Source organism: Streptomyces sp. SLBN-8D4, assembly GCF_049739545.1.
Classification (GTDB): Bacteria; Actinomycetota; Actinomycetes; order Streptomycetales; family Streptomycetaceae; genus Streptomyces; species Streptomyces canus_C.
In genome coordinates this window covers 3,487,337-4,390,324 of sequence record NZ_JBMGQC010000001.1, presented here as the reverse complement: position 1 = coordinate 4,390,324, position 902,988 = coordinate 3,487,337, and the positions used below count along the sequence as shown (strand labels likewise).

Genomic DNA, 902,988 nt, shown 5'->3' with positions numbered 1-902,988 from the left:
CGCGGGTCCGTGGCTGGCCTCGCTCCCGGACGCGGCCTGGGACATGGTGCCGCCGGTGCGCCGGGCCGCCGCCGCGACGGACTGGCACCCCGAGCACGGCGACTGCTGCCAGCACCTCGTCTTCACCTCACCCGGCCTCGACCGCGACGGACTCGAGCGGCTCCTGGAGTCCTGCCTGCTGACCGACGCCGAGTACGCGGCGGGGCGCGCCGCCTGGAAACAGCTCCCGCCCGCCTTCGACACCCTCCTGGAGGTCTGATGCCTCGCAAGCCCGAGCGCACGTCCGTCAAGAACCGGCCCAATCCGCTGGACGCGGCCGGGATCACCTACGTCGACTACAAGGACACCGACCTGCTGCGGACGTTCGTCTCCGACCGCGGCAAGATCCGCAGTCGCCGCGTGACCCGCGTCTCGGCCCAGCAGCAGCGGCAGCTGGCCCGCGCCATCAAGAACGCCCGTGAGATGGCGCTGCTGCCCTACTCCAGCAGGTGAGGCCCTATAGGTAGGAGATTCCCTACGGTTGACGCGTAGGGAATCTCCTACCTATTCTTCAGTCATGACCATCACCCATGCCTCCTTCGTCACCCTCCCCGTCTCCGACCAGGACCGCGCCCTGCGCTTCTACACCGACGTCCTCGGTCTGACCGTCACCGCCGACCGGGACCTGCCCCAGGGGCGCTGGCTCCAGGTGGCCCCCGAGGGTGCGCAGACCGTGTTCACGCTGTCCGGTCCGGGGATGGGCGGCTTCGAGCCCGGCTCGGCCCGGGGGATCATGTTGGTCACGACCGATGTCGACGCGGACTGTGCGCGGCTCGCGGAGGCCGGGACCCCCGTACAGGGGCCCGACGAGCTCCCGTGGGGCCGCATGGCCTCCTTCACGGACCCCGACGGCAACGGTCTGATGCTGCTGACGGAGGCACACCAGTAGGAAGGCCGGCATGACCGCACCAGGAGCCGTCGGGGCCGGGACCACCGGGACCGCCGAGGCCGACGCGGACCGCGTCTTCGCCGCGCTCGCCAGCGCCGTACGCCGCGAGCTGCTGCGGCTGCTGCGCGACGGCGGGCCGCAGCCCGTCCAGGTCCTGGCCGACCACTTCGACATGCGGCGCCCGAGCCTGTCCGAGCATCTGAGGGTGCTGCGCGAGGCCGGTCTCGTCTCCGAGCAGCGCTCCGGCCGGCAGCGCATCTACCGGCTGGAGGCGGCCCCGCTCGCCGAGGTGCAGGACTGGCTCCATCCGTACGAGCGGTTCTGGCGCGGCCGGCTGAAGGACCTCGGCGCGCTGCTCGACCGCATGCCCGACGATGACGTGACATGAGCAACGCACCCGACGACGACCTCACGGTCATCCGCGTCGACCAGTTCTTCCCGCACCCGCCCGCCAAGGTCTGGCGCGCCCTCACCGAGCCCGAGCTGCTCGTGCAGTGGCAGATGCAGGGGGCCGAGGCGTTCCGGCTGGAGGTCGGACACCGGTACACCATGACCTCCGTCCCGCGGCCCCACACGAACTTCTCGGGCACCGTCGAGGTGGAGGTGCTCGCCTACGAGCCCGAGCGGATGCTGAGCCTCCGGTGGACCGATGCCGATCCGGCCAACCCGGTTGACTGGACTGTCACATGGAAGGTGGAACAGGAAGGGCGCGGTACGCGTCTCTTCCTAGTGCACGAGGGATTCGATCCCGACGACCCCGCTCAGCTGATGGCCCGGACGATCATGGACGGGGGCTGGCGGACGCATGTGATGCGGGCCCTGGGGCACACGATGGAACGTATCTAGTGCCCCACACGTCACATCTGTAACCACGGGAACACCCCTCGTGCACGTGCATCTGCTCATGCATCTGCACGTGAACAGAGCTATGATCCGGACCAGTTGATTACTGCATCACTGGCCACAAGGCCACCGCACCACCGGGGAGCGACCTGTGGACCTCGACGTGTACAACGGCATGACGGCCACGGAGCTGCGCGGGGTGGCCTGGCAGAAGAGCAGGCACAGCAACTCGCAGGGTTCCTGTGTGGAGTTCGCGCGCCTGCCGGACGGGGGAGTTGCGGTTCGCAACTCCCGCTTCCCGGACGGCCCCGCGCTCGTCTACACGCGCGCGGAGATCGAGGCGATGCTGCTCGGCATCAAGGACGGCGAGTTCGACCACCTGATAGCGGGTTGATCCACCTCACCCCTGGACAACCCGCGGTAACCGCCGTCGTGCACCGAGTAACGCGCGTAGAACCGAGGCATCGGAAAACGCCGTGGTGCCTCACTCGGTGGAAGCGGCGGCCGGGCCCGCGTGCGGCTGGAGCCGGAACAGTGCCCAGACCACCTTGCCGCCCAGCGTCCCCGCCATCGGGTGCCAGCCCCAGCTGTCGCTGAAGGAGTCGACGAGGAACAGCCCGCGCCCCGACTCCGCCGAGAAGTCTTCGGAGTCGCGTGCGACCGGACTGTCCTGACTGGGGTCGCGCACCGCGCACACCAGCCGCTCGGTCCATCGCATCAAGTGCAGCCGTACGGGCGGGTTGTGGTCCCCGTGGTCCCCGTGGTGCACGCCGTGCGCCGGCATCGCGTGCCGCAGCGCGTTGGTGACCAGCTCGGACACCACGAGGCAGATGTCGTCGAAGTGGTCGCCCAGTTCCCACTGGTCGAGCGTTCTGCGGGTGAACCTCCGCGCGTCGCCCACCGCTTCGTAGCGGGCGGGCAGGGAACAGGAGGCGGCGTCGGACACGGCCGCGGGATCCAGCGGCGGAAGGCCCTGCCTTAACGGCTCGAGCATGGTCGATCCATTCATCCCCATGCGAGGCACTCCCGGGAACTCGCGGTCGTTGCGATGCAGCGGTTGCGCGGGACCATGGTTTCGGATGAGCGATGCAGATGCAAGGTGCAGATGCACGTGCACGTGACCGAATTGGCCATACCCGTACCGCTTGTTGGCCATTTTTTCCGCCATCTTCTCCACTGTTTCTTGCCTCTTCCTCCCCACTGCCTGTCTCTGCGCTGTGCGGAATCTTTGGCTTCTTTCCATATCTGTAATCGGACGAGTACTGCTCGGAGTGTTTTAGTGGCAGACTTCGGCCCCTGAAGACGTTGGGGAGGCTGGCGAACGTGAGCGCGGGAGAGCCCGGATCGGTGGTGCGGCGGATGCTGCTCGGCTCGCAACTCAGGCGACTGCGTGAGGCACGGGGCATCACGCGCGAGGCGGCGGGCTACTCGATCCGCGCGTCCGAGTCGAAGATCAGCCGGATGGAGTTGGGCCGGGTGAGCTTCAAGACGCGTGACGTGGAAGACCTGTTGACGCTGTACGGCATCACGGACGAGCAGGAGCGGGCCTCGCTCCTCTCCCTCGCCCGCGAGGCCAACGTCGCCGGGTGGTGGCACAGTTACTCCGACGTCCTGCCGAGCTGGTTCCCCACCTATGTGGGCCTGGAGGGTGCGGCCTCCCTCATCCGCGTGTACGAGGTCCAGTTCATCCACGGCCTGTTGCAGACCGAGGCGTATGCACGTGCAGTGGTGCGGCGCGGTATGAAGGGCGCGAGCGCGGCGGACGTGGAGAAGCGCGTGGCGCTGCGTCTGGAGCGGCAGAAGTACCTGGCCGACGACGGTGGTCCCGAGTTCCATGTGGTGCTCGACGAGGCGTCCCTGCGCCGCCCGTACGGCGACCGCCAGGTGATGCGGGGACAGCTCCAGCACCTCATCGACGTCTCCGAACGCCCCAACGTAAGGCTGCAGATCATGCCCTTCGGCTTCGGCGGGCACTCCGGTGAGAGCGGCGCCTTCACGATCCTCAGCTTCACCGAGTCCGACCTGACGGACGTCGTCTACCTGGAGCAGCTCACCAGCGCGCTCTATCTGGACAAGCGCGAGGACGTCACGCAGTACGAGAAGGCCATGAAGGAGCTTCAGCAGGACAGCCCGGGTCCGGACGAGAGCCGGGATCTGCTGCGCGGTCTCCTCCAGCTCTCCTGACGTCCCGAGGGTTCTCCCCAGAAGATTGCTCAGCGTGCCCAACTGGCGTGCCGCGCAAGTACGATGACGTGTGATCAGACCGTGACGTTGATCGTGTGTCTGCTAGTGATTTGGGGATCACATGTCGTCGTACTTCACCGACCTGGCTCAGCAGTACATCGACGGTGAGTGGCGCCCGGGCACCGGCTCCTGGGACATCATCGACTTCAACCCGTACGACGACGAGAAGCTGGCGTCGATCACGATAGCCACGGTCGACGAGGTCGACGAGGCGTACCGGGCCGCCGCCCGCGCGCAGAAGAAGTGGGCCGGGACCAACCCCTATGCCCGCCGCGCGGTGTTCGAGAAGGCGCTCAGGCTGATCGAGGACCGCGAGGGGGAGATCGCCGAGGCGATCGTCGCGGAGCTCGGCGGCACCCGCCTGAAGGCCGGCTTCGAACTCCACCTGGCCAAGGAGTTCCTGCGCGAGGCGGTCAACCTGGCGCTGCGCCCCGAGGGCAGGATCATCCCCTCGCCGGTGGACGGCAAGGAGAACCGCGTCTACCGCGTCCCGGTCGGTGTGGTGGGCGTGATCAGCCCCTTCAACTTCCCCTTCCTGCTGTCGATCAAGTCGGTCGCCCCCGCGCTCGCGCTCGGCAACGCCGTCGTCCTCAAGCCGCACCAGAACACGCCGATCGTCGGTGGCTCCCTGGTCGCGAAGATCTTCGAGGACGCGGGGCTGCCCGCCGGTCTGCTCAACGTCGTCATCACCGACATCGCCGAGATCGGCGACGCCTTCCTGGAGCACCCGGTCCCGAAGGTCATCTCCTTCACCGGCTCCGACAAGGTCGGCCGCCACGTGGCCACGGTCTGCGCCCAGCACTTCAAGCGCTCCGTCCTCGAACTGGGCGGCAACAGCGCCCTCGTGGTCCTCGAGGACGCCGACATCGACTACGCGGTCGACGCCGCCGTCTTCAGCCGGTACGTCCACCAGGGCCAGGTCTGCATGGCCGCCAACCGCGTCCTGGTCGACCGTACCGTCGCCGAGGAGTTCACCGACAAGTTCGTCGCCAAGGTGCGGACCCTGAAGACCGGCGACCCGCGCGACCCCGAGACGGTCATCGGCCCGATCATCAACTCCTCGCAGGCGGAGGCGGTTTCGGGCGCCGTCGAGCAGGCGATCGCCGACGGCGCGACCGCGCTGATCCACGGCGCCAGGAGGGACAACCTGGTCGAGCCCTCCGTCCTCACGGACCTGCCTGCGAACTCGCCCCTGCTCAAGCAGGAGATCTTCGGCCCGGTCGCCCTCCTCGTCACCTTCGACGGCGAGGAGGAGGCCGTCCGCCTGGTCAACGACACCCCGTACGGCCTCAGCGGCGCAGTCCACACCGCGAACATCGAGCGCGGGGTCGCCTTCGCCAAGCAGATCGACACCGGCATGTTCCACGTCAACGACGGCACCGTCCACGACGAGCCGATCGTCCCCTTTGGCGGCGAGAAGCACTCCGGCATCGGCCGCCTGAACGGCGACACCATGCTGGACTCCTTCACCACCACCAAGTGGATCTCGGTCCAGCACGGCCGGAGCGGCTTCCCGTTCTGAAGTCGGCGTACGACCGCCGCCACGGGCCTTTGAGGACAGAACCTGTCCTGAAGGGCCCGTAGCTTCGTCGGTGTCGGGGGAAAGCCCCCGAGTCCCGGCGAAAGGCGGCGGTCATGGTCACTCACGTTCCCGCGGAGGAGTACGGCGACGAGCGCGGCGCGCTCCTGTCCTTCCTGGAGGAGCAGCGCGGCGGGATCCGGCGCGCGCTGCTCGGGCTGACGGACGAGCAGGCGGCCGCGAAGCCCAGCGCGAGCGAACTCTCCCTGGGCGGGCTGCTCAAGCACGTCGCCGAGACCGAGCAGGGCTGGATCGCCCGCGCCAGGGGCGAGGAGCCCGCCGTGCACCGGGAGCCGTCGAACTGGCACGAGTGTTTCGCCCTGGTCGGCGACGAGAGCGTCGAGTCGCAGCTGGCGTACTGGGAGAAGGTCGCCGCCGAGACGGAGGCGTTCGCCCGCTCGGTGCCGAGCCTCGACGACACCTTCGCGCTCCCGGACCAGCCCTGGTTCCCGCCCGAGGGCCGGGTCTCGGTGCGCTGGGTGCTGCTGCACCTGATCCGTGAGACGGCCCGGCACGCCGGTCACGCCGACATCATCCGCGAGTCCCTGGACGGGAAGACGGCGTTCGAGCTGGTGGCCCTCGCCGCGAAGTGAGGAAGCCATAACCTGGACCGCATGTCAACGATCCGTCTCCTCGTGCTCGGCGCGGTGCGCCAGCACGGGCGGGCCCATGGCTACCAGGTGCGCGGTGACCTGGAGTACTGGGGTGCGCACGAGTGGTCCCACGCCAAGCCCGGCTCGATCTACCACGCCCTGAAGCAGATGGCGAAGCAGGGGCTGCTGCACGCGCACGAGATCGCGCCCTCCACGGCCGGGGGCCCGCCGCGCACCGAGTACGAGATCACGGACGTGGGCACCGAGGAGTACCTGCGGCTGGTGCGGGAGGCGCTGACCTCCTACGACCAGAAGATGGACATGAAGTCGGCGGCGATCGGCTTCATGGTCGACCTGCCGCGCGCGGAGGCGGTGTCGCTGCTCAAGGAGCGCATCCGGGGCATCGAGGAGTGGCGCTCCGAGGTCACCGAGCACTACGTCCCCGAGGACGGTCCGCAGCAGCTCGGTCACATCGGCGAGATCATGAACCTCTGGATCCACACGGCCGACGCCGAGGCCGAGTGGACCCAGGGGCTCATCGCCCGGATCGAGGACGGCGCGTACACCTTCGCGGGCGAGGGCGAGCCGTTCGTCGGCGTCCTCGCCGAGGGCGAGGAGAACCCGTACGCGACGGGGGAGCGGCATCCCGGGGACGCCGACTGATCAAGTTTGACTCGGCGGCCGGTCCGGCCCTAGTGATGGAACCCGGTCGCCGCGCCCCCGTTGCTCGTGACCGGGTGGGACTGCCGGCGCAGTTCGGGCAGCAACTGCTCCAGGTCCGCCACGAACAGGTCGGCCAGGTCGGTCGAGAAGCCGTTGCGGCACACCACCCGCAATACCGACAGGTCCTCGCGGTTCGGCGGGAAGGTGTACGCCGGAACCAGCCAGCCCCGCTCGCGCAGTCGCCGGGAGACGTCGAACACGTCGTACGCCTCGATGCCCGGGGCCGTGGTGAAAGCGAACACGGGGAGTTCGTCGCCGCGGGTCAGCAGCCGGAAGTCGCCGAGCGCCTCCACGCGTTCGGCGACGCCCCGGGCCACGTCACGCGTGGACTGCTGCACGGCCCGGAAGCCCGCGCGGCCCAGCCGGAGGAAGGTGTAGTACTGCGCGACGACCTGTGCGCCGGGGCGGGAGAAGTTCAGCGCGAAGGTGGGCATGTCGCCGCCCAGGTAGTTCACGCGGAACACGAGCTCCTCGGGCAGGGCCTCCTTGTCCCGCCACAGCGCCCAGCCGACACCGGGGTAGACAAGACCGTACTTGTGCCCGGAGGTGTTGATCGAGGCGACCCTGGGCAGCCGGAAGTCCCACACCAGGTCCTCGTCGAGGAAGGGCGCGACCATGGCCCCGGACGCCCCGTCCACGTGCACGGGGATGTCCAGACCGGCGCGCTCCTGGAGGGCGTCGAGGGCCGCGCACAGCTCGGCGATCGGCTCGTAGGAGCCGTCGAAGGTGGAGCCGAGGATGCCCACGACCCCGATGGTGTTCTCGTCGCACAGCTCGGCGGCGGCCTGCGGGTCGAGGTGGAAGCGGTCGCCCTCCATGGGCACCAGCCGGGCCTCCACCTCCCAGAAGTTGCAGAACTTCTCCCAGCACACCTGGACGTTGACCCCCATGACCAGGTTGGGCCGCGCCCCCGGGTACCGGTCGGCGTTGCGCTGGGCCCACCGCCGCTTCAGCGCCATGCCCGCGAGCATGCACGCCTCGCTGGAACCGGTCGTCGAACAGCCCACCGCCGCCGAGGGATCCGGCGCGTTCCACAGGTCGGCGAGCATCGCCACACAGCGCCGCTCCAGCTCGGCGGTGCGCGGGTACTCGTCCTTGTCGATCATGTTCTTGTCCCGGCACTCACTCATCAGGACCCCGGCCTGCGGTTCCATCCAGGTCGTGACGAAGGTGGCGAGGTTCAGCCGGGAGTTGCCGTCGAGCATCAGCTCGTCGTGGACCACCTGGTAGGCGGTCGAGGGCGGCAGGGGAGTGGTGGGGAGCCGGTGCTTGGGCGGGGCCTCGGTCATTCCGCCGACCGGATCGGCCTCGCCGTAGAAGGGATTGACGGACAGCGGGCGCTCGTCGTGCTTCTCGGGACCTTTGTGCAGTGCCATGGGCGGGCCTCCTGAAGGGATCAACGTCGGTCAGCGGAGAGGGGTTCCGTCCTCGCGCAACTGCATCTGCGGTCGCCCCGTCACCAGCAGCCAGGCCGGCAGGGAGGCGATGCACAGCAGCGCGAGGATCGCGGGCGAGGCCACCAGTACGGCGGCAGTGAACAGGCTCACCCAGGCCTGCCGGGTGACGGCGAGCAACACGCCCAGCACCCCGGCCGACACGCCGACGGCCGGGTGCACGGCGTCCACGAGCGCGTGGGCGCACAGTCCGAAGGCGACGCCCACGAACACGGCGGGAAAGATCCGCCCGCCCCGGAAACCGCAGGAGGCCGCGACGAGCAGCGCCGCCAGCTTCACCACCGCCATGGTGGCGAACTGTCCGGCCGACCAGCCCGTCGGGTCGGCCGCCAGCTCGTCGATCTCGTCGAGCCCCTTGAAGAGCGTCAGACGGCCGCCGACGGCCGCGAGCAGCCCCAGCACGAGCCCGCCGACGGGCAGCATCAGCATCGGATGCCTGAGCCGCGCGAACGCGCCGTGGACGTACGGGAAGGCCAGCACGGCCGCCATGCCGAGCAGCGCGCCGGCCGACGCGATCACCAGCACCGCCAGCAGATCGCCCCAGCCGGGCCGCCCGAACGCGGGCAGACCGAGGTCGAAACTCGGATGGGCCAGCAGAGTGGTCGTCAGCGCGCCGGTCGCGGCCGCCAGCAGCGGCCCGAAGACGCTGTCCCACAGCGCGCCCCTGAGCTGCCGTCCGGCCAGCGCCTCGGAGATCACCAGCGCGGCCGCCACCGGGGTCCCGAACAGCGCGCCGATCGTCGCCGCCTCCGCCAGCGCCGGCCACAGCCCGCGCGGCATCCGCGGGATCAGCCGGCGCCCCAGCCAGAAGGCGAGCCCCACGTTCACCGCGATGATCGGGTTCTCGGGGCCCAGGCTCGGCCCGCCCGCGAGCATCAGGGCGGTGGCCAGAAGGAGGCCCGGCAGCACGGCGGGCGGCAGCACGGGAGCGTCAAGGCCGGTGGTCGCCGGATCCGGTCCTGCGTGCCCGGGGACCTTCCACACCACCAGACCCACGGCCACCCCGGTCGCGGTGAGCATGACCAGCATCCACAGCACGGAGTACCGGCCCACCCCCAGCGCGTCCGGCAGGTTGCGCCACAGCACGTGCTGGAGCTTCTCGGCCGCCGCGCTCACCCCGAGCAGCAGGAGGCTCGCGGTCACCCCGACGGCGAGAGCGGGGAGGATCAACGGCAGCAGGGCGCGCGCCGGGGTCGCCGGGGCGGCGGATGCCTGCTGCGCGGTGTCCTGGGCCACGAGTTCACGATAAGCGGGCAAAACGGTCATGACATTCCGGGAGAACCCACTTGCACCTCACGTGGCGTGAGGAGCCACCGTGGAGCGCGTACCGAGAAGGGAGCGGACGAAGTGAGCTATTCCGTGGGACAGGTCGCGGGCTTCGCCGGCGTGACGGTGCGCACGCTGCACCACTACGACGACATCGGCCTGCTCGTCCCGAGCGAGCGCAGCCACGCGGGCCACCGGCGCTACAGCGACGCCGACCTCGACCGGCTGCAGCAGATCCTGTTCTACCGCGAGCTCGGCTTCCCGCTCGACGAGGTCGCCGCCCTCCTCGACGACCCGGCCGCGGACCCGCGCGCGCACCTGCGCCGCCAGCACGAGCTGCTGACCGCTCGGATCGAGAAACTGCAGAAGATGGCGGAGGCCGTGGAGCACGCCATGGAGGCACGCACGATGGGGATCAATCTGACGCCTGAGGAGAAGTTCGAGGTGTTCGGGGACAAGGACCCCGAGCAGTACGCCGAGGAGGCGGAACAGCGCTGGGGCGGCACGGACATCTACGCCGAGTCGCAGCGCCGCGCGGCCCGCTACACCAAGGACGACTGGAAGCGCATCACCGCCGCGGTGAAGGACTGGGAGGAGCGCTACACGGCCCTGATGGCCGCCGGTGAGCCCCCGGCCGGGGAGCGCGCCATGGACCTGGCCGAGGAACACCGCCGGCACATCGGCACGTGGTACTTCGAATGCCCGTACGAGATGCACACGTGTCTCGCCGAGATGTACGTCTCCGACGAGCGATTCAAGGCGTACTACGACTCGATGCACGAGGGCCTGGCCGCGCACCTCAAGGACGCGATCCTCGGCAACGCGGCCCGGCACACCACGTGACGTCCTGGCCCGGGATCCCGTACGGGTCACTCCCGGGCCAGGACCACCGCCGTCCCGTAGGCGCACACCTCCGTGCCGACGTCCGCCGCCTCGGTCACGTCGAAGCGGAACATCAGCACGGCGTTCGCCCCCCGCGCGCGTGCTTGCTCGACCAGCCGTTCCATGGCCTGGTTGCGGGTCTGCACCAGCGTCTTGGTGAGCCCCTTGAGCTCGCCGCCGACCATCGACTTCAGCCCGGCGCCGATCTGGCTGCCGATGTGCCGGGAGCGCACGGTCAACCCGAAGACCTCGCCCAGCACCTCCTGGACCCGGTGACCGGGCACGTCGTTCGTGGTCACCACGAGCACGTCGGGCCGAGGCCCCTGACCGCCGCCGTATTCGTCAATACCCATGGCTCACAGCTTTGTCCCAGACGGAGCACAGTGCATCCTGGGGACCCCCATGGAACCTGGGCCACCGCGGCTGCGTTGATACTTGAGGGCAGCCAGTCCCAGCCCCGATCCCCACACGCAGGAGCCACAATCCCGTGACCACGCTCGCGCTCGGCCCCGAGTGGCTCAGCCCCGACTATCTGATCGAGACGTTCAGCCTCCCCGGAATCCTGCTGATCGTCTTCGCCGAGTCGGGCCTCTTCGCGTTCCTGCCGGGCGACTCCCTGCTGTTCACGGCGGGTCTCTTCGTGGCCGAGGGGCATCTCATCAGCCAGCCGCTGTGGCTGGTGTGCGCGCTCATCGTGCTCGCGGCCGTCCTCGGCGACCAGGTCGGCTACATGATCGGCAAGTTCTTCGGCCCGAGGCTCTTCAGCCGCCCCAACTCCAAGCTCTTCAAGCAGGAGAACCTGGAGAAGGCCCACGAGTTCATGGAGAAGTTCGGTCCCAAGGCGATCGTCCTGGCCCGCTTCGTGCCGATCGTGCGGACCTTCGCCCCCATCGTGGCGGGCGCCGGCCGGATGAAGTACCGCACCTTCCTGACGTACAACCTCATCGGCGGCGTGGCCTGGGGCACCGGCGTCACCCTCGCCGGCTACTGGCTCGGCCAGATCGACGTCATCAAGAAGAACGTCGAGGCGATCCTGGTCCTGATCGTCCTGGTCTCGGTGGTCCCGATCCTCATCGAGTACCTGCGCGAGCGCGCCAAGAAGAAGCGGGCCGCCGCGCAGGCCCCGCCCCAGCAGCCGTACCAGCCCATGGACGACGCGACGACCCAGCTGCGCCGCATCCCGTCCGACGACGAGCAGCAGCCTCCCCAGTCCCCGCAGCAGCACAACGGCTACGACCAGTACTACGGCCAGCAGCAACAGCAGCCGCAGCAGCCCTACGCCCAGCAGCCGCAGCAACAGCAGCCCTACGCCCAGCAGTACCCGCAGGGTTACGGCAACCAGCAGTACGGCGATCAGAACCAGCAGTACGGGCAGCAGAACCAGCAGAACCCGTACAACCAGGGGTACTGACAGCCGCGGGGCCGCGGGTCAGAATCCGCGCGTCCGCTTGGCGGCCCGCCGCTTCCCCGCGGAACCGACCCTCAGGAACAGCCGGGAGATCTCGGACCCGAGGTTGACCCCGATGGCGATGGCCATGGCCAGAGCCGCCGCCTTCGACAGGGACACCAGCCCCTCGTCGACCTGGTTCCCGGCGATGGACAACAACCCGAAGTACGTGGCGGAACCCGGCAGCAGGGGCCCGATCGCCGCGGTCGTGTACGGCAGCGCGGAGGCGAACCGGTACCGGGACAGCAGCTGCCCGAACAGGCCGACCAGCCCCGCCGCCACCGCCGTGGAGGCGACCGGGGAGAACTCGCCGGTGTAGTGCATCGCGCCGTACACGCACCACGCGACACCGCCGTTCAGGGTGACGGCCAGCACGGTGGATCGTTCCTGCTGGAGCAGCACCGCGAAGGTCAGCGACAACAGCATCGACGCCGCGATCTGCCACAGCGGCCGCGGATCCGTCGACAGCGCCTCGTCGGCATTGAGATGCGCCCCCAGCTGCACCCCGACGTAGAGCATCACCAGCACGCCCACCACGATGCCCACGAAGAAGTACATGACCTCCAGGAGCCGGGCCGACGCGGTGATGTAGAAGCCGGTCAGACCGTCCTGGACGCCGGCCACCAGCGCCCGCCCGGGCAGCAGCGCGAACAGCCCACCGGTGATGACCGCGGACGCCTTCACGTCCACATGGGCCAGCGTCAGCGCGATCCCGATCGCGGCGGGCGGCATCGCGGCGACCGTGAACTGGTAGAACTCCGGCAGCCCGCGCCCCGCGCACAGCCACGCCAGCCGGTCGCCGAGCATCGCGCCCAGCATGGCCGCGACGAAGACGAGCAGGTCACCGCCGACCAGCACGGAGGCCGCGCCCGCGAGCAGCCCGCTCGCCGAGGTGAGCACCCAGGTCGGATACGGGTGGCGGTTGCGGCGGATCTCCGCGAGCCGCCGGTAGGCGTCCTCCAGGGAGATGGCCGTCTCGGGGTCGCTGAGGTCGTCCACGAGCCGGAACACGGCCGCCAGGCGCGTGTAGTCGGTACCACGCCGCCGCACCGTCCGGGAGGCCGTCACGGGGTCGTCCACGAGCGACGGCTGGTACGAGATCGACAGCAGCGTGAAGGTGACGTTCGGCTCGCAGCGGTCCAGGCCGTAGGACCGGCAGACGGCGAACATCGCCGCCTCCACGTCCTCCGCGCCCTCACCGCCCGCCAGCAGCAACTCGCCGATGCGCAGCGTCAGGTCGAGCACGCGCGGGACGGCAGGACCGGCGTCGTCCTCGGACTTCTGCACCGGTTCCGGCGCGGGCCGCTCGGCCACCGGCATCCGCAGCATCGTGCGCATCCGGTCCTGCCAGGGCAGGTCCTTGGTGAGACTGACCACCGGTATGCCGGTCGGCGGGGTGAACGCGGGCGGCGCGTCCTTCGCACTGTAGGTACGGGGCGTACTGAACGCCGACTTCTCCGGCTCCACGGCCGACGGCTGCGCAACGTCCAGCCCCTTCGGCAGCGCGAACTCCGACGTGGTCTCCGGCTCGCCGCCGACGGTTCTCGGCACGGCGAGCCCGTCGGGAACGGCGAACTCGGACGTGATCTCGGAGTCGTAGAAACTCCTGGCCTCGTCCGACTGCGGCTTGCGGTGCTCCGCCTCCGTCACTCCGTAACGCTCCCTGAACGACACATTCCGTGGGGCCTCAGTATGCGCGGGCACACGAACGGGCCGCACGCGTGCGCGTGCGGCCCGTCCGGGGCACAGGGCTCAGTGGCCGCCCTGGTCCTTGAAGCGCTTGTAGGACCGCTCGATCTCGGCCTCGGCGTCGACACGGCCGACCCAGTCGGCGCCCTCGACGGACTTGCCGGGCTCCAGGTCCTTGTAGACCTCGAAGAAGTGCTGGATCTCCAGGCGGTCGAACTCGGAGACGTGGTGGATGTCGCGCAGGTGCTCCACGCGCGGGTCCGTCGCCGGGACGCACAGCAGCTTGTCGTCGCCGCCGGCCTCGTCCGTCATGCGGAACATCCCGATCGCACGGCACTTGATGAGGCAGCCCGGGAACGTCGGCTCGTCAAGAATGACCAGCGCGTCCAGCGGGTCGCCGTCCTCGCCGAGGGTGTTCTCGACGAATCCGTAGTCGGTCGGGTAGGCGGTCGAGGTGAAGAGTCGACGGTCCAGGCGGATCCGACCGGTCTCGTGGTCCACCTCGTACTTGTTCCGCGAACCCTTCGGGATCTCGATCGTGACGTCGAACTCCACCGGTGACTCCTCCATGATCAACACATAGTTCTGGTGGTTAAGTGTCCCTCACGCAGGTGTGTGATCGCGAAAGGGGCTGTTGGTCGTGCCTGAACTGAGGCCTTGGCGGGACGCGGGACCGCGGGTGACGCGGATCGCGAACGCCGTACGACCGCGTCTGGCACGCGCCACGGACGCCGTAAGTCCAGGACTGACCCGGGCCACGGACACCGTACGGCCGTATCTCGCACGGACCGCCGCCGCCGTGAAACCGCAGGTCACACGGTTTGCCGGGATGACCCGGCCGAAGACCGTCATGACCTGGCAGTACACCGCGGGCGCCGCCGGCGCCGGTCTGGCGCTGGCCGCCACCGTGGTGACCGCCGCCGGTCCGTGGGACTCCTCGGGTCAGCGTACGGCCGAGCGGGACCGGGCGGTCGCGCTCGAACGGACGGGTGGCACAGATCACGCGGGTGATTCCGGTACGGCGGCCACGGGGCCGCGCCCCGCCCCGAGCGCCGCGTCCGTGCTCGTCGCGCTGGGCGGCGGGGCCAACACGGTGAAGTCCGCCCCCACCGGAAAAGCCCTGGCCGCCGTCCTCGGCCCGCTCCTCGGCAACACCGCGCTCGGCACCCGCCACACGGCGGCCGTCGTGGACGTCGCCAGCGGCAGGCGCCTCTACGGCGCGGGCGCCGGCACGGCGCTGATCCCCGCCTCCACCACGAAGATCGCCACCGCCGTCGCCGCCCTGTCCGCCCTCGGCGCCGACCACCGCCTCACCACCCGCACGGCCCTGGAACGCGACACCAAGGAACTCGTCCTCGTCGGCGGCGGCGACCCCACGCTCACCGCCCGTGCGGACGCCGGAGGCTGGGCGAGCCTGCGCGAACTGGCCCACGAGACCGCCGCGGCCCTCAAGAAGCGCGACATCACGGCCGTCACGCTCTCCTACGACAAGACCCTCTACGCGGGTTCCGAGATCCACCCGATCGGGGTCAACGACAACCTCGCCCCCGTCAGCGCGCTGATGGCGGACGAGGCCCGCACCGACGACTCCGCGAGCGGCCCCGTCGCGCGCGTGGGCGACCCGGCGGCGGACGCCACCCGCACGTTCGCGCGGTTCCTCGCGGCCGACGGCGTCAGGACGACGTCCCCCGGCCCCTCCAAGGCGACCGGCCGCGCCGAGAACCTCGCCGAGGTCTCCTCACCGCCCCTGTCCGCCCTGGTCGAACGCATGCTGACCAACAGCGACAACGACATCGCCGAGGCCCTCGCCCGCCAGACCGCCGTGGCGGACCGGCAGCGCGCCGACTTCGAGGGCGGCGGCACCGCCGTCCGCGACCGGCTGAGAAAGCTCGGACTCCCGCTCGCCGGCGCCCAGTTCCACGACGGCAGCGGACTCGACCGCGCCGACCGGCTCACGGCGAATCTGCTGACCGCCCTGCTGGTGAAGGCGGGCGACCCGGCCCGGCCGGAGCTGCGCCCCGTCCTCACCGGCCTCCCGGTGGCGGGCTTCACCGGTACTCTGACCAGCCGTTACACGGACGGCGCGGCAGGCGTCGTACGGGCCAAGACGGGCACCCTGACCGGGGTGAACACCCTGGCCGGGACGGTCGTCGACCAGGAAGGCCGGCTGCTGGCCTTCGCGTTCCTGGCCGGGGACACGACGGACCCGGGGGCGGCGCAGAGCGCGCTCGACCGCACGGCCTCGGCACTGGCCGCCTGCGGCTGCGGCTGACCCGGCGTCCGCCTTGCCCTCCCGCGCGGCCTGCCCCAAGCGGGACCGCTCACGTACGGTTGACGCATGACGAGCATCGGTGGTGCTGCTTCTTCTCAGATGGTCGACTGGAATCTCGCGGTGGCGACCGCGACCCGGCTCGTACGGCCGGGCCCCGACGTGAGCCGCGACGAGGCCAGGGCCGTCGTCGCGGAACTGCGCCGGCACGCCAAGGCCTCGGAGGAACACGTCCGGGGCTTCACCCGGATGGGGACGGAAGGCGTCCACGACACTCCCGTCCTCGTCGTCGACCGACCCGGCTGGGTCCGGGCGAACGTCGCCGGGTTCAGGGAGATCCTCAAGCCCCTCCTGGAGAAGATGCAGGAGCGGCGCGGCAACACCCCCGGCGGCGCGGTCCTCGGCGCCGTCGGCGGCAAGGTGACCGGCGTCGAACTCGGGATGCTCCTGTCGTTCCTGTCCTCCCGCGTCCTCGGCCAGTACGAGACCTTCGCCCCGTCCACCCGCGACCTCCCGGCGGGAGAGAACGGCGGCGGCCGACTCCTCCTCGTCGCCCCGAACATCGTGCACGTGGAGCGCGAACTCGACGTCCAGCCCCACGACTTCCGCCTGTGGGTGTGTCTGCACGAGGAGACGCACCGCACCCAGTTCACGGCCGTGCCCTGGCTGCGCGACCACCTGGAGGGCGAAATCCAGTCGTTCCTGGGGGAGACGGAGGTCGACCCCATGACCGTCCTGGAGCGCATCAGGGAGGCCGCCCAGTCGCTGGCCGGCGGCCGGCCCGAGGGCGAGGTGGACGAAGACGGGGGGCGCTCCCTCGTGGAGATCGTGCAGACGCCCGCCCAGCGGGAGATCCTCGGCCGCCTCACCGCCGTGATGTCCCTCCTGGAGGGCCACGCCGACTTCGTCATGGACGGGGTGGGCCCGGCGGTCGTGCCGAGCGTCGCCGAGATCCGCGAGAAGTTCCAGCAGCGGCGGGCCAAGGGGGCCTCCCGTCTGGACATGGCCCTGCGCAAGCTGCTCGGCCTGGACGCCAAACTCCGGCAGTACCGAGACGGCGAGCGTTTCGTGCGGGCCGTCGTCGACCAGGTCGGCATGGACGGCTTCAACCGCGTGTGGACCTCACCCAACACCCTCCCGACCAAGACGGAGATCGCCAAACCGGCGGACTGGGTCGCGCGGGTGCACCGCAAGGCCGAGTCGTGAACCGTGTACGGACGTCGTGAGAGGAATTCGGCCGACGGCAGGCGAACGCCCCTTCAATCACCCGTCCGAGGGACCGTGAGCGATGGGTAGGCGTGCAATGCTCGGGGAACGGCCCGGTTCTGTCACCATCTACACACTCTGCGTGACCGAATCTCGGGCTCACCCCCCGAAAACTTCATGAAGGGAACCGGACATGGGTCCCCATCCTGCGGTCGCGGCGATACGCCTGGCGGTCCGCCGCGTCCTCCACGACATCCTCAACGACCTGCACGCCTCTGACGGCCGGCACGCTCCTGCCGAGCAGGGCCCGCACGAGCGCCCGCCGTCACCGCTCGTCCTCGTGGCCTGCTCCGGCGGCGCCGACTCCATGGCCCTCGCCTCCGCCCTCGCCTTCGAGGCACCCAAACTCGGCCTCCGCGCCGGCGGCGTCACCGTCGACCACGGCCTCCAGGCCGGCTCCGACCTGCGCGCCGAGGAAGTCGTCCTCAGGCTGCGCGAACTGGGCCTGGACCCCGTCGAGTCCACTGCCGTGACCGTCGGCCGCGAAGGCGGACCCGAGGCCGCCGCGCGAGACGCCCGCTACGCCGCCCTCGACGCCGCGGCCGAACGCCAGGGCGCGATCGCCGTCCTGCTCGGCCACACCCGCGACGACCAGGCCGAAACCGTCCTGCTCGGCCTCGCCCGCGGCTCCGGCATCCGCTCGCTGTCCGGGATGGCCGTTGTCTCCGGTCGCCCGGGGGCCGCCCGCCGTTACCGCCGCCCCTTCCTGGGACTCGACCGGCAGACCGCCCGCAAGGCCTGCATGGTCCAGTCCCTGCCCGTGTGGGACGACCCGCACAACACCGACCCCGCCTACACGCGCTCCCGGCTGCGCCACGAGGGTCTGCCCGCCCTGGAGAAGGCCCTCGGCAAAGGAGTCGTCGAGGCTCTCGCGCGCACCGCCCAGCTCTCCCGCGACGACGCCGACGCCCTCGACACCTGGGCCCGCCAGGCCGAGGCCTCCGTACGCGACGCGGCAGGCCTCCTGGAGTGCGCCAAGCTCTACGCGCTGCCGCCCGCCGTGCGTCGCCGCGTCCTGCGCCAGGCGGCCATCGAGGCCGGCGCCCCGGCCGGATCCCTGTTCGCCCGCCACATCGAGGAAGTCGACCGGCTGATCACCGGCTGGCGCGGCCAGGGGGCCATCAATCTCCCGGGCAAGGTCGTGGCCCAACGGCAGGGTGGCAGACTGGTGATTCGGCAAGGCTGAACCCCTGCCCCCTCCGGGGGCGGCGGGCGGCTGGTGTGACGACCGAAAGTGATGCGGGTGGACGCGAAAGACATGGGTGCCGACCTCAAAGAGGTACTCATCACCAAGGAAGAGATCGACGCGAAGCTCGTGGAGCTCGCCGCGAAGATCGACGCGGAGTACGCGGGCAAGGACCTGCTGATCGTCGGCGTCCTCAAGGGCGCGGTGATGGTCATGGCCGACCTCGCCCGGGCGCTGTCCACCCCCGTCACCATGGACTGGATGGCCGTGTCGTCCTACGGCGCGGGCACCCAGTCCTCCGGTGTGGTGCGGATCCTCAAGGACCTCGACACCGACATCAAGGGCAGGCACGTCCTGATCGTCGAGGACATCATCGACTCCGGCCTGACGCTGTCCTGGCTGCTGTCGAACCTGGGCTCGCGCGAGCCGGAGTCGCTCAAGGTGTGCACCCTGCTGCGCAAGCCGGACGCCGCCAAGGTCGCCATCGACGTGGAGTGGGTGGGCTTCGACATCCCCAACGAGTTCGTCGTGGGTTACGGTCTCGACTACGCCGAGAAGTACCGCAACCTCCCGTTCGTCGGTACGCTCGCGCCCCACGTCTACGGCGGCTGAGCCAGACGGCTCAAGCCCTGTAAGACGATCGGGAACCCCAGCGGGTTTCGCGCCGTTGGAGCATGCAGACGGGTTCGTGCAGCCCTCCCGTGCGGCTTCGGCCCACAATGCTGGGGTACCGTCAGAAGAACTGTCTTATCAAACTCACTATGGCAGGAGGGACGGGGCGGCACCGCTCCGTATGGATGGACGTGAAGCGATACTTCCGTGGGCCGGTCATGTGGATCGTGCTGGCCGTCCTTGCCGTGGTCGTGTTGATGCAGGTTGTCGGCTCGTCCGGCGGCTACAAGACGGTGGACACCGGCCAGGTCGTCCAGGCGATCAATGACAACAAGGTCGAACAGGCCAAGCTGACCACCGGCGACGAGCAGACCATCAAGGTCCAGCTCAAGGACGGCGAAAAGGTCGAGGGCAGCTCGAAGATCCAGGCGAGCTACATCGGCGACCAGGGCGTGACCATCGCCAACACGCTGCAGACCAAGTTCCAGGACAAGCAGATCCCCGACGGGTACACCGTCTCGCCGACGAAGCAGAACGCCTTCGTCGGGATCCTGCTCTCCCTGCTCCCCTTCGTCCTCATCGTGGTCGTCTTCCTGTTCCTGATGAATCAGATGCAGGGCGGCGGCTCCCGGGTCATGAACTTCGGGAAGTCCAAGGCGAAGCTCATCACCAAGGACACCCCGAAGACGACGTTCTCGGACGTCGCCGGCTCGGACGAGGCCGTCGAGGAGCTCCAGGAGATCAAGGAGTTCCTCCAGGAACCGGCGAAGTTCCAGGCAGTCGGGGCAAAGATCCCCAAGGGCGTACTGCTGTACGGCCCTCCCGGCACCGGCAAGACCCTGCTCGCGCGCGCCGTCGCGGGCGAGGCCGGTGTCCCCTTCTACTCGATCTCCGGTTCCGACTTCGTCGAGATGTTCGTCGGTGTCGGTGCCTCCCGAGTGCGTGACCTGTTCGAGCAGGCCAAGGCGAACGCCCCGGCGATCGTCTTCGTCGACGAGATCGACGCGGTCGGCCGCCATCGCGGCGCCGGCCTCGGCGGTGGTCACGACGAGCGCGAGCAGACGCTGAACCAGCTGCTCGTCGAGATGGACGGCTTCGACGTCAAGGGCGGCGTGATCCTCATCGCCGCGACGAACCGGCCCGACATCCTCGACCCGGCTCTTCTGCGCCCCGGCCGCTTCGACCGCCAGATCGCGGTCGACCGTCCGGACATGCAGGGCCGTCTGGAGATCCTCAAGGTCCACCAGAAGGGCAAGCCGGTCGCGCCCGACGTCGACCTGTCGGCCGTAGCGCGTCGCACGCCGGGCTTCACCGGCGCGGACCTGTCGAACGTGCTGAACGAAGCGGCGCTCCTCACGGCGCGCAGCAACCAGAAGCTCATCGACAACCACATGCTCGACGAGGCGATCGACCGAGTGGTGGCGGGCCCGCAGAAGCGGACCCGGATCATGTCGGACAAGGAGAAGAAGATCACCGCGTACCACGAGGGCGGACACGCCCTGGTCGCGGCGGCTTCCCCGAACTCCGACCCGGTCCACAAGATCACGATCCTCTCGAGAGGCCGTGCTCTGGGCTACACCATGGTCCTGCCGGACGAGGACAAGTACTCGACCACGCGCAACGAGATGCTGGACCAGCTGGCCTACATGCTGGGCGGCCGCGCTGCCGAGGAACTGGTCTTCCACGACCCGACCACCGGCGCTGCGAACGACATCGAGAAGGCCACCGCAACGGCCCGCGCGATGGTCACCCAGTACGGCATGACCGAGCGTCTCGGCGCCATCAAGTTCGGTGGCGACAACACCGAGCCGTTCCTGGGCCGGGAGATGTCGCACCCGCGTGACTACTCGGAAGAGGTCGCCGCGCTGGTCGACGAGGAGGTCAAGAAGCTCATCGAGACGGCGCACAACGAGGCCTGGGAGATCCTGGTCGAGAACCGCGACGTCCTCGACCAGCTGGTGCTCCAGCTGCTGGAGAAGGAGACGCTGAACAAGGAGCAGATCGCCGAGATCTTCGCTCCCATCGTCAAGCGTCCCCCGCGGCCGGCCTGGACCGGCTCCTCCCGCCGCACCCCCTCCACCCGTCCGCCGGTGCTCTCCCCCAAGGAGCTCGCACTGACGAACGGCGCCAACGGCGCGACCCCGGCGATCTCCACCGCCAAGGCCACCGCGTCGGAGCAGGCCACGGAGGCCGTTCCCGAGGAGCGACCCGAGAGCTGACGCTCACCCGTCCCGCCCCGGTGACCTCACCGGGCCCGGAATGGATGCCGCGCCCCCCAGGTTTTAGCCTGGGGGGCCGCGGCGTTTTTCGGCCGTGTGGACTCTAGGAACGAGGCACAGGAATGACCGATCCCGTGACGCTGGACGGCGCCGGCTCCATCGGCGATTTCGACGAGAAGCGCGCCGAGAACGCCGTACGCGAGCTGCTGATCGCGGTCGGGGAGGACCCGGACCGTGAGGGGCTCCGGGAGACGCCGGGGCGGGTGGCGCGGGCGTACAAGGAGATATTCGCGGGGCTGTGGCAGAAGCCCGAGGACGTGCTGACCACGACGTTCGACCTGGGCCATGACGAGATGGTGCTGGTGAAGGACATCGAGGTGTACTCGACCTGTGAGCATCATCTCGTGCCGTTCCGGGGCGTCGCCCATGTCGGCTACATTCCGGCCACCACCGGCAAGATCACGGGACTGTCCAAGCTGGCCCGGCTCGTGGACGTCTACGCCCGGCGGCCGCAGGTGCAGGAACGACTCACCACGCAGATCGCGGACTCTCTGATGGAGATCCTGGAGCCCCGCGGAGTGATCGTCGTCGTGGAGTGCGAGCACATGTGCATGTCGATGCGGGGCATCCGCAAGCCCGGCGCCAAGACGCTCACCTCGGCCGTACGCGGTCAGCTGCGGGACGCGGCGACGCGGAACGAGGCGATGAGCCTGATCATGGCGCGGTGACGCGGCGCTTCTTCCCACCGCCGTCTTCCACGCCGACGGCTCTCACCGGCGTCGGTCACGCCGTCGAGGTGGCCCCTGTGTTCCGGTCGTCGTCCTCCGGCAGTTTGCACACCCGCTCCAGGAACATCGCCGCCGCTATCACCGCGATGCCCGCGAGGACCGAGAAGCCGGCATAGATGGCCTGGTCGCGGCGGGCGGGGATGTCGAGGGACTCCAGGAGGAGGACGCCGGTGCCGGCGTACATGCCGGAGACGAGGGCGGCGACCAGGGCGCTGGCCTGGCCGAAGACGACCGCGCGGGCCGCCATCAGGGGGTCGACGCCCTTCGCCTCGGGGACGCGCTCGCGCTGGGCCTTGAGGCGGGCGCGCAGGGAGAGCGCCGTGGCCACGAGGACCACGGCGATCAGAGCGAGGACGATGGGGGCGGCCAGCGGGACGCTGGGCAGGGTCCCGATCGAGTTCCACAGACGGGCGCCCGCCCAGGACAGGATCCCGGACACGGCGAAGACGCCTGCCAGCAGCCTGATGCGCAGCTCTCTCACGGTGCCCCTTCAGCTCCCCCGAGGTCCTTGGGCGGTCCCACGGACAGTGGTCGTCTTGACCTTAACGGCTATTCGGGCAGCCGGAGTTCCAGGTCCTTGCGTGCTTCCACGCCGTTTCGCGTGACCGTGCCGAGGAGGGCGGCGACCGGGCCGCGGCCGGGCAACTGGGCCTCGGGGTCCACGTCGTGCCAGGGGACGAGCACGAACGCGCGCTCGTGGGCACGCGGGTGGGGCAGGGTGAGGACCGGATCGTCGGAGACCACGTCGGCGTACGTGACGATGTCGACGTCAAGGGTGCGCGGGCCCCAGCGCTCGTCCCGCACCCGGTTGAAGGCCTCCTCGACCGCGTGGGCCCGCTCCAGCAGGGAGGACGGGGGGAGCGTGGTCTTCAGCACGACGACCGCGTTGAAGTACGAGGGCTGGCTGTCGGCGGCCACGCCCCACGGTTCCGTCTCGTAGACCGGGGAGACGGCCTTGACGCGGACGCCGGGCGTGTCCTCCAGGGCGTCGACGGCCCCCTGGAGGGTCTCCAGGCGGTTGCCGAGGTTGGAACCGAGGGAGAGCACGGCGCGCTTCGGGTTGTGGAGGGTGGCGTCGGCGGCGTCCACCTGCTGCACGACGGAGGCGGGCACCGGCTGTACGGTCGGGTCGCTGTGACCCGCGGCGAAGGACGCGGTCATACTCGGCTCCGGGTGATGGTGACGGTCACGTCGTCGAAGGGCACGGTGATCGGCGCGTCGGGTTTGTGGACCCTGACCTCGACCTCCTCTACCCGCTCGTGCTTCAGACAGACCTGGGCGATGCGTTCGGCGAGCGTCTCGATGAGGTCGACGGGCTCGCCCTGTACGACGGCCACGACCTCCTCCGCCACGATGCCGTAGTGCACGGTCTTCGTCAGGTCGTCGTCGGCGGCGGCCGGCCGGGTGTCCAGCCCGAGGACGAGGTCCACGACGAAGGTCTGGCCCTCCTCGCGCTCTTGGGCGAACACACCGTGGTGCCCGCGGGCCTTCAGGCCGCGCAGCGCGACACGATCCACGCGAATCACTCCTGCAATCGTCGGTGACGGCCGGTCCGTACCGTGTGCGGGCGGTACCCCGGCCTCGAACGAATCTACCTGCGAGCACTGACAGGACCGGGCCACAGGGGCGCGGCCGCTGCCGGGGTCCGGAGGTTTCACCGTGTGTTTCCCCTGGGGAACCCGGCGGCTCACGGGTTGGTAGCCGCCCATACCCGGGGGTTCGTGATTCCAACCACTTCTTGGTCCCGATGGGTCCCGACGTGGTCCCGACGGGTTCAGGAAGGCGTTTCCTCGTCCCCGTTCTCGCCGTTCTCACCGTTCTCACCGTTCTCGGCCAGCACCGGGGAGGCGTGGTGGGACCACAGCTTCCAGCCCTCGGGGGTGCGGCGGAACACGTTCGTGGCGACCACCAGCTGGCCGACAAGCGGGCCGAGCTCCTCGTCGCCCTCGGGCGCCGGACCGCCGCTGAGGATGTTCTCGGTGCAGGTCACCAGGGCGGTGTCACCGGTGACGGAGACGTGCACGTCCGTGAGGAAGAACTGGATGTAGTCCGTGTTCGCCATGATCAGCGCGTACGACCTCAGGACCTCGCCGCGTCCGGTCAGCACGGGCCAGCCGGGGTGCACGCAGGAGACCACGCCGACGTCCGCCGGGTCGTGGTAGGTCTCGTCGACGCCCAGGTCGGCAGGGGTGAGCCAGAGCGCCGACAGCTCCTCGAAGTCGCCGCGCTCCAGTGCCTCGTAGAAGGCGGTGTTGGCGGCTTCCACCTGCTCCACGTCGGTGTGCGGGGCGCTCACCGGGCTCCTTCCGCGCCGTTGTCCGCGGTGCTCGCGCCGTCGGTGCGCGCTCCTTCCACGGCACGGGCGACCCGTACCGCGTCGGCCGTGGCGCGCACCTCGTGCACGCGCACCGCCCACGCGCCGGCGTGCGCCGCGAGCGCGGAGACGGCGGCCGTGGCGGCGTCGCGCTCGCGCGCGGGCGGCGGCGCGCCCTCGGGCCCGGCGAGGACACGGCCGAGGAACCGCTTGCGGGAGGCGGCGACGAGCAGGGGGCGGCCGAGGCCGAGGAGGCGGTCGAGATGGGAGAGGAGGACCAGGTCGTGCTCGGCGTCCTTGGAGAAGCCGAGGCCCGGGTCGACGACCACACGGTCGGGGGAGATGCCGCCCGCGAGGACGGCCTCCACACGCGCGTGGAGCTCGTCGAGGACCTCGGCGACGACGTCGGCGTAGACGCCCCTGACGTTGCCGCCCTCCAGGAAGCCCCGCCAGTGCATGACGACGAAGGGGGCGCCCGCGTCGGCGACGACCGGGATCATCGAGGGATCGGCGAGGCCGCCGCTGACGTCGTTGACGAGGGACGCGCCGGCGGCGAGGGCCTGCTCGGCGACGGAGGCGCGCATCGTGTCGACCGAGACGGTGACGCCCTCGGAGGCGAGGCCGCGGACGACGGGGACGACGCGCCGGAGCTCCTCGGCCTCGTCGACGCGGGTGGCGCCGGGGCGGGTGGACTCGCCGCCGACGTCGACGAGATCGGCGCCCTCCTCGACGAGGGCGAGGCCGTGCTTGACGGCGGCCGTCGTGTCGAACCAGCGGCCGCCGTCGGAGAAGGAGTCGGGCGTGACGTTCACGACCCCCATGACCGCGCAGCGGTCCCATTCCGGAAGGCCGGCGACGCGCCCGCGTCCGCTCTGCTTGCTCATGCGTTCAGCCTAGGCCCCGCGTGGAGCCGCGGGACCGCGCGGCCCGGACGGAAGCCCCGGGCTGGAGGAGGGGGGCTTCCGTCCGGGCCGGTCCCGGAGCGAGCGGTCACGCCGCTCTTACGTCCCGCTCTCCGACCGCGTGGGCACACGTGCGTGCGGTGTGCGAACGGCGGCGCAGGAAGCGCGGCAGCGGGAGGGCCAGGTCGACGAAGCCCTCCGCCTGCATCGCGGCGAAGCCGATGCGCGGGAGGTCGCCGGAGGCCCGGTACACGACGAAGCGGGGCTCCCAGCGGGGCTGGAACTTCGCGTTGAACTTGTACAGGGACTCGATCTGGAACCAGCGGGACAGGAAGACCAGCAGGCCCCGCCAGGCGCGCAGCACCGGCCCCGCGCCGATCTTCTCGCCGCGCGCGAGGGCCGAGCGGAACATCGCGAAGTTCAGCGACACGCGCGTGATGCCGAACTTGGGAGCCGCCTGGAGGGCGGCGACGATCAGCAGTTCGTTCATGCCGGGGTCGGCGGCGCGGTCCCGTCGCATGAGGTCGAGGGAGGCGCCGTCGGTGCCCCACGGCACGAAGTGCAGGATCGCCTTGAGGTCGCCGTACGGGCCGGGCTGGTCGTCGGCCTTGTGGGCGGTGGCGATGAGGCAGTCGCCGTCGGCGAGGTCGCCGATGCGGCCCAGGGCCATCGAGAAGCCGCGCTCGGTGTCCGTGCCGCGCCAGTCGTCGGCGGCCTGCCGCACGCGCTCCAGCTCCGTCTCCCCGAGGTCACGGACGCGCCGTACGCGGGTCTCGTAACCGGCCCGCTCGATGCGCTTGACCATCTGGCGGACATTGCGCATCGCGCGGCCGGCGAGCGAGAAATCCGCGACGTCCACCACCGCCTCGTCGCCCAGTTCGAGGGCGTCCAGGCCGGTCTCACGGGTCCAGACCTCGCCGCCGGTCTCCGAGCAGCCCATGACGGCGGGCGTCCACGAGTGCGCCTTGGCCTCGTCCATGAAGCGCTCGATGGCGCCCGGCCAGGCCTCCACGTCGCCGATCGGGTCGCCACTGGCGAGCATCACACCGGAGACGACCCGGTAGGTCACCGCCGCCTTGCCACTGGGGGAGAAGACGACGGCCTTGTCGCGACGCAGCGCGAAGTGGCCGAGCGAGTCGCGGCCGCCGTGCTTGGCGAGGAGCGCCCTGAGACGGGACTCGTCCTCCTCGGTGAGCTGGGCGGCGGGGTGCTCGGGACGGAAGGCGAGGTAGATCGTCGTGATCGCCGTGAGCAGGCCCAGGGCGCCCAGGGAGACGCCCACGGTCCACGAGGTGTCGCCCTGGTAGTCGACCGGGCCCTCGAAGCCGAAGAGGCCGTACAGGACGTGCGTGATGCGATCGGCCAGGCTCGGGTCGCCGAGCATGCGGTTCGGGTGGACGCTGACGATGATCAGACCGAGGATCAGGGAACCGGCGCCCATGAGGACGAAGTTGGCGAGCGCACGCCAGCGGCTGCGCGGGTCGGGCAGTGCCCTGAATTGGTCGCGGTGGCGCAGCAGCGGCGCGAGCAGGGCGAGCGAGATGGCGGCTCCGACGAGTGAGTGGCGGTACGTGAACTGCGCCAGCGCACCCGCCGGCAGCAGTGCCACGGCCGCCCGCCAGGCCCGGCGCTTGTGGCGCCTGAGGCCGTGGGCGAGCAGCAGCAACAGCACGCCGGTGCTGAGCGAGAGCGCGGCCGCGAACGGGCCGAGCGCGCCGGGCAGCACCTCGGCCATGGTGTGCATACGGCTGTGCCGGAAGCGTGGGAAGACGCCGGCGGCGATGTCCAGAAGCCCTACAAGCGCGCAGGCTCTGGCGACGAGGACGGGGACGGCCTCGGGGCGCGGGCCGTGCAGTGCACGCCGCAGCCGTGTTGATCGGATCGGAACCCCGCCCGACATTTCCTCATCTGTCCTGACAGACATCGCATCCCATGGTTCTGCGAGTGACTTTGGATCCGGAGCCCCGATTCGGGCATCCGGCGACATTGCGCCCTCTAGGACGGTGTCTCGTGAGGAGAGGTTCACTCACCTCCTCAAAGCCGTTTCAAAGGCCGAGGAAAGCGAAAGCAAGCAATGGGTCTCACGAGCAACAACACGCTGGTGCCGGCGGTCCTGGCCGCGGTGGCGCTCTTCGCCGGCACGGTGTGGCTCTGGCCACGGTTGGCGCGCCGTGGCTGGCGGTCCGTCAGCGGCCGGGTCGGGCTGCTGCTCGCGACGCAGCTCATGATCTTCGCGGCGGTGGGACTCGCCGCGAACCAGACCTTCGGCTTCTACGCCTCCTGGGCCGACCTGTTCGGCCGGGAGACCGATCAGGGCGTGGTGGTCGACCACACCCCGGGCACCCGGTCGAGCGGGCCCCTGAGGGTGACCGAGATCGGGGGCGTGCCCGGAAGGAGCGGCTTTCGGCCGTCGTCGGTCGGGCAGGTCCAGAAGGTCGACATCGTCGGCCCCACCTCGCACATCGCGAGTCCCGCGTACGTCTATCTCCCGCCGGAGTATTTCCAGGAGCGCTATCGCACGCGTACCTTCCCCGCGTCCGTCGTGCTCACCGGTTATCCGGGCACCGCGAGAGCGCTGGTGGACAAACTCCACTATCCGCGCACGGCTCTGCAACTCACCAAGGACGGCCGTATGCAGCCGATGATCCTGGTGATGCTGCGGCCGACGGTGGCGCCGCCGCGCGACACCGAGTGCGCGGACGTTCCGGACGGTCCGCAGACCGAGACGTTCTTCGCGAAGGACCTTCCGGAAGCGGTGACCGCGCACTACAGGGTGGGCAGGGAACGGGGAAGCTGGGGGATCATCGGGGACTCCACGGGCGGATACTGCGCGCTGAAAATCGCCATGCACCATCCCAAGGTATACGCCGCCGGAGCGGGCCTGTCCCCGTACTACAACGCCCCCGTCGACCCCACCACGGGCGACCTCTTCCAGGGCGACAAGAAGCTGCGCAACCGCGCGAACCTGTGGTGGTGCCTCAAGCACCTGCCCGCGCCGGACACCTCACTGCTCGTCAGCAGCAGCAAGGTGGGAGAGAAGAACTACAAGGACACCCTGAAGTTCATAGAGCGGGTGAAGGCGACGGAAACGACACGGATCTCGTCGATCATCCTCGAAAGCGGCGGGCACAACTTCAACACCTGGCGTCGGGAGATCCCGGCGACCTTGGAGTGGGTCAGCGGGCGGCTGAGCGGCAGAGGAGCGATCGGTGAGTGATCGAGGAGTGATCAATACGCCGAATTCGGCGGCCGTTCCGATTCCCGGTGTGGTGTGAAGGCCGCGGGATGGCTGTGTTTTTACGGGGCGGGGCACCATGGTTCGCCTACTCGCGGTAAGTTTCTGGCCATGCCACGTGGACGTCACCGCCATTCCCCGCCTTTGCACAGGCTGCTGCCGCCGTCGGCGATCGCAGGCGTCTCCCTCGTCTGCGCCTTCGGCCCCTGGGTGTTCTCCCAACAGGCCGTGCTGCGCGTGATAGCCGCGTTCGCCGCGGCGGTCGCGGTCGTCGGGGCGGCCGTCATGCGCCGTTGGGACGCGCAGGCGGGCAAGCAGGTCGCCGACCTCACGCGCGCGCGGGCGAGCGACGAGTGGCGGCACGAGGAGCGGGTCGCCGAACTCGAGACCGACCTCGAGGAGTCGCGGGAGCTGCGCGTCAAGCTGGAGCAGCGGCTGCGGGCGAAGCGCGCGGAGCTGGCGGGCCTGCGCAACGAACACGCGGCGCTGCTGCGGCGGTACGCCACCGCGGAGACCGAGCGGGCGAGCGCCCTGGAGGGCCGCAGGCTGCTGGAGATAGAAGCCGCCCCGGCGCATGCGCTGCCGTCGGCCGAGCAGGCCGACGCGCAGGCCGTGGCGGTGGCTGCCGAGGACGGGCCGGAGACCGGGGCCGAGGCGGGGACCGAGGCCGCGGGGTCCGCGGAGGACGCGAAGGCTTCTGAGGACACGGCGACTTCCGCGGCCACGGAGACTTCTGAGGACACGGACGAGAAGCCGGAGCGGCCCGCGATCTTCTCCCCGGAGGGATCCCGGCTGTTCCTCCGGGCGAACGCGGCCTTGAAGCGGCTCGACGAGGACGGCGGCGACGGGCCCGTCAAGACGCGGGCGAAGGCCGATCCCAAGGCCGGTCTCAAGACCGAGGCCGACTCCGGGAAGCAGCCGGCGAACACCGGTTCCGCCGCGCCGGACACCGCCGGTACCGAGGCGGAGGCCGCGCAGGAGGACGAGGCGCGGGGGAAGCCCGAGGCGGTCGACGGGCATGAGCGCGCGGCCGCCACCACCACGGCGAGAGCCGCCCAGCCGCAGCAGCAGCCCGCCGGGCACTTCATCGCGCCGACCGCGGTGGCCGTCGTGCCCACGGCTCCCGTGCGACGCCCGCGGGTCGAGGGCGGGTTCGACTTCTTCGGCACGAAGGCCGGGGCCTCGCGGGACGCGCTGGAGGCCGTGCAGAACGAGGACCTCGCCGACGTCGTCGGCCAGGAGGCCCTCGCCCTGCACAAGGCCGAGTCGGAGTCGGACTTCAAGCCGGCCGACGAGGAGTCGCGGGGCATCGGCCAGGTCATCGACCTGACGGCTCACGACGAGACGGAACAGATCGACCTGCAGGGGCTGCGCAGCGCCGTGTCCTGACGGACGCACAGGTCGCGCGAAGTCCTCGACGGGCACGGGGCACGGTCAGACCATCCAGCGGTCGGGCCGTGCCCCTTTCCGTCCCGTCCGCGACCTCTCCGCCTGCGCACCGAGCAGCTCCGCGGCCTCCTGTGCGCCCCTCAGGCGGGCCGTGACGGTCTTGTTCGCTCCCGTGTCCACATGTACGTCGGCGACCCGCCACAGCCGCTCCCAGGGCCCCTGCGTGAGCCGTACGCTCTGGACCTTCGCGTGCGGGACGAGCGCCAGGTTCCTGCGCAGCAGCCCCGTCCGCGAGGCGAACACCGCGTCGGTGACGGCGAGTCCGTGGCCGCGCCACCACAGGGGCAGGCACCGCCGGGCCCGCCGCGGGGGCCGCGACAGCGCCGAGAGGGGCGGCACGGTCACCCCGGGCAGCACGCGCGCGACGACCGCCTCGGCGACCTCGCGCGGCGCGACCGGCACCAGAACGGAGTTGGACGACCCGGCCACGTCCAGCTCGACGCGCACCCAGCCGCGCCGCCGCCACAGCAGCGGCTCCACGATCCGTACGGTCTGCACCCGCCCCGGCGGCACCGTCTCGTGGGTGCGGTCCAGGAGACCGTGGTCGATGCGCAGCCCGTCCGGGGACTCGCCCACCGTCCAGTCGTACTCGGTGACGAACCGGCCCACGCTGCTCGCCCCCGCCGCGCCGAGCAGCGGTACTGCGGTCGCGAGCACCGTCCACAGGCTGTGGGTGGCCCACCACAGCAGCGGCGGTACGACGAGGGCGGCGACCAGCGCGCCCCAGGTGGCTCCCGTCAGCACGAGGGAGAGGGCGAGATCGCGCGGGGGCGTGCGCATCAGCTCACGCGCCGGTGCCTCGCCGACCTCGTGCGCGGTCTCGGGGGCGAACCCGGCGGCGCGCGCGAGGAGTTCCGCGCGCAGGGCCCGCGCCTCGCGCTCCCCGAGGAAGGCCAGTTCGTCCTTCTTGTCGGTGCCGACGACGTCCAGCCGGAGCTTCGCGACGCCCGCCACGCGCGCGAGGAGCGGCTGGGTGACGTCGATCGCCTGGATCCGCTCCAGCCGGATGTGCGCGGTGCGCCGGAACAACAGGCCGGTCCTTATGCGCAGTTCGGAGTCGGTCACCGCGAAGTGGGTGAACCACCAGGTGAGAAAGCCGTACAGGGCGGCGGCCGGGACGATGACGGCGAGGGCGATCAGCAGGGTGGTGGTCGTCAGCCGGGTCAGCTGGCGCTGCGCCTGGTCGGGGTCGTGCACGGCCCACCCGATGACGACGGCGACCGGCGCCCACGCCCGCCTGAGCGGCGTTATGGGATGCAGTCGCCGCTCGGCGAGGGGTTCCCTCTCCCGCTTCTCCGCTACGGCGTCGTCGACGCCCGGCGTCGTCACAGGCCCGCCGATCGGGCCTCGCCGAGTTCGGTGAGCCGGTCGCGCAACCGCTCCGCCTCGGCCGGGTCGAGGCCCGGGATGGTCGCGTCGGTCGCCGCGGCGGCGGTGTGCAGCTGGACGCTGGCCAGCCCGAAGTGCCGCTCCACGGGCCCGGAGGTGACCTCCACCAGCTGCATGCGGCCGTACGGCACGACGGTCTCCTCGCGCCACAGCACACCCCGGCTGATCAGCAGGTCGTCGGCGCGCTCGGCGTAGCGCCAGGAGCGCCAGTTGCGGCCGAGCACCACCCAGCCCCAGCCGCAGAGGGCGAGCGGCAGCAGCGCGAACGCCGCCCACACGGGCCCGCACAGCAGCCCGAGCAACAGCCCCAGGCCCACCGCGAGCAGTCCCAGCCACACCACCAGCAACAGCCGCCGCATCCGCAGCAGCCCCGGCGGCAGCCCGATCCACACCGGTTCGTCGCCCGCGACCTCTGTGTCCTGCCCGCTCCCCGTCTCCATGGGGCCAGCGTACGTAGGAGAGACTGTGTCCATGACTCCTACGACGGAGACCACGGTCGGCATCGGCGGCGCCGCGGAGAGCACCGACATGGTGCTCAACATCGGACCGCAGCACCCGTCCACCCATGGCGTGCTGCGCCTGAGGCTGGTCCTGGACGGCGAGCGCATCATCAGCGCGGAGCCGGTGATCGGCTACATGCACCGCGGCGCGGAGAAGCTCTTCGAGGCGCGCGACTACCGCCAGATCATCATGCTCGCCAACCGCCACGACTGGCTGTCGGCCTTCTCCAACGAGCTGGGCGTGGTCCTCGCCGTGGAGCGGATGCTCGGCATGGAGGTCCCCACGCGCGCGGTGTGGACGCGCACGCTGCTGGCCGAGCTCAACCGGGTGCTGAACCACCTGATGTTCCTCGGCTCGTATCCGCTGGAGCTCGGTGGCATCACCCCGGTCTTCTACGCGTTCCGGGAGCGGGAGGTCCTCCAGAACGTCATGGAGGAGGTCTCCGGCGGCCGCATGCACTACATGTTCAACCGGGTCGGCGGCCTCAAGGAGGACCTGCCGGCCGGCTGGACCACGCGTGCGCGTGCCGCCGTCTCCGCCGTGCGCTCGCGCATGGACCGCTTCGACGACCTCGTGCTCGGCAACGAGATCTTCCGGGGGCGGACCAGGGACGTGGGCGTCCTCGCCCCGGAGACCGTCCACGCGTACGGCGTCAGCGGGCCCGTCGCGCGCGCCTCGGGCGTCGACTTCGACCTGCGCCGCGACGAGCCGTACCTCGCCTACGGGGAGCTCCAGGACACCCTGAAGGTGGTGACCCGGGGCGAGGGCGACTGCCTGGCCCGCTTCGAGGTGCTCCTGGAGCAGACCCACAACGCCCTCGACCTCGCCGACGCCTGCCTGGACCGGCTCGCCGAGCTGCCTCCCGGGCCGATCAACCAGCGCCTGCCCAAGGTCCTCAAGGCGCCCGAGGGGCACACGTACGCGTGGACCGAGAACCCGCTCGGCATCAACGGCTACTACCTCGTCAGCAAGGGCGAGAAGACCCCGTACCGGCTGAAGCTGCGCTCGGCCTCGTACAACAACATCCAGGCGCTGGCCGAGCTGCTGCCGGGCACGCTGGTCGCGGACATGGTGGCGATCCTGGGGTCACTGTTCTTCGTGGTCGGGGACATCGACAAGTAGGCCGTCGACCAGCAGGCCGTCGACGCCTACGGGCTGGATCAGCCAGCCGAAGTCGCCGAGGCCGCCCGCCGCGGTGAGTTCGGCGGCCTCTCCGGCGCGCGCGAGGGCGCGTACGTATGCAGCGGGTTGTGTGGAGGCCAGTGAGAGCGGGGGGCGTGCGCCCCCGATGCCCAGGGCGCGCAGGGCCTCGCGCTGCGTCAGCACGCGCCCTCCGGGGAGCGCGCACGCGTCCAGCGCCACATGGGCCGTGAGATCGCACGACCCGTCCGGCACGGGTGCGCACTCGCGCCCCTCACGGAAGCCGGTGAGCGTCCCGAACGGGGGGCGCGAGGACGCCGTGTGCGCGTAGTCGACGGCCACCGCGAGGCCCCGGCCGACCGTCGCCACCGCCGACGCCCACGCCTCGTCCCGGGGCAGGCCGATCTCGGCCCGCAGCCCTTCCCCGGCCGTCAGCGGCCACCACCGGTCCAGCCACTCGGCCTCCGCGCCGGCGACCGGTTCCCCGAGGCGTTCGCGGCCGTCGCGTCGTACGAGAACCCTTCGCGGCAGGCCCGAGGAGTCCGTCTCGGCGATCTCCACGGGTACGTTGTCCAGCCATTCGTTGGCGAACAGCAGCCCGGTGATGTCCTTCGGCGGCTCGGACAGCCACTCGATCCGGTGATCGAGAGCGGCGGGGCGGTCGGCGACTTCGACGGCGTGCACGCGGGTGCGGGCGTTCACCTCCGCGGGCAGCGCGGCGAGGACGCCGCCGGCCAACTCGCCCCGCCCCGCGGCCATGTCGACGAAGTCGAGCCGGGCCGGCCGGTCCAGCGCCTCGTCCAGGCGGCACAGCAGCCGGGCCACGGCCTCGGCGAACAACGGGGAGGCGTGCACGGACGTACGGAAGTGTCCGGCGGGCCCCTCCGGCCTGCGGTAGAAGCCGTCCGGGCCGTAGAGGGCGGCCTCCGTGGCGGCCCGCCAGCCGGTCCAGCCGCCGGTCGTGTCATTGGTCACGCCGCCAGGCTAGGCGCACAGGGGAACGGGGCCTCCACCTTGGGGAGTACGCGCGGGCGGTACGGATCGGTCCTCCGGTTGACCCCTGCACACATCACGCTTCCCTACGCTGGGTTACGTGCAGCGCCTCTATGACTTCCTCCGCAGGCACCCGACAGGGGTGGACGTCTTCTGGGCCGTCTTCCTGCTCGGGGTCTCGCTCGCCAGCGAAACCGCCCGTGGGGAGTCCCGGGGGACCCAGTCCCCACTGGCGATCGTTCCGATCGTCCTGCTGCTGTGCCTGGTGGTCGCGCTGCGCAGGCGCATGCCGGAGCGGATGCTGCTGCTGGCCGTCGGGCTCGGTGCGGCGCAGCTCGTGCTGGACGTGGAGACCACGTCCGCCGACTTCGCCTTGCTGGTGATCGTCTACACCGTGGCCGCCACGGGCACCCGCTGGGCGTCCCGGCTGGCGCTGACGGTCGGCCTGTGCGCCGCCCCCGTCGCACAGCTGCGCTGGCCCAACGAGCACTCCGGCCCGCTCGGCAACGTCGCGATCATGGTCTTCCAGGCCGTGCCGTTCGCCCTGGCCTGGGTGCTCGGCGACTCGATCCGCACCCGCCGCGCCTACTTCGCGCAGCTGGAGGAGCGCAACGCCCGACTGGAGAAGGAGCGCGAGGCACAGGCCAAGGTCGCCGTCGCCGCCGAGCGCGCCCGGATCGCCCGCGAGCTGCACGATGTCGTCGCGCACAACGTGTCCGTCATGGTCGTCCAGGCCGACGGCGCCGCCTACGTGCTCGACGCCGCGCCCGACCAGGCCAAGAAGGCCCTGGAGACCATCTCCTCCACCGGCCGCCAGGCCCTCGCCGAGATGCGCCGCCTGCTGGGCGTGCTGCGCACCGGCGAGCACCAGGAGGGCGGCGAGTACGTCCCGCAGCCCGACGTCGAGCAGATCGAGGACCTCGTCGAGCAGTGTCGCGGCTCCGGGCTCCCCGTCGACTTCAAGATCGAGGGCACCCCGCGCCCGCTGCCCAGCGGGGTCGAGCTCACCGCGTACCGCATCGTGCAGGAGGCGCTCACCAACACGCGCAAGCACGGCGGGCCCAACGCGGGCGCGAGTGTGCGCCTGGTCTACTTCGACGACGGCCTCGGCCTGCTCGTCGAGGACGACGGCAAGGGCGCCCCGCACGAGCTGTACGAGGAGGGCGGCGCCGACGGCGCGGGCCACGGCCTGATCGGCATGCGCGAGCGGGTCGGCATGGTCGGCGGCACCCTGGACGCGGGCCCCCGCCCCGGCGGAGGATTCCGCATCAGCGCGCTGCTCCCGCTCAAACCCGCGCATTGACACCGACGCGCGCCCCCTGTTGACACCTGTCACGCCCCCTGGCGACATGCCGTACGACCCCGAGGAAACGGAAGAGGACCGATGACGATCCGCGTGATGCTCGTCGACGACCAGGTGCTGCTGCGCACCGGGTTCCGGATGGTGCTCGCAGCTCAGCCGGACATGGAGGTCGTCGCGGAGGCGGGGGACGGGGTGGAGGCCCTCCAGGTGCTGCGCGCGACCGCCGTGGACGTCGTCCTCATGGACGTCCGCATGCCGAAGCTCGACGGTGTGGAGGCCACCCGCCGCATCTGCTCGGAGCCCGACCCGCCGAAGGTGCTGATCCTGACCACCTTCGATCTCGACGAGTACGCCTTCTCCGGGCTGAAGGCGGGCGCCTCCGGCTTCATGCTCAAGGACGTGCCCCCCGGCGAGCTGCTCACCGCGATCCGCTCGGTGCACAGCGGTGACGCCGTGGTCGCCCCCTCGACGACCCGGCGCCTGCTCGACCGGTTCGCGCCCATGCTGCCCACCACCGGCAAGGAGCCCCAGCACAAGGAGCTGGAGCGGCTCACCGGCCGCGAGCGCGAGGTCATGGTGCTGGTCGCGCAGGGGCTGTCCAACGGCGAGATCGCGGCCCGGCTGGTGCTGTCCGAGGCGACCGTGAAGACCCATGTCGGCCGCATCCTGACCAAACTGGGCCTCCGGGACCGGGTGCAGGTGGTGGTCCTGGCCTACGAGACAGGGCTGGTGCGCGCGGGCGGGCAGGGCTGAGGCGCGACCCGGACGGACGTGGTCCGGACGGACGCGGCCCGGGGAGACACGGCCGGGGATGACACCGTTTCCGGTCAGACAGCGTCCGGGAAGACGTCCGGGCTCGGGCTACCTCAATATCCCTTCCAGGAAGTCGCTGCCGAGCCGCGCCACCACGGTGACGTCCAGCTGGTGCAGGACGTACCGACCGCGGCGGCGGGTGGTGACCAGGCCCGCCTTCTTGAGGACGCTCAGGTGCCGGGATATCTCCGGGGCGGTCATGCCCTGCACCTGGGCGAGCTCGCTGGTCGTGTGGGCGCTGCGGGCCAGATGCCGGCACAGGCGCATCCGGACGGGATGGGACAGCGCGGTCAGCCGCAGGGTCAACTGCTCGACCGAGGGCGGGGAGGCGAGCTCGGGGGAGCCGACAGGGTAGTGCAGGGCGGGCTGCCAGCCGTACCGGTGCAGGACGCTCAGGTGCGGCCAGCCCAGGCTCGTGGGGATCAGCAGCAGACCGCCGTCCGCCGTGGCGCTGTGCCCGATGCCCAGCTTGTCGACCGTGATGTGGCCCGTGGCCTCGTCGAGCGTGACCGCCGGCGACACCGCGGTCAGCGCCTCCGCGAGGCCCTTGCGGCGCAGCAGGTCCGTCTTGTGGCGGGCGTCCGCCGCGAGCTGGTGGCGCAGCCGGGACCAGGTGTCGGCGAAGAACGCCTCGTCGCAGTCCGCCACGAACTGCCGGAACCAGGCCCGGATCCGGGGCGGGTCGGCCAGCAGCCGCTCGGCGAACCGCACCTGGCGCGGTCCGCGCGAGGCGGCCAGCTCCAGGGCACGCCGGTGCAGCGCGCCGTCGGAGAGCACGCTCGGGCCGTGCGAGGAGTACGGCAGCGCGCAGGTGAACTCCAGGGCCGCGTCCACGAACTGCTCGTCCGTCAGCTTGTCGAGCAGGTCCAGGTCCTCGGCGATGCAGGCCCCGGGGAGGGTGGCCCGGCCCGCGACCCCGGCGAACGGCATGAACAGGTCCGAGAACGTCGTCCGCCACAGGAAGTCCGCCTCGCACATCCGGTCGGCCAGATGCGGGTCGAGCCGCGCGGTCACACCCGTCACCCAGGCCTGGAGTCCCGGATGGTGCCCCGGTTCGGCCAGCGCGTGCAGCGCCATGCCGAGCTCGGCCAGGGGCGAGGGCACGACGGCGACCCTCTCCGGCCGCAGCCCCGCGATGTCGATGCGCACGCTCATGACCTCATGGTGCACCCCGCCACCGACAACGCCGTGCTCGATTGACGGTGGCCGTCAATCGACGCGACGCGGCCGCCGCTCGCGGCTCAGCCTGGAGCCATGAGCATCACCCAGCAGCACCTCCTCGACACCTACCGCGCCCGGCACCTCGGCACCCCCGCCCCGTCCGCGCCCGGCGCCCACGACGTGCGGGTCGTGCGCGAACTGGGCGAGTACCGGCGGTTCCGGGCGGTCCTGGCGGAGCGGCCCGCCCGGGCGCGGCTGCGGCACGCGTTGCGCCGTCGGCTGCTCGGGCAGGCCCGCCCGAGCTGCTGACCCCTAGCCGGCGACCTCCCGCAGCCGGGCGGCGAAGTCGGCCGCTGCCGCCTTCACGTCGGCCGCCGTCCACTCCAGGGCGGCGGCACGGACGTTGACCTCGGTCATGGACAGGCCGGGGCCCTTCTCGTCCCAGGAGGAGATGAACAGGGCCGTCCTCGTCTCCTCCGACTGCCGGATCGCCGCCTCGGAGAGCGCGTCGACGCCGTACGGCAGCCAGACCTGGAAGTCGAAGGTGTGCGGCACCTCGGGGTGGACCCGCGCCCACGGCACCCCGGCCTCCGCGAACCCCTCGCGCAGTGCGGCGGCCACCACGCGCGCGTGGGTCACGTACTCGGGCAGCCTGGGCAGTTCGTGTTCCAGCCCCGCGAGTGCCGACAGGGCGGTCGGGAACTGCTGGAACACCGCGCCTCCGTACCGGTGCCGCCAGGTCCTCGCCTCCTCGATCAGGCTCTTCGGGCCGGCGAGCGCGGCACCCCCGAAGGCTTGGAGGGACTTGTAGAACGACACGTAGACGCTGTCCGCGAGGTCCGCGATCTCGGCCAGGGGGCGGCCGAAGTGGACGGTGGTCTCCCACAGGCGTGCGCCGTCGAAGTGCACCACCGCGTCCCGCTCGCGTGCCGCCTCCACGACCTCGGTGAGCTCCTCCCAGGTGGGCAGCAGGAAACCGGCGTCCCGCAGGGGCAGTTCCAGCATCAGCGCCCCGAAGGGCTCCTCGAAGTGGCGTATCTCGTCGGCCGTGGGCTGTCGCGGTTCGCTCGTCACCTGGACCGGGCGCAGACCGGAGACCTGCTGGAAGGCGTCGCGTTCGTGCACTTCGGGGTGGGCCAGGGGATGCAGGGCGACGGTGGGGTTGCCGGTACGGCCCGCCCAGCAGCGCAGTGCCACCTGCTGGGCCATCGTGCCGGTCGGGAAGAAGGCGGCGGCCTCCTTGCCGAGGAGACCCGCGACCCTCTCCTCCAGGGCCGCGACAACGCCGTTGCCGTAGAGGTCGGACGGCTCGTCCAGGTCGTAGAAGGTGTGCGCCCCGTCAAGCAGCGCCAGGCGCTCGCGGAGGGGGTCGTACAGTCCGAGCCTCGCCAGCGTGCGCTCCGCGCTCCGGTACGCGCTGATGCGTCGTGCGCGGCGGTGCAGGAGCCGGTCCTCCTCCGTGAGGTGCTCCGACGGCGCCTCCTCCGTGACCTCCTCCGGCAATACCTGGTCCGTCGCCTGCCCGGCTCCGTGCTCCTGTTTGTCACTCATGTGCGGATCATCTCGTGCGCCCCCGAACCCGAGCGCGTCAATTTCCGCACGCGCGGCCCACGGAAACCCACAGCCTGTGGACAACCGGACGCCCTCCGAACCGATCGCGTTAACATGACGAGAAATCGTCCGGTACCCAGATGCGGACTGGAACGGGAAGGCCGCCGTCGCGTGAGTACAGCCCAACAGCCAGACAGCAAGGACCGCCCCGCGCGGCTCACCGTCGGCGTCGTCGGCGCCGGCCGGGTGGGGCCGACGCTCGCCGCGTCCCTCCAGCTCGCCGGACACCGCCCGGTGGCCGTCTCCGGAGTCTCCGACGCCTCCAGGCGACGTGCCGCGCTGATGCTCCCGGACGTCCCGCTCGTCACTCCCGCGGACGTCCTCCAGCGCGCCGACCTGGTGCTGCTGACGGTCCCCGACGACACCCTGCCCGGTCTCGTCGAGGGCCTCGCCGAGACCGGCGCGGTGCGGCCGGGGCAGCTGCTCGTGCACACCTCCGGGCGGTACGGCGCGAAGGTCCTCGACCCCGCCCTGCGCGCGGGCGCCCTGCCGCTGGCCCTGCACCCGGCGATGACCTTCACGGGCACCCCCGTGGACGTCCAGCGCCTCGCGGGCTGCTCCTTCGGCGTCACCGCCCCGGAGGAACTGCGGCTGGCCGCCGAGGCCCTCGTCATCGAGATGGGCGGCGAGCCCGAGTGGATCGACGAGGACAAGCGCCCGCTGTACCACGCGGCCCTCGCCCTCGGTGCGAACCACCTGGTCACGCTGGTCGCCCAGGCCATGGAGCTGCTGCGCTCGGCCGGCGTCGAGGCCCCCGACCGGATGCTCGGCCCGCTGCTCGGCGCCGCCCTGGACAACGCCCTGCGCTCCGGCGACGCGGCCCTCACCGGCCCCGTCGCGCGCGGTGACGCCGGCACCGTCGCCGCGCACGTCAGGGAACTGCGCGAGCACGCCCCGCAGACCGTCGCGGGCTATCTGGCGATGGCCCGCGCGACCGCCGACCGGGCGCTCGCCCACGGCCTGCTGAAGCCGGAGCTGGCCGAGGACCTCCTCGGGGTACTCGCCACCGGGACCGACGGCGCCGAAGGAGACGCCCGATGACCACGACCCTGCTGCGCACCGCCGACGAACTGCACGCACGCTCGCGCGTGGGCCGCCGGGCCGTCGTGATGACCATGGGCGCCCTGCACGAGGGCCACGCCACCCTGGTCCGCACCGCCCGCGAGCTCGCCGGACCGGACGGCGAGGTCGTCGTCACCGTCTTCGTGAACCCGCTCCAGTTCGGCGCGGGAGAGGACCTCGACCGCTATCCGCGCACCCTGGACGCCGACCTCAAGATCGCCGAGGACGCCGGCGCGGACGCCGTCTTCGCGCCCTCCGTCGACGAGGTCTACCCCGGCGGCGAGCCCCAGGTACGCATCAGCGCGGGCCCGATGGGAGAGCGCCTGGAGGGCACCTCCCGCCCCGGCCACTTCGACGGCATGCTCACCGTCGTCGCCAAGCTGCTCCACCTCACCCGCCCCGACATCGCCCTCTACGGCCAGAAGGACGCCCAGCAGCTCGCCCTGATCCGCCGGATGGTGCGCGACCTGAACTTCGGTGTCGAGATCGTCGGCGTGCCCACCGTGCGCGAGGACGACGGCCTGGCCCGCTCCAGCCGCAACCGCTACCTCTCACCGCGGGAACGGCGCACGGCACTCGCGCTCTCCCGTGCCCTGTTCGCGGGCCGCGACCGCCACGCTGCCCAGGAGGCGCTGCGCGCACGGGCCCGTGAAGTGCCCGCCACGCATGAGCGTGCCGAAGCCCTGAGCGCCCTCGGGGAGTCCCGCGCGGCCGCCGACGCGCACGCGGTCGCGAAGGCCCTGCCGGGAGCCCCGTCGGCGGTCCGCGCTGCCGCCCGGCAGATCCTGGACGACGCCTCGCGCCAGGACCCGCCGCTCGCCCTGGACTACCTCGCACTCGTCGACCCGTCCGACTTCACCGAGGTCGAGGACGGTTACACCGGCGAGGCCGTCCTCGCCGTCGCCGCCCGGGTGGGGACGACCCGGCTGATCGACAACATCCCCCTGACCTTCGGAGCCGCCTCGTGACCGCCACAGGCATACGACTGCACGCACCCGCGCCCGGGTGGTCCATCGACGCGGACGTCGTGGTCGTCGGCTCCGGCGTCGCCGGCCTCACCGCGGCCCTGCGCTGCCAGGCCGAGGGCCTGAGCACCGTCGTCGTCACCAAGGCCCGCCTCGACGACGGCTCCACCCGCTGGGCGCAGGGCGGCATCGCCGCGGCCCTGGGCGAGGGCGACACCCCCGAACAGCACCTGGACGACACGCTGGTCGCGGGCGTGGGCCTGTGCGACGAGGAGGCGGTGCGGATCCTCGTCACCGAGGGCCCCGACGCCGTACGCCGCCTGATCGCCACCGGCGCGCACTTCGACGAGTCCGAGGCGGGCGACCTGGCGCTGACCCGCGAGGGCGGTCACCACCGGCGCCGGATCGCGCACGCGGGCGGTGACGCGACCGGCGCGGAGATCTCCCGGGCGCTCGTCGAGGCCGTACGCGCGCGAGGACTGCGCACGATCGAGAACGCGCTCGTGCTCGACCTGCTGACCGACGCCGAAGGCCGCACGGCGGGCGTCACCCTGCACGTCATGGGCGAGGGACAGCACGACGGCGTGGGCGCCGTGCACGCCCCCGCGGTCGTCCTCGCGACCGGCGGCATGGGCCAGGTGTTCTCCGCGACCACCAACCCGTCCGTGTCGACGGGCGACGGTGTGGCGCTCGCCCTGCGCGCGGGCGCCGAGGTCAGCGACCTGGAGTTCGTGCAGTTCCACCCCACCGTGCTGTTCCTCGGCCCGGACGCCGAGGGCCAGCAGCCGCTCGTCTCCGAGGCCGTGCGCGGCGAGGGCGCCCACCTGGTCGACGCCGACGGGGTGCGCTTCATGACCGGGCAGCACGAGCTGGCCGAGCTCGCCCCCCGCGACATCGTCGCCAAGGGCATCATGCGCCGCATGCAGGAGCGGGACGCCGAGCACATGTTCCTCGACGCCCGGCACTTCGGCGCCGAGATGTGGGAGCACCGCTTCCCGACGATTCTCGCCGCCTGCCGTGCCCATGGCATCGACCCGGTCACCGAGCCCATCCCGGTCGCACCGGCCGCCCACTACGCCTCCGGCGGCGTGCGCACCGACTCCAAGGGCCGCACGACCGTCCCGGGCCTGTACGCGTGCGGCGAGGTCGCCTGCACCGGCGTGCACGGCGCGAACCGGCTCGCCTCCAACTCCCTCCTGGAGGGACTGGTCTACGCCGAGCGCATCGCCGCCGACATCACGGCGAGCCGCGCCGGCCTCCACGCGCGCGTGCCCGCCCCCGTCGACCAGCCCGAGAGGCCCGCGCACCCGCTGCTCGCCCCCGAGGCCCGGTTCGCGATCCAGCGGATCATGACCCAGGGCGCGGGCGTGCTGCGCTCCGCCGAGTCCCTGTCCAAGGCCGCCGCCGAGCTGCAGCAGCTGCACGCCGACGCCCGGGACGCCCTCGCCGAGAACGGCAAGACGGCCGAGCCCGGCGTCGACACCTGGGAGGCCACCAACCTCCTGTGCGTGGCCCGTGTCCTGGCCGCCGCGGCCCTGCTGCGCGAGGAGACGCGCGGCTGCCACTGGCGCGAGGACGCGCCCGACCGCGACGACGCGGCCTGGCGCCGCCACATCGTCGTACGGCTGAATCCCGACCGGACCCTCGCCGTACACACCACCGATACCGCAGACTTCCCCCCGACCCGGCAGCACCTCCAGGAGCAGTGACACCAGTGAGCACCGACGACCTTCCCCTCGCCCCGTCCGGCGGCTGCGGCGACGGCTGTGCCTGTGGCACCGCCTCCGACGGCCTCGACGAGGAGTACCTGGAGTGCGGGCTGGACCCCGCGCTCGCGCAGCTCCTGGCCGACGCCGGGCTCGACCCCGTGGAGGTCGAGGACATCGCCAATGTCGCCATCCAGGAGGACCTCGACCACGGCGTGGACGTGACGACCGTCGCGACCATCCCCGAGGACGCCGTCGCCACCGCCGACTTCGTCGCGCGCGAGGCGGGCGTCGTGGCCGGCCTCAGGGTCGCCGAGGCGGTCGTCTCGGTGGTGTGCGAGGACGAGTTCGAGGTCGAGCGGCACGTGGAGGACGGCGACCGGGTGGAGGCGGGACAGAAGCTCCTGTCGGTCACCACGCGCACGCGTGACCTGCTCACCGCCGAGCGCAGCGCGCTGAACCTGCTGTGCCGGCTCTCGGGCATCGCGACCGCCACGCGCGCGTGGGCGGACGCACTGGAGGGCACCAAGGCACGCGTGCGGGACACCCGGAAGACGACTCCCGGCCTCAGGTCGCTGGAGAAGTTCGCGGTGCGGTGCGGGGGCGGGGTCAACCACCGCATGTCGCTGTCCGACGCGGCGCTGGTCAAGGACAACCACGTGGTCGCCGCCGGTGGCGTCGCCCAGGCCTTCAAGGCCGTACGGGAGACCTTCCCGGACGTGCCGATCGAGGTCGAGGTCGACACCCTGCACCAGCTGCGGGAGGTCGTGGACGCGGGCGCCGACCTGATCCTGCTGGACAACTTCACGCCCGGTGAGTGCGAGGAGGCCGTCGCGCTCGTGCACGGACGGGCCGCGCTGGAGGCCTCCGGGCGGCTGACGCTGGCCACCGCGCGCGCGTACGCCGACACCGGGGTCGACTACCTCGCCGTGGGTGCGCTCACCCACTCCTCGCCGATTCTCGACATCGGCCTCGATCTGCGCGAGGCGGAGTAGTCGCGATGCTCCTCACGATCGACGTAGGCAACACGCACACCGTCCTCGGGCTGTTCGACGGCGAGGACATCGTCGAGCACTGGCGGATCTCCACGGACGCCCGCCGCACGGCGGACGAGCTGGCCGTACTGCTCCAGGGCCTGATGGGCATGCATCCGCTCCTCGGGGACGAACTGGGCGACGGCATCGACGGGATCGCCATCTGCGCGACCGTGCCGTCCGTGCTGCACGAACTGCGCGAGGTGACGCGGCGCTACTACGGCGACGTGCCGGCCGTGCTGGTCGAGCCCGGCGTGAAGACGGGGGTGCCGATCCTCACCGACAACCCCAAGGAGGTCGGCGCGGACCGGATCATCAACGCGGTGGCAGCCGTCGAACTGTTCGGCGGCCCCGCGATCGTCGTGGACTTCGGCACGGCGACCACGTTCGACGCGGTGTCCGCGCGCGGGGAGTACGTCGGCGGGGTCATCGCGCCCGGTATCGAGATCTCCGTGGAGGCGCTCGGGGTCAAGGGTGCGCAGCTGCGGAAGATCGAGGTGGCCCGGCCGCGGAGCGTGATCGGCAAGAACACGGTCGAGGCGATGCAGTCCGGGATCGTGTACGGCTTCGCAGGGCAGGTCGACGGCGTGGTGAGCCGGATGGCCCGGGAGCTCGCGGAGGACCCGGACGACGTCACGGTCATCGCCACGGGCGGGCTGGCACCGATGGTGCTCGGGGAGTCGTCGGTGATCGACGAGCACGAGCCCTGGCTGACACTGGTGGGGCTGCGGCTGGTCTACGAGCGGAACGTGTCACGGATGTGACCTGGGGGCCGGGACGCCCGGACCGGCATTGGGGTGGCCCGGTCGCGCCACACCCGTCCCCTATGACGAGTTTGTCTGATTAGCGCGTACTGTCGCCGCATGCCCACGCCATACGGATCCCGCGGCGGCATGGCGTTCGGCGTGGAGGAGCTGCGTGTGCTCCGCCGCGCTCTCGCCCTCGCCCTTCACCCCGCCCCTGCCTCGGCCGAGGACATCAAGGACTGCCACCGCCTCGCCGAGTCCCTCGACGAGGCGGTGCGCGAGGGGGCCCGGCTGCGCGCCTTCCTGGTGGCCGACCTCGCCCGGTACCGCGCCGCGCTGCCCGGCACCGCCGCCGGCTACCTCACCCTCCTGGAGGAGGCGCTGGGTGCCGGGTACCGGCCCGAGCCCGACGATCTCGCCGCGCTGCGGGCGCTGCGCGGCAACCCCGTCGCGGCGGCGCTGCTGATTCGCTGCCAGATGCTGGCCGAACGCGACGTACGGGCCCGCCTCGCGGGCGCCACGGGTGCTCGGCGTGCCCCGGTGACCCCTGCGGTCCCGGCCTCCCGTACGCGCCTGCTGGCGCTGCCCGGAGGTCTTTCCGGAGGGCTCCGCGAAGAGCCTTCCGGGCGCGCGCCGGGCGGCCCGGCGGAACAGGACGCCAAGGTGCCGGCGAAGCGTCCGGAAAAGGCCCCGGTCGAGCCCGCCGAGAAACCCGCTCCCGCCGCCCCGAAGCCCTCCCGGCCCATCCCCACCCCGGGCGAGGTCTTCCCTCGCCGCAAGCCGGCCCCGCCCCCGGCGAACCCGCCGCAGCAGTTGGCCGCGGGCTGAACGCGGGACAGTCCGCACCCCGCCCGAGTTGTCCCGGTGCCGCTGGCTACTCTGGACGCATGGACTATGTCTCCGCGCTCGTGCCCCCGGTCGTCATGGCCGTGTTCTTCATCGGTGTGATCCGGGTCATCGTGAAGACCCAGGGCGGGGCCAACAAGGCCAAGGAGGACGCGGCCGTCGACGCCGCCCTCGCGCGCGCGGAGGCGACCAAGCAGGCCGACTGACCGGCCGCGCCCTCGTCGGCGTACGACTCTCCGAGCCGCCGTGCTTTCGGAGTCGTACGCCCTTTTTGTTGCTGTTTGGCGTTGAAAGGGCCCGTCCGTCACGCCAATAGCCGGATCTCCCACTATTGTGCTGAGGTGTGCCTCGCCCATTGGGAGAACTCGAAGACGCGGTCATGACGCGGGTGTGGAAGTGGAACCGCCCGGTCACCGTTCGAGAAGTCCTGGAAGACCTTCGGCAGGATCGGTCCATCGCGTACACCACGGTGATGACCGTTTTGGACAATCTCCATCAGAAGGGCTGGGTGCGCCGTGAGGCGGAAGGCCGGGCCTATCGATATGAGGCGGTCTCCACACGGGCCGCCTACGCCGCCGCACTCATGAACGACGCCTGGTCCCAGAGTGACAACCCCGCCGCCGCTCTCGTCGCCTTCTTCGGGATGATGAGCGAGGAACAGCGACAGGCACTCCAGGACGCCGTACGGATCGTCGGGGGACCGACCGTGGAGAACCCCGACTCGGCATCGCGAGAGGGCGGGCGATAGCGTCCGCTCATGTCCGCGAAGAGCCCCTCCGCCGAGAACCCCGAAGTCACCGCAAAAGCCATCACCGTCCGGCGGGCACGCACCAGCGATGTCGCCGGCATCCGTCGGCTCCTTGACTCCTACGTCCGTGACCGCATCCTGCTCGACAAAGCGACGGTGACGCTTTACGAGGACATCCAGGAGTTCTGGGTCGCCGAGCGCGACGACAACGCCGAGCTGGTCGGCTTCGGCGCCCTGCACGTCATGTGGGAAGACCTCGCGGAAGTACGCACTCTCGCCGTGAAGCCCGGGCTGAAGGGTGCCGGGGTCGGGCATCAGTTGCTGGAGAAGTTGTTGCAGACGGCCCGCTGGCTCGGTGTTCGTCGCGTTTTCTGTCTCACCTTCGAAGTGGACTTCTTCGGCAAGCACGGCTTCGTCGAGATCGGTGAGACACCCGTTGACACCGATGTCTACGCCGAGCTACTGCGTTCCTATGACGAAGGCGTGGCAGAGTTCCTCGGTCTCGAACGAGTGAAACCGAACACCTTGGGCAACAGCCGGATGCTTCTGCATCTGTGATCGTCAAGGATTCCGCCGCTCGGCCCTGCCCAGGTTCCCTATGTCCGAAACGCGCATGTTTCCGGTCGGGGCGGCCCCTGTCGGTCTCTCCCGAGGGTTTGTGTTTTCCCAGCAAAAGCGGTTTGCTTTCCGACGTACTGCAGTACTGCATATAACAGGGGACGGTGAAACGGCGGACGCCGCAGACCCCCGGCCCTCAAGTATTGGATGAAAGGAAATCCGGTGGCACAGAAGGTTCAGGTCCTTCTTGTCGATGACATCGACGGCGGCGAGGCGGACGAGACCGTCACGTTCGCGTTGGACGGCAAGACGTACGAGATCGATCTCACGACTGCCAATGCGGACAAGCTCCGTGGCCTTCTCGACCCCTACGTGAAGGGCGGTCGCCGCACCGGAGGCCGTGCTTCGGGCGGCCGCGGAAAGACGCGGGCCGCTTCCGGTGGCAGCCAGGACACCGCTCAGATCCGCGCCTGGGCGAAGGAGAACGGTTACGAGGTCAATGACCGCGGCCGTGTCCCGGCGAGCATTCGCGAGGCTTACGAGAAGGCCAACGCCTGATCGAGGGTCCGCTGAGGCCGGGGCCACGACGGCCGGGGCCGCGAAGGCCTATGGCCGAGCGCGCCTCAGCCGCAGCCGGTGGCAGTGCGTGGCCACCGTGTTCACGACGCGTACGAGATCGGGGGCGCCCCCACCGCCCCCCAGTGCCGACATCGTCGGCAGCGAGGCCTCGACCTCGCACCCAGGCTCGGGGGGCCGCACCCACACGGCGGCCCCCTGCAGGGCGCCCGGGCGGCCCAGGACGAGAGGCCGCCGGCTTCCGGTGGCGGGGCTCGTCTCTCGCGGCTCTTTCGCCGCTTTCGGCTCTTTCCGTGACTGTCGGGGCAAGAGTCCGGTCGATTCCGGGAGCGACGGCGGGACGAGGGATGCTTCCTCCCCGGGCGCCGGACGCGCGGACCGTCCCGACGAGACTTCCGCGAGTTGGCCCACCCAGGGTTCCGGAGGACGCGGTGCCTGCATCACGCCGCCCGTCCCGACCGCCCGCAGGTCGAGCGCCAGCGTGCCCCACTCCAGCCAGTCCAGCAGGCCCGGCAACTCCTCCGTGCTGCCCGCCGCCACCAGGAGCAGCATCCGATCGCCCCACAGCGCCACCGGAGACGCCTCGGCGAGGTGGCGCAGGGTCGCGCGTCCCGCCTCGGCCGGGACGTCCAGGACGTCGAAACGAAGCCCCAGGCGCAGTCGTACGGGAGATTCAGGGGTGCTCGCGGGCACCGTGGGCCAGCCCAGTTCGTTCTCGTACCAGCGACGGACCGGATCGTCGCCGAAAGCGGCCCGTTCCAGCGGCCGACGGGGGAGCGGGACCACGGCGACATCAGTGGTGAGAGGGGGGTGGCTGGCGACCATGCCAAGTGCAACCGCCGGAAAGGCCCGAGGGTTACGCTGGGTGTGCCGACGTGTGCGAAGAGTGTCTGAAATGGGGGCGTGCGGAGGTGCGGGGTGGCACAAGGTTGTTCGCCCGTAGCGGAGGGACTGGGGGCGTACGGCATGGAGTGTCGGTTCGAGCGGGTAAGACATCCCTAGTGGGAGGGGGCGACACGCAGGAAAGGCCGTCTCACGTTCGCCATCGGCGTACTGGCGACTGGGGTAACTGCCTGGCCTGCGGGAACATCGTCTCGCACCATCGGGTTGGACAGGATGTCGGCGTTCGGGGTCAGGAGGCCATCGACGGTGTCGGCAGTTGGAATGAGCGGTCCCCGCTTGCGGGACTAAGCTGCGGAAGGACAGGGAGGGGAAGTTCCCCCCACTGCCTGACCGCTCTGAGGAGCGATTAACGATGTTCGAGAGGTTCACCGACCGCGCGCGGCGGGTTGTCGTCCTGGCTCAGGAAGAAGCCCGGATGCTCAACCACAACTACATCGGCACCGAGCACATCCTCCTGGGCCTGATCCACGAGGGTGAGGGTGTCGCCGCCAAGGCCCTTGAGAGCCTCGGGATTTCGCTCGAGGCGGTCCGCCAGCAGGTGGAGGAGATCATCGGGCAGGGGCAGCAGGCCCCGTCCGGGCACATCCCCTTCACCCCCCGTGCCAAGAAGGTCCTGGAGCTGTCGCTCCGCGAGGCCCTTCAGCTGGGCCACAACTACATCGGCACGGAGCACATCCTGCTCGGCCTGATCCGTGAGGGCGAGGGCGTCGCCGCCCAGGTCCTGGTCAAGCTGGGCGCAGATCTCAACCGGGTGCGGCAGCAGGTCATCCAGCTGCTCTCCGGTTACCAGGGCAAGGAGACCGCCACCGCCGGCGGGCCTGCCGAGGGCACCCCCTCGACGTCCCTGGTCCTCGACCAGTTCGGCCGGAACCTCACCCAGGCCGCTCGTGAGTCCAAGCTCGACCCGGTCATCGGGCGCGAGAAGGAGATCGAGCGGGTCATGCAGGTGCTGTCCCGCCGTACCAAGAACAACCCGGTGCTGATCGGTGAGCCCGGCGTCGGCAAGACCGCCGTCGTCGAGGGCCTCGCCCAGGCCATCGTCAAGGGCGAGGTGCCCGAGACCCTCAAGGACAAGCACCTCTACACCCTGGACCTCGGCGCGCTGGTCGCCGGCTCCCGCTACCGCGGTGACTTCGAGGAGCGCCTGAAGAAGGTCCTCAAGGAGATCCGCACCCGCGGCGACATCATCCTGTTCATCGACGAGCTGCACACGCTGGTCGGTGCGGGTGCCGCCGAGGGCGCCATCGACGCCGCTTCGATCCTGAAGCCGATGCTGGCCCGCGGTGAGCTGCAGACCATCGGTGCGACCACGCTGGACGAGTACCGCAAGCACCTGGAGAAGGACGCGGCCCTCGAGCGCCGCTTCCAGCCCATCCAGGTCGCGGAGCCGTCCCTGCCGCACACGATCGAGATCCTCAAGGGTCTGCGCGACCGGTACGAGGCCCACCACCGTGTCTCGATCACGGACGAGGCCCTCGTCCAGGCCGCCACCCTGGCCGACCGGTACATCTCGGACCGCTTCCTGCCGGACAAGGCGATCGACCTGATCGACGAGGCCGGATCCCGGATGCGCATCCGCCGGATGACCGCGCCGCCGGACCTGCGCGAGTTCGACGAGAAGATCGCGGGCGTGCGCCGCGACAAGGAGTCCGCGATCGACTCGCAGGACTTCGAGAAGGCCGCCTCCCTCCGCGACAAGGAGAAGCAGCTCCTGGCCGCCAAGGCCAAGCGGGAGAAGGAGTGGAAGGCCGGCGACATGGACGTCGTCGCCGAGGTCGACGGCGAGCTGATCGCCGAGGTCCTCGCGACCGCCACCGGCATCCCGGTCTTCAAGCTGACCGAGGAGGAGTCCTCGCGCCTGCTGCGCATGGAGGACGAGCTCCACAAGCGGGTCATCGGCCAGGTCGACGCCGTCAAGGCGCTGTCGAAGGCGATCCGTCGTACGCGTGCCGGCCTGAAGGACCCGAAGCGTCCCGGTGGTTCGTTCATCTTCGCCGGCCCGTCCGGTGTCGGTAAGACCGAACTGTCCAAGGCGCTCGCCGAGTTCCTCTTCGGTGACGAGGACGCGCTGATCTCCCTCGACATGTCGGAGTTCAGCGAGAAGCACACGGTCTCGCGGCTCTTCGGTTCGCCTCCCGGTTACGTGGGCTACGAAGAGGGCGGCCAGCTGACCGAGAAGGTCCGCCGCAAGCCGTTCTCCGTCGTCCTGTTCGACGAGGTCGAGAAGGCCCACCCGGACATCTTCAACTCGCTGCTGCAGATCCTGGAGGACGGTCGGCTGACCGACTCCCAGGGCCGGGTCGTGGACTTCAAGAACACGGTCATCATCATGACGACCAACCTCGGCACCCGGGACATCTCCAAGGGCTTCAACCTGGGCTTCGCGGCCTCGGGCGACAAGAAGACCAACTACGAGCGCATGAAGAACAAGGTCTCGGACGAGCTCAAGCAGCACTTCCGGCCCGAGTTCCTCAACCGTGTGGACGACGTGGTCGTCTTCCCGCAGCTGACGCAGGCCGACATCCTCCAGATCGTCGACCTGATGATCGGCAAGGTCGACGAGCGCCTCAAGGACCGGGACATGGGCATCGAGCTCTCCCAGTCCGCCAAGGAGCTGCTGTCGACCAAGGGCTACGACCAGGTGCTGGGCGCGCGTCCGCTGCGTCGCACGATCCAGCGCGAGATCGAGGACACGCTCTCGGAGAAGATCCTCTTCGGTGAGCTGCGTCCCGGTCACATCGTGGTCGTCGACACAGAGGGCGAGGGCGAGACCAAGACCTTCACCTTCCGCGGCGAGGAGAAGGCGGCCCTGCCGGACGTCCCGCCGATCGAGCAGGCGGCCGGCGGTGCCGGGCCGAACCTGAGCAAGGAGGCGTAAGCCTCACGGCGATGCCTTGAAGGGCCGCTTCGGAACTCCGGTTCTGGAGCGGCCCTTTTGTGTGCGTACGGCTGTGTGCGCGGCTTGTGTCCGCAGGGCGCGGTTTCCTGGTGAGTGCACGGTAGCCGGGGCGTACGGCTCATACGGCTCGTAGGTCGTTCATTTCCAGGTCGCGCGCAGGGTGGGCAGTCGGCGCGTGAGGGGGCAATGGCGGCGGGCTTCTTCTTCGGCCGGGAAGGGCGGCGGCTCGCACGGGGGCGAGGGCGGAGAGGCCGAGGGTTTGCCGACCAGACCAGACCAGACCAGACCAGATCAGACCGGGGCCGGGGCCGGGGTCGGCTGACCGTCCGGCCGGAAGAGCTTTTTTCACGCGCCGACTCCATCCGCCACTGCCCTGAGCGCGCGGCGGCGGATGGAGCCTGGCCGGAGGTCAGGACAACTGGCCGTTGTAGTCCGGGAGTTTGAAGGTCTTCTCGGCGTGGCCGCCGGAGAGGTCGGTGGCGCTGTTGCCGATGTTCGCGATGATCGTGTAGCCCTTGTTCTCGATGTCGACGCGCTGGGCGGTCTTGTAGGCGGCGACGTCCTTGAAGAGGTCGATGAAGCTGCGGACGTAGAGGCCGCCCACCTGGTAGCCGACGTGCTGGAGGTTGTAGTCGGTCACCGGGGCGATGATGCCGGGACGGGCGGTCACGAAGAACAGGGAAACGCCGTGCTGCTGGGCGTACTTCGCGACCTCCAGGACGGGCTTGTTGGCCGGCTGGGGGTAGCTGAAGCCGAAGTCCGTCTCCAGGGTGGTGTTGTCGATGTCGAGGACGATGGCCTGCTTCTCGCCGGGCCTGGGGGCGGCGATACGCGTCTTCAGGTAGGCCAGGGCCTGGTCCATCACGGTCTGGCAGTCCGTCTGCCAGGTGGCGTAGTCGACGTCTTCGGCGGCGGCCGTAGCGGTCGTGGTGGCGCTTGCGGTGGTCGTCGCGGCCTCGGCCGGGACGGCCAGGGCGACGAGGGCGGCGGCGGTGACGGTGCTTACGGCTATGTGGCGCGCCCAGGGGCGTCTGATTGTCATGGGGTGGGGGGTCCTCTCACGTCCGGAAACGCTGCAGTTGTCTCGTGCATGTTTGTTGGTGAGGGTGGCGCGAGAGGAACCGTAGGGTTACCGGTTGGTAGGAGGCCAGAGACGTGCGTCACTTGGCATGGCTTTTACATCGGGGCCGCCGGTGACTTGCCGCACAGGTGATTTGTCCATTACTAGGCGGAATAGTGAAGAAATCGCGGGAAGGGAAGCGACTTCTGGGGCGACCTATCGGGACCTATTACTACATTCCATCGTAGATGGGCTGTTTGGGCGTATTCGGTCTCTGGGGTTACCAAGGGATGCGCCATCCGGCGGCCTTCGTGCGCCGGGTGGCTTCCTGTCCCCGGCTTCATGAGGTTCCGAATGTTCCAGCGCGTCTCCCACCGTTCTTCCCGTACGTCCCTGCTTCGCACCCGTGTGACCGTCATGGCCGCGTCCGTCGGGGTGTCGGCTGTACTGGGGGCCGGAGTCGCCTCGGCCGCGTCCTCCTCGGCCTCCTGGGTCGACCCGGTGAAGAAGTACACGCTCAGCGCGAGCTTCGCGCAGGCCGGTGGCATGTGGCAGTCCACCCACAGCGGGCAGGACTTCGCGGTGCCGAGCGGTACGACCGTCGTCGCCGCGCACGGCGGGACCGTCGTCAAGGCGGGTCCGGGCGGAGCCGGTGACGGTGCCGCCTACGGCAACGCCATAGTGATCAAGCACGGCAAGGGGAGGTACTCGCAGTACGCCCACCTCTCCCGGATCAAGGTCAAGGTCGGCCAGGTCGTCAAGACCGGTCAGCGCATCGCCCTGTCCGGCAACACCGGCAACTCCAGCGGCCCGCACCTGCACTTCGAGATCCGCACGACCGCGAACTACGGCTCGGCCATCGACCCGGTCGCCTTCCTGCGCGCCAAGGGCGTCAAGGTCTGAGCGGATCCCTCCGGGGGAGGGGACATGCCGGGCCCGGGTCGTCGGGCACGGGGTGTGCGGCGGCCGGGGTGTTCCTGGGCAGAGGGGGGCGCGTCGGCGGGGGCGTCAGTCAGCCCCTCGCGCCACCGCCGACCGAACCGCGGGCGTCAGCTCTTCCTGGTGCCCCTGGCGTGGATCGGGGGCGGCGGCCGCTCTGGCCGCCCCTGGGGCGGACCGTAGGCATCAATTCCTCGCGCTGCCCCCAGTTGAACCGCGGGCGTCAGCCGCTTCGGTCGGCACCAACCCCTCGCCCCGCCCTCGGCCCTAACCCTCCCCGCCCCCCAGGGCCTAACCCTCCCCGCCCCCCAGGGCCTAACCCTCCCCGCCCCCCCGATGCGCCTGCGTGACCAAGTCCGTGGCGACCTCCAGGACCGCCTTGCGCTTGGCCTCCTGGTCTCCGGCGATGTCCTGGAGGAAGAACATGCCGGCGTGCAGGGTGAAGATCGCGCTGACGCAGCGGACCTGGTCGGTCAGGTCGGCCTCCGGGTCGACGATGATCTCGCGGAGTCCCTGCATCCGCTCCTTGAAGGTCTCGCCGACGCGCAGTTCACGGACCGCCGCCTGGTTCTCCTGCATGAAGCGGAACAACGGCGTCGCGCCGGCCAGTGTCGCGCTGTAGCGCCGTACGATCTCCTGCTTCGTCTCCAGCGTGTGCGGCTGCTTCCTGCCCCACTCGATCAGGTCGAGGATCGGCTGCGTCAGGTCGTCGAAGATGCTGACGAGGATCTCTTCCTTGGTCTTGAAGTGGTAGTAGAGCGCCGCCTTGGTGACATCCAGGTGCTCGGCGATCTCCCGCAGGGACGTCTTCTCGTACCCCTGCTCCGCGAAGAGATCGAGGGCCACGTCCTGGATGCGCTGGCGCGTGTTGCCGCGGCGCTGCTGCTTCGTGACGTCCATGGTGCCGCCCATCCTCATGCTCCTCGGCTTCCCATAAAACTTACTTGACGCCCGGCTAGTTACGCGTCTACCTTCCCAGTGTAGACAACTAGCCGGGCGGCAAGTAAGTGCCCCGGCGGGGGCAGTACCGCAGGACCTCAGGGGAGTGGGAACGATGGCGGACACACAGACGGTCGAGACGGAGCCGGACAAGAAACAGCGCAGCGTGCGGGTCGTCCTGCTCGCGCTGATGATCACCATGATGCTCGCGATGCTCGACAACATGATCGTGGGCACCGCGATGCCGACGATCGTGGGCGAGCTCGGCGGGCTCGAACACCTTTCGTGGGTCGTGACGGCCTACACGCTGGCCACCGCGGCCGCCACCCCCCTCTGGGGCAAGCTCGGCGACATGTACGGCCGCAAGGGCGTCTTCATGAGCTCGATCGTGCTCTTCCTGCTCGGCTCCGCGCTCAGCGGCATGGCCCAGGACATGGGGCAGCTCATCGGCTTCCGGGCCGTGCAGGGCCTCGGCGCCGGCGGTCTGATGGTCGGCGTCATGGCGATCATCGGCGACCTGATCCCGCCGCGGGAGCGCGGCAAGTACCAGGGCATGATGGCCGGCGTCATGGCGCTCGCGATGATCGGCGGACCGCTGGTCGGCGGCACCATCACCGACAACTGGGGCTGGCGCTGGTCCTTCTACATCAACCTGCCGCTCGGTGTCGTGTCGCTCGGCCTGATCAGCGCGGTCCTGCACCTGCCGAAGAAGCGTGCACAGGCCCGCATCGACTACCTGGGCGCCGCCCTGCTGACCGTGGGCATCACCTCCATCGTGCTGGTGACCACCTGGGGCGGCACGGAGTACGCCTGGACCTCCGCGCGGATCATGGAGCTGATCGGCATCGGTGTGGCCGCGCTCGTCGGGTTCGTGTTCTGGCAGACCAAGGCGACCGAGCCGGTGGTCCCGCTGCACATCTTCCGCAGCCGCAACTTCACGCTGATGTCGATCATCGGCTTCATCACCGGCTTCGTGATGTTCGGCGCCACCCTCTTCCTGCCGCTGTACCAGCAGTCCGTGCAGGGCGCCTCCGCCACCAACTCCGGGCTGCTGCTCCTGCCGATGCTCGGCGCGATGCTGGTGACCTCGATGGTCGCGGGCCGGATCACCACCAACAGCGGGCGGTACTACGTCTTCCCGGTCCTCGGCAGCGCCCTGATGATCGTCGGGCTGTACCTGCTGTCGACGATGGACACCGGGACCTCGCGGCTCACCTCCGGTGTCTTCATGGCCGTGGTCGGTCTCGGCATGGGCTGCCTGATGCAGATCACCATGCTGGTCGCGCAGAACAGCGTCGAGATGAAGGACATGGGCGTCGCGTCCTCCTCCACCACCCTGTTCCGTACCCTCGGCTCCTCCTTCGGTGTCGCCATCATGGGCGCACTGTTCAACCACCGGGTCCAGGACGTCATGGCCGAGCGGGGCGGAACGCTCGGCTCCAAGGTGACCGAGCAGTCCGCACAGCTGGACGCGAAGAGCTTGGAGAAGCTGCCGGCCGCGGTGCGCGAGGCGTACCAGGTCGCGGTGTCGGCGGGCACGCACTCGGCGTTCCTGCTCGGCGCGATCGTCGCCGTGGTCGCGCTGGTGGCGGCGGTGTTCGTCAAGGAGGTGCCGCTGAAGGGAGCGGGACCCCAGAAGTCGGCGGACGACGCGGCGCCGGCTCCGCTGGTCGAGGTCTGAGCCGGCCCTGCTGAACCGAAGGCCCCCGGATGGTGTCCGCCCCGGGGGCCTTCTCCGTGTGCGCTCGCGAGGGCGATGTCAGTGCCGCGTGCCACCATCGGCCTCATGGACAAAGTGCGGCAGATCCGGCTCGCCAAGGACGCCATGGACCGGGACTGGGCCGACCCGGAGCTGGACCTCGGCGCGGTCGCCGCGCATGCCGGGTACTCGCGGTACCACTTCCTGCGGGCCTTCAAGGAGGCGTACGGCGAGACGCCCGGGCAGTACCTCACGCACCGGCGGATCGAGCGGGCCGAGGAGATGCTGCGGGCCGCCGATCTGAGCGTCACCGAGATCTGCCACCTGGTCGGCTTCAGCAGCCTCGGCACCTTCTCCGCCCGCTTCAAGACACGGACGGGACTCACCCCGAGCGAGTACCGCAGCAAGAACGTGGGCCGCGGGGCCGCCCTGATCCCCGGGTGCTACGCCATGCTCTGGGCCGGCGGCTTTCCCCCAGCGAGAGCCGCGAAAAGCACCGCAACTTTGAAGAAGCGGCCCGACCCCGCCGCTGCCTACGGTGACAAGGAAGAACCCCCGGACGACAGGAGAGCGGAGCCATGATCCAGGGACTGGGCATCGCCACCGTATGGACCTTCGACCAGCAACGCACCAAGGCCTTCTTCACCGAGAAGCTGGACTTCGAGGTGCGCAGCGAGGTCTCGATGGGCGAGATGACGTGGGTCACCGTCGGCGCCAAGGAGCAGGAGGGCGTCGAGCTGGCCCTGATGAGTCTCGACGGCCCCGGGCTGGACCCCGAGTCCGCCGAGGCGCTGCGGAAGCTCGTCGGCAAGGGCGTGATGGGCGCGGGAGCGTTCCGGACCGACGACTGCCGCGGTGACTACGAGACCTTCCGGGCGCGCGGGGTGGAGTTCATCCAGGAGCCGCAGGAGCGGCCGTACGGCATCGAGGCGATCTTCCGCGACGACAGCGGCAACTGGTACTCGCTGACCCAGCGCAGCGAAGAGCTGGACTTCTCCAAGGACTGGGCGTGACGGAGGACGTGGCCGAGGCCGACCACACGGCCGTACGGGTCGCCCTCTGGCGGGCCCTGCACGTGCGCGCCGATCCGCCGCCGCACGTCCTGGAGGACGAGATCGGGCTGCGGCTCGCCGGCCCGGAGGACGGGTGGCGCGAGCGGCCCGACATGGACGTGGCCGCCACGCGCCGCACCCGGGCGTCGATCGTGGCCCGGACCCGGTATGTGGAGGACCTCGTCGTCCAGCGGGGAGTTGACCAGTACGTCGTCCTCGGCGCCGGTCTCGACACGTTCGCCCAGCGCAGAGGACCGGAGCTCGCCGCCGAGCGCGGGCTGCGGGTCTTCGAGGTCGACCGGCCGGGACCGCAGGCCTGGAAGCGACGGCGGCTGGAGAGGCTCGGCTTCGGTGTCCCCGAGTGGCTGCGGCTCGTGCCGGTCGACTTCGAGGGGGACTGGTGGGGCCGCCTGGCCGAGGCCGGGTTCGATCCCGGGCGCCCCGCGGTGGTGGCCTCCACGGGCGTCACCATGTACCTCACCCGGGAGGCGAACGCCGCCACGTTCCGCCTGGTCGCCGCGCTCGCACCGGGGTCCACGCTGGTCACGACCTTTCTGCGGCCACCGGAGGACGTCGAGCCGGATCAGAGGCCACAGCTGGAGGCCGCGGTGCGGGGAGCGAAGGCGGCCGGGACGCCGTTCCTCAGCTTCTTCAGGCCCGCCGAGATCGTGGCCCTGGCCCGCGAGTCGGGCTTCCGGGAGGCCGGGCATGTTCCGGCGGAGGAGCTGGACCAGCGGTACTTCAGGGGGAGAACGGACGGCGTACGACCGTCCAGGGGAGAGGAGCTGATGCTGGCACGCACCTGAGAAATGCCACCCGAAGGGGCCCCGCAGCCGGCAGGTCACGGCAGCATCGGATAGCTCCCGGTGGCCGTGGGCGCATGCTCCGGCAGCCACAGCACCGCCACCGCGCCCTCCGCGTGCACCCCGTCGGGAGCCCCCGCCGGCCGCACGTTGCGGAAGGTCAGCCGCGCCCCCAGCACCCGCGCCTGACCGGCCGCGATGGTCAGACCGAGCCCGTGGCCGTGGCCCGCGCGGTCCGCGCTGCCCGTGCGGAAGCGGCTCGGGCCGTCGGCGAGGAGGTCCTCGGGGAAGCCGGGGCCGTGGTCCCGGACCCGGATGACGCGGCCCTCGACGGTGACCTGGACGGGCGGTTTGCCGTGCCGGGCGGCGTTGGCGAGGAGGTTGATCAGCACGCGTTCCAGGCGGCGCGGATCGGTCGTGACCTCCGACTCGTGCACCACGCGGACCTCGATCTCCGGGTCCTTGGCCGCCACCCGGCGGGTGACGAACTCGCCGAGCAGGATGTCCTGGAGCTCCGCCCGCTCGTTGGCTCCGTCGAGCCGGGCCACCTCCAGGACGTCCTCGACGAGGGTGCGCATGGCCTTCGCGCGGTCCAGGACCAGTTCCGTGGGCCGGCCGGGAGGCAGCAGTTCCGCCGCCGTCAGCAGACCCGTCACCGGTGTCCGCAGCTCGTGCGCGATGTCCGCGGTGACCCGCCGCTCCGCCTCCAGCCGCTGCTGGAGCGCGTCCGCCATGGCGTCCACGGCACTCGCGAGGTCGTCGGTCTCGTCCCGTACGACCCCGCCGATCGCGTCCCGCACCCGGACGTCCGTCTCGCCCTTGGCCATCTGGTTCGCCGCGGTCGCCGCCTTTCGCAGCCTTCGCGACAACTGCCCCCCGATGAGCACGCCGAGCGCGCTGCCGCCGAGGACCACCGCGATGGAGCCGATCACCAGGGCCTGGTCGAGGTCCTTGAGGATGTCGGTGCTGCGGTCGGTGAACCCGGTGTGCAGCGACAGCACATGCCCGCCCTTGACCGGGACCGCGGCCCAGATGTCCGGGCCCCGGTCGGGCCGGTCGGAGACGTACGTCGCCCGGCGGCCCTCCTCGACCTTCTCGCGCAGCGGGGGCGGCAGATGAAGGTCGTCGACCGCGATGCTGGGGAAGTTCGGCTTGCCTGTCAGTTCGTAGTTGCGCTGGGCGATCCGGATCCGCTCGTCCGCGAGGTCACGGGCGTTGTCCAGCATCGAGACGCGGGCCGCGTTGTGCACGACCAGGCTCAGCGCGACGGCCACGAGCGCGCCGACCAGCGCGATGGCCGCGCTGAGCTTCCATCTCAGCCCCGTCCGCACCACCACGCGCTCCATCACCGGGCCCCGCAGGATCCCCCGCATGCTCCAGGTCCCCCTGCTCAGGCTTTCAACTTGTAGCCGAACCCACGGACCGTCTCGATCCGGTCCTGGCCGATCTTGGTGCGCAGTCGCTGCACATGGACGTCGACGACCCGGGTGTCACCGCCCCAGCCGTAGTCCCACACTCGCTCAAGGAGCTTGTCCCGGGACAGGACCGTGCCCGGCGCGGAGGAGAACTCGAGCAGCAGCCGCATCTCGGTCGGGGTGAGCGCCACCGGCTGCCCGGCCTTGCGCACCTCCATTCCCTCGGTGTCGATCTCCAGCTCGCCGAAGGTCAGCACACCCCCGGCGGCCGCGTCCGCGCTCTCCTCGCCCCGGTCGCTCCCGCCCGCGTGCCCGAAGCGGCGCAGCACGGCACGGATCCGGGCGACCAGGACGGCCCCGTCGAACGGCTTGGTCACGTAGTCGTCGGCGCCGGCCTCCAGACCGAGCACCACGTCGATCGAGTCGGCGCGCGCCGACAGCATGATCACCGGCACGGTGGACTCGTCGCGGATACGGCGGCACAGGCTGACCCCGTCCAGGCCCGGGACCATGACGTCCAGCAGGGCGATGTCGGGACGGTCCGCCCGGAACGCCTCCAGGCCCGACAGGCCGTCGGGCATGGCGGTGACCGCGAAGCCGTCCCGCTCCAGGGCGAGTTGGGTGGCCTCGCGGATGACGTCGTCGTCCTCGACGAACAGCACGTGGGTCTGGTCTGCCATCCGGGTGCTCTCACTCTTCGGGGTCGATGCGGTCACTGGGGGATCGTTCCGGGAGGCCCGATCGGTTCAGCTGCCGGGCGTCGGCGTCGGATCCGTGCCGACGACGTCGCTGTAGTCGCTGTGCGTCCGGTACACCGCGGCGAACCTCCCCGAGACCCAGCGGTACGTGATCACGTTCTCGCCGGACGGGTCCGACACCGGGTCGCCCTTCTCGTACACCTGCTTGGTCACCACCAGGTCGCCGCGGTCGATCTCGGCGTAGACCGGAGGTTCCTCGGTCTGGAAGACATTCTGGTAAGAACCGTCTTCCTCGCGGTACACGTACGAGCCGACGCCCACCAGATCCGCACAGGTCACGACGTTGACGACGACGTCGTCGGCCGAGCCGCCGGTCAGGTCGCCGTAGAACAGGTCGACCGGGTACTGGTCGGTGCCGCAGGGCTCCAGATCGCGCTTGACCGCCTCGGAGACCTTCGGGTCCGACTGGAGGAGAGCGACCGCGCCCTTGCGGTCCAGGCGCGGGGAGGCCTGGGCGGACCGCATGACGGACGGCAGGGGTGAGGGTGAGGCACCGTCCTCCGCGACCGCGTGCGCCGGACCCTCGTCACGGGTGCCGGTGCCGCCGGTGGCGCAGGCGGAGACGAAAAGGGCGAGGGCGGCCAGCACGGCCACCGCCGTGCTCGCCGCCTGGAAGATCCCCCGGACCGGAGCGTGGTCCGGCCGGGTGGGCCCGGTTTCGGTCAGGCCGCCGCGCAACGCTCCCGCTCCTCACGCTCCAGCGCGCGTGCGTCCAGGTCGCGGGCCTCCAGCTCCTCGCGGAGCCGGGCGAGCGCCCGGTGCAGCGTGCTCTTGACCGTACCGGCCGACATGCCGAGGGCGGCGGCCGTCTCCTCCGTGGACATCTGCTCCCAGTGTCGCAGCACCACGACGCTGCGCTGCTTGGGGGCGAGCACCTTCATGACGTCCATCAGCAGGGCGCGGTCCGCGTGCTGCTCGGTGGAGTCGTCGACCGAGGCGTCCGGGAGCTGCTCGGTCGGGACCTCCTCCAGCTTCCGCGCCCGCCACCACTCCGTGCGGGTGTTGATCATCACCCGGCGCAGATAGGCGTCCGCGAGCCGCTTGTCCTCGATGGTCTCCCAACGGCCGTACGTCCGTACGAGCGCCGTCTGGAGCAGGTCCTGCGCGTCGACCGGGTCCGGGACCAGCCGGCGTGCGCTGCGCAGCAGCGCGTCCTGCCGGGTGCGAACGTACTCCTCGAACTCGAGCACCTCTCCCTGCGCCATGCCGACCGCCTCCTGATCCCCGTTTCCGGCAGTCCCTGCCGGTTCTCATCACGTGTGCTGCCGCCTGGTGTGCGGCATGGCAATGAAGCTACGGAGCTGTTGTCACGGGGCTGTGCGAAGCAGCACGCGGCTGGCAATCGGCTGTCCGTCGGTTGTGTAACGGAAGCCGAAAACGGGTAAACCGGCGCGGCTATTCACGTTGATTCGAGGGTATTTGCCCGTTTGCTTCGTCACGGGCTATGTCAACGGCAGCCGATACAAACCACCCGGGAGGGGCTCGACGAGTCCGTCCGCGACCAGACCGTCCAGCGCCCGCGCCCGCTGCACCGGCTCGTGCCACACCCGGTCGAGCACCGTCTGCGGGACGGGCGCGTGAGCTTCCCGCAGCACGGCGAGCAGCTTGCCGCGCACCTGACGGTCGGTACCCGCGTACGTCTGCCCGCGCCGCGGCGGGCCGTCGTGCTCGGGCTTTCCAGCGAGCCGCCAGGCGCACTGGGCGGCGATCGGACAGCGCTGACAGGACTCGTTCTTGGCCGTGCAGACGAGCGCGCCGAGCTCCATGGAGGCGGCGGCCCAGCGCGCGGCGGTGCTCTCGTCCTGAGGCAGCAGCGCGCGGGCGAGCTTGCGCTCGGCGGCGGTGGTGGCGTTCGGCGGGTACCGCACACCGGTCACCGCCCGCGCGAACACCCGCCGCACATTGGTGTCCAGCACGGCATGCCGCTGCCCGTACGCGAAGGAGGCGACGGCGGCCGCCGTGTACTCGCCGATCCCGGGCAGCGCGAGCAACTGGGCGTGGTCCGTCGGTACATCACCGCCGTGCCGTTCCGTTATGGCGACCGCGGCGCCGTGCAGCCGCAGCGCCCGGCGCGGATAACCGAGCCGGCCCCAGGCGCGCACCGCCTCACCGGGCGCCTCCGCGGCCAGATCGGCGGGCCGGGGCCACCGTGCGAGCCACTGCTCGTAGACCGGCAGCACCCGGCTCACGGGCGTCTGCTGGAGCATGAACTCACTGACCATCACCCCCCACGGGCCGGCCTCGGGCCGCCGCCACGGCAGATCCCGGGCGTGCTCGTCGAACCAGTCGATGACAGGGGAGTGCAGGCCGGCTCCGCCGGGGGCGTCGGTGATGCCGTCGGCGGGGCTGCCGTGCGGGGACTCGGGCTGGGGCTGGGGCTTCGTGGGCACAGTCATGGCCTTCCGATCCTGCCATGGCCGGGGGCCGGTGCGGGCGGTCCGCCACCCCCGGGGGGACACCGGACCTCTGACGGTGGACGGCGGTAAGGACCGCCCCTCCGAGCCCCGCCACGGTCCGGAGCCGGACCCGCACCGGAAGCGGTGTGAGGGGAGCGGCGAGCAACTCGTGGCGTGAGCGGCGGAGTCGGAAGGCAGTCGTGGCCAGAGGTGCAAGGGACGCGTGGGTGTCGTCCGTGCGGCCGGTGATGTCCCGGTGGATCCCGGCGGACTCGAAGTCCGTGGTCACGGACCGTAGGCGACAGGCCGATACGGTCACGCCCCGTGATCGTCACGTGTCAGTTTCCGGAATGATGATCCTGAAAAGTTGTGTCGCCGGGCGGCGGGTGAGGACGGCGAACTCGCCGATCTCTCGTACAGTTTGCGCCGTGGGATCTCTGCGCAATCCGGTCGGGCCGCTTCCCTCCTCCATCTACTGGCGACGGAGGGCCGTCATGCTGTCCGTCCTCGGCGTGCTGGCGCTGCTGATCGCGTGGATCGTCAGCTCCGGCGGCGGAGGCGGAAAGAACGGCGCGGACGGGCCCAACGACAAGAATCCCTCCCCCTCGACGATCACCCCCGGGCCGTCCGGTTCCGGGCCCGCGATCAGTCAAGCCCCCGGCGGCCGCGACGAGTCGACGACCGGCGGGGGCGCGGGATCGGGCACTGGTTCCAGCGCCGGCGCCGGTGCCGGAACTGGGGGCGGCTCGGGTGTCGGTGGTGAGGCCGGCACGGCTGGTTCCGCCGGGGCTGCCGGGGCCGGCAGCGCCGGGGGCGGCGGTACGGGCACCGGGGTCGGGCAGGGCGACACCCTTCCGGCCGGTTCCCCGCTGCCCAACTGCACCGCCGGTGCGGTGAGGTTGAGCGTGCGCAGTCTGCACAACGCCTACGACCCCGGCCAGACGCCCACGCTGCTGCTGACCGCGACGAACTCCTCCGGCACTGACTGCAAGGTCGATCTCGGGCCCAAGAACGCGGTGTTGACGATCACTCAGGCCGATGCGGACGACGCGTACTGGTCGTCCGCCGACTGCCCCAAGACCGCGGGGAACCTGGTCTACCGGGCTCCGGCCGGGAGCAGCATCACGTACACCGTGAAGTGGGACCGCAAGCCGAGCGCTCCGCAGTGCGCGACGCCTCCCGCGGGGTCGGCGGGTTCCGGGACCTACCTGGTGGAGGTCAAGACGCCCGGGTATGCCACCGCGCAGACTTCGTTCGTGCTGGAGAACGACTGAACGACCGTCCGCGGCACCCGCTCGGGGCGGAGCCGCGGATGGACACAGCCCCCGCCCCGGAAGGGGCGCTAGACGTACCGTTCCAGGATTGAGCTCTCCGCCAGGCGGGACAGGCCCTCCCTGACGCTCCTCGCCCTGGCCTCGCCGACTCCGTCCACCGTCTGGAGGTCGTCGACGCTGGCCGCCAGCAGCTTCTGGAGACCGCCGAAGTGCTCCACAAGGCGGTCGATGATCGCGCCGGGCAGGCGGGGAACCTTGGCCAGAAGGCGGAAGCCTCGGGGAGAGACGCCCGAGTCGATCGCCTCTGGAGAGCCGGTGTAGCCCAGGGCGCGGGCCACGGTGGGCAGTTCGAGGAGCTCGGCGTGGGTCAGGGCGTCCAGTTCGGACAGCGCCTCCTCGACCGTGCGGGAGCGCTTCGCGGTGGGCTCGGGGACGTAGTCCCGGACCACCAGTTCGCGTTCCGGCTCCACGCCCGCGATCAACTCGTCGAGCTGGAGGGCCAGAAGGCGTCCGTCCGTGCCGAGTTCGACCACGTACTCGGCGATCTCGGTCGCGATACGGCGGACCATCTCCAGGCGCTGGGCCACGGCCGAGACGTCCCGGACCGTCACGAGGTCCTCGATCTCCAGCGCGGAGAGCGTGCCCGCGACCTCGTCCAGGCGCAGCTTGTAGCGCTCCAGGGTCGCAAGAGCCTGGTTCGCGCGGGACAGGATCGCCGCCGAGTCCTCCAGGACGCGGCGCTGCCCGTCGACGTACAGCGCGATGAGGCGCATCGACTGGGAGACCGAGACGACCGGGAAGCCGACCTGCTTGCTCACCCGGTCCGCGGTGCGGTGCCTGGTGCCCGTCTCCTCCGTCGGGATCGTCGCGTCGGGTACGAACTGCACGCCCGCCCGCAGGATCTTCGACAGGTCGGACGAGAGCACGATGCCGCCGTCCAGCTTGCACAGCTCACGCAGGCGCGTGGCCGCGAACTCGACGTCCAGGACGAAACCGCCCGTGCACATCGTCTCCACCGTCTTGTCGAAGCCGAGCACGATGAGTCCGCCGGTGTTCCCGCGCAGCACCCGCTCGAGGCCGTCGCGCAGGGGGGTGCCGGGGGCCACAGCGCTCAGGGAGGCGCGCATCAGGCCATCGGAACCGGCACTCCCACCGGACTTTCCGGGAGCTGCTGCCCGGTCGTTGGCTGCCACTGCTCTCCTCCGGTCGCGGGGTCTTGGGCGCTCCCGTGTCGCACATTCGGTTCGTACGGACGGGCGAGACCAGGGCAAAGTCTACCGGCGGTCCTCCGCGTCCTGTGGGGCCTCTCGCCGACGGGAGCGCGGAAGGACCCTCAGGGCGTCCCCTATGTCCGCGACTTCCATCACCTTCATGCCGGCCGGGATCTTGCCCGGATCGCCCGGTACGAGCGCATGGGTGAAGCCCAGACGGTGTGCCTCGGAGAGCCTGCGCTGGACGCCCGTGACCCGTCTGACCTCGCCCGCGAGGCCCACTTCGCCGATCGCGACGAGGTTCTTGGGCAGCGGGGTGTCGCTGGCCGCGGACGCCAGGGCGAGGGCGATCGCCAGGTCCGCGGCGGGTTCCGAAAGCTTTACCCCGCCGACCGTCGCGGAGTAGATGTCCCGCTTGCCGAGCGCGCTGATCCGGCCGCGCTGCTCCAGGACGGCGAGCATCATCGAGACGCGGGAGGTCTCCAGACCCGAGGTGGTGCGCCGGGGCGAGGGGATCTGCGAGTCGACGGTGAGCGCCTGGACCTCCGCCACCAGGGGACGGCGGCCCTCCAGGGTGACGGTGAGACAGGTACCGGGGACCGGTTCGTCACGACGTGTCAGGAAAAGTCCGCTCGGGTCGGCGAGGCCCGTAATGCCCTCGTCGTGCAGCTCGAAGCAGCCGACCTCGTCGGTGGCGCCGTAGCGGTTCTTGACGCCCCGTACGAGCCGGAGGCGCGCGTGCCGGTCGCCCTCGAAGCTCAGGACCACGTCCACGAGGTGCTCCAGCAGACGCGGTCCGGCGATCGCGCCGTCCTTGGTGACATGGCCCACAAGGAGGGTCGACATCCCGCGTTCCTTGGAGGCGCGGATCAGCGCCCCGGCCACCTCGCGCACCTGGGCCATGCCGCCGGGGGCGCCGTCGATCTCGGGGGAGGCGACCGTCTGCACCGAGTCGAGGATCAGCAGGGACGGCTTCACCGCGTCCAGGTGTCCGAGGACGGCGGACAGGTCGGTCTCGGCGGCGAGATAGAGGTGGTCGTCGATCGCGCGGATGCGGTCGGCGCGCATCCGGACCTGGCTGGCGGACTCCTCGCCGGTCACATAGAGCGTGCGGTGCTCGTCGCTCGCCGCCTTGGCCGCCACGTCCAGCAGCAGCGTGGACTTGCCGACGCCGGGCTCGCCCGCGAGGAGCACCACCGCGCCGGGCACGAGGCCGCCACCGAGGACCCGGTCCAGCTCGGGCACGCCGGTGGAGCGGGCGGTGGCCTGGCGGCCGTCGACCTGGCCGATGGGCACGGCGGAGGTGGTGACGCGGCCGGGGGTGGTCGTACGCACCGCGGGCGCGCCGTACTCCTCGATCGTCCCCCAGGCCTGGCACTCGGGGCAGCGGCCGAGCCACTTGGCCGTCTGCCAGCCGCACTCGGTGCAGCGGTAGGACGGACGCTCCTTGGCGGTCTTCGTACGGGTGGCCATGCACGAACCGTAACCGCCGCCACTGACAACACGGCCGCCGCCTGCCGGACGGCATGCGCTCCGGCAACGGGGCCGTCCCGTGCGCCGGCACGCGAATCGGCCACGTCCTGACGGGAACGAGCCACCGAATCGGGGGTTCCTGTCCCCTATTGAGGGATCGTTTCACCCGTACGGAGTAAATGTGCTCAAGGCGCAGGAAGAGGCCATGTTTCGCCCCCTACGGTCCACGGATGATGAGCAGCAGTCCGGAGACCTCGACCCGCACCACCGGCGCGCACCGGGCGCAACGGCAGGAGCGCGACCGCGCTGCGGCGCGCACGCTGGCGCAGCGGCCGCCCGCGCGCTACGAGCCGTACCTCGACGGCCTGTTCACCTACTGCATGTCCGTGCTGTGCGACCACGACGCGGCGACCGCCGCCCTCGGTGACGTCCTCGCGCTCGCCGAGAGGCGCGGCGGCCCGGACGCGCCCGGCGACCGCAGGGCCTGGCTGTACGCGCTGGCCCGCTGGGCCTGTCTGCGCAAGCTGGCCGAGGCCAAGCAGAAACGTCAGGCCACGCACGCGGCAGGGCGTCACGGAGCCTCCAAGGAGCACGCCGGGCCCCCGGTCGCGGAGGCCGTCCTGGAGGCGCGGCGTCGCGAACTCTCCCTGCTGGCCTGGCCGGAGGCGGCCGGTACGACCCCCGAGCAGCGCGAGGCGCTCGAACTCGCCGTGCGCCACCATCTAGCCGCCCACGAGGTCGCCGCCGTCCTCGGCATGGACCTCGCCGGCGCCCGCGAACTGCTCGCCTCCGCCGCCTGCGAGGTCGAGCGCACGCGCGCCGCCCTCGCCGTCGTCGAGATCGGTGGCTGTCCGAGCGTGGCGCGGCTCACCGGCGACAACCAGTTCGTGCTCAGCTCCGCCCTGCGCCGCGAACTCGTGCGCCATGTCGACGACTGCCCGCGCTGCCGCCGCAGCGCCGAGCGCGCGACCCCCGGCCGCTGGCCCGGTGCCATGATCACGCCCGCCGAGCTGCCCGTGCTCGAAGCGCCGCGCGCGGTCCTGTGCACGGCGCCGACGCACCCGGCACGCGCGCGTGGAGCCGCCGTGCCCCGCTTCGACCGGCGCGGCTTCCCGATGGACCCCAAGGACCGGGCCGCGCGCCGCGACCGGCTGCGCGCGCGTGCCGTCACCACGACCGTCGTCGCCACCGTCGTCGCCGCCCCCGTGCTCGCCCTGTGGGCCGCCTACCGGGGCGGCCCCGGCGAGGGGGTCGACGGCCACTCCGCCAGCGCGAGCGAGGCGCACGGCCCCGACAGCCTCGACGGCGTGGCGGCGAGCGGCGGCTACCAGAACGCGGGCAACGCGAGCACGACACCCGGCGACCGTTTCGCCAAGGACGGCCGGCCCGACGTCTCCGTGGAGGTCGTCAGCGTCGCGGGCGCCGGCAAGAAGGGCGCCGGACACCTGGGGGTGGGCGCCGGCAACGACGGCGACACCACACTGATCACCCTCACCGCGACCGGCGACGCCCCGGTCCGCTGGTCGGCCACCACGGGCGCCTCCTGGCTCTACCTGAGCCAGTCCTCGGGAGCCCTGAAGCCCGGAGAGTCGCTGACGATCAAGGTGTACGTCGACCACCTGCGCGAGCCGTCCGGGCCCTGGAGCGCGCGCGTGGCGGTCGCACCGGCAGGCGCCGTGGTCACGATCCAGGGCTACGGCACGGCGCCCGCACCGTCCGGCCCCGGCGAGCCGACGACGCCCCCGTCCAGCCCCAGCCCCACGGCCTCGGCCCCCTCGGATCCCCCTCCGAGCGACCCGCCGCCCTCGTCCCCCTCGCCGACCCCGCCGGACCCCACCCCGACGGCCTCGGCGAGCACCACGCCCCCACCGACGGACAGCGAGGCCCCGAGCCCGTCCGCTTCGTAGCGGACGCGGCCGCGGAACCGGGGTGGTGACCGGCGTGCCGTGGCCGTCGGGGCCGTCGGGGCGGGTTCCGGTGGTCGCCGATTCCCACCGCTCAGGCGGTCGGGTCCGCCGGATGCGGTGCCAGCAGGGGCAGTTGGGAGGCCAGGCGCTGCTCGCAGAGCTCGACCAGACGGTCGTAGCCCGCCTTGCCCATCAGCTCGACCAGCTCGGGGCGGTAGGAGACGTACACCGGGTCGCCGGCGCCGTGTGCCGAGGTCGCCGACGTGCACCACCAGTGCAGGTCGTGGCCGCCCGGACCCCAGCCGCGCCGGTCGTACTCGCCGATCGACACCTGGAGCACGCGCGTGTCGTCGGGCCGGTCGATCCAGTCGTACGTCCGGCGCACCGGCAGCTGCCAGCAGACGTCCGGCTTGGTCTCCAGCGGCTCGCGGCCCTCCCGCAGCGCCAGGATGTGCAGCGAGCAGCCCTGGCCGCCCGCGAAGCCGGGCCGGTTCTGGAAGATGCAGGAGCCCTGGAAGGGCCGGGTCTGCCGGTCGCCGTCCTCGTCCTCGGAGATCCAGCCGTTCTCCGTGCCCTCGGCGTGGTGCTGCCAGATGTCCGGAGTGAGTCGCGCCACATTGTCGGCGACCCGCTGTTCGTCGTCCTCGTCCGAGAAGTGCGCACCCAGCGTGCAGCACCCGTCGTCCGCCCGGCCCGCCTGGATGCCCTGGCAGCCGCTGCCGAAGATGCAGTTCCACCGAGAGGTGAGCCATGTCAGATCGCAGCGGAAGACCTGCTCGTCGTCCGCCGGATCCGGGAACTCCACCCACGCGCGCGCGAAGTCGAGCCCCTTCTCGTCGGCCTTCAGAGCCTTCATGGCCTTCCGCGCCTGCTTCGCCGGCTTCACCCGCGAAGGACCGTCGGCAGATACGGCCGTTTTGTCGTCCTTCACCTTTTTCGTCTTTGGCACGCGTCCAGGGTAAGTCGCCCGAGGCCCCTCCGGAGCCAGTGGAACGACCGGCGGGCAGTAGCGTTCCCTACATGAGACTCGGTGTCCTCGACGTGGGATCGAACACGGTGCATCTGCTGGTGGTGGACGCGCACCCCGGCGCCCGCCCCCTGCCCGCGCATTCGCACAAGGCGGAACTGCGCCTGGCCCAACTCCTCGACGACGCCGGGGCGATAGGTCCCGAAGGCGTCGAGAAACTGGTCTCGGTCGTCAAGGACGCACTCCAGGCCGCCGAGGACAAGGGCGTCGAGGACCTGCTCCCGTTCGCCACCTCCGCCGTCCGCGAGGCCAGCAACGCCGACGACGTCCTCGCGCGCGTGCACGCCGAGACCGGCGTCGAGCTCCAGGTCCTCACCGGCGCCGAGGAGGCCCGTCTCACCTTCCTCGCCGCCCGCCGCTGGTTCGGCTGGTCGGCGGGCAAGCTCCTGGTCCTCGACATCGGCGGCGGCTCCCTGGAGATCGCCTACGGCATCGACGAGGAACCGGACACCGCCGTGTCCCTGCCCCTGGGCGCGGGCCGTCTCACGGCGGGCTGGCTCCCCGGGGACCCCCCGACCCCGGACGCCATCCGGGCCCTGCGACGGCACGTGCGGGCCCAGATCGCCCGTACGGTCGGCGAGTTCGCCCGCTTCGGCGCCCCCGACCACGTGGTCGCCACCTCCAAGACCTTCAAGCAGCTGGCCCGCCTGGCCGGTGCGGCCCGCTCCGTCGAGGGCCTCTACGTCCAGCGCGAACTGAAGCGCGAGTCCCTGGAGGCCTGGGTCCCTAGGCTGGCCGGCATGACGACGGCCCAGCGGGCGGAACTCCCGGGCGTCTCCGAGGGCCGGGCGAACCAGCTCCTGGCGGGCGCCCTGGTGGCCGAGGGGGCGCTGGACCTGTTCGGTGTGGAAACGGTCGACATCTGCCCGTGGGCCCTCAGAGAGGGCGTGATCCTGCGCCGACTTGACCACATGGGATCAGTGGGGGGCATTTAGGGGCGCGGGGAACCACGCGAGCAACCACGACAGCACCGCACACGCCCCCGTGGCAAACACCACAACGGCGAACAGGCGCCCCACACCCACCCCGGCGAACCCTTTAGGCTGACCTCCGTGGCAGAACCAGTCGTACGGATCCCGGATGCGAAGGTCGCCCTCTCGACGGCCTCCGTCTACCCGGAGTCGACGGCGACGGCCTTCGAGATCGCCGCGCGCCTCGGATACGACGGCGTCGAGGTCATGGTGTGGACCGACCCGGTCAGCCAGGACATCGAGGCCCTGCGCCGCCTCTCCGACTACCACGGCATCCCCATACTCGCCGTGCACGCCCCCTGCCTGCTCATCACGCAGCGCGTGTGGTCCACGGACCCCTGGGTCAAGCTCCAGCGCGCCCGGGCGGCCGCCGAGAAGCTGGGCGCGAGCACCGTCGTCGTCCACCCGCCCTTTCGCTGGCAGCGCCAGTACGCCCGGGACTTCGTCAGCGGGATCTGGCGGATGGCGAACGAGACGGACGTACGGTTCGCCGTCGAGAACATGTACCCCTGGCGCTACCGCGACCGCGAGATGCTCGCCTACGCCCCCGACTGGGACGTCACCAAGGACGACTACCGGCACTTCACGATCGACCTCAGCCACGCGGCGACGTCCCGGACCGACGCGATGCAGATGGTCGACCGGATGGGCGACCGCCTCGGCCACGTCCACCTCGCCGACGGCAAGGGTTCCGCGAAGGACGAGCACCTCGTGCCCGGCCGCGGCAACCAGCCCTGTGCCGAGCTCCTGGAGCGCCTCGCGCTGAGCGGCTTCGACGGCCATGTCGTCATCGAGGTCAACACCCGTCGTGCGATGTCCGGCGCCGAACGTGAGGCCGACCTCGCCGAGGCCCTGGCCTTCACCCGCCTCCATCTGGCCTCGGCGGTGCGGGTGCCCCGGCGGTGAGCAGCGACCCCACCCCGGCGGTGAGCAACAGTGATCCCGCCCCGGCTGTGAGCGACGTCACCGCCCGGAAGCGCGGCCGACCCCGTCGTACGGAATCCGACGCGGCCGGCACCCGGGACCGGATCCTCGGCGCGGCCCGTGAGGAGTTCTCCGAGCGGGGCTACGAGAAGACGTCCGTGCGCGGGATCGCCAAGGCCGCCGGGGTCGACTCGGCCCTGGTCCACCACTACTTCGGCACCAAGGAACAGGTCTTCGAGGCGGCCGTGGAGGTCGCCGCCGCGCCCGCGCTGAGCGCGCCCGCCGCGCTCGCCGAGGGTCCTGTGGAGGACGTCGGAGAGCGCCTCACCCGCTTCATCTTCGGCGTCTGGGAGAACCCCGCGACGCGTCTGCCGCTCCTGGCGATCGTCCGTTCCGCGGTGAACAACGAGACCGCGGCCGCCGTCTTCCGCCGGCTCGTCGCCGCCCAGCTGCTGCGCCGCGTCGCCGACCAGCTGGACCTGCCGGACGCGGAGCTGCGGGTCGAACTGGCGGCCGCGCAGCTCGTGGGGACGGCCATGATGCGGTACGTGATCAAGGTGGAGCCGCTGGCGTCGTCGGACATCGAGCAGATCATCGCGCGGGTCGCCCCGGTGGTGCAGGGCCATCTGACCGGTCCCTGACTCCGAGACGGGCGTCCCGCATTCCGGACACCCTGTCCCGACCCCTGGATGACCGGCGTACGCTCGTCAGCAGTCAGAAGTCTGATACGACCGTCTCCGAAGTCTCTGACGACCGTCTCTGAAGGAGCGAGCGACGATGCCCGAGCTGAGGTCCCGCACAGTCACCCACGGCCGCAACATGGCGGGCGCACGCGCCCTTATGCGCGCCTCCGGTGTACCCGGTGCGGACATCGGCCGCAAGCCGATCATCGCGGTCGCCAACTCCTTCACGGAGTTCGTGCCGGGCCACACCCACCTGCAGCCGGTCGGCCGGATCGTCTCCGAGGCGATCGTCGCGGCCGGCGGCATCCCGCGCGAGTTCAACACCATCGCCGTCGACGACGGCATCGCGATGGGCCACGGCGGCATGCTGTACTCCCTGCCCTCCCGCGACCTGATCGCCGACTCGGTCGAGTACATGGTCGAGGCCCACTGCGCCGACGCCCTGATCTGCATCTCGAACTGCGACAAGATCACCCCGGGCATGCTCAACGCGGCCCTGCGCCTGAACATCCCCACGGTCTTCGTCTCCGGCGGCCCGATGGAGTCCGGCCGCGCGACCCTCGTGGACGGCACCGTGCGCACGCTCGACCTGGTCGACGCGATGTCCGAGGCCGTGAACGAGAAGATCTCGGACGCGGACATGCTCCGTATCGAGGAGAACGCCTGTCCGACCTGCGGCAGCTGTTCCGGCATGTTCACGGCCAACTCGATGAACTGCCTGACGGAGGCCATCGGCCTCTCGCTCCCCGGCAACGGCTCGGTCCTGGCCACGCACACGGCCCGCAAGCAGCTGTACGTCGACGCGGCCGACACCGTCATGGACATCACCCGCCGCTACTACGAGCAGGACGACGAGACGGTCCTGCCGCGCAACGTCGCCACCTTCGCGGCCTTCGAGAACGCCATGGCCCTCGACATCGCCATGGGCGGCTCCACCAACACGATCCTGCACCTGCTGGCCGCGGCCCAGGAGGCGGAGGTCCCCTTCGGTCTCGCCGAGATCGACGCGGTCTCCCGCCGCGTCCCCTGCCTCGCGAAGGTCGCCCCGAACGTGGCGAAGAACCGCACGTACTACATGGAGGACGTGCACCGCGCCGGCGGCATCCCCGCCCTCCTCGGCGAACTGCACCGCGCCGGCCTGCTCAACGAGGACGTCCACTCGGTCCACAGCCCCTCCCTCGCGGACTGGCTCAAGACCTGGGACGTCCGCGGCGGCTCGCCGTCCCCCAAGGCCCTGGAACTGTGGCACGCGGCCCCCGGCTGCGTCCGCTCAGCCGAGGCCTTCTCCCAGTCCGAGCGCTGGGCGTCCCTGGACGAGGACGCCGCCGAGGGCTGCATCCGCAGCGCCGAGCACGCGTACTCCAAGGACGGCGGCCTCGCGGTCCTCAAGGGCAACCTGGCGGTCGACGGCTGTGTCGTGAAGACGGCCGGCGTCGACGAGTCGATCTGGACGTTCGAGGGTCCCGCGGTCGTCTGCGAGTCGCAGGAGGAGGCCGTCCAGAAGATCCTCACCCAGCAGGTCAAGGAGGGCGACGTCGTCGTCATCCGCTACGAGGGCCCCAAGGGCGGCCCCGGCATGCAGGAGATGCTCTACCCGACCTCGTACCTGAAGGGCCGCGGCCTCGGCAAGGCCTGCGCCCTGATCACCGACGGCCGCTTCTCCGGCGGCACCTCGGGCCTGTCCATCGGCCACGCCTCCCCGGAGGCGGCGGCCGGCGGCACCATCGCCCTCGTCGAGGACGGCGACCGCATCCGCATCGACATCCCCGGCCGCTCGATCGAGCTCCTGGTCGACGACGCCGAGCTCGCCCGCCGCGAGGCCGCACTGGACGGCGTCCACGCCCCGAAGAACCGCGAGCGCAAGGTCTCGGCGGCACTGCGGGCCTACGCCGCGATGGCCACCAGCGCGGACAAGGGCGCGGTCCGGGACGTCTCCAAGCTGGGCTGACCCACCACCCGACACCGAGGGCCGCCTCTTCCGGGGCGGCCCTTCGCGTTGCCCCCGGTCACCAGGAGGCGGGCTCGCGGGCATCCACGGCGAAGACGGTGCCGTCGGGGGCGGTGGCGTAGACGTGGTGGTGGGCGAGGACGGGTTCGGGCAGCGAGCCGTCCACCGTGCCCGAGTTCGAGCCCGGACGCGCCCGGGTCTGCCCGACGAGTCGTCCCTTGAAGACATCGACGGCGAGGAGTCGCCCGTCGGCGGCCGTGAAGTACACGTGCCCGTCGTCGGCCACCGGTTCGGAACCCCGGCTCACGGTCGTCTCCAGATGCCAGACCCGCTTGCGTACCCGGGTGTCCACTGCGTCCAGGGAACCGGTCGCGGCCAGGACGTAGACGACGTCACCGCGCACGGCCGCGTGGGCGTCGGGCCGCGCGACGGGGAGTGCCACCCGGCGCGAGGACCCGGACTCCGGGCTGTAGCGGACGACGGCGTCCGTGTCGCCGTACTCATTGTTGGCGGAGAGGAAGAAGACCGAGCCGTCGTGCACGCCGACGGGTGTCAGGCTCCCGCTCAGCCGCGCCTTCCAGCGCACGGCTCCGCTGGTCGGGTCCAGGGCCGTGACCTGGGTACTGGAGGAGTCGGTGGAGATGGTCGTGGCGTAGGCCAGGGGGGAGCCCGCGAACGAGGTCAGGTACGGCAGGATCTGGCCCGGTATCCGGCCGCTCCACTTCGTGTCCCCGGTCACCGCGTCCACTCCGGTGACCGTCCCGTCGGCACGGGGGAGCAGGAGCGTTCCCCCGACGACGGCCGGCCTGCCGTTCGTGGGCATCGTCCGCTCCCAGCGCGTCCGGCCCGAGCCGGGGTCGAGTGCTTCCAGGTGCCGGTCCTCGTCCGTCAGTGTCTGCACGAGACCGCCGCCGAGTACCGGCGGCCTGGCGGCTCTGGACGCGGCGACGGAGTGCCGCCACAGCACGCTGCCGTCCGACGGGTCCAGGGCGAAGACCAGTCCGGGCCGGGCACAGAGCAACTGCCGCGTCCCGTACGAGCACTGCGCCGAGCCGGTGCCGCCGGACACCGGCTTCGTCTCCCAGGCCGCGAACCCGGAACCCGTCGCGGCGGGGGTGTGGCCCTTCTCCGGCACGGGATCGTCGTCGCCGAGCATCCGGACGGAAGCGAGAATCCCGGCAGCGACCAGAGCCGACGCGACGACGGCCAGGGCCGCCTTCCTGCCGGCAGGTCTCCTGCGTCGCGGTTCCGCTTTCCCCGGCTCGCGCCTCGGCGGATCAACGGTCCGCTGCGCCGGTATGAACGCCTGCGTGTCGTACGAGGCCGCGACCGACCGCAGTTCCCGCATCAACTCGTCCGGGGTGGGCCGGTCCTCGGGCTCCTTCGCGAGACAGCGCACGATGAGCGGCGCGAGATTCCCCGGTACGCCCGTCAGGTCCGGCTCGTCGTGCACGACCTGGTAGGCGACGACATACGGACTGTCGGAGTCGAACGGCCCACGCCCGGTTGCCGCGTGCACCATCACCGATCCGAGCGCGAAGATGTCGGCGGCGGGCCCGACCTCCCGTGGCCGCCGGAACTGCTCGGGCGCCATGAACGGCGGTGTCCCGATCAACTTGCCCGTCTCGGTCCGCAGTTCGCTGTCCTTTGGCCGAGAAATGCCGAAGTCGATGACCTTCGGCCCGTCCTCGGCGAGCAGCACGTTGCTCGGCTTCAGGTCCCGGTGCACGACCCCGACCCGGTGGATGTCGCGCAGCGCCTCGGCCAGACCCGCCATCAGCCGACGCAACTGCGCGGGCTCCATGGGCCCGTTCCGTTTCACCTCGTCGGAGAGCGTCGGGCCGGGGATGAACAGCGTGGCCATCCAGGGCCGTTCGGCATCGGGATCGGCGTCGACGACGGACGCGGTGAACGCCCCGCTCACCTTCCGGGCCGCGGCCACCTCCTGCCGGAAACGCCCCCTGAACTCAGGGTCCTTGGCGAACTCGGTGTGCACGACCTTCACCGCGAGCTTCATCCCCGAGGTGCTGCGCGCGACGTGCACCACGCCCATCCCGCCGGACCCGAGACATGACTCCAGCCGGTAGTGACCGGCGTACTCGGGAAGTTCCGCTTCCGCGCCCGCTCCGGTGTTGCCCTGTGGCGCCATGGAACCACCCCCGTGCTGATCGTCCGCGCGCGCGACGCACGGAGCCTAGTCGATGTCTCGTTCGGGACAGAGGCGGCTTGCTAGTCTCCGCGTGCGAGTTGCGTACATGTGTTTCATGGCGTGATTCAGGGGAATCAACGGGACCCCATGGCAGCCATGGGGACCGACGGGGGAGGGTTTTCATGTCTGTTGACCGCGTGGAAGAGACAGGGGCCGTCAAGGAGGCCGCGGCTGCGACAGCGGCGGCGACGGTTCGCTACTACTCCGTCGCGCCCGGCGTCCGGCTCAACGTCCGCAGCGGCCCCGGCACCAGCTACACCATCATCCGAGTGCTGGCCGAGGGCGTGAAGGTCCCGATCTACTGCCAGACCCCGGGCACGTCAGTGGCCGGCCCGTACGGCACCAGCAACATCTGGGACAACATCAGCAACGGCCAGTACGTCTCCGACGCCTACGTGCTCACCGGCAGCGACGGCTACGTCGCCGACCGCTGCTCCTGAGCCTTCCTGGGGGAATTCTCACGACATCGCTCAAACGCAGATCCGTCATGCCCGCGGGCCTGGCCGGCGCCTTCCTCACGGTGGGTGCCGCCCACGCCGAGGCGGCCGTCCACCACTACGACGTCGCCCCGGGCCTCCGACTGAACGTCCGCAGCGGTCCCGGAACGCGGTACGGCATCGTCCGTGTCCTGCCCGAGGGTGCGAAGGTGGCCATCTACTGCCAGACGCCGGGCGAGACGGTGTCGGGCTACTACGGCACGTCGAACATCTGGGACAACATGGCCAACGGCGAGTTCGTCTCGGACACCTACGTCAAGACCGGCAGTGACGGCTACGTGGCCTCGCGCTGCGGCTGATCCCCGAAGGGAGCCCGCCCCCGTCCCGGAGCCATAATCGTCCCGTGAGCGACGAATCCGGCACCCAGGACATTCCCGCGGGCTCCCCCTCGGGCGGCCCCCGCCCCGAACCGATCCGCTTCTTCGGCACCACCTGGGTGGACCACGGCAACGGCTACGCCCTCCGCCGCGTCGGCGCCGCCGTGGGCTCCCTCGCCGCCGCCGTCGCCTCCTGCCTGATCCTCCGCTTCGCCTACGAGGGCCTCCAGATCGCCGACACCGGCAGCTTCGTGACCGTCCTCGTCATCGCGATGTTCGCGATCTGCAGCGCGCTGGCCTTCCGCAACACCTGGGACAGCTTCGGCGGCCGCCCCGACCCGGACCGCCAGGCCTCGCTCCGCGGCCTCCTGGCCATCGGGTTCGTCGGATCCCTCCTCGCGTACTTCTTCCGGTCCCTCGCGGAGGCGCCCGGCGAGAAGCTGCACCGGGAGGAGTACGAGGCCGCACGCAGGGAGCACGAGCAGCGCGGTGCGCGCCGCACCGGGAACCCCTCGAAGAAGAAGCGCCGCCGCTGAGAGCCATCGGGTTTCCCCCCGGGGCGCCTCTCCGGCGCTTCCTCACCGGAAACTCACCGCCTCCTGATCCCCATCCGGTCACCATGGCCTCATGGCCGCTTCCTTCCACACCGCCCGAGCCCACTCCTTCAACTCCGCCGCCGCCCAGTACGCCGCCAACCGCCCCTCCTATCCGCCCGCCCTCTTCGACGCGATCGAGGAACTCGCCGGGCGCACCCTCACCGGCGCCCGGGTCGCCGACGTCGGGGCCGGTACCGGGATAGCGACCGCGCTGCTGCATGCCCGAGGCGCCGAGATGGTCGCGGTCGAACCCGGGAGCGGCATGGCCGAGCAGTTCCGTCGCACCCACCCCGGCATCCCGATCATCAGGGGCGACGGCAACGACCTCCCCCTCCTCACGGACTCCGCCGATCTCCTCACCTACGCCCAGTCCTGGCACTGGACCGACCCGGCCCGCGCGGTCCCGGAAGCCTGCCGCGTGCTGCGGCCGGGCGGCGCGCTGGCCCTGTGGTGGAACACCTACGCCCTCGACATCCCGTGGATCACCGGTCAGGTCGACCGGGTCGCCGAGCACTTCAAGGACTACGGCGCCCACCCGACCGTCGAGGTGAACGGCAACGGAGCCCGGTCCGCCCTGGCCGACCCCAGCGGCCGCCTCGACTTCACCCACCGGGTGGTCCGCTGGAGCCGTCACGTGCCCGTCGACACCCACCTCGCCAACATCGGCAGCCACTCGATGTTCCTCGTGGCGGGTGAGGGCCACGCGGACATCTTCCTCACCGAGGAGCGGCGGATCCTGCTGGAGCTCTTCCCCGACGGGACAGTCGAGGAGACCTACGACGTCGAACTGCTGGTCGCGGTCAACGCCTGACCCGCCGCGGCCCGCCCCTCCACGGCCGCCGCCGCGCGCGTGGTTGACGGCCCGGACTCGCGAGAGCATTATTCATCGCATGATGAATAAAGAGTCCGGGCCGCTTGCCGACAGCACGGACCAAGAGCCGGCCACCCCCGCCGTCCACGCCGACGGCCTCACCGTCGTCCGAGGCCCCCGCACCGTCCTGCGCGGCCTCGCCTTCGACGTCCCCCGCGGCCGGATCACCGGCCTCCTCGGCCCCTCGGGCTGCGGCAAGTCCACCCTGATGCGCTCGATCGTCGGCACCCAGGCCAACATCACCGGCACCCTCGACGTCCTCGGCCGACCCGCGGGCCACCCCACCCTGCGCACCCGCATCGGCTACGTCACCCAGGCCCCCTCCGTCTACAACGACCTGACCGTCCGCCAGAACCTCGACTACTTCGCCGCGATCCTCGCCCCCGGCCGCGCCGCCGCCGAACGGCGCCGCACCGACGTCACCCGGGCCATCGACGACGTCGACCTCGCCACCCACGCCGACTCCCTCGCCGGCAACCTCTCCGGCGGCCAGCGCAGCCGGGTCTCCCTCGCCGTCGCCCTCCTCGGCACCCCCGAACTCCTCGTCCTCGACGAACCCACCGTCGGTCTCGACCCCGTCCTGCGACGCGACCTGTGGAACCTCTTCCACGACATCGCCGCCCGCCGCGGCGCCACCCTCCTCATCTCCTCCCACGTCATGGACGAGGCCGAGCGCTGCCACCGCCTCCTCCTGATGCGCGAGGGCGAGATCCTCGCAGACGACACCCCTGAAGCCCTCCGCACCCGCACCGGCACGGACACCGTCGAGAGCGCCTTCCTCCACCTTGTCGACCAGGCCGTCGAGGCAAGCCGCACCAAGGAGCACACGCGATGAGCACCACCACCACGCCCCGTCTCGCGCCCGCCCCCAGCAGCGCCCTCAGCCTTTCCCGCACCACCGCCACCGCCACCCGGGTCCTGCGCCAGCTCCGCCACGACCCGCGCACCATCGCGATGATGATCCTCATCCCCTGCGTGATGCTGCTCCTGCTGCGCTACGTCTTCGACGGCAGCCCGCGCACCTTCGACAGCATCGGCGCCTCCCTCCTCGGGATCTTCCCGCTGATCACGATGTTCCTGGTCACCTCCATCGCCACCCTGCGCGAACGCACCTCCGGCACCCTCGAACGCCTCCTCGCCATGCCACTCGGCAAAGGCGACCTCATCGCCGGCTACGCCCTCGCCTTCGGCGCCCTCGCGATCATCCAGTCCGCCCTGGCCACCGGCCTCGCCGTCTGGATCCTCGGCCTCGACGTCACCGGCAGCCCCTGGCTCCTGCTGCTGGTCGCCCTGCTCGACGCCCTGCTCGGCACCGCCCTCGGCCTGTTCGTCTCGGCCTTCGCGGCCTCCGAGTTCCAAGCCGTCCAGTTCATGCCGGCCGTGATCTTCCCCCAACTCCTCCTCTGCGGTCTCTTCACCCCCCGCGACAACATGCACCCCGTCCTGGAGACCATCTCCGACGTCCTGCCCATGTCCTACGCCGTCGACGGAATGAACGAGGTCCTCCGACACACGGACATGACAGCGGCCTTCGTCCGCGACGCGCTGATCGTGGCGGGCTGCGCACTGCTCGTCCTGGGACTGGGAGCGGCGACACTGAGGCGCAGGACCGCGTAGGACTGCCCAAGTCCGGCACCGGTCCCATGTCCCGCCCACCGGACACCCACCCTGCCCGTCCCGGCCCGGTGCCAGACTGAACCGCATGAGCCAGAAAGTCGCAGTCCTCGGCACCGGCAAGATCGGCGAAGCCCTGCTCAGCGGAATGATCCGCGCCGGCTGGGCCCCGGCCGACCTCCTGGTCACCGCCCGCCGCCCCGAGCGAGCCGAGGAACTCCGCAGCCGCTACGGCGTCGCCCCGGTCACCAACCCGGAAGCCGCCAAGACCGCAGACACCCTGATCCTCACGGTCAAACCGCAGGACATGGGCACCCTCCTCGACGAACTCGCCCCGCACGTCCCGGCCGACCGCCTGGTCATCAGCGGTGCCGCCGGCATCCCCACCTCCTTCTTCGAGGAGCGCCTCGCCACCGGCACCCCGGTCGTCCGCGTCATGACCAACACGCCCGCCCTGGTCGACGAGGCCATGTCCGTCATCTCCGCCGGCACCCACGCCACCGCCGACCACCTCGCCCACACCGAGGAGATCTTCGGCGCCGTCGGCAAGACGCTCCGCGTCCCCGAGTCCCAGCAGGACGCCTGCACCGCCCTTTCCGGCTCCGGACCGGCCTACTTCTTCTACCTGGTCGAAGCCATGACCGACGCCGGCATCCTGCTCGGCCTGCCCCGCGACAAGGCCCACGACCTGATCGTCCAGTCCGCGATCGGCGCCGCCACGATGCTCCGCGACAGCGGCGAACACCCGGTGAAGCTCCGCGAGAACGTCACGTCTCCCGCGGGCACCACCATCAACGCCATCCGCGAACTCGAGAACCACGGCGTACGAGCCGCCCTGATCGCCGCCCTCGAAGCCGCCCGGGACCGCAGCCGCGCACTGGCCTCCGGCAAGAAGGACTGACGCCGGCCGGGGGCGGACACCCCGCGTGGCCACCACGCCCCAGGTGGCCACCAAGCGGAGCCGCGAGCCGCCCCCGCGCGCACCCATCACCCTCCTCACCGGCGACGCCTACCGAGCAGCGTTCAGCACCACAGCGCTGTCGACCACGTCGGTATCCCCAGCCGCCGTATCCGAGGTCGCCATACCCGTAGCGGCCGGTAGCAGCCCGATCGCGCGATAGGCGGCATCGACGGTCGGCCGGGCCATGGCCCTGGCCTTCTCCGCGCCATCCCGCAGCACCCCCTCCACATAGCCAGGATCCGCGCACAACTCCTTGTGCCTCTCCTGCACGGGCCTCAAGACCTCGACCACGGCCTCGGCGGTGTCCTTCTTCAAGGCGCCGTACGACTCATATACACCGCTCAGCTCCGATGGGTTCCCACCCGTGCAGGACGCGAGGATCTCCAACAGGTTCGCCGGCCCGGGCCGGTCCTCCCTGTCGTACACGACGTCCCGCCCGCTGTCGGTCACGGCCCGCATGACCTTCCTCCGCACGACATCCGGCTCGTCGAGCAGATAGACGATCCCCGGCCCGGAGTCGTCGGACTTCCCCATCTTCGACAGCGGCTCCTGGAGGTTCATCACCCGCGCGCCCACGTTCGGCACGGTGGCCCGGGGCACCGTGAACGTGTAGCCGTACCGCTGGTTGAATCGCACCGCCAGATCCCGGGTCAGCTCCACATGCTGAGCCTGGTCGTCCCCGACCGGCACCTCGTCGGCCCCGTACGCCAGGATGTCCGCCGCCATCAGCACGGGATAGGTGAGCAGCGACAGCCGCACACTCCCGCCCCGCGCCCGCTCCCGAGCGGCCTTCTCCTTGTACTGGATCATGCGCCGCATCTCGCCGTCCGTGGCCACGCACTCCAGCACGTACGACAGCCGCGCGTGCTCGTCCACATGACTCTGCACGAACACGGTGCACAACTCGGGATCCAGCCCCGAAGCGAGCAACAGCGTCGCCGCCTGCCGACTCAGTCGGCGCACCCGCGCCGGATCATGGTCGACGGTCAGGGCGTGCAGGTCGACGATGCAGAACAGCGACTCCGCCCGGTGCTGGTCGACCGCGGCCCACTGCCGCATGGCTCCCAGGTAGTTCCCCAGCGTCAGATGCCCCGTCGGCTTGACCCCGCTGAAAACCCGCGTCATCTCTCCACCTCCTGGTCGAGACCGCCGTCCCCGGCCGGCCGGCCCTCAGGAGTCCTGGAGGGAGATACGCGAACGGCCGCCGAGAAGGCGGCCGTTGAGTGCATACGTGCTTACGGCCGCCGTCAGGCGGCCCACCACTGCTGGGTGCACGTACGCGTTGTCATGCGGGCCAGACTACGCCTCCACGAGCCCGTCCGGACCTGAGTTGACACTCCCCAGCCCGGTACGTAGTGTTCTCCGAGTTGTCCGACGTGAGCGCCGACCCCGGTCGGTCCCCGGACAGCCATTCCGCAGGTACCAACCAACAAACGACGACAGTCGCTCTGTCTGCCGTCGCTGTATTGGCGTGTGTATTCGCGAAATGAGGAATCCACGTTCGAAAGGACGCTGGCCCCCGATTAGCTCGGGAGCCGGGAATCCGCTAAAGTCTCACTCGTCGGAACGGCCCAACGGCTGGGAAGACAAGCCCCCTGACTGGGAATCAGGCCCGAAAGGATCTGATAGAGTCGGAGTCGCCGGAAAGGGAAACGCGAGAGCGGGAACCTGGAAAGCACCGAGGAAATCGGAACCGGAAACGGTCTGATAGAGTCGGAAACGCAAGACCGAAGGGAAAAGCCCGGAGGAAAGCCCGAGAGGGTGAGTACAAAGGAAGCGTCCGTTCCTTGAGAACTCAACAGCGTGCCAAAAATCAACGCCAGATATGTTGATACCCCGTCTCCAGCATCTGCTGGGACGAGGTTCCTTTGAAATAAACACAGCGAGGACGCTGTGAACGACCGCCTTATTCCGGTGGTTGTTCCGCTCTCGTGTGTGTGCACCCGATTACGGGTAAACATTCACGGAGAGTTTGATCCTGGCTCAGGACGAACGCTGGCGGCGTGCTTAACACATGCAAGTCGAACGATGAACCACTTCGGTGGGGATTAGTGGCGAACGGGTGAGTAACACGTGGGCAATCTGCCCTTCACTCTGGGACAAGCCCTGGAAACGGGGTCTAATACCGGATATCACTGCCACTCGCATGGGTGGTGGTTGAAAGCTCCGGCGGTGAAGGATGAGCCCGCGGCCTATCAGCTTGTTGGTGAGGTAATGGCTCACCAAGGCGACGACGGGTAGCCGGCCTGAGAGGGCGACCGGCCACACTGGGACTGAGACACGGCCCAGACTCCTACGGGAGGCAGCAGTGGGGAATATTGCACAATGGGCGAAAGCCTGATGCAGCGACGCCGCGTGAGGGATGACGGCCTTCGGGTTGTAAACCTCTTTCAGCAGGGAAGAAGCGAAAGTGACGGTACCTGCAGAAGAAGCGCCGGCTAACTACGTGCCAGCAGCCGCGGTAATACGTAGGGCGCAAGCGTTGTCCGGAATTATTGGGCGTAAAGAGCTCGTAGGCGGCTTGTCACGTCGGGTGTGAAAGCCCGGGGCTTAACCCCGGGTCTGCATTCGATACGGGCTAGCTAGAGTGTGGTAGGGGAGATCGGAATTCCTGGTGTAGCGGTGAAATGCGCAGATATCAGGAGGAACACCGGTGGCGAAGGCGGATCTCTGGGCCATTACTGACGCTGAGGAGCGAAAGCGTGGGGAGCGAACAGGATTAGATACCCTGGTAGTCCACGCCGTAAACGGTGGGAACTAGGTGTTGGCGACATTCCACGTCGTCGGTGCCGCAGCTAACGCATTAAGTTCCCCGCCTGGGGAGTACGGCCGCAAGGCTAAAACTCAAAGGAATTGACGGGGGCCCGCACAAGCAGCGGAGCATGTGGCTTAATTCGACGCAACGCGAAGAACCTTACCAAGGCTTGACATACGCCGGAAAGCATCAGAGATGGTGCCCCCCTTGTGGTCGGTGTACAGGTGGTGCATGGCTGTCGTCAGCTCGTGTCGTGAGATGTTGGGTTAAGTCCCGCAACGAGCGCAACCCTTGTCCTGTGTTGCCAGCATGCCCTTCGGGGTGATGGGGACTCACAGGAGACCGCCGGGGTCAACTCGGAGGAAGGTGGGGACGACGTCAAGTCATCATGCCCCTTATGTCTTGGGCTGCACACGTGCTACAATGGCAGGTACAATGAGCTGCGATACCGCGAGGTGGAGCGAATCTCAAAAAGCCTGTCTCAGTTCGGATTGGGGTCTGCAACTCGACCCCATGAAGTCGGAGTTGCTAGTAATCGCAGATCAGCATTGCTGCGGTGAATACGTTCCCGGGCCTTGTACACACCGCCCGTCACGTCACGAAAGTCGGTAACACCCGAAGCCGGTGGCCCAACCCCCTTGTGGGGAGGGAGCTGTCGAAGGTGGGACTGGCGATTGGGACGAAGTCGTAACAAGGTAGCCGTACCGGAAGGTGCGGCTGGATCACCTCCTTTCTAAGGAGCATCTAGGCCGCCAAGCTTGCTTGGTGGTCCAGGGCCAGTACATCGGCGTACGTCCGATGCTGGTTGCTCATGGGTGGAACGTTGATTATTCGGCATTTTCAGTCATCTCGGGCTGCCAGTACTGCTCTTCGGAGCGTGGAAAGCTGATCACGAGTGGCGGAGGTGTCGGGCACGCTGTTGGGTGTCTGAGGGAATGAACGCCCTCGATGCCGGCCCCAGTGAACTCGCCTGTGAGGGCGGGGTGATGGGTGGCTGGTCGTTGTTTGAGAACTGCACAGTGGACGCGAGCATCTGTGGCCAAGTTTTTAAGGGCGCACGGTGGATGCCTTGGCACCAGGAACCGATGAAGGACGTGGGAGGCCACGATAGTCCCCGGGGAGTCGTCAACCAGGCTTTGATCCGGGGGTTTCCGAATGGGGAAACCCGGCAGTCGTCATGGGCTGTCACCCATACCTGAACACATAGGGTATGTGGAGGGAACGCGGGGAAGTGAAACATCTCAGTACCCGCAGGAAGAGAAAACAACCGTGATTCCGGGAGTAGTGGCGAGCGAAACCGGATGAGGCCAAACCGTATGCGTGTGAGACCCGGCAGGGGTTGCGCATTCGGGGTTGTGGGATCTCTCTTTCACAGTCTGCCGGCTGTGAGACGAGTCAGAAACCGTTGATGTAGGCGAAGGACATGCGAAAGGTCCGGCGTAGAGGGTAAGACCCCCGTAGTCGAAACATCAGCGGCTCGTTTGAGAGACACCCAAGTAGCACGGGGCCCGAGAAATCCCGTGTGAATCTGGCGGGACCACCCGCTAAGCCTAAATATTCCCTGGTGACCGATAGCGGATAGTACCGTGAGGGAATGGTGAAAAGTACCGCGGGAGCGGAGTGAAATAGTACCTGAAACCGTGTGCCTACAAGCCGTGGGAGCGTCGCGCATTGAGTTTACTCAATGCGTCGTGACTGCGTGCCTTTTGAAGAATGAGCCTGCGAGTTTGCGGTGTGTTGCGAGGTTAACCCGGGTGGGGTAGCCGTAGCGAAAGCGAGTCCTAATAGGGCGTTTCAGTAGCACGCTCAAGACCCGAAGCGGAGTGATCTAGCCATGGGCAGGTTGAAGCGGAGGTAAGACTTCGTGGAGGACCGAACCCACCAGGGTTGAAAACCTGGGGGATGACCTGTGGTTAGGGGTGAAAGGCCAATCAAACTCCGTGATAGCTGGTTCTCCCCGAAATGCATTTAGGTGCAGCGTCGTGTGTTTCTTGCCGGAGGTAGAGCACTGGATAGGCGATGGGCCCTACCGGGTTACTGACCTTAGCCAAACTCCGAATGCCGGTAAGTGAGAGCGCGGCAGTGAGACTGTGGGGGATAAGCTCCATGGTCGAGAGGGAAACAGCCCAGAGCATCGACTAAGGCCCCTAAGCGTACGCTAAGTGGGAAAGGATGTGGAGTCGCAGAGACAACCAGGAGGTTGGCTTAGAAGCAGCCACCCTTGAAAGAGTGCGTAATAGCTCACTGGTCTAGTGATTCCGCGCCGACAATGTAGCGGGGCTCAAGCGTACCGCCGAAGTCGTGTCATTGCAGCAATACGCCCAACGGCGGCTGTGATGGGTAGGGGAGCGTCGTGTGCCGGGTGAAGCTGCAGCGGAAGCTAGTGGTGGACGGTTCACGAGTGAGAATGCAGGCATGAGTAGCGATACACACGTGGGAAACGTGTGCGCCGATTGACTAAGGGTTCCTGGGTCAAGCTGATCTGCCCAGGGTAAGTCGGGACCTAAGGCGAGGCCGACAGGCGTAGTCGATGGATAACCGGTTGATATTCCGGTACCCGCTGTGAAGCGTCAAACATCGAACCCATTGATGCTAAGGCCGTGAAGCCGTTCCGGACCCTTCGGGGAAAGGAAAGTGGTGGAGCCGCTGATCCAAGGTGGTAGTAGGTGAGTGATGGGGTGACGCAGGAAGGTAGTCCAGCCCGGGCGGTGGTTGTCCCGGGGTAAGGGTGTAGGCCGTGTGATAGGTAAATCCGTCGCACATGAGGCTGAGACCTGATGCCGAGCCGATTGTGGTGAAGTGGATGATCCTATGCTGTCGAGAAAAGCCTCTAGCGAGTTTCATGGCGGCCCGTACCCTAAACCGACTCAGGTGGTCAGGTAGAGAATACCGAGGCGTTCGGGTGAACTATGGTTAAGGAACTCGGCAAAATGCCCCCGTAACTTCGGGAGAAGGGGGGCCATCACCGGTGATCCGTTTTACACGGTGAGCTGGGGGTGGCCGCAGAGACCAGCGAGAAGCGACTGTTTACTAAAAACACAGGTCCGTGCGAAGCCGTAAGGCGATGTATACGGACTGACGCCTGCCCGGTGCTGGAACGTTAAGGGGACCGGTTAGTCACATTTCGGTGTGGCGAAGCTGAGAACTTAAGCGCCAGTAAACGGCGGTGGTAACTATAACCATCCTAAGGTAGCGAAATTCCTTGTCGGGTAAGTTCCGACCTGCACGAATGGCGTAACGACTTCTCGACTGTCTCAACCATAGGCCCGGTGAAATTGCACTACGAGTAAAGATGCTCGTTTCGCGCAGCAGGACGGAAAGACCCCGGGACCTTTACTACAGTTTGATATTGGTGTTCGGTTCGGCTTGTGTAGGATAGCTGGGAGACTGTGAACTCTGGACGCCAGTTCAGGGGGAGTCGTCGTTGAAATACCAGTCTGGTCGTGCTGGATGTCTAACCTGGGTCCGTGATCCGGATCAGGGACAGTGTCTGATGGGTAGTTTAACTGGGGCGGTTGCCTCCTAAAGAGTAACGGAGGCGCCCAAAGGTTCCCTCAGCCTGGTTGGTAATCAGGTGTTGAGTGTAAGTGCACAAGGGAGCTTGACTGTGAGACCGACGGGTCGAGCAGGGACGAAAGTCGGGACTAGTGATCCGGCGGTGGCTTGTGGAAGCGCCGTCGCTCAACGGATAAAAGGTACCCCGGGGATAACAGGCTGATCTTCCCCAAGAGTCCATATCGACGGGATGGTTTGGCACCTCGATGTCGGCTCGTCGCATCCTGGGGCTGGAGTCGGTCCCAAGGGTTGGGCTGTTCGCCCATTAAAGCGGTACGCGAGCTGGGTTTAGAACGTCGTGAGACAGTTCGGTCCCTATCCGCTGTGCGCGTAGGAGTCTTGAGAAGGGCTGTCCCTAGTACGAGAGGACCGGGACGGACGAACCTCTGGTGTGCCAGTTGTCCTGCCAAGGGCATGGCTGGTTGGCTACGTTCGGGAGGGATAACCGCTGAAAGCATCTAAGCGGGAAGCCTGCTTCGAGATGAGGACTCCCACCCCCTTGAGGGGTTAAGGCTCCCAGTAGACGACTGGGTTGATAGGCCGGATCTGGAAGCCCAGTAATGGGTGGAGGTGACCGGTACTAATAGGCCGAGGGCTTGTCCTCAGTTGCTCGCGTCCACTGTGTTAGTTCTGAGGCAACGACTGTGTCTTTTTCCGGTCGAACTTCATAGTGTTTCGGTGGTCATAGCGTGAGGGAAACGCCCGGTTACATTCCGAACCCGGAAGCTAAGCCTTACAGCGCCGATGGTACTGCAGGGGGGACCCTGTGGGAGAGTAGGACACCGCCGAACTCCTTTTAGAGTGGAAAGGCCCACACCTTATGGTGTGGGCCTTTCTGCGTTTATGGTCAACAGCATGCGCTATGACCTCGTCATCTTCGACAACGACGGCGTGCTCGTCGACAGTGAGCCGATCTCCAACCGGCATCTCGCCGCCTATCTGACGGAGCTCGGGCACCCGACCTCCTACGAGGACTCGATCCGGGACTACATGGGCTCCGCCATGCACCGGATTCACGATCTCGTCCTGGAGCGGACCGGGCGGCGGCTGCCGGAGGACTTCGACGACGTCTTCCATGCCAGGGTCTTCGCCGCGTTCGAGCGGGAGTTGAAGGCCGTGGCCGGCGTGACCGGCGTACTGGAGAAGCTGACGGCGGACGGGGTGCCGTACTGTGTCGCGTCCTCCGGGAGTCATGAGCGGATCCGGGTGGGGCATCGGGCGACCGGGCTCGACCGGTGGTTCGAGGACGAGCGGATCTTCAGTTCGCAGGATGTGGGGCGGGGGAAGCCGGCGCCGGACCTGTTTCTCCATGCCGCCGAGCGGATGGGGGTCCAGCCCGGGCGGTGTGTGGTGGTCGAGGACAGCCCGCTCGGGGTACAGGCGGCTGTCGCGGCCGGGATGGCCGTCTGTGGGTTCACCGCCATGACGCCCGCCGCCAAACTGGCGGGGGCGACGCAACTCTTCTCCGACATGGGTGAGTTGGCGGACCTGCTCGTCTGACATTTGTCATGCCGAGGTCCGGACGATCGTTTCTACTGGCACCCCCTCGCCGGACGAGAAGCTGAGGGCATGACGACGAAGACGAACTCGAAGCGCGCGAACCTGGCTCCCCTGATCGTGGACGTGGCTGTGCCGATCGGGGCGTACTACCTGCTCAAGGACGGGCTCGGGATGAGCACGCTGATGGCGCTGGGCCTCAGCAGTGTCGTGCCGGCCGTGCGGACCGGCTGGAGTGTGGTGAAGGAGCGGACGGTCAACGGTCTCGCCGCCCTCATCCTTGTCGTCAACATCGCGGGGCTGCTCCTCAGCTTCGTGGCCGGCGACCCGCGGCTGATGCTCGCCAAGGACAGCGGGGTCAGCAGTGTGATCGGGATCGGCGTCCTCGTCTCCGTCGCGCTGGGGAGGCCGATGATGACCGCGGGCATGAAGCCCTGGCTGGTGAAGGGGATCGCGGAGCGGGAGGCCGCCTGGGGACGGCTCCTGGCCGGGTCGGCGGACTTCCGGCGGGCCGAGCGGCGGTTCTCCGTGGTGTGGGGTGTCGTCCTGCTGACGGAGTGCGTGCTGCGGGTCGTGGGGGCGTACACGCTGCCGGTGGACACGATGGTGTGGCTCGGGTCCGTGGTCATGGTCGTGTCGATGGCGGTGGCCTTCCTGGTCAGCGGGGCGATCGGGGCCGGCCCGATGGCCCGGATGCTGATCGCCGAGACGAAGACCTGCGCCCCCGCGAGGCCCGAGGTCGCCCTCGCCCGATAAAGCTGAGGGAAACTCATCTTTGGCTGGATCTACCCACGAGTACGTCGGGGCCCTACGCTCGCCGCCATGACAGATGTGCTGCGGCGCGGTAGGGCCTCGCTGGCGTTCAGTTTCTTCGCGCAAGGTGTCGCCTTCGCTCTGCTGGTGACGCGGATCCCCGCCATCCAGGACCGGTACGGGGTGTCCGACGCCCTGCTGCCGGCGTTCCTGGCTGCCGTGCCGATCCTCGCCGGGGTCGGGAGTGTCTCGACCGAGCACCTGGTGAAGCGAATACGGCCCAGTCGGCTGCTGCGGGTTGCCCAGCCCGTCGTGCTCCTGGCGCTGCTCGGGGTGGGGGCCGGGAACTCGACGGTCGAACTCGGGGTCTCGCTCGCCGCCTTCGGGCTCGCCGTCGGCATGCTCGACGCGTCCATGAACATGCTCGGGGTGAGCCTGCAGCGGTCGTACGGGCGCAGCATCATGCTGAGCTTTCACGCGGTGTTCAGTCTCGGCGGGATCGTGGGGGCCTCGCTCGCCTGGGTCGGGGCGCACTGGCATCTGGCGCTGTTCGTGTCCTACCTGCCGGTCGTGGTGGTGCTGGCGCCGCTGTGCCTGGTGGGGAGCCGGTGGTACGTCGACGGGGACGGCGCTGCCCTGGAGGAGCAGACACAGGGCGGGGACGGGGTCGTCTTCAAGCTGCTGCTGCCGCTGTGTCTGGTGATGACCTTCGCCTACATCGGGGACTCCACCGTCTCCAACTGGAGTGCGAAGTACCTCCAGGACGTGCTCGGGAGCAGTGAGCAGCTGGCGACCGTGCCGTACAACGTCTACATGGTGACGACCCTGCTGGGGCGGGCCATCGGGGACTTCGGGGTACGGCGGTTCGGGGCGGCGACGGTCGTACGGGCGGGGGCGCTGGTGGCGGCCGGGGGGTTCGCGGTGGTGGCCGTGGCGCCCGGGCCGTCGGTGGGGATGCTGGGGTTCACGCTGCTGGGGCTGGGGTTGTGTGTGCTGGTGCCGCAGACCTTTGCCGCGGCCGGGCGGTTGTTCCCGGGAGCGTCGGATGCGGCGGTCGCTCGGCTGAACGTCTTCAACTACGTCGGGTTTCTGATCGGTTCGCCGTTGGTGGGGGCCTTGGGGGACGCGTGGAGCTATCGCGGGGCCATGCTCGTGCCGATGGTGTTGGTGCTGGTGACGCTGGTGTACGCCAAGTCGTTCGCGGCTCAACAGGACCGATACGGTGGCGGGCATGAGCGGCCGCGCACAGCTGATGTGGGACGAGGCAGTAACGGGCTATGACTTCGGTCCGGACCATCCGATGGACCCGGTCCGGCTCGACCTGACCCGGCGACTGGTGGACGCCTTCGGGCTGGACCGGGACGTGGAGGTCGTGGCCGCGAAGGCGGCGGGCGAGTCGACGTTGCGGCTCGTGCACCGGGAGGACTACGTCGAGGCCGTGAAGGCGGCCTCCGTGGACCCGGGGGCGGCCGACCAGTCGTACGGGCTGGGGACGATGGACGATCCGGCCTTCGAGCGGATGCACGAGGTGTCCGCGCTGATCGCCGGGCAGTCGGTGGGAGCGGCGGAGGCCGTGTGGCGGGGGGACGCGTTGCACGCGGTGAACTTCGCGGGGGGGCTGCACCATGCGATGCCGGGGGGAGCGTCCGGGTTCTGCATCTACAACGACGCCTCGCTCGCCATCGCGCGGCTGCTGGAGCTGGGGGCCCGGCGGGTCGCCTATGTGGATGTCGACGTGCATCACGGGGACGGGGTGCAGGCGGCGTTCTGGGAGGATCCGCGGGTGCTGACGATCTCGTTGCACGAGCATCCCCGGACGCTCTTTCCGCAGACCGGGTGGCCGGAGGAGACGGGGGCGGACTCGGCCGAGGGCAGCGCCGTGAACGTGGCGCTGCCGGCCGGGACGGGGGACGCGGGGTGGTTGCGGGCGTTCCACGCCGTGGTGCCGGAGCTCATCGCCGACTTTCGGCCCGATGTGCTGGTGACGCAGCACGGGGCCGATACGCACTTCGAGGATCCGCTGGCTCATCTCGCGGTGTCGTTGGACGCGCAGCGGGCGGTGCAGGTCGCCTGTCATGAGCTGGCGCACGAGTACGCCGGGGGGAAGTGGATCGCGCTCGGGGGCGGGGGGTACGCCGTGGTGGATGTCGTGCCCCGGTCCTGGACGCATCTGGTGGGGATCGCCGCGGGGCGGGCCATCGAGCCCGAGGCGATGATTCCCGAGGGGTGGCGGCAGGAAGTGTTCGCCCGGACCCGGCAGTTGGCGCCGGCCCGGATGACGGACGGGCGGTGGCCGGTGTCCTACGCGGAGTGGGATGCGGGGTACGACCCCGCGGACCGGCTTGATCAGGCGGTGCTGGCCACTCGGCGGGCGGTGTTTCCGTTGCGGGGGTTGCTGGCGTAGGGCGCACGGCCCGGTTACTCCGACTGTGCGGTGTTTTCCTGTTCCCGTCCCCTCCCCACCCCTGCATCCGCCACCATCGCTCCCGTGTTGAGCACCGGCGCCCTCCGCGCCCATCTGCTGGCCGCTCGTCTGGCCGGGCCCGTGGCCACCTCCCGGGAGGAGAGTCTGCGGAGCTATCGGTTGTTCGCGGCCCGGGATCCGAGGGTGCTGATCGGAATTGATCCCGAATGGTCCTGGAATGAGCGGGATCTGATCGGTCTCATGGCTGACAAGTGCGGTGTTTCGGGCAATCCTCGGCATAGAACGGGCCGCGATGTGATCGATCCTGAACGGACGCTCGCCGCGCTCGACGCCTTCGCGGAGCGGCTCGCGGCAGTTGCCCAGCGCGGCGGGGCCGTGCTTCTCGGCACCGGTCATCCGCACCGACTGCTCGGGTTCTACGCCGCCCTCGCGGACGCCCTCTCGGCGGCGGGATGTGCCGTCCTCACCCCTGCGTATGGTCGCTGTGTCGACATAACGACCCGGTTCGGTCTACGTACGTACAACCTTCAGTACGTACGAGGAGTCGCGCTCGTGCGGCGACGGGAGGCGGAGAGCTCCGGTTGTGAGCCGGGCGCACACACGCATTCACCGCTCCCGGTTCGTACCGCGCTGGCGGCCGCGGCGGAGGGCGGCGGACCGACCCCCGAGCTCGTGATCGGGGATCACGGATGGGTCTGCGGAGCAGGTCAGCTGGGGTTTGAGGCCATTGGGCTCGCGGATACGGACGACCCCGCGCTCTTTGTGGGGGAGGCCGAGGGGGCCGTGTCCGTCGTCGTTCCACTTGATGACGCTGTGCGGTCTGATTACTACCGGCCGCTGACCCGCTACGTACTCAATCGAGCGTGTCTGTCACAGTAGGCCGCCGATGGGTGCACCTCTTCCCCACTTGCATCACCCGCCCCTACATTGGGGAGTGAGCACGCAGCGACGAAGAGTCACCGGAAGGGGAAGCCGGTGGCCGTCGAGTGCGGAAGGTTCAGGTGTGTCATGGCTGCTGAACAGAGGCCTCTGAGTGAGGTTCAGTTCCTTACCGTGGCGGAAGTCGCCTCGGTGATGCGAGTGTCGAAGATGACCGTGTACCGCTTGGTGCACAGCGGTCATCTGCCCGCGATCAGGGTGGGACGGTCCTTCCGTGTCCCCGAGAACGCGGTTCACGAGTACCTCCGCGAGAGCTATGTGGGGGTGGAGACGGCCTGACGACGACCGGACTCGGGGAGGTTCCCAAGGGGTCTCAGGGCACTCGTGGCCCCTGCCGGATCTCCCCGGTTCACCTCGATTACGACCTCAGCGCTCGGGCGGGTAGGCTAGCCCCTCGTAGGTCGTATGGGCCCATGGCGCCCAGCACCGAGTGATGAGAAGTGAGCGAGGGTAGTCGTGGGCTCTGTTATCAAGAAGCGGCGCAAGCGGATGGCCAAGAAGAAGCACCGCAAGCTGCTCAAGCGCACGCGCGTTCAGCGTCGCAACAAGAAGTAGGCGACGACGCGTAAGCGTGATTGTGGCCCCCCACCCAATGCCGGTGGGGGGCCACACGCGTGTCAGGACGTGGCGTTGGGCTGGATGTCGTCACCTCACGCAGTGGGCGGTCATCACAGCGCAACATCGAACCGCTAAGTTGGCGGCACACGGGGAACGCGGCACAGGACTGGGGCTGTACAGGAGCCGTACAAGGCTGGACTACGGCTGGAAGGAAGGCGCTGATCTTGGGAAAGGTCGTGCTCGTCACCGGAGTGGCCCGACAGCTGGGAGGCCGGTTCGTACGACGCATACAGCGTGACCCGCAGGTGGACCGGGTGATCGCCGTGGACGCGGTGCCGCCGGAACACCATCTGGGCGGTGCCGACTTCATCCAGGCGGACATCAGGCAGCCCGGTATCGCGCGGATTCTCGCGGAGACGGCCGCCGACACGGTCGTACACCTGGATGTCACGGCGATGGCGCTCGGCAGCGGTAGCCGGTCCACGGTCAAGGAGACCAACGTCATCGGCACCATGCAGCTGCTCGGTGCCTGCCAGAAGTCGCCGAACGTGCAGCGGCTGGTGGTGAAGTCCAGTACGAACGTGTATGGGTCCGCGCCCCGCGATCCCGCCGTGTTCACGGAGACCACCCCGCCCAAGTCCCTGCCCTCCGGCGGCTTCGCCAAGGACACGGTCGAGGTCGAGGGGTATGTGCGCGGCTTCGCGCGGCGGCGCCCCGACGTGGCCGTGTGCGTGCTCAGGTTCGCCAACATCCTGGGGCCGACGGCGGACACCCCGCTCGCCTCGTACTTCGCGCTGCCGGTGCTGCCGACCGTGTTCGGGTACGACCCGCGGTTGCAGTTCGTGCACGAGGACGACGTGATCGAGGTGCTCAGGATGGCCTCGCACGAACCGGAGCGGGGCACGCTCAACAGCGGCACCTTCAACATCGCGGGCGACGGGGTCCTGCTGCTGTCGCAGTGTTCCCGGCGGCTTGGCCGGCCCACCGTGCCCCTGCTGCTGCCGGCCGTCACCTGGGCCGGGTCGCTGGTGCGTACTCTGGGAATGACGGACTTCTCGCCCGAGCAGATCCGGCTGCTGACCCACGGCCGGGTCGTGTCGACGGTCCAGATGCGCGAGACGCTCGGATTCCGGCCGAAGTACACGACGGCGGAGACCTTCGCGGACTTCGCGCGCAGCCAGGGCCCCGGGCTGCTGCCGCCGGAGGCCCTCGCGGGGGCCGTCGACCGGATCGCCGCGCTGCCGCCCCTGGCGGGCAGCGGCCACCCCCCGACGCAGAGCGCCAACTGAGGAGCGCATCAACGATGGCGGACGCCAAGGTCATTCCGTTCGACGACGACCGGTCCCGCGCAGGCGCCGTACAGCGGCCGGCGCGGCGCCGGAGCCCGGGGAGCCGGCGCAAGGGCCCCGAGCCCGCGCTGGTCCGTGAGGTCCAGCCCCTGCCCAGCGCGGCTTCCGCGCAGGATGATGTTTCTGTGACGCGTGAGGAACAGCCGCCGCAGCAGGCGCACGACGAGGGCGGTCTGGAACGGCGGATCGCGGGAGGTCTGAACTTCCTGCGCCGCCGGCTCACCGGGGACTACGAGGTCGACGACTTCGGCTACGACGAGGAACTCACCGACCAGGTCCTGATGTCCCTGCTGCGGCCGGTGTACGAGAAGTACTTCCGGGTCGAGGTGAAGGGCGTCGAGAACATCCCTGCCGAGGGCGGGGCGCTGATCGTCGCCAACCACTCGGGCACCCTCCCGCTGGACGGCCTGATGATGCAGGTCGCCGTCCACGACCACCACCCCGCGAACCGGCATCTGCGGCTGCTGGCGGCGGACCTGGTCTTCATGCTGCCGGTGGTCAACGAACTCGCCCGCAAGGCAGGTCACACCCTCGCCTGCGCCGAGGACGCCGAGCGGCTGCTGGGGCGCGGTGAACTGGTCGGTGTGATGCCGGAGGGCTTCAAGGGCATCGGCAAGCCCTTCAGCGAGCGCTACAAGCTCCAGCGCTTCGGCCGGGGCGGCTTCGTCTCCACGGCCCTGCGCCAGCGCACCCCGATCATCCCGTGCTCGATCGTGGGCGCGGAGGAGATCTACCCGATGATCGGCAACGCGAAGACCCTGGCGCGTCTCCTGGGCTTCCCGTACTTCCCGTTGACGCCGACGTTCCCCTGGCTCGGCCCGCTGGGCGCGGTCCCGCTCCCGACCAAGTGGACGATCCAGTTCGGTGAGCCGATCCCGACGGACGGCTATCCGCCGGAGGCCGCCGAGGACCCGATGCTGATGTTCAACCTGACGGACCAGGTGAGGGAACAGATCCAGCACACGCTGTACAAGTTGCTGGTGCAGCGAAGGTCGGTGTTCTTCTGACGGGGTAGTTCCGGTGGGGCCGGCGGGTCGGAGGACGCCCGTCCGACCGGGGGCTGCGGGGCGACCGCAGCAGACAGGAGGGGCCGAGTTGCTGGTGCAGCGGCGGTCGGTGCTCCTCTGACGTACTGATCCGGTACGACGGTGGGGGCGCCCTTCCTGCGAAGGGCGCCCCCACCGTCGTACCGGAAGAGCTAGTTCGCGTCCTCGCCGTTGATGCCCAGGCCGGGCAGGAGGCCCGGGAGAAGGGGCGGGAGGGTGACGTCCGGGTCGGCCGAGGGGGCCGGGGACGTCGGGGTGGCGGTGCCCGTGTCCTTCGGGGGGTCGAGGAGGCCGCCGGTGTTGCCACCGAGCAGGCCGTCGTCCTGGCCGCCGGACGGGGTCGACTTGCTCGGGCTGCTGCCGCCGGTGTGCTCCGAGGAGTCGCCGGCACCACCCGGGGCCGTGGAGCGCCCCGAGCCGGTCGAGGTGTTCGAGGTCGGCCCGGAGCCCTGCCGCTGTCCCGGGCCGCCGCCACGGGCCGGAGGTTCGGGGAGCAGGGACTGGAGCGGCGCGACTTCTTCGTCTATGGCGTCGAAGACCTCGGACACCTGGTCGCTGACATCGCCGAGCTGGACGGGCAGCCGGTCTCGCAGCGCCCCCCAGGCCTCGCGGTGCGAGCGCGAGAAGCCGGCCAGGGCCTGAATGGGGCCCAGGGAGTTCGGGTCGCGCTCGTACGCCTCGTGCAGCAGCCGGTGGCCCTCGGAGGCGTCGTGCTGCATGCCGGACAGGGCGCGGCGGATCTCGCCCACGGACTCGTGGTCGAGGTGACCGCCCCGGCCGCGCTCCATCAGGCGGCGGGCCTCGTTCAGCCGGGTGGAGGCCTGGTCGAGGTAGGTGACACCGCGCTCGTCGTCCCCGTCGGACAGGTGGTTGAGCTTGAAGTCCTCGATGCCGCGCTTGAGGCCGTACAGCGAGTCCCCGGGCAGGGCGTCGGAGCTGGCCGCGGCCACTCCGCCGAAGGCTCCGGCGGCGACGCCGACGCTCAGACCGCCCGCGGCCAGGCCCTTGGTGAACCGGGAACGCGGACGCAGTTTCCCGAGCGGACTCGCCCGGTGGGTGCCTTTGGCCCGATGGGAGCGCTGATCGGGGACCGCGGGTTCCGCCCCGTCGCCCTCCAGCAGCATGGCCTCCATCGCGGCCACCAGCTGGGCTCGCTGGACGACCTTGACCTCGGGGTCCAGCTCAGGCCTGGGCAGCTCGCCGAGACACTCCGCGAGGGCCAACAGACGGCCCGGATCGGGGTGTTCCGCGGCGGCCGGAGCTGGTCCTTCGGACTGCTCGGCCGCCGGTTCCCGGTCGGACTGCTCCTCCAGGGCCTGGGCGAAGGCGTTCGCCCGCCGGTGCGCCGATACGTTCGCGATCACTGGCGGCACCTCCTCTCGTCATGACGGTCGACTCCCCAGGGGGTCCTGAGGGTTGCACACCCTGAGCACAAGTACCCGATCGGGTGATCGGAGTCGGCCAGGGAGTGACCACAGGGAGCCTGCATCCCGCACAACGAGCGGCGTGGCACTTGGGTTACGGACTGCGGATGATCGGATCGGGGAGTCAACGGACTTTCACCGAGAGCGAGTTGATGATTACGGGGCGTGCGCTCTCAGCGGGCGTCTTCCGGGAGGAGCCGGGCCAGGGTGCGGACGGCCCGGTACTGCAGGGTCTTGATGGCGCCCTCGTTCTTGCCCATCACCCGGGCGGTCTCGGCGACGGAGAGGCCCTGGAGGAAACGGAGGGTCACGCACTCCTGCTGCTGGGGGTTGAGCCGGCGGACGGCGTCCAGCAGCGCGGCGTTGGAGAGGGACTCCAGGACGGAGTCCTCGGGCGAGCGCTCGACCTCGTTGGCGTCGAGCATCTCGCCGGTGGTGACCTCCAGCCGGAACCGGCTCGACTTGAAGTGGTCGGCGACGAGGTTGCGCGCGATGGTGACGAGCCAGGCGCCGAAGTCGCGGCCCTGCCATGTGAAGGTGCCGATCCTTCTGAGCGCACGCAGGAACGTCTCGCTCGTCAGGTCCTCGGCGGTGGCCTTACCTCCTACCCGGTAGTAGATGTACCGGTACACCGTGTCGCTGTACTGGTCGTACAGGCGGCCGAAAGCGTCGGCCTCGCCGGCCTGGGCGCGTTCGACCAGGTCCATCATGCGGGCGCTGTCGCTGTCCGCGGCGGGACGGCGGGCCGGTGCGGCACCGGTCGAACGCCCTCGTCTGCCGACGGCCGCGGAACCGTCGGCCAGTGCGTAGCACGGGCCGATCGGTGCCGCGGCTACGGCGAGGGCGGGGACGGCGTACGCGGTGGGGACGAAGCCGCGCAACAGGTCGAGGACCGTTGCGCGCAGCGTAGCCAGGCCCGAGGCGTCAACCCCGACGTGTGGGTACACGGGACTCCCAGAGGCAGAGCTTCCATCACGTGCAGTGCGGGACCGTTCACCCGTCGTAGCGACGGAGAGGTACCGGATTGCGTCTGAGGAGAATAACGCTTAGTGCAGGCACTGCTACACCCAGTTGCTCTATTCATCGATTACGTCGCTTCCGTAACCGATTGAAGGCCCTTCAAGTACCACAGAGTGACCGGTTGTTGATCGAAAACGTCGCGTTCTGTCAGGGAACGGGGCGTGTTGTGGCCGTGTGCAGCCAATGTGCCTGCACACGGGGTTACGCGTACAAAACCCGGGGATTGGTGTGTTTGCCTGGTTACCGGCGGCGCTTGTGCAGGGCGATCGCCGCCGCCGTGCCGCCCGCCACCGCTCCCACGCCCGCGGCCGCCGGGATGCCGACCTTCGCCGCCTTGCGGCCCGTGCGGTAGTCGCGCAGGCGCCAGTCCAGTCGGCGGGCGTGCTTGCGGAGCTTGGTGTCCGGGTTGATCGCGTAGGGGTGACCCACCAGCGAGAGCATCGGGATGTCGTTGTGGCTGTCGCTGTACGCCGCGCAGCGCGACAGGTCGAGCCCCTCCGCCGCGGCCAGGGCCCGGACCGCCTCCGCCTTCGCGGGGCCGTGCAGGGGCTCACCGACGAGCTTTCCCGTGTAGACGCCGTCCACGGACTCCGCCACCGTGCCGAGCGCGCCGGTGAGACCGAGGCGGCGGGCGATCACCTGGGCGATCTCCACCGGGGCCGCCGTGACCAGCCACACCTTCTGGCCGGCGTCCAGGTGCGCCTGTGCCAGCGCGCGGGTGCCCGGCCAGATGCGCTCGGCCATGTACTCGTCGTAGATCTCCTCGCCGATCGACTGGAGTTCGGCGACGCGGTGGCCCTTCACGATGGACAGGGCCGAGTCGCGGGCTTCCTGCATGTGCTCCGGGTCCTCGGAGCCGGCGAGCCGGAACCAGGCCTGCTGCCAGGCGAAGCGGGCGAGGTCGCGGGTCTCGAAGAACTTCCGCTTGTACAGGCCGCGGCCGAAGTGGAAGAGGGACGCGCCCTGCATCACGGTGTTGTCCAGGTCGAAGAAGGCGGCGGCCTGGATGTCGCCCAGGACCGGGAACTGTGACTCCGGTTCCGTACCGGCGGTCTCCTCGACCTCCTGGGAGGACTTGCGCGCAGCCTCCGCCGAGGCCTCGCCTGCCAACACGCTTCGCGCCGTGGCGGAGCGCCTACGGGGAGTGAGCCATCCGAGAGCGGCCATGGCGTGAGCATAGCCAGTCTGTTCGGTGGTTCCGGAGTCGAGAGGTTTGAAGGGTGTGAACACTCCAAGACTGTGCCGTTAAACAGGGGGCCACGGCCGGCGGCGACGCGCGGGAGAATGGCTGACATGACTCCCCTCTTCCGCCGAAAGCAGGCCAGGGTCCCCGGGGACCGGCTCGTCACGCTGATCCGCAAGCCGGGTTGTCATCTGTGTGATGACGCACAGGTGGTGATCGAGAAGGTGTGTGGAGATCTCGGGGTTCCCTGGGAGTACAAGGACATCGACCGGGATCCTCAACTCCACGACCAGTACTGGGAGCAGATCCCCGTCGTGCTCGTCGACGGTGAACAGCACACTTTCTGGCGGGTGGACGAGGAGCGCCTCCGCAAGGCCCTGACCGACTAGTCCAACTGGTCCGGTCGGTCGCTTAGGATCGATGGCGAAGTGGCCTCGGGGGCGGGATTGATGAGGGAAGTGTGCGGTTTTGCCTCCGAGAGAGACACGCGTGACCCCGGTCACGTTGGCCGGGCAAATCGGACACCATCTTTGTGCACGCGTTCACAAAGACATAGCCTGCTTTCGACGGGGCGGTCCGGGGACGTGTGACCGCCTACAGCCCCGCTCTACCCGCAGGAGCACCGTGGCAACTGGCCGAACTCACCGACCGGCGACCCGTAGCCGAGGGATTCCCGAGGCCACCGTCGCCAGGCTTCCGCTGTACCTACGAGCCCTGACGGCACTGTCCGAGCGCTCGGTACCCACGGTGTCCTCCGAGGAACTCGCCGCCGCCGCGGGGGTCAACTCCGCGAAGCTGCGCAAGGACTTCTCCTACCTGGGTTCTTACGGAACGCGCGGTGTCGGCTACGACGTCGAGTATCTCGTCTACCAGATCTCCCGCGAGCTCGGCCTGACCCAGGACTGGCCGGTTGTGATCGTCGGTATCGGCAATCTCGGCGCGGCCCTCGCCAACTACGGCGGCTTCGCGTCCCGTGGCTTCCGGGTCGCGGCGCTGATCGACGCCGATCCGGCGATGGCGGGCAAGCCGGTCGCGGGCATTCCGGTGCAGCACTCGGACGAGCTGGAAAAGATCATCGAGGACAACGGCGTGTCCATCGGGGTCATCGCGACCCCCGCCGGTGCCGCCCAGCCGGTCTGCGACCGGCTCGTGGCCGCCGGGGTCACCTCCATCCTGAACTTCGCGCCGACCGTGCTGTCCGTGCCGGACGGCGTCGACGTGCGCAAGGTCGACCTCTCCATCGAGCTGCAGATCCTCGCCTTCCACGAGCAGCGCAAGGCCGGTGAGGAGGCCGCCGCCGCGTCCGACGGCGCCGGTCCGGTCGCCGCGAGCCGTGACGCCGCCTCCGCCGACAAAGGGCCCGACGGGGACGTACCCGCCGTGATGCCGGCATGAGTCTCCTCGTCGTCGGGCTGAGTCACCGCAGCGCGCCGGTCAGCGTGCTGGAGCGGGCGGCACTGCATGCCGATGCGCAGATGAAGTTGCTCCAGGACACCGTCGCCGCGGAACCGGCCGCTGAGGCCGCGGTGCTCGCGACCTGCAACCGCATCGAGCTGTACGCCGACGTGGACAAGTTCCACGCCGGGGTGGCCGAGCTGTCCACGCTGCTCGCCCAGCACAGCGGGGTGGGCCTGGACGAGCTCACCCCCTATCTCTACGTGCACTACGAGGACCGGGCCGTCCATCACCTGTTCTCGGTGGCCTGCGGGCTCGACTCCATGGTCGTCGGGGAGGGGCAGATCCTCGGACAGATCAAGGACTCCCTGGCCCGGGCGCAGGAGCTGCACACCGCCGGGCGGCTGCTGAACGACCTGTTCCAGCAGGCGCTGCGGGTCGGGAAGCGGGCGCACTCCGAGACCGGGATCGACCGGGCGGGACAGTCGCTGGTCACCTTCGGGCTGGAGCAGCTGGCGTCCGGTACGGCGGTGCAGGACTGGGCGCTCGCCAAGAAGGCGCTGGTCATCGGGGCCGGGTCCATGTCCTCGCTGGCCGCGGCGACGCTTGCGCGGGCGGGTGTTTCCGAGGTCGTGATCGCCAACCGGACCGCGGAGCGGGCTGAGCGGCTCGCGCAGATACTCAATGACGCCGGGGACGTGGCGGCCCGTGCGGTACCGATGGACTCGGTGTCGGACGAGCTGACACGTGCCGATGTCGTGGTGTCCTGTACGGGGGCCACGGGGCTTGTCCTGACCGCTGAGGCCGTTGCCGCCGGGCGGGGGTTGGACGCGCAGCCCGGCACCGGCGAGGCGCCGTCCCGCTTCGGATCGGGAGCGGCACGACTGCCCGCGGACCACGGGACGGAGGAGAACTGTCCTCTGGACCTGCCTCCCATGCCCGCCACCGCCGGGTTCTCCGTGCTCGGGGAAGCCGCCGTCGCCGGGATGGCCGCCTCCGAGCTGGAGCAGCACGCCGCCTGGGTGGACAACGCGCCCAGGCCGCAGGGATCCGTGGCTGTCGTCGATCCCGTGCAGGAGGCCGACGCCATCGCCGCGCTCGCCGCCACCGCCGCCGCCATCGGGCGGGTTCCCGAGCGGCGCAGGCCCGAGCCCGTCGCCGAGATCCCGCGGCCGACCCCCTCGCTCTTCCTGCTCGACCTCGCCATGCCCCGGGACATCGACCCCGCCGTGCACCGGCTGGGCGGCGTGCGGCTCGTCGACATCGAGTCGCTCGCCGAGGCCTCGGCGGACGCTCCCATGGCGGCCGACGTCGACCAGGTCCGCCGTATCGTCGCCGACGAGGTCGCGGCCTTCGGGGCGGCGCTGCGGGCCGCGCACATCACGCCGACCGTGGTCGCGCTGCGGACCATGGCCGCCGACGTCGTCGCCGGTGAGATCGCCCGGCTCGACGGGCGGCTGCCCGGCCTCGACGACAAGCAGCGCAATGAGATCACGCAGACCGTGCGGCGCGTGGTCGACAAGCTGCTGCACGCGCCGACCGTACGGGTCAAGCAGCTCGCGGCCGAGCCCGGCGGTGCCGGGTACGCGGACGCGCTGCGGACCTTGTTCGACCTCGACCCCGAGACGGTGGCCGCCGTCTCCCGCGCCGAGGACAGCACTACCGATGAGAAAGACCGAGGCTCGTCATGAGTACCAAGGCGCTACGGCTCGGGACCAGGCGGAGCAAACTCGCCATGGCCCAGTCCGGGCGGGTGGCGGAAGCCGTGAGCCAGGTGACCGGGCGGCCCGTCGAGCTCGTGGAGATCACCACGTACGGCGATGTGTCCAAGGAGGCGCTCGCGCAGATCGGCGGCACCGGTGTCTTTGTGACCGCGCTGCGCGAGGCCCTGCTCAAGGGCGAGGTCGACTTCGCGGTGCACTCGCTGAAGGACCTGCCGACCGGGCAGCCGGACGAGCTGGTGCTGGCCGCGCTCCCCGAGCGTGAGGACCCGCGGGACGTCATCGTCGCCCGGGACGCCCTGAAGTTCACCGATCTGCCCCCGGGTGCCCGCGTCGGTACCGGTTCGCCCCGGCGTACCGCGCAGCTGAACGCGTACGCCCGCGCGCACGGGCTTGATATCGAGACGGTTGCGATCCGGGGGAACATCGACACCCGGGTGGGGTTCGTGCGCGATGGTGAGATGGATGCGGTGGTGCTGGCAGCCGCTGGGCTGCAGCGCATCGGCCGGATCGACGAAGTGACCGATTTCCTCTCGGTCGACATGGTTTTGCCCGCTCCCGGCCAGGGAGCACTCGCGATCGAGTGCACCGCGGACAACGCGGACCTGATCGCAGCGCTCGGCGAGCTCGACGACCCGCTCACGCGGGTCGCCGTGACCGCCGAGCGGTCACTGCTCGCCGCCCTGGAGGCCGGCTGCTCCGCCCCTGTGGGCGCGCTGGCCGACCTGCTGGCCGACGGGCAGATTGTCAAGGAAATGCGCCTGCGGGGCGTCGTCGGCACCACCGACGGCTCGCGCATGGTGCAGTTGTCCACCACCGGTCCCGTGCCCGAGACGCACGACCAGGCAATGGCGCTCGGCCGTGAACTCGCGGCCGAGATGCTCGCCCAGGGCGCGGCCGGTCTGATGGGGGAGCGAGCACAGTGAGCCCCACCACTCTTCCCGCCGGTCCTGAACACGGGCACGTCACCTTCCTGGGTGCCGGACCCGGAGATCCGGGACTGCTGACTCTGCGCGCCGTGGAGGCGCTCACGAACGCGGACGTCCTCGTCGCCGGGCACGAAGTGCTCGACGTCGTACGCGTCCACGCTCGGTCGGGCGTCGCTGTCGTGAACACGGACACGGAGTCGCCTTCGGCTCCGGTTCCGGGCACGGGCGCGCCCCAACTGACAGTCGTTGACGGCACGTCAACAACCGCTCCTGTCCCCGCTGTACGGGATGCGGCACATCTTGTCATGGAGGCCGCGCGGGGCGGCAGGCGGGTCGTGCGTGCCGTGTCCGGGGACCCCGGGCTCGACGCGTACGCCGCCGAGGAGATGCTGGCCTGCGTCCGCGCGGGCGTGCCCTTCGAGGTCGTGCCCGGTGTGGCCGCGGCCGTCGGCGTGCCCGCGTACGCCGGTGTTCCGCTGCGGGACGCGCAGGGCGCGGACGTGCGGTTCGTGGACGCGCGCACGGCCTCCGACCGGTGCTGGACGGAGGTGGGGGTGTCGGACGGGACCGTGGTCGTGTCAACCACCCTGGACTCCGTGGGCGCCGCCGCCGGCGAGCTGGTCGCGGCCGGGCGCAAGCCCGACACCCCGATGACCGTGACGGTCGCCGGTACGACCACGCGCCAGCGGACCTGGACGGCCACCCTGGGCACCATCGCCCAGACGCTCAAGCAGGCCAAGGTGCTGCCCTCGCCCGAGGGCGGGCGGCCGGTGATAGCCGTGGTCGGTGAGCGCTCGGCCGCCGCGCAGCGCGACCAGCTGTCGTGGTTCGAGAACAAGCCGCTGTTCGGCTGGAAGGTTCTCGTGCCGCGCACGAAGGAGCAGGCCGCCTCGCTCTCCGACCAGCTCAGGTCCTACGGGGCCGTGCCGCACGAGGTGCCGACGATCGCGGTCGAGCCGCCGAGAACGCCCCAGCAGATGGAGCGGGCGGTCAAGGGCCTCGTGACCGGGCGCTACGAGTGGATCGCCTTCACCTCGGTCAACGCCGTCAAGGCCGTCCGGGAGAAGTTCGAGGAGTACGGGCTCGACGCCCGGGCCTTCGCGGGGATCAAGGTCGCCGCGGTGGGCGAGCAGACGGCCAATGCGCTGATCGCCTTCGGTGTGAAGCCCGATCTGGTGCCGAGCGGTGAGCAGTCGGCCGCGGGTCTCCTTGAGGACTGGCCGCCGTACGACCCCGTCTTCGACCCGATCGACCGGGTCTTCCTGCCGCGGGCCGACATCGCCACCGAGACGCTGGTGGCGGGGCTCATCGAGCTCGGGTGGGAGGTCGACGACGTCACCGCCTACCGGACCGTGCGTGCCTCGCCGCCGCCCGCGGAGACCCGGGAGGCGATCAAGGGTGGCGGGTTCGACGCCGTGCTCTTCACGTCGTCGTCCACCGTGCGGAACCTGGTGGGCATCGCCGGGAAGCCGCACAACGTGACGGTGATCGCCTGCATCGGTCCGGCCACGGCGAAGACCGCCGAGGAGCACGGGCTGCGGGTGGACGTGATGGCTCCCGAGCCGTCCGTGCACAAGCTGGCCGAGGCGCTGGCCGACTTCGGGCTGCGGCGGCGTGCCGCCGCGCTGGAAGCGGGGGATCCCGTGACGCGGCCCAGTGAGCGGCGGCCGGGGGCCAGGCGTCGTCGTACCACCTGATTCGGGTTCCGCCCTGGACCGTCCGGATTCCCTGCTCCATGGGGATGACGGGCGGTTCAGTGCTTTCCCGGCGGCCGGTCCCCGGGGCGACCGCCGCCCGTCCCCGGGCCCGGCCGGCGACAGAACGTCGGCAAAGGTGCGCCCGGGGCGGGCGTAGCGTAGGTGCCATGTCGACGTACGGATCCTTTCCCGGCACGCGGCCCCGGCGGCTGCGGACCAACCCCGTCATGCGGCGCATGGTCGCCGAGACCCGGCTGCACCCCGCTGACTTCATCCTTCCGGCGTTCGTGCTGGAAGGGGCGAGCGAGCCGGTGCCGATCTCGGCGATGCCCGGGGTCGTGCAGCACACCCGGGACAGTCTGAAGAAGGCGGCCGCGGAGGCCGTGGCGGCCGGGGTGTCCGGGATCATGCTCTTCGGGGTGCCGGAGGAGTCGAAGAAGGACGCTGTCGGGACGCCGGGGACCAATCCCGACGGGATTCTGCAGGTGGCCATCCGGGACGTGCGGGCCGAGGTCGGGGACGACCTGCTCGTGATGTCCGACCTGTGTCTCGACGAGACCGTCGACCACGGCCACTGCGGGGTGCTGGACGACCAGGGGCGCGTCGACAACGACGCGACCCTGGAGCGGTACGCCGAGATGGCCCAGGTGCAGGCCGACGCGGGCGCCCATGTCGTGGGGCCCAGCGGGATGATGGACGGGCAGGTCGGGGTCATCCGGGACGCGCTCGACCAGATCGGGCGGGAGGACGTGGCCATCCTGGCGTACACGGCCAAGTACGCCTCCGCGTTCTACGGGCCGTTCCGCGAGGCCGTCGCCTCCTCCTTGCAGGGTGACCGCAAGACGTACCAGCAGGACCCGGCGAACGTGCGGGAGTCGCTGCGGGAGCTCGCCCTCGATCTGGAGGAGGGCGCCGACATGGTGATGGTCAAGCCGGCCGGGCCCTACCTCGACGTCCTCGCCCGGGTCGCCGACGCCGTGGACGTGCCGGTCGCCGCCTACCAGATCTCCGGTGAGTACTCGATGATCGAGGCCGCCGCCGAGAAGGGCTGGATCGACCGGGACCGGGCGATCCTGGAGACTCTGACCGGAATCAAGCGGGCCGGGGCGCAGAACATCCTCACCTACTGGGCCACCGAGGTGGCGCAGAAGCTCCGCTGACGAAGCCGCTGGGACGGCGTGTCACGGCAACGGTTCGAGCTCGGTCCGGATACGGGCTGAGCTCGTTCCGGCCAACGTCCGGACAACGCCCCCTGCTTCACGTGGTGATCTTCTGGCGGTCTGTCCGGAATCCGCGCCCTGAGGGAGGTGGATTTGTCGGGGTCTGGCAGGTGCGCGACTTGATGAACCGCTTACATCCGTCGAATTGACGAGTTCCCGACATCCTCCATATCTTCTGCGCCTGGCCTGATCCATTCGGAACGGTTCCGAACGGCGATCTCTGGGGGGACACCACCATGAGCTGGTTCATCGAAGTTCTCAAGAAGTACGCGGTCTTCAGCGGGCGTGCGCGCCGCAAGGAATACTGGATGTTCGCGCTGTTCGCCGGGATCATCTACGTCGTGTTCGCCATCCTCGGCGCCGTCACCAAGCAGTCGTGGCTCGTGGCGATCCCCTACCTCGCCTTCCTGCTGCCCGGCCTGGCCGTCACCGCGCGCCGCCTGCACGACACGGGCCGCAGCGGCTGGTGGATCCTGTTCGGCCTCGTGCCGATCGTCGGCGGCATCACCCTGTTCGTCTTCTCGGTGCTGGACAGCGAGCCGGGCGACAACAAGTACGGCCCCAACCCGAAGCTGGCCCCCGCGCACGTGTGATGCCGTAGCTCCGCTTCGAGGCCGCCCGGTCAGTTCCGGGCGGCCTTCTGGTTTTCCGCGGGGCTCACCGCGGCCGCCTTGTCCGCGGCCGGGCCCTCGTCGCGTACGCCCTGGCCGTCCTTGCAGCCCGTGAGGGTGGTGAGGGAGAGAAGGGCGAGGGCGAGTGCGGTGAGCAGGCGGGGGGTGTGGGGTCGGCTGGGCATGGGATCAGGCTGCGGGGGAGCGGGCGCGATCGCCAGCCCTGGCGGGGGATTCGGGACGGCCTCGTCCCAGGGGCCGCGTTGACCTGCGCGGATGTGCCTTCCCGAGTCCCTCCCGCGGGATGCGGGACGGGGCGATTCGGGCACCGGGCACCATCAAGTCGCCCGGGGAGTTAGGTTCTTGACCATCGCGGTGGTTGTCCGTCGAAGGACCGACACATTCACAGGGGAGACGCCATGTCCGGTGACGCGCTGAGCCAGGACCCGGCCGAACTGGCCAAGAGGATCGACACCACCAAGGCGCATCCGGCCCGCGTCTACGACGTCTTCCTCGGCGGCAAGGACAACTACCCCGCCGACCGCGAGGCGGCCGCCGCCGCGCTCGCCGCCAACCCCCGCGGCTACCTCGACGTACGCCACAACCGCGACTTCATGCGCCGGGCCGTCGACCGGCTGACCGGGCGGGACGGCATCCGGCAGTTCCTCGACATCGGCACCGGGCTGCCCACCGCGGAGAACGTCCACCAGATCGCCCAGCGGACCCGGCCCGACGCCCGGGTCGTGTACGTGGACAACGACCCGGTGGTGCTGGCGCACGCCCGCGCGTTGCTCACGAGCGGACCCGAGGGGCGTACGGACTACATCGACGCCGACTTCAAGAACCCCGCGCAGATCCTCGAACAGGCCGCGAAGACCCTGGACTTCGACCAGCCGATCGCGCTGTGCCTGGTCGCCATCCTGCACTTCGTCGAGGACGACGAGGCCTATCCGATCGTGCGGGAGCTCGTGGCGTCCCTGCCCGCGGGGAGCCGGATCGTGCTCAGCCATCTGACCGACGAGATGCATCCCGAGCCCGCCCGCGCGGTCCAGCGCACCTACACCGAGCGCGGGTTCACCTTCGTGTTCCGGTCCAAGGCGGAGGTGGAGCGGTTCTTCACCGAGGTGCCGGGCGTCTCCCTGGACGAGCCCGGTGTGGTGCCCGCGCATCTGTGGCACCCCGGGCCCGCGCCGGCGCCGCCCGCCATCGACGCGGAGGACTTCGCGTCCCTCGACGACATCGAGAAGATCCGCTACCGCGACATCAACGACGTCACCGACGACGACATCAACGTCTACGGGGCGACCGGCACGAAGGCGTGAGCGGGTGTTCCGGGTGACCGGCGTCCGTATCGCGGAAAGGTGCTTGTAGGTGGCACTCAGTTCCTTAGGCTGCGCTGACCAGCCGTAGCAGTCCGCAGTCGAAGGAGCCGTGTCATGACGGTGCCCACGTTCGCTTCCGCGCCGCCGCTCGCCGCCCGGGCCCGGGTGGTCGGTGGGTCGCCGGTACGGGACATCCTCGCCGTCACCGCCCGCCCCGAGGTCATCAACTTCGCGGGCGGGCTGCCGGCGCCCGAACTGTTCGACGCCGAGGGGATCGCGGAGGCCTACCGGGCGGTGCTGGCGGAGGTGCCCGAGCGGGCCCTTCAGTACTCGACCACCGAGGGCGAGCCCGTGCTGCGGGCCGCCCTGGCGGAGCGGATGTCGGTACGCGGGCTCGCCACCGACGCCGACGACGTCCTCGTCACCACCGGCTCGCAGCAGGCGTTGTCGCTGCTCGCCACCGCGCTGATCGAGCCCGGGGACACGGTCCTCGTCGAGAGCCCCTGCTATCTGGCCGCTCTCCAGGCCTTCGGGTTCGCGGGCGCCCGGGTGGTTGCCGTGCCGGGGGACGACGAGGGGCCCGATCCCGTGGCGCTGGAGGAACTCGTCGTGCGGGAGCGGCCCAAGCTGCTCTACACCGTGCCCACCTTCCAGAACCCGACCGGGCGGACCATGTCCGCGGGGCGCCGGGCCGCGGTCGCGTCCGTGGCCGCGCGGCGCGGGCTGTGGATCGTCGAGGACGACCCGTACGGCGAACTCCGCTTCGAGGGTGAGCGGGTGCCGTGGATCGCCGCCCACGAGGAGGTCCGCGACCGGGTCGTGCTGCTCGGCTCCTTCTCCAAGGTCATGGCCCCCGGACTGCGGCTGGGCTGGCTGCGGGCGCCCGGTGAGCTGCGGCGGGCCTGCGCGGTCGCCAAGCAGGCCGCCGACCTGCACACCCCGACCGTCAACCAGCTCGCCGCGGCACGGTACCTGGCCGACCGGGACCTCGACGCGCATGTCCGGCGTGTCGCGGGGGTCTACGGGGGGCGACGGGACGCCATGCTCGCGGGGCTGGCCGAGGCCCTGCCCGAGGGGTCGACCTGGACGCGTCCCGAGGGCGGCATGTTCCTGTGGGCACGGCTCCCGTCGTCGTACGACACCACCGCGCTGCTGCCGCAGGTCGTGGCGCGGGATGTGGCCTACGTCCCCGGCGCGCCCTTCTACGCCGGTGAGCCCGACCGCTCGACCCTGCGGCTCTGCTTCGTGACGCAGACGCCTCAGGAGATCGGGGAGGGGCTGCGGAGGCTGGGGGAGGGGCTGTCGGGGTAGGCGCCAGTGACTCAGCCGATGGTGAAGCGCTGGTTCTGGGCGCCTCGGTCGCAGCGGGCAGTGCGGTAGTAGCCGTCGTCCTGCTGGTAGAGGCAGCGGCCCGTGCCGACGCTTTGGAGCATGATGGCGCTGCGGGCGGCGGGCTGGACGGTGCGCCACTTCTGGTATGAGCCGCCGTTACAGCGCAAGGGGTAGACGTCGCCCCGGTCATTGCTGTCGAGGCAACGGCCCCAGAAGTTGTTCTTGAGAGTGGTGCTGGTGTTGAGGCGGCCGTTCCACTGCCACAGGAGGCTGCCGCGTCCGGTGGTGCAGCGGTCGCCCTTGAGTCCGGTTTCGGAGTTCTCGCGCAGGCAGTCACCGTAGCGGTAGTTCGCGAAGCGGCTGGTGGTGGTGGCAGCCGAGGCGGGTGTGGGGGTGAGGAGGGGGAGGGCGAGGCTGGCTGCGGCGATGAGGGCGGCGAACGCTTTCCGGGTCGGGCGGCGCACTCGGGGTCTCCTTACGGTGGTTGTCAGAAGTACCTCAACAGGATCCCCGAACACCATCGCTTATGCCTGCAAAATGGGAAAAACCCGCCGAACTGGGCCCTGAACGAAACGCCCTAGCCGAAGGGCGTGCCGGACGGGGAGGTCCAGAAGGTCACGGTCGGACCGTAGGAGCCGTCCTCCTCGTCGCTCACCTCGACGGTGACCTCCAGGTCGGGGTACCGGGCGGACAGGACGCCCTGCCAGCATTCCCCCAGCGCCAGGGCGAGTTGGGGCAGTTCCTCGCCGAGCTGGTCATCGTCCGTCAGGGGTGTGTTGACGAACGTGTCCCACAACTTGACCTGGTTGGTGACTGCTTCGACACGTTCCCTGTCGTCGCCCAGCTTTGTGAACCAGTCGTCGACGTTCTCCTGACCGAACCGGCTCTTGAGGAACACACCACCGCGGTACTCGACCGTTTCCGGGTTGAACAGCCAGGCCGCGGCCAGAACGAACCGCAGGCCGCCCTCGAAGTCGAGGTAGTTGGCCGGGGTGAGTCCCTCGTCCTTCCAGTCCGTACGCCACCGGGTGAAGAACGCCGGCAGCTTCCGGTCGGACCACGACGGCTTGCTGCTGGTCACGGGATCTCCCAGGGGAACGCGGCGCGTACTTCGTTCGACGGCCGCACGAAGACCTGGCCGGTTTTCGGGTTGGTGTTGCGCTCGTACTCTACGACGTGCGGGGTGTCCACCCCGCCGTGTGGACGGCCCTCCAGGTCCACCCGCTTCACCGCACGGCCCTCGGAGTCGTACGTCGTGTAGTTGGTGACCTTTCCGGTCTGCGGGTCCGTCTTGTAGAGGGTGCCGTCCTTCGGGCCGTTCTCCACCGGCAGGTTGTTCCCCCCACGGCCGCCGGTGCCCTTGTACTGCTGGCCGTTCTTGATCAGATCGGACGCCGGTTGCTGTGAGGAGCCACCGGTGCCCGAGCCCTCGCTGTTCATACGGAGGGGTTCGACCTGGGAGTCGCTCGTGGCGTGCTGGGCGAGGTCCACGGCGCCGGCGCCCGCCAGCCCGACGCCCGCGGTGATACCGGCGGCGGACACGACGTTGAGGGGTACGCCGGCGATGGCACCGACCCCGGTGGCGTCCAGGGCGACGCCGAGACCTTCGCCGCCGGCGCTGACGCCGGCCAGGAGCATGCCGCCGAGCATCGCCGCGCTGTCGCCGGGGTGCTGGACCATGGCGTTGCCGAAGGAGGCGAGGTCGTTGACGACCGTCTTGCCGCCGTCCACCAGATCGTCTCCCACGTCGCCGAGGAAGTCGCCGACCTTGGACCAGAATCCCGGGCGCTCCGGGGCGGACTCGGTGGCCTTCCTCACCAGCGCGGCCGCGGTGTGTCCGGCGGTCTCCACGTTGCCGCGAGCGGTGTCGAGAGCCGCACGGGCGGCGGCACGGTCCGCCTCACCGGGATCGTCGAAGGGGATCTCGGTGTTGTCCCCTCTGCCGCGCGCCTCGCTGACCTGCCGGTCATGGGCGTTCTTGGCGTTCGTGGTGGCCGTCTCGCCGCGCGCGTACTGCGATATGGCCTCGGCCGCGCGCTGCTGGGCCGCGCGCAGGGTGTGCAGGTAGTCGTACAGGGCGTTCGCGGCGGTGTGGAACTCGCTGCCCGCCTCGGTCCATCGGGCGGGCTGGCCGTGGAAGCGGTTCCGGAAGGCGTCGCCGGCAGGGCCCCGCCAGCCGTCCTCGGTGTCGACCTTCGCCAGTCCTTCGCCGGCCTCGATGAGGACATCGCCGTAGGCGAGCAGGGACTGCGCGGTCGTGGTCAGGGAGTCCGGTGAGCCGGGGACGAGCTCGCGAGGATCCGACGTCTCGCCGAGCTGAGCCATCAGGACGCCCCCGGGTCTGTTCCGGACGACGACCGGAGCACGCCCTCGGCGGAGAGCTGGATGTGGTCCTCGGCCGCCTCGTAGTTCTTGACGCAGCGGTTCAGCCGGTCGGAGACCTCGGCGCCGTCGGAGGCCAGGTGCGAGACGCCGATGTTCCACCGGTCGGTGAAGTCGACGATCGCGGAGGCCAGTTCGTCGTGCCCGAAGTCGCCTCTGGGAGCGTCGATGTCGCTCACCTTCTTGGTGGCCATCGCGTCCAGCGTGGTGCTGATCCCAGAGGCGGCCTTGCGCAGTGCGCCGAGGTCCACGGAGAAGCCGTCCGGCATGCTGAGCGCCCTCCCCCTGCCAAGGACCGCGAACGAGAAGGGAGTTTAGCGGCGGATTCCGTGAGCGGAAATGAGACAGTGTGACTTGAAAGGGAATTTGCTCAGGGGAGACCTCCGGTTTGCCCTGCCCGTCTCGGGTGCTTCCCGGGACCGGTCAGTCCCACCAGAAGGACCAGACGCGTCGGCCCAGCACCGCGTGTTCGGCGTACTCGGACAGGGTCTCGTGGTGCCCCTGGGTGATGTTGTCCGGGCAGAACGCGAAGTGCTCGGCGGCGACGGCCTCCGCCTCCTCCCTCGTCGTGGGCGGGGCGGCGACGGACAGGATCAGCTGGTCGAAGGTGAGCGCGACGACGCGTATACCGAAGCGGTCCTCCCAGGAGCGGAGGATGGCGCAGAGACGGGCCACGTCGTTCTCGTAGTTCAGCGGGCCCGTCCAGCCGATCGCCGCCGGGATGTCCGCGCTGCGGCGGGCCGGGACCAGGGCGAGACGGGGCTCCTTGAACCAAGACCCCTCGTCGAGGAGCGCGTCGGCGGTCTCGGCGGCACGGGTGTCGGGGTCGGCGGGAAGTGACTCGGGGGCCGGGGCCGGGCCGGGCCAGGTCTCGTCGTAGGGGGCGATCGTCTCGTCGAGGTCGTCGGGGTCCTCGATCGCGCACGCCCAGTACTCCGCGAGCAGTTCCTCGGGGTCGTGGTCCCCGGGGTACGACATCTCCCCGGGCATCAACTCCCACTCGTCCGGTCCGCCTTGCGTATCGCCGACCTCTATCAGCACCGGCAGCAGACCGGTTCGCGCGGCCGGGGCGCCCAGTGCGGTCCAGGCGCCGGACGACGCCGCGTACTCGGCATGCCACAGCAACGGCTCGTGCCACGGACCGTCTTCGGTCGCGTCGATCAGTCTCCCGAGCGGGAGTCCGAGCCCGAGGGAACGTCCGCTCGGGTCTGCCGCCAGGGCGGGCAGCGGGTTGGGAAGAGTCGCCATGTCAGTGACTGTAGGGGGAGCCACTGACAATGGCGGTCACTGCTTGAGGGTGGTGGTGAAGGCGGTCCAGGTGGCCGGCGTTACCCGGAGGGTGGGCTCGGGGTTCTTGGAGTCGCGGATGTGGATGGTGTGGGCGCAGGAGGCCACCTCGACGCACTGGCCGCCTTCACTGCCGCTGTACGTCGACTTGAACCAGTGAAGTGCTTCGGCGCTCATTGCTCTCCTAGCAGGCGGTCGAGCAGATCCCTGGAGTCCTGTGTGGTCAGGGCCTGTGTCCGCAGCATCGCATATTTGCGTGCCAGCTTGGATACCTCATCCGCGTCGGAAACCCACTGGCTGCCGCGTTGCGACTCGGTGTACGCGAGGTGCTGGTGGTCCGGTGTTTCGAGGAGCGTGAAGGGTCCGTCCAGCCCCGCGTGACAGGGGCTGTCCAGCGGCAAGAACTGCAGGGAGACACACGGCAGTTCAGCGACCGCCCGAAGATGGTGCAGCTGTTCCCCTCCGCTGATCCTCATGTGCAGCACCGGCTCCCACACGATGAAGCTCAGCGTCGGCGGATTCCTGCGGTGCAGGATCTCCTGGCGTTCCAGGCGGGCCGCCGTGCGCGTCTCGATCTCGTCCTCGTCGTACGCGGGGACCCGGTTGCGGAGTACGGCTCGGACGTAGAGGTCGGTCTGGAGCAGGCCGGGAAGGACCGCGTTGTCGTACCAGGAGAGGGAGATGGCCTCCCGCTCATGCTCCATGTACAGCTCGGCCCACATCGGGAACTGGTCGATGTCCGGCAGGTTGGCCACGCCCGCCGCCAACATCCCCTTCGTCTCCAGTACTTCGTCCAGCACCGCGGCCAGGTCCGGTTTCAGCGTCCGTCTGCCCTGCTCGATCGACGCGATGGTCTCCTCGTCGACGCGGACGAGGTCGGCGAGGGCGGTCTGGGTGTGGCCCGCGGCGCGGCGCGCGGTGCCGAGTTGCTTGCCCAGCATCTTCATGGACGTGAGGTTCTTCGGCCGCGGCGGCTTCCTGGCGCTCATGAAGGTCTCCATCCCCCTCCGGACGAGTACGTCACCGGGTACGAGCCCGTACAAAAAATCTGTACGGGTTCACCGAGTGATCCACGGTAGTCACTCTCCGCAACTCTCGTCCCGTGAACGAGACGACCCGACCACCGCTCCTGCGCGAGCGGTTCTTCCGCCGTGACCGCAGGTCCGCGCAGGCCGCGAGGCGCTTCACGGCCGAGACCCTGACCGGTTGGGGGCTCGCGGAGACCCTCCGGGCGGACGACGTGCTGCTCTGCGTGAGCGAACTGGTGACGAACGCGCTGCTGCACGGGGTGCCGCCGGGACGCCAGTTGAGGCTGTTCCTGCGCCACGAGGTGCACGCGCTGGTCGTCGAGGTGCACGACAGCGGACCCGGGGTGCCGCATGTCGTGCATGACGGGGACGAGGGCGGGCGGGGGTTGTTGCTGGTGTCCGCGCTGAGCGACAAGTGGGGAGTGCGGGAAAGGGAGTTGGGCAAGGCGGTGTGGTGCGAGTTCGCGTTGGTATAGCCCTGTTGTCGGTGGGTCCCGATACCGTGGGGATCAGTACGACGTAGGGGGACGGGATGGCTGACCAGCCGGTGCTCGCGCAGTTGCACTTCGGGCGTGAGGACGCCGAACGGGACGTGACCGAGGGGCTGTTGCTGCGCGGCGGTTTCCTGCCGAACGCCGCGTACCGGGGTGCGCTCAGCGGCCGCAAGATGCTGATCATCGGGCGCAAGGGGTCCGGGAAGAGCGCCATCTGCATGCAGCTGATGTCCGACGGCGAGGGTGGGCACCGGGGCGGGAAGGTTCTCGTCACCCCTGACGAGGCCGCGGGGGAGGAGATCCGGCGGTTCGAGCTTCAGGGGCTGCCGGGGGACTCGGCCAAGGCGCTGATCTGGCGGTACGTGTTCGCCGTACACGCTGCTCGGTATCTCGTCGAGCATGCCAAGGGCGCGCATGACGGGGGGCACAAGACCGACTCGGTGAAGGCGCTCGGGCGGTTCCTCAAGCAGAACGGCGAGGCGCCGGGCGGGGGCGGCCGGCTGGTGGAGCGGCTGGCGCAGGGGGCCCGGGGGCTGCAGACCTCGCTGTCGCTTGAGGCCTTCGGCGTCAAGGCGAGCGTGGAGGAGGAGGTACGGCGGTTGCGGCGGTCGGCGGGTGGGTCGTACGGGAGCTCGGGGGACTCGTCGGGGTACTGAAGGCACCATACTCGTAGGGGAGTTGCGGGACGGGGCGCCGACGGGGGAATGGATCCGTGCTGAACAAGGTGGTTGCCGGGCGGTTTCGGATCACCGGGCTGTTGGGCTCCGGTGGCATGGGGCAGGTCTGGGCCGCCGAGGACGTGCGGATGCGGCGGGAGGTCGCCGTGAAGGTCGCACATCCACAGCACGGCATGGGCGAGGCCGAGACGCAGGCCGGCCGCGGCGACCCGCAGGGCCAAGCACACCGTCGAGGCGGTCAGGCGCGAGCTGGAGAGCCTCATACGGCACACCGAGTACATCGACGCGGAGATCGAGGCGATCACTGCGCCGGTGTCCGAGGAGGACTACTACAAGGTCTTCAAGATACTGATAGACGGCACGTACCCCGCCCCTGACCAGCTCGTCGAGGAGGTGGAGGAGGCGTACGGCATCAGGCTCCCGCCGGATGCCGCCCACCGCATGGTCCTCCGCTTCATCAACCGCCACACGGCGGAACTCCAGGAGGACCACATCGCCTAGCTCAGAGACGCTCGGGCGTCCTGATCCCCAGGAGGGCCATGCCCTTGTGCAGGGTCCGGGCCGTCAGGTCGACCAGGAACAGACGGTTCTCCGTCTGCTCCGGGGTGTCAGCCTTCAGGACCGGGCACTGGTCGTAGAACGTCGTCAGGTGTGACGCCAGCTGGTACAGGTACGCGGCCAGCTTGTGCGGTGCGTACTCCGCGGCCGACTCGAACACCGTGTTGCCGAACGCGTCCAGGTGAAGGCCCAACGCCCGCTCCGCCGGGGCGAGTTCGAGCTTCGGGTGCGCGGTCGGGGTGGCGCTCTCGCCCGCCTTGCGCAGGATCGACTGGATACGCGCGTACGCGTACTGGAGGTACACGGACGTGTCGCCGTTCAGCGAGACCATCTGGTCCAGGTCGAACTTGTAGTCACGGTTCGGCGACGTCGACAGGTCCGCGTACTTCACGGCGCCGATCCCGACGTACCGCCCGTTCTCGACGATCTCCTCCTCGGTCAGGCCCACCTTCTCGGCCTTCTCGCGCACGACCGCGGTGGCCCGCTCGACCGCCTCGTCCAGCAGGTCCTCCAGCTTGACCGTCTCGCCCTCACGCGTCTTGAACGGCTTGCCGTCCGCGCCGAGCACCGTGCCGTAACCCATGTTGTGCGCGGTGACGTCGTCGGACAGCCAGCCGGCCCGGCGGGCGGCCTCGAAGACCATCTTGAAGTGGAGCGACTGGCGCACGTCCACGACGTACAGCAGTGTCGTCGCGTGCAGCTCGGAGACGCGGTTGCGGATCGCCGTCAGGTCGGAGGCCGCGTAGCCGAACCCGCCGTCCGCCTTCTGCACGATCAGGGGTACCGGCTGGTCGTCCTTGCCGCGGATCTCGTCGAAGAAGACGACCAGCGCGCCCTCGGAGCGGACCGCCACCCCCATCTCCTCCAGGAGACGGGCGGTCTCGGGCATGCCCTCGTTGTACGCCGACTCGCCGACGATCTCCTCGTCGCGGATCTCCATGTCCAGCTTGTCGAAGACCGAGTAGAAGTAGACCTTCGACTCGTCCACGAACTGCTGCCAGAGTTCGAGGGTCTCCTTGTCGCCGGACTGCAGGGCCACGACCCGCTTCCGCGCCCGCTCCTTGAACTCCTCGTCGGAGTCGAAGACCACACGGGACGCCTTGTACACCCGGTTCAGGTTCGACATGGCCTGCTCGCCGTCGACCTCGTCCGGGGGGGCCAGCTCGCCCGGGTTCTCGATCAGGTACTGGATGAGCATGCCGAACTGGGTGCCCCAGTCGCCGATGTGGTGCCGGCCGATCGTCTTCTCACCGGTGAAGTCGAGCATGCCGCGCAGGGCGTCGCCGATCACCGCGGAGCGCAGGTGCCCGACGTGCATCTCCTTCGCCACGTTCGGCTGGGCGTAGTCGATCACCGTGGTGCCGGGCTGGTCCTTGAGCGGTACGCCGAGACGGTCGCCGTCCTCGTAACGCGCGGCCAGGGTCTCGGTGATCGCCCGGTCCGTGATCGTCACGTTCAGGAAGCCGGGCCCTGAGACCTCGACGTCCTTGATCACGTCACCGGTGACGATCTGCGACACCACCTGCGTGGCCAGGTCCCGCGGGTTCGCCTTGGCCTTCTTGGCGAGGGCCAGGATGCCGTTCGCCTGGAAGTCGGCCCGGTCGCTGCGTCGCAGCAGTGGGTCCGCGGAGGCCTCCGGCAGGGTGGCGGAGATCGCGGAGCCGAGCTGCTGGTTGACGGAGTCGCTGAGGGACGTGACCGGGGCCATGGGGAAGGGTGCCGTTCTCCTCGGGGGATCAGATAGACACGGTCAGTATCCCATGGGGGGTAAAGCGGTTTTCTCCGGCGCGGTGCGGTCTGGGAGAATGGGGCGTCCATCAAGCCTTCAGTACTCAAGTACTTCAGTAAAAGAGGACGTGCCGATCGTGGGTCAGAGCGCTGAGACCACCGACTGGGTCTCCCGTTTCGCGGATGAGGTCATCGAGGAGTCGGAGCGTCGGGCCCCGGGCAAACCGGTCGTCGTCGCGTCCGGGCTGTCGCCCTCGGGACCGATCCACCTCGGGAACCTGCGCGAGGTCATGACCCCGCACCTCGTCGCCGACGAGATCCGGCGGCGGGGACGTCAGGTGCGGCATCTCATCTCCTGGGACGACTACGACCGGTACCGGAAGGTGCCGGCCGGCGTCCCGGGCGTCGACGAGTCGTGGGCCGAGCACATCGGCAAGCCGCTGACCTCCGTGCCCGCGCCGAAGGGGTCCGCCCACCCGAACTGGGCCGAGCACTTCAAGGCCGCCATGGTCGACGCGCTCGCCGAGCTCGGCGTCGAGTTCGACGGGATCAGCCAGACCGCGCAGTACACCTCGGGCGTCTACCGCGAGCAGATCCTGCACGCGATGGCGCACCGCGGGGACATCGACGCGATCCTCGACCAGTACCGGACCAAGAAGGCTCCCGCCGCTGCGAGGAAGCAGCAGCAGAAGCCCCTCGACGAGGCCGAGGTCGAGGCCGCCGAAGGGTCGGGCGCGGCCGCCGAGGACGACGGGTCCTCCGGCTCCGCCGGGTACTTCCCGTACAAGCCCTACTGCGGCAACTGCGAGAAGGACCTCACCACCGTCACCTCCTACGACGACGCCACGACCGAGCTGTCGTACACCTGCAACGCCTGCGGGTTCTCCGAGACCGTCCGGCTGAACGAGTTCAACCGCGGCAAGCTGGTCTGGAAGGTCGACTGGCCGATGCGCTGGGCCTACGAGGGTGTCGTCTTCGAGCCCAGCGGTGTCGACCACTCGTCCCCGGGGTCGTCGTTCCAGGTCGGCGGGCAGATCGTCGGGATCTTCGGCGGAAAGCAGCCGATCGGGCCCATGTACGCGTTCGTCGGGATCTCCGGCATGGCGAAGATGTCGTCGTCGAAGGGCGGGGTGCCCACGCCGGGCGACGCCCTGAAGATCATGGAGCCGCAGCTCCTGCGGTGGCTCTACGCCCGCCGCCGGCCCAACCAGTCCTTCAAGATCGCCTTCGACCAGGAGATCCAGCGGCTCTACGACGAGTGGGACAAGCTGGACGCCAAGGTCGCTGGGGGCACCTCCCAGGCTATTGGCACTGGGGGAGGCTCCGCGCTGCCGGGCGACATCGCCGCCCACTCGCGTGCGGTGGGGACGGCCGCGGGTGAGCTGCCGCGTACGGCGCGCGTGCTGCCGTACCGGACACTCGCCTCCGTCGCCGACATCACCGCCGGGCACGAGGACCAGGCGCTGCGGATCCTCAGCGAGCTCGACCCCGACAACCCGCTGTCGGCGCTGGACGAGGCCCGGCCCCGGTACGACAAGGCCGAGGCCTGGATCAACACCCAGGTGCCCGCCGACCAGCGGACCATCGTGCGGGACGAACCCGACGCCGAACTGCTGAAGTCCCTCGACGAGGCCTCCCAGCAGTCGCTGCGGCTGCTCCTGGACGGGCTCGCCTCGCACTGGTCGCTCGACGGGCTCACCCACCTCGTGTACGGCGTGCCCAAGGTGCAGGCCGGGTTCTCCGCGGACGCCACGCCCAAGGAACTGCCGGCCGAGATCAAGACCGCCCAGCGGACGTTCTTCGCCCTGCTGTACCGGCTGCTGGTCTCCCGGGACACCGGGCCCCGGCTGCCCACGCTGCTGCTGGCCGTCGGCCAGCAGCGGGTCCGGGCGCTGCTCGGGGAGTAACACGCGGTACGGAAGAGGGGCCCTCCGATGTGGAGGGCCCCTTCTCATGTCCGGGTGGCTCAGGCGATGTGGTCTTCCTGGAGTTCCGCCGTGTGCCGGTTCGTGAAGCGGTTGACCATGCGCTCGGCCTCGCGCTGCGGGAGCACGACGCCGTACGTCGCCTCCACGTCCCCCCTCAGCTGGCCGGGGGAGGGATAGCTGCCGTCTATCGACTTCTTGAAGACCTGGTAGAAGTCCTCCTCCGTCGGCTCCGGAGTGCCGCCGCCCTCGCCGAGTTCCCGGGTACGGCCGTTGCTCACCGGGATGGGAAAGCTGCCGGTCTCCTCCATCGAGGGTTCCCTGGGAGGCTCCTCGTACTGGATCTGCTGGAGCTCGTACTGCTCGGCTTCCAACTGCTCCTCGTACCAGCGGTTGTACTGCTCCGCGGGGTCGTAGTCGGGGTTGTAGCCGCCCTGGTATTCGACCTGCTTGGGGGTTTCGAACCACGGGCTCTGGTCGGGTTCGGGTTCCGGCTCAGGTCGGTGGGCGGCCTGCGGCGGGACGGGAGCCGCCACAGCGGGACGACCGTCCGCAGCTACGGCACGGGCGGCCGCGGGGAGTTCGGCGGGCTCCGGAGCCGGATGGCAGCAGAGCCGGCTCTATGCCCGCCGCCGCCAGACCCGCCGGGGCCGTCTCCGCCAGCGGAACCCCGTACCGGGCCAGGCGGAGCGGCATCAGCGACTCCACCGGCGCCTTGCGGCGCCAGGCCCGGCCGAAGCGGGAGTGGAGACGGGCCTGGTAGACCAGACGGTCCTGTTCGAGCTTGATGACCTGCTCGTAGGAGCGCAGCTCCCAGAGCTTCATACGGCGCCACAGAAGGAACGTCGGAAGGGGGGAGAGGAGCCAGCGGGTGAGGCGGACCCCCTCCATGTGCTTGTCCGCCGTGATGTCCGCGATCCGGCCGATCGCGTGCCGGGCCGCCTCCACCGACACCACGAACAGGATCGGGATCACCGCGTGCATGCCCACACCCAGCGGATCCGGCCAGGCCGCCGCGCCGTTGAAGGCGATCGTGGCAGCCGTCAGGAGCCACGCCGTCTGCCGCAGCAGCGGGAACGGGATGCGGATCCACGTCAGAAGCAGGTCCAGGGCCAGCAGGACACAGATACCCGCGTCGATACCTATCGGGAGCACATAACTGAAGTTCCCGAAGCCCTTCTGGACGGCGAGTTCACGGACGGCCGCGTAGGACCCCGCGAAGCCGATGCCGGCGATGATCACGGCACCGAACACGACCACGCTGATGAGAACGCGGTGCATGCGAGTCAGCTGCATGGGCGCGGACACCCGTACTCCCCTCCCTGTACGTGTTGTTGCGCGCAACAGAGTGGCACATATGTGCTGCGCACGGATGGCCGGTATGGGCCGTCAGTATTTCTTCAGCTCTTCTTCGCGGCCGACTTGGACGGAGATGCCGACTTCGAGGCCGACCCCGTGGCCGACTTCGACGCGGACGGGGACGCGGATTTCGACGGGGCCTTCGAACCCGACGCGGAGTCCGAGGGGGCCGGGCTCGCCGCACCCTCGCCGTTCGCCGCCGACACCGCGGTCACCGTCTCCTTGGCCGCCCGCTCCGCGAGCTTCGCGAGGGTGTCCGCGCTGGGCGCCTTGTCACCGGCCAGACCCGCGCCGTTGTAGTCGACGGTGACGACGACGTTCTCCACGCGCGTGACGACCGTCTGCTGCTTGAAGGCGCCTTCCTTCTTCTTCAGGTCGTAACGCACCAGCGTCGCCGCGTCACCCGTCCCGGAAACCGCCTGCGACTTGGCGTTCTTCGCACCCGCCACCGACTGGGCGTCCTGGATCTGCTGCTCGTAGTACTTCGCGGCCTGCGCCTCGCCCGTACCGCGCGAGGTGTCCGACTCGAAGCGCAGCAGCGAGACGTTCAACCAGCGGAACTGGGAGCCCTTGACCCCGTTGTTGTCGAGGCTGCTCCAGGAGCAACTGCCGCGCGTACCCGCCTCCGACGTGCCCTTCTTGCCGGACTTCGGGGCCTTGGGGACGAGCGACTTCAGGGTCTTCGAGGACAGCACCCCGCACGATTCGGGAAGCGACTTGTACGCCGCCGCCTGCACCGTGGGCGCCGTGCTCGGGGAGGCCGACACCGTCGCACCGGCGCCTGCGGCCTTGTCGCCACCGCCACCGCTGCCGGAGCCGGAGTCGCCGGAGTCGGAGGAGCAGCCTGCGGCGATCAGCATCACCGGGACTGCGGCCGCGCAGACAAGGACGCGGTGAAGACGCTTCGCTCTCCCCCACTGCCCGAAAGACGTGGGAGGGGCCCCCAGAACACCCTGGTCACGCTCTGCTCGTCGCTGCATGGTTCCTTCACTCATGACGCTTGTGGTTCCTGCCGTCGGATCGGGTCCGAGGGGCCACGGTACGCGGTGAGGATGCTGTGCGGTCCAGCTTCGGAGGCCTTGTGCGCAGGAGTGAGGGGTGCGTGCAGAGCGCTCAGCCGGACAGCGACCCGGCCAGCTGGGAGGCCAGTTTCCGGGCGTTGTCCTGCATTTCCTTGCTGTCCGGGGTGACTCCGACCGTCGTCGGCTGCTCCTCGTACTCGATGGTCACGATCACGTTGGACGTGCGGAACGCCACAGTCACCTTGCGCTGCTGGGCCGTCGAACCCGAGTTGCCCAACGCGTCGTCCAGGAACGCCTCGTCACCCAGATCGTCCAGGACGCGGGGCTGGATATCGGACGGGGTCGCCGACGGCGAACCGCCCGGACTCGCGGAACCGCTCGCCGTGGCCGTAGGAGAGGACGAGGGACTGGCGGTGCCGCTCTCCGCCACGTCCGAGGTGACGCTCGCCGTCGCCGCCACCGGCAGATCGGCCTTCTCCTCGGCCTGCGCGAAGAGCTGCTGCGCCTGACTGTCGTCGCTGACCGCGTTGTCGTACGACACCACGCGCTCGAAGTCGATCGAGAGGTACTCGGTGGCGTCCGGGGCCTCCACCTTCCAATGGCAGCCGACCTTGCGGTCGGTGTCGTAGGTGAGCGTGGCGTCGCCCTCGTACGCCCTGGCGCGCTGGTCCGCGTCGGCGATCTGCTGGATGCCGGGCAGGAGCGTGTCGAGGGTGCTCTGCCCGACCGCACTGCAGGCCTCGGGGAGGGTGCGGTACTTGCCGGGCTGGGCGGCGACGGAGGCGGTGCCGGCGTCGTCGGGGTTGGCGTCGTCCGTCGTGCCGCCGCCGGAGCTGCCGGTGCAGCCGGCCAGCAGCGCCGCGAGGAGGGCGGCGACGCCGGGTACGTAGGCCTTCCGCTGCACGGTGGGGCTCCTCTCGGAATGTCTCCGACTCGTGGGGATCTCAGTGTCCCCGCAGGTTATTCGCTTGCCGCACGGGGGCGTCCCCAGCAGACAATGTGTATCGCACGCACTGCCGTGAACGCCGGTCCGTCATCCCATACGTCGACCTTGGCGCCGGTTTTGCGCTTTGATACTTCTGCTTGCTTTCCGGGGGAATGAGGACGAAATGTCGTACGTGGAGATGCCGGGCGCCAAGGTCCCGATCCGCATGTGGACCGACCCGGCGACGGTGGAGGACGTGGCGCTCCAGCAGCTGCGGAACGTGGCCACCCTGCCGTGGATCAAGGGCCTCGCCGTGATGCCGGACGTGCACTACGGCAAGGGTGCGACGGTCGGGTCAGTCATCGCGATGCAGGGTGCGGTGTGTCCGGCGGCGGTGGGTGTGGACATCGGCTGCGGGATGTCGGCGGTGAAGACGTCCCTGACGGCGAACGACCTTCCCGGGGACCTGTCCCGGCTGCGGTCGAAGATCGAGCAGGCCATTCCGGTGGGGCGGGGGATGCATGACAGTCCCGTCGAGCCGGGGCGGTTCCATGGGCTGGCGACTGCGGGGTGGGACGAGTTCTGGGGGCGGTTCGAGGGGGTTGCGGATGCGGTTAAATTCCGTCACGAACGTGCTGGAAAGCAGATGGGAACGCTCGGATCCGGAAACCACTTTGTCGAAGTGTGCACGGATACATCCGGTTCTGTCTGGCTGATGCTGCACTCCGGCTCCCGCAACATCGGCAAGGAACTCGCCGAGTTCCACATCGGCGTGGCCCAGAAGCTCCCGCACAACCAGGGTCTGGTCGACCGCGACCTGGCCGTCTTCATCGCGCAGACCCCGCAGATGGAGGCGTACCGCAACGACCTGTTCTGGGCGCAGGAGTACGCCAGGTACAACCGCACGATCATGATGGCCCTCCTCAAGGACGTGGTCCGCAAGGAGTTCAAGAAGGCCAGGCCGACCTTCGAGCAGGAGATCAGCGCGCACCACAACTACGTGGCCGAGGAGCGCTACGACGGGATGGACCTGCTCGTGACCCGCAAGGGCGCGATCCGGGCCGGTTCCGGCGAGTACGGCATCATCCCGGGCTCCATGGGGACGGGGTCGTACATAGTGAAGGGTCTCGGCAATGAGAGGGCCTTCAACTCGGCCTCGCACGGCGCCGGTCGGCGTATGAGCCGCAACGCGGCCAAGCGGCGGTTCTCGACTCGGGACCTGGAGGAGCAGACGCGGGGCGTGGAGTGCCGCAAGGACTCCGGTGTCGTGGATGAGATCCCGGGCGCCTACAAGTCGATCGACCAGGTCATCGGCCAGCAGCGGGACCTGGTGGAGGTCGTGGCGAAGTTGAAGCAGGTCGTCTGCGTGAAGGGCTGAGCCGCGGATGTGCGACGGAGGGCCCGGTCCGGGTGGACCGGGCCCTCCGCCGTCCCCTAGCTGGGTTGCCTGCTGCTCGGAGAGCTCAGGTGGCGGCTGAAGAAGCGGACTGCGCTGTCCGCCTCGAAGCGGGGGAGTTCCTTGTGCCTGCCCGCGTTGGCGTGCAACGTCTTCTCCTTCGAGGCGAAGGCGTCGAAGAGGGCGAGGGCGGACGCGCGGGGGATGTGTTCGTCGTGCCACTGCATGGCGAACTCGATCGGGACGGTGATCCGCCGGGCGTGTTCCGTCAGGGCGTCGGGCCAGTGCTGGCCGAAGACCGCTGCCTTGATGCGGGAGTCGGCGGCGACCAGGGGGATCCCGATCGCGGTGCCCATGTTGAGGCCGTAGTAGCCGACCGGGGCTTCGGGGCCGATCTCCGGGAGTTTCTGGAGGGTGTCCAGGGTCGCGTGCCATTCCGGTACGGCCCGGGCCGCGAGGTGGGCGTTGTAGCGGACCACGATCGGGCCCTCCGGTTCGCCGGCCGCCCTCGCCCGGTACAGCTCGGCGATTTCCTGTTCGTCGTGGGCCGTGCGGGGGCGGTCGCCGTGGCCGGGTGCGTCGATCACGGCCACGTGGAAGCCGCCCCGGTTCACCAGGAGTTCGGCGCGGCCCGTCATCGCCGGGGACTTCTTGTGGTTGCCGCCACCGTGACCCATGAGGATCAGCGGTGTGCCTTCGGGGGCGGATGCCGGGGACCAGAGGACGCCGGGTACCTCGCCCACCGTGAAGTCGCGTTCGCGGATGTCGTTCATGACGTGGTGCCTTTCGGGAGAGCCTTGTGGTGAGGCGCTCCCGGCGAAAGCTGCGTCAGTCGCCGGACCGTGAAGCACAGGAGGGGAGCACCCACAGAGATACAGCGGTCATGGGTTCCACCTCCTCGCGGTGTCGTCACGGTCTCGGGCACAAGCTACCCGTCAGGGCGTTCCGACGCCCCTTGTTTTCCGCTCACTTGGGTGCGTGCATCACCGCGTAGATCATGACGAACGCCACGATGTGGATGCCGAAGAGGAAGTAGGCGAGCCACCACCACATGTGGCGTTCGTCGTGGGGGTCTTTTCTGTCCTTCTCGGGTCCGGTCACAGGTCTCGGTGGACCTTCGTGTTGGAGGCCTGGGCGCGGGGGCGCAGGACCAGGAGGTCGACGTTGACGTGGCTGGGGCGGGTGACCGCCCAGGTGATGGTGTCCGCCACGTCGTCGGCGGTGAGGGGTTCGGCGACACCCTCGTAGACCTTGGAGGCCTTCGACTCGTCGCCGCCGAAGCGGGTCAGGGCGAACTCGTCGGTCTTGACCATGCCGGGCGCGATCTCGATCACGCGGACCGGGCGGCCGACGATCTCCAGGCGCAGGGTCTCGGCGAGGACGTGTTCACCGTGCTTGGCGGCGACATAGCCCGCGCCGCCCTCGTAGGTGCCGAGGCCCGCCGTCGAGGAGACCACGACGATCGTGCCGTCGCCGCTCGCGTCGAGCTTGGGGAGCAGGGCCTGGGTGACGTTCAGGGTGCCGATGACGTTCGTCTCGTACATCGTGCGCCAGTCGGCCGGGTCGCCGGTGGCCACCGGGTCGGCGCCCAGGGCGCCGCCGGCGTTGTTGACGAGGACGCCGACCGTCTTGAAGGCGGTGGCGAACTCGTCGACGGCCGCGCGGTCCGTCACGTCCAGCTGGTAGGCCGTCGCCTGGTGGCCCGCGGCGTTGATCTCCTCCGCGAGCGCCTCGATGCGGTCCTTGCGGCGGGCCGTCAGGACGACGCGGTAGCCGGCCGCGGCGAGCTGCCGTGCGGTCGCCGCGCCGATGCCGCTGCTCGCCCCGGTGACGATCGCGATCCGGGACGCGGGGGACGGGGCGGCGGATGCCATGGCTGCTCCTCGGGCGTACGTGGGTACTGGCTGCCGCAAGGATAGGTCGGCCGTGGTCCGGTGTTCCGGGCGGTCCGGATGGCGGTCCGGTGAGATGATGAGGTGGGTGATCCCCTGACACGCGGAGGTGGATCATGGGAGAAGCGCGTGAGGTCATGGACCGGCTCACCGATGCGCTCACCACGCACCCGGACCTGAAGGTCATCAGCGAGCTGTACGCGGAGGACGCGGTCGCCTCCACCCCGGACGAGGGGGAGATCCGCGGTCGCGACAACATCGTGGAGTACTGGCGGCAGATGACGGAGGCGGTGCCGGACGCCAGGTTCGAGTCGCTGCACGCCTACGAGGCTGGGGACACGGCCATCGACGAGGGCGTCTACCACGGGCGCAACACCGGACCGATCCAGCTGCCGACCGGGGAGACGCTTCCCGCGACGCAGAAGGAGATCAGCATCCGTGGGGTGGACATCGCGACGGTGAGGGACGGTCACATCGTGGACTACCGGCTCTACTTCGACGAGATGGAGTTCCTGGGGCAGCTGGGGCTGCTGCCCGACGAGGCTCCTTGAGTACGGCCGCTCAGTCGCCCCGCGGGGCGTACATGATCACTGCCATGCCCGCGAGGCAGATCAGTGCGCCCGTGAGGTCCCAGCGGTCGGGGCGGTAGCCGTCGGCGGCCATGCCCCACAGGATCGAGCCGGCCACGAAGATGCCGCCGTACGCGGCGAGGATGCGGCCGAAGTGGGCGTCGGGCTGGAAGGTGGCGACGAAGCCGTAGGCGCCGAGGGCGAGGACGCCGCCCGCGGTCCACATCCAGCCGCGGTGCTCCCGTACGCCCTGCCAGACCAGCCAGGCGCCACCGATCTCGAAGAGGGCGGCCACGACGAAGAGGGCGATGGAGCGGGCTACGAGCATGGGGTTCAGCTTCGCACGCCGGTTCGCCCGGGCCTGTGTCACCTGATGGAGGGCGCCTGTCGTTCGCCGTACGTGGGATACATCCCTGCGACCGCGGAGGTTCGGGCGGCTGGAGCGAGGAGTGGGTGGCATGCGGGGTCTGCGGGTGTGTGCGGTGGCGGGTGCGGTGGTCGCGGTGGTGGTGGGCGGGGGTACGGCGGTGGCCGTCGACGGGCCGGGGGCGCCCGGGCCCGAGGCGGATCTGGCGTACCACGGGGCCGCGTCCATGGCCGGGGGTCTGGTGGACGTGCGGTTCACGCCGCGCAATCACGGGCCCGCCGCGGTGCCGGACGCGACCGTACGGCTGCAGTGGTCCGAGCCGCTCGTGAACGAGCAGACGTTGCCGGCGGGGTGTGCGCGGTCGGCGGAGCGGGTGGTGCTGTGCCGGGTGGGGGCGCTGGCGGCGGACGGGGTGGGGGAGCGGGTCGCGATGCGGGTACGGCTGCGGGGGGCGCCGTCGGAGGTGCTGCTGGAGATGGACACGGTGTGGAACGGGGGGACGGTGGACCGGAACCGGGAGAACGACCGGCAGCGGGTGCTGGTGCTGGACAGCGGGGACCAGTACTACTTCTGACGGGCCGCAGGTTTCGTCAGTCGGTCGAGGCGTCGTAGCGCTCTCTCGACTCGTGGACTTCCTCGATGTGGGTCTCCGCCCAGCTCTTCACCGCGGTGAGCAGGCCGGCCAGGCTGCTGCCCAGGGGCGTGAGGGCGTAGTCGACGCGGACCGGGACGGAGGGGGTGACAGTGCGCGTCAGGATGCCGTCGCGTTCCAGGGTGCGCAGGGTCTGGGTGAGCATCTTGGGGCTGACGCCGGCGATCTTGCGGCTGAGGTCGCTGTAGCGCATGGGGCCGGTGGAGAGGGCCGAGACGACGAGGCTGACCCACTTGTCGCTGAGCCGGTCCAGGAGCTGGTTGGTGGGGCAGCCCTTGATGAACGCGTCGTACTCCACGCGGGCCTGCTCGCGCCGCTGGGCCGCCGTCGTGGTCGGCATGGCTCTCCTCCGGGATAGGTAGGCACCTTCGGGTAACTACTTCCGAATAGATAGTAGCTCTTCCTAGGGTTGCTGCAGCGGCGGAGATACCGGCGCGAACAGTGACTCATGAGGAGCATTCAGTCATGCGTGCAGCGGTGGTGAAGACCTTCGGCGGGCCCGAGGCCGTGGAGGTGGTGGAGAGCGAACTGCCCGAGCCGGGGGCCCGGCAGGTGCGGATCAAGGTCGCCGGGGCCGCGCTGAACCCGGTGGACCTGGGTGTCAGGACCGGTTTCTTCGGCGGGGCGGGCAAGCAGGTCGGGTTCGGCTGGGATGTCGCGGGGACCGTGGACGCGGTGGGCGTCGGGACGGTGTGGAGCGTGGGGGACGAGGTGGTCGCGCTGCACGGCGGTGTGGCCAAGACGCTGGGCACGCACGCCGAGTACGTCGTCGTCGACACGGACGCGGTGGCCAAGGCGCCGGTCACGGTCGACGCGGTGCACGCGGCGACGCTGCCGCTGAACGCGCTGACCGCCGCACAGGCCCTGGATCTGCTGGAGTTGACCGAGGGGCAGTCGCTGCTGGTCACCGGGGCGGCGGGTGCGGTCGGCGGGTTCGCCGTCCAACTCGCCGCGCGCCAGGGGGTGTCGGTGACCGGTCTGGCCCGGGAGGGGGACGAGGAGTTCGTACGGTCCCTGGGGGCCGCGGAGTTCACGACCACCGCCGCTGCCGGGACCTTCGACGCCGTACTGGACGCGGCGGTGCTCGGTGAGGCGGTGCTGGAGCGGGTGCGGGACGGGGGCGCTTACGTCGGCGTACTGCCCGGGGCGCATCCGGGGTCGGTGCGCGGGGTGCGGACGGCGTCCGTGGCGGTGGGCGCGGACGGGGCGCGGCTCGCCGAGCTGGCGGGGCTGGTGGACGAGGGGGCGCTGACGCTGCGGGTGGCCGAGACGTACGCCCTGGACGCGGTGTCCAAGGCGCACGCCCGGCTGGAGGAGGGCGGGGTGCGGGGGCGGCTCGTGCTGGTGCCGTAAGGGTTGGCCCGGCGGGCGGGTTCCGGGCGTTCGTCAGGTCAGGGCCAGGGCCGCGACCACCGGGGCCGCGTAGACCAGCGGGAACGGGATGTGGCTGTACCAGCGGGTGCGGGCCACGGTCACGGCGGCTCCGGTGAAGTAGAGGACCAGGCCGATGCCGGCAGCGACGCCGACGTACGGCAGGAAGAGGCCGGCCAGGAGGCCCGCCGCGCCGGCGATCTTGGCCGTGCCGAGCAGGTTCCACCAGGTGCGGGGGACGCCGTAGTCGGTGAGGGCCTTGACGATCCAGTCGGCGCGGGTGAGGACGACGGTGCCGGAGTAGCCCGCCATGGCGGCGGCGAGCAGGGTGACGACGGTGTGGGCGACGGACATGAGTGGCTCCTTCGAGCTCCGGGTCATCGGTTTCACGGGGTTGACCCGGGGCGGAGCGGGAGTGTGACAGCCCGGCCGGACTTTTTCCGGAGCCGGGGTCCGGGGCCCTGGCCTGGGGTCAGCCCGCGGCCGCTTGGGCGTACGCCGTCGGCGGGACCCCGACCGTCGCCGTGAAGTCCCGGACCAGATGGGCCTGGTCGGCATAGCCGAGGCCGACGGCCAGGGCGGCCCAGTCGACCTCGCCGCGGGTGCCGGCGCGTTCCAGGGCCTCGTGGATGCGGTAGCGGAGGATGACCCACTTCGGGCCGACCCCGACGTGCGCGGAGAAGAGGCGTTGCAGCGCGCGGACCGAGAGTCCCGCCGTGGCGGCGAGGTCGTCGACGCGGCGGGCGGTGCGGTCCTCGTGCACCCGGTCGACCAGGGCCGTGGCGAGGTCGGCCTGCGGGTCGGGGGCGACGGGGGCGAGGGGGAGGAGGAAGGCGTCGAGGGCGGCGACGCGGGCCTCGTCGCCGACCGGGCTCACGACGGAGCGGGCGGTGGCGGGGGTGGCCCGGGGGAACACGTCCCGGGCGGGCAGCACGCGGCCCGTCCAGTGGGACACCGGGTGCTCGGGGGCGTACGGCCGGAAGCCGCCGGGGCGGAACTTCACCCCGCAGACGCGGCCCCGGCCGGTGAGCCTCCTGGAGTAGAGGCCGCCGGGGACGCCGGTCAGCTCGGCGTAGGGCGCGCCCTCGTCCTGCTGGAAGGTGAGGTGGACGGACGGGTGCGGGACGACGTGGGAGACGTAGGGCTCGGGCAGGTCCCAGTCGATGAACCAGTACCGCTCGACGTACCGGCGCAGCGGCTCGGCGGGCTCGTGGCGGCGGAACCTCACCCGGGTCAGCAGCCCGGCCGGGTCGACGATCCCTCGGGTGTCGCGGCGGGGGGCGGCCATGAGGGGATCGTACGTCCGGGTCGGGCGTCGCGTTTCTTCAAGAAGGGAGGGCGGCGGGCTTCGTACGGTCGGGGCATGGACACGAACACGGCGAAGCAGACGTACGGCATCGGTGAGCTGCTGGGGATGGCCCGGGAGCGGGCGGTTCCGGTGGTCGGGCGGATCGCGGACACGGAGCTCGGGGCGGCCACGCCCTGTGCCGAGTACGACGTGAAGGAGCTGGTCAACCACCTCTTCCAGGTGATCGTGCAGTTCCAGCGGCTGGCGGCCAAGGAGCCGTCGGACTTCGGCGAGGCCGCTGCCGACCGGGTGGCCGAGGGGCCGGACTGGCGGGAGCGGTTCGCGGTGGAGGCGGACCGGCTGGTGTCGGCCTGGTCCGCGCCCGGTGCCGAGGAGGGCACGACCGGGGCGATGGACATGCCGGCTCGGCTGGTCGGCTCGATGGCGCTGCTCGACCTGACCGTGCATGTGTGGGACCTGGCGCGGGGGACCGGGCAGTCGTACGGGGTGCCTGACGAGGCGGTTGTGGCGGAGTTGACGGGTGCGGTGGCGCAGCTCGCACCGACGGCCCGGAAGATGGGGGTGTTCGGGGAGCCGGTGGTGGTGGCGGAGGGGGCGTCGGCGTTCGAGCGGTTGCTGGCGGGGACGGGCCGGGATCCTCGGTGGGCGTGAGTCGGGGTCGTGTTTCGGGGGGCGGGCGGTGGGGGCTTCGCAGTTCCCCGCGCCCCTGGGTGGGGTGGGAATAGGTGGGGGGTGGGGCTCGTTCTCCGGGTACGCGGTTATAGTTGAACCGTCAACAACCTGGAGGGTGAGCGACCATGCAGTTCGGGATCTTCAGCGTCGGTGATGTCACGCCGGACCCGACGACCGGCCGTACGCCGACCGAGCGCGAGCGGATCAAGGCCATGGTCGCCATCGCGCTGAAGGCCGAGGAGGTCGGGCTCGACGTCTTCGCGACCGGTGAGCACCACAACCCGCCGTTCGTGCCGTCGTCGCCGACCACCATGCTCGGGTACATCGCGGCGCAGACCGAGAGGCTCATCCTCTCGACCTCGACCACGCTGATCACCACGAACGACCCGGTGAAGATCGCCGAGGACTTCGCGATGCTCCAGCACCTGGCCGACGGCCGGGTGGACCTCATGATGGGCCGCGGGAACACCGGCCCGGTCTACCCCTGGTTCGGCAAGGACATCCGCGAGGGCATCAACCTCGCCATCGAGAACTACGCCCTGCTGCGCAGGCTGTGGCGCGAGGACGTCGTGAACTGGGAGGGGAAGTTCCGTACGCCGCTGCAGGGGTTCACTTCCACGCCCCGGCCGCTGGACGGGGTCGCGCCGTTCGTCTGGCACGGGTCCATCCGGTCTCCCGAGATCGCCGAGCAGGCCGCCTACTACGGTGACGGTTTCTTCCACAACAACATCTTCTGGCCGGCCGACCACACCAAGCGGATGGTCGAGCTGTACCGGGCCCGGTACGCCCACTACGGGCACGGCACGCCCGAGCAGGCGATCGTGGGTCTCGGCGGCCAGGTGTTCATGCGCCGCAACTCGCAGGACGCGGTCAAGGAGTTCCGGCCGTACTTCGACGTCGCGCCGGTGTACGGGCACGGGCCCTCCCTGGAGGAGTTCACCGAGCAGACCCCGCTGACCGTCGGCTCCCCGGAGCAGGTCATCGAGAAGACGCTGAAGTTCCGCGAGTACGCCGGGGACTACCAGCGCCAGCTGTTCCTGCTCGACCACGCCGGACTGCCCCTGAAGACGGTCCTGGAGCAGCTCGACCTGCTCGGCGAGGAGGTCGTACCGGTGCTCCGCAAGGAGTTCGCGGCGGGCCGCCCGGCCGACGTGCCTGAGGCTCCCACCCACGCGTCCCTGCTGGCCGCCCAGCAGAACGCCCAGCAGCACGCCCAGCAGAACAAGGAGGTCGTCGCATGAAGCTCGTCGTCGTGTCCGCGGGGCTGAGCGTCCCCTCGTCCACCCGCCTGCTGGGAGACCGGCTGGCCGCCGCCGTGGGGCGCGCGGCCGAGGTGGACACGCAGGTCGTGGAGTTGCGGGAACTCGCCGTGGAGATCGCGCAGAACTTCACCAACGGCTTCCCGGGCCGGGCCCTGGCCGCCGCGCAGGAGGCGGTGGCCGCGGCCGACGGGCTGATCGTCGTCACCCCGGTGTTCTCGGCGTCGTACAGCGGACTCTTCAAGTCGTTCTTCGACGTGCTCGACCCGGAGGCGCTGGCGGGCAAGCCGGTGCTGATCGCGGCGACCGGTGGCTCGGCCCGGCACTCGCTGGTGCTGGAACACGCGCTGCGGCCGCTCTTCGCCTACCTCAAGGCCGTCGTCGTCCCGACCGGGGTGTACGCCGCGTCGGAGGACTGGGGTGCCGAGGGGCTGGACGGGCGCATCGAGCGGGCGGCCGGGGAACTGACCGCGCTGATGGCCGGACTGTCGGGCGGGCGGTCGGACGAGGTGCCGGCCGGTCGTGCGCCGCGTGCGGCCCGGGCCGACGCGTTCTCGGCCGTCGTGCCGTTCGAGGAGCAGCTCGCCGCGTTGCGTCCCACGGGGTGAGAGGGCAGTAAGAAGGGCGGGCGGTGAGCAGCTCATCACACGTACGACTCGGTGGGCACGGCACACTGAGGGTGTGTCCCAAAATGTGCTGCTCGCCGAAGACGACCGCGCCATCCGCCACGCCCTGGAGCGCGCCCTGACCCTGGAGGGCTACCAGGTCACCGCGGTCGCCGACGGGGTCGAGGCGCTGGCGCAGGCCCACAAGACGCCGCCGGACGTGCTCGTCCTCGACGTGATGATGCCCGGGATCGACGGACTCCAGGTCTGCCGGGTGCTGCGCGCCGAGGGCGACCGCACGCCCATCCTCATGCTGACCGCGCTCGTGGAGACCCAGGACCGGATCGCCGGCCTGGACGCGGGCGCCGACGACTACGTGGTCAAGCCCTTCGACGTCGAGGAGGTCTTCGCCCGGCTGCGGGCCCTGCTGCGGCGCACCAGCCCGGAGGGGATGGCCCCGGCCGATGTCGCGCCGCGGACTGCCGTTCCCGAGCTGCCCCAGGGGCGGATCGAGGCGGCCGGGCTGCGCATGGACATCCAGGCGCGGCGGGCCTGGCGGGGGACGCGCGAGCTGGAGCTGACCCGTACCGAGTTCGAGCTGCTGGAGCTGCTCGTGCGCAACGCGGGCATCGTGCTCGACCACTCGACGATCTACGACCGCATCTGGGGCTACGACTTCGGGCCCGGCTCCAAGAACCTCGCCGTGTACGTCGGCTACCTGCGCCGCAAGCTCGACGACCCCGGCGCTCCGCAGCTGATCCACACGGTGCGTGGCGTGGGTTACGTGCTCCGGGAGGACTGAGTGGGGCGGCTGGCTCGACTGTGGGCCCGGCCGCGGCCCCGGCTGCTGTCCCTGCGGACCACGTTCGCGGTGTCCTTCGCCGCGGTGACGGCCGCGGTGACCGTGCTCGTCGGTGTGCTGTCCTACAGCGCGGCCGCCCGGCTGGTGCGGGTGGACCAGGAGTCCGTGTTCGACCAGGTCGTGCAGGATCTCCGGGACGAGGTGAGTCAGCACCGGATGGCGCCGGAGGACTTCTCGTCCTCGGCGCCCGGGCATGACCTGGTGCGGCCCGCCCGTACGGATGTGCAGGTGCTGGGACCCACCGGGGCGGTCGCCGATCCGGGGCGTCCCGGGTTGCCGGTGGTCGCCGAAGACCGGCGGATCGTCGCGGCCGGCGTGGCCGGGCGGATGCTCCTGCACAAGGAGGTCTCGGTCGGCAGCGATGTGTACCGGGTCGCCACCGTCTCCCTGGGTGGCGGGCGGGGCGCCGTGCAGGTCGCCCAGGAGTTCAGTGACACCGAGGATCTGCTGCGGGCCCTTCAGCAGCGGACGTTCCTGCTCATGGTGGCGGTCGTGGTGGGCGCCGGGTTGTTCGGGTGGTGGCTGGCCCGGCGGATCACCCGGCGGCTGGTCATTCTCACGTCCGCCGCGGAGGACGTGGCACGGACCCGGCGGCTGGGGATCGAGGTGCCGGTCACCGGTTACGACGAGGTGGGACGGCTGGGACGGGCCTTCGACCGGATGCTGGGGCGGCTCGCGCAGTCCGAGGAGGACCAGCGGCGGCTGGTCCAGGACGCGGGGCACGAGCTGCGGACGCCGCTCACGTCGCTCCGTACCAACATCTCGCTGCTGCGGCGGATCGACGAGTTGCCGCCCGCCACGCGCGACGAGCTGGTCGCCGATCTCTCCCAGGAGGCACGGGAGTTGACCGACCTGGTCAATGAGCTGGTCGACCTCGCGGCGGGGCAGTCGGACAACGAGCCGCCGCAGCGGGTGGATCTCGCCGATCTCGCCGAGGAGGTGGCGGGGCTGGCCCGGCGGCGGACCGGGCGGGAGATCGTGGTGCGGGCGAAGGGGTCGACGGTGACGGACGGGCGGCCGGGGATGCTGCAGAGGGCCCTGTCGAACCTGGTCGAGAACGCGGTGAAGTTCGACCGGGAGGGTACCGCTGCGATCGAGATCTCCGTGTCGGGGTTCACGGTGGCCGGGCCGGTGCGGGTGGAAGTGCTGGACCGGGGGCCGGGGATCGCCGAGGCCGATCTTGTGCGGGTGTTCGACCGGTTCTACCGGGCGGCGGACGCGCGGTCGTTGCCGGGGTCGGGGTTGGGGTTGTCGATCGTGCGGGAGGTTGCGCTGTCGCATGGGGGGGCGCCGTTTGCGTTTCCTCGGGAGGGGGGTGGGGCGGTGATTGGGTTCAGTGTCGGGGGGGATGCCTCCGGCGGTTGAGCGGTGTCTTGTGCGGGTGTGTGGGGGCGGGGGTTTTTGCGCAGTTCCCCGCGCCCCTGGATGCCTGCGGCGGCCTGCGCGGGCCCGGTGGGGGCTTGTGTAGCGCGTGCGGTGCGGTTTGGGGTCGGGGCCGGGGTGGGGGGTGTCCGTCCTCGGTCCGGCGGCTCGGCTGCTTCAGCTGCGCTCGGTAACGGACGCCGACCGCTGCGGGCGGACACCCCCCACCCCGTCCCCTTGCCGCCGTACGCGGCTACCGGTCCGTCGTGGCGCGCGGTGGTGACGCGGGAAGGTGGCGTACGGTCCCGTCCTGGCCGGGGTGACTGCACTTGCCTAGGGGCGCGGGGAACTGCGCGACCAGCCCTCCACGCACCCGCACCCGCCCGACGACCTGACCCGGCACCCCTATAGGCGCCCGGCCCTCCTAGTTCCGTAGAGGTGTCGTCTCCAGAGCCGTTCGGGCTGCCCTCAGTGCCGGGTGGGTTTGTTCGGCTACTCGGTGGAAGGTTTCCTGGGCGGTGCGGGCCGGCCAGGCCGGGGGGAGGTGGCGGGCGGGGAGTCTGGGGTCCGTGCGGATGGTGCGGAGCCAGTCGCTGACCAGGCGGAGGCGGGTGCCGATGGGGTCGTCGTCGGTGCCGTTGCCCAGGTGGGAGGTCCAGCGCTTGTCGAAGGCGACGTAGCGGGCGGCGATGGACTCCAGGTCCCAGGTGTCGCGGATCATCTGCTCGATGTCGGTCACCTCGGCGGCTTGGGCGTGGAAGATCTTGACGTGGGCGGTGAGACCGAGGTCGGTGACCACCGCGGAGACGTCCACATGGCCGGGGGCGATCCACAGGCCGCTGTACAGGGCGCCGAATCCGGACCAGGTCAGGCGTGAGCGCAGGTCGTGGCGCTGGCGTTTCCAGGAGTCGGGCAGGGAGAAGCCGAGCAGGGTCCAGGAGCCGTCCCAGTCGTCGTTGACGGCGCCCTGCTTCCAGATGCGGGTGCGGCCGTCGATCAGGACGCGGGTGGCCTGCGGGGTCAGGCCGAAGAACATCTTGCGGCCCTCGCGCTGACGCTGGAGCAGGCCCCGGTTGACCATGCGGGTGAGGGTGGAGCGTACGGCCTGTTCGCCCACGCCCACGCGGCCCAGGACGTCGATGATGCTGCCCGAGTAGACGGCCAGGTCTCCCTCCTCCAGGACGTGGTTGCCGAAGAAGGTGAGCATGAGCGACTGCGGGCGCGGCTGCGGCCCCTCCGCGGTGTCCAGGATGTCGTCGTCCTCCACGGGGGCAAGGGTACGACCGCCCGCCGGGCGTGGGGCAGGCGGTCGTACGAGGTCATCGGCGGTCGGCGGGGTGGGCAAGGTCGTAGGGGCGGAGGTAGGGGGTGGGGTGGTACCGGACGTAGCGGGTGGGGGTGGTGGGGTCGGCCGCGGTGGCGCGGGCGTTGAGGGACGCCGGGTCGGTGCCCTGCCAGTGGCCGGTGGTCACGCGGTCCTCCAGGGTGTGGAGGGCGGCCAGTTGCTCGGCGGGGCTGAAGGTGCAGTGGCCGGCGTTGTCGACGTAGGCCTGGCGGAGGAGGGGGGCGGATCCTGCGGCCGTCACCGCTCGGCGCAGGGCGCTCTCCGTCTGGACGGGAACCAGGGGGTCGCCGATGGTGTGGATGGAGAGCTGGGGCTTGGCCAGCTTGCCGGTGAAGCTGCTGGTGCTGCTCGTCCAGGCGACGGCGGCCGGGTCCGCGGTGATGCGCGGGGCCCGGTTCAGGGCGGCGAGGTCCTTGGTCAGGGAGAGGCCCGCCTTCTTGTACAGCTCGGTGACCTCCTTGCGGACGGAGGACTTCCCGAGCAGCCGTGCGTAGTCGATTCCGGTGTTCCAGGACATGTTGCCGCCCGCGCGGGTCTCGGCCTCCTGGCGCCGGTTGAAGGCGGCGATCTTCAGCAGGCCCTTGACGGCGTCGTACTGGTTGGCCTGTTGGGCGTCCCAGTCGCTCGCGGCGGGGCGGGTCTGGGTGGGGGCGTTCCAGACCGGGATGTTGTGCAGGGCCGCGGCGAGGGCGATGCGGGCCCGGCCCTCGGCCGTCGGCTGGGCGGAGTCGACTGTGGCGGTCAGGGTGTTCGCCGCGGCGGTGGCGGCCTCCTGGGTCGGGAGGTTCACCAGCGGGACGTCGGAGCCGAGGAGCGTCTTGAGGGCGAACACCGGGTCGAGGGTGTTGTTCCAGTTGGCGACGCCGCCGTGGACCAGGCCGCACATGGAGAGCGAGCCGTCGATCTCGTCCGGGTGGCGTTCGGCTATCGCCGTGGTGACCAGGCCGCCGTACGACCGTCCCCAGGCGAGGGTGCGGGAGGCCTGGCCGAAGCGGGTGGTGAAGGCCTTCAGGGTGGCCATCTGGTCGGGCACCGCGTCGGTGACCGCCCAGCCGGTGGACGCGTACGAGGAGCCGATGAGGGCGTAACCCTGCTGGAGGAGAAGGGGCTTGGTGGCCGCGTCCGGGGCGTCCTGGGCGGCGTTGGCGGGGCCCGCGTTGTAGCCGTGGCTGAACAGCAGGACGGTGCCGTTCCAGTTGGTGGGGACGTCCATCATGTATGTGGCGCCGGAGGGGAGTCGGCCGTCCACGTGGGTGGTGGTGCCGGTGCCGGCCGTCGCCGCGGGCGCGGCGGTGAGGGTGAGCAGAAGCGCCGTCGCGCAGGCGATGCGGGTGCCGTGCCTCATGCGGTGATCTCCTCCGTGTGGGGGGTGGTGGGGAGGCCGGGGGTGGGTTCCTCGCCGAGTGAGGTACGGCTCGTCTCGCGGACGAACCACACCGTCAGCGCGGTGATCAGCGAGCCGCCGCACAGCAGGAGGGCGACGGGGGTGCCGTTGCCGCTGCTCGCGACCAGGCTTGTGGCGATCATCGGGGAGAAGCCGGCGCCGACCAGGGTCGCGCCCTGGTAGCCGAGGGAGGCGCCCGTGTAGCGGACCCTGGTGCCGAACATCTCGCTGAACAGGGCGCCCAGCGGGCCGTACATCAGCGACTGGGAGATGCCGTGGCCGATGACGACGGCCAGGATCAGGGCCCCCGACGACTTGGAGTCGACCAGCGCGAGGACGGGGAAGGCGGTCGCGGCGGACAGGATCGCGCCGGTGAGGACGACCGGGCGGCGGCCGATCCGGTCGGAGAGCGCCGAGGCGCAGGGCAGCACGACCAGGGCGACGGCGGCGGAGACGGTGAGCGCGGTGAGCACCTGCGGGCGGGGATAGCCGATGCCGGTGGCGTACGCGATCAGGTAACTGGTCAGCAGGGACTGGGCGGTGAAGGCGCCGATGCCGACGCAGCAGGCCAGCAGTACGGGCTTCGGGCGGCGCAGGACGTCGAGGATGGGGAGCCTCGACTCGGCGCGGTCCTTCTTCACCTCGGCGAACAGCGGGCTCTCGACCACCTTGAGGCGGACGAACAGGCCGACGCCGAGCAGCAGGACGCTCAGCAGGAACGGCACCCGCCAGCCCCAGGCCGCGAACTGGTCCTTGGGGAGGGTGGAGACCATGGCGACGACGGCGGCGGAGATCAGGGAGCCGAGCGGGGCGCCCATCTGCGTGAAGCTGGACCAGAGGCCACGGCGCTTCTCGCCCGCGTGCTCCACGACCATCAGGGTCGCGCCGCCCCACTCACCGCCGATGGCGATGCCCTGGACCACGCGCAGGGTGATCAGCAGGACCGGGGCCCACACGCCGACGGTGTCGTAGGTGGGCAGCAGGCCGATGAGGAAGCTGGCGCCGCCCATCAGGCCCATGGTGAGCAGCAGCATGTTCTTGCGGCCGAGGCGGTCGCCGAAGTGTCCGAAGACGATGCCGCCGATGGGGCGGGCCACGTATCCGGCGGCGAAGGTGCCGAACGCGGCGATCGTGCCCACGGCGGGGTCGGCGCCGGGGAAGAACAGTTCGCCGAAGACGAGCGCGGCGACGGTGCCGTAGACGAGGAAGTCGTAGAACTCGACGGCGGTGCCGAGCAGGCCGGAGAGGGCGACTCGGCGGAGTTGGCGGGTGCGTTCTGATGCGGTGGGGGACGGGGGCATCGCGGTCTCCCTTGAGCGGGGGGAAGGACACCGTGAAATTAGGCTGTCTGGTGACCGCCGTCAATAAAGTGCACAACATTGAGAGGGGGGTGCCGGGTGAGTGTGACGCGCGTCACGGGAACTCGCCGATCCTCCCGGGCAGTTGAGTGCGTGACCACAGATATGCGAACCCGGATACGGGCCGGGGATCCGGACGCCTTCGCGGAGCTCTACGACGCGTGCGCCCGCTCGGTGTACAACCACGCCTTCCGGCTGACCGCCGACTGGTCCGTGGCCGAGGACGTCATGTCGGCGACGTTCATGGAGGCCTGGCGGCGCCGGGACTCGATCGAGGCTGACGGGGGGTCGCTGCGGCCGTGGCTGCTCGGCATCGCCACGAACGTCTCCCGGTCCCACGGTCGCGGCAGCCGGCGTTACCGGGCCGCGGCGAGCGCGGCGGCCCGGGCGGGCGTCCCGGAGGTCGCCGACCACGCGGAGGAGACCGCCGGGCGGGTGGACGACCGGCGCCGGATCGCCGCCACCCTGACCGCACTGGCGTCGCTGAGACGCCCCGAGCGCGAGGTCCTCGTGCTGTGCCTGTGGGAGGGGGTGGAGTACGCCGACGCCGCCCGCGCCCTCGGCGTCCCCGTCGGCACCGTCCGCTCCCGGCTGTCCCGGGCGCGCGGCAGGCTGCGGAAGCTCGCCGAGGTAGAACTGGCGCGAAAAAGACGGGAACTCACCCCATCGAAACGGCAGATAACGGGTGATCGCGAATCCGTGATCCGGTCCGCACAGGAAGGAAACCGATGAACGCCAGCCCCTCCCAGCCGCACCCGGCCGAGTGGGCGGAGACCCAGGGTCTTCTGCCCTCCGTGGAGCGGGATCTGCCGGCGGGCCGCCACCAGTTCCACAAGGAGCAGATGATGGTCCAGATCCGCGAAGACCTCCGTACCGCCGCTGTCACCCCCGTGCGCCGCAACCCGTTCCTGCGCCGGGCGATCCTGCTGCCCGCGATGGCCTGCGCCCTGGCCGGCGCGGTCGTGGGCGGCCTCGCGCTGACCGGCGGCGGTGACGCGCACACCTCCCTGGCCACCGGGCCCGCCCTGACGACCCGGATCGGCGCCGCCGACCCCCGGGGCGCCGACCGGCTGCTCGACCACATCTCGCTGGCCGCCGCCGACACCTCCGAACCCGCCGTGCGCGACGACCAGTTCCTCTACATCGCGTCCAAGGTCGCCAGCACCTACCCGAAGACGGTCGACGACAAGACCACGGTGGTCAGCGAGAAGCTGCACTCCCGCCAGGTCTGGGAGTCCCCCGACGGCAGGAACGGCTGGCTGATCGAGCCGGGCAACACGAGCGAGGACGGCATCACCCTGGCCGGACCGAACCCGCTCAGCTCGGCCTACGACAGGCTGGCGAAGCTGCCCACCGATCCCGAGGCCCTGCTCAGGAAGATCTACCAGGAGTCGGACGCCGTCAGGGACCCGGAAGTGCCCCGCGACCAGGCCGCCTTCGTCGCCATCGGCGACCTGCTGACCGAGAGCTACCCGCCCGCGAACCTCACCGCCGCGCTCTACAAGGCCGCCGCCCGGATCCCCGGGGTCGTCGCGGTGGACGACGCCGTCGACGCGGTGGGGCGCCACGGTGTCGCCATCGCACGGCTCGACGAGCAGAGCGGGCAGCGCACGGAGTGGATCTTCGACAGGAAGACGTACGCGTTCCTCGGTGAGCGCAGTGTGCAGGTCGAGCCGAGCGAGACCTTCAAGAAGGGCACCGTGACCTTCACCGTCGCGATCACCCAGCGGGCGGTCGTGAACGAGATGAAGGAGGTGCCGGGGCAGGCGGGCTGACGGGTCAGGCCCGCTGCAGCTTTGGGGCGGGCCGCTCGCCCGAGCCGCGCACGATCAGGCGTGTCGGCACGGTGATGGTCCGGGCCCGGGTGCGGTCGCCGTCGAGGCGGGACAGGGCCGTGGTCGCCGCCGTTCTGCCGATCTCCTCGGGGTCCTGGGCGACGACGGTCAGGGCCGGTTCGAGTGCCTCGGCGAGCGGGACGTCGTCGAAGGAGACAACGGCGACGTCCTTGCGCCTGCTGCGGGCGAGTTCGGCGACTATGCCCAGGGCGACGATGTTGTTGCCGGCGAACAGGGCGGTGGGGGGATCGGCCAGGTCGAGGAGTTGGGAGGTCGCGGCCGAAGCGCCCTGCTGGTCATGGGCGTTGGTGACGAGGGTGCGGTCGTAGGGGAGGCCGGCCTGCTCAAGGGCCTCGCGGTATCCGGTGAGGCGCTCACGGCGGGTGTAGAGCTTGACCGGCAGGTCGCCGACGAAACCGATGCGCCGGTGGCCGTGGGCGATCAGGTGGGCGACGCCGTCGTGGGAGCCGGTGCGGTTGGAGCTGACCACGCTGTCGGCGGCCAGACCCACCCCGGGACGGTCGAGGAAGACCACGGGCAGTCCCGTGGCACGGTGGGTCTTGAGGTGGGAGTGGTCGGCGCCGACCGACGGCACGACCAGCAGGATGCTGACGCGGCGGGCCAGGAACTTGTCCGTCAGGGCCCGTTCACGGTCCGGTTCGTCCGCCGACGAGCCCATGAGCAGGGTCAGCCCGCGGTCGCGGACCGTGTCCTCGATACTGCGGGCCACCGCTCCGAAGAACGGGTTGCCGAGGTCCGGGATGACCAGACCGACGGTGGTGTCGGGGCCGCCGACGCGGATGTTGCGGGCCATCAGGTTCGGCTGGAAGCCGAGCTTGGCCACGGCGGCCAGCACCTGTTCCCTGGTCTCGGCCGACGCGGGTCCGTCCTCGTTGAGAACGCGGGACACCGTCTTGGCGCTGACGCCCACTTCGCGGGCGACGTCGGCCAGGGTCGGGCGGCGGTTCGCTGCCATGGAGGAAACCGTCTCCTGTGCTCGTCGGGTCCGGCCGCGGCCTCGGCCGGATGCCGTCGAGTGTCGAGTGCTGTGGTCAGTTGGCCTGGACGCCCGCGGCCTTCGCGGCCTCGGAATCCGCTACGACAGTACCTCCGGCCTCATTGACGGTGAGCGCGCCGGTCATGATGGCGACGACCTCCGCCATGGAGTAGTCGGAGGGCTTGATCAGGGCGGCCCGCCGGCCCAGCCGGTGCACGTGGATCCGGTCCGCGATCTCGAAGACGTGCGGCATGTTGTGGCTGATCAGGACGACCGGCATGCCCTTGTCCCGGACGCGGCGGATGAGGTCGAGGACCTGTCCGGACTCCTTGACGCCGAGCGCGGCGGTGGGTTCGTCCATGACGACGACACTGCGTGCCCAGGCGACGGAACGGGCGACCGCGACGGCCTGCCGCTGCCCGCCGGACAGGGTCTCGACGGACTGGGTCAGCGACCGCAGTCCGATCTTCAGGTCGGCCATGTGCTCGGCGGCCTCCTGGCGCATGCGCTTCTTGTCGAGCATCCGGAACACGCTCCCGAGGACACCGGGGCGCCGGAGCTCCCGCCCGAGGAACACGTTCGAGGCGATGTCCATCGAGGCGGCCACGGCGAGGTCCTGATAGACCGTCTCGATGCCGTGGGCGCGGGCACTTTGCGGGCCGGAGAACTGGATGGGCTCGCCGTTGAGGCGGATCTCGCCCGCGTCGGGTGTCACCGCGCCGGTGAGCGCCTTGATGAGGCTGGTCTTTCCGGCGCCGTTGTCGCCGATGACGGCGAGCACTTCGCCGGGCAGCAGGTCGAAGTCGGCGCCGTCGATGGCGGTGACCTGGCCGTAGCGCTTGACGAGACCGCGGGCCTGGAGGACGGGGGTGGGGGAGGCGATGGCGGTCATCGGGCCTTCTTCCGGGAGATCTGGTCGACGGTCACCGCGAGGATCACCAGCACGCCGGTGATCAGGGTCTGGTAGATGGAGGCGACGCCCATCAGCTGGAGCCCGTTGCGGAAGACGCCGACGATGAGGACGCCGATGAAGGTGCCGAGCACCGAGCCGCGGCCGCCGAAGAGGCTGGTGCCGCCGAGGACGACGGCGGTGATGCTGTCGAGGTTGTCGGTCTGCCCGGCCTGCGGGTCGCCGACTCCGGTGCGGGAGATCAGGAGCAGCGCGGCGACGCCGTAGAGGAGACCGGCGACGGTGTAGACGCCGATGGTCAGCCGGGAGGTGCGGATGCCGTTGAGCCGCGCGGCCTCCTGGCTGTTGCCCAGGGCGTAGACGTGCCGGCCCCAGCCGGTGCTGCTCAGCGCGTAGGCGAGCAGCAGGAACAGGCCGATGGTGACGAGGGAGCCGTAGGTGATGTCGGTGTGGCCCATCGGGAAGGTCTGCCCGAGGGCCGTGAGCGGGCCGGGCAGGTTGGTGACCGTCTGCTCCGCGGAGTAGATGTGGGTCAGCGCGAACGCCACGTTGAGCATGCCGAGGGTGACGATGAACGGCGGCAGCGGGATCTTCTGCACCAACAGCCCGTTCAGCAGGCCGAATCCGCCGCAGACGACCAGTCCCAGCGCGATGGCGGCCAGCGGCGGCAGCGAGCCCTCGGCGGCCATCTTGGCGATCACGATGCTGCCGAACGCCATCACCGCGCCGCACGACAGGTCGATGCCCGCGGTGAGGATGATCAGGGTCTGGCCGATGGCGAGGGTGCCGACGACCATGACCTGCTGCACGATCAGCGAGAAGTTCCCGCCGGTGAGGAACTGGTCGGACGAGACGGCGAAGAAGACACAGGCGAGCAGAAGGGCGACCAGCGGGCCGGTGGTCGGCGCCGTGAGCAGCCTGCGGGCCGTGGTCGGCGCTTTGAGTTCGGCGTACGGCGAGGAGGTGCTCGGAGGCGTGGACGTGGCGGTCATGCGAAGTCCTTGTCGGAAGACAGAAGTCCTGGTGGGAGGACAGGGGAGGCGGCCGTCCCCGGGTCGGGGAGGAGCGGGGCCGGCCGCCCCGCTCGGGGAGAGGCGATGTCGTACGGTCCCTGGGGCCGGACTCAGCCCCAGCAGTTCTCCAGGCCGAAGGCGGTGTCCTTGGACGTGACGCCCGCCTGGGCCTTGTCGGTGATCAGGGTGACGCCGGTGTCGGTGTAACCGGACGCCTTCTTGCCGTCCTTGGCGTACGTGACGACGGCGTTGACGCCCTCGGCGGCCATCTTCAGCGGGTACTGCTGCGAAGTGGCCGCGATCTTGCCGTCCTTGACGGCCTGGGTGCCGGTGCAGCCGCCGTCCACGGAGACGATCAAGACGTCCTTCTCCCGGCCCTTGGCCTTCAGCGCGGTGTACGCGCCGAGCGCGGCCGGCTCGTTGATGGTGTAGACGAGGTTGATGCCCGGCTCCTTCTGGAGGCAGTTCTCCATCGCCGTCTGGCCCTTGGCCTGGTCGCCGCCGGTGTCCTGGGCGCAGGCCACGTCCTTCTCGGTGGCGCCGAAGCCCTTGAGGAACCCGTTGTGCCGCTGGACGCCGACGGAGACGCCGGGCGCGAGGTCGAGGGCGGCGATCTTCGCGGTCTTGCCCTTCATGGCGGCCTTGGCGTACTCGCCGATCAGCTCGCCGGCCTTGAGGTTGTCGGTGGCGAAGAGGGCGTCGACCGCGCTCTCCGGCTCGGTCGGCGTGTCCAGGGCGATGACCAGCACGCCCTTGGCCTTGGCCTTGGCTATCGCGGGCACGATCGCCTTGGAGTCGCTCGGGGTGATCAGGATGCCCTTCACCCCGGCCGCGACCATGTTCTCGATGGCGGTGACCTGGCCGGCGTTGTCGCCGTCGAACTTGCCCGCCGCGGTCATGAGCTGGGCGCCGTTCTGCTTGGCGGCCTTCTCCGCGCCCTCCTTCATCTTCACGAAGAACGGGTTGGTGTCGGTCTTGGTGATCAGCCCGACCTTCACCGTGCCCGATCCGGAGCTCGTGGAGCCCGATCCGGAGCCGGAACCGCAGGCCGTCAGGGCGAGGGCCGCGACCGAGGTGCACGCGGCGACTCTGAGCAGGGAGGAAGGCAGTCGAGGGGTGCGAGACATGAAACGACTCCAGCGGGATTGCGGGCGAGCGGCGGCATCGGAGCATGCCGTCCCTAGGTGTCATCGTTGACTTATGTCATCGTTGACACTGCCGAGGATGATGACCCCGTCTCCCGGCAACGTCAATGCCCCGCGTCCGTCACAAGTCCGCAACGTCTGTGGCGGCCGCCCGGTCCGTGCCCGTTTCCGGCGCACGTTCGCAGAGAAGAGCAGCTCATGAGCGCACGTCAGATCACCGTCCTCGGAGAGTGTGTCGCGGACGCGTTCGCCGAGCCCGCGGGCGCCTCGGGTGAGCTCGCCCTGCGGGTCCTGCCGGGCGGCGGACCTGCGAACACGGCGGTGTCCCTGGCCCGCCTCGGCACCCCGGCCCGTTTCCTCGCGCGCCTGTCCTCCGATGTGTTCGGCCGGCTGTTCCGGGACCGTCTGGAGGCCTCGGGCGTGGACCTGTCGGACGCCGTCGCGGCCGCGGAGCCCAGCACGCTGGCCGTGGCCGAGCTGGACGCCCAGGGGCAGGCCGCGTTCTCCTTCCACGCGCAGAACACGGCCGACTGGCAGTGGTCGGCCGGGGAGCTGGAGCGGGTCGACCTGTCCGGGACCGCCTGCGTGCACACCGGCTCCCTGGCCCTGGTCCGGGAACCCGGCGGGGCGGTCGTGGAGGAGTTCCTGGCGGCGGCCGCACCCCACGCGACCATCAGCATCGACCCCAACGTCCGCCCGCTGCTCGTGCGTCCCGAGGTCTACCGGGCGCGGCTGGCGCACTGGTGCGCGCTCGCCGACGTGCTCCGGCTGAGCGAGGACGACCTCGCACTCCTCCTGCCGGACACGGCCCCCGAGCAGGCGTGCGACCTTTGGCACGCCGCCGGCGCCCGGCTCGTCGTGATCACCCGCGGCGGCGACGGCGTACTGGCCTCCCTCGACGGCGAACGGCTCCGGCTGCCCGCGGTGGCGACCGAGGTGGTCGACACGGTCGGGGCCGGCGACTCCTTCACCGCCGGCCTTCTGCACCACCTGGACACCCGCGGCCTGCTCGGCGGGAGGCTCACGGACCTGCGCCTCGACGAGGTCGCCGAGGCCTGTGTGTTCGGTACCCGGGTCGCGGCGCTGACCTGTTCGGTGGCCGGTCCCAATCCGCCGTGGCGGGGCGATCTGGAGGAGTTCGTGGTCGTCGGTGGCGTGTGAGGGGCTCACCGGCCTGCGCCTCGACGAGGTCGCCGAGGCGTGTGTGTTCGGTACCCGGGTGGCGGCGCTGACCTGTTCGGTGGCCGGTCCCAATCCGCCGTGGCGGGGCGATCTGGAGGAGTTCGCGGTCGTCGGTGGCGTGTGAAGGACACCCCGGCCGGGCGGAAGCGGTCGCGGCAGAACCGTTGACGAGCCGTACGCCTTGCGTTCATCATCGGGCCTCGGTGTCAACGATGACATGAGTCAACGATGACACCTCTGACCGGTCTCGCGGAGGACGGTGCCGGTCCCAGGGCGTCATCAGTACAGGAGACCCATGACTTCTGGACGTGTACTCAGGCATGCCCGCACCCGGATGATCGCGGCGGCGGCGACCGTCTGCGCCCTGTCCGCGACCCCGCTCGCCCCGGGGGCCGCCGCCGCCGACACCCCGCCGTACACCGAGACCTACCGCCCCCAGTTCCACTTCACACCGCAGCAGAACTGGATGAACGACCCCAACGGCCTCGTGTACTACCGGGGCGAGTACCACCTCTTCTACCAGTACAACCCGAACGGCAACTCCTGGGGAGACATGTCCTGGGGGCACGCGGTCAGCAAGGACCTCGTGCACTGGAAGGAGCTGCCGCTCGCCCTCTCCCACGACGACAAGGAGATGGTGTTCTCCGGCAGCGCGGTCGTCGACAAGGACAACACCACCGGGTTCGGCACGAAGAAGGACCCGGCGATGGTGGCGGTCTACACCAGCCTCGACAAGCGCACCGGCACCCAGGCCCAGTCGCTCGCCTACAGCACCGACCGCGGCCGTACCTGGACCAAGTACCAGGGCAATCCGGTCATCGACATCGGCTCGAAGGACTTCCGCGACCCGAAGGTGCAGTGGTACGCGCCCACCAGGAGCTGGCTGATGACGGTGTCCCTGTCCGCCGAGCACAAGGTGCGGTTCTACTCGTCCAGGAACCTCAAGGACTGGGACCTGCTCAGCGAGTTCGGTCCGGCGGGCGCGACCGGCGGGGTGTGGGAGTGCCCCGACCTGTTCCCGCTCGCGGTCGACGGCGACCCGAAGAAGATCAAGTGGGTCCTGGTCGTCAGCATCAACCCCGGTGGGATCACCGGCGGTTCGGGCGCCCAGTACTTCGTGGGCGACTTCGACGGCAAGAAGTTCACCGCGGACGACAAGGGCGGCTACACCCCGCCCGCCGGCACGGTCGTGCAGGACTTCGAGGGCACCGGCTTCGACCCGTGGACGACCACCGGGACGGCGTTCGGCGAGGCACCGGCGACCGGCGCGCTGGAGGGGCAGTCGGCTGTCGCCGGATACGACGGCAAGGGCCTCGCCAACAGCTTCCACGGCGGGGACTCCGCCACCGGCACCCTCACCTCCCGGCCTTTCACCGTCGACAGCCCCTACCTGAACTTCAAGGTGGGCGGCGGCAACCACCCGCACCAGGACGGGACCGTGCTGGAACGCGGGGCCACGCCCGAGGGGACGGTCCTCGCCGACTTCGAGGGCGGCACCTACGGCGGCTGGACGGCGACCGGCGACGCCTTCGGCACGGCACCGGCCACCGGCACCCTGCCCGGCCAGCAGGAGGTCACCGGCCGGCTGGGCGACGGCCTGGTCAACACCTTCCTGAACGGCGACGCCACCACCGGCACCCTCACCTCACCCGAGTTCACCCTCGACAAGGACTACGTCGACTTCCTCATCGGCGGCGGCCACCACCCGGCCGGCTCGGACCACCCGACCGCGATGGAACTCCTCGTCGACGGCCAGGTCGTGCGCAGCGCCACCGGAAGCGACGCCGAGGCGCTGGACTGGGCCTCCTGGGACGTGCGCGACCTCGCCGGGAAGAAGGCGCGGATCCGGATCGTCGACGACAACACCGGCGGCTGGGGCCACCTCAACGTCGACCACGTCGTGCTGTCCGACACCCGGGCCGAGCCCGTGTCCCGGGAGACCTCCGTCAACCTGCTCGTCGACGGCCAGGTCGTGCGCAGCGCCACCGGTTCCGACAGCGAGACCCTGGACTGGGCCTCCTTCGACCTGCGCCCCTACGCGGGCAGGCAGGCGCGGATCCAGCTCGTCGACAACAACACCGGCGGCTGGGGCCACATCCTGGCCGACCAGTTCACCACCGCGGCCGCTCCCGCCAAGTCGGTCGTGCAGCGCGCCGACTGGGCCGACTACGGCAAGGACTACTACGCGGCCGTGTCCTGGGAGAACGTCCCGGGCGACGAGCGGTACATGATCGGCTGGATGAACGACTGGGAGTACGGCGGCTCCGTCCCGACCTCCCCCTGGCGCGGCGCGCAGAGTGTCCCGCGCCGGATGGCGCTGCGTACCGTGGACGGCCGGGTCCGGCTGACCAGTGAGCCGGTGGCCGGCCTGGCGTCCCTGCGCGAGGGAGACGCGGCGACGGCGTCCGGCGTCACCGTCACCAGCACCTCACAGCCGCTGGCCGGCCCGGAGGCGCAGGGCGGGGAGCTCGACATCGAGGCCACTTTCTCCCTCCAGGACGCCGACCGCTTCGGCCTCCAGGTGCGCACCGGTTCCGGGGGAGAGGAGACGGTCATCGGCTACGACACCACGACCCAGGAGCTGTACGTCGACCGCACCCGCTCCGGCGCCACGGACTTCAGCAGTGCCTTCCCCGGCGTCCAGCGGGCGCCGCTCAAGGCCGTCGACGGCAAGGTCAGGCTGCGGATCCTCGTCGACCGGTCCTCCGTCGAGGTCTTCGGCGGCAGCGGCGAGGCCGTGATCACCGACCAGATCTTCCCCCACCCCGACAGCCAGGGAGTGCGGGTCTTCGCCGAGAACGGCTCGGTGAAACTGGACCGGGCCCGGGTCTGGCACCTCGGCTCCTACCGCGACTGACAAGGACACCCCACCGTGAAGAAGACCCTGCTCGCCGAGTTCACCGCCCGTGAGGGAGCGCAGGACCAGGTCGCGCGCATGATCGTGGAGTACGCCGGCAAGGTGCGTGCGGAGGAGGGCAACCTCGCCTTCGACGTCTACACCAAGGCGTCCCACCCCCGTGCCTTCTGGATCTTCGAGGTCTACCGGGACGAGGACGCCTTCCAGGCGCACCTGAAGGCTCCGTACGGCGGCCCGTTCAACGCCGCCCTCACCCCGCTGATCGAGGAGGACGCCTCCGTACTGACGTTCCTCGACCCGGTCGCCTGACCGTTACCGGGCCGCCCCCGGGCGCGGTCAGCCCTGCGCCGCCTCGCGTTCGCGTTCGCGTCCGCGCGCACCCCGCCGCCCGCCCCCGGCGAAGAAGTCGGCGAGCGGCAGGCTCGCCGCGCCGACCGTGACCGCGTCCGGGCCGAGTTCGCCGAGCTCGATGGAGACGCGCGCGGCGGGGTGGCGCAGGGCGTAGGCGTCGGCGTACCGGCGTAGGGCGGGCAGGAGGCGGGGGCCGAGCTGGAGGCCCGCCCAGCCGCCGATGAGGATGCGTTCCGGCTGGAAGAGGTTGATCAGGTCGGACAAGCCGGCCCCCACGTACTCGGCGGTCTCCTCCAGGACGGCGAGGGCCACCGGGTCGGCCTCGGCGTCCTCGGCCGGGTGCGCGGCCGAGAGCAGCGCGGCCAGCGCGGTCTCCTCGTCGGTGCCCTCGGGCGGCCGGCCGCCCGCCTCGCGCCAGCGGTCGACGAGCGCGCCCGCGCCCGCGTAGGCCTCCAGGCAGCCGAGCGCACCGCAGCGGCAGCGGCGGCCCCGGACCCGCACGGTCACATGTCCCCACTCCAGGGCGCGGCCGTACTCCACCCCCTCGGTGACGAGACAGGCGCCGATGCCCGACCCGAAGAGGACGACGACCGCGTTGCGCGAGCCCCGGCCGGAGCCGAACCACAGCTCGGCCTGGCCGAGGGTGCGGGCGCCGTTGTCGATGAAGTACGGGACGGAGTCGGGGAGTTCACAGGTCGAACGCAGCAGGGACTCCAGCGGGACGGCGTCCCAGCCCATCGTCTGGCCGTGGACCACCGCGCCCTGCTCGGGAGTGGGGGCCACGATGCCGGGGACCCCGATGCCGACGCCCAGCAGCTGTTCGGGCGTGATGTCCGTGTCGGCGAGGACCTCGGCGATGCCGTCGCGGATGTGGCCCACGACGACCTCGACGTCGTAGCCGTGATGCTCCAGGGGCCGTTCGGTGCGGGCCAGTTCGGTGAGGGCGAGGTCGAAGAGCTCGACGCGGACGCGGGTCTCGCCGACGTCGACGCCGATCATGTGGCCGCCGGAGGGGGCGACGCGCAGCAGGGTGCGGGGGCGGCCGCCGTCGGACTCGACGGTGCCGGCCTCCTCGACCAGGCCGTCCTCGACCAGTTCCGCGACCACGTTGCTGATGGAGCCACCGCTCAGCCCGGTGGCCGGGGCCAGCTCGAAGCGGCTCATCGGCCCGTCGAAATACAACCGTTGCAGTACGGCGGTCCGGTTGCCCCGTCGCAGGTCACGCACCGTCCGCCCGCTCCGCCCCGCCATGTGGTTCCTTTCCGACGCCGCCTCGACCTGCAAGATACCGCCGCGCCGACTCTTGACGCGACTTTCCTTCGCGTCTTAAATCACGCCATAAATTAACTCCGGGGCGGTGTTCGGGAAACGAACGCGCCCAGGGGTCTCTCCCTGGAAGGGACGCCAGAGCCATGCGCAGAACCCGAGCCGCGGCCGCCGGAGCGGTCACCGTTTCCCTCATGACTCTCGTGACCGCCTGTGGCGGCGGCTCGTCGACGAGCGGCGGGTCCAACGACTCGCCGAAGACCCTGACCTACTGGGCCTCCAACCAGGGCGCCAGCATCGAGGTCGACAAGAAGGTCCTCCAGCCCGAGCTCGACAAGTTCGAGAAGCAGACCGGCATCAAGGTCAAGGTCGAGGTCGTCCCCTGGTCCGACCTGCTCAACCGGATCCTCACCGCGACCACCTCGGGCCAGGGCCCCGACGTCCTCAACATAGGCAACACCTGGAGCGCCTCCCTCCAGGCCACCGGCGCGCTGCTGCCCTGGAACGCCAAGAACCTCGCCGCGATCGGCGGCAAGGACCGCTTCGTCGACTCCGCGCTCGGCTCCACCGGCGCCCAGGGCCAGGACCCGGCCGCGGTCCCGCTCTACTCGATGTCCTACGCCCTCTACTACAACAAGGAGATCTTCGCCGACGCCGGCATCACCAAGCCCCCGGCCACCTGGGACGAACTGGTCGCCGACGGCAAGAAGATCCAGGCCAAGGGCAAGTCCGCGCTCGGCGCGGAGGGCGCGAACCTGTCGGAGAACATCCACCACGTCTTCGTCTTCGCCAAGCAGCACGGCGGCGACTTCTTCACCCCCGACGGCAAGCCCGACTTCGCGAACGACCACGTGGTGGCCGCAGTCAAGCAGTACGTCGACCTCATGGCCAAGGACAAGGTCATCCCGACCGGCGACGCCGAGTACGCCCAGAACCAGTCGGTCAGCGACTTCGCCAAGGGCAACCAGGCCATGCTGCTGTGGCAGTCCGCCTCCGCCAACCTCACGTCCCAGGGCATGAGCGAGGACAAGTACGGCGTCGCGCCCGTCCCCGTGCAGTCCGGCGCCCCGGGCACCGGCACCCAGGTCAACTCGGCCGTCATGGGCATCAACCTGGCCGTCTTCAAGAACACCGACAACATCGACGGCGCCAAGAAGTTCGTGAGGTTCATGACCGGTGACGCCGAGCAGAAGATCCTCAACACCGCCTACAGCTCCATTCCGCCGGTGAAGAGCGTGCAGGAGGACAGCACGTTCGGCTCCGGCCCGAACAAGGTCCTCAAGGACACCCTCGCCACCAGCGCGGCGGCCCTGCCGCAGGTCGCCGACGAGTCGCAGTTCGAGACGGCCGTGGGCACCGCCGTCAAGGACCTGTTCGCCGACGCGGCCGCCGGACGCGCGGTCACCACCGAGTCGGTCAAGGCGGCGCTGGAGAAGGCCCAGCAGCAGATGCCGACGAAGTGAGCGCGATGACCACCACCGCGCCCGCCGAGGCCGCCGTGGGCGAGACCCCTTCCGGGGCGGCGAAGCCCGGTCCCCGCCGCCCCGGAAGGATCCGCCGCATCGGCCTGCCGTACCTGCTCCTGCTGCCGGCCCTGCTCCTCGAACTCCTGGTCCACCTGGTGCCGATGGTGATCGGCATCGTGATGAGTTTCAAGGAGCTCACGCAGTTCTACATCCGCGACTGGGGCGCCGCGCCCTGGTCCGGACTCGACAACTACCAGGTGTCGGTGGACTTCGACGCCCCGGTCGGCGAGGCGCTGCTGCACTCGTTCCTCGTCACCGTGGCCTTCACGCTGCTGTCGGTCGGCCTGTGCTGGCTGGTCGGCACGGCGGCTGCCGTCTACCTGCAGGACAACTTCCGCGGCCGGGGCCTGCTGCGCGCCCTGTTCCTGATCCCGTACGCCCTGCCGGTCTACGCGGCCGTCATCACCTGGGTGTTCATGTTCCAGCACGACAACGGCCTGGTGAACCACGTCCTGCACGACCAGCTCCACCTCACCGACAAGCCGTCCTTCTGGCTCATCGGCGACAACAGCTTCTGGGCGCTGCTGACCGTGTCCGTGTGGAAGGGCTGGCCGTTCGCCTTCCTCATCGTCATGGCCGGCCTGCAGAACATCCCCGGCGAGCTGTACGAGGCGGCGGCCCTGGACGGTGCCGGGATGTGGCAGCAGATCCGCCGCATCACCCTGCCGTCCCTGCGGCCCGTCAACCAGGTGCTGCTCCTGGTCCTGTTCCTGTGGACCTTCAACGACTTCAACACGCCGTTCGTCCTGTTCGGCAGGTCGGCCCCGGAGGCCGCGGACCTGATCTCGGTCCACATCTACCAGGCGTCCTTCGTCACCTGGAACTTCGGCACCGGCTCCGCGATGTCCGTCCTCCTGCTGCTGTTCCTGCTCGTGGTGACGGGCGTCTACCTCCTGCTGACCTCCCGGGGAAGGAAGCCGGCCCATGGCTAGCACCAACTCGCCCATGGCTCCGCCGCGTTCGTTCTTCTGGTCCCGGCGGATCTTCCTCACCCTGCTCACCGGCTTCGTCCTGCTGCCGGTCTACGTCATGGTCTCCAGCTCGCTGAAGCCGCTCGCCGACGTCACGGGTGAGTTCCACTGGCTGCCCAGCGAGGTGACCATCCGCCCGTACATCGACATCTGGTCCACGATCCCGCTCGCGCGGTACTTCGTGAACTCGCTGGTCGTGGCGGGCGCGGCGACCGTCTGCTCGGTGGTGATCGCGGTGTTCGCCGCGTACGCCGTCAGCCGCTACGAGTTCCACGGCAAGCGGGTCTTCACGGTCACCGTGCTGTCCACGCAGATGTTCCCGGGCATCCTCTTCCTGCTGCCCCTGTTCCTGATCTACGTCAACATCGGCAACGCCACCGGCATCGCCCTGTTCGGCTCGCGCGGCGGGCTGATCCTGACGTACCTGACCTTCTCCCTGCCGTTCTCGATCTGGATGCTGATCGGGTACTTCGACTCGGTGCCGCGCGACCTGGACGAGGCCGCGCTGGTCGACGGCTGCGGGCCGCTCGGCGCGCTCTTCCGGGTCGTGGTGCCCGCCGCGATCCCCGGGATCGTCGCGGTCGCCGTCTACGCCTTCATGACCGCCTGGGGCGAGGTGCTCTTCGCGTCGGTGATGACCAACGACGCCACCCGCACCCTCGCCGTCGGCCTCCAGGGCTACTCCACGCTCAACAACGTGTACTGGAACCAGATCATGGCCGCCTCGCTGGTCGTCAGCGTCCCCGTGGTCGCCGGGTTCCTGCTCCTCCAGCGCTATCTCGTCGCCGGGCTGACGGCGGGCGCCGTCAAGTGACCGACCGTGAAAGGACTTCCGTGAGCATCGACCTCGCCGCACTCCCGCACGACTTCCTGTGGGGCACGGCCACGGCGGCCTACCAGATCGAGGGAGCCGTGTCGGAGGACGGCCGCTCGCCGTCGATCTGGGACACCTTCTCGCACACCCCGGGCAAGGTCGCGGGCGGTGACACCGGGGACGTCGCCTGCGACCACTACCACCGCTGGCGCGAGGACATCGGCCTCATGCGCCGACTCGGCACCAACGCCTACCGGTTGTCGATCGCCTGGCCGCGCGTGATGCCGGGGGGCGACGGCCCGGTCAACCCCAAGGGCCTCGACTTCTACGACGAGTTGATCGACGCCCTGCTGGCCGCGGGCATCACCCCGTCCGTCACCCTCTACCACTGGGACCTGCCCCAGGTGCTCCAGGACCGGGGCGGCTGGCCCGCGCGCGAGACCGCCGAGCACTTCGCCGCGTACGCCTCGGTCGTGGCCGGGCGGCTGGGGGACCGGGTCCACCACTGGACCACCCTCAACGAACCCCTGTGCTCGGCCTGGATCGGTCACCTGGAGGGGAAGATGGCGCCCGGTCTGACCGACCTCACGGCCGCCGTGCGCGCCTCCTACCACCTGCTCCTCGGGCACGGCCTGGCCGCGCAGGCGATCCGCGCCGCGTCCCCGTCAGCCCAGGTCGGGCTTGTCACCAACCTCTCCACGGTCCACGCGGCCACCGACCGCCCGGAGGACCTCGACGCCGCCCGCCGCATGGACGGCCACACCAACCGCTGGTGGCTCGACCCGGTCCACGGCCGCGGTTTCCCGGCGGACATGCGCGAGGTCTACGGCGTCGAACTCCCCGAGCGGGACGGCGACCTGACGACGATCGCCGCCCCCCTGGACTGGCTCGGCCTCAACTACTACATGCCGCTCACCGTGGCCGACGACCCCACCGGCCCGGCACCCCGGGCCCGCCAGATCGCCCGCCCCGGCGTGCCCCGTACCGGCATGGACTGGGAGATCGACGCGAACGGCATCGAGACCCTCCTGCTCCGCCTCACCGACGATTACGGCGCCCGCAAGCTCTACGTCACCGAGAACGGCTCCGCCTACCCGGACGTCGTACGCCCCGACGGAACCGTCGAGGACCCCGAACGCCAGCAGTACCTGCTCGACCACCTGGCCGCCTGCGCGTCCGCGGCCCGCAAGGGCGCCCCGCTGGCCGGCTACTTCGCCTGGTCCCTGCTGGACAACTTCGAGTGGGCCTACGGCTACGACAAGCGCTTCGGCCTGGTCCACGTCGACTACGCGACGCAGCGGCGGACGATCAAGGGGACGGGGTATCGGTACGCGGAGGTCATCCGGGCGCACGCGGAAAGGGGCCGCAAGGCGGCCTGAGCGCGGCTGCTCCGAGCTGTCCCGGGCGGGCGCCCCAGCGCCAGCCGGGCCACGCGCGGCCAGTCGGCCGCCCCGCCGCTGACCCGCGGTGCGTGCGGGCGATGGCGCGGCACGCGGACCCGGAGCGCGCCGGGAGCGCTGCGGCACACGACGGGTGACGGCAGAACGACGTGCTCTCCGTCGATGCCGACCGGGAGGGTGCCCGCGTCGGCTTCGACGACGACTTCCCCGGCGCTCAGCCGGACGAGCCCCCCGGAGCGCGGTCCGCCCACCAGGCGCGCCGCCTGCGCGGTGTTGCCGACCCGCACGCACACCACGCCGAGCAGCCCCGAGTCCAGCCGTTCCCTGCGCCCCGGACTGGCCGCGTCCACGGCACGTCCGTAGGGATTGTTGCTGACGAGGAGTGCCTGCAGTTTGTCGAGGCGGGTTCCGTCGGCCTGCGCCTGGAGTCCGGGCGCGTCCTCGCCGGTGAGGAGGCCGGGCAGGGTGCGCAGGGCCGTGCGGGCTTTGGCGTCCCGGTACGCGGGGTCGGTGACGATGGACGCGTACATGCCGAACGAGGCGTTGTTGACGAAGACCCGGTCCGCCGCGTACCCGAGGTCGACGCGGAGTTCGACCCCGTGGGTCAGGGCCTCCAGGGCGGCCGCCGGATCGTCACGGTCGAGGCCGAGGTCGAGGGCGAAGTGGTTGCGGGTACCGGCGGGGATCACCACGAACGGCAGGTCGTGGCGCGCCGCCACCTCGGCCACCAGCGCCTGGGTGCCGTCGCCGCCCGCCACCGCCAGGAGATCGGCGCCCTCGGCGACGGCCTGCCGGGCCAGTTCGGTGACGTCCTGGTGCCGGCCCGCGTCGAGCAGGACCACCCGGCAGCCCGCGGCCCGGGCCTTCTCCACCAGGTCGAAACGATCCACCTTGCCGCCGCCCGAGCGCGGATTCATGAGGACCCAGGGGGTACGGGGTGCCTCCACGACGTCCTGGGGGGAGGCGGCGGTGGGGCCGGGGGCCAGGGCCGTGCGTGCCGCTGTCAGGGCCAGCAGCCACAGGCCCAGGGACAGCAGGGCCGGTCCCAGCATGCCGTACGAGGCGTACAGGGCGAGGACGGCGACCGGCGCGACCACCGACAGGGCCGCCCCGAGGGCACGGAGCGCACCGGTGTGCGCCAGGGCCCACCACACCCCGACGGCGGCGAGCGGCCAGTCCGGCGAGGCCGGCCAGCGCCCACAGCACGCTCCGCAGACCGGCGGCGACGAGCGGCACGAGGACGCTGCCCAGCAGGGCGAGCACGGCGAGGCGGGCCCGTCCGGCACTGCCCACCCGGCCGGCTGGACCCACCGCGCCCGGACCCCTCGTGCTCCCGCCGCCTCGCATCAGACCGGTGGGCGCTTCTCGTAGGGGCGGCGTCCCTCGTAGGTCCGGTGCTCCTGGGACGGCGGGGTCTCCTCCGACAGGTCGTAGAGGTTGCCGCGCTGGACCACGCACAGGGCCCAGATGATGAAGCCCGACATGGTGATCATCACGACCGACCAGACCGGGTAGTACGGCAGGGAGAGGAAGTTGGCGATGATGACGAGTCCGGCGATGGCCACGCCGGCGACGCGCGCCCACATCGAGACCCGGAGGAGCCCGACGCTGACGATCACGGCGACCGCGCCCAGAGCGAGGTGGACCCAGCCCCAGCCGGTCAGGTTGAACTGGAACACGTAATTGGGCGTCGTGACGAAGATGTCGTCCTTGGCGATGGCCATGATGCCCCGGAAGATGCCGAGCAGGCCGGCGAGGAACAGCATCACGGCGCCGAAGGCGGTCAGGCCGGTTGCCCATTCCTGCTTCGCCGTGTGTTCCGGACGGGTGTGTGTCGTGGTCATCTTGCGCCTCGTTTCGTGTGGTCCGGATGCTCAGCGGTGGGCGGGGGCGGGGGCGGAGGTGGGACCCGAGTGCTCCGCAGGGCCGTGGCCGGTCAGGACCAGGTCCTTGGCCCTGCGGAACTCCTCGTCCGTGATGTCGCCGCGGGCGCGGATCTCGGACAGCTTGGCGAGCTCGTCGACGCTGCTGGACCGGCCGCCGGCCGCGGTCTCCCGGATGTAGGTGTTGAACTCCTCCTGCTGCGCACGTGCCTGCCGCGCCTCCCGGCGGCCCATGTTCTTGCCGCGGGCGATCACGTAGACGAAGACACCCAGGAAGGGCAGGACGATTGTGAACACCAGCCAGCCGGCCTTGGCCCAGCCGCTCATGGCGTCGTCCCGGAAGATGTCGACGACGACCCGGAAGAGCAGGACGAACCACATGATCCACAGGAAGAACAGGAGCATGCTCCAGAAGACGCTCAGCAGGGGATAGTCGTACGCGAGGTACGTGGACGCGCTCATGTCTTCCTCCGTCCCGGGCGCCGGCCCGGCCGCCGTTGCGTGGTGTCCTCAGCGTGGCCGCGGCCGGGGCCGGGCGGCCTCACCCGATGCGGGTGAGCGTGCGGCAGTCCGGTTGCCCCGGTGGCCGTCCGGTTCCAGGAGGCGGACCGGCCGCCCAGCAGCAGATGCCGGGACCACCAGCACGTGTCAGTCCGTTTCGGTGGGCGAGGGCGTCCCCGCGAGGTGCGTCTTCCGGAGTGCGGCCCGCCACGCGAGGGCGACCGCCGCCTCGCCCAGGCCGAGCAGGACCAGCCACAGGCCGAGCAGCCGCGTCAGGGCGCGGGCGGACTCGGCGGGCAGCGCGAGCACCACGATCCCCGCGACGATGACGAGCACCGCGACGCCCAGGACGACGCCGCGGTGCGGCAGGTCCATGGTGGCGACGGCCGTGTAGAGGGTGAGGACGCCGGAGACCAGCCAGACGACCCCGACGATCAGGGAGAGCGCGGCGATCGTCTGCAGCGGGTTGCGCAGGCACAGCACCCCGGCGAGGACGTACAGCACCGACAGCAGCAGCCCCGGGAGCCGTTCGTGCCCGTCGCGTGCGAAGACGTCCACGAACCGGAACGCCCCGGACACCAGCAGGTGCAGGCCGATGAGGACCGCCAGGACGTGCAGGGTCGCCTCCGGCCAGACCAGGACCAGGACGCCCAGCACCAGGGTCGCGACGGCCGAGGCCAGGAGCCAGGTCCACGATCCGCCGAGCCGTTCCAGTGCCCGTGCCGGGTCGCCCATGGGGCCGTGCGCCGCCCCGTCGGGGAGGTACTCCGGCCCGGCGTGCGATCCCGGACCACGCGGCATGGTCATGGCTCCTCCTCGCGTGATCGAGTGGTCGTTTCCGGCCCGCCGACGGGGCGACCGTTCCAGGGTCATGCCGGTGACCGGGTACCGGGGTCACCCACCAGGGGTGATCTGCCGCCGCCGCCCGCGCGCCCAGCCCGGTCCCGTCACTCCGGCAGCTGCCGCATCTCCACGACACGCAGCCCCAGTGACCGGCAGCGTGCCAGCAGCCCGTACAGGTGCGCCTCGTCCACGACAGGGCCGAACAGGATCGTCTGGCCGGACATCACCACGTGGCCCAGCTCCGGGAAGGCTTTGGCCAGCGTTTCCGACATGTGTCCCTCGACGCGAATCTCGTAGCGCACGAGCTGTCCTCCCCTGGGCTCCCTGGGACGGGCGGACGGCTTCCTTCCCTGCGATCCTCCGCCTCGCCGCCGGGCCGGGCCTCACCCGGTACAGGTGACCTGCCGCGCCCGATGGCCCGGCCTGTCCAGTCCCAGGAGGGGGTCGAGGGCCCCAGCGGCGGCGGGAGGGGTGCTGCCTCCGACTCGGAGGCAGCACCCCGTCCCTCGACCGCACCGGCCGGCGCCGGTCCGTGGTCAGTGGTCAGTGGTCAGTGGTCAGTGGTCAGTGGAGAATCTTCTCCTTGGCCCTTCGGAACTCGTCGTCGGAGATGTCGCCCCGGGAACGGATCTCGGAGAGCTTGGCGAGCTGATCCGCCTCGCTCGGGGGCGCCGCCGCACCGGCGGTCTCGCGGATGTGGTCGTCGAACGCCTGCTGCCGAGCCCGCGCATGCCGCATCTCGCGATCGCCCATGTTCTTGCCGCGGGCCAGGAGGTAGACGAACACGCCGAGGAACGGGAGCACCACCACGAAGACGAGCCACCCCGTCTTGCCCATACCGCTGAGCGTGTCGTCCCGGAAGATGTCGCCGATGACCCGGAAGAGCAGGACGAACCACAGGATCCACAGGAAGATCCACATGGTTGTCCAGAAGATTCCGAGGACCGGGTAGTCGTAGGCCAGATTCATGTCACCGCTCCTGTTTCCCCGCCTTCGTCGTGCCGCAGGGGCAGTCCGAAGGCTTCACCGATGTTGCGGGCGGCGGAGACCACGCGGGCACTGCCGACCACGGGGGCGATGGCCACGAGGGTGCCCTGGATCCGTTCCAGGGACACGCCTATTTCCTCGGCGGCGCCGATGTTGAGCAGGTACGAGGCGGGTGAGGCGTCCAGCGCGACCAGCGCCGCGATACGCGTCAGCAGGTAGGTCTCCGGGTCCAGCCCCGACCGCTCGAACGTGTCGAGTGTCATCTGGACGAGCGTTTCGAACACGGGGGCGTCCGCCTCGGCGAGAGCGCTGACACCACCTGTCCCGGTCGTTTCGTCGGCCATGGTCCGGCTCCTTCTTCAGTGGGGGTGGTGATGTTGTCCGGCGGCTCGACTCGCCGCCGCTCGCGAGCACCCGGGGAAGCCTGCCTCGCTTGCCCGAGTTCGTACCGGCTGCCGTTTCCACCATGGCCCCGGCCGACTGGACCGCCCTCACCCCGCAGGGGTGACAGAGCCCGGGCGTCCGACGTCATCGAGCAGTGATCCGCCTCCGCTCCGCGGGTTCGGGGACGGGGGTGGCTTCGTGCAGTTCCCGGCCCGTGGCCGTGGTCTCGTCGTGCCAGCGGCCGTACCGCTCGGCGAGGGGGACGGCCGAGACGCCGTGCAGAAGGACGCTCAGGCCGACGGTTGCCGCGACCACCCTGCCCAGCAGCTGCACCCCGTGGACGTGCTCCTCCAGGACGAGCAGACCCAGTACGACCGACGTTCCTCGGCAGTTCTCTCCGAGTCCCAGGCCACCAGTGATCCGCCTCAGGAACCTCACCCGTTACGGGTGATCACCTCACCCCGGACACCCCGCACGATCGGAGAAGCGGAGCTGGGTGCTGCAGCTCACCGACGACGTGAGGAATCCGCCATGACCACGACCACGACGCACCACCGCACGGGGACAGCCCACGCAGGCGCCGGCGGACTGGTGACGTTCGCCGGCGTCCTGCTGTTCATCGCCGGTGTCCTCGACCTCTTCCGGGGCATCATGGCCATCGCCGACGACGACGTGTTCGTCTCCACCCCCAACTACGTCTTCAAGTTCGACCTGACCAGCTGGGGCTGGATCCAGCTGGTCCTCGGAGTGATCGCCATGAGCGTGAGCGTCGGCCTCTTCTCGCGCTCCACGTGGGCCCGGGTCGTCGGGGTCGGCATCGCGGGACTCGCGATCATCGCCAACTTCCTGTCGGTCCCGTACTACCCGGTCTGGTCACTCACCCTGATCGCGCTGTACGGCTTCGTCATCTGGGCCCTGTGCGTCGTGCGGCGCGAAGACTGAGCCAGGGCGCCGAAGCAGCCGCCTGCGGTGAGAGGAAGTGAGGACATGCTCATCGCCCTGCTCGCCGTGCTGTGCGTCAACCTCCTGATGGCGGCGGCGCTCCTCGCGGCCCTGCTCGGCCGACGGCGATGGCTGTCCCGCCGGCCGGGCGCGTTCCGCGGGGCCGCACGGGTCGTGGAGGGCGACGTCGGCGGAATGCGCAGGCGGTGGACGGCCGGCTACGGCCGGTGGGTCCGGGACGTCTTCGTCTGGACCCCCGCCCCGCTGCTGCTGCGCACCGTGCTGCTCCCCGTGAACGCCGTGAGCGCGGCACGCTCCGTCGCACCCAAGGAGATCCGGCGCCCGCGCCACCTCACCGCGGTGGCCGCCCTGACCGCCGCCCCCCGCACCCTGGTCGAGGTCGCGGTCGGTGAACAGGACGATCTGGTGGCCCGGCTGCCCGTCCCGGGTACGACCGGGTCGCCGCCGTGCTACCGCCTCTGACACGCGCACCCACCGCCTTGCGGTCATGCCCCCGGCGGACTACGCCCGCCCTCAGGCGCCGGTGACCGGCCACGGCCTCCAAGAGACACGGCAGGAACACACGAAAGGTGCCACTCCGCCGGCCTGAGCGGACCACCGCGGCCCCTGCGTTCCCGGAGCCGCCCAGGCCTGCTTCGGAGGGCGTACGCGGGCCCGGCCCAGGGGGGCCGAGCGGCAGGGCCGGCCGACCGGGGGAACCGGCCCTGCCGTCACCCGCGCCGGATGACGCACCTGGCGCCCCCGGCCGCCCGGCCTGGGCCGATGAGTACCGTGGACCTGCCCGCACCGGCCGGCCGGAGCCGACCGTTCCACCGGCCGGCCAAGTCGCGTACTGACACGTGATCAGCGCGGGGGCCCCTGGCGGCAGCGCGCAGTGGTCACGTAGCGAGCCTGCGCATCTCCACCACGTGCAATCCCAACGACTGGAAGCGTGCGAGGAGGCCGTACAGATGCGCCTCGTCGATGATCTGGCCGGACAGCAAGGTCTGGCACGACGTGACGCAGCTCTCCAATTCGGGGAACGCCTTGGTCAGCGTCCTCGACATCTGCCCTTCGACGCGGATCTCGTAGCGCATGAGCACGCATCCCTCGCAGCGGTGGCCGCTCCCGGCTGTCCCCTCGCACTCATGCTGTGCCGTCACGGGTCGCACAGCATCACCCCGTCGGGGTGATCCCTCCACGGGCGAGGAGCGAGAGTGCCGCCCGGTGCCCTCGCGGGAGGAACGGTCCCCCGACGCGTCACAGGCGGATGACGACCAGCGCCGTGTCGTCGGTGTTGCCGCCGGGTGGAAGGAGGTCGGCCAGGAGGGCGTCGGCCATGGCCTCGGGGTCGGCCTGCCCATGGCGGACGAGTGAGTCGGCGAGGCGGGCCAGGCCGACGTCGATGTCCTCGTGCCGACGCTCGATCAGACCGTCGGTGTACAGGACCAGGATGGCGCCCTCGGTGAAGGCCGTACTGGCCTCCGGCCGCGGGACGTGTTCGGGGCGCGCGCCGAGCGGCGGATCGGTCGCCTGGTCGAGAAAGGTCACGGTGCCGTCGTGGTGAAGAAGAGCGGGCGGAGGATGGCCCGCACTGCTGTACGCGAGGGTATGGGTGTCCCAGTCGATGTAGATCTTCACCACGGTGCTCGACTCGGCACCGTCTACATGGCGGGCATACAGTCCGAGGGCCTCCACGGCCTGGGCCGGACCGTCGGCGACCCGGGCCGCCGCGCTCAGTGCGCTGCGCAGCTGCCCCATGACACCGGCCGCCTGCAGACCGTGGCCCACGACGTCGCCGACCGCGACCGCGATGCGGTCGCCGGGCAGGTCGACCAGGTCGTACCAGTCGCCGCACACGTTCAGGGTGCCGACAGCGGGCCGGTAGCGGACGGCTGCCCGGTGGTGTCCGACCGGTGTGGGGGCGGGCAGCATCGCCGCCTGCAGGGCCAGGGCGACCTCGCGGTCACGTGCTTGGGCCCGGCGAAGACGTTCGTTCACCTCCTGCAGCTCCCGGGCGCGGGTGTACAACTCGGCCTCCAGTACGCGGGCCCTGATGTTGCCGCTGTCTGTGCCGCCGCGGGCGCGGATGAGTTCGGTGACCTCCTCCACCCGGTGCACGATCAGCACCACGTCCCCGTCCGGGCCGAGCACGGGTGCGTTGACCGGGCTCCAGAAGTGCTCCACCCAGGAGCCGGGCCGTCCGCTGTCCTCGATGTCATAGCGCAGCAGCGCCATGGTGTCGCGCTCGCCGGTGGCCACCACGCGCAACATCGACGCCTGGGTCTCGCGCATGCCGGCCGCGGCCGGGTCGTTGGGGTTCTCGGGGAAGACGTCGAAGATGTAGCGGCCCAGCAGTTGCTCGCGGGTGCGCCCGGCCAGGCGGACGAAGTCCTCGTTGGCGTCGGCGTACACCAGGCCGGGGGTCAGCAGCGCGACCATGCCGGGGAGGGCCCGGAACACCGCCGCGTAGTCGATCTGCGGTTTCCGCATGTGCTGCCCGCCTCGGTGCTGATCGTCGCTGTGCTGCTCCACCATAGGAGCGAACCCGCCACGGAGCGCGGGCACTGCCTCGTCCGGCCCATGGCTGTCACCTGGGCGGCCCCGTTGTGACACGGCAGTGACCCGCCGGACTGTGTGATCCGTGGGGAGATGTCCGGGAGACCGACTCCCCGTCCGCTCACGCACACGGCCCCGGACACGGAGCCCGAGGCAGAGGCCGAACACAGCGTCTCCTTGCGGGACTCCTGACCGCGGGCGAGGTCGTGACCTGCGGAGTCGTGGCCCTCCGCCCGGGGTTACGGTCGTGGCGCGCGAGGCTGGGTCGTCGGGATCCGTGAGGTGAAGAACAGGGCGAGGAGAGCGGCGAGCGCGAGTGCGGCGAGTGCGGCGCGCAGGCCGTCGAGCCTTGCTCCGGTGTTCGCGTCGAGCACGTCCTGGGATGTCTTCGCGCTCACGCCGGCGTCGGCGAGAACCTTCTCCAGCTGGGCATCCGACAGGAAGGGCACACCGCTTTCGAGCTCGACGGAGGCTTGGCTCTTGACCTGGTCCGGGACCGCCGGGTTCTGCTCGACACTGGTCAGGAACGACGACGTGAGCGCGGCGATCATGATCGACCCGGCGAGTGCCGTGCCGATCGAGGCGCCCAGGTTGGTGACGGCGTTCTGGACTCCGCCGACTTCGGCGCTCTGGGCTTCCGGCACCGCGGACACGGTGACCGAACCGAGCTGGGACGCCAGCGCGCCCATGCCGAGCCCGATCAGCAGGAGGGGGATGGTGACGATCTCCCCACCGGCGTCCGCGTCGAGCGCCGCCATCAGGACCACCGCGCCCGTGAGCAGCGCGAGGACCCCGAGCCGCACCACCCGACGCGGCGAGACGTCGGGGAGGAGGCGCGGGATCAGGATCGCGGCCGCCAGCAGGGTCAGCGAGAGGGGCAGGATGCGGGCGCCGGTCTTGAGCGCGGACAGGCCCAGAGCGACCGACAGATAGAGCGGTACGACGAAGAACACGCCCATCTGCACGAGGTACTGGAAGAAGAACATCGTCAGGCCGCCGGTGAGCTGCTTGTTCTGCAGCATGGCCGGGTCGACGAGTGGCTCCCTGCGCCGCACCACGACGCGGGCCTCCCAGCGAAAGAAGAGCCAGATCAGCAGCAGACCGGCCAGCATCAGCCACACGACCAGCGAAACCCCGAGCCACGAAGGCGTGTCGGGCTTCGGCTGGAACCAGCCCCATTCGTCCGAGCGGAGCACCCCGTAGACGAAGATCCCGAGCCCGAGGGCGGAGAGCACGGCGCCGATGACATCGATCCGCGCGCGGTGGCCGATCGGCGCCTCGCTGATGCGCCGGGCGAGCAGCAGGATGCCGAGCACCATGACGACCTCGCCGGCGAACACCCAGCGCCAGGAGAAGTACGTGGTCGCGACACCCCCGATGAGCGGCCCCAGCGCGATGGCCACGGCTCCTGCGGCTGCGACGAGTCCGTAGGCGGCGGGACGGCGTTCGACGGCGAAGTTGCTCGCCACGAGCGTCACGATCGCGGGCAGGATGAGCGATGCTCCGATCCCCTCGAGGAACGCCCAGCCGATCATCAGGACCGTCAGGTTCGGTGCGAGTGCCGTGGCCAGGGAGCCGGAGCCGTAGACAGCGCAGCCGATCATGAACGCGCGTCTGCGGCCGATCAGGGCGCCGACCTTGCCGCCGGGGATCATGAACATCGCCATCACGAGGGTGTAGGCCGTGATGGCCCCTTGGATCCCGGTCACTGTCGTGTTCACATCGTCGGCAACGGTCGCGATCGACACGTTCATGACGGAGCTGTCGAGGGCCATCAGGAACTGACCCGCCCCGAGTGTCAGCAGGACGAGGCGCCCTGTCGCCGGCTTCGCGGCAGCGTCTGCGGTGGGTGCCATGGGTGAATAGTGGCAATTGCTCCGAGCTCGGCCCGGCGACCCGCCACGGCAGTCAGTCGCTTGGCGGCGAAAGGTGAGGGCGATCGACGGGAGGCAGCCGTATCGCGTGGGTGAACACGCGATCACTCCTGAACCGCGCGACGCTGTGGGTGTGCGGCGGTCCCCTGGCCTCAGCGGCGGAGTCCTGCCGGGCCGGCGGAGAGCGGCCGGGCCGGGCGATCAGCGCAGCACCGGGGCGGCGAAGCCGAGGCCAGAACCCTCGCCCTGCAGAGCGAGGAGCATGTCAACCGTCTCGATTCTCCTTCCGGCGCAGACCGACCTGCACCGCGCCGGCCACCACCCGGGCGGCCACGCCGACGAGCAGGATGTTGCCGGCCATCTGGGTCATCGTGAGGATGCGGGCCGTCTGCGTGACGGGGGTGATGTCGCCGAAGCCGACCGTGCTGAACACCGTGAGGGTGAAGTACAGCGAGTCGGTCCTCGTGAGGGGCTCGCTGAAGCTGCCGGGCGTGCTGCGCTCTAGCAGGTAGTAGGCCGCCGCGAAGAGCAGCAGAAAGAGCGGCAGAGTGGTGGACAGGGCTTCGACGGCCCGCAGACGGGGGGAGGGGGACCAGGTGATCGTACGGATCTGCCGGGCGAAGAGCGCCAGCATGGCCATCAGACCCACGACGATTCCGACCGCCGAGCCGACCGAGAACGCCGCGTCCATGGGCAACAGGTAGTACCCGAGGACGAGGCCGGTCGTCGTGATGACCGTCCGCACGATCGCGCGCACCGCCTGGTGGCGGATCGGTCCGGACGGCCGCGCCCTCCCGCTTGCCGTGGGGTGGTCGCGGGGAGGATCCGGATGGTTCATGTGCTTCTCCTCGGCTCGCAGGAAGCCGCACGTGGGGGCGCACGCCCTCGCCGGGGCGTCGGTCGGGGCCGGTGCCCCGCGTTCCGTCCCATCGTCGGTGCCGGCCGCCTCACCCGCGACCAGGGCCCCTGGCGAGCGCGGCCTTTCCGCCGCCGGAGCGCGGATTCACGGCGAGGAAGGGGTTCCGAGCGCCCCGACGCCGCATGCCCGGGCCCCGTGGTACCGGCCCAAATGCCGCAGCCGCTCTGGGGCTGCCCCTCAGCAGCATCGTGCTGGCCGTCCTGATGCTGGGCAACGTGGGGACGGTCCCCGTCGTCGTGCTCGCCGGTGTCGTGTCCTTCGTCGTCGCCGGGTCCCTGCCGCGAGGGCCGCAGGTCCCGGAGGTCGGTGCGGGACCGGGTCGAACGCCTCGATCGACATCGTCGTAAATCGTCCGCGCAGCGCCCGAGGCCGTTGATCTGCAGCCGGGATCTTCGGTGTGCGGAGGTCGTGGCGGAGTGACGTTCCACGGCGAGCCGCGTCGGTGTGGAGTGGTCCGGTGGGGGCGATTCGGGCCACGTGGCTCTCTCGACCGTCACCGCCGGCTTCGGCTCCGTCCACACGTTCCTGGCCGGACGGCGGCCCGCCTCCGCACATGACGAAGGCGGGACCCGAAAGCCCCGCCCGTACACCATGAAGCCCCAGGTCAGGGCCAGACGAGGCAATACGGCTGATGCCCCGCCTCATGCAACCGATGGCTGAAGTCCTGCCACTCGTGCAGCAGTTGGTACACGTTGAACGCGTCCCGCGGGCCGCCCCGGTCCGGGACCGTCGACCAGATGAACGCCGCCGCGCCGACCGCTTCCTCGCCTATGCCGCGCAGGGGGTCCACGACCGTCATGGGGAGCTTGACCACCGCGTAGTCGGGGTGCAGGACGACCAGTTCGAGCGGGGGGACCTTGTGGAGGGGGACGCCTTCGATGCCGGTGAGGACCATGGCCGCCATGGTCTCCGGCTTGATCTTGGTGAACATGCCGTTCATGCCGAGCTCGTCGCCGCCGAGTTCCTCGGGGCGCATCGAGATCGGGACACGGGCCGCGGTCGCGCCGTCGGGCGCGCCGAAGTACTTGTACGTCACCCCCACCCGACCACCATTCCTGCTTCCCGCCCTCAACGGATCGATCCGACGTTCGATACGTCGCTCGTCGCGTTCCGACTCATCCGGGGTGCCCGAGGCACTGCGTCCCTGACGGGTCTCGGCCGCTTCCTCCGCCTCGCGCCGGTGCCTTCCCCGCCGGGCACGTCGAGGACCCAGGTCATCAGTCCCCTCGCCCAGTCCGCCACCGCGATGCATATCTCCACCCGACTGCTTTTCTAGGACGCGCAGGCCCCGCCGCGCAACCCGATCATCGTGTCAGTGACCTCCCCCACGGCCGCCCGCCGAAACGTGCGCTGAAACACCTGTCCGCAGGATCTTCGCAGCCTCTGAACAGACGGCTCCGTGCCGTCGTCTCCGTGAGCTGTGTGTATCTGCATCCAGTTTCGCAGATCGTGGGGCGCCGGGGGCTTTCGAGGGCTGGCCTACCCTGAGGTAGTCACCGGCAACGGGATCCGAGAAAGCCGAACAAACCGGAGAAGGTCGGAGTAGTCGCAGGATATGAGTGAATTGCCCTATTCATACGAGGCGCCTGTCTCGCAGGCCCTGTTCGACCGCGCATCCGTCGTCACGCCCGGCGGCGTGAACTCCCCGGTCCGCGCCTTCCGTGCCGTGGGCGGCACCCCCCGCTTCATGGTGTCCGGCACCGGGCCCTATCTCACCGACGCCGACGGGCGGGAGTACGTCGACCTCGTCTGCTCCTGGGGCCCCATGATTCTCGGGCACGCGCACCCCGAGGTGATCGCGGCCGTCCAGGAGGCGGTGTCGAAGGGCACCTCCTTCGGCACCCCCGGTGAGGGGGAGGTCGCGCTCGCCGAGGAGATCGTCGCCCGGGTCGAGCCCGTCGACCAGGTGCGGCTCGTCTCCAGCGGGACCGAGGCCACCATGTCCGCGATCCGGCTCGCCCGCGGCTTCACCCGGCGCACCAAGGTCATCAAGTTCGCCGGGTGCTACCACGGTCACGTCGACTCGCTGCTGGCCGCGGCGGGCAGCGGAGTGGCCACCTTCGCGCTCCCCGACACCCCCGGCGTCACCGGTGCCCAGGCCGGCGACACGATCGTGCTGCCGTACAACGATCTCGAAGCCGTCCACGAGGCCTTCCACCGGCACCCCGGCGAGATCGCCTGTGTCATCACCGAGGCCTCGCCCGGCAACATGGGTGTCGTGCCGCCCCTGCCCGGGTTCAACCAGGGGCTCAAGGACGCCTGTGCGCAGAACGGCGCCCTCTACATCTCCGACGAGGTCATGACCGGCTTCAGGACCAGCCGGAGCGGTTGGTACGGCATCGACGGGGTCCGCCCCGACCTCATGACCTTCGGGAAGGTCATGGGCGGCGGATTCCCCGCCGCCGCCTTCGGGGGGCGCGCGGACGTCATGGCCCACCTCGCTCCCGCCGGGCCCGTCTACCAGGCCGGCACCCTCTCCGGGAACCCGGTCGCCACCGCCGCCGGCCTCGCCCAGCTGCGACTGCTCGACGACGCGGCCTACGTCAAGGTCGACGCCGTCTCCGAGCGGATCCAGTCGCTGGTCTCCGAGGCGCTCGGCAAGGAAGGCGTCGCGCACACCGTGCAGAACGCCTCCAACATGTTCTCGGTGTTCTTCACCGACCGGCCGGTGCGCAGCTACGAGGACGCCAAGGCGCAGGAGTCCTTCCGGTTCACCGCCTTCTTCCACTCCCTTCTGGAGAACGGCGTCTACCTGCCGCCGTCCTCCTTCGAGTCGTGGTTCGTCTCCACGGCCCACGACGAGCAGGCGGTTCAGCGGATCGCCGACGCCCTTCCGGCGGCGGCCCGAGCGGCGGCGGAGGCCACGGCAGCATGAGCACCCCGAACAACAGCGACATCACCGTCGTCCACCTCATGCGGCACGGCGAGGTCGCCAACCCCGACGGGGTCCTCTACGGCCGCCTCGCCGGCTACCACCTCTCCGAGCTCGGGCGGCAGATGGCCGACCGGGTCGCCGAGCACCTCGCCTCCCGGGACGTCACCTACGTCTGCGCCTCCCCGCTGGAGCGGGCGCAGGAGACCGCCACGCCGATCGCCAAGGCGCACGGCCTCGACCTCGCGACCGACGAGCGGCTCATCGAGGCCGAGAACGTCTTCCAGGGCAAGACCTTCGGCGTGGGCGACGGGGCGCTGAAGAACCCGGAGAACTGGAAGCACCTCGTCAACCCGTTCAAGCCGTCCTGGGGCGAGCCGTACGTCGACCAGGTCGTCCGGATGAAGGGCGCGCTGGACGCGGCCCGGGACCGGGCGCGCGGACACGAGGCCGTTCTGGTGAGCCATCAGCTGCCGATCTGGATCGTCCGGTCGTACGTCGAGAAGCGGCGGCTGTGGCACGACCCGCGCAAGCGGCAGTGCACGCTCGCGTCCCTGACGTCCTTCACGTATCAGGGCGACCGGATCGTGTCCGTGGGGTACTCCGAGCCGGCGATCGATCTTGTGCCGGTTCATCTGCGTGCCGGGGCCAAGCCGGTGAAGGGCAAGTCCAAGGCCTTCGGGGCGTAGTGGGTTCGTGGGGAGCTGCGGCGCCGTTGTGGCTGGTCGCGCAGTTCCCCGCGCCCCTGAAGGGCGCGCTTCTGTTACCCAATCCGGAAAAAGACCCGGAACCTTCCCCCTCCCCGTCACCTCTGACTGGGTGACCACCCAGGAACGTGACGAATCGGGGAAGCATGCCCACTCTCAGCCGAAGGGGAGCACTCGGACTCGGGGCGGGGGCCGCGGCCGCCGTTGGACTGTCGGGGTGCGGGTCCCTCACCGGGTCGGACGGGGTGACCCACACCCCCACCACCTCGGATCCCAAGCCCTCGCCGAAGGCCACGGCCCGCCCCATCGGCGACGGCTCCACCGCCTTCACCGGCAAGCAGCCGCACCAGCCCGGCAAGCCCGTCCCGCTGGAGCCCGGCCAGACCCCGCCGCAGTTCGTCGTCTTCTCCTGGGACGGCGCCGGCGAGGTCGGCAACGGCCTCTTCCCGCGCTTCCTCGACCTCGCCAGGCAGCACGAAGCGCACATGACCTTCTTCCTGTCCGGGCTGTATCTGCTGCCCGAGTCCAAGAAGCGGCTCTACGACCCCCCGAACAACCCCCGCGGCGCCTCCGACATCGGCTACCTCACCGACGAGCACGTCAAGGCGACCCTCACCAACGTCCGCCGGGCCTGGCTCGAGGGGCACGAGATCGGCACCCACTTCAACGGCCACTTCTGCTCGGGCTACGGCACCGTCGGCAACTGGACGCCCCAGCAGTGGAAGAGCGAGATCGAGCAGGCGAAGTCATTCGTCAAGGAGTGGCGCACCAACACCGGCTGGACCGACCTGCCCGCGCTGCCCTTCGACTACGACAAGGAACTCGTCGGCGGCCGCACCCCCTGCCTGCTGGGCCAGGACAAGCTGCTGCCCACCGCCCGCGAGCTGGGCTGGCGCTACGACGCCTCCTCGCCCGGCGGCCGCCAGGTCTGGCCCGAGAAGAAAAACGGCATCTGGGACCTGCCGCTTCAGCAGATACCTTTCCCCGGCCGCAGCTTCGAGGTCCTGTCCATGGACTACAACATGCTCGCCAACCAGTCGATCAACTCGACCAACGCGCCCGCCTACAACTACCCGGCCTGGCGCAAGCAGTCCGCCGGCGCCTACATCTCCGGCTTCCAGCGGGCCTACGAGACCAACCGCGCCCCCTTCTTCGTCGGCAACCACTTCGAGCACTGGAACGGCGGCATCTACATGGACGCCGTCGAGCAGGCCTTCAAGCACATCGCACGGGAGAAGGAGAAGGGCGCGGACGTCCGCATGGTCTCCTTCCGGCAGTTCGTCGACTGGATGGACGTACAGAAGCCGGAGGTGCTCGCGAAGCTCCGCACCCTCGATGTCGGCCAGGAGCCGGCGGGCGGCTGGAACTCGTTCCTCAAGGCGCCCGCGACACCCTCCTCGAACGCTGCCTGAAATGCGGGTTTCCGCCCGCAAGGGGGGTGCCCGAGATCCCCGGAACGGGCATGCGAAACTTTTCACATGAGTGCCGCCAGCCGTAGCCGCTCCCGAGTCCGTACCACCCTGCTGACCGCGGGGGCCGCAGCCGCAGCGCTGACCCTGTCCGCCTGCAGTTCGGGCGGCACCTCGGGCGGAGGCGGCGACACCAACTTCGTCATGGGCGCGGACGGCATCTCGACCGCCGACCGGGGCGACCGGGGCACCGCCCCCGACCTGTCCGGCAAGACCGTCGACGGGGGACAGCTCGACGTCGCCGACTACAAGGGCAAGGTCGTCGTCCTGAACGTATGGGGCTCCTGGTGCGCACCCTGCCGGGCCGAGGCGCCCAACCTGGAGGCGGTCTACAAGGACCTCAAGACCCGGGACGTGCAGTTCGTCGGCATCAACACCCGCGACACCAGCGTCCAGAACGCCCGCGCCTTCGAGAAGGACCTCGGCGTCACCTTCCCCAGCCTGTACGACCCGACGGGCAAGCTGATGCTCCGCTTCACCAAGGGCACCCTCAACCCGCAGGCCGTGCCCTCCACGCTCGTCATCGACCGGGACGGGAAGATCGCCGCCCGCTCCCTGGCCGCGCTCAGCGAGAGCAAGCTGCGCAAGATGATCGACCCGGTCCTCGCGGAGAAGTGACGTGAGCGCAGTCGTCACGCTCGCCGCCGACACGGGCTACAACGGCACCGTCCTCAACGGCGCCCTGCTCGTCGCCCTGCCCATCGCGGTCCTCGGCGGCCTCGTCTCCTTCTTCTCCCCGTGCGTCCTGCCGCTGGTCCCCGGCTACCTGTCGTACGTCACCGGTGTCACCGGCACCGATCTGGCGGAGGCCCGGCGCGGCCGGATGGTCGCGGGCGCCTCCCTGTTCGTGCTCGGCTTCACCGCGGTGTTCGTCTCCAGCGGGGCGCTGTTCGGCTACTTCGGCCAGTCGCTCCAGGAGCACCAGGGCGTGCTGTCCAAGGTGCTGGGCGTGCTCATGATCCTCATGGGCGTCTTCTTCATGGGCCTCATGCCCTGGATGACCCAGCGGGAGTTCCGCTTCCACAACAAGCCCACGATGGGCCTGCTGGGCGCCCCGCTGCTCGGCGCGCTGTTCGGCATCGGCTGGACCCCCTGCATCGGCCCGACCCTCGCCTCGGTGATCGCCCTGTCCTCCCAGCAGGGCAGCGCCGGCCGCGGTGCCATACTGACCGTCGCCTACTGCCTCGGCCTCGGGGTGCCCTTCGTGCTCGCCGCGGTCGCCTTCCGCAAGGCGCTGGGCGCCTTCGGCTGGGTCAAGCGCCACTACGTCTGGGTCATGCGCATCGGCGGCACCATGATGATCGTGACCGGGCTGCTGCTGCTGACCGGCGCGTGGGACCGCCTTGTGCAGGACGTCCAGTCCTGGTCCGCCGGCTTCACTGTGGGGATCTGATCCATGAGCAAGACCACACCCGCCACCCCCGACGCCTCCGTCGGCGACCAGGACCTCGGTGCCGCCGGCTCCCAGCTGTCCACCGCGCCCACGGAGAGCCTGAGCGTCCCCGCCCTGGGAGTCGTCGGCTGGGCCCGCTGGTTCTGGCGCCAGCTGACCTCGATGCGGGTAGCGCTGCTGCTGCTCCTGCTGGTGGCCCTCGGCGCGATCCCCGGCTCGCTGATCCCGCAGTCCGGGACCGACGCCACGAAGGTCGCCGACTTCGTCAAGAACAACCCCACCCTCGGGGACGTCTACGACAAGCTCGGCCTCTTCCACGTCTACAGCTCGGTGTGGTTCTCCGCGATCTACATCCTGCTGTTCGTCTCCCTCGTCGGCTGCATCGTGCCCCGCACCTGGCAGTTCGTCGGGCAGCTGCGCAGCCGGCCGCCGGGCGCCCCGAAGCGGCTGACCCGGCTGCCCGCCTACACCACCTGGCGCACCGCCGCCGAGCCCGAGCAGGTCCGCGAGGCCGCGCTCGCCCTGCTGAAGAAGCGGCGCTTCCGCGCCCACCTCGCCGGTGACAACGTCGCCGGGGAGAAGGGCTATGTGCGCGAGGTCGGCAACCTTGCCTTCCACATCGCGCTGATCGTGCTGCTGACCGCCTTCGCCTGGGGCCAGCTGTTCAAGTCCGAGGGCAACAAGCTGGTCGTCGAGGGCGACGGCTTCTCCAACACCCTCACCCAGTACGACGACTTCAAGTCCGGGAACCTCTTCGACACCGGCGACCTGGTGCCGCTCAGCTTCCGTCTGAACAAGTTCACCGGTACCTACGAGACCACCGGCCCCAACAAGGGCACCCCGCGCCTCTACCAGGCGGCCATCACCTACAGCGAGGGCGCCTACGGCAAGGGGCGCAAGACCCTCGTCAAGGTCAACGAGCCGCTGGAGATCGGCGACGCGAAGGTCTACCTCACGGCCCACGGATACGCCCCCCTCATCACGGTCCGGGACGGCAAGGGCAACGTCGTCTTCCGCGACGCGGTCGCGCTGCTGCCGCTGGACTCCAACGTCACCTCCACCGGTGTGATCAAGGTCCTCGACGGCTACCGGAACGCCAAGGGCGTCAGCGAGCAGCTGGGCATCTCGGCCTTCTTCCTGCCGACCTACACCAAGGGCAGCGAGACGGCCTCCACCTTCCCCGCGCTGAACGACCCGGTGCTCAACCTCACGCCGTACCACGGCGACCTCGGTGTCGACTCGGGCATCCCGCAGAGCGTGTACCAGCTCGACAAGTCGCATATGAAGGACTTCAAGGACGCCAAGGGCCAGGAGCTCAGGAAGAACCTGAAGCCCGGCCAGACCATGCAGCTCCCGAACGGCGCCGGCTCGGTCACCTACGAGGGCACCAAGCAGTGGGCGAACTTCCAGGTCGTCCAGCAGCCCGCCAGCGGCTGGGCCCTCGCCGGCGCCCTCACCGCGATCTTCGGCCTCGCGGCGTCCCTGTTCATCCAGCGCCGCCGGGTGTGGGTGCGGGCGGTGCGCGGCGCCGACGGCACGACGGTCGTCGAGATGGCCGGCCTCGGCCGCAGCGAGTCGGCGAAGCTGCCGGAGGAACTGGGCGAACTGGCGGGTGTTCTTTTCGACCAGGCTCCCAGCCCGTCCGAGGCCACGGAGGCGGAGCCGGACGGTGTGTCCGGCCCCGGCGCCGCGTCTACCGAAGGGGCTGAGAATTGAGACCTCTCCCGCTCGGAACACGGGAGATTCCTGGCTCTCGCCGCCCGACGGACCAGCAGCCCTCCGGGTCTTCCACGATCAACGCCAGCCGGGTTGAAACCAGCCCGGTAACACGACGCCAAGCTTCCCGCCGCCCTCACCGCCCGACAGCAAGTCGCCGGGACATTCACCCGAAGGAGTGTTGAGGTGACTTACGCCGCCGCAACCGAGTTGGCCACCGCCACCAACGAGCACCTCGCCAACATCAGCAACACGCTGATCTACTCCGCGATGGCCGTCTACACCCTGGCCTTCTTCGCGTACATCGCCGAATGGCTCCTCGGCAGCCGCAGCAAGGTCGGCCGCACCGCCGCCGCGCTCACCGCCGACGCGAAGGCCAAGTCCCGGGGGAAGGTGCCGCCGGCCGTCACCGTGAACCAGGGCGGCAGCACCGCCGTACTGGAGCGGCCGCAGGTCGTGGTGCGGTCGGCGGCGGGGTCGCGCGACGTGCCCGACGGGCCCGGGGCGCACGGCGGCGACGCGCAGGGCGACCTCTACGGGCGTATCGCCATCTCCCTCACGGTGCTCGCCTTCCTCATCGAGCTCGGCGGGGTCGTCGCCCGCGCCGCCTCGGTGGAGCGGGCGCCCTGGGGCAACATGTACGAGTTCAACATCACCTTCTCCACGGTGGCCGTCGCCGTGTACCTGGGGCTGCTGGCCCTGAAGAAGAACGTGCGCTGGCTCGGGCTGTTCCTGATCACCACGGTCCTCCTCGATCTCGGCCTCGCCGTCACCGTCTTGTACACCGCCAGCGACCAGTTGGTTCCCGCCCTTCACTCGTACTGGCTGTACATCCACGTCTCCACCGCGATCTTCTGCGGTGCGGTGTTCTACGTCGGCGCGGTCGCCACGATCCTGTACCTCTTCAAGGACAGCTACGAGAACAAGATCGCGTCCGGCGGCACGCCCGGCCGGTTCGCGAACTCCGTCCTCGACCGGCTGCCGGCCTCCGCGAGCCTCGACAAGTTCGCCTACCGCGTCAACGCGGCCGTCTTCCCGCTGTGGACGTTCACGATCATCGCGGGCGCGATCTGGGCGGGCGACGCGTGGGGCCGCTACTGGGGCTGGGACCCCAAGGAGACCTGGTCGTTCATCACCTGGGTCGCCTACGCCTGCTATCTGCACGCCCGTGCCACAGCCGGCTGGAAGGGCCGCAAGGCCGCCTACCTGGCGATGATCGCCTTCGGCTGCTGGCTGTTCAACTACTACGGCGTCAACATCTTCGTCTCCGGAAAGCACTCGTACGCCGGCGTCTGAGCGCCAAAGCCCTGCCTGCCGTCCTATGAGGGCGGCAGGCACTCCTTTGCCGGGGGCTTGCCCTCCGGCCAGGCGATCCGCACGAAGCGGGCGGTGCCCTGCGGGGTCAGTTCCACGATCGGTACGGCCTTGTCGTACGGGTTGCCGTGGTTGTCGAGGCAGATCCAGCCGCTCGCGCCGTTGACGCGCTGCTGGGTGCCTTTGATGAGCCGCCACTCGTTGCGGACCTCTTCGAGGGTGGGGACGTCCTTGCTGCCCTTGGCGAACCGGATGCCCTGGTACGTCAGCCGCATCGCGTCGTGGGCGATGATCAGCTGGCCGTCCTCCAGGTCGACGTCACCGATCGGGCCCACCTTTCCGCCCTGGCCCTCGCGCACCAGGTCCTGCAGGGCCCTTGCCTCGGCGGCCGAACCCCCGGTGGCGGGCGGGGACTTCAGCCAGGCGTCCGGGTGGGCGAGCGCGGTGTAGCGGACGGTGAGGTTGCGGTTCAGGGCGTCCCGGTTCAGGTCCCTGTCGCCGGTGAGGTAGGACGCCTCGTCGCCGGTGAGCAGGGTGAACCTCCGCTTCTGGCAGCCGCGTTCGCCGAGAGCGTTGATGAACTGCCGCAGCTGGGTGTGGCGGCCGGCGAACAGGATGGTGTCGGTGCCGGCGTCCGTGTCGCAGACCAGGTGGGTGATCTGCTCGAAGTCGTTGGCGGTACTGCCTTCCAGGCTGCGGTCGTCGGGCGGGTTGAACGACCAGGGGGCGTACGGCGATCCCTTGAGCAGTTTCTCGAAGGAGCGCTGCAGGGTCAGCGAGTAGGGGTCGCCGTTGTCCCTGTCGTCCGCCTTCTGGTCGTAGACCAGGACCGCCTTGTCGGCCGCGACCCGGGCGAAGGAGGTGAGCGCGCGGGCCTCGTCGGTGTTGGTGGGGGCGACCCGGGCGAGTCCGGGGAAGGGGTCCTTGCCGTGCTGTCCGTTGGCGAGGTTGTCGGCGGTGATGGAGGTGCCGATCACCGCGATGCCGCGGGCGGTGAGCCCGGTGACGGCCCGCTTGTTGTCGGCGGTGCTCAGCCCGACCCCGGCGACCGCCCGCAGCCGGTCCTTCTCCCCGGTCATGCTGGCCAGCTGTTCGACGGTGTGTTCCCAGTGGGCGCCGGTGGCCCCGGGGTTGGCGAGCACCAGCCGGATCGCGGGGACGGTCCCGTTGGACCGGTGGTTGGCCTGGTACTGGGCGAGATACGCGCCCTGGAGTTCGTGCAGCACGTCACCGAGGTTGTCGGCGTCGGTCGCGGTGAAGGGTTCGAGGAGGGCCACGGTGACGTACGGGCCCTTGATGGAACGGTTCTCGCGGTCGATCGCCTTGACGACCGGCCGCAGCGGGGCCCGGCCCCAGTCGTAGCCGGTCGCCGAGACGCCGACGCACTCGTCGCTGCCCTCGGGTCTGACGACCCCGGCCGCGCAGGAGCGGTCGTCGTGGGCGAGGGTGCGGACGACGAAGCCCAGGGCGCCCAGCACCACGAGGGTGAGCAGCAGGGCGACGTACCGGCGCAGGGGGATCTCCCAGACGCCCTCGCGCAGCCATGTTCCGAAGCCTCTGCCGGCCATCACGCCGCCCCCTCATCGTCGCCACTGCCGTCGCCGCTGTCGTCGTCGTTGCCGTCGGGGACCCTGAGCGGGCGGCCGGCGAGCGCGTCCTCGGGCCAGTCCCGGGAGGCCCGCCACAGCAGCGCGTTGCCGGCCGGACGCAGGTTGGACAGCTGCTCCAGCTCGAAGCGAAGCCGGTCGCAGACCTTCGGGTCGGGCAGCGCGAGCGGATCGGTCAGCTGCCACACGGCGTGCAGCAGCCGCCGTATCCGCAGGTGCAGTGCGACGGCCGAGGGGTCCAGGGAGTCCGGCAGCAGCTGGGCGGCGTCCGTGTGGCCGAGCGCGATCGCCGCGCGCCGGTCGTCGTGGGCGGCGAAGTCGTGGCCCTCGGCGTCGTGCGCGTGGAAGTAGGGCGCCGAGGCGACGAAGCGCAGGGTGCGCAGCCAGGTGCGGGTGTCCAGGGCGGTGAAGGTGTCGCGCAGGTGTGCGACGGCCGACTCGGTGGAGCCCAGGGCGAGTTCGTGGTGCAGGCGGTAGCGGGTGTGGGCCTCGTCGGGGCCGGGGGGCGCGTAGTGCGCGATCAGGGTCTCGTGGGCCTCGCGCCAGCGTCCGTGGTCGGCGGAGCGGTGGTGCAGCCGGAGCAGGAGCAGGGTCCGCACGAAGGGGTCGCCGACGAACCGGCCCGGCACCTCCGGCAGCCCCTCCTGGACGAGCCGGGTCTGCAGCGCCCGTACGTCGGCCGGGCCGAAGTCGTCCGGCAGGAGGGCCGCGGCCAGGGCGGTGGCGGAGTCGTGGTCGTGGGCGGCGGCCAGCACCGTCAGCTCCTCCAGCCGGTCGGCGGGCACGAGCCGGTCCAGGAGTTCCACGTAGGCGGGTCTGGCGTCGCGGTCCTCGCGCAGCCGTACGTCGGAGGTGAGCAGTTCGCCGAGGGAGGCCGTGCCGTTCTGTGCGGCGGATTCGGTGAGCAGCGTGATGCCCAGCGGGTTGCCGCCGGTCAACCGGTGGACGGCGTGCGGGAGTTGGGGCGGCACCTGGTGCTCGTCGACGATGTGCAGGGTGTCGTCGGCGGTCAGCGGCGGCAGCGAGACCAGCAGGGCGCGGGAGGAGGGGGAGGCGGGGTCGGGCGTCCAGTCGGTGCGCCGGGCGACCTCGGGCAGGGTGCGCCGTACGGCGTTGCGCAGGGCGGGGCGGCCGGTGCCGCGCAGTGCGGTGATGAAGACGACCTGGTCGGCGATGCCCGCGGAGCGGTCGCGCAGGACGGGGTCGGTGAGGCCGGGGCCGGGCGCGGACTGCGCGTTGTCGACGAGGACGAGGGGCCGGCCCAGGCGCTGCATGCGGGGCAGCACGCCGGTGTAGGCGTCGGTGAGGTCGGCGAGCAGGGCGCGGACGAGATGGCGTTCGGCGTGTTCGCGGGAGGTGCCGCCGGCCCTGAAGTGCCCGGACAGCAGCATGAGTCCGCGCCGGGCGTTGCGGCTCGCGTTGGGGTAGTCGCGCCACCAGGTGGCCGCCCGCTGCTGCCGTCGGTGGACGAAGCCGTCGGAGATGGACTCCAGGGTCGCCTCGATGGCGGACTGGAGCAGCGGGCCGGTCCCGGTCGCGGCGGCGGCGACATTGGCGGCGACCCGCCCGGCCCAGCGCCCGGCGAACCCGGCGATCCACGACCCGCTCTCGTTGAGCAGCAGGATCCGCTCGACCTCACGCCGGATGTGCTCGGAATCGGCGTCCCGCCACCCGCCCGCGGCCACCGCGACCAGACCTGACATCAGCCGCGGGAAGGTGATCCGCCCGGCGCCGGTCACCGGCTGCGCGAGCTGCTCGGCGATCACCAGCAGGGCCTGCGACACCGGTGACCAGGCCTCGGCGTCCCGGCCCGGGGGCGGCGCAGTGAACTCGGCCGCCTCGCAGTCGACCAGGGCGACCGGGGTGTGCCCGTGGTAGGCCTTCCGCAGTTCGTCGAGCAGGGCGCTCTTGCCCGTCCCGCGGGCGCCGGTGAGCACGACGAAGGGCAGTTCCTGCGGATGCTCCACCGCGGTGGCCCGGTGCTGGTGCGGCCGCAGCCCCACGAGCCGTGGTGCGAGCCCCGCCGGTTCCGTGTCGAACAGCGCTCCGCGCCCGTGCAGCTGTCTGTGCACCCGCATTCCCCCCATGCGCGCTGTTTATCAATACCAGAGTAAGGAGGGGGAGTTGGTTCGCACTAGATCGCGTGATGTCCGTCGGGTTACGAAAAGTCTCGGCACCTGACCGGTCAGGAGTCGGTTCGGATCACGAGTTCCAGCAGGCCCGGGAAGCGCGCGTCGAACTCCGCCCGGCGGAGCCGGTTGACGCGCCGCGGTCCCTCGTCCCGCTGCTCCACGAGCCCGGCCGCGCGCAGCACCGTGAAGTGGTGGCTGAGGGCCGCTTTGCCGACGGGCACGTCGAAGGTGCCGCAGGCCCGGCTCCACTCGGGCGAACCGGCCAGCTCCCGCACGAGGGTGAGGCGGACGGGGTCGGCGAGCGCGGCGAGTGCGGTGAGCACCGGGACGTCGTCGGGGTGGGTGTGCTCGGGGGCGGTCCGGTGCCGGGGCGTGCTCATGGATCGCTTCCGTTCCTTCTGTTCCGCTTGCCGAGTGTTCGATGAAAACCATACAGTGGCAAGTGTTCGGTTTTCGTTGAACAGTAGGGGTGAGGCATGCGCGCGGTGGAGTTCCAGGAGTACGGCGGCCCTGAGGTCCTCAAGGTCGTGGAGGCGGACGTTCCCGGACCCGGCCCAGGCCAGGTGAGCGTCGACGTGGCGTACGCCGGGGTGAACTTCGCCGACCTGAAGGCGCGCTCGGAGGGCTACCGGGTGCCGGGGCTGCCCTTCGTCCCCGGTCTCGAGGTGTCCGGGCGGGTCCGGGCGCTGGGCGAGGGCGTGACCGGCCTGAGCGTCGGCCAGGAGGTGACGGCCGCCCTGACGGTGGGCGGCGGGTACGCGGACGTGGCCGTCGCCGACACGGCGAACGTCTTCCCGCTCCCCTCCGGCGTCGATCTGCGCACGGCGGCCGGCCTGCCGGCGGTTCTCCCGACGGCGTACGCCCTCGTGCACACCGTCGGCCGGCTCCAGGCGGGTGAGACGGTCCTGGTGCAGGGTGCGGCGGGCGGCATCGGCACCGTGGTGGGCCAGTTGGCGAAGGCGGCCGGCGCGACGGTGTACGGCGTGGTGTCCGGCGAGGCCAAGGCGGCGTACGCCCGCGAGCACGGGTACGACGAGGTGTTCGTCGGCGACTTCGCGGAGCCGGTGCGGGCGGCGACCGGCGGCCGCGGGGTCGACCTCGCCCTGGACCCGGTCGGCGGCGACACCCTCCGCGACTGTCTGGCCTCCCTCGCGGTCTACGGCCGGCTGGTCTCCTTCGGCAACGCGAGCGGCGCACCGCCGTGGACCGTGGGCCAGCCCGAGCTGTACCCCCGCGGCCTCTCCGTCGCCGGCTTCTCCATCCTCACACTCGCCCAGACCGCCCCCGCCGAGCTGCGGACCCTGTCGGAGCGGGCGTTCGCGACGGTGGCCGACGGCACGGTCTCCCTGCCGGTCACCGCGGAGTTCGCCCTCGAGGAGGCGGCGGAGGCGCACCGGCTGATGGGCGCGCGGACGAGCACGGGGAAGCTGCTGCTGAGGGTGAACGGCTGATTTCGGGCTCCGGCCCCGCACCCACCGACGCAGGGACCGTTCTTCTCGGCACCCTTCGCTAGGCCACCGTCCGCAGCCCGCCCCGTGCGACGGCTTTCGTCGTGCGCACCACCCGTTGTGCGCAGGTCGCCGTCAGCAGCTCGCCCAGCAGGTCCGGATCGTCGATCTCCAGGCCCAGCAACGACTCGATGCGCTCCAGGCGTTGGTACAGGGACTGGCGGCCTATGTGGAGGAGGGCCGCCGTGCGGGTCGGTGAGCAGCCGTTGCGGAGATGGACCTCCAGGGTGCGCACCAGGTCGCTCGGGTGGGCCGCCTCCCAGGCCAGCAGCGGCCCCAGGGCGTGCTGGACCAGCGCCGCCAGGCGGTCGCGGTTGGCGTCCACACCGCCCCGGGTCAGCTCCCGCTCCAGCGCCAGGGCCCGGGAGGAGGTCACCAACGGGCCCTCGGGGGAGGCCGGTTCGGCCGGCGGGACGGTCAACGCCAGTTCCAGCGTCGTACGGGCCGCCCGCAGCGTGTCGCTCCAGCGCAGCCAGCCGCCGTCGGAGGCGGAGACGGCGTGGCCCACCGCCACGGTGAGCCCGGGTGCGGCCGCCGAGCGGAAGGCCTCCTGCACCCCCTTCACGGGGTCACCGGGGAGCGTCCCCGGCAGGGACAGCAGCGCCAGGACGTCCCCCGGGAACGCGGCCCGCATGACCCCGGCCCCGCCCAGCAGCCGTACCGCCCGGTCGACGGTGCTCACCTCCCGGGTGCCGTGCAGCGACACCCCGATCGTCCGGGCCCCCGGGCCCGGATGGAACCCGGCGAGCGCCGCCCGCGCCTCCACCTCCGGCTGGTTCAGCGCTGCCCGGTCGGCGAGGTCGGCGAGCAGGGCCGCCGTGTGGTCGTCGCCCCACGGCCGCACCACCGAACGGCCGGACAGCCCGCGCGCGACGATCGCCCGGTTGGCGGCCTCCGTGATCCGCACGAAGGGCACGACCCGGCGCAGGGCCAGCAGGGGCAGGCCCAGACGGCGGGCCTCGTCGGTGACCTCGGGCGGCATGGCGGGCAGGGCGCGGCCGACCTCCACCGCGAGCCCGGCGGCGCCCCGGGCGGCCAGCTCGCGGACGTACCGGCGGCGGACCTCCTCGTCGGCGTCCGTCAGCCCGAAACCGTTGGTGAGCAGCAGCTCGCCGCCGTCCAGGAAGTTCGCGCCCTCGTACACCTCGCTCGAATGGACCCAGCGCACCGGGCCGTCCAGCGCGGTGTCTCCGGCCAGCAGCTCGGGCTCGGCGGCGCGGACCGGATCGAGGGCCAGGATCTCGCGAAGGGTGAGTGCGGGCATGCGCGCCTCCCGACAGTTCGTCCGGCTGTGGGCTGCCCGGAGAGTACTTTCCGCACGTTGCCCTCGTGTTTCGGCCACAGCAGAGTGAGAGACATGGATCAGACACAGGCACACCGGTGGCTCGCCACCGCCGTCGAGGAGGCCCGCGCCGGGCTCGCCGAGGGCGGCATCCCCATCGGGGCCGCGCTCTACGGCGCCGACGGCACCCTCCTCGGGCGCGGCCACAACCGGCGCGTCCAGGACGACGACCCCTCCCTGCACGCGGAGACGGCCGCCTTCCGGGCCGCGGGACGGCAGCGGTCGTACCGCGGTACGACGATGGTGACCACCCTCTCGCCCTGCTGGTACTGCTCCGGTCTGGTCCGGCAGTTCGGGATCGGACGGGTCGTCGTCGGGGAGGCCGCCACCTTCCACGGCGGCCACGACTGGCTCGCCGAGCACGGCGTGGAGATCGTGCTCGTCGACGACCCCGAGTGCGTACGGATGATGACCGACTTCATCGAGAAGAACCCGGCACTGTGGAACGAGGACATCGGTGAGTGACAGCCCCCAGCCCCGCATCCCGACCATCGACCTGCGGTCCTGGCTCTCCGCGGACCCCGGCGCCCGCGCCGCCGTCGCCCGCACCCTGGACGAGGCCCTGCAGACCGCCGGGTTCTTCCTGGTCACCGGCCATGGTGTCGACCCGGAGCTGCGCTCCCGGATCCGGGAGGCCGCGCGGGCGTTCTTCCGGATGCCCGTGGACGTCAAACAGCCGTACTCCGCGAAGGTCGGCGGCCGTGGCTGGCTCGGGCCCGGCGCCGAGGCCAACGGCTACTCGGAGGGCACCGAGACCCCGCCGGACCTCAAGGAGTCGCTGACCTTCGCCACCCACGAGCCCTTCGAGGACCCGGTCGTCAACGCGGAGTGGTACGCGCCGAACGTCTGGCCCGCCGAGGTGCCGAGGCTGCGGACGCTGTGCGAGGAGTACCTGGAGAAGATGGGCGAGCTGGAGAAGCAGCTGCTCTCCCTGCTCGGTGAGGCCCTCGGGCTCGCACCCGACTTCTTCTCCCGGCACATGGACCATCCGACCTACGGCTTCAACATCAACTGGTATCCGGGGACGGAGGTGACCGGGGAGCCGGAGCCCGGGCAGTTCCGCATCGGCCCGCACACCGACTTCGGCACGGTCACGATCCTCGACCGGCAGGCCGGCAAGGGCGGCCTCCAGGTGTTCACCGACGAGGGCGGCTGGGAGGACGCGCCCTTCGACCCGGACGCCTTCACCATCAACATCGGTGACCTGATGGCCCGTTGGACGGGTGACCGCTGGCGGTCCGGACGGCACCGGGTGCTCCCGCCGCCGGCGGACGCGCCCGCCGAGGAGCTGATGTCCCTGGTCTACTTCGGCGAGTGCACCCCGGGCACGACCGTCGAGTCCGTCCCGGCCCCGGTCGGACGGGTGGCGTACGAACCCGTCGACTCCCACGTGTACCTGAGGGCCAAGCTGGACTCGATCACGGTCGGCTGAGCCGCCGTCACCGGGTCGGCGACCGGCGCCGCAGCGCCGCGTACAGCAGCGCGCTCAGCGCGAAGCCGACCACGGGGGTGATGTCCCCGAACGACGGCCAGTGCTCCGGTACGTAGCCGACGTAGTCCTCCTGGTTGGAGAACAGCGGCACGGAGACCGCCACGCCGATCAACAGGGCCGCGAGCCCCGGCCAGTTGGTGAAGGAGCGGTCGGTCAGGCGGGCCGCCGACTGCTCCTGCGGCACCCGGGCCCGCAGCCAACGCTCCACCAGGACCACACCCAGCCAGGGCGCCACCCAGTACGCGATCACCAGCAGGAACGCCTCGTAGGCCGCCCCCGCGTCGGAGAGCGAGGCCCACGCCGCCGCCGTACCGGCGACCCCGGACACCACGACCAGCACGCTCCGGCTCAGCCAGGCCGGGAGGTCCAGGCCGAAGGAGGCGATCGAGATCGCGCCGGAGTACACGTTGAGGGCGTTGGCCGAGACCGCGCCCAGGATGATCGCGATCAGCACCAGGTCGCCCAGCCAGCCGGGGAGATGGCCGGTGAAGGCCGCCGTCGGGGTCGCGTCCTTCGGGGCCAGGATGGTCGCCGAGGCCGCGCCGGTCACGGCCACCACGGTGACCGACAGGAACAGGCCGAGCGCCGGGTAGAGGACCGTCCTGGCCTTGTTCGCCGTACGGGGGAGATAGCGCGAGTAGTCCGAGGCGTACGGGTTCCAGCCCGCCGCGTAGCCCCAGGCCGCGCTGAACGCGAGCAGGAAGCCGCCGATGCCGCCGCCCGTGCCGCCCCCGCCGAGGTCGGCGTCCTTGAAGGTCCACACCCCGGCCAGCAGGAAGATCACCGCGAGGGCGGGGAAGGCGTACTTCTCGAAGGCGTGGACGAAGTTGTGGCCGATGAAGCCGATCAGGATCTCGGCGGCCACCACGAGGAGGAGCGACGGCAGCGGGCGCAGCCCGGTGAGGGTGTTGAGCGCGAAGGCCGCGCTGACGCTGTTCACCGCGAACCAGCCGACGCCCGCCACCAGTCCGTTGGCCGCGGCGGGCAGGATGTTGCCGCGGTGGCCGAAGGAGAGACGGCCGATCACCATCTGCGGCACCCCGAACCGGGGCCCGTCCAGGGACAGGACGCCCTGGGTGATCGCCCCGAGGGCGGTGCCGAGCACGATGGCGGCCGTGGCCTGCCAGAAGCTCAGGCCGAAGAAGAGGACCGCGATCACCCCGATGAAGACGGTCGCGAACTCGATGTTGGGGGAGGCCCAGGTCCACAGCAACTGGAGCGGGCCGCCGTGGCGTTCGGCGTCGGGGACGGGTTCCGAGCCCGTCGCCTCGACGGCGATGACCTTGTCACCGTATGCGGGAGCGAGGGTGCCGGCGGAGTCGGCGGGAGCTGTCGTCATGCGAGGTAAGTGTCCGGCCCCCGCCCGCCTCCGCCCAGGGGCGCGATGTCCGCTTCGGGGGGCTCTACGACGTACAGCTTGTCAGCCTGCCTTGGGGTCCTCGCCCTGCTCCCGGCGTTTGAGCTCCTCCTCGCGGCGGCGCAGGTCGGCCTCCCAGTCCTTGAGGAGCGCCTCGTCCTTCTTGTGCTCCGCCTTGAGGGAGTTCAGGAACTCCGGGTTGTCGTCGGGGGCGACGTACTCCATGCGGTGGTTGCGGTGCCACTCGGAGGGGGTGCGGCCGTTCGCCGGCGGGGTGCGCAGCTTGCCCGCGGCGAGCCAGGCGATCGGGCCGACTATCCAGAACAGCAGGATGATGAAGACCCAGGCGATCTTGGGAAGGTGCTTCGCCTCGTCCTCGGGGGTGTTGAGGCAGTCGATGAACGCGTAGATCGTCAGCGCCAGCGGGATCAGGTACATCAGCAGCCGGAACATGTCTTGTGGCCCCCCAGGGAACGTGGTGTGGAGCCTGTGGCGGGCCCCTGACGGGGTCAGGGTAGCGGCTCGGGGATACTTGACCCCATGGCTTACGACGATCTTCGCTCCCTGCTCAGGGCACTGGAACGCGAGGGAGACCTCAAGCGGATCAAGGCCGAGGTCGACCCATATCTGGAGGTCGGGGAGATCGTCGACCGGGTGCAGAAGGCGGGCGGCCCCGCGCTGCTCTTCGAGAACGTCCGCGGGTCGGCCATGCCGCTCGCGATGAACGTCTTCGGGACCGACCGGCGACTGCTCAAGGCCCTGGGCCTGAAGTCGTACGGCGACATCTCCGACAAGATCGGCGGGCTGCTGCGTCCCGAGCTGCCGCAGGGCTTCGTGGGGGTGCGCGAGGCCTTCGGGAAGCTCGGCTCGATGGTGCACGTCCCGCCGAAGAAGGTGAAGTCCGACAACGCCCCGGTCCAGGAGGTCGTCCTGACCGGCGACGACGTCGATCTGGACCGGCTCCCGGCCCTGTTCACCTGGCCGCAGGACGGCGGGTCCTTCTTCAACCTGGGCCTGACCCACACCAAGGACCCGGAGTCCGGGATCCGCAACCTCGGTCTGTACCGCCTCCAGCGCCACGACAAGCGCACGATCGGCATGCACTGGCAGATCCACAAGGACAGCCGCAACCACTACCAGGTCGCCGCCCGGCGCGGTGAGCGCCTCCCGGTCGCGATCGCCTTCGGCTGCCCGCCCGCCGTCACCTACGCCTCCACGGCCCCCCTCCCCGGCGACATCGACGAGTACCTCTTCGCCGGGTTCATCGCGGGCAAGCGGATCGAGATGGTGGACTGCAAGACGGTCCCGCTCCAGGTCCCGGCGCAGGCCGAGGTCGTCATCGAGGGCTGGCTGGAACCGGGCGAGATGCTGCCGGAGGGGCCGTTCGGGGACCACACCGGGTTCTACACCCCGCAGGAGCCGTTCCCGGCGCTGACGATCGACTGCGTGACGATGCGGAAGCGGCCGCTGCTCCAGTCGATCGTCGTGGGCCGTCCCCCGACGGAGGACGGACCGCTGGGCCGCGCGACGGAACGCTTCTTCCTCCCTCTGCTGAAGATCATCGTCCCGGACATCGTGGACTACCACCTGCCCGAGGCGGGCGGCTTCCACAACTGCGCGATCGTCTCGATCGACAAGAAGTACCCGAAGCACGCGCAGAAGGTGATGCACGCGGTCTGGGGGGCACACATGATGTCCCTGACCAAGCTGATCGTGGTCGTCGACGCGGACTGCGACGTGCACGATCTGCACGAGGTCGCCTGGCGGGCGCTGGGCAACACGGACTACGCCCGTGACCTCTCGGTCGTCGAGGGACCGGTCGACCACCTCGACCATGCCTCCTACCAGCAGTTCTGGGGCGGCAAGGCGGGCATCGACGCGACGAGGAAGTGGCCCGAGGAGGGCTACACGCGGGACGGCGGCTGGCCCGAGATGGTGCTGTCCGACCCGGAGACGGCGGCGAAGGTCGACCGCCGGTGGAAGGAGTACGGACTGTGAGCCCCATCGCCGCGGGCGGCCCGGCCCTGTTCATCGGCACCGACACCGACTACGTGGCGCTCGTGCGGCCCGCGCTGGACCCGTCCGACCCGGGCGTCCGGCAGGCCGCCGAACAGGCGGGCGTCACCCCGGAGGAACTCGCCGGCCCCGGTGACACCTGGGCGGTCCTCTTCGAGCACGGCGGCGAAGGCGACGGCTTCGAGCTGCCGGGGGTGCGTGACGCGGAACCCGCCGACTTCGCGGAACGGCTGCGCGCGGGACTCGCCGCGGCGGACGGTCCGTTCACGGTCGACGGCGGAGCGGCGCTGCGACTGGACGCCTCTCCGGCAGGCCCGGACGGATACGCCTTCACCGCGCACGTCACCCCGCCCGACGACGCCGCGACACCGGTGACCGTGGAGACGGGCCCGCTGCCCGCCGCCGCACTCCTGACCGACCTTGACGCCTTCCTCGGGAGCCTCGCATGATGACCACCGCCGACGGGGTCGTGGGCCCGGGCCCGGCGCCGCAGCCGACCGGGAAGGTGAAGGGCTTCCTGCGCCTCGTGATGATCGAGCACTCGGTCTTCGCGCTGCCCTTCGCGTACATCGCCGCGCTGACCGCGATGTACGAGTGGGACAAGAACATCCACTGGGGGCGGCTGCTCCTGGTGACGATCTGCATGGTCGGCCTGCGCACCTTCGCGATGGCGGTCAACCGGATCATCGACCGGGAGATCGACGCGCGCAACCCCCGGACGGCGCAGCGCGAGCTGGTCACCGGGGCGATGTCGGTCAAGCACGCCTGGACCGGGGCACTGGTCGCGGTCGTGGTCTTCCTCGGCTCGGCGGCGCTGCTGAACCCGCTGTGCCTGGCGCTGGCTCCCGTCGCGGTGATCCCGATGGTGGTTTACCCGTACGGCAAGCGGTTCACGAACTTCCCCCAGGCCATCCTCGGTCTCGCCCAGGCGATGGGCCCGGTGGGCGGCTGGCTCGCGATCACCGGGGAATGGTCCTGGGACGCGGTCGTCCTCGGCCTCGCGGTCGGCATCTGGATCGGCGGGTTCGACCTGATCTACGCCTGCCAGGACGTGGAGACGGACCGGGAGATCGGCGTCATGTCGGTGCCGGCGCGCTTCGGTATCCCGGCGGCGATCTGGGGGGCGCGGGTCTGTCACGTCCTGACGATGTCCCTGCTCGTCTGGTACGCCGTCGCCACGGAGGCGGGCGGCTTCTTCTGGGTGGGTCTGATGATCGTCGCGGGCGCGTTCGTGTACGAGCACTCGATCGTGCGACCGCATGATCTGTCCCGGCTGAACCGGGCGTTCTTCAGCGTCAACGGGTTCATCGGGATTGCCCTCTTCGTGTGTGCGCTGCTTGATCTCCTGGTTCGTGGTCTGACCGTGTGAGTACGGTCCGGCCTACCATCGAGGGCAGGACCTCAGGAGGCCACCGTGACCGTTATCTCGGACCTTGACCGCCTGCACTCGCAGCTCAGCAAGCTGGAGGACATGTTCCCCGGCTATCTGACGGAGATTGTCGAGGGCAGCATTGTGATGAACCCGGTCAGGCCTTTCCACGGGAAGACGATCCTCAGGGTGTCAGCCGGCCTTGAGGACCAGCTGTCACCGGATTGGGCCTTGGTCAGTGATGTGGCGTTCCCCTTCGACGACGCCAACGAGTTCTGCCCGGACATCGCCGTCATTCCAGCCGAGGCGGAGGCCGAGAACCGTAGCTCTTATCCTGCTGACCTGATCGAGTTCGTAGCCGAGGTGGTGTCGCCGGAGAGCGTGCGTCGGGACTACGAGATCAAGCCGCGCTGGTACGCCTCCCGAGGCATCGCCAACTACGTGATCCTCGATCCGCTGCAGGGCCACGCCGTCGCCATGTGGAACCCAGGACCCGACGGGTACCGGGGCCGCGACACTCTCCCCTACGGCCCCGACCTGGCCGTCGACTCCCCGCTCGGCAAGCTGACGATCCCCACATCCCGGCTTCCCGTCGACCCCAAGGCCCGGCCTCAGACCTGAACCACTCCGCGCCCGGTCCGGCGCTTGAACAGGAACGCCGCCGCCACTCCCGCCAGCAGGCCCAGCAGGTGCCCCTGCCAGCTGACCCCCGACTGGGTCGGTGCCAGGCCCACCACGATCGACGTGCCCCAGATCGCCGCTACCAGCAGACCCACCAGGATCCCCAGCGGGCGGCGCTGCACGAAGCCCGTGACCACCAGGTAGCCGAACAGGCCGAAGATCAGGCCCGACGCGCCCGCCGTGTTGGTGTGGGCCGGGGCCATGAGCCACACGCCCAGGCCGTCGGCCACGACGATCAGGGCGCAGACGGCGAGGAAGCGGCGGATGCCGCCCAGCGCCGCCAGGAAGCCCATGACCAGCAGCGGGACGCTGTTCGCGGCCACGTGGGCGAAGCCGAAGTGGATGAAAGCGGCCGGTACGACGTCGACCAGCTCGGACGGGGTGCGGGGCGTGATGCCGAGGCCGTCCAGGGCGTGGCCGCTCGCCACGTCCACCGCCTCCAGCAGCCACAGCAGCGCGACCCAGCCCACCATCAGCTTGGCCGCCGCCTTCGCGCGATCACCGCGCGACCACTCGAGTTCGCTGTCCGTCATGGCAACCCCCCTCCCCTTCAGAAGAACGCCCGACCCCCTTGGCCGGTTCCCACCCTGTGACGCCGGATAGGCTCGGGGGTGTGAACCCAGTCAAGCCAGGAGAGACGCGGCGTACGCCTTGGATCGTAGGGGTGTCCGGCGCCTCCGGCACCCCGTATGCCGCGTCCGTGCTGCGCGCGCTGCTCGCCGCCGGCGAGAGCGTCGACCTGGTGGTCTCCCGTGCCTCGCGGCTCACCCTGCTCGACGAGACGGGGATCTCCTTCCGGGACGCGCACTGGCGCGAGGACCTGCGGGAATGGCTGGCCCGCGGGGCCGACGGCAAGCCCGCGACCTTCGACGTCGACACCGACGCCGTGCGGTACTGGCCCGCCGGGGACCTGGCCGCTGGGCCGTCCTCGGGGTCGTATCCGAGCAAGGGGATGCTGATCGTCCCCGCCTCCACCGCCTGCGTCGCCGGAGTCGCCCTCGGTCTCTCCAAGGACCTGCTCCAGCGGGCCGCGAGCGTGACCTTGAAGGAGCGCAGGCCGCTGGTCGTGGCCGTGAGGGAGACCCCCTTGAACGGCCAGACCCTGCGGCACCTCGTCGCGCTCGACGACGCCGGCGCGAGCGTGGTCCCGGCCTCGCCGGGCTTCTACGCGGGCGCCACCCACATCCAGGACCTGGTGGACTTCGTCGCCGGGCGGGTGCTGGACGCGGCGGGTGTCGGGCACGACCTGTACCGGCGCTGGCAGGGCGAACTGGGCGGCGGCACACCGGGTCACTGAGGCACGTGGGTCAGCAGGGCAAGCAGTGGCAGTACCTCTCATCACTTCAGGCATTTTTCAGCGGAAGGCTTCGATCCCATGGACGCGGTGGACAGGCAGCTCATCCAGGCCCTGAGGGAGAACGGCCGGGCCTCCTACGCGGAGCTGGGGCGCCTCGTCGGTCTGTCGGGACCCAGCGTCACCGACCGCATCAACCGGCTGGAGGCGGCCGGTGTCATCACCGGTTACCGCGCCACCGTCGACTCCGCCTCGCTCGGCCTCGGCGTCACCGCGCTGATCGGTATCTCGCTGTCCGACGCGGTCGACCACGAGGACGTGGCACGCCGGCTCAGGGACCTCAGCGAGATCGAGGACTGCTGGTTCATCGCGGGCGACGACTCGTACATGCTGAAGGTCCGGGCGCCCGACGTGGACGGTCTGGAGAAGATCATCCGGCGGCTGTCCGGGACCGAGGGGGTCTCCCGGACCCGTACCACGATCGTGCTGTCCACGAAGTGGGAGAACCGGGTCGGAGAGCTGCCCGAAGAAGCGTAGAGGCGGGGACGTACGGTTGTCGCAGTCGTCGGAGAAAGGTGTGACCCCCATGGACGTCGGGCTCAAGCGCGAGCTGGAGGACAAGGTCAGGGCCGGTGAACGGCTGACCCGCGAGGACGGCATCGCGCTGTACGAGTCGGACGACCTGGCCTGGCTCGGCGGCCTCGCGCACGAGGTGCGGACCCGTAAGAACGGTGACGTGGTCCATTTCAACGTGAACCGCCACCTCAACATGACCAACGTGTGCACGGCGTCCTGCGCCTACTGCTCCTTCCAGCGCAAGCCGGGGGAGAAGGACGCCTACACGATGCGCATCGAGGAGGCGGTGAAGCTCGCCAAGGCGATGGAGGGCGAGAACCTCACGGAACTCCACATCGTCAACGGCCTGCACCCGAACCTGCCCTGGCGCTACTACCCGCGCTCGCTGCGGGAGCTCAAGGCGGCCCTCCCGGACGTCTCGCTGAAGGCGTTCACCGCGACGGAGATCCACCACTTCGAGACGATCTCGGGTCTGTCGGCGTCGGAGATCCTCGACGAGCTGATCGACGCGGGTCTGGAGTCCCTCACCGGCGGTGGCGCGGAGATCTTCGACTGGGAGGTCCGCCAGCACATCGTGGACCACCGGACCCACTGGGAGGACTGGTCCCGGATCCACCGCCTGGCGCACGAGAAGGGTCTGAAGACCCCGAGCACCATGCTGTACGGCCACATCGAGGAGCCGAGGCACCGCGTCGACCACGTCCTGCGGCTGCGCGAGCTCCAGGACGAGACCGGCGGTTTCCAGGTCTTCATCCCGCTGCGCTACCAGCACGACTTCGTGGACGTGAAGGACGGGAAGGTGCGCAACAGGTTGCAGGCCCGGACGCAGATGGCGACCGGCGCGGAGGCCCTGAAGACCTTCGCGGTCTCCCGCCTCCTCTTCGACAACGTCCCCCACGTCAAGGTCTTCTGGGTCATGCACGGCGTCCAGACCGCCCAGCTGGCCCTCCAGCACGGCGCGGACGACATGGACGGCTCGGTGGTCGAGTACAAGATCACCCACGACGCCGACAACTACGGCACGCCGAACAAGCTGACGCGTGAGGATCTGCTGGACCTCATTCGAGACGCGGGGTTCCGGCCGGTGGAGCGGAACACCCGGTACGAGATCATCCGGGAGTACGACGGTCCGGACGCGGGGCGCCGGGAGTCGCCGCAGCCGATGCGGGTCTGACGGCTCCGGTTGCCGACAGGGAGGCCGCGCACCGGGGGCTGGTGGCGGACCCGGAGGTCGCGGCGGGCGCATTGGTGTAAGGCTTACGATGCTGCTGTGTCCCTTACGTTTACTCTCGACCCGGCCGTCACTCCCGCTCTCCGGGACGGCATCCTCGATCTGTGGACGGACGTCAGCAACGCGGGCGGTGCCGTCGGTTTCGTCGCTCCCGTGGAGCGGGAGACCATACGCCCCGAGCTGGTGAGGCACTTCGCGGCGATGGCGGACGGCCGCACCCGGCTGCTCGTCGGACAGGACGCCGACGGCCGGGTGGCCGCCGCCGTGTTCCTCGCCTTCAACACGCACCGGCTGATGACCCACTGGCTGTGGCTGTACACCGTGATGGTGCACCCGCGTCACCAGGGCAAGGGCTACGGCCGTGACCTGCTCGGCGCAGCCGCCGACGCGGCCCGCGGGATCGACGGCATCGAGGCGATACGGCTCACCTGCCGCGGCGGCCTCGGTCTGGAGCGCTTCTACGGCTCCTGCGGCTACAAGGAGGTCGGCCGGATCCCCGGCGCGATCCGGGTCGCGCCGGGCGACGACCGTGACGACGTGATCATGCTGCTGCCGCTCGGCTGACCCCCGTCGAAGATCGGGTGCCCGGCGTGCTTCACTGGACGGTGTCCCTTTTTGGGGTTCAAAACCGTTCGAAACGGAAGAGTGGATTGACATGCTCCGCTACACGCTGATGCGCCTCGGAATCCTCCTGGGCTGCCTCGTGGTCGTCTGGGGCCTCGTCTACTCCGGCCTCGCCCCGCGCGGCCTCGGCGACTCCAACGGCATGTGGATCGTCCTGCTCTCCCTGCTGCTCTCGGCCCCCATCAGCTTCGTCGTGCTGCGCAAGGAGCGCGACCGCGCCTCCGCCCAGGTCGTCCAGCGGGTCGACCGGATGAAGGCCAACCTGGAGGCCAACCGCAGCCAGGAGGACGAGGCCGCCGACCAGGCCGCCTCCTCCCAGGGGCAGACCCCGCAGACCTCCTGAGCCCAACGCCCCCGCTGCCGTGCCCGCGTGACCGTAGGCTTTGGGCATGGGTGTCGTGAAGAGCAAGCGCATGCCGCGTGCCGTGCGGGAGCAGCAGATGCTGGACGCCGCCGTGGAGATCTTCGGGCAGCGTGGGTACATGGCCGCCTCGATGGACGAGATCGCCGAACTCGCCGGTGTGTCCAAGCCGTTGGTCTATCTGTACCTGAACTCGAAGGAAGACCTCTTCACCGCGTGCATCCGCCGGGAGGCGGCCGCGCTCACCGAGGCCGTGCGGACGGGGGTGCGGACCGAGCTGCCCGCCGACCGGCAGTTGTGGGACGGGCTGTTGGCCTTCTTCACGCACACCTCGCAGCACCCGCACGGCTGGTCGGTGCTGCATCTGCAGGCCCGTATCCACGGTGAGGCGTTCGCCGCCGAGGTCACCGCGATGCGCGAGGAGATCGTGGCGTTCGTGACCCATCTGATCGTGGTCGCGGCCCGCGAGGCCCACCGCGACCCGGACCTGCCCGAGCGCGAGGTCGCCGGCCTCGCCGAGGCGCTCGTCGGAGCCGCCGAGTCGCTCGCCGCCTGGGCCAACGCGACCGCGGGCGTGACGGCGAGGCAGTCCGCGGCGACCCTGATGAACTTCGCGTGGGCCGGGCTCGGGAACATGATGGAGGGCCGGCCGTGGACCCTCCAGGACACGCCTTCCGGCAGCGCCCCGCTCCAGGTCAGCTGACCGCGCCGTCCGCGGCCGCCCCGGTGAGCGGGTACACGCCCCCGCTCACGTGCACGCGGTCCCCGCCGCACAGCTCGAACCGCTCCCCGTCCGCCGCGTAGGTCACCGTCCCCGGCAGCAGCACCGGCGCCCTGAACTCGGCCCGCACCAGCACCGCTTGAGGTGTGCCGTGCGCCGCCAGGCAGCGGGCCGCCGTCCACATGCCGTGCGCGATCGCCCTCGGGAAGCCGAAGAGGCGGGCCGTGAGCGGGTACAGGTGGATCGGGTTGCGGTCGCCGGACGCGGCGGCGTAACGCCGTCCGATGTCCCCGGCCAGCCGCCACTCGGCCACCCCGGGCAGCGGTCCGTGCGCCTCCCGCTCCCGCTCCCCGCCGGTGTCCTTCGTGCGGTGCCGCGCCAGGTAGGTGCTCACCGACTCCCAGACGACCTCCGCACCCACCCGCAGCTCGGTGACGACCGCGACCTCCGTGCCGCGTCGGTGCGGCGCCAACCCGTCGACGTATACGGTGAGTTCGTACTCGCCCGACGCGGTCAGCTCCCGGTACCGGGTGATCTCGATCGACGTGTGCACAAGGCCGAGCAGCGGCAGCGGGAAGCCCCGCCCGCTCATCAGGCGCATGGCCGGCGGAAAGCCCAGCACGTGCGGATACGTCACCGGCAGCGCGTCCTCCCCGGTAGGGAACCCGCACACCCGCTCGTAGGCGGCGAGCCGCGCGAGGTCGATCCGCAGACCGGGCAGCACGAGACGGGTCCGGGGGAAGTCCGCGGCGGCCGAGGGCCGCTTGAAGGGGGAGCGCAGGGCGCCCAGGGCGAGGCGGGGGAGGAGGGAGGGGGACCGGTCGAGGACGGTGGACGGACCCGCGCCGGGACCGTCCGGGCCCTCGGCCCGTCCGCCCTCTCCGTGCGTTCCCTCCGCCTGCGTGTCGTCCGAGTACGTCGCCACTACGCCCCCAACAGGCTCTGGCCGCACACCCGTACGACCTGTCCGTTCACCGCGCCGGAGGCCGGATGGGCCAGCCAGGCCGTCGTCTCGGCCACGTCGACGGGCAGTCCGCCCTGTCCGAGGGAGTTCATCCGCCGCCCCGCCTCCCGGATGAACAGCGGGATCGCCGCCGTCATCCTCGTCTCGATGAACCCCGGGGCGACCGCGTTCACCGTCACCCCGTGCTCGGCCGCCGCCCGGGGCGCCAGGGAGCGCACCAGGCCGACGACACCGGCCTTGCTCGCGCCGTAGTTCGTCTGCCCGGCGTTCCCGGCGAGCCCGGCGATGGACGCGGTGGCGACGATCCGGCCGCCCCGCCGCAGGGTGCCCGTCTCCAGCAGCGCGTCCGTGGTGCGCAGCACGCTCGCCAGGTTCACGTCGAGCACCGAACTCCAGCGCTCACCGGGCATGTTGGCCAGCCGCCGGTCCCGGGTGATGCCGGCGTTGTGGACCAGCACGTCCAGCCCGTCGGGCAGCGCCTCGGCGATCCGCGCGCCCGCGTCCGGGGCCGTGATGTCCAGCGCGAGGGCACTGCCCCCGAGCCGCGCGGCCAGCCGCTCGGCATCCCCCGACGCCCCCGGCACATCGAGGACGACGACCCGCGCCCCGTCCCTCGCCAGCGTCTCGGCGACCGCCGCGCCGATGCCCCGCGCCCCGCCGGTGACCAGGGCCGTCCGTCCGGCGAGGGGGTGAGACCAGTCGACGTCGGCCTCCTGCGGCTGCCCGACCTCGATCACCTGGCCGCTGACGTACGCCGACCTGGGGGAGAGCAGGAAGCGCAGGGTCGACTCGGCCGCGGACGCGTCGGTCAGCCGGACGAGGTTGACCGTTCTGCCCCGGCCGATCTCCTTGCCGAGCGAGCGGGTGAACCCCTCCAACGCCTGCTGGGCGGCGGCCTGGTGATGATCCCCCGAGGAGAGCGGCGCCCCCAGGACGACGACCCGGCCGCTCGCGGCGACCGAACGCACGACCGGGTGCAGGGCCGCGTGCACCTCGGCGAGCCCCTCGACGTCCCGCACACCGGTGGCGTCGAGGAGGACCGCGGCGGGCGCGTCCGACGGGGACGGGAACTCCGGGAACTCCGGTCCGGACAGCTCCGACTTGCCCGCCGTGAGGTGCAGCACCCCGCCCTCGAACCCCGGGGACTCGGGCGACCACCGTCGCAGCGCCGCCGGCTGCGGAAGCCCGAGGCGGCGGGTGAGGAACCGACCCGGCGCGGTACCGGTGAAGCTCAGATAGCGGTCGGCCATGTCCATCTCCCGGGTCGGTCGCAGATTCCTTACTCTGGAGTAAGGTTACCGTAGGTAAGTCGATTTCCGTGGTGAGGAGCTGGTGGAGATGAGCCCCCTGAAACCGCCGGTCGCCCGGCGCGTGGCGATCGTCGCCGGCAGCCGTGTGCCCTTCGCCCGCTCGGACGGCCCGTACGCCACCGCCTCGAACCAGGACATGCTCACCGCCGCCCTCGACGCCCTCGTGGAGCGCACCGGGCTCCAGGAGCCGGGCGCGGTGGGGGAGTTCGTCGCCGGTGCCGTCCTCAAGCACGCGCGCGACTTCAACCTCGCCCGCGAGACGGTCCTCGGTTCGCAGCTGGACCCGCGCACCCCGGCGTACGACATCCAGCAGGCCTGCGGGACCGGTCTCCAGGCGGTCATCGCCGCCGCCAACAAGATCGCCCTCGGCCAGACGGAGTCCGCGATCGCGGGCGGCGCGGACACCGCGAGCGACGCGCCCCTCGGCGTCAACGACGACCTGCGCCGCATCCTGCTGGAGGCCCGGCGCGCGAAGTCGGCCGGCGGGCGCCTCAAGGCGCTCGCGCGCATCCGTCCGGCCCATCTCGTGCCCGACATCCCGCGCAACGCCGAACCCCGCACCGGTCTGTCGATGGGGGAGCACGCCGCCGTCACCGCCCGCGTGTGGGGCGTGACCCGGGAGGCCCAGGACGAGCTGGCGGCGACGAGTCACCAGCGGCTGGCGGCGGCCTACGAGCGGGGCTTCTTCGAGGACCTGGTGGTCCCCTTCCGGGGCCTGCCCCGCGACCAGAACCTCCGCCCCGACTCGACGGCCGGCAAACTCGCCGCGCTCAAGCCGGTGTTCGGCCTCAAGGACCCCGATCCCACCATGACGGCCGGGAACTCGACCCCGCTGACGGACGGCGCCGCGCTCGTCCTGCTGGCCTCGGAGGAGTGGGCCGAGGCGCGCGGCCTTGAAGTGCTGGCGTTCCTCACCGCGTACGAGACGGCGGCCGTGGACTTCGTGCGAGGCGATGTCGCACAGGGAGAGGACGGGCTGCTCATGGCCCCCGCCCACGCCGTCCCCCGGATGCTGGAGCGGGCCGGGCTCGGCATGGACGACTTCGACCTGGTGGAGATCCACGAGGCCTTCGCCTCCCAGGTCCTCGCGACCCTCGCCGCCTGGGAGAAGCGGGGCCTGGCCCCGGTGGACCGGGACCGGCTCAACGTCACCGGGTCCTCCCTCGCCACCGGGCACCCCTTCGCCGCGACCGGCGCACGGATCGTGGCCACGCTCGCCAAGCTGCTGGCGGAGCGGGAGGGTCCGGGCCGCGGGCTGATCTCGGTGTGCGCGGCGGGCGGCCAGGGGGTCACGGCGATTCTCGAGCGGCCGTAGAAGTCGAAGCTGACAAGGCCTCACCTTGCGGTCGAGGTTGCACAGTCCCGGCTCCGGACCATCAGCAAACCCGCACAGACTCCCCACGTGAGCCACTTAGGATCACCGTCCTAACCCCTGGTAACCCTTCCCGGCGCACTCGCGGGTGAACGCCCCGGTACGTCCCCTGCGTACCTCATGCAGCGGAGCGGTACCGAGCTGCACGTCCCAGGAGCTGACCATGTCCCTCTCGTACGTGTCCGGCCACGACTACGACGGCGCACCCGTGCTCGTGGAACCAGAGATCGTGCGGCTGGACGGTGAGGTCCGCGAGGTGTCGGTGCCGCCGCTGGTTCCGCCGGTGACCCACGGCTCGCTCGCCGACCTGCCGTTCGACAACGCGCAGGCGGCACCGGAGCAGCGGGTGATGAGCCGCCGTACGGACGACGGCCGCTGGGTCGACCTCACGGCGGCGGAGTTCGCGGGGCAGGTGCTGGCCGTGGCCAAGGGCCTGATCTCGGAGGGCCTGATGCCGGGCGACCGGGTCGCGATCATGGCGCGCACGACGTACGAGTGGACGCTCCTGGACTTCGCCGCCTGGGCCGCGGGCCTGGTGACGGTCCCCATCTATCCCACGTCCTCCGTCTTCCAGACCCGGTTCATCCTCCAGGACTCCGGTGCCGTCGCCCTGGTGACGGAGACGGCCGCCCAGTCCGCCGCCCTCGGTCCGGAACTCAGCCGCCTGCCCGACCTGCGCCACATGTGGATCATGGAGAAGGGGCATGTGGAGCGCCTCGGAGAGCTCGGCCAGGCCGTCCCCGAGCAGGAGATCGGGGTCCGGCGGGGCATGCTGGGCCCGGGCACGGTCGCCACCGTCGTCTACACCTCCGGTACCACCGGCCGCCCCAAGGGCTGTGTGCTCAGCCACGGCAACTTCCTCGCCGAGATCGACAACGCGATCGAACTCCTCTACCCCGTCTTCAAGTCGAAGTCGGACGAGGCGGATCTGGCGACCCTGCTCTTCCTGCCCATCTCGCACGTCTTCGGCCGCATGGTCGCCATCGCCTGCGTCCGCGCCCGCGTCCGGCTCGGCCACGCGCCGAGCCTCCAGGCCGAGGACCTGCTCGCCGACCTGGCCAGCTTCAGACCGACCTTCCTCCTGGTGATCCCGTACATGCTGGAGAAGGTCTTCAACAACGCCCGCGCCAAGGCGGAGAGCGGCGGCCGGGTCACCGTCTTCGACCGTGCGACCAACGTCGCCGTGCGCTACGGCGAGGCGATGGAGTCCCGCCACGCCGGTACCGGCTCCGGCCCTGGGACGGCCCTGAAGGCGGCCCGCACCTTCTACGACCCGCTCGTCTTCCGCCGTATCCGCAACGCCATGGGCGGTCGCATCCGGCACATCATCTCCGGCGGCTCCCCGCTCGGCCGCCGCCTCGCCGCGTTCTACGCGGGCGCGGGCATGGAGATCTACGAGGGCTACGGCCTGACCGAGTCGACCGGGGCCGCGACCTGCACCCCGCCCCTCAAGCCCCGCCTGGGCACGGTGGGCTGGCCCATCCCGGGCACCCGGATCCGGATCGCGGCGGACGGCGAGATCCTGCTCAACGGCGGTCAGGTGTTCCGCGGCTACTGGGACCCGTACGGCGAGGGGGTGGCTCCCGCCTCCGCCGACGGCTGGTTCCCGACCGGTGACATCGGACAGCTGGACGACCAGGGCTATCTGACGATCACGGGCCGCAAGAAGGAGATCCTGATCACGGCCGGCGGCAAGAACGTCGCCCCGGCCCCGCTGGAGAACTGGCTGCGCTCCCACCCCCTGATCTCGCAGTGCATGGTCCTCGGTGACCGCCGCCCCTACATCTCGGCCCTGATCAGCCTCGACATGGACGGCGTCAACCACTGGCGCCAGATGAACGGCAAGCACCCCGTCCCCGCGGAACTCCTTGTCGGCGACGAGGAGTTGCGGAGCGTCCTGCAACGCGCGGTGGACGAGGCGAACAAGATGGTCTCCCGCCCCGAGTCCATCCGCCGCTTCACCGTCCTGCCGACCGACTTCACCGAGGCGGCCGGGCATCTGACCCCGTCGATGAAGCTGCGCCGGGAGGCGGTCATGAAGGACTTCGCGGGGGAGATCGAACGGCTCTACGAGCGCTGAGCGACCGGGGAGACGAAGGCCGACCACGCCGTGGGAGAGAGGGTGAGGTGAGGGCCGGTGGGGTTCTTGGAGTCGCGGAGGTGGATGGTGGCGGGGGTGACGGCGACTTCCAGGCATTCGCCGCCCTCGCCGCCGCTGTAGCTGGACTTGGACCAAGTGAGCTGTTCCGTGTTCATAGCTCCTCCAGCTTCTGCTCGATCAACGTCCGGGACTCCGAGGGTGCGAGTGCCATCGCTCGCATGATCCCATAGCGGTCTGCGATCTTCCGGACCTCTTCGGAGTCGGTGATCAGCCGGGGGTACCCCTGCACTTCCGTGTAAGCCACCTGCCCGTGCCCCTTGGGCGTCAGCAGGTTGAACGCGCCGTCCATGTTGGGGTGTTCGTCCAGTGCGGACGGCATCACCTGGATCTCGATGTTCCTCCTGCCTCCGACTCGCAGCAGGTGCCGAAGCTGCTCCGCGTGCACACGTCGTCCGCCGATCGGCCTGTCCAGCACAATCTCTTCGAGGACGTAGCTCACCATCGGTGACGGCCAGCGTTCGAAAACCAGTTGGCGGGAGAGCCGGTCCGTGACTCGCTTCTCGATCGTCTCCTCGTCCAGAAGCGGACGCCGTTTGGAGAACACGGCTCGTGCGTAATCCTCGGTCTGCAACAGACCCGGCACCCCGTGGTTGGCGTAGAAATGCAGCTCGACCGCCTCCGCCTCCAACCCCGCATAACTCCGGTACCACTCCGGATGCCGGGTCCGAGCCTTCGCCATCGCCTCCTCGACCTCGGGGACGACCTCCTTCAACAGGCCCCCGGCATCGAGCAGTTCGTCCGCCTTCAGCAGGACCTCCGGCCGGAGAGTCCGAACGCCCCGCTCCATGGCCGAGACCGCGTCCGGGCCGTATCCCACCAGCTCCCCGAACTCCTTCTGCGTCAACCCCTTCCGCTCCCGCAAGAACTTCACCATCTTGCCCAGCGCCGTAAAGAGCCCCGCCGTACCGTCCGCCTCCGCAGGCGTCTCCGGCCTCCGCTCACCCACGTACCTCACCCCTCCCACCCGACAACGCGTACACCGAACCGACCGCACCCGTACAGCTACTCAGCGTCGCCGAGTCGCACCTGGTCAGCGTAGGGACAACCCAGCACGCTCAGTCACGTGAACGCCGAAATCTCCACCCCCACCGACGAACTGACCCAGCGTCTGAGCGCCACCCCGCGAGGCGCCCGTCTAGCACGCAGACTCACCGCCACGCAGCTGGAGGCGTGGGGGTGCCCCCACGACCGCGAGGTGAACGACACCGCGCAGCACCTCGTCGCCGAACTGGCCGCCAACGCGGTGACTCACGGCCGCGTACCCGGACGGGACTTCGAGCTGCGTCTCCTCCGGCTGCCGGAGAACACGCTGCGTATCGAGGTGAGCGACGCGCGAGGCGACCGTCGGCTCCGGTACGTCAACGACGAGGACGGCGAACACGGCCGCGGCCTGATCCTCGTCACGCTCCTCGCCGACACCTGGGGCGTCACGGAGCGGGACGTCGGCAAGACGGTGTGGGCCGAGATCGGGCTCGGCTTCGGACACAGCGTGAGCGGTGGGATGCGGGGAAAGGAATGATGACGGTCTTCATCCGGGGCAGGCAGCCTTCGTCGTCGACCTGGTCGGGAGGATGTACGAAAGCCGGGAGTGATGAGGAGATCCATGCCTGAGCGGCGGCTTCACGGATGTTTCGGAACGGTGATGGGGCTTGCTCTCGCGGTGCTCACCGCCATGCTCCTCGGCAGAGCTCTGAGCGCCTGCGACAGCGGCGTCAACGGCGCGGCGAACGGTATGTTCCTCATCGTTCTGTTTATCCCGTCCCTCTGGGGCCTTCTGACCCTTGGCTGGGTGATGGTGGGAGTTCTCCTGGGGAGGCAAGCCCTCCTCCATGCACTCGTCCTCACGGTGGTGCTCCCCGCTCTGTGCTGGTGTGCTGTCTCCTTCTTCTGGGGCGGCGCCACGCAGGAATGCCCCAGCGGCGTACCACCGTGGTGGCCCGGCTTCCTCCCCGCTCCCGGATTCTGAGCTGAGGGCCTGTACCCCCCCGCTCGGCGGGACGCCTTCGCCGTCCTCCACACCTCTTGACTTCTCAAGAGCCCCGCGCGACGTTTCCGGACCTCTTCGTCCATACCAACCGCAGGGGGGACCCGACCATGAGCGTGACCCGAAGACACCTGCTGGCCGCCGGTGCCGGGGCGGCCGTCGCCGCCGGGGTGCAACAGGGCGCGAGCGCCGCCGACCTGCCACCCCTGGGCACGTACGACGTCGTCGTCATCGGTTCCGGCGCCGCCGGCATGACCGCCGCCCTCACCGCCGCGAAGCAGGGGCTCAGCACCGTGGTGCTGGAGAAGGCGCCCACCTTCGGCGGGTCCGCGGCCCGGTCCGGGGCCGGGATCTGGATCCCCAACAACCCCGTCCTCCTCGCCGCCGGGGTCCCGGACACCCCCGCCAAGGCGGCCGCCTACCTCGCCGCCGTCGTGGGACCGGACGTCCCCGCGGCCCGGCAGCGGGCCTTTCTCACGCACGGCCCCGCGATGATCTCCTTCGTCCTGGCCAACAGCCCGCTGCGCTTCCGCTGGATGGAGGGGTACAGCGACTACTACCCCGAGCTCCCGGGCGGCCTGCCGAACGGCCGCTCCATCGAGCCCGACCAGTTCGACGGCAAGCTCCTCGGCGCCGAACTGGCCCATCTGAACCCGCCGTACCTCGACGTCCCCGCCGGACTGGTCGTGTTCAGCGCCGACTACAAGTGGCTCGCCCTGTCCGCCGTGAGCGTCAAGGGCGCCGCCGTCGCCACCGAGTGCCTGGCACGGGGCACGAAGGCGGCCCTGCTCGGTCAGACGCCGCTCACCATGGGACAGTCACTGGCGGCCGGGCTCAGGAAGGGGCTTCTGGACGCGGGCGTGCCGGTCCGCCTCAACACGCCCCTCACCGAGCTCTACGTCGAGAACGGCACCGTCGCCGGAGCGGTGACCCCGGGCGGCCTCTACCGTGCCCGCCGGGGTGTGATCGTCGGTTCCGGCGGCTTCGAGCACAACGCGGCGATGCGGGCCCAGTACCAGCGGCAGCCCATCGGCACGGAGTGGACCGTGGGCGCCAAGGAGAACACGGGGGACGGCATCCGGGCCGGGCAGCGCCTGGGCGCCGATGTCGCGCTCATGGACGACGCCTGGTGGGGACCGGCCATCCCGCTCCCCGGCGAGCCGTACTTCTGCCTCGCCGAACGCACCCTCCCCGGCGGCCTCGTCGTCAACGCGGCCGGGCGGCGGTTCGTCAACGAGGCCGCCCCCTACAGCGACGTCGTCCACACCATGTACGACCGCAACCCCACCGACCCCGACATCCCGGCCTGGCTGATCGTCGACCAGAACTACCGCAACCGGTACCTCTTCAGGGACATCGCGCCCACCTTCGTCCTCCCTGCCGACTGGTACGGCTCCGGCGCCGCCCACAAGGCCTGGACCTTCGATGCCCTCGCCACGTCCATCGGCGTCCCGGCCGCCGCCCTGCGGACCACCGTCGACCGCTTCAACTCCCTTGCCCTGAAGGGCGACGACACGGACTTCGGACGCGGTGACAGCGTCTACGACCACTACTACACGGACCCGTCCGTCCTCCCGAACTCCTGCCTGGCCCCGCTCTGGCTGCCCCCGTACTACGCCTTCCGGCTCGTCCCGGGAGACCTGGGCACCAAGGGCGGCCTGGTGACCGACGCCCGCGCCCGCGTCCTGCGGCCCGACGGCTCCGTCGTCCCCGGCCTGTACGCCGCCGGGAACGCCAGCGCGGCCGTCATGGGCCACAGTTACGCGGGCGCGGGCTCGACGATCGGGCCCGCGATGACCTTCGGGTATGTCGCGGGGCGGGACATCGCCGGGGTGCTCTAGGGACGGCGGGCGATCAGGAACGCCTGCTGCGACACCTCGTCGGGGCCGGGTTCGCGCACCGTCTGCGAGACGAGCGAGAATCCGGCCGCGCGGAGCAGCCCGACGAGCTGCTCCGGCCGCCGCCTCAGGAAGGTCAGCGCGACCGGCCGCCCCCACGGCCGGTCGTGATGCCGGTCCTTGTCACCGGCCTGGAAGGCCACGAGGAGGTGCCCGCCCGGGGCCAGGACACGGTAGAACTCGGCGAACAGGCGCGGGAGTTCGTCCACAGGGGTGTGGATGGAGGAGTACCAGGACACGGCGCCGGCGAGCGCCCCGTCGGGAAGATCCAGCTCCAGCATCGAGCCCCGCTCGAACCGCAGCCCCGGGTTCTCCCGGCGGGCGATGGCCAGCATCGACTCCGACAGGTCGAGGCCGAAGACGGACAGGCCGAGGGCGGCGAGGTGTCCCGTGACGCGCCCGGGCCCACACCCCAGGTCGGCCACCGTTCCCTCGGTGCCCACGAGTTCGGCGAACCCGGCGAGCGCCGCTCGGTCCAGTGGCGCGTCGGCGAGACCGTCCCGGAACTGCTCGGCGTAGTCCTCGGCGACGGTGTCGTAGAAGGTGCGGGTGGCGGTCACGAAGTCGGTGTCGGTCATGGCCGGGGACCCTAGCGGCCCCCACTGACACTCACGTGACACCGGCCGCCCGCAGTAGGGCAGTTGTGGCCGCCGCCCCCAGCACCACGACCACGAACGGCGCCCTGCGCCAGGCCAGCACCGCCCCCACCAGCACCCCGGCCGGTCGCGCCCACCCCGCGAAACCGCCGCCCTCCGTCAGCGCCCCCGTCGCCAGCAGCGCCGCCAGCAGGACGATCGCGCCCGCCGACAGCAACTCCTGGAGCCGCTCCGGCAGTTCCACCCGCCCGTGCAGCACCGGCCCGACCAGCCGGAAGGCGTACGTTCCGACCGCCATCGCCAGGATCATGGCGACCGTCGCGTTCACGCCGTCCTCCTGTTGCCGTGGAGGACCAGCCCGGCCAGCGCCACCAGCACCGGCACCCCGGCCGGGACCGCCGGTGTCACGGCCAGCGCCAGCCCGGCGCCGAGCAGCGCGGACCGCCGGATCGCGGGGGAGTCGCGCAGCGTGGGCAGCACCAGCGCGACGAGCACGGCGGGGAAGGCCGCGTCCAGGCCGTAGGTGCCGGTGTCGCCCAGTGCGCCCCCGGCGAGGGCCCCGGCCAGGACGCCGAGGTTCCACACGGCGAACAGGCCGACCCCGGAGATCCAGAAGGCCGCACGGCGCCGCGCCGGATCCGGCTGGGCGAGAGCGAAGGCCACCGTCTCGTCGGTGACCAGATGGGCGCCGAGGAGACGGGCGAGCCGGCCCCGGCCGAGGATGTCCGCGACGGCGAGGCTGAAGGCCGCCGTGCGGGTGTTGAGCAGCAGGCCGGTGGTCGCCGCGGCGACCGGGCCGCCCCCGGCCAGCAGGACGCCGATCGCGCTGAACTGGGCGGAGCCCGCGTACACGACCAGGGACATCACCACCGGCACCCACACCGGCAGGCCGCCGGTGACGGCGATCGCGCCGAAGGAGACACCCACCACTCCGCTCGCGAGCCACACGAGCGCACTGTCACGGACCAAGGCTGTTCGCTCTGCCGTACGCATGTTCACTACACTGGACGCCAGAGGATTCGTTCGTCAAGGCGAACGAACGTACCGATGGAGCGAACATCATGTCCGACAGCCCGCCGGCCCGGCTCCCCCTGGACTGGATCGCCGCCTCCCTGCGCCGCGAACGCACCCGCGCCGGGCTCTCCCTCTCCGAGCTGGCCAAGCGGGCCGGAATCGCCAAGTCCACGCTGTCCCAGCTGGAGGCGGCGGGCGGGAACCCGAGCGTGGAGACACTGTGGGCGCTGGGGGTCGCGCTCGGCGTGCCGTTCAGCGCCCTGGTGGAGCCGCCGGCACCGTCCGTGCACGTGATCAGGGCGGGGCAGGGGCCGAGCGTGGCCTCCGAGAAGGCCGAGTACGCGGCCACCCTGCTCTCCGCGAGCCCGCCCGGGGCGCGCCGGGACATCTACCACCTGCGGGCCGAACCCGGGGCCGTACGAGAGTCGGATCCGCACCTTCCGGGCTCGGTGGAGCATCTGATCGTGAGCACGGGGCGGATGAAGGCCGGTCCGGCCGAGGAGACGGTGGAGCTGGAGCCCGGGGACTACATGGCGTACCGCGGGGATGTGCCGCACTCGTACGAGGCGCTGGAGCCGGGCACGACCTTCGTGCTCGTCATGCAGCACGTCTAGGACGCGCACGGGAAAAGGCAGGAGCCCCGCTGCCGTGCGGCGCGGGGCTCCTTGGGTACTGCGTCAGGTCCGGATCAGAGGCAACATCGCCTGTGAGACGGGATCACTCAGACGGGGGTGACGTTCTCCGCCTGCGGGCCCTTCGGCCCCTGGGTCACGTCGAAGGAGACTGCCTGGTTCTCCTCCAGCGAGCGGAAGCCGCTCGCGTTGATCGCGGAGTAGTGGACGAAGACGTCGGGTCCTCCGCCCTCCTGGGCGATGAAGCCAAAGCCCTTTTCGGCGTTGAACCACTTCACGGTTCCCGTAGCCATAAGCCCTCCTTGGGCCCAAAAGGGTTGCCCTGCTCCAGAACCTGCAAGTGTGAAAACAGTGCCGCACAACTGCATTCTTCTGAAAACGACTAGAGCCCGCGGTTACATGCTCCGCAGGCTCTGTACTGCAAGGGAAACCAAACTGCAACTTGCGGCGAGCGTAGCACGCAGGCAGCCGAAAGCAATAGAGGCCAAGATCACGTCACTCGGATGTTTGAAGATCGCGGCGAGGTTGACCCTGGGCCGGAGTCCGAAGCGTACCCCAAGGGGTCTAGTGTCGCGATGTGGACAATTCTCGCACCCGGCCGCGCGTCGGCCACATCCAGTTCCTGAACTGCCTGCCCCTGTACTGGGGGCTCGCGAGGACGGGCACGCTCCTCGACTTCGAGCTCACGAAGGACACCCCTGAGAAGCTCAGCGAGAAGCTGGTGCAGGGAGATCTCGACATCGGGCCCATCACCCTCGTCGAGTTCCTGAAGAACGCGGACGACCTGGTCGCCTTCCCCGACATCGCCGTCGGCTGCGACGGTCCGGTCATGTCCTGCGTCATCGTCTCGCAGGTCCCGCTGGACGAGCTGGACGGCGCAAGGGTGGCCCTCGGGTCGACCTCGCGCACCTCCGTCCGTCTCGCCCAGCTCCTCCTCGCCGAGCGCTACGGCGTGCGGCCCGACTACTACACCTGCCCGCCCGACCTCAGCCTGATGATGCAGGAGGCGGAGGCGGCCGTACTCATCGGGGACGCGGCGCTGCGGGCGAACCTCCTCGACGGCCCGCGCTTCGGCCTTGAGGTCCATGACCTCGGCTCGCTCTGGAAGGAGTGGACCGGGCTGCCGTTCGTCTTCGCGGTGTGGGCCGCCCGCCGGGACTACCTCGCACGCGAGCCGGTCATCACCCGCAAGGTCCACGAGGCCTTCCTCGCCTCCCGGAACCTCTCCCTGGAGGAGGTCGGCAAGGTCGCCGAACAGGCGGCCCGCTGGGAGGCCTTCGACGAGAAGGTCCTGGAGAAGTACTTCACGACGCTGGACTTCCGCTTCGGGGCCCCGCAGTTGGCGGCCGTCACCGAGTTCGCGCGCCGGGTGGGACCCACGACGGGTTTCCCCGGGGACGTGAAGGTGGAACTGCTTCAGCCGTAACCTGCATCCGTACCTTTACGGGGGACTTACGGGGGAGGCAGGATGCAGCCGCTCGGCGTCGACGAGCCCACCGCCGTGGGGCCCTACCGGCTGCTCGGCCGGCTCGGCTCCGGCGGCATGGGCCGGGTCTATCTCGGCCGCAGCGCCGGGGGCCGCACGGTCGCGGTCAAGATCGTGCACCCGCACTTCGCGCTCGACGAGGAGTTCCGCGCCCGTTTCCGCCGCGAGGTGGACGCGGCGCGGAGAGTGGGCGGGGCCTGGACCGCGCCGGTCCTGGACGCCGACCCGGAGGCGGCGGTGCCCTGGGTCGCCACCGGGTACGCGGCGGGCCCTTCCCTGGCCTCGGCGGTCACGGACGGCGGCCCGCTGCCCGAGCATTCCGTACGGGTCCTGGGCGCGGGGCTGGCCGAGGCGCTCGCCGCCGTGCACGAACTGGGGCTCGTCCACCGGGACGTGAAGCCCTCCAACGTCCTGCTCACCGTCGACGGCCCCCTCCTCATCGACTTCGGCATCGCCCGCGCCACCGACGGCACCGCGTCCCTCACCTCGACCGGTGTCTCCATCGGTTCACCCGGCTACATGTCCCCCGAACAGATCCTGAGCAAGGGCATCTCGGGCGCGGCGGACGTCTTCTCCCTGGGCGCGGTCCTGGCGTACGCGGCCACGGGGGCACCGCCCTTCCCTGGTGACTCCTCGGCCTCCCTCCTCTACAAGGTCGTCCACGAGGAGCCCGAACTCGGATCGCTGAGCGGGGAGTTGCGGGACGTCGTGGAGAGATGCCTGGACAAGTCGGCGCAGGCGCGGCCGACTCCGGGAGAGGTGGCCCGGCGGCTGGCTCCGCAGGGCGCGGCGCGGCTGGTGGCGGCGGGGTGGCTGCCGGGGGCGCTGGTGGAGCAGGTGGGGCGGAGTGCCGTACAACTGCTGAATCTTGAGGCGGCGGGGGAGCGGACGGGGGAACAGGCGTCGGGGCCGGTGGGATTCAGCAGTCCTTCCGTGGGCGGGGGTTCGGCGGGGGCGACGGGTTCTCCAGGTTCTGCGGGTTCCATGGGTGCGTTCGGGCCGCCGCCGGTGATGCCGGCGGTGTCGGCGGGGGCGCCGCCGGCCGCCGCGGCCGGGCCACCAGCGTATCCGGTCACGCCACCGGCTCCCACGGGCACTTCCTCCGGGACCTCAGGGCCCTCTGTGCCCGAGCCCAGGGACGCGGTGCCGTACGAGACGGTGGTGCCCTCGGACCGGCGGTCCGGTCCCGGAAAGCTCTCCGTCTCCGTGGCGGCCACCTCCACGTCCGGCGACAACGGCCGCGGGCGTCGGCTGAGTTGCACCGTGGCGCTCGCCGTCGCGGGCGCGCTGGCGGCCGTGACCGTGGGGTCGGCGTTCCTGTTCGACCTGCTGCCGGGGCGGGGCGACGACGACTCGGCGAGTCCCCCGCCCGGCAGCGACGCGTACTCGTCGGCGCCGACGTCGGTACCGTCCGCGTCCGCGCCGTCGGCGTCCTCACCCGTCTCCCCGACCGCGTCCGCGTCGCTGTCGACCGAGCCGTCCAGCGGACCGGCCGGACCGACCGCGGTCCCCGCCCGCTATCTCGGCACCTGGGAGGGCCAGGGCACGGGTCTCGGCGGGAGCCTGCCGATGGGGACCTTCCGGATCACCGTCAAGAAGGCGAGCGTCGGCGAGGAGTTGGGCCGCCTCCAGCAGACCGACGCGATCGGCGCGGTCTGCACCGACGTCCTCACCCTGAAGAAGGTCACCGACAAGGAACTCGTCACCACGGCCGTGGGCGCCGAGGACAACCACGCCGGCTGCAACCCCACCGCCCACACCGTCCGCCTCACCACGGTGGGCGACGACCTGAAGTACACCTCGGAGAGCGAGGCCGAGGGATACCCCGAGGCACGGATGTCGAAGGTCGGGCGGTGACGCAGCTGCTCGTCCTCGTGGCCGCGTTGTGGGGCGCGGCGGCTGGTGCGCTGCTGCCGCGCGCGGCCTACCGCTTCTCCGTCCCGTCCGGGGAACCGTGGCGCGGGACCTGCCCCGACGGGCACCCGCTGGTCGGCTGGCTGGGGCGGGCGAGCTGCGGGAGCTGCGGCACGCGGCAGCCGTACGGTCCCGGCACCCTGCTCCTCTCCGCCGTCACCGCCCTTCTGTGCGCCGCCCTCGCCGCCGCCACCGGTACCCGTCCGGAGATCGCCGTCTGGCTGCTGCTCGCCCCCGTGGGCGTGCTGCTCGCCGTCGTCGACCTGCGCGTACGACGACTGCCCGACCCGCTCACCCTCCCCCTCGCGGCCGCCGCGCTCACGCTGCTCGGGGTCGTCTCCTTCGTGCCGGAGCACACCGGGAGCTGGCTGCACGCCCTGTTCGGCGCCCTCGCCCTCGGCGCCGGTTACTGGGTGCTGTGGCGGGTCAACCCGGGAGGCATGGGCTTCGGCGATGTGAAGCTGGCGCTCGGGGCGGGGGCGGTCCTGGGCTGGTACGGCTGGGACACCGTGCTGCTGGGGACCTTCGCGGGCTTCCTCCTCGGCGCGCTCTACGGCGGTGCCCTGGTCCTGGTGGGCAGGGCGGGGCGCAAGACGGCGATCCCGTTCGGGCCGTTCCTGATCGCGGGGGCGTACGCCGGGCTGCTGATCGGTGCGTACGCGGCCTGAGGGCGGGGGCGCACGGCCTGACATCCGGCTTGTCACAGGGCTGGCGTAGGCTGGCCCAGACCGCCAGAACCCTTGACGAAAGGCACGCCCCGGTGACCGAGAAGGCCGACCTTCAGTCCGTCCTCGACCGTGCCGCCGAGGGTGGGCGCATCACTCCGGAGGAGGCGCTCGACCTCTACCGCGACGCCCCGCTGCACGCGCTGGGCTCCGCCGCGGACGCGGTGCGCCGCCGTCGGTACGCGGGTACAGAACACATCGCGACGTACATCATCGAGCGGAACATCAACTACACCAACGTGTGCGTCACGGCGTGCAAGTTCTGCGCCTTCTACGCCCCGCCCACCGCCAAGGACAAGGGCTGGACCCGCGACCTGGACGACATCCTGCGCCGCTGCGCGGAAACCGTCGAGCTCGGCGGCACGCAGATCATGTTCCAGGGCGGCCACCACCCCGACTACGGCGTCGAGTACTACGAGAAGCACTTCGCCGCCATCAAGAAGGAGTTCCCCCAGCTGGTGATCCACTCGCTGGGCGCGTCCGAGGTCGAGCACATGGCCCGGATCTCCAAGGTCAGCGTGGAGGAGGCCATCCAGCGCATCCACGCGGCCGGCCTCGACTCTTTCGCGGGTGCCGGTGCCGAGATGCTCCCCGAGCGTCCCCGCAAGGCCATCGCGCCGCTCAAGGAGTCCGGCGAGCGCTGGCTGGAGATCATGGAGACGGCGCACAACCTGGGTGTGGAGTCCACCTCGACCATGCTCATGGGCACCGGCGAGACCAACGCCGAGCGCATCGAGCACCTGCGGATGATCCGTGACGTACAGGACCGCACCGGCGGCTTCCGGGCCTTCATCCCGTACCTCTACCAGCCGATGAACAACCACCTGAAGGGCCGCACCCAGGCCACGATCTTCGAGTACCTGCGGATGATCGCGATCTCCCGGCTCTTCATGGACAACATCGCCCACATCCAGGGCTCCTGGCTCACCACCGGCCAGGACGCGGGCCAGCTGACCCTGCACTACGGCGCGGACGACCTCGGCTCGGTCATGCTGGAGGAGAACGTCGTCTCGGCGGCCGGCGCCAAGCACCGCTCCAACCTCCAGGAAATGATCGACATGATCCGCACCGCGGGTCGGGTCCCGGCCCAGCGCGCCACGACGTACGAACACCTCGTCGTCCACGACGACCCGGCCAACGACCCGGTCGACGGGCGCGTGATGTCCCACATCTCCTCCACGGCGATCGAGGGCGGCACGGCACACCCCGAGCTGAAGATCCTCGCGTCCAACTAGGCGTGCGGTGCTGACGATCCACACCGCCGACCTGCTGATCCCGGGCGGCGGAAGGTCACCGCTGCCCGGTGGGGCGGTACTGGTCGAGGGGCGGCGGATCGCCGCCGTAGAGGTGTACGACGACCTGGTGGCCGCACACCCGTCCGCAAGGGTCCGCCGCTGGCCGGGAGTTCTCACCCCGGGCCTGGTGAACCCGCACGGCCCGGAGCTCCTGGAGCAGGCCTACCATCCGGACCCGCGTGAGGACTTGGGCAGCGAGCCCCTCACGGGCGAGGCGCTGGCGTCCCTCGCCATGACGGATACCCGATGGGGCGCGAGCGCGAGGCGGGGCGTACAGCGAATGCTGGCGCAGGGGACGGTGGCGGTGGTGGGTCCGCTGAGGCGCCCCGCCGTGATCGACGCCGTCCACAGGTCGGGCCTGAGGATTCAGGACGGGGCGACGGAAGCGGTACCGCCCGCCTTGGTTCCGGGTGCGGACGCGACGTTCGCGGTCTTCGACGCACCGGAATGCGTGGCAACGGTGATCAGGGGCCGCTTGCTGCACAGGCGCAGGTAAGAGCTTTTTGGGGCGCGGGGCTGTATCAATGTGCGGCTCCGCCGCGCGGGCGCGACCAGCCCCCACCGGCCCGCACTCGGAACTCAACCCGCGAACGCCTCCCCAAACGCCCCCGAACTCTGGGAAACCCCACTGCAATTGGTCAACGGGTCATCCTCGTCGGAGTCCCCCGACTCACACTGCTGATCCCGGAACGTGGACCACATGGACACCCAAGCCACCTCTTTCGCCTCAGCAAAAGCCCGCACCTGCGCCGCGTCGGACAACGTGAACGTCTCCCCGTCCACGTCATTCGTCCCGATCATCGAGGTGAGCGCCAACGCCCGCCACGCAGTGGAGTCCGACGTACCGAAGACCGACTTCAACTGCGCCTGCGCCGCCTTCGCCGAGGTGATCGCGTAGGCCCCCATGTCCCCGTCGTACGACTCCCCGTAGTTCATCGTCATGATGTTGACCGTCGAGACCTGAACCGACTTGTTGTTCGCGGACTCCAGCAACGCCACGCTGTCGTCGTCGAGCCCGGACGGCATCACGGGAAGCGTGAACGACACGGCGAGATCGCTCCGTTCCTCCTGGAGCAACGCGATCGCCTCGGACCGCAGATCCACCGAGTCCGAGTCGGTCAGCGCGTCCCCCTCGATGTCGAAGTCGGCGAGCGAGGAACCGGCCGCGTCCAGCGCCTTCCCGTAAGCCGCCGCAAGCTTCGCCGCACTGGAGCAGGTCTCGGCCAGCTCCTTCCCGGACGCCCCGCCGAAGGAGACCCGGACCTGCCCCCCGTTCTCCTTCAGCGCGCCGATCCGGGAGGTGACCGACGAGTCGCCGATGGCGGACGTGCCGTTCCAGGACGGTGTGCAGTCACTCCCGTCGGCGATCACGAACGCGAGGTTGTACACCGAGGGCGAGCCCGCGGAGTCGTTGTCCGAGGCCTCGGTGGCGCTCACGTACGGGGCGTACGAGGTACCGGCTGACGAGGTACCGGCTGACGGGGTGCCGACCGACGGGGTGCCGACCGACGAGGTGTCGGCCGACGCGGCCGGTGCGGACTCCGCGGAACACCCCGTGGTGGCCAGGGCGAACAGACAAGTGAGCCCGGCGGTTGGCCTCAAGAAACCCCGCATTGTTCATGCACCCGCTCTCGTGATGTTCGTCTCAGGCTCGAAACAAAGGGTTATTCAAAAAGAGAACGTCTCATGCGGAGCCGGTGTTCAAGGCGACAGTCGATTCATAGGAGATCCACGGGCGGCATTGCGTGAATCAGGCCAATCGGGCGAACTGAATGGGGCATTCGGTGCACTTGCCTCCATGGTGACCCGCGCAGGTGTTCACGGAGTCTCTCAGGAGAAAGACAGGTTAAGGCGTTTCTCATATGCGTCTCACAAGAACGGCCGACTCGGTCACATAAAGACTCCTTAACGTCTGGGGAATGCATTTCGAGACTGCCACCGAAAACCGTGCGGACACGCGCGGTCGCCGCCGCAAACGCGGTAGTAACGGGTCCGCCGAGGGTCCCGTGTTCGTTGACAACTCCGGACGCCGCTCCAGGATGCTGCGCCGGATCGGCCTTCTCCTCGGTGTCCTGTCCCTCGGGTACGCCGTCGTGCTGGGCCTGGCCTTCATGGGCATCGGCGTCTCCAGCACGACCCTGCTGCCCTTCGCGGGCGGCGGCCCCGGCGGTTCCTCGAACTCCGGCCCCGGCGGCCTCCAGCCGCAGGGCGGTGTCGGCACCCCGCCGTCGAGGCCCACGGGCACCCCGCCCACAGGCACCGCCACGGGCGCTCCGCCGAGCGCCGCCCCGACCGCGACCGCCTCCGCGGCCTCCAACTGACCGGAACGGCGCACCACATGACCACGACGACGCCCTCCCGCGGCCGCCGGCGTGCCCCCACCCGCATCGAGCGGGCGGCGGGCAAGGCCGCGGCGCTGCAGAAACCGCGGGTCATCCTCGCCCTGCTGCTCCTGCTCGGCCTGACCAGCGTGATGCTGCTCGACGGCTATCTGCGCGCCGAGGTCGGCGGCGACCAGCGGGTGCGCGACGGCGCCGGCTCCAGCGAGGTCCCCGACAAGATCATCAACGGCGGGCCGATCATCAGCTTCCGGGGCGGCCGGGCGACCACGACCTCCGTGCCGTCCAAGACGATCGCGCTCACCTTCGACGACGGCCCGAACCCGACGTACACGCCCCAGGTCCTGAAGATCCTGGAGAAGTACGACGTCCCGGCGACGTTCTTCCTGGTGGGCTCGATGGTCTCGCGCTACCCGGGGATCGTGAAGGACATGGTCGACCAGGGCAATGAGGTGGGCATCCACACCTTCACCCACGTCGACCTCTCCTACCAGAGCGACGCCCGTATCCGGCGCGAGATGACCCAGACGCAGCTCGCCCTCGCGGGCGCGGCCGGCATCACCACCACGCTGTTCCGGGCGCCGTACTCCTCGGAGACGGACGCCATCGACGACTACAGCTGGCCCGTCTACGAGAAGCTCGGCGAGGAGGGCTACACCAGCGTCTTCGTCGACACCGACAGCGACGACTGGAAGAAGCCGGGCGTCTCGAAGATCGTCAAGTGGGCCACCCCGTCCGGGACCTCGGGCGCCTCGGTGCTGATGCACGACGCCGGCGGCGACCGGGAGCAGACGATCAAGGCGCTGCCGGAGTACATCGAGAAGATGCGGGCGAAGGGCTACACCTTCACCACCATCAGCGGGGTCATCGAGGCGCAGAACGCGGCCGCTCAGTTCCCGGGCGGAAATCGGAACGGCACCGACCGTCTCCAGGCCGCGCACCGCGAGGCCACCGGCGCGACCCTCTACGAGGGCAAGGCGCTCGTCGCGGCCGTCGCCGTCGCCGAGTACACCGTGCCCACGCTGTCGGTCGGGCTCGTGATCGTGGGCGTGGCAGTGATCGGGCGGTTCGGGATGATGCTGATCCTCGCCCGCCGCCACCACAGACTGCGCAACAAGCGCCGCTTCAGCTGGGGGCCCACGGTCACCCGGCCGGTGACGGTGATCGTCCCGGCGTACAACGAGAAGGAGTGCATCGCCAACACACTGGAGTCGCTGGCGAGGAGCACCCATCCGATCGAGGTCATCGTCGTCGACGACGGCTCCTCGGACGGTACCTCCGAGATCGCCCGCGAGGCGGCCCGCTCCCTGGGCATGACGAACGTCCGTGTCATCCGCCAGGAGAACGCGGGCAAGCCGGCCGCCCTCAACAACGGGGTGCGCAGCGCCAGTCACGACATCGTCGTGATGATGGACGGCGACACCGTCTTCGAGCCGGACACCGTACGGCAGCTGGTGCAGCCCTTCGCGGATCCGGAGGTCGGCGCGGTCGCCGGCAACGCCAAGGTCGGCAACCGGGACACGGTCATCGGCGCCTGGCAGCACATCGAGTACGTGATGGGCTTCAACCTCGACCGCCGGATGTACGACCTGCTGCGCTGCATGCCCACCATCCCGGGCGCGATCGGCGCGTTCCGCCGGGAGGCGGTGCTCCAGGTCGGCGGCATGAGCGAGGACACCCTCGCCGAGGACACGGACATCACCATCGCGATGCACCGCGCGGGCCGGCGGGTCGTCTACCAGGAGCACGCACGGGCGTGGACCGAGGCGCCCGGCTCCCTCAAGCAGCTGTGGTCGCAGCGCTACCGGTGGTCGTACGGCACCATGCAGGCGCTGTGGAAGCACCGCGGGTCCCTCACAGACAAGGGGCCCTCGGGCCGCTTCGGCCGGGTCGGCATGCCGCTGGTGGTGATCTTCCAGATCGTCACGCCGGTCTTCGCCCCGCTGATCGACGTGTTCACCGCCTACTCGATGATCTTCGTCGGCTTCCGGGCGGCGCTGTGCGCGTGGCTCGCGGTCCTCGGCATCCAGCTCGTGTGCGCGGCGTACGCCTTCAGGCTGGACAAGGAGAAGTACCGCTATCTGCTGATGATGCCGCTCCAGCAGCTGGCCTACCGCCAGATGATGTACCTCGTCCTCATCCACTCCTGCATCACGGCGCTCACCGGCGGCCGTCTGCGCTGGCAGAAGCTGAAACGGACCGGCGAGGTCGGCACCCCGGCGGGGGTCGGCCGATGAGCTGGGAGCAGCAGGGGCACCCGCAGCAGGGGCACCCGCAACCGGAGCACCCGCAACAGGGGTACGGCCAGGAGTACGGGTACTCGGGGTATCCGCAGCAGTCGTATCAACAGCACTCCTACTCGCAGCAGCCGTATCCCCAGGAATACGTCGACCCCGGGTACTACGGACAGGGCGTGCCGGACGCCACGTCCCCGTTGCCGGTGGTGGAGCCGGAGCCGGAGCCACCGGTTCTCGATGCCCCCGCTGACGCCGAGGCGGAGGAGGAGAAGCCTCCGTCTCGGCCCCCGGGCCGTGACCGCTACTTCGACACGCTGCGGGCCGTCGCCCTGATCCGCGTCGTCACCTATCACACGTTCGGGTGGGCCTGGGCCGGTATGGTCTTCCCCTCCATGGGCATCATGTTCGGCCTGGCCGGGACGCTGATGGCGAAGTCCCTGGAGCGCCCGGCGGCCACGGTGATCAGGAGCCGACTGCGCCGCCTGCTGCCCCCGTTCTGGTTCTGGGGCGTCTTCGTGGTCCTCGCGATGCTGGTCCACGACTGGTTGCCGGGCTGGCAGATCGTCTACTGGGTCGTGCCGCTCGGCGACCCGCCCGGCAACGCATGGGGTGAGCAGGCCTGGGAGATCCTCTGGTACCTGCGGACGTACCTGTGGTTCGTCCTGCTGTCCCCGGTGCTGCTGAGGGTCTTCCGCCTGTCGCCGGTGCCGGTCCTGCTGCTGTCCCTGGCCCCGATCGTGGTCTTCCAGTTCCTGTGGGAGCCGCCGGACGACCGCCTCGGCAGCGCGCTGACCGACCTGGCCACCTTCCTGTTCTGCTGGATCCTCGGTTTCGCCCACCGGGACGGGGTCCTGGAGCGGCTGAAGCCGGCGGCCGTCGTCCTGCTCTCGCTCGCCGCGATCGGGTTCGGCGGCTGGTACGCCTTCACCCACCAGGGTGAGACGGGGTCGTACGACCTCGACGACATCCCCCTCGCACAGGCCTTCTGGTCGGCCGGGTACGTGACGCTCCTGATGTGGGCCAAGTCGCGCTTCGGGATCGACTTCGCCTGGCTCGCCCGCTTCCGGCGGACCGACCGGGTCGTCACGATCTTCAACTCCCGCGCGGTGACGATCTACCTGTGGCACGAGATCGCGCTGATCCTCGCCGTGCCGCTGATCGACCGGTTCTGGAACGTGCCCGCGTTCGAGAAGTGGCTGCCGCTGGAGAGCCAGTGGTTCATGTTCGGCGTCGGCTGGATCCTGATCGCGGTGTTCGTGCTGCTGTGCGGATGGGTGGAGGACGTGGCCGGGAAGAAGAAGCCGCAGCTTCTTCCGGGAGGGCGTCGGGCTTCGTCGTGAGGGCGGCCTGCAAGAATGGGGACGTGACCCGCGCTTCCCTGAACAAGCAGCCGCACGAAGTCGCCTCGATGTTCGACGACGTGGCGGAACGGTACGACCTGACGAACGACGTGCTCTCGCTCGGCCAGGACCGGGTGTGGCGCAAGGAGGTCGCCAGGGCCGTCGACGCCCGCCCCGCCCAGAAGATCCTGGACCTGGCGGCGGGCACGGCCACCTCGTCGCTGCCCTTCGCCCGCACCGGCGCCTACGTCGTGCCCTGCGACTTCTCGCTCGGCATGCTCCAGGTCGGCAAGCGCAGGCACACCTGGCTGCCGTTCACCGCGGGCGACGCGACGAGGCTGCCCTTCAAGGACGACACCTTCGACGCCGTCACCATCTCCTTCGGACTGCGCAACGTCCAGGACACCGACTCCGCGCTGCGCGAGATGTACCGGGTGACCAGGCCCGGCGGCCGGGTCGTGATCTGCGAGTTCTCCCACCCGACCTGGGCGCCGTTCCGCACGGTCTACACCGAGTACCTGATGCGGGCCCTGCCGCCGGTCGCCCGCGCGGTCTCCTCCAACCCCGACGCGTACGTCTACCTCGCCGAGTCCATCCGCGCCTGGCCGAACCAGCCTGCCCTGGCGGAGCGCCTCCAGAAGGCCGGCTGGTCGAAGGTGGCCTGGCGGAACCTGACGGGCGGCATCGTGGCCCTGCACCGGGGCGTCAAGGAGAGCTGAACGGCTCGGCGCCGGTCGTCGGAGCCCGGTGGCGCGGCGGGTTTCGGCGGTCGTCGGAGTTCGGTGGCGCGGCGGGTTTCGGCGGTCGTCGGAGTTCGGTGGCGCGGCGGGTTTCGGCGGTCGTCGTCCCGTGACGCAGCGGACCTCGGACGACTTCAGAGCCCTGTCACGCAGCGGACCACGTACGGATCGCCCGGCTCGTCCAGCTCGCGCTGGAGGCCGCCGCTCGGCGGTCTGGGGATGCGGGGCTCGCGGATGCCTCCGCCGCCCTCACCCGGGCCGAGGTCGAACCACACGTACACCACCGAGTCCCGCGGCACCTCGGCACCGGCCTGCGGGTACTGGCGTACGACGTAGTCGACGACGGCCAGATGGAAGTCCTTGCGATCCGGCGCGTTGACGAACAGGCCCTGCGCCTGGGCCGTCTCGCGCGCGTCGACGGCCATGAGTCCGACCAGACGCGGTACGCGCACTTCGGGCGTCTTGGGTGGTATGCGCACAGATGTCACCCCCAGCGGTACTGGCAGGGTAACTCCGGCCCGGCGGCGGCCGGAAGTGCCGGGTGTCTTTCCGCAACAGACCGCTACTCTGAGCGACTGTCCTCCAGGGAAAGCCGGAAGCACAGCGCCTCTTCCCCGAACCGGGGGTGCGGGAAGGTCTCCGCGAGTTCCATTCCGAGGCGCTTGGTGACCGCGATCGACCGTTCGTTGCCGGGTCTGACCATCGCCACCACGTCCGTGACGCCCGCCGCCCTGAGCCGCTCCAGCGTCATCTGCGCGGCCACCGTGGCGTACCCCTGGCCCCAGTAGGCCCGTCCGAGCCGCCACCCGATCTCGATCTCGCCCGTCGGCCCCCAGTCCCGCGGCCATGGCTGGGCGCCGGTGAAGCCGATGACCTGCCCGCCCTCGTCGACCATGGTCCACAGGCAGAAACCCCGCTCGGCGTCGTGCCGGCGCTGCCGCGCGGTGAGCTCCTCGTAGACGTACAGCTCGGCGGACCTGCCGCCGTGGAACTCCATGACGTCCGGGTCGTCGAAGACCCGGTGCCAGGCGACGGCGTCCTCGTCGGTGGGGACGCGCAGCCGTACTACGGGCAGAGCTCGGTTCACTGGGGGCAGCCCTTCAGCCGGGTGATCAATTCTGCTGAATAGACTGCCCATGTCCAGTGCCGGTCGGCACGCGGATTCAGAACTTGATTCCGAACTTGATTCCGAGCCTGGGGAGATCCCGCCGTGACCGAGCCCCTGTCCGAGAACACCGCCGATGTCATCGTCGTCGGCGCGGGGCCGGCCGGCTCCACGACCGCGTACCACCTCGCCAAGTCCGGACTCGACGTGCTCCTCCTGGAGAAGACCGAGTTCCCGCGCGAGAAGGTCTGCGGCGACGGCCTCACCCCGCGTGCCACCAAGCAGCTCGTGGCCATGGGCATCGACATCTCCGAAGAGGCCGGCTGGCTGCGGAACAAGGGCCTCCGCATCATCGGCGGTGGCGTACGCCTCCAGCTCGACTGGCCGGAACTGGCCTCCTTCCCCGACTACGGCCTCGTCCGCAAGCGCGACGACTTCGACGAGCAGCTCGCCCGCCAGGCCCAGAAGGCCGGAGCGCGGCTCTACGAGCGCTGCAACGTCGGTGCCCCGATCGTCGACGACCGCACCGGCCGCATCACCGGCGTCCACGCGAAACTCGGCGAGGAGAAGCGAGAAGTCACCTTCCACGCGCCTCTCGTGGTCGCCGCCGACGGCAACTCCACCCGGCTCTCCCTCGCGATGGGCCTGCACCGCCGTGAGGACCGCCCGATGGGCGTCGCCGTACGGACGTACTTCGAGAGCCCTCGCCACGAGGACGACTACCTGGAGTCCTGGCTGGAGCTGTGGGACCGCCGCGGTCCCGGCGAGGACCGGCTGCTGCCCGGCTACGGCTGGATCTTCGGCATGGGCGACGGCACCTCCAACGTCGGCCTCGGCGTCCTGAACACCTCCGACTCCTTCAAGGAGCTCGACTGGCGCGAGGTGCTGAAGGCCTGGTGCGCCTCCATGCCGGAGGACTGGGGCTACACCCCGGACAACATGACCGGCCCGATCCGCGGTGCCGCCCTGCCGATGGCCTTCAACCGCCAGCCGCACTACACCAAGGGCCTGCTCCTGGTCGGCGACGCCGGCGGCATGGTGAACCCCTTCAACGGCGAGGGCATCGCCTACGCCATGGAGTCCGGCCAGATCGCCGCCGACGTCATCGTCCAGGCCCACGCCCGCGCGACGCCCGCCCAGCGGGAGATCGCCCTGCAGCGCTACCCGCGGGTCCTCAAGGACACCTACGGCGGCTACTACACGCTGGGCCGCGCCTTCGTGAAGCTCATCGGCAACCCGAAGGTCATGAAGATCGCGGCCCAGCGCGGCCTGACCCACCCGCTGCTCATGAAGTTCACCCTCAAGATGCTCGCCAACCTCACCGACCCCACGGGCGGCGACGCGATGGACCGGATCATCAACGGGCTGAGCAAGGTGGCGCCGAAGGCGTGACGGGAGCCCCGCCGTGGGGGCATGTTGGAGGCATGGACGCAGGGGTCGCGTTACCCGTCTTCGTCATCCTCGTCGCGGTGTCGGTGTGGGCACTGGTCCACTCCCTGAGGCGCTGACGGTGCCCTGAGCGCCGTTCAGCGCCTCGACGTCGGCCGCCCGGCGGGATACGGCCATGACGGCGCCCGGCACCGGCAGGCACCCCTCGCCGTCGTCGAGCAGCCTGCGCCCGGCCGGGGCGAGCCGGTCGAGCACCGGGTTGACGAGGTGTCCGACATGCCGGACCTGCGAGGCCCGGCCCGTCCGCGGGTTGTGCACGGGAACAGAACACGTCCAACAGGTCCCGGAGCGGACCGGTCACCACATCAACGCACCGCTGAACAAGGACAATTCGGGCGCCGCGCAATGCCAGTAGGGCCGCAGCCCCCGAGCGGCTGCGGCCCTGCCAAGCTGTTACGGGGTCAGAGCACCCGCACCGCGCCGGTCGGCGGGTCGTAGGACAGCGGCTTCTCGGCCACACCGGTCGAGGGGTTCTGCGCGCCGACGAACATGCCGTCGCCCACGTACACCGCCACGTGGTACGCGCTGCCCGCGCTGCCCCAGTACAGGATGTCGCCCGGCTGAAGGTTGCTCAGCGAGACCTGGGTGCCCGCGGTCGACTGGTCCTGCGAGACGCGCGGCAGGTCGACGCCGATCTGGCTGAACGCGGCCTGCACGAGGCCCGAACAGTCCCACGAGTTGGGGCCGGTGCCGCCGGAGACGTAGGCGTCACCGACCTGTGCCTTCACGAAGGCGATGACGGCCGCGGCCGAACCGGTGGCCGTGGACGAGCTCGTGGAGACACTGGCGCTCGCCGAGGCGGACAGGGTGGTCCGCTGGGAGCTGCGCGAGGCGGCCTCCTCGGCGGCGGCCCTGCGTGCCTCCTCGGCCTTCTTCTTGGCCTCCGCCTTCTTCTTGGCTTCCGCGAGGTCCGCCTTGGCCTGCTTCGCGGCCTTTGCGGCGGCCGCGTCACGCTCGGCCTGCAGCTGGTAGTTGGCGGCGGCCTGCTGCATCGCGTCGGCGGACTCGGCGACCTGGCTGCCCAGGTCGGCCGAGAGGGTGGGCAGTTCGAGGGTCTGCGTCGTCGACTCGGCGGCGAACGCCGAAGCCGACGCGCCCGCCGCTGCCATGCTGAGCACGCCACCGGCGACTCCGGCACGCACGGCGATCGAAGTCGTCGCGCTGCGGCGGGGTTTCCGGTGGCTGCGTATGTGAGCGGTGTGGGACATGAGACCAACTGGTATCAGGGGCTCCTCCATACCTTCAAGAAACGTGTGCTGCGCCACAGTTGTTCAATCGGCGGCCCGAATACCCGGCGGCTCACTCTTTATTGACGCCGTAACGGACATTGCGGACTCTCGTGATCATGGCCGTGATCATGGCCTTTCGCTGTTACGCCCGAATTGCCCCGCAGCTACCATCCGTTGGGCCCGATGGCCAAGCCCCCTTCTTGTGGATCTCTCATGGGTGTGGCGGAGGTCACGCAACGGTTACGGCGAGGGCTGCGTCCGGAGTCGGTCGGCGCTCGTGAATGTGTGCACGTGTCCACACTCCGCCTCGCACCTCCCTCTGAGGTGTGAACGCGGTCCACTATCAAGCCGTCGCGTCCATCGCCAATTTGCATGCAGGGGAACCCTCTTGATATGGAGATGCCTCTCCCGACCTGCGTCGACAAGCGGAAATGTCACCTCTGGTGATCACTCGGACGCTTCTCGTGTGAAGATCACCGCTGATCCGACTTCATGATCCTTCGTCTGGTGGTGGAGATCACAAAGCTTGTGCAATACCCCGTGTCGCAGATCACAGACCGGCGGGCATAAGATGCGGGTCAGTTGGGCTTGTGACCTGCTTCACATGTTCGCGATCTTCGTCGGGACGGACGGAGGTCAGAGGGACGTATGAAGCGGGTGTGAGTCCGATGCCATCGCCAGCAGTCAGTGCCGACTGAGAGGAGCGAGGAGCGGTGAACGCTTATGCGCCCATCCTCGTACTGGGAGCCCTCGGGGCAGGCTTTGCGATCTTCTCCGTGGTCATGGCCACGCTGATCGGTCCGAAGCGGTACAACCGGGCCAAGCTCGAGGCCTACGAGTGCGGGATCGAGCCGACCCCCACGCCGGCCGGCGGCGGGCGCTTCCCCATCAAGTACTACCTGACGGCGATGCTCTTCATCGTCTTCGACATCGAGATCGTCTTCCTCTACCCCTGGGCCGTCACCTTCGACGCCCTGGGTGTTTTCGGGCTCGTGGAGATGCTGCTCTTCGTGCTCACCGTCTTCGTCGCGTACGCGTACGTATGGCGGCGCGGCGGCCTGGAATGGGACTGAGGGGCCTTTAACTCATGGGACTCGAAGAAAAGCTGCCGAGCGGCTTCCTGCTGACCACCGTCGAGCAGGCCGCGGGCTGGGTGCGCAAGGCGTCCGTCTTTCCGGCCACCTTCGGCCTCGCCTGCTGTGCCATCGAGATGATGACCACCGGCGCCGGACGCTACGACCTGGCCCGCTTCGGCATGGAGGTCTTCCGCGGCTCACCCCGCCAGGCGGACCTCATGATCGTCGCCGGCCGGGTCAGCCAGAAGATGGCGCCGGTGCTCAGGCAGGTCTACGACCAGATGCCGAACCCCAAGTGGGTCATCTCCATGGGGGTCTGCGCCTCCTCGGGCGGCATGTTCAACAACTACGCGATCGTGCAGGGCGTCGACCACATCGTCCCGGTCGACATCTATCTGCCCGGCTGCCCGCCACGGCCCGAGATGCTGATGGACGCGATTCTCAAGCTCCACCAGAAGATCCAGTCCTCCAAGCTCGGCGTGAACGCCGAGGAGGCGGCCCGCGAGGCGGAGGAGGCGGCGCTCAAGGCCCTGCCCACGATCGAGATGAAGGGGCTGCTGCGGTGAGCGACGCGAACGGCACCAACGGAGCCAACCCGGAGAAGGAGCTGAGCGGCTCCAACCTCCCCGGCCAGCGCGGCGAGGGAGGTGAGGAGATCCGCGTCCAGCGCGGCATGTTCGGCGCCGACAACGGCGGCGACACCTCCGGCTACGGCGGCCTGGTCCGCTCGATCCGCCTCCCGGGACCGGCGGCCCGCCCCTACGGCGGCTGGTTCGACGAGGTCGCCGACGAGCTGGAAGGCGCCCTGGAGGAGCAGGGACTGCTCCCGGGCAACGCGATCGAGAAGACGGTCGTCGACCGCGGCGAGATCACCTTCCACATCGAGCGCGAGCACCTGCTGCGCGTCGCGCAGACCCTGCGCGACGACCCGGCCCTGCGCTTCGAGCTCTGCACCGGCGTCAGTGGGGTCCACTACCTCCACGACAAGGGCCGCGAGCTGCACGCCGTCTACCACCTGCGCTCGATCACCCACAACCGGCTGATCCGCCTGGAGGTCAGCGCGCCGGACGCCGACCCGCACATCCCGTCGCTGGTCTCGGTGTACCCGACCAACGACTGGCACGAGCGCGAGACCTACGACTTCTTCGGGATCGTCTTCGACGGCCACCCGGCCCTGACGCGGATCATGATGCCGGACGACTGGCAGGGCCACCCGCAGCGCAAGGACTACCCCCTCGGCGGCATCCCCGTCGAGTACAAGGGCGCCCAGATCCCGGCTCCGGACCAGCGGAGGTCGTACTCATGAGCACGCAGCACGCAACTCCGCGCGAGACCACCGAGGGCACCGTCTACACGGTCACCGGTGGCGACTGGGACGAGGTCGTCCAGAGCGCGGCCAAGGCCGACGACGAGCGCATCGTCGTCAACATGGGGCCCCAGCACCCCTCCACCCACGGGGTGCTCCGCCTGATCCTGGAGATCGACGGCGAGACCGTCACCGAAGCCCGCTGCGGCATCGGCTACCTCCACACCGGCATCGAGAAGAACCTCGAGTTCCGCACGTGGACGCAGGGCACCACGTTCGTGACGCGCATGGACTACCTGACGTCCTTCTTCAACGAGACCGCCTACTGCCTCGCCGTCGAGAAGCTCCTCGGCATCGAGGACCAGATCCCCGACCGGGCCACCCTCATCCGGGTGCTCCTGATGGAGCTGAACCGGCTCTCCTCGCACCTGGTGTGCATCGCCACCGGCGGCATGGAACTCGGCGCCACCACGATCATGATCTACGGATTCCGTGATCGTGAAATGATTCTCGACATCTACGAGCTCATCACGGGCCTCAGGATGAACCACGCGTACATCCGCCCCGGCGGACTCGCGCAGGACCTGCCGCCCGGCGCGGTGGACCACATCCGCGAGTTCGTGAAGAAGATGAAGAAGAACCTCCCGGAGTACGACAAGCTCGCCACCGGGAACCCCATCTTCAAGGCCCGTATGCAGGACGTCGGCCATCTGGACCTGGCGGGCTGCATGGCCCTCGGCGCCACCGGCCCCATCCTGCGCTCCACCGGCCTGCCGCACGACCTGCGCAAGGCACAGCCCTACTGCGGCTACGAGACCTTCGAGTTCGACGTGCCGACCGCCGACACCTGCGACTCCTACGGCCGCTTCCTCATCCGGCTCGAGGAGATGCGCCAGTCGCTCAGGATCGTCGAGCAGTGCCTGGACCGGCTCCAGCCGGGACCGGTCATGGTGGCCGACAAGAAGATCGCCTGGCCCGCCCAGCTCGCGCTCGGCCCCGACGGGCTCGGCAACTCCCTCGACCACATCAAGAAGATCATGGGCACCTCCATGGAGGCCCTGATCCACCACTTCAAGCTGGTCACCGAGGGCTTCCGCGTGCCGCCCGGACAGGCGTACGCGGCCGTCGAGTCACCCAAGGGCGAACTCGGGGTGCACGCCGTGTCCGACGGCGGCACCCGCCCCTTCCGGGTCCACTTCCGCGACCCGTCCTTCACCAACCTTCAGGCCATGGCGGCGATGTGCGAGGGCGGCCAGGTCGCCGACGTCATCGTCGCTGTCGCGTCCATCGACCCCGTGATGGGAGGCGTCGACCGGTGACCACCAGTTCTTCCGAGCGGGGCGTCAGCCTGGGCATGCCCGAACTGCCCGCACCCGCCTACCCGGACGACGTCCGAGCCCGCCTGGAGACGGACGCGCGCGAGATCATCGCCCGCTATCCGGACTCCCGCTCGGCGCTCCTGCCGTTGCTGCATCTCGTGCAGGCGGAGGAGGGACACGTCACGCGCACCGGCATGCGGTTCTGCGCGGACGTGCTGGAGCTGACCACGGCCGAGGTCACCGCGGTGGCCACCTTCTACACCATGTACCGGCGCAAGCCGTCCGGTGACTACCAGGTGGGGGTCTGCACCAACACCCTGTGCGCGGTGATGGGCGGCGACGCGATCTTCACCGAGCTCCAGGAGCACCTGGGCGTCGGCAACGGCGAGACCACCGACGACGGCAAGGTCACCCTGGAGCACATCGAGTGCAACGCGGCCTGCGACTTCGCGCCGGTCGTGATGGTCAACTGGGAGTTCTTCGACAACCAGACCCCGGCCACCGCCAAGCGGCTCGTCGACGACCTGCGCGCGGGGCGTCCGGTCGAACCCACGCGCGGGGCGCCGCTGTGCACGTTCAAGGAGACCGCGCGGATCCTCGCCGGCTTCCCCGACGAGCGGCCAGGGGCCGTCGAGGCAAGCGGCGGGGCCGGACCCGCGTCGCTGGTGGGCCTCCGCCTGGCCAGGGGAGAGACCGCACCCGCGCGCGTGGTCCATCCGCGCGAAGGAGCGTCGCAGGACCGCGACAGCGCACCGCAGGACAGGGGCGCCCACGAGCCGTCCCCGTCGGAGCACCTGAGTTCGCACGACGCGCCACAGGACACGTCGGCCTCCGACCCGGCCCATCCGGCCGGGCCCGCCGCCGAGGAGGGGGAGTGATGACCTTGGCACCCGAACTGAAAGACACCAGCCCCGAGAAGCTGCTCGCACCCGTGCTGTCGGCCTTCTGGGACGAGGACAAGTCCTGGACGCTGGACGTCTACAAGAGGCACGAGGGCTACGAGGGACTCCGCAAGGCGCTCGCGATGTCGCCGGACGACCTGATCGCGTACGTCAAGGACTCCGGTCTGCGCGGCCGCGGCGGCGCCGGATTCCCCACCGGCATGAAATGGCAGTTCATTCCGCAGGGAGATGGAAAGCCGCACTATCTAGTTGTCAACGCCGACGAGTCGGAGCCCGGGACCTGCAAGGACATCCCGCTCCTCTTCGCGAACCCGCACAGCCTCATCGAGGGCATGATCATCGCGTGTTACGCCATCAGGTCTTCGCATGCCTTCATCTATCTGCGGGGTGAAGTCGTCCCCGTACTGCGGCGGTTGCACTCGGCCGTGAGCGAGGCCTACGCGGCCGGCTACCTCGGACAGAACATCCTGGGCAGCGACCTCGATCTCGACATCACCGTGCACGCGGGCGCCGGCGCGTACATCTGCGGTGAGGAGACCGCACTGCTCGACTCGCTCGAAGGCCGCCGTGGCCAACCGCGGCTCCGTCCCCCCTTCCCTGCGGTCGCGGGCCTCTACGCCTGCCCGACTGTTGTGAACAACGTGGAGTCGATCGCGTCGGTTCCCGCGATTCTCCAAAGGGGGAAAGACTGGTTCAGGTCGATGGGCAGCGAGAAGTCTCCCGGCTTCACGCTGTACTCGCTCAGCGGCCATGTCGCCAGCCCCGGCCAGTACGAGGCCCCGCTCGGCATCACGCTGCGCCAGCTGCTGGAGATGAGCGGCGGGATGCGGCCCGGCCACCGGCTGAAGTTCTGGACGCCGGGCGGCTCCTCGACGCCGATGTTCACCGAGGAGCACCTCGACGTCCCCCTGGACTACGAGGGCGTCAGCGCCGCCGGTTCCATGCTCGGCACCAAGGCCCTGCAGTGCTTCGACGAGACGACCTGCGTCGTCCGCGCCGTCACCCGCTGGACCGAGTTCTACGCCCACGAGTCCTGCGGCAAGTGCACCCCGTGCCGTGAAGGCACGTACTGGCTCGTGCAGTTGCTGCGCGACATCGAGGCCGGCAAGGGCGTCATGTCCGACCTCGACAAGCTGAACGACATCGCCGACAACATCAACGGCAAGTCGTTCTGCGCCCTCGGCGACGGTGCCGCCTCGCCGATCTTCTCCTCGCTCAAGTACTTCCGCGAGGAGTACGAGGAGCACATCACGGGCCGCGGCTGCCCCTTCGACCCGGCCAAGTCGACGGTCTGGGCCGACTCCCGCACGGAGGTGAACGCATGACCGTGACCACGAGCGCTCCCTCAGGCGGGGGAGAGGCGGCGGTCCCGCCGGAGGACCTCGTCTCGCTGACCATCGACGGCGCCGAGATCAGCGTGCCCAAGGGCACCCTGGTCATCCGGGCCGCCGAACAGCTCGGCATCGAGATCCCCCGGTTCTGCGACCACCCCCTCCTCGACCCGGCCGGCGCCTGCCGGCAGTGCATCGTCGAGGTCGAGGGACAGCGCAAGCCGATGGCCTCCTGCACCATCACCTGCACCGACGGGATGGTGGTGAAGACCCACCTCACCTCGCCGGTCGCCGAGAAGGCCCAGCACGGGGTGATGGAGCTCCTCCTCATCAACCACCCGCTGGACTGCCCGGTCTGCGACAAGGGCGGCGAGTGCCCCCTGCAGAACCAGGCGATGTCCCACGGCCAGGCCGAGTCCCGCTTCGAGGGCAAGAAGCGCACCTACGAGAAGCCCGTCCCGATCTCCACCCAGGTGCTGCTCGACCGCGAGCGGTGCGTGCTGTGCGCCCGCTGCACCCGCTTCTCCAACCAGATCGCGGGCGACCCGATGATCGAACTGGTCGAGCGGGGCGCGCTCCAGCAGGTCGGCACCGGCGAGGGCGACCCCTTCGAGTCGTACTTCTCCGGCAACACCATCCAGATCTGCCCGGTCGGCGCGCTCACCTCGGCGGCGTACCGATTCCGCTCCCGCCCCTTCGACCTGGTGTCCTCCCCGAGCGTGTGCGAGCACTGCTCCGGCGGCTGCGCCACCCGCACCGACCACCGGCGCGGCAAGGTCATGCGCAAGCTCGCGGCCAACGACCCCGAGGTCAACGAGGAGTGGATCTGCGACAAGGGGCGCTTCGCCTTCCGGTACGCGCAGCAGCGCGACCGGCTGGAGCACCCGCTGGTGCGCAATCCCGAGGGCGAACTGGTGCCGGCGTCCTGGCCGGAGGCGCTCCAGATCGCGGCCCAGGGGCTGCTCGCCTCCCGCGGCCGGGCCGGAGTCCTCACCGGCGGCCGCCTCACCATCGAGGACGCCTACGCGTACAGCAAGTTCGCGCGCGTGGCGCTCGACACCAACGACATCGACTTCCGCGCGCGCGTGCACAGCAGCGAGGAGGCCGACTTCCTGGCCGCACAGGTCGCCGGCCGCGGCCGTGACCTCGACGGTACGGGCGTCACGTACTCCGCTCTGGAGAAGGCGCCGGCGGTCCTGCTGGTCGGGTTCGAGGCCGAGGAGGAGGCGCCCGGCGTCTTCCTGAGGCTGCGCAAGGCGTGGCGGGGGCACGGCCAGAAGGTCTTCTCGCTCGCCACCTACGCCACGCGCGGCCTGGAGAAGGCGGGCGGCACGCTGCTGCCCGCCGCCCCCGGCACCGAGACCGAGTGGCTGGACGCGCTGGCCGGCGGGGTCGGCCTGGAGGACGACGGCAGCAGGGCCGCCGAGGCGCTGCGCACCGCGGGTGCGGTGATCGTCGTCGGCGAGCGGCTGGCCGCCGTGAAGGGCGGACTGACCGCCGCCGTGCGGGCCGCCTCCGCGACCGGCGCGCAGCTGGTGTGGATCCCGCGGCGGGCCGGAGAGCGCGGTGCCCTCGAAGCGGGCGCGCTGCCGTCGCTGCTGCCGGGCGGGCGTCCGGCCACCGACCCGCGCGCGCGGGATGAGGTCGCCTCCGTCTGGGGCATGGCCGAACTCCCGCACCGCTACGGCCGGGACACCGGTCAGATCGTCGAGGCCGCGATGTCCGGCGAGCTCCAGGCCCTGGTGGTCGCGGGCGTCGAGCTCGCGGACCTGCCCGACCCGGCACGCGCGCGTGCAGCGCTCCAGGAGGCCGGGTTCGTGGTGTCGCTGGAACTGCGTCCCGGTGAGGTCACCGAGCGCGCGGACGTCGTCCTGCCGGTGGCCGCGGTCGCCGAGAAGGCCGGCACCTTCCTCAACTGGGAGGGCAGGGTGCGGTTCTTCGAGGCCGCGCTCAAGCCCGACCAGATGACCCGCTGGCTCGCGCCCACCGACGCACGGGTGCTCCAGATGCTGGCCGACGCCATGGACGTACACCTGGGTCTGCCGGATCTGCGCACCGCGCGCGCGGAGATCGACCGGCTCGGCCCCTGGGACGGACCGCGCGGCACCGAACCCTTCGAGACCGGGGCCCAGCTGCCGCGGCCCGCCGCCGGGGAGGCCGTCCTGGCCGGACACCGGCTGCTGCTCGACCAGGGTCTGCTCCAGCAGGGCGACGAGGCGCTCGCCGGGACCCGGCACGCGGCACACGCGCGGGTGTCGGCCGCGACGGCCGCCGAGGTGGGCGTCAAGGACGGCGACCTCCTCGCCGTGACCGGCAAGACCGGGGTCGTCGAACTGCCGCTGCAGATCACCGAGATGCCCGACCGCGTGGTCTGGCTCCCGCTGAACTCCACCGGCGGGGGCGTCGCCTCCGACGCCGGGGTGCTGCCCGGCTCCCTCGTCCACATCGGCCCGGCGACGCTCGCAGCCGAAGCTCCCAAGGAGGTGGAGGCATGAGCCCGTACCTCGCCGCGGAAGACCTCTCGATGTTCGGCACCGACCCCTGGTGGCTGGTCGTCGTCAAGGCCGTCTTCTGCTTCGCGTTCCTGATGGTGACCGTGCTGTTCTCCATCGTGTGGGAGCGCAAGGTCGTCGCCTGGATGCAGCTGCGCATCGGTCCCAACCGGCACGGCCCCTGGGGCATGCTCCAGTCGCTCGCCGACGGCGTGAAGCTGATGCTGAAGGAAGACGTCATCGTCAAGCGCGCGGACAAGGTCGTCTACGTCCTCGCGCCGATCGTCGCGGCCATCCCGGCCTTCATGGCGATCGCGGTGATCCCCTTCGGCCCGTCCGGCAACGAGGTCTCGATCTTCGGCCACCGCACCACGATGCAGCTCACCGACCTGCCGATCGCGATGCTCTACATCCTCGCGGTCGCCTCGGTCGGCATCTACGGCATCGTCCTGGCGGGCTGGAGCTCCGGATCGACGTATCCGCTCCTCGGCGGCCTGCGCTCCTGCGCGCAGATGATCTCGTACGAGATCGCCATGGGCGCCGCCTTCGCCTCGGTGTTCCTCTACTCCGGGTCGATGTCGACCTCGGCGATCGTCGAGGCGCAGCAGGACCGCTGGTACATCGTCCTGCTGCCGGTCTCCTTCATCATCTACGTCATCACCATGGTCGGCGAGACCAACCGCGCCCCCTTCGACATGCCGGAGTCCGAGGGCGACCTGGTCGGCGGCTTCAACACCGAGTACTCGTCGATCAAGTTCGCGCTGTTCATGCTCGCCGAGTACGTGAACATGGTGACGGTCTCGGCCGTGACGACCACGCTCTTCCTCGGCGGCTGGCGGGCCCCCTGGCCCATCAGCACCTTCTGGGAGGGCGCGAACCACGGCTGGTGGCCGCTGCTCTGGTTCGTGATCAAGGTGCAGCTCCTGCTGTTCTTCTTCATCTGGCTGCGCGGAACGCTCCCGCGGGTCCGCTACGACCAGCTGATGAAGCTCGGCTGGAAGGTCCTCATCCCGGTCTCCGTGGTGTGGCTGATGCTCGTCGCGACCGTGCGGACCCTGCGCAACGAGAACTACGACTTCGCCGACATCGCCCTCTACGTCGGTGGCGGAGTCCTGGCCTTGCTGCTGCTCTCCTTCGTCGCCGACATGTTCCGCGAGAAGTCGAAGGCGGCCGCGGAGCCCGCCGAACAGCCGGCCGGATTCGACCCGATGGCGGGCGGATTCCCCGTCCCGCCGCTGCCCGGACAGGAGTTGCCGCCGGTGCCCAGGCGCCGCTCGCGCCAGGAGCGAGAGCTGATTGTCAGTGGCGGGCCCGATACTCAAAGTGACGGACCGCTGACTGGTTCTACGGATGGAAAGGAGGCGTCCGATGGCTGAGGAACCCAAGGAGACCAAACCCGGTTTCATGAACCCCGTCGCCGGCTTCGGCGTGACCTTCAAGGCCATGTTCAAGAAGCGGCTGACCGAGCAGTACCCGGAGCAGCAGAAGACCACCGCTCCGCGGTTCCACGGACGGCACCAGCTCAACCGCCATCCGGACGGCCTGGAGAAGTGCGTCGGCTGCGAGCTGTGCGCCTGGGCCTGCCCCGCCGACGCCATCTACGTGGAGGGCGCCGACAACACCGACGAGGAGCGCTACTCGCCGGGCGAGCGGTACGGCCGCGTCTACCAGATCAACTACGCCCGCTGCATCCTGTGCGGGCTGTGCATCGAGGCCTGCCCCACGCGCGCGCTGACGATGACCAACGAGTTCGAGCTGGCCGACAGCAGCCGCGCCAACCTCATCTTCACCAAGGAGCAGCTGCTCGCCGGCCTCGAAGAGGGCATGGTCGACTCGCCCCACGCCATCTACCCCGGCACGGACGAGCAGGACTACTACCGGGGGCTGGTCACGGAGGCCGCGCCCGGCACCGTGCCCCAGGTCGCCGTCTCCAAGGGCGAGGTGGTCCAGGAGGCCGACTCCACCTTCGGTGCGGACGAACCGGCGTCGGAGAAGGTGATCGGGCGATGAGCGCACCCCTCCAGCTCGCCGCCGCGGCCACGCTGGCCGCCGACACCTCCACCGGCGAGGCCTTCCAGTTCTGGGTCCTCGGCACCGTCGCCGTGATCGGCGCCCTGTGCACCGTCTTCATGAGGAAGGCCGTGCACAGCGCCCTCTGTCTCGCCGGGACCATGATCATCTTGGCGGTGTTCTACCTCGCCAACGGCGCCTACTTCCTCGGCGTCGTCCAGATCATCGTCTACACCGGCGCGATCATGATGCTGTTCCTGTTCGTGGTGATGCTCGTCGGCGTGACCGCGGCGGACTCCCTCAAGGAGACCATCAGGGGCCAGCGCTGGCTGGCCCTGGTGTGCGGGCTCGGCTTCGGCATCCTGCTCTTCGCCGGCATCGGCAACGCCTCGCTCAAGCAGTTCAACGGCCTCACCCAGGCCAACGCGGGCGGCAACGTGGAGGGCCTCGCGACCCTCATCTTCACCAAGTACGTCTTCGCCTTCGAGATCACCGGCGCCCTGCTGATCACGGCCGCAGTCGGCGCCATGGTGCTCACCCACCGCGAGCGCACCGAACGCGCCCTCACCCAGCGCGAGATGGCCGAGAAGCGCGTCCGCGAGGGCAAGCACGTCCCGCCGCTGCCCGCCCCCGGCGTCTACGCCCGGCACAACGCGGTGGACATCGCGGGCCTGCTGCCCGACGGCACCCCGTCCGAGCTCACGGTCAGCAAGACACTGCGCGAGCGCGGTCAGATCCGTGACGTGTCCGCCGAGGCGCTGAACGACCTCAAGGCGCTGGAGCAGCGCGCCGAGGAACGCCTGGAGCGGACCGAGATCGAACCGGCCACCTTCAAGAGGGAGGCGTCGAAGTGAACCCGGTCAACTACCTCTACCTCGCCGCCCTGTTGTTCACGATCGGCGCCACCGGCGTGCTGATCAGGCGCAACGCCATCGTGGTGTTCATGTGCATCGAGCTCATGCTCAACGCCTGCAACCTCGCGTTCGTCGCCTTCTCCCGGATGCACGGCAACCTCGACGGCCAGATCATCGCCTTCTTCACGATGGTCGTCGCCGCCGCGGAGGTCGTGGTCGGGCTCGCGATCATCGTGTCGCTGTTCCGTTCCCGCCACTCGGCCTCGGTCGACGACGCCAGCCTGATGAAGCTGTAAGGGGTCGCTGAATCGTGGAGAATCTGATCGCGCTGCTGATTGCGGCGCCTCTGCTCGGAGCGGCGGTCCTGCTGACCGGCGGCCGACGGCTGGACGCCGTCGGCCACTGGATCGGCACCATCCTGGCCGGCGCCTCCTTCGTGTTCGGCGCCATCCTCTTCGCCGACCTGCTCGGCAAGGACGCCGAGCACCGCACGCTCATCCAGCACCTGTGGACCTGGATCCCGGTCGAGGGCTTCCAGGCGGACGTCACCTTCCGCCTGGACCAGCTGTCGATGACGTTCGTGCTGCTGATCACCGGCGTCGGCTCACTGATCCACCTGTACTCGATCGGGTACATGGAGCACGACGAGCGGCGCCGCCGCTTCTTCGGCTATCTGAACCTGTTCCTCGCGGCGATGCTGCTGCTCGTCCTCGCCGACAACTACCTGCTGCTGTACGTCGGCTGGGAGGGCGTCGGTCTCGCCTCCTACCTGCTGATCGGCTTCTGGCAGCACAAGCCCAGCGCGGCCACCGCGGCGAAGAAGGCCTTCCTGGTCAACCGCGTCGGCGACATGGGCCTGTCGATCGCGATCATGCTGATGTTCACGACGTTCGGCACCTTCGCCTTCGGCCCGGTCCTCGGCAGCCATGAGAAGCCCGGCCTCGTCGACGGCGCCTCCGAGGCGACGCTCACCGGCATCGCCCTGATGCTGCTGCTCGCCGCCTGCGGCAAGTCCGCCCAGGTGCCGCTGCAGTCCTGGCTCGGGGACGCGATGGAGGGCCCGACCCCGGTCTCGGCCCTCATCCACGCGGCGACCATGGTGACCGCGGGCGTCTACCTGATCGTCCGCTCCGCCAACATCTTCAACCTCGCGCCGGACGCCCAGCTCGTCGTCACCGTCGTCGGCGGTGTCACGCTCCTGTTCGGTGCGATCGTCGGTTGCGCGAAGGACGACATCAAGAAGGCGCTGGCCGGCTCGACCATGTCGCAGATCGGCTACATGGTCCTCGCCGCGGGCCTCGGCCCCATCGGCTACGTCTTCGCGATCATGCACCTGGTGACGCACGGCTTCTTCAAGGCCGGGCTCTTCCTGGGAGCCGGTTCGGTCATGCACGGCATGAACGACGAGGTCGACATGCGGAAGTACGGCGGCCTCAGGAAGTACATGCCGATCACCTTTGTGACGTTCGGCCTCGGCTACCTGGCCATCATCGGCTTCCCGGGCCTGTCCGGCTTCTTCTCCAAGGACAAGATCATCGAGGCGGCCTTCGCCAAGGGCGGCACCGAGGGCTGGATCCTCGGCGCCTGCGCCCTGCTGGGCGCGGCCATCACCGCCTTCTACATGACGCGCGTGATGCTGATGACGTTCTTCGGCGAGGAGCGCTGGAAGAACCAGCCCACCCGCTCCCCGGAGGCACCGAGCGCCGAGCCCGCCGCCGCGCACCACGGTGAGCACGCGGAACCCCACCCGCACGAGTCCCCCAAGTCCATGACGATCCCGATGATCGTGCTGGCCTTCGGATCGGTCTTCGCGGGCGGCTTCTTCAGCATCGGCGACCGCTTCCTGCACTGGCTGGAACCGGTCACCGGGCACAGCGAGGGCGACTCCCCGCTCAGTGCGGCCACGGTCACCGGCGCGACCATGGTGTGCCTGCTGATCGGCGTCGCCATCGCCTGGGCCCAGTACGGCCGCAGGCCCGTCCCGGTCGTCGCCCCGCGCGGGTCGCTGCTCACCCGGGCCGCCCGGCGCGACCTGCTCCAGGACGACTTCAACCACGTCGTCCTGGTCCGCGGCGGAGAGCACCTCACGCGGTCCCTGGTCTACGTCGACCACACCCTGGTCGACGGCGTGGTCAACGGCACGGCGGCCTCGGTCGGCGGCCTCTCCGGACGGATGCGCAAGCTGCAGAACGGCTTCGCGCGGTCGTACGCGGTCTCGATGTTCGGCGGCGCGGCGATCCTCGTCGCCGCGACCCTGCTGATGAGGGCGGTCTGATACCGATGTCCTTTCCTCTGCTGACAGCGACGGCGGTGCTCCCGGCGATCGGGGCCATCGCCACGGCCGCCGTGCCGGCCGCCCGGCGCACCGCCGCGAAATGGCTGGCGCTGCTCGTCTCGATCGCCACCCTCGCCCTCGCGATCGCCGTCCTGGTCCGCTTCGACCCGGACGGCGACCGCTACCAGCTCACCGAATCGCACGCCTGGATCGCGGACTTCGGGGTCCGCTACGAACTGGGCGTGGACGGCATCGGGGTGGCGCTCCTCGCGCTGACCGCCCTGCTGATCCCGTTCATCATCCTGGCGGGCTGGCACGACGCCGACCCGCTGGAGACCGGAAACAAGCGGTGGCGGCCGACGCAGGGCTTCTTCGCCCTGATCCTGGCCGTCGAGGCGATGGTGATCATCTCCTTCGAGGCCACCGACGTCTTCCTCTTCTACATCTTCTTCGAAGCCATGCTGATCCCGATGTACTTCCTCATCGGCGGCTTCGGGGACCGTGCCCACGCGGGCTCGGACGAGAACGCGGCGGCCCAACGCTCGTACGCCGCCGTGAAGTTCCTCCTCTACAACCTGGTCGGCGGTCTGATCATGCTGGCCGCGGTGATCGGCCTCTATGTCGTCGCCGGGAACTTCAGCCTCCAGGAGATCGCCGAAGCGCGGGCCAACGGCTCACTCCACATGGCGACCAACACCGAACGCTGGCTGTTCCTCGGGTTCTTCTTCGCCTTCGCGGTGAAGGCGCCCCTGTGGCCGCTGCACACCTGGCTGCCCAACGCGATGGGGGAGGCCACCGCCCCGGTCGCCGTGCTCATCACGGCGGTCGTCGACAAGGTGGGCACCTTCGCGATGCTCCGCTTCTGCCTCCAGCTCTTCCCGGAGGCCAGCAAGTGGGCGACACCCGCGATCCTCGTCCTGGCGGTGATCAGCATCATCTACGGGGCGCTGCTCGCGGTCGGCCAGCGGGACATCAAGCGGCTGGTGGCCTACGCGTCGATCTCGCACTTCGGCTTCATCATCATGGGCATCTTCGCGATGACCAGCCAGGGCCAGTCCGGCGCGACCCTCTACATGGTCAACCACGGGATCTCGACGGCCGCCCTGATGCTGGTGGCCGGCTTCCTGATCTCGCGGCGCGGCTCGCGGCTCATCGCCGACTACGGCGGTGTCCAGAAGGTCGCCCCGGTGCTCGCCGGCACCTTCCTGATCGGCGGCCTCGCGACCCTGTCCCTGCCGGGACTCGCGCCCTTCGTGAGTGAGTTCCTGGTCCTGGTCGGCACGTTCGCGCGCTACCCGGTGATCGGCATCATCGCGACCTTCGGCATCGTGCTCGCCGCGCTGTACACCCTCGTCCTCTACCAGCGGACGATGACGGGCCCGGTGAAGCCGGAGGTCTCGGCGATGCCGGACCTGCGCGTGCGTGAGCTCGTGGTCGTGGCTCCGCTGGTCGTCCTGCTGATCTTCCTGGGCGTCTATCCGAAGCCCGTCACGGACATCGTGAACCCGGCGGTGAAGTCGACCATGTCCGACGTACACAAGAAGGACCCCAAGCCCGAGGTGGAGGCGGCCAAGTGAGCGCGACAGTCGTCCACAGCCTGTGGACAACCGCGGCCGACCCGATCTCCAAGATCGACGCGCCGAAGATCGAATACGGGCAGTTGTCGCCCACCCTGATCATCCTGGGCGCGGCGATCATCGGAGTGCTGGTCGAGGCCTTCGTCCCGCGCAAGTCCCGTTACTACGCCCAGCTGTTCGTGTCCGTCGTGGCCCTGTGTGCCGCCTTCGCGGCGGTCGTCGCCCTGGCCGCCGACGGATACGCCACCACCAAGGCGGGCATCGCGGCCATGGGCGCGATCGCCGTCGACGGACCGGCGCTGTTCCTCCAGGGCACGATCCTGCTGGCGTCCCTGGTCGGCCTGTTCACCTTCGCCGAGCGCAGGCTCGACCCCGAGACACACGGCAACCGCGTCGACTCGTTCGCCGCGCAGGCCGCCTCGGTGCCGGGCAGCGACAGCGAGAGGGCGGCCGTGAAGGCCGGGTTCACCACCACCGAGGTGTTCCCGCTGCTGCTCTTCGCCGTCGCCGGCATGCTGATCTTCCCGGCCGCCAACGACCTGCTGACGCTGTTCGTGGCCCTGGAGGTCTTCTCGCTCCCGTTGTACCTGCTGTGCGCGCTGGCCCGCCGCAAGCGGCTCATGTCGCAGGAGGCCGCGGTCAAGTACTTCCTGCTCGGCTCGTTCGCCTCCGCGTTCACCCTGTTCGGCATCGCGCTGCTGTACGGCTACGCGGGCTCGGTGTCGTACGGCACGATCGCGCAGGTCGTCGACGGCACGATCAGCACCGTGGACCCGGCGCTCGCCGACACCATGGGCAACGACGCGCTGCTGCTGATCGGCGCGGCGATGATCGTCATGGGCCTGCTGTTCAAGGTGGGTGCGGTGCCGTTCCACATGTGGACCCCGGACGTCTACCAGGGCGCGCCCACCCCGGTCACCGGCTTCATGGCGGCGGCGACCAAGGTGGCCGCCTTCGGCGCGCTGCTCCGGATCCTCTACGTCGTCCTGCCGGGCCTGCGCTGGGACTGGCGGCCGGTCATGTGGGCCGTCGCGATCGTCACCATGCTCGGCGGTGCGATCGTCGCGATCACGCAGACCGACATCAAGCGGCTTCTTGCGTACTCGTCGATCGCGCACGCCGGGTTCATCCTCGCCGGTGTCATCGCGACCACGCCGGACGGGGTGTCGTCGGTCCTCTTCTACCTGGCCGCGTACTCGTTCGTGACGATCGGCGCGTTCGCCGTGGTCACGCTGGTCCGCGACGCCGGTGGGGAGGCGACGCACCTGTCCAAGTGGGCGGGCCTCGGCCGTCGTTCGCCGCTGGTGGCCGCCGTGTTCGCGGTGTTCCTGCTGGCGTTCGCCGGTATCCCGCTGACCTCCGGCTTCGCCGGGAAGTTCGCCGTGTTCAAGGCGGCGGCGGAGGGTGGCGCGGCGCCGCTCGTCGTGGTCGGTGTGATCTCGTCGGCCATCGCCGCGTTCTTCTACATCCGCGTGATCGTGCTGATGTTCTTCAGCGAACCTCGCCCGGAGGGGCCGACGGTCGCCGTGCCGTCGCCGCTGACGATGACGGCGATCGGGGTCGGCGTGGCGGTCACCCTGGTGCTCGGTGTGGCGCCGCAGTACTTCCTGGACCTGGCCAACCAGGCGGGAGTGTTCGTGCGCTGACCCGGGATGCCTGAAACCGTGTTCATGCGGCGGGCCCCGGCTCCCTTCGAGGGAGCCGGGGCCCGCCGCATGCGGTCACAGGTCACAGGTCCAGATCCAGGGCCGGGATCACGTCCTGGGTCAGGTCCGGATACAGGTCAGGATCCGAGTCCTGGCCCGCCGAGCACGTCACATCGGGATGCGTGGGGTTGAAGAGACCGCTGGGGTTCGTCTTGTAGATCCAGGCACGCAGGGTGTAGCCGGAGCCCGCGTCCGCCAGGTCGACCGGCTTCTGGAAGGTCTGACCGAACATCACCGGCGCGGCGGCACCCGACTCGGCCTTCGCGACCCACTCCACCGCGACGAGCCTGCGCCCGTACGGGCCGTCCTCGTAGAGGAGAGCCGCGGGCTTCTCGGGGTCGTTCTGCCCGACGTTCTCCTCGTTGACGTAGCGATAGCCCGAGCCGGGCGCACAGGCCGTCGGGGTGAAACCGTCGGCGACGGCGTACGGCTCGTACGTATACGCGCCGGTGGCCCCGTACGTCTTGGACAGCTCCGTCCAGACGAGCGGGTCCGGGTCGGCTGCCTGTGCGGGGACTGCGGTCAGTGAGAAGGCCGTCGCCGCCGCGACGGTGAGCACTGCCTTCAGGGGCCGAGGGGCCATCGTGGTTCTCCTTGAGCCGCTTGAGCCGCTTGAGCCGCTTGAGCCGCTTGAGCCGCTTGAGGCGCTTGAGGCGGGAGAGACGCGCGGCGAGGAGTCGTCCGTGGGAAGGAGCCGTCCATGGGGAGGAGGGGAGCCTCCCCGGCCCGCCCCAGCAGCATGTCCCGACTTGAACGCGTGCGCCATGTGACATCGGCCGATCGAATGACCACGCAACGTCACCGGCCCGGCCTGTGGATAACTCCGACGCTGTCGGTCCCGGCCCCTATCGTGGAGGCAGTGGTCGAGGGACGACGTACGGGGGACGGGACTATGGGCGGGATGGGCGGTATCAGCGAGATGCCAGGGATCACCGGGACACCGGACGCGAGCGACAGCGAGGCACTGGCCACGCTGCACCGGGTCTTCGGATACGACGCCTTCCGCGGCGAGCAGGAAGAGATCATCGAGCATGTGGTGGCCGGCGGGGACGCGGTCGTCCTCATGCCCACCGGCGCCGGCAAGTCGCTGTGCTACCAGATTCCGTCCCTGGTCAGACCAGGCACGGGCATCGTCGTCTCACCACTCATCGCGCTGATGCAGGACCAGGTGGACGCGCTCAGGGCGCTCGGCGTGCGTGCAGGGTTCATGAACTCCACGCAGGACTTCGACGAGCGCCGCGTGGTGGAGGCCGAGTTCCTGGCCGGAGAGCTGGACCTGCTCTACCTCGCGCCGGAGCGGCTCCGCCTCGACGCCACGCAGGATCTTCTCTCCCGGGGCAAGATCGCCGTCTTCGCCATCGACGAGGCGCACTGCGTCTCCCAGTGGGGTCACGACTTCCGCCCCGACTACCTGACGCTGTCGGTGCTCGGCCGGCGCTGGCCCGACGTCCCGCGGATCGCGCTCACCGCGACGGCCACCCGTGCCACGCACGAGGAGATCACCCAGCGGCTCGACATGCCGACGGCCCGGCACTTCGTGGCCAGCTTCGACCGGCCCAACATCCAGTACCGGATCATCCCCAAGGCCGACCCCAAGAAGCAGCTGCTCGCGTTCCTACGCGAGGAGCACGCGGGCGACGCGGGCATCGTGTACTGCCTCTCCCGCAAGTCGGTGGACGCCACGGCCGAGTTCCTCTCCCGCAACGGCATCGAGGCGGTCCCGTACCACGCCGGCCTGGACGCGGGCACCCGTGCCGCCCACCAGTCCCGCTTCCTGCGCGAGGACGGCCTGGTCGTGGTGGCGACCATCGCCTTCGGCATGGGCATCGACAAGCCGGACGTCCGCTTCGTGGCCCACCTCGACCTGCCCAAGTCGGTCGAGGGCTACTACCAGGAGACGGGCCGCGCGGGGCGTGACGGACTCCCGTCCACGGCCTGGATGGCCTACGGCCTGGGCGACGTCATACAGCAGCGCAAGATGATCCAGTCGAGCGAGGGCGACGAGGCGTTCCGGCGCCGCGCCGCCGCCCACCTGGACTCGATGCTCGCCCTGTGCGAGACCGCGCAGTGCCGGCGCGGGCAGCTTCTGAAGTACTTCGGCCAGGAGCCGGAGCCCACGGGCTGCGGCAACTGCGACACCTGCCTCACCCCGCCCGAGACCTGGGACGGCACCGTCGCGGCCCAGAAGGTGCTCTCCACGATCGTGCGGCTCCAGCGGGAGCGCGGGCAGAAGTTCGGGGCCGTGCAGATCGTCGACATCCTGCTCGGCAAGCGCACCGGCAAGGTCATCCAGTTCGACCACGACCAGCTGTCGGTGTTCGGCATCGGCGAGGATCTCTCCGAGGGCGAATGGCGAGGTGTCGTACGGCAGCTGCTGGCCCAGGGGCTGCTCGCGGTCGAAGGGGACTACGGCACGCTGGTGCTGACCGAGGCGAGCGGTGGGGTGCTGCGGCGGGAGCGGGAGGTGCCCCTGCGCAAGGAGCCGGAGAAGCCGGCGAGCGCCAAGTCCGCGTCCTCGTCCTCGTCCGGGCGCGGCAAGGCCAAGGCCGCGGTGGCCGAGCTGCCCGAGGCGCTGGTGCCGGCCTTCGAGGCACTGCGGGCCTGGCGCGCCGAACAGGCCCGTGAGCAGGGCGTCCCGGCGTACGTCATCTTCCACGACGCCACACTCAGGGAGATCGTCACGGTGTGGCCCACGTCCGTGACGCAGCTAGGGAGCGTTGGCGGGGTCGGTGAGAAGAAGCTCGCGACATACGGGGAGGGCGTGATCGAGGTGCTCGCCGGGCTGGCCGAGGGCGGTGCGGCCCCGAAGGCATCGAGCCCGGCCGGCGACGCGGGTCCGGGAGCGGACCCTGGAGCTGACCCCGGTGCGGATCACTGGCCCGAGATGGACGCGGATCCGGAGCCCGAGGACGACTGGATATAGCCGCAGCCGGGCTCCGGCGCGGGGCGCGGGGGTTGGACCGCGTCACCTCTCCTCAGGGGCCGGGGTGGCCGCGTCCCCTCACCTCATCTCACAAGGCGCGTGCCGCATACGCCCTGACGTCCGCGTCCGAGTCCGTCGTTGCCGTGGCCAGGGCCGCGCGGGCGTCCTCGGTGCCCGTGTGGCGGGTCAGGGCGAGGACGGCTGCCTTGCGGACGTCGGCGTTCGGGTCGGCGAGGGCCTTGGCGAGGGCGGGGACGGCCACGTCCGGGGCGGCGGCGGACAGCGCCGTCGCGGCACCCGACCGGACCTGCCAGGCGGCGGCCGACAGGGCGGTGACGGCGCGGGCGGCGAGGGGCGCGGGGCAGCCGGTGGTGCCCAGTGCTCCGTAAGCCGCCCCCCGCACCAGGGCGTCGGGGTCCTCGGTGAGGCGGGCCAGGGCGTCGAGGGCGATGTCCAGCGGGCGTTCGGCCCACACCGTCGCCAGTGCCTTGGCGATCGTCACGCGGACCTCGCGGGACGGGTCGGTGGTGGCCGCGTGGGCGAGTTCCTCGGTGGCGTCCACCGAGACGAGGGCGCGGACGGCCTCGATGCGGACCGGGATGTCCGCGTCGGTGAGGGCACTGGCGAAGAGTTGCGTGTCGCCGAGGCGCAGGGCACGCAGGACGTCCAGGGCGGTGGCGCGGACGACCGGGTCGGACTCGGCCAGGGCGGCGGCGAGACCCTCGCGGAGGGCGGGTTCGGGCGGGAGCGTCTCGACGAGTTCGCGCAGGGACGCGGCCGCGGCGGCGCGGACACCGGGGTCGTGGTCGGTGAGGGATTCCGCGAGGACCGGTCCGGTCCCCGGGGGCGTGGTCTCCGTCAGGACGGTGACGGCCGTACGGCGGACGGCGGGATCGGGATCGGACAAGTAGGTCCGTAGGGCGGCGAGTTCGGGTTCCTGCTCGGCGAGCGCGAGGAGGTCGAGCAGACGGGACGAGACGGGGGCTGCCGAGAGCGGGGCGTTCGGCACCGAGCCGCTACCCGGACGGTCGGCCGTGTCGTCCGGGTCGCCCGAGGCACCGGGCTGCCCGCCCGCGACCGGGGCCAGCTCGCGCGCCCCCGCCGTCGCCACCTCCTCGGCGTGCACCTCGCCGATGTGCCGGGAGGGGCCGGCGACCGGGGTGAACTCGTCGATCGGGACCAGATAGGGAGCCACGGGCCGGGCCGTGAACTCCATCGCACCGGAGGGGGACTTGTGCAGATCGAGATGGTGGAACCAGGAGGTGTCGTCGCGATGGGGGTGGTCGAGACGGTCGTGGTAGAGACCCCAGCGGGACTCCGTGCGGGCCAGCGAGGCGCGGGCGGCCATCTCCGCGCAGTCGCGGATGAAGGAGACCTCGGCGCAGCGCATCAGCTCGTGCGGGGTCTGCGCACCCATCGCGGCGATGTCCTCCCGCATCCGTTCGAAGGACTCCAGGGCCAGCGAAAGACGGGCGCCGGACTTCGGCGGGGCCACGTAGTCGTTCACGAAGCGGCGCAGCTTGTACTCGACCTGGGGCTGCGGCGGGCCGTCCGGGTTGCGCAGCGGGCGGTAGATCAGTTCGTGCGCCTCGCGGAGCTGGTCGGGCGGCAACTCCCCTTCGTAGGGCGCGTACTGGGACGCGTCCGCGCCCGCGAGGTCGCCGAAGACGAACGCGCCGATCATGTAGTTGTGCGGGACGCAGGCCAGGTCGCCGGCGGCGTAGAGGCGGGGGACGGTCGTGCGGGCGTGGTCGTCGACGCGGACGCCGGAGGCCGAGTGGCCGCCGCACAGACCGATCTCGGAGATGTGCATCTCGATGTCGTGGGTACGGTAGTCGTGACCGCGGCCCTCGTGGAAAGTCCCGCGGGTGGGCCGTTCCGTGGAGTGCAGGATCGACTCCAGGGACGAGATCGACTCCTCGGGCAGGTGGCTCAGCTTCAGGTACACCGGGCCACGGTCGGAGGCGACCTCCGCCGCGAACTCGGCCATCATCTGGCCGGACCAGTAGTCGGAGTCGACGAAGCGCTCGCCGTGCCGGTTGACCTGGTAGCCGCCGAACGGGTTGGCGACGTACGCGCAGGCGGGGCCGTTGTAGTCCTTGATCAGCGGGTTGATCTGGAAGCACTCGATGCCGGTCAGCTCGGCGCCCGCGTGGTAGGCCATGGCGTAGCCGTCGCCCGCGTTGGTCGGGTTCTCGTAGGTGCCGTACAGGTAGCCGGAGGCGGGCAGGCCCAGGCGGCCGCAGGCGCCGGTCGCCAGGATCACCGCGCCCGCGCGGACCGTGACGAAGGCGCCCGTGCGCGTGTTGAAACCGACCGCTCCCACGGCCCGCCCTTCAGCAGTGAGCACCCGCACCGGCATCACCCGGTTCTCGATGCGGATCCGCTCCCGCATCTCGCGCCGCCGCAGCTGCCGGTACAGGACCTTCTTGACGTCCTTGCCCTCCGGCATCGGCAGCACGTAGGAGCCGGAGCGGTGGACCTGGCGGACCGCGTAGTCGCCGTGCTCGTCCTTCTCGAACTTCACGCCGTACGACTCCAGGCGCTGCACCATGCCGAAGCCGCGGGTGGCGGTCTGGCGGACGGTGGACTGGTCGACGATGCCGTCGTTGGCGCGGGTGATCTCGGCGACGTAGTCGTCGGGTTCGGCGCGGCCGGGGATGACCGCGTTGTTGACGCCGTCCATGCCCATGGCGAGGGCGCCGGAGTGCCGGACGTGGGCCTTCTCCAGCAACAGCACGTTCGCGCCGTGCTCGGCGGCGGTCAGGGCGGCCATGGTGCCGGCGGTGCCGCCGCCGACGACGAGGACGTCACAGCGGATCTCCTCGGCGTCGGTGAGGGCGGGGATCTCCAGAGGCGTGTTCAAGGCGGGGGTGGTCACCGGGGGGCCTTTCAGGTACCGAGCGAGGAGAGGACGTCGCGGCGCAGCGCCACGCGCGCGGGATCGTCGTGCGCAGACCGGTCGCGCGGGCGCGGGACATCGCGCACGGCGGTCAGGCGGCCGCCGCCGAGAAGGGCCACGCGGTCGCCGAGGAAGAGGGCCTCGTCCACGTCGTGGGTGACGAAGACGACCGTGGCGCCCGTGCCCCGGAGCACCTCGACCAGCAGGTCCTGCATGCCGGCGCGGGTCTGGGCGTCGAGGGCGCCGAAGGGTTCGTCCATGAGGACGGCACGGGGTGCGCCCGCGAGGGCACGGGCCAGTTGGGCACGCTGGCGCTGTCCGCCGGAGACGCGGTGCGGCAACTGCCGGGCGTGGTCGGCGAGTCCGACCCGGGCCAGCCAGGACTCGGCCTGCGCGCGGCGTTCGGTGCGCGACAGGCCCTTGATGGCGAGGGGGAGTTCGACGTTGGCGCGCAGGGTGCGCCAGGGCAGGAGGGCGTCCTCCTGGAAGACCAGCGCGCGGTCGGCCGAGGGGCGGGTCAGAGGGCGGGAGTCCTGGGTGACCTGGCCGGAGAGGGGAGCCAGGAGGCCGGCCAGGGTGCGCAGCAGGGTCGACTTGCCGCAGCCGGAGGGGCCGACGACGGTGAGGATCTCACCTGGGGCCACATCGAGTTCCATCGCGTCGAGTACGGGTGCGTCGGGCCGTCCCAGGGCGGTGCCGTGCAGGGCCAGTGCCGCACCGGTGCCGGGGCGGGGACGCCGGTCAGACGAGCTGGTCATGGGGGATGCCCTCCTTCGCCCTGGGGCCGACAGGCACGGCAGCCGGGGTGTCGCGTGCCCGCCTCAGGGTTCGCCCGCCGGCGTACGACGTCCTCGGCAGCCACCGCGTCAACCGCCGCCCCAGCAGCTCCACGGCCGTGGAGGTGAGCCAGCCGAGGACGCCGATGGTGACCATGCCGACGAAGACGCCCGCGTAGTTGACGACGGTGTAGTCCTGCCAGGTGCGGTAGCCGACGCCGTACTGGCCGGAGATCATCTCGGCGGAGATCACACAGATCCACGAGACGCCGATGCCGACCGAGAGGCCGCCGAAGATGCCGGGCAGGGCGCCCGGCAGGACGACCGAGGCGAGGATCCGCCACCGGCCGCCGCCCATGGTGAGCACCGCCTCCTCCCATACGGGGGTCAGCGCGCGGACCGCGTGCCGGGTGGAGACCAGGACGGGGAAGAAGGCGGCGGTGAAGGTGATGAAGACGATGCCCTGCTCGTTGGACGGGAAGAGCAGGATCGCGACGGGAACCAGGGCGATCGCCGGGATCGGGCGGACGACTTCCAGAACCGGGCCGAGGAGGTCCTCGGCGAGGCGGGAGCGCGCGATGAGCACGCCCGTCGCCACCCCGAGCACCGCGGCGAGCAGGAAGCCGGTGAGGATGCGGGTGAGGCTGTCGGTGAGGTCCGTCCAGTAGTCGGGGCCGGACAGCCGGTCGGCGAAGGCGCTCGCCACGTCCGTGACCGTGGGGAACTGCGAGAAGCGCAGCCACAGGTCGATGTCGAGGCTGGTCAGCAACTGCCACACGCCGAGGGCGATCGCCAGGGACGCCACCCTGAGCGCGTACCGGGCGGCCTTCGGCAGGGGCCGGCTCACGACACCCGCTCCAGTGCGTCGGCGTATGTGACGACCCGGGCGCCGCCGTGCGCGGAGACGTACGCCCGCGCGGTCTCCGGGGCGACGAAGGGCAGCAGTTGGTCGCCGTCGGCCACCCAGACCGCCTTGTCGGCGAACCAGAGGGTGCCGGTGGTGGCGTCGGGGACGTAGGCGGCGCGGATGCCGTCCTGGTGCGCGGAGACGTACTTCAGCAACTCCGCAGGCGTCTTGAAGCTCTGTGTCTCGGCGGCGCCCTTGGGCCAGACCTCGCTCGCGGAGGCGGCGGGAGCGGCGGCCAGGCGGGCCGCGTAGCCGGCCCCGAGGGCCTTCCTGACGTACTGGTCGTCGACGAAGGAGTCCACGTCGATGTCACCGGTCAGCTTGGCCGCCTTCAGCACCGAGACGTCCTGCTTCAGCGCGGAGACCAGTTGCGGCTTGACGGCCGGGTCGAAGGTGGCGATGCCGTGGGCGCCGTTGTAGAGGTAGACGACCTCGGCGGGCAGGCCGGTGGCCTTCGCGACCGACTCGGCGGCGGCGACCGGGTGGTCGCCGAGGTAGTCGGTGGCCTCGGCCTGGGCTTTGAGGAACGCCTCCAGGACCGCCGGGCGCTTCTCGGCGAAGTCCTCGCGGGCGGTGACACCGTGGAAGGTGGGGAGGTTCAGCTCGGCACCGTCGTAGAGGGCCTTGGCCTTGCCCTGGTAGGTGAGCAGGCCGGGCCAGGCGACGAACTGCGAGAGCGCGTCCGTACTGCCCGACGTCAGGGCCGAAGCACCCACCGCGGGCTGCTGGTTGAGCTTCTCGATGCCCTTGCCGGGATCGATGCCGGCGCGCTGGAGGGCGCGGACGAGGGTGCCGTCGGCGGCGGAGCCGACGCTGGTGGAGACCTTCTTGCCGCGCAGATCGGAGAGCGAGGCGAGCTTGGAGTCCGGGGAGGTGACGATCGTGTTCAGGCCGCCGCGGAGGTTGTAGCCGGTGACCGAGACGAGGCGGGTGGGCTTGCCGAGCTGCTTGCCGCGGGCCGCGTTGATGAGGAGCGGGAAGTCGCCCATCGAGCCGATGCCGATCTTCCCGGCGGTCATCTGGGCGGTGATGGGGGCGCCGGTGGCGTAGTCCTGCCAGTCGACCTTGTAGGTCCGGCCGTCGTGCAGCGAGTTGAGCTCCTTCTCGAAGTAGCCGAGGGAGCGCAGCAGGGTGCCGGCGGTGACCGTGTTGATGGTCCTGGACTGGTAGCCGACGGTGACGGTGACCGTGGAACCGTCGCCCGCCTGGGCGCTGCCGCAGGCCGTCAGCGGTGCCAGCAACAGCAGGGCGGCGACAACTGGTTTGTGTTTCATGGGAGTTCGGGACCTCTCACCGGAGCAGATAGGGCATGTTGACCGTGACGGCTCCGGTGGGACAGCGGGCCGCGCACGGGCCGCAGTACCAGCACTCGTCGACGTGCATGTAGGCCTTGCCGCTGCTGTTGTCGATGGCCAGGGAGTCCAGCGGGCACATGTCCACGCAGAGCGTGCAGCCGTCGATGCACTTCGACTCGTCGATGGTCACGGGCACGTCGGCCCGCTGGGGCACCAAGGGCATGGCTGTCTCCAGGAAACGGCTCGGAAAGAGGTCAGAGGGAGCGGTGCAGCAGCCCGCTCATGGTGATGCGGTCGCCGCGGAAGCGGATGAACTCCAGGTCGACCGGGCGGCCGTCGGCGAGGTGCGTGAGGCGTTCCAGCATGAGGACGGCCGCGCCGCGCGGGGCCTCCAGCACGGCGGCGGAGTGCGTGTCGGCGTTCACCGCCTCCAGGGTGATCTCGGCGTGGCCGAGGCCCTGTCCGGTGATCGTCTCCAGGAGGCGGAAGACGTCGGTGTTCTCCAGGTCGGCGCCGAGCAGGGCGGTGCCGAGGTCGAGCGGGACGTAGGTGAGGTCGAGGGAGAGGGGGAGGCCGTTCAGGCGGCGCAGGCGTTCGATGTAGAGGACGTCGGCGCCGGGGGTGACCTGGAGGCGCCGGGCCACCGGGTGGGGGGCGGGGGCGGGGCCCATGGTGCGGACCTCGTTGGTGACCGTGCCGTGTTCGCGCAGGGTTTCCGCGAGACCCATCAGACGGTCCAGGCCGTGGGGGTATTTCCGGCCGACGACCACGGTGCCGACGCCGGGGAGGCGGTCGACCAGGCCCTCGGCGCGGAGCAGGTCCAGGGCTTGGCGGACCGTGTTGCGGGAGGCGCGGTAGTCGGCGGCGAGGGTCGTCTCGTGGGGCAGGCTGCCGCTCTCGAAGCCGCCGGTGAGGATTTGGTGGCGCAGGAGATCGGCGAGCTGTCGCGCCTGGTCCGCGCGCAGCCGGCGCCGGGCCCGGGCGGCGACGGTGGTCGCGCCCTGACCGGCGTGGTCCCGGATACGGTCGGTGGCTGGCATGGCTGGAACCATACCGATCAGGTAGGAAAACCTGTGTTGCCAAATTGTTGCGCCACCTGACGGACCAACGGTTTACGGCCTGACCAGCGGTTCCTATGCCTGTGGGGCGAGATGTGCCACCTGACGAGGCAAGAGAGGGTGAGTCGACCTACCCAGGGGCGCGGGGAACTGCGCGACCAGCCCCCACCGGCCCGCAGCCAAAACACAACCCCTCAAGCCAGCGCCGACAACCCCGGCCCAAAAACGATCAACAACGGCAACAACGGCACCAGCGCAGCCGTCGCAGACGTAAGCGCCCGCTGCCTGCGCAGCAACCGCGGCGGCGGCTCCAGCAACCGATCCACCCGCTCACCCAGCAAGCGATGACTGGACGCACACGACAGCACCCCTCGATGCTGGTTCAGCTCGATCAGCGCCAGCGCCGTCGTCAGATGCCCGCACCGCCGCGACGCCGTGTCGTCCGCCGCCAGCTCCACCAGCCGGTGCGTCTGGTCGCAGAAGTGGGCGAACAGCGGTACCCGCGGAAACCCCGTGGCCAGCGCGGTCGACAGGTGGAGCAGCCAGTCGTGGCGGGCCCGCGCGTGGCCGCGCTCGTGGGTGAGGACCGCGTCCAGCTGGTGGTCGGTCAGCCGGTGCAGTGCGCCGGTCGTCACGATCAGCTGCGGCGGATTCCCCGGCATCCACCAGGCGTCCGGGTACTCGTCCTCCAGCACCAGCAGCGGGCCGCGCGTCGCCGCCCCCAGCCCGGCCGGCAGGTCCGGCGCGCGCTCCCGCAGATGCTCACGGGCCAGGCCCCGGCGCCGACGGGCCTCGACCAGTTCACGGGCCAGCATCGCCGTGGTCCACGCGGCACCGGCGGCCAGCAGGAGGGTGGAGGCGACCGCCCAGACCGGCGCGGCCGACAGGTCGTACGCCGCGGTCACGGCCGGCGGCGCCGGGGCGAACACATGGTCGCGGACCGTGTGGAAGACCGCCGCCGCGCCCAGCACCAGCGCGGTCAGGCAGCACAGCAGGACCGTGGCGACCAGGCACTGCCACACCCACAGCCCCACCACCGGTTCCCGTTCGGGCCACGCGGCCCGGGTGAGCGCGCGCGGCACCGGCACGGCGGCCGCGACGGCGACGGTGCTCAGCAGGAGCAGGCAGAGAGTCATGCCACGGGCTCCGGATCCTGATCGGAGACAGGGGAGGTGGGGCGGAGTGGTGAGGCGCTGCTGGGCGGTCGCACGTCGTCCCACGCATGCCGCCCGCCGCCAGTATGCCGTGAGTGGAGGCCCCGCGGCAGGGCTCGAACAGCTCCGGACGCCTCACACGTCCCCTGACGCCTCACACGTCCCCGGACACCACCCGTCCCACCACGTCCCCCAGCCCCACCCGGACCCCGTCCGGACCGGGAGCCCACGCCGACATCGTCACCACGTCCCCGTCCTCCAGGAACGTCCGCTTCCCGTCCGGGAGTTCCAGCGCGTCCCGTCCGTTCCAGGTGAGCTCCAGCAGCGACCCGCGCTCGGCGGCGGAGGGCCCGCTCACCGTCCCCGAGCCGAACAGGTCACCCGTTCTGAGCGAGGCCCCGTTCACCGTCATGTGCGCCAACTGCTGGGCCGCCGTCCAGTACATGGTCGAGAAGGGCGGCTCCGACACCACGTGGCCGTTGATCGCGACGGAGATCCGCAGGTCGTAGCCCCCGGGCTCCACGTCGGAGGCGGAGTCGTCCAGATACGGCAGCAGTTCGTGCGTCCGCTCCGGCGGCACCACCCGCGCCTCCTCCAGCGCGTCCAGCGGGGTGATCCACGCCGACACCGACGTGGCGAAGGACTTGCCGAGGAACGGTCCGAGAGGGACGTACTCCCAGGCCTGGATGTCCCGCGCGGACCAGTCGTTGAGCAGGCACAGTCCGAAGACGTGCTCCCGGAAGTCGCCGAGCCCGACCGGCCGGCCCAGCTCGGACGGCACCCCGACCACGAAGCCGACCTCCGCCTCGATGTCGAGCCGTACGGACGGCCCGAAGACGGGAGCCGCGTCGGCGGGAGCCTTCCGCTGCCCCGAAGGCCGTACGACGTCCGTGCCCGAGACCACCACCGTGCCCGAGCGGCCGTGGTAACCGATCGGCAGGTGCTTCCAGTTGGGGGTCAGCGAGTCCGCCGCGTCCGGGCGGAAGATCTGGCCGACGTTGCGCGCGTGGTTCTCGGAGGCGTAGAAGTCGACGTAGTCCGCGACCTCGAAGGGGAGGTGGAGGTCGACCGACGACAGCGGGTGGAAGAGGCCCGCGATCGCCTCCTGGTGCGCCGGCACCGTCACCCACGCCGTCAGCGCCCGCCGCACGTCCGACCAGGCCGTGCGGCCGGCGGCGAGAAGCGGGCCGAGGGAGGGCCGGGCGAGCAGGGAGACGTAGGGCGAGCCCAGGGCCGCGGCGGCCGCTCCCGCGTCGAGGACGTGGTCGCCGAGCCGGACGCCGACGGTCCGGTCGGCCGAGCCCGAAGGCGAGAAGACGCCGTACGGCAGGTTGTGCGGGCCGAAGGGGTCGCCCTCGGGCAGGTCGAAGGGGGGCATGGGGTGCTGCCTCACTCTCGCGCATGCCGTGCTGACCAGGAGGTCGCGGCACACGTGGCGGTCCGGGTGGTCGGGCCACACGTTACGTCCGAGTCGCCGGTCACGGGAGTGTCTGAAGGGTTGGCGATGTGGCTAAAGAGTTAGCAATGTCCTGTTAAGGGACGGTCGGAGGCTTCCATTCCGGCTTAGCGTCCTTTGCGAGCACGGACGGGGTGGGTGGGGTCGCGTCCGTGGGGGGACGCGTGGGGGGATTGTGGCCAAAAGCGCGAGCAGTGTGCCGTTCAAGGCCGACCGTGACGTACCGGCCTTGATCGTCAAGTTCGGCGACTACCCCCTGCACCACGGGGGAGTCGGCGCGATCCGCAGTCTGGGCCGCCTCGGTGTGCCCATGTACGCCATCACGGAGGACCGATACACACCCGCGGCCGCCTCCCGGTACCTCACCCGCGCCTTCGTCTGGCCGACGACCGGAACCGAGGACCCCGGCCGGCTGGTCGAGGGACTGATCCGGATCGGGCGCCGCATCGGCCGCCCCGCGGTCCTCGTCCCGACCGACGAGGAGGCGGCGGTCCTGATCGCCGAGCACCAGAGCGACCTCTTCGGCCGGTTCCTCTTCCCGCGCGTGGAGCCCGGCCTCACACGCCGGCTGGCCAGCAAGCAGGGCCTGCACGAACTGTGCGTGGAACACGGGATCGCGAGCCCGCAGGCCGCCTTCCCGCAGTCGTACGAGGAGATCGTGGCCTTCGCCGAGACGGCCCGCTTCCCGGTGGTGGCCAAGAACCGCGAGGCGTTCGTACGGCGCCGAAGGCCCGCGGTGGGCGGCACCACGCGCATCGCCACCCGTGAAGGGCTGCTCGCCCTCGCCCGTGACTGGGGCGAGCGGCCCGGGGTGATCCTCCAGGAGTACCTGCCGCGAGAGGAGGCGGAGGACTGGATCGTGCACGCCTACTTCGACGAGAACTCCACCCCGCTGGCCCTGTTCACCGGCGTCAAGGTGCGCTCCTGGCCGCCGCACGCGGGCATGACGGCCAACGCGTACGTCGTCGACAACCCGGAACTCGCGGACCTCGCCGCACGTTTCGTCAAACAGATCGGCTACACCGGCGTCATCGACCTCGACCTGCGCTTCGACCGGCGCGACGGTCAGTACAAACTGCTCGACTTCAACCCCCGCATGGGCGCCCAGTTCCGGCTCTTCGAGAGCGAGTCGGGTGTGGACGTCGTCCGCGCCATGCACCTGGACCTGACCGGGCGGGCCGTTCCGGAGGGGGAACAGCGGGCCGGTCACCGCTATGTCGTGGAGAACATCGACCTGCCCGCCCTGCTCGCCTACCGCCGCAGCGGCTATACGACCCCGCACGCGCCGGCGCGGCCCAGCGGGACCGAACTGGCCTGGTTCGCGGGTGACGACCCGCTGCCGTTCCTGACCATGCTCGGGCGCTTCGTGCGGCCCGGCGCGAAGCATCTCTACCAGCTGTGGCGCACCAACCGCCGCGGTAACACGACCAGTTGAACAGCGACACCACCACGAAGTGACGAAGTGAACGTCCTGGGGAGGGACTTCGTGATCCAACCGGTAGCAGTCATCGGCGCCGGGCCCTTCGGCCTGTCGACCGCGGCCCATCTGCGGGCGCGCGGCATCCCCGTGCGCGTCTTCGGCGACCCCATGGTCAGCTGGCGCGACCACATGCCCGCGGGCATGCTCCTCAAGTCCACCCCGGCCGCCTCCAACCTGGACGCGCCGCAGCCCGGGCACACCCTCGTCGACTACTGCGACGCGGCGGGCATCCGCCGGCTGGTGACCGACGAGGACATCATCCCCGTGGAGACCTTCATCGCCTACGGCCAGTGGTTCCAGCAGAAGCTGGTGCCCGAGCTGGAACAGGTGCGGGTGGTGTCCGTGGACCGCAGCGAGCGGGGCGGCTTCCAGCTCAAGCTCGACTCGGGGGAGTCGTTCACCGCGCGGGCGGTCGTCGTCGCCACCGGTCTCTCCGGGCTCTCCCACCTCCCTCCGGAACTGTCCGCCGCCGCACCCGACGGCCCCGCCCCCACCGGCCCGGTCTCCCACAGCTCCCAGCACCACGACCTCAGCCGGTACTCCGGCAAGGAGCTGATCGTCGTCGGCGCCGGCCAGTCCGCGCTGGAGACGGCCGCCCTCGCGGCGGAGGCGGGCGCCCAGGTCAGGGTGGTCGCACGCGGACGCGGCAGCGTGGACTTCGGCGCCCCGCCGTGGAAGCAGCCGAGGCTGCGCCCGGAGTCGCCCTTCGGCCGCGCCTGGTCGCTGTGGGCCCTGACCTACTACCCGCACCCCTACCGCCGGCTTCCGGCCGGCGCCCGCCACTACCTGGTCCGGCGGGTCCTCGGCCCGCTCGGCGCGTGGTGGCTGCGCGACCGCTTCGAGGGCAAGGTCCAGGTCACCGAGGTGGACCGGATCCTCAAGGCGGACACGGCGGACGGCCGTCCGACCCTGGAGGTCCTCACCCATGGCGGGACCATGGACCGCCTCGACGCCGACCACGTCGTCGCGGCCACCGGCTACCGCGTCGACCTCGCCGCGATGGACTTCCTCGGCCATGAACTGCGCGCCGCCCTCGCGGTCAGCCGGGGCACGCCCAGGCTCGGCGCCGGATACGTCTCCTCCGTGCCGGGCCTGTACTTCACGGGCCTGCCGGCGGCGGCGTCCTACGGCCCGGTGATGCGTTTCGTGTGCGGCACGGAGTTCGCCTCCCCGAGGCTGGCCCGACACCTGGCGGCGGCGCACGGGTAGAGCCTGACGAGGTGCGGCCGTCCGTCAGCAGGCCGGCCGCCGCGTCCGTCCTGCCGGAGCCGGGGTGGGCGTTCCGGAGGGACCTGTCGTAGCCGTGCGGGTGCGGTCCCTGCAGCCGGCCTGTGCGGGGTCGGCCTACTCCACCCGGTGCACGCGGGGTGAGCCCACCGCACCCGCGCGCCCCCCGTGTTCCTACGACCGATACCGCCCCAACGTCCGCAGCCCCGGCAGCGCCCTGTCCTCGAAGTCGAACAACGCCAGGTTCTCCCACGCGTTGCCCGCGGACGCGTCCGCCGGGTCCCAGCCGCTGCCCGCGCGGTAGGTCCACAGGCCCTCCCAGTAGCAGTAGCCGAGGCCCTGCCCGTCGGGGACGCCGGCGGCGAGGTCGGCCACCGCGCGCAGCCAGGCGGCCTGGCCGTCGGGGGTGGCGGGGAAGCCGTCGGTCAGCTGCGAGGGGCTGTTCATGATGTCGTTGACGTCGTCCTCGCTCCCCAGCGTGAACGGGTACGCCGTCTCGGCGATCACGCACGGCTTGCCGTACCGCGCGGTGACGTCGGCCATGTTGGCGGCCGCGTCCGCGATCGGGCCGTGCCAGAACGGGTAGTACGAGAGCCCGATGATGTCGAAGTCGACGCCGTACGACAGCACGTTGTCGAACCACCAGCGGTACAGCCCGTTGTCGCCGCCGTTCGCCAGATGCAGGATCGTGCGGACGCGCGGGGTGGTGTCGCGGGCCGCGCTCAGACCGGCCTTGAGGAAGGCGGTCATGTTGTCGAAGTGCTCCCAGTTGCCCTCGGGCCAGATCAGGCCGCCGTTCAACTCGTTGCCGATCTGCACCAGTTGGGCCGGGGTTCCTTGCCCCCTCAACGCGCCGAGGACGTCGGCCGTGTGGTCGTACACCGCCCTCGCCAGGCCCGCCACGTCCAGGCCCGCCCAGGCGGCCGGCTTGGTCTGGTGCGCGGGGTCGGCCCAGCTGTCGGAGTAGTGGAAGTCGATCCAGATGCCGACCCCGGCCCGCTTGAGGCGGCGGGCGAGCGGCAGGATGTGCGCCTTGTTGTTGTAGCCGTCGGCCGGGTTCACCCACACCTTGAGACGGGCGTGGGTGACACCGGCCTGAGCGATCAGGCGGACCGGTTCCGCGCGGTGGCCGTCGGCGGTGCGGTACACCGCGCCGTGGTCCTCGTTCTTCGGCAGCGAGGAGATGTCCACACCCCGGATATCCAGACAGCCCCGCCGGCCGGCGGCCGGTGCGGCGGTGGCCGGTGCCGCGGCGGCCGGTACGGCCCCCAGCACCGGAACGGCCAGCGCGGCGGCTCCGGCAGCGGTGAGAACACTGCGTCTGCGCATGTCAAAGGGTCCTTTCGCGGACGGTCACGGAGATCCCGGTGGTGCGGTGGCTTCGGCGGCCGGGGGAGGGCCGGCGATACGTCGAGGAGCGGGGTGAGGGGAGCCGGCGAACCGCCGGACGACTCAGAAAACCCTCATTTTCTGTGATCGTGCACAGCTCCCCTCACCCCTGTCCTGGGCGAGCAACAAGTAGGTAACCCCACGCACCCGCCATTGACAAGGGGCCGAAACAATTCTCTACTGTGCACGATCACAGAGCCGCGCGGCCCTCGCGCACAGCCTCTCGGTCACGTCCGCAGAACCTCCCCCCACGGCGGTTGCCGCGAACGCGCGACGTCTCGAGACCGGCTGGTTCCATGTCAGGGGAGATGTAGATGTCGATCAACCGCCGCCAGATCAGCAGGCGCACCATCCTTGCCGGGGCCGCAGCCCTCGGCCTCACCGGCACCCTCGCCGCCTGCGGCGGTTCCGACGACGACTCCGGCGACAGCGACAGCGGGCCCGTCAAGCTGACCTACTGGTCGTGGGCGCCGAACATGGAGAAGGTCGCCGCGATCTGGAACAAGAAGAACCCGGACATCACGGTCACCGTGTCCAAGCAGGCCAGCGGCGGCGAGATCGTCTCCAAGCTGATCACCGCGAAGAAGGCCGGCAACGCCCCCGACCTCATCCAGGTCGAGTACCAGTCGCTGCCGACCCTGGTCTCCAACGACGTCCTGGCCGACATCACCAAGTACGCCGGTGACACCAAGTCCCAGTTCGCCGAGGGCCTGTGGGGCATGGTCACCCTCGGCACGGACGCGCTCTACGCGATCCCGCAGGACGCCGGGCCGCTGATGTTCTACTACCGCGAGGACCTCTTCAAGAAGCACGGCCTCACCGTCCCGAAGACCTGGACGGAGTTCGCCGAGACCGCCCGCGCCGCCAAGAAGGCCGTCCCGGACGCCTACTTGACCACGTTCTCCGCCAACGACCCCGGCCTGTTCGCGGGCCTTTCCCAGCAGGCCGGCGGCAAGTGGTGGACCGTCGACCCGTCCGGCAAGTGGACCGTCGGCATCGACGACGCGGCCACCAAGCAGGTCGCCGAGTTCTGGGGCGGGCTCGTGCAGGAGGGCGTCATCGACAACCAGCCGATGTACACCCCGGCCTGGAACAACGCCCTCAACAAGGGCACCCACCTCGCGTGGGTCTCCGCCGTCTGGGCGCCCGGGGTGCTGGTCTCCTCCGCGCCCGACACCAAGGGCAAGTGGCGCATGGCCCCGCTGCCGCAGTGGAAGTCCGGCGAGAACGTCACCGGCAGCTGGGGCGGTTCCTCCACCGGCGTCTCCACCGACTCCAAGCACGCCGAGGCCGCCGCGAAGTTCGCCACCTGGCTGAACACCGACCCGGAGGCGCTGGCCGCCCTGGTCAAGGAGGTCGCGATCTACCCGGCCGCCACGAAGGGCCAGTCCGGGGACGTCCTGACCACGCCGGAGTTCTTCTCGAACCAGGCGGACTTCTACACGACGGCCGGTGAGATCGCCGCGACCACCGCCGCCGCGGCCTGGGGCCCCAACGTCAACACGGCCTACACCACCTTCCAGGACGCCTTCGGCAAGGCCAGCAAGGCGAAGAAGGAGACCCAGTTCGACTCCGCCCTCGCCACCATGCAGTCGAAGACCTTCGGCGACATGAAGAAGCAGGGCTTCGAGGTGACCGAGGCATGACCAGCGCTCCGCTCAAGGGCGCCGACCTCACCGATGTCGCGCCCTTGGCGGACGGCACCGGCACCGCCCAGTCCGTCCGCCCCAGCCGCCCCCGCCGCCGTGGCCGCAGCGCACCGTACTGGTTCCTGGTGCCCACCCTCACCCTCTTCGCCGCCTTCACCGTCGTGCCCATCGGGTACGCGATCTGGCTGAGCCTGCACAAGGTCCGGGTCAAGGGCATCGGACTCGGCAAGGGCGCCCGCGAGCAGGTGTGGAACGGCCTCGGCAACTACACCGACGTCCTCAAGGACTCCGAGTTCGGCCACAGTGTGCTGCGGGCCGTCGGATACGGCCTCATCGTCATCCCGACCATGCTCGGCCTCGCGCTGCTGTTCGCGCTGATGCTGGACACGCCCAAGGCGCGCAGCGCGCCCTTCGCCCGGTTGATGATCTTCCTGCCGTACGCGGTCCCCGGCATCATCGCCGCCCTCATGTGGGGCTTCCTGTACCTGCCGGACGTCAGCCCCTTCTACTACCTGCTGGACAGGTTCGGCCTCCCGCAGCCCGACCTGTTCGACGGCGGCAACCTCTACCTCTCCTTCGCGAACATCGCGGTCTGGGGCGGCACCGGCTTCAACATGATCGTCATCTACACCGCCCTCAGGGCGATCCCGCCGGACATCTACGAGGCGGCCCGGATCGACGGCGCGACCGACCTGGGCATCGCCCTGAAGATCAAGATCCCGATCGTGATGCCCTCCCTGGTGCTCACCTTCTTCTTCTCGGTGATCGCCACCCTCCAGGTCTTCACCGAGCCGATGGCCCTCAAGCCGCTCACCAACGGCCTGCCCAGCTCGTGGAGCCCCCTGATGGCCATCTACGACAAGGCCTTTCTCCAGTCCGACATCTACGGCGCCTCCGCCACCGCGGTCGTCCTGGCCCTGGCCACGTTCGTCCTGTCCTTCACCCTGCTGCGCATCTCCGACCGCTACACCCGGGAGGACCGGGCATGACCCCCCTCACCCTCACCGCCGACACCACCACGAAGGCGCGCCGCACCGCCTGGGTGCCCACCCTCGTGCTGATCCTCGGCGCGCTGTACTGCCTGATCCCCATCGCCTGGGTGGTCGTCGCGGCGACCAAGGACCGGTCGGAGCTCTTCTCCACCTTCACCTTCGCCCCCGGCAGCGGCTTCTTCCGGAACCTCAGCGACCTGACCGCCTACCGGGACGGCATCTTCTGGCGGTGGATGGCCAACTCGGCCTTCTACGCCGGTCTGGGCGCCCTGCTCTCCGCCGCGGTCTCCGCCGCCGGCGGCTACGCGCTCGGCCGCTACAGCTTCCGCGGCCGTGAGGCCGTCTTCAAGATGATCCTGGCCGGCGTCCTGGTGCCGTCCATCGTGCTGGCCGTACCGCAGTACCTGCTGCTGTCGAAGCTCGGCATGGCCGACTCGTACGGGGCGATGCTGCTGCCGTCGATCCTGTCGCCGTACGGCGTCTACCTGGTCCGCATCTACGCGGCCGCGTCCGTGCCCGCCGAACTCATGGAGGCCGCCCGCATGGACGGCGCGAGCGAGTGGCGGATCTTCGCGCGGATCGCCGTACCGATGATGATGCCGGGCCTGATCACGGTGTTCCTCTTCCAGTTCGTCGGCATCTGGAACAACTTCCTGCTGCCCTACGTCATGCTGGCCGACGACGAGAAGTTCCCGATCACCCTCGGCCTGTACACGCTGCTCGCCCAGGGCGCCTCGCAGCCGGCCCTGTACACCCTGGTCATCACCGGGTGTCTGCTGGCGATCGTCCCGCTGATCGGGCTCTTCCTGGTGATCCAGCGGTTCTGGTCCCTGGACCTGATGAGCGGCTCGGTCAAGGCCTGAGGCCCCGGGCTCCCCTTCACGAACGTCTCCGAACGAGGAACATGACCACCAGCGCGAACGGACGCCGCAAGCCACCGACCATCCACGACGTGGCCCGGGAGGCGGGCGTCTCGCGGGGCACCGTCTCCCGCTTCCTGAACGGCGGCCACTACGTCTCGCCCGCCGCCCGGCGGGCGGTCGAGGCCGCCGTCAGGAAGACCGGGTACGTGGTCAACCGGCATGCCCGCAGCCTCAGTACCGGCCGGTCGGACTCGGTGGCGTTCCTGCTGACCGAGCCGCAGGAGAAGTTCTTCGAGGACCCCAACTTCAACGTCCTGCTGCGGGGTTGCACCGAGCGGCTCGCCCAGCACGACATCCCGTTGCTGCTGATGCTCGCCGAGAGCGACGACGACCGGCGCCGGCTGACCCGGTACATCACCTCGGGCCACGTCGACGGGGTGCTGCTGCTCTCCAACCACAGCGGTGACCCGGTCGCGGCCGAACTGCACGACGCCGGGATCCCGTTGGTGGTCTGCGGCAAGCCGATCGGGCGGGGGACCAAGGTGAGTTACGTGGCCGCCGCCGACCGGGAGGGCGCGCAGGACATGGTCCGCCATCTCCTCGCCGGCGGCCGTCGCCGCGTCGGCATGGTCACCGGGCCGCTGGACATGCCGGGCGGTCCCGACCGGCTGGCCGGCTACCGGGACATGCTCGCCGAGGCGGGCCTGCCCTACGACCCGGGGCTCGTCGTCGAGGGCGACTTCCGGCGCAGCGGCGGCGAACGGGCGGCCCGCCGTCTGCTGGCCCAGGCCCCGGACATGGACGCGGTGTTCGTCGCCTCGGACCTCATGGCCCTGGGCGTGGTGGGCGTCCTTCAGCAGGCCGGGCGTTCGGTCCCCGATGACATCGCTGTCGGCGGCTTCGACGACTCCCCGGCGGCCACCGCCATCGCCCCCGCCCTCACCACCATGCGCCAGCCCTTCGACCGCATCAGCGCCGAGATGGTCCGCATGCTCCTCGCCCAGATCGCGGGCGAGGACACGGCCGGAGTGATCCTCCCGACGGAACTGGTGGTCCGGGACTCGGCGTAGCGCTCCGCGGGCAGCCCGATGTGCGGGTGGAGCAGCATGAGACAGCCCGGGCGCGACCTCCGGGAGCCGGAACTGCCGTCAACGCATGTGAAAGCAGCAGCCGTCCGGTTCGCGTCGAGTCGGAGGGGCCAACCATCCGTATTCTCTGATCATGGCCGCCTCTTCCGCATATTCACTGATCGCCACTGACCTGGACGGAACGCTGCTGCGGACCGACGACACCCTCTCCGACCGGTCGTTGGCCGCGCTCGCACGGGTGGCCGCGGGTGGGGCCCGGCATCTCGTCGTGACGGGCCGGCCGGCGCCCAGAGTGCGGCCGCTGCTCGACGACCTCGGCAGTACGGGGCTCGCGGTGTGCGGACAGGGCGCGCAGGTGTACGACGCCGGCGCGGACCGTCTGCTCTGGTCGGTGACCCTGGACCGGGAGCTGGCCGAGACCGCGCTGGGCAAGATCGAGGCCGAGGTCGGGCAGGTGTACGCGGCCGTGGACCAGGACGGAGTCGACGGACTCACACTCATCGAACCGGGCTATCTGATGCCCCATCCGACCCTGCCCGCCGTACGGGTCGGCCGACGCGACGACCTGTGGTGCGAGCCGATCAGCAAGGTGCTGCTGCGCCACCCCTACCTGTCCGACGACGAGTTGGCGGTCACGGCGCGGTCGGTGGTGGGCTCGCTGGCGACGGTCACCATGTCGGGCCCCGGGACCGTCGAACTCCAGCCATGCGGCATCACCAAGGCGACCGGCCTCGCGCTGGCCGCCGAACACCTGGGACTCGGGCCCGAGGTGACGATCGCCTTCGGGGACATGCCCAACGACATCCCGATGTTCGACTGGGCGGCCCGCGGTGTGGCGATGGCCAACGCCCACCCCGAACTCAAGGCCGTGGCCGACGAGGTGACCCTGTCGAACGAGGACGACGGCATCGCCGTCGTCCTCGAAAAACTGTTCAGCCAGGCGTAGTTCCTAGTACGCGCCAAACACGTTGTCGATGGACCCGTACCGCTGCGCCGCGTAGTTGCAGGCCGCGGTGATGTTCGCGACCGGGTCGTACGGGTCCCACGAGGTGTTGGCCACGTGGTACGCGTTGAAGGTCGGGTCGATCACCTGGAGCAGGCCCTTGGAGGGCGTGCCGGCGGCCGCGTTGGAGTCCCAGAGGTTGATGGCGTAGGGGTTGCCGGAGGACTCACGGATGACGTTGCGGTAGATGCCGTCGTAGGAGCCGGGGATGCCGTGCTCCGCCATGACGGCGAGGGAGGCCCGGATCCAGCCGTCGAGGGTGTTGGAGTAGCCGAGTGTGGTCGCGGTCTGCACGGTCGGGGTGGCCGCGGACGCGCTGGTCGCGCCGACGAGCGGGAGCGCGAGGACGGCGACACCGGTACCGGCGACGGCGAGCCTGCGGACGAGACGGCTGGTACGGGGACGGCGGTGCTGAGCGGCAGCGGGCATGGCGAAGTTCCTCTCCGTCGCCTGCGAGGTGAGCTGTCGGGTTCGGGCGGGAGCTGCCCGGCCACGCTTGCGAAAAGCGCGACTTCACCCCAAGCCGTACCGGTATGTCCGAAGACATCCGGCCCGGCGGCTTACCTGGTTCCCCCGCTCCTGCCGTGGTTCTCGGTGGGTGTAGCGGGCGGTGGCAGGATTCGGCGGCCGCCCGACAGGCCGGGAACGTATGCGAGAGCACATGTCCGGAACAAGTGGCGAATTCACATGCGATGCCTATTGACCTTGGTAAGAGGCATTTGGGGCACTTGATCCTTTGCGTTCGCCAAGCCTCAACTCGCGCACGGTAAAAGGCGGATCGATAGATTCCGGATGTCCGCCGATCCGTCCGCCCGAGTGGGTCAAGTCACAGCCGAGCACAAGAAGGGTAAAACGGTCAGGAATGCCCAACTCGTGTTCAACCGGCCGTGCGTGGGATCCGCTTCTCCCATGTCCGGTGGAAGACCACCTCGTCGCCGGCGGTGCACACGACCTCGTCCGAGGTGTGGAAGTCCGTCCCGTCGCAGGTGATCTCCGAGCGGGTGCGGACGGTGGTGTCCCAGGCGAGCTCGGGGCGGTGCAGCCGGATCGTCCAGTCCGAGCGGGTGCGGGCGGACAGAGGGTCCTGCTCGTCGATCGTGTACGTCTCCAGCGCGTCCTCGGTGATCTCCAGCCCGTCGGGGTACACGCGCGTGCCGCCGTACCGGGGGTCGACCTCCAGACGCCACTCACCCTTGGCCACGTCACGGACGACCAGGCGCTCGGGGCGGGGTTCGTCCAGGGTGGCGGGGCTCCATCCGTCAGCGGCTGCACCGCGGGTGACCCCGAGCGGCGCCGACTGCTCCGGTTCCTCGAAGGCGATGTCCGAGGCCGATTCCCGCGCGCGTACCGGCAGTTCGAGGAAGCTGCCCGCCGGCTCCAGGGTGAATCCGGCCTGCGAACCGGGCTGCGGCCAGATCCACGGCCAGTACGCGGAGGAGACGGCGAGCCGGATGCGGTGACCGGGCGGGAAGGCATGCCCGATGCCGTTCAGCTCGAAGGCCACCTCCTGTGTGGCCCCTGGCTCCCAGGGCACTACCCGGTCCCGTCCATGGCGGGCCGAGAGGTTCAGCACCCCTCGCGTGACGAGCGTCGACGACCCGTCCGGGGCGACATCGCAGAGCCGCGCGGCGATCTGCCCGCGCGACACCTCCGAGGTCACCCTGAGCCGCACCCGCGGCCGCCCGAGGACCCACGTCTCCTCGCCCGTCGCGAACTCGAAACAGGCCGAACGGGCGTCCTCCTCCCGCTGGTCCGGCGGCAGGTCGGCGTCGTTGCCGAGAGGGCGGAAACGGCCGGCGTCCACGCCCGTGTGCTGCGGGGAACGGACCAGGACGGGGGCGCCCTGAAGGCCGTACGCCACCGTCGTCACGTGGGGGGAGGGCCAGGCCGGCTCGCCGACCCAGCGGCCGGGCAGGGTGTCGAGGACGGTGGCCGGGGGGTGGGAGTCGCTGACGTAGGCCCTCAGGAGGGGTTCCCGCATGACGCCGGTGTCGATGCCCTTGAGGTGCTGGTCCCACCAGCGAAGGGTCTCCTGGAGGAAGCCGATCGCCGGGCCGGGCGCCCGGCCGCGGTCCGGGTACTGGTGGGACCAGGGGCCGACGATCCCCCGTACCCGGTCGGCCGGCAGGTGCTCGACGAGCCGCAGGACCGTGTCGCGGTACGGGTCGTGCCAGCCGCCGACCGCGAGGACGGCCGCGCCGATCGCGTCGTGGTCGTCGGCCTCGGCCTCGGCCTCGCGGACGCTGCCGTGGCGCCAGTAGTCGTCGCGGGTCTGGTGGTCGAGCCAGGTGTGGACGAACGGTTCGACCGCGTCGAGGCGTGCGCGCCACATCTCCCGCCAGGCGTCGCCGACATGGAGGGGATCCGGCGGCCGGGAGACGAAGGCCAGCATCGTCGCCGCCCACGCGTGCATGTCGACCGCGAGGACGGAACCTCCCCTGTAGTGCACGTCGTTGTCGTAGCGGTCGTCGGTGCAGCAGACGGTGACGACCGCCTTGAGCGGCTCGGGTGCCAGGGCCGCGATCCGGAGGGAGTCGAAGCCGCCCCAGGAGATGCCGAACATGCCGACCCGGCCGTCGCACCAGGGCTGCGCGGCCAGCCAGTCGACGACCTCGACCCCGTCGGCGAGTTCGGCCGCCGAGTACGCGTCACCCGGCAGGCCCTCGCTGTTGCCGTGCCCGCGCACCTCGACCCGGACCGAGGCGTAACCGTGGCCCGCGTACCAGGGGTGGCGCTGCCCGTCACGGGGCGCGGTCCGGTCGGTGAGGCGGTACGGCAGGTATTCGAGGATCGCGGGTACCGGTTCCTGGGTGAGGGGTCGCCACACGCGTGCGTACAGGAGCGTCCCGTCCGGGAGCGGGATGCGGACGTCGTCGTGCACCGTCTCGTACGGGAAGGACGTACGGATGCGCATCGGTACTTCCCTACAAATCGATTGATATCCATTCTTTTCAGGTGATCAAAAACATACCGGTCGTGATCCGATACCGCCTGGCATGGACGGGGCGGGCGCTATCGGTGATCCAAAGGTGACCGGATACGCTGACTTGAGTGATGGCAGCGACCTATCGACATTCCGCGTAACCGCCAGTGGACACCAGCAGACAGGAGACCCCTCGTGACCGTCGTCGGGCCGTTCGGGCTGAGCGTGCGGGACCAGGCTCTGGAAGCCGATGTCCAGGCCGGAATGACGGCTGTCGAGGAGGGACTGCTCGAAGCCACCAAGAGTGAGGTCCCCTTCATCACGGAGGCCGCCCAGCATCTGGTGCGGGCGGGTGGAAAGCGCTTCCGGCCGTTGCTCGTGATGCTCGCCGCCCAGTTCGGCGACCCCTATGCGCCGGGCGTGGTGCCGTCGGCCGTGGTGGTGGAGCTGACCCACCTCGCGACGCTGTACCACGACGACGTCATGGACGAGGCCGAGGTCCGGCGGGGCGTCGACAGCGCCAACACCCGCTGGGGCAATTCGGTGGCCGTGCTGACCGGTGACTTCCTGTTCGCCCGGGCCTCGCACATCCTGGCCGACCTCGGGCCCGAGGCGGTCCGGGTGCAGTCCGAGGCGTTCGAGCGCCTGGTCACCGGCCAGATCCTGGAGACGGCAGGTCCCCAGGACGGCCGCGACCCGGTCGAGCACTACCTCGACGTGCTCGGCGGCAAGACGGGCTCGCTTGTCGCGGTCTCGTGCCGCTTCGGGGCGATGATGTCCGGTGCCGACGAGAGGGTCGTGGACGTCCTGACCCAGTACGGCGAGCGCCTCGGCGTCGCCTTCCAGCTCGCCGACGACGTCCTGGACATCGCCTCCGACTCCCACGAGTCCGGCAAGACGCCGGGCACCGATCTGCGCGAGGGCATCCCCACGATGCCGGTCCTGCGGCTGCGGGAGCGCGCCGCCCGGCTCGGCCTGGCCGAGGACATCGCCCTGTGCGAGCTCCTCGACTCCGACCTCACGGACGACGACCGGCACGCGGAGGCACTGGCGGCCCTGCGCACCCATCCCGCGCTGGAACAGGCCCGCCGGGACACCGTGCGCTACGCGGAGGACGCGCGCGCGGCCCTGGCCCCGCTGCGGGAGTGCGGCGCGCGGGCGGCGCTGATGGAGCTGTGCGACGCGGTGGTCCACCGGGCGGGCTAGATCCGGACGGGCAGGCCCGGCCGGGCCCGAGCGGCGACGCCCCCTACGGGTTGTAGGGGGCGTCGGCATGTCGTGTCATACCCCAGGTGTACGTGGAGTTGGCCCCGAGGGCTGACGCATGCTCATGGCCGATTTGGTCAGATGGACATCACGGAAAACACCACTCCTCACCGATTCGGGTGAGAATGGCGGCTACAGGTGGACGCACGGGAGTTGACAGCCGCCGCCGACGACGGAGGTAAGGCACACATGGCACCGTACGAATCCGACGACAGCGTGACCGCCGCGGACGCCGAAGAGCTGCGTTCCGCGCGTCGGCGCAAGGCCGCGCGGTACGTCGTGCCGGCCACGGTGGTGGGGATCGCGGCGGCGACCATCGGGCTCGTCCCGGCGCTCGCCGACTCCGGCGACCCCGACCTGCCGAAGATCAGCGCACAGGAACTCATCGAGAAGATCGCCGCGTCGGACGTGCAGCAGCTGTCCGGCACCGTGAAGATCACCACGGATCTCGGTCTGCCGGACCTCGGCGGCCTGGAGAGCTCGCTCGGCTCCGCCGCCGGACCCTCCGGATCGGGCGACTCGTCCGCCGATCCGACCACCAAGCTCACCGAACTCGCCTCCGGCACGCACACACTGCGCGTCGCGGCGGACGGCGAGGACAGGCAGAAGGTCTCGCTGCTGGAGAACGCGGCCGAGTACAGCCTCATCCACAACGGCAAGGACGTCTGGGGCTACGACAGCAAGTCCAACTCCGTCTTCCACACCACGGCCTCCGAGAGCGACGGGAAGAAGAAGGAAGAGCTCCCGGCCACGCCCAAGGACCTCGCCCAGGACGCCCTCAAGGCCGCCGACAAGACCACGTCGGTGACGGTGGAGGGCACCGCGCAGGTCGCGGGCCGGGACGCCTACCGCCTGGTCATCAAGCCCAAGGACGAAGGCTCCACGGTCGGTCAGATCACCGTGGCCGTGGACTCGAAGACCGGTCTGCCGCTGAAGTTCACGCTGACACCGGCCAGCGGCGGTTCCGCCGTCGTGGACGCCGGCTTCACCCAGGTCAGCTTCGCGAAGCCGGCCGCCTCCACCTTCGACTTCACCCCGCCGAAGGGCGCGAAGGTCGAGGAGGGGGACGCGCCCGAGGCATCCGGGCACGCGGAGCACCCAGGCAAGGGTCCCTCCAAGGACCTCGGCAAGGGCGCCGCCGACGAGTTCGGCAAGAACGGCCCCGAGGGCCTGAACGTCATCGGGGACGGCTGGGACTCCATCGCCACCTTCGACACCGGCGGCCAGGGCGTCCCGTCCGGCTCCGAGGTCGGCGGTGACATGGGCGGCTTCCTGGACTCGCTCGGCGACAAGGTCTCCGGCGGCTTCGGGAAGGGCACCGTCTTCAAGACCCGCCTGATCAACGCCCTGATCACCGACGACGGCAAGGTCTACGTCGGCGCGGTCACCAAGGACGCGCTGGTGAAGGCGGCCGACGCGGCGAAGTAGTCCCGAGCGGGCACGACGAATCGAGGGAGCCGATGGACCAGCCGTCCGCCACGGAACCGGACCCGGAGGGGTCGGGCGACGGCGCAGGCGGTGACGCGGGCGGGGACGAGAGCGGGGACGAAAGCGTCATCCGCACCCGTGCCCTCACCAAGCGCTACCGCGGCGGACAGCTCGCCGTGGACGGTCTCGACCTGACCGTCCCGGCGGGCAGCGTCTTCGGCTTCCTCGGCCCGAACGGCTCCGGCAAGACCACCACCATCCGCATGCTGATGGGCCTCATCGAACCGACCTCCGGCACCGCGCGCGTCCTGGGCCGCCCCATGCCGCGCGCGGCCCGGACCGTACTCCCGCACGTCGGCGCGCTCATCGAGGGTCCGGCCCTCTACGGTTTCCTCTCCGGCCGCGACAACCTCGTCCGCTACGACGCCGCGGACCCGACCGCCGACCCCCGCACCCGGAACACGCGCGTGGCGGCCGCCCTGGACCGGGTGGGCCTGTCGGCCGCCGCCGGCAAGAAGGCGAAGGCGTACTCGCTGGGCATGAAACAGCGCCTCGGCCTGGCCGCGGCCCTCCTCCAGCCCCGCAGACTCCTGGTCCTGGACGAACCGACCAACGGCCTGGACCCGCAGGGCATGCGCGAGATCCGCTCCCTGGTGAGGGAGCTGGCCTCGGACGGCACGACCGTCTTCCTCTCCTCCCACCTCCTCGACGAGATCGAACAGGTCTGCACCCACGCGGCGGTGATGGCCCAGGGCCGATTGATCACCCAGGGGTTGGTGGCGGACCTGGCCGCGGGGACGAGGGGCAGGCTGGTGGTGACGACTCCGGACCCGGCGGATGCGGCGAGGGTGCTGAAGGAGCAAGGGGCCGGCGATGTGGTCGTGGCCGAGGACCGGGTCACCTCCGACCCACCCGACGGTGAACTGGCGGACATCAACATGGCGTTGGTGACGGCGGGGGTGAGGGTGCGTGGCTTCGGAGTGGAGAGGGCCTCTCTGGAGGACGCTTTCGTGGCCCTGACAGGGGAGGGCTTCGATGTCGCAGGCTGACGTGACGGGGCGCGGGGCTGTTTCGGATGTGCGGCCACCGCCGCGCGGGCGCGACCAGCCCCCACGACCCGCAAGCCGCCGTACGACCTTCTACGGCACCCTCTTCCGCAACGAACTCCACACCACCTTCCGCCGCTGGCGCACCCTGGCCCTGCTCGCCGTCCTCGCGGCGGTCCCGGTCCTCGTGGGCATCGCGGTCAAGATCGAAACCGATGACGGCTCCTCGACCGCCGGCGGCGGTGGCGGCCCCGCCTTCATCTCCCAGATCACCAACAACGGCCTCTTCCTGGTCTTCACCGCCCTCGCCGCGACCCTCCCCTTCTTCCTCCCGATGTCCATCGGCGTCATCGCCGGCGACGCGATCGCGGGCGAGGCCAACGCCGGCACCCTCCGCTACCTCCTGGTCGCTCCGGCGGGCCGCACCCGGCTGCTTCTGACCAAGTACGCGACGGTGATGACGTTCTGCCTGGTCGCCACCCTCGTGGTCGCCGTCTCGGCGCTGACGGTGGGGGCGGTCCTCTTCCCGCTCGGCGACCTGACGACGATCTCCGGCACGCAGATCACCTTCGCGGAAGGGCTGGGCAGAGCCCTGCTGATCGCCCTGGTGGTGGCCGCGTCACTGACCGGCGTGGCGGCCCTGGGCCTGTTCATCTCGACGCTCACCAACAGCGGCATCGCGGCGATGGCCACGACGGTGGGCCTGCTGATCACGGTCCAGATCCTCGACCAGATTCCCCAACTGCACGCGCTCCAGCCGTACTTCTTCTCCCACTACTGGCTGTCCTTCGCCGACCTCATGCGCGAACCGGTCTACTGGGACGATCTGGTGAAGAACCTCGGCCTCCAGGCGCTGTACGCGGCCGTGTTCGGCTCGGCGGCGTGGGCGAGGTTCATGGCGAAGGACATCACGGCGTGAGCTGCTCGTAGGGGAACCGCGCGAGCGGGGCCTCCTGGTCGAAGAAGGTCTTCGCCCGGGCGAGCGCGTCGGTGTCCCGCAGCACGTCACCGGGCTTGCTGCCGTTGCCGAGGAGCACCCCGCCGAAGCGCATTCCCATGTACGCGGCCGAGTTGTTCAGGGTGCCGATCAGCGGGGCGGCGACCTCGAACTCCTCGTGCGCCAGCGCGGTGACACCCCACAGCGTGCGGCCCGCCATGGTCGCCTTGAACTCGACACCCGGCGTGCGCAGCCAGCCCGACCAGTAGTCGAGGTAGCGCTTGACGTGCGCGGAGACCGAGTACCAGTACAGCGGGGAGGCGATCACGATGTCCGTCGCCGCGAGCGTCGCGTCGAAGAGCAGTGCCGTGTGACCGATCGTCGGACGCACGTGGTCCGTGTCGTGCCGCAGATCCTCGAAGTCGGGCAGCGGATGCTCCGCGAGGTCGATCCACTGCTGCTCGACGTCCGGAGGCAGTTGCTCGGCGGCCCGGCGGGCCAGCAGTTCGGTGTTGCCGTCGCTGCGGCTGCTGCCGAGCACGAACAGGAAACGGCGCGTCATGGAGAGCTCCAGGCTGATCGGCGTACGGTAAGTACTCGCACATGCATTATATGTATACGCAAGTAACTGTCCAGGGGGCCGGGGTGCCGTGCCTTGGTGCCTGGTGCCTCAGGCGGACGCCTGTGCCGCCCGTGCCACCTCCAGCAGCAGCGCCTCGCCGCCGTGCCGGGCCACGAGCTGGAGCCCGACCGGGCAGCCGTCGGGGCCTGGGCCCGCCGGGAGGCTGAGTGCCGGGTGCCCGCCGAGGTTGAAGGCCCAGGTGAGAGCGGTGGAGTAGCGCTCACCCGGGCCTTCGTGACCATGCGGCGGGCAGGGGGTCGTGGGCGTCAGCAGCAGATCGGTGTCCGCGAAGATCTCGTCGAGGAGACGGTCGTTGGCGGCCCGGATCCGCTCGGCGTCCCGCAGGTCGGCCCCCGGGGTGCGCAGCGCGAGCCAGGCGGTGGCCGGGTCGTGCAGGCGCGGCGGGGCGTGGGGCCGGACGAGCCGTACGACACCGGCGTCGGCCAGCCGCGCCACCGCCGCGCGGGCGATCCGGACGATCCCGGGGTCGGGGTCGGCGAAGCCGAGATCGGGGGACCAGAGGGCAGGGACGGGGACGGGAAGGGGGGCGGCAAGAGTGTGGGGCGGCTCGGTACCGCGTCCTCCGTCTCCGTCCCCGTCGCTGCCGCGGTTCCCGTCTCCGGAGACCGCGTGCCAGTAGGCGGCCGCGTCACAGGCGTGGCGGACGAGGATGCCGGGGGCGGTGAGGCCGGTACCGGCGCGGCCGTGGCCGGAGTTCGTGGCCTTGAGGCCGATCACCCCGCACCACGCCGCCGGGATCCGTACCGACCCCGCCCCGTCGCTCCCCGTCGCCATCGGGACGAGTCCCGCGGCCACCGCGGCCGCGGAGCCCGCCGAGGACCCACCCGGGGTGCGGTCGGCGCGCCAGGGGTTGACGGTACGGCCGTGGGCGCCGAGCCCCCACGTCTGCCAGGGAGTTCCGGGACCGGGCACGGAGGTCGCGCCGACGGGTACGCACCCGGCCGCGAGGAGCGGTGCCGCACCGCGCAGCCCGTGCCGCCCCTTCACCCCGATCGGCACTCCGGCGAGCGGCGGCCGCTCACCCGCCTCGACGCGGAGATCGATCTCGCGTGCCCGGCGCAGCGCCTCCCCCTCCCACACCTCGGCGAAGGCGCACAGTTCGGGATCCATCCGCCGGATCCGCTCCAGGGCGCGGGCGACGACGTCGACCGCCCGCAGCGAGCGCGAACGGACCGCGGAAGCCAGGTCCACGGCGGAGAGGGACGCGGTCGCCGTCATGGACCGGCGGTGGCCCGGGTGAGCCGGACGAGTGCCTCGGTTCCGCGCGGAGGCTTCCCGTCCAGTTCGCCGAGGCGCCACGCGGGGACCCAGGGCACCCGGTACACGTCGACCGTGGACTCGATCTCCTTGACCTGCCGGGCGAGCGGACGCGGGAGCCGGCCGGGAGCGTCCGCGACGAGCACGACGGCGTCGAGGTCGAGCCCGGCCGGGTGCTCCCCGCGCCGGAAGAGCTCCACGGTGCGGCGGGCGGCGAGCAGCCCGGAGGCGTGCGTACGGGCCACGAGCAGGACGGAGGCGGGGGCACCGGGCCCCGGCCAGTCACGTCCGCTGTCGTGACCGCCGTAGACGGCGGCCAGGGTGGAGACGCCGGCGCCGCCGTGCGTGCCGACCCACGCGAACCGCCTCCCGGTCGGGGCCACCGGCCCGCGGATCCAGATCTCCGGCCCCTGCTGCACGCTCTCCGCCTCTCGCCGCACGTCGGTCCGCATGCCCGCGCCCCGACCCTGTCATCCCACCCGCCCTCCCCCTCCTGGAACAGGCCTGTGACATCACGGTGACGTGAGAACCGGGGGCGAGCGGAGAGACTCGACAGTACGTGCACGACCGTGAGGGATGAGATGTCTCGACTCAGCCGCGACAAGAAGCGGGACCAGCAGCGGGGGACGACCCCGATCGACGTCCGCGTCCCCCTGACGGGTGAGTCCGCGACGGTGGCCGGAACAGCGGTCACCGCCTCACCCGGCGAGGAACTCCACCAGACCGTCCTGACCCACCTCCAGTTCCTCGCCCGCACCAGCGGCCACCCGGTCCACGCCACGATCCACGACGCTCGCATCGGCTACGTGGTCCCCCTGGAAGTCGCGACGGACGGCGCCAGTCGCTTCATCGGGGAGCCGGTGCGGATGGCTCCGCCGGAGGGCGCGGACCGGAACCGGGCCGCCGGGCCGGGAGCCTTCGGGGCGCCGGCGCCCGAGCAGGGAGACCGGCCGTCGCCGTCCGGCGCGGGAGAGCGGCCGGCGGAGCAGTCCTGGCCGCCCGCGGCCTCCGCCCCGCACGAGGGGCCCACGCAGCTCTTGCGGCAACTCGACGAGCCTCCGCGGGACCCGGCCCCCACGTTCCGGCCGAGCGACCTGCCCGAGCCGCACCCGACGGACGCCGACCCGTCCCCGACCCAGGTCCTGCGCCGCCTGCCGGACACCCGCTCCACCGGCCCGGCTCCGGCTCGGGCCCCCGGGACGGTCGTACCCCCGAGGGGCGAGTTCGGCCCGCCCCCCGTGATGGACGCGAGCCCGGCCGCCACCCCGTCCCCGCCGTCCCCGACCGACCTCGCCTACACACCCAGGCCCCTGCCACACACCGGCCCTGTTCCGCAGCCGTCCGACGCCATACCGGCCCCGGCCCCACGATCGACCGCCGACCCCGTTCCCGACCCGCAGCCCCTGCCTCGGCCCCTGCCGACGGCCGGTTTCGCCGCCGTCGAGCCCCAGCCGCTTCCGTCGGCCTCGCCCGCCCCGCGGGCCGCCGCCCCTCTCATCGACCCCGTCCCCCTCCTGGACGATCCCGGTCCCAAGCCGACGCCCGTGCGGGGGTTCGACGCCGTCGCCGAGGCCGTTCTGGGGGAAGGGCTGGTGATCGACGAGGGCGCGGTGCTCGCGGAGCCGGTCGGGCGGATCAGCGAGGCCGTGCGAGAGGGGCGGACGGACGCTGCCGCCGCGTTGGCGGAGCAGGTGGTAGGCGAGGCCTCCGAGACCCTGGGCGCCGAGCATCCCGACGTGCTGCGGGTGCGTGAACTGGCCGCCTACATCGCCTACTTGGGCGGCGAGCCGGTCCAGGCCGCGGAGATCTCCCTCGACCTGGCCGGCATCCACCACCGCGCCGGGGACGCCGAGGCGGCCTATGGCAACGTGCAGAGCGCGGCCACCGCGTGGAAGGCCGTACGGGATCCGCTGCGGGGCCTGGCCCTCGGGCGCGAGCTGCTCACCCTGTGGACGGACCTGGCCGCCGGAGAGGGTCCGGCGGCCGAGGACCCCGACAAGCTGGAGTCGGCCCGCACCCGGATGCTTCGCCTCGCGGAACGCGCCCGGAAGGCCGACCAGTAGCCCGGAGGAGGGCCGTTACCGCGACAGCTCCCACACCGCGTACGCCACCGCGTCGCTGTTGCGGTCCAGGGCCGTGTCGTCGATGTTGGCCGAGGTGTCGCACGAGGAGTGGTAGCAGCGGTCGAAGGCCAGCCCCGAGGTGCCGCCCCACTTGGCCGCCTGCGCCGCCGTCTTGACGTAGTCGGCGCCGCTGAACAGCCCGCCCACCGGCACGCCCGCGTTCTTGAACGGCGCGTGGTCGGAGCGGCCGTCGCCCTCGGTCTCGATCTCGGTCGGGACGCCGAGGCCGGCGTAGAACGCCTTGAAGGTCTTCTCGATGGCAGGGTCGTCGTCGTAGACGAAGTAGCCGGGGTTCGGCGAGCCGATCATGTCGAAGTTGAGATAGCCGCTGATCCGTGAACGGTCCGTGGTGGCCAGGCGGTTGACGTAGTAGCGGGAGCCGACCATGCCCAGCTCCTCCGCGCCCCACCACGCGAACCGCAGGTGCTTGGTGGGGTGGTAGCCGGCCCGGGACACCGCGAGCGCGGTCTCCAGGATCGCCGCGGAACCGGAGCCGTTGTCGTTGATGCCCGCGCCCGCCGTCACGCTGTCGAGATGCGAGCCGGACATGACCACCTGGTTGGTGTCGCCGCCCGGCCAGTCCGCGATCAGGTTGTAGCCGGTGCGGCCGGAGGACGTGAACTGCTGGACGGCCGTGGTGAATCCGGCGGCGTCCAGCTTGGCCTTCACATAGTCGAGGGAGGCCTTGTAGCCCGTGCGGCCGTGCGCGCGGTTGCCGCCGTTGGCGGTGGCGATGGACTGGAGCTGGGTCAGATGCGCCTTCACGTTGGCCACCGGGATGTCCGGGGCCGCGGCCACCACGGGCTGTCCCGCGGGGGCCGCGCCGGCTATGGATCCGCCGGCCAGGAGGGAGACGGTCGCGACGACGGCGGTGGCCGTGACGCGTCCGGGAACCGAGAGCTTCATGTGGGGGGCTCCGAATTCCGTGGGAACCCCTGGAGTCACAGGGATTCCACAGCGAATGGGTGCCTGGATGGTGAAGCTGAGGTTGACTCTCCGTCAAGAGCGGAATCCGGTCAGGGGAGTTCGTATACCGGAGCGCAGGGGGTCACCGGATGGCAGGGGATCAGTGGACGCAGAATTCGTTCCCCTCCGGATCCGCCATGACCACCCACGCCCCCGACGGTTCGCTCACCTCGCGCAGCACTCTCGCCCCGAGCCCCGTCAGCCTCTCCACCTCGGCCGAGCGGCTGCCCTCCCCGGGGTGCAGGTCGAGGTGGAGCCGGTTCTTGACGGTCTTCGGCTCCGGTACGCGCTGGAACAGCAGCCGCCGTCCGAGCCCGGTGCCGCTGTCCTTGTCGTACGGGTCGTCCGGATGCCGTACGGCGACCAGGTCCCGGAAGGCCAGGCGGGCGTGGTACTCGACGACGGCCTCGCGCGGCAGCGTGCCGAGCTCCAGCAGCCGCTGGATCAGGGCGTCGTTGTCCTCGGTCTCGTAGCGCAGTGCGGCGGCCCAGAAGTCGGCCTGGGCATGCGGGTCCTCGGCGTCGATCACGACTTTCCAGTGCACGGGTGTCATACCGTCACTTATAGCGGTGCCCACTGACAGCGGCCCCGCTCACACCGCCTAGGCCGCGCGTCGGTCGTACGCGGTTCGTACTCCGCCCGGGGCGCCCCAGGAACCGTGCGGCTGGTCCTCGGTGCGGACCTCGCCCGCCCTGGTGATTGCGGGCTGTGACGCGGCGGCGCTCGCCCACGGCCTCTTCCTGCCGGTCGGCCGTGGACCGGCCTGCCTGGCGATGTTCCCGACGCTGATCATCGCGGGCACGGCGTTCGCGTCGGCGTACGGCAGGGCCTGGCGGGCGGGCCGCCGCACACGGGGACCCGGTTCGGCTCGGCGACCGGGATCTCGGTCGCGACGGCGGTCTACGGCCTGGCGGCGGGCGAGTCCAGCGGCTCCGGACCCGAGGCCAGGCTCTCCGCCTTCCGTACGGCGCTGACCGTGCCCGTCGTCATGGTGGTGCCGGGCCTGCCGATCTCCCTCCTGAGCGTCCGCGCGGTGCGCAGGGCGTCCCAGGTGAGCAGCGTCAGCGCCAGCCAGACCAGCGCGAACCCGGCCCAGCGCTCGGGCGGCATGGCCTCGCCGAAGTAGAAGATGCCGAGCAGGAACTGGAAGACCGGGGCCAGGTACTGGAGCAGCCCCAGCGTGGACAGCGGCACGCGGATCGCCGCGGCGCCGAAGCAGACCAGGGGGAGCGCGGTGACGATGCCGGTCGAGGCGAGCAGCGCCGCGTGCCCGGGGCCCTCGGAGGCGAAGCTGAGGTCGCCCTGGTGGCCCAGCCACAGCAGATACCCGAGCGCGGGCAGGAACTGGACCGCGGTCTCGGCGGCCAGCGACTCGACCCCGCCCAGGTTCACCTTCTTCTTGACCAGGCCGTACGTGGCGAAGGAGAAGGCGAGGGTGAGGGAGATCCACGGCGGCCGGCCGTACCCGACGGTGAGCACGAGCACCGCGGCGGCGCCGACCCCGACGGCCACCCACTGCACGCGCCGCAGCCGCTCCTTCAGCAGCACCACACCCATGGCGATGGTGACCAGGGGATTGATGAAGTACCCGAGCGAGGCCTCGACGACATGGCCGGAGTTCACGGCCCAGATGTAGACGCCCCAGTTCACGGTGATGACGGCGGCGGCCACGGTGATCAGGGCCAGCCTGCGCGGCTGCCGCAGCAGCTCACCCGCCCAGGCCCAGCGCCGTACGAAGACCAGCGCGGCGGCGACGAAGACGAGCGACCACACCATCCGGTGGGCGAGGATCTCGGCGGCGCCGGCGGGCTTGAGCAGCGGCCAGAACAGCGGGACGAGTCCCCACATCCCATAGGCCGCGAAGCCGTTCAGCAGTCCTATGTGCCGCTCGCCCCTGGACTTCACGGACTCTCCTCCTCGCACTGTCCTCGCCTGCACGAAGGTAACGCCGAGCACCCCCGCCTGTCATGCCCGTATCGCTATACGGTCATGACAGGCGGGGGTGGAGCGCCCAAGGGCCCGCTGGGGGAGTGTCAGCCCTTGAGCGCGGCCTCGATCGACGCGGCGATCGGAGTGGCGGGGCGGCCGGTCAGCCGGGACAGGTCACCGGAGGTGACGACCAGCTCGCCCTTCTCGATGGAGGCGTCGACACCGGCGAGGATCGCGGCGAACGGCCCGGGCAGCCCGGCACCGGTCAGGATCCCGGTGTAGGCCTCGACGGACACGGCGTTGTAGGCGATCTCCTTGCCGGTCTGCTTGCTCAGCTCGGCCGCGTACTCGGCGAAGCCCCAGGGCTCGTCGCCACCGAGCTCGTACGTCGTGTTCTCGTGGCCTTCGCCGGTCAGCACGGCGACCGCGGCGGCCGCGTAGTCGGCGCGCGAGGCGGTGGAGATGCGGCCGTCACCGGCGGCCTGGACGACGGCGCCGTACTCCAGGGCGGGGGCGAGGTTCTCCGTGTAGTTCTCGTTGTACCAGCCGTTGCGCAGCAGCGAGTAGGGCAGACCGGAGGCGAGCAGGGCCTCCTCGGTGGCCCGGTGGTCGTCGGCGAGCGCGGCGGTCAGGGTGCCCGGTGCGCTGGTGTACGCGAGGAGCGCCACGCCCGCGGCCTTGGCGGCGTCGATGACGACCTGGTGCTGGGCGGGGCGGCCCTTGTCGAACTCGTTGCCGGAGATCAGCAGCACCTTGTCGCCGGCCGCGAAGACGCTGTCGAAGGTCTCGGGGCTGTTGTAGTCGGCGACGGCTATCTTCACGCCCTTCGCCGCGAAGTCGGCGGCCTTCTCGGGGGTGCGGACGACGGCGGTGACCTGCTCGGCGGGAACCTTCTCGAGCAGCTGCTCGACGACGTGACGGCCGAGGTGTCCGGTGGCTCCGGTGACGACGATGCTCATGATGTGCGATCTCCTTGTGGGGTGCGGTGGCACTAACCATAGGAGATGCGCTAACTCTTGGAAAGTACCCACTTTGAAGTAAGGTACTGGCATGGCAGTAAGTGCAGTGAACCCCTTGATCACGTCCGGCGAGACGATGTGCCCCCACCGCGCCGTCCTGGAGCATGTGACGAGCCGCTGGGGCGTCCTGGTCCTCATCCAGCTCCTCGACCGCCCTCACCGCTTCAGCGAACTCCGCCGGGCGATCGGCCGGGTGAGCGAGAAGATGCTCACCCAGACCCTCCAGACCCTCGAACGCGACGGCCTGGTCCACCGCGACGCCAAGCCGGTGATCCCCCCGAGGGTCGACTACTCCCTGACCGACCTAGGCCGCGAGGCGGCGGAGCAGGTACGGGGGCTGGCGGAGTGGACCGCGAGGAGGATGTCGGCGGTGCAGGAGGCGCGGGAAGGGTACGACGCGCGGAAGGCCGACACCGGGCAGCCGCGAACCTGATCCAGTACTCCGGGAGTACTGGGTCCATGCGCTGCTGCGATGGAGACCTGTCCGGGCCTCTTCGAGCTGAGCGACGGAAGCTTCGCGGTCATCGGCACCGACCGGACCGAGGCATTGTGGACAGTGAAGGGCCCGGACGCTGGGCTGACGCATCCGGGCCCTCTGTATGCCGCGCCGGTCAGCCCACCACGGTCCAGGTGTCGCCCCCCGCCAACAACGCCCCCAGATCCCCCTTGCCGTTCTGCTCAATGGCCGTATCCAGCTGGTCCGCCATCTGCGTGTCGTACACCGGCCGGTCCACCGAGCGCAGAACGCCGATCGGGGTGTGATGGAGCGTGTCCGGGTCGGCCAGGCGGGACAGGGCGAAGGCGGTCGTCGGGGACGACGCGTGCGCGTCGTGGACGAGGATCTCCGCCTCGTTCGACGGAGTCACCGGCACCACTTTCAGATCGCCCGTCGCCGCGTCCCGGACCACGCCCTTGGACAGGTCCGTGCCGAAGCGGATCGGCTGCCCGTGTTCGAGGCGGATCACCGCCTCATCGGCCTGCTGCTTGTCCTTGAGGGCCTCGAAGGCGCCGTCGTTGAAGATGTTGCAGTTCTGGTAGATCTCGATCAGCGCGGTGCCGGGGTGGGCGGCCGCCTCCCGCAGCACCGACGTGAGGTGCTTGCGGTCCGAGTCCACCGTCCGGGCCACGAAGGACGCCTCCGCGCCGATCGCCAGGGACACCGGGTTGAAGGGCGCATCCAGCGACCCCATCGGCGTCGACTTCGTGATCTTGCCGACCTCGGAGGTGGGGGAGTACTGCCCCTTCGTGAGGCCGTAGATCCGGTTGTTGAACAGCAGGATCTTCAGGTTGACGTTGCGCCGCAGGGCGTGGATCAGGTGGTTGCCGCCGATGGACAGGGCGTCGCCGTCACCCGTCACCACCCACACCGACAGATCCCGGCGCGAGGCCGCGAGACCTGTCGCGATCGCCGGCGCCCGCCCGTGGATGGAGTGCATGCCGTACGTGTTCATGTAGTAGGGGAACCGCGACGAGCAGCCGATGCCCGAGACGAAGACGATGTTCTCCTTGGCCAGCCCCAGCTCCGGCATGAAGCCCTGGACCGCCGCGAGGATCGCGTAGTCACCGCAGCCGGGGCACCAGCGGACTTCCTGATCGCTCTTGAAGTCCTTCATGCTCTGGCGGGCCTCGGCCTTGGGGACGAGCTGGAGCGCTTCGATCGTGCCCGTGCCTTCCGTGGACGTCTCAGCCATCGATGGCCTCCTTGAGAGCCGTGGCGAGCTGTTCGGCCTTGAACGGCATGCCGTTGACCTGGTTGTAGCTGTGCGCGTCGACCAGGTACCTCGCCCGCACCAGCATGGCGAGCTGCCCGAGGTTCATCTCCGGGATGACGACCTTGTCGTACGCCTTCAGCACCGTGCCCAGGTTGCGCGGGAAGGGGTTGAGGTGGCGCAGATGGGCCTGCGCGATCGACTCACCGGCCGTCCGCAGCCGTCGTGCCGCCGCCGTGATGGGGCCGTACGTCGAACCCCAGCCCAGCACCAGCGTGCGCGCCTCGTGCGGATCGTCGACTTCCAGATCCGGTACGTCGATCCCGTCGATCTTGGCCTGGCGGGTGCGGACCATGAAGTCGTGGTTGGCCGGAGCGTAGGAGATGTTGCCCGTCCCGTCCTCCTTCTCGATCCCGCCGATGCGGTGTTCGAGGCCGGGTGTGCCGGGCACGGCCCAGGGGCGGGCCAGGGTCTGCGGGTCGCGCTTGTAGGGCCAGAAGACCTCGGTGCCGTCGTCCAGGGTGTGGTTCGGGCCCTGCGCGAACTGCACGGTCAGATCCGGGAGTTCGTCCAGCTCCGGGATCCGCCAGGGCTCGGAGCCGTTGGCCAGGTAGCCGTCCGAGAGCAGCATCACCGGCGTGCGGTACGTCAGTGCGATCCGGGCCGCCTCCAGCGCCGCGTCGAAGCAGTCGGCCGGGGTGCGGGGCGCGACGATCGGCACCGGCGCCTCGCCGTTGCGCCCGAACATCGCCTGCAGCAGGTCCGCCTGCTCGGTCTTGGTCGGCAGACCCGTCGACGGACCGCCTCTCTGGATGTCGATGACCAGGAGCGGCAGCTCCAGGGAGACCGCGAGCCCGATGGTCTCCGACTTCAGGGCCACGCCGGGACCGGAGGTCGTCGTCACCGCCAGAGAGCCGCCGAAGGCCGCGCCCAGCGCCGCGCCGATGCCCGCGATCTCGTCCTCGGCCTGGAAGGTCCGTACACCGAAGTTCTTGTGCTTGCTCAGCTCGTGCAGGATGTCCGAGGCCGGGGTGATCGGGTACGAGCCCAGGAACAGCGGCAGGTCCGCCTGGCGGGACGCGGCGACCAGTCCGTAGGACAGCGCCAGGTTCCCGGAGATGTTCCTGTAGGTGCCGGTCGGGAACGCCTTCGTGGCCGGGGCGATCTCGTAGGAGACGGCGAAGTCCTCGGTCGTCTCGCCGAAGTTCCAGCCGGCCCGGTACGCCGCCAGGTTCGCCTCGGCGATCTCCGGCTTCTTCGCGAACTTCGTCCGCAGGAACTTCTCCGTGCCCTCGGTGGGCCGGTGGTACATCCACGACAAGAGGCCGAGCGCGAACATGTTCTTGCTGCGCTCGGCCTCTTTGCGAGTGAGGTCGAAATCCTTGAGGGCCTCGACGGTCAGCGTGGTCAGGGGGACCGGATGAAGGCTGTATCCGTCGAGGGAGCCATCCTCCAGCGGCGAGGCCGCGTACCCCACTTTCTGCATCGCCCGTTTGGTGAACTCGTCCGTGTTGACGATGATCTCCGCACCGCGCGGCAGGTCGGCGATGTTGGCCTTGAGGGCGGCCGGGTTCATGGCCACGAGCACATTGGGCGCGTCACCCGGCGTCAGGATGTCGTGGTCGGCGAAGTGGAGCTGGAAGGAGGAGACCCCCGGCAGGGTTCCGGCAGGGGCCCGGATCTCGGCGGGGAAGTTGGGAAGGGTGGACAGGTCGTTGCCGAAGGACGCCGTCTCCGAGGTGAAACGGTCACCCGTGAGCTGCATCCCGTCACCGGAGTCGCCCGCGAAACGAATGATCACCCGGTCGAGGCGGCGGACGTCCTTCACGCCGGCCTCTTTGCGCTGCTCTCCCACGACGGCTTCGTCGGCCTGCTCCGCTGAGCTGCTGACCTGACTGGTCACTGAACTGGACCTCCCTCTGGGCGGCTGTTCGGGAGCGGCCTTCCCGCAGGCCTTCCCAGGATCAACCCTACGACCGCAGGGGTCGCCTTCCCTTGACCATTCGCATGATGGACGTGGATTTGAGACGTTACAAAGCCCTGGCTTGTCATCATTTGCTCGCCCCCCGGCGCTTTCCTCGAAGACGCTCCCTCGTGGCTCTCCGGTTCTCGGTCCCGGGCGGCTTCTCCGTCCCGCCCGCCGACCGCCGTCCTCATATCTGACACGGTGTCAGACGGTCAGGAGTTCAGATAGGTCAGCACCGCCAGCACCCGCCGGTGGTCCCCGTCGCTCGGAGACAGCCCGAGCTTCAGGAAGATGTTGCTGACGTGCTTCTCCACGGCCCCGTCGCTCACGACGAGCTGCCGCGCGATCGCCGAATTGGTGCGCCCCTCGGCCATGAGTCCCAGGACCTCCCGTTCCCGGGGCGTGAGATGGGCGAGCACGTCCTGCTTGCGGCTGCGTCCCAGCAGCTGGGCGACCACCTCGGGGTCCAGGGCGGTGCCGCCCTCGGCCACCCGCACCACCGCGTCCACGAACTCACGCACCTCCGCGACCCGGTCCTTGAGCAGGTACCCCACCCCGCGGCTGGACCCGGCCAGCAGCTCGGTGGCGTACCGCTCCTCCACGTACTGCGACAGTACGAGTACCCCGAGTCCGGGATGTGCCTTGCGCAGTTGTACGGCGGCTCGCACGCCCTCGTCCGTATGCGTCGGGGGCATCCGCACATCGGCGACGACGACGTCGGGCAGCTCGCCCTGGGCGTCCAGCTCACTGATGGTCTTGATCAGTGCCTCTCCGTCGCCCACACCGGCCACGACGTCGTGCCCGCGGTCGGTCAGCAACCGGGTCAGGCCCTCCCTCAGCAGCACTGAATCCTCGGCGATGACCACCCGCACCCTGTCCTCCACGACTCTCGGCCCCCCAGCCCACTGCCTGCCCACTTGCTGGACAAGTCCAGCATTCCAGTATTCGGATGCGGGCGGGCGCGGGCCACGGGAATAGGGCCCAGGAATCCGAACAAAGAGCCGAGAACGGGGGGTGATGCTCGGGATCCGGCCATGTTTCGCGGTGGGGGAGGCGGTGGGGGAGATGGCGGTCGCTTGGGGGAGGGTGGGGGCGTTTGGCTTTGCGCGGGGCGCCGGCCCTGTGGTGGAGGGGCCGCGCGCCTGAGCACGCGCGGCGGCAGCGAAGCCCTGCGGGGGTGGCCTGGGCAAGTGGGCCGAGCCCTTGGGCGGAGTCCGCGGGGACGGCCCCCGCCGGCCCAGCCTTCCCACCGCGCCCGCGCGGCGCAGCCCTGGCCCGGCCGCAGGCCCGGTCCGACCTCTGCGCAGCGGTCCGACGGCTGCGCGGTGCAGCCACGGCCAGGCGGCTGTTCCGGTCCGGTGCGGGTCCGGCGCCGACCTGGGGGCAGCTCTGGTTCGGTTCGGGTCCGGTTCGACCCGGTGCGGTCCGGCGGCTGCGGGGTGCTGCCACGGTCAGGCGGCTGTTCCGGTCCGGTGCGGGTCCGGCGCCGACCTGGGGGCAGCTCTGGTTCGGTTCGGGTCCGGTTCGACCCGGCGCGGTCCGACGGCTGCGGGGTGCTGCCACGGCCAGGCGGCTGTTCCGGTCCGGTGCGGGTCCGGCGCCGACCTGGGGGCATTTCCGGTCCGGCCCAGGTCCAGCGCCGACTAGGCCGCAGCTTCGGTCCGGCTCAAGCCCGGTTCGACCCGGCGCGGTCCGACCTCTGCGCAGCGGTCCGACCTCTGCGAGGTGCAGCCACCGCCAGGCCGCAGGCCCGGTTCGACCCGGCGCGGTCCGACGGCTGCGGGGCGCAGCCACGGCCAGGCGGCAGCTCCGGCCCGGCCCCCGCCCGGCGCAGCCGCCCATCCAGCCTCCGGCCGCCGCAGCGCCAGCCTCCACATCCACGGCCGGCACCCCAGCCGAACCCTCCGCGCGGGGCGACATTCCTTGGGGAGGGGCGTGAGTAAGGGGCGGTGGGGGTGACAACACCCCCACCGCCCCTCACTCCTCACACACCCTCAGCCCTCACAACGCCCCCCGTCACACCCGCTCGCTCCGCCAAGGCAGCTCCGCCGTCACCCGGGTGGGTCCGCCGAGGGGCGAGTCGACGACCAGGATCCCGTCCACCGCGTCCAGGCGTTCCGCGAGCCCCGTGAGGCCGGACCCGGAGGACACGTCGGCTCCGCCCACCCCGTTGTCCACGACCTGCAGCATGAGCCGGTCCTCCACCCGCCACACATCCACCGCGGCGAACGTCGCCCGGGAGTGCTTGCTGATGTTCTGCAGCAGCTCGGACACCGTGAAGTACGCGATCCCCTCGATCGCCGGCGCCGGCCGGGCCGGCAGATCCACCTCCACCTGCACCTGCACCGTGCACCGAGAGGCCACCGCCGACAGCGCCGCGTCAAGACCCCGGTCGGTCAGCACCGCCGGGTGGATCCCCCGCGCCAGATCCCGCAGCTCCTGCAGCGCCGTCTTCACCTCGCCGTGCGCTTCGTCCACCATCCGCGCCGCCGCCGCGGGATCCTCCGTGAGCTTCTCCTTCGCCAGCCCCAGATCCATGGCCAGCGCCACCAGCCGAGCCTGCGCACCATCGTGCAGATCCCGCTCGATCCGACGAAGATCCGCGGCCGCCGTATCCACCACGACCCCCCGGTCCGACTCCAGCTCCACCACCCGCGCCGACAGCCGGGTCGGCCCCAGCAGCCCGTGCACCATCACCCGGTCCACCGTCGTCAACGCCCGTACGATCCACGGCGTGGCCAGCGTGAACAAAAGTCCCACCAGCGCGGTCACGCCGATCTCGAACGGGTTGTTCAGATAGATGTGGTGGGTCTCGTCGCCGTAGAGCTGCAGCCCGTCCTGACCGACGTACGCCGGGAAGACCCAGAACCACAGCGGATACGTCAGCAGCGCCCAGCCGTACACCCAGAAGTTCACCGCGACCGCGAACGAGAAGATCGCCCACGGCAGGTGCACCACGGAGTACAGCAGCGTGCGCCACGACGTCCCGCTCTTGAGCACCGCCCCGATCCACGCCATGAACCCGGGCTTCCGCATCGCCAGCGGCTCAGGATCGCCGACCTCGAGACCCAGCAGTCCCCGCGCCCGCGCCCGCTCCATCGCCCCGAGCCCACGGCACCCGGCGAGCCCGGCCGCGAAGACCGGAATCCCGAGGAAGGTCACGAGGAGGCCCGCGCCGAGCGAGATCATCGTGACGGCGTACGTGAACATCACGATGCTGATCGGCAGGCTCAGCAGCACATAGCCGAACTCCCGCCAGGTCCGCCCCTCGAACGGCGCCCGCAGCCCGGCCGGCACCCGGTGCCGCCGTACTGTCTCGGGGAACCCGAGCCCACTGTCGTACCCGTAGTCCGTGGCCATCGACGTCGTCCTTCTTCTCTCGTCCCGCGCCTGTGGTGTCGTACCTCCACCCTGCTGGGCCGCAGCTCAACGGACCATGGAGCCCATCGGCCTCTTGAAAGGGGGGTTTTCCCCACCCCTTCCCCTGGTGCTACGACCGCTCCGGGACCCGGTCCCGCCACGGCAGCTCCGCCGTGACGACCGTCGGGCCGCCCGGCGGGGAGTCGATGACGAACAGTCCGTCGACCGCGTCAAGGCGCTCCGCGAGCCCGCGCATCCCGGTGCCGCCGTCGAGTGCGGCGCCGCCGCGGCCGTCGTCCCACACCTGGATGAGCAGCCGGTCCTCCGCCCGCCACACGTCGACCGACGCCGACCGCGCCCCACTGTGCTTGCTGATGTTCTGGAGCAGCTCGGAGACGGTGAAGTAGGCGATCCCCTCGATCGCCTGGACCGGCCGCGCGTCGAGGTCGGCGGTCACCTTCACCGGGACCGTGCAGCGCGAGGCGACCGACGAGAGGGCGGCGTCGAGCCCGCGGTCCGTCAGTACGGCGGGATGGATGCCCCGCGCCAGATCCCGCAGTTCCTGGAGCGCCAGCTTCACCTCGCCGTGCGCCTCCGCGACCATCGCCTGTGCGTACTCAGGGTCCTCCAGGAGCTTCTCCTTCGCGAGGCCGAGGCCCATGGCCAGGTTGACCAGCCGGGCCTGCGCCCCGTCGTGCAGATCTCGCTCGATGCGCCGCAGGTCGGACGCGGCCGCGTCCACCACGACCCCGCGGTCCGACTCCAGTTCCGCGATACGCCGTTCCAGCTCGTCGGAGGGCGACAGCAGACCGCGCACCATCGCCCGGTCGACGTTGGTCAGGCCCCGCGCGATGAACGGCAGCACCGGCCACAGCACGAACAACGAGGTCAGCGTGATGGTGAAGGTGAGCACACCCCAGGGCAGCCGGATGAAGTCGTACAGCACCGTCCGCCAGCCCACCGGGTCCTTCACCCCCATCCACAGCTGGGCGAAGAACCCGGTGCCGCCGTTCTTGGTACGCCACGGCAGGGGGCTCGGTTCGTCCACCCGCACCCCGAGCAGCGTCCGGGCCCGGGCCCGTTCCAGCTTGCCCAGCTGCCGCGCGCCCAGCAGACCCGCCGCGAGCAGCGGGAACCCGATCACGGTGACGGTCAGCCAGAAGCCGGTGAAGAGCACTGTCACGACGTAGACGAAGCCGAGGATCGACACCGGGAGATTCGCCAGGAGATGCGCGATCTCCTTCCAGGTGTGCGCGTCGAAGGCGATACGGGCCGGCGGCGGCCGGCCGTCGTCGGTTCCGCCGTGTCTGCCGGTGGTCACGGCACGGCTCGGGGACGAGTGGCGTTCGGTCATATGGGCTAGCGTGCCGCGCGAGACGGCCGCGCGCCATGAGGCGGACCGCCGCGGCTTGCTGGGGAAAACCCCACCTTGGCCTTTCGGACGGCTTTCCTCGGGTGACGGGCTGCTTACCGTCTCTTTATCAGGGCCTAGACTCCCGTGCGTACAGATCGTCGAACAGTGGTGTTCAGCGTCTTCAACGTGTTCAGCGTGTTCACAGGGAGCGAGGGGCGGACGTGCCGGAACCGACCGTCGTCGATGCAACCGTCGTCGATGCAACCGTCGTCGATCCGACCGTCGTCGCGGCGGACTACTTCCAGTCGTACTCGGTCGTCGGATTGCTCGCCGTCGTCGGCGTGCTGTTCGTCGCGGTCGCCTTCGGCGCCGGCCGGCTGCTGCGACCCGTGGTCCCGACCCCCGAGAAGCTCCTGACCTACGAGTGCGGAGTCGACCCCGTCGGCGAGGGCTGGGCCCACACCCAGGTCCGCTACTACGTCTACGCCTTCCTCTACGTCATCTTCGCCGTCGACTCGATCTTCCTGTTCCCCTGGGCCACGATCTTCGCGGCCCCCGGCTACGGCGCGACCACCCTCGTCGAGATGTTCATCTTCCTCGGCTTCCTCGCCGTTGGGTTGCTCTACGCGTACAAGAAGGGTGTCCTGGCATGGACGTGAACCCCGCGGCCGACACCGTTGCCGGCTCACCGGCCGACTCCGGCGCCACGGAGCCCGTTCTGCTCCCGGAGCCGAAGCGGCTGGGCGCCCTCGCCCGCCTCGCCCCCGAGCCGATGAAGGTGATCCTCAACTGGGGCCGCCGGTACTCCCTGTGGGTGTTCAACTTCGGTCTCGCCTGCTGCGCCATCGAGTTCATCGCCGCGTCCATGGCCCGCCACGACTTCATCCGCCTCGGCGTCATCCCCTTCGCTCCGGGCCCGCGCCAGGCCGACCTGATGGTCGTCTCCGGCACGGTCACGGACAAGATGGCGCCCGCGGTGAAGCGCCTGTACGAGCAGATGCCGGAGCCGAAGTACGTCATCTCCTTCGGCGCGTGCAGCAACTGCGGGGGCCCCTACTGGGACTCCTACTCCGTCACCAAGGGCGTCGACCAGATCATCCCCGTCGACGTCTACGTCCCCGGCTGCCCGCCCCGCCCCGAGGCCCTGCTCCAGGGAATCCTGAAGCTCCAGGAGAAGATCGCGAGGGAGTCGCTGGGGGAGCGGTACGGGACGCCCACGACCCGCCCGTCGACGGCTGCGCTGCAGAGCGGGCTGGTCAGGCCGCCGGCGCCGAGTCCGGGTTCGCCGACTCCGGGTGAGGGGGACGCACAGTGACCGCCGTCGGCTGGCTCCCCGCCCCCGCCGAGGAACTCTTCGGCCCCGAGGCCACTGCCGAGGAGTCCTACGAGATCCTCACGGTGGACGTCCCGCCCACGAGCTGGCTCACCGCACTGCGCGTCGCCCGCGACGAACTGGGCTGCACCTACTTCGACTGGCTCAGCGCCGTCGACGAACCCGGCACCGGCTTCCGCGTGGCCGCCCACGTGGCGGCCCTCGCCCCGGTACGACGCCTGCTCCTGCGCACGACGATCTCCCACGACACGCCCGTGCTGCCCACCGCCGTCGACATCTACGCGGGCGCCGCCTGGCACGAGCGCGAGACCCACGAAATGTTCGGCGTCGCCTTCGAGGGCCACCCCTCCCTGGACCACCTCCTGCTTCCGGAGACCTTCGAGGGCCACCCCCTCCGCAAGGACTTCGTCCTGGCCGCCCGCGTCGCCAAGGCCTGGCCCGGCGCCAAGGAACCGGGCGAGTCCGAACACGGCGGCCCCAAGCGCCGCCAGATGCTCCCCCCAGGAGTCCCCGACCCGAACGAATGGGGCCCCCTGAAGGGCCAACTCCCCCCGGCCCCCACCCGCCCGACCCGCGGCCCAGCCCGCACCCCGGGAGAACGCCCCACCCGCACCCCCGGAGAACGCCCACCCGCAGCCGACCGCCCGGCCCGTCGGGCACGCTCGGCGGCGGAGGGGTCGGCGAGTCAGGCGGAGGCGTCGTCGGGCGCGGCGGGCGCTGCGGGTGCGGCGGGGGCTGGTCCGCGTCGGGCGCGTTCGGCTGCAGAGGGCTCGGCGAGTCAGACCCCGCCCGGGGCGACGGAGGATGCTGCCGCACCCTCACCGACGGCTGTCCCTCGGCGTACACGTACCGCTGCACAGGGCTCCGCCAGCCAGACGGCACCAGAAGCCGACGACACCGGGGCCGGAGCCGGTTCGGCGACCCCGGCCGGCGGCGCGCCCGAGACGGAGGCTCCGGCAACGGGCTTGCCTGCGTCCTCGCCGGATGCCCCGGCAAAGGGATCACCCGCACCCGAGTCGGAGACCCCGGCGCCTGACGCGCCCACCACTGCGTCCAACGCCTCGGCGTCGGATGCGCCCACAGCGCAGCCTCCGGGAGCGGCAGCGGGCGGTGCCCCCACCGGGCCCCGTCGGTCACGTGCCGCCTCGGGCGGTTCCGCGAGTCAGAGGCCCACCGCGACCGGCTCCGAGCCGTCGACCGACGACGCGAGCCCGAGCACCGCCTCGACGAAGCCTCCCGCGACTCCTCGCAGCCCGGACGCGCCATGGCACCACGCCCGCCCGGCCTTCGACGACCCGGATTCGAAGCGGCCTGCCACACCCGAGGACACCGGACCTTCTGGACCCTCTGACCGCCCCGAAGACACCGGCCCGAACCCCGACCCCACGGCCTCGGCCTCGGCCTCAGAAGATCCGGCCCCCGAGACCCCGGCGCCCGAGACCCCGGCCCCGGACAAGCCCTCCACCCCCGAACCCCCCACCCCCGACAAGCCCGCAGGAGGCCCGCAGTGAACGACGCTCTCGACGTCGCCCTGCGACTCCTGATCGTCTTCGTCGTCTTCCTCACCTTCCCCCTGATCATCGGCCAGACCGAGCACAAGGTGATGGCCCACATGCAGGGCCGCCTGGGCCCGATGTACGCCGGCGGCTTCCACGGTTGGGCCCAACTCGTCGCGGACGGCGTGAAGTTCGCCCAGAAGGAAGACGTCGTACCCGCGGGCGCGGACCGCCGTGTCTTCCAGCTCGCCCCCGCCGTCGCCCTCCTGCCCTACCTCCTCGTCCTCCTCGCCATCCCGATCGGCCCCGGTGAGGGCGCCGTCGGCCAGGTCGTCGACGCGGGCGTGTTCTTCGTGCTCGCCGTGATGGGCGTGGGCGTCCTCGGCTCCCTCATGGCCGGCTGGGCCTCCGCCAACAAGTTCTCCCTCCTCGGCGGTCTGCGCACCGCCGCACAGCTCCTCGCCTACGAGCTCCCGATGCTCCTCACCGCCGCCTCGGTGGCGATGGCGGCCGGAACCGTCTCCCTCCCCGGCATCCTCGACGCCTTCGAGTGGTGGTGGCTGCCCTGGCAGATCGTCGGCGCGATCGTCTTCTTCGTCGCCGGCCTCGCCGAACTCCAGCGCCCTCCCTTCGACATGCCGGTCGCCGACTCGGAGATCATCTTCGGCGCCTACACCGAGTACACCGGACTGCGCTTCGCCCTGTTCCTCCTCGCCGAGTACGCCGGAATCGTCGTCCTGTGCGGCCTGACCACCGTCCTGTTCCTGGGCGGCTGGCACGGGCCCTGGGGCGCCGACGGTCTCGGCTGGGTCTGGACCCTCCTCAAGACGGCCGTGCTCGCCTTCGTCGTCATCTGGCTCCGCGTGACCTACCCCCGCCTGCGCGAGGACCAGCTCCAGAAGCTCTCCTGGACCCTCCTCGTCCCCCTCTCCCTCGCCCAGATCGCCCTCACCGGCATCGTCAAGGTGGTGATCCAGTAACCATGGCCCCCATTCCTGGCTCGGGTCTGGCCAAGGGCCTGGCCGTCACCCTGCGCACGATGACGAAGAAGACCGTCACCGAGCAGTACCCCGACGCCCAGCCCGACCTCCCGCCCCGTACCCGCGGGGTGATCGGCCTCTTCGAGGAGAACTGCACGGTCTGCATGCTGTGCGCCCGTGAGTGCCCCGACTGGTGCATCTACATCGACTCCCACAAGGAGACGGTCCCGGCGGCGACCCCCGGTGGCCGCGAGCGCAGCCGTAACGTCCTCGACCGCTTCGCCATCGACTTCTCCCTCTGCATGTACTGCGGTATCTGCATCGAGGTGTGTCCTTTCGACGCCCTGTTCTGGTCCCCGGAGTTCGAGTACGCCGAGACCGACATCCGCGAGCTCACCCATGAGCGGGACAAGCTCCGGGAGTGGATGTGGACCGTCCCGGCCCCACCGGCCCTCGACCCCGGAGCCGAGGAACCGAAGGAGATCGGCACCGCCCGCAAGACCGCCGAGAAGCTGGCGGCGGCCCAGGCCGAGCCGACCGCGCCGGCCGACCCTCAGGGGGAAGAGTCGTGACCCTCGCTCAGGAGGCGCACGGCTTCCTCTCTCCGACCGGCGTCGAGATCGCCTTCCTGCTCGTCGGCCTGGTCACCTTCGGCGCCGCGATCGTCACCGTCACCACCAAGCAGCTGGTGCACGCCGCCCTGTGGCTGGTGGTGGCCCTCGGCGGCCTCGCCGTCGAATACCTCCTGCTCACCGCCGAGTTCATCGCCTGGGTGCAGGTCCTCATCTATGTGGGTTCCGTCGTCGTCCTCCTTCTGTTCGGTCTGATGCTCACCAGGGCCCCCATCGGCCGCTCCCCGGACGCCGACTCCGGCAACCGCTGGGCCGCCCTTGTCGTGGCCCTCGCCGCGGCGGCCGCTCTCGTCTGGGTGGTCGCCGACGCCTTCCGCACCACCTGGATCGACCTGGACGGCCCCGCCGCCGGATCCACCGAGGCCACCGGCGCGAGCCTCTTCCAGAACTGGGTCCTCCCCTTCGAGGCTCTTTCCGTCCTGCTCCTCGCGGCACTGGTCGGCGCGATCGTCCTGTCCCGCAAGGCGAAGGCGGAGTTGAGCTCTCCCCCTGTGAACTCCCGAGCCGCGACCGGTAGTTCCCCATCCGTCCCGGATTCCCGTAATCACCCGATCAGGCGAAATGGGCCGGTCGCGGGAACCAAATCGGCCAGGGAAACCCCGTCGACCAGAGGAACCGAAACGGCCAAGGGAACCGAGTCCGCCGAGCAGGAAGGCGCCCGCTGATGCACCTCGCCTATCCCGCCGTGCTCTCCGCCCTCCTCTTCTGCACCGGCCTCTACGGCGTCCTCGCCCGCCGCAACGCGATCCTCGTCCTGATGTCGGTCGAGCTGATGCTCAACGCCGTCAACCTGAACCTGGTCGCCTTCGACGTCTGGCTCAGCAACGCCGCCGAGGAGACCCTGCACTCCGGCCAGGCCCTCACCCTCTTCACCATCGCCATCGCCGCCGCCGAGATCGGCATCGGCCTCGCGATCGTCCTCGCCGTCCACCGCAACCGCGGTACCGCGGACATCGACAAACTCCGCGACACGGCCGAGGGCCACGAGCCCGACGACCGTGACGACACCGACAGCGAAGCCCGTCCGGCCGACCAGGCCGCAGGATCCGGGCGGACCGGGAAGGCTGAGGCCACCGCGTGACCACGACCACCCTCGCCGTCCTCGTCCCCCTCCTTCCCTTCCTGGGCGCCGCGGCCGGCCTGCTCCTGGGCCGCACCGCCCCCGGATTCGTCCGTCCGCTCGCCGTCCTGCCTCCCCTGGCCGCCCTCGCGCTCGCCGTTGTGGTCGCCGTCCGCCAGGGCGGCGACCAGACGGTGAACGCCGCCACCGAACTCACCCCGACCGGCTCGGTCCCGATCGAACTCGCCCTGAACATCGACGGCTTCGCCGCCCTCGTCGCCGTTCTCGTCGGCTTCGTCGCCACCTGCGTGCAGATCTACTCGACGGGCTACCTGCGCGACGACCCGCGCTACTCCTCGTACGCCGCTCTCGTCTCCCTCTTCACCTCCGCGATGCTGCTCGTCGTCTACTCCGGCGACCTGATCGTGCTGCTGGTCGGCTGGGAGATCATGGGTATCTGCTCGTACTTCCTGGTCGGCCACTACTGGGAGACCCGGGAGGCCCGCGCCGCCTCCCTCAAAGCCTTCCTGGTGACCAAGCTCGGTGACGTCCCCTTCCTGATCGGCCTGTTCGCGCTGGCCACCGACGCCGGCTCCTTCCAGATCACGAAGGTCCTCGACACCGTCGCGCACGGCGGCCTTGACCATCCGACCCTGATCGCCCTGCTCCTGCTCGCGGGTGTGGCCGGCAAGTCGGCGCAGTTCCCCCTGCACACCTGGCTTCCCGACGCCATGGCCGGCCCCACGCCCGTCTCCGCGCTGATCCACGCCGCGACGATGGTCGCCGCCGGTGTCTACTTCATCGCCCGTCTCCTCCCGGTCTTCGAGGCCTCACAGGCCGCGATGCTGGTCCTCGCCGTCATGGCCGCCATCACGATGCTCGGCTCCGGTCTCGCCGCGCTCGCCCAGGACGACATCAAGCGCGTCCTCGCCTACTCGACGATCGGCCAGCTCGGCTACATGACCGGCGCCCTGGCCGTCGGCGACCGCGGTGCCGCCGTCTTCCACCTCCTGTCCCACGGCGCCTTCAAGGCGCTGCTGTTCCTCGCGGCAGGCGTGATCATCCACGCCGCCGGTACCAACTCACTGGCCGCCATGTCCCGCATGAAGGACCTGCGTGCCCGCGTCCCCGACGCCTTCTGGACGATGACCGTGGCGCTCCTCGCGCTCGCCGCGATCCCGCCCTTCAGCGGCTTCTTCTCCAAGGAGTCCGTCCTCGGCGCCGCCGAGCACGTCGCCACCGGCCACTCGGAGCACGTTCCTGGTGCCGCGGGCTGGATCACTCTGGTCGCCGGCCTGCTCACCGCCCTGCTGACCGCCGCGTACGCGACCCGTCTGTGGCTGCTGACCTTCTGCGGGCGGGGTGTCGAAGCCCCCGACCACGGCCGCCAGCCGCTGACGATGAACGTGGTCCTGTGGGTCCTCGCGGCCCCGTCCCTCGCCCTTGGCGCCTTCGCCTACCGCGTGCTGCCCGACTGGTTCGACGGCCGCGACCTCACCCCGACCCTCACCACGTCCGTCGCCGGCACGGGCGTGGCCCTGATCGGCGGCATCGTCACCTACGCGGCCTGGCGCCACACCAGCTCGGTCGCGGCCCGCGTCCCGCTCGGCGCGGTCGCCGCCCACCCCGAGAGCGACGCCGGACTCGTCGAGGCCGAGGCCATCGCCGCCCATGAGCCCGTCTACGGAGATGTGGCCTACGCGCCCGACCCCGCCGACCCCGGACGGTTGCTGCTCGGGCCCCTGCACCGCCACGCGGCCGTCGGCTTCCACCTGGACGCCCTGTACACGGCCCTCTTCGTCCGCCCGGTCCAAGCCGGAGCCGACCTCGTCCGGTTCCTGGACCGCGAGGTCGTCGAGACCTACGTGCGCGGCGCGGGAGTACTGCCCCGCGGGCTCGGCGGCGCCGTGCGACGCGCCCAGACCGGCAATCTCCAGACCTATGTGAGCGCGCTGCTCGCCGGCACCGTCGTCCTCACGGTAGCCGTCGTCCTCGTCGCCACGGGAGCGTGAGCAGGCGTGATCGATATCAACGAGTCCGTGATGCAGTTCCTTCTGGCGTTCGTCGTGGCCGGCCCGCTCCTCGGTGCCGTCACGGCTCTGCTGCCTGCCCCGCCCGGACTGAAGGGGAAGTCGCCCGACCAGGCCGTACTGCGGCACGGGGTGACCGTCACCGGCGTGATCCTCATCGCCGCGATCATCCTCGCGCTCGGCTTCGACCACGACCATCCGTCGAAGATGCAGGCCACGACCGACATCAGCTGGATCCCCGCACTCGACGTGCGCATCCACCTCGGCATCGACGGCATCTCCCTCCCCCTTCTGGTCCTGACCGCGCTGCTGACCTTCCTCTGCGCGCTCTACTCCTACTTCAAGATGCCTTCGGGGCCGACCCCGAAGGCCTTCGTCGCGCTGCTGCTCGTCCTCGAGTCCGGCACCCTCGCGACCTTCGCCGTCCTCGATCTGCTGCTGTTCTTCCTCGCGTTCGAGACGGTGCTCATCCCGATGTACTTCCTCATCGCCCGCTGGGGCGGCGTGGACCGCCAGGCCGCCGCCTGGCGCTTCATCCTCTACACACTGCTCGGCTCGGTCGTCATGCTGCTCGGCCTGCTCTTGATCGGGATCAAGGCGGGCACATTCGACATGGTGGCACTCGCCACTGACAACGGCCGGTCGCTGACCGCATCCGTGCAGGTCATCGCCGTTCTGGCGATCGGGATCGGACTCGCGGTCAAGACCCCGATGTGGCCGCTGCACAGCTGGCTGCCCGACGCCCACACGGCCGCGCCGACCGTCGGCTCGGTGCTGCTGGCCGGCGTTCTGCTGAAGATGGGTACGTACGGGTTCGTCCGCATTCTGCTGCCGATCGCGCCCGACGGCTTCCGTGACTTCGCGCCCTACCTCGCCGCCTTCGCCGTGGTCGGGATCATCTACGGATCACTGGCCTGTCTCGCCCTCGCCAAGCGAGGTGCGAAGGGCGATCTCAAACGCCTCATCGCCTACTCCTCCGTCGGCCACATGGGCTTCGTCCTGCTCGGCATCGCCACCATGACCCCGACCGGCGTGAACGGCGCCCTGTTCGCCAACATCGCCCACGGCCTCATCACCGGCCTCCTGTTCTTCCTGGTCGGCGCCCTGAAGGACCGCACCGGCACCACCGACCTCGACACCCTCGCCGAGGAGACCGGGGCCGCCCTGTACGGCAAGGCCCCCCGCCTCGGCGGCCTGCTGGCCTTCGGTGCGGTCGCCTCGCTCGGCCTGCCCGGCCTCGCCGGTTTCTGGGGCGAGATGCTGGCGCTCTTCGGAGCCTTCAAGCCCGCGGACGACCTCAGCCGCCCCGCCTTCCTCACCTTCATGGCGATCGGCGCGTTCGGCACCCTCCTGACCGCCGCCTACATGCTCGTCGTGGTCCGCCGCGTCTGCATGGGCGCAGCACCGCAGGACGCCCCTCAACTCGCCGATGTCCACACGTACGAGTTCGCGGCCTGGACGCCGCTCGTGGCCCTCACCGTTGTGGCGGGCCTGTGGCCGAAGGCCCTCCTCGGCCTCACCGACCCGGCCGTCCAGCAGCTCCTCGCAGGAGGCAACCGATGAGCACCCTGGCCGCCATGGCCCAGCCACTGGCTTCGGCGGCCCAGCCGCTGACCGCGACGGCCGCGAACCTCGTCCAGTCCGTCGACTGGCTCGCGATCGCGCCGCCGACCGTCGCGGCGGTCGTCGGACTCGTCGTCCTCGTCGCCGACCTGTTCGTCGGCGAACAGAGGAAAGCCCTGCTCGGGTGGGTCTCGGTCGCGGGCCTGGCCGCCGCCGCGCTCCTGCTGCTGCCCCTCCTGGACGGCGACCGCAGCACCTTCTGCCTGACCGGCGACGGCGACGTCTGCAGCTACACGGCCGACCGCTTCACGCTCGTCATCCAGTTCCTCGTCCTCGGCGGCGCCCTCCTCGCCGCTCTCCTGTCGGTCACCACTCTCAAGGACGCCGACAAGAGACTCCCCGAAGGGGAGTACTGGTTCCTGCTGCTCTCCTCAGCCGCCGGAGCCGCCCTCCTGCCGGCCTCCCGCGACCTGGCGACCCTGATCGTCGCCCTGGAAGTCGCCTCCCTGCCCGCCTTCGCCCTGGTCGGCATCCGGCCCGGCGACAGGAGGTCGTCCGAAGCAGCACTGAAGTTCTTCCTGTCCTCGGTCACCGCCACCGCGGTCAGCCTCATGGGCATCAGCTTCGTGTACGCCTCCACGGGCACCCTCTACCTCACCCAGGTCGCCGACCGCATCCAGCACGTCGACGGACAGCTCCACACCCTCGCCCAGACCGGTGTCGTCCTCACTCTTGTCGGCTTCGCCTTCAAGACCGCCGCCGTGCCCTTCCACTTCTGGGTGCCCGACACGTACGTGGGCGCGCCTCTCCCGATCGCCGCCTACCTGTCGGTCGTCGGCAAGGCGGTCGGCTTCTCCGGGCTGATCCTGATCACCGTCGTCGCCCTGCCGTCGTACGCCGACGTCTGGGGCCCGGCGCTCGCCGCGCTCGCCGCCCTCACCATGACGGTCGGCAACGTCGGCGCCCTCCGGCAGCAGGCCACGCGCGCGTACAGCGCCGTACGGCTGCTCGCCTGGTCCTCCGTCGGCCAGGCCGGCTACCTCCTCGTCCCGATCGCCGCCGCCGCGTACTCCGACGACGCCGAGCGGTCCGTAGGCTCCACCGTCGCCTACGCCCTCATGTACGCCGCCGTGAACCTCGGCGCCTTCGCGGTCGCCGCGCTGGTGGGCCGTACGAAGGCAGCGAACCGCATCATCGACTACCGCGGCCTCTACGCGACCAACCCGTTCGCCGCCCTCCTGCTGGCCTTCTTCCTGCTCTGCCTGGCCGGGCTGCCGCCGGGCATCATCGGCCTGTTCGCCAAGGTCACCGTCTTCTCGGCGGCCGTGGACGCGGGCCTCGGCTGGCTCGCCGTGGTCATGGCCGTCAATGTCGTGATCGCGCTGTTCTACTACCTCCAGTGGACGACGTTGCTGTTCCGGGCCCCGGAGGGTGAACCCGCCGCACACCGTGTCCCCGCCCCTCTCACCGCCGCGCTCGCCCTGACCGGCGTCCTCGGTGTCGCCCTCTCGGGCGCACCCCAACTGGTGCTGCGCTTCGCCGACACCGGGCTCTTCTGAACCGGCCCTTCCCGCACCTGAACCGCCCCTCCCGGACCGTCACCCGGACGGCCCACCTGGGCCTCCGTGCGCACAAGGGAACTAGTGGCCCTCGCCTGGCGTTGAGCAAGACGGGAAGGTCCACTGGACGTGACACCACGGACCGTGGCATCGGAAGACATCGGAGACCAGCAAGCAAAGGGTTCCCCTGCTGCACCACTTGGAGGGAGTACCGTGCACCGCCGGCACAACGGGCTCAGGACCGCAGTCCTCCTCGGGGGACTGTCCGCACTCATCATCGTCATCGGCAGCTTCTTCGGCCGTATGGGGTTGGTCGTGGCCGTCCTGATCGCGCTGGGCACCAACGCGTACGCGTACTGGAACAGCGACAAGCTGGCTCTACGCGCGATGCGTGCCCGCCCGGTGAGCGAGTTCGAGGCACCGGCGCTGTACCGCATGGTCCGCGAACTCTCCACCCAGGCCCGTCAGCCCATGCCGCGGCTGTACATCTCACCGACCGAGGCGCCCAACGCCTTCGCGACCGGCCGCAACCCGCGCAACGCCGCGGTGTGCTGCACCGACGGCATCCTGCGCATGCTGGACGAGCGCGAACTGCGCGGTGTCATCGGCCACGAGCTCAGCCATGTCTACAACCGAGACATCCTGATCTCGTCGGTCGCCGGCGCCCTCGCCTCCGTGATCATGTTCCTGGTCAACTTCGCCTGGCTGATCCCGATCGGCCGCTCCGACGACGACGACGGCCCGGGCCTTCTCGGCATGCTGATGATCATGATCCTCGGACCGCTGGCGGCCAGCCTCATCCAGCTGGCCATCAGCCGCTCCAGGGAGTACGAGGCGGACGCGTCCGGCGCCCAGCTCACCGGCGACCCCCTCGCGCTCGCCAGCGCCCTGCGCAAGCTCGAAATGGGCACCAAGCAACTGCCGTTGCCGCCCGAGCCGCGCATCGAGACCGCGAGCCACATGATGATCGCGAACCCTTTCCGCCCTGGCCAGGGACTGTCCAAGATGTTCTCGACACACCCGCCGATGGCGGAACGCATCGCCCGGCTCGAGAAGATGGCAGGTCGCCCCCAGTGAAAACCATCCTGAACGTCATTTGGCTCGTCCTGAGCGGCTTCTGGCTGTTCCTCGCCTACCTGGCCGCGGGCGTGGTGCTGTGCATCACCATCATCGGCATCCCGTTCGGCATCGCGGCCTTCCGTATCGGCGTCTACGCCCTCTGGCCCTTCGGGTACACCACGGTCGAGCGCCGTGACGCGGGCTCACCCTCCTGCGTCGGCAACGTCCTGTGGCTGGTCCTCGCCGGCTGGTGGCTGGCCCTGGGCCACATCGCCACGGGCCTCGTCCTCTGCATCACGATCATCGGTATCCCGTTCGGCATCGCCAACTTCAAGCTGATCCCCGTGTCCCTGTTCCCCCTGGGCCGCGAAATCGTCCCCACGGACGAGCCGTTCGCGACCCGCTGACGGACGGCCGGGGGAATCGGGGCGCCGAAGTACGTCCTGCTGTCGTACGACCGGCAGGCCGAGTTCGACGGCGGGGCGGGCTACGAGGAGACGTGGGCGTGGTGCGAGGACGCCGAAGATCTCTTCGCCGACCCGCCTCCTCCCCTGCGGGAGGTCTACGGCCTTCCCGGCTGCGCTCCCGAGGGGCAGTTGAGCGAAGCCCTCACCCGCGCGCGCGTGCCGAAGGATCGGCGCCCCTCGGGACACTGACCCTGGAGATACTCGACAAGACCGGCGCGGCGGTCGGCGAGTGGCATCTGGAAGGGGCGCTCCTCCTCGGGGACCGCCCCTGCGCCCGCGACCTGACACTGCGGGACGTCACGATCGAGGGAACCGCACCCGGCCACAACCCCTTCGACTACCCGCGCCGACCGCCCCTGTCCCCGGGCTACCGCCTCCTGGGCCCGCACGGCGAACTGCATGGGACCTGCTGTGACCTGGCTTGTACATCCGAGGTCCTGGACGAGCCGACGGAACCGTTCCTAGAGACTGGGCAGGAGTGAGTCCTGTTGCCAGGATTCATGCTCAGCCGAACGCCCCGAACGGTGTTGGGCGTTCTGGTCGCCCGCGTTCGCTCCGCGGTCCGGCGGCACGCATCCGGTGCGTGGTCCGGGAACGGGAGGGCGGGTTTCCTCACGCCCAGGGGCACGCCGGTCGGCCTGGACGGTCCGTTGCCCCACACGATCACTCCGGTCGTGTGGGGGCGGTGTCGTCCGTCGCCGGATCGGGTGTCCCTGGGCGCGTCGTCCGATCGCCACGGCGGCAGCGTCGTGGCGGGTCGTCTTGCGCGTGGTGCCGGTGAGGGGCTTCTGCCAGTGCTGGGCGCCCCAGCGGCTGGTGTAGGCCGGGTCCACGGCGATGATCGCGATGTCGGTCTGGTCGGCCATGGAGGTCAGCCGGGCGCGGAGCTTGCGGGTGGGCATACCGGAGATCAACTGCCGGAAGCGGCGCTTGCGTCCGTGCTTCTCACGCGTTTTCTCTGTCGTGAAGTCCAGGTCTTCGACGGCGATGGCCTTCACGCCGCAGGTGCGGGCCCAGTGCAGGAGCCGGGTGAGGGCGTGACGGACCTGGGCATCACGGTGATCGGTGGGCCCAGACAGGTCGAAAGCGAATCGGCGCGGTCTCCCGGTCGGGTTGCCGTGGGCATCGAGGCGCCAGGCGGCCAGATGATCGGCGTTCATGTCGACGCCGATCACACCCTGCGCGAGCGCGGCCTGCAGCGAGACGGTCCGGGAGACCGAGATCTGCCAGGACGCGGTCACATACCAGCGGCCGCGTTTCACATCCAGGTGGAGGCGGTAGGCGACCGACCGGTTCGCCGCCACCCGGTCCGCCCACTCCTGCCCCCGGTGCGGGAAACCGACCCGGCACGCGAGGACGTACCGGCCGTGCGGGGCGTTGGCCAACTCCCGTAGCGGGGACGGGAGTTTAATGCTGACCTCGCCGTCCGGACTGACACGGATCGTCTCGTTGCCGTACCGCTTACCAGACTCGCCATCCGCCTGCAAAAACCAGCGCTCCGCCTCCCAGAGCCGCCGCCACTGGTCCTCGGTCAGCCGCGCGGCATGCAGGTGGTGGCGGCTGCGGGCCAGGTGCTTGCCGCCGCGTACGACGCGCACGATCCCGGCCTTCCAGTCGGCCCGCGCACGCTCCCACCGGCCCTCCAGCACATGCAGACGGCGGGACTTGGCATGCCACTCCCGCGTACTGCGGTAGCCGCCCGGCGTGTTCTTCGAGCCCTTCGCGCCGACCGGCAGCGACAACCGGTGCGCGATCGTCCGGATCCCCGCCTCCAGGGACTGGATGTGCGCGAGCTGTCCACGCCGGGCCAGCGCCCACTGGTCATGCGTGGCCTTGGTGAGCGAACCCGCCCACCGGGACGACGACACCGCCGTCAGATCCCGCTTACGCGCCGCCCACGTGTCCGCGGAGTGCTCCAGGCCCTGCCCGCACCGGACCTTCAAATCCCGGGAGGCGAGGGATCCGAGGTGCGCGCCGACCAGCGCGATGACCTTCTCATCGGCGGGCGTCAGCTCCTTGAGCCGGGTACGGACCGCCGCCCCCGAGGGGCCGGGCACGACGAATGACGCCACAAGCTCCCGCAACCAGCCCACCCCCCCATACGGCCCGCTCGAAAACCCGCTCATCACACCCAACGAGCCCCACCCGGAAAGGTCACCCATTCGATGCACGAACTCCCATTCCCCTTCCGGGGTAAAGCCTCCCAAACATCCGCAGGACCCTCCGCGCCCACCCACACACGCCAGAACACACTCGCACTCAGTCAAACCCCAGCAGCTGCCAACCCCCTCTGCGTCTGCTGGGCTGATCTCCACAAGGCGCCCTGCGGAGGGCGCTGGACACGGGGGAGGAGGACCTGGGTCACGCCAAGGTCCTGCGCGTCGACACCTCCGGTCGGCCCGTGCAGTCCGCGGCCGAGGGCGAGCTGCGGGCCTGGATCCCGTCGGCGCGCGGTCCCGGCCTGGTCGATCTCACCCTCGACCTGTGGTCGGAGCGACCGCCCATCGCGGCCGGCGAGGTGTGGGACCTGTGGGCCGAAGGACGCCCGACGGAGTCCAGCCTCTGGGGGCGATGCGACCACGGGGGACGGCAGTTCTGGCTTGGCAGGGCGCTCGACCACCACGTGCACGGCGGCCAGGACCGGCCGCCCGGCACGACGTACCACCTCGACGGCCGCCACATCACCGACCTGCCCGGGTTCTTCTGCGCCCTGGGCGAGGCGATGAACGGCCCCGGCGGTTACTTCGGCTGGGACCTGGATGCCCTGAACGACTGCCTGAGGGGCCACCGGGGCGCCGCCCCGCCCCTCCTCCTGGTCTGGCACGATTCCGAAGTCGCCCGCAGACAGCTTGGCCTCACCCCGCAGTCCCCCCATCGGCTGCCGGACTTCGAGGAACTCCTCGCCTTTCTCACCGAGGGCGATCGCGTCGATGTCCCACCTTGCCTGAGCCGAGGTCGGCCCGGGGTTTTCCACAACCCGGAGGTTGTCCACAGGCCTACCGAGAGCGAGCAGTTGCTGGCACGGGTGGCGGACAAGGCCCGCAACACCCGACCGTGGGGATGGACTTCCCTCCCCGAGCCGGTGGAGGCGGACACCCTGGCCCGCGCCGAGGCCGCACTGGGCTTCCCCCTGCCCCCGCTGCTCGCCGACCTCTACCTGCGGATAGGAGACGGCGGATTCGGCCCGGAGTACGGCCTGTTGCCCCTGCTCGACAGCGCTCCGGCCGGTGAACCCGCGGCCGTCGTGCAGTACCTGGCCAACCGCAAGAGCGGCCGTAAGGACCCCGACTGGCCCTGGCCCGAGGGCGTCCTGCCGATATCCCACTGGGGCTGTGCGATGTACGCGTGCGTGGACTGCCACAGCCGGGAAGCTCCGGTCCTCCTCTTCGAACCGAACGCCGGCGACCGCGACCACTCCTGGTTCGTGGACGCCCCCACCCTCACGGACTGGCTGCGGGCCTGGGTCGACGGCACGGGCTGGTACGAGGAGATGAACGAGGAACTTGAGATGCCCCCTTGGGCGGAGTTCCCGATACGCACGGCACCGCCGACCCCCGCGACCTGACGACCCCTTCAGGGGGCCGCCCGCTGATCTACCGCCCCGCCCACCACTGCCGTACCCCGTACGCCACTACCCCGACCGCCAGCACCCCCGCGCCCGCGGCCACGGAGACCCCGGGCAGCGCGAACGCCAGCACCACACACCCGAGCAATCCCACCACCGGCACCACCCGGGCCGCCGGAGCCGAACCGAGCGTCCAGGCCGACGCGTTGGCCACCGCGTAGTACACGAGCACACCGAAGGAGGAGAAACCGATCGCGCCCCGTACGTCCACCGTGGCGGCGAGGACCGCGACCACCGCGCCCACGGCCAGCTCGGCCCGGTGTGGCACCTGGAAACGGGGATGCACGGCGGACAGTGCGCCCGGCAGATGCCGGTCCCGGGCCATGGCGAGCGTCGTCCGTGAGACACCCAGAATCAGGGCGAGCAACGAGCCGAGCGCGGCCACGGCGGCACCCACCCGCACCACCGGCACGAGCCCCGGCACCCCGGCCGCCCGCACCGCCTCGGCCAGCGGCGCGTCCGCACGGCCCAGAGCGGCAGCGCCCAGTACGGAAAGGACAGCCACCGCCACACCCGCGTACACGACCAGCGTGATGCCCAGCGCCAGGGGGATCGCGCGGGGGATGGTGCGCGCGGGGTCCCGCACCTCCTCACCGAGGGTCGCGATGCGCGCGTACCCCGCGAACGCGAAGAACAGCAGACCGGCCGCCTCCAGCACCCCGCCCACCCCGCCGGAGACCCCGGCGTCCAGCCGCCCGGCCTGTGAGGCCCCGGACCCCAGACACACGACCACCACGGAAGCGAGGACAGCGAGGACCACCGCCACGATCGCCCGGGTCAGCCAGGCGGACTTCTGGATCCCCCCGTAGTTCACCGCGGTCAGAGCCATCACGGCCGCGACGGCCACGGCATGGGCCTGCCCCGGCCAGACGTACGCACCCACCGTCAGCGCCATCGCCGCACAGGAGGCCGTCTTTCCGACCACGAACGACCAGCCCGCGAGATAACCCCAGAACGGCCCGAGTCGCTCCCGCCCGTACACATAGGTGCCGCCGGAGGCCGGATAGACGGCGGCCAGCCGCGCCGAGGACGTGGCGTTGCAGTAGGCGACCACGGCGGCGACGCCGAGCCCGAGCAGCAGCCAGGATCCGGCCGTGCCGGCTGCCGGCCCGAGGGCGGCGAAGATCCCCGCGCCGATCATCGAGCCGAGCCCGATGACGACGGCGTCACCTACTCCCAGCGTGCGCCGCAGTTCGGCACCGGAATGCGTCATGAGCCGCACCCTACTGATCCCGTGCAACCGAGGGACGGGGCCCTGACGTCCTCTCCAGCAACGAAAGGCGAACACCCGCTCGACGAACACCGCACGCAGGCCGGACTCGTAAGACGTACGACCCATTCACACGAGCGCTCGCCCGGTCCGCCGGGACGCAGATCACAGTCCGCGGACAGTGCGGGCACAGCGCGGAAGGGCAGGTTCAGGGCATGAGCATCATCGGCTGGATCATCCTGGGGCTGTTGGCCGGAGCCATCGCCAAGTTCCTGCTGCCGGGCCGTGACCCGGGCGGCTTGATCGGGACGACTCTCATCGGCGTCGCCGGCGCGTTCATCGGCGGCTGGATATCGGCCCGCTGGCTGGATCACCCGGTCAGCAAGAGCTTCTACGACGGTCCCACCTGGGCCGCCGCGATCGGCGGCTCCCTTGTGCTCCTGATCGCCTACCGTCTCCTGTTCGGCAACTCGCGCGACTGACCCCGAACCGCAGCCAGCAGGCGAGAAGGGTGGGCACCGGCCAGGTGCCCGCCCTTCCTCGTGGATCGGTGCCGATCGGTGCCGATCGGTGAATCAGCGGCTCACCGGTAGTTCACGAACTGGATCGCGAAGTCGAAGTCCTTGCCCTTCAGCAGAGCGATGACGGACTGCAGGTCGTCACGGCTCTTCGAGCTGACGCGCAGCTCGTCGCCCTGGACCTGGGCCTTCACGCCCTTCGGACCCTCGTCACGGATGATCTTCGCGACCTTCTTGGCGTTGTCCTGGGAGATGCCCTCCTCGATCGACGCGAAGATCTTGTACTCCTTGCCGGAGAGCTGCGGCTCGCCCGCGTCGAGCGCCTTCAGCGAGATCCCACGCTTGATCAGCTTGGACTGGAAGACGTCGAGGACGGCGTTGACCCGGTCCTCGGAGTTCGCCTCCATCAGGATCTTGTCGCCGGACCACGAGATCGAGGCACCCACGCCCTTGAAGTCGTAGCGCTGGGAGATCTCCTTGGCGGCCTGGTTGAGGGCGTTGTCGACCTCCTGCCGCTCGACCTTCGAGACGATGTCGAAACTGGAGTCGGCCATGTCCTGTGGCTCCTTGTATCGGGGTGCGTGTCAACGTGCGTACGGATGCGTATCGGCGTACGTGGGGGCGGGCGCCGAGCCCGGTGTGAACCCGGGCCGCATCCGCCCAAGCCTAGTCACCCCATGCCCTCCGGGCGCAGATCAATCGGGTGGCGAAGCACCCCTCGGCATCGGGTATTGTTTACGTCGTTGCCACGGAGCACCGCCGCAAGACGGTTCGAAGGGCAGCAACCCCGGCGGTGTGCCCGAGCGGCCAAAGGGAGCAGACTGTAAATCTGCCGGCTCAGCCTTCCCAGGTTCGAATCCTGGCGCCGCCACGCTGAGAAAAGACCCCCTCTGATCAGGGATGCAATCTGATCAGAGGGGGTCTTTCGTTGATCATCTCTGTTCGACTTGCCGTGGACGGGGGCGCGGACGTGTCTCACCTCGTACCGCCCGTATCTCACTGTCGATCAGTGCGCGTCCCCCAGGTGTCCCCCGGAGGCGAGCATGATCACTCAGGCTCGTTCCACTCCCGAAGCGCTGCGTCGGTCCGGCTGTTCGCACGCTCGCGGGTCTGGTCAAGCGCCTTGGCATACATCTTGGGCAGTACCCGCGATGCTGTGGCCGGTAGGGCGTGCACACACCGGTGATCGGTCATTGCGGCCAGCGGTCGACTTCCCTGCGGGAGTTTGGGGCAGGCTTCCGTGAACGGGCAGACCTACACGGCTTGTGGTGGCACGTCGAACGACTGGAAGGCAGTCAGCATCAACGGCCGGGACGGCTGGGTCGCAGCTGAATGTGTGGCGCTGGGCGCCTGATTTCTCGGAGCAGACACGGTCCGCCCCTCGATCTTTGCGGCGGTCATCCGTCCCGGGTGTCGTCCAACTGTTCGCCTTCCGCCTGGGACGGTTCAGTCCTGGGGACATCCGGGTGCATGGCCGCGCGTTCGGCAGGATCATCCCGCTCGCCCTCAGCCTGGGAGGGCGTGTGAGAGTACAGCCACGGTTCGTAGTCCGAGTCCGAGGCGCCGGTTTTCATGGCAGGCCTCCTTGGTCGCTTGCCTTCCATGCTCCTCCTCAGACCGCAGCGGAGCTAGCGCGGTAGCGGGCTCTGGGACGAGACGTGGGCGAGAAGTCTGTGTTTTGAACGCCGGACACACATCCCTGCCGTCGGATGGGGGGCGAGCGAGTGATCTTGAGGGGACCGTAGATCTGCGCGATGCCCAGGCTGTAAGCCCCTGCCTTCCGCCACGAGACGTGCCAGTCCTTGGCTGTCGTCGGTCCTATTCGCTGGGCACGCTCCGTCGTGAGGCGATGCGGGCCATTGCCGCTTTGCCTCCAGCCGTATCGGGGCGAGCCCGCTGTAAATCTGCGGCTCAGCCCTCCCAGGTTCGAATCCAGGCACCGCCACGCTGAGAAAGAGACCCTCTCCGGCGCCGGGTTGCGTGGCGCAAGACGGTGATGTGCGCGTCACGGCGGTGCGGGGCGTCAGGACACGCGTTCGTGGTCCTCCCGTAGTGCTGCCTGCATGTACTGGAAGCGGTCCGAGGCCCGGCGCCGCATCCAGACGACCCAGCAGCAGAGGCCGATCACGGCGACCGCGAAAACGAGCGGGAAGGCCAGTGATCCGGTGGCCACCCCGAGGGCGAGCAGGGCCGCGGTGATCAGGCCCATGAGGCCCAGCCAGTACGGCAGCCACCGGCGGTTGCGTTCCAGCAGGCTCAGTTGGTCGTCGACCAGCCGCCGCATCGATGCGCGTTCCCCGGGCTCGCTCGGCACCTCGCGATGCCGGATCCTGCGGCTGAGCTCGGCGAGGCCGTGCGGGTCGGTGCCTGCCGCGCGGCTTGCCCGGCGACGTTGTACGGCCACGCACGTGACGCCGATGGTGGCGTAGAAGAACCCCTGGATCACCCAGAGGACCGGATGGTCGCCCCTGCGGAACAGGGCGCTGACCCCCACGCCCAAAAGGAAGATCATGACCGCCTGCGCGGCCAGACTGCGGTCGAGCCAGCGCTTGAAGGAGCGCATGGCGCGTACCTCCTCGGAATCGACAAAAGCCCCTGTCGTTTCCGAATGCCCTTTCGGCAGCCGCCTATTGGCAACAGCCGCACGCACAAGCAGTCAGCCCCAGTGCCCGGCAAGGCCCGAGGGCCGCTCGCCCGTACCCCTGTCGCCGTTCCTGGCACTCCGCCTCGGCGTCCGCCCCACCCAGTCTCCCCACCCAGTCTCCCCACGTAGTCTTCCCACCCGGTCTCCCCGCCCTGTCCCCCAACCCCGATCGACCCAACCGCACACTCCAGACGCACATACCCCGCCCGCCCGGGGCACACTGACTGCATGTCCAGTCGTCGCAGGCTCTGCCCCGAGTGCCGTCGCGAGATCGCCGTCGTCGCCGGCCGCTTCGCCAGGCACGACCCGCCCGGAGCGCGTGAGAGGGGCCGGCTCGTCTCGTGCCCGGGCTCCCGCCGGCAGGCGGAACTCGGAGCCGCACAGCCGTCGTTGGACGGGTACCCAGTCCCCGTCGTACCCGGCCAGCTGCCCCTGTTCTGACGCCCGTCGTAACCGGCCGACCGCCCCTCCACTGACGTGCCGTGCCGTGCCGTTTGCCGAGCGCCTACGCCTCCGCCCGCACGTCCATCCGCGTGACCAGTCCGTCTTCCCCGAACCCGAACCCGGCCCCGAACCCGTACACGTACACGTGCTCGACCGTCTCATCGGACCACCGCTCGGCGCCCGACGCGTCGCGCGTCCCGAGCCGTACGGTCACCACCACGGTCCCGGCGGACCCGCCCGGCCGCAGCCCCTCCAGCCGTACGAGGGGATGCCCCACCGCGAACTGCCGTGCCCAGTACGCCCGTACCGCCTCATGACCGTGCAGCCGGCCGCCGTCCAGCATGTTCGGCCAGTCCACGTCCGGAGACAGGCAGTGCGGTACGAAGGCGTCCCGCTCGTCCGTGGCGAAGACCTCGTACATCCGCCGCAGCAGGGCCTCCCGCGCGGCCGGCACTCCCTCGGCGGGCATCCTCAGTTGCCCGCCACCGACTTCACCGCCACCGACACCGGCGTGGAACCGCTCACCAGCTCCAGCGTCAGCCCGGCCGTAGCGGGCGTGTCCAGCAACTCCGCCAGTACGGCGGCCACGTCGTCGCGCGGAATCGAGCCACGGCCGGTGTGCGCCTCCAGACGGACGAGGCCCTTGCCGGGGTCGTCCCTGAGCGCGCCGGGGCGCAGAATCGTCCAGTCCAGGTCGTCCAGGCCACTCACGTAGGCGTCGGCCTCGCCCTTGGCGCGCAGGTACACGTCGAAGATCTCGTCGCCCACGTGCCGCGGGTCCGCGCCCATGGAGGACACGATCACGAAGCGCCGTACGCCCGCCCGGACCGCCGCGTCCGCGAACAGCACCGCTGCGGCCTTGTCCACGGTGTTCTTGCGGGATGCGTCGCTGCCGGGGCCCGCGCCCGCAGCGAAGACGGCCGCGTCCGCGCCCCGCAGAGCCGCCACGACCTCCTCGGCCGAGGCCGACTCCAGGTCCAGGACGACCGGTTCGGCACCGGCGTCCCGCAGATCGGCGCCCTGTTCCGGGCGGCGGATGATCCCCGCGACCTCGTCCCCGCGCGCGGCGAGCAGCCGCTCCAGCCGCAGCGCGATCTGACCATGACCACCAGCGATGACAATGCGCATGCCTTCGACCGTACGCCGGAACACCCGGGAACGCCGCGTCAGGGGAGTGGGGAGGGGTGGGGCTGGGGGCGCACACGGGACGCAAGTCCCGCCGCATCCATGCCCGGGTCCCCTAAGACACCCTTCCGCCTACGGCACGTCCCCCCGCCCCTGCCGAGGCAGCCCCAACTCCGCGGCCGCCGCCGAGTTGCGGTACTCCCGCACCGCACTCGTCCGTGCCACCACGCGCCCCCTGTGCACCACGATCCGGCTGTACGCCAGGGACAGCGCGCCGGCCAGGCGGTCGCCGCGTACCGCGAGCAACTCGGCCGGAAAGCCTGCCTCCACGCGGACTTCGGGCAACCCGAGTACGGCTCGTGCCGAGGTGCTCACCGCGTCGTAGGCGTCTTCCGGCCGCAGGCCGTACCGGGAGGCGAGCAGGTACGCGGCCTCCAGGGGGTCCCCGCGGCCCACCGGGTTGCAGGCGTCCCGCAGCGCGCCGCTGCCGGCGGCCACCCGGACTCCGGCCGCGCGCAGCAGCCGTACCGGAGCCGTGCCCCGCCCGTCCACGCCCGCGCAGCCACCCTGCGGGAGGCACACCACGGCGACTCCGGCCGCCGCGAGCTGGTCGGCGGTGCGGGAGACCACGTCCGCGGGGAGCCGGTCGAGGCCCGCGCAGGGGCCGAGGGTCACGCCGGGCCGCAGCCCCCCGGCCATGGCGCCGAGGCGGGCGAGCCGGGCCGGGTCGGTGGCGTCGGTGTGCAGGTCCACGGGGCAGCCGTGCTCCGAAGCGACCTCCAGGACCGCCTCCGCGTAACCGGTCGGATCGGGGTCGAGATCCGGACAGCCGCCCACCACCGAGGCACCCATCTTCAGCGCGTCCCGCAACATCGCGAGCCCTTCCGCCCCGGCTACCCCGGTCAGCACCCGGGGCATCGCCACGGCCGTCAACTCGGCGAGCCCGCGCAGCGACCGCCGCGCCTGGAGTACGGCGGCCAGCGCGCCCAGCCCCTGGACGTCGCCCACGCGTACGTGTGCCCGGAGCGCGGTCGCCCCGTGCCCGAGCTGCAGCAGAGCGGCCTCCGTGGCCCGGCGCTGGACGTCCTGCGGATCGGGGGAGACCGGCCCCTCGGCGTCGGCCGACAGCGCGGTGTCGCCGTGGGCGTGCGGCTCGGCCGGGGCCGGCAGGAGCAGATAGCCGCTGAGATCCACACGCGCGCCGCACGCACGCGTGCCGCCCCCGGCCAGACTCCCGGCCGTACCGACCGCCTCGATGCGCCCGCCGCCCAGCCGTACGTCCACGGTCCTGCCGTCGGTGAGCCGTGCCCCGCACAACAGGAGGCCGGCCCCCTCGGACCGGCACGACGACGCGGCACCCGACGAGGACGAGGAGGGGGGCGGCTGCGGCTGGCTGTCGGGCATCGCGCTCCAGGGGCTCGGGGGCTGCGCAAGCCCGGACCCACCGGAACCGCGCAAGAGGACGCAAGATCACGCAGAGTGAGTCGAGCCTAGGGTGGCGGTGCGCCCGCGACGGGGAGGAGCGCAATAGTCGTACCGGTGTGGTCCGCCGTACCGGAGGGGCTGTCGAGGCCTGCGGGAACCCCGTGGATCAAGGCGCTCAGGGCGGCGCGAAACGGATTTGGGCGAACGGCGGCGGAGCGTGTAATGTCTTCATCGCTCGCCCCAATAGCTCAGTCGGCAGAGCGTCTCCATGGTAAGGAGAAGGTCTACGGTTCGATTCCGTATTGGGGCTCTGGTGTGTGAGGTTCCCGTCGCGAGACGGGAACGGATCGCATCTCAGCGGTGTAGCTCAGTCGGTAGAGCAAGCGGCTCATAATCGCTGTGTCACCGGTTCAAGTCCGGTCACCGCTACAGACAGTAGCCGATTGTGGGGTCGGTCCTTCGATCGGCTACTCTTCTATGCGTTAATCGTCCCATCCGTTCGTCAAGGAGCACTCCTGTGGCTGCCACCGACGTCCGCCCGAAGATCACGCTGGCCTGCGTGGAGTGCAAGGAGCGGAACTACATCACCAAGAAGAACCGGCGTAACAACCCGGACCGACTGGAGATGAAGAAGCACTGCCCGCGTTGCAACGCGCACACCGCGCACCGCGAAACGCGATAAATCAGGCTCGTACACGAGGCCGTCCCCGAGAGATCGGGGGCGGCCTCGCGTCGTTGAGCGACCCCGTACCGGTCAGTAGAGCAACCAGGAGGTATCGAGCCCATGGCGCTCGACCAGTCCTTCGTGGGGCGGACCTACCCGCCCACCGACCCCTACGAGGTGGGCCGGGAGAAGATCCGCGAGTTCGCCGAGGCGGTGGGGGACTCCAACCTCGCGTACACGGACGCGGAGGCCGCCAAGGCGCTCGGTCACCCTGACGTGATCGCCCCGCCGACTTTCGTGTTCTCGATCACGTTCAGGGCCGCGGGGCAGGTCGTGCAGGACCCGCAGCTCGGCCTGGACTACAGCCGCGTGGTGCACGGTGACCAGAAGTTCGCCTACGTCCGACCCGTGCGCGCCGGTGACCGTCTGACCGTCACCTCCACGATCGAGGCCATCAAGTCCATGGCCGGCAACGACATCCTGGACATCCGCGGCGAGGTCCACGACGAGGCCGGCGAGCACGTCGTGACCGCCTGGACGAAGCTCGTCGCCCGCGCGGCAGAGGAGGCGTGAAGCAGCAGATGACGGCGAAGATCTCCTACTCCGACGTCGAGGTCGGCACCGAGCTGCCGGCCCGGACCTTCCCCGTGACCCGCGCCGGCCTCGTCCAGTACGCGGGCGCCTCCGGTGACTTCAATCCCATCCACTGGAACGAGAAGTTCGCCAAGGAGGTCGGGCTGCCGGACGTCATCGCGCACGGCATGTTCACCATGGCCGAGGCGATCCGTGTGGTCACCGACTGGACCGGCGACCCGGGAGCGGTCGTCGAGTACGGCGTCCGCTTCACCAGGCCCGTCGTCGTCCCGAACGACGACCAGGGCGCCACGATCGAGGTCAGCGCCAAGGTCGCCGCCAAGCTCGACGACAACACGGTCCGGGTGGACCTCACGGTGACCAGCGCCGGGCAGAAGGTGCTGGGGATGTCGCGGGCGGTCGTACGACTGGCCTGAGGTGGGCATGAAGACCGGCCTGAAGGCTGGACCGACTGTCCCAGGTAAGGGGCGCCCTCCATGGTGGGGCGCCCCATACCGGCGTCATGGAGCCCCGCCCTTGCAAAGTTAGTGATTAAGTACTAACTTAGTCGCATGGCCAGGATGAGTGCAGAAGAGAGGCGTGAGAGCGTCATTCGCGCGGCGACGATCGAGTTCGCCCGCGGGGGCTATCACGGCACGTCGACCGAGGTGATCGCCAGGCGTGTCGGGGTCTCGCAGCCGTATCTCTTCCGGCTCTTCCCGGGTAAGAAGGCGATCTTCCTGGCCGTGGCCGAGCGCTGCCTGGAGGACACCATCCGCACCTTCGAGGAGGCGTCGAAGGGCCTGGAGGGCGAAGACGCCCTGCGCGCCATGGCGGACGCGTACGCCCGGGTCATCACGGAGCGGCCCGAGTGGCTGTTGATGCAGATGCAGATGTACGTCGCGGTGGGGGCCGCCCAGCAGGAGGGCGACCACGAGTTCGGCGAGGCGGTGCGAGCGGGCTGGATGCGGCTGTGGGACACCGTCCACCTGCCGCTCGGCGCCGATGCCGGCGAGACGACGACCTTCCTGGCGTACGGCATGCTCATCAACTGCCTGGTGGCGATGGGCTTCCCGCCCGAGCACAGGGTCTGGGAGGGGTTGTATCCGTCGGCGCGCCTCAAGGGCCGGCTGGAGCACTAGGCATTCAGGAACCGGGCGTCATCGGCGGCGCCTTTCCATGATCGAGAAACTTAGTAATCAATAACTAATCACCGGTCACCAACCCGCTGGGGGAGCGATGTCACAGCAAGCGCACCAACCGCAAGCAGCACCGACCGCACGTCGTGGGGGAGCCGTCTGGGCCCTCGTCATCACCAGCGTCGCCGGATTCATGGCGGCCCTCGACAACCTCGTCGTCACCACCGCCCTGCCCTCCATCCGCGACGACCTCGGCGGAGCGCTGCACGACCTCGAATGGACCGTCAGCGCCTACACGCTCACCTTCGCGGTCCTGCTGATGACCGGCGCCGCACTCGGCGACCGCTTCGGCCGCCGACGCCTCTTCCTCACGGGCCTCACGATCTTCACCGGCGCCTCGGCGGCCGCGGCCCTGGCACCCGGCATCGACTCCCTCATCGCCGCCCGCGCGGTCCAGGGCGTGGGCGCGGCGATCATGATGCCCCTCACGCTCACCCTCCTCACGGCGGCCGTGCCCACCGCCAGGCGCGGGATGGCGTACGGCATCTGGGGCGCCGTCAACGGACTCGCGGTCGCCTCCGGACCGCTGATCGGAGGCAGCCTCACCGAACACATCTCCTGGCAGTGGATCTTCTGGCTGAACGTCCCGCTCGGCGTCGCCCTGCTGCCCCTCGCCCGCCTGCGCCTGGCCGAGTCCCACGGCACCGGCGCGCGCCTCGACATCCCCGGCACACTGCTCGCCAGCGGCGGTCTCTTCGGCATCGTGTACGGCCTGGTCCGCGGCCCGTCCGACGGCTGGACCGACTCCGTGGTCCTGCTGGCCCTGTTCGCCGGGGCCGCGCTGCTCGCCGCCTTCGTCCTCTACAGCACGCGGGCCAAGGACCCGATGCTGCCCATGCGGCTGTTCCGCTCCCGGGCCTTCTCCGGCATCAACGCGGCGAGCCTGCTGATGTTCCTCGGGATGTTCGGCTCGATCTTCCTGCTTAGCCAGTACATGCAGGGCGTCCTCGGCTACTCGCCCACCGAGGCGGGCCTGCGGATGCTGCCCTGGACCGGCATGCCGATGCTCGTCGCGCCGATCGCCGGGATCCTCTCCGACCGCATCGGGGGCCGGCCGGTGGTGGCCACGGGTCTCTTCTTCCAGGCGGCGGGTCTCGCGTACATGGCGTCCGTGGTCACCGTCGACGCGTCCTACTCCGCGCAGCTCCCCGGTCTCATCCTCAGCGGCATCGGCATGGCACTGTTCTTCGCCCCCGCGTCCAACCTGGTCATGTCCAGCGTGCTGCCGAAGGAGCAGGGCATCGCGTCCGGAGCCAACAACGCACTGCGCGAGGTGGGCGGGGCGCTGGGAATCGCCGTCATGGCGTCGATCTTCTCCTCGCAGGGCGGATACGACAGCGGTCAGTCCTTCGTGGACGGACTGCGTCCGGCCCTGGTCACCGGAGCGGCCGTGGTGGCGCTCGCCGGGGTTGCGGCTCTGCTGATTCCCTCGCGGAAGCGGGTTGTGGTGACGGACACGTCCGACGAGGCGCGAGCGCTGGAGACGGTGGGTGCCTGAACCTGTTGGAACGGTCCGTCCGAGAGGGCGGACCGTTTCTGCCGCGTGGGGTTGTGGGGCGGGTGCGGGTGTGTGGGGGCTGGTCGCGCAGTTCCCCGCGCCCCTGGGTGGGTGCAGTCGCCTGTGCCTGCACGGGCCGTTGGCCGCGTACGGCGGGCAGGGGACGGGGTGGGGGGTGTCCGCCCGCAGCGGCCGGCGTCCGTTACCGAGCACAGCTGAAGCAGCCGAGCCGCCGGACCGAGGACGGATACCCCCCACCCCGGCCCCGACCCCACACCACACCGCACGCGCTACACAAGCCCCCACCGAACCCGCAGCTGCGCCGCAGGCATCAGGGGCGCGGGGAACTGCGCAAAACGCCCGCCCCCACGCACCCGCACCCGCACCCCAACCCGCACCCGCACAGGACCCCGCCCAACCGCCGGAGGCCCCCGTAGGGTGTACCCCGTGCAGGAACGACACGACGCCCCCCTCGCCCCCCTGACCACCTTCCGCCTCGGTGGCCCCGCCACCCGCCTCGTCACCGCGACGACCGACGCCGAGGTGATCGAGGTCGTCCGCGAGGCCGACGCCACCGGCACCCCCCTCCTCGTCATCGGCGGCGGGTCCAACCTCGTCATCGGGGACAAGGGCTTCGACGGCACCGCACTCGTCATCGCCACCAAGGGCTACGAACTCACCGGCACCCACCTCACCCTCGCCGCCGGCGAAGTGTGGACCGACGCCGTCGCACGCACCGTGGACGCCGGACTCGCCGGGATCGAGTGTCTGGCCGGCATCCCCGGTTCCGCGGGCGCGACCCCCATCCAGAACGTCGGCGCCTACGGCCAGGAGGTGTCCTCCACCATCACCGAGGTCATCGCCTACGACCGCCGCAGCGGCGCGACAGTCACCCTCACCAACGACGACTGTGCCTTCTCCTACCGCCACAGCCGCTTCAAGGAAGACCCCGCCCGCTACGTCGTCCTGCGCGTCCGCTTCGACCTGGAGGACGCCGACGGCCTCTCCGCGCCGGTCAAGTACGCCGAGACCGCCCGGACCCTGGGCGTGGAACCCGGCGACCGCGTCCCCCTCACCCGGGCCCGCGAGACCGTCCTGAAGCTGCGCGCCGGCAAGGGAATGGTCCTGGACCCCGACGACCACGACACCTGGTCGGCGGGCTCCTTCTTCACCAACCCCATCCTCACGGCCGCCCAGTTCGCCGAGTTTCACGCGCGCGTGAAGCAGCACCTCGGCGAGGACGCCGTACCCCCCGCCTACCCCGCGGGCGACGGCCACACCAAGACCTCCGCGGCCTGGCTCATCGACAAGGCCGGCTTCACCAAGGGCTACGGCACCGGCCCCGCCCGCATCTCCACCAAGCACACCCTGGCCCTCACCAACCGGGGCAACGCCACCACGCAGGACCTCCTCGCCCTGGCCCGGGAGGTCGTGGCAGGCGTACGGGACACCTTCGGCATCACCCTGGTCAACGAGCCGGTGACAGTGGGCGTCAACCTGTAGCCGACCAGGTCCGAAAGCGTCAGTACGCCACCCCCACCCCCTGCTTCACCACTCCCGCGTCCCCCACCATCCCCAGCATCGCGTGCGCCACATCCGCCCGCGAGATGAACCGTCCCCGAGCCGGAAACCCCCCGGCCACCACGCGGTACACGCCGGTCACGGGCTTGTCCTGAAGGCGCGGCGGACGCACGACGGTCCAGTCCGTACCGCTCGCCGCCAGCTCCGCCTCCATCTCGCTCAGATCGGCGTAGACGTCCTTCAGCACGGCGGACACGAGCCCCCGCATCCACCGGTCCACCGCCCCCTCGTCCACCGGCGCCGACCCGACCGGCCCCGCGCTGACGGCCAGCACCCGCCGGACCTGCTCCGCCTCCATCGCGGCCAGTACGACGCGGGTCAGCCGCGTCGCGATCCCGGCGTCCTTGCGGGCGCGCGGCCCGAGCCCGGACAGCACCGCGTCCCGCCCGGCCACGGCGGGCCGCAGGACCTCCGGGTCGGTGAGGTCCGCACGGACCACCTCCAGCCGTGCGCCGGTGACGGTCAGCCGGGCAGGATCCCGTACGACCGCCGTGACCTCATGGCCCGTCGCCAGGCCCTGCCGGACGAGCTCTCGCCCTATGCCCCCGGTGGCACCGAAAACCGTGAGTTTCATGGGTACTCCCGTACTCGAAGGAGGTGGGTGAGTATTCACTCACCCCTGCCTCCCTCTAGAGTGGGTAAGTACTCACCCACCCGTCAAGCCCGCCAACCGACCCAAGGGGACCGAACAGCATGGAGCCCAAGCCCGGCCCGGCCCGCGTCCGCATCCTCGACGCCGCCCACGAGCTGATGCTCACCGTCGGGCTGGCGCGTGCCACGACCAAGGAGATCGCCAAGGCGGCCGGCTGCTCCGAGGCGGCGCTGTACAAGTACTTCGCCAGCAAGGAGGAGGTGTTCATCCGCGTCCTCGCGGAACGCCTCCCGAGACTGGCCCCCCTGCTGCACGCCCTGGCCGCCGAGCCGGGCCGCCACAGCCTGGAGGAGAACCTCACCGAGATCGCCCGCCAGGCCGCCCTCTTCTACGAGCAGAGCTTTCCGATCGCCGCCTCGCTGTACGCCGAGACCCAGCTCAAGCGGCGCCACGACGACGCGATGCGCGAGATGGAGTCCGGCCCGCACAAGCCGATCGAGTGGCTCGACGCCTACCTCCGCGCCGAGCAGTCCATCGGCCGGGTCGCCCCCGATGCCGACACCTTCGCCGCCGCCTCCCTCCTCCTGGGCGCCTGCGCGCAACGGGCGTTCGCCTACGACGCCACACAGGACGGCGTACGGCCGCCGGTGGAGGAGTTCGCGAGCCGGCTGGCCCGGACCCTGCTGGGCGGAATCTCGGTTGCCGGGGAATCGGCGTGACCGTCACGCTGGGCCCATGCGGCTGAGGCTCACCGAGTTCAGACCCCGTATCGGTCCCCACGAACACCGGGTCGTCCAGCCCCGTCACACTCTGCGCCATGCCTCCTTGACCGCTCCGGAGCCGATCGGTCTGCTCCTCGGTGACCACGACGGGCTGAACCGGCTCGCCGGCCTGTTCTCCTTCGCCGCCTACTCGCGGCACACGATCGTCCATGTGCCCCTGCGGGACGGCGTCCCGCCCGACGAGGGCTGGGGGGAGCGGGTGGATCTCGTCCTGGCCCACCACTCGTACGGACTGCGTCCCAGCAAGTGGCCCGAGCTGCGGCACGCGCTCAGAACCGGTGCCCCGCTGTCCGTGGAGACCGACCAGGCCCGTACCCGCGACGACGCGGAGGCCTGGCGGCGACGGCAGACGTACGCGGACTTCCGGGACGAGCTGCGGCACGCCACTCACGCGCGTACGTTCTTCCTGTTCGGCAGCCGGGACGCGTTCGCGCGGACGGCCGTGGATCTCGCGTGGGCTGCAGACTGGGGGCCGCGGCAGAAGGGTGCCGACACGGGGGCGTCCGTCCTGGCCACGGGGGTCTCACCGAAGCAGCCGCCCGGCGGCGGCCACCCCTACGAGGTACTCGTCTGCTTCAAGAAGCCGGCCCGCTGAGCCAGTCGTCCACCCCCGACAGCAGCTTGGTCTTCACGTCCTCCGGCGCCGCCGAAGCCCGTACCGACTGCCGGGCCAGTTCCGCGAGTTCCGCGTCCGAGAACCCGTGCCAGCGCCGGGCGATCTCGTACTGGGCGGCCAGCCGGGACCCGAACAGCAGGGGGTCGTCGGCGCCCAGTGCCATCGGCACCCCCGCCTCGAACAGCTTCCGCAGCGGCACGTCCTCGGGCTTCTCGTACACGCCGAGAGCCACGTTCGACGCCGGGCACACCTCGCACGTCACCTGCCGGTCGGCCAGCCGCTTCAGCAGCCGAGGGTCCTCCGCCGCGCGCACCCCGTGCCCGATCCGCGTGGCACTCAGGTCGTCCAGGCAGTCCCGCACCGAGGCAGGACCGCTCAGCTCGCCGCCGTGCGGCGCCGACAGCAGCCCGCCCTCGCGCGCGATGTGGAACGCCCTGTCGAAGTCCCGTGCCATGCCCCGGCGTTCGTCGTTCGACAACCCGAAGCCCACCACGCCCTTGTCCGCGTACCGCACCGCGAGCCGGGCCAGCGTGCGCGCGTCCAGCGGGTGCTTCATCCGGTTCGCGGCGACCAGCACCCGCATCCCGAGCCCGGTCTCCCGCGAGGTCGTCTCCACCGCGTCCAGGATGATCTCCAGCGCCGGGATCAGACCACCCATCCGGGGGGCGTACGACGTCGGGTCGACCTGGATCTCCAGCCACCCCGAGCCGTCGCGGACGTCCTCCTCCGCGGCCTCCCGCACCAGCCGCTGGATGTCCTCGGGCTCCCTGAGGCACGAGCGCGCCGCGTCGTACAGCCGCTGGAACCGGAACCAGCCGCGCTCGTCCGTGGCCCGCAGTCTCGGGGGCTCGCCGCTGGTCAGTGCGTCGACCAGGGCCTCGGGCAGCCGCACTCCGTACTTGTCGGCCAGTTCCAGAACCGTCGCCGGGCGCATCGAGCCCGTGAAGTGCAGGTGCAGATGGGCTTTCGGCAGCTCAGAGACATCACGTACACGCTCCATTCCAGGATCCTGCCGTACGTCACGGGCGTCCCGGTACCACTTTCCCCTTTAGTGGTCTTGCTCGCACAAAAAAGGGACCGGCTACTCACGTGAGCAGCCGGTCCCTTTCGCAGCGAACTCAGTCGCGCGCCTCCGCCAGCAGCTTCTGGATCCGCGCGACACCCTCGACGAGATCCTCGTCACCCAGCGCGTACGACAGCCGCAGATAGCCCGGCGTGCCGAAGGCCTCGCCCGGGACGACCGCGACCTCGGCCTCCTCCAGGATCAGCGCGGCCAGCTCGACCGTGTCCTGCGGGCGCTTGCCGCGGATCTCCTTGCCGAGCAGGTCCTTGACCGACGGGTAGGCGTAGAAGGCGCCCTCGGGCTCCGGGCAGAGCACGCCGTCGATCTCGTTGAGCATGCGGACGATCGTCTTGCGGCGGCGGTCGAAGGCCGTGCGCATCTCCGCCACCGCGTCGAGGTTGCCGGAGACCGCGGCGAGGGCCGCGACCTGGGCGACGTTCGACACATTGGACGTGGCGTGCGACTGGAGGTTGGTCGCGGCCTTGACGACGTCCTTCGGGCCGATGATCCAGCCCACCCGCCAGCCCGTCATGGCGTACGTCTTCGCGACCCCGTTGACCACGACGCACTTGTCGCGCAGCTCGGGCAGGAGCGCGGGCAGCGAGGTGAACTTCGCGTCGCCGTAGACGAGGTGCTCGTAGATCTCGTCCGTCAGCACCCACAGGCCGTGCTCGACGGCCCAGCGGCCGATCGCCTCGGCGTCGGCCTGGCTGTAGACGGCGCCGGTCGGGTTGGAGGGGGAGACGAAGAGGACGACCTTCGTCTTCTCGGTGCGGGCCGCCTCCAGCTGCTCGACGGAGACCCGGTAGCCGGTCGTCTCGTCGGCGACGACCTCCACCGGGACACCGCCGGCCAGCCGGATCGACTCCGGGTAGGTCGTCCAGTACGGCGCCGGGACGATGACCTCGTCGCCCGGGTCGAGGATCGCGGCGAAGGCCTCGTAGATCGCCTGCTTTCCGCCGTTGGTCACCAGGATCTGGGACGCCTCGACCTCGTAACCGGAGTCACGGAGGGTCTTCGCGGCGATCGCGGCCTTCAGCTCGGGCAGACCGCCGGCGGGCGTGTAGCGGTGGTACTTGGGGTTCGAGCAGGCCTCGATCGCGGCCTGGACGATGTAGTCCGGGGTCGGGAAGTCCGGTTCACCGGCGCCGAAGCCGATCACCGGCCGCCCGGCGGCCTTGAGGGCCTTGGCCTTGGCGTCCACGGCGAGGGTGGCGGATTCGGAGATCGCGCCGACTCGGGCGGAGACCCGGCGCTCGGTGGGAGGGGTTGCAGCGCTCATGGGGTCCATCGTTCCAGACCGGAAACCTCTCCGGCACACGGGTTTCACAGACTGAACAACAGCTGAACAACCGTCCGGATTCGCGCCGCACGCTGGACGATCTTCCGTCCCCAAGGCCCGTACGGGCGCTTTCTGTTCGACGAGGGCCCGCGGACCACGTACACTCTCACCTCGTTGGCCTTCAGCAGCCGCCCGCCCAGGTGCACACCGAGCACTCGGTCGGATGCGGTACGTTGGGGGGCACACAAAGGGTCGTAGCTCAATTGGTAGAGCACCGGTCTCCAAAACCGGCGGTTGGGGGTTCAAGTCCCTCCGGCCCTGCTACACACACCTTCGCCAGGATGTGTGCGCATGTACGTACAGCAATGCACCGCCGTGCGGCTCCAACCGGGCGCGGCACGGCCACGACCCGGGAACAGGTGAGGACGAATGGCGGATGCCGTGGGCTCCATCGACACGCCTGGCGCCCAGGACGAAGTGCCGGAGACCAAGAAGAAGACCCGCAAGGGCGGTAAGCGTGCCAAGAAGGGCCCGCTGAAGCGTCTCGCGACCTTCTACCGGCAGATCGTCGCCGAACTCCGCAAGGTCGTCTGGCCGTCGCGGAATCAGCTGACGACGTACACGACCGTGGTGATCGTCTTCGTCCTCGTCATGATCGGTCTGGTGACCGTGATTGACTATGGACTCAACCACGCCGCCAAGTACGTATTCGGCTGAGCACAGAGCGAAGGGCGCCGAGGTTACCGGCGCCCCTTTTCGCATGTTCCACCCCATGTATCCAGGAAGAAGCAGCCACCGTGTCTGACCAGAACCTGAACGACGCCATCGAGCCCGACGAGTCTGTCGACGACGAGCTCGACATCGTCGAGGGCGCGGACGAGGACCCGGACGAGGTCGAGGCTGCCGACGCCGAGGCCGGCGTGCCCGCCGAGGAAGCCGCTCTCCACGTCGAGGACGAGTCCGGCGGCGACGTCGAGGCCGTCGAGGACGAGGAAGAGGAAGAGGCGGACGCCGAGGAGGAGCCGGCCGAGCCGGTCGACCCCGTCGCCGCCCTCCGCGAGGAACTGCGGACCCTCCCCGGCGAGTGGTACGTCATCCACACCTACGCCGGTTACGAGAACCGCGTGAAGACCAACCTCGAGCAGCGTGCCGTCTCGCTGAACGTCGAGGACTTCATCTTCCAGGCCGAGGTGCCGCAGGAAGAGGTCGCGCAGATCAAGAACGGCGAGCGCAAGACGATCCGTCAGAACAAGCTCCCCGGCTACGTGCTGGTGCGCATGGACCTGACGAACGAGTCCTGGGGCGTCGTCCGCAACACCCCCGGCGTCACCGGCTTCGTGGGCAACGCCTACGACCCGTACCCGCTGACCCTGGACGAGATCGTCAAGATGCTCGCCCCGGAGGCCGAGGAGAAGGCCGCCCGCGAGGCCGCCGAGGCCGAGGGCAAGCCGGCTCCGGCCCGCAAGGTCGAGGTCCAGGTGCTGGACTTCGAGGTGGGCGACTCGGTCACCGTCACCGACGGCCCGTTCGCCACGCTGCAGGCCACGATCAACGAGATCAACGCCGACTCGAAGAAGGTCAAGGGCCTCGTCGAGATCTTCGGCCGCGAGACCCCGGTCGAGCTGAGCTTCGACCAGATCCAGAAGAACTGACGTCTTCCGGACAGAACTTCCGACCAGGTCAGGCGGGCTGTCACAGCTCGTCTGACCTGCTCGGTTTTTGGCCGCGCATCTATACCCGCTATCGTTGTGCGGTATGCCTGCGTCCGGGTGGTCCCCGTACGCGGGCAGGACCCGAATCGAAAGGACCCGGAGAGCTATGCCTCCCAAGAAGAAGAAGGTCACGGGGCTCATCAAGCTCCAGATCCAGGCCGGTGCCGCCAACCCGGCTCCGCCGGTCGGCCCCGCGCTGGGTCAGCACGGCGTGAACATCATGGAGTTCTGCAAGGCCTACAACGCCGCGACCGAGTCGCAGCGTGGCTGGGTGATCCCGGTGGAGATCACGGTCTACGAGGACCGCTCCTTCACCTTCATCACCAAGACCCCGCCGGCCGCGAAGATGATCCTCAAGGCCGCGGGCGTGGAGAAGGGCTCCGGCGAGCCGCACAAGACCAAGGTCGCCAAGATCACCCAGGCGCAGGTCCGCGAGATCGCCACCACCAAGATGCCCGACCTCAACGCCAACGACCTGGACGCCGCCGCGAAGATCATCGCCGGTACCGCGCGTTCCATGGGCGTCACGGTCGAGGGCTGAGCCCCACCCCCCTCGTACACCAAGCAGAAGTGGCAGGGCCTGCTCGGCCCGTACCACGACTCCTTTCAGAACACACAGGAGCAGTTGTGAGCAAGCGCAGCAAGGCCCTCCGCGCTGCGGACGAGAAGATCGACCGGGAGAAGCTGTACGCCCCGCTCGAGGCCGTCCGTCTCGCCAAGGAGACCTCCACCTCCAAGTTCGACGGCACCGTCGAGGTCGCCTTCCGTCTGGGTGTCGACCCGCGCAAGGCGGACCAGATGGTCCGTGGCACCGTGAACCTCCCGCACGGCACCGGTAAGACCGCCCGGGTCCTGGTCTTCGCGACCGGTGACCGTGCCGAGGCCGCTCGTGCCGCGGGCGCCGACATCGTCGGCGCCGACGAGCTCATCGACGAGGTGTCGAAGGGCCGTCTGGACTTCGACGCCGTCGTCGCCACCCCGGACCTCATGGGCAAGGTCGGCCGCCTCGGCCGCGTGCTCGGTCCCCGTGGTCTCATGCCGAACCCCAAGACCGGCACCGTCACCCCCGATGTCACCAAGGCTGTCAACGACATCAAGGGCGGCAAGATCGAGTTCCGCGTCGACAAGCACTCGAACCTGCACTTCATCATCGGCAAGACGTCGTTCGACGACACCAAGCTGGTGGAGAACTACGGCGCGGCGCTGGAGGAGATCCTCCGTCTGAAGCCGTCCGCCGCCAAGGGTCGCTACATCAAGAAGGCCGCCATCAGCACCACGATGGGCCCCGGCATTCCGCTGGACTCCAACCGCACCCGCAACCTCCTCGTCGAGGAGGACCCGGCCGCGGTCTGAGACACCGGCAGGTTCACGGGCCCCGCACCTTCCGAGGTGCGGGGCCCGTTCCCATGTGCGGGGACGGTGCTCTGAGTTAGCGTGCGAGCAGGGCACTTGCACCAGGGGGACGCATGAAGAGGACGACGGTCTGGCTCACGACGGCCGCCGCACTGGCGGCACTCGCCGCCTGTACGTCCTCCGGCTCCTCGGACCGGCCCGAGGAGCACAGGCGGACGGCCTCGGCCCCCGCCTCCCTCCCGGCCCTGCGCGCCGCGGAAGGCTCCACCGTGCGGGCCCGGAGCGCCCGGGTGAGATCCAACACCGTGATGGGCACCCAGCTGTCCCTCACCGCCGACGGCGTCCTGGCCTGGCGCGAGGGCCTGTCGGGGGCCCTCACCCTCGACTACACCGGCGGCACCGCGGCCGAGACGATGCGCGCTCTCGGCGTCACGTCCATGGAGGCCCGCTACCTCGCCGACGCCTACTACGCGCGCATGGGCGACACCTTCGCCGCGAAGACGGGCGGCAAGCACTGGCTCAGGTACGCCTACGACGACCTGAAGAACCTCGGCGGGGGCGCCGACCTCGCCGACCAGATGCGCTCCACCACCCCGAACCAGTCGGTGCGGCTGCTGCTGGACTCCGCCGACGTGCGCGAGCTCGGCCGGGAGACCGTGGACGGCCAGGCCACCACGCACTACGCGGGCACCGTCGACGTCGAGGACGTCACCGACACCGAGCTCCGGCAGCGCCTCCAGAACGCCGACGTCACCGCCGAGACCCTCGACATCTGGATCAACGACAGGAACCTGCTGGTCAAGAAGGTCGAGAAGACCAGCACGGCGAACGGCAGGGTGACCCAGACCGCCCACTACAGCGACTACGGCGTCAAGGTCGCCGTACGGAAGCCGCCGGCCGCCGACACCGCGGACTTCAAGTCCCTCCTGTCACAGTCGAGCACCAACCCCACCTGAGCCGCAGGGAATTCACGGACCCCTCGCGCGCCTCTCGGTTAAGCTCGCGGTCTTGTCTGTGAATCGACCATGTGTTCCTTGGGGGGAAGCAATGACTACTTCTGTACGACGTTCCGTGCGCGGTCGGACCATCGGCGCCGGGCTCGCCGCCGTGGCTCTCGCCGCGGGTGCGGTGAGCTGTTCCAAGGGGGGCGACGAGTCGCCCGAGATGACGCCCGCCGCCGCGGTCGCGAAGGCGGCGAAGAACACGGAGGACATCACCTCCTTCCACTACCGGATGAAGGGCGAGATGCCCGAGCAGGGGCGGGTCCAGGCCGAGGCCGCCATGCGGACCAAGCCCGACCTCGCGATGAGCATGAAGATGACCGCGGCCGGTCAGGGCTCCGCGGAGATCCGTCTCGTCGACAAGGCCATGTACATCGGCGGCAACGCCGAGCTGGCCAAGGAGATGGACGGCAAGAAGTGGATGAAGTTCGACCTGTCCTCGCTCGGCAAGGACGGTGGCCTCGGTGCCACCGCGCCCGGCGCCGGCCAGGCCGACCAGAACCCGGCCTCCATGTCGTCCTTCCTCAACGGCGCCAAGAACGTGAAGAAGGTCGGCACCGAGACCGTGGACGGGGTCAAGACGACCCATTACGCGGGCGACGTCACCCTGGCCGAGCTCAAGGCCTCCTTCAAGGACGCCGACAAGTCGGTCCGTGAGCAGCGCGAGAAGAGCACCGAGCAGCTCCAGAAGCTGGGCCTGGACAAGTTCACGATGGACATGTGGGTCGACGGCGAGAACCACGCCAAGCAGTTCCGCATGCGGGGCGACGCCGACAAGGGCAAGTTCGACATGACCTTCACCTTCCTCGACTACAACAAGCCCGTGACCGTCGAGGCGCCGCCCGCGAAGGACACCGCTGACCTGGCCGAGATGATGAAGGAACTCCAGAAGAGCTGAGCGCCGTAGGACCGGATTTGCTTGACAGGGATCCGGTCCCGTACGCTCCTACAGAAGCCAAAGACCGCTGGTCGTTGCCGTGTCCTCGCAAGAGGGGGCGGTGGCCGAAGGATCCGCTGAAAATTGCGGACGACCCGCGCAGGTGACTGTGGATGTGCTCCCGGGAACACGTGCCTTGCGTATGTGATCGCGGTCGAGCTACGCCCCGTGCGCCTGCGCCGGGGCGTTTCGTTTTGTGCAGCCCCTTCTGAGCGGTCCTCATCACCCGGAAGGAGGCCGACGCTCTATGGCAAGGCCCGACAAGGCTGCCGCGGTAGCCGAGCTGACGGAGCAGTTCCGCAGCTCGAACGCCGCCGTGCTGACCGAGTACCGGGGTCTCACCGTGGCGCAGCTCAAGACGCTGCGTCGTTCGCTCGGTGAAGACGCCCAGTACGCCGTGGTGAAGAACACGCTGACCAAGATCGCGGCCAACGAGGCCGGGATCTCGACGCTCGACGACCTGTTCAACGGTCCGACGGCGGTTGCCTTCATCACCGGTGACCCGGTGACGTCGGCGAAGGGTCTTCGTGACTTCGCCAAGGACAACCCGAACCTCGTCATCAAGGGCGGTGTCCTTGACGGCAAGGCGCTGTCCGCCGACGAGATCAAGAAGCTTGCGGACCTCGAGTCCCGCGAGGTTCTGCTCGCCAAGCTGGCGGGTGCCTTCAAGGGCAAGCAGACTCAGGCTGCTCAGGTCTTCCAGGCGCTCCCGTCGAAGCTCGTCCGCACCGTGGACGCGCTCCGTGCCAAGCAGGACGAGCAGGGCGGTGCCGAGTAACTCGGCTCGCATCATGACCGCCGCCTGAGGCAGCCGCCCCGGGAAGCGGTCGTAGCGGGCCGAACGTACGCCCGCCAGACATGTACATCGGCACCAGCCGAATTAGTGGAAGGATCGCCCCTCATGGCGAAGCTCAGCCAGGAAGACCTGCTCGCGCAGTTCGAGGAGATGACCCTCATCGAGCTCTCCGAGTTCGTGAAGGCCTTCGAGGAGAAGTTCGACGTCACCGCCGCCGCGGCCGTCGCCGTTGCCGGCCCCGCCGTCCCCGGCGCCCCGGCCGAGGCCGCTGAGGAGCAGGACGAGTTCGACGTCATCCTCACGGGTGCCGGCGACAAGAAGATCCAGGTCATCAAGGTCGTGCGTGAGCTGACCTCCCTGGGTCTGAAGGAGGCCAAGGACCTCGTGGACGGCGCCCCGAAGCCCGTTCTCGAGAAGGTCGCCAAGGAGGCCGCCGAGAAGGCCGCCGAGTCCCTCAAGGGCGCCGGCGCCTCGGTCGAGGTCAAGTAACACCTCACAGGCCTTTTCGATCGGCCTGTAACGCGCAAGCACCGAAGAGCGATCATCCATCCGGGTGGTCGCTCTTCGGCGTTCCTGGAGGCGCGGTCACGGTTGCCTTGCGGCCTCGTGGGCGAGGGGTATGGTGATCTTCGTCGTGTCTCCCGGAATCTCAGGTTCGGGCAGGGGGGCCTTGACGAACCGCACGCAGCGCGCAATTCTCAGGACGCGTCGCCAGAACGGTCCGAATCCGAGGCATGGATCGGCGACGAAGAGGGCAGTATCAACGTGCGTTGAGGGCACCATGCCGAGGACGTTGAGGGCAGCGAGAGTTTTTGAAGACCGGGCAGAAAAGCAGGGCTGGACATCAGTGCGCCAAGTGGCTACACTGACCCTTTGCGCTGCCTGTTAGCTGTCCCCTGCCCGTCACCAGGGGTCTGCCCTCCCCTCAGCATCGACGACCGGACCATCTCCGAGCTGGCCTTTTGGCCACATCGGAGAGACCTGTGTCTGTGCCGCGGAGAGGGCCCGGGGAGCGCGTAGTGAGTCCGAGCCCTCGGAAGGACCCCCTCTTGGCCGCCTCGCGCACTGCCTCGACCGCGAATACGAACAACGCCGCCAGCACCGCCCCGCTGCGCATCTCTTTTGCAAAGATCAAGGAGCCTCTCGAGGTTCCCAACCTGCTCGCGCTGCAGACCGAGAGCTTTGACTGGCTGCTCGGGAACACCGCCTGGCAGAGTCGGGTCGAGGAGGCTCTTGAGTCCGGTCAGGACGTCCCCACCAAGTCCGGTCTGGAGGAGATCTTCGAGGAGATCTCCCCGATCGAGGACTTCTCCGGGTCGATGTCGCTGACGTTCCGAGACCACCGTTTCGAGCCGCCGAAGAACAGCATCGACGAGTGCAAGGAGCGCGACTTCACGTACGCCGCCCCGCTCTTCGTTACGGCGGAGTTCACCAACAACGAGACCGGCGAGATCAAGTCCCAGACCGTCTTCATGGGCGACTTCCCGCTCATGACCGGCAAGGGCACCTTCGTCATCAACGGCACCGAGCGTGTCGTGGTGTCGCAGCTGGTCCGCTCGCCGGGTGTCTACTTCGACTCCTCCATCGACAAGACGTCCGACAAGGACATCTTCTCGGCCAAGATCATCCCGTCCCGGGGTGCCTGGCTGGAGATGGAGATCGACAAGCGCGACATGGTCGGTGTCCGCATCGACCGCAAGCGCAAGCAGTCCGTCACCGTGCTCCTGAAGGCTCTCGGCTGGACCACCGAGCAGATCCTTGAGGAGTTCGGCGAGTACGAGTCGATGCGCGCCACCCTGGAGAAGGACCACACCCAGGGCCAGGACGACGCGCTGCTCGACATCTACCGCAAGCTGCGTCCGGGCGAGCCCCCCACGCGTGAGGCCGCCCAGACGCTTCTGGAGAACCTCTACTTCAACCCGAAGCGTTACGACCTCGCCAAGGTCGGCCGCTACAAGGTCAACAAGAAGCTGGGTGCGGACGCTCCGCTGGACGCGGGCATCCTGACCGTCGAGGACATCATCTCGACGATCAAGTACCTGGTGAAGCTGCACGCGGGCGAGACCGAGACGGTCGGCGACAGCGGCGGCAGCATCGTCGTCGAGACCGACGACATCGACCACTTCGGCAACCGTCGTCTGCGCAGCGTCGGCGAGCTCATCCAGAACCAGGTCCGCACGGGTCTGGCTCGTATGGAGCGCGTCGTCCGTGAGCGCATGACGACCCAGGACGTCGAGGCGATCACGCCGCAGACCCTGATCAACATCCGGCCGGTCGTCGCCTCCATCAAGGAGTTCTTCGGCACCAGCCAGCTGTCGCAGTTCATGGACCAGAACAACCCGCTGTCGGGTCTCACCCACAAGCGCCGTCTGTCGGCGCTTGGTCCGGGTGGTCTCTCCCGTGAGCGGGCCGGCTTCGAGGTCCGTGACGTGCACCCCTCGCACTACGGCCGCATGTGCCCGATCGAGACGCCCGAAGGCCCGAACATCGGTCTGATCGGTTCGCTCGCCTCCTACGGCCGCGTCAACGCGTTCGGTTTCGTGGAGACGCCGTACCGCAAGGTCACCGGCGGCGTGGTCACCGACGAGGTCGACTACCTGACGGCCGACGAGGAGGACCGCTTCGTCATCGCGCAGGCCAACGCCACGCTCAACGACGACATGCGGTTCGAGGAGTCCCGGGTCCTGGTCCGCCGTCGTGGCGGCGAGGTCGACTACGTCCCCGGTGACGACGTCGACTACATGGACGTCTCGCCGCGCCAGATGGTGTCGGTCGCGACCGCCATGATCCCGTTCCTCGAGCACGACGACGCCAACCGTGCCCTCATGGGCGCGAACATGATGCGCCAGGCCGTGCCGCTCATCAAGAGCGAGGCCCCGCTCGTCGGCACCGGCATGGAGTACCGCTCCGCCGTCGACGCCGGCGACGTGGTCAAGGCCGAGAAGGACGGTGTGGTCCAGGAGGTCTCCGCGGACTACATCACCACCGCCAACGACGACGGCACGTACATCACGTACCGCCTCGCCAAGTTCTCGCGCTCCAACCAGGGCACCTCGGTGAACCAGAAGGTCATCGTCAACGAGGGCGACCGGATCATCACCGGTCAGGTCCTCGCCGACGGTCCGGCCACCGAGAACGGCGAGATGGCGCTGGGCAAGAACCTGCTCGTGGCGTTCATGCCGTGGGAGGGTCACAACTACGAGGACGCGATCATCCTGTCGCAGCGCCTCGTGCAGGACGACGTCCTCTCCTCGATCCACATCGAGGAGCACGAGGTCGACGCCCGTGACACCAAGCTCGGCCCCGAGGAGATCACCCGGGACATCCCGAACGTCTCCGAGGAGGTCCTCGCCGACCTCGACGAGCGCGGCATCATCCGTATCGGTGCCGAGGTCGTCGCCGGTGACATCCTCGTCGGCAAGGTCACGCCCAAGGGTGAGACCGAGCTGACGCCGGAGGAGCGCCTGCTGCGCGCGATCTTCGGTGAGAAGGCCCGTGAGGTCCGTGACACCTCGCTGAAGGTGCCGCACGGCGAGATCGGCAAGGTCATCGGCGTCCGCGTCTTCGACCGTGAAGAGGGCGACGAGCTGCCGCCGGGCGTGAACCAGCTGGTTCGTGTCTACGTGGCGCAGAAGCGCAAGATCACGGACGGTGACAAGCTCGCCGGCCGGCACGGCAACAAGGGTGTCATCTCCAAGATCCTGCCCATCGAGGACATGCCGTTCCTCGAGGACGGGACCCCGGTCGACATCATCCTCAACCCGCTGGGTGTGCCGTCCCGAATGAACCCGGGACAGGTCCTGGAGATCCACCTCGGCTGGCTCGCCAGCCGCGGCTGGGACGTCTCCGGTCTCGGCGAGGACTGGGCGAAGCGCCTGCAGGTCATCGGTGCCGACCAGGTCGACCCGGGCACCAACGTCGCCACCCCCGTCTTCGACGGTGCGCGTGAGGACGAGCTCGCGGGTCTGCTCCAGCACACCATCCCGAACCGCGACGGCGAGCGCATGGTGCAGCCCACCGGTAAGGCGAGGATGTTCGACGGCCGCTCCGGCGAGCCGTTCCCGGAGCCGATCTCGGTCGGCTACATGTACATCCTCAAGCTCCACCACCTGGTCGACGACAAGCTGCACGCCCGCTCGACCGGTCCGTACTCGATGATCACCCAGCAGCCGCTGGGTGGTAAGGCCCAGTTCGGTGGCCAGCGCTTCGGTGAGATGGAGGTGTGGGCGCTGGAGGCATACGGCGCCGCGTACGCCCTCCAGGAGCTGCTGACCATCAAGTCCGACGACGTCACCGGCCGCGTGAAGGTCTACGAGGCCATCGTCAAGGGCGAGAACATCCCCGAGCCCGGCATCCCCGAGTCCTTCAAGGTGCTCATCAAGGAGATGCAGTCCCTGTGCCTCAACGTGGAGGTGCTGTCCTCGGACGGCATGTCCATCGAGATGCGCGACACCGACGAGGACGTCTTCCGCGCGGCGGAAGAGCTCGGCATCGACCTGTCCCGGCGCGAGCCGAGCAGCGTCGAAGAGGTCTGACGGGAGTCCGGCCGGAGGACCTGGTGAGGGACCTCCGGCCGGCCCCTGGACCCCCGTTTCAGACCCCAAGACTTACAACCCTGAGAGGGATTGACGCATAGTGCTCGACGTCAACTTCTTCGATGAGCTCCGGATCGGTCTGGCCACCGCTGACGACATCCGTCAGTGGAGCCACGGCGAGGTCAAGAAGCCCGAGACCATCAACTACCGCACCCTCAAGCCCGAAAAGGACGGACTCTTCTGCGAGAAGATCTTCGGTCCGACCCGGGACTGGGAGTGCTACTGCGGCAAGTACAAGCGTGTCCGGTTCAAGGGCATCATCTGTGAGCGCTGCGGCGTCGAGGTGACTCGCGCCAAGGTGCGCCGTGAGCGGATGGGCCACATCGAACTGGCCGCCCCTGTCACGCACATCTGGTACTTCAAGGGTGTCCCGTCGCGTCTGGGCTACCTGCTCGACCTGGCTCCCAAGGACCTCGAGAAGGTCATCTACTTCGCGGCGTACATGATCACGTACGTCGACGAGGAGCGCCGTACGCGTGACCTGCCCTCCCTGGAGGCGCACGTCTCCGTGGAGCGTCAGCAGGTCGAGAACCGTCGTGACGCCGACCTTGAGGCCCGCGCCAAGAAGCTGGAAAGCGACCTGGCCGAGCTGGAGGCCGAGGGCGCCAAGGCCGACGTGCGCCGCAAGGTGCGCGAGGGTGCCGAGCGTGAGATGAAGCAGCTGCGCGACCGTGCGCAGCGCGAGATCGACCGTCTCGACGAGGTGTGGACCCGCTTCAAGAACCTCAAGGTCCAGGACCTCGAAGGTGACGAGCTGCTCTACCGCGAGCTGCGCGACCGCTTCGGCACGTACTTCGACGGTTCGATGGGTGCCGCGGCGCTGCAGAAGCGCCTGGAGTCCTTCGACCTCGACGAGGAGGCCGAGCGTCTCCGCGAGATCATCCGTACCGGCAAGGGCCAGAAGAAGACCCGTGCGCTGAAGCGGCTGAAGGTCGTGTCTGCCTTCCTGCAGACCTCCAACAGCCCCAAGGGCATGGTCCTCGACTGCGTCCCGGTCATCCCGCCGGACCTTCGCCCGATGGTGCAGCTGGACGGTGGCCGCTTCGCGACCTCCGACCTGAACGACCTGTACCGCCGTGTGATCAACCGCAACAACCGTCTGAAGAGGCTCCTCGACCTCGGCGCGCCCGAGATCATCGTCAACAATGAGAAGCGCATGCTTCAGGAGGCTGTTGACGCCCTCTTCGACAACGGTCGTCGTGGTCGCCCGGTCACCGGTCCCGGTAACCGCCCGCTGAAGTCCCTCAGCGACATGCTGAAGGGCAAGCAGGGTCGATTCCGTCAGAACCTGCTCGGCAAGCGTGTGGACTACTCCGCGCGTTCCGTGATCGTCGTCGGTCCGCAGCTGAAGCTGCACCAGTGCGGTCTGCCGAAGGCGATGGCGCTGGAGCTCTTCAAGCCGTTCGTGATGAAGCGCCTGGTCGACCTGAACCACGCGCAGAACATCAAGAGCGCCAAGCGCATGGTGGAGCGCGGCCGCACGGTCGTGTACGACGTCCTCGAAGAGGTCATCGCCGAGCACCCGGTTCTGCTGAACCGTGCTCCCACCCTGCACCGCCTCGGCATCCAGGCCTTCGAGCCGCAGCTGGTCGAGGGCAAGGCCATCCAGATCCACCCGCTCGTCTGCACCGCGTTCAACGCGGACTTCGACGGTGACCAGATGGCCGTGCACCTTCCGCTGTCCGCGGAGGCGCAGGCCGAGGCCCGCATCCTGATGCTGTCCTCGAACAACATCCTCAAGCCCGCCGACGGCCGTCCGGTGACGATGCCGACCCAGGACATGGTCCTCGGTCTGTTCTTCCTCACCACCGACGGCGAGCTGCGTGACACCAAGGGCGAGGGCCGCGCGTTCGGCTCCACGGCCGAGGCGATCATGGCGTTCGACGCCGGCGAGCTGGCGCTCCAGTCGCAGATCGACATCCGCTTCCCGGTGGGCACCATCCCGCCGCGTGGCTGGACGCCGCCTGCGCAGGAGGAGGGCGAGCCGGAGTGGCAGCAGGGGGACACCTTCCGCCTGCGCACCACCCTGGGCCGCGCGCTCTTCAACGAGCTGCTGCCCGAGGACTACCCGTTCGTCGACTACTCGGTGGGCAAGAAGCAGCTCTCCGAGATCGTCAACGACCTGGCCGAGCGCTACCCCAAGGTCATCGTGGCGGCGACGCTCGACAACCTGAAGGCGGCCGGCTTCTACTGGGCGACCCGTTCCGGTGTCACCGTGGCCATCTCCGACGTCGTCGTTCCCGAGGCGAAGAAGGAGATCGTCAAGGGTTACGAGGCGCAGGACGAGAAGGTCCAGAAGCAGTACGAGCGCGGTCTGATCACCAAGGAAGAGCGCACGCAGGAGCTCATCGCGATCTGGACCAAGGCGACCAACGAGGTCGCCGAGGCGATGAACGCGAACTTCCCCAAGACCAACCCCATCTTCATGATGGTTGACTCGGGTGCCCGAGGAAACATGATGCAGATGCGGCAGATCGCCGGTATGCGTGGTCTGGTGTCGAACGCGAAGAACGAGACCATCCCGCGTCCGATCAAGGCGTCCTTCCGCGAGGGCCTGTCCGTGCTGGAGTACTTCATCTCCACGCACGGTGCCCGTAAGGGTCTGGCGGACACCGCCCTGCGTACCGCCGACTCGGGTTACCTGACCCGTCGTCTGGTGGACGTCTCGCAGGACGTCATCATCCGCGAGGAGGACTGCGGCACCGACCGCGGCCTCAAGCTCCAGATCGCGGAGGTCGGCGCGGACGGCGTGCTGCGCAAGGCGGACGACGTCGAGACCAGCGTGTACGCCCGGGCGCTGGCCGAGGACATCACGGTCGACGGCAAGGTGCTGGCCCCGGCCAACACCGACCTCGGCGACGTCCTCATCGACGAGCTCGTCAAGCACGGTGTCTCCCAGGTCAAGACCCGCTCGGTCCTGACCTGCGAGTCCGCCGTCGGCACCTGCGCCATGTGCTACGGCCGCTCCCTGGCCACCGGCAAGCTGGTCGACATCGGTGAGGCGGTCGGCATCATCGCCGCCCAGTCCATCGGTGAGCCCGGTACCCAGCTGACGATGCGTACCTTCCACACCGGTGGTGTGGCCGGTGACGACATCACCCAGGGTCTGCCGCGTGTCGTCGAGCTCTTCGAGGCCCGTACCCCGAAGGGTGTCGCCCCGATCTCCGAGGCCCAGGGCCGCGTGCGGATCGAGGAGACCGAGAAGACCAAGAAGATCGTCATCACGCCGGACGACGGCAGCGACGAGACGGCGTTCCCGATCTCGAAGCGCGCGCGTCTTCTGGTCAGCGAGGGCGAGCACGTCGAGGTGGGCCAGAAGCTCACCGTGGGTGCCACCAACCCGCACGACGTGCTGCGCATCCTGGGTCAGCGTGCCGTCCAGGTCCACCTGGTCGGCGAGGTCCAGAAGGTCTACAACTCGCAGGGTGTGTCGATCCACGACAAGCACATCGAGATCATCATCCGGCAGATGCTGCGCCGCGTGACGATCATCGAGTCCGGCGACGCCGAGCTGCTGCCCGGCGAGCTGGTCGAGCGCTCGAAGTTCGAGACCGAGAACCGTCGTGTGGTCCAGGAGGGCGGTCACCCGGCCTCCGGTCGTCCGCAGCTGATGGGTATCACCAAGGCCTCGCTGGCGACGGAATCCTGGCTGTCGGCCGCCTCCTTCCAGGAGACGACCCGAGTCCTGACGGACGCGGCGATCAACGCCAAGTCCGACAGCCTCATCGGCCTCAAGGAGAACGTCATCATCGGTAAGCTCATCCCGGCCGGTACGGGTCTGTCCCGCTACCGCAACATCCGGGTCGAGCCGACCGAGGAGGCCAAGGCCGCGATGTACTCGGCCGTCGGCTACGACGACATCGACTACTCGCCGTTCGGCACGGGGTCCGGCCAGGCTGTTCCGCTGGAGGACTACGACTACGGGCCGTACAACCAGTAGTAGGACCTGCGTCTGAACGACTGAAGGGCGCCCACTCCGTCTTCGTACGGGGTGGGCGCCCTTCGGCGTTCGTACCGGGGCTGCCGCGCTACCGCGCTACCGGGCTCAGGAGGCCGTGGAGCGCGTCTGGAGTCCCGCGGGGCTGGGTCCCGGCCCGAGGTCTCCCACCGGCTCTCCGTCGCGACTGAGCCGCCTGGGTGTTTCGGGTGGAAGATGCGGGAACCTGTCCCGGTATCGGAGCGTTGGAGCATCATGGAGGCATTCGACCGCCCAGGGGGTGCTCCTGTGTCGCAACCGTCGTGGCAACCGTGGCAGGGCAAGGACGAGTCGCTGTCAGGGCCGGGCAGGGACGGCCCGGTGGCGGAGTCCTGGTCCGGCGCGCACGCCCCTGTCGCGCGCCCCTGGCCCGGATACGCCGCCCCGCAGCCCGTCGGCTCCGCCATGCTCGCCTCGCACGCCGACCGTGAGCGGGCCGTCGATGTGCTGCGGGCCGGGTACGGGGAGGGGCGGCTGGAGAAGGCGGAGTTCGACAAGCGGGTGGAGCGGGCGTACGGCGCGCGGACCGTGGGGGAGCTGGCGCTGCTCGTCGCCGATCTGCCGCTCGGGCCCGTGCCGCAGCCGGCGCCCGTCGCCGCCGTACCGCGGACGTTTCTGCCGGCCCCCCGGCCGCGGGCGAACGGGAAGGCGGTCGGAGCCGCCGTGTGCGGGCTGCTGTGTGTGCCGACCTTCGGGTTCACCGGGATTCCGGCGGTGATCCTCGGGCACGCGGCGCGGGCGGAGATCGAGCGGACGGGGGAGGGCGGCGACGGGCTCGCGCTGACCGGGCTCGTGTTCGGCTGGCTGTCGATCGCCGCGTGGTCGATCCTGATGACACTGGTGGTCGCGGTGGGGCTCGCCTCCGGGTGAGCGCCCGAAGGCGCCGCTCTCATGTGTGCGCCACGTGAAATCGAAGATCGTCCACGGCGTAGGGGCTTGACATCGACCCCTCCGCGAGGGTGGCGCCGTCCATCTGTTTTGACCGCAGCGAATGAGCTGGGTACGCTCAGACCTTGTGCCTGGGGTGTGCCCTGGCTCCCGTGCGTGCCTTCAACCGCATAGGGGGAGTCGTAAGCGGCCACCGCAATCTGCGCCCTTTTCGCCTCGCGGCGGAAGTCCGCGGCTTCGACACACCCGACCGCGTGGGTCGGCGATGTTCCAGGTTAGCTTCACACTCGGCACACAGAAACCGGAGAAGTAGTGCCTACGATCCAGCAGCTGGTCCGGAAGGGCCGGCAGGACAAGGTCGAGAAGAACAAGACGCCCGCGCTTGAGGGTTCGCCCCAGCGCCGTGGCGTCTGCACGCGCGTGTTCACGACCACCCCGAAGAAGCCGAACTCGGCCCTGCGTAAGGTCGCGCGTGTGCGTCTGACCAGCGGGATCGAGGTCACTGCTTACATTCCGGGTGAGGGACACAACCTGCAGGAGCACTCCATCGTGCTCGTGCGCGGCGGCCGTGTGAAGGACCTGCCCGGTGTTCGTTACAAGATCATCCGCGGTTCGCTTGACACCCAGGGTGTCAAGAACCGCAAGCAGGCCCGCAGCCGCTACGGCGCCAAGAAGGAGAAGTAAGAATGCCTCGTAAGGGCCCCGCCCCGAAGCGCCCGGTCATCATCGACCCGGTCTACGGTTCTCCTCTTGTCACCTCCCTGATCAACAAGGTGCTGCTGAACGGCAAGCGCTCCACCGCCGAGCGCATCGTGTACGGCGCCATGGAGGGCCTGCGCGAGAAGACCAGCAACGACCCGGTCATCACGCTGAAGCGCGCGCTGGAGAACATCAAGCCCACGCTTGAGGTCAAGTCCCGCCGTGTCGGTGGCGCCACCTACCAGGTGCCGGTCGAGGTCAAGCCCGGCCGCGCCAACACGCTGGCGCTGCGCTGGCTGGTCGGTTACTCCCGCGCCCGTCGCGAGAAGACCATGACCGAGCGTCTGCTCAACGAGCTTCTCGACGCTTCGAACGGCCTCGGTGCGGCCGTCAAGAAGCGCGAGGACACCCACAAGATGGCCGAGTCCAACAAGGCCTTCGCGCACTACCGCTGGTAGTCGCAGACCCCATCGAGACCGAGAGAAGACTGAAGCCTTATGGCTACCACTTCACTTGACCTGGCCAAGGTCCGCAACATCGGGATCATGGCCCACATCGACGCGGGCAAGACGACCACCACCGAGCGGATCCTCTTCTACACCGGCGTCAGCTACAAGATCGGTGAAGTCCACGACGGCGCCGCCACCATGGACTGGATGGAGCAGGAGCAGGAGCGTGGCATCACGATCACCTCTGCTGCCACCACCTGTCACTGGCCGCTCGAGGACGACGACTACACGATCAACATCATCGACACCCCCGGGCACGTCGACTTCACGGTCGAGGTGGAGCGTTCGCTCCGCGTCCTCGACGGTGCCGTCACGGTGTTCGACGGTGTCGCGGGTGTCGAGCCGCAGTCCGAGACGGTGTGGCGTCAGGCCGACCGTTACGGTGTGCCGCGCATCTGCTTCGTGAACAAGCTGGACCGTACCGGCGCCGAGTTCCACCGCTGTGTGGACATGATCTCGGACCGTCTGGGCGCCGTCCCGCTCGTCATGCAGCTGCCGATCGGCGCCGAGATGGACTTCAAGGGCGTTGTGGACCTGGTCCGCATGAAGGCGCTCGTGTGGTCCGCCGAGGCGGCGAAGGGCGAGATGTACGACGTCGTCGACATCCCGGCCACGCACACCGAGGCTGCCGAGGAGTACCGCGGCAAGCTGGTCGAGGCCGTCGCGGAGAACGACGACGAGATCATGGAGCTGTTCCTGGAGGGCCAGGAGCCCACCGAGGAGCAGCTGTACGCCGCGATCCGTCGTATCACCATCGCGTCCGGCAAGTCCGACGGTGTCACCGTCACCCCGGTGTTCTGCGGCACCGCGTTCAAGAACAAGGGCGTTCAGCCCCTGCTCGACGCGGTCGTGCGCTACCTGCCGACCCCGCTCGACGTCGAGGCCATCGAGGGCCACGACGTCAAGGACCCCGAGGTCGTCGTCAAGCGCAAGCCGTCCGACGACGAGCCGCTGTCCGCGCTGGCGTTCAAGATCATGAGCGACCCGCACCTGGGCAAGCTCACCTTCGTCCGGATCTACTCCGGTCGCCTGGAGTCCGGCTCCGCGGTGCTGAACTCCGTCAAGGGCAAGAAGGAGCGCATCGGCAAGATCTACCGCATGCACGCGAACAAGCGTGAGGAGATCGAGTCGGTGGGCGCCGGCGACATCGTCGCCGTCATGGGCCTCAAGCAGACCACCACCGGTGAGACGCTGAGCGACGACAAGAACCCGGTCATCCTGGAGTCCATGGACTTCCCGGCGCCGGTGATCCAGGTCGCCATCGAGCCCAAGTCCAAGGGTGACCAGGAGAAGCTGGGTGTCGCCATCCAGCGTCTCGCGGAGGAGGACCCCTCCTTCCAGGTCCACTCGGACGAGGAGACCGGCCAGACCATCATCGGTGGTATGGGCGAGCTGCACCTCGAGGTGCTGGTCGACCGTATGCGCCGTGAGTTCAAGGTCGAGGCCAACGTCGGCAAGCCGCAGGTCGCCTACCGTGAGACGATCCGCAAGGCCGTCGAGCGCGTCGACTACACGCACAAGAAGCAGACTGGTGGTACTGGCCAGTTCGCCAAGGTGCAGATCGCGATCGAGCCGATCGAGAGCGGCGACGCCTCGTACGAGTTCGTGAACAAGGTGACCGGTGGCCGTATCCCGAAGGAGTACATCCCTTCGGTGGACGCCGGTGCGCAGGAGGCCATGCAGTTCGGCATCCTCGCCGGGTACGAGATGACGGGCGTTCGCGTCACGCTTCTCGACGGCGCCTACCACGAGGTCGACTCCTCCGAGCTCGCGTTCAAGATCGCCGGCTCGCAGGCCTTCAAGGAGGCCGCCCGCAAGGCCAGCCCCGTGCTGCTCGAGCCGATGATGGCCGTCGAGGTCACCACGCCCGAGGACTACATGGGTGAGGTCATCGGCGACATCAACTCCCGCCGTGGTCAGATTCAGGCCATGGAGGAGCGGGCCGGTGCCCGCGTCGTGAAGGGCCTCGTGCCCCTCTCGGAGATGTTCGGCTACGTCGGAGACCTCCGCAGCAAGACGTCGGGTCGCGCAAGCTACTCGATGCAGTTCGACTCCTACGCCGAGGTTCCGCGGAACGTCGCCGAGGAGATCATCGCGAAGGCCAAGGGCGAGTAACGCACCGCGTTCGCACGCTTTAGGCTTGACTCCGGAGCCCGGAGGGGCATTCACCCGCATTTGTGGGAGAGTGCCCCCGGGCCGAGGCTTTCCAGCAAAGATCACCTGGCGCCGATGAAGCAAGGCGTTCAGAACCACTCCACAGGAGGACCCCGTGGCGAAGGCGAAGTTCGAGCGGACTAAGCCCCACGTCAACATCGGCACCATCGGTCACATCGACCACGGTAAGACGACCCTTACGGCCGCCATTACCAAGGTGCTGCACGACGCGTACCCGGACCTGAACGAGGCCTCGGCCTTCGACCAGATCGACAAGGCTCCCGAAGAGCGCCAGCGCGGTATCACCATCTCGATCGCGCACGTCGAGTACCAGACCGAGACGCGTCACTACGCCCACGTCGACTGCCCCGGTCACGCGGACTACATCAAGAACATGATCACGGGTGCGGCGCAGATGGACGGCGCCATCCTCGTGGTCGCCGCTACCGACGGCCCGATGCCGCAGACCAAGGAGCACGTGCTCCTGGCCCGCCAGGTCGGCGTTCCCTACATCGTCGTCGCCCTGAACAAGGCCGACATGGTGGACGACGAGGAGATCCTGGAGCTCGTCGAGCTCGAGGTGCGTGAGCTCCTCTCCGAGTACGAGTTCCCGGGCGACGACCTGCCGGTCGTCAAGGTCTCGGCGCTCAAGGCCCTTGAGGGCGACAAGGAGTGGGGCCAGACCGTCCTCGACCTGATGAAGGCCGTCGACGAGTCGATCCCGCAGCCCGAGCGTGACGTCGACAAGCCGTTCCTGATGCCGATCGAGGACGTCTTCACGATCACCGGTCGTGGCACCGTCGTCACCGGTCGTATCGAGCGTGGTGTCCTCAAGGTCAACGAGACCGTCGACATCATCGGCATCAAGACCGAGAAGACCACCACCACGGTCACCGGCATCGAGATGTTCCGCAAGCTGCTCGACGAGGGTCAGGCCGGTGAGAACGTCGGTCTGCTGCTTCGTGGCATCAAGCGCGAGGACGTCGAGCGCGGCCAGGTCATCATCAAGCCGGGTTCGGTCACGCCGCACACCCAGTTCGAGGCCCAGGCCTACATCCTGTCCAAGGACGAGGGTGGCCGCCACACGCCGTTCTTCAACAACTACCGTCCGCAGTTCTACTTCCGTACGACGGACGTGACCGGCGTCGTGACCCTCCCCGAGGGCACCGAGATGGTCATGCCGGGTGACAACACCGAGATGAAGGTGGAGCTCATCCAGCCCGTCGCCATGGAAGAGGGCCTGAAGTTCGCCATCCGCGAGGGTGGCCGGACGGTCGGCGCCGGCCAGGTCACCAAGATCACCGCCTGATCTTGACCTGACAGGTCTCCGAGACCCGTAGGTCTCTGAAGGGGCCCGTACGACTTCGGTCGTACGGGCCCCTTCGCCTTGGTCGGGGGTTGCCCGCCCAGCGGGTGAAGAGTGGGCGAACTCCGCGGGACGCCTTTCCGAGGCTTCGGCCAACTGTCCGCCGAGGCTGCCCCGAATGTTCCTGTCTGGCCACTGTGGGGTGGTTGTGAGGGTCGTAGCCTGAGGCGTCCGGTGGCCACTCCCGGCCCGGGATTCCCTCGTGAGGACGGACGGACCCGCAGGTGTCGATGCAGGACGCGGACAGCAGACGGTCGATACCTCGACGGGTCGTCAGCGGCCTGCAGCAGCCCCTTCCGCCCCTCACGGTGCCCGCCCCGCCGGCCCGGCCCGCCCGCACCGCCCGGCACGCCGTCGTACGCGACCGTGCCGGCCGCCGGCTGTACGCCGTCGACGGCATCCGGCTCCTCGCCGCCCTGATGGTCGCCGTGCACCACTACGCCGGTACCCACCGCGTCGACCAGCCGGGCAACCGCATCTGGGACCGCCCGGTCTCCGACATCATGCCGACGGTCTTCCGGTTCGCCTCCTACGGCTGGATCGGCGTCGAGATCTTCTTCGTGATCAGTGGCTTCGTGATCTGCATGTCCTGCTGGGGCCGTACCCCCCGGCAGTTCTTCACGTCACGGGTGATCCGGCTGTATCCGGCGTACTGGTTCGCCATCGTCTTCACCACGGCCGTCCTGATCACCCTGCCGGGCGTGTGGGACCGCCTGCGCACCCGGGACATCCTGCTCAACTTCACGATGCTGCAGTCCGGTTCGGGCGTGATGAACGTCGACGGCGTCTACTGGACCCTCTGGTCGGAGCTCCGCTTCTACCTCCTGTTCCTGGTGGTCGTGTGGAGCGGCCTGACCTACCGCAAGGTCGTCGTCTTCTGCTGTGTGTGGGGCGCCGCGGCCATGCTCGCCCCGATCTCGAAGCTTCCCCTCCTCGAACTGGTCGCGAACCCGGAGGGCGCCTGGTACTTCATCGCGGGCCTCTCCCTGTACCTGATGCACCGCTTCGGCCAGGACCTGCTGCTGTGGGGCATCCTGGCGATGGCCTGGCTGATGGGCCAGCGGGAACTGGGCCTCAGGATCGACGAGGTCGAGCATGTGTCGGGGTGGCGGGGGAGCGTGGCGATCTTCACGGCGTTCCTGCTCGTCATGGTCGCCGTCGCCCTGGGCGCGACGGACCGCATCCGCTGGAAGTGGCTGGTGACGGCGGGCGCGCTGACGTATCCGCTGTACCTGATGCACTACGCGGCGGGTGCGGTCCTCATCAACCGCCTGCGCGACACCATGGACGCCCGTCTCCTGATCGCCTCCGTCATCGCCGGCTTCATGCTGCTGAGCTGGCTGGTCCACCGGTTCGTGGAGCGCCCGGTGGCACGGCTGCTGAAGCGGGGGCTGGACACGTCGTTCGCGCGGCTGCGGAACGCGGGCGGCTGACTTCCGTACGGCGACTGCGTGTTCTGAGTACGAACGCTCATGCGGGCGACCCGCCCCGGCCGCTGGAATGAACCCATGCCGGACCTCACGCTCGACGACGACCGCGCGACCGGTGCCTGGGTCGCCCCGCTGCTCTCGACGCTCCTGACCCTGCCCGCCTGTGTGCTCGTCTACTTCGCCGGATTCGAGTCGAGCTGCGGCATCGCCTTCCCCGTGCTGCTCGGCGGGTTGGGCCTCGCCCTGTTCCTGCTCGCGGCCAGCTGGGCCCTGCCGTGGGAGCGCCGCAGCACGGGCCGCCGGGTGGGACTCGCCGTGGCGGCCCCGGCGCTGGTGCCGTGCGTGTACGCCCTGTTCGCGGTGCTGGTGGACTGGCCGTAGCCCAAGCGAACGTCATGATCAGGTCATGGGATAGTCTGCGCGCTTCCTGTCCCGCACCACGAAAGAGGTGGTAATGACCACTGGCAGACGCACGGCCACCGGGATCGCGCTCGCGGGGGCCTTGGCCCTCACCCTCCTGAACGCCCCGGCGGCCCAGGCCCAGGACACCGGCATCACCGTGTCCGACATCGTGATCAACAAGGGCAAGCCGATCGTCGTCGGCACCTCGAAGGTGGTGGAGCCGTCCCTCACCTTCACCATCACCCTGCCGTCCGGCTACAGCACGAGCGACCCGTTCCGGTACGACGCGACCCCCTTCCTGTACCGGGGACGTCTGACGCAGGACCTGGACGCCAACTTCGAGAACTACATAGGCCCCGGCGGCTACACCTGCTACGAGCAGAGCGACAGGAAGGCCGACTGCGAGGGGTCCCTCTACATCGACCCCGACCGGAGTCACGACGAGGTCGACTCCAACGCCGACGCCACCACCTGGAAGACCGGCGTCTCCCTGCTCCTGTTCAAGGCCAACGGCAACCTCGCGGCCCACGAACGCGAGACCCGGCCCCTGACCGTCCGGCTCAAGCGGGCCGCGAAGGTCACCGTGGACGCCTCGCCGGAGCCGGTCGTCAAGGGCAGGAAGATCACCGTCACCGGCAAGCTCACCCGGGCCGACTGGGCGACCAAGAAGTACGGCGGCTACGGCGGCCGTTCGGTCACCCTCCAGTTCCGTGAGACGGGCACCAACTCCTTCGTCACGGTCAAGAAGGTCACGACGAGCAGCACCGGCGCCCTGAAGACGACGGTCACCGCCTCGAAGGACGGGACCTGGCGCTGGTCGTACGGCGGCAACGACACGACGGGGGCCGCGAACAGCGGCGGGGATCACGTGGACGTGCGCTGACCAGGGGTTTCGGCTCAGTTGCGGTCTCCCCGCCGAGCGGTGGGGAGACCGGCGCCCGGACGGACCCGGCGTCCACCAGGAGGGGAAGGGAGGCCTCGAGGGCCTCCGCCACGTCGGTCAAAGCGGCAATGTGTTTGACCTGCGTCACTCCCGGGGTATTGTCTCCGGCTCGATTGGCCAGGCCCCTGCCCCGTATGGCAGACTAGCGGGGTTGCTCGGTCGAGTGTTGATGCTGCGCGCCTCCCGCCGGGAGGACCGGAAGCGAGTCCCACAGTACTCGTCGTTCCAACTGCCGTAAGGCAGCGCTGGGACGGACGTACGGGAATCTTTCGGGAAGTGTCAGTGCGGCGCCGACCAGGCACCCGGTGAACTTCTTTCTCAGGCAAAAGATGTTCGAACAAGGGACATCTGTGTCAGTGAGGGTGCGACACACCCGACCGCGTGGGTCGGCGGAAGTCAAGGGAACACCGGGTTCCAGAGCTGTAGAGAGACAGGACTAACGAGTAGCCATGGCGGGACAGAAGATCCGCATCCGGCTCAAGGCCTACGACCACGAGGTCATCGACTCCTCGGCGAAGAAGATCGTCGAGACGGTGACGCGCACTGGTGCGTCGGTCGCGGGCCCGGTGCCGCTGCCCACTGAGAAGAACGTGTACTGCGTCATCAAGTCGCCGCACAAGTACAAGGACTCGCGCGAGCACTTCGAGATGCGCACGCACAAGCGCCTGATCGACATCCTCGACCCGACCCCCAAGACCGTTGACTCTCTGATGCGACTCGACCTCCCGGCCGGTGTCGACATCGAGATCAAGCTCTGAAGGCCGGTGATCTGAGAATGGCTAAGCAGATCAAGGGCATCCTGGGCGAGAAGCTCGGCATGACGCAGGTGTGGGACGAGAACAACCGTGTTGTTCCGGTCACCGTCGTCAAGGCCGGCCCCAATGTCGTGACCCAGGTCCGCACGAACGACGCCGACGGCTACGAGTCCGTCCAGATCGCGTTCGGCGAGATCGACCCGCGCAAGGTGAACAAGCCCCTCAAGGGCCACTTCGCCAAGGCCGACGTCACTCCCCGCCGCCACCTCGTCGAGATCCGTACCGCTGACGCCAGCGAGTACACCCTCGGCCAGGAGATCACCGCTGAGGTGTTCGAGGCCGGCCTCAAGGTCGACGTGACCGGCAAGAGCAAGGGCAAGGGCTTCGCCGGTGTCATGAAGCGTCACAACTTCAAGGGCCTCGGCGCCGGTCACGGCACCCAGCGCAAGCACCGCTCTCCCGGTTCCATCGGTGGCTGTGCCACCCCGGGCCGCGTGTTCAAGGGCCTCCGCATGGCGGGTCGCATGGGCAACGAGCGGGTCACCACCCAGAACCTGACCGTTCACGCCGTTGACGCGGAGAAGGGCCTGCTCCTCATCAAGGGCGCGGTTCCTGGTCCGAACGGCGGCCTCGTCCTGGTCCGCACCGCGGCCAAGGGGGCCTGAGGACTATGAGCACCATTGACATTCTGTCGCCCTCCGGCGACACCGCCGGGACCGTAGAGCTCCCGGCCGAGATCTTCGATGTCGAGAAGATCAGCATCCCGCTGCTTCACCAGGTCGTCGTCGCGCAGCTGGCCGCCGCCCGTCAGGGCACGCACAAGGTCAAGCGTCGTGGCGAGGTCCGCGGTGGCGGTAGGAAGCCGTACCGCCAGAAGGGCACCGGCCGCGCCCGTCAGGGTTCGACCCGTGCGCCGCAGTTCGCCGGCGGTGGCGTCGTCCACGGCCCCACGCCGCGTGACTACTCGCAGCGGACCCCGAAGAAGATGAAGGCCGCGGCCCTGCGCCACGCCCTCACCGACCGGGCCCGCAACAACCGCATCCACGTCGTCTCCGGCGTCATCGAGGGCGAGTCGCCTTCGACGAAGGCCGCCAAGACGCTCTTCGGCAAGATCAGCGAGCGCAAGAACCTGCTGCTCGTCATCGACCGTGCCGACGAGGCCGCGTGGCTGTCCGCCCGCAACCTGCCCCAGGTCCACATCCTGGAGCCGGGCCAGCTGAACACGTACGACGTTCTCGTCTCGGACGACGTGGTCTTCACCCAGGCCGCTTTCGAGTCCTTCGTGTCTGGCCCCAAGGCCGCTGACACCGAAGGGAGCGAAGCCTGATGGCTACGCGTCACCCGAGCATCGCCTCGAAGGCCGCCAAGGCAGCCAAGGCCGCGCGCGTCGCCAAGGCGCGCCGCCACGAGGCCGAGGGCAAGAACACCGTCGTCACCGCGCCCAGCAAGGCGTTCACGGACCCCCGTGACGTCCTGCTGAAGCCGGTCGTGTCCGAGAAGAGCTACGCGCTTCTCGACGAGGGCAAGTACACGTTCATCGTGGCCCCCGGCGCCAACAAGACCCAGATCAAGCAGGCCGTCCAGGCGGTCTTCTCGGTCAAGGTCACCGGGGTGAACACGATCAACCGCCAGGGCAAGCGCAAGCGGACCCGCACCGGCTTCGGCAAGCGTGCCGACAGCAAGCGCGCGATCGTGACCCTTGCCGAGGGCGACCGTATCGACATCTTCGGCGGTCCGTCCGCGTAAGCGGGTCGGATCGTCCGATATCGGACGAGGACTGAGAAATGGGAATCCGCAAGTACAAGCCGACTACGCCGGGCCGTCGTGGCTCCAGCGTTGCCGACTTCGTCGAGGTCACGCGGTCCACGCCGGAGAAGTCGCTGGTCCGCCCGCTGCACAGCAAGGGCGGCCGTAACAACGCCGGTCGTGTGACCGTTCGCCACCAGGGTGGCGGACACAAGCGCGCCTACCGAGTGATCGACTTCCGTCGTCACGACAAGGACGGCGTGCCGGCGAAGGTCGCGCACATCGAGTACGACCCCAACCGCACCGCGCGCATCGCGCTGCTGCACTACGCGGACGGCGAGAAGCGCTACATCCTCGCCCCGCGCAACCTGCAGCAGGGTGACCGCGTCGAGAACGGTCCCGGGGCCGACATCAAGCCGGGCAACAACCTGGCGCTCCGCAACATCCCGGTCGGTACCACGATCCACGCGATCGAGCTCCGTCCCGGTGGCGGCGCCAAGTTCGCCCGCTCCGCCGGTGCCTCCGTGCAGCTGCTGGCGAAGGAGGGCACGATGGCCCACCTTCGTATGCCCTCCGGTGAGATCCGCCTGGTCGACCAGCGCTGCCGCGCCACGGTCGGCGAGGTCGGCAACGCCGAGCAGAGCAACATCAACTGGGGTAAGGCCGGCCGCAAGCGCTGGCTGGGCGTCCGCCCGACCGTTCGCGGTGTGGCGATGAACCCGGTTGACCACCCCCACGGTGGTGGTGAGGGCAAGACCTCCGGTGGTCGCCACCCGGTCAGCCCCTGGGGTCAGAAGGAGGGTCGTACTCGTTCGCCGAAGAAGGCTTCGAACAAGTACATCGTCCGCCGCCGCAAGACGAACAAGAAGCGCTAGGAGCGGGTTTAGATGCCGCGCAGTCTCAAGAAGGGGCCCTTCGTCGACGACCACCTGATCAAGAAGGTGGACGCCCAGAACGAAGCCGGTTCCAAGAACGTCATCAAGACCTGGTCCCGTCGCTCGATGATCGTCCCGGCCATGCTGGGCCACACGATCGCGGTGCACAACGGCAAGACCCACATCCCGGTGTTCGTCACCGAGTCGATGGTCGGCCACAAGCTCGGCGAGTTCTCGCCGACGCGCACCTTCCGGGGTCACGTCAAGGACGACCGGAAGTCGAAGCGCCGCTAAACGCGGATCGCATTCAGACACGTAAGTAACTGAGAGGGACAACCATGGAAGCCAGGGCCCAGGCGCGGTACATCCGCGTTACGCCCATGAAGGCCCGCCGCGTGGTGGACCTTATCCGTGGCATGGACGCCACGGAGGCTCAGGCTGTTCTGCGATTCGCTCCGCAGGCAGCCTCAGTGCCCGTCGGCAAGGTGCTCGACAGCGCCATCGCCAACGCCGCGCACAACTACGACCACACCGACGCCGGCAGCCTCGTCATCTCCGAGGCGTACGTCGACGAGGGCCCGACCCTGAAGCGGTTCCGGCCGCGCGCCCAGGGCCGTGCCTACCGGATCCGCAAGCGGACCAGCCACATCACCGTGGTCGTCAGCAGCAAGGAAGGAACCCGGTAATGGGCCAGAAGGTTAACCCGCATGGGTTCCGGCTCGGTGTCACCACGGACTTCAAGTCCCGGTGGTACGCCGACAAGCTGTACAAGGACTACGTCAAGGAAGACGTCGCCATCCGTCGGATGATGACGTCCGGCATGGAGCGCGCCGGCATCTCGAAGGTGGAGATCGAGCGCACCCGTGACCGTGTGCGTGTGGACATCCACACCGCTCGTCCGGGCATCGTCATCGGCCGCCGTGGCGCCGAGGCCGACCGCATCCGCGGTGACCTCGAGAAGCTCACGGGCAAGCAGGTCCAGCTGAACATCCTCGAGGTCAAGAACCCCGAGACCGACGCTCAGCTGGTTGCCCAGGCCGTCGCCGAGCAGCTCTCCTCCCGCGTCTCCTTCCGCCGCGCCATGCGTAAGAGCATGCAGTCGGCGATGAAGGCCGGCGCCAAGGGCATCAAGATCCAGTGCGGTGGCCGCCTCGGCGGCGCCGAGATGTCCCGCTCGGAGTTCTACCGCGAGGGCCGCGTGCCCCTGCACACGCTCCGCGCGAACGTGGACTACGGCTTCTTCGAGGCCAAGACGACCTTCGGCCGCATCGGCGTGAAGGTCTGGATCTACAAGGGCGATGTCAAGAACATCGCCGAGGTCCGCGCCGAGAACGCTGCTGCCCGCGCCGGCAACCGCCCGGCCCGTGGTGGCGGCGGCGCCGACCGCCCGGCCCGTGGTGGCCGTGGCGGCGAGCGTGGCGGTCGCGGTCGTAAGCCGCAGACGGCTCCCGCTGCCGAGGCCCCCAAGGCCGAGGCTCCGGCTGCCGCTCCGGCTGAGAGCACCGGAACGGAGGCCTGACCGACATGCTGATCCCCCGTAGGGTCAAGCACCGCAAGCAGCACCACCCGAAGCGCCGTGGTCAGGCCAAGGGCGGTACGACGGTCTCGTTCGGCGAGTACGGCATTCAGGCCCTCACGCCGGCGTACGTGACCAACCGCCAGATCGAGGCGGCCCGTATCGCCATGACCCGCCACATCAAGCGTGGCGGCAAGGTCTGGATCAACATCTACCCGGACCGCCCGCTCACGAAGAAGCCTGCCGAGACCCGCATGGGTTCCGGTAAGGGTTCTCCCGAGTGGTGGATCGCGAACGTGCACCCGGGCCGGGTCATGTTCGAGCTGTCCTACCCCAACGAGAAGATCGCCCGTGAGGCCCTGACTCGCGCCGCTCACAAGCTGCCGATGAAGTGCCGGATCGTCAAGCGCGAGGCAGGTGAAGCGTGATGTCGGCCGGTACCAAGGCGTCCGAGCTGCGCGAACTGGGTGACGAGGAGCTGCTGAACAAGCTCCGCGAAGCCAAGGAAGAGCTGTTCAACCTCCGCTTCCAGGCGGCGACGGGTCAGCTCGAGAACCACGGTCGGCTCAAGGCCGTCCGTAAGGACATCGCGCGGATCTACACCCTGATGCGTGAGCGCGAGCTGGGCATCGAGACGGTGGAGAGCGCCTGATGAGTGAGAGCAACGTGACTGAGCAGACTGCAGAGGCCCGCGGCTTCCGCAAGACCCGTGAGGGTCTCGTCGTCAGCGACAAGATGGACAAGACCGTCGTCGTCGCCGTCGAGGACCGCGTCAAGCACGCGCTGTACGGCAAGGTCATCCGCCGTACCAACAAGCTCAAGGCGCACGACGAGCAGAACGCTGCCGGCGTCGGCGACCGGGTCCTCCTCGCGGAGACCCGCCCGCTGTCGGCGACCAAGCGCTGGCGCGTCGTCGAGATCCTCGAGAAGGCCAAGTAATTTCCTGCGGGGCCAATCCCGCAGGTCAGTTCCGCCAGGCTCGGCAGGGGCGCTCGTACTGAGGCCCCTGCCGGGAACCGGCAGACAAACAGGAGATAGACGTGATCCAGCAGGAGTCGCGACTGCGTGTCGCCGACAACACTGGTGCGAAGGAGATCCTTTGCATCCGTGTGCTCGGTGGCTCCGGTCGCCGCTACGCGGGCATCGGTGACGTCATCGTCGCCACCGTCAAGGACGCGATCCCCGGCGGCAACGTGAAGAAGGGTGACGTCGTCAAGGCGGTCATCGTTCGCACCGTCAAGGAGCGCCGCCGTCCGGACGGCTCGTACATCCGCTTCGACGAGAACGCCGCCGTCATTCTGAAGAACGACGGCGACCCTCGCGGCACCCGTATCTTCGGCCCCGTCGGCCGTGAGCTGCGCGAGAAGAAGTTCATGAAGATCATCTCGCTCGCGCCGGAGGTGCTGTAAGCATGAAGATCAAGAAGGGCGACCTGGTCCAGGTCATCACCGGTAAGGACAAGGGCAAGCAGGGCAAGGTCATCGCGGCCTTCCCCCGTGAGGACCGTGTCCTGGTCGAGGGTGTCAACCGGGTCAAGAAGCACACCAAGGCCGGCCCGACCGCCAGCGGTTCGCAGGCCGGCGGCATCGTCACGACCGAGGCGCCCGTCCACGTCTCCAACGTCCAGCTGGTCGTTGAGAAGGACGGCAACAAGGTCGTCACGCGTGTCGGTTACCGCTTCGACGACGAGGGCAACAAGATCCGCGTTGCCAAGCGGACGGGTGAGGACATCTGATGGCTACCACCACGACTCCGCGTCTCAAGACGAAGTACCGCGAGGAGATCGCGGGCAAGCTGCGTGACGAGTTCAAGTACGAGAACGTCATGCAGATCCCCGGTCTCGTCAAGATCGTGGTCAACATGGGTGTGGGCGACGCCGCCCGCGACTCCAAGCTGATCGACGGCGCGATTCGCGACCTCACCACGATCACCGGTCAGAAGCCGGCCGTCACCAAGGCCCGTAAGTCCATCGCGCAGTTCAAGCTGCGTGAGGGCCAGCCGATCGGTGCCCACGTCACGCTTCGTGGCGACCGCATGTGGGAGTTCCTGGACCGCACCCTGTCGCTCGCGCTGCCGCGCATCCGCGACTTCCGTGGTCTGTCCCCCAAGCAGTTCGACGGCCGTGGCAACTACACCTTCGGTCTCACCGAGCAGGTCATGTTCCACGAGATCGACCAGGACAAGATCGACCGTACCCGGGGCATGGACATCACCGTGGTGACCACGGCGACCAACGACGCTGAGGGCCGCGCGCTCCTTCGTCACCTCGGCTTCCCCTTCAAGGAGGCGTGAGCGAGATGGCGAAGAAGGCTCTGATTGCCAAGGCTGCTCGCAAGCCCAAGTTCGGTGTACGCGGCTACACGCGCTGCCAGCGCTGCGGCCGTCCGCACTCCGTGTACCGCAAGTTCGGCCTGTGCCGCGTCTGCCTTCGTGAGATGGCTCACCGTGGCGAGCTGCCGGGCGTGACCAAGAGCTCCTGGTAATCCCGCTTTTCAGGGATTCCGAAGCTCTCGGTAAGTAAAGGGCTCGGTCAGGTGCCCACCCCTCCATGGCTTAGGCTAGGAGGGTTGGGCGCCTGGACGCCCATACGACTTACTACGCCGTAGGTCCACCGCACCGCACCCGCCTCGTCTCGGATCGAGGAGAGGGATGGGCACCTGGAAACCCCGGCGAGAGAGGCCGAAGGCCAATTCATGACCATGACTGATCCGATCGCAGACATGCTTACGCGTCTGCGGAACGCGAACTCGGCGTACCACGACTCCGTGACGATGCCGGCGTCCAAGATCAAGTCTCACATCGCGGAGATCCTCCAGCAGGAGGGCTTCATCACGGGCTGGAAGGTCGAGGACGCCGAGGTCGGCAAGAACCTCGTTCTCGAGCTGAAGTTCGGCCCGAACCGTGAGCGCTCCATTGCGGGCATCAAGCGGATCTCCAAGCCCGGTCTCCGGGTTTACGCGAAGTCCACCAACCTGCCGAAGGTGCTCGGCGGCCTGGGCGTGGCGATCATCTCCACGTCGCACGGTCTCCTCACCGACAAGCAGGCCGGCAAGAAGGGCGTAGGCGGAGAAGTCCTCGCCTACGTCTGGTAGCGGAAAGGAATCGGAGGAAACAGCTATGTCGCGTATTGGCAAGCTCCCCATCACGGTTCCCGCCGGCGTGGACGTCACCATCGACGGCCGTACGGTCTCGGTGAAGGGCCCCAAGGGTTCCCTGAGCCACACCGTCGCTGCGCCGATCGACATCGCCAAGGGTGAGGACGGCGTTCTCAACGTCACCCGCCCCAACGACGAGCGTCAGAACAAGGCCCTGCACGGCCTGTCCCGCACGCTGGTGGCGAACATGATCACCGGCGTGACCCAGGGTTACGTGAAGAAGCTCGAGATCAGCGGTGTCGGTTACCGCGTGCAGGCCAAGGGTTCGAACCTCGAGTTCGCTCTCGGCTACAGCCACCCGATCACCGTCGAGGCCCCCGAGGGCATCACCTTCAAGGTGGAGGCCCCCACCCGGTTCTCGGTCGAGGGCATCGACAAGCAGAAGGTCGGCGAGGTTGCGGCCAACATCCGCAAGCTGCGCAAGCCCGACCCGTACAAGGCCAAGGGCGTCAAGTACGAGGGCGAAGTCATCCGCCGCAAGGTCGGAAAGGCGGGTAAGTAAGCCATGGCATACGGACAGAAGATCCTGAAGGGCGACGCCTACAAGCGCGCCGCGATCAAGCGCCGTCACATCCGGATCCGGAAGAACATCTCCGGTACGGCGGAGCGTCCCCGTCTGGTCGTTACCCGCTCCAACCGCCACATCGTGGCCCAGGTGATCGACGACATCAAGGGTCACACCCTGGCGTCGGCGTCCACCCTGGACACCACGGTCCGCGGTGGCGAGGGCGACAAGTCCGCGCAGGCCAAGCAGGTCGGTGCCCTGGTCGCTGAGCGCGCCAAGGCCGCCGGTGTCGAGGCTGTCGTATTCGACCGTGGTGGCAACCAGTACGCCGGGCGCATCGCCGCCCTGGCGGACGCCGCCCGCGAAGCCGGCTTGAAGTTCTGAGCCGTTCGTAGCTAGCGGAAAAAGAGAGAGGTAATTCCAATGGCTGGACCCCAGCGCCGCGGTGGCGGTGCCGGTGGCGGCGAGCGGCGGGACCGGAAGGGCCGTGACGGCGGCGCTGCTGCCGCCGAGAAGACCGCGTACGTTGAGCGCGTTGTCGCGATCAACCGCGTCGCCAAGGTTGTGAAGGGTGGTCGTCGCTTCAGCTTCACTGCGCTCGTCGTAGTGGGCGACGGTGACGGCACCGTGGGTGTCGGTTACGGCAAGGCCAAGGAGGTGCCGGCCGCCATCGCCAAGGGTGTTGAGGAGGCCAAGAAGCACTTCTTCAAGGTCCCCCGCATCCAGGGCACCATCCCGCACCCGATCACGGGTGAGAAGGCGGCGGGCGTCGTCCTGCTCAAGCCGGCGTCCCCCGGTACCGGCGTTATCGCCGGTGGCCCGGTGCGTGCCGTGCTCGAGTGCGCCGGCGTTCACGACATCCTGTCGAAGTCGCTCGGCTCGTCGAACGCGATCAACATCGTGCACGCGACCGTGGAGGCCCTGAAGGGTCTGCAGCGTCCCGAGGAGATCGCGGCTCGCCGTGGTCTGCCCCTCGAGGACGTCGCTCCCGCGGCTCTGCTGCGTGCGCGTGCCGGGGCTGGTGCTGCGTAATGGCTCAGCTCAAGATCACGCAGACGAAGTCGTACATCGGCAGCAAGCAGAACCACCGTGACACCCTGCGCTCCCTTGGTCTCAAGGGCATCAACACGCAGGTCGTCAAGGAGGATCGTCCCGAGTTCCGCGGCATGGTGCACACCGTCCGCCACCTCGTGACGGTCGAGGAGGTCGACTGATCATGGCGGAGAACAACCCGCTCAAGATCCACAACCTCCGTCCCGCCCCGGGCGCCAAGACCGCCAAGACCCGTGTGGGTCGTGGTGAGGCGTCGAAGGGTAAGACGGCCGGTCGTGGTACCAAGGGTACGAAGGCCCGTTACCAGGTTCCGGAGCGCTTCGAGGGTGGCCAGATGCCCCTCCACATGCGTCTTCCGAAGCTGAAGGGCTTCAAGAACCCGTTCAAGACCGAGTTCCAGGTCGTGAACCTCGACAAGCTGGCCGCGCTCTACCCCGAGGGTGGCGAGGTCACCGTCGAGGGTCTGGTGGCCAAGGGTGCCGTTCGCAAGAACAGCCTCGTCAAGGTCCTCGGCCAGGGCGAGATCTCCGTGGCGCTGCAGGTGACGGTCGACGCCGTCTCCGGCTCCGCCAAGGAAAAGATCACCGCCGCCGGCGGCACGGTCACCGAGCTCGTCTGAGCACGATGACCTGAAGCAGTACCCACCGGGGATACCTCACAACGAGGTATCCCCGGTTGGTCGTTCCACGGCAGGCGGCGGCCCGGGTAAGGTGGCCTGCACTGCTTTCCCACATATTCGTCGAACCTCAAGACCGTCACCCTTGACGCAGTAGCGCGGGGGTCGCAGGAGGCACCGTGCTCACCGCGTTCGCCCGGGCGTTCAGGACGCCCGACCTGCGCAAGAAGCTGCTCTTCACGCTCGCCATCATCGTGGTGTACCGCGTGGGTACCCACGTCCCGATCCCTGGCGTCAACTACAAGTCCGTCCAGGAGTGTGTGGACCAGGCGTCCGGCAACCAGGGACTCTTCGGTCTGGTCAACATGTTCAGCGGTGGCGCGCTGCTGCAGATCACGATCTTCGCGCTCGGCATCATGCCGTACATCACGGCGAGCATCATTCTGCAACTGCTCACCGTCGTCATCCCGCGCCTGGAAGCCCTCAAGAAGGAGGGCCAGGCCGGCACGGCGAAGATCACGCAGTACACCCGTTACCTCACGGTGGCGCTCGCCATCCTGCAGGGCACGGGCCTGGTGGCCACCGCCCGCAGCGGCGCCCTCTTCTCGGGCTGCACGGTCGCGTCGAGCATCGTCCCCGACCGCGCGATCTTCACCACGATCGTCATGGTCATCACGATGACCGCCGGTACGGCCGTCGTCATGTGGCTCGGTGAGCTCATCACCGACCGCGGCATCGGCAACGGCATGTCGATCCTGATGTTCATCTCGATCGCCGCCACCTTCCCGTCCGCCCTGTGGGCCATCAAGAAGCAGGGCACGCTGGCCGGCGGCTGGATCGAGTTCGGCACCGTCATCGCGGTCGGCCTGGTCATGGTCGGTCTGGTGGTCTTCGTCGAGCAGGCCCAGCGCCGTATCCCGGTGCAGTACGCGAAGCGGATGATCGGCCGTCGGTCCTACGGCGGTACGTCGACGTACATCCCGCTGAAGGTCAACCAGGCCGGTGTGATTCCGGTCATCTTCGCGTCGTCGCTGCTCTACATCCCGGCGCTGGTCGCGCAGTTCTCGAGTGGCACGTCGAGCTGGAAGACCTGGATCGAGGCCAACCTCACCAAGGGCGACCACCCGATCTACATCAGCATGTACTTCTTGCTCATCGTTTTCTTCGCGTTCTTCTACGTGGCGATCTCCTTCAACCCCGAGGAAGTCGCCGACAACATGAAGAAGTATGGTGGCTTCATCCCGGGCATCCGGGCTGGCCGACCGACCGCTGAGTACCTCTCCTACGTACTCAACCGGATCACCTGGCCGGGTTCGCTGTACTTGGGTCTGATCGCTCTTGTGCCAACGATGGCGTTGGTCGGCTTCGGGGCAAGCCAGAACTTCCCCTTCGGCGGGACAAGCATCCTGATCATCGTGGGTGTGGGTCTCGAGACGGTGAAGCAGATCGAGAGCCAGCTCCAGCAGCGCAATTACGAAGGGTTCCTCCGCTGATGCGTATCGTCCTCGTCGGGCCGCCGGGCGCCGGTAAGGGAACGCAGGCCGCGTTCCTCGCCTCGAACCTGTCGATCCCGCACATCTCCACGGGCGACCTGTTCCGCGCCAACATCAGCCGGCAGACGGACCTCGGCAAACTCGCGAAGTCCTACATGGACGCGGGCAACCTGGTCCCGGACGAGGTCACCATCGGGATGGCCAAGGACCGCATGGAGCAGCCGGACGCCGAGAACGGCTTCCTGCTCGACGGCTTCCCGCGCAATGTCTCGCAGGCCGAGGCGCTCGACGAGATGCTGCAGACCGAGGGCATGAAGCTGGACGCGGTGCTGGACCTCGAGGTACCCGAGGAGGAGGTCGTCAAGCGCATCGCCGGCCGCCGCATCTGCCGCAACGACTCGGCGCACGTCTTCCACGTGTCGTACAAGGCGCCGAAGCAGGACGGCGTCTGTGACGTCTGCGGCGGCGAGCTGTACCAGCGCGACGACGACTCCGAGGAGACGGTCCGCAAGCGTCTGGAGGTCTACCACACCCAGACCGAGCCGATCATCGACTACTACAAGGCCCAGGGCCTGGTGGTCACGATCTCGGCGCTCGGCAAGGTGGAGGACGTCACCGGCCGTGCCATGGAGGCGCTGCAGCACGAGGGCGACGCCGCGTAGCGGTCTTCCGCAGCGGTTTTCCACGTACGACAGCCGCGGTTCCCTTCCGAGGGGGCCGCGGCTGCTGTGTGGGTGCACGTATCGTTGACGGCACCCGTCCCTCAGGATTTCCCCGGTTTCAGAAAGGCTTCCGCCGCATGGTGCAGATCAAGACCCCCGAGCAGATCGCCAAGATGCGCGAGGCGGGGCTGGTCGTCGCCGCCATCCACGCGGCGACCCGAGAGGCCGCGGTGCCCGGGGCCACGACCAGGGATCTCGACCAGGTCGCGCGCAAGGTCCTCGCGGAGCACGACGCCAAGCCGAACTTCCTGGGGTACGGCGGTTTCCCGGCGACGATCTGCACCTCCGTGAACGAGGTCGTCGTCCACGGCATCCCGTCCGACGAGGTCGTCCTCAAGGACGGCGACATCATCTCCATCGACTGCGGCGCGATCATCGACGGCTGGCACGGGGACGCGGCCTACACGGCCTTCGTCGGCTCGGGTCACGCTCCGGAGCTGCTGGAGCTCTCGCGGGTGACCGAGGAGTCCATGTGGGCCGGCATCGCGGCGATGAAGCAGGGCAACCGGCTCGTCGACGTCTCCCGGGCCATCGAGACGTACATCCGCCGCCAGCCGAAGCCGGGCGGCGGCCGCTACGGGATCATCGAGGACTACGGCGGTCACGGCATCGGCACCGAGATGCACATGGACCCGCACCTGCTGAACTACGTCGACCGGCGCCGGGGGAAGGGGCCGAAGCTGGTCACCGGGTTCTGCCTGGCGATCGAGCCGATGGTGTCCCTGGGCACACCGAGGACGGAGGTCCTGTCGGACGACTGGACGGTCATCACGACGGACGGTACGTGGTCGTCCCACTGGGAGCACTCGGTGGCGCTGACGGACGAGGGGCCGCTGGTTCTGACGGCTCCCGACGGCGGCAGGGCGAAGCTCGCGGAGCACGGGATCACCGCCGCGCCCGATCCGCTCGCTTAATGATCTACTTTCTGGGGCATCCTTCCTCGATTCGTCTTTCGGTGAGCCCTGACGTAGACTGACTCGTCGGCTCTCGTGCACCCGCATGTCCGCATGCGCCCCTAGGGGAAACGCAGGGGAGTCGATCAAGGTAGTCGATTCGAAGGGCGAAGCGTGGCCAAGAAGCAAGGTGCCATCGAGATCGAGGGCACTGTCGTCGAGTCTCTTCCGAACGCCATGTTCAAGGTCGAGCTCCAGAACGGCCACCAGGTCCTGGCTCACATCAGCGGCAAGATGCGTATGCACTACATCCGTATCCTCCCTGACGACCGGGTCGTGGTGGAGTTGTCTCCGTACGACCTGACACGTGGCCGGATCGTCTACCGGTACAAGTAGATCTTGCCCGCATCCCGCTGCGGCGGGGTGGTGGCACTGACCCGGAGAACCTCAATCCCATGAAGGTCAAGCCGAGCGTCAAGAAGATCTGCGACAAGTGCAGGGTGATCCGCCGTCACGGCCGGGTCATGGTCATTTGCGACAACCCGCGCCACAAGCAGCGCCAGGGCTGACGCAGGACCGAACCCTCTGCTCTCGCAGGGATTCGCGCGACGCAAGCTGAATTTGTTCATACGCGGAGCCCAGACGTCTTTCGTCTGACACCCCCGGTTCGGAGGCCGGGGACCCAGTTCGTACCTGGTACGGCGGCTGGGAACCGGCTCTGTGGAAGACCTCCGAAGATCACCAGGAGCCATTGAATGGCACGCGTTTCCGGTGTTGACATCCCGCGCGACAAGCGCGTGGAGGTCGCCCTGACCTATGTGTTCGGCATCGGCCGGACCCTTTCGCAGCTGACGCTGGCCGAGACCGGCATCAACCCGAACACCCGCGTTCGCGACCTCTCCGAGGAGGAGCTCGTCGCGATTCGTGAGTACGTCGACAACAACCTCAAGACCGAGGGTGACCTCCGTCGCGAGGTCCAGGCCGACATCCGCCGCAAGGTCGAGATCGGCTGCTACCAGGGTCTGCGTCACCGTCGTGGACTGCCCGTCCGTGGTCAGCGCACCAGCACGAACGCTCGTACCCGCAAGGGCCCGCGTCGCGCCATCGCCGGCAAGAAGAAGCCGGGCAAGAAGTAGTCCTCAGCGGACAACGCTTCATCAGCGGTCTTCGCTGTAGGACCGACCACCTCCCCGTAGGAGTTTGTAGATGCCCCCCAAGGGTCGTCAGGGCGCTGCCAAGAAGGTGCGCCGCAAGGAAAAGAAGAACGTCGCTCACGGGCACGCCCACATCAAGAGCACGTTCAACAACACGATCGTCTCGATCACGGACCCCTCGGGCAACGTGATCTCCTGGGCCTCCGCCGGCCACGTCGGCTTCAAGGGCTCGCGCAAGTCCACCCCCTTCGCCGCGCAGATGGCCGCCGAGTCGGCCGCCCGCCGCGCGCAGGAGCACGGCATGCGCAAGGTGGACGTGTTCGTCAAGGGTCCCGGCTCCGGCCGTGAGACCGCGATCCGCTCCCTCCAGGCCACCGGCCTCGAGGTGGGCTCGATCCAGGACGTCACCCCCACCCCGCACAACGGCTGCCGTCCGCCGAAGCGCCGCCGCGTCTGACGCAGGCCGCGTCTGAGGCTTGGTTGTCTTGAGGTTCGCGGGCGGTACGGCTCTTCGGGGCGGTGCCGCCCGTACCCTTGCAGTACCCCGCGCTTTCACCGGTGCGGGTCCGTCGGGCGTCAAATAGCGGGCGTCCACGAAAGAAGGATCTGATCCACACATGCTGATCGCTCAGCGTCCGTCACTGACCGAAGAGGTCGTCGACGAATTCCGCTCCCGGTTCGTGATCGAGCCGCTGGAGCCGGGCTTCGGTTACACCCTCGGCAACTCCCTCCGCCGCACCCTCCTGTCGTCGATCCCCGGTGCCGCTGTCACCAGCATCCGCATCGACGGTGTCCTGCATGAGTTCACCACCGTGCCGGGCGTCAAGGAGGACGTCACCGACCTGATCCTCAACATCAAGCAGCTGGTCGTCTCCTCGGAGCACGACGAGCCGGTCGTGATGTACCTGCGCAAGCAGGGCCCGGGTCTGGTCACCGCCGCCGACATCGCGCCCCCGGCGCGGTGTCGAGGTGCACAACCCCGACCTCGTCCTCGCCACGCTCAACGGCAAGGGCAAGCTGGAGATGGAGCTCACGGTCGAGCGTGGCCGCGGTTACGTCTCCGCCGTGCAGAACAAGCAGGTGGGCCAGGAGATCGGCCGTATCCCGGTCGACTCCATCTACAGCCCGGTGCTCAAGGTCACGTACAAGGTCGAGGCGACCCGTGTCGAGCAGCGCACCGACTTCGACAAGCTGATCGTCGACGTCGAGACCAAGCAGGCGATGCGTCCCCGTGACGCCATGGCCTCCGCCGGTAAGACCCTGGTCGAGCTGTTCGGTCTCGCCCGCGAGCTGAACATCGACGCTGAGGGCATCGACATGGGCCCGTCCCCCACGGACGCCGCCCTTGCCGCCGACCTGGCGCTGCCGATCGAGGAGCTGGAGCTCACGGTCCGCTCCTACAACTGCCTCAAGCGTGAGGGCATCCACTCCGTGGGTGAGCTCGTGGCGCGCTCCGAGGCCGACCTCCTGGACATCCGCAACTTCGGTGCGAAGTCCATCGACGAGGTCAAGGCGAAGCTGGCCGGCATGGGCCTGGCCCTCAAGGACAGCCCGCCCGGATTCGACCCCACGGCCGCTGCCGACGCCTTCGGCGCCGACGACGACGCGGACGCGGGTTTCGTGGAGACCGAGCAGTACTGATCGGTCGTTGCCGGTGAGCATCCGCTCATCGGGTTCCTGACCCCGGTACCTGATACGGCCGGGGCAGACACACAGGAGATAGAAAATGCCGAAGCCCACCAAGGGTGCCCGTATGGGCGGCAGCGCCGCGCACGAGAAGCTGCTCCTCGCGAACCTGGCGAAGAGCCTCTTCGAGCACGGCCGTATCACCACCACCGAGGCGAAGGCGCGCAAGCTGCGTCCGTACGCCGAGCGTCTGGTCACCAAGGCGAAGAAGGGCGACCTTCACAACCGCCGTCAGGTGCTCCAGGTGATCACGGACAAGAGCATCGTGCACACGCTCTTCACCGAGATCGGCCCGCGCTACGAGAACCGTCCCGGTGGCTACACCCGCATCACCAAGATCGGTAACCGCCGTGGCGACAACGCGCCCATGGCTGTCATCGAGCTGGTCGAGGCGCTGACGGTCGCTCAGCAGGCCACGGGTGAGGCCGAGGCCGCCACCAAGCGTTCCGCCAAGGACGCCGAGGCTGCTCCGGCTGCCGAGACCAAGGTCGAGGAGACCGAGGTCGTCGAGGACGCCAAGCCTGAGGCCGAGGAGTCGAAGGACGCGTAAGCGTTCTGCGGGTGCTGTTCGGTTGGTGGCCGCGGGTTCGTGGTGGCTGGCCGCGCAGTTCCCCGCGCCCCTGTCGGGGCGCGTCAGCGGGCCCGTTCCCTTCGAGGGGCGGGTCCGCTTTTGTGTTGCTGAGAGGATCTTTGGGTGAGTGACGAAGCAGCTCCGGGCCATGTCCGTGTCCGCCTCGATCTGTCCTACGACGGAACCGAGTTCTCCGGGTGGGCCAAGCAGGCCGGGGGCCGGCGGACCGTGCAGGGCGAGATCGAGGACGCGCTGCGGACGGTCACGCGGTCGAAGGACGTGACGTACGAGCTGACCGTGGCCGGACGGACCGATGCCGGGGTGCACGCGCGGGGCCAGGTGGCGCATGTGGATCTGCCCGAGGAGCTGTGGGCGGAGCATCGCGAGAAGCTGCTGAAGCGGCTGGCGGGGCGGCTGCCGAAGGATGTGCGGGTGTGGTCCCTCCAGGAGGCTCCGGCGGGGTTCAACGCGCGGTTCGCGGCTCTGTGGCGGCGGTACGTCTACCGGGTGGGGGACCAGCCGGGTGGTGTGGACCCGCTGCTCCGCAACCATGTGCTCTGGCACGACTGGGAGTTGGACGTCGCCGTCATGGACGCCGCCGCCAAGTCCCTCGTCGGGGAGCACGACTTCGCGGCGTACGCGAAGAAGCGTGAGGGAGCGACGACGATCCGCGAGATCCTCGACTTCGGGGTGCGGCGGCGGGCGGACGGGGTCGTGGAGATCGAGGTCCGAGCCGACGCCTTCTGCCACAACCAGGTGCGCTCCATGGTCGGCGCGCTGCTGTTCGTGGGCGACGGGCACCGGGGTGTGGAGTGGCCGCGGAAGGTGCTGGACGCGGGTGTCCGGGACAGTGCCGTCCATGTCGTACGGCCGCACGGCTTGACGCTGGAGGAAGTCGGGTATCCGGCGGACGAGTTGTTGGCGGCGCGGAACAAGCAAGCGCGGAACAGGCGGTCGTTGCCTGCGGCCGGGTCCTGAACCGGCCGCAGGCGGAGCTCACTGTCTGACGGTGAAGTACTGCCAGGCGCCCCAGGTGCTGAGGTTGGTGGTGTCACGGCTGCTGTGGACGTACTGGGCGGCCACCCGGTACCTGTTGTTGACGGAGTGGGTGAGAGACATCTGCTGGCGGCCGGTGCTGGTGGAACTGAGGGCCGAACAGGGGCTGGTGCTCTGTGTGTGCCAGGCGCCGCTGTAGTACCGCTGTACCCGGTAGAGCACGCACTGGCCGGCCTTGTTCGGGGTGACGGTGACGTCCAGTTGCTCCTTGGCGGTGTGGTGGTACACCCGGTACAGAGTGCTGCCGTAGTGCGTGGTCGTGTAGTGGCCGGACAACGTCTCCGAGACCCGTACCTTGGTCTGCGCGGTGCGGGCGGCGGTCTTCGGGGCGTACCGGTAGTCGCCGGCGAACACCGCGCTGAACGTGGTGTTGCGGGTGAGCTTGTAGGACCCGGCCAGGTTGCCGTGGGAGTCCACCGTGCCCGACTTCACCAGGACCGACGTGCCCCCGAACGGCTTGGCGTAGATCGCCACCGTACGGCTGTTGTACGTCGTACCGAGGTGAGCGGTGATCTTCGCGGACTGGGCGTAGTTGTACGTCGAGTGGTCGGTGGTGAGGGTGACGGACGCCGAGGCCCGGGACACCTGAACGGTGGCGGTGCTGCTGCCCGGCTTGTGTGAGACGTCGCCGCCGTAGGCCACCTTGTAGGTGTTGGCGCCGCCGATCTGCGGGGTGTCCGTGAACGTGAACGAACCGTTCGCGGCGACCTTCGCGTCGGGGAGTGCGGTTCCGGACGGGTGCGCGAGGTCGGTCTTGGTCACCTTGACGACCCCACCGGTGGCGAAGGGTGAGCCGGAGAGCGTGCCGGACACGGTCAGCTTCTGCGCGCGGGTGGACGTGGCCGGGGCCGTCATGGTGACCGTGGTGGCCAGCTTCGACGCCTGGACGAGGCTCGTGGTGCTCGCCGGGTCGTGGGTCGCGTCCCCGGCGTAGCTCGCGGCGTAGGTGTAGGTTCCCTCGGCCGGCGGGGTGTCGGTGAAGGTGAGGGAGCCGTCGGCCTTCGTCGTCACGTCGGGGAGCGCCGTCCCGTTCCGGGTGATGTGCACCGGCTGTCCCGCGGGGAGCGCCGCGGACGAGGTCAGTGTGCCGGTGACGGTGAGCGGTCGGCCGGGGACGGCCGTGCTCGGGGTGGTGAGGTGGAGGGAGGTGGTCGCCGCCGGGCCCTGGGCGATGACCGGACCGCTCAGCGTCTGCACGTCGGCACTGTCGGTGTTGGCACCGGAGAAGGCGAGGAGCGCGGTGGGAGTCAGTGTCGGTGTCGCGTCCACCACCTGGGTCCCGTCGATCCAGACGTACACATGGCCGGTGGCCACCTGGACGTCGACCTGGTGCGTGCCCTGGCGCAGGGAGGTGCTGAGCGGGACCACCGACTGGTAGGTGAGCGTCGACGAGCCGGCCGAACTGCGGCCGATCCCCACGAAGTTCTGCGCCTTCAGCGTGGTGTTATAACCGGTGCCGAGCGCGATCACCGTGCCCGGCCGTCCCGCGATGCCGAGACTGTCGCCGAACCCGCCCAGCGCCGAGGCGGAGTTCTGGGCCGGGTCGAGGAGAGTGAGTGCCATGCCCTTCCCACCGGTGCCTGGGCCGAACTTGGTGGTGAACGTCGCCCGCAGACCGTCGGTGCGCAACGGCTTGGTGTAGACCGCCGAGCCGGCCTTGTAGCTGGTGGCCGGGGTCAGCTGGACGCCGCCGCCGTCGGCCTGCACCGCCGAGCCGTTGGTCTGCCACAGTCCGTCGGCCGTCGAGGTGGTCGTGGCGGTGCCCGTGCCGGTGCCCTTGATCTGTACGTACATGGCGCCCTGGGGGTTGCCGTTGTCGTCGGTCCCGGTGCCGGTGACCTCGTAGGAGGCGCTCAGATCCGCGGCCGACCGTGGAGTGAACGTCACGCTCTGCACGGCGGTCTGCTCGGGACCGATGACCAGGCCCTCCGACAGCTGCAACGGGCTGTTGAAGTCACCCGTCGGTGCCTTGGCCTTGGTCACCGTCACCGGGATGTTGCCGGTGTTGGTGATCGTGAACGACAGGGACTTCGAGCTGCCGACCGCCACCTGACCGAAGTCCAGCGAGCCGGCGGAGAACTCCAGGTGTCCCTTCCCCGTGATGGCCGTCGCGCCGACCGGCACGCTCAGGGTGTGGGCGGCGCCGCTGCTGCCGCTGCTGCTGATCACGAGCGCGTCGCTGTCGACCTGGTCCGTGGTCGGCGTGTAGGTGACCGAGAGCACGAACGAGCCACCGGCCGGGACGACCGTCCCCGCGCTGGGTAGTCCCGAGGCGGAGAAAGCGCCGCCTGGCGCGTCGACCGAGGTGATGGTCTCCGGTTCGGTACCGGTGTTGGTGACCTGCAGGTTCAGCGTCGAGGTGCTGCCGGTGGGCACCTCGCCGAAGTCGAGGGAGCCGGGCGCCGCCCCGAAGCCCGGCCTGGTGCCGATGCCGTGGAGGGCGAAGACCAGCTTCTGGCCGTCCGACAGGTTGGCGGTCAGTGTGCCGTTGACGCCGCCGGTGGTCGTGGGGGCGAAGCTGATCGGAACGCCGAGGGTGGCGTCCGCCGCCAGCGCGGTGGGCCGGTCGGGGGTGGGTACGGCGGCCGGGTCGACCGTGAACGGACCGGAGGCCTTGAGTCCCGTGATGCTGACGTCCTGGGTGGCCGTCAGCTTCATCTGCGCGGAGCCGTTGGCGCCGACCCCGACCTGGCCGAAGTCCAGCGAGGCCGCGGTCAGGGCGGTCCTGGCCGGGCTGCCGAAGCCGTAGAGCACCCCGTCCCGGGTGCCGACGTACACCTTGCCGCGATCGGCGGTCGGCGTGCTGAACTTCGTCGCGGTGCCGATCGGTGCCGACCACAGCAGCTGGAGACGGCCGTTGCCGTCGGGCGTGGGGCTGTAGGCGCGCAGGGTGCCGTCGGCCCCGGAGGCGTTGCTCGCGGAGGTCATCCACACCAGCGCGCTGGACTCGTCGGTGCCGTTGGACGTGACCAGGGGAGATCCGCTGCTGTAGCCGAAGGTGTCCTGGCTCTGGCCGGTGAGGGTGAGCGTGGGTGTACCGCCGTTGCGCACGCCGTACTTGAGGGCGCGCAGCGGACCCTGGTTGCCGACGACGTAGACGTAGCCGCCGTCCCCGCCCCAGAAGGCGGGGTGCCCCCACATGCCCTGATAGGGGCCGGACACGCTGACCGCGGCGTCGCCGCCCTGGGGTCCCTGGCCCATGCCGCCGAGGTTGTCGCGGTCGAGCAGGAACACCCGTCCGTCCTTGCCCTGCTGGACGAGCAGGTGGGGGTGCTCGCTGGTGCCGAAGCCGTCCGGCAGCGCCATCGGGGCGCCCGAGGAGATGTCCTGGTCGTTGAGGTCCAGGGTGGCGGCGTTGCTGGGGCTGAAGAAGTCGGCCGTGCCGAGGCTGTTGTCCGCCCCCACCTGGAGGCGTACGACGGATTCGGCCAGGGTTCCCTGAGCGGTCTTGCCCGGGCCGGGCGCAGGGCTGATGCCGTTGCCGGTGCTGAAGAAGATGCGGCCGGAGCCGTCCGAGACCAGGCCGCCGCCCGCCTGCCAGATGCCGGCGCCACCGATGCCGGCCCCGGTCGCCGTGGCCCACATCGAGGTGATGCTGTGCGCCGTGGTGCTCACGCCGACCACATAGCCGCGGTACGGCCAGGCATCGCAGTGGGCGCCGAAGCCCGCGTAGACGACGCCGTTCATCAGCAGCAGGCCGGGGCGTTGCTGCTGGTAGTAGGCGTCGAAGGTGGCGCTGGGGTCGTTGACGGGGCTTCCGGCGATGGTGACCGGCCACCCGGAGCGCTCGGCTCCGGAGGCGGGGTCGACCGCGTGCATCAGCCATGTGGGGTGGCGGTGGGTGGAGGTGCCGTCGTCGATCTTGGTGGTGAAGTAGAGGGAGTTGGTGGAGGGGTCGTAGACGGGTGTCGCGGTCGCGCCGATGTCCGGCACGAGGTCCCCGCAGCCGATCGCCGACGCCGGCCACGAGGGTCCGTAGTTCTTGCTCCACTCGATCGCGCCGGTGGTGCGGTCGAGTCCGTACAGAGTGTTCCTCTCGGTGACGGCGATCACCTGGTCGCCCAGCACCAGCGGCTGGGCGTATATCTGACCGTCCAGTTTCGTGGCGAAGAGCCGGCCGAAGGCGGAGGACTGGACGACCGCCGGGGAGAGGGAGGATTCGTCCCGGTCCCAGTTGGTGCGCAGGTTGTCGACGCCCTGGGTGTTCTGGTCGGCCTGGGCCGAGGACGCCACCAGGCTGATCGACGTGCCGATCAGCGCCGCGGTGGCCACGGCCACGATGGAGAGCAGCCACGTGCGCCGCCGACCGCGGTGGCGTCCACCGCGTGCGGGCATGGAAAACCCGGGCAAATCGGGACCCCCCTCGGGTTCGCACCCGGAGCGGTCACGGGCACGGCACAAATGTGAAGACCAAGTGGTTGTTCTTATCATCAGTTGAGGTTTTTGGGCACTGTGGGGCGCGTTTCACTTCGGCATCGTCAGCGGGGATGGCGGGTTCTCAGCCCGTACCGACGAGCGCGCCGTTCCACGTAGGCCGAGTTGTCGGCCCGTACGCCGCACTGGGGACTCGCCGCTCCCGTTCCGTCGTCGTCCTTGCCCGTGAGGACGACGAGGCCGTCGGCGATGACCTTGCACTGCGAGCTCGCGACCCCCAGCCCCGCGTATCCGCCGCCACCGTGGAACACGCGACCATCTTGATCACGCAGGGCACGGACTCGATGTCGAATCCGTGCAGCTTCGACCACTCCGCCCGGCAGCTGGTGAAGGAGGAGTTGCCCGCGCCCGACATCCACCAGCCGCAGCCGCAGCCGCAGCCGCCGAGGCCCAGGACGTACACGTCATGGAAGACGGAGTCGGTGGAGTTGTTGAGCACGATGCCGTGGGAACCGGTCCACAGCACGGAGACGCGGTTGGAGTGCAGGCAGAACGGTGCCTGGGGCCCGCCCGTGGCGTTGAAGTCGTACCAGGTGTTGATACCGATGCCCGTGACGGAGCGGACATGGACGTCCCGGAGCTGTCCGGAGCGGGGCAGGTCGGAACCGTCGATGGTCAGGGAGAAGATGCGCTGCGCGTTGGCCGGGCGGGAGTGGCCGCCCAGTTGCCGGTCCAGGACCTCGACGACGGCGCCTCCTGTGAACGACGGAAGGGGACGGATGCCGGCCACCGGGTTCTCGGCCCCCGGCTGGGACTCACCGCCGGCGTGCGAACCCTGGAGGGTTACATACGAGCCGATGCGCAGCGGAGCGCTCGTGCGGTACACCCCTGCGGGGAGCGCGGTGACGTTGCCCGGCCGACAGGCGTCCAGTGCCGTCTGGATCGCCGCGGTGTCGTCGATGGTGCCGTCGCCCTTGGCGCCGTGGTCCTTGACGTTCGGGTGCCCGCCCCCTGGGTGGTCGGAGATCGTCGATCAGCACCTCCCATCAGAGGGCAGAACGGTCTGCCAGGGGCACTGGATGTGAAACCTGTTAGTTATCCCTCATTTCACAGGAGATAGCGGACATAGGGTCACTTACTTCCCGTAAGTGCCCAGTCGACTCTTACGTCCTTCATATAACTCGGATAATCTTTCGCAACTCGGCCACAAGTTCTACAGATGTGGCTGGAAACGGTGGGGGTCAACGGGCCGGTAGGGGCCCATTGGTGGTTTTCTTCATGAGTTCAGTTGGCCCGGCACGGGCCGGGGGGCGTCGTGCCGCGCGTCAGAGCAGTGGGCGAAGGAAAGCCGGGCGAGGTGTCGAAGCTCCGTTGGGGCTGCTGCCGTTGCCGCCCAAGGACAAGGAGAAGTACTCCTACGCCCGAAGGAACCTCTGGGTCCTGACGATCTGCTCGTTGATCAGCTTCTGCTGTCTGGTGGTGAGCCAGTTCAAGCTGGCGCAGTCCACGCCGGTGCTGTGGATCTACACGCCGCTGCTGGTCTTCACCGTGCTCTACTACCTGGTCTCGCTCCGGGTGAACGGTTTCACCAAGGACTTCGACATCGAGCACCACAAGCGGCTGGTGCATGACTGGCGACCCGATGTCCACCCCACGGTCGACGTGTTCCTGCCGGTGTGCGGCGAGCCCATCGAGGTGCTGCACAACACCTGGCGGCATGTCCGGCAGATGGCCGACCACTACCCCGGCGTCTGCGTCCCGTTCGTCCTGGACGACGGCGCCGACCCCCGGCTGGAGGCGATGGCCCGCGACTTCGGGTTCCGCTACGGCACCCGGGAGAACCGCGGCTGGTTCAAGAAGGCCGGCAACCTGCACTTCGGGTTCGGGCAGTCCGACGGTCAGTACATCCTGATCCTGGACGCCGACTTCACCCCGCGCGCCGACCTCCTCGAAGAACTGCTGCCGTACATGGAGGCCGACCCGAAGATCGGCATCGTGCAGTCCCCGCAGTACTTCCGGGTGCTGGACTCGCAGAACTGGATCGAGCGTGGCGCGGGCGCCGTGCAGGAACTGTTCTACCGGTCGGTCCAGGTCTCCCGGCAGGGCAGTGACGGAGCGATCTGCGTCGGCTCCTGCGCCGTGTACCGGCGGGCCGCGCTGGAGACCAACGGCGGTACCACCCTGATCGAGCACTCCGAGGACGTGCACACGGGGTTCGACCTCAGGGGCCTCGGCTGGGACCTGCGCTATGTGCCCGTCGCCGTCTCCACGGGAGTGTGCCCGGACACCGCCGGCGCCTTCTTCAACCAGCAGTACCGCTGGTGTTCCGGCTCGATGAGCCTGCTCGGCAGCAGGAAGTTCTGGGAGCGCAAGATCAGGCTTTCCAGCCGTCTGTGCTACATGTCCGGGTTCTTCTACTACATTCACACGGCGCTCTTCACCTTCGCCGCACCGGTCATCCCGGTCGTGCTGCTGGTGATGATGCCCGACAAGCTGAGGGTCGAGCATCTGCTCCTGGTGGTGCCCAGCATCGTCTACACCACGATCGTCTTCCCCATGTGGCACAAGGCGCCCTACCGCCTGGAGGCCTGGGCCGCCCGCATGATGTACGGCTGGGCGCACGTCTTCGCCATCTGGGACATCCTGCGCAAGAACCGCATGGGCTGGCAGCCCACCGGCTCCTCCGGCGCCAAGAAGAACAAGACCCGGCGCTTCTGGATCGGCATGTGGGTCTGGAGCGGCGGCACCGCGCTGATCTGGGTCGTGGCGGCGGTCTACCGGACGTTCACCATGGACGCCCCGAACTTCGCCCTCATCCTGTCCTCCGGACTCTTCTACGCCCTCGTCGTGGGCCGCGTGCTGATCCAGCCACGGGAGAAGGTGACCGCCTGACATGCGATTCCCCACAGGCACACGTACCGCGGTCGCCGCTGCCCTGATCAGCGTCCTCACCCTCGGCGGCTGCTCCGTGCTCGACGACTCGAACAGTGACTCACCCGCCGGACGGGCCCAGGGCGCGGATCCGTCGCAGGGCGCGGACAGCGATGTTCCGTACGACGTCGTCCCGCTGCTCAAGCCGGCCAAGAAGTACTACGGAGCCGCCGTCGAGGGCGCGCCCACCTCCATGAAGGGCGTCGACGCGTACACCGGGATGACCGGCAAACAGCCCAACCTCATCGAGTACTACGCGGCCTGGGGCGACGGCTTCGACGCAAGCGGTGTCCGCAACGCCTGGAAGAAGGGCGCCCTGACGCTGATGTCCTGGGAGCCCTTCGACAGCTCCCTCGCCGACATCGCGGCCGGGAAGTCCGACGCGTACCTCAAGAAGTACGCGACCGCGGTCCGCAAGCTGAACCTGCCCGTCGTGATCGACTTCGCCGACGAGTTCAACGGCAACTGGGAGAAGTGGGGTACGAAGTACGTCACCCCTAAGGAGTACGTGGCCGCCTGGCGGCACATTCACGACACGTTCATCGACGCCGGAGCCTCGAACGTGATCTGGGCCTGGACGCCCAACATCATCAACCCGGTCAAGAGCGTGCGGCTGAAGCCGTACTACCCGGGGGACGCCTACGTCGACTGGGTCGGCCTCGTCGGCTACTGGACGCTCGGTCAGGACAACGCCTTCAACAGCGTCTTCGGTCCGACCATCGACGAGATCCGTGCCTTCACCAAGAAGCCCATGCTCCTGGCCGAGACCGCGGCGATGCCGGGTGAGCGACGGCGGGCCGACATCCGCAACCTGTTCGCGGGTGTGGAGGCCGACGACAACATGCTCGGCTTCATCTGGTTCAACCACAGGAAGCGTGCCGACTGGCGGTTGGAGGCAAGCCCGCTGGCCCTCAAGGAGTTCGGGCGACTGGCTGCCGACGACCGTTTCGGCTTCGACATACGGAAGCCGAGATGACCTCCCGACACGATCACCACACCCCGCAGCCCTACGATCCCGACGCCGAGGACGACGCCGGCGGCTGGTTCAACTCCAACGGCTGGGTGCCGCCGCACCAGCAGGAGCAGTACCAGCAGCACGGGTACGGGTACGACGACGGGCGGCACCCCTACCAGGGGCAGCAGCAGACCGGGCAGCCGTTCTCCTCCGGCATCCCGGAGCAGCCGCAGACCGGTTACGACGACCAGCCGACCTACGCCCTGCGTACGGTCACGTACCAGCAGGTGCCCGAGGACGAGCCCGGGTACCACATCCCCGAGTCTCCCGACGCGGGCTGGGACGACGCTCCGAGCAAGCGGCGGGCGTGGGTCAGCCGCGGTGTCCTGGCGGTCGTCCTGCTCGTCCAGGCCGTGCTGTCGCTGCGGCTGTCCAACACGGCGTTCCAGGACGAGGCCCTGTACCTCGCGGCGGGCCACAACATCATCGACCACTGGGCGAGCGGCACCCCGTTGCACAGCGGGTATGAGTCGTACTTCTCCGGGTCGCCGATGCTGTACCCGGTCGTCGCGGCCGTCGTGGACGGGTACTTCGGGCTGTCAGGGGCCCGGCTGCTGAGCCTGGTGTGCATGCTCGGCGCGACCGCGCTGCTGTACTCCTTCAGCCGGCGCATGTTCAACGAGCGGGTCGCCCTGGTCGCCGCGGCGCTTTTCGCGGTCACCCAGCCGACCATCGTGCTCGGCTGGTTCGCCACCTACGACGCCCCGGCGATCTTCCTGCTGGCCCTCAGCACCTGGATCGTCGTCCGCACCAACAAGGCGCCTGTGATCGCCGTGCTGCTCGCGGCGCCGCTGATGGTGCTGGCGGTCGCGGTGAAGTACGCGTCCGCGCTGTACGTGCCGACGCTCATCGTGCTGGCCGCGCTCACGGCCTGGCACCACAAGGGCTGGCGGTGTGTGCTGCGGGCGCTTCTGCTCGGCCTCGGAACAGCCGCGCTGGTCGGCGTCGGCCTGATGTACACCAATGTGCTCGCCGGTGTGAAGTCGACGACCACCAACCGTGCCCACGGCGCCGACACCGCCATGTCCCTGGCGGAGAAGTCCGTGGAGTGGGGCGGCCTGATGTTCGCCGCCGCCGTCGCGGGTGCGGTGGCCTACACGCTGCGTGGCCGGATGAACGAGTCGCCGCGCTCCCACGGGCTGGCCGGACCCGGCTGGCGCTGGCGTGCCCTGACGGGCCTGGTGCTGGCCGGTACCGCCCTGCTGGCCCCCGCGTACCAGATCCACCTCAGCACGTCGGTCTCGCTCTACAAGCACCTGGACTTCGGTCTGCTCTTCGCCGCCCCGATGGCCGGTGTCGGTGTGATCCGGCTGGTCGGCAAGCACTTCCGCTATCCACAGCTGGGCATCCTGCTCTGGGTCACCGCACTGTGCCTCGGCGTCTCGCAGTCGGAGTGGCGCTTCGGCCTGTGGCCGGACTCCACTCCCCTCGTGAAGGCGATCGAGCCGTACATGAAGCCCAAGGGCAAGTACCTCGGTGCCACCTACGAGGTGCCCGTCTACTACCTGCGGGGCAAGACGGAGCAGGACCAATGGACGTCGACCTACGGCATCGGCTACTCCGACAAGAACGGCAAGATCCACCACGGACAGGAGGGGTACCGGCTCGCCATCCAGGCCGGCTACTTCGACCTCGTCGTCCTGGACGGCATCGCGACGCCGGACATCGACAAGTACATCGAGCAGCAGGTGACCAAGAACGGGAACTACCGCTTGGTCGGCAAGATCCCGTACCGGCTCAGCGGGGGCGGTACCGGCTCGTACCAGATCTGGGCGAAGACGTCCTGAGCCGGTCGGCCACCCCTGTTCTTCCTTGCTCATGTCTTCACGAAAGGCCGTACCCATGCGGCTCACAGTCATCGGCACCGGCTATCTCGGCGCCACCCACGCCGCCTGCATGGCGGAGCTCGGACACCAAGTGCTCGGGGTCGACGTGGACCCCGACAAGGTCGCCGCGCTGCGGGCGGGCCGGGTGCCCTTCCACGAGCCCGGGCTGCCGGAGCTGATCGCGAAGCACACGGCGAGCGGACGGCTCCGGTTCACCACCGACTACGCGGCGGCCGGGGCCTTCGGCGAGGTGCACTTCGTGTGTGTGGGCACCCCGCAGCGCAAGCACTCCGAGGGTGCCGACCTGACCTACGTCGACGCGGCCTTCGCGGCCGTCGCCGAGCACGCGGCCGAGGGGGCCCTGCTGGTCGGAAAGTCGACCGTGCCGGTGGGGACGGCGGAGCGGCTGGCGGCCGCGCACGAGCGGGTCGAGGTGGCCTGGAACCCGGAGTTCCTGCGCGAGGGCTTCGCCGTGGAGGACACTCTCCGGCCGGACCGGCTGGTGTTCGGGGTGCGGTCTTCGCACGCGGAAACCATCCTCCGCCAGGTGTACGCCCCCGTCCTCGACGCCGGTACCCCGCTGGTCACCGCCGACTTCCCGACCGCCGAACTGGTCAAGACGGCCGCCAACGCGTTCCTCGCCACCAAGATCTCCTTCATCAACGCGATGGCCGAGGTCTGCGAGGCCGCGGGCGGCGATGTCGGTGTCCTCGCCGAGGCGATCGGCCACGACGACCGGATCGGCCGGAAGTTCCTGCGTGCCGGCATCGGCTTCGGCGGCGGCTGTCTGCCCAAGGACATCCGGGCCTTCGCGCACCGCGCCGGGGAACTGGGGGTCTCGCTGGACTTCCTGCGGGAGGTCGACGCGATCAACATGCGCCGCCGCGACAAGGTTGTCGACGTGGCGCGCGAGCTGTGCGGGGGTTCGGTCCTGGGGGCCCGGATCGCCGTGCTCGGCGCGGCCTTCAAGCCCGACTCCGACGACATCCGTGACTCGCCCGCGCTGAACGTGGCCGCCCGGCTGCGTCTCGACGGCGCCGATGTCACGGTGTACGACCCCGAGGCGCTGGACAACGCCCGCAAGGCGTTCCCGCTCCTCGGCTGTGCGATGTCGGCGGAGGATGCGCTCAGGGGAGCCGATCTCGTGCTGCATCTGACCGAATGGCCGCAGTTCCGGGAGATCGACCCGGAGCGGGCCGCACAGCTGGTGAGCCGTCCGCGGATCGTGGACGGCCGCGGGGTACTCGACGCGGGCCGCTGGACCGCGGCGGGCTGGCACTTCCGGGCGCTGGGCAGACCCGCGCTCGTCGGGAGGGAACCCCTTCGGGGTCCTCAGGGGAGGGAAAGAAATGACGTATGACCTGGGGGGTGACCGCGTCACCGTGGTGATGCCCACCTACAACGAGGCGGCGAACCTGCCGCGCATGGCCGAGCTGGTCCTCGGCCTGCCGATCGAGGGGCTGCATCTGAAGATCGTCGACGACTCCAGCCCGGACGGGACCGGACGGATCGCCGAGGAGCTCGCCGAGAAGTACAACTGGGACGGGCGGCGCCGGATGAGCGTGCTGCACCGGACCGAGAAGGACGGGCTCGGGCGCGCCTACGTCGCCGGCATGAGCGCCGCGCTGGACGAGGGCGCCGCGTACGTCGTCCAGATGGACGCCGACGGCAGCCACCCGGTGGAAGCGGTCCCACGCATGCTCGGTACGGCCGTGGCGTCCGGGGTCGGCCTGGTCGTCGGCAGCCGGTACGTGGAGGGCGGCTCGCTGGACGAGGAGTGGGGCAGGCACCGTGTCCTGTTGTCGCGCTTCGCCAACCGGTACGCCCGGACCGTGCTCGGCACCAAGATCCGGGACATCACCGCCGGCTTCAACCTGTGGTCGGCGGCCACCCTGCGGGACGTCGACCTCGCCACCCTGGACAGCGCCGGCTACAGCTTCCAGGTAGAGCTGAAGTTCAAGGCCGTCCGGGCCGGGCACAGCGCCGTGGAGATTCCGATCCGCTTCGAGGAGCGCACCGAGGGCGTCTCCAAGATGAGCCTCTCGACGCAGATCGAGTCGGCGGTGATGCCGGTACGGCTGCGACTGCGCAACCGACGGGGTTGAGCGGGACGGTGAGCAGCGGACGTCACGCGCTTCCTTCCAGGTTCGGGAAGCTGTACCGCGAGATCGCGAAGTTCGGCATGGTCGGTGCGTCGGGCTTCGTGGTCAACCTCGCGGTCTTCAACCTCATCAGGACCGTCACGCAGTGGCAGACCGTCCGGGCGAGCGTCCTGGCCACGGTCGTCGCGATCCTGAGCAACTACCTCGGACTGCGGTACTTCGCGTACCGCAACCGGGACCAGGAGGACCGCAACAGCCGCAGGAAGGAGCTGACCCTCTTCCTGTTGTTCAGCGCGATCGGCCTGGTCATCGAGAACTCGGTTCTCTATGCCACGACCTACGGGTTCGGCTGGGACGGCACGCTCGCCACCAACGTCAGCAAGTTCCTGGGCATCGGCGTGGCGACTCTGTTCCGCTTCTGGTCCTACCGCACCTGGGTCTTCAGGGCGGCCGGGGGCCGGCGGACGGCCGACAGCCCGCCGGAACCCGTCATGCCGTATCCCGAGCCCGTTCTGAGCGGCTCCTGGGAGCGGACCTGAAGGAACCGGACCCGGCGCGCCGAGGCGCGCCGGGTCACTCGCCCGCGGCCGTCGACGCCTGGGCCTCGCCCCGCCGGTGGATCTGGCGGAAGGTGAACTCCGCCAGGTTGTTGCCGATGCTGAAGACCGCGGTGTCCTTCTCCGTGACGTTCTTGCCGCCGGCGAAGCCCGCGATGGTGAAGTAGGCGTAGCGGCCGTAGGAGTTCGAGGTGGTGCGGCAGATCGCGGAGTTGCAGAAGGGCTTGACCGCGCCGCCCGAGAGCGACTTGACGATGTCCTTCTTGGTGTTGACCTGGCCCTTCGCCTTAGCCGCCAGGGCCTCCGTGTCGAAGACGGCCACGCCGACCGTCACCGAGACGCCGTCCTTGGTGTAGCTGACGCGCATGAACTGGGTGCAGCCGTTGGCCTTGAGGATCTTGCCGAGGCTCGCCTGGACGGTGTCGGCCGCGGCGCAGTTCTTCGTGTCGGAGGTCGTGCCCTTCTTGTACACCGTCGAGCCCATGGTCAGCTGGGTGCCCGGGTAGAGGATCCTGGCGCTGAGCGGGGCCGTGTCCTTGGCCTTGCTGGCGATGAAGTCCTTCGGGTCCAGCGGCGGCGGGGCGCTGGTCGGCGCGAACGACGGGGCGGTCCCGGTCGCGCTGGGGATCGCGGCGGCCGGCAGCGAGGACGTCGGCTTGTCCGCCTCGTCGTCACCCCCGCTCGCCGACACGACGGCCATCGCCACGGCGGTGCCTATCGCGACCGTGGCGAGCGCACCGCCGACGATGAAGAACAGCCGGCGCCGTCTGTTGCGGATCTCGGAGGCCTCGGCGAGCGCGGCCCAGTCCGGGGTCTGCTCGCCCCCGCCGCTGCTCCACGGCTGCTGTGACTGCGGTTTCCAGGGATCCCACTGGGACGGGGGTCCCCCCTGCTGCCCAAAGCTCATGGGGCGCATCTTAGACGGGGTACGGGAGGTGCTGTCGGGCCCGTGGACACTGGCCTCGGGACCTTTCCGGCACCCGTGCACATCTCGGCCGCGGAGGGGCTGCGAGGGCCTCGTTTTGACCCGTCCGGGGGACCCCGGGTATCCTGCATCTTCGTTGTGTATTGGCTCCCTCGTTCTCACGCGAGAGACCTTTACCTAGGTTCCCTGGAGCAGTTACCAGTGGGCGGCATACGGGCAGTGCCCCGGCCATTGTCGTCCCCAGCTGCACGATCGCTTCAGTGATGCCATGTCTCAGCACCCATCCACTGAAGAAGAAGGCTGCGAAGTGCGTACGTACAGCCCTAAGCCCGGCGATGTGACTCGCCAGTGGCACGTCATTGACGCTCAGGACGTCGTCCTGGGCCGTCTGGCTACCACTGCCGCGAACCTCCTCCGTGGCAAGCACAAGCCGACCTATGCCCCGCACATGGACATGGGCGACTTCGTCATCATCATCAACGCCGACAAGGTGCACCTGTCGGGCAACAAGCGGACCCAGAAGATGGCGTACCGCCACTCCGGCTACCCGGGTGGTCTGCGCTCCGTCCGCTACGACGAGCTCCTCGACAAGAACCCCGAGAAGGCCGTCGAGAAGGCCATCAAGGGCATGATCCCCAAGAACAGCCTGGGCCGTCAGATGCTCTCCAAGCTGAAGGTCTACTCGGGCGACCAGCACCCGCACGCTGCGCAGCAGCCGGTGCCGTTCGAGATCACCCAGGTCGCGCAGTAAGTCCGGCCACCCCCTAAGACTGAACAGAATCTGAGGAGAATCGTGGCCGAGACCACCGTCGAGACGCCCGTCGAGGGCGAAGAGATCGTCGACATCGACAGCTACACCACCGAGTCCGAGGTCCCCGTCGAGGGCGAGTACACCTCGGAGTCGCTCGCGGGCCGCTTCGGCGACCCGCAGCCCGCGGCCGGCCTGGGCCGTCGCAAGAACGCCATCGCCCGCGTCCGGATCGTCCCGGGCACCGGCAAGTGGAAGATCAACGGTCGCACCCTTGAGGACTACTTCCCCAACAAGGTGCACCAGCAGGAAGTCAACGAGCCCTTCAAGGTGCTCGAGCTCGAGGGCCGCTACGACGTCATCGCCCGCATCGCGGGTGGCGGTGTCTCCGGCCAGGCCGGTGCGCTCCGTCTCGGTGTCGCCCGCGCGCTGAACGAGGCCGACGTGGACAACAACCGCGGCGCCCTCAAGAAGGCCGGCTTCCTCCGTCGCGACGACCGTGCGGTCGAGCGCAAGAAGGCCGGTCTCAAGAAGGCCCGCAAGGCCCCGCAGTACAGCAAGCGTTAATCTTCGCTGCCTGTTCTGCTCGTACCTGCTCGTTCCCACGAGCCAGCAGTACGTCCGTTCGCCCCGGCGGCACGCCACAGTGCCGCCGGGGCGTTCGTTTATCACAGCCTCAGGCGTATAACGGCACAAGGCGCTCAAAGGCTCATGTGATCGGATGATCTCCGTAACTGACGCTTCCTCAGGAGGACAAGTGGGACGACTCTTCGGCACGGACGGCGTGCGCGGTGTCGCGAACGCGGATCTGACGGCCGAGATGGCGCTCGGTCTGTCCGTCGCGGCGGCGCATGTGCTGGCCGAGGCGGGTACGTTCCAGGGCCACCGGCCGACGGCCGTGGTCGGACGGGACCCGCGCGCGTCCGGGGAGTTCCTGGAGGCCGCCGTGGTCGCGGGCCTCGCGAGCGCCGGTGTGGACGTGCTGAAGGTCGGCGTGCTGCCGACGCCCGCGGTGGCGTATCTCACCGGTGTGCTCGGCGCCGACCTCGGCGTCATGCTCTCCGCCAGCCACAACGCCATGCCCGACAACGGCATCAAGTTCCTCGCGCGGGGCGGGCACAAGCTCGACGACGAGCTGGAGGAGCGCATCGAGGCCGTCTACGAGGAGCACAAGGGCGGTGAACCCTGGGAGCGGCCGACCGGCGGCGGCGTCGGCCGGGTCCGCGAGTACACCGAGGGCTTCGACAAGTACGTGGCGCATCTGATCGCCGTACTGCCGAACCGCCTCGACGGGCTGAAGATCGTCCTCGACGAGGCGCACGGCGCTGCCGCCCGGGTGTCGCCGGAGGCGTTCTCCCGGGCCGGCGCCGAGGTCGTCACCATCGGTGCCCAGCCGGACGGGCTCAACATCAACGACGGTTGCGGCTCCACGCATCTCGGGCTGCTGAAGACCGCCGTGGTCGAGCACGGTGCCGATTTCGGCATCGCGCACGACGGGGACGCGGACCGGTGTCTGGCCGTCGACCACACCGGCGAGGAGGTGGACGGAGACCAGATCATGGCGGTCCTCGCGCTGGCGATGAGGGACCGGTCGGCGCTGCGGTCCGACACCGTCGTCGCGACGGTGATGTCGAACCTGGGGTTCAAGCTGGCCCTGGAGCGGGAGGGGCTCCGGCTCGTCCAGACCGCTGTGGGGGACCGGTATGTGCTGGAGGAGATGAAGCAGCACGGGTACGCCCTCGGCGGTGAGCAGTCCGGGCACGTCATCATCCTGGATCACGCGACCACGGGTGACGGCACGCTGACGGGGCTCATGCTCGCGGCTCGCGTTGCCGAGAGCGGGCGGTCGTTGCGGGAACTGGCCGCTGTGATGGAGCGGTTGCCGCAGGTCCTGATCAACGTGCCTGATGTGGACCGGTCCCGGGTGTCGACGTCCGCGGAGCTGGCTTCCGCGGTGGCCGACGCGGAGCGGGAACTCGGGGAGACCGGGCGGGTGTTGCTGCGTCCGTCGGGCACCGAGCCGCTGGTGCGGGTGATGGTCGAGGCCGCGGACATCGATCAGGCCAGGTCTGTGGCCGGGCGGCTCGCCGATGCCGTGAAGTCGGCGCTCGGCTGAGCAATCGCCCGGCAGGGGCGGGGGGTTGGCGTGTATCGCGGGCCGCGGGAGCGCCGTGGCTTGTCGCGCCGTTCCCCGCGCCCCTTCAGGGGCGCTTTCGCCAGAGCCACTTCTGGGTCAGCAGGGTGAGAGTGCCTGCCAGGACGATGCCCAGCAGGTTCAGCAGCAACTGGTTCGTCGAACCCACCGTCTGATCCATGTCGCCGTAGGCCAGGGCGACCGCCGCGTTCGCAGCCGCCGGGACCGTGGTGACCGAGATGGCCACTCCCACCAGGGCTCCTGACTTCGCCGAGGTCAGGGAGAGCGTGCCCGCGATCCCCGCCAGGACCGCCACCACGAACGAGAATGGGTCGGGGGCGTAGACGAAGGCGGTGTTGGGACGGTCGCCCTCCAGGTCGGACATGTGGAAGAGATTCAGGGCGTCCATGAGCCAGGTGAAGCCGACCGTCACCGCCATCGCCGCCGCGAACCCCACCAACAGGGCGATCAGCGAGCGCAGCGCCAGCCGCGGGTGCCGCTGGACGATCGCCGTGCAGATGCCCGCCAGCGGGCCGAACTCCGGGCCCACCGCCATCGCGCCCACGATCAGGATCGCGTTGTCGAGCACCACACCGCAGGCCGCGATCATCGTGGCCAGCGTGATGAACGCGAGGTAGGTGGCGGAGAGGGTCGACTCCTCGTGCGTCGCGTCCGTCAGGTGCTCCCACAGGACCGCGTCCACGCCCTCGCCGGGCGCCTCGTCCTCGGCCTTGTCCGCGCGCTTGGACAGCGACAGGTCGATGTTCTCCACGGCGATGGAGCCGGTCCTGTCGAGCTCCAACTTCCGCAGCTCGCCGATGAGTTCGTCACCGGCCTCGCGGGCCACGTCGCACATCACGACGTCGCCCGCCGGGTTGCGGGCGGCGCCCGGCACGACGACGAGGTGCGTGGCGCCGACCGTCCTCTCGATCAGGCGGACCACGTCGTCGGTCTTCTCGGCCGGGGTGATCAGGCGCAGATGCAGCATGGCGCCTATTTAACAGGCGGGGGTTTCTAGAGCTTACGGAGGCTGAGCTTGCGCACCTTGTGGTCCTGGCCCTTGCGGATGACGAGGGTGGCGCGGCCGCGGGTGGGGGCGATGTTCTCCACCAGGTTGGGCTTGTTGATGGTGCGCCAGAGGGTGCGGGCGTAGTCGACGGCCTCCTCCTCCGAGACCTGGGTGTACTTCCTGAAGTACGAGTCGGGGTCCTGGAAGGCGGTCCGGCGGAGCTTCTTGAACCGGCTGAGGTACCAGCGCTCGATGTCCTCGGCGCTCGCGTCGACGTACACGCTGAAGTCGAAGTAGTCGGCGAGACCGACGCGGGTACGGCCGTCCTTGCCGGGCAGGGCGGGCTGCAGGACGTTCAGGCCCTCGACGATCAGGATGTCGGGGCGGCGGACGGTGAGCCGCTGGTCCGGGACGATGTCGTAGATCAGGTGGGAGTAGACGGGGGCGGTGACCTCGCCCTTGCCCGCCTTGATGTCGGCGACGAACCGGGTCAGCGCGCGGCGGTCGTACGACTCGGGGAACCCCTTGCGCGACATGAGCCCGCGCGCCTCCAGCTCCCGGGTGGGGAGCAGGAAGCCGTCGGTCGTGACCAGCTCCACGCGCGGGTGCTCGGGCCAGCGGGACAGCAGGGCCTGAAGGAGGCGGGCGACGGTCGACTTGCCCACGGCGACCGATCCCGCGACGCCTATGACGAACGGGGTGCCGGACTGGGAGCCCTGCTCGCCGAGGAAGGTGTTCAGGGCGCCTCTGAGGCCGTCCGTGGCGCCGACGTAGAGATTCAGCAGCCGGGACAGCGGGAGGTAGATGTCCCGCACCTCGTCGAGGTCGATCACGTCACCGAGGCCGCGCAGCTTCTCGACCTCTTCGGCGTTCAGCGGGAGCGGCGTCTTCTCGCGCAGCGCACTCCACTCTGAGCGGGTGAGATCGACGTAGGGAGTCGCCTCCGGCTTGTGCCGGTGGGCGCTCCGGGGCATCGGGGAGACCGGAGAGATCACAGTCCATTGTTAACGGAGTTTGAACGGGGTGGGGGGTGGGGTGCGTCACGCGGGGCGCGGTCGCGGCTCTCGTCACGTGAAATCCGCGTAGGCGAGGTGGGTGGCGCAGGCGCGGCAGCGGAAGAGGTATGCGGTGGGCTGTCCGTCCTTGTCGAGTGAGGCGAGGACGGACTCGAAACCGTCCTGCGGTCCCTGCCGGCGCAGGTGCTCCACGGCGTCCGGGCACCCTTCGAGCTCCCTCGCCCCGGCCGGCCCAGGAACTCGGCGCCGTCGCCGCTGAGGCGAAGCGGGTCTTCATGTCCTCTACGGCGATGCGGTACTCGACAGTGCCCGGCTGAGGGGCGGTACGGGGGAAGCCGCCGGAGGCCAGGAGGAGACGGGCGTCGTCGGCACCCTTGCCGTGGAATGAGTCGAACAGCGCCTCGAACGCCCGCTGTTCGTGGTACTGCCGGTCCCGCTCCCCGGCCGGGAGGGACGGGTCGTAGGGATTCTCGCCGTAAAGGGGTGTACCGAGGTCCTTGACGGCCTTGAGGGTCTTGTCATCGGCCTTGGGGGTGGGATCGTAGAAGGTGAAATCTTCGTTCCAGTCGGGGCCGCCGGCCCACTTGCCCAGCCGGTCTGGTCGTAGAAGTCCTCGCCGTCGTCGTGGAGGCCGGGCACATCGTGGAAGGTCGAGTCACTGAACCCGCGCGGGGTCGCCAGGCCGTCGAGGGGCTTTTCCCAGGCGTTCCTTTTCGCGTGGAGACGCTCCCAGTTGGCCTTCCAGGCGCTCTCGTCCTTCTCATGGGCCTGAAGCAGGGGACCGTCGAACCCGCCGCCGTCCATGGCGGCGAGTTCGCGCAGCTTCGCTGGCGTCTGGTTCAGGGCGTCCTGGGCGAGGCCGTACATGCCCGGCCCGCCCAGACGTACGGCATCGGCCATCAAGCATTGGTCGAAGCGCAACTGCTCGTCGGACGTGGTTTCGAACCAGTCCTCCGGTCCGTCGCTGGAACGGGTCGTGGCGTCACCCGCGAGGAGTCCCGCGAGGTCGGGCCGAACGGCGAGTGTGGCCAGCATCGCGACCGTGCTCACAAGGAAACGGGCGAAAACCCTCGTCTTCCTGATGTCGATCTCAGGAAGGCAGGTGGTCTGAAACGCAAGAGCGCATCCCTTTCGTCGCAAGGAATCGACCGGGAGCCTGCTGATGGCGGCTCAGGGGCCGTGAAGAACTGGCGAGTGGGCCTCGTCTTGCCGGGCGTCAGGGGCGCTTTCGGCAGGCGGGCGTGGGACGCGCGGATTGCAGGTACTGCGGCACAGAAAGTCCCTCCCCCGTAGCGACACCGTTCCCCCGGTCGCTGACTGACGTGCAAGCCCGCCCGGATTGGTCATGATCCGGTCAAGCGGGGCCACTTTAGGCAGGTGGTCGGGAGTACGGGCAAGGGCTTTCCGCTGCCTGGCGCGAAGCCGCCCCAGGTCGGGCGCTCTCACGAGAGGGCGCGAGACCCCTGGAGGCAAGGAAATCCTGTGGTTCTTCTGTGGTGAGTCGGTGAGGGTGATGGGGGAGTGGCGGAACGGTTGGCTCGTTCTCGCCCCTGCCGCGATATCCGGATTCGGGCACGAAGTGCCGTGATCCGGCGCCCCCCGCCCCCTAGGCTGCCGCGCATGTGCGGAATCGTGGGATACGTGGGGTCGCAGTCGGCGCTGGATGTCGTGATGGCCGGGCTGAAGCGGCTGGAGTACCGGGGGTACGACTCGGCCGGTGTCGTCGTGGCGGCGGACGGGGGGCTGGCGGCGGCGAAGAAGGCCGGGAAGCTGGTCAATCTGGAGAAGGAGCTGGTGGACCGGCCGTTGCCGACCGGGCTCACCGGGATCGGGCACACGCGGTGGGCCACGCACGGCGGGCCGACGGACGCCAACGCGCATCCCCACCTGGACAACGCGGGGCGGGTCGCGGTCGTCCACAACGGGATCATCGAGAACTTCGCCGCGCTGCGGGCCGAGCTGGAGGAGCGCGGACACGAGCTGGCCTCCGAGACCGACACCGAGGTCGTCGCGCATCTGCTCGCCGAGGAGTTCTCCGCGACCGCCGACCTCGCGGAGGCGATGCGGCTGGTGTGCCGGCGGCTGGAGGGGGCGTTCACGCTGGTCGCGGTGCACGCGGACGAGCCGGACGTCGTGGTCGGCGCCCGGCGGAACTCGCCGCTCGTCGTCGGAGTCGGTGAGGGCGAGGCCTTTCTCGCCTCCGACGTGGCCGCGTTCATCGCGCACACCCGCTCCGCGATCGAGCTCGGCCAGGACCAGGTCGTGGAGCTGCGGAGGGACGGGGTGACCGTCACCGGCTTCGACGGCCGCCCCGCCGACGTCCGCTCGTTCCACATCGACTGGGACGCCTCGGCCGCCGAGAAGGGCGGTTACGACTACTTCATGCTCAAGGAGATCGCCGAGCAGCCGAAGGCGGTCGCCGACACGCTGCTCGGCCGTATCGACGCGGCCGGCTCCCTGACCCTGGACGAGGTCCGGATCTCCGCCGCCGAGCTGCGCGAGGTGGACAAGGTCGTCATCGTCGCCTGCGGTACGGCCTTCCACGCGGGGATGATCGCCAAGTACGCCATCGAGCACTGGACCCGAATCCCCTGCGAGGTGGAGCTGGCGAGCGAGTTCCGCTACCGGGACCCGATCCTCGGACCGCGCTCCCTCGTGATCGCCATCTCCCAGTCCGGGGAGACCATGGACACGCTCATGGCACTGCGGCACGCCCGCGAGCAGGGTTCGAAGGTGCTCGCGATCTGCAACACCAACGGCTCGACGATCCCCCGGGAGTCGGACGCGGTGCTGTACACGCACGCGGGGCCCGAGGTCGCCGTGGCGTCGACGAAGGCGTTCCTGACGCAGCTCGTGGCCTGTTACCTGGTGGCGCTGTACCTGGGGCAGGTGCGGGGCACCAAGTGGGGTGACGAGATCTCCGCCGTCATCCGGGACCTCTCGCACATCTCCGGTGAGGTCGAGCGGGTGCTGGAGACCATGGAGCCGGTGCGGGAGCTGGCGCGGTCGCTGGCCGACAAGAACACCGTGCTGTTCCTCGGGCGGCACGTCGGGTATCCGGTGGCGCTGGAGGGCGCGCTGAAGCTCAAGGAACTCGCCTACATGCACGCCGAGGGCTTCGCGGCGGGGGAGCTGAAGCACGGGCCGATCGCCCTGATCGAGGAAGACCTGCCCGTGGTCGTGGTGGTGCCGTCGCCTCGGGGGCGGTCGGTGATCCACGACAAGATCGTGTCCAACATCCAGGAGATCCGGGCCCGGGGAGCGCGGACGATCGTGATCGCGGAGGAGGGGGACGAGGCGGTGGTGCCGTACGCCGATCACCTGATCCGGATTCCGGCCACTCCGACCCTGCTGCAGCCGCTGGTGGCGACCGTGCCGTTGCAGGTGTTCGCCTGTGAGCTGGCCACCGCCCGGGGGAACGAGGTGGACCAGCCCCGGAACCTGGCGAAGTCGGTCACTGTGGAGTAGTCGGCTGCCCGGTGCGGTACAGGTTGCGGGCGGCGCGGATCAGCAGGAACTCCAGCGCGCATCCGGCGATCGCCGCGAGTCCCATCGGGGACGAGTCCTTGATCCCGTTGACGACGAGGGCGACGAGGAGGACGGGCCACAGCGTGGCCAGCGCGGTCACGAGGACGAAGTGGCCCGTCACGCGCCCGGCCGCCGGCTTGCGGTCCCCGGACCGCTTCCGGCCCTCGGACCGCTTCCGGCCGCCGGTCGGGGTCCGCGCGCCGGGGGCCGTCCGTTCCCGGGGCTGGGGGATCTCCTCCGCCGGGCGGGCCGGGAGGGGGACGACCGCGGCGGCGGGAACGGCCTTGTCCAGTACGGCGATCCGCTCGGCCGTGACGTCCCCGAACAGGGTCGGCTCCACGGTTATCCGGAATCCGTCGAGGCCGGTCAGGCAGCGGGCTCCGTCGGGGCGGGTGGTCATCGCGGCGCAGGCGTCGTACCGCACGGTGCCCAGCCCGCCCGGCGTGGACAGCGTCACGCCCACCGCTCCGATGATCAGCGTGACGTCGTCGTCCTCCAGGGACGGGTGCAGGGTGCCGGAGACCCCGGACGGCGAGAAGCGGGGGGCCGGGGTGAGGCCTGCCCACTCGGCGCCCCGGGCCGGTACCTGGAGCAGCCCGCCGTCCCACGCCTCGCGGGCCACCTCGCCCAGGTCCTCGATCCCGACCGCCCTGAGTTCGTCCCTGTGCTGCTCGGGAGTCAGGATCCGGTGGCCGGTCAACAAGCTCAGCGCGTACGACGGCAGCAGGGCCGCGCCGAGGTCGGGGACGTCGTAGCGCTTGAGCAACTTCCCGCGCGCGGAGTCCAGTTCGGCCTGCTCGATCCGGCCGGCGCGCAGCCGGGCGAAGGCGTCGACGAAGCCGCCGACCGCCGCGTCCTGCTTCTGCGGCAGCGCGTCGGCGTATGCGGTGAGGGTGGCGAAGTCGGCGTCGCGCGAGGAGTAGTCGGCCTCCGCCGAGTAGGAGTAGCCGCCCTTCTGGCGCAGGTCCTGGAAGAGGGCGCGGCCCAGCACCTCGGCGAACACGGCGGCCGCGGTGGAGCGGCGCACGACGGAGGTGAAGACGAGGTGGCCGTCCTCGCCGCGGAGGTAGGCGGGGGTGACGGGGAGCGCGCTGGACGGGGCAGGGGTGGGGAAGCGGTGGCCGGCGGGCAGGGCGAGGTCCAGGCCGTCCGGTACGCGGTCCGCGGTGAGGAACAGTACGGCGTTGTCGCGGGTGAAACGGGTCTCGGCCCAGTGGCGCACCTGGTCGGCCGTCAGGCTCCGGGTGCCGAGTTCGTCGAAGCTGGACAGGCCGTAGCCCTGGGCGCCGTAACGCCACAGCGGCATCTGGGACATGGGCCCCTGCCCGCGGCTGCCCGCCTCCGTGCGCAGGATCTCCTTCTCCGTCTCCAGCCGGTCCATCGGGAGGTCGTGCAGAGCCGCGCAGACGCTGTTGAGGTACGTGACGACCTCCGTCTCGTCGCCGGTGACGTGGAAGAGGGTGTACGTGCTCGCTGTGGCGCCGTTGTAGTGCAGGTCGGACAGGCCCAGGTGGAACAGGGCGAGGTGTTCGACGAGGTGCGTGATGCCGGCGGTGGGCAGCGTCTCGTCGGCATGGCCCACCCGGAAGGCGAGACCGGCGGTGATCTCGCCGGGACGCGGGGCGAAGAGGGTCGGGATGCCGTCGACGGTGGTGTGGCGGACGATGCCGTCCAGGGCGTTGAGCGCGTCGAGTTCCGGGGCGGGCGGGTGCTCGTGTGTGGTCATGTCGGGTGTCGTCTCCCTCAGAGCGTCGCCGACGCGGCGGTACGGAACTCCGTGAAGCGGGTCTTCCAGTCGGGCACGTTCCGCCAGAAGGACTCGGACACCGTGTCGCCCAGGGCGGCGAAGTGCCGGGCGGCGTCGCCGAGATGGCCGCCGAGGGAGAAGGCCAGCGCGAAGGCGCTGTGGCTCTCGGTCCACTGCCAGTCGCGACGGTGGGCGGCGTGCAGGACGGACGCGCGGGCGGCGTGGCGCAGTTCGTCGCGCACCGATACGTTCCGCAGGTACTCCCTGGCCTGGGCGCCTTCCAGCTCGGCGCAGTGCTCGATGTGGGCCTCGGCGACCAGGACGCCGGCGTGCGAACCGTCCGGCGCGGCGCTCACGCACTCCTGCGCGAAGCCGTGCGCGGCCTCCCACGAACCGCCCCACTTGGGGCACAGCTGCTGAAGCAGGCGCGACTGCGCGCGGACGTGGTGCGGGTGGTGCTCCGCCAGCCGGTCGTAGCGCCGCCGGGCCTCGGACTGCCCCAGCACCAGCCCGCGGGCGGTCGCCAGCCGGGCGGTCCACGCCGGGACGTACGCCGGATGCTCCGCACACACCTCGATCAGCAGCAACTCCGCCTTGCGCAGCCAGTCCTGGAACAACTCGGCCTGGTCCCGCGAGACGTCCTTGCCGAGACCGCGGCCCCGGGCGCGCCAGCCGAGGTGGATGTACCGCTCGGCGAGGAGGGTGCGGGGGAGAGGGTCGGCGGGCTCCGCTTTCGCCGCCTTCTCCAAATACCACTCGGTCCGGTCGACCCCGGCGAGGAGCGTTGCCGCGAAGGAGACGTCCTCGGCATCGGTGGCGGGGATCTCCTCGAAGAACGCCCGCGTGGCCGCCCAGTCCCCGTCCCACGCGGCGGCCCGCAGCGGGGCGAGCGCGGGCACCGCGTCGAACGGGTCGGTCAGCAGTGGTCTGGCCCCGCCGACAGTACTTTCGCCCATACGACGGTCCCCCTGGCCTGGTCGATACGCGGTGCTGCGCAGGCTAGCAGGAGGGGTTACGCGGGGTTACCGGGTTTTGGGTGAGCGCTTGAGGGCGTTGATGAAGGCGGTGAAGGTGGGGGTGGTGAGGGTGAGGGTGGCTCGGGTGGGGGACTTGGAGTCGCGGATGGATATGTGGGTGGGGTGGGGTGCGATCTCGACGCAGTTGTTGCCGTCGTCCGGACCTGAGTAGGACGACTTCCGCCAGTTCTCCATAGGGGGCCTCACAGCTCCTTCGCCAGTCGGTTGACGAAGTCGCGCGACGGGCCGGGGTCGAGTGCTACGGCTTCCACCTTACGGAAGCGCGTTCGAAAAGCGGTGAGTTGGGCCTCGGAGTCGATGAAGGCCGAGCCATGGGGTACGTCGCGCACCACGGTGTCCAGTTTGGGAAGGGGGCCACCGGCGTACGTCATGGTGCTGGCGGCCGAAGCGAAGCCGTCCAGGTCGAAGGGGATGATGCGAATGGTGATGTTGTCCGCGTCGGAAAGTTCGAGGAGCTTACGGAGCTGGGTCCGGGAGGCGGCGCGGTCACTGACCCTGATGCGCAGGGCCGACTCGTGGATCACCGACTCGTACGCCAGGGTGATCTGCTGGCGTTTCATGCGGTGCTGGACGCGCAACGCGAGCTCGTCGTGGGTGAGTTCGGGCACCCTGGCCGAGAAGACGGCCCGGGCGTAGTCCTCCGTCTGGAGCAGCCCCGGCACGTACAGGATCGCCACCTCGTGCAGGAACGCTGCGTGGTGTTCCAGCTCCGCGAGGTCGAGGAACGAGGTGGGCAGCTGTCCTCGGTACTCCTCCCACCAGCCGCGCGTCCGGTCGGTGGCCATAGTGGCAAGGGCGTCGATGAACTCCTGGTCCGTGCAGTCGTAGTGGGATGCGAGGCGGCGTAGCCGCTCGTCGCTCACGCCGGCGAGTCCGGACTCGATCTGGGTGATCTGGACTCGATTCGCCCCAAGGAGCGCTGCTGCCTCGATGGTGGTGAGGCCGGCCCCCTCGCGCAGCCTGCGCAGCTCGACCCCCAGGCGAATTTGACGCGCGGTTGGTTCGCGCCTCAGGACCATCGGTTTGCTCCTTGGTTCAACATGCCTGCTGACGTGGCTCGTTCGGGGGCAGATTACGCGATCCACTTGCCATGTATTACATGAAAGCCCTACCGTCGGTGACATAGCGATCACGCTGCGGAAGCGCACCGATCCGTCCTGCCATGACGGCCTCGGCACTGCCACCGCGCCCAATCACCCATCACGGACACGGAGTTGACGCATGCCCGAAAACGAGCCCGAGCCCTGGGAGTACACGTTGTACATCCCGAACGACCCCCGAGCCGTCACCGTCGCCCGCCGAACCCTCCGCCTGATCCTCACGATGCACGGCCTGATCCGCCTCACGGACACCGCGGAGCTCCTCGCGGCGGAGTTGGTGTCGAACGCCGTACGCCATACGAAGGGACCGGCCGCGCTGCGGGTGCGTCGGTCGGCGGGGGTGCTGCGGATCGGGGCGTGGGACGCGAACCCTGAACCTCCTGAGCCGCCGGGGGAGTTGGACCTGTTGCGGGAGGCGGAGGAGGGGAGGGGGCTGGCGTTGGTGAAGGCGTGCGCCGACCTGTGGGGGTGGCAGCCGTTGGCCAGGAACGGCAGCCGGGGAAAACTCGTGTGGTGTGACCTGGTCGGGGCATAGCTCGTTGATCACCTCGTATGGAAAGGAGAGGTGATGGTCAGCTCGTCGCATGAGGCGATGCACCGGATCTTCCAGAAGGATCCGGCGCTTCTGACCCGGGCGCTGCAGCAGGTCTTGGGTGTGCCGATTCCCGAGCCGCGTGTATTCGCCGCGATGAACGTCGATCTCACCGAGGTCGAGCCGGTCGAGCGTCGGGTGGACACGCTGCTCCGGGCGGAGACGGCCGAGGGGGTGTACCTCCTGGTCGTGGAGTCGCAGGGTGAACCGGACCAGCGCAAGTGGGGCAGTTGGCCGTACTGCCTCAGCTATCTGTATGAGAAATACCGCTGCGATCCCGTCCTGATCGTCGTCACGCAGAGCAGTGCGACGGCTCGCTGGGCGGCGCAGCCCATCCATCTCGGGGTGCGGGGATGCCCTTCGCTGACCGTGCGCCCCCTGGTGCTGGGCCCGGACAATGTGCCGGTCATCGCGGACGAGCGGGAGGCGGAGAGGGATGTACCCCTTGCGGTGCTCTCGGCGATGACACATGGCCGGGGCCGGAACTCCGCCGTCATACTGGAGTCCCTGGCAGCCGCCCTGCGGACCATCGACGCGGACAGTGCCGCGGTCTTCGTGCAGTTCGTCGACTCATGCCTGGCGGACCCCCAGGCCCAGCAGATGTGGAGGGACCTGATGACGGCGATCAACTACTTCTGGCGGCACCCGCTGGCGGAGCAGGTGCGCGCGGAGGGACGCGAGGAGGGCATGATCCGTGATCGCGTTCAGATGACGCTGCAGATTTTGGAGTGGCGGGGCATCCTGGTTCCGGACTCGGTGCGGAACCGGGTGGAGGCATGCTCCGACCTGGACCAGCTCGAGGTGTGGGCCCAGCGGGCGGTTCACGCGTCGAGGGCGGAGGATCTCTTCGCCGAAGGCCGGAGCTGAGGGACGGGCCAGGGCGGAATGAAGCGCCTGGCGCCCCCGGCCGCTCGCTGTACGGCTCGACTCTTGGCAGCCTGGCTGGGCATCGTGGCGGGAGCGATCGCCTCGACCGGCTCGGGCCGCCAGGCACCCGTCTCAACTTTTCGCCTGTAGTCCACCCTGGCGGATTTCTTGTCCTGCGCGATGGATCCCCCAGGGGAATACGAGTCGATATTCACGCTGTATGCGAGCACGAGTGAGAAATCGCCGAAGAACATACTGTCTCCTTCGCCCACCCACCAGAATCTCTCCGTCAGCACTGTGGGTGCTTGCAACATGAAGATCCCTTTAGCTCCGTCACCGTCGATCGCGACGGGAAACAGTTCAATGTCTTCCGGCAAGCGTGCATCGACCGGGGTTCCCGACTCTCGGATGATCTGCAGGAATTGAAGAGATACCTTCTCTGGGTTCTCCTGCAGCCAGTCCCGACACCCAAGAATCCGCATGTCCGGGAAGAAGCTGTCCATGCCGTCCGTCAAGGAGAGGAACTCCCTGTATCGCTGCTCCAGCTCCTGTCCGGCGAATGAGCTGAGCTCAGTGATCTGTTGGTCCGTTGCAGGTGGGTACAGGCGCGGCACAAGTCCGAAAACCGGGGACTCGGACAAGTATTCGCGAATCCTTTGGGTTGCCAGCTCGATGAGCAGGTTCTGCACTTCCACGTCTTCTCTGTTCCCTAAGAGCGGTTGATCTGGCTTGGAAAGCGACTGAGTGATGGAGTCCTGGACCCAGTCGATACGGCCGACGCTGTCATATCCGTAGGAGGCGATGCCTGCCATGGTCTTGCGCGCCGTCATGTTGCCGTCGGCGTCGTAGCCGTACTCGGCGGTGCCGCCTGGGTCGGCCGTCGTGGTGATCGCGGAGGAGTGACTTCCGAGGCCGCCGTCCCAGCCCCCTGGCGCCCGTGGGACGCGAACCCCGAACCGCCGCAGCCGCCGGGAGAGTTGGATCTGTTGCGGGAGGCGGAGGAGGTGAGAGGGCTGGCGTTGGTGAAGGCGTGCGCCGACCTGTGGGGGTGGCAGCAGCCGTTGGCCAGGCAGGCAATCGGGGGAAGTGCGTGTGGTGCGAGCTGGCTGCGGCTGAAGGGGTCGGTTCAGATGCGCGACTCGGGAGGGAAGCCCGTCCAGCGCAGTTCGGCGGGCAGGTGGCGCATGTCGTTGGAGACGAGGACGGAGGCCGCTCGGCCGGGCGCGTAACGGATGACCGTGAGCGCCGCGTTGGCGTGGTTGAGGCCGAGCCAGCGCCACTTGGGTGCGTGCATGGCGTCCCGGACGAGCCAGGCGACGAGGAAGTTGTGGGTGACGACCAGTTCGTGTCGGTCGTCCCCGCCGGGCACGGGTCCGGTGAAGAGGTCGAGTGCCTGGCGGGCCAGCGAGGCGCCCTGTTCGCGCTCGTCGTCGGTGGTGTCGGCGAGGAAGCGAAGGTATAAGTCGGCTGCTTCGGGCGGGAGTTCGTCCCTGGGGGGTACGTAGGGAACGTAGTCGCCCGCGACCTCTGAGACGAGTGCGGGGACGTTCTTCAGCTGGTCGCGGACCAGCCGGGCGGTCTGTACCGCCCGTGGCAGCGGACCGTGGTGGACGGCCGTGAAGGGGATGCCCCGAAGGCGCCGACCGAGCAGTGTCGCCTGCTGCCGACCCGCCTCCGTCAGTCCGCTCTCGTCAGACAACGCCTCACCGTGCCGAGCGAGATAGAGGTAACGGGTGGCCGTGCCGGTCATCTCAGGCTCCTCTACGCGTCAAACATGCGCTCGAAAGGTTGAACGTACTCCGTATTTCAGCATCGTCCTTTCGATGATCGACTTACGTTGCGCTCATGGTCACATCAGCTCACGAGGGCATGCACCGGATCTTTCAGGAGCGGCCCGAGATCCTGGGGTCCGTGTTCGAGATGCTGGGTGTCCCGTTGTCCGCGAAGGCGACCGTGGACGCCGTCACGACCGACGTGACGGAGACCCGGCCGCTGGAGCGGCGTGTGGACACCGTGTTGCGCATCGGCCCGTCCGACGGGGAGGATTTTCTGCTCGCCATCGAGTCGCAGTCGGGCAAGGTCGCAGGTAAAGAGGCGAGTTGGGCGTACTACGTTGCCTATCTCCAGGCGAAGTTTCGGCTGCCCGTGTTGTTGCTCGTGGTCTGTCAGGACGGGCCCACGGCCAAGTGGGCGGCCGGACCCTTCGACTGCGGCGCGCGCGGCTGGACGGCGCTGCGGGTGTATCCGCTGGTGGCAGGGCCCGACAACCTGCCGGTGATCACGGACGCCAGGACCGCGGCGAAGAACCTCGCCCTGGCCGTGCTCTCCGCCTTGGCGCACGCCCGTAACCCTGCCTGCGACGCCATCTGGAGGCGATCAGCAGCGCCCTTCAGGAACTCCGGGAGACCGACCCCGACACCGCCGAGTACTTCTTCGACTTCCTTGAGGTCACGCTGGGCAAGACCCCAGCCGGAGAGAAATGGAATCGGATCATGTCCTTCGTCAGCTACTTCCCTGGCCGGGGAACGGTTCGTGAGACGGCCTATCTGGAGGGGAAAACAGAAGGGAAGGCAGAGGGTGAAGCCAAGGGCATCCTTTCCGTGCTGGAGGTACGCGGTATCCCCGTGCCGGACAGCGTGCGTGAGCGCATCACCAGTTGCACCGATCTCGACCGCATGGACGCCTGGCTGGAGCGTTCCCGCACGGTCGAGCGGGCCGAGGACCTGTTCGCCGAGTACGGAGAGGCCGACAAGCCGATCTCGTGACCGGCGCCGGTCGGATCGTAGAGTGCCCGGATGAGCATCATCGGGGTCGGTATCGACGTCGCCGAGATCGAGCGGTTCGCGGCGTCGCTGGAGCGTACGCCGGGGATGGCCCGGCGGCTGTTCCTGGACAGCGAGTTGATGCTGCCCAGTGGGGAGCGGCGGGGGATCGCCTCGCTCGCCGCCCGGTTCGCCGCGAAGGAGGCCCTGGCCAAGGCGCTCGGGGCGCCGGCCGGACTGCACTGGACCGACGCCGAGGTGTTCGTCGAGGACACCGGGCAGCCCCGGCTGCGGGTCACCGGGACCGTTGCCGCGCGGGCCGCCGTTCTCGGGGTGAGGTCGTGGCATGTGTCGCTCAGCCATGACGCCGGGATCGCGTCGGCCGTGGTGATCGCGGAGGGGTGACCCCCGACACCGCCGTCCCGGCCCTCAGGCGGCCTGGTCCCACTCCGTGTGGACGTCCTTCTCGGCCTGCGGGCCACGACCACTGCCGCCGGTCGACTTCTCGCAAGCGCGCAGCGCGGCCCAGGCTACGGCTGACGCGCAGGTGAGATACCAGGGCAGTGGCCAGAGCGTGTCCCACCAGCCGGTGTGCGGGGAGGCGGTGACGTCGACCGCGGCCGCGGTCCAGGCGACCGCCAGGCTCCAGCACAGCAGGCGCCCGGCCCAGCGGACGGCCAGGGTGAGGTGCCCGACGGGTCTGTCCGGGTCGGTCATCGCGGAACGTCCTCCACAGGATGGGCGACGGCCGCGGATGCGGCTGCGCTCGCCGAAACGACCTCAGTGTGCGTTTTGCGGAGCGTTCCGCACAGGGGTGGGAGGGAGCTGCCATGACGTCTGAGACGACCTCAGGTCCGGGCATATGCCACAAGTGCGTGATGGTGCCTGGTGAGCGCTTACGTTTCGGGTGGGAAACGAGCGTGAATCTGGCTGGAAGTGAACGTCTCGGGTCCCCATTCCCTGCCGGTCCTGACTGGGAATGCGCTTTCGGGGAACCGGGCTCCCGCGTCGACGGCCGGAACCGATCGTTCCGAGCCCGTCTCCCATCTTGTTCATCTCCGCCCGCGACGGGGGACACTCGAACCCATGCGTACTGCGTACAACGTGGACACGGTCAGGACCGCCGAGCGGGAGTTGATGGAACGCCTTCCGGAAGGCGCGCTGATGCAGCGGGCGGCCGCCGGACTGGCCGCCGCCTGCGCGGACCTGTTGGGGCGGGTGTACGGCCGCAGGGTCGTGCTGCTCGTCGGGAGCGGGGACAACGGCGGGGACGCCCTCTACGCGGGGGCGCGCCTGGCGCGGCGGGGCGCCGGGGTGGCCGCGGTGCTGCTCGCGCCCGAACGCGCCCACTCCGCGGGGCTGGCCGCGCTGCGGCGGGCCGGGGGGCGGGCCGCGGGGATCGACGGTGCCGAGCGGCTGATCGAGGAGGCCGACCTGCTCCTCGACGGGATCGTCGGGATCGGCGGCAAGGGCGGTCTCCGGCCCGACGCGGCCCGGCTGGCGGAGGTGGCCGAGCGGTCCCGGGCCGCCGTCGTCGCCGTGGATCTGCCGAGCGGCGTCGACGCCGACACCGGTGAGGTGCGCGGGGCGGCCGTACAGGCCGACCTGACCGTCACGTTCGGGACGCACAAGCCGGGTCTGCTGATCGATCCCGCGCGGGAGTACGCCGGTTCGGTGCGGCTCGTCGACATCGGGCTGAGGGCCGTCCTGCCCGCCGAGGCGGAACTGGAAGCCCTCCAACACGCCGACGTACGACGGCTGCTGCCCGTGCCGACCGGCGAGAGCGACAAATACCGGCGAGGAGTCGTCGGGATCGCCGCCGGGTCCGCGCGCTATCCGGGGGCCGCCGTGCTCGCCGTGTACGGGGCGCTGCGCGGCGGCGCCGGGGCCGTGCGGTACGTCGGGCCCGCCGCGGACGCCGTGATCGCCCGCTTCCCCGAGACGCTCGTCTCCGACCGGGGGCCGAAGCAGGCCGGGCGGGTGCAGGCGTGGGTCGTCGGACCGGGCGCCGGGGACGACGCCTCGGCCGTGGGCGAGGTGCTGGCGTCGGACGTGCCCGTGCTCATCGACGCGGACGGGCTGCGGCTCGCCGGCCGGGACGCCGTACGCGCGCGGACCGCGCCGACCCTCATGACCCCGCACGCCGGAGAGGCCGCCGCGCTCCTCGGGGTGCCGCGCGCGGAGGTCGAGGGGGCCCGGCTGGCCTCGGCGCGGGAACTCGCCGGGCGCTACGGCGCGACCGTGCTGCTCAAGGGGTCGACCACGCTGGTCGCCGACGCGGGCGGCGGCGCCGTACGCGTGAACCCGACCGGGACGGCATGGCTGGCCACCGCCGGCAGCGGGGACGTCCTGTCCGGCCTCGCGGGGTCCCTGCTCGCCTCGGGGCTGAGCGCCCTGGACGCCGGCAGCACGGCCGCGTACCTGCACGGTCTCGCCGGACGGTTCGCGGCGGACGGGGCACCGGTGGGGGCGCACGACGTGGCCGAGGCCGTACCGGCGGCCTGGAGGGACGTGCGGGATGCCTGACCGCGGCCTGGCAGACGGGTGCATGAGCGCGAACTAGTACCTGATGGGACCAATACCGCTCGGCCGAATATGCGGAGCCGAAAGGGCGATGTTTCGCTGGCCGCATGGATGAGCCAAATATACGAGGCACCACCCGGCGTGAATGGCTGGGCGGAGCGGCAGTCGTTCTGGGGAGTCCCGTTCTCGGTTTCCGCGAGGACCACCCGGAACCCTTAGAGGAAGAGCCCGGCGGCAACTGCGGCGGCGACTACGACCAGGAATACGAGGAGCAGCTGGCGGCCGCCGAGGACATCGAGGTCAGCGACCGCGCCCTGGCACCGGCCAAGTGGACTCGCCCCATCCGGAAACGGGCCAGGGTGACCATGCGCTACGGGGTGCGGGGAAACTGGCTGGCCGGTTACCACACCGGAGTGGATCTTGCGGTGCCGACGGGAACCCCGGTTTACGCGGTGGGCAGCGGCGTCGTCGTCCTGGCCAGCTGGTCGGGTGCGTACGGAAAGGCCGTGACGATCAAGCTGAGCGACTCCCGGTACGTCGTCTACGCCCACCTGTCGCGCATCTCGGTCGCGCGGGGCGCCAAGGTCAAGGCCGGTACCCGGCTCGGGAGCAGCGGTGCCACCGGGCGCGCCACCGGCCCGCACCTGCACTTCGAGGTGCGCGCCCGGCGCCCGTACGGTTCCGACATCGACCCGGTGAAGTACCTGGCCCGGCACGGTCTGATCCTCTGACGCACGCGTGGGCGCGTCCTGTGACGCACGCGTGACGCGCGCGTGGGCGCGTCCTGGGTACGTCCCGGGACGTGCTCATCGGCGGTGTCGGTGGCCTCTGAGACACTGGGGGCGCCATGAACGAGACAGCAACTGCCCCGACCGCACCGCTGCGCGCCCGCGCCGAGATCGACCTGGCCGCGCTGCGGGCCAACGTGCGGGCCCTGCGCGCCCGCGCGTCCGGCGCCGCCCTCATGGCCGTGGTCAAGTCCGACGCGTACGGCCACGGCGCGGTGCCCTGTGCCCGCGCCGCGGTCGAGGCGGGCGCGCGGTGGCTCGGGACCGCCACGCCGGAGGAGGCTCTGGCGCTGCGGAAGGCGGGGCTGCCGGGGCGGATCATGTGCTGGCTGTGGACGCCCGGCGGCCCCTGGCGGGAGGCGATCGAGGCCGACCTCGACGTCTCCGTCAGCGGGATGTGGGCGCTGCGGGAGCTCGTCGCGGCGGCCCGCGAAGCCGGTGTCCCCGCGCGCGTGCAGCTCAAGGCCGACACCGGCCTCGGGCGTAACGGCTGCCAGCCCGGCGAGGACTGGGCCGAGCTGGTCGCCGAGGCCGTGCGCGCACAGTCCGAAGGACTCCTGCGCGTCACCGGTCTCTGGTCGCACTTCGCCTGCGCCGACGAGCCCGGGCATCCCTCCATCGCCGCCCAGCTCACCCTCTTCCGGGAGATGCTGGCGTACGCCGAGAGCCGGGGCGTGCGCCCCGAGGTGCGGCACATCGCCAACTCGCCCGCCACGCTCACGCTTCCGGAGAGCCACTTCGATCTCGTCCGCACCGGCATCGCGACCTACGGCATCTCGCCCAGCCCCGAGCTCGGCGTCCCCGCCGACTTCGGACTGCGCCCGGTGATGACGCTGTCGGCGTCGATCGCGCTGGTCAAGCGGGTCCCCGGCGGCCATGGCGTCAGCTACGGCCACCACTACGTCACCCCGGGCGAGACCACCCTCGGCCTCGTGCCGGTCGGCTACGCGGACGGCATCCCGCGCCACGCCTCCGGGGCCGGACCGGTCCTGGTCGACGGCAAGTGGCGCACGGTCGCCGGGCGGATCGCCATGGACCAGTTCGTCGTGGACCTCGGCGGCGACGAGCCCCCCACCGGCACCCGGGCCGTGCTCTTCGGCCCCGGGGACCGGGGCGAGCCCACCGCCGAGGACTGGGCGCAGGCCGCGGGCACCATCGCCTACGAAATCGTGACCCGCATCGGAACGCGCGTTCCCCGCGTCTATGTGAATGAGGAACAAGCGGGGTAACCGCACAGTGGGCGTCAGAACAGCCAGTCGTGCGACACCGGTATCACCCGACCCAGTGAACAGGAGCGGTACGTGAGCGAGAGCAGTGCGGAGGCCGTCGTCGACGCCGCCGCGTCGATGGCCCTCGCCTCCGCGACGGGGGCCGGCGCCGGCTGGCGCCGGGCGACCGGGGTCGCCGGCGCCGCGATAGGCGTGATCGCCGCCGGCGCGGCGGCGGGAGTGGCCCTGGAGCGGCTCACCGTCGGGCGCGGGATGCGACAGAAGGCGCGGCTCGCCCTCGACTCGACCGGGCCGTACGGCTCCCTTCGCGGCACCCCCGGCAAGGCGCACGCCGACGACGGCACCGAGCTGTACTACGAGGTCGACGACGTCGACCCGGAGGCGGGGCCCGCGCTGTCGCCGCGCCGCCGCCGGCTGTTCGGGCGCAAGGCCCCCGCGCCCGTCACCGTCGTCTTCAGCCACGGCTACTGCCTCAGCCAGGACTCCTGGCACTTCCAGCGCGCGGCGCTCCGGGGCGTCGTACGGACCGTGCACTGGGACCAGCGCAGCCACGGACGGTCCGGGCGGGGTGTGCGGCAGGTGCAGGACGGGGTGCCGGTCGACATCGACCAGCTCGGACAGGACCTGAAGGCCGTCATAGACGCGGCCGTGCCGCAGGGACCGATCGTCCTCGTCGGGCACTCCATGGGCGGCATGACCGTCATGGCACTGGCCGACCAGTACCCCGAGCTGATCCGTGACCGGGTGGTCGCGGTGGCCCTGGTCGGCACGTCGTCCGGGCGGCTCGGCGAGGTCAACTTCGGGCTGCCCGTCGCGGGCGTCAACGCGGTACGGCGGGTGCTGCCGGGCGTCCTCAAGGCGCTGGGGCAGCGGGCCGACCTGGTGGAGAAGGGACGGCGGGCCACCGCCGACCTGTTCGCCGGGGTCATCAAGCGGTACTCCTTCGCCTCCCGGGACGTCGACCCGGCCGTCGTCCGGTTCGCCGAGCGGATGATCGAGGGCACCCCGATCGACGTCGTCGCCGAGTACTACCCGGCGTTCGACAACCACGACAAGACCGCCGCCCTCGCCCACTTCGCGGACAAGCCGGTGCTCGTCCTGGCCGGGGTGGGCGACATGGTCACGCCCAGCGAGCACAGCGAGGCGATCGCTTCCCTGCTGCCGGAGGCGGAGCTGGTGCTGGTCCCGGACGCCGGGCACCTGGTCATGCTGGAGCACCCGGAAGTGGTCACCGACCGCCTCGCCGACCTGCTCACCCGCGCGGGGGCGGTGCCCGCAGGGGCTACCGTTGGCGGTTATGGAAGCAGTACCGCGCAACCCGGTTGAGACCGAGCTGACCGTCACCTCCCCCGAGCAGATGCGCGAGCTGGGCCTGAAGCTCGCCAAGCTGCTGCGCGCCGGGGACCTCGTGATGCTCAGCGGGGAGCTCGGCGCGGGCAAGACGACGCTGACCCGCGGACTCGGTGAGGGGCTCGGGGTGCGGGGGGCCGTCACCTCGCCGACCTTCGTGATCGCCCGGGTGCATCCGTCCCTGGGGGACGGGCCGCCGCTGGTCCACGTGGACGCGTACCGCCTGGGCGGCGGGCTCGACGAGATGGAGGACCTCGATCTCGACGTGTCGCTGCCGGAGTCGGTGATCGTCGTGGAGTGGGGCGAGGGCAAGGTCGAGGAACTGACCGAGGACCGGCTCCAGGTGCAGATCCACCGCGCGGTCGGTGACACCACCGACGAGGTGCGGCACGTGACGTTCACTCCGGTCGGGGAGCGGTGGGGCACGGCCGACCTCGGGGTGCTCACCGCCTGAGCACCGCGCGTTCCTGTGAACGTTCCGACAATCCGTCGGCAAGATGTTGCATTGGATGTCTCGTGCGTGGTCACATGGTATCCCGCTCGTAGTTAGGTGTACCTAACTACGCCGCCCCCGAACTTCAGGAGGCGTCCATGCCGGCCACCGAGAACCGGTCCCAGCCGCAGCCGTACGCGCTCGTCGGCGGTGTGTCCATGCGTGATCTGCTGGCGTCCTGCGCGGCGGCCGAGGCCGTCTCCACGCCACCACGGGTGCCCGATCCGGGGACGGCGCGGGCGGTTGCCGCGGAGCGCCCCAAGGCGGCCTGACGCCCGGCTGCGTCCGAAGGCGGCCTGATGCCCGGCCGCGCCCCAAAGCGGCCTGGGGCCGGCTGTGTCCGTGGGTGGCCTGATGCCCGGCCGCGCTCGATGCGGCCAGACCGCCCGGCCGTGTCCGTGGGTGGCCTGATGCCCGGCCGCGCTCGATGCGGCCAGAACGCCCGGCCGTGTCTGAAGGCGGCCCGGCGCCCCGCCGCGTCCGAAGGCGGCCCGGCGCCCCGTCGCGTCCGAAGGTGGCCCAAGCGACCGGCTCAGTGGATCACCGCGACCCGCGCCCCGATCGTCGCGAAGTCCCACATCGCGTCGCCGTCCCGGCGGGACTCCCGGATGCCGCCCGTCGGCACGGGGGGCATGTCGGCGGGGGGAGTCGCCCGCACGGCCGCGCTGAAGCCGATCGCCACGCCGTCGACGCTGGTGAAGCGGACCACGTGCTCGATGGGGGTGCCGTCGGTGCCGGTCACGGAGTTCGAGCGGGAGGTGACCTCGTAGACGCCGGGAGCGGGGTCGACGGTGCCCGGGATGACCTCGAAGGTGCGGACGACCTTGTCGCCGGAGCCGACCAGCCAGACGCGGTTGTCGTCCAGGGAGTACACGACGCGTTCACCTGCGCCGGAGCCCGGCGGCAGGGCGGCGGGGTCCTGCTGGTGGCGGGGGACCTTCGCGGCGACGGCCGCGGGGCCGCTGCCGGCCGGTGTCCCGGTGGGGACCGTCGCGGCGGCCTGGTAGCCGAGGAGACCGACCGTCGCGAGGGCCGCAGTGGTGAGGGCGGTCACGAAAGTCGCGTTGCTGGTTGCCACCGGTCACCTCTTGAGTACTTGGTCCTGATTTGTGGCGACCGTAGCAGGTTGTCGAGCGGGTCCCGTGCCGTCCCGGCCGGTCACGCGCGTGCGGCGGCGCCGCACGCCGGTACCCCCTTCGAGCCCCGGTTGCGGCCTGCGGCCGCTCAGGTCCTCCCGGAGCCGTAGGCTGTTTGCGTGCTCTTGCTCGCTCTGGATACCGCCACCCCCGCCGTGACCGTCGCCCTGCATGACGGGCGGGACGTCGTCGCCTCGTTCCTTCAGGTGGACGCGCGTCGGCACGGGGAGCTGTTGTTGCCGGCCGTCGACCGGGTGCTCGCGGACGCGGGGGTGAAGCTGGACGCGGTCACCGGGATCGTCGTGGGCATCGGACCCGGGCCCTACACCGGACTGCGCGTCGGGCTCATGACCGCCGACACCTTCGGGCTCGCGCTCGGGATCCCCGTGCACGGGATGTGCACCCTGGACGGACTCGCCTACGCGTCCGGCCTCGGTGAGGGCCCCTTCGTCGTGGCGACCGACGCGCGGCGCAAGGAGGTCTACTGGGCCACCTACGCCGACCCGCGCACCCGCACGAGCGATCCCGCGGTCGACCGGCCCGCCGACATCGCCGAGCAGGTCGAGGGGCTGCCCGCGGTGGGTGCCGGGGCGCTGCTCTACCCGGACACCTTCCCCGTGGCCCGCGAGCCCGAGCATGTGTCGGCCGCCGCGCTCGCCGCCCTCGCCGCCGAGCGGATCGAGGCCGGGGAGGAACTGCCCGCCCCGCGGCCGCTGTACCTGCGGCGGCCCGACGCGCAGGTGCCCAAGAACTACAAGGTGGTCACCCCCAAGTGACCACACCCGTGATTCCCGTGCTGCGTGAGATGCGCTGGTGGGACATCGACCCCGTGCTGGAGCTGGAGAAGGACCTCTTCCCGGAGGACGCCTGGTCCCGGGGCATGTTCTGGTCCGAGCTCGCGCACTCCCGGGGGCCCGAGGCCACCCGGCGGTACGTGGTGGCCGAGGAGGGCGGGCGGATCGTGGGATACGCCGGTCTCGCCTCCGCGGGTGAGCTGGCCGACGTCCAGACGATCGCCGTCGCCCGTGACCACTGGGGCACCGGACTCGGGGCGACCCTGCTGACCGAGCTGCTGCGGGCCGCGACCGCCTTCGAGTGCGCCGAAGTGATGCTGGAGTGCCGGATCGACAACATCCGCGCCCAGAAGCTCTACGAGCGCTTCGGCTTCGAGGCCATCGGGTTCCGGCGCGGCTACTACCAGCCGGGCAACGTGGACGCCCTGGTCATGCGACTGACCACAGCATCCGACAGCGGCTCCGCCGCGGTATCGACATCCGACCGAGGAACCGAGATCAATGGCTGACGAACCGCTTGTCCTGGGCATCGAGACCTCCTGTGACGAGACCGGCGTCGGCATCGTCCGGGGGACCACCTTGCTGGCCGACGCCATCGCGTCCAGCGTCGACGAGCACGCCCGGTTCGGTGGCGTGGTGCCGGAGGTGGCCAGCAGGGCGCACCTCGAAGCGATGGTGCCGACCATCGAGCGGGCCCTGAAGGACGCCGGGGTGAGCGCGCGCGACCTCGACGGCATCGCCGTCACCGCGGGCCCCGGACTCGCCGGCGCGCTGCTCGTCGGGGTCTCCGCGGCGAAGGCGTACGCCTACGCCCTCGGCAAGCCCCTCTACGGCGTCAACCACCTCGCCTCCCACATCTGCGTCGACCAGCTGGAGCACGGGGCGCTGCCCGAGCCGACGATGGCGCTGCTGGTCTCCGGCGGCCACTCCTCGCTGCTGCTGTCGAGCGACATCACCTCTGATGTCCGGCCGATGGGCGCGACCATCGACGACGCGGCCGGCGAGGCCTTCGACAAGATCGCCCGGGTGCTGAACCTCGGCTTCCCCGGCGGCCCGGTCATCGACCGGTACGCGCGCGAGGGCGACCCGTCGGCGATCGCGTTCCCGCGCGGACTGACCGGGCCGCGCGACCCGGCGTACGACTTCTCCTTCTCCGGCCTGAAGACGGCCGTCGCCCGCTGGATCGAGGCCAGGCGGGCCGCGGGGGAGGAGGTGCCGGTGCGGGACGTGGCGGCCTCCTTCCAGGAGGCGGTCGTGGACGTGCTGACCCGCAAGGCCGTGCGGGCCTGCAAGGACGAGGGCGTCGACCACCTGATGATCGGCGGCGGTGTGGCCGCCAACTCCCGGCTGCGGGCCCTGGCCCAGGAGCGCTGCGAGGCCGCCGGGATCCGCCTCAGGGTCCCGCGGCCCAAGCTGTGCACCGACAACGGCGCGATGGTCGCCGCCCTCGGCGCCGAGATGGTGGCACGCAACCGCCCCGCCTCCAGCTGGGACCTCTCCGCCGACTCCTCGCTGCCGGTGACGGACCCGCACGTGCCGGGCCACGACCATGTGCACGAGGTCAGCAAGGAGAACCTCTACTCGTGACGGTCGCGCTGATGTGGGAGGCCCGGGCGGTCGAGGGCCGCGGCGAGGAGCTCCTCGCCTGGGCCCGCCGACAGGAGCTTGCCGTACGGCCGTTGCGGCGCGAGACCCTCCGGGCGCCGCAGGACCGCGTCCTCGTCATCACGTGGTGGGACGCGGCCTACGACGCCGAGCTGCCCGAACTCCCGGAGCCGGGCGATGAGTTGGTCGCACGGGCCGTGCACCGGTGGCGGTTCGAGTCGGTTCAGTGACCGCGGGTTCTACGACACCTCCGTCTCGCAGCGCAGCCGCCTGTCCGTGCCCACCTCCCGCACCGGGCCCGTGACACGCAGCGGTGCCGTGTGCCGGACCTCCGCGCTCGACGCCGACAGCCGGAGCTCCAGGTCCCCCGGTTCGACGACGCGGCGGCCCTTGCGGTCGGTGAAGGCCGACAGCTCGGCGTGGAAGCGGAAGGTCACGCGGCGGGACTCACCCGGCTCCAGCTCCAGCCGCTGGTAGCCGATCAGCCGGACGTCCGGGCGGGTCACCGAGGCCACCGGATCGTGCAGATACAGCTGGACGACCTCGGCACCCGCCCGTTCCCCCGCGTTGCGCACGGTCAGTGACACGTCGTACGTGCCGTCCGTGCCGATCTCCGCCGGCCCACCCCCGGTGAACTCCTCCCACACGAACTCCGTGTAGGAGCGCCCGTGTCCGAAGGCGTACAGCGGGGTCGGGTCCAGGTTGCTGACCTCGCCCGCGAGGCCGAGCGGCGGCTGGAGGTAGGTCCACGGCTGGCCGCCGGGCACCCGCGGCACGCTCACCGGGAGGCGGCCCGAGGGGTTGACCCGGCCCGACAGCACGCCCGCGACGGCCGGACCGCCCTCCTCCCCGGGGAAGAAGGCCTGCACGACCGCGCCGAGCCGGCCGTCCCAGCGGCCGAGCGCGTAGGGGCGGCCGGTCAGCAGGACCAGCACGACCGGGACGCCGGTCGCGAGCAGCGAGTCCAGCAACTCACCCTGGACTCCGGGCAGTCGAAGGTCCGTCACATCGCAGCCCTCGCCCGACGTGCCCCGGCCGAACAGGCCCGCACGGTCGCCGAGCACCGCCACGCAGACGTCCGCCTCGGCCGTCCGGGCCACCGCCTCCTCGAAGCCCCCGGTGTCCGGGTCGTCGACCCCGCAGCCCTCGGTGAACGTCACCTTGGCGTCGGGGAGTTCGGTGCGGAGCGCCTGGAGGACCGTGGGGATCTCGATGCCCGTCGGGATGTCGGGGTGGTGGGTGAGGACATGGGAGGGGAAGGAGTAGCAGCCCAGCATGGCGAGGGCGTCGGCGGCTCGGGGGCCGACCACCGCGATCCGGGTGTCCGGGGCCAGCGGGAGCAGGCCGTCCGGGTTGTCGAGGAGGACCACCGACTCCTCGGCGAGGCGGCGGGCCAGGGCCCGGTTCGTCGTCGAGTCGAGGTCGATCCGCTCGGTGGGCTCCGGGCTCCAGTCCTCGTCCAGGAGACCCAGCTCGCACTTCTGGAGCAGCACCCGGCGGGCCGCCCGGTCGATGAGGGACTCGGGGACCTCGCCCGCGCGGACGGCCTCGATCAGGGGGGTGCCGTAGCACTTGAGGGTCGGCAGTTCGACGTCCAGGCCCGCCGCGAGGGCCGCGTGCGCCGCGCCCGCCTCGGTGCCGGCGATCCGGTGCTGGGTCTGGAGGAAGCCGACGCCGAAGTAGTCGGCGACCACCGTGCCGGTGAACCCCCACTCCTCGCGCAGCAGTTCGGTCAGCAGGCCGGGGTCGGCGGAGGCCGGGACACCGTCGGTGTCGGTGTACGCGGCCATCACCGAGCGCGCCCCGCCCTCGCGCAGGGCGAACTCGAAGGGCGGGAGGGTGATGTCGGCGAACTCGCGCACGCCCGCGCGCACGGGCGCGAGGTTGCGGGCGCCGGCCGAGGAGGCGTACCCGGCGAAGTGCTTGAGCGTGGCGACGATCCCGGCCGACTCCAGGCCGCGGACATAGGCGGCGCCGATCGTGCCCACCAGGTACGGGTCCTCGCCGATCGTCTCCTCGACCCGCCCCCAGCGCGGGTCGCGGACGACGTCCAGAACGGGGGCCAGTCCCTGGTGGACGCCGACCGCACGCAGGTCGCGGCCGATGGCGCCGGCCATCTCCTCGACCAGTCCGGCGTCCCAGCTCGCACCCCACGCGAGCGGGACCGGGTAGGCGGTGGCCTGCCAGGTGGTGAAGCCGGCCAGGCACTCCTCGTGGGCAAGTGCCGGGATGCCGAAGCGGCCGGCCTCGGTGATACGGCGCTGGGCGCGGGCCAGTGCCTGCGCGCCCAGCGCCGGGTCCACGGGGGCGGTGCCGAAGGGGCGGGTGAGCTGGCCAAGACCCCGGGTGATCAGCTCGGCCCAGTCGTAGTCGGCGGTCATCTCGCGCTGGAGGGGGGCGACTCCGTCCCCGTCCGTGTTGGCGCCCACCCACACGCCGTAGAGCTGGGCGGTCTTCTCCTCCAGGGTCATCCGGGAGAGGAGGTCGTCGACGCGGGCGGAGGCGGTCAGGGCGGGGTCACGCCAGGGCGCGGTGGTCATGTAACTCCTGTCGGGCTCGACTGGCAGGTCGACGAACCTCACGAATGTTTCGATATGTAATCCGAATGTTTTGGGAACCTAGGGCCGTCAAGAGGGTTCGTCAAGAGGTCGCGCAGGGATACGATCGCCGCCATGACACCCCCGGAGCCCGCTGAAACCCGGACGACTTCCCCTGCGGTGGGACGGTCGCAGCAGACCGCGACCCTCGCCGAGATCGCCCGGGAGGCCGGCGTCTCGGCGCCGACAGTTTCGAAGGTCCTCAACGGCCGGGCCGACGTCGCCCCCGCGACCCGCGCCCGCGTCGAGGACCTGTTGCGCGCGCACGGCTACCGCCGCCGGCGTGCCGAGGCGAGCCGTTCGCCCCTGATCGACCTGGTCTTCCACGAGCTGGAGAGCGCGTGGGCGATGGAGGTCATCCGGGGGGTGGAGAACGTGGCCCGCGACGCCGGGCTCAGTGTCGTGCTGAGCGAGAGCGCGGGACGGCTCACCCCCGGGCGCACCTGGGCCGACCAGGTCGCCGCCCGCCGCCCCTACGGGGTCGTCCTCGTGCTGTCCGGGCTCGACGAGTCCCAGCGCGCGCTGCTGGGCAGCAGGTCGATCCCGTTCGTGGTCATGGACCCGGCCGGCGATCCGGGCGCCGACGTCCCCTCCATCGGCGCGACCAACTGGCAGGGCGGACTCGCCGCCACCCGGCACCTCGTCGAGCTGGGCCACCGCAGGATCGGTGCGATCAGCGGGCCCTCCCGCATGATGTGCAGCCGCGCCCGGGTCGACGGCTACCGGGCGGCCCTGGAGACCGCGGGACTCCCCGTCGACCCCGAGCTGATCATGGCCGGCGACTTCCACCACGAGACCGGCTACCGCCAGGGCCTGGAACTGCTGCGCCGCCCGGACCGGCCCACCGCGGTCTTCGCCGGCAACGACCTCCAGGCGCTCGGCCTGTACGAGGCGGCCCGCGAGCTGGGGCTGCGCATCCCGGAGGACCTGAGCGTGGTCGGGTTCGACGACCTTCCGGTGGCGCCCTGGGTGGGACCGCCGCTGACGACCGTACGGCAGCCGCTGACCGAGATGGCCGAGGCCGCGGCCAAGCTGGTCCTCGACCTGGGCCGGGAGGGCGGCAGCCCGGCGGCGACCCGCGTGGAGCTGGCGACGAGCCTGGTGGTGCGCAGCAGCACGGCGCGCTGCGCCGGGCCGGAGTCGGGCGCCTAGGAATGTGCCGCGGGGGCGAAGCCAATCGGTTGCACCACCGAAACTTTCGGAGGTGCCCGACATCCGGTGCCGGTCGTGACGCTGGGATGAGAAGTCTGAGATTTTCCGAAGAAAGCCGCCCGGGCGCCGTTCCTCGTAATAATTCGGACCTACGTTCGTCCCTGTGACGGGAGACGACGAGGGTGGACGAGTGGGCCGGCGGCCGAGAGTGCTGAAGGTCGTCGGCCTCACCCTCGCGGGAGCGCTGGTCGCGGGATGCTCCGCGGCGGGCTGGGCGTACTGGCACCTCAACAGCAACATCAAGAGCGTCGACATCAACAGCGCGCTCGGCGACGACCGCCCCGCCAAGCCGACCCCGACCCCCACCGCCTCGCAGGAGGCGCCGTTGCCCACCGAGGCCGTGAACATCCTGGTCCTGGGCTCCGACTCGCGCAGCGGCGAGGAGAACGAGGCGCTCGGTGGCGGCAGCAGCACCGGCGCCCGGTCCGACACGGCGATGGTCGTGCACATCGACGCGGGCCGCACCGCGGCAACCGTCGTCAGCATCCCCCGCGACACCCTCGTCACCCGCCCGTCCTGCCCCCTGGAGAGCGGGGGCTCGACGGCGGTCTCGTACGGCTCGATGTTCAACAGCGCCTATGCGCTGGGCGGTCCGGTGTGCGCGGTCAAGACCGTCGAGTCGATCACGGACGTCCGCATGGACCATTACATCGAGATCGACTTCTCGGGCTTCGCGAAGCTGGTGAACGCCCTCGGCGGGGTCACGGTGACCACGGACGAGGACATCACCGACGACGACAGCCACCTGCGTCTGAAGGCGGGCACCCACCACCTGAACGGCAAGCAGGCCCTCGCGCTCGCCCGCACCCGGCACGGCATAGGCGACGGCAGCGACCTGGGCCGCATAGGCCTCCAGCAGAAGCTGGTGAAGGCCCTGCTGGAGCAGATCTCCACGACGAACCTCCTGACGAGCCCGGCCAAGCTGTACTCCGTCGCCGACGCGATCACCGGCAGCCTCACCACCGACACCGGCCTCGACTCCCTGACCGAGCTGACGAGCCTCGGCGAGAGCCTGAAGGGCCTGTCGGGCGACGAGGTGAAGACGGTGACCATGCCGGTGGTGACCGCGCCCTCGGACCCCAACCGGGTGGTGGCGAAGGAGCCCGCGGCGAGCGAGTTGTGGGAGTCGCTGCGCTGAGTTCTCGCTGACGTGTTCACCGAAAAACTGGATGACTGCCGCAACCAGCGGGCGTCCAGGGGTGTCTGTTGCGGTGACCACACTGCAGTAACCAGGGGGAACACAGATGTCCAACTCGCGTTCGTACAGAGCTTGGTCCGTACCGCTGATCGCCGGAGTGCTCGCGCTCGGCGGGATCCCCGCTCTCGCCGGCAGCGCCGCGGCGGCCGAATCGAAGGCGGTCCAGGACGACTTCAACGGCGACGGCTACAAGGACCTCGCCGTCGGCGCCCCGATCGCCACCATCGGCGGCAAGCGGGGGGCGGGCTACGTCACCGTCATGTACGGCGGCCCGCACGGCCTGACCAAGGACCACCGCACCATCATCAGCCGCTCCACCAGCGGAATCCCGGGCGATCCCGCCGCGGGCGAGAACTTCGGCTACCAGCTGTCCACGGGGGACCTGGACGGCGACGGGCGCACCGACCTGATCATCGGACAGGCGGACTCGAACCGGGACGCGGTCGTCGTCTGGGGCGCCAAGGAGGGCCTGTCCGGCGGGGTGTCCGTGCCCGCGGCGACCACCCAGGCGGGCGACTTCGACGGTGACAGCTGGCCGGACCTGGTCCTGTTCCGCGGCGGTCGTGCCCCGGGCGACGACCCGCTCGGCACCGAGGCCACCGTCTGGCGGGGCCCGATCTCCCGGGACGGGAAGCCGACCGCCACGCAGGAGTTCGGCTCGACCAAGGTGGAGCCCTTCGACGTGATGTACGCGGCCGCCGGTGACGTCAACGGCGACGGCCGCGACGACCTCGCGCTGACCGTCTACACCGGCGACGGCGGCATCGGCTCCCAGTTGTACCTGGCCAACGCCTCCGGAAGCGGCTTCACCTACGCCGACTCCCCCGAGGGCAGCGGCCAGGTGGCCTTCGGCGACGTCAACGGCGACGGCTTCGACGACGTCGTCCGGGGCGTCCCGAACGACTCCTCGGTCACCGTGGCCCTCGGCTCGGCCTCCGGCCTGAAGCCGGCGTCGACCTGGAAGTCGTACAGCCAGGACACCGAAGGAGTCCCCGGCGGCAAAGAGGAGGATGACCGTTTCGGCGACGCGGTGACCGCCGGTGACGTCAACAACGACGGCTACGCCGATGTGGCGGTGGGCTCGCCCGGCGAGAGGCTCGGCGACAAGCAAGGGGCAGGCATGGTCAACGTCCTCTACGGCGGTCGCGGCGGCCTGACCGGCACGGGCGCCCAGGGCTTCACCCAGGACACCGACGGCGTCCCCGGTGCCGCGGAGGCGAGCGACAACTTCGGCCGCTCGGTCAGCCTCCACGACATCAACGGCAACGGCTACGCGGACCTCGCGGCGGCGGCGCCCGGCGAGAACACCGGCGAGGGCGCGGTCTGGTCGCTGCGGGGACGTCCGACCGGCATCGTGACGGACGCGGCGTTCACCTTCGGTCCCCGCGCGGTCGGGGCGCCGGTCGAGCGGGCGATCTTCGGCGGCTCGCTGTCGTAGCAGGTCAGGCCCATGCTTGAGGGGCCCTGAAAAAATCTCCGAAGAAATCCGCGGGGTCTGTCGATCCCGGCCTCTCCCGATCGACGCACTGGTGAGAGGCCGGGAAGGACCGGCCCCGCAGCGACCGAGGAGTCACCATGCCGCGCTACCTGTCGATGGTCCAGATCGACGAGAAGACCGCCCCCGCCGAGGGTCCCAGCGACGCCCTGATGCAACGCATGGGCGAGCTGATCGAGGAGATGACGAAGGCCGGGGTGCTGCTCGACACCGCCGGGCTCACGCCGACCGCCCAGGGGACCCGGGTGCGGTGGGAGAAGGGGCAGCTGTCGGTGACCGACGGGCCCTTCACCGAGGCGAAGGAGGTCGTCGGGGGGTACGCGATCGTCCAGGCCAAGGACATGGCCGAGGCGATCGAGTGGACCAAGCGCTTCCTGAAGGTGCACGAGGAGCACTGGACGGTCACCTGCGAGGTGCGGGAGATCATGGAGGGCTGAGCCCGCTTCCTTGGCTCCACGGCCGCAGCGGTGTCGAATGGGGGGCTGTGACCACCTCACAGCCCTCCCACACCGACGCCCGATCCTCCGTCGAGACCGTCTTCCGCATGGAGTCGCCCCGGATCATCGCCGGCGTCACCCGGGTCGTCCGGGACGTCGGCATCGCCGAGGAGCTCGCACAGGACGCGCTGGTCGCGGCGCTGGAGCAGTGGCCGCGCGACGGTGTCCCCGACAACCCGGGCGCCTGGCTCATGGCCATCGCGCGGCGCAAGGCGGTGGACCTGGTCCGCCGCCGGGAGAACTACGCCCGCAAGCTGACCGAGATCGGCCGGGACCTGTCGGAGACCGCCCCGCCGGAGGAGCCCGCCGACCCCGAGGACATCGACGACGACCTGCTCAGGCTCGTCTTCACCACCTGCCACCCGGTGCTGTCCGCGGAGGCCCGTACCGCCCTCACCCTGCGCCTCCTCGGCGGCCTGACCACCCCCGAGATCGCCCGCGCCTTCCTCGTCCCGGAGGCCACGGTCGCCCAGCGCATCGTGCGCGCCAAACGGACCCTCGCCACGAAGAACATCGCCTTCGAGGTGCCCTACGGCCCCGACCGCGAGGCCCGGCTCGGCTCGGTCCTGGACGTCATCTACCTGATCTTCAACGAGGGTTACGCGGCCACCGCCGGCGACGACTGGCTGCGCCCCTCCCTGTGCGAGGACGCCCTGCGCCTGGCCCGGCTGCTGTCCGCCCTCATGCCCAAGGAGCCCGAAGTGCACGGCCTGGCGGCCCTGTTGGAGTTCCAGGCCTCCCGCACGGCCGCCCGCACCGGGCCGCGCGGCGAGCCGGTGCTCCTCAGGGACCAGAACCGCAGCCGCTGGAACCGCATGCTCATCGCCCGCGGCATCAAGGCCCTGGCCCGCGCCGACGCCACGGCCGCGGGCGCCCCCGGCCCCTACGTCCTGCAGGCCACCATCGCCGCCTGCCACGCGCACGCGTACTCCTACGACGAGACCGACTGGTCGGCCATCGCCACCCTCTACGCCCTGCTCGCCGCGCGCGCACCCTCCCCGGTCGTCGAACTCAACCGCGCGGTCGCCGTCTCGGTGGCCGAGGGCCCCGGCCCGGCCCTGGAGATCGTCGACGCGCTCACCGACGAACCCGCGCTGCTCGACTACCACTTGCTGCCGAGCGTGCGCGGAAACCTCCTCGCCCGCCTCGGACGGACGACCGAGGCGCGGGCCGAGTTCGAGCGGGCGGCCGCGCTGACCCGCAACGAACGGGAGCGGGAGCTGCTGCTGGACCGGGCACGGGAGTGCGGCGAGTGACCGGTTTCGAACGGTTGCGTGATAGTAAATTCGTTCCCCTCGCATCTCGTTCGCGAACCGCGCCTGGAGCCGCTCAGGACGGTCCAGTACCAGTGACGGCCTTCGCGGGGGCGCCGATCAGCATGGTCGGCGCCCCCGCGACCCGGGTCAGGAACACGGTCGCCGAGTGCGGCCCGTGCTGCTTCGGCAGCGCCTTGCGCCGCAGTTCCTCCGGCTCGACGGCCGACCCCCGCTTCTTCACGGTCAGGATCCCGACCCCCCGCTCCCGCAGCAGCGCCTTCAACTTCTTCACGTTGAAGGGGAGTTGATCGGTGATCTCGTAGGCAGTGGCGTACGGGGTCGCGTGCAGGGCGTCCGAGGTCACGTACGCGATGGTGGAGTCGACGAGTCCGCCCTCGACCTCCTGCGCCACCTCGGCGACCAGATGGGCCCGGACGACGGCACCGTCGGGCTCGTACAAGTACCGCCCCACGGGCCGGACTTCGGGATCGGGAAGACCCCGGCCCAGCAGCGTCCGCGGGCCCGGCAGCAGCGTCGCCCGTACGGCGCCCGGTGCTGTGCCGTCGCCGAACCACAGCACCGCCTCCTTCACGTCCCCGCCGTCGGAGATCCACTCCGCCTCGGCCTGCGCGGGAACCGCCTCGTGCGGGATGCCCGGCGCGACCTTCAGCGCCGCGTGCGGGGCCTTGAGGGCCGCCTGCACGGCCCACGACAGGGGCGGCGAGTAGGCCTCCGGATCGAAGATGCGGCCCCGCCCGCCCCGCCTCGCCGGATCCACGAACACGGCGTCGTACGAGTCCGTGCCGACCTCCGTGACGTCCGCCTCCCGTACGTCGATCAGACCGGCGAGTCCCAGCGCGTCCGCGTTCGCCCGCGCGGCCGCCGCCGTCAGCGGGTCCCGGTCCACCGCGAGGACCCGGATCCCGGCCCGGGCCAGCGCGATCGCGTCACCGCCGATCCCGCAGCACAGGTCCGCGACGGAGGTGACGCCCATCGCCTTCAGCCTGAGGGCCCGGTACGCCGCCACGCTCGCCCGTGTCGACTGCTCGACCCCGTTCGGCGTGAAGAACATCCGCTCCGCGTCCTCGGCCCCGAACTTCGCCACCGCCCGCTGCCGCAGCCGGGCCTGGCCGAGCGCCGCGGAGACCAGTTCGGCGGGGTGCTCGCGGCGCAGCCGGGTGGCGACGGCGAGTTCGTCGGCGGGGGCGGTGCCGCGCACGTCGTCGAGGAGGGCACGGCCCTCGGGGGTGAGGAGGGGGGCGAGGTCGTTCACCGGGTCATTGTGGGCCAGTCGGTGGACGGTCCGCTTCCGCGCGGCGGTGTCGGCCCCGGTGCGAGGCCGTGACCTGCGAGGATCCGGCGCCATGGGAACAGTAGGACAAAAATATAAAAATGGTGCGTTGGGGGTGTCGATCCGCGGCGGACTCGTCCTCCTGGCCGTGGCCGCCCTGCTCTCCGGCTGCGGCCGTCCGGCCGGGACCGACGCGCGACCGCGGCACCCCCTCAAGGCACCCCCGGCCCCGGCCCCCGCCGCCGACCTCCAGGCCGACAAGACCCTCATCCGGGCCGCCAGGCTCCGCGCCGAGCAGACCCGGATCGCCGCCGCCAGGCGCTGGGGGCTCAGGAGGGTCCCGCTGGTGGCCCCGCCGGCCCCCGTGACCAAGCCCCGCATCACCACCCGCCACGGTTTCGAGGTCGAAGGTCACGAGGAGAAGGGCCTGCCGCCGGTCTTCACCACGATTCCCACCGAGCAGAAGATCGTCTTCCTCACCCTCGACGACGGCGCCGAGAAGGACCCCGCGTTCCTGCGGATGATGAGCGAGCTGAACATCCCGTACACCGCCTTCCTCAGCGGCTACCTGATCAAGGACGACTACGGCTACTTCCGGAAGATGCGGGACCGGGGGGTCGTGCTCGACAACCACACGCTCCACCACCCCTACCTGCCCGGGCTGTCGTACGCCCGCCAGAAGCGCGAGATCTGCGGGATGCAGGACGTCATCGAGAGGCACTACGGCGAGCGGCCCGCCCTCTTCCGCCCGCCCTACGGCAACTACAACGAGGACACCCTGCGCGCGGCCAGGTCCTGCGGCATCAAGTACGCGCCGATCTGGAACGAGGAGGTCTTCGTCGACCACTGGGAGTACCGCGAGTGGGACCAGCGGATCCACCCCGGCGACATCGTGCTCAGCCACTTCCGGGGCCGGGCGGACTGGAAGGGCACGATGACCGACATGGTCCGCCGCTTCCTGGACAAGGTCACGGCCGAGGGATACGCCGTCGCACGACTCGAGGACTACCTGTGAGACCGCGCATCCTGGTCGCCGCGGGGCTGGCGGCCGTACTCCTCACCGGCTGCGCCCAGTCCGTGGACCCCATCGAACGGCTGGGGAAGAAGGCGGTCCAGCGGGTTGGGTCGTACGGACCGGCGAGGGCGGACGGACGGCCCTACCGCCACTGGGGCCTGCCGGCCCCGCTGCCGGAGCCGCCGCGGACGCCGGCCCGCACGACGGCGCGCCGGGGCGGCCTGCCGCCGGTCGTGCGGCGCGTCGAGACCTCCGACAAGGTCGTCTTCCTCACCTTCGACGACGGCATCGAGAAGGAACCGCGGTTCGTCGAGCTGGTCCGTGAACTGCGGCTGCCGGTCAGCATGTTCCTCACGGACAGCGTCGTCGGCCCCGGTTACGGACACTTCGCGCGCCTCCGGTCGGTCGGCGCGGGCATCCAGAACCACACCCTCGACCACCCCGCCCTGCGCGGTCTTCCGTACACCGGCCAGCGCGCCGAGATCTGCGGCCAGCAGGAGAAGGTGCGGTCCCGCTTCGGCATCCGGCCACGGCTGTTCCGGCCGCCCTACGGCACCTACGACCGCACGACGCTGCGCGCGGCGGCCGACTGCGGGCTCTCGGCGGTGGTGCTGTGGAGCGTGCCGCCGAAGGGGAAGACCCGGGGGCTGAGGGCGGGCGACATCGTGTCGGTGACGTCAGGGGGGACGACGGGCCCGACCCTGACGGAACGGACGACGGCCGTACTGCGGGAGGTGGAGCGGCGGGGCCTGACGGTGGGGCGCCTGGAGGACTACCTGTAGGTGGATTCAGCCCGTCCGGCGTTCGAGGACGAGGCCCTCCGGGCCGAAGCGGGGGTCTGGGGGCCGGCCCCCAGGACGGCCACCCCCACCCACCCGCACCCGAATTCCGCCCGGCCCGCGCGGCGAATTAGCAGTCCGCTTGACCGAGTGCTAATCGCGGTCATAGTCTCGGCTCTGGCACTCCCCCCTGGAGAGTGCCAACACAGCGACGGGCAGGTCCGGCACCCGCGACGACGGATCCACCTGGTCGCCACCTCAGACAGTCAACCCCGTGATCTCCGAAGGGGGAGGTCGGATCGTGACGACCACCAGCTCCAAGGTTGCCATCAAGCCGCTCGAGGACCGCATTGTGGTCCAGCCGCTCGACGCCGAGCAGACCACCGCCTCTGGCCTGGTCATCCCGGACACTGCCAAGGAGAAGCCCCAGGAGGGCGTCGTCCTGGCCGTGGGCCCGGGCCGCTTCGAGAACGGCGAGCGTCTTCCGCTCGACGTGCAGACCGGCGACATCGTGCTGTACAGCAAGTACGGCGGCACCGAGGTGAAGTACAACGGCGAGGAGTACCTCGTCCTCTCGGCCCGCGACGTGCTCGCGATCATCGAGAAGTAATTCACCCCAGCATTTCTCTGAGCTGCGCCCCTGGCCCCCGCGATCACCAACAAGCCGGGCGCCCGGGGCGCAGTCTCTTTTCACCTAGATTTCCGAGAGGGCTCACGCTCCCATGGCGAAGATCCTGAAGTTCGACGAGGACGCCCGTCGCGCCCTCGAGCGCGGCGTCAACAAGCTTGCCGACACGGTCAAGGTGACGATCGGCCCCAAGGGCCGCAACGTCGTCATCGACAAGAAGTTCGGCGCTCCCACCATCACCAACGACGGCGTCACGATCGCCCGCGAGGTCGAGATCGAGGACCCGTACGAGAACCTCGGTGCCCAGCTGGTGAAGGAGGTGGCGACCAAGACCAACGACATCGCGGGTGACGGCACCACCACCGCCACCGTGCTCGCCCAGGCGCTCGTGCGCGAGGGCCTGAAGAACGTCGCCGCGGGTGCCTCCCCGGCGCTGCTGAAGAAGGGCATCGACGCGGCCGTGGCCGCGGTCTCCGAGGAGCTCCTCGCGACCGCCCGCCCGATCGACGAGAAGTCCGACATCGCTGCCGTCGCCGGTCTGTCCGCCCAGGACAGCCAGGTCGGCGAGCTCATCGCCGAGGCGATGGACAAGGTCGGCAAGGACGGTGTCATCACCGTCGAGGAGTCCAACACCTTCGGTCTGGAGCTGGACTTCACCGAGGGCATGGCCTTCGACAAGGGCTACCTGTCGCCGTACATGGTCTCCGACCAGGAGCGTATGGAGGCCGTCCTCGACGACCCGTACATCCTGATCAACCAGGGCAAGATCTCCTCGATCCAGGACCTGCTGCCGCTGCTGGAGAAGGTCATCCAGGCGGGCGCCTCCAGGCCGCTGCTGATCATCGCCGAGGACGTCGAGGGCGAGGCCCTGTCGACCCTGGTCGTCAACAAGATCCGCGGCACGTTCAACGCGGTCGCCGTCAAGGCCCCCGGCTTCGGCGACCGGCGCAAGGCGATGCTGCAGGACATCGCGACGCTGACCGGCGCCGAGGTCATCTCCGAGGAGGTCGGCCTCAAGCTCGACCAGGTCGGCCTCGAGGTGCTGGGCTCCGCCCGCCGCGTCACCGTCACCAAGGACGACACCACGATCGTCGACGGCGCCGGCGACCCCGCCGCCGTCCAGGGCCGCGTGGCCCAGATCAAGGCCGAGATCGAGAACACCGACTCCGACTGGGACCGCGAGAAGCTCCAGGAGCGCCTCGCGAAGCTGGCCGGCGGCGTGTGCGTGATCAAGGTCGGCGCCGCCACCGAGGTGGAGCTGAAGGAGAAGAAGCACCGTCTGGAGGACGCCATCTCCGCGACCCGCGCCGCGGTCGAGGAGGGCATCGTCTCCGGTGGTGGCTCCGCTCTGGTCCACGCCGCCAAGGTGCTCGAGGGCGGCCTCGGCAAGACCGGCGACGAGGCCACCGGTGTCGCCGTCGTCCGCAAGGCCGTCGTCGAGCCGCTGCGCTGGATCGCCGAGAACGCCGGCCTGGAGGGCTACGTCATCACCTCCAAGGTCGCCGAGCTCGACAAGGGCCAGGGCTTCAACGCCGCGACCGGCGAGTACGGCGACCTGGTCAAGGCCGGCGTCATCGACCCGGTCAAGGTCACCCGCTCCGCCCTGGAGAACGCCGCCTCCATCGCCTCCCTCCTGCTCACGACCGAGACCCTGGTCGTCGAGAAGAAGGAAGAGGAGGAGCCGGCCGCCGGTGGTCACGGCCACGGCCACTCGCACTGAGCCCAGCGCTCGCAAGGAGGCCCCCGTTCCCTCAGAGGGAACGGGGGCTTTCCCCTTCGCGGGTCACAGGGTTCGGGCCGTCATTGTCCGAGTACCCCCAGCTGTTCCATCAGCCCGGCCCGGTCGTACTGCCACCAGCCCTCGCAGATCAACCCGTCCCGGAACCGGTGCCAGGTGATGCCGGTCATGGTGACGTTCTGGCCGGTGGCCGGGATCCCGAGGAAATCGCCCTTGTGCCGGCCGGCCAAGGTCCATCGGGTGCACACCCGGTCGTCCTGGGCGATCTGGTCCTCGACCCGGAAGGCGAGGTCGAAGGCCTGTCGCCACCCGGCATACACCTGGCGCGAACCCTCCAGGTCCACATCGCCGGGGTTGGCCGGGTCATGCTCCAGGTAGTCGTCGGAGAACCCTTCGAACACGGCGTCCGTCTCGGCCCGCCCGGCCCGCTCGAAGAACTGCCGTGACGTCGCCGGGTTGAGCTGCTCGTCCCGCACCACGTCCAGATCCGTGAAGGTCGGCATCCCGTCGCACAGCGCGACCATCCCCTGGAAGATCTGTTCGGTCTCCGGCAGCCCGGAATTCCGCATCGCCTCCTCGTACGACGGGAACTCCACGATCTCGACGAAGTGCGAGGTGTCGGACCGGTCCTTGCCGACCACCGCGTGCGTCGCGGTCCGCTTCCCCTTGGTCTGCTCCACCCACGTGTCCATCAGCCGGTCCATCTCGTCGAAACGGCTGGTCCTGCAGTCGATGAGCTGTACGAACGTCATACGCGATCACCTCCGGCCCCCCTGGGTCCGGTTCGAACAGCACCATTGTCCGCCTTTTCGGGCCCTACTGCGGCCCGTACTTGCGCCCCGTCCTCGACGTGACCCCGCCCAGCAACCCCCGGGGCGCCACCTTCACCAACGCCATCAGGGCCTTGTAACGCGGGTCCGGGATCGACAGGGTCTTGCCGTGGGCCAGGTCGCCGAGGGCCGCGGCGACCAGCTTGTCCGCGTCGAGCCACATCCAGCCGGGGATGTTGTCCGTGCCCATCCCGGCCCGCTGGTGGAACTCGGTCCGCACGAACCCCGGGCACAGGGCCATCAACCGGACCCCGCTGCCCGCCAGATCCTTCGCCGCGCCCTGCGTGAACTGCACGACCCACGCCTTCGAGGCGCCGTACGTCCCGCGCGGCACGAACGCGGCCACCGAGGCGACGTTCACGACACCCCCGCGCCCCCGCTCCCGCATCGCCTCCGACGCCGCCGACGTCAGTCGCAGCACCGCCTCGCAGTGCACCTTGAGCATCTTCAGCTCGTCGGCCATGGAGACGTCGAGGTAGCGGCCCTTGTTGCCGAAGCCGGCGTTGTTGACGAGGAGGTCGACGGGGGACCTGCGGTCGGACAGGCGGGCTGCGACCGCCTCGATGCCGGGGTCCGTGGCGAGGTCGGCGGTGAGGACCTCGGCCTCGATGCCATGGCGGTCGTGGAGTTCGGTCGCCTGGTCCTGGAGCCGCTTGGTGTCGCGCGCCACCAGCACCAGGTTGTGCCCGTCAGCCGCCAGCCGTCGTGCGAACGCGGCACCGATGCCCGCGGTCGATCCCGTAATCAATGCCGTTGTCATGGCGCAAGGTTAATGACCGGGACCGGCAGCGTCCGCCAGGCGAGGGCCCGTCAGGCGCCGTACTTCTCCACGTACTCCAGCGCCCATTTCCGCACCTCCGGATGGAGCGCCTCGCCCGCCGCCAACAGCCTTGGCTGGAGCGGCCGTTCGGTGGTCATCGCCCGGAACGCCAGGGCGACCGTCACGTCGTGGTCCGGCCGGTGCACGATCTCCACCGGGTCCCCGGTACGGATCTCGCCCGGCTGGATCACCCGCAGATACGCGCCCGGCGCGCCCCTCTGCGTGAACCGCTTCACCCAGCGCGGCTCGCCCATGTGGCCCTGGAAGGTGCCGCAGGGAATCCGCGCGCTGGTGACCTCCAGCACCACCTCGGGCCCGATCCGCCAGCGCTCGCCGATCCGCGCGCCGGAGACGTCGACGCCGTGGGTGGTGAGGTTCTCGCCGAACGCGCCGTTGGCGAGCGAGCGGCCCAGCTCGCCCTCCCACGCGTCCAGGTCCTCGCGCGCCATCGCGTACACCGCCTGGTCGTCGCCGCCGTGGTGCTGCCTCTTGCACACCGCGTCCCCGGCGAGCGCGCTCCCGCCGATGCCCTTGGGGCCGGGCGCGGCCACCCGCACCGGCCCGTCGACCGGCCGCTTGTCGATACCGGTGACGCCCTCCGGATTGTCCGTGTACGGAACGGCCTTCTCGCGGCCCATGTTCACCGACAGCAGCTTCATGTCCGGCACGGTAGGGGAGAGGAACCCAAAGGTGCCATGCATTATTCGCCGCTATGTCAAAGCAGGGCTTATCCTCGAATGGTGATCGAGGCCCGACATCTCCGTGTCCTGCGCGCCGTCGCCGCCACCGGCTCCTTCTCCGCCGCGGGCCGCGAACTGGGCTGCACCCAGCCCGCCGTCAGCCAGCAGATGAAGGCTCTGGAGGCGTCGGTGGGCACGCCGTTGCTCATCCGCACCGGTCGCGAGATGCGGCTGACCGAGGCGGGCCAGGCCCTGGTGCGGCACGCCGCAGGCATCCTGGCGGGCCTCACGGCGGCCGAGGAGGAGGTCGCCGCCATCGCCGGGCTGCGGGCCGGGCGGGTCCGGCTCGTCTCCTTCCCCAGCGGCAGCTCCACCCTCGTGCCCACCGCCCTCGCCGCCCTGCGTGCCGCCCACCCCGGCACCCGGGTCTTCCTGGAGGAGGCCGAACCCCCGCAGTCCGTCGGCCTGCTGAGGGAGGGTGACTGCGACATCGCGCTCGCCTTCCGCTACGAGGGGGCCGCCGGCGGCGACGAGTGGGACGACCTCGTCGTACGGCCCCTGCTGACCGACCGGCTCGTGGCCCTCGTACCGGAGCGGCACCGGCTCGCGCGCGCGGGGTCCGTGGCCATCGGGGAGCTCGCCGGGGAGTCGTGGATCGCCGGATGCCCGCGCTGCCGCGGCCAGTTGGTCGAGGTGTGCGAGAGCGCCGGCTTCACGCCCCGCATCGACTTCGCGACCGACGACTACCCGGCGGTGGTCGGCCTGGTGGGCGCCGGCCTCGGCGTCGCCGTCCTGCCCCAGCTGGCCGTCGAGTCCGTACGGCCGAGGGGTGTACGCACGGTGACGCTTGAGCCGGCGGTCCGGCGGGAGATCGTCGCGCTCACGCTGCCCGACCTGGCGCAGGTGCCCGCGGTGTCGGCGACGCTGGAGCAGCTGGCGCGCGCGGCCGACCGCTAGGCCGCCGGACGGAGAGCCGCCGGACAGAAAGAAGGGCACGCGTGCGTGCCCTTCATGGAGAAACGTTCCTTCAGTTGTTCGATGCGCCGCTCCCGACGGATGACGCCGACACCAGCCGGTGCCGGGCCCGCCCCATGAGCTCCTCGCGCTCGTCCTCGGTCAGCCCGCCCCACACGCCGTACGGCTCTCTCACCGCCAGCGCGTGCGCCGCACACTGTGCGCGCACCGGGCATCTCATGCAGACCTCCTTGGCCGAGTTCTCGCGAGCACTCCGGGCCGCACCGCGCTCGCCCTCCGGATGGAAGAAGAGCGAGCTGTCCACCCCGCGACAGGCGGCCAGGAGCTGCCAGTCCCACAGGTCCGCGTTCGGTCCGGGAAGGCGGGAGAAATCTGCCATTGCGTGACCCCTTGCAGCCGTTCTGGGCGGATACGGTGTCCACGACCGTACATCTACGATCTAAGGAGATGAAAATATGACTCATTGCGAATCTAGCCTCAGACACCAGGGAATGGGAAGAAAAGGGTCTGAATGGGGCATGGGTTGTGATGAAACGTTGCGGGTCCGTCGCGCATGTCTGCACCGTGTCCGCACCCTCACGTAGAGTGCCGAAGACAGTGCGCAGCCCCGTAACTCTTTCGGGTGACCGTCGTTGAGAGTGCGGAGGCGGTTGAAACAACAAGTGCTCGGGCAGGCGTCCGAGACGGTCGACCGCACAGGTGACGATTTCGTACCAGCCTGGAGGCTCAAGGTGACGTGCATCAGCTGCGGAGGGCGGCCATGACATCCGTCCTCGTCTGCGACGACTCCCCGCTTGCCCGAGAGGCGCTCCGCCGCGCGGTCGCGACCGTGCCCGGCGTCGAGCGCGTGACGACCGCGGCCAACGGCGAGGAAGTCCTCCGCCGCTGGGGCGCGGACCGTTCGGACCTGATTCTGATGGACGTACGCATGCCCGGTCTGGGCGGCGTCGAGACCGTACGGCGGCTGCTGTCCGCGGACCCCGGTGCGCGCATCATCATGCTCACGGTCGCGGAGGACCTCGACGGGGTCGCTCTCGCGGTCGCCGCCGGTGCGCGCGGCTACCTCCACAAGGACGCCTCGCGCGCGGAGTTGCGCGCCACGGTGACGCAGGCGCTCGCCGACCCGACCTGGCGGCTCGCCCCGCGCCGGCTGCGGTCGGCGGAGATGGGCGCGGCGCCGACGCTCACCGCGCGTGAGATCCAGGTGCTCGAAGGGATGAGTCACGGGCGGTCCAACGCGGAGATCGGGCGCGAGCTGTTCCTGTCCGAGGACACCGTGAAGACGCATGCGCGGCGGCTGTTCAAGAAGCTCGGCGCCTCGGACCGGGCGCACGCCGTGGCGCTCGGGTTCCGGTGGGGCCTGGTTCGCTAGGAACGCGGCCGGAGCGGTCGTCGTATGGGTGCGGGCCCGTTGTGGCTGGTCGCGCCCAGCGGCGGGAGCCGCAGATCGGTGCCGCCCCGCGCCCCTGACGGGGCGCGGTCGAGCGGCCCCTTGGATGCCCCGCTGCTTGTTTCGCGGCGGATGCCGCATCCTTGGAGATGTGGAGTCTCTCGGGGACGAGTCGGTCGAGCGGAAGGGGAGGGCGCAGGGTATGAGTTCCGGCGCACCTGCTCATAACGCTTCGGTGCACAACAACCAGCGCGATGCCACGGATCCAACGACGCCAGGGCACCATGGACCGATGCGTGACGACGAGGCGGCTCATCCCCATGGGGCGATCGGTGCGCTCGTCCACAGTGCCGTGGAAGGGGACGAGCAGGCCACGCACGACCTGCTCGCCCATGTCCACCCGCTGGCCCTGCGCTACTGCCGCACCCGGCTGTCCCGTCTTCCGGGCGACGCGCGGCACTTCGTGGAGGACCTCGCGCAGGAGGTCTGCGTAGCCGTCCTCCTCGCCCTGCCGCGCTACCGCGACACCGGGCGCCCGTTCGAGGCGTTCGTCTTCGCCATCGCCGCGCACAAGGTCGCCGACCTGCAGCGCGCCGCGATGCGCCACCCCGGTTCCACCGCAGTCCCCTCGGACGAGATGCCCGAGCGGCCGGACGACTCGCTCGGCCCCGAGGAGCGGGCGCTGCTCAGCAGCGACGCCGAATGGGCCAAGAAACTCCTGGCCAACCTCCCCGAGAACCAGCGCGAGCTGCTCCTGCTGCGCATCGCCGTGGGGTTGACGGCGGAGGAGACGGGTCAGATGTTGGGAATGTCACCCGGTGCGGTCCGTGTGGCTCAGCACCGGGCGCTGAGCAGGCTGCGAGCGCTGGCCGAGCAGTAGGGCGCGCTTCTGAACGGGCGGTGCGCCGCTTCCGTACGAACATACGAAGCCCGGAGCGGGTCGGAACCGTGTGATCCGCGGAATCCGTGGAATTTGCCACCCTTGCTTCCCGTTAGCATGGACATCCGCACCGATCAAGGCCATTTGGGGAAGGTGTCATGACTGCAAACGTCGACGGAGTGCCCGGTAAATTCGCGACGCTCGGGCTCACCTACGACGACGTGCTGCTGCTGCCGGGAGCGTCCGAGGTGCTCCCCAACGCGGTCGACACCTCGTCCCGCATCTCCCGCAACGTCCGGGTCAACATCCCGCTGCTCTCGGCCGCCATGGACAAGGTGACTGAGTCCCGGATGGCCATCGCCATGGCCCGCCTCGGCGGCGTCGGTGTGCTGCACCGCAACCTCTCCGTCGAGGACCAGGTCAACCAGGTCGACCTGGTGAAGCGGTCCGAGTCCGGCATGGTCACCGACCCGATCACCGTGCACCCGGAGGCGACCCTCGCCGAGGCCGACGCGCTGTGCGCCAAGTTCCGCATCAGCGGCGTCCCGGTCACCGACCCGGCCGGCAAGCTCCTCGGCATCGTCACCAACCGTGACATGGCCTTCGAGTCGGACCGCAGCCGCCAGGTGCGCGAGGTCATGACGCCGATGCCGCTGGTCACCGGCAAGGTCGGCATCTCCGGCGTCGAGGCCATGGACCTGCTGCGCAAGCACAAGATCGAGAAGCTTCCGCTGGTCGACGACGCGGGTGTCCTCAAGGGCCTCATCACGGTCAAGGACTTCGTCAAGGCGGAGAAGTACCCCAACGCCGCCAAGGACGCCGAGGGCCGGCTGCTCGTCGGTGCGGCCGTCGGAGCCAGCCCCGAGGCGCTGGAGCGCGCCCAGGCCCTCGCCGCGGCCGGTGTGGACTTCCTGGTCGTCGACACCTCGCACGGCCACAACAGCAACGCCCTGAGCTGGATGGCGAAGATCAAGTCGAGCGTCGACGTCGACGTGATCGGCGGCAACGTCGCCACCCGCGACGGCGCCCAGGCGCTCATCGACGCCGGTGTCGACGGCATCAAGGTCGGTGTCGGACCGGGCTCGATCTGCACCACCCGCGTGGTCGCCGGCATCGGCGTCCCGCAGGTCACCGCCATCTACGAGGCCTCCCTCGCCGCCCGCCCCGCGGGCATCCCGCTGATCGGCGACGGCGGCCTGCAGTACTCCGGCGACATCGGCAAGGCGCTCGCCGCCGGCGCCGACACCGTGATGCTGGGCTCGCTGCTCGCGGGCTGCGAGGAGTCGCCCGGCGAGCTGCAGTTCATCAACGGCAAGCAGTTCAAGTCGTACCGCGGCATGGGCTCGCTCGGTGCCATGCAGTCCCGCGGCCAGGGCAGGTCGTACTCCAAGGACCGCTACTTCCAGGCCGAGGTCTCCGCGGACGACAAGCTCGTGCCGGAGGGCATCGAGGGCCAGGTGCCCTACCGCGGCCCGCTGTCCAGCGTCCTGCACCAGCTTGTCGGCGGGCTGCGCCAGACCATGGGCTACGTGGGCGCGGCCACCATCGACGAGATGGAGTCCAAGGGCCGCTTCGTGCGGATCACCTCGGCGGGTCTGAAGGAGTCGCACCCGCACGACATCCAGATGACGGTCGAGGCGCCGAACTACAGCCGTAAGTAGGTATCTGCGCGGCGGGGCGGCTCCGGGAGCATCCGGGGCCGCCCTTGTCGTACCCGTCGGGGATACTGGAAGGCGCTGCAACGCATCAGGGAAAGGCCACACATCGTGACTGAGATCGAGATCGGGCGCGGCAAGCGCGGCCGCCGGGCGTACGCCTTCGACGACATCGCCGTCGTCCCCAGCCGTCGTACGCGCGACCCGAAGGAGGTCTCGATCGCCTGGCAGATCGACGCCTACCGCTTCGAGCTGCCGTTCCTGGCCGCCCCCATGGACTCGGTCGTCTCCCCGGCCACCGCGATCCGCATCGGCGAGCTCGGCGGTCTGGGCGTGCTGAACCTCGAGGGCCTGTGGACGCGGTACGAGGACCCGCAGCCGCTGCTCGACGAGATCGTCGGGCTCGACCTGGACGCCGCGACCCGCCGCCTCCAGGAGATCTACGCGGCTCCCATCAAGGAGGAGCTGATCGGGCAGCGCATCAAGGAGGTGCGCGACTCGGGCGTGGTGACGGCCGCCGCGCTCTCCCCGCAGCGCACGGCCCAGTTCTCCAAGGCCGTCGTGGACGCGGGCGTGGACATCTTCGTCATCCGCGGTACGACGGTCTCGGCGGAGCACGTGTCCGGTTCGCACGAGCCACTGAACCTGAAGCAGTTCATCTACGAGCTCGACGTCCCGGTGATCGTCGGCGGCTGCGCGACCTACACGGCGGCCCTGCACCTGATGCGCACCGGCGCGGCGGGCGTCCTGGTCGGCTTCGGCGGCGGCGCGGCGCACACCACGCGCAACGTGCTGGGCATCCAGGTCCCGATGGCCACCGCGGTGGCCGACGTGGCCGCCGCCCGCCGGGACTACATGGACGAGTCCGGCGGCCGGTACGTGCACGTGATCGCGGACGGCGGTGTCGGCTGGTCCGGCGACCTGCCCAAGGCGATCGCGTGCGGCGCCGACGCCGTGATGATGGGCTCCCCGCTGGCCCGTGCCACGGACGCGCCCGGTCGCGGCCACCACTGGGGCATGGAGGCCGTCAACGAGGAGCTGCCCCGCGGCAAGAAGGTCGACCTCGGCACCGTCGGCACGATCGAGGAGGTCCTGGCGGGCCCGTCGCACATCCCGGACGGCTCGATGAACTTCTTCGGCGCGCTGCGGCGGGCGATGGCCACGACCGGCTACAGCGAGCTCAAGGAGTTCCAGCGCGTCGAGGTCACGGTGGCGGACTCGCAGCACAAGCGGTAGGGCTTACGGCGGGAAGGGGGCCGGTCACCTGGTGGTGACCGGCCCCCTTTCGTGTGCCCTGGGCCTTGTGAGGCGGGCAGCGCGTGGCGTGGTGCGGGGGCGCGCGGTTGCGTTCGGCGTGAAAACGGGCTGGTCAGCCGGGCCAAGGGCGATAACGTCCGTGTCGGCGCCCCAGGTTCCTGGAGCGCCCCCTTCCAAGGATTTGGTTCCGGACCCCGCTCCTCGGGGCCCGGCCCGTTTTCCAACGGACCGTCCACCGGGCTACTGGGCGGTGTGGTGGAAGGGGGCGTCCGTGGGACGTCACCGCAAGCCCACTCGCTGGGACCGACTCCGTCTGCGGATGGTGAAGTGCCGGAGGAGGTGGATCTTGCGGATTTTCGGATGGTGAGCGGCCGCCCCCAAGGAAGCTAGGGGCGGACACTCCGTGAACCATCAGGAGCTTGCCGCAGTGGCCACTGCGGTGGGCTCCACCTTGTTGGTGGGCCGGTGAGCGGCCGCCCCCACGAGAACTAGGGGCGGACACTCCGTGAACCATCAGGAGCCTGCCGCAGTGACCTCTGCGGCCGACCCCACCTGTCTCCGTAAGGTACCCGCGCCGTGCCCCGCATGCCACCGGCTCCGGAGCCGGGTCCATCCGCGCGCCCCCCTTCACAACCGATGCGCCGCCCCCGTAGGCGTGGCCCCCCGTGTGTCCAGCAGCAGCTGGGCCTTCACCGACAGGCCTTGCAGGTCGTACGTCCGGTGCTGCTGGAGCAGGATTGTCAGGTCCGCGTCGGCTGCCGCCTCGTAGAGGGAGTCCGCGCGCGGGACCGGGCGGTCCAGGACGCTCCAGGACGGGATGTGGGGGTCGTGGTAGCTGACGGAGGCGCCGAGTTCCATCAGGCGTACGGCGAGCTCGTGGGCGGGGGTGCCCTGCTGGTCGGCGAGGTCGGGCTTGTAGGTGACGCCGAGCAGGAGGATGCGGGCGCCGCGCGCGGACTTGCCGTGCTCGTTGAGGAGGGCCGCGGCGCGCTGGACGACGTAACGCGGCATCTGGTCGTTGACCTGCCGGGCGAGTTCGACCATGCGCAGGGAGCGGCCGCCGCTGGTGAGGTCCCGGGCGACCGCGTGGCCGCCGACGCCGGGGCCGGGGCGGAAGGCCTGGAAGCCGAAGGGCTTGGTCTCCGCGCAGCGGATGACGTCCCAGAGGTCGACGCCGAGGTCGTGGCAGAGGACGGCCATCTCGTTGACGAGGGCGATGTTGACGTGGCGGAAGTTGGTCTCCAGGAGCTGGACCGTCTCCGCCTCGCGCGGGCCACGCGCGCGTACCACCTTGTCGGTCAGGCGCGAGTAGAAGGCGGCGGCCGACTCCGTGCACGCGGGCGTCAGGCCGCCGATCACCTTGGGGGTGGTGGCGGGCGTGAAGTCGCGGTTGCCGGGGTCGACACGGGTGGGCGAGTAGGCGAGGTGGAAGTCGCGGCCCGCGCGCAGGCCCGAGCCCTTTTCGAGGAGCGGGCACAGGAACTCCTCGGTGGTGCCCGGCGGGACGGGGGACTCCAGGATGACGGTGGTGTGCGGACGCAGGTGTGTGCTCAGCGTGCGGGCGGCCGCCTCCACCTGGCTCAGGTCAAGGCCGCCGTCCGGGCCCGCCGGGGTCGGCGCGCAGATGACCGCCGTCCGCACGCGGCCGAGTTCGGCCGGGCCCGCGGCCGTCCGGAAGCCCCCCGAGAGCATCCGGCGCAGTTCGGCGGGGCTGAGGGAGCCGGCCTCGGGGCCGGTGCGGTAGCCGAGGGTGGAGATGCCGGCGGCGACAGCGGCCTGGGCCAGGGGCAGTCCGTAGGGACCGAGTCCGATCACGGCGAGATCTGCGGGCATGGCGTGGGCCGTCCTTCCCAGTAACCGAAGCGGGACAGGTGCGCAAGCCCTGTGGACTGGACGAGCGAGCGCAATGTCAGACTAGGAGTAAATATGACCGATATACGGGATTGATTCCGTGTGTCTTCCTGTGGGGTTGTGAGCTTTGGCCTACGCGGCGGTGAAAGTTATCCACAGGCTGAGGGCGACTGGTGGCTGAAGTCGGGCAAGCCGGTCAGGATTGGGCATGGGGGATACGGAGCGGGCCACTCCTCAAGGACGATCCGGCCCGCGACGGCGACCGGTGCGACCGACAGCTGGAGGCAGCAGTGGTGAGGACAGCGACACTGGGGCCGGCGCAGCGCGCCGAGTCACTCGCAGCAATGGCCGAGCGTGAACTGGACATCCTGGTGGTGGGAGGCGGCGTGGTCGGTGCGGGTACCGCGCTCGACGCGGTCACCCGGGGCCTGTCCGTGGGGCTTGTCGAGGCGCGTGACTGGGCCTCGGGCACCTCCAGCCGCTCCAGCAAGCTGATCCACGGCGGCCTGCGCTATCTGGAGATGCTCGACTTCGCCCTCGTGCGCGAGGCGTTGAAGGAGCGCGGACTGCTCCTCGAGCGGCTCGCCCCCCATCTCGTGAAGCCCGTGGCCTTCCTGTACCCCTTGCAGCACAAGGGCTGGGAGCGGTGGTACGCCGGTTCGGGCGTCGCGCTCTACGACGCCATGTCGATGGCCCGGGGGCATGGCCGGGGTCTGCCCAGGCACCGGCACCTGAGCCACCGTCACGCCCTGCGTGTCGCGCCCGCCTTGCGGAAGGACGCCCTGGTCGGGGCGCTGCAGTACTACGACGCCCAGGTGGACGACGCCCGCTTCGTGGCCGCCCTCGTGCGCACGGCGACCGCCTACGGCGCGAAGACCGCCAACCGCGCGCGGGTGACCGGGTTCCTGCGGGAGGGCGAGCGGGTGGTCGGGGCCCGGGTGCAGGACGTCGAGGCGGGCGGGGAGTACGAGATCCGCGCCAAGCAGGTGGTCAACGCGACCGGGGTGTGGACCGACGACACCCAGGCGATGGTCGGCGAGCGGGGACAGTTCCACGTCCGCGCCTCCAAGGGCATCCACCTCGTCGTGCCCAAGGACCGCATCCACTCCTCGACCGGGCTGATCCTGCGCACCGAGAAGTCCGTACTGTTCGTCATCCCCTGGGGCCGGCACTGGATCATCGGCACCACCGACACCGACTGGGACCTCGACAAGGCCCACCCGGCCGCCTCCAGCGCGGACATCGACTACCTGCTGGAGCACGTGAACTCGGTGCTCGCGGTGCCCCTGACCCGGGACGACGTCCAGGGCGTGTACGCGGGTTTGCGGCCCCTGCTCGCCGGTGAGTCGGACGCCACCAGCAAGCTCTCGCGCGAGCACACCGTGGCGCATCCGGTACCGGGGCTCGTCGTGGTGGCGGGCGGCAAGTACACGACCTACCGGGTGATGGCCAAGGACGCCGTCGACGAGGCGGTGCACGGCCTCGACAGCCGGGTCGCCGAATGCGTCACGGAGGACGTGCCGCTGCTGGGTGCCGAGGGCTACCGGGCGCTGTGGAACGCGCGGGCGCGCATCGCGGCGCGCACCGGGCTTCATGTCGTCCGGGTCGAACATCTGCTGAATCGGTACGGCAGCCTCGCGGAGGAGGTCCTCGACCTCATCGCCTCGGACGCCACCCTGGGCGAGCCGCTGCAGGCCGCCGACGACTATCTGCGCGCCGAGGTCGTCTACGCCGCCTCGCACGAGGGCGCGCGGCATCTGGACGACGTGCTGACCCGGCGCACCCGTATCTCCATCGAGACCTTCGACCGCGGGGTGCGCTCCGCCCGCGAGGCCGCCGAGCTGATGGCGCCGGTGCTGGGCTGGGACAAGGACCAGATCGAGCGCGAGGTCGAGCACTACGAGAAGCGGGTGGAGGCGGAGCGGGAGTCGCAGCGGCAGCCGGACGACCTGACCGCGGACGCGGCGCGGTTGGGGGCGCCGGACATCGCGCCGTTGTAGCTCACTCGCAGCGGGGTCGGCCTGCACCGCAGGGGGGGTCGGCCCGCATCACTCGAACGAGTGTCGTGAGCCGGGATCTTCGTTCGGAACCCGGTCGTTCTACGAGGTGCGGGGGCAGAACTCGGCGGCGAGCAGGGCCGGTTCGAGGTCGGGGTCCGCCATCGACGTCGTGTTCACGCGGAAGGTGAGGACGCGACGGCCGCCGACCGTGGCTGCGGTGCGCACGTAGCTGCCGGTGATGCGGCCGTTGTGCCCCCACACCGTCGTGCCGCACGGCAGCTTCACCGGGAACAGCCCCATGCCGTACAGGCCGTGTGCCGTGCGGGTGTCCGTCATCTCGTGCAGCCAGTACGGGGACAGCAGCCGGCCGCCGAGCAGTGCCGCGTAGAAGCGGTCCAGGTCGGCGAGGGTGCTCACCAGCTCGCCCGCGGCTCCGGCCACCCGCGGGTCGAGCGCGGTGATGTCGGACCCGTCGGCGGCGTAGGCACGGCCGTGCGGGGAGGGGAGAGAGGTACGCGAACCGGGAAAGGAGGTGCCCGTCAGACGCAGCGGGGCGATGATCCGCCGCTCGGCCTCGGTGGCGTAGGACTCGCCGGTGACCTGCTGGATCACCAGGCCGAGCAGGACGTAGTTGGTGTTCGAGTAGGAGTAGCGGCCGCGGTCGGCCGGAGAGTGGGTGAGGGCGACACGGACGGCTTGAACGGGAGTGAGGGGGACCAGGCCCAGGGTGTCCGTGGTGAAGTCGTGCAGGCCGCTGGTGTGGGTGAGCAGGGCGCGCAGGGTCAGCGCGCGGCCGTCGTTGCCCGCTCCGCGCACCAGGCCGGGCAGGTGCTGTTCCACCGTGTCGGACAGCTTCAGCCGGTGTTCCGCGGCCAGTTGGAGGACGACCGTCGCGATGAAGGTCTTGGTGATGCTGCCGGCGCGGAAGTGGTCGGCGCGGGCGATTCCCGGGCCCGCCGCTGCGTAACGGGTGCCGCTCTGCTCCTCGGCCAGGAGTGCCGCGGCGGGAGCGCCGCCGTGGGCCACCAGCCGCGGGAGCAGTGCGTCCGGAGTTCGGGCCGAGGGGGCCGGGGAGGCGGCCGGGGCCAGGGCGAGCAGCACCAGGGCGGCCGGGACGGCCAGTAGTGCCCGAAGTGGCGGCATCGCGGATCCTCCCTTGCCGGAGGCCATCATGCAGGGTCGCGGAGCGGAATGGGCACCCGGTTCTTGAGGGGGTGCGCGGGGTGGTCCCGGAGGCGGGGCGCGGGCGGGTGCGAGGGGCTGTCGGGGGCTGTGTGCGGAAGGGGGCGGAGGGCGGCCGGTGCCCGCGGGGGGTGAGGGATCTGTAAGCGGGTGGGAACTGTGCGTGGAGAGGGGACTTGGGCCGACGGGACCTGTGTGCCGACATCGCCGGGCCGTGCCGCGGGCGAGGCGGACTCAGGGGCACCCGGGGCGTCGGGCACTTGTCGGGTGAGGGACAATGGAGGCTCTGTCAGGGCGGGTTCATGAGGGGACGCATGTCGGACGCGGAGCGGGCGGGAGCATCCCGGCAGAACGAGAACGAGCGTCTCCTCGCCGGGCGGTACCGGCTGGGAGGAGTGCTCGGCCGCGGAGGCATGGGCACGGTGTGGCGCGCCGAGGACGAGACCCTTGGCAGGACGGTGGCCGTCAAGGAACTCCGGTTCCCGTCCAGCATCGACGAGGACGAGAAGCGCCGGCTGATCACGCGCACCCTGCGTGAGGCCAAGGCGATCGCGCGGATCCGCAACACCAGCGCGGTGACCGTGTACGACGTGGTCGACGAGGACGACCGGCCGTGGATCGTGATGGAGCTCGTCGAGGGCAAGTCGCTCGCCGAGGTCATCCGGGAGGACGGGCTGCTGGAGCCCAAGCGCGCGGCGGAGGTGGGCCTCGCGATCCTCGACGTGCTCAGGTCCGCGCACCGCGAGGGCATCCTGCACCGGGACGTGAAGCCGTCCAACGTGCTGATCTCCGAGGACGGCCGGGTCGTGCTCACCGACTTCGGCATCGCCCAGGTCGAGGGCGACCCCTCGATCACCTCCACCGGCATGCTCGTCGGCGCGCCCTCCTACATCTCCCCGGAGCGGGCGCGTGGGCACAAGCCGGGCCCCGCGGCCGACATGTGGTCGCTCGGCGGGCTGCTGTACGCGGCGGTCGAGGGCGCCCCGCCGTACGACAAGGGGTCCGCGATCGCGACCCTCACGGCGGTGATGACCGAGCCGCTGGAGGAGCCGAAGAACGCGGGTCCGCTCAAGGACGTCATCTACGGACTGCTCACCAAGGACCCCGCCCAGCGCCTCGACGACAGCCGCGCGCGGGCCATGCTCACCGCGGTGATCCATGCGCCCGAGCCGAAGCCGGCCGAGCCCGAGCCGGCGGCGGACGCGACCCGGGTGGTGCCGTTGCCGGCCCAGCCGGAGGAGCGTGCGGGCGGGGAGCGGCTGCGCGGGGCGCTGCGTTCCGTGCGCAAGGTCGCCGGGGCGGCGGCGACGTCCGCGACCGCGTCCCGTGCCAAGTCCGGGAGCGGTACGGCGGGTTCGGGCACGGGGGGTTCGGGCGCCGCGGGTTCGGGCACGGTGGGGTCGGCTTCTGCGGGTACGGGGGGCGGGAAGGTGCCCGCCCAGGCTTCCGAGGCTGCTCCGGCGCCTTCGGCTTCTCCGTCCTCTCCGGCGGCTCCGTCCTCTCCGACCGCATCGGCCTCTCCGGCTGCTTCGGCCTCTTCCTCTTCCTCGGCCTCTCCCTCTTCCTCGGCGCCTTCCGCGTCTCGGGGGAAGGGCGCGGCGGGTGTGCCGGCCGCGTCGGGGGCGGCCTCCGCATCGGCTTCGACGTCGGCCACGACCTCGGTTTCGACCGGTGCGGCCGGAGTCCGGGACGGGAAGACGCGGCAGACCGACGCGGTGTCGGACGGGCGGAGTTCGGGATGGCCCGTGATGACGCCGCCGCCGGACATGGCGCCGAGGCCGGTGCCCAGGGCGCCGCTGACCGACGTGGTGCCGCGGCGGACGCTGGTGATCATCGCGGTGGTCGTGGCGCTCGCGGTCATCGGCACCGTGCTGGCCCTCACGCTCGGCGGGGACGACGGCAGCGACGGGGCGAAGGGCGGCGGCGCCAAGGTGACGGCGAGCACGAGCGCCGACACCAAGGAGGACGAGAGCGGGGGCACCCGGACCGACAAGTCCACCGCCGGGTCCGCTTCGTCGGGGGCGGCCGACGGGTCCTCGAACACGCCGAGTACGGAGGAGAGCGGCCGGAGTTCGGAAGGGTCCTCCGGTTCGGGGGGCTCCGCGGACGACGGTGCGGTGACCTCCACGTACAAGGGCGGCCAGGGGTACTCGATCGGGCTGCCGAAGGGGTGGAAGTTCCGGACCGGCAGCTCCGCGGGCGACCGGTTCAGCGGGCCCGACGGGCAGAAGCTGCTCGTCGCCTGGACCAGCACGCCCAAGGGCGACCCGGTGGCGGACTGGGAGAACCAGGAGCGGGGCATGCGCCGCTCGCAGTACACCAAGATCCGAATAGAGAAGGTGGACTACCGGAGCTGGAACACGGCCGACTGGGAGTTCACCTATGAGGATGGCGGGACGAAGTACCGGACGATCGACCGTGGATTCGTCGTCAATGACCATCTCGGATATGCCTTGATGTACACCGCGAAAGCCGCGAACTGGGGCACTGAGCTGCGCAAGGACACATGGCAGACACTCGCCCGCACCTTCGAACCGAAGTCGTGAAGCGCCGTGCGGTAAACGGTCATGTGTTTGAGCCCTGATATCTGGAATCCCCTCTTTGCGGGTTGCCTCCGGCACGTATCGTGAGTGTTCGTGGACCGTCCGCATCCAGGTTCGGATACGGAACGGGCCGCTAGGCGAACGGAATTGACCAACCGGGCGGCCGGGGGAGGCAACGTGGACGACTATGCGGGTCGGGTGCTCGCCGACCGCTACCGCCTGCCGCTGCCCCCGTCCGACGAGTACGAACTCACCGAGACACGCGCTTTCGACACCTACAGCGGTCAGGAAGTCCTGGTCAGGCAGGTCCCGTTGCCCGAGGTCGTCGAGGCCGAGGTGCTCGACGCGGAGGGGCTGCCCGACGGGTTCACCGCCCGTGACCCCCACGGTGCGCGGCGGACCTCGGGGCGGCGCGGCGCACGCCGGCCCACCGAGCCCGCCGTGCGGCGGGCCGTCGAGGCCGCGCAGGCCGCCGCCCGGATTCCCGACCATCCGCGCCTCGACCAGGTCTTCGACGTGTTCGCCGAGGGCGGTTCGCTGTGGGTCGTCAGCGAGTTGGTGGCCGCGCGGCCGCTGTCGGCGCTGCTCACCGAGAAGCCGCTGACGCCGTACCGGGCGGCCGAGGTCGCCTCCGACGTGCTCATGGCGCTGCGGGTGCTGCACGCGCACGGCTGGGTGCACCGCAACATCACCGCCCGCACGGTGCTCGTCTGCGACGACGGCCGGGTCATGCTGACCGGCCTCGCGGTCGGCGCCGCCGAGGAGGCACTGTGCGGATACGACCCGGTGCCGGCCGAGGCGGGTGAATGGGGCTCCGGAGGCGGGGAGCCCGGGGCGGACGACGGCACGGCCGGTGGGACGGACGGGCGTGGGGGGCCTGGCGGACTCCCGGTTCCCGGACAGTCGACGGGCCCGAACGGCGGGCCGGGCGGTGCTCGTACGGCTGTCGAGGACGGCGTCGCCGACGCGGCCCTCGGACTGGGCGCCCGGAGCGCCGGGCCGGGCCCGGGCGGTGCCGTCACCTTCGGCGGAGGCGATCCCGAGGCCGCCCGGCGGGCCGCGATCGAGGCCCGGGAGGCCCGCGGGCTGCCCAGCGCCGGCGTGGACACGGCGAACGGGAACGGCGCGTCGGCCGAACTGGTCCGCAGGGAGCCCGACGGCGGTACGGACATCCGCGCGGCGCGGGCCGGGGCGATCGCCGCCTATCGCGCGGGCGCACGGGCCGCGGCCCGGGTCCAGGAGGCGCAGAACGGCAGGGCCGCCCTGCCCGGAGCCCGCCCCGCACCGGAGGTCGACCCCGCCGCACGGACGCGGGGCGCCGACCCCGCCGTACAGCCGAACATCAGGTCGCAGTCGCCGTATCCCTCGGCCAATGGCTTTGTGCAGCCGTCGTATCCGGGCCTGGACGGCGTCGAGCAGGTTCCCGGCGCCGGGGCTCCGGGGCGGACAGCCGACCCCTACGGAGTGCGACCCACCCCCTGGCACGGTGCCGTGCCGCGCGGTGCGGGTGCGGTGCCCGTGGGGGAGGGGCCCGTCGCCGACGCTGTGCCCGCCGTGGAGCAGGCGCCGGCGCCCACCCGCTGGGAGGACCTCCCGCCCACCGATGCCCCCGCGCGCCGCGGCCCCGCCACCGCGCTCGCGGCCGAGCGGGCACGGCAGGCCCGGATGGCCGTGGTGGGGCCCGTCACCGAGCGCTGGGCGCCGGAGCAGGCCGGGCCGGTGCACGAGAACTGGCAGCTCGCCGCACCCATCGGGCCCGCGACGGATCTGTGGGCGCTCGGGGCGTTGTTGTTCCGGGCCGTCCAGGGGCACGCGCCCTATCCCGAGGAGTCGACGGCCGAGCTGGTGCAGCTGGTGTGCGCCGAGCCGCCCGCCTTCGCGGAGGAGTGCGGGCCGCTCAGGCCGGTCGTGGAGACGTTGCTTCGGCAGGACCCGACCGAGCGGCTGGACTTCGAGGAACTGCGCGGCTGGCTGCGGTCGCTGGTGCGGTCCGCACCCGAGCCGGAGGCCGGCGCCCACGTGGTCGCCGCGCCGCCCGTGGACACGAGCCGGCTGCCGATCGTGCGGCGCCGGGGCGAGTTGGTGCGCAGGCGGCGCGCCGGGCTGCCCGCGACGCACGGGCGGCACAAGCGGGCCCGGGAGGATGCCTCTTCACCGCGCCGGCTCGGCCGCAATCTGCTGCTGCTCATCCTGCTGGTGATGGCCGCGGCGATCGCGTACGCCATGTACTTCATGCCGAAGTCGGGCCCCGACGACAAGGGCGCCGGCAAGGAGACGGGGTCCACCCGCCAGGCCGGTACGGCGCAGTCCCCCGAGGCGGGCGGTGAGCCCCGCCCCGATCCGACCACCCCCGATCCGACCAACCCCGAGCCGTCGCAGTCCAGCGGTGCCGCCGAGACCCAGACCTCCGGGCCCGAGGTCGCCGACGGCTTCACGCTGCGCACGGACCCCGAGGGCTTCAAGGTCGCCGTGGCGGCCGGCTGGGACCGCACGCCGAGGAACGGCCGTGGACAGGTGGTCTACTCGCACGGCGACTTCGAGCTCATCGTCGTCCCCGGGCGCGACACCGCGGCCGCGAACGGCGAGGATCCGATGGCCTACCAGCGGGACAAGGAGCCCGAGCTCCAGCCGTACCGCGACTCCAGCTGGGCCACCGCCACCGGGCTGAAGTCGATCCAGGTGGGCACCAGGAGCATGGCCGAGGGGCAGTTCACCTGGACCGACGAAGGGCGCGAGCTGTACGTGCGCAATCTCGCGATCCTGATCGGCGGGAAGTACCACGTGGTGCAGGTGCGCGGGCCCGAGGCGGAGCGGGACGAGGTGACCCGGCTCTACGAGCAGGCGTCGGCCACGTACCAGGTGACCGGCTGACGGACGCCGTACGGGCGGCGCGGGTTCACTCGTACTTCGCGGAAGCGACAACCGTCACAGTGAGGTCTCCTTGACGCCCCCCTGGTTCCCCTCGGCGCGGGCCGGTCCTTAGTCTGACTGCGTCAAGAGCATTGCGGGGAAACGTGAATCAGATGCAGGGCCTGCTCCTCGCGGGGCGCTACCGGCTCGCCGACCCGATAGGCAAGGGCGGCATGGGCCGGGTCTGGCGTGCCCACGACGAGGTGCTGCACCGGGCCGTGGCGATCAAGGAGTTGACCGCCGCGCTCTATGTTTCCGAGAGCGACCAGGCGGTTCTGCTCGCCCGTACCCGCGCCGAGGCCCGCGCGGCCGCCCGGATCAACCACTCGGCCGTCGTCACCGTGCACGACGTGCTCGACCACGACGGCCGGCCCTGGATCGTGATGGAGCTGGTCGAGGGCCGCTCGCTGGCCGACGCCGTCAAGGAGGACGGCCGCATCGAGGCGCGCGAGGCGGCCCGGATCGGGATGTGGGTGCTGCGGGCCCTGCGCGCCGCGCACTCCGCCGGGGTACTGCACAGGGATGTGAAACCCGGCAACGTCCTCCTCGCGCGGGACGGCCGTGTCCTGCTCACCGACTTCGGGATCGCCCAGATCGAGGGCGACACCACCATCACCCGCACCGGAGAGGTCGTCGGCTCGGTCGACTACCTCGCCCCCGAGCGGGTCCGCGGCGCCGACCCCGGCCCGTCCGCCGACCTGTGGGCGCTCGGCGCCACGCTGTACACGGCGGTCGAGGGACGCTCGCCGTTCCGCCGTACGACCCCGCTGACCACCATGCAGGCCGTCGTGGACGAGGAACCCGCCGAGCCGCGCAACGCCGGTCCGCTCGGGCCCGTCATCGCCGCCCTGCTGCACAAGGACCCCGCCGTGCGGCCCGACGCGGCCGAGGCCGAGCAGATGCTCGCCGAGGCGGCGGAGGGACGGCGGCCGAGCGCGGCACAGGCCTATGTGCCGACGCAATATGGGGGTTCGCACCAGGAGCCGGGGGCGCACAGCGGCTCCCGCGGTGGGCTCCGCACATCCGCCACGGGCACACCGGTCACAGGCACACCGGTCGGCGGAACGTCGTACCCCTCGGCCACAGGGCCGTCGTACTCCTCGGCCACGGGACCGTCGTACTCCTCGGGCTCGGGCCCGACCTACCACTCGGGCACCCCGTATCCCCAGGCCACCGCCCCCACGACCATCGGCCCGCCGCATCACACCGGCTCCGGCCCCGTGCCGCCGGCCGCGGCCCCGCCCAGGCGCCGTCGGCTGCGTTCCGCCGCGATGGTGGTCGCGCTCGCCGCGATCGTCAGCGCCGGGACCGTGGTCGCGCTGCAGAAGTGGGACGAGGGGAGGGACCAGGGCGGCGCATCCGGCTCGTCGAGCGTCTCGCCCAGCACCACGCCGACGGCGGGCACGGGCGAGGCCCAGGACGGTTGGAAGCGGTACGACGACCCCGTCGGCTTCAGCGTCTCGCTGCCCAAGGGCTGGGACCGCTCGGTCTTCGGCACCCCGGCCGACGGTCTGACCCAGATCGACTACTCCCCGGACAAGGGCAAGCACTTCCTGCGGGTCGCCATCGACACCTCGCCGGACTTCGAGGACCCCCTCCTCCACCAGCGTGACCTGGAGAAGCAGATCGACGGGCTCAAGGACTACCACCAGGTGAGCATGGTCGAGAACACCTACCGGGACCGGCCGGGCGCCCGGTGGGAGTACACCTGGACCGCGTTGGCCAAGGACATCGACTTCCCCGGGCCGCGCCGGGCCGTCGAGGAGACGTACATGTCCCGGGACGGCGTCGAGTACGCCATCTACATGTCGGCGCCCGCGGAGAGCTGGCCGACGACGAGCAAACAGTTCACGAGGGTGCTCCAGGGCTGGAACGAGCCGAACAGCTGACGCAGTTGGCCGGTCACCGTCCCGGAGGGCATCCGTCCGCTGCGGCATGATGGGGCGCATGGGGACCGAGGGGGACACCTTCCGCGTGATCGCGGGCCGCTACCGCCTGGAGGCGAGGATCGGCCGCGGCGGCATGGGCGTGGTGTGGCGCGCGACCGACCAGCTGCTCGGCCGGCAGGTCGCCGTCAAGGAGATCCCGCTCGACGAGACGCTCTCCGCCGAGGACGCCCGGCTCCAGCGGGACCGCACCCTGCGCGAGGCCGGCGCGGTCGCCCGGCTGAGTCACCCGCACATCATGGTGGTCCACGACGTCGTCGAGCAGGACGAACGGCCGTACATCGTCATGGAGTTGATCGACGGCGGCTCCCTCGCCGACCGGATCTCCGCGCACGGCCCGGTCGACGCCGCCGAGGCCGCCCGGATCGGCGCCGACCTGCTGAGCGCGCTGCGCGCGGCGCACGCGGCCGGGGTGCTGCACCGGGACATCAAGCCCGCCAACGTCCTCGTCGAGTCCGGCACCGGCCGGGTCGTCCTCACCGACTTCGGCATCGCCCAGGTCGCGGGCGCCACCACCCTCACCGAGACCGGCTCCTTCGTCGGCTCGCCCGAGTACACCGCGCCCGAGCGGATGTCCGGGGCCAGGACCGGCCCGGAGGCCGACCTGTGGTCCCTGGGCGCGCTGCTGTGCACGGTCCTCAGCGGTGAATCGCCGTTCCGGCGGGACTCGTTGGGCGGCATCCTGCACGCCGTCGTCATCGACGAGATCCGGCCGCCCGCGCAGGCCGGGCCCCTCCTTCCGGTCGTACGGGGCCTGCTGGAGCGGGATCCCGAGCGGCGGCTGGACGCGGTGGAGGCGGAGCGGATGCTGCGGGACTTCCTGGAGACGGGCCGCACCCCTCCCCGGCGGGCTCCCGAGCGCGCGTACACGCCGACCCAGCGGGATCTTCCGCTACGGCGACCCCCGGCGCCCGAGCGGTCGAGGAGCGGCGGGCTCCTGGCGTCCGTCCGGTCGAGGCGGGGCGTGCCCGCGGCGGCGCTGCTGGTCGCCGTGCTGGCGGGAGCGGGGGTGTCGGCGGCGGTGCTGCTGATGGACCGGGACGCCCGGGACGGGCGTACGACGACCGGCAGTTCGGCGCCCGGGACGCCGGGTGGGTCGGCGTCCGGGTCGGCCGGTGCTTCGTCGCGGGAGACGCCAGGTGGTTCGTCGCAGGGGACGCCGGGTGGTTCGGCGCCGGGGTCGTCCGTAGGCAGCTCCACCGGAACTGCGGAGCCCGCACCCACCGCGACCCTGCCCTCCGCTCCCTCCGGTTACCGCGTCGCCCAGGACCCCGCCGGGTTCGCGCTGGCCGTGCCCGACGGGTTCAGGCGCGAGCCGCAGGGGGAGCGGGTCTTCTACCTGTCCTCCGGGGAGACCTTCCGCCTCGGCGTGAAGGCCACCGATCCCCAGCCCGGCGGCCCGCTGGGCGTGATGCGGCGCGCGGCCGCCAAGGGGCCGGAGGCCAACCCGGGTTACCGCGACGGCCGGGTCACCTCGGTCACGCACCGCGGACACCCCGCCGCGTTCTGGGAGTTCACCTGGGACGGCTTCAGCGCGGCCGAGGGCGCCCGGCACACCTACGACCTGTGCTGGGAGGAGAACGGGCGGCTGTACGACGTGTGGGTGTCGGCGCCGGTCGGCAAGGTGCGGGAGGCCAAGGAGCACTTCGATGTGGCCGTGGACACGTTCACCGTGCGGTAGGGATGCGGTAGGGGAACCGCACACCGCGCGGTTCGGGATACGTCACGGGTGTGTGACCGGAACGCGTCACCTCTGGCTGCCTGCCTGTCTGGCGCGATATGGATGAACCCATGAGCAGCAGCGGGGGAGTCGGCCACGAGTCCGACGAGACGACGAGTTATGTTCTGCAACCTCCCAGGCCCCCTCAGCAGGAGTCGGGCGTCGGCCGGCTCATCGCGGGCCGGTACCGGCTGCTCGCCAAGCTCGGGCACGGCGGGATGGGCACGGTGTGGCGGGCCAAGGACGAGACGGTGGACCGCGAGGTGGCCGTCAAGGAACCGCGCGTCCCGGACCATCTTCCGGAACGCGAACGAGGCAACGCCTTCGAGCGGATGCGGCGGGAGGCCCGTGCCGCGGCCCGGCTGGATCACCCCTCGGTCGTGAACGTGCACGACGTGGCGGTCGTGGACGGCCGGCCGTGGATCGTGATGGAGCTGGTGCAGGGCCGTTCGCTGGGTGACGCGTTGCAGGAGGGCACTCTCGGGGCACGGGAAGCGGCGAGAATCGGCCTCGACGTGCTCGGCGCGCTGGAGGCCGCGCACGCGGCGGGCATCCTGCACAGGGATGTGAAACCGGACAACGTCCTCCTCGGCCGCCATGACCGGGTCGTCCTCACCGACTTCGGCATCGCCCAGATCGAGGGCGAGACCAGCCTGACCGACACCGGAGGCTTCGTCGGCTCGCCCGAGTTCATCGCCCCCGAGCGGGTGCTGGGCCAGCGTCCCGGTCCCGCCTCCGACCTCTGGTCCCTCGGTGTGGTCCTGTACGCGGCGACGGAGGGCGTCTCGCCGTTCCGCCGCAGCAACACCCCCGCGACCCTCCAGTCCGTCCTCAACGCCACGCCCGCGCCGCCCGCCGCCGCGCACGGCCCGCTGGCCGACGCCATCAACGGCCTCCTCCAGAAGGACCCGGCGCGCCGCCCGAACGCCGCGCAGGTCAGGGCACTCCTGGAGGCCACCGCCCACCCGCCCGTCCCGGAGCCCACGCAGATCGTGCGGACCGTGGAGGTCCCGGTGCGCGGTGGTCTCCGGCTGGGCCGCAAGGCGTGGTTCGGGCTCGGCGCGGCGGTCGTCGCGGCCGCGCTGGCGGCGTATCTGGTGATCGCGGACCCCTTCGCGGGACCACTGCCGGACGGCTGGACGACGAGACACACCAAGGACGTGGCCGCGACGCTGGCGGTGCCGGCGGACTACCAGCCCACCACGCCCGACCGGAAGACGGACAAGACCCACTGGATCAGGTACACCGACTACAGCGGCAGCATCTGGATCGGCCTGAGCCTGCAGCGCAGGGCCGCGGACACCGCGCACGACATCGCGGGGTCCGCGGCGGCCGAGATGTACGACGACGACAGCCGGTTCAAGGAGAGCGGCGACTACGACCTCAGCATGCCGGACGCGGCGAAGACCCGGCCCGAGGACCAGACGTACCAGGGCCGGAAGGCCGCCAAGAACACCGTCACGTACAACACCATCGACAGCCAGAACTCCCGCCCGCGCGAACTCCAGATCTTCTACTACCGGACCACCACCGGCGACATGTACAAGCTCACCGTCAGCTATCCGGGCAAGGGGGACTTCACGGGGAGGGGGCGGGAGGTGGCCAGGACGGCGATCGCGAATGTGGGGGTGGACCGGCTCTGAGGCGGGGGACGGGACGTGCGCGAAGAGGAAAGCAGCGGTGCCGTCGGACCGTGGGACGAGAGCGATGCCCGTCGGCCGCGGCACGGTGAGCCGGTCCGTCTCGGGGGCCTGTTGGTGCCGACCCGGGCCGGAGCGGAGACGCGGCTCATGACATCCCGTGACGGCTCCCTCGTCGCCGTCACCGTCATCCGCGGCCGGACGGCGATCCAGCTGAACTCCAGGCGTCGTACGGATCCAGGGACCTCCCGGCAAGGACCGCGGGACCACGCGGGTGCTCGGCCACGACGGCCCGGGGTGGGCTCTGCGCGGCTCCGTGACGGGAGCCGGCGCGGAACCCGACAGCACCACCCGCACCCGGCTGGGCCGGACGGAGTCCGGTGTCCGAGCCCGCCGCTTAGACAAGGGCATGACCCGCACGGTACTCATGTGCCATGAGTGAAGACCGCGAACTCCCGCTCGGCGGACGTCTGATCGGTGGGCGTTACCGGCTCGTCGAGCGGGTCGGCTCCGGGCCGAACGGCACGGTGTGGCGGGCACGTGACGAGCAGGACGAGCGGTACGTCGCCGTCAAGGAGCCCCGGCTGACCGGGGATCCCGAGGACGAGGAGCGGCAGCGGGCCGCGCACCGGCTGCCGCACGAGGCCCGGGCCGCCGCACAGGTCGGCCATCCGGCGGCGATCGCCATTCACGACGTACTCCTCGACGACGAACTGCCCTGGATCGTCATGGAGTTGGTGGAAGGGGAGTCGCTGGAGGCGGCTCTGGCCGGGCGGGGGCCGCTGGCGGACGCCGAGGCCGCCCGGATCGGGCTCGCCGTCCTCGGCGCGCTGCACGCGGCCCACCGCGTGGGCATCGTCCACCGCGACCTGAAGCCGTCCAACGTCCTCCTGGAGGCCCGGAGCGGACGGGTCGTCGTCACCGACTTCGGGATCGGCGGCGCCGGACACTCCGGTGGCCGGGAGACCTCCACGGCGTTCGCGGCCCCGGAGTGCGCGTCGGGGCCCGGCGCGGGGCCCGCCTCCGATCTGTGGTCGTTGGGGGCGCTGCTCCGGGCGGCCGTGGCGGACGCGCAGTCCGGTCCGTTGGGGGCACTGCTGCAGCGGCTCCTCGTCACCGAGCCGGAGGAGCGGCCCCTGCCGGAGGACGTCGCCCGGGTGCTGGCCGAGGTCGCCGGGACGAGTCTGCCGAGGTGGGCCGCGGAAACGCCCGCTTCGCCTCCGGCCGCGGAGCCGACCACTTCATCTCCGGCGCAGGATGCCGAGGAAGCCCCGGCACCCGCCCCCGCTCTCTCCACCTCCACCGCCCACGAACCCCGCCGCCTCACCGCGCTCTCCGCCCTCGGCCTCCTGCTGCAGAAAAAACCCGAACGCGGCTGATCAACCCTGCCCAACCCGCTGATCAGCACATTCACCGCCAGTCATCACTGGCAAGGTGTGTGTATGTCGTGAGCGCCCGTTACCGACGGGTACCCAAAGCCCCCGCTCCCGAATACCCTGCGGCTCATGACGGACGCGCAGGCCCCGGCCAAGACCGGCACGAACCCCCTCGCCCCCGCCCCGGAGGGCGCCCGTACCGCGGCCGACGTGGTCACCCCGGAGCTGGTCGCCCAGCTCACCAAAGGGGTGACCGGGTCCGGCCGTACCGCCAACCACACGCCGTTCACCGGCGAGAAGCTGGCCGACCTGCCCGAGTCGACGCCCGAGGACGTGGAGAAGGCGTTCGAGGCGGCCCGCCGGGCGCAGGCGGTGTGGGAGCAGACCCCCGTACGGCAGCGCGCGGCCGTCCTGCTCCGCTTCCACGACCTGATCCTGGAGCGCCAGGCGGAGGTCCTCGACCTCATCCAGCTGGAGACCGGCAAGGCCCGGCTGCACGCCCACGAGGAGGTGCAGGCGGTCGCCGTGGCCGCCCGGCACTACGGCCGCAAGGCCCCCGCGTATCTGCGGCCGAAGCGGCACACCGGGGCCGTGCCCACCCTCACCAAGGTCACCGAACTGCGTCACCCGCGCGGTGTCGTCGGCCAGATCGCCCCCTGGAACTACCCGCTCGAACTGTCCGTCGGCGACGCGCTCCCCGCCTTCGTCGCGGGCAACGCCGTCGTCATGAAGCCGGACACCGAGACCTGCCTGACCGCCCTGTGGGCGCGGGATCTGCTGATCGAGGCGGGCCTTCCCGCCGAGGTGTTCCAGGTCGTCCTCGGCGACGGCCCCGTCGTCGGCCCCGAGGTCGTCCGGCACGCCGACTACGTCTCCTTCACCGGCTCCACCCGCACCGGCCGCGAGGTCGCCCAGGGCGCCGCCGCCCGGCTGGTCGGTGTCTCGCTCGAACTCGGCGGCAAGAACGCCATGCTGGTCCTCCAGGACGCCGACATCGAGAAGGCCGCCGCCGGTGCCGTCCGCGCTTGCTTCTCCTCCGCCGGCCAACTCTGCATCTCCATCGAGCGGTTGTACGTCCACGAGTCGATCGCGGACGCCTTCCTGGAGCGTTTCGCCGCCCGTACGAAGGCCATGCGGCTCGGCACGTCCCTTGCCTACGGTGCCGACATGGGCTCCCTGGTCGGGGAGCGGCAGCTGGAGACCGTCACCCGGCATGTCGAGGAGGCCGTGTCCAAGGGGGCGAAGGTCGTCGCCGGCGGTGTCGCCCGCCCGGACATCGGCCCGTACTTCTTCGAGCCGACCATCCTCGACGACGTCACCGAGCCGATGGCCGTGTGCGCCGAGGAGACCTTCGGCCCGGTCGTCTCCCTCTACCGCTTCAAGACCGAGGACGAGGCGGTCGAGCTCGCCAACTCCACGCCGTACGGCCTGAACTCGTCGGTGTGGACGAAGGACGGCAAGCGCGGCCGGGAGATCGCCTCCCGGGTGCGGGCCGGCACCGTCAACGTCAACGAGGGATACGCCTCCGCCTACGGCAGCGTCCAGTCCCCGATGGGCGGCATGAAGGACTCCGGCCTCGGCCGCCGGCACGGCTCCGAGGGCATCCTCAAGTACACCGAGGCCCAGACGGTCGCCCAGCAGCGGCTCCTCCCGATGGCGCCCTCGCTGGGAATGGACGACGAGAAGTACGCCCAGTTCATGAGCCGGAGCCTGAAGGTGATGAAGGCCTTCCGCTTCAAGTAGAAACGCCCGTTCTCAACGAGGAGAGCACGTGCCACAGGACACCTACGACTACGACGTCATCGTCGTCGGCTCCGGCTTCGGCGGCAGCGTCACCGCCCTTCGCCTCACCGAGAAGGGCTACCGCGTAGGTGTCCTGGAAGCCGGCCGCCGCTTCACCCGCGAGACGCTTCCCAAGAACTCCTGGGACCTCAAGAACTACCTCTGGGCGCCGAAGCTCGGCATGTTCGGCATCCAGCGCATCCACCTCCTGGGCAATGTCATGGTCCTCGCGGGGGCGGGCGTCGGCGGCGGCTCCCTCAACTACGCCAACACCCTCTACGTCCCCCCGAAGCCCTTCTTCGAGGACCCGCAGTGGCGTGACATCACCAACTGGCAGGAGGAGCTCAAGCCGTACTACGACCAGGCCCGCCGCATGCTCGGCGTCCGGCTCAACCCGACGATGACCCCCTCCGACGTCCACCTGAAGGCGGCCGCGGAGCGGATGGGCGTCGGCGACACCTTCCACATGGCCCCGGTCGGCGTCTTCTTCGGCGACGGCGAGGACGCGGAGGGCACGCGGAAAGCCGCCCCCGGCGAGCAGGTCGACGACCCCTACTTCGGCGGCGCGGGCCCTTCCCGCAAGGCCTGCATCGAGTGCGGCGAGTGCATGACCGGCTGCCGGCACGGCGCCAAGAACACCCTGAACGAGAACTACCTCCACCTCGCAGAGAAGGCGGGCGCGGTCGTCCACCCCCTCACCACCGTCGTGTCGGTCACGGACGACTCCCAGGGCGGCTACGCGATCGCGACCCTGCCCACCGACGACCGCCGCAAGGCGAGCGGCCGCACCTTCAAGGCCCGCAAGGTCGTCATCGCCGCCGGCACCTACGGCACCCAGACCCTGCTGCACCGCATGAAGGCGGGCGGTCAACTGCCGTACATCTCGGACCGGTTGGGCGAGCTCACCCGCACCAACTCCGAGGCCCTGGTCGGCGCCCAGACCGACAACCGCCGCTACCGCAAGGCGACCGGTGCGCCGAAGGTCGACTTCACCCAGGGCGTCGCCATCACCTCGTCCATCCACCCGGACGAGAACACCCACATCGAGCCGGTCCGCTACGGCAAGGGCTCCAACTCGATGGGCGGTCTGTCGATCCTCCAAGTCCCGTACGCCGAGGGCTCGTCGAGGGTCCTGGCCTGGCTGGCGAACGCGGCGAAGCACCCCTTGCTCGTGCTGCGCTCCCTCTCCAACCGCCGCTGGTCGGAGAAGACCATCATCGGCCTGGTCATGCAGTCGCTGGACAACTCCCTGACGACGTACCTGAAGCCGGACGGCGTCGGCAAGGGCCTGCTCACCGCGCGCCAGGGCCACGGCGCCCCCAACCCCAAGCAGATCAGGGCCGCTTCGAAGGCCGCGTCCGCGATCGCCGCCGACATCAACGGCTTCGCCGGCTCCAACGTCGGCGAGCTGATGGGAGCCCCGCTCACCGCACACTTCCTCGGCGGCTGCCCCATCGGCGCCTCCCGCGACACCGGGGTGATCGACCCGTACCACCGGCTCTACGGCCACCCCGGGATCTCGGTCGTCGACGGCGCCGCGGTCTCCGCCAACCTCGGCGTGAACCCCTCGCTGACGATCACCGCGCAGGCCGAGCGGGCGATGTCCTACTGGCCCAACAAGGGCGAGGAGGACCCGCGTCCGGCGCAGGGCGAGGCGTACGTCCGTCTCGGCGCCGTCGAGCCCAAGGCGCCGGCGGTCCCGGCGGAGGCCTTCGGCGCGCTGAAGCTGCCGTTCCTGGGGATCCCGGCGGTCCCGAAGAAGTCGTAGCCCCCGAAAAGCACAAAGAGCAAGGACAAAGAGAAGGACCCGCACCCCCCTCCGAGTGCGGGTCCTTCCCCTGTCCTGCGTCAAGCGGTGTCCACCGCGCTACGACTCAGGCGTGGGCGCCGGCCGCACCCTTGCGCCGCTTCACCGCGAAGACCACACCGGTACCGGCGACGACGGCGAAGCCGCCGACGAGGCCGAGGACCGGCAGGGCCGAGCTCGAACCGGTCTCGGCGAGCTGGCCGTCCACGTCGACGCCGTTGACGTCGGAGATGGGGCTCTTGCCACCGGTCTGCGGCTTGGCGTCGTTCGGCTTGCCGGCGTCGGAACCGGCCGGCAGGACCTCGAAGTAGTAGATGCCCATGTTCTCGTCGGCGGAGACCCAGCAGCCCTTGTCGTCCGAGTACTCGGCGAGACCGATGGCGATGCCGATCGCGCTCGGGACCTCACGGTCGACCTTCACCCGCAGCTGGTAGCTGAGGGAGTCGCCGCCGTCGAGGTCGAAGGCGTTGAACGAGCCGCCCTCGCCGAACTGCGTGGCCACGTCGGCCCAGCTGCCGCCCTGCTTCACCTGCACGGTGACCAGGTCGCTGTAGTCCTTCTCGAAGTCCCAGTCGACCGCCCCGACGCCGACGATGGGCTGGATGTCCTTGATCGTCTCGTCGCCGGAGTTGCTGACGTTGAACTTGAAGTTCGTCCAGCCGCTGCCCGCCACGATGCTCTCGGGCAGACCGGTCAGCGAGCTGTGCAGCACGTCGCTGTCGTTGATGACCGGGTCGTCGTCCTCGTCGACCTGGCACTCGTCGACGGGCTCGTCGCTCACGCTCGGGGAGGGGCTGGCGCTGGTGGTGGCCGAGCTGGACGCGCTCGCGGACGGGCTGCTGCTCGTGGTGGCCGAGCTGGACGCGCTGGTCGAGGGGGTGCTGCCGGCGGGCGTGCTTGCCGGGTCCGCCGGGGTCGACGCGGGGTCCGCCGGGGTGCTCGCGGGGTCCGTCGGGGTGTTCTCGCCGGCGGGCGTGCTCTCGGCCGCGGCCGGCGTGGGGGACTCGTCCGCGAAGGCGCTCGGCGCGGCGAACAGGGCCAGCGGCGCTATCGCGGCGGTCGCGGCCGCGGCGGCCAGTGCACGACGAAGCTTCATGAAGACCTCGGAAGTCAGGTGCGCCGCACGGTGCGCGGCACGCGTCAGGGAGAGGCCTCCGCGTGTGGGGCGCGGGTGGGGCCCGTGATTCGTGAGGTTTGATTCGTGAACCCTGTGAAAGGTTGTGCAGGCATTCACAGAAAACTTATGTGGGCTGAGTCACACACGGGTTCTCCTTGTGAACGGGCTTTCCAAGGCCCTAGAACTGACCGACGTGTCAGAAGACCCCAAGATCCCGGACGACGTCTGGGCACAGTTCGCCCGTGACACCGAACGGGACATCCGAGACTCCGCCCCCAAGGAACCCTCCGCACGGGCCCGTGAGGTGACGGAGCGACTGCGGCGACAGGAAGCGCGCGGCGAACTGCCGGAGGGCTGGCGCACCGGGCCGGCCTGGCAGCAGAAGAAGAGCCGACGGGGCCTGTGGAGCGTCCTCGCTGTCGTCGTCGCGGCCGGCGTGGCCGTCGTGGCGGTGAGGCCTTCGCTGGTGCCGGGCGACCCCTTCGGCGCCGGCACCAGCTCTTCCGGGGCCGCGTCCTCCCCGCTGCCGCAGGAGACGGCGGCACCGACCGCCGCGCCCTCCGCCGAACCCTCCCAGGTCCCCACCCTGGACGACCCGTTCGCCGGTTCGCCCGCCAAGCGCTGGGCCGACGGGGCCTCCGGGATCGCCGTACCGAAGGCGAAGCCCGTCGGCGGACGGTCCGAGGCGAAGGTCGAACAGGCACTGGAGCTGACCAAGAAGCTCCTCGTCGAGTCCAACCTCGACCCGGCGACGCTGCGCGGCGAACGGCCCCGGGCGGCGCTCGATGTGCTGGACCCGCTGCAGAAGGACGTCCGCGGACTCCTGGAGACCGGCCTGCGCAAGCCGGACGAGAAGCACGACCCGCTGTGGATGTTCAGCCGCTTCGACCCCGGGGAGGTCCGGCCGGTCGGCGAGGTCGTGAAGACCCGGGGCCGTATGACCTTCAAGGCCGGCGACCACGCCTCCGTGGCCGTGCACGCCGACTACACCTTCGTCTACCCGGTCGTGCAGACCAACGGCTCCACCGAGGTCACCCGCACCATCATCCGCCGGATCCTCGACGTGGAGATCTCGGACCCGGCCAAGTATCGGGTCACCCCGGGCAAGCTCAACGTCGTGAACTGGGACCAGGACATCAACAACTCGGCCTGCGAGGTGTACGACGGCTACCTGCACCCGTCGTTCCGCTCGGCCGAGCCCACGGGACCTGACCCCACCGGACCGACCTCGGACCCGTACGACCGCAGCAAGCCCCTCGACGTGAACCGTGACAAGAGCTGCGGAACCGTCTCCCGCGTCTGATCCCTGAAATCCGGGCATGGGAAGGGCCCCGCGGGACGGAGTCGCGGGGCCCTTCTTTCGTCAGCACCGACGTCAGGGCAGCGCCGGTGCCTGGGAGCGGCGCCGGGGGGTTGCGCCGCTTGCTCTGCGTGCCGTCGTGCTCGCCGCCCCTGTTGGTCTGGACCTCTGGCAGTGCGGCGAGACAAAACGAATACGGTTGTCTGCGGAGGGACTTGGGGGCTTTCTAGGCATCGTGCTGGATGGGCGCGGCCTCCGCAACCGTTTGACCCAGCCTTGTGCCGGTACTTGCCCCGCCGACCGGCCCCGGGCGTCCCCGGAGCCGGCCGTTCTCTTGGGTGACCGGGCTGCTGTCCCCTGCCGTCCGGTCACTTCCTGGAGCGAGGTCCCACGGCGCACGGCGTGATCCGTGCGCCTCATCGCTCCAGCGAGCCACGCGTGGTTCTGTCGGGCCCGCCCCTGGCTGGCACGGACACCACCACCAACGAAGCGGTGCGCGCCGCGGTCACGCGCCGTACGGGTGAGGTGGGGCCCGAACTCAGATGCGACCGCGGCTCAGTTCGAGCAGTGTCATGGCGAGGGAGGTGCCGGGCCTGCCGAGGGCGTCGCGGTAGCGGCCGAGGATCTCCATCTCGCGGGCGAGGTGGACCCGTCGGCCGCCGGAGGCGATACGGGTCCGCTGGACCACGGACGAGACGGCCATCCGTTCCTGGATCAGACCGATGATCCGGTCGTCGAGCGCGTCGATGCGCTCACGGGCGTCCGCGATGGTCGCTTCCGGTGTGGTGGTCACGTAGGGCTCCTGGGTGGGGTGGATGCCCCGGAGCGGCAAGGTCCGGAAAACACGGGCGCCCCGGACCTTGTCGGCCCGGGGCGCCTGGGAAGTCGCTTGTCAGTTGCTCAAGCAGCACGACCATGGCAGCCGGCGGGCCGGGTGCCATAGGTAAACAGGAAGGTCGTCTGCGGGAGCATGGCAGCAGTATGCCGGGCCCTCGGGGAGTGTCCAAGCCGGTTCGCATCCTGAGACCAGCCAGGCCCCGATCCGGCCCCGCGGCTCCCGGTAGACTCGCTACCACACACACCTCGCTCACCGCCGGAAGGCAACCCGTGTCATCAGCGAACCCCGCCGCCGCCCCCGACACCGTCCTGGTCGTCGACTTCGGTGCGCAGTACGCCCAGCTCATCGCCCGCCGTGTCCGCGAGGCCCGGGTCTACAGCGAGATCGTGCCGAGCACCATGCCGGTCGCGGAGATGCTCGCCAAGAACCCGGCGGCGATCATCCTCTCCGGCGGCCCCTCGTCGGTGTACGCGGAGGGCGCCCCGCGCCTGGACCGCGAGCTGTTCGAGGCCGGTGTCCCGGTCTTCGGCATGTGCTACGGCTTCCAGCTGATGGCCACCACCCTCGGCGGCACCGTCGACAACACCGGCGCGCGTGAGTACGGCCGTACACCCCTGCACGTCTCGAAGTCCGGCTCGACCCTCTTCGAGGGCACCCCCGACGAGCAGTCGGTGTGGATGTCCCACGGCGACGCCTGCTCCGCCGCCCCCGAGGGCTTCACCGTGACCGCGTCCACGGACGTCGTCCCGGTCGCCGCCTTCGAGAACGACGAGAAGAAGCTCTACGGCGTCCAGTACCACCCCGAGGTCATGCACTCCACGCACGGCCAGCAGGTGCTTGAGCACTTCCTGTACCGGGGCGCCGGTCTGAAGCCGGACTGGACCACCGGCAATGTGATCGAGGAGCAGGTCGCCGAGATCCGCTCGCGCGTCGGCGACAAGCGCGCGATCTGCGGTCTCTCCGGCGGTGTGGACTCCGCGGTGGCCGCGGCCCTGGTCGCACGGGCCATCGGCTCCCAGCTGACCTGCGTGTACGTCGACCACGGCCTGATGCGCAAGGGCGAGACCGAGCAGGTCGAGAAGGACTTCGTGGCCGCGACCGGCGTGAAGCTGGTCGTCGTCGACGCGGAGGAGCGCTTCCTGACCGCGCTCAAGGGTGTCTCGGACCCCGAGGAGAAACGGAAGATCATCGGCCGGGAGTTCATCCGGGTCTTCGAGCAGGCCCAGGCGGAGATCATCGCGGACGAGGGTCCGGCGGTGGAGTTCCTCGTCCAGGGCACGCTCTACCCGGACGTGGTCGAGTCCGGTGGCGGCACCGGCACCGCCAACATCAAGTCGCACCACAATGTCGGCGGGCTTCCCGAGGACCTCGAGTTCCAGCTGATCGAGCCGCTGCGCAAGCTCTTCAAGGACGAGGTGCGGATGGTCGGCCAGGAGCTCGGGCTCCCCGACGAGATCGTCCAGCGCCAGCCGTTCCCCGGCCCCGGCCTCGGCATCCGCATCGTCGGCGAGGTCACCAAGGAGCGCCTGGACCTGCTGCGCGACGCCGACGCCATCGCCCGCGAGGAGCTCACCGCGGCCGGCCTCGACCGCGACATCTGGCAGTGCCCGGTGGTCCTGCTCGCGGACGTCCGCTCCGTCGGCGTCCAGGGCGACGGCCGTACCTACGGCCACCCGATCGTCCTGCGCCCGGTGTCGAGCGAGGACGCCATGACGGCCGACTGGTCGCGACTGCCGTACGACGTCCTCGCGAAGATCTCGACGCGGATCACCAACGAGGTGGCCGACGTCAACCGCGTGGTGCTCGACGTGACGTCGAAGCCGCCGGGGACCATCGAGTGGGAGTAGGCCCTACGCGCGCTTTCGGGTGCGCAGGGGTTCGCCGGGCCGCCAGAACTGGACGACGAGGTACGTGTCGTCCTCGACATAGGTCCTCACGACCTCGGTGAGTTCGGTGCGGAAGAGGTGGAACGGCTCCGGCGGTTCCACCTCTTCGGTGTATCCGGCCTTGGCCGCGGAGTCCTCGACCTCGATCGCCCGCCCCGCGATCCGTACGTCGCCGCCGCCCATCCCGGTGCCTTCCCCCGGGTTCGCCTGGAGCGCGAAACGCGGATCCCGGCGCAGGTCTCGCGCCTTGAGCGAGTCCGGCATCATGCCAAGCCAGAGCTCGCCGTTCAGGAAGCGGACCTCCAGGCCGGTGGTGCGGGGGGAGCCGTCCTTGCGGAGGGTCGCGAGGGTGTGGTGTGTGAAGGCGCCGAAGCGGTCTTCGACCGTCCTGGCGAGGTCGGGTTCCGTGGCGGAGAAATCTGCCCAGTTCATATCAGGCAGTCTGGCGTCGATACCCGACATCTTCTGTCAGGTATCCGCTGTGTGCGTCATCTTTACAAACCACCTCTGTTCTCTTGCGCCGCCCGACGGTAACTTCCGCCCCGTGACGCAACACGGGACGCCCCTCGGGCCCACTCCGCCGATGCCGCTGCCCACCGAGAAGCTCCAGTTCGCGATGCCGCCGATGCACGACTCCGTCGAGGAGGAACGCCGGCACCGCAAGGAGCGCCTCGCCGGCGCGCTGCGGATCTTCGGCCGGCTCGGCTTCGAGGACGGGGTGTCCGGGCACATCACCGCTCGCGACCCGGAGTTCACCGACTGCTTCTGGGTCAACCCCTTCGGCATGCCCTTCAAGCACGTCACCGTGAGCGACCTCGTGCTCGCCAACTCCGACGGGCAGGTCCTGGACGGCCGCTACCACGTCAACCAGGCGGCCTTCACCGTGCACTCCCAGGTGCACGCCGCCCGCCCCGACGTCGTCGCCGTCGCCCACTGCCACTCCGTGCACGGGCGGGCGCTGTCCGCGCTCGGCGAGCTCCTCGACCCGATCACCCAGGAGAGCTGCGCCTTCTACGAGGACCACGCCCTGTACGAGGCCTACACCGGGGTCGCCGTAGACGCCGACGAGGGCCGCCGGATCGCCGCCGCGCTCGGCTCCCGCAAGGCGCTGGTGCTCCGCAACCACGGCCTGCTGACCGTCGGGGACTCGGTGGACGCGGCCGCCTGGTGGTTCCTGTCGATGGAACGCTCCAGCCAGGTGCAGCTGCTGGCCCGGGCGGCGGGACGCCCCGTGCTCATCGACCACCGGGCCGCGGTGGCGACCCGGGAACAGCTGGGCGGGGACCTGGTGGCGTGGATCAACTACCAGCCGACGTGGCAGGACATCAGCCGCAGCGAACCGGACCTGCTGAGCTAGACACCCCGTATCGGCTAAAAGCCCCGCAGCACGGCGGCCTTCGTCCTCGCGAACTCCTCGTCCGTGAGCACCCCGTCGCGGTGCAGCTCACCCAACTCCCGCAGTCTGCGGAGCAGCACGTCGTGATGGTCGGCCGACGGGGGAACGGCGGCCGCGGCGAGCCGGGGGCGGTGGGCGCGCTCGTCGCCGTGCGCGAGCTCCCCGCGGGTGGACGGGTGCGGCAGCCGGGCCGTGACCGCCGTCGCGACGAGGGCCGTGAGCAGGTCGCGGCGGGTGCTGCCCCACAGGTCGAGAGCGTACGGGTCCTTCTCCGGCGGCAGTTTCGAGAAGGACGTCTCACGGGTCACGAACCGCATGAAACCGTCCTCGTAACCGGAGTTGGGCAGCCACTCGACCTGGACGAGGTCGCCCACGTCGATGATCCGCGGGCCGGTCGCCCGCTTGACCCGGTCGGAGGTATCGGCCCAGTCGATGCGGACCTGGGTGCCGTCGAAGGAGACCGTGCCGTCGGAGGAACGCACCGAGACCGGGACCGGCGGGCCGGGCAGCAGATACGTCTTCGTCGGCTCCTTCGGGATCTGGTCGAGGAGCAGGGCGTGGCGGATCTCCTCGGCCACGTACTCGGCGACCCCGGCGCGGTCGACGTCCACGAGCAGGCGGTACGGATCGGCCGGGTCCGGCAGACGTCCGCCGGTGGCGTGCAGCAGCGGGTCCGCGCCCTCGCGCAGCCGCATCCGCAGCCGGCCGCGCCTGCGTTCCGGCTCGAACGCCACGCCCGCGACGGCCTCCAGGGGCACGGCGACCTCGCCGTACGTCTGCCGGAACAGCGGTACGGAGCGGTGGAGTCCCGGCGTGATCCTGACCGTTGTGCCGTCGAAGGCCCAGGTCCCGTCACGCTGGATGATCTCGGCCATACGGAAATTCTCGCAGCCGGGTCAACACGGCGGTCCCGGCTTCACCCGCGCTGACCACACCTGCCGGACGGGGGTGGTGTGCTGTAGGGCACAATTCGCTGACATCACGGGGGAGTTGTCCGGGGCTTCTCCGGGGCGTGGGGCGCTGGGGTTCGCGGGTGGTGCGGCCGGTCGGCCGTGAGGTCATGTGAGGCCAGAAAATCAGGAATCGTGGGAAGGCGGGCGTCGGGCGTGGCGGTGCAGGAAGCGAGACAGAGCGCGGCCGGAGGTGTGCCCAACGGTGCGCACGAGGGCGGCTGCAGCTGCGGGGACTGTCCGCACGGGGCGCGGGCCGGTCATCGGCGGGCGGTGGCCGCGTTCCTCCTCAAGCGTGACGAGTTCGCCGCCGGGCAGGGCCTGCCCGCGGCCGTCGCGCACTCCGCGTCGGCCTCCCGGCAGTGGGTCTCCGAGGAACTGACCCAGTCCGCCGAGGCCGTGGCCGAGCGGGGTCGCGCCGAGGGGGCCGCCTGGCTCGCGCGACTGTGGCGTCGTACCGCGTTCGCCGTGTGGGCCGCTGTCGTGGTGCTGCTCCTCGTCCAGGCGCTGACCGCCATCGGGGCGGGGTGGACCGCGGCGCGTACGGCCGGGCTGGTGGCGGCGCTCGTGGTCGCGGCCTCGCTGACCGCGGCGTCCTGGTTCCACCGGGCCCGGGGCGGGGTGCTCGCGCCGGTCATCGGTGAGGACAACCGGCTGTCCACCTCGCGGGCCGTCGCGGTGGCATGGGCGCTGTTCGTCGCCTACGCCGTGCTGGTGCTGGTGGCCCGGCTGGCCGCGGCCTCCGACAGCCGTGAGCGGGACGCGCTGATCTCCGGGCTCGAACTGGCCCGGGGCGCGGGGGTCGTGACCGTACTCGCCGTGGTGTGCGCGATCGCCGTGCTGGTACGGCGGGTGGTGGGGCTGCGGGTGCTCGGGCAGCGGCTGCAGAAGGTGCGGGCGGACCGGCCCCGCGCCGCCGACCTGCTCACGGACGACTCCGGGCGCGGGACCTTCGCCGACATCCAGTACGTCGTGATCGGCGGGGTCGCCCTGCTGTTCGCGGGTGTGCGGCTGGCCCGGCGGCCGGACCAACTGCCGGATCTGCCGTGGGGACTTGCGGTGGTGGTGCTGGTGTCCGCGGCGACCTATGTGGCGGGGAAGTACGCGGAGGGCGGGCGGCCGGTGATCCTCTCCGTGGTGCGGTCGCGCGAGGCGGGCGACCTGGACGGGCCCATCCGCACCGGGGACGACATCGAGATCCGGGGCGCGGGGTTCGTGCCGCCGGGGGCGCAGCGCGCGGATCGGCTGTCCCGGATGGTGGTGCGGATCGGGCCGGTCAACGTCCATGTGCCGTTGGTGCCGGTGGCCGGGGGATTCAGCAACCCCACGGACGAGGTGCTGACCGTGCCGGTGCCGGCGGATGTGGAGCCGGGGCGGGTGGAGGTGCAGGTGGTGACGGCTGCCGGGGCGGAGACGAACAGGTACGCCATCGATGTGACGGACTGAGGGGCACGGGCCCGCATCCCCACGGGCGCGGAAATCCGACGTCGTATTGAGCATTGCCGCCCCCTCGTTCGTATGGTCTGGTGAGGGGTCTCGGCTCGCTGGTGAGAGGCGGCTCGAAGCGATGACTCACGGTTTTCGTACGGACACGCACGCCCCCTACTACAACGAAGAACGAACCTGGCGTGACAGCCTCGGCCAGTACGCCCTGCTGCCGTTGCGCATCTTCCTCGGCGTCACCTTCATCTACGCCGGCCTGGACAAGCTGACCGACAGCGCCTTCATGAAGAGCTCCGGCTCGGGCTCCATCGGCGACATGATGCGCAGCGTCCGGGACTCCTCGGCCATCCCCGCACTGGTCGACCTGTCCCTGAAGAACCCCGTCGGCTTCGGCTACGCCATCGCCTTCGGTGAACTCGCCGTCGGTATCGGCACCCTGCTCGGCATCCTCGCCCGCCTGGCGGCGCTCGGCGGTGCGCTGATCTCGCTCAGCCTGTGGCTGACCGTGAGCTGGGCGTCCGATCCCTACTACTACGGCAACGACCTCGCCTACCTGATGGCCTGGCTGCCCCTCGTCCTCGCGGGCGCCTCCGCGTTCTCCGTGGACGCCGCCCTGCGCTCCCGACGACGGCAGCGGGCGGGAGGTTACCGGTAGCTCCGGTCGGCGGAGCCACCGGTGGGACGCCTTCCTCAGCCGTCCTGCCCGTGATCAGTGATCAGTGATCGCAGGCTCAGCGTGGCACGGGCGGCTGCGGCGGCACGGGCGGCTGCGGCGGCGTCCGGTCCGCTTCCGGCGGTGTGCTCGTACGGCGGCTGTCGCGGCGGTTGCGCACGGCCCGGGCCAGCAGGCCCACCACGCCCGCCAGGCAGAGGCCGCCCACGACCATGGGGATCACCGCGAACCACGGGGTGTCCCAGGCGTCGCCGGCGTCCCCCGCGTAGGTGATGCCCGCGACGGTCAGGAAGAGGCCGGCGACCAGTTTTCCCGGCCGGAACTCATGACGCAGCACGGCTCACCTCCGCCTGGCCGATGCCCACTCGTAGGCCGAGGTCGAGGGTGGCGGTGTTCTTGGCGCCCGGGGCCGGTTTCAGGGTGATCTCCTTGCGCTTGCCCGGTGCCACGTCCACGTCCTGCTGGTCGTCGCCCGGCAGTTGGATGTCGCCCACTCCCACGTCGATGACCGCCTTCACGGTCACGTCCGGCGGCACGATCACCACCAGTCGCCCCACCCCGACCTCGGCCTCGGCGGTCACCGTCCGGCCCTTGGCGAAATCGACGCGGGACAGGTCCAAGGTGCCCACTCCGGTGCCGAGTTCGTAGTGCGGGTGGATGGTCTGCGTGGCTGCCGGTGTCCAGTTCGTGCGGACCCAGCGGGTGGTGATGTCCTTCGGGAGCGCGGCCGATGTGGCGAGCAGGCCCGCTGTGATGATCGCCAGGAGGATCGAGCCCGCTCCGGTGCGGCCCAGGAAGGAACTGATCGCTATGCCCAGGCCCAGGACGATCAGCGCGCAGGACAGACCGGTCTGCAGGCTGGTGCCCAGGGCGTGGTCCTCCCAGGTCGCTCCGGTGCCGAGGCCGCCCGCCAGCAGGGCGAGCAGGAAGACCCAGCCGCCGATCCACCGGGGACCGCGGGGCTTCGGTGCCGGGAGCCGGGCCGCACGGATGTCCTCGCCCCGGCTCCAGGAGACGCCCCGGCCGATGTTGACGGCCGCCGCGATGTCACGGTCGCGGGAGTCGCTCGGGCCCCACAGATAGCCCGTGCCGCCGACGTGGGTGCCGTCCTTGACGATGGGGTCGCGCCACCAGGACGGGTAGCCGGCGGGCACCGGCGGGGCCTGGGCCTCCGGCGGGGCGTCGGCGACGGCCTGGGCGGCGAGCGGGTCGGGGTCGGGGGTGCCGCGGTTGCGGGACCAGTACCCCGCGCCCGCGAGGAGCAGGGAGAGGACCACGGCGAAGGTCAGCACGCTGGTGTTGCCCAGCATGGTGAGGAACACCCCGCAGCCGACCAGGGCGAAGAGCACGCCGGTCAGGGCCTGGCCGTCCACCCGGCCGGTGAGCAGCTTGCGCACCTCGTTCTCGTCCTCGTCCTCGTACGGGACGAAGAGCCAGGCGAAGCCGTAGAAGATGAGACCGATGCCGCCGGTCGCCGACAGCACGGCGAGCGTGATCCGGAAGATCACCGGGTCCATGTCGCACTGCCGCCCGAGTCCGGCGCACACCCCGGCGAGCAGCTTGTGCCGCCGGTCCCGCCGGAAGCGCAGGGGGGCCGCGGCCACGTCCTCGGCGGTGGCCGTGTCCTGGGGGGTGGCGATGGGCGGGGCGGTCGCCGTCCGGTGCCCGAGGGACTCGGGGTGCGGGTCGGCCGGTGTGCCTCCTTCCTGCCGTGTGCCCGCCCGCCCGTGCGCGCGCGAGGCGTCGCCGGTGCCGGCGGGCGTGCCCGCGCCGGGGCCGGTGCCCGGGTCCGGTCCTCCGCCGGATCCGGCGCCCGCGGCGTGCTGGTGATCTGTCATGGGTCCATGGTGACGGGCCGGGAGGCGTGACGGGAGTCGGAACGACCCTGGCCGGACCCTGATATCGGCCCTGAGAGGGGCGGGGGAAGCGTTCGGAGGGCGCGCCGTTCGAAGATCAGGGGAGTCTCGGGGGCCAACCCTGATGCCCGCGCACCCCGGCCGTGTGACCATCGATGCCATGCCGGAAGCCGCAGCAGCGCCCCTCGTCGAACCGCGGCCGCCGCGCAAGCTCTACCGCAGCAGTGACGGACGCTGGCTGGGTGGTGTGGCGCGGGGGCTCGCCGGGCACCTCGGGCTGCCCGTGATCTGGGTGCGGCTCGTCTTCGTCGGCCTGTTCATGGCGGACGGGCTCGGTGCGTTGCTGTATGCCGCGTTCTGGTTCTTCGTGCCGCTCGGCGTCGGCGGGGTCGGTGGGCAGCGGCCCCCGGCCCTCGTCACCACCGAGACCTCACCGGACGGCCGCCGCAGACTGGTCGCCCGCCGCCCCGACAAGGGCCAGATCGTGGCCCTGCTGCTCATGGTCGTCGTGGCCATGGTCTTCGTCGGCAATGTCAATGTGGGCAACGGGGCGAAGGCCTACCTCTGGCCCGCCGTCCTGGTCGGCGCGGGCGTCGCCCTGGTCTGGCGCCAGGCGGACAACGCCCGCCGGGCCCGCTGGATGGAGGTCGGCCGCCGCCGGCGCACCCTGAGCCTGCTGCGGGCCGCGGGCGGTGTCCTCCTCGTCACCGCCGGTGTCACCGGGGTCTTCGTCCTCCAGGGCTCCGCCGCCCACCTCGGCTCCGTCCTCCAGGCGGCCCTCGCGGTCCTCGTCGGGATAACGCTCCTCGCGGGGCCGTATCTCGTCCGCATGACCCAGGACCTCTCCGAGGAGCGCCTGATGCGCATCCGTGCCCAGGAGCGCGCGGAGGTCGCGGCCCACGTACACGACTCGGTGCTGCACACCCTGACCCTGATCCAGCGCAACGCGGAGAACGCGAGCGAGGTGCGCCGCCTCGCCCGCGCCCAGGAGCGCGACCTGCGCACCTGGCTGTACAAACCCGAGGGCACCGGCAAGGACGAGGCCGACGAACCCACCGACCTCGCCGACGCCGTGCGGCGCAACGCGGCCGAGGTCGAGGACAAGCACGGCGTCCCCATCGAGGTCGTGGTCGTCGGCGACTGCCCGCTCGACGAGAGAACCGGCGCGCAGATGCAGGCCGCGCGTGAGGCGATGGTCAACGCCGCCAAGTACGGTGGCGAGGGCGGGGCCGTACAGGTCTACGCCGAAGTCGAGGGCAGGAAGGTCTTCGTGTCCGTGCGGGACCGCGGCCCCGGCTTCGACCTCGACTCGATACCCGCCGACCGGATGGGTGTCAGACAATCGATCATCGGCCGCATGGAGCGCCATGGCGGCACGGCCCGGCTGCGTGCGGTGCCGGGCGGCGGCACGGAGGTCGAGCTGGAGATGGAGAGGGCGGAGAAGACGTCATGAGCGACCCCACCGAGGCGAACACCGAACCCGTGGAGCCGACGCCGGCCGGCGGCGCGGGAGAGCGGCACGTGCGCGTGGTCCTCGTCGACGACCACCGCATGTTCCGTACGGGCGTCCAGGCCGAGATCGGCCGGACCGAGGAGACCGGGGTCGAGGTCGTCGGGGAGGCCGCGGACGTCGACCAGGCCGTCACCGTCATCACCGCCACCCGTCCCGAGGTCGTCCTCCTCGACGTCCATCTCCCGGGCGGCGGCGGGGTCGAGGTGCTGCGCCGGTGCGCGCCCTTGATGGCCGACGCCGAGCAGCCCGTCCGCTTCCTCGCCCTGTCCGTCTCGGACGCGGCGGAGGACGTCATCGGAGTGATCCGGGGCGGTGCGCGCGGCTATGTGACGAAGACGATCACCGGCACGGACCTCGTCGACTCCGTCTTCCGCGTCCAGGAGGGCGACGCCGTCTTCTCGCCGCGCCTGGCCGGCTTCGTCCTGGACGCCTTCGCCTCCACCGACGCCCCGCCGGTCGACGAGGACCTCGATCGCCTCACCCAGCGCGAGCGCGAGGTGCTGAGGCTCATCGCGCGCGGTTACGCCTACAAGGAGATCGCCAAGCAGCTGTTCATCTCGGTGAAGACGGTCGAGTCCCATGTCTCGGCGGTCCTGCGCAAGCTCCAGCTCTCCAACCGCCACGAGCTGACCCGGTGGGCGACGGCGCGGCGGCTGGTGTGACCTGTCCGAGAATCGGACGGGTGTGACCGTCCGGTAGGCGAGTGCGCGATCACGCGGATACCCTGTGCGCGACGAAAGGAGGACAGCATGCTGCTGAGATTCCGTGTGGCGAATGTGCGATCGCTGCGCGACGAGCAGGAGCTGTCCTTCGTCGTACCCCAGGGCGAGGAGTCGGATGCGGCACGCGCCCTGACCTTGTCAGACGGAAAGTCGCTACAGGTCTATCCGCTTCTGGGAATCTTCGGCGCGAACGCTTCGGGTAAGTCCAACGTCATCGTCGCGCTCAAGAAGATGAAGGAAGCGGTCCTCGGGTCGTACGCCCAGTGGACGTCGTATCAGGGGATCCCCCGTGAAGAGTTCGCGCTCGACCCGAAGTCGGCCGCGGAGAGCACCTTTTACGAAGCCGACTTCGTACTCGACGACGGTGTTCGCTGGACCTACGGGTTCGAACTCGGGCCGAGGGTGGTGGAGTCGGAGTGGCTGCACGCGTACCCCAAGGGACGGCGCCAGGTGTGGCTGGACCGCGACGCCACACGTGACAACGTCTTCGAGTTTCCCGGCGACCGTATCCACGACCGCGCGCTTCTCGCCCGGACCACGCGTCCGAACGCCCTCCTGCTAAGCCGGGCGGCGAACGACAACCACCCGCAACTCACCCGAATCTACGACTGGTTCAACCAGAACCTGTGGGATGTGACGCCGGAGACCGAGCGTACACAGCGCGAGGCCTACACAGCCCGACAACTGCTGGACGAGGACGCTCGCGACCGTATCGAGGAACTCTTGCGTGTCGCCGATCTCGGTATCCGGGGCGCGGAGGTGCAACAGCGCCCAGGGCAGTCGCCCCTCGTGCGACTGCTGCACGGTGGTGACTCCGAAGAACCCGTGGCACTGGACTGGCAGCGCGAATCGTTCGGCACACGTTCGTGGTTCGCGTTGATCGGACCGCTCTTGCTGGCGCTGGACAAGGGCGCTGTCCTGCTGATCGACGAGCTGGACTCCAGCCTCCACCCACGCTTCGCCGCAGAGGTCGTACGCCTCTTCCAGGCGCCGTGGGTCAACACCAAGGGCGCCCAACTGGTCTTCACCTCCCATGCGCCGTCACTGCTCAAGTCGCCCAGAGGCGGGCGTCCCTTGGAGCCGGGACAGATCTGGCTCACGGAGAAGGACGCGGGCGGTGCCACGGAGCTGTACCCACTCAGTGACGCGGAGCCGGGCCCCGACGAAGACCTCATGGACTCCTACCTGGCCGGCGCGTTCGGCGCGGTTCCGAAGATGATGCAAGGACAGATCGGCCGCAGAGTTCTTACGGCACTGGCAGGGGAGGCAGAGCGTTCCTGATGGCGAGGGACAAGGGGCGGGACAACATCACAGGCCGGCACCGGAGAGTGCTGCCTCAGGATCGTCCGCGTGAGGTGTACGTCTTCACCGAGGGCGAGGTCACCGAACCGGACTTCATCGAGTTCGTCACCACACATGGCACCCGTGCGCAACAGGGTCGCGAGGTCATCTGCAGTGTCGAGAATGTGAACGCGCCGTCGAAGCGCCGCAAGCCGCTGCCCCTCGTGGACGAGGCCATCGGGAAGTGGGCCGAGGTCCAGAGGGCGGCCAAGAAGGCGAAGCTGGATCCCGAGAGCTGGAACTGGCCTCAGGTGTGGTGCATCTTCGACCGGGACCGGCACGAGGACATCCCGACCGCGTTCTCGCGAGCCCGGAAGGCGAAGCTCCACGTCGCCTACTCCCACCCTTGTTTCGAGTTGTGGCGTCTTCTCCACTATCAGAACTACACGAGCACCTTCGGTGGCGTCTGCGACAGCGCGGCGGGCAGGTTGAAGAGCCAGCAGGGCTTCGCCCAGACCTACGGGCCCACCATCAGCTCCGTCTCCCCGGAGCAGGCCAAGCGAGTCATGCCCGGTCAGCTGCGGGGGAAGTACAAAAAGGCCCGGCAGCACGCCAAGCAGATCAGTGCCGGGCACAAGGGCTCCGATCAGAATCACTGGGACCCGTACACCAACGTGTGGAGCTTCGTCGAGGACGGTCTGGACGTGATCGACTACTGACCTGCGGGGCGCGGGCGGAGTCATATTGAGGAGTGGACGGGGGGGGAGACATGACGGGCGGGATCACCACGTTCGAGTCGGTGCAGCAGGCGCTGTCGGAGACTTTGAACATGACGCGCGGCACCATGGAGACACAGCGCGGTCGGGACTTGGCCCTGGCGCTGCTCGTCTGCAAGCACCTGCACGACGAACACGGTGGACGGCCATCTCCGTGGGAACGTCTTGCCGCAGCTCCCGAACCCCTAGCCCAGGACGACTGGGGAATGCGCTTCGAGAACTCGGCGCACGACTTCCGTTCCCGGCAATGGACGGACCGGATCGATGCCTGGTGCGCGGACGCGTTCACGCAGCTCGTTCAGGCTGTCTCCCATACCGCGAAACATCTTCCCAAAGGCTTGCAAACCGATCTTGTGGGACCGTTCCGAGAACTTCGCCTGGACTTCGGGAGCCTCACTCACCGCGGGCTGTTGGGCGACATCGTGGAAGGTCTGCTGAAGCGCAGCGCCGAGTCCTCGGCGTATTCCGCCGAGCACCACACGCCCCTTGATGTGGTCCAGCTTCTGACGAATCTGGCTCAGCCACAGGCCGGTTCGAGGATCTGTGATCCGTTCTGCGGAACGGGAGGCACCCTCGTAGAGGCCGCGGAATATGTGGAGGAACGGGACGAGGTTCAGCACGGACCACTGCTCTACGGGCAGGATGTCAATCCGGCGGCCTATGTCCTGGCAGCGGTGAATCTGTACTTCCACGGGGCCTCTGTCGGCGCTCTGAAGCGGGGAGATGCGCTGACTGACGGAGAACTCGCGCGGACCGGATACGACATGGTGCTCAGCGTGCCGCCGTTCGGCCTGCGGCTGCGGCCTGATCAGGTGAGCGCGCTCTCAGACGGCTTGCCGTTCGGGCTAGTCTCCGAGCGGGGCTCGGCCGATCTCGCTCTCCTCCAGTACATGCTCGGCCTGGTACGGGAGCGGAGCGGCACCGTCTGTACGGTCGTGCCGCACGGTGTCTTGTTCCGGGACATCCCGTCGGAGCGAGCCATACGCAAGGCGTTGCTGGACGCCGATGTGATGGAGGCAGTGATCGGGCTGCCCCCTGACCTCTTCAACAGCACGAGCATCCAGACGTGTGTGCTCGTTCTGCGTTCCCCGGGCGGAAAAGCGCCAGCGCGGCGTGGCAAGGTCCTGTTCGTGGACGCCTCCCGTGAATTCCGGGCGGAACAAGGTCGGAACGTCCTGCGCGCGGAGAACACAGCGAGAATCGTCAGCGCGTTTCGTTCCTACGAGGATGCTGAGGGTTTCGCTCGGGTCATGGACCGGGGTCGGCTCGCAGCCAACGGCGACAGCCTCGCCGTTCGCCGGTACGTGGACAGCACTCCACCGCCTGAGCCGCAGGACATACGTGCTCACATGGTGGGCGGGATGCCTGTCGCTGAGATCGACGCCGAAGCGACGCTGTTGCGGGCGTACGGGATCCCAGCCTCGCAGCTCTTCCTGCCCCGGGAACCGGACTCTCCGTACATGGATTTTCCCTCCCCGGAGCGACGGCTCGACGCGCAAGGCCTCGCCGAACTAGCCCGCCCGCAGGAAGCCAGGTTCCGCGCCGCCTTTGAAGCGTGGTGGGCGTGTGCGGAGGCGGATATCGTCGGCATCCTCTCGGTCGGACGAGAGGTCGACACGTCCCGAGGCAGGCTTGGTCGGCTCAGGGACGAGTTGATGTCGTCGTTCCCGGCGAGACTGCTGGAGCCGGGACTGCTTCCGGAGCACATCCTGGTCGGCGCGCTCGCGGAATGGTGGGCCGATGCCAGACCCTCTCTGCGGGCATGGACCGAAAGCGGCCAGGACACGCCGCTCGACACGCACTTGGCGCCGTTGAGGGAAGACATGGCTGGCCGGCTCGAGGTCATGGTGGGCCGTCAGCGTCACGAACTGGTCGACACGTATCAGCGATGGGAGCAGAAATACGGCCTGGCGTTCCGCGAGATTGAGGCTCAGCTCACCGGGACTCCGGAAGCCGTGGTGCTGCACAACCCCTGGTCTGAGCAGAGCGCCTGGGATTTCGGGGCGGACGACGGGGGCACAGCCGCTCGGCGTCGCCAGACCGCTGCGCGCATTTACGAGCTCATCGACACGGAGAAGACAGTTCAGGCCGCCCTGGCGAAACTGGACGTCGATGAGCAACTGGTTCTCTTGCCACTTCTGACTGACACAACCCTTGATGCGGACCGGCAGGTGGAACGCTGTCCGCTGCGGGACGTGGTGACGACCGCCCGGCGCGGCGCCGCTCCGCGGTTCGGTGAGGAGACAGGCGGCGTTCCTGTCGTGGAGGCGCGCAACCTATCGGAGCGAGGACTAGACCTGACACAGCTCCGACACCTCCGAGCGGGTTCGTCACCGCGCCCAGCGGATCTGCTGCAACCGGGAGATGTCCTGGTGACAGGGCGTTTCATGGCGGGACGAGGCCACCGGGCCGTGGTCTGGCGGGAGCAGCTGCCCGTTGCCGCATGCGGGAGCAACGTACTGCGTCTCACTCCCGACACCGCTCGTCTGAACCCTGACTATCTGAAGGCGTGGCTTTCCCAGCCCTCCATCCGCCCTCGGATCGAAGCGCGGGCGCGTTTCACACAGCGAGACCTCTATGACCTGTCGGCGGCCAGACTGCTCGATGTCGAGATCGACCTCCCTGCCCCGCCGGTGCAGCAGCGCATCGCGGCCGAGATGGCCATGCTGGAGGAACAGCGCGGCCTGCGCTTCGCCCAGTTGTCCAAGCTGGAACTGATCAAGGAGACGCTCATGGAGGACCTGAGGTCCGCCCGCACGTCGGTGAGCTACCTGGACTGAGAACCTGGTCGGTGGGTCCTCGGCTCGGCTCTCCCGCAGTGGGGGCCGACTAGCTGGATACGGTGATGTGGCCTGCCCGGAAAGCCTTAGGCTTCCCGGTGCATCCGTAACCGGACATCCAGTCACCTCAGGGGAGTGCCGTACGTGGCCAAGCTCACGCTCGCGCAGTTGGAACGCCATCTCTTCGCGGCGGCGGACATCCTGCGCGGCACGATGGACGCCGCCGAGTACCGCGACTTCATTTTCGTCCTGCTCTTCCTCAAGCGCGTCAACGACGAGTTCGAGGCCGCGCGCGAGGCGATCATCGCGGAACGGATGAAGGCCGGTGAGAGCCGCGAGGACGCCGAGGACGACGCCGAGCAGTTCGAGTTCTACCGCCCCCGCGGGGTCATCTTCGTCCCTGAGGAGGCCCGCTGGGACCGGCTGGCCAGTGGCCAGGACAACGTGGCGATGGAGTACCTCCAGCCCGCCCTGGACGCCTTGGAGAACCAGGAGGGCAACAGCGAACTCCGCGGTCTGTTCGGGCACGTCAACTTCAACCGCATCGGCGGCGGCAGCAGCGGCAAGGGCTCCGCGGCAGAACTCGCCGACAGGCGTCTTGAGGCTCTGATCGAGCACTTCGGCAGCATCCGGCTGCGCGGGGACGACTTCGAGTTCCCCGACATGATCGGTGCCGCCTACGAGTACTTGATCAAGGACTTCGCGGACTCGGCCGGCAGCAAGGGCGGCGAGTTCTACACCCCGCGTTCCGTCGTCCGCATGATGGTCGAGCTGGCCCGGCCGCACGGCGGCATGCGCATCTACGACCCCTGTGTCGGCTCCGGCGGCATGCTCATCCACGCCATGGAGTACATCGACGAGCACGGCGAGGACTCCGACGACCTGCTGCTCGCCGGTCAGGACGCCAACAGCGGCTCCTGGGTCATGGCCACCATGAACATGCTCTTCCACGGCGCCAAGCACTTCTCCCTGCGGACCGGTGACACGCTCACCAACCCCCTCCACCCGGAGCGGGACTTCGACCTGGTCCTCAGCAACCCGCCCTTCTCCATGGACTACAAGCAGTCCGAGGTGCCGGACCTGCTGACGCGGATGCCGTACGGCCAGACGTCCGAGCGTGGCAAGGCCGACCTGATGTTCCTCCAGCACATGCTGGACATGGTCAAGAAGCGGGCCGGAGCGGTCTTCACCGTCATGCCGCACGGCGTGCTGTTCCGTGGCGGCGAGGAACGCAAGATCCGTGCGGAACTGCTCAAGCACGACCTGATCGAGGCGGTCATCGGCCTGGCCCCGAACCTCTTCTACGGCACCGGCATCCCGGCCTGCGTGATCGTGCTGCGCGCACCGGGCCGCAAGGAGCAGCAGGACCGGCGCGGCAAGGTCCTGTTCATCAACGCGGACCGAGAGTTCCACGCGGAGCGTGCGCAGAACGTCCTCCTGCCCGAGCACGTAGAGAAGATCGTCTCCACCTTCCACGCCTTCAAGGACGCGGAGGGCTTCGCGCGCGTGGTCGACCGCTCCGAGCTGGAGGAGAACGACTACAACTTCAACATCCGCCGGTACGTCGACAACACCCCGCCGCCCGAGCCCCAGGACGTACGGGCACACCTTGTGGGCGGTGTCCCGGTCGCCGAGATCGAAGCGAAGAAGCCGCTGCTGGACGCGTACGGCATCGGGATCCGGGACCTCTTCGCGGTCCGCGAGGACGACCCCGAGTACGTCGACTTCCTGCCCGAGGGTGAGCGGCCGGACGCGGCCCGCCTGGCCGAGCTCGCGAGTGGACGCGAGCAGAAACTGTGGGCCGCCTTCGAGGAGTGGTGGGAGTCGGAGACCGAGCAGATCGCCGCACTGGAGCCGGTCGAGGGCGACGACCGCACGGAGCATGAACGCAAGGCACAACTGGCTCGTCTGCGCGCCGACTTGATCGATTCGTTCCGGGAACGGCTGCTGCGGGTCGGCTTGTTGGATCGGTACGCGCTCGCCGGGGCGGTCGCCGGCTGGTGGCACGACGCCAAGAACGAACTGAAGGCGCTGTCGGTGAACGGCTTCGCCGGTGTCGTCGACGGCTGGGTCGAGACGGTCGAGACGATGCTCGCGCCCGAGCCGGACCCCCGCACGGGCGGCGCGCGCGACCGTTCGGCGGCGGAGCGGCGGCAGGCGTACGGCCACAAGGTCATCGCCGCCATCGCCCGCGACTTCCTGGAGGAACTCGCCTCGGCGGACCGTACGCACGCGGAACTCGACGCGAAGGTGAAGGCGGGCCATGAGGCGGAGGCCGCGCTGGCGGCGGCTCGGGCTGCGGCGCTCGCCGGTGACGAGGGGGAGTCCTCGGAGGACGGCGAGGACTCCGGTGGTTCCGGGGAGATCGACCCCGCGCTGGAGGAGGCGGTCCTCAGCGATGCGGAGATGCGCGACCTGAAGAAGCGGCGCACTGCGGCGAAGAAGGTCATCGAGGAACTGGAGGACGACTTCTGGCCGGTGCCGGGGGTCCGGAGGAAGAAGCGGGAGCAGGAGGAGAAGGCGACCAAGAAGAAGGCCGCGGTGGTGGCGTCTGCGGAGCAGGCTGGGCAGGGGAGTTTGCTGACGCTTCCTGGTGAGGCCGTCGGCGAGGTGACCGAGCCGACATCGACCGTGCCGGAGCCGAGATTGAAGAGGGCGCGCCGGGCGGTGGCCGAGGCTGAGGGAGATCGGAGGGTAGTCCTGGGGATCCTGCGGGACGACCTCGAGGGGAAGCTGGGCGGACATGTGGTGCGGCGCCAGCGGGAGTTGGCGGAGTCGTATCGGTTGTGGGAGGGGAAGTACGGGGTCTCGCTGCGGGACATTGAGGAGCGGCGGGAGAAGGCGGCTGAGGTGCTGGACGGGTTCCTGAAGGAGCTGGGTTATGTCGGCTGAGGACTCGATCCGCTGGCTCCCTGTGGGTGAGGTCGGCGAGGTACGCATGGGGAAGCAGCTTTCGCCGGCGAGCCGGGCGAACGGCATGCAGTTGCCGTACCTGCGGGTCGCCAACGTGCTTGACGATCGAATTAACTATATGGATGTGAAGTTGATGGGATTCACATCCAGTGAACGTGCGAATTATGCACTCCGGCCGGGAGATATTCTGCTGAATGAGGGGCAGAGTCTGGAACTTGTAGGGCGCAGCGCTATCTATAGAGAAGTCGCAGGTGCTTACTATTTTCAGAACACCCTCGTCCGATTCCGTGCTGGAGATGCGGTCGTCCCTGAATACGCTCAAGCCGTGTTCAGGACGTGGTTGCAGAACGGGGTGTTCATGGCGATCGCCAAGAAGACCACGAGCATTGCACACCTAGGGGGCGAAAGGTTCGCCAAACTCCTCTTCCCGCTCAGGCCGATTTCTGAGCAGCGACTCATTGTCGATGTTCTCTCGGCACTCGCGAACCGGGAGCAACTTGCAGCGGCCTCCATCGCGAAGCTCAGAACTGTAAGGGATGGTGCCCATCTATCGCTGGTGTCGACCATCGATAGATCACGTATTGAGAGTGCGTCATGGTCGCGCGTCCCTTTGCGAGAAGTGGTCCCATCGGTCGAGTACGGCATCTCCGAGGCTCTGGTGAGCGATGCAGTCGGGGTTCCTGTCCTACGAATGAACAACATTCAGGATGGGCATCCAGAGGTTAGCGATCTCCGGTACTGTCCGGTCCCTGTTCCGAGACGGCTGTACCTGAAGCGCGGTGATGTGTTGTTCAACCGCACGAACAGTATTGATCACATCGGTAAATCGACGCTCTGGCAAGATGAGTTGCCAGAAGCCAGTTTTGCCTCTTACTTGGTTCGCCTCAATTCGGATCGAGTTAAACTCCTGCCCGAGTACCTCGTTGAGTGGCTCATGCACCCCGTGATTCGCCAGCGCGTCAGGTCCATTTCAACGGTCGCTGTTCAGCAAGTGAACGTCAATCCGAGTCGCCTGCGGGAACTCGAAATCGACTTTCCAAATGATTTGTCCGAGCAGCGGCGGATCGTGGCGACTCTGGCTGCTTTCGATGCGCGGATCAGTCGTGAGCTGGACGAACTGACGAAACTGCGTAATCTTAAGCAGGGGCTGACCGATGACCTGTTGTCGGGGCGGGTGCGGGTGCGGGTGCGCGATGTCGCGTAGCCCTAAGTCCGAGGTGTACGGCGTAGTTCGAACCAGACCGTTTTGCCGATGCCGTACTGCCGAGGCGTTGCGCCCCAGTCGTCCGCCAGTGTGGCCACCAGCGCAAGGCCTCGGCCCGACTCGTCCTCTAGGGACGCATTTCGCAGTGCGGGAAGCGTGTCGTTCGCGTCCGTCACCCAAACCCGGACGCGGTCGTCGTCCAGGGCACAACGGGCCCAGATTTCTCGGCCCGGGGAGACCTTCGCGTGGCGGTACGCGTTTGCCATCAGCTCACTGAGCAGTAGGACCACCGTCTCCGTCACCTCGTCCGGGAGCTTCCACGACGTTGCCTGCTCCCGGAGTAAAGTTCGCGCTCTGCTCACGCTGCGGGCGTGACGCGGTAGGCGCCACTCGATGTCCTTGGGGGCGGCGGTGGCCGGAGTGGGCTGGGGGTGGTCTCCGGGCATCGGCATGCGCTTCGGTCCTTGCGTGTGGTTCTCCATCATTTGCCGTGCTCAGGCTGCTGGTTGCCGCCTAACCTCGGGAGTAGCGGCGTGGGTACACAGCGTGCTTGTACACGGTGTGTCGGCGGGAGGTGGATGGGGCGTGGTGACTTCCGGGGATGCGCAACAGTCACAGCAGGCGTGGCGGTACTGCGGCAGCCAGATCAAGATGTGGCGTGAGGAGGCCGGGGTCAGCCGTCAAGAACTGGCCACCGAGGCCAACTACGACTACGAGTACGTCAAGTCGATGGAGAACGGGCGGCGGCGGCCGACGCTCAGGCTTTTGCAGGCCGCGGATCAGATGTGTGGGGCCCGAGGCAAGTTGATCGCGGCGCATGAGCACCTGAGGCCTGAGCCCTTCCCTCAACGGACGCAGCAATACGTGCTGGTGGAAGCCGAGGCAATTACGTTGTACTCGTACGCGGTCATGCTGATCCCGGGCCTGTTGCAGACGGGGGAGTATGCGCAGGAGCTCATCAGTAATAGTTGCCCTCCGCTCGATGAGGAGACGATCGAAGAGCGCGTAGCGGCTCGGTTGGCTAGGCAGGAGAAGCTGACCAGTAAGCCCCCAGTGCACTTCAGTTACGTGATCCACGAGGCGGCGTTGCGGGCTGTGGTTGGCGACCGGGGTGTAATGCGGAGGCAGCTCAACCACCTGTTGGAGGTGGGCAAGCAACGGAACGTGTCGATCCAGATCTTGCCCTTCACGGCCGCCCCTCCTGTGGCGCTCGGCGGCCCGTTGGTCCTCGTGGAGACCGCTGATCACGAGCACTATGGCTACGTGGAAGGCCAGGAGACCGGAGCGTTGTACGCCGATGCGGACAAGCTCAACGCCCTGACGCAGCGCCATGGCATGATCCGTATGCAGGCGCTTAACGTTGCGGAGTCTGCCCGGTTGGTCAGAAAGGTGGCGGAGGAACTGTGAGCGCGGAGTTGTCGTGGTTCAAGTCCAGCTACAGCGATGACCAAGGTGGCGAATGCCTCGAAGTCGCCTACGCCTGGCGCAAGTCCAGCCACAGCGGCGAGTTCGAAGACGCCTGCGTAGAGGTCGCCGCCTGCACCCAAACCTCCCACGTCCGAGACTCGAAGCTCGGCGCTCGAAGCCCCCAGCTCTCGGTGCCAGCCCACGCGTGGGCCGCCTTCGTCGCCCACGCCCGCAGCGTCTGACCCCGGCGCTTGAGCCCCGGGCTTCGGGCCCCGACGTCCGAGCTCTGCTTATGAGGATTGGGTGATTGGTTCAACCCACCCTCCCTCCCAACCTCCGCGTGCACCAGCGCTCATGACTTTTCGTGACCGGCTTGCCACGCGCCGTTGCGAACCTCTAGCGTTCGCAGCAACAAACGACCCCGGCAGGTGCTACCAACACCAGACCGGGGTCTGACCTCAAGATCGACAGGACCGATCTCATGGCTTACCAAAACCCTAACGCGGTCATGCCCGCGCCCGCACACCCCATGGCCAACCCCGGCTACGGCAAACGATCCGTCCCGGACCAGTCTCCGGCCCGTCCCGGCGACTTCGATCACCTCCCACCTCGCGAGCGCTACGTCGCCGCCTTCATCGACCGGCTCCCGGACGGCGCCGCCATGGACGCCAAGACCCTCGCCAAAACGCTGCCCCTCTACGGTCAACAGGCCGTGCGCTCCGCCCTCAACGAGCTCTCACGGGCCGGCCATCTCCGTCGCGTACGACGCCGCGCGGAAGGCGACGTCACCGGTGATGGTGTGAACCGTTGGGTGTTCCGGACCTACTGGTCCCGTACCGCACGTGACAGCGAATGGTGGGCCCGCTTCCTCGCCGGTGACGTACCGAGCGACGTTCCGGCCGAGACCTCCGTCGCAAGCGACGGGGCCCCGTCGGCCGAGGCGACCACCACCGCCGTACAGCCCAAGGACGCACAGCAAGCGGATCAAGCCGATTCACGACAGACCCCCGAAGCACCGCACCGCCCCTCCGCCGCCTACGAGACCCTCGCAAGACTCGGCCACACGGAGCCCCGTCTCGCGCTCTCCGCCGCGGACTGCGCCGCCCTCGAAGAGACCGCCTCACAGTGGCTGGCCCGGGGCGTCACGGCAGACCACCTGACGCGGTCCCTCGTCGCCGGGCTTCCCGAACAGGTCCACTCGCCCCGCGCCTTCCTCCAGCGTCGGCTCCGCGACAAGATGCCGCCCGAACTGCTCGCTCCCGAGGAACGCGCGCCCCGCGCCATGCTGGAGTGCACCGACTGCGGTGTCCCCGGCCGTCCCGAAGCCCTGCCGAACGGCCTGTGCCTTGCCTGCCGAGGATTCTCACACCAGGCGGGCTTCCAATCGCCCCCTCCGACAGCACACCGGGCCGAAGTCAATGCCGACGGACCTCACCATCACCCCCGCCCGCTCTCCGCCGACGAAGTACGCCTGCACGCGGCTCAGATCCGCAGCGTCGTCTCGAACCGGCGAAACGTCTCGAAACACCTGCGGGCAGCGCTCGAACACACGGCCTGAACTGGGCGCTTCCCCTGCTGTATTCGTCCCGTGTGGCGCAAAATGGAACACCGGTCAGAGCACGGCAGCACGCTGACCGGTGTGAGGCAGCACATGGGGGAGAGGCGCGTACGCATGGCACGGGGCACGGTCGAGCTGGACGAGGTGGAGCGCCCATTCGTCGCGCAGTTGAAGGCGATGGGGTGGCGGCACGTCCACGGGTCGGAGCTTTCCGGTCCAGACGACCAGCGGGCGTACGGGGATGTACTGCTCGCCCGGCGGCTCGGCTCGGCGATCCGGCGGATCAACCGCGTATCGGGCACCGGCGAGCGCTGGATGGGTGACGCGGACGTCGACAGCGCCATAGGCGAGTTGCGCAGAGCCGCGTGCAACGTCGCCACGAAGAAGCTGAAGGACGTCAACAGCGATGTGACGAGTCTGCTGCTCAGCGGAACGCCCGCGACCGGTCACGAGGTCCACCACCAGGGCAAGACGGTGCACGTCCAGTACGTCGACTGGGAGCTGGAAGGACTCGACGATGCCGAGATCCTCAAGCGGAACGAGTTCCTCGTCGTCGACCAGCTCAGGGTGCGTGCCGCCGACGGCAAGGACGTGGTCCTCGATCTCGTCCTGTTCGTCAACGGGATCCCCGTTGTCGTCATCGAGTGCAAGAGCCCCGACGTCAAGGACCCGATAGGGAAGGCGATCCGCGATCTGCGGGCCTACTGCGGGGAGCCGCTCGACGACGACGTCCGGGCGCCGCACGACCGGCCGAGCGGCGTGCCGGAACTCTTCGCCTCCGTACAGCTGCTCGTCGGCGCCAGCGGGGACGAAGCGGCCCTCGGCACCATCACGTCCACCGAGGAACACTTCGCCGCCTGGCGCAGCGTCACACCGGACTACGACGATGACGCCGCGCTGGTGCGCGCGCTTCAAGCCGTCCGGCAGGACGACGGCCGGCGACTCCTTGGCGACGGGCAGAAGCTGACCGATCAGCACAGGCTCGCCGCCATCGTGCTCAAGCCGCGCAACCTGCTGAACATCATGCGGCACTACGTCTTCGAAATGCCGGTTCAGACCAAGGAGGGGGAGCCGCCCCTGACCGTGAAGGCGGTGTGCCGGCATCAGCAGTACCGGGCCGTGGAGAAGATCGTGGCCAAGCTGCGGACCGGGCGCACTCGCCTCGACCCCGCTGCGGAGGACGACGAGCGCGGGGGTGTCATCTGGCACACCCAGGGCTCCGGCAAGAGCCTGACCATGGCCTTTCTCGCACGGCGGCTCCAGAGCAGCCGGGACCCCGAGCTGAACCGCTTCACCCTCCTTGTCGTGACCGACCGCAGGCAGCTAGAACGGCAGCTGTCGGCGGCCGTGCGGGTCAGCGGTCGCCCCGTACGCATCGCGAAGTCCCAGGCGGACGTGGAGGGGATGCTGCGGCGGGCCGGGAAACCCGGCGGGCGCGCGGTGATCTTCGCGATGATCCAGAAATACCTGGGCCGGATTCCAGGGCTCGTCGGAGAGACGGCGAACGACGACCGTGACCCGAGTGTCGAGTTCGTGGAGGCACAGGAGCGGATCACCGATGGCGGGGCCGCGGAGGAGGCCGCGGACCCGGCGCCGAGCGAGGACGTCATCGAGAAGGTCAGGCGGCGGTTCAGCGAGTGCAGCACCTCGCCGTACGTGCTGGTCCTGGTCGACGAGGCGCACCGCTCCCACAGTTCCGTGCTCCACGCCTGCCTGCGTGACGCGGTGCCGAACGCCGCGCGCATCGGCTTCACGGGCACGCCGATCATGAAGGGGAAGCTGCACGACACCGGACGGATCTTCGGTCTTGAGCCGGACGACAAGTTCCTCGACGCCTACCTCATGGACGAGGCGGAGCGGGACAAGGTGGTCGTACCCGTCCGGTACGAAGGGCGCGGGCCGGGCCCGCGAACGTGAAGGACGAGCGGGGGATCAACTACAAGTTCGAGGACCTCATCGCCACCCTGAGCGACGAGGACAAGGACAAGGTCCGCAAGGGACTGAAACCCACCAGCCGCGATGTCGCCGAGTCCCTGCCCATCATCCGGCGCAAGGCCGTCGACATGCTGGAGCACTACGTCACCGGCCCGCTGACCGGAGGCTTCAAGGCCCAGGTGGCCGCCGTCAGCCGTCACGCCGCCGTGCTCTACCGGCACATGCTGAACGATGCACGCGCCGAACTCCTCACCAAGGTCAGGAACTTCGACCCGGCGACGTTGCGCGACAAGGACCTCAAGGACTACACCTGGGACGAGCTGGTGCTGCTGCGCGCCTGGCACTACCAGGAGCTTTTGCGCCGTATCGAGTTCGTGCCGGTGATCTCCGCCGGGAACGAGCAGAAAAGCGGTCGGTGGCAGGAGTGGACGGACCCGCAGCGGCAGCAGGAACACATCGAGCAGTTCCTGGAGCCCTTTCCCGAGCTGCCGAAGGACAACCCGTGGGCGGTGGAACACCCGCTGGAACCCGATCCTGTGCCCGGCGGAATGATCGCCATGAACCCGTGGAGCGACACCCGTACGGCACCGGTGGAGCCAGGGCTGAGCCCTTGGAGCGATCGTGAACACCGGCCGATCGCTTTCCTCATCGTGAAGTCGATGCTGCTCACCGGGTTCGACGCCCCCATCGAGCAGGCCCTCTACCTGGACCGGCCCATCCAGGACGCCGAGCTGTTGCAGGCCATCGCTCGCGTCAACCGGCCGCGCACCGGCAAGGAGGAGGGCCGGGTCGTCGACTACTACGGAGTGCTGAACAACCTCGCGGCGACTCTTCCCGCGTACAAGGGCAACGGCCCCGCTCTGAGCGCCGTACGCCGTCTGTCCAGTGAAGTGCCGGACCTGGAAGCGGCGGCTGCCGAGATGCAGCGGTTCCTGGACGGACTCGGGATCACGCGCCTCGACACGGCGGAGGACGTCACCGGCGGTCTGTGGGCACTGGGCGACCCGGCCACTCGGGCCGACTTCGACACCAAGCTGGGCGCTTTCCTGGGTGCGCTGGAACGTGTACTCCCGCACGAGGCAGCGCTGAAGCAGATCCCCAGCGCACGACAGTGGGCCGTACTGCAGCGGCGGGTGCGCCGGCACTACCGGGATGACACCGGCGGTCAGTTCGCCATGCGCGCGTACGGCCGGAAGGTGCGGGCGATGATCGCTGATCACCTCGAACTCCCGGAGCTGACGCAGGTGATCGCGCCCGTTTCCCTTCTCGCGCCGGACTTCGACGAAGTCGTGGGGCGCATCCCCGAGGCCCGGGAATCCGCCGCGGAGCAGGTGCAGGCACTCCGCTACCACTTGGAGGAACGTCTGGAGCAGGAGGACCGGCCGGTCTACCGGACGCTCTCGCAGGAGCTCCAGGAGATCCTCGACGAGTTCGACGGCCGCTGGGACGAGATCAAGCAGCGGATCGGGCCGCTCATCGACAGGGCGCGCAAGGCGGAGCAGGCCGATCCTGCCGTAGCGGATCTGAGTCCGGTGGAGCAGCGGCTGTACACCAAACTGTCGGAGCAACTGGCCGAGCAGTCGGCCTTCGACCAGCTGGGCCAGGAGTTCCTGCGCAACCTCACCGTCGATCTCGGCTCACTGATCTCCGTGCATGTGAACCGGGCGTCCTGGTCGGCCAACGAGTCCAGCCTGGGTGACCTCCGGATCGCCATCTGGCACAGGCTACGGAAAGCGGGGCTGAAGCCACGAGAGCGTGACCCCAAGCCGCTGCGTGATCTGTCCAACGCGATCGCTGGATACGCACAGCAGCATGCTTCCGCGTTCCGCGCACGAGGACGGGGACAATAGGAGGCGTGCCAGATCCTGTCCCGCCTTCCGACACCACCGACCGCCAGTCCCTTGTCGACGGTCAGGTGCTCGGAGTGGACGGCAGGGATTTTGTGATCGCTGTGAGTGCTCGGCGTAAGCGGCTCGGACTCACAGTCGAGAGGGACGGCACGCTGACCCTGCGCACGCCTGTGAGCTGCGATGTGGCGAGGGCGGAGGACTTCGCCCGGCAGAGCCGGGCTTGGGTCGACTCCAAACTGTCGCTGCGGGACCAACACCGGCCGGCACATCCGGTGCGCGGGTTCCGCGACGGTGAGAGCTTCCGCTATCTGGGGCGCGAGTACCGGTTGCTGCTGGTGAGCGAGAACAGGGCGCCGGTGCGGCTGTCGGCGGGGCGGTTGAGGATGGACGAGGCAGCCGCGGCGGACCCCGCTCGAGCGCGGCGAGACCTCATCGCCTGGTATCGGATGGCCGGACTGCGGTGGTCGCGAGGACGTCTTCAGCCGTGGGCTGCCCGGATGGAGGTTCCCGAGCCTGTGGTGACCGTTCGCGATGTCGGAAACAGGTGGGGGACCTACCGGCCCGCTGGAGGAGACACGGGAACTATGGCCCTGCATTGGGCTGTCTTCCAGCTTCCCGCTCATCTTGTCGACTATGTGATCGCTCACGAACTGGCACATATCAAGGTCTCCGGACACGGACCGGACTACTGGACGCTCCTCAAACGTGCCATCCCTGAGTGCGAGGCGCGCAAAGAAGAACTCGATGACTTGGGGCGACGACTGTGGATGGGGCAGATCGTCGGGCGGAACTGAACATCCAAGATCGAGATGTCCACCTCACACCACCCGGGCAGCGCCCGCGAACGGCATCTGGTCGATCGGGGCCACCCGCACCGGAGCCGACGGGTTCGGGGCGTGGATCATCTGCCCGTTGCCGATGTAGAGGCCGACGTGGCTGATGCCCGAGTAGAAGAACACCAGGTCTCCGGGGAGGAGTTCGGAGCGGGAGACCCGCCGGCCGGCGTCGATCTGGGAGTAGGTGGTACGGGGCAGGGAGATGCCCGCGGAGCGGTAGGCGGCCTGGACGAGGCCCGAGCAGTCGAAGGCGTCCGGGCCGGTGGCGCCCCAGACGTAGGGGCTGCCGAGCTTGGCGTAGGCGTAGGAGACGGCCGCCGCGGCACGGGAGTTGGGGGCCTCCGTAGTGGCCGCGCCCGGGGCCGCCAGCTCCTCGCGGGCGCCCGTCGTGGCCCGGGAGGCGCGAGCCCCGTCGCCGCCGAGCACCGCCCGTTCCTCGGCCGGCAGCTGGGACATCAGCCGGCGGGCCGCGCCCAGTTTGCCGGTGATCGTCTTCTTGTGCCGCTTCAGCTCCGCCTGGCGCGACTTCAGCGAGGCCAGCTCGATGTGCGCGGCCCCGCGCAACTGCTCGATCTCCCGCAGCTGCCGGCGCACGTTCGCCACGGAGGCGGCCTGGCGGGTACCGGCCCGTTCGACGAACTCGGCGCTGTCCAGGTACCGGTCGGGGTCGTCGGTCAGGGCGAGCTGCATCGCGGGGTCGAGGCCGCCGCCCCGGTACTGCGCCGCGGCGATCGAACCCAGCGCGTCCCGCTCCTCGTTGAGCTGTTCCGTCCTGCGGGCCGCCTCGTCCCGCAGGCCGTCCAGCCGGTTCTCGGCCGCCTCGGCCTTCTCCTTCGCGCCGTTGTACTTCTCGGTGGCCGCCTCGGCCTCCTGGTACAGCTGGTCCACCTTCGCCTTGACCTGGGCCGGGGTGAGCTGCGGCTCGGCGTGTCCGATCCCGTCGAAGCCCGTCGCGGTCGCGGCCCCCGCGAGGGCGATCGTCGCTGCGGTACGGACCGTATGGCCGCCGGCCGAGCGCCTGCGGGGCTTGCGGTGCGCTGCCACGTGGACTGCACGTCCTTTCGTACGTTCGTCCGCCCCGGACTCGGGACGTACGAACGCCAGGGGGGAGCGGCCGTACGACCGCCCGGGGCGGTGTGCGCGTCCGGCGACGGCCTGCACAGGGGGAGCGGGCCGCCGCCGGACCTTCTCGGCGGTGGTGGCCGACTGCCGCCCCTGGCCCGGGCGGCGGTGGGGAGCCGGTCACCTGGTGGAGGACGCTAAACCTGACCGTGTCCGGGAGGTGACGGGTTGTGCGGAACTGCCGTCAGGGGACCGCCGGGTGATCGAAGGTGACCGTGCTGCCGGGGTGCCGCCGTCGACTTCGCGAGGGGCGCTGACCGAACTCGGGATTCCGGGACCCGTGACGGGCGGGGAGTGCTATGGGGCGCATATATGCAAGATCTGCTCCAGGGGCCGGTGCGAGCGTCCCCAGGGCCCCGGAATAGGCTCCGGCCTCATGGACGTACTCATCCATCTCTTCGTCGGCCTGCACATCATCGGCATCGCCTCGCTGCTCGGCGGCTTCCTCACCCAGATGAAGGCGATGGGCCGGGGCACCGCCCGCTTCGTCCCCGCGATGCTGCACGGCGCCGCGACCATGCTGGTCACCGGGATGATCCTGGTCGGCCTCAACCAGGCCGACGACCAGCACGTCAACAACATCAAGATCGGCGTGAAGCTGGCCCTGCTGATCGTGATCCTCGGCCTCGTCTACGTGAAGCGGGACGACGAGACGGTGGACAAGCGCCTGTTCGGCCTGGTCGGCGCGCTGACCACGGCCAACGTCTTCATCGCGGTGCTGTGGACCTGACGGCGGCGAGGGCGGAGCCGACCGCCCCCGCGGCGACGGCCGGCCAGGCCGCCACCGAGATCCACAGCAGCACCTCACCCGGCGTCCGGAGCCACGGCACGTCCATGACGGCGGAGACCGAGAGGGTCGCGACCGCCGTCATCCCCATGGGGAACACGGTGGCCCAGCGGCGCACGTCGTAGCGCGGCCGCGGCCGTACGCACTCGGCCGCCAGCAGGACGGCGTACCAGGCCAGGGAGAGCACCAGCAGGGCCACGGTCACCGCGCGCAGGACGCCGCGGTCGTCGTCGTTCCACAGGTACAGGCGCGGGCTGTCGGCGGCGAGGAGTCCCGAGCCGGCGAGCGCCGAGATCGCGAGCGCGCCGCCCGCGATCCACTGGTCGCCCGGTCCCTCCAGCACCTGGCGCAGATCGAAGCGGTAGAGCGCGACGGCGTAGAGGACCAGGCCGAGCCAGAACAACGTGAGCGCCGTGTGCGCGAGCCATGCCGCCGAATCGGCCGCGGCGAGCGTGGCGCACAGGACCGCGAGGCCCTGGGTGGCCACACAGCACAGGAACACCCCGCCGCGCATCTTCCGCTTCCAGTGCCGCACGACGAGCACCGTCAGCACCGGCCACAGCAGCGCGGACAGCGCCAGCAGCGCCTCGGCGAGGGTCTGCCGGCCCAGCGCGGAGAATCGGATGCCGAGCACGGTGGTCGCCGCCACGGCCGTCAGGCCGCCCGGTGTCCCGGCGTCCGCGGCCCAGCGCGCGCGCTCCCTCAGCAGTCCTGCGGCGAACTCGGCGGCCAGCCCCAGCCAGGCCGCGCAGCCGATCACCAGGGCGATCCGCGACAGCGTCTCGTGGCCGGCCAGATGGAGCCCGACCGACAGGATGCCGGTCGCCATCACCGCGGCCCCGGCCGCGGGCGGGCGCCGCGTCCACCAGGCGCGCAGGGGGGAGTGGGGGGAGGGAGCGGGCATGGGTCGATGCTAGGAAGCTCCCCGCGCCGTGCGAGCGGGGCGCGCACGCGCGGGCGGGGAAATGCACGCGAGTGCGGGCCCCGAGCGACCGGCCGAAGAGCCCTGGTCCTCGGAGCCCGAGCCCTCAGGCCGGGCGGACCACGCTGTGGATCCCCGACTCGCCGTCGTAGTAGATCGACTCCTCACGGACGTACGCGCCCGGCTTGGGGGCGTGGATCATCATGCCGTTGCCGATGTAGAGACCCACGTGGCTGATGTCGTCGTAGAAGAAGACCAGGTCACCGGGCTGCGCGTCGGCCAGGGAGACCGTGGTGCCGGCGTTGACCTGGTCGTAGGTGACACGGGGGAGGTCGACGCCGGCGGCCTTCCAGGCGGCCTGGGTGAGCCCTGAGCAGTCGTAGGAGTCGGGGCCGGTGGCACCCCAGACGTACGGCTTGCCGACCTGCGCGCGGGCGAAGGCGAGGGCCTTGGCGGCCTTGGTGGCGTACGAGGAGTCGGGCGCCGTCGATGTGCTCTCCTGCGGGGCGGTGGCCTCCTGCGCGGCTCCTTGTGCGGCCTTCTCCGCTGCCGCCTGCTGCCGCGCCAGCTCCGCCGCCTTGCGGGCCGCCTCCTGCTGCTTGCGCTGCTCGATCGCCGCGAGACGCGCCTTCTCCTGGGCGGTCAGCTCCGACAGCAGCTCGCGCGCGTCGGCGAGCTTCTTCTGGACGGTCGCCTTGGCGGTCTTCAGGTCGCTCTGCGTCTCGGTGAGCGTCTGAAGGCTCTGGGAGGCCTCCTGGCGCTTCTTCATCGTCGTGGACTGCTCGGAGACGTAGTCGTCGACGGCGCCCTTCTGGCGGCTCGTCAAGCGGCCCATCAGCTGGGTCTGGTCGAAGTAGTCCTGCGGGGTGTCGGCGAGCAGGAAGGTGGCCGTGCCGGGCGCGGCGGCGCCGGTGCGGTACTGGGCGGCGGCGAAGGAACCGAGTTCCTCCCGTGCCTCGTTGAGCTTCTGGGTGCGCCGGGCGACGTCCTCCAGGAGCGTGTCCACCTGCTTGCGCTGCGTGGTGGTCTTCTCCTTGGCGGCGTTGTAGTTGTCGGTCGCCGACTCGGCCTGGCGGTAGAGGTCGTCGACCTTCTTCTCGACCTCTTCGAGACTCGGCTTGTCATCGGCCGGCGCGGCGTTCGCCGACTGGGACAGCAAGGCCACGGAGGTGAGGGCGGCCGTCGCGAGGGCCGGGGTCCGTATGCCTGCTACGCGCGTACCGACGGGACGCGACTTGCGGTGCGACGCCAAGGAGGCGACTCCTTCCCGTGCTCCGCCTACCGGGTTAGCTGTCGGGTTCGGGCGAGGTGCTTCGGAAGGTTTGCCCTACGGCCCTTCCCTGCGTGGGAGTCGGCCGATTCACCCCGGGTTCGGTGGGTCCCCGGCTCCGGGCGCGCGGCGGCGCTGCGGACTCGGCGGAGGCCGTGCGGCCCGGCGAGGTTCGCCGGAGGGGGTCGTACGGCCTGTCCGGAACGGTAGCCAACCGGTGTGGCCCGTGTGAAGGTTGATGTTCGATATGCCCGATACATTTTCGTGACCTTCGTCCCCAGGGGCCGCCTCGCATGACCAACCTGGGGTGTTCTGTGATGATTTGGGTCTGTTTCCTTCGGGGGTGACGGGTAACGGGTAAGGCGGAGCGGGGCGGCCGTGCCGTGGTGACCAAGGTCTCGCGGGGCGAGCGCACCAACCTGCGGGTGCCGTTCCCGGCGGGCGTCGCCGTCGGCCCTGCGGCGGCCGGACCCGCGTCTCGGCCCGGTCGGTCGCGGACAGCGGCCGGGGGCGCCGGAGGGCAGGTCCGGAAGATCATCGGCCGCTGATACCGGTGGATGTTCTCAGGGCGGCGGCGGTGTGTCAGTGGGGCACCCTAGACTCGGAGAGCGATGAGCAGCCTCTTTGACGACAGCTTCCTGGCGGACCTCCAGGCCCCTCGGGCCCACGGGGAAGAACCGCCGCCGCCCGAGGACGAGCACGTACCGGAGCAGGTTCCGGACGACCTGTTCGGCGGGAAGTTCGACGTGCCCCCGGACCGGGACGCCTACTACCGCGACGGCGCCCCGCGCCCGGTGGTGGACCCGGCCGCCCTCCTGGAGGGGCTGAACGAGAACCAGCGCGCGGCCGTCGTGCACTCCGGCACCCCGCTGCTCATCGTGGCCGGTGCCGGCTCCGGCAAGACCCGGGTGCTCACCCACCGCATCGCCCACCTCCTCGGCGAGCGCAATGTCCACCCGGGCCAGATCCTCGCGATCACCTTCACCAACAAGGCCGCGGGCGAGATGAAGGAGCGCGTCGAGCAGCTCGTCGGCCCGCGCGCGAACGCGATGTGGGTGATGACCTTCCACAGCGCGTGCGTGCGGATCCTGCGCAGGGAGTCGAAGAGGCTCGGGTTCACCTCCTCCTTCTCGATCTACGACGCCGCCGACTCCAAGCGCCTCATGGCGCTGGTCTGCCGCGACCTGGACCTCGACCCCAAGCGGTACCCGCCGAAGTCCTTCAGCGCCAAGATCAGCAACCTGAAGAACGAGCTGATCGACGAGGAGGACTTCGCCGCCCAGGCCACGGACGGCTTCGAGAAGACCCTCGCCCAGGCCTACGCCATGTACCAGTCGCGCCTGCGCGAGGCGAACGCCCTCGACTTCGACGACCTGATCATGACGACGGTCAACCTGCTCCGGGCGTTCCCCGATGTCTCCGAGCACTACCGCCGCCGCTTCAGGCATGTCCTCGTCGACGAGTACCAGGACACCAACCACGCGCAGTACGCCCTGGTCAGGGAGCTGGTCGGGACCTCCGAGCACCCCGTGGACGTACCGCCGAGCGAGCACGACCTGCCGCCCGCCGAGCTCTGTGTCGTCGGTGACGCCGACCAGTCGATCTACGCCTTCCGCGGCGCGACCATCCGCAACATCCTCCAGTTCGAGGAGGACTACCCGGACGCGACGACGATCCTCCTGGAGCAGAACTACCGCTCCACCCAGACGATCCTCACCGCCGCCAACGCCGTCATCGAGCGCAACGAGTCCCGGCGCCCCAAGAACCTGTGGACCAACGCGGGCGCGGGCGCGCGCATCATCGGCTATGTCGCCGACACCGAGCACGACGAGGCGCAGTTCGTCGCCGACGAGATAGACCGCCTCACGGACGCGGGCGACGCGAAGGCCGGCGATGTCGCCGTCTTCTACCGCACCAACGCACAGTCCCGTGTCTTCGAAGAGGTCTTCATCCGCGTCGGCCTGCCCTACAAGGTCGTCGGCGGCGTCCGCTTCTACGAGCGCAAGGAGGTCCGGGACGTCCTGGCCTACCTGCGCGTCCTCGCCAACCCCGAGGACTCCGTGCCCCTGCGGCGCATCCTGAACGTCCCCAAGCGGGGCATCGGCGACCGCGCCGAGGCGATGATCGACGCCCTGTCCCAGCGCGAGAAGATCAGCTTCCCGCAGGCACTCAAGCGCGTCGACGAGGCGTACGGCATGGCCGCGCGCTCCACCAACGCCGTGAAGCGGTTCAACGTCCTGATGGAGGAGCTCCGCACGATCGTCGAGTCCGGCGCGGGCCCGGCGACCGTCGTGGAAGCCGTCCTCGAACGCACCGGCTATCTCGCCGAGTTGCAGGCCTCCACCGACCCGCAGGACGAGACCCGCATCGAGAACCTCCAGGAACTCGCCGCCGTGGCCCTGGAGTTCGAGCAGGAGTCCGGCGAGGACGAGGCGTCCGGCTCGCTCTCCGACTTCCTGGAGCGGGTCGCGCTCGTGGCCGACTCCGACCAGATCCCCGACGAGGACGAGGACGGCTCCGGGGTCATCACCCTGATGACCCTGCACACCGCCAAGGGCCTGGAGTTCCCGGTCGTCTTCCTCACCGGCATGGAGGACGGCGTCTTCCCGCACATGCGCGCCCTCGGCCAGGCCAAGGAGCTGGAGGAGGAGCGGCGGCTGGCGTACGTCGGCATCACGCGCGCGCGTGAGCGGCTGTATCTGACCCGGTCCTCCCTGCGCAGCGCGTGGGGGCAGCCGTCGTACAACCCGCCCTCCCGCTTCCTGGAGGAGATCCCGGCGCAGCACGTCGACTGGAAGCGCACGGGGGCGGTCGGTGCTCCGGCGGGGCCGGTCTCGGGGGTCGCCGCGTCGCTGTCCTCGTCGCGGTCCCGCTCCTCGGCGTCGGGCGCGTCCGGCTTCGCGACGCGCAGGAGCGCGGATAAGCCGGTGGTGTCCCTGGCCGTCGGCGACCGGGTCACCCACGACCAGTTCGGTCTGGGCACGGTGGTCGGGGTGAAGGGCACCGGCGCGAACGCCGAGGCGACGATCGACTTCGGGGAAGCGAAGCCGAAGCGGCTGCTGCTGCGGTACGCGCCGGTGGAGAAGCTGTAGCTCCGAGGGGGCTGGGCCCGAGGGGTTACGTCGGGTCCAGCCCGTGGCTGCGCAGCCACGGCAGCGGGTCTATGGCCGAACCGCCCGCCGGGTGCACCTCAAGGTGCAGGTGGGGGCCGGTCGAGTTGCCGGAGTTGCCGGAGTAGGCGATCGGGGTGCCGGCCTTGACCGTGGTACCGGAGGCGACGCGGTAGCTGGAGAGGTGGCAGTACCACGTCTCCGTGCCGTCCTTCGCCGTCACGACCATCATGTTGCCGTACGCGCTGTTCCACTGCGTCCGCACGGTGCCGTCGGTCACGGCCATCACCGTCGTGCCGTACGACACCGGGAAGTCGATGCCGGTGTGGACGGACATCCAGTTGACGCCGGCCTGGCCGAAGTAGGCGCTGAGTCCCCGCTGTGCGACCGGAAGCGCGAACTTCGGGCGCAGCCGCTCCTTGCGGGCCGCCTCCTCCGCCGCCTTCCTCTTCTCGGCCACCTGCTGGGCCTTGAGGTCGATGCGTTCCTGCGTACGGCTGGCCCGGTCGGCGAAGTCGTCGGCACCGGCCGCAAGGCTCTCGAGCTGGGTGTCCAGCTTGTTGTTGGCGACGGCCGGCTGGACGGCGGTGTCCGCGAGGGTTGTCGCGGTGTCCTGGTCGTCGCCGGTCAGCGTGCCGACCGAGGCGGCGGCGATCCCGGCGACACCCATGACGCACGCCGAGGGCACGGCGATCGTCAGCAGCGCGGAGCGCTTGGCGGGCATACGGCGGCGGGAGCGGTTGGCGTTGCGCGCGGCGACACGGGAGCCCGGGGCGGGGGCCGTGGTCGGAGCGGTCTCTTCCTGGTCGTCCAGGAGCGGGGCGTCGGCGTCGTGCACCGCGGGCATCTCGCCGGTGGCGGTGGCATCCGTGGTGGCGCTCGGCTCGTCGTCGTGCGAGGTGTGTTCGGCGTAGGTGCCGCCGTAAGGATTCGCCTCGCCGTACGCGTGTGTCTCGTCGTAGGTGTGTGTCTCGTCGTACCCGGCCTGCTCGAAGGCGGCCGTCGGCTGCGGCTCGGCCGCCGTGCCGTCGGAGTTCCACTGCGTGGCGTCGTAAGCCCCGGTGTCGAAGGTCTGCGTGCCCCATTCCCAATGCTGGGTCTGGTCGGCCTGGCCCGCGGACCGGTCCGCCTGGTGCCAGGAGCTCGCGTCCCACTGGCCGCTGTGCTCGGGGCTGCCGGCCTGCGGCGGGATCGCGGCGAGCTGCTGCTCGGCGCCCCACTGGCTGGCGTCGTACGCGCCGGTGTCGTAGGCGGCGTGGTGCTGGGCCGCGTACATGTCGTAGTTCAGGGTCTGGTGACCGCCCGTGGTCCACGTCGAGGCGTCGTACGAACCCGTGGCGTCGACCGGCATGTCGCCGAAGAGCGGGTCGGCCGCGAAGGTGCCGGTGGCCTGCGCGCAGGTCGCTCCCGTGGCGTCGAAACCAGTGGCGTCGTAGCCGCCGTACGGGGTGAAGTCGCCGTACTGGGCTTCCTGGGTGCCGTACGACGCGTAGTGCGACGAGTCGGCGTCGGAGGCCGGAGCCGGGGTGGTCATGGTCCCCGACGGGTGACGGTCGTTCACCAACTTCTCTTTCGCCTCGACAACAGGGGCTGCCAGAGCAGTGCGGCGACTGTACCCGGCGGTATGCGGGCGCGACAATCTTCAACTGGTTTTAGGCGCGCAGGAAACGGGCATTCGGCTGTCTTTCGGGGGACTGCGGGCGGGACTTTGGCTCTGTGTTCGAAGATTGTTCGATGTCGATCCGGGGTCCGGTGCCTGTCGGCGGGCTGTCGCAGGCCTGTGGGGCGAGCTGGGGGCGGCCCGCGTCCGGCGGTCGATACGACCGTTACGCCACGGTCAGTCCGCTCGCGCGGTCGGCCGTCTCCTCCCCGGGCCGCGCGGTGTCGAGCACCTGCCGTATGCCGGTCGCGACCGCGGGGTGCACGGGCAGGGCGAGATGTCCGATCCCGCTCACCCGGACGTTCTGTGCCATCAGGTCCTCATGGTCGATGCAGGCGGCCTCCATCGGGTCCATCACATGGTCGAGGTCGCTCCAGAAGCTGACGAAGTGCGTACGGCAGCCCGGGGCCGGCTGAGTGAGCTCTTCGAGCACCTCCGAGCCGGGGCGCATCTGGCGCACGATCGGGTGCGCGTTCGCCAGGGGCGCCACCCGGGTGCCGGAGTGCGGGGTGCCGAGCGTCACCAGCGTGCGGACCCGGGAGTCACCGCCCAGTCGCTGCACGTAGTACCGCGCGATCAGACCCCCGAGGCTGTGCCCGACCACGTCGACCCGCTCGCTGCCCGTGCGCTCGCAGATCCCCTCTATGTGCCGGCCGAGCAGCTCCGCCGCGGCGCGGATGTCGCAGGTCAGCGGGGAGTAGTTGAGCGATTCGATCTGCTGCCTGCCGTGCTGGGCGAGGCTGCGGCGCAGGAGCACGAAGACCGAACGGTTGTCGATGAAGCCGTGCAGCAGGACGACCGGGGGCTTGGCCTCCGTCGGCAGTTGCGCGGCGCCGTTCTCCGGTGAGGGGAGCGGGGGCAGGGGGGAGCGGCGCTCCTGGGTGATGCCGGACGGGTAGAGCAGGAGATGTCCCGCGAGGATCGCGATCTCGAGCGCGGTCGCCTTCAGGAGGGCCAGGGAGACTCCCGCCAGCCTGGCGGGAAGCAGTCGCTGGCAGAGCGGAAGAAAGGGCAGCGCCGCCCTGGTGACCTTCATGGCCGACCTCCTGTCGGCACACGGGAGGACTGCTCCGTCCCCCGTGTGCGCTCATGGGCAGTCGCGGCGAAGGTCGTCGTCGACACCGGCGTGGCGCGAGAGGGGCATGGAGGGTGGGTGCGGCGGTCGGCGCTCGGTTCCGGGACCGCCGATGCGGTCGGCGGAGCTGACGGAACCGGTGGTGCGGGCGACGCCGACGGTACCGGTTGCTGTGCCGGCCGTATCGGTGGTGCCGGTGGTGCTTGTGGTGCTGGTGTTGCGCCGGTGACGTGAGGAGTCGCCCTGTCGGTGTGGCGACGAGGCTCCCCGCTGTCGTGCCTTACCCGTCCTGCGTGCCCTTCGTGCCGTCGCCGGCGCGCCGCGCCACCGTGACGCGCGGCCTGCGGCGCGGCGGTGCGGCGACCTCGTTGCGGCTCCCGAACGTGTCCCACCATGAGATTTCCCCCTCGGTCACCACTGGAAACTGCATCGTGCGAGATGGTGGCGATAGCGTTCGTTCACATTCCCGGCCTGTGCGGTACTAGTCGGTAGGAATGGACGCAGTCGCTTCATGGAGGCAGTGATGGGTGTGTCAGCCGGTCCGATCCGCGTAGTGGTGGCCAAGCCGGGGCTCGACGGCCATGATCGCGGAGCCAAGGTGATCGCGAGGGCCCTGCGCGACGCGGGGATGGAGGTCATCTACACCGGCCTCCACCAGACTCCCGAGCAGATCGTCGACACGGCGATCCAGGAGGACGCCGACGCGATCGGACTCTCCATCCTCTCCGGCGCCCACAACACCTTGTTCGCCGCGGTGATCGACCTGCTCAAGGAGCGGGAAGCCGAGGACATCCTGGTGTTCGGCGGCGGGATCATCCCGGAGGCGGACATCCCTCCGCTGAAGGAGAAGGGGGTCGCCGAGATCTTCACGCCGGGGGCGACGACTCAGTCGATCGTGGACTGGGTCCGGGAGAACGTACGGCAACCGGCTGGCGCGTAGGACCCGCTTGCCGGATCCCGGGGGCGGGCCGGTCGGGGCGGCGGGAGCGCACCGGCTCTCGTGGCGCGGCAGATTTTCCTCCCCCTGCGGCGAACGTCTACGTGCCCTCCAGCTCCTCCGCCATCGCCGCCCGCAACCGCAAGGTCGTCACCAGCCGCTGGAACGCCTCGGCCCAGTAACCCCCCGCCCCGGGACTCGCGTCCTCCCCTTCGTCCGGCACCGCCATCAGCCCCTCCAGCCGCCCCGCCTCGGCCGGATCGAGACACCGCTCCGCCAGCCCCATCACCCCACTGAAGCTCCACGGATAACTCCCCGCGTCCCGAGCGATGTTGAGCGCGTCGACCGCCGCCCGCCCGAGCGGCGCGGCCCACGGCACCCCGCACACCCCCAGCAGCTGGAACGCCTCGGACAACCCATGTGTCGCGATGAACCCGGCGACCCACTCGGCCCGTTCGGCGGAGCCCAGCGTGGCCAGCAGCTTGGCCCGCTCCGCCAGCGACACCGCCCCCGGCCCCCCGGCCTCCGGTGCCGCGGGCGTCCCGAGCAGCGCCCGCGCCCATCCGGCGTCCTGCTGCCGTACGGCGGCCCGGCACCATGCCGCGTGCAGGTCGTTCCGCCAGTCGTCCGCCACCGGCAGCGCCAGGATCTCCGCGGGCGTCCGCCCGCCGAGCCGCCCCGGCCACCCGCCCAGCGGCGCGGCCTCCACCAGTTGCCCGAACCACCAGGATCGTTCCCCCCGGCCGGAGGGCGCCTTCGGTACGACGCCGTCGCGCTCCATGCCCGAGTCGCACTCGTGCGGCGCCTCGACGACGATCGTCGGCGTGTCCCGCGTGTGGTCGACGGCCACGCACGCCCCGGCCCTGACCGCCATCCGTGCCGCCAGCGCCGAATCCGGCAGTGCGGACAGCAACTCCGCGGCCGTCGCCCGTACGTTGCGGCTCCGGTCGGCCAGTGCCTGCTCCAGGAACGGCTCGTCGTCCGGCCCCAGCCCCGTGCGCAGCGAGTCGAGGAACATCAGCCGGTCCTCGGCCCGCTCGGTCGCCCAGGTCGTCGCGAGCAGTTCACGTGCGGCGGCGGGATCCCGGGCCCGTATCGCCGCCAGGAGCGCGACTCGCTCGGCGAACAGGCCCTCCTCCCACAGCAGTCGGACTCCCGCGGTGTCCTGCGGCAGCGCGGCGCCGCCACCGGGTGTCGCCCGCAGGGCGAACCGCCAGTCCGGGTTCAGCCGGGCGAGCCAGGTGGCCCGCGAGCCCGCGAACGCGAGCGCCGCCGGCCGCAGATCCGTACGCCCCCGGGCCGCGTCCAGCAGCGCGGGCAGCAGCTGCGGGGGCGCCGCGTAACCGTGGGTGTTCGCCGCCGCGAGCCACTGCGGGAGCAGTTCCATCAGATCCGGTGCGGTACCCCTGCGGCCGCCGCCCGTGCCCGGCCGGTCGGCGAGCAGCATCGCGAGCCGGCGCGCCGCTGCCGCGGGCAGCTCGGGGCGCGGGTCCTCGGGCGCCGGCTGCGGCCGCTGCACGGCGCGCGCGGGCCGTAGCCCGGCCCGCCGCCGTACCGTCTCCACGGCCGCCGCGTCCAGCAACGCCACCGGCGCCTCGGGACCGGACTCGATGCCGGGTGGCGTGCGGCGCGCGGTGCCGAGCAGGGCCGAGGTGACGAGCTCCTCCCAGGCGTCCGGCGCGGAGGTCGTGTCCCTCGCGGAGGTCCTGTCCATGCGGTTCCTTTCCGTCCGGTCGGGTGCTGAGTCGATTCCGTTCAGCACAGTCGCACCGCCTCGCCCGCGCCCTCCGGCCACGCCGTCAGCGGGGTGAAGCCGCGGTGGCCGCACTCGCCGAAGACCTTCACCGGGGCCCCGCCCGAGAGCGCGACCAGGCGCCACAGGCCCGGACGGGAGCGGGCGGAGGCGCTGAGCGGCAGGGCCGAGTCGCCCTCCGCGTCGGCCAGTTGCCAGGAGTCCCCGTCCGGGGCCGGTATCACCCGGTCCAGGGTCACGGGGACGGAGTCCAGCCACGGGTCGTCGCGCAGTGCCTCGCCGTAGCGAGCGGCCGCCTGCTCCGTCGTCACCCCCGGCGGGCGGGCCACCGACGGCGCGGGCGGTGCGAACCGCTCGCCGAGCGCCGCCCGCAGCTGACCGTTACCGGGATAGGGGGACACCTCCGCCTCCAGCTCAAGACCCACCGGCAGCGCCAGTTCGGGGGCGCGGCCGGCCGCGCCGTAGGAAAGGAGCAGTGCCGTGCGGCCCGAGTCCGTGCCGTGCAGCCAGATCCGGCGGGTCGTCAGACGGGAGTCCACCGTGTCGTACTGGGCGAGGACCAGCCAGCGGTCCCGTATGGCGGGGCCGTCCGCCGAGGCGGGCAGGCCGATCCGGGAGCGGACCGTCGACGCGAGGCCGTCCGGCAGCCGCTCGCGGCGCAGCCAGCCCTGGTCGAGGAGATGGATGAGCGCGCACTCCTCCAGCAGCCGCACCGGCCAGCCCGGACCGGACGACGGGATCGACCCCAACTCCCGCACCCGGGACGCCAGTCCCGGCGCCTGTGCGTCGACCATGCGCGCGGCCGTCTCCTCCCACATGCCGTATCCCGCCTGCTCCGCTCCCGCCAGACCACCGCGCAGCAGATCCGCCAGCCGCTGCTCCAGCTCCGTCGCGCCCGCCGTGATCCGCACGGCCCGGCGCTCCGCCCTGCGCCGGGCCGCCTCCGGATCACCGGCCCCTGAGGCGGCACCGGCCGCGTCCGTCGCCCGCTTCTCCTGCGCCCGCTGCCGCCTCCCCTCTAGCCACTGCTCCGCCCAGTCCGGCGCCGGTCCCGGCGGCACCGCACCCTCCCCACCGGCCCAGAGCAGCAGCAGCCCGAGCGCGTGCTTGCACGGGAACTTGCGGCTCGGGCAACTGCACTTGTACGCCGGACCTGCGACGTCCGCGATGTCGATGACCGTCTGATACGGCTTGCTGCCACTGCCCTTGCACAGCCCCCACACCGTCCCCTCGTCGGAACTGCCCGCCTCGGACCACGGCCCGGCCGCGCCGAGTTTGCTTCCCGCTTTGCGTGAAGCGGCGTCAGGAGCCAGTGCCAGCACCTGATCCGCCGTCCAGCGCACCCCCTGCTGAGTCATGTCTTCGACGGTAGATCCCCCCACTGACAATCGGCCCCGGACCGACCGCCGCTGCGGCCCCGTGAGCGCGTTTGCGCAGGTCGGATCGCATTGTCAGTGGCGTGGTGCACGGTTGGTGACAGATCCGAACCGGCCGAGCTGGAGGGGGCCTCAGCCATGTCTGTGTCCGTTGAACCGACGACCGTGGAACCGAAGCGGGGAGAACCGGCCGAGGCGTTGCGGCCGCATGCCGAGGAAGCCTTCGCCGGTGAGCTCGCCGCGCTGGCCGCGCAGGACGACCGGCCGCGCCCGGCCCGCTGGAAGCTGTCGCCGTGGGCGGTGGCGACGTACCTCCTCGGCGGCACCCTGCCGGACGGCACGGTGATCACCCCGAAGTACGTGGGCCCGCGGCGCCTCGTCGAGGTCGCCGTCACCACCCTCGCCACCGACCGCGCCCTGCTTCTCCTTGGCGTGCCCGGCACCGCGAAGACCTGGGTCTCCGAGCACCTGGCCGCGGCGGTCAGCGGAGACTCGACGCTGCTCGTGCAGGGCACGGCCGGCACACCGGAGGAGGCGATCCGGTACGGCTGGAACTACGCGCAACTGCTCGCCAACGGCCCGAGCCGCGACGCCCTCGTGCCCAGCCCGGTGATGCGGGCCATGGCGGAGGGGATGACGGCGCGGGTGGAGGAGCTGACCCGTATCCCGGCCGACGTGCAGGACACGCTGATCACGATCCTGTCCGAGAAGACGCTGCCGATACCGGAGCTGGGCTCGGAGGTGCAGGCGGTCCGCGGCTTCAACCTCATCGCCACGGCCAACGACCGCGATCGCGGGGTCAACGACCTCTCCAGCGCCCTGCGCCGCCGTTTCAACACGGTCGTGCTGCCGCTGCCGGAGAGCGTCGAGGCCGAGGTCGACATCGTCTCGCGCCGCGTCGACCAGATCGGCCGCTCCCTCGACCTGCCGGCCGCGCCCGACGGCATCGCCGAGATCCGCCGTGTCGTGACGGTCTTCCGGGAGCTGCGCGACGGGGTGACGTCCGACGGCCGTACGAAGCTCAAGTCACCCAGCGGCACGCTGTCGACGGCCGAGGCCATCTCCGTCGTCACCGGCGGTCTCGCCCTCGCCGCCCACTTCGGCGACGGCGTCCTGCGGGCGGGAGACGTCGCCGCGGGCATCCTCGGCGCCGTCGTCCGCGATCCGGCGGCCGACCGGGTCGTCTGGCAGGAGTACCTGGAGGCGGTCGTTCGCGAGCGCGACGGCTGGAAGGACTTCTACCGGGCCTGCCGGGAGGTGAGTGCGTGAACGACGGCCCGGGGCACTCGCGGGTGGTTTCGAGGAGGGCCGTTCAAGGGTGCGGAGACGGCGGAGACAAGGGGACGGTCGTGACTGGTGTGGAGCGGGGCGGCGGCAACGGGACCGGGTGGGGCGGCCGGGACGACTCCAAGTGGCCACGGAGGGGAGGGGGTCGGCGTGACGGGCGTGGGTGAGGGCGAGAGCGGAGCGGCGAGCGGTTCCACAGGGGCCGGGGGCGAGGGGGCGACCGGTGTGACGGGGCCGGGGGATGGGGGAGCGGTTCGGGGTGGTGCGTCCGGGGATGGGGGAGCGGTTCGGGGTGGTGCGTCCGGGGATGGGGGAGCGGTTCGGGGCGGTGCGTCCGGGGACGGGGGAGCGGTCGTCGCGAGCGTTCACGACGGTGAGGGTGCGGTCGGCGTCGGCGTTCAGGGGAGCCGGAAGTCCGGGTCCGGGCCGTTGCTGCTCGGCGTGCGCCATCACGGGCCCGGGTCGGCGCGGGCCGTGCGCGCGGCGTTGGACGCGGCCCGGCCCCGGGTCGTGCTGATCGAGGGACCGCCGGAGGCCGACGCGTTGATCCCGCTGGCCGCCGAGGAGGACATGCGGCCGCCGGTGGCGCTCCTCGCCCATGCCGTGGACGAGCCCGGCCGCTCGGCGTTCTGGCCGCTGGCCGAGTTCTCCCCGGAGTGGGTGGCGATCCGCTGGGCGCTGGAACACGAGGTCCCGGCCCGTTTCATCGACCTGCCGGCCACCCACACCTTGGCGTGGGGCAGAGACGAGGCGGGCGAGGGGCCGGCGGACCGACCGGACGAACCCGCCGCCGAGGTGCCGGCGACGAGCGGGTCCGAGGCCCCGGGCGGTCGGGGCACGGACGGGACGGAGGAGTCCGCCGACGGGGACACCGCTCCGGGCGACGGGGCCGCCGTTCACGACGCCGTCCGTGTCGATCCCCTCGGGGTGCTTGCCGAGGCCGCCGGATACGACGATCCCGAGCGGTGGTGGGAGGACGTCGTCGAGCACCGCAGCGCGGGGCAGGGGGACGTGTTCGAGCCGTTCACCGTGCTGGAAGAGGCGATGGAGGTGCTGCGGGAGACGTACGGAACCGGCGGCCACGACCGGGACCTCGTGCGGGAGGCGTACATGCGGCTCCAGGTGCGGGCGGCGCAGCGGGAGTTCGGGGACGACGTGGCCGTGGTGTGCGGAGCGTGGCACGTGCCCGCGCTGCGGCGGAGGAGCACGGTCGCCGCCGACAAGGCGTTGCTGAAGGGGCTCCCCAAGACCAAGGCGGACATGACCTGGGTGCCGTGGACGCACCGCAGGCTCTCCCGGCGCAGCGGCTACGGCGCCGGGATCGACTCGCCCGGCTGGTACGGGCACCTGTTCGGCGCGCCGGACCGGCCCGTCGAGCGGTGGCTGACCAAGGTGGCCGGGCTGCTGCGGGACGAGGACCGGATCGTGTCCTCGGCGCACGTCATCGAGGCCGTACGGCTGGCCGAGACGCTCGCGGCGATGCGCGGCCGCCCCCTGCCGGGCCTGAGCGAGACGACCGACACGGTGCGGGCGGTGATGTGCGAGGGCTCGGACGTGCCGTTGGCGCTGGTGCACGACCGGCTGGTGGTCGGGGACGTCCTGGGGGAGCTGCCGCAGACGGCGCCGGCGGTGCCGCTGCAGCGGGACCTCGACCGAAGCCAGCGGCGGTTGCGGCTCAAACCGGAGGCGCTGGAGCGGGAGTTGGAGCTGGACCTGCGCAAGGAGAACGACGCGGAGCGCAGCAGGCTGCTGCACCGGCTGCGGCTCCTGGGCGTGGCGTGGGGTGAGCCGGCGGCCTCGCGGGGGAGCACGGGCACGTTCCGGGAGACGTGGCGACTGCGGTGGGAGCCGGAGCTGTCGGTGCGGGTCGCCGAGGCGGGGGTGTGGGGCACGACCGTGCTCGCCGCCGCCACGGCCAAGGCGGAGTCGGACGCCGTCTCCGCGTCCGGGCTCGCGGACGTCACCGCCCTCGCGGAGCGTTGTCTGCTGGCCGAACTCCCGGACGCCCTGCCCACGGTGATGCAGATCCTCGCCGACCGCGCCGCGCTGGACTCGGACGTCGGCCATCTCGCCCAGGCCCTGCCGGCCCTCGTCCGGTCCCTGCGCTACGGCGATGTGCGCGGTACCGACACCGGCGCCCTGACGGAGGTCGCGGCGGGCCTCGCCGAGCGGGTCTTCGTCGGTCTGCCGCCGGCCTGTGCCGCGCTCGACGCGGAGGCGGCGGCGGAGATGCGGAGTCATGTGGACGCGGTGCACGGGGCGGTGGGGCTGCTGGTCGAGGTGGCCGCCCCGGGCCGGGGCGCCGGGGATGACGCGCCCGCTCAGGCTCACCGTGGCCTTCGCGGCCGTTGGCAGGCCGTGCTCAAGGTGTTGTCCCTGCGCGACAGCGTGCCCGGTGTCATTCGGGGACGGGCTGTGCGACTGCTGCTGGACGACGGGGAGTTGGCGCAGGACGAGGCGGCGCGGCTCATGGGACTCGTCCTGTCGCCGGGGACGGAGCCGGCAGACGCGGCCGCGTGGATCGAGGGCTTCGTCGGGGGCGGGTCCGGCGGCGGGATGCTCCTCGTGCACGACGAGCGGCTGCTCGGGCTGGTCGACGCCTGGCTGACCGGGGTGTCGGCGGAGGCGTTCACCGATGTGCTGCCGCTGCTGCGGCGCACGTTCTCGGCGTACGAGCCGGGAGTGCGCCGGACCCTGGGCGAACTGGTCCGGCGGGGCCCGGGACAGCGGGGGAGCGCGGTGGGAGCCGTTTCCGGGATACCGGGCTTCGGGGCCGGCCTCGACAGCGACCGGGCAGACGCGGTGCTGCCGGTGGTGCGGCTGCTGCTCGGCCTGGACGACGACCACGACGACGACGTGGCGCACGCCGACGACAACGACCTTGCGGGGGTGGCGGGATGACGACCGAGGTATCGCGGACACCGAGCGGCGGGGCCGACGGGACTGCCGCCGCCGGGGACGGGCGCGGGGACGCACCCGGGAACAGGGCGGAATCCGGGACGAAGCACGGCTCGGTGACGAGCGTGGCCGTGGTTCCGCTCTGGGACCGGTTCCGGACGGGGGTACGGGCATGACGACCGAGCCGAACGACGTGACGACACCGGGGACGCCGGGGACACCCCCAGCGGAGGTCCAGGCGATCGCTTCCGGTGCTGCCCCGGCCGACGAGCGGCTGCGGCGGTGGCGGCTTGTGCTGGGTGGGGAGGCGGCCGATGGCACCGGGTGCGCGCTCAGTGGGCGGGACGCCGCGATGGACGGGGCCTTGACCGCGCTCTACGGCAGGGGAGACGGGAAGGGGCAGGCGGGGAGGGAGCGTTCGGCGGGGCTCGGGGCCTCGGCTCCGTCCGTGGCGCGGTGGCTGGGGGACATCCGGACGTACTTCCCCTCCTCCGTCGTCCAGGTCATGCAGCGGGACGCCATCGACCGGCTCGGGCTGTCCGCCCTGCTGCTCGAACCGGAGATGCTGGAGGCGGTCGAGGCCGACGTACACCTGGTCGGCACGCTGCTCTCCCTCAACAAGGCGATGCCGGAGACGACGAAGGAGACGGCACGTGCCGTCGTGCGCAAGGTCGTCGAGGACCTGGAGAAGCGGCTCGCCACCCGCACGCGTGCCACGCTCACCGGTGCCCTCGACCGCAGTGCCCGGATCAACAGGCCGCGCCACCACGACATCGACTGGAACCGCACGATCTCGGCCAACCTCAAGCACTACCTGCCGGAGTACCGGACGATCGTGCCGGAGCGGCTCGTCGGCTACGGCCGGGCCTCCCGGTCGGTCAAGAAGGAGGTCGTCCTCTGCATCGACCAGTCGGGGTCGATGGCGGCTTCCGTCGTCTACGCGTCCGTGTTCGGGGCGGTGCTGGCGTCCATGCGGTCGATCGACACGCGGCTCGTCGTCTTCGACACGGCGGTGGTCGACCTCACCGACCAGCTCGACGACCCGGTGGACGTGCTCTTCGGCACGCAGCTCGGCGGTGGCACGGACATCAACCGGGCGCTGGCGTACTGCCAGTCGCAGATCACCCGGCCCGCGGAGACGGTGATGGTGCTGATCAGCGACCTCTACGAGGGCGGTATACGCCACGAGATGCTCAAGCGGGTCGCGGCGATGAAAGCGTCCGGGGTGCAGTTCGTGACGCTGCTCGCGCTGTCGGACGAGGGCGCGCCCGCTTACGACCGGGAGCACGCGGCCGCGCTCGCCGCACTGGGCGCACCGGCCTTCGCCTGCACTCCCGACCTGTTCCCCGAGGTGATGGCGGCGGCCATCGAGAAGCGTCCGCTTCCGATACCGGACCCGGTGTGAACCAGGGCCGCCCCCTGGTGATTTGTCGACCCGGTGACCTGCGGATCAGCCCAGCAAAACGGACATGACTACGCATCGGTAACAGGGGACTTGCGCGACCTCGGGCACCCCGTGCAAGGATCGGTTTCTCCAGAGTCTTCACTCTTCCCCTCCGTTTCCCTTTCGCATCTGTTCCGTTTCACTCCGGTTTCGTTTCGCTTCGTTCCGTCGCACGGAAGGACCCGACCCCTCTTGACCTGGTCAGCAGCCTTTCCCGGTGTCATGGTGCGCAAGCTGCGCGCCGTGGTCGGGCGGCGAGCGCTGCACGTGGGTCTGCTGGTGGGCGGGTTGTTCGTGCTCGGCTTCCTCTGCGGGGAGCAGGCGTACGCGGCGGACGGCATCGGGGCGTTGCCGGGGACGACGGTCGGTCAGCCGGTGGACCCCCCGACCGAGCCGACGGCCACCCCGACGGCCACCCCCACGGGCGCGGCAAAGGGCAGTTCTCCCCGGCCGGTTGTCCCCGGGCCGACTGCCTCCGAGCCCGACACCGAGCCCCACACAGAACCCGGCACCGAACCCGGCACGGACGCTCCCACCCACCCGGTCGGCGACAAGGTGCTCCGTCCGGTGACCGAGGACGTCGTCGGGGCCGTGGTCACCGGTGTCGTGCAGCCGGTCGGAGATCTGGTCGAGACGGTGACCACCGGGTTGACCGAGACGGTCGGGATACCGGCGCAGCCCACGCAACCGGGCTGGCCGACGTTGCCGTCGCTCCCGGAGACCCCGTCGTGGCCGACCCTGCCGACGGTGCCGGGTGCGCCCACGGTGCCGGGCCTGCCCGGAACCCCGGGTCAGACCTTGCCCGAGCCCGCGCCGGTCACCTCGGCGCCGCAGCCCCAGCCGGGTGATCACGCGGCGCGGAAGCCGGCCGGTGACGAGGGCTCCGCGGACGGCGGTGCCGGGTTCGGGCCGCGGTTCGCCGGTCACGGCACCGTGACCGAGGTCGTCGCGCGTGGCTCCGCCCACCGCGGCACCTCCACCGCCCACGTGCCCTCGCACCAGGCGCCCTCCGACAGCCCGGGCGGTGCCCTGGGCGGCAAGTCGGCAGTGGACAACGGCTCGTCGCGACACAGCGACGCGCATGCCGTCACCCTCGACCACCGGGCGCCCCTGCGGCTCGTGCCCGGTGCCGCCGCGAGCGTCGACGCGGCCGGGACCCGGGACAGGCACAGGGACATCCCCGTCTTCCCCGGCTAGGGCAGACCTCCCCCCGCCGACTTGCCGCGCGGGGGCGGAACAGGTCTGCCCCGGCCGTTCGGACACCCCCAGAACTTCTCTGATCTCCGGACGGATCCCCCTGGAGCCCTGTGGCTCCGGATGTCCCCATGCCTTTCCAGGCTCCCCAAAGATCCAGGGATCTGACGCACTCATGAACAAGAACATCCGCCGTTCCCTCGTCATAGCCGCCGGTGTCACCGGCGCGTGGGCGCTCGGCTCCGCCGCAGCCAGCGCGGACGAGCTCCCGGCCACCTCCCTCGCCGCGACGGACACGGCGTCCGACGCCGGGTCCGACGCCGCTTCCGGCACGACCACCACCGTCACAGGCACCCTCGGCACGGTCACCGACACCGTCGACGGCACGGTCGAAGGTGTCGTCTCCGGCGTCACCACCACCGTCGCCGACCTCACCAACACCACCGGCACCGCGGGGAACGCGGCCGCCGGCACCACCGGTCCCACGACCCACCGTCACCCGGACACCAGGACCACCGTCACCCCGCAGGTGTCCAAGGTGAAGGGCGCCGCGGCCATCCAGGGTGCGAAGGCGGCCCGGGCCGCGCAGGCCGAGGCGAAGGCCCACGCCGCTCAGGCAGCCGCCGCCAAGGCATCCGAGGTCGCCGTACCCACCACGCCCGGCACACCCACCGCCCCCACCCCCCAGCACGGCGTCGACTACCTCTTCGGCCCCCTCTCCGCCTTCGCCCCCGAGGTGGAGCGGGCCCTGGCGGGCGCGCAGACGAAGCTCCAGGGCATCCAGACGGCGGCGCGTGCCCAGGCGCAGGGCGTCGACGGCGTCGTACGGACGAAGAAGCAGCACACCCTCGCGGGCGCGGGTCGCACCGCCACGGGCACGGCCGACGCGGCGCAGGCCACGTTCACCGCGGCGCAGGCCCGGATCGCCGACGTCCCCGGCGCCGTGACGCCCGTCGTGGACCAGACGGTCGCCGTCGTCGTGCCGCCCGTCGTGACGGCCACCGTGGACGGCGTGGTGCCGGTCGCCACGTATGCGGTGGACGGGGTCGTGCCGGTCGCAGAAGGGGTCGCGCCCGCCGTCGGGCGGACCGTGGGCGGAGTGCCCCCGGTCGCCACCGGCGCGGTGGCCGGCGTGACGCCGGTCGCCGGAGGGACCGTGAGTGCGGTCGCCCAGACGGCCGGGCACACCGTCGGCGCGGCGACCGCGCTGGCGTACGGCGTCGTCGGGGACGTGTCCCCGGTCGTGGGCGGCGTCGTCGAGGGCGTGCGGCCCGTGGTCGGCGGAGCGGTCGCCGGGGTCGGCGGCATCCAGGACGGCGTGGCCGCGTACGCCAACGGCACGGTCGCCGGTGTGCTCCCGGTGGCCGACGGTGTCGTCGCCGACGTGCCGCCCTACGCCAACGGTCTCGTCGGACAGGTCGCCCAGGACACCACCGACGCGGTGCTGCCCCCGGTCGTGAACACCGCCGTGCACGGCGTGGTGCCGGTGGCCGGGCAGGCCGTCGCGGACGCGAGCACGCTGGCGTACGGCGTCACGCGGGACCTCCGGCCCTTCGCGGCCGGAGTCATCGGGAACGTCCCGCCCCTCGCGTACGGGGTGGCGGGCCACGCGACACAGCTGGCGTACGGCGTCACGGGCGAGGTCCCGGCCTTCGCGCACGGTGTCACCGGGGCCGTCCGGCCCGTCGTGGACACCGTCAACCGGACGGTCGAGCCGGTCGCCGACAGCGCCACGACGCTCGCGTACCGCGTGACGGGCGACGTCACACCCTTCGCACACGGCGTCGTCGGCGAGGCCGCCCCGGTCGTGGGCCAGGTCGGCCCCTTCGCCGGCGACCTGACCGGGACCGTCCAGGACACCGCGGGACCGCTCACCGGGCACGCCGTCACCGGCGTGCAGGGCGTGGCGGAGTCCGTCACCCCGGGCTACGCGCAGGATCTCCCGTACCGCGCCTGACCACCTCCCACCCATCGACTTCGTGAGGTGACGGGCCCCGGACGGCCGAAAGCCGTCGGTCTGTCCTGCCGGAACCTCACGGACAGGGCGAAGAGGTCCCCATTGGGGTGGGGATCTACCGCCCAGGCCCCTTGAAGAACATGGAAGAAGGGGCTGTACAAGGGGCCTCACCGGGACGACCCCACCCCGGTGAGGCCCTCCCCATGCCCCCGTGGAAGCCTCCCCACGACCTCACACACGGCACGCCGTGCCAGTGAGCGAGGCATCATGTGACAGGTATCACCGCTCAGGTGTGACCCTCGATTTAGGGGCCCCCGGCAAGCAGCGATAACCTGCGAGACGGACATGCCGCGCGCTCGGACACCGTGTGCGCCTCCCTTGTGACAGACAGCGGTCGGACGTCACGTTGCCCTCGCGGCACGCCCACGCAGACAACGAACCGCGAGATCACTGATAGGGACGGAAGCGCGTGGACCTGTTCGAGTACCAGGCGAGGGACCTCTTCGCCAAGCACGATGTACCGGTGCTGGCCGGTGAAGTCATCGACACGCCTGAGGCGGCCCGCGCAGCCACCGAGCGCCTCGGTGGCAAGTCCGTCGTCAAGGCTCAGGTGAAGGTCGGCGGCCGTGGCAAGGCCGGTGGCGTCAAGCTCGCCGCCTCCGCCGACGAGGCGGTCGAGCACGCGACCAACATCCTCGGCATGGACATCAAGGGCCACACGGTCCACAAGGTGATGATCGCCGAGACGGCTCCGGAGATCGTGGAGGAGTACTACGTCTCCTTCCTCCTGGACCGGGCCAACCGCACCTTCCTCTCCATCGCGTCCGTCGAGGGCGGCATGGAGATCGAGGAGGTGGCGGAGACCCGCCCCGAGGCCGTCGCCAAGACGCCGATCGACGCCAACGTGGGTGTGACCCCCGAGGTCGCGCGCCAGATCGTCGAGGCCGCGAACTTCCCGGCCGAGGTCGCCGACAAGGTCGAGAACGTCCTGGTCACCCTGTGGAAGACCTTCATCGAGGAGGACGCCCTCCTCGTCGAGGTCAACCCGCTGGCCAAGGTCGCCTCCGGTGACGTCATCGCCCTGGACGGCAAGGTCTCCCTCGACGAGAACGCCGAGTTCCGTCAGCCGGGACACGAGGCCCTCCAGGACAAGGACGCGGCCAACCCGCTGGAGGCCGCCGCCAAGGAGAAGAACCTCAACTACGTCAAGCTCGACGGCGAGGTCGGCATCATCGGCAACGGCGCGGGTCTCGTCATGAGCACCCTGGACGTCGTCGCGTACGCCGGTGAGGCGCACGGTGGCGTCAAGCCCGCCAACTTCCTCGACATCGGCGGCGGCGCCTCCGCCGCCGTCATGGCGAACGGCCTGGAGATCATCCTCGGCGACCCGGACGTCAAGTCCGTCTTCGTCAACGTCTTCGGCGGCATCACCGCGTGCGACGAGGTCGCCAACGGCATCGTGCAGGCGCTGCAGCTGCTCGCGGACAGGGGCGAGGAAGTCACCAAGCCCCTCGTCGTCCGCCTCGACGGCAACAACGCCGAGCTGGGTCGCAAGATCCTCTCCGACGCCAACCACCCGCTGGTCCAGCGCGTGGACACCATGGACGGCGCGGCCGACAAGGCCGCCGAGCTCGCGGCTGCGAAGTAAGGAAGAGGGACAGACACAGCCATGGCTATCTTCCTCAACAAGGACAGCAAGGTCATCGTCCAGGGCATGACCGGTGCCACGGGCATGAAGCACACCAAGCTCATGCTGGCGGACGGCACCAACATCGTCGGTGGCGTGAACCCCCGTAAGGCGGGCACCTCCGTCGACATCGACGGCACCGAGATCCCGGTCTTCGGCACCGTCGCCGAGGCGATCGAGAAGACGGGCGCCAACGTGTCCGTCCTCTTCGTACCGCCGGCCTTCGCCAAGGCCGCCGTCGTCGAGGCCATCGACGCCGAGATCCCGCTCGCGGTCGTCATCACCGAGGGCATCGCGGTCCACGACTCGGCCGCGTTCTACGCGTACGCCGTGTCCCAGGGCAACAAGACCCGGATCATCGGCCCGAACTGCCCCGGTCTCATCACCCCGGGCCAGTCGAACGCCGGCATCATCCCGGGCGACATCACCAAGCCGGGCCGCATCGGCCTGGTCTCGAAGTCCGGCACGCTGACGTACCAGATGATGTACGAGCTCCGTGACATCGGCTTCTCGTCCGCCGTCGGCATCGGTGGCGACCCGATCATCGGCACCACGCACATCGACGCGCTCGCCGCGTTCGAGGCCGACCCCGACACCGACCTGATCGTGATGATCGGTGAGATCGGCGGCGACGCCGAGGAGCGCGCGGCCGCGTTCATCAAGGAGAACGTGACCAAGCCGGTCGTCGGCTACGTCGCGGGCTTCACCGCGCCCGAGGGCAAGACCATGGGCCACGCCGGCGCCATCGTCTCCGGCTCCTCCGGCACGGCCGCCGCGAAGAAGGAGGCCCTCGAGGCCGCCGGTGTCAAGGTCGGCAAGACGCCGACCGAGACGGCGAAGCTGGCGCGGGAGATCCTCGCCGGCTGAACAGGTGGTTGACTGAACGTCGGTGGGCTCGCTCCGTGGGTTGGGGCGGGCCCACCGACGCGTTACGGGGTGCCGGGGCGGGTTGTCGGGCGGCTGCGCGACCAGCCTCCACCGGTCTGCAGTCAACGACCAAGCGGTACCAGCCTCTCCGGTCCGTTCGTCGCCGATTCCCGCAGCTTCTCCCGCAGACCCTCCTCCGCCTCCGACAACGCACCCCGCCCCACCCGCGGCGGCACCCCCTGAACCTCCGCCCCCGGAGGCACCGGTGGCTCGTAGTGCGTCGGAGCCGTCCGCAGCGTCAGTGCCGTCGTGCCGATCAGCGCCACCGTGAACGCGATCGCCGCCCGGGTCCAGAAGCGTGCCCGGCGCTCGCTCCTGGTGCGCACCGCGGGCGGCTGCGCGGCCCGCAACCGCTGTGTGGAGGCCAGCAGGGCCAGGCGCTCGTGCAGGTCGGACGGGTCCACCAGGTCGGGCAGCCGAGCCGCGATCGCCGCGCGCGCGTTCATCAAGCGGTACGCCGTCGCCGGGGTGCTCGCCTCCGTCTCCGCCGCCGTCTCCGGAAGGTCGAGCCCCACACCGTCGTAGAGCAGGAGCGTGCGCCGCTGTGGTGGTGGGAGTTCCAGGAGTACGGCCATCAGCGCGCGGTCGGGCGGATCGGCGACGGGTGGGTCGGGGTTGCGGTGGCGGGGGCGCAGGCGGTGCCAGGGCGACAGGGCGTACTCGTACGCCACGATCCGGACCCAGCCCGGCGGATCCCGGTCCACGGCCACCTCGGGCCAGCGCTGCCAGGCGAGTTGGAAGGCCCGTTCGACCGACTCGCGGGCGAGTTCGCGGCGACCGGTGAGCAGGTAGGTCTGCCGGACGAGGGCGGCCGCGCAGAACGTGTACAACGCGTCGAAGGCCTGAGCCGGTGTCAGGGGGGCGGCCGGGAGCTCCTCGTGCTCCTGCTGAGCGGCCGTCAGCTCGCCGGTCGCGCCGGCACCTTGTGCGACCTGATCCCGCGTCACAGGGCGCCCCTTCGTGCGAAAAAGTACATAGTCATATATTGGGCGACACATCGGGGGTTCGCCTGTTGCGACGAGAAAGCGCGTGTCGTTGGGAGCATGGCGGGCGTGATCCAGATGACCGCTCGCCGCACCTCGTTGTCGCCCCTGCTCACCCGGTTGCGCGACCGGACGCCCGGCCTGGCCGCGAGCCTCCTGGGCGGTGCGGTGGCCGCCGGGCTGGGGCTCGGTTCGTTCGGCGTGCTCGTGATCGTGCTGTGGATCAGTTCGCCGTACCCCGACAGCGGTCCGGGCGGCGCGCTGCACGTGGCCGTGGTGCTCTGGCTGCTCGCGCACGGGGCCGAACTGGTCCGGACGGACACGCTCTCCGGTGTTCCGGCCCCCGTCGGCGTCACCCCGCTGCTGCTGCTCGCGCTGCCGTTGTGGCTGGTGCACCGGGCGGCGCGGGACGTGGCGTCCGGCGACGAGGAGCCGCCGCAGGCGTCCGGGCGGACGGCCTGGACGGGGGTCGTGCTCGGGTACCTCGCGGTCGGCACCGGCGTCGCGCTGTGCGCGTCCGGCGGGGCGCTGCGGCCCTCGTGGACCTGGACCTGTGCGGGCCCGCCGGTCGTCGTCATGGTCGCGGCCGGCGCGGGGGTGTGGACGGCGTACGGCCGTCCCGCCGAGGCCCTGGACGACGTTCTCGTGCTGCTGCCCGCCGGGATGCGGCGCTTCGTCCTCGGCGCGGAGGCACGCGCACGGCTGTCCGCGGCGGCACGAGCCGCGGGGGCCGGGCTCTGCGTGCTCCTCGGGGGCGGGGCGGTGCTGCTCGCGGTGTCGCTGGTGGCGCACGGCGGTGCGACGCGGGGGTCGTTCCTCCAGCTGACGGAGGGATGGTCGGGACGGTTCGCCGTCCTGCTGCTGTGTCTGACGCTGGTGCCGAACGCGGCGGTGTGGGCGGTGGGGTACGCCGCCGGACCCGGGTTCGTCCTGGGGGCGGGGCATGTCGTGGGACCGCTGTCGTCGGATCCCGCGCCGCTGCTGCCGCCGTTTCCGCTGCTGGCGGCGGTGCCCGAGGCCGGACCCGGCGGGCCGGTGCACTGGGCGGCGGGGGCGGTGCCGGTGCTGGCCGGGGCGGTGGCGGGGTGGTTCGTGGGACGGGCCGCGGACGCGGGATGGCCGCGGGGCCGGACGGCGGGCGCGGTGGTGTGGGCGGCGGTGCTGTGCGCGGGTGCGGTCGCCGTACTGGCGGCGCTCGCCGGCGGACCGCTCGGGGTGGGTGTGCTGGCCCGGTTCGGGCCGGTGTGGTGGCAGGTCGGCGCGGCGGTGGTCGGATGGATCACGGCGGTGGGCGTGCCCGTGGCGCTGGCGGTACGGGCTTGGCGGGGCCGGACCAGGGGCGGGCTGCGGGTGCGGCTGTCCTCGGCGCGCGCCTTGTTCCACCGGCGGAAGAAGGCGGTGGAGCCCGAGGCCGGGCCGGTGGAAACACCCGCCCCGCAGGACGTCGCCGCCCATGACCGGGGTGGAGCCGCCGACCAGGGCGCCGCCTGCGACCAGGACGACGCCTTCGAGCCGTACGACTGTCTGCCCCCCGCGCCCTCGGCGGAGCCGGTGCACTCGTCGACGTCCTGGTACGAGGAGGCACTTCGCGAGATCCGCTGGGCGGCGCTGAAGGAGGCGTCCACACCGCTGGAGGAGCCCGCCGAGCACCCCCCGGCCACCGCCGAGCACCCCCCGGCCACCGACTGACCCCGGCCCCCGCCCCCGGCGTCAGCCGTTCGTGCTCAGAAAGCCCCGGAGTTCCTTCGGGAGGAGGTCGGTGCAGGACTTCTCCGCCGCGTTGGTGAGGGCGTCGTTGGTGCAGGTGTAGTAGTCGCTGTAGACGAGTCTCGCGGTGAAGCTCGCGGCGACCAGGACGATGGCCAGGGACGCCGTGACCAGGCCGCGTGATGGCCGCGGTGGACTGGGGTCGGGCCGACTGCGGCGGGGCGGGGGTGTCGGGGTCCGCGGGGCGGGGCTTGGCACGCAGGGCGCTGATGCCCCAGTACAGGGCCAGCGCGCCCAGCAGCAGGCTCACGTACGGCCAGCCGAACAGGACGAAGAAGAAGGCCCACATGCCGCAGAGCAGGGCGTAGCGCGCACGGCGCTGGGAGGGGTCCGTCGGGTCCCAGCGCTGACCCGGTCCCGCGCTGCCCTGCCCCTCCGGGCCGCCACCGGGTGCCGCGCCCGGGCGCTCGCCGAAGCGGTCGTCGGAGCGGCCCGGCTGGCGGTCGCTCCACCGGCTGCCCCACGGGGTCCGGCCGCCGCTGTCACCTTGGTCCGCGCCCTCGCCCCCGTCGCCGTCCGAGCCCTCGGGGCGACGCGGCTGCCACGGGCGGTCCGGGGTGCCCTCCGGCGGCGGGGCGAAGGGGTTGTCGTCCTCGGCCGTACCGCCCTGCTCCTGGCCGCTCCTCCGGCCGGACTTCTTCTCGCCGGACTTCTTCTCGGACGACGGGGCGTCCGGCGGCGAGGCGGGCTGCTCCCGCAGCAGCATGCCGCTGCGCTCCCCTTCCTGCACCGACTGCTGGGGGAGCGTGAGGAGTCGCAGGCTGCGGTCCGACATCAAGTGAGCGTCTTCCCCTTGAAGGATGTGGCTTGCCATGGCTTACGTGGATCGAACGGTTCGGTGGGCCCTCGGCGTGAGCCTCATCCCGTGAACGCACCACGCACCACCCGCGTTCCCGGACCGGCCCCTCGCAGACGCTACCTTCCGGCCACGCCCCCGTCCCGTGGGGGCCTCCCGGTGTGCCGGTATCGTTGCTGACGTTCGGCCGCTTCGTAGACTTCCCCGTATCCCGGGGCTCGAAGCATTCGTACGACCGTACAAACGCTCCCCCGAGAAAGGGCCCCCGCCGTGGCCGCCAAGCCCGTGGCCGAGCAGGCCAGGCCGGTCCAGCGCCTGGTCGTGCTGGTCTCCGGATCCGGTACGAACCTCCAGGCGCTGCTGGACGCCGTCGCGGCGACCGGCACCGAGGCCTACGGCGCCGAGATCGTGGCCGTGGGGGCCGACCGGGAGAACATCGAGGGGCTCGCGCGGGCCGAGCGGGCCGGGCTGCCGACCTTCGTGTGCAAGGTCAAGGACTTCGGGGCCCGCGAGGAGTGGGACACCGCCCTCGCCGAGGCCGTGTCCGCGTACGAACCCGACCTTGTGGTGTCCGCCGGGTTCATGAAGATCGTGGGCAAGGAGTTCCTCGCGCGCTTCGGCGGGCGGTTCGTGAACACCCACCCCGCGCTGCTGCCCAGTTTTCCGGGGGCCCACGGAGTGCGCGACGCGCTCGCGTACGGAGCCAGGGTCACCGGCTGCACCGTCCACTTCGTCGACGACGGCGTCGACACCGGACCGATCATCGCCCAGGGCGTGGTGGAGATCCGGGACGAGGACGACGAGAGCGCTCTGCACGAGCGCATCAAGGAAGTCGAGCGAAGGCTGCTCGTCGAGGTCGTGGGGCGGCTCGCCCGCAACGGCTATCGCATTGAGGGACGAAAGGTAGTTATCCAGTGACCGCCGAGAGCATCGAGAGCGGCAAGCGGGCCATCCGTCGCGCGCTCGTCAGCGTCTACGACAAGACCGGGCTCGAGGAGCTTGCCCGCGGGCTGCACGAGGCCGGCGTCGAACTCGTCTCCACCGGGTCCACCGCGGGCCGTATCGCCGCCGCCGGCGTCCCCGTCACCAAGGTCGAGGAGCTCACCGGCTTCCCCGAGTGCCTGGACGGCCGCGTCAAGACCCTGCACCCGCGCGTGCACGCCGGCATCCTCGCCGACCTGCGCCTGGACAGCCACCGCGAGCAGCTCGCCGAGCTCGGCGTCGAGCCGTTCGACCTCGTCGTCGTGAACCTCTACCCGTTCCGCGAGACCGTCGCCTCCGGTGCCACCCCCGACGAGTGCGTCGAGCAGATCGACATCGGCGGGCCGTCCATGGTGCGCGCCGCCGCCAAGAACCACCCCTCGGTCGCCGTCGTCACCAGCCCCGAGCGGTACGCCGACGTCCTGACCGCGGTGAAGGACGGCGGGTTCGACCTCACCTCCCGCAAGCGGCTCGCCGCCGAGGCCTTCCGGCACACCGCGGAGTACGACATCGCCGTGTCGAGCTGGTTCGCCAGCGCCTACGCCCCCGCGGACGACTCCCCGTTCCCCGAGTTCATCGCCGCCGCCCTGGAGCGCAAGAGCACCCTGCGCTACGGCGAGAACCCGCACCAGCCCGCCGCGCTCTACGTCGACGGCACGGGCGTCGGACTCGCCGAGGCCGAGCAGCTGCACGGCAAGGAGATGTCGTACAACAACTACACGGACACGGACGCCGCCCGCCGTGCCGCGTACGACCACACCGAGCCGGCCGTCGCGATCATCAAGCACGCCAACCCCTGCGGCATCGCGGTCGGCGCGGACGTCGCCGAGGCGCACCGCAAGGCACACGCGTGTGACCCGCTGTCGGCGTTCGGCGGTGTGATCGCGGTGAACCGTCCGGTCTCCAAGGAGATGGCCGAGCAGGTCGCCGAGATCTTCACCGAGGTCATCGTCGCGCCCGACTACGAGGACGGCGCCCTCGAAGCCCTCGCCAAGAAGAAGAACATCCGCGTCCTGAGGGCCCCGGCCGCGCCCGCGCACCCCGCCGAGGTCAAGCCCATCGACGGCGGCGCGCTCCTCCAGGTCACCGACCGCCTCCAGGCCGAGGGCGACGACCCGGCGAACTGGACCCTGGCGACCGGCGAGGCCCTGAGCGCGGACGAGCTCGGCGAGCTGGCCTTCGCCTGGCGGGCCTGCCGGGCCGTCAAGTCCAACGCCATCCTCCTCGCCAAGGGCGGCGCCTCGGTCGGCGTCGGCATGGGTCAGGTCAACCGCGTCGACTCCGCGAAGCTCGCCGTCGAGCGGGCCGGTGCCGAGCGCGCGCAGGGCTCGTACGCCGCCTCGGACGCCTTCTTCCCGTTCCCGGACGGACTGGAGGTCCTCCTGGAGGCCGGTGTGAAGGCGGTCGTCCAGCCGGGCGGCTCGGTCCGTGACGAACTCGTCGTCGAGGCCGCCAAGAAGGCCGGCGTCACGATGTACTTCACGGGGACGCGGCACTTCTTCCACTGACACCGACCCGACCCGAGGGCGGCGCTACGTCGAACTGCGCAGCGCCGCCCACGTGTGGGGCCCCACCTGGCCGTCCACCTCCAGCCCCTTGGTGCTCTGGAACTGCTTGACCGCCGACTGCGTGTCCTTGCCGAACTCGCCGTCCACGCCCGAACCGCCCACGCTGTAGCCGCGCTTGGTGAGCATGCACTGCACCTGGACGACGCGCTGGCCCTTGTCGCCGTATTCGGTCTGTTCGGTGCCCGAGTAGTAGGTGCAGCCGGAGATCCAGGCCGGGGTGGCCGGGGGCGCGGCCGTCTTCGTGACGGTGGCGGTGGGGGTCGGGGCTTCGGTGCGGCCGCCCGCGCTGCCACTGTGCGCGGCTGTCGCGGACGGTGTGGTGTCCGGCGTGCCGCTGCTCTCCTCGGGGGTGGCCGTCTGCACCTCGCTCTTGTCCCTCTTCTGCTTCTTGTCCTTCTTCTTGTCCTTCTCCTTCTCGCTGTCGTCCTTGCCGAAGGGCGAGGCGGAGGCGCTGGGCCCCGAAGAGATCGGTGTGGCGGCCGCAGCCGGGGCGTCGTGGCCCGGACGGGTGAGCAGAAACGCACCGACGGCCACGGCCCCGACGGCGATGCCCGCGACGGCGGCCAGCAGGGGCCTTCGCCGCCCGCCGGTCCCGGTGGCCGGTCCGGGAACCGGCGCGAGCACCGGCTCCACAGGGGTGCGGAAGTGAGCGGACTGCCGGACGGGCACACCCTCCAGCGCCGCGCACCCCTGCTGCCGCTCGCGGAGCCGGACGGCCAGCGGTTCGTGCCAGTCGGCCGCCCGGCCGTGCCCGGCGGCCGTGGCCGCGTCGATCAGCTGCCGCGGGCCGGGGCGCCCGGCGGGGTCCTTGGCCAGGCAGGCGGACAGCAGCGCGGCCAGCGCCGGGTCCGACGCCGCGAGTTCGGCCATGACCTCGGCGTCGGGCGCCTCGAAGGCGACCCGGTGCATGACATCCACGCCGGTCCCGTCGCCGAAGGGGGCGTGGCCCGTGGCGGCGTAGACGATGGTGCAGCCGAGGGAGAACACGTCGGAGGCGGCGTCGCAGTGGCCCTCGCGCAGGTACTCGGGCGCCATGTACGCGGCCGTGCCGACGCGGTTGCCGGTCGTGGTGATCGCGCTGCTGTCGGCCGCGCGCGAGATGCCGAAGTCGATGACGTGCGCGCCGCGGGGGGACAGGATCACGTTGGACGGCTTGAGGTCCCGGTGCACGACCCCGGCGGCGGCCAGCGCCGACAGGGCCTCCCCGAGTTCCGCCACCAGCCGCCACACCCCGGCGGGCTCGAGCAGACCGCAGTCGCGCACGGCCTCGGCGAGGCTGAGGCCGGGCAGGTACTCGGTGGCCATCCACAGCAGCGCGTCGTCGAACCCGGTGCCGAGCAGATGCGGCGCACGCGGGGTACGGACCCGCCCGTGCACGGCGGCCTCCCGCTCGAACCGCCGCCGGAAGTCCGGGCCTTCGGCGTACTCGGGCCGGATCACCTTCACGGCGGCGAGCCCGGGGGCGTCGTCGGCGTGCCGGGCCAGATAGACCCGGCCCATGCCGCCGCTGCCGAGCAGCCCGAGCGGGACGTAGGGCCCGATACGCGCGGGGTCGGCGGGCAGCAGCGGGACCGCGCCCGCCTGCCGCAGCGCGGTGTCACCGGCCGCCGGTATGTCTGTCACGGTCCCCCCGAGCTGCCTTTTCGTTCCTCAATGTGCTCTGGTGTCACACCAGTTGACTGAGGAGAGGCTAGCGCCCCGCCGCCGGGGAGTGCCGGGATACGGGGGATCGAGGGCGGGCGCGCCCGGGAGCGCGGTCTCCGGCCCTCCCCCGAGGGGGCCGGAGACCGCGCGGTCCCGTTCCGGGTCAGGTCACCCGGGTGCCGTCGGGCCGCGCGCCGGTGACGCGGGTGCCGACCCGGTAGCCCCGGGGGACCGGCACGGCGTACGGCTCGGTCACCGGGCCGGCCCGCCGGGTCCCGTCAGCACCACCAGGTCCTCCTCGCGGACCAGGTCGAAGCGGAGCGCCAGGGAGACCAGGGACTCCTTCTTGCCGTTCAGCCGGGGACCCGGGGCGGCCTCCTCCGGGCCGGGCTTCAGGCGCAGCTTCACCGCCAGGTAGTCGATGTTCCACTGCACAGACGTGCGGGAGGCGGCCGGCCAGTGGGGGCGCAGCCGCTCGACCACCTGGTCCACGGTGGGCAGCGGGGCGTGCGGTGCGCCGCGCAGCCGGGGCTCGCACAGGGCGGCCAGGACCGCGAAGTAGCGCTTGGAGCGGTCGACGGAGAAGGCGGGCGCGGTCGTCGTCCCCTCGATGTCGCCGTCGGCGCGCAGATAGTCGTGGCGCGGCGCCCACACGTCGATGCCGATCAGGTCGCCCGCGGCCGGCAGCACGATCCGCGAGAACTCGAAGGGGACCGGCGCCTCCAGGCGCCCCGGCCCCACCTTGATGTGCTCGCCCGCGCCCTCCGGGTTCTCCACGACGTACGTCTGCCGCCCGGAGAGGTTGCTCAGCGCCCAGAACGCGCCCTGCGCGGTGATCTCGCCGGCTCGCCGGGACACCCCCTCGTGGGGGATCCGCACCGTGCAGGCGGCACCGCGTCCGAAGGTCAGCCGCTCGCCGGGCGCGAGTCGCAGCTGGGTGGGCGTAGTCCGGTCCTCCGTGGTCGGCGGAGGTACCACGATGATGCTGTACACGGTCCGTCTCCCCGTCCCCGCGTGTCTACGAGCCAGGGTGGGTGACGCCGCGGGGCCGTGTCACGGCGTGACACGGCCCCGGGGAAAGTATGGCGAGAAGGCGACGTGGAGATCCGCCCCCGACTGTGGTGAAGCGGTGCTCAGTTCGTACGGATGACGATGGACGAGCAGACCTTGTCGGCGAAGGTCTGGCGCTTGGCGTCCCAGGCGGGCCACAGCCAGCCGAGGTAGCACGCGAGGCTGTCCAGGAAGTGCGCGAGACGGCGCACGAAGGCCATGCCGACGCCGAGGGGCTGCCCGTCGCTCTCCCGCACCAGGCGGATGCCGAGCGCCTTCTTGCCGAGCGTCTGGCCGTTCTTGCCCTCGATGATCAGCTGGTAGATCGCGAGACCGAGGAGCGCGAGGCCGCCGATCACCGACAGGATCGCCGTCTTGGCGTTGGCGCCGACGATGACCAGGATGTACGGAACCGCGAACACGAGCATGTCGACCAGGGTGCCCAGGAAGCGCTGGCCCCAGTTCGCGTACGGGGGCTGGGCGCCGTAGCCCGGCTGCTGCGGGTAGCCGTAGGCGGAGGCCGGGACCTGCGGGGCCTGCGGGTAGCCGTATCCGGGCTGCTGCGGGTATCCCTGCTGCTGGGGGTAGCCCTGCTGCGGCGGCACACCCGGCGGGGCCTGCTGCGGGTAGCCGTAACCGGGCTGCTGCGGCTGCGGAGGCTGCTGGGGGTAGCCGTATCCGGGCTGCTGCGGCGGCTGCTGGGGGGTCTGCGGGTTCTGCGGCTTTTCGTAAGGGTTGTTGGGCGAGCCGAAACTCATGGTGATCCTCCGTCGGCCGAGCTGGGGACAATGCGGACTGCGCGGAGGAACGTCATGGTATGAGCGGTCTGCCCCCCGAACATCAACCGCGATACTGCGCCAGACATCGTTCTAGGCAGGTGTGTTGTTGTCCAGACCCATTCGGTAGGTGTTGTGCAAGTGCAACCCCGCCGATCTTGGACGGGCCCCGGTGGAACCCGGATTGGAACCGGGGCCGGGTCATCCGGGAGGATGGGGTCATGACCGCCCAGATTCTCGATGGCAAGGCCACCGCAGCCGCGATCAAGTCCGATCTGACCGCCCGCGTGGCGGCGCTGAAGGAGAAGGGCGTCACGCCCGGCCTCGGCACGATCCTCGTCGGGAGCGACCCCGGCAGCCAGAAGTACGTCGCCGGCAAGCACCGCGACTGCGCGCAGGTCGGCATCGCCTCCATCCAGCGCGAACTGCCCGAGACGGCCACCCAGGAGGAGATCGAGGCAGTCGTCCGCGAGCTGAACGACGACCCGGCGTGCACCGGTTACATCGTCCAGCTGCCGCTGCCCAAGGGCATCGACGAGAACCGCATCCTGGAACTCATGGACCCGGACAAGGACGCGGACGGGCTGCACCCGATGAACCTCGGCCGCCTCGTCCTCAACGAGCCGGCGCCGCTGCCCTGCACACCGAACGGTGTACTGACCCTGCTCCGTCGCTACGGCGTCGAGATCAAGGGCGCCGAGGTGGTGGTCGTCGGCCGTGGCGTGACGATCGGCCGCCCGATGCCGCTGCTGCTCACCCGGCGCAGCGAGAACGCGACGGTGACCCAGTGCCACACCGGCACCCGTGACCTGTCCTCGCACCTCAAGCGCGCGGACATCATCGTCGCCGCGGCCGGTTCCGCCCACCTGATCCGCCCCGAGGACGTGAAGCCGGGCGCCGCCGTCCTCGACGTCGGCGTCTCCCGCAACGCCGAGGGGAAGATCGTCGGTGACGTCCACCCCGGCGTCGCCGAGGTCGCCGGCTTCATCTCCCCGAACCCGGGCGGCGTCGGCCCGATGACCCGCGCCCAGCTGCTCGTCAACGTGGTCGAGGCGGCGGAGCGCAGTGTCGGCTGAGCCCCGGGGCCCCGAGAGGCGGGGAGCGACGACGGGGGCCACCCCGGGGGCCACCGCGGGGCGGGGCTCCCAGGAGACGGCCACGGAGCCGGCCGGGGCGCGGAAGCCGGGTGCGGAGCCGGACGAGACGCCTGGGTCGCGGACGACGGGCGCTGGTTCGGGTTCGGGTTCGGTCGAGGCGCGTGGGCATCGGAAGCCCGGTGCGGAGGACGCCGGGTCCCGGGAGCCGGCGGCTGTGGCGCGGGGCTCTCAGGAGGCAGGTGTGGGATCGGCTGAGTCCCGGAAAGGCACGTCGGGAGAGGTCCGTAGGGCGCGTGCTTCCTCGGGCGAGTCCGGTGGGGTCGACGTCGCGTCGGACGAGGCGCCCGACGCCGGCGCGCAGGACGAGCTCGTCGTGCGGGATCCGATCAGCGCACCCGACATCGACGGACGGCCGCGGCGGGCGACACGGCGGTTTCCGCTGTTCACCCGGGACACCGCGCGGCCCGAGGGCGGTGGCCGGGCCGCGCCGCGGGACGCTCCGGCGCCCGCCCGGCAGTGGCCGGTGCTCACCGTGCTGGCCGTGGTGGGGCTCGGCCTCCTGCTGACCGCCCTCGACCAGTTCCGCATCGGCACCCTGCTCATCGGTGTCGCCCTGCTCGCCGGTGCGGTGCTGCGCTGGCTGCTGCCGGACGTCGGCATGCTCGCCGTCCGCTCCCGTTTCACCGACATCGCCACCTACGGCGTGCTCGGCGCCGCGATCGTCCTGCTGGCGATGATGGTGCAGCCGCACCCGTGGCTGGAGATCCCCTTCCTCAAGGACACCCTGCACTTCACGGTCAGCAGCAGCTGACCCGATGCGGGCACGGACGGCGGTCCGCCCCCACCCCCGATGAGGGACGGGCCGTCGTCACGCTCCAGCCTCCCGCGCTGCGAACCGCCTGTTCAACCGCTGTCCGTTCGCTGTGGCACAGCGGTGACGGTTCCGGCACGGTGTGCGCCGCCTGCCACAGCCGGCCCCGGGCCCGGAACCGATCAGGCCTGTGACGTCGTCACTTGCCGGGAAGCAGGTAGGACGCCGCGGAGGTGGGCGATGAGTGGCTGGCAGGCGCTGCCCGACGATCTGCCGCCGGAGGTGCGGCACTTCGTGGAGCAGCTCAGGCAGCTCAAGGACCGTACGGGGCTCAGCCTCGTCGCGCTCGGCGCCCGCACCGCGTACAGCAAGTCCTCCTGGCACCGCTATCTCAACGCCACCCAGCCCCCGCCCCGCCAGGCCGTCGCCGCCCTGTGCCGGATCGCGGGCCTCGACACCGCCGACGCCGAACGCTTCGGCGTGCGCTGGGAACTGGCGGTCGAGGCCTGGCCCCGGCCGACGGCGGAACCCGCGCGGGCCGCCGGCGAGAAGGGCGAGAACGGCTTGGGGGGTGAACGGTACGAGGACGATCCGACGCTGCCGTGGTGGGACGAGCCGCCCAAGGAGCGCGCGAGCGGCATGAACCGGCTTTTGCTGGCCGCCGCGCTGCTGCTCGTCCTCGTCCTGCTGCTCGGGCTGGCCGGCGCCGTGGCCTCTGGGTGATCCGGCGACTTCCGTGGCGGCCGTTATTTCCGGTGTGTTCCACCTGTGGCGGTGTATCGACAAGTTTGCGTATTTGATATGGAGCTGTTCGATCCCACGGCTAACGTGTCGAACTTGCAGATGCTCCCGTGCGCCCCCACCCGGGGAGCTGAGAGCCTTACGGCACGGGGGAAGAGCGGGGAACAACCAGCACCGACCGGGGGAAAAGAGGGGGAGCAATGCCTCGTTGGAGGGCCTTGCCGGATGAACTGGATCCGCAGGTCAGGGAGTTCGCGAGCCAGCTGCGGCGGCTCGTGGACCGCAGCGGCCTGAGTATCGCGGCCGTCGCCGACCGCACGGGTTACAGCAAGACGTCCTGGGACCGGTATCTCAACGGTCGGCTGCTCGCGCCGAAGGGTGCGATCGTCGCCCTGGCCGAGGTCACCGGCACCAATCCCATTCACCTGACCACGATGTGGGAGCTCGCCGAACGCGCCTGGAGCCGTTCGGAGATGCGCCACGACATGACCATGGAGGCCATCCGGATCTCCCAGGCGCGAGCCGCGCTCGGCGAGTTCGGCGCACCGCCCGTGAACGCCACGGGCGGCAAGACGGCCCGCAGGAGCGGCAGCGCGACGGTGACGCCGGGTGTGGCGGGACCGGCCGGAGTCGCACCCACGGTGCCGCCCCAGCCGACTTCTTCGGAGACCGACAGCATGGAGGCGCGGGGAAGCTCCTCCGGCGGGAACTCCTGGGGCGTGGCCGGGTACCAGGCACCGGCACAGCCTGCCGCGGGGGGTACGGCCGCGGGGGCGCCCGTCTCCACCGGCGGTCCGGGGTGGACGCCGGGGACGCCCGGGGCGCACGACCAGCCGCAGGACGCCCGTCCCGGGGACGGGGTCTCGGGTGCCTCCGGTGACTCGGGAGGACCCAGCGGCTCCGGTGGTTCCGGCGGTTCCGGCAGGGGGAAGCGGCGGCTGACGATGTTCCTCGCGGGGGTCGTCGGGGTGCTCGTCGTGGTCGCCGCCGTGTTCTTCCTGACCGACCCGGGCGGGGACAAGAAGAACCAGGCCGAGAAGTCGCCCTCGCCGTCAGCGAGCACGACCGTCTCGCTGCCCGCCGGGGTGAAGTGCGGCGGCCAGGGGTGCACCGGGAAGGACGCCGAGGCCATGGGGTGCAGCGGGAACCTGGTGACGACCGCCAAGACCGCGACGGTGGGGGCGACCGTGGTCGAGGTGCGCTACAGCGAGACCTGCGGGGCGGCCTGGGGGCGGGTCACCCAGGCCGGGCAGGGGGACAAGGTCGAGGTGAGCGCCGGCAAGGCGGTCGAGCGGAGCGGGAGCATCACGGAGGCCGGGGACACGATCGCCTACACGCCGATGGTCGCCGTGAAGGACGCGGGCGAGGCGAAGGCGTGTGTGACGCTGGCTTCCGGGCAGCGGGGGTGCACCGGCTGAATGAGGGCCGCCCGCGCCCCGGGAGGGTGAATCCTCGCGGGATGTGCATGAGTCCGTGAATCCGGGGCACGCGAACCGTACCCCCACGGGAGTCCGGAAACGGTACCCCCCTACGGCGGCCGCCTTCGTCCCCCTCTCCCGGACGGGCGGCCGCCGTTTCCGTCGGGTCAGCGGTGTGTGGGCTGGGCCACACGGGGCCGGACGTCCGGGATCCCGGATGCGCGATAGCCTGACCGCTGGAGATCTCTTGACGCCGAGAGATCGATCAAACGTCCGGGGCAGGGACGCCCCACCGCCAGCTGTCATACGGAGAACGCCATGACCCGCACTCCCGTGAACGTCACCGTCACCGGCGCGGCCGGCCAGATCGGTTACGCCCTGCTCTTCCGCATCGCCTCCGGCCAGCTGCTCGGCGCGGACGTGCCGGTCAAGCTTCGCCTCCTGGAGATCACCCCGGCGCTCAAGGCCGCCGAGGGCACCGCCATGGAGCTGGACGACTGTGCCTTCCCGCTGCTCCAGGGCATCGACATCACGGACGACCCGAACGTCGCCTTCGACGGCACCAACGTCGGTCTGCTCGTCGGCGCCCGCCCCCGCACCAAGGGCATGGAGCGCGGCGACCTGCTCTCCGCCAACGGCGGCATCTTCAAGCCGCAGGGCAAGGCCATCAACGACAACGCCGCGGACGACGTCAAGATCCTGGTCGTCGGCAACCCGGCCAACACCAACGCCCTGATCGCCCAGGCCGCCGCCCCGGACGTACCGGCCGAGCGCTTCACCGCGATGACCCGCCTGGACCACAACCGCGCGCTGACCCAGCTGGCGAAGAAGACGGGCAGCACGGTCGCCGACATCAAGCGGCTGACCATCTGGGGCAACCACTCCGCCACCCAGTACCCGGACATCTTCCACGCCACGGTCGCCGGCAAGAACGCCGCCGAGACCGTGAACGACGAGAAGTGGCTGGCCGAGGAGTTCATCCCGACCGTCGCCAAGCGCGGCGCCGCGATCATCGAGGCCCGTGGCGCGTCCTCCGCCGCCTCGGCCGCCAACGCCGCCATCGACCACGTGTACACGTGGGTCAACGGCACCGCGGACGGCGACTGGACCTCCATGGGCATCCCGTCGGACGGCTCCTACGGCGTCCCGGAGGGCCTCATCTCCTCCTTCCCGGTCACCACGAAGGACGGCGTCTACGAGATCGTCCAGGGCCTGGACATCAACGAGTTCTCCCGCGCCCGTATCGACGCTTCCGTGAAGGAGCTGGAGGAGGAGCGCGAGGCGGTCCGCGCGCTCGGCCTCATCTGAGGTTTCTCCACAGCTCTGTCACGAGCCTGCACGGGCCCTGTTCCGGTTCCCTCCGGAACAGGGCCCGTGGCCGTTTTTCGCCCTACCGTCGAAGCCGTGCCCGGTGGGGCGATTCGGGGGGTTCGCGATGAACGGCTGGAACGGCTACAGCTCCGGTTCCGGAGCGGAACACGAGCCGAGCGAGGACAGGGGCAGGTCGGCCTGGAGCTCGGGAGAGACGGGGGCCGCTCCGCCGTGGGCCTCCGCGGAGACCCAGACCTCCTTCGCCCCGCCCTGGGCGCCGGCCGGGACGCAGGCCGCGCCGGCCCCGCACTGGACGCCGGCGGCGCCGACTCCCGTGGGTCCGCCGCACGCGCCCCGCCGCGTCGGGCGGGTGCTCGCCGCGCTCGCGGTGGCCGTCCTGGTCGGGGTCTCGGTCGGCGTAGGTGTCTGGTGGCTGCTCCGAGGCACCTCCCTCGGGTCCGCTATCCGCACGGGCGCCGGTCCGGTGCCGGGCGTCACGGCGCCCTCGTCCCCGTCGCCCTCCGCTTCCCCCGCCTCGCGGTACCGCAGGGTCCAGGACCCCGTCGGCTACTCCGTCGACCTCCCCCAGGGCTGGACCCGCACCGAGAAGCAGGGCCGGTTCGCTCCGGTCGTCGTCTACGACGCTCCCGCCGACGGCCGCCGGCTCCAGGTCTTCCGGATCGCGGAGGACACCCCGGCCCAGTCCCTCGACCTGGCCGAGAACGACCCCGGCTACGGCTTCGCCCGCCAGCCCGGCTACCGGGTCCTCGACCGCGCCATGGGCACCACCTGGGCCGAACTCGCCTACCGCTACGACGACTCGGACCTCGGCGCCCGCCAGGTCGTCGACCACCGCTTCCAGGCCGCCGACGGCACGCTGTACGCGATCCGCGCGGCCGGCCCCGCCTCCCTCACGCCCGCCCTGGTGCGCGAGCCGCTCACCAGGGCGCTGGCCTCCTTCTGCCCGGCGGACACGGAGTGCCACTGAGCCGCCGTCCCCTCGGGTCCGCCGACCCGCACCTGCCGGCCCACCGCGACTCCGCGCGCCGACGACGCTCCCGATCCCGTCCCCGCGCCGCCCAGGAGGCACAACTCGCCCGCACCGGGCGGCTCCTGGCCCCGCAGCGCACGGGCGGCCGAGGGGCGGGGCTCTGCTCCCCGGGTCGGACCTCGGGACCGGTGACGGCGTCGCCCTCGACGCCCGCGCGGAGCATCAGCAGGCCGAAGACCGGGTTCAGATAAGAGGGCACGGCGGCTCCTCGGGTCAACTGGGGGGCAGACTGGGATGGTTGGGCCGCCCCTTCAGCGACGGACCGAACGCGATAGTACTCGTTTCCCGTTGGACGCGATAGTGCGCGACTCTCCGGATCGGTTGCGGTGTCCGAGGATCACGACCGCCGTGCACACCAGCACCAGCACGGCGACCGTGCGCAGAGCCGGGCCCATGCCGTGCGCGAGGTCGGGGTGGGAGGCCAGCACCGTGCCGGTGACGGCGACCCCGAGAGCGGCTCCGATCTCGCGGGCCGAGGTGCCGAGACCCGAGGCGAGACCCGCCCGGTGCGGCGGGAGCGCGGTGGCGACGCCCAGGGTGAGCGCGGGCATGGACAGTCCGGTACCGGCCGAGATGACCAGCAGCCAGCAGGCGTACAGCGGGTAGGGCGTCCCGGCGTCCACGGTGGACACGCCCAGCAGGCCGAGGCCGATGAGGGCGAGACCGGTCGCGATGACGGGCAGGGGGCGCCCGGCCCAGCGGGTGGCCAGCCTCGGCAGTACCGCCATGCCCACGACGATCGGCAGGATCGCCACCCCGGTGACGGCGGGGCCGTAGCCCTTCACGCCCTGCAGGTACTGGGAGTTGACGTAGAAGAGGGAGAACAGGCCGAAGAAGCCGGTCGCCAGGCCGAGAGTGGTCGAGCGCAGCCGGGGCGAGGTGAAGACGCGCGGGTCGAACAGCGGGGTGCGGGAGCGCAGGGAGTGGGCGGTGAAGGCGGTCACGAGGGCCGCGCCGGCCGCGAAGGCGGTCAGGATGCGCGGTGAGGTCCAACCGTGCACCGGGCCCTCGATGATGCCGAAGAGGACGGCCACCAGGCCCGCCGTGAGCAGCAGGGTGCCGAGCGGGTCGAGGCGGTGCTGAGGGGCGCGTTCCGTGCGCGGGGTGGTGAGGGCGACGGTGACGGCCAGGAGCGCGGCGAGCGGGACCATGAGCGCGAACAGGGCCCGCCAGGTGAGGAACTGGCCCACGAGGCCGCCGCCCAGGTTGCCCAGCATGCCGCCGAGGCCGATCGCCAGGGTCCAGGAGGCCATCGCCCGGGCCCGGCCCTCGGGACCCGCGAGGCGCAGCAGGATCGACATGGTGGCCGGGGTGATCAGCGCGGCCCCGGCCCCGGAGACGCCCCGGCCGGCGATGAGGAGTGCCGGGCTCTGGGCGAGGGCGCTGGTGGCGGCACCCGCGGCGAAGAGGCCGAGGCCCGTGAGCAGGGCGCCCTTCTGCCCGTGGCGGTCCCCGAGGGCGCCGGCCGGGATGAGGAGGGAGGCGAAGACGATGACGTACGTGTCGACGGTCCACAGGATCTCGGTGGACGAGGGGTGCAGCGAGGACGAACTCAGTTGCGGGATCAGGAGATTGATGGCGGCGACCATGCTCTGGGCGACGAGGACGCAGGCGCACAGGGCGAGGAGGGTGGAGCGTTTCAGGGCGTGCGGGGGCATGGCTCCTCCGGGGAGCGGGGCGTCGGTGTGGGTGCCCTGTCACCGTAGGCTCGGGGTGTCCTGCACTCCAGTGCAAGTTCTGCAAGGGGTCGATGCGTGTGACGCAACTGGATCTGAATCTGCTGGTCGCCCTGGACGTGCTGCTGGAGGAGCAGAGCGTGGGCGGCGCGGCCCGGCGGCTCCATCTCTCCGAGCCCGCGATGTCCCGCACCCTGGGCCGGATCCGCAAGGCCCTCGGTGACCCGGTGCTGGTGCGCGCCGGGCGGCGGATGGTGCCGACCCCGCACGCGCTGGCCGTACGGGCCGAGGTGAGCGCGGTGGTGGAGCGGGCGCGGGCGCTGTTCACCCAGGGGCGGGACGTCGATCTGCGCACGGTGGAGCGGACGTTCACGGTTCTCGGGTCCGACACCATCGCCGCGGCCTGCGGTGCGGCGCTCTTTCGGCGGACCGCAGCCGAGGCGCCGGGGGTGCGCCTGCGGTTCCTGGCCGAGAGCCATGTGGACGCCCCGCTCCTGCGCGAGGGCACCGCCGACCTGGAGATCGGCGCCGTCGGTGCCGCGGCCCCCGAGGTGCATGTGGAGACCCTCCACGAGGACCGCATGATGGGGGTCGTACGGGCCGGACATCCTTTGCTGGAAGGAGAGTTGACGGCCGAGCGGTTCGCGACGGAGGCCGGTCACCTGATCGTGTCCCGGCGGGGCAGGCAGCGCGGGCCCGTTGACGAGGCGCTCGCCGAACTGAGCCTGGAGCGCCGGGTGGTGGGGGCGGTCGGGACCTTCCCCTCCTCCCTCTTCGTGATCCGGGACACCGACCTGGTCGGTCTGATCAGTTCCTGGGCGCTGCCGCTGGCCGCCGCGCTGGACCTGGTCACCTTCGACGTGCCGCTGCGACTGCCGCCGCTGCGGCTGGGGCTGGCCTGGCATCCGCGGCACGACGCCGACCCTGCGCACGCGTGGCTGCGGCGGACGATGCGGGAACTGCTCGCCCAGTGGCCGGGCGGTCAGCTCACCGGGCCGGACAGCCGCTTCTCGAACCAGTGGTCGCCGTAGACGTGATCGGCGTAGGGCGGGATCTCCGTGTAACCGCCCGACCGGTACATCGCCTGCGCCTCGGTGAGGGACGCGTGGGTGTCGAGGCGCAGGACCGTGCAGCCGCGTGCGGCGGCCTCCCGCTCCAGGGCGGTGAGGAGGCGTCGGGCCAGGCCCAGGCGGCGGGCGTCCGGGTGCACCCACACATGGCGGAGCTCGCCGACCCGCGGCTCCAGCCGGCGCAGTGCGCCGCAGCCCACGGGGCGGCCCTCCTCGTACGCCACGAAGAACGCGCCCGCCTCCCCGGAGACCTCCTTGGGGCGCACCAGGTCTGACCTGTCGAAGCCCTCCGGGAAGCGGGCGTCGATGTCGGCGGCGTAGGCGTCGAGGCAGGCGCGGGCGTCGGGGGCGGCGCCGTCGACCGGGGCCACCGTGATGGCGGCCAGGCGCAGCAGGCGCTGGGCGGTGCTCATCGCCTCGGTGAGCCGGTCGCGCTGGGCCGTGGTGAGTCCGTCGAGCAGTCCGGCGGCGAGGGCGTCGGCCCGGCGGTTCTGTTCCTTGAGCTCGATCCTTCCGGCGCGGGTCAGCTCGACCATGCGCAGCCGGCTGTCGTGCGGGTGCACGCTGATCCGGACCAGGCCCTGCGCCTGGAGGGTCTTCGCCATCCGGCTCAGATATCCGGCGTCCAGCCCGAGCCGGGTCCTGAGCTCGCGCAGCGAGACCCCGTCGCCGATCTCGAAAAGCAGCCGCGCCTCGCCGAGCGGGCGGTCCTGGCCGAGGTAGTGGTCGTCCAGGGCCCCGATACGGCGGGTGAAGTAGCGGTTGAACCGGCGGAACTCCGCCACGTGCTGTGTCGACACCGGGTCCATAATCTTTGACTTTAGTCAAAGGGTCGCGCCGGTGTCCATCCATCTCCCATTCCGGTTTCCTGTCCCCACCCGCACCCCTATGCTGATGGTTTGTCAACAACTGACGTGAGCAAGGCCTTTGCACGCATCGGGGGAGTCGTGTGACTACTACATCTGTGCCTCGGCAGCCGCAGTCCGCACCACCGGGCCCGGCAACGCCGCCGCACGCCAGTGAGGCCACCCGGCTGCTGTGCGCGGGCACCTATCTGGATTCCGGTTACCGTGACCGGGTCATCGAACAGCTCCACCTGAACGAACAGCGGATCGTGGCGCCCTCACTCGGCCTCGACGCGGCCCGGGTGCTCGCGCACGCGCTGCGCGCCCGGCGCCAGGAGTTGCTGTGGGCCGGGCTGATCCTGGGCCTGTGGGTGATCGGGCTGCCGCTGACCGGCGGACTGCTGTTCGCGTTCCTCGGCCCCAGCCTGCTGCTCGCGGCCGCCTCCTGGGTCCGGGGCAAGGGCGCGAACCCGCCCCTGTACCGACGGCTGCCCGCGTTCGTCATGCGCTGGTGGGGGCGTCTCGTCTTCGCGATGTTCCTGATCCTGGCCCTCGTCGTCGCGTTCGGCGGGGGCGACGACGACTCGTCGTCCTACGGCGGCTCGGGGTCCTTCGGCGACTCGTACGGCTACGGCGACTCGTACGGTTCCTACGGCGACTCGTCCAGCCCGTCCGATCTGCTGTTCCCCGACTTCAACGGGGTCAGCGGGCTGATCGGGCCGCTCCAGGCCTGGCTGGTGGTCGTGATCTTCGCGCTGATCGGGGTGTGCGTGGCCGCACGGCGCGGCCAGTTCGCCCGGGCGGTCGGCGCCGAACTGTCCCCGCAGCGCTTCCCGGACGCGGCCGGCGACCCCGCCGAGCGCGCCGAGGGCCAGCGGTTCCAGCGGCTGAAGCAGCGCATCCGGATCGAGCAGCACGCCCCGCTGGTCATGTACCACGAGAAGCGTCCCTTCTGCGGCGCCGGATTCGCCTACGAGACCTGGGTGCTCGCCGTCGAGCTGCGGCCCGACGAGACGAAGAAGGAACAGCTGCCGCTGAACAACCGCGCGATCCTGGAGAGGATCCGCCCGCTGCTCGAACAGCTGCGGCTGCCCTCCGAGTTCGCCGGGCACACGGTCCGCGACCGGCTGCGCTGGATGGAGATCGACGAGTGCGTGTTCCTGCCTGCGGAGGGGCTGCGCCGGCGTGAGGAGGCGCCGTACCACCCGCAGGCCTTCGAGGACCACCGGGCGCGCGCGGTCGAGGAGGGCGCCGAGAAGCGGCGGCACTTCCTGCGGATCCGGGTCGGCGGCTGGGAGGAGGAGCTGGTCGTCACGGTCTTCGTGCGCGTCCACACCCAGGGCCGGATGCTCATGCTGGAGATCGCCCCGCATGTGCTGCTGCCGGTGCGCGAGGACTTCAAGGACGCCGACCGCACGGCCCACACCTACCGGCACAACAACGCGCTCGGCAAGGCGGCCTGGGCGGTGGCCCGGGTGCCCGGCTCCGCGGCCCGTTCCCTCGTCACCCTCGGCAGGGGCGTGGCGTACGCGTGGAAGCTGCTGACCGGCGGCTACGCGGGCGCGCTGCCCGACGGTCCGGCGCTGTCGGTGCGGGAGCTCGGTTCGGCGGACGAGGGGTCCCTCTTCCAGGACATGGACGCCTACCGCTACCTCAGGAGCGTGCAGGACCGGGTCGCGCACGGCGTGCTGACGGCGCTGGCCGAATCCGGCTACCAGACCGGCGAGTTCGTCCAGAAGATCGTGAACATCAACAACGGCGTGCACGTCGAGGGCGGTGTCCACGGCAGCACGTTCGCGGCCGGCGCGCACGCCTCCGCGTTCTCCACCACCGGCGGCCCGGGGACCGGGTCACAGAAGGGAACCAGCGCTCATGGCAACGGATGAACCGGGCGTCAGCATCAGCGGCGGTGTCCACGGCAGCACCTTCGCGATCGGCAGCCACGCGCACGCCGAGAGCCACCACGGTGCGGCGCCCCAGCGGGACGAGACCGCCGAGGCGCTCCTGACCGCCGTACGGGAACTCCGCGAGGACCTCACGCGACTGCGGGCCACCGACGAGACGGCCGCGCTGGACACCGCGCTGGCCGAGACGGAGGAGGAGATCGTCGCCACGGGGCAGGCGGGGCCGACCCGTCGGGAACGCCTGCGGGCCCTGCTGGACGACTCGCAGGCGCTGGTCGGCCTGGTCGCGTCGGCGGGGGCGGTGGCCGGACTGCTGGGGTTGTGAGCGAGGGCGTACGGTGCCGGTCGGCGAAGGACGCGGTGAGCCGTCCCGCCCGGCACGGGGGCGAACGGGGGACGCGGTGAGTGGGAAGGGGACGCCATGAGCGGGGGAGTGCGGTACTGGAACGAGGAGACGCAGCGGTGGGAGGACGGGGACGGGAGCCGGACGGCGACCGGTCCGATCACTCCGCCGCCACCGGCCCGCCCTGACGCGGTGCCGTCCACCGACGGGACCGCCGCTCCTTCCGCGGAGCCGACCGCGCCCGTGTGGCCGCCGGCGGCCGGTTCGGAGACGGTCCCTGACACGGCCGCCGGGTCCGGCTCCGCCCAACCGCCGACGTCCTCCGCGCCCACCTCGCCGCCCCCGCCCGCCCCTCCCGCCGGCTGGCCGGGCGCCGGAGGCGGCAGCACCTGGCACGGACCCGGCGATCCCGGCGCACCCACTGGCGGCTGGTCCTCCGTCGAGCAGCTCGGCGGCGGAACCGTGCCGTCGGCCGAGTGGTCGGGGGCCTCCTGGTCGACCGCCGCTCAGCCGGCCGTCACCGAGCCCCCCGCCGGGAGAGACCGCCGGCTCCTGTGGTCCGCGCTCGCCGGGGTCGCCGCCGTCGGTGTCACCGTGACCCTGGTGCTGACACTGGTCGTCGGCGGCGGGGACGAGGACGACAAGGCCGGCGACGTGAGCCCGACGCCCACGGGGGCCGTCTCGCAGCAGAGCGGCCCCGACGGGTCGCCGCCTCCCTCGCAGACCCCCTCGCCGACCGAGGACACGGCGTCCCCGCTCGCCTCGACGCCCCAGCTCCCCGCCGGATACGAGCTGTACGAGGACGAGGAGCACTTCCGTATCGCCCGGCCCACGGGCTGGGCACGCACCACCGTGGCCTCCCAGTTCGGCATCGACGTGGTCAACTACCGCAGCGCGGACGGCGAACGCCGGCTGCAGGTGTACCAGGTCGCGGAGGAGTCCCCGGAGGCGTCCTTCCAGCTGTACCTCTCCGCCGACACCCGCAAGCCGGACGGCTTCGAGAAGCTGGACCTCCAGCCCGTCGAGGCGGACGGGTTCACCGGCGAACGGCTGGAGTACCGGGCCGACTCCCTCGGCGGTGAGCCGGACATCGGCCCCTGGCACGTCTACGACGAGCGATTCGTCGCCCAGGACGGGCAAATCTACGCGATTGCCGCGTACGGCCCGGACAGCGACGGCGGCCAGGACGAACTGGAACTCCTGACCACCGCTCTCTCCGGTTTCTGCGCGCCCTACGCCTGCGACGCGGCGTCGATCGACTGAAATCGACCGAACTGGCGCCCCTTTCCTTCCTGTTTGTCCGCATTTTCAGTGAGCCAGCCCACTTTCGGCCACCGATTGCGCATGCAATCGAGTCGCCGGGGCAGGTGACGACGGTCCCCGTGAGTGACACCTGTGTGACACAGGGGAACCGAACAGGAACGGAAGGCAACACCGATCATGGCCGGACAGCACGCGCGGCAGGAGCCGCACACCATCCACGCGGGCGGCGAATGGCGCGCAGCCGTCTCCGGAGCCACCCGCGAGATCCTCGACCCCGCCGACGCGCGACCGTTCGCCGTGGTCGCCGAGGGGGACGAGAAGGACACCGACCTGGCGGTCGACGCCGCCCGCCGGGCCTTCGACTCAGGACAGGGCCCCTGGCCGCTCACCCCCGTCGCCGAACGTGCCGCACTGCTGCGCCGCGTCGCCGATCTTCTCGTACGCGACCGCGAAGAACTCGGCCTCCTGGAGAGTCGGGACGCGGGCAAGACGGTGGAGGAGGGCCGGGTCGACATCGACTGTGTCGCCGACGCCTTCCGCTACTTCGCCGACCTGGTCGCCGGTGAGGCGCCCGGCCGGGTCGTCGACGCCGGCTCGACCGAGGTCCACAGCGTCGTCGTCCACGAGCCCGTCGGCGTGTGCGCGCTGATCACCCCCTGGAACTACCCGCTCCTCCAGGCCAGTTGGAAGATCGCCCCGGCGCTCGCGGCCGGCAACACCTTCGTGGTCAAGCCGAGCGAGATCACCCCGATGACGACGATCGCGCTCATGGAACTGCTCGTCGAGGCCGGTCTGCCGGAAGGGGTGGCCAACATCGTGACCGGCCCCGGCCACACCGTCGGCGCCCGGCTCGCCGAGCACCCCGACGTCGACCTGATCTCCTTCACCGGCGGCCTGGTCAGCGGCACCAAGGTCGCGCAGGCCGCCGCCGTCTCGGTGAAGAAGGTCGCCCTGGAACTCGGCGGCAAGAACCCCAACGTGGTCTTCGCCGACGCTTGCGCCTCCCCCGAGGGCTTCGACACCGCCGTCGATCAGGCCCTCAACGCCGCCTTCATCCACAGCGGCCAGGTCTGCTCCGCGGGCGGCCGCCTCATCGTCGAGGAGTCCGTCCGGGACCGCTTCGTCGCCGAACTCGCCCGCCGGGCCTCGAAGATCCGCCTCGGCCGCGGCACCGAGGACGGTGTCGAGTGCGGGCCGCTGGTCTCCGAGCAGCAGCGCGCCAAGGTCGAGTCCTACGTCGCCTCCGCGCTCGCCGAGGGCGCGGTGCTGCGCTCCGGCGGACAGCGCCCCGAGCCCTCGCCCGAGCGTCCCGCCGACGGCTACTTCTACGAGCCGACCGTCCTCGACCGCTGCCACCGCGAGATGCGGGTCGTGCGGGAGGAGGTCTTCGGGCCGGTCCTCACCGTCGAGACCTTCCGCACCGAGGCCGAGGCGATCGCCCTCGCCAACGACACCGAGTACGGCCTCGCGGGCGCCGTCTGGACCACCGACGCCGGACGCGCCCGCCGGGTCGCCGGCCGGTTGCGCCACGGCACCGTCTGGATCAACGACTTCCACCCCTACCTCCCACAGGCGGAGTGGGGCGGTTTCGGCAAGAGCGGAGTGGGTCGCGAGCTCGGCCCCGCCGGACTCGCCGAGTACCGCGAGAGCAAGCACGTCTACCAGAACCTGGCGCCCAAGCCGGTCCGCTGGTTCGCAGGCTGAGCCCACTCTCCCCCCTCTCCTCACGCTCAAGACTTCCCTGGAGTACCCCGATGTCCGAGATCAAACAGGAGTACGACTACGTCGTCGTCGGAGGTGGAACGGCAGGCTCCGTCATAGCCTCCCGCCTCACCGAGAACCCCGACGTCACCGTCGCCGTCATCGAGGGCGGCCCCAGCGACGTCGGCAGAGACGACGTCCTCACCCTGCGCCGCTGGATGGGCCTGCTCGGCGGCGAGCTCGACTACGACTACCCGACCACCGAGCAGCCCCGCGGCAACTCCCACATCCGGCACAGCCGCGCACGGGTCCTCGGCGGCTGCTCCTCGCACAACACCCTGATCGCCTTCAAGCCGCTGCCGTCCGACTGGGACGAGTGGGAGGAGGCCGGGGCCAAGGGCTGGGGCGCGGTCCCGATGGAGGCGTACTACGCCCGGCTGAAGAACAACATCGTCCCGGTCGACGAGAAGGACCGCAACGCCATCGCCCGCGACTTCGTCGACGCCGCCCAGAAGGCCGTCGACGTCCCCCGGATCGAGGGCTTCAACCAGAAGCCCTTCGACGACGGCGTCGGCTTCTTCGACCTGGCCTACCACCCCGAGAACAACAAGCGTTCCTCGGCGTCGGTGGCGTATCTGCACCCGGTGATGGACGAGCGGCCCAACCTCACGATCCTGCTGGAGACCTGGGCGTACAAGCTGGAGCTGGACGGCACATGGGCGGACGGCGTGCACGTGCGGTCCAAGGACGGCGAGGAGACCCTGATCAGGGCCCGCCGCGAAGTCCTCCTGTGCGCGGGCGCCGTCGACTCGCCCCGCCTGCTGCTCCACTCCGGCATCGGCCCCCGCAAGGACCTCGAAGCCCTCGGCATCCCGGTCGTCCACGACCTGCCGGGCGTCGGCGAGAACCTCCTCGACCACCCCGAGTCGGTCATCGTCTGGGAGACCAACGGCCCGATCCCCGAGAACTCCGCGATGGACTCCGACGCGGGCCTGTTCGTGCGCCGCGACCCCGACCACGCGGGCCCGGACCTGATGTTCCACTTCTACCAGGTCCCCTTCACCGACAACCCGGAGCGCCTCGGCTACGAACGCCCGGCGTACGGCGTCTCGATGACCCCGAACATCCCCAAGCCCAAGAGCCGCGGCCGCCTGTACCTGACCAGTGCGGACCCGGGGGTGAAGCCCGCCCTCGACTTCCGGTACTTCACCGACGTGGACGACTACGACGGCCGCACCCTCGTCGACGGGATCAGGATCGCCCGCGAGATCGCGCGGACCGAGCCGCTCGCCGGCTGGCTCAAGCGCGAGGTGTGCCCCGGCCCCGACGTCACCGGTGACGAGGAGCTGAGCGAGTACGCCCGCAAGGTCGCGCACACCGTGTACCACCCGGCGGGCACCTGTCGTATGGGTGCCGCCGATGACGAACTGGCCGTGGTCGATCCCGAGTTGAGGATCCGCGGCCTGGACGGCATCCGTATCGCGGACGCGTCCGTGTTCCCGACCATGACCGCCGTGAATCCCATGATCGGGGTGCTCATGGTCGGTGAGAAAGCCGTGGACCTGCTGGGAGGTGGTGCGTGATGAGTACGACCGCGACCATGGAGAAGCCGCCGACGACGGACCAGGCCGTGTTCTCCGTCGAGGGACTGTGGAAGGTCTTCGGTCCCAAGGCGGAGCGCGTCCCGGAGGACGCCGAGCTGTCCGCCCTCGACCCCGCCGACCTGCGCGCGAGGACGGGCTGTACGGCGGCCGTGCGGGACGTGAGCTTCGACGTCCGCAAGGGCGAGGTCTTCGTCGTGATGGGCCTGTCCGGCTCCGGCAAGTCCACGCTGGTGCGCTGTCTGACCCGGCTCATCGAGCCGACGGCGGGCACGATCTGCATCGACGGCGAGGACGTCCGCGCGATGGACAAGTCCCGGCTGCGTGAACTGCGCCGGCACCGCGCCGCGATGGTCTTCCAGCACTTCGGCCTCCTTCCGCACCGCACGGTCCTCGACAACGTGGCCTACGGACTGGAGATCCAGGGCGTCGGCAAGGCGGAGCGCCGGGCGCGGGCCGCCGAGGTCGTCGCCAAGGTCGGCCTGGAGGGCATGGAACACCGCAAGCCGTCCCAGCTCTCCGGCGGTCAGCAGCAGCGCGTCGGCCTGGCGCGGGCGCTCGCCGTGGACCCGCAGGTCCTCCTCTTCGACGAGCCGTTCAGCGCCCTCGACCCGCTGATCCGGCGGGACATGCAGGAGGAGGTCGTCCGCCTGCACCGCGAGGAGGGCCGCACCATGGTCTTCATCACCCACGACCTGAGCGAGGCGCTGAAGCTCGGCGACCGCATCGCCCTGATGCGCGACGGCAAGGTCGTCCAGCTCGGCACACCCGAGGAGATCGTCGGCTCCCCGGCCGACGGCTACGTCCGCGAGTTCGTCCGGGACGTACCGCGCGAACACGTCATGACCGTCCGCCGGGCCATGAAGCCGGGCGACTGCGCGGGCCCGACCCACCCGGGCGCCCTCGCCCCCGACGCCGTGGTCGCCGACGCCATCAAGGTCGTCGCGGGCAGCGGCAGGCCGGCCTGCGTCGTGGAGAACGGACGGTGCCTCGGCGTCGTCGACCACGAGCGCCTGCTCGGTGTCGTCGCCGGAACGGAACTCCGCGGAGGGGCGGCCGGAACGGAGCCTCGCAAGGAGGCGGTCTGATGGCTACCGTCACCGCGTCCACACCGCGCGCCCTGCCCACCGGTCTGCTCAGGCACCGGGCGGTCCACAAGCTCCTGCTCATCGCCCTCGCCGCAGCCGTCCTCGTCCCCCTCGCCAACGCCCAGTGGGCCAGTGGCAGTTGGCCGGCCGCCCTCACCGTCGACCTCACCAAGCCGCTCTCCAGCGCGAGCGACTGGATCATCAACAACCGCGACAGCCACCCGCTGTTCCTCTACTTCTTCGGCTATGTCAGCAACGCGGTCGTGATCTCCGTACACGCCGTGTACGTCGTCCTGCTCGGCGCGGGCTGGGCCGGGGTCACCGCGCTCGGCGCCCTCGTGGCCTGGCGGGTCGCCGGCGTCCGGCTGGCCCTGGGCACGACGGCGGCGTTCCTCGCCTGCGGTCTGCTCGGCATGTGGGTCCCCACCATGCAGACCCTCGCCCTGATGGTCGTCGCCGTGCTCGCCTCGGTCGTGGTCGGTGTCCTGCTGGGACTCGCCGCCGGACTGTCCAGCCGTATGGACAGGATCCTGCGCCCGGTCCTGGACACCATGCAGGTCATGCCCGCCTACGCCTACCTCCTCCCGGTGGTCCTCGTCTTCGGCATGGGCGTGCCCGCCGCCGTCCTCGCGACCGTCGTCTACGCCGCCCCGCCCATGGCCCGCCTGACCGCGCTCGGCCTGCAGTGTGCGGACAAGGAGGTCCTGGAGGCGGTCGAGTCGCTCGGCACCACCGCCCGCCAGCGGCTGCTGACCGCCCGAATCCCGCTGGCCCGCAAGGAACTCCTCCTCGGCCTCAACCAGACGATCATGATGGCGCTGTCGATGGCCGTCATCGCGTCCGTGATCGGCGCCGCCGGTCTCGGTGACCGCGTCTACCAGGCGCTCGCCTCGGTCGACGTGGGCGCGGCCCTCGCGGCCGGCATCCCGATCGTGCTGCTCGCCGTCGTCCTCGACCGCGTCACGGGCGCGGCGGGCGACGGCACCGAGGGGCACGGGCGCGCGGGCTGGGCGTACGCCCTCGCGGGGACCGTCGTCGTGGCGGTCGCCGGACGGCTGCTGGGCCGTCTCGACTGGCCCGACTCCTGGACCCTGAACATCGCCGAGCCCGTCAACCGTGCCGTCGACTGGATGACGAACCACCTGTACTCCGGTGTTCCCGTCATAGGCGGCACCGCCGACTGGGCCGGCCACTTCACCACCTGGGTCCTCGACCCGGTCCGCGACGGACTCCAGGGGCTGCCCTGGTGGTCGGTGCTGCTCATCGTCGCCACCCTGGCCTGGCTGATCGGCACCTGGCGCACCGCGCTCACCGCGGTCCTCGCCATGGCCGCGATCGGCGTGCTCGGCGTGTGGACACCTGCCCTGGACGCCCTGTCGCAGGTCCTCGCGGCCGTGGCCGTCACCCTCGTCCTGGGCTTCGCCACGGCCGTCGCGGCAGCCCGCAGCGACCGCGTCGAACGCATGCTCAGGCCCGTCCTGGACGTCTTCCAGACCATGCCGCAGTTCGTCTACCTGATCCCGGTGGTCGCCCTGTTCGGCGTGGGCCGCGCGCCCGCCGCCGCGGCGGCCGTCGTCTACGCGCTGCCCGCCGTCGTCCGCATCACCACGCAGGGCCTGCGCCAGGTCGATCCCGCCGCGATGGAGTCCTCGCGCTCGCTCGGCGCGACCAGCTGGCAGCAGCTGCGGCAGGTCCAACTGCCACTCGCCCGGCCCGCGTTGCTCCTCGCCGTCAACCAGGGCGTGGTCCTCGTCCTCGCCGTCGTCGTCATCGGCGGTCTGGTCGGCGGAGGCGCGCTCGGCTACGACACCGTCTTCGGCCTCGCCCAGGGCGACTTGGCGACAGGCCTGGTCGCGGGCGCCGCCATCGTCTGCCTCGGCCTGATGCTCGACCGGGTCACCCAGCCGACGGAACGCCGCACGGGGAAGGGAGCCTGACATGCGCGTACGTGCGATCGCGGGCGTCGGCGCCCTGCTGCTGCTCACCGGCTGCGGAGCCGCCGACATGACCAAGCAGGCCTCGCCCTTCGCCAACGCCCAAGGCGCCAAGTCGGTGACCCTGTCCGTGCAGTCCTGGGTCGGCGCGCAGGCCAACGTGGCCGTCGCGCAGTACCTCCTGGAGCACAAGCTCGGCTACCACGTCGACACCGTCCAGGTCGACGAGGTGCCCGCCTGGGACGCGCTCAGCCAGGGCCGGGTCGACGCCATCCTGGAGGACTGGGGCCACCCCGAGCAGGAGCAGCGGTACGTCAAGGACAAGAAGACGATCACCGCGGGCGGCGGACTCGGCGTGACCGGGCACATCGGCTGGTACGTCCCGACGTACTTCGCCAAGCAGCACCCGGACGTCACCAACTGGAAGAACCTCAACAAGTACGCCTCGCAGCTCCGTACGGCGGAGAGCGGCGGCAAGGGCCAGCTGATGGACGGCTCCCCGTCCTACGTCACCAACGACAAGGCGCTGGTGAAGAACCTGGACCTGGACTACCAGGTGGTGTTCGCCGGTTCGGAGGCCGCGCAGATCACCCAGATGAGGCAGTTCGCCAAGGAGAAGAAGCCCTTCCTGACCTACTGGTACGCCCCCCAGTGGCTGTTCGAGAAGGTCCCGATGACCGAGGTGAAGCTGCCCGCCTACAAGGAGGGCTGCGACGCGGACCCGGCGAAGGTCGCCTGCGCCTATCCGCACACCCCGCTACAGAAGTACCTCAACACGGACTTCGCCAAGTCCGGCGGCAAGGCGGCGGCCTTCCTGAAGAAGTTCAAGTGGACGACCGAGGACCAGAACCAGGTCTCCCTGATGATCGCCGACCAGAAGCTGACGCCGGAAGAAGCGGCGAAGAAGTGGGTGGACAGCCACCCGTCCACCTGGAAGGCGTGGCTGTCCTGAGCCCGACTAGGTCCGGAGGCTGTCGGCGAGCTCGCGCATCTGCCGGGCCGCCCGGCGCTGGAGCCCCGGTCCGAACGTGACGCGAGTGGCCCCGAGTTCACCGAGTTCGGTGGGCGAGGGGCCCTCGCCGTCCAGCCGCCCGAACACGTTCAGCGGCCCCTGGATCCCGGACCGCAGCAGCGGCAGTACGTGCGCCGGGGCGCCGATCGGATAGACGCAGTCGGCGCCCGCGGCGACATACAGCGCGGCCCGCTCGATGGCCCGTTCCGGATCGCCGTCGCCGTAGGCGAACGTGTCCACGCGGGCGTTGACGAACAGCAGGTCACCGGCCGCGTACCGCACCTCGGCGAGCCAGTCGGCGTGCCGGTGCGGGTCCTTCAGGGTCCCGTACTCGGAGTCCTCCAGGTTGCAGCCCACGGCGCCCGCCTCCAGCAGCCGCTCCACCAGTTCCTTCGGCGCCAGCCCGTACCCGCCCTCGACGTCCGCCGAAACGGGGACGTCCACGGCCCCGCACACGCGCGCCACCGCGGCGAACATCTCGTCGGCCGGCGTGGACCCGTCCTCGTGGCCGAGGGCGGCGGCGATGCCCGCGCTGGGCGTGGCGAGCGCCGGGAACCCGGCCTCCTCGCACACCCGGGCGCTGACCGCGTCCCACGGGCCGGGCAGGACGAGGGGATCGCCAGGGAGGCGGTTGCGGTGCAGGGCGCGAAAGACGTCCACCTTGCTCACGGCCGGTACCCCCCGGGCGGGATGCGGCGGGCGACCATCACCCGGTTCCAGTTGTTGATCGCGACGATCAGGCCGACGAGATGGGCGAGCCTGTTCTCGTCGAAGTACTTGGCGGCGGTGGCGTACACGTCGTCCGGCACGGAGCCCGCCGTCAGGACGGTCACCGCCTCCGTGAGCGCGAGCGCGGCCCGCTCCCGCTCGTCGAAGACGCCCTCGGCCTCCTCCCAGGCGGCCAGCAGATCCAACTGCCGCTCGTCGACCCCGTGTTCGCGGGCGATGCGCAGATGCATGTCCAGGCAGAACGCGCAGTGGTTGAGCTGCGAGGCCCGGATGACGACGAGTTCGGCGAGGGCCGCATCGCCGAGCCCCTTCTTCGCGGCGGCGCTGAGCGCGGACAGGGCCCGGCCGACCTCGCGGTCCAGGACGTCCGTACGGCTCACTGGTGCTGCCCCGCCTCGTAGTGGCCCGGGACCATACGGCAGGTCACACCGAACCGGTTCCACGCGTTGATCACCGTGATCGCGGCGATCAGCTGGGCCAGCTCGGCCTCCTCGAAGTGCTTGGCGGCCCGCTCGTACACCTCGTCCGGCACGAAGCCGTCGGTCAGGACGGTGACGGCGTCGGTCAGTTCGAGGGCCGCGACCTCCTTCTCCGTGTAGAAGTGCCGCGACTCCTGCCACGCGCCGAGCTGGATGATCCGCTCGACGCTCTCACCGGCCGCGAGGGCGTCCTTGGAGTGCATGTCGAGGCAGAAAGCGCAGTGGTTGAGCTGCGAGGCACGGATCTTCACCAGCTCAAGCAGTCGGGGGTCCAGTCCCTGCCGGGCGGCCGTGTCGAGGCGGAGCATCGCCTTGTAGACCTCCGGGGCGTGCTGGGCCCAGGCCAGGCGGGTCGGGTGTTCGGGGGTGTACACGACGGTTTCCTCTGTGGTCATGTCTCGACCCTAGGAGCCGGGCAGCCCAGGAGTATGGTCCATTTTCATGGCAAGATCCTGGGCCACTTCCGGCATCGACCTGCACCTGGAACCCACCGGCGGGGGAGTCCGAAGGGGCCTCACCGACGCCCTGCGCGAGGCCGTCCGCACCGGCCGCCTCGCCCCCGGCACCCGGCTGCCGTCCTCCCGCGCCCTCGCCGCCGACCTGGGCATCGCCCGCAACACCGTCGCCGACGCCTACGCCGACCTGGTCGCCGAGGGCTGGCTCACCGCCCGCCAGGGCTCCGGCACCCACGTCAGCGACCGCACGGTCGTCCCGCCCGCCGGGCCCACCTCACCCCGCCCCCGCACCCCCGGGCACCCCACCCACAACCTCGTCCCCGGCACCCCCGACCTCGCCTCCTTCCCACGCGCCCAGTGGATCAAGGCCGCCCGCCGCGCCCTCGCCACCGCCCCCTACCAGGCCCTCGACTACGGCGATCCGCGCGGCCGCGTCGAACTGCGCACCGCCCTCTCCGCGTACCTCGCCCGCGCCCGAGGGGTGCGCGCCGACCCCGAACGCATCCTGGTCTGCGCCGGGTTCTCGCACGGACTGCGCCTGCTCGGCGCGGTGCTGCGGGCCCGGGGCGCCCGCACGGTCGCCGTGGAGTCCTACGGCCTCGACGTGCACTGGAACCTCCTGGCGGCCGCCGGTCTGCGGACCGTGCCGCTGCCCTTCGACGAACGCGGCACGGACCCACGGGAGTTGACCGACCAGGACGCGGTGCTGCTCACCCCCGCCCACCAGTTCCCGATGGGCGGCACCCTGCACCGCGACCGCCGTTCGGCCGTCGTGGAGTGGGCCCGCCGCACCGGCGGACTGGTCGTCGAGGACGACTACGACGGCGAGTTCCGCTACGACCGCCAGCCCGTCGGCGCACTCCAGGGCCTCGACCCCGACCACGTGGTCCACGCGGGCACGGCCAGCAAGTCCCTCGCCCCCGGCCTGCGACTGGGCTGGCTGGTACTGCCGCCCGGCCTCATGGAGGAGGTGCTGGCGGCCAAGGGCGGCATCGACACCTGCGGGTCCCTCGACCAGCTGACCCTCGCCGAGTTCCTGACCTCCGGCGCCTACGACCGCCATGTGCGCGCCGCCCGGCTGCGGTACCGGCGCCGCCGTGACGCCCTCGTCGCCGAGCTCGCGCGACGGGCCCCGCGGGTCCACGCCACCGGGATCGCGGCCGGTCTGCACGTGGTGCTGCGCCTCCCGCCCGGCACCGAGCAATCGGCGCTGCGGGCCGCGGCCTGGCAGGGCCTCGCGGTCCACGGGCTGCACCGCTACCAGCACCCCGAGGCCGTCGTCGAGCCGCGCGACGCGCTCGTCGTGGGCTACGGGACACCGCCGGACCACGCCTGGTCGGGAGCCCTGGAGGCGCTGTGCGCGGTACTGCCCGAATGACCTGGCCTCTTCAGGGGATTCGCCGCTCTATCGGTCTTTCGGCCGGCATGGCTCGCTCTGCCGAGCAGTTCCGGCAGTAACCCGAGTAACCCTCAAGGAACTCGGGACGGGGATTGCGGAGCGGAATGTGCCGGGGCCTCCCCGAACCTGGCCAGCGCCAACGCCCCCGCCACGGCCACCGCGAAACCCAGCACCGCCACCCACGACAGCCCTTCCCGGGTTCGGTCCCCGAGCCACACCACTCCCACCAGCGCGGGTCCGATCGTCTCGCCGATCACCATCCCCGCGGTCGCCGTGGTCACCGAGCCCCTCTGCAACGCCGAGGTCAGCGACAGAAAGGCCGCGCCACCGCCGACGAGGAGCGCGTACGTCGCCGGGTTGGCCACCAGTGCCGACGGCGCGAGCGAGTCGATCAGCCGCACGGCCACCTCGACCACCCCGAACCCGAGCCCGGCTCCCAGTCCGAGCGCCAACGCCCGCCCGCGGTCCGGCAGTCGCCCACCCAGCAGCGCGAGCGCCAGCACCGCCAAAGATGTTCCGAGCATCGCGTACTTCAGAGCCGCGGGACCGCCCCGGTCGCCCTCCGTCCCGGACGCGATCCCCAGCAGCGCCATCCCCGCGCACACCACCCCGACCGCGCCCCACTCGCTCCCGCTCAGCCGGACCCGCAGCAGCCGCGCCGACACCACCGCGGTCACCGCGAGACTCGACGCGAGCGCCGCGCCGACCGCGTAGATCGGGACCGACCGCAACGCGGCGATCTGCAACAGGAACCCCAGCCCGTCCAGGGCCAGCCCCGCCAGATACCGCCACTGCCGGACCGCCCGCAGGAACAGCGTCACCGCGAACGCCGTCCCCTCGCCGTCACCGCCGCCCGCGTCCGCCGCCCGTGCCGCCATCGCCTGCAACACGGTGGCCGTCCCGAAGCAGACCGCGGCACCCAGCGCACACACCATTCCAAAGAGCACGAAGTGACCTTAGGGGAGGTGGTGGGAGGCGGGCTGAGACGGGTCGGTCGCAGGCGGGTCGGGGGATCTGCAGTGGGGGTGGCCCGTGTCCCGGCGCCGCGTCCTCCCACGCCCGTCGAAAACGCGTTGTCGCGCCTCGCCCGACCGCGTTACGGTCAGCGCACTCTGACGCACACGCTCTCTTGAACCATCGCCGCAGAACGGGAGCAGGTCCGCGCACAGCGCGCGGCACCACGGAGGGGCGGCACCGGATCCGGCCGACCGGCCGATCTCGTACGCCCTCCGGAGGACTCTCCCATGAACATCGGCCTCGGCCTCCCCATCGACGACCCCGCCCAGCTGCTCACCTGGGCCCGGCGCGCCGACGCGAGCCCCTTCCGCACACTCGGCCTGCTCGACCGCCTCGTCTACGACAACCCCGAGCCCCTCATCACCCTCGCGACCCTCGCCGGCGCCACTTCCCGCGTCCGTGTCCAGACCGAGGTGCTGATCGCGCCCCTGCACAACACCGCGCTGCTCGCCAAGCAGACCGCGACTCTCGACCGCCTCTCGGGCGGCCGGTTCACGCTCGGCATCGGTGTCGGAGGTCGTGAGGACGACTGCCTGGCCGCCGGCATCGACCTCCACCGCCGAGGCCGCCGCCTCGACGAACAACTGATCCAGCTGCGCCGCGCCTGGTCCGGCGAGCCGTACGGAGAGGGCGTCGGTCCCATCGGCCCCGCCCCCGTCACCCCGGGCGGCCCCGAGGTCCTGTTCGGCGGGTTCGCCCCCGCCGCCCTCGAACGCGTCGGCCGCTTCGGCGACGGCTTCCTCGGCGCCGCCCTGCCGCCCACCTTCATGTCCAAGCTGTTCCGCGACGCCGAAACGGCCTGGCAGAAGCACGACCGCCCCGGCCGCCCGCGCCTGGTCGCCCAGGCGAACGTCGCTCTCGGCCCGGACGTCACCCTGGACCTGGCCCGCCGCAACCTCCGTGACTACTACGCCTTCAGCGGCCACGTCGACTACATGGAGGCCGGCCTGCTCACCACACCGCAGCAGATCCGGGAGGCCGCCGACGCCTACATCGCCATCGGTGCCGACGAGGTGATGCTCTACTGCTGGGCCTCGGACGCCGACCAGATCGACCGCCTGGCCGACGCGCTGTTCTGACGACCGCCGCCGCCACGGCTTCGAGGCCCGGAACCCGCCACCCGGCCTCGAAGCCGTCGCTCGCATGGTGGACGCCGCACAGGTGCCCTTCGGCGTGCCCGGTAGGCTGACCGACAGGCCGTGACTGGCGCGCTGGGATGGGACGGACCATCAGGGAGCGGCCTGTGAGTGACCAAGTGCCGTGCGCCTGGGCCGACCCGTGACCCGTGACCGCTTCAGCCACGCAGCCCGGAGGCCGCCATGTCAGAGCAGCAGCCCCTGTCCACCGAGTCCACGGCCTTCCGCGCCGCCCTCGACGTGATCCGCGCCGTCGAGCCGCGCGTCGCCGACGCCATCGGCCAGGAGGTTCACGACCAGCGCGAGATGCTCAAGCTGATCGCCTCCGAGAACTACGCCTCCCCGGCCACCCTCCTCGCGATGGGCAACTGGTTCAGCGACAAGTACGCCGAGGGCACCGTCGGCCGCCGCTTCTACGCCGGCTGCCGCAACGTCGACACCGTCGAGTCGCTGGCCGCCGAGCACGCCAGGGAACTCTTCGGCGCCCGCCACGCCTACGTCCAGCCGCACTCCGGCATCGACGCCAACCTCGTCGCCTTCTGGTCCGTCCTCGCCCAGCGCGTCGAGGTCCCCGCCCTGGAGAAGGCCGGCGTTCGCCAGGTCAACGACCTCTCCGACGCGGACTGGGCCGAGCTGCGCCAGGCCTTCGGCAACCAGCGCATGCTCGGCATGTCCCTGGACGCCGGCGGCCACCTCACCCACGGCTTCCGCCCCAACATCTCCGGCAAGATGTTCGACCAGCGCTCCTACGGCACCGACCCCGCCACCGGCCTCGTCGACTACGACGCCCTGCGCGTCTCGGCCCGTGAGTTCAAGCCGCTGATCATCGTCGCCGGCTACTCCGCGTACCCCCGGCTGGTGAACTTCCGGATCATGCGCGAGATCGCCGACGAGGTCGGCGCCACGCTCATGGTCGACATGGCCCACTTCGCCGGTCTCGTCGCAGGCAAGGTCCTCACCGGCGACTTCGACCCGGTCCCGCACGCCCAGATCGTCACCACCACCACCCACAAGTCCCTGCGTGGCCCGCGCGGCGGCATGGTGCTGTGCGACGACTCCCTCAAGGACCAGGTCGACCGGGGCTGCCCGATGGTCCTCGGCGGCCCGCTCCCGCACGTCATGGCCGCCAAGGCCGTCGCCCTCGCCGAGGCCAGGCAGCCCTCCTTCCAGGACTACGCGCAGCGGATCGTCGACAACTCCCGCGCCCTGGCGGACGGCCTGATGCGACGTGGCGCCACCCTGGTCACCGGCGGCACCGACAACCACCTCAACCTGATCGACGTGACCTCCTCCTACGGCCTCACCGGCCGTCAGGCCGAGGCAGCCCTGCTCGAGTCGGGCATCGTCACCAACCGCAACGCCATCCCGGCCGACCCCAACGGCGCCTGGTACACCTCCGGCATCCGCATCGGCACCCCCGCCCTGACCACCCGCGGTCTCGGCACCGCCGAGATGGACGAGGTCGCCGGTCTCATCGACCGCGTCCTCACCACCACGGAGCCCGGCACCACCAGCAAGGGCGCCCCCTCCAAGGCCCAGCACATCCTGGACCCGAAGGTCGCGGACGAGATCTCCCACCGGGCCACCGACCTCGTGGCCGGCTTCCCGCTGTACCCGGAGATCGACCTCGGCTGACACACGTCCTCTCTTGAGTTGTCAAAGACCGGTGACTCCTAGAGATCGATGAGTTCCTGACGTGGCTCGTCCCGCGGCGGTCCGGCCCCTGGCCCGACCGCCGCGCGGCGTATCAGCCGCGTGCCGCCGGCTCCCGCCGCGAAGCCCACGACGAGCCCCGGCACCGCCCACCACACACCGTGCCCCGGGCCCGTCGAACCCTTGGAGCCCTCCTCCCTCCTCTCCCCGGCACCGCCCGCGAGGCCCGCCCGGTCCAGCCGCTCGAACACCGCCCGGGGTGCCCGGTGCCAGCGGATGTCGTCGTCCTCCCGCTCCGGCGCCGGATCCGAGCGCACCCACGGAGTGCCGTCCCCGGCCAGAAACAGCTGGTCCTGCCGCGCCACCGCCACATCCCCACCCGGCGCCGAATCCGTCCGAGGCCAGCCGCCCACCCCCGTCAGCCCCCACAGCACGGTGAACCGCACCGGCGGGTACCGGCCCTCCTCCCAGGCGTCCGAGACCCGCTCCGTGCCCGGGTACGTCGGCTGAAGCAGCTGCCACAGACGAGTGAAGTACGGCTCGTCGGCACGCACGGCCTGCGTCCGGCCCGAGCCGCCGGTGACGACCATCGCCAGGTCGGGCCTGTCCAGGCCCGCCTCCCGCGTCCGCGGTGTCGCCGCGTCGGCCGCGGGCGCCGCGAGCACGGTCATCACCGCCACGACCGCCACCGGTGCGAGCACCGTGAGCACCTTGCACGCCCCCGGTCGAAGTCTTGCGAGTGTGCTTCGCATGCCATCCCCCTCGATCGAATCAGCCTCGCTTCCTCAAGCTCGCGTGCACGTCCTTTCGTCACACCGTCACCTCGAGCACCGCTGCCAACCCGCCCGATCCCGCTGCCAGTTCACGACAGCGGCTCCTCCGCCCGCTCGTGCTCCGCGTCATGCCGACCCCCGCCAGACGATCTTCGTGCGGCCCGTAGGCGAGCCGCGTGTCACTTCTGGTACACCGGCCGGCCCGGTGGGGTTCCCACCCCGCGCGCACCAATCCGAGGACTTCCCGGAGCCCTCGTACCGGCGTCTAGCCCTCGTGCCCCGGCTCGGCGAGGGACTTCGCGATCGCCACAGCCCGCGCCTTCGACGCGACCCCCTCCAGCCGCAGGGTCACATCCGGCATGTCCAGGAGGCCCGACCCGCGCATCCACAGCAGCGTCGGCCCGGCGGTCCGCTGCTCGCGGGTGTAGCGGGAGCCGGCCGCGTCCACCAGCCAGAAGCTCAGCAGGTGAGGTCGTGGAAACCACAGGGCTGTGTCATTGGCCGCCCCGAGGTCCGAGGAGTCCCCGCGCAGGGAGAGCCACTCCGGCTGCTCCCGCACACTTTTGGTGAAGCCGATGTCCAGCCGGGCCGGGTACTCGTCCAGCCGGACGGCGCGCCCCCGTTCACGCCAGCACAGGTTCACCAGAGACCGCCCCCGGGGCTCGGCCGTCACCGTCACCGCGTCCGGAGCGCCGAGCGCCGCCGGCACCAGTGGCTCGAACCCCGCCCGCCGCTCGGCCTGCGCCAATGACAGTGAGCGCCCGCAACCTGGCACCTCGGCTCCCGGCGAGGGCACGGCCGACGGGTCGTACCGCACCTCGACCCCACCGAAGTCGAACCAGTCCAGGACCGCCGCCCGCACCGGAGGCGTGAGCGCGAGGACCGCCAGCAGCCCGCACAGGGTCGCGGTCAGCGAGCGCCACCGCGCCCGCGCCCACCGCCGCACCGCCCCCAGCCGCTCACCGGGACCCGGCGCCTGGGCCACCGGGACCGGCAGCCGCTCCGCGAGTATCTGCTCCAGCACCCGCTCCACCATCGACTCGGGCCCGCCCGCACCCGGAGCGTCCAGCGAGCGCCCGAGCGCCCGCAGCTCCTCCGGCAGCCGGGACGCCCGCTCCCGCGCGCTGTCGCCGGCGCCCTCACCGCCGTAGGACTCACTCACGCTCATCACCTCCTTCCCGAGGGTCGACATCAGGCAGCAGCTTGCCGAGCTTGCGCAGCGCGCGGTTCAGGCGGGACTTCACCGTCCCCCGGGGCCAGCCCAGGGCCTGGGCCGTCTCGGACTCGTCCATCTCCAGCAGATAGCGGTAGGTGACGACCAGGCGGTGCTCCTCGCTCAGCCCCTCCAGCGCGGACTCCAGGGCGGCTCGGCGCTCTATCTCCACGGCCGCGACCGCGGGGTCGGCCGATTCGGGTATCAGCGGCTCGGCCTCCGCGAAGGCGGCCTCGCGGCCGGCGAGCGTGCGCTGGCGCGCCGCCGTGCGCACTGTGTTCCTCGTCTCATTGGCCACGATCGACATGAACCACGGCTTGAACGCCGAGCCCTCCCTGAAGCGGCCCAGCGAGCAGTACGCCTTGACGAAGGCCTGCTGCACCACGTCCTCCGCGTCCGCACCCGCCCCGAGCGCCGCTGCCGCCCGCAGTGCCAGGCCCGTATGCGCCCGCACCAGCTCCGCGTACGCCTCCGGGTCTCCGGCGCGTACGCGTGCGATCACCGCGGCCTCATCGACGATGCGGCCCCCCTCCCGCGTCCTCACACGATGGGTACACCGCCCGGACCGAATCGGTTCCCACCCGTGGCACATCTGTTTCCGACTGGTTCCGGATCGGCCCCCGACACCTGAGAGAATGGTGGGCATGGCCTCTGACCGACCCCGTGTGCTCTCCGGAATCCAGCCCACCGCAGGCTCGTTCCACCTCGGCAACTACCTCGGCGCCGTCCGCCAGTGGGTGGCCCTGCAGGAGTCCCACGACGCGTTCTACATGGTCGTCGACCTGCACGCGATCACGGTTCCGCAGGACCCGAAGGAGCTCACGGCCAACACCCGCCTGGCCGCGGCCCAGCTCCTCGCCGCGGGCCTCGACCCGGAGCGCTGCACGCTCTTCGTCCAGAGCCACGTCCCCGAGCACGCCCAGCTGGCCTGGGTCATGAACTGCCTCACCGGCTTCGGCGAGGCCTCCCGCATGACCCAGTTCAAGGACAAGTCCGCCCGGCAGGGCGCCGACAGCGCGAGCGTCGGCCTGTTCACGTACCCGATCCTCCAGGTCGCGGACATCCTGCTCTACCAGGCCAACGAGGTCCCGGTGGGCGAGGACCAGCGCCAGCACGTCGAGCTGACCCGCGACCTCGCCACGCGCTTCAACGGCCGCTTCGGCGAGACCTTCACGATCCCGAAGCCGTACATCCTCAAGGAGACGGCGAAGATCTACGACCTCCAGGACCCGTCGATCAAGATGAGCAAGTCGGCGTCCACGCCGAAGGGCCTCATCAACCTCCTCGACGAGCCGAAGGCCACCGCCAAGAAGGTCAAGAGCGCGGTCACGGACACCGACACCGTCGTCCGCTACGACGTGGAGAACAAGCCGGGCGTCAGCAACCTGCTCACCATCTACTCGACCCTGACCGGCACGGGCATCCCCGAGCTGGAGCAGCAGTACGAGGGCAAGCTCTACGGCGCGCTCAAGACGGACCTCGCCGAGGTCGTCGTCGACTTCGTGACGCCGTTCCGGGAGCGCACCCAGCAGTACCTGGACGATCCGGAGACGCTGGACTCGATCCTGGCCAAGGGCGCGGAGAAGGCCCGCGCGGTCGCCGCGGAGACCCTCTCCCAGACGTACGAGAAGGTCGGCTTCCTGCCCGCCAAACACTGATCGCCGTCCCAGCCCGTCGGCACCGACCGCCGGGCACCGGGCGTACCACCGCACACCAGCACCACCGGGCAGAGCGCTGCACATCACTATGCCTGCGCCTGCCCACAGCACAGCCGTGGCCGTACAGTCGATAGCCGGACGGCTGGGAACGAATCCGACAGGACGACAGGGACGAACAGGAGACGACGTGGGGACCGTAACGATCGGTGTGTCGATCGCGGTCCCGGAGCCCCACGGCAGCCTGCTCCAGGAGCGGCGCGCGGGCTTCGGCGACGCCGCGGCTCACGGGATCCCCACCCATGTCACCCTGCTGCCGCCCACAGAGGTCGCGGACACCGCGCTGACCGCCATCGAGGCGCACCTCACCGAGGTCGCCGCGGCGGGCCGGCCGTTCCCGATGAAGCTGTCCGGCACCGGCACCTTCCGGCCGCTGTCACCCGTCGTGTTCGTCCAGGTCGTCCAGGGCGCAGACGCCTGCACCTGGCTCCAGAAGCAGGTCCGTGACGCCTCGGGGCCGGTCGCGCGGGAACTCCAGTTCCCCTACCACCCGCACGTCACGGTCGCCCACGGCATCGACGAGGCGGCCATGGACCGCGCCTTCGAGGAACTCGCGGACTTCGAGGCCGCATGGCCGTGCACCGGCTTCGCGCTCTACGAGCAGGGGCCCGACGGGGTGTGGCGCAAGCTGCGCGAGTTCACCTTCGGGGGAGCGGTCGTGCCCCCGCAGGCGGGGCACGTGGAGCGCGGCTCCCTGCCCACGAGCCAGCTGTAACTCCTGGTACAGGCGCTGTAACGGCTACAGGTGTTGTAACGGCAGCCCTCCAGCCATACCCGCAGTTACAGCGACAGCCGCCGGATCACCGCCCGCGGCAGATGCCGGACCGCCGACATCACCACCCGCAGCGCTCCCGGTACCCACACCGTCTCGGAGCGCCGCCGCAGACCCAGCTCGATCGCGGTCGCGACGGCCTCCGGTGTGGTCGCGAGGGGCGCCTCCTCCAGACCGGCCGTCATCCTCGACCGTACGAACCCCGGGCGTACGACCATCACGTGCACGCCCGTGCCGTGCAGGGCGTCACCCAGCCCCTGCGCGAAGACGTCGAGGCCGGCCTTGCTGGAGCCGTAGATGAAGTCGGCGCGGCGGGCGCGCTCACCGGCCACGGAGGAGAGCACGACCAGCGAGCCGTGCCCCTGGGACTGCAACGCGCGCGCGGACACCAGGCAGGCCGAGACGGCGCCCGTGTAGTTGGTCTGCGCCACCCGCACCGCGGCGACCGGCTCGCGCTCGTCGTGGGCCTGGTCGCCGAGGATCCCGAAGGCGAGCAGCACCATGTCGATGTCGCCCTCGGCGAACACCTTGCCGAGCACCGCCTCGTGGGACTCGGGGTCCAGGGCGTCGAAAGCGACGGTGCGGACCTCGGCCCCCAGGGCGCGCAGTTCCGTGGCGGCCGACTCAAGGCCGGGGGAGGGGCGCCCCGCCAGCCATACCGTGCGAGTGCGACGCACGACGAGACGGCGGACGGTGGCCAGCGCGATCTCGGACGTGCCGCCGAGGACGAGCAGGGACTGGGGAATGCCGAAGGCGTCCTTCACGAGCAGCTCCTTGGGAGGGCCTGACATGTTCAGCGGGCTCAGCGGGCTCAGCGGGCTCAGCGGGCTCAGTGGGCTCGGAGGATTCAAGAGGGCTCAGAGCGTGAGGCGGCGGGACAGGTCGGAGGTGAACACCCCGCGCGGATCCAGCTCCGCGCGCAGCGCACGGAAGTCGTCGAGGCGCGGGTACATCGCGGCGAGCAGGTCCGGCCGCAGACGGGAGTCCTTGGCGAGGCAGACCCGCCCGCCGGCCGCGGCGACCTCCTCGTCCAGCTCGTCGAGGAGCGGGGCGAGGCCCGGCAGACCTGCGGGGAGGTCCAGGGCCAGCGTCCAGCCGGGTACCGGGAAGGAGAGCCAACCGGGGTCGGCGTCCCCGAACCTCTTGAGGACGGCGAGGAAGGACGGGCACCGCTGTCCGCAGACCCGCCGCACGATCCGGCGCAGGGCCTCCTCCTGGCCGTGTCCGACGACGAACTGGTACTGCACGAGGCCACCGCGGCCGTAGATCCGGTTCCAGTGCGGTACGCCGTCCAGGGGGTGGAAGAAGGCGGAGATCCGCTGCAACCGGCCGGTACGCGCGCGGGGCGTCTTCCGGTACCGGAGCTCGTTGAACAGACCCACGGTCGTGCGGTTGACGAGCCCCTCGGGGAGGAACGCGGGCGGGGACGGGAAGCGCGGGGGCCGGAAGACCAGCGGGTCTCTACGCGCACGCGTGCCCCCGGCGAGCGGTCCCGGCGTCCGCAGCGCCTCCAGAGGCGCGTGGTCGCCCCGGGTCAGCACCGCCCGCCCCGTCGCGCTCCCGCGGGCCAGCAGGTCGATCCAGGCGACCGAATAGCGGTAACCGCGATCGCCGGTCGTCAGACGGACCATCAGATCGTCGAGGTCCCGCGCGCGTTCCGTGTCGACCGACATCAGTGAGGTCTCGACCGGCTGGAACTGGACCGTCGCGGTGAGGATCATCCCTGTCAGGCCCATGCCGCCGGTGGTCGCGTCGAACAGGGGGGTGCCGCGGCGCACGGTGCGGATCTCGCCGTCCGCGGTGAGGAGTTCGAACGACAGCACATGGCGGGAGAAGGAGCCGGACACATGGTGGTTGTTGCCGTGCACGTCCGCGCCGATCGCGCCGCCGACCGTGACATAGCGGGTGCCGGGCGTCACCGGCACGAACCAGCCGAGGGGCAGCAGCGCCTGCATGAGCCGGTGCAGGGAGACGCCCGCGTCGCACAGCACGGTGCCGCCCTCGGCGTCGATCGCGTGGACGCGGTTCAGAGCGGTCATGTCGAACACCGCGCCGCCGGCGTTCTGGGCCGCGTCCCCGTAGGCCCGCCCCAGGCCCCTGGGGATGCCGCCGCGGGCCCCGCAGCCCCGGACGGCGGCCACGGCCTCCTGGTAGCTCCGCAGGCGGATCGGACGGGCCGCGGTGGGGGCGGTGCGGCCCCATCCCGTGACGGGAACGGTGTCGGCAGACATGCCGGTGACCGTATCGCCGCTATAGCGGCAATTCGCTCGTAAACCTCATTGTGCTCCCCAAAATGGGTGATTAATGGGATGTCACCCAATATGCAGACCCTCATGCCGACCGCGCCCCCGACCCCACGGCACGCGTGGCGCTCCCGCGTTTTCGGGGTACTCACACATCGGTCTTCCACCCGGAGGGCAAGATCCGATCATGGACTGGCTGAAGAGACTCCCCGTCGTCGGGCCCCTGTGGGTGCGCCTGACGGCCACGCACGCGTGGCGGTCGTACGAACGGCTGGACCGGGTGAAGTGGACCCGGCTGGCCGCCGCGATGACGTTCACCAGCTTCGTCGCACTGTTCCCGCTGCTCACCGTGGCCGCCGCGATCGCCGCCGCCACGCTCAGCAACAAGCAGCAGAACGACCTCCAGAACAAGATCGCCGACCAGGTGCCCGGCATCTCCGACCAGCTGAACATCGACGACCTGGTGCAGAACGCCGGCACCGTCGGCCTCATCGCCACGGCCGCCCTGCTGTTCACCGGCATCGGCTGGGCCGGCTCGATGCGCGAGTGCCTGCGCGCGGTGTGGGAGCTGCCCGACTACGAAGAGAACGCGGTCCTGCGCAAGGGCAAGGACCTGGGCATCCTGATCGGGCTCGGCGGCGCCGTCCTGGTCACGCTCGCCATCTCCACCGTCGCCTCCGCGCTGGTCGACCGGATCGGCGGGGAACTCGGCCTCCAGGAGGGCGGCGCGGGCCGGTTCCTGTTGCGGATCACCGCGTTCGCCATCGCCGTACTCGCCGACTTCCTGCTCCTGCTGTACGTCCTGACCCTGCTGCCCGGCGTCGAGCCGAGGCGCCGCCGGCTGTTCGTCGCCGCGCTGACCGGCGCGGTCGGCTTCGAGCTGCTGAAGCTGCTGCTGAGCGGCTATATGCAGGGCGTGGCGACGAAGAGCATGTACGGCGCGTTCGGCGTCCCCGTCGCCCTGCTGCTGTGGATCAACTTCACGGCGAAACTGGTGCTGTTCTGCGCCGCGTGGACGGCGACGGGGAGCAAGGAGCAGGAGCTCACGGACGGGACGAGCGCCGACGTACCAGATCCGGCAACGGCCAGCGGCGGTTGACGAGGAACGCGGCGCCCGCGAGCAGCACGAGGAGGCCGCCGGCGATCGCGAAGGCGGTCTCCATGCCACGGGAGCCGCCGGCGGCCGTGGCGGACGTGACGGGCTTCGCCGAGGCCCCCGGACCCGCGGACTGACCCGAGCCGCCGGAGCCGCCGCCCGCCTGCCCGGAGGTCCCCGACTGCGCGGCACCCTTCGGCGGCACCAGCTCACCCACCGGCTGCACCTTGCCGGCCGCCTTGAAGCCCCAGTCGAAGAGCTTCGCGGTCTCCTTGTAGACCTCGTTGTGCTCTTCCTTCGACGGGTTCATGACGGTGACGAGCAGCACCCTGCCATTGCGTTCGGCGACACCGGTGAAGGTGGCGCCGGCGTTGGTGGTGTTGCCGTTCTTCACACCTGCGATGCCCTGGTACTGCGAGATGTCGTAGTCACCGCTCAGCAGCCGGTTGGTGTTCTGGATCTCGAAGGGCTTGCGGACGGCCTTGTCCTTCTTGTCCTTCTTCGTCTCGCCGGGGAACTTCGCGGTGACCGTCGAGCAGTACTCGCGGAAGTCCTTCTTCTGCAGCCCGGAGCGGGCGAACAGGGTCAGGTCGTAGGCGGAGGAGACCTGGCCGGGGGCGTCGTAGCCGTCGGGGCTGACCACGTGCGTGTCGAGGGCCTGGAGCTCCTCGGCGTGCTCGTTCATCTCCGTGACGGTCTTGGCGACGCCCTTGTTCATCGCGGACAGGACGTGCACCGCGTCGTTGCCGGAGCGAAGGAAGACGCCGAGCCACAGGTCGTGGACCGTGTACGTCTCGCCCTCCTTTATCCCGACCAGGCTGGAGCCGGCGCCCATGCCCGCGAGGTCGGAGGGGACGACCTTGTGCTTCTCGGCCTTGGCGAACTTCGGCAGCAAGGTGTCCGCGAAAAGCATCTTCATGGTGCTCGCGGGGGGCAGCCGCCAGTGCGCGTTGTGCGCGGCGAGCACGTCGCCGGACTCGGCGTCGGTGACGATCCACGACCGCGCGGTGATGTCCTTCGGCAGCACCGGGACCCCGCTCGCCAGATTGACCTGGGTGCCCGTCCGGCCGAGCCGTGAACCGCCCACGGTCGACATGCGGGCCGGCGGAGTGGCCGAGGGACTGGCGCTCGGTGACGGGCTGGGGGCCGCGAGGGCGACGGGCGCGGTCAGCGCGAGGGACGACAGGGCGGCGGAGGTGACCAGCAGGGATCGCCCGGCGGTCTTCTTGTGGGGTGCGGACACGCTCAGGAACGTACATGGCGCGGAGGGCGAAGTCCCGCGGCCCGCTGCACCCCGGCGCTGGAACCGGACAGCGGCCCGCGATACTGGACCCATGAAGCTCAGCCGCCCCGTCTCCTGGTTCCTGCTCGCTTTCGGGGTGTGGAGCTGGATCATCTGGATCACTTTCGTCAAGAACCTCGTCAAGGACGCCAGCGGGCTCGCGTTCGACGACGCGGGCGACCCCACGGGGTACTTCTGGGTGCACCTGCTGCTGGCCGTCGTCTCCTTCGTACTGGGGACGGTCGTCGGGCTCATCGGGTTGCGTGGAGTGCGCGCACTGCGCCGGAACTCACAGCCGACCCCGGAGAGTTAGCAGAGCGTGGTCATCGTCTTCGCACTGCTCGCCCTGGCCGTCCTGGTGACGGCGAACTGGTACCTGTGGCGCCGCCTGTTCCGGGACACCACGAGCGGCCCCGGACGGGTCCGCCGCGCCGGCGCGGTGCTCATCGGGGGCGGCTGGGCACTGGCGATCGCCGCCCTGGTCGCGGAGCGCACCGGCGCCCCCTTCTGGCTCCAGCGCGTGCTCGCGTGGCCCGGCTTCCTGTGGCTTGCGCTGTCGATCTACCTGCTGCTCGCGGTCGTGGCGGGAGAGGTCGTACGGCCTCTGCTGCGCCGGTTCCTCGAACACCGGGACCGGCGCGGGGAACCGGCCCCGGCCGCCGTACCGCGTCCGGAGCGGGTGCCTGCGGGTGCGCCGGCCGAGAACCCGCGGGGGGACGTGAGTCCGCCCGAGGAGCCAAGAACCCGGGAGCCAAGAACCCGGGAGCCAAGAACCCAGGAGCCAAGAACCCAGGAGCCAGGAGCCGAAGAGCCGCAGGAGCCCGGCCCGCCCGCCCCCGTCACCGCCCCCTCCCGCCGTCTCTTCGTCTCCCGGGTAGTCGCCGGAGCCGCCGCCGCGGCCGCCGTGGGCACCGTCGGCCACGGCACCTACGGCGTCCTGCGCGGTCCCGGAGTCAAGCGGGTCACCGTGCCGCTGGCGAAGCTCCCGCGCGCGGCGCACGGCTACCGGATCGCGGTGGTCAGCGACATCCACCTGAGCCCGGTGCTGGGCCGCGGTTTCGCCCAGAAGGTCGTCGACACCATCAACTCCACCCGGCCCGACCTGATCGCCGTCGTCGGCGACCTCGTCGACGGCAGCGTGAAGGACCTCGGCCCGGCGGCCGCCCCGCTCGCCCGGCTCGACGCACGGCACGGCTCGTTCTTCGTCACCGGCAACCACGAGTACTTCTCCGGCGCCGCGCAGTGGGTCGAGGAGGTACGACGGCTCGGCCTGCGCCCGCTGGAGAACGACCGCACGGAACTGGCCTGGTTCGACCTCGCCGGTGTCAACGACATCGCCGGCGAGAGCGAGGGCCAGGGCCCCGACTTCGCCAAGGCCCTCGGCGACCGGGACACGGCACGCGCGTGCGTGCTCCTCGCCCACCAGCCGGTCCAGATCCATGACGCGGTCGACCACGGTGTCGACCTCCAGCTCTCCGGCCACACCCACGGCGGCCAGCTCTGGCCCGGCAACCTCCTCGCGAAGGCGGCGAACCCCACGGTCGCCGGCCTGGAGCGCTACGGCGACACACAGCTCTACGTCAGCCGAGGCGCCGGCGCCTGGGGCCCGCCCACGCGCGTGGGCGCCCCCTCGGACATCACGGTGATCGAACTGGCGTCGAAGCAGGCCTGAACGGCGGCCGGGATGATCTTCGCGGAAAGAGGCTGTGGGAGCGCTGTGAAACATGGCCGAAACCGCTTGCGGTAACGTCTTGCCCAACTCGACAAATCCCTCTTCCCCCAGGTGAAACACCTGTGCTTAGGTGATTCGCGCCACTAGGGGGTGGCGCGTGGCACGTGCATGGGGCCCACAGGGGTCCGGGGAGGGCAAACCGATGCGGTCGGTTCGCACGCGGGTTCTCGCGACGCTGCTCGTTCTGGGGGTCGTGGGAGTAGGTGGCTGGCAGTTGCTCCCGTCCGGGGGGAGCGGGGGCAGGACGATCAAGGTGGGGACGACCGACGAGGTCACCTCACTCGACCCGGCCGGCGCCTATGACGCAGGTTCGTGGGCGCTGTTCAACAACGTCTTCCAGTCGCTGCTGGCCTTCGAGCCGGGCAGTGCCACACCCGTCCCCGACGCGGCCGAGAGCTGTGACTTCGAGGGCAGCGACCTGCGCACGTACCGCTGTGTGCTGCGCGAGGGCCTGAAGTTCCCGAGCGGCCGTGAGATGACCGCGAAGGACGTCAAGTACTCCTTCGACCGGGTCAAGAAGATCAACTCCGATGTCGGTCCGGCCACCCTGCTGGACACCCTGGAGTCGGTAGGCGCCAGCGGCCGTACGGTCACCTTCCGGCTGTCCTCGCCCGACGCCACCTTCCCGTTCAAGGTGGCCACCGGAGCGGGCGCCATCGTCGACAGCACCAAGTACCCCGCGGGCTCCCTGCGCACCGACAGCGGCGTGGACGGCACCGGGCCGTACGAGCTGACGTCGTACACGAAGGGGAAGAAGGCGGTCCTCACGCCCAACGGCAGTTACCAGGGCGAGATCAAGAGCACCGGCCGCTCGGTCGAACTCGACTACTACGGCGACTCGAACAAGCTGAGCGCCGCCTGGAAGGCCAAGCGGATCGACGTCGCCTACCGCCAGCTGCCACCCAATGTCCTTGCCGGACTCAACCCGAGCGACCCCGGCCAGCGTGTCTCGGAGGCCGACAGCTCCGAGGTCCGCAACCTCTACCTCAACACCCGCAAGGGCAAGCCGCTGCACGAGGTCAAGGTGCGTCAGGCCCTCGCCTGGCTGATCAACCGCGAGCAGCTGGCCGCCTCGGTGTACGAGGGGACCGTCGACCCGCTCTACTCGCTGATCCCGACCGGTATCACCGGCCACACCACGTCCTTCTTCGACACCTACCCGGAGCCGAGCGTCAAGAAGGCGCGCGCCCTGCTCACCGAGGCCGGTGTGACCACTCCGGTCAGCTTCACCTACGGCTACGGCCTGACCAGCGGTTCCGCGGCCGCGGAGGCCAAGGAGCTCAAGAAGCAGCTGGAGGCGAGCGGCCTGTTCAAGGTGACGCTCAAGGGCTACGAGTGGACCGACTTCCAAAAGCGCTGGGCCACCGGGAAGCTGGACGCCTACGCGGTCGGCTGGGTGGCCGACTACCCCGACCCGGACACCTACGGCTCCCCGCTGGTCGGCACCGACGGCACCATGAACACCGGCTACAGCAGCAACCAGGTCGACCATCTGATTCAGGACAGCCAGCGCTTCGCCGACCGCGGCGAGGCCGAGCAGGACTTCCGTGACGTCCAGGCGTCGGTCGCCCACGATGTTCCGGTCATTCCCCTGTGGCAGGCCAAGGACTACGTCGTGACCAGCGAGGACGTCGGCGGCGGCCAGTACCTCTCGGACGGCACCGGCGTCTTCCGGCTCTGGCGCCTCAACTGGATCTGACCTCGGCCGACTGAGCGGAGCGCAGGCCCGGCCGGGGGCCGTACGCCTGGCGTCACTGCCCCGCGCACGCGCGTACCGGCAGGGTGACGGTCACCGCGAGCCCCTTGCCCGGGGCAGTGGCCACCTCCACCTCGCCGCCGTGGGCCCGGACCACGCCCTGCACGATCGCCAGGCCGAGGCCGCTGCCCGCACCGCCGCCCACCCGGAAGAACCGGTCGAAGACGCGGGCCGCGTCGTCCGCGGCCAGCCCCGGACCCTCGTCCGCGACACACAGCCGTACGACCCCGTCCTCCCGCTCCACCCTCAGCCGCACCGGCACATCGGCGGGTGTGTGCGTGCGGACGTTGCCCACCAGGTTGCCCAGCACCTGTCTGAGCCCCGACTCGTCGGCCCGCACCAGCAGGGAGCCCTCGGCGGCGACCTCGACGGGCCGGTCGGGCTGCTGCACCCGCAGGTCGTCGGCCGCCTCCCGCACCAGCCGGCTCAGGTCGACGTTCCTGAAGCGCAGTTCGGGCTGCTGGTCGAGACGGGCGAGGGTGAGCAGCTCGTCCACCAGCCGCCCCATCCGGTCCGTCTCCGCGAGGACCCGGGTCCAGGCCCGCTTTCGCTCGTCCGGGTCGGAGAGCATGCCCTTGTCGTACAGCTGGAGGTAGCCGCGTATCGCGGACAGCGGGGTGCGCAGCTCGTGCGAGGCATCGGCGACGAAGCTGCGCAGCTGGGCCGCGCTGCGCTCGCGCGTGCGGTACGCCGACTCGACCTGGTGGAGCATGGAGTTGAGGGCGACCCGCAGCTGCTCGACCTCCAGGGTGGTCTCGCAGCTTGAGGGGATACGCCGGGTCAGATCGCCCTCGGCGATCGCCGACGAGGTCTCCACCATGTCCTCCAGCGGCCGCATCCGGCGCCGGACGCTGAACATCGTCAGACAGGCCAGCAGCGCGAGCAGCAGGCTGCCGATCGCGAGGTCGAGCCGGACGGCCTTGGCGACGCCCTGGTGCAGGACATCGGTGGGCGCGGCGAGCAGCGCGTACGTGCCGTCGCCGAGTCGGGCCGCCGTCGCGCGGTAGGTGGAGCCGTCCAGGGTGACGTCGTGGGGTCCGGAGTCGGCGGCGAGCGCGTGCGGGTCGCCGACCGCCTTCGCAAGGTCCCGCTGGGACTCGCTCGGATCGAAGCCGAGGATCCCGATCGGCTCGCCCCGGCTGTCGACGGCCGCGAAGACGGTCCCCGCCGAGCGCTCCTTGTCCTCGTGCGCGGGGATGAGCCGGTCGCGGACGAAGCTCAGCATGCTCAGCGAGTCGATCTCCCGCAGCGTGAGCTCCGAACCGCCCAGGGAGTCCCGGGTCTTGATGAGCTGGCTGTCGATCTGGTCGAGCAGGTAGTACCGCATGCCCATCACGCTCACGGCGGTCGCCGCGACGATGCCGATCGCGAGCAGCGCCACATTGGCCAGCGTCAGCTTGCCGCGCAGGGAGTGGATGCCGTGTCGGCGACGAGACAGGCGGAACGTCATGCGAGCCCGTATCCGACACCGCGCCGGGTGGTGATCACCGGCGGGCCCAGGGCGTCCAGCTTGCGCCGCAGATAGCTGATGTAGGTCTCGACGACGGTCGACTCGGGCGGGGTGTGCTCGTACTGCCAGACGTGGCGCAGGAGTTGCTCCTTGGGGACGATCCGGCCGCCGTTGCGCACCAGGAAGCGCAGCAGCGCGTACTCGGTGGGGGTGAGCTGGACCGTGCGGCCGTCGCGGTGCACCGAGTACGTCGTCTCGTCCAGTTCCAGGTCGCCGTAGCGCAGTGGCGGCCGCTGCGGCAGGACGTCGGCGGGGCGGGTGCGGCGCAGGACGGCGGTGATCCTGGCGACGACCTCGTCGATGTTGAACGGCTTGGTGATGTAGTCGTCGCCGAAGCCGAGGGCGCCGACGATCTCGGCGGGGGAGTCCCGCGCGGTGAGGAAGACCAGGGCCAGGTCGGGCCGCCGCTCGCGCAGTTCACGGCCGAGGGCGCGGCCGTCGCCGTCGGGCAGCATGACGTCCAGCAGGGCCGCGTCCGGGCGGGTGCGGTCGGTGAGCGCGAGCGCCTCGCGGACGGAGCCCGCGACCATCACCTCGAACCGGTGGTAGCGCAGGGCGATGGCGAGGACGTCGGCGATGCTCTCCTCGTCCTCCACCACCAGCACGGTGCCCGGACTCTTCGTCTCTCCCCCAGTCATGCCCCCAGTATCGGCCGGGCCACTGACAGTCGGGCCGGTTCGCCCTTTGGAGTTCCTTGAGAGTCATGGGCATCTCGTGTCCACGCGTGTGTGCCGCTGCCGATCCTGTTCCGCAGGACCTGGGGGACCGACCGACTACTGAGGAGAGTTGAGCGTGGCGGCATTGGCACGCTGGTGCTATCAGCACCGGCTGGTGGTCCTGTTGCTGTGGGTGGGGGCGTTGTTCGGGCTGGGCTTCTCGGCCTCGACGGCGGGCACGAACTACGCGAACGTGTTCTCCCTCCCCGACACGGACTCCAAGAGCGCGTACGACCTGATGGAGAAGGCCTTCCCGAACACCTCCGGCGACACCGACACGGTGGTCTGGAAGGTCGACGAGGGATCGGTGCGGGACCAGGCGGTGCGGGACCGGATCCGGCCCGTCCTGGACGAGATCGCGAAGATGCCGGGCGTCGGGGCGGTGACCAGTCCCTACGGCGCCCAGGGGGCCGCGCAGGTCAGCCAGGACGGCACCATCGCGTACGCCCAGGTGACCTTCGTCAAGCGCGCCAACGAGGTGCCCAAGGAACTCGTCCAGGACGTCCTCGACACCGCGCAGGGGGCCGAGCGGTCCGGTCTCCAGGTGGAACTGGGCGGCCAGGCGATCCAGCGTGTGCAGGAGCCGCCGCAGGGGCTGTCGGAGGGGGTCGGCATCGTCGCGGCCGCCGTCGTGCTGTTCCTGGCGTTCGGCTCGTTCTTCGCCATGACGCTGCCGATCGCGATCGCCGTCTTCGGTGTGGGCACGGGCCTGTTCGCCACCCAGCTGCTCAGCCACACCACCGACGTTCCCGACATCGCCCCGCTGCTGGCCTCCCTGATCGGCCTCGGCGTCGGCATCGACTACGCCCTGTTCATCGTCACCCGGCACCGCAAGGGCATCCAGCGCGGCCTGGACCCCGAGGAGGCGGCGGCCACCGCCCTCAACACCTCGGGCCGGGCGGTGCTGTTCGCGGGCGGCACGGTCTGCATCGCGCTGGCCGGCATGCTGGTGACGCGACTGCGCTTCCTGGACGGCGTGGTGATCGGCACCTCGCTGACCGTGGTGCTGAGCGTCCTGGCCGCCACGACCCTCCTGCCGGCTCTGCTCGGCTTCCTCGGCCCGCGGGTGCTCAGCCGCCGCCAGCGGCGCAGGCTGGCCGCCCAGGGGCCGGAGCCCGAGGGCGCCTCGGGTCTCGCCGCCCGCTGGTCGACGGCCGTCCAGAAGCGCCCCCGCAGGACCGCCGCGCTCGCCCTGGTCTTCATGGCCGTGCTGGCCGTTCCCGTGCTGTCGCTCCGCCTCGGCGCCACCGACCAGGGCAACGACGACGCCTCGACGACCACCAGGAAGGCGTACGACCTGCTCGCCGAGGGCTTCGGGCCGGGCTTCAACGGACCGCTCCAGGTGGTCACCGAGGGCCGCGAGACGAGCGCCCTGGTCAAGGGCCTCCAGGACGCGCCCGGGGTCGCGCGGGTGGCCGCGCTGCCGCCCGCACAGGGCGTCACCGTGATCCAGGTCGTGCCGACGACCTCACCGCAGTCCGTGGAGACGGACCGGCTCATCGACCGGCTGCGGGACGACGTCATTCCCAAGGCCGGGGTGGAGGCGCACGTCGGCGGAGTGACGGCCGTCTCGAAGGACTTCTCGACCGTCACGGGCGACCGTCTGCCGCTGTTCATCGCGACGATCATCGGACTCGGCTTCCTGCTCCTGCTGGTCGCCTTCCGCTCGCTGGTGGTGCCCCTGACGGCCGCCCTGATGAACCTGATCGCCGCTGCGGCCTCCTTCGGCGTCCTGGTCGCGGTCTTCCAGTGGGGCTGGGGCCTGGAACTGCTCGGTCTCGGCAAGGAGGGCCCGATCAACGCCTTCCTGCCGGTCATCATGCTGTCCCTGCTGTTCGGACTCTCGATGGACTACCAGGTCTTCCTGGTGAGCCGTATGCACGAGGAGTGGGTGCACACGCGCGACAACGCGCGCGCGGTACGCGTCGGCCTCGCGGAGACCAGCCGGGTCATCAACTCCGCCGCCCTGATCATGGTCTGCGTGTTCATGGCGTTCGTCCTCAGCGGTGACTCGGGCGCGGCCATGGCGGGCGTGGGCCTCGCCGCCGCCGTCGCCCTGGACGCCTTCATCCTGCGCACGGCGTTGGTGCCGGCCGCGATGCATCTGCTCGGCGACTCCAACTGGTGGCTGCCCAAGGGGCTGGAGAAGAGGCTGCCGCACCTGGCGGTGGAGCCGAAGGAGGAGGCGGCGCCCTCGCCCGGGGCCCGCGCGGCCGGCGGTCCGGCATCGGCCGTCCACGGCTTCGTCCGTACGGCGGACGGGGAGCCCGTGGAAGGCGCGGCCGTCACCCTGCTGTCGGGCGGGGGCCGTCAGCTGGACCGGGTGGAGTCACTGGCCGACGGCTCGTACATCGTCTCGGTCCCGGCGCCGGGGACGTATCTGCTGGCGGCCACGGCCCCGACGTACGGCTCACGCGCGCGGCACGTCGAGGTGGGGGAGGGACCGCTGGTGTACGACGTCGAGCTGGTCGAGGGAGAGGTCGACGCCGTCAACTGACGTGACTACGCCTTCCTGCCGGGGTCCGGCATCACCTTCGTCATCCCCGGCAGGAAGTCCGTGAACAGCTCGTGCACCTCCCGTACGAGCGGCCGCAGCACCCGGAACCGGGCCAGCGACACGCCCCTCGCGGTGAGCCGGGCACCGCGCTCGGCGAGCCGGTAACTGCGCTCACGTCCCGCCGTGCGGTCGAAGATCCAGTACAGGACGAGCCCCATCTGGGACAGCCACATCAACTCGGGGAGGATGTCCCGCAGTTCCTCGGGCACCTTGGTCCTCGTCGCGCCCCGCAGCACCTCGCGGTGCACGGCGATCGCCTCCACGCGCGCGTGCTCCGACTCGGGCGAGAAGGGGCTGAGCGGGCTGTCGGGATCGGCGGCGTTCTTGAAGAACTGCACCGCGAACTCGTGATACGGCTGCGCGATGTCCAGCCAGACCTTCAGAACCCCCGCGAGACGGGCCTCCAGGTCGCTCTCCCGGGCCAGGACCTCCCGGACCGCCACCTGGTGCTCGGCGGCGATCCGGTCGTAGAAGCCCTGGATCAGGTGTTCCTTGCCGGCGAAGTAGTAGTACGCGTTGCCGACGGAGACGCCGGCCTCCTGGGCGATGGCCCGCATGGTGGTCTTGTCGTACCCCCGCTCCTGGAACAGCCGCATGGCGGTCTCCAGGATCAGCGCGCGCGTCTGTTCGGACTTGCTCGTCTGCTCGGACTTGCTGGGGGTACCGCCCTCGTCGGGGCCGTCGTTGTTCGCAGGCACGGAACGAGAGCCTAACCAGTGGTGCAACCGCCGCCGTCGCACCCCGGTGCGGCGGGGACCCAGCCCCGGCCGGGGACGTACGTCCAGCCGTCCGCCCGGCGGTACACCTTGCCGTCCCACCGGCCCTCCTGCCGCTGCGCGCCCCGCCACTTGGCGGCGGCGAGCACCGCGCCCCTCGCGAGCCGCGCACCTGAGGGGGTGCTGAGCCGGTGCGAGAGCGGCCGGTGCTCGCGCAGCGCCCACAGGGTCACGATCCAGGCGGCGGTGTCGCGGTAGACCTGCCCGGCGTCGCCGACGACGGTGATCTCCTCCAGGGTGGCGCGGTGATCGAGCCCGGGATACCTCCGCCGGGCCTCCTCGGACCCGGCCGGCACCATCTCCAGCGGCACCAGCTGCGGCTGCCGTACGAGCCAGTCGCGCAGGAAGGCGCACAGCGAGCAGTCGGCGTCGTACAGGACGGTGAGCCGGCGGACCGGGGTGCGGTCCGCCGTGCTGCCCGGGGCGGTCGGGCCCGTCACGCCCGGACCCAGTCCTGCGGCGCGACCGGCGGCACCTGCTCCCGCTCCATGGCACCCCGCCTGCGGATCCGGTTGAGGACGTACACGTTGGCCAGGTGCATCACGCCGAGCACCAGCAGCACCACGCCCAGCTTGGTGGACAGGGCCTCGAAGACACCGCGCGTGTCCTCGATCGTGCCGTCGCCGCTGAGGTACAGCGCGACGAACCCGAGGTTCACGAGGTAGAAGCCGACCACCAGGAGGTGGTTGACGGCCTCGGCGAGCTTCTCGTTGCCGCGCAGCACGTCGGCGAGGAAGATCCGTCCGTTCCTGCTGAGCGTGCGGGCCACCCAGACGGTCAGGGCGATGCTGACGACGAGGTAGATGACGTAGGCGACGACCGTGAGGTCCATGCGCCTGCCCCCTTCTGAACGCGTTCAAAACGCTGACAGGGGAGACAGTAGACCTCCTTTTGAACGTGTTCAACTCGCTGGCGAAGAGGTCTGCGTCACGTGCGCGCGTGCCGCACCTCAGGCGCGCCGGCCGAGCTCCGGGCGCTTGGTGTAGTCGGTGAACCCGAGGACGTTGCCCCAGGGGTCGGCGATCTCGACGGTCCAGCCGGTGACCACGGAGAAGGGCTCGTCGAGCGGCTCGACGCCGGCCGCGCGCAGCTCCCGGGCGGCGGTCCTGGCGTCCGGTACCTCCAGCCACACGCGTGTGGCGGGCCACGGGGGCGGCCGGTGGCCCAGTCCCTCCTCCTGCCGGAGCAGGATCCCCGGCGTCTCGCCGCCGACCTTCAGCAGTGCGATCCCCGCCTCGTCGAGCCGGAAGCCCACCGTGAAGCCCGCACGCTCGTAGAAGGAGACGGCCTCGCCGACGTTCCCGACGGGCAGCAGCACGTTGTCGAAACCGAGCAGTTCGTACGACTCATCATCTGACATGTCGTCAGATTAAGTCGGAGGTGACGGAACGGGCTTCTGCGACGCGGTGTCCGTCGGGCATGATGACCCGGCTGATTGTCGTCTTTTTTTGCGGGTCCTCCCGCTTCGGTCCCCAGGAGCAGTCCCCCTTGAGCGAACAGCAGGGTCACGAACAGCAGGACCCCGAGCAGGGCCCCCAGCCGGGACACCAGCAGCCGGGTCCCCAGCCGGGACACCAGCAGCCGGGTCCCCAGCCCGGGTACCAGCAGCCGGGCCCCCAGCCCGGATTCCCGCCGCCGGGATCCGAGTCGGGGTACCAGCAGCCGGGTTACCCGCCTCCCGGATTCCCGCCGCCGGGCTACTACCCGCCCCCGGGGACGTACACCGGAGACCCCAACGCCCCCTACGGCTACGACCCGTACGGGCGGCCGTACTCCGACAAGTCGAAGGTGATCGCCGGAATCCTCCAGCTCACCCTCGGCGGCTTCGGCGTCGGACGCTTCTACCTGGGCAACGTCGGGATGGGCCTCGCCCAGCTCTTCACCTGCGGCGGGCTCGGCGTCTGGTCGCTGATCGACGGGATCCTCCTGCTCACCGGGAACGACCACACCGATGAGCACGGCCGGATCCTCCGGAGCTAGGGCGCAGGTGACCGAGACCTCGGTGCCCCCGCGGCGCTCCCTGCTCCGCCACCCCGCGACGGCACCCTCGGCGGTGCTCGTCGCGGGAGCCGTCGGTGCCGCGTATCTCTACCGCACCGACCCGCACGAGCCCGGCCACGTCCTGCCGCAGTGCCCGTTCCGCATGCTCACCGGCCTGCTGTGCCCGGCCTGCGGCGGCACCCGCATGGTGTACGACCTGATGCACGGCCACTTCACCGAGGCCTGGCTGGACAACCGGGCCCTGCTGCTCGCCTCGCCGTACGCCCTGGTCCTGCTGGGCCGCTGGGCGTGGGCGGGCCTGCACGGCCGCCGCTGGAGGCCCACGCTGAGTCCCCGGGCGCAGGTGGCCGTCCTCGCGGTGGCCCTGGCCTGGACGGTGGCCCGCAACATCGTCTAGCCCCTTTCCGTCCGAGGCCCGTTGCCAGTGCCGGCTCGCACTGTCTTCGGCACGGGAATCGTGATGTTCGTCGACGAGACGACAAGCGGGAGCCGTAGCGACGGCTGGGGGCTGGAGATCGCCGAGGAGCGGGTCGCCGTGCGCGAGTTGCTCCGCCGCCGGGTCTTCCAGGAGGTCGCCGAGTACTACGCGCGCACGCCTCCGTCTTCCAGGGCCTGGTCCAGCCCGACGACAGCGAACGCGTGCTGGCGCGACTGGTTGGAACGCCACGGAGTGACGCAACCCTTCAAGCAGGCCCACCGAGAGGTTTACCTGCTGACGGACGCCGAGTGCACCACCGGCACCTACTCCAACCGCTTCGCGGCCCACGTCCCGCGCCAGCACCAGTTCCACGCCCTGGCGGCGGCGCGAGGCTGGCGCAACAAACTTCGTCTGGCCGTCGACGACGAGGCCCCGCCGGCCGTCCGCGACCTCCCGCGCTGGGGCCTGCGCGCCGAGTACCGCATGTGGCTGCGCGACGGAGCGGTCCCGGTGGACCCCCTGCCGCTGACGCGGATCCCGCCCCTGGTCCTCTCCGAAGTCCTGCGCGACGTAGACCTGTTCGTCGGCCTTGCCGGCATCGGCAACGACCCCACCTGGCAGGACGGCGGCCCCGGCGGCCGCTTCCAGGAGTACTGGACCTCGTACGGCTTCGGAGAGCTCAACCAGAGCGCCGAGACCCGCCGTCTCCTCCTGGACCGCCTGATCCCGAGACTCGCGATAGCCGACCGGTGCACCCTGGAGGCCGCTTCCTCCACGTCAAGGGCGACCGCCACACGTACAAGATCCACCTCGGCTCGGGCAACATCCTCCGCACCCCGAACGACCAGTAGCTCTGCATCGTCCCGAAGCCCAACGCGTCCGCCCCGCAGGCCAGTTACCCCTCTACGAGGGCGACCGCATGCTGGCGGTCGCCCTCAGCAAGGCGATGATGCTGCCGGACGACACGCGGATCACGGACCCGACGATCCTGAGCCGGCTGTGACTCCTCGGCCTGAGGCTTCGGCCCACTGGCTTCAGTAGTCTTCTGCTGACGGGTGGGAGGGAAGCCGGTGGGCCGGTTGCGCATAGCCTTCGGGCTGCTGGTGGTGATAGGCGGCACGGTGTGGTTGCTGGGCGGAGCGTCGGCTGTGCAATCGAGTGGACGATGGGCGCTCTCAGCACTGCCGTACGTGTTGGCCGCCATGGGCGTGCTGCTGATCCTGCGTGCAGCGGTACCGAAGGGCCTGCTGGCCGGTCCCATTGTGCTTGTCGCGGGTGGCTCTCTGTGGGCAGCCTACGACGCCGGTGCCTTCGAGGGGCAAACAGCTGACCGGATATGGCCCTCCGTCGTGATCGCCGTAGGGGTGGCGCTGTCCCTGGGGGTGCGAACGGATTCCGGTGGCCACGAGGATGAGCTGCCGCTACGGCAGTACCGCAGTGTGCTTGTACCGGTGGACCGGCGGGTGGTCACGTCGTCCGTACCCCTGCAGAACCTCACAGTGGGTTCGTTTTTCGGGAACGCGGTGATCGACCTGTCGGGCGCGCAGTTCACGGGGGACACCACGACGGCCGACGCCCGACTGCGGGTGGTGCAGGTCGATGTCACAGTGCTCTTCGGCCGGGTGGAGCTGGTCGTCGGTCCATATTGTGCGGTGGTGAAGGGGAATGTGGATGGCACGCGAGCGGTCCGCTTCGCGGAGCAGGTTGCCGTGTACGCCAGTGTGGAGGACTACTTACAGATGGACCACGGTGGGTTGCGCCGTCCCCACAGGGTGGTGCTGAACGTCCTAGGACTGGGTGGAACCGTTGCCGTTCGCTCGCTGTAGTACGTCCTCGCTCTCGGACTCGTGTGACATCTTGCGCCTCAGTACCTGGTCATGCCGGGCTGTGTCCACGGCGAGGAAGTCCGAGATGCTCTTGTTCAGAATGGCCAGCTTGTCGGGTTGCGTCGGCACGGGATAGTGGAAGGCCTTGACGAGATCGAACCGATGTAGGTCGAAGACTGCGGACAACAGCGTGCTGTGGAAGGCTGCGGCCCTGATCGCTCCGCGGTAGGCCAATAGGGCGAGAGTCCCGGGAGCCAGTGGGAGCAGTGACCAGGCGTCCCAGCGGAGGGTCAGGGGGAGTAGCGCCAGAGTGGTGATCGCGAGTGAGACGGTGAGCGACGCAGTCGCTGCGATGAGGCTGAGCTGCGCGGTGACTGAGCTCTCCAGTCGTGGGGCGATGAACGGGTAGATGCGTGGATAGACCCGCATCATGTCGAGGCCGTAGCGGTCACCCGAGAGACGCTCGGCGCGCAGCAGCATGTTCCCCAGAGCGGTCGGCATCAGCTCCCCTTCACCGTCCCGGCCCTTCTCCTCGGCATCCATGCGCATCTCGGTGGCATAGCCGCCGCGTATGCGCCGAGCTCGCTCGGCATCGCGGCGCCGACGAGCCCTGAGCCGGTCGCGTTCCGCGAGTTCGCGCAAGGTGAAAGACCCGCCGGGGGGCCGGTTCCGCGCAGGATCGGGTACGGGTTCCCCGACCTCGGTATGCCGGAGAACGATCAGCGCCCGGTCCCTGCGACGGCGGTGTCGTTCAACTGCAGCGCCGCGTAGCGGCGCCAACGGAGAGGGACGCTCCCAGTACCCCTCAAGCAGTTGCACGATCGCGGCTTCGAAAGGGCGCAACAACACGCCGGCTACGAAGGCGAAGAAGATCAAGAGGATTACGGCTGCCGTGTCGTCGCGGCCCGGAGATATAGCCGAGAAGTCCGGTCGGGTGTCGAGGTTGTACAGCCCCGCTCGGGCGACGGCGGCAATGACCGTCACCATCAGCGCCCCGGGCAGAACGCTGACCAAGCTGAAGCGAGCGCCCCCGATTGCCTTTCCGCCTGCTTCGGCAAGTCCTTTGAGCATTCCTCAGTCTCCGGCGTAGAGCTTGAAAATATGGCCTTGCCGGGTGGCACCTCGTGGTCCCGTCGCAGCCCGCACGGGTGGTTCCTCGTGCTTGACGCACACCCAGATGGTTTGCCCCTCTCCCCTCAGCTCCGCGAAGTCGTCGGACACCAACTCGTTCACCAGCATCTCGAAACCGCACGGGCACTCGAGGTTCGAGGGGATTTGAGAGGTTACATGTCGCGTGTCCTTGTCACAGTCCGGTCGCGAGCATACGTAGACGTACTTCTTGACCCCGGGACCCCCACTGCTCGAACCGCCGTATGAGCCCAGGGGGTTGGAAGGTTTGCCTGCGAGCACCCACCCCAACACCAGCAGCCGAAGCTTGAGATTCGCTCTGCCGAAGCGCATCGCCGTCCGCCCCCCGTCTTCACCCGGTGCACTGAGTATGCAGTCAACTCTCTTGCGCGCACAGCATGTTCACGATGAGACGCGTGCTGGGCATGACGGTGACGAGATGGCTCTGGTAGCCCGATTGCGGCCTACCCCGTCAGAGTCAGTCGGCGCAGCCGCCCACTCGCCGGGTGCCGAGCGCGATGTCGTCCATGCGGATGTCGTACGACGGCGGCGTCGGGTCGGCCTGGTAGAGCTGCCAGCCCAGCTTCAGCTTGTCGAAGGACGGGAAGACGAAGTCGTCCGCGGTGCCCCCGTGCCCCTTGGTGGACACCGTCAGGTCGCTGCGCTCGACGCCGTCGAGATACACGCTGACACGGTTGTCGCGGGCGTCGAGATGGAACTCGACGCACTGCCACGCCCCGGCGACGGCCGGCGAGGAGGTCTTCCAGGCGGTCCAGTCCCCGGTGGGCCCCAGATCGGACCCGACGCCCCAGAAGTTGCCGTGGTCGGTCGGCGCGTACTGCCCCCCGAGCGGCCGCACCAGCGTCGGCGCGTCCGCCCCGGACGCCTCGGCGATGGTCCAGTGGGCCCAGTCGGGCGCGGTGGGGAACCCGGCGACCCGCAGCCGCACCCGCCCCCAGAAGCTGTTGCCGGGCGGAGCGAGCTCGTCGAACACGAGGAAGGCCCGCCCGTTGCCCTGGGTGCGGATCCGAAGCTCACGCCCGTGTCCCGAGGCGCTGGGGGCGACGGTCAGCGCCCCGTCGGCCGTGTCGGCGACCCAGTCGCGGCCCTTGCTGACCGGCCCGAGGGGCAGGCGGTCGAAGTTCTCCCGGGCGAGCGGTCCGGTGGGAGCGGGGGTCGCGGAGGCAGTGGGGGGTATCGCGAGCAGTAACGCCGCGGCGGCGCAGAGCGCGGCGGCGGATTTCCTCAGGAGTGCCATGGGGTCAGTCTGCAACTTGAGCCCCACAACTCACAGTGCGCTCAAGAGGAAATGAGGGAGGGCCCCGCCCCGGCGCGAACCGGGGAACGGGGCCCAACTCACCGTAGGTGAACGGAGCTCAGAAGCGCCGAGTGATCAGCGCCCTCTTCACTTCCTGGATCGCCTTCGTGACCTCGATACCGCGCGGGCACGCGTCCGTGCAGTTGAAGGTCGTGCGGCAGCGCCACACGCCGTCGCGGTCGTTGAGGATCTCCAGGCGCTGCTCGCCCGCCTCGTCACGCGAGTCGAAGATGAAGCGGTGGGCGTTGACGATGGCCGCCGGGCCGAAGTACTGGCCGTCGTTCCAGAAGACCGGGCACGAGGAGGTGCAGGCGGCGCAGAGGATGCACTTCGTGGTGTCGTCGAAGCGCTCGCGGTCCTCGGCCGTCTGGAGACGCTCACGCGTCGGCTCGTTCGTGTCCTTCGTGATCAGGAAGGGCATCACGTCGCGGTACGCCTGGAAGAACGGCTCCATGTCGACCACGAGGTCCTTCAGGACCGTCAGGCCCTTGATGGGCTCGACCGTGATCGGCTTCGACGGGTTGAGGTCCTTGATCAGCGTCTTGCACGCCAGACGGTTCTTGCCGTTGATCCGCATCGCGTCCGAGCCGCAGATGCCGTGCGCGCAGGAACGGCGGAAGGTCAGCGTGCCGTCCTGCTCCCACTTGATCTTGTGCAGGGCGTCGAGGACACGTTCCTTCGGGTCGATCTCCAGCTGGAAGTCTTCCCAGGTCGCCTCCGCCGAGACTTCGGAGTTGAAGCGGCGGATCCGGAACGTGGCCGTGATGTACGGGGAGTCGGCGAAGCCGGGCTCGGGCGTGCCGGCCGCGTCCGCCTTGTCCAGGGTCGGGGTTGCCATCAGTACTTACGCTCCATCGGCTGGTAGCGGGTCTGGACGACCGGCTTGTAGTCGAGACGGATGGACTCGGTGCCGTCGTCGCCCACCTCGCGGTACGCCATGGTGTGGCGCATGAAGTTGACGTCGTCGCGGTTCGGGTAGTCCTCGCGGTAGTGACCGCCGCGGGACTCCTTGCGGGCCAGGGCCGACACCGCCATGACCTCGGCGAGGTCGAGGAGGTTGCCGAGCTCGATGGCCTCCAGGAGGTCGGTGTTGAACCGCTTGCCCTTGTCCTGGATCGAGACGTTGAGGTAACGCTCGCGCAGTTCCGCGATCTTCTCGACCGCCGTCTTGATGGTCTGCTCGGTGCGGAACACCATGACGTTCGCGTCCATGGTCTCCTGCAGCTCGCGCCGCAGCACCGACACGCGCTCGGTGCCGGTCGCGTCCCGCAGGCGCTCGACCTGCGCCACGACGAGTTCCGCCGGGTTCTCCGGCAGCTCGACGTAGTCGGCCTTCTGGGAGTACTCGGCGGCGGCGATGCCCGCCCGCTTGCCGAACACGTTGATGTCCAGCAGCGAGTTCGTGCCCAGACGGTTGGCGCCGTGGACGGACACGCAGGCGACCTCGCCGGCCGCGTACAGGCCCGGGACGACCGTCGTGTTGTCCGCCAGGACCTCACCCTCGACGTTCGTCGGGATGCCGCCCATCGCGTAGTGCGCGGTGGGCTGGATCGGGATCGGGTCCGTGTACGGCTCGATACCGAGGTACGTCCGCGCGAACTCGGTGATGTCGGGCAGCTTGGCGTCCAGCTGCTCCGGGGGAAGGTGCGTCAGGTCCAGGTAGACGTGGTCGCCCTCGGGACCGCAGCCCCGGCCCTCGCGGATCTCGGTGTAGATCGACCGAGACACGACGTCACGGGACGCGAGGTCCTTCATGACCGGCGCGTACTTCTCCATGAAGCGCTCGCCGTCCTTGTTGCGGAGGATGCCGCCCTCACCACGGGCGCCCTCCGTCAGCAGGATGCCCATGCGCCAGATGCCGGTCGGGTGGAACTGGAAGAACTCCATGTCCTCCAGCGGCAGACCCCGGCGGTACACGGCCGCCTGGCCGTCGCCCGTCAGCGTGTGCGCGTTCGACGTCACCTTGAAGAACTTGCCGCAGCCGCCGGACGCGTAGATCACGGCCTTCGCCTGGAAGACGTGGATCTCGCCGGTCGCCAGTTCGTACGCGACCACGCCCGCCGACCGCTTCACGCCGTCGACCTCGACGATCAGCTGGTCCAGGACGTAGAACTCGTTGAAGAACTCCACGCCCTCCTTCACGCAGTTCTGGTACAGCGTCTGGAGGATCATGTGGCCGGTGCGGTCGGCCGCGTAGCAGGACCGGCGGACCGGGGCCTCGCCGTGGTTGCGGGAGTGACCGCCGAAGCGGCGCTGGTCGATCGTGCCGTTCGGGGTGCGGTTGAACGGCAGGCCCATCTTCTCCAGGTCGAGGACCGAGTCGATGGCCTCCTTCGCCAGGATCTCGGCGGCGTCCTGGTCGACCAGGTAGTCACCGCCCTTGACCGTGTCGAAGGTGTGCCACTCCCAGTTGTCCTCCTCCACGTTGGCGAGCGCGGCGGCCATGCCGCCCTGCGCGGCGCCCGTGTGGGAGCGGGTGGGGTAGAGCTTGGTCAGCACGGCGGTGCGGCTGCGCTTCGTCGACTCGATGGCCGCGCGCATGCCCGCGCCACCGGCGCCGACGATGACGGTGTCGTACTTGTGGATCTTCATGATTCTCGCAGCCCCGTGCCTAGCGGATGTTCGGGTCGAAGGTGAAGATCACCAGCGTGCCCAGCAGGATGGTGAACACCGTGGCGGTGTAGAGCAGGCCCTTGAGCCACAGCCGGGTGTTCGGGCGCTCCGCGTAGTCGTTGATGATCGTGCGCAGGCCGTTGGCGCCGTGCAGCATCGCGAGCCACAGCATCATCAGGTCCCAGACCTGCCAGAACGGGGACGCCCAGCGGCCGGCCACGAAGGCGAAGCCGACCTTGGAGACGCCGCCGTCCAGCACCAGCTGGATCAGCAGGTGCCCGATGACCAGGACGACCAGCACGACACCCGACAGGCGCATGAAGAGCCACGCGGCCATCTCGAAGTTGCCGCGGGTCGAGCGGGGGGTCTTCTTGGTGCGCTTGCGCGGGGCCTCGATCAGGGGCGCCGGGTTGTCGACGCCGTAGCCGGAGGCGCCCTCCACGGGGCCGATGCCGGAAGCGGTGGTTTCAGTGGTCGCCATCGGTATCAGCTCCCGAACAGTTCACGAGCGGCGTGGCCGAGGACGGGGTAGATCGCCCCGATCATGAGCACGACCCACAGGCCGACCACGGACCAGAGCATCTGCTTCTGGTAGCGCGGGCCCTTCGACCAGAAGTCGACGGCGATGACGCGCAGGCCGTTGAGCGCGTGGAAGAGGATGGCGGCCACGAGGCCGTACTCCAGACACGCGACGAGCGGGGTCTTGTACGTGGCTACGACCTTGTCGTAGTCCTCGGGTGAGACACGGACGAGAGCGGTGTCCAGCACGTGAACGAACAGGAAGAAGAAGATGAGGACGCCGGTGACTCGATGAGCCACCCAGGACCACATTCCTTCCCGGCCGCGGTACAGCGTTCCAGCCGGCACGGAAGTCCCTCCGGGAGCGGGGTATCGGGGCCAGCCGGCTTGTGCTGTCGGTCGGGCCCGGCCGGGTACGGTCCACCGGCCCCCAGCATCGTAGCGATGCGCCGCCGCTCGGCTTACGCCGGGCCTACCGGTGTGATCAAAGTGGCACGCGGATGGGGGAACCGGGCGGCTAATGCGGGAGAGTGTGCGGTTATGTCCCGGGTACGGGCTCGCGATGGCCTGTCGAGCCCACGCGGCGGTAGCCGCAGATCGACTACAGCCCCGCGCCCCTGAGCAGATCGACCAGACGCCCCCTGGCCGTGCGGCGGAGTTCCTCGGCCGCCACCACCCGCTCCTCCTCCGGATCGTTTGCCAATCGTGACCGGATGCCCGCCAGAACGTGGTTCAGGGCCTCGTTCGGGGGCAACCCGTCCAGGCAGATGACGAAGGCGTGCCCGAAGCGGGACTCGTAGGCCGCGTGGGCCGCGTCCATGGCCATGTGGGCTGCCGAGTAGACCCCGTCCGGCAGCGTCGGCAGGGTCTCGGCGGCCAGGGCCTCGGAGAGATCCGACACGGTCAGGTCGTACGCCGCCTCGTCCGCGGCCGCGAGGAGCGCGTCCACGGTCGGGTAGGGGCGGTGGGCAACGACCCGCTCCGCCCAGCGCAGGCTGCGCAGACACTCCAGGAGCAGGGGCCGTGCCTCGTCGGCGGGAGCGCTGTTGAAGGCGTCCAGAACGGTGGGCAGGGACGGTATGGCCAGTCGGCCGGGAGAATGTGTGGGCGTCACGTGTGTTTCGGCAGAGGAATGTGTGAGCGGTGTGACATCACGGTATCGAGAGTGGACATGACCTGTCCGACGGATGCCCGAATTTCACCCGCACGGGAGAGTTTCGGAACGTGTGGTGGACACGGCTCCCGCTCTCCAGGCCCTAGGTTGACGATGTGAGCCAGCACAGGAAGCGACCGGAGAAGCAGACACGGGGGCTGATCGCCGGGGCGGTGGCCGTCACCGTCGCGGCCGGGGTGGGCCTCGGGCTGTGGGCGGGCGGCGACAGCGGCCCGGCCGGATCGGCCCAGTCCCAGGCCCAGTCACCCGCGGGCGGCAGAGCGGAAGGCTCCCCGGCCCCGTCGAAAGCCCCGAGCGCGGCCCCCAGCCCCACCCGGTCCTACCCCCTGTCCACCACCCCCCGCACCATCCCCGCCGTCCGCGCCCACACCCCGGCGCGCGGCCCCGGCTGGCGTCCCGCCTCCGGCCGGCGCGTGGTCGTGAACGACGCCGACCTCGCCGACGAGGGGCGCCTTCTCGCCGGTGAGCTGGGGCTGACGTACGCCGGGCAGAAGGACGACGTACGCGCCGGGGACGTGCGCCTCACGCTCAACGACGACGAAGGCGCGGACCCGGAGTCGTACCGCATGACCGTGCGCGGTGGGCGGGTCGCCATCAGCGGGTCGGACGACCGGGGCGTGTTCTACGGCACCCGCACGCTCAAGCAGGAGGTGCACGGCGGCGGTACGGCGGCGGAGGGCGTCGTGCGCGACGAGCCCGCCAAGCCGGTGCGCGGGTTCTCGCTGGACATCGCGCGCAAGAGCTTCACGGCCCGCTGGATCGAGGACCGGGTCCGGGAGCTGGGCGACCTGAAGTTCAACGAACTCCAGCTCCACTTCTCCGACGACCAGGCGTTCCGGATCGAGTCCTCCTCGCACCCTGAGATCGTGTCCGCGCAGCACCTGACCAAGGCGCAGGTCAAGCGGATCGTCGCGCTCGCGGCCCAGCGGCACATCACCGTCGTACCGGAGATCGACTCGCCCGGGCATCTGGGCGCGGTCATCGCCGCGCACCCCGAGCTGCAGTTGCGCAGCGCGGCGGGGAGCACCCCGCAGGGGACCGTCGACATCTCCAATCCCGCCTCCGCCAAGATCGTCGACGATCTGCTGAACGAGTACGCCGGCCTCTTCCCCGGAGCCCCCTGGCACCTCGGCGGCGACGAGTACCGCGCGCTGATGGTCTCCGACCCGGCGGGGACCTACCCGCAGCTCGCCGCTGCCGCCAGGAAGGCCTACGGCGCCGGCGCCACCGTCGAGGACCTGACCACCGGCTGGCTCAACGACCGCGCCGCCACCGTCCGCGCCCACGGCAAGTCCCCGCGCGCGTGGAACGACGGCTTCTTCCGGGGTACGTCCGTCCAGCCCGCCAAGGACATCCAGGTCGGGTACTGGACCGGGAAGGAGATCGGCGCCCGGCAGCCGGTGGCGTACCTGAGCACGGGGCGCAAGCTGATCAACTACAACGACGAGTTCCTCTACTACGTCCTCGGGCAGCCCAACCAGTTCTACTACCCGACCGGACAGCGGATCTACGAGCAGTGGACCCCGAGAGTCGTCCGCGACACGACAGCCGTCCCCTCGAAGTACGACGGCCAGATCCTCGGCGGGTACTTCGCGGTGTGGTGCGACTTCTCGAACGCGCAGACGCAGGACCAGGTCGCCGCGGGCATCCGGATGCCGCTGCGGGCGACCGTGCAGAAGCTGTGGGACCCGGGGAAGCCCGCCCTGACCTGGACGCGGTTCAAGGCGCTGGCCGACCGGCTCGGCTGAGGGACCGGGGATTCCCTGTGGACGCGCGGGGTCGCCGAACCGTATGTTCCGCATGCCGCGCGTGAGGCTCTGGGGAGAACCGGCGCGGTCTGCTGATCATCCGCACCTCGGGGGGACCTCACCATGCTCTGCACGCGCTGCCACCACTTCGAAGCCGCACCGGACGGCGTGCTGTGCACCCAGTGCGGTTCCCCGTCCGGGTTCCAGGCCCCGCCGGCCGGCACTCCGAAGGTCTGGCTGCGTTCGCCGGTCGGGCTCGGACGGGCCACCGCGATACTGCTCGCGGTGGCCGCGGCCGTCGACCTGTTCGCCCTCGGGGCGGACCTCTACCTGTACGACGTCACGGGCGACCTCGCCGGGGGCACCTTCCGGGACTCCGTACTGGACCGGGCCGACCTGGCGGACACGCTCACCGCCGTGGCCGCCTCCGCGCAGGCCGCCGTGCTGCTGGCCTGTGCCGTGGTCTTCGTGATCTGGCTCTGGCGGGTGCGGGTCAACGCCGAGGTGTTCGCCCCGGGCGGGCACAGCAAGGCGCGCGGCTGGGTGATCGCCGGCTGGGTCGTGCCGTTCGTGAGCCTCTGGTACCCGCGCCGGGTCGTGCTCGACGTCTGGGACGCGAGCAGCCCGGAGGGACAGCCCAAGGGGCATGCGCTGGTCAACGTCTGGTGGACGCTCTGGCTCCTGACGAACGTCGCAGGGCGGTTCCTGGCCAACATGGCCGGGGAGGCCGACACCTCCCAGGAGATCCACGAGACGATGGGCCAGATGATGTTCGCGGACGGCGTCGACCTCGTCGCCGCCCTGTGCGCCGCCGCCGTCGTGCTGCGGCTGACCCGGATGCAGGACGAGAAGGCTCGCCGGGGGCCCGCGGTGCCCGTCGCCGTGTGACGGATTTGGTCCGACCTGCTGCGAACTGCCGTACGAATGTGGTGTATTCGGGCCCGAACCGTACCGAGCAGCCGGGGGGAACCGGATGGGCTACTGGGGTTACTTCGTCGTGGGCCGCGGGGAGCGGCCGCTCGCCGCGCTGGACGCGCTGGCCGGTGCCGAGGGCATGGTCCTGCGGGAGTCGGCGCCCGGCGGATGGCAGGTCTGGGAGTACGCGAACGGCGAGGGCGATGTCGGGAACATGAACGCCCTGGCCCTGGAGACCGGTTCGCCCGCGCTCTTCGGATACGTCATGGACAGCGCCTCGGTGGTCCTGGAGGCGGCGGGGCCGGAGAGCGGGGCCTGGACGACCTGTCTGGCCCGGGCCGCCATGGCCGGGTACCTCGGGGGCGGCGAGGAGGGGCTGACTCTGGAGGACTACTTCCTCGAACCCCGGGACGCGGCGGCGCGGGCCGTCGCCTGGGCCGCGGAGGCGGGGCACGAGGTGGCGGAGGAGCCGCTGCTCGACGTACTGAGCGCCGAGCCCGACCCGTTGGCCGAAAACCTCTTCTTCCGTATGCTCGACCGGCTCGGTGTGGTGCCCCTGTGACACTCCCGGGCCATCGCGCGCAGTAAGGGGAAGTGCGGGTTCCGTTAGGGGACACCGCTCGGCGAGGGAGGCGTGCATGAGTCTGGTGGAGCTGATCGGCCAGGCCGACGAACGCGGACTGGCCGCCAGCGGGTTGGCTTGTTTGGATCGCTGCATACCGCTGCTCGGCGGCGACGACGAGATCCTTCGGCCCCTGTGGGCGGGGCTCGCGGAGGACGCCGGGGTCGCGGAGTGGGGCGAACGGCTGGAGCAGGTGCGGGGAAAGCTGGGCGGGGACGGGGAGTTCGAGGCGGCCGACGGGGAGCCGGGCCAGGGCTCCGCCTCCGGTGAGGACGAGGCCGTGCTGCTGGCCCGCCGGATGCTCGCCGCCGCGCCGGTCGACCGGTCCGCCGCCGGGGTGCGGGCGTGGGCCGACGCGTGCTCGGTCGCCGCGCTGCGGATCCACCGGCTGCTCGACCCCCTGAAGGACGCCGGCGACTCGGTCGACGCCCGCCGCGAGGGCCGTACCGAGGGCATGTCCCCGCTCGTCGCCGCCGAGCTGCGCCGCCAGATCACCGTCCTGGAACTCCTCGCGGGACACGGCCCGGCGGGCCTGCGTCCGGCCCTGGAGGTCTCGACGGAGGGCCGCCGGGTGCTGCGCGCGGTGGTGTCCCGCAGGAGCCGCCGCCGGGGGTGAGGAGCGGCGGCTCAGTGGAGGAGTGGCTCGATGGAGCAGTGGCTCACTGGATGAGCCACTTGACCACCGCGTCCCCGTACTGCGCCGTCTGCCCGTAGAACGCCGTCAGATCCCGGTGCGCCGCCGCGAACACCCCCCGTGCCTCCCGTTCCGCGGCCGCCCCGCCGTGTCTCGGCAGCAGTTCCTCGCGGGCGACCCGCCACAGGGCCTCGAAGTCGGCCGAACTCAGGTACGTCGAGACGCGGTTCGCCCGGGCCGCGGTCAGGAGCAGGAACGGCTGTCTGTCGTGGTCGCCCGGGTAGACGGGCAGGCCGCCGAGGACCACCTCGGCGCCGGCGTACAGCAGTTCGTGGTCCAGGTAGGACTTGTCCAGCACCTCCTCCCGGTGTCGTCCGATGCGTTCGCGTACGGCGTCCCAGTCGTCCTCGAACAGCCGTTGCATCCAGTTCGCGCTGTTGCGCAGGGCCGAGGGCGGCACCGCGCGGAGATGGAAGTAGTCGCTCATCAGAGAGAGGAGCGCAGGGGAGGAGCGAATCGTCACACCGGCGTCAACCTCGCTGCCGAGAGGGTCCTGTGACCGTCCCGGGAGGGATACGGCGAAGGTGCGTCGGTCCTGCACCGGTCCCGCCGAGACCCCCCGATCCGGGTGACGAAACACCCCGCCCAAACGCTTTCACCCGTGTGACGACTGATGTGACCGCTCAGGCAACTGCCCCTACGACGGCCGATGTGACCACCCGCCGGACCAGCCGACCCGCCGCCGCGGCCAAACCCGTGCGCTGGGCCTCCGACGCCGTGACGGCCCTGCGCGAGGGCGCCCGCGTCCGGCTCGACTACTCGGCGCAGAGCCTGTGGCGCGTCGACCGGCTCATCGAGGAGATACGGCGGGAGGGGGCGCCGTACGCCGCCGTGGAGACCGTGCTGCGCGGGCTCGGTGCCTACGCCGGTGAGGTCGTCGTCCACCAGACCGGTGCCGAGTGGTGGACGAGCGGCGGTGAGCACTGGGTGCGTACGCCCGACGGACGGCTGTGGGACCCGGTGGAGGAGGCCCGCCGCTGCTTCGCCGGGGACGGCTCGCTGCGGCTGCTGTGCCGCGACGCGACGGGTGCCGGGCGGCGCTGAGCGCGGAGGCAAAAACACCGTAATAAGAGACGCTACCGTTCCCAAAGGGCCGGTGGCAGGCGCACGATGGGGTCATGGCCGACAACCGTCGTTGGTGGGCGCTGGTCGTCATCGCGCTTGCCCAGTTGATGGTCGTGCTGGACATGACCATCGTCAACATCGCCCTGCCGTCCGCCCAGGCCGACCTGAACATGTCGGACGGGAACCGGCAGTGGGTCATCACCGCCTACACGCTCGCCTTCGGCGGGCTCCTGCTGCTCGGCGGCCGGATCGCCGACCTCGCCGGGCGCAGGACCACGTTCATGATCGGGCTCCTCGGTTTCGCCGCCGCCTCCGCGCTCGGCGGCGCCGCGACGGGCCAGGGAATGCTGTTCGGGGCGCGCGCCCTCCAGGGCGTCTTCGCCGCGCTGCTCGCGCCGTCCGCGCTGTCCCTGCTCGCGACGACGTTCACGGAACCCAAGGAACGCGCCAAGGCCTTCGGGGTGTTCGGCGCGATCGTCGGGGCGGGCGCCGCGATCGGGCTGCTCGCGGGCGGCCTGCTCACCCAGTACCTGGACTGGCGCTGGTGCCTGTACGTCAACGTGCCCATCGCGCTGGTCGCGTTCGCGGGCGCGTGGGCGATCCTCACGCCCGGCGGACGGCATCCCGACGCCCACCTCGACGTGCCGGGCGCGCTGCTCGGCTCGGCCGGGATGCTGTCGCTGGTGTACGGCTTCTCCGAGGCGTCGTCCCGGAGTTGGGGCGACGCACTCGTGGTGACCCTGCTGGTCGCCGGAGTCGTCCTGCTCGCCGCGTTCGCGGTGTGGCAGACCCGGGCGCGGGTGCCGCTGCTGCCGATGTCGGTGATCAGGGACCGGCAGCGCGTCGGCGCCTTCCTGACCGTCCTGTTCGTCACCGTCGGGATGTTCGGCGTCTTCCTGTTCCTGACCTACTACCTCCAGGGCGTCCTCGGATGGTCGCCGCTGAAGACCGGGCTCGCGTATCTGCCCATGACCGCCGCGATGATCGTCGGCTCGACGCAGATCGCCGCACGGCTGCTGGGCAGGGTCCCGCCGCGGGTCCTGATCGTGCCCGGACTGCTGACCGCCGCGGGCGGGCTGTCGATCATCGCCCAGGTCGGCGTGGAACCGGCGTACGTGTCGCACGTCCTGCCCGGGATGCTGATGCTGGGCCTCGGCATGAGCACGGCGATGATGACCTCCATCTCGCTGGCCACCGGAAGCGTCGCGCCCCGCGACTCGGGTGCGGCCTCGGCGACCTTCAACACCGCGCAGCAGGTGGGCGGTTCGATCGGTACGGCCCTGCTGAACACGATCGCCGCGAGCGTGACCGCGACCTACCTCACCGCGCACGCGGGCCCCGGCGTCGACCGGCGGCAGCTCCAGGCGGAGGCCACCGTGCACGGCTTCAACGTGGCCACCTGGTGGGCGTTCGGCGCGCTGCTGCTCGCCGCGCTCATCGCCGGAGTCGTCGTGAACGCGGAACGGGCGCCCACTCCCCAGGGTGCGGGGGAGCGGACGCCCGAGCCGGTGGACACGCTGGGCTGAGGCCCTACTTGATGTACACCAGGCCGTCCGTCGTGACCGTCGGACGGCCGCTGGTGCCGACCACCACGATCTTCACGGTGTGCTTGGCGCTGCCGGCCCAGGACTTGGTCCAGATCGCGTCGCGGTACTTCGTGGTCGAGGACTTCAGGTCCACGGTCGCGACCTTGGTGCCGTCCACGTACACGTACGCCTGCCCGGAGGTGGACGCCCGCGAGACCACCCAGGAGGCGGACCGGCCGGTGAACGTCCAGGTCAGGCTCGCGCCCTTGGAACCGCTGGAGTACGACTTCCCGCCGAGGTAGCTCGTGGAGGAACGGCTCGTCCAGCTCCCGGACTTCGTGGCCGAGGTCTCCTGGAGGATCATCGGCGTGTAGGAGGGCGACGAGGTGCGGGTGTTGCCCGCGACGTCGTCCGCCCTCATCGACCAGGTGCTCGCGGCGCCGGACTTGGCGGTGCGGCTGGAGCTGGTGGTGGTCGGGCCGAAGGTGGCCGTCGTCGGGGACAGCAGGCTCACCGACTTCAGGGCCTGGGAGTCGGTGGCCTTCCAGCTGAGGGTGACCGGGACGGCGGTGGTGTTGACCGTGCCGGTGCGCAGGGTGATCTTCGGCGTGGTGGAGAAGGCCGGCGCGGTGGTGTCGGTGGCGACGGTCAGCGCGGTGGTCGCGGGAGTGGTCTTGCCGGACTGGTGCACCGCTCGTACGGCGACCTTGTGGGTACCCGCGGCCAACGTGGTGCTCGCCGACGTGGCCGTACCGGCGACGGAGGCGACGACCTTGCCGTCGACCAGCAGCTCGAACTTCGAGATCAGCGAACTCGGCGTGGTGGCCGACCACTTCGCCGTGATCGCGCCCTTCGTGAAGTACGTCGAGCCGGACAGGGTCGCGCCGGTCAGCGAGGTGAGCTTCAGGCCCTGCACCGGGCCCGAGGCCCAGGCGCGGATGGTGGGCAGCTGGGCGTAGAGGGAGGTGCCCGGGCACTCGGTGGCGTAGCCGTCGCGGTGGCCGGATATCCGGTTGAAGGTGTAGGCGCTGCCCGCCGTGAAGCTCGTACCGGCGAGGTTCTTCTGGGTAGCGCCCGCGTTCAGCTGGACCGTCGAGCCGGGGTCGACGCCGTACTGGCCGAGCTTCCAGGCCGCGATCCGGGCGACCGAGGTGAGGGCGGCGTTCGAGGCGCCCGCGTCGGTGTAGTTGCCGAGGACCGCGATGCCGGTGGACTCACGGTTCCAGCCGTAGGTGTGTGCGCCGAGCACCGGCAGGTCCACCCCGCCCTTGCGGCCCTCGAAGATCGTGCCGCACTTGTCGACGAGGAAGTTGTAGCCGATGTCGTTCCAGCCGTTGGTCTGCGTGTGATACGCGTAGATGCCCCGCACGATCGCGGCCGAGTCGGTGCACGAGTAGTCGTTGCTGCCGTCCGTGTGGTGCACGAAGACGGCCTTCACATCGGCGTTGTACTCCGACGGGTCGGGGCTCAGCGACTCGTCGGCGCCCCAGCCGGCACGGGAGACGATCGTGGGCTCGGGGACCGTCGACGGGGGCGCGGTGGGGATGGTGGCGGTCGGCGCCGGCGTCGGGGAGCCGGTGGCGGACTGCGAGGGCGAGGCCGACGTGGCCGGGTCCGTCGGGGTCGGAGCGGCGGACGTGCTCTCGCTCCCGGTCGGCGACGGCGTCCCGTCCACGGCGAACGCCGCCGGGTCCGTGTCGTCGCCGGCGGTCCGCTGCTCCGCGGCGGTCGCGATGCCCGGGTCGACGAGGTTGACCTCAAGTCCCTTGGGCAGTCCGGCACTCGTGCTGCCGTCCTCGTGGACGACCTGCACCTGCACGCCGTCCGAGGGGCCGACCCACAGCGGTTCGGACGCGCCGCGCGCGCCGCTGCGCTCGTCGGGGTCCTCCGGCGGGTCGATGTTCGTCTCCAGGTCCTGCCAGGCGGTCCACTCGCCCGTCTCACTGCTGCGGGTGCGGACCTGCGCCTTGCCCTCCAGCGGCTTGGTCACCCCCGTCCACGAGACACCCAGCAGCGAGAACTGCTTGGTCTCGGTGCGCGGCAGCTCCCGCTTGCCGGCCTCGGTGCTCTTCAGTGTCAGGTCGTACACCTTCACCGGCCGCTTGGGCTGCACGTCCCCCGCGGTGTCGGCCGACGGACTGGCGACGGCGTAGGTCGCGATGCCGCCGCCTCCCAGAACCACCGCACCGAGTGTCAGCCACGCCCGCCGCTTCATGCTCAGCGGTCTGTACGCACGGCTTTTACGACGACTCACTACCCCACCCCTGAATTGGTCAACAGACCCTGAATCCGGTCACAGAAACACCACCTGTCACACAGGTGGCATCTACAACAGCGTACGGAGACCCACAGGCGTCACGCGCGTCCTTTGCGAGGTGCCCGGGATGTCCGACCTGCTGTGACACTTCTGTGAGGTCCGACGCTGTTGACCGTGGGGGACATGGGCAAGGGCGACCGTGCCGGACGGTGCGGAATCGCCACGAACCGGTACGGACGGGAAAGTTTTTGGGCCAGGGAGGGGAACCCCGCCGCGTGCAGGCGTACGACGGGGAACTGGGTGCGGCCGTCGCGCGGGCCCAGGAGGGCGACGAGACCGCCTTCGCGGTCGCCTACCGGTTGGTGCAGCCCGGACTGCTCGGGTATCTGCGCGGGCTGGTCGGGGAGGACGCGGAGGACGTGGCGTCGGACGCCTGGCTGGAGATCGCCCGGGACCTGGGCCGGTTCAGGGGCGACGGGGCGGGCTTCCGGGGCTGGACCGCGACCATCGCCCGGCACCGGGCCCTGGACCATCTGCGCCGGCAGAAGGTGCGGCCCCGGTCGTCGGCGCTGGAGCAGGACATGCTGGACCTGCCCGGCCCGTACAGCACCCACGACCAGGCGCTGGAGTCGCTCTCCACCGAGTACGCCCTGGAACTGGTCCGGGGGCTGCCGCGGGACCAGGCCGAGGCGGTGCTGCTGCGGGTGGTGGTGGGACTGGACGGCCCCGCAGCGGCCCGCGTCCTCGGCAAGCGTCCCGGCGCGGTGCGCACGGCCGCGTACCGGGGTCTGAAGCGGCTGGCGCAGCAACTCGGCGTCGAGAGTGTGACGGAAGACGGCTCCCGGACGCTGGGGGAGTCGACATGACAGGTCAGGACGCCACGTCGGACAGGAACGGACACGGCATGGGTGACGAGCGGAGCGGCGATGCCTCCGGCCGCCGGCATGCGCGCCCGGCGAAGGCCGTGCGGGGGCGGGCACGAGGCGACGGCTCGGCGCCCGGCCGTGAGCAGTCGTACGACCTTGGGTCCCCGTCCGGCGACACCCGTCTGGAAGCTGTGCTCGCCGCGGCCATCCGCGGGGAGAAGTGCGAGGACGAGGGGGAGCGGCGGGCCGTGGTCGCGTTTCGGGCGGCGAGGGACGCCGGCGAGCATCGGGCGCGGACACGGCGGCGGGACGACTGGCGGCCCCGCACGCGGCGGAGCCGGGCGCGTTCGTTGAGGGCGACGCTCTCCGTGCTCCTGGCGAGCCTCACCCTCGGCGGGGTCGCGTACGCGGCGATCGGCTCGGCGGGCGGCGGTCATGACCGGGGCGCGGCGCGGGAGTCGGACGTACGCCCGAGCGTCTCGGCGAGCACCCCGGCCGAGTCGCCCGGCGGCGTGCCGTCCTCCGCCTCCGCTCCTTCCGGCCGCCCGCCCACCGCGAAGGACACTCTGGCCCACTGCCGTGCCTACGAGAAGCTCGGGGATCACGGCAAGGCGCTGGACTCCACGGCGTTCCAGCGGCTCGTGGCGGCGGCCGGCGGCGAGGCGAACGTCAGCGCTTACTGCACCGCGCTGACGGACGCGGCCGACGCGAAGGGTGCGAACGGGGCCAAGGGCGCGGGGAACGCGGGCGGCGCGAAACCGGGGAAGCAGAAGGACAAGGCGAGCGGCGGGCAGAACGCGGACGGGAACAAGTCCGGCAAGCAGTGACGCGGCACGGCCGAGGCGACGGCCGGGGCCGCCACCCCCCACAGGAGAGGCCCCGGCCGTCACGCGGCACGGGCCGCGCGGCGGCCCGTACTTTCTTCAGCGTCGTGAGTGCGGTTTCTGTCACACCCCACCGGACCGGCTCCGGATCACGAGGTCGTTGCATTTTGTACTGACATGGACGAGCAGCGGTTTCAGGTCGTAACGTGCCTTTCGCGCCGGGCGCGGAAGTTGATGATCAACGCGACTCTCGAACGATCACCACAACCCCTCGACGGCTCGAAGCGGCGACCATCGATCGCGACCACGTATTGAGGATTCACGGGTGCTGGGGGACGACGCGGAGTTGACTGCCGCGGTGCTTGCGGCACAGGACGGGGACGAGACCGCGTTCCGGACTGTGTACCGCGCGGTGCACCCGCGGCTGCTCGGATACGTCCGGACGCTGGTCGGCGATCCGGACGCCGAGGACGTGGCCTCCGAGGCCTGGCTCCAGATAGCCCGTGACCTGGACCGTTTCGACGGAGACGCGGACCGTTTCCGCGGCTGGGCCGCCCGGATAGCCCGCAACCGCGCCCTCGACCACATCCGGATGCGCGGCCGCCGCCCCGCCGTCGGCGGCGACGAGACCGAGCTGACCGGGAAGGCCGCCGAGTCGGACACCGCGGGCGAGGCCATCGAGGCGCTGGCCACCGGCACCACCCTCTCGCTCATCGCCCGGCTGCCCCAGGACCAGGCGGAGGCCGTGGTGCTGCGCGTGGTGGTCGGCCTGGACGCCAAGACCGCCGCCGAGACCCTGGGCAAGCGTCCCGGCGCGGTACGGACGGCCGCGCACCGGGGTCTGAAACGGCTCGCCGAGCTCCTCGGCGAGGATCCGGAATCGGCCGGTGTGCTCGACGCCCTGCCGCCGCAGCGAGAACCGCAGACCAGTGCGGTGACGTCCGCGAGTGTGACGCATATGCGCCCGCGGACGCAGAAGGACATGTGATGGCCGACGAGAGCTACAGGTGGCTGGACCTCGAGACAGCGGAGCGGTTGCTGCGCGGCGAGTCACTGGAAGCTGTCGACGAGGCCGCCCGCGACCAGGCCGAGCGGCTCGCGAAAACGCTGGACGCGCTGACCGCCGAACCCGCCCCGACCAGCGGCGAACTCCCCGGTGAGGAGGCCGCGCTGGCCGCGTTCCGCAAGGTGCGCGCGGATCGTGCGGACGACTGGGTGAGCCCGCCCGCCCGGGACCGGCAGCGGACCGGAACCGGCTCCGCCGACGGCGGTCTCGTGCGGATCGGCGCCCCGGACACGGGGGCCGGCCGTCCCCGCAGGCGGCGTCCCGCGCACCTCGGACTGGCCGCCGTACTGGCCGTCGGGATGGTGGGCGGAGTGGCCGTCGCGGCCGGAATTCGAGTCCTGCCGCACCTCGGGGACGGCGAACCGGAACCCGCGGCGACGGTGTCGGCCGCCGCCACCCCGGACCACCGGCGCGTCTCGCCGTCGCCCACGGCCCCGCAGGTCGTGCCCTCGCCCGGGGGCTCCCCCTCCGGTGGGGCCGGCTCCCGGGACACGGCACGCGGCGGCACCGGAGCGACGCCCGACAAGGGGTCCGAAGGGCTGGGCGTACGGCCCCGCCGCGACTGGAACGGAGCCGCCTCGGCCTGCCGGGACGTGCGCGCCGGAAAGAAGCTCGACTCGACCCGCGAGCGCTCCCTGGAGGGCGCGGCGGGCGGCACCTCACGGGTCTGGAAGTACTGCAGGGGTGTCCTGTCCGGCACCGGCACCCGCGACACCGAGTCCGCCCCCGACGACCGCAAGGGCGACGGCAAGGGCGAGGACACCGGCGACCACGAGGACAACGACAAGAGCGGCCACGGCGACGGGAAGGGTGACGGGCACGGCCGGGGCGACGAGCACGGTCACCACGGCAATCAGTTCACGTCCCCCGGCAAGAACCACCACGCCCCCGACGGCGGCACCGCCTCCGAGGTCCCGCTCGACACGACCCGGGCAACGATGTCACCGGATCCGGGTCCCGATCCGGGACCGAGCCCGTCGTACAGCGCACTCTGACCGTCCCTACGCCACTGACCCGCACTTTTCTCACCCGCCCCGGCTTCGGTCGCGGTGGGTGTGACGTTCTTGGCCGAAGCGGCGCGGTACTGAGTGAGCCAACTGGTCACCGGTTACGACACCGTCTGCCGAGGGAGCCCGTTCATGGCACCTACACGTGAGTTCTGGAGAACGATCCAGCTGGCCGTGGAGAAGGACACCTGGACCGCCCGTCTCGTTGTCGTTCTCCTCTTGCTGGGGGCCACGACACTCGGGGCCTGCGTTCTGCTCGCCGCCCACTGAACCGCCCCCCGCGCGCTCCTGACCTGCGCTTTCTCTCCTGTCGAGGTTTCCGTCGCGGTGGGTGTGACGTTTTCGGGGGCCGGAGCGCAGTAGTGAGTGAGCCGACTGGTCATCGGCCGTCGCACAGAGCCGGGGTTCCCCCCGTACCTACGGCTCGTGCACCTGGCGCGGGCGGGACACGTTCCCCCGGTCCCGTCCGCGCCCCTAATTCCTTCTCGCGCGAATCACCAGTGGACGACGACCTTGTCGCCGTTGCGCACCTGGGCGTACAGGTCCGCGATCGCCGTCTCGTCCCGGACGTTGACGCAGCCGTGCGAGCCGCCCGCGTATCCGTTGGCGGCGAAGTCGGCCGAGTAGTGCACCGCCTGGCCGCCGCTGAAGAACATGGCGTACGGCATCGGGGAGTCGTAGAGCGTCGACACATGGTGCCGTGACTTCCAGTAGACGCTGAACACGCCCTCACGGGTCGGCGTGCCCACCGAGCCGAAGCGGACCGACACGGTCATGACCGTCCGCCCGTCGATCATCCAGCGCAGGGTCCGGCTCGTCTTGCTGATGCACAGCACCCGCCCGGTCAGACAGCGCGCGTCCGGCGCGTCGGCCGGTTGGCCGCCCATCAGATACAGCTCCCACTTGCCCGGCTCGTGCGTCATGGCCTTCAGCCGCTTCCAGGTGACCGTGTCGGTCCGCCCGGTCCTCGGCAGCCCGCGCTTGCCCTGGAACCCCTTCACCGCCCGCTCGGTGAGATCGTCGTACGACCCGGTCGGCCCGTCGTAGAGCCACGCGACCTGACGCAGCCGGGCCTGCAACTCCCGTACGTCCCGCCCGGAGTCACCCCGCGACCACAGCACGGCGGCGGGCGCGGCGGCCGGAGCGGACGGTGTCGTACTCGGTTTCGGGGCGTCGTCCGCCGGTGGCGTACTGCGCTCCGGGACCTCGATCCGCACCGGCAGGCGCCGCTTGCCGTCCCCGTCGGCGGTCCGCACCGTGCAGCCGCAGGCCAGCGCCAGGACCAGCAGCGCGGCGAACGATCTCCCCATGCCCGTACTACGCATCCGGACCCCCAGTCGTCTCACCGGCATCCCCTGATGTCTCCCCCCGGACGGCCGGTCGCGAACGACCCGGCGGCGCTTCGCCCGAGACCGCAATACGGTGGTGGGCATGACGCGTGAGTCGGAGTCCGGACTGCCCATCGAACCCGTCTACGGTCCCGAGGCCCTTCGGGGCTGGACCCCCGAGGAGAAGCTCGGCGAGCCGGGCGGGTACCCCTTCACGCGCGGCGTGTACCCGTCGATGTACACGGGCCGCCCCTGGACCATGCGCCAGTACGCCGGTTTCGGCACGGCGACCGAGTCCAACGCCCGCTACCGGCAGCTGATCGCCCACGGCACGACGGGACTGTCGGTCGCCTTCGACCTGCCCACCCAGATGGGCCACGACTCCGACGCCCCGATCGCGCACGGCGAGGTCGGCAAGGTCGGGGTCGCCGTCGACTCGGTCGACGACATGCGGGTGCTGTTCGACGGGATCCCGCTGGACCAGGTCTCCACGTCGATGACGATCAACGCGCCGGCCGCCCTCCTGCTGCTCCTGTACCAACTGGTCGCCGAGGAGCAGGGCGTCGGCGCCGACCGGCTGACCGGCACGATCCAGAACGACGTGCTGAAGGAGTACATCGCGCGCGGGACGTACATCTTCCCGCCCAAGCCCTCGCTGCGGCTGACCGCCGACATCTTCAAGTACTGCAAGGCGGAGATCCCGAGGTGGAACACGATCTCGATCTCCGGCTACCACATGGCGGAGGCGGGTGCCTCGCCCGCGCAGGAGATCGCCTTCACCCTCGCCGACGGCATCGAGTACGTGCGCACGGCGGTCGCGGCCGGCATGGACGTCGACGACTTCGCCCCGCGTCTGTCGTTCTTCTTCGTCGCGCGGACGACGATCCTGGAGGAGGTCGCCAAGTTCCGCGCGGCCAGGCGGATCTGGGCGAAGGTGATGCGGGACGAGTTCGGCGCGCGGAACCCCAAGTCGCTGATGCTGCGCTTCCACACGCAGACGGCCGGGGTGCAGCTGACGGCCCAGCAGCCGGAGGTGAACCTGGTCCGGGTCGCCGTCCAGGGCCTGGCGGCGGTCCTCGGCGGCACGCAGTCGCTGCACACCAACTCCTTCGACGAGGCCATCGCCCTGCCGAGCGACAAGTCCGCGCGGCTGGCCCTGCGCACCCAGCAGGTGCTGGCCCACGAGACCGACGTGACCGCGACCGTGGACCCGTTCGCCGGCTCGTACGCCGTCGAGAGGATGACCGACGACGTCGAGACGGCCGCGCTGGACCTGATGCGCAAGGTCGAGGATCTCGGTGGCGCGGTCGCCGCCATCGAGCAGGGCTTCCAGAAGAACGAGATCGAGCGCAACGCCTACCGGATCGCCCAGGAGACCGACTCCGGCGAACGGGTGGTCGTGGGCGTCAACCGCTTCCGACTCGACGAGGAGGAGCCGTACGAACCGCTCCGCGTCGACCCCGCCATCGAGGCCCAGCAGGCCGAACGCCTCGCGAGGCTCCGCGCCGGACGCGACCGGTCCGCGGTGGACGCGGCCCTCTCCGCCCTCAAGAAGGCGGCCGAGGGCGAGGACAACGTCCTGTACCCGATGAAGGACGCGCTGAAGGCCCGGGCGACGGTGGGGGAGGTGTGCAACGCGCTGCGGGAGGTGTGGGGCACGTATGTCCCGACGGACGCGTTCTGAGTGCGACACTCGATCCCATGTTCGGTGTCATAGACCTCCCCACCTATCTGGTCGGCCTCGTCCTGATCGTCCTGCTGCCCGGGCCCAACTCGCTGTACGTCGTCTCCGTCGCCGCGCGGCGGGGAGTGCGGGCCGGGTACACCGCCGCGGCCGGAGTGTGGTGCGGGGACGCCGTGCTGATGACCCTGTCGGCGGCGGGGGTCGCCTCGTTGCTCCAGGCCAACGCCGTGCTCTTCGGGATCGTGAAGTACGCGGGGGCCGGGTATCTGACGTGGCTCGCGGTGGGGATGCTGCGGGCCGCGTGGGGGCTGTGGCGGTCGCGGCGGTCGCCCTTGGCCGAGGCGGAGGTCTCCGACGCCGGTCCTGGTGAGCGGCCGTATCGCAAGGCTCTGGTGATCAGCCTGTTCAACCCCAAGGCGATCCTGTTCTTCGTCGCCTTCTTCGTGCAGTTCGTGGATCCGGGGTACGCCTATCCGGCGCTGTCCTTCGTCGTCCTCGGGGCGTTCGCGCAGGCGGCCAGCTTCCTGTACCTCACCGCGCTGATCTTCGGTGGGACGAGGCTGGCGTCCGCGTTCCGCAGGCGGCGGCTGCTGTCCGCGGGGGCGACATCGGCGGCGGGGGCGCTGTTCCTCGGGTTCGCCGTGAAGCTGTCACTCGCTAGCGCGTGATCCCTCGGCCGACGTATACGACGGCTGCTCGTCGCCCGTGACCACCCGCACCGACTCCGGCAGCCGCGGTGCCTCGACGCCGACCGCCACCAGCGTCCAGTGCGGGCCCCGGGACGCGTCGAAGAGCCGGGTCTCACCGAGCTTGCCGTCGGGGGCGCGGAGCCCGCCCGGTGCCGTGCGGGTCTCCTCCGTCAGTGACGACTCCCGGTACCCCGGGCCCAGTCGGCGGGCCGTCCAGGAGGCCGGCCGGGGCCCCGGAGCGAAGCACCGCCCCGGCTTCGGGATCGAGCGGCAGTACCGGCCTACCGGGCCCTGACCTTGCGCACGGCGCGTGTGACGACGGGTGGCAGCAGGTCCACGGCGATCCGGCGGGCCGGGGAGCGGCGCGGCTTCGGAGGAGGGCTCGGTGCGGCCACGGGTGCCACGTAGTGCCGGGAGCGCGGGAACGGCGGTGCCTGCATCTTCTGCGCCCGCGCCCGCACCAGCCGGTGACCGGCCGCCTCCTGCACACTCAGGCCCACGTCCGTGCGCTCCCGCAGCATCGCGAGGAGCTCCTCCTGGACCGGTTCCGGATCGCCCCAGGTCGCGTACAGCTTCTGCGTGCTGAGGCAGATCGGCCGCAGATCGCGGTTGAGCACCGCCTCCCACACGGCGACCGAGACGCCCGGGGTGTGCTCGGACCGGAAGTCGTCCAGGACGACGATCCCGTCGGGGAGCAGGATCTCGCGGGCGGCGCCGATGTCGCCGTACACGTGCTCGTACAGGTGCGAGGCGTCGATGTGGACGAACCGGCAGGTGCCCGGAGCCACTTCGCCCGGGACGACCGAGGTGGGCCCCTCGATCACCCTCGGCAGGGCGTCGTGGAAGGAGAGGTAGTTCCGCTCGAAGGCCTGCCGGGTGAGGGAGGCGTACGACTTCGTGGCCTCCGCGCGGTTGGCGCCGTCCGGTGCCTCGCCCCCGAACAGGTCGCACACCGTGAACCGCTCGCCGTCCCGCAGGTGCTGCCCGAGCAGGATCGCGCTCTTGCCCATGTACGCGCCCAGTTCCAGCAGGTCACCCGGTTTCTCCTGGCGCTGCAGGAACCAGCTGAACAGCATCTGGTCGAGCGGCGGGAACCATCCGGGTACGTCACGGAGTTCACCGGGATACCTGTACGTGTGCTGTGCGTCACCCATGAGACCAGTCTGCTCGTCCAGCGGCGGCGGAGCGGTCGGCGAAGCGAACGTCAGGTGAACAGCGTCAGAGCGTCTTGTTGAGCGCGGTCCGCAGCCGCGGGGTGAGCCGGTCCTCCACGAAGCGGTTCAGCAGCCAGGCCAGGGTCAGCATCGCGGCGAGGGTCAGGGCGAAGGTCACGGCCGACGGCAGGCCCAGGTCGCGGTGGAGGACCTTGATCACCACCCAGCCCAGGTGCTCGTGCACCAGGTAGAAGGGGTACGTCAGGGCCCCGGCCACCGTCAGCCAGCGCCAGTTGGCCCAGCTCAGCCAGCCCAGCGCGATCGCGGCGACCGCGACGAAGCCGAAGGCGACCACCAGCACGATGCCCAGCGAGGTGCGGTGGGCGAAGGCGTGGGGGTCGGACACGTTCCACAGCGACCGGACCGCGTAGTGCTGCCCGATCAGGAAGCTGACCGCCACGATGCCCCACGCGTACACGTCCCGCCGGTCGCGGTGGACGAGGTAGAGGCCGACTCCGCCGATGAAGTAGGAGGCGTACTCGGGCATGAACACCACGTCGAGCAGCGGCTGGTGCGCGGCCTGCGTGATCGCCGCCGCCAGCGTCCAGCCGGCACAGAACATGATCACCCGGCGCCGGGAGGCCCCGGGCAGGACCACGCACAGCGCGAACAGCACGTAGAAGCGGACCTCCGCCCACAGCGTCCAGCAGACGCCGAGCACCCGGTCGACGCCCAGCGGCATCTGAAGCATCGTCATGTTCACCAGGACGTCGCTCGGCGACAGCGCCTTGTAGGCGACCATCGGCAATGCGAACACCGCCGTGACCAGCAGAACCGCCGCCCAATAGGCGGGCAGCAACCGGGAGGCGCGGGAGGCGAAGAACGACTTCAGGGGCCGGCCCCAGCCGCTCATGCAGATCACGAATCCGCTGATCACGAAAAAGACCTGGACGCCGAGGCAGCCATAGGAGAAATAGGTGTGCAGCGTCGGGAACTGGCGTTGCGCGGAGCTTCCCCAGGACTGGGTGATGTCACCGCCGCGGCCGCCGTAGTGGTACGCGGCCACCATCAGCGCGGCCACCAGCCGCAGTCCGTCCAGGGCCCGCAGCCGGTTCTCCCGGGGGCGCGGCGCGGGCAGTGGCCCTTCCGGCCGCCGGGGCAGGTCGGGTGCCGGCCGGACGGTCATGCTGGTCACGGAAATCCCCTTCGCAAGCTCCGAAGAGCCTATGTCACTCCTGTGGATGCGCCTCAGCACGTTAGTCCGAATCACGGCGATGTCTTACTCGCCGGATCAACGATTGGCCTTCTGGTCCCGGTGAGTTCACCTGAACGTCGTTTTGACTTCCTAAGTTCGCCCAGAATCCCCCCACGTCGCAGTAAACCCAAGAACTTGCCTTTGCTTTGGCAAGAAAACAACAGGAGTGCCATGACGACGGTCCAGAACAGGCGTGCACGCGCGCGTGGAGGGGAGCTGGACGACTGCTTGCGCGCCTGCGCGGCGCACAGCGGCAAGGTGGTCGGCAGCATCGACCGCCGCCGTGTCGAACTCGGCGAACAGTTGCGCAAGCTGCTCGTCGTCTGGGGCACCACCGCCACGGCCACCCCGGCGGCGCCCGCCCCGTCCGGCGCGACCGCCCTCCTGAAGCGAGCCGTCAAGGGTGCCGCGAGCCCCTCGTCGAACATCCCGGCCGAACTGCTCGACGCCCTGCTGGCCGTCGCCAACAAGGCCCTGGAGTGCGGCTACGACGACGAGCTGAACCTCGCCCTGATCATCAGCGACACGGTCCTCGCCCAGCGGAAGAACTCCCGCGCCGGCTGGCGGCTGCGCGCCCGGCTCCTGGAGGTACTCGGCGAGGAGGCCGAGGCCCTGGAGGCGTACGAGAAGTACCTGAGCCTCACCGACGACGACGGCTTCGGTGTCCGCGCCCGGATCGCGGGGCTGCGCATCGCGGGGCAGAAGGAGCGCGAACTCCTCGAACTCCTCAAGGGCCAGGTCCCCGGCGCCCGCGCCTTCGCCGGCCGCCCCGCCACCGACGTGTGGGCCGAGGGCCTGGCCGCGCACGCCGTCGGCGACTGGGCCGAGGCCGAGCCGCGGCTGGTGGGAGCGCTCCTCTCGCTGGCCGGCGAGAACGCCCCCGTGCAGGAGCGGCAGGAACTGCTCAGCCAGTACCTCGAAATGCGCTCCACCGAGGACACCGACGGCGCGGCGCTCACCCGGGCCGTCGCGCTCTACGCCGAGCAGCGCCGCAACCGCATGCGAGGCCCGGTCGACGACCCCACCATCGGCGGCGTGCAGTGGATCACCCTCGGCGAGTTCCGCAACCAGATCGCCGGCAAGTCGATCTGCCTGATCGCCAACTCCGGGCGCGTGGGCGCGAGTTCGATGGGCGCCGAGATCGACGCGTACGACCTCGTCGTCCGCTTCAACTCGTACCGGGTCGACCCGAGGCACACCGGCGCCAGGACGGACATCCACGTCACGATCCACAAGCACGGCTTCAACTGGGACCAGCAGGTCACCACCCGCCTCGTCTTCGGCGGTGTCTCCGGCGACTGGAAGTACTCGCTGCGCAACCGCCTGGTGCCCGGCGCCCAGACCTACCTCGGCGACGAGTCGCTGCGCTGGCCCCTACGCAACATCGGCAAGGTAGGCACCGACGTCTGGTCCGGCATCCCGACCTCCGGCTTCAACATGCTGTGGCTGCTGGACTTCCTCGACGTGAGCCCGAAGCTCGACCTGATCGGCTTCGACTTCTACGAGAGCGGTGCCTACCGGGTCCAGGAAGCGATGAAGCTCGCCATCACGTCCGTGCACGAATACACCAGCGAGAAGGCATGGGTCATGGAGCGGGCCCAGAGCGTGACCGACATGAGGATATCCCTGCGATGACCACCAACTCCCTGATCGGGACCACCGCCCCCCTGGCCCCGGTGACCGACGCGCACGCGCTCACCGGCAAGCGGAAGATCGCCTTCGCCAGCTTCGTCGACGAGAACTACCTGCCCGGCTTCCTCGTCCTGCTGAAGAGCCTCGCGCTGACCAACCCGGACGTGTGCGAGGACTTCGTCGTCCTCTACGACGACCTGCGCCCCGGCTCGATCGCGCAGATCCGCGCCCTGCACCCGCGGATCGTCCTCCAGCGCGTCGACGCCGACCGCTACGACTCGTACAAGAAGGGCGACCAGGACAACTACCTGGTCCGCAAGGCGTACTTCATCCTGGACGTCTTCAGGATCCGCGCGTACGACACCATCATCACCCTCGACACCGACATGGTCGTCCTCGGTGACCTGAGCGAACTCCTGCGGCTGCGCGAGGGGCTCGCGGCCGTCCCGCAGTTCTTCTACGGGCAGCACAAGCTCAACTCCGGTCTGCTGGTCATCCAGCGCGAGTACCTGAGCGACGACTTCTGCGCGAAGATCGACAAGTGCGGCCGCTCCGGCGACTACGAGCTGGACAAGCACGACCAGGGCATCCTCAACGCGGTCCTGGACGGCGACTTCGTGCGCCTCGACGCCCGCTACAACTTCGTCAAGCGGCGGCTGTCCGGCGACCTCGCGGTCCCCGACGACACCGCGATCCTCCACTTCACCGGGCGCCACAAGCCCTGGCAGGGCGGTGAGGCCGGGTACAGCCGGGCCGAGGAGCGCTGGCGCGAGTTCGGGCTGTCCGACGCCGAGTTCCAGGCCGCCTACATGGCGCAGCAGGGCGGTCTGCACCACGACCTGATCGTGCACTACGGCACCCCGCACGTCGCCCGCACCGGAGACGTCGAGGCGGCCCGCAAGGTGGCCGCCGCCCACATCTCCTCCGGCGACTACCAGGACGCCGTCGACATCCTCAGCGGCGTCCGCATCCCGCTCGACGAGGCCTGGCCGCACGAGGTCCTCGGGCACGCCCTGATGAGCGTCTCCCGCTACGACGAGGCGAAGACCCAGCTCCTGCTGGCCTCCGCCGCCCCCAACCGGGCCGCCACCGCCTACGCCCGCCTCGCCCAGATGGCCTGGGTGCACGGCGACAACACCGAGGCCCTGCGGCACGCGACCGCCGGCATGGCCGTCGACCCCACCCACCGCCCCAGCCGCCTGTGGGCACAGCGTGCCTCCGCCGTGCCGGCCCAGGAACTGGGCGCCCCCGAGGACCAGTTGGCGCACGTCGCCTTCTACATGGACCGGCAGGGCAACGCGGGCGACAAGCTCCTCCCGGAGAGTGTCCGCTCCGCCTTCGGCCCCGACACCACCTCCCGCCGCTGGCACTCGGTGCACGCCCACCGCCTCTTCGACGAGGGCGCCCTCCAGCGCGTCAACCGCCGTCGCGGCCTGGTCATCGGAGGCGGCGGCCTGTTCATCCCGGACACCATGCCCAACGGCAACAGCGCCTGGCAGTGGAACGTCCCGGACGCACTCCTGAAGCGCATCGACGTGCCCGTCGCGGTCTTCGCCGTCGGCTTCAACGCCTTCGACGGCCAGTCCTACCGGGCGAACCGCTTCCGCGACTCGCTACGGCTCCTCGTCGAGAAGTCGGCCTTCTTCGGACTGCGCAACCACGGCTCGATCGAGAAGGTCCGGGCCATGGTCCCGTCCCACCTCCACGACAAGATCCGCTTCCAGCCCTGCCCCACGACGGTCACCCGTCAGCTGGTGCCCGGCTGGCAGGACCCGGCCAAGCGCGACGACACGATCCTCGTCAACGCCGCCTACGACCGCGCGGGCCTGCGCTTCGGCCACGACTACGGCTACTTCCTGGCCCAGATGGCCAAGGCCGTCCGTGACCTGGGCGAGCTGGCCGAGGTCCAGTGCGTGGCGCACTCCCTGGACGACGAGAAGATCGTCTTCGACCTGCGGCGCGAGCACGGCATCTCGATGCCGGTCATCCCGATGTACGACTTCGAGAACAAGGAGATCCTCGACCTCTACGCCCGCACCAAGCTGGTCATCGGCATGCGCGGCCACGCGGGCATGATCCCCTTCGGCTGCGGCACCCCGATCATCAGCCTCATCTCGCACCCGAAGATGGCGTACTTCCTGCGGGACATCGAGCGGCCCGAGTGGGGCGTCTCGGTCCACGACCGCCACCTCGCCGACCGACTGGTGGAGCGCTCGAAGGAACTCCTCGCCGACCACGACAGGACGGTCGCCGACGTCCACGGCCGCCAGCAGGAGCTGTGGAAGGTCACCGAGGCCAACGCGGCCGACCTGCGCGTCCTCCTGGGCGGCTGAGCACACGTCATGACGACGACACTGGCCGACGACACGACCGTACGGCCCACCGCGCGCAGCGGCCGCCGCTCCCCCCTCAGGTGGGCGGCGGTCGCCGTGCCGTCCGCGGCCGCCGTGGTGTACGCCGTGCTCACCCGCGGACTCACCGGCGACCTCCACTACGTCCTCGCCGCCCTGCGCACCGGCCGCGCGGCCGACTACTCCCCCTCCGAGGTCTTCACCCACCGCCCGTTCTTCTACCGGTGGTTCGTCGCCCTCCTGGACCGGCTCGCCTTCTTCGGGGGCACGGCGGTGCGCGAGGCGGTGATGAACGCGGCCGGCGTCCTGCTCGCCGCCGCCGCGGCCTGCGCCCTGTACGCGGCCCTGCTGCGCCGGACCACGGTCCGCGAGGCCGCGGTGACGGCCGGCGCCACCGGGCTCGCCCTGGCCCTCGCCCCCCGCAACGACTTCCTCCAGCCGGAGTGGACGGCCGTCGTCCTCGCCGCCTTCGCCGTCGCCGCCGCCCTCGGCCCCCGGCGGCCCTGGCCCGCGGCCCTGCTCGCCGCGCTGCCACTCGGGCTCGCGGTGATGATGAAGTACTCCACCGCCGCGACCGCCGCGATCGGGGTGCTCCTCGTCTTCGCGGTCGACCGGGGCCGGGCCGTACGCATCTCCCTGATCGGCATCCCGGCCGCTCTGGCCCTGTTCGGGCTCAGCGTCCTCGCGGGCACCCGCGAGTGGCAGTGGACCGAGGACATGCCGCAGATCAACCAGTCCGCGATCGGCAGGGACCGGCATCCGCCCGCACTTCATCCTCGAACGCACGGTGGACTTCCTCGCCGACCGCGCGGTCACCAGCCCGGTGCTGCTGCTCCTGCCGGGCGCGCTGCTGCTCGTCCTTACCCGGGTGCGGGGCCGGCTGCGCCGCACCGAACTCCTCGTGATCGCCGCGCTCATCGGCCTCGCCGCGCAGGCGGTCGTGGTCGTGCAGGGCAACTGGTTCCTGTACCACGGCGCGCAGATGCCCGTGGTGGCCGCGGTCGTCTGGGGTGTCGCGGTGGGCGGCGCGCGCAGATCCCCACCGTGGTGCTTCGGGGTCGTGTCCCTGCTGTACGGCGTACTGCCCGTGCTGTACGCCCAGTTGCCCGGCAGGTTCCAGCGGCCGTGGGAGGTCTGGGCGGCCGGACTGCTCGCCCTGCTCGCGGCAGCGCTGGACGTCCTGCTGGAGAAGCGGCTGCGGAACCGCTCGGCCGTCCTGGTCGCCCTGTCCGGAGTCGTCCTGCTGGCCGCGAGCATCTGGCCGGGCTCCCCGCACCTGGTGCTGCACGGCAAGGTCACCGTCACCGGCTCCGGGTACCTGGAGCAGCAGCGGCGCACGGCGGACCAGGTCGACCGGATCGCCGCCGAACTGCCCGCCGGCGCCCCCGTGCTGTACCTGGCCTTCGGCGAGACGGCGTACGACCTCGACCACCCGGCCCGGTGCCGCTACCCGATCGCTACCTTCCTCCAGCGCACCCGCTATCTGCCGGACGTGGCCGACCTGAAGTCGTTCAAGGAGAACGCCGACTGCGTCGACCACGACCCGGCCCCGTACGCGGTGCTGGAGCGGCCCTGGTTCCAGCCGGGCCACGTCGACCCGGAACTGTGGCGCCGGGTCACCGCCGTGTACGACTGCCCGCCCGGGAACCCGGGGGAGCGGCTGGTGCTGTGCGTCAGGCGTTGAGCCCGAGCGCGGCGGTGACCTCGCGGGCCATCGCCACCGAGTAGCTCTGCCCCCGGTCCTGCGGGTAGATCTGCGCCATCGTGGCCAGCGTGACCCGGCTCATGGGCGTCTCATGCGCCGGGATCAGCGCCCGGTACCCGGGCGTCACCACCGGCTGCGCGAACCCGGCCTTCGAGAAGTGCCAGGTCTGGATCCAGGACCTCTCGAAGGCCGGGTTGATCCGCTGCAGATACGGCACGAACGCGTCGAGCAGCTCGCCCGGGTCCGTGGTGAACCGCCAGTCCTCGCGCTCCACGTAGTTGCCGACGTAGAGGATGTGCCGGCCGCCGTACACGGACGGGTCGATCATCTTCGTGTGCTCGACCACCGCGAGGAACGGGAAGTCCGGCTCGTTGATGTTGAGCCAGTAGTACGGGATCGCGCTGCGGTCCAGTTCCAGGACGAAGCAGGTGGCGCCCAGGTACTGGTTCTTCCACACCGCGCTGTCGTCGGGCAGCCCGGCCGCCTTCGCGAAGGCGGGCTGCGGGGTGGTCACGATCAGCCGGTCGAAGGCGTACGACGATCCGTCCGCGCAGGTCACGACGGCCTCGTCGGCCCCGTCCTGCCGGATCGACTCCACCGCCTTGCCGAACTCCACCTTCCCGCCGCGCTCCTCGATCCCGTCCTTGAGCGCCGCGTAGACCCGCTCGAACCCGCCGTCCACATAGCCGAGTTCGAAGGTCCGGCAGTGGATCCGCGCCCACAGCCACGCCATCGACACCTGTTCGGCACGGTCGCCGAACTTGCCGCGCAGCAGCGGCTCCCAGATCGCGGCGGTGGCCTTCTTCCCGGCCCATCTGCGCAGCCAGGCCAGCGCGGTGAGGTCGTTGTAGCGGTCGCCCTTGCGGACCGCCTTCAGCAGCGCCGACGAACCGGCGAAGCGCACGGCGTCGACCGGCCCGAACTCCGGGTGGCGCAGCATGTCGAAGGGCGTGGTGAAGTCGATCAGCTGTCCGCCCCGGTAGATGCCGGTGGTCGGCTTGTGGAAGCGCAGGGCGTCACCGAGCCCCAGCTCCTCGATGAGCGCGATCATCGCCCTGTCGCTGCGGAAGATGTGGTGGTAGTAGCGCTCCAGCGGAACCCCGCCGACCTCCAACGACGCTGCCAGGCCGCCGAGTTCGTCGGCCGCCTCCAGGACGGTGACCTGGTGTCCGGCGCGTACGGCGTCCCAGGCGGCGGTGAGGCCGGTGGCACCCGCGCCGATGATGCCGAGGTTCATGCGAAGCTCCACTTTCTGTTGAGCACGAACTGGAGCGCCAGGACCAGGGGCAGCGAGGCCGCCTTGATCATGTTGGCGTCGATCCCCAGGCCGTCGGTGAAGGCGAGGAAGAGCAGGTTCGTCAGGGCGATGCCGGTCAGGCCGACGGCGTAGAACCGCAGGAAGCGCACGACGAGGCGGTCGCGGCGCTCGAAGGTGAACCGCGCGTTCAGCACGAAGTTGTTGGCGATGCCGAGCGTGGTGCTGATCGCGTTGGCGAACTGCTCGTTCATCCCGGCCGCGTTGTGCAGCAGCAGGAAGACGACGAGGTCGAGGACGACCCCGCTGCCGCCGATCAGGGTGTAGCTGAGCAGCTGCCGGGACAGCCGTCGCCGGGCCGGAGCGGTGCCGGTCGCGGTCGACGTGGTGTCAGCGGTCACCGTCGCCGCCGATCACGTCGCGCACCAGATACAGCGGCCGGCCCTGCGCCTCGCTGTAGATGCGCCCGACGTACGCGCCGATGACGCCAAGGGACAGCATCTGCGTGCCGCCCAGGAACAGCACGACGCACATCATCATCGTCCAGCCGGAGACGGTGATGTCGGGGCGGAAGAACTTCATCGCGAGCGCGTAGACGATGCCGAGCAGCGACAACGCGAGCACCACGAAGCCGAGCCGGGTGATCATCTTCAGCGGGGCGGTGGAGAAGCTGGTCATGCCGTCGATCGCGAGGCGGGCCATCTTGCGCAGCGGGTACTTCGTCTCGCCCGCGAACCGTTCGTCCCGGTCGAAGGCCACCTCGGTCTGCCGGTAGCCCATCGAGGCGACGATCCCGCGGACGAAGCGGCTGCGCTCCCGGTACTTGCGCAGCTCGTCCGCGACCCGCCGGTCAAGGAGGCGGAAGTCCCCGGTGTCCAGCGGGATGTCCACGTCGGTGGAGGAGCGCAGGACCCGGTAGTAGAGGTGGGCGGTGGCCCGCTTGAACGCGGTGTCCTGGCGGGAGCGCCGACGGGCGTGCACGATCTCGGCACCCTGCCGCCAGGCGTCCACCAGCTCCAGGCTGACCCGCGGCGGATCCTGCAGATCGGTGTCCATCACGATCACCGCGTCACCCCGGGCGACGTCGAGACCTGCGGTGATGGCGATCTGGTGCCCGAAGTTGCGGGCGAAGTCGACGACGCGGACCCGCTCGTCGTTCTTGGCGAGGTCCTTCAGGATCGCCAGGGAGCCGTCGCCGGAGCCGTCGTTGACGTACACCAACTCGTAGTCGAACTCAGGGCGTTCACCGAGCGCCGTGGCCAGCTCGGTGTGGAACGCCTTGATGCCGTCTTCCTCGTTGTAGACCGGGAGGACGTACGAGACGAGGGAGCGGCGAACGGGCTCCGGTCCCGGCGGCGTCAGCTCTGCCGGGACGACATCGGGTATTCGCGGTCGAATGTCCTGCTGGGGCATTCGGAGAAGCTATGGAAGGTCTGTGAACTTCCGTCGAACTGGCCGTGGCCGGAAGCCGTCCGCCCTGTCTCGCTTCCCTTTCGCCCCCGGCCGGCCGGTGTGTCAGTCGTGCGGAGTGAACAGGAGGTTCCGCGTCCTGTGCGGCCGGGGCGCGTACCACGGGACGAGCGTGCCGTCGTCCTCGGTGACCCAGTGGCAGTCGTAGCCGAGAGGGTCGAACTCGGCGAGGAGGATCTGCATGTCCGCGTCCCGCAGCGCTTCCAGCAGCACGGTCGGCCGGTCGCGCTTGAGCACCTGGCGGGCCCCCTTGAGGACCGACAGCTCGTGACCCTCGACGTCGATCTTCACGAGGTCCAGCCTGGTCTCGGCGAACACCTCGTCGAGGCACACCAGCCGGATCCGCTTCTGCTCGGCGTCGGGGGCACCGCCCTCCAGGGTCGACCCCGTGGACAGGAGGTTGCCCGCGAAACGGACGCTGATCTCGGCCCAGCCCGCCTCGCCGGACACGCCCGCCTGGTGGAGCTTGACGTTCTGGGCGGCGTTCGACCGGACGTTCACCGAAAGGCGGGCGTGGATCTGGTCCACGGGCTCGAAGGAGTGGACCTTCGCCTTCGGGTTGCCGAGGGCGGCGATCATCGAGAAGTACCCGACGTGCGCCCCGACATCGGCGATCGTCGTGCTCTTCGCGGCGAGCCGGGACCAGGTGGCGAGGCTGCCGGGCTCATAGCCGAACCGGCCGTTCCACAGCGTGTCCAGAGCGACCGCGTCGTCATTCACGCAGAACATCACGAAGGGCGGGCAATAAGGGGAGTCGATCTCCACATAGCCGCGATACGGAAACTTTTTCCGATGGGTGCGGATGATGTCGCTGGTGGCGACCGGCCGGACGGATGGTGCGTGCGCCAGCATGCGGGCGTTGGCTTCTTCGAGCTGGGGGATACGCATCCCGCGATGGTAGGGGGGCGGTGTGGACTTGTCACAGGTTCCGCAGCTCGCGAAAAGGCCAGGTCATGAGCGTATGACCTGGCCTTTCGCGAAGGGTCGCGCACGCGTTTCCCGTGGTTCACCCAGTGTTTCGCCTAGCGTTTCACAGCCTTCTTCAGCGCTCGCGCCCGCCGCACCACACGGCGCGCGGTGGAACTGCGCGGCAGGAATGTCAGCCGCTCCGGAATTCCGCCCGGCAGCCCCAGCGACGTCAGGCGCTTCTTCCGGAAATAGCGGCGGGTACGCGGGCCGAAGTGCTGGGAGAGAAAGCGTTCCGCGGCCGGGCGCAGCGACGGGTAGATCTGCGGCTGCAGGGTGAAACCGAGCGCGGTGATCAGGGCGTTGAGGAGGTCCGCGGGAACGGCCTCCTGCCCCTCTCGGCCCTCCAGGTCCGGCAGCACCGCGTCGGCCAGCACCACCGGGACCCGGTTGCTGTTCTGGTACGGCGTCAGCCGTTCCAGAAGCAGCTCGGTGCCGACACGGGCGGCCGGCAGGTCGTAGAGGGCGGAGGCCGTGAACAGCGCGGTGGAGAAGCAGCCGACGACCAGCGCGGGCCGCGCCTTGGCGAACAGCACCTCGGCGAGCACCGGGGTGTCGAGGACGGTGAGGTCCACGCCGAGCTTCTCGGCCTCGGCCTCAAGGGCCCGGCTGTAGCGGGCCGGTGCGCTGGGGTGCGGCTTGAACACGACCGAGCGGTGCCCGCCGGCGACCGCGCCCTTCAGCATCCGTACGTGCAGGTCCTCCTCCTCCGCGGGGGAGAGGATGTCCAGCGCGGAGAGGTACTGGCCGAGCAGGAGCGCCGCGTTGTCCGGCAGGGGCGGCAACTCCTCGACGGCGGCGGTCAGTTCGCCCATCGCCTTCAGGAACGCGGACGTCGGCACCACGACCGGCGGTACGTCGAACTCGGTCAGCAGCATCGGCGTCAGGCCCGCGACCAGGTCCAGGTGGAGCAGGCGGCGCACCCGCGTGCCGACCAGCGGGTCGAGCTTGTTGCGGGTCGGGCCGTAGCTCATCAGGCCGTCGGCGTAGACGTCGACGGGGGCACCGGTGAAGATCTGGGCGACGGTGAGCGCGGGGGTGACCTGGATGGACTCCAGGACCAGCTCCACACGGTCCTCGCCGAGGCCCCACAGCAGCCGCAGATAGCGCTCGAAGAGGGGGATGTCGTCCGGGCGGGGTGTCCAGGAGCCCGGGTGGAAGGGGCGGATCGCCTCGTTCCAGGACAGCACCTCGTCGAAGTGGTCGCGCAGCGGTGCGAAGCCCGGCATCTCGTCCAGCGGCGTCGAGGTCTCCGGTGTCGCCGTGTTGTTGAACACCAGCAGCACCCGGCGCTCGGGCTCCTCGAAGAGGTCGGAGTCGATCGCGGCGGCCAGGGTGACCGCGCCGTACAGCGTGGAGGCGCAGAAGATCTGGGTCGTAGCAGGGCTGTTGCGGGAGCTGGTCGGGGACATCACGCGGCCGCCTTCGCAGTAGTGGCCCGCCGCCGCAGCCGCCGCAGCTTGGCGGAGCGGCGCAGGTCCATGGTGTCGAGCACGTCACCGAGCATGTCCTGCGGCATCCGCTTTATGGCCGCCGCGCTCATCGCCCGCAGCTGCCTGGCCACGGACGGCTCCCACTTGGACTCGTCGGAGAGATGGTGGGCGATGATCGCGCAGTAGGTGCGCACCGCCTTGGGCAGCAGCCGGTCGGCGTCCCGGTCCGCCGCCGTCTCCTCGATGACCTGGTCGAAGGCGCGGATGAAGTCGAGCTGGCGGGCGTCGCCGATCTGGGTGAGGGAGGAGGCCACCCCGCGCCGGTAGAACACGCCCAGCAGGCTCACCACGGCGAACGACTCGGCCTCGCGGTGCAGCTTCCAGATCCACGGCCGGTCCTCGGCCGTGCGCAGCCCGTCGGTGAAGTGCAGCAGGCCCCGGTCGAGCAGCCGGCGGTGGTAGGCGCCGGCCCACGCGTACGCGTAGTCCACGGACGTCGAGCGGTCGGCGGGCAGGATCGCGTCCCGCGGGTTCAGCACCTCGTTCCGCCGCCCGATCGGGACCCGGTGCACGGTCCGGGCGCGCGCCACGGTCTGCACATGGTCGGTGCGGACGAAGTCGCAGCCCAACTCCTCGATGGCGGCGACCAGCTGGGTGAGGTAGCCCGGCGCGAGCCAGTCGTCGCCGTCCAGGAAGGTCAGATACTCGCCGCGCGCCGCGTCCAGGCCGGTGTTGCGCGCGGTGGCGAGCCCTCCGTTCGTCTCGTGGTGGAGGACCTGCACCTGGGCGACCTTCGAGAGTTCCTCGGCCGCACGGTCGAGAATCGCCGGAGTTTCGTCCTTGGATTTGTCGTTCACCAGCACGAACTCGAAATCTCGCCGCGCATTCATGCGAAGACTTCGGAGGGTGTCCGGGGCGTATTGCTGCACGTTGTAGAACGGCACGATGACGGAGAGCTTAGGCACCCGCGAAACGCTAGAAGGCGGTCCGGCAGCGGAACTTTCCGGCAAGGGGACTGCGGGTGAACTCGATGTGTCGGAACGGTGCATCCCGTGTACTTCCCGGTCTTCGGCGGGCCAGTTCGGCTCTCGGTGGGCTGTTGTTAACTTTTCGTTGATTCGTGGTTGGGCAGGACCTCGAATTTGCTTCCTAGCGTCGTCGTCGTGCCGCCAAGTACAACGAAGTCCCTTCGAATCGCCGTCCTCGCGGACTCGGACACCCGCTGGAAATGGGGTGCGCTGACCGCCGACCGCATAGCCCCGGGCCCGTCCATGGAAGCCGGACCCCGAGGCGAGGCGCAAGTCGGCCTCGCGCTGGACGGATACCTGCTGCGCGGGCGGGCCACGCCCACCGCACGCCAGCTCGAAGAGGTCGGCGTGCGCGCGGACTCCCTGCGGGAGGTCACCGCCGTCGAGTTCCTGCGCGCCATGGCCGAGACGTCGTACGACATCGTCGTGCTGGCCCTCGTCGGCGGCGGCGTCCAGGCCATGCTGCACGGCCTGGCGCGCGTCTGGGACGGCCTGGACAAGGAGCCCGGTGCCAGGAAGCGTCCCGTCGTCGTCACCGGCTATGTCGGCGTCGTCTACGAGAAGCTCGCCGACGGTCTGCTCCTGCGGCACGGGGCCGACCTGGTCCTCGCCAACTCCCGCCAGGACGCCGAGCGTTTCCGCGCGGTGTACGAGGGCGTGGGCGCGGACGCCTCGTCGGTCACGGAGGTGGCGCTGCCGTTCCTCGGCGGGGCGGCCTACGAAGGCGAACACGACCCGTACACCGTGGTGTTCGCGGTCCAGCCCTCGGTGCCGGACAACCGCAGGGACCGCGTGTACCTGCTGGACCGCCTCATCCGGCACGCCCGGCTGCACCCCGAGCGCGAGGTGCTGCTCAAGCTGCGCTCCAGGCCCGGCGAACACACCACACACATCGAGGAGCTGCCGTACCAGAAGCTGATCCAGCGGCTCGAACCGCCGGCCAACTTCCGTCTGGTCTACGGCAACATGGGCGAGGTCCTCGACCGGACCGACCTGCTGGTCACCATCAGCTCCACGGCCGCACTGGAGTCACTGCACCGGCGCATCCCCACTGCGGTCCTCACCGACCTGGGCATCCGCGAGGTCCTCGGCAACCACCACTTCGTGGGCTCCGGCTGCCTCGCCTCCTGGGACCAGCTCGATGCGGGCCACCGGCCGGTGCCCGACGAGGAGTGGGTGGCCCGGCAGGGCGTCGTTGCTGGGGGCACCTCCCAGACGGAGTCTGGGGGAGGCAGCTACGCCGAGGCGTTCGACGCGGCCCGTGAGCGCATCGCCAAACTGCTCGCCTCCCCCGAACGGCCCCCGCTGACCCCGTACTACACACCCGTCACCGCCCCCGGCTACCTCCCCGGCATCCTCGCCCGCCACCACCTCGGCCCCGACGGCACGCCGCTGCCCGGCGCCCCCGCCCACGACAAGGAGCCGGGCCCGGTGCGGCAGATCGTGCGCCGCGCGGCCCGGGGCGCCTACCGGCACGGGGTGCAGCGCGTGGCTCCGGTCATCCGGCGGATGGGGGAGCTGTGACCACCTTCCGAAGCCCTTTCCAAGGAGCTGAACCCATGTCCCACCCGCAAGCGGGCCAAGGCGTCTCCATGCGCCGCGTGCTCGCGGTGATTCCCGCGCGCGGCGGCTCCAAGGGCGTGCCCGCGAAGAACCTCGCCCCGGTCGGCGGGGTGCCCCTGGTGGCGCGAGCCGTACGCGAGTGCCGGGCCTCCCGCCTGGTGACCGACGTGGTGGTCTCCACCGACGACCAGGCCATCGCCGCGGCGGCCCGCTCGGCCGGTGCCGAGGTCGTGCTGCGACCGGCCGCCATCGCCGGCGACACCGCCACCTCCGAGGCCGCCGTCCTGCACGCCATGGACGCCCACGAGGCACTGCACGGCGCCACCGTCGACGTGGTGCTCCTCGTGCAGTGCACCAGCCCCTTCATCATCCGCGAGGACGTGGACGGAGTGGTCGGCGCCATCGTCGACAACCACGCCGACTCCGCGATGACCGTGGCCCCCTTCCACGGCTTCGTGTGGCGCGACGCCGACGACGAGGCCCGCGCCGGCACCGTCGAGGAGGCCGACGCGGCCGTCGGCGGCGGCTACGGCGTCAACCACGACAAGTCCTTCCGCCCGCGCCGCCAGGACCGCCCCCAGGACTTCCTGGAGACCGGCGCCGTCTACGGCATGGACGCACCCGGCTTCCGCAAGCACCAGCACCGCTTCTTCGGCCGCACCGAACTCGTGCGCACCGACCCCGCGCGCGTGCTGGAGATCGACGACCACCACGAGCTGGCCCGCGCCCGCGCGCTGGCCCCCCTCTTCGACGCGGACCGCCCCGGTTCGCTGCCTTCCTTCGAGGACGTGGACGCGGTCGTCCTGGACTTCGACGGCACCCAGACCGACGACCGGGTGCTGATCGACGCCGATGGAAAGGAGTTCGTCTCCGTGCACCGCGGCGACGGACTCGGCATCGCGGCCCTGCGCAACAGCGGCCTGAAGATGCTGATCCTCTCCACGGAGCAGAACCCGGTCGTCGCCGCCCGCGCACGGAAGCTGAAGATCCCCGTGCTGCACGGCATCGACCGGAAGGACCTCGCACTGAAGCAGTGGTGCGAGGAGCAGGGCATCGCGCCCGAGCGCGTGCTCTACGTCGGCAACGACGTCAACGACCTCCCGTGCTTCGCCCTCGTGGGCTGGCCCGTGGCGGTCGCGAGCGCCCACGACGTGGTACGCGGCGCCGCCCGTGCGGTCACCACCGTCCCCGGTGGCGACGGCGCGATCCGAGAGATCGCCAGCTGGATCCTCGGCCCCTCTCTCGACTCCCTCGACAAGTAAGGAACCGTCCCGCCATGACTGTTAACTCCCGCCTGCGCACCTTCGGCACCGAGCGCATCGCAGGACCCGGCCAGCCCGTCTACATCTGCGGCGAGATCGGCATCAACCACAACGGCGAGCTGGAGAACGCCTTCAAGCTCATCGACGTGGCCGCCGAAGCCGGCTGTGACGCCGTGAAGTTCCAGAAGCGCACCCCGGAGATCTGCACCCCGCGCGACCAGTGGGACATCGAGCGCGACACCCCCTGGGGCCGGATGACCTACATCGACTACCGCCACCGCGTGGAGTTCGGCGAGGACGAGTACCGCCAGATCGACGCGTACTGCAAGGAGAAGGGGATCGCCTGGTTCGCCTCCCCGTGGGACACCGAGGCCGTCGCCTTCCTGGAGAAGTTCGACGTGCCGGCCCACAAGGTGGCCTCCGCCTCCCTGACCGACGACGAGCTGCTGAAGGCGCTGCGCGCCACCGGCCGCACGATCATCCTGTCCTCCGGCATGTCGACCCCGAAGCAGATCCGCCACGCGGTCGAGGTCCTCGGCTCGGACAACATCCTTCTCTGCCACGCCACTTCGACGTACCCCGCGAAGGCCGAGGAGCTCAACCTGCGCGTGATCAACACGCTCCAGGAGGAGTACCCGAACGTCCCGATCGGCTACTCCGGCCACGAGACGGGCCTGCAGACCACCCTCGCCGCGGTCGCCCTGGGCGCCACCTTCGTCGAGCGCCACATCACCCTGGACCGCGCCATGTGGGGCTCCGACCAGGCCGCGTCGGTCGAGCCGCAGGGCCTGGTCCGCCTGGTCCGCGACATCCGCACCATCGAGGCCTCCCTCGGCGACGGCGTCAAGAAGGTCTACGACTCCGAGCTCGGCCCGATGAAGAAGCTGCGCCGCGTCCCCGGCGTGGTCGCCGAGGCGGAGATCGCGGCCGCCGCGGGCGAGCCGATCTCGGTCTGAGCCACCAGGTGCCGAGTCCTCAGGTGTCGTCTGCCTGAGGACTCGGCGCGCCCCCTGCATACGAGCGCCGCATGAGCGCCTTACGACGGGACGGTCGTACGTCGATGAGCCCCCGCGCCGGGAACACCGGCACCTCCACTCTCGCGTTCGTCGAGAGTCCGGTCCAGCTGCTGAACGTGCTGGAATGGGCGCATGCCCACGCGCCCGGCGCGGAGCTCGTCCTCGTCGTGCTGTCCCCGACCGACCCCATGACCCGCGGCCAGCTGCGCCGGATGGCCGAACTCGCCCGCGAGGAGGGCCACGAGGTCCGCTGGGAAGAGGCTAGGGGCGGCCCCGCGGCCCCCTTCCAGACCATCGGGGGCCTTGCCGGGATGCTCCGCAGGGCGGACCGCATCGTCCTGGGCGACCCCTTCTCCCGCTACGTACAGCTGCTGCTGACGATCACGCGCGCCCCCGACCTGGTCGTCGTCGACGACGGCACGGCCACCATGGAGTTCGTCTCCCAACTCGCCCGGGGCGAACGCCTGGTGCGCTGGCACCGCAAGGGCGGCCGCCCCAGCCCCCGCGACCTCGCCTTCGCCCCGATCTCGGCGGCGGCCCGCAAGCGCCTGACCGCCGGGGGAGGGCCGGGGGGTCGAGATCTTCTCCTCGATGCCGATGGAGGAGGCGCCGGCGGGAGTGACGATGTCGGTGAACTCCTTCGCCTGGACCCGCTCCCGCTTCGGCCCGCCGCGCATCACCAAGGGCGCCGACATGGTGGGCACCTCGCTCGTCGAGACGGGCGTGGTGGACGCCGACCGCTACCTGGAAGCCGTGACCCGCCTGGCCAAGACCCACGGCGCGACCCGCTACTTCGCCCACCGCCGCGAGGCGACGGAGAAGCTCCACCGGCTGGCCGTGGAGACAGGGCTGGAGATCGTCCGCCCTGACCTCCCCCTGGAGCTGATCGCCCGCCGCGGCCCGATCGGCCGTACGATCCTCAGCTTCCCCTCGACGGTCGTCCACACCCTCCCGCTGGCCCTGGCCGGCACGGAGGTCCGGGTCGCCGTCTGCGACATCGACCCGGACTGGCTGACGGAGACGGCGTCGCCTCGGGCGCAGGGGTTCCTGTCGGGGGTCACGGGGACAGCACGGGACGTACATCGCCTGTCGGCGGTGACGGTGGTACCGGCTGTCTGAAACGCGGAGGGCGGCTCTCAGCTGAATCGTCTAGCATCATCGTTCACTTGTGCGACGTTCGATGAGGTCTACGACGGGGGGCGGCCGGCGTGCATGCCGAGGCGTTGCGGGAACGGCGGGCGGAGATTGGGGAGTTCCGGCGCAGTGAGGTCCTGGTGCCGGTGGTCGACGGCTCGTTGCTGTCGGCGGAGGCGGGCGGGATTCGCTGGCTGTTTGCGTTCACGGAACGCGCGGCGCTGGAGCGGTTCGCCGAGGCGCGGGGTGAGGCCGCACCCGACTGGGTGCCGGTGTACGGGGCGCGGTTGTTGGACCAGGTGATCCCGGCCGTCGACGGCCCCGTCGGCATCGCGGTGGACGCGGGAAGCCGGACGGGCTTCGTCCTTCCGCCGGTCGTGGGGATCGTGCCGGACGCGGTGGCTGTCGACACGGGGGAGTCGGTGGCGTGAGCGACGGCTACCAGGTCGATCCGGAGGCGATGGCACGCATCACCCGCGGCATCAACCAGGCGATGGACGAGCTGAAGCAGTTCGGCTTCGACATCGAGGCGAACCTGGGCCGCGGCTTCGACGACCTGTCGATGACGGGCCTGGAGGCGGGCGACGACGGCCTCCAGCAGGTCTTCGCCGACTTCTGCGACCGCTGGGGCTGGGGCGTGCGCTCCCTGATGCAGGACGCGAACGAGTTCGCGGGCCGCTTGGGGTTGTCGGCGGGGATCTACCACGAGCAGGAGCAGTACGTCTCCGACACCCTGAAGTCGGTGTGGACGGCGGGCACGGGCAACCCGTACCTCTCCCCGGACGAGGTGAAGGAACGTTCCTGGTCACAGACGCTGAAGGACAACCCGGTCAGCCAGGTGGCGAACGCGGACTACAGCGCGGAGTCCTTCACGTCCGGCCAGGACGAGGTGAAGGCGGCCTGGTCGCAGGCGGCGGAGGACGTGGAGACGTCGACGGTGACGCCGGACGCGTTGTTCGATCCGCGGACGGACTGGCAGTGGAGCGGGCCTCCTTCCGCGGATTCCTCGGAGAGTGAGGGCTGATGGGCTTCGGGGATCTGGTCGACGACTTCGGCGACGGCCTGGAGGGCGCGGCGGACGGCCTGAACAAAGGGGTTGGCGAGGCGGTCAACTGGGGCACGGACAAGGCGGCGGGACTGCTGTCGGACGTGGGCGCGGACGGCGCGGCCGAGCGGGTCCGTGACTTCGGCGAGAGCGTGAACAACCGCCTCGGCGGCACGGTGGCGGAACGCGCGCTGGGCGAGACCGAGGACCCGAAGGAACTGATCCACGGCAGCGAGCCGGCGCTCCGCGAACGCGCGGGCCATCTGCGGAAGTTCGCGGCGGCCTTCGAGAACGTCGGCCAGGGCATGCGCTCCCTTGACCCGGGCGAGTGGCGGGGCCAGGCCGCGGACGCGTTCCGCGCGAAGTTCGACGTACAGCCGAAGCAGTGGCTGACGGCTGCGGACGCGTGTACTGCGGCGGCGGGGGCGTTGGAGTCGTACGCCGACATGGTGACCTGGGCGCAGGGGCGGGCGCGGGCGGCGATCGAGAAATACCGGGCCGCGCAGGACGCCTCCCGGCGGGCGGCGGACACGTACGAAGCACAGGTGTCGGCGTACAACCAGGCGGCCGACCGCTACAACGCGACCGCCGAGGCAGGCGGCGACCCGGGCGTGAAGCCGACGAAACCGGGCGACTTCGTCGACCCCGGGACGGCGGGCCGCGAGGAAGCGCAGGAGATCCTGACCCACGCCCGCCGCCAGCGCACGGACGCGGCGCAGGACGCCCGCCGCAAGATAGCCGCAGCTCTGGAATCGGCCCCACCGAAGCCGGAGTTCACCGACCGCCTGGGCGCGGGCGCGGCGGACCTGTTCGTCGGCACCCAGCTGAACTCGGTCCACGTCCTGGGCGGTCTGCTGCGCGGCGGCACGGACGTCCTGAAACTGGCCCGCACGGTGAATCCGCTGGACCCCTACAACCTGACCCACCCCGGCGAGTGGTCGAAGAACTCCTCGATGCTGCTGGCGGGGTTGGTGGGGACGGCGGCCCATCCGGAGCGGCTGCCGATGTCGCTGCTGGGGACGGGGTGGTCGAGCGATCCGGGAGACGCGGCGGGCTATCTGCTCTCGAACCTGATCGGGGGGAAGGGCGCGGGGGGTGCGGGCCGGGCCGCGCTGAAGGACGCGTTGCGCGGGGCGGCCAAGGACGCGGCGACGGGAGCAGCGCGCAACGGCACGCGTCGCGGGCTCATGGACGTGGCACGGGAACTGAAGTGCAAGCTGTTCGGCAGCGACCCGATCGACATGGCGACCGGGCGCATGTCGTTGCCCCAGACGGACGCGTCGCTCCCCGCCCGGCTCCCGCTCGTGTTCTCACGCCAGTTCGAGTCCTCGTACCGGGCGGGCCGCTGGTTCGGCCCGTGCTGGACGTCGACGGCCGATCAGCGCCTGGAGATCGACGCCGAGGGAGTCGTCTTCGTCCGCGAGGACGGCTCGTTGCTGGCGTATCCGCACCCGGCTCCCGGTGTGCCGGTGTTGCCGCTGGCGGGCGAGGGCCACCCCCTGACGGTCGACGAGTACGGCGACTACACGGTCACCGACCCTGCCGCCGGCCGTGTGTGGGACTTCGCCGGACCGGGCGGCGACGGCAACGGCATCGCCCTGCTCTCCCAGCTCATCGACCGCTCCGGCCAGTGGCTGACCTTCGAGTACGACGACGAGGGCGCCCCGACCGGGATCGTGCACTCGGCCGGCTACGACCTGCGGATCGAGCGGTCCGAGAACCGGATCACGGCCCTGCGCCTGACCTCCGGCGAGGACATCGAACTGGTCCGCTTCGGCTACGACGCCCGAGGCCACCTGTCGACGGTCACGAAGTCCTCGGGCCTGCCGACCCGCTTCACCAACGACGAGCTGGGCCGCATCACCGCCTGGACGGACACCAACAACTCCTCGTACCACTATGCCTACGACGACGAGGACCGCTGTGTCTCGCAGGGCGGCGAGGCGGGTCACCTGAGCTACACCTACACCTACGGCGACCCGGACCCGACGACCGGCCGTCGCACCGTCACGGCGATCAACTCCCTGGGCCACAGCACGCGGTACGACATCACGAGCGACGTACAGGTGGCGTCGGTCACCACCCCGGACGGCGCCACGACCCGCACCACCCACGACCGCGCCCACCGCCCCCTCACGGTCACCGACCCCCTGGGCCGCACGGTGAGCTACGCCTACGACGAGGCGGGTCGTACGGTCCTGGCGATCCGCCCGGACGGCCACTACACCAGCATCGCGTACGACGCCCAGGGCCTGCCGGTCACGGTGACCGCACCCGACGGCACGTCTGTGGAGCAGCAGTTCGACGAGTACGGCAACCGCACGGCGGTGACCGACGCCTCGGGCACGACGACCCGCTTCACGTACGACGACCGGGGCCACCTGGCATCCGTCACGAATGCCCTCGGGGACGTGTCGCGCGTGCGCTGCGATGCGGCGGGCCTCCCCCTGGAGATCACCGACCCACTCGGCGCGGTGACCCGCTACTCCCGCGACGCCTTCGGCCGCCCGGTGCGGATCACCGACCCCACGGGTGCGGTGACGGCCCTGGAATGGACGGTGGAGGGCCGCCTGTCCCGCCGTACGGCGGCGGACGGTACGACGGAATCCTGGACGTATGACGGTGAGGGCAACTGCACGGCCCACACGGACGCGTCGGGCGCGGTCTCCCGCTTCGAGTACACCCATTTCGACCTGCTGTCGGCCCGCACGGATCCGGACGGGGTTCGCTACGAGTTCTCCCACGACACCGAACTCCGCCTGACGCAGGTGGTGAACCCGCAGGGCCTGAGGTGGAGTTACGAGTACGACCCGGCAGGCCGCCTAGTCTCGGAAACGGACTTCGACGACCGCACGCTGACGTATGAGCACGACGTGGCGGGCCAGCTGACAGGCACCACGACCGCATCCGGCGAGTCGATCCACTTCACGCGGGACGTCCTGGGCCAGGTGATCCGCAAGGAGGCGGCGGGGTCGGTCACGACGTATGCGTACGACACGTCGGGCGCCTTGGCGGAGGCCACGAGCCCGGACGCGACAGTGACTTGGGAACGGGACGCAGTCGGCCGCGTGCTCTCGGAGACGGTGAACGGCCGCGCACTCACTCTCACCTACGACGTGTTGGGCCGCCGCACCAGCCGCACCACGCCCACGGCCGCGACGACGACGTGGTCGTACGACGAGTCGGGCAACCGCACCGGCATGGTGGCATCGGGCCGCACCCTCACCTTCACGCACGACGAGGCGGGCCGTGAACTGACCCGCCACATAGGCGAGTCGGTGACCCTGACCCAGTCCTTCGACCCGCTGGGCCGCCTGACGAAACAGGACCTGGTCGGCCCCACCGGCAACCACCTCCAGCACCGCGCGTACGCCTACCGGCCCGACAGCAACCTCACGGCCATCGACGACGACCTGAACGGCACGCGCCGCTTCGACCTGGACGCGGCGGGCCGCGTGACGGCGGTCCACGGGGCGAACTGGACGGAGACGTACGCGTACGACGAGGCGGGCAACCAGACGCAGGCGACGTGGCCGTCGAGCCACCCGGGTTTTGAGGCGACCGGTGACCGCGCCTACTCGGGCACGCGCATCACCCGAGCCGGCTCCGTCCGCTACGAACACGACGAAGCGGGCCGCATCACCCTCCGCCAGAAGACCCGCCTCTCCCGCAAGCCGGACACGTGGCGCTACGAGTGGGACGCGGAGGACCGCCTGAAGGCGGTGACAACCCCGGACGGCACGCGCTGGCGCTACCACTATGACCCCTTGGGCCGCCGAATCGCCAAACAACGCCTGTCCCCGGACGGCGAATCGGTCCTGGAACAGGTGGACTTCACCTGGGACGGCACGACCCTCTGCGAACAGACGACGAAGTCCCCATCTGTCCCGAACCCGGTCACGCTGACTTGGGACCACCAGGGCCTGCACCCGATCACCCAGACCGAACGCATCACCGCGCCCGATGCCCCGCAGGAAGAAATCGACTCCCGCTTCTTCGCCATAGTCACGGACCTGGTCGGCACCCCGACCGAACTCATCGACGAGGCCGGCGACATAGCCTGGCGCACGCGCAGCACTCTATGGGGCACAACGGCGTGGGCTACCGACAGCACGGCATACACACCGCTCCGCTTCCCGGGGCAGTACTACGACCCTGAAACGGGGCTGCATTACAACTACTTCCGGCATTACGATCCTTCGACTGCCCGCTACACTTCGCCGGATCCCCTTGGTCTGGAAGCCGCTTGCAATCCCACCACTTACGTCCATAACCCTCATGCGTGGGTTGATCCTCTTGGTCTGACTCCATGTCCTCCAGCAGGCGTAGAGGTTGTCCGGGGGGATGACCTTGGATCCCTCTTTCATTACACGAACGAAAAAGGATATGAGGGGATCTTGGGGAGTGAAGAACTGCGACCTTCGTTGAAGGCCACCAACCCCAAGGATGCTCGATACGGCGACGGGCAATATCTGTCGGACACGCAGCCCGGCACGAAGACGCCAGGTCAGCTTTCCCACGCCTTCCTGCGAGTGCCCTGGGCTGGGCACAAGTTTAGCCACTTTATAGAGATAGATGTGAGAGGGCTTGACTTGTGGCGATCCGTCGATCGGCCAGACGTGTATCTTGTACCCAACCAGCAGCCTCTTGATGTGGCTGGAAGAATAGTACGCCACGGAAAGAATTGATTATGGAGTATTGGAAAGTTATCTGGCATCACGACTTTGAGGCGGAGCCGGTGGCCTTCTTCAGTGAAATTGGAGATGACGGTTACGAGACTCGAAAGGTGCAAAAATACCGCGATGGACGCATTCTGCGCACTGACGGGTCTGATGAAAACTCTGAGATTGGATTGAGTGAAATCCCTGTCGGGGAAATCGAAGATGTTGCCGCACAGTCAGAGTTCTCTGCGTTCGTCATCTCGGAGGCTGAGTTTGAAGAGGTCTGGAACCGTGCTCCGTGACATAGTTCGATCGTAGATTGCCTTGTCGGCCGAAGAAGTGGTGGAGAGGGCTCGCGCCTACCGCCCATCGAGCTGTAGGTGGCCTATCGGGACTGCCAAGCCCGTACGAGATCCTCCGGCCCCCAACACGCGGTCAGCGGCAGACCCTCGACCACCCCGCAGGGTGAGACCACGACCCGAGCGGTGTCGGGTGCGGCGCCGGGGACGGCGAGCATGTCCCGGACGAGAGCGTCGTAGTCATGGCGGCCGAAAGGCTGGTTTCCGAGCCACTTGACCGACCCGACGAACTGCACCTGCCGAGCCACCGGTTCGCGGTCCGCGCCGATGAGGTCGATCTCGGGGTTGTTCTGCCGGTTCCACCAGCCGTCGATGGCCTCGGTCTCTGGCCACTCGCCGTTGGGAAGCAGGCGAAGCAGCGACTCTCGGATCAGTGGCTCGATGGCGCGGCCACGCCAGGTGGACCAGGACCGTTCGATGCGTTCCAGCGCCACGTCGCCACGCCCGCGCTCGATCAGCGGGATCGCACGCTGCAGGAACGCCAGCCAGAAGCGCAGGTACGGGTCGGCGATCCGATAGCGCCTGTTCTTGCTGTCCGGTTTGACGGACAGCGGGAGGTCGGCCGTCAGAACCCGCTTGTCCTGCAGGGTGGTCAGCAGCGGCGAAAGGATGCCGGCCGGCAGTGCTCCGCCACCGCCGGCCTGAGCGGCGATCGCGCTGAACGTGCGCTCGCCGCTGCCGACCGTTTCCAGTACGGCCCGTGACTGCGACGCTGCGGGGAACTCGCCCAGGAGGAACGGCTCACCGGCTAGCACGTCGGCCAGGTTCAGGGGCTGGACGGTGTTCTTCGTCGCCCAGCCGAAGAACGGCCGTCCAGACGACTGCAAGGACTCCATCACGGACACGTCGCTGCCGACGAGCAGGAGCAGCACCGGCTTGGACGACAGATGTCGGTGATCACTGCGATGCTGGGGGAGTCATCGGCGATCGCGAGCGCCAGCGAGCGCAGGGCTTGGTTCCAGTCCTGTGCTTGGAGTCCGGCGACCAGCTCCGCCTCCGGCAGGGGGGACTGCGCCAGAGTCCCGACAAAATCGGCACGCTCCGTAACGGGGTTACGGCCGCGGGTGGCTTGGAACACCACATACGGCAGGCCTGAGCGGTCGCAGAACTCTTGAACCAGCCGAGACTTTCCGACCCGCCGCCGACCAGTCATGGTCACGGCCGCAAAGGTAGATCCATTCTTACGTAGATTGAATCTTACTTCAGCCCTTGCTGCCTTCCGGCGGCACCCGAAGCCGTCCTACGCCGGTTTCCTCGCCACCAGGTACGCCCGGGACAGTTTCTCCTCGCCGAGGGGCTCCCTGAGCACTCGGAGGATCACCTGGAGGCCCGACTTCGTGAGGGGTTCCGCCACCGCCTCCGGAGTGCGCAGCCAGTAGTCGAGGGAGATCTTGTGTCCGAAGCGTTCGTCGAGGTGCAGGTGGGTGCCGCCGGGTTCGTACTGGAAGCCGATCAGGGCGTGCGCTCCGGGGGCGAGGACGCGGTGGAACTCGGCGAAGGCTGTGCCGAGGTGCTCGTCCGGTACGTGGATGATCGAGTACAGCGCCGTGATGCCGCCCAGCGTCTCGGACGGCAGGTCCAGCGACGTCATCGAGCCCACGTGGAAGCGGAGGTCCGGGTGGGCCCGGCGGGCCAGTTCCGCCATGCGCGGGGAGACGTCCACACCGAACACCGGGATGCCGAGTCCGTGGAGCGCCGCGGTCACGTGGCCCGGGCCGCTGCCGATGTCGGCCACGGGGCCCGCTTTCTGCTCCTTCACCAGTTCCGCGAAGCCGGTGATCTGGGCTCTGTCCAGCGTGGGGATGCCGGCCCAGTCGGAGAACTGCACGGTGTAGGGCACGGCGATCGTGTCGTACGCGGTGCGGGTGGCCCGTATGAAGTCGGGAGTCTCGGCGTTCACGGGCTGCACCCTAGTGGGACGTCAGGAGGTGGCGGGTGGAGTTTCCCTGACGGTCATCTGGGGGCGTGGGGTGGGGACTTCAGAGATTCGAGGAAGGCGGTGAAGGCTTCGGTTGGGAAGGCGAGGGTGGCCCAAGTGGGGGCCTTGGAGTCGCGGACGGCTATGTGGGAGCGCAGGTCCGCTATCTCCACGCAGTCGTTGCCCTCGCCGCCACCGGAGAAGGACGACTTCTGCCATTGGGGCGTGCCGGTCCTTTGGGCCACCGGGGCGAAGACCTGCGGTGACTTCAGCGCTTCGAGGGAGGGCGCGAATGCTTCGGCCAGGAAGGTGAGGGGGCGCCGCCCAGGGTCGTGGAGTCGCGTATGACTATGTGGGGAGTTCGCGATCTCGACGCAGGAGTCGCCGTCGCCGGGGCCTGGGTAGGGCGACTTCCGCCAGTTGTCGGGAGTGCTCATGTGGGTGTCACAGCGATTTCGTCAGGCTGCGGATGCAGCCACGCTGACCGTCAGCGGCTGGCATGCGGGGTCTTCAGGGCTTCGAGGAAGGCGGTGAAGGATCCTGTCGGGAAGGTGAGGGTGGCGCGGGCCGGGGACTTGGAGTCGCGGATGGCTATGTGGGTGGGGCGGGTTGAGATCTCTACGCAGGCGTTGCCGTCGCCGCCGCCTGAGTAGGACGACTTCCGCCAGTAGTCGCGTGCGCTCATTGGATGCCTCGCCTCACAGCTCTTTGGCCAGATTGTGGATCAGGTCCCGTGTCTGTTCTGGATCGAGTGACGATGCTTCTACTCTACGGAAGAGCGTTCGGAATAGACCGAGTTGGGCCTCCGCGTCGATGAATGCCGTGCCGTGTGGCGCGTCGCGGACCACGGTGTCCAACTCCGGGATGTCGCCACCGGCATAGATCATGGCGCTGCCTGTGTCGTCGAAGCGCTCCAGGGTGAACGGGATGATTCTGACGGTGATGTGGTCCGCTTCGGAAAGCTCCAGGATGCGGGCGAGCTGGGTCAGTGAGGTGGCCCGGCCGCCGACCCTGATTCGTAGTGCTGCTTCATGGATCACCGCCCGGTAGGGGATCGGTGCGGGCCTTTCGAGGATTGCTCGGCGCTGCATGCGATGCCGTACGTGTAGCTCGCGGTCGGCCTCGGGGAGCGGGAGGAGGAGGGGCGGGGGCTGGCCTTGGTCGAGGCCTGTGCTGATCTGTGGGGGTGGCAGCCGTTGGCCAGGCGCGGCAACCGGGGATGTTTGTGTGGTGTGAGCTGGCCGCCGCCTAGCGAGTTCCATTGCATCGGACGGCGTGTCAAAACAGGCATTTGGTCATGCAGGTGGTGCAAGAACTGGAATGCTGTTCAGGTTTGAAGTGATCCAGGGGAGAGTGGATCCAACCTTTGTGTACGCCGCTGCGCCTCCCCGCGACTTCTGGGAAAGTACCCCCACCAGTGTTTCAACGACTTGTCCATTAATGGACTGCTCGTTGATCAATGGGCCCCCGCTGTCGCCGGGTGTGACATTTCCGCGGTAAGACTCGGCCTTCATGAGGTAGTTGTACCCGCTCAGCGCTTGCGCTGACGAGTACACCTGGTCTTTGATCTTCATGTTGGCGGCCTGAAGGGTGGGAGAGTTGCTGCCCCATCCCGATGCGAGGGTCACCGTTCCATTCTTCCAAAGACCTTTTTGGTCGCTTCGCGCGAGAGGGAGTGTGGCGATTGCAGTCGTTGACTGGAAATGGACCAGGGCGAGGTCAAAGTTGCTACCGAGCCTCAGATCGACGGCGGTGCGGACCTGCCCGCCTTCCGTGGAGCTGGTCGAGCCAAACCGCATGGCGATGGCTCCGAAAGCGGGGTTGTATCCGTGATCCTTGAAGCAGTGCTTCGCCGTTATCCCCACATCCGGACGAATGAGGATGACAGTGCATAGTTCACTCGTAGTCGATGAGTAAGGAATGAGGATCCTGCCCACATACGGAAGATCGCCATTGGCGACCGGCCACCCTCCCTCGATGGCGCCAGCCGGGCTTGTACCCGTCCCTGCAGTGATGCACGCTGCAAAAAGCATGCAGAGAGCTGCGCGTCGATGTAGGCGCGACATTCCTTTAAGTGAAACCATTGCCCCCCCTGGGCTTCGTGCGGACCCCATAGTGCGGAGTCCATTTATGTAATCATTCAAGCACAAATTGTGACGCGAGGCGGGGGTCTTCAACCGGTGCACTGCATCGTGCTTGCGGAGTTGAATGCGCCGGCGCGTTCGACTGGGCCCGCGCGCCTGGGCGGCGCTCCCACGTCCACGCCGAAGACCGGGACGCCGAGATTGTGTAGCGCCGCGGGCACGTGGCCCGGGCCGCTGCCGATGTCGACCACCGGGCCCTTCCCCTGCTCCTTCATCAACTCGGCGAAGCCGTGATCTGGGCTCTGTCCAGCGTGGGGATGCCGGCCCAGTCGGAGAACTGCTCGGTGTAGGGCTCGGCGAGGGCGGCGGGTGGAGTTTCCCCGACGGTCATCGGTTGAAGGAGTGTGGGGACTTCAGGGCTTCGAGGAAGGCCGTGAAAATGTCGGGCGGGAAGGTGAGGGTGGCCCGTGTCGGGGTCTTGGAGTCTCGGATGGCTATGTGTATGGGGGAGTTTGCGATCTCTACGCAGGAGTCTCCGTCGCCGGGGCCTGAGTAGGACGACTTCCGCCAGTTGTCAGGGGTGTCCATGAAGTCCTCACAGCTCTTTCGCCAGTCTGTGGATGAAGTCGCGCGACCGTCCGGGGTCGAGCGACGCGGCCTCCACCTTAAGGAAAAGTGTTCGAAAGGCGCCGAGTTGGGCTTCTGAATCGATGAAGGCCGCACCGTGTGGGCCGTCGCGTACGACGGTGTCGAGCCTTGGCACCGTTCCTCCCGCGTATGTCATGGCGCTCGCGGCTCCGGCGAAGTGCTCCACGCCGAAGGGGATCACCCGCACGGTGATGTGGTCCGCTTCGGAGAGCTGCAGGACTCGGGAGAGTTGTGCGCGTGAGGCAGCTCGGTCGCTGACCATGATGCGCAGCGCCGCCTCGTGGACGACGGCTACGTACGGCTTGGGGACGGCGCCCTCAAGAGTCATCTTGCGCCGCATTCGGTGCTGGACGCGCAACTCCAGCTCTTCGTGAGGAAGTTCAGGGACTCTGTATCCGTATACGGCACGGGCGTAGTCCTCCGTCTGGAGCGGGCCCGGGATGTACAGGAACTGAGCTTCCCGCAGGAATGTGGCGTGGTGCTCCAGCTCGGCGAGGTCGAGGAACGGTGTGGGCAGGTGCCCCCGATACTCCTCCCACCAGCCGCGGGTGCGGTCGGTCGCCATGGCCACCAGGGCGTCGATCAACCCACTGTCCGCGCAGGAGTAGTGAGCGGCCAGGCGGCGGAGGCGTTTCTCGCTGACGCCTGAGACGCCCGACTCGATCTGGCTGATCTGGACGGAGTTCACTCCGAGCAGCGCCGCTGCCTCGCGGGCGCTCAGGTCTGCCGCCTCTCGGAGCCTGCGCAATTCGACCGCCAAGCGCATCTGGCGTGCAGTGGGCTCGCGCTTGGTCCCCATCGACCACCCTTCGTTCAACACGCCTGTGTGCATGACTCGTTCGGGGAGCAGGTTACGCGATCGGCTTGCTGTCTCTTAAATCTAAGGTCTACCGTCAGTGACGCGACGCACACTCTGCGGAACACCGGGACCCCGGAAGCGCACCGCCCCGTCCTGCCATGACGGCTGCGGCACTGCCACCGCCCGCCAATCGCCCCCCCGACCTGGAGCTGACGCATGCCCGAAAACAAAAACGAACCCTGGGAGTACACGCTCTACATCCCCAACGACCTCCGAGCCGTCACCGTCGCCCGCCGCACCCTCCGCCTCATCCTGACGATGCACGGCCTGGTCTGCCTCGTCGACACCGCGGAGCTCCTCGCAGCCGAGTTGGTCTCCAATGCCGTACGGCATACCAACGGGCCCGCCGCGCTGCGGGTGCGCTGGTCAGCGGGGGTGCTGCGGATCGGTGCCTGGGACGCGGACCCCGGGCCTCCAGAGCCGCCCGGTGAATTGGGGCTGCTGGGGGAGGAAGGGCGGGGTTTGGCGTTGGTCAAGGCCTGCGCTGATCTGTGGGGGTGGCAGCCGCTGGCCAGGCACGGCAACCGGGGGAAGTTCGTGTGGTGCGAGCTCGCTGCGGCCTAGACGTGGCTCCGCCCCGCCCCGCGCCGGCTGGTCCGATGGCTCTCCAGCCCGGTGGCTCCTCCAGGCCGTCCCTGAGACGGCTCCCTCCGGAATAGAGGTCGGAGCGAGTGTTCCTTGCCCGTGACCGCCCCACCTGCGCGACCGTCGGCCCTGGCGGACCGCGCCGCCACCACCAGCGATCACTCCACGTGACCGCGTCCCCGACCGTCGTGAGGCCCCCGCCCTCATCCCCGCCCCGTCCCGATCCCGTTCCGACAGATGAACAGAGCCCACGGGGGTAGGCGCAGCATGGTATGTGTGGGAAAGGAGGTTCCTACCCACCTCAAAACACATCCATGCGCCGAGCGGCCAGATTTTCTTCCACCCGCGGGTTGAAGTTTTGTTGATCGCGGGTCGGTTGGTCGCCCCGGCGTCCTACCCTTTAGAGGGTGAAGCAACTGATGTCACTGGAGTCCGAGGTCGATCTGCCCGGGGAAGCGCTGCTCCCCGGCGTGCTGAGCGACGCGCTGCACGCCGAACTCGTCCACTTCCGACGCGACTTGCACATGCACCCGGAGCTCGGCAATCAGGAGTTCCGGACCACCGCGGCGATCAAGGAACGGCTGGAGCGGGCCGGGCTGAAGCCCCGGGTGCTCGCCGTCGGGACCGGGCTCGTATGTGACATCGGCGACTGGGACGGCCAAAAGCCCATGCTCGCCCTGCGCGCCGACATCGACGGCCTGCCCATCCCGGACATGAAGACCGAGTGCCCGTACCGGTCCACCGTGCCCGATCGGGCGCATGCCTGCGGGCACGATGTGCACACCGCCGTGGTGCTGGGGGCCGGGCTCGTCCTCGCCGACCTGCACCAGCGGGGGCTGCTGCCGCGGCCCGTGCGGCTGGTCTTCCAGCCCGCCGAGGAAGTGCTGCCGGGCGGCGCCGCCGACGCCATCGACTGCGGCGTGCTGGAGGGGGTCGGCAAGATCCTCGCCGTGCACTGCGACCCGCGGGTCGACGCCGGGAAGATCGGGCTCAGGACCGGGGCGATCACGTCGGCCTGTGACCGCCTGGAGATCGCCCTCGACGGGCCCGGTGGGCACACCGCCCGGCCGCACCTCACCACCGACCTCGTCACCGCCGCCGCCCGCGTGGTCACCGACGTGCCCGCGATCGTCGGCCGGCGCGTGGACACCCGGGCCGGGCTCGCCGTGACCTGGGGGCGGATCGAGTCGGGGCACGCCCCGAACGTCATCCCGCAGCACGCCGAGCTCTCCGGGACCGTGCGCTGCCTGGACCTCGACACCTGGCAGCAGGCTCCGGACATCGTGGTCGCCGCGATCGACGAGGTCGCCAATCTGCACGGGGCCAAGTCCGAGATCAACTACGTGCGGGGCGTGCCGCCGGTCGTCAACGACGGGGACGTCACTGAGCTGATCCGCGAGGCCATGACCGCCCGGCGCGGTGCCGACTCGGTCGAGAGCACCGAGCAGAGCCTCGGCGGGGAGGACTTCTCCTGGTACCTCCAGCACGTTCCCGGGGCCATGGCCCGCCTCGGGGTGCGGACGCCGGGGGAGCGGACCGTGCGCGACCTCCACCAGGGCGACTTCGACGCCGACGAGTCCGCGATCACCGTAGGTGTGGAGCTCTTCACGGCCGCGGCCCTGCTGGACGCCGCACAGTGATCCCAGCGTGACGGACGGCGCCCACGCGTGACGGACGGCCCCCACGGGGGCCGTTCCTCCGGCTGGCGCAACAGTGTCGTAAGCCAATTGTGCGCACATCGAAATCCCGGTGTGCGAAGGCGCAAGAGCCTCAGTTCAGACGCTGTTTGCCTCGAATCGATAACGGCTTCGGAAGAGGTCTGTTTCCGACATCTACGCGCGTTACGATGCCGCGAAGCCAACGCCGCAGGGGCGTTCAGGCCCGGGCACTGGCATGGTGCTCACATGAAGCGCCGACAAGGCGCTCAGGTCAGGTGAAGGAGCCTCCCGTGCGCCGGGTAGCCAAGCTTTCCGCTGCGTGTATCGCCACCGCAGCTCTCGCACTGACTGCCACTGCCTGTGGCAGCACTTCCTCCGGGAACGACAGCTCGTCGTCCGCCTCCGCCGGCAGCAGCAAGGGCGGCATCAAGATCGGCCTCGCCTACGACGTCGGCGGCCGTGGTGACCGTTCCTTCAACGACTCCGCCGCCCGCGGCGCCGACAAGGCCGCGAAGGAGTTCGGCGGCTCCCTCAAGGAGCTGACCGCCAAGAGCTCCGACACGGAGGCCGACCGCGAGCAGCGCCTGACCGACCTGGCGGACGCCGGCTACAACCCGATCGTCGCCGTCGGCTTCTCCTACGCCACCTCGGTCGACAAGGTCGCTCCCAAGTACCCGAAGGTCAACTTCGGCCTCATCGACTCGGTCGCGAAGGCCACGAACGTCGACAGCATCACCTTCACCGAGGAGCAGGGTTCCTACCTCGCCGGTGTCGCCGCGGCGCTGAAGACCAAGAAGGACCACGTCGGCTTCATCGGCGGCGTGGACACCCCGCTGATCAAGAAGTTCGAGGCGGGCTACGCCCAGGGCGTCAAGGACACCAACCCCAAGGTCAAGGTCGACGTCCAGTACCTGACCCATGGCTCGGACTTCTCCGGTTTCGCCGACCCCGCCAAGGGCAAGGAGGCCGCGTCCGGCATGCTCGACAACGGCGTCGACGTGATCTACGCCGCGGCCGGCTCCTCCGGCAACGGCTCGATCGAGGCCGTCTCCGGCGTCAAGGGCGCCTGGGCCATCGGCGTGGACTCGGACCAGTACAACATCCCGGGCCTGGCCAAGTACAAGAACTCGATCCTGACCTCGATGGTCAAGAACGTCGACGTCGGCGTCTACGACTTCATCAAGTCCGTCAACGACGGCAAGCCGCTGACCGGCAACCAGATCTACTCCCTCGCCAAGGGCGGTGTCAGCCTCTCCACCAGCGGTGGCTTCATCGACGACATCCAGCCCAAGCTGGACGAGGCGAAGAAGAAGATCGTCGACGGCACCATCAAGGTCAAGACCAGCTGACCTGACGGTTCCCGCCGGAACCCGGGCTCGACGAGGGGGCCTCGACAACCCCCTCGTCGAGCCATAACAATGTGTCAACTCTACGCGTGTAGCACGGAGTTGCCGCGCTAGCGTCGCCGACGCCTGCCCTCCCCTACGCAGCCCCTTTCCCCCAGGAGAGTGCGCCATCAACGCGTCCAGCCCTCCCGCTGCCGTCGAACTGCGCGGCATCACCAAGCGATTCCCAGGCGTCGTCGCCAACAAGGACATCGACATCACCGTCTGCACGGGCACCGTGCACGCCCTGTGCGGTGAGAACGGTGCCGGCAAGTCCACCCTGATGAAGATCCTCTACGGCATGCAGCAGCCGGACGAGGGCACCATCACGGTCAACGGCGAGACGGTCACCTTCCACACCCCCGCCGACGCCATCGCCCGCGGCATCGGCATGGTGCACCAGCACTTCATGCTCGCCGACAACCTCACCGTCCTGGAGAACGTCGTCCTGGGCGCGGAGAAGCTGTACGGCATCGGCGCCAAGGCCCGCGCGAAGATCAGGGAGATCTCCGACGCGTACAACCTGAACGTCCGCCCCGACGTCCTCCTGGAGGAGCTCGGCGTCGCCGACCGCCAGCGCGTGGAGATCCTCAAGGTCCTCTACCGCGGCGCCAAGACCCTGATCCTCGATGAGCCCACCGCCGTCCTCGTGCCCCAGGAGGTCGACGCCCTCTTCGACAACCTGCGCGAGCTCAAGGCCGAGGGCCTCACCGTCATCTTCATCTCCCACAAGCTCGGCGAGGTCCTGTCGGTGGCCGACGAGATCACCGTCATCCGGCGCGGCACCACCGTCGGCACGGTGAAGCCCGCCGACACCACCACCAAGCAGCTCGCCGAGCTGATGGTGGGCAGCGAACTGCCCACCCCGGAGACCGAGGAGTCCACGGTCACCGACGTCCCGCTGCTGAAGCTGGACGGCCTGCGCCTGGCCCAGACCGACCTCGACGGCGTCGAGCGGATCATCCTCGACGACATCTCCTTCACCATCCACAAGGGCGAGGTCCTCGGCATCGCCGGCGTGGAGGGCAACGGCCAGTCGGAACTGGTCGAGGCCATCATGGGCATCCGCACCCCCGACTCCGGCACGGTCACCCTCGACGGCACCGACATCTCCCACGTGCCCACCCGCCGCCGCCGAGAGTCCGGCGTCGGCTACATCCCCGAGGACCGGCACCGTCACGGTCTGCTCCTCGAGGCCCCGCTGTGGGAGAACCGCATCCTCGGCCATGTCAGCGAGAAGCCCAACTCCCGCGGCCAGCTCCTCGACATCAAGGCGGCCCGCACCGACACCGAGCGCATCATCCAGGCGTACGACGTCCGCACCCCCGGCATCGACGTCACCGCCGCCTCGCTGTCCGGCGGCAACCAGCAGAAGCTGATCGTCGGCCGCGAGATGAGCCACGCGCCCAAGCTGCTCATCGCCGCCCACCCCACCCGCGGTGTGGACGTCGGCGCGCAGGCCGCGATCTGGGACCACATCCGCGAGGCCCGCCGCGAGGGCCTGGCCGTGCTGCTGATCTCCGCGGACCTGGACGAGCTCATCGGCCTGTCCGACACCCTGCGGGTGATGTACCGCGGCCGACTGGTCGCCGACGCCGACCCCGCCACCATCACCCCCGAGGAGCTGGGCTCCGCCATGACCGGTGCGGCCACCGGCCACCTGGAGCACGCAGAAGGCTCCGCAGGGGACTCCGCAGCGGTCTCCGCCGAGGACTACGAGGACGACTCCCGATGAACAAGCTGACCCAACGCATCGACAAGGAGCGGCTGCTCCTCGGCATCGCGGCCCCGCTGCTGGCGGTCGTCGCCGCGCTCGTCGTCACCACCCTGGTGATCCTGGCCACCGGCAAGAACCCGGGCGCCGCCTTCAGCGACATGCTGACCTACGGCTCCGCGAGCGACAGCCAGGTCTACATCCTCAACAAGGCGACGACGTACTACCTGGCGGGCGTCTCGGTGGCCATCGGCTTCCGGATGAACCTGTTCAACATCGGCGTCGACGGCCAGTACCGCATCGCCGCGTTCTTCGCGGCGGTCCTCGGCGGCGCGCTGACCACGCCGGGCTGGATCTCCATCCCGCTGATCATCCTGTGCGCCATGGGCACCGGCGCCGTGTGGGCGGGCATCGCGGGCGTTCTGAAGGTGACCCGCGGCGTGAGCGAGGTCATCTCGACGATCATGCTCAACGCGATCGCCACCGCGATCATCGCCTACCTGCTCCAGCCCGGAAAGCTCGCCGAGCTCCAGGCCGGCGGCACGGTCGTCTCCACCAAGCCGCTGCCTGAGTCGTCGTACTTCTTCCAGATCGACACCGGCGCCGCGGGCGAGCTGTGGGGCTTCATCGTGATCGCCGTGATCGTCGGCATCGCGTACTGGTTCGTGCTCGGCCGCACCCGGTTCGGCTTCGATCTGCGCACCGTCGGCCAGTCCGAGTCCGCCGCCGCCGCGAGCGGTGTCTCGGTGAAGAAGATGATCGCCACCAGCATGCTCATCTCGGGCGCGGTGGCCGGCCTGATCGGCATGCCGACCCTGCTCAACGACAGCCACCAGTTCAGCAACGACTTCCCCGTGGGCATCGGCTTCACCGGTATCGCCATCGCCCTGCTCGGCCGCAACAACCCGGTCGGCATCGCGCTGGGCGCCCTGCTCTGGGGCTTCCTGGAGCGCACCACCAACCACCTGGAGTTCGAGGGCTACGACAAGGAGATCCTCGGCGTGATCCAGGGCGTCATCGTCCTGTGCGTCGTCATCGCCTACGAGGTCGTACGCCGTTACGGACTCAAGCGCCAGCAGCAGCGGGTCGGCGCCGAGCTCGCCGCCCAGGCCGCAGCCCCGACCCAGAAGCAGGAGGTGGCGTGATGACTGCCACGATGACCGACACGCCGCCCCCCGCGGCACCCAAGGCGGACACCGCCACCCGGTCGGGCCGCCCGCTCGGCCAGATCCTCATGATCGTCGCCGGTGCGCTGCTGCTCGTCGCCGCGGTGCGCGTCATCTCCGGCTCCGACCAGCTCACCTCCGAGGGCCAGGTCTCCGCCGCGCTCAGCCTCGCCGTGCCGATCGGCCTCGCGGGTCTCGCCGGTCTGTGGTCCGAGCGGTCCGGCGTGGTCAACATCGGCCTCGAGGGCATGATGATCCTCGGTACCTTCGGCGCCGGCTGGATCGGCTGGCAGTCCAGCCCCTGGCTCGGCCTGCTGTGCGGTGTCGGCTTCGGCGTCCTCGGCGGCCTGCTGCACGCGGTCGCGACCGTCACCTTCGGCGTCGACCACATCGTCTCCGGTGTCGCGATCAACCTGCTCGCGCTCGGCACCACCCAGTACCTCGCCAAGCTCTTCTTCGTCGACGGCAAGGCGGCCGACGCGGGCGGCAACCCCAAGCAGTCCCCGCCCGTCGACTCCCTGCCCAGCTTCGACGTCCCGGGTGTGTCCAGCGGTCTGCACTCCATCGAGAACCACCACTGGTTCCTGATCTCGGACATCGCCGGCATCCTCGGCGGCCTGTTCACCAACCTGTCCATCGTGACGGTCCTCGCGGTCGTGCTGTTCATCGGCAGCTGGTGGCTGCTGTGGCGCACCCCGTTCGGCCTGCGGCTGCGCTCCTGCGGCGAGAACCCGATCGCCGCCGAGTCCCTCGGCGTCAACGTCTACAAGTACAAGTACATGGCCGTGGCCGTCTCCGGCGGCCTCGCCGGCCTCGGCGGCGCCTTCCTCGCGCTGGTCACCTCGCACAGCTACCTGGAGGGCCAGACCGGCGGCCGCGGCTACATCGGTCTCGCCGCGATGATCTTCGGCAACTGGCGGCCCGGCGGCCTCGCCATGGGCGCGGGCCTGTTCGGCTACTCGGACGCCCTCCAGCTGCGCAACGGCGGCGAGACCGTCCACGCGCTGCTGCTCCTGCTGTTCGTGCTGCTGCTGGCGATGGCCGGCTGGAAGCTGTACAAGAAGGCGCACTGGCAGGGCGGCATCAGCCTCATGGTGGCCGCGGGCGTCCTGGTCTGGTACCTGGTCACCGACGAGGTCCCGAGCGACTTCGTGGGCGCCACCCCGTACGTCGTCACGCTGCTGGTGCTGTCGCTGTCCGCGCAGCGCCTGCGGATGCCCAAGGCGGACGGCATGCGCTACCGGAAGGGGCAGGGCAAGTGACGGGCGTCGACTGGGGGGCACTGCGGGCGGCCGCCCGGGACGCCATGTCCCGGGCCTACGCCCCCTACTCCGGCTACCCGGTCGGCGTCGCCGCCCTGGTCGACGACGGCCGTACGATCACCGGCTGCAACGTCGAGAACGCCTCCTACGGCGTCGGCCTGTGCGCCGAGTGCGGTCTGGTCTCGGAGCTGCACAACACGGGGGGCGGCCGGCTCACGCACTTCACCTGCGTGGACGGCCGGGGCGAGGTCCTCGTCCCCTGCGGCCGCTGCCGTCAGCTGCTGTACGAGTTCGGCGGCCCGGACCTGCTCATGGAGACCCCGGCGGGCATCCTGCCGCTCTCCGAGATGCTCCCGCAGGCCTTCGGGCCGGGCCATCTCACCAAGTAATTCCCGGAAGGAAAGCCCTGCATGGCCATGGACGCCATCTCCGTCATCCGCACCAAGCGGGACCGCGGTGAACTCAGCGACGAGCAGATCGACTGGGTCATCGACGCGTACACCCGCGGGGAGGTCGCCGACGAGCAGATGTCCGCGCTCGCGATGGCCATCCTGCTCAACGGCATGAACCGCGGCGAGATCGCCCGCTGGACGGCCGCGATGATCGCCTCCGGCGAGCGCATGGACTTCTCGTCCCTGTCCCGCCCGACGGCGGACAAGCACTCCACGGGCGGCGTCGGCGACAAGATCACGCTCCCGCTGGCGCCCCTCGTGGCGGCCTGCGGCGCGGCCGTGCCCCAGCTCTCGGGCCGCGGCCTCGGCCACACCGGCGGCACGCTCGACAAGCTGGAGTCGATCCCCGGCTGGCGCGCACTGCTGTCGAACGAGGAGATGCTGAACGTCCTCGACACCACCGGCGCGGTGATCTGCGCGGCGGGCGACGGTCTGGCCCCGGCGGACAAGAAGCTGTACGCCCTGCGTGACGTCACCGGCACGGTCGAGGCGATCCCGCTGATCGCCTCGTCGATCATGTCGAAGAAGATCGCGGAGGGCACGGGCTCGCTCGTGCTCGACGTCAAGGTCGGCACCGGCGCGTTCATGAAGACCATCGAGGACGCACGGGAGCTGGCGTCCACGATGGTGGGCCTCGGCACCGACCACGGCGTCAGGACGGTCGCCCTGCTGACGGACATGTCGACCCCGCTGGGCCTCACGGCCGGCAACGCCCTCGAAGTCCGCGAGTCGGTCGAGGTCCTGGCCGGCGGCGGCCCGTCGGACGTCGTGGAGCTCACCATCGCGCTGGCCCAGGAGATGCTGGCGGCGGCGGGCATCCGTGACGCCGACCCGGCGAAGGCGCTGGCCGACGGTTCGGCGATGGACGTCTGGCGCCGGATGATCGCGGCGCAGGGCGGCGACCCGGACGCGGACCTGCCGGTGGCCCGCGAGCAGCACGTGATCAAGGCACCCTCCTCGGGTGTCCTGACCCGCCTCGACGCCTACGGCATCGGCGTCGCCGCCTGGCGCCTCGGCGCGGGGCGTGCCCGCAAGGAGGACCCGGTGCAGGCGGGCGCGGGCGTGGAACTCCACGCCAAGCCCGGCGACACGGTGACGGAGGGCCAGCCTCTCCTGACTCTCCACACGGACACCCCGGAACGCTTCGAGTACGCGTTGGAGGCGGTGTCGGGCTCCTACGACATCGAGGCGGCCGGTACGGCGTTCACGGCGTCGCAGGTGGTGCTGGAGCGCATCGCCTGACCTGTAGGTTCCTCATGCGGGTGAACGGGATCGGTGGACCACCATCGGTCCCGTTCGGCATGCTGGGATCGGTGACGTAACGAATGGAGACCGCCATGAGCGCACTCGCCGCCGAGTCCGGGGCCTCCGAGGGCACGGATTGGGACGAGATCGTCCGTGTCTGGGAGGAGACGGACGCTCCGGAGGGCAGCAAGGTGGAGATCGTCGAAGGGATCGTCACCGTGTCGCCGCCGCCGTCCGAAGAACACAACGACACTGCTGAGCTGCTCCAGGAACGCATGTACGGGGCGCTGCCTCCCGACTGCAACTGGGGCATCTATCAGACGCTCGGACTGACGTGCCCGGAGACGGGCGGCCTGTTCGTTCCCGACCTGTGCGTGGTGCCCAGGAACGCCTTGCGCCGCGGAACGCGCGTGCATGCCGGCGAGGCTGAACTCGTTGTCGAGGTCACATCCAAAAGCAATGCGAACCATGACCGCATCAAGAAAGCCCACGCCTACGCCGTGGCGGGAGTGCCGCTCTACCTTCTCCTGGATGCCTGGCAGTCCGGGCGTCCCACGGCGACGCTTTACGGAGAGCCGCAAAACGGCACATATCGCGTCCTTGTCTCGGTGGAGTACGGCGAGAGGCTGACGTTGCCCTCACCGTTCAAGTTGGACTTGGACACCGGCATCTTCCCGCTCAGTTGACATCTGGTCACCCGAGCCAGGCCGCCACGACCACCAGCACCGGCACCGACAGCACCGTCGACACCAGGATCGAGTCCCGGGCCAGGCGTTCGCCCACGCCGTAGGCCGATGCGTACGTGTACAGGTTCTGCGCGGCCGGGAGGGCCGACGTGACCACCACGTCGAGGAGTTGGGCTCCGTGGAGGCCGAAGACCCCGGCGGCCAGCGCCCAGGCCGCTGCCGGCTGCCCCACCGACTTGAGCGCGACCGAGAGCAGGACGAGCTGTCCGTCCGGGCCCCGGCCGGGCATCGTGCTGCCGCACAGGGAGATGCCGAAGGCGAGGAGGACGGCCGGGACCGACATGCCGCCGATCAGGGTCAAGGGGTCCATGACGGGGGCCGGGACCTTCAGGCCGGCCGCCGACACCGCCACCCCGGCCAGCGAGCCCACCGCGATCGGATTGCGGAGCGGGGTCAGCAGTCTCCGCCACAGCGGGCCCTTCTCCCCCTCGCCCGACGCCAGGTCCAGGACCGTCAGCGCGACCGGGGTCACCCCCACCAGCTGGAACAGCAGCACCGGCGCCACCAGCGAGGCGTCGCCCAGGACGTACACCGCGATCGGGATGCCGAGGTTGCCGGAGTTGACGTAGGACGAGCACAGCGCGCCGATCGTCGTACGGCCCAGGCCCCAGCCCCGGACGGCACCCACCGCCACGAAGACCCCCGCCGCCGCAACCGTGCTCAGGGCCGTCACCAGCAGGCGGCTGGAGAAGATCACCGACAGGTCGGCCCGGGCCAGCGTGGTGAACAGCAGGGCGGGGGAGGCCACATGGAAGGCGAGCTTGGTCAGGACCTCCCGGCCCTGGTCGCCGAGGTAACCGCGCAGACCGATGAGATAGCCGACGGCGATGACCACCGCGATCACCGCGAAGCCGGTCAGCACTCCCTGCACGGGGGCTCCTCAAGGGTGAGGAGGGCGTGGCCTATCCAGGGAGGTGCTGATGGGTGGTGCATACAGGTAACCCTCGGGGGCAGGTGCCACCCAGGTCAACGTGATCCTTCCCGCGCGGTCGAGGCGTCGGCCGATGAATTGTGCCCGCCCGTCAGGTCTACCGATCGTGGACGCCATGACACCCGCTGTACTCGTGCTCGCCGGCCCCGTCACCCGGGACGAGGTGACAGGGCTGGGCGACGAGGTCCGGGCCCTGTTGCGGACGACCGGCGCCGGAGTGGTGGTGTGCGATGTCGCCGGGCTCGGGCCGCCGGGGCTCGGCACCGTCGACCTGCTCGCCCGGCTCCAGCTCGCGGCCCGGCGCGCCGGGGGCCGGATCAGGCTGCGCGACCCCGACCCCGCGCTACACGCCCTCCTCGCCCTCCTCGGCCTCCGCTTCGAGGTGGAGGGGCAGGCCGAACAGGGGGAACCAGCGCTGGGTGTCCAGGAAGAAGTGGAACCCGGTGAGCCGGCCGTCTGAGATCTCCAGCACCTGGACCGCCCACGGGGTGAAGCCGCCCTTGTCCGGGTCCGGCTTGTACTGGGCGAACCCCGGCAGGCCGTTGACCTGCACCGGCACCAGACGGGAGCCCTCGCAGGCCGAGCCCAGGGTCGTCATGAAGCCCGTGATGTCGTCGTGGCCCGTCAGCCACAGGTCGAACGGCGGCATCGTCATGATGGCGTCCTCGTGGAGGAGCGCCGTCAGTGCCGTCATGTCGTACCCCTCGAACGCCTTCACATAGCGCTCCAGGAGCTTCTGCTGCTCCTCGTCCAGCGGGTCGGACACGGCCGCGTCGGCGCCGTGCTCCTCCCGCTCGGCGAGGGTGGCGCGGGCCCGCTGGAGGGCGCTGTTGACCGAGGCGACGGAGGTGTCGAGGAGTTCGGCGACCTCGCTCGCCTTCCAGGCCAGCACCTCGCGCAGGATCAGCACCGCGCGCTGCTTGGGCGGCAGCTGCTGGAGGGCGGCCATGAAGGCGAGCCGCACGGTCTCCTTGGCGACGGCCGCCTCCGCCGGGTCCTCGACGGTCGGCAGCATGCGGCTGTCGGGCATCGGCTCCAGCCAGGTGTGGTCGGGGCGGGGGGAGAGGGCGGCCTGGGCGAGGGGCGTCGACTCCGTGAGGTCCATGGGGCGGGCGCGCTTGTTGCCCGCCGTCAGCATGTCCAGGCAGACGTTCGTCGCGATGCGGTACAGCCAGGAGCGGAGGCTGGAACGGCCCTCGAACTTGTCGTAGCTCCGCCAGGCCCGGACCATCGTGTCCTGCACCGCGTCCTCGGCCTCGAAGGAGGAACCGAGCATGCGGTAGCAGTACCCCGTCAGCTCGGTGCGGTGTTTCTCGAGCCTGATGTCGAGGTCCGTCGTCGTAGCCGTAGTGTCCGTCATCGTCCACCCACCCCTGTGGCCGTGCTGCGTCGCGCCTTTGCGCCCACTACTCGGAAACTACCGCAGCCCACTGACAACGGCCCCTGGAGCGAGCGAACACGCAGGTCAGAAGCTGGATACAGCAATCCCCCCGACCGGCCGACCCCGGTCGGGGGGATGTAGGACGTGCGGCTCAGGCCGTCGCGAGCCGCTGCTGGGCCCGGGCCGCACGTGTTCCGAGGACGGTGATCGACACCACGCCGAGCACCGCCAGCAGTCCGACCCCGACCGTCCCGGCCCAGCCGCCCGCGTGGAAGGCGAGCGCGCCGACCGTGCTGCCCGCGCTGGAGCCGATGTAGTAGGCGGACTGGTAGAGGGCCGAGGCCTGCGCCCGGCCGTGGGTGGCCGTCTTGCTGACCGCCGAGGACGCCACCGCGTGGCCGGCGAAGAACCCACCAGTGATCAGGACCAGGCCCAGCAGGACCAGGGGGAGCGAGTCCGCGAGGGACAAGAACAGGCCCGTCGCCGTCGTACCGCCCGCCGCGTACAGCGCGCCCCGGCGGCCCAGGCGGCCGACCAGCCGGCCCGCCGTCGACGCGGACACCGTGCCCACCAGGTAGACCAGGAAGATCGAGCCGATGATGCCCTGGGGCAACCCGAACGGGGCCTCCGTCAGGCGGTAGCCGATCACCGTGTACACGCCGCCGAAGACCGTCATGAACAGCGCGCCGATGGCGTACAGGCGGCACAGCAGCGGATCCGAGAGGTGCGTGCGGACCGTGCCGAGCAGCACGCGGGGCCTCAGGGAGCCCGCCTTGAAGTGCTGCGGTGCCGGGAGCAGCAGGCGGAACGCCACGGCACAGGCCACCGCGATCGCGCCGATGACCCCGACGGCCACCCGCCAGCCCCACTCCTGCGCGACCCAGCCCGTGATGACCCGGCCGCTCATCCCGCCGACGCTGTTGCCGGCCACGAACAGGCCGATCGCCGTGACCAGTGCCTTCGGGCGGACCTCCTCGGCGAGATACGCCGTGGCGGAGGCGGGCAGCCCGGCCAGGGCCGCTCCCTGCACCGCCCGCAGCACGACCAGTGTGGTCAGCGAGGGCGCGAAGGGGACCAGGATCCCGACCGTCACCGCGAGCGCCAGCGAGGCCGTCATGACCGTACGGCGTCCGAAGCGCTCGGAGAGGGCGCTCATCGGCAGCACGAACAGCGCCAGACCGCCGGTCGCCGCCGCCACCGTCCAGCTCGCCTCGCTCGCCGCGACGCCGAACTCGCCCGAGATCAGCGGGAGAAGGGCCTGCGTCGAGTACAGCAGGGCAAAGGTGGCGACCCCGGCGAGGAAGAGGGCGAAGCTCATCCGGCGGTAGCCGGGGCCGCCCGGGGACAGACGGGAGTCGACGGCGACGGGGGATGCGGCGCCCACGCGGGTGGACGCCTCGGTACTGGCAGGCATGCTTCGAAGTTACGTACCGCTCCACTCATCCGTCCAATGCATGGATTCGCCATAATCGTTCCCATGGAGCATCAGCAGAGGTCACAGGGGCGCCTGTCACCGTCCAGTGACACAGATGACATGGTGATGTTGCTGGCCCCGCGGCTCGCGTACTTCGCCGGCGTGGCCCGGACCGAGCACGTCACCCGCGCCGCCCAGGAGATGGACGTACCCCAGTCCACGCTCTCCCGGGCCATGGTCCGCCTCGAACAGGACCTCGGCGTCGACCTGTTCGCCCGTATCGGCCGCACCGTCTCCCTGACCCCCGCAGGCCGCGCCTTCCTCGGCTCCGTCGAACGCGCCCTCGGTGAGATCCGGCGGGCCGCCGACGAGGTCCGTGCCGACGCCGATCCCGCCACCGGCAAGGTCGCCTTCGGCTTTCTGCACACCATGGGCTCGGAGACGGTGCCCGGCCTCATCCGGGCCTTCCGCGCCGACCACCCCCGGGTCCGGTTCAGCCTGGTCCAGACCTACGGCGAGGCGATGATCGAACGCCTGCGCGCGGGCGAGCTGGACCTGTGCCTGACCTCCCCGGTGCCGGACGCCCCCGACCTCGTCGCCCGGCGTCTCGACGAGCAGAAGCTGCGGCTCGTGGTCCCCGCCGACCACCCCCTCGCGGCCCGCAGGCGGGTCCGCCTCGCCGAGGCCGCCGAGGAGTCCTTCGTCACCCTGGAACCCGGCTACGGCCTGCGCCGCATCACCGACGACCTCTGCCAGGAGGCCGGCTTCAAACCGAGGATCGCCTTCGAGGGCGAGGAGGCGGAGACGCTGAGGGGGCTGGTGGCGGCGGGCCTGGGCGTCGCCCTCCTGCCGCCTCCGGCCTTCCCCCGCCCAGGAGTCGTGGAACTGACGGTCACGGCCCCTCGGGCGGCCCGCGAGATCGGCGTCGCCTGGCTCGACGGCCACCCGGACACCCCGCCGGTGGCCGCCTTCAAGCAGTTCCTGCTGTCGAGAAGGGGCAACCTGCTGCCGTGACCTGCGGCCCGCTGCCCTGACCTACCGCCGCCGCCCGAACCCGGAAGCCAGCGGCATCCGCAGCCCCAGCGGCGGAGGCGCGGCCAGCGCGTCCCGCACCGGCCGGGACAGCACCCGCCCGAACAGCGCCCCCATGACGAAGTCCTCGGTCAGGGCCTGCACTTCGGCCCGGTACTGGTGCAGTCCGTGCCCGTCGGAGTGCACCTCGAACCGGCACACCTCCCGGTTCGCCTTCTTCGCCCGGGACGCGAGCCGGAACGACAACTCGGGATCCACCTGCTGGTCGTTGGTCCCGTGCACGATCAACACCCGCCGCCCCACAAGCTGCTTGACCGGCTCGGGGGTGGCCGCCACATCGTCCTCGGGCAGCCAGGGAGCCACCGCGACCACGGAGTTGACGGCCTCGTGGCCGCCCGCGCGCAGTGCCGCCCGTGCGCCCATGTCGACGCCGACCAGGGACACGGGGACGTCGCCGTACCGCCGTACGACCTCGTCGGCGGCCCAGGTCGCGTCGTGCGCGGGGTGCGCCTCGCTGCCGTTCCAGCCGCGATAGCGGTAGTGCACGAGGTGGGCCGCGAGCCCCTCGGCGTGCCCCGCACGGGCGAGTCGTCGCCCCAACGCCCTGACGGCGGAGGGGAGTCGCATCGAGGCGGGTCTGCGCAGAGAGGTCTCGTCGCCGCCCGGGAGGAGCAGCACCACCCCGCTCACCGCCGTCGGCTCCGGGCCGAGTGCCCTGCCCAGTCGGGCGGTGCGCACCGGCGTCGCTTGCTGTGCCATGGCAGAACAGTGTCAGAAGCCCGGGTGTACGACACGGGGCGGGGCGGTCACCGTTACGTATCGGCGGATTCGTACAACGGGCGCTCTACGCGCGTAGGAGTTAGAGTGCCCAGATGACGAGCCAGACTGACCGGATGGGGAACTCCCCGAGCTCGGACCAGATCCGCCGAGCACCCAAGGTTCTGCTGCACGATCACCTCGACGGCGGGCTGCGCCCCGGCACGATCGTCGACCTGGCCCTGGACACCGGGTACACCGGACTCCCCGAGACCGACCCGGACCGGCTGGGCGTCTGGTTCCGCGAAGCCGCCGACTCCGGTTCCCTGGAACGGTACTTGGAGACCTTCTCGCACACCGTCGGCGTCATGCAGACCCGTGAGGCGCTGGTGCGGGTGGCCGCCGAGTGCGCCGAGGACCTCGCCGAGGACGGCGTCGTCTACGCCGAGGTGCGCTACGCCCCCGAGCAGCACCTGCAGAAGGGGCTGACCCTCGAAGCGGTCGTCGAGGCCGTCAACGAGGGCTTCCGGGAAGGCGAGCGCAGGGCCAGGGCGAACGGCCACCGCATCCGAGTCGGCGCCCTGCTCACCGCCATGCGGCACGCGGCCCGCGCGCTGGAGATCGCCGAGCTCGCCAACCGCTACCGCGACCTGGGCGTCGTGGGGTTCGACATCGCGGGCGCGGAGGCCGGTTACCCGCCCACCCGGCACCTCGACGCCTTCGAGTACCTGAAGCGCGAGAACAACCACTTCACCATCCACGCCGGCGAGGCCTTCGGGCTGCCGTCCATCTGGCAGGCCCTGCAGTGGTGCGGCGCCGACCGGCTCGGGCACGGCGTGCGCATCATCGACGACATCCAGGTCCATGAGGACGGCACGGTCAAGCTCGGACGGCTCGCCTCCTACGTCCGGGACAAGCGGATCCCGCTGGAGCTGTGCCCCAGCTCCAATCTCCAGACCGGGGCCGCGTCGTCGTACGCCGAGCACCCGATCGGACTCCTGCGGCGGCTGCACTTCCGGGCCACCGTGAACACCGACAACCGGCTGATGTCCGGCACCAGCATGAGCCGGGAATTCGAGCACCTTGTCGAGGCGTTCGGTTATTCGCTCGACGACATGCAGTGGTTCTCCGTCAATGCGATGAAATCAGCGTTCATTCCTTTCGATGAACGCCTCGCGATGATCAATGACGTCATCAAGCCCGGATATGCCGAGCTGAAGTCCGAATGGCTGTTCCAGCAGACCGCCTCCACCAGCGGTTCTGTGGACAACGAGGGCTGACCGGGGAGAACCGTGGGTGTGAAATGCGGGCGGGTGTTCACAATCCGTCCGCATTTCGATGTTTGCGGCGGGTGGGTTCCCGTGTTTACGGTCATGGACCGCTGACATCCCGCAAACCCATTTCGAGGACGCATTTCATGAAGCAGTCTGCTGCCAAGACCCTCGGTGTCGCCGCCCTCGGTGCCGCCTTCGCCGCCGCCGGCGCGGGTGCAGCGAACGCCGCTCCGGCGGTCCCGGACGCCACCCAGGCGCTCGGCTCCGTCTCCCAGGGGCTCCCCACCGAGAACGTCACCAAGTCGCTGCCGGGCGCCGGTGAGGCGCTGTCGCAGGCCCAGCCGGCGATCGGCACGGGCCTGTCGGCCGCGCAACCCGCCGTCGAGAAGGTCCTCGCCGACGGCCCGACCGGACCCGTCGCCGGTCTCCTGGGCGGCCTGCCGATCGGCCGGGTGCTGCCCGGCAGCGGCACCGGCCTGAACGGACTGCCGCTCGGCTGAGCCCGCCGCTCCTCGTACACGCCGGTGGGGCGCACCCCGAGATCTCGGGGTGCGCCCCACCGGCGTACTCGTCCAGGGCGTTACCAGGCGGTCCGCGCCTTCTCCTCGGAGGGGAACAGGATCCACAGGGCGATGTAGAGCAGGAACTGCGGGCCCGGCAGCAGACAGGACACCAGGAAGATCACGCGCATCGTGGTCGCGGAGGTGCCGAAGCGCCGTGCCAGCGCGGCACACACTCCGCCGATCATGCGGCCGTCGGTGGGGCGGGCGAGGCGGGACATTGCGGCTCCTTCGTGAGCGTCGGTGGTCGGGTCCGAGTGACCCTCTCCAGCTGTCTTCAACGCTACGGAGACGAACGCCACAAAGCGTCGCTCTACGGTGCGATCCCGACCCTGGGAATCGTCGGGGTCAGACCCTGAGCCGGCTCCTCCTGGCGGACGGTGGTGCGCCGGCGGCGCTCGGTCCTGCGGCGGAGCGACCGGCGGACCGCCGGCACGACCGCGAGGTGCGCGAGGGCGACGCCCGCGGTGTTCAGGAACAGGGAGTCGATGTCGACGACCTGGCCGGGGACGCCGGTCTGGAGCAGCTCTATGCCCAGGGAGATCAGCGCGCCCGCGGCACAGGTGCGGATCAGGGAACCGACCGGGGACGCCCACAGCCGGCCGTGCACCATCGGGAGCAGGAAGCCGAGCGGGGCCAGCAGCGCGAGCCCCTCACCGATCCGGCGGGCCGCCTGCTGCCCGCCGAGGGCCAGGTCGGCGCGGATGCCGGCGAAGGGGTGCAGGTTGGCGGGGACGACCCAGGGCACGTCCAGCGGCCGCAGCGTGAGCCAGGCGACGAACGCGAGGTGTGCGACCAGGAGGGCACCTCCTGCCACACGGACGCGTAGGACGGTATCGCCGCCGACGAAGCCTTGACGCTGCACGATCCCCAAGACGCCCCGCTCGGCACGATCGGTTCCGGAACACCCCGGGGTACCTGGGTGAGGCCTGCGCCACACGTGCCGGCCGGCTCCGCGTCAGCCGCCCGTCACCTCGGCCGACGTCGGCTGGTGGCTGCCCGGCTGGGCGCGGACCTCGTCGGTGCAGTCGTAGCGGCGCAGCGGTGCGGTCGAAGGGCCGCCGAGGATGACGGAGCCGTCGCCCTCGGCCGCGGCCGAGTCGGAGAAGGTGCACACGACCTGGGCCAGGGCGTAGGCGGAGAGCTCGGCGGGCGGGGTGCTCAGCCGGAGCGTGTCCTCGGGGTCCTTGGGGCGCGGCCCGCTGACGGTCATGCCGCCACGCACATACGTCTGGTACCCGGCCTCCCGCTCGGCCGCCGACGGCGTCTCGGCGAGCTGGTCGAGGAGTCCCTGCGCGACCAGCACCCGCCGCTCGGAGTCGGCGGTGCCGTCCGGGACCCTCAGGCTCCGGTCCACGGCCACCAGCGACGCCCCGCACAGCAGGAACACCTGTACGGCCAGCCCGTGCGAGGACGGCTCCGCGGTGCCCGGCTCGGACAGCGAACACCGCACCCGTGACGGCGCGGGCCCGAAGTCGGTGGGTACCTCGGTGGGCCGGATCCCGCACCCGGCGACCAGCAGGCCGAGCACCGGGAGCGCCAGCAGCCGCAGCACCTTCAGCCGGGCACGTGGTGTGCTCGCCCTCTCCTCGCGTCGTCCCTGCGGGCGCATCACGCCTTTCCCTTCTTCGCCCCGTCGTCGGCCTTCCTGGCCTCCATGAGCTGTTCCGCCAGCTCCGAGGCGTCCCGGGGAATCCGCAGCGTGAAGACGGCACCCCCGTCGGGGGAGTTCGCCGCGGTGATCTCGCCGCCGTGGATGTGGGCGTTCTCCAGGGCGATCGAGAGGCCGAGGCCGCTGCCCTCGGAGCGGGGGCGGGAGGCACTGGCCTTGTAGAAGCGGTCGAAGACATGGGGAAGCACGTCCTCGGGGATACCGGGGCCGTGGTCGCGGACCCCGATGACCACCTCGTCGTCCGCCGCGCGCACCGCCACCCGCACCGGGGAACCGCCGTGCTTGAGCGCGTTGCCGATCAGGTTGGCCAGGATCACGTCCAGGCGTCGCGGGTCGAGACGGGCGTGGATGCCGCGCTCGGCGTCCAGCTCCACCGCGTCCAGCCACGCCCGCGCGTCGATGCACGCGGTGATCTGGTCGGCCACGTCGACGTCGTCGAGGACCAGCCGGGCCGTACCCGCGTCGAAGCGGGTGACCTCCATCAGGTTCTCGACCAGGGAGTTGAGCCGACGCGTCTCACTGACCACCAGCCGCACCGCCGGCTCGATCATCGGGTCCATCGAGCCGGACTCGGCCTCCAGCTCCTCCTCCAGGATCTCCGTCACGGCGGTGATCGCGGTGAGCGGCGTACGCAGTTCATGGCTCATGTCCGCCACGAACCGCCGGGACGCGTCGTCGCGCGCGGACATGTCCTCGACCCGTTTCTCCAGCGCCTCGGCCGCGTAGTTGAACGTCCTCGACAGATCCGCGAGTTCGTCCGTGCCCGACACCCTGAGCCGGGTGTCAAGACGGCCCTCGCCGAGCCGCCGGGCGGCGACCCCCAGCCGGTGCACCGGCTTCAGTACGGTCGTCGCGGCGGCCTGCGCGAGCAGCGCGGAGCCGATCAGGGCGAGCCCGGTGGCGATACCCAGCGACCAGGCCAGGGAGTTGAGGTCCTTGGCCTCCGGTTCGAGGGACTTGAGCATGTAACCGGTCGGGCCGCCGCCGATCACCCGTGTCCCGGCGACCAGATACGGGGTGTCGTGGGCGACGGTCCGCTGCCAGTACAGGTGATAGGCGTACTTGTTGGCCGAGTCGACCTGCTGCTTCTCATTGACCGCCTCGCGCAGCGACACGGGCACGTCCTGGAGCGTGAAGCCGTCCAGGGCACCCGAATTGCCGTAGACCGTCCGGCCCTTGGTGTCGGAGGCCACGAGCAGCACGCTGAAGCGCTGGCTGCTGCCCGCCATCTGTCCCGCCGCCTGCTGGAGTTCGTCCTGCGTGGGGTCCTCGGGCAGGGCGCCCGCGCGGTTCTGCATCTCCTGCTGGAAGTCCCGCAGGACCGCGTCCTGGGCGCGGGTGAGCACCGCCTCGCGGTTGAGCCAGTAGGCGATCCCGGACGCGGACACGGCGGCGGTCAGCGCCACCAGGCCGAACACGACGACAAGACGCAGTCGCAGGCTGGTGAAACGCAGCCGTGACCACACACCCTTGCGAGCCGCGAACCAGTCGCGGAGCCCCCCTTGTGCTTCGGTCACTGAGGCGTGTCCAGCCGGTAGCCCACGCCCCGCACGGTACGGATCAGCGTCGGGGACGACGGCACGTCCTCGACCTTGGCACGCAGCCGCTGCACACAGGCGTCCACCAGGCGCGAGTCACCGAGGTAGTCGTGCTCCCACACGAGCCGCAGCAACTGCTGGCGGGACAGCGCCTGGCCGGGCCGCCGGCTCAGCTCGAGGAGCAGCCTGAGCTCGGTCGGGGTGAGCTGGAGGTCCTCGCCGTTCTTCGTCACGGTCATGGCCGCGCGGTCGATGACAAGGGAGCCGAAGCTCGCCGCGTCGGTCGACTCGCGCTCACCGCGTCGCAGCACCGCCCGGATCCGGGCGTCCAGGACCCGCCCCTGGATCGGCTTGACGACATAGTCGTCGGCGCCGGACTCCAGGCCCACCACCACGTCGATGTCGTCGTTGCGGGCGGTCAGCAGGATGATCGGCAGCTGGTCCGTGCGCCGGATGCGCCGGCACACCTCGAACCCGTCGATACCGGGCAGCATCACATCCAGCACGATCAGGTCCGGCCGCTGCTCACGCAGCAGTTTGAGGCCGTCCTCGCCGGTGGCAGCGGTGGCAACCCGGTGGCCCTGGCGCGTCAGGCTCAGCTCCAGGGCCGTACGGATGGCGTCGTCGTCCTCGATCAGCAACAGGGAAGGCACGGGCTCATTCTGGCCCATGGAGGGGGTGCGGTACGACCTGTGGGGACACGCAGTCCGTACGGCACCCGTCCGTGGGTGCGCTGTGCAATTCCTGAGACGGACCCCTGTGACAGGTCTGTGACAGTCGGCGGACACCGTCATGAAGGTGCGAGGGCAAGCTTCTCGGCACGGGCAAGGCAGCACCGCCCGGCAGACCGAAACACCGGAAGTCCACGACGGGGGGCGCGAGATGAGCACGCTGCACAGCAACATCACCAGCGCAGTGGTCACGCGCCTGCACGACGTGAACGGGGGCCGGGGTTCCGAGAAGTCCGGTGCCGTGAGCGGGCGGGGGTGCGCTCGCGGCACCGGGCGTCAGCACACCGGGTACATGTCGGTGGTTGACACCATCACGGGGGAAACGCACGGGGGATCGTCGTACGGGGAGGGCTCGGGGGAGCGTCGTTCGCTGTCGGAGGCGGAGTTCACCGCCTACGTCCAGGAGCGCCGCGCCTCCCTGTACGCCACCGCCTACCACCTGACCGGTGACCGCTTCGAGGCCGAGGACCTGCTCCAGAGCGCGCTGTTCTCGACGTACCGGGCGTGGGACCGGATCAGTGACAAGGCCGCGGTCGGGGGCTACCTCCGCCGCACCATGACGAACCTGCACATCAGCGCGTGGCGCCGCCGCAAGCTGAACGAATACCCGACCGAGGAACTGCCGGAGACGCCCGGCGACACGGACGCGATGCGCGGCACCGAGCTGCGCGCGGTCCTGTGGCAGGCGCTCGCCCGGCTTCCCGAACTCCAGCGCACGATGCTGGTCCTTCGTTACTACGAGGGCCGCACGGACCCGGAGATCGCGGAGATCCTCGACATCAGTGTCGGCACGGTGAAGTCCAGCATCTGGCGGTCCCTGCGCCGCCTGCGCGAGGACGAGGTCCTCAGCTTCGGCCGTGACGAGGAGAACGCCTTCGGGGAGCTCGTGGCCTGAGGGTTGGGGGGACGCAAGGTACGGGGGCCAGGGGTACCGGCTGGGGGGCCGGTACCCGTGGGGGGATCAACGGGGGTCACGGGGGACCAACGGGGACCTGGGGAAGCACCGAGAAGCGGGACTGGAGGGCCGGGGGGTCCGTCCAGTCCCGCTTTGCTGTGTGCTCAGCGGTGACTCAGGCCGTCGAGGTGGCCGCCGGGCGGCGGCCCGCTGCCGCGGCGGCCAGGCGGCCGAGGGCCTCGTCCTTGCCGCAGCGGTGGGCGCCCAGCGCGGTCTGGCGGGCGATGATCGAGCGCTCCCGGCGCATCAGCCGCCAGCCGCGGCGCAGCAGGAAGGGCACGGACTTGCGGCCCTCGCGCAGATCCCGCAGGAACCGGCGGCGGAACGTGCGCACCGGGCCCCGGCTCAGGCACAGCGCGTCGGCCAGCACACCGAGCTCCCGGCAGCGGGTGACGATCTCGGCGGCGAAGATGCCCTCCGCGATGAACAGCGGGGTCCGGCCCATCTCGACCGCCTCCTCGCCGGTGCGGGCGCTCAGCGAGATGTCGTAGACCGGGATCTTCGTACGGCCCGTGCGGCACAGGTCGACGATCGCCGCCACCGCGGTGTCCGCGTCCCACGACCCGGGGTGGTCCCAGTCGATGTCGGAGCTCCCCGCCACCAGCGGCAGTGTCGGGTCGTCGCCCTCCTTGTAGAAGTCGTCGAGCCTGAGGACCGGAAGACCGGAACGGGCCGAGAGAAGGGACTTGCCGGAGCCGGAGGGGCCGCAGAGCAGCACGACTCGCGTCGGTATGGGCGGTTGGGAACTCACGGGACACCAGTGTGAGGCATTCACCCGCTGTTCATCGACCCCGCGGGTTGGCTTTGAAGCGTGCGTCACACCTCAACTACCCTTCGTGTCGACATGCTTACCCAGTGCACGGAAAAGGTGGCAGAAACGATGGCCCGACACGCGAACCCGACCGTCCAGCGCACGCTCACCGCCCTCGCGACCGCGGGTGTCGCACTCGGCGCAGGCGCCGGGGCGGCCGCCGCGGACACCGAGCCGGTTGTCGACGTGCTGCACACCCGGCCCACCTCGCTCGGCAACATCGACCCCCAGGCCGGACTTGGCTCCCTCACCGGCACGGTCGGCTACGTCACCGGTCCGGTCGCCGGCCTCAAGCCGAACCCGCTGGCGGGCACGGGCGTGGACCCTCTGGACAACGGGCTGGGGACCCAGGTGGCGGACTTCAAGCCGCTGACCTCGCAGGCGCTGACCGGTCCGGTCGCGCAGGCGCAGTCGATCGGGAGCATGCCGGTGGTGGGGCCGGTGACCGGACTGCTGAGCCACTGACACGGCAGAGGGCCGCGCCCCAAGGGCGGATGGGGGGCGCGGCTCTCGGTGGGATCAGGGGGTGCGGCCGAGGTGGGTGACCAGGATGTGGATCACGTCGTCGTCGATGACGTACAAGACTCGGTAGTCGCCCACGTGCAGGCGGCGGACATGCTGTGATCCGTACGGCACCGACGTCGCCGGGCGCGGATTGTGGGCCAGTTCGTCAATGGCGTCGAGGACCATGGCCAGGCCGCCCGGATCCTCCTTGAGGAACCGCGCTCCCGCGTCCAGGGCCCGCGGCTCGAAGACGATCTCGTAGGTCACTTCTTCTCGAACCCCAGTCGCCGACGCACCTCGTCCATGGGGATGCCCGGCTCAAGCGTCCCCTCCGCTTTGCGGCGCTGGTAGTCGGCCAGCGCGAGGGCGTCTTCGAAGTCCTCTATCACTTGCGGCGACACGAGAAGCGCGGCCACGTGGCCGTGGTCGGTGAGGGCGATGGTCTCGCGGCCGTGGGCGGCGCGGCGGACCAGGTCGCCGAGCTGGGAACGGGCGGCGCTGATGGCGATCTCAACCATGGTGCACATGCTCACACAAAATGAACCTAGTGTGCAATTGATTCATGCTTATGGGCGACGGCTTGCGCCTCTCCCGACGGAGGGAGAGGCGCGAGTCATCACGAACGAGGCCCCGTTGTCAGTACGCGGAGCCGGACGCTCCCAGTGACCCCGTCGGGTGCCAGACCGTCTTCGTCTCCAGGAAGGCCGTCAGACGGTCGATGCCCGGAGTCGCCGTCCAGTCGTCCACAGGCTGCGGACGCAGGACCCGCTTCAGGTTGTCCGCCGCCGCGATCTCCAGCTCCTTCGCGAGGACCTCGTCCGCGCCCGCCAGATCGATCGCGTTGACGTCCTGGTGGGAGGCGAGGGGGGTTGCGATCTCCGCCGTACGGCCCGAGAGGACGTTGACCACGCCCCCGGGGACGTCGGAGGTGGCCAGGACCTCGCCCAGGGAGAGGGCGGGCAGGGGAGACCTCTCCGAAGCGATTACGACCGCCGTGTTGCCCGTCGCGATCACCGGGGCCAGCACCGAGACCAGGCCCAGGAACGACGACTCCTGCGGGGCCAGGACCGCGACCACGCCCGTCGGTTCCGGCGAGGACAGGTTGAAGTACGGGCCCGCCACCGGGTTGCCGCCACCGACCACCTGGGCGATCTTGTCGGTCCAGCCCGCGTACCAGACCCAGCGGTCGATCGTTGCCTCGACCTGCTCGGCAGCCCTGGACTTCGACAGGCCCTCGGCGTCGGCCACCTCGTGGACGAACTGCGCCCTGCGGCCCTCCAGCATCTCCGCGACCCGGTAGAGGACCTGGCCGCGGTTGTACGCCGTCGCGCCCGCCCAGCCGCCGAACGCCTTGCGCGCGGCCACGACCGCGTCACGGGCGTCCTTGCGGCTCGACTGCGGTGCGTTCGCCAGCCACTTGCCCTTCGAGTCCGTCACCTCGTACACCCGGCCGCTCTCGGAACGCGGGAACTTCCCGCCGACGTACAGCTTGTAGGTCTTCAGCACATTCAAGCGGTCAGACATCGAGGTACGCCTCCAGGCCGTGGCGGCCGCCCTCGCGGCCGAACCCCGACTCCTTGTATCCGCCGAACGGCGAGGTCGGGTCGAACTTGTTGAACGTGTTGGACCAGACGACCCCGGCCCGGAGCTTGCCCGCGACAGCCAGGATGCGCGAGCCCTTCTCGGTCCAGATGCCCGCCGACAGGCCGTACTGCGTGTTGTTCGCCTTGGCGACCGCCTCGTCGGGCGTACGGAAGGTCAGGACCGACAGCACCGGCCCGAAGATCTCGTCCCTGGCGATGGTGTGCGCCTGGGTGACGTTCGTGAAGAGCGTCGGGGCGAACCAGTAGCCGGAGGACGGGAGTTCGCACTCCGGGGACCAGGGCTCGGCGCCTTCGGCCGCGCCCTTCTCGACGAGCGAGGTGATCCGCGAGAGCTGTTCGGCGGAGTTGATCGCGCCGATGTCGGTGTTCTTGTCCAGCGGGTCGCCGAGCCGCAGGGTGGACAGGCGGCGCTTGAGCGAGTCGAGCAGCTCGTCCTGGATCGACTCCTGGACCAGCAGCCGGGAGCCCGCGCAGCAGACCTGGCCCTGGTTGAAGAAGATGCCGTTGACGATCCCCTCGACGGCCTGGTCGATCGGGGCGTCGTCGAAGACGATGTTGGCGCCCTTGCCGCCCAGTTCGAGGGTGAGCTTCTTGCGGGTGCCCGCGACCGTGCGCGCGATCTCCTTGCCGACGGCCGTCGAGCCGGTGAAGGCCACCTTGTTGACGTCCGGGTGCGCGACGAGCGCGGCCCCCGTGGCGCCGTAGCCCGGGAGGATGTTGACGACACCCTTGGGCAGGCCGGCCTGGCGGCAGACGTCCGCGAAGAACAGGGCGGACAGGGGGGTCGTCTCGGCGGGCTTGAGAACGACCGTGTTGCCGGTCGCCAGCGCCGGGGCGATCTTCCACGCCAGCATCAGGAGCGGGAAGTTCCACGGGATGACCTGGCCGGCCACGCCGAGGGGCTTCGGGCTCGCGCCGAATCCGGCGTGCTCCAGCTTGTCGGCCCAGCCCGCGTAGTAGAAGAAGTGCGCGGCGACCAGGGGGAGGTCGGCGTCGCGGGTCTCCTTGATGGGCTTGCCGTTGTCCAGGGTCTCCAGGACGGCGAGCTCGCGGCTGCGCTCCTGGATGATCCGGGCGATGCGGAACAGGTACTTGGCGCGCTCCGAGCCGGGCAGCGCCGACCACTTCTCGAAGGCCTTGCGGGCGGCCCCCACCGCGCGGTCGACGTCCGCCTCGCCCGCCTGGGCGATCTCGGACAGGACCTCCTCGGTCGACGGGGAGACGGTCTTGAAGACCTTGCCGTCGGCGGCCTCCACGAACTCGCCGTCGATGAACAGGCCGTAGGAGGGGGCGATGTCGACGACCGAGCGGGATTCGGGTGCCGGGGCGTACTCGAATGCGGATGCGGATGCGGATGCAGGTGTCATGGTGATCAGTCCACCGTCACGTAGTCGGGGCCGGAGTAGCGGCCGGTGGCCAGCTTCTGACGCTGCATCAGCAGGTCGTTCAGGAGCGAGGAGGCGCCGAAGCGGAACCAGTGGTTGTCCAGCCAGTCCTCGCCGACGGTCTCGTTGACCAGTACGAGAAATTTGACCGCGTCCTTGGTCGTCCTGATACCGCCCGCCGGCTTCACGCCCACCTGCACGCCGGTCTGGGCGCGGAAGTCGCGCACCGCCTCCAGCATCAGCAGGGTGTTCGCGGGAGTGGCGTTGACCGCGACCTTGCCGGTGGACGTCTTGATGAAGTCCGCGCCCGCCAGCATGCCGAGCCAGCTCGCCCGGCGGATGTTGTCGTACGTCGACAGCTCGCCGGTCTCGAAGATGACCTTGAGGCGGGCGGCCGTACCGCAGACCTCGCGCACGGCGACGATCTCGTCGTACACCTTCAGGTAGTGGCCCGCGAGGAACGCCCCGCGGTCGATGACCATGTCGACCTCGTCGGCACCGGCGGCCACGGCGTCGCGCACATCGGCCAGCTTCACGTCGAGGGCGGCGCGGCCGGCCGGGAAGGCGGTGGCGACCGAGGCGACCTTCACGCCGGAACCGGCGACGGCCTCCTTGGCGACGGCCACCATGTCGGGATAGACGCAGACCGCGGCCGCGGCGGGGGTGGTCCGGTCGGTCGGGTCGGGGCGGACCGCCTTGGCGCCGAGCGCCCGGACCTTGCCCGGGGTGTCCGCGCCTTCCAGCGTCGTCAGGTCGACCATCGAGATGGCGAGGTCGATGGCGTACGCCTTCGCGGTCGTCTTGATGGAACGCGTACCGAGCGAGGCGGCACGCGCCTCCAGGCCGACCGCGTCCACGCCGGGGAGCCCGTGAAGGAACCGGCGCAGACTGCTGTCGGACGCGGTCACGTCCGTGAGCGGGTGTGCGGCTGATGCAGTGGTGGGCATGGTCACCAGACGAGCATATCTACGCGCGTAGCGGCTGTACACCCCGGAGAACGGGTTCCGAGGGCACCCGCGCACGGGCGCTAAGCCGGACGGAGCTTAGGATCGGCCTCATGACGACCGCACCCCCCGAGTCCAGGGACCGCACCTACCGCTCGCCCATGGCGCTGATCGGCGGTTTCCTCCTCCTCGTCATCATCGGCTGGCTCGGCATCGACGCCGTCGTCTCCGGTACCGGCCGCACACCGTGGCTCGCGCTCGCCCTCCTGATCCTCGTCGTACCGCTGGTGATCGCCTTCACCCTGCGCCCGGCCGTCTTCGCGAACGACGACCGGCTGCGCGTCCGCAATCCCTTCCGCGTGATCGTGGTGCCGTGGGGACAGGTCGAGATGTTCCGCTCGGGCTACTCGAACGAGGTGTTCGTCGAGTCCGGCACCAAGTACCAGCTGTGGGCGATCCCGGTCTCCCTGCGCGGCCGCAAGAAGGCGGCGCGGCAGACGGCCCGGCAGGCGGCCCGGCCGTCCGACGCCCGCCGCTCCGGCAGGGGCCTCGGCCTGTTCGGCGGCGGCATGGAGGCGGACGGCTTCGGCGGCCATACGTCCGTCCCGGAGGGGCCCACCCGGGCCGAGACCGACAAGATCATGGACGAACTGCGCGAGATCCTGGAGGCCCGGGGGAAGGCGAAGACCTCTCAGGGCGAGGTTTCCGTGCGGTGGGCGTACGAGATCATGGGGCCGGCGGTGGCGGGCGCGGTGCTTCTGGCGATCCTGGTGGCGGTGGGGTAACGCTTTCCGGGCTTACAGGGCTTACAGGGCTTACAGGGCTTACAGGGCTTACAGGGCTTACAGGGCTTACAGGGCTTACAGGGCTTACAGGGCTTACAGGGCTTACAGGGCTTTACGGGGTGCCGTCGTTGTCGTGGGTGCCGTGATGTGGGGCCCGGGTGAATCTCGGTTACGGCGGGCTTGGACGGAGAGGGGCGGCCCGGGCGGGGCCGCCCCTCGGCTCAGCTGCCTGGGGTCGTTGCTGAACGGTTCCGGTTCCGGTGCCGGTCGCGGCCGGTGGGCTCGGCTGCCGGGCGTCAGATGCCGGCTGCCGCCGACAGGTCCCGCTTGATGGCGGTCAGCAGGTCCGTCGCCCTGGCGCGGGCCGCCGGGAGGTCGGCGTGGGTGGCCACCGGGACGACCACTTCCAGGTAGCACTTCAGCTTGGGCTCGGTGCCGCTCGGGCGGACGATGACCCGCGCGCCGTCCAGCGTGTAGCGCAGGCCGTCGGTGGGCGGGAGCTTGTCCGTGCCGCGCGTGAGGTCCTCGGCCTTCGTGATGGCCAGGCCCGCGAGCTCGGTCGGCGGGTGCTCGCGGAGCTGCTCCATCGCCCGGGCGATGACCGACAGGTCCTCCACGCGCACCGAGAGCTGGTCCGTGGCGTGCAGGCCGTGGGTCACGGCGAGGTCGTCGAGGAGGTCGGGGAGCGTGCGGTTCTGTTCCTTCAGCTCGGAGGCGAGCTCCGTGATGAGGAGGGCCGCGGTGATGCCGTCCTTGTCCCGTACGCCCTCGGGGTCCACGCAGTAGCCGAGGGCCTCCTCGTAGCCGTAGCGCAGGCCCTCCACGCGGGCGATCCACTTGAAGCCGGTGAGGGTCTCCTCGTAGGGCAGGCCCGCCTTCTCGGCGATCCGGCCGAGGAGGGAGGAGGAGACGATCGACTCGGCGAAGGTGCCGCGCACTCCGCGGGTCACCAGGTGGGCGGCGAGGAGGGCGCCCACCTCGTCGCCCCGCAGCATGCGCCAGCCGCCGGCTTCCTTGACGGCCACCGCACAGCGGTCCGCGTCGGGGTCGTTCGCGATGATCAGGTCCGGGTCCGTCTCCCCGGCCTTCGCGAAGGCCAGGTCCATCGCGCCGGGCTCCTCCGGGTTGGGGAAGGCGACGGTCGGGAAGTCGGGGTCGGGCTCCGCCTGTTCTGCGACGAGTTCGGGGGCGGGGAAGCCGGCGCGGGCGAAGGCGGCGAGGAGGGTGTCCTTGCCGACTCCGTGCATCGCCGTGTAGACCGTGCGGGCCGTGCGGGGGGAGTTCTCGGCGAGTACGGCGTCCGTGCGGGCGAGGTAGGCGTCCAGGACGCTGTCGTCGAGGGTCTCCCAGCCGGTGTCGGGGCGGGGGACGTCGTGGAGGGAGCGGACGGCGGCGATCTCGGCGGCGATCTCCGCGTCGGCGGGCGGGACGATCTGGGAGCCGTCGCCCAGGTAGACCTTGTAGCCGTTGTCGCGGGGCGGGTTGTGGCTGGCGGTGACCTCCACGCCGGCCACCGCGCCGAGGTGCCTTATCGCGTACGCGAGGACGGGGGTGGGGAGGGGGCGGGGGAGGACCGCCGCGTTGAGGCCCGCGCCGGTCATCACGGCCGCGGTGTCGCGCGCGAAGTCCTCGGACTTGTGGCGGGCGTCGTAGCCGATGACCACGAGGCCGTCGGTGCTGCCGTTCTTCTTGAGGTACGCGGCGAGGCCGGCGGCGGCTCGGATGACGACCGCGCGGTTCATGCGCATCGGTCCTGCGCCGAGTTCGCCGCGGAGGCCGGCGGTGCCGAACTGGAGGGTGCCGGCGAAGCGGGCGGTGAGTTCGGTGACGTCTCCGGCCTCGATGAGCTTGGCGAGCTCGTCGCGGGTGTCCGGGTCGGGGTCCTCGGCGAGCCAGGTCCTGGCCCGGGCGATGAGATCGTCTTGCACGGTTGCCTCCGGCGGTTGGGCGGTGTCTTGTGCGGGTTCGGTGGGGGCGGGCGTTTTGCGCCCACGCGGCGGAGCCGCGTATGGACACGGTCCCGCGCCCCTGGATGCCTGCGGCGCAGCTGCGGGTCCGGTGGGGGCTTGTGTAGCGCGTGCGGTTTGGTGGGTGGGTCGGGGCCGGGGTGGGGGGTATCCGTCCTCGGTCCGGCGGCTCGGCTGCTTTAACAGGGCTCGGTAACGGACGCCGGCCGCTGCGGGCGGACACCCCCCACCCCGTCCCCTGCCCGCCGTACGCGGCCAACGGCCCATCGTGGCGTACGCGAGGGCTTGCGGTCCGTCGTGGCGCAGGTCGGCTGCAACTCCTCAGGGGCGCGGGGAACTGCGCGACCAGCCACAACTCACCCGCACCCGCCCGACAACCGACCCCGGCACCCCCCGACGCCGCGTCCTCTCAGATCCGGCCGAGCACCTGCGCCAGCAGCGAACCCATCCGGGTCGCGCTGTCACGGCCCGCCTGGAGGACCTCCTCGTGGTTCAGCGGCTCGCCCGTCATGCCCGCGGCGAGGTTCGTCACCAGGGAGATGCCCAGGATCTCCGCACCCGCCTCGCGCGCGGCGATCGCTTCGAGGACCGTCGACATGCCCACCAGGTCCGCGCCGATGACGCGGGCCATGCGGATCTCGGCCGGGGTCTCGTAGTGCGGGCCGGGGAACTGGGCGTAGACGCCCTCCTCCAGGGTGGGGTCGATCTCCTTGCACAGGGCGCGCAGGCGGGGGGAGTAGAGGTCGGTCAGGTCGACGAAGTTCGCGCCGATGATCGGGGAGGTCGCCGTGAGGTTGATGTGGTCGCTGATCAGGACCGGCTGGCCGGGGCGCATGCCCTCGCGGAGGCCGCCGCAGCCGTTGGTGAGGACGATCGTCTTGCAGCCGGCCGCGACCGCGGTGCGCACGCCGTGGGCCACGGCCGCGACACCGCGGCCCTCGTAGTAGTGCGTGCGGCCGAGGAAGACCAGGGCCCGCTTCGCACCGATCCCGTACGAGCGGATCTTGCCGCCGTGTCCCTCCACCGCCGGCGGCGGGAAACCGGGCAGCTCGGTGACCTGGAACTCGGCGTCGGGGGCGCCGAGGGCATCCACGGCCGGTGCCCAGCCGGAGCCCATCACGAGGGCGACGTCATGGGTCTCGGCGCCGGTCAGTTCGCGCAGGCGCGCGGCGGCGGCGTCGGCGGCGGCGTGGGGGTCGCCCTGGATGTCGTCCGGAAGAAGAGATGCGTTCACGCGGATGAGGGTAGCCGGTCCGGGCCTACGCGCGTAGATGCCAGAGCTGACGGGATGGCGATCGTTGTGTTGTCGTTTCCGGCCAACCGGGTCACGGATGACGTGTGCGGACGGCTCAGCAGGGGCGTTTGCGGAGTTCCATGACGTAGTCGTGGGGTGCGCCCGCGGACTCCGCCGCGTCCGCGATCTCTCCCAGGTAGCGGGCGGAGGGCAGACCGCCCTCGTAGCCGTTCAGGACGTACGTCCAGGCGTGCTCCTCGCCCTCCAGGGTGTGGACGCGCATGCGCGTGCGCCGGTAGATGTCCAGGCCGACGCCTTCCCAGCGGTCCATCGACTCGTCGTCGGCGGGGGCGATCTCGTAGAGCGCGACGAAGACCTGGCAGAGGGGGTCCTCGACGATCGTCGCCAGGGCGCCTTCCCAGCCCATGTGCTCACCGCCGAAGGTCAGCCGCCAGCCGTTCAGCCACCCCGTGGCGCGCATCGGCGAGTGCGGGGCGCGGCGGGTCATCAGCCGCGCGTCGAGGTTGCCGGCGTAAGCGGCGTAGAGCGACATGCGTCGAGGGTACGGCAGCCTTCCCCGGTGTCTCTCCCGTAACAGTGGCGTCTCGGGGTGCCCCCCAGGCCGTGGCACCCCCGGTCGTGCGGGACAATGGAGTACGTGACTCGGATCGTGATCATCGGTGGCGGACCCGGCGGATACGAGGCGGCCCTGGTGGCCGCCCAGCTCGGCGCGGAGGTGACCGTCGTCGACTGCGACGGTCTGGGCGGAGCGTCGGTGCTGACCGACTGCGTGCCGTCGAAGACTCTTATCGCTACGGCCGAGGTCATGACGACCTTCGATTCGTCGTACGAGGAGTTGGGGATCATCGTCGCCGATGACACTCCACCTCTGGAGCAGGCCGCCCGGGTGGTGGGCGTGGACCTGGGCAAGGTCAACCGGCGTGTGAAGCGGCTGGCCCTTGCTCAGTCGCATGACATCACCGCCTCTGTGACGCGTGCCGGTGCCCGGGTGCTGCGGGGGCGTGGCCGGCTCGAAGGCATGCAGGCGCTCGACGGGTCGCGGAAGGTCGTCGTGCGGGCCGCCGACGGGAGCGAGGAGACGCTCGTCGCGGACGCCGTGCTGATCGCCACGGGCGGGCATCCCCGTGAGCTTGCCGACGCCCAGCCCGACGGTGAGCGCATCCTCAACTGGACCCAGGTCTACGACCTCACCGAGCTGCCCGAAGAGCTCATCGTGGTCGGCTCCGGTGTCACCGGTGCCGAGTTCGCCGGTGCCTACCAGGCGCTCGGGTCCAAGGTGACGCTCGTCTCGTCCCGGGACCGGGTGCTGCCCGGGGAGGACCCGGACGCGGCTGCCGTGCTGGAGGACGTCTTCCGGCGCCGGGGCATGAACGTCATGGCGCGCTCCCGTGCCCAGTCCGCCAAGCGGGTCGGGGACCGGGTGGAGGTCACGCTGGCGGACGGGCGGGTCATCACCGGGTCGCACTGTCTGATGGCCGTCGGCGCCATCCCCAACAGCGCCGGGATGGGGCTGGAGGAAGCGGGCGTCAAGCTGCGCGAGTCCGGGCACATCTGGACCGACAAGGTGTCCCGGACGACGGCTCCTGGCGTCTATGCCGCCGGTGACGTGACCGGGGTGTTCGCGCTCGCCTCCGTCGCCGCCATGCAGGGGCGTATCGCCATGTACCACTTCCTCGGGGACGCGGTGGCGCCGCTGAACCTGAAGACGGTCTCCTCCAACGTCTTCACCGACCCCGAGATCGCCACCGTGGGCTACTCGCAGTCCGACGTGGACGGCGGGAAGATCGACGCCCGGGTCGTGAAGCTGCCGTTGCTCAGGAATCCGCGCGCCAAGATGCAGGGCATCCGCGACGGCTTCGTCAAGATCTTCTGCCGCCCCGGCACCGGGATCGTCGTCGGCGGTGTCGTCGTGGCGCCCCGCGCCTCGGAACTGATCCATCCCATCTCGATCGCGGTCGACAACAATCTGACGGTCGAACAGATCGCGAACGCGTTCACCGTTTACCCCTCCCTGTCGGGCTCGATCGCCGAGGTCGCGCGGCAGTTGCACACGCGCAAGGAGACCGGCGGAGCCTGACGGCCGAAAGCGATTCCTGCCTGGTCACAGGGAGTCGTCGACCATTCGTGCGGCATAGGCGGGGAGATTAGGCCCTATACCACTCCCCGTCCTACTGTGCGAACAACTTCGGTAATTCGGCGCATACTGCTGAAACCAGACGGTCGTTGGGGTTACTGTCAGTTTCGTGTTCGCTGCAGAACGTCGCCAATTGATCCTCGAAATGGTGCGAGCCAATGGGGCCGTGTCGCTCCGTGAGCTCGCCCGCGTCGTCCAGACCTCCGAAGTGACCGTACGGCGGGACGTGCGCGCACTGGAGGCAGAAGGACTCCTCGACCGCCGGCATGGCGGTGCGGTATTGCCGGGCGGGTTCACGCGGGAGTCCGGCTTTCCGCAGAAATCGCATCTCGCGACCGCCGAGAAGACGGCCATCGCCGATCTCGCCGCGGGTCTCGTCGAAGAAGGCGAGGCCATTGTGGTGGGGGCGGGTACCACCACACAGGAGTTGGCACGCCGGCTCGCCCGGGTTCCCGGGCTGACCGTCGTGACCAATTCCCTGCTGGTGGCCCAGGCACTCGCCCATGCCAACCGGGTGGAGGTCGTGATGACCGGCGGCACCCTGCGCGGTTCCAACTACGCCCTGGTGGGATCGGGGGCGGAACAGTCGCTCCAGGGACTCAGGGTCTCGCGGGCCTTCCTCTCCGGGAGCGGGCTCACCGCCGAGCGCGGTCTGTCCACGTCCAACATGCTGTCGGCGTCCGTGGACCGGGCGCTGGTGCAGGCCGCCGCGGAGGTCGTGGTCCTCGCCGACCACACCAAGCTCGGCACCGACACCATGTTCCAGACCGTGCCCACGGACCTCATCACCCACCTGGTCACCGACGAGCCCCCGGCCCACGACGACCGGGCCGGTACGGAACTGCAGGCGCTCGCCGACCAGGGGGTGCAGATCGCCGTGGCCGGCGCGTCGGGAGCGCCGGGGGGTGATCAGGTCCCGGCGCGGCAGCAACAGCGCCGGGACGTGCCGGTGCCGGGCCCCCGCCGCGGCCAGCTCCCGTCGGCGGGACCTGGTCTCCGCACGGCCACGGCCCTGGGCGACCCCGGCCAGGGTGCGGAGCGGGCCCGGGTGGCCGATCTGCGTCGCCGCTGAGCCCCGTTCGACGGGGACGACGACGATGCCTCCGGGCGGCTCGGCACGGGGATGGGGATGGGCGGAGTCGGGGGAGGCGGGACAGTCGTGGTCGCTCCGCGGGGCGTGGGGCCCGATGCCGAGGTCATGGCCGGCCGAGCGCTACCGCGCGGAGGTCGGCACGTCCGACTACGCCCTCCTCGCCCGGCTCGCCGTCGAGCAGCGCATCTTCTGCGGCCAGACCGCGATCACCAACGAGGCCGCGACCCGCGGTGCGCCCAGGATGCGCCGCCACCCCCGGCGCCCCAGCTCACCTCGCTTTTTCGCGCGCCCCCGTCGGCCCTCCGCCCAACCCCGGTAATCCGTCCGGGACGCTTCCCGTAATGGCGGGAAGCCGTAGGTTCTTCCCAAGGGGGCGCCAAGTCCTCAAAGGGAAATCTCTGGCGAGAGCGGCGCCGGGAGAGTGGCATGGAGATCAGCGGGGCGGACGCGCGTCGTGTCCGGCGGGCCTCGTGGCGCCGTACGACACGGACGCCTCCAGCAAGGAGATCGCCCGGGACATCGCCGCGCACCAAGGAGCCACGGAACTGTCCGTGTGGCTGTGGACGGTGGGCACCGTGCTGTTCCCGCCGGGCCTGGTCGGCGTGGCGCTGCTCGCCGTGTCCCACTCGGCCCGGCTGGGACTGTGGGGCGCGGTCCTCTTCGGCACCGGGCTGATCGCGATCGACACCACCCCGAACCGCGACGTCGTCGCGCTCGGGGGCTTCGCCAAGGGCGTGAGCCAGGACTCCCTGGTGCGGGTGGCCGACAGGGTCAACGCACTCGCCGTGGTGAACGGCCCGATCCTCTACTTCGTCGCCGCCCACGTCCTCGGCGCGATCCTGCTGGGTGTCGCCCTGCTGCGCGGTCGAGCGGTGCCGGCCTGGGCCGCCTGGCTGCTGATCCTGTCCATGCCGCTCAACGTCGTCGGCTACGTGATCGGCATCGCGCCCCTGACCGCGCTGTCGTTCGCCATGGCGGCCGTCGCCTTCGCCTGGGCCGGTCGCGCGCTCGTGCGCCACGGCATGGGCTGGGCGCGGACCGCGTAGGACCACCGTCTCGGGGGACGGGAAGAACGAGGCGCCCCGCGGACCGACTGCTCCGGTCCGCGGGGCGCCTCGGGATGCCGTAAGGGCAAAGGGCGTACGAGGTGCGGTCAGTCCTTGATCTCGCAGATCGCCGCGCCCGAGGTGATCGATGCGCCGACCTCCGCGGCCAGCCCCTTGATGGTGCCGGACCTGTGCGCGTTGAGAGGCTGCTCCATCTTCATGGCTTCGAGGACGACGATCAGGTCGCCCTCCTTCACCTCCTGGCCCTCCTCGACGGCGATCTTGACGATCGTGCCCTGCATCGGGGAGGCGAGGGTGTCGCCGGAGGCCGCGGGGCCGGACTTCTTGGCCGCGCGGCGCTTGGGCTTGGCACCGGCGGCGAGGCCGGTACGGGCCAGGGACATGCCGAGGGAGGACGGGAGGGAGACCTCCAGGCGCTTGCCACCCACCTCGACGACGATCGTCTCGCGGTCCGCGTCGTCCTCGGCCTCGGTGTCGGTCGGGGCCGCGAAGGGCTTGATCTCGTTGACGAACTCGGTCTCGATCCAGCGGGTGTGGACCGTGAACGGGGCGCTGGAGCCGGTCAGTTCGGGGGCGAACGCCGGGTCCCTGACGACCGCGCGGTGGAAGGGGATGGCGGTGGCCATGCCCTCGACCTGGAACTCGTCCAGGGCACGGGCGGCACGCTGGAGGGCCTGCTCGCGGGTGGCGCCGGTGACGATCAGCTTGGCCAGCAGGGAGTCCCAGGCCGGGCCGATGACCGAGCCGGCCTCGACGCCCGCGTCCAGGCGGATGCCGGGGCCGGAGGGCGCCTCGAACTTGGTGACGGTGCCGGGGGCGGGCAGGAAGTTACGGCCCGGGTCCTCGCCGTTGATGCGGAACTCGAAGGAGTGGCCGCGCAGTTCGGGATCGCCGTAACCCAGCTCCTCGCCGTCGGCGATGCGGAACATCTCGCGCACCAGGTCGATGCCGGCGACCTCCTCGGTGACCGGGTGCTCGACCTGGAGGCGGGTGTTGACCTCCAGGAAGGAGATGGTGCCGTCCTGGCCGACGAGGAACTCGCAGGTGCCGGCGCCCTCGTAGGAGGCTTCCTTCAGGATCGCCTTGGAAGCCCGGTACAGCTCGGCGACCTGCTCGTCGGAGAGGAAGGGCGCGGGGGCCTCCTCGACCAGCTTCTGGTGGCGGCGCTGGAGGGAGCAGTCACGGGTGGAGACGACGACCACGTTGCCGTGCTTGTCGGCCAGGCACTGGGTCTCCACGTGCCGGGGGCGGTCCAGGTAGCGCTCGACGAAGCACTCGCCGCGGCCGAAGGCGGCCACCGCCTCGCGCACCGCGGAGTCGTACAGCTCGGGGACCTCTTCGAGCGTGCGGGCGACCTTCAGGCCGCGGCCGCCGCCGCCGAAGGCGGCCTTGATGGCGATGGGCAGGCCGTGTTCCTCGGCGAACGCCACGACCTCGTCGGCGCCGGAGACCGGGTCGGCGGTGCCCGCCACCAGGGGGGCGCCGGCGCGCTGGGCGATGTGCCGGGCGGCGACCTTGTCACCCAGGTCGCGGATGGCCTGCGGGGGCGGGCCGATCCAGATCAGGCCCGCGTCCAGGACCGCCTGCGCGAACTCGGCGTTCTCGGAGAGGAAGCCGTACCCGGGATGGATGGCGTCCGCGCCCGACTCACGCGCGGCGCCCAGGACCTTCTCGATGTCCAGGTAACTGGTGGCCGGGGTGTCACCGCCCAGAGCGAACGCCTCATCCGCGGCGCGGACATGCAGAGCGTCCCGGTCCGGGTCGGCGTACACGGCCACGCTCGCGATACCGGCATCCCGGCAGGCCCGGGCAACGCGGACAGCGATTTCGCCACGGTTGGCGATGAGCACCTTGCGCACGATTGAGGCTCCCTCCTTGAAACAAGCCGAGTTTAGGGACTGCCGACACGGCTCTTCGACCCGTCCCCTGTGGTGACCTTCCCCACACGGAGCGTGATGCGAGCTTGCACGACCCGCGAAATCCCTTGTCGCACCGCGGTACGCAGGACTCCTCCCGGAAACCCTAGCCCTCCTCTGTGGCCAAGGTCTCTGTGAGAGCGTGCTGCGGACCACTCCGATTCTTTGTGGAGTCCCTACGAATGGCCCAATGATTCTTTGCCCGCGGCCGAACCCTTGTCCCGCGGTTTACCCGTTAGTAGCGTTCGCGCTGTACTGAAGGTACTTCGGGTAACAACAGCATGGCTCGAAAGTGGGTGGGGCCCGGTGATACGCAGGCCGGTGGCGTGGCTCGTGGCGGTCGTGCTCTTCGCCGAGGCGCTCGGCGTGGCGATGCTCAACTGGATCATGGGTGAGCTTGTCGACGCGCAGAACATGTCGTTGGCCGGGTTGGACCCGGACGCGATGTCGATGTCCTCGAAGATCGGCGGGGTCGTCTTCGGTCTCTACTTCGCGCTGTGCGCGTTGGTCGCCCTGCTGGTGGCGATACGCGACCGACAGCCCGCCGGGCTGGGCCGAGTCCTGCTGATCAGCGCCGCCGTGGTGCACGGAGTACTGGGCGCGGTCGCCTGGGCCCTGATCGGCTGGCACCAGTTCCTCTTCATGGTCGTGATGCTCGCCCTGATCGTGCTCGTACTGGTGACCTACGACGAACGGCGAGGCCCGGTCGCTGCGGGGCCGCAGGACGCGAAGGGTCCGAACGGCCCCGAGGAGGTCGGCGGTTCGCCGCTCACGCCTCCGGCGGCGCCCACCACTCCGTGATGCAGACGCCCGGACTGTTCGGGAGTGCGGGTTGAGGTCGGTCCCATCCGGGTCCTGAGCGCGGTGGCCGAGAGTGCCGGGAGAAGGTCCGCGGCTCGCCGCTCATGCCTCCGTCGGCGGTCACGGCTCCGTGACGCTGATGTGCGGGTCGGCCGGCAGGCGGCGCGTCACCGACTCCCCGGGAGGGCGACGGTTCCCCGCTCGCGCCTCCGTCGGTGCCCGCAACTCCCTGGTGTGGATGCCCGGGCTGGGGAGGTTGAGGTCGGTCGCGTCCTGGCCGTGAACGTGGTGGCCGAGGGTGCCGCTTGGTCGGAGGGGGCCCCGGGGGGAGTCGGTGGCTCGCCGCTCATGCCTCCGTCGGCGGTCGCGTCCGCGTGTTGAGAGCGGTGCCCGAGGGAGCCGGAGGCCCCGGGGAGTGGGTGGCTCGTCGCTCACGCCTCCGCCGGCGCCCACAGCTCCGTGATGCCGATGTGCAGGTTGGCCAGCAGGCGGCGCAGGAGGGGCAGGCTGAGGCCGATCACGTTGCCGTGGTCGCCGTCGATGCCCTCGATGAAGGGGGCCGAAAGGCCGTCCAGGGTGAACGCCCCCGCGACGTGGAGGGGTTCGCCGGAGGCGACGTACGCGGCGATCTCGTCGTCGGTCGGCTCGCCGAAGCGGACGACGGTGGAGGCGACCGCCGAGACGTACCGGCCGCTCGTCGTGTCGTAGACGCAGTGGCCGGTCTGCAGGGTGCCCGCGCGCCCGCGCATGGCCTTCCAACGGGCCGTCGCCTCCTCGGCGTCGGCCGGTTTGCCCAGGGCCTCGCCGTCCAGGTCGAGCACCGAGTCGCAGCCGATCACCAGCGCACCCTTGACCTCGGGCTTCGCGGCCACGACGGAGGCCTTCGCCTCGGCGAGGGCGAGCGCCAGTTCGGCGGGGGTGGGGGCGGTGACGGCGTCCTCGTCGACCCCGCTCACGAGTACCTCGGGAGTGAGGCCGGCCTGTCGCAGCAGGCCCAGCCGGGCGGGGGACTGGGAGGCGAGCACGAGTCGGCGGCGCGGCTGTTCGGTCATGCGGTCAGCGTAGTCCGATCAGCGCAGCCCGATCACGATCATCGCGAGCACCATGGCCAGGGCCAGGAAGATGCTCAGTCGCCGAAGCATGTCCTGCATGTCGCGCAGTTCCTTCGGCGGTTCGTTGTCAGGGTCGGACCACAGCATGGTTTCCAGCGTGCGGCGATTTCACGGAGGGCGCCTGAGTACGCGTACTCAACTTCTTCAAACGGTACTGTGGTTCCATTAGTGGTCTGAGTTTGTGAGCCCATGAGTCCGTGAAGAGGGGTACGTGTCGTGTTCACCACCGCTTGGTCCGCCTCGCCTCAGCTCCCCGCCGAAGGCTTCACCCCCAACTGGTCCCGCGAGGGCTTCTGGCGGCAGTCCGTGCGCCAGGTCGTCCGGCTCTCGGCGGGAGGGGAGCGGGTACGGATCCGGCTGTCCCACGCCTACGGCACCTCGCCGGTCCGTCTCGCGGGTGCGACAGTCGGCCGTACGGCCGCGGGGGCGGCCGTGGAGCCCGGATCGCTGCGCAGGCTCACGCTCCCGCTCGAGATCCCCGCCCGGGGTTCCCTGCTGAGCGAGCCGGTCGAACTCGCCGTGGCGGCCGGGGAGTCGGTGACGGTCACGCTGTACTTCGACGCGGCGACCGGGCCCGCGACCTTCCACGCGCAGGCATTCACCGCCGGCTACCGGGGAGAGGGGGATCTGCTCGGTGACACGGGTGGGGACGGGTTCGACACGGTGAGCGAGTCCTGGTACTTCCTGGCCGCCGTCGAGACGGACGCGGGGCGCACGGACGGGATCGCGCTGTTCGGGGACTCCGTCACGGACGGGTTCGGTTCCACGGTGGGGGCGGACCGGCGGTGGTCCGACGCGCTGGCCCGGCTCACCGGTCGGCCCGTGCTCAACGCCGGGATCGGGGGGAACCTGCTGCTCAACGACTCCGCGTGGTACGGGGAGAAGGGGGTGGGCCGGTTCCGGCGGGATGTGCTGGGCCTGGCCGGCGTGGACACGGTCGTCGTGCTGCTGGGGCTCAACGACATCGGCTTCAGCGAGACCGACCAACAGCCGACGTACAAGCCCGCGCCGGTGGTGGAGGCGGCCGAACTCATCGTCGGGCACCGGGAGTTGATACGGCAGGCGCGGGGGCTGCGGGTGATCGGGTGCACCTTGCTGCCGTTCGGCGGCTCGGACCACTGGGGTGAGCACGCGGCGAAGGTCTCGCACGAGGTGAACGAGTGGGTGCGCTGCTCCGGCGAGTACGACGCGGTGGTGGACCTCGCGCGGGAGCTGGCCGGTCCGCAGGATCCGGACCGGCTGCATCCGTCGTACGACTTCGGCGATCACCTGCACCCGAACGATCTCGGGTACGAGGTGATGGCCGAGGCGCTGTCAGCCGTCCTCTAGGCCGGCCAGTACGTGCGGGACCAGGCCGTCGGCCCCGGCTGGGGCAGGCGGCGGCCCGCGATGCGGGACGGGTCGGACCACGCGGCCTTGGTCTCCTCCGCGCCGGACGGCGTGTTCGTCGCCGCCGCGGCGCGGGCCCGGACCACCGCCAGGGCGGCGGCAAGCTCCTCCGGGGTGGGGTTTCCGCGTACGACCTTGATGTTCATGACGGCTCCCGGCAGGGCTAGAGGGGGATGTTGCCGTGCTTCTTCGGAGGCAGGGACTCGCGCTTGGTGCGCAGCTGTCGCAGGCCCCTGACCACGTGGCGGCGGGTGTCCGACGGCATGATCACGGAGTCGATGTAACCGCGCTCGGCCGCGATGTAGGGGTTGAGGAGGGCGTCCTCGTACTCCTGGATCAGCCGCGCCCGGGTCGCCTCCAGGTCTCCGGCGGCCTCGGCCTCCGCGATCGTGCGGCGGTGCAGGATGTTGACCGCGCCCTGGGCGCCCATGACGGCGATCTGGGCGGTGGGCCAGGCGAGGTTGATGTCCGCGCCGAGGTGCTTGGAGCCCATGACGTCGTAGGCGCCGCCGAAGGCCTTGCGGGTGATCACCGTGATCAGGGGGACCGTGGCCTCGGCGTAGGCGTAGATCAGCTTGGCGCCGCGGCGGATGATGCCGTCGTGCTCCTGGTCGACGCCCGGGAGGAAGCCGGGGACGTCCACGAAGGTGATGACCGGGATGTTGAAGGCGTCGCAGGTGCGGACGAAGCGGGCCGCCTTCTCGGACGCGGTGATGTCGAGGCAGCCGGCGAACTGCATCGGCTGGTTGGCGACGATGCCGACCGGGTGGCCCTCGACCCGGCCGTACCCGGTGAGGATGTTCGGCGCGTACAGCGGCTGCGTCTCGAAGAACTCGGCGTCGTCCAGGATGTGCTCGATCACCGTGTGCATGTCGTACGGCTGGTTCGCGCTGTCCGGGACCAGCGTGTCCAGCTCGCGGTCCTCGTCGGTGATCGCGAGGTCCGCCTCCTCCGGGTAGACCGGCGGCTCGGACAGGTTGTTGGAGGGCAGGTACGACAGCAGCTGCTTGACGTACTCGACGGCGTCCTTCTCGTCCCCGGCCATGTGATGGGCCACGCCGGACACCGCGTTGTGGGTGCGGGCGCCGCCCAGCTCCTCGAAGCCGACGTCCTCGCCGGTGACCGTCTTGATGACGTCGGGCCCGGTGATGAACATGTGGGAGGTCTGGTCGACCATGACCGTGAAGTCGGTGATCGCCGGGGAGTACACGGCTCCACCGGCGCACGGCCCGACGACCAGGCTGATCTGCGGGATGACACCGCTCGCGTGGGTGTTGCGGCGGAAGATCTCGCCGTAGGCGCCCAGCGAGGCCACACCCTCCTGGATGCGTGCGCCGCCGGAGTCGTTGATGCCGATGACCGGACAGCCGGTCTTCAGCGCGAAGTCCATCACCTTGACGATCTTCTGGCCGTAGACCTCGCCCAGCGCACCGCCGAACACGGTGAAGTCCTGGGAGAACACGGCGACGGGGCGGCCGTCGACGGTGCCGTACCCGGTGACGACTCCGTCGCCGTACGGACGGTTCTTCTCCAGGCCGAAGTTGGTGGAGCGGTGCCGGGCGAACTCGTCCAGCTCGACGAAGGAGCCCTCGTCGAGGAGGAGTTCGATGCGCTCGCGGGCCGTCAGCTTGCCCTTGGCGTGCTGTTTCTCGACGGCGCGTGCGGAGCCGGCGTGCGTCGCCTCGTCAATACGACGCTGGAGATCCGCGAGCTTGCCCGCGGTGGTGTGGATGTCGATCTCTTCCGGCTCGGACATCGGTCTCGCGGCTCCCTGCCTGCTCAAAAGGGGGGACGGTTACTCATCCGTAGAGTAGTGGTGCCCCTACGAATCAGCAGTGCGGCGTTTCACACACCTAGGGTGGCTTGCATGACGCCGCGAGATGTTTCAGGAGACGACAGTCGTTGGTCGGACCTCGACCGGCCGCCCCTCAACGCCGCCGCGCTGCGCCGCGGGCTGGTGCGGGAGGGCGGGCTCTGGTCGGGGATCGAGGTGGTGGCCGGCACCGGCTCCACCAACTCCGACCTGGTCGCCCGCGCCGCCGCGGGCAAGGCGACCGAGGGCGCGGTCCTCGTCGCCGAGGAGCAGACGGCGGGGCGGGGCCGACTGGACCGCCAGTGGTCCGCTCCGGCCCGCTCCGGCCTCTTCTTCTCGGTCCTGCTGAACCCGGCTGACGTCCCGGTCGCCCGCTGGGGCTGGCTGCCGCTGCTCACGGGGGTGGCGGTGGCGACGGGCCTGTCGCGGGCGGCGGGTGTCGACACGGCCCTGAAGTGGCCCAACGACCTCCTGGTGACCGTGGGCGGCGAGGAACGCAAGGCGGGCGGAATCCTCGCGGAGCGGGCCGCCGGGGACGGTGTCGTCGTGGGCGTGGGCATCAACGTCACGCTGCGGGAGGACGAGCTGCCCGTCCCCACCGCGGGCTCGCTGGCGCTGGCCGGAGCGGTGAGCACCGACCGGGACCCCCTGCTGCGGGCCGTCCTGCGCTCCCTGGAGGAGTGGTACGAGCGCTGGCGCGCGGCGGCGGGGGATCCGACGGTGAGCGGACTCCAGGAGACGTATGCGGCTGGGTGCGCGACGCTGGGAAGACGGGTACGGGCGGAGCTGCCGGGAGATCGTTCGCTGGTGGGCGAGGCGGTGGCCGTCGACGGCGACGGCCGCTTGGTGATCGCGACGGAGGAGGGCGTGCAGGAACCGGTGGGCGCGGGAGACATCGTCCACCTGCGACCGGCGTGAGCTCCAGCCCCTCGGGGGCGCGGGGCGTGACATCAGCGGCTCCGCAGCGGGGTGCGACCGGCCCCCTCCTCCGGGAGTGAGCTACCGCACACCTGCCGTACAGTTGAGGCCGGTCGATACCTGACCGTGACAGATCGGAAGGGCAGCAGGCGTGACCGCAGACGACACGGGCTCCGGCGCGGACGTGCCCCCGCACCCGCTCGCCGTGCGTCTCGAACAGCTCATCCTCGGCGCCGAGCGGCGCTACACCCCCTTTCAGGCGGCCCGCACCGCCGGCGTCTCCATGGAGCTGGCCACCCGCTTCTGGCGGGCGATGGGCTTCGCCGACGTCGGCCAGGCCAAGGCGTTCACCGAGGCGGACGTCCTCGCGCTGCGCCGGCTCGCGGGTCTCGTCGAGGCGGGGCTGCTGAGCGAGGCCATGGCCGTACAGGTGGCGCGGTCCACCGGGCAGACCACCGCCCGGCTCGCCGAGTGGCAGATCGACTCCTTCCTGGAGGGCCTGACCGACCCCCCGGAACCGGGCATGACGCGCACCGAGGTGACGTACCCGATCATCGAGCTGCTCCTGCCCGAGCTGGAGGAGTTCCTGGTCTACGTCTGGCGCCGCCAGCTCTCGGCCTCGGCGGGGCGGGTCGTGCAGGCCGCCGACGACGAGGAGATGGTCGACCGGCGGCTGTGCGTCGGCTTCGCCGACCTCGTCGGGTTCACCCGGCTGACCCGCCGTATGGAGGAGGAGGAGCTCGGCGAACTCGTCGAGGCCTTCGAGACCACCGCCGCGGATCTCGTGGCGGCGCGGGGCGGGCGGCTCATCAAGACCCTCGGCGACGAGGTTCTGTTCGCTGCCGACGACGCGGCCGTCGCCGCCGAGATCGCGCTGCGCCTGATCGAGACCATGGCGAACGACGAGACCATGCCCGAGCTGCGCGTCGGCATCGCCTTCGGCACGGTGACCACCCGTATGGGCGATGTCTTCGGCACGACGGTGAACCTCGCCTCCCGGCTGACCTCGATAGCTCCCCGGGACGCCGTCCTCGTCGACAGCGCCTTCGCCGAGGAGCTGATCCGGCACGGCGAGGCGCCCGCCTCCGAGGCGGAGGCGGCCGAGGCCGCGGCCACCGCCGAGAAGGAGGGCGAGGAGCCGCCGACCTACCGCTTCGCGCTCCAGCCGATGTGGCAGCGGCCGGTGCGTGGCCTCGGCGTCGTCGAGCCCTGGCTGCTGACCCGCAGGGACGTGCCCCCTTCCTAGGCACCCTGCCGCACGCACAGACCGATGACCGGCACGCACAGGCCCGGCGCGGGCTGTGCCGAGTGCGTGGGCCGGGGCGTGGGTGTCGAGGCCGGCGGAGGAGTGGTCCGGGCCGGTTGCGGGGCGGGGGTCGTCGCCGGGGCGTGGGGCCCGGTGGTCGCCGTGGGGGCCGGCGCCTCGGCCCGGTCGTTCGGTGCGTCCGGGATCGTCGTGGGAGCCGCCGCGAGGGGCAGGGGTACGGCGGTCGCGGACCCTGCCTGGGGCCGGGCCTGGGCCGGGGCCAAAGAGGTGCCCGGTGCGGGGGGCGCGGTGATCCCGCCCATCGCCGCGGGCGACGACGGGCTCGTCCGGGGGAGTGAACCGACGGTCGCGGCGGCGTTCGTCGCGCGGTCCGTGCCGGTGCCGGGGTCGATGTCCGTGTCCGCTCCTGGGGCGGCCTGCGGGTCCGTCTCCGTCGCGCCGAAGCCGCCCACTCCCGCGTCCGGGGTCAGCCGTACGAGGCTCAGGGCGCCCGCGGCCAGGGCGAGGCCGCCCGCGGCGAGCAGGACCTTGCGGGGGCGGGGCTTGCGGTGGCGGCCGCGCGGTCCGAACAGGCGGGTACCGCCGTCCTCCGCCAGTCCTGTCGTCGTCATCGTCGCCGTCATGCTTCCTCCCCTGGGTGCCTGCGCCCCCTGTGCGCCATGGCGGGGCGCACGTTATGCGCTGCCGTGAGCGGTGGGTGGGGAGTTGGGCGGGATGTCACTCGAACGGGGTGTCGGGTGACTTGGGCGGGAACCTTTCGCGGTGGGGACCGGGCTGCGATGATCGGAGCGTTCTTGTTAACCCACGTTAACCGGGAGGGTGTCATGGGCGAGGAGCGGTTCGGGGAGTTCGTGCTGGTGAGGCGGCACGAGGAGGGGGAAGTCGCCGAGTTGGTCCTCGACCGGCCCAAGGCGATGAACGCGGTCTCCACGGAGATGGCGCGGTCCGTCGCCGCCGCCTGTTCCGCGCTGGGGGGTGACGGGACGGTACGGGTTGTCGTGCTGACCTCCACGCATGAGCGGGCCTTCTGTGTGGGGGCCGATCTGAAGGAGCGGAACTCCTTCAGTGACGCGGATCTGCTGCGGCAGCGGCCGGTGTCCCGGGGGGCGTACACGGGGGTGCTGGAGCTGCCCGTGCCCACGATCGCCGCGGTGCACGGGTTCGCGCTGGGCGGGGGGTTCGAGATGGCGCTGTCGTGCGATCTGATCGTGGCCGACCGTACGGCGGTGGTGGGGTTGCCGGAGGTGTCGGTGGGGGTGATCCCCGGGGGCGGGGGGACGCAGTTGCTGCCGCGGCGGGTGGGGGCGGCCCGGGCCGCGGAGCTGATCTTCACGGCGCGGCGGGTGGAGGCGGAGGAGGCGCATCGGCTGGGGCTGGTGGATCAGCTGGTGGAGGCTGGGGAGGACCGGGCGGAGGCGCTGTCGCTGGCGGCTCGTATCGCCGCGAACTCGCCGGTGGGGCTGCGGGCGGCGAAGCGTGCGCTGCGGCTCGGGCAGGGTCTGGATCTGCGGGCCGGGCTGGAGGTGGAGGACGCGGCGTGGCGGGCGGTGGCGTTCTCGGGGGACCGGGCGGAGGGGGTGGCGGCGTTCAATGAGCGGCGGGTGGCTCGGTGGCCTGGGCAGTGACGGTTGCCTCCGGCGGTTGGGCGGGGTCTTGTGCGGGTGCGGGTGCGGGTGCGGGTGCGGGTGCGGGTGTGTGGGGGCGGGCGTTTTGCGCAGTTCCCCGCGCCCCTGATGCCTGCGGCGCAGCTGCGGGTTCGGTGGGGGCTTGTGTAGCGCGTGCGGTGTGGTGTGGGGTCGGGGCCGGGGTGGGGGGTGTCCGTCCTCGGTCCGGCGGCTCGGCTGCTTCAGCTGTGCTCGGTAACGGACGCCGGCCGCTGCGGGCGGACACCCCCCACCCCGTCCCCTGCCCGCCGTACGCGGCCAACGGCCCATCGCGGTGCACGTGACTGCACCCACCCAGGGGCGCGGGGAACTGCGCGACCAGCCCCCACCGGCCCGCAGTCGCCACACAACCGAACCCGGCACTCCCTAGGCGCCCCGCCCAAGCCCAGCGCAGCTGTCCGCGTGCTCGAACGGCGCAACCGCACCCCGGCACCCGCTCAAATCCTCCCTAACCTGGACTGATGGGTGAGGACATCCGGCTGGCCGCGGTCGTCGCGTTGGCTCAGGGCATGGCCGCGGCGCACGGCTCGCGGGAGGCGTGGCGGGCCGCCGCCGCTGGGGCGTGCCATGCGCTCGGGGGGAGTTTCGCCGCGTTGTCCGTGTGGGAGCGGGAGCTCGGGCGGCTCAGGGTGCTGGTGAACGTGGGGGAGCGGGCGGCCGGTGAGGAGGAGTTCCCCGAGGGGGAGGCCTACCCGGTGCACCAGTTCCCGGAGATCACCGAGTTTCTGCACGAGCGGTGGGCCGGGGGCGGCGAGCCCAACGCGTGGGTCGAGACGGCGGAGGGCCCGGCGGCCGGGGGGCGGCCCGGATATGTGCATCAGCGGGTCGCCGCGCTCCGCAGGAGGGGGCGGGGGAGCTGTGTCGTCGCCCCGATCGTGCTGAACGGGCGGGCGTGGGGCGAGCTGTATGTGGCCCGGCCCACCGGTGCCCCCGTCTTCGGGCGGGAGGACGCCGACTTCGCCACCGTCCTGGCCGCCGTCGTCGCCGCCGGGATCGCCCAGGCGGAGCGGCTGGAGGAGGCGAGACGCCTGGCGTTCACGGACGCGCTGACCGGGCTCGCCAATCGCCGTGCCGTCGACGCGCGGCTCGACGAGGCCGTCGACCGGCACAAGAGGGACGGGGTCGTCGTCAGCCTCGTGGTGTGTGACCTGAACGGGTTGAAGCGGGTCAACGACACCCGTGGGCATGCCGTGGGCGACCGGCTGCTGGAGCGCTTCGGGTCGGTGCTGTCGCTGTGCGGGGCCATGCTGCCGGGGGCTCTGGCCGCCCGCCTCGGCGGGGACGAGTTCTGTCTGCTCGCCGTCGGGCCGTCCGCCGACGACGTCGTCAGGGCCGCCGACGAGCTCTGCCGGCGGGCCGGGGAGCTGGAGCTGGGGGAGGGGGTGGCGTGCGGGGTCGCCTCCACCGCGGACCCCATCGGGCCCGTCCGGTCCGCCCGGCGGCTCTTTCGGCTCGCCGATGCCGCGCAGTACCGGGCCAAGGCCGAGCGGGCTGAACGTCCCGTCGTCGCGGGGCGGGGTGGGCCCGACGATCCCGTCGTACGGCTGGCCGACGCGGCTCCGTCGGGGCAGGCGGGTGAGCGGCGGACGTTCCGGGGTCGGCAACCCTAGGGGGCCGTACTTGTAAGGGGCGTAACCCCTGCCCAGTAGTGACATCATGGAATTCAGTGCGTACGCTCCTGAATATGGATATGCACACTGTGGTGGTGGGGACGTCCGGGGTCACCGCGTCCGACGTCCTTGCCGTGGCGCGGGACGGTGCCCGTATCGAGCTGTCCGGGGAGGCCGTCGCCGCTCTCGCCGCGGCCCGCGGGATCGTGGACGCCCTCGCGGCCAGGCCCGAGCCCGTCTACGGCGTCAGCACCGGCTTCGGTGCTCTCGCGACCCGGCACATCAGCCCGGAGCTCCGGGCCCGGCTGCAGCGCAACATCGTCCGCTCGCACGCCGCGGGAATGGGGCCGCGGGTCGAGCGGGAGGTCGTACGGGCGCTGATGTTCCTGCGGCTGAAGACCGTCTGCTCGGGGCGGACGGGCGTGCGGCCCGAGGTCGCGCAGACCATGGCCGACGTGCTCAACGCCGGGATCACGCCGGTCGTGCACGAGTACGGGTCGCTCGGCTGCTCCGGTGATCTCGCGCCGCTCTCGCACTGTGCCCTCACCCTCATGGGGGAGGGGGACGCCGAAGGGCCGGACGGGGCCGTGCGGCCGGCCGGTGAGCTGCTCGCCGAGCACGGGATCGCGCCCGTCGAACTGCGGGAGAAGGAAGGGCTCGCCCTTCTCAACGGCACCGACGGCATGCTCGGCATGCTGGTCATGGCGCTCGCCGACCTGGACATGCTCTACAAGTCCGCCGACATCACTGCCGCGTTGAGCCTTGAGGCGCTGCTCGGTACCGACAAGGTGCTCGCGCCCGAGCTGCACGCCATCCGGCCGCATCCGGGGCAGGGCGCCTCGGCCGCCAACATGCTGGCCGTGCTGGAGGGTTCGGAGCTCACGGGGCACCATCAGGACGACGCACCCCGTGTTCAGGACGCCTACTCCGTGCGCTGCGCCCCGCAGGTCGCCGGGGCCGGGCGGGACACCATGGCCCATGCCCGGCTGGTGGCGGAAAGGGAGTTGGCGTCGGCCGTCGACAACCCCGTCGTGCTGCCTGACGGCCGGGTGGAGTCCAACGGCAACTTCCACGGGGCGCCGGTGGCTTATGTGCTCGACTTCCTCGCCATCGCCGTCGCCGATCTCGCCTCGATCGCCGAGCGGCGCACCGACCGGCTGCTCGACAAGAACCGGTCCCACGGACTGCCGCCGTTCCTCGCCGACGACGCCGGCGTGGACTCCGGGCTGATGATCGCCCAGTACACGCAGGCCGCGCTGGTCAGTGAGCTGAAGCGGCTGGCCGTGCCCGCGTCCGCGGACTCGATCCCCTCGTCCGCGATGCAGGAGGACCACGTCTCGATGGGCTGGTCGGCCGCGCGCAAGCTGCGCACCGCCGTCGACAACCTCACCCGGGTCCTCGCCGTCGAGCTCTACGCCGCCTCGCGCGCCGTCGAGTTGCGCGAGGGCCTGAGCCCCGCGCCGGCGACCCAGGCCGCCATCACCGCCGTACGCAAGGCGGGTGTCGAGGGTCCCGGTCCCGACCGGTTCCTGGCGCCGGACCTCGCCGCGGCCGACGCGTTCGTGCGCGAGGGGCGGCTGGTCGAGGCCGTGGAGACGGTCACCGGGCCGTTGCGGTAGGAGAGGCGGGCCCCGCCGTGCGACGACGGCGGGGCCCGGAGCGCTACTTGAGCTTTCTCACCTGGGCGTCGAGCACCGGGAGCGGGACGGCTGACGTCCTGCCGCTCTCCATCGAGGCGAAGTCGACCGCGTAGTACGTGGAGACGACGGTGCCGACGCGTACCGCCTCCACGGTGAAGGTTCCCGTGCCCTCGCCGTCCATGTCGGCGTCCAGGACGAAGGCCACCGATTCGTCACCCTTGCCGGAGGCCCTGCCCGGGGCGACCTTGGTGATCTTCATCTTCTCGCCCTGGGCCGTGATGGCGAACCCGCCGGAGCAGGGGGCGATCCCGTCGGAGACGGCCTTGAGGGCCTTCGCCGCGCCGTCGCCCTCGTAGGAGGACAGGCCCACGCTGGTCATGGTGACGTTGAAGGAGTTCCCGACGCGCTCCTCCGATGTGACGGTGTTGCTCGCGCCCGTGTCGGTGTCGCCCGGGGGCAGGCCGGTCAGGGCGTAGGCGAGCGGGGCGCACTCGGCCTTGTCCGTCTGCAGCTCGCTCCGGGACTTCGGCAGGGTGTCGTCGCCGTCGGCGATCTTGTCCCGGGGCAGGTCGCTCTGGACGAGCAGCAGCTTCTCCAGCTCGGCCGCTCCGAGCGCCTTCGCGGCGGCCGCTGTCGGTGAGGCGGAGGCTTCCGACTGCCGGGGGCTCCCGGATGCCTTCGAGTCGTCGTCCGAGTCGGCGCCGCATCCCGTGACGAGCGCGAGCGACAGCATGCCCGCGGCCGCCTTGACACCTGTGCGCACCGTCGATGATCTCTTCATGCGCGGACTATGAAGGCCGCGTCAAGAGCACGTCAAGCCCGTTTAAAACCCCAGCCGTTCCCGTCGTACCGAATAGACGACGAAGCCCGCACCCAGCGTGAGGAAGAGGGTGCCGCCGACGACGTACGGCGTGGTGTCGAAGCTGCCGGTGTCGGCGAGACGGGTGTCGTCGACGGACGTCTCCGCGCTCGTGGTCGTGACCCGCGCCTGTGCCGTGACCTGCGGGGACGGCTCTGTTCTCGCCGGGCTGTCCTGAGTCGCGTTGGCGGACGGGACGAACCACAGGGCACCCAGCAGGGTCCCCGCGGCGGTGGCGGTCAGCAACGGACGGCGAACGGATGACACGGAATATCGATCCCCTTGTGGTGCTGGCGAATTGGCCGTGTGGGGCGATGTTAGTGAAAGGCGCGGGTCACGGGAAAGTCACGGGAGCGATGGGCTTTACGCTCCGGGCATGAGCACTGAAGAGACATCACGTTTTGTACGGCTTCGGGTGGAACTCGTCGTCGAGGTCGACGACCGGGACGCCGTCGCCCGGGCCGCGCTGGCGCGGATCGCGGAGGATCCGGACATGCCGGAGGACGAGCGGACGCATGCCGAGAGCGCTGTGACGGAAGACACTGCGGAGGCCCTCGCGTATCTCGTGGACCCGTTCGACCTGGTCGGGGAGGTGTCGGGGGTCGAACTGGCCCAGGCTTCCTGGAGCAGCGAGCACATCGACTACGACCCGGATTCGCCGGACTGGGACCTTGACGAGGATGATGTCGAGGAAGACGAGGAAGAAGAGGTCGTCGGCTGAGCGCGCTCGGGGAAATCGTGACCCCGGGTGGCAACCGCCGCCCGGGGTTTCGTCGTCTCAGGGGTCGCACGGACCGACAGACGCACCTTCCGCCACGGCGGACGTGGTGTGCCCCACACCTTCCGAGAAGGTGGAACGGGACGAACCGGTCGTAGCGTTTAGTTCCTGACGGGGACTCTCGGGATTTCTGGGATTCGGCAACGATGGAGAAGCGTGTGATGACGGTCAGTAAGCGGCGCAGGGGCCTGACGGTCGCGTCCGCTCTGCTCGGCGGGGTGCTGGTGCTCTCGGCCTGTTCCGGTGGCGACGACTCGTCGTCGGGCGGCAGCGGCGGCGACACCTCACAGGCCAAGGCCGACGAGGCGGCGGCCAAGAAGAGCTCCCAGGCCGAGATCAAGATCACACCCAAGGACGGCACGGACAACGCCTCCATCAACAACTCCGCCGCCGTCACCGTGAGCAAGGGCACGCTCACCGGCGTGACGATGACGACCACCGACGGCGCGAAGGTGGCCGGCGAGCTGTCCGCCGACAAGACCAGCTGGAAGCCCAGCACCCAGCTGGAGCGCTCCACGACCTACAAGGTCGCCGCGGAGGCCAAGGACTCCGACGGGCTCGTCGCCCACGAGAACGCCTCGTTCACGACGGTCTCCCCGGCCAACAGCTTCATAGGCAACTTCACGCCCGAGGACGGCTCGACCGTCGGCGTGGGCATGCCGGTGTCGATCAACTTCAACAAGGAGATCACCAACAAGGCGGCCGTGCAGAAGGGCATCACGGTCTCCTCCAGCAGCGGCCAGGAGGTCGTCTGCCACTGGTTCTCCACCGTCCGCATGGACTGCCGTCCCGACCAGTACTGGAAGGAGAACTCCACCGTCACGCTGAAGCTCGCGCTCGACGGTGTCGAGGGCGCCTCCGGTGTCTACGGCGTCCAGCAGAAGACGGTCACGTTCAAGATCGGCCGCAACCAGGTCTCGTACGTCGACGCCAAGACCAAGCAGATGAAGATCACGCACAACGGCGCGGTCATCAAGACCATCCCGATCTCCGCCGGTTCCCCGGAGAACAAGACGTACGAAGGCATCATGGTGATGTCCGAGAAGTTCAAGGAGACGCGCATGAACGGCGCGACCGTGGGCTTCACCGACGACGACGGCAAGGGCGAGTACGACATCAAGGACGTACCGCACGCCATCCGGCTCACCAACTCCGGCACCTTCGTGCACGGCAACTACTGGGGTGCCAAGTCCGTCTTCGGCAACGTCAACACCAGCCACGGCTGCGTGGGCCTGTCCGACACCAAGGGCGCCAACGACACCGGCACGGCGGGCTACTGGTTCTACACCAACTCCATCGTCGGTGACGTGGTGGTCGTGAAGAACACCGGCGACAAGACGGTGGCCCCGGACAACGGCCTCAACGGGTGGAACCTGAGCTGGGCGGACTGGAAGGCGGGGTCGGCGGTCTGACGGCCACTTCGACCTGAGCACAGGAGAGGCGGTCGCCCTGACGGGCGGCCGCCTCTCGGCCTGTTCAGGACTTCCGCTTCACCCGGGCCGCCACACGCGCCACCCGGCTCTTCACGGGCGCGGCGCCCGGGAGCGGGGGCGGAGGCTTGCGCGGGGGCTGGACGGCGTCCTCGTCCGGCGCGCGACCAGGTGACCTGACGTCCAGAAGGGCCCGTCCCTGCCGGTCGATGGCCTGCATCACGGTCTCCTGGAGCACGCCGAAGGCCGCGGCCCACATGAGTATCTGGGTGGACGTGTCGAGTGCGGTGAGCCCGGGGAAGAAACGGCCGCTGAGGAAGATGATGCCGACGACAGCGGTCAACGCGCCCACGGGCAGTCGCAGGAGCAGCAGGCTCGTGGCCACGTAGTAGGGGCCGGCGGTGCCCCGTACCTTGCGCAGCGCGACCGCTCCGGCGAGGGCGGCGCCGAGCATTCCCATGAACTCGATGAGCCATACACCTTCCCGGTTCGCCTTGTTCTTGCCGAACGGGCAGATGGTCGGTTCCTTGCCGAGGACGTCAGGATTCTCGGGGAAGGAGAAGTTCGTCCCGATGGCCTTTGACTGGAGGAATGCCCATATCGCGAACCCGATGGCGATCAGGGCCATCATGACGGTCGCCGCGCAGACGATGTGCATGAAGCTCCGCACCTTCGCCCACTCCGCCTCTTCGGCCTGGTAGGCCGCGTGCAGCGTGCTGACGAGCAACTGACGGTCGGGTGCTCCGATCCGCGCGTCCTGGTAGGCGAACACCGTCTCCAGCTGCTGAAGCCGCAAGTCCTGCGGATCGAGGTGCAGACGTGCCTGCACGAGCACGGTGAGCCCGCTCCAGCGCAGATCGGCCTGCGGAACGATGCGCAGGATCGCCACCTCGGCCTCGTGCGTGTTCGCCAGCGCGCCGTCGGCGTGCCCGCCCGCGAAGCGCCGGAAGGCCCGAGCCGGCCACCGCTCCTTCCCTCGCAGCGCTGCCCGCGCAGCTTGCAGGTGCCTCTCCGCGTTTTCGGCGACTACGAGATCGCCGGGATTCTGCTCGGCGACCTCGTACTTCAGTTTGGTGACCTGTCCTTGCAGGTCCGCCACGTGAGCGGACAGTCGTTTGGACCACGAGGAGCCGGGGAGTCGGTCGCGGTCAGGGATCCGGCAAGGGGTACTTGGCCATTCGGGCTCCGAGCGGTGATGGATCACCTCTCTCTCATTGAAGCTCCGCCCCGGTGTTCTCGCTCGTCGGAGCCGGGCCCGCGTCCCGCCTTGACAGGTGTGTGAGGGCTCGCCCCTGGCTTCCGTACAGCCTTCTCATGCAGCTCTTATTCGGGGCTTATGGAGTCATCACGCGCCGTACCTAGCTTGCGGCCATGTTCTTCACCTACCTGAGGCGCGAACTGCGCCGCCGCAGAAAGGCGGCCCTCGTCGTCGCCTCCGGGCTCGCGCTGGGGATCGCGCTGGTCATCGTGGTCAGTTCCGTGTCGTCCGGCATGGGAAAGGCCCAGGACAAGGTCCTCCAGTCGCTCTACGGACTGGGCACCGACATGACGGTCACCAAGGCCGCCCAGCCGCAGGCCAGTTCCTCGGACCGGCCGCGCTTCCGGTTCGACGCGCAGGACAACGGGTCCGACGCGGAGCAGAGCAGCGACCGGGTGCTGGTGCAGGGGTTCCAGACCCTGTCCGCCGCCACGGTCACCAAGGTCGACGGGCAGACCGGCGTCTCGGACGCGGTCGGCGGGCTGAGCCTCCAGGTCATCAAGATCAACGGCCAGTTCACGCGCGGCCAGTTCCAGCAGAACGGCAGCGGGGGCGGTGAAGGCGGCTTCGGCAGGAACGGCGGCGCCACCGGCCAGCCCCAGGGCGAAGTGCAGGGTGGCGGCGCCAACTTCGACGTCAACAACTACTCCGTCTTCGGCACCGACGTCACCAAGACGGCCCTCGGCCCGCTGACCTCCTCCAAGATCACCAGCGGCCGTACGTTCACGTCGACCGAGACGGACGCCAAGGTCGCCGTCGTCGACTCCGCGTACGCCAAGGAGAAGAAGCTCAAGGTCGGTTCCACCGTCACCATCAAGAGCGTCAAGTTCAAGGTGATCGGCGTCGCCACCGCGGACAGCGGGGACGCGGCCGCCAACATCTACGTCCCGCTCACCCAGGCGCAGACCCTCAGCGACTCGAAGAACAAGGTCACCACGATCTACGTCAAGGCGACCGACTCCCAGAAGATCGACTCCGTCAAGTCGGCGATCCAGAAGAACATCTCGGGTACGACGGTGACGACCTCGGCGGATCTCGCGGACACGGTGTCGGGGTCGCTGTCGACGGCCTCGTCCCTCGCGACGAATGTCGGCAAGTGGCTGTCGATCGCGGTGCTGGTGGCCGCGTTCCTGGTGGCCGGTCTGCTGACTTCTTCCGCTGTCTCGCGCCGGGTGCGGGAGTTCGGCACGCTCAAGGCGCTGGGCTGGAAGTCGGGGCGGGTGACCCGGCAGGTCGTCGGCGAGGCGATGGTCAACGGGCTGCTCGGCGGGGCGCTGGGAATCGCGCTCGGTCTCGCGGGGGCGTACGTCGTGACGGCCATCAGCCCCACCCTGCAGGCGCAGTTGGGCGGTGGCGGCGGCGGTGGTGCGGGCGGTCCCGGCGGTGGGGGCTTCGGGGGCCCCGGCCGACAGGTGGCCGCCAAGACCCTGGACGTGGCCCTGACGGCCCCGGTGAGTCTGACGACGGTCTCGATCGCGGTGGGTCTGGCGGTCGCGGGCGGTCTCATCGCGGGAGCGTTCGGCGGCTGGCGCGCGTCGCGACTGCGACCGGCGGACGCGTTGCGCCGAGTCGAGTAGCGGGCGTCGGCTGTGGCCTCCGGCCGGCCGGGGAGGGTGCCGCACGCGGCCGCCGGGCGGGGTCGCCGCGCCCACCCGAGCCGTCCCGAGCGGCGCGGCTTCCCACAGCTACGGGCGGGGGATGCCTGCCTGCCGCTGGGTGGGCGCCGTCCCGGCGGGGCCGCGGACTGCTCGTGGTGGCGTGTGGTGGGTGGAACGCCTGCTGCGGCGGGATGGCTGCCTGCGGTCGCGCGGGTTCTGCCGCACCGGGGCCGAGTGCTCGTGGTGGCGCGTGGTGGGTGGAACGCCTGTTGTGGCGGGACGGCTGTCCGTTGCCACGCGGGTTCTGCCGCACCACAGCCCCACGCCGCCGGTCCCGCATACGAGCGGCGTGACCGCGCCCACTCCAGGGGCGCGGGGAACTGCGCGACCAGCCCCCACCGACCCGCGGCCGACCACAACCCGCACCACCCCGAACCCCGCCACCCCGAACCCACCACCCCAGGAGCTCACCATGTACGAACTCAGAAGCGTCACCAAGCGCTACTCCCGAGGCAAGGACACCGTCGACGCGCTCGCCGGTGTGGACCTCACCATCGCCGACGGGGACCGCCTCGTCATCCAGGGCCCCACCGGCGGCGGCAAGTCCACCCTCCTCCAGATGCTCGGCGCACTGGACAAGCCCACGGAGGGCGAAGTCGTCCTGGACGGCACCGACTTGGCCAAGCTGTCGGAGGCCAGGCTGACCAGGGTCCGCAGCGAGAACATCGGCTTCGTCTTCCAGTCCTTCAACCTCATCCCCACCCTCACCGCCCAGGAGAACGTCGAGACCGCCCTCGTACCCCTCGGTGTGAAGGCGAAGGAGCGGCGGGAGCGGGCGGCCGAGGCCCTCACCTCCGTCGGGCTCGGGGAGCGGTTGCGGCATCTGCCCTCCGAGTTGTCCGGCGGACAGCAGCAGCGCGTCGCCATCGCCCGGGCCCTCGTCAAGGAGCCGAAGGTGCTCCTCGCCGACGAACCCACCGGCAACCTCGACGAGTCGATGCGCGACGAGATCATGGACGTACTCGAACGCATGTGGAAGGAGCTGGGGTTGACCTTCATCATGGTCACCCACGACTCCGCCATCGCGAAGAAGGCCCCCCGCCTCGCCACGATCCGCAAGGGCAGGATCACGGTGAAGGAGAACGCCGCCTCCTGAAAGAGTGAATGCGAGCAGCCGCAACTCCCCCTGAATCCGGCAGTCTTGTAACAGACATTGCTGTGGGGGAGTTGTCTATTGAGGTCGTGATCACCCCTCGGCATACTGCGAGAGCCGGGGGGCGCACGTATACGCGTGCGACTGTCCCCCCGCCCGGGTGAACGGGGAATTCACCTGGTCCTTCTGCAAGGGGGAAACTTGCGCAGACAAGTGAAAAAGGCATGCGCGGCCACGATCGCCACGGCGGCCGCGGTAGCGCTCGCGGCGGGCATGACCAGCCCGGCGTCGGCGGATGCGCAGCAGACCGCGAGTGTCTCGCAGTCGAACAAGGCGCAGCTCACGCCCAAGCACCGCATCACTCTGATCACCGGTGACCGCGTCGTCGTGGACGCCAAGGGCCGCGTTGTCGGCCTGGAGCCCGCGAAGGGCCGCGAGCACATACCGGTGCAGCTCCGCAAGGCCGACGGCCACACCTATGTGCTGCCGTCCGACGTCGTCCGCCTGGTGTCGAGCGGCAAGCTCGACCAGCGGCTGTTCGACGTCACCGAGCTCAACAAGGCCGCCACCCGCAAGTCCCAGAGCAAGGGACTGAAGGTGATCGTCGGCTACAAGGGCGCGGCGAGCGCGGCCAAGAACGACGTCCGGGACGCGGGCACCCTCCGCCACGCCCTGTCCTCCCTGAACGCCGACGCGGTGCAGACGCCGAAGGAGGACGCGCCCGAGCTGTGGGACGCGGTCACCAACGGCGACAAGACCGCCTCCGGCATCGCGCACGTCTGGCTCGACGGCGTCCGCAAGGCCAGCCTCGACAAGTCCGTGCCGCAGATCGGCGCGCCGACCGCCTGGGCCAAGGGCTTCGACGGCAAGGGCGTCAAGATCGCCGTCCTGGACACCGGTATCGACGCGACCCACCCGGACCTCAAGGACCAGGTGATCGCGGCGAAGAACTTCTCCACCTCCGCCGACGCGACCGACAAGTTCGGCCACGGCACCCACGTCGCCTCCATCGCGGCCGGTACCGGCGCGAAGTCCGGCGGCAAGTACAAGGGCGTGGCCCCCGGCGCCAAGCTGCTCAACGGCAAGGTGCTCAGCGACGACGGCTACGGCGACGACTCGCAGATCCTGGCCGGCATGGAGTGGGCCGCCGAGCAGGGTGCCAACGTCGTCAACCTGAGTCTGGGCGGCGGCGACACCCCGGAGATCGACCCGCTGGAAGCCGAGGTCAACAAGCTCTCGGAGACCAAGGGCATCCTGTTCGCCATCGCCGCCGGCAACGAGGGCGACTTCGGCGACCAGACCATCGGCTCCCCGGGCAGCGCCGCCTCCGCCCTGACCGTCGGCGCGGTCGACGACAAGGACAAGCTGGCCTCCTTCTCCAGCACCGGCCCCGGCCTCGACGGGCAGATCAAGCCCGATGTGACCGCGCCGGGTGTGGACATCACCGCGGCGGCCGCTCCCGGCAGCCTCATCGACAAGGAGGTCGGCGAGAAGCCCGCCGGCTACCTGACCATCTCCGGTACGTCGATGGCGACCCCGCATGTCGCGGGCGCGGCGGCGATCCTCAAGCAGGAGCACCCGGACTGGGGCTACGCCGAGCTGAAGGGCGCCCTCACGGGCTCCGCCAAGGGCGGCAAGTACACGCCGTTCCAGCAGGGTTCGGGCCGTATCCAGGTCGACAAGGCCATCACGCAGTCCGTGATCGCCGACCCGGTGTCGGTGAGCTTCGGCACGCAGCTGTGGCCGCACACCGACGACAAGCCGGTCACCAAGCAGGTGACGTACCGCAACCTCGGTACGAAGGACGTCACGCTGAAGCTGTCGTCGACGGCCACCAACCCGAAGGGGCAGGCCGCTCCGGCCGGCTTCTTCAAGCTGGGCGCCACCACGGTGACGGTCCCGGCGGGCGGCAAGGCCTCCGTCGACGTCATCGTCAACACCAAGCTGGGCGGCACGCTCGACGGCGCGTACTCCGCGTACGTGACGGCGACGGGCGGCGGCCAGACCGTCCGCACGGCGGCGGCGGTGCAGCGGGAGGTCGAGTCGTACGACGTCACGCTGAACGTCCTCGACCGTGACGGCAAGCCGGCCAAGACCTACAGCACGGACCTGTCCGGCATCTCCGGCCTCGCCAACGGCAAGTTCTTCTCGCCGTACGAGGAGGACGGCTCGGTCACCGTCCGCGTGCCCAAGGGCGGTTACATCCTCAACTCCACGTACTTCGTGGACCCGGAGGACACCACCAAGGGCACCGACTGGATGGTCCAGCCGAAGCTGAACGTCACGAAGAACACGACGATCACGCTGGACGCGCGCAAGGCCAAGCCGGTCGACATCACCGTGCCGGACACGGCAGCCAAGTCGACGTTCGCCGCGCCCGGCTTCCAGGTCGACACGGCCGACGGCGGTTTCGGCTACGGCTGGTTCCTGGACTCGTACGCGGGCTTCCGTACCGCGCACTTCGGCCCGCAGGTGACGGACGGTTCGCTCACCGAGCAGTTCGACGGCCACTGGAGCAAGGGCACCACCGAGCAGTACGACACCGTCGCCGGCAGCAAGGTCAAGCAGTTCGCCACCGGTTACACCAAGCACTACAAGGCGAGCGAGCTGGCCACGGTCAAGGTCGCCATGGGCGCCGCGGCCAGCGGCAAGAAGGGCTCCATCAACGCCGTGGGCTGGCTGCCCGGCTCCTTCTCCGGCTCCTCGACGGCGATCCCGCAGACCCTGCCGAGCACACGCACCCTGCACCTGTCCACCACCAGCGGCGTCAAGTGGGGCATGGACTTCGAGCAGGACAGCGGTGTCGACCCGGACGGCTTCCCGATCGCCGACGCGTACTACACGCTCGGTGCCGCGCAGTCCTTCCAGGGCGGCAAGTCCTACGCGAAGACCTTCAACACCGCCGTCTTCGGCCCGCATCTCAACGCCGACTTCGGTCTGTACCGCGACGGCAACGAGATCCTCGGCTCTCTCCCGCTGTTCGCGGACGGCAGTGGCCACGCCGGTTCCTCGGCGTTCACCTCGGTGACCACCACGCTGTACAAGAACGGCGTCAAGGTCGGCTCGAACGACGACCCGCTGTTCGGCGAGAAGACCTTCAAGGTCCCGGCCGGCCAGGCCAACTACAAGCTGACGACCTCGGTCAAGCGCAGTGTCAAGGTCGCGGCGGCCTCCACCCGGATCGACGCCAGCTGGACGTTCTCGTCGAAGAAGACGGCCGACTTCACCAAGCTGCCCGCCTCCATGGTCCGCTTCAACGCGACCACGGGTCTGGACAGCAGGGTCGAGGCCGGTAAGACGGTCAAGATCCCGTTGACCGTCGAGGGCTCCGCGAAGGGCTCCAACCTGAAGTCCCTCGCGGTGTACGTGTCGTACGACTACGGCCAGACCTGGAAGAAGGTCACGGTCTCGGGCGGCAAGATCACCGTGAAGAACCCGGCGAAGGGGAAGGCCATCTCCTTCCACGCCAAGATCGCCGACAAGAAGGGCAACAAGTCGACGATCTCGATCTACAACGCGTACTACGGGAAGTGACCTGTAGGAAGCGGTAGTCGCAGGGCCCGCCGGAAGCACACCGCTTCCGGCGGGCCTTTCGCTTGCGTCCGCCGGCCGTCCCGGGCCGCGGTTTCTCCGGACTGCGTACCGCCCGGATGCGGGTGACCCGGTCCTCCGACTGAGCCGACAGCGAACTCCGGGGTGGAGGGGGAGCTTCCGGCGGAGGTCCGTGTTTGTGTGAGGGCATGACCACAGAAACCGTCGAGTACATCCGCTACCGCATCCCGGAAGACCGCTCGGCGGAGTTCCTGTCCGCCTACACCCACGCCTCGGTCCAGCTGGCGGCGGCCCCGCAGTGCGTCGACTTCGAACTGGCGCGGTGCGAGGAGGACTTCGAGCACTTCGTCCTGCGCATCACCTGGACCTCCACCGAGGACCATCTGGAGGGCTTCCGCAAGTCCGAGCTGTTCCCGGACTTCCTCGCCGAGATCCGGCCGTACATCGAGAACATCGAGGAGATGCGCCACTACAAACCGACGACGGTCCGCGGCCGGGGCGCCGCCGTGCCCACCCTGTTCGCGTGGGCGGGCGGCGCGGAGGCCTTCGGCCGGCTGACCACGGTGTTCTACGAGAAGGTCCTGGCCGACGACCTCCTGGCCCCGGTCTTCGCGGGCCTGGCCCCCGAGCACGCCGAGCATGTCGCCCTGTGGCTCGCGGAGGTCTTCGGCGGCCCGACCGCCTACTCGGAGACCCAGGGCGGCCACGGCCACATGGTCGCCAAGCACCTCGGCCGCGACATCACCGAGCAGCAGCGCCGCCGCTGGGTGAACCTCATCCAGGACGCCGCCGACGAGGCCGGGCTGCCCACCGACGCGGAGTTCCGCTCGGCGTTCCTCGCCTACGTGGAGTGGGGCACCCGGCTCGCGGTCCACTTCTCGGGACCGGACGCCAAGCCGCCCGCGGAGCAGCCGGTGCCGCAGTGGAACTGGGGCGCGGCACCGCCGTACCAGGGCTGAGCGGGCGCCGGGTCAGGGGCGCGCGGACTCACCCGCGCGGGTGGCGTCCGCGCCCCAGCTCGCCAGCAGCCGCAGGGCGTCGGCGGACGGCGAGCCCGGCTCCGCGTGGTAGGTGATCAGGACCTGCTCGGTGCCGTCGGACAGCGGGAACGACTCGTAGTGCAGGGTCAGTTCGCCGACCAGCGGATGACGCAGGTGCTTGGCGCCGTAGCTCTTCTCCTTGACGTCGTGCATGGCCCACAGACGCCTGAACTCCTCGCTCTTCACCGAGAGCTCCCCGACGAGGGCGGCCAGACGGGGGTCGTCGGGATGGCAGCCCGCGTCCATGCGGAGGTAGCTGACCACGTCACTGGCCTTCTGGTCCCACGGCACGAACAGGTCCTGGTACTCCGGCCGCAGGAAGATCAGCCGCGCCCAGTTCCGCTCCCGCGCCGGCAGCTCCGCCCAGTCCCCGAAGACCGCCGCCGCCATCCGGTTCCAGGCGACGATGTCCGACCGGCGCCCCGTGACGTACGCCGGGACCTCGATGGAGTCCAGCAGGTGCCTGATCGCCCCGCGCACCTGCTCGGTGCGCGCGGTGGTCTTCTTCTTGTGCTCCTTCGGCTTCGCCAGATGCGTCAGGTGCGCGTGCTCGGCGTCGGTGAGCCGCAGGGCACGGGCGATCGAGTCGAGGACCTCCGCCGAGACGTTCCGCCCGTTGCCCTGCTCCAGGCGGGTGTAGTACGCCACGGAGACGCCCGCCAGCTGGGCCAGCTCCTCGCGGCGCAATCCCGGCACCCTGCGGTGCCGCCCGAAGTCCGGCAGCCCCACGTCCTCCGGCCTCAGCCGGGCCCGCCGGGTGCGCAGGAACTCGCTGAGCTCGGCACGCCGGTCCAGTGAGCGCCTTCCGGGCAGTTCCTCGGCCATCTCGTCCATACGTCAAGTATTCACGGTCGTACGCTCACCATCCTGTCCCCGTCAGTAGTAGGACCAGCGAACGTACGCAAAGCGGTGACCTGGGTGGATCGTGATGTGTGGGGCACTCTGGAGAACGTGCCCGGACGGATGGACAGAAGGCAGCCGGGCACGCACCCCCTCGCTAGGAGAAACCCCGGCATGACCACTGTCGCCGCATACGCCGCCCCCGCCGCGAAGGCTCCCCTGGAGCGCACCACCATCAAGCGCCGGGCGGTCCGTGAGCACGACGTCCTGATCGACATCAAGTTCGCCGGCATCTGCCACTCCGACATCCACCAGGCCCGTGAGGGCTGGGGCGAGGCCATCTTCCCGATGGTCCCGGGCCACGAGATCGCCGGCATCGTCTCCGAGGTCGGCCCCGGCGTCACCAAGTACAAGGTCGGCGACCGCGTCGGCGTCGGCTGCATGGTCGACTCGTGCGGTGAGTGCGAGAACTGCAAGGCCGGCATCGAGCAGCACTGCGTCCGGGGCAACGTCCCCACGTACAACGGCCTCGGCAAGGACGGCGAGCCCACCTACGGCGGCTACTCCGAGAAGGTCGTCGTCGACGAGAACTACGTCGTCCGCATTCCCGAGGGCCTGTCCCTCGACGAGGCCGCCCCGCTGCTGTGCGCCGGCATCACCACCTACTCCCCGCTGAAGAGGTGGGGCGCCGGCCCCGGCAAGAAGGTCGCCGTGATCGGCCTGGGCGGCCTCGGCCACATGGGCGTCAAGATCGCGCACGCGCTGGGTGCCGAGGTCACCGTCCTGTCGCAGTCCCTGCGCAAGAAGGACGACGGCCTGAAGCTGGGCGCCGACCACTACTACGCGACCAGCGACGAGAACACCTTCACGGAGCTGGCAGGCTCCTTCGACCTCATCCTCTCCACGGTCTCCGCGCCGCTCGACTTCGGCGCCTACCTGAGCCTCCTCAAGGCGAACGGCGCCCTCGTGAACGTCGGCGCCCCCGAGGAGCCGATCGCCCTGAACCTCTTCTCCCTCATCGGCGGCAGCAAGATTCTCGCCGGTTCGGCGATCGGCGGCATCGCCGAGACCCAGGAGATGCTGGACTTCTGCGCCGAGCACGGCATCGGCGCCGAGATCGAGCTGATCGCCGCGTCGGAGATCAACGAGGCGTACGAGCGGGTCGTCAACAGCGATGTCCGCTACCGGTTCGTGATCGACACGGCGACGATCTGACACCCGTAATTCGCAGGAAGGGCCCCGGTTCCGTACCGGGGCCCTTCGGCGCACGGCCCTCCTGGCAGGCGGTTCACCGTACGGCGCTCCGCCGACCCAGCAACCACAGCAGATACGGCCCCCCGACCAGCGAGGTCAGCGCCCCGACCGGGATCTCCAGCGGCGGCAGCAGCGTCCGCGCGACGAGATCGGCGGCCACCAGGACCAGGGCGCCGGTCAGAGCCGAGCACAGCAGCGGCAGCTGGGGCGTGCGGGTCAGCAGCCGGGCCAGCTGCGGCGAGGTCAGCGCGACGAACCCGATCGGTCCTGCGGCCCCGGTGGCGGTCGCGGCGAGCACCACCCCGAGCACGGTCAGGCCGAGCCGCACCCGGTCCACCCGTACGCCCAGCGCGGCAGCGGTGTCCGGGTCGAGCCCGAGCGGCCGCGCGGCCCTGGCCGCCCACACCAGGGCGGGCAGAGCCGGCAGGAGTACGACGCCCAGGGGCCCGGCCTGCTCCCAGCCGCGCCCGTTGAGACTCCCCGTCAGCCACAGCTTCACCTGCTCGGCGGCTTCCAGCTCGGAGTCGGCGAGATACAGCTGCACGACGGCGGACAGGGCGACCCCGATCCCGACGCCGACGAGCACGAACCGGCCGGCCTGCATACCGCGCCGCCAGGCGAGCACGTGTACGAGGGCGGCGGCGCCGAGACCTCCGGCGACGGAGACGGCCGGCATGGCGGCGGGCGAGCCGACCGTCCCCGTGGCGAGAGCGAGCACGGTGGCGGCCGCCGCCCCGTGTCCGACCCCGATCACGTCGGGACTGGCGAGCGGATTGCGGGTGACGGTCTGCACCAGCGCCCCGGCCGCCCCGAGCGCGGCCCCGACGAGGGCGCCGAGCACGATCCGGGGGACGCGCAGCTCATTGACGACGAGATCGTACGGCCCGGCTCCGGTACGGAGGGTGCGCCAGACCTCGGCGGGGGAGACGTAGGTCTGCCCGAGGCAGGCCGAGACGGCCATGACGGCGAGGAGGAGCGCGAGCAGGCCGAGGGCCACGCCGACGGAGCGACGGTGGACGAGGAAGGAGAGGCGGGGGTGCGGGCGCAGGACGGCAGCCGTCGTCCGGCGGACACGGCTCGCCGGATGCTGGTCGCGCAGGACCACGCCCCCGCGCCGACGCACATCCGTGGGCGCGCCGGCACGCCGAGCCCCCTTCACGAGACGGCCCCCCGACGCCGTACGAGAAACACCAGCACCGGCACCCCCACCAGCGCGGTCATCACTCCGGCCGGCACCTCCGCGGGGGCCCGCACCACCCGGCCCGCCACATCCGCCCCGACCAACAACGCGGCACCGAGCAACGCGGACAGCGGCAGCACCGCCCGGTGGCCGCCCGACACGAGCCGCCTGGCCAGGTGCGGCACCGCGAGCCCGACGAACGCGATGGGCCCCGACGCGGCCCCCAGCACCGGGTTTCGGTCGGCCTTCCCGGTCGTCCCGCCGGTGTCCGAGGACGAGCAGCCGGCGAGCAGCCCTCCGACGACGATCGAGGCCAGGACGGCCTGCACTGCTGCTGTACGCACGACTACTCCGGTGGTGCCGGGTTCTCGCTGATCCACTAAGGCAAGGCTTACCTTAACCGCTTGCGGAGTATGGTCGTGAGGAGGAGGCCTCCACGATGACCGTTCAGCTGAACCACACCATCGTCGCCGCACACGACAAGCACACCTCGGCCCGCTTCCTGGCCGACATCCTGGGCCTGAGCGTCAGCCCGCAGTACGGCCCCTTCGTCCCGGTCGCGATCCCCAACGGCGTGACCCTCGACTACGTGGACACGACCGACGAGATCACGCCACAGCACTACGCGTTCCTCGTCTCCGAGGACGACTTCGAAACGATCTTCGCCCGGATCCGGGAGGCGGGGCTGACGTACTGGGCGGACCCCTTCCACCACCGGCCCGGCGAGATCAACCGAAACGACGGAGGCCGGGGCGCGTACTTCGACGACCCGGGCGGCCACCGGCTGGAGATTCTGACGCGGCCGTACGGCAGTGGGCGCTGAGGTCTCTCGGGGCAGGGGGACGCGTGGGGGTGCGCCCCTCGTAGGGGGCGCACCCGCTGTCTGCTGCCCTCTGCCCTCTGCCCTCTGTCTGCTGTCCGGCTACCGGGTGCCGTTGGCTGCGAACGTCCACACGGCACGGCTGCCCGGGCCGACGGTGAGCGTCGAGTGACCGATCTGCTCCACGTGCCGGTCCTTCACAGGCCGGTTGAGCGACATCTCGACCCGCTGGAACCCGGCTTGCTCACGCGGGACGGAGTCGAACCGGATCGTGGTGCCGCCCCCCTGCGCGACGACACCACTGCCGGCCACGTTCTTGACGGCGAACCCGCCGGCCCGCAGCAGCGGCACGGTGTCGGCGAGGTCGCCCTCGGTGACCGCGATGCGGACGGAGGTCACGTCACGCATCAGGTGAGTGCCGTAGTCGTCGGACAGGACACGCTCCCGGCCGACGTCACCGGGGAAACTCGCGGGCTCGGTCTTGCCGCGGGGATCGGCGAAGTACTCCGGCCGGTACTCCATCGCCCAGGCCCCGAAGGCGTCGTACTCGGTGGCGGTGAGGATGGCGTCGAACCACGGCACGGGCACCCCGTCACCGAAGTCCCGGGTCTGGAGGAACTCGATGGGGTCGGCGACCCCCTCGCTCTTCAGGCGCTCGGTGACCGTCGCCAGGTCACCGTCCCGTTCGGTGGACAGGCCCAGCCCGGCCGAGCCGAGGGTGCCGTCCTGGCCCGCGATGTCCCCGACGCCGAACAGTTCGAGATAGGTCTCGCGGCCCATCAGGTAGCGGCCGGTCCAGGTCTGTCCGCCGGTGCCGGTCGTGGTGCGGACCTGGAAGTTGGCGAAGTCCCTCAGGTAGTCGGAGTGTTCGATGGCGTCGGCGGTCTCCCGGTCGAAGACCCCGTAGGAGTGGTTGTAGTACAGCAACTGCCGGTCGTTCGAGGACGGGTTCCCCTCGGCCTGTGCCGTCCCCACGGCACCCCCGAGCGCTCCGGTGAGGGCCAGAGCGAGTACGACGATCATCCGTAATGTCCGATGAATCAGCATGCAGGCGATCGTAGGGTGGGGAGGCGGCGGCCGCGGATCTTTTTCAACGGGGTCGAAATGCTTGACACGGCGCGTTCGGCGGGGGCGTCAATGGACTGGTTCCGGACGGGCTTCGGACGGACTCCGGTCGGGCGCGGAATCGCGGGAGGCCCTCCTCTGTTGAGGGGAATGGGCAAGGCGCGCCGGTGGTGTGCGAGCCGTGCGAGCCGAGCCGCCCCAATGACCGAGCTGAGCGATGACAGACATGGGAGGGCCGTGATGGCCGCGCAGACGCAGAGGGCCGTGCTGGCGGGCGGGTGCTTCTGGGGGATGGAGGACCTGGTCCGCCGCCTCCCGGGGGTGACGGCGACCCGGGTCGGATACACCGGTGGCGACGTGCCGAACGCGACGTACCGCAACCACGGAACGCACGCGGAGGCCATCGAGATCCTCTTCGATCCGGCGGCGACCGACTACCGCACGATCCTGGAGTTCTTCTTCCAGATCCACGACCCGAGCACCAAGAACCGCCAGGGCAACGACATCGGCCTCAGCTACCGTTCGGCGATCTACTACGTCGACGACGAGCAGAAGCGGATCGCCGAGGACACGATCGCGGACGTGGACGCCTCCGGACTCTGGCCGGGCAAGGTCGTCACCGAGGTGGAGCCGGTCGGTCCGTTCTGGGAGGCCGAGCCCGAGCATCAGGATTACCTCCAGCGTTACCCGGACGGCTACACCTGCCACTTCCCGCGCCCGGGCTGGCGTCTGCCGGCACGTGCGGAGGGCTGACGCCTGACGCCGGCCGTCTGTTGGCTGCCGTCTGCTGGCTGAAGCCTCCCTCCCCGGGCGTCACACACCTGGCGGGGGAGAAGCCGACAGCCCGGAGTTCGGAGTAGTCGGAGTGGAAGGCGTGCCACCACCGCTCGCCGGGCGGATCGCGGTGGGGCGTGCCGCTGCCGCGGGAGAGCAGGACGCGGTGGTGGGGCCAGGCCGTCATGGCCGAGCAGCCCGAGCAGTCCGAACCGTCCGGTCGGCGGCGTCGGCTGGGCGCCTTCCTCCGCCCCCGCAGGGAACGCCTCACTCCCGACGACGGCGGCTGCCCCGCACGGGCCGCCGCCGGACCCCGGGCCTGCGCCGGGAGGAACCGGCCCTGCTCGCCGGCATGAGCGCCACCTGGTACACGTACCTGGAGCAGGGCCGGACATCCGCGCATCCGAGCAGGTCCTGAACGCCCTCGCGGCGGCCCTGCGGCTCGACGCGCACGAGCGTGATCACCTGTGCCGCCTCGCGGGCCACCGACCGACGACACCCTGACCCGAGGAACCCGAGCCGCTCACCCCGGAAGCGGCAGCGGTCCCGCACCTGCTCCACCCGAACCAGGCGTGCGTCCCCTGGGTCTTCCTGGAGCCGATCGCCCGATCCGTCGTCCTCGACTGGGAATCCGAGGCCGGCGGGCTCCTCGCCCGCCCCCGCAGCCTCTCCAGCCGCCACCCCGACCACCCCCGCTGCATCCGCCTGGTCGGGGAGTTGCACGACGGCAGCCCTCAAGTACGGTCCTGGTGGCCGCAGTGCGACGTACCGGCCCGCCGCAGCGGCCGCAAACGCCTGCGCCACCCCCAGCACGGGCCGACCGACTACGCCTACACGGCCTTCCACCTGGCCGAACAGCGCGAGTAGACACTGATGGTCTACGTCAGCGACGTGTGACGCACGGGCGTCGGCGACCGGGCTGCCGCCGCGGGAACGCCCTTGTCCCGCTGAGCCGAATCGCTTGCCCACCTCCTGGCGCCATGGGCGGGGTCACCACCACTGACGCGCGTGACTGGACAGACAGGTTGTGAGCGAGGTGTCGCAGGTGAACCTCACGTATTCCTCAGGAAACGCGAGGAAGCCGTTAGCCCGTCCCCAGCACTGACATGATCGCATCGGTTGCTGGAACATGCCGAAGAACTGCAAGGGCAGCAACCCACCCTCCTCTGCACGCCGCCTCTGGAAGGACTGATATGCCGCGCTGGACCCGTGCAACAGGACTGAGCCTCCTGTGCGCTGCGATGGCCTTTCCCGCGGCCGCGTGCACAACAGATCATCCGGAAAGCAAGCAGGTTACGCAGCCGCGGCATTCCTCCTCGCCCAGCCCGGCAACGGCAAGCGCCGCGCCGAGCACCGCACAACCCTCGGTGCAGAAGCCGCCGGAGCTGGACGAGGGTGAGACTCTCGCCGGCCGCCAGGAAATGACCAACGGGAATGCCGGCATCGCCTACAGCAAGGGCGGGAAAGGCGACGCCCTCATTGTCGCGGTGAGCTGCCAGGGCGAAGGGAAGATCAAGGTTGTCGTGCGGTCCGTGCACGTCTCCTTCTCGCAGCCATGCGTCGCCGACAAGGTCAGCACCATCCAGAACCAGGTGGACCTGACAGGGGCGGACCGGGACGGCGTCGCCTCGGTCGAAGCACCTTCAGCCGTGCGTTGGTCCATGACCATCGGCCATGGCGCACCGGTACAGGAAGAGTCACCCGAGGACGGCTGAGAGGTTGTCAACGCGGCTTGATTTCCGAGGTCAAGCCGCGCTCACAAACCGCTTTCTGCCGGCGGCTCAGTCTCAGAGCAGGCTCTCGTCCCGGACGACCCAGCCCGCCCCCAGTTCCCGACGCAACTCTTCCAGAGTGCTGATTGCCCGCTGCTTGAACTGCCGGAGCTCCTCGCCGGACCACGGCGACGGATTGGGCGGACAATCCCGGTCGATCGACGACTGGTACCACTCGCTCAACCCGGCCGGCTCGGCCCTTGTCTCCGGCTTGATCGGGAGGCGTGCCAGGTCGCAGGGACAGCCGTACGGACTGGCCGGGTCCTCCGGCCACAGCGGGGTGTCCACGCCGGCCTCGAAGAAGAACCGTAGATAGTGGGTCATGCCGCACCCTCCCACAGACGGTGGGCCGTACGGGCGACTGCCTGCCGTTCGCTCCCGGCGTGCTCCGTCGGGTTGCGCAACGGTCGAAAACCGGTGGTCACCCGAGTCGGCCGAGGTCACGCTGTACGCCATGGAAGAACCGCACCGCAGGATCCGCGCGCTCCACACGGCATCCACGATCACCGTCTACCAGGCGTACTCCCCTGAGATCGGACTGCCCGCCATCCGAGACGGCCGCTTTCCCGCCGCGTGGAAGCCTGGCCGCATGACGTGGATCAAGCCCAGCTTCATGTGGATGATGTACCGCTCCGGCTGGGGCACGAAGGAGGGGCAGGAGACCGTCCTCGCCGTCGAGATCACTCGCGACGGCTTCGAGTGGGCGCTGCGCCATGCCTGCCTGGCGAGTTACGTCCGCGGACTGCACTCCGACCGCGGCGCCTGGCAGCGGGACCTCAAGCGCGCACCGGCCCGTGTCCAGTGGGATCCCGAACGGGATCTGGACCTGCGTCCCCTGCCGTACCGCTCGCTGCAGCTTGGGCTCTCGGGTGAGGCATCGTCGCGTTACGCGGACGAGTGGATCGTGTCCATCAGTGACGTGACTCCGCTCGCCAATGAGATGCACGCACTCGTCAAGGGCGGCGAACTGGACTCAGCTGCGCGACTGCTCCCCCGTGAGCAGGAGTACCCCGCCGGTGCAGAACTCTTGACTCACCTGTGCCCCTGACCGGCAATCCGATCACGACCGCCGGTACCGCCCACGGGCCACATGGCGGCAAGATCCGTGAACGCGGCTTGGTGAGCCAGGTCAAACCGCGTACGGCTTCGGCCAGGGAGGAATTCCGTCATCGACCCTGATCTCCTGGTGGCCTTGTGGAGGGAACGCCATCCGTCGGGCCCACCCGTCGCTCACACGTTTCGAACCAGGTACGCGGATCGCTGGGTGCGTTTCCACAGCCTTCCCGGCTCGAAGCGCTACCCGGAGTTCGAGGACGAGTACGCGATCGTGCTGGACCGGTACAACACGATCCTCGACGAGTTGTTCGCGGGCACGGACGTGTTTGTGGTGACCATGGACTGGTCGGACACACCGACCGGACCCGCGGGCTACCCGACACCGCGACAGATACTCCACCCCGACGGCATCCGCTGGTGGACGGAGTCGGAGCAGGACGACTCCGACCCGCAATTCCACACCCACACACGTCTGTACGCCGACCGCCGTCGGTGGAACCGAGGTTGCCTCGACGGGCTGTTGCGAGCCGTCGCGGATGAAGCGCTCGTCGAAGTCTTCGTTGCCGACACGGCACTGCAGCGCATCCACCATCCCTACGGCGGCGGAGCAGACGTCATCCTTGCCACGCCCCAGAGCGTGACTGTGTGCGCGACCAACACACAGACTGGCTTTCCAGCCACCCAACCGGCCTCTGAGCGCCGCGCCGCTCCGTCAGTACCAGCGGATGTGGCCAGCCGCGCCCTGGCCTGTGCGAGCGGCGTGGCGGAGAACGCGCAGTGGGCCGTCGACGACCAGGGCAGTGGCTTCCTCGGTCGCAGGCAGCTGGGCACGGACTTGCTCGGCGTCGAGCAGGAAGTCTCCGAACCAGCCCGGCAACCGCAGCACCGCGTCGGGACCGAGCGCATAGGCCAGAGCCGACCTTCCTCGGCATCGGGTGGGAACTGGTCCATGACGGCGTCGCGCAGAGCCTCCACGTGCTCGGGACGTGCCTCGGCACGGCGGCGACCTCACCCGCCCGACACTCCGCGACCGCCCCCTCGGCCCGAGACCGGCATCGAGAGCGGGTGTGCTCTGAAGCGCGCCCCCTCGCGGGAGACCGCACCCGCGAGCGACGGCCCCCGAAGAAATCACCGCGTCACTGCGTCAGCGTCGCCGGGCTGCCGCCGTTCGCCTCGTAGCCCGCCACTGCCAGCGCCCGGTATATCGCGAACTCCGCGGCCGGGTCGGCGGACAGGGTCCAGGGCAGGGCGCCGACGTGGCCGTCGATGTGCACGAGCTGGTTCATGGCCTCCGCCCAGCGCTCGCCGCGCACCAGGAAGAAGACCAGCAGATGGCGGACGTGGGCCAGCATCGGGTCGTCGGCGCGGGCCGAGTGCACGGCGTGCAGCGCGCCGTGCATGGCCTTGGTGACGACCTCGCTCTGGTAGAAACCGCTGACCAGATTGACCTCGGGCAGATGCTCGAAGACCGCGAACAACGGCATCGCGGCGAGCAGCGAGCCGTGCGGGGCCCGGGCGGCCGCCGCCTCCGCGAAGTCGTACGCCAGCTTCCGCGAGCCGTGCCACTTCTCGCACCAGTAGTGGAGCGCGGCCAGGTGCGCCCCCATGTGGTTCGGCGCGCGGTCCAGGATCTTCAGCCACAGCTGCTCGAACTCCGCCTGGGAATAGGCCAGTCCACGCGCGACCGAGAGCCCGACGAGGTACGGGACCGGATCGCCGGGAGCCAGCAGTGCCGCCTCGCCGCAGGCCGCCCTGGCTTCCTCCATGATGATCCGGAACTCGTCCGTGCCCGGGGTCGACGTCCGCCACGCCTGCTGCACCAGGAACTCCGCGTGCACCGCCGCGCCGCCCGCGTCCTTGGGCTGCTCGGCCCGCCACACCCGCAGCCACTGTCCGCCCGGCGCCTCGCTGACCCCGCCCGGCCGCTGCTGAAGCTCCAGCGAGGCGGCCCCGGCGAAGGCCTGCACGCGCTGCCAGCGCAGCTCGCCCTCCCGCTCAGTGCCCGCCAGGAGTTGGGCGGCGGCCTTGTAGTCCTGCGTGCGCTGCACCAGGTCCAGGACGTCCAGCAGGTCCTGGTCGGGGCCGGGCATGCGGATGTCCAGCTCCTCCTGCCGTACGAAGCCGTAGTCCGCCGGGTCCGCGGCGTCCGGGTGGCCCGCCGGGACCTGCTCGATCCCGCCCCGCCTGCGCCGCAGGAACGGAAGCAGGACGAAGCCCAGCAGGACCGCCGCCATCAGGACCCAGAGAATCTCCATGCCCCAAGAGTTCCAGACGCCGCCGACAATTGCCCAACCCGGTCCGCGCCCTGTGGAAAACTCCCCGGACCGGCGCGGACGCCCTGGGGATAACCTCCCGGACCGGCCCGAACACCTGGGGAAAACCCTGCCGTACGGCCGTCGGGAGCCCGTCGTCCGTCATCGGTCCTCCGGGCGGACTACCCTCGGAGCCCATGAGCGACAGGCACATCAGTCAGCACTTCGAGACCCTCGCGATTCACGCGGGCAACACCGCGGATCCCCTCACCGGCGCGGTGGTCCCGCCGATCTACCAGGTCTCGACCTACAAGCAGGACGGCGTGGGCGGTCTGCGCGGCGGCTACGAGTACAGCCGCAGCGCCAACCCCACACGTACCGCCCTGGAGGAGAACCTCGCCGCCCTCGAAGGCGGCCGCCGGGGCCTCGCGTTCGCGTCCGGACTGGCGGCCGAGGACTGCCTGCTGCGTACGCTGCTCAGCCCCGGCGACCACGTGGTCATCCCCAACGACGCGTACGGCGGCACGTTCCGCCTCTTCGCGAAGGTCGTCGCCCGCTGGGGCGTCGAGTGGTCGGTCGCCGACACCAGCGACCCGGCCGCCGTACGGGCCGCGATCACCCCGAAGACCAAGGCCGTGTGGGTGGAGACCCCCTCCAACCCGCTGCTCGGCATCACCGACATCGCCGCCGTCGCCCAGGTCTCCCGGGACGCGGGCGCCAAGCTCGTCGTCGACAACACCTTCGCGACGCCCTACCTCCAGCAGCCCCTGTCGCTCGGTGCCGATGTCGTGGTGCACTCCCTGACCAAGTACATGGGCGGCCACTCCGACGTCGTGGGCGGCGCGCTGGTCACCGCCGACGAGACGCTCGGCGAGGAGCTGGCGTACCACCAGAACGCGATGGGCGCGGTCGCCGGGCCCTTCGACTCCTGGCTGGTGCTGCGCGGCGCCAAGACGCTGTCGGTGCGCATGGACCGGCACAGCGAGAACGCCACGAAGATCGCCGACATGCTGACCCGGCACGCGCGCGTGACGCAGGTGCTCTACCCCGGCCTGGCGGAGCACCCCGGCCACGAGGTCGCGGCCAAGCAGATGCGGTCCTTCGGCGGCATGGTCTCCTTCCGGGTGGAGGGCGGCGAGGAGGCGGCCGTCGAGGTCTGCAACCGCGCCAGGATCTTCACGCTGGGGGAGTCCCTGGGCGGCGTCGAGTCGCTGATCGAGCACCCCGGGCGGATGACGCACGCGTCCGTGGCGGGCTCGGCCCTCGAAGTCCCCGCCGACCTCGTGCGCCTGTCCGTGGGCATCGAGAACGTCGACGACCTGCTGGAGGACCTGCAGCAGGCGCTGGCCAAGTAGCCGCCGGCCGGGAGGCCGGACCGGGTTTCACCAGCCCGTCATCGGTGGAGTCGTCGTGGACGGCGGCTCCACCCACGGGCGCGCGGTCAGCGCCCACACCACGAACGCCACGCTCGCGGCGAGCAGCAGCAGCCACATGAGCCGGCGCGCCGCGGTCCTGCGCCGCAGCATGCGCGAGCCCCGCCGCACGGAGTCCGTGTACAGATCCGCCGGTACCTGCGGTGTTCCCCGCTCCATGAGCCGCCGCACCGCGGCCTCGCGCTGGGTCCGGTTCACGTGCGCCTCCCGGAGCGACCCGTGTGTCTCATGACGCCGCCACCTTCGGTCCCATCACCACCGGTGCGGGCCCACGCGGTGGGTGCATCAGCGTGGCCGTCGCCCGGTCGCAGATCGCGCGGACGCGTTCCACCGGCAGGCCGAGCAGGGCCGCCGCCTGTTCCTCGGCCACACCCTCGTAGAGGCGCAGCACGAGGACAAGACGCTCCTGGGGGGCCAGCCGGGACAACGGGCCGGAAGGGGGCGTGCGGCCGCCGAGCAGGATGCCGTGGCGGCGCCAGGCCCCGTGGGCGAAGCGCAGGGCGACGTACTCGCGGGCCCGGTCGTAGGGATCCTCGCCGCGCAGCCGGTCCCAGCACGCGTACGTGTGGGCGAGCGCCAGGGTCAGCAGACGTCGCGCGCGCGGGTTGTCGTCCGGGGCCTCCGCCGTCAGGAGCGTCGCGGCATGCAGCAGCCGTCCGGCCGCGCCCGCGACGAACGCCTCGAACTCCCGGGCGCGACGCGTGCTCTGGGACGCCTGCCGTTGCCGCACCGCACCTCCCCGCCTGCGGATGGCCGTACGTCGGCCTCGTACGACCACGAGGACCCGGTTTCCGAGGATCCGGTCTCCGAGGACCCGATCTCATATGAGGCCCGGTGTGGCCGTCCGGTCAAGAGGCGGGGCGCCACGCGCGCGTGCGGGTACCTGAGAGGACGCTTGTCTAGGAGGACTGCGCCTCCGGTCCCGGAACGCCCTGGACCGCCATCCGGGAGGAGAGGGCGGTGTTGAAGCGCGTGAGGAGCGTGCAGAACGCCTCGCGCTCCTCCGGTGCCCAGTCGTGTGTCAGCTCGGCCATCAACTGACGCCGGGAGGAGCGCACTTCCTCCAGCCGGGACTGCCCGCGCGGGGACAGCTGGAGGACCACCGCGCGGCCGTCCTCGGGGTGCGAGGTGCGCTTGACCAGGCCGGTGTCGACGAGCGGCGCCACCTGACGGGTGACCGTCGACGAGTCGATGCCCATGCTCGCCGCGAGCGCCTTGACGCCCATCGGTCCTTCCTTGTCGAGCCGGTTGAGCAGCAGGTACGCGGCGCGGTCCATGGAGTTGCGCACCTGGCCCACTCCGCCGAGCCGGGTCTGTTCGGCACGACGGGCGAAGACCGCCACCTCGTGCTGCAGGGTGTCGAGAAGACCGGTGTCACCGACGGTCGTCATGTCCATCGACATTCCAGGTGTTGTGGGCATGGCCGGAGGCTCACTTCATGAAGGGGGAGCTGGATTGGGGGACAGAGTACGCGGCCGGGGGGCGGGCCGTACCAGCGCTGCGCAAACCCGTCTCGGACGTTGGTCACAGCGCGAACACGCGCGTGTGAACTGCGAGACTTGAGTCATGAACTACCGCAAGGCCCACCCCGTGCCGCCGGTGACGCTCGACGACGTGCGCGGCGCGCAGAAGATGCTGTCGGGCGTGGCGCGGACGACCGCGATGGAGGGCAGCCGCCATCTGAGTCAGCTGGTGGGCGCGCCGGTGCACTTCAAGTGCGAGAACCTCCAGCGGACGGGGTCGTTCAAACTCCGCGGCGCCTACGTCCGGATCGCCGGCCTGCTGCCCGAGGAGCGCGCCGCGGGTGTCGTGGCCGCGAGCGCCGGAAACCACGCGCAGGGCGTGGCGCTGGCGTCCACGCTGCTCGGCGTGCGCTCCACCGTGTTCATGCCCAAGGGCGCCCCGCTGCCCAAGATCAGCGCCACCCGGCACTACGGCGCCGAGGTGCGCCTGCACGGCCAGGTTGTCGACGAGACCCTGGCCGCCGCGCAGGAGTACGCGGCCGAGACGGGCGCGGTGTTCATCCACCCCTTCGACCACCCGGACGTCATCGCGGGCCAGGGCACGGTCGGACTGGAGATCCTGGAGCAGTGCCCGGAGGTGCGCACGGTCGTCCTCGGGATCGGCGGCGGCGGACTCGCGGCCGGGGTCGCGATCGCCGTGAAGGCGCTCAGGCCCGACGTGCGGATCGTCGGTGTGCAGGCTGCGGGCGCGGCCGCGTATCCGCCCTCGCTGGCGGCCGGGCACCCGGTGTCGATCGAGAACCCGGCGACGATGGCCGACGGCATGAAGGTGGGGCGGCCCGGGGACGTGCCGTTCGCGATCGTGGGCGAACTCGTGGACGAGGTCCGCACGGTGACCGAGGACGAGCTGTCCGCCGCGCTGCTGCTGTGTCTGGAGCGGGCCAAGCTGGTCGTCGAGCCGGCCGGGGCGAGCCCGGTCGCCGCTCTGCTGAGCGACCCGGGCGCCTTCGAGGGCCCGGTCGTCGCCGTGCTGTCCGGTGGCAACGTCGACCCGGTGCTGCTCCAGCGGGTCCTGCGGCACGGCATGTCCGCGCAGGGCCGCTACCTGGCAGTACGGCTGCGGCTGACGGACCGGCCCGGTGCCCTCGCGACGCTTCTCGGGGTGTTGTCAGTGGTCGACGCTAATGTCCTGGACGTGAGCCACGTCCGGACCGATCCACGGCTCGGGCTCGCGGAGGCGGAGGTCGAGCTGCATCTGGAGACAAAGGGTCCCGAGCACTGCGCCGAGGTCGGCCGAGCCCTGCGCGAGGCCGGCTACACGGTCATCGACTGAGGTCAGGACCCCTCCGGGAGCCAGGCATCACTCTTTGGGGCAAGTCCATTGAGAGACGCGATACATCGCGTTATGGTGTGTCTCGTGTCGCCGCTCACGCCGCCCACGGAAGAAAAGCACGGGCGCCGGAAACCGCACAAACCTAGGCTTTCCCCAGAATCCCCGACGACGTGGAGACTCATATGCCAGGCGCTATCTATGCCGAAGGCCTGGTCAAGACCTTCGGAGACGTAAAGGCACTGGACGGCGTCGACCTCGATGTCCCGGAAGGCACCGTCCTGGGCCTCCTCGGACCGAACGGCGCGGGCAAGACGACAGCTGTGCGCTGTCTGACGACCCTGCTCAAGCCGGACCGCGGCTCGGCGGTCGTCGCCGGCATCGACGTCCTCAAGGACCCCGACGCCGTGCGCCGCTCCATCGGCCTGTCCGGCCAGTTCGCGGCGGTCGACGAATACCTCACCGGCCGCGAGAACCTTCAGATGGTCGGCCAGCTCTACCAGATGAAGGCCAAGCCGGCGAAGGCGCGCGCGACCGAGCTGCTGGAGCAGTTCGACCTCGCCGACGCGGCCGACCGCCCCACCAAGACCTACTCCGGCGGAATGCGCCGCCGCCTCGACCTCGCGGCCGCCCTGGTGGTCTCACCGCCCGTGATGTTCATGGACGAGCCGACGACAGGCCTCGACCCGCGCAACCGCCAACTGCTGTGGGGGGTCATCAAACAGCTGGTCTCCGGGGGCACGACCCTGCTGCTGACCACCCAGTACCTGGAGGAGGCCGACCACCTCGCCCACGACATCGCCGTCGTCGACCAAGGCCATGTCATCGCCACGGGCACCTCCGACCAGCTCAAGGCCCGCACCGGCGGCGAGCGCGTCGAGGTCGTCGTGCACGAGCGCGAGCACATCCAGGCCGCCTCGGAGATCCTGCGCGGCTTCGGCAAGGGCGACACCACGGTCGAGGACCACATGCGCAAGCTCACCGTGCCCGTCACCGGCGGCGCCAAGCTGCTCGCCGAGGTCATCCGCGAGCTTGACACCCGGGGCATCGAGATAGACGACATCGGCCTGCGCCGCCCCACCCTCGACGACGTCTTCCTGTCCCTGACGGGACACGTGGCCGAGGTCAAGGACGAGGAGAGCGACAAGAAGGAGACCACCAAGTGAGCGCCGTCACCGACACCGCGCGGGTCGCACCGGCCGCGAACCCCGTCAGCCAGTCCTTCCGGGACTCCATGGTCGTCGCCAAGCGCACCGGGAAGGAGCAGGCGAAGTGAGCATGATGAGCGACTCCCTGGTCATTGCCCGGCGGAACTTGATTCGGATGTCCCGGATTCCCGAGATGGTCCTTTTTGGCCTGATCCAGCCGGTGATGTTCGTGGTGCTCTTCACCTACGTCTTCGGCGGCTCGATGAAGATCGGTGACACCACAGATCCGCAGGTCTACAAGAACTTCCTGATGGCGGGCATCTTCGCGCAGACGGTCACCTTCGCCACGGCGGGCGCGGGTGCCGGTATCGCAGACGACATGCACAAGGGCCTCATAGATCGGTTCCGCTCGCTGCCTATGGCGCGCGGCGCGGTGCTGACCGGTCGTACGGTCGCGGATCTCGTGCAGACGGCCCTGACGCTGCTCGTCCTCGCGGTCGTCGCACTGCTCGTGGGCTGGCGGCCTGGTTCCGTGGAGCCGACCAACTTCGGCAAGATCTTGGGCGGCTTCGCCCTGCTGCTCTTTCTGGGGTACGCCTTCACGTGGATCGGCGCCTTGATCGGCCTGACTGTGCGCACCCCGGAGGCAGCGACCTCGGGGGGACTGATCTGGCTTTTTCCGGTGACGTTCATCTCGAACGCGTTCGTGGACTCGGCGCAGATGACGCCCTGGCTGCGACACATCGCAGAGTGGAACCCCTTCAGCGCGACCGTGCAGGCATGCCGACAGCTCTTCGGCGACCCGGGCCTGTCCCATTCCGGCGCTTGGCCGATGCAGCACCCGGTCTGGGCCTCGCTGATCTACTCGGTCCTGATCATCGTCGTGTTCAGGACGCTGGCGGTCCGCAAGTACCGCTCCACCACCGCATGACAGAGCCCCCGGCGCCGCGAGGGCGCCGGGGGCCCGCCGAAGAAGGACGGACGGCCGGGGTCAGCCGTTGTAGGGCTCGGCCTTGAGGATGGTCACGGAGGCCTTCTTGCCGTTCGGCAGTTCGTACTGCGCGTTCTCGCCTACCTTGTGGCCGATCACGCCGGAGCCCAGCGGGGACTGCGGCGAGTAGGTCTCGACGTCAGCGCTCGCGTACTCGCGCGAGGCGAGCAGGAAGGTCATCGTGTCGTCCTCGTCCCCGTCGAAGGCGATCGTCACGACCATGCCGGGCGCCACGGCACCGTCCGTCGACGTCGGCGCCTCGCCGACCTTGGCCTTCTCCAGGAGCTGGGTCAGCTGGCGGATGCGGAGCTCCTGCTTGCCCTGCTCTTCCTTGGCTGCGTGGTACCCGCCGTTCTCGCGCAGGTCGCCCTCCTCGCGCGCTGCCGCGATCTTCGCGGTGACTTCCTCGCGCGCGGGACCAGACAGGTACGCCAGCTCTTCCTTGAGCTTGGTGTACGCCTCCTGGGTCAGCCAGGTGACGTCTTCGCTGGTCTGGGTCACAGGTGCTCCTCGTAGGTACTGGGAATACAAAGCATCGCCCTACCCAGAAGAATGTTCCTTCACGGATGGGCGAAACCACGAGCCTAACAATTCAGGAGCCGAAGGGGGAGGACATAAGCCATCAGAAATACGTCGACGCAGGTCAGCGGTCACGTATCGGGGTGACGTCAGTCGGCGTGACAGCCCAGCAGCTCGGCCGTGGTGCCCGGGGCCGTCGTACGGAGCGTGACGACCTTGTCGATGCGGGTGGCGTCACCGCCGAAGCGGAAGTCGGCCCGGCCCACCTCGGAGCCGTCCGCCGCCTGCGAGCGGATCGTGCAGTAGCCGGAGGTGCCGGAGTCCTTGCGGACCTCCAGATGCACCTCGACCGCCGAGTTCTTCGCGTCGAAGGCGATCACCTCGCCGCTGATCTTGTTCTGGCCGACGTAGTGGTAGGCGAAGTAACCGATCAACGCGAGCAGGAAGGCGCCGAGCACGGCGCCGGCGATCTTGAGCTTGTGGTCGGCACGCTCGTCCGAGGAGCGGCCGTACCGGCCCTCGGGCAGCTGCGTGCTCGCCGTGCTCATGATCGTCTCCTGGGAAACCAAGACCGTGGAATTAAACGTCCCCCGATTCGGTCACTATAGAAGCCGCCGTTCGCGCCCGAAGACACCGGGGGCGCCGACCTACGAGGATTGAGTCTTGACTGACCAGCTGCGACTGATGGCCGTGCACGCCCACCCCGACGACGAGTCGAGCAAGGGCGCGGCCACCATGGCGAAGTACGTGTCCGAGGGGGTGGACGTGCTGGTCGTGACCTGCACGGGAGGGGAGCGCGGCTCCATCCTCAATCCGAAGCTCCAGGGCGACAAGTACATCGAGGAGCACATCCACGAGGTACGCAAGAAGGAGATGGACGAGGCCCGCGAGATCCTCGGCGTCCGGCAGGAGTGGCTCGGCTTCGTCGACTCCGGCCTGCCCGAGGGCGACCCGCTGCCGCCGCTGCCCGAGGGTTGCTTCGCCCTGGAGGACGTCGACAAGGCGGCCGGCGAGCTGGTGAAGCAGATCCGCGCATTCCGTCCCCAGGTGATCACCACCTACGACGAGAACGGCGGCTACCCGCACCCCGACCACATCATGACCCACAAGATCTCGATGGTGGCGTTCGAGGGCGCGGCGGACACCGAGAAGTTCCCCGAGTCCGAGTTCGGCCCGGCCTACCAGCCGGTCAAGCTCTACTACAACCAGGGCTTCAACCGCCCCCGCACCGAGGCGCTGCACCACGCGCTGCTCCAGCGGGGCATGGAGTCGCCGTACGGGGACTGGCTCAAGCGCTGGGACGACTCGCCGATGCGCGACCGCACCCTGACCACGCACATTCCGTGCGCGGAGTTCTTCGAGATCCGCGACAAGGCCCTGATCGCGCACGCCACGCAGATCGACCCCGACGGCGGCTGGTTCCGCGTCCCGCTGGAGCTCCAGAAGGAGGTCTGGCCGACGGAGGAGTACGAGCTCGCGAAGTCCCTCGTCGATACCTCCCTCCCCGAGGACGACCTCTTTGCGGGCATCCGCGACAATGCCTGACATGAGCGCAAGCGCAAGCCTGGCAATGACGCACTTCGTGACCCTCGCCAAGGAGGTCGACGAGGACAAGGTCACCCCCGGCGTCCTCGGCTTCATCGTCTTCGCGGCGATGGCCCTGGCGGTGTGGGCCCTGATGAAGTCCATGAGCAAGCACATGAACAAGGTCGACTTCCAGGAGTCCCCGGACGAGACCTCCGGCAAGAACACCGCCGAGGGTCCGTCCGGCAAGGCCTCGCCGGCCAAGGGCTGAACCACGCGGCCCGGACGGGAGGGACACCCCTCCCGTCCTCGGCCGTGCCCGGTCCGGGGACAGCAGCGGACGGGGCGACTCCGTCGGCGGCGGGACCAGACGTGCCCCGGCCCGGCGTGCGGATCGCCGTGAGGTCCGGTTTCCGGGACACCGAGGCGTCGGCGTGCGGATCACTGTGAGGTCCGGCTTCCGGGGCACTGAGGCGCTGGGCCTGCGGGGTTGTCGAGGTGCTGGGCCTGCGGAGTGGCTGGGAGGTCCGGCTTGTGGGGTCATCGGGGCGCACGCGCTCCGGATCACTGTGAGGTCGGGCTTCCGGGGCACTGAGACGCCCAACCTCCGGATCACCGAGGCGCTCGTCCGGTCTCCCGGTACCTGGCCTCCGGATCACCGAGGCGCTCGTCCGGTCTCCCGGTACCCAACCTCCGGATCACCGAGGCGCTCGTCCGGTCTCCCGGTACCTGGCCTCCGGATCACCGAGGCGCTCGTCCGGTCTCCCGGTACCTGGCCTCCGGATCACCGAGGCGCTCGTCCGGTCTCCCGGTACCTGGCCTCCGGATCACCGAGGCGCTCGTCCGGTCTCCCGGTACCTGGCCTCCGGATCACCGAGGCGCTCGTCCGGTCTCCCGGTACCTGGCCTCCGGATCACCGAGGCGCTCGTCCGGTCTCCCGGTACCTGGCCTCGGGATCATTGAGGCGCCTGCCCGCTCTCTCCGGCACCTGGGGCCTCGGGATCAGTGAGGCGCCCCTCCGGTCTCCCCGGCACCTGGCCCCCGGATCACCGAGGCGTCTGCCCGCTCTCCCCGGCACTCGGCACTCGGCACCCGGCACCCGGACCACCGAGACCGCCGCGGGTGTCGGCTGCGCCCGTGCGGCTCAGCCCCGTGCCGGGGCCACCCCCACCCCCATCACCTCACGCGCATGACGGTTCGGGACCATGCCCAGTCGCCATGCCTGCCAGCCCGCGTCCAGGTTGACCCCGCGCTCCAGGAGCAGGCCGTACGCCCCCACGTAGTCGTCCAGCTTCTCGTCCCGTGCCGTGTGCTCCCGGCGGCCCAGTTCCGCCAGTTCCTCCTGGGCGACCGCGGCGCCGATCTCCACCCCGCCCGGTGCCGCGTACGGCAGCAGCGTGCAGCGCAGGAAGCGGGCCCAGTCCTCGCCCCGCTGGTCGCCGTAGGAGGCGAACAGGGCCGCCGCCTCGTCGCACAGGGCGAGGGCCTGCGGAGTACGGCCGTTGCCCGCGTCCACCACCGCCAGTTCCAGGCAGGTCCAGGCCTCACCATGGGCGACACCGATGCGCTGGAAGTCGGCGCGGGCGTCGACCAGGAGCTGGCGCGCGAAGCCCGAGTTGCGCAACGAGCCCGTCTGCGCGGCCCGTTGGTCACGGGTGACACGGGCCGAGTGGTGGCGGGCGCAGGCCAGGCCATAGACGTCCCGCATGCGGGAGAACATCGTGCGGGAGCGCTCCAGCTCACGGACCGCGAGGTCCAGGTTGCCCGTCTCCTCCAGCGCCTGGCCCAGGTAGTACACCGTCCACGCCTCACCGCGCGCGTCCTCGTTGTCGCGGTGCAGGGAGGCCGCCTGGCGCAGACCGTCCACCGCCGACGACGGGTCCCCGGCCACCAGACGGGCCCGCGCCAGCTGGGTCAGCGCCCACGCCTCGCCGCGCGCGTCGCGGGTACGGCCGTACAGGTCGAGGGCCGTTCTGAGCTCCGACTCCGCACGTGGTATGTCGCCCATGCGCAGGGACAGCTGGCCGAGCTGGAAGTGGGCCCAGGCCTCACCGTGGACGGACTCGCCGGCGTGGTGCAGGACCAGGGAGCGGGTGAGGAGGTCCAGGGACTCGGCTACGCGCCCACGGTCACGCTCGACGGCCGCCAGGGCGTGCATGGTCCAGGCGCGGTCCGTGGCCAGTTCGGGAGGCGACTGGAGGGCCAGCGCCTCCTGCAGCTTCGCCGCCGCCTCCGTCAGATGACCCTGGTGGTGCAGGGTGATGCCCAGGGAGCACAGGGCGCGCGCGGCGCCCGCGTCGTGGTGGGCCTCCATGTACAGGTCGACCACCGAGGTCAGGGTCGTGCGCGCCTTGTCCAGCTCGCCCAGCTGGCGGGCGGCGATACCGGTGCGCCACTGCACCGAACGGACCAGCAGCCCCTGGTCCACCGCCTGCGCCAACTCGCTGATCTCGCCCAGGCGGTAGAGGTCGCCGCGCAGCAGGCAGTAGTCGCACAGCGCGCCCAGGAGGTTGAGGACCGCCCCCTGGTTGACGCCGTCCGCGTGCCGCAGCGCCGCCGTGATGAAGCTGGACTCGTCGTCCAGCCAGCGCAGCGCCTCGTCGAGGGAGGTGAAGCCGTGCGGGCTGAACCGGTCCGAGCGGGTCGACATGTTGCCGTCGACCAGGCGCAGCACGTTGTCGGCGAGGTCGGCGTAGTTGACGATGAGACGCTCCTGCGCGGCCGTGCGCTCGGCCGGCTCCTCCTCGTCCAGCAACCGGGCCTGGGCGAAGGCGCGGACCACGTCGTGGACGCGGTAACGGCTGCCTCGCACGTGGTCGATCAGGCCCGCGCGGGCCAGCGCCACCAGGTGCCGGGTCGCCTCCGTCTCGTCGGTGGCCAGCAGCGCGGCGGCCGCGGCGGCACCGAGCGAGGACCGCCCGGCCAGCGCGAGCCGCCGCAGCAGCCGGCGGGCCGGCTCCGACTGGTCGGTGTAGCGGAGCCACAGAGCGCGTTCGACCGGCCCGACCGGACCGTACGCCCCCAGATCCGCGGCGAGTTGGCGCGGGGAGCGGGGGCCGAGGGACGAGCCCGCTATGCGCAGGGCCAGCGGCAGACCGCCGCACAGCTCCCTGATCCGGTCAGCGGACTGGGCGTCGTAGGGGCCGGTGGCGGACTGCGCGGCCGCCTCCAGGAGCTCCTCGGCGCCCGCCGCGTCCAGGGAGTCGACCGGGAGCTCGTGCACGTGGGCGGCGAGGTCCGACGGCAGACCGAGCGGCTCGCGCGCGGTGACCAGGACCAGGCTGTCGGAACGCTCGGGGACGAGGATACGGACCTGCTCGGGGTCCGAGGCGTCGTCCAGCACGATCGTCACCGGCAGACCGGTCAGATGCTGGTGGTACAGCTCGCTCAGCCGCTTGACCTGCTGGTCCGGGGAGGAACGCTCACGGAACAACAACTGCTCGCGCGGGGCGCCGAGCCGGTTCAGCAGATGCATCAGCGCGTCCCGGGTGGACAGCGGCGACTCCTCCGGGTTGTCGCCGCGCAGGTCCACGACGCAGGCACCCCGGAAGTAGTCCTTGAGATCGTGCGCCGCCCGGACCGCGAGTGCCGTACGGCCGCTGCCGGGCGGTCCGTGCAGCACGACCACCGTGGGCCGGGTCTCGGTGGTCGCACGCGACGCCTGAACCCACTGCCGTATCCGGCCCATCTCCGTCCGTCGGCCCGCGAACTCAGCGATCCCCTCCGGGAGTTGACCGAACGACTGCTCCAGCACACTCCTTCCCCGGGCCGCCGCGCTCTTGTCCGTCCCGCGCAGTCGCGGGCCCGCCTTCTTCGGACCGGTCGACGCGCTCAACACCCGCTGCTGGTCGAGGAAGGGCCGGATCCCCCGTACCTCCAGGGCCGTCAGCCACTGGAGCCGCAGCTGTTCCGGACCGCCGGGCTGGCCCATCGCGCCCGCCCGGTGATGCGCGGCCGGCAGATGCGAACCGGCCACCTTCACCACGGTCGCCGCGGCACCCACGACCCCCACGACCACGCCCGCACCCAGCGCGGTGCCCGCGTCGGTGCCGAGCGCCAGGTCGGCGACGGCGGCGGCCAGGGCGGCGACCGCGGCCACCAGCAGGGGAGTCCCGGACGCCTCCTTCGCATACCGCTGCCCGAAGGTCAGCTGCCCGGCCTGCGCCTCGTCCAGCGCGCGCGTGTAGGCCTCGTACTCCTCGGCGGACGTCTGCGCCATCGCGTCCAGCGATCCCCGGGCCCGCGCGAGCAGTACGGCGCCGTCGACCCGCCCGCCCGATCGCCGCACCTCCTCCTCCACGGCCCGCCCCAACAGCCGTTCGGCTTCCGCCCGATGGCTGTCCCGCATGTCAGTCCCCCTCCGGCGGCAACGGCTTTCTTGGTCAAGTGTGCTGCGGACGGGGCATCTGGGCGAGAGGGCGAGCGATCCCGGCCCTATCGAGGAGGGTTTGTCGACATCGCCGTCGGGACCGCCTGACGCCTGACCCGAGGGGTACTGCGGCAGGATGGACCCCATGCCGAACCGACTGGCCCACGAGACGTCCCCCTACCTCCTCCAGCACGCGGACAACCCGGTCGACTGGTGGCCCTGGTCGGCCGAGGCCTTCGAGGAGGCGCGGAAGACGAACAAACCCGTTCTGCTGAGCGTCGGGTATTCGAGCTGCCATTGGTGTCATGTCATGGCCCACGAGTCCTTCGAGGACCGGGCGACCGCCGACTTCCTCAACGAGCATTTCGTGAGCGTCAAGGTCGACCGCGAGGAACGCCCTGACGTGGACGCCGTCTACATGGAGGCCGTGCAGGCCGCCACCGGTCAGGGCGGCTGGCCCATGACCGTGTTCCTCACCCCGGACGCCGAGCCCTTCTACTTCGGCACCTACTTCCCGCCCTCGCCCCGCCAGGGCATGCCCTCCTTCCGGCAGGTGCTGGAGGGAGTGCGGGCCGCCTGGACCGACCGGCGGGACGAGGTCGCCGAGGTCGCCGGGAAGATCGTGCGGGATCTCGCCGGGCGGGAGATCTCCTACGGCGACTCGCAGGCGCCCGGCGAGGAGCAGCTCGCCGCGGCCCTGCTCGGGCTGACGCGGGAGTACGACGCGCAGCGCGGCGGTTTCGGCGGGGCGCCGAAGTTCCCGCCGTCGATGGTCGTGGAGTTCCTGTTGCGGCACCACGCCCGCACCGGTGCCGAGGGTGCTCTGCAGATGGCGCAGGACACCTGCGAGCGGATGGCCCGTGGCGGTATCCACGACCAGCTCGGCGGCGGCTTCGCCCGCTACTCCGTGGACCGGGACTGGATCGTGCCGCACTTCGAGAAGATGCTCTATGACAACGCCCTGCTGTGCCGCGTCTACGCCCACCTCTGGCGCGCCACCGGTTCCGACCTCGCCCGTCGGGTCGCGCTCGACACCGCTGACTTCATGGTGCGGGAACTGCGTACCGCCGAGGGCGGGTTCGCCTCCGCGCTGGATGCCGACAGCGACGACGGGACGGGCGGGCATGTCGAGGGCGCGTACTACGTGTGGACGCCGGAGCAGTTGCGTGAGGTGCTCGGGGAGCAGGATGCCGAGCTCGCCGCCCAGTACTTCGGTGTCACCGAGGAGGGCACCTTCGAGCACGGGCAGTCGGTGCTGCAACTCCCGCAGCAGGACACCGTGTTCGACGCGGAGAAGGTCGAGTCGATCAGGCGGCGGCTGCTGGACGCGCGGGCGCAGCGGCCTGCCCCCGGACGGGACGACAAGGTCGTCGCCGCGTGGAACGGGCTCGCGATCGCCGCGCTCGCCGAGACCGGTGCCTACTTCGACCGGCCCGACCTGGTGGACGCCGCACTCGGGGCCGCCGACCTTCTCGTACGGCTGCATCTGGATGAGCAGGTCCGGCTGTCCCGTACCAGCAAGGACGGTCAAGTGGGCGCCAATGCGGGGGTGCTGGAGGACTACGCCGATGTGGCCGAGGGGTTCCTCGCGCTCGCGTCGGTGACCGGGGAGGGGGTCTGGCTCGACTTCGCCGGGTTCCTGCTCGACCACGTGCTGACGCGGTTCACCGGGCCGGAGGGGGCGCTGTTCGACACCGCCGCCGACGCCGAGCGGCTGATCCGGCGGCCGCAGGACCCGACCGACAACGCGGTGCCCTCCGGGTGGACGGCGGCTGCGGGGGCGCTGTTGTCGTACGCCGCGCAGACCGGGTCCGAGCCCCATCGCGAGGGCGCGGAGAAGGCGCTCGGGGTGGTGAAGACGCTCGGGCCCCGGGTGCCGCGGTTCGTCGGGTGGGGGCTCGCGGTCGCTGAGGCGTTCCTGGACGGGCCGAAGGAGGTCGCGATCGTGGGGCCCACGCCGGCCGACGACGCCACGAAGGCGCTGCACCGGACGGCACTTCTGGGTACCGCTCCCGGTGCGGTGGTGGCGGTGGGGACCGCGGGCAGTGGCGAACTGCCGTTGCTCGCCGACCGGGTCCTCGTCGACGGCCGGCCCACGGCTTATGTCTGCCGGCACTTCACCTGTGACGCGCCTACGACCGACGTGGAGGCGCTGCGGGTGGCGTTGGGCGGTTAGCCTCCGCCAGGGCGTTCGCCACGATCGCCTCCAGCTGTTCGTGGTGTGCGCCCTTCCAGTAGGGGCGGCCGCATTCCTCGCACTGGGCGAACACGTCGTACGAGCGTTCCGTGCCGTGTTCCAGCCGGTCCGCGACCTGCTCCTTGGTGGCCTCGCGCAGCAGGCCGTTGCAGGCGGTGCAGCGGGTCCAGGGGCGTAGTTCGGGGCGGAAGCGGTCCAGGATGTCGCGGAGTTGGTCCTCGGGGCGGGTGCTGTAGACGAAGGCGCCCGCCCAGAGTTCCCGGCGGTGCAGCAGGCCCCGGTCGCGGCTGAGCAGGATCCGTTTCTCGGTCGCGGAGCGGGTGGCGAGGGCGGGGTCGCCGATGTCCGTGGACTCGTAGGCCGTGTCCACGCCGAGGAGGCGCAGTCGGCGGGCGAGGGTGCCGAGGTGGACGTCGAGGAGGAAGCGGAGCGGGGCGCCGGGGACCTGTTGGGGGCGGGCGACCGGGAGGACGTCGACGGTGTCGCCCGCAGAGGGGACGTACGACCTCGGCACCTCGCGGCCGTTGACGCGCAGTGTGCCGACCTCGGTGAGCGGGACGCCGAGGGACTCCACGACATGGCCGAGGGAGGAGGTGCCGTCGGTGGTGACCGGGGTGGCGCCGAGGCGGCGTCCCGGCGGGACGAACAGGGCCAGTTCCGGGGCGAATTCGACGTGGATCTCGGGGGCGCTCACCGGGTCAGGATGGCATGCGGGCGCGCGGTGGGCTCAGGGCTTTTTCGGGGGCAGCCCGTGTTCCAGGACGTGCAGGGCGCGGTCGGTGAGGCCGTGCAGGTCGTCCTGCATGCCGTTCTCCGCCCAGTACTGGTACATCTCGGTGAGGCCGCCGAGCAGGGACATGGTCTGGACCCGTACCTCCAGGTCGTCCGCGTCCCGGCCGGTGCGTTCCGCGATGGCGCCGGCGAGCAGGCGGCCGGTGACGGACATGCTCTCCATCATGCGGGCGCGGACCGCGGGGACCTGGATCATCAGATGGGCGCGCAGCCGGGTCACCTCGTGGTCCACCTCGGAGAACTCGAGGGCGCGGTGCAGGATGTGCCGCACGGACTCCATCCACGGTTCGTCCGCGGGCCGGGCGAGCAGTTCCTCCAGCATGACGGGGTCGTACTCGTCCGTGAGGACGATGTCCTCCTTCGTGGGGAAGTAGCGGAAGACCGTGGACGGTGACACCTCGGCGCGCTCGGCGATCTGCTCGACCGTGGTGGCTTCGTAGCCCTGTTCCTCGATCAGCGCGTACGTCGCGTCGCGGATCGCCGTCCGGGTCTTGATCTTCTTCCGCTCGCGAAGTCCCAGCTGGGAGAGGTCAGCGGGGGGAGTGGAGTGTACGGGCGTCATGGGTGCCATTCTCAGGCATGGGCCTCCTCGGCAGCCATGTCCGGGTCCGTGGGGGTCTCGGTCGGGCGGGGTGTGCTCGGCAGGAACGCGGCCGCGAGGAGTGCGGCGACGAGGGCCGCGATGCCGCAGACCAGCAGGACGACGCCCATGCCGTGGACGTAGGCGCTGTTCGCGGAGGCCAGCAGGTCGGCCGAGCCGGTGCGCTGGGCGACCTGGTGGGCGGCGACCACGGACTCCTGGGCGGTGTCGGCGGCCCGTGCGGGCAGTCCGGTGACGTCGAGGCGGTCCCGGAAGGTGGAGGCGAGCAGGCTGCCGAGCAGGGCGATGCCGATCGCGCCGCCGACCTGGCGCATGGTCATCAGGAGTCCGGAGCCGCTGCCGGCGCGGTCGCGGGGCAGGGCGCTGAGGCCGCCGTTCATGGCGGGGATGAGCGAGAGGCCGAAGCCGAAGCCGGTGAGGGAGAGCCACAGCGCGACGAATCCGTAGCCGGAGTCCGCGGTCGTGCGGCTGCCCAGGAGCCCGGCGAAGGCCAGGACCACCAGGCCGGCGCTGACCGTGGCGCGGGCGCCGAAGCGGGTGACGACCTTGGGGGCGAGGCGGGAGGCGACCAGCAGTCCGCCCATCATCGGCAGCAGCCGGACGCCGGTGCCGAGGGCGTCGTGGCCGAGGACGGCCTGGAGGAAGGGCGGGAGGACGAACAGCAGGCCGGAGAGGACGAAGTTCACGAGGGTCGCGGCGATGGTGTTGAAGAGGAAGCCGCGGTGGGTGAGCAGGGTCATGTCGAGCATGGGGTGCCGGACCCGGCGTTCGCGCAGCACGAGTCCGGCGATCAGGACGACGGATCCCGCGAGCATGCCCAGTACCAGCGGGTCGCCCCAGCCGCGGGCGGGTGCCTCGATGATCGCGTAGACGAGGGCGCCGAGGCCGGTGACGGTGAGTGCGGTGGAGAGGGCGTCGACCGTGGGGGAGGAGGGGTCGCGGGTCTCGGGGAGCAGGAAGACGCAGGCGGCGATGCCGATCGCGGCCATCGGGACGTTGACCAGGAAGACCGAGCCCCACCAGAAGTGGTTCAGCAGCCAGCCGCCGATGATCGGGCCGAGCGGCAGGCCGAGCGCGGAGGCGGCGGAGACGATGCCGACGGCCTTGGTGCGCTCGTCGGGAGCGAAGAGCGTGGGCAGCACGGAGAGCGCGAGCGGGGTGACGAGGGCGCCGCCGACACCCATCAGCGCGCGGGCGGCGATGACCGCGTCGACGTCGCCGGCCAGTGCGCCGACCAGGGAGCCGGCGAGGAAGACCGCGAGTCCCGCGATCAGCATCCGGCGCCGTCCGAACCGGTCGCCGAGGAGGCCCGCGGGGAGCATCAGGGCCGCGAAGACGACGACGTAGGCGTCCGCCATCCATTGCTGGGCGCCGGTGCCGGCGTCGAGGTCGGCGGCCATGGTCGGCAGGGCCACGTTGAGGATCGTCAGGTCGAAGCCGAGCGTCAGCATGCTTGCGACGAGGGCGGCCAGGGCCCACCAGCGTCGGGGGTCCGGAGTGATGGTTTCCATAAAATGAGAGTAACTCTCAAAAGCTATGGACTGTCAATCGACTTGGGCATGCAAAAAGGGCCACGGCTGGGAAGCCGTGGCCCTCGGAAGGGTGTGCAGCGGTCTACGTGTGCTGGTACGCCACCAGTGAGATGCCGACGTAGTGGACGGCGAACGCGGCCACGGTCAGGGAGTGGAACACCTCGTGGAAGCCGAACCAGCGCGGTGACGGGTTCGGTCGCTTGAGGCCGTAGATCACGCCGCCCGCGCTGTAGAGCAGGCCGCCGGTGACGACCAGGACCAGGACCGCGACCCCGCCGGCGCGCATGAAGTCGGGCAGGAAGAAGACCGCGGCCCAGCCCATCGCGATGTAGCAGGGGGTGTAGAGCCAGCGCGGGGCGCCGACCCAGAAGACCCGGAAGAGGATGCCGGCCACGGCCGCACCCCAGATGCCCCACAGCAGCCAGCGCCCCTTGCTGCCCGGCAGGAGCAGCATGGTCAGCGGCGTGTAGGTGCCCGCGATGATCAGGAAGATGTTGGCGTGGTCCAGCCGTCGCAGGACGCCGTCCATGCGGGGGCTCCAGGTGCCCCGGTGGTACAGCGCGCTGACGCCGAACAGCAGGCAGGCGGTCAGGGCGAAGATCCCGCAGGCGATCCGGCCTCTGGTGGAGTCCGCGAGGGCGGTGAGCGTCAGCCCCGCGATCAGTGCGGTCGGGAACATGCCGAGGTGGAGCCAGCCGCGCAGCTTCGGCTTGATGGGCTCGGCCAGGTCGTGGGCGTGCTGCTTGATCTGGTGGGGCAGGGACGGTGCGTTGGCGTCGGGGGCGGGCGGCGTCATGCCCGGCATCGTACCTACGGGACCGTAAGTTACGCATGAGTACTGCGCGCGGAACGGTCGAGAGTGGCCATCGTCTCACGGGAGTTGACCAGTAAAGAAACGGTTGGCTGAACGCTAAGTGCACGCAAATAAACGCGCTGTGTCCATGTAAAGCGTGGCGATCCTCACTCCGCTCACCTGTGATGCCCTCTGGACAGATGGGCGCTTCAGTCGGATGATCAAATGAGTGCGGTCGGCACCGGATGAGCGCCAAGGTCACCACCGAAAAGGCACGAGAAGCATCCGGGTCGCAGCCCCCACGGGGCCTCCAAACAAAAAATCCCTCATCTAGGAGCAATCGTGGCGCGCGACATCGCGGCTCCCCCCGTCATCCCCACCCAGCACAAGGAACTGATCTCGTGGGTGAACGAGATCGCCGAACTGACCCAGCCGGACAGCGTGGTCTGGTGTGACGGATCCGAAGCGGAGTACGAGCGCCTGTGCGAGGAGCTCGTCGCGAAGGGCACCTTCAAGAAGCTCGACCCCATCAAGCGCCCCAACTCCTACTACGCGGCCTCCGACCCGACCGACGTCGCGCGCGTCGAGGACCGCACCTTCATCTGCTCGGAGAAGGAGGAGGACGCGGGGCCGACCAACCACTGGAAGGCACCGGGGGAGATGCGGGACATCTTCGCCGGGGAGCAGGGCGTCTTCCGCGGCTCGATGAAGGGCCGGACGATGTACGTCGTCCCCTTCTGCATGGGCCCGCTCGGCTCGGATCTCTCCGCGATCGGCGTCGAGATCACCGACTCCGCGTACGTCGCGGTCTCCATGCGCACCATGACCCGCATGGGACAGCCGGTCCTCGACGAACTCGGCGACGACGGCTTCTTCGTCAAGGCCGTGCACACCCTCGGGGCGCCGCTGGAGGAGGGCCAGGAGGACGTTCCCTGGCCGTGCAACTCCACCAAGTACATCTCGCACTTCCCGGAGTCCCGCGAGATCTGGTCCTACGGCTCCGGCTACGGCGGCAACGCCCTGCTCGGCAAGAAGTGCTACGCCCTGCGCATCGCGTCGGTGATGGCCCGCGACGAGGGCTGGCTCGCCGAGCACATGCTCATCCTCAAACTCACCCCGCCGCAGGGCAAGTCCAAGTACGTCGCCGCCGCGTTCCCGTCCGCCTGCGGCAAGACCAACCTCGCCATGCTGGAGCCCACGATCTCCGGCTGGACCGTGGAGACCATCGGCGACGACATCGCCTGGATGCGGTTCGGCGAGGACGGCCGCCTCTACGCGATCAACCCCGAGGCCGGCTTCTTCGGCGTCGCGCCCGGCACCGGTGAGCACACCAACGCCAACGCGATGAAGACGCTGTGGGGCAACTCGGTCTTCACCAACGTCGCTCTCACCGACGACAACGACATCTGGTGGGAGGGCATGACGGAGGAGACCCCGGCCCACCTCACCGACTGGAAGGGCAACGACTGGACCCCGGATTCCGGGGTCCCGGCCGCCCACCCCAACGCCCGCTTCACCACCCCCGCCGAGCAGTGCCCGATCATCGCGCCCGAGTGGGAGGACCCCAAGGGCGTGCCGATCTCGGCGATCCTCTTCGGCGGCCGGCGCGCCTCGGCGGTGCCGCTGGTGACGGAGTCCTTCGACTGGAACCACGGCGTCTTCCTCGGCGCCAACGTGGCCTCCGAGAAGACCGCCGCCGCCGAGGGCAAGGTCGGCGAGCTGCGCCGTGACCCCTTCGCCATGTTGCCGTTCTGCGGCTACAACATGGGCGACTACATGGGGCACTGGGTCGACGTGGCCAAGGGCAAGGACCAGTCGAAGCTGCCGAAGATCTACTACGTCAACTGGTTCCGCAAGAACGACGAGGGCAAGTTCGTCTGGCCCGGCTTCGGCGAGAACAGCCGCGTCCTGAAGTGGATCGTGGAGCGGCTGGAGGGCAAGGCCGAGGGCGTCGAGACGCCGATCGGTGTCCTGCCGGCCAAGGACTCCCTCGACACCAAGGGCCTCGACCTGGCCGACTCCGACCTGGAGTTCCTGCTCACGGTCGACAAGGAGGTGTGGCGGGAGGAGGCGTCGCTGATTCCCGAGCACCTCAACACCTTCGGCGACCACACCCCGAAGGAGCTGTGGGACGAGTACCGGGCACTGGTGGAGCGCCTGGGCTGAGGTCCCGACAAGACGCCGCGGCCGGCTCCGATCGTGCCCTGACCAGCTGTATCGTCACGGCCGGCCGCGGTTTGAGTACGGCGAGGCCGCACACAACGGCGTGTGCGGCTGTGGGCCCGCCCGCACCTTTCCCGTCCGCCCCGACGGGAAGCCGGTGAGGGCGGGCCCTCGCCGTTCACCGCGCCGCTAACGGTCCGACCGTTCCTCCAGGTAGCGGGTGTGGGTCTCCTGCCGCCTGGCCTCCGCGTCCCTGAGGCCCGCCGCCAGGTGCTCCGCGTCCTTCTTCATCAAGCTCAGCTGCTGTTCCAGATGGAGCTCGGGGGACTCCGTGCCCGGTGTCATCCTCGTCCACCAGCGGGTCCGGGCGAAGCTGTCCACCGCCTCCGGGAGGTCCCGGCGCACGATCCGGGACAACGCGTGGACACTCTCCGGGTCGTGCGCCAGGAGCTCCGTGGACCAGCCGCGGTCCAGCAACGCCGACAGGAGTTCCGTCAGTTCACGCAGCCGGGCCGCCGCCGTGACCGACAGGTCGATGTCCGACAGGTAGGCGCGGACCTCCTCGAAGTCCGCCCGCACCTGATCCAGCTGGGCCGACGGGTCCGGCAGGTCCGGCAGCGCGGGACGCTCCGGCGGGGCGACCAGCGCGCCCGCGCCGTAGAGCCCGGCCACGACCACGGGCCAGTACGGGCCCGCCACCCCCGTGAAGGTCAGGACCAGGCCCGCCAGCCCGCACGCGCTGCCCGCGATGTTCTTGCGGGACTCCAGGTATCTACTGATAGCCACGGATCTCCTCGAAGGCGCCGTCCAGCGAGCCCCGCCGGGCGTCGAAGAGGCGGCCGCCGGTCAGGTCGGCGATGTGGGCCAGCTCCGAGCGGTCGGAGTCGCCGAAGAGGATGGTGAAGACGGGGGTGTCCCGGGCCTCCCGGCCGAGCCGGGCGTAGAAGGCGTCGAAGTCCCGCGCCTTCGCCCCGGCCGTGTTCTCGCCGTCCGTCATCAGCACGATCGACGTGAACGCGTCGCGGCCGGCGCCGAGATGGCCGTACGCCTTCTCCAGCGAGGTGTAGATCGCGGTGTCGCCGTCCGCGGAGAGCGCCGAGGTGTCCTCCCGGATGGCGGCCAGGCCGGCCCGCGGGTCCGTCGGCTCGACCACGTGGGTCCGCACGCTCTTGACCTGGGAACCGAACGGCATCAACGTGACCTCCTCGCGTTCGCGGAAGTCGCCGGTGAGGTCGGTGAGGGCCGTCTTGAGGCGGTCCAGGCGGTCGCCCTCCATCGAGCCCGAGGTGTCCAGGACGTACACGGTCCGCGACGGGCGGCGCAGTTCGTTCTCGTAGGAGTCGAGCAGGCCGTCGGCGACGGAACGGGTGCCCGGGAAGGGCAGTTCACGGCGGCGGGTGGTGTCCAGGCCGCCGGCCGGAGGTACCGAGGCGACCACCGGGCGGCGGTGGGTGTGTGCGGTGACCTGCCGCTGGATCCTCTCGGTGCGCAGGTCCTCGGTCACGCGGCGGACGTCCTCGCGGGTCCGCGCGCTCGTGGACCTGAGCGAGGTGAGCGGGTAGTCGGCGGTGATCACGCCGTCGCGCGGGCGGATCACGGTCAGGCCCGGGATGCCCATGAGGACGGACTCGTAGTTGAGCAGGGCGTCGACGTCACCGCGCCGGTCGTAGGCCGCCGCCAGCCAGCCCGAGGAACCCGAGGTCAGCTTCTGGCCCTTGAAGAACTCCTTCAGCCGGGGCGTGGCCTTCGTGACGTCCGCGTCGGTCAGCGCCGACTGGGCGCCGGAGAGGGCCGAGGCGACCGAGACCAGCGTGGAGAAGCCGGAGTTCGAGCGGGCCGGGTCGGTCATGCCGTACGTCAGCCTCCCGTCCTGGACGGCCTGTTCGACCTGGGACCAGGTGACGTCGGCGGGCCTCCAGCCGAGCGCCTTCACCGTCGCGGACCGCACCCCGATCGCGACCGGGCTCGACATGACGGGCGTCTCGGAGACCACCTTCCGCGCAGCCTCGGGGTGCAGCCGGAGGTAGTCGTTCGAGGACAGCCACAGGGCGTCGTACCGACCGTCGGTCTTCCCCTCGGCCAGCATCCGCACGGCGTCCAGCGTGCCGATGGGATTCAGCTTCACCTTGACGCCGGTGTCCTTCTCGACCTGGGCGAGGACCGGGGCCATGTCGCTCAGCTCACTGGAGGAGAGGACGCGGAGCGTGCCCGGCTCGGCGGGCCCGGGAACGCCGGGCGTCGAGAGACCGCTGATCCCGTCGTCCTGGGTCGTGCAGGCGGTGAGCAGGCCGAGCGCCGCCAGGCAGGCGGCCACCGCGCGTCGTCTCATCCCAGGCCCCCTTCCAGGGCGCCCTGCGACCGGCTGCGCTCCAAGTAGGCGCCGGCGTGCTGGAGTTCCGACGCCAGCGACTCCACGGTCGCCGCCATCGCCTCGGTCGCCTGGACCTTGTACGTGTCGATCGCGTCCAGGGTCCGGTAGATCTGCTGGAAGGCGGACCGGAGGGTCTCGGCGCCGACCGCCGGGTCGGCCGCGATGCGCTGGATCTCCCCGCTCTGGGTCGCGAGCATCTCGGCGTTGCCCCGGATGAGGTCCTCGGTCGTCCCGCGCAGGGCGTTGACCTGCTCGACGACCTTCTTCTGGTTGTCGAGCGCGGAGGCCAGCATCACGGAGATCCGCAGGGCCGACACGGTGGTCGTGGCCGCCCGGTCGACGCCCTTGATCAGCTCCTCGTTGTTGCGCCGTACGACGTCCATGGCGAGGTAGCCCTGGGCGCAGACGGCGAGCTGGGTGAGCAGGTCCTGGTGCTTCTGCCGGACCGGGAAGAGCACGTCGGCGCGGAGCGAGTCGGCCGCCCCGGGATCTCCTACGGCAACAATGTGCTGCTCGACGGCCGCGTCCAGGGCCTCGGTCAGCACGACGTACTCCTGGAGCTTGCCCATGGTCTCCCACAGGCGGACCCGCTCGGTCTGCAACGCGGCGTTGTCCCGGCGCAGTTCGTCCTGGCCGCCGCGCAGCGAGCCCACGATCCTGTTCAACGTCCCCTGCGCGGAGGCGTACTTGGCGACGTGGTCGCGCAGCCTGTTGCCGCCGGGGAGCCGGGACAGGAACTTGCGGCCCTTGGCGGCGGACAGGTCCCTCGGGTCCAGGTCCTCGACCACGCGCCGCAGTTCGACGAGCGATCCGGCGACCTGGGACTGGGCGTCCCCGCCCTTGTCCGGCAGGCTGCGCACGGTCCGCTCCAGCATCCGGTTGGACTGCGCGGCGGCGCCCCGCAGTTCGCCGGCGCCGAGCGCGGTGATCTCACCGACCTTGCCGGCGAACTCGGGCGAGCGGGCGTCGAGCGTCGCGAGTCCCTCGACGTACGCGGCGGCCTTCCTGGCCATGTCGGTCCGCACGGAGTCGTCGACGGGGACGAGCCCGCCGGCCCTCTCGCGCGGCACGGCGGCCACGGGCTCGGGCGGAGTGAGCGTGAAGGTGTCGTTGTCGTTCATGGAGTTCATGGATGTCATCGGTGCTGTCCCCCCGTCATCCCCGGGCCCGTCGCGCCAGCTCGTGCAGCACCGCGGAGGTGGGCACGGGCGCCTGGCGGACGCCGGTCAGTTCCTGCTTGAGATAGGTGGTGGCCGAGGCGAACTCGGTGGCCTCGCCCTGCGGCCGGAACCCGTGCCGGACCTCCAGCTCACGCAACCGCGGGTCGGTGGCGAGGAGTCCGGCGACGGCCTGGCCGTTCTCGGTCAGCGGTACGACCGTGTGGTCGCTGTTGACCGTGGTGTCCGGGTAGAGGACGACCAGGTCGTCGGGGTGCTGCCCGGCCGCGAGGAGCGCGGCGACCTGGGACTCGTAGACCAGGACGAGCGGATTGCCGGCCCCGCTGACGAAGTCCCGGAAGGCCGCGTCCGTGCTGGACTGCTGGGCGCCCTGCACGCTGACGAGCTTGTGCAGCAGGGGAGTTGCCCTCTTGACCTCCGTGTCGCTCGCGACGACCTTGCCGCCGTTCGCCACGTAGGAGGCGGCGGCGAGGTAGAGGGCGCCGGAGTTGGAGGTCTCCGGGTCGGTGCTGGAGAGGTAGAGGGTGCCGGTCAACTCCCCGTACTTGTCGGCTCCCTTGAGCTGCTGCCAGGTGCGGTCCTCGCGGGCCGCGTCGACATAGGCGGCCATCTTGAGGGTGCCGCGGTGTTCGGCGTCCAGCGTGGCCAGGCCGTTGCGCGCCAGGACCTCGGCGGCGTTCTTGTGGGCCACGACGACCAGGGGCGAGTAGAAGGGCCGCGGGAGGGTCCCCCGTACCCCGTGCTTCGCGGCGAGTTCGGCGGCCGGTGCCTGGCTGGACGGGAAGGCGAAGTCGTACCCGCCGAGGTCCAGTCCCTCCATGGCCCAGGACCCGGAGGTCTCGGCCTTCACGGTGTAGCCCTTGGCGGCGAGGGCCTTCACCACATCGGGATCTTCGAAAAACTCCGCCTTCTCCGATCCGATCACTCCACGCACGGTCTTCGTTGCCGTGCCCTTGTCGTCCGCTTCCCGGCCCGCTACGACGGCTGCCACCACGCCGCCGATCAGCAGGACCGCGAGGACGATCCCTGCGATTCGTCTCACGCCGGGGAGCGTGCTCCCGGAACGGTAAGTTCCTGGGCGATCCGGGTGAACGGGAGGTGTAGTACCGGTCCCGGATCAACACGGGCGCCCTGCAGGGGCGCGGGGAACTGCGCGACCAGCCACGAAGCACCCGCAGCCGCAGGACGGCACGAGGCCCTCGACACTTCGGTTCCCTGATATTCGGTCAATGTCACCCGTTCGGCGGTGTTGTGAACGGGCGCCAACAGTATCGATGTCGCTTGGGTGGCCTTTGTCCACAGAAAGGGCGGATGCATCATCATTTTTCCATGAAGGGGGAAGAAGTGCCTCGTATGTACCCATAAGGGATGAGACACGCAAGCGAATCGAAATGCACTCCGTGTGTGCTTACGGTCTGATCCCTCCCAATCGTGAGGAAGGTTCTCTTGAACCGCAGAACGATCAGAATCTCGCGCCTGCGATCAGCGACGATGGTGTCGGTGGGCGCCGTCGCCGTGGCGCTCAGCGTCGTCCCGAGCACGGTCGCTGTCGCCGACGCGATGCAGGGGTCCAGCGCCGACCGCGCCGTGCCGCACCTGCGCCCGAACAACGCCCCCACCGGCGCCATCGCCGACGCGATCCGCAGGGCCGGCTCCGACGGGCAGGCGGCATTGCATCAGGACGGCACCGACCTTCGCAGCATCCAGGGCAACGGCCACGGCTCCGAGGGCAAGCAGGGCCCGCGGGGGCCGCAGGGTCCGCATGGGGCGCAGGGTCCGCGGGGGCCGCAGGGTCCGCGTGGCCCACAGGGCGCGCAGGGCGCGCAGGGTGCTCAGGGCGCGCAGGGCGCGCAGGGTGCTCAGGGCGCGCAGGGTGCTCAGGGTGCTCAGGGCGCGCAGGGTGCTCAGGGTGCTCAGGGTGCTCAGGGCGCGCAGGGTGCTCAGGGCGCTCAGGGCTCGGTCGGCAGTTCCTACGTCAACACCGCCACCGCCCTGGGGACGGCGACCGTCAGCTGTAACGGCACCGATGTCGCCACCGGAGGCGGGGCTCTGACCTCAACGCCCCTCACCGGGAGCTACCCGCTCGGCGGCACCCCGACGACGCCTCCCAATGGATGGCAGGGCATCACCACCGCAGGCAGCCCCATCACCGCGTACGTGGTCTGCGCTGATGTGACCCCGTAACTCCCCTCTGAGCGGTGCCCCCGAGGCTTCGGCCGCGGGGGCACCGTTTCAGTGGTGGCACCTCGAACCCGACCGGCGTACCACGGGGCGGAGGCAGGCTCCGAGAACCATGGGCGCCGTGTCCCCTAGACCAGCAGCGGGCCGCCGCACCGTTCGGCGCCGCCCTTGACCGCGATGAGGTTGGCGAGCACATACGAGATGTTCTTCTCGGAGTGCCACTCGGACGGGAAGAAGGTGGCAAGGCGCGAACTCTGGAACCGCGCCTCCAGGTCGGGCACGAAGGCGCGGTAGTGGTTGTCCGTGTAGTACCAGAACGAGTTCTCGTTGTAGTAGGCGACGTGACTCGGGTCCTGGTACGCGCCCCGGCCGTCGGAGCTGGGTGTCACCGTCAGGAGCATGCCGCCCGGCGCCAGCAGCCGGTACAACTCGTTGATCAGAGGCACCTTCGCGGGCACGTGCTCGAGGAAGTTCACGGCCCGCACCAGGCCGACGGAGTCGTCGGGCAGGTCCACTTTGCCGGGCAGGGTCGCGACGATGTCGACGCCCTCCGCCCGGTACTTGTCCACGCCGACGTAGCCGGGCGGCTTGCGGCGGGCCGCGCCGAGGTCCAGCGCGACGAGTCCCCTCCGGTACGTCCAGGCGAGGGCGTTGGCCTCGATGTACTTGTCGTACAGGGCGACCGTCTCACGCTGGATGTGCGCGTTGATCTCCGGGTCGCGCTGGGTGTTCGCAGGGTGCATCCGCTGGAGGTACAGACAGCGGGGGATGTGGTGGAAGTCGCCGATGTGGTAGAGACGGCACATCAGGTCCTGATCGTCGAGGACCGTGCGAGCCGCGTCGTACCCTCCGGCCTTGTCGTAGGCGTCCTTGCGGAACGCACGCACGTGGTTGGGCGCGTACCAGATGTAGGCGACGTTGTGCGGGGTCGGAGCCATGGACCTGACTTGCAGCAGCTTGCGCCCGTCCACGCGCACGTCCTCGTAGTGCCAGCCGTGCTCCTCGTTGAAGCGACTGTCGTCGCGCTTCCCGTCCTCCGCGATCTGCGCGGTGTTGCTGTAGACGAACACGGCGTCGGGATGCGCGTCGAAGGCCTTGCCGAGTTCCGCCAGGCACGCCTTCGCCAGCAGGTCGTCGTGGTCGAGTTCCACGAGGATCTCGCCGCGCGCCAGTTCACAGGCCCTGCGTTTCGCCGCTCCGACCCCGACGATCTCGTCGGCGATCTCCACCCGGACTCTGTCGTCGGGCTGCTCCGGCCGCCACCGGGCGCCGTTGTTGAGCAGGACGATCCACTCCCAGTCCGAACAGGTCTGCGCTTGCAGGGTCGTCAGGCACTCATCGAGGAAACGGGGCCGGTGGCTGGGGGTGAAGACGGAGAACCTGGGTGTCGCGGTCGACGTCAACTGATGCTCCCTGGACGAGTGCCATGTCCATCGACGTTACGAGGCCGTGGCGACCTTGCCGCTGCTTGGCAGGAGCATGGGCCGCGCGGTCCACCCGAATGTACGCAGGGAGATCTTCTGACAAACATGGCGCCCGGTCCGCACGTCGCTACGGATGCGCGCGGACCGGGGCCGTTGAGGGAGCCGTATGACTCAGTGGAGCCGTACGGCTCAGTGGGTGGCGAGTTCGCGGGGCTCCAGGGCCGCCGCGTGGGAGTCCATCCGCTCCGCCGCCAGGATCGCCGCCGCCGTGTCCGCGCGGGACGCCGCCACGAGCAGCGCGCGCCCGGCCACCGCGTGGGCACGCCGGTGCAGGTCGGTGAGGTGCGGTTCCGCAGTGACCGAGGTCAGCGAGGCGCGGGCCGGTGTGCCGCCGCCCCGCAGCCGGGCCACCTGCTCGGCGAGCCGCTCGGCCGCGGTGTCCAGGTCGGCGGACGGGGCCAGCGCACGCAGCTCGTCCGTGACGGCGAGCAGGGCGGCGAGATGGCCCGCGAGCTGGATGTCCAGCTCTTCCTCACGGGAGCGGTGGGGGAAGTCGGAGGGGGTGTCGGCCATCGTGGAGTGGACCGACTTGGTGCGGATCGGTTCGTACATGGGATGGCCTCCTGTGCAGTCAGGAAACCATCCTAGCTTAGATTCCGTCTAAAGTTGAGCGAGCCGAGGAGATCAAGTGCCCCGGCGAGGTTTACGGCTGCCCGTACCCGTCCAGGAAGTTCCCGATCCGCCCCACCGCGTCCCGCAGGTCCCCGGTCGTCGGCAGCGTCACCACCCGGAAGTGGTCGGGCTCGGGCCAGTTGAAGCCGGAGCCCTGGACGACCATGATCTTCTCCTGGCGCAGCAGGTCCAGCACCATCCGCCGGTCGTCCTTGATCTTGAAGACCTTGGGGTCGAGCCGCGGGAAGAGGTACAGCGCCCCCTTCGGCTTCACGCAGCTCACGCCGGGGATCTGGGTCAGCAGCTCGTACGCCACGTCCCGCTGCTCGACCAGCCGCCCGCCCGGCAGCACCAGGTCCTGGATCGACTGCCGTCCGCTGAGCGCGGCGACCACCCCGTGCTGTCCCGGCATGTTCGCGCACAGGCGCATGTTGGCCAGGACGGTCAGGCCCTCGATGTAGGAGTCGGCGTGTGCGCGCGGGCCGGAGATCGACATCCAGCCCACCCGGTAGCCCGCCACCCGGTAGGCCTTGGACATGCCGTTGAAGGTGAGGGTCAGCAGGTCGGGGGCGACCGCGGCGGTCGGGGTGTGCGTGGCGCCGTCGTAGAGGATCTTGTCGTAGATCTCGTCCGAGCAGACCAGCAGGTTGTGCCGGCGGGCGATGTCCGTCAGCCCCTTGATCATGGTCTCGTCGTAGACCGCGCCCGTGGGGTTGTTGGGGTTGATGATGACGATCGCCTTGGTGCGGTCGGTGACCTTCCGCTCCACGTCCGCGAGGTCGGGCATCCAGTCCGCCTGCTCGTCGCAGCGGTAGTGCACGGCCGTACCGCCGGACAGGGACACGGCGGCCGTCCACAGCGGGTAGTCGGGGGCCGGTACGAGGACCTCGTCGCCGTCGTCGAGCAGGCCCTGCATCGCCATCACGATCAGCTCGGAGACGCCGTTGCCGATGAAGACGTGCTCGACGTCGGTCTCGATGCCGAGGGTCTGGTTGTGCATGACGACGGCCCGGCGCGCGGCGAGCAGTCCCTTGGCGTCGCCGTACCCGTGGGCCGTGGAGACGTTGCGGAGGACGTCCTCCAGGATCTCCGGCGGTGCCTCGAACCCGAAGGCGGCCGGGTTGCCCGTGTTCAGCTTGAGGATGCGGTGCCCGGCCGCTTCCAGGCGCATCGCCTCCTCGAGAACCGGGCCCCGGATCTCGTAACAGACATTGGCGAGCTTGGTCGACTGGATCACCTGCATGTCTGGGAGCTTACGGCCCGGTAACGCCTCACGGGTCGTGTTTTCCGCCACGTGAGACGCGTCGGTTTGGGTTGTTATCGCCGGTAGCTGTCCCAGGCGCCTCATCCGTCCCTAGAATCCGTCGCCATGTCGAGGCCAGTCGAATACGAGTCCGGGGCGCCGAACGTCTATCAGCCGCAGCCCGCTGCGGCCCCGGCGTACGAGGAGTTCCCGGACCCCGCGGCCGCGCACGGCTGGCAGACCGCGTACGACGCGACGGCCGAGCTTCCCCGGGTCGGGCCCGCCGGCCCGGAGTCCGGCGGCCGGGAGCCGGGCGGGCCGGATTCCGCAGGCCGCGCCGCCCGGCGCCGGGCCGCTCGCGGCGGGCGCGGTCGGCGCTCACGCCGGGTGGTCGTGGCCTTCGGAGCCGTGGGGGCCGTGGGGGCGGCGGCGCTGATCGCGGGGCTGTCCCTGTCGGGCTCCTCCTCCGAGTCCGGGCGGGACCCGGCGAGCGGTACCACCTCGGCATCCGCGGAGACGGGTGACGCCACGGACCCGGCCTCCTCCGCCCTCCCGGCGGCGCCGGGAGCGGCGGCCTCCGGCGGGTCGGCGTCCGGCGCGGACGCGTCCGGCGCGAGCCCCTCCCTGGACGCGTCCGGGGACCCGCGGACGAGCGGGAGCCCGTCGGCCCGGGCCTCCTCCGGTACCTCGCCCACCCCTTCGGCGAGCTCCGCCACGACCGGCGCCGACGGCCCGGGGAACTCCGACGGCAAGGGACGCGGACAGGGCAGTACGAAAAAGCCCAAGTAGCCCTGCGACTGGGTAAGTTGATCTCGTCGAACGGGCAGCGGGGGGTGCGCGCTGTCCCGGATGTGGAGGTGTCGCCCGTCGAGAGGCGCGGGCTCGGCACAGCTTCTTGCCCAAGCGACCACCCTTCTTCACAATGTTCATGACAAACTCACGGGCGGCCGGAAGATTTCCGGCCGCCCAAGTCGCAAGAGGGGACCCCCACATGAGAAAGCCTCTCGTCGCCGCGCTCAGCGCCCTGGCCCTGGCCGGGATAGGCGCGGCACCCGCGGTGGCCGCCGAGCCCACCGCATCGAGTGTCGGCAAGAGCGTCGACACGGACACCCCCGTCTCCGTGGTCCACGACGTGGTCACGTCCGCCACCGCGGCCCTGTCGCAGGTCACGTCACCGTCGCCGGGGCTCAAGGCCGTGACCCTCGCCGGGACCGTCTCGCTCAGCAACTGTTCCGGTTCGGTCATCCGGTTCCCGAACTCCCTGGACACCGACCCGGCGCTGGTGCTCAGCAACGGGCACTGCCTCACCACCGGCTTCCCCGAGCCGGGCGAGGTGCTCACCAACCAGGCGTCCAGCCGCACCTTCGGGCTGCTCAACTCCTCCGGCACCCGGGTCGCGACCCTGCGCGCCAGCAAGCTCGCCTACGGGACGATGACCGACACGGACGTGTCGATCTACCAGCTCACCAGCACGTACGCGTCGATCAAGAGCTCGTACGGCATCTCCGCGCTCACCGTGCAGGACACGCACCCGACCGCAGGGACCGCCATCACGGTGGCCTCCGGCTACTGGAAGCGGCTCTACAGCTGCAACATCGACGGGTTCGTGTACCGCCTGAAGGAGGGCGACTGGACCTGGAAGGACTCGGTCCGCTACACCTCCGCCTGCCAGACCATCGGCGGCACCTCGGGCTCGCCCGTCATCGACCAGTCCACCGGCAAGGTCGTCGCCGTCAACAACACCGGCAACGAGGACGGCGAGCGCTGCACGGAGAACAACCCGTGCGAGGTCGACGCGAACGGCAACGTCACCGTCCGCGAGGGCATCAACTACGCCGAGGAGATCTACAACATCCCGGCCTGCTTCACGACCGGCAACCAGCTCAACCTGAACGCGAGCACCTGCACCCTGCCCAAGCCGTAACGGCCGACCCGTAAGGCGCGAGGCGTTCCGTCACATGGGACTGCGACGGACCGCCCGCCCCGCCAGGACGTCCGTGCGCCGGCCGTCCTCGATCACGAACCTGCCGTCGACCAGGACGTGCGGGATGCCGGTCGGCAGCCTGCGCGGGTCGTCGAAGGTCGACCCCGGGGCCACCGTCCGCGGGTCGAAGAGGACCAGGTCCGCGCGGTATCCCTCCCTGACCAGGCCGCGGTCCGGCAGCCGCAGCCGGGACGCCGGGCGCGAGGTGAGGTGCGCGACGCACTCCTCCAGGGACAGGACGCCCAACTCCCGTACATACGTGCCGAGATAGCGCGGGAACGTGCCGTACGCCCGCGGATGCGGCTTGGCTCCCTGCAGGATGCCGTCGGAGCCCCCGGTGTGCACCGGGTGCCGCATGATCGTGCGGACGTTCTCCTCGTGGCCGACGTGCTGCAGGATCGACGGGGCCAGCCGGTCGGCGAGCAGGAGCCCGCGGGCCGTCGTCCAGGGGCTCTCGCCGCGCAGCCGGGCCGACTCCGCGACCGTCCGGCCGACGAAGTCCGCGAGGGCCGCGTCGCCGACACCCGAGATCTCGACGGTGTCCCACTCGACGGGCACGCCGTGGCAGCCGTCCGCCCCGACGGCCTCCATGTGGTGCCGGATCCGCTCGGCCGTGTCGTCGTCCGCCAGCCGCTTCAGGACCGCCTCGGGGCCGCCCTCGCCCGCCCAGCTCGGCAGCAGCGCCGCGAGGGTCGTCGCGCCGGGCGTGTAGGGGTAGGTGTCCAGGCTGATGTCGGCGCCCGACGCCAGCGCCTCGTCCAGGAGGGCGAGCAGCTCGGGCGCCCGGCCCTTGTTCACGCCGAAGTTCATGGTGGCGTGGGCGAGATGGAGGGCGCAGCCGGCCTCCCGGGCCAGGGTGACCATCTCCTCGTACGCCTGCAACGCGCCCGCCCCGTACGAGCGGTGGTGGGGGCAGTAGTAGCCGCCGTACTCGGCCACCACCCGGCACAGCTCGGTGAGTTCGGCGTCCGGGGCGTACATGCCGGGGGTGTAGGTCAGGCCCGAGGACATGCCGAGCGCGCCCTGTTCCATGCCCTCCGCGACCAGCCGGCGCATACGGCCCAGCTCCTGTGGAGTCGCCTCGCGGTCCTCCCAGCCGACGACGAGCGCGCGGAGCGTGCCCTGGGGGATCAGATAGGCCGCGTTGACGGCGATCCCGCGGTCGAGGCGGTCCAGGTACTCGCCCACCGACCGCCAGTCGAAGTCGATGTCGTCGCCGTAGCCGTTCCAGCCGGTGACGGCGCGGCGGACCTCCTCCAGAGTGCGGTCGTCGACCGGCGCGTACGACAGCCCGTCCTGGCCCAGCACTTCGAGTGTGACCCCCTGCGCGGCCTTGGCGCTGTGGTCGGGGTCGCGCAGCAGGGCCAGGTCGCTGTGCGCGTGCATGTCGATGAAGCCGGGGGCCAGGACGAGCCCCTCGGCGTCCAGCTCCCGCCGCGCCTTGGGCCGTTGGCACCCGGCCTCGGCGGCCTCCTTGACGATCGAGACGATCCGGCCGCCGTCGACGACCACGTCGGCGCGGTACGAGAAGCCGCCGCTGCCGTCGACGACGTCCGCGTCCCTGATGACGAGCTCTTCCATCGCCGGAGTCCCTTCGCGTCTCGGATCGCGTCTCAGAAGAACGTGCGGATGTATTCGACGACCGTGCCGTCGGCCTCCGCCACCGGGATCAGCTGCCACTTGTCGAAGGACGTGCACGGGTGGGAGAGGCCGAGGCCCAGCCAGTCGCCGACCTCCAGGTCGGCCTCGGGGGCCGTGGCCAGCCAGGCGTGCTGGTCGGAGAGGGCGGTCACCTCGACGCCGCCGGCCGGGCGCTCGACGCCGTCCCGGCGGACCACCTGTGCGAAGGGGAGGTCGAGGTCGTGGGCCGCGTCCCGCTTGCCCGCGTTGGCGAAGGCCTGTTCGGGGGAGGGGCGGGAGACGATCTGCGCCCACAGGCGGAACGCCGGCTCCAGGGCGCCCTCCTCGGGGATCCGGTTGAAGGGGGTCACCTTGCGGTAGTGGCCGTCGTCGTGCGAGACGTAGGCGCCGGAGCGGAGCAACTTCAGGACGGGGCGCGAGAGTTCGGGGATCTCCGCGAAGACGTCGGCGACCGCGTCGAACCAGGCGCTGCCGCCCGCGCTGACCACGATCTCGTCGAGCCCTTCCGCGGCGAAGCGTCCCGCCTTGTCGAAGTCGACGGCCAGGGCGGCGAGTCGGCGCAGCCAGGCGTGCACCCGCTCCGGGTCCGCCCCGGGAACCTCGCCCTCGTACCCGGCGACGCCGACGAGCCGCAGCGTCCCGGTGGCCGCGACCGCGTCGGCGACCGCCGCGCACTCCGCCTCCGTACGGACACCGGTGCGGGCGCCCTCCCCTGCGGCCAGCTCGACGACGACGTCCAGGGGGCGGGCGGTCCCCCGCAGGGCCGCGTCCATCAGCTCGACCGCGCGCACGGAGTCGACGTAACAGACGAAGCGGAAGCTCGCGTCGCTCGCCAGCTCGCCGGCGACCCACCTCAGGGCCGCCGGGTCCACCAGTTCGTTCGCGAGGAAGACCCGCTGGACGCCGTACGCCCGCGCGACGCGCACCTGGTGCGGGACGGCCAGGGTGATGCCCCAGGCGCCGCGCTCGATCTGGCGGCGGAAGAGCTGGGGGGCCATGGTCGTCTTGCCGTGCGGCGCGAAGGCGAGGCCGTGGCGGGCCGCGTACGTCTCCATGAGCGCGAGGTTGTGCTCCAGGCGCTCGGCGGAGAGGGCGAGCACGGGGGTCGTGAAGCCGTCGGTGAAGAGGTTGCGGCGCTGAGCGGTCAGCTCGGCGACGGTCATGCCGTCCGCGTCCGGTGGCAGGCCCTTGAAGCGGTGGTCGACACGGTCCTCCGCGAGGCGGGCGAGCGCTTCGGTGCCGGACACAAGGGCCTCCCTGAAGGTGCGTTGCAGTGTGTGCAACGTCCATTGCGTATATCGCTGACTGCTGTCTAACATCCACGCCAACGCCGGGTCAATGAAGGAGCTACGACCATCGTGAAGCCCCCCGACGCCGTGGACGTCGTCGCGCTCGGCGAGTCCATGGTCACGTTCCTGCCCACTCGGCCCGGCCGACTCGCCGACGTGCCCTCTTTCGACCGGGCGATCGGCGGGGCGGAGTCGAACGTGGCGTGCGGGCTGGCCGCCGCCGGCTTCGCGGTGCGGTGGGTCAGCCGGGTCGGGGCCGACGGGTTCGGGGATCACCTGGTCGAGACGGTCGGGGGGTACGGGGTCGATGTCTCCTCCGTCGGTCGTGATCCTGCGCGGCCCACGGGGGTGTACTTCCGTACGGCGGGGGACCGGGCCACGGACGCGCATGAGGTGGCGTACTACCGGGCGGGGTCGGCGGCTTCGGCGATGTCGGTGGAGAACGTGGACCTCTCGGCGGCACGGGCGGGGCGGGTGCTGCACCTCTCGGGGATCACGGCCGCCTTGTCGGACACGTGTCTGTCGTTGCTGCGTGAGCTCACGGCTCCCGGTCCTGAGCGTCCCCTTGTCTCCTTCGACGTCAATCACCGGGCCGGGTTGTGGCGTGACGCGGACGGTCCGCGGGTGCTGCTGGAGCTGGCCCGGCGGGCCGACATCGTGTTCGTGGGGGAGGACGAGGCGGAGGAGGTCTGGGGGGTCGTGGGCGGTCCGGCGGCTGTTCGTGCGGTGTTGCCCGAGCCTTCGGTGCTGGTGGTGAAGCAAGGAGGGAAGGGGGCTACCGCATTCGTTTCGGCTGCGGCTGAGCGGGGGCTGGTCGCGCCCCGCGGCGGAGCCGCATATCGACACGGCCCCGCGCCCCTGGGCAGGTCCCAGTCGACGTCGAGCATTTTCGTCCCCGCCCTCGCCGTCGACGTCGTGGCCACCACCGGCGCCGGTGACGCCTTCGCCGCGGGGTTCCTCTCCGCGACCCTGCGCGAACTCCCCCTCCGGGACCGCCTCCGCCACGGCCACCTCTGGGCCGCCGCCGCCCTCACCGCCCCCGGCGACCTCGCCGCGCCCCCCGCACGCGCACACGCCGACCGCCTCGTCGCCGTCGGGGACGACACCTGGGGGACACTTCGACTCGGCCCCGGCTGGACCCAAGCCGACCCGGCCCCGGAGGAGGTACGCACCCCATGAGCCAGACCGTCGACCGAGCACTGAGCATCCTGCCGCTGCTCGCCGAGGGCCCCGCCGACCTCGGGCAGGTCGCCGAGCGCCTCGGCGTCCACAAGTCCACCGCGCTGCGACTCCTCCGCACGCTCCACGAACACGGCATGGTCTACCGGCAGTCCGACCAGCGCTACCGCCTCGGCGCCCGCCTCATCGCGCTCGCCCAGGAGGCGATGGAGAACCTCGACATCCGCGAGATCGCCCACCCCCACCTCGTACGGCTGAACGAGCAGTGCGGTCACACCGTCCACCTCGCCGTGTACGAGGAGGACGAGGTGCTCTACATCGACAAGGTCGAGAGCCGCTACCCCGTGCGGATGTACTCGCGGATCGGCAAACCGGTGGCCATCACCGTCGCCGCGGTCGCCAAGCTGCTGCTCGCGGACCTTCCCGAGGCCGAGCGGCAGGCCCTCGCGGACAAGCTCGAATACCCCCTGTACACGGCCCGTTCGACCCCCAACGCCCCCGCGTTCCTGAAGGAGTTGGAGCGGGTGCGCGAACAGGGCTGGGCCACCGACCTCGGTGGCCACGAGGAGTCCATCAACTGCGTCGCGGCCCCCGTCCGCGGCGCCGACGGCAGGGTCGTCGCCGCGATGTCGGTCTCCGCGCCCAACGTCGTCGTCACCGCCGAGGAACTCCTCGCCCTCCTCCCACAGGTCCGCCGTACGGCCGATGCCATCAGCGGCGAGTACTCCGGCAGAACACCAGCAAAGGACCCCGTATGACGGACAAGATCGCACTCACTCCCAAGACGCACACCACCCCGCCCGCGAAGTTCTCCCACGGGGTCAGGAAGGGCAACATCCTCCAGGTGGCCGGGCAGGTCGGCTTCCTGCCGGCCGAGGACGGCAAGGCGCCCACGCCCGCCGGTCCCACCCTGCGCGAGCAGACGCTCCAGACCCTCGCCAACGTCAAGGCGATCCTGGAGGAGGGCGGCGCCTCCTGGGACGACGTGATGATGATCCGCGTCTATCTGACGGACGTGGACCACTTCGCCGAGATGAACTCGATCTACAACACCTACTTCGAGGAGCAGGGCCTCACCGCCCCGCCCGCCGCCCGGACCACCGTCTACGTCGGCCTTCCCGCCGGGCTCCTCATCGAGATCGACGCGCTCGCCGTCCTCGGCTGACGCTCCCTCACCTCCCGCGACTCCCGCAACTCCCGCACGTCCTGCACGGCACGGCACCCCACGGGGCGCCGTGCCGCGATCCCCCCTGCCCGAAAGCTCCATGCACTTACGCAGAGGACCCCCCTTCATGTCCCTACCGCTCGCCGCGACCACCGAGACACCCCCGCACACCGGTGGCCTGCTCCTCCTCATCGACGGCACCGCGGGCCTCCTCACGGTCGCCGCCCTCGGTATCGCCCTGCTGCTCTTCCTGATCATCAAGGTGAGACTCCAGCCCTTCGTCGCCCTGCTCGGCGTCTCCATAGCCGTCGGCCTGCTCGCGGGTCTCTCGGTCACCGAACTCTTCGGCACCGTCCAGCGGTCGGACGCGGTGTCCACCATCGAGTCCGGGATGGGCGGCATCCTCGGCCATGTCGCGATCATCATCGGCCTGGGCACCATGCTCGGGGCGATCCTCGAAGTCAGCGGCGGGGCGGAGGTGTTGGCGTCCCGGCTGCTGAATCTCTTCGGGGAGAAGCGGGCGCCCCTCGCCATGGGCCTCACCGGTCTCATCTTCGGCATCCCGGTCTTCTTCGACGTCGGCATCTTCGTGCTCGCGCCGATCGTGTACGCGGCGGCGAAGCGCAGCGGCAAGTCGATCCTGCTCTACTGCCTGCCGCTGCTGGCGGGCCTGTCGATGACCCACGCCTTCCTGCCCCCGCACCCCGGCCCGGTCGCGGCCGCCGGACTGCTGCATGTGGACCTCGGCTGGGTGATCCTGATGGGCGTCGTCTGCGGCATCCCGGCGGTGCTGGCCGCGTGGGTCTACTCCGCGTGGGTCGGCCGCCGCATCTTCGTCGCCGTGCCGCAGGACATGGTGGAGGCGGCCGCGGAGGCCAGGCTCGCCGTCATCGAGGAGCAGCGGTCCCAGGGGGTCGAGCCGCGTGAGGACCCCGTCCCCCTCGGCACGGTCCTCGGCATCATCGGTACGCCCCTGGTCCTGATCCTCGCCGCCACGTTCTCCTCGATCGCGTTCGACCCCTCCACGGGCCGCTCGGTGATCGAGTTCTTCGGCAGCCCCTTCGTGGCGCTGACGATCGCCCTGCTCCTCGCGTACTACCTGCTCGGCATCCGCCGCGGCTGGTCCCGCAGGTCCCTGGAGCGGGTGTCGACCGCGTCCCTCAAGCCCGTCGGCAACATCCTGCTCGTGGTCGGCGCGGGCGGCGTCTTCGGCGCGGTCCTCAAGGCCAGCGGGGTCGCCCAGGCGCTCTCGGACACCTTCAACGACGTCGGCCTGCCGGTGCTCGTGCTGTCGTACCTGATCTCGGTGGTCCTGCGGGTGGCCCAGGGCTCGGCGACCGTCGCGATCGTCACCACGGCGGGCATCGTGGCGCCCCTGCTCTCGGAGGGCCACCACTCCCAGGCCTTCGTCGCCCTCGTCATCATGGCCATCTCGGCCGGCTCCATCTTCGCCTCCCACGTCAACGACGGGGGCTTCTGGATGGTGGCCAAGTACTTCGGCATCAGCGAACGGGACACCCTCAGGACGTGGACCGTGCTGGAGTCGGTGCTGTCGGTGGCGGGCTTCGTGATGGCCGCGGTGCTGAGCCTGTTCGTGTAGACGGTCCCGGAGTCCGCCGCCGCGGGCCGTCGTGGCGGACTCCGGCCTCGCCCCACGTCAGCGGCGGAGTGCGTGGGGCCGGCGGGGCCGCGGGTGTCCGTGGTGGTGCGGTGGCCCCATGTAGGCGTCCGGTAACGATGTTGGGGCCGGGTGTGCCGGGCACAGGATCGTCGACCATACTGCCCGCTGTGGAGCAGCGCATAGGTTCGAGCAGCAAGCCCCTGGAAGGCGCCGGGTTCGACCCGGCCTTCGTCCCCGGGCTCACCGCACCCGTGTCCGGCGAGACGGAGGACACCGAGCCGGCGGACGCCGTCGAGGCCGCCGGCACCGACGAGCCCACGGCCACGGAGGCGGCCTCCGAGGAGGCCGAGGAGACCGCCGGGGAGGAAACCCCCGACGGTCCCGTCTTCGAGGCCGCCGACCGGCGCGCGAAGATCGTCGCCGACCACCGGGGCGTCCGCCTCTCCCTCGACGACCAGGCCTGCGAGTTCCGCTGGGACGAGATCGGCGCGGTCGAGACGGAGTCCCCGCGCTTCGGCAAGCGGTTCACCATCACGGTGCACACGCCCGACCGCCGCTGGTACCCGATCGAGATCGAGGCGGCGTCACGATCCGACTTCGCCACGTGGGACGAGCAGTTGGACGCGGTCATGGACGAGTACTTCGAAGAGGAGCCGGCGGAAACCGACTAGGGGCGCGGGGCCGTAGTCGGCCTAGCAGTACTGCGCCTGCTTCCCGATGGACCGGTACATGCAGTCCGAGTTCTCCAGCAGTTGCAGCACCGCGTCCCGGTTGCGCGAGGTCTCCCGCTCGATCACCTCGTCGGGCGGGTAGAACCCACCGCCGGAACTCGACGTCGGGTACATCTCGAAGGTGTACGAGAAGATCTTGTGCGTGCCCCAGAGATAGTCGTCGATCGAGCCGTCGGTGATGTACAGGTCGCTCGCCTGCTCCGCGGTGTACCCGTTGCTCGCGGCCATCTTCTGCCCGACCGCCTTGAACACGGCGTTGTCGTCCGCCGTCATCCCGGTCGCCGTGTCGGAGTACGTGTACCCGTAGGGCCACAGCACCAGTTCGCTGTACGTGTGGAAGTCGATGTTCGTCTTGATCTGCTGGACCCCGCCGACGACCCGGCTGCGCACGAAGTTGGCGACCACCTTGACCTCGGGTGCCGACTCGGCCGCCGTACCCCGGTAGGTCTCGGAGGACGTCGAGCCGGAGGAACCGCCGCAGCAGCCCCAGCGGTAGGCCCAGTTGCGGTTGAGGTCCGTACCGACCGCCGACGAACCGGAGTTGGGCTGCCGGTTCTTGCGCCACGAGCGGTAGGAACCGGTGGCGATGTCGTACTCGCCGCCGTCCGGGTTGAGGTCGGGGATGATCCAGATCTCACGGCTGTTGACCATGTTCGTGATCCGGGAGTCGGAGCCGTAGCCCGCGCCGAGTTCGCGCAGCAGGTACAGGGCCATCTCCACCGTGAGGTGCTCGCGGGCGTGCTGGTGGTGGGTGAACAGCACCTCGGGCTCGGCCTCGTCGGTCGCCACGTTGTCGCTGATCTTGATGGCGACGATGTCCCGGCCCTGGTACGACGTGCCGATGACCCGCTTGCTCATGATGTTCGGGTAGGCGGCGAGGCGCTGGTCGATCTCGGCGTTCATCTCGGCGTAGTTGTGGTAGCGCGAGTCGGCCGAGGGGAAGTCGTAGAGCCGGGCCCCGCCTTCCGCGGCCTGCGCCGGGGCCGACCCCAACGCGGTGACCTCGTAGCCGAGTTGCCGCAGTTTCCGGATCTGGTCGGCGCGGCCGGAGACCACGACGGTCTCCTCGTCGGCCTCGTCCACTGTCACGCCCGTCTGCTGGATCGCGGTACGGGTCACGGGTGTCGAGTGCTGGTGGATCTCGTACTGGCGGACGTCCTCGGTGCCCGGTGCCGCCTTCGGGGCGCTGTCGGCGTTGGCGGAGAGCGGGGCCGCGAGGGCGAGGGCCAGAACGGCGGCGAGGGCGGCGTAGCGGGTGCCGCCGCGGGCGCCGGAACCGCGTGTGCGAAGTCGCATGAAGTCTCCTGTGTTCTCCAGGGATTCCGGGATCTCCGGAAGTGGGGAGTGGAGCGGGGGTGTTTCAGCGAGTTCTGCGACGTGCTGCCGGTGCGGGTGTGCCGCTCATCGTGCGGCTATGGCATGAGCAGGTCAAGAGCGAACAAAGACGCGATGGCGTGAACTGTGCGTCGGCTGTGTGTGGTTGAGGGGCGGGGCCGGCGGAGTGTACGCGGCTCCATGGGCCATGGCGTGCCTCTTGGGGAAGTGCACCCACGGGTGTGAGCGGTACGTGCATATATCTGAGCGCCAGGACCACAGTGGGGACTCCGACCACACCCCCGGAGGGCGGCTGATCACGGAGCATCCGCCGCCGGACCGCGCCGCCTGTGCCGGGGGCTCGACGAACCGCCGCCCGTCCCCAACCTCACCTGGGAGAAGGACACTTGAGTGTCGAGTACGACCCCTGCCCCTCCGCCGTGCGCGAGGCCCGGGCCGAGGTCCGCAAGCAGTTGGAGGGGTGGGGGTTCGCCGAGCGGGGCGACCTGGTGGACACCGCCGAACTCCTCGTGAGCGAACTGGCCACCAACGCCCTGCTCCACTCGGCGAGCCGCTTCACGCTCACCCTGTCCGCCGCGCACGGCGTGCTGCGCTGCGAGGTCGCCGACTCCGGCCGGCGCACCCCGCAGGTCCTGGACGCCGGGGTCGCGGAGAACGGCCGCGGGATGTTCCTGGTGGAAGCGCTCGCGCTGCGCTGGGGCTGTCAGCGGGACGGGACCGGCAAGACGGTCTGGTTCGAACTGGGCACCCGCGGGGCCGACCGCCGTGAGGGACGTCTCCCCGGCGACCCCTGACTTCCTTCACCGCACGCCCTCTTGCCGGGCCACGATCTTTAGGGTTTCTTGACCTTCATGGCGGACACCACGGACAAGACAGTGACCGGCGAGGCGAACTCCGCACCCCGCAAGTCCAGTTGGCGCTACATCGGCCCGGGGATCGTCGTCGCCGCGACCGGCGTCGGCGCCGGAGACCTGGTCGCCACGCTCATCGCGGGCAGCAACTTCGGCTACACCCTGCTGTGGGCCGCGGTGATCGGCTGTCTCGTCAAGATCTCCCTCGCGGAGGCGGCGGGCCGCTGGCACCTGTCCACCGGCAGCACCCTGTTCGACGGCTGGGCGAGCCTGGGCCGCTGGACCACCTGGTTCTTCGCCGTCTACGTGGTGATCTGGGGCTTCGTGTACGGCGCCGCGGCGATGTCGTCCAGCGCGCTGCCCCTGCAGGCGCTGTTCCCGGACGTGATGGACCTCGAAGGGTGGGCCATCGCCTGCGGTCTCGTCGGCCTGGTCTTCGTCTGGTTCAACAAGTACGCGGTCTTCGAGAAGGTCATGACGGTCCTGGTCGGCGTCATGTTCGTGGTGACGGTGTACCTGGCGATCCGGGTCACCCCGAACCTGCCGGACGCCTTCGCGGGCCTGCTCCCCGTCCTGCCCGACGAGAAGGACTCGATCCTCAACACCCTCGGCCTGATCGGCGGCGTCGGCGGCACGATCACGCTCGCGGCCTACGGCTACTGGGTCAACGCCAAGGGGTGGACCAACACCGGCTGGATGAAGGTGATGCGCCTCGACAACCGGGTCGCCTACATCACCACCGGCATCTTCGTCGTCGCCATGCTCTTCGTCGGCGCGGAACTGCTGCACAGCGCCGACGTGGCGATCGCGAGCGGCGACAAGGGGCTGGTCCAGCTCAGCGACATCCTGGAGGACGAGTACGGCTCGGCGACCGCCAAGTTCTTCCTGATCGGCTTCTTCGCCACGTCCTTCACCTCGCTGATCGGCGTCTGGCACGGGGTGAGCCTGATGTTCGCGGACTTCGTGGCGCGCTACCGCGACCGCGAGGCCGCGGCGGGCTCCGGCCAGGAGGTCGCCTCCGGCTCGCGCGAGCGCTCCTGGCCCTTCCGCGTGTACCTGCTCTGGCTGACCTTCCCCCCGATGGTCCTGCTCTTCCAGGGCCAGCCCTTCCGCCTGGTCATCCTCTACGGCGTCCTCGGCGCGGCCTTCCTGCCCTTCCTGGCCGGCACGCTGATGTGGCTGCTGAACACCTCCCGCACGCCCAGGGAGTGGCGCAACGGCCCCCTCAGCAACGCGATGCTGGCGATCGCGGGCCTGCTGTTCCTGGTCCTGTGCGTGAAGCAGATCTGGGACCAGCCGTGGTCGGAGTTCTTCTAACTGCCGCTCCACCAGAGGGCGTCGAGCGCCATCTTCCGCATCTGGGCGATGCTGAGCGCGGGGGTGGCACGGGTCGCGGTCTCGTTCTGGGTGCGGGCGTTGAAGGCGCTGATCACCACGCGCCTGCCGTCGGCGCGCATGGTGTCGACCGTCCACATGACCTGGTGGCCCCTGTCCCCGGGGCCCTGCTTGACGGCGACCCGGGTGCCGTCGGGCAGGGTCTCGGAGCCCGAGCCGAAGAGGTCGCCGGCCGAGTCCAGCATGTCGGGCTGCGCATTGACCTGGACCAGGCTGCCGCCCTTGCCGTCGTCGACCACGGCGTAGGCGAAGTCGCCGTCGTCGCTGCTCTTGTCGGTCACCTTCAGTCCCTTCGGCAGCAGGGCCAGCAGGTGGGTGCGGGCGTGCAGGTCGGATCCGGGGAGCTCCGGGTCGGGGAGGGGCTCGGGGAGGGCGTCGGCCACGGGGCGCCACTCCTTCGCCGCCGCCAGCCGCGTCAACTGCGCCGGGCTCAGCGGGGGATCGGTCCGGGTGACGGGCCTGTCCTTCTCGGCGGCCGCGTTCCACTCGCTCACGGTGATGTGCTGCCCGGTCGGGGTGACCAGCTCGGCGGTCCAGAGCTTGGTGTCCACCCGGCGGTCGGGATACTCGTACCTCTGGAGCACGGTGACCACGGAGCCGTCGGTGAGCCGACTCGTCTTGCAGGCGTCGTACGGGACGTACACCCGGTCGGGGCACTGGGCCGCCTGCCGGGCCTCCGTGCCGCCCGGCTGCACCCGGCCCACGCCGACCTCGATCGCCGCGGCGCCCTTGCCGTCGTCGAGGACGAGTCCGGCGTACGGCGCCGGCACCTTCAGCCGGTCGGTCGGCTCGGTGCCCCGCCCGCGCTCCTCGCTGAAGTCACCCTTGGGCAACAGCCCCTTGAGGGTCGCGATCATCTGCGCGCCGGTCGCGGGCGTGGCCGTGACGCTCGGCTTCGGCTGGGCGGAAGCCGTCACGGACGCCGGCACGGCCTCGGCAGCCGTACCGCCCGGTCGCAGGACCAGCACCCCGCCCGCACAGGCGATCACGACGCTCGCGGCGCCCCCGGCGACGGCGGCCCGCCGCACGAGCCGCTTGCGCCGGCCCCGCACCGCGCCGCGCGCGGCGAGAGCCGTGCGGTCGGTGTCGAACCCGCCGCCGGTCTCGTGCAGGACGGCGGCGAGCCGCTCCTCGAAGGGGTCGTGGTGCTGGTCTGCGGGCATGGTGCAACCACCGTTCCGGGTCGGACGAATCGGTCGGACGAAAGGGAAGTCAGGAGGCCGGCCGGTCAGGGCCGGGCGTAGGCGCCGACGTCCTCGCCGAGGAGGCCGCGCAACTGCTTCAGGGCTCGGGTGGAGCGCGTGCGGACGGCGGCCGCGCTGGCGTTCAGGACCTCCGCGGTCTCCTCGATGGAGCGGTCCTCCCAGTAGCGCAGGACGACCACGGCCCGGTCCTTGGCGGGCAGCCGGGCGAGGGCGGCGAGCAGCGTCAGCCGCAGGGGCGTGTCGACACCGGCGGCGGCCACCTCCGGCAGCACGTCGGTCGCGCGCTCACTGCTGCTGCGGCGGCGCCGATGGGTCAGGAACACCCGGACCAGGACGGTCTGCGCGTACGCCGCGGGGTTGCCGACGAGACAGACGCGGCCCCAGCGGACGTAGATCCGTCCGAGCGCCTCCTGCACCAGGTCCTCCGCGAGATGAGTGTCACCCGCGGTCAGCAGACACGCCGACCGGTACAGATGCCCGGCCCGCGCGGCGGCGAACTGCGCGTACTCGTCCGCGCGGGCCTGTCTCATGTGTTTCCCCCTGGTGCTGTGCGCCCGGCTGTGAAGAGGTCCTCACTTCACTGACGCCGTGAGGCGGGGAGAATGTTTCATATGACTTGGAAGCAGTCCGTGACGCGAGGGGACGGACACCGATGACCACCCCTCCACCGCCCGGTCCGCCCTACGGCGACCAGCCCCCGCCTCCGCCCATGGCTCCGCCGGTCGCACCCCCGCCGGGCTTCGGCCCGCCGCCCCCGCAGTACGGCTACGGCTACCCGCCCCCGCCTCCGCCCCCCGAGGGCCCGGAGTTCATGGCCGTCGACCGCCACAACTCCGTCGTCGTCGACTCCGCGGGCGTCGCCTTCGAGGACCACGGCCACTCCGCCGAGTTTCCCTGGCACGAGATCCGCAGCGTCCACTACAAGGCGGGCCCGAACGGCAAGACCCTGATGATGGCCGTCATCCACCTCGACGGCCGCTTCTACGAGTGTGTGGTCGACGCGAAGACCCGGGACACCCTGGGCCGCTGGTTCGCCGGGCTGGCCCCGGTCCTCGGGTACTACAGGCCACTGGCGTGAGGGCGGACGCACCTCGGCGCCCGGAGCCGGCGCCGCCCCGTGCCCGAGATCACCGCGTTCCGTGCCTGCCCGCCGCCCCGTGCCCGCCCGTGCCGCTCCTCAGCGCGGAGCGCACGGGCGGGCACGAGCTGAGCCCGGTGGTCGGGGAGGCCGGCGGGGTGCTCCTGCCGGTGGTCCGGGGCGACACCCAGGGCGCGTCCTGACCCGTGACTACGGCAACCCGTGCACGTGCGGTCCCACCGCGTTCGACCAGGCGTTCCCCGCCGTCGCGTCCCAGTTCGTCGACCAGGTCATGGCGCCGCGCAGGTCGGGGTAGGTCTTCGACGGTCTGAAGGAGCCGCACCCCGTGCCCTTTGTCAGGCAGTCCAGCGCGTTGTTCACCACGGACGGCGAGACATAGCCGCTGCCCGCCCCGCTCGTGGACGCCGGCAGACCCAACCCCACCTGGGACGGGGACAGTCCGCCCTCCAACTGGATGCAGGCCAGGGCGGTCAGGAAGTCCACCGAGCCCTGCGAGTAGACCTTGCCGTCGCAGCCCAGCATCGAACCGCTGTTGTAGTACTGCATGTTGACGACCGTGAGGATGTCCTTCACGTTCAGCGCGGTCTGGAAGTACGCGTTGGACGTCGACTGCATGTCGATCGTCTGCGGTGCCATCGTGAGCACCAGCGAACTGCCCGCCTTCCCCGCGAGCGACCGCAACGCCTGGGACATGTAGGTGGCGTTGAGCCCGTTCTCCAGATCGATGTCGACGCCGTCGAAGCCGTACGTCTGCATCAGCGCGTACACAGAGTTCGCGAAGTTCGCCGCGGACGTCGGGTCGTTCACCGAGACCGTGCCGTTCTGGCCGCCCACGGAGACGACGACCTTCTTCCCGGCCGCCTGCTTCGCCCTGATGTCCGCCTTGAACTGGTCGACCGTGTACCCGCCGAGCCCGGCCGAGTCCAGGTTGAAGGTCACGGCACCCGGAGTCGTCGTCGCGTCCGCGAACGCCACCGCGATGATGTCGTACTGCGACTGCACCGCCGACAGCTTCTGGACCGTCGCCCCGTTGTTGAAGTTCTGCCAGTACCCGGTGACCGCGTGCTTCGGCACCGCGCCGCCCCCGGTACCCGTCGACGCGCTCGTCGTCCCCGTCACCGCACCCGACTTCACCGACTCGCCCGCCGAGTTCACCGCCGTGACCTGGAAGCTGTACGACGTCGAGGCGGCAAGGCCCGTCACGGTCGCCGACGTACCGGTGACCGCCGTGACCTTCGAGCCGTTGCGGTAGACGTTGTAGCCGGTCGCGCCCGACACCGTGTTCCAGGTCAGGGAGACGGACGAGGAGGACGTGCCGGAGACCGCCAGGCCGGCCGGCGCCCCCGGGACCGTGGGAGCGGGATCACCGCCGCCGCCCCCGTCGGGGCCGTACACCGAGACGTCGTCGGCGAAGTACGCGGCCTGTCCGTACCAGCCGTGCGTGTACACCGTCACCGAGGTCGTCGAGGCACCGGTGGTGAAGCTGGTCGTCAGCTGCTTCCAGGAGGCGGAGTCCGGGGTCCAGGTCGACACGTCCGTCGTGCCGGTGCCGGTCGCGCCCAGGTAGGCGTAACCGCCCTGCACCCACGCGCTCAGCGTGTACGTCGAGCCGGGCTTCACGGCCACCGTCTGGACGCACTTGGCGTTGTCCTGCCCGGCGGGCGTCGCCTTCAGCGCGGCCGAGCCGCCGTGCACGGGGGAGGAGACGGTCGTACCGCTGCTCGCCGAACAGGTCCAGTTGGTCAGGCCGGACTCGAAGCCGGCGTTCTTCGCGTTGTTGACGTCCGCGGCGGAGGCCGGTCCGGCGACTCCGAGGGTGCCGCCCAGGGCGAGGGCCGCGATGAGGGCCGCGGTCCGGAACCGCGCCGGTTTTCTGCTGAGTATGGGCATGACAAGAGAGTTGGTCCAGACCAATCCCGCTGTCAAGGAGGGCGGCGAGGATGAATGCACAACTGGCCTTTCTCCGGCCCGCGCACGTGGCAAGTGCGCCCCATCTGGGCAGGAATCAACCGCTTTTGATACCTCGGTCCGGCCAGGAAGTCACAGAATCGCTGTTCTCCGGTCACAGCGCCGTGGTTACAGTGCTCAGGTAGTCACGCAGTGAAGTCGACCGGGTGCGACGGAGTGATCCGTTCGGACCCACGGGCATGGGATACGGGGAGCTGCGCGTGCCAACTGCCATCGCAGTGACCGGTGCCGACATGGCGCTGCCGGCACAGGACGAGCGGACCCTGCCCGCCGTCGTGCTCGACGGCCTCGACCGGCAGCCGCTCGACCACTCGCTCGCCGCCCTCCAGGCGCTGATCGACCAGCACGGCCATGTGGTCGTCGTGTACTCCCGGGCCGTGACCCCGGCGGTGGACCAGCGGCTGCGTACCGTGCGGTCCCTCCTGGAGAGCGACCGGATCGCCCTGTTCCAGCCCGAACTGCCACCTTTGGGACTCGCTGTCCTGGCCCGCCAGTTGAGGCAGCTCGCCTCCTGCGACCTCAGCCCCGGCGTCCTCGCCTCGGCGGGCCGGCTGCTCACCCACTACCTCCACGCGGGCGCGCTCCTCGGCTCGGTGGCCAAGCTCGACCGGGTCCCCGTCGGGCTCAAGTCGCACGCCAAGTCATGGGTGCCGGGCAGTCAGTTCGCCGTGCTCGCCCACCCCCAGCCGCAGCTCGTCAGGCTCGCCCCCGACGCCACGCTCGCCGGCCCGGAGTTCGCCACCTCGATGCTCGTCGCCCGTGGCCAGCTGCAGTCCGACTGGGTCTCCGGGGCGCTCGCCAGGTCCTGGCGGATCCAGGGGCTGCGGGAGGCTCCGCTGCCCGCCGAGTCCGCCGAGTGGTGGGGCACCGGCAAGCTGATCGAGTTCTGCACCTTCCTGCCCGACCTGTCCGTCCTTTACCAACTGGTCACCTCCGTACGGCAGAACATCTGTCACTGGTGCGGTATCGACGTCATTGGTGACCGCTGCGTCTTCTGCTCGGCCACCGCACCAGTGACGCCCGTCCCCGAGCAACAGCAGCAGCATCAACAGCAGCATCCGCACGAACTGCCCGCCGGGTGAGCCGTACCGGATTGCCCTCGTCCCCGATTCCGCTCGACCGAGCCCTAAAAAAACGAGGTTGTACGGTTCTTGACTTCCTCCCCCTCGTAAACGAAGGAGATTCCTACGGCTCGCGCCGTGGGGTTTTCTGCTTCACAGCCGACCGCCCGCCCGGAGTACTCCGTTGAGGTCTTACGCCAGCTCCACAGACAGACACGGCCAGCCCGGCCGCCAGAAGGTTCTTCGCCGCGTTCACATCACGGTCGTGGGTCGTGCCACAGTCGCACGTCCATGTACGGACATGGAGCGGCATCTTGTTCTGCAAGGTGCCGCAGGCGGAGCACAGCTTGGAGGAGGGGAACCAGCGGTCGACGGCCACGAGTTCCCGCCCGTACCAGGTTGCCTTGTACTCCAGCATCGTCCGGAACTGCGCCCACGCCGCGTCACTGATCGCACGGGCGAGCGTGTGGTTCTTGAGCATGGTGCGGACGGCCAGGTCCTCGATCACGACCACTTGGTTTTCGTGGACGAGTCGGGACGAGAGTTTGTGCAGGGTGTCACGCCTCCGGTCGGCGATCTTCGCGTGAATCTTGGCGACCTTCTGCCGGGCCTTGGCCCGGTTCGCTCCGTCGCCCTTGGCCTTTTTCGCCAGGCGGCGCTGGGCCAGAGCCAGACGGGCACGGTCACGACGCTCATGTCGCGGGTTGGCGATCTTCTCCCCGGTGGAGAGAGTCAGCAGGTGGTCCAGACCGACGTCGACGCCGACCGCCGCGTCGGTGGCGGTCAGCGGCCAGACACCGGGGTCCTCGCACAGCATCGACACGAACCAACGCCCTGCCGCGTCCAGCGAAACGGTCACTGTGGACGGCTGCGACCCCTCGGGCAGCGGGCGAGACCACACGATGGCCAGCGGTTCGCTCATCTTGGCGAGAGTCAGTTCTCCCGCACGGAAGCGGAACCCGCTCGTGGTGTACTCCGCGCTCTTGCGGGACTTCTTCCGCGACTTGAACCGAGGGTACTTTGCCCGCTTGCCGAAGAAGTTGGCGAACGCCACTTGCAAGTGTCGCAAAGCCTGCTGGAGCGGAACCGACGACACCTCGTTGAGGTAGGCCAGTTCCTCGGTCTTCTTCCAGGCGGTCAGCAGTGCCGACGTCTGGTTGTAGTTGACCCGCTCCTGCCGCGCCCACGCCGCAGTACGGGCGGCGAGCGCCATGTTGTAGACCTTCCGCACGCATCCGAAGGTGCGCGACAGCTCGGCTGCCTGCACATCTGTCGGATAGAAGCGGTACTTGAACGCCCGCTTCGCGCGGTTCGTGGGCACGCTCACAAACTAATGCCGCTATTAGTTAAGATCAAATCTGCGGGTCGGAGCACTGGGATTCACCCTGGCGTGGAATCTCGGCTCATTGCTCCGGTCCGCAGGAGTCCGGTCCCTCCCCGGCCAGAAGGCCGGGGTCTTCTCGGAGGCATCCGATGAACTCCCGTCAGCGCCGCGGCGTGATACTCCTGCTCCTGTCGGTCCTGGGCGCCCTCGCGGCCTTCGCCGGCGTGCTCTCCGTCATCGACGACGTGAAGTCCAAGGTCGGCCCCGAGGTCACGGCGTACGAGGTCAAGAAGGACATCGAGCCCTACACCCGGCTCACCGCGGCGCAGTTCGAGAAGACCGAGATGCCGAAGCGCTGGCTGTCCGCCAACGCGGTCACCGACCTCGCCGCCCTCCGCGACAAGATCGCCGTGACGACCCTCAAGAAGGGCTCGCTGCTGCAGAGCGACATGATCGTCGACCAGCCCGCGCTCCAGCCCGGGCAGCAGGAGGTCGCCATCATGATCGACGCGGCGACCGGCGTCGCCGGCAAGATCACGCCGGGTTCCGCGGTCAACGTGTACGCGACCTTCGAGGGACAGCGGGAGGGTGATCCCGACCAGTCCAAGATCATCGTGACGAACGCGCGCGTCCTGGACGTCGGCGACCTCACCTCGCTCCAGCCCGACGCCGACGCACGCACCCGCGCCGCCACCGAGGCCCGCCCCATCACCTTCGCCCTCTCCGCCCTCGATGCCCAGCGCATCACGTACGCCGAGTCGTTCGCCAAACGCGTCCGCCTCGCCCTGGTCGCCCCCGGCGAGACCGGCACGGTCCCCGACAGGGAGCGCACGTACGAACTCGCGAAGGACAAGTGAGAGGCCGCCATGCCCACGAGGATCCTCCCGGCAGTCGGCGACGCGGACGCGGTCCGCTCCCTCACCACGCTGCTCAGCCAGCTCCCGGACGCCGAGCCCGTCGCCCCGGTCACCGACTCCACCCAGCTCATCGACACCCTCGCGCGCCTGGCGTCCGAGTCCATCGACGAGCTGCCCGAGGTCGTGGTGGTCCATGAGCGCATCGGCCCCGTCCCGGCCCTGGAGCTGATCCGTGAGGTCGCCCTCCGCTTCCCGGCCGTCGGCGTCATCCTCGTCACCTCCGACGTCGGCCCCGGCCTCTTCCAGGCCGCCATGGACTACGGCGCCCGCGGCCTCATCGCCCTCCCGCTCGGCTACGAGGAGCTCGCCACCCGGGTGCACGCGGTCGCCCAGTGGTCCACGGGCGTACGACGGCACCTGGGCGCCGCCACCGACGTCTTCACCGGCATCGGCGGCACCGTCGTCACCGTCAGCGGGGCGAAGGGCGGCGTGGGCGCCACCACCACCGCCGTCCAGCTCGCCCTCGCCGCCCAGGCCTCCGGCCGCCCCACCGCCCTGCTCGACATGGACCTCCAGACCGGCGACATCGCCTCCTACCTGGACGTCCAGTTCCGCCGCTCGGTCGTCGACCTCGCCACCATCACCGACATCTCCCCGCGCGTCCTCGCCGACGCCGTCTTCGCCCACGACACCGGTCTCGCGCTGCTGCTCGCCCCCGGCGAGGGCGAACGCGGCGAGGAGGTCACCGAGCGCGCCGCCCGCCAGATCGTCTCCGCCCTGCGCTCCCGCTACGAGGTCGTCGTCGTCGACTGCGGGTCGCAGCTCAGCGGGGCCGGTGCGGCGGTCGTGGAGATGGCCGACACGGCCCTGCTGGTCACCACGCCGGACGTGGTCGCTGTACGCGGCGCGAAGCGAGCCGTGCGCATGTGGGACCGCCTCCAGGTCCGCAAGGCCGAGGAGACCACCGTCGTCGTCAACCGCCACAGCCGCGGTACGGAGATCCAGCCCCCGCTCATCCAGAAGATCACCGGCACCGGCGTCGCGGCGACCGTGATCCCGGCCAACTTCAAGGAGCTCCAGGGCGCGGTGGACGCGGGCCGGGTCCATGAACTCGACGCCAAGGGCACGGTGAAGCAGGCCCTGTGGACGCTCGCCGGTGAACTGGGCCTGGTCAAGGGCACGGAGGCGAACTCCCATCGCAACGGCGGCCGGGAGCGGGGGGCGTTGGCCTTCCGGCGGCGCAAGGAGCTCGGGAGGTGAGCGGGCGGCGGGACGAGGGACAGGTGACCATCGAGTTCCTCGGGATGACCCCGCTGATCCTGATCACGCTGGTGTTGCTGTGGCAGTTCGTGCTGCTGGGGTACACCTTCACGCTCGCGGGGAATGCTGCGGACGAGGCGGCGCGGGCGGGGACGGCGGTTCCGGCCGGGGAGCGGCAGGCGGCATGCCAGGAGGCGGGCACGGACAAACTGCCGGGCGCGTGGAGCGGCACGGTGAGCTGCGCGACCGGGGGCGGCTACGTCAAGGCCACCGTCACCCTCCAGGTCCCCGTCCTGTTCCCGGGCTCGATCGGCTTCCCCTTCGACGTGGAGGGCCACGCGGGTGCGGTGGAGGAGGACAGGCACTGAGATGTCGTACTCAGGGAAGAGCCGAGAACACCGCGACCGCGGCCAAGTGGCCCTCGAATACCTGGGCTTCATCCCGATCCTGATCCTCGTCGCGATGGCCGGCGTCCAGATCGGGCTCATCGCCTACACCGCCCAGCAGGCCGGCACGGCGGCCAGGGCCGGGGCGCGGGCCGCCTCGCTCGACCTGAGCGCGCAGGACGGCTGTGTGAACGCGATCAGCGACTGGCTGTCCGTCGACTGCGCCGAGGGCGGGGGCGGCGACTCGGTCACCGTCACCGCCACCGTCCAGATCCCGTCGATCGTCCCCGGCTGGGACTTCGACCCCGCCGTCAAGACCGCCACCATGCCGCTCGACCACTGAACGAGGTACCCCCATGAGTCTGCGGTCCCGCATCAACACCCCCGAGGAGAACGGCAGCCGGGGCGAGGACGGCCATCTGGTCTCCTCCTACCGGGCCAAGCTCCTCGAGGAGATCGACCTCGCGGAGATGAGCTCGCTGGCGGCGGCCGAGCGCCGGGCCCGGCTTGAGCGGGTGCTCGGGCACATCATCAGCCGCGAGGGACCGGTCCTGTCGACCGTCGAGCGCTCGCAGCTGATCCGGCGGGTGGTCGACGAGGCACTCGGCCTCGGCATCCTGGAACCGCTGCTCGAAGACGCCTCCATCACCGAGATCATGGTCAACGGCCCGGACTCGATCTTCGTCGAACGCGGCGGCCGGGTCGAGCAGTTGCCGCTGCGCTTCCCCTCCCACGACCAGCTGATGCAGACCATCGAGCGCATCGTCTCCACGGTCAACCGGCGGGTCGACGAGACCAACCCGATGGTCGACGCGCGCCTGCCGTCCGGCGAGCGCGTGAACGTCATCATCCCGCCGCTCTCCCTGACCGGCGCGATCCTCACCATCCGCCGCTTCCCGCGCTCCTACACGCTCCAGGAACTGGTCGGCTTCGACTCGCTCGACGAGAACATGCTGTACCTGCTGGCCGGCCTGGTGCAGGCGCGCTTCAACATCATCGTGTCGGGCGCCACGGGCACCGGGAAGACGACCCTGCTCAACGCGCTGTCCGGGCTCATCCCGGAGGGCGACCGGATCATCACCATCGAGGACTCGGCCGAACTCCAGCTCCAGCAACGGCACGTGGTCCGGCTGGAGGCACGGCCGCCGAACGTGGAGGGCCAGGGCCGGGTCACCATCCGGGACCTGGTCCGCAACTCGCTGCGCATGCGCCCCGACCGGATCGTGGTCGGCGAGGTCCGCGGCGGCGAGTCCCTCGACATGCTCCAGGCGATGTCGACGGGCCACGACGGCTCCCTCGCCACGGTCCACGCCAACAGCGCCGAGGACGCGCTGATGCGGCTGAAGACCCTCGCCTCCATGTCGGAGGTGGAGATCCCCTTCGAGGCGCTGCACGACCAGATCAACAGCGCCGTCGACGTGATCATCCAGCTCACCCGGTTCGCCGACGGCGCCCGCCGGATCACCGAGATCGCCCTGCTCGACAGCAACGGCAGCGAGCCGTACCGGCTGGCCACGGTGGCCCGCTTCGACGCCCAGCCCATGGCGGCGGACGGCCGGATCTACGGCCGGTTCCAGTACTTCCCGCTCCCGCGCCGCGCCGTCGACCGCCTCTACATGGCGAGCCAGCCCACCCCCCAGGCCTTCGGGGTGGCCCAGTCCGCGGCCCAGTTGGCCCTCCGAGAAGCCAGGTAGGACCCCCTCCCATGGACCTCCAGAACCTAGTCAGGCTCACCGTCGGCGCCACCCTGCTGACCTGCGCCCTCGCCGTCGTGGGCGTCCACGTCTACGCCAGGGGACGGGCGCAGCGGGCGGCCCTGGTCGACCGGCTGACCGCAGCGGGCCAGGTGCCGTACACCGGCCGCCGCCGGCACTTCCGCGACCTGGACCGCCGGCTGCGCCGGACCCGGCTCGGCCGGGAGCTGGAACTGCGGCTGGCGGCGACGGGCCTTGACGTGACACCGGGCGAGTTCTTCGCCGCGATGATCGGGCTCGTCGGAGGACTGTGGCTGATCGGACAGGCGACCCTGGCACCCTTCTTCGGCCCGCTGGCCGGCCTCGCGGGCGTCTGGGCGGCGGTGCAGTTCCTCAACTGGCAGCGCCAGAAACGCATCGAGAAGTTCATCAACCAACTCCCCGAACTGGCCCGCATCCTGGCCAACGCCACCCACGCCGGCCTCGCCCTGCGCACCGCGATCGGCATGGCGGCGGAGGAGCTGGAGGCCCCGGCCGGGGAGGAACTGGCCAACGTGGCCAACCAGTTGGCGGTGGGCGTGGCGATGGAGGACGCCCTGGACGAGATGGCGAAGCGGCTGCCGTCCCGGGAACTGGTGGTCCTGGTGACGACCCTGGTCCTCTCGAACCGGGCGGGCGGCCAGGTGGTCAGCGCCCTGAGGAACCTGACCGAGACGCTGGAGGAACGCAAGGAGACCCGGCGCGAGGTCCGCACCCAGCTCTCCCAGGTGAACATGACCTCGTACGCCGTTCCGGTGCTGGGCATCGGCTCGCTGTTCCTGATGAACGGCGTGAAGGACGGCGCGCTGGCGCGGATGACGGGCTCACCGCTCGGCCAGGGCGCGGTGATCATCGCGTTCGCCCTCTACTCGGTGGGCTTCGTACTGATCCGCCGCATGTCACGGATCGACGTCTGAGGAGGGTACGGCTGTGATCGCTGTCGGGCTGGCCCTGTTGATGGCCGTGAGCGTGTGGGGCGTCTTCGCCGGCATCCGCATGTACCGGGCGGAGGCGAAACTACCGAACGACCTGGTGCTGGCACTGGAGGTCGGATCGACCCGCACCGGCGCGGTCGACTCCCTGATCGACCGCATGGGCATGCGCTACGCGCCCGCCGTCCTGCGTCTGATGGGCCCCAAGCAGGTCGCCAAGTACCGCCGCAAGATCGACCTCGCGGGCAACCCCGGCGGCCTGACCATCAACCGCTACGCGGCCCGCAGGGCGGTGTACGGCTTCCTCGGCGCCCTGGGATTCCTGGTCTTCCTCCTCCGCGGCCAGATCCTGGTGGCCCTGCTCCTGCTGGCGTTCGGGGCGTTCTGGACGGAGGTCGGCATCTGGTCGGCGATCCGGGTCAGGAAGGACGTCATCGAGCGCACGCTCCCCGACTTCCTGGACGTGCTCGCGGTGGTGGTGAGCGCTGGCCTGGGCTTCCGCCAGGCACTGGACCGGGTGGCCTCCAAGTACGAGGGCCCCTGGGCGGACGAACTGCGCATCACCCTCCGCCAGATGGACCTGGGCATGAGCCGCCGCCAGGCGTTCGCGGAGCTGCGCCGCCGCAACGACTCCGAACAGGTGGCGATGTTCGTGACGGCGCTCCAGCAGGGCGAGGAACTGGGCGCCCCCATCGTGGACACCCTGGTCTCCCTGGCCAAGGACATGCGCCGCACGGACGCCCAGAACGCCCGCCGCAAGGCCGCCCGCGCGGTCCCCAAGGCCACCATGATGATCACCACCTTCATGGTCCCGGCCACGATGCTTCTGCTGGCCGCGGGCCTGCTGCTCGGCTCGGGCACCGACTTCGGCACGATCACGGGGAAGTAGGGGGCGGCTGTGTCGATGACGGGTGCGCGGAGGATGGGGCGGGCGAGCGGGGCGAGGCCGACGCCGACGTGCAGGCCGGAAGCCGGGTCCCGGCCCGCGGGTGACGCCCGGGCGGCGATGCCGTGGCTGCCGCTGGGGGCCGTAGCGACGGAGGGCGTGAACGGACGCGAGGTCGCCGACGGTGATCAGCCCCCGCAGCGGTCACCCGCATCCGACGACGATGGCCGCGGGGGTGGTGCGGGCGGGAAGACCGACGACGCGCACCCCCACGCACCCGCACTCGACATCCAGGTCAACGCCCTGCAGGCCATGTGCCGCCAGGTCTTCGGCTTCCGGCTGGCCATGATCGCCCTCGCCGCCCCCGCCGCCCTCCTCAACGCCAACCCCGGCCTCGGCACCCGTCTCGTCGGCGCCGCGGTGGTCATCACCTTCATCACCTCCTACGCCCTCTTCCGGGACTGGGAACGCTTCGGCCCCCTCCTCCTGCGCCACCCCACCCTCCTCGCCGCGGACACCCTTTTCGCCAGCCTGCTCCTGATCTCCGCGGGCCCCGACACCACGCTCGCCTACGTCAGCGTCTGCACCCCGCTCCTGGCCGGCATCGCGTACAGCTGGCGAGGAGCCGCGGTCTTCGCGTCCCTGCAGTCCCTGATCCTCCTGCTGGCCCAGACGGCCCTCCCGCACCCGAACGCGACCCCCGCCGACATCCTTCTCCTCCCCGGCTTCTGCGTGATCACGGGCGCGGTCGGCTCCACCCTGCGCAACCTCCTGCTCCGCTTCGGCACCGCGACCCAGGCCCTGACCGCGATGAAGGCCCGCCTGGCCGTGACGGAGGCGATCGGCGAGGAACGAGCCCGACTGGCACGGGAGATGCACGACTCGGTGGCGAAGACCCTCCACGGCGTGGCCCTGGCGGCCGAGGGCCTGGCGGCGTCGGCGGCAGCCCCCGCCCCGGACCCGGCCCTGCTCAAGCAGCAGGCCGAACTCGTGGCCCGAGCGGCCCGCAGAGCGGCGACCGAGTCCCGCGAACTCCTCACCGACCTGCGGCGGGACCCCGCCCCCACCACGGACGTGCTGGAGGAACTGGCGACCCGCACAAGGAACTTCAGCGCCCGCACCACGCTCCCCACCACCTACCGGCCCCCTGACCGCCCCCACTCCGAACTGGCCGTCCCCCACCCGGTGGCCCGCCAACTCCTCACCATCACCGAGGAGGCGATGGAGAACGCCCACCGTCACGCCGAGGCCACGCGCATCGAGGTCACGGCGGACATCGACCCAGGACGTGAACTGCTCAGCATCAGCGTCCAGGACGACGGTCGCGGCCTCCCGCCGGACACCACCCTCGACGAACTCCGCCGCTCCGGCCACTTCGGCCTGGTCGGCATGGTGGAGCGCGCCGAGTCGGTGGGCGCCCGTATCCACATCGGCGAGGGCGCGGACGCGAAGGGCACGGAAGTGCTCCTCGAACTGCCCCTGTCACCCCCGCAGTCGGACCGCTGACCCCCCACCCCACCCCGAGAGGAGGCCGCGACATGCCGGACGCCCCCCAGCACCCCACTCCACCGATCGCACTGTTCCCCACGGCCTTGGCCCCGGCCACCCCCGTCCGGATCGTCGTCGCCGACGACAACCCGGTGGTCCGAGCGGGCCTCACCGCCCTCCTCTCGGGCCGCGCCGACATCACGGTCGTGGCGGAGGCCGCGGACGGCCGGGAGGCGTACGAGGCCGCGAGCCGGCACCGCCCGGACGTGGTCCTGCTCGACGTCCGCATGCCGGGCGTGGACGGGCTCTCGGCGCTCCCGTACCTGGTGCCGATCGCCCCGGTGCTGATGCTGACGTACAGCGGAGAGCCGGAAACCGTCCAGGAAGCGCTGCGCAGGGGAGCCGACGGCTACCTCGTCCACGGCGAGTTCACGGCCGACCAACTCGCTGCGGCGGTACGGGACACCGTGCAGGGCCGCACCCACCTCACCCCCACGGCGGCGGGCGCCCTCCTGACCCACCTACGCGATGCGAATGCACACGTAAATCCCCATGCCCCATCCCCTGCACAGCGAATCCCCCTCAAAGGGCTTTCGCAACTGCAACCATCTGTGGGACAGTCGTCATCGGACAGGTCGCGTTTCCAACTCAGCGCGAGGGAGGCGGAGATCATGGACCTCATCGCATCCGGCATGACCAACCAGCAGATCGCCGCCGCCTGCTTCATCAGCGAGAAGACGGTCAAGAACCACATCAACCGCATCTTCGCCAAGCTCCACAGCACGAGCCGTTCCGAGGCCGCCGCGAAGTGGCTGGGCACGGCGCCGAGTTCGGGCCGAGGGGTGGGGTGAGCCGTGCCGATGCGAGGTTGGGCCCGGATTTGGGCCCAGGGACCCTGCGCCGACCGGAACCGGCGGGTCTACGCTCCGGTGGCCGATGGCGGCGACACCGAAGGGTCTCACGATGAGCAACCGGTTCAACGACGACAAGGGTCAGACCGCGGTCGAGTACCTGGGCATCATCGCGGTGGTGGTGGCGATCGTGCTGGCGATCACGGGGACGGACATCGGCAACACGATCTACACGGCGATCGTGGACAAGGTCAACGAAGTCATCAGCGGCTGACCGGGGCTCGTAGACACGGCGACGCAGGGCAGGCTTTCCCCATCTACATCATGGTGGTGGCGGGCCTGCTCTTTCTCGCGTTGGCCTTCCTGGCGGTCGGCCAGGCCGCGGCGAATCGGAACGGCGCCCAGACTGCGGCCGACGCAGCGGCGCTGGCAGCGGCCCTGGACACGCGGGACGAGCTGACCGACAAGTGGGTGGAGAGCATCCTCGATCCCACCAAGTGGCAGGACATCTTCAACGGTGTGGGAGTGGAGTTCAACGGTTGTGCACGGGCGGACGAACTGGCCGCGCAGAACGATGCCACCACTTTGGGCTGCCAATCGCTGGCCGGGTTGCATCCGGGCTACAAGGTCGAAGTCAAGACGAACAAGTCCGTCGGTGATTCCATTGTCCCCGGGGTCGAGGGCAAGCGGTCGACCGAGACAGCCACGGCGATCATCGAAAGGCTCTGCGACTTCAAACTGCCTGGCGAAGACGCGGACGCGGACGTGCTGCCAAAGCTCATCTGCGAGGACGGCCGTGAGTGGACCCTGGACCCGGAGCACCTCACGGACCTGCCGGGACCGGAAGACCTCTTCGACGTCCATCTGGCACGAGCGACTGACGAGTGACGAAGGAAGCGGAGTGATGAGCATTCGGTTCACGGCGAAGGCCCGCAGGGGGATGGTCGCGTTGACGATCGCGGCCGGACTGGCCGTCGGTGTGGCCGGTTGCAGCGGGGGCGGCGACGACAAGAAGCCGGAGACGTCGGCGTCGGCCTCCCGCACGGGTGGGTCCGACCCGAGTACTCAGGACGGCGAGTCCGACGAGCCGATCGCGGAACTGAAGGGCTCGAGCGGGCTGCTGCTCCAGATCACCTCGGCCACTCGGGACGCCGGCGGCTTCGTCACGGTGAACGGCAACCTGAAGAACGACGGCTCCAAGCGCATCACCATTCCACCGGCGGTGCGCGGAGACGAGACGGAGATCCTTCGGCACGGCATGTCGCTGGGCGGCGCGACCCTCGTGGACGCCGCCTCGAAGAAGCGCTACTACGTGCTGCGTGACACGGACGGTCGACCGCTGACGACGACAGGCTTCTCGTCCCTGCAACCCGGCGAATCCCTGGCCGTCTTCGTCCAGTTCCCCGCCCCCCCGACGAAGACGACCGAAGTCACCTTCCAACTCCCCACCTTCGCCTCCGCCCCCATCCAGATCTCCGGATGACGCCCACCATGACCGCCACCCGAACCCCAACCCGCCTGGCCCTGGCCCTCACGGTCGCGTCGCTCATGGCGGCTCTGACCCTGACCCCCGCCCAGGCGGACGACGGCGGCCCCAGCGTCCCCCCGGGCACCGAACCCTCCGCCACCGCACCCGTCGAGGTGGACCCCAACGACCCGGACCTCAAGCTCCCGGAAGGCGCCACCCTCGCCGAACCGAAGGTCCTGGACATCAAGCAGGTCGTGGAGGACCAGAGCGGGGACGAACGCCGCGAGGACACCAACGCGGACGTGAAGTTCGCCCTCCAGGCGGAGGTCCTGTTCGGCAAGGACAGCGCGAAGCTGAACGGCGACGCGAGGGCCCGCATCAGCGCGATCGCGGCGGAGATCAAGAACCAGAACGCCACCCGGATCCGCGTCTTCGGCTTCACCGACAACCTGGGCAGCTACGCCCACGGCCGCACCCTCTCCCGCCAGCGCGCCAACGCCGTACAGGACGTCCTGGACCAGGAGTTGAAGGACTCGGGCATCACCTACGAGGTCCGCGGCTACTCCGAGGACTACCCCATCGCCTCCAACGCCACGGAAGCGGGCCGCAAGAAGAACCGCCGGGTGGAGGTGTCGTTCCCGCGGGGGGAGAGCTGAGCCAGGCCGGCTGTGGGCCGGTCGGCAGTTCTTCGCGGTGCGCCGATGTATACGTGGCGTATACTGACCTCATGTCCGACGTCATGATCCGCGTGCCTGCCGAAGTCCGTGACCAGCTCGCCGCAGTGGCGGAGGCAAGGGGGACGAGTCTTCGTGCACTGATGCAGGAAATAGCGGCGCAGACGCTGACCCCGGAGCAGATCAAGGAGCGCGCGGACCGGACTCGCGCCGTCCTCGCCGAGCGGTTCGGGCATTACGTCACGGACGAGGAATCCGCAGAGATGCGACGCAAGATGCGGGAGGCCACGGCTGCGCACCGGGCTGCTCTCGCTGAGGCGGAGTCGTCGCGTTGAACCAGATCGAGCACTATGTCCTCGACAGCTCCACGCTGCTGGCGATGGGTGGCAACAAGCAGGTTTCCGGTCTCATCCACGGCGCGGCGTCCAGCGATGACGTGCGCCTGTGGGTGCCGGTCCTGTGCCTCGTGGAAGCCGAGCGCGAGCGCGGGGGGATCGTGGCCCACGTAGGCGTATTGCCGGACGTTCTCCGCATCGTCGACGACGACTACGCGCTGGCCGTGACCGTGGCCGAACTGCACCGCGACGGTGTCGCCCTCGCTGTCGCGGCAGCCGCACACGTGGCACGGCCGAACATGATGCTCCCGGAAGGGGCGCTGGTGGCCACTGTGGCTCCGGAAGCCTATGCCGGGCTCGGCGTCGGAATCATGGACTTGAACCGCTGACCGGCCCGGATCCGGGGAGCGGAATCCAGTCAAGTCCCCACGGGAGGCAGCGCATCGCGATGATATTTTGCTTACGCATCGCAGATGAATTTGCTTCACCAGTCGAAGACTTCCGCCCGGTGAGGAGCGGGAGCCGACTCGGACGACTCGGGGGACAGAACATGTCTGGCGGAACGGACATCGAGGATCCGGCAGCCCTGAACCGTGCGGGCACCGGCGCGCAGGAGATGGCGGGACGGACGCGAACTACCGGCGCCCACCCGGTGGACGAGACCCGCTCGGCATCCAAGGACTTCGGCAGCGGCAACTGGGACGGCGGTCTCGGCGGAGCACTCAGCGGCCTGGCGGAGACCTGGTCGAGTCAGGTCTCGGCACTCGCGTCCAAGTGCGACGGCCTCTCCCGTCAGTGCGGCGGCTCGGGTCTGCTCTACCAGAGCACCGAGACGGCGAACACGCAGACCATGCGCTCCCTGTCCGGCCAGCCGTCGCCCTTCGGCTGACCCCGGCCCGAACCCGCCACCGCCCACAGCGCTCACCAGACCACGGGGACCCACCGCAGCCATGCCGACGTACGAGCAGCTGTACCACCTCAATCTCAGCAATCTCGAAGCGGCGGCCGACCGCTGGCGGGAGACGGCCACCAAGTTCAAGGGCCTGCACACTGCGTACGGCGACGAGGTGGCCAAGCCCTTCAAGCAGGCCGGGTGGCACCAGCCGGTACTGACGGCGGCGAAGGCGGACAGCGACGTACGCGCCGCCCACCAGGAGTTCGCGGACGCCCAGAGGGAGGCGGAGGGCGTCGCCGGTGTCCTCACCTCACTTCACACCGAGTTGCAGACGGCCAAGACCAAGCTCCACAAACTCGCCGAAGTGGAAGCACCGAAGCAGGAGTTGCACGTCAGCGCCACCGGCGTCGTCACCCCGCGCGACGACGCCTCCCAGGACCCCATCGGCCGCCGGGACCCCGACGGCCAGGCCCTGATCCGTGAACAGCAGCAGGCCTGCGACGCCTTCGCCGCCCGCATCACGGCCGTCCTCCAGCGCGCCGCCGACGCCGACGACACCGCCTGCTGGGCCCTGCGCCGCGACCTCGGCGGCTACACGGACAACTTCAATTCCAAGGTCGTCACATCCCTCGACTCCGCCGACGCCACGCACGCGGCCGAGCTGATGAAGAAGGGCGACAAGCTCACCGACAAGGAGCTCACCGAGCTCAATCACCTGCTGAAGTCCAACCAGGGCGACGCGGAGTTCTCCACCACCTTCTACAAGCAGCTCGGCCAGAAGGGCACGCTCCAGCTCTACGGTCAACTCGCCCTGCAGACGTCCGACGCCAGTGACGAACGCAAGGCGCTGATCCGGCAGTTGCAGCGCAACATGGGCAACAACCTGGCCACCGCCTCGAACCCGGGCAAGACCCCGCACCTGGACGAGCAGTGGACCGCCGAACTACGCAAACTCGGCACCCAGCACATCCCGCTGTACCCGGACAGCATGCGCGAGGGCCCCTACGGCTACCAGCTCCTCGGCGGCATCCTCCGCTACGGCGACTACGACTCCTCCTTCCTCACCCCCATCGCGGAGCACGTCACCCAACTCCACGCCAAGGACCCGTACTTCTTCGCCGGAACGAAGTCCGACTTCGGAGACCCGGAGTACGGCTTCAATCCCTGGGGCAAGAACGGCGCGGGCTACGACCCCATGAACAGCGTCCTGGAGGCATTGGGACACAGTCCGCAGGCGGCCACCGACTACTTCACGCCACCTATGGAGAAGTACGCCGAGGACGGCACCCACAAGGGCGAGCTTGCCAACATCGACGGCTCGAACAGCTACCTGGACTACCTCGTCAACAAGGACTACGAGTCCTTCCCCGACATCACGGGCCACGACCCCGACGCCGCGAAAAAGTCCATGAACGACTTCCCGGACTCCCTGGGCCACGCCCTCGAAGCAGCCACTACGGGCCGCCCGGCCGGCGCTGACCCTTCAACCGGATCCCTGGCCCATACGCCGGAGCAGGCCGCTCTGGCCACCCAGGTGATCAATAAATTCAGCGGACCTGATGCCGGAGGGCTCCTCAACAGCGACGACGGAACCGCCCCTTACGCGGCTGCCACTGACAGCCTTGGCAACATCGGCGCCGACTACATGGGCGACATCCAGCGCTCGATCAGCGGCCAGAATGGTCTGCCCGTCCAAGGTACGAGTGCTGATCTGGACCCCGAGGTGACCAAGGAATTCCTCTATCAGGTCAGCCAGGATCCTGAGGCCTATGCCGCGCTCACCGGTTCTCAGCAGGCCTACACGTCGGCAGTCATCGACGCGGAGATCAAGGGACCGGACGACAGCGACGTCTCCCTCACGCAGCGCGTCTCCTCTGCCGCGCACCCGGGAGCCGAGGTCGCGGGCATCATGAGCGCTGCCCGTGCGCACGCCGTTCATGACACCCACGCGCACGGGGACGCCGAGTACAACGAAGGTGTCGACACCGCCAACAAGTGGGTCGGTCGCGGCCTGGGCCTGGCCACAGGTGCCATCAAGGTCCCGGTCGTTGGCGACGTCGCAGGCTGGGCGATCGAGGACATCCAGGAGAACGTGGCCAACAGGCTGTACCACGACACTACCAACGAGGCCCAGAGCGAGGCGGGCAGAAGCTACACCAGCGGTGAGTCGGCGCTGCGGGAGGCGGTTCGCGCTGACATCGCCCGCTCCGGAGGGAGCCAGGACTTGCAGGACGCCGTGGGTAGAGAGGTCGACCAGAGCCACGCCACCGGCGCCGAGTGGGGGGACCAGTACCATGGCTGACCGCTATTCCAGCCGCCGTATGTGCTGCGCAGTACTTTTCGCCACCGCGCTTCTGCTCACGGCCTGCTCTGGTGAGGAGAAGCCCGAAGTCGCGTACGCCTTGCCTGACACCTTGTGTGGGGCACACGTCGGGAAGAAGGCCATCGAACCCCTCTTTCCAGCAGGGAGCAAGCTGACGCAGACCGGCGATGCCCTCGACAACGGCAAGTACGCCTCGGGGTGCGACTACGCGGTCGACAACGCCAAGACACTCCTCGTCAGCAGCTTCTTCCACGAGGACGCACCAACTGCCCGCCGGATCGCCGAGAAGAGGGCCACCGAGTACGGCGACGGAGACACGAAGGTCACCGTCGATGCCACAGGCAACATCGCCCTGTACTCCCGTGGTGCTGTGGCGGTGGCAGCATGCCCCGGGTACTCGCCCGATGCGGGCGATCTCCCCAGGACCAGTTTCTCTGTGGAGATCCTTGCCTTCTATCCCAAGGACCTCTCCAAGGCGGACAAGACGCTAACGCAGTTGGTGAGAAAGCTCGTTCCGGTCGTGGCCAAGGCCAACGGCTGCTGATTCGGAACTCTTCGGAACTCGTGCACGAGGTGCGGCGACCCTGAGATGTGGTGGGTCTCTTCCGCCCTCGGAATTCGGCCTCAGATTCACGCGATGAAGATCGCCATGTCGGTGCTCCGCCTCTGTACCACTGATCAAGGTCGCCGACGGGCTCCGTATCCGAGTCCCGTACGGACCACTACTAAACGGTGGCGAGTTCACACCACACGAGTTTGCCCCGGTTGCCGTGTCTGGACAGTGGCTGCCATCCCCACAGGTCGGCGCAGGCCCGTACCAGGGTCAGCCCTCGCCCTCCGTCCGCTTCCTCGGAGAGGCTCAATTCGTCCGCCGGCTCGGGAGGTTCGGGGTCGGCGTCCCAGGCGCCGATCTTCAGGACGCCCGTCGACCAGGCGATGCGGAGGGCGGCGGGGCCCATCGTGTGGCGTACGGCGTTGGAAACCAGCTCTGCGGCGAGCAGTTCGGCTGTGTCGACCAAGCGAATGAGGCCATGCATCGTGAGGATCAGGCGCAGGGTGCGGCGGCTGATGGTGACGGCTCTGGGGTCGTTGGGGATGTACAGCGTGTACTCCCAGGGGGCGTTTTCGGGCATACGGCAGCTCCGATTCTGGAGTGGGAGGTTCGGAGAGCTGCGGGATGTCCGGCGGTGGCAGTGCCGCAGCCGTCGTGGCAGGACGGAGCGGTGCGCTTCCGGGAGCCCGGTGATTCCGCAGTGTGTGCGTCGCGTCACTGAAAGTAGACCTAAGATGTCATCCGTAGCAAGGCGATTGTGTGATCCGGACCCGAACGGGTCTGTCCAGCAGGTGTGTTGAAACGAGGAGTGAGCGATGGTCCTGAGGCGTGAACCCACCGCGCGTCACCTACGCTTGGCGGCCGAGTTGCGCAGGCTTCGCGAAGCCGCAGGGTTCTCCGCCACTGAAGCCGCAACGCTGCTTGGTGTGAACAGAGTGCAGATGAGCCACATCGAGGCGGGGCTCACGGGTGTGAGTGAGCAACGGCTGCGCCGGCTGGCATCGCACTACGCGTGCACGGACGGGGAATTCGTCGACGCCCTGGTCGTGATGGCCACCGACAGGACCCGCGGCTGGTGGGAGGAGTACCGAGGTCTGCTCCCCACGTCGTTCCTGGACATTGCCGAGCTGGAGCATCACGCCACCTATCGCCGTGATGTCGAGTTCCTCTTCATCCCAGGTCTGCTTCAGACGCCTGCCTACGCCCGTGCCGCCTTCTCCTCCAGAGTTCCTGAGCTTCCCGAGGCGGAACTGGAACTGCGCGTACAGCACCGATTGGAGCGGCAGCGGATCAAGGTGCCGTACGAAGCAGTCGTGCACGAGGCGGCTCTGCGCATCAGGTTGGGTGACCGTTCTGCCTCGCGTAAACAGCTTGCCCAGGTGCTGGAGCGTTCCGAAGCAGATCACATCACTGTGCGGGTGATCCCGTTCGACCTGGATGGCTTCGGCGGGACGTGGGCCCCGATGATGCTGGTTGGCGGGGCTGTGCCCAGACTGGACACCGCCGTTCGCGACGCGCCGCACGGTACCGCGTTCGTCGACTCCGAGGCCCAACTCTGCGTCTTTCGAACGCTCTTCCGTAGAGTGGAGGCAGCGTCACTCGACCCCGAGCGGTCCCGTGACTTCATCCACAGGCTGGGCAAGGAACTGTGAGGCATCGCATGGCCACCCATGACAACTGGCGCAGATCGTCTTACTCCGGCGGCGGCGACGGCAACAACTGTGTGGAAATAGCGAATTCGCCGACGCACGTTGCCATCCGCGATTCGAAGGATCCGGCCAGGGTGAGCATCACTGTCCCGTTTGGCGCCTTCGCTCCCTTCGTGGGAGCGCTGAAAGCGGCCGCTACCAGCGGCTCCGCCGCGTTCTGGGCTTGATCACCCTCTGCTGACGGCTACTGCTGGGGCGGCCGCTGACTGTGGGGCGGGGCGGGTTGCTGCTGGTACGGATCGTGCGGCTGTGGTGAGACCGGCTGCTGGTACGGGTTCTGCGGGTGGGTCTGCTGGCCGTACTGCGGGTAGCTGGCGGAGGCGTCAGGTCCGCCGAGTCCGCCGTTGCTGTTCCTGCCTCGCCTGGAGCGCTTCACGATCAGGAGGACGACCAGGCCGATGACTGCCAGGCCTACGACACTGATGACGGTCCAGATGATGGTGGCCTTCTGGTCCGTCTTCTCCTGCTGTTCGTCGGATGCGCCGATTGCGGGAGCGGCGGACTTCTCCTTGGACTTCGGCAGCGGCAACTGGGACGGCGGTCTCGGCGGAGCACTCAGCGGCCTGGCTCTACCAGAGCACCGAGACGGCGAACACGCAGACCATGCGCTCCCTGTCCGGCCAGCCGTCGCCCTTCGGCTGACCCTGGCCCGAACCCGCCACCGCCCACAGCGCTCACCAGACCACGGGGACCCACCGCAGCCATGCCGACGCAACGGAGCCTGGGCGTCCGGCATCGTTGGCACCGGTATCGGAGTCGGTACGTCGTTCATTGCGACGCCCGCTACGGGAGCCGTCGTGAGCGGCGTGGCCAGCACCATCAGCGGGGACGTCATCAGCCAGATCGTCGACGGCAAGGAGCAGGACAGCACCGGCAAGGTCGTCTACAGCACCGGCCAGGACTGGCAGCACGTCAAGGACTCCACCGCCCAGGTGAACCAGGACGCCGTGCAGGCGGCGGTCGAAGCCCACGGAACGTCGCACACCCAGAACTTCAACAGCATCATCGCCAGCGAGACAACCGCGGGAATCGTCGAAGCACAGGCCAACCTGCCCGGATACGGGCGGGACCTGGGCGCGGCAAGCAGAGACTGATGAAAACTGTAGTGGTAGTGGCAACCAGTGCTGTCGCCCTGGCTGGTTGCCTCGTCGGAGGATTCTTCGCCGGAAGGGAATTTCCCGAGGCCGAGAAAGCCCACCTTGACAGCCGCGACATCTGCGCAGGAGACGAATTCCAGAATCAGGTGGCCGCGTTCGAGCGCATCCTCCCCGAGGGGAAGAACTTCGCATCCTCCGCCAGTTCGCGCAGCAGTGACATCGCCGAAGAACTGAACTCGACCTGTCGCATCTCGGTTGACGGCGAGAGTGCCTTCTACCTTGAGAGCCAGACCGTCACCATGTCTGCCGACACATGGGAGAAGGGACTCTTGGCGGACGAGGTCGTCAGCAAGGACGGACTCAAGACGTTCAGGGCCGGGACCCGAGCACTTTCGTCGCCCAATGCGGATGACCGTTCGTGGATGGGTTGACGGGCCGCTTCTTGCAGGGTTTTCGAGACCTAGGTGACGATGAGCAGAACGATCCACATGACGGCGGCGAGAATCGGAAGCGCGTAGGCGATCAGCGGCATCGCGCTGGGACCAGGGATGCGGCTAGTTGTATAGGTTTCCGCGTAGTCCGGTAGGCGCTCGGCCGTACGTCGCTGGATGGCCCGGTTGTAGCGGTGATATCGGTGTCCCACGTATGCCCAGATCGCGGTGAGAGCGAGCCCGAAGCCGGCCAAGACACGTGCCGCCGCGTAAGTGGTGGCCGATGTGGCAGTGGTGCTGTAGGCCACCGCCAGTAGAGATTGTGCGACGAGGAAGAGGTTGCCGCGCTGGAAGAGCATGGCATCGGTGTGGAGGTGATGCGCCCACAGACGGGCGTCTTCGTCTCGCCGCTGTTCGTAATTCTCTGGCGTCGCCATGTGGCAGGTCTGCCCGCGGCCTCAGGGGAACAGTCGACTCCGGCAAGGCTCACAGCAGCACCCCCCGGCGTGAACCTTGCCGAGGGAGCGCTGTCGTCGAGCGTCCACTCCACACGCGTGCTCGTCTCGCGCCTTCACCTGGCTAGGCTGCGGCCAGTTCGAACCATACGTACTTGCCCCGGTTGCCGTTCCGCGCCAACGGCTGCCATCCCCACAGGTCGGAGCAGGCCCGTACCAACGCCAGCCCTCTTCCCTCCTCCGCCTCGCCGATCGGCTCCAACTCATTTGGGGGCTCGGGAGGTTCGGGATCGGCGTCCCACGCTCCGATGCGCAGTGCGCCTGCCGACCACCGCATCCTGAGGGCGGCGGGTCCCTTCGTGTGGCGTACGGCGTTGGAGACCGGCTCTGCTGCGAGCAGTTCCGCGATGTCGACCAGGTGGATCAGGTCGTGCATGGTCAGGATCAGGCGGAGGGTGCGGCGGCTGATGGTGACGGCTCTGGGGTCGTTCGGGATGTACAGGGTGTACTCCCAGGGGGCGTTTTCAGGCATGCGGCAACTCCGTTCGGTGAAAGGGGGTTCGGAGATCTGCGGGTGGCGGGCGGTGGCATTGCCGCAGCCGTCGTGGCAGGACGGAGTGGTGCGCTTCCGGGATCCCGGCAGATCCGCAGAGTGTGCTACGTGGCGGTCAACACCGGCAGCACTCTCAACTTGCGGTTCCCGTCGGCCGATCTCGCTGTCAGCGCGTTCGGATAAGTCGGCTCAGTCGCCCGAGGCGGCGCGCCTCCACGCCCCGTCATCCCACGCCCCGTCACTCCACCACGATCTCCACCCGCACCCCCACCCGCACCCCCCACCCCTCCATCACCCCCGCCTCCGCCTCCAGCACATGCCGGGACCGCAGCCGCGGCAGTCCCAGCCGCCCCGGCTTCATCGTGCGTACGGCGATGACGCGGAGTCGGCGGTCGAGGTAGGCGACGTCGATGGGGAAGCGCATCCGGAAGGTGTGCACGCTGCCCGCGGGGGACAGGAGCAGGGCCCCGTCGACGGAGTCCCGGCCCAGCAGTCCCTTCGTCCGGGCCCGGTAGGAGGTCGCCATCTCCAGCGGTACGGCGAACCCGTCCCGCTCCCCGCCCCGCTCACCGTCCTTCTCCCCGTGCACGACCAGCTCGCCCCGCCCGTCCAGCCAGCGCCCCATCCCGGAGCCACCTCTCCCGCCATGGCGTTCCCACGCCGTCCCTGTCGCTCCCGATATCTTGGGAGTCGATCCTCTCTCCACTGCCCAGGTCAGGTGTCCGATGCGGAAAATCGTCCTGATGATGTCCATGTCCCTCGACGGCTACATCGAGGGCCCCGACCGCGACATCAGCTGGCACCGGGTCGACGACGAGCTGCACACGCACATGAACGCCACGGTCGGGAGCATGGGCGGGCTGCTCCACGGCCGGGTCGTCTACGAGCTCATGGCCGACTACTGGCCCACCGCCGACGCCGATCCCGAAGCCCCCGCGTCCGTCAGGGAGTTCGCCCCGATCTGGCGGGACCTCCCCAAGGTCGTCTACTCCCGGACCCTCGCACACGTCGACTGGAACTCCACCCTGGTCCGTGAGGTCGTACCGGAGGAGGTCCGGGCGATGAAGGAGCAGCCGGGAGGTGATCTCGCGCTGGGCGGGGCCGAGTTGGGGGAGACCTTTCTGCGGTACGGCCTCGTCGACGAGCTGCGGATCTACGTCCACCCCGTCCTCGTCGGCCGGGGCAAGCCCCTCTTCCCGCACACCGACACGCTGACCTCCCTCCGGCTCGTCGAGTCGCACACCTTCGGCAACGGCGTCGTACTGCTGCGGTACGAGCCGACGCCGTAAAGCCGTAAGCCGTAAGCCGTAAGCCGTAAGCCGTAAGCCGTAAGCCGTAAGCCGTAAAGGAGTTGTACCGGGCCCTCCGTCGTGGGTACGAAGGCGGCATGACCGCACTCGGCGCTGTGTTCCGTCCCCAACTCCCTCCCGAGCGGCTGCGGGCCCTCGCCCGGCTCGCCGACGAGACGGGGCTCGAAGAGCTCTGGCTGTGGGAGGACTGCTTCCGGGAGGGCGGGATCACCACCGCCGCTGCCGCCCTCGCGTGGACCGAGCGGGTGCGGATCGGCGTCGGCCTGCTCCCCGTCCCCCTGCGGAACGTCGCCATCACCGCGATGGAGGCCGCCACCCTGCACCGGATGTTCCCGGGGCGGGCCGTCCTCGCCATCGGCCACGGTGTGCAGGACTGGATGGGGCAGGTGGGAGCGCGCGCGGAGTCGCCGCTCACCCTGCTGCGTGAGCATCTCCTCGCGCTGCGGGCCCTGTTGGCAGGAGAGCGCGTCACCACGCGGGGGCGGTACGTCTCGCTGGACGGCGTCGCCCTCGACTGGCCGCCCGACGGCCCCGTCGAGGTGCTCACCGGGGCCACCGGCCCGCGCACCCTCCGTCTGACCGGCGAGGCCGCCGACGGCACAGTGCTCACCGCCGGCACCCCGTCCGAGGGGGTCCGCCGGGCCCGCGGGCTCATCGACGAGGGACGGCGGAAGGCGGGCCGTACGGGTCCGCACCGGGTCGTCGTCTACCTCCTCACCGCCACCGGACCCGACGCGACCGCCCGGCTGCGCGCCGAACTCACCGACGAGGGCCTCGCCGACGTTCCCGACCTCGGGGTCGCCGGGGACGCGGAGGCCGTCGCCAAGGCCGTCCAGCGGCTCGTCGACGCCGGCGCCGACACGGTCGTCCTCCAGCCGACGGCCGACGAGCCCGACCCGGAGGGCTTCGTACGGTTCGTCGCGCAGGACGTCCGGCCGCTGGTGCCATGAGGGACGACCGGAGCACGGGAGGACGGAGCACACCTGCGGCCGGTCAGTCAGGCCCGACCGCCTGCTCCGGAACAGCGGTGCCGAGGGCGAGCAGCGCTGAAAGCGAGCGCTGAAAGCGAGCGGTGGCGAAAATGAGGGGCGCCCACCCCCTCCCCGCTGCCACGATCAACCCATGACCCCCCAACAGACCCGCACCTTCGAGGACCTCGTCGCCGAGGGCGACGCCGTGCCCACCGAGGGGTGGGACTTCTCGTGGTTCGAGGGGCGGGCCACCGAGGCGCGGCCCTCATGGGGGTACGCGCGCGCCCTGGCCGAACGGCTGGCCGCGGCCGCCGCCTCGCTCGACATCCAGACCGGCGGCGGCGAGGTCATGGACTTCGCCCTCGGGCAGGGGCTCAGGACGCCCGTGCTCGCCGCGGCCACCGAGGGCTGGCCGCCGAACATCGCCAAGGCCACCGCCCTGCTGCGGCCGCGCGGCGTCGTGGTCGTCGCCGCACCGGAGGACGCGCCGCTGCCTTTCGTCGACGACACCTTCGACCTGGTGAGCAGCCGGCACCCGGTCAACCCCCAGTGGGCGGAGATCGCCCGCGTGCTCCAGCCCGGCGGCACCTACTTCGCCCAGCACGTCGGCCCGCGCAGCGTCTTCGAGCTCGTCGAGCACTTCCTCGGCCCGCAGCCCGCGGCACAGAGCTCGGACCGGCACCACGACCGCGAACGCGCCGCCGCCGAGGCCGCCGGACTGGAGATCGTCGACGTGCGCGCCGAGCGGCTGCGGATCGAGTTCCACGACATCGCCGCCGTCGTCCACTTCCTGCGCAAGGTGGTGTGGATGGTGCCCGGTTTCACTGTGGCGGAGTACGAGCCCCGACTGCGGTCCCTGCACGAGCGAATCGCGGCCGAGGGGCCTTTCGTCGCCCACAGCAGCCGCCATCTCTTCGAGGCCCGCAAGCCGTCGGCCTGACGGTCGCAGGCCTGACGACGGTCGCCGGCCAGGCGGTCGCTCCCTGACGCGCACTCGCCGGACGTTCACCCCTGCGGACGACCCCCAGATGCCTGCAAAGCGGACAATGGGATCATCGAGGGCCGATCCGCCCCGCATATCCATGGTCTTCACGGGGTTTCCACATCGTTATCCCAGGCGGCTCGCATCGGGACCCCGACTGACGTAAATTCAAGAAGAGGCAATTCGCGTCAGCAAAGCTGCGCGGTGGCACCGCGCAGAGGAGGGGGCTGCGCGGTGCCGCGCCCACTTCCCGGCGTCAAAGAAACGTTCCGACCCGGAGTCACCCACGTGGGCGATGCCCCGCGCCCCCATGATTCCGCCGTGATTCGGCCACGAAACCCCCACAACCAGGGCTTCGACCGGCCATCACGCCGTCGCCACCCGACTCCGGAGAGTAGTTGTGGCACGCCGATGCACCCGTCATCCCTCACGAAGGGTTATGGTGGGATCCCCCCCTCGGGCCGGTCCGTCTCCCCCCCCCACGGACCGGCCCGTTTTTTGTGCGCCGAGACGCGCATGACATGGGCGGCAGGGGTACCCGCCAGGGCGCGGGGCACAGGCCGACGGACGCTCCACCGCAGGGGCGCGACCGGGTCCCCGACGAGCCGTGGACGCTCAGGCGCCAGAAGGCCCCGCGCAGTTGGCGCCCGGAAGCCCCGGTAGGCTCTAGCCGCGGGGACCGCCATCTCAGAGGGGCTGACTTTCACGTGAACCTGCGCGACAAGCTGCGCGGCCTGCTGGTCAGGCTCTACGCACGCCGGGTGGAAGGCCACCTGGACCACGCCCAGGTGCCCAAGCACATCGGGGTCATCGTGGACGGCAGCCGGCGCTGGGCGAAGGCCGCCGGTTCCACCCCTGTGGACGGCCACCGCGCCGGCGCGGAGAAAATCGAGGAGTTCCTCGGCTGGTGCAGCGAGACGGACGTCGAGGTCGTCACCCTCTGGCTGCTGTCGACGGACAACTTCAACCGCCCGCCGGAGGAGCTCGGCCCCCTCCTCGGCATCATCGAGGACGTCGTGCGCACCCTCGCCGCCGACGGCCGCTGGCGGGTCCACCACGTCGGTACCCCGGACCTGCTGCCCGCCCCGATGCAGACGGCGCTGAAGGAGGCGGAGGAGTCCACCACCCACGTCGACGGAATACTCGTCAACGTCGCCATCGGCTACGGCGGCCGCCAGGAGATCGCCGACGCCGTACGGTCGATGCTGCTGGACGCGCACGACAAGGGCACCCCGATGGAGGAGCTCGCCGAGGCCGTCGACATCGACATGATCGGCCGCCATCTCTACACCGGCGACCAGCCCGACCCCGACCTCGTGATCCGTACCAGCGGCGAGCAGCGGCTGTCCGGATTCATGCTGTGGCAGACCGCCCACTCGGAGTACTACTTCTGTGAGGTCTTCTGGCCGGCCTTCCGCAAGGTCGACTTCCTGCGCGCGCTGCGCGACTACGCGGCCCGTCACCGCCGCTACGGCGGCTGACAGGAGCTTCACAGAGAGTGCTCGACTACCCCGTTCGCGACAGAAGTAACTAGGAGTTCACCAGCGCGCCGTCGTATGCGCTGGCATGGCACCGCATGTTCGAGGGCATAAGCCAGTCAGGTCGATGCCCGAACCACGGGTGTCGGATCTCAGCGGGCGGCACGGGGCCGTCCGCCCGGGAGGCCCTTTGCACCAGCCTTGCCGTGCGGTCACAGCACGGAAGAAGCAGTGGAGGGCCGGTCCCCGGCCCGTGCAAACGGGCCGTCGACCGGTCCAGCTCCACTCCGTCGCTCCCCGACCTCTTCCGAGGGGGTACGTCCTTCCGTGGTGACCAGCACAAAGCGCCACAAGCCAGACCGGCGCACTTATGTCCTCGACACCAGTGTTCTGCTGTCGGACCCCAACGCCCTGAGCCGCTTCGACGAGCACGAGGTCGTGCTTCCCATCGTCGTGGTGACGGAACTGGAGGCCAAGCGGCACCATCCCGAACTCGGCTACTTCGCCCGGCAGGCCCTGCGGCTGCTCGACGACTTCCGGGTCCGGCACGGCCGTCTCGACGCTCCCATCCCGATCGGGGACCTGGGCGGAACCGTTCGTGTCGAGCTCAACCACTCGGACCCCAGCGTGCTGCCCAGCGGCTACCGCCTGGGGGACAACGACTCCCGCATCCTCGCGGTCGCCCGCAACCTGCAGGCCGAGGGCTACGACGTCACCGTCGTCTCGAAGGACCTCCCGCTCAGGATCAAGGCGTCCTCGGTCGGTCTCCTCGCCGAGGAGTACCGCGCCGAACTCGCCATCACGGGCTCCTCCGGCTGGACCGGAATGTCCGAACTGACCCTGCCCGGCGAGCAGGTGGACATCCTCTTCGACGAAGGCCATGTCTACGTCCCCGAGGTTTCCGACCTGCCCGTGCACACGGGGCTGACCATCCACTCCGAGCGCGGCAAGGCGCTCGGCCGGGTCTCGCCCGAGGGCAACGTCCGGCTGGTGCGCGGCGACCGGGAGGCGTTCGGCATCAAGGGCCGCAGCGCGGAGCAGCGCATCGCGCTGGACATCCTGCTCGACCCGGACATCGGGATCGTGTCCATGGGCGGCCGGGCCGGCACCGGCAAGTCGGCGCTCGCGCTGTGCGCGGGGCTCGAGGCGGTCCTGGAGCGCCGCCAGCACAAGAAGGTGATGGTCTTCCGGCCGCTGTACGCGGTGGGCGGGCAGGAACTCGGCTATCTGCCGGGTTCCGAGTCCGAGAAGATGGGTCCCTGGGCACAGGCGGTCTTCGACACGCTGTCCGCGGTCACCAGCCGCGAGGTCATCGAGGAGGTCACCGCGCGCGGGATGCTGGAGGTCCTGCCGCTCACCCACATCCGCGGCCGCTCGCTCCACGACGCGTTCGTGATCGTGGACGAGGCGCAGTCCCTGGAACGGAATGTGCTTCTCACCGTTCTGTCCCGAATCGGCGCCAATTCACGGGTCGTTCTGACCCATGACGTGGCCCAGCGGGACAATCTGCGGGTCGGTCGCTACGACGGTGTGGTCGCCGTGGTGGAGAAGCTGAAGGGACACCCCCTCTTCGCCCACGTCACGCTGACGAGGTCCGAGAGGTCCCAGATCGCGGCCCTTGTGACCGAAATGCTCGAAGACGGTCAGATCTAAGGCAATCCGGGAAAAACCGGAGCAGGTTGGCGCCGTCCGGAAAGGCCAAGAGCCTAGCCGGGCGGCGCCTTCGCGTGTCGAGGTTTCTCGAAATCCCATGGGTCAAACGGGATGTGAGCTTTCACACGCAACTCAGAATTGCCACCCGGCGTCCGGTTACGGCAGAGTCTCGGTTCTGTCAGGCCCCGCATACGGCACACCTGTACCCCCAGCGGTACGGCACCACAGCAACACCACGACCAACTCCATACCGTCCGTCGTATGCCGCCCGCGCACCACGCGGCGCTCCTCGCAAGGGAGTTGCCCACCGGGCCCGCGCCTCCCGTGACCCCGTTAGTTGGGAGGCCAGTGTCCAGGGGCACGATTGCGTCCGCCAGGGTCACCGAAGCGGGCGATGCTGGAAGGAAACCGTGTGAGCCCGATTTCGGTCCGGGGATTCGCAGTGGCCTCCGCCACCGCGGTCACCGCTGTAGGCAGCGTTGTCGGAGTCGCCTCCGGCAGTGTCGCGCAGCCGAACGACGCCGAGGCGACGGCAGCCGACACGACGACGCTCCTGGCGGACATCCCCGCGGGTGAGCAGGCTCAGGTGCAGACCGCGTCCCTTACGCAGCAGGCCGACTACCAGGCCATCGCCGCGGACGCGAGCGCCAAGAAGATCGCGGAGGAGTCGGCCCGCAAGGCCGCCGCCAAGTCCGCGATCGAGAAGAAGGAGGCCGCCGAGCAGGCGGCCAAGGAAGCCAAGGAGCGCGCCGAGGCCAAGGAGAAGGCCAGCAGGAGCTCCTCCAGCTTCCCGGTGCAGAGCTCGTACACCGTCGCGCAGATCCAGGCGATGGCGTCCTCGATGGTGCCGAGCGGGCAGTTCCAGTGCTTCAGCAACATCGTGGACCACGAGTCCAGCTGGAACTACCGGGCCGTCAACGCCTCCTCGGGCGCCTACGGTCTCTTCCAGGCCCTGCCGGGCTCCAAGATGTCGTCGGTCGGCGCCGACTGGCAGACCAACCCGGCCACCCAGATCAAGTGGGGCCTCAACTACATGGACAGCCGGTACGGCAGCCCCTGCGAGGCCTGGTCGTTCTGGCAGGCCAACCACTGGTACTGAGCCGGACATGAGCCGGACCTCCGCACGTGGACTCGCCGTGGTCTCGGCCACGGCGGTCACCACTGTCGGTGCCGTCATGGGAGTCGCCCAGGCGGGCACCGCGCAGTCCGCCGGCGACGCCCAGGCACCGGTCGGCGACGCGACGCTCCTCGCGGACATACCCGAGGGCCGGCAGGCCCAGGTACAGACGGTCGCGCTGACACGGCAGGCCGACACGCAGGCCGTCGCAGCGGACGCCGTCGCCAGGACATCGGCGGAGGAAGCGGCCCGCAAGCAGGCCGCCGAGGCCGCGGTGGCCAAGCGGAAGGCCGCCGAGGAGAAGGCGAAGAAGGAGCGCGAGGCCAAGGCCGGCTCCGGCGTCTTCCCGGTGCAGAGTTCGTACACGGCCGCGCAGGTCCAGGCGATCGCGCGCCAGATCGTGCCCGGCGGGCAGTTCCAGTGCTTCAGCAACATCGTGGACCACGAGTCCACCTGGAACTACCTGGCCGTCAACCCCGGGTCCGGCGCCTACGGCCTCGTCCAGGCCCTGCCGGGCTCCAAGATGGCTTCGGCCGGCGCCGACTGGCGGACCAATCCGGCGACCCAGATCAAATGGGGCCTGAACTACATGAACGTCCGGTACGGCAGCCCCTGCGACGCCTGGGCCTACTGGCAGGCCCACGGCAACTACTGATCACGGATCGCCCCGGCCGCTCAACCCCCCGCAGCTCCTCCCCGTCCTAGGGGGAGGAGCTTTCGCCATGTACGGTCGGACCGGACGACTCCAGGGGGGAGTGGTGAGGAGAGACGGGGGAAGAGGACGGATCATGTCGCGAGTGCCAGGGTGGATCGGCCGGCTCGGTGCCCGGCTGACCGATGTGGGAGAGCGGTTGGACGAGCGCCGCGCCGAGGTGGCCCGCGAGGAGGCCGACGCCGCCGAGCCGCCCGAGCGCAAGCAGCGGAAGCCGGCCACCACCGCCTCCCGCCCGCCCGTCGTGCTGGTGCCCCGCCCCGACCCGGCGCAGGCCGTGCCGTGGGGTGTACGGGTCGCCGCCGAGGCCGGCTGGCGGCTCCTGGTCCTCGCGGGCACCGTCTGGGTGCTGATGCGGGTCATCAGCTCCGTACAGCTCGTCGTCTTCGCCTTCGTCGTCGCCCTGCTCATCACCGCGCTGCTCCAGCCGACGGTGGCCCGTCTGATGCGGCACGGCGTCCCGCGCGGCCCCGCCACGGCTCTCACCGCGATCCTCGGCTTCGTCATCATCGGGCTGATGGGCTGGTTCGTGACCTGGCAGGTCATGGAGAACATCGACGACCTCTCCAACCAGATCCAGAGCGGCATCGACGACCTGCGCAACTGGCTGCTGAAGAGCCCCTTCCACGTCACCGACAAGCAGATCAACCAGATAGCCAAGAACCTGCGCGAGGCGGTCGGCGCCAACACCGACCAGATCACCTCGGCGGGCCTGGAGGGCGTCCAGGTCGTCGTGGAGGCCCTCACCGGCATCCTGCTGACCTTCTTCTCCACTCTCTTCCTGCTCTACGACGGCCGGCGCATCTGGAACTGGACCCTGAAGCTGGTCCCCGCGGCCGCCCGCCCCGCCGTGGCCGGCGCGGGTCCGCGCGCCTGGCGCACCCTGACCGCCTACGTCCGCGGCACGGTCCTGGTGGCCCTCATCGACGCCGTCTTCATCGGCATCGGCATCTACTTCCTCGACGTGCCCATGGCCGTCCCGCTGGCCGTCTTCATCTTCCTGTTCTCGTTCATCCCGCTGGTGGGCGCGGTCGCCTCCGGCGCGCTGGCGGTGCTCGTCGCGCTGGTGACCCAGGGCGTGTTCACGGCGGTGATGACCCTCGCGGTGGTCCTCGCCGTCCAGCAGATCGAGGGCCACATCCTCCAGCCGTTCATCCTCGGCCGCGCCGTGCGTGTCCACCCGCTCGCGGTCGTCCTCACGGTCGCGACGGGCGGCATGGTGGCCGGTATCGGCGGCGCGGTGGTGGCCGTACCGCTGGTGGCGGTGACGAACACGGTGGTGAGCTACCTCAAGGGGTACGCCGAGGAACAGGCGGCGCCGCCCGAGCCCGAGGACGAGGTCGTCACCGGCGAGGAGAGCGCGGCGGAACCGCCTCAGGGCCCTGAAAAACCTGCCTCGGATTCGGTCAATTGAGCGCCGAACACAATGTTTTGAGCAGCCCGCGAACTCAACTTCCGTCAACTAGAGGCAGGTAGCGAACCCGCCCTCGGAATATGCGCCCGGACTGATACACCTTCCCTCCTCAGCGCTACGCGTCAGGCGTGTGTGCGAGACGGCGGGGGGTGCGATGTCGGGCCACGAACACCTGGCTCAGGCCCTGGCCGCGTGCGGGCGCGACGGTTTCACCGGAGAGCTGCGGATCACCGGGACACCGGGCGGCACCTTCCACTTCGGGGACGGCCGGGTGGTCGCCGTGGAGTCGCCCGGCGCCCCGGGGCCCGAGGCGCTGCTGCTGCGCTCGGGGCGGGTCAGCGGCGAGCAGTGGGCCGAGCTGGTGCGGGAGTCGGGCGGCTCGCGCTGGCCGGTCACCGCGCTCATCGCGCACGGTTACGCGGGGGCCGCGCAGCTGAGGGTGGTGTGTGCGCTGGCCCTCCACGACGCCGCCTTCGCGATGGCCGCGGGCCGGCTGGAGGAGTGCGAACGCCACGCCACCGCGGAGCCGTTCGCGCAGGTCCCGGTGGGTGAGCCGCCCCTGCGGCTGCTCCAGGACGCGCTCCGCAGACTCACCGCCCTCGCCGCCCTGCCGCACCCCGTGCACCCCGACCGGGAACGTCCCGTGCGCTCCGGCACGGACAGCGGATCCGGGTCCCTGCGGCGCGAGTTGCTCACGCACGCCGACGGCCGCAGCACCGCCCGCGATCTCGCCTTCCGGGTCGGGCGCGGCGTCTACACCGTGTCGGTCGAGGTGGCCCGCATGCTCGACGAAGGGCTCCTGGTGTGCGCGGGACCGCCGCCGCCCGTCGCGGTCCGCTCCCTCCCCGAGGGCGACGAACTGCGGCCCCGCAGGCCCCCGCCCGTGGAGCCGCCCCCGCCCCCGGCGCGAACCGATCTGCCCCGCCGGAAACCCGGCAATTTCTTCCGCCTCCGAAACGGAACACCCACATGAAAAAGCCGATCAGACGCGATCAGAATCAGGGGAGTTGACTCTATGGATCACCAAGCTCTGGCGCTCGAAATGCGCGGTCTGCGGGAACAGGTCACCGGAATCACGGACACCGCCTTGGCCGCCGCGGACGGGCTGCTCATCGCCGCGGACACCGCCGACTCGATAGACCCGGAGGGGCTCGCCGCGCTCGCCGCGGCCGGCCTCGGCCTCGCCCGGCGCACCGCGCAGGCGTCCGCCCGCGGCACGCTGCGCCGGACCGTGACGTACGGCAGCCACGGCTGCGCCGCCTTCTACGCCGTCGGCGACACCGCCCTGATGGTCGTGCTCGGCGACGAGGGCATGGACTTGGACCACCTGCACCGGGCGACCCAGCCGACCCTGAACCGGATCGGCTCGATCCTCACGGACAAGGCGACCGAGAAAGCACCAGAAGGAGTCTGAAGGGATGGCGACGAAGCGTATGACCCCAGGTTTCTCCGACCAGGTGATGGGCCTGGTCAAGTCCCTGCGCACCGATGCCCCCGACTGCGTCGCGTCCGGTGTGGTCGACATGTCCACCGGCATGCTGCTGTCGTACGAGACGGTCGAGAACCACCCGCCGGAGGTCCTGGACCTCCTGGCGGGTGCGACGCTCGACCTCTTCCAGGGCCGTACGGTCGTGATGATCGAGGACGTCTTCAAGGAGCGTCGCGGGATGGCCAGTGACAACCACTTCTTCCAGGAGATCCTGGTCAACAGCGAGAACCTCACGCACCTGTTCGTGCGGATGAACGAACAGCAGGACGTCGTGGCCGTGGTGGTGTGCCGCAAGTCGGTCAACGTCGGCATGCTGTTCGCCCAGGTCCGGCGGGTGGTGAAGGAGTACAGCCTCTGAGCGGACGCCCGGCTGCGGGCGGCTACTCCGTCCGCAGCCCGTCCGGCCGCATCAGCCGCAGCAGCGGCGGCAGGCTCAGCAGGGTCACCACGAGGACGACCCCGGCCGCTACGCCGGTCATCGACAGCACACTCGGCCAGTCCACCCGGACCGTGGTGTCCGTCATCCTCATCAGGACCGCGCCCAGTGTCAGCCCCACCACCGAGGCCAGCAGCAGCCCGAGCGTGATCGGGATCGCCGTCTGCCACAGCACCGACAGGCTCAGGGTGCGCCGCCGGGTGCCGAACGCGACCAGCGCCGACAGCAGCTTCTTGCGCTCACGCAACTGCTCCAGCTGGGAGACCAGCAGGCTCGCCCCGATCAGGGCCAGCACACAGGCGGCGCCCACGAACAGGCCGGTGCGGATGGTGGAGTACTCGTTGTTGCGCTTGACGGACACCCAGGTCATCGGCTCCTCGAGCGGGTTGATCCGGGCGGCCGTGTTGCGGACGTACTCGCGCGCGTCCGGCAGCGAGTCGTCCAGCCGCAGATAGATCTCTCCGCGTACACCCGCCGCGGCCTTCGCGGGGAAGGCACCCGGGGTGATCAGGATTCCGACGCGCCGATAGCCCGTCGGGTCGGCGATGGACTGCGCCTGCTTGACGGTCTTCGGGACCGTCCAGACGACGGGGCTCTGCTTCTCCGTGTCCTCGGAGGTTTCGAACCAGAGCTTCTTGCCGGGCCGGGTCGCCACGGTCGACTCGTCGTCGGCGTTCTGCCTGGAGGTGGAGTCCTCGTCCGTCCCCGGCGCGACATGGGAGGTGAAGACGTCGCCGTCGCGGCAGGAGGGCAGCTTGGCCACCTCGCGCAGGGACGCGCAGTCGGCGACGGTCACCCGGGCCCAGCCCGCGTTGTCGCCCGGTCCGTCGTTGACGAAGCCCTCGTTGAAGGCGTACGCCCGCCGGACGCCCTTGGTCTCGGCCAGTTCCTTCGCGGCCGCCGCGAGCGTCTTCCCCTCCGGGACGCTCACCTGCATCTGCGCCCGCGAGACGTCGTGGCCGGTGCTCTTGGTGTAGTCGCTGTCCGTGCCGGCGAACAGCATCTGCAGGGCGATCGCCCCGGCCACCGCGACCGCGATGCCGTTGACCATCCGGGCCGCCGTACCGCTGCTCAACTGGAGCCTGCGCACAGCAAGTTGCCAGGACAGACCGCCCGCGCCCAGCCGGGCCACGACCGCCTCGACTATCCACGGCAGCAGCGCGGTCACGCCGACCAGCAGCAGTATGACGCCGCCGGTGACGAGGTACTGGTTGAAGTCGCCGCCGTCGCGGCCCTGCCCGATCATCGGGTAGAGCATCGCGAGTCCGGCCAGCGGCACCAGCAGCCGCCACCACAGCCGGCGCCGCGCGGGCTTCGCCGTACGCACCACGCCGAGCGGCTCGATCACCACGCCCCGCAGGGCGAGCAGCGTCACCAGCACGGCCGCCGCGGGCACCGCGACCGCGACCAGCAGGGCCAGCAGCGGCGAGGGGTTGAGATAGCTCGGGAACACGCTCTGCCCGAACACCTCGATGGAGCCCGCCACTTCCCGGCCGATCAGGAAGAACCCGGTGCCGAGGACGAGTCCGAGCACCGCGCCCGCCAGCGCCTCACCGGCGGCGATCCGCCGGGTCGAGCGGCCGTCGGCGCCCACCAGCCGGAGGGCAGCGAGGCGTCGGTCGCGCCGCTCGCCGCCGAAGCGGACGGCCGCGGTGATGAACACGGCGACCGGCATCAGCAGCACCACGAAGACGACGAGGACCAGCAGCACCAGCACCGGGTCGCTCTGCGACTCGGTCGGGTTCGGGTTGCCGAACCGGTCGATCCGGGTGAGCCGGGCGCCGTCGACGTCCTGGGCCGCGAGTCCGTCCGCGCCCCGGTAGAAGGCCAGTTCGTGGGAGCCGATCAGTCCGCTCTCGCCGATCGTGCCGACGATCCGGTCCGGCAGCCGCTCCCGCAGGAGCTTGCCGTCGTCCGACTCCAGCAGGCTCTTCAGCGCGGGGGAGGTGACCATCTCGCCGACCGCCGGGAACTTCCCGACCCCCGGCGGCAGCGGGGCGCGCGCCCCCTCGGGCTGCACCTCCCGGCCGCGGATGTCCGTGTCCCTGAAGGTGGTCGAAGCGTTCGCGATCAGAAGGGTGTTGTCGGCCTTCTTCAGGGTCGGCTCGTTGTAGGTGATGTCCGCGCGGGCGTCACCGCGCTCGTGCCGCACCGCGAGCGCGCTCGGCAGGGCGGTGGTCAGCAGCAGCAGCGCCACCCCGAGCCCGACCCCGACCGCGGTCAGCAGCGCCCGGACCCACCCCTCACGTCCGCCCGCGAAGGCGAACCGGACCCCCATGGCGAGGTCTCGCCACCACTGCCTGAGAGTCATACGACCCGCTCCATGTCCCTGGACTTTCCGTCCCGTACGACGATCTCGCGGTCGGAGTAGGCGGCGACCCGCGCCTCGTGCGTGACGAGGACGACGGCCGCGTTGGTGGACCGGGCGGCCTCGGTGAGCAGTTCCATGACCCGCTCGCCGTTGAGGGAGTCGAGGGCGCCGGTCGGCTCGTCGGCGAAGAGCACGCGCGGGTTGGTCACCAGGGACCGGGCCACGGCCACGCGCTGCCCCTGACCGCCGGAGACCTCACCGGGCCGCTTCTTCCTCAGGTCGTCGACCTCCAGGCGCTCCATCCAGCCCAGCGCGGCCTTCTCGGCCTCCTTGCGGGAGGTGCCGTTCAGTCGCAGCGGCAGCGCCACGTTCTCCACGCAGGTCAGCTCGGGGACGAGCTGCCCGAACTGGAAGACGAAGCCGAACTCGGAGCGCCGCAGAGCGCTGCGCTCGGAGTCGTTCATCGTGGCCATCTCCCGGCCGTTGTACAGGATCGAGCCCGAGTCGGGCGGGACGATCCCGGCGAGACAGTGCAGCAGGGTCGACTTGCCGGACCCGGAGGGGCCCATGACGGCGACGACCTCGCCGGGGTGGATGGAGAAGTCGGCGCCGTCGAGCGCGACGGTCGGACCGTACGCCTTGCGCAGCTTGTCGGCGACGAGCAGGGAACCGGCCGGGGTCACTTGACCACCACCTCCGCGAGCTTTTCGAGACGCGCGGCGGTCAGCTCCAGCCAGCGCAGGTCGGCTTCCAGATGGAACAGGGCGTGGTCGCAGATCAGCTGGTCGGCGAGGTCGCCCTTGCGCTTGCGGTCCGTGAGGATGCGCATCATCCGCAGATGCTCGGCGCGCTGGTTGTCGAGGATGTCGCCGGCGTCCCGGTGCGTGAGCAGCGCGAGGACGACCTTGGTGTACAGCGTGGACTGGAGATACGGCTCGGGCTTCTCGGGCGTCGCGAGCCACCGCTGTACGTCGGTGATCCCGGCGTCCGTGATGGCGTACCGCTTGCGCTCGGGGCCGCCGCCGGGCTCGATCCCGTCGACTTCGACGAGCCCGTTCTTCAGCAGCCGCGACATCGTCGAGTAGACCTGGCCGTAGTGCAGCGGCCGGTCGTGACCGAACTTCTCGTCGAAGGCCCGCTTGAGGTCGTAACCGTGGCGGGGCCCGGACTCAAGGAGCCCTAGGAGGGTGTGACCGATGGACATGAAGAGGACTGTACATGCGGTGTATACCCAGCATGTATACGCGGAGTGTGTAGAGGGGAGTCACGGGGTGAGCAGCCGCAGGTGAGGGCCGATTGTCACGGTTCTGCTACGCGCGCTCTACGTGTTCCCGGGGTCCTTGGGCGGCCGTCCCCGGCGTGGCAGCGGTCCGGTTTCCCCGGGCAGCCGGCCGGCGTCCTTGAGGGCCTTGCGCAGCAGGAACTCGATCTGCGCGTTGGCCGACCGCAGCTCGTCCCCGGCCCACCGCGCCAGTGCCTCGTACACCAGCGGGTCCAGCCTCAGCAGCACCTGCTTGCGCTGCTGAGGCCGCCGCTCGGGGGGGCCGCCCTCAGAAGGTGCGGAAGGTGCCGTCACTGGTAGAGCGTCCCGGTGTTGAGGACCGGCTGCGGGGCGCGGTCGCCGCACAGCACCACCATCAGGTTGGACACCATCGCCGCCTTGCGTTCCTCGTCCAGCTCCACGATGTCCCGCTCGGTGATCCGGGCGAGCGCCTCCTCGACCATGCCGACCGCGCCCTCCACGATCTGCCGCCGCGCCGCGACCACCGCGCCGGCCTGCTGCCGCTGGAGCATCGCCGAGGCGATCTCCGGCGCGTAGGCGAGGTGCGTGAAGCGGGACTCTATGATCTGCACGCCGGCCGACTCCACGCGCGCGTGCAGCTCGCCGGCGAGCTTCTGGGTGATCTCGTCGGCGTTGCCGCGCAGCGAGAGCCCGTCCTCCTCGTGGGCGTCGTAGGGGTACTCGATGGCGATGTGGCGTACCGCCGTCTCGGTCTGGGTGGCGACGAACTTCACGAAGTTGTCCACCTCGAAGGTGGCCTGCGCGGTGTCCTCGACCTTCCACACCACGACCGCGGCCAGTTCGATCGGGTTGCCGTAGGCGTCGTTGACCTTGAGGACGGCGGTCTCGTGGTTGCGGACCCGGGTGGAGACCTTGGTCCGGGAGGTGAAGGGGTTCACCCAGCGCAGACCGTCCTGGCGGATGGTGCCCTTGTAGCGTCCGAAGAGCTGGACGACCCGGGCCTCGCCCGGTGCGACCGTGTTCAGGCCGCGCAGCGAGATGAGCGCGACGATCAGCACGAGGACCCCGCCGACGGCGAACCCGGGGCTCTCCCCGCTCGCGGCGAACAGGAAGACGGCGAGCAGCAGCCCGACCAGGCCCAGCAGCAGCGCGAGCGCGCCGCCGATGCTGTGCGCGGCGAACTCCCGCACGCGCGGGGCGGGCATGTCGGGTGTGTCTGCGGCGGGCGCGGAATCTTGTGCGGACATGGAGGGTCCCCCGTTTCGTGGACTAGCTCTCTTTTAGCTAAGTGATATCACTTTACCCCCTCCCGGCAACCTTGAAGCCCGCTCGGAGGTCTGGTTCCGAGGAGGCGGGTGCTGATTCTCACGCCCGCCAGGGGCCCGATCGAATGCCCGGTGTCATATAGACCGGTGTTAGCTTTCTGAGCTGACCTGTGCCACGAACCTGAGTGGCCGCCGATGAGGAAGCGGAGCGAGTCGACCCATGGGACGAGCGGAAGAGAGAAGAGCACGTCAGCGCGGTGGCCGCCGCGCGGCGCCGCCCACGCGCTCGTCCGGGACGCCGAGCGAGGGCATCGCGACCGGCGGCAGGGCCGCGGCGCGCAAGGCCGCCGCGCGGGGCAAGAAGGGCGGGAAGAAAGGTAAGAGCGGCATACGCCGGCTCTTCACCTGGAAGAAGCTCCTCGGCACCTTCCTCGGCTTCTGCCTGCTCGGCATCGGCGCCTTCGTCGTGATGTACATGATGATCGACGTGCCGAAGGGCAACGCGAAAGCTCAGGAACAGAGCAACATCTACAAGTACAGCAACGGCTCGGTCATGGCCCGTGAGGGCGACACCAACCGCGAGATCGTCGACCTCTCCGAGGTGCCCAAGCCGGTGCAGCGCACCTTCGTGGCCGCGGAGAACAAGACCTTCTACACGGATGCGGGAGTCGACTTCAAGGGCATCGCCCGCGGACTGTTCAACACCCTGTCCGGCAAGGGCAAACAGGGCGGCTCCACGATCACCCAGCAGTACGTCAAGAACTACTACCTCGACCAGGACCAGACCGTCACGCGCAAGCTGAAGGAACTGGTCATCTCGCTGAAGGTGGACCGCGAGACGCCCAAGGACGACATCCTCGCGGGCTACATCAACACCAGCTACTACGGCCGCGGCGCCTACGGCATCCAGGCCGCCGCGCAGGACTACTACCGCGTCGACGCCAGCAAGCTCAGCGTCCAGCAGGGCGCCTATCTCGCCGCGCTGCTCCAGGCCCCGAGCCAGTACGACTGGGCGGCCGCCAGCGACACCGGCAAGAAACTGGTCACGGCCCGCTGGAACTACGTCCTGGACAACATGGTCAAGCAGGGCTGGCTGGACAAGACCAAGCGGGACAAGATGACGTTCCCGTTCCCCAAGGAGCCCAAGGCCGCCCCGGGCATGGAGGGTCAGAAGGGCTACTTCATCAAGCTCGCCAAGCAGCAGCTCGAGAAGCAGCTGGTGGCCAAGGAGGGCATCACCCAGGACGAGGCGGAGGCCCGGGTCGAGAACTCGGGGTGGACCATCACCCTGAACATCGACAAGAAGAAGCAGGTCCAGCTGGAGAAGGCGGTCAAGACCCAGCTGACCAGCCAACTCGACCCGAAGAAGCGCAAGGTCGACCGGAACGTCCAGGCCGGTGCCGCCTCCGTCGACCCCAGGACGGGGAAGATCGTCGCCCTGTACGGCGGCTCGGACTACACCAAGCACTACATCAGCAACGCCAACCGCACCGACTACCAGCCCGCCTCGACCTTCAAGCCGGTCATCCTCGCCGCCGCCCTGGAGAACGCCTCCGAGACGCAGGACGGCAAGGCGATCGGCGCCAACACGATCTACGACGGCACCAGCAAGCGTCAGGTCGTGGACAGCAACGGCAACAAGGTCGGCTTCGGTCCCGAGAACGAGGACGACACGGACTACGGCAAGGTCACCGTGCAGACGGCGATGGACAAGTCCATCAACTCCGTCTTCGCGCAGATGGGCGTGGACGTCGGCATGGACAAGGTGCTGTCGACGGCCACCAAGCTCGGCATGGACACCGGCAAGCTGAGGCCGCTGCCGGCCTACACCCTGGGCACGATGGGCGCGAGCCCGATCCAGATGGCCGGTGTGTACGCCACCCTCGACAACCACGGCAAGCAGGTCACGCCGAGCATCATCAAGTCGGCGGAGCAGGGTGGCACCGAGTTCCGGCTGCCCGACCCGATCGGCGAGCAGGTCATCAGCCGCGAGGCCGCCGACACGGTCACCTCGGTGCTGACCGGCGTGGTCGACGACGGTACGGCCAAGAAGTCCGTGCAGCAGAACCCGGCCCGCGACGGCCGCAAGGTCGCCGGCAAGACCGGTACCTCCGACGACAACAAGTCGGCCTGGTTCACCGGCTACACCCCGGACCTGGTCACCTCGGTCGGTCTGTTCGGTGAGGACTACAAGACCCACGGGCAGAGCAAGCTGTACAACACGGCCGGCCTCGACCGCGTCAACGGCGGTGGCTTCCCGGCGCAGATCTGGGCGGCGTACACCTTCGGCGTCGCGGGCAAGAACACCAAGTTCGACCTGGACACCGACCAGGGCGCCGCGGTCCAGCCGTCGTGGACCCCGACACCCTCGGCGACTCCGTCGGAAACTCCCTCGGAGACGCCCTCGGAGACTCCGTCCGAAACCCCGTCGGAGACGCCCTCGGAGACTCCGTCGGAGACCCCGTCACAGTCGCCGTCGCAGAGCGCGCCGACCGGTCAGCAGAGCACTCCGGTCGGGACATCGACCTCACCGCTGAACCCGTTCGACCCGAACGCCGGCCAGTAGCGAAAGAGGGAGGGCGCCCGGTGACCACCGGGCGCCCTCCCTCGTTTCCTAGCCCCTGTTGAGCTCGAACCACACCACCTTGCCGGTGCTCAGCCGAGTGGCCCCCCACCGCCGGGCCAGCCGGTTCACGAGGTAGAGCCCGCGCCCGCCCTCGTCGGTGGCCCGCGCCTGCCGCAGGCGCGGCAACTGCGGCACGTCGTCACCGACCTCGCACCGCAGCACATCGGTCCGCAGCAGCCGAAGCGTCACCGGCCGCGTCGCGTACCGCACGGCGTTCGTCACGACCTCGCTGACCAGCAGCTCGACGGAGTCGGTCAGATCCTCCATGTCCCAACGGGACAGCGCCCGCCGCGCCAGCCGCCGGGCACGGCCCGGTGCCGCGTCCTCCGGCTCCAGGAACCAGTACGCCACATCGCTCGGCGCGATCCCGTCGAAACGGGCCGCGAGCAGCGCGATGTCGTCGTCCCGGTCGCCAGGACCGAGCATGTCGAGCACCTCGTCGCACAGCGCCTCCAGCGGCGGCGGATGATCCGGCCCCGTCAGCTGCGCGGTCGCGGCGAGTTTCTCCCGCAGCTGCTCTATCCCGGTCCACACGTCCCGCAGCCGCGACTCGACGAGCCCGTCGGTGTACAGCAGCAGGGTCGCCCCGGCCGGCGCGTCCAGTTCCACGGCCTCGAAGTCCACGCCTCCGACACCGATCGGCGCGCCCGGCGGCACCCGGAGCACCTCTGCCCGGCCGCCCAGGTGCAGCAGCACCGGCGGCGGATGGCCGGCATTGGCGATGGTGATCCGGTGCGAGACCGGGTCGTAGACGGCGTAGAGGCAGGTCGCCATGCGGTCCGTGCCGAGCCGCTGGGCCTGCTCGTCGAGGTGGTGCAGCACCTCCTGCGGGGGCAGGTCGAGCCCGGCCAGCGTCTGGGCCGTGGTCCGCAGCTGGCCCATGATCGCCGCCGACGTCATGGAGTGCCCCATCACGTCACCCACGACCAGCGCGACCCGGCTGCCGGGCAGCGGGATCGCGTCGTACCAGTCACCGCCCACCCGGGCCGTCTCGGCCGCCGGCAGATAGCGCGAGGCCAGCCGTACGCCGGTGGGCCGGGGGAGCGTCTCGGGCAGCATGGTGCGCTGCAGCTCGTCGGCGATGTACGCCTCACGGCCGTAGAGGACCGCCTTGTCGATGCCCAGCGCGCTGTGCGTGGCGAGCTGGGCGGCCACGAGCAGGTCGTCCGGGTCGAAGGGGACGCGGTCGGGGCGGCGCAGGAACAGGGCGGCGCCGATCACCCGGCGCCTGCCGCGCAGCGGGGCGAGGATCGCCCGGCGGCCCGACGGCACGGCGAACTCACAGCCCTCGCCGAGCAGTTCCGGCAGCGCGGCGTGGGCCGCGGGCGTGTCCGTGAAGACCGGCCGCACCCCGCGCAGCACCTCGGCGAGCGCGCTGCCGGGCTGCACCTCGCACAGTTCGGTGCCGAGCGCGTCCAGTTCGGTCGGGTTCTCCGGCACCGGCACCGGCAGGATGCCGTCCTCCAGGTCCCGTTCCTGCTGCGGGATGCGGTCGCTGCGCCGCAGCCGGAGCACGAGGGGGCCGGTGGGCCGCTCGTCGCCGACGGGCAGCGGATCGCGCAGATAGACGAGGATCGCGTCCGAGAAGGTCGGCACGGTCGCCCGGCACAGACCCATCACGATCTCGTCCAGGTCGATGCCACGGGCGATCCGGCGGGTGGCTGCGCCCACGAAGCGCAGCCGGTCACCGTCGCGCCGCATGGGCGTGGGCCGGCCCGGGGGAAGCCCCTGGCCGGTACGGCGTTCGTCGGCGCTCTGGGGCGGCCGCTCGTCCTCGCCGCCCGGCTGGACCGGCACCGCGTCGGTGACGGGCCGCGGGCGGTGCGTGTCCGGCTCCGCTGCGGCCGGCTGGGAGTGCTCGGGGCCGGTACCGGCCGGGTTCATGCCCATGTCCTTGTGGTTGCCGGTCCTCCCGGTCGTGCTGTTGCTGCTCTGGACGACGGGTGCCGCCTCCGGCGCGGGGTCACCGGAGCGGGCCTGGACGGGTAAAGCGGTCGGCGCCTCGACGCCCTGGGCGGGCGGTGGCGCCGGGGAACGCAGGAGCGCCCCGCGGGGGTCCGTGGGGTCGACGCCCGGCTGGGGGCGTTCGAAGGAGGTCAGGTGCTCCGTCACGCGTGTCGAATCCGTCCGTCCGGGGCTGCACGCCGTACGCGCAGTTGGTCCCGCCGAAATCCCGATACCCGGAATACGTGTCCCAGGAACGGAATTCCCGCGTGGTCAGGGGCTGTTCCTGCGTTTTTGGTCAACCTTCCGCCGCCCGTACCGGTGTTGCCCTCGTACCCCACGCTCACGTCCTGCCGCCCCTCGGTGACCATCGGTCAAGCACAGTGCCCGTTCCGGTAGTTGTCGCTGCGCGCTCTTGCGGAGGACGATCCTACGTTTGCAGCCCGGGGGCGCATCAAGGGTCTCATGAGGACAAGTGCGCGGGCGTACGGTCCCAGTCTTCCGGAAGGAGCGGAACAGTCCAGGACGGATCGGGCCGCCAGTCGGGCCAGCCGTCCGAGAACGGCGGGCCCCAGGCGCGGATCACCTCCACCGCGGAACGCCCCGCCGCCCGGACCTGTTCGGCCAGGTCCGGGCCCATCAGTCCGTCCCGCTGGGCCTGCGCGAACTCGTCCTCGTCCCGCCACTGCCAACCGCGCTCCGGGTCCACGGTGATGTCCAGGAAGTGGTCCTCCGAGTCCACACCCCCGGCCCAACGCGTCAGCGGCTCCTCGAGGTTCACGTACCAGTTCTTGAAGCGCCAGCCCGGCTCCCAGAACAGCCACACCGACCACGGCAGCCCCGGCCGAGCCAGCTTCAGCACCCCGGTGCCGAACCAGCGGTCCCGCTGGACCGAACGCGGCTTGGTGTAACGGGACTCCAGCGGCTCGGCGTGCACCGGCGTGCCGTCGGCCAGCACCGGTCTCACGCACTCGGTGCCCGGTGCCAGCCACACGGCGAGCAGGTCCTCGTCGTCGCGTACGACCGTGACGGGGCGGGCGATGTGGACGTGCGCGCCCGCGTTCTCCCGGTACCGCCACAGGATCTGACTCCCGGGCTCCCAGAAGTGCGCCGACGTACCCGCTGCCACCGCTCTCACCGCTCCACCGTCTGCCATGAACAGATATTAGGTGCCATAGGCATACGACGCTGCGGTGCGTGTCACGGTTCACGCCGGCGCCGGGAAAGGTTACGGCCGTGTCATCCGCAGGACATCCAGCGCCTCGTCGAGTTGTTCGGCCGTCAGGTCGCCGCGCTCCACGTATCCGTTCTCCAGCACGACCTCGCGGATCGTCTTCCGCTCCGCGAGTGCCTTCTTGGCGACCTTCGCGGCCTCCTCGTACCCGATGTACTTGTTGAGCGGGGTGACCACGGAGGGCGAGGACTCGGCGTACTCCCGGGCCCGTTCGCGGTGGGCGACGATGCCGTCGACGGTCCGGTCGGCGAGCAGCCGGGAGACGTTGGCGAGCAGCCGGACCGACTCCAGGACGTTCTTCGCGATGACCGGCAGCATGACGTTGAGCTCGAAGTTGCCGGCCGCACCGGCCGTCGCGACGGTGGCGTCGTTGCCGATCACCTGGGCGGCGACCATGAGGACGGCCTCGGGGATCACCGGGTTGACCTTGCCGGGCATGATCGAGGAGCCGGGCTGGAGGTCGGGGAGCGAGATCTCGGCGAGCCCGGTCCTGGGCCCGGAGGACATCCACCGCAGATCGTTCGCGATCTTCGTCAGCCCGACCGCGATGGTCCTGAGCTGCCCGCTGGTCTCCACGATCCCGTCCCGGGCGCCCTGCGCCTCGAAGTGGTCCCGCGCCTCGGTGAGGGGCAGCCCGGTGGTGCGGGCGACCTCTTCGATGACGGCGGCGGAGAATCCGGGCGGGGTGTTGATGCCGGTGCCGACCGCGGTACCGCCCAGCGGCAGCTCGGCGAGCCGGGGGAGGGAGGCCTCCAGCCGCTCGATCCCGTACCGCACCTGCGCCGCGTAGCCGCCGAACTCCTGCCCCAGGGTCACCGGGGTGGCGTCCATCAGATGCGTCCGCCCCGACTTCACGACGTCGGCGAACTCCTCGGACTTGCGGGTGAGGGCGGTGGCGAGGTGCTGGAGCGCGGGAATCAGGTCCCGGGTGACGGCGGCGGTGGCGGCGATGTGGATGGAGGAGGGGAAGACGTCGTTGGACGACTGGGAGGCGTTGACGTGGTCGTTGGGGTGCACGTCACGGCCGAGCCGCTCGGTCGCCAGCGTCGCGATGACCTCGTTGGCGTTCATGTTGGACGAGGTGCCGGACCCGGTCTGGAACACGTCGATCGGGAAGTGCGCGTCCCAGTCGCCCCGGGCCACCTCGTCGGCCGCCTCCTGGACGGCCTCGGCGATGTCCTTGTCGAGCACGTTCAGCCGCGCGTTCACCTTCGCGGCCGCCCCCTTGATCCGGGCCAGCGCCTCGATGTGCGCCCGCTCGATCCGCTGCCCGGAGATGGGGAAGTTCTCCACGGCCCGCTGGGTCTGGGCCCGCCACCTGGCGTCCACCGGGACCCGGACCTCGCCCATGGAGTCGTGCTCGATCCGAAACGCCTGTTCCTGCTGCTCGTCGGCCACTGCCGATCACCTCCGTTTTGGTCAGCGTCTGCCCCTGTGGCACCTATTCCTGCCGCGCAGACCGGCCCGGAAACCGGAGGCCCGCCGAATCCCCGAAGCACGAGGACCCCGGCCGACGGCTCGACCGGGGTTCTGTGAGGTTCGGCGGGGTCCTACGCCAGACCCGGCCCCCGTACCGGAATCGACGTGAACGTGGGCGCCGGCGCCGGGTCCTGGAAGAAGTCGTTCCCCTTGTCGTCGACCACGATGAACGCCGGAAAGTCCTCGACCTCGATCTTCCAGACCGCTTCCATGCCGAGCTCCTCGTACTCGACGACCTCGACCTTCTTGATGCAGTCCTGGGCGAGCCGGGCCGCCGGGCCGCCGATGGAGCCGAGGTAGAAGCCGCCGTGCGCATCGCACGCGTCGGTGACCTGCTTGCTGCGGTTGCCCTTGGCCAGCATCACCTTGGAGCCGCCCGCCGCCTGGAACTGCTCGACGTAGGAGTCCATGCGGCCGGCCGTCGTCGGGCCGAAGGAACCGGACGCGTAGCCCTCGGGCGTCTTCGCCGGACCCGCGTAGTACACCGGGTGGTCCTTCAGGTACTGCGGCATCTCCTCGCCCGCGTCAAGGCGCTCCTTGATCTTGGCGTGCGCGATGTCCCGCGCCACGACCAGCGGGCCGGTCAGCGAAAGCCGCGTCTTCACCGGGTACTTGGTGAGCTCGGCGAGGATCGACTCCATGGGCTGGTTGAGGTCGATCCGGACGACGTCGGAGGCCTCGTCCAGGTGCTCGTCCGTCGTCTCCGGCAGGAACCGCGCCGGGTCCGTCTCCAGCTGCTCCAGGAAGACCCCCTCGGCGGTGATCTTCGCGACGGCCTGGCGGTCGGCCGAGCAGGACACGGCGATGGCGACCGGGCAGGACGCGCCGTGCCGGGGCAGCCGTACGACCCGCACGTCGTGGCAGAAGTACTTCCCGCCGAACTGCGCCCCGATCCCGATCTTCTGCGTCAGCTCGAAGACCTTCTCCTCCAGCTCCTTGTCCCGGAAGCCGTGCCCGAGCTCCGAGCCCTCGGCCGGGATCTCGTCGAGGTAGTGCGCGGAGGCGTACTTCGCGGTCTTCAGCGCGTACTCGGCGCTCGTACCGCCGACGACGATCGCGAGGTGGTACGGCGGACAGGCGGCCGTACCCAGCGAACGGATCTTCTCCTCCAGGAACTTCATCATGGAGGCCTCGTTCAGGACGGCCTTCGTCTCCTGGTACAGGAACGACTTGTTGGCCGAGCCGCCGCCCTTCGCCATGAACAGGAACTTGTACGCGCCGCCGTCGGTGGCGTACAGCTCGATCTGCGCGGGGAGGTTGGAGCCGGTGTTCTTCTCGTCCCACATGGTCAGCGGGGCCATCTGCGAGTAGCGCAGGTTGAGGTTCAGGTACGCGTCGTAGATGCCCTTCGACAGCGCCGCCTCGTCACCGCCCTGGGTGAGGACGTTCTGCCCGCGCTTGCCCATGACGATCGCCGTGCCGGTGTCCTGGCACATCGGCAGGACGCCCGCCGCCGCGATGTTCGCGTTCTTCAGCAGGTCCAGCGCGACGAACTTGTCGTTGCTCGACGCCTCGGGGTCGTCGATGATGCGGCGCAGCTGGGCGAGGTGCGCCGGCCGCAGGTAGTGCTGGATGTCGTGGATGGCCTCCTCGGCGAGCTTGCGCAGCGCCTCCGGCTCCACCTTGAGGAAGGTCCGCCCGTCGGCCTCGAAGGTGGAGACACCCTCGGAGGTCACCAGCCGGTAGGGGGTGGTGTCCTCTCCCATGGGGAGCAGATCGGTGTACGCGAACTCAGGCATCTCAGCCCATTCCTCACTCTGCGGGTCGACCACCCGCCTCCGTTGGCGGGCCTCACCAGCCTAGAACCTGTCCAAGGTCGGCAGCTTGTGAGGTAAGGCTCAGTCGGTTCGCCAAGAGTTGTCCACAGACCTAGTCGCGATCTATCGCGTTTCGGTACGCTGCTGCGGTGGACCTTCAGAAGCCCGAACACCAGCACGCGGGCCCCGCACCCGCGGTGGCCGACCCGCCCGCCTCGGACGCCGACCTGCGCGCCTCGGACGCCGACCTGCGCGCCTCGGACGCCGACCGCGACCGTATCGCCGACATCCTGCGCGAGGCCCTGGCCGAGGGCCGCCTCTCCGCGGACGAGCACGCCGAGCGGGTCGAGGGGGTGCTGAGCGCGAAGACGGTGGGCGAGCTGGAGGTCTTCATACGGGACCTGCCCGCGGCCCACCAGCGCCGCAGCGCCCCGGCCTGGACCCCCGCCCCCAACCGCCCGACCGACGCGATCCCCCCGGACCCGGACGACAACGTGGTGGCGGTCTTCAGTGCCGCCGTCCGCAAGGGCCGCTGGCGCGCGGGCCGCCGTATCCATGCCTACGCGGTCTTCGGCAGCGTCGAGATCGATCTCAGCGAGGCGATCTTCGAGTACCGCCAGGTCGTCATCAAGGCGTTCTCGGTGTTCGGCAGCGTCGAGGTGCGCGTCCCGGAGAACATCTCGCTGCGCGGCACGGGAGTCGGTGTCCTCGGCGACTTCCAGGTGGACACGCTCGACTCGGCCGAGCCGGACGCGCCCGTGGTGTACGTCGACGGCTGGGCCGTCCTCGGCAGTGTGGAGGCGAAGCCCAAGCGCGGCAAGCTCGTCGCGGACATCCTCGATCGGGTTCAGCGCGCGGTCGATCGCAAGGTGGACAGGAGTTTGCGCAAACACCTGGATCGTTGACGGTTGTGAATCCGGGTGTGTCCGAAACGGAGGATTCCGCCCTCGGTCGGCTCTCGGAAGCGCACGCGACCGCCCGGAATCCAGCGGTTCGGGACTCAGTGCATAGGCGCGCGCACAGCGGGTAGGGCTTGCTGCATCGTCTCTCGCTCGCGAAGCCGTCGTCAGGAGTAGACCGTGCTGCAACCGCCGCATTCGTCCCTGCAGGTAGCTGCCGTTCCTGCCCAGCGGGTGCCAGTGCGGGACAGGGACCAAGACGCTCCATGGCACACCGAGGCGGTGTGCCGGCGCGACGAGGCCGGCCTGTTCTTCGCCCCGTCCAAGGAACCCACCGCCGCCAGGCTCTCCCGCGAGGAGGCCGCGAAGCGCGTCTGCGCCCGCTGTCCGGTCATGGTCGAGTGCCGCGAGCACGCCCTGCTCCAGCCCGAGCCCTACGGCGTCTGGGGCGGCCTCACCGCGGCCGAACGCCGAGTGGTCCTGGCCCGGCGCAGGCGCCGCGAGCTGGAACTCACGAAAGCGGCGCGGGCGGCACGCATAGCCCAGGCGGGCTGAGTACCGCACGGCGAAAGGCGCCCCCACCGCACCGGGGGCGCCTTCTTGACTGGGGCGAGTGGATCTACCTAGGGGCGCGGGGAACTGCGCGACAAGCCACAGCGCACCCGCACCCGCCGACGCTCCAGAACCCCCGAGCTGGCAGGCGCTATTTGGCGCGATCGAAGTCGATCGCGCTGTAGGCCCGCAGCTTGCTCAGCCGATGCTCCGAGTCGATCCTCCGCACCGTCCCCGACTTCGACCGCATCACGATCGAGTCGGTGGTCGCGGTCTCCGACCGGTACCGCACACCCCGCAGCAGCTCACCGTCGGTGATCCCGGTCGCCACGAAGAAGACGTTCTCCCCGGACACCAGATCGTCGGTGGTCAGCACCCGGTCCAGGTCGTGTCCGGCGTCGATCGCCCGGGCCCGCTCCTCGTCGTCCTTGGGCCACAGCTTGCCCTGGATCGTGCCGCCGAGGCACTTCACGGCGCAGGCCGAGATGATCCCCTCGGGCGTACCGCCGATGCCCAGCAGCATGTCGACGCCGGTGCCCTCGCGCAGCGCGTAGATCGACCCGGCGACGTCACCGTCGGAGATCAGCTTGATGCGCGCACCGGCCTCCCGGATCTCCTTGATGATCCCCTCGTGCCGCGGCCGGTCGAGGATCACCACCGTCACGTCCTCCGGCGTGGAGCGCTTGGCCTTGGCGACGCGGCGGATGTTCACCGCCACCGGCGCGTCGATGTCGACGAAGTCGGCCGCATCGGGCCCCGTGACCAGCTTGTCCATGTAGAAGACGGCGGACGGGTCGAACATCGACCCCCGGTCCGCGGCCGCCAGCACGGAGATCGCGTTCGGCATGCCCTTGGCCGCCAGCGTGGTCCCGTCGATCGGGTCGACGGCGATGTCGCACTCCGGCCCGGTCCCGTCCCCGACCCGCTCCCCGTTGAAGAGCATCGGGGCCTCGTCCTTCTCGCCCTCGCCGATGACGACCACGCCGTTCATCGACACGGTGGAGACGAGGGTTCGCATGGCGCGCACCGCGACACCGTCGGCGCCGTTCTTGTCGCCCCGCCCGACCCAGCGGCCCGCGGCCATCGCGGCGGCTTCGGTCACCCGGACGAGCTCCAGGGCGAGGTTGCGGTCGGGGGCCTCGGAGGGGACTTCGAGTTCGGACGGCAGATGATGATGCTCGGTCATCGGAGCGCACCTTTCTGATACGACGACGGCCGGATGAGGGTTCAAACGTCGACTCTATCGTCAGTCCGACAAAATGAGCAGGGGACCCCACGGATGAGCGGACCGGGTACCTGCGACGATAGGGGGCGTGGCAGGTTCGAACGGCAAGCAGAAGACGGTCCGGGACATGATTCTCTCCCTGGGCCTGATCGGGATCGCGGCGGCGGTCATCTACGTGTTCATCCCGCACGACGACTCCGCTCCGGACATCAAGACGGTGGACTACCGCGTCGAGCTGCTCACGGCCCGCCGCGCGGCGTCCTACCCGGTGGCCGCGCCCGAGGGTCTGCCGGCCGGCTGGAAGGCGACCTCGGTGCGCTTCCAGGGTGACCGGTTCGACGCCTGGCACCTGGGTTTCCAGGCCCCCGGTGACCAGTACGTGCAGATCGAGCAGTCGACTCAGAAGCCGTCGGTGTTCATCGACGAGGCGAGCCAGGGCGCCGAGGCGACGAAGCAGACCCGGCAGATCGCGGGCCGCACCTGGACGCGGTACACGGGCGGCCGCTACGACGCCCTCGTGCACCGGGGCGACGGCGCGACGACGGTGGTCGCGGGCACGGGATCGCTCGACCAGCTGGCCGAGATGGCGAAGTCCCTCAAGATGGCGTGAGACCGCGCGAGAGGGCCCGGCCGCCAGGCGGCCGGGCCCTCTCGCCGTGTGTCAGCCGTCTCAGACGGTGGTGACGACCTCGTCGTACGCGAGGCGCGGGGAGCGCGGGAACCAGGCGTCGTCGCCCGGCTTGCCGATGTTGACGACCATCAGCGGGGTGTGGTCGTCGTCCAGGAACTCCTTGCGGACGCCCTCGAAGTCCAGACCGGTCATCGGGCCGGCGGCGAGGCCCGCGGCGCGGACACCGATGATGAAGTACGCGGCCTGCAGGGCGGCGTTCAGTCCGGCGGCACCCTCGCGGGCGGGACGCTCGCTGAAGAAGAGGTCCTTGGCCTGCGGGAAGTGCGGGAAGAGCTGCGGCAGCTCCTCGTGGAACTCGTTGTCCGCGGAGAGGATCGCGACCAGCGGGGCGGTGGCGGTCTTCGGCTGGTTGCCCTCGGCCATGTGCTGGACCAGGCGCTCGCGGGCCTCGGCGGAGCGGACCAGGGTGATGCGCAGCGGGCTCTGGTTGAAGGCGGTCGGACCGTACTTGACAAGCTCGTAGATCGCCTGGACCTGCTCGTCCGTCACCGGCTCGTCGGTGAAGGTGTTCGCGGTGCGGGCCTCGCGGAACAGCAGGTCCTGGGCGGCGGGGTCAAGAACGAGAGACATGGTGAACCTTCTGGGACGACGTCGGCCCCGGAAACGGACCGTGGACCGGTTGACGTCTCCGACCGTACGCGAATGAAGTTCAACCTTCAACCAAAAGCGGGGCGTGGTGATCCGCTTCACAGGATCACCGGGGCCTACTGCTCGGAGTCGCCCTCGCCGTCCTCCGACTCCTCGGCCAGTGCCGCGTCCAGGCGGGCCCGCGCCCCGTCCAGCCACCGCCGGCACACCTTGGCCAGCTCCTCGCCCCGCTCCCAGAGCGCGAGGGACTCCTCGAGCGTCGTACCGCCCGCCTCCAGCCGCCGTACGACCTCGATCAGCTCGTCCCGCGCCTGCTCGTACCCGAGCGCCTCTTCCGCCACCTTGCTGGTCATCCGCCCACCCTATGCATCGACTCGGACAGTGAACTCACCCTCGGCGACCCGCGCGCGCAGCGTCTCTTCCGCCGTCACCTCGTCCGGTGCCCGCACCACGTGCCCGTCGGCCCGCTGGAGAACGGCGTACCCGCGCTGGAGGGTCGCGGCGGGGGAGAGGGCCACTACGCGTGCGTGCGTGTGCGTCAGCTCGGAGTCGGCGCGGTCCAGCAGATGGCCCAGGGTGCGGCGGGCGCGGTCGGCCAGGGCTGCCACATGGTCGGCGCGCTCGTCGATCATCCGGTGCGGATCCTCTATCGACGGCCGCGCCAGCGCCTGCGCCAGGCCCCGCTCCTCGCGCTGGAGGAAGGACTCCACACACCGCCGGGCGCGATCGCGCAGCGCCCGCACCCGCTCGTACTCCTCGCCCACGTCCGGTACGACCTTCTTGGCCGCGTCCGTGGGGGTGGAGGCCCGCAGGTCGGCGACGTAGTCGAGCAGCGGGGTGTCCGGTTCGTGGCCGATCGCCGACACCACCGGCGTACGACAGGACGCGACCGCCCGCACCAACTGCTCGTCGGAGAACGGCAGCAGGTCCTCCACGCTGCCCCCGCCGCGCGCCACGATGATCACGTCCACGTCGTCCAGCGCGTCGAGCTCCTTGACCGCCTGGACGACCTGAGGGACGGCGTGCACGCCCTGCACCGGGACATTGCGCACCTCGAAGCGGACGGCCGGCCAGCGGTGCCGGGCGTTCTCCAGGACGTCCCGCTCGGCGGCCGAGGCCCGCCCGCAGACCAGCCCGACGAGCTGCGGCAGGAACGGCAGCGGCTTCTTGCGCTCCGGTGCGAACAGCCCCTCCGCGGCGAGGGACTTCTTCAGCTGCTCCAGCCGGGCCAGCAGCTCCCCGACCCCGACCGGCCTTATCTCGGCGGCCCGCAGCGAGAGCTGGCCCCGCGGCGCGTACCACTCCGGTTTCGCCAGGACGACGACCCGGGCGCCCTCGCTCACCACGTCGGCGACGTCGTCGAAGACCTGCCGGAAGCAGGTCACGCTCACCGAGATGTCGTACGACGGATCGCGCAGCGTGAGGAACACGACGCCCGCGCCCGGGCGCCGGGAGAGCTGGGTGATCTGCCCCTCGACCCACACGGCACCGAGACGGTCGATCCAGCCGCCGATGAGGCGCGACACCTCGCCGACGGGCAGAGGCGCTTCGGGTGTCGAGTTCACAGCCATGCCGCGAGCGTAACGGCCCGGTAGGACAACCCACCGCTACGCGGGCACCGCCGCCGGGGGGTTGGGCCACGGCAGTGTGAGCCCCCGCAGTTCCTCACACCACCAACCCGGTCCGGAGGCGATCTTCGACGAGCCGTACGCGGCCTTACGATGGGACGCATGACTGCTTCGCCTGGCCGCCGTGTCCTGCTCGCCGCCCCCCGTGGCTACTGCGCGGGTGTGGACCGCGCCGTGATCGCCGTCGAGAAAGCCCTGGAGCAGTACGGCGCTCCGGTGTACGTCCGGCACGAGATCGTCCACAACAAGTACGTCGTACAGACCCTGGAGAAGAAGGGCGCCATCTTCGTCGAACGGACGGAGGAGGTTCCGCCGGGCAACATCGTGATGTTCTCGGCCCACGGCGTCGCCCCCGTCGTCCACGAGGAGGCCGCGCGCGGCAAGCTCGCCACCATCGACGCGACCTGCCCGCTGGTCACCAAGGTCCACAAGGAAGCCGTGCGCTTCGCCAATGAGGACTACGACATCCTCCTGATCGGGCACGAGGGCCACGAGGAGGTCATCGGCACCTCCGGCGAGGCCCCCGAGCACATCCAGCTCGTCGACGGCCCGGCCGATGTCGCCAAGGTCGAGGTCCGTGACCCGTCGAAGATCGTGTGGCTCTCCCAGACAACCCTGAGCGTCGACGAGACCATGGAGACCGTCGACGCCCTCAAGGAGAAGTTCCCGCAGCTCATCTCCCCGCCCAGCGACGACATCTGCTACGCCACCCAGAACCGCCAGCTCGCCGTCAAGCAGATGGGCGCCGAGGCCGAGCTGGTCATCGTGGTCGGCTCCCGCAACTCCTCCAACTCCAAGCGGCTCGTCGAGGTCGCCAAGCTCGCCGGCTCCCGCGAGGCCTACCTCGTGGACTTCGCGAGCGAGATCGACGAGGCCTGGCTGGAGGGCGTGACCACCGTCGGCGTGACCTCGGGCGCCTCGGTGCCGGAGGTGCTCGTCGAGGAGGTCCTGGAGTGGCTGTCGCAGCGCGGCTACGGCGACGTGGAACTCGTGAAGGCGGCCGAGGAGTCCATCACCTTCTCCCTCCCGAAGGAACTGCGGCGCGACCTGCGCGAGGAGGCCGCGGCGCTGGTCGCGGAGCGCAAGGGGACCTCCGAGGCGTGACTGTCCGTCGTCCGTCGTAACGTAGGGCCATGCAGATCTTCGGCTTGGACATCGGCGGATCCGGGATCAAGGGCGCCCCTGTGGACCTGGACAAGGGCGAGCTCACCCAGGAGCGCCACAAAGTGCTCACCCCGCACCCGGCGACGCCCGACAGCGTGGCCGACGGGGTGAAGCAGGTCGTGGACCACTTCGGGTGGACCGGCCCGGTCGGGCTGACCTTCCCGGGCGTGGTCACCGGCGGATCCCACATCCGTACGGCGGCCAATGTCGACAAGAGCTGGATCGACACCGACGCGCGCGCGTTGTTCAGCGACCGGCTCGGCGGACTGCCGGTGACCGTGGTCAACGACGCGGACGCGGCGGGCGTCGCCGAGATGAGCTTCGGCGCCGGCAAGGACCGCAAGGGCACCGTCATCCTGCTCACCCTGGGCACCGGCATCGGCAGCGCCCTCTTCGTCGACGGAGTCCTCGTCCCCAACACCGAGCTGGGCCACCTGGAACTGCACGGCCACGACGCCGAGAAGAAGGCGTCCAGCAAGGCCAGGGAGGTCGAGGAGCTCACCTGGGAGCACTGGGCCCACCGCGTCCGGAAGTACCTCGCCCACGTCGAGATGCTCTTCTCGCCCGAGCTGTTCATCATCGGCGGTGGCGTCAGCCGCAAGTCCCAGAAGTTCCTGCCCCACATCGAGGGCATCCAGGCGGAGATCGTCCCGGCGCAGCTGCAGAACAACGCGGGGATCGTGGGGGCGGCGATGCGGACGGTGCAGGAGTAGGCCGACCGGCCGGGGGGCCGCTGGACTCCTGCCGTCGGCCCACGCCGGCGTCAGCGCGAGCGGCCCCGCACCAGCCGGATCCTGCGGACCAGGGCGATGAGGCCGGCGGCCAGGGTCCCGGCGTAGAGCCAGCCGGCCTGCGTGGCCAGGGCGGTGAACAGGCCCATCAGCCGGCCCGAGGTGCCGCCGCCGCTGTCGGCGACCGGGAGGAGCCCGACGGCGAAGGCGATGGGCACGATGATCGGGGCGGTCAGCAGGTCGCCCCGGCGCATCCAGACCGACGTCAGCACGCTGACCGGCACGAACAGCACGCCGTACAGGGTGAGCGACGAGCCGAACAGCAGGGAGACGAGGAAGCCGAGCGCGACCATCAGCCCGGCGCAGAACAGGCCGCCGCCGAGCCCGGTGAGCCGGGGGTTGGGCAGCCGCCGCAGCGACTGGATCACGGGGGGCGGCGGGCGGCGGCCCATCGGCGGCCGGCGCTCGCCGCGGGCTTGCGCGGGCAGCGGTGCTCCCTGGGCCGGGCGTCGCGTTCCGTTGTGCGGGGGACGGGTCCTGTGTTGCTCCACTGGACCAACCTAGGTCTGTTTATGTGTGGAATCGCTCGTGAGACACGCCGTGGGAAAGACCTTGGCCATGCGTTCGAGAGGGCCGCCGGAGCGTGCTGCGACACGCCGTAGACTGGTGGATCGGCCCCCTGGCCGCCAGTCTCCTCACGTCTCCTCTCACGTACGGGAAGTCGCAACGTGTCGCTCACGATCGGAATCGTCGGTCTGCCGAATGTCGGCAAATCGACCCTGTTCAACGCCCTGACCAAGAACGACGTGCTGGCGGCCAACTACCCGTTCGCCACGATCGAGCCGAACGTCGGCGTGGTCGGCGTCCCGGACCCGCGCCTGACGAAACTGGCCGAGATCTTCTCCTCCCAGAAGATCCTCCCGGCGACCGTCGACTTCGTGGACATCGCGGGCATCGTGAAGGGCGCCTCCGAGGGTGAGGGCCTGGGCAACAAGTTCCTCGCGAACATCCGTGAGTCCGACGCGATCTGCCAGGTCATCCGCGCCTTCAAGGACGAGAACGTCGTCCACGTCGACGGCAAGGTCTCGCCCAAGGACGACATCGAGACGATCAACACCGAGCTGATCCTGGCCGACCTCCAGACCATCGAGAAGGTCCTGCCCCGCCTCCAGAAGGAGTCGCGGATCAAGAAGGACGTCGTGGCGAAGGTCGCGGCGGTCGAGGCGGCGAAGGAGATCCTGGAGAAGGGCGACACGCTGTTCTCCGCGGGCATCGTCCAGGGTTCCGGCAACGAGGAACTGCTGCACGACCTGCACCTGCTGACGACGAAGCCCTTCCTGTACGTCTTCAACGTCGACGAGGACGAGCTGGTCGACGAGGCCTTCAAGGACGAGCAGCGCGCCCTGGTCGCCCCCGCCGAGGCGATCTTCCTCAACGCCAAGCTGGAGGCGGACCTCGCCGAGCTCGACGAGGAGGACGCGATGGAGCTCCTGGAGTCGGTCGGCGCCGAGGAGCCGGGCCTGACCACCCTCGCCCGCGTCGGCTTCAACACCCTCGGCCTCCAGACCTACCTCACGGCAGGCCCCAAGGAGTCCCGCGCCTGGACGATCAAGAAGGGCGCCACGGCTCCCGAGGCGGCCGGCGTGATCCACACCGACTTCCAGAAGGGCTTCATCAAGGCGGAGGTCATCTCGTTCGACGACCTGGTGGAGACCGGTTCGGTGGCCGAGGCCCGCGCGAAGGGGAAGGCGCGGATGGAGGGCAAGGACTACGTCATGCAGGACGGGGACGTGGTGGAGTTCCGCTTCAACGTCTGACGACCGACCAGGAACCTGTGTCCACCCGCCTCTCGGCGGGCGGGCACAGGTTTTTGTCCATGGAGGGGCGGGAGCGTGGGGCGTGGTGAGCGGGACACGGTCGCGAGGGGAGCGCGGCTGTACGAGGCGGCCCGGGCGGTGGTCGTCGACCACGGCAGGGCGGCGGAGGCCGTACGGGCCGCGCTGAAGCCGATCCACGACGCGGCGGTGCAGCGGGAGCTCGACGCCATCCCGGTGGCCCGACTGCAGGACGTCACCGAAGGCCGGCTGCGGCTGGGGAGTGTCGAGAAGAGCGGACTGCGCACGGTGGGCAGCGTGCTCGCAGCAGGCCCCTACCGGTTGCGGCAGATTCCCGGTGTCGGGCAGCGCACCGTGGACCAGATGCTCGCGGCCGCCCGCCGGCTCTCCGAGGCCGCGCACGAGACCGTGGCCGTCCACATCGACGTGGAGCGGCCGGAACCGAGCACCACCGCGCTCGTCATGGCCCTGCACGTCCTGGTGGAGGCCGGTCCGGACGCCCGGCGCGCGGTCGACAAGGCCGCCGTACTGTCGGACCGGCTCGGTCCGCTGCTCGCCGACGCCAGGCTCACCGTCGGACGGATCCGGCTGCTTCTGGCGGGCCAGGAGAAGAAGGCCCGTGCGTGGGCGGCCGTCACCGAGATCCGGTCGCTGCTGGACGAGGCGGAGCGGTCGGGCCTGCCCGAACTGCTCGCCCAGGCCTCGGTGGACCTGCTCCGGGTGCCCCCGTCCGACATCGCGGCCTGGGTGGACTTCGAACTCCGCTCCGCCGAGTACTACAGCCTGCTCGCCGAGATCTCCGGGCGGCAGCCGGACGCGGCCGCCGCCGAGGGCTTCCTGCCGGACGAGATCGCCGAGCGGGTACGGACCCAGCCCCTCGACGACACGCACCGGCGGGTCTCCCTGCGCGGCTACCAGGCGTTCGGCGCACGGTTCGCGCTGGCCCAGCGCAAGGTGATACTCGGCGACGAGATGGGACTCGGCAAGACCATCCAGGCGATCGCCGTGCTGGCACACCTGGCCGCCGGGGGACAGAGCCACTTCATGGTCGTCTGCCCGGCGAGCGTCCTCGTGAACTGGACCCGGGAGATCGAGGCCCGCAGCGCCCTGCGGGTCACCGTGCTCCACGGCCCCGACCGGCACCTCGCGTTCGCCGACTGGAAGGGGCGGGGCGGGGTCGGGGTGACCACCTTCGACGCACTGCGCGGCTTTCCCGCGCCGGGCGGCGGGGAGGTCGGACTGCTCGTGGTGGACGAGGCGCACTCCGCGAAGAACCCGAAGGCCAAGCGGTCGCAGGCGGTCGCCGTGTGGGCGGAGCGGTGCGAGCGCGCCCTCCTCATGACCGGAACGCCGATGGAGAACAGGGTCGTGGAGTTCCACAACCTGGTCCGGATGCTCGACGGCGACCTCGCGGACTCCCTCGGTGAACAGGACAGGTGGGCCGGATCGGTCGCCTTCCGCAAGACCGTGGCCCCGGTCTACCTGCGGCGCAACCAGGAGGACGTGCTCACGGAACTCCCGAGCCTCCAGCAGACCGACGAGTGGGAGGAACTGAGCGCGTCGGACGAGGAGGCCTACCGTGAAGCCGTCCGCGCGGGCAACTTCATGGCGATGCGCAGGGCCGCGTACATGCGCCCCGAGAAGTCGGCCAAGCTGGACCGGCTCCTGGAGATCGTTCGGGAGGCCGCCGAGAACGGGCAGAAGACGGTGGTCTTCTCCCATTTCAAGGACGTACTGAGCGTGGTGCGGGAAACACTCGCGACCGCGAACACCGACGGCACCGCGCTGTTCGGTCCGCTCACCGGAAGTGTCCCGGCCGGGCGGCGGCAGCAGATGGTCGACGACTTCGCCGGTGTCCCGGGCCCCGCGGTGCTCGTGGCGCAGATCCAGGCAGCGGGCGTCGGCCTCAACATGCAGGCCGCCTCCGTCGTCGTCATCTGCGAACCGCAGATCAAGCCGACCATCGAACACCAGGCGGTGGCCCGCGCCCACCGCATGGGTCAGGTCAGGCCGGTCCGTGTGTACCGTCTCCTCGCCACCGGGGGCGTCGACGAACGCCTGGTGAAGCTGCTGGAGATGAAGACCCGCCTCTTCGACGCCTACGCCCGCCGCAGCGCCGTGGCCGAGGCCAGCCCGGACGCGATCGACGTGTCGGACACCGACCTGGCCCGACAGATCGTCGAAGAGGAACAGGCGCGTCTGGGCATGACGGACGAGAGGCTCACGGCGGCCGAGTGAGTGGGCGACCGAAGCCCACACCCGTCAGACCGCCCCCGCCCCCCACCCACACCCGTCAGACCGCTCCCGCCCCCCACCCACACCCGTCAGACCGCTCCCGCCACCCACCGACAAGCCTCCGCATACCCCCGCACCAACGGCCGCCCCCCGTCCTCCTTGCGCCAGGCCAGCACGTATCTGCTCGGGCCGATGCCGCGCACCGGCCGGGTGACCACGCCGCCCAGGGTGATCAGGGGGGCGTTGCCGGCGGCCACCAGGCAGATGCCGAGGCCGGCCACGAGGGCCTCGTAGGTCTCCTCGGTGCCCGCGATCTCCGCGCCGACGAGGGGCGGGCGGCCGCCCCGTTCGTCGAGGGCCAGCCAGAAGTCGCGCAGGGGGCCCGCGCTGGGCGGCAGGGCGAGGAACGGTTCGTCGGCCAGGTCGGCGAAGTCCACCTCCGCCCGGGCGGCGAGCGGGTGGCTGTCGGGGAGGGCGACCAGGCGGGGCTCCTCGGCGACCACGGTCCAGCCGTAGCGCTCCTCGTCGGGCAGCGGCAGCCAGACAAAGGCGACCTCCGTATCGCCGTCCGCCAGGCCCGCGGTCGGGTCCTGCCAGCCCATCTGCCGCAGCCGTACGACCGCCTCCGGATGCGCGGCCGTGAAGCGGGAGCGGATCGCCGGGAGCAGACCACCGCGGCCGGGGCTGGTGCTCATGCCCACCACCAGCATGCCGCGCCCCGCCGCCCGGGCCGTCGCCATCGCCGCGTCCGCCGCCCCCCAGGCCTCCACCACGTGCCGGGCGTGCGGCAGCAGTACCTCGCCCGCCTCGGTGAGCCGCACGCCCCGCGGGTCCCGCCGCAGCAGCTCCACGCCCAACTGCCGCTCCAGCGCCCGGATCTGCTTGCTCAGCGCGGGCTGCGACACGTACAGCCGCTCGGCCGCGCGGGTGAAGTGCAGTTCCTCGGCCACCGCCAGGAAGTAGCGCAGGTCCCGTACATGCACGTCGGTCGTCATAGCCATCGGTTATCACCGTGGGTCTTGGACCGGCAACCGACTTCCGCAGCAGGCTGGTGCGTGGAACAACCCGAGAAGAGGAGTCGTCATGAACAAGGTGTGGCTGATCACGGGCGCGAGCAGCGGGTTCGGGCGGGCGATCGCCGAGGCGGCCCTGGCCGACGGCGATGTCGTGGTCGGCGCGGCCCGCAGGCCCGAGGCACTGGACGACCTCGTGGCCGCCCACCCCGACCAGGTGGAGGCGCTGCGCCTGGACGTGACCGACACGGCCGCCGCGGAGGCCGCCGTACGGGACGTGGTGGCCCGGCACGGCCGGATCGACGTGCTGGTCAACAACGCGGGCCGCACGCATGTCGGCGCGTTCGAGGAGACCACCGAGGACGAACTGCGCGCACTGTTCGACGTGCATGTCTTCGGTCCGGCGGCGCTCACAAGGGCGGTGCTGCCCGCCATGCGCGAGCGGCGCTCGGGGGCGATCGTGCAGATGAGCAGCATGGGCGGGCAGATGTCCTTCGCGGGCTTCTCGGCGTACAGCGGGACGAAGTTCGCCCTGGAGGGCCTGTCCGAGGGGCTCGCCGACGAGGTGCGCGAGTTCGGCATCAAGGTGCTGATCGTGGAGCCGGGCGCCTTCCGCACCTCGCTGTTCGACACCAGCCGTGCCGGAGTCAGTGCCGACAGCGGGGTCTACACCAAGGTGAGCGAGACCCGCGGGTTCGTCTCCGGCGGTGACGGCACCCAGGCCGGCGACCCCGCGAAGGCGGCGGCCCTGATCCGTGCCGCGCTCGACGCCGAGGAGACCCCGCTGCGGCTGCCCCTCGGCGACGACGCCGTGACCGCCGTACTCGACCACCTCGACGGCGTACGGGCCGACGTCGCCGCCTGGGAGAAGAGCACCCGGGCCACCGCCTTCGACGACTGACGGCTGAGGACCCACGGCTGACGGCCGGTCAGCGCAGCGGCGCCGGTTCCGTCACCCACCCGGCCGTCAGCGCCAGCCGCGTCCCGCGGTGCACGGCGAGAAAGCCGAAGGGGCGGTCGAAGGCGGCCGTGAACACGGTCGACGTGTACCGGCGCGGGGGCGCCGGCGCTCCGCCCACCGCCGCGACCGCCGTCACCGCGGCCGCCTCGAAGCCGAGCGCGTCGAAGCGGGCCAGGACGGACTGCCGGGCGGAGCCGACGGCCAGGGGCGAGGCGCTGATGCCGGGGAAGTGGCCCTGGCGGGCGTCCTGTGCCGCGGTGAGGCCGAACAGCCCGTGCAGGTCCAGCAGATCGTGGTGGGCCCGCATCTCGAACGCCGTGGTCGTCACCTCCAGCGTCGGCTGCCGGGGGGCGGCACACGGCCGTTCCTCCACCCGCAGCCCCGGCCCCGCGGGCCCGTGCGGAAGCAGCGACCCCCGTACGACGGGACAGGTGCCGTCGAGCGCGGCCGCCCCCGCCGCCAGCACCTGACCCGGCGTCATGTGCTCGTCACCGAGCAGGAGATGGACGTCCACGCCGTTGTCGCCGAGCACCTTCACCTCGGTGACCCGGCCGGCGGGCACGGTCGCCACCCCGGCCCGGTCAAGCCGCACGCTGCGGCGGTTCAGTCCGCGCAGGGTCCGGCCCTGCCAGGGGCCCGCGGACGGCCGTACCGGACGCACCTCGAAGGGCCGCAGCCATGTGGTCCGCAGGGCCAGCGCGCTCGCCAGCACCAGCTCGGTGTCGTCCCGCACCTCCACCGGCAGCCGCTCGATCAGACCGCCCGTCCGCTTCGCCGCCCAGGCGTCCAGCTCCCGCTGGTCGAGGGCGGGATCGCCGGTGAGGACCCCGTGCGCGTCGGTGGGCAGCCCGGCCTCCCACTCCTCGCGCGGCTCCAGCGTCCGCTTCGTCCACAGTCCGAGCGCCGCGTCCAGCGCCTTTGCGTCGGCCAGTTCCGCGAGCAACTCCCGTGCCGCGGCGGCCGCTTGCTCCGCGGGCACCCCGAGCGCCCGCGCCAGCTCGGCCCGTGCCGCGCCCTGTGCCCCGTCGGCCAGGAAGGCCAGCAGCGGCCACACCCCGGCGGCCGAGAACACGGTCCCCCCGGAAGACATCCCCGCCCACCGTGCCGTGAGCCCGTTCACCGCCTGGGTCGTCGCACCCGTGATCGGCATTCCACCCTGCCCGCCCCGCGCATACCATGCGCCCTGTCGTACGTCAGTTCCCCACCTGCCTGAACCAGGAGCACGGTACCCGTGTCCATACCCCCGCCCCCTGGGCCCCACCCGCCCGACCCCGCCCAGGGGCCGGCCCCGGCCCCGGACCCGTACGGGCCGCCGCCGCAGGGACAGCAGCCGTATGGGGCGCCGCCGTACGGACAGCAGCCGTACGGGCCGCAGCCGTACGGACAGCCGCACGGGCAACCCTATGGCCCGCCGTACCAGACCTGGGGACAGGGCTACAGCCCCTACGCCCGCCGCCCCTCCGTCAACGGCCTCGCCGTCGCCTCCCTGGTGCTCGGTGTCCTGTGCTGCTTTCCGGCCGTCGGACTGGTGCTCGGCGTCGTCGCGCTGGCGCAGATCAAGAAGAAGGGCCAGTCCGGCAAGGGCCTGGCCGTCGCCGGGTCGATCCTGTCGTCGCTCGGGCTCGCCCTGTGGGTGACGGCGCTCGCCACCGGCGGACTCTCCGAGGCCTGGGAGGGGTTCAAGAAGGGCGCGACCGAGGGCACGGCCTTCTCGGTGGTGAAGGGCCAGTGCTTCGACGCGCCCGGGGGGTCCCTCGAAGGCCTGACGTACGACGTCGACGAGGTGCCCTGCGCGGGTGAGCACGACGGCGAGGTGTTCGGCGAGTTCCGGATGGCCGACTCCGCCTTCCCGGGGGACAGCGCGGTCTCCGACGTCGCCGACGAGAAGTGCTACCCGCTCCAGGACACCTACGTCATGGACACCTGGGCGCTGCCCGCGAACGTCGACGTGTACTACTTCGGCCCGACCCGGCAGAGCTGGCGCCTCGGCGACCGCGAGGTGACCTGCATCTTCGGCAACACCGACGACAACGCCACCCTGACCGGCTCGCTGCGCGCCGACGAGACCACGCTCGACACGCACCAGATCGCCCTCCTCAAGTCCCTCAACGCCGTCGACACCGTGCTGCGGGGGGAGCCCGAGGACTACCCGGAGGACGACCTGCCCGGCTACCGGAGCTGGTCGCGAAAGGTCCACGACAGCCTCGACGACCAGATCAGGGCCCTTCGCGCGCAGTCCTGGCCGGCCCGGGCCGACCAGCAGGTCGCGGCCCTGGTGAAGGACATGACCCGGGCCCGCGCCGAGTGGGCGAAGGCGGTCGCCGCGGCCGAGGACGACGACGTGGACGCCTTCTACATCCACTACGACAAGGGCTACGACTACGTCGACGGCCCCAGTACGGTCACCGCACGCAAGGCTCTGGGGCTGGCCACGAAGCGGCCGACCTCCGACGAGGACTACGGCGACGGGAGCGGCGCCACAGACAGTGGCGAACTCAAGGTGTGATCGCCGCCATAGCGGGGAGAAAGTGCCTGCGTAAAGCCCGCCACCGGAACATGTCATCACATCGAGTGATTCTCTGGCCTTTGCTTGCATGGCCCTACCCACGGTTGCCAGGCTGTTGCTGTCTGTACAACCTGATGGGAGCGGCCAGTGACATTCGGTGAGCAGCCGGCGTACCTGCGTGTCGCGGGTGATCTCCGCAAGAAGATCGCCGACGGTTCGCTGCCACCGCACACCCGCCTGCCGTCCCAGGCCAGGATCCGCGAGGAGTACGGCGTCTCGGACACCGTCGCGCTGGAGGCCCGCAAGGTGCTGATGGCCGAGGGGCTGGTCGAGGGCCGTTCCGGGTCCGGGACGTACGTCCGCGAGCGGCCCGTGCCCCGCCGTATCGCCCGCTCCGGCTACCGCCCGGCCTCCGGTGCCACGCCCTTCCGGCAGGAGCAGGCCGACGGGGAGGGGCGCGGCACCTGGGAGTCCAGCAGCCGGCAGACCGAGGCCTCCGCGGGCATCGCCGAGCGGCTCGCCATCCGCCCCGGCGACCGGGTGATGTGCACGAAGTACGTCTTCCGGGAGGCCGGTGAGCCGATGATGCTCTCCACCTCGTGGGAGCCCCTCGCGGTCACCGGGCGCACTCCGGTGATGCTCCCCGAGGAGGGCCCCCTCGGCGGCATGGGCGTGGTCGAGCGCATGGCCGCCATCGACGTCGTCGTGGACAACGTCACCGAGGAGGTGGGCGCCCGCCCAGGCCTCGCCGAGGAGCTGCTCGCCCTGGGTGGTGTCCCCGGGCATGTCGTCCTTGTGGTCCACCGCACCTACTACGCGTCGGGCCGTCCGGTGGAGACGGCCGACGTGGTCGTTCCGGCCGACCGCTACCAGGTCGCGTACCACCTTCCGGTGAAGTAGCGCGCGCCCCGGGGAGGTTGCCCGGGGCGAACACTCAACCGGCCCGCAGGCGAACGCCGTTCGAATTCGGCCGTTCTCGCAGGTCGACACCGCTGCGTCGAAGGCGTCCCTGACCGGAGGCGTCGCCGTCCACCGGGGGCGTGTTCAGCGGTGCGCGCCCCTGCCGGAGGAGTCCGTCCTGGCTGGTTGCGTACCTCTTTGTGAAAACGCGTGTTCGCTGCGTAAAGGTAGGGCGTAGGCTCGGGCATATGCGGAGTGCGGTTTCCTTATCGGGTGGGGCTCGACGCAGGTCGGGAAGGAGCGGTGGGGCGCAATGAACGACGGCACGATCACTCTTCCCTGGCTCGTCATACGACAGGACGACAACGGCAATCGCTACCGCGTGGGCAGGTATGCGACCCGGGCCGAGGCCCAGAAGATCGCCGACAGTCTCGATGCCCGCGGCCACAAACAGCTCTACTGGGTCGAGCGCATCGGCCCGAACGGCGCGAGTTCGGCCGACTGACGGAGCCTCCCGTAGGCTCCGGCGCATGACGGAACGGATCGTGGTGGTGGCGGCCGCCCTCTATGACGGCGACCGCCTCCTCGCGGCCCGCCGCAGCGCGCCCGCCGAACTCGCCGGCCGCTGGGAGCTGCCGGGCGGCAAGGTGGAGCGGGGGGAGTCGCCGGAGCAGGCGTTGTCCCGCGAACTCCACGAGGAACTGGGCGTAGCGGCGGAGGTCGTGGAGCGCGTCCCGGGTGAGTGGCCTCTGAAGCCCCCCTATGTCCTTCAGGCGTACAGGGCCCGCCTCCTTCCCGACTCCCCGGACCCTCGGCCGCTGCAGGACCATGACGAACTGCGCTGGCTGACGCCGGAGCAGATCTGGGACGTGCGCTGGCTCGACCAGGACGTACCAGCGGTGCGGGAGGCTTTGAGGGGTGCGGGGCTGTCTCGATGTGCGGCTCCGTCGCGGGGCGCGACAAGCCGCGAGGCACCCGCAGCCGCCCCACAGCGGAGCCCCGGGAGCTCCTAGGCGCCCCTACTTACGCCATTCGGCACGGTACCGGCGCCCCGATATCGGGTATGTGCCCCTTAACCCCACGAAAGCGGACATGGGCTGGCCCGGGATGTGATCGGCGTGATCGACACCGAAGGCGGCTGCGCCGAGTGGACTTTCCCGGCGGACCCGGGTGCCGTGCGCGCAGCCCGGACGGCCGTGCGGAACCGGCTGACCGCCTGGAAGCTCGACGGTCTCGCCGACGTCGCCGCCCTGCTGGTCAGTGAGCTGGTGACCAACTCCCTGCGGCACGCCACCGGCCCCATCGGCGTCCGGCTGGTCCGTCCCGAAGGCGTCGACGGCGTCCTCCTGGTCGAGGTCTCCGACCCCCTCCCCGACCCGCCCCGCGCACGCGTCGCCGACCTGGACGACGAGAGCGGCCGCGGCCTGCAACTGGTCGCCCATGCCGCCGACCGCTGGGGCACCCGCCCCGGCGTGACGGGCAAGACGGTCTGGTTCGAACTTTCGACGCCGCGATGACCAGGATCTGATCGCGGTGGAGAAGGCCGAGAGCGTCAGGAATCGCTGTACGGCACCCCTCCCGCTGTCCATTGACTGGTTCAGGCCAGTGGCGGTTGTCGGCAGACGTGATTCGACGTCGTGTCCGCTGGTTAGAAGACTGGAAGTGTTGTCGCGGTACGGACCGAAAACCGTCGGGATCGTGCTGTGATCGTGAACACCGTGTTGTGCGGCGCCGTAGTGCTGGATACTGCGGGCAGCCGCCCCCGGTGACCGGTACCGGACGCGGTGAGCTGGAGGGGACGGTTCGCGTGAGCGAGATACCAGCGAAGGCCACGGAGTCGAAGGACCCGTCGGGCGGCGCGAGGGCGGAGGCCGCGGATGCTGCCGTGGCGCGGGGCCGTCACGGTGACGGACCGTCCGGTGACACCATGTGGCAGAGCAGCCCGCCCGGCTCGATCTACGACTACATCAAGGTCGCGTCCTTCTCCATAGGCCCCGACGGCCTGGTCGACCAGTGGAGCCTGCGCGCCGAGCAGCTTTTCGGTATCCCCGCCGAGCACGCCGTCGGCATGGACCCCATCGAGGCCTTCATCGACTCGGACCTGCGTGCGCAGGGCCAGCGCAAGATGGCGGAGATCCTGGACGGCCGCGAGTGGACCGGTGTGGTCCCCTTCCGGGTACCCCCGTCGGCGGCCGACGGCGAGTGCGGCCGGGAGGGTCTCGCCGAGGTCTACGTCATGCCGACGCGGACCGAGGAGGGCGAGAAGGCCGCCGTCTGCATCGTCGTCGATGTGCGCACCCTGCGCAGCATCGAGACCGACCTCGCCGCCTCGCAGGCGATTTTCGGTCAATCTCCCTTCGGGTTTGTGCTGATCGACCCCGAGCTGCGGGTTCGCCGCGTCAACTACCGCTTCGCCTCCCTGTTCGGCGGCAGCCCGGACGACCATCGGGGCAAGGGCGTCCACGACTATCTGCCGCGCCCCGAGGCGGAGCGGGTCACCGCGACCCTGCGCCGGGTCCTGGAGACCGGCGACTCGATCACGGACATGCACGTCACGGGCTTTCTTCCGGGCTCCGACGAGCGCCGGCACTGGTCCATCAACCTGTACCGGGTGCGCAGCGGGTCCGGCCGGCCCATCGGCATCGCCTGGCTGGGAACAGACATCACCGCCCGCCGCGCCGCCGCCCGCGAGGCCGCGGCCGCCCGCCGCAACCTCGCCCTCCTGAACGAGGCCGGGGCCCGCATAGGGAACTCGCTCGACCTGGAGACCACGGCCCGCGAACTCCTCGACGTCGTCGTCCCCGGCTTCTGCGACCTGGCCACCGTCGACCTCTACCAGGGCCTGTTGGCCGGCGACGAGACCCCGCCCGGGCTCGCCGACGGCAGCGCCGAACTGCGCCGGGTCGCCTTCGCCAGCGCGGTCTCCGACGCCCCCTTCGCCGGCTCCGGCGACCCCGTCTCGGTCGGCGCGGTCCACCACTACCCCTTCAACTCGCCCTGCGCGGACGCCCTGCGCACCGCCCGCCCGCAGTACATCCCGGCCGAGGACGGCGGCCTCGTGCAGTCCACGCTCGCGGTGCCGATGGTCGCCCACGACACCGTCGTAGGACTCGCGCAGTTCTCCCGGACGAAGGGCAGCGAGCCGTTCGGGGACCGGGACCGGGATCTCGCGGTGGAGCTGGCCGCGCGGGCGGCGGTCTGCATCGACAACGCGCGCCTGTACCGGCGGGAGCACGAGCGGGCGCTGATACTGCAGCGGTCCCTGCTGCCGCCCGGCGACCCGGTCGCCTCCGGCCTGGACATCGCCTGCCGCTATCTGCCCGGCAACTCCTCCGCGGACCGTCCCAGCGAGGTCGGCGGCGACTGGTTCGACGTCATCGAACTGCCGGGACACCGCACGGCGTTGGTGGTCGGCGACGTCATGGGCCGCGGTCTGCGCGCGGCGGTGGCGATGGGTGAACTGCGGTCCGCCGTCCGGACCCTGGCCCTCCTGGACCTCGAACCGGCCGAAGTCCTCTCCGCGTTGGACGAGATCGCCCGCGGTCTCGGCGCCCCCGGCGGGGTCCAGCAGGCCACCCGCGCGGCCCGCCGCCCCCGCGAGGCGGACCTCCTGGAGGTGTACCTCGCGACCTGCGTCTACGCCGTCTACGACTCCGTGACCCGCCGCTGCACCTTCGCCAACGCGGGCCACCTGCCGCCCGTGCTGGTCGAACCCGGCGAGGACGCCCTGATGCTCGACGTGCCGCCCGGCATGCCGCTCGGCGTCGGCGGCGAGCCCTTCGAGGAGGTCGAGGTCGAACTACCCGAAGGCGCCCTGCTCGCGCTCTACACGGATGGACTGGTCGAAAGCCGCGATCACCCCCTCGACGAGGGACTCCAGGCCTTCGTAGGAGCGCTCACCGACCCCTCCGCCCCGCTGGAGGACGTCTGCGACCACGTCCTCAACACCCTCGACACCCATCACGGCGAGGACGACATCGCGCTCCTGATGGCACGTGTCCAGGGCCTGCCCGCGGACTCGGTCGGAGACTGGACGCTGCCGCGCGAGCCCCGCAGTGTGGGCCGGGCCCGCGAGTACGCCCGCAGCCAGCTGTTGAGCTGGGGCTTGGAGCCCCTGGTCGACACCACGGAACTCCTGGTCAGCGAACTGGTCACCAACGCCCTGCGGTACGGCGAGGGCGACATCCGGCTACGGCTCCTGCTGGACCGCACCCTGGTCTGCGAGGTCTGGGACTCCGGCCTCGTCCAGCCCCGCCGCCGGCGCGCCCGCGACACCGACGAGGGCGGCCGGGGCCTGCAACTGGTCGGCCTGCTCAGCGCGGCCTGGGGATCCCGGCGCACCCCGCGCGGCAAGACGGTGTGGTTCGAACTGCCGCTGCCGGACGGGGAGAACGGCATGGTGGACCCGGCGGAGGCATTGCTGAGCCTGTTCTAGGCGGGGTGCCCGCGCAGCCGTACGTCCCGTTCGGCGAGGTCGCGCGCCTCGCGGGCGAGGGCGTCGGCCCGCGGGAGATCGTCGGTCAGCCGTGCCTGAGACAGCAGGACGCGGGCCGCGGCACCGACCGCCTCGCGGTGGACGCTGACGTAGTCGTCCGCCGCGGCCACGGACTCCCGGGCGACCAGCAGCGCGGCCACCGGGAGCACTCCGGACCGGCCGGTCGCCAGGGGTGCGGCCGCATGCGCGATCCGGCGCAGAACGCCGAGCGGGTCGTACGGCTGTCCGGACGTCGTCTCCTGTCGTACGGCGGCCAGGACCGCGTCGGCGTGCAGGAGCCGGGCGTAGGTCTCGCCCTCGTACGCGCTGCCGTCACGGAAGGGGGCCAGTTCCGCCTCCGCGCCCGTGAGGGCGGACGGGATCAGCCGGACGGCCTCGGTGCGCGCCTCGCGCAGCCGGGTCATGGCCGTCACCAGCACGTCCGCCCGGGCGATCGCGGTCTCCGCCGCGCGGAGGTGCTGCGCCGCCTCCTCCGGCCGGGCCGAGGCGGTGGCCTGGTGGGTCTGGTTGAGGTGGACGGTGGCGGTGACCAGGCTGTCCTTGGCCAGTTCGAGGTACCCGGTGACGGAGTCGTCCGTGAGCGCGGTGTCCGCCCCGGCCGTGCGGGCGGTCAGCTCGCGGAAGCGGGTCTCGGCCGACGCCAGGGCCGCTGCCGGGTCGCGGTCCAGCCCCCGCAGGGCGCGCAAGCCCTCCGCCGCGCCGGTCAGTCGCCGCTCGGCCTCCTCGCAGCGGCCCACCACCCCGGCGAGGGCGGCCGCCTCCTCGGGTACGCCCTCCTCGTACCGCCGCCGTATCGCGCACGCCGCCGCCAGTTCGGCCTCCGCCGCCGCGGCCTCCCTGTCGAAGGGGCCCATCTCCTCGGGACCCGCCCCGGCCGCGGCGAAGGCGATTTCCTCGCGCAGGGTGCGCAGCCGGTTGTCGGCGCCGACCAGCGCGGCCCGGGAGCGGTCGTCGAGGCCGGCGAGCGGGGGCGGGGCCGCGGGGGAGGGGTACGCGCCGACGTGGGTCGTGCCGGCGGCCGCCGGTGTCGTACGGCTGCGGGTGCGGCGTATCCGGCGGACCGAGCCGTAGGCGGCGAGGGCCACCACCACGACGAGGGCGGCGACCGGCAGGACGAGGTCGGTGCCGGAGGACCCGTCCGCGGCCGGGGCGGCGGCGCTGACCCGGGCGCCCGCAACCGGAGGGTCGTCGTTGATCGTCATCCACGGCAGCACCAGCCACCCGACCCCGGCCACCACGCCCAGCAGGGCATGCGCCACCCGCACGGATATGTGCGAGCGGCCCCGCCGCGGTCGACCCCGTATCAAGGATGGCGTCACGTTTCGGAGCGTATGGGGCGGAATGCGGGGGCGCGAGCGGGGTGGGACGGGCGGGGGTACCGAGAGCGGACGGGGGAGCGGATGTCACAGGCGCAGGACGTACGAGCCGACGGGGGCGGGGACGGTGAGTCGGAGAAGGAGGCGCCGGCGCCCAAGCCGAGACGCCGTCGCGGCATCTGGATCCGCCGGGGTGTTCTCGGACTCGTGCTCGTCGTCCTCGTCCCCCTCCTGACCGTCGCCGTCGCCCTCCGCGTCAACTACGCCGGGGATCCCGCCGACGGCACCCGCACCCGCGACAAGGACGCGCTCTGGCTCGGTCACGCCTGGGTGGACGGCCGCAGGTCCGACGCCGACGTCATGGCCCTCGCCCGGCGCCTCAGGGACACCGGGATCCGGGACCTGTACGTCCACGCCGGGCCCCTGGAGCACGACGGAACGCTGCCGGCGTCGGCGTACCCGAAGGCGGCCTGGCTGATCGGCGCCGTGCACAAGGCGGCCCCCGGCATCCGCGTCCAGGCCTGGCTCGGCGACAAGCTCGCCACCGAGAGCCCGGACGGCATGCGCCTCGCCGACCAGGACACCCGAGCCGCCGTCGTGCGGTCCACCCGGCAGATCCTCGCCGCCGGGTTCGACGGCGCCCACTTCGACCTGGAGCCCCTGCACTCCGGCGACGAGCACTACCTCGACCTCCTCGACACCCTCCACCAGGTCACCCGCGCCCACGGCGTGCCCCTCTCGGTCGCCGCCCACCAGATCGACCCGCTGCCCGCGCTGCACTCCGTCGCGGGGACGGTCGCCGGGCACCCCAAGTGGTGGTCGCAGGCCTACTTCGGCCAGGTCGCGCGCCGGGTCGACCAGATCGCGGTGATGTCGTACGACACGAGTACGCCCCTGGAGAGCCTCTACGGCGGTTATGTGGCCCAGCAGACCTCCCTGGCACTGGAGGTCACCCCCGAGTCCACCGACCTGCTGATGGGCCTGCCCTTCTACCGCGAGAACAACTTCGACCACTGGGCCCACGCCGAGACCGTCCCCGCGGCCGTCCGCGGCGTCCGCCTCGGCCTCTCCCGCACGGACGCGGACCGCCCGAACTTCGGCGTGGCACTGTATGTCGACTTCGCGGCGCAGGAAGCGGACTGGACGGCCTACGAGAGGGACTGGGTCGACTAGAGAACCCGCCTCAACCTGCACCTTTCCCTGGTCAGGGTGTTGGAGCTCGTGCGACGATGATCGGCGTGCACGAGACGTTGGTGGTCCTCGCGGTGCTGGTGCTGACGGTCGGAGTGGGGCTCTCCCTGGCCGCGATCGGCACCGGCTGGATCGCGCCGGGCCCGGGACGGGCCAAGGTGCTGCGACCCCGGGTGTGGGGTTACGGCACCCTGGTCGCGATGGCCGGGATCGGCACGTTTCTGTTCGTCGGCCCGCTCCAGGGGCCCGACATGGGCCACTTCCCCGTGGCGATGAGCGGCATGGCCGTGTTCGCCGCCGGGCTGTACGTCCAGCGGCGGGCCCTGAAGCCGGCCAGGGCTACGAAGACCTCCTCCTGATCTTCGACCCCAGCCACACCAGCGGGTCGTACTTGCGGTCGACGGCCCTTTCCTTCAGGGGGATCAGCGCGTTGTCCGTGATCTTGATGCCCTCGGGGCAGACCTCCGTGCAGCACTTGGTGATGTTGCAGTAGCCGAGCCCGTGCTCGTCCTGGGCCGTCTTCTTGCGGTCCAGGCCGGACTCCTCGGCCGCGTCCAGCGGGTGCATGTCCAGCTCCGCCACCCGCATGAGGAAGCGCGGGCCCGCGAAGGCCGGCTTGTTCTCCTCGTGGTCACGGACGACATGGCAGGTGTCCTGGCACAGGAAGCACTCGATGCACTTGCGGAACTCCTGCGAGCGGTCCACGTCCTCCTGCATCATCCGGTACTCGCCGGGACCGAGATCGGCGGGCGGCACGAACGCCGGGACCTCGCGCGCCTTCTGGTAGTTGAAGCCGACGTTCGTGACCAGGTCCCGGATCACCGGGAAGGCGCGGAGGGGGGTGACGGTGATCGTCTCCTCCGGGGTGAACACCGACATGCGGGTCATGCACATCAGCCTCGGCCGCCCGTTGATCTCCGCCGAGCACGAACCGCACTTGCCCGCCTTGCAGTTCCAGCGGACGGCGAGATCGGACGCCTGGGTGGCCTGGAGGCGGTGGATGATGTCCAGCACCACCTCGCCGTCGTTGACCTCGACCTCGAAGTCCTCCAGGTCGCCGCCCTTCGCGTCACCCCGCCACACCTTGAAGTGGGCCGTGTAGCCGCTCATTCGTACAGCTCCTCTTCGGCGAGGTACTTGACCAGCTCCTCCTTGTCGAAGAGGGCGAGCAGGTCGGCGCGGATGGGGTCGGTGGTCTCGCGGGTGAGGTCGATCTGACCGCGGACCGGGTCCGTGGCCGCCAACCCGCCCGTCGGGTCGGCCAGTCGGCACAGCAGGTTGATGTTGCGCCACTTGCGGTCCATCGCCGGATGATCCTCGCGGGTGTGCCCGCCGCGCGACTCGGTCCGCTCCAGTGCGGCCCGGGCCACACACTCGCTGACCAGCAGCATGTTCCTGAGGTCCAGCGCGAGGTGCCAGCCCGGGTTGAACTGCCGGTGCCCCTCGACCCCGGCCCGCCGGGCCCGTACCCGAAGGTCCGCGAGCTTCTCCAGGGCCTGCTCCATCTCGCCCTCGCGGCGGATGATGCCGACCAGGTCGTTCATCGCCTGCTGGAGCTCCTGGTGGAGGGTGTAGGGGTTCTCCGGAGGGCCGACGGCGGGTTCGGTGCCCTCCGCCGAGAACGGCCTGAGCGCCTCGGCCGCCGCCGCGTCGACCTGGGCCTCGTCCACCGGCGGACGTGCCGCCGCGAGAGCGGTCGCGTACTCCGCCGCGTGCCAGCCCGCCCGGCGGCCGAAGACCAGCAGGTCGGACAGGGAGTTGCCGCCGAGCCGGTTCGAGCCGTGCATACCGCCCGCGACCTCACCGGCCGCGAACAGCCCCGGCACCCCGCGCGCCGCCGCCGTGTCCGACTCGACCGCGACACCGCCCATCACGTAGTGACAGGTCGGCCCGACCTCCATCGGCTCGGCCGTGATGTCGACGTCGGCCAGCTCCTTGAACTGGTGGTACATGGACGGCAGCCGGCGCCGGATGACCTCGGCGGGCATCCGCGTCGACACGTCGAGGAACACCCCGCCGTGCGGGGAGCCGCGGCCCGCCTTCACCTCGGAGTTGATCGCGCGGGCGACCTCGTCACGGGGCAGCAGTTCCGGGGGACGCCGGTTGTTGTCCGGGTCCTCGTACCAGCGGTCGCCCTCCTCCTCCGACTGGGCGTACTTCTCCTTGAAGACGTCGGGGATGTACTCGAACATGAACCGTTTGCCCTCGGAGTTCCTGAGCACCCCGCCGTCGCCGCGGACCGACTCGGTGACGAGGATGCCCTTCACCGACGGGGGCCAGACCATGCCGGTCGGGTGGAACTGCACGAACTCCATGTTCAGCAGGGGAGCGCCCGCGAGCAGCGCCAGCGCGTGTCCGTCTCCCGTGTACTCCCACGAGTTCGACGTGACCTTGAAGGACTTGCCGATGCCACCGGTCGCGATCACCACGGCCGGGGCTTCCAGGACGAAGAAACGGCCGGTCTCACGGTCGTAGGCGAAGACACCGGAGACCCGCGATCCGTCCTTCAGGACCCGGGTGACCGTGCACTCCTGGTAGACCTTCAGGCGGGACTCGTAGTCGCCGGTCTGCTTCTTGTCCTCCTGCTGGAGCGAGACGATCTTCTGCTGGAGGGTGCGGATCAGTTCGAGGCCCGTGCGGTCGCCGACGTGGGCGAGGCGCGGGTACTCGTGGCCGCCGAAGTTGCGCTGGGAGATCCGGCCGTCCTTCGTGCGGTCGAACAGGGCTCCCCAGGTCTCCAGCTCCCAGACCCGGTCCGGGGCCTCCTGAGCGTGCAGCTCGGCCATCCGCCACTGGTTGAGGAACTTCCCGCCGCGCATGGTGTCGCGGAAGTGGACCTGCCAGTTGTCGTTCGAGTTGGCGTTGCCCATGCTGGCCGCGATGCCGCCCTCGGCCATCACGGTGTGCGCCTTGCCGAACAGCGACTTGCAGATCACGGCGGTACGGGCACCGCGCTCGCGGGCCTCGATGGCGGCCCGCAGTCCGGCACCGCCCGCGCCGACCACGACGACGTCCCACTGTTGGCGGTCGACCACGGGCATCAGAAAAACCTCGGATCATCGAAGGCGCCGGACGCGACGAGATAGACGTAGAAGTCGGCGAGCGCCACGCTCACCAGTGAGGCCCAGGCCAGCTGCATGTGGCGGGCGTTGAGCTTCCCGACGAACTGCCAGGCCCTGTAGCGCACGGGATGCTTCGAGAAATGCCTGAGCTTGCCGCCCACGATGTGCCGGCAGGAGTGGCAGGAGGCGGTGTACGCCCAGATCAGCACGATGTTGACCAGGAACACCAGGGTGCCGAGGCCCATGTGGCCCCACTCGTACTTCTCGTTGCGGAACGAGAGCACGGTGTCGTAGGTCAGGATGCCGGCGACCACGATCGCGGCGTAGAAGAAGTACCGGTGGATGTTCTGCAGGATCAGCGGGAAGCGGGTCTCACCGGTGTACTTCTTGTGCGGCTCGGCCACCGCGCAGGCCGGCGGGGACGCCCAGAAGCCCCGGTAGTAGGCCTTGCGGTAGTAGTAGCAGGTCAGCCGGAAGCCGAGCGGGAAGATCAGGATGATGATGGCGGGGGAGATGCCCCACCAGCTGCCGAAGAGCTCCCAGTTGGGGCCGTGGCGCATGGGCGCGCAGCGCTCGGCCAGGCAGGGGGAGTAGAACGGCGAGACGTACGGGGCCGCGTAGTAGTCCGTGTCGGCGAAGGCCCGCCAGGTCGAGTACACGATGAAGGCGAGCAGCCCCGCGGCCGTGGCCGCGGGCGCCAGCCACCAGCGGTCGGTGCGCAGGTGCGGGGCGTCGATCGCGGCGCGCGTTCCGGTTCTCACGCCGCCTTGGGGATCACTGACGTCTGTTGTCCCCTGATCGGGTGATGTGCGTGTCATCGGCTTGTAGGACCTCCGGTGATCTCCGCTAGCGTCTGGGGTGCGATCCGGGATGTCCGGTGTGGCGGCTTCGTCGCCCCTGTTCCACCAGAGCGATGGTTCAGGGCCTCGTCGGAGTCGGTTGCTTCACCGGGCGGTCGGGGTCGTAAGGGACGCCGCCCTTCCGGGGCCGGACCACGGACTCGATCCGTGTCGCCGCCCGGTTGCGAACGCGGAGGACCAGTGCGCCCAGGACCGTTCGGGGCGTGCCGCTTCGGTGCTGAGGAACGGTTCCGTACCAGTGGCCAACGGGTCCACTCCTTCGAAGTAGCAGTAGAGGGCGTGACCGGCAGCTCCGAGATTCACGGGGCGCGCCGGTCGCGGGCACCCAACCCCTCGTCGTCCGAGTCCGTCCACAGGGTGTTGTCGTACGGGGCGTCGGAGATGGGGACGAGATCCGGGCGGCGGGCCTTGGCGAGCGCCGGGTCGGTCTCCCTCAGCAGCGCGAGGCTCTCGCGCAGGCGGTCGGCGTCGATCCGCACACGGCGCATCTCCAGACCGCCGCTGCCCAGCTGCTGCTCCAGGCGCTTGACATACCTGAGCACCTCGTCGAGCGAGCGCTGAGCCGCTGAAAGTTCGTCGTTCACGGACATGACGTGACCTCACTTCCGTGGGCGGGGATGCCCTGGACGGGAACGGTCATGCGCCTGCGAGTGTTGCGCGTCACACCTGCCGGTGTGAAGGGACGTGCATGGATTGGCGGATCGTGTGCCTCCGTGCGCGCCCCTCGTGCGCCGTCGATTGCGCCGCACGGGTGGGCTTCCCGGTCGTTGTCGCCGTGTCGCCGTCCGTTGCCGAACCCTTTCCTCTTCAGTGGCCGCAATAGATGTGATCAGCTCCATATACCGCCAAAAGTGATCATAACGCCCGCGGCTCCCGGAGGTAACCAGAGATGTCCCACAACGGCGTCGCACTGCGCGCGGTCACGCGCTCGGCCGTCTTCCTCACCGCGGGTGCGCTCGCGGTGACCGCGCTCTCCGGGTGCAGTTCCGAGGACAAGGGGAGCAAACCGCTCGCGGAGCAGGACATCGCGCCCGCCGCCCGCGACCGGGTCGCCGACGGCGGCACCCTGCACTGGGCCGTGGACGCCGTCCCGGAGACCCTGAACACCTTCCAGGCGGACGCCGACGCGACCACCACCACCGTCGCCCAGGCGGTCCTGCCCTCGATGTACCGGCTGGACGCGAACGGGCGGCCGCAGATCAACCCCGACTACCTGGAGTCGGCCAAGGTCGTCGAGACCGGGCCGAAGCAGGTCGTGCTGTACAAGCTGAACCAGCAGGCCGTGTGGAGCGACGGCCGGGAGATCGGCGCCGCAGACTTCGCCGCCCAGTGGCGCGCCCTGTCCGGCAAGGACTCCGCGTACTGGACCGCCCGCAACGCCGGCTACGAGCGCATCGAGAAGATCGAACGCGGGGCCAACGACCTGGAGGTCAAGGTCACCTTCGCGCGGCCGTACGCCGACTGGCGCTCGCTGTTCTCGCCGCTGTACCCGAAGGACGTCATGGGCACCCCGGACTCCTTCAACGACTCCGCCCGCAAGAAGCTCAAGGTCACCGCGGGTCCCTTCCAGGTGAAGAAGGTCGACCGCAAGGGCGAGGAGATCACCCTCACCCGCAATCCGCGCTGGTGGGGCCACCCCGCCAAGCTGAACGAGATCGTGCTGCGCGCCGTACCGCGCGACGAGCGGGCCACCGCGCTGGCCGTCGGCTCGATCGAGCTCGCCGAGGTCGGCCCCGAGGCACTCGGCCGCATCAGCCTCGCCGCCCGCACCGCGGCCACCCCCGGCGGCAGCCCGGTCGCGGGCCCGGGCGGACGGCCCGCCCACCCCTCCGGCAGCAACCTGGGAGCCGCCGACGCGCTGCGCTCCTGGGCCCTCGCCCACAAGGACGACGAGGAGGCCGCCGACGAGGAGCTCAGCGCTTCGCAGAAGAAGCGCAGGGCGCTCGCCGCCTACGCGCGGGAGCAGGCGGCCCTCAAGGGCTACGAGGTCCGCAGGTCCCTGGAGCCCGCCTACACCCAGCTCGCCCTCAACGGCGCCTCCGGTCCGCTCGCCGACGAGCGGGTGCGCCGGGCCGTGGCCCGCGCCATCGACCGCAAGGCGCTGGCCGGCGTCGTCCTCAAGCCGCTCGGGCTGCCCGCCGTGCCGGTCGGCAGCCACCTCGCGCTCTCCGGCCAGGACGCCTACGCCGACAACAGCGGCGCTCTCGGCGGCCAGGACGCAAAGGAGGCCCGGGCGCTGCTCGCGGACGCCGGCTGGGTGCCCGGCGGCCCGGTCGAGAAGGAGAAGAAGAAGGGCGACAAGGCGGCGGGGACCTCGGGCCACAAGGCCGAGCGGGACTCCGCGGACGGGGACGACGGGACGTACATCGTCGGCGAGGACGACAAGAGCGACGACAAGGACCCCAGGGACCGCCGCAGCAGCGGGGACGGCCCGCGCCATCTCGCCCAGGACGGCAAGCAGTACGCGAACAAGCTGAAGCAGGGCGGCGCGCCGGGGGCGTACGCCCCCAAGGGCACGGCGGCTCCGGCCGACGCGGCGACGAAGGTGCTGGCCAAGAACGGCAAGGCGCTCGCCCTGCGGTTCGTGCTCCCGTCCGGGCCGGGCTCCGGCCCGCTGCGCACGGTGGCCGGGCGGATCTCCGCGATGCTGGAGAAGGTCGGCATCCGGACCGAGATCTCCAAGGTCTCCGACGAGAGCTACTTCAAGGACCACATCGCGTCCGGGCAGTACGACCTCGCGCTGTACTCCTGGCCGGCGTCCGCCTTCCCCGCCACCGACGCCCGCCCCATCTTCGCCAAACCGGTGCCGGCCGCGGACGGGTCGCTGAACGTGGAGCAGAACTACACCCGGGTCGGCACGGACCAGGTGGACCAGCTCTTCGACCAGGCCGTCGCCACGCTCGACGAGGGCAAGAGCCGGAGCCTGATCCGCAAGGCGGACGCGCGGATCTGGGCCGCCGCCGGGTCCATCCCGCTGTACCAGCGGCCCCAGCTGACGGCCGTGAAGAAGGACGTGGTCAACGCGGGTTCCTTCGGATTCCAGACCCCTGTCTACGAGGACATGGGCTTCCTGAAAAAGGGCGCGAAGCCGGCGGCCGGCCCCACCGGGCACTGAGCCCGGCAAGCCTCCACCCGGGAGGCAACGTACGATGGGGTGAGGCCGTGGCGTGTCAAGCCCGGCAGGCCCGCGTCACACGGACGTTCGTAGCAGGGCCTTCTCACCACTTGGGAGTACGCCGCAATATGGCCACGCGCCACGACATCCGCAATGTCGCCATCGTCGCTCACGTCGACCACGGCAAGACGACTCTTGTCGACGCCATGCTGAAGCAGGCCGGTGCCTTCGCCGCGCACGCCGCCGAATCGCTCGACGACCGCATGATGGACTCGAACGACCTGGAGCGTGAGAAGGGCATCACGATCCTGGCCAAGAATACGGCCGTGAAGTACCACCCGAAGGATGGCGGCGACGTCATCACCATCAACATCATCGACACCCCGGGCCACGCCGACTTCGGTGGCGAGGTCGAGCGCGGTCTGTCGATGGTGGACGCGGTGGTCCTGCTGGTCGACGCCTCCGAGGGCCCGCTGCCGCAGACCCGCTTCGTGCTGCGCAAGGCGCTTCAGCAGCGCCTGCCGGTCATCCTGTGCATCAACAAGACCGACCGCCCGGACTCCCGGATCGACGAGGTCGTCAACGAGACGTACGACCTCTTCCTGGACCTGGACGCGGACGAGGAGCAGATCGAGTTCCCCATCGTCTACGCGTGTGCGCGTGACGGTGTCGCCTCGCTGACCAAGCCGGAGAACGGCACGGTCCCGGCGGACAGCGACAACCTGGAGCCGTTCTTCTCCACGATCCTGTCGCACGTCCCGGCCCCGGAGTACGACGAGGCGGCCCCCCTCCAGGCGCACGTCACCAACCTGGACGCCGACAACTTCCTCGGCCGCATCGCGCTCCTCCGCGTCGAGCAGGGCGAGCTGCGCAAGGGCCAGACCGTCACCTGGATCAAGCGCGACGGCACGATGTCCAACGTCCGCATCACCGAGCTGCTGATGACCGAGGCACTCACCCGCAAGCCCGCCGAGATGGCCGGCCCCGGTGACATCTGTGCCGTCGCCGGTATCCCGGACATCATGATCGGTGAGACTCTCGCGGACCCCGAGAACCCGATCCCGCTGCCGCTGATCACGGTCGACGAACCGGCGATCTCCATGACCATCGGTACGAACACCTCGCCGCTGGTCGGCCGGGGCGGCACCGGCAAGGGCGCCTCGGCGAAGGCCGCGGTCAAGGACCGCAAGGTGACCGCCCGTCAGGTGAAGGACCGCCTCGACCGCGAGCTGATCGGTAACGTCTCCCTCCGTGTGCTCGACACCGAGCGCCCGGATGCCTGGGAGGTCCAGGGCCGTGGAGAGCTCGCGCTCGCCATCCTGGTCGAGCAGATGCGCCGTGAGGGCTTCGAGCTGACGATCGGCAAGCCGCAGGTCGTCACCAAGATCGTCGAAGGCAAGGTGTACGAGCCCGTCGAGCGCATGACGATCGACGTCCCCGAGGAGCACATGGGCGCGGTCACGCAGCTCATGGGCGTTCGCAAGGGCCGTATGGACAACATGTCGAACCACGGCTCCGGTTGGGTCCGCATGGAGTTCGTCGTGCCGTCCCGCGGCCTGATCGGCTTCCGTACGGAGTTCCTGACCGGCACCCGTGGCACGGGCATCGCCCACTCCATCCACGAGGGCCACGAGCCGTGGTTCGGCACCCTGACGACCCGTAACAACGGCTCGCTGGTCGCCGACCGCGCCGGTGCCGTCACCGCCTTCGCGATGACGAACCTCCAGGAGCGCGGTGTGCTGTTCACCGACCCGGGCACCGAGGTCTACGAGGGCATGATCGTCGGTGAGAACTCGCGCGCCGACGACATGGACGTGAACATCACCAAGGAGAAGAAGCTCACGAACATGCGGTCGTCCTCGGCCGACTCGTTCGAGGCGATCGTCCCGCCGCGCAAGCTCTCCCTGGAGCAGTCCCTGGAGTTCTGCCGCGACGACGAGTGCGTCGAGGTGACCCCGGAAGCGGTCCGCATCCGTAAGGTCAACCTGGACGCCCGCGAGCGCGCCCGCGCCGCGAGCCGCGCCAAGCACGGCTGACGCCGGGCCTTCGCCCCAGAGCGACCCACCGGGCACCCTCGCTTCACCGCGGGGGTGCCCGGCGCCGTCGTGGCACCCGTAGGGAAAACCCTCTATTTGGGGAGGGGAGCCCGCAAGGCCGTGTCGTCCGCACTACCCTGTCGCGGAAGCGGCTCGTCCGCCGGCCGGGCGACGTAAGACTGTGCGTCCGCTGTGCCGGTACCCGGAGCGTGTGCTTCGGGTCACTGAACGGCGTTGCCGTCACGGTGTGCTGACGGAGCGTCAGCGAATGTCGCCTTCCGCGCCGTCGGTGCGCGGACGCGCGGAGGCCCCATTGCACGGCGGCCCCGGTGCGCGCAATCGGTTTTCAAACCCCGCTCGTCCGGAATACGGACAGCCGCCCCCGATAGATGTGTAACAAGTCCGTTTCGCAGGGATCTTTCAGCAAACCGTTTGTCCGGATTTTGGAAGATGTAGGCGAGAGGTGTGATCGAACCGAGACCTTAGGGGTGTGGTTCGGTCCTGGCGCATGGCAGATAGTTAGGCGCGTAGAGCTCGGATAAACGGGTCACGCGCTATCGGCGCCGACTCACGAGCGCGGGGGCACCTGACATCTCCGACACCGGCGACGGGCGGTGGCGGTTGTGTGCTGTGTGCGCCCCTTTGCGGTGAACCAATGGACTCATGAGGAGGAACCCATGCGCGGTGCCAAGAGCGCCAAGTGGGTCGCGATAGCCGCGGTTGTGGCGCTGAGCGCGACTGCCTGTGGCGGGGGCAGCAGTGACAGCGGCAACGACAGCAAGGCTGCGATCGACCCGAACGGAAAGTTCTCGATCGAGGTCGGCGAGCCGCAGAACCCGCTGCAGCCGGCGAACACCATGGAGTCCAACGGCAGCATCGTGACGAAGGCCCTGTTCACCGGGCTCGTCGACTACGACGCCAGCGGCAAGATCGTCATGATGAACGCGCAGTCGGTCGACAGCAAGGACAACAAGACCTTCACGGTCAAGCTGAAGCCGGGCTGGAAGTTCCACGACGGCACCCCGGTGACCGCCGAGTCCTACGTGAAGGCGTGGAACTGGGCCGCCGTTCCGGCCAACAAGCAGACCAACAGCTTCTGGTTCTCGGACATCAAGGGCTACTCCGACGTCGCCCCCGAGAAGGGCAAGGCGAAGGCCACCGAGATGTCCGGCCTGAAGGTCGTCGACGACAACACCTTCACCATCACGCTGAACAACGCACTGCCCTACTTCGTCTACAAGCTGGGCTACGAGGTCTTCTCGCCGCTGCCGGAGTCCTTCTACAAGGACCCGAAGGCCGCGGGCGAGAAGCCGGTCGGCAACGGCCCGTACAAGTTCGTCAGCTGGAACCACAAGAAGTCGATCGAGGTCGTCCGCAACGACGACTACCAGGGCCCGAACAAGGCGAAGAACGGTGGTGTGGTCTTCAAGAACTACACCAACCTGGAGACGGCGTACGAGGACCTGAAGTCCGGCAACGTCGACGTCCTGCGCCAGCTCGCGCCCAAGGACCTGCCGGTCTACAAGACGGACCTCGGCGACCGTGCCGTGGACCAGTCGTACTCGGCGATCCAGAGCATCGCGGTGGCCTACTACACCAAGCAGTGGAAGGACATCGACCCCAAGGTCATTCAGGGCCTGTCGATGGCGATCGACCGCAACACCATCACCAAGACGGTGCTTCAGGGCACCCGTGAGCCCGCCACCGGCTGGGTCGCCAAGGGCGTCCTCGGCTACCAGCCGAACGCCGCCGGTGACGTCACCACGTACAACCCCACCAAGGCCAAGGCGCTCATCAAGGAGGGCGGCGGCGTCCCGGGGAACAAGATCTCCATCCAGTTCAACGCGGACGGCGGTCACAAGGAGTGGGTGGAGGCGGTCTGCAACTCCATCACCAAGGCCGTCGGCGTGGCCTGCACCGGCGACTCCAAGGCGGACTTCCAGGCGGACCTCAACGCCCGTGACGCGCACGAGGTCAAGTCGCTGTACCGCTCCGGCTGGGTGCTCGACTACCCGTTCATCGCCAACTTCATCCGCGACCTGTTCGGCACGCACTCGGACGGCAACCAGGGTGGCTTCTCCAGCAAGGAGATCGACACCCTGATCGCCCAGGCCGACGCCGCCCCCTCCCTGGAGGCGTCGGAGAAGCTCTACCAGCAGGTGGAGAAGGCGCTCCCGAACTACATGCCGAGCATTCCGCTCTGGTACTACAAGGTCAACGCGGGTTACTCGGAGAAGGTCAGCGGCGTCAAGTACGCCCAGGACGGCGACCCGATCCTGACCGGCGTTCAGGTCAAGAAGTAACCGCAAACAGCCCGTTCCCGGGGCGCGGCAGGACCGCGCCCCGGGGGACGGCAGCGGCCGGGGGGCCCTTTCCGCACGCATCACTCAACGGTGCGCGAGGAAAGGGCCCGTCGGCTGCCGCTGCTGTGACTGACATGGAGGCACGATGGGGCGCTACGTCGCACGACGACTGCTCCAGATGATCCCGGTGTTCATCGGGACCACCCTGCTTATCTTCCTCATGGTCTACGCCCTGCCCGGCGACCCCGTGCGCGGGCTCTTCGGCGACAAGGGCGGAAGCCCTCAGGTGATCGCCGCGCTGAGACATGAGTACGGTCTGGACCAGCCGATCCTGGTGCAGTACTGGAACTACATGAAGGACATGATCCTGCACGCCGACTTCGGCACGCAGATTGCCAGTGGCCGCCCCGTCACTGACGTCCTGGGCGACGCGTTCCCGGTGACGATCCGTCTGGCCTCCCTGGCCTTCCTGATCGAGCTGGTCGTGGGCATCGCCCTCGGCATCGTGGCGGGCATGCGCGCCGGCCGGCTCACCGACAACGTGGCCCTGCTGATCTCGCTGCTGCTGATCTCGGTACCGGTCTTCGTCCTCGGCTTCATCCTCAAGGTGGTCTTCGCCTTCGAGCTGAACTGGCTGCCACCGAACGTCAACGACTCGACGAATTACAACGAGTTGCTGATGCCGGCCGTCGTCCTCGCGTCGGCGTCACTGGCCTACGTGACCCGCCTGACCCGGACCTCCGTCGCCGAGAACCTGCGCGCCGACTACATCCGCACCGCGATCGCCAAGGGCCTGCCCAAGCGCCGGGTCGTGGGCGTCCACCTGATGCGCAACTCGTTGATCCCCGTGATCACCTACCTGGGCACCGACATCGGTGCGCTGATGGGCGGCGCGGTCGTCACCGAGGGACTGTTCAACATCCAGGGCATCGGTGGCACGATCTACCAGTCGATCACGCGCCGGGAGGGCACCACCCTGGTCGGCCTGGTGACGATCCTCGTGCTCGTGTACCTGCTCGCCAACCTGCTCGTCGACCTGCTCTACGCGGTCCTTGACCCGAGGATTCGCTATGCCTGACGTGACCAAGACCGACGTCAAGAAGACCGGCGCGGCCGACCCGGTGGGCGCGACGCCCCCGATGACGCCCACCGCGTCCAAGCCCGAGAAGGCGCGCAGCCTCTGGGGCGACGCCTGGGCCGATCTGCGGCGCAGCTGGATCTTCCTCATCTCCAGCGTGCTGATCCTGGTGCTGCTGCTGATCACCTTCTTCCCGGGGTGGTTCACCAGCGAGGACCCGATCCTCGGCGACCTTGCCAAGCACTACCTGCAGAAGCCCAAGCTGAGCGACGTCGGCTCGGCCGACTGGCTCGGCTACGACCAGCAGGGCCGCAGCGTCTTCGCCCGGGTCATCTACGGTGCGCGGGCCTCCATCGCGGTCGGCTTCGGCACCACCGTGGTCGTCACGGTCCTCGGTGGTCTGGTGGGCATGGTCGCCGGCTACTTCGGTGGTCTCGTCGACTCGATCCTGTCCCGGCTGACGGACGTGTTCTTCGGCATCCCGTTCCTGCTCGGCACCATGGTCATCCTGAACTCCTTCGCGGACCGCACCACCTGGGTGGTCATCGGCGCGCTGGGCTTCTTCGGCTGGACGCAGGTCGCCCGCGTGATGCGCGGTGCGGTCATCACCACCAAGCAGGCCGACTACGTGCAGGCCGCCAAGGCGCTCGGCGCGAGCACCCCGCGGATCATGTTCCGGCACATCCTGCCGAACACCCTCGCCCCGGTGATCGTCGTCGCCACCATCTCGCTCGGCATCTACATCTCCGCCGAGGCGACACTGTCGTTCCTGGGCCTCGGCCTCAACGGCGTGTCGTGGGGCAACGACATCTCCGACGGCGGCAACCAGATCCGCGTGGCCCAGTGGATCATGCTCTATCCGTCGATCATGCTCAGCATCACGGTGCTGGCGTTCATCATGCTCGGTGAGGCCGTACGCAACGCCCTCGACCCGAAGATGCGCTGAGGGAGGCGTACGTGACCGTCATCGAAGAAGTATCCGCGCCCTCGCCGCGCGAGGGCGACGACGGACCGCTGCTGGAAGTGCGTGACCTGCACGTCCAGTTCCACACCCGCGAGGGCGTGGTCAAGGCCGTCAACGGCGTCAACTACAGCGTGAACGCGGGCGAGACGCTCGCCGTGCTCGGTGAGTCCGGCTCCGGCAAGTCCGTCACCGCGCAGGCGGTCATGGGCATCCTCGACATGCCGCCGGCGACGATTCCCGAGGGAGAGATCCTCTTCCGCGGCCAGGACATGCTGAAGATGTCCGGCGAGGAGCGCCGCAAGATCCGTGGCCGCCGCATCGCCATGATCTTCCAGGACGCGCTCAGCTCGCTCAACCCGGTGCTCAGCGTGGGCTACCAGCTCGGCGAGATGTTCCGCGTCCACCACGGCCTGTCCAAGAAGGACGCCAAGGCCAAGGCGATCGAGCTGATGGACCGGGTGAAGATCCCGGCCGCCGCGGCCCGGGTCGACGACTACCCGCACCAGTTCTCCGGCGGTATGCGTCAGCGCATCATGATCGCCATGGCGCTGGCCCTGGAGCCGGACCTGATCATCGCCGACGAGCCCACCACGGCTCTCGACGTGACGGTCCAGGCCCAGGTCATGGACCTGCTCTCGGAGTTGCAGCGCGAGTACAACATGGGCCTCATCCTGATCACTCACGACCTCGGCGTGGTCGCCGACGTCGCGGACAAGATCGCGGTGATGTACGCGGGCCGGATCGTGGAGCGCGCCCCGGTCAACGAGCTGTACAAGCGGCCCGCGCACCCGTACACACGGGGTCTGCTGGACTCGATCCCGCGCCTGGACCAGAAGGGCCAGGAGCTGTACGCGATCAAGGGCCTGCCGCCCAACCTGCTGCACGTGCCGACCGGTTGCGCCTTCAACCCGCGCTGCCCCAAGGCCCAGGACATCTGCCGTACGGACATCCCGGACCTGTTCCCGGTCACCGAGCAGGACGGCAGCGAGCTGGTCGGCCGCGCCTCGGCATGCCACTTCTGGAAGGAGACGCTCCATGGCTGAGCTCAGCAAGAACGACGAGCAGCAGGACGCCACGCCGAACGTCTCCGACGTCGAGATCGTGGACGCCGCTTCCGAGACGGAGGCGGTCGCCGCGATCGAGGCGCCCGTCGAGCGTGGCGAGCCGATCCTCCAGGTGCGCAACCTGGTGAAGCACTTCCCGCTCACCCGGGGCATCCTGTTCAAGAAGCAGGTCGGCGCGGTCAAGGCCGTCGACGGAGTCTCCTTCGACCTGTACCAGGGCGAGACCCTGGGCATCGTGGGCGAGTCCGGCTGTGGCAAGTCCACCGTGGCGAAGCTCCTGATGAACCTGGAGCGGGCGACGGCCGGCGAGATCTTCTACAAGGGCCAGGACATCACCACGCTGTCCGGGCGCGCGCTGAAGGCGGTCCGCCGCAACATCCAGATGGTGTTCCAGGACCCGTACACCTCGCTCAACCCCCGTATGACGGTGGGCGACATCATCGGGGAGCCGTACGACATCCACCCCGAGGTGGCCCCCAAGGGCGACCGGCGCCGCAAGGTGCAGGAACTCCTCGACGTCGTCGGTCTGAACCCGGAGTACATCAACCGGTACCCGCACCAGTTCTCCGGCGGCCAGCGCCAGCGCATCGGCATCGCGCGCGGCCTGGCGCTCAACCCGGAGATCATCATCTGCGACGAGCCGGTGTCGGCGCTGGACGTGTCGGTGCAGGCGCAGGTCATCAACCTGATGGAGCGGCTGCAGGACGAGTTCAACCTCTCCTACATCTTCATCGCGCACGACCTGTCGATCGTCCGGCACATCTCGGACCGCGTCGGGGTCATGTACCTCGGCAAGATCGCCGAGATCGGCTCCGACGAGCAGATCTACGACCACCCGACGCACCCCTACACCCAGGCGCTGCTGTCGGCGGTCCCGGTGCCGGACCCGGAGGCCCGTGAGGGCCGTGAGCGGATCATCCTGAGCGGCGACGTACCGTCCCCGGCCAACCCGCCGTCCGGCTGCCGCTTCCGCACCCGCTGCTGGAAGGCCCAGGACAAGTGCGCGGAGGAGGCACCCCTGCTGGCGATCCCCGAGCGCTTCAAGGGTGCGGACACCCCGGCGGCGCACGAGTCGGCCTGCCACTTCGCGGAGGAGAAGGACGTCGTGCACGCGGCCTGACGGTCACGGATTCCCGCCGGTTCCCGGCACCCCGACGGGTGCCGGGATCCGGCCTTTTCGGAGAGCAACAGGTGCTGCACCACGTCGAACTGTGGGTCCCCGACCTCCCCCGCGCGGGCCGTGAATGGGGCTGGCTGCTCACCCGCCTCGGCTACGCGCCCTACCAGACCTGGGAGCACGGCCGCAGTTGGCGGCTGGGGCCGACGTATCTCGTCGTGGAGCGGTCACCGGCGCTGACCGGCACCCGGCACGAGCGCACCCGCCCCGGCCTCAACCACCTGGCGTTCCACGCCGGCGGCCGCGGTCAGGTCGACGTCCTGGCCGCCGAGGCCCCCGCCCACGGCTGGACACCCCTCTTCCCCGACCGGTACCCGCACGCGGGCGGCCCGCAGCACTACGCCGCCTACCTCGCCAACACGGACGGTTTCGAGGTGGAACTGGTGGCCGGAACCACGCCGTGACGGATCGCCCGGGTCGCCGTGACGGCCGCGTGGGTCACGCCGTGACAGTCGCCCGCGCCCAGTGACACGCCACCTGCGCCCCGCCGCCCCCCTCCAGCACCCCGGGATCCTCGTCCCGGCACGCCCCCGCGACGCCCGCGCGTTCCGCCTCCCCGCCGGCCAGGATCTGGCAGCGGGCGTGGAAGCGGCAGCCGGAGGGGATGCGGGACGGGTCCGGGGGCTCCCCGGTGAGGACGACCGGCGCCCCGGCGGCCTCCGGCAGCACCGACAGCAGCGCCTGCGTGTAGGGATGGCGCGGTGCCGTCAGCACCTGCTCCACGTCCCCCGTCTCCACGATCCGGCCCAGGTACATCACCGCCACCCGGTCGGCGATGTTCCAGGCCAGGCCCAGGTCGTGCGTCACCACCAGTGCGGACAGACCCAGTTCGGTGCGCAGGCGCAGCAGCAGGGCCAGGATCTCGCCGCGGACGGAGGCGTCCAGCGAGGCCACCGGCTCGTCGGCGACCAGGAGCTCGGGCTCCAGGACCAACGCACCCGCGATGACGACCCGTTGGCGCTGGCCGCCGGACAGTTCGTGCGGGTAGCGCAGGAAGAAGCGCTCGGGGGGACGCAGGCCCGCCCGGGACAGGGCCGCCGCCACGGTCGCCCGCTCGTCGCCGCGGTGGCCGTGGATCCGCAGACCCTCCGCCACCGCGTCGTACACGGTGTGTCGCGGGTTCAGTGATCCGGTCGGGTCCTGGAGGACCAGCTGGACGCGTCGGCGGTACGCCTTCAGGGTCCGGGCGGAGTACTCCAGCGGTTCCCCGCCGAAGCCGACCCGGCCCTCGGTGGGCCGGACCAGGCCCAGCAGGGCCCGGGCCAGCGTCGTCTTGCCGCAGCCCGACTCCCCGACCAAGGCCACGATCTCCCCGGCTCGGACGTCCAGTTCGACACCGTCCACGGCCCGAGCGGGCGGCCCACCGTGCCGGCCCGGGTAGGTGATGTGCAGCCCCTGGGCGCTCAGCAGGGGTGGAGCTGTGGGCGATGCCTCCGGGGACGGCACCGGTGTCGTCGTCCGCCGCTCGGTCATGTGCCGCTCCTCGCATCCTCGGCCGCGGGGGCCGGACCCGGCTCCGCCCCCCGCACATGCACACACGCCGCCCGCCGCCCCGCCCCCGTCTCCCGCAGGTCCTGGTCCTCCGCCGCGCAGGAGGGCAACGCGGCCGGGCAGCGGGGGTGGAAGGTGCAGCCGGTGGGGAGGGCGGAAGGGTCGGGGGGGTCGCCGGGGAGGCCGCGGGGGGCGAACCGGGAGGCCGGATCGCCGATGCGCGGGAAGGCGGCCGACAGAGCCTTGGCGTAGGGGTGGGCCGCGTTCTCGTAGACCTCCCGGGCGGGGCCCTCCTCGACCACCCGGCCCGCGTACATCACCGCGAGCCGGTCGCAGGTGTCGGCGAGGACCGCCAGATCGTGGCTGATCATCACCAGGCCCAGTTCCTGGTCGGTGACGAGCTGTTCGATCAGGCGCAGGATCTGTGCCTGGATCATCACGTCCAGCGCGGTGGTCGGTTCGTCGGCGATGATCAGGCGAGGGCCGCAGGCCAGCGCCATGGCGATCATGACGCGCTGACGCTGTCCCCCGGAGAGTTCGTGCGGGTACGCCGAGGCCCGCGCCGCCGGCAGGCCGACCTGCTCCAGGAGCTCGCCCGCCTGCCTCTTCGCCGCCGCCGCGGTGCCCTTGCGGTGCAGCAGGATCGGCTCGGCGATCTGGTCGCCTACGCGGTGCACGGGGTTCAGCGAGTGCATCGCCCCCTGGAAGACGATCGAGGCGCCCGCCCAGCGGACCGCCCGCACCCGGCCCCACCGCATCGTCAGCACGTCCTCGCCGTCCAGCAGGACCTGCCCGCCGACCCGGGCCCCGGCCGGCAGCAGCCGCAGCAACGCGAGCGCCAGCGTGGACTTGCCGCAGCCCGACTCGCCCGCGATGCCGAGCTTCCGCCCGGCTGCCAGGGACAGGTTCACGCCCCGGACGGCGGCGGCCCCGCCCGGGTAGGTCACTTCGAGGTTCCGCACCTCCAGCAAGGTCAACGGTCCACCCCCAGACGGGGATTGAGCACCGACTCCACCGCACGCCCGCACAGCGTGAACGCCAGCGCGACCGCGGCGATCGCGATGCCGGGCGGCACCAGGTACCACCAGTCCCCGGAACTCACCGCACCCGCCTCCCGCGCCTCCTGGAGCAGCCCGCCCCACGACACCACCGTCGGATCACCGAGCCCGAGGAACGCCAGCGTCGCCTCGGCGAGGATCGCGCTGGAGACCATCAGGGTCGCCTGTGCCAGCACCAGCGGCATCACGTTGGGCAGCACGTGCCGGGACATGACGTGCCCGTGACCGCCGCCCAGCGCCTTCGCGCGTTCGATGTACGGCCGTGACTCCACCGCCAGTGTCTGCGCCCGCACCAGCCGTGCGGTGGTCGGCCACGAGGTCACACCGATCGCGAGGATCACCGTGCCGAGCGAGCGGGACAGCACGGTGGCCAGCGCGATGGCGAGCACCAGCGTCGGCATCACCAGGAACCAGTCAGTGACCCGCATCAGCACGGTCGCGTACCAGCCCTTGAAGTGCCCGGCCGTGACGCCGACCAGCGCGCCGATCGCCACCGACAGCACCGCCGCCAGCAGCCCCACCAGCAGTGAGACGCGCGAGCCCCACACCAGCAGGCCCAGCAGGTCGCGCCCGAACCGGTCGGTGCCCAGCGGGAACTCGCCGCTCGGGCTCTCCATCGGCTGCCCCGGCGCGTCCGTCGCCCCCGCCACGTCGGAGCCGACGGTGAGCGGCGCGGTCAGCGCGACCAGCGCGAACAGGGTGAGCGCGGCCAGGCCGACCAGTCCGGCGCGGTGGGTGCGGTACTCCGCCCAGAACCGGACGGCGGACCGACGGCGGCGCTGCCAGGCGAGCCGGCGCGGGCCGGCACCGGTGACCGGGGCCGGGATGCCGGTCGTCATCGGCCCACCCGCGGGTCGAGCAGCGGATAGGCCAGGTCGGCCAGTGTGTTCATGATGATCACCGCCGCGGCGAAGAAGAGGAACAGGCCCTGGACCAACGGCAGGTCGGGCACGCTCAGGGCCTGGTAGAACAGTCCGCCGAGACCGGGCCAGGAGAACACGGTCTCGACGAGGATCACTCCCGCCACTGTCCGGCCGAGATTGACGAAGACCAGCGTCACCGTCGGCAACAGCGCGTTCGGTACGGCATGCCGGCGCCGGACCAGATCGTCCCGCAGACCCTTGGCGCGCGCGGTGGTCAGATAGTCGCTGCCCATCTCGTCGAGCAGCGCCGACCGGGTGACCAGCAGGGTCTGCCCGTACTCGACCGAGACCAGCGTGACGACGGGGAGGATCAGATGGTGGGCCACGTCGAGGACGTACGCGAAGCCCTCCTCGCCGCCCGACTCCATGCCACCGGTGGGGAACAGCCCCGGGATCGGGCCGATGCCCACCGAGAACACGATGATGAGCAGCAGGCCCAGCCAGAATGACGGGACGGAGTACAGGGTCAGGGCGAGACCGGTGTTCAGCCGGTCGCCGAGCCGGCCGTGACGCCAGGCCGCGCGGGTGCCGAGGAGGATGCCCAGCGTGGTGTACAGGACGAAGGCCGTGCCGGTCAGCAGCAGCGTGTTCGGCAGGGCCTCGCCGATCTTGTCGACGACCGGGGCGTGGAACTGGTACGACGTGCCCAGGTCGCCGGTGAGCGCCTTGCCGCAGTAGTCGGTGAACTGCTGCCACAACGGCAGGTCCAGCCCGAACTCCCGCCGGTAGGCCGCCAGTTGCTCGGCGGACACCGGGCGGCCGCCGGTCATGGTCTTGACCGGGTCGCCCGGGATCAGCCGGAACAGGAAGAAGCCGGTGACGAGCACGGCGAGCAGGGACACGACGGCGCCGCCGACCTTGCCGGCGCCGTAACGGACGTACGCGGTCGTGGTGCGCGCCCTGGGGGTGCGGACGCGGACCGCCGGTTCGGCGAGGGCCTCGGCGGCGATCTTCCCGGCGCTACTCACGGTCTTCCGCGGTGGCCCGGCGGCGCATCGCGAAGAACACGCCGGCGCCCACGACGACCACGGCGGCCACGATCCCGCCGATGACGATCCCGGTGGAGCCGGAGCCGTCGGAGGAGCCGTCCGAGGCGGCGGGGACCGCCGACCACCAGCTCCAGTAGCCGTCCTGGCCGTAGATGTTGCCCGCCGCGCTCGGCATCGTCCGGATCGACTTGATCTGGTCGGTCCGGTAGGCCTCCACGGCGTTCGGGTACGCCATGACGTTCATGTACCCCAGGTCGTACAGCCGCGACTCCATCTGCTTCACGATCGTGGCCCGTTCGGCGGGGTCGTACTCGGCGAGCTGACGCGCGTACAGGCTGTCGTACTGCTTGTCGCAGATGAAGTTGTCGGTGGCGCCGGTGTCCTTCGGGGTGGCGGGCAGGGCCGCGCAGGTGTGGATGGACAGCACGAAGTCCGGGTCGGGGTTGACGGACCAGCCGTCGAAGGCGAGGTCGTAGTTGCCGGCGAGCCAGGGGTCGGTGACGTTGTCCAGGCAGTCGAGGGTGACGCCGATGCCGAGCTTGCTCCACCACTCCGTCAGGTACTGGCCGACCGCCTTGTCGTTCGGGTCGGTGGCGTGGCACAGGACGCGGTACGTGATCGGCTTGCCGTCCTTGCCGAGGCGCTTGCCGGAGCTGTTCTTCCTGTAGCCCGCCTGGTCGAGGAGCTGGGCGGCCTTCGCGGGGTCGTAGGCGAGTTCCTGGCTCGGCGAGGGCTTCCAGAAGTACTGCGAGAACCGCGGTGGGATGTACCCCTGGCCCTCCACGGCGTGCCCCTGGAACACCTTGTCGATGACGGCCTTGCGGTCGACTGCCATGAACAGGGCGTGCCGGACCCGCTCGTCCAGCAGGGAAGGGTCGCCGTCGCCGAACTTCTGACCGTTCTTCGCCCTGGCGCCCGGGTTGGTGGCGAGGGCGTAGAAGCGGCGACCGGGGGCGTCGTTGACGTGGATGTTCTCTGCGTTCTTGAGGGAGGCCGCCTGGGCGGGCGTCAGCGAAGGGGAGCCCGCTACGAAGGAGACCTCGCCTTTGCGCAGGGCGGCTACGGCGGCGTCCTGGTCCTTGTAGTAGCGGAAGAGCAGTTCGTCGAACTTGGGAGCCCCACGCCAGAAACTCTTGTTCGCCTTGAGGCGCACGTAGCCGTCAGGCTTGTAGCCGGTGAGGATGAACGGCCCGTTCCCGACTACGGGGAAGCTCTTGTCGTTGTTGAACTTGGAGAAGTCACCGACCTTCTCCCATTGGTGCTTGGGCACGATCGGCACGTCGAGGGCTGTCATCGTGGCCTGCGGCTTCTTCAGCTTGATGACCAGTTTGGTAGGGCTTGGGGCGGTGACCTTCTCGAAGTTGGCGACGAAGCTGCCGTTGGCGGTGGCGGCGCCCTCATCGGTCATCATCGTGTTGAACGTCCAGGCCGCGTCCTCGGCGGTGGCCTGCTGTCCGTCCGACCACTTGGAGTTCGAGCGGATCGTGTAGGTCCAGGTCAGCTTGTCCGAGGACGACTGCCACTTGGTGGCCAGGCCCGGGATCGTACGGGCGTTCGTGGGATCGTAGTTGGTCAGGTACTCGTACATCAGCCGGTGGATGCTGGTGCTGAGCAGCCGGCTGGCCAGGAACGGGCTCAGCGAGTCGACGCTCTGCGCGACGGCGACGGTGAGGACCTTGTCACCGTCCGCGGCGGAAGCCTGCTGAGGGGCCGGGTTGAGCGGGGTCGCGAGTCCGGCCAATGACGTCAGCGCGGCGGCACCGGCTACGGCGACGAGCCTGGCAACGCGCGGTCGTAATCTTCTCGAGCTCGGAAAGCCGCTGCCGTGGACTGGTGTGCTCATAGGTCGTGACCTCGCGTCATCGCTTGCACAGGGACGGCTTGTTCGGACCGGTGATTGATGAGTGTGTCTACCAGTGGCGGTCTGGGCTCGTCAACGGCGCCTGAGAGCCCGTGTGGCCTGCGGAAACAGCGAAACGACGACCACGGAACAGTCATTGGTCCATATCGGTGAAAGGCCCCTGGTGGAGCCATGACGGTGAGTCGCCGCGATGTCGGCGCGACTTCCCCCTGCCGGAAAGGATCCTTGGGACGCAGGTCCGATACGGCGACGACGTCGCCCTGAGCGCGTTCCACGAGCAGCCCGATTTCCGCGCTGTCCGTTCCTCGTGACGGAGTGTCACGTAGCGCCTCGGCGCACGTTCGTCCGCTCCCCGGGCAGCGGCGCTCCTGGCCTGCCGGACCAGGCCGCGGAAGCGGGTCCCGTCGGTCTTTCGCCGGTGACCCCGAGGAGCCTCTGACCTCGTATTCAGGCAGGCATGACACCTAATGGGTGGAATAAGTGGCGTTTATTGTCAAGTGGGCCGATATTTTTTCCATACTTGATCAGTAGCCCGGCGCTGGCGGCACAGCGCACTCACGAGGAGGCACTCCATGCGTGGAGCCACGCACGCCAGATGGGCCGCATGCGCGGCGGCGGTAGCCCTCGCGGCGACGGCCTGCGGTGGTGGGGGCAGTGGCAGCGACAGTGGCGGCAGTGGTGACGGCGGCGCGGTGCTGAGCTCCTCGTGGGGCGACCCGCAGAACCCGCTGGAGCCGGCCAACACCAATGAGGTGCAGGGCGGCAAGGTCCTCGACATGATCTTCCGCAGCCTGAAGAAGTACAACCCGGAGACCGGCAAGGCCGAGGACATGCTCGCCGAGAAGATCGACACGAGCGACTCGCAGAACTTCACGGTCACCGTCAAGGACGGCTGGACCTTCAGCAACGGCGAGAAGGTCACCGCCCAGTCGTTCGTGGACGCCTGGAACTACGGGGCCTCCCTGAAGAACAACCAGAAGAACGCCTACTTCTTCGGCTACATCGACGGCTACGACAAGACGCACCCCGACGACGGCAGCAAGCAGACCGCCGACACCCTCTCCGGACTGAAGGTCACCGGCCCGAGGACCTTCACCATCAAGCTCAGCCAGAAGTTCTCGACCTTCCCCGACACCCTCGGCTACCCGGCCTACGCGCCACTCCCGCAGGCCTTCTTCAAGGACCACTCCGGCTGGCTGAAGAAGCCGGTCGGCAACGGGCCGTACACCATCGACTCGTACACCAAGGGCTCGCAGATGGCCCTGAAGAAGTGGGACGGCTACAACGGCCCGGACAAGGCACAGAACGGCGGGGTGACCCTCAAGGTCTACACCGACAACAACACCGCCTACACCGACCTCATGGCCGGCAACCTCGACCTCGTCGACGACGTCCCGGCCGCCCAGCTCAAGAACGTCAAGAACGACCTCGGCGGCCGCTACATCAACACCCCGGCCGGCATCATCCAGACCCTCGCCTTCCCGTTCTACGACAAGAACTGGAACAGGGCCGGGGCGGAGAAGGTCCGCACCGGACTCTCCCGCGCGATCGACCGCGACCAGATCACCCAGACCATCTTCCAGAAGACCCGTACCCCGGCCACCGACTGGACCTCCCCGGTCCTCGGCAAGGAGGGCGGCTTCCAGGACGGGCTGTGCGGGGACGCCTGCGACTACGACCCCGCCGCGGCCAAGAAGCTCATCAAGGAGGGCGGCGGGCTCCCCGGCGGCCAGATCAAGATCACGTACAACGCGGACACCGGCTCCCACAAGCAGTGGGTCGACGCCGTCTGCAACTCCATCAACAACGCGCTCGGCAACGACAAGGCCTGCGTCGGCAACCCCGTCGGCACCTTCGCCGACTTCCGCAGCCAGATCACCGCGAAGAAGATGAGCGGCCCGTTCCGGGCGGGCTGGCAGATGGACTACCCGCTCATCCAGAACTTCCTCCAGCCGCTCTACTACACCAACGCCTCCTCCAACGACGGCAAGTGGTCCAACAAGGACTTCGACAAGCTCGTGAACGAGGCCAACGCCGAGACCGACACCACCAAGGCCATCGAGAAGTTCCAGGCGGCCGAGAAGGTCGTACGGGACAACATGGCCGCCATCCCGCTCTGGTACCAGAACGGCAGCGCGGGCTACTCGGAGCGGCTCTCGAACGTGAAGCTCAACCCGTTCAGCGTCCCCGTCTACAACGAGATCAAGGTCGGCTGACCCCGCCATGGGACGGTACGTCGTCCGGCGTCTGCTCCAGATGATCCCGGTGTTCATCGGGTCGACCCTGCTGATCTTCCTCATGGTGAACGTGATGGGCGACCCCATCGCGGGCCTGTGCGGCGACAAGCAGTGCGACGCGGCGACGTCTGCCCAGCTCAAGAAGGAGTTCGGCCTCGACAAGCCGGTCTGGCAGCAGTACCTGACCTACATGGGGCACGTCTTCACCGGCGACTTCGGCACCGCGTTCAACGGCCAGAAGGTCACCGAGCTGATGGCGACGGCGTTCCCCGTGACCATCCGGCTGACGATCGTCGCGATCCTCATCGAGATCGTCGTCGGCATCACCCTGGGCGTGATCACCGGACTCAAGCGCGGCCGGCCCGTCGACACGTCCGTCCTCCTCCTCAGCCTCGTCGTGATCTCCGTCCCCACCTTCGTCACCGGTCTGCTGCTCCAGCTGCTCCTCGGCGTCGAGTGGGGCTGGATCAAACCCTCGGTGTCCACGGACGCCGGCTTCGGCGAGCTGATCGTGCCGGGCCTGGTCCTCGCGTCCGTGTCACTGGCGTACGTCACCCGGCTGACCCGCACGTCCATCGCGGAGAACAGGCGGTCCGACTACGTCCGTACGGCGGTGGCGAAGGGGCTGCCGAGACAGCGGGTCATCGTGCGGCACCTGCTGCGCAACTCGCTCATCCCCGTCGTCACCTTCATCGGCACCGACATCGGCGCCCTGATGGGCGGGGCGATCGTCACCGAGCGCATCTTCAACATCCACGGCGTCGGCTACCAGCTCTACCAGGGCATCCTGCGCCAGAACACCCAGACCGTGGTCGGCTTCGTCACGGTCCTCGTCCTGGTGTTCCTGGTGGCCAACCTGCTCGTCGACCTTCTGTACGCCGTCCTCGACCCCAGGATCCGCTATGCCTGAGTCCCAGGAACCAGAGGGCGCCATCGCCGGGACCGGAGCGGGGGGTGCGATGGATCTCGCGGTGAGCGAGGCGACCACCCTGGAGAAGGGCCCCGACGGTGCGGGCCCCCAGGACAGGCCCCGCTCCCTGTGGTCCGACGCCTGGCGCGACCTGCGCCGCAACCCCGTCTTCATCGTCTCCGCCCTGGTGATCGTCTTCCTGGTCGTCATCTCCCTGTGGCCGTCGCTGATCGCGTCGCAGAACCCGCTGAAGTGCGACCTGTCCAAGGCCCAGGAAGGCTCGCAGCCGGGGCATCCCTTCGGCTTCGACGGCCAGGGCTGCGACGTCTACACGCGCACGGTGTACGGCGCCCGTACGTCGGTGACGGTCGGCGTCTGCGCCACGCTGGGCGTCGCGATCCTCGGGTCGGTCCTCGGCGGCCTGGCCGGGTTCTTCGGCGGCTTCTCGGACTCGATCCTGTCCCGTACGACCGACATCTTCTTCGCGATCCCCGTGGTCCTCGGCGGCCTGGTGCTCCTGTCGGTCGTCACCAGCAGCACGGTGTGGCCGGTCATCGGGTTCATGGTGCTGCTGGGCTGGCCGCAGATCTCCCGCATCGCGCGCGGCTCGGTCATCACCGCCAAGCAGAACGACTACGTCCAGGCGGCGAGGGCCCTGGGCGCCTCCAACTCCCGCCTGCTGCTCCGCCACATCGCCCCGAACGCGGTCGCCCCGGTGATCGTCGTGGCGACCATCGCGCTCGGCACGTACATCTCGCTGGAGGCGACCCTGTCGTACCTTGGCGTGGGTCTCAAGCCCCCCACGGTCAGCTGGGGCATCGACATCTCAGCGGCCTCGGCCTACATCCGCAACGCCCCCCACATGCTCCTCTGGCCCGCCGGAGCCCTCGCCGTCACGGTCCTCGCCTTCATCATGCTGGGCGACGCGGTCCGCGACGCCCTCGACCCGAAGCTGAGGTGAGCGGACGTGCCGGTGAGCACAGGCGAGGGGCGCCACTCCAAGCCGCGGCCGTCGCAGACCTCGCCGGTCACCGTGCAGGCACCCTCCCGCCCGCCGACGCGGCCCGCGACGCCCCGACCGGAAGCTGAGGTGAGTCTCCGTGCTGCTCGAAGTGCGTGATCTGCAGGTGGAGTTCAGGACCAGGGACGGGGTGGCCAAGGCGGTCAACGGGGTCGACTACGCGGTGGACGCGGGGGAGACCCTCGCGGTGCTCGGGGAGTCAGGGTCGGGGAAGTCGGTGACCGCGCAGGCGATCATGGGGATCCTCGACATGCCCCCCGGCAGGATCACCGGCGGCGAGATCCTCTTCCAGGGCCGGGACCTGCTGAAGCTGAAGGAGGACGAGCGGCGCAGGATCCGCGGCGCCGAGATGGCGATGATCTTCCAGGACGCGCTGTCCTCCCTCAACCCCGTGCTCTCCGTCGGGGACCAGCTCGGCGAGATGTTCGTCGTGCACCGGGGCATGTCGAGGAAGGACGCGCGGGCCAAGGCCGTCGAGCTGATGGACCGGGTGCGCATTCCGGCCGCCAGGGAGCGCGTGAAGGACTACCCGCACCAGTTCTCCGGCGGCATGCGCCAACGCATCATGATCGCGATGGCACTCGCGTTGGAACCCGCGCTGATCATCGCCGACGAACCGACCACCGCGCTCGACGTCACCGTCCAGGCCCAGGTGATGGAGCTGCTCGCCGAGCTCCAGCGCGAGTACCACATGGGCCTCATCCTCATCACCCACGACCTCGGCGTCGTCGCGGACGTGGCCGACCGGATCGCCGTCATGTACGCCGGACGGATCGTCGAGCAGGCTCCCGTGCACGACATCTACAAGGCGCCCGCCCACCCCTACACCCGCGGACTCCTCGACTCCATCCCCCGTCTCGACCAGAAGGGGCAGGAGCTGTACGCGATCAAGGGACTGCCGCCCAACTTGATGCACATCCCGCCGGGTTGCGCGTTCAACCCCCGCTGCCCGATGGCCCGGGACGTGTGCCGTACGGACGTACCGCCTCTGTACGAAGTCGACGACAGACGGACCAGTGCCTGTCACTTCTGGACGGAGTGCCTCAATGGTTGAGCCGATCCTGGAAGTGGGTGGACTGGTCAAGCACTACCCGTTGACCCAGGGCATCCTGTTCAAGAAACAGGTCGGTGCCGTCAAGGCCGTGGACGGTGTGGACTTCACGCTCCACAAGGGAGAGACCCTGGGGATCGTCGGGGAGTCCGGCTGCGGCAAGTCGACCGTCGCCAAGATGCTGGTCAATCTGGAGCGGCCGACGCAAGGGTTGATCAAGTACAAGGGCGAGGACATCACCAAGCTCTCCGGCAAGGCCCTCAAGTCGGTCCGCCGCAACATCCAGATGGTCTTCCAGGACCCGTACACCTCCCTCAACCCCCGGATGACGGTCGGCGACATCATCGGTGAGCCGTACGACATCCACCCCGAGGTGGCCCCCAAGGGCGACCGGCGCAAGAAGGTCCAGGACCTGCTGGACGTCGTGGGCCTCAACCCCGAGTACATCAACCGCTATCCGCACCAGTTCTCCGGCGGCCAGCGCCAGCGCATCGGCATCGCCCGCGGACTGGCCCTGCGCCCCGAGGTCATCGTCGCCGACGAACCGGTCTCCGCCCTCGACGTCTCCGTCCAGGCCCAGGTGATCAACCTCCTCGACCGGCTCCAGAGCGAGTTCGAGCTGTCGTACCTCTTCATCGCGCACGACCTGTCGATCGTCCGGCACATCTCGGACCGGGTCGGGGTGATGTACCTCGGGCGGATCGTGGAGATCGGCCGGGACGCGGAGATCTACGACCATCCGACGCATCCCTACACCCAGGCGCTGCTGTCCGCCGTGCCGGTGCCCGACCCGGAGGCCCGCGAGCACCGAGAGCGGATCATCCTCACCGGCGACGTCCCGTCCCCGACCGACATCCCGTCCGGCTGCCGCTTCCGCACCCGCTGCTGGAAGGCCCAGGAGCGCTGCGCCCTGGAGGTCCCGGCGCTCGCGGTGCCGGCGGAGTTCCGGCTCACGAGCGGACCGGCCGCGCACGACTCGGCGTGCCACTTCGCGGAGGAGAAGCAGGTCGTACCGGCGGAGGAGACGGAGTAACACGGAGGCAACTCGGCCGACCCGGTTCCGATATACGGACGCGTCAGTCTCTAAGACGTACGGCCGTGCGGGTGCCGTAAGCGGGCCGGGACGCGCCATGTCGTCCCGGCCCGCTGCCGTGCCTACGCCATTCCCAACGACCGCTTCAGGAAGTCCAGCTGAAGTCGCAGCAGGTTCTCCGCGACCGTCTCCTGCGGGGTCATGTGGGTCACGCCGGACAGGGGCAGCACCTCGTGCGGGCGGCCCGCGGCCAGCAGGGCCGAGGACAGGCGCAGGGAGTGGGCGACCACCACGTTGTCGTCCGCGAGGCCGTGGATGATCATCATCGGGCGGTGCGGTTCGGCCGCGTCGACCAGACCCTCGTCGTCGACCAGCGAGTTGCGGCGGTAGACCTCCGGCTGTTCGTCCGGGTGGCCGAGGTAGCGCTCCTGGTAGTGGGTGTCGTACAGGCGCAGATCGGTGACCGGGGCGCCGACCACCGCCGCGTGGAAGACGTCCGGGCGGCGCAGTGCCGCGAGGGCCGCCAGATAGCCGCCGAAGGACCAGCCGCGGATCGCGACCCGGGAGAGGTCCAGAGGGAAGTCCTCGGCGAGCGCCTGGAGCGCGTCGACCTGGTCCTGGAGGGTCACCGCCGCGAGGTCGTCCCGGACGGCCTTCTCCCAGGCGGGGGAGCGGCCCGGGGTGCCCCGGCCGTCGGCCACGACGACCGCGAAGCCCTGGTCGGCGAACCACTGCGAGGTGAGGTGCGGGTTGTGCGCGGCGACCACCCGCTGTCCGTGCGGACCCCCGTACGGGTCGAGCAAAACCGGAAGGGGGCTGTCACCGGCGTAGTCCTGCGGCATAAGCACGGCGCACGGGATCCTGCGTGCGCCCCCCTCGGTGAGCGTCACGCGCGGGGTCAAACCGGGATCTTCCGCGTATGACGTGACAGTCGCCGTCTCCTTGCCGTCGCGCAGTACCCGCGCGCGGGCGCCCGGCCGGTCGAGGGTCGCCGACACCAGCACGGTCACGCCCCCGGCGCGCACCGCCGAGTGCACGCCGGGCTCCTGCGACAAGCGCTCCACTCCGAGCTCGTTCACCCGGTAGACGTGCACCTCGCCCAGCTCCGGGGACTCGGCCTCCGTGCCGGCCGACGCCGAGACCAGCACGTCGTCCCGGGTGACGTCCAGCACCGCGCGGATGTGCAACTGCGGTCCCGTCAGCGGCCGTTCACCGACCGCGAGCACCCGCGCGCCGCCCTCGTCGGCGATTCGCACGAGCTGCCCCGAGGGGCTCCAGCAGGGCACTCCAGGGAAAAGATCCAGCCAAGTTGGATCTTCGTCCGCGTGCACCATCCGGGTCGCGCCGGACTCCGGGTCCACCGCCAGATACAGCTGACTGCGCTGGTCGCGCGCCTGTACGAGCAACAGCGGGGCACCCGCGGCTGACCAGTGCACATGGGCCAGATACGGATACCGCTTCCGGTCCCAGGAGACCTCCGTGCGCGTCCCGTCCAGAGCGATCACGAACAGCCGTACGTCCGCGTTGGGGGTGCCCGCGGCCGGGTACGGGACGTGGTGTGGCTCACGCTCCGGGTGGGCCGGATCGGAGATCCACCAGCGCCGCACCGGCGTGTCGTCCACGCGCGCGACCAGCAGCCGATCGGACTGCGGCGACCACCAGAAGCCCCGTGAGCGGCCCATCTCCTCGGCCGCGATGAACTCCGCGAGGCCGTAGGTGACCTGATCCGACTCCGGAGCGGCCAGCGTCCGGTCGTCCTCGCCCTCGGCGCCCACGACCCGCCAGGGAACCCCGGGCGACGTACGCGACGTGCCGTCCGTCGGGGGCCGGGCGGGGGTCGATCACCGGTCCGGAGACGGGCAGTTCACGTGCCGTCCCGGCCCGCAGCTCCGCCGTGAAAAGCCGCCCTGACAAGGCGAAAGAGGCCAACTCGACCGCCGCGTCGGTGGCATAGCCGACGATGCCGGCACCGCCCTCGCGGCTGCGCTCGCGGCGCGCCCGCTCCGCGGCCGACAGGCGCTCCTCGGTGCCGCCCAGGAGGGCACGCGGGTCGGCCGCCACGCGCTCCCCGCCGTCCGCCGCGTCGAGCACCCACAGCGAATTGGCCCGGTTCGTGCCCGAGTTCGAGCGCAGGAACACGACACGCGATCCGTCGGGCGCCACGGTGAACGCGCGCGGCGCGCCGACGGTGAAGCGCTGGGTGCGGGCGTGCCGGCGGGGAAAGGAGTCAGGCTCGGTCGTCATGCCTCGACCATATTGGCCATGCGCCCCCTTGTGCGGCCGTGCGCCGACGGATGCGCAGGCCCGGATAGTTATGATCACTACCGCATAGTGGGTATGAATCCGCTGGCTGCTGTATGGATTTATCTGCCCCCATAGTTCCGTTCCCGTCCGACCCCCCACGTCCCTGGGTTCTTTGGAGGTGAGCCGCCGTGGCACTCTCGATTTCGGCGGTGGTGCTGCTGGCGATCATCGTCTTCTTGTTGGTCAAGAAGTCGGGCTTGAAGGGCGGTCACGCGGTCGTGTGCATCCTGCTCGGCTTCTATCTCGCGGCTTCCTCGATCGCACCGACGATCAGTGAGCTGACGACCAACATCGCGGGCATGATCGGCAGTATCAAGTTCTGACCCGTCCCGGCACTCGGGCTCCGGACCGTGAGTGACCGGAGCCCGCCCCATGCCGACCTGCTCCGTTCCTTCGTGGTTCCCGGCTCCGTAAGCTTGGCGGATCCAGGACAGGCGAGGGACGGGGCAGCGGCGCGTGGACACGGACAACGTTGACGATCGACTCCGGAAGCTGGCGAAGGCTTCGCCCAACTTCGGACGGTTGTACGGGTACCAGCCCCTCCTGGCCATCTACGGCTCGCAGGCGGAACTCACCGTCCTGACCAATCCGAACGCCGCCTACGTCAGCGCCGGGCAGTTCGGCGAGGTCCTGGCCGAGGAGTTCGTCACCCGTACCGGCACGCGGGTCGAGGGCACGACCCAGTTCGACCGCCTCAACGCCCTCACGCGGGCCGGGGTGCTCGTCGGCTGGAGTCGTGAGGCGTTCGACAAGCTGCGCCGGGGCCGCAACGACGCCGCGCACAACCATCTCTTCGACACGACGAAGGCGCGAAGCCCTGGAGAAGCACTACGAGGCCACTCTCGAACACCTCGGCAGTAAGCCCAACACCACCATCGGCACGATCTTCGCCGACGCCCAGAACCGGATCACCAAACCGGCCCTCCTGGAGAAGCTGGTCGTCGAGCTGATCGGCCGCGAAGAGTGGACGATGACCGGCACGGACCTCAAGGGCGACGCCTATGAGGGCCTGCTGGCCAAGGGTGCGTCGGACACCAAGACTGGCGCCGGCCAGTACTTCACCCCCCGCGCCCTCATTGACGCCATGATCGACGTCACCCGGCCGTGCCCGGCCGACACCATCACAGACCCGGCCGGCGGCACCGGCGGTTTCCTTATCGCGGCCCACGCCTACATCCGCGACCACCACATGAAGAAGATGTCGTTGGACGAGCGGAAGGCCTACGACGAAGGTCGCAAGATCTGGGGCAACGAACTTGTCACCGGCACCGCCCGCCTCGCCGCGATGAATATGCTCCTCCACGGCATCGGCAAGAGCGACGGCCCCAGCCTCATCCATATCGGCGACGCTCTGGCGGACAAACCCAGCGGCAAGCACGCCACCCTGGTCCTCGCGAATCCTCCCTTCGGCCGCAAGTCCGCGATCACGGTCATCGGCCAGGACGGCGAGGTAGAGAAGGAGGACATCCAGTACGACCGCGACGACTTCACCGCGACCACGACCAACAAGCAGCTGAACTTCCTCCAGCACATCATGTCGCTGACAGCGATCAACGGCCGAGCCGCAGTCGTCCTTCCTGACAACGTCCTCTTCGAGGGCGGCGCCGGTGAAAAGGTTCGCCGTAAGTTGCTGAACGAGTTCGACCTGCACACCATCCTGAGACTGCCCACCGGCATCTTCTATGCCGGCGGCGTCAAGGCCAATGTCCTCTTCTTCGACAAGAAGCCCCCGCGCGCCGACGGCAAACCGATCACGACCGAGACCTGGGTCTATGACTTCCGTACCGGCCAGCACTTCACGCTCAAGCAGCGCCCGCTGACCCGTGCCCACCTCGACGACTTCGTGGCGGCCTACCGGGCAGGTGAGCCGCGCTCGTCCCGCGTTGAATCCGAGGACGAGAACGGGCCCTTCAAGAAGTACGGTTACGAGGACCTGATCGCCCGCGACAAGGTCAACCTCGACATCACGTGGATGAAGGACCCTGCGCTCGACGACGCCGACAGTGGTCTGTCGCCCGAGGAGATCGCCGAGGAGATCGTCCGTGACCTTCAGTCCGCGCTGATCGAGTTCACTGCCATCGCGCGCTCTCTCGGCGGCGAGGTCGATGTTCCGGAGGCCGAGGTCGAGTAACGGACCTCAGTCTTCGGACGTGTAAAGCACGAAGCTGGCCCAGGCCTCCGGCGTGAGCTTGAGGCTGGGGCCGGTGATGTGCTTCGAGTCGCGGACGTGGACAGTACCGGGAGCTGCGGCAATCTCGACACAGGAGTCGCCCTCGGGGCCGTCGCTGTAGCTGCTCTTGAACCACGCCAGGTCGGAGACGTCACCGGCAGCGGTCTTGCGGATCATGTTTCTCCCAGCAGGCGTTCGATGAAGGTCAGCGACTCTCGCGGGGTGAGAGCCATGGCCCGGATGGTGCTGTACCTCAGTTCAAGGATACGAAGATCCTTCGGCTCGGAGACCGGTCGGCCGTTGTACGCCCCGTCGGAGCGGGCCAGCGCTGTACCGTCCTCGAACTTCAGCACTTCGATCTTGCCGCTCAGCCCGGGGTGGGCTCCGGAGTCCGTTGGCATCACCTGAAGGGTGACGTTACGCAACTGCGCTACCGCCAACAGGTGTTCGAGCTGCTGACGCCACACCATTGTGCCTCCAACCTGACGGCGCAGAGCCACCTCTTCCTGTACGAAGCTCAGGAGCGGGCCAGGGGATCGCTCGAAGATCGATTTGCGAGCCATGCGGGCGGCTACCAGGCGCTCCAGCTCCTCTTCCTCATACGCGGACTGGGACACCTCGAACAACGCTCGCGCGTGCTCAGGCGTCTGCAGCAAGCCATGGATGCTGAGCCCGACGTACACGCCAATCTCGACAGCCTTGGCCTCCCGCTCTGCCAGATCCCGAACCTTCTTCGGATACCGGACCTTCTTTACGTCCTCCCAAGACGCAGAGATCAGCCCACCCGCCCCCAACACCTCGTCGGACCTGTCCAGGTACTCCTGGCGGGGAATCCGCTTCCCGCCCTCGATCTTGTAGATGAGGTCCTCGCCGTACCCGACCGCCTTCGCGAAGTCTGGCACTCGCATCCCCACCGCCTCGCGCCGCAGCCTCAACTGCCGCCCCACGGTGGCGATGACGGCAACGCCCCACTCATCCTCCGGGTCCACCTCCCACCCCGGCTCATCTGCCTCGGTCCTGAGCCGCCCCTCGTCCGTGCCCGTGATCATCCCGCGCCCCTCGTCTCGTACGACCGTGCCGCGACGTCACTACCCGCACCCACCGCACCGACAGCCTGGACACCACCGGACAAGCCCTGGACAGTCGCCCTACGTAACAGCGTCGTCACTGTTCACGGTAAGCGCACGTCGCCACTCTGAGTGACGTGAATCAAGAAACCGCCGACCCCACGGCCGAACTCGGCAACCACATCCGTAATTTCAGCGTGCAACTGTCACCAACGCCCCGAGGAGCCCGCCTCGCCCGACTTCTCGCCACCGAGCAACTCCGGTCCTGGGGAATCCCCTTGGCCCCGGCGACACACATCGTGGCCGAGCTCGCCACCAACGCCGCCACCCACAGCCGTGTCCCCGGCAGGGACTTCCGACTCACCCTCTACGTCGTCGGCGACACCCTCCGCATCGAAGTCACCGACACTCGGAGTGACCGCCTCCCGCAGGTCCAACGCCTCGCCCCCGACGCCGAGTCCGGCCGAGGTCTCGCCCTCGTCGACGCCCTCGCCGACCGCTGGGGGACCGCCCCGGGACCGTATCCGCGCAAGACTGTCTGGGCCGAACTCGAAGTCGCCCCGCCACCGGAACCCGACTGCTCGTGCTCCGGTGCGAGGGGCGCTCTTCCCAAAGGAACGCGACGGTGAAAGAACCTCACCAAGCCCCACCCCTCCCGCCCGTCGCCTCCGCTCACCCTCGCGAGTGAACATCGCCAACTCGACTGGATTCGCAGCCCCTTGCCTGCCCTACGCTCAGCGCAACACAACCGCAGACATGCGACGGCCCCCGCCGGGACGGCAATCCCAGTGCGAGGGCCTGACCACCGAGGAAGTTCGGAGCTTCCTGATGGACACCCAAAACCCTAGCGCGCCCCCGCACGCCCAGTCCCGTCCTGTCGCCAACAAACCCCCGAACCGGCGACGGCCCCACTCCAGCGGCGGTCTCCTCCACGACAACATCCGCCACACCGAGCGCTTCACGGTGATCGGCAACCACCTCGCCCAGCACCCGGAACTCTCCCTCCTCGCGATCGGGCTCGGCGTCCACCTCCAGTCCCTCCCCAGGGGCGCCCAGGTCGACATCAAGACCCTCACCGGTCGCTTCCCCGAGGGCGCCACCCGTATCGCCACCGCCCTGCGTGAACTGGAAGACCACGGCTACCTGCGGCGGAAACGCGAGCGAGTCCCCGACGGGCGGATCATCACTCGGACGATCTCCTGTAACCAGCCGCGACGTAACCAGCCGGGACGTGACCCTCACGCCGACCGAGAGCCCACGCGGTCGGCCCACCCGACACCGCAGACGGCGAAGAAGAAGCCGGCGCCCCGCAAGAAGCCGCTCCCCGCCGTCCCGCAGCCCGGATGCAAGGCCCCCGCGCTCGTCCAGCAGGCAACCGACCTCCTCGCCGACCTCCACCGCCACGACTCCCGACTGCTCCTCTCGGCCTGCGACACGGCCCACCTGACTCCCGGCGTCGCCGCGTGGCTGGAGCGAGACGTCACCCCCAGCGCCGTACGCCACGCACTGATCAGCGATCTGCCGGACGAGCCCCTCCGCCGTCCAGCCGCCCTCCTGGCTCACCGCCTCACAGCTCAGCTGCCGCCCCTGCCGCCCCTGCCGCCGTTCCGCGCCCCCGCCCCGCCACCGGCCACGCGGCACCCCTTCCAGAACTGCGACGGCTGCAACCGTGTCTTCCGTTCACCCACTCCAGGACGGTGCCGTGACTGCCGTATTCCCACTGCCTCCGCCACCTGAGCCCGCAGTGCCGGGCCCCTGTCCCTCAGCCCGGCTACGCTGGCCGGGGCACCCTCTGGAGGACACCATGAGCACGCAGGCCGACCACGGGCGCGAGCTGATCCCCCGCCCCGAACTGACTCCCGATGCCCTGCGTGCCGCTCTTGGCGTCGTTGCTCCTGACCGCCTGGACGAGATGCAGGTCATGAAGGACGAGGCCTTCGCCAAGGCGGTCGAGTGGCAGTCTCTGAGTCCTGTCCAGAGCTGGGTCCTGATCTGGGCCAAGGAGATTGAGATCGCCCGTCGGCCGGACCTGTCCACTCGCTACGCCCAGGCGCATAGCAACCTGGAACACGAGGACCCGGTCATTGCACGGGAAGCCCTTCGCGAGCTGAGCGCGGTTCTCGAAGAGGCGCTGAAGGCAGTTCGCGAGTGAGCTGGAAGTGGGAGTACGCATTCGGAGCCGAAGAGACTGCCCGTGCCATTCCGTCAGATTTCCTGGCCGCCGTCGAACGTGCGGCCGACGAACTGGTCAGGGCAGCTGAAGCTCTTCATATCCATGGCCGGGCTCACGAGGGCCTCGATCCGAAGGGCGGCCACATCATCGTCTCCGGTGGCTGGTTCCTGTATCAGGTCGTCGTGCGCAGCGAGCGGGTCTACGTCGTCCAGGTCACCTACCTGGGCTTCTAGGCACACCCGAGGTCTGAGGGCTGAGATCCGGAAACGGAGGGACCGGAATCGGACACCTTGTTCCGACCCCTCCCGTCCGGCTTGACTCGCCCCGGTGCCCCTCCGGGATCGTGCTCCTGGAGATCATGACGGAGAGTCGCACGGGGGTTACCCATGGCCGTTCCCAGGCCGCAGACGCGTCAGTTCGAGGCGTTCATGACGAACCTGTCGTATGCGCGGCGCATGGTCGAAGCGGGCAGGATGCTGACCCCGCTCAAGTCACCCTCCATCGACATCGACGACTTCTACCGGGCGGCCTGGGTGCAGGCGGTGGCCGCCATCGATCACTGGCTGCACGAGGAAGTCCTGCGCCGAGTCGCCGAGTTGGCGATCAAGGACAGCCCCGACATGCCCTACCAGCTGAGGGTCTACGAGTTGCCGCTGTACACGATCGAGGCGGTGAGGCGTGGCGACGTCACGGTGCCCGACGCTGTCGTGGAGCACCTGCGTGACAGACTCGCGGCCCAGTCGCTCCAGCATCCCGGAAAGATCTCCGAGGTTCTCAAACTCGTCACGGAGAAGAAGGTCTGGTACGAGGCCGCAGGCTGGATCAACCAGTCGTTTTTCCAGGGACGCACCTCACTGAACGAAAAGAAACGAACGGATCGCGCTCGCCATCGCCCACGTCCTCGACGACGAGGGGTGACGCGGGGGCGGCAGGTGACGGGTGGGCAGGGGAGGCAGCCGGAGGCCTCGTAGGCTGGGGCCATGACGGAACAGCCCGCTCGGCGCCTTCTCCTGGTGCACGCGCACCCGGACGACGAGTCGATCAACAACGGCGCGACCATGGCCAGGTACGCGGCCGAGGGAGCCCGGGTGACCCTGGTCACCTGCACCCTCGGCGAACTCGGCGAGGTCATCCCGCCCGAGCTGCGGCACCTGACCGGCGTCGCTCTCGGCGAGCACAGGCGCGGCGAGCTCGCCGCGGCCATGCGTGAACTCGGTGTCGAGGACTTCCGCCTGCTCGGCGGCGCCGGGCGCTACCAGGACTCCGGAATGACGGGCCTCCCGGAGAACGACGACCCCGCCTGCTTCTGGCAGGCCGACGTCGACGAGGCGGCCCGCCATCTCGTCGAGGTGATCCTGGAGGTACGCCCCCAGGTCCTCGTCACCTACGACGACCACGGCGGTTACGGCCACCCCGACCACATCCAGGCCCACCGCGTCGCCATGCGCGCCGTCGAGCTCGCCGCCGACGCCGGATGGCAGATCCCGAAGGTCTACTGGAACCGCGTCCCGCGCGCGATCGGTGAGCGGGCCTTCGCCCAGCTCCACGCCGACCTGCCCGGCCTCCCCTTCGCCAAGACCGCCGTCCTGGACGACGTACCGGGCGTGGTGGAGGACGAGCGGATCACCACCGAGATCGACGGCACCGCGTACGCCACCGCCAAGGGCGCCGCGATGGCCGCCCACGCGACCCAGATCGACGTGTCCGGGGCGTACTTCGCGCTCTCCAACGAACTCGCGCAACCTCTCTTCACCACCGAGTACTACGAACTGGTGAGAGGGGAACCCGGGGACACCAGGGAGACCGACCTGTTCTCCGGGATCGAGGGCGCGTCATGAGCGACCGTACGACGATGCCGGCCCAGCCCCTGCAGCGCCCCTCCGCCGGACGGGTCGCCGCCTACCTCGGCCTTTTCGTGCTCGGGGCGGTCGTGGGGCTCGCCGGAGCGCTGGTGCAGGGCGGCTGGTTCCCGGGCGGACTGCTGCTCGCGCTGCTCGGCGAGGCCGGACTGCTGCTCGGCGGGGCACGCGCCACCGGCAGCCGGGCCGGAGCCGTCGCGCCCGCAGGCGGCTGGATGCTCGCCGTCATCTTTCTCACCACCAGCCGTCCGGAAGGCGATTTCGTCTTCGCCGCAGGAAGTGGCTCCTATCTCTTCCTGCTCGGTGGCATGGCTGTGGCTGTGATCTGCGCCACCCTTGGACAAGGGCGGCAACCGGGCGGCGACGCCGTCCGACTTGGCAAGTGACGTACCACTTCTCCGCATCGCGCGCGTGCGAGTCCCGTGTGGGTTTCCCCAGCGGTCGTGGGATACAGGCCAGAAGTGGCCAGTATGGTGGTGCGCGCCGCCGGCGCCCGAAGCAGTGAGGTCGAAACGGGCGGCGGAGCCAACCGGGAGAACCTGCCTTGAGTCGTGAAACTGACAGTCCGTCCTCCGGGCCCAACGGGCGCGGCGGAGCCGCCTACCCCTCGGGCACGCCGCCGTACGGGACGCCCATGGCTTCCGACGGCGGTTCGGACGCGGGCCGTTCGGCCACGCAGCCGGAGGAACGCAAGACCGAGACCACGCTGACGACCCGGATCCGGATCAACATCCCCGGTTCGCGGCCCATTCCGCCGGTCGTGGTGCGTCAGCCCGTCGCGGAAGCGGAGAGTTCCGGTGACAGCCGTCCGGAGGCCGAGGCGCCGACGCCGAGTCCCTCCTCGACCACCGGCACCGTCGAACTGCCCGCCGAACCCGCTCCGCCGACCGCCGAGGAGAAGCAGAGCGACTGGTTCGCGCCCCGCAAGTCCGGCCCCGCCAAGGGCGGTCCGGGCGCGGGTGCGAGCAACGGAGCCGGTCTGCCGGGCGGTTCGGGCGCGGGTGCGCCCGCTGCCGGCGGTACCGGCGCGTCCGGCCCCCGTCACGGTGGCGCCGGCGCGGCCGCGCCCGGCGGTGCGCGCCCCGGTGCCGGGCGCCCCGGTGGGGTGGTCGGTTCGATGAGCGTGCCGGGCGGTTCCCGTTCCGGCGCCACGAACGGCGCCGGGCTCCCGGGTGCCACGGGCGGTCCCGTGGCTCCGGGCCACGGCGGCGGCACCGGCTCCTTCGACGTCACCGAGGCGCTGAACGCCGGCCCGCTGGGAGGCGGCCAGCGCGGCAGCGAACCCCGCCGCGACGAGCTGCCGTACTTCGCGGAGAACGGCAACGACTCGGGCGGCCCGGGCGCGGAGAACGGCCAGGGCGGCTACGGCGGGCAGGACGGCCTGAACGGCCAGGACGGTCTGAACGGACAGGGTGGCTACGGCGGCCCCGCCGGTGGTCCGAACGGTCAGAGCGGCTTCGGCGCGCCGGGCGGGCCCGGTGGCCCGGCCGGACCCGGCGGTCCCGGCGGGCAGAGCGGTCAGATCGACTACGGCGGCCAGGGCGGCCGGATCGACTACGGCGGCGGTTTCGGCGGAACGCAGGGCCCGGGCGGGTCCCAGGGGCCCGCGGGTCCGACGGGCGGCCCGGTCACCGGTGACGGCCCGGTCGTGCCGCCCGCAGGACCGGACCCCTTCGCCAGGGCCGAGTCCTTCGGCGGCGAGCCCTTCAACGGTCCCGACGGCTTCAACGGCCAGGGCGGCGGCCCGGGCAGCGGCGGACGCGGTCCAGGCGGCCCCGGCGGATCCCGCGGCCCGGGCGGTTCGGGCGCTCCCGGCACCCTCGGCGGCCCGGGCGGCCCAGGCATCTCCGGCGGTCAGCCCGGTCAGTCCGCTCCGGGCGGCCCCGGCACCCTCGGTCGCCCCGGCGGCCCCGGCGCGCCCGCTCCCGGCGGCGCTCCCGGTGCCGGTCTCGGCCCCGGTGGCGGTCTGAGCGACGACACCGCGATCCTCACCCCGCAGAAGCCGGCCCCGGGACCGGGCGCCCCCGGTTACGGCGCCCCGGACAACGTCTCCGGGCACACCGTCACCAGCGGCATGCCGGTCGTACCGTCGGGCGCCCAGAACGCTCCCTTCGGACCGGGCACCGACGGCCGTACGCCCCCGAAGCTGCCCGACACCGCGTCGCAGGAGGCCCCGGCCGCCGCGCCGAAGAAGAAGAAAAAGAAGGGCCGCAGCAAGCTGGCGATGGTCGGCGGCACGGTGGTCCTCCTCGGCGTCGGTGCCTACGGCGCCGGCCTCCTGATGAACCGCTCCGACGTGCCCAAGGGCACCACCGTGCTCGGCGTGGACATCGGCGGCGGCACCCGCGACGACGCGGTCAAGAAGCTCGACGACTCCCTCGGCGACCGGGTGAAGGAGGCCCTGAAGCTGTCGGTCGGCGGCGACACCGTCTCCCTCAAGCCGGACCAGGCGGGGCTCCAGCTCGACGACCAGGCCACGGTCGCCGCGGCCGCGAAGAGCGACTACAACCCGATCTCGGTCATCGGCTCCCTCTTCGGCAACCACCGGGTCGTCGACCCGGTCATGCCGGTCGACGAGGAGAAGCTCCAGGCGGCCCTGGAGGACGCCTCGGGCGGTGCCGGCTCGGCGACCGACGGCACGATCAAGTTCGTGGGCGGCAAGGCCGTCGCCGTGTACGGCAAGGCGGGCAAGGGCATCGACGTCGCCAGGTCGACCACCGCGGTCGAGGAGGCGTACCGCACCCAGGTGGAGACCGGCACCGCGGGCAAGGTGACGCTGCCGACGACCACCAAGCAGCCGACGATCTCGAACGCCGAGGTCGACCGGATGATGAAGGAGTTCGCGAAGCCCGCGATGTCCGAGCGCGTCACGATCCGGACCGACGCGACGCACAGCATCGACTTCGGCTCGTTGTCCCTGCCGAAGATCCTCGGGTTCAAGGCGGTCGACGGCAAGCTCGTGGAGACGTACAACCTCGAAGCGCTCAAGGAGGCGTACGGCGCCACCTTCGTCGGTGTGAAGATCGACGGCGCGAGCGGCAAGCGCGACGTCCTGCCCGAGGACGTGGCCTCCGCCCTGCGCAAGGCACTGCGCGGCAAGACGGCGGCCGAGCGCGTCGGGGTCATCGACACGAACCCGAGCTGACCGCTCGGCGGACGGCGCCCCGGAGTGCCGCAGACATGACATCTGTCATGCGGCACTCCGGACGGCCGACACTGCCCGCCACCGCACCCGCGAAGCCACCATCGCCGTATGACAACGACAGCCCCGGTGGTCGCCTTCGACCAGGTGAGCAAGGCATACGGCGAGGTACGCGCCGTGGACGGACTGGACCTGACCCTGCGCCCGGGCGAGACCGTGGCGCTGCTCGGCCCCAACGGCGCCGGCAAGTCCACCACCCTCGACCTGCTGCTCGGCCTCAAGCAGCCCGACGGCGGCAGCGTCCGGCTCTTCGGCACCAGCCCGCGTGAGGCGATCGTCGCCGGGCGCGTGGGCGCGATGCTCCAGAGCGGCGGCCTGATGGACGAGGTCACGGTCGCCGAGCTGGTACGCCTCGCCTGCGATCTGCACCCGAAGCCGTACCGGCCCACCGAGGTGCTGTCCCGCGCGGGCATCGCCCAGATCGCCGACCGCAAGGTCAACAAGCTTTCCGGCGGCCAGGCCCAGCGGGTCCGCTTCGCCCTCGCGACCGCCGGCGACAGCGACCTGATCGTCCTGGACGAGCCGACGACCGGCATGGACGTCACCACCCGCCAGGCCTTCTGGGCCACCATGCGCGAACAGGCCGACCAGGGCCGTACGGTCCTGTTCGCCACCCACTACCTCGAAGAGGCCGACGCGATCGCCGACCGGGTGCTCGTCCTGCACCGGGGCCGCCTCCTCGCCGACGGCACCGCCGCCGAGATCAAGGCGAAGGCGGGCGCCCGCAGGATCGCCTTCGACCTGGAGGGCACGATCGACGAGGGGCCGCTGCGCACACTGCCCTTCCTCACCTCGATCGACATAAGCGGTCAGACCGTCCGCATCCAGTCCACCGACGCCGACGCGACCGTCCACGCCCTCTACGGCCTCGGCGTCTACCCCCGCAACCTCGAAGTCGCCGGGCTCGGCCTGGAGCAGGCCTTCGTCGCCATCACCGAGGCCGAGGAGGCCAAGCAGTCATGAACAGCCTGATCAAGCTGGAACTGGTCCGCGCCCTGCGCAACCGCAAGTTCCTGTTCTTCTCGGTGCTCTACCCCTCGGTGCTGTTCCTGATCATCGCGGGCAGCTCCGGGACCACCGACAAGGTCGACGGCACCGGTCTGACGGTCGCGACCTACATGATGGTCTCGATGGCCTCCTTCGGCGCCCTGACGGCGGTCCTGATGGGCAACAGCGAGCGCATCGCGAAGGAGCGGGAGGGCGGCTGGGTACGGCAGTTGAGGCTGACCACGCTCCCTGGTCGCGGCTATGTCCTCGCCAAGACGGCGAGCGCGGCCGTGGTGAGCCTGCCCTCGATCGTGGTCGTGTTCGTCGTCGCCGCGACCGTGAAGGACGTACGGCTGGACGCCTGGCAGTGGTTCGCCCTCACCGGCGCGATCTGGGCCGGCAGCCTCGTCTTCGCCGCGCTCGGCGTCGCCATCGGCTACCTCGCCACCGGTGACGCGGTCCGCCCGATCACGATGATCACCTACTTCGGGCTTTCGATGCTGGGCGGCCTGTGGATGCCCACGACGACCTTCCCGCAGTGGCTCCAGGACATCGCCAAGTGGCTGCCCACGCACGCGTACGCTGCCCTCGGGCAGGCCATCGAACAGAGCCGCGCCCCGCACGCACAGGATCTCGCCGTCCTGGCCGTCTCCTTCGTCCTGTTCGCGGGCGGCGCGGCCTGGCTGTACCGGAAGGACACGTTGAAGGCGTGAGCGGCACCGGCGTCGGGATCGGGCAGCGCCCCGAGACCCGCAAGCAGATGATGGTCAAGATGCTGTGGACGGGCATCTGGCTGGTCTATCTGAGCGCACCCGTCTCGGACCTCCTGCACGGCGGCCACGGTGTCGTGGCCGTCGTCCTGGGCTGGCTCGGCCTCGCGGGCTTCGTCGCCTGGTACCTGGCCCTGCTGTTCAGGACCGGCCGCCGCAACGCCCAGGAGTTCGTGCTCGTCTCCCTCGCGGTCCTCTCGGCCGAGTCGACCCTGCTCGTCCTCACCCTGGGCCGCGAGTGGCTCGTCCTCTTCGTGTACGTGTCGATCGCGTCCGGCGCGGCCCTGCCGCTGCGGCTCGCCCGCTGGACCATCCCCGTCGCGTCCGCCCTGATGGCGGCCCTCGCCCTGATCGTCGCCGACGGCTCGGACTACATCGGCGCGCTGCTCATCCCGGCCCTGCTCGGCGGCTTCGCGATGACCGGCGTCCGCGAACTCGTCCGTACGACCATCGAGTTGCGGGAGGCCAGGGCCCGGGTCGCCCAGCTCGCCGCCAACGAGGAGCGGCTGCGCCTGGCCAGGGACCTGCACGACCTCCTCGGCCACTCCCTCTCCCTCATCACGCTGAAGAGCGAACTGGCGGGCCGGATGCTCCCCGCCCACCCCGACAAGGCGGCCCAGCAGGTCGCCGACATCGAACAGGTCAGCCGGCAGGCCCTGGTGGACGTCCGCGAGGCCGTCTCCGGCTACCGTCGTGCCCGTCTGGCCGCGGAACTCGCGGGCGCCCAGGTCGCGTTGACGGCCGCCGGAGTCACCGCCACCCTGCCCGCCGAACCCGACCTCGCCGGCGTGCCCGAGGAGAGCGAGTCGGCCCTGGCCTGGGCGCTGCGCGAGGCGGTCACCAACGTCGTACGGCACAGCGGCGCCCGCGGCTGCACGGTGGAACTGCTGCACCGCCAGACCCTCGACGGGCCGAGGCTCGAACTCACCGTCGAGGACGATGGTTCGGGCGGCGTGGGCAACGCTCCAGGCAACGGCCTCACCGGCCTCACCGAGCGCCTGGAGAAGGCGGGCGGCACCCTGGAGGCCACCGGCACCCGGCGCGGCTTCCGGCTGGTCGCCCGCGTGCCCGCCGGTTCCGCGGCCGACGTAGGATCCGCCTCATGACGAGCCGCACGATCAAGGTCCTGCTCGCCGAGGACCAGTCGATGGTCCGCGAGGCCCTGGCCGCCCTGCTCGGCCTGGAGGACGACATCGAGGTCGTCGCCCAAGTGGCCCGCGGCGACGAGGTCCTGGCGGCGGCCCGCGCCCACGACATCGACGTGGCCCTCATGGACATCGAGATGCCGGGTGCGACGGGCATAGAGGCGGCGGCTCAGCTCCACAAGGAACTTCCGGCGGTCAAGCTGGTCATCCTCACGACCTTCGGCCGCCCCGGTTACCTCCGCAGCGCGATGGAGTCGGGCGCCGACGCCTTCCTGGTCAAGGACGCCCCGGCGGCCCAACTGGCCGAGGCGGTACGCAAGGTGCTCGCGGGGGAGCGGGTCATCGACCCCACGCTCGCGGCGGCGGCCCTGGCGGAGGGCGCGAACCCGCTGACGGACCGCGAGCGGGAGGTCCTGCGAGCGGCGGCCGACGGTTCCACGAACGCAGAACTGGCCAAGGAACTGCACCTCTCCCAGGGCACGGTCCGTAACTACCTCTCGACGGCGATCCAGAAGCTGGCGGTGCGCAACCGGGCGGAGGCAGTCCGGATCGCAAGAGAGAAGGGCTGGCTGTAAGCGCTTTTGCTTTTGGGGGCGCGGGGAACTGCGCGACAAGCCCCCACTGAGCTGCACCCGCCCCACACCCGTCAGTTCAACATCGCTCGCGCGGCCTGTGCCTGCTGTCGCAGACGACCCGCAGCCGCCTCGTCCACCGCGGCCACCACCCCCGCATACGCCTCCAACTCCCCGGCCCCCTCGACGAAGTCACCCCGCTGCACGAGCAACTGCGCCCGCTCATACCGAAGCCGCGCCGGATGCGAAGGCAACAGCAACGCCAACTCCACGGCCCACAGGCCCACGTCCGACCGCTCGGGCCGAGCCGCGGCCCACGCGCGGACGTTGTTCAGAATCCTCTGGACCACGTCCAACGGATCCGCCGGACCCAGCATCGAGGGATCCAGCGACCCCCCTGTCGCCCCGGCGACCAGCACCTCCGCATCACCCCCGCTCAGCACCCTGCCCCCGTCGAAGGGATCGGCCAGCACCTGCTCCTCCGGCGGCCCGAACCCCACCACGAAATGCCCCGGCAGAGCGACCCCGTACACGGGAGCTCCCGCCCGCCGGGCCACCTCCATCCACACCACCGACAACAGGATCGGCAACCCGCGCCGCCGCACCAGCACCTCGTGCAACAACGAGGACTCCAGCCGCTGATAGTCCGCGGCGGAGCCGCGGAACCCGCACCGGTCGCCCAGCAGCTCCCGCAACGACACCGCCCACGACCGCGGCCCGCCCGGCCGGAACGGCAGCTGTCCGGCCAGCGCGTCGAGTTCGATCTGGGCCGCGTCGATGCCGGCCTCGTCGAGCGCCCCGTCGGCCTCCGCCCCCAGGAGCAGACACAGCGCGGACAGATCGGGCCGCTCGGACCGCGCCTCTTCGGCGAACCGCCTCCGGAGCTCGGCGGAACGTTCGGGCGAGGGGGGAAACGGGGGACGCATAGCAGGCTCGTGCCCTTTCACGGCGATCGCTACCGCCGGGCGCCGCCGGAGACGTCCGGCTCGCGGTAGTGGTGGTAGGCGTGGTGCGCGGCGAACCCCATCCGCTCGTACAGGGCCCGCGCACCGGCGTTGTCCGTCTCGACCTGGAGCCAGGCGGCCGACGCCCCCTCGTCGAGGGCGCGCTGTGCCAGGGCCGCCATCACGGTCGAGGCCAGCCCCCGTCGCCGCAGCGCGGGATCCACCTCGACCGCCGCGAACCCGGCCCACCGCCCGTCGACGACACACCGCCCGATCGCGGCCGGCGCCCCCTCACCGGGAACGGTGGCGAACCACACCGACGGGCCGCTGTTCAGGACCCGCAGCGCCACCTCGCTCACCCCCTTGCGCTGATAGCGCGCCAGCCAGGCGTCGTCGGCCTCCCGGGACAGGAGTACCTCCTCGTCGGGCGACCGGTCGGCGACCGGCGCCAGCGCCCCGGTCCACAGCTCCGCCGTCACCTCCCGGGTCCACCCCCGCTCCTCCAGCTCCGCGCACAGCACCTCCTGCGTGCCCGCGGCGCCGGTCGCGGTCTGTATGTACGCCGGCAGACCGCGGTCGCCGTACCACCGGCGTACGGCGGCCAGGGCCTCGTCCAGGCGCAGGCCGGGGTCGCCGAGCGGGAGGACGGAGTTGGCGCGGCGGGTGAAGCCGGAGGCGGCGCGCAGCTCCCACTCGCCGAGCCACTCGCTCTCGACGGGCCGCCAGCCGCGCGCGGCGATCCGGGCCAGCTCCTCGTACGAGGCGGCAGGCCCTCGGCGGCGGGCCGGCTCGGCGGGCACGACCTTGCCCGCGACCAGCGCGGACTCCGGAATGCGGACGCTTTTACCGTCCCGGCGCGTGATCATCAGCACACCGCCGTCCCATGATGTGAGAACACCCACCGTGTCGGTGAACTTCTCCCCGGTGCCGCCGGTTTCGTCCAGGCACCGCACGGATACCCGTTTGCCCACGTCAGCTGCGGAGATACGGACGACGAGACGCCCCGCGGCGGAGATTTCCACAGGTCAGTTCACCCCTCCTGTTCGGATCTTGCCCAGGAACGGAGATACTAGGGGCGGGCATCGACGACGCCGCGCTCCCGCGCGCGAGGCGGCGGAGCCTGAGGAGGCCCGCCAGCGCCCTATGGAGGAGGAACGACAGCGTGACCTACGTCATCGCGCAGCCTTGTGTCGACGTGAAGGACAAGGCCTGCATCGAGGAGTGCCCGGTCGACTGCATCTACGAGGGCCAGCGGTCCTTGTACATCCACCCGGACGAATGCGTCGACTGCGGTGCCTGTGAGCCGGTCTGCCCGGTCGAGGCGATCTTCTACGAGGACGACACTCCGGACGAGTGGAAGGACTACTACAAGGCGAACGTCGAGTTCTTCGACGAGCTCGGCTCGCCCGGCGGCGCCAGCAAGCTGGGTCTGATCGAGCGGGACCACCCGTTCATCGCCGCGCTGCCGCCGCAGGCCTGATCAGCCGGCACCTTTCCGTGTCGCCTCGGTCCCGTACGGCCTGATCGCCCCCGATCCCGGCCTGCGGGACCGACGTGTTTCCCGTACGACCCGAAAGTGAGCCCGACGCCGTGTCCGCAGTCTCCGACCGCCTTCCCACCTTCCCCTGGGACAAGCTGGAGCCGTACAAGAAGACGGCTGCCGCGCACCCCGGAGGCATCGTCGACCTGTCGGTCGGCACCCCGGTCGACCCGGTCCCCGATCTCGTCCAGAAGGCGCTGATCGACGCGGCGGACTCCCCGGGCTACCCGACGGTCTGGGGAACCCCGGCCCTGCGTGACGCGATCACCGGCTGGGTGGAGCGGCGCCTGGGCGCCCGCGAGGTCACCCACCGCCACGTCCTGCCGATCGTCGGCTCCAAGGAACTCGTCGCCTGGCTCCCCACCCAGCTGGGCCTCGGCCCCGGCGACCGGGTCGCGTACCCGCGCCTCGCCTACCCGACGTACGAGGTCGGCGCGCGCCTCGCCCGCGCGGATCACGAGGTCTACGACGACCCCACCGAGCTGGACCCGGCGGGCCTGAAGCTCCTGTGGCTCAACTCGCCGTCCAACCCGACCGGCAAGGTGCTGTCCAAGGACGAGCTGACGAGGATCGTCGCTTGGGCCCGGTCCCACGGCCTCCTGGTCTTCTCCGACGAGTGCTACCTGGAGCTGGGCTGGGAGGCCGACCCGGTCTCGGTCCTGCACCCGGACGTCAACGGCGGCTCCTACGACGGCATCGTGGCCGTCCACTCGCTGTCCAAGCGGTCGAACCTCGCGGGCTACCGCGCGGCCTTCCTCGCGGGTGACCCGGCGGTCCTCGCGCCCCTCCTGGAGATCCGCAAGCACGGCGGCATGATGACCCCGGCGCCGACGCAGGCCGCGGTGGTGGCGGCCCTCGGCGACGACACCCACGTCCGCGAACAGCGCGAGCGCTACACGGCTCGCAGGTCGCTGTTGCGCGAGGCCCTCCTGCACCACGGTTTCCGCATCGAGCACAGCGAGGCCAGCCTCTACCTGTGGGCCACGCGGGACGAGTCCTGCTGGGCGACGGTCGCCCACCTGGCCGACCTGGGCATCCTGGTGGCCCCGGGCGACTTCTACGGCGCGGCGGGCGAGAGGTTCGTACGGGTCGCGCTGACGGCGACGGACGAGCGGGTGCGGGCGGCGGTCGAGCGACTGGCGTGACCCGCTCCGGATGCGGCGAGCGGACACGCCGAAGGGGCCCGGGGAGTTCCCCGGGCCCCTTCGCCGTATGCGCGGGGTACTAGCCGAGCGGGAGGCTCTTCACCGGCAGGGTGTCAGCCGACGGCAGGCCGCCGCCGCCCTTGGTGAGGGAGTCGGTCGGCAGGCCGCCCTTCGTCGCCGTGGAGGTGGTGTCGCCGACGATGCCCCCGGCGGAGCCCGCGGCCTCGCCCGCCGTCTTCTGCGCGACCGGCGTCGCCTTCTTCACGGCCTTGCCCGCGGACGGCACCGCCTTCTCGACGGCCTTGCCGCCGGTCTTGCCCGCGGTCCCGGTCAGGTTCTGCGCCGTGCCGTCCACCGTGTTGCCGACGTGCGCCCCGTCCAGAGCGGTCAGCCCGCCGAGGTTCGGAGTGGCGGGCAGCGCGGCGGGGGCCGCACTGGCGGAGCCGGCCGCACCGACCCCGGCGGCCGCTCCGGCAGCGACGAGCAGCGCGGCACGGGCGATCCTGCGGGTCAGGGGGAGGGACATGTTGCTCCTTCGACGGAGGAAACGTTGCTAGGACGCCGTGACTACCGCTCGAAGCCGTCGAAGGTTGCGGACGCGCAACGTAAAGAGTTGGTAATGCGTCGCATTATCACCTGCGGATAAAAACGGGCAAAAAGCTTCCGGTCTGAAAGTCCGCCGAATCCTTGTCGCCCTGTGTTCGCAAGGGATTTCGCGGATAGGGGGGTGAGGTGACGAAAACCTGCGCACACCCGCTCCCGCGGTGGCCGGACGAGACCCTCCCGGGTGATCTTCCGAACTAGCGTGCCGTCAGTATCCGCACCGACTCCGTGCCGTCCTCGCCGCCCGCCGTACGCCACTCGCTGTCGGTGCTCCCGGCCGTCCACTGCCGCCCGGCGTACGAGACCCGCTCGATGCGCAGCGCCGAGGAGTTGGCGACGGCCCAGTGGGCGAGCTGCCAGCCGCGTTCCCGGAGGCTGCGGTCCGAACCGGGGCGGGTGTCCTTGCGCACGGGAAGGGTCACGGTGCGCGTGTCGTGCGTGCTGGGCGTCGGGCTCGGCGCGGCCTTGCCGCCGACCTCCGCCGCGGTCGTCTCCAGCGCGTCGCGCCCGAAGTCCCGTACGAGTGCCGACCGCACCGCGTCGGGGCCCGTGGCGGCGGCCTGGGCGGTGTCCTGGGCGGCCCGGGTGGCTTCCTGGCGGCCGTCACAGGTCAGCGTGGCCGCCGCGGTGCCGGTGAGGGCGGCGGCCAGCAGCTCGGCGTCCGGCTCGTGCTTGGCGTACGCCTCCGGATAGCCACTGCGCTGCACCCGCTGGGCGGCGACGGTCAGCGGGAGGTCCTGGTAGCCGCGCACCTTGACCAGGTGCTTGTAGAACTCGGCCGCAGCGTACGTCGGGTCCAGGATCTCCTTCGGGGTGCCCCAGCCCTGCGAGGGCCGCTGCTGGAACAGACCGAGGGAGTCACGGTCGCCGTGCGAGATGTTCCGCAGCCCCGACTCCTGCAGCGCCGTGGCGAGCGCGATCGCCACGGCCCGCTCGGGCAGCCCGCGCCCGGTGCCGACGGCGGTGATCGTCGCCGCGTTCACCGCCTGCTCGGGCGTGAACTCGTACGACGGCCCGTCCGCCTTGTCCGAGACGACTCTGCAGCTCGGTCCGTCGGTGCCTCCGGTGACGTACTGCACCACGAGGTAACCGGCGACCGCGCACAGGACCACGAGGGCCGCCCCCAAGCGGAGGAGGCGGCCACGGCGCTTGCGAGTAGGGGGCAACGGCTCTGGCATCCGGACAAGATACTGGAGAGTACTGAGACGTCTGTGCCCGACGGGGACCGTGAGGGCGCGCAGCGGGGCGTTAGGGTCGGGAGCATGGCCGACACCCCTCTTGACCTTTCGCTGGACGCAGCCCGGCTCACCGCGCAGCTCGTCGACTTCCCCTCCGAGAGCGGCACCGAGAAGCCCCTCGCGGACGCGATCGAGACCGCCCTGCGCGCCCTGCCGCACCTGACGGTCGACCGGCACGGCAACAACGTCGTCGCCCGCACGGACCTCGGCCGTCCGGAACGCGTCATCCTCGCCGGCCACATCGACACGGTTCCCATCGCGGGCAACGTCCCCTCCCGGCTCGACGACGAGGGCTACCTGTGGGGCTGTGGCACCTGCGACATGAAGTCCGGGGTCGCGGTCCAGCTGCGGATCGCGGCGACGGTCCCGGAGCCCAACCGCGACCTCACCTTCATCTTCTACGACAACGAAGAGGTCGCGGCCCACCTCAACGGCCTGGGACAGGTGGCCGAGGCCCACCCCGAGTGGCTGGAGGGCGACTTCGCGGTCCTTCTGGAGCCGACGGACAACGAGGTCGAGGGCGGCTGCCAGGGAACCCTGCGGGTGCTGCTGACGTTCAAGGGAGAGCGGGCGCACTCCGCGCGCGCGTGGATGGGGTCCAACGCGATCCACAAGGCGGCCCCCGCCCTCGCGAAGCTGGCGGCCTACGAGCCGCGCAAGCCGGTCGTGGACGGACTGGAGTTCCGCGAGGGTCTCAACGCGGTCGGCGTGAAGGGCGGCGTGGCCACGAACGTCATCCCCGACTCTTGCACCCTGACCGTCAACTTCCGTTACGCGCCGGACCGCAGCGAGGCCGAGGCGGAGGCCTTCGTGCGGGACTTCTTCGCGGACTGCGGGGTCGACGAGTTCACCGTCGACGACCACACCGGCGGCGCCCGCCCCGGCCTCACCCATCCCGTCGCCCAGGCCTTCATGGCCGCGGTCGGGGGCGTCGCCCGCCCCAAGTTCGGCTGGACGGACGTGTCCCGGTTCAGCGCACTCGGTGTGCCCGCGGTGAACTACAGCCCCGGTCAGCCGCTGCTCGCACACAAGGTGGACGAGCGGGTGAAGGCCTCGCTGATCCCGGAGGCGGAGGAGAAGCTGAGGGCGTGGCTGACGTCCTGACGGGAGTCCGCGCGCCGGCACTTCATGGCGGACACGCGGACGTCCCCCCTCCGTAACCCGCGTAGATCTACGCTGAGATGGAAAGACCAGGCAAGCGGAGGGAGCGCACATGGCTACCGGGAACCCCGAGGGCAAGAAGCAGCCGCCGGAGGAGCAGCGCCTGGGACCTGTCCTCCGCAGGCGGGGACAGGTCACGGCGAGCACGACCGACCAGCGCCTGCTGGACGCGGGCGGCCCCTCGGACTGGGTCCACACCGACCCCTGGCGCGTCCTGCGCATCCAGTCGGAGTTCATCGAGGGCTTCGGCACGCTCGCCGAACTCCCGCCCGCCATCAGCGTGTTCGGCTCGGCGCGGACACCGGCGGACTCTCCCGAGTACGAGGCGGGCGTGCAGCTCGGCCGGGGCCTGGTGGAGGCGGGCTTCGCCGTGATCACCGGCGGCGGCCCCGGCGCCATGGAGGCGGCCAACAAGGGCGCTTGCGAGGCGGGTGGCACCTCGGTCGGCCTCGGCATCGAGCTCCCCTTCGAGCAGGGGCTCAACCCCTACGTCGACATCGGTCTCAACTTCCGCTACTTCTTCGTCCGCAAGATGATGTTCGTGAAGTACGCGCAGGGCTTCGTGGTCCTGCCCGGCGGACTCGGCACCCTCGACGAACTCTTCGAGGCCCTGACCCTCGTCCAGACCCAGAAGGTCACCCGCTTCCCGATCGTCCTCTTCGGCAGCGAGTACTGGGGCGGACTGGTCGACTGGCTCACGAACACCCTGATCGCCCAGGGCAAGGCGTCGGAGAAGGACCTGCTGCTGTTCCACGTGACGGACGACGTGGACGAGGCGGTGGCGCTGGTGTCCAAGGAAGCGGGACGCTAGCGCCGGGCTCGCACACGTCTTCGGAGGGGCTGGTTCTCCAGCCCCTCCGGCGTTCGAGCTACGCCAGCCCCCGACGAGCGACCGCCGGCGGCCGGTGCCCCGCGATCGACGCCACCATGTCCAGCACCTGCCGCGTCTCGGCGACCTCGTGCACCCGGTACACCTGAGCCCCCAGCCATGCGGACACGGCAGTCGTCGCCAGCGTGCCGACCACCCGCTCCTTCACCGGCATGTCCAGGGTCTCGCCCACGAAGTCCTTGTTGGACAGCGACACCAGGACGGGCCACCCGGTCTCGACCATCTCCCCGAGCCGCCGCGTCGCCTCAAGGCTGTGCCGGGTGTTCTTCCCGAAGTCGTGCCCGGGATCGATCAGCACGGACTCCCGGGGGACCCCCAGCGCGACCGCCCGCTCGGCGAGCCCCACGGTCACCCGCAGGATGTCGGCCATGACGTCGTCGTACGTCACCCGATGCGGCCGCGTACGAGGCTCCGCGCCCCCGGCGTGCGTGCACACGAGCCCGACCCCGTACCGCGCGGCGACCTCGGCCAGCCCAGGATCGACCCCGCCCCAGGCGTCGTTCAGCAGGTCCGCCCCCGCCTCGCACACCGCCTCGCCGACGGACGCCCGCCAGGTGTCCACGCTGATGATCACGTCCGGGAACCGCCGCCGCACCTCCGCCACGAACCCGACGGTCCGCCGGGCCTCCTCCGCAGCGGACACCTCTTCGCCCGGCCCGGCCTTGACCCCGCCGATGTCGATGATCGCGGCCCCCTCGGCCACCGCCTGCTCCACGCGCGCGAGGGCGGGCTCGTCGAGGAACGTGGCGCCCCGGTCGTAGAAGGAGTCGGGGGTCCGGTTCACGATCGCCATGATCACCGGCTCGTGCGCGTCGAATTCACGCCTGCCCAGCCTGAGCATCCCCTGTGACCTCACTTCGTCCGTCTGTGTGTTCGGCGTCTGCGGCCGCCTGCGACCCTAACTGTCAGACTCGCATGGCACGATCGGACCCTGACACATTCGACGCCGGTGGCCGGCCGCCGGCAGGGACCCTGGGGACCTCAGCGATGGTTATGTTCTTGTTCCTGGTCATCGCGCTCGCGGTCGTGGTCACCGCGGTGACGCTCGCCGTGGTGGGCGGCGGGGAGAGCGACGGCCCGCTGCCGGAGGTCGCTCCCGAGCGGCTCCAGGACCCGCTGCCGCTGCACCGGCCGGTGAACCGCGCCGACATCGAGAGCCTGCGCTTCCCGCTGACCGCCCGCGGCTACCGCATGGCGGACGTCGACGACGCGCTCAGCCGCCTCGGCGCCGAGCTCGCCGAGCGGGACGCCCGGATCGCCGACCTGGAGTCCGCGCTGGCCGGCGCCCAGGCCGCGGCCCACGTCGCCCTGCACAAGCCGGAACACGGCCAGGGGGAGCAGCAGTGAGCGACGGCACCGCCCTGACCGGCCCGGACGGCGCTCCGCGCTGCCCCTGGGCCCTGTCCACGCCGGACTACGTGACGTACCACGACGAGGAGTGGGGCCGCCCGGTCCACGGCGACGACGCCCTCTTCGAACGGCTCAGCCTGGAGGCCTTCCAGTCCGGCCTGTCCTGGATCACCATCCTCCGCCGCCGTGAGGGCTTCCGCGCCGCCTTCGCGGGCTTCGAGATCGCCAAGGTGGCCACGTTCGGCGAGGCCGACCGCGACCGCCTGCTGCTCGACCCGGGAATCATCCGCAACCGCGCCAAGGTCGACGCGACGATGGCCAACGCGCGCGTGCTGGCCGAATGGTCCCCGGGCGAGCTGGACGAGCTGATCTGGTCCCACGCCCCGACCTCGCACGCGGTCCCCAGGACCCTGGCGGACGTCCCCGCGGTCACCCCGGAGTCGACCGCCCTGTCCAAGGCCCTGAAGAAGCGCGGCCTGCGGTTCGTGGGCCCGACCACGGCGTACGCCCTGATGCAGGCGTGCGGACTGGTGGACGATCACCTGGAGACCTGCGTCGCCAGGAGCCGCTGAGCCGCCCTACCGGCCCAGGTACTTGGGCGTCTCCTTGTTCACGAAGGCCCGCACGGCGATCGCGTGGTCCTCGGAGGCGCCCGCCCGCGTCTGCAGCTCGTCCTCCTTCTCCAGCGTCTGCGCCAGGCTGTGCGACAGCGCGTACGCCAGGGACTCCTTGATCGCGCCGTACGCCACCGTCGGACCCTCGGCCAGGGCCCGCGCCACCTTCTCGGCCTCCGCGGGCAGCTCGGTGGACGGCACGAGACGGTTCACGATCCCCAGATCATGGGCGTCCCGGGCCGACATGGTCCGCGGGAAGAGCAGCAGGTCGGCGGCGCGCCCCGGCCCCACCACCCGCGGCAGCGTCCACGAGATCCCGGAGTCCGCGGTCAGCGCCACCCCGGCGAACGAGGTGTTGAACGCGGCCGTGTCCGCCGCCACCCGGTAGTCCGCCGCGAGCGCGATCCCGAAGCCGGCGCCCGCCGCGACCCCGTTCACCCCGGCCACCACCGGCTTCGGCATCTCCGTCAGGGCCCGCACGACCGGGTTGTAGTGCTCCCTGACCGTGCTCATGACCTCCGTGGAGCCCTCGGCGAGCAGCCCGATGTGCTCCTTGAGGTCCTGACCCACGCAGAACGCCCGCTCCCCGGCGGCGGTGAGCAGCACGGCCCGTACGGCGTCGTCCGAGGCCGCCGACTCCACGGCCTCCCGCAGCGCGACCTTGGTGGCGATGTTCAGCGCGTTCATCGCCTCCGGCCGGTTCAGCGTGATCGTCGCGAGCCCGTCGTGCACCTCGTAGAGCACGGTGTCGGCCATGGCGTATCCCCTCCGGTGTGTCCGCTGCATCCGATGTCCGAGGACAGCATGGCGGAGATCGCCGTCCGCGGACCGGACCGGACGTGTGACCTGCGTCAAAGAATTACGGAGCGCTCATGAGCGGCTGGGATCGGCGCGGCGGCGGAGTATCGCAGCCACATCGCCGAATTGAGTGGTTTTGCTCGCGCGCGTTGCCCAAGCGATGCCGACTGATGTTGGTCATCGGGTCCTGCGATGCGGGATAATGGCTGGGAAGCAATGTGTTCGACGCCGGTGGCGTGTGTCCCTTCTTGGATGCGCGTGCCCTCCCAGGGCTGTCGGCTTTGACGATGAGCTGGTTTCAGGAAGGGGAACGAGCATGGCGGCCATGAAGCCGCGGACGGGCGATGGCCCGCTCGAGGTGACCAAGGAGGGGCGGGGCATCGTCATGCGCGTTCCGCTCGAAGGCGGCGGTCGGCTCGTCGTCGAGCTGACGCCTGACGAGGCCGACGCGCTCGGTGACGCCCTCAAGAAGGTCGTCGGCTGACGCGGAAGCGACCATACCCTTTCGGCTGCCCCGGCATCTTTTGAGATGCCGGGGCAGAGGTCTGCCCGGGCGGTCCCCCGAATGGCCGTACGGCCCTCATCGGCTCAGCGCTTGACCGCGCAGAGCAGTCCGTCGCCCACCGGCAGCAGCGACGGCACCAGTTCCTGGCTCTCGCGTACGGCCCGCAGCAGCTCTCTGAGACGCAGCACCTCGGTCGGCTGCGGTCCCGAGTCCACCGTGCGGCCGTTGGCGAAGACGCCCTCGAAGACCACCAGGCCACCGGGACGCAGCAGGCGCAACGATTCAGCGAGATAGTCCATGACCTCCTGCCGGTCACCGTCGCAGAAGACGAGGTCGTAGCCGGCGTCGGCGAGACGGGGCAGGACGTCCAGGGCGCGGCCCGGGATGAAGCGGGCCCGGTTGCTGGCGAAGCCGCAGGCACGGAACGCCTGGCGGGCGAACTGCTGGTGCTCCGGCTCGGGGTCGACGGTGGTCAGCACCCCGTCCGGGCGCATGCCGTACAGCAGGTGAATGCCGGACACGCCGGTGCCGGTGCCGATCTCGGCGACCGCCTTGGCGTCCACGGAGGCTGCCAGCAACCGCAGCGCCGCGCCCGCGCCGGGCGACACCGAGCGCAGTCCCGCCTCACGGGCCCGGTCCCGGGCCCAGCTCAGGACTTCGTCCTCGGCGACGTAGGCGTCGGCGAACGCCCAGTTCGTCTGCCGGTTGCCGGTAATGACCCTCTCCTTGCCCCGTGGTTGCCTGGGCGTGACTGTATCCGTTGCCGTCGGGAACCCGCAGATGGGACCGGGCGTTTAGAGGGGTGGAGACGCACCCGGGGGGACACAGTTGGATCACGAAGCCGAGCGGGCCCTCGAGCAACTGCTGACGCAGGGGACCGAGTGGTATCAGCCCAGATCAAATTCTCGTAAAACCGCTTATCCGGAGCTAACGGGCGAGGTGGCTATGGTAGGGGCTCCACTGGAGACAACCAGAGCCGACAGGGGAGGTGCGGCCGCGCCTGGAGATCGTGGGGGAGTGCTGCGGCGCTTCCTCGGATCGGCGGGCAGGCCGAGATCCGTGAACGACACTGCTGACCACAGCCACGCCGGCGACTACGCCCAGACCGCGACCTTTGCCACCGACGCGGACGGGCAGGCGTGGACTCCGCCCACCTGGGAGGAGATCGTCAGCACGCACAGCGGCCGCGTCTACCGCCTCGCGTACCGCCTCACCGGTAACCAGCACGACGCCGAGGACCTCACGCAGGAGGTCTTCGTCCGCGTCTTCCGCTCGCTGTCCACGTACACACCGGGCACCTTCGAGGGCTGGCTGCACCGCATCACCACCAACCTCTTCCTGGACATGGTCCGACGCAAGCAGCGCATCCGCTTCGACGCCCTCGGCGAGGACGCGGCCGAGCGACTGCCCAGCCGCGAGCCGTCGCCCCAGCAGGTCTTCAACGACGCCCACTTCGACGCGGACGTCCAGCAGGCCCTCGACACCCTCGCGCCGGAGTTCCGCGCCGCGGTCGTCCTGTGCGACATCGAGGGACTGTCGTACGAGGAGATCGCCGCGACCCTGGGCGTCAAGCTGGGCACGGTCCGCTCGCGGATCCATCGCGGCCGGTCCCAACTGCGCAAGGCCCTTGCCCACCGCTCACCCGAGGCCCGTGCCGAGCGACGCTCCTTCATGGCCCGGGTCCCCGCGCTGGGGGGAGGGGGCGCGTCCGCGTGAGTGGATCACTGCCCAAACCCGGCGAGGGGAGCCTCGCGGAACAGCATCTGGGAGACCGACTCGCCGCCCTGGTGGACGGCGAGCTCGGTCACGCCACGCGAGAGCGTGTCCTCGCGCATCTCGCCACCTGCCCGAAGTGCAAGGCGGAGGCGGATGCCCAGCGCCGCCTGAAGAACGTCTTCGCGGAGGCCGCCCCGCCCCCGCCCTCCGAGAGCTTCCTGGCCCGCCTCCAAGGGCTGCCGGGAGGTGATCCCGACGACGGCGACAGCTCACCGTTCGACGGGGGAGGATTCGGAGGACTGTCGGGGCGACCCGGCACCACCGGAGCCTTCGGCGTAAGACGTGGCGAGCGCTTCGCGTTCGACTACGTCCCCGCCCGCCCGCACGCCGCGCTGCTCCCGCCCTCCTCGGGCCGGGGCTTCCGTATCCATGACGTCAGCCGCCAGGAGACCGACCGCTCGGCCTCGCGCGGCATGCGGTTCGCGGTCGTCGCCGCCGGGGCGGTGTCGCTGGCCGCGATCGCGCTGGGCGGCGTCACCACCGGGGTACCGGGCGACGCCGACGCCCGAGGGGCCGGCAGCAATGTGACACCGGCGCGCACGGCGGGCACGGGAGCCGCGGTACCGGAGAACCAGCGCCGCCGTGGCGTGGGTCCGCTGCTCACGCAGGACCAGGGACAGCGGACGACGGGTGAGACACCGGTCGCCCCGACCACCGCGTCCGCCCCGCTGCTGCCGGGCATCCCCGCCCAGGTGCAGGAGGCGGCCCTGCACACCCTGACGGCACCCGTCGTCGCCGGTGCAGCCGCGATGTCGCCACTCATACGTCCGCTCAGCGCCAGCCCGCCGCTCACCCTGACGTCCCTGTCCGCACCGCCGGACCCCACCACCGCCGGCTTCCTCGCCGCATCCATTCCCCCCACCACGTCAGCGCCCACTCCCCCCAGCACCGCCCGCTGACCGGCGCCCTGCTCCGCGGCGCCCGAACCTGGTTGAATCCACAGACAGGTCGACGTGCCGCGCACCGCGGCCGGTCAACTGTGGGGGGAGCATGGACGAGGGCAAGCCGAGGGCGGTTTCCGGGCCGGGCGAGGGGGCTCCGCCGAGGACCGGCCCGACGGGGTCCGACGGTGACTTCTTGCTCGGGCCACCGGAAGATCGGGCGTCCGGTGCGCAGACGCACGGGTCGGCGGCCGCGGACGACTTCGAGCTGAGGCCTCCGGGCCCGCGCAGACTGGGCGTGCCGCTCGGTGAAGGGCAAGTCGCGCAGGACCGGCCCGAGCCGCCGCAGGACTACGACTCCTCCAGCACTCCGCCCTATGGCGTACCGGGTCCCTGGGCCCCCGCCCCGCGGGTCCAGCACCCGGCGACGACCAGTCAGGGCACGGCGATACCCGCGCCCCCGACGCCCGCACCACGGGAAGGGCACGACACACCCACGTCCGCACCGTCTCCCGACGCACCGGTGCCGCTGGGTGACGCCCCGGCCCCGGTCCCGGCTCCGCACTTCGACGCGCCCGCCCCACCGTCGGCCGGTCAGCCCCCTGCGCCGGTCCCGGCCACGACGGTTGCCCCAGTCGCACCCTCGCCGGCGGACACGCCACCCCCGGAGGGTCAGCTGGCCGACTCCGCCCAGGACGCGGCCTCACCCCCGGCGTCGGCCACCCCGAACCCCTGGCAGAACTACGACCCCTGGGCCCCCGTCCCCGCCCCCCTCCAGCAGACCGGTGCCGCGGTCGACACCGAGGGCGCCCGGCGTCGCCGAGCCCGGCGGGCGCTTCTCGTCGGTGCTCTCCTGCTCGCGCTCGTGGCGGGCGGGATCGGCGGGGTCGTAGGGGCGTACCTCGAGCGCAACGGCGTGGGAGATGACGTCGTCGAGTTGCCGCAGGCCGAGGAGGAGCCCGCCAGGCGCGCGCCCGGCACGGTCGCCGGGATCGCCGCGAGGGCGCTGCCCAGCGTCGTGACCCTGCATGTGAGGGGGGCCGAGGAGTCCGGCACCGGGACCGGGTTCGTGCTGGACGAGCGCGGTCACATCCTCACCAACAACCACGTCGTGGAGCCGGCCGGCGCCGACGGCGAGATATCGGTGACCTTTCAGAGCGGGGACACCGCCGAGGCCACCGTCGTGGGCCGGGACAGCGGCTATGACCTCGCCGTCGTCGAGGTGAGCGGTGTCGGCGGGCTGCGGCCCATGCCCCTCGGCAACTCCGACAGCGTCCAGGTCGGCGACCCCGTCGTCGCCATCGGCGCCCCCTTCGATCTGGAGGGCACCGTGACCTCCGGGATCATCAGCGCGAAGGAACGGCCTGTCACCGCCGGAGGCGAGAGCGGGGAGGGGAGCGACGTGTCGTATGTCGACGCCCTGCAGACCGACGCGCCCATCAACCCCGGCAACTCCGGCGGCCCCCTCCTCGACTCCCGGGCCCGTGTCATCGGCATCAACTCCGCCATCCGTTCCGCCGACGACGGCACAGGCTCCGGGACCGGACAGGCCGGTTCGATAGGTCTCGGCTTCGCCATTCCCGTCAACCAGGCCAAGCGGGTCGCGGAAGAACTGATCAACACCGGCAGGGCGACCCATCCCGTCATCGGAGTCACCCTCGACATGGACTACACGGGCGACGGCGCCCGGATAGGGACGAAAGGCAGCGACGGCGGACCCGCCGTGACCGCGGGCGGTCCGGGCGACCGGGCCGGACTCCGGGCGGGCGACGTCATCACCGCGGTCGACGGCCGCCGTATCCACTCCGGCGACGAACTCATCGTGAGGACCCGCGCCCACCGCCCCGGCGACCGCCTGCAGCTCACCCTGAAGCGCGACGGCAGGGAAAGGAAACTCTCGCTGATCCTCGGATCCTCGGACGGCGGCTGAAAGGCCGAGAGAATCGACAAAGGTCCGACAAAGGTTCGGCGGACGACGGGCAGAGGACCGGGGGAGGGCCGGCACTGGGCAGGCAGTGGAGCGATTGACAGAAACCTCATAGAGGCGCCCCGGAATCCCGCTCCACAAGGCAAACAACCCGGAAAACCGCTCACCCGCACGGACTCGGCGCCCTCGGGACGGTACCGGTCGTACGGGATCCCCAGGTACCGTGGACCCGGCCCGGACCACGGAAGACCGCACAGACCACCGAGGGCCGAGGACCGAGGACATCGCAAGGAGCTTCAGGTGTTCAATGACATAGGACCGCTCGAGCTGATCACGCTCGTTGTCCTCGCCGTGCTCGTCTTCGGTCCGGACAAGCTCCCGAAGGTCATCCAGGACGTCATGCGGACCGTGCGCAAGATCCGCGAGTTCTCGGAGAGCGCCAAGCAGGACATCCGCTCGGAGCTGGGCCCGGAGTTCAAGGACTTCGAGTTCGAGGACCTCAACCCCAAGACGTTCATCCGCAAACAGCTGGACAACGACGAGCTGGGGCTCAAGGAGATCCGCAACGGCTTCGACCTGAAGAAGGAGATGGCCGAGGTCACCGACTCCGTGCACGGCACGGAGTCGGTGACCTCGCCGTCCCCGTCCTCCTCCGGTGGCCGGATCGACATGACCAAGAAGCCCGAGGAGCCCGGCAAGGACGACCGCCCGCCCTTCGACGCGGACGCCACCTGAGCCGGACGCCACCTGAGCCGTACGCCCCACCGGAAGGCGCCTGCCGAGCAGTTGAGCTCGCGGGCGCCTTTTCCCGTCGTACGTGACGCGTTTCATACCGCGCTCTCACCTCGAACAGCCCCCTACGGCCCTCGTACGCCCTGAAGCCACCCTTCGTGCGCCCCGCGCGTCGGGCGGTTTCCGCGCAGCTCGGAGCGGTGTGGCTATGCTGCCGAGTTGTTGTGCGGGCCGTACGCGAACCAGCGACGCCGCCCGAAGGGGGGCGGGCCGGTCCGGTCCGACGAGAGCTAGTAGGAGGCGTCCGGCACATGGAGACGACGAGTGGGGCAGTCGCGCAGGCGCCGGCCGCGGAGGATGGCCAGCAGGTACCCTCCGCCCGGCGCACGGTCGACGGCTACCTTCAGGCGCCCTTCCCCTGGTACGGCCTCGACGAGGCCTTCACGGGGCCGCGCTGGCTGATGCAGGTCGGCACGTCGGCCGACGGGGCCGTCGAGCACGGGTCGATCGGCCACGGTGACGAGCCCTCGGTGAAGAACGAGGCGGGCTCCACGGGGGAGCCGAAGGAGAAGTTCGCGGTCGTGGTGACCGTCGCCGCGAACCCGCCCCGCAGAAGCGCGGACGGCACGGGACTGCTGGAGGCCACGTCGGTCTCCTCCGCCGCCTGGCTGGCCGGGGTGGGGCTGCTGTCGTTCACCTGGCCCGGACAGATGGACCACTCCCTGCGCGACGACTGGCTGGACCAGCAGACCGAGACGGCCTGGGTCCTGGCGGACGACCTCGAAGGACCCGACTGGTCCACCCTGTCCCTCCCGGTGGACGGCGTGCCCACGCCGTTCCACTACCGGGAGTCGGAGTTCGGCTGGGTGCTCGCGGGCTCCACGCAGGAAGGGGTGCACGTGGGGGCGTACGGGAGAGGCATGAGCGCGTACGGGCTCGGATTCGCGATGATCAAGGACATCTCGGCGTACGCGTAGCGCGCCAACGGGCACCGCAGGCCCGTGCGGTGCCCCACGACCGGCCTGTCGACCGTCCTATCGGCCGAGGCGTCGCCGTACCCGCCGGACCTGGCGGTTGTCGGCGACCGCGTCGAGCAGCCGGCGTCCGGTGCCGGCCTCGTGGGCCGGGCCCTCCAGCCGCAGCAGGGCGCCGTCGCGGACGACGGCGTGGGCGAGAGGGGCGTCGGTCTTCGGCAGGCTGACCGGGTGGCGTCCGGCCGGGAGCTTGAGACGGGCGGGGAGCCGGAGTTCGGCCGTGGTACCGCCCTCGCCGGGGACCAGCTCGGCGTCCACCGTCAGCGCGGACACGGTGACCTTGAGGCGAGCCGGGCCACTGTCCGTCGCCGCCGCCACGTAAGGCAGCGGAAGCGACCGCTCCCCGCGTCCGGAGTTCGCCGCGGCGGCAGCGGCCGTGGCGGAGCCGAGCCTGCGCTGGCGCTGGTCCACGTCGAGGGCGAGCTGGCCGCTGCCCGTCCAGTACGGCAGCGCGAGCCGGCCGCCGGTCAGCGCCGGGCCCGTGGCAGGGGTCCCCGGGGTGCCGTCGCCGGTCAGACGGACCATCCGGTCGACGCCCAGCAGTTGGACGTACGCCCACACGTCGTGCACCCCGCGCTCCAGCGGCCGCCCGCCCGCGAGCCGTTGGGGATCGAGGCTCAGCCGCCCGGACGCGACGACCCGTGAGCGCCCCTCGCCGCAGGGCTCGAGTCGCACCTCCAGATCACCCTCCGGGTACCACCAGTCCTCACGGTCGCGGTCCTTGACCACCAGCTCGGCGTACGCCAGACGGAACGGATCGCGCACCTCCCAGCCGTCCTCGGCCCCAGGCACCCCGGCGAGCAGCTCCGGGTCCAGCCACCGCTTCCCGTCCCGCTCGACGAGCACCAGCGGCTCGCCGTCGCCGCGCAACAGGTCCAGCGTGACGTCGGCGACCAACCGGCCGTCCTCCCACCGCAGCCCGCCGACGGCACTGCGGGCCTTGACCTCGCGGACGCGCTCGGCGAGGGCCACGGCCCCGTCGAAGTCACCGCGTTCGAGGAGTTCGGCGCGGAGGCGGGACACGGTGGGCAGCCCTTCCCGGACGGCGGCCGGGAACTCCTCGACGGCAAGCTTCCGTGCCGCCCCGAAGCGCTCGCGCTGCTCGGCGGGGTCCTCGCGGAGGATCTCGGGTTCGCGGGTGCGGGAGAGGATCTCCACGTGGTAGAGCCGGTGCAGGAGGCGGTTCTGCAGCGCGTCGACGTCGTCGGACGGGCTCGTTCCGTCCTTGATCTGGCGCACGATGGTGCGGCAGTTGGACCAGAAGCCGTGGCGCGGGTTGAAGCGGTGCTGGGTGTTGTTGCCGCCGTCGTCCCGCTTCATCCAGTAGTAGCAGGGGTAGTCGGCGAGCACCGAGATCCGCTCGGCCTTCAGATAGGCGGCGCTGACGAAGGCCAGGTCCTCCAGGATCCAGGGGCCCTCGGGGAAGCGCAGACCGTGCTCCTCGAGGAAGGCGCGCCGGAACATCTTGTGCGGCGACATGCTCTGCATGAGCTCGTCGTTCTCGATCGTGCAGGCGTCCACCGTGTGCCGGAACAGCCGCCGCGGCCGCACCATCGTGCTGGACATCTTGCCGAGCACCACGTCGGCGTCGTTCCGCTTCGCGTGCTCGTACAGCCGCTCCAGGGCCTCGGGCCCGAGGGTGTCGTCGTGGTCGACGAACTGGATGTACTCGCCCTGCGCGTGCCGCATGCCGAGGTTGCGCGGTGCGCCCGGCCAGCCGGAGTTCGGCCGGGTGTGCACCTGGACGTTCGGGTGCGCGGCGGCGATCTTCTCCAGCCGGGTCAGCGTGTCGTCCGTCGAGCCGTCGTCGACGTAGACGACCTCGTACTCGTCGGCGGGCAGACTCTGCCCGAGGAGCGACGGCGCGCACTCGTCGACGTACTTCCCGGTGTTGTAGACGGGAACGATGACGCTGACTTTGACTCTCGGCATTCCACGGACCTTACCCGGCCCGTGGGACCCCGCTTTATCGCGTGTGCCTCAGAACTTGTTCCTGGGCGTGATCCCCAGAGAAAGCCCCGAAAGGCCCCGCTGCCGTCCCCCCAGCTTCCCCGCGATCCCCCGCAGCGCAGCCCCCGCCGGGGAGTCCGGGTCGGTCAGAACGACCGGCTTGCCCTCGTCGCCGCCCTCGCGCAGACGGACGTCGATCGGGATCGAGCCCAGGACCGGGACCGTGGCGCCCGTCGTGCGGGTGAGGCCGTCCGCGACCGTCTGGCCGCCACCCGTGCCGAAGACGTCGACCATCTCGCCGCAGTGCGGGCACGGCAGGCCGGACATGTTCTCGACCACGCCGACGATCTTCTGGTGGGTCTGGACGGCGATGGATCCGGCCCGTTCCGCGACCTCCGCGGCGGCCTGCTGCGGGGTCGTCACCACCAGGATCTCCGCGTTCGGGACCAGCTGGGCCACCGAGATCGCGATGTCGCCCGTGCCCGGGGGGAGGTCCAGGAGCAGGACGTCCAGGTCGCCCCAGTAGACGTCCGCGAGGAACTGCTGCAAAGCCCTGTGCAGCATCGGGCCGCGCCACACCACCGGTGCGTTGCCCGGGGTGAACATGCCGATGGAGATGACCTTCACGCCGTTCGCCGACGGCGGCATGATCATGTTCTCGACCTGGGTCGGGCGGCCGTCGGCGCCCAGCATGCGGGGCACCGAGTGGCCGTAGATGTCGGCATCCACGACACCGACCTTCAAGCCGTCCGCCGCCATCGCCGCCGCCAGGTTCACCGTCACCGACGACTTGCCGACGCCGCCCTTGCCGGAGGCGACCGCGTACACGCGGGTCAAGGACCCCGGCTTCGCGAAGGGGACCTCGCGCTCGGTCTGGCCGCCCCGCAGGGCCGTCGCCAGCTCCTTGCGCTGCTCGTCGCTCATCACGTCGAGCGTGACGTCGACACGCGTGACGCCCTCGACGGCCGCGACCGCGTCCGTCACGCGCTGCGTGATCGTCTCGCGCATCGGACAGCCGGAGACCGTCAGGTACACGGTGACCGCGACCGCCCCGTCCGCGCCGATGTCGACCGACTTGACCATCCCGAGTTCCGTGATGGGGCGGTTGATCTCGGGGTCGTTCACCGTCGCCAGTGCCTCGCGCACCGCGTCTTCGCTAGCCATACAGACGATGGTACGGCGGTCACGGTCGCCCCCCGCACCCCCGTCAGTGGTCGTCTACGTCACGCCCGTGCGGCCGTTCTGCCGGGAATACGACATGCCCGTCGTGCTGCCGTGCCTCCAGTTCCTTCATCAGGTCCTGGAGTTCCGAGCGGATCCAGTCGCGGGTGGCCACCTCCCCGAGGCCGATCCTGAGTGAGGCGATCTCGCGGGTCAGGTACTCGGTGTCCGCGATCGACCGCTCGTTCTGCTTGCGGTCCTGTTCGAGGTTGACCCGGTCCCGGTCGTCCTGCCGGTTCTGCGCGAGCAGGATCAGCGGGGCGGCGTAGGAGGCCTGGAGGGACAGCATCAGGGTGAGGAAGATGAACGGGTAGTTGTCGAAGCGCAGTGGGCCCGGCGCGAAGATGTTCCACAGGACCCAGGCGATGATGACGACCGTCATCCAGACGATGAACCGCCCGGTGCCCAGGAAGCGGGCGATGCGCTCGGAGAGCCGTCCGAAGGCCTCCGGGTCCCATTCGGGCAGCAGCCGGCGACGCGGCGAGCGCGGCTGGTCGAGGCGGATGCGGGCACGGCCGGTCGCCGTCGCGCCGGAAGGGGTGCGCTCGCGGGCGCCGGAGGGCACACGCTCGCGGCCCGGGGTCTCGCGCTCAGGCGTCATCGTGGGCCGGCCCCTCCGCGTCGAACTCCGTCTCCCGCCAGTCCTCGGGCAGCATGTGGTCGAGGACGTCGTCCACGGTCACCGCGCCGAGCAGCGCCCCCGCCTCGTCGACCACGGGGGCCGCGACCATGTCGTACGTCGCGAAGAACCCGGCGATGACCGGCAGCGTCGCGTCCGGGGCGAGGGCCTGGAGGTCGTCGTCGACGAGTGCGCTGACGAGGGTGTACGGCGGGTCGCGCAGCAGCCGCTGGAAGTGGACGGTGCCGAGGTACTTGCCGGTCGGCGTGTCGTCGGGCGGGCGGCACACGTACACCTGGGCGGCGAGGGCGGGGGAGAGGTCGGGGTTGCGGACGCGGGCGAGCGCGTCGGCGACGGTCGCGTCCGGCCGCAGGACGATCGGCTCGGTGGTCATGAGACCGCCGGCCGTGTGCTCCTCGTAGGCCATCAGGCGCCGCATGTCGGCCGCGTCGCCCGGCTGCATCAGGCTCAGCAGCCGCTCCTGCTCCTCCGTGGGGAGCTCGGAGAGCAGGTCGGCCGCGTCGTCCGGGTCCATGGCCTCCAGGACGTCGGCGGCCCGCTCCTCCTTCAGCTTGCCGAGGATCTCGATCTGGTCGTCCTCGGGGAGCTCTTCCAGTACGTCGGCCAGGCGGTCGTCGTCGAGAGCCGCGGCCACCTCGGCGCGCCGCTTGGGGGAGAGGTGGTGCAGGACGTTGGCGAGGTCGGCCGCGCGCAGCTGCTCGAAGGTGGCCAGGAGGCTCTCGGCACCCTGTCCCTGCTCCTCCAGCGTGAAGCCGGTGACGGCGGACCACTCGACGGTCAGCGCCTCGCCCTTGCGCCTGAACGCCCCGCCCTTGCCGCCCTTGCGCACGAAGACACGGTCGATCTCCCAGTCCCGGCGGGCCGGCAGGTGGTGCACCGAAGCGTCGAGAACGGTGACCTGTTCGCCCGTCTCCACGAGTGTGACGCGCCGGTCGAGGAGTTCGCCGAAGACCAGGCGCTCGGTGGGCCGTTGCTCGAAGCGGCGGACGTTGAGCACGCCGGTGGTGATGACCTGTCCGGACTCGATGCTGGTCACCCGGGTCATGGGCAGGAAGATGCGGCGCCGGGTGGACAGTTCGACGACGAGACCGAGCACCCGTGGCGGCCTGCGCCCCACGCGCAGTACGACGACCAGATCGCGCACGCGGCCCACCTGGTCGCCGTTGGGATCGAAGACGGCGACGCCCGCGAGATGCGAGACGAAGATCCGGGGGGCTCCCGCTGCCATGGCTGTGCTTCCTTTGCCTACGAGGCTGTGTACGAGGCCGCGTACGGGGGTGCGTACGGGGTGTTTCGTTCGTCGTTCGTTGTCCGGATTGCCCGCTCGGGAGGGCTTAAGGCTAGCCCGTACCGATCGGATACGCCCTGGTGAGGCGTCCGGACGGTCTGGCTCCGCCCGGGGCCCGGAGCCCCGGTACGCTGCCGTACGCCGCTGAAGGACCCTCGTCGGAAAGGCAGCCCCACCTGTGACCGCGATTCCCCAGGGCCGAACCCGCAGGACCGTTGTGGTGGGCGCGATGTGCGCCCTGGTCGTGACGGGAACGGGCCTGACGGGCTGCAGCGAGGACCCCGACGCCGGCACCAACGGGGTCGGCAAACTGCCCGCCGCCCAGATCCAGTCGAAGACGCGAGCGGCCGCCGAGTCCGCCCACGCGCTGCGCCTGGCGGGGAACGTGGTCACCAGCGGGCGCACGTACAAACTCGACATGCGCCTGAACTCCGAGGGCGGCTCGGGTTCGGTCACCGCGGAGGGAACCACCTTCCAGCTGCTGCGGATCGGCGAGGAGCTGTATCTGAAGGCCGGCGCGGACTTCTGGACGCAGGCCGACGGCAAGGGCGACGACTCGGACGCGGCCGCCGACAAGCTCGACGGCAAGTACGTGAAGGTGCCGTCGGGCGACCCGGCGTACAAGAAGTTCAGCGGTTTCACGGACAAGGGCGTTCTCCTCGACGGACTTCTGACGCTGCACGGCAGCCTGGACACCGACGGCCACCACGAGCAGGCGGGTACCCGCACGATCCGCATCACGGGTGACAAGGGCGACGGCGGCACGCTGGACGTCTCCCTGGAGGGTCAGCCCTACCCCCTGCGCCTGGCCCGGGCGGGCGGCGCGGGCACCCTGACCTTCTCGGCCTGGGGCAAGAACTTCCCCCTGACCGAGCCGGAGAAGGACGAGACCGTGGACTACGGCAAGCAGCTGCCGACGTCCTAGCCGCGTTTGCGGCGCTTCATGAGCAGCCGGGGAAGCCCGGCCGGGATCGGCTCGCGCGTGGTCGCCGGTGTCGGCAGCGGCGGTTCGGCGAGGTCGCCGTCGGGGAGCGCCGCCGTGACCCCGGTCGGCTCCAGCCGAATCACCCGGCACTCGCGGGACCAACGGTCCGTCATCGCCTCGCCGTCCGGGGCGTTCAGCCGCTTCCCCTTGAGCTCGCCGACCGCCGCCTGCCACGCCTCGGACCCGGGCGCCGGCTCGACGACCCTCGCCGTCCAGGAGACCAGCCGGCCCCCCTTGTCCTTGCTGCGGACGGTCACATCGGCGGTGCCCCCGTCGGTCAGCCCCGGCAGCGGCTGCTCCCCGGGCCCGTCACCGACCAGGCACGCGGCGCCCTCGTGCCACACGTGCCACAGGGCGCGGGCCGGACCGCCGGGTCCCTCGACCCAGATGAGGCCGGACTTCTTCGTGGCCTCCTCGACGAGGGCCCGGTCGAGCAGCTCACGTGTCATGAGGCCCACCCTAGAGCCAGCCGTTGCGCTTGAGGGTGCGGTGGATGCCCAGGCAGATGACACCGGTGATCGCCATGATCACCGGATAGCCGAGCTTCCAGTGGGTCTCCGGCATGTAGTCGAAGTTCATGCCGTAGACCCCGCACACCATCGTCGGGACGGCGATGATCGCGGCCCAGGAGGTGATCTTCCGCATGTCCTCGTTCTGGGCGACGGACGCCTGCGCGAGGTTGGCCTGCAGGATCGAATTGAGGAGCTCGTCGAAGCCGAGGACCTGCTCCTGGACGCGGGCGAGGTGGTCGGCGACGTCCCGGAAGTACTTCTGGATGTCGGGGTCCACGAGCCGCATCGGGCGCTCGCTGAGCAGCTGCATGGGCCGCAGCAGCGGGGCGACGGCCCGCTTGAACTCCAGCACCTCACGCTTGAGCTGGTAGATCCGCGCCGAGTCGACACCGCGCGAGACCTTGCCGCCGCGTCCCGGCGTGAACACCTCGGTCTCCACCTCGTCGATGTCGTCCTGCACCGCGTCGGCGACCGCGACATAGCCGTCGACGACATGGTCGGCGATCGAGTGCAGCACCGCCGAGGGGCCCTTGGCGAGCAGCTCGGGGTCGTCCTGGAGGCGGTGCCGCAGCGCCCTGAGCGAGCCCTGGCCGCCGTGCCGGACCGTGATGAAGAAGTCCCGGCCGGTGAAGCACATGACCTCGCCGGTCTCGACGATCTCGCTGTTGGCGGTGAGTTCGTCGTGCTCGACGTAGTGGATGGTCTTGAAGACGGTGAACAGGGAGTCGTCGTAGCGCTCCAGCTTGGGGCGCTGGTGGGCCTGCACGGCGTCCTCGACGGCGAGCGGGTGGAGCCCGAACTCCCCGGCGATACCGGAGAATTCGGCCTCGCTCGGCTCGTGCAGGCCGATCCACACGAACCCGCCGTCGCGGCGCACCTGGCGCATCGCCTCGTGCGGGCTCAGCTGCGCGTCGGTCGCCACGCGCCGGCCGTCGCGGTAGACGGCGCAGTCGACGACGGCTGAGGGCGTCGAGGGGTCGCGTGTCGCGTCGTACGCGCCGGTGTCCTTGCGCAGCGAGGGACGCGACGGGCGCACGGCGGCACGCAGGTCACGGATCATCGACATGGCAGGCTCCTTCGTGACGGGCAACAAAGGGCCCCGGCGACGGGTGGAACTACCCGGAATGAGGACGTCCTGCAAGGGGTATCCCCGCCCTTGAGGCAGGGGAAGGGTGTTTGGCACGTCCACAAAGCGGGGAGCACCGCACCATCGCGGTGGCGGACTTCGTTACTGATTCAGCTACTGCTGGCGATCAGACAGATCAGGCAAAACGAACGAAGTGCTCTTCCGCACGAAGACGCGAACGTGAGAGGCGGCGGTTGCCGAAAGTCACAGAGCTGCATCAGCGGCCGGAAGAACGAGTGGTACTACCAGGTCGACTTCGATCCATGACAGCCCCACCTCCTCCGGCCGGTCCCTCGTAAGGGACGATCCATTCCCGCAAGGGAGTCTCACAGGCGTCGGGACTCGATACGCGACGCTTCAGCGTGCTGCCCTGACGACCGGGCCAGAGTACCAGCAGGCCGAAGTGTCAAGGCGCTGCTTTGCCCGGTACTGACGAGTTCTATGCTCGCGGCATGGCAGATGTTCTTCCTCTGGTCGAGGCCCGGTTGCGCAGCGCGCTGGGCGAGCCGGACGCGCGCGCGGCGGTCACCTTCCTCGGTACGGACCGCATCGAGGTGCTCCGCTTCACCGACGGGGACGTCGTCCGCTACGCCACCCTCGGCATGTCGGCCCAGCCGATGGGCGACCCCACCGCGATGCTCGCCGACCCCGTGAAGGGTCCGCGCGCCGAACTGCTGCTGTCCGTACGGTCAGGGCTCGCCGGCACCGACAAGGTGCTCCGCCCGCTCACCGTGCTCGCCGCGTCCCCGCAGGTCGAGGGTGTGGTCGTGGCTCCGGGCGCCTCGCTCGACGTGGGTGAACCGCTGTGGCCCGGAGCCCCGTTCACCTCGGTCCTGGTCGCCGAGCCGGGCGGTCTGGTCGAGGACCTGGAGCTCGACGAGCCCCTCGACCCGGTCCACTTCCTGCCGTTGCTCCCCATGACGCCGAACGAGGCCGCCTGGAAGCGCGTCCACGGCGCCCAGGCCCTCCAGGAGCGCTGGCTGACGAACGGGACGGACCTGAGGGATCCGTCCCGCAAGTCCGTCCCGCTGGAGTGACCCTCGCGTGAGCAAGGTCACCAAGTGGTGGCCGGAAGGCTTCAGTTGGCGAAGACGGCCACGCTGTCCTCGGTCGCGTGCCTGGGCTCCAGTTCCTTCGCCTCGTTGGTGAGCGCCTTGCGCCGTACGACGACCACGAGCGCGCCCAGCGCCGCGGTCACCGCGGCCACCACGAACGGGATGTGGATGTCGGTCCACTCCTCGATCTTCGGCGCGAAGTAGGGCGCCGCGGCCGCCGCGAACCAGCGCACGAAGTTGTAGCCCGCGCTCGCCACGGGCCGCGGGGCGTCCGACACGCCGAGCGCCAGCTCCGTGTAGACCGTGTTGTTCACGCCGATGAAGGCGCCGGACAGGATGGTGCAGACGATGGCCGTGGTGTGGTCGCCGTAGCCGAGGACGAGCACGTCGACCGCCAGCAGGACGAGCGAACCGCCGAGCACCTTCAGCGAGCCGAACCGCTCCTGCAGACGCGGCGCGGCGAACACCGAGAAGACGGCGAGCAGAACGCCCCAGGCGAAGAACACGGCGCCCGACTTGTAGGGGGTCATGTCCAGCACGAACGGCGTGAAGGCCAGCACGGTGAAGAACGTGTAGTTGTAGAAGAAGGACGAGACGGCGGCCGAGGCGAGCCCGCCGTGGCCGAGCGCCTTGAGCGGGTCGAGCAGGGACGTCTTGCGGGCCGGCTTCGGCTGCTCCTTCAGGAACACCGTGACGCACAGGAAGCCGACGGCCATCAGGAAGGCCGTACCGAAGAACGGGTAGCGCCAGCTGGCGTCGCCGAGCAGGGCGCCGAGCAGCGGGCCGCACGCCATGCCGAGGCCCAGGGCGGACTCGTACAGCAGGATCGCCGCCGCGCTGCCGCCGGCCGCCGCGCCGACGATGACGGCGAGGGCCGTGGAGACGAACAGGGCGTTGCCCAGACCCCAGCCGGCCCGGAAGCCGACCAGTTCCCCGACCGAGCCCGAGGTGCCCGCCAGCCCCGCGAAGACCACGACGAGGGCGAGGCCGAGCAGCAGGGTCTTCTTGCCGCCGATGCGGCTGGAGACGAAGCCGGTGACCAGCATCGCGATCGCGGTGATCAGGAAGTACGAGGTGAACAGGAGGGAGACCTGGCTCGCCGTGGCGTCCAGGCCCTGGGCGATCGACGGCAGGATCGGGTCCACGAGTCCGATGCCCATGAAGGCGACGACGGAGGCGCCCGCCGTCGCCCATACGGCCTTCGGCTGGCGCAGGATGCCGCCGGCTCCCGCATCGAAGGGGTCCATGGTCGGTCCTCCACTCCTTGAGATAGTTGGTATATGCACATAGTAAGTTAGGTCTGCTAATTAATGCAAACTACATCTAGTTCTGCCTGGTGAGGCCCAAGGAAGCCCGTTCCGTCCGGACGGGTGATCGTCCTTGACGTGGCGGAGAGAGGGTAGGACCGTGGGGCCCTATGAGGGGCGAACCCAGTTGCCCGAAGTGTGGTGGCCGGGTCAGGGCTCCCGGACTCTTCGCCGATTCCTGGCAGTGCGATGTGCACGGGACGGTGCATCCGTTGCAGCCCGTGATCCCGCCCAGCGTCGAGGCCCTCGATGTCGTGGTGCACCGCACGCAGGTGCCCCTATGGATGCCGTGGCCGCTGCCGGTGGGCTGGCTGTTCACGGGAGTGGCCTGCGCCGGTGACGACCGCAGCGGCGGTCGCGCCACGGCCGTGGCGTGCACGGGACCCGGACCCCTCGGGGGCGTCGGCGAACTGATTCTGGTGGCCGAGGAGCTCGGGGTCGGGCTCGGGGCGCGCTACGCGGGGATCGACGGGCCGGATCCGGGGCCGTACATGAGCGTGGAGAAGCCGCCGCAGGCGAAGGTGCTCGCCGCCGGCCGGCCGACTCCGCTGTGGCATGTCTCCGGGGCGCCGGAGGACCGGGCGGTGTTCGCGGGGGAGGCACTGGGGTTGTGGCTGTGGGCCGTGGTGTGGCCCGAGCAGTCCGGGTTGCTGATGTACGACGAACTGGTGCTGACGGATCTGCGGGACGCCGGGGCGGAAGTGGAACTGGTGCCCTGCGGGGCGTTGTCGCCGCGACTGCTGAAGCCTTGACTGTAGGGGTTGTGCCCCCGCTGCGGGTGTGACAGGGGAGCTGGAAATCCGGTTATCCTTGAGCGTCCTCTTCTGTTCCTGTTCCTGTTCCGTCAGCGTCTGGAGTTTGTGTCGTGCGTGTCGATCTGCACTGCCACTCCACCGCGTCCGACGGAACCGACACGCCCGCCGAGCTGGTGCGCAACGCCGCCGCTGCGGGACTGGACGTCGTCGCCCTCACCGATCACGACACCACCCGCGGGTACGGCGAGGCCATCGCCGCCCTGCCCGCCGGGCTGACGCTCGTCACCGGGGCCGAGCTGTCCTGCCGGATCGACGGGGTGTCCATGCACATGCTGGCCTACCTGTTCGACCCCGAGGAGCCGGAGCTGCTCGCCGAGCGGGAACTGGTGCGCGACGACCGGGTGCCCCGGGCGCGCGGCATGGTGGCCAGGCTCCAGGAGCTGGGCGTGCCGATCACCTGGGAGCAGGTGGCGCGGATCGCCGGAGACGGTTCCGTCGGACGGCCGCACGTGGCCACCGCACTCGTCGAGCTCGGGGTCGTGCCGAGCGTGGCCGACGCCTTCACGGGCGACTGGCTGGCCGACGGCGGCCGGGCCTACGTACCGAAGCACGAGACCGACCCCTTCGAGGCGATCCGGCTGGTCAAGGGCGCCGGCGGCGTCACCGTGTTCGCCCACCCGGGCGCGAGCAAGCGCGGCCGCACCGTTCCGGAGTCCGCGATCGCCGAGATGGCCGCCGTCGGCCTCGACGGCATCGAGGTCGACCACATGGACCACGACGAGGACACGCGCGTACGGCTGCGCGGGCTCGCCGCCGAACTGGGACTGCTCGTCACCGGCTCCAGCGACTACCACGGCAGCCGCAAGACGGTCGCTCTCGGCGAGTACACGACGGACCCCGAGGTGTACGGGGAGATCACGCGTCGGGCGACCGGTGCGTTCCCGGTCCCCGGTACCGGCGGAATCTGAGGCCCGACCCCGCTCCCCCTCACCCGGCGCCGCAGGCCGTACCCGTGCCCGGCTCCGTGTTCCACCCCATTCTGTAAGGCCAGTTCCGTCATGTTCGACGTCGCCGTCTTCGGCTCGCTCTTCCTCACCCTGTTCGTCATCATGGATCCCCCCGGGATCACCCCGATCTTCCTCGCGCTGACCGCCGGCCGGCCCGGCAAGGTGCAGAAGCGGATGGCCTTCCAGGCCGTCTGCGTGGCGGGCGGTGTCATCGCCGTCTTCGGTGTCCTGGGCCACCAGATCCTGGACTACCTGCATGTCTCCGTGCCCGCGCTGATGATCGCGGGCGGGCTGCTGCTCCTGCTGATCGCGCTGGACCTGCTCACCGGCAAGACCGACGAGCCGAAGCAGACCAAGGACGTCAACGTGGCGCTGGTGCCCCTGGGCATGCCGCTGCTGGCGGGTCCGGGCGCGATCGTCTCCGTCATCCTCGCCGTGCAGAAGGCCCACAGTGTCGCCACACAGGTCTCGGTGTGGACGGCGATCCTCGCCATCCACGTCGTGCTGTGGCTGGTGATGCGGTACTCCCTGCTGATCATCCGGGTCATCAAGGACGGCGGTGTCGTGCTGGTGACCCGGCTCGCGGGCATGATGCTCTCCGCGATCGCCGTGCAGCAGATCATCAACGGGATCACCCAGGTGGTGCAGGGGAGCTGAGCCCCCGGGCATGTTCCGGGCATGCGCAGAGCCCCCGCCCGGCGTCGATGCCTGGCGGGGGCTCTGAAGCTTCAGCGGTGATCCGCGTCTGTACTGGTCCGGTTATGAGGCCGAGGTGTCGGCCGGACGGATCCAGAGGCGCTGTCCTATGGCGGCGGCCTGCTGAACGATCCGGTTGACGGAGGCGGCGTCCACGACAGTGCTGTCCACGGGCGTGCCGTCGACGTCGTCGAGTCGCATGATTTCGAAGCGCATGGCTTCTCCCTTCGTCTGGTCATCCTCCTGCGGAGAATTACTGCGTACACAGATAGTCAACGGGGTGCGTGTTACAAACATTCCCTACGCTAAAGAAATTTTTCGAACGGCTAACTACTGACCGGTAAGTGAGTCTTTCGGAGACTCCTTGGGACCGGTTGTGTTCGCAGCGTGACCGCCTGGACAATGGAGGCGATGAACGACGACCTGACGCCACTGAGCGCCCGCATCGACCGCACGAACGAGCTGCTCACACGCATGCTCGCCGAGGTGGCGAAGACACCCTCGACGCATGCGATCTTCGTCGATGCGGGATACCTCTACGCGGCCGCGGGACGACTCGTCGCCGGCACCGAGGACCGTCGCGCCTTCGACCTCGACGCCGAGGGCCTGATCGAGGCCCTCATCGACCGGGCGCGGACCATCTTCGCGGACAGCAGACTGCTGAGGGTCTACTGGTACGACGGCGCGAGACGCCGTATCCACACGACGGAGCAGCAGTCCATCGCCGAACTCCCGGACGTCAAGGTCCGGTTGGGCAACCTCAACGCCAACAACCAGCAGAAGGGCGTCGACTCGCTGATCCGCTCCGACCTGGAGTCCCTGGCCCGGCACCGCGCGATCAGCGACGCGGCGCTCCTGGGCGGGGACGAGGACCTGGTCTCGGCGGTCGAGGCGGCCCAGGGGTACGGCGCCCGCGTCCACCTGTGGGGCATCGAGGCGCCGGAGGGCCGCAACCAGGCGGAGCCCCTCCTGTGGGAGGTCGACAGCCAGCGCACCCTCGACCTCGACTTCTTCAAGCCGTACGTCTCCCGGCGGACGGGTGTGCCCTACGAGGCGACGACCACCCGGCCCGCCCGTGAGGACGTCCGTTTCGTGGGCGCCCAGATCGCCGCGAAGTGGCTGGGGGAGCGAGGGCGGGCGGCGCTGCAGGAGCTGCTGCCCGGGTATCCCTACCTTCCGGGCTCGGTGGACCAGGATCTGCTGGTGGAGGCGGAGGGGCGTCTCCAGTACTCCCTGCGGGGGCAGGCGGATCTGCGGCGGGCGCTGCGGGACGGGTTCTGGGAGCACTTGCAGGGGCAGTACTGATCGCTCGCCCCCCGGCCTCTCATGGATTGACGCTGTCCCAGAAGTCGGCCAGGGCGTGGGCCGTGGGGAGGGGTTCGTCGGCGTTGGGGGAGTGGTCGGCTCCCGGAACCACCGTGCGCCGGGCGCGCAGTCGTACGGCCATGTCGTCCAGGAGGGGCACCGGCCAGGTGTCGTCCTGTGAGCCGGACAGGACGTGGAACGGCAGCGGGACGGCGGCGAGTTCGCCGACCAGGTCCGGCTCCGTGCACAACTGGTGTCCCGTCGCGAGGAGTTGGGCGGGCTTGTTGCCGAGCCAGCGGCGGCGCAGCTGTACGACGTCCCCGATGCCCTTGGCGGGCCCGCCGACCTCCTCCGGCGGGCCCATGGCCAGGATCGCGTCCCACACCTCGGTCATCGTCATCACACCGAGCGCGTCCCGCAGCAGCTTCACCCGCTGCTGCTGGGAGTCGGAGATCTGCGCCGGGCCCGAGGAGACGAGGGTGAAGGAGAGAAAGGGAGAGTGGTCGAGCAGTACGGCGGCACGCGCGATCTGACCGCCCAGGGAATGCCCGACCAGGTGCACGCGGGTGCCGATCGCGGCGGCTTGGGCGAGTACGTCCCGCGCCAACTCGCCCCGTGCGTAAGCGGATTCGTCGCTCTGCGGCCCGTCCGACTCGAACTGCCCCCGCCCGTCCACGGCCACGACCCGGTACCCGCGCGCGGTGAGCGGCTCGTGGAGCAGCGTGAAGTCCTCCTTGCTCCCCGTGAACCCGGGCAGCAGCAGCGCGATGCCCTTGGGGGTGACACCGGGGGCCACGGCCGAGTCCACGGCCGCGAACTCGCCGCGAGTGGTGCGCAGGGGGTAGGCGCGGGCGCCGGGCGGCGGGGAGAAGACGGCTCGGGTGCTCACGGGGTGAGGGTAGCGGGCGGGGGTGGTGGGGCGGTGTCGTAGGGGGCTGAGGGGGGTCCAGGGCGCCTCAGGGCGTGCCCGCAGGGGCGTCGTCGGGCGGCTGCGGGATCGTCGTGGCTTGGCGCGCAGTTCTCCGCGCCCCTGGTGGGGAGCGGCCGGGCGCCGGCTTCCACGGGCCGGCCGGTGCCGGGAACGCCGACGGCCCGGCCCCAGATGAGGGGCCGGGCCGTCGCGGTGTGGAATCAGCTGTCCGCGGGCTCCGCGGCGGCCGTCTTGCGGACCCGGCGGCGCGGTGCGGCAGCCTTCGGCTCCTGGTCCGCCTGGGCCGGGATCTCGGCGGTCACCGCGGGCTCGGCGGCCTTGCGGGTGGTACGCCGACGGGGCTTGGCCTCGACCGTGTCCGTGTCCGCGGCGGCCTCGGCGGGAGCCGCGGCGGCTGCCTTGCGGGTGCGGCGCGGCTTGGCCTCGGTGGCCTCTGCCGTGTCCACCGCGGTCTCGGCGGCGGTCGTGGTCTTGCGGGTGCGGCGCGGCTTGGTGACCGTGCCTTCCGCGGTGTCCACTGCCGCCTCGGCCGCCTCGGCCGCCTTCATGGTGCTCGCCGTCTTGCGCGTCCGCCGGGGCTTGGCCGGCTCGGCCGTCTCCGACTCCGGGACCGTCTGGGCCGGGATGTCGGCGGTCACGGCGGGCTCGGCGGCCTTGCGGGTGCGGCGGCGCGGCTTGGCTACCGTGGCCTCGGCCGTGTCCGCGGCGGCGTCGGCGGGTGCCGCGGCGGCTGCCTTGCGGGTGCGGCGCGGCTTGGCCTCGGTGGCCTCTGCCGTGTCCACCGCGGTCTCGGCGGCGGTCGTGGCGGCGGTCGTGGTCTTGCGGGTGCGGCGCGGCTTGGTGACCGTGGCCTCCGCGGTGTCCACAGCTGCTTCGGCGGCGGTCGTGGCGGCGGTCGTGGTCTTGCGGGTGCGGCGCGGCTTGGTCTCCGTGGCCTCGGCCGTGTCCGCGGCGGCGTCGGCGGCGGGTGCCGCGGCAGCCGTCTTGCGGGTGCGGCGCGGCTTCGTGGCCGGCGCCTCCGCCTCCGGAGCGGCCCCGGCGACCGGAGCGGCCGGCGTGACCGGAGCGGTCTCGACGACCGTCTCCACCGCGGCCGGCGTCTCCGCGGACTTGCGGGTCCGTCGGCGGCGCGGCTTGGCCGGGGTCTCGGTGTCGAGGGACGGGCTCCCCGCCGTCGTGACGGCCGACTCCGCGGCCTCGGTCACGGCCGGCTCGACGGCGGGCGCTGCCGTGGTCGCCGTGGCCGGCGCCGCGTCGGACGCTCCGCCGCGGGTGCGGCGACGACGGCGCGGGGTGCGGGTCGCGGTGGCGTCCTCGACCGCGGTGGCCTCGGACGGGGCGACCGCCTCGGCGGGGGCGTTCGCGTCCAGCGGGGTCCCGTTACGGGTACGACGGCGACGGCGGGGCGTACGGTCCGGACGCTCCTGGTCGGCGGAACGGGACTCGTCCCGGCCACCCCGTCCGCGACCACGGTCACGGTCACCCCGGTCACGGTCGCGGTCACCGCGGCCGCGTGCACCGCGTCCGCCCGGCTCGCCCAGGTCCTCGAGCACCTCCGCGTCGAGCCCCGCGCGCGTGCGCTCGGCCCGCGGCAGGACACCCTTGGTGCCCGCGGGGATGTTCAAGTCCTCGTAGAAGTGCGGGGAGGTGGAGTACGTCTCCGGCGGGTCGTTGAACTTGAGCTCCAGCGCCTTGTTGATCAGCTGCCAGCGCGGGATGTCGTCCCAGTCGACGAGGGTGATCGCGATGCCCTTGGCACCCGCGCGGCCGGTACGGCCGATGCGGTGCAGGTACGTCTTCTCCTCTTCGGGGCACTGGTAGTTGATGACGTGCGTCACGCCCTCGACGTCGATGCCGCGGGCGGCGACGTCGGTGCAGACCAGCACGTCCACCTTGCCGTTGCGGAAGGCGCGCAGCGCCTGCTCGCGGGCGCCCTGGCCGAGGTCGCCGTGGACCGCGCCGGCCGCGAAGCCGCGCTGCTTGAGCTGGTCGGCGAGGTCGGCCGCGGTGCGCTTGGTACGGCAGAAGACCATGACCAGTCCCCGGCCCTCGGCCTGCAGTATCCGCGCGACCATCTCGGGCTTGTCCATGTTGTGCGCCCGGTACACGTGCTGCTTGGTGTTCGCGACCGTCCTGCCCGCGTCGTCGGGCGAGGTGGCGTTGATGTGCGTGGGCTGCGACATGTAGCGCCGCGCGAGACTGATGACCGCGCCCGGCATGGTCGCCGAGAACAGCATGGTCTGGCGGCGGGCCGGCAGCAGGTTGATGATCTTCTCGACGTCGGGCAGGAAGCCCAGGTCGAGCATCTCGTCGGCCTCGTCGAGGACGAGCGCCTTGATGTGGCTGAGGTTGAGCTTCTTCTGGCCCGCGAGGTCCAGGAGCCGGCCCGGGGTGCCGATGACGACGTCGACGCCCTTCTTGAGGGCCTCGACCTGGGGCTCGTAGGCGCGGCCGCCGTAGATGGCGAGAACGCGGACGTTGCGTACCTTGCCCGCGGTCTGCAGGTCGTTGGTGACCTGCGTGCACAGCTCGCGCGTGGGGACGACGACGAGCGCCTGCGGGGCGTCGGTCAGGTCCTCGGGCTTGGCGCGGCCGGCCTCGACGTCGGCGGGGACGGTGACGCGCTCGAGGAGCGGGAGGCCGAAGCCCAGCGTCTTGCCGGTGCCGGTCTTGGCCTGGCCGATGACGTCGGAGCCCGAGAGGGCCACCGGGAGCGTCATCTCCTGGATGGGGAAGGGGGTGATGATGCCGACGGCTTCGAGGGCCTCGGCCGTCTCGGTCAGAATCCCGAGATCGCGGAAGGTCGTAGTCAGGGTGCTGCCTCTTCTGTGTGCGCGGTGCGAGGCGAGCGCGGGGGTCGTCTACCGTGCTGGGGACGTCGGCTGCCTTACGGGCTAAGCCGTATGGCACGGGACCACTGCCGACGCTCTAGCGCTCGTACCGCTGAGGGTCCCCCTCCGAACGCCGTACGCACTGTGCCGTACGGGCGAGGAGGGCTGTCGGGTCGGAGCCGATCGGGCCACCGACCGGGCATCCTCATACGTGCGGCCTGTCGAGGTACGGCACACTCACGAAGTGCCGTCGTACCAGCAGGCGCATTACCACCATACCCCGGATTCGTGCATATGCGATGGCCGATTTGGTCACGTAGTCGTCGTCACACTGATTGACCAGGGCCTTACGCCGTCCGGAGAGCGGGCTATTGTGCGCTTCATGACGACCTCTGACAAGCCCGACAACGCCTCCGAGACCCCTGACGAACCCACCGTCGAGCACACCGGTGTCGCCGCCCAGGACTGGACGAAGGCCGCCGCCGACCCGCAGTACCGAGCCGCGGTCGTCGACCTGCTCGGCGCGCTCGCGTACGGCGAACTGGCGGCCTTCGAGCGGCTCGCGGAGGACGCCAAGCTGGCGCCGACGCTGGCGGACAAGGCGGAGCTGGCGAAGATGGCGTCGGCCGAGTTCCACCACTACGAGAAGCTGCGCGACCGGCTGACGGAGATCGGCGAGGAGCCGACGCTGGCGATGGAGCCGTTCGTCGCGGCACTCGACGGCTTCCACCGGCAGACGGCGCCCTCGGACTGGCTGGAGGGGCTCGTCAAGGCGTACGTCGGCGACTCGATCGCCAGTGACTTCTACCGGGAGGTCGCCGCGCGGCTCGACACGGACTCGCGCGAGCTGGTGCTGGCCGTCCTCGACGACACCGGGCACGCCGGTTTCGCCGTCGAGAAGGTGCGGGCGGCGATCGACGCGGATCCGCGCGTGGGCGGACGACTCGCCCTGTGGGCACGGCGGTTGATGGGCGAGGCGCTGTCGCAGTCGCAGCGGGTCGTGGCGGACCGGGACGCGCTGTCGACGATGCTCGTCGGGGGCGTCGCGGACGGGTTCGACCTCGCCGAGGTGGGGCGGATGTTCTCCCGGATCACCGAGGCGCACACCAAGCGGATGGCCGCGCTCGGGTTGGCGGCGTAGCGCCGACGGCGTTGCGCTCGGACCGTTGAGCGGCCTCGGTCGCCGTTGCGGCTCCGGCTGGTGCCGCGTGGCGCTCGCCGGCTGCGCCCATGTGACGGAGCCGCCCGAGCCGCTACCGGCGCTTTCCGCTCACGCCGTCGCCGAGCGGCGGAGTCTTCCCGACGGGCGCAGGAGCAGGGACAGGGAGGCGACCGAGACCACGGCCGCGCCCAGGAGGATCAGCAGGATGTTGCCGGGGTCCAGCGCGGTGTGGGTCACGAAGGCACCGAAGAGGGCTCCCGCGGTGCCCGTCGCGAGGACCAGGGAACGGTTCGGCAGGCGGTGGGAGAGGCGGTGCGCCGCCACTCCCGCCAGCACGAGACCGAGCAGTGCTGAGCCGAGCGCTTCGATCAACATCATGGGGTCCCTCCCACACGGCCACACTGCCCATTACGGTCGTAGCCCGTCATACCCGTGACCTGCGGAATGCAATCCTCCTCCGGGTGCTGTTCGTGCTCCATACGGGGCGGAAAAATCCCGCCCCGCCGACTACCCACCCACCTGCCCCTGACACGAAGAGGGGCCCGGCGACCACCGGTCGCCGGGCCCCTCTTCGTGTCTGCCTACAGCGCGCCGAAGCCCACCTTGCGCGGAGCCGGCTCGCCGAGCTCGACGTACGCGAGACGGTCGGCCGGGACGAGGACCTTGCGGCCGTGCTCGTCCACCAGGCTCAGCAGCTGCGACTTGCCCGCCAGGGCCTCCGCCACCGCCCGCTCGACCTCCTCGGCGCTCTGACCGCTCTCCAGAACGATCTCGCGGGGCGCGTGCTGCACGCCGATCTTGACCTCCACGGCTATGTCCCTCCGACGGTCAGTGAAGTGCGCGACCTTCCGCGCCGTACCCAGCACACATTAGCCCGGTGAGGGGACGTACACGCTTCGCGCAAGAACGCCAACAGCGAACATCGGGCGGGAACAAACGACCCGCACGCGTGCGTGCGGGTCGTTCGCGATCTCGTTCCGTGCCCCGTGCCGTCAGTGGTGCTCCGTGCCGTGCAGCGGGAATCCGGCGATGCCCCGCCACGCCAGCGACGTCAGCAGCTGGACCGCCTGGTCGCGCGGGACGCTGCGGTCGCTGTGCAGCCAGGACCGGGCCACCACCTGGGCGAGTCCGCCGAGGCCCGACGCGAGCAGCATCGACTCCGCGCGCGAGAGACCGGTGTCCTCGGCGATCACGTCACAGATCGCCTCGGCGCACTCGTTCGTGACCTTGTCGACGCGCTCGCGCACCGCGGGCTCGTTCGTCAGGTCCGACTCGAAGACCAGGCGGAAGGCGCCGCCGTCGTCCTCGACGTACGCGAAATAGGCGTCCATGGTCGCCCGTACGCGCTGCTTGTTGTCGCTCGTCGACGCGAGCGCGGTGCGCACCGCCTGGATCAGGGACTCGCAGTGCTGGTCCAGCAGCGCGAGATAGAGGTCGAGCTTGCCGGGGAAGTGCTGGTAGAGCACCGGCTTGCTGACGCCGGCCCGCTCGGCGATGTCGTCCATCGCCGCCGCGTGGTAGCCCTGCGCCACGAAGACTTCCTGCGCGGCGCCCAGCAGCTGGTTCCGTCGGGCACGGCGCGGCAGGCGCGTCCCTCTCGGGCGTGCCGCCTCTGTCTGCTCGATGGCTGTCACGCCGCCTCCCAATGTCGTCCACATGCGGTGTGCGCCGCGCCGCCATCGTACTTTTCGGTAACCGTGCTGTGCGCGGTGCGAGCGCAGAATTTCACGGACCGGACGGTGACGAAAGCCGTGCAAAGGTTTCAAACGGGCATGTAGCGGGCAGAGCCTGCCCCGCTCCCGCTCGGAAATGCCCTGATGAGTGCTTTGCCGGCTGCTTCACGCCGTACAGGTGTCGCCACCCGTGTCGCCGCCGATGCCGCCGTCGATGTCACCGATAGTCGTCCTCGTCGAGCGAGACGACCCGGGCCTGTTCGACGAGGTCGGCCTCGTTGGCGCGGTCGGGGTCGACGTCGGTCAGCGGGTCGTCGCGGTCGGGCGCGATGTCGGTGCGCTGCTCGGCGGCGTCGACCTCGGGGGCCTCGACGGCGATCTCGACGGCGTCGTCCTCCTCGAAGGCCTCCGGGTCGGTGAAGGCCTCGGGATCGGTCGGGTCGTAGGCCATGGTGGGCTCCCTTCCTAGAACGTCCCTGATGTACACAGGGGGCCACATTCGGGTGCCCTGCGTACGAGCCTAGGAGACACACGATCTGGACGCCATGCGATGTGCGTGCCGCACCGGGTCCGCCGCACCCCGTCCGCCTCGTACATGTGCGCTGTGATGGCGAACACACGAACCACTGCGTGATCGTCTCGTAACATTGCCGCATGTCTTCGACCGAGCTGCCCTTCGTGCCGCCCGCCACCGTCCTTCCGAAAGTGGCACCCGTCAGGGTCGGCGAGGGCGAGCGGCTGAGGTCGGTGGGGCTGCCGGGGATCACGCTGACGGTGCGTTCGAGGCCGCCCGCGCGCGAGGGGCTGCCGCCCGCGTTGTTCGTCCACGGGCTCGGCGGTTCCTCGCAGAACTGGTCCGCGCTGATGGAGCAGTTGGAGGGCGACGTCGACGGTGAGGCCGTCGACCTGCCCGGCTTCGGTGACTCCCCGCCGCCGGACGACGGCAATTACTCGGTCACCGCCCACGCGCGCGCGGTGATCCGCCTCCTCGACGCGTCCGGCCGCGGGGCCGTCCACCTCTTCGGGAACTCCCTCGGCGGCGCGGTGTCCACGCGCGTCGCGGCGGTGCGGCCGGACCTGGTGCGCACCCTCACCCTCGTCTCGCCGGCCCTCCCGGAGATCCGCGTCCAGCGCTCCGCCGTGCCCACGGGACTGCTGGCGCTGCCCGGCGTGGCCGGCCTTTTCACCCGGTACAGCAGGGGATGGACGGCCGAGCAGCGGGTCCGAGGGGTCACGGCCCTCTGCTACGGCGACCCCGGCCGGGTCAGTCCTGAGGGCTTCCAGTACGCGGTGGAGGAGATGGAGCGGCGGCTGCAACTGCCGTACTTCTGGGACGCGATGACGCGTTCCGCGCGCGGGCTGGTGAACGCGTACACACTCGGCGGCCAGCACGCGCTGTGGCGCCAGGCCGAGCGGGTCCTCGCACCCACGTTGCTCGTCTACGGCGGCCGTGACCAGCTCGTCGGCTTCCGTATGGCCCAGAAGGCGGCCCGTGCCTTCCGCGACTCCCGCCTGCTGACCCTGCCGGAGGCGGGGCACGTGGCGATGATGGAGTACCCGGAGACGGTGGCCGGCGCGTTCCGGGAGTTCGCCGCGGACAAGGGAGCTTCCGACGGTTCCGTGGGAGGCTCTGAGCGGCGTGACGGCTCCGCGGGTGCCTCCGGTGAGGGGAACTCGGGTGACGGGGCGGACGCCGCAACGGCTTCCGGCGACGGGGCCGACACCACCACTGTGGGGAGCTGAGGCGCGGCGTGGGACGCCACAGTCGACGCGGGCCCGCCCCCAAGAAGGGGCCCGACAAAGGCAGTTCCGGCAAGGACGGTACGGCTCAGGCCGCCCCGACGGCCGCCGAGGCGGCACGGGGCACGACGGGTCGGGAACGGACGCCGACTGCTCCCGCTCCGGCGCCGCAGGCTGCTCGGCAGGGAATGCCGGGGGGCCGGGGGCCCGAGTACGGCGTGCCACGGACCGGCCCGGGCAGCGGCGCCGCCGGGCGCCGGGTACCGGCACAGGGCGGCCCGAGGCTGCCCGACGGGACGCCTGCGCGTGGCATCCCCCGGCTGCCGGACGGCACGCCCGCGCATGGCTTTCCGCGGTTGCCGGACGGCACGCCCGCGCACGGGTTTCCGCGGCTGCCCGATGGCACGCCCGCGCGTGGAGTTCCGCGTGTGTCGGATGGTCAGTCGTCCGGTCAGGGTGTGCGGCGGTTCCCGGACGGCACGCCCCCGCGTGGCTTCCCGCGGGTTCCCGACGGCACACCCGCCCAGGGCGCGCCCCGGGTCCGGGGTGGGCATCCCGAGCAGCGTGAATCCGGCGGCGGCTGGGGGGAGTTGAGCGGTCAGGGGCCGGGCGCACAGGCCGCCGGGCCCGGGTTCGCGCCGCCACGGCAGCGGGAGGGATCTCCGGGATCGCGGTCGGGGCCGCGGCAGGATTACGTCGACGCGTTCGCCGACGACGTCGACGTCTCCGTGCCCGGCGGTCCTCGTGGTCCCGGCGGCCCCCGTGGCCCTGTTCCCGCGAACGGTCCCGTCGCAGGCGCCGGAACGCCGGCCGCCGCACGTCCCTCCGCCGCGCACCGCTCCGACCCGTACGGTCCCGCGGTCACCGACCGGCCCGACGACACCGACGCGGACACCCGCCCCGACGACGGCGACGCGCCGCCGGACGGCCGGCCGCCCGCGGCCAAGGGCGGCAAAAGCCGGGCGTTCACCGGCATCGCGGCCGCCGCCGTCGTCACCGTGCTCGCCGTCGTGGTGGCCGGACAGGTCACCGACACGCGCGACACCGCCTCGGGCGCGCAGTCCGCCACCGACCAGGCGCGGGATGCCAGGGGTCCGGCAACGGGCGCGGTCGGACAGCCCTCGCCGTCGTCCTCGGTCGTCGTGGCGCCGCTGACGTACGAGCAGAAGATGGACACGAAGTACCCGCTCAGCGCCAAGCTCGACGGCTCGGGGAAGTTCGACGCGATCCCGGGCTTCGACAAGGCGCCCGGCAAGGGGCAGAAGTACACCTACCGCGTGGACGTGGAACAGGGGCTCGGACTCGACGGCGCACTCTTCGCCCAGGCTGTGCAGAAGACGCTCAACGACGACCGCAGCTGGGCCCACAGTGGTGCCCGGACCTTCGAGCGCATCTACTCCGGCAAGCCCGACTTCGTGATCACGCTCGCCAGCCCCGGCACCACGGCCGACTGGTGCGCCAAGTCCGGACTCGACACGACGGAGGACAACGTCTCGTGCGACTCGGCCGCCACCGAACGCGTGATGATCAATGCGTATCGATGGGCGCAGGGATCAACCACATACGGTGATCGGATCCATGCGTACCGGCAGATGTTGATCAACCATGAGGTCGGCCACCGCCTCGGCTACTCCCATGTGACGTGCGACAAGAACGGCGAGCTCGCGCCGGTCATGCAGCAGCAGACCAAGTTCCTCGACCACGACGGGATCCACTGCCGGGCCAACCCCTGGGCCTACCCCGGGAGTTGACAGAGCGCGCACATGTCACATTGACATGTGTTGATCGGTCGTACATATTGCTGCCCATGTGGTCTAGTCATGCCGTCGACAGCAGCGCCGCCATTCAGCTGGCGCTCATCGGTGTGACCCCGCTCTGCGTGGCCGACATTCTCTGTCGCTGACGCCCGCCCTTAGGCGCGCGCGTCGCGAATCCCGCAGTTCTCCGTGACCCCGAGTCATGGCTTTTTCGACGACCCGACGCCGGGGCGGACGTCTGTCCACTTTCGTCTCACCCTTCGGTAATCCGTCTCGTCATTCGAGACACATCATGCGAGAGGTCGTCTCCGATGCGTCAACCGTCCCTCACAGCGCGCCACGTGGCCGCGGTATCCGTAAGCCTGGTTCTGGCAGCGGGCGCCGCCGCCTGCGGCCCTGAGGACAACGATGCCAAGAGCTCCGGTGGCGACTCCACGCCCCACAAGGGCGGCACCCTGACGGTCCTCAATTCCAACCCGCAGCAGGACTTCGACCCGGCCCGCCTGTACACCTCCGGCGGCGGCAACGTGCCCTCGCTCGTGTTCCGCACCCTCACCACCCGCAACCGCGAGAACGGCGCCGCCGGCGCCAAGGTCGTCCCCGACCTCGCCACCGACACCGGGCGCCCCAACAAGGACGCGACCGAGTGGACGTACACCCTGAAGAAGGGCCTCAAGTACGAGGACGGCACCGCGATCACCTCGGCCGACATCAAGTACGGCATCGAGCGCTCCTTCGCGCCCGAACTCTCCGGCGGCGCCCCCTACCTGCGGGACTGGCTGGTCGGCGCGGCCGACTACCAGGGGCCGTACAAGGACAAGAAGGGGCTCGCGGCGATCGAGACGCCGGACGAGCGCACCCTCGTCTTCCACCTGAACAAGCCCGAGGGCGAGTTCCCGTACCTGGCCACGCAGACGCAGTTCACGCCCGTCCCCAAGGCCAAGGACACCGGTACGAAGTACGAGGAGCACCCCGTCTCGTCCGGCCCGTACAAGGTCGTCACGAACCAGAACGACGGTGAGCGTCTCGTCCTGGCGCGCAACACGTACTGGTCCGCCTCGACGGACGCCGAGCGCAAGGCGTACCCGGACCGGATCGACGTCAAGTCCGGCCTCGACTCGTCGGTGATCAACCAGCGGCTGTCGGCGTCCCAGGGAGCGGACGCGGCCGCGGTCACCACGGACACCAACCTCGGCCCGGCCGAGCTCGCCAAGGTGACGGGCGACAAGGAACTCGCCTCCCGCGTGGGCACCGGGCACTTCGGCTACACGAACTACATAGCGTTCAACCCGACGGTCAAACCGTTCGACAACGTCAAGGTGCGGCAGGCCATCTCGTACGCCGTCGACCGCTCCTCGGTGGTCAACGCGGCCGGTGGCAGCGCGCTCGCCGAGTCCGCCACCACCTTCCTGCCGAACCAGAAGTCCTTCGGCTACGAGCCGTACGACCTCTTCCCGGCGGGGGAGACGGGCAACGCGGCCAAGGCCAAGGAGCTGCTGAAGGAGGCCGGTCACCCGAACGGGCTCACGGTCACGCTGACCCACTCCAACTCCAAGGACTTCGAGACCAGCCCCGAGATCGCGACGGCGGTCCAGGACGCGCTCAAGAAGGCCGGCATCACGGTCAAGCTCCAGGGGCTGGAGGAGAACGACTACTCGGACACGATCCACAGCGTGAAGACCGAGCCCGGTTTCCTCCTCGCCCACTGGGGTGCCGACTGGCCCTCCGGCGGCCCCTTCCTCGCCCCGATCTTCGACGGCCGGCAGATCGTCAAGGACGGCGCGAACTTCAACACGGGCCTGCTCAATGACAAGTCGGTCAATGACGAGATTGACGCGATCAACAAGTTGACCGATCTTGACGCTGCCGCCAAGCGATGGGGTGCACTGGACAAGAAGATCGGCGAGCAGGCACTGACCGTGCCGCTGTTCCACCCGGTCTACAAGCGCCTGTACGGCAAGGACATCAAGAACGTCGTGATCAGCGACTGGACCGGTGTCCTGGACATCTCGCAGGTCGCGGTCAAGTAACCCGATGAGCGAGGCACTTGTCGCCACCGAGGTCCCCGAGGCATCCGTCCCGGGGGCCTCGGGGGCCCGTCAGTTCTGGCGTCGGCTGCGGGCGCAGCGCGCCGCCATGGTCGCGGCCGTCGTCGTCGCACTGCTCGTCCTGGTCGCCCTCGCGGCGCCCCTGCTCACCGCGCTGGAGGGCCAGGACCCGACCACCTACCATCCCTCCCTGATCGACTCCGCGCGTGGAGGCGTGCCCATCGGGTCCTTCGGGGGCGCCGGCGGGGAGCATTGGCTCGGTGTCGAGCCCCAGACCGGACGCGACCTGTTCGCGCGGCTGGTGTACGGCGCCCGGGTCTCCCTGGGCGTCGCGCTGGCCGCGACCGCCGTACAGGTCTTCCTCGGTGTCGTCGTCGGTGTCGCGGCCGCGCTCGGCAACCGATGGGTTGATCAACTGTTGAGCCGGGTCACCGACATCATCGTGGCCATGCCGTTGATGATCATGGCGCTGGCGCTGCTGGCCGTCGTGCCGAGCAGCTTCCCCCGGCCGGTCCTGGTCGCGCTCATCATCGGCTTCGTCGCCTGGGGCACGATCGGCAAGATCGCGCGCGCCCAGACCCTGACCCTCAAGGAACTCGACTACGTGGCCGCCGCCCGGCTCAGCGGCTGGGGCACCCTGCGGATCGCCCGCCGGGAACTGCTGCCCGGTCTCGCCGCGCCCGTCATCACCTACGCGGCCCTCATGGTGCCCGCGAACATCTCCATCGAGGCGTCCCTGTCCTTCCTCGGCGTCGGCGTCAAGCCGCCCACCCCGTCCTGGGGACAGATGCTCACCTCGGCCGACGTCTGGTACCAGGCGGCCCCGCAGTACCTGCTGCTGCCCGCGGCCGCGCTGTTCGTCACCGTCCTCGCGCTCACCGTCCTCGGCGACGGCGTCCGCACCGCCCTCGACCCGCGCGCGGCCTCCCGACTGCGTATCGGCACGGGCCGCAGACAGGAGTCCAAGGCCACCAAGCCCGAGGCCACCAAGCCCGAGGCCACCAAGCCCGAGGCCACCAAGCCCGAGGCCGCCAAGGAGGGCACCGCATGAGCGGCTTCACCGCATTCGCCCTGCGCCGGGCCGTGAGCGCCGTACTCACCCTGCTCGCCCTCTCGGTGATCATCTACGTCGTCTTCTACGCCACCCCCGGCAACGTCGCCCAGATCACCTGCGGCCCGCGCTGCTCGCCCGAACAGGTGCACCAGGTCGCCCAGCAACTCCGGCTCGACGACCCGCTGTACCTGCGCTACTGGCACTTCCTCCAGGGCATCGTCGCGGGCCACGACTACTCCACCGGGACCTCCGTCGAGCACTGCCCGGCGCCGTGCCTCGGGCTGTCGTACCAAAGTGACCAGCAGGTCACCCGGATCATCCTGAACAAGCTGCCCGTCAGCCTGTCGCTGGTGGTCGGCGCGATGGTCCTCTGGCTGCTGCTGGGCGTCGGCACCGGCGTACTCTCCGCCTGGCGGCGCGGCCGGTTCACCGAGCGCGCGCTGACCGGCATCACCCTCGCCGGCGTCGCCACGCCCGTGTTCGTCATCGGCCTCGTCCTGATGATCGTGGTCTGCGGGCAACTGGAACTCCTGCCCTTCCCCGAGTACGTCTCCTTCTCCGACGACCCCGAACAGTGGATGTGGGGCCTGCTGCTGCCCTGGGTCACGCTCGCCCTCGGCGAGGCGGCCTACTTCGCGCGGCTGACCCGGGCGTCGATGCTGGAGACGCTCGCCGAGGACCACATCCGCACCTTCCGGGCCTACGGCGTCGGCGAGCGGTCGATCGTCGGCCGGCACGCCCTGCGCGGGGCCCTGGCCCCGATCATCGCCCTGAACGCCAACGACTTCGGCAGCGCGATGGGCGGGGCCGTCCTCGTCGAGTCGCTGTTCGGCCTGCCCGGCATCGGCCAGGAACTGGTCCACGCCGTCACCGTCGTCGACCTCCCGGTCGTCGTCGGCATGGTCCTGGTCATCGGCTTCTTCGTGGTGCTCGCCAACGCCGTCGCGGACGTCCTGTACGCGGTGGCCGACCGACGGGTGGTGCTCGCATGAGCCTTGTCCATGTCACGGACCTGACCGTCGAGTTCGGCGACCTGCGCGCCGTCGACGGCCTCTCCTTCCGCCTGGAGGAGGGCGCGGCCCTCGCCCTGGTCGGCGAGTCCGGTTCCGGTAAGTCCACCGTCGCCTCGGCGCTGCTCGGGCTGCACCGCGGCACGGGGGCGCGTGTGGGCGGTTCGGTCGAGGTCGCGGGAGTGGACGTACAGCGGGCGTCGGACGACGAACTGCGGCGGCTGCGGGGCGCGAAGGCCGCGATGGTCTTCCAGGACCCGCTGTCGTCCCTGGACCCCTACTACGCGATCGGCGACCAGATCGCCGAGGTGTACCGCGTGCACACGCGCGTGTCGCGACGAACGGCACGCGCGCGTGCGGTGGAGGTGCTGGACCGGGTCGGCATTCCGGACGCCGTACGGCGATCCCGGTCCCGTCCGCACGAGTTCAGCGGCGGCATGCGCCAGCGCGCCCTCATCGCGATGGCACTGGCCTGCGAACCCCGCCTGCTGATCGCCGACGAGCCGACGACCGCGCTCGACGTGACCGTCCAGGCCCAGATCCTCGACCTGCTGCACACGCTGCGCGAGGAGACCGGCATGGGCCTGCTGCTCGTCACGCACGACGTGGGCGTCGCCGCGGGCAGCGTCGACGACGTACTGGTCATGCGACATGGTCGCGCGGTCGAGCAGGGGCCGGTCGCCGCGGTGCTCGGGGCGCCGGGAGAGGCGTACACCCGCGAACTGCTCGCCGCGGTACCGCGCGTGGACGCCGCGCGGGCACCTTCCGGGCCGTCCGGCGAGGTGGTCCTCGAAGCGAAGGGCCTGCGGCGCGAGTTCGGCCGCGGCAGGAAGGCCTTCGCGGCCGTCGACGACGTCTCGCTGACCGTCCGCCGGGGCGAGACCCTCGGCGTCGTCGGCGAGAGCGGCAGCGGCAAGACCACCCTGGGACGGATGCTGGTCGGCCTCCTGGAGCCGACGGCGGGGGAGGTCCGCCACGACGGCCACGCGCGCGTGGGCGTGAACCCGGCCGTGCAGATGGTCTTCCAGGACCCCGTCTCCTCCCTCAACCCCCGCCGCAGCGTGGGCGAGTCCATCGCCGACCCCATCCGCGCGCGGGGCGAGAGGGACGAGCAGCGGATCAGGGGGCGCGTGAAGGAACTCCTGGAGCGCGTGGGGCTCGAAAGGGCGCACTACGACCGCTACCCGCACGAGTTCAGCGGCGGCCAGCGCCAGCGCGTGGGCATCGCCCGGGCGCTCGCGGCCGACCCGCGCGTCATCGTCTGCGACGAGCCGGTCTCCGCCCTCGATGTCACCACCCAGGCCCAGGTGGTGGCCCTGCTCGGCGAGTTGCAGCGGGAGCTCGGACTCGCGCTGGTCTTCGTCGCGCACGACCTCGCCGTCGTACGCCAGGTCAGCGACCGCGTCGCCGTGATGCGGCGCGGCCGGATCGTCGAACAGGGCCCGGCCGACGAGGTCTACGACAGCCCGCGGGACCCGTACACCCAGCAACTCCTGGCCGCCGTGCCGGCGCTCGATCCGCGGATAGCGGCCCGGCGCAGGGCGGAGCGCCGGGAAGTGGCCGTGACCTGACGTTCCGTGTCCGGGTGATCTCTTAGCGCGACCGAACGCGACCCGCACCAGAAAGTTACGACCGTTCACCCCTTCTGGTGGCGCGATGGACAACCGTCCGTCGCGCCACCGCCTTGTCCGCATACCTTCGTCCCGCTGCGAGCCGCCGGGCCAACGGCGGCTCCTCATACGGGAGATCGGGGGTGCACTCGTGCGCATAGGACTGCTTACGGAGGGTGGCTATCCGTATGTGAGCGGTGACGCCAGACTCTGGTGCGACCGGCTCGTGCGCGGGCTCGAGCAGCACGAGTTCGACATCTACGCGCTCAGCCGCAGCGAGCACCAGGAGGACGAGGGCTGGGTCCAGCTGCCACCGCAGGTCGGCAGGGTCATCACGGCCCCGCTGTGGACCGCGGAGGACGACGGCGTGGTGTACGGGCGGCGCGCGCGCCGTCGGTTCGCCGAGTCGTACGGCGAGTTGGCGGCGGCACTGTGCGAAGGGGGGGTCGGCGACACCTCGGGGGAGTCGTCGGCCACGGAGGCGGACCGTTTCGCCAACGCCCTGTACGGACTCGCCGAACTCGCCCGCGACGAGGGCGGGCTGGTGGGAGCGCTCCGCTCCGAGACCGCCGTACGTGCCCTGGAGCGCGCCTGTCGTGCGCCCGGCGCCCGGCAGACAGCGCGCGTGGCGCGGGTACCGGAGCTGCTCGCCGTGGCCGGACACCTGGAGCGCGCCCTGCGCCCCCTGTCGCTCGACTGGTATGAGGACGACGGCCTCGGCGCGGTCGACCTGTGCCACGCGGCCTCCGGCGGCCCGGCCGCCCTGCCCGGCCTCCTGGCGCACCACTTCTGCGGTGTGCCGCTGCTGGTCACGGAGTACGGCGTCCGACTGCGCACGCACTACCTGGCCGGCACCGAGTCCCCGCCCGCCGTACGGAGCCTGCTCACCGCCTTCCACGGCCGGCTCGCCATCGAGACCTACCGGCGGGCGGCGGTCGTCACGCCCGGCAACACCCACGCCCGCCGCTGGCAGGAGCGCTGCGGCGCCGACCGCGCCAAGCTGCGCACGGTCTACCCGGGCATGGACGCCACCCGCTTCACGGAGGTGGGCGAGTCCGCGGAGTGCGTGGACCCGGACATGCTGGTCTGGGTCGGCCGGGTCGAACCCGCCAAGGATCTGATCTCCCTGCTCCACGCCTTCGCGGAGGTCCGCAAGGAGGAGCCCAAGACCCGGCTGAGAATCGTCGGCGCGCCCACCGGCCCCGAGGGCGCGGCCTATCTCGGGCACTGCAAGGCGCTGGCCGCGCAGCTCTTCCCCGACGAGGCGGAGGGGCTGCACGCCGTGGGCGACAACCCCGTCCGCTTCGAGGAGATCGGCGGGCCCGAGGTGCCGACGCTCGCCGACGCGTACGCCTCGGGCGCGGTCACCGTCCTGTCCAGCGTCGTCGAGGGCTTCCCGATCACCCTCGTCGAGGCCATGTTCTGCGGCCGGGCCACCGTGTCCACCGACGTCGGAGCGGTTGTGGAGGTCATCGGGGGCACGGGTCTCGTCGTCCCGCCCCGCAATCCGAAGGCGCTCGCGGAGGCGTGCGTCACGCTGCTGCGCGACCCCGAGCGCCGTGAGCGCCTGGGCGCCGCCGCACGCGCCCGGGCGCTCGAACTGTTCACCGTGGAACAGAACATCACGGCATTTCACGGCATTTACCTGGAGATCGTCTCGCACACGCCGGTCCGCCGGGTCGTCCTGGACAACGCCGGTGAGCCCCTGCCCTTCGCCGCCCCAGCCGAAGCCCACGTACCCGGCCGCTGGACCGAGCACAGCACCCGTGTCGTGGCCCGGGGCGGTCCCGGCTGGGCCGCGGGGCCACCGGTCCACGCGACGCCTCCCTTCGCCGCCCCGGAAGGAGCGACCGGATGAGCGACGTGGGACTCGACCGCCCCGGCACCCCTGGCAGCCCGGGCGCGTGGGACACCGAGTCGGAGGAGTGGCTGACGGAAACGTCGACAGGGTCGGCGCCGGGCGGTGTGGAGGACTCCGGAGCGTCCGAGGGGTCGGGGGCGTCCGAGGGCCTGGGGAAGTCCGAGGTGGCCGGCGGGTCTGAGACGTCCGGCGAATCCGAGGTGGCCGGCAAGCCTGAGGTGTCCGGCGGGTCCGGCGACTCCGAAGGGGCCGGCGGGTCTGAGACGTCCGGCGAATCCGAGGTGGCCGACAACTCCGAGGTGTCCGAAGCGGCTGAGCCGGAAGACTCCGACCCGCCCACGGTCGACGCCTCCGGGGAAGCAGACCTGTACACCCCCTCGGCGCCCACCCCGCGCGCCCCCGAGATCTCCACCGGCCTCAAGCCCACCACCCCCGGCCCCGCCCGTCGTTCCGCCGCCGACCCGGTGAAGGCCCTGATGCACCGTCACCGCGAGCTGTGCGCACGGGCCGTCGACCCCCTGGAGATCGCGGCCGGCCTGGAGGCCCACGGCGTCACCGACCGCACCGCCGTCCGCTTCCGGCACCGGGACGTCTTCTCCCTCGCCGAGGAGATGTACGCCCGTGTCCCGAGGGACGGTGAGACGACCCCGCCGCCCACGGTGGAGCAGCCCTCCGGGCCCCGCGCCGACTGGGCCCTGCTCACCCTCCTCCCCGGCACCTTCTGCGTGGCCACGGTGACCGGCATCCACCTCACCGACGGCCAGTCCCGGCTGGTCGCCGCCCTGGTGGGCTTCCTGGCCGTGTCCCTGGCCGTGCGCGCTGCCCTGTCCCGCGGCCCCCTCGCCGCACCCGACCGAGCACCCGCCGCCGGCACCTCCACCTGGACGTACTGGCTCCTCGCCTACGCCACCCTCGGCGACGGCCTCCTCGCCGCGGCCGTGACCGGTGGCCCCGACGCCCTGCCCGCCGGCGCCGCCGACGCTGCTTGGCCCACGACCACGGCCCCCCTCCTCGCCCTCACCCTGTCCTGCGTCCCGGCGGCCTGGTCCGCCCACCTCTTCGCGGCCCGCGCCCGCCGCAAACTGGCCGTCAGCCGCGGACTGGAGGACTTCGCGGCCTCCGTACGCCCCCTGCTGCTGGGCACGTTCGCCCTGTACCTGTGTGCCCTGACGGCTCTGTCGGCCCTGTCCTCCGCCGCCGTGGCCGAACCAGCCGTCCTCCCACAGGTCATCGCTCTGGGCGCTCTCCTCTTCCTCGCCCGCCTCCTCACCGTCCACGGTTTCACCCACGCCCCCGGGGTGGTCCTCACCGCCGCGGCCACGGCCCAGGCGACCGCCCTCGCGGCGGCTTTCGCCTCCCGTCTGCCGGGCTGCGGCTTCCTGGCCGCACCGGTGGACGCCCTGGTGGACCTCTGGGGCCCGGGCGGCATCCAGACCCTCTCCTGTGGGCTCGGCGCCCTGGCCCTGTTGATCCACGGGGCCCGCAAGCTGACGAGGGCGTCGGCCCACGCCCAGGCGGAGGCCCCGTGCTGACCCGCCCCCGAGCCACCCACCCGCCGTAGGCGCGGGCCTCCCACCCGCCATGGGCGAGAGCAGCCCCCGCCGTGGGCGCGGCCTTCCACCCGCGGTGGGAGAACCGCCCGCCGACCCGCACACACCGCCGCAGGCATCCGCTACGGCCCTCCGCCGCCGGCAACCGCTCCGGCCCCGCCGCAGCAACCCTCCGGCCCCGCCGGAGGCAACCGCAAGCCCCTCCCGAAGGAGAACCCGCAATGACCACCTCCCGACCCCCCAAGGCCCCGGGAGCAGCCCGATGAGAGTCCTGCTGATCGGAGCCAACGGCTACCTCGGCCGCTTCGTCGCCGACCGTCTGCTCGCCGACCCGGCCGTCCAGCTCACCGCCCTCGGCCGCGGTGACGACGCCGACGTCCGCTTCGACCTCGCGTCCGGCAGCCCAGGCGCCCTCACCCGCTTCCTCGACGCGGTCCACCCGGGCGTCGTCGTCAACTGCGCCGGCGCCACCCGCGGCGGTGCCCGCGAACTCACCCGCCACAACACGGTCGCCGTCGCCACCGTCTGCGAGGCCCTGCGCCGCAGCGGCTGCGGGGCCCGTCTGGTGCAGATCGGCTGCGGGGCCGAGTACGGGCCCAGCCAGCCCGGCTCCTCCACGGCCGAGGACGCCGTCCCCCGCCCCGGCGGCCCGTACGGCGTCAGCAAACTCGCCGCCACCGAACTGGTCCTCGGCTCCGGCCTGGACGCCGTCGTCCTGCGCGTCTTCTCACCGGCCGGCCCCGGCACCCCCGCGGGCTCACCGCTCGGCCGTCTCGCCGAGGCCATGCGCCGCGCCATGCAGTCCGGCGACGGCGAACTCAAGCTCGGCGGACTCGGCGCCCAACGCGACTTCGTCGACGTCCGCGATGTGGCCCGCGCCGTCCACGCGGCCTCGCTCTCCGCCGCACAGGGCGTCATCAACATCGGCTCGGGCCGAGCCGTCCGCCTTCGCGACGCCGCCGCCGTCCTGGCCCGGGTCGCCGGATACGGCGGCGCCCTCCACGAACTCGACGGCCCTCCCGGCCCGCTGAGGGCGACCATCGGCCACCCCCGCTCGGACCCCGACCACGCGGCACCCGTCGCGTACCCGTACCCGGACGGCTGCGGCAGCTGGCAGCAGGCCGATGTGCGCACCGCGCGCGACCGGCTCGGCTGGCGCCCCCGCATCAACCTCGAAGAGTCCCTCGCCGACATCTGGATGGAGGCGGCATGCCGCATCTGACCAGCACGAAGACAAGCACGTCGAGCACCGAGCTGCGCACCGGCCTCGGCGTCCCCGGCTTCGCCCACCCCCTGGTCGCCCCCGCCGAATGGGCCGAACTGGCCCGCCCCGGCACCCCCGTGCACTGGGCCGTCCTCGACGTCGCCGCGGGCCCGGGTGCCCGCCCCGACCCGCACTGCCTCGAGGCGGCGGGCCGGCTGCGCAACGCGGGCGTCCGCGTCCTCGGCCACCTCGACAGCGCCCACGGGACCCGCACCTACGGCGAGACGGTCTCCGAGGCCCAGCGCTACATCGACTGGTACCAGGTCGACGGCTTCCTCCTGGACCGCTGTCCGACCGAACGCACCGCGCTCCCCGAGGTCCGCCGCAGCGTCACCACGCTCCGCGCGGTCCGTGACGATGCCCACATCGTCCTCGGCCACGGCACCCATCCCCACCCCGGTTACGCCGAGAACGCCGACCAGTTGGTCACCTTCTCCGGTTCCTGGAGCGACTACCGCTGGTCGCAGGTGGCCGAGTGGACCGCCGACTACCCGCCCGACCGCTTCTGCCACCTCGTCCACGGGGTGCCCGGTCCGCACCTGGAGGAGGCGCTGCGGATCGCCCGCTGGCAGGGCGCCGCCACGATCTGGTTCACCGACCGCACGGACCACGGCGGCCGTGTCGACCCCTGGGAGACCATGCCCGGCTACTGGGACGAGATCGTCTCGCGGATCGGAACGGGTGTCTCGGAATGAAGAAGGCCGTGGCAGTGTTACGGGGAGAACAACTGTAGTGATTGACCGACCAACGGAGTCCCCGTGTCGCTGCCACCCCTGGTCGAGCCCGCTGCCGAGCTCACCGTAGACGAGGTCCGCAGGTACTCCCGCCACCTGATCATCCCTGATGTCGGGATGGACGGGCAGAAGCGGCTGAAGAACGCCAAGGTGCTCTGTGTCGGCGCCGGCGGCCTGGGCTCGCCGGCGCTGATGTACCTGGCCGCGGCGGGCGTCGGCACGCTCGGCATCGTGGAGTTCGACGAGGTCGACGAGTCGAACCTGCAGCGCCAGATCATCCACAGCCAGGCCGACATCGGCCGCTCCAAGGCCGCGTCCGCCCGCGACTCCGTCCTCGGCATCAACCCGTACGTGAACGTGGTCCTTCACGAGGAGCGGCTCGAGGCCGACAACGTGATGGACATCTTCAGCCAGTACGACCTGATCGTCGACGGCACCGACAACTTCGCGACCCGCTACCTGGTCAACGACGCGTGCGTGCTGCTGAACAAGCCGTACGTCTGGGGCTCGATCTACCGCTTCGACGGCCAGGCCTCCGTCTTCTGGTCCGAGCACGGTCCCTGCTACCGCTGCCTCTACCCGGAGCCCCCGCCCCCCGGCATGGTCCCCTCCTGCGCCGAGGGCGGCGTGCTGGGCGTGCTGTGCGCGTCCATCGGCTCCATCCAGGTCAACGAGGCCATCAAGCTCCTCGCGGGCATCGGCGAGCCCCTTGTCGGCCGTCTGATGATCTACGACGCCCTGGAGATGCAGTACCGCCAGGTCAAGGTCCGCAAGGACCCGAACTGCGCGGTCTGCGGCGAGAACCCGACCGTCACCGAGCTCATCGACTACGAGGCCTTCTGCGGCGTCGTCTCCGAGGAGGCCCAGGAGGCGGCCGCCGGCTCGACGATCACTCCCAAGCAGCTCAAGGAGTGGATCGACGACGGCGAGAACATCGAGATCATCGACGTCCGCGAGATCAACGAGTACGAGATCGTCTCCATCCCGGGCGCCAAGCTGATCCCCAAGAACGAGTTCCTCATGGGCACCGCCCTGGAGGGCCTCCCGCAGGACAAGAAGATCGTCCTGCACTGCAAGACGGGTGTCCGCAGTGCGGAAGTCCTCGCGGTCCTGAAGTCCGCGGGCTTCTCCGACGCCGTCCACGTCGGCGGCGGCGTGATCGGCTGGGTCCACCAGATCGAGCCGCACAAGCCGGTCTACTAGGCCCACGGCTTCCCGGGAGGGGCTCGGCACCACGGGTGCCGGGCCCCTTTCCGCTACCCGCGCAGGGCGCAGACCTTGCCGTCCGTCGGCACCGTGCCCTTCAGCAGATACGCGTTCACCGTGGAGTCCACACAGTCGCTCCCGTTCCCGTACGCCCCGTGTCCCTCGCCCTTCCAGGTGAGCTCCACACCCACCCCCCGGCCCAACTCGTCCGCCATCCTCCGGGCACCTTCGTACGGCGTCGCCGGGTCGCCCGTGTTGCCGATCACCAGGACCGGCGCCGCACCGGGGGCGCTCACCTCCGCGTTCTCGTACTGCCCGGGCACCGGCCAGTCGTGGCACCAGCCGGCCGCGTCCCAACCTAGGAAGGGGCCGAACACGGGGGAGATCCTCTCGAACTCGGGCAGCAGCTTCTTCGCCTGCGTGAGGGTGGGCCGCTGCTTGTCGTCCAAGCACGATATGACCCGTTGGGCCTGCGGGAGCAGGCCGTAGCGACCTGAGGAGTCCCGTTCGTTGTAGCCGTCGGCGAGCGCCAGCAGTTCGGAGCCGTCCCCCTGCTCGGCGGTGTCGAGCGCGCTGGTCAGCGAGGGCCAGCTGTCCTGGCGGTACAACGGCCAGACGATGCCGGTGAACGCGAGGACCTGGGTCAGCTTCCGCCCGGAATAGGTGTCCAACGGGCGCGCGTCGATCCGATCCACCAGATCCGCGATCTTCCGGGTGCCCCGCGCGGGGTCCTGACCGGTGGATGTGAGGTAGTTGTCGAGCGCGCGCTGGAAGCCCCGGGCCTGGTTCTCACGGTGGGCCACCAGGTCGGCGCTCGGGTCGACGACCGCGTCGAGCACCAGCCGCCCCACGTTCTCCGGGAACAGGTGGGCGTAGACGCCGCCGATCTCGGTGCCGTACGAGATACCGAAGTAGTGCAGCTCGCTGTCGCCGAGGACCTGGCGCATCAGGTCCATGTCCCGCGCGGTGTCGGTGGTCGAGACGTGTGCCAGCAGGTCGCCCGCGTCCTTCTCGCAGCCCCGGGCGAAGTCTGTCGCGTCCCGGAGGTACGCCCGCTCCTCGGCCGGGGTGTCAGGAGTGGGGTCCACCGCCTCGGCCGCCTGCGTCTCCTTGTCACTGCGACAGCGGACGCCTTCGCTGGCACCGACCCCGCGCGGGTCCCAGCTCACCAGGTCGTACCGCTCGCGCAACAGGGGGACGGTGGCGGCGTACCCGGGCAGTCCGGTGACGCCCGAAGCGCCGGGGCCGCCGAAGTTGAACAGGAGCGAGCCGATGCGCTCGCCGCCGCGCGCCTTGGAGCGGATCAGCGCGAGGTCGATCGTCTCGCCTCCCGGCCTCGACCAGTCGAGCGGCACCTTCAGCGTCGCGCACTGCCAGTCCCTGCCGGGCGCGGAGGAGTCCGCGGTGGCCTTGCAGCGCTCCCAGTCGGGCTGCTGCGAGCTCAGCGCGGCGGGCAGCGCCTTCGAGCCGGTCGTGCTGGGCCTCGCGCTGCCCGACCGCTCGTCCGCCGCCCCGCCGCCGGACGAGCCGCCGCTGCACCCGGCCACCAGCAGTGCGGCAGTGGCGGTCCCAGCCGCCCACCGTACGAAACGCCCCATTCCAGTCCCCCTCCCAAGCCGTCCGCGTCGTGCCACGAACGTCGGTCCGGCCATGGTAGGCCGATCACGGGACACCCGCCCGAGCCTGTGGATAACCATCTGACCAGCGGTTTCGTGGAGGCTTAGTCGATCGTGCGCTACGAGCAGACGGTCCCGGCCGCCGGTGCCTTCCCGGTGAGGAGATAGCCGTTCACCGCGTCCTGGACGCACTTGTTCTTGCTGTCGTACGACCCGTGCCCCTGCCCCTTGTACGTCAGCTCGACGCCGACGCCCTTACCGAGCGCCTGCACCATCTTGCGGGCGCCCTCGTACGGGGTCGCCGGGTCCCCGGTGTTGCCCACGACCAGGATCGGCGCCGAGCCGGCGGCGCTCACGTCGGGATGGTCGGCGGCCCCCGCCACGGCCCAGTCGGTGCAGGTCAGCATCGACCAGGCCATGAAGTCGCCGAACAGCGGTGACGCGGCACGGAACTCGGGCAGCTTCCGCTCGACCTGGGCGGTGGTGTACCGGGGCTTGTCGTCGGCGCAGTTGATGGAGATGTTGGCCGCGGCGAGGTTGCTGTACTCGCCGTTCTCGCTGCGCCCGTTCATCGAGTCGGACAACAGCATGAGGACCCTGCCGTCACCTTCGTACGCCTGCTGCAGGCCCTCGGTCAGGTACTCCCAGAAGTCCTTCGAGTACAGGGCCTGCGCGATGCCGTTGGTCGCGGCGGTCTGGGTCAGCACCCGCTGCCCGATGCCGGGGAGCGGGTTCCGGTCGAGGTCGGCCAGGAGTTTCGCGATGCGGTTCCTGACGTCCTGCGCGGTGTCGCCGACGGGGCAGTCCGTGGGCTGTGACGTGCAGTCCTCGGCGAAGTTGTCGAGCGCGAGCTGGAAGCCCTCGGCCTGTCCGAGCGAACCCTGCTCGCTGTTCTGCGTCGGGTCGACGACCGCGTCGAAGACAGCGCGCCCCACGTGCTTCGGGAACAGGTGGGCGTAGACCCCGCCGAGTTCGGTGCCGTACGAGATGCCGAAGTAGTACAGCTTGCCGTCGCCGAGGACCTGGCGCATCAGGTCCATGTCGCGGGCGGCGTCGGTCGTGCGCACACGCGGCAGCATCTTCTTGGAGTTCTCCTCGCAGGCCGCGTTGAACTCCTTGGTGTTGTCCAGCAGTGTGGCGCGTTCGGCGGCGTCGTCCGGGGTCGCGTCCTGCTCGAAGTACGCGTCGAGCTGGGGGTCGTTCAGGCATTCCACCGGGGCGCTGCGGCCGACCCCGCGCGGGTCGAAGCTCACCAGGTCGTAGCGGGTACGCAGTTTCGCGTAGTCCGAGCCGAAGGCGGGCAGCGTGGTGACGCCTGAACCGCCGGGGCCGCCGAAGTTGAAGACGAGCGAGCCGATGCGCTTGCCCTCGGCGCCACTGGCCTTGGCCCGGATCAGCGCGATGTCGATCCTGTCGCCCTTGGGCTTGGCCCAGTCGAGAGGAGCCTTGAGGGTGGCGCACTGCCACTCGGCACCGCCCGGCAGCGGTGAAGGGGCGTCACCGCCGCCCTCGGCCCGGGAGGGAGCCGGGCAGTCCTTCCAGTTCAGCTTCTGGGCCGACAGGTCCTCGTCCTGGTCACCGCCGCAGCCTGCCAGCGTGGCGGCCAGCAGAAGGGCGGTGGCGGCCAGGGCGGCGGCGCGCAGTCGAGGGGGATTCGGCATGAATCCATCCTGCGCTCGCGCGCGGGAGGACGCTCGGGGCGCGAGCCGTAAGAGGTACCTGTCGCGGCAAGGGCCGTGCGGGCTACAGGGCGCCCTTCCGGGACAGCTGGTTGAAGGCCAGCCAGCCCGGCAGCACCGGCAGCCACAGAGTCAGCAGACGGAACAGCAGGACGGCCGGTGCGGCGACCTCCTTGGGGAGCCCCACGGCGATCAGGCCGACCGTCAAGGTGGCCTCCACGGCGCCCACACCGCCCGGTGTCGGGGCCGCGGACCCGAGCGCGTTGCCGGCGAGGAAGACGACGGCGACGCTGGCGATGCTGAGTGAGGCGCCCTCGCTGCCGAATGCGCGGATGGAGGCGTCCAGGCACATCACGAAGCAGGCCGTCAGCAGCAGCATGCCGCCGATGCCGGTGATCAGCTTCTGCGGCCGCTGGAGCACGTCCAGCATGCGCGGCACGACACCCGCGAACAACGACCTCACGCGCGTGACGACGAATTTCCTGAGGAACGGCACCGAGGTGACCACGAGGACGAG

Annotated in this window: 852 protein-coding genes, 4 tRNA genes, 3 rRNA genes, 16 pseudogenes and 3 riboswitches (2 of these 878 only partly in view); of the genes and pseudogenes, 544 read left to right on the top strand and 331 right to left on the bottom strand. The window is 70.3% G+C overall.

Going from position 1 to position 902,988, the window contains the following annotated elements; all coding sequences use genetic code 11:
* The 6 genes from RKD20_RS19755 to RKD20_RS19730 all read left to right on the top strand — a co-directional run.
* Positions 1-259, top strand: the 3' portion of a protein-coding gene (locus RKD20_RS19755; RefSeq protein WP_424878867.1) for a CobW family GTP-binding protein. It extends 920 nt beyond the left edge of the window; only the last 259 of its 1,179 coding nucleotides appear in the window; its start codon lies beyond the left edge, outside the window; it ends in the stop codon at positions 257-259.
* Entirely contained in the window at positions 259-492 is a 234-nt protein-coding gene (gene rpsR, locus RKD20_RS19750; protein ID WP_424878866.1) for a 30S ribosomal protein S18, read from the top strand. Before RKD20_RS19755 ends, rpsR begins: the two co-directional genes overlap by 1 nt.
* A gap of 64 nt (positions 493-556) precedes the next feature.
* Positions 557-928 carry a VOC family protein gene (locus tag RKD20_RS19745; protein ID WP_359427932.1) on the top strand — a complete coding sequence of 124 codons (372 nt, stop codon included), beginning with the start codon at positions 557-559 and terminating at the stop codon, positions 926-928.
* Between the two features lie 10 nt (positions 929-938).
* Entirely contained in the window at positions 939-1,316 is a 378-nt protein-coding gene (locus RKD20_RS19740; RefSeq protein ID WP_424878865.1) for an ArsR/SmtB family transcription factor, read from the top strand.
* Positions 1,313-1,774: an SRPBCC family protein gene (locus RKD20_RS19735; protein WP_424878864.1), complete on the top strand. Its 462-nt coding sequence runs from the start codon at positions 1,313-1,315 to the stop codon at positions 1,772-1,774. Before RKD20_RS19740 ends, RKD20_RS19735 begins: the two co-directional genes overlap by 4 nt.
* 172 nt (positions 1,775-1,946) lie before the next feature.
* Entirely contained in the window at positions 1,947-2,165 is a 219-nt protein-coding gene (locus RKD20_RS19730; protein ID WP_063746956.1) for a DUF397 domain-containing protein, read from the top strand.
* Between the two features lie 90 nt (positions 2,166-2,255).
* Here the strand turns inward: RKD20_RS19730 and RKD20_RS19725 are convergent, their stop codons facing one another.
* Positions 2,256-2,765 carry an ATP-binding protein gene (locus tag RKD20_RS19725; RefSeq protein WP_424878863.1) on the bottom strand — a complete coding sequence of 170 codons (510 nt, stop codon included), beginning with the start codon at positions 2,763-2,765 and terminating at the stop codon, positions 2,256-2,258.
* Between the two features lie 365 nt (positions 2,766-3,130).
* On the opposite strand from RKD20_RS19725, the gene RKD20_RS19720 reads away from it, so the two are divergent.
* The 4 genes from RKD20_RS19720 (at position 3,131) to RKD20_RS19705 (ending at position 6,850) form a co-directional block, all read left to right on the top strand.
* Positions 3,131-3,955 carry a helix-turn-helix domain-containing protein gene (locus RKD20_RS19720; RefSeq protein ID WP_007383726.1) on the top strand — a complete coding sequence of 275 codons (825 nt, stop codon included), beginning with the start codon at positions 3,131-3,133 and terminating at the stop codon, positions 3,953-3,955.
* Between the two features lie 121 nt (positions 3,956-4,076).
* The gene (locus tag RKD20_RS19715) at positions 4,077-5,537 is read left to right on the top strand and encodes an aldehyde dehydrogenase family protein (protein WP_424878862.1); all 1,461 of its coding nucleotides are present in this window, start codon (positions 4,077-4,079) and stop codon (positions 5,535-5,537) included.
* A gap of 113 nt (positions 5,538-5,650) precedes the next feature.
* The gene (locus RKD20_RS19710) at positions 5,651-6,187 is read left to right on the top strand and encodes a DinB family protein (protein ID WP_424878861.1); all 537 of its coding nucleotides are present in this window, start codon (positions 5,651-5,653) and stop codon (positions 6,185-6,187) included.
* A gap of 21 nt (positions 6,188-6,208) precedes the next feature.
* Entirely contained in the window at positions 6,209-6,850 is a 642-nt protein-coding gene (locus tag RKD20_RS19705) for a PadR family transcriptional regulator (protein WP_424878860.1), read from the top strand.
* A gap of 29 nt (positions 6,851-6,879) precedes the next feature.
* Here the strand turns inward: RKD20_RS19705 and RKD20_RS19700 are convergent, their stop codons facing one another.
* Together RKD20_RS19700 and RKD20_RS19695 are read right to left on the bottom strand one after the other, a co-directional pair.
* A complete protein-coding gene (locus tag RKD20_RS19700) occupies positions 6,880-8,286 on the bottom strand; it encodes a glutamate decarboxylase (protein WP_424878859.1) in 1,407 nt (468 codons plus the stop codon).
* Positions 8,287-8,316: 30 nt separating this feature from the next.
* On the bottom strand, positions 8,317-9,600 hold the full coding sequence (locus RKD20_RS19695; protein WP_424878858.1) for an ion channel protein: 1,284 nt from the start codon (positions 9,598-9,600) through the stop codon (positions 8,317-8,319).
* A 111-nt stretch (positions 9,601-9,711) separates the two neighbouring features.
* Here RKD20_RS19695 and RKD20_RS19690 point away from each other — a divergent pair, with 111 nt between their 5' ends.
* Positions 9,712-10,473, top strand: coding sequence for a MerR family transcriptional regulator (locus tag RKD20_RS19690; protein ID WP_424878857.1), 762 nt, complete (start codon positions 9,712-9,714; stop codon positions 10,471-10,473).
* Positions 10,474-10,499: 26 nt separating this feature from the next.
* On the opposite strand, the gene RKD20_RS19685 is transcribed toward RKD20_RS19690, so the two are convergent.
* Positions 10,500-10,865, bottom strand: a complete 366-nt coding sequence (locus RKD20_RS19685) for a YbjQ family protein (RefSeq protein WP_020122580.1) — start codon at positions 10,863-10,865, stop codon at positions 10,500-10,502.
* 134 nt (positions 10,866-10,999) lie between these two features.
* On the opposite strand from RKD20_RS19685, the gene RKD20_RS19680 reads away from it, so the two are divergent.
* Positions 11,000-11,923 (top strand): DedA family protein, encoded by a 924-nt coding sequence (locus RKD20_RS19680; RefSeq protein WP_424878856.1) that lies wholly within the window; start codon positions 11,000-11,002, stop codon positions 11,921-11,923.
* Positions 11,924-11,941: 18 nt separating this feature from the next.
* On the opposite strand, the gene RKD20_RS19675 is transcribed toward RKD20_RS19680, so the two are convergent.
* Complete coding sequence (locus tag RKD20_RS19675) at positions 11,942-13,609, bottom strand: threonine/serine ThrE exporter family protein (RefSeq protein WP_424878855.1); 1,668 nt, start codon at positions 13,607-13,609, stop codon at positions 11,942-11,944.
* Between the two features lie 102 nt (positions 13,610-13,711).
* A complete protein-coding gene (locus tag RKD20_RS19670) occupies positions 13,712-14,203 on the bottom strand; it encodes an inorganic diphosphatase (protein WP_007383738.1) in 492 nt (163 codons plus the stop codon).
* Between the two features lie 124 nt (positions 14,204-14,327).
* Here RKD20_RS19670 and dacB point away from each other — a divergent pair, with 124 nt between their 5' ends.
* The 6 genes from dacB to folE all read left to right on the top strand — a co-directional run bounded on the left by dacB (position 14,328) and on the right by folE (position 21,928).
* Entirely contained in the window at positions 14,328-15,920 is a 1,593-nt protein-coding gene (dacB, locus tag RKD20_RS19665) for a D-alanyl-D-alanine carboxypeptidase/D-alanyl-D-alanine endopeptidase (RefSeq protein ID WP_424883270.1), read from the top strand.
* Positions 15,921-15,986: 66 nt separating this feature from the next.
* A complete protein-coding gene (locus RKD20_RS19660; protein ID WP_424878854.1) occupies positions 15,987-17,123 on the top strand; it encodes a zinc-dependent metalloprotease in 1,137 nt (378 codons plus the stop codon).
* A 193-nt stretch (positions 17,124-17,316) separates the two neighbouring features.
* The gene (gene tilS / locus RKD20_RS19655; protein WP_424878853.1) at positions 17,317-18,369 is read left to right on the top strand and encodes a tRNA lysidine(34) synthetase TilS; all 1,053 of its coding nucleotides are present in this window, start codon (positions 17,317-17,319) and stop codon (positions 18,367-18,369) included.
* 51 nt (positions 18,370-18,420) lie between these two features.
* Positions 18,421-18,981 (top strand): hypoxanthine phosphoribosyltransferase, encoded by a 561-nt coding sequence (hpt, locus tag RKD20_RS19650; RefSeq protein ID WP_020122574.1) that lies wholly within the window; start codon positions 18,421-18,423, stop codon positions 18,979-18,981.
* Positions 18,982-19,166: 185 nt separating this feature from the next.
* A complete protein-coding gene (gene ftsH / locus RKD20_RS19645) occupies positions 19,167-21,200 on the top strand; it encodes an ATP-dependent zinc metalloprotease FtsH (RefSeq protein WP_031042693.1) in 2,034 nt (677 codons plus the stop codon).
* A 122-nt stretch (positions 21,201-21,322) separates the two neighbouring features.
* Complete coding sequence (gene folE / locus RKD20_RS19640; protein WP_424878852.1) at positions 21,323-21,928, top strand: GTP cyclohydrolase I FolE; 606 nt, start codon at positions 21,323-21,325, stop codon at positions 21,926-21,928.
* Positions 21,929-21,983: 55 nt separating this feature from the next.
* On the opposite strand, the gene RKD20_RS19635 is transcribed toward folE, so the two are convergent.
* The 6 genes from RKD20_RS19635 to RKD20_RS19610 form a co-directional block, all read right to left on the bottom strand.
* Entirely contained in the window at positions 21,984-22,469 is a 486-nt protein-coding gene (locus RKD20_RS19635) for a DUF3180 domain-containing protein (RefSeq protein WP_424878851.1), read from the bottom strand.
* 68 nt (positions 22,470-22,537) lie between these two features.
* Complete coding sequence (gene folK, locus RKD20_RS19630) at positions 22,538-23,149, bottom strand: 2-amino-4-hydroxy-6-hydroxymethyldihydropteridine diphosphokinase (RefSeq protein WP_424878850.1); 612 nt, start codon at positions 23,147-23,149, stop codon at positions 22,538-22,540.
* The gene (folB, locus tag RKD20_RS19625) at positions 23,146-23,505 is read right to left on the bottom strand and encodes a dihydroneopterin aldolase (RefSeq protein WP_424878849.1); all 360 of its coding nucleotides are present in this window, start codon (positions 23,503-23,505) and stop codon (positions 23,146-23,148) included. Before folB ends, folK begins: the two co-directional genes overlap by 4 nt.
* Positions 23,506-23,762: 257 nt before the next feature.
* On the bottom strand, positions 23,763-24,284 hold the full coding sequence (locus RKD20_RS19620) for a nuclear transport factor 2 family protein (protein ID WP_424878848.1): 522 nt from the start codon (positions 24,282-24,284) through the stop codon (positions 23,763-23,765).
* Positions 24,281-25,186, bottom strand: a complete 906-nt coding sequence (gene folP, locus RKD20_RS19615) for a dihydropteroate synthase (RefSeq protein WP_424878847.1) — start codon at positions 25,184-25,186, stop codon at positions 24,281-24,283. Before folP (RKD20_RS19615) ends, RKD20_RS19620 begins: the two co-directional genes overlap by 4 nt.
* A 106-nt stretch (positions 25,187-25,292) precedes the next feature.
* Positions 25,293-27,104 carry a phosphatidylglycerol lysyltransferase domain-containing protein gene (locus tag RKD20_RS19610; RefSeq protein ID WP_424878846.1) on the bottom strand — a complete coding sequence of 604 codons (1,812 nt, stop codon included), beginning with the start codon at positions 27,102-27,104 and terminating at the stop codon, positions 25,293-25,295.
* Positions 27,105-27,278: 174 nt separating this feature from the next.
* Between RKD20_RS19610 and RKD20_RS19605 the strand changes: the two genes are divergently transcribed.
* Entirely contained in the window at positions 27,279-28,421 is a 1,143-nt protein-coding gene (locus RKD20_RS19605; RefSeq protein ID WP_424878845.1) for an alpha/beta hydrolase, read from the top strand.
* A 129-nt stretch (positions 28,422-28,550) separates the two neighbouring features.
* Entirely contained in the window at positions 28,551-29,828 is a 1,278-nt protein-coding gene (locus RKD20_RS19600) for a hypothetical protein (protein WP_424878844.1), read from the top strand.
* Between the two features lie 45 nt (positions 29,829-29,873).
* On the opposite strand, the gene RKD20_RS19595 is transcribed toward RKD20_RS19600, so the two are convergent.
* Both RKD20_RS19595 and RKD20_RS19590 read right to left on the bottom strand, forming a co-directional pair.
* A complete protein-coding gene (locus RKD20_RS19595) occupies positions 29,874-31,217 on the bottom strand; it encodes a PH domain-containing protein (protein WP_424878843.1) in 1,344 nt (447 codons plus the stop codon).
* Positions 31,214-31,717 (bottom strand): PH domain-containing protein, encoded by a 504-nt coding sequence (locus tag RKD20_RS19590; RefSeq protein WP_424878842.1) that lies wholly within the window; start codon positions 31,715-31,717, stop codon positions 31,214-31,216. The genes RKD20_RS19595 and RKD20_RS19590 overlap by 4 nt, the downstream gene beginning before the upstream one ends.
* A 31-nt stretch (positions 31,718-31,748) precedes the next feature.
* Between RKD20_RS19590 and RKD20_RS19585 the strand changes: the two genes are divergently transcribed.
* Positions 31,749-32,900, top strand: coding sequence for an NADH-quinone oxidoreductase subunit D (locus tag RKD20_RS19585; protein ID WP_424878841.1), 1,152 nt, complete (start codon positions 31,749-31,751; stop codon positions 32,898-32,900).
* On the opposite strand, the gene RKD20_RS19580 is transcribed toward RKD20_RS19585, so the two are convergent.
* On the bottom strand, positions 32,865-33,893 hold the full coding sequence (locus RKD20_RS19580; RefSeq protein WP_424878840.1) for an SAM-dependent methyltransferase: 1,029 nt from the start codon (positions 33,891-33,893) through the stop codon (positions 32,865-32,867). The two genes, RKD20_RS19585 and RKD20_RS19580, sit on opposite strands and share 36 nt — an antisense overlap.
* Positions 33,894-34,011: 118 nt before the next feature.
* Here RKD20_RS19580 and RKD20_RS19575 point away from each other — a divergent pair, with 118 nt between their 5' ends.
* Positions 34,012-35,214, top strand: a complete 1,203-nt coding sequence (locus RKD20_RS19575) for a sensor histidine kinase (protein WP_424878839.1) — start codon at positions 34,012-34,014, stop codon at positions 35,212-35,214.
* Positions 35,215-35,295: 81 nt separating this feature from the next.
* Positions 35,296-35,967 carry a response regulator gene (locus RKD20_RS19570; RefSeq protein WP_424878838.1) on the top strand — a complete coding sequence of 224 codons (672 nt, stop codon included), beginning with the start codon at positions 35,296-35,298 and terminating at the stop codon, positions 35,965-35,967.
* A 108-nt stretch (positions 35,968-36,075) separates the two neighbouring features.
* Here RKD20_RS19570 and RKD20_RS19565 read toward each other — a convergent pair whose 3' ends face one another.
* Complete coding sequence (locus RKD20_RS19565; RefSeq protein WP_424878837.1) at positions 36,076-37,182, bottom strand: DUF5937 family protein; 1,107 nt, start codon at positions 37,180-37,182, stop codon at positions 36,076-36,078.
* A 99-nt stretch (positions 37,183-37,281) separates the two neighbouring features.
* On the opposite strand from RKD20_RS19565, the gene RKD20_RS19560 reads away from it, so the two are divergent.
* Positions 37,282-37,497 (top strand): hypothetical protein, encoded by a 216-nt coding sequence (locus tag RKD20_RS19560; protein WP_424878836.1) that lies wholly within the window; start codon positions 37,282-37,284, stop codon positions 37,495-37,497.
* A 3-nt stretch (positions 37,498-37,500) separates the two neighbouring features.
* Here RKD20_RS19560 and RKD20_RS19555 read toward each other — a convergent pair whose 3' ends face one another.
* On the bottom strand, positions 37,501-38,739 hold the full coding sequence (locus RKD20_RS19555; RefSeq protein WP_424878835.1) for a threonine aldolase family protein: 1,239 nt from the start codon (positions 38,737-38,739) through the stop codon (positions 37,501-37,503).
* A gap of 171 nt (positions 38,740-38,910) precedes the next feature.
* On the opposite strand from RKD20_RS19555, the gene RKD20_RS19550 reads away from it, so the two are divergent.
* The 10 genes from RKD20_RS19550 (at position 38,911) to RKD20_RS19505 (ending at position 47,022) form a co-directional block, all read left to right on the top strand.
* Entirely contained in the window at positions 38,911-39,840 is a 930-nt protein-coding gene (locus tag RKD20_RS19550) for a Rossmann-like and DUF2520 domain-containing protein (protein ID WP_424878834.1), read from the top strand.
* Positions 39,837-40,829 (top strand): pantoate--beta-alanine ligase, encoded by a 993-nt coding sequence (panC, locus tag RKD20_RS19545; RefSeq protein WP_424878833.1) that lies wholly within the window; start codon positions 39,837-39,839, stop codon positions 40,827-40,829. Before RKD20_RS19550 ends, panC begins: the two co-directional genes overlap by 4 nt.
* The gene (locus tag RKD20_RS19540) at positions 40,826-42,535 is read left to right on the top strand and encodes an L-aspartate oxidase (protein ID WP_424878832.1); all 1,710 of its coding nucleotides are present in this window, start codon (positions 40,826-40,828) and stop codon (positions 42,533-42,535) included. The genes panC and RKD20_RS19540 overlap by 4 nt, the downstream gene beginning before the upstream one ends.
* Positions 42,536-42,540: 5 nt before the next feature.
* On the top strand, positions 42,541-43,527 hold the full coding sequence (gene nadC, locus RKD20_RS19535; protein ID WP_424878831.1) for a carboxylating nicotinate-nucleotide diphosphorylase: 987 nt from the start codon (positions 42,541-42,543) through the stop codon (positions 43,525-43,527).
* Between the two features lie 5 nt (positions 43,528-43,532).
* Positions 43,533-44,330, top strand: a complete 798-nt coding sequence (locus RKD20_RS19530) for a type III pantothenate kinase (RefSeq protein ID WP_020122551.1) — start codon at positions 43,533-43,535, stop codon at positions 44,328-44,330.
* Positions 44,331-44,459: 129 nt separating this feature from the next.
* The gene (locus tag RKD20_RS19525; protein WP_424883269.1) at positions 44,460-45,140 is read left to right on the top strand and encodes a hypothetical protein; all 681 of its coding nucleotides are present in this window, start codon (positions 44,460-44,462) and stop codon (positions 45,138-45,140) included.
* Between the two features lie 59 nt (positions 45,141-45,199).
* Entirely contained in the window at positions 45,200-45,364 is a 165-nt protein-coding gene (locus tag RKD20_RS19520) for a hypothetical protein (protein ID WP_037717523.1), read from the top strand.
* Between the two features lie 149 nt (positions 45,365-45,513).
* On the top strand, positions 45,514-45,906 hold the full coding sequence (locus RKD20_RS19515) for a BlaI/MecI/CopY family transcriptional regulator (protein ID WP_424878830.1): 393 nt from the start codon (positions 45,514-45,516) through the stop codon (positions 45,904-45,906).
* Between the two features lie 9 nt (positions 45,907-45,915).
* On the top strand, positions 45,916-46,464 hold the full coding sequence (locus RKD20_RS19510; protein WP_020122548.1) for an amino-acid N-acetyltransferase: 549 nt from the start codon (positions 45,916-45,918) through the stop codon (positions 46,462-46,464).
* 222 nt (positions 46,465-46,686) lie between these two features.
* The gene (locus tag RKD20_RS19505; RefSeq protein ID WP_007383771.1) at positions 46,687-47,022 is read left to right on the top strand and encodes a histone-like nucleoid-structuring protein Lsr2; all 336 of its coding nucleotides are present in this window, start codon (positions 46,687-46,689) and stop codon (positions 47,020-47,022) included.
* Positions 47,023-47,070: 48 nt separating this feature from the next.
* Here the strand turns inward: RKD20_RS19505 and RKD20_RS19500 are convergent, their stop codons facing one another.
* On the bottom strand, positions 47,071-47,865 hold the full coding sequence (locus RKD20_RS19500) for an SCO3374 family protein (protein WP_424878829.1): 795 nt from the start codon (positions 47,863-47,865) through the stop codon (positions 47,071-47,073).
* 430 nt (positions 47,866-48,295) lie between these two features.
* On the opposite strand from RKD20_RS19500, the gene RKD20_RS19495 reads away from it, so the two are divergent.
* Positions 48,296-50,821: an ATP-dependent Clp protease ATP-binding subunit gene (locus RKD20_RS19495; protein WP_020122546.1), complete on the top strand. Its 2,526-nt coding sequence runs from the start codon at positions 48,296-48,298 to the stop codon at positions 50,819-50,821.
* Positions 50,822-51,251: 430 nt separating this feature from the next.
* Here RKD20_RS19495 and RKD20_RS19490 read toward each other — a convergent pair whose 3' ends face one another.
* Positions 51,252-51,884, bottom strand: a complete 633-nt coding sequence (locus tag RKD20_RS19490; protein WP_424878828.1) for an HAD family acid phosphatase — start codon at positions 51,882-51,884, stop codon at positions 51,252-51,254.
* A 372-nt stretch (positions 51,885-52,256) separates the two neighbouring features.
* Between RKD20_RS19490 and RKD20_RS19485 the strand changes: the two genes are divergently transcribed.
* Entirely contained in the window at positions 52,257-52,805 is a 549-nt protein-coding gene (locus RKD20_RS19485) for a M23 family metallopeptidase (protein WP_424878827.1), read from the top strand.
* Positions 52,806-53,156: 351 nt separating this feature from the next.
* On the opposite strand, the gene RKD20_RS19480 is transcribed toward RKD20_RS19485, so the two are convergent.
* Positions 53,157-53,753, bottom strand: a complete 597-nt coding sequence (locus tag RKD20_RS19480; RefSeq protein WP_424878826.1) for a TetR/AcrR family transcriptional regulator — start codon at positions 53,751-53,753, stop codon at positions 53,157-53,159.
* Between the two features lie 142 nt (positions 53,754-53,895).
* Here RKD20_RS19480 and RKD20_RS19475 point away from each other — a divergent pair, with 142 nt between their 5' ends.
* The 4 genes from RKD20_RS19475 to RKD20_RS19460 all read left to right on the top strand — a co-directional run bounded on the left by RKD20_RS19475 (position 53,896) and on the right by RKD20_RS19460 (position 57,337).
* Complete coding sequence (locus tag RKD20_RS19475) at positions 53,896-55,461, top strand: MDR family MFS transporter (protein ID WP_424878825.1); 1,566 nt, start codon at positions 53,896-53,898, stop codon at positions 55,459-55,461.
* Between the two features lie 105 nt (positions 55,462-55,566).
* A complete protein-coding gene (locus tag RKD20_RS19470) occupies positions 55,567-56,061 on the top strand; it encodes a helix-turn-helix transcriptional regulator (protein WP_424878824.1) in 495 nt (164 codons plus the stop codon).
* Positions 56,058-56,492, top strand: a complete 435-nt coding sequence (locus RKD20_RS19465; RefSeq protein ID WP_020122540.1) for a VOC family protein — start codon at positions 56,058-56,060, stop codon at positions 56,490-56,492. Before RKD20_RS19470 ends, RKD20_RS19465 begins: the two co-directional genes overlap by 4 nt.
* On the top strand, positions 56,483-57,337 hold the full coding sequence (locus RKD20_RS19460) for a class I SAM-dependent methyltransferase (protein WP_424883268.1): 855 nt from the start codon (positions 56,483-56,485) through the stop codon (positions 57,335-57,337). Before RKD20_RS19465 ends, RKD20_RS19460 begins: the two co-directional genes overlap by 10 nt.
* A gap of 35 nt (positions 57,338-57,372) precedes the next feature.
* Here the strand turns inward: RKD20_RS19460 and cseC are convergent, their stop codons facing one another.
* From cseC to RKD20_RS19435, 5 genes are all read right to left on the bottom strand, one after another.
* The gene (gene cseC, locus RKD20_RS19455; protein ID WP_424878823.1) at positions 57,373-58,707 is read right to left on the bottom strand and encodes a two-component system sensor histidine kinase CseC; all 1,335 of its coding nucleotides are present in this window, start codon (positions 58,705-58,707) and stop codon (positions 57,373-57,375) included.
* Positions 58,708-58,724: 17 nt separating this feature from the next.
* Entirely contained in the window at positions 58,725-59,429 is a 705-nt protein-coding gene (gene cseB, locus RKD20_RS19450; RefSeq protein WP_424878822.1) for a two-component system response regulator CseB, read from the bottom strand.
* A 66-nt stretch (positions 59,430-59,495) separates the two neighbouring features.
* Positions 59,496-60,185: a hypothetical protein gene (locus RKD20_RS19445; protein WP_424878821.1), complete on the bottom strand. Its 690-nt coding sequence runs from the start codon at positions 60,183-60,185 to the stop codon at positions 59,496-59,498.
* A complete protein-coding gene (locus RKD20_RS19440; RefSeq protein WP_020122536.1) occupies positions 60,170-60,712 on the bottom strand; it encodes a SigE family RNA polymerase sigma factor in 543 nt (180 codons plus the stop codon). Before RKD20_RS19440 ends, RKD20_RS19445 begins: the two co-directional genes overlap by 16 nt.
* Before the next feature lie 237 nt (positions 60,713-60,949).
* A complete protein-coding gene (locus RKD20_RS19435; protein ID WP_424878820.1) occupies positions 60,950-61,903 on the bottom strand; it encodes an A/G-specific adenine glycosylase in 954 nt (317 codons plus the stop codon).
* Between the two features lie 428 nt (positions 61,904-62,331).
* On the opposite strand from RKD20_RS19435, the gene RKD20_RS19430 reads away from it, so the two are divergent.
* A complete protein-coding gene (locus RKD20_RS19430) occupies positions 62,332-63,177 on the top strand; it encodes a hypothetical protein (protein WP_424878819.1) in 846 nt (281 codons plus the stop codon).
* A 68-nt stretch (positions 63,178-63,245) separates the two neighbouring features.
* Here the strand turns inward: RKD20_RS19430 and disA are convergent, their stop codons facing one another.
* A complete protein-coding gene (gene disA, locus RKD20_RS19425) occupies positions 63,246-64,370 on the bottom strand; it encodes a DNA integrity scanning diadenylate cyclase DisA (RefSeq protein WP_028808481.1) in 1,125 nt (374 codons plus the stop codon).
* An 81-nt stretch (positions 64,371-64,451) separates the two neighbouring features.
* Entirely contained in the window at positions 64,452-65,861 is a 1,410-nt protein-coding gene (gene radA / locus RKD20_RS19420; RefSeq protein ID WP_424878818.1) for a DNA repair protein RadA, read from the bottom strand.
* A gap of 230 nt (positions 65,862-66,091) precedes the next feature.
* On the opposite strand from radA, the gene RKD20_RS19415 reads away from it, so the two are divergent.
* Positions 66,092-67,768: a BACON domain-containing protein gene (locus RKD20_RS19415; RefSeq protein WP_424878817.1), complete on the top strand. Its 1,677-nt coding sequence runs from the start codon at positions 66,092-66,094 to the stop codon at positions 67,766-67,768.
* A gap of 91 nt (positions 67,769-67,859) precedes the next feature.
* Here the strand turns inward: RKD20_RS19415 and RKD20_RS19410 are convergent, their stop codons facing one another.
* Positions 67,860-68,717 (bottom strand): hypothetical protein, encoded by an 858-nt coding sequence (locus tag RKD20_RS19410; RefSeq protein ID WP_424878816.1) that lies wholly within the window; start codon positions 68,715-68,717, stop codon positions 67,860-67,862.
* Between the two features lie 71 nt (positions 68,718-68,788).
* On the opposite strand from RKD20_RS19410, the gene RKD20_RS19405 reads away from it, so the two are divergent.
* From RKD20_RS19405 to ilvD, 4 genes are all read left to right on the top strand, one after another.
* Positions 68,789-69,730, top strand: a complete 942-nt coding sequence (locus RKD20_RS19405) for a Ppx/GppA family phosphatase (protein ID WP_424878815.1) — start codon at positions 68,789-68,791, stop codon at positions 69,728-69,730.
* A gap of 117 nt (positions 69,731-69,847) precedes the next feature.
* Positions 69,848-70,672, top strand: coding sequence for a sugar phosphate isomerase/epimerase family protein (locus RKD20_RS19400; RefSeq protein WP_424878814.1), 825 nt, complete (start codon positions 69,848-69,850; stop codon positions 70,670-70,672).
* Between the two features lie 47 nt (positions 70,673-70,719).
* Positions 70,720-71,331 (top strand): TetR family transcriptional regulator, encoded by a 612-nt coding sequence (locus tag RKD20_RS19395; RefSeq protein ID WP_424883267.1) that lies wholly within the window; start codon positions 70,720-70,722, stop codon positions 71,329-71,331.
* A gap of 136 nt (positions 71,332-71,467) precedes the next feature.
* Entirely contained in the window at positions 71,468-73,321 is a 1,854-nt protein-coding gene (ilvD, locus tag RKD20_RS19390) for a dihydroxy-acid dehydratase (protein ID WP_424878813.1), read from the top strand.
* Between the two features lie 58 nt (positions 73,322-73,379).
* Here ilvD and RKD20_RS19385 read toward each other — a convergent pair whose 3' ends face one another.
* Positions 73,380-75,470: a serine/threonine-protein kinase gene (locus RKD20_RS19385; protein WP_424878812.1), complete on the bottom strand. Its 2,091-nt coding sequence runs from the start codon at positions 75,468-75,470 to the stop codon at positions 73,380-73,382.
* A gap of 182 nt (positions 75,471-75,652) precedes the next feature.
* Here RKD20_RS19385 and RKD20_RS19380 point away from each other — a divergent pair, with 182 nt between their 5' ends.
* From RKD20_RS19380 to proC, 7 genes are all read left to right on the top strand, one after another.
* Positions 75,653-75,970, top strand: coding sequence for an SH3 domain-containing protein (locus tag RKD20_RS19380; RefSeq protein ID WP_424878811.1), 318 nt, complete (start codon positions 75,653-75,655; stop codon positions 75,968-75,970).
* A 47-nt stretch (positions 75,971-76,017) separates the two neighbouring features.
* Positions 76,018-76,326 carry an SH3 domain-containing protein gene (locus RKD20_RS19375; RefSeq protein WP_424878810.1) on the top strand — a complete coding sequence of 103 codons (309 nt, stop codon included), beginning with the start codon at positions 76,018-76,020 and terminating at the stop codon, positions 76,324-76,326.
* Positions 76,327-76,370: 44 nt separating this feature from the next.
* Positions 76,371-76,880: a hypothetical protein gene (locus RKD20_RS19370; protein ID WP_020122522.1), complete on the top strand. Its 510-nt coding sequence runs from the start codon at positions 76,371-76,373 to the stop codon at positions 76,878-76,880.
* A gap of 91 nt (positions 76,881-76,971) precedes the next feature.
* A complete protein-coding gene (locus tag RKD20_RS19365; protein ID WP_424878809.1) occupies positions 76,972-77,751 on the top strand; it encodes a class I SAM-dependent methyltransferase in 780 nt (259 codons plus the stop codon).
* 79 nt (positions 77,752-77,830) lie between these two features.
* A complete protein-coding gene (locus tag RKD20_RS19360) occupies positions 77,831-78,646 on the top strand; it encodes an ABC transporter ATP-binding protein (protein WP_424878808.1) in 816 nt (271 codons plus the stop codon).
* The gene (locus RKD20_RS19355) at positions 78,643-79,428 is read left to right on the top strand and encodes an ABC transporter permease (RefSeq protein ID WP_424878807.1); all 786 of its coding nucleotides are present in this window, start codon (positions 78,643-78,645) and stop codon (positions 79,426-79,428) included. Before RKD20_RS19360 ends, RKD20_RS19355 begins: the two co-directional genes overlap by 4 nt.
* Before the next feature lie 85 nt (positions 79,429-79,513).
* Complete coding sequence (gene proC, locus RKD20_RS19350; protein ID WP_398938234.1) at positions 79,514-80,326, top strand: pyrroline-5-carboxylate reductase; 813 nt, start codon at positions 79,514-79,516, stop codon at positions 80,324-80,326.
* 108 nt (positions 80,327-80,434) lie between these two features.
* On the opposite strand, the gene trpS (RKD20_RS19345) is transcribed toward proC, so the two are convergent.
* Positions 80,435-81,511 carry a tryptophan--tRNA ligase gene (gene trpS / locus RKD20_RS19345; protein ID WP_424878806.1) on the bottom strand — a complete coding sequence of 359 codons (1,077 nt, stop codon included), beginning with the start codon at positions 81,509-81,511 and terminating at the stop codon, positions 80,435-80,437.
* An 835-nt stretch (positions 81,512-82,346) separates the two neighbouring features.
* On the opposite strand from trpS (RKD20_RS19345), the gene RKD20_RS19340 reads away from it, so the two are divergent.
* The 12 genes from RKD20_RS19340 to RKD20_RS19285 all read left to right on the top strand — a co-directional run bounded on the left by RKD20_RS19340 (position 82,347) and on the right by RKD20_RS19285 (position 95,224).
* A 16S ribosomal RNA gene (locus RKD20_RS19340) occupies positions 82,347-83,874 on the top strand.
* Between the two features lie 304 nt (positions 83,875-84,178).
* Positions 84,179-87,300 (top strand): 23S ribosomal RNA (locus RKD20_RS19335).
* A gap of 70 nt (positions 87,301-87,370) precedes the next feature.
* Positions 87,371-87,487 (top strand): 5S ribosomal RNA (gene rrf, locus RKD20_RS19330).
* The 16S, 23S and 5S rRNA genes sit together here, the layout of an rRNA operon.
* A 64-nt stretch (positions 87,488-87,551) precedes the next feature.
* Positions 87,552-88,196, top strand: coding sequence for an HAD family hydrolase (locus RKD20_RS19325; protein WP_424878805.1), 645 nt, complete (start codon positions 87,552-87,554; stop codon positions 88,194-88,196).
* A 69-nt stretch (positions 88,197-88,265) separates the two neighbouring features.
* On the top strand, positions 88,266-88,949 hold the full coding sequence (locus RKD20_RS19320) for a VC0807 family protein (protein ID WP_351990500.1): 684 nt from the start codon (positions 88,266-88,268) through the stop codon (positions 88,947-88,949).
* Between the two features lie 66 nt (positions 88,950-89,015).
* Positions 89,016-90,227, top strand: a complete 1,212-nt coding sequence (locus RKD20_RS19315) for an MFS transporter (protein ID WP_424878804.1) — start codon at positions 89,016-89,018, stop codon at positions 90,225-90,227.
* Positions 90,178-91,350: an acetoin utilization protein AcuC gene (locus tag RKD20_RS19310; protein ID WP_385995137.1), complete on the top strand. Its 1,173-nt coding sequence runs from the start codon at positions 90,178-90,180 to the stop codon at positions 91,348-91,350. The genes RKD20_RS19315 and RKD20_RS19310 overlap by 50 nt, the downstream gene beginning before the upstream one ends.
* Before the next feature lie 84 nt (positions 91,351-91,434).
* Complete coding sequence (locus tag RKD20_RS19305) at positions 91,435-92,250, top strand: phosphatase (protein ID WP_424878803.1); 816 nt, start codon at positions 91,435-91,437, stop codon at positions 92,248-92,250.
* Positions 92,251-92,379: 129 nt separating this feature from the next.
* A complete protein-coding gene (locus RKD20_RS19300) occupies positions 92,380-92,589 on the top strand; it encodes a helix-turn-helix domain-containing protein (RefSeq protein ID WP_016437488.1) in 210 nt (69 codons plus the stop codon).
* Between the two features lie 177 nt (positions 92,590-92,766).
* A complete protein-coding gene (locus RKD20_RS19295; protein ID WP_003948845.1) occupies positions 92,767-92,865 on the top strand; it encodes a 30S ribosomal protein bS22 in 99 nt (32 codons plus the stop codon).
* A 227-nt stretch (positions 92,866-93,092) separates the two neighbouring features.
* The gene (locus tag RKD20_RS19290) at positions 93,093-94,157 is read left to right on the top strand and encodes an NAD-dependent epimerase/dehydratase family protein (RefSeq protein WP_424878802.1); all 1,065 of its coding nucleotides are present in this window, start codon (positions 93,093-93,095) and stop codon (positions 94,155-94,157) included.
* Between the two features lie 14 nt (positions 94,158-94,171).
* On the top strand, positions 94,172-95,224 hold the full coding sequence (locus tag RKD20_RS19285; RefSeq protein ID WP_424878801.1) for a lysophospholipid acyltransferase family protein: 1,053 nt from the start codon (positions 94,172-94,174) through the stop codon (positions 95,222-95,224).
* A 191-nt stretch (positions 95,225-95,415) separates the two neighbouring features.
* Here the strand turns inward: RKD20_RS19285 and RKD20_RS19280 are convergent, their stop codons facing one another.
* The 3 genes from RKD20_RS19280 to RKD20_RS19270 form a co-directional block, all read right to left on the bottom strand.
* Positions 95,416-96,627, bottom strand: a complete 1,212-nt coding sequence (locus RKD20_RS19280; RefSeq protein ID WP_424878800.1) for a DUF5667 domain-containing protein — start codon at positions 96,625-96,627, stop codon at positions 95,416-95,418.
* A 233-nt stretch (positions 96,628-96,860) separates the two neighbouring features.
* Positions 96,861-97,634, bottom strand: a complete 774-nt coding sequence (locus RKD20_RS19275; protein ID WP_359422635.1) for an ECF subfamily RNA polymerase sigma factor, BldN family — start codon at positions 97,632-97,634, stop codon at positions 96,861-96,863.
* Positions 97,635-97,947: 313 nt separating this feature from the next.
* Positions 97,948-98,874, bottom strand: coding sequence for an HAD family hydrolase (locus RKD20_RS19270; protein WP_424878799.1), 927 nt, complete (start codon positions 98,872-98,874; stop codon positions 97,948-97,950).
* A gap of 117 nt (positions 98,875-98,991) precedes the next feature.
* On the opposite strand from RKD20_RS19270, the gene RKD20_RS19265 reads away from it, so the two are divergent.
* From RKD20_RS19265 to RKD20_RS19235, 7 genes are all read left to right on the top strand, one after another.
* Positions 98,992-99,279: a glutaredoxin family protein gene (locus RKD20_RS19265; RefSeq protein ID WP_424878798.1), complete on the top strand. Its 288-nt coding sequence runs from the start codon at positions 98,992-98,994 to the stop codon at positions 99,277-99,279.
* Positions 99,280-99,514: 235 nt separating this feature from the next.
* Positions 99,515-100,285: a redox-sensing transcriptional repressor Rex gene (locus tag RKD20_RS19260; RefSeq protein WP_424878797.1), complete on the top strand. Its 771-nt coding sequence runs from the start codon at positions 99,515-99,517 to the stop codon at positions 100,283-100,285.
* Positions 100,282-101,976, top strand: a complete 1,695-nt coding sequence (locus RKD20_RS19255) for a glutamyl-tRNA reductase (RefSeq protein WP_424878796.1) — start codon at positions 100,282-100,284, stop codon at positions 101,974-101,976. The genes RKD20_RS19260 and RKD20_RS19255 overlap by 4 nt, the downstream gene beginning before the upstream one ends.
* Positions 101,973-102,932 (top strand): hydroxymethylbilane synthase, encoded by a 960-nt coding sequence (hemC, locus tag RKD20_RS19250; RefSeq protein ID WP_424878795.1) that lies wholly within the window; start codon positions 101,973-101,975, stop codon positions 102,930-102,932. The genes RKD20_RS19255 and hemC overlap by 4 nt, the downstream gene beginning before the upstream one ends.
* Complete coding sequence (locus tag RKD20_RS19245; RefSeq protein WP_424878794.1) at positions 102,929-104,632, top strand: uroporphyrinogen-III synthase; 1,704 nt, start codon at positions 102,929-102,931, stop codon at positions 104,630-104,632. Before hemC ends, RKD20_RS19245 begins: the two co-directional genes overlap by 4 nt.
* 167 nt (positions 104,633-104,799) lie before the next feature.
* Complete coding sequence (gene hemB, locus RKD20_RS19240; RefSeq protein WP_424878793.1) at positions 104,800-105,792, top strand: porphobilinogen synthase; 993 nt, start codon at positions 104,800-104,802, stop codon at positions 105,790-105,792.
* Positions 105,793-106,088: 296 nt separating this feature from the next.
* Positions 106,089-106,445 (top strand): DUF805 domain-containing protein, encoded by a 357-nt coding sequence (locus RKD20_RS19235; RefSeq protein ID WP_020120721.1) that lies wholly within the window; start codon positions 106,089-106,091, stop codon positions 106,443-106,445.
* Between the two features lie 29 nt (positions 106,446-106,474).
* Here RKD20_RS19235 and RKD20_RS19230 read toward each other — a convergent pair whose 3' ends face one another.
* Positions 106,475-106,648, bottom strand: coding sequence for a hypothetical protein (locus RKD20_RS19230; protein WP_424878792.1), 174 nt, complete (start codon positions 106,646-106,648; stop codon positions 106,475-106,477).
* 234 nt (positions 106,649-106,882) lie between these two features.
* Between RKD20_RS19230 and RKD20_RS19225 the strand changes: the two genes are divergently transcribed.
* Both RKD20_RS19225 and RKD20_RS19220 read left to right on the top strand, forming a co-directional pair.
* Positions 106,883-107,785, top strand: a complete 903-nt coding sequence (locus tag RKD20_RS19225) for an SAM-dependent methyltransferase (RefSeq protein ID WP_424878791.1) — start codon at positions 106,883-106,885, stop codon at positions 107,783-107,785.
* A 114-nt stretch (positions 107,786-107,899) separates the two neighbouring features.
* A complete protein-coding gene (locus RKD20_RS19220) occupies positions 107,900-109,096 on the top strand; it encodes a PLP-dependent aminotransferase family protein (RefSeq protein WP_424878790.1) in 1,197 nt (398 codons plus the stop codon).
* An 11-nt stretch (positions 109,097-109,107) separates the two neighbouring features.
* Here the strand turns inward: RKD20_RS19220 and RKD20_RS19215 are convergent, their stop codons facing one another.
* From RKD20_RS19215 to RKD20_RS19185, 7 genes are all read right to left on the bottom strand, one after another.
* A complete protein-coding gene (locus RKD20_RS19215) occupies positions 109,108-109,581 on the bottom strand; it encodes an RICIN domain-containing protein (RefSeq protein WP_424878789.1) in 474 nt (157 codons plus the stop codon).
* Positions 109,582-109,694: 113 nt separating this feature from the next.
* Positions 109,695-110,198, bottom strand: a complete 504-nt coding sequence (locus RKD20_RS19210; RefSeq protein ID WP_424878788.1) for a hypothetical protein — start codon at positions 110,196-110,198, stop codon at positions 109,695-109,697.
* Positions 110,195-111,442 carry a putative T7SS-secreted protein gene (locus RKD20_RS19205; protein ID WP_424878787.1) on the bottom strand — a complete coding sequence of 416 codons (1,248 nt, stop codon included), beginning with the start codon at positions 111,440-111,442 and terminating at the stop codon, positions 110,195-110,197. The genes RKD20_RS19210 and RKD20_RS19205 overlap by 4 nt, the downstream gene beginning before the upstream one ends.
* Positions 111,442-111,768 (bottom strand): hypothetical protein, encoded by a 327-nt coding sequence (locus RKD20_RS19200; RefSeq protein ID WP_424878786.1) that lies wholly within the window; start codon positions 111,766-111,768, stop codon positions 111,442-111,444. The genes RKD20_RS19205 and RKD20_RS19200 overlap by 1 nt, the downstream gene beginning before the upstream one ends.
* Positions 111,769-111,922: 154 nt before the next feature.
* Entirely contained in the window at positions 111,923-112,747 is an 825-nt protein-coding gene (locus RKD20_RS19195; protein WP_424878785.1) for a DUF4253 domain-containing protein, read from the bottom strand.
* Positions 112,748-112,783: 36 nt separating this feature from the next.
* Positions 112,784-112,963: a DUF397 domain-containing protein gene (locus tag RKD20_RS19190; protein ID WP_424878784.1), complete on the bottom strand. Its 180-nt coding sequence runs from the start codon at positions 112,961-112,963 to the stop codon at positions 112,784-112,786.
* Positions 112,960-113,775 (bottom strand): helix-turn-helix domain-containing protein, encoded by an 816-nt coding sequence (locus RKD20_RS19185; protein WP_424878783.1) that lies wholly within the window; start codon positions 113,773-113,775, stop codon positions 112,960-112,962. The genes RKD20_RS19190 and RKD20_RS19185 overlap by 4 nt, the downstream gene beginning before the upstream one ends.
* 113 nt (positions 113,776-113,888) lie before the next feature.
* On the opposite strand from RKD20_RS19185, the gene RKD20_RS19180 reads away from it, so the two are divergent.
* The 3 genes from RKD20_RS19180 to RKD20_RS19170 all read left to right on the top strand — a co-directional run bounded on the left by RKD20_RS19180 (position 113,889) and on the right by RKD20_RS19170 (position 115,486).
* Positions 113,889-114,290, top strand: coding sequence for an ATP-binding protein (locus RKD20_RS19180; protein ID WP_424878782.1), 402 nt, complete (start codon positions 113,889-113,891; stop codon positions 114,288-114,290).
* Between the two features lie 56 nt (positions 114,291-114,346).
* Positions 114,347-114,964, top strand: coding sequence for a P-loop ATPase, Sll1717 family (locus RKD20_RS19175; protein WP_424878781.1), 618 nt, complete (start codon positions 114,347-114,349; stop codon positions 114,962-114,964).
* Positions 114,965-115,297: 333 nt separating this feature from the next.
* The gene (locus RKD20_RS19170; protein WP_424878780.1) at positions 115,298-115,486 is read left to right on the top strand and encodes a hypothetical protein; all 189 of its coding nucleotides are present in this window, start codon (positions 115,298-115,300) and stop codon (positions 115,484-115,486) included.
* Position 115,487: 1 nt separating this feature from the next.
* On the opposite strand, the gene argS is transcribed toward RKD20_RS19170, so the two are convergent.
* Positions 115,488-117,251, bottom strand: coding sequence for an arginine--tRNA ligase (argS, locus tag RKD20_RS19165; protein ID WP_424878779.1), 1,764 nt, complete (start codon positions 117,249-117,251; stop codon positions 115,488-115,490).
* A 148-nt stretch (positions 117,252-117,399) separates the two neighbouring features.
* Between argS and lysS the strand changes: the two genes are divergently transcribed.
* The gene (gene lysS / locus RKD20_RS19160; protein WP_424878778.1) at positions 117,400-119,178 is read left to right on the top strand and encodes a lysine--tRNA ligase; all 1,779 of its coding nucleotides are present in this window, start codon (positions 117,400-117,402) and stop codon (positions 119,176-119,178) included.
* Between the two features lie 59 nt (positions 119,179-119,237).
* Here lysS and RKD20_RS19155 read toward each other — a convergent pair.
* From RKD20_RS19155 to RKD20_RS19145, 3 genes and pseudogenes are all read right to left on the bottom strand, one after another.
* Positions 119,238-120,504: pseudogene (locus tag RKD20_RS19155) on the bottom strand (DUF2637 domain-containing protein).
* A gap of 92 nt (positions 120,505-120,596) precedes the next feature.
* Positions 120,597-121,415, bottom strand: a complete 819-nt coding sequence (locus tag RKD20_RS19150) for a DUF3558 domain-containing protein (protein WP_424878777.1) — start codon at positions 121,413-121,415, stop codon at positions 120,597-120,599.
* 253 nt (positions 121,416-121,668) lie between these two features.
* The gene (locus tag RKD20_RS19145; protein WP_424878776.1) at positions 121,669-122,481 is read right to left on the bottom strand and encodes a DUF3558 domain-containing protein; all 813 of its coding nucleotides are present in this window, start codon (positions 122,479-122,481) and stop codon (positions 121,669-121,671) included.
* 205 nt (positions 122,482-122,686) lie between these two features.
* On the opposite strand from RKD20_RS19145, the gene RKD20_RS19140 reads away from it, so the two are divergent.
* Positions 122,687-123,880: an RtcB family protein gene (locus RKD20_RS19140; RefSeq protein ID WP_424878775.1), complete on the top strand. Its 1,194-nt coding sequence runs from the start codon at positions 122,687-122,689 to the stop codon at positions 123,878-123,880.
* A 56-nt stretch (positions 123,881-123,936) separates the two neighbouring features.
* On the opposite strand, the gene RKD20_RS19135 is transcribed toward RKD20_RS19140, so the two are convergent.
* The 3 genes from RKD20_RS19135 to RKD20_RS19125 all read right to left on the bottom strand — a co-directional run bounded on the left by RKD20_RS19135 (position 123,937) and on the right by RKD20_RS19125 (position 125,772).
* A complete protein-coding gene (locus RKD20_RS19135; RefSeq protein WP_424878774.1) occupies positions 123,937-124,671 on the bottom strand; it encodes an alpha/beta hydrolase in 735 nt (244 codons plus the stop codon).
* A 193-nt stretch (positions 124,672-124,864) separates the two neighbouring features.
* Positions 124,865-124,999 (bottom strand): hypothetical protein, encoded by a 135-nt coding sequence (locus RKD20_RS19130; protein ID WP_020120703.1) that lies wholly within the window; start codon positions 124,997-124,999, stop codon positions 124,865-124,867.
* Complete coding sequence (locus RKD20_RS19125) at positions 124,996-125,772, bottom strand: SDR family NAD(P)-dependent oxidoreductase (RefSeq protein ID WP_424878773.1); 777 nt, start codon at positions 125,770-125,772, stop codon at positions 124,996-124,998. Before RKD20_RS19125 ends, RKD20_RS19130 begins: the two co-directional genes overlap by 4 nt.
* Positions 125,773-125,906: 134 nt before the next feature.
* Between RKD20_RS19125 and RKD20_RS19120 the strand changes: the two genes are divergently transcribed.
* Positions 125,907-126,341 (top strand): ester cyclase, encoded by a 435-nt coding sequence (locus RKD20_RS19120; RefSeq protein ID WP_424878772.1) that lies wholly within the window; start codon positions 125,907-125,909, stop codon positions 126,339-126,341.
* 10 nt (positions 126,342-126,351) lie between these two features.
* Here RKD20_RS19120 and RKD20_RS19115 read toward each other — a convergent pair whose 3' ends face one another.
* Positions 126,352-126,687, bottom strand: coding sequence for a YnfA family protein (locus RKD20_RS19115; protein WP_424878771.1), 336 nt, complete (start codon positions 126,685-126,687; stop codon positions 126,352-126,354).
* A gap of 130 nt (positions 126,688-126,817) precedes the next feature.
* Between RKD20_RS19115 and RKD20_RS19110 the strand changes: the two genes are divergently transcribed.
* Positions 126,818-127,300, top strand: a complete 483-nt coding sequence (locus RKD20_RS19110) for a hypothetical protein (protein WP_424878770.1) — start codon at positions 126,818-126,820, stop codon at positions 127,298-127,300.
* A 16-nt stretch (positions 127,301-127,316) separates the two neighbouring features.
* Here RKD20_RS19110 and RKD20_RS19105 read toward each other — a convergent pair whose 3' ends face one another.
* Complete coding sequence (locus tag RKD20_RS19105) at positions 127,317-127,718, bottom strand: winged helix-turn-helix transcriptional regulator (RefSeq protein ID WP_424878769.1); 402 nt, start codon at positions 127,716-127,718, stop codon at positions 127,317-127,319.
* 125 nt (positions 127,719-127,843) lie between these two features.
* On the opposite strand from RKD20_RS19105, the gene RKD20_RS19100 reads away from it, so the two are divergent.
* Positions 127,844-128,731, top strand: coding sequence for an NADP-dependent oxidoreductase (locus tag RKD20_RS19100; RefSeq protein ID WP_424878768.1), 888 nt, complete (start codon positions 127,844-127,846; stop codon positions 128,729-128,731).
* Positions 128,732-128,764: 33 nt separating this feature from the next.
* On the opposite strand, the gene RKD20_RS19095 is transcribed toward RKD20_RS19100, so the two are convergent.
* Both RKD20_RS19095 and RKD20_RS19090 read right to left on the bottom strand, forming a co-directional pair.
* A complete protein-coding gene (locus tag RKD20_RS19095) occupies positions 128,765-129,103 on the bottom strand; it encodes a DoxX family protein (protein ID WP_424878767.1) in 339 nt (112 codons plus the stop codon).
* Positions 129,104-129,221: 118 nt separating this feature from the next.
* The gene (locus RKD20_RS19090) at positions 129,222-130,037 is read right to left on the bottom strand and encodes an AraC family transcriptional regulator (RefSeq protein ID WP_424878766.1); all 816 of its coding nucleotides are present in this window, start codon (positions 130,035-130,037) and stop codon (positions 129,222-129,224) included.
* Positions 130,038-130,112: 75 nt separating this feature from the next.
* On the opposite strand from RKD20_RS19090, the gene RKD20_RS19085 reads away from it, so the two are divergent.
* The 5 genes from RKD20_RS19085 (at position 130,113) to RKD20_RS19065 (ending at position 134,821) form a co-directional block, all read left to right on the top strand.
* Positions 130,113-130,709: a TIGR03086 family metal-binding protein gene (locus RKD20_RS19085; RefSeq protein ID WP_424878765.1), complete on the top strand. Its 597-nt coding sequence runs from the start codon at positions 130,113-130,115 to the stop codon at positions 130,707-130,709.
* 146 nt (positions 130,710-130,855) lie between these two features.
* Positions 130,856-131,971: an LLM class flavin-dependent oxidoreductase gene (locus tag RKD20_RS19080; RefSeq protein ID WP_424878764.1), complete on the top strand. Its 1,116-nt coding sequence runs from the start codon at positions 130,856-130,858 to the stop codon at positions 131,969-131,971.
* The gene (locus tag RKD20_RS19075; RefSeq protein ID WP_424878763.1) at positions 131,968-132,597 is read left to right on the top strand and encodes an FMN reductase; all 630 of its coding nucleotides are present in this window, start codon (positions 131,968-131,970) and stop codon (positions 132,595-132,597) included. Before RKD20_RS19080 ends, RKD20_RS19075 begins: the two co-directional genes overlap by 4 nt.
* Before the next feature lie 73 nt (positions 132,598-132,670).
* Positions 132,671-133,396, top strand: a complete 726-nt coding sequence (locus RKD20_RS19070) for a response regulator transcription factor (protein WP_424878762.1) — start codon at positions 132,671-132,673, stop codon at positions 133,394-133,396.
* Entirely contained in the window at positions 133,397-134,821 is a 1,425-nt protein-coding gene (locus RKD20_RS19065; protein WP_424878761.1) for a HAMP domain-containing sensor histidine kinase, read from the top strand.
* Between the two features lie 421 nt (positions 134,822-135,242).
* On the opposite strand, the gene RKD20_RS19060 is transcribed toward RKD20_RS19065, so the two are convergent.
* The 3 genes from RKD20_RS19060 to RKD20_RS19050 are packed head-to-tail and all read right to left on the bottom strand — an operon-like array spanning position 135,243 to position 138,848.
* Positions 135,243-136,085 (bottom strand): PaaX family transcriptional regulator C-terminal domain-containing protein, encoded by an 843-nt coding sequence (locus tag RKD20_RS19060; RefSeq protein WP_424878760.1) that lies wholly within the window; start codon positions 136,083-136,085, stop codon positions 135,243-135,245.
* A 52-nt stretch (positions 136,086-136,137) separates the two neighbouring features.
* On the bottom strand, positions 136,138-137,508 hold the full coding sequence (locus RKD20_RS19055; RefSeq protein ID WP_424878759.1) for an alpha/beta hydrolase family protein: 1,371 nt from the start codon (positions 137,506-137,508) through the stop codon (positions 136,138-136,140).
* Positions 137,505-138,848 carry an MFS transporter gene (locus RKD20_RS19050; RefSeq protein ID WP_424878758.1) on the bottom strand — a complete coding sequence of 448 codons (1,344 nt, stop codon included), beginning with the start codon at positions 138,846-138,848 and terminating at the stop codon, positions 137,505-137,507. The genes RKD20_RS19055 and RKD20_RS19050 overlap by 4 nt, the downstream gene beginning before the upstream one ends.
* A gap of 162 nt (positions 138,849-139,010) precedes the next feature.
* Between RKD20_RS19050 and RKD20_RS19045 the strand changes: the two genes are divergently transcribed.
* Positions 139,011-139,637, top strand: coding sequence for an RNA polymerase sigma factor (locus tag RKD20_RS19045; RefSeq protein WP_424883266.1), 627 nt, complete (start codon positions 139,011-139,013; stop codon positions 139,635-139,637).
* On the top strand, positions 139,634-140,680 hold the full coding sequence (locus RKD20_RS19040) for a CU044_5270 family protein (RefSeq protein ID WP_424878757.1): 1,047 nt from the start codon (positions 139,634-139,636) through the stop codon (positions 140,678-140,680). Before RKD20_RS19045 ends, RKD20_RS19040 begins: the two co-directional genes overlap by 4 nt.
* Before the next feature lie 4 nt (positions 140,681-140,684).
* Here RKD20_RS19040 and RKD20_RS19035 read toward each other — a convergent pair whose 3' ends face one another.
* From RKD20_RS19035 to RKD20_RS19020, 4 genes are all read right to left on the bottom strand, one after another.
* Positions 140,685-141,833, bottom strand: a complete 1,149-nt coding sequence (locus tag RKD20_RS19035; protein ID WP_424883265.1) for a LacI family DNA-binding transcriptional regulator — start codon at positions 141,831-141,833, stop codon at positions 140,685-140,687.
* Positions 141,793-142,629: an ATP-binding cassette domain-containing protein gene (locus tag RKD20_RS19030; RefSeq protein ID WP_424878756.1), complete on the bottom strand. Its 837-nt coding sequence runs from the start codon at positions 142,627-142,629 to the stop codon at positions 141,793-141,795. Before RKD20_RS19030 ends, RKD20_RS19035 begins: the two co-directional genes overlap by 41 nt.
* The gene (locus tag RKD20_RS19025; protein WP_424878755.1) at positions 142,626-143,639 is read right to left on the bottom strand and encodes an ABC transporter permease; all 1,014 of its coding nucleotides are present in this window, start codon (positions 143,637-143,639) and stop codon (positions 142,626-142,628) included. The genes RKD20_RS19030 and RKD20_RS19025 overlap by 4 nt, the downstream gene beginning before the upstream one ends.
* A 131-nt stretch (positions 143,640-143,770) precedes the next feature.
* On the bottom strand, positions 143,771-144,787 hold the full coding sequence (locus tag RKD20_RS19020) for a sugar ABC transporter substrate-binding protein (RefSeq protein WP_020120683.1): 1,017 nt from the start codon (positions 144,785-144,787) through the stop codon (positions 143,771-143,773).
* 216 nt (positions 144,788-145,003) lie between these two features.
* On the opposite strand from RKD20_RS19020, the gene RKD20_RS19015 reads away from it, so the two are divergent.
* From RKD20_RS19015 to RKD20_RS19000, 4 genes are all read left to right on the top strand, one after another.
* Positions 145,004-145,966 carry a carbohydrate kinase family protein gene (locus RKD20_RS19015; RefSeq protein WP_424878754.1) on the top strand — a complete coding sequence of 321 codons (963 nt, stop codon included), beginning with the start codon at positions 145,004-145,006 and terminating at the stop codon, positions 145,964-145,966.
* Positions 145,956-146,111 carry a hypothetical protein gene (locus tag RKD20_RS19010; protein ID WP_424878753.1) on the top strand — a complete coding sequence of 52 codons (156 nt, stop codon included), beginning with the start codon at positions 145,956-145,958 and terminating at the stop codon, positions 146,109-146,111. Before RKD20_RS19015 ends, RKD20_RS19010 begins: the two co-directional genes overlap by 11 nt.
* Before the next feature lie 171 nt (positions 146,112-146,282).
* Entirely contained in the window at positions 146,283-148,844 is a 2,562-nt protein-coding gene (locus tag RKD20_RS19005) for a GH32 C-terminal domain-containing protein (RefSeq protein ID WP_424878752.1), read from the top strand.
* Positions 148,845-148,859: 15 nt separating this feature from the next.
* Entirely contained in the window at positions 148,860-149,153 is a 294-nt protein-coding gene (locus RKD20_RS19000; RefSeq protein WP_424878751.1) for a putative quinol monooxygenase, read from the top strand.
* A 27-nt stretch (positions 149,154-149,180) separates the two neighbouring features.
* Here RKD20_RS19000 and RKD20_RS18995 read toward each other — a convergent pair whose 3' ends face one another.
* On the bottom strand, positions 149,181-150,446 hold the full coding sequence (locus tag RKD20_RS18995; RefSeq protein ID WP_424878750.1) for an ROK family protein: 1,266 nt from the start codon (positions 150,444-150,446) through the stop codon (positions 149,181-149,183).
* 161 nt (positions 150,447-150,607) lie between these two features.
* Between RKD20_RS18995 and RKD20_RS18990 the strand changes: the two genes are divergently transcribed.
* From RKD20_RS18990 to RKD20_RS18975, 4 genes are read left to right on the top strand one after another with little or no spacing between them, the layout of a single operon-like run.
* Positions 150,608-151,924: an ABC transporter substrate-binding protein gene (locus RKD20_RS18990; RefSeq protein WP_424878749.1), complete on the top strand. Its 1,317-nt coding sequence runs from the start codon at positions 150,608-150,610 to the stop codon at positions 151,922-151,924.
* 5 nt (positions 151,925-151,929) lie between these two features.
* The gene (locus RKD20_RS18985; RefSeq protein WP_424878748.1) at positions 151,930-152,919 is read left to right on the top strand and encodes a carbohydrate ABC transporter permease; all 990 of its coding nucleotides are present in this window, start codon (positions 151,930-151,932) and stop codon (positions 152,917-152,919) included.
* A gap of 13 nt (positions 152,920-152,932) precedes the next feature.
* Positions 152,933-153,772, top strand: a complete 840-nt coding sequence (locus tag RKD20_RS18980; protein WP_424883264.1) for a carbohydrate ABC transporter permease — start codon at positions 152,933-152,935, stop codon at positions 153,770-153,772.
* Positions 153,773-153,792: 20 nt separating this feature from the next.
* Entirely contained in the window at positions 153,793-155,151 is a 1,359-nt protein-coding gene (locus RKD20_RS18975; RefSeq protein ID WP_424878747.1) for a GH1 family beta-glucosidase, read from the top strand.
* Here RKD20_RS18975 and RKD20_RS18970 read toward each other — a convergent pair.
* From RKD20_RS18970 to RKD20_RS18935, 8 genes and pseudogenes are all read right to left on the bottom strand, one after another.
* A pseudogene (locus RKD20_RS18970) lies at positions 155,058-156,519 on the bottom strand (diacylglycerol/lipid kinase family protein). The gene RKD20_RS18975 and the pseudogene RKD20_RS18970 overlap by 94 nt on opposite strands.
* Entirely contained in the window at positions 156,519-157,016 is a 498-nt protein-coding gene (locus tag RKD20_RS18965) for a DUF7144 family membrane protein (protein ID WP_424878746.1), read from the bottom strand. The pseudogene RKD20_RS18970 and the gene RKD20_RS18965 overlap by 1 nt, the downstream one beginning before the upstream one ends.
* Positions 157,017-157,046: 30 nt before the next feature.
* Entirely contained in the window at positions 157,047-157,517 is a 471-nt protein-coding gene (locus RKD20_RS18960; protein WP_424878745.1) for an SHOCT domain-containing protein, read from the bottom strand.
* A gap of 186 nt (positions 157,518-157,703) precedes the next feature.
* Positions 157,704-158,363, bottom strand: coding sequence for an HdeD family acid-resistance protein (locus tag RKD20_RS18955; protein WP_424878744.1), 660 nt, complete (start codon positions 158,361-158,363; stop codon positions 157,704-157,706).
* 140 nt (positions 158,364-158,503) lie between these two features.
* Entirely contained in the window at positions 158,504-158,701 is a 198-nt protein-coding gene (locus RKD20_RS18950) for a hypothetical protein (protein WP_424878743.1), read from the bottom strand.
* Positions 158,702-158,963: 262 nt separating this feature from the next.
* A complete protein-coding gene (locus RKD20_RS18945; RefSeq protein WP_424878742.1) occupies positions 158,964-159,368 on the bottom strand; it encodes an SHOCT domain-containing protein in 405 nt (134 codons plus the stop codon).
* Positions 159,365-159,730: a carboxymuconolactone decarboxylase family protein gene (locus RKD20_RS18940; protein WP_424878741.1), complete on the bottom strand. Its 366-nt coding sequence runs from the start codon at positions 159,728-159,730 to the stop codon at positions 159,365-159,367. Before RKD20_RS18940 ends, RKD20_RS18945 begins: the two co-directional genes overlap by 4 nt.
* A 184-nt stretch (positions 159,731-159,914) precedes the next feature.
* Positions 159,915-160,208, bottom strand: coding sequence for a hypothetical protein (locus RKD20_RS18935; protein ID WP_424878740.1), 294 nt, complete (start codon positions 160,206-160,208; stop codon positions 159,915-159,917).
* A 93-nt stretch (positions 160,209-160,301) separates the two neighbouring features.
* On the opposite strand from RKD20_RS18935, the gene RKD20_RS18930 reads away from it, so the two are divergent.
* Positions 160,302-160,712, top strand: coding sequence for a DUF7144 family membrane protein (locus RKD20_RS18930; protein ID WP_424878739.1), 411 nt, complete (start codon positions 160,302-160,304; stop codon positions 160,710-160,712).
* Positions 160,713-160,757: 45 nt separating this feature from the next.
* The gene (locus tag RKD20_RS18925) at positions 160,758-161,195 is read left to right on the top strand and encodes a hypothetical protein (protein WP_424878738.1); all 438 of its coding nucleotides are present in this window, start codon (positions 160,758-160,760) and stop codon (positions 161,193-161,195) included.
* Between the two features lie 416 nt (positions 161,196-161,611).
* Here the strand turns inward: RKD20_RS18925 and RKD20_RS18920 are convergent, their stop codons facing one another.
* The 5 genes from RKD20_RS18920 to RKD20_RS18900 all read right to left on the bottom strand — a co-directional run bounded on the left by RKD20_RS18920 (position 161,612) and on the right by RKD20_RS18900 (position 167,316).
* A complete protein-coding gene (locus tag RKD20_RS18920) occupies positions 161,612-161,809 on the bottom strand; it encodes a hypothetical protein (RefSeq protein WP_424878737.1) in 198 nt (65 codons plus the stop codon).
* A gap of 163 nt (positions 161,810-161,972) precedes the next feature.
* Positions 161,973-163,205: a PP2C family protein-serine/threonine phosphatase gene (locus RKD20_RS18915; protein WP_424878736.1), complete on the bottom strand. Its 1,233-nt coding sequence runs from the start codon at positions 163,203-163,205 to the stop codon at positions 161,973-161,975.
* Between the two features lie 305 nt (positions 163,206-163,510).
* Entirely contained in the window at positions 163,511-165,127 is a 1,617-nt protein-coding gene (locus RKD20_RS18910; RefSeq protein WP_424878735.1) for an MFS transporter, read from the bottom strand.
* Positions 165,128-165,410: 283 nt separating this feature from the next.
* Complete coding sequence (locus RKD20_RS18905) at positions 165,411-165,983, bottom strand: potassium channel family protein (protein ID WP_424878734.1); 573 nt, start codon at positions 165,981-165,983, stop codon at positions 165,411-165,413.
* Between the two features lie 685 nt (positions 165,984-166,668).
* On the bottom strand, positions 166,669-167,316 hold the full coding sequence (locus tag RKD20_RS18900; RefSeq protein WP_199790195.1) for a hypothetical protein: 648 nt from the start codon (positions 167,314-167,316) through the stop codon (positions 166,669-166,671).
* A 303-nt stretch (positions 167,317-167,619) separates the two neighbouring features.
* Here RKD20_RS18900 and hemL point away from each other — a divergent pair, with 303 nt between their 5' ends.
* The 7 genes from hemL to ccsB all read left to right on the top strand — a co-directional run bounded on the left by hemL (position 167,620) and on the right by ccsB (position 175,517).
* Complete coding sequence (gene hemL, locus RKD20_RS18895; RefSeq protein WP_424878733.1) at positions 167,620-168,939, top strand: glutamate-1-semialdehyde 2,1-aminomutase; 1,320 nt, start codon at positions 167,620-167,622, stop codon at positions 168,937-168,939.
* A complete protein-coding gene (locus tag RKD20_RS18890; protein WP_020120646.1) occupies positions 168,936-169,625 on the top strand; it encodes a histidine phosphatase family protein in 690 nt (229 codons plus the stop codon). Before hemL ends, RKD20_RS18890 begins: the two co-directional genes overlap by 4 nt.
* A gap of 164 nt (positions 169,626-169,789) precedes the next feature.
* On the top strand, positions 169,790-171,055 hold the full coding sequence (locus tag RKD20_RS18885; protein WP_424878732.1) for a hypothetical protein: 1,266 nt from the start codon (positions 169,790-169,792) through the stop codon (positions 171,053-171,055).
* A 66-nt stretch (positions 171,056-171,121) separates the two neighbouring features.
* Entirely contained in the window at positions 171,122-171,730 is a 609-nt protein-coding gene (locus RKD20_RS18880; protein WP_424878731.1) for a TlpA family protein disulfide reductase, read from the top strand.
* Between the two features lies 1 nt (position 171,731).
* Positions 171,732-172,505 carry a cytochrome c biogenesis CcdA family protein gene (locus RKD20_RS18875; RefSeq protein WP_424878730.1) on the top strand — a complete coding sequence of 258 codons (774 nt, stop codon included), beginning with the start codon at positions 171,732-171,734 and terminating at the stop codon, positions 172,503-172,505.
* 3 nt (positions 172,506-172,508) lie between these two features.
* Positions 172,509-174,221 carry a cytochrome c biogenesis protein ResB gene (gene resB / locus RKD20_RS18870; protein ID WP_424878729.1) on the top strand — a complete coding sequence of 571 codons (1,713 nt, stop codon included), beginning with the start codon at positions 172,509-172,511 and terminating at the stop codon, positions 174,219-174,221.
* 186 nt (positions 174,222-174,407) lie between these two features.
* Positions 174,408-175,517, top strand: a complete 1,110-nt coding sequence (ccsB, locus tag RKD20_RS18865; RefSeq protein ID WP_424878728.1) for a c-type cytochrome biogenesis protein CcsB — start codon at positions 174,408-174,410, stop codon at positions 175,515-175,517.
* A 23-nt stretch (positions 175,518-175,540) separates the two neighbouring features.
* On the opposite strand, the gene RKD20_RS18860 is transcribed toward ccsB, so the two are convergent.
* From RKD20_RS18860 to RKD20_RS18850, 3 genes are all read right to left on the bottom strand, one after another.
* Positions 175,541-177,103, bottom strand: a complete 1,563-nt coding sequence (locus RKD20_RS18860; protein ID WP_424878727.1) for a hypothetical protein — start codon at positions 177,101-177,103, stop codon at positions 175,541-175,543.
* The gene (locus tag RKD20_RS18855) at positions 177,103-179,220 is read right to left on the bottom strand and encodes a hypothetical protein (RefSeq protein ID WP_424883263.1); all 2,118 of its coding nucleotides are present in this window, start codon (positions 179,218-179,220) and stop codon (positions 177,103-177,105) included. The genes RKD20_RS18860 and RKD20_RS18855 overlap by 1 nt, the downstream gene beginning before the upstream one ends.
* Positions 179,221-179,327: 107 nt before the next feature.
* Positions 179,328-179,654: an ArsR/SmtB family transcription factor gene (locus RKD20_RS18850; RefSeq protein WP_424878726.1), complete on the bottom strand. Its 327-nt coding sequence runs from the start codon at positions 179,652-179,654 to the stop codon at positions 179,328-179,330.
* Positions 179,655-179,750: 96 nt separating this feature from the next.
* On the opposite strand from RKD20_RS18850, the gene RKD20_RS18845 reads away from it, so the two are divergent.
* The gene (locus RKD20_RS18845) at positions 179,751-180,725 is read left to right on the top strand and encodes a quinone oxidoreductase family protein (protein WP_424878725.1); all 975 of its coding nucleotides are present in this window, start codon (positions 179,751-179,753) and stop codon (positions 180,723-180,725) included.
* Positions 180,726-180,783: 58 nt separating this feature from the next.
* On the opposite strand, the gene RKD20_RS18840 is transcribed toward RKD20_RS18845, so the two are convergent.
* On the bottom strand, positions 180,784-182,046 hold the full coding sequence (locus tag RKD20_RS18840; RefSeq protein ID WP_424878724.1) for a PucR family transcriptional regulator: 1,263 nt from the start codon (positions 182,044-182,046) through the stop codon (positions 180,784-180,786).
* A 93-nt stretch (positions 182,047-182,139) separates the two neighbouring features.
* On the opposite strand from RKD20_RS18840, the gene RKD20_RS18835 reads away from it, so the two are divergent.
* Together RKD20_RS18835 and RKD20_RS18830 are read left to right on the top strand one after the other, a co-directional pair.
* On the top strand, positions 182,140-182,589 hold the full coding sequence (locus RKD20_RS18835) for a nucleoside deaminase (RefSeq protein ID WP_424878723.1): 450 nt from the start codon (positions 182,140-182,142) through the stop codon (positions 182,587-182,589).
* Positions 182,582-183,556, top strand: a complete 975-nt coding sequence (locus RKD20_RS18830) for an isopenicillin N synthase family dioxygenase (RefSeq protein ID WP_424878722.1) — start codon at positions 182,582-182,584, stop codon at positions 183,554-183,556. Before RKD20_RS18835 ends, RKD20_RS18830 begins: the two co-directional genes overlap by 8 nt.
* Positions 183,557-183,563: 7 nt before the next feature.
* On the opposite strand, the gene RKD20_RS18825 is transcribed toward RKD20_RS18830, so the two are convergent.
* Together RKD20_RS18825 and RKD20_RS18820 are read right to left on the bottom strand one after the other, a co-directional pair.
* Entirely contained in the window at positions 183,564-184,955 is a 1,392-nt protein-coding gene (locus RKD20_RS18825; protein WP_424878721.1) for a purine-cytosine permease family protein, read from the bottom strand.
* Positions 184,956-185,036: 81 nt separating this feature from the next.
* Positions 185,037-185,426 carry a PLD nuclease N-terminal domain-containing protein gene (locus RKD20_RS18820; RefSeq protein WP_359422704.1) on the bottom strand — a complete coding sequence of 130 codons (390 nt, stop codon included), beginning with the start codon at positions 185,424-185,426 and terminating at the stop codon, positions 185,037-185,039.
* Positions 185,427-185,513: 87 nt separating this feature from the next.
* Here RKD20_RS18820 and RKD20_RS18815 point away from each other — a divergent pair, with 87 nt between their 5' ends.
* The 4 genes from RKD20_RS18815 to RKD20_RS18800 all read left to right on the top strand — a co-directional run bounded on the left by RKD20_RS18815 (position 185,514) and on the right by RKD20_RS18800 (position 188,979).
* A complete protein-coding gene (locus RKD20_RS18815; protein ID WP_424878720.1) occupies positions 185,514-186,971 on the top strand; it encodes a menaquinone biosynthesis decarboxylase in 1,458 nt (485 codons plus the stop codon).
* The gene (locus RKD20_RS18810) at positions 186,968-187,438 is read left to right on the top strand and encodes a hypothetical protein (protein ID WP_424878719.1); all 471 of its coding nucleotides are present in this window, start codon (positions 186,968-186,970) and stop codon (positions 187,436-187,438) included. The genes RKD20_RS18815 and RKD20_RS18810 overlap by 4 nt, the downstream gene beginning before the upstream one ends.
* A complete protein-coding gene (gene mqnP / locus RKD20_RS18805) occupies positions 187,435-188,358 on the top strand; it encodes a menaquinone biosynthesis prenyltransferase MqnP (RefSeq protein WP_424878718.1) in 924 nt (307 codons plus the stop codon). Before RKD20_RS18810 ends, mqnP begins: the two co-directional genes overlap by 4 nt.
* A 102-nt stretch (positions 188,359-188,460) precedes the next feature.
* Positions 188,461-188,979 (top strand): Uma2 family endonuclease, encoded by a 519-nt coding sequence (locus tag RKD20_RS18800; RefSeq protein ID WP_424883262.1) that lies wholly within the window; start codon positions 188,461-188,463, stop codon positions 188,977-188,979.
* Here the strand turns inward: RKD20_RS18800 and RKD20_RS18795 are convergent.
* Complete coding sequence (locus RKD20_RS18795) at positions 188,970-189,572, bottom strand: rhomboid family intramembrane serine protease (RefSeq protein WP_424878717.1); 603 nt, start codon at positions 189,570-189,572, stop codon at positions 188,970-188,972. The genes RKD20_RS18800 and RKD20_RS18795 overlap by 10 nt on opposite strands.
* Before the next feature lie 80 nt (positions 189,573-189,652).
* On the opposite strand from RKD20_RS18795, the gene RKD20_RS18790 reads away from it, so the two are divergent.
* From RKD20_RS18790 to RKD20_RS18765, 6 genes are all read left to right on the top strand, one after another.
* Positions 189,653-190,336: a UbiX family flavin prenyltransferase gene (locus RKD20_RS18790; RefSeq protein WP_424878716.1), complete on the top strand. Its 684-nt coding sequence runs from the start codon at positions 189,653-189,655 to the stop codon at positions 190,334-190,336.
* 78 nt (positions 190,337-190,414) lie between these two features.
* The gene (locus RKD20_RS18785; protein ID WP_424878715.1) at positions 190,415-190,870 is read left to right on the top strand and encodes an Lrp/AsnC family transcriptional regulator; all 456 of its coding nucleotides are present in this window, start codon (positions 190,415-190,417) and stop codon (positions 190,868-190,870) included.
* A 49-nt stretch (positions 190,871-190,919) separates the two neighbouring features.
* Positions 190,920-192,083, top strand: a complete 1,164-nt coding sequence (gene mqnE / locus RKD20_RS18780; RefSeq protein ID WP_020120625.1) for an aminofutalosine synthase MqnE — start codon at positions 190,920-190,922, stop codon at positions 192,081-192,083.
* Positions 192,084-192,179: 96 nt separating this feature from the next.
* A complete protein-coding gene (locus RKD20_RS18775; RefSeq protein ID WP_424878714.1) occupies positions 192,180-192,704 on the top strand; it encodes an N-acetyltransferase family protein in 525 nt (174 codons plus the stop codon).
* Between the two features lie 91 nt (positions 192,705-192,795).
* Complete coding sequence (locus RKD20_RS18770) at positions 192,796-193,107, top strand: DUF4229 domain-containing protein (RefSeq protein ID WP_424878713.1); 312 nt, start codon at positions 192,796-192,798, stop codon at positions 193,105-193,107.
* A 46-nt stretch (positions 193,108-193,153) separates the two neighbouring features.
* Positions 193,154-193,828, top strand: coding sequence for a TetR/AcrR family transcriptional regulator (locus RKD20_RS18765; RefSeq protein ID WP_037901052.1), 675 nt, complete (start codon positions 193,154-193,156; stop codon positions 193,826-193,828).
* On the opposite strand, the gene RKD20_RS18760 is transcribed toward RKD20_RS18765, so the two are convergent.
* Both RKD20_RS18760 and RKD20_RS18755 read right to left on the bottom strand, forming a co-directional pair.
* Entirely contained in the window at positions 193,821-194,771 is a 951-nt protein-coding gene (locus RKD20_RS18760; protein WP_424878712.1) for a MaoC family dehydratase, read from the bottom strand. The two genes, RKD20_RS18765 and RKD20_RS18760, sit on opposite strands and share 8 nt — an antisense overlap.
* Entirely contained in the window at positions 194,771-196,060 is a 1,290-nt protein-coding gene (locus RKD20_RS18755; protein ID WP_424878711.1) for a 3-oxoacyl-ACP reductase, read from the bottom strand. The genes RKD20_RS18760 and RKD20_RS18755 overlap by 1 nt, the downstream gene beginning before the upstream one ends.
* A gap of 88 nt (positions 196,061-196,148) precedes the next feature.
* Here RKD20_RS18755 and RKD20_RS18750 point away from each other — a divergent pair, with 88 nt between their 5' ends.
* The gene (locus RKD20_RS18750) at positions 196,149-197,435 is read left to right on the top strand and encodes an acetyl-CoA C-acetyltransferase (protein ID WP_424878710.1); all 1,287 of its coding nucleotides are present in this window, start codon (positions 196,149-196,151) and stop codon (positions 197,433-197,435) included.
* Between the two features lie 220 nt (positions 197,436-197,655).
* Positions 197,656-199,572, top strand: a complete 1,917-nt coding sequence (locus RKD20_RS18745; protein ID WP_424878709.1) for an AMP-dependent synthetase/ligase — start codon at positions 197,656-197,658, stop codon at positions 199,570-199,572.
* Here the strand turns inward: RKD20_RS18745 and RKD20_RS18740 are convergent.
* Both RKD20_RS18740 and RKD20_RS18735 read right to left on the bottom strand, forming a co-directional pair.
* Positions 199,560-199,748 (bottom strand): DUF397 domain-containing protein, encoded by a 189-nt coding sequence (locus RKD20_RS18740; RefSeq protein WP_424878708.1) that lies wholly within the window; start codon positions 199,746-199,748, stop codon positions 199,560-199,562. The two genes, RKD20_RS18745 and RKD20_RS18740, sit on opposite strands and share 13 nt — an antisense overlap.
* A complete protein-coding gene (locus RKD20_RS18735; RefSeq protein WP_424883261.1) occupies positions 199,745-200,599 on the bottom strand; it encodes a helix-turn-helix domain-containing protein in 855 nt (284 codons plus the stop codon). The genes RKD20_RS18740 and RKD20_RS18735 overlap by 4 nt, the downstream gene beginning before the upstream one ends.
* Positions 200,600-200,716: 117 nt before the next feature.
* On the opposite strand from RKD20_RS18735, the gene RKD20_RS18730 reads away from it, so the two are divergent.
* The 3 genes from RKD20_RS18730 (at position 200,717) to kstD (ending at position 203,478) form a co-directional block, all read left to right on the top strand.
* Positions 200,717-201,172, top strand: a complete 456-nt coding sequence (locus RKD20_RS18730; RefSeq protein WP_424878707.1) for an ATP-binding protein — start codon at positions 200,717-200,719, stop codon at positions 201,170-201,172.
* A gap of 84 nt (positions 201,173-201,256) precedes the next feature.
* A complete protein-coding gene (locus RKD20_RS18725; protein ID WP_424878706.1) occupies positions 201,257-201,619 on the top strand; it encodes a hypothetical protein in 363 nt (120 codons plus the stop codon).
* 128 nt (positions 201,620-201,747) lie between these two features.
* Positions 201,748-203,478, top strand: coding sequence for a 3-oxosteroid 1-dehydrogenase (kstD, locus tag RKD20_RS18720; protein ID WP_424878705.1), 1,731 nt, complete (start codon positions 201,748-201,750; stop codon positions 203,476-203,478).
* Here the strand turns inward: kstD and RKD20_RS18715 are convergent.
* Genes RKD20_RS18715 through RKD20_RS18705 form a run of 3 tightly spaced genes read right to left on the bottom strand, consistent with a single transcriptional unit; the run spans position 203,475 to position 205,124 of the window.
* On the bottom strand, positions 203,475-204,113 hold the full coding sequence (locus RKD20_RS18715; RefSeq protein ID WP_424878704.1) for a class I SAM-dependent methyltransferase: 639 nt from the start codon (positions 204,111-204,113) through the stop codon (positions 203,475-203,477). The two genes, kstD and RKD20_RS18715, sit on opposite strands and share 4 nt — an antisense overlap.
* Before the next feature lie 31 nt (positions 204,114-204,144).
* A complete protein-coding gene (locus tag RKD20_RS18710) occupies positions 204,145-204,441 on the bottom strand; it encodes an AzlD domain-containing protein (protein ID WP_424883260.1) in 297 nt (98 codons plus the stop codon).
* Between the two features lie 14 nt (positions 204,442-204,455).
* Positions 204,456-205,124, bottom strand: a complete 669-nt coding sequence (locus tag RKD20_RS18705; RefSeq protein WP_424878703.1) for an AzlC family ABC transporter permease — start codon at positions 205,122-205,124, stop codon at positions 204,456-204,458.
* A gap of 68 nt (positions 205,125-205,192) precedes the next feature.
* Here RKD20_RS18705 and RKD20_RS18700 point away from each other — a divergent pair, with 68 nt between their 5' ends.
* Positions 205,193-205,759: a helix-turn-helix domain-containing protein gene (locus tag RKD20_RS18700; RefSeq protein ID WP_424878702.1), complete on the top strand. Its 567-nt coding sequence runs from the start codon at positions 205,193-205,195 to the stop codon at positions 205,757-205,759.
* Positions 205,760-205,866: 107 nt separating this feature from the next.
* Here the strand turns inward: RKD20_RS18700 and RKD20_RS18695 are convergent, their stop codons facing one another.
* On the bottom strand, positions 205,867-206,070 hold the full coding sequence (locus RKD20_RS18695; protein WP_003998944.1) for a cold-shock protein: 204 nt from the start codon (positions 206,068-206,070) through the stop codon (positions 205,867-205,869).
* Between the two features lie 284 nt (positions 206,071-206,354).
* Here RKD20_RS18695 and RKD20_RS18690 point away from each other — a divergent pair, with 284 nt between their 5' ends.
* From RKD20_RS18690 to RKD20_RS18670, 5 genes are all read left to right on the top strand, one after another.
* Complete coding sequence (locus RKD20_RS18690; RefSeq protein WP_424878701.1) at positions 206,355-207,203, top strand: menaquinone biosynthetic enzyme MqnA/MqnD family protein; 849 nt, start codon at positions 206,355-206,357, stop codon at positions 207,201-207,203.
* A 42-nt stretch (positions 207,204-207,245) separates the two neighbouring features.
* On the top strand, positions 207,246-209,120 hold the full coding sequence (locus tag RKD20_RS18685) for a serine/threonine-protein kinase (RefSeq protein WP_424878700.1): 1,875 nt from the start codon (positions 207,246-207,248) through the stop codon (positions 209,118-209,120).
* Positions 209,117-209,845, top strand: coding sequence for a prepilin peptidase (locus tag RKD20_RS18680; RefSeq protein ID WP_424878699.1), 729 nt, complete (start codon positions 209,117-209,119; stop codon positions 209,843-209,845). The genes RKD20_RS18685 and RKD20_RS18680 overlap by 4 nt, the downstream gene beginning before the upstream one ends.
* A gap of 92 nt (positions 209,846-209,937) precedes the next feature.
* On the top strand, positions 209,938-211,137 hold the full coding sequence (mqnC, locus tag RKD20_RS18675) for a cyclic dehypoxanthinyl futalosine synthase (RefSeq protein WP_424878698.1): 1,200 nt from the start codon (positions 209,938-209,940) through the stop codon (positions 211,135-211,137).
* Positions 211,138-211,144: 7 nt separating this feature from the next.
* On the top strand, positions 211,145-211,693 hold the full coding sequence (locus tag RKD20_RS18670) for an amidohydrolase family protein (RefSeq protein ID WP_424878697.1): 549 nt from the start codon (positions 211,145-211,147) through the stop codon (positions 211,691-211,693).
* Between the two features lie 83 nt (positions 211,694-211,776).
* Here the strand turns inward: RKD20_RS18670 and RKD20_RS18665 are convergent, their stop codons facing one another.
* Positions 211,777-212,811: a chitinase gene (locus RKD20_RS18665; RefSeq protein WP_424878696.1), complete on the bottom strand. Its 1,035-nt coding sequence runs from the start codon at positions 212,809-212,811 to the stop codon at positions 211,777-211,779.
* Positions 212,812-213,116: 305 nt separating this feature from the next.
* Here RKD20_RS18665 and RKD20_RS18660 point away from each other — a divergent pair, with 305 nt between their 5' ends.
* Genes RKD20_RS18660 through RKD20_RS18645 form a run of 4 tightly spaced genes read left to right on the top strand, consistent with a single transcriptional unit; the run spans position 213,117 to position 217,832 of the window.
* Positions 213,117-213,518, top strand: coding sequence for a hypothetical protein (locus RKD20_RS18660; protein ID WP_424878695.1), 402 nt, complete (start codon positions 213,117-213,119; stop codon positions 213,516-213,518).
* 17 nt (positions 213,519-213,535) lie between these two features.
* Complete coding sequence (locus RKD20_RS18655) at positions 213,536-215,773, top strand: bifunctional polysaccharide deacetylase/glycosyltransferase family 2 protein (RefSeq protein WP_424878694.1); 2,238 nt, start codon at positions 213,536-213,538, stop codon at positions 215,771-215,773.
* Positions 215,770-217,113, top strand: a complete 1,344-nt coding sequence (locus RKD20_RS18650) for an acyltransferase family protein (protein WP_424878693.1) — start codon at positions 215,770-215,772, stop codon at positions 217,111-217,113. Before RKD20_RS18655 ends, RKD20_RS18650 begins: the two co-directional genes overlap by 4 nt.
* Positions 217,114-217,136: 23 nt before the next feature.
* Entirely contained in the window at positions 217,137-217,832 is a 696-nt protein-coding gene (locus RKD20_RS18645; RefSeq protein ID WP_424878692.1) for a demethylmenaquinone methyltransferase, read from the top strand.
* 155 nt (positions 217,833-217,987) lie between these two features.
* On the opposite strand, the gene RKD20_RS18640 is transcribed toward RKD20_RS18645, so the two are convergent.
* Positions 217,988-218,305 (bottom strand): PASTA domain-containing protein, encoded by a 318-nt coding sequence (locus tag RKD20_RS18640; protein WP_037901080.1) that lies wholly within the window; start codon positions 218,303-218,305, stop codon positions 217,988-217,990.
* A gap of 110 nt (positions 218,306-218,415) precedes the next feature.
* Positions 218,416-218,940 (bottom strand): GNAT family N-acetyltransferase, encoded by a 525-nt coding sequence (locus RKD20_RS18635; protein WP_424878691.1) that lies wholly within the window; start codon positions 218,938-218,940, stop codon positions 218,416-218,418.
* A 123-nt stretch (positions 218,941-219,063) separates the two neighbouring features.
* Between RKD20_RS18635 and RKD20_RS18630 the strand changes: the two genes are divergently transcribed.
* Positions 219,064-220,350, top strand: coding sequence for a geranylgeranyl reductase family protein (locus RKD20_RS18630; RefSeq protein WP_020120595.1), 1,287 nt, complete (start codon positions 219,064-219,066; stop codon positions 220,348-220,350).
* Positions 220,351-220,509: 159 nt separating this feature from the next.
* Here the strand turns inward: RKD20_RS18630 and RKD20_RS18625 are convergent.
* Both RKD20_RS18625 and RKD20_RS18620 read right to left on the bottom strand, forming a co-directional pair.
* Positions 220,510-220,632, bottom strand: a pseudogene (locus tag RKD20_RS18625) (peptide deformylase); the annotation flags it as partial.
* A 176-nt stretch (positions 220,633-220,808) separates the two neighbouring features.
* Complete coding sequence (locus RKD20_RS18620; RefSeq protein ID WP_351990381.1) at positions 220,809-221,615, bottom strand: C40 family peptidase; 807 nt, start codon at positions 221,613-221,615, stop codon at positions 220,809-220,811.
* A gap of 734 nt (positions 221,616-222,349) precedes the next feature.
* Between RKD20_RS18620 and RKD20_RS18615 the strand changes: the two genes are divergently transcribed.
* Genes RKD20_RS18615 through nuoN form a run of 14 tightly spaced genes read left to right on the top strand, consistent with a single transcriptional unit; the run spans position 222,350 to position 238,424 of the window.
* On the top strand, positions 222,350-222,709 hold the full coding sequence (locus tag RKD20_RS18615; RefSeq protein WP_007383963.1) for an NADH-quinone oxidoreductase subunit A: 360 nt from the start codon (positions 222,350-222,352) through the stop codon (positions 222,707-222,709).
* 14 nt (positions 222,710-222,723) lie between these two features.
* Entirely contained in the window at positions 222,724-223,278 is a 555-nt protein-coding gene (locus RKD20_RS18610; RefSeq protein WP_007383964.1) for a NuoB/complex I 20 kDa subunit family protein, read from the top strand.
* Positions 223,275-224,018 (top strand): NADH-quinone oxidoreductase subunit C, encoded by a 744-nt coding sequence (locus RKD20_RS18605; RefSeq protein ID WP_007383965.1) that lies wholly within the window; start codon positions 223,275-223,277, stop codon positions 224,016-224,018. Before RKD20_RS18610 ends, RKD20_RS18605 begins: the two co-directional genes overlap by 4 nt.
* Entirely contained in the window at positions 224,015-225,337 is a 1,323-nt protein-coding gene (locus tag RKD20_RS18600) for an NADH-quinone oxidoreductase subunit D (RefSeq protein ID WP_424878690.1), read from the top strand. Before RKD20_RS18605 ends, RKD20_RS18600 begins: the two co-directional genes overlap by 4 nt.
* The gene (gene nuoE / locus RKD20_RS18595; RefSeq protein WP_020120591.1) at positions 225,334-226,215 is read left to right on the top strand and encodes an NADH-quinone oxidoreductase subunit NuoE; all 882 of its coding nucleotides are present in this window, start codon (positions 225,334-225,336) and stop codon (positions 226,213-226,215) included. Before RKD20_RS18600 ends, nuoE begins: the two co-directional genes overlap by 4 nt.
* Entirely contained in the window at positions 226,215-227,564 is a 1,350-nt protein-coding gene (gene nuoF, locus RKD20_RS18590; RefSeq protein ID WP_424878689.1) for an NADH-quinone oxidoreductase subunit NuoF, read from the top strand. Before nuoE ends, nuoF begins: the two co-directional genes overlap by 1 nt.
* Positions 227,561-230,065, top strand: a complete 2,505-nt coding sequence (locus RKD20_RS18585) for an NADH-quinone oxidoreductase subunit G (RefSeq protein WP_424878688.1) — start codon at positions 227,561-227,563, stop codon at positions 230,063-230,065. The genes nuoF and RKD20_RS18585 overlap by 4 nt, the downstream gene beginning before the upstream one ends.
* The gene (gene nuoH / locus RKD20_RS18580; RefSeq protein ID WP_424878687.1) at positions 230,062-231,438 is read left to right on the top strand and encodes an NADH-quinone oxidoreductase subunit NuoH; all 1,377 of its coding nucleotides are present in this window, start codon (positions 230,062-230,064) and stop codon (positions 231,436-231,438) included. The genes RKD20_RS18585 and nuoH overlap by 4 nt, the downstream gene beginning before the upstream one ends.
* Complete coding sequence (nuoI, locus tag RKD20_RS18575; RefSeq protein WP_020120587.1) at positions 231,431-232,072, top strand: NADH-quinone oxidoreductase subunit NuoI; 642 nt, start codon at positions 231,431-231,433, stop codon at positions 232,070-232,072. Before nuoH ends, nuoI begins: the two co-directional genes overlap by 8 nt.
* Positions 232,069-232,926, top strand: a complete 858-nt coding sequence (locus RKD20_RS18570; RefSeq protein ID WP_424878686.1) for an NADH-quinone oxidoreductase subunit J — start codon at positions 232,069-232,071, stop codon at positions 232,924-232,926. The genes nuoI and RKD20_RS18570 overlap by 4 nt, the downstream gene beginning before the upstream one ends.
* Positions 232,923-233,222 (top strand): NADH-quinone oxidoreductase subunit NuoK, encoded by a 300-nt coding sequence (gene nuoK / locus RKD20_RS18565; protein ID WP_003974374.1) that lies wholly within the window; start codon positions 232,923-232,925, stop codon positions 233,220-233,222. Before RKD20_RS18570 ends, nuoK (RKD20_RS18565) begins: the two co-directional genes overlap by 4 nt.
* Positions 233,223-233,236: 14 nt before the next feature.
* Positions 233,237-235,201 carry an NADH-quinone oxidoreductase subunit L gene (nuoL, locus tag RKD20_RS18560; protein ID WP_424878685.1) on the top strand — a complete coding sequence of 655 codons (1,965 nt, stop codon included), beginning with the start codon at positions 233,237-233,239 and terminating at the stop codon, positions 235,199-235,201.
* A 5-nt stretch (positions 235,202-235,206) separates the two neighbouring features.
* The gene (locus tag RKD20_RS18555; protein ID WP_424878684.1) at positions 235,207-236,778 is read left to right on the top strand and encodes an NADH-quinone oxidoreductase subunit M; all 1,572 of its coding nucleotides are present in this window, start codon (positions 235,207-235,209) and stop codon (positions 236,776-236,778) included.
* Complete coding sequence (nuoN, locus tag RKD20_RS18550) at positions 236,775-238,424, top strand: NADH-quinone oxidoreductase subunit NuoN (protein ID WP_424878683.1); 1,650 nt, start codon at positions 236,775-236,777, stop codon at positions 238,422-238,424. Before RKD20_RS18555 ends, nuoN begins: the two co-directional genes overlap by 4 nt.
* Positions 238,425-238,506: 82 nt before the next feature.
* Here nuoN and RKD20_RS18545 read toward each other — a convergent pair whose 3' ends face one another.
* Positions 238,507-239,067: a hypothetical protein gene (locus RKD20_RS18545; protein WP_424878682.1), complete on the bottom strand. Its 561-nt coding sequence runs from the start codon at positions 239,065-239,067 to the stop codon at positions 238,507-238,509.
* Between the two features lie 309 nt (positions 239,068-239,376).
* Between RKD20_RS18545 and recQ the strand changes: the two genes are divergently transcribed.
* The gene (gene recQ / locus RKD20_RS18540; RefSeq protein ID WP_424883259.1) at positions 239,377-241,407 is read left to right on the top strand and encodes a DNA helicase RecQ; all 2,031 of its coding nucleotides are present in this window, start codon (positions 239,377-239,379) and stop codon (positions 241,405-241,407) included.
* Between the two features lie 88 nt (positions 241,408-241,495).
* On the opposite strand, the gene RKD20_RS18535 is transcribed toward recQ, so the two are convergent.
* The 8 genes from RKD20_RS18535 to fahA form a co-directional block, all read right to left on the bottom strand.
* Positions 241,496-244,288 carry a fumarate reductase/succinate dehydrogenase flavoprotein subunit gene (locus tag RKD20_RS18535; protein ID WP_424878681.1) on the bottom strand — a complete coding sequence of 931 codons (2,793 nt, stop codon included), beginning with the start codon at positions 244,286-244,288 and terminating at the stop codon, positions 241,496-241,498.
* A gap of 11 nt (positions 244,289-244,299) precedes the next feature.
* On the bottom strand, positions 244,300-245,067 hold the full coding sequence (locus tag RKD20_RS18530; protein WP_424878680.1) for an ABC transporter ATP-binding protein: 768 nt from the start codon (positions 245,065-245,067) through the stop codon (positions 244,300-244,302).
* Complete coding sequence (locus RKD20_RS18525) at positions 245,051-245,932, bottom strand: ABC transporter permease (RefSeq protein ID WP_424878679.1); 882 nt, start codon at positions 245,930-245,932, stop codon at positions 245,051-245,053. Before RKD20_RS18525 ends, RKD20_RS18530 begins: the two co-directional genes overlap by 17 nt.
* Positions 245,929-247,266: an ABC transporter substrate-binding protein gene (locus tag RKD20_RS18520; RefSeq protein WP_424878678.1), complete on the bottom strand. Its 1,338-nt coding sequence runs from the start codon at positions 247,264-247,266 to the stop codon at positions 245,929-245,931. Before RKD20_RS18520 ends, RKD20_RS18525 begins: the two co-directional genes overlap by 4 nt.
* Positions 247,267-247,282: 16 nt before the next feature.
* Positions 247,283-247,510 (bottom strand): 4Fe-4S dicluster domain-containing protein, encoded by a 228-nt coding sequence (locus tag RKD20_RS18515; protein WP_007383981.1) that lies wholly within the window; start codon positions 247,508-247,510, stop codon positions 247,283-247,285.
* A 31-nt stretch (positions 247,511-247,541) separates the two neighbouring features.
* Positions 247,542-248,327 (bottom strand): GntR family transcriptional regulator, encoded by a 786-nt coding sequence (locus RKD20_RS18510; protein WP_424878677.1) that lies wholly within the window; start codon positions 248,325-248,327, stop codon positions 247,542-247,544.
* Between the two features lie 212 nt (positions 248,328-248,539).
* The gene (locus RKD20_RS18505; protein ID WP_020120574.1) at positions 248,540-249,481 is read right to left on the bottom strand and encodes a M56 family metallopeptidase; all 942 of its coding nucleotides are present in this window, start codon (positions 249,479-249,481) and stop codon (positions 248,540-248,542) included.
* Between the two features lie 172 nt (positions 249,482-249,653).
* Positions 249,654-250,877, bottom strand: coding sequence for a fumarylacetoacetase (gene fahA / locus RKD20_RS18500; protein WP_424878676.1), 1,224 nt, complete (start codon positions 250,875-250,877; stop codon positions 249,654-249,656).
* Positions 250,878-251,151: 274 nt separating this feature from the next.
* Between fahA and RKD20_RS18495 the strand changes: the two genes are divergently transcribed.
* Positions 251,152-252,390, top strand: coding sequence for an ATP-grasp domain-containing protein (locus RKD20_RS18495; protein WP_424883258.1), 1,239 nt, complete (start codon positions 251,152-251,154; stop codon positions 252,388-252,390).
* 51 nt (positions 252,391-252,441) lie between these two features.
* Complete coding sequence (locus RKD20_RS18490; RefSeq protein WP_424878675.1) at positions 252,442-253,644, top strand: FAD-dependent oxidoreductase; 1,203 nt, start codon at positions 252,442-252,444, stop codon at positions 253,642-253,644.
* A gap of 192 nt (positions 253,645-253,836) precedes the next feature.
* Here RKD20_RS18490 and RKD20_RS18485 read toward each other — a convergent pair whose 3' ends face one another.
* A complete protein-coding gene (locus RKD20_RS18485) occupies positions 253,837-254,991 on the bottom strand; it encodes a glycoside hydrolase family 53 protein (RefSeq protein WP_424878674.1) in 1,155 nt (384 codons plus the stop codon).
* A 374-nt stretch (positions 254,992-255,365) separates the two neighbouring features.
* Between RKD20_RS18485 and RKD20_RS18480 the strand changes: the two genes are divergently transcribed.
* The 5 genes from RKD20_RS18480 (at position 255,366) to RKD20_RS18460 (ending at position 260,589) form a co-directional block, all read left to right on the top strand.
* Positions 255,366-256,697 (top strand): ABC transporter substrate-binding protein, encoded by a 1,332-nt coding sequence (locus RKD20_RS18480; protein ID WP_424878673.1) that lies wholly within the window; start codon positions 255,366-255,368, stop codon positions 256,695-256,697.
* Entirely contained in the window at positions 256,694-257,689 is a 996-nt protein-coding gene (locus RKD20_RS18475) for a carbohydrate ABC transporter permease (RefSeq protein WP_424878672.1), read from the top strand. The genes RKD20_RS18480 and RKD20_RS18475 overlap by 4 nt, the downstream gene beginning before the upstream one ends.
* Positions 257,686-258,555: a carbohydrate ABC transporter permease gene (locus RKD20_RS18470; RefSeq protein WP_424878671.1), complete on the top strand. Its 870-nt coding sequence runs from the start codon at positions 257,686-257,688 to the stop codon at positions 258,553-258,555. Before RKD20_RS18475 ends, RKD20_RS18470 begins: the two co-directional genes overlap by 4 nt.
* Positions 258,556-258,596: 41 nt before the next feature.
* The gene (locus RKD20_RS18465; protein ID WP_424878670.1) at positions 258,597-259,625 is read left to right on the top strand and encodes a LacI family DNA-binding transcriptional regulator; all 1,029 of its coding nucleotides are present in this window, start codon (positions 258,597-258,599) and stop codon (positions 259,623-259,625) included.
* A 151-nt stretch (positions 259,626-259,776) separates the two neighbouring features.
* Complete coding sequence (locus RKD20_RS18460; protein WP_424878669.1) at positions 259,777-260,589, top strand: HAD family hydrolase; 813 nt, start codon at positions 259,777-259,779, stop codon at positions 260,587-260,589.
* Between the two features lie 3 nt (positions 260,590-260,592).
* Here the strand turns inward: RKD20_RS18460 and RKD20_RS18455 are convergent, their stop codons facing one another.
* Positions 260,593-261,075: a transglycosylase SLT domain-containing protein gene (locus RKD20_RS18455; RefSeq protein WP_424878668.1), complete on the bottom strand. Its 483-nt coding sequence runs from the start codon at positions 261,073-261,075 to the stop codon at positions 260,593-260,595.
* Positions 261,076-261,078: 3 nt separating this feature from the next.
* A riboswitch (cyclic di-AMP (ydaO/yuaA leader) is annotated at positions 261,079-261,253 on the bottom strand.
* Positions 261,254-261,523: 270 nt separating this feature from the next.
* Entirely contained in the window at positions 261,524-263,560 is a 2,037-nt protein-coding gene (locus tag RKD20_RS18450; RefSeq protein ID WP_424878667.1) for a CocE/NonD family hydrolase, read from the bottom strand.
* A gap of 204 nt (positions 263,561-263,764) precedes the next feature.
* On the opposite strand from RKD20_RS18450, the gene RKD20_RS18445 reads away from it, so the two are divergent.
* The 4 genes from RKD20_RS18445 to RKD20_RS18430 all read left to right on the top strand — a co-directional run bounded on the left by RKD20_RS18445 (position 263,765) and on the right by RKD20_RS18430 (position 268,228).
* Positions 263,765-264,775, top strand: coding sequence for a polyprenyl synthetase family protein (locus RKD20_RS18445; protein WP_020120561.1), 1,011 nt, complete (start codon positions 263,765-263,767; stop codon positions 264,773-264,775).
* 249 nt (positions 264,776-265,024) lie between these two features.
* The gene (locus RKD20_RS18440) at positions 265,025-266,263 is read left to right on the top strand and encodes a LolA family protein (protein WP_424878666.1); all 1,239 of its coding nucleotides are present in this window, start codon (positions 265,025-265,027) and stop codon (positions 266,261-266,263) included.
* 32 nt (positions 266,264-266,295) lie between these two features.
* Positions 266,296-267,312 (top strand): ABC transporter ATP-binding protein, encoded by a 1,017-nt coding sequence (locus tag RKD20_RS18435; RefSeq protein ID WP_424878665.1) that lies wholly within the window; start codon positions 266,296-266,298, stop codon positions 267,310-267,312.
* Positions 267,299-268,228 (top strand): ABC transporter permease, encoded by a 930-nt coding sequence (locus RKD20_RS18430; protein ID WP_424878664.1) that lies wholly within the window; start codon positions 267,299-267,301, stop codon positions 268,226-268,228. Before RKD20_RS18435 ends, RKD20_RS18430 begins: the two co-directional genes overlap by 14 nt.
* Here RKD20_RS18430 and RKD20_RS18425 read toward each other — a convergent pair.
* From RKD20_RS18425 to RKD20_RS18415, 3 genes are all read right to left on the bottom strand, one after another.
* Positions 268,218-268,808: a flavodoxin family protein gene (locus RKD20_RS18425; protein ID WP_424878663.1), complete on the bottom strand. Its 591-nt coding sequence runs from the start codon at positions 268,806-268,808 to the stop codon at positions 268,218-268,220. The two genes, RKD20_RS18430 and RKD20_RS18425, sit on opposite strands and share 11 nt — an antisense overlap.
* A gap of 108 nt (positions 268,809-268,916) precedes the next feature.
* Positions 268,917-270,107 (bottom strand): amidase, encoded by a 1,191-nt coding sequence (locus RKD20_RS18420; RefSeq protein ID WP_424878662.1) that lies wholly within the window; start codon positions 270,105-270,107, stop codon positions 268,917-268,919.
* Complete coding sequence (locus RKD20_RS18415) at positions 270,104-270,598, bottom strand: DUF6668 family protein (protein ID WP_424878661.1); 495 nt, start codon at positions 270,596-270,598, stop codon at positions 270,104-270,106. The genes RKD20_RS18420 and RKD20_RS18415 overlap by 4 nt, the downstream gene beginning before the upstream one ends.
* Positions 270,599-270,727: 129 nt before the next feature.
* Here RKD20_RS18415 and RKD20_RS18410 point away from each other — a divergent pair, with 129 nt between their 5' ends.
* Entirely contained in the window at positions 270,728-272,209 is a 1,482-nt protein-coding gene (locus RKD20_RS18410; RefSeq protein ID WP_424878660.1) for a hypothetical protein, read from the top strand.
* 15 nt (positions 272,210-272,224) lie between these two features.
* Here the strand turns inward: RKD20_RS18410 and RKD20_RS18405 are convergent, their stop codons facing one another.
* The 5 genes from RKD20_RS18405 to RKD20_RS18385 form a co-directional block, all read right to left on the bottom strand.
* Positions 272,225-273,175, bottom strand: a complete 951-nt coding sequence (locus RKD20_RS18405) for a M28 family metallopeptidase (RefSeq protein ID WP_424878659.1) — start codon at positions 273,173-273,175, stop codon at positions 272,225-272,227.
* Between the two features lie 160 nt (positions 273,176-273,335).
* A complete protein-coding gene (locus RKD20_RS18400) occupies positions 273,336-273,788 on the bottom strand; it encodes a VOC family protein (protein ID WP_424878658.1) in 453 nt (150 codons plus the stop codon).
* Positions 273,789-273,836: 48 nt separating this feature from the next.
* Positions 273,837-274,085, bottom strand: a complete 249-nt coding sequence (locus tag RKD20_RS18395; RefSeq protein ID WP_424878657.1) for a hypothetical protein — start codon at positions 274,083-274,085, stop codon at positions 273,837-273,839.
* A 50-nt stretch (positions 274,086-274,135) separates the two neighbouring features.
* Positions 274,136-275,140 carry an EamA family transporter RarD gene (gene rarD / locus RKD20_RS18390; protein WP_424878656.1) on the bottom strand — a complete coding sequence of 335 codons (1,005 nt, stop codon included), beginning with the start codon at positions 275,138-275,140 and terminating at the stop codon, positions 274,136-274,138.
* Positions 275,141-275,268: 128 nt separating this feature from the next.
* The gene (locus tag RKD20_RS18385; protein ID WP_424878655.1) at positions 275,269-276,123 is read right to left on the bottom strand and encodes an SDR family oxidoreductase; all 855 of its coding nucleotides are present in this window, start codon (positions 276,121-276,123) and stop codon (positions 275,269-275,271) included.
* A gap of 91 nt (positions 276,124-276,214) precedes the next feature.
* On the opposite strand from RKD20_RS18385, the gene RKD20_RS18380 reads away from it, so the two are divergent.
* Positions 276,215-276,616 (top strand): winged helix-turn-helix transcriptional regulator, encoded by a 402-nt coding sequence (locus tag RKD20_RS18380; RefSeq protein ID WP_424878654.1) that lies wholly within the window; start codon positions 276,215-276,217, stop codon positions 276,614-276,616.
* Between the two features lie 178 nt (positions 276,617-276,794).
* Here RKD20_RS18380 and RKD20_RS18375 read toward each other — a convergent pair whose 3' ends face one another.
* The 5 genes from RKD20_RS18375 to RKD20_RS18355 all read right to left on the bottom strand — a co-directional run bounded on the left by RKD20_RS18375 (position 276,795) and on the right by RKD20_RS18355 (position 284,572).
* Positions 276,795-277,874 (bottom strand): 2-oxoacid:ferredoxin oxidoreductase subunit beta, encoded by a 1,080-nt coding sequence (locus tag RKD20_RS18375; RefSeq protein ID WP_424878653.1) that lies wholly within the window; start codon positions 277,872-277,874, stop codon positions 276,795-276,797.
* On the bottom strand, positions 277,867-279,795 hold the full coding sequence (locus RKD20_RS18370; RefSeq protein WP_424878652.1) for a 2-oxoacid:acceptor oxidoreductase subunit alpha: 1,929 nt from the start codon (positions 279,793-279,795) through the stop codon (positions 277,867-277,869). Before RKD20_RS18370 ends, RKD20_RS18375 begins: the two co-directional genes overlap by 8 nt.
* 275 nt (positions 279,796-280,070) lie before the next feature.
* Positions 280,071-280,730: a LuxR C-terminal-related transcriptional regulator gene (locus RKD20_RS18365; protein ID WP_424883257.1), complete on the bottom strand. Its 660-nt coding sequence runs from the start codon at positions 280,728-280,730 to the stop codon at positions 280,071-280,073.
* Between the two features lie 1,144 nt (positions 280,731-281,874).
* The gene (locus tag RKD20_RS18360; RefSeq protein WP_424878651.1) at positions 281,875-283,218 is read right to left on the bottom strand and encodes a sensor histidine kinase; all 1,344 of its coding nucleotides are present in this window, start codon (positions 283,216-283,218) and stop codon (positions 281,875-281,877) included.
* Positions 283,219-283,348: 130 nt separating this feature from the next.
* Positions 283,349-284,572, bottom strand: a complete 1,224-nt coding sequence (locus RKD20_RS18355) for a sensor histidine kinase (RefSeq protein ID WP_424878650.1) — start codon at positions 284,570-284,572, stop codon at positions 283,349-283,351.
* A gap of 221 nt (positions 284,573-284,793) precedes the next feature.
* Here RKD20_RS18355 and RKD20_RS18350 point away from each other — a divergent pair, with 221 nt between their 5' ends.
* The 12 genes from RKD20_RS18350 (at position 284,794) to RKD20_RS18295 (ending at position 296,691) form a co-directional block, all read left to right on the top strand.
* Positions 284,794-285,231, top strand: a complete 438-nt coding sequence (locus RKD20_RS18350; RefSeq protein WP_424878649.1) for an NADH-quinone oxidoreductase subunit A — start codon at positions 284,794-284,796, stop codon at positions 285,229-285,231.
* Positions 285,222-285,887 (top strand): NADH-quinone oxidoreductase subunit B, encoded by a 666-nt coding sequence (locus RKD20_RS18345; RefSeq protein ID WP_424878648.1) that lies wholly within the window; start codon positions 285,222-285,224, stop codon positions 285,885-285,887. The genes RKD20_RS18350 and RKD20_RS18345 overlap by 10 nt, the downstream gene beginning before the upstream one ends.
* On the top strand, positions 285,884-287,416 hold the full coding sequence (locus RKD20_RS18340; protein WP_424878647.1) for an NADH-quinone oxidoreductase subunit C: 1,533 nt from the start codon (positions 285,884-285,886) through the stop codon (positions 287,414-287,416). Before RKD20_RS18345 ends, RKD20_RS18340 begins: the two co-directional genes overlap by 4 nt.
* Positions 287,413-288,381 (top strand): complex I subunit 1/NuoH family protein, encoded by a 969-nt coding sequence (locus RKD20_RS18335; protein WP_020120539.1) that lies wholly within the window; start codon positions 287,413-287,415, stop codon positions 288,379-288,381. Before RKD20_RS18340 ends, RKD20_RS18335 begins: the two co-directional genes overlap by 4 nt.
* A 2-nt stretch (positions 288,382-288,383) precedes the next feature.
* Positions 288,384-288,953 carry a NuoI/complex I 23 kDa subunit family protein gene (locus tag RKD20_RS18330; protein ID WP_020120538.1) on the top strand — a complete coding sequence of 190 codons (570 nt, stop codon included), beginning with the start codon at positions 288,384-288,386 and terminating at the stop codon, positions 288,951-288,953.
* Entirely contained in the window at positions 288,950-289,678 is a 729-nt protein-coding gene (locus tag RKD20_RS18325) for an NADH-quinone oxidoreductase subunit J (protein ID WP_424878646.1), read from the top strand. The genes RKD20_RS18330 and RKD20_RS18325 overlap by 4 nt, the downstream gene beginning before the upstream one ends.
* Positions 289,678-290,094, top strand: coding sequence for an NADH-quinone oxidoreductase subunit NuoK (gene nuoK, locus RKD20_RS18320; RefSeq protein ID WP_424878645.1), 417 nt, complete (start codon positions 289,678-289,680; stop codon positions 290,092-290,094). The genes RKD20_RS18325 and nuoK (RKD20_RS18320) overlap by 1 nt, the downstream gene beginning before the upstream one ends.
* Positions 290,091-292,085 (top strand): NADH-quinone oxidoreductase subunit L, encoded by a 1,995-nt coding sequence (locus RKD20_RS18315; RefSeq protein ID WP_424878644.1) that lies wholly within the window; start codon positions 290,091-290,093, stop codon positions 292,083-292,085. Before nuoK (RKD20_RS18320) ends, RKD20_RS18315 begins: the two co-directional genes overlap by 4 nt.
* 6 nt (positions 292,086-292,091) lie before the next feature.
* Positions 292,092-293,666: an NADH-quinone oxidoreductase subunit M gene (locus RKD20_RS18310; RefSeq protein WP_424878643.1), complete on the top strand. Its 1,575-nt coding sequence runs from the start codon at positions 292,092-292,094 to the stop codon at positions 293,664-293,666.
* 14 nt (positions 293,667-293,680) lie between these two features.
* On the top strand, positions 293,681-295,225 hold the full coding sequence (locus RKD20_RS18305; protein WP_424883256.1) for an NADH-quinone oxidoreductase subunit N: 1,545 nt from the start codon (positions 293,681-293,683) through the stop codon (positions 295,223-295,225).
* Between the two features lie 213 nt (positions 295,226-295,438).
* Positions 295,439-296,302, top strand: a complete 864-nt coding sequence (gene htpX, locus RKD20_RS18300) for a zinc metalloprotease HtpX (protein ID WP_424878642.1) — start codon at positions 295,439-295,441, stop codon at positions 296,300-296,302.
* The gene (locus RKD20_RS18295; RefSeq protein WP_424878641.1) at positions 296,299-296,691 is read left to right on the top strand and encodes a YccF domain-containing protein; all 393 of its coding nucleotides are present in this window, start codon (positions 296,299-296,301) and stop codon (positions 296,689-296,691) included. The genes htpX and RKD20_RS18295 overlap by 4 nt, the downstream gene beginning before the upstream one ends.
* Positions 296,692-297,212: 521 nt before the next feature.
* Here the strand turns inward: RKD20_RS18295 and RKD20_RS18290 are convergent.
* Positions 297,213-298,844: pseudogene (locus RKD20_RS18290) on the bottom strand (IS200/IS605 family accessory protein TnpB-related protein).
* A gap of 308 nt (positions 298,845-299,152) precedes the next feature.
* Here RKD20_RS18290 and RKD20_RS18285 point away from each other — a divergent pair.
* Positions 299,153-299,593 (top strand): annotated as a pseudogene (locus RKD20_RS18285) (barstar family protein); the annotation flags it as partial.
* Positions 299,594-299,695: 102 nt separating this feature from the next.
* Positions 299,696-300,316, top strand: a complete 621-nt coding sequence (locus RKD20_RS18280; protein ID WP_424883255.1) for an SMI1/KNR4 family protein — start codon at positions 299,696-299,698, stop codon at positions 300,314-300,316.
* Between the two features lie 28 nt (positions 300,317-300,344).
* Here RKD20_RS18280 and RKD20_RS18275 read toward each other — a convergent pair whose 3' ends face one another.
* Complete coding sequence (locus RKD20_RS18275) at positions 300,345-301,589, bottom strand: APC family permease (protein WP_424878640.1); 1,245 nt, start codon at positions 301,587-301,589, stop codon at positions 300,345-300,347.
* A gap of 212 nt (positions 301,590-301,801) precedes the next feature.
* On the opposite strand from RKD20_RS18275, the gene RKD20_RS18270 reads away from it, so the two are divergent.
* Positions 301,802-302,068 (top strand): GlsB/YeaQ/YmgE family stress response membrane protein, encoded by a 267-nt coding sequence (locus tag RKD20_RS18270; RefSeq protein WP_007384028.1) that lies wholly within the window; start codon positions 301,802-301,804, stop codon positions 302,066-302,068.
* Positions 302,069-302,169: 101 nt separating this feature from the next.
* On the opposite strand, the gene RKD20_RS18265 is transcribed toward RKD20_RS18270, so the two are convergent.
* Entirely contained in the window at positions 302,170-302,658 is a 489-nt protein-coding gene (locus tag RKD20_RS18265; protein WP_007384029.1) for a YajQ family cyclic di-GMP-binding protein, read from the bottom strand.
* A 235-nt stretch (positions 302,659-302,893) separates the two neighbouring features.
* Between RKD20_RS18265 and RKD20_RS18260 the strand changes: the two genes are divergently transcribed.
* Positions 302,894-302,975, top strand: a tRNA-Tyr gene (locus tag RKD20_RS18260).
* A 1,152-nt stretch (positions 302,976-304,127) separates the two neighbouring features.
* On the opposite strand, the gene RKD20_RS18255 is transcribed toward RKD20_RS18260, so the two are convergent.
* Positions 304,128-304,667 carry a hypothetical protein gene (locus RKD20_RS18255; RefSeq protein WP_424878639.1) on the bottom strand — a complete coding sequence of 180 codons (540 nt, stop codon included), beginning with the start codon at positions 304,665-304,667 and terminating at the stop codon, positions 304,128-304,130.
* Between the two features lie 309 nt (positions 304,668-304,976).
* On the opposite strand from RKD20_RS18255, the gene RKD20_RS18250 reads away from it, so the two are divergent.
* Positions 304,977-305,189 carry a hypothetical protein gene (locus RKD20_RS18250; RefSeq protein ID WP_424878638.1) on the top strand — a complete coding sequence of 71 codons (213 nt, stop codon included), beginning with the start codon at positions 304,977-304,979 and terminating at the stop codon, positions 305,187-305,189.
* A 64-nt stretch (positions 305,190-305,253) separates the two neighbouring features.
* Here RKD20_RS18250 and RKD20_RS18245 read toward each other — a convergent pair whose 3' ends face one another.
* From RKD20_RS18245 to RKD20_RS18235, 3 genes are all read right to left on the bottom strand, one after another.
* On the bottom strand, positions 305,254-305,661 hold the full coding sequence (locus RKD20_RS18245; protein WP_424878637.1) for a nuclear transport factor 2 family protein: 408 nt from the start codon (positions 305,659-305,661) through the stop codon (positions 305,254-305,256).
* 2 nt (positions 305,662-305,663) lie between these two features.
* Positions 305,664-306,320: an NAD(P)H-binding protein gene (locus RKD20_RS18240; RefSeq protein ID WP_424878636.1), complete on the bottom strand. Its 657-nt coding sequence runs from the start codon at positions 306,318-306,320 to the stop codon at positions 305,664-305,666.
* A gap of 129 nt (positions 306,321-306,449) precedes the next feature.
* Positions 306,450-307,721, bottom strand: a complete 1,272-nt coding sequence (locus RKD20_RS18235) for an amidohydrolase family protein (RefSeq protein ID WP_424878635.1) — start codon at positions 307,719-307,721, stop codon at positions 306,450-306,452.
* A gap of 258 nt (positions 307,722-307,979) precedes the next feature.
* Between RKD20_RS18235 and RKD20_RS18230 the strand changes: the two genes are divergently transcribed.
* The 8 genes from RKD20_RS18230 to RKD20_RS18195 all read left to right on the top strand — a co-directional run bounded on the left by RKD20_RS18230 (position 307,980) and on the right by RKD20_RS18195 (position 313,179).
* Positions 307,980-308,052 (top strand) — tRNA-Thr (locus tag RKD20_RS18230).
* A 46-nt stretch (positions 308,053-308,098) separates the two neighbouring features.
* Positions 308,099-308,171, top strand: a tRNA-Met gene (locus RKD20_RS18225).
* Between the two features lie 88 nt (positions 308,172-308,259).
* On the top strand, positions 308,260-308,424 hold the full coding sequence (rpmG, locus tag RKD20_RS18220; RefSeq protein ID WP_003948671.1) for a 50S ribosomal protein L33: 165 nt from the start codon (positions 308,260-308,262) through the stop codon (positions 308,422-308,424).
* 102 nt (positions 308,425-308,526) lie between these two features.
* Entirely contained in the window at positions 308,527-308,979 is a 453-nt protein-coding gene (locus RKD20_RS18215; protein ID WP_424878634.1) for an FAS1-like dehydratase domain-containing protein, read from the top strand.
* An 8-nt stretch (positions 308,980-308,987) separates the two neighbouring features.
* Complete coding sequence (locus RKD20_RS18210) at positions 308,988-309,416, top strand: MaoC family dehydratase (protein WP_424883254.1); 429 nt, start codon at positions 308,988-308,990, stop codon at positions 309,414-309,416.
* A gap of 135 nt (positions 309,417-309,551) precedes the next feature.
* Positions 309,552-310,121, top strand: a complete 570-nt coding sequence (locus tag RKD20_RS18205) for a TetR/AcrR family transcriptional regulator (RefSeq protein WP_424878633.1) — start codon at positions 309,552-309,554, stop codon at positions 310,119-310,121.
* 97 nt (positions 310,122-310,218) lie between these two features.
* Positions 310,219-311,676, top strand: coding sequence for an MFS transporter (locus tag RKD20_RS18200; RefSeq protein ID WP_424878632.1), 1,458 nt, complete (start codon positions 310,219-310,221; stop codon positions 311,674-311,676).
* Between the two features lie 447 nt (positions 311,677-312,123).
* Positions 312,124-313,179 carry a UDP-N-acetylmuramate dehydrogenase gene (locus RKD20_RS18195; protein WP_424878631.1) on the top strand — a complete coding sequence of 352 codons (1,056 nt, stop codon included), beginning with the start codon at positions 312,124-312,126 and terminating at the stop codon, positions 313,177-313,179.
* Positions 313,180-313,198: 19 nt separating this feature from the next.
* On the opposite strand, the gene RKD20_RS18190 is transcribed toward RKD20_RS18195, so the two are convergent.
* A complete protein-coding gene (locus RKD20_RS18190; RefSeq protein ID WP_424878630.1) occupies positions 313,199-313,831 on the bottom strand; it encodes an NAD(P)-dependent oxidoreductase in 633 nt (210 codons plus the stop codon).
* Between the two features lie 119 nt (positions 313,832-313,950).
* Here RKD20_RS18190 and RKD20_RS18185 point away from each other — a divergent pair, with 119 nt between their 5' ends.
* Positions 313,951-314,568, top strand: a complete 618-nt coding sequence (locus RKD20_RS18185; RefSeq protein ID WP_424878629.1) for a TetR/AcrR family transcriptional regulator — start codon at positions 313,951-313,953, stop codon at positions 314,566-314,568.
* 16 nt (positions 314,569-314,584) lie between these two features.
* Positions 314,585-315,226: a hypothetical protein gene (locus RKD20_RS18180; protein ID WP_424878628.1), complete on the top strand. Its 642-nt coding sequence runs from the start codon at positions 314,585-314,587 to the stop codon at positions 315,224-315,226.
* Here the strand turns inward: RKD20_RS18180 and RKD20_RS18175 are convergent.
* Together RKD20_RS18175 and RKD20_RS18170 are read right to left on the bottom strand one after the other, a co-directional pair.
* A complete protein-coding gene (locus RKD20_RS18175; protein ID WP_424878627.1) occupies positions 315,207-316,247 on the bottom strand; it encodes an adenosine deaminase in 1,041 nt (346 codons plus the stop codon). The genes RKD20_RS18180 and RKD20_RS18175 overlap by 20 nt on opposite strands.
* A 118-nt stretch (positions 316,248-316,365) precedes the next feature.
* On the bottom strand, positions 316,366-317,592 hold the full coding sequence (locus RKD20_RS18170) for a pyridoxal phosphate-dependent aminotransferase (RefSeq protein ID WP_424878626.1): 1,227 nt from the start codon (positions 317,590-317,592) through the stop codon (positions 316,366-316,368).
* A gap of 248 nt (positions 317,593-317,840) precedes the next feature.
* Here RKD20_RS18170 and RKD20_RS18165 point away from each other — a divergent pair.
* From RKD20_RS18165 to truA, 50 genes and pseudogenes are all read left to right on the top strand, one after another.
* Positions 317,841-317,913, top strand: a tRNA-Trp gene (locus RKD20_RS18165).
* Between the two features lie 108 nt (positions 317,914-318,021).
* Positions 318,022-318,309, top strand: a complete 288-nt coding sequence (secE, locus tag RKD20_RS18160) for a preprotein translocase subunit SecE (protein WP_007384042.1) — start codon at positions 318,022-318,024, stop codon at positions 318,307-318,309.
* Between the two features lie 80 nt (positions 318,310-318,389).
* Complete coding sequence (gene nusG / locus RKD20_RS18155; protein WP_020118518.1) at positions 318,390-319,244, top strand: transcription termination/antitermination protein NusG; 855 nt, start codon at positions 318,390-318,392, stop codon at positions 319,242-319,244.
* A 166-nt stretch (positions 319,245-319,410) separates the two neighbouring features.
* Positions 319,411-319,845, top strand: a complete 435-nt coding sequence (gene rplK, locus RKD20_RS18150; protein ID WP_007384044.1) for a 50S ribosomal protein L11 — start codon at positions 319,411-319,413, stop codon at positions 319,843-319,845.
* Between the two features lie 86 nt (positions 319,846-319,931).
* Positions 319,932-320,657 carry a 50S ribosomal protein L1 gene (rplA, locus tag RKD20_RS18145; RefSeq protein WP_007384045.1) on the top strand — a complete coding sequence of 242 codons (726 nt, stop codon included), beginning with the start codon at positions 319,932-319,934 and terminating at the stop codon, positions 320,655-320,657.
* 113 nt (positions 320,658-320,770) lie between these two features.
* A complete protein-coding gene (locus RKD20_RS18140) occupies positions 320,771-321,613 on the top strand; it encodes a hypothetical protein (RefSeq protein ID WP_424878625.1) in 843 nt (280 codons plus the stop codon).
* Between the two features lie 91 nt (positions 321,614-321,704).
* Positions 321,705-322,556 (top strand): DUF1396 domain-containing protein, encoded by an 852-nt coding sequence (locus RKD20_RS18135; RefSeq protein WP_424878624.1) that lies wholly within the window; start codon positions 321,705-321,707, stop codon positions 322,554-322,556.
* 286 nt (positions 322,557-322,842) lie between these two features.
* Positions 322,843-323,373, top strand: coding sequence for a 50S ribosomal protein L10 (gene rplJ / locus RKD20_RS18130; RefSeq protein WP_007384048.1), 531 nt, complete (start codon positions 322,843-322,845; stop codon positions 323,371-323,373).
* A 123-nt stretch (positions 323,374-323,496) separates the two neighbouring features.
* Positions 323,497-323,880, top strand: coding sequence for a 50S ribosomal protein L7/L12 (rplL, locus tag RKD20_RS18125; RefSeq protein WP_060887961.1), 384 nt, complete (start codon positions 323,497-323,499; stop codon positions 323,878-323,880).
* Between the two features lie 560 nt (positions 323,881-324,440).
* Entirely contained in the window at positions 324,441-327,926 is a 3,486-nt protein-coding gene (rpoB, locus tag RKD20_RS18120; RefSeq protein WP_424878623.1) for a DNA-directed RNA polymerase subunit beta, read from the top strand.
* A gap of 100 nt (positions 327,927-328,026) precedes the next feature.
* Positions 328,027-331,926 carry a DNA-directed RNA polymerase subunit beta' gene (locus RKD20_RS18115; protein WP_020118524.1) on the top strand — a complete coding sequence of 1,300 codons (3,900 nt, stop codon included), beginning with the start codon at positions 328,027-328,029 and terminating at the stop codon, positions 331,924-331,926.
* A 285-nt stretch (positions 331,927-332,211) separates the two neighbouring features.
* Entirely contained in the window at positions 332,212-332,832 is a 621-nt protein-coding gene (locus RKD20_RS18110) for a DUF1707 and DUF4190 domain-containing protein (RefSeq protein WP_424878622.1), read from the top strand.
* A 330-nt stretch (positions 332,833-333,162) separates the two neighbouring features.
* Complete coding sequence (rpsL, locus tag RKD20_RS18105) at positions 333,163-333,534, top strand: 30S ribosomal protein S12 (RefSeq protein WP_003948652.1); 372 nt, start codon at positions 333,163-333,165, stop codon at positions 333,532-333,534.
* 2 nt (positions 333,535-333,536) lie between these two features.
* Complete coding sequence (rpsG, locus tag RKD20_RS18100) at positions 333,537-334,007, top strand: 30S ribosomal protein S7 (protein ID WP_007384059.1); 471 nt, start codon at positions 333,537-333,539, stop codon at positions 334,005-334,007.
* 39 nt (positions 334,008-334,046) lie between these two features.
* Positions 334,047-336,173 carry an elongation factor G gene (fusA, locus tag RKD20_RS18095; protein WP_020118526.1) on the top strand — a complete coding sequence of 709 codons (2,127 nt, stop codon included), beginning with the start codon at positions 334,047-334,049 and terminating at the stop codon, positions 336,171-336,173.
* Between the two features lie 154 nt (positions 336,174-336,327).
* Entirely contained in the window at positions 336,328-337,521 is a 1,194-nt protein-coding gene (tuf, locus tag RKD20_RS18090; protein ID WP_164423757.1) for an elongation factor Tu, read from the top strand.
* A 287-nt stretch (positions 337,522-337,808) separates the two neighbouring features.
* On the top strand, positions 337,809-339,011 hold the full coding sequence (locus RKD20_RS18085) for an acyltransferase family protein (RefSeq protein ID WP_424883253.1): 1,203 nt from the start codon (positions 337,809-337,811) through the stop codon (positions 339,009-339,011).
* 75 nt (positions 339,012-339,086) lie between these two features.
* Entirely contained in the window at positions 339,087-339,389 is a 303-nt protein-coding gene (locus RKD20_RS18080; protein ID WP_424878621.1) for a hypothetical protein, read from the top strand.
* Positions 339,390-339,462: 73 nt separating this feature from the next.
* The gene (locus RKD20_RS18075; RefSeq protein ID WP_424878620.1) at positions 339,463-340,293 is read left to right on the top strand and encodes a hypothetical protein; all 831 of its coding nucleotides are present in this window, start codon (positions 339,463-339,465) and stop codon (positions 340,291-340,293) included.
* A 509-nt stretch (positions 340,294-340,802) separates the two neighbouring features.
* Positions 340,803-341,111 carry a 30S ribosomal protein S10 gene (rpsJ, locus tag RKD20_RS18070; RefSeq protein ID WP_003948644.1) on the top strand — a complete coding sequence of 103 codons (309 nt, stop codon included), beginning with the start codon at positions 340,803-340,805 and terminating at the stop codon, positions 341,109-341,111.
* 17 nt (positions 341,112-341,128) lie between these two features.
* Complete coding sequence (gene rplC / locus RKD20_RS18065; protein ID WP_037680411.1) at positions 341,129-341,773, top strand: 50S ribosomal protein L3; 645 nt, start codon at positions 341,129-341,131, stop codon at positions 341,771-341,773.
* A gap of 5 nt (positions 341,774-341,778) precedes the next feature.
* Positions 341,779-342,435 carry a 50S ribosomal protein L4 gene (gene rplD / locus RKD20_RS18060; RefSeq protein WP_328780956.1) on the top strand — a complete coding sequence of 219 codons (657 nt, stop codon included), beginning with the start codon at positions 341,779-341,781 and terminating at the stop codon, positions 342,433-342,435.
* On the top strand, positions 342,435-342,854 hold the full coding sequence (rplW, locus tag RKD20_RS18055; RefSeq protein ID WP_007384067.1) for a 50S ribosomal protein L23: 420 nt from the start codon (positions 342,435-342,437) through the stop codon (positions 342,852-342,854). The genes rplD and rplW overlap by 1 nt, the downstream gene beginning before the upstream one ends.
* Before the next feature lie 38 nt (positions 342,855-342,892).
* Positions 342,893-343,729, top strand: coding sequence for a 50S ribosomal protein L2 (rplB, locus tag RKD20_RS18050; RefSeq protein ID WP_007384068.1), 837 nt, complete (start codon positions 342,893-342,895; stop codon positions 343,727-343,729).
* Positions 343,730-343,741: 12 nt separating this feature from the next.
* Positions 343,742-344,023, top strand: coding sequence for a 30S ribosomal protein S19 (gene rpsS / locus RKD20_RS18045; protein ID WP_007384069.1), 282 nt, complete (start codon positions 343,742-343,744; stop codon positions 344,021-344,023).
* A 44-nt stretch (positions 344,024-344,067) separates the two neighbouring features.
* Positions 344,068-344,415, top strand: coding sequence for a 50S ribosomal protein L22 (gene rplV, locus RKD20_RS18040; RefSeq protein WP_006604878.1), 348 nt, complete (start codon positions 344,068-344,070; stop codon positions 344,413-344,415).
* Complete coding sequence (gene rpsC, locus RKD20_RS18035; RefSeq protein WP_020118534.1) at positions 344,415-345,248, top strand: 30S ribosomal protein S3; 834 nt, start codon at positions 344,415-344,417, stop codon at positions 345,246-345,248. Before rplV ends, rpsC begins: the two co-directional genes overlap by 1 nt.
* A 5-nt stretch (positions 345,249-345,253) precedes the next feature.
* On the top strand, positions 345,254-345,673 hold the full coding sequence (gene rplP / locus RKD20_RS18030) for a 50S ribosomal protein L16 (protein ID WP_006140905.1): 420 nt from the start codon (positions 345,254-345,256) through the stop codon (positions 345,671-345,673).
* Complete coding sequence (rpmC, locus tag RKD20_RS18025) at positions 345,673-345,897, top strand: 50S ribosomal protein L29 (RefSeq protein ID WP_005481220.1); 225 nt, start codon at positions 345,673-345,675, stop codon at positions 345,895-345,897. Before rplP ends, rpmC begins: the two co-directional genes overlap by 1 nt.
* Complete coding sequence (gene rpsQ / locus RKD20_RS18020) at positions 345,897-346,184, top strand: 30S ribosomal protein S17 (RefSeq protein ID WP_007384073.1); 288 nt, start codon at positions 345,897-345,899, stop codon at positions 346,182-346,184. The genes rpmC and rpsQ overlap by 1 nt, the downstream gene beginning before the upstream one ends.
* 101 nt (positions 346,185-346,285) lie before the next feature.
* Positions 346,286-346,654 (top strand): 50S ribosomal protein L14, encoded by a 369-nt coding sequence (gene rplN, locus RKD20_RS18015; protein ID WP_003998823.1) that lies wholly within the window; start codon positions 346,286-346,288, stop codon positions 346,652-346,654.
* Between the two features lie 2 nt (positions 346,655-346,656).
* Complete coding sequence (gene rplX, locus RKD20_RS18010) at positions 346,657-346,980, top strand: 50S ribosomal protein L24 (RefSeq protein ID WP_127832083.1); 324 nt, start codon at positions 346,657-346,659, stop codon at positions 346,978-346,980.
* Entirely contained in the window at positions 346,980-347,537 is a 558-nt protein-coding gene (rplE, locus tag RKD20_RS18005; protein WP_007384074.1) for a 50S ribosomal protein L5, read from the top strand. Before rplX ends, rplE begins: the two co-directional genes overlap by 1 nt.
* A gap of 5 nt (positions 347,538-347,542) precedes the next feature.
* Positions 347,543-347,728 (top strand): type Z 30S ribosomal protein S14, encoded by a 186-nt coding sequence (locus RKD20_RS18000; protein WP_003948630.1) that lies wholly within the window; start codon positions 347,543-347,545, stop codon positions 347,726-347,728.
* 210 nt (positions 347,729-347,938) lie between these two features.
* Positions 347,939-348,337, top strand: a complete 399-nt coding sequence (rpsH, locus tag RKD20_RS17995; RefSeq protein WP_007384075.1) for a 30S ribosomal protein S8 — start codon at positions 347,939-347,941, stop codon at positions 348,335-348,337.
* A 25-nt stretch (positions 348,338-348,362) separates the two neighbouring features.
* Positions 348,363-348,902 (top strand): 50S ribosomal protein L6, encoded by a 540-nt coding sequence (gene rplF / locus RKD20_RS17990; protein ID WP_020118535.1) that lies wholly within the window; start codon positions 348,363-348,365, stop codon positions 348,900-348,902.
* 3 nt (positions 348,903-348,905) lie between these two features.
* The gene (gene rplR / locus RKD20_RS17985) at positions 348,906-349,289 is read left to right on the top strand and encodes a 50S ribosomal protein L18 (RefSeq protein ID WP_007384077.1); all 384 of its coding nucleotides are present in this window, start codon (positions 348,906-348,908) and stop codon (positions 349,287-349,289) included.
* Positions 349,290-349,328: 39 nt separating this feature from the next.
* A complete protein-coding gene (gene rpsE / locus RKD20_RS17980; RefSeq protein WP_013001409.1) occupies positions 349,329-349,937 on the top strand; it encodes a 30S ribosomal protein S5 in 609 nt (202 codons plus the stop codon).
* Entirely contained in the window at positions 349,937-350,119 is a 183-nt protein-coding gene (gene rpmD, locus RKD20_RS17975) for a 50S ribosomal protein L30 (protein WP_005481207.1), read from the top strand. Before rpsE ends, rpmD begins: the two co-directional genes overlap by 1 nt.
* 2 nt (positions 350,120-350,121) lie before the next feature.
* Positions 350,122-350,577 carry a 50S ribosomal protein L15 gene (gene rplO, locus RKD20_RS17970; protein WP_003974249.1) on the top strand — a complete coding sequence of 152 codons (456 nt, stop codon included), beginning with the start codon at positions 350,122-350,124 and terminating at the stop codon, positions 350,575-350,577.
* A 176-nt stretch (positions 350,578-350,753) separates the two neighbouring features.
* Complete coding sequence (gene secY / locus RKD20_RS17965; RefSeq protein ID WP_031038428.1) at positions 350,754-352,067, top strand: preprotein translocase subunit SecY; 1,314 nt, start codon at positions 350,754-350,756, stop codon at positions 352,065-352,067.
* A complete protein-coding gene (locus RKD20_RS17960) occupies positions 352,067-352,729 on the top strand; it encodes an adenylate kinase (RefSeq protein ID WP_020118537.1) in 663 nt (220 codons plus the stop codon). The genes secY and RKD20_RS17960 overlap by 1 nt, the downstream gene beginning before the upstream one ends.
* Positions 352,730-352,866: 137 nt before the next feature.
* On the top strand, positions 352,867-353,703 hold the full coding sequence (gene map / locus RKD20_RS17955) for a type I methionyl aminopeptidase (protein WP_007384082.1): 837 nt from the start codon (positions 352,867-352,869) through the stop codon (positions 353,701-353,703).
* Between the two features lie 153 nt (positions 353,704-353,856).
* Positions 353,857-354,078 carry a translation initiation factor IF-1 gene (infA, locus tag RKD20_RS17950; protein ID WP_003948620.1) on the top strand — a complete coding sequence of 74 codons (222 nt, stop codon included), beginning with the start codon at positions 353,857-353,859 and terminating at the stop codon, positions 354,076-354,078.
* A 59-nt stretch (positions 354,079-354,137) separates the two neighbouring features.
* Positions 354,138-354,251, top strand: a complete 114-nt coding sequence (gene rpmJ, locus RKD20_RS17945) for a 50S ribosomal protein L36 (RefSeq protein WP_003974245.1) — start codon at positions 354,138-354,140, stop codon at positions 354,249-354,251.
* Between the two features lie 186 nt (positions 354,252-354,437).
* Positions 354,438-354,818 (top strand): 30S ribosomal protein S13, encoded by a 381-nt coding sequence (gene rpsM / locus RKD20_RS17940; RefSeq protein WP_007384083.1) that lies wholly within the window; start codon positions 354,438-354,440, stop codon positions 354,816-354,818.
* 70 nt (positions 354,819-354,888) lie between these two features.
* Positions 354,889-355,293: a 30S ribosomal protein S11 gene (gene rpsK, locus RKD20_RS17935; protein WP_003956432.1), complete on the top strand. Its 405-nt coding sequence runs from the start codon at positions 354,889-354,891 to the stop codon at positions 355,291-355,293.
* A gap of 160 nt (positions 355,294-355,453) precedes the next feature.
* A pseudogene (locus RKD20_RS17930) lies at positions 355,454-356,477 on the top strand (DNA-directed RNA polymerase subunit alpha).
* Between the two features lie 85 nt (positions 356,478-356,562).
* Positions 356,563-357,072 carry a 50S ribosomal protein L17 gene (gene rplQ, locus RKD20_RS17925; protein ID WP_424878619.1) on the top strand — a complete coding sequence of 170 codons (510 nt, stop codon included), beginning with the start codon at positions 356,563-356,565 and terminating at the stop codon, positions 357,070-357,072.
* A 144-nt stretch (positions 357,073-357,216) separates the two neighbouring features.
* The gene (gene truA, locus RKD20_RS17920; RefSeq protein ID WP_424878618.1) at positions 357,217-358,071 is read left to right on the top strand and encodes a tRNA pseudouridine(38-40) synthase TruA; all 855 of its coding nucleotides are present in this window, start codon (positions 357,217-357,219) and stop codon (positions 358,069-358,071) included.
* Positions 358,072-358,089: 18 nt separating this feature from the next.
* On the opposite strand, the gene RKD20_RS17915 is transcribed toward truA, so the two are convergent.
* Both RKD20_RS17915 and RKD20_RS17910 read right to left on the bottom strand, forming a co-directional pair.
* Entirely contained in the window at positions 358,090-362,484 is a 4,395-nt protein-coding gene (locus RKD20_RS17915) for a choice-of-anchor D domain-containing protein (RefSeq protein WP_424878617.1), read from the bottom strand.
* A 163-nt stretch (positions 362,485-362,647) separates the two neighbouring features.
* Entirely contained in the window at positions 362,648-363,550 is a 903-nt protein-coding gene (locus RKD20_RS17910; protein WP_424883252.1) for a glycosyl hydrolase family 28-related protein, read from the bottom strand.
* Positions 363,551-363,999: 449 nt separating this feature from the next.
* On the opposite strand from RKD20_RS17910, the gene RKD20_RS17905 reads away from it, so the two are divergent.
* From RKD20_RS17905 to RKD20_RS17880, 6 genes are read left to right on the top strand one after another with little or no spacing between them, the layout of a single operon-like run.
* Positions 364,000-365,415 carry a glycosyltransferase family 2 protein gene (locus RKD20_RS17905; RefSeq protein ID WP_424883251.1) on the top strand — a complete coding sequence of 472 codons (1,416 nt, stop codon included), beginning with the start codon at positions 364,000-364,002 and terminating at the stop codon, positions 365,413-365,415.
* A 1-nt stretch (position 365,416) separates the two neighbouring features.
* A complete protein-coding gene (locus tag RKD20_RS17900; RefSeq protein WP_424878616.1) occupies positions 365,417-366,430 on the top strand; it encodes a glycoside hydrolase family 26 protein in 1,014 nt (337 codons plus the stop codon).
* Positions 366,427-368,256: an ArnT family glycosyltransferase gene (locus RKD20_RS17895; protein ID WP_424878615.1), complete on the top strand. Its 1,830-nt coding sequence runs from the start codon at positions 366,427-366,429 to the stop codon at positions 368,254-368,256. Before RKD20_RS17900 ends, RKD20_RS17895 begins: the two co-directional genes overlap by 4 nt.
* 55 nt (positions 368,257-368,311) lie before the next feature.
* The gene (locus tag RKD20_RS17890) at positions 368,312-369,655 is read left to right on the top strand and encodes a UDP-glucose dehydrogenase family protein (RefSeq protein ID WP_424878614.1); all 1,344 of its coding nucleotides are present in this window, start codon (positions 368,312-368,314) and stop codon (positions 369,653-369,655) included.
* A complete protein-coding gene (locus tag RKD20_RS17885; RefSeq protein ID WP_424878613.1) occupies positions 369,645-370,400 on the top strand; it encodes a polyprenol monophosphomannose synthase in 756 nt (251 codons plus the stop codon). Before RKD20_RS17890 ends, RKD20_RS17885 begins: the two co-directional genes overlap by 11 nt.
* Positions 370,401-370,408: 8 nt before the next feature.
* Positions 370,409-370,936, top strand: a complete 528-nt coding sequence (locus RKD20_RS17880) for a GtrA family protein (RefSeq protein WP_424878612.1) — start codon at positions 370,409-370,411, stop codon at positions 370,934-370,936.
* Positions 370,937-370,970: 34 nt separating this feature from the next.
* Here RKD20_RS17880 and RKD20_RS17875 read toward each other — a convergent pair whose 3' ends face one another.
* Entirely contained in the window at positions 370,971-371,861 is an 891-nt protein-coding gene (locus tag RKD20_RS17875; RefSeq protein WP_424878611.1) for a hypothetical protein, read from the bottom strand.
* A 325-nt stretch (positions 371,862-372,186) separates the two neighbouring features.
* Here RKD20_RS17875 and rplM point away from each other — a divergent pair, with 325 nt between their 5' ends.
* The 3 genes from rplM (at position 372,187) to glmM (ending at position 374,743) form a co-directional block, all read left to right on the top strand.
* Positions 372,187-372,630, top strand: a complete 444-nt coding sequence (gene rplM / locus RKD20_RS17870) for a 50S ribosomal protein L13 (protein WP_028807835.1) — start codon at positions 372,187-372,189, stop codon at positions 372,628-372,630.
* Between the two features lie 42 nt (positions 372,631-372,672).
* On the top strand, positions 372,673-373,194 hold the full coding sequence (gene rpsI, locus RKD20_RS17865) for a 30S ribosomal protein S9 (RefSeq protein WP_007384094.1): 522 nt from the start codon (positions 372,673-372,675) through the stop codon (positions 373,192-373,194).
* Positions 373,195-373,384: 190 nt separating this feature from the next.
* A complete protein-coding gene (glmM, locus tag RKD20_RS17860; protein ID WP_424878610.1) occupies positions 373,385-374,743 on the top strand; it encodes a phosphoglucosamine mutase in 1,359 nt (452 codons plus the stop codon).
* A gap of 85 nt (positions 374,744-374,828) precedes the next feature.
* Here the strand turns inward: glmM and RKD20_RS17855 are convergent, their stop codons facing one another.
* The 3 genes from RKD20_RS17855 to RKD20_RS17845 form a co-directional block, all read right to left on the bottom strand.
* The gene (locus tag RKD20_RS17855) at positions 374,829-375,749 is read right to left on the bottom strand and encodes a DUF389 domain-containing protein (protein ID WP_424878609.1); all 921 of its coding nucleotides are present in this window, start codon (positions 375,747-375,749) and stop codon (positions 374,829-374,831) included.
* A 26-nt stretch (positions 375,750-375,775) separates the two neighbouring features.
* Positions 375,776-376,744, bottom strand: a complete 969-nt coding sequence (coaA, locus tag RKD20_RS17850; RefSeq protein ID WP_424878608.1) for a type I pantothenate kinase — start codon at positions 376,742-376,744, stop codon at positions 375,776-375,778.
* Positions 376,745-376,837: 93 nt separating this feature from the next.
* Positions 376,838-376,978, bottom strand: coding sequence for a CbrC family protein (locus RKD20_RS17845; RefSeq protein WP_424878607.1), 141 nt, complete (start codon positions 376,976-376,978; stop codon positions 376,838-376,840).
* Positions 376,979-377,548: 570 nt separating this feature from the next.
* Here RKD20_RS17845 and RKD20_RS17840 point away from each other — a divergent pair.
* Both RKD20_RS17840 and glmS read left to right on the top strand, forming a co-directional pair.
* Positions 377,549-378,079, top strand: a complete 531-nt coding sequence (locus RKD20_RS17840) for a hypothetical protein (RefSeq protein ID WP_424878606.1) — start codon at positions 377,549-377,551, stop codon at positions 378,077-378,079.
* 327 nt (positions 378,080-378,406) lie between these two features.
* On the top strand, positions 378,407-380,254 hold the full coding sequence (glmS, locus tag RKD20_RS17835) for a glutamine--fructose-6-phosphate transaminase (isomerizing) (protein WP_424878605.1): 1,848 nt from the start codon (positions 378,407-378,409) through the stop codon (positions 380,252-380,254).
* On the opposite strand, the gene RKD20_RS17830 is transcribed toward glmS, so the two are convergent.
* From RKD20_RS17830 to RKD20_RS17815, 4 genes are all read right to left on the bottom strand, one after another.
* Positions 380,241-382,040, bottom strand: a complete 1,800-nt coding sequence (locus RKD20_RS17830) for a M16 family metallopeptidase (protein ID WP_424878604.1) — start codon at positions 382,038-382,040, stop codon at positions 380,241-380,243. The two genes, glmS and RKD20_RS17830, sit on opposite strands and share 14 nt — an antisense overlap.
* A gap of 17 nt (positions 382,041-382,057) precedes the next feature.
* Positions 382,058-383,017: a hypothetical protein gene (locus RKD20_RS17825; RefSeq protein WP_424878603.1), complete on the bottom strand. Its 960-nt coding sequence runs from the start codon at positions 383,015-383,017 to the stop codon at positions 382,058-382,060.
* Positions 383,018-383,083: 66 nt separating this feature from the next.
* The gene (locus tag RKD20_RS17820) at positions 383,084-383,272 is read right to left on the bottom strand and encodes a DUF397 domain-containing protein (protein WP_424878602.1); all 189 of its coding nucleotides are present in this window, start codon (positions 383,270-383,272) and stop codon (positions 383,084-383,086) included.
* Between the two features lie 8 nt (positions 383,273-383,280).
* A complete protein-coding gene (locus RKD20_RS17815) occupies positions 383,281-384,117 on the bottom strand; it encodes a helix-turn-helix domain-containing protein (protein ID WP_424878601.1) in 837 nt (278 codons plus the stop codon).
* A gap of 202 nt (positions 384,118-384,319) precedes the next feature.
* Here RKD20_RS17815 and RKD20_RS17810 point away from each other — a divergent pair, with 202 nt between their 5' ends.
* Both RKD20_RS17810 and RKD20_RS17805 read left to right on the top strand, forming a co-directional pair.
* Positions 384,320-384,733, top strand: coding sequence for an ATP-binding protein (locus tag RKD20_RS17810; protein WP_424878600.1), 414 nt, complete (start codon positions 384,320-384,322; stop codon positions 384,731-384,733).
* 33 nt (positions 384,734-384,766) lie between these two features.
* Entirely contained in the window at positions 384,767-385,657 is an 891-nt protein-coding gene (locus tag RKD20_RS17805) for a hypothetical protein (protein WP_424878599.1), read from the top strand.
* Here the strand turns inward: RKD20_RS17805 and RKD20_RS17800 are convergent.
* Entirely contained in the window at positions 385,612-386,487 is an 876-nt protein-coding gene (locus RKD20_RS17800) for an SMI1/KNR4 family protein (protein WP_424878598.1), read from the bottom strand. The two genes, RKD20_RS17805 and RKD20_RS17800, sit on opposite strands and share 46 nt — an antisense overlap.
* 108 nt (positions 386,488-386,595) lie before the next feature.
* Here RKD20_RS17800 and RKD20_RS17795 point away from each other — a divergent pair.
* Positions 386,596-386,771: pseudogene (locus tag RKD20_RS17795) on the top strand (ATP-binding protein); the annotation flags it as partial.
* Between the two features lie 12 nt (positions 386,772-386,783).
* Here RKD20_RS17795 and RKD20_RS17790 read toward each other — a convergent pair.
* From RKD20_RS17790 to RKD20_RS17780, 3 genes are all read right to left on the bottom strand, one after another.
* The gene (locus RKD20_RS17790; RefSeq protein ID WP_424878597.1) at positions 386,784-387,407 is read right to left on the bottom strand and encodes a histidine phosphatase family protein; all 624 of its coding nucleotides are present in this window, start codon (positions 387,405-387,407) and stop codon (positions 386,784-386,786) included.
* Positions 387,408-387,540: 133 nt separating this feature from the next.
* Positions 387,541-387,681, bottom strand: coding sequence for a hypothetical protein (locus RKD20_RS17785; RefSeq protein WP_424878596.1), 141 nt, complete (start codon positions 387,679-387,681; stop codon positions 387,541-387,543).
* A gap of 141 nt (positions 387,682-387,822) precedes the next feature.
* Complete coding sequence (locus tag RKD20_RS17780; RefSeq protein ID WP_424878595.1) at positions 387,823-388,023, bottom strand: hypothetical protein; 201 nt, start codon at positions 388,021-388,023, stop codon at positions 387,823-387,825.
* 126 nt (positions 388,024-388,149) lie between these two features.
* Here RKD20_RS17780 and RKD20_RS17775 point away from each other — a divergent pair, with 126 nt between their 5' ends.
* Both RKD20_RS17775 and RKD20_RS17770 read left to right on the top strand, forming a co-directional pair.
* Positions 388,150-388,422, top strand: coding sequence for a hypothetical protein (locus RKD20_RS17775; RefSeq protein WP_424878594.1), 273 nt, complete (start codon positions 388,150-388,152; stop codon positions 388,420-388,422).
* Between the two features lie 30 nt (positions 388,423-388,452).
* A complete protein-coding gene (locus RKD20_RS17770; RefSeq protein ID WP_424878593.1) occupies positions 388,453-388,824 on the top strand; it encodes a holo-ACP synthase in 372 nt (123 codons plus the stop codon).
* A gap of 24 nt (positions 388,825-388,848) precedes the next feature.
* On the opposite strand, the gene RKD20_RS17765 is transcribed toward RKD20_RS17770, so the two are convergent.
* The gene (locus RKD20_RS17765) at positions 388,849-389,136 is read right to left on the bottom strand and encodes a hypothetical protein (protein ID WP_424878592.1); all 288 of its coding nucleotides are present in this window, start codon (positions 389,134-389,136) and stop codon (positions 388,849-388,851) included.
* A gap of 369 nt (positions 389,137-389,505) precedes the next feature.
* Here RKD20_RS17765 and RKD20_RS17760 point away from each other — a divergent pair, with 369 nt between their 5' ends.
* From RKD20_RS17760 to RKD20_RS17735, 6 genes are all read left to right on the top strand, one after another.
* A complete protein-coding gene (locus RKD20_RS17760) occupies positions 389,506-390,945 on the top strand; it encodes an NAD(P)H-hydrate dehydratase (protein ID WP_424878591.1) in 1,440 nt (479 codons plus the stop codon).
* 104 nt (positions 390,946-391,049) lie between these two features.
* On the top strand, positions 391,050-391,673 hold the full coding sequence (locus tag RKD20_RS17755; protein WP_424878590.1) for a M23 family metallopeptidase: 624 nt from the start codon (positions 391,050-391,052) through the stop codon (positions 391,671-391,673).
* A 116-nt stretch (positions 391,674-391,789) separates the two neighbouring features.
* Complete coding sequence (gene alr, locus RKD20_RS17750; RefSeq protein ID WP_424878589.1) at positions 391,790-392,959, top strand: alanine racemase; 1,170 nt, start codon at positions 391,790-391,792, stop codon at positions 392,957-392,959.
* 72 nt (positions 392,960-393,031) lie between these two features.
* Positions 393,032-394,285 carry an alpha/beta fold hydrolase gene (locus RKD20_RS17745; protein WP_424878588.1) on the top strand — a complete coding sequence of 418 codons (1,254 nt, stop codon included), beginning with the start codon at positions 393,032-393,034 and terminating at the stop codon, positions 394,283-394,285.
* The gene (tsaE, locus tag RKD20_RS17740; RefSeq protein ID WP_424878587.1) at positions 394,257-394,763 is read left to right on the top strand and encodes a tRNA (adenosine(37)-N6)-threonylcarbamoyltransferase complex ATPase subunit type 1 TsaE; all 507 of its coding nucleotides are present in this window, start codon (positions 394,257-394,259) and stop codon (positions 394,761-394,763) included. The genes RKD20_RS17745 and tsaE overlap by 29 nt, the downstream gene beginning before the upstream one ends.
* A 137-nt stretch (positions 394,764-394,900) precedes the next feature.
* On the top strand, positions 394,901-395,074 hold the full coding sequence (locus RKD20_RS17735; protein WP_424878586.1) for a hypothetical protein: 174 nt from the start codon (positions 394,901-394,903) through the stop codon (positions 395,072-395,074).
* Positions 395,075-395,334: 260 nt separating this feature from the next.
* Here RKD20_RS17735 and RKD20_RS17730 read toward each other — a convergent pair whose 3' ends face one another.
* A complete protein-coding gene (locus RKD20_RS17730) occupies positions 395,335-395,880 on the bottom strand; it encodes a hypothetical protein (protein WP_424878585.1) in 546 nt (181 codons plus the stop codon).
* 177 nt (positions 395,881-396,057) lie between these two features.
* On the opposite strand from RKD20_RS17730, the gene tsaB reads away from it, so the two are divergent.
* The 4 genes from tsaB to RKD20_RS17710 are packed head-to-tail and all read left to right on the top strand — an operon-like array spanning position 396,058 to position 398,567.
* Positions 396,058-396,714 carry a tRNA (adenosine(37)-N6)-threonylcarbamoyltransferase complex dimerization subunit type 1 TsaB gene (gene tsaB, locus RKD20_RS17725; RefSeq protein WP_424878584.1) on the top strand — a complete coding sequence of 219 codons (657 nt, stop codon included), beginning with the start codon at positions 396,058-396,060 and terminating at the stop codon, positions 396,712-396,714.
* Positions 396,711-397,241 (top strand): ribosomal protein S18-alanine N-acetyltransferase, encoded by a 531-nt coding sequence (gene rimI / locus RKD20_RS17720; protein WP_424878583.1) that lies wholly within the window; start codon positions 396,711-396,713, stop codon positions 397,239-397,241. Before tsaB ends, rimI begins: the two co-directional genes overlap by 4 nt.
* A complete protein-coding gene (gene tsaD / locus RKD20_RS17715) occupies positions 397,234-398,319 on the top strand; it encodes a tRNA (adenosine(37)-N6)-threonylcarbamoyltransferase complex transferase subunit TsaD (protein WP_020118573.1) in 1,086 nt (361 codons plus the stop codon). Before rimI ends, tsaD begins: the two co-directional genes overlap by 8 nt.
* Positions 398,316-398,567 carry a hypothetical protein gene (locus RKD20_RS17710; RefSeq protein ID WP_424878582.1) on the top strand — a complete coding sequence of 84 codons (252 nt, stop codon included), beginning with the start codon at positions 398,316-398,318 and terminating at the stop codon, positions 398,565-398,567. Before tsaD ends, RKD20_RS17710 begins: the two co-directional genes overlap by 4 nt.
* Positions 398,568-398,576: 9 nt before the next feature.
* On the opposite strand, the gene RKD20_RS17705 is transcribed toward RKD20_RS17710, so the two are convergent.
* A complete protein-coding gene (locus tag RKD20_RS17705; RefSeq protein ID WP_424878581.1) occupies positions 398,577-400,877 on the bottom strand; it encodes a glycoside hydrolase family 3 N-terminal domain-containing protein in 2,301 nt (766 codons plus the stop codon).
* Positions 400,878-401,009: 132 nt separating this feature from the next.
* On the opposite strand from RKD20_RS17705, the gene RKD20_RS17700 reads away from it, so the two are divergent.
* The 5 genes from RKD20_RS17700 to RKD20_RS17680 all read left to right on the top strand — a co-directional run bounded on the left by RKD20_RS17700 (position 401,010) and on the right by RKD20_RS17680 (position 406,592).
* Positions 401,010-402,086, top strand: a complete 1,077-nt coding sequence (locus tag RKD20_RS17700) for a LacI family DNA-binding transcriptional regulator (RefSeq protein WP_424878580.1) — start codon at positions 401,010-401,012, stop codon at positions 402,084-402,086.
* Positions 402,087-402,249: 163 nt separating this feature from the next.
* Positions 402,250-403,284 carry an LCP family protein gene (locus RKD20_RS17695; RefSeq protein ID WP_424878579.1) on the top strand — a complete coding sequence of 345 codons (1,035 nt, stop codon included), beginning with the start codon at positions 402,250-402,252 and terminating at the stop codon, positions 403,282-403,284.
* Positions 403,285-403,390: 106 nt separating this feature from the next.
* On the top strand, positions 403,391-404,782 hold the full coding sequence (locus RKD20_RS17690) for an FG-GAP-like repeat-containing protein (protein ID WP_424878578.1): 1,392 nt from the start codon (positions 403,391-403,393) through the stop codon (positions 404,780-404,782).
* A 137-nt stretch (positions 404,783-404,919) separates the two neighbouring features.
* Positions 404,920-405,276 carry a YciI family protein gene (locus RKD20_RS17685; RefSeq protein ID WP_007384124.1) on the top strand — a complete coding sequence of 119 codons (357 nt, stop codon included), beginning with the start codon at positions 404,920-404,922 and terminating at the stop codon, positions 405,274-405,276.
* Positions 405,277-405,323: 47 nt separating this feature from the next.
* A complete protein-coding gene (locus RKD20_RS17680; protein ID WP_424878577.1) occupies positions 405,324-406,592 on the top strand; it encodes an RNA polymerase sigma factor in 1,269 nt (422 codons plus the stop codon).
* Between the two features lie 73 nt (positions 406,593-406,665).
* Here the strand turns inward: RKD20_RS17680 and RKD20_RS17675 are convergent, their stop codons facing one another.
* The gene (locus RKD20_RS17675; protein WP_424878576.1) at positions 406,666-407,865 is read right to left on the bottom strand and encodes a THUMP-like domain-containing protein; all 1,200 of its coding nucleotides are present in this window, start codon (positions 407,863-407,865) and stop codon (positions 406,666-406,668) included.
* Positions 407,866-407,956: 91 nt separating this feature from the next.
* Here RKD20_RS17675 and RKD20_RS17670 point away from each other — a divergent pair, with 91 nt between their 5' ends.
* From RKD20_RS17670 to groL, 4 genes are all read left to right on the top strand, one after another.
* A complete protein-coding gene (locus tag RKD20_RS17670; RefSeq protein ID WP_424878575.1) occupies positions 407,957-408,898 on the top strand; it encodes a polysaccharide deacetylase family protein in 942 nt (313 codons plus the stop codon).
* Positions 408,895-409,680, top strand: coding sequence for a polysaccharide deacetylase family protein (locus RKD20_RS17665; protein ID WP_424878574.1), 786 nt, complete (start codon positions 408,895-408,897; stop codon positions 409,678-409,680). The genes RKD20_RS17670 and RKD20_RS17665 overlap by 4 nt, the downstream gene beginning before the upstream one ends.
* Positions 409,681-409,978: 298 nt before the next feature.
* Positions 409,979-410,287: a co-chaperone GroES gene (groES, locus tag RKD20_RS17660; protein WP_028807844.1), complete on the top strand. Its 309-nt coding sequence runs from the start codon at positions 409,979-409,981 to the stop codon at positions 410,285-410,287.
* A 112-nt stretch (positions 410,288-410,399) separates the two neighbouring features.
* Positions 410,400-412,025 carry a chaperonin GroEL gene (groL, locus tag RKD20_RS17655; RefSeq protein WP_424878573.1) on the top strand — a complete coding sequence of 542 codons (1,626 nt, stop codon included), beginning with the start codon at positions 410,400-410,402 and terminating at the stop codon, positions 412,023-412,025.
* A gap of 80 nt (positions 412,026-412,105) precedes the next feature.
* Here groL and RKD20_RS17650 read toward each other — a convergent pair whose 3' ends face one another.
* From RKD20_RS17650 to RKD20_RS17640, 3 genes are all read right to left on the bottom strand, one after another.
* Positions 412,106-412,795 (bottom strand): ester cyclase, encoded by a 690-nt coding sequence (locus RKD20_RS17650; RefSeq protein WP_424878572.1) that lies wholly within the window; start codon positions 412,793-412,795, stop codon positions 412,106-412,108.
* 64 nt (positions 412,796-412,859) lie between these two features.
* Positions 412,860-413,633 (bottom strand): SDR family NAD(P)-dependent oxidoreductase, encoded by a 774-nt coding sequence (locus tag RKD20_RS17645; RefSeq protein WP_424878571.1) that lies wholly within the window; start codon positions 413,631-413,633, stop codon positions 412,860-412,862.
* Positions 413,634-413,683: 50 nt separating this feature from the next.
* A complete protein-coding gene (locus tag RKD20_RS17640) occupies positions 413,684-414,352 on the bottom strand; it encodes an MOSC domain-containing protein (RefSeq protein ID WP_424878570.1) in 669 nt (222 codons plus the stop codon).
* Positions 414,353-414,433: 81 nt separating this feature from the next.
* On the opposite strand from RKD20_RS17640, the gene RKD20_RS17635 reads away from it, so the two are divergent.
* Positions 414,434-415,330, top strand: coding sequence for a LysR family transcriptional regulator (locus RKD20_RS17635; protein ID WP_424878569.1), 897 nt, complete (start codon positions 414,434-414,436; stop codon positions 415,328-415,330).
* Between the two features lie 70 nt (positions 415,331-415,400).
* Here the strand turns inward: RKD20_RS17635 and RKD20_RS17630 are convergent, their stop codons facing one another.
* Positions 415,401-415,727 carry a WhiB family transcriptional regulator gene (locus RKD20_RS17630; protein WP_007384136.1) on the bottom strand — a complete coding sequence of 109 codons (327 nt, stop codon included), beginning with the start codon at positions 415,725-415,727 and terminating at the stop codon, positions 415,401-415,403.
* Positions 415,728-416,108: 381 nt separating this feature from the next.
* Between RKD20_RS17630 and RKD20_RS17625 the strand changes: the two genes are divergently transcribed.
* From RKD20_RS17625 to RKD20_RS17610, 4 genes are all read left to right on the top strand, one after another.
* Complete coding sequence (locus RKD20_RS17625; RefSeq protein WP_003948568.1) at positions 416,109-416,720, top strand: response regulator transcription factor; 612 nt, start codon at positions 416,109-416,111, stop codon at positions 416,718-416,720.
* Positions 416,721-417,030: 310 nt separating this feature from the next.
* Positions 417,031-417,618 (top strand): sigma-70 family RNA polymerase sigma factor, encoded by a 588-nt coding sequence (locus RKD20_RS17620; RefSeq protein ID WP_007384137.1) that lies wholly within the window; start codon positions 417,031-417,033, stop codon positions 417,616-417,618.
* A gap of 158 nt (positions 417,619-417,776) precedes the next feature.
* Positions 417,777-419,279 (top strand): IMP dehydrogenase, encoded by a 1,503-nt coding sequence (gene guaB / locus RKD20_RS17615; protein WP_424878568.1) that lies wholly within the window; start codon positions 417,777-417,779, stop codon positions 419,277-419,279.
* 105 nt (positions 419,280-419,384) lie between these two features.
* Positions 419,385-420,509 carry a GuaB3 family IMP dehydrogenase-related protein gene (locus tag RKD20_RS17610; RefSeq protein ID WP_424878567.1) on the top strand — a complete coding sequence of 375 codons (1,125 nt, stop codon included), beginning with the start codon at positions 419,385-419,387 and terminating at the stop codon, positions 420,507-420,509.
* A gap of 648 nt (positions 420,510-421,157) precedes the next feature.
* Here RKD20_RS17610 and RKD20_RS17605 read toward each other — a convergent pair.
* Positions 421,158-422,363: a nucleotide sugar dehydrogenase gene (locus RKD20_RS17605; RefSeq protein ID WP_424878566.1), complete on the bottom strand. Its 1,206-nt coding sequence runs from the start codon at positions 422,361-422,363 to the stop codon at positions 421,158-421,160.
* A gap of 311 nt (positions 422,364-422,674) precedes the next feature.
* Between RKD20_RS17605 and RKD20_RS17600 the strand changes: the two genes are divergently transcribed.
* Positions 422,675-424,381, top strand: coding sequence for a glycerol-3-phosphate dehydrogenase/oxidase (locus RKD20_RS17600; RefSeq protein ID WP_424878565.1), 1,707 nt, complete (start codon positions 422,675-422,677; stop codon positions 424,379-424,381).
* 99 nt (positions 424,382-424,480) lie between these two features.
* Here the strand turns inward: RKD20_RS17600 and RKD20_RS17595 are convergent, their stop codons facing one another.
* Positions 424,481-425,524, bottom strand: a complete 1,044-nt coding sequence (locus tag RKD20_RS17595; protein WP_424878564.1) for a serine hydrolase domain-containing protein — start codon at positions 425,522-425,524, stop codon at positions 424,481-424,483.
* 353 nt (positions 425,525-425,877) lie between these two features.
* On the opposite strand from RKD20_RS17595, the gene RKD20_RS17590 reads away from it, so the two are divergent.
* From RKD20_RS17590 to RKD20_RS17550, 9 genes are all read left to right on the top strand, one after another.
* Positions 425,878-428,109, top strand: coding sequence for a serine/threonine-protein kinase (locus RKD20_RS17590; protein ID WP_424883250.1), 2,232 nt, complete (start codon positions 425,878-425,880; stop codon positions 428,107-428,109).
* A gap of 174 nt (positions 428,110-428,283) precedes the next feature.
* Positions 428,284-430,977: a protein kinase gene (locus RKD20_RS17585; protein WP_424878563.1), complete on the top strand. Its 2,694-nt coding sequence runs from the start codon at positions 428,284-428,286 to the stop codon at positions 430,975-430,977.
* A 152-nt stretch (positions 430,978-431,129) separates the two neighbouring features.
* Positions 431,130-432,905, top strand: a complete 1,776-nt coding sequence (locus RKD20_RS17580; protein WP_424883249.1) for a protein kinase domain-containing protein — start codon at positions 431,130-431,132, stop codon at positions 432,903-432,905.
* A gap of 58 nt (positions 432,906-432,963) precedes the next feature.
* The gene (locus tag RKD20_RS17575) at positions 432,964-434,643 is read left to right on the top strand and encodes a serine/threonine-protein kinase (RefSeq protein ID WP_424878562.1); all 1,680 of its coding nucleotides are present in this window, start codon (positions 432,964-432,966) and stop codon (positions 434,641-434,643) included.
* Positions 434,644-434,753: 110 nt separating this feature from the next.
* A complete protein-coding gene (locus RKD20_RS17570) occupies positions 434,754-436,325 on the top strand; it encodes a serine/threonine-protein kinase (RefSeq protein WP_424878561.1) in 1,572 nt (523 codons plus the stop codon).
* 15 nt (positions 436,326-436,340) lie between these two features.
* Positions 436,341-436,760 (top strand): DUF3710 domain-containing protein, encoded by a 420-nt coding sequence (locus RKD20_RS17565; RefSeq protein WP_424878560.1) that lies wholly within the window; start codon positions 436,341-436,343, stop codon positions 436,758-436,760.
* On the top strand, positions 436,757-437,701 hold the full coding sequence (locus tag RKD20_RS17560; RefSeq protein WP_424878559.1) for a serine/threonine-protein kinase: 945 nt from the start codon (positions 436,757-436,759) through the stop codon (positions 437,699-437,701). The genes RKD20_RS17565 and RKD20_RS17560 overlap by 4 nt, the downstream gene beginning before the upstream one ends.
* Before the next feature lie 126 nt (positions 437,702-437,827).
* Positions 437,828-439,441 carry a succinic semialdehyde dehydrogenase gene (locus RKD20_RS17555; protein ID WP_424878558.1) on the top strand — a complete coding sequence of 538 codons (1,614 nt, stop codon included), beginning with the start codon at positions 437,828-437,830 and terminating at the stop codon, positions 439,439-439,441.
* A 28-nt stretch (positions 439,442-439,469) separates the two neighbouring features.
* Positions 439,470-441,248 carry a GMC family oxidoreductase N-terminal domain-containing protein gene (locus RKD20_RS17550; protein ID WP_424878557.1) on the top strand — a complete coding sequence of 593 codons (1,779 nt, stop codon included), beginning with the start codon at positions 439,470-439,472 and terminating at the stop codon, positions 441,246-441,248.
* Positions 441,249-441,354: 106 nt separating this feature from the next.
* On the opposite strand, the gene RKD20_RS17545 is transcribed toward RKD20_RS17550, so the two are convergent.
* On the bottom strand, positions 441,355-442,383 hold the full coding sequence (locus RKD20_RS17545) for an LPXTG cell wall anchor domain-containing protein (protein WP_424878556.1): 1,029 nt from the start codon (positions 442,381-442,383) through the stop codon (positions 441,355-441,357).
* Positions 442,384-442,561: 178 nt separating this feature from the next.
* Here RKD20_RS17545 and RKD20_RS17540 point away from each other — a divergent pair, with 178 nt between their 5' ends.
* Complete coding sequence (locus tag RKD20_RS17540; protein WP_424878555.1) at positions 442,562-443,707, top strand: hypothetical protein; 1,146 nt, start codon at positions 442,562-442,564, stop codon at positions 443,705-443,707.
* A 535-nt stretch (positions 443,708-444,242) separates the two neighbouring features.
* Here RKD20_RS17540 and RKD20_RS17535 read toward each other — a convergent pair.
* Positions 444,243-444,497 (bottom strand): chorismate mutase, encoded by a 255-nt coding sequence (locus RKD20_RS17535; RefSeq protein WP_031060758.1) that lies wholly within the window; start codon positions 444,495-444,497, stop codon positions 444,243-444,245.
* 314 nt (positions 444,498-444,811) lie between these two features.
* Between RKD20_RS17535 and guaA the strand changes: the two genes are divergently transcribed.
* On the top strand, positions 444,812-446,389 hold the full coding sequence (gene guaA / locus RKD20_RS17530) for a glutamine-hydrolyzing GMP synthase (RefSeq protein WP_424878554.1): 1,578 nt from the start codon (positions 444,812-444,814) through the stop codon (positions 446,387-446,389).
* A gap of 3 nt (positions 446,390-446,392) precedes the next feature.
* Here the strand turns inward: guaA and RKD20_RS17525 are convergent, their stop codons facing one another.
* Positions 446,393-446,860, bottom strand: a complete 468-nt coding sequence (locus RKD20_RS17525; RefSeq protein WP_020118610.1) for a pyridoxamine 5'-phosphate oxidase family protein — start codon at positions 446,858-446,860, stop codon at positions 446,393-446,395.
* Between the two features lie 151 nt (positions 446,861-447,011).
* Between RKD20_RS17525 and RKD20_RS17520 the strand changes: the two genes are divergently transcribed.
* On the top strand, positions 447,012-447,785 hold the full coding sequence (locus RKD20_RS17520) for a class II aldolase/adducin family protein (RefSeq protein WP_424883248.1): 774 nt from the start codon (positions 447,012-447,014) through the stop codon (positions 447,783-447,785).
* Between the two features lie 14 nt (positions 447,786-447,799).
* Here the strand turns inward: RKD20_RS17520 and RKD20_RS17515 are convergent, their stop codons facing one another.
* Positions 447,800-448,699, bottom strand: a complete 900-nt coding sequence (locus RKD20_RS17515; RefSeq protein ID WP_424878553.1) for a DUF4429 domain-containing protein — start codon at positions 448,697-448,699, stop codon at positions 447,800-447,802.
* A 231-nt stretch (positions 448,700-448,930) separates the two neighbouring features.
* Between RKD20_RS17515 and RKD20_RS17510 the strand changes: the two genes are divergently transcribed.
* Both RKD20_RS17510 and RKD20_RS17505 read left to right on the top strand, forming a co-directional pair.
* Complete coding sequence (locus RKD20_RS17510) at positions 448,931-450,220, top strand: hypothetical protein (protein WP_424878552.1); 1,290 nt, start codon at positions 448,931-448,933, stop codon at positions 450,218-450,220.
* Positions 450,221-450,341: 121 nt separating this feature from the next.
* Positions 450,342-450,872: a DoxX family protein gene (locus RKD20_RS17505; RefSeq protein ID WP_424878551.1), complete on the top strand. Its 531-nt coding sequence runs from the start codon at positions 450,342-450,344 to the stop codon at positions 450,870-450,872.
* A 76-nt stretch (positions 450,873-450,948) separates the two neighbouring features.
* Here the strand turns inward: RKD20_RS17505 and RKD20_RS17500 are convergent, their stop codons facing one another.
* Both RKD20_RS17500 and RKD20_RS17495 read right to left on the bottom strand, forming a co-directional pair.
* On the bottom strand, positions 450,949-451,227 hold the full coding sequence (locus tag RKD20_RS17500) for a hypothetical protein (protein ID WP_424878550.1): 279 nt from the start codon (positions 451,225-451,227) through the stop codon (positions 450,949-450,951).
* Positions 451,214-452,728 (bottom strand): PspC domain-containing protein, encoded by a 1,515-nt coding sequence (locus tag RKD20_RS17495; protein WP_424878549.1) that lies wholly within the window; start codon positions 452,726-452,728, stop codon positions 451,214-451,216. Before RKD20_RS17495 ends, RKD20_RS17500 begins: the two co-directional genes overlap by 14 nt.
* 178 nt (positions 452,729-452,906) lie before the next feature.
* On the opposite strand from RKD20_RS17495, the gene RKD20_RS17490 reads away from it, so the two are divergent.
* The 7 genes from RKD20_RS17490 to RKD20_RS17460 all read left to right on the top strand — a co-directional run bounded on the left by RKD20_RS17490 (position 452,907) and on the right by RKD20_RS17460 (position 463,935).
* Positions 452,907-454,199, top strand: a complete 1,293-nt coding sequence (locus tag RKD20_RS17490) for an ATP-binding protein (protein ID WP_033415423.1) — start codon at positions 452,907-452,909, stop codon at positions 454,197-454,199.
* Positions 454,196-454,921, top strand: coding sequence for a LuxR C-terminal-related transcriptional regulator (locus tag RKD20_RS17485; protein WP_007384162.1), 726 nt, complete (start codon positions 454,196-454,198; stop codon positions 454,919-454,921). The genes RKD20_RS17490 and RKD20_RS17485 overlap by 4 nt, the downstream gene beginning before the upstream one ends.
* An 87-nt stretch (positions 454,922-455,008) precedes the next feature.
* Positions 455,009-456,262, top strand: coding sequence for an AAA family ATPase (locus tag RKD20_RS17480; RefSeq protein WP_424878548.1), 1,254 nt, complete (start codon positions 455,009-455,011; stop codon positions 456,260-456,262).
* Complete coding sequence (locus RKD20_RS17475; RefSeq protein ID WP_424878547.1) at positions 456,262-456,981, top strand: RloB family protein; 720 nt, start codon at positions 456,262-456,264, stop codon at positions 456,979-456,981. Before RKD20_RS17480 ends, RKD20_RS17475 begins: the two co-directional genes overlap by 1 nt.
* Positions 456,982-457,031: 50 nt before the next feature.
* Positions 457,032-459,818, top strand: a complete 2,787-nt coding sequence (locus RKD20_RS17470) for an N-6 DNA methylase (protein WP_424878546.1) — start codon at positions 457,032-457,034, stop codon at positions 459,816-459,818.
* A 144-nt stretch (positions 459,819-459,962) separates the two neighbouring features.
* On the top strand, positions 459,963-462,710 hold the full coding sequence (locus RKD20_RS17465) for an N-6 DNA methylase (RefSeq protein ID WP_424878545.1): 2,748 nt from the start codon (positions 459,963-459,965) through the stop codon (positions 462,708-462,710).
* Positions 462,700-463,935 carry a restriction endonuclease subunit S gene (locus RKD20_RS17460; protein ID WP_424878544.1) on the top strand — a complete coding sequence of 412 codons (1,236 nt, stop codon included), beginning with the start codon at positions 462,700-462,702 and terminating at the stop codon, positions 463,933-463,935. The genes RKD20_RS17465 and RKD20_RS17460 overlap by 11 nt, the downstream gene beginning before the upstream one ends.
* Positions 463,936-463,937: 2 nt before the next feature.
* On the opposite strand, the gene RKD20_RS17455 is transcribed toward RKD20_RS17460, so the two are convergent.
* Positions 463,938-464,381 carry an ATP-binding protein gene (locus RKD20_RS17455; RefSeq protein WP_424883247.1) on the bottom strand — a complete coding sequence of 148 codons (444 nt, stop codon included), beginning with the start codon at positions 464,379-464,381 and terminating at the stop codon, positions 463,938-463,940.
* 139 nt (positions 464,382-464,520) lie between these two features.
* On the opposite strand from RKD20_RS17455, the gene RKD20_RS17450 reads away from it, so the two are divergent.
* From RKD20_RS17450 to RKD20_RS17425, 6 genes are all read left to right on the top strand, one after another.
* Positions 464,521-465,342, top strand: coding sequence for a helix-turn-helix domain-containing protein (locus RKD20_RS17450; RefSeq protein WP_424878543.1), 822 nt, complete (start codon positions 464,521-464,523; stop codon positions 465,340-465,342).
* Positions 465,339-465,584, top strand: coding sequence for a DUF397 domain-containing protein (locus RKD20_RS17445; RefSeq protein WP_424878542.1), 246 nt, complete (start codon positions 465,339-465,341; stop codon positions 465,582-465,584). Before RKD20_RS17450 ends, RKD20_RS17445 begins: the two co-directional genes overlap by 4 nt.
* 287 nt (positions 465,585-465,871) lie before the next feature.
* Complete coding sequence (locus tag RKD20_RS17440) at positions 465,872-466,900, top strand: hypothetical protein (protein WP_424883246.1); 1,029 nt, start codon at positions 465,872-465,874, stop codon at positions 466,898-466,900.
* Positions 466,901-467,014: 114 nt separating this feature from the next.
* Complete coding sequence (locus RKD20_RS17435) at positions 467,015-468,817, top strand: type I restriction endonuclease (protein WP_424878541.1); 1,803 nt, start codon at positions 467,015-467,017, stop codon at positions 468,815-468,817.
* Entirely contained in the window at positions 468,814-470,685 is a 1,872-nt protein-coding gene (locus RKD20_RS17430; protein WP_424878540.1) for a type I restriction enzyme subunit R domain-containing protein, read from the top strand. The genes RKD20_RS17435 and RKD20_RS17430 overlap by 4 nt, the downstream gene beginning before the upstream one ends.
* A 5-nt stretch (positions 470,686-470,690) precedes the next feature.
* Complete coding sequence (locus tag RKD20_RS17425) at positions 470,691-471,479, top strand: M48 family metallopeptidase (RefSeq protein ID WP_424878539.1); 789 nt, start codon at positions 470,691-470,693, stop codon at positions 471,477-471,479.
* A gap of 24 nt (positions 471,480-471,503) precedes the next feature.
* Here the strand turns inward: RKD20_RS17425 and RKD20_RS17420 are convergent, their stop codons facing one another.
* Positions 471,504-472,565, bottom strand: coding sequence for an NlpC/P60 family protein (locus RKD20_RS17420; RefSeq protein WP_424878538.1), 1,062 nt, complete (start codon positions 472,563-472,565; stop codon positions 471,504-471,506).
* Between the two features lie 454 nt (positions 472,566-473,019).
* Between RKD20_RS17420 and RKD20_RS17415 the strand changes: the two genes are divergently transcribed.
* Positions 473,020-473,373 carry a hypothetical protein gene (locus tag RKD20_RS17415; protein WP_424878537.1) on the top strand — a complete coding sequence of 118 codons (354 nt, stop codon included), beginning with the start codon at positions 473,020-473,022 and terminating at the stop codon, positions 473,371-473,373.
* Here the strand turns inward: RKD20_RS17415 and RKD20_RS17410 are convergent.
* The gene (locus RKD20_RS17410) at positions 473,351-474,334 is read right to left on the bottom strand and encodes a tellurite resistance/C4-dicarboxylate transporter family protein (protein ID WP_424878536.1); all 984 of its coding nucleotides are present in this window, start codon (positions 474,332-474,334) and stop codon (positions 473,351-473,353) included. The two genes, RKD20_RS17415 and RKD20_RS17410, sit on opposite strands and share 23 nt — an antisense overlap.
* A 124-nt stretch (positions 474,335-474,458) precedes the next feature.
* Positions 474,459-475,604 carry an NlpC/P60 family protein gene (locus tag RKD20_RS17405; protein ID WP_424878535.1) on the bottom strand — a complete coding sequence of 382 codons (1,146 nt, stop codon included), beginning with the start codon at positions 475,602-475,604 and terminating at the stop codon, positions 474,459-474,461.
* Positions 475,605-475,611: 7 nt separating this feature from the next.
* Positions 475,612-475,781: riboswitch (cyclic di-AMP (ydaO/yuaA leader) on the bottom strand.
* Positions 475,782-476,233: 452 nt separating this feature from the next.
* Between RKD20_RS17405 and pcrA the strand changes: the two genes are divergently transcribed.
* Complete coding sequence (gene pcrA, locus RKD20_RS17400; protein ID WP_424878534.1) at positions 476,234-478,714, top strand: DNA helicase PcrA; 2,481 nt, start codon at positions 476,234-476,236, stop codon at positions 478,712-478,714.
* Between the two features lie 25 nt (positions 478,715-478,739).
* On the opposite strand, the gene RKD20_RS17395 is transcribed toward pcrA, so the two are convergent.
* Both RKD20_RS17395 and RKD20_RS17390 read right to left on the bottom strand, forming a co-directional pair.
* Positions 478,740-480,266 (bottom strand): M23 family metallopeptidase, encoded by a 1,527-nt coding sequence (locus tag RKD20_RS17395; protein ID WP_424883245.1) that lies wholly within the window; start codon positions 480,264-480,266, stop codon positions 478,740-478,742.
* Positions 480,267-480,558: 292 nt separating this feature from the next.
* Positions 480,559-481,428, bottom strand: coding sequence for an esterase/lipase family protein (locus tag RKD20_RS17390; protein WP_424878533.1), 870 nt, complete (start codon positions 481,426-481,428; stop codon positions 480,559-480,561).
* A gap of 562 nt (positions 481,429-481,990) precedes the next feature.
* On the opposite strand from RKD20_RS17390, the gene RKD20_RS17385 reads away from it, so the two are divergent.
* Positions 481,991-482,407, top strand: coding sequence for a cobalamin B12-binding domain-containing protein (locus tag RKD20_RS17385; RefSeq protein ID WP_424878532.1), 417 nt, complete (start codon positions 481,991-481,993; stop codon positions 482,405-482,407).
* 97 nt (positions 482,408-482,504) lie between these two features.
* On the opposite strand, the gene RKD20_RS17380 is transcribed toward RKD20_RS17385, so the two are convergent.
* Together RKD20_RS17380 and RKD20_RS17375 are read right to left on the bottom strand one after the other, a co-directional pair.
* Positions 482,505-484,118 carry a DUF5691 domain-containing protein gene (locus tag RKD20_RS17380; protein ID WP_424878531.1) on the bottom strand — a complete coding sequence of 538 codons (1,614 nt, stop codon included), beginning with the start codon at positions 484,116-484,118 and terminating at the stop codon, positions 482,505-482,507.
* Between the two features lie 41 nt (positions 484,119-484,159).
* Entirely contained in the window at positions 484,160-485,515 is a 1,356-nt protein-coding gene (locus tag RKD20_RS17375; RefSeq protein ID WP_424878530.1) for an SWIM zinc finger family protein, read from the bottom strand.
* A 156-nt stretch (positions 485,516-485,671) separates the two neighbouring features.
* Between RKD20_RS17375 and RKD20_RS17370 the strand changes: the two genes are divergently transcribed.
* From RKD20_RS17370 to sucD, 7 genes are all read left to right on the top strand, one after another.
* Positions 485,672-486,802 (top strand): ATP-binding protein, encoded by a 1,131-nt coding sequence (locus tag RKD20_RS17370; RefSeq protein WP_359422911.1) that lies wholly within the window; start codon positions 485,672-485,674, stop codon positions 486,800-486,802.
* A 447-nt stretch (positions 486,803-487,249) separates the two neighbouring features.
* A complete protein-coding gene (locus tag RKD20_RS17365; protein ID WP_424878529.1) occupies positions 487,250-489,721 on the top strand; it encodes a DUF5682 family protein in 2,472 nt (823 codons plus the stop codon).
* 169 nt (positions 489,722-489,890) lie between these two features.
* Positions 489,891-491,123 (top strand): VWA domain-containing protein, encoded by a 1,233-nt coding sequence (locus RKD20_RS17360; protein WP_424878528.1) that lies wholly within the window; start codon positions 489,891-489,893, stop codon positions 491,121-491,123.
* A 231-nt stretch (positions 491,124-491,354) separates the two neighbouring features.
* Positions 491,355-492,359, top strand: a complete 1,005-nt coding sequence (locus RKD20_RS17355) for a hypothetical protein (RefSeq protein ID WP_424878527.1) — start codon at positions 491,355-491,357, stop codon at positions 492,357-492,359.
* 172 nt (positions 492,360-492,531) lie between these two features.
* Positions 492,532-494,313 (top strand): hypothetical protein, encoded by a 1,782-nt coding sequence (locus RKD20_RS17350; protein ID WP_424878526.1) that lies wholly within the window; start codon positions 492,532-492,534, stop codon positions 494,311-494,313.
* Between the two features lie 469 nt (positions 494,314-494,782).
* Positions 494,783-495,961: an ADP-forming succinate--CoA ligase subunit beta gene (sucC, locus tag RKD20_RS17345; protein WP_424878525.1), complete on the top strand. Its 1,179-nt coding sequence runs from the start codon at positions 494,783-494,785 to the stop codon at positions 495,959-495,961.
* A 21-nt stretch (positions 495,962-495,982) separates the two neighbouring features.
* Positions 495,983-496,867: a succinate--CoA ligase subunit alpha gene (gene sucD, locus RKD20_RS17340; protein ID WP_020118635.1), complete on the top strand. Its 885-nt coding sequence runs from the start codon at positions 495,983-495,985 to the stop codon at positions 496,865-496,867.
* Positions 496,868-496,989: 122 nt separating this feature from the next.
* Here sucD and RKD20_RS17335 read toward each other — a convergent pair whose 3' ends face one another.
* A complete protein-coding gene (locus tag RKD20_RS17335; protein ID WP_424878524.1) occupies positions 496,990-497,874 on the bottom strand; it encodes an RNA polymerase sigma factor in 885 nt (294 codons plus the stop codon).
* Positions 497,875-497,970: 96 nt separating this feature from the next.
* On the opposite strand from RKD20_RS17335, the gene RKD20_RS17330 reads away from it, so the two are divergent.
* Positions 497,971-499,599: a DUF6350 family protein gene (locus RKD20_RS17330; RefSeq protein ID WP_424878523.1), complete on the top strand. Its 1,629-nt coding sequence runs from the start codon at positions 497,971-497,973 to the stop codon at positions 499,597-499,599.
* Positions 499,600-499,620: 21 nt separating this feature from the next.
* Here RKD20_RS17330 and RKD20_RS17325 read toward each other — a convergent pair.
* Positions 499,621-500,452, bottom strand: a pseudogene (locus tag RKD20_RS17325) (hypothetical protein).
* Positions 500,453-500,743: 291 nt separating this feature from the next.
* Here RKD20_RS17325 and purN point away from each other — a divergent pair.
* On the top strand, positions 500,744-501,391 hold the full coding sequence (gene purN / locus RKD20_RS17320; protein WP_424878522.1) for a phosphoribosylglycinamide formyltransferase: 648 nt from the start codon (positions 500,744-500,746) through the stop codon (positions 501,389-501,391).
* Positions 501,388-502,962, top strand: a complete 1,575-nt coding sequence (gene purH, locus RKD20_RS17315; protein WP_424878521.1) for a bifunctional phosphoribosylaminoimidazolecarboxamide formyltransferase/IMP cyclohydrolase — start codon at positions 501,388-501,390, stop codon at positions 502,960-502,962. The genes purN and purH overlap by 4 nt, the downstream gene beginning before the upstream one ends.
* 24 nt (positions 502,963-502,986) lie before the next feature.
* On the opposite strand, the gene RKD20_RS17310 is transcribed toward purH, so the two are convergent.
* From RKD20_RS17310 to RKD20_RS17300, 3 genes are all read right to left on the bottom strand, one after another.
* Positions 502,987-504,645: a protein kinase domain-containing protein gene (locus RKD20_RS17310; RefSeq protein WP_424878520.1), complete on the bottom strand. Its 1,659-nt coding sequence runs from the start codon at positions 504,643-504,645 to the stop codon at positions 502,987-502,989.
* Positions 504,646-504,918: 273 nt separating this feature from the next.
* On the bottom strand, positions 504,919-505,659 hold the full coding sequence (locus tag RKD20_RS17305; RefSeq protein ID WP_424878519.1) for an FHA domain-containing protein: 741 nt from the start codon (positions 505,657-505,659) through the stop codon (positions 504,919-504,921).
* A gap of 140 nt (positions 505,660-505,799) precedes the next feature.
* The gene (locus RKD20_RS17300; protein ID WP_424878518.1) at positions 505,800-506,474 is read right to left on the bottom strand and encodes an RDD family protein; all 675 of its coding nucleotides are present in this window, start codon (positions 506,472-506,474) and stop codon (positions 505,800-505,802) included.
* 239 nt (positions 506,475-506,713) lie between these two features.
* Between RKD20_RS17300 and RKD20_RS17295 the strand changes: the two genes are divergently transcribed.
* The 6 genes from RKD20_RS17295 to RKD20_RS17270 all read left to right on the top strand — a co-directional run bounded on the left by RKD20_RS17295 (position 506,714) and on the right by RKD20_RS17270 (position 512,858).
* Positions 506,714-507,568, top strand: a complete 855-nt coding sequence (locus tag RKD20_RS17295) for a bifunctional methylenetetrahydrofolate dehydrogenase/methenyltetrahydrofolate cyclohydrolase (RefSeq protein ID WP_020118645.1) — start codon at positions 506,714-506,716, stop codon at positions 507,566-507,568.
* A gap of 262 nt (positions 507,569-507,830) precedes the next feature.
* Entirely contained in the window at positions 507,831-508,400 is a 570-nt protein-coding gene (locus RKD20_RS17290) for a DUF3017 domain-containing protein (protein ID WP_424878517.1), read from the top strand.
* 240 nt (positions 508,401-508,640) lie between these two features.
* The gene (locus RKD20_RS17285; protein WP_424878516.1) at positions 508,641-509,123 is read left to right on the top strand and encodes a helix-turn-helix domain-containing protein; all 483 of its coding nucleotides are present in this window, start codon (positions 508,641-508,643) and stop codon (positions 509,121-509,123) included.
* Between the two features lie 236 nt (positions 509,124-509,359).
* Positions 509,360-510,559, top strand: a complete 1,200-nt coding sequence (locus tag RKD20_RS17280) for a DUF2690 domain-containing protein (RefSeq protein WP_424878515.1) — start codon at positions 509,360-509,362, stop codon at positions 510,557-510,559.
* A gap of 318 nt (positions 510,560-510,877) precedes the next feature.
* The gene (locus tag RKD20_RS17275; protein ID WP_424878514.1) at positions 510,878-511,867 is read left to right on the top strand and encodes a malate dehydrogenase; all 990 of its coding nucleotides are present in this window, start codon (positions 510,878-510,880) and stop codon (positions 511,865-511,867) included.
* A 127-nt stretch (positions 511,868-511,994) separates the two neighbouring features.
* Positions 511,995-512,858, top strand: coding sequence for a hypothetical protein (locus RKD20_RS17270; protein WP_424878513.1), 864 nt, complete (start codon positions 511,995-511,997; stop codon positions 512,856-512,858).
* A gap of 314 nt (positions 512,859-513,172) precedes the next feature.
* Here the strand turns inward: RKD20_RS17270 and RKD20_RS17265 are convergent, their stop codons facing one another.
* Positions 513,173-514,579 carry an MFS transporter gene (locus RKD20_RS17265; protein WP_424878512.1) on the bottom strand — a complete coding sequence of 469 codons (1,407 nt, stop codon included), beginning with the start codon at positions 514,577-514,579 and terminating at the stop codon, positions 513,173-513,175.
* Between the two features lie 92 nt (positions 514,580-514,671).
* Here RKD20_RS17265 and RKD20_RS17260 point away from each other — a divergent pair, with 92 nt between their 5' ends.
* On the top strand, positions 514,672-515,628 hold the full coding sequence (locus tag RKD20_RS17260; protein WP_424878511.1) for a LysR family transcriptional regulator: 957 nt from the start codon (positions 514,672-514,674) through the stop codon (positions 515,626-515,628).
* Here the strand turns inward: RKD20_RS17260 and RKD20_RS17255 are convergent.
* The gene (locus RKD20_RS17255) at positions 515,580-516,476 is read right to left on the bottom strand and encodes a GNAT family N-acetyltransferase (protein ID WP_424878510.1); all 897 of its coding nucleotides are present in this window, start codon (positions 516,474-516,476) and stop codon (positions 515,580-515,582) included. The genes RKD20_RS17260 and RKD20_RS17255 overlap by 49 nt on opposite strands.
* 140 nt (positions 516,477-516,616) lie before the next feature.
* On the opposite strand from RKD20_RS17255, the gene RKD20_RS17250 reads away from it, so the two are divergent.
* From RKD20_RS17250 to RKD20_RS17215, 8 genes are all read left to right on the top strand, one after another.
* Positions 516,617-518,398, top strand: coding sequence for a hypothetical protein (locus RKD20_RS17250; RefSeq protein WP_424878509.1), 1,782 nt, complete (start codon positions 516,617-516,619; stop codon positions 518,396-518,398).
* Entirely contained in the window at positions 518,385-518,741 is a 357-nt protein-coding gene (locus RKD20_RS17245; RefSeq protein WP_424878508.1) for a hypothetical protein, read from the top strand. The genes RKD20_RS17250 and RKD20_RS17245 overlap by 14 nt, the downstream gene beginning before the upstream one ends.
* A 96-nt stretch (positions 518,742-518,837) precedes the next feature.
* Entirely contained in the window at positions 518,838-520,022 is a 1,185-nt protein-coding gene (locus RKD20_RS17240) for a hypothetical protein (protein ID WP_424878507.1), read from the top strand.
* Positions 520,023-520,199: 177 nt separating this feature from the next.
* A complete protein-coding gene (locus tag RKD20_RS17235; RefSeq protein WP_424878506.1) occupies positions 520,200-521,726 on the top strand; it encodes an aldehyde dehydrogenase family protein in 1,527 nt (508 codons plus the stop codon).
* Positions 521,727-521,776: 50 nt separating this feature from the next.
* Complete coding sequence (locus RKD20_RS17230) at positions 521,777-523,306, top strand: GMC family oxidoreductase (RefSeq protein ID WP_424878505.1); 1,530 nt, start codon at positions 521,777-521,779, stop codon at positions 523,304-523,306.
* Positions 523,306-524,412 carry a quaternary amine ABC transporter ATP-binding protein gene (locus RKD20_RS17225; protein ID WP_424878504.1) on the top strand — a complete coding sequence of 369 codons (1,107 nt, stop codon included), beginning with the start codon at positions 523,306-523,308 and terminating at the stop codon, positions 524,410-524,412. Before RKD20_RS17230 ends, RKD20_RS17225 begins: the two co-directional genes overlap by 1 nt.
* Positions 524,412-526,349, top strand: coding sequence for an ABC transporter permease (locus RKD20_RS17220; protein ID WP_424878503.1), 1,938 nt, complete (start codon positions 524,412-524,414; stop codon positions 526,347-526,349). Before RKD20_RS17225 ends, RKD20_RS17220 begins: the two co-directional genes overlap by 1 nt.
* A gap of 1 nt (position 526,350) precedes the next feature.
* Complete coding sequence (locus RKD20_RS17215; protein WP_424878502.1) at positions 526,351-527,298, top strand: ABC transporter substrate-binding protein; 948 nt, start codon at positions 526,351-526,353, stop codon at positions 527,296-527,298.
* 6 nt (positions 527,299-527,304) lie between these two features.
* On the opposite strand, the gene RKD20_RS17210 is transcribed toward RKD20_RS17215, so the two are convergent.
* From RKD20_RS17210 to RKD20_RS17200, 3 genes are read right to left on the bottom strand one after another with little or no spacing between them, the layout of a single operon-like run.
* Positions 527,305-528,027, bottom strand: a complete 723-nt coding sequence (locus tag RKD20_RS17210; RefSeq protein WP_424878501.1) for an isocitrate lyase/PEP mutase family protein — start codon at positions 528,025-528,027, stop codon at positions 527,305-527,307.
* Positions 528,024-528,467 (bottom strand): carboxymuconolactone decarboxylase family protein, encoded by a 444-nt coding sequence (locus RKD20_RS17205; RefSeq protein WP_424878500.1) that lies wholly within the window; start codon positions 528,465-528,467, stop codon positions 528,024-528,026. The genes RKD20_RS17210 and RKD20_RS17205 overlap by 4 nt, the downstream gene beginning before the upstream one ends.
* Positions 528,464-528,961 (bottom strand): carboxymuconolactone decarboxylase family protein, encoded by a 498-nt coding sequence (locus RKD20_RS17200; RefSeq protein WP_424878499.1) that lies wholly within the window; start codon positions 528,959-528,961, stop codon positions 528,464-528,466. Before RKD20_RS17200 ends, RKD20_RS17205 begins: the two co-directional genes overlap by 4 nt.
* 46 nt (positions 528,962-529,007) lie before the next feature.
* Between RKD20_RS17200 and RKD20_RS17195 the strand changes: the two genes are divergently transcribed.
* A complete protein-coding gene (locus RKD20_RS17195) occupies positions 529,008-530,399 on the top strand; it encodes a PLP-dependent aminotransferase family protein (protein ID WP_424878498.1) in 1,392 nt (463 codons plus the stop codon).
* A 92-nt stretch (positions 530,400-530,491) separates the two neighbouring features.
* On the opposite strand, the gene RKD20_RS17190 is transcribed toward RKD20_RS17195, so the two are convergent.
* A complete protein-coding gene (locus RKD20_RS17190; RefSeq protein ID WP_424883244.1) occupies positions 530,492-531,355 on the bottom strand; it encodes a hypothetical protein in 864 nt (287 codons plus the stop codon).
* A 309-nt stretch (positions 531,356-531,664) separates the two neighbouring features.
* Between RKD20_RS17190 and RKD20_RS17185 the strand changes: the two genes are divergently transcribed.
* Positions 531,665-532,516 carry an LLM class flavin-dependent oxidoreductase gene (locus tag RKD20_RS17185; RefSeq protein WP_424878497.1) on the top strand — a complete coding sequence of 284 codons (852 nt, stop codon included), beginning with the start codon at positions 531,665-531,667 and terminating at the stop codon, positions 532,514-532,516.
* A 110-nt stretch (positions 532,517-532,626) separates the two neighbouring features.
* A riboswitch (ZMP/ZTP riboswitch) is annotated at positions 532,627-532,716 on the top strand.
* 40 nt (positions 532,717-532,756) lie between these two features.
* Positions 532,757-534,208, top strand: a complete 1,452-nt coding sequence (locus RKD20_RS17180; protein ID WP_424878496.1) for a glycine hydroxymethyltransferase — start codon at positions 532,757-532,759, stop codon at positions 534,206-534,208.
* Between the two features lie 38 nt (positions 534,209-534,246).
* On the opposite strand, the gene RKD20_RS17175 is transcribed toward RKD20_RS17180, so the two are convergent.
* From RKD20_RS17175 to RKD20_RS17165, 3 genes are all read right to left on the bottom strand, one after another.
* Positions 534,247-534,897 carry a hypothetical protein gene (locus RKD20_RS17175; RefSeq protein ID WP_424883243.1) on the bottom strand — a complete coding sequence of 217 codons (651 nt, stop codon included), beginning with the start codon at positions 534,895-534,897 and terminating at the stop codon, positions 534,247-534,249.
* Positions 534,898-535,264: 367 nt separating this feature from the next.
* Positions 535,265-536,167 carry a hypothetical protein gene (locus RKD20_RS17170; RefSeq protein ID WP_424878495.1) on the bottom strand — a complete coding sequence of 301 codons (903 nt, stop codon included), beginning with the start codon at positions 536,165-536,167 and terminating at the stop codon, positions 535,265-535,267.
* Complete coding sequence (locus RKD20_RS17165) at positions 536,154-536,714, bottom strand: RNA polymerase sigma factor (protein WP_424878494.1); 561 nt, start codon at positions 536,712-536,714, stop codon at positions 536,154-536,156. Before RKD20_RS17165 ends, RKD20_RS17170 begins: the two co-directional genes overlap by 14 nt.
* Positions 536,715-536,856: 142 nt before the next feature.
* Between RKD20_RS17165 and trpS (RKD20_RS17160) the strand changes: the two genes are divergently transcribed.
* The gene (gene trpS / locus RKD20_RS17160; protein ID WP_424878493.1) at positions 536,857-537,870 is read left to right on the top strand and encodes a tryptophan--tRNA ligase; all 1,014 of its coding nucleotides are present in this window, start codon (positions 536,857-536,859) and stop codon (positions 537,868-537,870) included.
* 187 nt (positions 537,871-538,057) lie between these two features.
* Entirely contained in the window at positions 538,058-538,642 is a 585-nt protein-coding gene (locus RKD20_RS17155; protein ID WP_424878492.1) for a 2'-5' RNA ligase family protein, read from the top strand.
* Positions 538,643-538,707: 65 nt separating this feature from the next.
* On the opposite strand, the gene RKD20_RS17150 is transcribed toward RKD20_RS17155, so the two are convergent.
* Together RKD20_RS17150 and RKD20_RS17145 are read right to left on the bottom strand one after the other, a co-directional pair.
* Positions 538,708-539,463, bottom strand: coding sequence for a decaprenylphospho-beta-D-erythro-pentofuranosid-2-ulose 2-reductase (locus tag RKD20_RS17150; RefSeq protein ID WP_424883242.1), 756 nt, complete (start codon positions 539,461-539,463; stop codon positions 538,708-538,710).
* 93 nt (positions 539,464-539,556) lie between these two features.
* On the bottom strand, positions 539,557-540,930 hold the full coding sequence (locus RKD20_RS17145; RefSeq protein WP_424878491.1) for an FAD-binding protein: 1,374 nt from the start codon (positions 540,928-540,930) through the stop codon (positions 539,557-539,559).
* Positions 540,931-541,129: 199 nt separating this feature from the next.
* On the opposite strand from RKD20_RS17145, the gene RKD20_RS17140 reads away from it, so the two are divergent.
* A complete protein-coding gene (locus RKD20_RS17140) occupies positions 541,130-542,041 on the top strand; it encodes a YihY/virulence factor BrkB family protein (RefSeq protein WP_424878490.1) in 912 nt (303 codons plus the stop codon).
* Here the strand turns inward: RKD20_RS17140 and RKD20_RS17135 are convergent.
* Positions 541,986-543,281, bottom strand: a complete 1,296-nt coding sequence (locus RKD20_RS17135; RefSeq protein ID WP_424878489.1) for a D-alanyl-D-alanine carboxypeptidase family protein — start codon at positions 543,279-543,281, stop codon at positions 541,986-541,988. The genes RKD20_RS17140 and RKD20_RS17135 overlap by 56 nt on opposite strands.
* Before the next feature lie 91 nt (positions 543,282-543,372).
* On the opposite strand from RKD20_RS17135, the gene RKD20_RS17130 reads away from it, so the two are divergent.
* From RKD20_RS17130 to RKD20_RS17120, 3 genes are all read left to right on the top strand, one after another.
* A complete protein-coding gene (locus RKD20_RS17130) occupies positions 543,373-543,633 on the top strand; it encodes an SCO4848 family membrane protein (RefSeq protein ID WP_007384221.1) in 261 nt (86 codons plus the stop codon).
* Positions 543,634-543,639: 6 nt separating this feature from the next.
* A complete protein-coding gene (locus RKD20_RS17125; RefSeq protein ID WP_424878488.1) occupies positions 543,640-544,992 on the top strand; it encodes a metallophosphoesterase in 1,353 nt (450 codons plus the stop codon).
* A gap of 202 nt (positions 544,993-545,194) precedes the next feature.
* Positions 545,195-546,751, top strand: a complete 1,557-nt coding sequence (locus tag RKD20_RS17120) for an ABC transporter substrate-binding protein (protein WP_424878487.1) — start codon at positions 545,195-545,197, stop codon at positions 546,749-546,751.
* Between the two features lie 52 nt (positions 546,752-546,803).
* Here RKD20_RS17120 and RKD20_RS17115 read toward each other — a convergent pair whose 3' ends face one another.
* Together RKD20_RS17115 and RKD20_RS17110 are read right to left on the bottom strand one after the other, a co-directional pair.
* Positions 546,804-548,258, bottom strand: coding sequence for an ATP-binding protein (locus RKD20_RS17115; protein ID WP_424878486.1), 1,455 nt, complete (start codon positions 548,256-548,258; stop codon positions 546,804-546,806).
* Positions 548,255-548,956, bottom strand: coding sequence for a response regulator transcription factor (locus tag RKD20_RS17110; protein ID WP_007384225.1), 702 nt, complete (start codon positions 548,954-548,956; stop codon positions 548,255-548,257). Before RKD20_RS17110 ends, RKD20_RS17115 begins: the two co-directional genes overlap by 4 nt.
* Before the next feature lie 163 nt (positions 548,957-549,119).
* On the opposite strand from RKD20_RS17110, the gene RKD20_RS17105 reads away from it, so the two are divergent.
* Positions 549,120-551,531, top strand: coding sequence for an MMPL family transporter (locus RKD20_RS17105; protein WP_424883241.1), 2,412 nt, complete (start codon positions 549,120-549,122; stop codon positions 551,529-551,531).
* Between the two features lie 5 nt (positions 551,532-551,536).
* Here the strand turns inward: RKD20_RS17105 and RKD20_RS17100 are convergent, their stop codons facing one another.
* The 4 genes from RKD20_RS17100 to RKD20_RS17085 form a co-directional block, all read right to left on the bottom strand.
* Complete coding sequence (locus tag RKD20_RS17100; protein ID WP_020118683.1) at positions 551,537-552,289, bottom strand: TetR family transcriptional regulator; 753 nt, start codon at positions 552,287-552,289, stop codon at positions 551,537-551,539.
* An 11-nt stretch (positions 552,290-552,300) separates the two neighbouring features.
* Positions 552,301-552,807 (bottom strand): thiol-disulfide oxidoreductase DCC family protein, encoded by a 507-nt coding sequence (locus tag RKD20_RS17095; RefSeq protein ID WP_424878485.1) that lies wholly within the window; start codon positions 552,805-552,807, stop codon positions 552,301-552,303.
* The gene (locus tag RKD20_RS17090; protein WP_424878484.1) at positions 552,804-553,199 is read right to left on the bottom strand and encodes a hypothetical protein; all 396 of its coding nucleotides are present in this window, start codon (positions 553,197-553,199) and stop codon (positions 552,804-552,806) included. The genes RKD20_RS17095 and RKD20_RS17090 overlap by 4 nt, the downstream gene beginning before the upstream one ends.
* A gap of 117 nt (positions 553,200-553,316) precedes the next feature.
* Complete coding sequence (locus RKD20_RS17085; RefSeq protein ID WP_351990133.1) at positions 553,317-553,727, bottom strand: VOC family protein; 411 nt, start codon at positions 553,725-553,727, stop codon at positions 553,317-553,319.
* Positions 553,728-553,855: 128 nt separating this feature from the next.
* On the opposite strand from RKD20_RS17085, the gene RKD20_RS17080 reads away from it, so the two are divergent.
* The 4 genes and pseudogenes from RKD20_RS17080 (at position 553,856) to RKD20_RS17065 (ending at position 556,612) form a co-directional block, all read left to right on the top strand.
* Positions 553,856-554,347, top strand: coding sequence for a TM2 domain-containing protein (locus RKD20_RS17080; protein ID WP_424878483.1), 492 nt, complete (start codon positions 553,856-553,858; stop codon positions 554,345-554,347).
* 7 nt (positions 554,348-554,354) lie between these two features.
* Entirely contained in the window at positions 554,355-554,765 is a 411-nt protein-coding gene (locus RKD20_RS17075; RefSeq protein ID WP_424878482.1) for a DUF2752 domain-containing protein, read from the top strand.
* 246 nt (positions 554,766-555,011) lie between these two features.
* Positions 555,012-555,789, top strand: a pseudogene (locus RKD20_RS17070) (DUF4132 domain-containing protein); the annotation flags it as partial.
* 67 nt (positions 555,790-555,856) lie between these two features.
* Complete coding sequence (locus tag RKD20_RS17065; RefSeq protein WP_424878481.1) at positions 555,857-556,612, top strand: hypothetical protein; 756 nt, start codon at positions 555,857-555,859, stop codon at positions 556,610-556,612.
* Here the strand turns inward: RKD20_RS17065 and RKD20_RS17060 are convergent.
* The 7 genes from RKD20_RS17060 to RKD20_RS17030 form a co-directional block, all read right to left on the bottom strand.
* Positions 556,574-557,683: a hypothetical protein gene (locus RKD20_RS17060; RefSeq protein WP_424878480.1), complete on the bottom strand. Its 1,110-nt coding sequence runs from the start codon at positions 557,681-557,683 to the stop codon at positions 556,574-556,576. The two genes, RKD20_RS17065 and RKD20_RS17060, sit on opposite strands and share 39 nt — an antisense overlap.
* Positions 557,684-558,218: 535 nt before the next feature.
* A complete protein-coding gene (locus RKD20_RS17055; protein ID WP_424878479.1) occupies positions 558,219-558,998 on the bottom strand; it encodes a hypothetical protein in 780 nt (259 codons plus the stop codon).
* A gap of 118 nt (positions 558,999-559,116) precedes the next feature.
* A complete protein-coding gene (locus RKD20_RS17050; protein WP_329266536.1) occupies positions 559,117-559,896 on the bottom strand; it encodes a succinate dehydrogenase iron-sulfur subunit in 780 nt (259 codons plus the stop codon).
* Positions 559,896-561,650, bottom strand: coding sequence for a succinate dehydrogenase flavoprotein subunit (sdhA, locus tag RKD20_RS17045; RefSeq protein ID WP_020118693.1), 1,755 nt, complete (start codon positions 561,648-561,650; stop codon positions 559,896-559,898). The genes RKD20_RS17050 and sdhA overlap by 1 nt, the downstream gene beginning before the upstream one ends.
* Before the next feature lie 19 nt (positions 561,651-561,669).
* The gene (locus RKD20_RS17040; protein WP_424878478.1) at positions 561,670-562,152 is read right to left on the bottom strand and encodes a succinate dehydrogenase hydrophobic membrane anchor subunit; all 483 of its coding nucleotides are present in this window, start codon (positions 562,150-562,152) and stop codon (positions 561,670-561,672) included.
* Between the two features lie 5 nt (positions 562,153-562,157).
* On the bottom strand, positions 562,158-562,538 hold the full coding sequence (gene sdhC / locus RKD20_RS17035) for a succinate dehydrogenase, cytochrome b556 subunit (protein WP_007384241.1): 381 nt from the start codon (positions 562,536-562,538) through the stop codon (positions 562,158-562,160).
* Positions 562,539-562,791: 253 nt separating this feature from the next.
* The gene (locus RKD20_RS17030) at positions 562,792-563,304 is read right to left on the bottom strand and encodes a 2-oxo-4-hydroxy-4-carboxy-5-ureidoimidazoline decarboxylase (protein WP_424878477.1); all 513 of its coding nucleotides are present in this window, start codon (positions 563,302-563,304) and stop codon (positions 562,792-562,794) included.
* Between the two features lie 155 nt (positions 563,305-563,459).
* Here RKD20_RS17030 and RKD20_RS17025 point away from each other — a divergent pair, with 155 nt between their 5' ends.
* The 4 genes from RKD20_RS17025 to RKD20_RS17010 all read left to right on the top strand — a co-directional run bounded on the left by RKD20_RS17025 (position 563,460) and on the right by RKD20_RS17010 (position 567,265).
* Positions 563,460-565,112, top strand: a complete 1,653-nt coding sequence (locus RKD20_RS17025; RefSeq protein WP_424878476.1) for a family 20 glycosylhydrolase — start codon at positions 563,460-563,462, stop codon at positions 565,110-565,112.
* Between the two features lie 123 nt (positions 565,113-565,235).
* Positions 565,236-566,000, top strand: coding sequence for a DUF4328 domain-containing protein (locus RKD20_RS17020; RefSeq protein ID WP_424878475.1), 765 nt, complete (start codon positions 565,236-565,238; stop codon positions 565,998-566,000).
* Between the two features lie 85 nt (positions 566,001-566,085).
* Positions 566,086-566,589, top strand: a complete 504-nt coding sequence (locus RKD20_RS17015) for a hypothetical protein (protein ID WP_424878474.1) — start codon at positions 566,086-566,088, stop codon at positions 566,587-566,589.
* Positions 566,590-566,665: 76 nt separating this feature from the next.
* Positions 566,666-567,265 carry a hypothetical protein gene (locus tag RKD20_RS17010; protein WP_424878473.1) on the top strand — a complete coding sequence of 200 codons (600 nt, stop codon included), beginning with the start codon at positions 566,666-566,668 and terminating at the stop codon, positions 567,263-567,265.
* A gap of 43 nt (positions 567,266-567,308) precedes the next feature.
* On the opposite strand, the gene RKD20_RS17005 is transcribed toward RKD20_RS17010, so the two are convergent.
* Positions 567,309-567,770: a DUF1877 family protein gene (locus tag RKD20_RS17005; RefSeq protein WP_424878472.1), complete on the bottom strand. Its 462-nt coding sequence runs from the start codon at positions 567,768-567,770 to the stop codon at positions 567,309-567,311.
* 224 nt (positions 567,771-567,994) lie between these two features.
* On the opposite strand from RKD20_RS17005, the gene RKD20_RS17000 reads away from it, so the two are divergent.
* Together RKD20_RS17000 and RKD20_RS16995 are read left to right on the top strand one after the other, a co-directional pair.
* Positions 567,995-568,387, top strand: a complete 393-nt coding sequence (locus RKD20_RS17000; protein ID WP_424878471.1) for a hypothetical protein — start codon at positions 567,995-567,997, stop codon at positions 568,385-568,387.
* Positions 568,388-568,461: 74 nt separating this feature from the next.
* On the top strand, positions 568,462-569,934 hold the full coding sequence (locus RKD20_RS16995) for an MFS transporter (RefSeq protein WP_424878470.1): 1,473 nt from the start codon (positions 568,462-568,464) through the stop codon (positions 569,932-569,934).
* 4 nt (positions 569,935-569,938) lie between these two features.
* Here RKD20_RS16995 and RKD20_RS16990 read toward each other — a convergent pair whose 3' ends face one another.
* The gene (locus RKD20_RS16990) at positions 569,939-572,149 is read right to left on the bottom strand and encodes an N-acetylmuramoyl-L-alanine amidase (RefSeq protein WP_424878469.1); all 2,211 of its coding nucleotides are present in this window, start codon (positions 572,147-572,149) and stop codon (positions 569,939-569,941) included.
* Between the two features lie 290 nt (positions 572,150-572,439).
* Between RKD20_RS16990 and RKD20_RS16985 the strand changes: the two genes are divergently transcribed.
* The 5 genes from RKD20_RS16985 (at position 572,440) to RKD20_RS16965 (ending at position 576,224) form a co-directional block, all read left to right on the top strand.
* Complete coding sequence (locus RKD20_RS16985) at positions 572,440-573,057, top strand: RNA polymerase sigma factor (protein WP_424878468.1); 618 nt, start codon at positions 572,440-572,442, stop codon at positions 573,055-573,057.
* Positions 573,054-573,884 carry a hypothetical protein gene (locus tag RKD20_RS16980; protein ID WP_424878467.1) on the top strand — a complete coding sequence of 277 codons (831 nt, stop codon included), beginning with the start codon at positions 573,054-573,056 and terminating at the stop codon, positions 573,882-573,884. The genes RKD20_RS16985 and RKD20_RS16980 overlap by 4 nt, the downstream gene beginning before the upstream one ends.
* A gap of 322 nt (positions 573,885-574,206) precedes the next feature.
* The gene (locus RKD20_RS16975; protein ID WP_424878466.1) at positions 574,207-574,869 is read left to right on the top strand and encodes an RNA polymerase sigma factor; all 663 of its coding nucleotides are present in this window, start codon (positions 574,207-574,209) and stop codon (positions 574,867-574,869) included.
* The gene (locus RKD20_RS16970) at positions 574,869-575,942 is read left to right on the top strand and encodes a hypothetical protein (protein ID WP_424878465.1); all 1,074 of its coding nucleotides are present in this window, start codon (positions 574,869-574,871) and stop codon (positions 575,940-575,942) included. Before RKD20_RS16975 ends, RKD20_RS16970 begins: the two co-directional genes overlap by 1 nt.
* Positions 575,943-576,086: 144 nt before the next feature.
* Entirely contained in the window at positions 576,087-576,224 is a 138-nt protein-coding gene (locus RKD20_RS16965; protein WP_424878464.1) for a hypothetical protein, read from the top strand.
* A gap of 224 nt (positions 576,225-576,448) precedes the next feature.
* On the opposite strand, the gene RKD20_RS16960 is transcribed toward RKD20_RS16965, so the two are convergent.
* Positions 576,449-577,264, bottom strand: a complete 816-nt coding sequence (locus RKD20_RS16960) for a L,D-transpeptidase family protein (protein WP_424878463.1) — start codon at positions 577,262-577,264, stop codon at positions 576,449-576,451.
* A gap of 121 nt (positions 577,265-577,385) precedes the next feature.
* Here RKD20_RS16960 and RKD20_RS16955 point away from each other — a divergent pair, with 121 nt between their 5' ends.
* Positions 577,386-578,966, top strand: coding sequence for an acyl-CoA mutase large subunit family protein (locus RKD20_RS16955; RefSeq protein WP_424878462.1), 1,581 nt, complete (start codon positions 577,386-577,388; stop codon positions 578,964-578,966).
* Positions 578,967-578,983: 17 nt separating this feature from the next.
* Positions 578,984-579,634, top strand: coding sequence for a leucine efflux protein LeuE (gene leuE, locus RKD20_RS16950; protein WP_424878461.1), 651 nt, complete (start codon positions 578,984-578,986; stop codon positions 579,632-579,634).
* Between the two features lie 302 nt (positions 579,635-579,936).
* On the opposite strand, the gene RKD20_RS16945 is transcribed toward leuE, so the two are convergent.
* A complete protein-coding gene (locus RKD20_RS16945) occupies positions 579,937-580,809 on the bottom strand; it encodes a class I SAM-dependent methyltransferase (protein WP_424878460.1) in 873 nt (290 codons plus the stop codon).
* A 64-nt stretch (positions 580,810-580,873) separates the two neighbouring features.
* Positions 580,874-581,995 carry an acyltransferase family protein gene (locus RKD20_RS16940; RefSeq protein WP_424883240.1) on the bottom strand — a complete coding sequence of 374 codons (1,122 nt, stop codon included), beginning with the start codon at positions 581,993-581,995 and terminating at the stop codon, positions 580,874-580,876.
* A gap of 240 nt (positions 581,996-582,235) precedes the next feature.
* Between RKD20_RS16940 and RKD20_RS16935 the strand changes: the two genes are divergently transcribed.
* Together RKD20_RS16935 and RKD20_RS16930 are read left to right on the top strand one after the other, a co-directional pair.
* Positions 582,236-583,699 (top strand): glycosyltransferase family 29 protein, encoded by a 1,464-nt coding sequence (locus tag RKD20_RS16935; protein WP_424878459.1) that lies wholly within the window; start codon positions 582,236-582,238, stop codon positions 583,697-583,699.
* Positions 583,696-586,029, top strand: a complete 2,334-nt coding sequence (locus RKD20_RS16930; protein ID WP_424878458.1) for a glycosyltransferase — start codon at positions 583,696-583,698, stop codon at positions 586,027-586,029. The genes RKD20_RS16935 and RKD20_RS16930 overlap by 4 nt, the downstream gene beginning before the upstream one ends.
* A gap of 236 nt (positions 586,030-586,265) precedes the next feature.
* Here the strand turns inward: RKD20_RS16930 and RKD20_RS16925 are convergent, their stop codons facing one another.
* Positions 586,266-586,694 carry a hypothetical protein gene (locus tag RKD20_RS16925; RefSeq protein ID WP_424878457.1) on the bottom strand — a complete coding sequence of 143 codons (429 nt, stop codon included), beginning with the start codon at positions 586,692-586,694 and terminating at the stop codon, positions 586,266-586,268.
* A gap of 140 nt (positions 586,695-586,834) precedes the next feature.
* Here RKD20_RS16925 and RKD20_RS16920 point away from each other — a divergent pair, with 140 nt between their 5' ends.
* Positions 586,835-587,731 (top strand): hypothetical protein, encoded by an 897-nt coding sequence (locus RKD20_RS16920; protein WP_424878456.1) that lies wholly within the window; start codon positions 586,835-586,837, stop codon positions 587,729-587,731.
* Here the strand turns inward: RKD20_RS16920 and RKD20_RS16915 are convergent.
* The 6 genes from RKD20_RS16915 to RKD20_RS16890 all read right to left on the bottom strand — a co-directional run bounded on the left by RKD20_RS16915 (position 587,721) and on the right by RKD20_RS16890 (position 593,841).
* A complete protein-coding gene (locus RKD20_RS16915; RefSeq protein ID WP_424878455.1) occupies positions 587,721-588,989 on the bottom strand; it encodes an NAD(P)/FAD-dependent oxidoreductase in 1,269 nt (422 codons plus the stop codon). The two genes, RKD20_RS16920 and RKD20_RS16915, sit on opposite strands and share 11 nt — an antisense overlap.
* Positions 588,986-589,408 carry a GtrA family protein gene (locus RKD20_RS16910; RefSeq protein ID WP_424878454.1) on the bottom strand — a complete coding sequence of 141 codons (423 nt, stop codon included), beginning with the start codon at positions 589,406-589,408 and terminating at the stop codon, positions 588,986-588,988. The genes RKD20_RS16915 and RKD20_RS16910 overlap by 4 nt, the downstream gene beginning before the upstream one ends.
* On the bottom strand, positions 589,398-590,420 hold the full coding sequence (locus RKD20_RS16905; RefSeq protein ID WP_424878453.1) for a glycosyltransferase family 2 protein: 1,023 nt from the start codon (positions 590,418-590,420) through the stop codon (positions 589,398-589,400). Before RKD20_RS16905 ends, RKD20_RS16910 begins: the two co-directional genes overlap by 11 nt.
* A 102-nt stretch (positions 590,421-590,522) precedes the next feature.
* Positions 590,523-591,365, bottom strand: a complete 843-nt coding sequence (locus RKD20_RS16900; protein ID WP_424878452.1) for an FkbM family methyltransferase — start codon at positions 591,363-591,365, stop codon at positions 590,523-590,525.
* 134 nt (positions 591,366-591,499) lie between these two features.
* Positions 591,500-592,855: an alpha-2,8-polysialyltransferase family protein gene (locus tag RKD20_RS16895; protein ID WP_424878451.1), complete on the bottom strand. Its 1,356-nt coding sequence runs from the start codon at positions 592,853-592,855 to the stop codon at positions 591,500-591,502.
* On the bottom strand, positions 592,855-593,841 hold the full coding sequence (locus RKD20_RS16890) for a glycosyltransferase family 2 protein (protein WP_424878450.1): 987 nt from the start codon (positions 593,839-593,841) through the stop codon (positions 592,855-592,857). The genes RKD20_RS16895 and RKD20_RS16890 overlap by 1 nt, the downstream gene beginning before the upstream one ends.
* Before the next feature lie 198 nt (positions 593,842-594,039).
* Between RKD20_RS16890 and RKD20_RS16885 the strand changes: the two genes are divergently transcribed.
* The 8 genes and pseudogenes from RKD20_RS16885 to RKD20_RS16850 all read left to right on the top strand — a co-directional run bounded on the left by RKD20_RS16885 (position 594,040) and on the right by RKD20_RS16850 (position 604,887).
* Positions 594,040-595,428 (top strand): DUF6716 putative glycosyltransferase, encoded by a 1,389-nt coding sequence (locus RKD20_RS16885; RefSeq protein WP_424878449.1) that lies wholly within the window; start codon positions 594,040-594,042, stop codon positions 595,426-595,428.
* A gap of 35 nt (positions 595,429-595,463) precedes the next feature.
* Complete coding sequence (locus RKD20_RS16880; RefSeq protein WP_424878448.1) at positions 595,464-596,729, top strand: cytidylyltransferase domain-containing protein; 1,266 nt, start codon at positions 595,464-595,466, stop codon at positions 596,727-596,729.
* 14 nt (positions 596,730-596,743) lie between these two features.
* A complete protein-coding gene (locus tag RKD20_RS16875; protein ID WP_424878447.1) occupies positions 596,744-597,685 on the top strand; it encodes an N-acetylneuraminate synthase family protein in 942 nt (313 codons plus the stop codon).
* A 104-nt stretch (positions 597,686-597,789) separates the two neighbouring features.
* Positions 597,790-598,864, top strand: a pseudogene (locus tag RKD20_RS16870) (hypothetical protein).
* 89 nt (positions 598,865-598,953) lie between these two features.
* On the top strand, positions 598,954-599,310 hold the full coding sequence (locus tag RKD20_RS16865; protein WP_424878446.1) for an SseB family protein: 357 nt from the start codon (positions 598,954-598,956) through the stop codon (positions 599,308-599,310).
* A complete protein-coding gene (locus RKD20_RS16860; protein ID WP_424878445.1) occupies positions 599,307-599,903 on the top strand; it encodes a hypothetical protein in 597 nt (198 codons plus the stop codon). The genes RKD20_RS16865 and RKD20_RS16860 overlap by 4 nt, the downstream gene beginning before the upstream one ends.
* Positions 599,903-604,612 (top strand): putative T7SS-secreted protein, encoded by a 4,710-nt coding sequence (locus tag RKD20_RS16855; protein WP_424878444.1) that lies wholly within the window; start codon positions 599,903-599,905, stop codon positions 604,610-604,612. Before RKD20_RS16860 ends, RKD20_RS16855 begins: the two co-directional genes overlap by 1 nt.
* A gap of 2 nt (positions 604,613-604,614) precedes the next feature.
* Positions 604,615-604,887 carry a DUF6881 domain-containing protein gene (locus tag RKD20_RS16850; protein WP_424878443.1) on the top strand — a complete coding sequence of 91 codons (273 nt, stop codon included), beginning with the start codon at positions 604,615-604,617 and terminating at the stop codon, positions 604,885-604,887.
* A gap of 83 nt (positions 604,888-604,970) precedes the next feature.
* Here the strand turns inward: RKD20_RS16850 and RKD20_RS16845 are convergent, their stop codons facing one another.
* The 5 genes and pseudogenes from RKD20_RS16845 to RKD20_RS16825 form a co-directional block, all read right to left on the bottom strand.
* A complete protein-coding gene (locus RKD20_RS16845) occupies positions 604,971-605,816 on the bottom strand; it encodes a DUF234 domain-containing protein (RefSeq protein ID WP_424878442.1) in 846 nt (281 codons plus the stop codon).
* Positions 605,817-606,184: 368 nt separating this feature from the next.
* Positions 606,185-606,844: a class I SAM-dependent methyltransferase gene (locus RKD20_RS16840; RefSeq protein WP_424878441.1), complete on the bottom strand. Its 660-nt coding sequence runs from the start codon at positions 606,842-606,844 to the stop codon at positions 606,185-606,187.
* A gap of 53 nt (positions 606,845-606,897) precedes the next feature.
* Positions 606,898-607,107: a DUF397 domain-containing protein gene (locus tag RKD20_RS16835; RefSeq protein ID WP_424878440.1), complete on the bottom strand. Its 210-nt coding sequence runs from the start codon at positions 607,105-607,107 to the stop codon at positions 606,898-606,900.
* A gap of 242 nt (positions 607,108-607,349) precedes the next feature.
* On the bottom strand, positions 607,350-607,547 hold the full coding sequence (locus RKD20_RS16830) for a DUF397 domain-containing protein (RefSeq protein WP_359429985.1): 198 nt from the start codon (positions 607,545-607,547) through the stop codon (positions 607,350-607,352).
* A gap of 13 nt (positions 607,548-607,560) precedes the next feature.
* A pseudogene (locus RKD20_RS16825) lies at positions 607,561-607,992 on the bottom strand (DUF5753 domain-containing protein); the annotation flags it as partial.
* Positions 607,993-607,998: 6 nt separating this feature from the next.
* Here RKD20_RS16825 and RKD20_RS16820 point away from each other — a divergent pair.
* Positions 607,999-608,114: pseudogene (locus RKD20_RS16820) on the top strand (ATP-binding protein); the annotation flags it as partial.
* Between the two features lie 43 nt (positions 608,115-608,157).
* On the opposite strand, the gene RKD20_RS16815 reads toward RKD20_RS16820, so the two are convergent.
* The 3 genes from RKD20_RS16815 to RKD20_RS16805 form a co-directional block, all read right to left on the bottom strand.
* Complete coding sequence (locus RKD20_RS16815; RefSeq protein ID WP_424878439.1) at positions 608,158-608,895, bottom strand: trypsin-like serine protease; 738 nt, start codon at positions 608,893-608,895, stop codon at positions 608,158-608,160.
* 438 nt (positions 608,896-609,333) lie between these two features.
* Positions 609,334-609,534 (bottom strand): DUF397 domain-containing protein, encoded by a 201-nt coding sequence (locus RKD20_RS16810; protein WP_359429992.1) that lies wholly within the window; start codon positions 609,532-609,534, stop codon positions 609,334-609,336.
* A 7-nt stretch (positions 609,535-609,541) separates the two neighbouring features.
* Positions 609,542-610,393: a helix-turn-helix domain-containing protein gene (locus tag RKD20_RS16805; RefSeq protein WP_424878438.1), complete on the bottom strand. Its 852-nt coding sequence runs from the start codon at positions 610,391-610,393 to the stop codon at positions 609,542-609,544.
* A 216-nt stretch (positions 610,394-610,609) separates the two neighbouring features.
* On the opposite strand from RKD20_RS16805, the gene RKD20_RS16800 reads away from it, so the two are divergent.
* From RKD20_RS16800 to RKD20_RS16760, 9 genes are all read left to right on the top strand, one after another.
* A complete protein-coding gene (locus RKD20_RS16800; protein WP_424878437.1) occupies positions 610,610-611,017 on the top strand; it encodes an ATP-binding protein in 408 nt (135 codons plus the stop codon).
* Positions 611,018-611,457: 440 nt separating this feature from the next.
* Entirely contained in the window at positions 611,458-612,678 is a 1,221-nt protein-coding gene (locus RKD20_RS16795) for a M20 family metallopeptidase (protein WP_424883239.1), read from the top strand.
* Between the two features lie 308 nt (positions 612,679-612,986).
* Positions 612,987-614,045, top strand: a complete 1,059-nt coding sequence (locus RKD20_RS16790; RefSeq protein WP_424878436.1) for a BMP family lipoprotein — start codon at positions 612,987-612,989, stop codon at positions 614,043-614,045.
* Positions 614,046-614,244: 199 nt separating this feature from the next.
* On the top strand, positions 614,245-615,816 hold the full coding sequence (locus RKD20_RS16785; RefSeq protein WP_424883238.1) for an ABC transporter ATP-binding protein: 1,572 nt from the start codon (positions 614,245-614,247) through the stop codon (positions 615,814-615,816).
* A complete protein-coding gene (locus RKD20_RS16780; RefSeq protein WP_424878435.1) occupies positions 615,813-616,940 on the top strand; it encodes an ABC transporter permease in 1,128 nt (375 codons plus the stop codon). The genes RKD20_RS16785 and RKD20_RS16780 overlap by 4 nt, the downstream gene beginning before the upstream one ends.
* A complete protein-coding gene (locus RKD20_RS16775) occupies positions 616,940-618,223 on the top strand; it encodes an ABC transporter permease (protein ID WP_424878434.1) in 1,284 nt (427 codons plus the stop codon). Before RKD20_RS16780 ends, RKD20_RS16775 begins: the two co-directional genes overlap by 1 nt.
* Entirely contained in the window at positions 618,220-618,612 is a 393-nt protein-coding gene (locus RKD20_RS16770; protein WP_424878433.1) for a cytidine deaminase, read from the top strand. The genes RKD20_RS16775 and RKD20_RS16770 overlap by 4 nt, the downstream gene beginning before the upstream one ends.
* 27 nt (positions 618,613-618,639) lie before the next feature.
* Complete coding sequence (locus RKD20_RS16765) at positions 618,640-619,917, top strand: thymidine phosphorylase (RefSeq protein WP_424883237.1); 1,278 nt, start codon at positions 618,640-618,642, stop codon at positions 619,915-619,917.
* A 95-nt stretch (positions 619,918-620,012) separates the two neighbouring features.
* A complete protein-coding gene (locus RKD20_RS16760; RefSeq protein WP_424878432.1) occupies positions 620,013-620,606 on the top strand; it encodes a Uma2 family endonuclease in 594 nt (197 codons plus the stop codon).
* Between the two features lie 7 nt (positions 620,607-620,613).
* On the opposite strand, the gene RKD20_RS16755 is transcribed toward RKD20_RS16760, so the two are convergent.
* Positions 620,614-621,537, bottom strand: a complete 924-nt coding sequence (locus RKD20_RS16755) for an AEC family transporter (RefSeq protein WP_424878431.1) — start codon at positions 621,535-621,537, stop codon at positions 620,614-620,616.
* Positions 621,538-621,670: 133 nt separating this feature from the next.
* Here RKD20_RS16755 and RKD20_RS16750 point away from each other — a divergent pair, with 133 nt between their 5' ends.
* Positions 621,671-622,057 (top strand): STAS domain-containing protein, encoded by a 387-nt coding sequence (locus tag RKD20_RS16750; RefSeq protein ID WP_424878430.1) that lies wholly within the window; start codon positions 621,671-621,673, stop codon positions 622,055-622,057.
* Here RKD20_RS16750 and RKD20_RS16745 read toward each other — a convergent pair.
* Complete coding sequence (locus tag RKD20_RS16745; protein ID WP_424878429.1) at positions 621,941-622,957, bottom strand: sigma-70 family RNA polymerase sigma factor; 1,017 nt, start codon at positions 622,955-622,957, stop codon at positions 621,941-621,943. The two genes, RKD20_RS16750 and RKD20_RS16745, sit on opposite strands and share 117 nt — an antisense overlap.
* Before the next feature lie 172 nt (positions 622,958-623,129).
* On the bottom strand, positions 623,130-624,392 hold the full coding sequence (locus RKD20_RS16740) for an MFS transporter (RefSeq protein ID WP_424878428.1): 1,263 nt from the start codon (positions 624,390-624,392) through the stop codon (positions 623,130-623,132).
* Positions 624,393-624,455: 63 nt separating this feature from the next.
* Between RKD20_RS16740 and RKD20_RS16735 the strand changes: the two genes are divergently transcribed.
* Positions 624,456-625,406, top strand: a complete 951-nt coding sequence (locus RKD20_RS16735; protein ID WP_424878427.1) for a LysR family transcriptional regulator — start codon at positions 624,456-624,458, stop codon at positions 625,404-625,406.
* Positions 625,407-625,427: 21 nt separating this feature from the next.
* Here the strand turns inward: RKD20_RS16735 and RKD20_RS16730 are convergent, their stop codons facing one another.
* Positions 625,428-626,183 carry an alpha/beta hydrolase gene (locus RKD20_RS16730; protein ID WP_424878426.1) on the bottom strand — a complete coding sequence of 252 codons (756 nt, stop codon included), beginning with the start codon at positions 626,181-626,183 and terminating at the stop codon, positions 625,428-625,430.
* A gap of 113 nt (positions 626,184-626,296) precedes the next feature.
* Between RKD20_RS16730 and RKD20_RS16725 the strand changes: the two genes are divergently transcribed.
* Entirely contained in the window at positions 626,297-627,460 is a 1,164-nt protein-coding gene (locus RKD20_RS16725) for an adenosine deaminase (RefSeq protein WP_424878425.1), read from the top strand.
* A gap of 137 nt (positions 627,461-627,597) precedes the next feature.
* Entirely contained in the window at positions 627,598-627,954 is a 357-nt protein-coding gene (locus tag RKD20_RS16720; RefSeq protein WP_424878424.1) for an ATP-binding protein, read from the top strand.
* Positions 627,955-628,034: 80 nt separating this feature from the next.
* On the opposite strand, the gene RKD20_RS16715 is transcribed toward RKD20_RS16720, so the two are convergent.
* The 5 genes from RKD20_RS16715 to afsQ1 form a co-directional block, all read right to left on the bottom strand.
* Positions 628,035-628,235, bottom strand: a complete 201-nt coding sequence (locus RKD20_RS16715; RefSeq protein WP_020118749.1) for a PspC domain-containing protein — start codon at positions 628,233-628,235, stop codon at positions 628,035-628,037.
* Between the two features lie 92 nt (positions 628,236-628,327).
* Positions 628,328-628,879, bottom strand: coding sequence for a VanZ family protein (locus tag RKD20_RS16710; RefSeq protein WP_424878423.1), 552 nt, complete (start codon positions 628,877-628,879; stop codon positions 628,328-628,330).
* Positions 628,880-628,972: 93 nt separating this feature from the next.
* The gene (locus RKD20_RS16705) at positions 628,973-629,626 is read right to left on the bottom strand and encodes a hypothetical protein (RefSeq protein ID WP_424883236.1); all 654 of its coding nucleotides are present in this window, start codon (positions 629,624-629,626) and stop codon (positions 628,973-628,975) included.
* Positions 629,626-631,203 carry an ATP-binding protein gene (locus RKD20_RS16700; RefSeq protein WP_424878422.1) on the bottom strand — a complete coding sequence of 526 codons (1,578 nt, stop codon included), beginning with the start codon at positions 631,201-631,203 and terminating at the stop codon, positions 629,626-629,628. The genes RKD20_RS16705 and RKD20_RS16700 overlap by 1 nt, the downstream gene beginning before the upstream one ends.
* Entirely contained in the window at positions 631,200-631,877 is a 678-nt protein-coding gene (gene afsQ1 / locus RKD20_RS16695; protein ID WP_020118753.1) for a two-component system response regulator AfsQ1, read from the bottom strand. The genes RKD20_RS16700 and afsQ1 overlap by 4 nt, the downstream gene beginning before the upstream one ends.
* 229 nt (positions 631,878-632,106) lie before the next feature.
* On the opposite strand from afsQ1, the gene RKD20_RS16690 reads away from it, so the two are divergent.
* The gene (locus RKD20_RS16690; RefSeq protein ID WP_391178207.1) at positions 632,107-632,850 is read left to right on the top strand and encodes a SigE family RNA polymerase sigma factor; all 744 of its coding nucleotides are present in this window, start codon (positions 632,107-632,109) and stop codon (positions 632,848-632,850) included.
* Positions 632,851-633,025: 175 nt separating this feature from the next.
* On the opposite strand, the gene RKD20_RS16685 is transcribed toward RKD20_RS16690, so the two are convergent.
* Entirely contained in the window at positions 633,026-633,730 is a 705-nt protein-coding gene (locus RKD20_RS16685) for a uridine kinase (RefSeq protein ID WP_424878421.1), read from the bottom strand.
* A gap of 60 nt (positions 633,731-633,790) precedes the next feature.
* Between RKD20_RS16685 and RKD20_RS16680 the strand changes: the two genes are divergently transcribed.
* The gene (locus RKD20_RS16680) at positions 633,791-634,186 is read left to right on the top strand and encodes a hypothetical protein (RefSeq protein ID WP_424878420.1); all 396 of its coding nucleotides are present in this window, start codon (positions 633,791-633,793) and stop codon (positions 634,184-634,186) included.
* A gap of 54 nt (positions 634,187-634,240) precedes the next feature.
* Here the strand turns inward: RKD20_RS16680 and RKD20_RS16675 are convergent, their stop codons facing one another.
* The 5 genes from RKD20_RS16675 to deoC form a co-directional block, all read right to left on the bottom strand.
* Complete coding sequence (locus RKD20_RS16675) at positions 634,241-634,492, bottom strand: type II toxin-antitoxin system RelE family toxin (RefSeq protein WP_424878419.1); 252 nt, start codon at positions 634,490-634,492, stop codon at positions 634,241-634,243.
* Positions 634,489-634,743 carry a type II toxin-antitoxin system Phd/YefM family antitoxin gene (locus RKD20_RS16670; protein WP_424878418.1) on the bottom strand — a complete coding sequence of 85 codons (255 nt, stop codon included), beginning with the start codon at positions 634,741-634,743 and terminating at the stop codon, positions 634,489-634,491. The genes RKD20_RS16675 and RKD20_RS16670 overlap by 4 nt, the downstream gene beginning before the upstream one ends.
* 118 nt (positions 634,744-634,861) lie before the next feature.
* Positions 634,862-635,749, bottom strand: a complete 888-nt coding sequence (locus RKD20_RS16665) for an aldehyde dehydrogenase family protein (protein WP_424878417.1) — start codon at positions 635,747-635,749, stop codon at positions 634,862-634,864.
* A complete protein-coding gene (locus RKD20_RS16660; RefSeq protein WP_424878416.1) occupies positions 635,742-637,196 on the bottom strand; it encodes an aldehyde dehydrogenase family protein in 1,455 nt (484 codons plus the stop codon). The genes RKD20_RS16665 and RKD20_RS16660 overlap by 8 nt, the downstream gene beginning before the upstream one ends.
* A gap of 5 nt (positions 637,197-637,201) precedes the next feature.
* Positions 637,202-638,161: a deoxyribose-phosphate aldolase gene (gene deoC, locus RKD20_RS16655; RefSeq protein WP_424883235.1), complete on the bottom strand. Its 960-nt coding sequence runs from the start codon at positions 638,159-638,161 to the stop codon at positions 637,202-637,204.
* A 110-nt stretch (positions 638,162-638,271) separates the two neighbouring features.
* Between deoC and RKD20_RS16650 the strand changes: the two genes are divergently transcribed.
* Complete coding sequence (locus RKD20_RS16650) at positions 638,272-638,943, top strand: PH domain-containing protein (RefSeq protein ID WP_424878415.1); 672 nt, start codon at positions 638,272-638,274, stop codon at positions 638,941-638,943.
* 296 nt (positions 638,944-639,239) lie between these two features.
* On the opposite strand, the gene RKD20_RS16645 is transcribed toward RKD20_RS16650, so the two are convergent.
* The 3 genes from RKD20_RS16645 to RKD20_RS16635 form a co-directional block, all read right to left on the bottom strand.
* Entirely contained in the window at positions 639,240-640,871 is a 1,632-nt protein-coding gene (locus RKD20_RS16645; protein WP_424878414.1) for a phospho-sugar mutase, read from the bottom strand.
* A 448-nt stretch (positions 640,872-641,319) separates the two neighbouring features.
* A complete protein-coding gene (locus RKD20_RS16640) occupies positions 641,320-642,144 on the bottom strand; it encodes a purine-nucleoside phosphorylase (protein WP_424878413.1) in 825 nt (274 codons plus the stop codon).
* Between the two features lie 115 nt (positions 642,145-642,259).
* On the bottom strand, positions 642,260-642,697 hold the full coding sequence (locus RKD20_RS16635; protein WP_020118510.1) for a gamma-glutamylcyclotransferase: 438 nt from the start codon (positions 642,695-642,697) through the stop codon (positions 642,260-642,262).
* Positions 642,698-642,793: 96 nt separating this feature from the next.
* On the opposite strand from RKD20_RS16635, the gene RKD20_RS16630 reads away from it, so the two are divergent.
* The 4 genes from RKD20_RS16630 (at position 642,794) to RKD20_RS16615 (ending at position 646,438) form a co-directional block, all read left to right on the top strand.
* The gene (locus RKD20_RS16630; protein WP_020118509.1) at positions 642,794-644,242 is read left to right on the top strand and encodes an NAD(P)H-quinone dehydrogenase; all 1,449 of its coding nucleotides are present in this window, start codon (positions 642,794-642,796) and stop codon (positions 644,240-644,242) included.
* A 166-nt stretch (positions 644,243-644,408) separates the two neighbouring features.
* Positions 644,409-645,371: a DeoR/GlpR family DNA-binding transcription regulator gene (locus RKD20_RS16625; protein WP_424878412.1), complete on the top strand. Its 963-nt coding sequence runs from the start codon at positions 644,409-644,411 to the stop codon at positions 645,369-645,371.
* A gap of 115 nt (positions 645,372-645,486) precedes the next feature.
* The gene (locus RKD20_RS16620; protein ID WP_424878411.1) at positions 645,487-645,711 is read left to right on the top strand and encodes a hypothetical protein; all 225 of its coding nucleotides are present in this window, start codon (positions 645,487-645,489) and stop codon (positions 645,709-645,711) included.
* Positions 645,712-645,862: 151 nt separating this feature from the next.
* Positions 645,863-646,438: a hypothetical protein gene (locus tag RKD20_RS16615; protein ID WP_424878410.1), complete on the top strand. Its 576-nt coding sequence runs from the start codon at positions 645,863-645,865 to the stop codon at positions 646,436-646,438.
* 107 nt (positions 646,439-646,545) lie between these two features.
* On the opposite strand, the gene RKD20_RS16610 is transcribed toward RKD20_RS16615, so the two are convergent.
* Positions 646,546-648,318, bottom strand: coding sequence for an acetyl/propionyl/methylcrotonyl-CoA carboxylase subunit alpha (locus RKD20_RS16610; RefSeq protein WP_424878409.1), 1,773 nt, complete (start codon positions 648,316-648,318; stop codon positions 646,546-646,548).
* A 363-nt stretch (positions 648,319-648,681) separates the two neighbouring features.
* Here RKD20_RS16610 and RKD20_RS16605 point away from each other — a divergent pair, with 363 nt between their 5' ends.
* Entirely contained in the window at positions 648,682-649,176 is a 495-nt protein-coding gene (locus RKD20_RS16605; RefSeq protein WP_424878408.1) for a hypothetical protein, read from the top strand.
* 431 nt (positions 649,177-649,607) lie between these two features.
* On the opposite strand, the gene RKD20_RS16600 is transcribed toward RKD20_RS16605, so the two are convergent.
* Together RKD20_RS16600 and mmpB are read right to left on the bottom strand one after the other, a co-directional pair.
* The gene (locus RKD20_RS16600) at positions 649,608-650,228 is read right to left on the bottom strand and encodes a nucleoside triphosphate pyrophosphatase (RefSeq protein ID WP_424878407.1); all 621 of its coding nucleotides are present in this window, start codon (positions 650,226-650,228) and stop codon (positions 649,608-649,610) included.
* Between the two features lie 18 nt (positions 650,229-650,246).
* A complete protein-coding gene (mmpB, locus tag RKD20_RS16595) occupies positions 650,247-650,375 on the bottom strand; it encodes a morphogenic membrane protein MmpB (RefSeq protein WP_007384323.1) in 129 nt (42 codons plus the stop codon).
* Between the two features lie 129 nt (positions 650,376-650,504).
* On the opposite strand from mmpB, the gene RKD20_RS16590 reads away from it, so the two are divergent.
* Entirely contained in the window at positions 650,505-651,617 is a 1,113-nt protein-coding gene (locus RKD20_RS16590) for an SGNH/GDSL hydrolase family protein (protein WP_424878406.1), read from the top strand.
* On the opposite strand, the gene RKD20_RS16585 is transcribed toward RKD20_RS16590, so the two are convergent.
* Both RKD20_RS16585 and RKD20_RS16580 read right to left on the bottom strand, forming a co-directional pair.
* The gene (locus RKD20_RS16585; protein WP_424878405.1) at positions 651,614-651,823 is read right to left on the bottom strand and encodes an acyl-CoA carboxylase epsilon subunit; all 210 of its coding nucleotides are present in this window, start codon (positions 651,821-651,823) and stop codon (positions 651,614-651,616) included. The genes RKD20_RS16590 and RKD20_RS16585 overlap by 4 nt on opposite strands.
* A gap of 17 nt (positions 651,824-651,840) precedes the next feature.
* A complete protein-coding gene (locus tag RKD20_RS16580) occupies positions 651,841-653,433 on the bottom strand; it encodes an acyl-CoA carboxylase subunit beta (protein ID WP_020118500.1) in 1,593 nt (530 codons plus the stop codon).
* Positions 653,434-653,544: 111 nt separating this feature from the next.
* Here RKD20_RS16580 and RKD20_RS16575 point away from each other — a divergent pair, with 111 nt between their 5' ends.
* Entirely contained in the window at positions 653,545-654,408 is an 864-nt protein-coding gene (locus tag RKD20_RS16575) for a biotin--[acetyl-CoA-carboxylase] ligase (protein WP_424878404.1), read from the top strand.
* A gap of 151 nt (positions 654,409-654,559) precedes the next feature.
* The gene (locus RKD20_RS16570; RefSeq protein ID WP_424878403.1) at positions 654,560-655,654 is read left to right on the top strand and encodes an adenylate/guanylate cyclase domain-containing protein; all 1,095 of its coding nucleotides are present in this window, start codon (positions 654,560-654,562) and stop codon (positions 655,652-655,654) included.
* Here RKD20_RS16570 and RKD20_RS16565 read toward each other — a convergent pair.
* Positions 655,651-656,298, bottom strand: coding sequence for a hypothetical protein (locus RKD20_RS16565; RefSeq protein WP_424878402.1), 648 nt, complete (start codon positions 656,296-656,298; stop codon positions 655,651-655,653). The genes RKD20_RS16570 and RKD20_RS16565 overlap by 4 nt on opposite strands.
* 201 nt (positions 656,299-656,499) lie before the next feature.
* On the opposite strand from RKD20_RS16565, the gene RKD20_RS16560 reads away from it, so the two are divergent.
* From RKD20_RS16560 to hutH, 3 genes are all read left to right on the top strand, one after another.
* Positions 656,500-657,300 carry an enoyl-CoA hydratase/isomerase family protein gene (locus RKD20_RS16560; RefSeq protein WP_028807830.1) on the top strand — a complete coding sequence of 267 codons (801 nt, stop codon included), beginning with the start codon at positions 656,500-656,502 and terminating at the stop codon, positions 657,298-657,300.
* A gap of 500 nt (positions 657,301-657,800) precedes the next feature.
* Complete coding sequence (locus RKD20_RS16555) at positions 657,801-658,949, top strand: diguanylate cyclase domain-containing protein (protein WP_424878401.1); 1,149 nt, start codon at positions 657,801-657,803, stop codon at positions 658,947-658,949.
* An 80-nt stretch (positions 658,950-659,029) separates the two neighbouring features.
* A complete protein-coding gene (gene hutH, locus RKD20_RS16550; RefSeq protein ID WP_424883234.1) occupies positions 659,030-660,568 on the top strand; it encodes a histidine ammonia-lyase in 1,539 nt (512 codons plus the stop codon).
* Between the two features lie 43 nt (positions 660,569-660,611).
* On the opposite strand, the gene RKD20_RS16545 is transcribed toward hutH, so the two are convergent.
* Both RKD20_RS16545 and RKD20_RS16540 read right to left on the bottom strand, forming a co-directional pair.
* Positions 660,612-661,370: a hypothetical protein gene (locus RKD20_RS16545; protein ID WP_424878400.1), complete on the bottom strand. Its 759-nt coding sequence runs from the start codon at positions 661,368-661,370 to the stop codon at positions 660,612-660,614.
* A gap of 42 nt (positions 661,371-661,412) precedes the next feature.
* On the bottom strand, positions 661,413-661,694 hold the full coding sequence (locus tag RKD20_RS16540; protein WP_266568632.1) for an LPXTG cell wall anchor domain-containing protein: 282 nt from the start codon (positions 661,692-661,694) through the stop codon (positions 661,413-661,415).
* 130 nt (positions 661,695-661,824) lie between these two features.
* On the opposite strand from RKD20_RS16540, the gene RKD20_RS16535 reads away from it, so the two are divergent.
* Both RKD20_RS16535 and RKD20_RS16530 read left to right on the top strand, forming a co-directional pair.
* Complete coding sequence (locus RKD20_RS16535) at positions 661,825-662,169, top strand: hypothetical protein (protein ID WP_424878399.1); 345 nt, start codon at positions 661,825-661,827, stop codon at positions 662,167-662,169.
* A 203-nt stretch (positions 662,170-662,372) separates the two neighbouring features.
* Positions 662,373-663,638 carry a L,D-transpeptidase gene (locus RKD20_RS16530; protein ID WP_424878398.1) on the top strand — a complete coding sequence of 422 codons (1,266 nt, stop codon included), beginning with the start codon at positions 662,373-662,375 and terminating at the stop codon, positions 663,636-663,638.
* A gap of 64 nt (positions 663,639-663,702) precedes the next feature.
* On the opposite strand, the gene RKD20_RS16525 is transcribed toward RKD20_RS16530, so the two are convergent.
* Positions 663,703-664,755: a hypothetical protein gene (locus tag RKD20_RS16525; RefSeq protein ID WP_424878397.1), complete on the bottom strand. Its 1,053-nt coding sequence runs from the start codon at positions 664,753-664,755 to the stop codon at positions 663,703-663,705.
* A gap of 272 nt (positions 664,756-665,027) precedes the next feature.
* On the opposite strand from RKD20_RS16525, the gene RKD20_RS16520 reads away from it, so the two are divergent.
* The 4 genes from RKD20_RS16520 to RKD20_RS16505 all read left to right on the top strand — a co-directional run bounded on the left by RKD20_RS16520 (position 665,028) and on the right by RKD20_RS16505 (position 672,176).
* Positions 665,028-666,491, top strand: a complete 1,464-nt coding sequence (locus RKD20_RS16520; protein ID WP_424878396.1) for an ABC transporter permease — start codon at positions 665,028-665,030, stop codon at positions 666,489-666,491.
* A gap of 493 nt (positions 666,492-666,984) precedes the next feature.
* On the top strand, positions 666,985-667,668 hold the full coding sequence (locus RKD20_RS16515; protein ID WP_020118486.1) for an ABC transporter ATP-binding protein: 684 nt from the start codon (positions 666,985-666,987) through the stop codon (positions 667,666-667,668).
* A gap of 210 nt (positions 667,669-667,878) precedes the next feature.
* A complete protein-coding gene (locus RKD20_RS16510) occupies positions 667,879-671,199 on the top strand; it encodes a S8 family peptidase (protein ID WP_424883233.1) in 3,321 nt (1,106 codons plus the stop codon).
* A 206-nt stretch (positions 671,200-671,405) separates the two neighbouring features.
* The gene (locus tag RKD20_RS16505; RefSeq protein WP_424878395.1) at positions 671,406-672,176 is read left to right on the top strand and encodes a group II truncated hemoglobin; all 771 of its coding nucleotides are present in this window, start codon (positions 671,406-671,408) and stop codon (positions 672,174-672,176) included.
* Between the two features lie 12 nt (positions 672,177-672,188).
* On the opposite strand, the gene RKD20_RS16500 is transcribed toward RKD20_RS16505, so the two are convergent.
* Positions 672,189-673,091 carry a helix-turn-helix domain-containing protein gene (locus RKD20_RS16500; RefSeq protein ID WP_424878394.1) on the bottom strand — a complete coding sequence of 301 codons (903 nt, stop codon included), beginning with the start codon at positions 673,089-673,091 and terminating at the stop codon, positions 672,189-672,191.
* A gap of 180 nt (positions 673,092-673,271) precedes the next feature.
* Between RKD20_RS16500 and RKD20_RS16495 the strand changes: the two genes are divergently transcribed.
* Positions 673,272-674,312 (top strand): NAD(P)-dependent alcohol dehydrogenase, encoded by a 1,041-nt coding sequence (locus RKD20_RS16495; protein WP_424878393.1) that lies wholly within the window; start codon positions 673,272-673,274, stop codon positions 674,310-674,312.
* Positions 674,313-674,385: 73 nt separating this feature from the next.
* Here the strand turns inward: RKD20_RS16495 and RKD20_RS16490 are convergent, their stop codons facing one another.
* Positions 674,386-675,456 (bottom strand): FecCD family ABC transporter permease, encoded by a 1,071-nt coding sequence (locus RKD20_RS16490; RefSeq protein ID WP_424883232.1) that lies wholly within the window; start codon positions 675,454-675,456, stop codon positions 674,386-674,388.
* A gap of 50 nt (positions 675,457-675,506) precedes the next feature.
* Positions 675,507-675,752: pseudogene (locus RKD20_RS16485) on the bottom strand (iron chelate uptake ABC transporter family permease subunit); the annotation flags it as partial.
* A gap of 218 nt (positions 675,753-675,970) precedes the next feature.
* On the opposite strand from RKD20_RS16485, the gene RKD20_RS16480 reads away from it, so the two are divergent.
* Positions 675,971-676,354 carry a VOC family protein gene (locus RKD20_RS16480; protein ID WP_424878392.1) on the top strand — a complete coding sequence of 128 codons (384 nt, stop codon included), beginning with the start codon at positions 675,971-675,973 and terminating at the stop codon, positions 676,352-676,354.
* A 99-nt stretch (positions 676,355-676,453) separates the two neighbouring features.
* Here the strand turns inward: RKD20_RS16480 and RKD20_RS16475 are convergent, their stop codons facing one another.
* Positions 676,454-677,374, bottom strand: coding sequence for a DUF5829 family protein (locus RKD20_RS16475; protein ID WP_424878391.1), 921 nt, complete (start codon positions 677,372-677,374; stop codon positions 676,454-676,456).
* A 282-nt stretch (positions 677,375-677,656) separates the two neighbouring features.
* On the opposite strand from RKD20_RS16475, the gene msrA reads away from it, so the two are divergent.
* From msrA to RKD20_RS16460, 3 genes and pseudogenes are all read left to right on the top strand, one after another.
* Positions 677,657-678,169, top strand: a complete 513-nt coding sequence (msrA, locus tag RKD20_RS16470) for a peptide-methionine (S)-S-oxide reductase MsrA (protein WP_424878390.1) — start codon at positions 677,657-677,659, stop codon at positions 678,167-678,169.
* 206 nt (positions 678,170-678,375) lie between these two features.
* Positions 678,376-679,057: pseudogene (locus RKD20_RS16465) on the top strand (helix-turn-helix transcriptional regulator).
* A 326-nt stretch (positions 679,058-679,383) separates the two neighbouring features.
* On the top strand, positions 679,384-679,905 hold the full coding sequence (locus RKD20_RS16460) for a hypothetical protein (RefSeq protein ID WP_424878389.1): 522 nt from the start codon (positions 679,384-679,386) through the stop codon (positions 679,903-679,905).
* A 72-nt stretch (positions 679,906-679,977) separates the two neighbouring features.
* Here the strand turns inward: RKD20_RS16460 and RKD20_RS16455 are convergent, their stop codons facing one another.
* Positions 679,978-680,286, bottom strand: coding sequence for a hypothetical protein (locus tag RKD20_RS16455; RefSeq protein ID WP_424878388.1), 309 nt, complete (start codon positions 680,284-680,286; stop codon positions 679,978-679,980).
* 130 nt (positions 680,287-680,416) lie between these two features.
* Between RKD20_RS16455 and RKD20_RS16450 the strand changes: the two genes are divergently transcribed.
* Together RKD20_RS16450 and RKD20_RS16445 are read left to right on the top strand one after the other, a co-directional pair.
* A complete protein-coding gene (locus tag RKD20_RS16450) occupies positions 680,417-681,010 on the top strand; it encodes a DUF4291 domain-containing protein (RefSeq protein WP_424878387.1) in 594 nt (197 codons plus the stop codon).
* A 138-nt stretch (positions 681,011-681,148) separates the two neighbouring features.
* Positions 681,149-681,598, top strand: a pseudogene (locus tag RKD20_RS16445) (DUF3885 domain-containing protein); the annotation flags it as partial.
* A 556-nt stretch (positions 681,599-682,154) separates the two neighbouring features.
* Here the strand turns inward: RKD20_RS16445 and RKD20_RS16440 are convergent.
* Positions 682,155-683,273 (bottom strand): hypothetical protein, encoded by a 1,119-nt coding sequence (locus RKD20_RS16440; protein WP_424878386.1) that lies wholly within the window; start codon positions 683,271-683,273, stop codon positions 682,155-682,157.
* 194 nt (positions 683,274-683,467) lie between these two features.
* Here RKD20_RS16440 and RKD20_RS16435 point away from each other — a divergent pair, with 194 nt between their 5' ends.
* A complete protein-coding gene (locus RKD20_RS16435; protein ID WP_391174943.1) occupies positions 683,468-684,625 on the top strand; it encodes a cystathionine gamma-synthase in 1,158 nt (385 codons plus the stop codon).
* Between the two features lie 27 nt (positions 684,626-684,652).
* On the opposite strand, the gene RKD20_RS16430 is transcribed toward RKD20_RS16435, so the two are convergent.
* The 3 genes from RKD20_RS16430 to RKD20_RS16420 all read right to left on the bottom strand — a co-directional run bounded on the left by RKD20_RS16430 (position 684,653) and on the right by RKD20_RS16420 (position 686,106).
* Positions 684,653-684,901, bottom strand: a complete 249-nt coding sequence (locus RKD20_RS16430; protein WP_424878385.1) for a hypothetical protein — start codon at positions 684,899-684,901, stop codon at positions 684,653-684,655.
* 28 nt (positions 684,902-684,929) lie between these two features.
* On the bottom strand, positions 684,930-685,433 hold the full coding sequence (locus RKD20_RS16425) for a sigma factor-like helix-turn-helix DNA-binding protein (protein ID WP_424878384.1): 504 nt from the start codon (positions 685,431-685,433) through the stop codon (positions 684,930-684,932).
* A gap of 169 nt (positions 685,434-685,602) precedes the next feature.
* Positions 685,603-686,106, bottom strand: coding sequence for a MarR family winged helix-turn-helix transcriptional regulator (locus RKD20_RS16420; RefSeq protein WP_020118471.1), 504 nt, complete (start codon positions 686,104-686,106; stop codon positions 685,603-685,605).
* Positions 686,107-686,269: 163 nt separating this feature from the next.
* Here RKD20_RS16420 and ilvA point away from each other — a divergent pair, with 163 nt between their 5' ends.
* The 3 genes from ilvA (at position 686,270) to RKD20_RS16405 (ending at position 689,575) form a co-directional block, all read left to right on the top strand.
* Positions 686,270-687,499: a threonine ammonia-lyase gene (gene ilvA, locus RKD20_RS16415; protein WP_424878383.1), complete on the top strand. Its 1,230-nt coding sequence runs from the start codon at positions 686,270-686,272 to the stop codon at positions 687,497-687,499.
* 182 nt (positions 687,500-687,681) lie between these two features.
* Positions 687,682-688,662, top strand: a complete 981-nt coding sequence (locus tag RKD20_RS16410) for an ATP-binding cassette domain-containing protein (RefSeq protein WP_424878382.1) — start codon at positions 687,682-687,684, stop codon at positions 688,660-688,662.
* Between the two features lie 115 nt (positions 688,663-688,777).
* The gene (locus RKD20_RS16405; RefSeq protein ID WP_424883231.1) at positions 688,778-689,575 is read left to right on the top strand and encodes an ABC transporter permease; all 798 of its coding nucleotides are present in this window, start codon (positions 688,778-688,780) and stop codon (positions 689,573-689,575) included.
* Between the two features lie 60 nt (positions 689,576-689,635).
* Here the strand turns inward: RKD20_RS16405 and greA are convergent, their stop codons facing one another.
* Positions 689,636-690,136 (bottom strand): transcription elongation factor GreA, encoded by a 501-nt coding sequence (gene greA, locus RKD20_RS16400; protein WP_424878381.1) that lies wholly within the window; start codon positions 690,134-690,136, stop codon positions 689,636-689,638.
* Between the two features lie 167 nt (positions 690,137-690,303).
* A complete protein-coding gene (locus RKD20_RS16395; RefSeq protein ID WP_402269122.1) occupies positions 690,304-690,702 on the bottom strand; it encodes a DUF4307 domain-containing protein in 399 nt (132 codons plus the stop codon).
* A gap of 136 nt (positions 690,703-690,838) precedes the next feature.
* Here RKD20_RS16395 and mca point away from each other — a divergent pair, with 136 nt between their 5' ends.
* Both mca and RKD20_RS16385 read left to right on the top strand, forming a co-directional pair.
* A complete protein-coding gene (mca, locus tag RKD20_RS16390) occupies positions 690,839-691,699 on the top strand; it encodes a mycothiol conjugate amidase Mca (RefSeq protein WP_424883230.1) in 861 nt (286 codons plus the stop codon).
* On the top strand, positions 691,692-691,949 hold the full coding sequence (locus RKD20_RS16385; RefSeq protein WP_007384368.1) for a hypothetical protein: 258 nt from the start codon (positions 691,692-691,694) through the stop codon (positions 691,947-691,949). Before mca ends, RKD20_RS16385 begins: the two co-directional genes overlap by 8 nt.
* 873 nt (positions 691,950-692,822) lie before the next feature.
* Here RKD20_RS16385 and RKD20_RS16380 read toward each other — a convergent pair.
* The gene (locus tag RKD20_RS16380; RefSeq protein ID WP_424878380.1) at positions 692,823-696,026 is read right to left on the bottom strand and encodes a tetratricopeptide repeat protein; all 3,204 of its coding nucleotides are present in this window, start codon (positions 696,024-696,026) and stop codon (positions 692,823-692,825) included.
* 166 nt (positions 696,027-696,192) lie between these two features.
* Here RKD20_RS16380 and RKD20_RS16375 point away from each other — a divergent pair, with 166 nt between their 5' ends.
* Positions 696,193-698,223, top strand: coding sequence for a thioredoxin domain-containing protein (locus RKD20_RS16375; RefSeq protein ID WP_424878379.1), 2,031 nt, complete (start codon positions 696,193-696,195; stop codon positions 698,221-698,223).
* Here the strand turns inward: RKD20_RS16375 and RKD20_RS16370 are convergent.
* The 4 genes from RKD20_RS16370 to trhA form a co-directional block, all read right to left on the bottom strand.
* Positions 698,180-698,938 carry a Mut7-C RNAse domain-containing protein gene (locus RKD20_RS16370; RefSeq protein WP_424878378.1) on the bottom strand — a complete coding sequence of 253 codons (759 nt, stop codon included), beginning with the start codon at positions 698,936-698,938 and terminating at the stop codon, positions 698,180-698,182. The genes RKD20_RS16375 and RKD20_RS16370 overlap by 44 nt on opposite strands.
* A gap of 33 nt (positions 698,939-698,971) precedes the next feature.
* Positions 698,972-699,598, bottom strand: a complete 627-nt coding sequence (locus tag RKD20_RS16365; RefSeq protein ID WP_424878377.1) for a TetR/AcrR family transcriptional regulator — start codon at positions 699,596-699,598, stop codon at positions 698,972-698,974.
* A gap of 11 nt (positions 699,599-699,609) precedes the next feature.
* Positions 699,610-701,148, bottom strand: coding sequence for an MFS transporter (locus RKD20_RS16360; RefSeq protein ID WP_424878376.1), 1,539 nt, complete (start codon positions 701,146-701,148; stop codon positions 699,610-699,612).
* A gap of 103 nt (positions 701,149-701,251) precedes the next feature.
* Positions 701,252-701,965 (bottom strand): PAQR family membrane homeostasis protein TrhA, encoded by a 714-nt coding sequence (gene trhA / locus RKD20_RS16355; protein WP_424878375.1) that lies wholly within the window; start codon positions 701,963-701,965, stop codon positions 701,252-701,254.
* Between the two features lie 339 nt (positions 701,966-702,304).
* Between trhA and RKD20_RS16350 the strand changes: the two genes are divergently transcribed.
* A complete protein-coding gene (locus RKD20_RS16350) occupies positions 702,305-704,128 on the top strand; it encodes a phosphoenolpyruvate carboxykinase (GTP) (protein ID WP_424878374.1) in 1,824 nt (607 codons plus the stop codon).
* Between the two features lie 186 nt (positions 704,129-704,314).
* On the opposite strand, the gene RKD20_RS16345 is transcribed toward RKD20_RS16350, so the two are convergent.
* From RKD20_RS16345 to RKD20_RS16330, 4 genes are read right to left on the bottom strand one after another with little or no spacing between them, the layout of a single operon-like run.
* On the bottom strand, positions 704,315-704,911 hold the full coding sequence (locus RKD20_RS16345; RefSeq protein WP_424878373.1) for a hypothetical protein: 597 nt from the start codon (positions 704,909-704,911) through the stop codon (positions 704,315-704,317).
* Positions 704,898-706,454, bottom strand: coding sequence for a substrate-binding and vWA domain-containing protein (locus RKD20_RS16340; RefSeq protein WP_424878372.1), 1,557 nt, complete (start codon positions 706,452-706,454; stop codon positions 704,898-704,900). The genes RKD20_RS16345 and RKD20_RS16340 overlap by 14 nt, the downstream gene beginning before the upstream one ends.
* Entirely contained in the window at positions 706,451-707,635 is a 1,185-nt protein-coding gene (locus RKD20_RS16335) for a toxic anion resistance protein (RefSeq protein ID WP_424878371.1), read from the bottom strand. Before RKD20_RS16335 ends, RKD20_RS16340 begins: the two co-directional genes overlap by 4 nt.
* Positions 707,636-707,651: 16 nt before the next feature.
* Positions 707,652-708,716 (bottom strand): hypothetical protein, encoded by a 1,065-nt coding sequence (locus RKD20_RS16330; protein ID WP_424878370.1) that lies wholly within the window; start codon positions 708,714-708,716, stop codon positions 707,652-707,654.
* 404 nt (positions 708,717-709,120) lie between these two features.
* Between RKD20_RS16330 and RKD20_RS16325 the strand changes: the two genes are divergently transcribed.
* Positions 709,121-709,858: a hypothetical protein gene (locus tag RKD20_RS16325; protein WP_424878369.1), complete on the top strand. Its 738-nt coding sequence runs from the start codon at positions 709,121-709,123 to the stop codon at positions 709,856-709,858.
* A gap of 125 nt (positions 709,859-709,983) precedes the next feature.
* Here the strand turns inward: RKD20_RS16325 and RKD20_RS16320 are convergent, their stop codons facing one another.
* The 3 genes from RKD20_RS16320 to RKD20_RS16310 all read right to left on the bottom strand — a co-directional run bounded on the left by RKD20_RS16320 (position 709,984) and on the right by RKD20_RS16310 (position 713,194).
* Positions 709,984-711,258 (bottom strand): glycosyltransferase, encoded by a 1,275-nt coding sequence (locus RKD20_RS16320; RefSeq protein ID WP_424878368.1) that lies wholly within the window; start codon positions 711,256-711,258, stop codon positions 709,984-709,986.
* A 210-nt stretch (positions 711,259-711,468) separates the two neighbouring features.
* Complete coding sequence (locus tag RKD20_RS16315) at positions 711,469-711,891, bottom strand: hypothetical protein (protein ID WP_424878367.1); 423 nt, start codon at positions 711,889-711,891, stop codon at positions 711,469-711,471.
* A gap of 91 nt (positions 711,892-711,982) precedes the next feature.
* Positions 711,983-713,194, bottom strand: coding sequence for a pyridoxal phosphate-dependent aminotransferase (locus RKD20_RS16310; RefSeq protein ID WP_424878366.1), 1,212 nt, complete (start codon positions 713,192-713,194; stop codon positions 711,983-711,985).
* Positions 713,195-713,320: 126 nt separating this feature from the next.
* On the opposite strand from RKD20_RS16310, the gene RKD20_RS16305 reads away from it, so the two are divergent.
* Together RKD20_RS16305 and RKD20_RS16300 are read left to right on the top strand one after the other, a co-directional pair.
* Positions 713,321-713,983: a hypothetical protein gene (locus tag RKD20_RS16305; RefSeq protein WP_424878365.1), complete on the top strand. Its 663-nt coding sequence runs from the start codon at positions 713,321-713,323 to the stop codon at positions 713,981-713,983.
* 202 nt (positions 713,984-714,185) lie between these two features.
* Positions 714,186-715,118, top strand: a complete 933-nt coding sequence (locus RKD20_RS16300; protein WP_424878364.1) for a S1 family peptidase — start codon at positions 714,186-714,188, stop codon at positions 715,116-715,118.
* 30 nt (positions 715,119-715,148) lie between these two features.
* Here the strand turns inward: RKD20_RS16300 and RKD20_RS16295 are convergent, their stop codons facing one another.
* Both RKD20_RS16295 and RKD20_RS16290 read right to left on the bottom strand, forming a co-directional pair.
* Positions 715,149-716,759, bottom strand: a complete 1,611-nt coding sequence (locus tag RKD20_RS16295; protein WP_424878363.1) for an N-acyl-D-amino-acid deacylase family protein — start codon at positions 716,757-716,759, stop codon at positions 715,149-715,151.
* 32 nt (positions 716,760-716,791) lie between these two features.
* Entirely contained in the window at positions 716,792-718,066 is a 1,275-nt protein-coding gene (locus tag RKD20_RS16290) for an amino acid deaminase (protein WP_424878362.1), read from the bottom strand.
* Positions 718,067-718,222: 156 nt separating this feature from the next.
* Between RKD20_RS16290 and RKD20_RS16285 the strand changes: the two genes are divergently transcribed.
* From RKD20_RS16285 to RKD20_RS16265, 5 genes are all read left to right on the top strand, one after another.
* Positions 718,223-719,287 (top strand): sugar kinase, encoded by a 1,065-nt coding sequence (locus tag RKD20_RS16285; RefSeq protein ID WP_424883229.1) that lies wholly within the window; start codon positions 718,223-718,225, stop codon positions 719,285-719,287.
* The gene (locus RKD20_RS16280; RefSeq protein ID WP_424878361.1) at positions 719,284-720,045 is read left to right on the top strand and encodes an IclR family transcriptional regulator; all 762 of its coding nucleotides are present in this window, start codon (positions 719,284-719,286) and stop codon (positions 720,043-720,045) included. Before RKD20_RS16285 ends, RKD20_RS16280 begins: the two co-directional genes overlap by 4 nt.
* Complete coding sequence (locus RKD20_RS16275; RefSeq protein ID WP_424878360.1) at positions 720,042-720,452, top strand: RidA family protein; 411 nt, start codon at positions 720,042-720,044, stop codon at positions 720,450-720,452. Before RKD20_RS16280 ends, RKD20_RS16275 begins: the two co-directional genes overlap by 4 nt.
* Before the next feature lie 127 nt (positions 720,453-720,579).
* On the top strand, positions 720,580-722,052 hold the full coding sequence (locus tag RKD20_RS16270; RefSeq protein WP_424878359.1) for a GntP family permease: 1,473 nt from the start codon (positions 720,580-720,582) through the stop codon (positions 722,050-722,052).
* Positions 722,053-722,240: 188 nt separating this feature from the next.
* On the top strand, positions 722,241-722,744 hold the full coding sequence (locus RKD20_RS16265) for a hypothetical protein (protein ID WP_424878358.1): 504 nt from the start codon (positions 722,241-722,243) through the stop codon (positions 722,742-722,744).
* Positions 722,745-722,765: 21 nt separating this feature from the next.
* On the opposite strand, the gene RKD20_RS16260 is transcribed toward RKD20_RS16265, so the two are convergent.
* A complete protein-coding gene (locus tag RKD20_RS16260) occupies positions 722,766-724,100 on the bottom strand; it encodes a M14 family metallopeptidase (protein ID WP_424878357.1) in 1,335 nt (444 codons plus the stop codon).
* A 425-nt stretch (positions 724,101-724,525) separates the two neighbouring features.
* On the opposite strand from RKD20_RS16260, the gene RKD20_RS16255 reads away from it, so the two are divergent.
* Both RKD20_RS16255 and RKD20_RS16250 read left to right on the top strand, forming a co-directional pair.
* Positions 724,526-724,933, top strand: coding sequence for an ATP-binding protein (locus RKD20_RS16255; RefSeq protein ID WP_424878356.1), 408 nt, complete (start codon positions 724,526-724,528; stop codon positions 724,931-724,933).
* Positions 724,934-724,990: 57 nt separating this feature from the next.
* Positions 724,991-726,307, top strand: a complete 1,317-nt coding sequence (locus tag RKD20_RS16250) for an Nramp family divalent metal transporter (protein ID WP_424878355.1) — start codon at positions 724,991-724,993, stop codon at positions 726,305-726,307.
* Here RKD20_RS16250 and RKD20_RS16245 read toward each other — a convergent pair.
* On the bottom strand, positions 726,304-727,548 hold the full coding sequence (locus RKD20_RS16245; protein WP_424878354.1) for a hypothetical protein: 1,245 nt from the start codon (positions 727,546-727,548) through the stop codon (positions 726,304-726,306). The two genes, RKD20_RS16250 and RKD20_RS16245, sit on opposite strands and share 4 nt — an antisense overlap.
* A 65-nt stretch (positions 727,549-727,613) precedes the next feature.
* The gene (locus tag RKD20_RS16240; protein ID WP_424878353.1) at positions 727,614-728,120 is read right to left on the bottom strand and encodes a SigE family RNA polymerase sigma factor; all 507 of its coding nucleotides are present in this window, start codon (positions 728,118-728,120) and stop codon (positions 727,614-727,616) included.
* Positions 728,121-728,242: 122 nt separating this feature from the next.
* On the opposite strand from RKD20_RS16240, the gene RKD20_RS16235 reads away from it, so the two are divergent.
* Positions 728,243-728,668 carry a hypothetical protein gene (locus RKD20_RS16235; RefSeq protein WP_424878352.1) on the top strand — a complete coding sequence of 142 codons (426 nt, stop codon included), beginning with the start codon at positions 728,243-728,245 and terminating at the stop codon, positions 728,666-728,668.
* Positions 728,669-728,878: 210 nt separating this feature from the next.
* Here the strand turns inward: RKD20_RS16235 and RKD20_RS16230 are convergent, their stop codons facing one another.
* On the bottom strand, positions 728,879-730,579 hold the full coding sequence (locus RKD20_RS16230) for a chitinase (RefSeq protein WP_424878351.1): 1,701 nt from the start codon (positions 730,577-730,579) through the stop codon (positions 728,879-728,881).
* 257 nt (positions 730,580-730,836) lie between these two features.
* On the opposite strand from RKD20_RS16230, the gene RKD20_RS16225 reads away from it, so the two are divergent.
* Positions 730,837-731,739: a hypothetical protein gene (locus RKD20_RS16225; RefSeq protein ID WP_424878350.1), complete on the top strand. Its 903-nt coding sequence runs from the start codon at positions 730,837-730,839 to the stop codon at positions 731,737-731,739.
* 103 nt (positions 731,740-731,842) lie between these two features.
* Here the strand turns inward: RKD20_RS16225 and RKD20_RS16220 are convergent, their stop codons facing one another.
* Positions 731,843-733,045 carry an RNA-guided endonuclease InsQ/TnpB family protein gene (locus RKD20_RS16220; RefSeq protein WP_424878349.1) on the bottom strand — a complete coding sequence of 401 codons (1,203 nt, stop codon included), beginning with the start codon at positions 733,043-733,045 and terminating at the stop codon, positions 731,843-731,845.
* 146 nt (positions 733,046-733,191) lie between these two features.
* On the opposite strand from RKD20_RS16220, the gene cpaB reads away from it, so the two are divergent.
* The 18 genes from cpaB (at position 733,192) to RKD20_RS16130 (ending at position 747,674) form a co-directional block, all read left to right on the top strand.
* Positions 733,192-733,899, top strand: a complete 708-nt coding sequence (gene cpaB, locus RKD20_RS16215) for a Flp pilus assembly protein CpaB (RefSeq protein ID WP_424878348.1) — start codon at positions 733,192-733,194, stop codon at positions 733,897-733,899.
* A 9-nt stretch (positions 733,900-733,908) separates the two neighbouring features.
* Entirely contained in the window at positions 733,909-735,159 is a 1,251-nt protein-coding gene (locus RKD20_RS16210; protein ID WP_424878347.1) for an AAA family ATPase, read from the top strand.
* Positions 735,156-735,527 (top strand): TadE family protein, encoded by a 372-nt coding sequence (locus tag RKD20_RS16205; protein WP_424878346.1) that lies wholly within the window; start codon positions 735,156-735,158, stop codon positions 735,525-735,527. The genes RKD20_RS16210 and RKD20_RS16205 overlap by 4 nt, the downstream gene beginning before the upstream one ends.
* Before the next feature lies 1 nt (position 735,528).
* Positions 735,529-735,888 (top strand): TadE/TadG family type IV pilus assembly protein, encoded by a 360-nt coding sequence (locus RKD20_RS16200; protein ID WP_028808018.1) that lies wholly within the window; start codon positions 735,529-735,531, stop codon positions 735,886-735,888.
* Positions 735,889-735,901: 13 nt separating this feature from the next.
* Entirely contained in the window at positions 735,902-737,239 is a 1,338-nt protein-coding gene (locus RKD20_RS16195) for a CpaF family protein (RefSeq protein ID WP_424878345.1), read from the top strand.
* 11 nt (positions 737,240-737,250) lie between these two features.
* Entirely contained in the window at positions 737,251-738,195 is a 945-nt protein-coding gene (locus tag RKD20_RS16190; RefSeq protein WP_424878344.1) for a type II secretion system F family protein, read from the top strand.
* A 16-nt stretch (positions 738,196-738,211) separates the two neighbouring features.
* Positions 738,212-739,099 carry a DUF5936 domain-containing protein gene (locus tag RKD20_RS16185; RefSeq protein WP_424883228.1) on the top strand — a complete coding sequence of 296 codons (888 nt, stop codon included), beginning with the start codon at positions 738,212-738,214 and terminating at the stop codon, positions 739,097-739,099.
* Between the two features lie 117 nt (positions 739,100-739,216).
* Positions 739,217-740,602: a sensor histidine kinase gene (locus RKD20_RS16180; protein ID WP_424878343.1), complete on the top strand. Its 1,386-nt coding sequence runs from the start codon at positions 739,217-739,219 to the stop codon at positions 740,600-740,602.
* Positions 740,603-740,634: 32 nt separating this feature from the next.
* Positions 740,635-741,435 (top strand): response regulator, encoded by an 801-nt coding sequence (locus RKD20_RS16175; protein WP_424878342.1) that lies wholly within the window; start codon positions 740,635-740,637, stop codon positions 741,433-741,435.
* A 112-nt stretch (positions 741,436-741,547) separates the two neighbouring features.
* Entirely contained in the window at positions 741,548-741,709 is a 162-nt protein-coding gene (locus RKD20_RS16170; RefSeq protein WP_167368204.1) for a Flp family type IVb pilin, read from the top strand.
* Positions 741,706-742,323 (top strand): pilus assembly protein TadG-related protein, encoded by a 618-nt coding sequence (locus tag RKD20_RS16165; RefSeq protein ID WP_424883227.1) that lies wholly within the window; start codon positions 741,706-741,708, stop codon positions 742,321-742,323. Before RKD20_RS16170 ends, RKD20_RS16165 begins: the two co-directional genes overlap by 4 nt.
* 16 nt (positions 742,324-742,339) lie before the next feature.
* Complete coding sequence (locus RKD20_RS16160; protein WP_424878341.1) at positions 742,340-742,918, top strand: hypothetical protein; 579 nt, start codon at positions 742,340-742,342, stop codon at positions 742,916-742,918.
* An 8-nt stretch (positions 742,919-742,926) separates the two neighbouring features.
* Positions 742,927-743,559, top strand: a complete 633-nt coding sequence (locus tag RKD20_RS16155; protein WP_424878340.1) for an OmpA family protein — start codon at positions 742,927-742,929, stop codon at positions 743,557-743,559.
* Between the two features lie 71 nt (positions 743,560-743,630).
* Entirely contained in the window at positions 743,631-743,912 is a 282-nt protein-coding gene (locus RKD20_RS16150) for an Arc family DNA-binding protein (RefSeq protein WP_424878339.1), read from the top strand.
* Entirely contained in the window at positions 743,909-744,301 is a 393-nt protein-coding gene (locus tag RKD20_RS16145) for a hypothetical protein (RefSeq protein ID WP_424878338.1), read from the top strand. The genes RKD20_RS16150 and RKD20_RS16145 overlap by 4 nt, the downstream gene beginning before the upstream one ends.
* A gap of 161 nt (positions 744,302-744,462) precedes the next feature.
* Positions 744,463-744,801, top strand: coding sequence for a hypothetical protein (locus tag RKD20_RS16140; protein ID WP_398933837.1), 339 nt, complete (start codon positions 744,463-744,465; stop codon positions 744,799-744,801).
* A 61-nt stretch (positions 744,802-744,862) separates the two neighbouring features.
* Positions 744,863-747,109: a hypothetical protein gene (locus RKD20_RS16135; protein WP_424878337.1), complete on the top strand. Its 2,247-nt coding sequence runs from the start codon at positions 744,863-744,865 to the stop codon at positions 747,107-747,109.
* Positions 747,102-747,674, top strand: coding sequence for a hypothetical protein (locus RKD20_RS16130; RefSeq protein ID WP_424878336.1), 573 nt, complete (start codon positions 747,102-747,104; stop codon positions 747,672-747,674). The genes RKD20_RS16135 and RKD20_RS16130 overlap by 8 nt, the downstream gene beginning before the upstream one ends.
* 181 nt (positions 747,675-747,855) lie before the next feature.
* On the opposite strand, the gene RKD20_RS16125 is transcribed toward RKD20_RS16130, so the two are convergent.
* Positions 747,856-748,263, bottom strand: coding sequence for an ATP-binding protein (locus RKD20_RS16125; RefSeq protein ID WP_424878335.1), 408 nt, complete (start codon positions 748,261-748,263; stop codon positions 747,856-747,858).
* 235 nt (positions 748,264-748,498) lie between these two features.
* Between RKD20_RS16125 and RKD20_RS16120 the strand changes: the two genes are divergently transcribed.
* Both RKD20_RS16120 and RKD20_RS16115 read left to right on the top strand, forming a co-directional pair.
* Positions 748,499-749,335 (top strand): helix-turn-helix domain-containing protein, encoded by an 837-nt coding sequence (locus tag RKD20_RS16120; RefSeq protein WP_424878334.1) that lies wholly within the window; start codon positions 748,499-748,501, stop codon positions 749,333-749,335.
* An 8-nt stretch (positions 749,336-749,343) separates the two neighbouring features.
* Positions 749,344-749,559, top strand: coding sequence for a DUF397 domain-containing protein (locus tag RKD20_RS16115; protein WP_424878333.1), 216 nt, complete (start codon positions 749,344-749,346; stop codon positions 749,557-749,559).
* Between the two features lie 17 nt (positions 749,560-749,576).
* On the opposite strand, the gene RKD20_RS16110 is transcribed toward RKD20_RS16115, so the two are convergent.
* A complete protein-coding gene (locus RKD20_RS16110; protein WP_424878332.1) occupies positions 749,577-749,921 on the bottom strand; it encodes a hypothetical protein in 345 nt (114 codons plus the stop codon).
* A gap of 268 nt (positions 749,922-750,189) precedes the next feature.
* On the opposite strand from RKD20_RS16110, the gene RKD20_RS16105 reads away from it, so the two are divergent.
* Positions 750,190-750,486: a hypothetical protein gene (locus tag RKD20_RS16105; protein ID WP_424878331.1), complete on the top strand. Its 297-nt coding sequence runs from the start codon at positions 750,190-750,192 to the stop codon at positions 750,484-750,486.
* On the top strand, positions 750,486-750,920 hold the full coding sequence (locus RKD20_RS16100; RefSeq protein ID WP_424878330.1) for a hypothetical protein: 435 nt from the start codon (positions 750,486-750,488) through the stop codon (positions 750,918-750,920). Before RKD20_RS16105 ends, RKD20_RS16100 begins: the two co-directional genes overlap by 1 nt.
* A 29-nt stretch (positions 750,921-750,949) precedes the next feature.
* On the opposite strand, the gene RKD20_RS16095 is transcribed toward RKD20_RS16100, so the two are convergent.
* The 3 genes from RKD20_RS16095 to RKD20_RS16085 form a co-directional block, all read right to left on the bottom strand.
* Positions 750,950-751,357, bottom strand: a complete 408-nt coding sequence (locus RKD20_RS16095) for a hypothetical protein (RefSeq protein WP_424878329.1) — start codon at positions 751,355-751,357, stop codon at positions 750,950-750,952.
* Positions 751,358-751,499: 142 nt separating this feature from the next.
* A complete protein-coding gene (locus tag RKD20_RS16090) occupies positions 751,500-751,907 on the bottom strand; it encodes an ATP-binding protein (RefSeq protein WP_424878328.1) in 408 nt (135 codons plus the stop codon).
* A gap of 259 nt (positions 751,908-752,166) precedes the next feature.
* Positions 752,167-752,553, bottom strand: a complete 387-nt coding sequence (locus RKD20_RS16085; protein ID WP_424878327.1) for a DUF192 domain-containing protein — start codon at positions 752,551-752,553, stop codon at positions 752,167-752,169.
* Positions 752,554-752,653: 100 nt separating this feature from the next.
* Here RKD20_RS16085 and RKD20_RS16080 point away from each other — a divergent pair, with 100 nt between their 5' ends.
* The 11 genes from RKD20_RS16080 to RKD20_RS16030 all read left to right on the top strand — a co-directional run bounded on the left by RKD20_RS16080 (position 752,654) and on the right by RKD20_RS16030 (position 763,412).
* Entirely contained in the window at positions 752,654-753,217 is a 564-nt protein-coding gene (locus tag RKD20_RS16080) for a dihydrofolate reductase family protein (RefSeq protein WP_424878326.1), read from the top strand.
* Positions 753,218-753,315: 98 nt separating this feature from the next.
* Entirely contained in the window at positions 753,316-754,188 is an 873-nt protein-coding gene (locus RKD20_RS16075; protein ID WP_424878325.1) for an LLM class flavin-dependent oxidoreductase, read from the top strand.
* A gap of 172 nt (positions 754,189-754,360) precedes the next feature.
* A complete protein-coding gene (locus RKD20_RS16070) occupies positions 754,361-755,149 on the top strand; it encodes a methyltransferase domain-containing protein (protein ID WP_424878324.1) in 789 nt (262 codons plus the stop codon).
* 749 nt (positions 755,150-755,898) lie between these two features.
* Positions 755,899-756,672 carry an isoprenyl transferase gene (locus RKD20_RS16065; RefSeq protein ID WP_424878323.1) on the top strand — a complete coding sequence of 258 codons (774 nt, stop codon included), beginning with the start codon at positions 755,899-755,901 and terminating at the stop codon, positions 756,670-756,672.
* 324 nt (positions 756,673-756,996) lie between these two features.
* Complete coding sequence (locus RKD20_RS16060) at positions 756,997-758,322, top strand: PhoH family protein (protein ID WP_020119651.1); 1,326 nt, start codon at positions 756,997-756,999, stop codon at positions 758,320-758,322.
* A 412-nt stretch (positions 758,323-758,734) separates the two neighbouring features.
* Complete coding sequence (locus tag RKD20_RS16055; RefSeq protein WP_020119652.1) at positions 758,735-759,421, top strand: transglycosylase SLT domain-containing protein; 687 nt, start codon at positions 758,735-758,737, stop codon at positions 759,419-759,421.
* Between the two features lie 7 nt (positions 759,422-759,428).
* On the top strand, positions 759,429-760,094 hold the full coding sequence (locus RKD20_RS16050; protein WP_424878322.1) for a transglycosylase SLT domain-containing protein: 666 nt from the start codon (positions 759,429-759,431) through the stop codon (positions 760,092-760,094).
* A gap of 133 nt (positions 760,095-760,227) precedes the next feature.
* On the top strand, positions 760,228-761,565 hold the full coding sequence (locus tag RKD20_RS16045) for an AI-2E family transporter (protein ID WP_424878321.1): 1,338 nt from the start codon (positions 760,228-760,230) through the stop codon (positions 761,563-761,565).
* A 154-nt stretch (positions 761,566-761,719) separates the two neighbouring features.
* On the top strand, positions 761,720-762,538 hold the full coding sequence (locus RKD20_RS16040) for a MarR family transcriptional regulator (protein ID WP_424878320.1): 819 nt from the start codon (positions 761,720-761,722) through the stop codon (positions 762,536-762,538).
* A 42-nt stretch (positions 762,539-762,580) separates the two neighbouring features.
* The gene (locus RKD20_RS16035; protein ID WP_424878319.1) at positions 762,581-762,979 is read left to right on the top strand and encodes a roadblock/LC7 domain-containing protein; all 399 of its coding nucleotides are present in this window, start codon (positions 762,581-762,583) and stop codon (positions 762,977-762,979) included.
* Between the two features lie 4 nt (positions 762,980-762,983).
* Positions 762,984-763,412 (top strand): hypothetical protein, encoded by a 429-nt coding sequence (locus RKD20_RS16030; protein WP_424878318.1) that lies wholly within the window; start codon positions 762,984-762,986, stop codon positions 763,410-763,412.
* A gap of 22 nt (positions 763,413-763,434) precedes the next feature.
* Here the strand turns inward: RKD20_RS16030 and RKD20_RS16025 are convergent, their stop codons facing one another.
* The 5 genes from RKD20_RS16025 to RKD20_RS16005 all read right to left on the bottom strand — a co-directional run bounded on the left by RKD20_RS16025 (position 763,435) and on the right by RKD20_RS16005 (position 768,291).
* The gene (locus RKD20_RS16025) at positions 763,435-765,801 is read right to left on the bottom strand and encodes an FtsX-like permease family protein (protein ID WP_424878317.1); all 2,367 of its coding nucleotides are present in this window, start codon (positions 765,799-765,801) and stop codon (positions 763,435-763,437) included.
* Positions 765,798-766,484, bottom strand: a complete 687-nt coding sequence (locus tag RKD20_RS16020) for an ABC transporter ATP-binding protein (protein WP_424878316.1) — start codon at positions 766,482-766,484, stop codon at positions 765,798-765,800. Before RKD20_RS16020 ends, RKD20_RS16025 begins: the two co-directional genes overlap by 4 nt.
* Entirely contained in the window at positions 766,481-767,005 is a 525-nt protein-coding gene (locus RKD20_RS16015; RefSeq protein ID WP_020119660.1) for a PadR family transcriptional regulator, read from the bottom strand. Before RKD20_RS16015 ends, RKD20_RS16020 begins: the two co-directional genes overlap by 4 nt.
* A gap of 117 nt (positions 767,006-767,122) precedes the next feature.
* Entirely contained in the window at positions 767,123-767,377 is a 255-nt protein-coding gene (locus tag RKD20_RS16010) for a hypothetical protein (protein ID WP_424878315.1), read from the bottom strand.
* The gene (locus RKD20_RS16005) at positions 767,374-768,291 is read right to left on the bottom strand and encodes an SPFH domain-containing protein (RefSeq protein ID WP_424878314.1); all 918 of its coding nucleotides are present in this window, start codon (positions 768,289-768,291) and stop codon (positions 767,374-767,376) included. Before RKD20_RS16005 ends, RKD20_RS16010 begins: the two co-directional genes overlap by 4 nt.
* A gap of 238 nt (positions 768,292-768,529) precedes the next feature.
* Between RKD20_RS16005 and RKD20_RS16000 the strand changes: the two genes are divergently transcribed.
* On the top strand, positions 768,530-770,875 hold the full coding sequence (locus tag RKD20_RS16000) for a transglycosylase domain-containing protein (protein WP_424878313.1): 2,346 nt from the start codon (positions 768,530-768,532) through the stop codon (positions 770,873-770,875).
* A 48-nt stretch (positions 770,876-770,923) separates the two neighbouring features.
* Here the strand turns inward: RKD20_RS16000 and RKD20_RS15995 are convergent, their stop codons facing one another.
* From RKD20_RS15995 to RKD20_RS15980, 4 genes are all read right to left on the bottom strand, one after another.
* Entirely contained in the window at positions 770,924-773,047 is a 2,124-nt protein-coding gene (locus RKD20_RS15995; RefSeq protein WP_424878312.1) for a SpoIIE family protein phosphatase, read from the bottom strand.
* 295 nt (positions 773,048-773,342) lie between these two features.
* Positions 773,343-774,035 carry a cytidylyl-2-hydroxypropylphosphonate hydrolase gene (fomD, locus tag RKD20_RS15990; RefSeq protein ID WP_424878311.1) on the bottom strand — a complete coding sequence of 231 codons (693 nt, stop codon included), beginning with the start codon at positions 774,033-774,035 and terminating at the stop codon, positions 773,343-773,345.
* A gap of 72 nt (positions 774,036-774,107) precedes the next feature.
* Entirely contained in the window at positions 774,108-775,511 is a 1,404-nt protein-coding gene (locus RKD20_RS15985) for a class II fumarate hydratase (protein WP_424878310.1), read from the bottom strand.
* Between the two features lie 152 nt (positions 775,512-775,663).
* Positions 775,664-777,331, bottom strand: a complete 1,668-nt coding sequence (locus RKD20_RS15980) for a fumarate hydratase (RefSeq protein WP_424878309.1) — start codon at positions 777,329-777,331, stop codon at positions 775,664-775,666.
* 167 nt (positions 777,332-777,498) lie between these two features.
* Here RKD20_RS15980 and RKD20_RS15975 point away from each other — a divergent pair, with 167 nt between their 5' ends.
* The gene (locus RKD20_RS15975; protein WP_424878308.1) at positions 777,499-778,254 is read left to right on the top strand and encodes a DUF1707 SHOCT-like domain-containing protein; all 756 of its coding nucleotides are present in this window, start codon (positions 777,499-777,501) and stop codon (positions 778,252-778,254) included.
* 174 nt (positions 778,255-778,428) lie between these two features.
* Positions 778,429-778,803 (top strand): WhiB family transcriptional regulator, encoded by a 375-nt coding sequence (locus tag RKD20_RS15970; protein WP_037719932.1) that lies wholly within the window; start codon positions 778,429-778,431, stop codon positions 778,801-778,803.
* A 148-nt stretch (positions 778,804-778,951) separates the two neighbouring features.
* On the opposite strand, the gene glpX is transcribed toward RKD20_RS15970, so the two are convergent.
* On the bottom strand, positions 778,952-779,986 hold the full coding sequence (gene glpX / locus RKD20_RS15965) for a class II fructose-bisphosphatase (protein WP_424878307.1): 1,035 nt from the start codon (positions 779,984-779,986) through the stop codon (positions 778,952-778,954).
* A gap of 127 nt (positions 779,987-780,113) precedes the next feature.
* Here glpX and RKD20_RS15960 point away from each other — a divergent pair, with 127 nt between their 5' ends.
* Entirely contained in the window at positions 780,114-780,635 is a 522-nt protein-coding gene (locus RKD20_RS15960; RefSeq protein WP_424878306.1) for a DUF4245 domain-containing protein, read from the top strand.
* Positions 780,636-780,695: 60 nt separating this feature from the next.
* Here the strand turns inward: RKD20_RS15960 and RKD20_RS15955 are convergent, their stop codons facing one another.
* The 3 genes from RKD20_RS15955 to xseA all read right to left on the bottom strand — a co-directional run bounded on the left by RKD20_RS15955 (position 780,696) and on the right by xseA (position 782,875).
* Complete coding sequence (locus RKD20_RS15955; RefSeq protein WP_424878305.1) at positions 780,696-781,286, bottom strand: malonic semialdehyde reductase; 591 nt, start codon at positions 781,284-781,286, stop codon at positions 780,696-780,698.
* A 134-nt stretch (positions 781,287-781,420) separates the two neighbouring features.
* Entirely contained in the window at positions 781,421-781,657 is a 237-nt protein-coding gene (locus RKD20_RS15950) for an exodeoxyribonuclease VII small subunit (RefSeq protein ID WP_020119680.1), read from the bottom strand.
* Between the two features lie 9 nt (positions 781,658-781,666).
* Positions 781,667-782,875 (bottom strand): exodeoxyribonuclease VII large subunit, encoded by a 1,209-nt coding sequence (gene xseA, locus RKD20_RS15945; protein ID WP_424878304.1) that lies wholly within the window; start codon positions 782,873-782,875, stop codon positions 781,667-781,669.
* Positions 782,876-783,025: 150 nt separating this feature from the next.
* Here xseA and RKD20_RS15940 point away from each other — a divergent pair, with 150 nt between their 5' ends.
* Positions 783,026-784,036, top strand: coding sequence for a 4-hydroxy-3-methylbut-2-enyl diphosphate reductase (locus RKD20_RS15940; protein ID WP_359425633.1), 1,011 nt, complete (start codon positions 783,026-783,028; stop codon positions 784,034-784,036).
* Between the two features lie 29 nt (positions 784,037-784,065).
* Positions 784,066-784,809 carry a polyphosphate--glucose phosphotransferase gene (ppgK, locus tag RKD20_RS15935; RefSeq protein WP_424878303.1) on the top strand — a complete coding sequence of 248 codons (744 nt, stop codon included), beginning with the start codon at positions 784,066-784,068 and terminating at the stop codon, positions 784,807-784,809.
* Positions 784,810-784,859: 50 nt separating this feature from the next.
* Here ppgK and RKD20_RS15930 read toward each other — a convergent pair whose 3' ends face one another.
* Complete coding sequence (locus RKD20_RS15930; RefSeq protein ID WP_424878302.1) at positions 784,860-785,378, bottom strand: DUF6542 domain-containing protein; 519 nt, start codon at positions 785,376-785,378, stop codon at positions 784,860-784,862.
* Positions 785,379-785,555: 177 nt separating this feature from the next.
* Here RKD20_RS15930 and ychF point away from each other — a divergent pair, with 177 nt between their 5' ends.
* Both ychF and RKD20_RS15920 read left to right on the top strand, forming a co-directional pair.
* Positions 785,556-786,644, top strand: coding sequence for a redox-regulated ATPase YchF (gene ychF / locus RKD20_RS15925; protein WP_359425627.1), 1,089 nt, complete (start codon positions 785,556-785,558; stop codon positions 786,642-786,644).
* Between the two features lie 75 nt (positions 786,645-786,719).
* Entirely contained in the window at positions 786,720-788,900 is a 2,181-nt protein-coding gene (locus RKD20_RS15920; RefSeq protein ID WP_424878301.1) for a DEAD/DEAH box helicase, read from the top strand.
* Positions 788,901-788,986: 86 nt separating this feature from the next.
* On the opposite strand, the gene RKD20_RS15915 is transcribed toward RKD20_RS15920, so the two are convergent.
* Positions 788,987-789,898 carry a LysR family transcriptional regulator gene (locus tag RKD20_RS15915; RefSeq protein ID WP_424878300.1) on the bottom strand — a complete coding sequence of 304 codons (912 nt, stop codon included), beginning with the start codon at positions 789,896-789,898 and terminating at the stop codon, positions 788,987-788,989.
* A gap of 82 nt (positions 789,899-789,980) precedes the next feature.
* On the opposite strand from RKD20_RS15915, the gene RKD20_RS15910 reads away from it, so the two are divergent.
* A complete protein-coding gene (locus RKD20_RS15910; protein ID WP_424878299.1) occupies positions 789,981-790,811 on the top strand; it encodes an oxidoreductase in 831 nt (276 codons plus the stop codon).
* Between the two features lie 28 nt (positions 790,812-790,839).
* Here the strand turns inward: RKD20_RS15910 and RKD20_RS15905 are convergent, their stop codons facing one another.
* Positions 790,840-791,961, bottom strand: a complete 1,122-nt coding sequence (locus RKD20_RS15905; RefSeq protein WP_424878298.1) for a serpin family protein — start codon at positions 791,959-791,961, stop codon at positions 790,840-790,842.
* A gap of 141 nt (positions 791,962-792,102) precedes the next feature.
* Between RKD20_RS15905 and RKD20_RS15900 the strand changes: the two genes are divergently transcribed.
* The 6 genes from RKD20_RS15900 (at position 792,103) to RKD20_RS15875 (ending at position 798,712) form a co-directional block, all read left to right on the top strand.
* Positions 792,103-793,377 carry a DUF4190 domain-containing protein gene (locus RKD20_RS15900; protein ID WP_424878297.1) on the top strand — a complete coding sequence of 425 codons (1,275 nt, stop codon included), beginning with the start codon at positions 792,103-792,105 and terminating at the stop codon, positions 793,375-793,377.
* Between the two features lie 147 nt (positions 793,378-793,524).
* Positions 793,525-794,277 carry a GntR family transcriptional regulator gene (locus RKD20_RS15895; RefSeq protein ID WP_402270435.1) on the top strand — a complete coding sequence of 251 codons (753 nt, stop codon included), beginning with the start codon at positions 793,525-793,527 and terminating at the stop codon, positions 794,275-794,277.
* 313 nt (positions 794,278-794,590) lie between these two features.
* Complete coding sequence (locus tag RKD20_RS15890) at positions 794,591-794,782, top strand: SPOR domain-containing protein (protein ID WP_007384464.1); 192 nt, start codon at positions 794,591-794,593, stop codon at positions 794,780-794,782.
* Positions 794,783-794,807: 25 nt separating this feature from the next.
* Positions 794,808-795,290: a (deoxy)nucleoside triphosphate pyrophosphohydrolase gene (locus RKD20_RS15885; RefSeq protein WP_424878296.1), complete on the top strand. Its 483-nt coding sequence runs from the start codon at positions 794,808-794,810 to the stop codon at positions 795,288-795,290.
* A gap of 96 nt (positions 795,291-795,386) precedes the next feature.
* Positions 795,387-795,794, top strand: a complete 408-nt coding sequence (locus tag RKD20_RS15880) for an ATP-binding protein (protein ID WP_424878295.1) — start codon at positions 795,387-795,389, stop codon at positions 795,792-795,794.
* Between the two features lie 290 nt (positions 795,795-796,084).
* Entirely contained in the window at positions 796,085-798,712 is a 2,628-nt protein-coding gene (locus RKD20_RS15875) for a SpoIIE family protein phosphatase (protein WP_424878294.1), read from the top strand.
* On the opposite strand, the gene RKD20_RS15870 is transcribed toward RKD20_RS15875, so the two are convergent.
* Positions 798,709-800,091, bottom strand: coding sequence for a hypothetical protein (locus RKD20_RS15870; RefSeq protein WP_424878293.1), 1,383 nt, complete (start codon positions 800,089-800,091; stop codon positions 798,709-798,711). The genes RKD20_RS15875 and RKD20_RS15870 overlap by 4 nt on opposite strands.
* An 81-nt stretch (positions 800,092-800,172) precedes the next feature.
* Here RKD20_RS15870 and RKD20_RS15865 point away from each other — a divergent pair, with 81 nt between their 5' ends.
* On the top strand, positions 800,173-801,261 hold the full coding sequence (locus RKD20_RS15865) for a hypothetical protein (protein ID WP_424878292.1): 1,089 nt from the start codon (positions 800,173-800,175) through the stop codon (positions 801,259-801,261).
* Between the two features lie 65 nt (positions 801,262-801,326).
* The gene (locus RKD20_RS15860; protein ID WP_424878291.1) at positions 801,327-801,638 is read left to right on the top strand and encodes a hypothetical protein; all 312 of its coding nucleotides are present in this window, start codon (positions 801,327-801,329) and stop codon (positions 801,636-801,638) included.
* On the opposite strand, the gene RKD20_RS15855 is transcribed toward RKD20_RS15860, so the two are convergent.
* From RKD20_RS15855 to RKD20_RS15840, 4 genes are all read right to left on the bottom strand, one after another.
* On the bottom strand, positions 801,619-802,389 hold the full coding sequence (locus RKD20_RS15855; RefSeq protein WP_424878290.1) for a succinate dehydrogenase/fumarate reductase iron-sulfur subunit: 771 nt from the start codon (positions 802,387-802,389) through the stop codon (positions 801,619-801,621). The two genes, RKD20_RS15860 and RKD20_RS15855, sit on opposite strands and share 20 nt — an antisense overlap.
* On the bottom strand, positions 802,386-804,320 hold the full coding sequence (locus RKD20_RS15850; RefSeq protein ID WP_424878289.1) for a fumarate reductase/succinate dehydrogenase flavoprotein subunit: 1,935 nt from the start codon (positions 804,318-804,320) through the stop codon (positions 802,386-802,388). The genes RKD20_RS15855 and RKD20_RS15850 overlap by 4 nt, the downstream gene beginning before the upstream one ends.
* A complete protein-coding gene (locus RKD20_RS15845) occupies positions 804,320-805,159 on the bottom strand; it encodes a hypothetical protein (protein WP_424878288.1) in 840 nt (279 codons plus the stop codon). The genes RKD20_RS15850 and RKD20_RS15845 overlap by 1 nt, the downstream gene beginning before the upstream one ends.
* Positions 805,160-805,500: 341 nt before the next feature.
* On the bottom strand, positions 805,501-805,791 hold the full coding sequence (locus RKD20_RS15840) for a hypothetical protein (protein WP_424878287.1): 291 nt from the start codon (positions 805,789-805,791) through the stop codon (positions 805,501-805,503).
* A 299-nt stretch (positions 805,792-806,090) separates the two neighbouring features.
* On the opposite strand from RKD20_RS15840, the gene RKD20_RS15835 reads away from it, so the two are divergent.
* From RKD20_RS15835 to RKD20_RS15800, 8 genes are all read left to right on the top strand, one after another.
* Positions 806,091-808,316, top strand: coding sequence for an ABC transporter family substrate-binding protein (locus RKD20_RS15835; protein ID WP_424878286.1), 2,226 nt, complete (start codon positions 806,091-806,093; stop codon positions 808,314-808,316).
* A gap of 128 nt (positions 808,317-808,444) precedes the next feature.
* Positions 808,445-810,352, top strand: a complete 1,908-nt coding sequence (gene typA / locus RKD20_RS15830) for a translational GTPase TypA (protein WP_424878285.1) — start codon at positions 808,445-808,447, stop codon at positions 810,350-810,352.
* 677 nt (positions 810,353-811,029) lie between these two features.
* Positions 811,030-812,655 (top strand): peptide ABC transporter substrate-binding protein, encoded by a 1,626-nt coding sequence (locus RKD20_RS15825; RefSeq protein WP_424878284.1) that lies wholly within the window; start codon positions 811,030-811,032, stop codon positions 812,653-812,655.
* A 145-nt stretch (positions 812,656-812,800) separates the two neighbouring features.
* Positions 812,801-813,733 carry an ABC transporter permease gene (locus RKD20_RS15820; RefSeq protein WP_424878283.1) on the top strand — a complete coding sequence of 311 codons (933 nt, stop codon included), beginning with the start codon at positions 812,801-812,803 and terminating at the stop codon, positions 813,731-813,733.
* Positions 813,726-814,679 carry an ABC transporter permease gene (locus tag RKD20_RS15815; protein WP_424878282.1) on the top strand — a complete coding sequence of 318 codons (954 nt, stop codon included), beginning with the start codon at positions 813,726-813,728 and terminating at the stop codon, positions 814,677-814,679. The genes RKD20_RS15820 and RKD20_RS15815 overlap by 8 nt, the downstream gene beginning before the upstream one ends.
* 11 nt (positions 814,680-814,690) lie before the next feature.
* On the top strand, positions 814,691-815,740 hold the full coding sequence (locus tag RKD20_RS15810; protein ID WP_424878281.1) for an ABC transporter ATP-binding protein: 1,050 nt from the start codon (positions 814,691-814,693) through the stop codon (positions 815,738-815,740).
* Positions 815,733-816,881, top strand: a complete 1,149-nt coding sequence (locus RKD20_RS15805) for an ABC transporter ATP-binding protein (RefSeq protein WP_424878280.1) — start codon at positions 815,733-815,735, stop codon at positions 816,879-816,881. Before RKD20_RS15810 ends, RKD20_RS15805 begins: the two co-directional genes overlap by 8 nt.
* Positions 816,882-816,952: 71 nt before the next feature.
* Entirely contained in the window at positions 816,953-817,342 is a 390-nt protein-coding gene (locus RKD20_RS15800) for a VOC family protein (protein WP_424878279.1), read from the top strand.
* Positions 817,343-817,376: 34 nt separating this feature from the next.
* On the opposite strand, the gene RKD20_RS15795 is transcribed toward RKD20_RS15800, so the two are convergent.
* From RKD20_RS15795 to RKD20_RS15775, 5 genes are read right to left on the bottom strand one after another with little or no spacing between them, the layout of a single operon-like run.
* Positions 817,377-818,411 carry an ABC transporter ATP-binding protein gene (locus tag RKD20_RS15795; protein WP_424878278.1) on the bottom strand — a complete coding sequence of 345 codons (1,035 nt, stop codon included), beginning with the start codon at positions 818,409-818,411 and terminating at the stop codon, positions 817,377-817,379.
* Positions 818,408-819,406, bottom strand: coding sequence for an ABC transporter ATP-binding protein (locus tag RKD20_RS15790; RefSeq protein WP_424878277.1), 999 nt, complete (start codon positions 819,404-819,406; stop codon positions 818,408-818,410). Before RKD20_RS15790 ends, RKD20_RS15795 begins: the two co-directional genes overlap by 4 nt.
* A complete protein-coding gene (locus tag RKD20_RS15785) occupies positions 819,403-820,326 on the bottom strand; it encodes an ABC transporter permease (protein ID WP_424878276.1) in 924 nt (307 codons plus the stop codon). The genes RKD20_RS15790 and RKD20_RS15785 overlap by 4 nt, the downstream gene beginning before the upstream one ends.
* Positions 820,323-821,378: an ABC transporter permease gene (locus RKD20_RS15780; RefSeq protein ID WP_424878275.1), complete on the bottom strand. Its 1,056-nt coding sequence runs from the start codon at positions 821,376-821,378 to the stop codon at positions 820,323-820,325. Before RKD20_RS15780 ends, RKD20_RS15785 begins: the two co-directional genes overlap by 4 nt.
* A complete protein-coding gene (locus RKD20_RS15775; RefSeq protein WP_424878274.1) occupies positions 821,371-823,242 on the bottom strand; it encodes an ABC transporter substrate-binding protein in 1,872 nt (623 codons plus the stop codon). The genes RKD20_RS15780 and RKD20_RS15775 overlap by 8 nt, the downstream gene beginning before the upstream one ends.
* Positions 823,243-823,832: 590 nt before the next feature.
* On the opposite strand from RKD20_RS15775, the gene RKD20_RS15770 reads away from it, so the two are divergent.
* The 5 genes from RKD20_RS15770 (at position 823,833) to RKD20_RS15750 (ending at position 829,512) form a co-directional block, all read left to right on the top strand.
* Positions 823,833-825,476, top strand: a complete 1,644-nt coding sequence (locus RKD20_RS15770; protein WP_424878273.1) for a peptide ABC transporter substrate-binding protein — start codon at positions 823,833-823,835, stop codon at positions 825,474-825,476.
* Between the two features lie 7 nt (positions 825,477-825,483).
* Entirely contained in the window at positions 825,484-826,407 is a 924-nt protein-coding gene (locus tag RKD20_RS15765) for an ABC transporter permease (protein WP_020119715.1), read from the top strand.
* Positions 826,400-827,368: an ABC transporter permease gene (locus RKD20_RS15760; RefSeq protein ID WP_424878272.1), complete on the top strand. Its 969-nt coding sequence runs from the start codon at positions 826,400-826,402 to the stop codon at positions 827,366-827,368. The genes RKD20_RS15765 and RKD20_RS15760 overlap by 8 nt, the downstream gene beginning before the upstream one ends.
* 139 nt (positions 827,369-827,507) lie before the next feature.
* Entirely contained in the window at positions 827,508-828,482 is a 975-nt protein-coding gene (locus tag RKD20_RS15755; protein ID WP_424878271.1) for an ABC transporter ATP-binding protein, read from the top strand.
* Positions 828,475-829,512, top strand: coding sequence for an ABC transporter ATP-binding protein (locus RKD20_RS15750; RefSeq protein WP_424878270.1), 1,038 nt, complete (start codon positions 828,475-828,477; stop codon positions 829,510-829,512). The genes RKD20_RS15755 and RKD20_RS15750 overlap by 8 nt, the downstream gene beginning before the upstream one ends.
* Positions 829,513-829,634: 122 nt before the next feature.
* Here the strand turns inward: RKD20_RS15750 and RKD20_RS15745 are convergent.
* Positions 829,635-831,756, bottom strand: a pseudogene (locus tag RKD20_RS15745) (prolyl oligopeptidase family serine peptidase).
* Positions 831,757-831,944: 188 nt separating this feature from the next.
* Here RKD20_RS15745 and RKD20_RS15740 point away from each other — a divergent pair.
* From RKD20_RS15740 to RKD20_RS15730, 3 genes are all read left to right on the top strand, one after another.
* Positions 831,945-832,139, top strand: coding sequence for a hypothetical protein (locus RKD20_RS15740; RefSeq protein ID WP_007384493.1), 195 nt, complete (start codon positions 831,945-831,947; stop codon positions 832,137-832,139).
* Positions 832,140-832,272: 133 nt separating this feature from the next.
* Positions 832,273-832,677, top strand: a complete 405-nt coding sequence (locus tag RKD20_RS15735) for a hypothetical protein (protein ID WP_424878269.1) — start codon at positions 832,273-832,275, stop codon at positions 832,675-832,677.
* A complete protein-coding gene (locus RKD20_RS15730) occupies positions 832,604-833,947 on the top strand; it encodes an HsdM family class I SAM-dependent methyltransferase (RefSeq protein WP_424883226.1) in 1,344 nt (447 codons plus the stop codon). The genes RKD20_RS15735 and RKD20_RS15730 overlap by 74 nt, the downstream gene beginning before the upstream one ends.
* A 6-nt stretch (positions 833,948-833,953) precedes the next feature.
* Here RKD20_RS15730 and RKD20_RS15725 read toward each other — a convergent pair whose 3' ends face one another.
* Positions 833,954-834,163 (bottom strand): DUF397 domain-containing protein, encoded by a 210-nt coding sequence (locus RKD20_RS15725; protein WP_424878268.1) that lies wholly within the window; start codon positions 834,161-834,163, stop codon positions 833,954-833,956.
* Entirely contained in the window at positions 834,160-835,035 is an 876-nt protein-coding gene (locus tag RKD20_RS15720; RefSeq protein WP_424878267.1) for a helix-turn-helix domain-containing protein, read from the bottom strand. Before RKD20_RS15720 ends, RKD20_RS15725 begins: the two co-directional genes overlap by 4 nt.
* Positions 835,036-835,190: 155 nt before the next feature.
* Between RKD20_RS15720 and RKD20_RS15715 the strand changes: the two genes are divergently transcribed.
* The 12 genes from RKD20_RS15715 (at position 835,191) to RKD20_RS15660 (ending at position 845,764) form a co-directional block, all read left to right on the top strand.
* Positions 835,191-835,682, top strand: a complete 492-nt coding sequence (locus RKD20_RS15715; RefSeq protein WP_424878266.1) for an ATP-binding protein — start codon at positions 835,191-835,193, stop codon at positions 835,680-835,682.
* Positions 835,683-835,881: 199 nt separating this feature from the next.
* The gene (locus tag RKD20_RS15710) at positions 835,882-836,790 is read left to right on the top strand and encodes a helix-turn-helix domain-containing protein (protein WP_424878265.1); all 909 of its coding nucleotides are present in this window, start codon (positions 835,882-835,884) and stop codon (positions 836,788-836,790) included.
* A 67-nt stretch (positions 836,791-836,857) separates the two neighbouring features.
* The gene (locus RKD20_RS15705; protein ID WP_424878264.1) at positions 836,858-837,205 is read left to right on the top strand and encodes a hypothetical protein; all 348 of its coding nucleotides are present in this window, start codon (positions 836,858-836,860) and stop codon (positions 837,203-837,205) included.
* A complete protein-coding gene (locus RKD20_RS15700; RefSeq protein ID WP_424878263.1) occupies positions 837,202-837,459 on the top strand; it encodes a hypothetical protein in 258 nt (85 codons plus the stop codon). The genes RKD20_RS15705 and RKD20_RS15700 overlap by 4 nt, the downstream gene beginning before the upstream one ends.
* A gap of 153 nt (positions 837,460-837,612) precedes the next feature.
* Positions 837,613-838,197, top strand: a complete 585-nt coding sequence (locus RKD20_RS15695) for a hypothetical protein (RefSeq protein ID WP_424878262.1) — start codon at positions 837,613-837,615, stop codon at positions 838,195-838,197.
* 9 nt (positions 838,198-838,206) lie between these two features.
* Positions 838,207-839,064: an N-acetyl-1-D-myo-inositol-2-amino-2-deoxy-alpha-D-glucopyranoside deacetylase gene (mshB, locus tag RKD20_RS15690; RefSeq protein WP_424878261.1), complete on the top strand. Its 858-nt coding sequence runs from the start codon at positions 838,207-838,209 to the stop codon at positions 839,062-839,064.
* Positions 839,061-839,471 carry a DUF6113 family protein gene (locus RKD20_RS15685; RefSeq protein WP_020119728.1) on the top strand — a complete coding sequence of 137 codons (411 nt, stop codon included), beginning with the start codon at positions 839,061-839,063 and terminating at the stop codon, positions 839,469-839,471. Before mshB ends, RKD20_RS15685 begins: the two co-directional genes overlap by 4 nt.
* A 158-nt stretch (positions 839,472-839,629) precedes the next feature.
* Positions 839,630-842,230 (top strand): hypothetical protein, encoded by a 2,601-nt coding sequence (locus RKD20_RS15680; RefSeq protein ID WP_424878260.1) that lies wholly within the window; start codon positions 839,630-839,632, stop codon positions 842,228-842,230.
* A 108-nt stretch (positions 842,231-842,338) separates the two neighbouring features.
* A complete protein-coding gene (locus RKD20_RS15675; protein ID WP_424878259.1) occupies positions 842,339-843,250 on the top strand; it encodes an ABC transporter ATP-binding protein in 912 nt (303 codons plus the stop codon).
* Positions 843,247-843,987 carry an ABC transporter permease gene (locus RKD20_RS15670; RefSeq protein WP_424878258.1) on the top strand — a complete coding sequence of 247 codons (741 nt, stop codon included), beginning with the start codon at positions 843,247-843,249 and terminating at the stop codon, positions 843,985-843,987. The genes RKD20_RS15675 and RKD20_RS15670 overlap by 4 nt, the downstream gene beginning before the upstream one ends.
* A complete protein-coding gene (locus RKD20_RS15665) occupies positions 843,984-845,150 on the top strand; it encodes a sensor histidine kinase (protein WP_424878257.1) in 1,167 nt (388 codons plus the stop codon). The genes RKD20_RS15670 and RKD20_RS15665 overlap by 4 nt, the downstream gene beginning before the upstream one ends.
* A complete protein-coding gene (locus RKD20_RS15660) occupies positions 845,147-845,764 on the top strand; it encodes a response regulator transcription factor (protein ID WP_020136782.1) in 618 nt (205 codons plus the stop codon). The genes RKD20_RS15665 and RKD20_RS15660 overlap by 4 nt, the downstream gene beginning before the upstream one ends.
* A gap of 71 nt (positions 845,765-845,835) precedes the next feature.
* Here the strand turns inward: RKD20_RS15660 and RKD20_RS15655 are convergent, their stop codons facing one another.
* On the bottom strand, positions 845,836-846,687 hold the full coding sequence (locus RKD20_RS15655; protein WP_424878256.1) for a transglutaminase-like domain-containing protein: 852 nt from the start codon (positions 846,685-846,687) through the stop codon (positions 845,836-845,838).
* Positions 846,688-846,716: 29 nt separating this feature from the next.
* On the bottom strand, positions 846,717-847,727 hold the full coding sequence (locus RKD20_RS15650; RefSeq protein WP_424878255.1) for a GNAT family N-acetyltransferase: 1,011 nt from the start codon (positions 847,725-847,727) through the stop codon (positions 846,717-846,719).
* 140 nt (positions 847,728-847,867) lie between these two features.
* On the opposite strand from RKD20_RS15650, the gene fdxA reads away from it, so the two are divergent.
* Together fdxA and RKD20_RS15640 are read left to right on the top strand one after the other, a co-directional pair.
* Positions 847,868-848,185, top strand: a complete 318-nt coding sequence (gene fdxA / locus RKD20_RS15645; RefSeq protein WP_381338515.1) for a ferredoxin — start codon at positions 847,868-847,870, stop codon at positions 848,183-848,185.
* A gap of 110 nt (positions 848,186-848,295) precedes the next feature.
* On the top strand, positions 848,296-849,390 hold the full coding sequence (locus tag RKD20_RS15640) for a bifunctional succinyldiaminopimelate transaminase/glutamate-prephenate aminotransferase (protein WP_424878254.1): 1,095 nt from the start codon (positions 848,296-848,298) through the stop codon (positions 849,388-849,390).
* Between the two features lie 79 nt (positions 849,391-849,469).
* Here RKD20_RS15640 and RKD20_RS15635 read toward each other — a convergent pair whose 3' ends face one another.
* Positions 849,470-849,916, bottom strand: coding sequence for an ATP-binding protein (locus RKD20_RS15635; protein ID WP_424878253.1), 447 nt, complete (start codon positions 849,914-849,916; stop codon positions 849,470-849,472).
* Positions 849,917-850,190: 274 nt separating this feature from the next.
* Positions 850,191-851,171 carry a heavy metal transporter gene (locus RKD20_RS15630; RefSeq protein WP_424878252.1) on the bottom strand — a complete coding sequence of 327 codons (981 nt, stop codon included), beginning with the start codon at positions 851,169-851,171 and terminating at the stop codon, positions 850,191-850,193.
* A gap of 84 nt (positions 851,172-851,255) precedes the next feature.
* Between RKD20_RS15630 and dapE the strand changes: the two genes are divergently transcribed.
* Entirely contained in the window at positions 851,256-852,335 is a 1,080-nt protein-coding gene (gene dapE / locus RKD20_RS15625) for a succinyl-diaminopimelate desuccinylase (RefSeq protein ID WP_424878251.1), read from the top strand.
* Between the two features lie 109 nt (positions 852,336-852,444).
* Positions 852,445-853,203, top strand: a complete 759-nt coding sequence (locus RKD20_RS15620; protein ID WP_424878250.1) for a TIGR00730 family Rossman fold protein — start codon at positions 852,445-852,447, stop codon at positions 853,201-853,203.
* A gap of 58 nt (positions 853,204-853,261) precedes the next feature.
* Here RKD20_RS15620 and folP (RKD20_RS15615) read toward each other — a convergent pair whose 3' ends face one another.
* Complete coding sequence (gene folP / locus RKD20_RS15615) at positions 853,262-854,122, bottom strand: dihydropteroate synthase (RefSeq protein ID WP_424878249.1); 861 nt, start codon at positions 854,120-854,122, stop codon at positions 853,262-853,264.
* A gap of 146 nt (positions 854,123-854,268) precedes the next feature.
* On the opposite strand from folP (RKD20_RS15615), the gene RKD20_RS15610 reads away from it, so the two are divergent.
* Positions 854,269-854,628 carry a DivIVA domain-containing protein gene (locus RKD20_RS15610; RefSeq protein ID WP_424878248.1) on the top strand — a complete coding sequence of 120 codons (360 nt, stop codon included), beginning with the start codon at positions 854,269-854,271 and terminating at the stop codon, positions 854,626-854,628.
* Positions 854,625-855,203 (top strand): DNA-3-methyladenine glycosylase I, encoded by a 579-nt coding sequence (locus RKD20_RS15605; RefSeq protein WP_020119743.1) that lies wholly within the window; start codon positions 854,625-854,627, stop codon positions 855,201-855,203. Before RKD20_RS15610 ends, RKD20_RS15605 begins: the two co-directional genes overlap by 4 nt.
* Positions 855,204-855,209: 6 nt before the next feature.
* On the opposite strand, the gene RKD20_RS15600 is transcribed toward RKD20_RS15605, so the two are convergent.
* A complete protein-coding gene (locus RKD20_RS15600; protein ID WP_351991651.1) occupies positions 855,210-856,001 on the bottom strand; it encodes an enoyl-CoA hydratase/isomerase family protein in 792 nt (263 codons plus the stop codon).
* 358 nt (positions 856,002-856,359) lie between these two features.
* On the opposite strand from RKD20_RS15600, the gene RKD20_RS15595 reads away from it, so the two are divergent.
* Positions 856,360-856,527: a DUF3117 domain-containing protein gene (locus tag RKD20_RS15595; RefSeq protein ID WP_003966491.1), complete on the top strand. Its 168-nt coding sequence runs from the start codon at positions 856,360-856,362 to the stop codon at positions 856,525-856,527.
* Between the two features lie 104 nt (positions 856,528-856,631).
* Here the strand turns inward: RKD20_RS15595 and RKD20_RS15590 are convergent, their stop codons facing one another.
* Positions 856,632-857,330 (bottom strand): O-methyltransferase, encoded by a 699-nt coding sequence (locus tag RKD20_RS15590; RefSeq protein WP_310591900.1) that lies wholly within the window; start codon positions 857,328-857,330, stop codon positions 856,632-856,634.
* Between the two features lie 235 nt (positions 857,331-857,565).
* Between RKD20_RS15590 and sigE the strand changes: the two genes are divergently transcribed.
* From sigE to RKD20_RS15565, 5 genes are all read left to right on the top strand, one after another.
* Positions 857,566-858,264 carry an RNA polymerase sigma factor SigE gene (sigE, locus tag RKD20_RS15585; protein ID WP_037943029.1) on the top strand — a complete coding sequence of 233 codons (699 nt, stop codon included), beginning with the start codon at positions 857,566-857,568 and terminating at the stop codon, positions 858,262-858,264.
* Positions 858,261-859,223 carry a zf-HC2 domain-containing protein gene (locus tag RKD20_RS15580; RefSeq protein ID WP_424878247.1) on the top strand — a complete coding sequence of 321 codons (963 nt, stop codon included), beginning with the start codon at positions 858,261-858,263 and terminating at the stop codon, positions 859,221-859,223. Before sigE ends, RKD20_RS15580 begins: the two co-directional genes overlap by 4 nt.
* A 91-nt stretch (positions 859,224-859,314) precedes the next feature.
* A complete protein-coding gene (locus RKD20_RS15575; protein ID WP_424878246.1) occupies positions 859,315-861,135 on the top strand; it encodes a trypsin-like peptidase domain-containing protein in 1,821 nt (606 codons plus the stop codon).
* A 297-nt stretch (positions 861,136-861,432) separates the two neighbouring features.
* Positions 861,433-861,867: a sec-independent translocase gene (locus tag RKD20_RS15570; protein ID WP_424878245.1), complete on the top strand. Its 435-nt coding sequence runs from the start codon at positions 861,433-861,435 to the stop codon at positions 861,865-861,867.
* A gap of 308 nt (positions 861,868-862,175) precedes the next feature.
* A complete protein-coding gene (locus RKD20_RS15565) occupies positions 862,176-862,841 on the top strand; it encodes a hypothetical protein (protein WP_424878244.1) in 666 nt (221 codons plus the stop codon).
* 57 nt (positions 862,842-862,898) lie between these two features.
* On the opposite strand, the gene RKD20_RS15560 is transcribed toward RKD20_RS15565, so the two are convergent.
* The 4 genes from RKD20_RS15560 to RKD20_RS15545 are packed head-to-tail and all read right to left on the bottom strand — an operon-like array spanning position 862,899 to position 867,937.
* The gene (locus tag RKD20_RS15560) at positions 862,899-864,830 is read right to left on the bottom strand and encodes a glycosyltransferase family 2 protein (protein ID WP_424878243.1); all 1,932 of its coding nucleotides are present in this window, start codon (positions 864,828-864,830) and stop codon (positions 862,899-862,901) included.
* 48 nt (positions 864,831-864,878) lie between these two features.
* Entirely contained in the window at positions 864,879-866,012 is a 1,134-nt protein-coding gene (locus tag RKD20_RS15555) for an Mrp/NBP35 family ATP-binding protein (RefSeq protein WP_037719829.1), read from the bottom strand.
* Between the two features lie 43 nt (positions 866,013-866,055).
* Entirely contained in the window at positions 866,056-866,670 is a 615-nt protein-coding gene (locus RKD20_RS15550) for a DUF1003 domain-containing protein (RefSeq protein ID WP_424878242.1), read from the bottom strand.
* A complete protein-coding gene (locus RKD20_RS15545; RefSeq protein WP_424878241.1) occupies positions 866,660-867,937 on the bottom strand; it encodes a magnesium transporter MgtE N-terminal domain-containing protein in 1,278 nt (425 codons plus the stop codon). Before RKD20_RS15545 ends, RKD20_RS15550 begins: the two co-directional genes overlap by 11 nt.
* 238 nt (positions 867,938-868,175) lie before the next feature.
* Here RKD20_RS15545 and RKD20_RS15540 point away from each other — a divergent pair, with 238 nt between their 5' ends.
* Entirely contained in the window at positions 868,176-868,922 is a 747-nt protein-coding gene (locus RKD20_RS15540; protein WP_424878240.1) for a hypothetical protein, read from the top strand.
* Here RKD20_RS15540 and RKD20_RS15535 read toward each other — a convergent pair.
* Both RKD20_RS15535 and RKD20_RS15530 read right to left on the bottom strand, forming a co-directional pair.
* Positions 868,919-869,431, bottom strand: coding sequence for a hypothetical protein (locus RKD20_RS15535; RefSeq protein ID WP_424878239.1), 513 nt, complete (start codon positions 869,429-869,431; stop codon positions 868,919-868,921). The two genes, RKD20_RS15540 and RKD20_RS15535, sit on opposite strands and share 4 nt — an antisense overlap.
* 10 nt (positions 869,432-869,441) lie before the next feature.
* Positions 869,442-870,560, bottom strand: a complete 1,119-nt coding sequence (locus RKD20_RS15530; protein WP_424878238.1) for a magnesium and cobalt transport protein CorA — start codon at positions 870,558-870,560, stop codon at positions 869,442-869,444.
* A gap of 512 nt (positions 870,561-871,072) precedes the next feature.
* Here RKD20_RS15530 and RKD20_RS15525 point away from each other — a divergent pair.
* A complete protein-coding gene (locus RKD20_RS15525; RefSeq protein WP_424878237.1) occupies positions 871,073-871,657 on the top strand; it encodes a suppressor of fused domain protein in 585 nt (194 codons plus the stop codon).
* A gap of 41 nt (positions 871,658-871,698) precedes the next feature.
* On the opposite strand, the gene RKD20_RS15520 is transcribed toward RKD20_RS15525, so the two are convergent.
* On the bottom strand, positions 871,699-872,922 hold the full coding sequence (locus tag RKD20_RS15520; RefSeq protein WP_424878236.1) for an MFS transporter: 1,224 nt from the start codon (positions 872,920-872,922) through the stop codon (positions 871,699-871,701).
* Positions 872,923-873,092: 170 nt separating this feature from the next.
* On the opposite strand from RKD20_RS15520, the gene RKD20_RS15515 reads away from it, so the two are divergent.
* From RKD20_RS15515 to RKD20_RS15505, 3 genes are all read left to right on the top strand, one after another.
* Positions 873,093-873,734 carry a DUF6758 family protein gene (locus RKD20_RS15515; RefSeq protein WP_424878235.1) on the top strand — a complete coding sequence of 214 codons (642 nt, stop codon included), beginning with the start codon at positions 873,093-873,095 and terminating at the stop codon, positions 873,732-873,734.
* 113 nt (positions 873,735-873,847) lie between these two features.
* Complete coding sequence (locus tag RKD20_RS15510) at positions 873,848-874,705, top strand: PHP domain-containing protein (protein WP_424878234.1); 858 nt, start codon at positions 873,848-873,850, stop codon at positions 874,703-874,705.
* Positions 874,706-874,795: 90 nt separating this feature from the next.
* A complete protein-coding gene (locus RKD20_RS15505; protein ID WP_424878233.1) occupies positions 874,796-875,401 on the top strand; it encodes a MarC family protein in 606 nt (201 codons plus the stop codon).
* 102 nt (positions 875,402-875,503) lie between these two features.
* Here the strand turns inward: RKD20_RS15505 and RKD20_RS15500 are convergent, their stop codons facing one another.
* On the bottom strand, positions 875,504-875,656 hold the full coding sequence (locus RKD20_RS15500) for a hypothetical protein (RefSeq protein ID WP_007384531.1): 153 nt from the start codon (positions 875,654-875,656) through the stop codon (positions 875,504-875,506).
* A gap of 195 nt (positions 875,657-875,851) precedes the next feature.
* Here RKD20_RS15500 and RKD20_RS15495 point away from each other — a divergent pair, with 195 nt between their 5' ends.
* Positions 875,852-876,745, top strand: coding sequence for an NYN domain-containing protein (locus RKD20_RS15495; RefSeq protein WP_424878232.1), 894 nt, complete (start codon positions 875,852-875,854; stop codon positions 876,743-876,745).
* Between the two features lie 19 nt (positions 876,746-876,764).
* On the opposite strand, the gene RKD20_RS15490 is transcribed toward RKD20_RS15495, so the two are convergent.
* Positions 876,765-877,634 (bottom strand): alpha/beta fold hydrolase, encoded by an 870-nt coding sequence (locus tag RKD20_RS15490; protein ID WP_424878231.1) that lies wholly within the window; start codon positions 877,632-877,634, stop codon positions 876,765-876,767.
* Between the two features lie 242 nt (positions 877,635-877,876).
* Positions 877,877-880,396, bottom strand: coding sequence for a DEAD/DEAH box helicase (locus tag RKD20_RS15485; RefSeq protein WP_424878230.1), 2,520 nt, complete (start codon positions 880,394-880,396; stop codon positions 877,877-877,879).
* A gap of 484 nt (positions 880,397-880,880) precedes the next feature.
* Between RKD20_RS15485 and RKD20_RS15480 the strand changes: the two genes are divergently transcribed.
* Complete coding sequence (locus RKD20_RS15480) at positions 880,881-881,648, top strand: ferritin-like fold-containing protein (protein ID WP_007384535.1); 768 nt, start codon at positions 880,881-880,883, stop codon at positions 881,646-881,648.
* A gap of 129 nt (positions 881,649-881,777) precedes the next feature.
* Here RKD20_RS15480 and RKD20_RS15475 read toward each other — a convergent pair whose 3' ends face one another.
* From RKD20_RS15475 to RKD20_RS15460, 4 genes are all read right to left on the bottom strand, one after another.
* Positions 881,778-882,044: a hypothetical protein gene (locus tag RKD20_RS15475; protein WP_028808044.1), complete on the bottom strand. Its 267-nt coding sequence runs from the start codon at positions 882,042-882,044 to the stop codon at positions 881,778-881,780.
* A gap of 206 nt (positions 882,045-882,250) precedes the next feature.
* On the bottom strand, positions 882,251-882,478 hold the full coding sequence (locus RKD20_RS15470; RefSeq protein ID WP_020119766.1) for a DUF3107 domain-containing protein: 228 nt from the start codon (positions 882,476-882,478) through the stop codon (positions 882,251-882,253).
* A 183-nt stretch (positions 882,479-882,661) separates the two neighbouring features.
* Positions 882,662-883,303, bottom strand: a complete 642-nt coding sequence (locus tag RKD20_RS15465) for a TetR/AcrR family transcriptional regulator (RefSeq protein ID WP_007384538.1) — start codon at positions 883,301-883,303, stop codon at positions 882,662-882,664.
* Between the two features lie 256 nt (positions 883,304-883,559).
* On the bottom strand, positions 883,560-883,793 hold the full coding sequence (locus RKD20_RS15460; protein WP_424878229.1) for a hypothetical protein: 234 nt from the start codon (positions 883,791-883,793) through the stop codon (positions 883,560-883,562).
* Positions 883,794-883,996: 203 nt separating this feature from the next.
* Here RKD20_RS15460 and RKD20_RS15455 point away from each other — a divergent pair, with 203 nt between their 5' ends.
* The 12 genes from RKD20_RS15455 to moeZ all read left to right on the top strand — a co-directional run bounded on the left by RKD20_RS15455 (position 883,997) and on the right by moeZ (position 899,173).
* On the top strand, positions 883,997-885,085 hold the full coding sequence (locus tag RKD20_RS15455; RefSeq protein WP_424878228.1) for an alpha/beta fold hydrolase: 1,089 nt from the start codon (positions 883,997-883,999) through the stop codon (positions 885,083-885,085).
* Between the two features lie 8 nt (positions 885,086-885,093).
* Positions 885,094-886,833 (top strand): DUF3152 domain-containing protein, encoded by a 1,740-nt coding sequence (locus RKD20_RS15450; RefSeq protein ID WP_424878227.1) that lies wholly within the window; start codon positions 885,094-885,096, stop codon positions 886,831-886,833.
* A gap of 56 nt (positions 886,834-886,889) precedes the next feature.
* Positions 886,890-886,985 (top strand): Ms4533A family Cys-rich leader peptide, encoded by a 96-nt coding sequence (locus tag RKD20_RS15445; RefSeq protein ID WP_310591899.1) that lies wholly within the window; start codon positions 886,890-886,892, stop codon positions 886,983-886,985.
* Between the two features lie 165 nt (positions 886,986-887,150).
* Complete coding sequence (locus RKD20_RS15440) at positions 887,151-888,869, top strand: ABC transporter substrate-binding protein (RefSeq protein WP_424878226.1); 1,719 nt, start codon at positions 887,151-887,153, stop codon at positions 888,867-888,869.
* A gap of 4 nt (positions 888,870-888,873) precedes the next feature.
* A complete protein-coding gene (locus RKD20_RS15435; protein WP_424878225.1) occupies positions 888,874-889,938 on the top strand; it encodes an ABC transporter permease in 1,065 nt (354 codons plus the stop codon).
* The gene (locus RKD20_RS15430; RefSeq protein WP_020119773.1) at positions 889,935-890,933 is read left to right on the top strand and encodes an ABC transporter permease; all 999 of its coding nucleotides are present in this window, start codon (positions 889,935-889,937) and stop codon (positions 890,931-890,933) included. The genes RKD20_RS15435 and RKD20_RS15430 overlap by 4 nt, the downstream gene beginning before the upstream one ends.
* Positions 890,930-892,522, top strand: a complete 1,593-nt coding sequence (locus tag RKD20_RS15425) for a dipeptide ABC transporter ATP-binding protein (protein WP_424878224.1) — start codon at positions 890,930-890,932, stop codon at positions 892,520-892,522. The genes RKD20_RS15430 and RKD20_RS15425 overlap by 4 nt, the downstream gene beginning before the upstream one ends.
* Positions 892,523-892,712: 190 nt before the next feature.
* Complete coding sequence (locus RKD20_RS15420; RefSeq protein WP_424878223.1) at positions 892,713-894,419, top strand: DUF3492 domain-containing protein; 1,707 nt, start codon at positions 892,713-892,715, stop codon at positions 894,417-894,419.
* The gene (locus RKD20_RS15415; RefSeq protein ID WP_424878222.1) at positions 894,416-895,954 is read left to right on the top strand and encodes a hypothetical protein; all 1,539 of its coding nucleotides are present in this window, start codon (positions 894,416-894,418) and stop codon (positions 895,952-895,954) included. Before RKD20_RS15420 ends, RKD20_RS15415 begins: the two co-directional genes overlap by 4 nt.
* A gap of 280 nt (positions 895,955-896,234) precedes the next feature.
* Entirely contained in the window at positions 896,235-897,194 is a 960-nt protein-coding gene (locus RKD20_RS15410; RefSeq protein WP_020119777.1) for an NAD-dependent epimerase/dehydratase family protein, read from the top strand.
* Positions 897,182-897,931, top strand: a complete 750-nt coding sequence (locus RKD20_RS15405) for a spherulation-specific family 4 protein (RefSeq protein WP_424878221.1) — start codon at positions 897,182-897,184, stop codon at positions 897,929-897,931. Before RKD20_RS15410 ends, RKD20_RS15405 begins: the two co-directional genes overlap by 13 nt.
* Positions 897,932-897,994: 63 nt before the next feature.
* Positions 897,995-899,173 carry an adenylyltransferase/sulfurtransferase MoeZ gene (gene moeZ / locus RKD20_RS15400; RefSeq protein ID WP_389818462.1) on the top strand — a complete coding sequence of 393 codons (1,179 nt, stop codon included), beginning with the start codon at positions 897,995-897,997 and terminating at the stop codon, positions 899,171-899,173.
* A gap of 53 nt (positions 899,174-899,226) precedes the next feature.
* Here the strand turns inward: moeZ and RKD20_RS15395 are convergent, their stop codons facing one another.
* The 3 genes from RKD20_RS15395 to RKD20_RS15385 form a co-directional block, all read right to left on the bottom strand.
* A complete protein-coding gene (locus RKD20_RS15395) occupies positions 899,227-900,774 on the bottom strand; it encodes an alpha/beta hydrolase (RefSeq protein WP_424878220.1) in 1,548 nt (515 codons plus the stop codon).
* Between the two features lie 137 nt (positions 900,775-900,911).
* Positions 900,912-902,453 (bottom strand): alpha/beta hydrolase, encoded by a 1,542-nt coding sequence (locus RKD20_RS15390; RefSeq protein WP_424878219.1) that lies wholly within the window; start codon positions 902,451-902,453, stop codon positions 900,912-900,914.
* A gap of 82 nt (positions 902,454-902,535) precedes the next feature.
* A protein-coding gene (locus tag RKD20_RS15385) for a flippase-like domain-containing protein (protein ID WP_424878218.1) crosses the window boundary here: on the bottom strand, positions 902,536-902,988 show its 3' portion. The gene runs 2,229 nt beyond the window's last position; the window shows 453 of its 2,682 coding nt (coding positions 2,230-2,682); its start codon lies beyond the right edge, outside the window; the stop codon is at positions 902,536-902,538.

What these genes read in the sequence shown, in the direction of transcription:
- rpsR (WP_424878866.1), top strand. Translation starts at nt 259, where the DNA reads ATGCCTCGCAAGCCCGAGCGCACGTCCGTCAAGAACCGGCCCAATCCG.
- RKD20_RS19745 (WP_359427932.1), top strand. Translation starts at nt 557, where the DNA reads ATGACCATCACCCATGCCTCCTTCGTCACCCTCCCCGTCTCCGACCAG.
- RKD20_RS19740 (WP_424878865.1), top strand. Translation starts at nt 939, where the DNA reads ATGACCGCACCAGGAGCCGTCGGGGCCGGGACCACCGGGACCGCCGAG.
- RKD20_RS19735 (WP_424878864.1), top strand. Translation starts at nt 1,313, where the DNA reads ATGAGCAACGCACCCGACGACGACCTCACGGTCATCCGCGTCGACCAG.
- RKD20_RS19730 (WP_063746956.1), top strand. Translation starts at nt 1,947, where the DNA reads ATGACGGCCACGGAGCTGCGCGGGGTGGCCTGGCAGAAGAGCAGGCAC.
- RKD20_RS19725 (WP_424878863.1), bottom strand. Translation starts at nt 2,765, where the DNA reads ATGCTCGAGCCGTTAAGGCAGGGCCTTCCGCCGCTGGATCCCGCGGCC.
- RKD20_RS19720 (WP_007383726.1), top strand. Translation starts at nt 3,131, where the DNA reads ATGCTGCTCGGCTCGCAACTCAGGCGACTGCGTGAGGCACGGGGCATC.
- RKD20_RS19715 (WP_424878862.1), top strand. Translation starts at nt 4,077, where the DNA reads ATGTCGTCGTACTTCACCGACCTGGCTCAGCAGTACATCGACGGTGAG.
- RKD20_RS19710 (WP_424878861.1), top strand. Translation starts at nt 5,651, where the DNA reads ATGGTCACTCACGTTCCCGCGGAGGAGTACGGCGACGAGCGCGGCGCG.
- RKD20_RS19705 (WP_424878860.1), top strand. Translation starts at nt 6,209, where the DNA reads ATGTCAACGATCCGTCTCCTCGTGCTCGGCGCGGTGCGCCAGCACGGG.
- RKD20_RS19700 (WP_424878859.1), bottom strand. Translation starts at nt 8,286, where the DNA reads ATGGCACTGCACAAAGGTCCCGAGAAGCACGACGAGCGCCCGCTGTCC.
- RKD20_RS19685 (WP_020122580.1), bottom strand. Translation starts at nt 10,865, where the DNA reads ATGGGTATTGACGAATACGGCGGCGGTCAGGGGCCTCGGCCCGACGTG.
- RKD20_RS19660 (WP_424878854.1), top strand. Translation starts at nt 15,987, where the DNA reads ATGACGAGCATCGGTGGTGCTGCTTCTTCTCAGATGGTCGACTGGAAT.
- tilS (WP_424878853.1), top strand. Translation starts at nt 17,317, where the DNA reads ATGGGTCCCCATCCTGCGGTCGCGGCGATACGCCTGGCGGTCCGCCGC.
- hpt (WP_020122574.1), top strand. Translation starts at nt 18,421, where the DNA reads ATGCGGGTGGACGCGAAAGACATGGGTGCCGACCTCAAAGAGGTACTC.
- ftsH (WP_031042693.1), top strand. Translation starts at nt 19,167, where the DNA reads ATGGACGTGAAGCGATACTTCCGTGGGCCGGTCATGTGGATCGTGCTG.
- folE (WP_424878852.1), top strand. Translation starts at nt 21,323, where the DNA reads ATGACCGATCCCGTGACGCTGGACGGCGCCGGCTCCATCGGCGATTTC.
- folK (WP_424878850.1), bottom strand. Translation starts at nt 23,149, where the DNA reads ATGACCGCGTCCTTCGCCGCGGGTCACAGCGACCCGACCGTACAGCCG.
- folP (WP_424878847.1), bottom strand. Translation starts at nt 25,186, where the DNA reads ATGAGCAAGCAGAGCGGACGCGGGCGCGTCGCCGGCCTTCCGGAATGG.
- RKD20_RS19610 (WP_424878846.1), bottom strand. Translation starts at nt 27,104, where the DNA reads ATGTCGGGCGGGGTTCCGATCCGATCAACACGGCTGCGGCGTGCACTG.
- RKD20_RS19605 (WP_424878845.1), top strand. Translation starts at nt 27,279, where the DNA reads ATGGGTCTCACGAGCAACAACACGCTGGTGCCGGCGGTCCTGGCCGCG.
- RKD20_RS19600 (WP_424878844.1), top strand. Translation starts at nt 28,551, where the DNA reads ATGCCACGTGGACGTCACCGCCATTCCCCGCCTTTGCACAGGCTGCTG.
- RKD20_RS19590 (WP_424878842.1), bottom strand. Translation starts at nt 31,717, where the DNA reads ATGGAGACGGGGAGCGGGCAGGACACAGAGGTCGCGGGCGACGAACCG.
- RKD20_RS19585 (WP_424878841.1), top strand. Translation starts at nt 31,749, where the DNA reads ATGACTCCTACGACGGAGACCACGGTCGGCATCGGCGGCGCCGCGGAG.
- RKD20_RS19570 (WP_424878838.1), top strand. Translation starts at nt 35,296, where the DNA reads ATGACGATCCGCGTGATGCTCGTCGACGACCAGGTGCTGCTGCGCACC.
- RKD20_RS19565 (WP_424878837.1), bottom strand. Translation starts at nt 37,182, where the DNA reads ATGAGCGTGCGCATCGACATCGCGGGGCTGCGGCCGGAGAGGGTCGCC.
- RKD20_RS19560 (WP_424878836.1), top strand. Translation starts at nt 37,282, where the DNA reads ATGAGCATCACCCAGCAGCACCTCCTCGACACCTACCGCGCCCGGCAC.
- RKD20_RS19555 (WP_424878835.1), bottom strand. Translation starts at nt 38,739, where the DNA reads ATGAGTGACAAACAGGAGCACGGAGCCGGGCAGGCGACGGACCAGGTA.
- panC (WP_424878833.1), top strand. Translation starts at nt 39,837, where the DNA reads ATGACCACGACCCTGCTGCGCACCGCCGACGAACTGCACGCACGCTCG.
- RKD20_RS19530 (WP_020122551.1), top strand. Translation starts at nt 43,533, where the DNA reads ATGCTCCTCACGATCGACGTAGGCAACACGCACACCGTCCTCGGGCTG.
- RKD20_RS19525 (WP_424883269.1), top strand. Translation starts at nt 44,460, where the DNA reads ATGGCGTTCGGCGTGGAGGAGCTGCGTGTGCTCCGCCGCGCTCTCGCC.
- RKD20_RS19520 (WP_037717523.1), top strand. Translation starts at nt 45,200, where the DNA reads ATGGACTATGTCTCCGCGCTCGTGCCCCCGGTCGTCATGGCCGTGTTC.
- RKD20_RS19510 (WP_020122548.1), top strand. Translation starts at nt 45,916, where the DNA reads ATGTCCGCGAAGAGCCCCTCCGCCGAGAACCCCGAAGTCACCGCAAAA.
- RKD20_RS19500 (WP_424878829.1), bottom strand. Translation starts at nt 47,865, where the DNA reads ATGGTCGCCAGCCACCCCCCTCTCACCACTGATGTCGCCGTGGTCCCG.
- RKD20_RS19495 (WP_020122546.1), top strand. Translation starts at nt 48,296, where the DNA reads ATGTTCGAGAGGTTCACCGACCGCGCGCGGCGGGTTGTCGTCCTGGCT.
- RKD20_RS19490 (WP_424878828.1), bottom strand. Translation starts at nt 51,884, where the DNA reads ATGACAATCAGACGCCCCTGGGCGCGCCACATAGCCGTAAGCACCGTC.
- RKD20_RS19485 (WP_424878827.1), top strand. Translation starts at nt 52,257, where the DNA reads ATGTTCCAGCGCGTCTCCCACCGTTCTTCCCGTACGTCCCTGCTTCGC.
- RKD20_RS19480 (WP_424878826.1), bottom strand. Translation starts at nt 53,753, where the DNA reads ATGGGCGGCACCATGGACGTCACGAAGCAGCAGCGCCGCGGCAACACG.
- RKD20_RS19475 (WP_424878825.1), top strand. Translation starts at nt 53,896, where the DNA reads ATGGCGGACACACAGACGGTCGAGACGGAGCCGGACAAGAAACAGCGC.
- RKD20_RS19470 (WP_424878824.1), top strand. Translation starts at nt 55,567, where the DNA reads ATGGACAAAGTGCGGCAGATCCGGCTCGCCAAGGACGCCATGGACCGG.
- RKD20_RS19465 (WP_020122540.1), top strand. Translation starts at nt 56,058, where the DNA reads ATGATCCAGGGACTGGGCATCGCCACCGTATGGACCTTCGACCAGCAA.
- cseC (WP_424878823.1), bottom strand. Translation starts at nt 58,707, where the DNA reads ATGCGGGGGATCCTGCGGGGCCCGGTGATGGAGCGCGTGGTGGTGCGG.
- cseB (WP_424878822.1), bottom strand. Translation starts at nt 59,429, where the DNA reads ATGGCAGACCAGACCCACGTGCTGTTCGTCGAGGACGACGACGTCATC.
- RKD20_RS19440 (WP_020122536.1), bottom strand. Translation starts at nt 60,712, where the DNA reads ATGGCGCAGGGAGAGGTGCTCGAGTTCGAGGAGTACGTTCGCACCCGG.
- RKD20_RS19435 (WP_424878820.1), bottom strand. Translation starts at nt 61,903, where the DNA reads ATGACTGTGCCCACGAAGCCCCAGCCCCAGCCCGAGTCCCCGCACGGC.
- radA (WP_424878818.1), bottom strand. Translation starts at nt 65,861, where the DNA reads ATGGCCACCCGTACGAAGACCGCCAAGGAGCGTCCGTCCTACCGCTGC.
- RKD20_RS19415 (WP_424878817.1), top strand. Translation starts at nt 66,092, where the DNA reads ATGATGAGCAGCAGTCCGGAGACCTCGACCCGCACCACCGGCGCGCAC.
- RKD20_RS19405 (WP_424878815.1), top strand. Translation starts at nt 68,789, where the DNA reads ATGAGACTCGGTGTCCTCGACGTGGGATCGAACACGGTGCATCTGCTG.
- ilvD (WP_424878813.1), top strand. Translation starts at nt 71,468, where the DNA reads ATGCCCGAGCTGAGGTCCCGCACAGTCACCCACGGCCGCAACATGGCG.
- RKD20_RS19385 (WP_424878812.1), bottom strand. Translation starts at nt 75,470, where the DNA reads ATGGCGCCACAGGGCAACACCGGAGCGGGCGCGGAAGCGGAACTTCCC.
- RKD20_RS19380 (WP_424878811.1), top strand. Translation starts at nt 75,653, where the DNA reads ATGTCTGTTGACCGCGTGGAAGAGACAGGGGCCGTCAAGGAGGCCGCG.
- RKD20_RS19375 (WP_424878810.1), top strand. Translation starts at nt 76,018, where the DNA reads ATGCCCGCGGGCCTGGCCGGCGCCTTCCTCACGGTGGGTGCCGCCCAC.
- RKD20_RS19365 (WP_424878809.1), top strand. Translation starts at nt 76,972, where the DNA reads ATGGCCGCTTCCTTCCACACCGCCCGAGCCCACTCCTTCAACTCCGCC.
- RKD20_RS19360 (WP_424878808.1), top strand. Translation starts at nt 77,831, where the DNA reads ATGATGAATAAAGAGTCCGGGCCGCTTGCCGACAGCACGGACCAAGAG.
- RKD20_RS19355 (WP_424878807.1), top strand. Translation starts at nt 78,643, where the DNA reads ATGAGCACCACCACCACGCCCCGTCTCGCGCCCGCCCCCAGCAGCGCC.
- proC (WP_398938234.1), top strand. Translation starts at nt 79,514, where the DNA reads ATGAGCCAGAAAGTCGCAGTCCTCGGCACCGGCAAGATCGGCGAAGCC.
- trpS (WP_424878806.1), bottom strand. Translation starts at nt 81,511, where the DNA reads ATGACGCGGGTTTTCAGCGGGGTCAAGCCGACGGGGCATCTGACGCTG.
- RKD20_RS19325 (WP_424878805.1), top strand. Translation starts at nt 87,552, where the DNA reads ATGCGCTATGACCTCGTCATCTTCGACAACGACGGCGTGCTCGTCGAC.
- RKD20_RS19320 (WP_351990500.1), top strand. Translation starts at nt 88,266, where the DNA reads ATGACGACGAAGACGAACTCGAAGCGCGCGAACCTGGCTCCCCTGATC.
- RKD20_RS19315 (WP_424878804.1), top strand. Translation starts at nt 89,016, where the DNA reads ATGACAGATGTGCTGCGGCGCGGTAGGGCCTCGCTGGCGTTCAGTTTC.
- RKD20_RS19310 (WP_385995137.1), top strand. Translation starts at nt 90,178, where the DNA reads ATGAGCGGCCGCGCACAGCTGATGTGGGACGAGGCAGTAACGGGCTAT.
- RKD20_RS19300 (WP_016437488.1), top strand. Translation starts at nt 92,380, where the DNA reads ATGGCTGCTGAACAGAGGCCTCTGAGTGAGGTTCAGTTCCTTACCGTG.
- RKD20_RS19285 (WP_424878801.1), top strand. Translation starts at nt 94,172, where the DNA reads ATGGCGGACGCCAAGGTCATTCCGTTCGACGACGACCGGTCCCGCGCA.
- RKD20_RS19270 (WP_424878799.1), bottom strand. Translation starts at nt 98,874, where the DNA reads ATGGCCGCTCTCGGATGGCTCACTCCCCGTAGGCGCTCCGCCACGGCG.
- RKD20_RS19265 (WP_424878798.1), top strand. Translation starts at nt 98,992, where the DNA reads ATGGCTGACATGACTCCCCTCTTCCGCCGAAAGCAGGCCAGGGTCCCC.
- RKD20_RS19255 (WP_424878796.1), top strand. Translation starts at nt 100,282, where the DNA reads ATGAGTCTCCTCGTCGTCGGGCTGAGTCACCGCAGCGCGCCGGTCAGC.
- hemC (WP_424878795.1), top strand. Translation starts at nt 101,973, where the DNA reads ATGAGTACCAAGGCGCTACGGCTCGGGACCAGGCGGAGCAAACTCGCC.
- hemB (WP_424878793.1), top strand. Translation starts at nt 104,800, where the DNA reads ATGTCGACGTACGGATCCTTTCCCGGCACGCGGCCCCGGCGGCTGCGG.
- RKD20_RS19235 (WP_020120721.1), top strand. Translation starts at nt 106,089, where the DNA reads ATGAGCTGGTTCATCGAAGTTCTCAAGAAGTACGCGGTCTTCAGCGGG.
- RKD20_RS19230 (WP_424878792.1), bottom strand. Translation starts at nt 106,648, where the DNA reads ATGCCCAGCCGACCCCACACCCCCCGCCTGCTCACCGCACTCGCCCTC.
- RKD20_RS19225 (WP_424878791.1), top strand. Translation starts at nt 106,883, where the DNA reads ATGTCCGGTGACGCGCTGAGCCAGGACCCGGCCGAACTGGCCAAGAGG.
- RKD20_RS19220 (WP_424878790.1), top strand. Translation starts at nt 107,900, where the DNA reads ATGACGGTGCCCACGTTCGCTTCCGCGCCGCCGCTCGCCGCCCGGGCC.
- RKD20_RS19205 (WP_424878787.1), bottom strand. Translation starts at nt 111,442, where the DNA reads ATGGCTCAGCTCGGCGAGACGTCGGATCCTCGCGAGCTCGTCCCCGGC.
- RKD20_RS19200 (WP_424878786.1), bottom strand. Translation starts at nt 111,768, where the DNA reads ATGCCGGACGGCTTCTCCGTGGACCTCGGCGCACTGCGCAAGGCCGCC.
- RKD20_RS19195 (WP_424878785.1), bottom strand. Translation starts at nt 112,747, where the DNA reads ATGGCGACTCTTCCCAACCCGCTGCCCGCCCTGGCGGCAGACCCGAGC.
- RKD20_RS19190 (WP_424878784.1), bottom strand. Translation starts at nt 112,963, where the DNA reads ATGAGCGCCGAAGCACTTCACTGGTTCAAGTCGACGTACAGCGGCAGT.
- RKD20_RS19185 (WP_424878783.1), bottom strand. Translation starts at nt 113,775, where the DNA reads ATGAGCGCCAGGAAGCCGCCGCGGCCGAAGAACCTCACGTCCATGAAG.
- RKD20_RS19175 (WP_424878781.1), top strand. Translation starts at nt 114,347, where the DNA reads ATGGCTGACCAGCCGGTGCTCGCGCAGTTGCACTTCGGGCGTGAGGAC.
- argS (WP_424878779.1), bottom strand. Translation starts at nt 117,251, where the DNA reads ATGGCCCCGGTCACGTCCCTCAGCGACTCCGTCAACCAGCAGCTCGGC.
- RKD20_RS19150 (WP_424878777.1), bottom strand. Translation starts at nt 121,415, where the DNA reads ATGCTGATCGCCGCAGGCTGCTCCTCCGACTCCGGCGACTCCGGCTCC.
- RKD20_RS19140 (WP_424878775.1), top strand. Translation starts at nt 122,687, where the DNA reads ATGTCGTACGTGGAGATGCCGGGCGCCAAGGTCCCGATCCGCATGTGG.
- RKD20_RS19135 (WP_424878774.1), bottom strand. Translation starts at nt 124,671, where the DNA reads ATGAACGACATCCGCGAACGCGACTTCACGGTGGGCGAGGTACCCGGC.
- RKD20_RS19125 (WP_424878773.1), bottom strand. Translation starts at nt 125,772, where the DNA reads ATGGCATCCGCCGCCCCGTCCCCCGCGTCCCGGATCGCGATCGTCACC.
- RKD20_RS19120 (WP_424878772.1), top strand. Translation starts at nt 125,907, where the DNA reads ATGGGAGAAGCGCGTGAGGTCATGGACCGGCTCACCGATGCGCTCACC.
- RKD20_RS19115 (WP_424878771.1), bottom strand. Translation starts at nt 126,687, where the DNA reads ATGCTCGTAGCCCGCTCCATCGCCCTCTTCGTCGTGGCCGCCCTCTTC.
- RKD20_RS19110 (WP_424878770.1), top strand. Translation starts at nt 126,818, where the DNA reads ATGCGGGGTCTGCGGGTGTGTGCGGTGGCGGGTGCGGTGGTCGCGGTG.
- RKD20_RS19105 (WP_424878769.1), bottom strand. Translation starts at nt 127,718, where the DNA reads ATGCCGACCACGACGGCGGCCCAGCGGCGCGAGCAGGCCCGCGTGGAG.
- RKD20_RS19100 (WP_424878768.1), top strand. Translation starts at nt 127,844, where the DNA reads ATGCGTGCAGCGGTGGTGAAGACCTTCGGCGGGCCCGAGGCCGTGGAG.
- RKD20_RS19095 (WP_424878767.1), bottom strand. Translation starts at nt 129,103, where the DNA reads ATGTCCGTCGCCCACACCGTCGTCACCCTGCTCGCCGCCGCCATGGCG.
- RKD20_RS19090 (WP_424878766.1), bottom strand. Translation starts at nt 130,037, where the DNA reads ATGGCCGCCCCCCGCCGCGACACCCGAGGGATCGTCGACCCGGCCGGG.
- RKD20_RS19085 (WP_424878765.1), top strand. Translation starts at nt 130,113, where the DNA reads ATGGACACGAACACGGCGAAGCAGACGTACGGCATCGGTGAGCTGCTG.
- RKD20_RS19080 (WP_424878764.1), top strand. Translation starts at nt 130,856, where the DNA reads ATGCAGTTCGGGATCTTCAGCGTCGGTGATGTCACGCCGGACCCGACG.
- RKD20_RS19075 (WP_424878763.1), top strand. Translation starts at nt 131,968, where the DNA reads ATGAAGCTCGTCGTCGTGTCCGCGGGGCTGAGCGTCCCCTCGTCCACC.
- RKD20_RS19055 (WP_424878759.1), bottom strand. Translation starts at nt 137,508, where the DNA reads ATGAGGCACGGCACCCGCATCGCCTGCGCGACGGCGCTTCTGCTCACC.
- RKD20_RS19050 (WP_424878758.1), bottom strand. Translation starts at nt 138,848, where the DNA reads ATGCCCCCGTCCCCCACCGCATCAGAACGCACCCGCCAACTCCGCCGA.
- RKD20_RS19045 (WP_424883266.1), top strand. Translation starts at nt 139,011, where the DNA reads ATGCGAACCCGGATACGGGCCGGGGATCCGGACGCCTTCGCGGAGCTC.
- RKD20_RS19040 (WP_424878757.1), top strand. Translation starts at nt 139,634, where the DNA reads ATGAACGCCAGCCCCTCCCAGCCGCACCCGGCCGAGTGGGCGGAGACC.
- RKD20_RS19030 (WP_424878756.1), bottom strand. Translation starts at nt 142,629, where the DNA reads ATGACCGCCATCGCCTCCCCCACCCCCGTCCTCCAGGCCCGCGGTCTC.
- RKD20_RS19025 (WP_424878755.1), bottom strand. Translation starts at nt 143,639, where the DNA reads ATGACCGCCACGTCCACGCCTCCGAGCACCTCCTCGCCGTACGCCGAA.
- RKD20_RS19020 (WP_020120683.1), bottom strand. Translation starts at nt 144,787, where the DNA reads ATGTCTCGCACCCCTCGACTGCCTTCCTCCCTGCTCAGAGTCGCCGCG.
- RKD20_RS19015 (WP_424878754.1), top strand. Translation starts at nt 145,004, where the DNA reads ATGAGCGCACGTCAGATCACCGTCCTCGGAGAGTGTGTCGCGGACGCG.
- RKD20_RS19005 (WP_424878752.1), top strand. Translation starts at nt 146,283, where the DNA reads ATGACTTCTGGACGTGTACTCAGGCATGCCCGCACCCGGATGATCGCG.
- RKD20_RS18995 (WP_424878750.1), bottom strand. Translation starts at nt 150,446, where the DNA reads ATGGCGGGGCGGAGCGGGCGGACGGTGCGTGACCTGCGACGGGGCAAC.
- RKD20_RS18990 (WP_424878749.1), top strand. Translation starts at nt 150,608, where the DNA reads ATGCGCAGAACCCGAGCCGCGGCCGCCGGAGCGGTCACCGTTTCCCTC.
- RKD20_RS18985 (WP_424878748.1), top strand. Translation starts at nt 151,930, where the DNA reads ATGACCACCACCGCGCCCGCCGAGGCCGCCGTGGGCGAGACCCCTTCC.
- RKD20_RS18980 (WP_424883264.1), top strand. Translation starts at nt 152,933, where the DNA reads ATGGCTCCGCCGCGTTCGTTCTTCTGGTCCCGGCGGATCTTCCTCACC.
- RKD20_RS18965 (WP_424878746.1), bottom strand. Translation starts at nt 157,016, where the DNA reads ATGACCACGACACACACCCGTCCGGAACACACGGCGAAGCAGGAATGG.
- RKD20_RS18960 (WP_424878745.1), bottom strand. Translation starts at nt 157,517, where the DNA reads ATGAGCGCGTCCACGTACCTCGCGTACGACTATCCCCTGCTGAGCGTC.
- RKD20_RS18955 (WP_424878744.1), bottom strand. Translation starts at nt 158,363, where the DNA reads ATGACCATGCCGCGTGGTCCGGGATCGCACGCCGGGCCGGAGTACCTC.
- RKD20_RS18945 (WP_424878742.1), bottom strand. Translation starts at nt 159,368, where the DNA reads ATGAATCTGGCCTACGACTACCCGGTCCTCGGAATCTTCTGGACAACC.
- RKD20_RS18940 (WP_424878741.1), bottom strand. Translation starts at nt 159,730, where the DNA reads ATGGCCGACGAAACGACCGGGACAGGTGGTGTCAGCGCTCTCGCCGAG.
- RKD20_RS18930 (WP_424878739.1), top strand. Translation starts at nt 160,302, where the DNA reads ATGACCACGACCACGACGCACCACCGCACGGGGACAGCCCACGCAGGC.
- RKD20_RS18925 (WP_424878738.1), top strand. Translation starts at nt 160,758, where the DNA reads ATGCTCATCGCCCTGCTCGCCGTGCTGTGCGTCAACCTCCTGATGGCG.
- RKD20_RS18920 (WP_424878737.1), bottom strand. Translation starts at nt 161,809, where the DNA reads ATGCGCTACGAGATCCGCGTCGAAGGGCAGATGTCGAGGACGCTGACC.
- RKD20_RS18915 (WP_424878736.1), bottom strand. Translation starts at nt 163,205, where the DNA reads ATGCGGAAACCGCAGATCGACTACGCGGCGGTGTTCCGGGCCCTCCCC.
- RKD20_RS18910 (WP_424878735.1), bottom strand. Translation starts at nt 165,127, where the DNA reads ATGGCACCCACCGCAGACGCTGCCGCGAAGCCGGCGACAGGGCGCCTC.
- RKD20_RS18905 (WP_424878734.1), bottom strand. Translation starts at nt 165,983, where the DNA reads ATGAACCATCCGGATCCTCCCCGCGACCACCCCACGGCAAGCGGGAGG.
- RKD20_RS18900 (WP_199790195.1), bottom strand. Translation starts at nt 167,316, where the DNA reads ATGCATCGCGGTGGCGGACTGGGCGAGGGGACTGATGACCTGGGTCCT.
- hemL (WP_424878733.1), top strand. Translation starts at nt 167,620, where the DNA reads ATGAGTGAATTGCCCTATTCATACGAGGCGCCTGTCTCGCAGGCCCTG.
- RKD20_RS18890 (WP_020120646.1), top strand. Translation starts at nt 168,936, where the DNA reads ATGAGCACCCCGAACAACAGCGACATCACCGTCGTCCACCTCATGCGG.
- RKD20_RS18885 (WP_424878732.1), top strand. Translation starts at nt 169,790, where the DNA reads ATGCCCACTCTCAGCCGAAGGGGAGCACTCGGACTCGGGGCGGGGGCC.
- RKD20_RS18880 (WP_424878731.1), top strand. Translation starts at nt 171,122, where the DNA reads ATGAGTGCCGCCAGCCGTAGCCGCTCCCGAGTCCGTACCACCCTGCTG.
- resB (WP_424878729.1), top strand. Translation starts at nt 172,509, where the DNA reads ATGAGCAAGACCACACCCGCCACCCCCGACGCCTCCGTCGGCGACCAG.
- RKD20_RS18860 (WP_424878727.1), bottom strand. Translation starts at nt 177,103, where the DNA reads ATGGCCGGCAGAGGCTTCGGAACATGGCTGCGCGAGGGCGTCTGGGAG.
- RKD20_RS18855 (WP_424883263.1), bottom strand. Translation starts at nt 179,220, where the DNA reads ATGCGGGTGCACAGACAGCTGCACGGGCGCGGAGCGCTGTTCGACACG.
- RKD20_RS18850 (WP_424878726.1), bottom strand. Translation starts at nt 179,654, where the DNA reads ATGAGCACGCCCCGGCACCGGACCGCCCCCGAGCACACCCACCCCGAC.
- RKD20_RS18845 (WP_424878725.1), top strand. Translation starts at nt 179,751, where the DNA reads ATGCGCGCGGTGGAGTTCCAGGAGTACGGCGGCCCTGAGGTCCTCAAG.
- RKD20_RS18840 (WP_424878724.1), bottom strand. Translation starts at nt 182,046, where the DNA reads ATGCCCGCACTCACCCTTCGCGAGATCCTGGCCCTCGATCCGGTCCGC.
- RKD20_RS18835 (WP_424878723.1), top strand. Translation starts at nt 182,140, where the DNA reads ATGGATCAGACACAGGCACACCGGTGGCTCGCCACCGCCGTCGAGGAG.
- RKD20_RS18825 (WP_424878721.1), bottom strand. Translation starts at nt 184,955, where the DNA reads ATGACGACAGCTCCCGCCGACTCCGCCGGCACCCTCGCTCCCGCATAC.
- RKD20_RS18820 (WP_359422704.1), bottom strand. Translation starts at nt 185,426, where the DNA reads ATGTTCCGGCTGCTGATGTACCTGATCCCGCTGGCGCTGACGATCTAC.
- RKD20_RS18815 (WP_424878720.1), top strand. Translation starts at nt 185,514, where the DNA reads ATGGCTTACGACGATCTTCGCTCCCTGCTCAGGGCACTGGAACGCGAG.
- mqnP (WP_424878718.1), top strand. Translation starts at nt 187,435, where the DNA reads ATGATGACCACCGCCGACGGGGTCGTGGGCCCGGGCCCGGCGCCGCAG.
- RKD20_RS18800 (WP_424883262.1), top strand. Translation starts at nt 188,461, where the DNA reads ATGTTCCCCGGCTATCTGACGGAGATTGTCGAGGGCAGCATTGTGATG.
- RKD20_RS18795 (WP_424878717.1), bottom strand. Translation starts at nt 189,572, where the DNA reads ATGACGGACAGCGAACTCGAGTGGTCGCGCGGTGATCGCGCGAAGGCG.
- RKD20_RS18785 (WP_424878715.1), top strand. Translation starts at nt 190,415, where the DNA reads ATGGACGCGGTGGACAGGCAGCTCATCCAGGCCCTGAGGGAGAACGGC.
- mqnE (WP_020120625.1), top strand. Translation starts at nt 190,920, where the DNA reads ATGGACGTCGGGCTCAAGCGCGAGCTGGAGGACAAGGTCAGGGCCGGT.
- RKD20_RS18770 (WP_424878713.1), top strand. Translation starts at nt 192,796, where the DNA reads ATGCTCCGCTACACGCTGATGCGCCTCGGAATCCTCCTGGGCTGCCTC.
- RKD20_RS18765 (WP_037901052.1), top strand. Translation starts at nt 193,154, where the DNA reads ATGGGTGTCGTGAAGAGCAAGCGCATGCCGCGTGCCGTGCGGGAGCAG.
- RKD20_RS18755 (WP_424878711.1), bottom strand. Translation starts at nt 196,060, where the DNA reads ATGGCCGACCGCTATCTGAGCTTCACCGGTACCGCGCCGGGTCGGTTC.
- RKD20_RS18750 (WP_424878710.1), top strand. Translation starts at nt 196,149, where the DNA reads ATGAGCCCCCTGAAACCGCCGGTCGCCCGGCGCGTGGCGATCGTCGCC.
- RKD20_RS18745 (WP_424878709.1), top strand. Translation starts at nt 197,656, where the DNA reads ATGTCCCTCTCGTACGTGTCCGGCCACGACTACGACGGCGCACCCGTG.
- RKD20_RS18740 (WP_424878708.1), bottom strand. Translation starts at nt 199,748, where the DNA reads ATGAACACGGAACAGCTCACTTGGTCCAAGTCCAGCTACAGCGGCGGC.
- RKD20_RS18725 (WP_424878706.1), top strand. Translation starts at nt 201,257, where the DNA reads ATGCCTGAGCGGCGGCTTCACGGATGTTTCGGAACGGTGATGGGGCTT.
- kstD (WP_424878705.1), top strand. Translation starts at nt 201,748, where the DNA reads ATGAGCGTGACCCGAAGACACCTGCTGGCCGCCGGTGCCGGGGCGGCC.
- RKD20_RS18715 (WP_424878704.1), bottom strand. Translation starts at nt 204,113, where the DNA reads ATGACCGACACCGACTTCGTGACCGCCACCCGCACCTTCTACGACACC.
- RKD20_RS18710 (WP_424883260.1), bottom strand. Translation starts at nt 204,441, where the DNA reads ATGATCCTGGCGATGGCGGTCGGAACGTACGCCTTCCGGCTGGTCGGG.
- RKD20_RS18705 (WP_424878703.1), bottom strand. Translation starts at nt 205,124, where the DNA reads ATGCGTACGGCAGAGCGAACAGCCTTGGTCCGTGACAGTGCGCTCGTG.
- RKD20_RS18700 (WP_424878702.1), top strand. Translation starts at nt 205,193, where the DNA reads ATGTCCGACAGCCCGCCGGCCCGGCTCCCCCTGGACTGGATCGCCGCC.
- RKD20_RS18695 (WP_003998944.1), bottom strand. Translation starts at nt 206,070, where the DNA reads ATGGCTACGGGAACCGTGAAGTGGTTCAACGCCGAAAAGGGCTTTGGC.
- RKD20_RS18685 (WP_424878700.1), top strand. Translation starts at nt 207,246, where the DNA reads ATGCAGCCGCTCGGCGTCGACGAGCCCACCGCCGTGGGGCCCTACCGG.
- RKD20_RS18665 (WP_424878696.1), bottom strand. Translation starts at nt 212,811, where the DNA reads ATGCGGGGTTTCTTGAGGCCAACCGCCGGGCTCACTTGTCTGTTCGCC.
- RKD20_RS18660 (WP_424878695.1), top strand. Translation starts at nt 213,117, where the DNA reads ATGCATTTCGAGACTGCCACCGAAAACCGTGCGGACACGCGCGGTCGC.
- RKD20_RS18655 (WP_424878694.1), top strand. Translation starts at nt 213,536, where the DNA reads ATGACCACGACGACGCCCTCCCGCGGCCGCCGGCGTGCCCCCACCCGC.
- RKD20_RS18650 (WP_424878693.1), top strand. Translation starts at nt 215,770, where the DNA reads ATGAGCTGGGAGCAGCAGGGGCACCCGCAGCAGGGGCACCCGCAACCG.
- RKD20_RS18620 (WP_351990381.1), bottom strand. Translation starts at nt 221,615, where the DNA reads ATGTCCCACACCGCTCACATACGCAGCCACCGGAAACCCCGCCGCAGC.
- RKD20_RS18610 (WP_007383964.1), top strand. Translation starts at nt 222,724, where the DNA reads ATGGGACTCGAAGAAAAGCTGCCGAGCGGCTTCCTGCTGACCACCGTC.
- RKD20_RS18600 (WP_424878690.1), top strand. Translation starts at nt 224,015, where the DNA reads ATGAGCACGCAGCACGCAACTCCGCGCGAGACCACCGAGGGCACCGTC.
- nuoF (WP_424878689.1), top strand. Translation starts at nt 226,215, where the DNA reads ATGACCTTGGCACCCGAACTGAAAGACACCAGCCCCGAGAAGCTGCTC.
- RKD20_RS18585 (WP_424878688.1), top strand. Translation starts at nt 227,561, where the DNA reads ATGACCGTGACCACGAGCGCTCCCTCAGGCGGGGGAGAGGCGGCGGTC.
- nuoH (WP_424878687.1), top strand. Translation starts at nt 230,062, where the DNA reads ATGAGCCCGTACCTCGCCGCGGAAGACCTCTCGATGTTCGGCACCGAC.
- nuoI (WP_020120587.1), top strand. Translation starts at nt 231,431, where the DNA reads ATGGCTGAGGAACCCAAGGAGACCAAACCCGGTTTCATGAACCCCGTC.
- RKD20_RS18570 (WP_424878686.1), top strand. Translation starts at nt 232,069, where the DNA reads ATGAGCGCACCCCTCCAGCTCGCCGCCGCGGCCACGCTGGCCGCCGAC.
- RKD20_RS18555 (WP_424878684.1), top strand. Translation starts at nt 235,207, where the DNA reads ATGTCCTTTCCTCTGCTGACAGCGACGGCGGTGCTCCCGGCGATCGGG.
- RKD20_RS18545 (WP_424878682.1), bottom strand. Translation starts at nt 239,067, where the DNA reads ATGGCCCCTCGGCCCCTGAAGGCAGTGCTCACCGTCGCGGCGGCGACG.
- recQ (WP_424883259.1), top strand. Translation starts at nt 239,377, where the DNA reads ATGGGCGGGATGGGCGGTATCAGCGAGATGCCAGGGATCACCGGGACA.
- RKD20_RS18530 (WP_424878680.1), bottom strand. Translation starts at nt 245,067, where the DNA reads ATGACCAGCTCGTCTGACCGGCGTCCCCGCCCCGGCACCGGTGCGGCA.
- RKD20_RS18520 (WP_424878678.1), bottom strand. Translation starts at nt 247,266, where the DNA reads ATGAAACACAAACCAGTTGTCGCCGCCCTGCTGTTGCTGGCACCGCTG.
- RKD20_RS18515 (WP_007383981.1), bottom strand. Translation starts at nt 247,510, where the DNA reads ATGCCCTTGGTGCCCCAGCGGGCCGACGTGCCCGTGACCATCGACGAG.
- RKD20_RS18510 (WP_424878677.1), bottom strand. Translation starts at nt 248,327, where the DNA reads ATGCCAGCCACCGACCGTATCCGGGACCACGCCGGTCAGGGCGCGACC.
- RKD20_RS18505 (WP_020120574.1), bottom strand. Translation starts at nt 249,481, where the DNA reads ATGACTCTCTGCCTGCTCCTGCTGAGCACCGTCGCCGTCGCGGCCGCC.
- fahA (WP_424878676.1), bottom strand. Translation starts at nt 250,877, where the DNA reads ATGCCCCCCTTCGACCTGCCCGAGGGCGACCCCTTCGGCCCGCACAAC.
- RKD20_RS18485 (WP_424878674.1), bottom strand. Translation starts at nt 254,991, where the DNA reads ATGCGCAGACGCAGTGTTCTCACCGCTGCCGGAGCCGCCGCGCTGGCC.
- RKD20_RS18480 (WP_424878673.1), top strand. Translation starts at nt 255,366, where the DNA reads ATGTCGATCAACCGCCGCCAGATCAGCAGGCGCACCATCCTTGCCGGG.
- RKD20_RS18475 (WP_424878672.1), top strand. Translation starts at nt 256,694, where the DNA reads ATGACCAGCGCTCCGCTCAAGGGCGCCGACCTCACCGATGTCGCGCCC.
- RKD20_RS18470 (WP_424878671.1), top strand. Translation starts at nt 257,686, where the DNA reads ATGACCCCCCTCACCCTCACCGCCGACACCACCACGAAGGCGCGCCGC.
- RKD20_RS18465 (WP_424878670.1), top strand. Translation starts at nt 258,597, where the DNA reads ATGACCACCAGCGCGAACGGACGCCGCAAGCCACCGACCATCCACGAC.
- RKD20_RS18460 (WP_424878669.1), top strand. Translation starts at nt 259,777, where the DNA reads ATGGCCGCCTCTTCCGCATATTCACTGATCGCCACTGACCTGGACGGA.
- RKD20_RS18455 (WP_424878668.1), bottom strand. Translation starts at nt 261,075, where the DNA reads ATGCCCGCTGCCGCTCAGCACCGCCGTCCCCGTACCAGCCGTCTCGTC.
- RKD20_RS18450 (WP_424878667.1), bottom strand. Translation starts at nt 263,560, where the DNA reads ATGCGCATCCGTACGTCCTTCCCGTACGAGACGGTGCACGACGACGTC.
- RKD20_RS18440 (WP_424878666.1), top strand. Translation starts at nt 265,025, where the DNA reads ATGGCACCGTACGAATCCGACGACAGCGTGACCGCCGCGGACGCCGAA.
- RKD20_RS18435 (WP_424878665.1), top strand. Translation starts at nt 266,296, where the DNA reads ATGGACCAGCCGTCCGCCACGGAACCGGACCCGGAGGGGTCGGGCGAC.
- RKD20_RS18430 (WP_424878664.1), top strand. Translation starts at nt 267,299, where the DNA reads ATGTCGCAGGCTGACGTGACGGGGCGCGGGGCTGTTTCGGATGTGCGG.
- RKD20_RS18425 (WP_424878663.1), bottom strand. Translation starts at nt 268,808, where the DNA reads ATGACGCGCCGTTTCCTGTTCGTGCTCGGCAGCAGCCGCAGCGACGGC.
- RKD20_RS18420 (WP_424878662.1), bottom strand. Translation starts at nt 270,107, where the DNA reads ATGACGGCGACCGCGTCCCTCTCCGCCGTGGACCTGGCTTCCGCGGTC.
- RKD20_RS18415 (WP_424878661.1), bottom strand. Translation starts at nt 270,598, where the DNA reads ATGCGGACCGACGTGCGGCGAGAGGCGGAGAGCGTGCAGCAGGGGCCG.
- RKD20_RS18410 (WP_424878660.1), top strand. Translation starts at nt 270,728, where the DNA reads ATGTCTCGACTCAGCCGCGACAAGAAGCGGGACCAGCAGCGGGGGACG.
- RKD20_RS18405 (WP_424878659.1), bottom strand. Translation starts at nt 273,175, where the DNA reads ATGAAGCTCTCGGTTCCCGGACGCGTCACGGCCACCGCCGTCGTCGCG.
- RKD20_RS18400 (WP_424878658.1), bottom strand. Translation starts at nt 273,788, where the DNA reads ATGACACCCGTGCACTGGAAAGTCGTGATCGACGCCGAGGACCCGCAT.
- RKD20_RS18385 (WP_424878655.1), bottom strand. Translation starts at nt 276,123, where the DNA reads ATGAGCATCGTCGTCACCGGAGCCACCGGACACCTCGGCCGTCACGTC.
- RKD20_RS18380 (WP_424878654.1), top strand. Translation starts at nt 276,215, where the DNA reads ATGGCAGTAAGTGCAGTGAACCCCTTGATCACGTCCGGCGAGACGATG.
- RKD20_RS18375 (WP_424878653.1), bottom strand. Translation starts at nt 277,874, where the DNA reads ATGGCTGAGACGTCCACGGAAGGCACGGGCACGATCGAAGCGCTCCAG.
- RKD20_RS18360 (WP_424878651.1), bottom strand. Translation starts at nt 283,218, where the DNA reads ATGGCCACGGACTACGGGTACGACAGTGGGCTCGGGTTCCCCGAGACA.
- RKD20_RS18355 (WP_424878650.1), bottom strand. Translation starts at nt 284,572, where the DNA reads ATGACCGAACGCCACTCGTCCCCGAGCCGTGCCGTGACCACCGGCAGA.
- RKD20_RS18345 (WP_424878648.1), top strand. Translation starts at nt 285,222, where the DNA reads ATGGACGTGAACCCCGCGGCCGACACCGTTGCCGGCTCACCGGCCGAC.
- RKD20_RS18330 (WP_020120538.1), top strand. Translation starts at nt 288,384, where the DNA reads ATGGCCCCCATTCCTGGCTCGGGTCTGGCCAAGGGCCTGGCCGTCACC.
- nuoK (WP_424878645.1), top strand. Translation starts at nt 289,678, where the DNA reads ATGCACCTCGCCTATCCCGCCGTGCTCTCCGCCCTCCTCTTCTGCACC.
- RKD20_RS18305 (WP_424883256.1), top strand. Translation starts at nt 293,681, where the DNA reads ATGGCCCAGCCACTGGCTTCGGCGGCCCAGCCGCTGACCGCGACGGCC.
- RKD20_RS18275 (WP_424878640.1), bottom strand. Translation starts at nt 301,589, where the DNA reads ATGACGCATTCCGGTGCCGAACTGCGGCGCACGCTGGGAGTAGGTGAC.
- RKD20_RS18270 (WP_007384028.1), top strand. Translation starts at nt 301,802, where the DNA reads ATGAGCATCATCGGCTGGATCATCCTGGGGCTGTTGGCCGGAGCCATC.
- RKD20_RS18265 (WP_007384029.1), bottom strand. Translation starts at nt 302,658, where the DNA reads ATGGCCGACTCCAGTTTCGACATCGTCTCGAAGGTCGAGCGGCAGGAG.
- RKD20_RS18255 (WP_424878639.1), bottom strand. Translation starts at nt 304,667, where the DNA reads ATGCGCTCCTTCAAGCGCTGGCTCGACCGCAGTCTGGCCGCGCAGGCG.
- RKD20_RS18250 (WP_424878638.1), top strand. Translation starts at nt 304,977, where the DNA reads ATGTCCAGTCGTCGCAGGCTCTGCCCCGAGTGCCGTCGCGAGATCGCC.
- RKD20_RS18245 (WP_424878637.1), bottom strand. Translation starts at nt 305,661, where the DNA reads ATGCCCGCCGAGGGAGTGCCGGCCGCGCGGGAGGCCCTGCTGCGGCGG.
- RKD20_RS18240 (WP_424878636.1), bottom strand. Translation starts at nt 306,320, where the DNA reads ATGCGCATTGTCATCGCTGGTGGTCATGGTCAGATCGCGCTGCGGCTG.
- RKD20_RS18235 (WP_424878635.1), bottom strand. Translation starts at nt 307,721, where the DNA reads ATGCCCGACAGCCAGCCGCAGCCGCCCCCCTCCTCGTCCTCGTCGGGT.
- RKD20_RS18215 (WP_424878634.1), top strand. Translation starts at nt 308,527, where the DNA reads ATGGCGCTCGACCAGTCCTTCGTGGGGCGGACCTACCCGCCCACCGAC.
- RKD20_RS18210 (WP_424883254.1), top strand. Translation starts at nt 308,988, where the DNA reads ATGACGGCGAAGATCTCCTACTCCGACGTCGAGGTCGGCACCGAGCTG.
- RKD20_RS18205 (WP_424878633.1), top strand. Translation starts at nt 309,552, where the DNA reads ATGGCCAGGATGAGTGCAGAAGAGAGGCGTGAGAGCGTCATTCGCGCG.
- RKD20_RS18200 (WP_424878632.1), top strand. Translation starts at nt 310,219, where the DNA reads ATGTCACAGCAAGCGCACCAACCGCAAGCAGCACCGACCGCACGTCGT.
- RKD20_RS18190 (WP_424878630.1), bottom strand. Translation starts at nt 313,831, where the DNA reads ATGAAACTCACGGTTTTCGGTGCCACCGGGGGCATAGGGCGAGAGCTC.
- RKD20_RS18185 (WP_424878629.1), top strand. Translation starts at nt 313,951, where the DNA reads ATGGAGCCCAAGCCCGGCCCGGCCCGCGTCCGCATCCTCGACGCCGCC.
- RKD20_RS18180 (WP_424878628.1), top strand. Translation starts at nt 314,585, where the DNA reads ATGCGGCTGAGGCTCACCGAGTTCAGACCCCGTATCGGTCCCCACGAA.
- RKD20_RS18175 (WP_424878627.1), bottom strand. Translation starts at nt 316,247, where the DNA reads ATGGAGCGTGTACGTGATGTCTCTGAGCTGCCGAAAGCCCATCTGCAC.
- RKD20_RS18170 (WP_424878626.1), bottom strand. Translation starts at nt 317,592, where the DNA reads ATGAGCGCTGCAACCCCTCCCACCGAGCGCCGGGTCTCCGCCCGAGTC.
- secE (WP_007384042.1), top strand. Translation starts at nt 318,022, where the DNA reads ATGGCGGATGCCGTGGGCTCCATCGACACGCCTGGCGCCCAGGACGAA.
- rplK (WP_007384044.1), top strand. Translation starts at nt 319,411, where the DNA reads ATGCCTCCCAAGAAGAAGAAGGTCACGGGGCTCATCAAGCTCCAGATC.
- RKD20_RS18140 (WP_424878625.1), top strand. Translation starts at nt 320,771, where the DNA reads ATGAAGAGGACGACGGTCTGGCTCACGACGGCCGCCGCACTGGCGGCA.
- RKD20_RS18135 (WP_424878624.1), top strand. Translation starts at nt 321,705, where the DNA reads ATGACTACTTCTGTACGACGTTCCGTGCGCGGTCGGACCATCGGCGCC.
- rplJ (WP_007384048.1), top strand. Translation starts at nt 322,843, where the DNA reads ATGGCAAGGCCCGACAAGGCTGCCGCGGTAGCCGAGCTGACGGAGCAG.
- rplL (WP_060887961.1), top strand. Translation starts at nt 323,497, where the DNA reads ATGGCGAAGCTCAGCCAGGAAGACCTGCTCGCGCAGTTCGAGGAGATG.
- rpsG (WP_007384059.1), top strand. Translation starts at nt 333,537, where the DNA reads ATGCCTCGTAAGGGCCCCGCCCCGAAGCGCCCGGTCATCATCGACCCG.
- fusA (WP_020118526.1), top strand. Translation starts at nt 334,047, where the DNA reads ATGGCTACCACTTCACTTGACCTGGCCAAGGTCCGCAACATCGGGATC.
- RKD20_RS18085 (WP_424883253.1), top strand. Translation starts at nt 337,809, where the DNA reads ATGCAGGACGCGGACAGCAGACGGTCGATACCTCGACGGGTCGTCAGC.
- RKD20_RS18080 (WP_424878621.1), top strand. Translation starts at nt 339,087, where the DNA reads ATGCCGGACCTCACGCTCGACGACGACCGCGCGACCGGTGCCTGGGTC.
- RKD20_RS18075 (WP_424878620.1), top strand. Translation starts at nt 339,463, where the DNA reads ATGACCACTGGCAGACGCACGGCCACCGGGATCGCGCTCGCGGGGGCC.
- rpsJ (WP_003948644.1), top strand. Translation starts at nt 340,803, where the DNA reads ATGGCGGGACAGAAGATCCGCATCCGGCTCAAGGCCTACGACCACGAG.
- rplC (WP_037680411.1), top strand. Translation starts at nt 341,129, where the DNA reads ATGGCTAAGCAGATCAAGGGCATCCTGGGCGAGAAGCTCGGCATGACG.
- rplD (WP_328780956.1), top strand. Translation starts at nt 341,779, where the DNA reads ATGAGCACCATTGACATTCTGTCGCCCTCCGGCGACACCGCCGGGACC.
- rplW (WP_007384067.1), top strand. Translation starts at nt 342,435, where the DNA reads ATGGCTACGCGTCACCCGAGCATCGCCTCGAAGGCCGCCAAGGCAGCC.
- rplB (WP_007384068.1), top strand. Translation starts at nt 342,893, where the DNA reads ATGGGAATCCGCAAGTACAAGCCGACTACGCCGGGCCGTCGTGGCTCC.
- rpsS (WP_007384069.1), top strand. Translation starts at nt 343,742, where the DNA reads ATGCCGCGCAGTCTCAAGAAGGGGCCCTTCGTCGACGACCACCTGATC.
- rplV (WP_006604878.1), top strand. Translation starts at nt 344,068, where the DNA reads ATGGAAGCCAGGGCCCAGGCGCGGTACATCCGCGTTACGCCCATGAAG.
- rpsC (WP_020118534.1), top strand. Translation starts at nt 344,415, where the DNA reads ATGGGCCAGAAGGTTAACCCGCATGGGTTCCGGCTCGGTGTCACCACG.
- rplP (WP_006140905.1), top strand. Translation starts at nt 345,254, where the DNA reads ATGCTGATCCCCCGTAGGGTCAAGCACCGCAAGCAGCACCACCCGAAG.
- rpmC (WP_005481220.1), top strand. Translation starts at nt 345,673, where the DNA reads ATGTCGGCCGGTACCAAGGCGTCCGAGCTGCGCGAACTGGGTGACGAG.
- rpsQ (WP_007384073.1), top strand. Translation starts at nt 345,897, where the DNA reads ATGAGTGAGAGCAACGTGACTGAGCAGACTGCAGAGGCCCGCGGCTTC.
- rplX (WP_127832083.1), top strand. Translation starts at nt 346,657, where the DNA reads ATGAAGATCAAGAAGGGCGACCTGGTCCAGGTCATCACCGGTAAGGAC.
- rplE (WP_007384074.1), top strand. Translation starts at nt 346,980, where the DNA reads ATGGCTACCACCACGACTCCGCGTCTCAAGACGAAGTACCGCGAGGAG.
- RKD20_RS18000 (WP_003948630.1), top strand. Translation starts at nt 347,543, where the DNA reads ATGGCGAAGAAGGCTCTGATTGCCAAGGCTGCTCGCAAGCCCAAGTTC.
- rpsH (WP_007384075.1), top strand. Translation starts at nt 347,939, where the DNA reads ATGACCATGACTGATCCGATCGCAGACATGCTTACGCGTCTGCGGAAC.
- rplF (WP_020118535.1), top strand. Translation starts at nt 348,363, where the DNA reads ATGTCGCGTATTGGCAAGCTCCCCATCACGGTTCCCGCCGGCGTGGAC.
- rplR (WP_007384077.1), top strand. Translation starts at nt 348,906, where the DNA reads ATGGCATACGGACAGAAGATCCTGAAGGGCGACGCCTACAAGCGCGCC.
- rpsE (WP_013001409.1), top strand. Translation starts at nt 349,329, where the DNA reads ATGGCTGGACCCCAGCGCCGCGGTGGCGGTGCCGGTGGCGGCGAGCGG.
- rpmD (WP_005481207.1), top strand. Translation starts at nt 349,937, where the DNA reads ATGGCTCAGCTCAAGATCACGCAGACGAAGTCGTACATCGGCAGCAAG.
- rplO (WP_003974249.1), top strand. Translation starts at nt 350,122, where the DNA reads ATGGCGGAGAACAACCCGCTCAAGATCCACAACCTCCGTCCCGCCCCG.
- RKD20_RS17960 (WP_020118537.1), top strand. Translation starts at nt 352,067, where the DNA reads ATGCGTATCGTCCTCGTCGGGCCGCCGGGCGCCGGTAAGGGAACGCAG.
- map (WP_007384082.1), top strand. Translation starts at nt 352,867, where the DNA reads ATGGTGCAGATCAAGACCCCCGAGCAGATCGCCAAGATGCGCGAGGCG.
- rpmJ (WP_003974245.1), top strand. Translation starts at nt 354,138, where the DNA reads ATGAAGGTCAAGCCGAGCGTCAAGAAGATCTGCGACAAGTGCAGGGTG.
- rpsM (WP_007384083.1), top strand. Translation starts at nt 354,438, where the DNA reads ATGGCACGCGTTTCCGGTGTTGACATCCCGCGCGACAAGCGCGTGGAG.
- rpsK (WP_003956432.1), top strand. Translation starts at nt 354,889, where the DNA reads ATGCCCCCCAAGGGTCGTCAGGGCGCTGCCAAGAAGGTGCGCCGCAAG.
- rplQ (WP_424878619.1), top strand. Translation starts at nt 356,563, where the DNA reads ATGCCGAAGCCCACCAAGGGTGCCCGTATGGGCGGCAGCGCCGCGCAC.
- RKD20_RS17915 (WP_424878617.1), bottom strand. Translation starts at nt 362,484, where the DNA reads ATGCCCGCACGCGGTGGACGCCACCGCGGTCGGCGGCGCACGTGGCTG.
- RKD20_RS17900 (WP_424878616.1), top strand. Translation starts at nt 365,417, where the DNA reads ATGCGATTCCCCACAGGCACACGTACCGCGGTCGCCGCTGCCCTGATC.
- RKD20_RS17895 (WP_424878615.1), top strand. Translation starts at nt 366,427, where the DNA reads ATGACCTCCCGACACGATCACCACACCCCGCAGCCCTACGATCCCGAC.
- RKD20_RS17890 (WP_424878614.1), top strand. Translation starts at nt 368,312, where the DNA reads ATGCGGCTCACAGTCATCGGCACCGGCTATCTCGGCGCCACCCACGCC.
- RKD20_RS17885 (WP_424878613.1), top strand. Translation starts at nt 369,645, where the DNA reads ATGACGTATGACCTGGGGGGTGACCGCGTCACCGTGGTGATGCCCACC.
- RKD20_RS17875 (WP_424878611.1), bottom strand. Translation starts at nt 371,861, where the DNA reads ATGAGCTTTGGGCAGCAGGGGGGACCCCCGTCCCAGTGGGATCCCTGG.
- RKD20_RS17855 (WP_424878609.1), bottom strand. Translation starts at nt 375,749, where the DNA reads ATGCTGCATCTGCGCCTGATCACCCCGGCCGAGAAGACCGACGACGTG.
- coaA (WP_424878608.1), bottom strand. Translation starts at nt 376,744, where the DNA reads ATGCCCCGGAGCGCCCACCGGCACAAGCCGGAGGCGACTCCCTACGTC.
- RKD20_RS17840 (WP_424878606.1), top strand. Translation starts at nt 377,549, where the DNA reads ATGGGCCTGAAGCAGGGGACCGTCGAACCCGCCGCCGTCCATGGCGGC.
- glmS (WP_424878605.1), top strand. Translation starts at nt 378,407, where the DNA reads ATGTGCGGAATCGTGGGATACGTGGGGTCGCAGTCGGCGCTGGATGTC.
- RKD20_RS17830 (WP_424878604.1), bottom strand. Translation starts at nt 382,040, where the DNA reads ATGACCACACACGAGCACCCGCCCGCCCCGGAACTCGACGCGCTCAAC.
- RKD20_RS17825 (WP_424878603.1), bottom strand. Translation starts at nt 383,017, where the DNA reads ATGGGCGAAAGTACTGTCGGCGGGGCCAGACCACTGCTGACCGACCCG.
- RKD20_RS17820 (WP_424878602.1), bottom strand. Translation starts at nt 383,272, where the DNA reads ATGGAGAACTGGCGGAAGTCGTCCTACTCAGGTCCGGACGACGGCAAC.
- RKD20_RS17815 (WP_424878601.1), bottom strand. Translation starts at nt 384,117, where the DNA reads ATGGTCCTGAGGCGCGAACCAACCGCGCGTCAAATTCGCCTGGGGGTC.
- RKD20_RS17810 (WP_424878600.1), top strand. Translation starts at nt 384,320, where the DNA reads ATGCCCGAAAACGAGCCCGAGCCCTGGGAGTACACGTTGTACATCCCG.
- RKD20_RS17805 (WP_424878599.1), top strand. Translation starts at nt 384,767, where the DNA reads ATGGTCAGCTCGTCGCATGAGGCGATGCACCGGATCTTCCAGAAGGAT.
- RKD20_RS17800 (WP_424878598.1), bottom strand. Translation starts at nt 386,487, where the DNA reads ATGACGGCGCGCAAGACCATGGCAGGCATCGCCTCCTACGGATATGAC.
- RKD20_RS17790 (WP_424878597.1), bottom strand. Translation starts at nt 387,407, where the DNA reads ATGACCGGCACGGCCACCCGTTACCTCTATCTCGCTCGGCACGGTGAG.
- RKD20_RS17785 (WP_424878596.1), bottom strand. Translation starts at nt 387,681, where the DNA reads ATGCGCAACACGGTGTCCACACGCCGCTCCAGCGGCCGGGTCTCCGTC.
- RKD20_RS17780 (WP_424878595.1), bottom strand. Translation starts at nt 388,023, where the DNA reads ATGGCGTCGCAGGCAGGGTTACGGGCGTGCGCCAAGGCGGAGAGCACG.
- RKD20_RS17775 (WP_424878594.1), top strand. Translation starts at nt 388,150, where the DNA reads ATGTCCTTCGTCAGCTACTTCCCTGGCCGGGGAACGGTTCGTGAGACG.
- RKD20_RS17770 (WP_424878593.1), top strand. Translation starts at nt 388,453, where the DNA reads ATGAGCATCATCGGGGTCGGTATCGACGTCGCCGAGATCGAGCGGTTC.
- RKD20_RS17765 (WP_424878592.1), bottom strand. Translation starts at nt 389,136, where the DNA reads ATGACCGACCCGGACAGACCCGTCGGGCACCTCACCCTGGCCGTCCGC.
- RKD20_RS17760 (WP_424878591.1), top strand. Translation starts at nt 389,506, where the DNA reads ATGCGTACTGCGTACAACGTGGACACGGTCAGGACCGCCGAGCGGGAG.
- RKD20_RS17755 (WP_424878590.1), top strand. Translation starts at nt 391,050, where the DNA reads ATGGATGAGCCAAATATACGAGGCACCACCCGGCGTGAATGGCTGGGC.
- alr (WP_424878589.1), top strand. Translation starts at nt 391,790, where the DNA reads ATGAACGAGACAGCAACTGCCCCGACCGCACCGCTGCGCGCCCGCGCC.
- tsaE (WP_424878587.1), top strand. Translation starts at nt 394,257, where the DNA reads ATGGAAGCAGTACCGCGCAACCCGGTTGAGACCGAGCTGACCGTCACC.
- RKD20_RS17735 (WP_424878586.1), top strand. Translation starts at nt 394,901, where the DNA reads ATGCCGGCCACCGAGAACCGGTCCCAGCCGCAGCCGTACGCGCTCGTC.
- tsaD (WP_020118573.1), top strand. Translation starts at nt 397,234, where the DNA reads ATGGCTGACGAACCGCTTGTCCTGGGCATCGAGACCTCCTGTGACGAG.
- RKD20_RS17705 (WP_424878581.1), bottom strand. Translation starts at nt 400,877, where the DNA reads ATGACCACCGCGCCCTGGCGTGACCCCGCCCTGACCGCCTCCGCCCGC.
- RKD20_RS17700 (WP_424878580.1), top strand. Translation starts at nt 401,010, where the DNA reads ATGACACCCCCGGAGCCCGCTGAAACCCGGACGACTTCCCCTGCGGTG.
- RKD20_RS17690 (WP_424878578.1), top strand. Translation starts at nt 403,391, where the DNA reads ATGTCCAACTCGCGTTCGTACAGAGCTTGGTCCGTACCGCTGATCGCC.
- RKD20_RS17685 (WP_007384124.1), top strand. Translation starts at nt 404,920, where the DNA reads ATGCCGCGCTACCTGTCGATGGTCCAGATCGACGAGAAGACCGCCCCC.
- RKD20_RS17670 (WP_424878575.1), top strand. Translation starts at nt 407,957, where the DNA reads ATGGGAACAGTAGGACAAAAATATAAAAATGGTGCGTTGGGGGTGTCG.
- groL (WP_424878573.1), top strand. Translation starts at nt 410,400, where the DNA reads ATGGCGAAGATCCTGAAGTTCGACGAGGACGCCCGTCGCGCCCTCGAG.
- RKD20_RS17650 (WP_424878572.1), bottom strand. Translation starts at nt 412,795, where the DNA reads ATGACGTTCGTACAGCTCATCGACTGCAGGACCAGCCGTTTCGACGAG.
- RKD20_RS17645 (WP_424878571.1), bottom strand. Translation starts at nt 413,633, where the DNA reads ATGACAACGGCATTGATTACGGGATCGACCGCGGGCATCGGTGCCGCG.
- RKD20_RS17640 (WP_424878570.1), bottom strand. Translation starts at nt 414,352, where the DNA reads ATGAAGCTGCTGTCGGTGAACATGGGCCGCGAGAAGGCCGTTCCGTAC.
- RKD20_RS17630 (WP_007384136.1), bottom strand. Translation starts at nt 415,727, where the DNA reads ATGGCAGATTTCTCCCGCCTTCCCGGACCGAACGCGGACCTGTGGGAC.
- RKD20_RS17625 (WP_003948568.1), top strand. Translation starts at nt 416,109, where the DNA reads ATGACATCCGTCCTCGTCTGCGACGACTCCCCGCTTGCCCGAGAGGCG.
- RKD20_RS17620 (WP_007384137.1), top strand. Translation starts at nt 417,031, where the DNA reads ATGCGTGACGACGAGGCGGCTCATCCCCATGGGGCGATCGGTGCGCTC.
- guaB (WP_424878568.1), top strand. Translation starts at nt 417,777, where the DNA reads ATGACTGCAAACGTCGACGGAGTGCCCGGTAAATTCGCGACGCTCGGG.
- RKD20_RS17605 (WP_424878566.1), bottom strand. Translation starts at nt 422,363, where the DNA reads ATGCCCGCAGATCTCGCCGTGATCGGACTCGGTCCCTACGGACTGCCC.
- RKD20_RS17595 (WP_424878564.1), bottom strand. Translation starts at nt 425,524, where the DNA reads ATGCCGCCACTTCGGGCACTACTGGCCGTCCCGGCCGCCCTGGTGCTG.
- RKD20_RS17590 (WP_424883250.1), top strand. Translation starts at nt 425,878, where the DNA reads ATGTCGGACGCGGAGCGGGCGGGAGCATCCCGGCAGAACGAGAACGAG.
- RKD20_RS17580 (WP_424883249.1), top strand. Translation starts at nt 431,130, where the DNA reads ATGCAGGGCCTGCTCCTCGCGGGGCGCTACCGGCTCGCCGACCCGATA.
- RKD20_RS17575 (WP_424878562.1), top strand. Translation starts at nt 432,964, where the DNA reads ATGGGGACCGAGGGGGACACCTTCCGCGTGATCGCGGGCCGCTACCGC.
- RKD20_RS17570 (WP_424878561.1), top strand. Translation starts at nt 434,754, where the DNA reads ATGAGCAGCAGCGGGGGAGTCGGCCACGAGTCCGACGAGACGACGAGT.
- RKD20_RS17560 (WP_424878559.1), top strand. Translation starts at nt 436,757, where the DNA reads ATGAGTGAAGACCGCGAACTCCCGCTCGGCGGACGTCTGATCGGTGGG.
- RKD20_RS17555 (WP_424878558.1), top strand. Translation starts at nt 437,828, where the DNA reads ATGACGGACGCGCAGGCCCCGGCCAAGACCGGCACGAACCCCCTCGCC.
- RKD20_RS17545 (WP_424878556.1), bottom strand. Translation starts at nt 442,383, where the DNA reads ATGAAGCTTCGTCGTGCACTGGCCGCCGCGGCCGCGACCGCCGCGATA.
- RKD20_RS17525 (WP_020118610.1), bottom strand. Translation starts at nt 446,860, where the DNA reads ATGAACTGGGCAGATTTCTCCGCCACGGAACCCGACCTCGCCAGGACG.
- RKD20_RS17520 (WP_424883248.1), top strand. Translation starts at nt 447,012, where the DNA reads ATGCCGCTGCCCACCGAGAAGCTCCAGTTCGCGATGCCGCCGATGCAC.
- RKD20_RS17515 (WP_424878553.1), bottom strand. Translation starts at nt 448,699, where the DNA reads ATGGCCGAGATCATCCAGCGTGACGGGACCTGGGCCTTCGACGGCACA.
- RKD20_RS17505 (WP_424878551.1), top strand. Translation starts at nt 450,342, where the DNA reads ATGACTCACGGTTTTCGTACGGACACGCACGCCCCCTACTACAACGAA.
- RKD20_RS17495 (WP_424878549.1), bottom strand. Translation starts at nt 452,728, where the DNA reads ATGACAGATCACCAGCACGCCGCGGGCGCCGGATCCGGCGGAGGACCG.
- RKD20_RS17490 (WP_033415423.1), top strand. Translation starts at nt 452,907, where the DNA reads ATGCCGGAAGCCGCAGCAGCGCCCCTCGTCGAACCGCGGCCGCCGCGC.
- RKD20_RS17485 (WP_007384162.1), top strand. Translation starts at nt 454,196, where the DNA reads ATGAGCGACCCCACCGAGGCGAACACCGAACCCGTGGAGCCGACGCCG.
- RKD20_RS17480 (WP_424878548.1), top strand. Translation starts at nt 455,009, where the DNA reads ATGCTGCTGAGATTCCGTGTGGCGAATGTGCGATCGCTGCGCGACGAG.
- RKD20_RS17475 (WP_424878547.1), top strand. Translation starts at nt 456,262, where the DNA reads ATGGCGAGGGACAAGGGGCGGGACAACATCACAGGCCGGCACCGGAGA.
- RKD20_RS17470 (WP_424878546.1), top strand. Translation starts at nt 457,032, where the DNA reads ATGACGGGCGGGATCACCACGTTCGAGTCGGTGCAGCAGGCGCTGTCG.
- RKD20_RS17460 (WP_424878544.1), top strand. Translation starts at nt 462,700, where the DNA reads ATGTCGGCTGAGGACTCGATCCGCTGGCTCCCTGTGGGTGAGGTCGGC.
- RKD20_RS17455 (WP_424883247.1), bottom strand. Translation starts at nt 464,381, where the DNA reads ATGCCCGGAGACCACCCCCAGCCCACTCCGGCCACCGCCGCCCCCAAG.
- RKD20_RS17440 (WP_424883246.1), top strand. Translation starts at nt 465,872, where the DNA reads ATGGCCAACCCCGGCTACGGCAAACGATCCGTCCCGGACCAGTCTCCG.
- RKD20_RS17435 (WP_424878541.1), top strand. Translation starts at nt 467,015, where the DNA reads ATGGCACGGGGCACGGTCGAGCTGGACGAGGTGGAGCGCCCATTCGTC.
- RKD20_RS17415 (WP_424878537.1), top strand. Translation starts at nt 473,020, where the DNA reads ATGGACGTACTCATCCATCTCTTCGTCGGCCTGCACATCATCGGCATC.
- RKD20_RS17410 (WP_424878536.1), bottom strand. Translation starts at nt 474,334, where the DNA reads ATGCCCGCTCCCTCCCCCCACTCCCCCCTGCGCGCCTGGTGGACGCGG.
- pcrA (WP_424878534.1), top strand. Translation starts at nt 476,234, where the DNA reads ATGAGCAGCCTCTTTGACGACAGCTTCCTGGCGGACCTCCAGGCCCCT.
- RKD20_RS17395 (WP_424883245.1), bottom strand. Translation starts at nt 480,266, where the DNA reads ATGACCACCCCGGCTCCGGCCTCCGACGCCGACTCGTCGCACTACGCG.
- RKD20_RS17390 (WP_424878533.1), bottom strand. Translation starts at nt 481,428, where the DNA reads ATGAAGGTCACCAGGGCGGCGCTGCCCTTTCTTCCGCTCTGCCAGCGA.
- RKD20_RS17385 (WP_424878532.1), top strand. Translation starts at nt 481,991, where the DNA reads ATGGGTGTGTCAGCCGGTCCGATCCGCGTAGTGGTGGCCAAGCCGGGG.
- RKD20_RS17380 (WP_424878531.1), bottom strand. Translation starts at nt 484,118, where the DNA reads ATGGACAGGACCTCCGCGAGGGACACGACCTCCGCGCCGGACGCCTGG.
- RKD20_RS17375 (WP_424878530.1), bottom strand. Translation starts at nt 485,515, where the DNA reads ATGACTCAGCAGGGGGTGCGCTGGACGGCGGATCAGGTGCTGGCACTG.
- RKD20_RS17370 (WP_359422911.1), top strand. Translation starts at nt 485,672, where the DNA reads ATGTCTGTGTCCGTTGAACCGACGACCGTGGAACCGAAGCGGGGAGAA.
- RKD20_RS17360 (WP_424878528.1), top strand. Translation starts at nt 489,891, where the DNA reads ATGACGACCGAGCCGAACGACGTGACGACACCGGGGACGCCGGGGACA.
- RKD20_RS17350 (WP_424878526.1), top strand. Translation starts at nt 492,532, where the DNA reads ATGAACAAGAACATCCGCCGTTCCCTCGTCATAGCCGCCGGTGTCACC.
- sucD (WP_020118635.1), top strand. Translation starts at nt 495,983, where the DNA reads ATGGCTATCTTCCTCAACAAGGACAGCAAGGTCATCGTCCAGGGCATG.
- RKD20_RS17330 (WP_424878523.1), top strand. Translation starts at nt 497,971, where the DNA reads ATGGCGGGCGTGATCCAGATGACCGCTCGCCGCACCTCGTTGTCGCCC.
- RKD20_RS17300 (WP_424878518.1), bottom strand. Translation starts at nt 506,474, where the DNA reads ATGAGTTTCGGCTCGCCCAACAACCCTTACGAAAAGCCGCAGAACCCG.
- RKD20_RS17295 (WP_020118645.1), top strand. Translation starts at nt 506,714, where the DNA reads ATGACCGCCCAGATTCTCGATGGCAAGGCCACCGCAGCCGCGATCAAG.
- RKD20_RS17285 (WP_424878516.1), top strand. Translation starts at nt 508,641, where the DNA reads ATGAGTGGCTGGCAGGCGCTGCCCGACGATCTGCCGCCGGAGGTGCGG.
- RKD20_RS17275 (WP_424878514.1), top strand. Translation starts at nt 510,878, where the DNA reads ATGACCCGCACTCCCGTGAACGTCACCGTCACCGGCGCGGCCGGCCAG.
- RKD20_RS17270 (WP_424878513.1), top strand. Translation starts at nt 511,995, where the DNA reads ATGAACGGCTGGAACGGCTACAGCTCCGGTTCCGGAGCGGAACACGAG.
- RKD20_RS17265 (WP_424878512.1), bottom strand. Translation starts at nt 514,579, where the DNA reads ATGCCCCCGCACGCCCTGAAACGCTCCACCCTCCTCGCCCTGTGCGCC.
- RKD20_RS17260 (WP_424878511.1), top strand. Translation starts at nt 514,672, where the DNA reads ATGCGTGTGACGCAACTGGATCTGAATCTGCTGGTCGCCCTGGACGTG.
- RKD20_RS17255 (WP_424878510.1), bottom strand. Translation starts at nt 516,476, where the DNA reads ATGGACCCGGTGTCGACACAGCACGTGGCGGAGTTCCGCCGGTTCAAC.
- RKD20_RS17245 (WP_424878508.1), top strand. Translation starts at nt 518,385, where the DNA reads ATGGCAACGGATGAACCGGGCGTCAGCATCAGCGGCGGTGTCCACGGC.
- RKD20_RS17240 (WP_424878507.1), top strand. Translation starts at nt 518,838, where the DNA reads ATGAGCGGGGGAGTGCGGTACTGGAACGAGGAGACGCAGCGGTGGGAG.
- RKD20_RS17235 (WP_424878506.1), top strand. Translation starts at nt 520,200, where the DNA reads ATGGCCGGACAGCACGCGCGGCAGGAGCCGCACACCATCCACGCGGGC.
- RKD20_RS17230 (WP_424878505.1), top strand. Translation starts at nt 521,777, where the DNA reads ATGTCCGAGATCAAACAGGAGTACGACTACGTCGTCGTCGGAGGTGGA.
- RKD20_RS17225 (WP_424878504.1), top strand. Translation starts at nt 523,306, where the DNA reads ATGAGTACGACCGCGACCATGGAGAAGCCGCCGACGACGGACCAGGCC.
- RKD20_RS17220 (WP_424878503.1), top strand. Translation starts at nt 524,412, where the DNA reads ATGGCTACCGTCACCGCGTCCACACCGCGCGCCCTGCCCACCGGTCTG.
- RKD20_RS17215 (WP_424878502.1), top strand. Translation starts at nt 526,351, where the DNA reads ATGCGCGTACGTGCGATCGCGGGCGTCGGCGCCCTGCTGCTGCTCACC.
- RKD20_RS17200 (WP_424878499.1), bottom strand. Translation starts at nt 528,961, where the DNA reads ATGACCACAGAGGAAACCGTCGTGTACACCCCCGAACACCCGACCCGC.
- RKD20_RS17195 (WP_424878498.1), top strand. Translation starts at nt 529,008, where the DNA reads ATGGCAAGATCCTGGGCCACTTCCGGCATCGACCTGCACCTGGAACCC.
- RKD20_RS17190 (WP_424883244.1), bottom strand. Translation starts at nt 531,355, where the DNA reads ATGGTGTGTGCGCTGGGTGCCGCGGTCTGCTTCGGGACGGCCACCGTG.
- RKD20_RS17185 (WP_424878497.1), top strand. Translation starts at nt 531,665, where the DNA reads ATGAACATCGGCCTCGGCCTCCCCATCGACGACCCCGCCCAGCTGCTC.
- RKD20_RS17180 (WP_424878496.1), top strand. Translation starts at nt 532,757, where the DNA reads ATGTCAGAGCAGCAGCCCCTGTCCACCGAGTCCACGGCCTTCCGCGCC.
- RKD20_RS17175 (WP_424883243.1), bottom strand. Translation starts at nt 534,897, where the DNA reads ATGACCGTGCTCGCGGCGCCCGCGGCCGACGCGGCGACACCGCGGACG.
- RKD20_RS17170 (WP_424878495.1), bottom strand. Translation starts at nt 536,167, where the DNA reads ATGAGCGTGAGTGAGTCCTACGGCGGTGAGGGCGCCGGCGACAGCGCG.
- trpS (WP_424878493.1), top strand. Translation starts at nt 536,857, where the DNA reads ATGGCCTCTGACCGACCCCGTGTGCTCTCCGGAATCCAGCCCACCGCA.
- RKD20_RS17145 (WP_424878491.1), bottom strand. Translation starts at nt 540,930, where the DNA reads ATGTCTGCCGACACCGTTCCCGTCACGGGATGGGGCCGCACCGCCCCC.
- RKD20_RS17140 (WP_424878490.1), top strand. Translation starts at nt 541,130, where the DNA reads ATGGACTGGCTGAAGAGACTCCCCGTCGTCGGGCCCCTGTGGGTGCGC.
- RKD20_RS17130 (WP_007384221.1), top strand. Translation starts at nt 543,373, where the DNA reads ATGAAGCTCAGCCGCCCCGTCTCCTGGTTCCTGCTCGCTTTCGGGGTG.
- RKD20_RS17120 (WP_424878487.1), top strand. Translation starts at nt 545,195, where the DNA reads ATGCGGTCGGTTCGCACGCGGGTTCTCGCGACGCTGCTCGTTCTGGGG.
- RKD20_RS17115 (WP_424878486.1), bottom strand. Translation starts at nt 548,258, where the DNA reads ATGACGTTCCGCCTGTCTCGTCGCCGACACGGCATCCACTCCCTGCGC.
- RKD20_RS17110 (WP_007384225.1), bottom strand. Translation starts at nt 548,956, where the DNA reads ATGACTGGGGGAGAGACGAAGAGTCCGGGCACCGTGCTGGTGGTGGAG.
- RKD20_RS17090 (WP_424878484.1), bottom strand. Translation starts at nt 553,199, where the DNA reads ATGGACCTCACGGTCGTCGCCTACGTCATCTACCTCGTCGTCAGCATC.
- RKD20_RS17085 (WP_351990133.1), bottom strand. Translation starts at nt 553,727, where the DNA reads ATGTCAGATGATGAGTCGTACGAACTGCTCGGTTTCGACAACGTGCTG.
- RKD20_RS17060 (WP_424878480.1), bottom strand. Translation starts at nt 557,683, where the DNA reads ATGCTCAAAGGACTTGCCGAAGCAGGCGGAAAGGCAATCGGGGGCGCT.
- RKD20_RS17055 (WP_424878479.1), bottom strand. Translation starts at nt 558,998, where the DNA reads ATGGCACTCCTGAGGAAATCCGCCGCCGCGCTCTGCGCCGCCGCGGCG.
- RKD20_RS17050 (WP_329266536.1), bottom strand. Translation starts at nt 559,896, where the DNA reads ATGGCAACCCCGACCCTGGACAAGGCGGACGCGGCCGGCACGCCCGAG.
- sdhA (WP_020118693.1), bottom strand. Translation starts at nt 561,650, where the DNA reads ATGAAGATCCACAAGTACGACACCGTCATCGTCGGCGCCGGTGGCGCG.
- RKD20_RS17040 (WP_424878478.1), bottom strand. Translation starts at nt 562,152, where the DNA reads ATGGCGACCACTGAAACCACCGCTTCCGGCATCGGCCCCGTGGAGGGC.
- RKD20_RS17020 (WP_424878475.1), top strand. Translation starts at nt 565,236, where the DNA reads ATGCTCTGCACGCGCTGCCACCACTTCGAAGCCGCACCGGACGGCGTG.
- RKD20_RS17015 (WP_424878474.1), top strand. Translation starts at nt 566,086, where the DNA reads ATGGGCTACTGGGGTTACTTCGTCGTGGGCCGCGGGGAGCGGCCGCTC.
- RKD20_RS17010 (WP_424878473.1), top strand. Translation starts at nt 566,666, where the DNA reads ATGAGTCTGGTGGAGCTGATCGGCCAGGCCGACGAACGCGGACTGGCC.
- RKD20_RS17005 (WP_424878472.1), bottom strand. Translation starts at nt 567,770, where the DNA reads ATGAGCGACTACTTCCATCTCCGCGCGGTGCCGCCCTCGGCCCTGCGC.
- RKD20_RS16995 (WP_424878470.1), top strand. Translation starts at nt 568,462, where the DNA reads ATGGCCGACAACCGTCGTTGGTGGGCGCTGGTCGTCATCGCGCTTGCC.
- RKD20_RS16990 (WP_424878469.1), bottom strand. Translation starts at nt 572,149, where the DNA reads ATGAAGCGGCGGGCGTGGCTGACACTCGGTGCGGTGGTTCTGGGAGGC.
- RKD20_RS16980 (WP_424878467.1), top strand. Translation starts at nt 573,054, where the DNA reads ATGACAGGTCAGGACGCCACGTCGGACAGGAACGGACACGGCATGGGT.
- RKD20_RS16970 (WP_424878465.1), top strand. Translation starts at nt 574,869, where the DNA reads ATGGCCGACGAGAGCTACAGGTGGCTGGACCTCGAGACAGCGGAGCGG.
- RKD20_RS16965 (WP_424878464.1), top strand. Translation starts at nt 576,087, where the DNA reads ATGGCACCTACACGTGAGTTCTGGAGAACGATCCAGCTGGCCGTGGAG.
- RKD20_RS16960 (WP_424878463.1), bottom strand. Translation starts at nt 577,264, where the DNA reads ATGGGGAGATCGTTCGCCGCGCTGCTGGTCCTGGCGCTGGCCTGCGGC.
- RKD20_RS16955 (WP_424878462.1), top strand. Translation starts at nt 577,386, where the DNA reads ATGACGCGTGAGTCGGAGTCCGGACTGCCCATCGAACCCGTCTACGGT.
- leuE (WP_424878461.1), top strand. Translation starts at nt 578,984, where the DNA reads ATGTTCGGTGTCATAGACCTCCCCACCTATCTGGTCGGCCTCGTCCTG.
- RKD20_RS16945 (WP_424878460.1), bottom strand. Translation starts at nt 580,809, where the DNA reads ATGGGTGACGCACAGCACACGTACAGGTATCCCGGTGAACTCCGTGAC.
- RKD20_RS16940 (WP_424883240.1), bottom strand. Translation starts at nt 581,995, where the DNA reads ATGACCGTCCGGCCGGCACCCGACCTGCCCCGGCGGCCGGAAGGGCCA.
- RKD20_RS16935 (WP_424878459.1), top strand. Translation starts at nt 582,236, where the DNA reads ATGACGACGGTCCAGAACAGGCGTGCACGCGCGCGTGGAGGGGAGCTG.
- RKD20_RS16930 (WP_424878458.1), top strand. Translation starts at nt 583,696, where the DNA reads ATGACCACCAACTCCCTGATCGGGACCACCGCCCCCCTGGCCCCGGTG.
- RKD20_RS16925 (WP_424878457.1), bottom strand. Translation starts at nt 586,694, where the DNA reads ATGCCGATCAGGGAGATGCGTACGGCCCGGCCCCGGTCGACCGCGAAG.
- RKD20_RS16915 (WP_424878455.1), bottom strand. Translation starts at nt 588,989, where the DNA reads ATGAACCTCGGCATCATCGGCGCGGGTGCCACCGGCCTCACCGCCGCC.
- RKD20_RS16905 (WP_424878453.1), bottom strand. Translation starts at nt 590,420, where the DNA reads ATGCCCCAGCAGGACATTCGACCGCGAATACCCGATGTCGTCCCGGCA.
- RKD20_RS16900 (WP_424878452.1), bottom strand. Translation starts at nt 591,365, where the DNA reads ATGCGTATCCCCCAGCTCGAAGAAGCCAACGCCCGCATGCTGGCGCAC.
- RKD20_RS16895 (WP_424878451.1), bottom strand. Translation starts at nt 592,855, where the DNA reads ATGTCCCCGACCAGCTCCCGCAACAGCCCTGCTACGACCCAGATCTTC.
- RKD20_RS16880 (WP_424878448.1), top strand. Translation starts at nt 595,464, where the DNA reads ATGTCCCACCCGCAAGCGGGCCAAGGCGTCTCCATGCGCCGCGTGCTC.
- RKD20_RS16875 (WP_424878447.1), top strand. Translation starts at nt 596,744, where the DNA reads ATGACTGTTAACTCCCGCCTGCGCACCTTCGGCACCGAGCGCATCGCA.
- RKD20_RS16855 (WP_424878444.1), top strand. Translation starts at nt 599,903, where the DNA reads ATGGGCTTCGGGGATCTGGTCGACGACTTCGGCGACGGCCTGGAGGGC.
- RKD20_RS16850 (WP_424878443.1), top strand. Translation starts at nt 604,615, where the DNA reads ATGGAGTATTGGAAAGTTATCTGGCATCACGACTTTGAGGCGGAGCCG.
- RKD20_RS16830 (WP_359429985.1), bottom strand. Translation starts at nt 607,547, where the DNA reads ATGAGCGCACGCGACTACTGGCGGAAGTCGTCCTACTCAGGCGGCGGC.
- RKD20_RS16815 (WP_424878439.1), bottom strand. Translation starts at nt 608,895, where the DNA reads ATGCTTTTTGCAGCGTGCATCACTGCAGGGACGGGTACAAGCCCGGCT.
- RKD20_RS16810 (WP_359429992.1), bottom strand. Translation starts at nt 609,534, where the DNA reads ATGGACACCCCTGACAACTGGCGGAAGTCGTCCTACTCAGGCCCCGGC.
- RKD20_RS16805 (WP_424878438.1), bottom strand. Translation starts at nt 610,393, where the DNA reads ATGGGGACCAAGCGCGAGCCCACTGCACGCCAGATGCGCTTGGCGGTC.
- RKD20_RS16800 (WP_424878437.1), top strand. Translation starts at nt 610,610, where the DNA reads ATGCCCGAAAACAAAAACGAACCCTGGGAGTACACGCTCTACATCCCC.
- RKD20_RS16795 (WP_424883239.1), top strand. Translation starts at nt 611,458, where the DNA reads ATGTCACTGGAGTCCGAGGTCGATCTGCCCGGGGAAGCGCTGCTCCCC.
- RKD20_RS16780 (WP_424878435.1), top strand. Translation starts at nt 615,813, where the DNA reads ATGAACAAGCTGACCCAACGCATCGACAAGGAGCGGCTGCTCCTCGGC.
- RKD20_RS16775 (WP_424878434.1), top strand. Translation starts at nt 616,940, where the DNA reads ATGACTGCCACGATGACCGACACGCCGCCCCCCGCGGCACCCAAGGCG.
- RKD20_RS16765 (WP_424883237.1), top strand. Translation starts at nt 618,640, where the DNA reads ATGGACGCCATCTCCGTCATCCGCACCAAGCGGGACCGCGGTGAACTC.
- RKD20_RS16760 (WP_424878432.1), top strand. Translation starts at nt 620,013, where the DNA reads ATGAGCGCACTCGCCGCCGAGTCCGGGGCCTCCGAGGGCACGGATTGG.
- RKD20_RS16750 (WP_424878430.1), top strand. Translation starts at nt 621,671, where the DNA reads ATGAATTGTGCCCGCCCGTCAGGTCTACCGATCGTGGACGCCATGACA.
- RKD20_RS16745 (WP_424878429.1), bottom strand. Translation starts at nt 622,957, where the DNA reads ATGACGGACACTACGGCTACGACGACGGACCTCGACATCAGGCTCGAG.
- RKD20_RS16740 (WP_424878428.1), bottom strand. Translation starts at nt 624,392, where the DNA reads ATGCCTGCCAGTACCGAGGCGTCCACCCGCGTGGGCGCCGCATCCCCC.
- RKD20_RS16735 (WP_424878427.1), top strand. Translation starts at nt 624,456, where the DNA reads ATGGAGCATCAGCAGAGGTCACAGGGGCGCCTGTCACCGTCCAGTGAC.
- RKD20_RS16730 (WP_424878426.1), bottom strand. Translation starts at nt 626,183, where the DNA reads ATGGCACAGCAAGCGACGCCGGTGCGCACCGCCCGACTGGGCAGGGCA.
- RKD20_RS16725 (WP_424878425.1), top strand. Translation starts at nt 626,297, where the DNA reads ATGACGAGCCAGACTGACCGGATGGGGAACTCCCCGAGCTCGGACCAG.
- RKD20_RS16720 (WP_424878424.1), top strand. Translation starts at nt 627,598, where the DNA reads ATGAAGCAGTCTGCTGCCAAGACCCTCGGTGTCGCCGCCCTCGGTGCC.
- RKD20_RS16715 (WP_020118749.1), bottom strand. Translation starts at nt 628,235, where the DNA reads ATGTCCCGCCTCGCCCGCCCCACCGACGGCCGCATGATCGGCGGAGTG.
- RKD20_RS16705 (WP_424883236.1), bottom strand. Translation starts at nt 629,626, where the DNA reads ATGCGCCCGCAGGGACGACGCGAGGAGAGGGCGAGCACACCACGTGCC.
- RKD20_RS16690 (WP_391178207.1), top strand. Translation starts at nt 632,107, where the DNA reads ATGAGCACGCTGCACAGCAACATCACCAGCGCAGTGGTCACGCGCCTG.
- RKD20_RS16680 (WP_424878420.1), top strand. Translation starts at nt 633,791, where the DNA reads ATGGCCCGACACGCGAACCCGACCGTCCAGCGCACGCTCACCGCCCTC.
- RKD20_RS16670 (WP_424878418.1), bottom strand. Translation starts at nt 634,743, where the DNA reads ATGGTTGAGATCGCCATCAGCGCCGCCCGTTCCCAGCTCGGCGACCTG.
- RKD20_RS16665 (WP_424878417.1), bottom strand. Translation starts at nt 635,749, where the DNA reads ATGTCTGACCGCTTGAATGTGCTGAAGACCTACAAGCTGTACGTCGGC.
- RKD20_RS16660 (WP_424878416.1), bottom strand. Translation starts at nt 637,196, where the DNA reads ATGACACCTGCATCCGCATCCGCATCCGCATTCGAGTACGCCCCGGCA.
- deoC (WP_424883235.1), bottom strand. Translation starts at nt 638,161, where the DNA reads ATGCCCACCACTGCATCAGCCGCACACCCGCTCACGGACGTGACCGCG.
- RKD20_RS16650 (WP_424878415.1), top strand. Translation starts at nt 638,272, where the DNA reads ATGACGACCGCACCCCCCGAGTCCAGGGACCGCACCTACCGCTCGCCC.
- RKD20_RS16635 (WP_020118510.1), bottom strand. Translation starts at nt 642,697, where the DNA reads ATGTCGCTCTACGCCGCTTACGCCGGCAACCTCGACGCGCGGCTGATG.
- RKD20_RS16630 (WP_020118509.1), top strand. Translation starts at nt 642,794, where the DNA reads ATGGAGTACGTGACTCGGATCGTGATCATCGGTGGCGGACCCGGCGGA.
- RKD20_RS16620 (WP_424878411.1), top strand. Translation starts at nt 645,487, where the DNA reads ATGCCGAGGTCATGGCCGGCCGAGCGCTACCGCGCGGAGGTCGGCACG.
- RKD20_RS16600 (WP_424878407.1), bottom strand. Translation starts at nt 650,228, where the DNA reads ATGACCGAACAGCCGCGCCGCCGACTCGTGCTCGCCTCCCAGTCCCCC.
- mmpB (WP_007384323.1), bottom strand. Translation starts at nt 650,375, where the DNA reads ATGCTGTGGTCCGACCCTGACAACGAACCGCCGAAGGAACTGCGCGAC.
- RKD20_RS16585 (WP_424878405.1), bottom strand. Translation starts at nt 651,823, where the DNA reads ATGAACATCAAGGTCGTACGCGGAAACCCCACCCCGGAGGAGCTTGCC.
- RKD20_RS16580 (WP_020118500.1), bottom strand. Translation starts at nt 653,433, where the DNA reads ATGTCCGAGCCGGAAGAGATCGACATCCACACCACCGCGGGCAAGCTC.
- RKD20_RS16575 (WP_424878404.1), top strand. Translation starts at nt 653,545, where the DNA reads ATGACGCCGCGAGATGTTTCAGGAGACGACAGTCGTTGGTCGGACCTC.
- RKD20_RS16565 (WP_424878402.1), bottom strand. Translation starts at nt 656,298, where the DNA reads ATGACGGCGACGATGACGACGACAGGACTGGCGGAGGACGGCGGTACC.
- RKD20_RS16560 (WP_028807830.1), top strand. Translation starts at nt 656,500, where the DNA reads ATGGGCGAGGAGCGGTTCGGGGAGTTCGTGCTGGTGAGGCGGCACGAG.
- RKD20_RS16555 (WP_424878401.1), top strand. Translation starts at nt 657,801, where the DNA reads ATGGGTGAGGACATCCGGCTGGCCGCGGTCGTCGCGTTGGCTCAGGGC.
- hutH (WP_424883234.1), top strand. Translation starts at nt 659,030, where the DNA reads ATGCACACTGTGGTGGTGGGGACGTCCGGGGTCACCGCGTCCGACGTC.
- RKD20_RS16545 (WP_424878400.1), bottom strand. Translation starts at nt 661,370, where the DNA reads ATGAAGAGATCATCGACGGTGCGCACAGGTGTCAAGGCGGCCGCGGGC.
- RKD20_RS16535 (WP_424878399.1), top strand. Translation starts at nt 661,825, where the DNA reads ATGAGCACTGAAGAGACATCACGTTTTGTACGGCTTCGGGTGGAACTC.
- RKD20_RS16530 (WP_424878398.1), top strand. Translation starts at nt 662,373, where the DNA reads ATGGAGAAGCGTGTGATGACGGTCAGTAAGCGGCGCAGGGGCCTGACG.
- RKD20_RS16520 (WP_424878396.1), top strand. Translation starts at nt 665,028, where the DNA reads ATGTTCTTCACCTACCTGAGGCGCGAACTGCGCCGCCGCAGAAAGGCG.
- RKD20_RS16515 (WP_020118486.1), top strand. Translation starts at nt 666,985, where the DNA reads ATGTACGAACTCAGAAGCGTCACCAAGCGCTACTCCCGAGGCAAGGAC.
- RKD20_RS16505 (WP_424878395.1), top strand. Translation starts at nt 671,406, where the DNA reads ATGACCACAGAAACCGTCGAGTACATCCGCTACCGCATCCCGGAAGAC.
- RKD20_RS16500 (WP_424878394.1), bottom strand. Translation starts at nt 673,091, where the DNA reads ATGGACGAGATGGCCGAGGAACTGCCCGGAAGGCGCTCACTGGACCGG.
- RKD20_RS16495 (WP_424878393.1), top strand. Translation starts at nt 673,272, where the DNA reads ATGACCACTGTCGCCGCATACGCCGCCCCCGCCGCGAAGGCTCCCCTG.
- RKD20_RS16480 (WP_424878392.1), top strand. Translation starts at nt 675,971, where the DNA reads ATGACCGTTCAGCTGAACCACACCATCGTCGCCGCACACGACAAGCAC.
- RKD20_RS16475 (WP_424878391.1), bottom strand. Translation starts at nt 677,374, where the DNA reads ATGATCGTCGTACTCGCTCTGGCCCTCACCGGAGCGCTCGGGGGTGCC.
- msrA (WP_424878390.1), top strand. Translation starts at nt 677,657, where the DNA reads ATGGCCGCGCAGACGCAGAGGGCCGTGCTGGCGGGCGGGTGCTTCTGG.
- RKD20_RS16460 (WP_424878389.1), top strand. Translation starts at nt 679,384, where the DNA reads ATGCCGCGCTGGACCCGTGCAACAGGACTGAGCCTCCTGTGCGCTGCG.
- RKD20_RS16455 (WP_424878388.1), bottom strand. Translation starts at nt 680,286, where the DNA reads ATGACCCACTATCTACGGTTCTTCTTCGAGGCCGGCGTGGACACCCCG.
- RKD20_RS16450 (WP_424878387.1), top strand. Translation starts at nt 680,417, where the DNA reads ATGGAAGAACCGCACCGCAGGATCCGCGCGCTCCACACGGCATCCACG.
- RKD20_RS16440 (WP_424878386.1), bottom strand. Translation starts at nt 683,273, where the DNA reads ATGGAGATTCTCTGGGTCCTGATGGCGGCGGTCCTGCTGGGCTTCGTC.
- RKD20_RS16435 (WP_391174943.1), top strand. Translation starts at nt 683,468, where the DNA reads ATGAGCGACAGGCACATCAGTCAGCACTTCGAGACCCTCGCGATTCAC.
- RKD20_RS16420 (WP_020118471.1), bottom strand. Translation starts at nt 686,106, where the DNA reads ATGTCGATGGACATGACGACCGTCGGTGACACCGGTCTTCTCGACACC.
- ilvA (WP_424878383.1), top strand. Translation starts at nt 686,270, where the DNA reads ATGAACTACCGCAAGGCCCACCCCGTGCCGCCGGTGACGCTCGACGAC.
- RKD20_RS16410 (WP_424878382.1), top strand. Translation starts at nt 687,682, where the DNA reads ATGCCAGGCGCTATCTATGCCGAAGGCCTGGTCAAGACCTTCGGAGAC.
- RKD20_RS16405 (WP_424883231.1), top strand. Translation starts at nt 688,778, where the DNA reads ATGAGCGACTCCCTGGTCATTGCCCGGCGGAACTTGATTCGGATGTCC.
- RKD20_RS16395 (WP_402269122.1), bottom strand. Translation starts at nt 690,702, where the DNA reads ATGAGCACGGCGAGCACGCAGCTGCCCGAGGGCCGGTACGGCCGCTCC.
- mca (WP_424883230.1), top strand. Translation starts at nt 690,839, where the DNA reads ATGGCCGTGCACGCCCACCCCGACGACGAGTCGAGCAAGGGCGCGGCC.
- RKD20_RS16385 (WP_007384368.1), top strand. Translation starts at nt 691,692, where the DNA reads ATGCCTGACATGAGCGCAAGCGCAAGCCTGGCAATGACGCACTTCGTG.
- RKD20_RS16380 (WP_424878380.1), bottom strand. Translation starts at nt 696,026, where the DNA reads ATGCGGGACAGCCATCGGGCGGAAGCCGAACGGCTGTTGGGGCGGGCC.
- RKD20_RS16375 (WP_424878379.1), top strand. Translation starts at nt 696,193, where the DNA reads ATGCCGAACCGACTGGCCCACGAGACGTCCCCCTACCTCCTCCAGCAC.
- RKD20_RS16365 (WP_424878377.1), bottom strand. Translation starts at nt 699,598, where the DNA reads ATGACGCCCGTACACTCCACTCCCCCCGCTGACCTCTCCCAGCTGGGA.
- RKD20_RS16360 (WP_424878376.1), bottom strand. Translation starts at nt 701,148, where the DNA reads ATGGAAACCATCACTCCGGACCCCCGACGCTGGTGGGCCCTGGCCGCC.
- trhA (WP_424878375.1), bottom strand. Translation starts at nt 701,965, where the DNA reads ATGACGCCGCCCGCCCCCGACGCCAACGCACCGTCCCTGCCCCACCAG.
- RKD20_RS16340 (WP_424878372.1), bottom strand. Translation starts at nt 706,454, where the DNA reads ATGAGACGACGCGCGGTGGCCGCCTGCCTGGCGGCGCTCGGCCTGCTC.
- RKD20_RS16335 (WP_424878371.1), bottom strand. Translation starts at nt 707,635, where the DNA reads ATGACATCCATGAACTCCATGAACGACAACGACACCTTCACGCTCACT.
- RKD20_RS16315 (WP_424878367.1), bottom strand. Translation starts at nt 711,891, where the DNA reads ATGTACGAACCGATCCGCACCAAGTCGGTCCACTCCACGATGGCCGAC.
- RKD20_RS16310 (WP_424878366.1), bottom strand. Translation starts at nt 713,194, where the DNA reads ATGCAGGTGATCCAGTCGACCAAGCTCGCCAATGTCTGTTACGAGATC.
- RKD20_RS16305 (WP_424878365.1), top strand. Translation starts at nt 713,321, where the DNA reads ATGTCGAGGCCAGTCGAATACGAGTCCGGGGCGCCGAACGTCTATCAG.
- RKD20_RS16300 (WP_424878364.1), top strand. Translation starts at nt 714,186, where the DNA reads ATGAGAAAGCCTCTCGTCGCCGCGCTCAGCGCCCTGGCCCTGGCCGGG.
- RKD20_RS16295 (WP_424878363.1), bottom strand. Translation starts at nt 716,759, where the DNA reads ATGGAAGAGCTCGTCATCAGGGACGCGGACGTCGTCGACGGCAGCGGC.
- RKD20_RS16285 (WP_424883229.1), top strand. Translation starts at nt 718,223, where the DNA reads ATGGTCACGTTCCTGCCCACTCGGCCCGGCCGACTCGCCGACGTGCCC.
- RKD20_RS16280 (WP_424878361.1), top strand. Translation starts at nt 719,284, where the DNA reads ATGAGCCAGACCGTCGACCGAGCACTGAGCATCCTGCCGCTGCTCGCC.
- RKD20_RS16275 (WP_424878360.1), top strand. Translation starts at nt 720,042, where the DNA reads ATGACGGACAAGATCGCACTCACTCCCAAGACGCACACCACCCCGCCC.
- RKD20_RS16270 (WP_424878359.1), top strand. Translation starts at nt 720,580, where the DNA reads ATGTCCCTACCGCTCGCCGCGACCACCGAGACACCCCCGCACACCGGT.
- RKD20_RS16260 (WP_424878357.1), bottom strand. Translation starts at nt 724,100, where the DNA reads ATGCGACTTCGCACACGCGGTTCCGGCGCCCGCGGCGGCACCCGCTAC.
- RKD20_RS16250 (WP_424878355.1), top strand. Translation starts at nt 724,991, where the DNA reads ATGGCGGACACCACGGACAAGACAGTGACCGGCGAGGCGAACTCCGCA.
- RKD20_RS16245 (WP_424878354.1), bottom strand. Translation starts at nt 727,548, where the DNA reads ATGCCCGCAGACCAGCACCACGACCCCTTCGAGGAGCGGCTCGCCGCC.
- RKD20_RS16240 (WP_424878353.1), bottom strand. Translation starts at nt 728,120, where the DNA reads ATGAGACAGGCCCGCGCGGACGAGTACGCGCAGTTCGCCGCCGCGCGG.
- RKD20_RS16235 (WP_424878352.1), top strand. Translation starts at nt 728,243, where the DNA reads ATGACCACCCCTCCACCGCCCGGTCCGCCCTACGGCGACCAGCCCCCG.
- RKD20_RS16230 (WP_424878351.1), bottom strand. Translation starts at nt 730,579, where the DNA reads ATGCCCATACTCAGCAGAAAACCGGCGCGGTTCCGGACCGCGGCCCTC.
- RKD20_RS16225 (WP_424878350.1), top strand. Translation starts at nt 730,837, where the DNA reads ATGGGATACGGGGAGCTGCGCGTGCCAACTGCCATCGCAGTGACCGGT.
- cpaB (WP_424878348.1), top strand. Translation starts at nt 733,192, where the DNA reads ATGAACTCCCGTCAGCGCCGCGGCGTGATACTCCTGCTCCTGTCGGTC.
- RKD20_RS16210 (WP_424878347.1), top strand. Translation starts at nt 733,909, where the DNA reads ATGCCCACGAGGATCCTCCCGGCAGTCGGCGACGCGGACGCGGTCCGC.
- RKD20_RS16200 (WP_028808018.1), top strand. Translation starts at nt 735,529, where the DNA reads ATGTCGTACTCAGGGAAGAGCCGAGAACACCGCGACCGCGGCCAAGTG.
- RKD20_RS16195 (WP_424878345.1), top strand. Translation starts at nt 735,902, where the DNA reads ATGAGTCTGCGGTCCCGCATCAACACCCCCGAGGAGAACGGCAGCCGG.
- RKD20_RS16190 (WP_424878344.1), top strand. Translation starts at nt 737,251, where the DNA reads ATGGACCTCCAGAACCTAGTCAGGCTCACCGTCGGCGCCACCCTGCTG.
- RKD20_RS16180 (WP_424878343.1), top strand. Translation starts at nt 739,217, where the DNA reads ATGCCGTGGCTGCCGCTGGGGGCCGTAGCGACGGAGGGCGTGAACGGA.
- RKD20_RS16175 (WP_424878342.1), top strand. Translation starts at nt 740,635, where the DNA reads ATGCCGGACGCCCCCCAGCACCCCACTCCACCGATCGCACTGTTCCCC.
- RKD20_RS16170 (WP_167368204.1), top strand. Translation starts at nt 741,548, where the DNA reads ATGAGCAACCGGTTCAACGACGACAAGGGTCAGACCGCGGTCGAGTAC.
- RKD20_RS16160 (WP_424878341.1), top strand. Translation starts at nt 742,340, where the DNA reads ATGAGCATTCGGTTCACGGCGAAGGCCCGCAGGGGGATGGTCGCGTTG.
- RKD20_RS16155 (WP_424878340.1), top strand. Translation starts at nt 742,927, where the DNA reads ATGACCGCCACCCGAACCCCAACCCGCCTGGCCCTGGCCCTCACGGTC.
- RKD20_RS16150 (WP_424878339.1), top strand. Translation starts at nt 743,631, where the DNA reads ATGTCCGACGTCATGATCCGCGTGCCTGCCGAAGTCCGTGACCAGCTC.
- RKD20_RS16140 (WP_398933837.1), top strand. Translation starts at nt 744,463, where the DNA reads ATGTCTGGCGGAACGGACATCGAGGATCCGGCAGCCCTGAACCGTGCG.
- RKD20_RS16135 (WP_424878337.1), top strand. Translation starts at nt 744,863, where the DNA reads ATGCCGACGTACGAGCAGCTGTACCACCTCAATCTCAGCAATCTCGAA.
- RKD20_RS16130 (WP_424878336.1), top strand. Translation starts at nt 747,102, where the DNA reads ATGGCTGACCGCTATTCCAGCCGCCGTATGTGCTGCGCAGTACTTTTC.
- RKD20_RS16125 (WP_424878335.1), bottom strand. Translation starts at nt 748,263, where the DNA reads ATGCCCGAAAACGCCCCCTGGGAGTACACGCTGTACATCCCCAACGAC.
- RKD20_RS16120 (WP_424878334.1), top strand. Translation starts at nt 748,499, where the DNA reads ATGGTCCTGAGGCGTGAACCCACCGCGCGTCACCTACGCTTGGCGGCC.
- RKD20_RS16115 (WP_424878333.1), top strand. Translation starts at nt 749,344, where the DNA reads ATGGCCACCCATGACAACTGGCGCAGATCGTCTTACTCCGGCGGCGGC.
- RKD20_RS16100 (WP_424878330.1), top strand. Translation starts at nt 750,486, where the DNA reads ATGAAAACTGTAGTGGTAGTGGCAACCAGTGCTGTCGCCCTGGCTGGT.
- RKD20_RS16095 (WP_424878329.1), bottom strand. Translation starts at nt 751,357, where the DNA reads ATGGCGACGCCAGAGAATTACGAACAGCGGCGAGACGAAGACGCCCGT.
- RKD20_RS16090 (WP_424878328.1), bottom strand. Translation starts at nt 751,907, where the DNA reads ATGCCTGAAAACGCCCCCTGGGAGTACACCCTGTACATCCCGAACGAC.
- RKD20_RS16085 (WP_424878327.1), bottom strand. Translation starts at nt 752,553, where the DNA reads ATGGGGCGCTGGCTGGACGGGCGGGGCGAGCTGGTCGTGCACGGGGAG.
- RKD20_RS16080 (WP_424878326.1), top strand. Translation starts at nt 752,654, where the DNA reads ATGCGGAAAATCGTCCTGATGATGTCCATGTCCCTCGACGGCTACATC.
- RKD20_RS16075 (WP_424878325.1), top strand. Translation starts at nt 753,316, where the DNA reads ATGACCGCACTCGGCGCTGTGTTCCGTCCCCAACTCCCTCCCGAGCGG.
- RKD20_RS16070 (WP_424878324.1), top strand. Translation starts at nt 754,361, where the DNA reads ATGACCCCCCAACAGACCCGCACCTTCGAGGACCTCGTCGCCGAGGGC.
- RKD20_RS16050 (WP_424878322.1), top strand. Translation starts at nt 759,429, where the DNA reads ATGAGCCGGACCTCCGCACGTGGACTCGCCGTGGTCTCGGCCACGGCG.
- RKD20_RS16045 (WP_424878321.1), top strand. Translation starts at nt 760,228, where the DNA reads ATGTCGCGAGTGCCAGGGTGGATCGGCCGGCTCGGTGCCCGGCTGACC.
- RKD20_RS16040 (WP_424878320.1), top strand. Translation starts at nt 761,720, where the DNA reads ATGTCGGGCCACGAACACCTGGCTCAGGCCCTGGCCGCGTGCGGGCGC.
- RKD20_RS16035 (WP_424878319.1), top strand. Translation starts at nt 762,581, where the DNA reads ATGGATCACCAAGCTCTGGCGCTCGAAATGCGCGGTCTGCGGGAACAG.
- RKD20_RS16030 (WP_424878318.1), top strand. Translation starts at nt 762,984, where the DNA reads ATGGCGACGAAGCGTATGACCCCAGGTTTCTCCGACCAGGTGATGGGC.
- RKD20_RS16025 (WP_424878317.1), bottom strand. Translation starts at nt 765,801, where the DNA reads ATGACTCTCAGGCAGTGGTGGCGAGACCTCGCCATGGGGGTCCGGTTC.
- RKD20_RS16015 (WP_020119660.1), bottom strand. Translation starts at nt 767,005, where the DNA reads ATGTCCATCGGTCACACCCTCCTAGGGCTCCTTGAGTCCGGGCCCCGC.
- RKD20_RS16005 (WP_424878314.1), bottom strand. Translation starts at nt 768,291, where the DNA reads ATGTCCGCACAAGATTCCGCGCCCGCCGCAGACACACCCGACATGCCC.
- RKD20_RS16000 (WP_424878313.1), top strand. Translation starts at nt 768,530, where the DNA reads ATGGGACGAGCGGAAGAGAGAAGAGCACGTCAGCGCGGTGGCCGCCGC.
- fomD (WP_424878311.1), bottom strand. Translation starts at nt 774,035, where the DNA reads ATGGCAGACGGTGGAGCGGTGAGAGCGGTGGCAGCGGGTACGTCGGCG.
- RKD20_RS15980 (WP_424878309.1), bottom strand. Translation starts at nt 777,331, where the DNA reads ATGCCTGAGTTCGCGTACACCGATCTGCTCCCCATGGGAGAGGACACC.
- glpX (WP_424878307.1), bottom strand. Translation starts at nt 779,986, where the DNA reads ATGACCGAGCATCATCATCTGCCGTCCGAACTCGAAGTCCCCTCCGAG.
- RKD20_RS15955 (WP_424878305.1), bottom strand. Translation starts at nt 781,286, where the DNA reads ATGTCTCTCGTTCTTGACCCCGCCGCCCAGGACCTGCTGTTCCGCGAG.
- RKD20_RS15950 (WP_020119680.1), bottom strand. Translation starts at nt 781,657, where the DNA reads ATGACCAGCAAGGTGGCGGAAGAGGCGCTCGGGTACGAGCAGGCGCGG.
- xseA (WP_424878304.1), bottom strand. Translation starts at nt 782,875, where the DNA reads ATGGCTGTGAACTCGACACCCGAAGCGCCTCTGCCCGTCGGCGAGGTG.
- RKD20_RS15940 (WP_359425633.1), top strand. Translation starts at nt 783,026, where the DNA reads ATGGGACGCATGACTGCTTCGCCTGGCCGCCGTGTCCTGCTCGCCGCC.
- ppgK (WP_424878303.1), top strand. Translation starts at nt 784,066, where the DNA reads ATGCAGATCTTCGGCTTGGACATCGGCGGATCCGGGATCAAGGGCGCC.
- RKD20_RS15915 (WP_424878300.1), bottom strand. Translation starts at nt 789,898, where the DNA reads ATGGCTATGACGACCGACGTGCATGTACGGGACCTGCGCTACTTCCTG.
- RKD20_RS15910 (WP_424878299.1), top strand. Translation starts at nt 789,981, where the DNA reads ATGAACAAGGTGTGGCTGATCACGGGCGCGAGCAGCGGGTTCGGGCGG.
- RKD20_RS15905 (WP_424878298.1), bottom strand. Translation starts at nt 791,961, where the DNA reads ATGTCTTCCGGGGGGACCGTGTTCTCGGCCGCCGGGGTGTGGCCGCTG.
- RKD20_RS15890 (WP_007384464.1), top strand. Translation starts at nt 794,591, where the DNA reads ATGAACGACGGCACGATCACTCTTCCCTGGCTCGTCATACGACAGGAC.
- RKD20_RS15885 (WP_424878296.1), top strand. Translation starts at nt 794,808, where the DNA reads ATGACGGAACGGATCGTGGTGGTGGCGGCCGCCCTCTATGACGGCGAC.
- RKD20_RS15865 (WP_424878292.1), top strand. Translation starts at nt 800,173, where the DNA reads ATGTCACAGGCGCAGGACGTACGAGCCGACGGGGGCGGGGACGGTGAG.
- RKD20_RS15855 (WP_424878290.1), bottom strand. Translation starts at nt 802,389, where the DNA reads ATGAGCGGCTACACGGCCCACTTCAAGGTGTGGCGGGGTGACGCGAAG.
- RKD20_RS15850 (WP_424878289.1), bottom strand. Translation starts at nt 804,320, where the DNA reads ATGCCCGTGGTCGACCGCCAACAGTGGGACGTCGTCGTGGTCGGCGCG.
- RKD20_RS15845 (WP_424878288.1), bottom strand. Translation starts at nt 805,159, where the DNA reads ATGACACGCACATCACCCGATCAGGGGACAACAGACGTCAGTGATCCC.
- RKD20_RS15840 (WP_424878287.1), bottom strand. Translation starts at nt 805,791, where the DNA reads ATGTCCGTGAACGACGAACTTTCAGCGGCTCAGCGCTCGCTCGACGAG.
- RKD20_RS15835 (WP_424878286.1), top strand. Translation starts at nt 806,091, where the DNA reads ATGTCCCACAACGGCGTCGCACTGCGCGCGGTCACGCGCTCGGCCGTC.
- typA (WP_424878285.1), top strand. Translation starts at nt 808,445, where the DNA reads ATGGCCACGCGCCACGACATCCGCAATGTCGCCATCGTCGCTCACGTC.
- RKD20_RS15825 (WP_424878284.1), top strand. Translation starts at nt 811,030, where the DNA reads ATGCGCGGTGCCAAGAGCGCCAAGTGGGTCGCGATAGCCGCGGTTGTG.
- RKD20_RS15820 (WP_424878283.1), top strand. Translation starts at nt 812,801, where the DNA reads ATGGGGCGCTACGTCGCACGACGACTGCTCCAGATGATCCCGGTGTTC.
- RKD20_RS15815 (WP_424878282.1), top strand. Translation starts at nt 813,726, where the DNA reads ATGCCTGACGTGACCAAGACCGACGTCAAGAAGACCGGCGCGGCCGAC.
- RKD20_RS15805 (WP_424878280.1), top strand. Translation starts at nt 815,733, where the DNA reads ATGGCTGAGCTCAGCAAGAACGACGAGCAGCAGGACGCCACGCCGAAC.
- RKD20_RS15795 (WP_424878278.1), bottom strand. Translation starts at nt 818,411, where the DNA reads ATGACCGAGCGGCGGACGACGACACCGGTGCCGTCCCCGGAGGCATCG.
- RKD20_RS15785 (WP_424878276.1), bottom strand. Translation starts at nt 820,326, where the DNA reads ATGACGACCGGCATCCCGGCCCCGGTCACCGGTGCCGGCCCGCGCCGG.
- RKD20_RS15775 (WP_424878274.1), bottom strand. Translation starts at nt 823,242, where the DNA reads ATGAGCACACCAGTCCACGGCAGCGGCTTTCCGAGCTCGAGAAGATTA.
- RKD20_RS15770 (WP_424878273.1), top strand. Translation starts at nt 823,833, where the DNA reads ATGCGTGGAGCCACGCACGCCAGATGGGCCGCATGCGCGGCGGCGGTA.
- RKD20_RS15765 (WP_020119715.1), top strand. Translation starts at nt 825,484, where the DNA reads ATGGGACGGTACGTCGTCCGGCGTCTGCTCCAGATGATCCCGGTGTTC.
- RKD20_RS15760 (WP_424878272.1), top strand. Translation starts at nt 826,400, where the DNA reads ATGCCTGAGTCCCAGGAACCAGAGGGCGCCATCGCCGGGACCGGAGCG.
- RKD20_RS15750 (WP_424878270.1), top strand. Translation starts at nt 828,475, where the DNA reads ATGGTTGAGCCGATCCTGGAAGTGGGTGGACTGGTCAAGCACTACCCG.
- RKD20_RS15725 (WP_424878268.1), bottom strand. Translation starts at nt 834,163, where the DNA reads ATGATCCGCAAGACCGCTGCCGGTGACGTCTCCGACCTGGCGTGGTTC.
- RKD20_RS15720 (WP_424878267.1), bottom strand. Translation starts at nt 835,035, where the DNA reads ATGATCACGGGCACGGACGAGGGGCGGCTCAGGACCGAGGCAGATGAG.
- RKD20_RS15710 (WP_424878265.1), top strand. Translation starts at nt 835,882, where the DNA reads ATGGACACCCAAAACCCTAGCGCGCCCCCGCACGCCCAGTCCCGTCCT.
- RKD20_RS15705 (WP_424878264.1), top strand. Translation starts at nt 836,858, where the DNA reads ATGAGCACGCAGGCCGACCACGGGCGCGAGCTGATCCCCCGCCCCGAA.
- RKD20_RS15695 (WP_424878262.1), top strand. Translation starts at nt 837,613, where the DNA reads ATGGCCGTTCCCAGGCCGCAGACGCGTCAGTTCGAGGCGTTCATGACG.
- mshB (WP_424878261.1), top strand. Translation starts at nt 838,207, where the DNA reads ATGACGGAACAGCCCGCTCGGCGCCTTCTCCTGGTGCACGCGCACCCG.
- RKD20_RS15685 (WP_020119728.1), top strand. Translation starts at nt 839,061, where the DNA reads ATGAGCGACCGTACGACGATGCCGGCCCAGCCCCTGCAGCGCCCCTCC.
- RKD20_RS15675 (WP_424878259.1), top strand. Translation starts at nt 842,339, where the DNA reads ATGACAACGACAGCCCCGGTGGTCGCCTTCGACCAGGTGAGCAAGGCA.
- RKD20_RS15670 (WP_424878258.1), top strand. Translation starts at nt 843,247, where the DNA reads ATGAACAGCCTGATCAAGCTGGAACTGGTCCGCGCCCTGCGCAACCGC.
- RKD20_RS15660 (WP_020136782.1), top strand. Translation starts at nt 845,147, where the DNA reads ATGACGAGCCGCACGATCAAGGTCCTGCTCGCCGAGGACCAGTCGATG.
- RKD20_RS15655 (WP_424878256.1), bottom strand. Translation starts at nt 846,687, where the DNA reads ATGCGTCCCCCGTTTCCCCCCTCGCCCGAACGTTCCGCCGAGCTCCGG.
- RKD20_RS15635 (WP_424878253.1), bottom strand. Translation starts at nt 849,916, where the DNA reads ATGTCCCTCCCCCTGACCCGCAGGATCGCCCGTGCCGCGCTGCTCGTC.
- RKD20_RS15630 (WP_424878252.1), bottom strand. Translation starts at nt 851,171, where the DNA reads ATGCCAGAGCCGTTGCCCCCTACTCGCAAGCGCCGTGGCCGCCTCCTC.
- dapE (WP_424878251.1), top strand. Translation starts at nt 851,256, where the DNA reads ATGGCCGACACCCCTCTTGACCTTTCGCTGGACGCAGCCCGGCTCACC.
- RKD20_RS15620 (WP_424878250.1), top strand. Translation starts at nt 852,445, where the DNA reads ATGGCTACCGGGAACCCCGAGGGCAAGAAGCAGCCGCCGGAGGAGCAG.
- folP (WP_424878249.1), bottom strand. Translation starts at nt 854,122, where the DNA reads ATGCTCAGGCTGGGCAGGCGTGAATTCGACGCGCACGAGCCGGTGATC.
- RKD20_RS15610 (WP_424878248.1), top strand. Translation starts at nt 854,269, where the DNA reads ATGGTTATGTTCTTGTTCCTGGTCATCGCGCTCGCGGTCGTGGTCACC.
- RKD20_RS15600 (WP_351991651.1), bottom strand. Translation starts at nt 856,001, where the DNA reads ATGGCCGACACCGTGCTCTACGAGGTGCACGACGGGCTCGCGACGATC.
- RKD20_RS15595 (WP_003966491.1), top strand. Translation starts at nt 856,360, where the DNA reads ATGGCGGCCATGAAGCCGCGGACGGGCGATGGCCCGCTCGAGGTGACC.
- RKD20_RS15575 (WP_424878246.1), top strand. Translation starts at nt 859,315, where the DNA reads ATGGACGAGGGCAAGCCGAGGGCGGTTTCCGGGCCGGGCGAGGGGGCT.
- RKD20_RS15565 (WP_424878244.1), top strand. Translation starts at nt 862,176, where the DNA reads ATGGAGACGACGAGTGGGGCAGTCGCGCAGGCGCCGGCCGCGGAGGAT.
- RKD20_RS15560 (WP_424878243.1), bottom strand. Translation starts at nt 864,830, where the DNA reads ATGCCGAGAGTCAAAGTCAGCGTCATCGTTCCCGTCTACAACACCGGG.
- RKD20_RS15555 (WP_037719829.1), bottom strand. Translation starts at nt 866,012, where the DNA reads ATGGCTAGCGAAGACGCGGTGCGCGAGGCACTGGCGACGGTGAACGAC.
- RKD20_RS15550 (WP_424878242.1), bottom strand. Translation starts at nt 866,670, where the DNA reads ATGACGCCTGAGCGCGAGACCCCGGGCCGCGAGCGTGTGCCCTCCGGC.
- RKD20_RS15545 (WP_424878241.1), bottom strand. Translation starts at nt 867,937, where the DNA reads ATGGCAGCGGGAGCCCCCCGGATCTTCGTCTCGCATCTCGCGGGCGTC.
- RKD20_RS15535 (WP_424878239.1), bottom strand. Translation starts at nt 869,431, where the DNA reads ATGACACGTGAGCTGCTCGACCGGGCCCTCGTCGAGGAGGCCACGAAG.
- RKD20_RS15530 (WP_424878238.1), bottom strand. Translation starts at nt 870,560, where the DNA reads ATGTCGATGATCCGTGACCTGCGTGCCGCCGTGCGCCCGTCGCGTCCC.
- RKD20_RS15525 (WP_424878237.1), top strand. Translation starts at nt 871,073, where the DNA reads ATGGCAGATGTTCTTCCTCTGGTCGAGGCCCGGTTGCGCAGCGCGCTG.
- RKD20_RS15520 (WP_424878236.1), bottom strand. Translation starts at nt 872,922, where the DNA reads ATGGACCCCTTCGATGCGGGAGCCGGCGGCATCCTGCGCCAGCCGAAG.
- RKD20_RS15515 (WP_424878235.1), top strand. Translation starts at nt 873,093, where the DNA reads ATGAGGGGCGAACCCAGTTGCCCGAAGTGTGGTGGCCGGGTCAGGGCT.
- RKD20_RS15505 (WP_424878233.1), top strand. Translation starts at nt 874,796, where the DNA reads ATGTTCGACGTCGCCGTCTTCGGCTCGCTCTTCCTCACCCTGTTCGTC.
- RKD20_RS15500 (WP_007384531.1), bottom strand. Translation starts at nt 875,656, where the DNA reads ATGCGCTTCGAAATCATGCGACTCGACGACGTCGACGGCACGCCCGTG.
- RKD20_RS15495 (WP_424878232.1), top strand. Translation starts at nt 875,852, where the DNA reads ATGAACGACGACCTGACGCCACTGAGCGCCCGCATCGACCGCACGAAC.
- RKD20_RS15485 (WP_424878230.1), bottom strand. Translation starts at nt 880,396, where the DNA reads ATGACGCTCCCGGTGGCCCTCTCGGGCTCCGACGTCATCGGCCAGGCC.
- RKD20_RS15475 (WP_028808044.1), bottom strand. Translation starts at nt 882,044, where the DNA reads ATGTTGATCGAAGCGCTCGGCTCAGCACTGCTCGGTCTCGTGCTGGCG.
- RKD20_RS15460 (WP_424878229.1), bottom strand. Translation starts at nt 883,793, where the DNA reads ATGGCCTACGACCCGACCGATCCCGAGGCCTTCACCGACCCGGAGGCC.
- RKD20_RS15455 (WP_424878228.1), top strand. Translation starts at nt 883,997, where the DNA reads ATGTCTTCGACCGAGCTGCCCTTCGTGCCGCCCGCCACCGTCCTTCCG.
- RKD20_RS15445 (WP_310591899.1), top strand. Translation starts at nt 886,890, where the DNA reads ATGTGGTCTAGTCATGCCGTCGACAGCAGCGCCGCCATTCAGCTGGCG.
- RKD20_RS15440 (WP_424878226.1), top strand. Translation starts at nt 887,151, where the DNA reads ATGCGTCAACCGTCCCTCACAGCGCGCCACGTGGCCGCGGTATCCGTA.
- RKD20_RS15435 (WP_424878225.1), top strand. Translation starts at nt 888,874, where the DNA reads ATGAGCGAGGCACTTGTCGCCACCGAGGTCCCCGAGGCATCCGTCCCG.
- RKD20_RS15430 (WP_020119773.1), top strand. Translation starts at nt 889,935, where the DNA reads ATGAGCGGCTTCACCGCATTCGCCCTGCGCCGGGCCGTGAGCGCCGTA.
- RKD20_RS15425 (WP_424878224.1), top strand. Translation starts at nt 890,930, where the DNA reads ATGAGCCTTGTCCATGTCACGGACCTGACCGTCGAGTTCGGCGACCTG.
- RKD20_RS15415 (WP_424878222.1), top strand. Translation starts at nt 894,416, where the DNA reads ATGAGCGACGTGGGACTCGACCGCCCCGGCACCCCTGGCAGCCCGGGC.
- RKD20_RS15410 (WP_020119777.1), top strand. Translation starts at nt 896,235, where the DNA reads ATGAGAGTCCTGCTGATCGGAGCCAACGGCTACCTCGGCCGCTTCGTC.
- RKD20_RS15405 (WP_424878221.1), top strand. Translation starts at nt 897,182, where the DNA reads ATGCCGCATCTGACCAGCACGAAGACAAGCACGTCGAGCACCGAGCTG.
- RKD20_RS15395 (WP_424878220.1), bottom strand. Translation starts at nt 900,774, where the DNA reads ATGGGGCGTTTCGTACGGTGGGCGGCTGGGACCGCCACTGCCGCACTG.
- RKD20_RS15390 (WP_424878219.1), bottom strand. Translation starts at nt 902,453, where the DNA reads ATGCCGAATCCCCCTCGACTGCGCGCCGCCGCCCTGGCCGCCACCGCC.